The organism is Paenibacillus sp. FSL W7-1332, from assembly GCF_037969785.1.
Classification (GTDB): Bacteria; Bacillota; Bacilli; order Paenibacillales; family Paenibacillaceae; genus Paenibacillus_AQ.
The window spans coordinates 165001-1087746 of record NZ_CP150209.1; the positions used below are offsets into that span (position 1 = coordinate 165001).

Genomic DNA, 922746 nt, shown 5'->3' on the forward strand with positions numbered 1-922746 from the left:
GAGATCGCGGGTTCGAATCCCGTCAGTTCCGCCATTATTAATTTTAAGGAATAAAAATAGTCGGTTTTCCACAAATTAAAGTGGGATGCCGAACTTTATTTTTATGTCATGTATATAAGGCTCGGTAGCTCAGTCGGTAGAGCAGAGGACTGAAAATCCTCGTGTCGGCGGTTCGATTCCGTCCCGAGCCACCTTTATATCCTGGAGGATTAGCGAAGTGGCCAAACGCAGCAGACTGTAAATCTGTTCTCGTCCGAGTTCGGTGGTTCGAATCCATCATCCTCCACCAGTAATAAGAGCCATTAGCTCAGTTGGTAGAGCACCTGACTTTTAATCAGGGTGTCGAAGGTTCGAGTCCTTCATGGCTCATCCGAAGAGTCGTCAACGTTGTTGACGGCTCTTTTTGTATTGTTTTAGGCTGTTTTTGTCCAATGTAAATGGGCTTAGAGAGAAGGCATTGTCGCTTGTACTGGGTCTTATGCTAAAATAAGAAAAAACGATAAAGTGGTGGAGTCATCAATGGTGGAGATGGAGCACATCGTTCAGAAACTAGAGCAGACCTTGGGTACCTCACTCGGTTTAAAAACATTGAATGATCAGGAAGCGGCATGGTTAACAAAATCAATGGCGACCTCACCGCCATTTGGTGATCGGATTGGTCAAGAGGTAGGAGTTCAGGGGTCCAATAACCGTGTAGAAAACGGAATCTCGCACAAATCCCGAAAGGTTAACGGCGCCTATGCTCGCAAGGACCTGGGTGAGATTTGGATTCCAGTGAATCCACAGGATCCTAGCCAGGTAATCGTAGCGGATCAGGGTGCTTTGACGGAGTCGGAGATTGGGCTTATAACTCTACTATTGTCGAGCCTGCAGGATACGATGCCAGGGGGAGTGCCCAAGAATACCGGTAAGGTTGAAGAAGAACGACGCGCCCAACAGTTGGGTGGCTGGTTAAAGGAACGCCTGCAAGCCGGTGAACTGCTTGCTGAATTACCAGATGAAATGTTGATTCGAACAAGTTTGACTGAGGACATGGTTCCCTTTCTTCTAATTCATGAAAGCGAGCATGCTCCCACTCCAAGCTATAAGGCGCTGCATCGGTTATTGCGCAGCTATTTTGGCGGGGACATCATTCTGGTGCCACTGCTTGATAAGGAATGGATTATCTTAGCGAACCAAGAATTGCTGGATGGTATAACGACCGATGATAAAGAGGATACTTCGTTGGACGGCGACCAGGATTTGCTCTCCTTATTCTGTATGGGGCTCTACGAGCTGATTTCAACGGAATGGGTGGGGGATTTCCATATCTCGGCGATACCGGCGGTTAATGCGCTGCATGCTCTGCCACAGACTGTTAGCATGTTAAGAGAGACCATGACCATCGGCCGTACATTCCAGGTCAAGGAACATATCCATCTATCGACTGGGCTTCATCTGGAGCGTCTGGTTTATAGCATTCCCGAGTACCAGCGCAATCAATTCCTGCGCGAGTACGCTGCCGGCCATACCGATTTGTTCGAGGATAGCGAGACATTGTCAACGCTCGAGTCTTTTTTCGAATTGGATTGTAACGTGAGTGAGACGGCCAAGCACCTGTATATTCACCGCAACACGCTGCTGTACCGGCTGGATAAGATTAAACAGGAGACGGGGTTAGATGTTCGGAGCTTCAGTGATGCGGTTTTAGTGAAAATAACGCTTCTATTGTATAAAGTGACGAAAAGGAAATAGGTTTTTTGTGCAGATTGTGTATAGCAAGTCAGGTGCCTATGGGGTAATATAAGATTATAAATTAATTGTATTCGATTTCATAACATTCATATGAGGGGGCAAATGCACATGGCTGGTGTACGCTTAGAGCATATTTACAAAAAGTATGCAGGTTCGGATAAAGCAACTGTAATTGACGTTAATTTGGATATTAAAGATAAAGAATTTTTGGTTTTGGTAGGTCCTTCCGGTTGCGGTAAGTCCACGACACTGCGTATGATCGCGGGTCTTGAGGAAATTTCTGAGGGTAAACTTTACATTGGCGACCGTGTTGTTAACGATGTAGCACCTAAAGATCGTGACATCGCGATGGTATTCCAATCCTACGCCTTGTATCCACATATGAACGTATATCAGAACATGGCATTCGGTTTGAAACTCCGTAAAGTGAAGAAAGACGAAATCGATAAGCGTGTACGTGAAGCAGCAAAAATCCTGGATATCGAGCATTTGCTTGAGCGTAAGCCAAAAGCTCTGTCCGGTGGTCAGCGTCAGCGTGTTGCCTTGGGTCGTGCGATTGTCCGTGATCCACAAGTCTTCTTGATGGATGAGCCGCTTTCCAACTTGGATGCGAAACTCCGCGGTCAGATGCGTGCCGAAATCACCAAGCTGGTTAAGCGTCTTGAAACCACTTGTATCTACGTAACGCATGACCAAACAGAAGCTATGACGATGGGTGATCGTATCGTTGTTATGCAAGACGGCATCATTCAACAAGCGGATTCACCAGAGCAACTGTACAACAATCCGAACAACCTGTTCGTTGCTGGTTTCATCGGTTCCCCAACCATGAACTTCATCAACGGTAAATTGTCCGAACAAAACGGTGGCGTATACTTCACTTCCCAGGGCTTGAACGTTCAAGTACCAGGTGGTAAAGCACAATTGCTCAAAAATAAATCCATGATTGGTAAAGAAGTGATCATGGGTGTTCGTCCGGAAGATATTCATGAAGAGCCAGTCTTCCTGGAAGCTTCCCCGAATACGATCTTCTCTGCAAAAGTCGATGTAACCGAGAACCTTGGTCACGAAATGCTCTTGTACCTGAGCGGCTTGGGTACCGATACGGTTATCGGCCGTGTAGACGGACGTTCGACTACTCGCGAAGGCGACAATGTGAAATTGGCACTCGACATGAACAAAGTTCATATCTTTGATAAAGAGTCTGAATTGAACGTATTGCTCGAAGACTAATCTTCAGCAATCGGGATCTCTTGAAAACCGCCCCCTCAAGGGGCGGTTTTTTTAGGAGAAAAAGACAATATCACGCTAGCATTCACGCCCTGGGAAAAGGTTTGGATATCCTTTGCCGATGCCAATTGAGGTATTCCATGGGCAGCAATCTATTTAAAGCACACCCCTATATAAGCCTAATGTCGCAATGGAGTAGTCGGTTAGAATTGCATTCATTGGCTTTTTTCGATAAGATAAGCACAAAGCAAGGCATACATACGTATTGAACATATGGGATGTTGAGCATATTTCATGGTAATTTCCAAGATCGCAGGTAAATGTACAGTAGTGTTCTTTAGGAATAGCTGAATGATGGAATATATCATCCAAGACGGGCCGTGCCATATGACGGTTTCGTTGTGATGTCAACATACAATGGAAGAAGAGGGGTAAGACCATGGCCAAGAAAGTGAAGGTATCCGAGCTGGTCCAGCAGTTTCAGCTGGAGGTCATCGCAGGTGAGGAAGGCTTGAAACGTCAGATTACAACGGACGATCTGAATCGCCCGGGATTGGAAATGGCCGGTTATTTTGAATACCATCCGCGGGAACGGGTTCAGCTTATGGGGCGCACCGAGTTGGCTTTCTTCGGAATGCTGAAGCCGGAAGAGCGTAAAGAGCGTATGCGCAGCCTGTGCACGGAAGAAACACCTTGCATCGTGGTAACACGTTCCTTGGAGGTGCCGGAAGAACTGGTGGAACTCGGGAATGAGAGAGGTTTGCCTGTACTGCGCAGCAGCATGGCAACAACTATTCTGACAAGCCGATTCACAAGCTTTCTGGAACGCAAACTTGCACCAACTACAACCATCCACGGGGTATTGTGCGATGTTTATGGCGTAGGGATGCTGATAACAGGCTCAAGCGGTATCGGGAAAAGTGAGACGGCACTGGAGCTCGTCAAACGCGGACACCGATTAATTGCGGACGATGCGGTGGAGATACGTCAGACATCGGATTTTCAGCTGCACGGTACGGCGCCGGAGCTCATTCGCCATCTTCTGGAGATTCGCGGAGTCGGTATTATTAATGTAATGACGTTATTCGGTGCAGGCGCCGTTCGAAACAATAAACGGATTACGCTTGTTGTGCGATTGGAAGCCTGGCAGCAGGATAAACAGTATGATCGACTGGGGTTAGACGAAGAAACAACACGAATTATTGAGACGGACATCCCTCTGGTCACCATTCCGGTTCGTCCAGGACGTAACCTTGCGGTTATTATTGAAGTGGCAGCTATGAACTACAGACTGAAACAAATGGGACTGAATGCTGCGCTGCAGTTTACGAACAAACTGACAGCTACGATCGCTGAAGATATGGACGATTTGGACTAGGACTAGGGAGGTTATAAGTGATGCAAACATTGCTCATCGATCCGGTGGTGTTCTCCATCGGATCGCTGCGTGTTCATTGGTATGGCTTGATTTTAGGGCTGGGTGCTTTGGTGGGGCTGTTGCTGGCCATTCGCGAGGGGAAGCGTTTTGGCATTCCGCAGGAGTTCTTTATGGATTTGGTATTGCTTGGCGTACCTTCGGCAATTATTGGTGCACGTATTTATTATGTAGCATTTAAATGGGAAGATTATAAGGACAACTTCCTGGACGTGTTCAAAACATGGAATGGCGGGATTGCGATATTTGGTGCTCTCATCGGGGCCATTATCTGCGCTTTGATCTTTGTACGTAGAAGAGGCTACTCATTCTGGCGGATTGCTGATATCTGTGCTCCGTCTCTGTTGGCCGGCCAAATCATTGGTCGCTGGGGGAATTTCGTTAACCAGGAGGCCTATGGCGGTCCTGTCAGCGAGTCCTTTTTACGCGGGCAGCTGCACCTGCCTGATTTCATCGTCAATCAAATGAATGTACAAGGCGTATTCCATCATCCTACCTTCCTATATGAATCCTTATGGAACTTGGTCGGTATTGTCATCCTGCTTATTCTTCGCAGACAGAAATTCCTGCGCGCAGGCGAGCTCTTCATCGGATATTTCATCTGGTATTCCATCGGCCGATTCTTCATTGAAGCGGTGCGCACGGACAGTTTGGCGTTCCAAGGCGCAGCCGGACTTGCCGACTTCATTAACAATACGTTATGGGCACCGATGACTTGGATGGGCTTTGAACTGGGCCATCTGGACCCGGCTTACGGCAATATTAGGATCTCCCAGCTGCTGTCCGTATTGATTGTCATTGGAGGCATCGTACTGATCATTGTGCGCCGTGTAACGGGTCGCGCCAATGTGCGTTATTTGGACCCCATCGTGTCAACGAAGACCGGAGCAGGTCCTACGCCTGAAGCGGACCTTCAGACCAATAAAGCCGCGAAGTCATCTGCGCAGGCACCTGTTAAGCAGGACAAACCGGCAGCAGAGCCAGCAGAGACGGCTGACAAAAGCCCTCTAACCCAAGTCCAGGAGACGGAAGTCAAACCGTCCCCAGTAGAAGATACTCCGGCAATAAAACCAGATACGGAGGACAAAAAGGAGTAGTTGCAGCATGATCGAAACCGTACTGTTTGATTTGGACGGAACCATTATTGATACGAATGAATTGATTATCTCGTCGTTTCTGCATGTCTTTGAGGCTCAGGCCCCAGGACCGCTAACCAGGGAGCAGATCATTCCACATATGGGAACCACGCTGGAGCAGCAGCTGCAGGCTTTCTCGGGGGGCGTTGATGACGTTAGTCCGCTTATCAAAGCATACCGCTCCTTCAACACGCTTCATCATGATGAGATGGTTAGACCATTCCCCCATGTAAATGAAGTCGTGGAGCGTCTTCATCGTCATGGGCTTTCACTGGGGATCGTAACCACGAAGATCCGCCCCTCCACGATGATGACTTTGGAGAAGTACGATCTGGAGCGCTTCATGTCGGCGATTGTGACAGTGAACGACGTCGAGCATCCGAAACCGCATCCTGAGCCCGTTCTGACGGCGATCGAGCGTCTCGGCGCCAATCCGGCTACGACGTTGATGATCGGGGACAGCCCGGTCGACATTCAATCTGCCAAGGCGGCGGGCGTGAAGGCCGCAGCTGTAGCTTGGTCCCTGAAGGGTGAGCAGAAGCTGATGGAGTATGGTCCGGATTATGTTTTAAAGGATATGAAAGACCTGTATGAGATCGTAGGACTTCAAGAGGAATAGGAGTTTTGGCAGCATGGCCAGAAAGATTACCCGTTATCCTGTAGAAGGGCCCAACGCGTTATGGCAAATCTACCGCACCGTGAGCCCGTTCAAGGGCGTCAAGAACTTCATCTTTATCCAGTTGGCCCGCTATTGTCCTATTCTGCCCTTGAAGAACTGGATATACCGCCATATGCTCGGGATGAAGGTGGGGAGGCATACCGCGTTTGGATTGATGGTCATGGTGGATGTGTTTTTTCCGGAGAAAATATCCATCGGCGAGAATTCGGTGATCGGCTACAATACAACGATTCTTGCCCATGAGTATTTAATAAAGGAATATCGTCTGGGTGAAGTGCGGATCGGGGAGAACGTACTCATCGGCGCGAACACCACGATTTTGCCTGGTGTAACGATCGGAGATGGAGCGGTTGTTGCTGCAGGGTCTGTCGTACATAAAGATGTGGCACCGGGTGTTTTTGTAGGCGGCAATCCATTGCAAGAGCTGAAGAGGACATCAACGGAAAGTGAGTCAATTTGAGGTAATGTGACAAGTTAGGTTCTCAAGCTACCTGAATTATTGTAGAATGAGTAGAGGATAACATGACACAAAGCGATTCAATAGTCCCCTGGGTATGATAGCCTTGAGGGACTTTTTTGCCCGCCTATCCTTATACAATGACTCTATGAAAAAACTTGAAAACAAGGAGGCGACGCCTGACATGAGTGCAACGCTGAACAAAAAGGAAAGGCTCCCGCAGCTCGATATTTATCGCGCGCTGGCCATCCTGGGCGTGCTTCACGTTCATGCGACTTCATTTGCAACGGTCGATGCGATTGATTCGCGATTCTATTATATTATTAATTTTTTGAATATTTTCTTTAAATACGGCACACCCTCGTTTATATTCCTAAGCAGCTTTGTGCTGTTCTATAACTATGCGGACCGGCCGCTGACTAAGGATCTGATCAAAAACTTCTACAAACGGCGGCTCTTGTACATTCTGCTGCCTTATGTGTTGTTCTCGATCATCTATTTCTTTGTGCGGATGTATCAGAACGGGTTGCTCAACAGCTCATTTGATCTATGGGCACAGATGCCGATATTCTTTGAACGCTTGATTCGGGGGCAGAACTATACGCACTTATACTTTGTGTTTATTAGCTTGCAGTTCTACATCCTGTTTCCGATCTTCCTCAAGCTGTTCAAATCGTCCCGGTTTCTCGTACGGTGGGCGGTTCCCATCGGGTTCCTGCTTCAATGGGGCTTTATCATATGGAATAAATACGAGCTGCACTACACGTTTAAAGGAAGCTTGGCGATCTCGTATTTAGCCTACTATATGCTGGGTGCTTATCTGGCGATGAATTACGACAAATTCAAGGGCTGGCTTACGTCATCTTGGAAAAAGCAGACGTCAGGTCAAAGAGCAGGTACAGTCGTGTTATGGGCGGGCTGGCTCGCGATGGCGCTGACGCACGTGCAGATTTGGTACAATCAGAGATTGCACGGTGCCAAATACGACTCCCTGTTGTACGAGCTGTTATGGAATCTGCACACGGTTTTCTCCGCCATTGTGCTGATGCAGCTGGCCAGCTGGCTGTATAACAGCGGTTGGAGACTCATCGTGAAGGTGCTGACGCGGATTGGCGAGTTGTCCTTCGCGATCTATCTGGTGCATCCTCTCTGGCTGTTCCTGTATCGGGAGTACGATCTCAAGCTGAATCCGGTAACCGATGATTATCTCATCTGGATTTATGGCGGCATGGTAACTGCGCTGATTGTTAGTGCGCTGGTCGTACAAACAGTGTTCCGATGGATTCCAGGCTCCTGGGTGCTGCTTGGCAGCGTTCCACGATCATTGAAGCCATCATCCAAAGCTCCAAAAGCGCCATCGCAGAGAAAAGACACCGTTGCAGGCGACAGCAAGAAATCAGTTGATCTATAATCATAACAGGCATATTCTTTATTCATACCAGACATTATGAAGCAAAGCCGTCCGGCAATCGGGCGGCTTTTTTGTATGATTAGCGATCTAGAGATTACGGGGTGGCCTAACCATACGATACCATCTAATGTATTTTTATTTATGCCGCTAAAGACATGAGAGATTCAATCCACAGACAAGCAAGCCACTCCAGCTTGTTCTTGTGTTACAATTATACCCAGAAGTTAAGCGAATTCTTTGGCGGCTAAGGTGAAGAACAACAGAGAACGATACACAGCAGGAAGCCTCCACGATGCATTGACGATCGGGCAGAGTTCATGGTAATATAGCCAATATCCTTTAATTTATTAGCAAGGTACCACTTTACCATATTAAAGACTTTTCTGAATTTGAGGTGGAGCGTCATGTCTAAACCGAAAGGCTTCGAGAAACCGGCAGGTGTTCGTGATTATCTCCCTCATGCGGTCACGAAGCTGCGCCGGATTGAACGTGAAGTGCTGGCATGTATGGACCGCTGGGGATACCGGCAGATTATGACACCAACGATGGAATATTACGATACGGTAGGCGTGGCAAGCTCTACGTCGGACCAAAAACTGTTTAAATTATTGAATAAGCGCGGAACGACCATGGTGCTGCGGTCCGATCTAACCGCCCCCATAGCAAGGGTCATGTCGTCGCTGCTGAAGGATGAGCCGTTACCGGTGCGCTTGTCCTATCATGCGAATGTATTTCGCGCAATCGAAGAGGAGGCGGGCCGGGAGGCTGAATTCTTCCAGACGGGAGTAGAGCTTGTAGGCGACGATACGCCGGAGGCCGATGCCGAAGTGATTGCACTGGCGATCGAATCCCTGAAGGCGGCAGGCGTGGAGAAATTCAAAATCGCGATGGGGCATATGGGTTACCTTAATGGCCTGCTCCAGGAAGTGCTGCCTGAGCGGACGGAGGATCAAGAGAGCCTGAAGCAGGACCTGCTGAACCGCGACTATGTCGGATACCGTAACACCATTGCCAGTCTGCTCCTTACGGAGACACAGCAGGACCAGCTGGAGGGAATCCTGAAGCTGCGCGGGGGCCGGGAGATTGCCGGGCAGGCACTTGAGATTAGCAGCAACGATCTCGCAAGAGCTTCTATTGAGCATCTGTGCAGAGTATGGGAGGTGCTGGAGGCATACGATGTCTCCAGGCATGTTCTGTTTGATCTGACGATGCTCGGAGACTTCTCCTATTACACCGGTATGACGTTTGAAGGCTATGCTGCTGAACTTGGTTCACCCGTAGCGAGCGGCGGTCGGTATGACAAGCTGCTGCAGCAGTTTGGCCGTGCGGTTCCGGCAACCGGCTTTGCGCTTAAGACCAATCGCATTCTGGATGGGGTTCAGGGGGGAGAGATTGCGGAAGAGCTGCCCATACTGATCCGTTACACGGCTTCCTATCGCAAAGAAGGTTTGGCAAAAGCGTCACAACTGCGGGCGCAGGGCCATACCGTCATCACCTCGATCATTCCGGATTCGGCAAATATTCGCGGTGAAGGCGTGCCCGTCGTATCCGGCAGTCTGCTTAACAGAGGCTACCAGGAGATCATTACCCTTCGATAGAACGTTGATATATCACCCTATTTTATATAGGTCAAGGTCAGGAGGATTTGAACGTGGCGGAAACGTTGAAAGTAGCGATGCCCAAAGGGCGTATATATAAAAAAGCATCCGCGCTGTTCCGTTCAGCCGGACTTCCGATTCCCCTCGATGTGGATGAGACGCGCAAGCTGGTCATTCCCTTGCCGGAGGCAGGAATGGAATTTATTCTGGCAAAGCCGGTGGATGTGCCGACTTATGTGGAATACGGTGTCGCGGATATTGGAATTGTTGGCAAGGATGTGCTGATGGAAGAGAACAAGGACGTTTATGAGCTGCTGGATCTCGGCATCGCAAGGTGCCGGATGTCGGTTATCGGCTTGCCGGACTGGAAGCCGGGCATTCGTCAGCGGGTTGCTACCAAATATCCGAATGTCGCTTCGCAGTATTTCCGTGAACAAGGCCAGCAGGTTGAGGTGGTTAAGCTGAACGGTTCGATTGAGCTTGCACCCCTTATCGGGTTGGCGGACCGGATCGTGGATATGGTGGAAACAGGCCAAACGCTCAAGGAGAACGGACTTATTGAAATGACCAGCATCTTTGAGATCACAAGTCGCCTGATTGCCAATCGCGTCAGCTATCGGATGAAGAATGATGAAATTCAGGCATTATGCGATCGCCTGCAAACGGTCATTATGTCTGAGGGAGCGAATAAACAGCGCTAAGAAACACAGGTACAAACAGGATGAGCATGGTGATCGGACAGATTGATAATCGATTGAGTTAGGAACGATATGCGTATATCGAAAACAGAATGTGATGCAAGCAGCGGGATTGGGGGAGATTAAGGTGAAGGTTGTATCAGCACGGGACTTTCAGCTGAAACGGGAAAATGATTACGGCACACCAGAGCAGAATGAAGTTGTGAAAGCGATTGTGCGGGATGTTCGATCCGAAGGAGATGCTGCTTTGCTGCGGCATACCGAGCAATTGGATCGTGTCCGTCTGACCGCAGATCAGCTTCGCGTAACGGATGAAGAACTCAAAGCAGCTTATGATCATGTGGAGCCTTCGTTTGTAAAGGCGATTCAGGCTGCCGCGGATAACATACGTGCTTTTCATGTGAAGCAGAAGCGGAATTCCTGGATGGATCTTCAAGCCGACGGCAGCATCTTGGGGCAGATCATTCGTCCGTTGAAACGCGTGGGTGTATATGTGCCCGGAGGAAAGGCAGCCTACCCTTCGTCCGTGCTGATGAACGTGATCCCGGCACAAGTGGCAGGCGTGCCTGAGATTGTCATGGTCACTCCCCCGGCAACCGGCGGGAAGGATGGGATTAATCCCTATATCCTGGTAGCCGCGGCCGAGGCCGGCGTTACGGAGATCTACCGCGTTGGAGGAGCTCAGGCGATTGCGGCGTTGGCCTACGGTACGGAGACCATTTCCCCTGTTGATAAAATTTGCGGTCCCGGCAATATTTACGTTGCGTTGGCTAAGCGAGAAGTATATGGTGCGGTCAATATTGACAGCCTGGCCGGTCCGAGCGAGATTGCGGTATTAGCCGACGACAGCGCGGATGCTTCGTATATTGCGGCGGATTTACTCTCCCAAGCAGAGCATGACGAGATGGCTTCGGCCATTCTCGTAACGCCTTCACGCAAGCTGGGTGAGGCCGTTGCCGCCGAAGTAGAGCGGCAGCTTGAGCTGCTGCCGCGGCGCGACATTGCCCGGGCCTCCGTGGACACTTATGGCGCGGTGATCATCGCGGAATCCCTTAACGAAGGGATAGAAGTTATTAACCGTTTGGCGCCGGAGCACCTGGAGATCGTGACGGCGGAGCCGATGGCCATCGTGGGCCAGATCGAGAACGCAGGCGCAATCTTCCTCGGGCCATATAGCTCGGAGCCGGTAGGTGATTATTTTGCAGGGCCGAATCATATCATCCCGACGAATGGGACGGCACGGTTTGCGTCGCCGGTGGATCTGGACGATTTCATTAAAAAATCGAGCTTGATCTACTATAGCAAAGAAGCGCTGCTGCGCGACGGCGAGCAGATTATGGAGCTGGCCCGGCGAGAAGGGCTTGAAGGCCATGCCCGGGCGATCGAGATTCGACTGGAGCAGGAGCGTTAATCAATAAAGAGGAGCATCAATGATTCGTTATATTAGATACGTATAGAGGAGGCAGTCAACGTGAGCAGTTTGGATGCAGCAGCAAGATCAGCCGGCGTGAGCCGCAAAACCAATGAAACCGATATTGCCTTGGATTTCAATGTCGATGGAACCGGGATCTCGGAATTGGAGACCGATGTGCCGTTTCTGAATCATATGCTTGATTTGTTTACGAAGCATGGCCAATTTGATCTTCGCGTGAAAGCGAAGGGAGATATTGAGATCGATGACCATCACACGGTGGAGGATATCGGGATTTGCCTGGGGCAGACGTTCCGCGAGGCGCTGGGCGATAAAAAGGGTATTAAGCGATATGCCAGCGTATTTGTACCGATGGATGAAGCGCTTGCTCAAGTCATTGTAGATATCAGCAATCGCCCGCATTTTGAGTACCGAGCGGAATATCCTTCGCAGCAAGTAGGCTCTTTTGATACCGAGCTTGTTCATGAATTTCTGTGGAAGTTGGCGCTGGAAGCCCGTATTACGCTGCATGTCATCGTTCATTACGGACACAATACCCACCATATGATTGAAGCGGTATTTAAGGCGCTCGGCCGTGCATTGGATGAGGCGACTACCGTGGATCCGCGGGTGACCGGCGTGCCCTCCACGAAGGGAGTGCTCTAATCGATGGCGATTGCAATCGTGGATTATGGCATGGGCAATCTGCATAGCGTGAGCAAAGCAGTGGAGCGGCTTGGGTATGAGCCGCTCGTCACGGGGAAGCGGGAGGAGATTCTGGCGGCGGATGGCGTCATTCTGCCGGGCGTCGGCGCGTTCGGCGATGCCATGGAGCAGCTGCGTGAAACCTCGCTGGACTCGGTCATGAAGGATGCTGCGGAATCAGGGAAGCCGCTGCTGGGAATTTGCCTCGGCATGCAGCTCCTGTTCAGCCGGAGCGAGGAGCATGGCCAGTTTGAAGGGCTGGATATTTTGCCCGGATCGGTTGTTCGGTTTACGGGTGGTGACTACAAGGTGCCGCATATGGGCTGGAATTCATTGCAGTTCGGGAAGCGGGAGCATCCGCTGTTTGCGGGACTTGAGGAAGGTCATGTGTATTTTGTCCATTCGTATCATGTTCTTCCTGAGGTTCAGGCTGATTTGCTGGCGGTTACTGATTACGGTCAGCCAGTGACGGCCATCGTGGGCCGCGGTTCGGTGTACGGCATGCAGTTCCATCCCGAGAAGAGCGGGGAGCTTGGGATGAGCCTGCTTCGTAATTTCTTGGCTTTAACGTAATGTAAGGCGATCAAATAGACCAGAAGGAAAGTGGGAATGGGGATGTCCTCTTTTATCATATATCCGGCAATCGATATTCGTGGCGGCAAATGCGTCAGACTCGTGCAAGGCGATTATAATCAAGAAACGGTATACAATGATAATCCGCTGGAGGTAGCCAAATCATGGGAAGAGCAGGGCGGCACCTTTATTCATCTCGTGGATTTGGACGGAGCCAAGGCAGGCCATCCGGTAAATGACGATATCATCGGGAAGATCGCAGCCAGCGTCCAAGTTCCGGTTCAGGTAGGCGGAGGCCTGCGCACGCTGGCGGATGTGGAGAGGCTGCTGTCGCTTGGCGTCAGCCGGGTGATCATCGGTACGGCGGCGATTGAAGACCGTGTCTTCACGGAAGAGGTGCTGGGCAAGTACGGGGATAAGGTGGCCATCGGGATCGATGCGCGCAACGGATACGTGGCAACCAGGGGCTGGCTGGAGACGTCCGAGGTTCAAGCCGAGGTGTTGGCTAAGGAGCTGGCAGCCAAAGGAGCGGAAACCTTCATCTTTACCGATATTTCCCGTGACGGGATGATGCAGGGGCCTAACGTGGAGGGGATTGTCTCGCTTGCCAAAGCCAGCGGCCGCTCGGTCATCGCTTCGGGCGGCGTGACGAAGCTGGACGATTTGCTGGCGCTCAGCGCGCACAGCGGTGACGGTGTAGGCGGAGCAATCGTAGGCAAGGCACTGTATACAGGCAATATTGATCTGAACGAGGCCATTACGCGAATCAAGTGAGGCCGGACCAAGGTTCCGTTCAAATAAGCGATTGATCGACAGAGTTCATAGGGGAAGAGGGGAAAGGCATGCTGGCAAAACGGATCATACCTTGCCTGGACGTGAAGGACGGCCGGGTGGTGAAGGGCGTAAATTTTGTGAATCTCCGCGATGCGGGCGATCCCGTGGAACTGGCGGCACTCTATGACCGGGAAGGCGCAGACGAGCTAGTCTTTCTGGATATTTCGGCATCGGTCGAAGGCCGGGCGACGATGGAGGAAGTCGTGCGGAGAACGGCAGGAGAAATTGCCATCCCTTTTACCGTGGGTGGAGGCATCTCGTCCGTCGAGGACATGAAGCGGATTCTGCGGGCGGGAGCGGATAAAATCGGGATCAATACGGCAGCGGTCAAGCAGCCGGAGCTCATCTCGGCCGGAGCACGAAAATTCGGCTCCCAATGCATCGTTGTGGCCATCGATGCCAAGTACAACGAAGCGTGGGGAGAATGGGAAGTGTACACGCACGGCGGACGTACGCCTTCCGGCATCAAAGCGCTGGATTGGGTAAAGCAGGCGGAAAGCCTGGGTGCGGGCGAGATTTTGTTGACCAGCATGGATGCGGACGGAACGAAGGATGGGTTCGATCTGTCGCTAACCTCTGCCGTATCTTCGACGGTGCAGATCCCGGTCATCGCATCCGGCGGCGCCGGCAAAGAGGATCACTTCTATGACGTGTTTACCAAAGGCAAGGCGGATGCGGGTCTTGCCGCAACGATTTTTCATTATAAAGAGATTTCGATTCCTCATCTGAAGTTGCAGCTTAGTCAAAAAGGAGTGGATATACGGTGAGCGAAGATATGTTGAAGGATTTATCCCTGGAGCAGGTCAGCGAGCATATCCGTTGGGATGCCTCGGGCTTGGTGCCGGCGATTGTACAGGATGCACAGAGCAAGCAGGTGCTGATGATGGCTTATATGAATCGGGAGTCTCTCCGCTTGACGCTGGAAAGCGGGGAAACTTGGTTCTGGAGCCGTTCGCGCGAGGAACTGTGGCATAAGGGGGCAACTTCCGGGAACGTTCAAACCGTGGTTTCCATGACGTACGACTGTGATGGAGACACCCTCTTGCTGCAGGTGAATCCGAAGGGACCGGCTTGTCATACCGGACAAACGACCTGCTTCTTCAATGAGATTACGGTTCAGGGGCAGAAGAGCGAGCCTGTGAACAACCATGCAGCTGCAGAGAGCGGGCGGTTTGCGGTGCTTGCCGAGCTGGAAGAGGTCATTGCCCAGCGTGAAGTGGAGCGGCCTGAAGGAGCCTATACGACTTACCTTTTTGATAAAGGGGTAGACAAAATCCTTAAGAAGGTGGGCGAAGAAGCTTCGGAAACAATCATCGCCGCCAAAAATAAAGACAACGCCGAGCTTAAGCTAGAAATCAGCGATCTGATCTACCATCTGCTGGTACTTCTCCAGGAGCGGAAGCTCCCGCTGGATGAGATCATGGATGAGCTAAGCCGCCGCCATGAACGGCCGCGCCGCGATTAGGAGGCTTACCGATGCATATTGATTACCATACCCACCATGCCCGGTGCGGACATGCCGAGGGGCAGCTGGAGGAGTATGTACGGCGCGCCATTGAACTCGGGATGGATCAATTGGGCTTGTCGGATCATATGCCTTTGATACACGTGGATCCGGAGGCGTACTATCCGGAGATGGCCATGCCGATGGACGAGCTGCCGCGTTATGTGGAAGAGTGCCTGCTGCTGAAGGAACGCTACCAAGGGCAGATTGACATTCGGATCGGACTCGAAGGCGATTATATCGAGGGTTATGAAGAACAGATTGAGCGGATTGTGAATGACTATCCATGGGATTATGTCATTGGCTCCGTTCATTTTCTTGGTGAATGGGATATTACGGATTACCGTCAGACCCAAGGCTGGGAGGGCAAGGATCCGCTTGAGGTTTATAGACGATATTATGATGCGGTGCAGAAAGCCGCCGCGACCGGCTTCTATGATATCATGGGTCATCTGGACGTGATCAAGCGTTTCGGTTATGGGCCGGGCCCCGAGCAGAAGCCGGAAGTGATCGCTTTGGAGCAAGGAGCGCTTGCGGCCGTGGCCCAAAGCGGAAAAGCCATGGAGCTGAACGCCTCCGGCTTATCGAAGGCCTGTGAGGAAATGTTTCCAAGCCGCCGCATGCTGGAAGAAGCGATGAAGCTTGGCATTCCGTTGACTTTAGGGTCGGATGCCCACCAGCCGATGAAGCTGGGCGAGCATCTGGATCAGGCCCGGGCACTGCTATCGGAGCTTGGCGTTCGGGAGGTTGCGACCTTCCGTAACCGGAAGCGGGAGATGGTGCTTTTGAATGTTGAGGGAAACCATGTATAATAAAGAAAAGCACTAATTGCAAACAGGTTTATTGCAGACGGCTGTTTTCTACTCCTAGAGACCCTTCTTCGAAGAGGTTGACGGAGGCGGGAACGGCCTGATTTGACGATAGCGCTTTCAACGAGATCGCTGCATCAGCCGACATTATCAACCACTCTCGTCAGGAGGTCCTCATGAATCGTTCATTACGATTGTTCGCCGGCACTTCAAATCCGACGCTTGCCGCAAATATCAGTCAGCAGTTGGGAGTTGAACCGGGAAAGATCAAGATTTCCCGCTTTCAGAGTGGCGAAGTTTATGTGCACTTTGAAGAGAGCATCCGCAATTGCGATGTTTTCCTGCTGCAGTCCTTTTCTCACCCTATCAATGAAATGTTCGTGGAGCTATTGGTTATGATTGATGCCGCGAAGCGCGCTTCCGCCAGAACGATCAATATCATTGTGCCTTATTACGGTTATGCCAGACAGGAACGAAAGTCAGCGCCACGTGAACCGATATCGGCTAAAATGGTAGCCGACGTGCTGACCACAGCCGGTGCCAACCGCGTGATAACCATCGATCTGCATGCGCCAGCCATTCAGGGCTTCTTCAATATACCGGTGGATCATCTGACTGCGCTGGATTTGATTACGGAGTATCTGAAGTCCAAGAACATCGAGAATCCGGTTATCGTTTCTCCCGATGCCGGTCGGGCGAAGACGGCCGAGAAGCTTTCGAGCCGCCTGGGGTCGCCGTTTGCCATGATGGTCAAGCAGCGTCCTGCCCATAACGAAGCGGTTATTACCCATGTTATAGGGGATGTGGCGGGTCGCACGCCGATTATTATCGAAGACTTGATTGATACGGGAACCACCATCGTGCAAGTGGTGGAAAGCTTAAAGGATCGGGGAGCCAATGATGCCATTGTGTGCGCGACCCATGGTCTTTTCTCCGGTGAAGCACTTGACCGTCTCGACCATGCACATATCGAGGAAATCGTGGTCACAGACTCCATTGTGCTCCCGGACCATCACTGCAAAATGCGGCTTAAGGTGCTGTCCGTAGCGCCCATGTTGGCCCAGGCAACCCATATTATTATCGAGGGCGGATCGATCGCCACTTTGTTCAAAGACGCCGGTGTGTAAACTGGTGTCTTTTTTCTGCAAATGACGTTGAAACTTGTGTTATACTGTTGTGGATAGAGGAGCAAGTTAAAGGAGGTGCCTTGCTTTTCGTGAATGGTCATCCATATGGGTCCAGTGACCCCCACAATGTTATATCTATCGAGATGAATGCCAATTTCTTCTTCGATCGCGCGGTTCGTTCGCTTGATCGTTTCCAATATGACAAGGCTCTGAAATATTTTCGCAAAGCTGTTGAATATGAACCGGATAATCCGGTGAATCATTGCAATATGGCGGGTATATTATCAGAGACGGGAGATTATAAAGCTTCCAACGATGTGCTGGCTCACATTCTGGAGCAGGTTGACCCGTTGATGACGGAGTGCTACTTCTATATGGCGAACAATTACGCCAATATGGAGCAATTCGAGAAAGCGGAAGAAGCGCTTGTTACCTATCTGGAGGAAGACCCGAGCGGTCAGTTTTTGGATGAGGCTGAGGAGATGATGGAGCTGCTTCATTACGAGCTGAATCGTCCAGCCAAGCTAAACCGGATCAAGAGTCGTGAAGGCGTGGTCGAGCATGAGCATGCGCGGGCACTGCTTGAGGAAGGGAAATTCGCACAAGCGGTCAAGCTGTTGGAGGAAATCGTCAAGGATAATCCGGATTTTCTGGCTGCGCGCAACAATCTGTCTCTAGCCTATTATTATATGGGACGCTTTGATACCGCGAAGCGCACCATTGGCGAGGTGTTGGATCAGGAGCCGGGCAATCTGCACGGTCTATGCAATCTGGCTATCTTCTTTCAGCATGAAGGAAATCAGGAGCAGCGTGACCGATTGATGGACATGCTAACGGTGACGGTTCCTTTCCATCAGGAGCATGTGTTTAAGCTGGCGACAACGATGGGAATACTGGGGCAGCACGAAATTGCCTACGGTCATTTTCGCCGGTTGTTGAAGGATGAGGAGTTTAGCGGAGATCCTAGCCTGTATCATTACACGGCCGTTGCGGCATGCAATAGCGGTTATTATGACAGGGCCGAGAAATATTGGCGGCAAGCATTGAAGCTGGATGGGGATTCGGTGATTCCGAATTTCTATCTGGCACAGCTGCAAAAGCGTAAAGAGACCGGTACGGAACAGATGAAGGTGAGTTATCACTATCATCTTCCGTTCGAAGAGCAGTTCAAACGCTGGGAGCATGACGGCGACAAATTGACGGAGGAAGCGAAGCAGAATCCGCTGATTCGTTCTTCGTTCTTCTGGGCGCTCCGACATGGCGATCCCCATACCAAGCTGCAGGTGATCCGGACGCTGGAATTGATTGCCGATGAAGAGGTGCAGCACGCGCTGCAATCGTTCCTGCAGGAACCGGGAGAGGATGCGGAGCTGAAGGATGCTGCCCGCCTGGTGCTTCAGCAGATGGAGGCCGCAAGCAATCGGCTGAAGGAACGCCGCGACGATCGCGATATATCCAGCAGCAAGACCCGCGAGGTGCTGCCGGATTGGCTGCCTTCCTGGAAGGCGGTGTTGGAGAGGGCAGAGCAGACTATGGACATGCGGGTAGATGCTTTTTGGAAAAAAGAGATGGAGAATCTCTGGTCCGAGTTCCTGAGCCGGCTGTACCCTGATATTCCGAACATTCGGAATGTGGAGGGCTGGGCAGCGGCATTGGAATATTTGACGGCCAAGAAGCGTGGAAGAACTCTGACCTATGAACAGGTAGCTGTCCGTTACGGCATTTCGCCATCAACGGTGAGCCGTTACGCACGTCAAATGGATAGCGTATGTGAAACGAAAGCACAGCCGGATGATAATTTCCGGCCATTTACGGAAAACATTTAAGTAAGAACCCATATTCGGATACTTAGGAGACCTTGGTACATGAAGATTCCATAAGTCCTGAATAGGATGTAGCACGTAAACGTAACAGAAATCGACACCTTAAAGGAGGCCGTATCTATGTACAAATCAATCGTAATCGGAACAGGACCTGCCGGATTGACGGCAGCCATCTACTTGGCACGCGCGAACTTGAAGCCGCTCGTTATCGAAGGAATGCAGCCGGGCGGTCAGCTTACGACAACGACCGAGGTTGAGAACTTCCCCGGATTTCCGCAAGGAATCATGGGCCCCGAGCTGATGGATAATATGCGTCAACAAGCGGAGCGCTTCGGTGCGGAGTTCAAGAGCGCCTGGGTCGAGTCCGTTGATTTCTCCGAGCGTCCGTTCAAGGTGAATGTTGAGGGCATGGGCGAGCTTCTGGCTGAGTCCGTGATTATCTCGACGGGAGCTTCCGCGAAGTATCTCGGAATTCCGGGAGAGCAGGAGAACGTTGGTCGCGGCGTAAGCACATGCGCCACTTGCGACGGGTTCTTCTTCCGCGGGAAAAAAATCATTGTCATCGGCGGCGGCGATTCCGCGATGGAGGAAGCCAGCTTCCTGACGCGTTTTGCTTCCAGCGTTACGGTAGTGAATCGCCGCACCGAGCTGCGTGCATCCAAGATCATGCAGGATCGCGCGCGCGAGAACGAGAAGATCCAGTGGGCTCTGGACCGTACGCCGGTTGAGGTGGTTACCAGCGAAACTGGTGTAAAAGGATTGAAGGTCCGCAACAATGAAACGGGAGAAGAAGAACTGATTGAAGCGGAAGGCGTATTCGTGGCGATCGGCCATACGCCGAATACGAGCTTCCTTGGCAATCAGATTACAACCGATCCGACAGGCTATATCCTGGTTAAACCGGGAACGACAGAGACGAACATCCCGGGCGTGTTCGCTTGCGGCGATGTCCAGGACACACGTTACCGCCAAGCGATTACGGCCGCAGGCACAGGCTGTATGGCCGCTATGGACTGCGAGAAATATCTCGAAGGCCATATGGTGCATGACTGGAGCGAAACGCTGAATAAATAATCCCTGACTTTTAGGGGATGATATGTGAAATAGAAAAAGCCTCTGAGCTATACAGCTGACGGTTTTGGCGAGACTAACATCTCGTACCTAACCTGTCTTGTGTAGCCCGGGGCTTTTTTTGCTGAGGTTACAGGCTTAATGCCTTGTTGGCATTCTTCACGTCATTCTCCAGCAGCTGCTTCAAATTGTAGGAAGGATACAGACCGCGAGCATACATGAAATAGAAGACCTTGCCGTGCAGTTCAATGGCTTTGTTCAATTGCTTCTGCAGGGTTTCTCTTACGCTTGGTGTTGCGGCTTCGGTAATCGCAATGGCGTAGCTGCGGACAGAGGTTTTGGCGAAGCCCAGCAGATGGCCTGCGTAATACGCCGTCAAATCGGCACCGGAAAGACTGCGGGTTCCTGTGGGCGCTTGTGAAAAATAAGGCAGGAGCTCCCTCAGGTTCTGTTCTACTCCATTTATCGCTTCAGTATACAGCCCATGGAGCTCCGGGTCCTTGATATCATGCAATGACATCTTGAACCCCATCAGGTTATTTGCCTGAAAGGCGGTTAATTCATGAATCTCCAACGTTTCATGCCAAGCGAGATGCCTCGGATTTTGACTCATGCTCAAGTAGATTCTCCTCCATAATCAATATGCGATAGCCTATTCATCGGATGGAGAAATGGTGCATCTGCCCAGACCTAAACCTTACAAATCTAGCGACAACCGCACCATATCGCGCAGCCGCATGCCATTCTCGTAGATTTCTTCATCATAATGACGGACAAAAAAGTCCCGGTCGATGCCTGTCATCCGAAATCCGCATTTCTGATACAGCGCCAGCTGCGCGACGCCCGTACTCCCTGTTCCGACTTCAATGGTTGCATATCCGAGCTCTCGGGCCTGCCCGATGGCATGATTCACAAGCTGTTTGCCATATCCCTGGCCGTGCAGATTCTCGCTTACGGCAACGTTAACGAGCTCGATCGTATCAGGCCTTGTAGGCAGCAGGACGTAGACCCCAATGGGATGCGTGTTCTCTTCAGCGACATAACAATGACCGCGCTTTACATAGTCCTCCACGAGCCTTACCGATGGATCTGCAAGCAGCAGCAGGTCCATTGGGGGTTTTTCATGAGTATTCAGCTTTCTAATGTTCACGAGTTTCTCCCTCATTATCATCTATAGTAATTATAAAAACAGGTTTATTGTAACATGCCGGGCCATCGAATTCCTGGATTTGGATGGTTTCTCAACTGACGGTTGAATTCTTCCGGTATTCAATAATCAGGTTATTGTATGCCTTACGCAGCGCCCCTACAATGTGGTTATATAGGAGCGTGATTCATATGAGAGACATGTTAGCCAAAAATATTCATCGATACCGCAAAGAACGGGGGCTCACCCAGGAGGGGTTGGCCCACAAGCTGGGCGTGACGTTCCAGGCGGTGTCCAAGTGGGAAACGGGACAGACCATGCCCGATATGGCGCTGCTTCCGGAGCTGTCACAGCTGCTTGATGTCAGCATCGATAAGTTGTTTGGTTATTCTGTGACGGGCAAGCCAATCAGCATATATGAAGAGGAGTACAAAACACCGGAGTACTATTGGGGCACGGAGCCGAATGCAGCCTGTTATCAGGTGCTAGAAATGATCCCTCCCACAAGAAGGGTGAAGCTGCTGGATATCGGTTGCGGGGAAGGGAAGGATGCCGTGTTTTTTGCGCGTAACGGCTATGATGTCACAGCATTCGACATTTCGGATGCGGGGATTGAGAAAACGAAGCGTTTGGCCGATCATATTGGGGTTCATGTGAACGTATTTAAGGCGGATATTTCGGATTACCGTTTGGATTCGGAGTTTGACGTGCTGTATTCCAGCGGCGTTCTGCATTATATCAGACCCGAGTACCGTGAAGAGATCTTTGCTAATTATAAAAAATTCACGTCGGCCGAGGGGCTTCATTGCCTTAATGTGTTCGTACAAAAGCCGTTCATTGCGCCTCCTCCCGAGGATGAGCCGTACGCTTACGACTGGAAATCCGGGGAGCTTATGATGCATTATCACGATTGGTTGATTCACAGCTGCCCGGAGGTGATTTTTGATTGTAACTCATCGGGTATTCCGCACCGGCATGCGATGAGTAAGTTGATTGCGCAGAAGGCGTAATGGAAGGGAGGTTGGGCGGTTTTCTTGCTTTTACGAATATAAATATGAGGATTGTTAACATAGCGGCCCCTCCCGGGACATACATAAGGGTGTAGGAATAATAAATATTGGCATGGGAGGTCTTTCATGAACAACCATAACCATTTTGGTTATCCAGCCCCGCCTGCGGGTTATGCACCGGGTTACTATGCCTATCCCCCGCCCCAACCTATACCGCCGAATTACGCGCCGCGTACCCCGGCAATTCCGCAGCCAGCCCACTACGCAGCGCTGGTTGAACCGGTATTTATTGAACATCTGCTTCGGCATAAAGGAGCCAAGGTAGTCATCATGACCACCGCGGGGAAAGTCGATGGGATCTTATCCGGCGTTGCGCTGGATCATCTTCAATTGACGGTCGGGGATCATAAAGCGCTGCACATTCGTCTGGCCGAGGTGGTGTACTTCGAGGGAGTTCCATTCTGATAACAGGGATCAAAAATAGTTTAAACGAAAAATTACCGGCTGGTAGGGAAGGATTAGGCCGGCAAAGCGCCAATTCATACAGTACAGATCCGAGGGCGTTCCGATGGGGACGTCTTTATTCTATTGAACTGAGGCCGACCGATTGGGGTCGGTGTGGAGGAACGATGAAAAAAGTACGGATTCCATTCGACATCAAGGCGCTGCCTGCCAGCTTGCAGCCATATATCCAGACCGCTGCCGTCTATGACAGCAGCTCATCGGAACAGGCCAAAACCCTGTACATCGAGGGAGCGAACCAACCGATGTTTTTGAAGATAACGAAACGCGGTGAACTTAAGAGAGAAGGGATGATGTCGGATTATCTGCACGGAAAAGGCCTGGCTCCCAAGGTGCTGGCTTATGAGCAGCATGGCGAGAACGATTACCTGCTGACCGTCGCTCTGCAGGGTGAAGATGGGGTGTCCGGGGGACACCTTGATGATCCGAAGAGGCTGGCTGCCGTGTTTGGGGAGAGTTTGCGTTATCTCCATTCTGTATCTGCTGCCGATTGTCCATTTCCGAATCGAACGGCTGAACTTCTCCAGGAATATCAGGAAAGTTTCATGAACAAAACGGAAGATATCGAAGGGTTTCCGGGTGGAAGAGAACAGGCTCTATTAAGCCTTGAGAAGCTGCAAGGAACGGCAGATCATGATGTGCTGCTCCACGGCGATTATTGTCTGCCGAATCTGATAATGAGGGATTTCCAGCTTGAAGGTTTTATCGATCTGGGTTATGGCGGGATCGGGGACCTTCACTACGACCTCTATTGGGGGATATGGACGCTGCGATATAACCTGGGGAACGATGACTACAAGGATATTTTTCTCGGCCATTACGGCCGGAACGATTACGATCCGGAGAGATTGGCGTTATGGACTGTACTGACGGATCGTATCTAGGAGGAAAGGGAGATGCACATGAGTTCATATCATATTCGAGTCGCTGGCCGGGAGGATGAATCCTTTCTACGTGAAATGCTGTATCAGTCCCTGTATGTGCCCGAGGGGGAGGAGCCTTTTAGCAGGGATATCCTCGAGGAACCGTTTATGAAAAAATATGTGGAGGACTGGGGGCGAGAGGGCGATTTAGGCTATATTGCCGTGAATGCCGCAGGGAAGCCGGCAGGCTCGATTACGATCCGTTATTTTGATGAAGGGAACAAAGGGTTCGGTTACGTGAGTGACGACATTCCGGAACTGGGCATGGCGCTGCTGCCGGAATCCCGCGGGCAAGGGCTCGGAACGGCCCTGATGAAGGAATTGTTCAGAGGAATGAAGGAGCAGGGAATTCAAAAGGTATCGTTAAGCGTCGCTCCGGAGAATACGGCCGCTATGAAATTATATGAGCGGTTCGGATTCCAGAAGGTGGGCATGAGCGGAACCTCTATCACGATGCTTGCGGATGTAATCTGAAGAATGAGAGTTGGGGATCTAATAAGGGAAGATGGGGGGATCGCGATGCTGGTGTACGAGGCTGGACCGATTACGGTTCGCGAGCTGGAGGAGCAGGATGAAATATCCTTAGCTTCATGGCTGTCCAATCCGGATGTGCTGCAGTATTATGAGGGACGGGACAATCCTCACGACGTGGAGCGGGTGCGGGAGCATTTTTACGTGGATGATGATGAGACTCGCTGCATCATTGAGCATGAGGGGAAACCGATCGGATATATTCAGTTTTATCTTCTGGATGAAGAGACGTTAGGCGAGTATGGATATAACGAGAGTGATGCAGACTGCAGAACCTTCGCCACGGATCAATTCATCGGGGAGCCGGATTATTGGAATCGAGGCATCGGTACGAAGCTCATGACTTCCATGGTGGAGTATCTCGTGTTTCAGAGGCAGGCTGATCGGATCGTAATGGACCCGCAGGCATGGAATGAACGGGCGATTGCTTGTTACGAGAAGTGCGGCTTCCGGAAGGTCCGACTGCTGGAGAAGCATGAACAGCATGAAGGTGAACTGCGGGACTGCTGGATTATGGAGTATCGGGCAGAGCGAAAGTAAAAAGATTGGGCATTAAAGGAATGGGCCGGTGCGGCTAAGATTACACGTGCTGAGTTTTCAGTTTAGGTAGGAAGCAAAAGAGTACGGTCCTAGAGGAAACCGTACTCTTTTGCATTTTCTTTAAATACTCATATCATTATGGTTTAAGATGGGTCGCTCTATAGATCTTAGGGATCCATCCTCTTTGAGCTGCAGCTGCAACTGGTGCTTGGCGAATACTTCCCGTTTCATGAATCGTAACCGTTAGCGGTATTCCCTTGGAATACGGCGCGCGACCCCGGTTCGGATGGCTGCCTGGATGACAAGGTCCCGGATGCCGCTGACGACTTGCTGGTTGAATACGCTCGGAATGATGTAATGCCGGCTCCGTTCCTTGTCCGTGACCGCCGATGCGATCGCTTCGGCCGCGGCGAGTTTCATCTCCTCGTTGATGGCGGAGGCTCGGCAGTCCAGGGCACCGCGAAAAATACCGGGAAAACATAACACGTTGTTAATCTGGTTCGGGTAATCCGAGCGGCCTGTTGCAATGACACCCGCGATATCCTCCGCCTCCTCCGGCAGAATCTCCGGGATCGGATTGGCCATTGCGAAGACGATCGGGCGCTCTGCCATCGTCTGAACATCCTTTCTCTTCAGGATTCCGCCAGCAGACAAGCCGATAAATACGTCGGCGCCCTGGATGACGTCTTGAAGTGAACCGGAACGCCGTTCGGGGTTGGTGTTGCTGGCGTACCATTGCCACATGGGATGGTCATACGTCTGATCGGCGGTCAGCGCGCCGAGGCGATCGACGCCGATGATGTTCTTCACGCCCGCCGACATAAGTATTTTGCTGCAGGCAACGCCGGCGGCGCCAATGCCGCAGACGACAACCTTCAGATTCTCTACGGATTTACCGACGACCTTCAGCGCATTGATTAAGGCTGCATACAGGACGACGGCGGTTCCATGCTGGTCGTCATGGAACACCGGGATGTCCAATTCCTCGCGCAGACGCTGCTCAATCTCAAAGCATCGCGGCGAGGAGATATCCTCCAGATTGATACCGCCAAACGCGGGAGCGATCGCTTTGATCGCCGTAATGATGCCTTCGGTATCCTGTGTATCCAGACAGATTGGGAAGGAGTCCACATCCGCTAGCTGCTTGAAGAGCATCGACTTACCCTCCATCACCGGCATGGCCGCATAGGGGCCAATATTGCCAAGTCCCAGGACGGCGCTGCCGTCGGAGATGACAGCTACGGTGTTACGCTTGACGGTGAGTGTAAAGGCTTTACGCGGTTCTTCGTGGATTGCCATGCATACGCGAGCAACATCCGGCGTATAGACGCGGGAGAGGTCGTCGCGGTTCTGGATCGGAGCTTTCAGCTTGGTTTCAATCTTTCCTCCAAGATGGAGCAGGAAGGTGCGGTCAGATAGATGCAGCAGCTGAACGCCGGACATGGTGCGAATGCGCTCGGCAATAATGTCGATGTCGATAGTGTCGATCACCGTGATGGTAACGTCGCGAATCGTGGTATGCTTGCTCGTCTGAATAACGTCAATGGCCACGATATCGCCTCCCGCCTCGAAGATGGCGGCCGTTACTTCGCCGAAGCTTGCTTCTTCCGTATGCATTTCGATTCTTGCGATGACACTTTTGCCGCCTAGTTTGCTGGTATTCATGACTGCCTCCTTGGCTTATCGATATACGTATGATGGGTTAGCCTTCTTCGTTCACGACAACTTCCTTGCCTCTTCGCTTGAGTAGAATCGGAACGATAATCCAGAGCAAGGCGATGATGAGGAATGCCAGCGACATCGGCTTCTGCAGGAAGATCATAAAGTCGCCGTTGGATGTGGTCAGCGCCCGGCGCATATTGTTCTCGATCATGGGACCCAGCACGAGCCCGAGCACCAGCGGCGCGAGCGGAAAGTCATTGCGGGCCAGCAGGAAGCCGGCAATGCCGCAGATGAGCAGTAGGACCAGGTCAAAGATCTGTGCTTGAACGGCGTAAACGCCAAAGATGGAGATGGCAATGATGATCGGTATGAGATATTTGGCCGGGGTCTGGATGACCTTGGCAAATACTTTAACCAGCGGCATGTTCAGTACAAGCAGAAGCAGGTTACCGATGAGCATGCTGGCGATCAGTCCCCATGCAACTTGAGGGTGCTCCTCGAACAGCAGCGGGCCTGGCTGGATGTTGTACATGATGAGCGCCCCCATCAGGATGGCAGTTGTTCCGGAACCCGGAATACCCAGTGTCAGCAGAGGGATCATAGCACCTCCGGATGCCGCATTGTTGGCTGACTCGGGTGCAGCAACGCCAGCGATGTTGCCTTTGCCGAAGGATTCGGGATGCTTGCTAACCTTTTTCTCGACGATATAACTGAAGAAGGAAGCAAGCGTTGCGCCGGCACCCGGCAGGATGCCGATAAAGAAGCCGAGGATCGAGCCGCGGGCAATCGGTCCCGCGCTATCCTTCAAGTCTTGGCGTGTCGGCAGGATGCGGCCGATCTTGGAAGTTGGACCCGCTGCGTAGTCCCTCTCCAGGATGGATTTAAACACTTCGCCAAGGGCAAACAAACCGACGGCAATCGTTAGAAATTCCAGTCCGGAATACAGGATGGGGATATCGAAGGTGAATCGGGCGACGCCGGATACGGTATCCATGCCGATGGTAGCGAGCAGCAGACCGAATACGGTCATGATGAGTGCCTTGGTGATCGATTTGCCTGCAAGCCCGCTTACTGCACAGAGTCCCAGCAGCATGAGCGAGAAATAATCAGCCGGGCCGAATTTAATCGCTACATTGGATAAAGGCTCCGCCAGTGCGATCAACGCCACAAGCGCGAAGAGCCCGGCTGCGAACGAGCCGATTGCAGCGATGGACAAGGCGGGGCCTGCCCTGCCTTGCTTCGCCATTTGGTAGCCGTCCAGCGTCGTAACGACAGAAGAGGACTCTCCGGGCGTGTTCAGCAGAATCGAAGTTGTAGATCCGCCATACATGGCTCCGTAATAAACGCCTGCCAGCAGAATGATTGAGCTGGTTGCTGCCGCTTCCGCCGGCAAGCCGCTAGTCAACGAGGCAGTGACGGGGATCAGAAGCGCGACGCCGCTCATCGGACCGATGCCGGGAAGCACCCCGACCGAAGTGCCGATCAGCACGCCTAAAAAGGCGAAGAGCAGGTTATGCCACTGCAAGGCGGTCATAAAGCCGTCCGCCAGATAATCCAGAACATTCATTGTAGATTCCTCCCATGCTCATGATAGCCAAGACGGGAAGCCCGGCATGGAGCCTTCCAGCAAGACGACAAAGATGACGTACACGCCGCCGGAGAACAGCGCGGAGATTAGAATGGATTTCAGCCACTTGCCTCGTTCCAGCGTCTGAAACGCAAACAGGAGGAACAGGAAGGTACCGATGATATATCCGATGAATTCCAGGAAATAGGCATAGAGAAAGGCTGCCGCAAAAATCATGAAGAACCGTTTGTAGTCCAGTTTCTCTGTACGATTCTCCGTCGGCTTGGCTTTCAGGGCTTCATAAAACAAACGAATGCTCAGCAGCACAAGCGCCAGCCCGAGGCCGAACGGGAATATGTTAGGGCCAACGGTGCTTCCGTACGCGGATGAGCTGATCTTGGCGCTCTGCCACATAAAGCCGATGCCAAGGAGCAGAAATACGATGCTGGCGTAGCGGTCAAACGTTCTGTTCAAGGTGGACACCTCCTCAAGGATGAAACGGGAGAGGGGAGCGCACCGCTCCCTCAACTCCAAGGCTTACTTCTGCATACCCAGCGCTGTGAGCAGCTCCTGCACGTCTCGCTCCTGTTCTTCAAGGAATGCCTTGAAGTCAGCAGCGTTTCGGTATTCGCTTGCCCAGTCGTTGGCAACCAGCTCTTTCTGCCATGCTTCGTTCTCGGAGAGGGCCTTCAGCGTTTTATCCCAGAAGGCCAGCTGTTCTTCCGTCAGTCCCTTCGGACCGAATACGCCGCGCCAGATCGTAAATTCGGCATCCAGACCGAGCTCCTTCAGGGTCGGTACATCTGCGAAGTCTCCGCCCAGGCGTTCAGTTGAAGTAACGGCCAGGATTTTGATCTTGCCGGCTTTCAAGTAACTGCCGAGCGAAGAGATGTCCGTGCCGATCGCGTCGGCATTGTTGCCGAGGAGGGCCGCGATGGCTTCGCCGCCGCCATCATAGGATAAGTACTTCACGGTTCTCGGATCCACGCCGGATTTGAATGCAGGCAGAACGCTGATCAAGTGGTCCATCGAGCCCGGAGCGGAGCCACCAGCTAGCGTGACTGAAGTGGGATCGGCTTTGATCGCGTCGATCAGCGATTGCAGGTCGGTGAATTTGGAGTTTGCCGGTACGGCAATCGCTCCATAGTCTTTGGTCATTTGGGCGAGCGGTGTCACGTCTTTGTAGCCAAACGGACTGTTCCCTTCCTTTTTCAGATTGTTAATGAGAATGGGCGGAGAGCTGACGAACAGCTTGTAGGGATCTTCGTTGTCTTTTGCTACGTATTCCGCGAGAAATACGGTCCCGCCGCCGCCGGGTTTATTCTCAACGGTCATGGTCTGTTCGATGAGCTTCGTCTCCGTTAATACTTTGGTGAGGGAACGGGCCGTTTTGTCCCACCCACCGCCGGCGCCTGAAGGCGCGGTCACGATAAATGGTTTTTTCGGATAATCGCCGGTGCTGCTTCCGGAAGTACTGCAGGCTGTCAGGCTCATCGCCAGGACAAGTGCAGAAGCTATGATTGTGAAGCCGGTTCGTTTCAGCATGAATAAGTTCCTCCTTTATGGATAACCAGTGCTCGTAATTACTGTAAGCGCTTACTTTATAGGGTTCCTCTATACTATCATCGAGAATCTGGCTTGAATAGAATTGCGACATAAGTTGAAAAAGCTTCATTTCGCTAATTTTGTTCATAAAATTCACGGCCGATTTTTTACAGAGACTATTGTTACAGGTGTGATCTAGAATACAATAGGGAAATCAGAGCAACGTTTATGGCGACAATCCTTATGGAGGAATATGAATGCGTTTACAGACTAGATTGATTCTGCTTATAGGCACCCTTTTGTTTTCTGTTATTGTCGCCTTGACCTTCAGTTTTGAGCGGCTGCTCGTCACAACGCTGGAGAAGAGCATTGGGGCTTCGGCATTAAAGCTGGCGAAGGCCGTGGCGGAGATGGACGTCATTCAGGACGCGTTCGAGGAAGAGAACCCGTCTGCCATCATTCAACCTGTGGTGGAGGAAATTCGGCTGGAGACAGACGCGGAATATATCGTCATCGGTAATCGAGAAGGGATCCGTTATGCGCATCCGCTCGCCGATCGGATCGGCAAAGAGATGGTCGGTGGCGACAATGGCCCGGTATTACAGGGCATGAGCATCACATCGAAGGCGATTGGCTCCATGGGACCCTCGCTTCGGGGGAAGACGCCGATCTACAATGATAAGAATGAAATCATCGGTATCGTATCGGTCGGCATTTTAATGAAGGATATCGAGATATCGGCACAATCGTATCGCAATCGTGTCCTGTTCTTTGCAGGAATTGCGTTAATCCTGGGATGTGGCGGCGCTATATGGATATCGTCCAGCGTCAAGCGATCCATTCACGGGCTGGAGCCCAAGGAAATCGGCTTGTTATATCAAGAGAAACGGGCGATTCTGGAAACGATTCATGAAGGCATTATCGCTGTCAATCGGGAGGGCATCGTAACCTTGGCCAACCATACAGCCATGATGCTGATTGATCCGGAGGAGCGCAGGGTGATCGCCGGACAGTATATTCACGACGTTATCCCGGGCACCAGGCTGCTGGAGGTGATGCAAACCGGGGTAGCAGAGAAAGATCAAGAGATGGTCATTAACGATCATGCGGTTGTGGTGAACCGGCTGCCTATCTATGATCATGAGCATCGGATTGTAGGGGCGGTCTCCAGCTTTCGAAACAAATCCGAGCTGCTGCACTTGACCGAAGAGCTCACGCAGGTGAAGAGATATACGGAAGCGCTGCGCGCGCAGACGCACGAATATTCCAATAAGCTGTATACGATATACGGCTTGATTCAGCTGGAATCGTACCAGGAGGCGATGGATCTGATTACGCATGAGACCGATGTGCACCAGAACCTGATTCAATTCCTGCTGCAGGAGATTCCCGATCCCATCATCGGCGGCATTCTTATTGGAAAGTTTAATCGCGGAAGCGAGTTGAAGGTGAAGGTTGAGATCGACCGGAGCAGTTCCTTTAAAGACATTCCCAGTCATATTAGCCGAAACCAGCTCGTTACTATTATCGGTAATTTGATCGACAACGCCATGGAGGCAGCAATGGGATCCAAATCGGAGAATAGATGGGTTAGGATAGAGTTACACGATCAGGCCAATGAATTAATGATCGAAGTATCCGACAGCGGGACCGGTATTGCCGAGGCTGGAACGGATCGACTGTTTGAGTTGGGTTACTCCACCAAGGGGGAACGCAATCGAGGTTTTGGCCTATCGATCGTCAACGGGACCATACAGCAGCTGCAGGGTACCATTGCATTCCGCAACCAACCTGAAGGCGGGGCCGTGTTCACGGTCAAGATACCAAAAACAAGGGGAGATGTTCATGATTCGGGTAGCAATCATTGAGGATGATGTGCGTATTGCCAGCATTAATCAACGGTTCGTTGAGAAGGTAGAGGGCTTCGAGGTCGTCGGCATTGCAACGGATCGGGCCCAGGCGCATGAGCAGCTGGATATTCTGGCACCTGATCTGGTGCTGCTGGATTTGTATTTCCCCGATATGTCGGGATTGGATCTGCTGCAGCATATTCAACGGGGATATCCGAATACCGATGTTATTATTATAACGGCAGCCAAGGAATTCGATACGGTGCGGGAGGCGATTCGCGGCGGAGTGTACGATTTTATGATCAAGCCGGTGGTCTTCGACCGTTTCCAGGAGAAGCTGAAAGCCTATCGGAAATATTACGAGCAGATGAAGCAGCTCGGCGGCGCGAACAAGCAGATCGATCAACAGGGCATTGACCAGCTGTTATGGCGTGCCGGTGAACGGATGGACAGGGAAGTATATTTTCCAAAAGGCATCGATAAACTGACGAGCGAGAAAATCCTATCCTACATCGAGGAGTCCGGGGACGTGTGGACCGCGGAGGAACTGGGCAAACGTGGAGGCTTCAGCCGAACGACGGCGAGAAGATATCTGGAGTACTTCGTGGAGAAGGGCGTCCTCGTGGCGGATATTTCCTATGGCACGGTAGGCAGGCCGGAACGGGTATACCGGAAAGCGGAGGATTAAATAACAGGATGATGGTGCGGCAACTCTCCTAAGCTTGCAGGGTTATCGTTTAAGCTATTACCTGTATTCTCAGAGAAAGGATGGACGCTATGATTACTACCGTTGTTTTTGATCTGGACGGGACCCTGCTTGACCGCGATATATCACTGGTTCGCTTCGTACAAGACCAATATGATCGTTTATTGCTCCATGATGCGTCAGTGGACAGAGAGGTGTATGTGAGACGGTTTGTTGAGCTGGATCGCAGGGGATATGTATGGAAGGATCAAGTATATCGTCAGCTAATCGAGGAGTTTGCTCTACCTCTGCCATGGGATACCCTCCTGGCCGATTACATATCCGAGTTCCATCATCATTGCGTCGGTTTCCCCAATCTGTATGCAGCGTTGGACAGCTTGAAAGGTAAGGGAATAAAACTCGGACTGATCTCCAATGGTTACGGCGAATTTCAATATAACAATATCAAGGGACTTGGCATCGAGCCTTATTTTGATCTTATCGCGATTTCGGAATGGGAGGGTTTACGCAAGCCCGATCCAAGGATTTTTGCCAATACATTAAGTCGTCTTAAATCAAAGGCCGAAGAATCCATCTATGTCGGCGACCATCCGGACAACGACGTAACCGCAAGCCGGCGTATCGGCATGAAGGGCATCTGGAAGCGAGATCCCTACTATGATCCGGACTTCGCCAAAGATGGGGAGATTACCGATTTGCTTGAGATTATCGATTATTTGCAAAATTGAAAAACCATTCCCTGTGCATCCTCGTTATTATGATATGAGCCTAATCGGGATAACCGGTTGTGCTGGGTGAGGAGGGGTGTCCACGTGAATCGAAATAAAACCATGACCTTAACAGGCAAGGGTGAGAAGTGGAAAGCAACTTATGCCATTACCCATCAGGATAAGATCAATGCGAAGTTTACCGTGCTTCAGGATTCGCTTGGCGGAAAGCTGAAGCTGCAGTACTTAGGAAAGGAACCTCTCGACCATGGCAAAGTAGACTATCGGCTGGAGGATATGGCGGGCCACTTTATGGAGGGCGGAATCGTCGTGGGGATCGACTATGCTGCCGTGAAGGAAACCAAAGGGAAGCTTGATTTGGAGCATCTGCTTGATATGATGAACCCTAACAAGGATCTAACCCTAAAGATAGAGTGGAACGGGCATCGTGAGCAGTTCACGCTGGGACTTCCCAGGAAGATCAGCTTTGGAAAAGATGCGCGTAAGCAGAAGAAATAACGGGACTTCATGGAAGCTGTACTGGGGCTGGCTCCCGTCAACCAATGCGTGAAGGTAGGAACAATGACCATGCTTTTCCGATGACATTCACACAAATGCTTCTTGCATACGGTGATCCTGCCCACACTGCTGGTGTGGGTTATTCGGTTTTGGGGTATAACCGGAAACCCCCGGGTTAACAGCAGGGCCGATTATGACGCGGGTGTGCGTTTTTTTAAACGCATTTTAAACATAGGAATCCCCGTCATTTAAACTTGATCCTGTAACTTATAAGTAGAACATCACAGAGGGAGTGAACGAAGAGCATGCTGGAAGCCTATCTGTTTCCTATATCTTATGCATTTTTAACCTTTCCCATAGCGGCTTTGCTGTGCGCAGTTCCCTTTCTGATTGTGCAGTATCGCAAATATGGTTATTTTAATAAATTCCGGGGATTTCTGCTGTATCTATTTCTTCTCTACATGATGAACGCGGTGTATCTGGTGCTCCTTCCTTTGCCTGCCTCGCGGCATAATGCCCCGATGAATGTGGCCTCGGTCATGCAGTGGATTCCGCTGAATTTTATACAGGATATATTGAAGGAGACCAAGGTGGTATGGGGCGTACCCTCGACTTACCTGCATTTGTTGAAGGAAAGAGCCTTCTTGCAGGTCGTGTTTAACGTATTTCTCGTGGTTCCGTTCGGTATGTTCCTGCGTTATTACGCTCGGGCATCCTGGGTTACGTGCCTGGTGGCCTCATTCGGACTCTCGCTGTTCTTCGAGGTGACCCAGGTGACCGGCATTTACGGCATCTATGATCACCCTTACCGGTTGTTTGATGTGGACGATCTGCTGTTGAATACCATGGGTGGGATGATGGGATTCTTGCTCGCGGATTGGATGAAAAATCACCTGCCACGCCTTGATCGACTGGACGAGACGGTGGATCTGTCGCAGAAACGGGTCAGTTATACGCGCCGGGCGATCGCTTTTGGCATTGATGCAGGGGTCGTGCTGCCGATCATCGGCGTGTTGACCGTACTGAACGTGAGGGGTGCGTATTTTATTGTCGTCATTTTATATCATATCGTGCTGCCTTATATGATGCAGGGACAGACGCTGGGGAAATGGGTCGTCCGGGTTCAGATCCGCGGAGCGGGCGAACATCTGAAGCTGAAGGAAGTGATTGTTCGCAACGGCCTGCTGTATGTGGTATGGGGCGGGTTCCATGCCCTGTTCATTACGGTTAATGTCACCGGCTCTCATGTCCTGCTTGCGATGTACGCGCTGGGGATATTGCTGCTGGACGGCGTTGTGTTCCTTCACATGCTGTTATGTCTCATCCATCGTGACCGGAAGCTGCTGCATGAAGCCAAGAGCGGAACGAGGCTGGGTATTGTAGAGAATAAACCATTAACCAAGACGGATTAATTAAGGTTACCACAGGGTCTCTTATTTGTTATAATGTGGAAAACGGGTTCGCCAAGGGGGAGATATAACTGAAAGGTAAAATCCTCTCCATTTCCGCAATCATCATGGGGTTGCTGTTTATTTCCAATCAGCATCTGGGCTATTCGTTCGGGGATGATCTGTTTCGCTGGGCAGGGATCTCGCCATGGACTAAGCAAGGCAACTTAGGTCTTCATCTGCCCGTTATTGCAGGTCTTATCTTATTGACGATCGGCGTTCTGTGGGTAACGAGCATTTATCGCCCGCATTATCCGAAGATCATGAGCCGGGTGATGATTGGCTGTGTTGCATGGATCGTTATTTTCCCATTCATATCAGAGTTTGTGATGTATGTTGTGAATTATAATTCGAGCGGAATATCCAGCGTCGCCTATACCAAAAAAGACAGCAAATGCGATTATCGTACAGAGAACGAGGCTATTCTGGCACGCTGCCAGATTCAAATTTACAGTTATGGTACCGAGCAGCAGGTTACGGTACGCCCGCTAAGCCTTGATATTGGAGGGAAGATGGTTGATTTCGAGCCTAAGGTGGTTACGGTTCGGCCACGAGGGGTGGTGCAGGTCGAAGAAACCTTTGAGGGTTCGACAGAGCAAATCGATGCTTCATACGGTGTTTCAGGCGGAATAAACGAGCCAGGCATCGAGTTGATCGTCGATGGCAGGAGCAAGCAGGTGAAGTAGCCTCCCGTTACGTATGAAGGTACATGACTCTGAAATCCGAGGTGGACCATGGCAAACTTCCATCGCATGGAGTGCTATATGAAAATAACGCTGATCACGCTGTTCCGTGGGAGAATATTAAGGATTGGATTGCGGCGGGGTTCATCCTGCTGATCATTGTGTGCGTGGCGGCCGTTGTTCGCAAGAAGCGGGCGAGTGGCTCATATAGGCGCTAGATGGCTTCGGGAGTTGGGCACTTATTCACGATGTGTTTATAACAGAGCCGGTATTCTTTGAGCATGCTCATAGGACACCGGCTTATTACATTCATGTATTTGTACGAATTACAGGCTGACTCATGGAGGATTTATATTTGCTACAATAGAATACAGAACTAGAAACCGATACGATAAGGAGACAGCTCATGAAACCGATACGAAACTCGGCCAAGGCCGTCATTATGCGGAATCATCAAATTCTTCTAACGAAAAACGTAGATCATTTGGGGGATTTCTATCTGTTCCCTGGCGGCGGACAAGAGAAAGGGGAAACCTTGGTACAGGCGGTGATCAGAGAGTGCCAGGAGGAAATCGGGCGTAAGGTGGAAGTTCGCGATCTGCTGCACGTCCGTGAATACATAGGGTCCAACCACGAGTTTGCGGAATGGGATTCCGATGTGCACCAAGTGGAGTTTTATTTTGAGTGCAACTTGGCGGATGCAGGGGATACCTTTCTTGGCCATAACCCGGATGAATACCAGGTGGGTGTGGAATGGATCGATCTGCCCGCATTGGATGACATTAGAGTATACCCTCGCTCCTTGGTTAAGCCGCTTCAGGATAAGGCTGCGCGCCCCGTGGTTTGCTATGTTGGCGATACGAACTGATTTTATCTATAGAAAGTGTTCAAGTTTGTGATCCAAATTCAAATGAGAGGATGGAGGATGCCGCGTATGGATCAATGGGAATACAAAACGCTGAAATACAAAACCGGAGGATTTCTCGGAGGCAAGGTGAACGAGGAGGAATTCGAGGATTTATTGAACAGCTACGGAATTGACGGCTGGGAATTGATCTCGTGCTTTGATACGAGCGTGCATCAAGGCCAGTCCAGAGACATCATTGCCGTGATGAAGCGAAGGGCATATCTGGGGTAGAGAATGAATAGAGGGGAGACGATCTGATGATCATTCGCGAGACAGAGGATGCTTTTGTGATGACTACCCAGGACGACCATGGCCGATTCTCGGGCGATGTTGCCCGGGGCTTCCGGCGAGAGCTGTTTATGGATGAGTCTGTATTGGAAGAAGTACTGCTGGCTATTACCGAGCATGACCGTGCTTGGCTTCGGATGGATGACACGCCGATTTGGAATGACGAGAGCCGGACTCCGTATACTTTTATCGATTATCCGGTCCAGCCGAAAATGCTAATGTATACCAAGGGTGTTGATGAGATCGAAGCGATGAGTCCTTATGCAGGGTATCTCTGCAGCCTTCATTTTGCGTCGTTTATGAAAAATGCGGCGGAAGCCCCGCTGGTAGAATTCTACCGTTCGGAGACGGAACGGCAAAAAAGACTGCGTGAACAGTTTTCATTCCCCGATGAAGATGTGGTTAACAGGCAGTTTGGCCTGCTGCAGCTGTGCGATGATATCTCGCTCTATGTAAACATGAATGCACCCGGTGTTCCCAAGGATCAGGAGCATCCTTGGTTCAAAGAGGGCTTCGATATGTCAATCGATGGGGAAAAGGTCATGGCGTCCTGGGCAAGCGAGCATGAGATTCGATTGCGTCCATTTCTGTTCGAACAGGCATGGTCGGCTTCAGTGAAGTGGAAATATGTGCTGAAGGCGAAGATTGATCAGCAGGGAGTGGCCAAGGCATTTGATGGAGCAGCGTGGACGGAGCAGACGGTTACTTTTGTACCTTAAGTTTATATAAACGGTCATCCTTCATCGGCAAAAATATGATATGATCACCACAGTGGGTTATAGACTGGACGATTTGATTCTGTAGGAATGTAGAGGATGAATAATGAAGAAAAAGGAATTTTTGATCGTTGCGCTGCTTAATTTTTTGGCTGCGATAGCGTTCTTGGTGGTTGTTTTCATTACGGATCGAAGCTCTTGGCAGTGGGGATTTGGAGTCGTTTCACTGTTGTTTGCGATTGGTGGAGTAGGAAACTTGGTTTTGCATGCCAAGAACAAGTAAAATCTCCTTCGCAGGGCTATCACGATAAGATTCACTTTGTAAGGCAGGAGGATTATGATTTTGATAGAATGGAAGAACCTTTATCGGGGTGTGCTGATGGGAGTCAGTGACCTGATACCAGGTATAAGCGGCGGCACCATTGCTGTCGTGCTCGGTATCTATGATCGTTTGTTGGCGGCTATCAGCGGATTTTTCAGCAGGGAATGGAAGAAGCAGCTGGGCTTTTTGATTCCGCTTGGCGTTGGAATTGGAGCAGCTCTATTGCTGCTGAGTCGCTTGATTGAATACCTGCTGGCAAGCTATTATGAGCCCACCCAGTTTTTCTTTACCGGATTGATTTTAGGGGTGTTGCCTCTTATTCTACGTAAAGCGGAGGTAAGAACCAAATTCAAAGCCGTGCATGTGGTCGTGTTGATTGTAGCAGCCGGTTTATTGGCTTCGACAGCCTTTCTCAGAACGGATGCCACATCCGATCCGATAACGGTCCTGACCTGGTCCAACGGGATCGGACTGTTCTTATCCGGCTGGTTAGCCAGCATGGCGATGCTGCTGCCTGGTATTAGCGGGTCATTTGTACTTCTCCTTCTAGGCGTATATTCTACTGCTATTTCAGCGCTTTCCTCATTAAATATAGGAATTATAGCTGTCATTGGTGCGGGAGTGGTGGTTGGCTTTGTAGTTAGCAGCCGGTTGATTCGGTACTTGCTTGACCGTTTCCCATATATGACGTATGCCGTGATTATTGGATTGATATTAGGATCTATTGTTATCGTGTTTCCGGGTATTCCATCCGGAACGGGGATGATGGCTACCAGTGTAGGAACCTTGCTGCTGGGGCTTATCGTAGCGGTATTCATGGGCAGAAAAGAATAAGCTTGAAAATGTAAAACAGGGAGCCGCGTGCTTCCTGTTTTTAGGTTGACACGGAGCAACTTTACTATGGCGGAGCGAAGGGTTGAGGTGGAATATGAATCATTTATGCCTTTACTTGTCATCACATTTATGTGATAATATTCACAAATGGTAGCGATGTTTAGATGTCGATGTTGTCTTTCCAAGTAAAGGAGCGTTATTCATGAGGAATAATGGGAATTGTGTCAGCTGCGGCGGCGAGGTATACCCTGCCTCTAACAGATGCGCTCAATGCGGAATGCTGCAGACGCCCGGTCCAACCAAGCACAGATTCATGCTGCAGGTCGCTTCGATGATTGGTGCCGGGTTGCTTATTTTTGCAGTCCCGGTGATCCTGCTCATGATGTGGAGATATTAGAATCGAAGCGAATCAACATTGGTATAAATCCCCCACTGGAAGACTGATTGAAGCGTTCATCAAGTGATGAGGGGGATTATTTCATTATATTGATCTTGTACCGAGACTCTCATTCAGGATGCATGGTAAAATACCCCTAACTAGAAAAGGATGGGGTTCGCTATGATACATATAATAGAAGAATTTGCTGCCAGCATTCGTTTTTCGGGTGCTGTGCTCGTAACCGACGAAAATGACAACATCGTATGGAACGGTGCCTTCGGTTATTCAAACCGGGCCGATCAGATCCCGAATCAAGCAGACACCCGGTTTGGCATTGCCTCAGGCTGTAAGCTGTTCACCGCGATTGCGGTTTGTCAGCTTATCGAACAGGGCAAGCTGTCGCTGGACAGCAAGCTAAGCGATTGTCTGGATATTCCGCTGCCTAATTTTAGCCCGGAGATTACCGTTTCTCATTTGTTGAGTCACAGCTCGGGTATCCCGGATTACTTTGATGAAGAGGTTATGGACGACTTCGAGGATCTGTGGAAGACAATTCCCATGTATACACTCCGTAACGGAAGGGATTTCCTTTCTCTGTTCCAGGATGAGCGTATGAAATTTCAGCCCGGTGAAAGATTCCATTACAACAACGCAGGATTTGTGGTGCTTGGCCTGATCGTTGAACAGCAGACTGGAATGCCGTTTCGCGACTATGTCCAGCAGTTTGTATTGGAGCCGTGCGGCATGCAGCATTCGGGATATTTTCCGCTGGATCGTCTGCCCGCGAATACGGCTTACGGGTATATTGATGAGGAAGACGGCACGTGGAGAACGAACCAGTATGCCATTCCGATTCAAGGTTATGCCGATGGCGGGGCCTATGTGACGGCACCGGATATGATCAAGTTATGGAGATCGCTGATGAACAACACGATGCTCACCGCATCCATGACCGAGAAGCTGCTGGCTTCACATATACAAGTCCCGGGCAGTGATCTGCATTATGGGCTTGGCGTGTGGATTACCAAGAAAAATGAGAATGTGTTTAAATACCACGTCATGGGCTATGATCCGGGGGTGAATTTTCGGTCTGCTTATTATCCGGCCACCGGTCATACCCTTGTAGTGGCTTCCAATGCCGCTGATGGTGCTTTTGAAATGATGCAGTTCATCGAAGAAGAATGGTTGAAGTGATCTGATCAATATGAAACAGCCCCGGGCCTTGAATAGGTCAGGGGCTGTTGCTTTGTTGATTCCAAGATCAAGCGGGTGCTGAGACTTACGATTCAGCTTTGAAGTACCGATTCGCCGCGGGTCGGAACATAAACATCAAGGCTGCAACAACGGCGATTATATGAAGGATACGGCTGGAGGCAAACAGGATGGAAATATTGTCTGCATTAGCAAATGCGTCCCAAAGGGAACCGCCATTTATGAGCCATTTGATGGGGTCAATGATAAGAGAGAGAATGCCAAACCCGCCTAAAAACAAAGCGAGTGTGATACGCGCCCAATTCTTACCACGAAGCATTCTGACCATGATGTAGACAAGGACTGCAAACATCATGGTTCGTGCTGCGACTTGAGTGAGAATACCGACAATTCCAGCACCCGTTTGGCTGGATATCGAATCGATGACAGCCAGAGTCATCTCGAATACTCCTGCACCGATGGCAATGATCCATAACAGAAAGGACTGGAACACCTCAGAGGGGATAGCATCCTTTTTCAAGATTCATCATTCCTTTCGTGCTAGAGTGATACAATAACACGTTGTTAGGAGAAACAAGTTTAAACGATGGTGCGTCTGGCCGTGAACCACCAGCCTCCTGCAAGCAGAACGAGGGAGATAATCAGCGTGAGCCCAAGCCCTTGTAGCAGCGAATCGTTGAAGAGAAGGGCCAGCAAGCCGTCAGCCAGCGTATGCCGGAGTGAAGGAATGGAGGTAAAGATCGGGATTGCCGCAATAAATACCACCCAGATCACCCAGCCCATGATGTGACGCAGACCGGAAAACAACAGATTCAGTAGTGAAATAAGAAGCAGGTACGCGCCGAATTGATAGAAGAACATGCCAACGATTCCAAATTGAGTCCACCCAAAGATTTCAAGGATGTTGAAGGTATTCTCGTATTGTCGTATAAAGCTGATCTCCACCTGTAACCAGATGATATTGAGGACAGCAAAAATGGCGGACCATATGGAGTAAACCAGAAGCATGCCAACATAATATTCTTTTCGTGTAGCTCCTAAATTCATTACCCGCCGGAACAAGCCTGCCGGGAGCACGCTGCCTACAAATATAAGGAACACGATGAGGAGATTGGCCGCAGACACCTGCGTATTCTCCGTACTGTCTCCAAGAGACAGGCTTACGATTACATTTGTAATCATACTTATCGCTACAGTGCCCAGCATCACCAGGAGATAAGGTCGAAGCTGAAGAAATGAAGCCCTCATGAGCGCAGTGGTTTTATTCAATGGATTGGCCTCCTTCGATCAAATAGGAGAAAAACTTTTGCAGCGGTAAACCGTCAATAACGATACCAAGCTTGTTGGCTTGTGCACGGTCTGCCTCATGGATAGCTCCATATATCGCGGTTAAGGAACCTTTACCATAAGATTCTTTATAGATCACGTGGCGATCCTTCGTAAACAGTTCGACTTGCTCCTGGTTCCCGGTCAACAGATGAGAATTGGCACGGATATGGTCAACATCGTCATGCAATAACATAGCGCCGGAATCCATGATGTAAACTTTCTCAACAACGGTTGCGATCTCATCAATCAGATGGGTCGAGAGCAGGATGGTCCGGGGATGATTGGCATAATCCTCAACCAGAACGCGATAAAATCTCTCTCGCATGAGCACATCCAATCCCAGCACCGGTTCATCAAATACGGTAATCGGGGCCCGGCTGGCCAGACCGATAATGTTTCCGACCAAAGACTCCATTCCCCGTGACAGCTGGCGGATTTTTTTGTCCGGGTTCAGCTTGAATGTCTTCAGCAGGCTCTGGGCATAATCCCAGTCCCAGTTCTCGTGAAAGACCGATGCTAAGCGCAGCACTTCAATCACCTTGGCACCGCCGAAGAACAAATTCTTCTCTCTTACGTAACAGATCCCTTTCGGAGTTTCCCCATGCTTAAGCTTGACACCCGAGATCTGGATGCTGCCATAGTCGGGAAAAGATCCCCCGGTCATCATATTAAGCAGCGTGGTCTTTCCGGCGCCATTGCGGCCCAACAGGCCATAGATCGTATTCTCTTCAAGCTGGAGCTCCAGATTTCGGACCGCTTCCGTACGCCCGTAACTCTTGCTCAGGTTGGAACAGGTAAGTATTACGTTCATCGTGCTCATCTCCTATCTCTCTGTTTGATCATTTCTATAACGTCGTCGGTGGTCAATTCAAGCTTTTCCGCTTCATCAAGCAGCTTCAATACGAGTTCGTTGTAAAACCGGTCCTGCCGCTTGGTCAATATGATCTGTTTGGCATCTGCTGCAACAAACATGCCGAGCCCCCTTTTCTTGTACAAGATCCTTTCATTGACAAGCAGGGCAATGCCTTTTACAGCTGTAGCGGGATTGACCTGAAAAGTACTCGCGAACTGCGACATCGAGATAATCTGATCATCCGCTTGGTATGTCCCGTTCAATATGTCATCCTCAATCATATCTGCGATTTGCTGAAAAATCGGCTGTCCTTCGTCAAACCTGGAATTCATGATATCACCCTGTCGGTATGTTAGTCTTGTAACATACTATAATGCCAAGTGGAAAGATGTGTCAACCAAAAAAATAAAAAACAGGCCAACGTAGGCCTGTTTTCGATGTGAAGTACAAAAAGCCCCCGTCTTAAAGAGACGGGGGGAGGTGTGTGAGCAAGCCGTGAGGGGCCTATATCCAGCCCTTCTCCTCTGCCATTGAGATGGCCTCGATCCGGTTCTTGGCACTCAGTTTGCTTAAGATCTCGGACATATAGTTGCGGACAGTCCCGTAGGATAAGTGGAGCTTCGACGCAATTTCATTAGAACTGTTACCGTCGGCAGCCAATCGCAGCACTTCCCGTTCGCGTTCGGTCAGCGGATTGGCACCCGCACCTGACAGCGTACCGAATACGAGCTCAGGGGAGACCTCCCGCCGTCCATCCATGACTCGGCGGATGGCTTCTGCCAGCCGTTCACTGGGCTCATCCTTAAGCAGGTATCCCTGAACGCCCGCCTGCACGGCCCGTTCGAAATAACCAGGCCTAGCGAAAGTGGTCAGGATGATGACCCGGCTGGGATAACCGCGCAGCTTTACTTCCTCCGCCACTTCGAGACCGCTGCGCGCAGGCATTTCGATATCGAGCAGGCATACATCAGGTTGATGCAAGGCAATCAGGGACAGCGCTTCATCCCCGTCGCCGGCTTGACCAATCACATCAATATCGTCTTCAAAATCAAGCAAGGAAGCCAGAGCGCCGCGCAGCATTCTCTGGTCCTCGGCGATCAGCACTTTGATGCTCATGGGAAGTGTCCTCCTTCCGGTTCTTGATGATGATCGGAACACGAATTACTAATATCGTGCCTTGTTGCTCGGAGCTGGCCTCAACGGTGCCCCCGATGAGGGACAGCCGCTCAGCCATACCTTTCAGGCCATTACTGTTGGATGAAGCTGATGGATCTTCTTCCTTGCGATGAAGACCAACGCCATCATCGGCCACCTCAAGCCGCCACTCATTGCCCAGCGACTCGATGGCAATCCGGCACTGGCTCGCCTGACTGTGCTTCACCACATTGGTTACGGCTTCCCGCAAGCAGAGGCTCAGAATATTGTGGGCCAGGTCGGAAATTCCCTCCAGCTTCGGATTGCCGGCACAGCTAAACTGGATATCGGCGCTCTCCAGAATGATCTGGGCCTCGACCAGTTCCTCGGCCAAGGTGGCGGTCCGCATGTCGGATACCAGCTCACGCACTTGGCGGAGCGCGGCCCGCGAGGTGTTCTGAATCTCCCGGGCCTCCATTTGGGCTTTCTCGGGATCCTTTACCGCCAGCTTCTCCACAAGCTGGCTCTTCAATGTGATGAGAGACAGGGTATGACCCAAGGTGTCGTGAAGATCTCTGGCGATACGCATCCGCTCTTCGCCTTTAATCAGATTGCGGATCTGCTCGTTAGCCTGCGCGAGCTCCTTCTCCAGCTGCTGCCGCCGGTTTAGAGAGCGGATGCCGAAGGGTGAGAACAGCATGATGAGAAAGAAAGGAATCATAAAGACCAGATCCTTCCATCCCAGCATGCTTGCGTTTTTGATTAAGGGAACAACCTCTATGATGGCAAACATCAAAAGGGATATCGTGAATTTGCGCCGGTCGGTATACCAGCCGATGAAATTGGCAGTGAAGAACCCCATATACATATAGGTTGGGTGGTACCACATGCAGAGAATGAAAATGATGGACATCTGAATGCCGAGCCACCAGAAAAAACGAGGCGTGCCAGCAGCGAAGTAAAGCTGGCGGTACGTGAGGAGAAACAAGGCAATCAGCGTATATCCAATCCCCATTTTCCAGCCATCTTCGCTCATCATGTTAATTACGGGCAGAGATATATAAATGAGCCACAGATAGGGGAAAAACCCCAATTGCGTTGGAAAAACCTCAAACCCTGCGGATTTCGCGTCTTTCAATTTTTTCATGAAGCCATCATCCTATCCCCTTAATCGGCTTGTTGTTTTTTCCGAATATAGGTGGATAGTAACATAGATACTGCCAAATATCCTGCTAAAACCATGAAATTATCCAATCCCGGCGCTTCTCCGCGAACGATTGACCAGGCACCTCCGCCAAAATGATAGGAGGGCATCCACTTGCCGATGGCTTGCATGATGGAAGGCATCGATTCGATCGGGAACCACATCCCGCCCGTAACGGCCAGCCCTAAGTAGATGCCGTTGCTGACGCCGCTTGCCGTGTCGACCCGTTTCATGGATCCAATCAGGGTACCGATGGCAAGAAACGGGACGGATGCGATCAGAATCCACAGTCCGCTGAGCAGCCATTGTCCGTAGGTGAGGGAGACTCCGTTAATCAGGTAGCCGGCTACAAAAATGACGAGGATGCAGAGCAGATGCATAACCGTCTGCACAAACATTTTGCCAAAGAAATACACGCTGCCGGGAAGCGGCGTTACCCGCATATATACAGCCCAGCCCTGGACTCTCTCTTGCACGAGGCGAATGCCGAGCGACATGATGGCGGTGCCCATGACACTGAAGGACGCCATCGACATGAGATAGTGGGCCTGCCATTGTCCGGTATCATCGGCCCCCGTATTCACGACCCGCGTAAAGATGAAATAGAACAGAATTGGCATGGCCAAAGACCAGAAAATATAATACGGATTGCGTACCATCCGGAGTAATTCCATTTTGCACTGCAAGGTTATCAGTTTCCAAGTTGTCATCGTTATACAGCCTCCCCTTGATCCATCGTTAATTGGTCGAATGCTTCGTCCAGGCTTCCCTGATCAATGCGAATGTCGCGTACAGCCAGCCCGGCCCCGAACAAAGCCGCCAGGGCCGTGTCCGTATCATCGGTTACGGCGTTCAGCCGGCCGTTGTGTTCATACACATCGGTTACGCCGGGTACTTCCTGAAGCAGCTCCTTGACCTGCTGGTGGTCCGCATCCACGATAAAGGAAACCGACCTTCGTGTCAGCTTGGCTTTGATCGCTTCCGGCGTGCCATCGGCGGCAACCTGGCCTTGATGGAATAGCAAGATGCGGTCGGCCATATCGTCCGCCTCTTGCAGATAATGCGTGGTGAACAGAATCGTTTTGCCCTGATCGGCAAGCTTGCGTACCGTCTGCCAAAATAACCGGCGGGCCGACGTATCCAGGCCGACCGTTGGTTCATCGAAGAACAGCAGCTCGGGGTTGCCCGCAATCGCCAGCGCAAAGCTGAGCTTGCGTTTCTGGCCGCCGGACATTTTGACAGCCCATTTATTCAGTTCTTCAGCGGTAAGTCCGCTCAAGCTCGCGATTTCATCCAGTGTTAGCGGGTTCGGATAATAGCCTCGGATGAGATTGATAATTTCGCGCGTCCGCAATCCGTCCATAACACTGACCTCTTGAAGCATGGCGCCGATCTTCTCACGTACCTTCAAGTCCTTCGGACTGCGTCCGAACAGAAGAACTTCACCCTGGCTCGCGTCTTTAAGGCCGAGCATCATGGAGATGGCGGTTGATTTCCCTGCTCCATTAGGTCCGAGAATGGCTGTGATTGACCCTTTCTCTATCGTAAACGACACTTGGTTGACGGCTTTTTTGCTTCCGAACATCTTGGTTACCTGCCGCAGCTCTGCAATAGGTTCTTGAATTGGGTTTGTCATGGAATCGCTCCTCCGTAATCGAAATGATCTGAATTCATCATACGAAAGCGAAGGAATGCCTGTTAGTAAAGGATGTCACCACTTCGGAGTGACAATTGTCATGTCGGATCTGCCATAGGGAGAGGGGAGTTAGATGATGAACAAACAAGAGAGGTTTCGCGGATGTTTGGATACGCTTACATAATCGAAATTAAAGGACTGCTTACCGTTTTCCGTCACGTGGTGTTCTCTTGACCGCAGAAGTGCCTTCAATTATAGTGGGTACAGTAGGAGCAATCTATAATATAGAAGGAAAAAGGTGGCTTGAAACATGTCTGAGAACATCTACGTCGGTGTCGATCTGGGCGGAACAGCAATTAAAGTTGGAATTTGCAATGAAGAGGGGCATCTTCTGCATAAGTATGAGGGGCCGACGGAAACAGCCAAAGGCGTTGACACGGTTATTGACAACATTGAGAAATATGTGCGTCACATTGTGGAAGAATCGCCATTCAGCTGGGATCAACTTGCTGGTGTGGGAGCTGGATTCGCCGGCTTTACGAATATTCGTGAAGGCATCATTATTCTGGCACCGAATGTAGGATTTAAAGATGTACCGATTCGCGCACTGCTTGAAGAGCGTCTCGGCAAGCCCGTCAAAATAGACAACGACGCCAATGTGGCTGCATTGGGTGAAGCCTGGAGCGGATCAGGCCGCGGCGTCGAGAACTGCGTATGCTACACGCTGGGTACCGGTGTTGGCGGAGGCATTATTATTAACGGCAAGATTTATCAAGGCTTCGGCGGCATGGCTGGCGAGCTTGGACATATCTCGGTTGTGCCGGACTTGGAAGCGATTCAATGCGGATGCGGTGAAATGGGCTGTCTGGAGACGGTTTCGTCCGCAACCGGCATTATCCGTATGGCGAAGGATGCCGTAGAGCGTGGGGACCGTACTTCCCTTGCCCATGTAGAGACCATTGCGGCGAAGGAAGTGTTTGATGCTGCAAAGGCCGGCGATGAAGTTGCCGTTCGGATCGTGAATCGCGCAGCTTATTACCTGGGCAAATCTATGGCTGCCGTTGCGGCCGTGCTGAATCCGGAAGCTTTTATTATCGGCGGCGGCGTATCCAAAGCCGGCGACATTCTGTTTGATGAAGTCCGCGCTGTATTTGCGAAGCTGACACCAGAGCCGCTTCAGCGAGGTGTGCGCATCGTTCCGGCTGAGCTCGGCAATGATGCCGGCGTTGTAGGCGCCGCCGGACTGCATTTGCGTTCGTAGATTATTCACCATACATCGTCTGATCTAAACTTATAAGGGAGGGAAAGCTGATGCTGGAAGCAGCCAACCGAGGCAGCAACACATCATCCATGGCCACCCTGATCATCATCACCGGGATGTCGGGAGCAGGTAAGACCTTGGCCGTACAAAGTCTGGAGGATCTTGGATTCTTTTGCGTCGATAACCTGCCTCCGGTGCTCATTCCCAAATTCGCGGAGCTGATCGATCAATCCAAGGGTAAGATCGGCAAGGTTGCATTGGTCATCGACCTGCGTGGCCGCGAATTTTTTACGGCTCTATCAGAGTCTCTGAGTTACATCAAGGACCACTTTACCATCCACTGCGAGATTCTATTTCTGGATGCAACGGATTCCGTGCTTGTACAACGTTATAAGGAAAGCCGCCGTCGCCATCCGCTCGCTCCGGAAGGCATGCCGCTTGACGGAATAAGGTTGGAGCGCAAAATGTTGGATGAGCTGAAGAATTCGGCTACCCAGGTGATCGATACCAGCAATATGAAGCCTGTGCGATTGAAGGAGAAGATTATCTCACGTTTCACACATCTGGAGAGCAGCACGTTATCGGTAAATATCACATCCTTTGGGTTTAAATACGGGATTCCGATTGACGCTGATCTGGTGTTTGATGTGCGCTTTCTGCCCAACCCTCACTATGTGGAGCAGCTGCGCCCAAATACCGGCCAGAACAGTGATGTGTATGAATACGTGATGAAATGGCCGGAGACGCAGGCCTTTCTAACCAAACTGCTCGATATGCTGCATTTCTTGATCCCGCAATACCGGAAGGAAGGCAAAAGCCAGGTTATTATCGGCATTGGCTGTACCGGCGGGAAGCATCGCTCCGTTGCGATAGCCGAATACCTTGGCAAAATGCTGGGCGTTAGCGAAACGGAGACGGTATCGGTGAGTCACCGTGATTCCGATCGGGATCGGCATTAATTAAGGGAAGTGATAAATGTGGCTGTGCAAGCTAGAAAGCGTCCCCGCATCGTCGTGATGGGTGGAGGAACCGGGCTGTCCGTTATGCTCCGGGGACTCAAGGAGAAGCCGCTTGATATTACGGCTATCGTTACCGTCGCTGATGATGGGGGAAGCTCCGGCATACTGCGTAGCGAATTGCAGATGCCGCCCCCGGGAGATATTCGAAATGTACTTACAGCGCTCGCCGATGTGGAGCCGCTGTTATCCGATATATTGAAATACCGTTTTAAGAATGGCTCGGGACTGGCCGGGCACAGCCTCGGCAATTTAATCTTGGCTGCCATGACGGATTTGCACGGTGATTTTGTCACGGCAGTCAAGGAGATGAGCCGGGTTTTTGTTGTTCGTGGACAGGTGCTGCCCGCAGCGGGTGAAGCCGTTATTTTGCATGCAGAGATGGAAGACGGTTCCATCGTGACCGGTGAATCCAAAATCCCGGAGGCTGGGCGCCGCATTAAGCGGATCTTTCTGGAGCCGGAGCATGTTGAGCCGCTGCCGGAAGCGCTGGAGGCGATTCAGCAGGCCGATGCAATTCTGATCGGTCCGGGAAGCCTATACACCAGTATTTTGCCCAATTTGCTTGTTCCCAAGCTTGCTGAAGCCATCGTATCCTCTGAGGCGATCAAAATGTTCGTGTGCAATGTGATGACGCAGCCTGGAGAAACTGATAATTATACGGTAAGCGATCATTTGCAAGCCGTTTATGATCATATTGGTCTTCATCTGTTCGATTATGTTATTGTAAATGATGGCGAAATCCCGCCGCAGGTTCAGGATAAGTATGCTCAGAAGGGTGCAAAGCCCGTGTTCCTGGATCGCGATGAGGTGACCAGCAGAGGGTACAAACTCATTGCAGATAAGCTTGTGCTATTTAGAACATACTTAAGACATGACGCTGACAAGCTGAGCAATCATATTTTTCAGCTGGTACAGGATTGGATTACACGAAAGGGGTGAGTACCTTGTCCTTTGCGGCACAGACGAAGAAAGAACTGACAATGATCGAAAGCCAGAACTGCTGTGAAAAAGCCGAGCTGTCCGCGCTCATTCGGATGAACGGTTCTGTTCAGCTTTCGAACAAAAAGGTAATCCTGGATATTTCAACGGAAAATGCCGCGATTGCAAGACGTATTTATTCCTTAATTAAGAGGCATTTCCAGGCACATACCGAACTTTTGGTGCGTAAAAAAATGCGTTTGAAGAAGAATAACGTATATATCGTACGTATTCCCGCCCAGGTTCAGGAGATACTTAAAGAACTGCGCATCGTTTCCGAGGGCTTTCTGTTTCAATCGCGGATTGATGAACAAATCGTTCGCAAAAATTGCTGTAAACGCGCCTATTTGCGCGGTGCCTTTATGGCTGGCGGATCCGTGAACAATCCGGAGGGGTCTTCATACCATCTGGAAATTGCCTCAATGTATGAAGAGCACTGCCAGTCCCTGGTGGATCTGGCGAATGAGTTTCATCTGAACGCACGCTGCATCGAGCGGAAGAAAGGTTTTATCTTCTACATTAAGGAAGGCGAGAAAATCATCGAGTTCCTTAATCTGATCGGTGCCCACCAGGCATTATTCAAGTTCGAGGATGTCCGGATTATGCGGGATATGCGGAATTCGGTGAACCGGATCGTGAACTGCGAGACCGCCAACCTAAACAAAACGATCGGCGCTGCCGTCCGTCAGATTGAGAACATTAAGCTGCTCCAAAAGGAAATGGGTCTTGAGAATTTGCCCGATAAACTGCGGGAAGTGGCGGAAATTCGGCTGGCTCATCCGGATATGAATCTGAAGGAAGTCGGCGAGCTGCTTAAAGGAACCGTCAGCAAATCCGGCGTTAATCACCGCTTGCGCAAAATCGACGAATTGGCCGAAAAGATTCGGAATGGGTAAGAATTTTTTCTTCTAGTGTCCTGTATGGTAAAATGGTATAATATTATAAAATGTCAATCGCGCTTTCAATGCAGCAGATTTATTAGATAGGGGGTAATTTTCATGACAAAGCACCCGGTAGTCGTTCGGTTAAAGACGGGTCTTCACGCCAGACCGGCCGCGCTGTTCGTTCAGGAAGCGAATAAATACTCATCTGAAATCTTCGTTGAAAAAGATGATAAAAAAGTTAATGCCAAAAGTATCATGGGAATTATGAGCCTTGCGATCAGCTCTGGTACGGAAGTTTACATTAGTGCTGAGGGAGCCGACGCGGAGCAAGCGGTTACTTCACTCGTGAACTTGGTGAGCAAAGAGGAACTCGAGAACCAATAAGGATCACCGTGATTGAAGTTTAAGAAAAGTCTTGTTACTGCAAGGCTTTTTTTGCTATCAAGGTCTTCTGTTGCTGGATTCTCGCTTGGTTTTCGTGCGTACATATGAATAGATTTCGAGAAGGGGCGGAGAAATCCGCTCTTTTTCAACATATTGGATGTATAAGTTTCAATGGGGTCCCCGCAAAGTATTTGGAATAAGCATGTAGCTTAGGTTCCACTTGGTGGGGTTATTTTCGGTTGTTTCCCTAGAAGTAAGCCTTCGTTTAACTTCAGTTTAACTTGTTGATATATTCTTTCCTTACAGACAATAAACAGGGATGGAAGGGAAGAGAAAACGATGAGAGAAACGGATCATACTTCGATACAGGAAATTGCTCAGGAAAGGCCGGCCGGCAGCGGCAAAGCAGGTTCGCAGGCCTTCTTCCGGCTGTTAAAAGAAACGAAACCGCCGATGCTGCTGCTGATTGGAGCCATCTTGCTGAATGTGGTATCAACCCTGGTCGGACTAGTTATTCCGATGTTTACAAAGAGCCTGGTGGATGGCTTCTCCTTAACGGATATGAACCGCTCCCATATCATCGGACTTGGGATCGCATTTGTGGTGCAGACGATAGCCGCAGGGGTTTCGATCTTCTTGCTGAGTTATACGGGACAGAAGATGGTGGCCGCCCTTAGGGAACGGCTGTGGAAGAAGCTGCTGGTGCTGCCGATCCGCTACTTCGATCATAATCGTTCAGGGGAATCGGTCAGCCGGATGACGAATGATACAGGAGTGATCAAAAGTCTCATATCGGACCATGTGGCCGGATTTTTTAGCGGGATTATTTCTATTGTCGGTTCCATTGGGGTACTCCTCTATCTAAACTGGAAGATGACACTGACGATGTTTATCGTCATTCCGATTGCAGCGCTGATTCTTGTGCCGCTTGGCAAGAAAATGTATAAAATCTCGCTTGGCATGCAGGATGAGACGGCTACGTTTACGGCGAATATCAGTCAGGTGCTGTCGGAGATTCGTTTGGTGAAAGCATCAAACGCTGAGGACAGAGAGTATGAGAATGGGCATAAAGGGATCACCAATCTGCTGAATTTCGGGATCAAGGAAGGCGTAGTATCCGCCTGGATCGCACCGCTGATGTCTTTCGTGCTGATGATGCTGCTGGTGGTGGTCATCGGGTATGGCGGACTTCAGGTATCCACAGGGGCATTGACCGCCGGCGAGCTGGTTGCGTTTATCCTGTATCTGATTCAGATCGTGATGCCGATGACGCAGTTAACGACGTTTTTTACCCAATTTCAGAAGGCCAAAGGAGCAACCGAGCGAATATTGGAAACACTGGATGCAGAGGAAGAGTCCATTTCGGAAGGTAGCGATGTGGTGAACGCGAATCAGCGGGTGTCCATCGAGAATCTGTCGTTTGGTTACAAACCGGATGAGCTGGTACTGCATGATATCAGCTTTCAGATGGAGCCGGGCACGGTCACGGCAGTGGTTGGACCGAGTGGCGGAGGCAAAACGACGCTGTTCTCCATGCTGGAGCGCTTCTATCTGCCACAGAAGGGACAGATCCGCTTGGGCAAGACGCCCATAGATACCTTCTCCTTACGCTCCTGGCGCGGATTGATCGGCTATGTATCGCAGGAAAGCCCGATGATTGCCGGAACCATACGCGACAACTTATGTTACGGAATGAACCGGGAAGTAAGTGACGCTGAGCTTCGAAGAGCGGCAGAAATGGCGTATGCCGATGGATTTATTGATGAGCTGCCAAGCGGCTTTGATACGGATGTGGGCGAACGGGGCGTGAAGCTTTCGGGCGGACAGCGGCAGCGGATTGCCATCGCCAGGGCTCTGCTGCGGGATCCCAAGATCCTGATGCTGGATGAAGCCACCTCCAGTCTGGACAGCCGTTCCGAGATCGAGGTGCAGAAGGCGCTCAAGAACCTCATGGCTGGGCGGACGACGATTATTATCGCGCACCGGTTATCCACGGTGGTGGGGGCCGATCAGATCATATTTATAGAAAAAGGAACGGTGACCGGCCGGGGAACGCATGATGAATTGATCGGGCAGCATGATATGTACAGGGAGTTTGCCGTTCAGCAGCTGCAGATGAATGAGGCAATCGAGGCCTAAAGGCAGCTTGTAGAGCCATAGAAGGAAGGGGGGCCATCATGGCAAAAATATTGGTTGTGGACGACGATCCGAACATCCGTGAACTCATCAAGGTGTTTCTGGAGGAGGCGGGGATGGAAGAGGTGCTGGAGGCCTCGGATGGCGTCGAGGCCCTGTCCGTGATGGAGCAAGTTTCGGTCGATCTGGTCGTGATGGATATCATGATGCCGAATATGGACGGATGGGAGCTCTGCCGGGAGATTCGGAGGATTACCGGCATTCCGGTGCTGATGCTGACGGCAAAAGGGGAGACGAGGCAGATCGTGAAGGGTTTTGAGCTGGGCACGGACGATTATCTCGTGAAGCCTTTTGAGCCCGCGGAGCTTGTCGTACGCGTCAAAGCGCTGCTGAAGCGATATCAGGTAGCCGCATCGCAGACGGTCACGATCGGCAGCCTGCAGATGAACCGCAAGACCTATGAGGCCAAAGCCGGCGATGAGGTTTTTACCTTGCCGTTAAAGGAGTTTGAGCTGCTCTTCAAGCTGGCCAGTTATCCGGGGAGCACGCTGCCGCGCGATCGGCTGATCGAGGATATATGGGGGTATGACTTTGAAGGGAACGAACGCACGCTGGACGTTCACGTGAATCGCCTGCGGGAACGGTTCCCGGAGGAGAAGTACCGGTTCAGGATTCGAACGGTGCGCGGCCTGGGGTATCGCCTGGAGGCAGGTGAGGGCTGATGAGGAAACCGCTCAAAATCTTGTGGAAAATCGTTCGGGAAACGCTCCAGACCCTCTTGGTCTTCGCGGTCTTGGGAGCGTCATGGACGGCGGCGACCTATGTGACGCGGTTTGTTTACACCTGGACGGGAACGCCGCCATGGGATTATGTCGTCCAGCTGATCGACTTGTTTGTTGGCGTCATGATCTTCTTCCTGTGCATGCTGGTCGTGGGCATGTTCTTTAAGCACCGGCAGATGGCCATGCTGAATTCCATTACGGATGCCATGCGCCGGATCTCCCAGGGGGATTTCAGTGTGAAGATGGATGAACACCAATGGCGCGGGGAGTTCAAGATGATTGCCTCCGGCATTAACGATATGGCCGGCGAGCTGGGGCGCATGGAGACGATGCGGCAGGATTTCATCTCGAACGTTTCCCATGAAATCCAATCCCCGCTCACTTCGATTCGGGGGTTTGCAAGGGCGCTCCGAAATCCCCGCCTCACGGAGGAGAAGAGAGCCCGTTACCTGGAGATCATCGAAGGAGAGAGCCGCCGCTTGTCGCAGCTGAGTGACAATCTGTTAAAGCTGTCATCCCTGGAAGGAGAGCAGCCGGCATTCGAAAGGGCTCGTTACCGGCTCGACGGGCAGCTGCGTGCGGTCGTCTTGGCGCATGAGCCGCAGTGGCTGGCGAAACGGATTCAGGTGGATCTGGATCTCGCTAAGGTAGAGATTGAGGCCACAGAGGATCTGCTGAGTCAAGTGTGGACCAACTTGCTGCACAACAGCATCAAATTCACGCCGGAAGGCGGTATGATCACCATCGTGCTGAAGGCAGGGGAAGACGGAGCCGAGGTTACGATGACGGATACGGGGGTTGGGATGTCGGAGTCGGACCAGCTGCATATATTCGAACGCTTCTACAAAGCGGACAAATCGCGTAATCGCGCTGCGGGTGGCAGCGGGCTAGGATTATCGATCGTGAAGCGGATCGTCGATATTCATCAAGGGAAGATTACGGTCCAATCCGAGCTCGGAAAGGGCTCTGTTTTTACGGTGATGGTGCCTTATAAGCGACCACTGGATACGAAGTAGTGAATTGTGCAGTGAGGGTTGGACATAAAGCATTTCCTCGGTAATCTTGCGTATGTAACGGACACCAAGGCCCTTATTTTGCCGAATGAAGCACCATAAACTAAAATAACGGACACCAGATCCGTTATTTTAGGATTTGTATAGGTAAATGCGGTCTTTTGGAAGGATTAACGGATCCTTAGTCCGATAGTCTTCGGAAAAGCCCCATTTTCCATCAAATAAGGTACTCTCGGTCCGTTAGCTCCACTAAAGCAGGGTGCAATGCAGTCATAGCAACGACCATTGCAGTCGGCTCTAAATAATATATTGCAGATGCCTATAGCCGTAAGAAAAAACATGCAGACACCAATATCTAGCCGGCGAAACGCTGCACGATAAAATGCAGATGCTAATACTTAGCTGTTCGATGGCATGTACATGCCATTGTTAGCCGTACGATAACCGGTTAGTTTCACCCTAACGGTGCTAGTCGGATAATAGGGTCACTGGTTACTGCATGAATATGGTCGACAGCCAAGCACATTCCGAGGCCATGCGCCGTGTTTGCCGCGTGCCTCTCCCGCGCAGTGTAATAATGGCTGCTGCAAGATGATCAGCCTCGAAGCACCTCAGCCACGCACCGTGCGCATAGGAAGCAGTGCGCACAGGGAGCAACGGCAAGGTAAGTGCAGCTATACGGTACGGTTTGCTACAGGTAGGTTAGCTGCACTATTACAGCACCTTCTCCAAAAAGCTGATGGTACGCTCATGCTTCGGTCTGCCGAACACTTCCTCCGGCGGGCCTTCCTCTACGATATACCCGCCATCCATGAAAATCACCCGGTCCGCAACCTCGCGGGCAAAGCCCATCTCATGCGTGACGATCATCATCGTCATGCCTTCGCGCGCCAGATCCTTCATGACGCCGAGCACTTCGCCGACCATCTCCGGGTCCAGCGCCGATGTCGGCTCGTCAAACAGCATGATGTCCGGATTCATCGCCAAGGCCCGGGCGATCGCGACACGCTGTTTCTGACCGCCCGACAGCTGGCTGGGGAAGGCCTCCGCCTTATCCGAGAGGCCTACTTGCTCCAGCAGCTTCAGCCCTGTGGCACGCGCCTCGGACGCGCTCTGCTTGCCCAGCTCGACCGGGGCAAATGTGATGTTCTTCAGCACATTGAAGTGGGGGAACAGATTAAAGTGCTGGAACACCATGCCGATGTTTTCACGTGCCTTGTTGATGTCCGTTTTAGGGTCATTGATATCCTTGTCATGCACGAACACCCTGCCTGCCGTAATGTCCTCCAGTCGGTTGATGCAGCGCAGGAAGGTGCTTTTGCCGGAACCCGAGGGTCCGATGACACAGACAACCTCGCCTTCCTGAACCTGCATGTCAATGCCCTTCAGCACCTCGTTCGTGCCAAAATTCTTCTTCAGTCCTTCTACGCGGATTTTATCCATGACGCACCTTCCCTTCCAGACGGCCCGAAATTTTAGTCAGAATAGTAATCACGACCAGATACATGATGGCGACCACGAGCCAGATATCAAACGATGCGAATGTTCTTGCGATGATGATTTTCCCGGATTGGGTCAGCTCGACCAGGCCGATTACCGACAGGATCGACGTATCCTTGAGCGTAATCACCAGCTGGTTAATAAAGGTCGGAATCATGACTTTGATTGCCTGGGGAATGATGATTTTCATCATGGCTTTACGGTATGGCAGACCGAGCGAGCGGGCAGCCTCCAGCTGTCCCGGGTCAATGGATTGGATACCGCCCCGGATAATTTCCGTGACATAGGCACCGGCATTCAGGCTAAGTGTCAGGACAGCTGCCACGATCGGCGACATCGTGAACCCGAGCGCTTGCGGAATACCGAAATAGATGAAGAAGGCAAGAACCAGCAGCGGTATGCCGCGGAAAATATCCACGAATACAGTTGCGATGCCTCGGAGCCATTTATTGCGTCCGACCTTCATGAAACCGAATATCAACCCTAGGAAAAAAGCGAAGAACAGCGATACGATGGTCAACAGCAGCGTATTGCCAAGGCCCTTCAGCAGCGAAGGCAGCGACTCCACGATCAGCTCCCAGCGGCTTAGATTCGCTGCGCCCACGGCATTTTCGCCAATGTATTTTGCCTTAATGCGATTGTACTCTCCGCTGGCCTTCAGGTTGATCAAGCCGGCATTGAATTTTTCCAAAAGCTCTTGGTTCTTCCCCTTGGCAACAGCAAATCCGTAGGAGGCGCCAGGCACCATATCTGTAACGATCTTTAGCCCATTGTTCTGCTCAACTCCGTATGCCAGCACGGGGAAGTCGTCAAAACAGGCAACGGAATTACCGGTCCTGACATCGTCATACATCTGGGCGGAATCGTCAAAAGGAACGATGGTGAAGCCGTACTTGGACGAAATGGATTCAGCAAAGCTGTAGCCCTCCGTACCGGTTTTGACAGCGACTTTTTTTCCTTTTAAATCCTCGTACCCTTTAATAGACTCCTGATCCTGGCGGATGGCCATGACCACACCAGAGTCAAAATAAGGGTCGGAGAAGTCGAATTTCTGCTTCCGCTCTTCCGTGATGCTCATGCCGGCAATGACGCCGTCCACCTGATTGGCTTCCAGCGCCTGAACCGCCGCATTGAAGCCGAGCGGCTTGATCTCATATTTGAAATTTTGATCTTTTGCGATCGCATCCAGCAGATCCATGTCGATACCGACAAATTTGCCGCTTGCATCCTGGAATTCAAACGGGGCAAACGTAATGTCCGTTCCGATCTGATAGGTTTTACCGGAGGCTGGCTCTGCCGCGGCGCTTGCCGCCCCGTATGGCATGCCCGCTGCCATGAGTATCAGCAGTGACATGAACGCGTATAACATCCGGAATGATTTCATAGTGACCTCCTCTTTTTAAACACCGATGTAAGTTAGTTACCCATTAAGGCTTCCTTATTAAACAGTTTCCGTCTTCTTCATTGGGTATCTTATTTTGCTAATCAACCAATCATGCCTAGATATACCAATTAAATGGGGCGTATCAACATAAGTTGAAGAAAAATTCAAAACCCTTCAATCCGGATGCAACATTTACCAATGCCCTCACGTTAGAAGGGTAAGGCAAGCATGGTAGCGATGCCAATATAAAGGAGGCTGACAATAATGAAAAGATGGGTTAAACAAGTAGGTTCCATCATGATTGCAGGTGCACTGTTGACTGGAAGTACGGCTGTAGTAGGATTGAGCGGGGCAACCGAGGTGCATGCGGCGGAGGCAGCACAGCAAAACCTTCTGACCGTACTCGGTAAAGGCGAGATCTCGGTGAAGCCAGATATCGTATATCTTTCCATCGGGGCTGAATCATATGCGGAAACCGCAAAATCCGCACAGAAGAGCAACGCACAGAAAATGGATAAGATTACGAAGCTGTTGAAAGAAACCTGGAAGATCGATGACAAGGATATCAAAACCGAGCAGTTCTATGTACAGCCTAACTATACGTACTCTGATGATAATGGACGTAAAGTGAAAAACTATTCGGCGTATCATTCCCTGGAAGTCACGCTTCGCGACTTGAGCAAAGTCGGTGATGTGCTTGATGCAGCGTCCGATGCCGGCGCCAATTCCATTGGAAACGCACGTTTCTCGGTTGAGAACCGCGATGCGTTCGAGGCCCAAGTGATTGATAAGGCGATGGCGAATGCAGACCTGAAAGCTCAGGCGATGGCAAAAGCCTCCAAGCGCCAGTTGGGGATCGTGCTGAACATTGTGGAAGGTTCCGTTGGTGTAGATACCATCTTTGGTCTCGAAAAAATGGCGATGGAAGCACAATCCACGGCAGCGGACGCGGGCGCAAACACATCCGTGAAGCCGGGCGAAATCAAGATCTCGACGCAGCTGTATGTGCAATATGAGCTGAAGTAGTTGTTGTTTTCGACTCAGCATGCAGAAAACCGTTCATCCGGATCTTACCGGGTGGACGGTTTTTTGTGTATCCTTATTCGAAAAATGAAATACCATAATCAGGGACCACATCCGTCCCTTCCCCTGTCGAAATACACAGAAAAGTGTTGTGTATAGGGGGAAAACGAGGTATAGTGAATATGCGAAAAACTGAACTTTGATCTGAACGTTACAGCCATACCCATGGATATGGCTTTTTTTTCTTAGTCGAGACTTCTAGCATCCTCCACCTTTAAGAAACGGATTCTGCCAACCTGAGCACAACAGGCAGTAGGACCGTTTCTTCTTAGTGGGGAACGTTTTTGTGCATACTGGTTAGCAGAAATGTACACATGGAATAGGTCACATTTTGAAGAAGGGGTTGATGCATGTGATTGAACTTGTCCAGATCGAGAAGCATTTTCAGGGACAAGCGGTCGTGCATCCGCTGTCGCTCTCCATTAAAGAAGGGGAATTCCTGACTTTGCTGGGCCCCAGCGGCTGCGGCAAAACGACGATTCTCCGAATGATAGCAGGATTCGAACAGCCGACCAAAGGACAGGTCTGGCTGGCGGGTCAGAATGTGACGGAAATGCCTGCGAACAAGCGGGATTTGAATCTGGTATTCCAACACTATGCTCTGTTTCCGCATATGACCGTAGAAGATAATATCGCTTTTGGGCTGAAAATGAAAAAAATGCCCCGTCAACTCATCAAGGAGCGGGTGGACGAGGCCGTTGCCATGACGCAGCTGACCGCCCTGCGGGAACGCTTCCCGCACCAACTGTCCGGCGGACAGCAGCAGCGCGTGGCCATCGCCCGCGCTATTGCTAACAAACCGAAGGTGCTGCTGCTGGATGAACCGCTTGGCGCACTGGATCTGCAGCTGCGGAAGAATCTGCAGTCCGAGCTCAAGCATTTGCAGCGGACGCTCGGGATAACGTTTGTATATGTAACGCACGACCAAGAGGAAGCCATGATGCTCTCCGACCGGATCGTCATCATGAACCATGGACGGGTAGAGCAAATCGGTACGCCGCGTGAGATCTATGCAAGGCCGCAAACGCTGTTTGCCGCTACGTTTGTAGGGGAGAATAACGTTTTTTCTTCGCCAGAGGGTCTCTTTGCCGTACGGCCGGAGAAACTCATTCCCCAGCGGGAATCGGGTGCCAAGAAGAACGGCGTGATTGAGGATGTGCAGTACCTCGGCAGTGTTCATAAACTGCTGGTCCAATTGGATGATGAACCGATGAAGGTCATGATTGCCCTCGATATCTCGGATGATCAGCCATGGGAGGTTGGCGAACGGGTAGGGGTGAACTGGAACGCCAAGGATGAGGTGATCATCGGATCATGAGGAAATCAAGGTTCCTGTTGACTCCGGTCCTGCTGTGGTTATCCCTGTTCCTGATCGTTCCGATGCTAATCGTGGTCGGCATCTCCTTTCTCTCGCGGGATTCGCTGGGGAATATCGTGTTTTCCTTCAGTTTGGAAGGATACAGGACCTTCTTTGATCCATTATATTTAGGGATCTACTGGGATACCTTGGTACTGTCGCTGCTGACTACGGTGATCTGCTTGTTAGTCAGCTATCCTTTGGCCTATTATATAGCCAACGCTTCCCCGCGTATCCAAACCTGGGGATTAATTCTGATCACAGTCCCGTTCTGGATCAACTTTTTGATCCGCACCTATGCCTGGGTCCTGCTGCTTCGGACCCAAGGCGTGGTGAACAGCCTGCTGCTGTGGATGGGATGGATCGACGAGCCGATTCAGATGCTGTATACGTACGGCGCCGTACTGCTCGGAATGGTGTATAACTTCATTCCGTTCATGGTGCTGCCGATTTACGTGGCTCTGGAGCAGATGGATAAGCGTCTGCTGGATGCGGCCAGCGATCTGGGCGCTTCCAGGTGGAAAGCATTCCGGCACATTACCTTGCCGCAGAGCAAATCCGGCATCATGACGGGGGCGGTTCTGGTCTATGTCTCGACTTCCGGGATGTTTGTAGTTACGGATATTTTGGGAGGCGCGAAGTCCTCCATGATCAGTAATATCATTCAGCAGCAGTTCCTGGGTGCGCGCAACTGGCCCTTTGGAGCGGCGTTGTCGGTGATCTTTGTGATTACGTCCCTGGTGCTGATCCTGCTCTTTAACCGGGCGATGCAAGCCCGCCATCAACGCGTAGGGGAGGGGAGATAGGTGAAGAAGAAGAATCACCCGCTGCTTGGGATTCACTCTTTCCTTATGATGGCTTTCATCTATGTACCGATCATCATGATCATTATCTATTCCTTTAACAACACGCGGCTCAGCGGCAATTGGGAAGGATTTACATTCGATTGGTATGTGTCTCTATTCGAGAACCGGCATGTGATGGAAGCGCTGATGAACAGTTTAACGGTGGCGGTCATATCGACGATCATTTCTACCCTGCTCGGAACTGCGGCGGCGCTCTCGCTTCGGACTCTGGGACGCCGAGGTCGCAGCGGCATGAACGGGCTGCTGTATCTGCCGGTCATTATCCCGGATATTATTATGGGGCTGTCGCTGCTGGTATTGTTTAGTCAACTGAATATGCCGCTTGGCAAGACGACGGTGATCATCGCCCATATTACGTTCAGCCTGTCGTATGTGTATGTCGTAGTGACCGCCAGACTGTCGGGCATGGGCAAACAGCTGGATGAGGCGGCCCAGGATTTGGGCGCTACGCCTTGGCAGACGTTCCGGCATGTTACATTGCCGCAGATTGCTCCGGGCATTATCTCCGGCGCCTTGATTGCTTTTACGCTGTCATTGGATGACTTTATGGTTAGCTTTTTTGTCGCTGGCCCCAGCTCAACGACGCTGCCGATCTATATTTACGCTCAAGTGAAGCGCGGCATCTCGCCAGAGATTAACGCGCTGTGTACGCTGCTCATTCTGGTCAGCATCACGCTGATTCTGTTAGCGCAATATATTCTTAACCGCGGCAACGGGGAAAAGAAACATAAAACATTACCGATCTAAATAGGTACTGCTTTTTTCGAAATAAAACATGGAAGTGGAAAGAGAGGAGATATTGAATTGAAAAAATCAAGATGGACCCGCCTGCTGACGGCAGGCATGGTTGCGGTATTGTCTGTAGGACTCTTGGCCGGTTGCGGATCGGATAAGGAGACGCTTCACATTTACAGCTGGGCGGATAACTTTGATCCCGAGGTGCTGAAGGACTTCGAAGAGAAGTTCGACGTAAAGGTAACCTACGACAATTACGCAAACAATGAAGACCTGCTGGCTAAAATCAAGGCTGGCGGCAGTGGGTATGACCTCATTCAGCCGTCCGATTATATGGTCAAAACGATGATTGAATCGGAGCTGCTTGAGCCGCTTGACATGAATAATATCCCGAACTTCGTCAGTCTTACGGATACTTTCAAAGATCCTTCTTATGACCCGGGCAATAAATATTCAATTGTCTACACGTCCGGTGTAACGGGAATTGCATATAACAAGAAGTATGTGAAGGATGAGATCAACAGCTGGGAAGATCTCTGGAACCCGGAATACAAGGGTAAAGTCCTGCTTCTGGACGACAACCGTGAAATGATCGGCATGGCGCTGAAGAAGCAAGGAAAGTCCAACAGCAGCACAGATGAAGCGGAAATCACCGCAGCTGCGGATGAGCTGAAGACCCTGCTCCCGAATGTGCTAGCGTTTGATACGGATAACATCAAGCAGAAGATGATCCAAGAAGAAGGCTGGATTGCTACGGTATGGTCCGGAGATGCCGCCTTTATTGCTGCGGAGAATCCGGATGTGGCGTATGTCGTGCCAGAAGAAGGGGCTACCATCTTCTCTGATAACTACGCGATTCCTAAGGGTGCCAAGAATAAAGAGCTGGCCGAGAAATTCATCAATTTCATGATGGAGCCTGAGGTCAGCGCCAAAAACTATGAATTTATCGGATACAGCAATCCGAACACCAAAGCGATGGAATTCCATAGCGAGGAATACCGCGCCAATACGATGATCAACCTGACAGATGAAGAGCTGGGCCGTACCGAATGGCTGGATAATGTCGGTGACTCGCTCTCGATCTATGATCGTTTATGGACCGAACTGAAGAGCGGTCGTTAATTATAGGGCTTGCATTTTCATATTTTTGTAATAAAAAGAGTCTGTCCCATTGGGGGCAGGCTCTTTTTTGTTTGTAAATAATAGTCCCTTAGTCCCGGGATAGGAGGAAATAGCCGATTTATACGAATCAAACCACAACTTCGGGGCCCGTTTCGTTGTTATATATAAAGGAGGACGCAAATAACTTAAACCAGGTTTCTATACGTTTAATCAGGAAAAGGAGAAAGCGGCTTGAGCGATGTGATGGGTATGTTTTTGATTGCATTGGTAGTTGCCGGGGTTGCAGCCGTTTTATTTCTGAACATCTTCAGGAAAAGCGCGCTGCATCTGCTGTTATTGAGTGTTCACAGTGCGCTTGTGGGAATCGGACTACTTCTATTAAGTTATGCAGCCCAGGGAAGGAAGTCTTGCTGTTTATGGGTACATGCGCTCTCTTGTTCGGTGTATTTCTAAGCGTAAAAGCATTCACTCAGAAAGACTTGGCGAACGTATAGGTCCTATGGCCTGGAATCAAAATTGTCATTGACTTTGTTACCAATACATTGAAAGCTTTCCTTATAATGATTAAGGGTAATAGATTAACAACTAACGGAAACTTAATTTAACAAAGGTGGAATTCTGATATGAATCCTAAATTACGTGTATGTGCATCATTAATTGCAACTAGCGTCCTGCTTGGCGGTCTGGGTTTGAGCGGACAGGTCATCGATGCAAGTGCCGCTAAGGCACCCGTTTCCGCCAGCCAAAAATCGTCAAAAAATGAAGTCGTACTGAAATGGAATGGCAAGACCCTGTCACAGAAAGGTCTCGTGCTGCACGGGGTAACTTATGTGCCGGCAACCGCTTTGCGGGACGGCCTGGGAATGCCTCTTAAATATGATGCAAAAAAACGTACGTATACACTGGGTAACGGTTATAACAAACTGAGTGCCATCGTATATGATTCAACTGAAATCGGTATTCTGGTGAACGGTTCGTATGCCGGCGAACCTGGGGGACAGATCATCAATGGTCGTCTGTATATGCCATTCAAAACGATCAGCGAATACATGGGTGTTCAGGGACAATGGAACCCTTCCTTGAAAACACTCAGCATGACGCAGAAGAAACAGAACGACATTACGATCAAATCGGCTGCGCTGAAGAAAAAGATTCAGGGCGTGGATGCCGTTGTGAACTATCCTGTAATCAGCGGACTCGCCAATGAGGAGGCGCAAGCCGAGATCAATCAAGTGCTGAAAGAAAATGCGTCCGGCGTAATCACCCGTGCCGAAGGGAATGCTGAGGAATTCCCGCCGTCGGAATCCAGTTTCCCTTATGAATTTAGCGGTGACTTCGTGGTCCATTATAACCAGAACGATATCCTGAGCATTACGGCATACGATTATTCCTACACGGGTGGCGCTCATGGCATGACCTTCCGTAAAAGCTTCACGTTCTCCTTGAAGGATGGCAAGAAAATGCAGCTGGGCGATTTCATCAACCTGCAGGGCAAGAACAAACAGAAGCTGAACAACCTTGTGCTGAACAAGCTGAAGAAAGAGGGGGGCTACCTCAGCGGATTTGAAGGCGTGCCTGCCGATGCGGACTTCTACGTGAAAGATAACGCTGCGGTGCTGTACTTCCAACTTTATGAGTACACCGCATATGCTTATGGATTTCCGGAGTTTGAGCTGAAGCTGAAAGAGTGGAAGTAAGAGTATACGGTAGCGGTTTGTGTAAACTGCAATCATTTATTTTCATACTATAGCTTGCTTAGAAACATGATGTTGTCCTGATGTAACACTGTGCTGGAACGAGTTACGAAAATCCCTTGATCATGGAACGTGGAGAGTGTATTCTCCTTTCCTGCGATCAAGGGGTTTTTCGTTTATCTAGTGGCTCGCCTCCGTGCATTATTAGGCCTTACGCAATCCGGTTGCCCGCCCAAAGGAAGCTTGCACGGGCCTTCCTCTATTCCCCTCCCCACAAGTTAAGGCAGGTCTTTTAGGAGGGGAGAGCCCTTACCGTTTTAAGTTTTTTGAAAAAATCGTACCAAAGTGAGAGTATCCTTGGAGGAGCAACGCGTTCGCCTTTGAACTCGGGAAACCTCAGTTAACCATATTCATTCCAGTTTCCCGAGTTCAACAGCGACCGGAGGGGATACTCTCACTACCCTAAATCAAAGTTTTCTAAGAATTCCCCTTCGGAGGATAAGAAAGGGCAGGCACCGGATAACGGCGCCTGCCCTTTACTTCATTTCTTTTATAAGCCTTGCGGTGGTGTATTCTCTAATACTTGATCAATCAGACCGTATTCTTTGGCTTCGTCAGCCGTCATGAAGTAGTCACGATCGGTATCCTTCTCAATGCGCTCCAGCGGTTGGCCCGTGCGATCGGACAGGATGCGGTTCAGCTTGTCGCGCATTTTGAGGATGCGGCGAGCACGGATCTCAATATCCGTGGCTTGACCTTGTGCGCCGCCGAGCGGCTGGTGAATCATAATCTCGCTGTTAGGCAGACCGTAGCGTTTGCCTTTAGCGCCTGCGTTGAGCAGGAATGCGCCCATGGAAGCAGCCATGCCGACACAGATCGTCGAAACGTCCGGCTTAATGAACTGCATCGTATCGAATATCGCCATACCTGCGGTAATGGAACCGCCAGGACTGTTGATGTAAAGATGAATATCCTTCTCAGGATCCTCAGCCGACAAGAACAGCATTTGGGCAATGATGGAATTGGCGACCACGTCATTTACGTCGGAGCCGAGGAAGATAATGCGGTCTTTCAGCAATCTGGAATAGATGTCGTACGCCCGCTCACCGCGGTTGCTTTGTTCAACGACCATAGGTATAAAACTCACGTGGAAAACCTCCTCTTAAGTACCTCATATAAATACTGTTACCGTATTACCCACATGATAAACAATTTAAATCAAAAAGTCAAAGATAGTCAAACTATTGGGTAAAAAAAAGAGCCGTCATGGGCGCTTTAGGGTAATCAGTATAGAGAATAAAAGTTATAATGGCGCGCCCGCGAGGAATCGAACCTCGATCTCAGGCTCCGGAGGCCTACGTCATATCCATTGGACCACGGGCGCAAAAAAAATTAGCAACGAAGTTGATTATACCGCATCTATTTAAAAAATACAATAGCAGACAAAACTTTGTTCCTATTATATAGACGAGCCAGTACTTGGCCATAATGTATAAGAATGCCCGGGGCAGAGAAATATACTTTCGGACACTTGCAACCGGCATAATTATTGGTTAGAATAAAGGTGGGACTTAAAAAGTTCAACTGGGACATTTTACGACCAGCTAGAGGAGAGCCGAGACGAAGTTTGCAGGAGTGGAATGCATGCGTAACCTATTAGAAATACAAGAGCAGCTTCTGCCGGATCTGATGGACACTCTTAAACGAAGGTATACCATCCTTCATCAGATCAAGTTGTCCGGAATTGTTGGCCGAAGAACATTGGCTTCATCACTCTCGATGACCGAGCGTGTTCTCAGAGCAGAGACTGATCTTCTGAAAGCGCAGGGGCTGATCGAGATTGAAACGCTTGGCATGCGCATCAGCAGCTCAGGGATATGCTTGCTGGAGGAGCTGGAGCCGGTCATGAATGAGTTATTCGGACTGGTTGAACTGGAAGAGAAGATTCGTCAGGCTTACGGGCTTCGTAAAGTGGTCATTATTCCCGGTGACAGCGAGTCATCTCCGGAAGTCAAACGTGAGCTTGGCCGGGCCGGAGCAAGAACGTTGCTAAGCTTTGTCCAAGATGGAGATACGATTGCCGTAACCGGCGGCTCCACGCTCGCCGAAGTGGCCGAGCAGATGTCCTCTTTGCCAGGCGGCGAACCGCTGACAAGCACTTGGTTTGTGCCAGCGCGGGGCGGTCTTGGGGAGAGCGTGGAGATTCAAGCGAACACCATTGCTTCCAAGATGGCAAAGCGCGTTGGAGCTGAGTACCGATTGCTTCACGTACCGGATCTGCTAAGCGAGGATGCCTATCAGTCTCTGGTGCAGGATCAGCATATCCAGGAGATCGTGGATGTGATCAGGCGCTGCCGTGTCATTATTCACGGCATCGGAGATGCCATGGAGATGGCAAGAAGGCGCAAGCTGGATGAAAACTCTATTCAGAACTTGCAGGCAGATGGCGCGATTGCGGAATCCTTCGGCTACTACTTCAGTGAAGATGGTGAAGTTGTCCACAAAATGCTTACTCTCGGGCTGCGGCTTGAGGATATTATGCGGACAGAGACGATCATCGGCATTGCTGGGGGTCAAGGCAAGGGCAAGGCGATTCATGCGGTGCTGAAATTCGGACATGAGGATATTCTCGTTACCGATGAAGCCGCGGCACTGGAAGTCGAGAAGGAGATTGACGCCGGGATTTGAACCCACGGGCGTGCACGCTGATTTTTCCTTATTGTTGTCTTGATTGGCTTAACGGCCAATCTTGAATATATAAATTTTACAAATATGGAGGGAACTACTCATGGTTAAAGTAGGTATTAACGGTTTTGGACGTATTGGACGTAACGTGTTCCGCGCTGCGCTGAACAACAGCGAAGTTGAAATCGTGGCAATCAACGATTTGACGGACGTAAGCACGCTGGCACACCTTTTGAAATATGACACAACTCACGGAAGACTTAATGCAACGGTTGAAGCTAAAGAAGGCGCACTCGTTGTAAACGGCCGTGAAGTGAAAGTATTTGCTGAGCGTAACCCTGAAGCATTGCCTTGGGCTGAGCACGGCGTTGAAATCGTTGTAGAATCCACTGGTATTTTCACAGCGAAAGACAAAGCTTCCGCTCACTTGAAAGGCGGCGCTAAGAAAGTTATCATCTCCGCTCCAGCAACTGACGAAGATATTACGATCGTTATGGGCGTTAACGAAGACAAATACGATGCAGCTAACCATACTGTAATCTCCAATGCTTCTTGTACAACAAACTGCTTGGCTCCTTTTGCTAAAGTTCTTGACGAGAAATTCGGTATCGTTAAGGGTATGATGACTACGGTTCACTCCTACACGAATGACCAGCAAGTGCTTGATCTTCCGCACAAAGATCTGCGTCGTGCTCGTGCAGCTGCTGAAAACATCATTCCATCCACAACTGGTGCTGCTAAAGCGGTTAGCCTCGTTCTGCCACAATTGAAAGGCAAATTGAACGGTATGGCAATGCGTGTACCTACGAAGAACGTTTCTGTAACGGATCTCGTAGTTGAGCTGTCCCAAAATGTAACCCTTGAAGATGTAAACGGAGCTCTGAAAGCAGCTGCTGAAGGCCCGCTGAAAGGCATCTTGAACTACTCCGAAGAGCCGCTTGTATCCAGCGACTACAATGGCGACCCAGCTTCTTCCACTATCGATTCGCTCTCCACTATGGTAGTTGGCGACAACATGGTGAAAGTAGTTTCTTGGTATGACAACGAGTGGGGCTACTCCAACCGTGTCGTTGACCTCGCTGCTTACATCGCAAGCAAAGGTCTGTAATTGATCTAGCCATACAATCGAAGAGGAGTTCCGTTTCACGGGTCTCCTCTTTGGTTCATGGTTTTTCCTTGTTTTCATGCCAGAGCACTGGGAAGAATAGACAAGATCCGGGCGCTGGTTAGCGATAGAGAGAGAAACGAGAGCAACTGCATGCTGTCGGTGAGGAGAATAGTTTTCTTAGGAGGAACGTGGAGATGAACAAGAAAAGTGTACGTGATGTAGAAGTAAGCGGCAAACGGGTGTTTGTCCGCGTCGATTTCAATGTACCGCTCGAAGATGGTAAAATTACAGACGACACTCGTATTCGCGAGACTTTGCCGACCATTAAGTATCTGGTAGAGCAAGGAGCGAAAGTCATCCTGGCCAGTCACATGGGTCGTCCAAAAGGAGAGGTCGTTGAATCTTTGCGCCTGACTCCGGCAAGTCAGCGTCTGTCCGAGCTGCTCGGCAAACCGGTAGCCAAAGCGGATGAAGCGGTAGGAGAAGCTGTTAAAGCTCAAGTCGAGAAGCTGCAAAACGGCGATGTGCTCGTGCTTGAAAATGTTCGTTTTTACGCTGGTGAAGAGAAGAATGATCCGGAACTTGCGAAGCAATTCGCCGAACTGGCCGATCTGTTCGTGAATGACGCGTTTGGTGCTGCTCACCGTGCGCACGCTTCGACAGAAGGTATCGCTCATCATCTTCCGGCTGTATCGGGATTGTTGATGGAGAAAGAGCTGTCCGTTCTCGGCAAAGCCCTTTCGAATCCGGACCGTCCTTTTACCGCCATCATCGGTGGATCGAAGGTTAAGGACAAAATCGACGTGATCGACAACTTGCTTACGCTTGCTGATAATGTCATCATCGGCGGTGGACTTGCTTACACGTTCTTCAAAGCTCAAGGCCATGAAATCGGCCAATCTCTGCTTGATAAAGAGAAGCTTGATGTTGCACTCGGTTTCATCGAGAAAGCTAAAGAGCTGGGCAAAAACTTCTACCTGCCGGAAGATATCGTCGTTACGGACGAGTTCAGCGCAGACGCGAATACCAAGGTCGTTGATATCGACGGCATTCCTGCCGATTGGGAAGGCGTTGACATCGGACCTAAGACTCGCGCCAAGTATGCAGAAGTGATCAAGAACTCCAAGCTTGTCGTGTGGAACGGTCCTATGGGCGTATTCGAAATCGCTCCGTTCAGCAACGGTACTCGTGAAGTGGCACAAGCTTGTGCGGATACGGAAGCTTACACGATTATCGGCGGCGGCGACTCGGCTGCAGCTGCAGAGAAATTCGGTCTTGCCGACAAGATGAACCACATCTCGACAGGCGGCGGTGCATCTCTTGAGTTCATGGAAGGCAAAGCACTTCCTGGTGTTGTGGCACTGAACGACAAATAGAAATAGGCACTATATTGGATAGCAAGTGGATGAAGTTTGGACCCCGATTCTTCGGGGGAATAAAGGAGTGAATCGTGTGAGAACACCTATCATAGCTGGTAACTGGAAAATGTTCAAAACCGTTCCGGAAGCAACTTCATTTATTGAAGATGTGAAAGGCAAAGCGGAAGTAGAAGGCGTTGAAAGCGTGATTTGCGCGCCATTTACCAATCTTCCTGCATTGGTTGAAGCGGTCAAGGGCACGAACATTAAAATCGGTGCACAAAATCTTCATTTTGAAGACAATGGCGCCTTTACGGGTGAAATCAGCGGTTTGATGCTGAAGGATCTGGGCGTGGACTATGTCATTATTGGACACTCCGAGCGCCGTCAGTATTTTGCTGAAACCGATGAGATCGTGAACAAGAAGGTACATGCGGCATTCCGCCATGGTCTTCTTCCGATCGTATGCGTCGGCGAGAAGCTGGAAGAACGCGAAGCCGGCCAAACCAAAGACGTGTGCAAAGTACAAACGGAAGCAGCGTTCGCAGGTGTTCCCGCTGATCAAGCGGTTCATGTCGTTATTGCTTATGAGCCAATCTGGGCGATCGGAACGGGCAAATCCTCTACGGCAGAGGATGCGAACGAAGTCATCGCTTATATTCGTGAACTCGTTCAAGGTCTGTACGGCGAAACCGTTGCAGAGCAAGTTCGTATTCAATACGGCGGCAGCGTGAAGCCTGAAAATGTAGCGGAGTATATGGGACAAAGTGACATCGACGGCGCGCTCGTTGGTGGTGCAAGTCTACAACCGGCTTCCTACATCGCACTCGTTGAGGGGGCGAAGTAAATGTCTGCTCCAAGACCTGTAGCTCTGATCATCATGGACGGTTTCGGGCTTCGCAACACCGAAGTGGGCAATGCGGTCGCTCAAGCGAACAAGCCTAACTACGACCGGTATTTGAAGCAATACCCGAACACCACGTTGACCGCTTGCGGTGAAGCCGTAGGCTTGCCGGAAGGTCAAATGGGGAACTCTGAAGTGGGTCACTTGAACATCGGCGCAGGCCGGATCGTGTATCAGGACTTGACCCGCATCACGAAGTCGATTCGTGAAGGAGAATTCTTCGAGAACGAAACGCTGGTGGAAGCCGTTCGCGCTGCTAAGAACAACAACAAGAAGCTGCATCTGTACGGGCTGGTATCCGACGGCGGCGTTCACAGTCATATTGAGCATATGTTTGCCATGCTGGATCTTTGCAAGAAGGAAGATTTCCATGACGTATACATCCATGGCTTCATGGATGGACGCGACGTGGCACCGGACAGCGGCAAGCAGTTCGTTAAAGATCTGATTGCGAAGATTGAAGAAGTGGGCGTTGGCCAAATCGCTACGCTTTCCGGTCGTTATTATGCGATGGACCGCGACAAGCGTTGGGATCGTGTCGAGAAGGCTTACCGTGCCATGGTGTATGGCGAAGGACCGAAATATACGGATCCGCTGAAAGCCATCATCGAATCTTACGAGAAATCGGTTTACGATGAATTCGTAGAACCGACCGTGATTGTGAATGGTGAAGGCGAGCCGGTTAGTCTGGTGGAGAGCGGAGATTCCGTTATCTTCCTGAACTACCGCCCTGACCGTGCGATTCAGCTGTCCCAGGTGTTTACGAATAATGACTTCCGTGGCTTTGAACGTGGACCGAAGTTCCCGCAAAACCTGCATTTTGTCTGCTTGACGCTGTTCAGCGAGACGGTGGAAGGCTTCGTTGCCTACAAACCGAAGAATCTCGATAACACGCTCGGCGAAGTGCTGGTTCAGCACAACAAGAAGCAGCTTCGAATTGCGGAAACCGAAAAGTACCCGCACGTGACATTCTTTTTCAGCGGTGGACGCGATGTTGAGCTTCCTGGTGAAACGCGCGTACTGATCAACTCGCCTAAAGTGGCGACCTACGATCTGAAACCGGAGATGAGCGCTTATGAAGTGGCGGATGCTTGCGTGAGAGAAATCGAAGCGGATAAGCATGACGCGATCATTTTGAACTTCGCCAACCCGGACATGGTAGGTCATTCCGGTATGCTGGAGCCGACAATTAAAGCCGTTGAGACTACGGATGAGTGTGTCGGCAAGGTCGTTGAGGCTGTTTTGGCAAAAGGCGGGGTAGTTCTGATTACCGCTGACCACGGGAACGCGGACATGGTATTTGACGAGAGTGGACGTCCGTTCACCGCACATACTACGAACCCGGTTCCGTTCATCGTAACGGATGAGAATGTAACACTGCGTGAAGGCGGTATTCTTGCCGACATTGCGCCAACCATTCTCGACCTGATGGATCTGCCGAAGCCGGATGAGATGACTGGAACTTCCATGATTGCAGCACGTAAATAAGTGGTTCATAATGGAACATAAACATAACATTAAAAGGAGACTATACACATGACTATTATTTCTGATGTATATGCACGCGAAGTCCTTGACTCCCGTGGCAATCCAACCGTAGAGGTTGAAGTATACCTGGAATCCGGTGCAATCGGTCGCGCGATCGTTCCATCCGGTGCTTCCACTGGCGTTCACGAAGCCGTTGAGCTTCGCGACGACGACAAATCCCGTTACCTGGGCAAAGGCGTTCTGAAAGCTGTTGAGAACGTGAACGAAATCATCGCGCCTGAAGTGATTGGCATGGACGCTCTGGACCAGCTTGGCATCGATAAACTGATGATCGCTTTGGACGGTACGCCGAACAAAGGCAAATTGGGTGCGAACGCAATTCTGGCCGTATCCATGGCTGTAGCTCGCGCTGCTGCTGATGCATTGGATCTTCCGCTGTATGTTTACCTTGGCGGATTCAACGCAAAACAACTTCCAGTACCTATGATGAACATCGTTAACGGTGGCGCTCACGCGGACAACAACGTTGACGTTCAAGAGTTCATGGTATTGCCTGTTGGTGCACCTAGCTTCAAAGAAGCCCTTCGCATGGGCGCTGAAATCTTCCACAACCTGAAATCCGTTCTGAAGGGCAAAGGCCTGAACACAGCGGTTGGCGACGAAGGCGGCTTCGCTCCTAACTTCACGTCTAACGAAGATGCACTGTCTTCCATCATCGAAGCGATCGAAAAAGCCGGCTACAAGCCAGGTGAAGATGTATTGCTGGGTATGGACGTTGCTTCCACCGAGTTCTTCAAAGATGGCAAGTATGTTCTGGAAGGCGAAGGCAAATCCTTCACGCCGGCAGAATTCGTGGACTTGCTCGCTTCTTGGGTAGACAAATACCCAATCGTAACCATCGAAGACGGATGCTCCGAGGACGATTGGGAAGGTTGGAAATTGCTCACCGAGAAATTGGGTAACAAAATTCAACTCGTGGGTGACGACCTGTTCGTTACCAACACCGAGCGTCTGGAAAAAGGTATCAACGAAGGCATCGGTAACTCCATCCTGATCAAAGTAAACCAAATCGGTACATTGACTGAAACGTTCGATGCGATCGAAATGGCAAAACGCGCAGGATACACGGCTGTCATCTCCCACCGTTCCGGTGAGTCCGAGGACAGCACGATCGCTGATATCGCGGTGGCTACTAATGCTGGTCAGATCAAAACGGGTGCTCCTTCCCGTACGGACCGTGTGGCGAAATACAACCAATTGCTTCGTATCGAAGATCAATTGGGCGAGCTCGCTCAATACAACGGCTTGAAGTCGTTCTACAACTTGAAGCGCAAATAATTGAAATAAGAGAAAGCCCGGCTCCTGCTTTTGTGGGAGCTGGGCTTTTTTGCATTTATTTGAGAGAGCGAAGGGCTGCACACTTTGTTATCGTGCCGAGGGGCGGTGCGTATATCGTCTCCGGTCGCTGTTAAAATCGGGAAGCTGGAATGGAATAAGCTGAGGAAGCTTCCCAATTTTAAAGGCGAACGCGCTGCTCCTCCACCGATATACACACCTGAGCAGGGGAGGAGACGTGCAGCCATTTGTGAGTATCTCATAGGAGTGAAAAGAAGAAAGCCCAGCTCTGTGATGTCACATGAGCCGGGCTTTTGGGTGTATGGGAGGCGGGTCCATTAGCATTTCGGTCTCGTCTTGAAATAACCGCTTAGTAAGAGGTCATCGAAAAGGATCATAAAGGTGGATTGCTGTAGACAAGATCATGTATTCATAAGGTTGATGATGCTAATTTTCTTTCGACGGGAAGATCATCAATTCTGCTGCAGCATCTCCAAAAATGCCCCTGCCGCCAGCGAGGGCGACTGCTGCTTCCGAACGGCGACGCCAATATATCGATCCGGTAACGGAGTGTCTGTTCGAAGCTCCAGCAAGGAACCGTCCGAGATCTGAGACGAGACAAAGGCCCGTGGCAAGAAGGCTGTTCCATAACCGCGCTCGGCAAATTCTGCTAACATGTCCAGGCTGTTCAACTCGAAGTCGGCTGCCACTTCCACCCCTTGCGATCGGAACCACCCTTCGATGAAGGACCGCGTCGAGCTGCCGGGGGACAGCATCAAGAGGGGGAGCTCCGTCAATTCTTCCGTCCGTAGAGGCCTGCGCGCCCAATCTGCGAAGGCCGTTCCGACCACGGCGCAATAAGGCGAGGTACGGGAGTCGATGATATGGATTTCCTCGTCCGATACGGGAAGGTGAACAAAGCCGAGATCCAACGATCCTTTCTTTAAGCGCTCCACGATGCTGCTTGTTCGCTCCTGTGACAGCTGAATGCGGATGTCGGGATAGCGGGCATGGAATCGGTCGAGCAAGGAGAGGAGAAAGTCCTTAACGATAGCCCCGTTCGCGCCAATCCTCAGCCTGCCTTCGCTAAACTGCTTTAGCTTCTTCAATCGCCGCTCGGCTGAATCGAGTTCGTCGAATGCTTGCCTTACATGCTGATACAAGGCCTCTCCTTCTGTTGTTAAGCGGACGCCCTTGGATAACCGGTCGAACAGCCCCACGCCGAGGGCTTCTTCCAACTGCTTGATGGCATAACTCACAGAGGGCTGTGTCATATGGAGGTTATGCGCAGCTTTCGTGAGATTGGAAGTCTCTGCAGCATGCAGGAACACTCGATACCATTCCGTGTTGGCGATCATTTGTTATCAATCCTCTCTATGGCAACTGTTGATTATTGTGATTTCATTTATTTCAAATATACCTCTAAACTGAAGGATAAGGAATCGAAATGTTTACGGGAGGTATGAACATGGCAGGAAGTACGTTTGGAGAGCGGTTAAAAATGACTACGTTCGGGGAATCACACGGAGAAGCGGTGGGCGTCATTTTAGAAGGTGTCACACCGGGCGTTGAGCTGGACGAGGCTTACATTCAGATTCAGATGGATCGCAGAAGGCCGGGGCAATCCTCTGTTACGACTCCCCGCAAGGAATACGATAAGATCCGCATTTTATCTGGACTTTTCGAGGGGAGAACGACGGGGACGCCACTGTGCATCATGCTTAACAACACCGACATGCGCCCGTCGGCTTACGATACAATCAAATCGACCTACCGGCCCGGGCATGCGGATTTCACATATGAAAAAAAATACAAGATTCGCGACTATCGAGGAAGCGGAAGAGCTTCGGGAAGGGAGACGGCTGCGCGAGTGGCTGCTGGAGCCGTGGCGCGGAAGCTTCTGGAACGTCGGGGTGTCTCCATCCTGGCGTATACGACCGAGATCGGAGGTATCCGATGCGAGCAATTTGACGCCGATGCTATCGAACGGAATGCGGTTCGTGCGTGTGATCCGGAAGCAGCCGTTCGCATGATTGAGAGGATAGAACGACTGGCCGAAGAGGGGGACAGCTGCGGGGGGATTGTCGAATGCCGAATTAGCGGCATTGCCGCGGGACTGGGGGAACCCGTATTCGACAAGCTTGACGCTGAGTTAGCGAAGGCTATGTTGTCCGTCGGCGCGATTAAGGGCATTGAATTCGGGGCAGGCTTTCAAGCGGCCACTATGCGGGGAAGCGAGCACAACGATCAGATGGACGCGGGAGGGTTCCGGACGAACCATGCCGGCGGAATCATCGGTGGTATCAGCACCGGGGCGGATATCGTGTTCCGAGTCGTCGTAAAGCCGACTTCATCCATTTCAACCCCTCAACAGACTGTCGATGTAGACGGCAATGAACGGGAAATTGCGACGATCGGCAGGCACGATCCATGCATCTGTCCCCGCGTCGTACCGGTGATCGAAGCGATGGCTTGCATGGTAATCGAGGATCATTACAAGCGCCAAGCCGCTTTGCTGGACGAATAGCAGGGAACAACATACGGCAAAAAAAACCGGAAGCGATCTGCTTCCGGTTTTGTATTTAAAGATCTAATGCGGCTCTCAGGTCCCAAGGGAGCTGGGGAGCTGAAATCGCATTAAACCAGAGTTTGCAAGGAATCCGGCTTGAATGGTGCCAGCTCGTCGAAACGTCCGTCTCGAACCTTAGCGGCCCATTGCGGATCAGCCAACAGGGCACGGCCGACGGCAACCAGGTCAAATTCATTTTCCTCAAGACGATTCAGGAGCTCTTCGAGGTCTCTTTGGCCGGCACCCTTACCTTGGGTGAAGAGGCTGGTGAATACTTCATCGAGACCGACGGAACCGACGGTGATGACTGTTTTTCCTGTCAGTTTCTTGGCCCATCCAGCAAAGTTCAGGTCAGAACCTTCGAATTCAGGCTCCCAGAAGCGACGGGTCGAGCAGTGGAATATATCGACCCCGGCGTCAGACAGCGCGGTTAACAACTGACCCAGCTTTTCAGGCGTATCCGCCAGCTTGGCCTCATATTGGGTTGTCTTCCATTGGGATAGGCGGATGGCAACTGGGAAGTCTGGACCCACCGCCTCACGTACGGCTTTGATCACTTCGACCGCAAAGCGGGCACGCTTCAGCATGTCACCTCCGTATTCATCGGTACGCTGGTTCGTTCTCTCCCAGAGGAATTGGTCGATCAGGTATCCGTGGGCACCATGGATTTCTACGCCGTCAAAGCCAAGGCGTTTGGCATTCGCGGCTGCATCGGCATAAGCTTGAATAACCTGCTCGATTTCATCCTTGGTCATGGGTTTCGTGACGACGTTGCCGTCCAGGTCAAGTCCGGATGGTCCGATCGGAAGTGCTTCCGGGTTAGGCTCGGCACCTATTGGTCTAGTCATGCCGATGTGCCAAATTTGCGGCATGATCTTACCGCCGGCTTCGTGGACCTGACGGACCACCTCGGCCCAGCCGTTCAATGCGGCTTCACCATGGAAGTTAGGTATATTGGGGTTATCGGTTGCAGCTGGGTGATTTATCAGTGTTCCCTCGGTAATGATCAGTCCGACGCCATTCTCCGCACGCCGACGGTAGTAAGCGGCCACATCCGGGCCTGGAACGCCGTTCGGAGAGAACCCGCGCGTCATAGGGGCCATCACCACGCGGGATGGAAGAGTAAGGTTACCGATGGTATATGGCTCGAATAGGGATGCTGTAGATCGGACACTTTGATTTTGATTGCTCATGTATGGAATCCTCCAATATATTTAATATACTTTTCTGCATTTTCATAAAAATAGATATATATGATAAAAAGAAAGAGCTCTTAAGCTTAATCTTCAATCTGAATTTGCTTTTTAAGCCTAAAGCTCTTCCTTGAGTTGTTCGATAAAACGCTTAATGCCCTCCTCATTGCGTCTGTAATATGTCCACTGGCCCGCTCGATGGGATTCCAGTAAACCGGCCTTTTGCAATTTTACCAGGTAGCCAGAAACGACCGACTGAGCGAGTCCTGTTTTTTCTGAAATGGAGCCCACGCAGATACCGCCATGAAAATCACATTTGGAAGGCATGTGATCCTGCGGATCAAAATGTTCCTCCGGATGCTTCAGCCACTCCAGGATTTTAAACCGGGACTCGTTTGATAGTGCTTTGATGGTTTGTAAGGTATCCATGTGTTTCATTATATCTATTTTTATAGAAATGTAAATATGATTTTTAAAAATGATCGCTATCGGAGGATTAGGACAACCAAGCGTGCGTTGTTTTGCCGTATAAAGGGATGTAGACTGCTTACTGCGCTCCTACAAATTCAGCCGATTTAATGCCGGCTTGGCGGCCGAAAATAATGATCTCGGCAACGGAGTTGCCGCCGATCCGGTTTTGACCGTGCAAACCGCCGGTTAGTTCGCCGGCTGCGAACAGTCCTGGAATAGGCTTGCCGTCTTTATCCAAAACTTCCGTGTTCGTGTTGATTTTTACGCCGCCCATGGTGTAGTGAATACCGGGGGCAATTTGGATGGCATGGTATGGAGCCCCAGATAATTCGTTATCCATGCCTGTCGTTCTGTTGAACTCGGTATCTTTATTGTTCTTCACCGCGCTGTTCCATGTATCCAGTGTGGCTTGAAGCTGATCAGCTGGAACGCCCATTTCATTGGCCAAAGCCTCGATCGAATCGCCCTGAATGACAAAGCCCATTTTTTCATATTGCTGAATCGCTTTAACCCGGGATTTTACCCCGGAATCGAACACAAGATAAGCCGATTTTTCAGGAAGCTTATTGATGGCGGCGGTGACGTTATCCCGAGTATCCAGCTCGTTTGTGAAACGTTTGCCTTGGCTGGAAACGAGGATGGCCCCTTCTCCCCGAACGGCTTCCCCGATAAGATAAGATTTCTCCTGCTGAACCGTAGGGTGAACCTGGATTTGATCCATATCGACCGTAGTGCCGCCGAGTTTTTCAATCATGGTAATGCCGTCACCGGTGCTGCCTTCTTGATTGGTGGTCACGTAACCTTTCAGATCGGACCGAACTTCGGAGATCATGTCCATGTTGGCTCCGAAACCGCCGGTTGTCACAACGACGGCATCCGCTGCAATAGATTTCTCGTCTTTCCCGTTGAAGATGACTTTGACGCCGTTTGCTTTGCCCTCTTTTTCCGTAATATCCGTTACCTTGGCGTTGACGAATAGCGGAATTTCTTGTTCTTGTACATTTTTCACCAGACCGTTGACAAGGTATTGTCCTACCGCCGAGCCGTCCTCAGGACGGTGCGTGCGCTTCTCGTTCATGCCGCCCGTAATGGTGATATTGTTCAACCGAATCCCGATGGAATCCAGCCAATCGATCGCGCTTGCCGAATGGTCAACGAAGAAACGAAGCATGTCTTTGTCGTTGGTTTCATGACCGCCCTTTAAAGTCTCTTCATAAAATAAATCGTTGCTGTCCTTAATGCCCTGTTCTTGTTGGAACTTGGTTTCGGAAGCATTCATGCCCGAGGATGATTTTATGGTATTCCCGCCGGCAATCGGCATTTTTTCAAAAATGACCGGAGTCATGCCTTTTTCTTTTGCCTCAAGGGCAGCAGACATACCGGCTCCGCCTGCACCGACGATGATGATATCATACTTTTCTTTGAGCTGATCGATCGGCGTATACCCGGTTTGGGACGCACCCGAAACGGCCGTATCTGGGGCTTCTTCTTTTTTTGCGTTGTCTTGACTCTGATCATGGGTCCCGCCGCCGCATCCCGCGATGGCGAGCATGAAAGAGAGAATGAGTATAAGCGTTGCTGCAACCTTCTTTTTCACTGTGTAACCCTCCACTTTCTCTACATCTATTTAGTTGACCATAAAGAGCCAAACGAAAAAGGAGGTTTACCGTAGAAAAACGAGAAACAATAGGGTGTGCGAGTGTGGCCTTTATTCTTCGAATCTCAGATCTTCCCCGGTTGCCTCCCTCCGTCAGCCTCGTTAGGTCCACTTCATTTTAATATAGGGCTGTTAATTAAGTGGTGAATTATTTCACAATATAAACTTAATTTTTATTTACAACGATGCCATCGGGTTGCGATTTTCTCGACTTCTGCGCATTTCCAATCTATTTGCCTTCATAGGGTCACCGCTTTTTCGCGTTGAGTTCCTTTATAATGAAGGTGTATCGTCTGACTAATGGCCTTTGTGAATGATTACGCTCTGGATTGGAGGAGTTTTATGGCACAAACAACAAAAAAAGCGCTTGCCCTATCGCTAAAAAAAATGCTTGAGAAAAAAACGCTTGATAAGATTACCGTCATTGATGTTGTCGAGGACTGTGAAGTGAATCGGCAGACGTTTTATTATCATTTCAGGGATATTTATGATCTTGTGGAGTGGATTTGCACAAGCGAGGCTACCATAGCGCTGGATGGCAAGAAAACGTATGACACGTGGCAGCAGGGCCTATTGCAAATATTTGAGTATGTGCTAAAAAACAAGGCGTTTGTGACGAGCGTCTATCATTCTATTAAACGAGAGCAGCTGGAAAGGTACCTATTTAACGTAACGTATCATCTTTTGATAGGGGTTATTGAGGAAAAGGCCGTTACGATGTCGATCAGGGATGAGGATAAGTCGTTTATCGCTGACTTTTATAAATATGCGTTTGTAGGGCTGATGCTGGATTGGATTGCGAAAGGGATGAAAGAAGAGCCCTCTGCGATTGTGGACCGGCTGAGCATTTTGATTCAAGGCGATATCTTTTTCGCGCTGGAAAAGTTTAAATTGCACCACTCTCATTAGACAATATTAGCCTTGTGTCGAAAGTTTCGACATTAGGCGGACATTGTCTATGGGAGACCTCCGAATATATTTTTATGATGTAGTTGCTAGAATCAATTCGGAGGTGACTGGAATGTATTATAGCAATGGAAATTATGAAGCGTTTGCTCGCCCGGAAAAACCGGTCGATGTCGACAAAAAGTCTGCATATCTGGTTGGAGCCGGTTTAGGCTCTCTGGCAGCTGCGTGCTTCCTCGTGCGCGACGGCCAAATGAAGGGAGAGCGGGTCCACATTCTGGAGGAGCTTAGTCTTCCCGGAGGTGCCTGCGACGGAATTCATGACAGCGATAAAGGTTTTATTATTCGCGGTGGGCGAGAAATGGAAGATCATTTTGAATGCTTATGGGATTTGTTCCGTTCCATTCCGTCTCTTGAAATTGAAGGCGTATCGGTTTTGGATGAGTTTTACTGGCTGAACAAGAAAGATCCGAACTTCTCTCTAATGAGAGCCACGGTTAACCGGGGCGAGGATGCGCATACTGATGGGAAATTTGCTCTGAGCGAAAAAGCTTCGCTGGAAATCGTGAAGTTGTTCTTTACTCGAAACGAAGATTTGTATGATAAGAAAATTACCGATGTATTCACGGAGGATTTCTTTGCCTCAAATTTCTGGCTTTACTGGAGAACGATGTTTGCCTTTGAAGATTGGCATAGCGCCTTGGAGATGAAGCTTTACATCCAAAGATTCATTCACCATATTGGCGGACTGCCTGATTTTTCGGCGTTAAAATTCACGAAGTATAATCAGTATGAATCATTGATCCTGCCGATGATGAAATATTTGCAGTCGCATGGCGTTCATTTCCAATATGATATGACAGTTACGAATGTAGTATTTGATATCCAGGGCAATAAGAAGGTTGCCAAGCAAATGGTATGTCGCCGTGCCGGCAAAGAGGAATATATCGACTTGACGGAAGATGATTTGGTGTTTGTGACAAATGGCAGCTGCACGGAAAATTCTGCTTCGGGCGACCATCATCGCGCGGCTGAATTTAATCGTTCCTCAGGCGGCTGCTGGGAGCTCTGGAGAAATATTGCTAAGCAGGATCCATCCTTTGGACGCCCCGATAAATTCTGCACGAATACGGAAGCGACGAACTGGGAATCGGCAACCGTTACGACACTTGATGACAGAATCCCGCCATATATCGAAAAAATCTGTAAACGCGACCCGTTCAGCGGAAAGGTCGTTACCGGCGGCATCGTGTCCGTAAAGGATTCCAAGTGGCTCATGAGTTATACTCTGAATCGGCAACCGCATTTCAAAGAGCAGCCGAAGGATCAGCTTGTCGTTTGGGTGTACGGATTATTCACCGATGTTCCGGGCGATTACGTCAAAAAGCCGATGAGAGAATGTACAGGCGAGGAAATTACGATGGAGTGGCTGTACCATCTTGGTGTGCCGGAGCATGAAATTGCGGACATGGCTGCCAACTCTGCCCGCTGCATCCCGACTATGATGCCTTACATTACGTCATTTTTCATGCCGAGGACAGCAGGAGACCGGCCTAAAGTAGTTCCGGATGGTTGCGTTAACTTCGCTTTTATCGGACAGTTTGCCGACACGGTTCGCGACACCGTATTCACAACCGAATATTCGGTTAGAACGGCAATGGAAGCTGTGTACACCTTATTAAACGTAGACCGCGGCGTACCTGAAGTGTTCGGCTCTTGCTATGATGTCCGCGTACTGCTGGACTCCACTTCCAAAATGATGGACGGCAAAAAATTAACCGATCTGAAGCTTCCGTTGATCATGAACTTAATAGAAAAGCAGGCTTTGAAAAAAGTTTCCGGAACCGTCATCGAAGATTTACTGAAACGCTATAACATCATATAGTCGAAGTCCCATTATCAAAAGATGATATGGAACATCAACGAGCGCACCAATCCAAGATTGGTGCGCTGTATGGGGAAAAATAAACACGATAGATCCCTGGTCCTTATGGCTTCAGGAGACCTATCGTGTTTATTTATTCTTTGAAGGCTAGGCCCTTCTCGGCGAGAGCTTCGCGTAGTATTCTGACCGCTTTGGGTCCTACCCCGTGAATCGCCAGCAGTTCTTTCTCGGATGCCTGGGTGAGGTCGGCAAGCTGATGATAGCCTGCAACGATAAGGGCTTGGCATGCAGGTTTGCCGGCCTTAACGGGAAAGTCGCTTTCTGCAGCCGGAGTGGGGGTTTTGTCACGCATGGAGATCCCTCTCTTTTCGAATGTTTTGTTTAATGGATACAAGGCACAAGAATAGTGGTAGAGGTTAAGTTGGTAGGAATAACCAGTAAGATTATGTTATACATCTAACGTTCTGTAAAGAATGAATCCTATAATCGAAGAAGGACAGATTCATGGATCGTTTAGACAATCTTCATAAATTCTATTGACAATCTTAATGAGAATAATTATCATTGTGCTGAGTGTTGATAATGATAATTGTTCTCAATAATTATTATTAATAAACAATATCTACAATACATAGAGGGTATGAGGGGGAGAAATTCGATGCGCAGTATGAAGGGTGTCGTGTTTATCGTATTGATATTTGCTTTGGCTTTAGCCGGTTGCGGCGGGGGTGCGGCATCCAATGAAGGAGGCAGCTCCACGGCAGCGAAGAATTCGGATCAAGGGGCTGCACAGGGCGGGGATAATACTGAAAGCACACCGGAGACCCGAATCATCAAGCACGCTCTGGGCGAGACGAAAATTACGGGCGTTCCGAAGCGTATTGTCGCGCTGGAATGGCTTTACGCGGAGGATGTCCTGGCACTTGGTGTTCAGCCTGTGGGCATTGCAGATATTGAAGGGATGAACCAATGGGTGAACATCCCGGTTGAGATCGGGGCGGACGTTACCGATGTCGGCACCCGTCAAGAGCCGAATCTGGAGCTGATCGCTTCCTTGAAGCCGGACCTGATCATCGGTTTGAAATCGAATCTTGAAGCCGGCTATGATACGTACAACAGCATCGCGCCTACCTTGGTGTTTGATCCTTATCCGACTGAGGGACAAGGGGATCAATATGAAGAGATGGTTAATACCTTCAATACGATTGCTGACGTGCTTGGCAAGAAAGGCGAAGCCGCAAAAGTGCTTAGCGATCTGGATCAAACTTATGCCGATGCCAAGTCCAAGCTTGAAGCAGCCGGCATGACGGAAAAACCGTTTGCCCTCGCGATGGGATACAGTAATCAAAATGCGGTGACGTTCCGGATTTCGACGGATAATTCCTTGGCCGTCAAAATTCTGGAGCACATCGGGCTGACCAACGCCCACAAACCTGATCAATTTGAGGTTTATGGCTTTACCACCACAGACGTAGAGGCATTGCCTGCCCTTCAGGATGCGAATTTCCTGCATATTATCCAGGAGAGCGATAACATCATCGAGAACCAATTGAAGGACAATCCGGTGTGGAAAGGTCTGAACTTTGTTAAAGAAGACCGCGTGTACGCACTTGGCGGTGACATGTGGCCATACGGCGGCCCATTGTCTGCCCAAACCATGGCCCAGAAGACAGCTGATCTGCTCACAAAATGAGTCTCGGCAACAACCTGGCACAAGGCTCCGCGCCGGTGAGCATTCATCCAGCCCCACCCGTTTCCTCAGGTAGGGGCTGGAAGCCGTTATGGATGCTGGTTGGAGGCCTGGTGGCTCTGTTATTCCTCACGTTTATCAGCTTGACGCAAGGGCTGGCCGATATATCCGTCAATACGGTCGTGCAGGCCCTGGTGTCTCCGCAGGATATCGCGGATCACCATCTCATCCGCAGCGTGCGCCTTCCGCGTACGGTCATGGGCCTGTTGGCTGGCGCCGCCTTGGCGGTGTCGGGCGTGCTTATGCAGACCGTCACGCGCAACCCGCTGGCCTCGGAGACGACGCTTGGCGTAAATGCCGGCGCTTATTTGGCCGTCGTGGCGGGGATGATCTTCTGGCCGGGACTGCTGCATCAGTATGCCCTTCCACTGGCAGTGGCAGGGGGGACGCTGGCGGCCGTCGCCGTCTATGCGCTGGCGGGAAAAACGCAGGGCTCTCCTCTGCGGATTGCATTATCCGGGATGATTGTTACCCTGGTTTTATCCTCCGTTACGAGTGCGCTGGTGCTGCTGAACCAGCAAACGACGCAGGGGATTTTTCTGTGGGGCTCCGGCTCGCTTATTCAGAATGACTGGGATGGCGTAGCTTTTTCATGGCCGTGGATCATTGGCGGGCTGATCGTGCTGTGTTTGGCGGTACGTCAGTGGGACATTCTGACCCTCAATGAGGAGTCGGCACGTTCCCTTGGCCAAAAAGTCGGCACCACCCGTTTGCTTGCGATGGGGGCAGCGATTGTGCTGGCCTGCGTGACCGTGAGCGTGGTCGGTCCGATCGGCTTTATCGGGCTGGTCGCTCCCCATCTGGTCCGCCTGTCCGGCGTGGTCCGGCATGCGGGGTTAATTCCGCTGGCTGCCTTATGGGGCTCGGCTCTGCTTGTCGGGGCCGACACGGTGGCCAGGATGTTCATAAACGCCTACGGGGAGCTTCCGGTCGGAGCCATTACGGCCATGATCGGAGCCCCGTGCCTCATCTGGCTTGCAATGCGGGTATCCCGTTCGTTGATCGGAGGGCGCGGGTCTTCCGGCGGATCGATCATGGCGGGCACGAGCCTGCGCCGGATACCTTATCCGGCCTTGGTAACACTGTTTAGCGTGCTGCTGGTGCTGGTATGGGTATTCAGCCTGATGAGCGGCAGTCTGCGCATTCCCTTCACGGAAGTGCTGGCCGTGCTTACGGGAGGCGGCGAGTCGATGTATCGCCAGATTCTGCTGGAGTTCCGCCTGCCCAGGCTGTTAACTGCCGGGTTGTCCGGCATGGCGCTGGCCGTCAGCGGCAGTCTTCTGCAGAATGCGGTCCGCAATCCGCTGGGGGATCCCCAGGTGATCGGAGTGACCAGCGGAGCCGGTGCTGGCGCACTGCTCCTGATGATCGGTTTTCCGCAATTGTCGGCAGGCTGGGTCCCGGTCGGCGCGGTTCTTGGGGGGATGGCTGCAGCTGCTTTGGTATATGCGGTGTCCTGGAAAAGAGGACTTCATCCGACGATTCTTACGCTGGTCGGCATTGCCGTTGCCGCGCTTGGTTCCGCCATCATCAATCTGATGATCATTCATGCCAAGGTGGACGTAGCCCCCGCATTATCCTGGATGGCGGGCAGCACATATAACCGGGGCTGGACGGAGGTGCAGCGGATTGTTCCCGCTATTCTGATCCTGCTTCCTCTGGCTGCGTGGCTCGGGCGGAAGGTGGATCTGCTGACGTTCAGCGAAGAAAGCTCAACCGGCCTCGGTCTCCATGTGCGGAATACCCGGGTGTATGTCGCCATCATTGCGGTGCTGTTGGCTTCGATCGCCGCAGCCAATGTCGGCTCGGTCGGCTTTATCGGACTGCTTGCGCCGCATGCCGCCAGAATGCTGGTTGGGGCTCGCCATCGGCAATCGATGGTCATCGCGGCGCTGCTCGGCGGAATTTTGCTGGCTGGGGCGGACTGGATCGGGAGGGTGGTCATGATTCCGAAGGAGTTGCCTTCGGGTATCGTTACCGCGCTTCTGGGTGCGCCGTATCTGTTATATCTGATGGGAAAAACCAATAAGCTGAAGAAGAAATAACCGTGATATATTCAAAAAGGCTATTCCATAGTCGCCAAGAGAGGCGACATGGGATAGCCTTTTTTGTCTTCATTCGGTTGATTATTAGATTTGCCGTGTTGTGCTTCTTGTGGCTGCGGTCGGCTGTTAGGCTTCCGTGTACCGTACAAAAGACAGGATGATATCCTGCGGATGATCTCCGAAACCCGAACCATATAGATTCAGGCCGTTCGGGTGCTCGGCGTCTTTCTTCACTTCGAAGCGGACGCGGATGGGCCGGTTAAAGGCAAGCTCCAGCGAATCGATGGTCGTGGCGCTGGACTCGTGGCCATTGACCTGGCTGCCTTGTTTGGTTACGCGCCATTCCGTCAGCAAACCGTACTCACTGCCGCTTCTCCATTTATCCGGGGTGAGTTTCCCCTTGCGATCACCAAAATCACCGGGACTCCTCCAAGTGCCTACAGGTTGGTCGTTGATGCTAACCGTGATGTCGGATGGCCAATCCTGCTGGAAGGAAGGCGCTTCGGAGCTAAGCTCCGCGCGGATGCGCAGCTCATCAAGGGCCGCTCCGGGCGGCATAGGGTTCGCAAAATAATATTCGATATATCCTGATCCCGAGAACCAGAGCAGCGCAGCCTCCGTTCGTTCCGGCATGTAAAAGGCGCGCGGATCGTCAGGCGATCCGATCAGAGATCCGTCCCGAGCTGCTATCCCGCAGGTTGGCTCGATATAGCAGTGGGAGAACATGCCGATGGGCATGTGGATTTCTTCCGTGCGCTGCAGCCCCTCGCCCGGCTTCGATGGCAGCTCGAGAAAAATGGAACGGCAGGTGACGGCGCAGATTTTTTCCCGGTTCGCTCCTTGCGAAGAGACGATCAGATCCGCTTGCTCCAGCATCTGGACATTAATGGACACCGTAGGCTGCGCAATCCCTAGCGCCTCTGCTAACTGACCGACACTCATCGGTTTATCGCCAAGCGCTTCAAGGATGCGGACACGGACGTCACTGGATAGGGCCTTGGCCACTTCCACGATCCGGGATGCCGGATAACGGTTGGTTTCCAGCTTCGATTCGTTCATAATCCCCTTCCTTTACTGAAGAGTTGTAGTAGCTCCAAGTGTACAATACATTTGTTATATTGTAAAAGTATAATGTACATTGAATTTATTATATACAGGTGCTAGAATAGGGGCAAATTCAAAAAAAGGAAAGGTTGTGTACCTTCATGAAGACTCCTGTAGCACCCTCCATTCACACGGAAATTCCGCGCGCGGAGTACCCCAGACCGGATTTTGAGCGAAAAGACTGGTTGAATTTGAACGGCCAGTGGTCGTTCCGGCTCGACACGCAAGGATCAGATGATGTACAACAACAAGCAGGTACGGGCGCCGATGGAGACGCTGCTGCCCTGGAGGGTGGAGACGCCAGCCTTTTTACTTCAGAGATTACGGTGCCCTTCTCTTGGGTTAGTCCCCTGTCCGGCATTGAGCGTAACGAGAAGGGGGTAGGCTGGTATCGTCGATCCGTGAAGTGGGAGCCAACCGGGAGCCAGTCCCGGATCTTCCTGCGGTTTGGTGCCGTCGATTATCTGTGTGATGTATGGGTCAACGGCAAGCATGTCGGCTCGCATCAAGGCGGCTACGGAACCTTCGAGTTTGACGTGACAGCGGTGTGGGATTTGGTAAAAGACAATACGATCGTTGTGCGTGCAGAGGACTTCGACCACAATTATCAGGCCCGAGGGAAGCAGGGGTACGGCGAGATCCGGGGCATTTGGCAGCCGGTTTGGCTGGAGGCCCGGCCGCAAACCTACTTGGAGCAAGCCATCTTTACGACCTCCATTGACGGTCGGATCGAATTGAAATCCAAGATCCAGGCTCAAGAAGCAGGGACAGTGAAACTCCAACTCTCTTTTGCGGAGGGCTCGGTTACGCATCAGGTGGAGTGGGAACTGCAAGAAGGCGCGAATGAACGGACAACGGTGTTCCAAGTCCACGACCCGCGGTTGTGGAGTCCTGAAACCCCTCATTTATACGAAGGGGAGCTGCGACTGGCCGGTTCATCCGGCGAAGATGTCGTCCATACTTATTTTGGCATACGGGAGATCGGAACGGCGAAGTTTGACGGACGGGATTACCGCTGGATCACGTTGAACGGGAAGCCGGTTTATTTAAACGGGACGCTGGACCAATCCTACCATCAGACGGGATTCTTTACTTATCCGACGGATACGGAGATGCGGGACGAGATCTATCTGATGAAACGGCTGGGACTGAACTTCGTGCGGATTCATATCAAGCCGGAGGAGCCCCGCAAGCTGTATTGGGCGGATAAACTCGGAATTCTGGTGACGGAGGATATGCCGTGCTTCTGGGGCAATCCGGATGAAGCGGCGCGTTCCGCCTATGAGCGCGAGGCGCTGGAAGTGATTGAGCGGGACCGGAATCATCCGTCAATCTTTTCATGGGTCATGTTTAACGAGACTTGGGGGCTTCGCACGGATAGCGAGTCTGCCGGCCTGACGGGCGGCGAAGGACAGCATCGGTATTATCTTCCGGAGACCCAGGAGTGGGTAAGGGAGAAATACAGATGGGCCAAGGAGCTGGACCCGACTCGGATTGTGGAAGACAATTCTCCATGCGCCTACGATCATGTGGAGACGGATATCAATACTTGGCATTTTTACATCAACGGTTATGAACCGCTGCGGAATCATATCGAGGAGATTGTCCAGAAGACCTATCCAGGGTCCGAACATAACTATATCGGCGGCAATCAGCAAGGCGACGCTCCGCTCATGAACAGTGAATGCGGAAACGTGTGGGGAATTGACGGAGGAGCCGGGGACAGCGATCTCGCGTGGCATTACCGTTACATGCTGAACGAGTTCCGGCGCCATGATAAGCTGTGCGGCTTCGTATTTACGGAGTTCCGTGACGTGACAAACGAATTTAACGGCTATTACCGCCTGGATGGGACGGACAAAAAATTCGGGTACGAGGATTTTGTGCCGGGCATGACGATCGCCGATCTGCACACGCCGGATTTCATCGTTATTGACGCACCGCCTTGCCAGACGCTGGACCAAGGGGCTGAGGCTGTCATACCGCTGCTGCGCTCCAGTTATTCGGATCAATACCATGGACAGAAGCTTACCCTTGCCTGGGAATTATCCTATGATCAGCTCGGAACGAAGGTTGTCGCTGATCAAGGCACCCTGGATGTGGTCTGGGGCGGCTACGGTGTTGCGCCACTAACGGAACTCAAGCTTCGCATGCCGAAGACCGATGCGGTTGCGATCCTTGGAGTTCGTCTCTTAAATGAAGGAAGAGGTGTGGTAACGCGCAACTTTACGACGTTTGATGTTCATGGCGGAAAAGGTCAGGGGAACGATGGAGCGGAAGGGAGCACCGTAAGCATCCCGGTTAACACATTCCGTGAGCAAAGCTTCGCCTACATGTGGGAGGCGCTTCAAGGCTCCAAAGTGAATGGCGGCGGAGAAGGCCGATTCGTCTATGAGGTGCAGCTGCCGGATCACGACGAACAGCCGCTGATCCGCGATATCGAGATATTCTTCGAGGCTGGAGCGAAACGCTTATTGGCCAGAAATATCGAGGGGGCGCGGCATCGCACGCATGGCATCGACTTTATGCACGGGGCTTCGGCGGATGTGGAGTATAACCCGAGCACTTACTATATGACGGATGAAGAGCTGCATGAATCCCGTATTTCCGTATGGGTGGACGATGTCCAAATCGGCGAGGCCGTGCTCGCGGATGACCCTGCCGATAGTCGAGGCGTTCTGTCGTGGCACTATCAGCCGGTCCATAACCTTCTGGAAGAGGCCGGTTCGTACGGATACCTGTGCCAGGCGCAGGTACCGGGCAGACTCGCGGCTGAGCTTGACCGCAAGCGCAGCTTCCGACTGGAGCTGCGGGCCGAGAAGGGCGGCATCAGTCTGTATGGTCGGAATGCAGGGCGTTATCCGATCGATTTGCTGGTGCGGTGCCGATAATAGGGCGAATACGGGCTTCTTCCATGCTTTAATTCATCTTTTCTAATATGATAGTATATATTTAATAAAGACCAAGTGCGCTAACACTTGGTCAGTACAATTGGCTTGGATGGTTATCCCTTCTAGGTCATATAAGGAGTAAAACCCACCTTCGGTTTCCAATCTTAGGGTGGGTTTTACTTTTTCTTGTTGTTATTATTGATGTAGGTTAAAAGAGCAAGAATGAACGTTCCAAAAAGGAACATGATCGTTTATGCATCTTTCACTTCCATGGCGGTTTATAGATTTGATTCTGCATCCCTTTCATATAACGGTTTAAATCTAAGTTAGGTTCTTTTGCTGCTTGATGTAGCATTCCCGCCGATGGCTTCCAACAATGACAACCTTCTCCATGTTCATGCAGGCCGAAGTATACTTCATTAAACCCAAAAAGTGATAACTCATTCAGGAAGTCTTCTCTTTGTGCATCTTCACGAGAAATTCCTGGCTGACGATTTCATTGCCTTCAGTCATCAACTGTCAAATAATCTTGTATATCGGTTTTCTAATTCATTATTAAATAATTCTATAGGTCTAAGATATTCTCGTTGATTATTTAGATCTATCGATTTGTAAAGTCTATCGTTATTCCATCTATTTAAATCATAATAATTATCAAATTCCGTACCTACATCCTGCATGATTAGAACAATATCATTCAGTGTTCCGAGAATACTTCTATTGTTAGTTGTTGTATAAACGGCTTCATTACACTCGTTTAGGTATTCATGAATGGTTGACTTGTTAATGCGCTCAGATATTAAATAATTCTCTAATTGTTCCTTAAATATATTCTTCAGGTTTTTATATTGGGTACTTCTAATTCCTGCTATAGTCAAACTCAACCTCGACAGATCATTTATTAAAACTATATGCTTCCGTTTATTCACAAAAACGAGATTAGCATGCCAACTAAAGAACGGATCAGCAATGTCAATTTTGGTTATGGATTTATCGATTTTCATATCCTTTAATAAATTCTTTGTTGAGCGGATAATAAGCAAAATATCGCCTCTTTTTTGGTTTAGTCTATTTATAGCAATGGTTTCGACTAACGTCTTTGCCACGATTTCACCCATTCCTACACAGGATCCAATGGACGAATTCGTCTAATATACACATACAGTATGCCTCAGATCGATTCTAATCTCCAGCAAATGTGTGGCAAAAGAACGCAAAAGCAAGGAATCTTGTATAAGAATCGAGTCCTTATAAAAAAGCCAGCGTCATTCCAAAGATTGGATAACGCTGGCTTCTTTTTCCTGTCTTGCAATTAACCTGTTTCACCGCTTCTTCCAGAACAGCTGGAGCGCCATCCTCGCGCACCATAGGGAGAACAGCAGGAACAGCAGCGCCCAGACGAAGGCCGGGAGCACGGTCATGTTGGCCAGGTTGGAGGCGTCGCCTGCTTGTTTGGGCTGGGTCAGCGCCATGGTCAGGAGGGTTAGCGGACCGACCACGGACTCTTCCAGCACGAGAAAGGCAAGCAGCAGGTAGTAGAAATTACGTATTTTTTCGCCGAGGAAATAGAAGATCAAATTCACGATCATAAAAATAATGAGCCACCATAATCCATAGCCGGCGCGAACGAAGAAAATGATCATAATGAGAGCAAGCACGGTAATGGTGATCAGGCCGGTGGCCTGCTTTTTCTTGGCATAGCCGTAGAACATCAGAATGGCGAACAGGGACGCCGACATATAACCTGCTAGCGAGACCACAATCGGACTCCAGCCGCCGGAAGCCAGCATGGAATAGGTCACGCCGCTGTGATCGGGATTCAGCTCGATGCTGAGCACCCGCCCCGACATGAGTAGGGTCATGACGGCATGCCCCAGCTCATGGATCATCGTATCCAGGATACGGAACCAGGAAGAGAAGGGGATCAGCCTTGTCAGAATAGCCGCGCCCACTAGAAATAACAATGCTTTCAGCCATTTATTCATTCGAAGGTCCTTTCAGCATAAAGTCATTCGCTAGACTGTCATTCCGTCCATTATAATACAGATGAGAAACATGTGAAAACCGGGTAGTCCCTATTGGTTAAATGGTATAATTGAAGTTGTGACGGAGGTTCATGTTCGATGACAAACGATAAGCCTAACAACGACAATCACATAAAAGATATAAGACAAACTACGCATGTGAGTGACCAAGGGATTCGTTTTGCCGAATTCGAGCTGGCGGGTGATGAGCAGGACGTTTCGCTGCCAGACAAGCAGTCAGTTATGCTGAATCAGGAGCAGGAACCCATGAATCCTGTGGCACCAACGAAGAAATCCTTGATTGTGAAACCGCAGCAGCCGCTGGATATGAATTGGGATGAGGACTTCCGCTACGTGACCAAGGAACAGCAATTCGTGCAGAAAGCAAGGGAGCTCGCATGGCATGTAGAGGGGGCGACCCCTTTTGTAGCCTTCAAAAGCTATTGGCCAACCTACGACCAGATGGCCAGCGACCAGTTCAAATGGTATTTTTACTGGCGGGAGGAAGTCAGGTCCGGGCGGTACCCGGATACGGACTTATCCTATTTGTTTGTCTATTTTTACGAGCTGATCCATGGCGTGGGTTGGAGCGATCCCCTGCAGGGCTATGAATTGATGGAGCAGGCGTGGCATGCCTACCGTAAGCGTTATACCAAGCTGGATACGTACTTGCGGGAGTGGTTATACGATTTTATGATCGTGCATGGCCTGGATATGCCGATCCGCGAAACGTACCAGCGCTTTCCGCGCGTTCTATCCAGTGAGCTGAAGGAGAAGGAATGGAAGCGTCGGTTCTCCCTCCAGCCCGTGGAGCTGACGTGGGAGCTGCTGCTCGATTTACTGGATTATGACGTGGAGAAGAGCCGTTTTTATCAGGAGAGTGGCCGCAAGGACTTGGAACAGTATGCCCCCAAAGTCATTGCGCTCGTGGACAGCTATTGGGCCAAAATAAGGGGGCACCGATTCATCGACCACTTTCAGCCCCGGCCCCGGCAGGTGAAACGGCATTTATTCCGCAGTGCGGTGTACGATCATGGGTTATACGGGCGAAACGTCGTGCTGACGGTGGTGTCCTTAAGCGAGTACGCTCCTCTGCGCTCTTATATAACGGCACTGGTACGCTTGACCGAGAATAAGCTGCGGGACCTGAGAGGTTTCAAGGGACGGCTGCGCGGCCCGGATGTAGTGGATCCTGAAATAGTAGAGATTATTACCCGTTATTTGAAAAAAGAGATTCAGGAGCAGCTCGAGGCGCAGCGCAGACAGGCGATACCTGAGGTTCAGATCGATACCGGGAAGCTGCGCCGATTACAGCAGGAGTCGGACCAGGTCCGCGACATGCTGCTTACGGAGGAAGCCGGGCAGCAGGCTGAAGTGATCTACAGCCAGCTGGCACCGGAGTCGGCTCCTTCCGTTGGTGCTTCTTCAGGCCACTCCGAAGATGTGGGAACAAGCACTAATCTGGCTGTACCTTCCAAGGGTCGATCCTCCCGAAAATCGGTGGCGAAGAAACCGGACGTGTTCCAGGCGGTGATGGATTTTGATGCGGATCCTTATGAGCTCGACTCCTTAGAGGTGCGTGATCAGCTTGATAAAGCAAATGTCATCGCTCGTTCCGTGAACACGGAGGAATCGGAATCAGAAGCAGCAAACGGAAGGTCTATGGAGCCGTCAGGGAGTGCTGGTGATCGCTCGATGCAATCCACAGGCTCTCTGGGGCTCAAGCCGCTGCCTTCATCAGAGCATTCATCTGAAGCTGGGGGCATCCACGTTATAGACCCGCACGTCGTAGATGTAGAGGCCCTTATAGGGATGCCTACAGTAGGAGAGCAGTCGTGGCAATGGGAGGTAGAGGATGAGGAATGGCAGGAGCTTGCAGAGCGTCTCAATCCCACCCACCTGGAAGTTCTCCACGCCCTCAAGGCGGGACCGAACCGCTCGGAGCTGCAGCAAATTGCGGAGAGGGCCGGTTCCATGCCGGCGTTATTGCTTGATGAGATCAATGAGGCCGCGATGGATACCATCGGTGATCTTCTAATTGATGGGGAGACCATTGCGGATGATTATATAGATATGCTGGAGACATTAAAGTCCGTGTAACCGGACGGATTGAGATCGGTTTGACTCGTTATGCTTGAGAGATGCTTGAGAGATGCTTGAGAGATGTTTGTAAGATGCTTGAAAGAGGTGGAACTATGACGGAACTAAAAATACCGAAACGGCTCACAACGGCCCTCGTAAACTCTTTAACGGCAGGGGTCGTGCCGCGGGTGGGGCTTGAGTTCATCGCCGTCGGCCGGAAGCCGGAGGTGGAGTCCATCCTGCGCGATATGGATAATATCGCCGAGGGCGGCGCCGCCTTCCGCCTGATTACGGGCCGCTACGGAAGCGGCAAAAGCTTCCTGCTGCAGATCATCCGCAACTACGCGATGGACCGCGATTTCGTGGTGGCGGATGCGGATCTGTCGCCGGAGCGGCGGCTGGTGGGCACGAAAGGGCAAGGTCTTGCCACATACCGTGAGCTGATGACCCATTTGTCTACGCGAACGCGTCCGGATGGGGGTGCACTGGAGGCCATTTTGCAAAAATGGATCGCCGCGATCCAGCAGGACATCATGCAGGAGACGGGCATGCGGCCGGATGATCCTGCTCTGAACGATCGGGTGGAGCTGCAGATCTATGCGGTGACAAACGGCATGCAGAATCTGGTGCACGGGTTTGATTTTGCGAAGGTGTTGGCTGCGTACTGGAACGGCTATAAGCTTGGCGACGATGACCGCAAGGGAGCGGCGCTGCGCTGGCTCCGCGGGGAAGTGCCGACGAAGACGGAGGCGCGTAAGGACCTTGGCGTCGGGGTCATTGTCGATGACGACAATTGGTACGATTATATGAAGCTGTGGTCCGAATTTACGGCGGCCATCGGGTATAAAGGATTGCTGTTGTTCATTGACGAAGGGGTGAACCTCTACAAAATCACCAACAGCGTATCCCGCCAGAGCAACTACGAGAAGCTGCTGACCATGTTCAACGACACGATGCAGGGCAAAGCGGAGCATCTGGGCATCTACATGGGCGGAACACCGCAGTTTGTCGAGGATGAGCGCCGGGGGCTCTTCAGTTATGACGCGCTGCGTTCCCGCCTGATCGACGGACGCTACGGCAGCAGCTCGCTGAGAACGTACACTTCGCCCATCCTGAAGCTGGACATGCTGTCGTATGAGGAGATTCTTATCCTCCTGCAAAAGCTGCGGGATATCCACGCCCTGCACTTCAAATATGAAGCGCAGTTAACGGATGATCAGCTCATCGCATTCATGCAGACGGCCGTGAATAGGTTGGGAGCAGAGGAGCTGCTCACCACCCGCGAGGTGGTGCGGGATTTCATGGATCTGCTGCATACGCTGCATCAGCATCCCGATGCCACGTTTGAAGAGCTGCTAGGCGAGCGTGCCGCAGCGCAGCCGCAGGGCAAAGGGCCGAATGATGCCGATTCGGACGATCTGGACGATCTCCTCGCGGAGTTTGAATTATGAGTGCGAACCCTTTTTCCAGACTGGCCCCGTTCATTCAGGAATTCATCTATAAAAAAAGATGGGATACACTCCGTGAGGCGCAGGTGGAAGCCTGCCGGGTGCTGTTCGACACGTCCCATCATCTGCTGATCGCTTCCGGTACGGCATCGGGCAAGACCGAAGCCGCGTTCTTCCCGGCGCTGACGGAGCTGTACAACGTGCCTTCCAGCTCAGTAGGGATCCTGTATATCGGCCCGCTTAAGGCGCTGATCAACGATCAGTTTGAGCGCATCTCCGATCTGTTGAAGGAGGGCCAGGTGCCGGTATGGCATTGGCATGGCGATGTGTCCCAAGCCGAGAAAACGAAGCTGATGCAGAAGCCGTCGGGCGTGCTGCAGATTACGCCGGAATCGCTTGAGGGGCTGCTCATGAACCGGCCGAACGCCATCCCGGCGCTGTTCCAGGATTTGCGGTATGTCATCATTGACGAGGTGCATGCCTTTATGGGAGCGGATCGGGGCATTCAGGTGCTGAGCCAGCTGACCCGGATCGAGCGGATGGCTTCCTGTTCCCCTCGCCGTATCGGGCTGTCGGCTACGCTTAGCGATTACGAGACCGCAGCCGGCTGGCTGGGCGCAGGCACGAAGAACGCGGTCGAAGTTGTCTCGCCGCAAGGGGGGCGGAAGCTGCGGCTGTCGGTCGAGCATTTCTCCTTCCCCGATGCGCGGGATGAGAAGCAGGCGGAGCAGCTGGAGCTTGCCCGTAAAGCCTATTACGATTTCGTATACGACAACACGCATCTGAAAAAAGCGCTGGTCTTCACCAACAGCCGCTCGGATGCCGAGCTGACCACGCTCGAGCTGCGCAGGATTGCGGCCAAGCGCGAGCAGCGGGACGTCTTCCATGTGCACCATGGAAGCATCTCCGCGATGCTGCGCGAGGAAGCCGAGGCCGCGCTCCGTGAAGGTCCGGGGCCGGCGGTTGCGGCGGCCACCCTGACGCTGGAGCTCGGCATCGATCTCGGTGAGCTGGAGCGGGTGATTCAGCTGGGCGCCCCGTACAGCTGCTCCAGCTTCGTTCAGCGGCTCGGCCGCTCCGGCCGGCGCGGGGATCAGGCCTCCGAGATGATGTTCCTCTGTCCGGAGGACGAGGATGAGGAGGCCATGCTGCCTGCGCGCATGCCATGGATGCTGCTGCGGGCCATTGCAGTCATCGAGCTGTATATTCGCGAGAAGTGGGTCGAACCGCTGGCCCTGCGGAAGAAGCCGGTGGGCGTGCTCTATCATCAGACGATGAGCACGCTCAAGAGCATGGGCGAGGCTGAGCCGCCGGATCTGGCAAGAGCGGTGCTGACATTGCCGGCTTTCCGCGGCATCGAGCCGGAGGAATACAAGGAGTTCTTGCAGTATTTGCTGCAGACGGACCATATCCAGCGTACGGAGGAAGGAAGCTTGATCATCGGCCTTGGCGGGGAGAAAATCGTGAACAACTACCGCTTCTACGCGGTGTTTAAGGACGATGAAGAGCATGTCGTATATAACGGGTCCGAAGAAATCGGATCGATTACGACCGTGCCGCCGCCGGGCTACTGCTTCTCGCTCGCGGGCAAGCTGTGGAAGGTGGAGGAAGTCGATACGAAGCATAAGGCCCTGTATGTAAAGTCGGCCAAAGGCAAGGTCGATACCTTATGGCTTGGCGCAGGCGGCGATGTGCATACTCGCGTGGTGCAGAAGATGCGGGAGGTGCTGGCGGACAGCGCCATTTATCCGTATCTGGCGCCGGGCGCGGTGAATCGTCTGGAACGGGCCCGTCGTCTCGCCCGGGAAAGCGGACTGCTGAAGCAGGTGGTCCTACCGGCGGGCGGCGACTCCCTGTTCATCCTGCCTTGGGCGGGCAGCAAGCAGTTCCGCACGCTGGAACGACTGCTGAAGCATAATCTGTCGGAACGGCTGGCGCTTCGCTCTATCGTGCCGATGGAGCCATATTATATGGTGGTCGCGGGTAAGGTCGATAATAAGACGCTGATGGAGGAAATCAAGCAGGAACTGATGGATTGCGAGGACGCAAGCGCACTCCTGGATCCGGACGAAGCGCCGTATCTCGGCAAATATGACGAGTTCGTCCCGCCGAAGCTCGTTCGCACCGCTTTTGCCGCCGACGGACTGGATCTGGAGGGATTGGCTGATGTGCTGGGGATGGCACATGGAGCAGCGGGAAGGGGAGCTATGGATGTGTGACAAGGAAGAAATACTTCCTTATGGCAATGTGAACGAAGTCGTACGTATCGGTAATACCGTTCATCGTACGACTGAATGGAGTTCTTTCGTGCATGACTTGCTTCGACACTTGGATAAGCAGGGGTTTGAAGGCGCCCCCAAGTTCATAGGCATTGATCACAGCGGTCGTGAGATCTTGTCCTACATTCCTGGCGAAGTGCCGGGAAACCAATATCCTGATTTTAAACCCTATATATGGTCGGATCATGCTCTTATCCAGAGTGCAGCGTTGTTACGGCGTTATCATGACGCCGTACAGGACTTTGCCGCAGCTTCAATCCAACCGAAAGTTGCACATACCCCTCAGGTTTCGGGGGAATGGGACGAAGAAGTGGTCTGTCACAATGATGCCGCGCCATACAATATCGTTTTTCAAGACGAAGTGCCGGTTGCACTGATTGATTTTGATCTGGCTGCGCCAGGTCCAAGAATCTGGGACGTCGTTTATATGCTGTACACCTCAGTCCCGCTGGCAAGCTTTGCAATAGATTACACTACGGGGACATCGATACCTTATCAATCGGAATTACATGCTGCGGATCGCACGCACAGAGTATCGCTGTTCTTTAAGTCCTATGGCATATCACCGCCTCCCAACTTGAAAGAATGGACTATAAGACGCATCAAGGCATTATGCGATACACTCACAACCGGTGCGGCACAAGGCAACAAGGCTTATCAGAACATGATCGATGACGGGCATGTGGCCCATTACGAACGAGAGATTCAATTTCTGCAGGCACACTTTGAAGAGTGGTACCGATGAAGGGTACCGATTTGAAGAGTGTCTGCTTTTTTTCATATCTATCCCCCCAGGGGTCGCTGAGCATAATCGAAAAAAATATTTGTAACCCCTTCCAAAAAAACATTGTGTTCACCTCGCGTATGTGGTAACTTATGTACATAAAAACGTTTTTATCGCAAAGGAAGAATGGAATGGTTATATGGGTAAAGTAACAATCAAGGATGTGGCAAGAGAAGCCGGCGTCTCCATTTCTACGGTTTCGAATGCATTGAACGATGTAGATGTATTGAACCCGGAGACCAAATCCCATGTGCTGAAGGTGGCGGAGCGACTCAATTATGTGCCTAACCTGAACGGGAAGCTGTTGAAGTCGGGGAAGACCAAGATGCTGGGCTTCTTTACGACAAGCGTGTCAGGGCCTTACTTCTATACACTGGTGGAGTCGATGTCACGTGAATGTGACCGTCTGGGTTATGGATTGAACGTGTTTGTGACAAAGGATAAACAGGTAATCATGAGCAATATTATGGGAGGCCGGGTAGATGGCGTCATTATCTTTGAAGAGCTGAAGATCGACGATAGAGACATTGCCGCTATGGAGAAGGACAAGATTAAGGCCGTTTTTCTGGATCGCGAGGTTCAGAGTGAGACGATGGGCAGCATCATATTCGACTCTTACGTAGCCGGTTATGAAGCAACCAAGTACCTGATCAGCCTGGGGCATAAGAAGATTGCCTACATTTCCGGCGTGGATACGATGTTTGACAGCGTGCAGCGGAAGGAAGGATATCTGGCTGCGCTTCGGGAGTGCCAGTTCCCGATCGACGGAGACTACATACTGCAAGGCTATTTTGAGGAAGAAGGTTCCTATAACGCCGTCAAATCGTTTCTTCATCTACACCCTGGCAAAGTGCCGGATGCTTTTCTTGCCGGTAATGACGTGAGTGCCATCGGCTGTATTCGGGCGTTGAAGTCCCATGGATACGAGGTTCCGCAGGACGTCAGCGTCGTAGGCTTCGACGATATTGATATCGCGCAGTATTTTACGCCGCCTTTATCGACCGTACGCAATCAGATTGCCAGACAGGGGATTCTGGTCGTGGACCATCTGGTGCGCATGATTCAGAAGAAAGAGAAGGGCAAGATTCAGAAGCTTCCGGGAGAGCTGGTCGTTCGCGGCTCCAGTCATGTGAAGATGAATCGGAATGAATCGGGTTAAGCGAAGAGACGAGACTTACCAAGTCGCTTTTTTTAAAATGATTCAATAAAATCAGGGCGTTTTTTCGCCGAAAATAAAAACGTTTTTATGGCGGTTCGAATCAAAGGAGGCTAAGCAGGTGAGCAAAACAACTGCAGTTCAGTCAACCGGCACGGGAGCGGTTCGACCCACCGGGAAAAAGCCGATGGGGCAGAGGATCAAGGAATTCTTTATGGATTACAAGCGGCAATGGGAGCTTCAATCGATGATCATTCCCGGCGTCATCTTCATGTTCATCTTCTGCTACATACCGATTTACGGTTTGACGATTGCGTTTAAAAATTACACCGTTATCGATACGTTGGATTCCGCGCCGTGGGTGGGCTTGGATAACTTCAAAATTATTTTGTCGGACAAGTATTTTTGGGATTCCGTCGTCAACACGCTGGGCATCAGCTTCTTGAAATTGGCGATCGGCTTTGTCATTCCGATCATTCTGGCCATCATGATTTACGAGGTGGGCATGGGGCGCTTCAAAAAAATCGTCCAAACCGTCTCCTACCTGCCCCACTTCTTGTCCTGGATCGTATTGGGTGGCATGCTCATTACTTGGTTCTCGACATCCGGCCTGTTCAACGAGATATTGCTTGCTTTGGGGCTGATCTCGCAGCCGCAAAACATTTTGCTTGATCCAAGCAAGTATTGGTGGATCGCAACGCTGTCGGATATTTGGAAAGAGGCCGGCTGGGGAACGATTCTGTATCTGGCGATCATGGCCAAGATCGATCCTACCTACTACGAGGCTGCAAGAATCGACGGGGCCAGCCGACTAAGACAGATCTGGAACATTACCTTACCGAACATGAAGATGATTATCAGCTTGAATCTGATCCTGACTGTAAGCGGTTTATTGGGATCGAATCTGGATCAAACTTTGGTGCTCATGAATTCGCAGAACCGGGAAAAGGCTGAAGTCATTAACTCGTACGTGTACCGGATGGGTATGACGCAGGGAGATTTCTCCTATGCCACAGCCGTTGGTTTGGGTGTATCCATCATCTCCGTCATTCTGCTCGTTACGGCAAATAAGGTGACCAGTAAATTAAACGATAATCAATCCGTTCTATAGGTCATGCAGAAGGGGGTATAACGGTGAATTTCAAAGCAGCAAAAGGGGATCTCGACAGCCGGATCTTTGATACGATCAACATCATTTTACTGGTTACGTTTACGATCATCATTGTCGTTCCGTTATGGAACGTCGTCGTCTCATCCTTCAGCTCGGGCAGGTCCCTTGCCGAGGGTGGGTTCATCTTCTGGCCTACCGAATTCTCGCTTGAGAATTATCAGGCTGTGTTCCGGGATGCGAATATATGGAACGCCTTCTTTATCTCGGTAGCCAAAACCGTGATCGGGGTCATCACGCACGTGTTCTTCTGTGCCATGGTGGGTTACGGCTTGAGCAAAAAATACGTACGCGGCCGCAAGTTCTACGTGGCGATGGGCGTCGTCACCATGTTTTTCTCGGGCGGCATGATTCCGACGTACTTGTTGATCAAAGACTTGGGGCTGTTAAACAGCTTCTGGGTTTATATTATCCCAGCCCTGTTAAGCTTTTACGACGTCATCATTCTGATGAATTTCTTCCGCAACGTGCCGGATTCGCTGGAAGAGTCGGCGAAGATCGACGGCGGGGGAGACTGGAGGATTTTCCTGAGCATCTTCATTCCGCTTTCGATGCCGGCTATGGCGACGATAGCCCTGTTTAACGGGGTGGGGCAGTGGAATGATTTTATGACCACCAAATTGTATGTCACCGATCAGTCGCTGTATCCGTTACAGATGATGCTGTATGAGATTATTGTGCAGTCCCAGACCCAATCGATGCAAAATATCGGTTCGGTAGCGATTCAGACAACGACCAAAGGGGTCCAACTAGCAACAATTGTCGTGACGACGCTGCCGATTGTTGTGATGTATCCAATATTACAGAAATATTTTATCTCCGGCATGATGCTCGGAGCTGTTAAAGAGTAGAGAAACTGCTCTTTAAAGGGGTGGAACAGAAGCAAGTCAGGGTCTGGTAAGTAAGTGCTTTTATTAAAAGGGAGGGTTACAGGATGTTGATGAACAAAGCATTTGGCAAGAAAGGACTTACGCTGATTACGGCATTGATGGCGGTTGTGCTGGTTGTGAGCGGCTGCGGCGGGTCTGGCGGGAATTCCGGCTCCAAGAAGGAAAATTGGGTTTCGATCGAGGATCGTTATACACCGAATGCCGAGACGCCGGCTTGGCAGCTGGATAAAAAAGAAGAGACAACGGAGCTTACGTGGTACGTGAATGCGGATTGGTGGAATACGGATTTTGGCAAGGACGTTGTAACTAAAAAGATTAAGGAAGACCTGAACATCAACATCAAATTTATCACGGGTGACGACACCAAGCTGAATACGTTTTTTGCCGGCGGGGACATGCCGGATCTGATTACAACGTTTGACTCCAATTCTCCGGTTGTGCAGAAGGCGGCGACATGGGCGCTGCCGCTGAACGATCTGGCCGAGAAATACGACCCTTACTTCAATAAAGTAGCGGCGCAGGATACCCTCAACTGGTTCCAATTGAAGGATGGCAAGACGTACGGATATCCGAACTACTCCAATACCCAGGAGGATTATGACAGCGGTAACATTCCGGCCAAAACGGCATTTATCATCCGCAAGGATGTTTACGAAGCGTTAGGTAAGCCTGCTATGGGAACGCCGGAAGAATTCCGGACCGTTCTTGCTGATATCAAGAAGCAATTCCCTGCTCTGATTCCACTTGGATTCAACTCCATCGGCGAAGGAACGGGCTCGCTTGGCGACGTGCTGCAGGATTTCATTGGCGTACCGCTGGAGGAGAATGGCGTTTTCTATAACCGTAATCTGGATGAAGATTATCTGACTTGGGTGAAGGCGTTCAATACCGTATATCGGGACGGCGCGATCAGCGATGACAGCTTTGCCGATGACGGAACGGCTTTTGAAGAGAAGGTAAAGGCGGGCAAATACGCAACGATCATGCTGGACGGCACGCCGCAGCAGGGCGGAAACCTGCAGAGCTTCTACAGCAACAACAAAGGCAAAGAATACATCGCAATTGACGGACCGCAAAGCACGGCAGGACGCCAGCCGACGTTGAATCAATCCGGTATCACCGGCTGGATGATCAGCTTCATTACGAAAAATAATGCAGATCCTGCCAAGTCGATTCAGCTCTTCACCTACCTGTTAAGCGAAGAAGGACAAATGCTGATGAATTACGGCATCGAAGGCGAGACCTACCAGGTGAATGCAGATGGAACGGTGGAGTTCATCCCTGCCGTAAAGGATCTTCAGATGAACAATCCGGATACCTTCAAAAAGGATTACCGCATGGGCGAATTTATGTTCTTCGGGCATGACCGCCATAAAGCGCTGAGCGGGGATGCGTTCCCGGATGCGATCAAGCAAATGCAGGAATGGGGCAAAGGCAAGCTGACGCCGCACTTTATTTTGGAGAACATCAACCCGGATCAGGGAACACCGGAAGCACGCTCCCTGACGGCCATCAATACGAAATGGAACTCCACGCTCGTCAGCATGATTCGTTCCAAGGACGACGCAGCCTTCGATAGTCTCTTGAACGAATATAAAAAGTTCCTGGACGATAACAACTGGGATAAAATCGTCGAAGTCCGCAACGAAAAGATGAAGGCGAACAAAGAGAAGCTGGGGCTGAAATAACTCTAGGGTAATGGTAGGGAGGGTCCCCTTCTTGACAGGAGAGGGGCTCTTCCAAAGTTATCTTCAGTAGGCCATGGATAGGAAGACACAAGAAAGCTGGAGGGAAACAACATGCTGAACATCACCATCTACCAGTCAAACGGGGAAGAAGAATTATTCGTGAAGAAAGACAAGGCACAGCTGACACCCGTAACTACGGGTGCACAGCAGCATACGGTTGTCATCGATGAGGAGCAGACGTTTCAGGAGATGGACGGCTTCGGCGCGTCCTTCACGGACTCCGCTGCTTATCTGATCCATCAGGTGCTGGATGCGACGCAGCGTTCAGAGCTCATGAAGCAGCTCTTTGATCCCAGCGAAGGGATCGGATTATCTGTACTCCGCCAGCCGATGGGGGCATCCGATTACGCGCGTGACTTCTACAGCTATAATGATATGCCCGAGGGTCAGACGGATGTAGAGCTGGAGCATTTCTCCATTGCGCATGACGAGGAAGACGTTATTCCTCTCCTGCAGGAAGCGCTCCGCTTGAATCCGGACGTCAAGCTGATGGGTTCTCCATGGAGCCCGCCCGGCTGGATGAAGACGAGCGGGTCGATGATCGGCGGAGAGCTGAAACCCGAATACTATTCGGTGTACGCTAATTATTTTGTGCGTTACATTCAGGGGTATGAAGCCAACGGGCTGCCAATCTATGCAATCACGCCGCAAAATGAGGCATTGTACTCGCCTGGTCATTATCCCGGCATGCTCATGCTGCCCGAGGCGCAAAGCGATTTCATCAAGAATCATCTGAAGCCGCAATTCGTGAAGAACGCTATCGATACGAAAATCCTTTGTTATGACCATAACTGGGACAAGCCGGACTACCCGTTGACCGTTTTTGAGCAAGCGGGAGACGCTGTGGATGGCGTCGCTTGGCACTGGTACGGCGGCAAGCCGTCGGCCCAATCCGAAGTGTTCGATGCATTCCCGGGGAAAGAGGTTCATTTCACGGAAGGATCGGGCGGGGAGTGGATCCCGCCGTTTGAACAGGCCTTCTCCAATGTAATGCGAAACGGAATCGAGATACTCCGCAATCACAGTAAATCCTACGTGCTGTGGAATATGGCGCTGGATGAGAAGAACGGCCCTACCGTTCCGGGCTTTGGAAAAAGCACCTGCCGCGGCATAGTCACGGTAAATCAGCAGACGAAAGAGCTTACCTATACGCTGGACTACTATGCGCTGGCGCATTTTAGTAAGGTGATCCGTCCGAAAGCGGTTCGCATTGCTTCTACCAGCGCTGATTCCATCCGTTCGGTAGCATTCAAGAACACGGATGGATCGATTGCCGTTGTGTTGTTTAACGACAGCGAGCAAGAGGAGAGTACTTCACTGCGCTTGCGAGGAATGGAACACCTTAACCTCAGCCTTGCGCCGAAAAGCGCTGTGTCCGTTTTAATAGAGGCGTAAGGTTGAGATAAATAGTTCACAGGTTAGATATTAGATAAGATAAAGGCACCCTAGTCGGCGCCGTCGGCCTTTTTGGTTGATGGTTGCCTTGGCAGGGGTGTCTTTTCATATATAGAGTTGGTTATTTCATATAGAAACGGTAGAATAATAACAAGAATAAGGTTGACCAAAGAAAATACAGGTGACAATCATGACCATTAAAACGTTATTTATTGCTCCGTATCCCGCAATGAGCCATTTAATAGAAGAATGCCGGAAGGAAGAGCCGGAGCTGGAAGTGCGAGTCGAGGTCGGCAATTTGTTAGAAGCGGTTCCTCTGGCAAAGGAAGGCGAACGCCTGGGATATGACGTGATCATTAGCCGGGGCGGTACGGCTAAGCTGATCGAACCCGAGGTGCGCATTCCCGTTATCGATGTCCATGTTTCAGGTTATGACATGCTGCGCGTGCTTACCTTAGCCAATCATTTTCCGGGCAAAAAAGCCATTGTGGGCTTCTCTAATATTACGCTTGGAGCCAAAGCCATTACCGATGTGCTGGATATCGAGGTTGACGTGTTCACGGTAGAGAAGGCGGAAGAGGTGGACCGGCTGCTGGAGGATCTGAAAGCGAAGGGCTTCGAATTAATCATGGGCGATGTGGTAACGATAGAGGCAGCGGCCAAGCACCATTTGGAAGGGATTCTGATCCAATCCGGGCGCGAGGCCATCTTCGATGCGTTTCAAAAGGCCAAATCCGCGTTTCGGTTGCATGAACGGACGCAGTGGGAAATTTCCTTTCTGCAAGCGTTGCTGGAGGAAACGGCTGCGAACCTTGCCGTATTGGACGCAGAGGGACAGGTTGTATATGAACAATGGCCGGATTATGGTTCCTGTCCGCTCCCGGTGGAAGCCTTGCAAGCCGATCTGCGGCTAAACCGGGAGGCGGAAGCCTCAGTCCTTATTCAGGATGACGGAACCCGGAAGCTTAAACAGAGAAGGACGCTGAAAGTAATACAGGGACAGCGGTACTACCTGTACACTTTTTCCGAGATGCAGCAAAATGGGGGGGCTGCAGGCTATCATGTCGAGGCCGTGACCCAATTGCCGATGTTGATATCGCAAAGCGAGGCGATGCGCGGCTGCCTGCAGCGGATCGAGGACCATCTGGACAGCCGTGCCTTGATACTCATCGGCGAAGCCGGTACAGGCAAGCAGCTGCTCTCCCGGTATATTCATTACCGAAAGAACGAAGGTCGGGGCTTGTATGTCCGGCTTACCGGAAAGCAGGCTGTGGCTTTGTCGGAAAACCACGAAAAGGAAGCATGGGACAGCGATATCCGCACGCTATATATCCATGGATTGGATTCGATCGATCCGCAAGAAATGGCGGATTTGAAGCAGTGGATGAACGAGATGAAAAACAGGGCGTGCACGATGATCCTCTCGCTGGAAAAGGACGATTCGAATTATCATCCCCTCCTGCTGGATGAGGAGGCGGCAAGGATTGCCGTGCCGTCTCTGCGCGAGCGTAAGGACGACATCAAACCATTGGTGACTTATTATATTGCCTCCTACCATGGCACGCTTGGGACTTCACCGATCAAGATTAAGGATGAAGCGATTCAGCTGCTGACCCAGTACGATTGGCCGGGCAACGTGTCGGAGCTGAAAATCCTGCTCCAGGACGCAGTGACGGAGGAGAAGGGTTACGTGATCGGCAAGCCGCTCATTTCCCGGCTTCTTGCCAAGAAGGAAGGTCATCCGTCAGCTGCGATGAGCCCCGAGTTTCTTCATGGTACTTTGGATGAGATCGAGAAGAGGATCATCGACGCGATTATGGAGGAAGAACAATTTAATCAGACGAAGGTTGCGGAGCGGCTGGGTATCAACCGTTCGACCCTGTGGAGAAAGCTGAAACAATAGTTTCAGCTTTTTTTGTTTTGCGATCAATAGATCCCTCCGTTTCGGCAGATATTAGGATAAAGAGGAATTTATTTCAATAAACTAGCGGCAACACAACAATTGATTGTTTAAATTTGCAACAATTAATCTTTAATATGTTGCAAATTTAATTGTATGCACTTACAATAAACCCTGCAAGCGATTTCAACATGAGATCAATGTTTAATATTGAAACAATTATTAAAGGGGTGTTACAATAATGAAGATTAAAGCGACGTTGGATCGGATTCCTGGAGGTATGATGGTGGTACCGTTGCTTATTGCAGCAGTCATCAATACCTTTGCACCGGATCTACTCCGGATCGGGAATTTCACGGAGTCTTTATTTGTAAACGGTTCAAGTACATTGATCGCGTTGTTCCTGCTCTGTACGGGGGCACAGATTAACGTCAAGTCCTTTGGCGTATCCGTCGGAAAAGGGGCCACGCTGCTTGTCACGAAGTGGGTGGTCGGCGCAGCGTTCGGACTGATCGCTTACCTGTTTGCCGGAGAGAATGGATTGTGGCTGGGTCTGGCGCCAATTGCCGTCATTGCGGCAATGACCAACAGTAATGGGGGATTGTTCGTAGCTTTGGTAGGCCAATACGGCAGTAAGGAAGACCGAGCTGCGTATTCGCTGCTTGCCCTGAATGACGGACCCTTCCTCACCATGGTTGCGTTATCAATCTTCGGTGCCATGGGATTCGTGGACGGCATGTTCTCCTTTGTATCCTTCATCTCGGTTCTTCTTCCGATTATTGTAGGGATGGTGCTGGGTAATTTGGATGAGGAGATGCGCAAGTTTTTGGACAAAGGCAGCTCCATGCTGATCCCGTTCTTTGCATTTGCGCTCGGAATGGGCATTGATTTCGGAGCGATCGTGGATGGCGGCTTGTCAGGTATCATTCTTGGACTGCTGACGGTCTTCGTTACAGGTACCGCAGGATACTTTGTGTTTAAAGCGTTGAAATGGAATCCGATCGTGGGGGCAGCGGAAGGCTCCACAGCCGGTAATGCCGTGGCTACGCCTGCTGCAATCGGGGCGGCGAATGCATCCTTTGCGGCATTTACCGATATCGCGACGGTGCAGGTCGCAGCGTCCGTGGTAACGACCGCCATCCTGCTTCCTTTATATGTCGGGTTTTTAGTGAAGCGTCTAGAGAAGAAAGGGCACTCATTTGATACAAATACAGCAGATGCCGAATCATAGAAGGTGTGATGAAATGTGATAAAACAAATTGGAATCATCGCGGACGATCTGACCGGTGCGAATGACTCGGGTGTACAATTGGCGAAGAAAGGGCTGGTTTCCACCGTCGTCTTCGATCATCGCCATTACCGTCAGGACACCCGTGCCGAAGTGTTGATCGTGGATACGGATAGCAGGGCGAAACGCAGCGTGGACGCCTATGAGGCGGCGTATGAAGCCGCTCAATTCCTTGAAGAACAGGGCTGCCGCCACATCTACAAGAAGCTGGATTCGACCTTGCGCGGGAATGTTGCAGAGGAACTGCGGGCGGTGCAGAAGGTATTCCAGCCGGACTTGGTGCTGATCGCCCCGGCTTTTCCCAAAATGAACCGTACGACGGTACAGGGACATCACTATGTTCAAGGTGTACTGATCACGGAGACGGAGTTTGCCAAGGATCCCAAAACGCCCGTCATGGAAAGCTATATCCCGAAGCTGCTGCAGAGGGAAGGAGAGCCTGAGGCGGTGCTGGTTTCATCAAGTCAAGTGCGGCAGCCCGCCGCGCAATTTCTGCCATGGGTCCAATCCAAGCTGGCTGAAGGTCGAACCTGGTTTGTATGCGATAGTGAGACGGAAGCGGATTTACAGGCGATAGCGGGGTTATTTTCACAGCTTGATAGGAAGATTGTGTGGGCCGGTTCCGCCGGATTAATCGAGTACTTGCCGGAAGCGTTGTCCCTGACCTCCTTGGAGGAGGGGAGCCAAGACTGGGCCCAGGCGGATAAAGCGCTGATTGTATCAGGTAGCTTGTCCCAAACGACCCGGCGGCAGCTTCGTGCCGTCAAGGGCATGCCCGGCTCGTTGATGCTGGAGATCGATCCGGCCGCGCTGATTCGTGAAACTTACGACACAGTAGATATCTTGCAGCAAATCGCTCAGGATATGGACAAGCGGTATTTGGTCCTGTACGTCGACGCTTCGGAAGATAACCGCAGGCTGGCAAAAGAAGCAGGGGATGAGCGGGGATTATCTCCAACCGAGGTAAGCGAAGCGATCTCGCTGGGACTCGGAAGAATGACAAAGGCCATTTTACAGGCATACGCTGAGATCCAAGGGTTGGTATTAACCGGCGGTGATACGGCTAAGGCTATCTGTATGGAACTTGGCATGGGAGAAATGCAGCTGTATTCGGAAATAGAACCCGGCCTGCCGTTCGGAAGGCTTCAGGGCGTGGGAAAAGGCTACTGGACCGTCACCAAAGCCGGGGGCTTCGGAAATGATGAATCCCTTGTAGATTCCTTGCACTATATAACAAATAAGAAAAAGGTGAGAACATGAGCCAGCATAAACCGGTTATCGGGATTACCATGGGAGACGCCGCAGGCGTAGGTCCTGAAATTATACTCAAAAGCCTCATGAATGAGGAGATGTATCATATCAGTCACCCGGTTGTGATCGGGGACGTGAAGATATTGGAGCGGGCAAAGACCTTCGTGGGCAGTGACTTGACTATCGAAGCGATTACTGCCGATGAGCTCGAGCAGGTTGACTACCGTTTTGGCACGGTTCATGTGCTTGATCTGGATCTGCTGCCGGCGGACTTGCCGATTGGACGAGTTGCCCCGGAAGCCGGACACGCCGCGTTCAAATTTTTGGAGACGGCCATCGAATTGGCGAAGGACCATAAAATCCAGGCCATATGCACCGCTCCGCTGAATAAGGAAGCCCTGCATAAAGGGGGTCACAAATATCCGGGCCATACGGAAATTCTGGCGGATTTGACAGGAACCACGGACTACTCCATGATGCTGTCCGCGCCGAATCTGAAGGTTATTCACGTGACGACCCATGTCGGCATCCTCGATGCCGTCCGGTCGATTAATCCTGAGCGGGTATACCATGTCATCAAGCTTGCTCATGAGACGCTGCAGAAGTCCGGCATCGCCGCTCCGCGGATTGCCGTTTGCGGAATTAATCCTCATGCGGGCGAGAACGGACTGTTCGGATATGGCGAAGAGGAAGAGAAAGTCATACCGGGGGTTGAAAAGGCGCAGGCGGAAGGAATCGAGGTCGTAGGCCCGCTGCCGGCCGATACGCTGTTCTTCCGGACGGTTCGCGGTGACTTTGACATTGTAGTGGCCATGTATCACGACCAGGGACATGGTCCCGTCAAAGTGCTCGGTTTGGACGCAGGCGTCAACATTACCGTTGGTCTTCCGATTATCCGCACCAGTGTCGATCACGGTACGGCGTTCGACATTGCCGGCCAAGGCATCGCCGATGAGAAAAGCTTGATGGAAGCCATTCGTCAGGCGGCGGAGCTGGCGCCTAAAGCGTAATGATGTTGCTGCTGGGCGGGGGTATAGCGGCACGTGTGCCTTTTTAATCAGAAGTGACTGCAGAAGTTTCGGCAGGAATCAGCTGTCCATGGCAAAAAGATGACTCCACCTGCGGGGTCATCTTTTTTATTGTTTCTTCATCCGAGATGTTTCAGTATGATTTCTCGCTAACATGAAAAACTCGATCAACGGCATGAAGGGAAAGGCCGTTTTGGTGATGTTTGGTAATAGAATAGCCGGCTGCTGCGAAAAAATCGCGGCTTTTTTGTACAACAAAACAAGCATCGTGCCTAAGACTCATTGAGCGAAGCATGGTCCTTTAGTCCGTTTAGCTCAACATGTATCTTTAGTAATGCTTTTCATAAATAGAAGATTAGAGGACTAGTAGTATCGAAATCAAATGATAGGTCCCACGTAGGGGAAGATTGGTATAATATGGCTGTTTTTTTCGCATGGGAAGGACATATGTAGAAGGATGTCGTATTCCCACACCATATATCTTTCTTAGTCGGTTACCGCGGGCAAGTCTTTTTTTGGAATAGCGTTTCAACAGAATGGCTTACCTTTCATGGTAACTCGCAAGCTTAACTGTCAGAGGGAGAGGGGTGATCATCCTTGTACAACTAACGGCTTGAAACGAATCGAGGACATCGGCTGATGTTTTGGTTCATGGCAATTAACGCGTTACATAATGATGCTAAAGGAGACCTCGTTACATACACAAGCGAAGTGATTCTTAAAGAGATCATGCAGGATTATTGAAAAAGGTTAGGTGTGTAGGGAATGGGGTGGAAACGTCGAATGTGCGCGATTTTCGGTAAAAACATGAAGGCGGGAAGCTAGTTGCCTTTCTCTTAACTTGCAACCAGCACCACTATGCCTTTTACCGCGCACCCGCCATAATGCAGCAGCTTTCACGGTTCGTGAAATGAAAGTGTATGCATGGTTTAATCGACGGATGAATTCATTTGACAGCATCGGAATGGCTCAAAAGCCTTCCCATTGAAGATAGGGAGGAAACAATGAAAAGAAAACCGATAATCAATCGGCGTTTTAAGTATTTGATGGCGGTTTTCATCATTTTGTTCGGTCAGCTTCTACCTCTGTACCCTAAACAGGCTGAGGCAGCTGCGGATAACTGGCTGAATTTTAAATATGATGGATTCTCCCAAGATACGGTCAATCAATTTACCTTGAATGGTAATGCCACGATTCCTCAAGGGCAAAATTTTATACGATTGACACAACCGACTACGTTACAGAGTGGCGCCGCATTTAACAATACTGCGCTGTGTCCTAGAGACAATTATTCATTCAGCACGGCCTTTTCTTTTAAAATGAGTAACCCGAGCGCTCAAGGCGCAAGCGATGGATTGACTTTTACGCTCCAGACTGGCACAACCAGTCAGAATATGAACGGTGGCGGCTTGGGATATTACGGCATTAGTCCGAGTTTTGCCGTTAAATATGACACGTTTAAAAACGATGTTTATAAGGATCCTTCTTCAAACTACGTTGGACTTGCGGTAAATGGAGACGTAGTGAATCAAGCAGGCTGGTATACCGATTTAGACAGCACCAGCTTCAAATTGTCTAACGGAACCCAGTACTATACGTGGATCGATTACAATAGTTCAACTCAGAAGGTTGAGGTATATCTGGGCACTTCGCCGGATCGGGCAAATGCCAGCAAGGTTTTAGACGTCAATGGCATCGATCTTAGTTCGATATTTGGCGGCCAATCGATTCATGCCGGTTTTACGGGATCAACAGGGTTGCCGAATTACGAGACGCATGATATCCATAGCTGGTATTTTGTGAATGCATACGCACCGATTGATACTCTCAATCCGAACAATACTTACAAAGTGAACGAGGCACCCGTTGTGCCGGATGATTCAAAAGTCGCCGCGGTAAATATGCCGGTCTCGGGACAAGTAATCGGCACCGACCCGGATGGAGATCCATTGACGTACGCCAAAGGCGCGACGGATCCTCAGAACGGAACTGTGACGGTTAATGCGGACGGAACTTGGTCGTATACGCCAGCACAAGACTTTATCGGTACTGATAGCTTCACCGTCATCGCCAATGACGGCAAATGCGCCACAGCCGAAGCTACGATTAACGTTGAAGTATCGGATTCGGTTCCTCCAACGACTCCGCAACCGCCTAATGCGTGTGGAGACCCAGTGGCCTTGATTAACGGCAGTTTTGAAGAAGGACCTGAACGAGGATCCTTTGATCCAGTCAACAGTCCTTTTATGTTCTATCAGGATGAAGTGCCAGGATGGATGACAACGGATACAGGTAATGGAGCCAATGTTCACTTAATTGAAATTTGGGATTACGCTCAGGGTTATCCTGATCCTGAAGTTAAGCAGCAACCGGCCCCTGTTGACGGTAATCGATATGCGGAGTTAAATGCCGTTGAGAACGGTATGTTATACCAAGACGTACCGACCACACCTGGACAGACAATCTATTGGAGACTCTCCCATAAGGGTCGGTATGGAGTGGATACGATGCAGGTTCGCATTGGTCCGGCAACAGACAATCCCTATGATACGGTTCAACAAAGACAAATGTCGTCAGGGAACACGGCGTGGGAAACCTATACAGGAACATATACCGTTCCAGCTGGACAAACGATCACTAGGTTTGGGTTTGAAGCCGTTTCGACATCCAGTGGATCAATCGGTTACGGCAACCACCTGGACAACATCTTCCTGGGAACCGAACCATGTGTTATCGCAGACAAATCCGTTTCTCCTGCTGGAGACGTTTTTGAAGGCGATGAACTCACCTACGAAGTCACAGTTAAAAATGAAGGTGGAGACGTTGCCGCCAATACGATCTTCGAGGATGTAATTCCAGAGGGCACAGAATATGTTCCAGGCTCCATGAAAATGGTGAGCGGGACTAATGCTAGTGATCTAACCGATGCAGATGATACAGATGCAGGGCACTTTGACGGCAGCAAGGTGATCATTAGGCTCGGGGATTTGCAGAATACCAAAGACTTGCCTGACGGCATCACGGTTCAATTCAAGGTGAAAGCATTATTCAGCCATGTCGGCCAGACAGTCACCAATAAAGCGGCTGTTGATTACAAGAACTTACTCATAGACAAGGATGAAACGACCGAGTCGAATGAGACGACGAGTCAAATTATCGAAAGAGAAGTTGTCAATGCCTGCACAAGACCCGTTGCATTAATTAACGGCAGTTTCGAGGAACCTGCTTATACGCCTGGTGATCCGAAAACCCCTACAGGTCCAGGGTATACATTCCCACAGGATGAGAACGTGCCGGGATGGCATACAACCGACTCAACAGGACGATATGACATTTTTGTTAAGAGCTTGATGGAGGCACCTGGGACTCCTGCTGGAAACAAACATGAGGTAATCCATGGTGAGCAGTTTGCAGAAATTAATAGCTTTGAGAATGCGACGTTATATCAGGATGTCGAGACTACTCCTGGACAAACCATTTATTGGCGCCTAGCTCATAAAGGTAGATTCGGCGTTGACACCATGGCTGTAAATATTGGTTCAGGCAATACGGCTCCGGGAGATCTTCCGACTGTTCGTACAATGTCAACCGATAAAGACGCATGGAAATATTATTCTGGAACTTACACCGTTCCGGCTGGCCAGACGGTAACACGATTTGGATTCGAAGCCATATCCTCTGCTGGCGGAAATATCACCGGTGGAAACTTCATTGATGATGTTTTCCTTGGAACCGAGCCGTGCGTCATAGCCGAAAAGTTCGTTTCCCCTGTAGGACAAGCCCTTGTCGGGGATGAGATTACTTACGAAGTCAACATCAAAAACGCAGGTGGAGACGTTGCCGCCAATACGGTATTTGAGGATGCAATTCCTGCGGGCACGGAATACGTTCCGGGTTCGTTGAAAATCGTAAACGGACCAAATGCTGGCGATCTAACCGATGCAGACGATCAAGATGCTGGACACTTTGACGGGCAAAAGGTAACCATCGAGCTAGGCGATTTGCCGAATACGACCAATTTGCCTGATGGTATTACCGTTCAATTCAAAGTCAAAGCATTATCCGACCGTGCGGGAGACTCCGTCTCCAATAAAGCGAATGTGGGGTATAAAAACCTACTCACTAATGAAGACGAAACAACCCCGTCCAATGAAGTAACAACATCTGTAGAGTACAGAGAACCAAAATTAGAAGCTAATAAAACAGCTGAACTGTTTGAAAAAGCTACCGGGAACACCGACGCAACGCATCCGGAAGTCGGGGACACGCTGCTCTACACGATTCAAACACGCAACACCGTTACAGGCAGCCTAGTGACCAACCTGACGATCTCGGACGTGATTCCAGCGGGTCTGGAATACGTACCGGGTACGTTGAAAGTCGACGATGTGCAAGTCACCGATGACCAAGATGGCGATAAGGGCCATTTCGTTAACGGTAAAATCTTCGGTCAGTTCGGAGATGTGACCGGTACCGGGTGGCACAAGGTGACGTTCCAGGTCAAAGTGCAGTCGGGGCAGGCCGGCAATGACATCCGCAACGTGGCTGAGGTAGATGGCGACAATGTCACCACACCGAGCACGCCGGAGCAAATGGTTGAGGTTTATCCGCGTGAAACTTCGCTGGAGTCCACGAAAACAGCGGAGCTGTTTGAAAAAGGTACCGGCAATACCGACGCCGCACATCCGGAAGTCGGAGACACGCTGCAGTATACGATTCAAACGCGCAACAACATCACAGATAGTCTAGTGAGAAACCTGACGATCTCGGACGAGATTCCAGCGGGTCTGGAATACGTAGCGGGTACACTGAAGGTCGACGACGTACAAGTTACCGATGATCAAGATGGCGACAAGGGCCATTTCGCAGACGGTAAAATCTTTGCCCAGTTCGGAGATGTTACCGACACCGAATGGTACAAGGTAACGTTCCAAGTCAAAATATTGCCAGGACAAGCCGGCAAAGTGATCCGCAATGTGGCTGTCGTGGACGGCGACAATGTCAATACGCCGAAAACACCTAGGGAAGAGGTGGAGATTTATCCTCACGCACCTTCTCTGGAATCCACGAAAACCGCGGAAATGCTTGAAAAAGCAGCCGGAAACACCGACGCCGCGAATCCGGAAGTCGGAGATACCCTGCTTTACACGATTCAAACGCACAACACGATCGAAGATAGTCTGGTAACCAACCTGACGATCTCGGACGAAATACCAGCTGGTCTGGAATACGTAGCGGGTACCCTGAAGGTCGACGACCTGCAAGTCACCGATGCTCAAGGGGACGACGCGGGCCATTTCGCTAACGGAAAAGTCTTCGCTCAGTTTGGGGATGTGACCGATACCGAGTGGCACAAGGTGACATTCCAAGTGAAGGTGCTGCCGGGTCAAGCCGGTAAAGACATCCGGAATGTAGCTGCCGTGGATGGCGATAATATCACCACGCCAAGCACGCCGGAGGAAGTCGTCGAGGTTTATCCGCGTGAAACCGCGCTGGAGTCCACGAAGACTGCGGAGCTGTTTGAAAAGGCAACCGGGAATACCGATGCCGCGCATCCGGAAGTCGGGGACACCTTGCTTTACACGATTCAAACGCACAACAAGAACGAAGATAGTCTGGTAACCAACTTGACGATCTCAGACGTGATTCCAGCGGGTCTGGAATACGTAGCGGATACGCTGAAGGTCAACGACGTACAAGTTACCGATGACCAAGATGGCGACAACGGCCATTTCGCTAACGGTAAAGTCTTCGCTCAGTTTGGAGATGTTACCGATACCGCATGGCACAAGGTGACGTTCCAGGTTAAAGTGCTACCGGGACAAGCCGGTAAAGACATCCGGAACGTAGCTGTGGTGGATGGCGATAATATCACTACGCCAAGCACGCCGGAGGAAGTCGTTGAGGTTTATCCACGCGAAACCGCGCTGGAGTCTACGAAAGCCTCTGAGCTGCTTGAAAAAGCGGCCGGGAACACCGACGCTGCACATGCTGAAGTCGGGGATACGCTGGAATACACGATTCAAACCCGCAACACCGTCTCTGATAGTCTGGTGACCAACCTGACGATCTCGGACGAGATTCCAGCGGGTCTGGAATACGTAGCGGGTACACTGAAGGTCGACGACGCAGCCGTCACCGATGATCAAGATAGCGATGCTGGTCATTTCGCGAACGGCAAAGTCTTTGCCAAGTTCGGAGACGTGACCGATACCAAGCCGCGTAAAGTGACGTTCCAGGTGAAAGTATTACCGGGTCAAGCCGGTAAGGACATCCGGAACGTGGCTGTGGTCGATGGTGACAACGTCACCACACCTAGCACGCCGGAGGAAGTCGTCGAGGTTTATCCACGTGAAACCGCGCTGGAGTCCACGAAGACAGCTGAGCTGCTTGAGAAAGCGGCCGGGAACACCGACGCTGCACATGCTGAAGTCGGGGACACCTTGTCTTACACAATTCAGACCCGCAACACCGCCTCCGACAGTCTGGTGACCAACCTGACGATCTCGGACGTGATTCCAGCAGGTCTGGAATACGTAGCGGGTACGCTGAAGGTCAACGACGTACAAGTCACCGATGATCAGGATGGCGACAAAGGCCATTTCGCAAACGGAAAAATTTTCGCCGGTTTCGGGGATGTTACCGACACTGAGTTGCGTAAAGTGACGTTCCAGGTGAAAGTATTACCGGGTCAAGCCGGCAAGAATATTATCAATATTGCGGCCATAGAGGGCGACAATGTTGGTACACCGGACAGACCAAGAAATGAAGTCGAAGTTTATCCGCGGAATCCGCAGATTGAAACAGATAAGTCTGTAACGAATACGAATGTAACCAAGGCCACGTATGAGGTCGGGGACACCATCACGTATACGATTCGTGTGAGAGGTGTTGTCAACGATACGTATCTGGAGAATCTGACGATTACCGATACGCTGCCAGCTGGGCTGGAGTACGTTCCAGGCAGCTTGAAAGTGAATGGTGTCACGGTCACGGATCCGAAAGACGATGACGCTGGTCATTCGGTTACCGGAGACGTATATGGCTCATTTGGCAATGTAAAGGATACCGACTGGCATACGCTGGAGTTCCAGGCCATCATTCTGCCGGGACAAGGCGGGCTGACAATCGAGAACACGGCACGGGTAACCGGCGATAATATCGATCAGCCAGGTGAACCGACGGAAAAAATGGTCGTTGAACCGGAACCGCCAGTAGAACCGCCAATCGATCCGCCAACCGATCCACCAGTCAACCCACCGGTAGATCCGGATCCACCGGTTACACCGCCTGTAACGCCGCCTGCTCCAGTGATGGAGTCACGGAAGACGTCGCGGGATCTCAATGGCGGCACTATCGCGGTCGGCGATACGCTGGAGTATACGATCTCTGCCCGCAATACCGTTGCCGGCAGCTATGTATCGAACCTGATGATTGCCGACATCCTGCCGGAAGGGCTGGTATATGTAGCAGGCAGTCTGAAGGTGGACGGCGTTTCCGTCACTGATCTCGCCGATGGGGACAAAGGCCAATACGTGAACGGCAAAGTGAGCGGTAACTTTGGACGGATTACGGATACCGAATGGCATACGATTACGTTCCAGGCAACCGTCAAGGCGGGACAAGCCGGTCATACGATCGAGAACATCGGTGAAGTTACAGGTGATAATGTGACTAGTCCGGAGAAGCCATCCAATGTCATCGAAGTAACGGACAACGAGAACAACAATGACAACAATACGAACCCGGGTGGAACGGGAGATTCCGACAGCGATTCAAATGAGGACCCGAACGGAAACTCGAACGAAGACACGGACGGAGATTCCAACGGGAACCCGGATGAAGACTCGAATGGAGACACCGACGGGGATTCGAATACCGGGGTACAAACACCGGACGATCATGACGATTCAACCTTAGGCGTATCGGATTCGACTCCACGAGATCCGGATCAATCCGGAGATCAGGGAACGAACGAGCCTAACAGAAATAAATTGCCGAATACAGCTACGAATATGTACAGTTTTATGTTAGCCGGGGCGATTATGCTTTTTGCAGGTTTGCTTCTGCTCAGAAGAAAAAAAGTATAGGCTAAAAAAGCCGCCCCCCAAGTGAATTGAACTTGAGGGGTGGTTTTTTTAATGTATAAGTAACCTTTTAGAGGAATAAGGTCTTGTAGGTATAAGGTGGTTTAGTCTCTCAGAGAGGGACACACTTCTTCGACTATCGAGACTTTCTGGACTGCCATATTATGTCCAGTTCTTGCTCTTACTCAGCGCATCCTTACTAAAAGAGTCCAAGTATATGTGTGCTTTGCACAGAGTAGTAAAAACGACATGACTCAAAGGAAGATAATACTGCAAAATCATGATCTCCGACACCTCAGCGCAGAGTCGAAGGAAGGGGTTTAAAACTCAGGCGGGCTTTTACTGTACCCACTTGACTTCAGAGCAGCGTTCGGGTATGATTTCCAGTAACTTGAATAACGTTAGACAAAAGCAATGAAGAGAAAGAGTACCTTGGCGACGTCTTTGAACAGAGAGCCCCGGCTGGTGAAAAGGGGTAAGGAAAGAACCTAGGGAATATGGTCTCTGAGCTGTGCACCGAAACCCTGTAGGGTAGTAGGCTGTGCCGGATCCCGCACCCGTTAACGTGCTAGGGTATACACGCGATACATGGCGTCGTACCCGAAGAGGTGAATGCCGCAAGGCATGAATGAAATTGGGTGGTACCACGTGAGCGGCAAGCTCTCGTCCCTTTTGGGATGAGGGCTTTTTTTGTTGTCTAAATAAAGGAGGAAGATTGACATGGCGAACATTTTTATCGGCGGTGCCTGGCCTTACGCTAACGGGTCCTTACATTTGGGGAGACTTGCAAGCCTCTTGCCCGGCGACGTGTTGGCACGTTATTTCCGCGCGAAAGGTGATCAAGTCCTGTACGTATCCGGTAGTGATTGTCATGGAACGCCTGTGGCGGTTCAAGCCATTCAGGAGGGCGTGGCTCCCGGGGATATTGCGGATCGGTACCATAGGGAGTTTGTGGATTGCTTCGAACGGCTGGGTTTCTCCTACGATTTGTACACGCGAACCGATCAGGCGTTTCATCACGCGGTAGTGCAGGAGTTGTTTCTGAAGCTGCTGGACAACGGACATCTGTACCGTAAAATCGTGCTGCAAACGTATTGCGAAACCGATCGACGGTTTCTGCCGGACCGCTATGTGGAAGGAGACTGCCCTGTATGCGGCAGCAGGGCCCGTGGCGATCAGTGCGACGCCTGCTCCACGATACTTGATCCGTCCGACCTGACGAACAGGACCTGCAAAATTTGCGGAAACCCTCCGGTGGAGCGTCCTACTGAGCATTTTTACGTATCGCTGTCGCATTTTCAGGGGGAGCTGACCAATGACCTGAATAACGCACAAGGCTGGCGGGACAATGCGGTGCAACTGACCCGCAGATATCTGGAGGAAGGCCTTCAGGATCGGGCGGCTACAAGGGATCTGACGTGGGGCGTAGATGTGCCTATTCCGGGATTTGAGGATAAGAAAATCTATGTCTGGATCGAAGCGGTAAGCGGCTATTTATCCGCCAGCAAACAGTGGGCCGCAGAGACGGGCGGTGATTGGGAATCCTTTTGGCTCAAGGGGAGGGATGGGATTACGGCTTACTATGTTCATGGGAAGGATAATATCCCGTTTCATACGCTGATCTGGCCAGCGCTGCTGAAGGGGACCGGTGACCTGCATTTACCGGACCGAATCATATCTTGCGAGTACATGACGCTGGAAGGGAAGAAGTTCTCGACCAGTCGGAATTGGGCGATATGGGTGCCGGATGTGTTAAGCCGTTATCAGCCGGACTCCATTCGTTACTTCCTCATTGCGAACGGACCCGAGAAGCGGGATACCGATTTCTCTTGGAGGGAGTTCATTCACAGTCACAATGGCGAACTGCTTGGCGCATTTGGGAATTTCGTCAACCGTACTTTGGTGTTTGTGAACAAATCGTTTGAGGGGAAAGTGCCCGAGGGCTGCATATCCGAAGAGTGGCAGAGCAGAGTTGAGGCATTGTATCGCGAGGCTGGGGCGCTTATTGAGGGTGGGCGACTGAAGGAAGCGTTGGAACGGATTTTTAGCACAGTGCGCCTGGCGAACAAATATTTTGATGAACGGAAGCCGTGGATTCAGGTCAAGGAGGATCATGAAGCGTGCCGGACAACGCTGTTTATTTGTGTTCAGATCATAGCCAATTTGGCGAATCTGCTGCAGCCGTTCATTCCATTTTCTTGCAATAGGATACGGGACTTTCTCTCGCTGGAGCAAGCGGCGTGGGAGTGGAGCCATGTTCCGGCTGGCAGGCCGATTCATGACGTAGAGCTATTATTCGAGCGGATCGATCCAAGCCGGATTGAGGAGGAGACGCGCAGGCTGGGGGAGCTGTCCCTCTAATGATAGGACTCTACGTTTCTCAAACTCCCAAAAGGCGAGTCGATGGAGTTGGGAGGCGCGAGGAGCTATTGTCGTTATGATGCAAATCGTACGATACCCTGGAGGTAAAATAGGAGCTGCATCAAGGATCTAGGGATCTGGAGACAAGGGATCTGGGTATCAAGGTATGGAGAGTTAAGGATAGGATCGAGGAAAGGAATCAAGATACCGGGAGTGAGGATTAAGTAATTAAGGTATGGAGAATCGAGAGTTGAGGATTGAGGAATTAAGTAATTAAGGTATCGAGCGCAGAGGATTGAGGAATCAAAGTATCAAGGCACCGAGAACGAGAATCGAGGAATCAAAGTATCAAGGCAACGAGAGCGAGAATCGAGGAATCAAAGTATCAAGGCAACGAGAGCGAGAATCGAGAATTAGGGAATTAAGGTATCAAGGTAACGAGAGTCGAAGTAAGGCATCGAGGGGCGACGGCTCAAGGACTCAATGCATCTAGGGTTTTTGATGGTCTGGTTTGTGTTTTAAAGGACAGTCGTTCCGCTATTTCTGTGTTTTTGGCCATTTCGTAGTGGTTTGAGGACATGAGATCCGCTATTCGCAAAATATTCCGGGATTTTTCCGTGAATGTGTTACATTAACGGATCCAGTGTCCGCAAGGTATCAAAAAACGATCGAATATCAGCAAATAGCGGATCCTGTGTCCGGATGATCTCAAAAACGGCTCAATATCCGCCAATAGCGGATTTTGTGCCCGCATGAACACAAAAACAGCCCAAGATATCAGCCAATAGCCTTCCATGTCCGTCTGGACTCAAAAAGGCGCAGTTCTCAGCGAAAAGAGCACCCATCCGCACACTGCAGTCGAAGCTGTATGAAGCGAGAGTTTCAAAAGATTACCGACTGAAACGCGCAAATAGATGGTGAGGAGCCCCCAGCAAGACGCAAGAGGAGCCCCCAGTGCTGAGGGCTCCTCTTCATTACAGTAACGCAAACGTTATATCTTCACGGGTTAGTTGTCCGTTTCATCAATCCAATCGGTCAATATGGCGTTAAACAGATCGGGCTCTTCAAACATCGGATTATGGCCGCTTTTTTCAAAAATGGCCTTCTTCACGTTGGCTTGCGAGCCGTTTATCGCATTCCAAAGCGATACGGGACTAACCAAGTAGTCGTACCGTCCAAGCCCAATAAGGACGGGCTTGGCAACCTCTTTCAGCGAATCGATCAGATTGAGCCGCGCGAAGGCTTCTCCCCATAAATGATCGATGACGGGCATGTTGGTGAAGACGCCTTCCCACATCCAGGCCGCATCATAGGCATAGTCATAGAAGCTGTGCGCTCCCATTCGGATGCACATATGAGCAAACCGCCGTTCAGGCTCCCTCTGGATATCACCCTCCAGCAGGGCGATATCCGCTTCAAACTGCCGTTTCCGCTCAGGACACGCCGTCTCATTGAAAAAAGCAAAGCTCTGCTGCTGCCGCTCCGGGCTGTTGGTCGGGGCGGTGTTCAGCAGGACTACCTTCCGGACGTGTTCCGGGTATTTTTTGGCATACTCCAGCGCCATGAAGGCGTGCCCCGAATGCCCCAATATAATAAAATCCTCCAGTTCCAGCGTTTGTCTTGCCGCTTCGATATCATCCAGAACCTTATCCAGTGTGTATTCTTCCGGCTCCAGTGTCCGAGGGGGCTTAACAAAGCCTCGATGGTCCAGGAAAATCAGTTGAAATGAAGTGTAGAGTTGTTCCGAAAACAAGCGGGGGTAGTAAATACTGCTTCCCACCACCAAAATGGGCCTGCCATTTCCACGAATGGAAACATTCAATGCAAATCCTTCGCTCATTACCGTACTCTGTATGTTCATGTTTATCGTCCTCGTTTCATTTTTTAAATTAAACGCACCATCCCCTTTCCTGTTCAGATTCCATTACATTCTCCATTGAACGGTTCCAACATTCTATCTCACCTCGATTAGCGTTCGTTCAAGCTCAGTATAGCACCAGACATGCGCTCGGTCGACAGCCATTCAAGCATGCCCCGGACCACACATAGCGTCTCTACATCCGGACCGGTATTCGTTCCAGGACCGTTGGTTCAGCCACGGTTTGCATATGCGGCATCTGCGCGTATCGCTGCTGTAAAAAACGCTGCTGTAAAAAGCATGGTGCAAAGGCTTCGAACTACCTATTCTCCAGCTCCCCTTATTCAGCCGTATTGCGGATCGTCAGGGTGATTCCAGGATAATCCGCGGCAATTGCGCTCTTACGCTCGATGATGCGGTTAATATCAAAGGCAGAGCTGAATAATTCGGGCTCAGGCTTGAATGTCACGCTGGTGCCCGTCTCTTGAGTCATGCCGACAATCAGAAGCCCGGTCTGCGGAATGCCGTGCCTGTACTCCTGCCGGTATATGCTACCGTCACGGCGAATTTCCACGGTCAGATGCTTGGAGAGAGCATTGACTACTGCGATGCTGATGCCCTTCTCCGCGCCGGGGGCCAGAAAGTGTGCGCTGGTGTTCAATCGGTGGACATCGGTTAGTACCGATTGTACGACTGGGATGTTGGAATTCGGAAGGGCCTGCACGGGAATGCCTCTCCCGTTATCGGTAACCGTCACGCTGCCATCCTCATGCAGGTAAATGCCAATCTGATCGCCATACCCACTCGTGTGCTCCAATATGGAATTTTCCACGACGGCCCAGAGCAGCTGATGAATATCGAAGCCGTGCGAAGTCCCAAAATACATCCCTGCATTGTTGCGGGTTTCGGTCATCTCCAGGTAATCGCTTGTATCGAGCAGATCGCCAGCAGCAGAGAGCAGCAGTAGGAACGGCAGGCTCCGATGCTTAGGAAGAGCGTACTTTCCGCCTTGCTCCTGTACAAGGAGATCCGCGCCGAGCAGCGCCTTGAGATGGTGATACAGCTGACCCGTCGTTCCCATATTCAAACGTTCTACCAGCTCGGTGCCGGATAGGGGCTCTGCCATGACGGCCTTTAAAATATCCAGGCGCTGCTTGTTGCCCAGTGCTGCGAGGATTTTGGCGGCCTTCTCGGTGTTCATGTCCAGCAATTGATCCATTCGCCGTTCCTGCGGCTCCCAGCGGATGTTTTGTCCATTCAGGTGCACTTGTCCGGAGTAGAAGACGGAGCCGTCCTCGGAGGCTGCTTTATATATCGTAGGTGTTGGCGAGATTTCTTGGCGGTGTTGGTTTGATGCGGAACCAGGTTTGCGTTCCATAAGGGCTTGATAGACAAGCTGCTGCAGTTCCGTCATTTGATTCTTTAAGACATCCATCTCATAAACCAGATCACGTGTCATGGGGAATCATCAACCTCGTTTTATCATCATTATGTTATTACGTAATTATTATATTACGTAATAACAACGCTGTAAACCCATAATAAGGAAAATAGTGCATGGTTAAGCGATTTGTTCGTCTATAGTTGTTTTTTATCTATTTTTATCATTCAGGGTCGTCTTACAATGAACGCAAAGGCTGGTGACATTCAATTGGGTGAAAGAATCATTCGGAATTTTAGGCAGGGCGATATGCCTCTGCTGGGGGAGCTGTATCAGGCGGTATCCGCAGCGAATGCGCTGTTTTGGTGGGTAGGTGACCAGGAGAATTGGGGTAATGTGTTCTGTGCTATTGAAGACGGGAAGATGGTGGCCAAGGGACAGGTGGGCATTATTAACGTGATCCCGCCGGGATGTGCGCCTAACTGCAAGCATCACATTTATGTGAATCTCAAGGCTGTACCTCAGCGGGAGCGGGATTATGATCTTCTAGGTGAAATGTATAAGATGCTCTATGAACATGCCCTTGTGTTAAAGAGGACGCTGCCGAAGATGTACGGGACGTATTTGTGCGTGGGCAATTATGTTCATGAGATCGCCAATAATGCTTTTTTTACTGAGGAAATCGGATTTCAGCCGCTGGAGAAGCTGTATACCATGAAGCGGTCACTTGAGGAGCCTTTACAAGCCTTGCCGTTAGATGATCGCTATCGCTATCGATTATGGAGGATGGAGTCTGCGGAAGAGGAAGAGATGTATCTAAAGCTCGAGGCCGAGGTTTGGCCGGAAGCGCCGCTGGGGCTTGAACGCTTACGGGAATATAAAGAGCATCCCGGCTGGACTGCGATGAATGTCCTGGAAGGGGACATGATTATAGGCAGTACCATGGCATGGCTGGAAGAGGGGAACGTCGGCGTGATTGAAGATGTGTTTGTGAGAGAGCCGTGGAGACAACGGGGAATCGCCAAACATCTGCTCTACCGTGCCATGTCCTATCTTCAGGCTCAAGGATCCACCTCGGTAAAACTTGAAGTGAAGGCAGCCAATGAAACGGCGTTGTCACTCTATCAGTCGGTTGGCTTTGTCAAAGACCAAGAGGAGCACCGATTTTATCTGCCTCTGCAGGAGGAAGGCCGCTAATAAGTGTTCGACGGCCATGCGTGCGTCAAGCATGTAGGACGGTCATCCAAGCATGTTGGTTGACAGCCATCGAAGCATCCCCCCGTGCACTTATCGTACGCACAGGATATCATACGCACGATGGGATAAAACAAAAACCACGCACGGATCAATCCTGGCGTGGTTTTTTGTATATGAAATTTAGGAAAGTTATGAGGTCGATTCCCGCCCGCCTGTCACATTCGGATTGGCATCCAATATGCTTTCCGTGACGCTCCACAGTTTCGGCAGGAAATGGAGAACCTCGTCTGCCCGCTGCAGCAGGTCATCGGTGGAAGTTATGCCGAGATCCGCAAGGATCGCATCAAAAGGAGGGGTATACTGCTCCTGAAACTCAGGAGTCCCGTCGACCTCCAATATGTTGTGGCAGCGAGCGAAGGTAGCCACCATCCAGAAGACGGCTTCCCTATGGCTTCCGTTTAGGATCAGCTCGCGGCTGCCGTCAATGGCAATTGCTCTTGCATCCGGCGTAATGTCACTGCTGAAGAAGAAGGGGGTCTTCGCAATCGCAGACGCGGCATCGAAGGTTCGGGCCAATCCATTGAGATGAATCATGGCTTGTTCGGCACTCATGTCTTTACAGCCCAAAAGTCGTAACAGCTCCTCATATACCTCCTCTTGGTTATACTCCTTGAGGACATCGCGAACCGCTGCATAGCGGAGCCTGACCGTGGGGTTTCGAAGAGCGGCGACCAGGAGCATATGGGTAGTTACGCCGGTAGGGAACAGCCAAGAGGTAACCTGGCGATGCCAAGGGCCAGTAGGATCTATGGATCGGAGTCCGGTTATGATTCGTTCGCGCACGTTCTCACAGCGGCGGGTAACCCATATCCGGTCGGCAAAATGACGTGAAACCTCCGTCTGCAGCTTGCGCAGCTGCCCAGTCGGATCGGACATCAGGGTGTCTACACGGAAGCTGCCGGCAAGATGATAGGACGTTAATACCTGCTCGGGCGAGGCGAGATCCCGCCAGGACAGATAGGTGGCTTCGATCAAGGCGTCCTGGTAGATAAACTTTCCCAGCTTAAGAGGGGGCTCCGCATCCTGGGTAACGATAACGATGTCAATATCCGAGGACGGGTCCATCTCCGCCTCATCCGGCTTTCCGACTGTGGAGCCGCTAAAATAGGCACCCATGTATCCAGGCTCCCTGCTGGCATGCTGCAAGACCCAGTCCGTTGCCGCAGCGCGTGCTGATCCAACGTTCATTATCAGTTTCCTCCTCTACCTGCATGGTGTCGCAGAAAATAACAAAAATATCCTGTTTTCCATTCATTAATCATTATATGGACTTCCCTTCCAATGTACAACCGCTTACAAAAAAGGGGGGGCGTCATGCACATAATAAAGAGATGGAGATGCATGGGGGAAAGAAGATAACCCGGATGGATGCAGGATACTTGAAAAGGCTCGATACATATAAGCTGGCACCAGTCTTCGCCAGTGTGAAATAAAAAAACGGACATTCCAATACTCGCTGACGTTCGGCGATCGGTAATGTCCGTTTTTTGGCGTGCTCTATACTATTCATCCGCAATGACTAGCGTTGTATTGGTTTTTTTGAATTTTGGGATGAAGCTTGCATGGACGTTCGCATCGGTCACGATCGTATCAATCTTGTCGAGCGATGCGATGGAAATGGTGACGTCTTTGCCGAATTTGGTGCTGTCCGCCATGACAACCACCTCTTTGGACAGCTCGATCATTTTTTTACGCGTAATGGCTTCTTCCAGATTGTAGTCGGAAATGCCTTTTTCGATGGTGATGCCGCTGCAGCAGATGAAGGCTTTCAACACATTCAGCTCATGAAAGTTGAAGATGTATTCATACGCGACGACGGATTGTTCCTCCCGCCGGATTTTGCCGCCGATCATAATCAGTTCTACATCGCTGTCCATAAGCTCAATCGCAACCGGTAGCGAATTCGTAACCACCGTCAGCTTCTTCTTATGCTTCACGTATTTGGCCATCTGATACGTAGTCGAGCCGCTGTCGATATAGATGCAATCGCCGTCATGGACGAATTCGCCGCATTTGCGGGCAATCCGGTCCTTCTCTTCCAACTGGCTGACCATGCGCTCGTCCATGGACGATTCGCCGAACCGGGACTCCACGAGCTTAACCCCGCCATATATTTTCTCGATCCGCCCCTGCTTGGTCAAGGTGTTCAAATCCCGGCGCAGCGTATCCACCGAGACGTTCAGCTCTTCCGTTAGCTCCGTGATCTTCAGCACTTTTCGAATCGTAAGCAGCTCAAGTATTTTCTTTTGCCTCTCCAGTGGAAACATTCGCTCACCCATTCAATCCGCATTAGTAGTTGGTGCCTGCATTCATGTCTAGTTTACCGATTCGCTCGGCCATGTTCAATAGAAATACCTATATTATTCGTAAGTTAGGCAACTAATGTGGATGAATATGGTCAATAGTTGGTCTTAATTTATGAATGATATATGCATAATTTACTTACATTTAACAGTTCTCATGATTCTTGTTTACATATGGTTTCTATACTGAGGATGTGTTTAAGGGAGGTGAGCCGTTTGCTGAAGCTAGAGCATATTAGCAAACAATTCGACGATAAAGTGGTTTTGGATGACATCAACGTAGAAATCGGTTCGGGCGAGATCGTGTCACTGCTCGGTCCGAGCGGCAGCGGAAAGACCACATTACTGAATATTATTTTGGGACTCACCCGGATGGATCAGGGAAAAATCGTGTTCCAAGATCAAGATCTGAGCAACGTGCCGATGAGAAAGCGGGGGTTTAATATCGTTTTTCAGGACTATGCCTTATTCCCTAATCTGAATGCCTACGACAATATCGTATACGGCCTGCGCAACAAGAAGGGGAGCGTGAGTCAGCAGGAGGTACAGGAATATATCGAGTTTCTGGAGCTTCAGCCCCACTTGAACAAGCGGATCGGCGAACTGTCAGGAGGGCAGAAGCAGAGAGTGGCCCTGGCCAGAACGCTGGTCACGAAACCGAAGATCCTGCTGCTCGATGAGCCGCTCAGTGCGCTGGACGGCGTGATCAAGGAGTCGATCAAACAGCGGATTCAATCCATAGCTAGAGAATTCAAACTGACCACGATCATTGTAACGCATGACCCGGAGGAGGCGCTGACGCTCTCGGACAAAATCCTGATTATCCATCAGGGACAGATTGCCCAATTCGGCACACCCCAGGAGATTGTCCATCATCCGAACAATGACTTTGTGAAGCAGTTTATTATCAAGCAGCTGCACATCAAAAGGCAGAACATCTACAACCTGTTCGGTGAGCAGTATGCATAACGTGAAACCGGAAATGCGGATTATCTTTACCGTCATCCTGTTATTGTTCGCCGTGTTTCTGTTCTTGCCGCTGCTCATCCTGCTCATCCGTTCCTTCGAATCCGATCAGGGGTTTACCCTCGGGCATTATGTATCCATAGGGTCGAGCAGGGAATTCATCACAGCGATTGGCAACAGTGTGAAGATATCGGGCATCACGGCGGTGATCACAACCGTCCTGGGGTTTATACTCGCGTATTCCATTCATTGCACCAAAATATACCGGCCTGTTAAAGGCCTGCTGAAAACGGTCATCATCATCCCCATGCTGCTCCCGACCATTACATATGGGTTCGCCATTATGTATTCGTTCGGTAATCAGGGATTGATCACCCGGCTTGCCGGGCGCAATTTGTTTGAAATCTACGGATGGAACGGACTGCTCATAGGCTACATCATTTACACGCTGCCACCAGTATTCCTGTTGATCCATAACGCGTTTAAGTACATTGATAAAAAGTTCATCATCGTCTCCAAGTTAATGGGTGACGGTACGATGAGAAGTTTCCTGAATACGATTTTGCGCCCCCTCGCCGGAGCGCTTGGCGGAGCCTTTGTGCTTTCTTTTATCCTAAGCTTTACGGATTTTGGCATTCCGGCTTCGGTTGGCGGTACCTATCCGGTCGTGGCAACGCAGCTGTATCAGGTGATGCTGGGCTCCATTCCGGACTTCAACCAAGGCGCTGTCATTGCGGTGATGATGCTGATCCCCGCCGTGTTCGGCATCTGGCTGCTGAACTACCTGGAAAAATGGAATTTCCACTATGACAAGCTGTCGGACATCGAGCTGCCGCGGCAGCGCATTCGGGATATCGCCTTCGGCATAATGTCATCGGTCATCGTGCTTAGCATGCTATCGGTTTTTGCCGTGATGTTCATTGCGCCATGGCTGAGCAGCTACCCCTATGACCTGACGTTTACGCTTAAGCATGTACGGGACGTCTTACAATCGGGTGATTTGACGGGGGTATACCGCAATTCGCTCTGGGTCGCCTTGCTGACAGCGCTGTTTGGCACCTTGATGGCATACGGATCAGCGCTGCTGAATGTGCGTACGCCGTTAAAAGCCCGATCCACGGTGGATATGGTATCGATGATCACGAATACGGTGCCCGGCATGGTGCTGGGGATATCCTACCTGCTCTTCTTTAATGGAAGCAGCCTGAAGGGAACCTTCATCATTATCGTTCTGTGCAATATCATTCATTTCTTTACAACACCGTATCTGATGGCTAAGAACTCCCTGTCCAAGATGAATCCCTCATGGGAAACCACGGGAGAACTGCTGGGGGACAGCTGGTTCAAGACCGTTTATCGGGTGATCCTGCCAAACTCGGCTTCAACCGTCATTGAGATGTTCAGCTACTATTCCATCAACGCTATGGTGACGATCAGCGGCATTATCTTTCTTGTATCTGCCCAGACGTCGCTTGTAGCCAGCAAGATCAAAGAGCTGCAGCATTTCGCCAAGTTTAATGAGATTTTCGTGCTATCGATGCTGATCTTCTTCACGAATCTGATCATCAAGCTGGTGTGCGACGCATTGCAGAGGAGAACGGCGCAGCGCTAAAAGCTGCTATTGCGTTCATGTCCGCTGCGATGCCGGATATGCGGCTGGCAAAAAACATACTCAAACACCGAGCGAAAGAGGACGAATCGTATTGGAGAAGCGTATGCGTTCGCCTTTGTCTGCGGGTTTCTACAGTGGATTCATTCCAATCAGAGAAATCTGAAGACAACAGCGATATGAGGTACGATACGGTATCGCAGCGGACATCAAGCACTGAACCTATTACTTAATACCATTACAAATTCAAGGAGTGGAGTTAATCATGATGAAGACGCTTAAGGGAATGCTGCTGTCATTGATCGCAATCAGTATGGTGTTTGCTCTGGCTGCCTGCGGAAGCGGAAGCGCAGGGGAAGCGAAGAAGGTGGTCATCTACACCAACGGGGATGAAGAGGCCGTCGCCGCTATGGAAACATCGTTGAAGAATGCCGGTTACGAAGGGCAGTATCTCATGCAATCCATGGGTACATCCGAACTTGGCGGGAAACTGATGGCTGAGGGGAACAAAATCGAGGCGGATCTCGTCACGATGAGCTCGTACTTTATCGAAAGCTCACAGACCAAGCATTCTATGTTTAAGGATTTGGCTTTTGACGCAGGCGCTGTCGGAACTTATCCGAAATACTACACCCCGATTCTGGCGAATACCGGCGCCATCTTCGTGAATACGCAGGTGCTGAAAGACAAAGGTTTGCCGATGCCAACCTCCATCACGGATCTGACCAAACCGGAATTTAGCGGACTCGTATCGATTCCGAACATTATGGATTCCTCCACCGGTTGGCTGCTGGTTCAGGCGATTATTAACCAATACGGCGAAAATGCGGGACGCCAAGTGCTCCATGATCTGATTGCCAATGTGGGACCGCATTTGGAGAGCTCGGGCTCGGGTCCGATCAAAAAAGTACAGGCTGGAGAAGTGGCTGCGGGCTTCGGACTCCGCCATCAGGCGGTAGCGGCCAAAGCTGACGGTGCACCGATTGATTACGTGGATCCGGTCGAAGGAAACTTCTCGCTCACCGAGTCGGTTGCGGTGGTGGACAAGAAGAATGCCACGACGGATTTAGCGATGAAAATGGCAGAGACCATCGTGAAGGATGCCAGAAAAGACCTGATCGTGAACTATCCGGTGGCCCTGTACGAAGGGGAGACCGTGGATGAAGTCAACAAACCTGCATACTCGATGACCTTTGAGAAGCCGCTGACCGTAGAGCTGCTGGAAGAGCATCAGCAATTCTTCAACGGATCCAAAGAATAAGCCAGCATAGGAGCGATGTGAATGAATACCTACAAGCTTTTGACCCCGGGACCTTTGACGACAACCAAGACGGTGAAAGAGCAGATGCTCTTTGACCGCTGTACATGGGATGATGAATATAAATCGATTACGCAAAAAATCAGATCGCGGCTCCTGGCACTCGCCGGGGCGGATCAAGAGCGGTACACCGCCGTGCTGATGCAGGGAAGCGGCACCTTTGCTGTCGAAGCCGTCATGACGTCAACCATCTCTAAAGATGATAAAGTTCTGATCGTAACAAACGGCGCATATGGTGAGCGGATCGTGAAAATGGCGGAGTATATCGGACTGAATTATGTGGAGTACAGAGTGAATTACGACGAACATCCAAGCGAGGATGAACTGCGAGCCATACTGCACAAGGATGTGAGTATTACGCATATCGCGATGGTCCATTGCGAGACGACAACCGGGATTTTGAATCCGTTGGAGATGGTTTCGTTGTTGTCCAGAGAATACGGAAAAACCCTCATCATCGATGCGATGAGCAGCTTTGGCGGAATGGAAATCGCTGTTCAGGGACTTGGCGTCGACTACCTGATCAGCAGTGCGAATAAATGCATCCAGGGCGTTCCGGGGTTTGGCTTCGTGATTGCCAAGCTGGAGAAGCTTGCAGCCTGCGAAGGGATTGCGCGCAGCCTGTCGCTCGACCTGTATGACCAATGGAAGGGCATGGACAAGGACGGCAAATGGCGTTATACTTCGCCGACCCATGTTGTGGCCGCCTTCTCCAAAGCGTTGGATGAGCTGAACGAAGAAGGCGGTGTATCGGCGAGATTCAGCCGTTACCGGAATAACAATCGCCTGCTGCGGGAGAGATTGGCGCAAATCGGTATCCAGGCTTACATTACCGATGACAAGCAATCCCCGATCATCACCACGTTCTTATTCCCGAGTGAAGGGTTTAGCTTCGAGCACTTTTACGCTTACATTAAAGAAAGAGGCTATGTGATATATCCCGGCAAGCTGACCGACGTGGATACCTTCCGCATTGGGAATATCGGAGAAATTTATGAGCGCGATATCGAACAGTTATGTCATATTATTGAAGAATATATGGGGGTGACAGCACAATGAGCCGAATCGAAGGCGTTATATTGGACTGGGCCGGAACGGCTGTGGATTTTGGATGCTTTGCACCGGTGAACGTGTTCGTCGATATTTTTAAGAATGCGGGCATTGAAGTGACGATGGATGAGGCGAGAGCGCCGATGGGGATGCTGAAGATCGATCATATTCGTGCCATGCTGTCCATGCCGAGAGTGTCGGCGTTGTGGGAAGCGAAGTACGGAAGAGCTTTCGATGAGCAGGACGTAGAGCGGTTGTATGCGGAATTCGAGCCGGCCTTGATGGCATCCTTATCCGAGTACACCGACCCGATCCCGGGTGTCATTGAGACGGTTGAAGTTTTGAAGAGCCAAGGCTTGAAGATCGGTTCTACGACAGGATATACAAGCAGTATGATGGAGGTTGTGGCCGCCAATGCCCGGCAAAAGGGCTACAGCCCGGATGTCTATTTCACGCCGGATGATACGGATTCCCAAGGAAGGCCTTATCCTTACATGATTTATCGGAATATGGAGTCTCTCCGTTTATCGGCATCCTGGAAAGTCGTTAAGGTAGGGGATACCGTCTCGGATATAAAAGAAGGCGTGAACGCAGGCGTATGGTCGGTTGGCGTTATCATCGGCAGCTCGGAAATGGGCTTGAGTGCAGAAGAGTTCCATGCCCTGTCAGAATCGGACCGGGAAGCCGCGATTTTGAAAACCGAACAGACGTTTATCCGTAGCGGTGCCGATTTTACGCTTCGGACGATGAACGAGCTGCCGGAATTAATCGAGAGAATTAACGGTATGCTGGCTGAGGGGAAAAGACCGGGGCTTCAGCGCTAGGAAGCCATTGAGGCCTATCGATATGCCGGTAAAGTATTGCGGGAACATATAACCCGAGAGCTGAAGGAAAGGGAACGGTGCTATAGGTTACCCCTCACCTCGCTAAAAAAGAGCAGTCCACATGGACTGCTTTCGCCCCAGTAATGATAGAAGAACCAAGTATACGATCCCATACTTGGTTCTTTGTGATATCAACGTATACCCACCTCGTAATTCACTTTATTATTTCGACTGCAAAAACTCCAGCACAGTACTCAGGAACTCGGATTGATATTCCACATTCGTTAAGTGTACGGATGGGAACAAGACGAACGTGGAATTCGGCACCGTTTTAGCGATCAATTCACCGTGGCTCGGAAGCGTCACGGTATCATACTGCCCGCTAATGACGAGTGTTGGGCTGCTGATCAGGGAAGCCGTCCGGCGCATATCCATATCACGGATAGCAGCCCAGCTTCCTGCGATTCCATGTGGGCGAGTCGTCAGCACCATCTCCCGAAAAGAAGCAACGATCGCGTTTTCTGACTCCACCATATGTGAGGGAAACCAGTTCTTAATGAATGTATCGGCGAACTCGGGAAGGTTCTCAGGTTGCAGCACAGATGTGATTAAACCTTGCCATTGCTCAGCCGGTCCCAGATAGGAGGACGTATTGCTTAGGACGAGCCGGTCGATCCGCTCCGGAGCGTGGATCGCAAGCCATTGTGCGACCGCACCGCCTAACGATAACCCAAGGAAATGCACGCGCTCAATGTGAAGCGAGTCAAGCAGCTCGATGACATCCCGTACCAGTCGGTCGAACGAATAGGGAACCTCAGGAGTATCCGATTCGCCATGTCCCCGATAGTCGTAGCGAAGCACGCGGAAATGCTCCGAAAGATCAGCTATTTGGCCGTCCCACATGTGCATTGTGGTTGCAATAGAGTTCGCCAGCATCAGTACCGGTTTACCGGCTGGACCATCCATTCGATAAGCAATTCTAACTCCATCAATGGTCGTGAAAAAGTTTAATCCATTTATCATTGTGCTCTCATGTAATTTCGTAGTCATATTCTCCATCTCCCTTGTCGGTTCATAATGAAATTATATTTGAATTATTTTACAATCGAAATGGAGTTATAAAGGAGTTTGGGGTCAAAAAACTTAATAATTACGTTGCTTACGCCATTAACTTTAAAAAATGAGGTGCATGGATTATGGATCACATAGACAATAAAATCTTATCGATCCTTCACGAAAATGCTCGAATTACGATCTCCGAGATGAGCCGATTAATCGTGATGTCCCAGCCAGCCGTGACAGAACGGCTTCGGAAGCTGGAGGAGCAGGGAGTTATAACGGGGTATCGTGCAGTGCTTGCCCCATCGAAACTCGGCAAGTATACCACAGCGTTCGTACTGTTTAAATCGAATAACTGCAGGGAGTTCGAGGCATACGCAGAGTCGGCTCCGGAGATCGTCGATTTCTACAGGACGAGTGGGGAGTACAATTATTTATTGAAGGTTGTCACCGCAACGAGTGAAAGCTTGGAAACCTTCCTTGAAACGTGCAACACGTTTGGCCATTCATCGACGCTTGTCGTTCTGTCCACACGATTCGAGGATAAAAGTCTGGTCTCAAGCCAGGATGCATCGAACACCATTCCACGCATTAATCCGCCGGGTATTTGAGCTGCATCGTTGGAGCAGCAAGATCTCTAGAAATAGAGCAAGAATTACCAAGTAAATGATATTTCCGGCACTGCTTGTACACTATCACCTAACACAATTCCGCTAAAAAAGAGCAATCCACATGGACTGCTCTTTTTTCCTCTTATTGCACATACGCACCAATAAACTCCGTTACTTCGCGGTCATACCCCTCGGGATCGAACTGGCGCGCCATGCCGTGACCTGCTTCGGGGACGATGAACAGCTTCTTTTGCTCCGGACCATTCTCGTACAGCTCATACACCATCTCGGTAGGTACGAACAAATCGCCGCCGCCGTGAATGAACAGCGTCGGTGTTTTGGATTTCTTCACCTGCTCGAGTGCGGATGCTTCGCCGAAGGAGTATCCGGCGCGGATCTTGGTCAACAGGCTCGTGGATTGAACCAGCGGGAAGGACGGCAGCTTATACATGCGCTTCAGCTGATATTTCAGCTCATCTGTGACCGAGGTATATCCGCAGTCCTCGACAATGGCTTTTACCTGGGGAGGAAGCTCTTCGCCACTGGTCATCATGACCGTTGCACCGCCCATGGATACTCCATGAAGGACAACTTGCGAGCTTTCACCCGTATGCTCGATGACTTGATCGATCCATTTCAGATAATCCTTGCGCTCCGGCCAGCCGAAGCCGATGTAATCGCCTTCGCTTCGTCCATGACCTCGCGCATCGGGCAGAAGCACGTTGTAACCCAGGTCCTTATGGTACATTTGGGCGAATCCGCTCATCTGCTCCGAATGCCCGGAGTAGCCATGAGCAATGATGACGGTTTTATCCGTCGATACCTCGGCAGGTAAATAGTAAGCATGCAGCTTCAGACCGTCGTCTGAAGTAAGGTTCCATTCCTCGAAGCTCTGCTGGGCCCACCAATCCTTGCTGTCCGCAAAGGGATTGTCGATATTCGAATTGGCTTCCAGGTCCGGGTTGCCGTTCAGAAAGCCCTTGTCGGCGCGGGCAATAGCGACGTTATAGAAGTAGAAGCTTGCTCCGACAATAATGAGAACTAGAAATGAGATGATTGCTGCTGACATGATCATAATCCTTTTTTTCATGTTGATGGTTATCCTCCCCGTATCCATGGGACAAGCACGATGAATGTGATAAGGAAGGCATAGTCGATACGATATCATTCCTTCCACCTATCATATCGCACGTCCCCTGATTAATCTATATCGCGGATCACGTTCGTTTCATGGGTGTTACATCAATTCTATCGGTTGGGGTAGCCTAAAGATAAAGAGCTAGAGCAGGAGGCGAGGGAGAATATGAACAAACGCTTCATCAGCCTAATTCTTGCCGTCGTTATGGTTATGGGTTTAACGCTGCCGTCCTATGCCGAGGAGACCTATTCTTCACCGAAGAAGGATAGTGCGCAGCTGCAATATCAGGATATGCTGATGCTATTTCTGCTTCCTCATATCGATGAGGCGGTTCGCGGGCATTATATCCACACGTTGAAGGAGCAGCCGCTGGTTTATCCATACTTTGTGGATGTGACCGAAGTGAAGAGGGTGAATGGATTCCGCGGTTTTCATTTCATCATTACGCTTGAGGCCAATCCAACGGTTGGTCCCCATATTTCGGTTGGAAAGGATCGGCTTGTGTTTGAAGTGGCTCCGACGATTCCCGGCGGTATGGTCAAGCTGGTGGAATACAAACATTTGAAGACATATGAACTACCTCCGCATTGGCAAAATATCGTGAAGTAACGGCGGCGAAATCGATCCAATGTCAAAAAACAAGCAAACGCGGTTCGCGCGTTTGCTTGTTTGGCATGGAGATCATGGTGCGTTTATCGGGTCTCACACCCTCAAGCATTGAAGCAGCAGGTAGGGTACCTGGCGAGGTAATGCTTACCAGCTCTCATAAACCGGTCGATCCGGTCCCGGTTCGGCCTGGATCCAGCCGATGGCGAGCAGAACGATGATGGCGATGAAGGCAGCCGGCAGTACCCATTTCCAGGCAGATGCGAGCATTCGCACAGCAGGGGACATTAGGGCAAGAATCAGCCCGATCAGCACCACGCTGAATAGGTGAATCCCTGGCGGCAGCATAAGGAACACAATATGAAAGACCGAAGTGAACATCAGGACAGGGATCAGGGACGTTCCCAGTACGACCGCCGGATGGTTTAAGGATTCGATCGGGTCCCGGGTAAATGCCGCCCATGTCAGTGCCGCGTAATGGACCAGCAGCGGAATCGCAAATAAATAGCTTGCGCCCGGCAGGAACCCGGTTGAGCCGACAAGCAGCAGCAGGAACAGGAATGAGCCTCCCAGCAGCATCTCCATTTCATTCACTTTACGCACGATCCAGCGGGTGAGCGCAACATGAACGATGAAGGTTACCAGGATGAAGCTGACACTGTACAGAAGCGAATCATAGGTTGCCCCTGTGGGCTGCGTCATTTTGCCGGCCCACAACGTATCAACCAGCGACCACAGGCCAAAGCTTAGCGCTGCCGAGAGCACGATGGCCGCAATCGGGGTTAGCAGGCCGAGCAAACTTCCCTTGAGGGAGAGTCTGGAGATACGGGCAAACAGTACTGCGAAAGCCATCCATACCGCCGCGAATACCACGGTGATTGGGATCGTCCATTTTGCAGGGTAATGAACCAGCAGGCCAAATAGATTGAAATAAATACGGTTGTCTGTTGAAGTCAGGTCAGTCAAATCAAGATTGCCAAAATGCTTTGCCACGGCCAGCGCATTCTCGCCTTGATGCTGCATGGTTTCAAGGGAGACGTTCTCCGTGTTGTCCATCGGGGTATGATAAGCGACCCACCCATCGCCATAGGCAAAGTTTAGTCCCGGGAGACCATGCTCAAGCGCCACCGTCAAATCGGTGTCGTTCGGCAGTTGTTTGTAGAGGTCCACCAAGAGCGAGTTGCTGACAGGATTCGATACGGCTTGTGCATATTCTTCAATGATCCGACTATTGCTGTCGCTGGTCTGGAACATGAAGGAGGAACCCTTCGATCCCCGGGCTTCAAAATTCGCAATCATGCCAACCTCAAGGTGCTGCGGGTCACGGAAGAACACTTCCGCCCCCAGCAGGCCCTTCTCTTCCCCGTCTGTCAGCAGAATCCATATGTCATTCTGCGGCGGAGGTCCGGCTTGGATCGCTCTTGCCGTCTCCAGCAACGAAGCTACGCTTACCGAAGCATCATTGGCTCCGGGTCCGGTAGAGACCGAGTCATAATGGGACATAAGCAGGAGCGGCTTGCCCGATCCGGTGCCCTTAATGACACCCAGAATGTTCGTAAGCTGAATGTCGGCGTCGATGTACTTGGTTGTCAGTCGGCCATTAAATTCTTGAACGTCCGGGTTCAAGCCGAGCTGCTTCATCTGTTCCACCAAGTAAGCTCTGACTTCCGCATTGGCAGGCGAACCCATCGGATGGGGTTCTTGTGCGATGCGCTCGACATGCGCCATCGCGCGTTCGGCAGAGAACTCGGTTGCGGGCGCATCGATATTTCTGGCTTCCGGCGGCTTCTCGAACCACAGCATGAGGGAGATAACGAGTATGACGGTGAGGATGGTTGTAAGCGGCAGCCAATAAGGAGGTCTGTAATCCGGCGGTCTACTCAATTGAATTTGCATGATAAGTACTCACTTCCTTTTTATGATCATTCAAGCGTTTCGTAAAGCGATCTTTCATCGTATGTAAGAAATCGGCTCTTACACAGCGTAATTCCAGAATATGACATGTGTCAATATAAGATTGAGAATGATCAGCATTCCATGCATAACACAAAGCAAGAGCCTCCATCAGAATGGAAGCTCTTTTGATTTATATTCAATGTTCATTTTTTCATACCATGCGTTCAGACCGGTCCAGAGCTGTTCGCAAAGCTCATACACATGATCGATCTGGAGAAGCTGACCCCGCATCACCAATTGTGCCAGCTCATCGTATCCCGAAGGCCTGGATTTCAGGGATAGTGATTCCTCCAATGTTTTGGCTCTTGTATTGTAAAACGTTCGGTTGGCAAGTCCAATCAGCTTGGCCGTCTGCCAGGTCAGGTCCTTGGCTCCAAGCGGGAGGTAGCCTAAGTTACCGGATTGGACGTTGTTTCGTATTTTGCCCATCGTTTCGTAGGGTTCCCAGATCATGAATTCCCGCATCGTTTCTTTGATGGCTTCGTCTGAAACCTGGAGGGGCAGCTTCCGAATTTCAGCAAGCAGGTTCGCCGGATCGTAGATTTCCTGTAGATGGACATAAGCGCCCGCTGTAATCGCCCATGAGTCGTCCACCGACGCTGCATCCTTGAATATGTCCTGCTTTTGTTCCATTCCGATTTCGATTTTGAAAGGGGGGTATATGAATTCATATCCGGGCAGGGAGACTCCGTCCTGTGTAACAACTTGAAGTTCAATGTCCGAGTAAGGACCATCAATCCCTTGTGCAATCGAACCGTACAAGCCAATGGCCAAAATGTTATCGCCGTGCAACTGAAGCAGTCGGTCTTTGATTTGATGAATGATGTTCATTTTCTCTTCTCTAGTCGTAGCAGCAGGATAAGGCAGCATAAGGAAATCCCCTCCGAAGAAAGTTAGTTATCTATATTATAGTATAAATAGAACGGTTGTATTAGGGGGGTGACGGGTTTATGAAGTTTAGGAGAGTTCTAGCCTGGTTCGTCTTGGTGATAGTGATTGGTTGTTCTGGTTTGAGCAAGATAGCTGTGCCTGAGGACCTGCTCGCGGAGGGGGAAGATGAATTACGAATTCATTATTTCTATGAAGATGCCCATGCCGCGAATGAGCTGGATGAGCAAGCCCGGATCGTATGGTGGAGTGAAGAGGTTGACGATATGTCCGATACCGATACAGAGGTTTTACAGGCAACCATGTTACATAACGTAAGGGAGGAGAACGCCAAGCAAAAGGCCGAAACTTTAGGACTTAGAAGATTTCCGTTTTTTGTAGTGGTGAACCATAAAGAAATTGCCTTGAAAACAGCTGACTTGAATGAAGTTGTAGACTTTCTAAAGAAGAACAGGTAGAGATCGTAAAATCCTTATCCCCTCATTCCACCTTATGGTAATATATCCTTGCGGAGGTGGGGAAGTAGCCATCGTACCCGTTCCCGTAATAAATAGCTGAGGTGAGTAGAGATGAGTAGAGATGAGCAGAGTCAAGGCAAGACCAAGCAGGAACTGGACCGGGTTGTATTCATTGGCCGCACGTTTGAAGAATACACGCATATGTTTGATTTGGAAATGTCGAACCTAGCCGGCAAAAGCGTATTGGATTGCCCTTCCGGTGCGTGTTCGTTCACCGCTCACGGTGCGAAGCGTGGTCTCGATATAACGGCCAGTGATATTGCCTATGACCACAAGCCGGATGACCTGGAGGCCAAGGGGCTGCAGGATATCGGGCATGCGATGGAAACGATGGAGCAGGCGAAGAGAAATTATGTCTGGGACTATTATGGAGATGTGGTGGGGCTTCGTCATCATCGCCAGCAAGCGCTCCTTGATTGCGTTCAGGATATGAGGGAGTTTCCGGATCGCTACGTCGCTGCGGTACTGCCGGAGCTGCCTTTTGATAACAATCAGTTTCATCTGGTGCTGTCCGCCCATTTTCTGTTTATGTACAGTGACCGATTGGATTATGACTTTCATGTCCAGACGATTCGGGAGCTGCTGCGCGTTGCCTCGGAAGAGGTGCGCATCTTTCCGTTAACCGATTTGTCGGGGGGGCGCTACGCTCATTTGGAGCGCCTGATTCATGAGCTAGAGGTAGACGGTTTTCGGGTGGCGGAAGTTAAAGTGCCTTATGAGTTTATGAAGAACGGCAATTCGCTGCTAAGCATTCGTAAGTTCTAGAAGAATGAAGGTAAGATGTGGGGAGCCGGCAATGTGCCGGCTCCTTTATTTTTAGCTGGGTATGGTGTTTGTCGTCAGGGAACAGGGTCCGCCGTATTTACTGATCCAATGAATGCGCCTGTCTTACAGGAGCGCGGAGAATGGTTTTCATGGAGGAGGAGGCGGCTTTTCGTGGATCGGACAAATAAACCTCATGATGATGCCCGTCCTGTACGTAATGATGCTGTTTCATGTAAGCATACATTTTCGCCAGCGTATCAGGCTCTGTGCTGTAGGGGCCGATATGCATGATTTGGACGCATAGTCCCTCATGGATCGTTTCCAATACCACTTGCTGAATGGGCTCCAGATGATTTTTCTTGGAGAAGGCTTTGTCCCGTGCGGAATCGACGATCTCCGGGGTGACAAACGCCGGCATCCGAATGAGCAGCTTCCAATGCCATTCCTCTTTTGGAACCTCCAAACCATACCGATCCGAGTTAACCCACCATTGCCCTTCAAGTTTAGGAACGGTGAAATCCTGAATCTCCGCCTTGCAATATCCCTTAACGCCATAGGCAACGGTATACAGCGCCTCGGTTGCATTCTCGAAAAGGGAGCTTTCGGGCGCGCCTTGGCCTTCGAACGACAGATAGGGCAAGGGATCAAACTGCACGAGCTCGGGGGTGTTCCCGGCTGTATAATAGGTTTTATCGCTTTTGGCCAGATCGAGTTTAGGAAGCGGCATACATGAATCTCTCCTTTTTGGACATGATTTACGCCTATCATAAACCAGCTTCACTGACAGCATAGGAGTCAGTGAAGTTGTTGAAGGATCAGTCCTCGTAATATGCGGCCAGGTCTCGGGCCGTCTCGGAGAGAACAGTTCGCAGCTGCTGCGGCTCAAGTACTTTGACTCCTTTGCCAAAAGAAAGCAGAAGATAAGGCATGTATTGCAGCATCCAATCCGGATGCATACGGAATTCGGCCTCATCGTCATTGCTTCTTGCGACAAGATAAGGCTGTAGGAACCACTGGTTGCATAACGTGTCCAGAACCTCGGAGCGACCTTGAAGGCGAACGGTTACCAACGTCGGTTCCTTCGCCTTCGACTTCGTATTGTGATCCTGATACTCATGAATATGGCTCATATAATCATGTACCGAGAAATGTTCCGGCATTTCAAATGTACGGCCTGTTACCGACAGGCTGTTCATCCGGTCTACCCGGAATACGCGGAGGGCCTCCCGTTGATGGCAATAGGCAATCAAATACCATTTGCCGAGCCGGTAGATCAGCCCATAGGGATCAATATGGCGCTCCTCCACGGAGCCGCTGAAGGACTTCGCATATTGAAGGACCAGGGTTTCGCGTCTGGCAATGGCTTGCTCTAACTCTCGCAATCTGGGGTGAAGCAAGGCACTCTGTGATGGCAGTGGGATGTGAATGCTGCCAACATGACGCCTCAAGTCTTCCAATTGAGATTCCTGAAGCCGGTGCTCAATCTTGGTTAGTGCCTTTTCAAGAGCATCCGTAAACGGATAGTCCGCTTGCCGGGCAAGTAGCGCACTGTGTTCCATGGCTTTAAGCTCGGTTAGTTCGAAGAACAGCGGCACGCTTAAAAAAGAATCGGGCAGCCTGAATCCCCCGCCATGTCCGGATTCGGATATGATAGGGACCCCGCTCATATCCAGCGTGTCGATGTATCGGTAGACCGTTCGGACACTTAGCTCAAGCCTCTCCGCCAATTGCTCGGCCGTCATTTTTTTATGGGATCGAAGCAGCCATAGTATGGATAACAGATAGTCCAGCTTAGCCATGGACAGCACTCGCTTTCTTCATGTTATTTCGGTTATATCCGGCTTAATGAAGCTATTATAACAATCCATGAGGGGGTATGATCAAGCGAATAAAACGGGGACTCCTGGTATAACAAATAACAAAACTTCAATATTGATATTGAATGATGGTTTGTTATAATGTGTTCAACAGAGAGGGGGCGTGAAGATGGGCAGTCGGGCGGACAATGTAAGTCCCGTTTCGGTGCTCATTGAACCTATGTCACATGACCAACCACTAACGAAAGAAGCCATATTGGACGCGGCCGAGCAGACGCTTCGGCGCTATGGTCCTGACAAAACCTCGGTTGTCGATGTTGCCAAGGCGCTTCAAGTCAGCCATGGATCCCTGTATCGGCATTTTCCCAGCAAGGCCGCTCTGAGAGAAGCCGTAACGGAACGGTGGCTGCAGCGGATTGCGGATCCGTTACAGAAGATTGCAGACGGAACGGAGGGCAGCGCCACCGATCGCTTGCGGTTATGGACGGATACCCTCATCCGGGCCAAACGGGCTTATGTCCTCGAGGATCCCGAGATGTTTGCCATGTATACGACCGTGACGCTGGAAGCCGTCAAGGTAATTGATACGCATGTAAAGCTGTTAATCGGACAGGTTGCCCAGATCATCGATCGAGGGATGCTTACTGGTGAATTTAAGCCGGGCCAGTCGGAGTCGGTGGCAAAAGCCTTTTTCATGGCAACGTCCCTGTTTCATCATCCGGTGCATGCTTCTCAGTGGACCTCGCAGGAGATTGAAGCCGATTTTGACTCGGTGTGGGCCATATTGTTATCCGGAATCGCGAAACAGTAAACGGGCGAGAATCATAGTTAGAGGGAACTAAGCAGGGGTAGAGGCGGCCGTTATGCATTTCCGAACAGCACTTCGGGAGCTGGTGCAGCGAGATCACCCATTACGTTAAAAAGATGCTATTCTTGGCGATTTGCATGAGATAGCGTCTTTTTTGTATATATATCATTACAAATGACAAAAATATAAAACTGTCACTTGTAATTTGTAATGTGCAGACATATAATCAAATTACAAAAAATGACGTACAGATCAGAGGATCCATCTGATGAGATATTCGTGCACCTAATTCATATGCGGGAGGTTGTATCATGACAAAGAGTTTATCGGGCAAGGTAGCTATCGTAACGGGAGCATCAAGAGGCATCGGGCGTGAAATTGCGGAGAGACTTGCGGAGAACGGGGCTAAAGTGGTTGTAAACTATGCAAGCAGCCCGGCTAAAGCCGAGGAAGTGGTGAGCGCCATTAAGCAAAGCGGCGGCGAAGCCCGGGCCATTCAAGCTGATATTCGTCAGGTAGCAGCGATTGAACGACTGTTTGGTAAAACGATCGAGGTTTATGGCGGCATCGATATTCTCGTGAACAATGCCGGCATCATGACAACCAAGCCGGTTGCTGCCATGACGGAGGAAGATTTCGATCAGCAGTTTGCGATTAATGTGAAGGGGACTTATTTCGCGATCCAGCAGGCTTTTCACCATATGAATTCGGGCGGCCGCATCATCAATTTCTCGACGTCGGTGGTTGGGCAGATGTTCCCGGCGTACAGCGTATATGCAGGCACGAAGGGCGCTGTAGAGCAGTTTACGCGTCAGTTGGCCAAAGAATTCGGACCGAAAGGAATTACAATTAACGCAGTGGCGCCCGGACCGATTAATACGGAGCTGTTTACGATTGGCAAGTCGGAGGAGCAGATCGCGGGTATCGCAAACATGAATGCTTTCGGACGTCTGGGAGAACCGGATGATGTTGCAGGGGCCGTCCTCTTTCTGGCCGGCGAAGAATCGAAATGGATCACAGGCCAAACGATCCGCGTGAACGGCGGTTTTGTGTAATACTCACACCATCAAAATAACGCAAGAACAAAAAGGCACCGGGAGTCCGGTGCCTTTCGTTACGGATACGGTCGATCTGTTGTAGAGAATCCTAAATACGTATCAACCAACATGGAGTACAAGACTTCCCTGAATGCGTGGGAAAGATCGCTGTTCTCCGCAAACGCTCCTTAATCCAATTCCTTCCACTTTAAGTCCAGCGTCGGAGGGGTGTAGCTATCCATGAGCTCGAGCAGCTTGAGCGGGTCATCGGAGAGGTTGATCAGGTTTAGGTGGGAGGCATTGGAGAAACCTTCCGTGATACTGTACTGAATCAGCTTCATGAACGGTTCATAATACTCCCGGACATTCAGCAGCCCGATCGGTTTCTGATGAATTCCGATTTGCGACCAGCACAATACCTCGAACAATTCCTCAAAGGTTCCAAAACCGCCCGGCATGGCGATAAACCCGTCGGACAGCTTCGCCATCGTCGCTTTGCGCTCATGCATATCCGCTACTTCAATGAGCTGGGTCAGCTCGGTATGTACAATCTCGCCTTTAAACAGTCCTCTCGGCATCACACCGATAACTTCACCGCCATGCTGCAAAACGGCGTTAGCCACTTCACCCATCAATCCGATTTTGGAGCCGCCGTATACGAGCTTGTATTGGTTGTGGGCAATGTGTCTGCCGAGCTCGGCAGCTTTCGCTTTATAATCTGGATGTTCCCCCATGTTCGATCCCGCAAATACACATATGGATTTCAATTCGCACACTCCTTGACAAGATGTTGATATTTGATTCGTGTAATTATACTATATATAGTGATTTGTGTCATGGCGTCGATGAACGATATTGTTAATGATCATCAGATGGCACCTCTTATCTTATGGCATACATGTTAGCATTATCATGAGTTTGTTCTTGAATTGTGTAAAAAGTAAAGGTTAAAGTCATCCCAGGGAATCGCGGAGGTAGCACAAGTATGGATATGAATGAAGCGCAGCAATGGATTAAACAATTTTATGGAGAGCGAGGCTGGACCGAGTACGGCCCCTTTATTCGCGTTGGGTTTTTGATGGAGGAGACAGGGGAAACAGCGCGTGCCGTTCGCGCTTATGAGATCGGCAGGGATCGCCCCGACGAGGAGGTTCAATCCAGGGAACGGCTCAAGCAGGATTTGGTGGAGGAGATCGGCGACGTGCTCGGCAACATTTCACTGTTGGCGGATCTTTATGGGATTTCGCTGGAAGAGGCGTTTACGGCCCATCAGCAGAAGCTGCTGAAGCGGTTTGGTTCTTAAATGAACGAAAGTCGGGTCCTTCCTATCATCAGATGATGACGTGGTGGAGTCATTGAATGGCTGAATGGCAGCATACATAACCGGCTTGATAGCGCATCGCAGGAATTATGGCAGTAGCCAGAAAGCCGAAAGGATACGTCCGGGTTTAGAACTGTAAAAAGGCTGCAACCCAGGGTCCAATGGACGTTGGGGTGCAGCCTTATCATATTATATCATCTAATGAGCTTGAATTATGCTAGGATACCAGGACTTTGCGGAATTCCTGCGTCAGCAGCGGAACGATGTCGAACAGATCGCCGACGATGCCGTAATCGGCTACCTTGAAGATCGGTGCCTCAGGGTCTTTGTTGATGGCGATAATGACCCGTGATTGGCTCATGCCGGCCAGATGCTGGATGGCGCCGCTAATGCCGCAGGCAATATAGATCTCGGGCGTAACGACTTTGCCGGTCTGCCCGATCTGGAGCGCGTAATCGCAGTAGCCGGCATCACAGGCGCCGCGCGATGCTCCGACGGCACCGCCGAGCAGGTCCGCGAGCTCCTCCAGCGGCTGGAAGCCTTCCGCGCTCTTCACGCCGCGCCCGCCGGAGATGACGATTTTGGCTTCCGAGAGGTCGATTTTTCCCGTGGTTTTGCGGACAACGTCCTTTACCACGGAGCGGAGGGAAGGGGCAGGGTAAGCGATGTCCTCAATGCTGGCGCTCGCGCCTTCGATGGCTTCCGCAGCAGGAATATTGTTCGGACGCACCGTGACCACCCACGGTCCGTTCTGGAAGACGCGCTTCTCAAAGGCTTTACCCGCATAGAGCGGACGAGTGAACACCGCTTCTCCACCTTCCGTCTCGATCGCGGTTACGTCGGAAATTTGCCCGGCATTCAGGGAAGCGGCGACGAGCGGTGCTAAATCGCGGCCGATAGCTGTATGTCCGAAGAGTACGGCATCCGGCTTGGCCTGACCGATAACCGCTTCAATGGCGGCCATATAAGCTTCAGGATTATAATTTTCCAGATCATCATGCTCAACCGTATAGATCGTATCGGCACCATAGGCGTTCAGGGCCGATACAGCCTCCGTAATGTTGGAGCCCGCAACCAGAATGCGGATGCTGTCACCGTCACCTGCAATCAAGCGAGCCGCGCCAAGCGTTTCGAGAGCAACCTGACGCAGCTTCCCATCCCGGTTCTCGGCATACACTAATATCGTTTTGCTCATATCATAACCTCCTAGGATCCATTTGGGATTGAAGAGAAGAGATTTGACGATTTAACCAACCTGAGCAACTTAAGCGAATTCAGGGGATTTCCTCAGAAGCGCTGCTGCTCGGATTTCGCGGAACGTATCAAGCGAAAAGCGTGCATGACGGACATCCCGTAAACCATACAATCAGAATACATAGGGAATGATGGCGCGGCTCTCCGTCGGGTCCGTGTAACCGCATTCAATAGTACGAGTCAAAGGGGTATATTCGTACATTCGAATACCCGTTCATCAGATCACTTTCGACTGGGTGCGGAGCAAGGATACCAGCTCATGCGCCACTTCGGCGGGCTCGCCCTTCAGAATGCGTCCTGCACTTCGCTCCGGCGGCAGGGACAGCTCGCTTTGCTTCGTTGCCGGCTGGATATCGGCTTCCGATAATCCGAGATCATCCAGGGTCAACGTCTGAAATGGCTTTTTCTTAGCCTTCATGATGCCAGGCAGCGATGGATAGCGTGGTTCGTTCAAACCTTGCTGTGCCGTGAAAATCGCCGGGAGCTGAACCTCCAGCACTTCAAGATCGCCTTCGGCATCCCGGTGCACTTCAGCCGTGGTACCGTTCAGCGTAAGCTTGGTAATGGAGCCGGCATGTGAAATACCGAGAAGGCTTGCCAGGCGAATGGCCACCTGACCCGAACCGCGGTCAACGGAGAAGTTGCCGCCGAGGATCAGATCCGGGCTTTCCTTGGACAAATACGCGTGCAGCACTTTGGATACCGCATATTCATCGTCCGGAATCCGCTCGTCGGAGATCAGCACGGCATCATCTGCACCCATCGCGAGGGCAGTGCGTAGGGTCTCTGCCGTACGATCCGGCCCGACGGACAAGAGTGTCACGCTGCCGCCGTGGTCATCCCGAAGCTTCACGGCTTCTTCCACCGCATATTCGTCATACGGATTGATGACAAATTTCACCCCATCCTCGGCAATCGATCCGTTCTCAATCGTAATTTTTTCCTCCGTGTCAAAGGTCTGTTTAAGCAATACCACAATCTTCATCGGTTAAACGCTCCCTTCAATATGAATATCAGCGGGACTTATTGTCCGCCGGAAACACCGTTCAGGAAAAAGCTAAGCGTCTCATCCGCCTGATCGGACAGAGAATACTTGCGGCCGGAGATCAGCCAAGAGGTCACCGCTTCGTCCATCGCGCCAAAAATCAGGTTGCGCACCAGCTTGACGTTCAGATCGGAACGGAATTTCTGTTCTTTGATGCCCTGTTCCAGAATATTCTCGATCAGCACAATATATGGCTTCAAAGCGCTGCCGATTTCCTTGCGCAGCTCCAGATCGCTCTGCCGCAGCTCAATCTGAGTGACATAAGCAAGCTCAGGATTGCTCTCCAGCTCCGAAAAATGGATGCTGCACACCGTCCGCAGCGCTTCCACGGCATCCGTGGTTCCTTCCACGCTTTCGTGGAATTTGCCGACCAGCTCGCCAAGCTTCTCCTGGAACAGGCGGATCAGGATATCCTCCTTCCTCTTAAAGTACAAATAGATGGTGCCGTCAGCCACGCCGGCAGCTTTGGCGATCTTGGAAACCTGGGACCGGTGGTAGCCGTTCTCGGCGAATACTTTCAGGGCGCCCTGGAGAATAAGGTGGTATTTTTCATTTTTTTTACTTGTCATATGCTCACCCCGGTGTTAGAATACAGTTAAAATTATGAATGAATACTCATTCATTTCTTGTATCCATCATAAAATACGTTCATGTCGTTGTCAACGATGGGTTACGAAGAAGCGCGAAATGGATGAAGCAGTTGGATCAGAGCAGCAGAATAAGGCGTTCATATCAGAGCAATAGACGGCAGTTCAACCGGAAGAAACAAGTCACTGGGTATCCGCAGGCAAGTACAGATGAGAGCGATGTACGGATGAAGAGATGCAGCCAGAAACGATGAAGTTCGGTTTAGAGTGGTCGGCACGGCACGATGTGGAGGTCTATTTTTGTTCCTCTAATGAAAGCGCTTCATATATGTCCCGACATGAACACATGACAAGAGGTTTCGGAAGGAGTGACAGGAGCTTCGCAAAATGGGACGCTGCACAAGACTATGAGAAGAAAGAAGGATTTTTAACGCAAGGGGCTGAGAGAGATGATTCTGACATTAATCAACGCGCTGCTCTTTGTCTTGATCACCGGTTGGGCGGTGTATATGTTCGCCACCGTGGTGTATCGCCGGTACCTGTATATCCGTTTGGGCAAGCCAGCGAATCTGAGGAAGGATCTGAAGGAACGCCTGAGCCAATTCGCCATCCAGGTATTCGGACAGAGCAAGCTGTTTAAGGATCGCAAGAGCGGCATCATGCATTTTATCGTGTTTTACGGATTTATCATTTTGCAGTTCGGTGCGCTCGACATCATCTGGAAGGGATTGTCCGGCCACAGCCTGCCGATTCCGGGGCACGCCGGCTTTATTCTCATGCAGGAGATTACGGTTGCGCTGATCCTGCTCGCTATCGGTTATGCGGCCTATCGCCGCTATGGCGAGAAGCTGAAACGGCTCAAGCGGGGCTGGAAGCCAAGCATTGTCGTGTTTTTCATCACCACGCTGATGGCTTCGGTGCTGCTGACGATGGCTTTTGAACGGCTTATGGAAGGACTGGCGTGGTCGGCCATGGCACCGATCTCCTCCAGCATTGCGGCCGTGTTTGCCTGGATGCCGCCGGTGGCGGTTACGGTTTGCTATTACGCGTTCTGGTGGCTGCATCTGTTGATTCTGCTATCGTTCCTTATCTATGTGCCGCAATCGAAGCATTTTCACCTCATTACGGCGCCGATCAACATTCTGGTTCGTCGCACCGATCCCCCGAGCAAGCTCAGCAAGCTGGACCTGGAGGATGAAGAGGCCGAGGCATTCGGGGTAGGCAAGATTGAGGATTTTACGCAGAAGCAGATGCTCGATTTCTATGCCTGCGTCGAATGTGGAAGATGCACCAACGTATGCCCGGCCTCGAATACAGGCAAGCTGCTGTCGCCGATGCACATGATTGTGAAGCTAAGGGATCATCTCACGGAAAAAGGGGCTGCGCTCACCTCCAAATCGGCATGGATGCCAGCCTCTGTGTTTGGATCACCCGGCGTTCACTCCATGGGCGCAACGGATCTGGCCCTTGTCGGCTGGAAGGGCGAGGGCATTACCGATATCGGCCCGACGATGGAGGTGCAGAAGCGCTCCTGGCATCAGGTTGAGGGCGTTGACCCGAAGGACATTCAATTGATCGGCGGCGTCATGACGGAAGAAGAGATTTGGGCGTGCACGACCTGCCGCAACTGCGAGGATCAGTGCCCGGTCGCGAATGAGCACGTCGACAAAATCGTGGACCTTCGGCGTCATCTCGTTCTGATGGAGGGCAGCGTGCCGCAAGAAGGCCAGCGGGCGATGCAAAACATCGAGCGACAAGGGAACCCTTGGGGAATCAGCCGCGCGGACCGGAGCAAGTGGGTGAAGGAGGTCGATCCGGAAGGGACTTTGGATCTGAAAATTCCGACCGTGAAGGAAAATCCGGATTTCGACGTGCTGTTCTTTGTCGGCTCCATGGGCTCTTACGACAATCGCAGCCGCAAGATCACCAAGGCCTTTGTCCGGCTTATGAATGAAGCGGGCGTCAACTTCGCCATTCTCGGCAACGAGGAGAAGAATTCGGGCGATACGCCGCGCCGGATGGGCAATGAATTTCTGTTCCAGCAGCTGTGCATGGAGAACATCGAGACATTCCAGAAGTACGATGTGAAACGAATCGTGACGGCTTGTCCGCATACCTTCAATATTTTGAAGAATGAGTATCCGGAATTTGGGCTTGAAGCCGAGGTGATTCATCATACGGAGCTGCTGGACCAGCTGGTGAAGGAAGGGCGTCTTAAGCCCAAATACCGGGTTCAGGAGAAAATCACCTATCATGACTCCTGCTACCTGGGACGGTATAACGACGTGTATGATCAGCCGCGCAGCGTGCTTCGCGCCATTCCTGGCGTCGAGCTCCTGGAGATGGAGCGAAATCGCGAGAACGGGATGTGCTGCGGCGCCGGCGGCGGGCAGATGTGGATGGAGGAGGATGCGGGCAAGCGCGTGAATCTGGCGCGTACCGAGCAGGCGCTGGCTGTATCTCCGACGATGATCAGTTCAGCCTGTCCGTTCTGCCTGACGATGCTGGAGGACGGCACGAAGCTGAAGGAAGTGGAAGAAAGCGTAAAAACGCGAGATATCGCGGAAATCCTGGAGTTATCCGTATTCGGTCTATCCGAAATCCATGAACAGGAGGTCGTTGTGCAATGAGCAATACCATTACCAAGGAATCCGTCAGCGGTTCCGGTGTCGCAAGTCGAAACATAACCAAAGCCGCCGTGATCGGCTCTGGCGTCATGGGGTCGGGGATCGCCGCCCATCTCGCCAATGCCGGCATTCCCTGCCTGCTGCTCGACATCGTTCCGAAATCCTTAACCGCCGAAGAGGAGAAAGCCGGATTGTCGCTGGATCATCCGAAGGTACGAAACCGGCTAGCGGCCAAAGCCATTGCCGCTCTGCCCAAATCAAGCACTGCTCCGCTGTATAGCGCCGATTTTGTGGGCCGGATCACCCCAGGCAATACCGAGGATCATCTGAGCCAGCTGAAGGACGTGGATTGGATCATTGAGGTGGTCACGGAGCGCCTGGAAATCAAGAAAAGCATCTTCAAGCAGATTGAGGGCGTGCGCAAGGAAGGATCAATCGTCAGCACGAATACCTCTGGCATTTCCGTTAATGCGATGGTCGAGGACTGCAGCGAGGAATTCCGCAGCCACTTCCTGGGAACCCATTTCTTCAATCCGCCGCGTCATATGAAGCTGCTGGAGATTATCCCGGGCTTTGATACGGATCCGGACATTACAAAGTTTATGGTTGATTTCTGCACGAAGCGCCTTGGTAAAGGGGTTGTGCTTGCGAAGGATACGCCGAATTTCATCTCGAACCGGATCGGCACCTACGGTCTTCTGGTCACATTGCAGGAGATGGTGAAAAACAGCTATACCTTGGAGGAAGTGGATGCCGCCACGGGACCCGTTCTGGGGCGTCCGAAGAGCGCCACCTTCCGTACCCTGGATTTGGTCGGCATCGATACCTTTGTCCATGTGGCCAGAAACGTGTACGACTCCGTGCCGGACGGGAACGAGAAGGACGTGTTCACGGTTCCCGATGTCATGAATGAGCTTGTCACCCGCGGCTGGATCGGTGAGAAGGGCGGCCAGGGATTCTATAAAAAAGTAAAGAGCGAGCAAGGCAGCAAAATTTTATCGCTCAACCTGTCCACGATGGAGTACAATCCGAGCGCCAAAGTGAGCTCCGCTTCCATCGAAGCCGCCAAAGCGGTGAAGGGAGCCAAGCGGAAGATCAAGGCATTCCTCGGTACGCAGGACCGTTACTCTGAACTGGCTTGGAATGTATTGAAGCAAGTGCTTGTCTATGCGGCCGACAAGCTGGGAGAGATCGCCGATTCCATTCAGGACATCGACAACGCGATGAAATGGGGCTTCAACTGGGAGCTCGGTCCATTCGAGACCTGGGATCTGATCGGACTGCCGGAATCCGTGCAGCGCATGGAAACGGAGGGCATGATCGTCCCGGCTTGGGTGAAGGATTGGATTGCCGCCGGGAACAAGTCCTTCTATCAGCAGAAGGACGGCGAGGTGTTCCACTATTTCAAAGGCGAGTATAAGGGCGTAGAGGTTCAGCCTGAGCTGATCTCGCTGCAAGCGCTCAAATCGCAAAACCGGATCATCCGCTCGAATACGGGGGCGAATCTGATCGATATTGGGGATGGCGTGGCATGTCTTGAATTCACGTCCCCGAACAATGCGATCGGCGCCGATATTCTGGTCATGATTCAGCAGAGCGTGGAAGAGGTCAGGGCCAATTACCGCGGGCTGGTGCTGGCGAACGAAGGCCGCAACTTCTGCGTCGGCGCCAACCTGATGCTCATGCTGATGGAAGCGCAGAGCGGCGATTGGGATGAGGTGGATGACATCATCCGTCTGTTCCAGGGCAGCATGATGAAGCTGAAGGGGTTGGAGAAGCCGGTTGTGGCTGCGCCTCACCGGATGACGCTGGGCGGCGGCGTGGAAGCGTGCCTGCCGGCTGACCGGATCATTTTCTCGGCGGAGACCTATTTCGGTCTCGTAGAAACGGGGGTCGGCCTCATTCCGGCAGGCGGCGGCTGCAAGGAGCTGGCGCTCATGACCAGCAACCGTCATCCCGACAAGGAGAGCGATCTCCAGCCGGAGATTAACAAAATCTTCGAGATGGTGGCGATGGCGAAGGCATCGACCAGCGGACATGAAGCAATCCGCATGGGTTATGGGCGCAGCGGGGATACGGTGGTCATGAATCAGGATTACCGGATCTATGAAGCGAAGCAGGCGGTACTTGCGATGGACCGGGCAGGCTATGTTCCGCCGCAGCCGGGCAAAGCCCGCGTGGTCGGCCGCGACGGCCGGGCCGTGCTCCAGATGGGCGCCATCGACATGAAGCGCAGCGGTTATATCAGCGATCACGATCTGTTGATCGCGAAGAAGCTGGCGCACATCCTGACGGGCGGCGATGTTCCCGCGGGAACGGTGGTGAGCGAGCAGCATCTGCTCGACCTGGAGCGGGAAGCGTTCCTCAGCCTGCTCGGCGAGGTCAAGACCCAGCAGCGCATGCAGCATATGCTGGCGAAAGGCAAGCCGCTGCGGAATTAGGGCGATTCAGCTTGGACGGTACTTCCTTGGCAATTTTGAGCGTCTCGACTTCCGGTCTCTCCTTGCCTTCGGTATCTTGAAAGCAATCAGGACATGACGAAAACTAAATGTTGGTATAGTCCTTAAAGCTTCACAGCTAAAAGATTAGCTATCATCCGCAACGTGCGATTCACCAAATCAAACGTGGATACGGTACATGTGGCAGATTGTCCGTGCTGTTGAAGTTTGGGTGATGGCAGCTCTTTAATCAGTTCCACCTGTTACGAATTCATTTCACGGCCGATTAGCGGCCCGCGCAATTATAAACGGTATTGGATCCAACCATTTCAAGTTGATGAGGTGAATGGCATGAGAGAAGCAGTCATAGTATCCCTTGCCCGTACTCCGGTGGGGAAGGCGAAGAAGGGCAGTTTTGCCCAGACGCGCGTGGAGGATCTCGGCAAAGCCGTACTGGAAGCCGTCATTGAGCGTGCACCGGGCCTGAAAAAAGAGGACGTCGAGGATATCATCCTCGGCTGCGCGATGCCGGAAGGCGAGCAAGGCCTGAATGTCGCGCGGATTATCTCGCTATATGCGGGATATCCCGTGACGGTACCCGCGCTGACCGTCAATCGTTTCTGTTCCTCGGGGCTTCAGGCAATCGCTTTTGCGGCAGAACGCATCATGCTTGGTCATGCCGAGGTCATCGTCGCCGGCGGTGTCGAGAGCATGAGCCATGTGCCGATGACCGGCTTCAAGCCGGCGCCGCATCCGACGATCGTGGAAGAGATGTCGGAGGTGTACATTGGCATGGGCCATACCGCGGAAGAGGTGGCCCGTCGCTTCGGCATTACCCGCGAGGCGCAGGATGCCTTCGCGGCTAGCAGTCACCGCAAGGCCGCGGCGGCCATCGCGGAAGGGAAGTTCCGGGACGAGATCGTACCGGTGAACGTAACGCTGGCTGCGGCCGATGAGCAGGGCAAGGTGCGCAGCAAAACCTTTGCCTTCGATACGGATGAAGGGGTCCGGCCAGACACGACCCCGGATGTGCTGGCTAAACTGAAGCCAGCCTTTGCCCTTGGCGGCTCGGTGACCGCGGGCAATGCGTCGCAGACGAGTGACGGCGCGGCGGCGGTAGCCGTCATGAGCCGCGAGAAAGCGGAGCAGCTGGGCCTTACCCCGCTGGCTACCTTCAAATCGTTTGCCCTGGCAGGCGTAGAGCCGGAGATTATGGGCGTCGGCCCCGTTGAAGCGATCCCGAAGGCGCTGCGCATGGCGGGCATTGAGCTGGATCAGGTGGATGTGTTCGAGATTAACGAGGCGTTCGCTTCGCAATGCCTCCACATCATCCGCGCGCTGGGTATCGACGAGAGTAAAGTCAACGTCAATGGCGGCGCTATTGCGCTCGGCCATCCGCTCGGCTGCACCGGCGCAAAACTGACCGTCAGCCTCGTCTCCGAGCTGGCCCGCCGCGGCGGCGGCTACGGCGTCGTGAGCATGTGTATCGGCGGCGGCATGGGAGCCGCGGGGGTGTTCGAGGTGCACGCAGCCGGGGCGTAAGGAGTAGGTGGTGCAGAATTACGCTACCTTCCAAGCGCCTAGAGGATATGGGGCGGGATTCTCGCATTAGTCTCTGCAGGTGCTCATTGTGGTTCGATTCGCGTTTGTCCTCAAGAGGACCTGCAGCTCCCAACAAGGTGTTAGGAAAAGTTAGTTCAATAACGTTTCTGATAATAATCGGTCAACCCAATCTAGATTCTTTAGTATCAAGTCTACTGGTCCTCTACTGATGCATGACCAGCCTATTCACTCTGAAATGTAGTCTTAGTGCCGTGTCCGCTCCGAACACGGACCGGACACGGCACCACCCACTCCAACCACAGGGGAGTGCAATGATAGCCAAAGGCAGGTGTTGAACTTAGGAGATTCACTAGTGTGCGCCAGCCCAGCGGAGAGAGCGGAATTGTACTGGAGAAGCGGCAGCGGTCGCCTTTGAGTTTGGATTTCTACTATGGATAGATTCATTCCTGGAAATCCAAACTCAACAGCGATCGGAAGTACAATCCGCACGCGGAGCGGACATTTGTGCACCTCCCTTAAGCATTACTGCATCTAGGGGTCAATCCAACAGATACCAACATAACACCAGGGCAGTCCTTGCACTCCAATATTCCACATTCCGAAAGGGGAAACCAATCATGAGCGATAACCAAACCAAAGAACCGAAAATCAAAGGTGGCAGCTTTGTCATCGATAATCCCGATAAACAGCGCATCCTGACACCGGAGGATTTCACGGAAGAGCACCGCATGATCGGCGAGACGGTGCGTGATTTTATCGACGGGGAAGTCGTGCCGCATGATGAAGAGCTGGAGAAGCTGAATTACGAGATGACCGTAGATCTGCTTCGCAAGGCAGGCGAGCTGGGCCTGCTCGGGGCCGATGTGCCGGAGCCGTTCGGCGGGATCGGGCTGGATAAGGTCAGTTCTACAATAATTAATGAAGCGTTGGCGAAGGGATCGTCCTTCGCGCTTTCCTTCGGGGCTCATGTGGGGATCGGTACGCTGCCGATCGTGTTCTTCGGCACGACCGAGCAGAAGCAGAAGTACCTGCCGGATCTCTCGACCGGCGCTAAAATCGCGGCTTATTGCTTGACGGAGCCGACCTCCGGCTCGGATGCGCTGGGTGCCAAAACGACGGCACGCTTGTCGGACGACGGAGAGTATTATATTTTGAACGGATCGAAGCTATATATAACTAACGCCGGATTTGCGGATATCTTTATCGTCTACGCCAAGATTGACGGGGAGCACTTCACCGCGTTCATCGTCGAGAAGGAGATGGAGGGCTTCACGCTCGGTCCGGAGGAGAAGAAGATGGGCATCAAGGGCTCGTCGACGCGTCCGCTCTTTTTCGAAGACGTCAAGGTGCCGAAGGAGAACCTGCTCGGCGAGATCGGCAAAGGCCACCGGATTGCCTTTAACATCCTGAACATCGGCAGGTATAAATTGGCAGCCGGTACGGTCGGTGCGGCGAAGGAATCGATCGAGCTGAGCGCGAAATATGCTAACACCCGTAAACAGTTTGATACGCCTATCTCGCAGTTCCCGCTCATGCGCAAGAAGCTGGCCGAGATGAACATCACCACCTTCGTGATGGAGAGTATGGTTTACCGGACGGCAGGATTGCTGGACGAAGCGATGCAGGACATCGATTACAACAGCGAGGATGCCGGAATCCACTCGGCTGCGGCGATCTCTGACTATGCCATCGAATGCTCGATCAACAAGGTGTTCTGTTCGGAAGGACTCGATAACGTGGCAGACGAGGCGGTACAGATTCACGGGGGCTATGGATATATCCAAGAGTACAAAGTGGAACGCATCTATCGGGACTCCCGCATCAACCGTATCTTTGAAGGCACGAACGAGATCAACCGGCTCCTGATTCCGGGCACGCTCGTGAAGAAGGCCATGAAGGGTGAGATCGCGCTCCTGCAAAAAGCACAAGGTCTCCAAGGAGAGCTGCTGCAGCTGGTACCTGGTCAAACCTTCGAGGGCACACTAGAGCAGGAAGCGCACTTCCTGGAGATGAGCAAGAAGATTTTCCTCCTTGCAGGCGGTATGGCGGTACAGAAGTTCGGAACGAAGCTGGAGAAAGAGCAGGAGGCCTTGTCCAATCTGGCGGATATGATGATTGATATTTATGCTCTCGAGAGTGCGCTGCTGCGTACCCGCAAGCAAATCGAACGCACCTCCGAGGAAAAAGCAGCCGGCATGATCGAGATGACGCAGGTGTTTGCATACGAGGCGTTCCAGCGCATTGAAGCACTTGCAAAAGAAACGCTGGCCTCAGTGGAAACCGGGGATATGCTGCGGATGCAGCTGTCGGTGCTCAAGAAACTGACGCGTTGCACGCCGGTCGATACGGTGGCCCTCAAGCGCAGCATCGCAGCCCGCGTGGTCAAGAACGAGCGGTACACGGTGTAACACGCGTCAACGCCAATACGATGCGTAAGTAACCGCAAAAGAGAGAGATTTTTCTTGGAGTAGGAAAGAAGGAGCATTCCTTAGGAAAGGGTTGGTTTTGTATGGATACAAAGCCTTGGCTGCCGTTTTATCCGCCCGAAGTAGCCCCCGCTTTTGATTATCCGAAACAGAATTTGGCATCATTTCTCGTGACGTCGGCACAGAAGTTTCCGAATCGGCCGGCCATGTATTTCATGGGCAAGACGATCAACTATAGAAGTCTGCTGGAGTCGTCCTATCGTATGGCGAACGCGCTCCGCAGCAAAGGAATTAAGAAGGGCGACCGGGTAGCGATCATGCTGCCCAACTGCCCGCAGGTGGTGATCTCGTATTATGGCGTGCTGCTGGCCGGAGCCGTTGCCGTCATGACCAACCCGCTCTATATGGAGCGGGAAATTGCGCATCAGATGAAGGATTCCGGTGCCAAGATCATCATTACCATGGATATGTTTGTGTCCCGCGTTGAAAAAGTCATCGAGGAGACGGAACTGGAGCATATGATCGTCACGTCCGTGGCGGATTACCTGCCATTCCCCAAAGATCTTCTCTACCCGATCAAAGCCAAGAAGGAGGGCCCTCTTCCGGTCGTCAATTATGGGAGCCGCGTCCATGCCTTCAAGAAGCTGCTCGCCAGCGCGCCGAATGACCCGATCTGCGAACCCGTGAAGGCGGAGAAGGACTTGGCACTGCTCCAGTATACGGGTGGTACGACGGGTGTTCCTAAAGGCGTCATGCTGACGCATATGAATCTGATCGCCAACACCTTGCAGTCCGCGAACTGGTGCTTTCAGGTGGAGGATGGGAAGGAGCGCTATTTAGCGGTTTTGCCCTGTTTTCACGTGTTCGGACTGACCGTGCTGCTGAACCAGGCCATCTACCGTGCCGGCATGCTGATATTGGTACCGAAATTCGAAGTGACGATGATTCTGAACCTGATCAAAAAAATGAAGCCGACGCTTTTCCCGGGCGCGCCGACCATGTATATCGCACTGATTAATCATCCCAAGATCAGGGAATATGACCTCTCTTCGATTAATGCTTGCGTCAGCGGCTCTGCCGGGCTTCCGGTTGAGGTGCAGGATAAGTTCGAGGAGCTGACCAAAGGACGGCTGATCGAAGGCTATGGCCTGACTGAAGCTTCCCCGGTTACTCATGTGAATCCGATCTGGGGAAGGCGCAAAATCGGCACCATCGGCGTACCTGTTCCGGATACGGATGCTAAGGTGGTCGATCCCGATACGGGCGAAGAAATGCCCATCGGGGAGCCTGGTGAGCTAATAGTAAAAGGACCGCAGGTGATGATGGGGTACTGGAACCGGCCGGAGGAGACGTTCGACACGCTGCGAAACGGCTGGTTGTTCACAGGGGATATGGCAACGATGGACGAAGAGGGGTATTTTACGATCATCGACCGCAAGAAGGACATGATCATTGCAAGCGGTTTCAATATTTACCCTCGGGAGATCGAGGAAGTACTGTATGAGCATCCTTCCGTCAAGGAAGCCGTCGTTGTCGGAACGAAGGACGATTATCGCGGCGAAACCGTGAGGGCTTATATCGTGCTGAAGGATGGCGCGTCTCCGGACCCTTCGGGCCTTGAGAAGTTTTGCCGCAGTCAGCTGGCAGCCTATAAGGTGCCGCGCGAGTACGTGTTCCGCGATTCGCTGCCGAAGACGATGGTAGGCAAGGTGCTGCGCCGCAAACTGCTGGAGGAGGAAGAGGAAGGTAGAACGGGCTGAAGCGCAGAATAGCGGAGCAGGCACGTTAAGTGATTCATGTTATCCCGCTGGAATGGATACAGTACTAACGACGTCATAACAAAAAAAGGAGGCGGCCTGATGAATCATACCAATGCCAATCCGGATACGAAGGCCGGGCAGCCGGAATTCGACCGGGAGGCGTACATTGAGGCCATGACTCGAGCGGCGGAGCCCACCTTCTGGGGATATCTCGGCTGCAAGCTTGCGTCTGCCAGTCCGGAGGCGGTTGTCGTCACGCTGGATGCCCAGCCACATCATATGAATATGATGGGCATCGTGCATGGCGGCGTACTCTCCTCATTGATGGATAACGCCATGGGCATTGCCGTCATGCTGGAGCGCCCCGGCGAATCCACGGTGACGAGCAATCTGAACGTGCATTTTGTCATGCCGGCCAGAGCGGGTCTCCTTACCGTAACGGCAAGCATCGTGCATCAGACGCACCGTTCGGTCACAACAGAATGCAGAATTGCGAACGAGAAGGGCGATCTTGTAGCGATCAGCACAGGATCCTTCCGAGTGAAATAAAGCAGCCTTGGCTGCTATGAAACAGGTGGTCTGCCAGCGCTGGAGGGGCAGGCCATTTGTTTTTTGGCGAGCGAATCATGGTGTGGCCGGATATGGAGTGTCAGTCCATACCGCCAATCGACGATGTTAGGCGACTTCCAACCGGCTGGCCGAGCAGATTTTTTGTTGGGATTGTTCCCCGCACTTCTTGTCAGGCCATTAAAGCTGTGGTACAATAAAAATGCTGTTTTTCATGTAGAATCTAGAATGTCTCTTCAGATCATAAATTTAGATGTTTACATACGTAGGAGGTGGAAGTCATGGTTGTATTTTTTGAAGTGTTGCTTGTTATTTTCTCCATCGGGTTGATTACTGTCGTTCTTCTCCAAAAAGGGAAAAGCGCAGGTCTTGCCGGTGCCATCTCCGGCGGTGCGGAACATCTTTTTGGTAAAACAAAGGCTCGCGGTATGGATCTCGTACTGCAGCGTACAACGGTAGGTCTTGCAACAGGATTTATGATTTTGGCCATCGTTGTTGCTATGTTGAAATAACAATTAACGTTACCCTCGCTTTTTCACTCTTGGAAGAGCGGGGGTTTTTTATTGCCTGAATTTCGGAATACATAGGTTAAGACGGTGTTCGGAAGGATACCGAGGATTAAATTCGTGTATACTAGGGTATGAGTATATGAAGGTAAAGAATGGATAGCGGAACGATGAAATTGCAGGTTCCCCGAGGTGATAATGATGATAACTGAAGAAATATTACTGAATTTTATGCGGGAAACTGCATACAAGCCGATGACGTACCAGGAATTGGAGCAGCATTTTGCCATTAAGGATGCCCATGAATTCAGGGAATTCTTGAAGCTGCTGAATGAGCTTGAGCAATCCGGAAAAATCATTCTGACCAGCACCCAGCGATATGGCGTGCCGGAACGGATGAATTTGCTGCGCGGACGACTGCAGGCTCATGCGAAGGGTTTTGCCTTTCTGATTCCTGATGATCGCGAGCACCCGGATGTGTACATTCATGCTAATGACTTGAAGAGTGCGATGAATGGAGATATCGTGCTTATCCGGATCAGTTCCCAAAGCAGCGACGGCGGCAAAATGGAAGGCGAAGTGGTCCGTATCGTGACGCGCGCCGTCACCCAAGTCGTGGGTGTATTCCAGAACCATGAAGCCTATGGCTTTGTGCTGCCGGATGACAAGCGGATCAACCGGGATATTTTTATTCCGAAGCATGCGATTAACGGAGCCGTTGATGGCGTGAAGGTCGTGGTGAAGCTGGTCAGCTATCCGGAAGGAAGAGCGGCGGCAGAGGGCGAAGTGGTGGAGATTCTGGGTCACAAGGACGATCCGGGCGTCGATATCCTGTCCATTATCCGCAAGCATCAGCTGCCAGAAGGCTTTCCGGAGGAAGTTCTGGCCGAGGCAGATGCAGCGCCGGATGCCATTTCGGAAGAAGAGATTGTACAGCAGGGACGCCGGGATCTGCGCGGCTTGAACATTGTGACGATTGACGGCGAAGATGCCAAGGATCTTGATGATGCGGTGAATGTGGAACGTCTGCCGAACGGGAATTACCGTTTGGGCGTTCATATTGCCGATGTCAGTTATTATGTCCGTGACCGCTCCGAGCTGGATAAGGAAGCTTACAATCGCGGCTGCAGTGTGTATTTGGTGGATCGGGTTATTCCGATGCTGCCGCACCGTCTGTCCAACGGCATATGCAGTTTGAATCCGCAGGTGGATCGTCTGACGATGTCCTGTGAGATGGAATTCAACGAGCAGATGAAAGTTGTGAAGCACGATATTTTCACGAGTGTTATTCGTACAAAAGAACGGATGACGTATAACAATGTACGTAAAATCCTGGTGGATGAGGATCCGGAGCTGATCGAGCGTTACAGTGACCTCGTGGAGGATTTCCGCTTGATGCGCGAGCTGGCGCTGAAGCTGCGGAATCGCCGGATGCGCCGGGGCGCGGTGGATTTTGATTTTGTGGAATCCAAAGTCATCGTGGATGAGAACGGCAAACCCGTGGATATCGTTAAAAGAGAGCGTTCCATCGCGGAGCAGATCATTGAGGAATTCATGCTGGCGGCCAACGAAACCGTGGCTGAGCATTTCCACTGGCTGAAAGTACCGTTCATCTACCGGATCCATGAGGACCCAGATCAGGAGAAGCTGCAGAACTTTATGGCATTCGCGGCCAATTTCGGGCATCAGGTGAAGGGACGGGGCAACTCGATCCATCCGCGTGCGCTGCAAAACCTGCTGGAAGCCATTCAAGGCACGAAGGAGCAAACGGTGCTCAGCACCATGATGCTCCGTTCGATGAAGCAGGCGAAATATGACGCGGAGAGCACGGGTCACTTCGGCCTTGCTGCGGAATATTATTCTCACTTTACGTCTCCGATTCGGCGTTACCCCGATCTGGTTATTCACCGGGTCATCCGGGAAGTGCTGGAGAACGGCGGCGCGCTCGATGAGAAGCGTCATGAGGTGCTGGCGGGCCGGATGGCTGACATCGCTCAGCAATCTTCGGAGCGCGAGCGTGTGGCCGTGGATGCGGAGCGCGATACGGAAGCGCTCAAGAAAGCCGAGTTCATGCTGGATAAAGTCGGCGAAGAGTTCGAAGGCATTATCAGCAGCGTGACCAGCTTCGGTATGTTCATCGAGCTGGAGAACACGGTCGAAGGCTTGATTCGCCTCAGCGCGATGACCGACGATTATTATCATTTCGATGAGGGCCATATGGCGCTCATCGGGGAGCGGACCTCGAAGGTATACCGCATCGGTGATGATGTGAAGGTTCGCGTGGCGAAGGTGAACATGGACGATCACACCATCGATTTTGAGATGGTGGATATGAAGCCGCGCCGCCAAGGGCGCGGCGAAGGCGACCGCGGCGGCAATGGCGGCCGCGGATTTGGTGCCCGCGACGGCGCAGCCCGCGGGGGTAAGGGCCGCGGCGGTAAGCGCGGCGCGGCTGAAGGCGGCGCGCCAGGCGGACGCCGCAAGGACAGCGCCGGCGGCCAGGGTGGCCGCGGCGATGCCCCGCCGAGCGGGCGTGGTGCGCGCGGTGGCGGTGAAGCAGCTGCTGGAGCTGGCGAGCAGCAGGCGTCGAACTTCGCCTTTGGCTCCGGCAAAGGCGGCTACAGCTCCGCCAGCGGCGGCGCCCTGGGATTTGACCGCAACGCGCGCTCCGGTGGCGCCGGCGGCAAGGGTCGACGCAAGAAGACGGCGGGCAGCGGCATTTTCATCGGCGAAGGTCCAACACCAGGCGGCAATACTGGTGGCAACTCCGGTGGCGGCGGTGGCCGCAAACGGAAGAGCAAGGGTGGAAACGGCACGGCCGCTTTTGTCCGCAAGAAGAAAAAGTAACATTCTCCTCCTGATCTGTCACTGGAGGCGCTTGCCCCACCTTGCTTTTGGAGGCTGACGTTTGATACAATGGACTTCTGGTGAGATTGCATTGGCGGTCTGCCGGAAGTCCTTTTTCCATTATCATTGTTGATGACAAGGGGTGAGACCATGGGTAAGAAAAGTGACGGGAAGGTTCTGGCCCAGAACAAAAAAGCTTCCCATGATTACTTCATCGAGGATACGTATGAAGCCGGGATGGTGCTGACCGGAACGGAGATCAAATCCATACGGAACGGCCGCGTCAATATCGGAGATGCATTCGCAACCATTCGGAATGGCGAGATCCATATCCATAACATGCATATCAGCCCGTTCGAGCAAGGGAACCGCAACAACCCAACGGATCCTACGCGGACACGGAAGCTGCTGCTGCACAAGGAGCAGATCCGCAAGCTGCTGGGCCTGTCCAAGCAGGACGGTTACGCGATCGTACCGCTGAAGATCTACGTTCGTAACGGCTATGCCAAGTTATTGCTGGGCCTCGGTAAAGGTAAGCGTCAGTACGACAAGCGTGCCGATGCCGCTAAGAAGGATGCACAACGCGATATCCAGCGTGCGCTGCGCGAGAAGCAGAAGATTGCAAGGTAATGGAGCAACTTGCCCGATGGCAGCTTTTAGCTGTGTTACCTGCAATGTATATATCATTTTGATGTAAAATGTGATATACTAAGTGATGTAAGAGAGATCAACAAGATCTTTGACAATCAGCATACAGCCTGCGTATTCCTTTCTTGGAGGGAAAGAATGCGCAATAGATGGACTGCTATGACTGAATACATTCTTTGATTTAATCCGATAGCCCTTTTTGGCAGGAACGCCAAGGTGCGAAGCACCGGCATTTCTCCAACTTAAGGGGGCGTTTTTGGATTCGACGGGGATAGTTCGGGCATGAGTAGCGGGTAGTGGGGACGCGTCCACTTCATCAACGCTAAAGCCAATTAAACGGCAAACAACAAAACAACTACGCTTTCGCAGCTTAATAACCTGTGAGCGTGCTCTCGCTCTGTATCGCCCATGTACCGGGATGAGGGCTCAACTTTAGTGGGATACGCTGTCTAGTCTCCGCCTGGGGCTAGCTGAAGAAGACAATCAGGCTGACCTGAAGGGAATCCGGTGACAGGGAGTTCCTAGGGTGACATCAAATCTGTCACTACACCCGTAGAAGCTTGTGTTGTCGTTATCTTCGGACAGGGGTTCGACTCCCCTCGCCTCCATACATAGAACCCGCTCGATGAGCGGGTTTTTTTATTGTTTATTTATAAAATGTAGTCAATAAGTAGACCTCTCATTCATTTCAGTTATTTTTCAATAATTATAGTTGTATATTGACACTTGCTTCACATGCTTGCTTTAGTATCTTATAATGAAGTACAAGGTTTTTTAAGAATGTTGGGTTATTAGTAAAGAAAAATATTTAGTATCCTACTATATAAATGAGGGTTAAAATTATGGCAATGGAAAAATTAACATTAGTATGTCCTATACGAGGTGTTTTAAAAGCGACAAAAAGAAGCAAGGACGGTCTAAGTCCAAGTGAAGAGTACGCACGTGTCGAGGCTATCAAATATCTAATAAAGCAAGGTTATCCGAAGGAGAATTTTAAAATAGAGGCTGTGATTAAAAAGTTTGGGAATAGTGGAAGGAATAGTTTCAGAGCGGATTTCATTGTCCTAGATAAACCTATTTCTTCGATTAGTAATGATATAGATGAATTACTGAAACATGCCTTATTATTATGTGAAGTAAAGAAAAATAATAATAATTTTGATTATGTTAAAAACACTCAAGTTAAACCTATGTTAGATTTTGCATTACAACAGAAAGTAATTGGATTATATTGGGATAACATAGAACAAAGGATTTTCTGGCAAGAATGGATTGATGGGAAAAAGGAGTTTAGAGAAGGTGCTTTAGCCCTCCTGCCTAAGTTTGGAATGCATGTCAATGTCAAACCTATAACAATTGAGGATACAAAACCAAGTGATTCCTTGTTAGACGTATTCGGACGGATTGAGGATATTTTGCATCAAGCATCTATAGATCCTGAACAGAGATATGAAGTTATACTCCAACTTATACTTGCAAAGTTATTTGATGAGCATGGACACTATGGAAGTGTTAATCCACTAGAGATTCAAGACTACAAACTTCTTGGGTATAAGGATGATACTGCGTTAGAGAAATTTAATGCTATTTTGGGGCGAGCCATTACTTACTATGAGAAGCATCTACCCAAAAGAATTAGTCCGCAAATAAATGTTAAACCAGCAGTGCTCACGGATATATTGAAAATATTGGCGCCTATAAAGTTAACAGCGTCCAAAAGGAATGTGGTTCAAACTTTCTACATGAAATTTGCTAAAGACTTATACAGATGGGATTTAGCACAATTCTTTACACCAACTACTGTTACAGACTTTATTATAGATGTATTAAATCCTCAGTTTGGTGAACATATTAAAGATCCTGCATGCGGTAGTGCTGACTTCTTAACTGCGGCTTTCCATAAAGGGAGGGTATTTGATCCAAATTATGCTGATTGTATATGGGGAGCAGACAATTCACTAAATGCGGTTCAAGTCTCGGTACTAAATATGCTCTTAAATGGCGATGGTAAAACTCATATAAGTCATGAGGACTCATTAGAGAATGTAAATAAATATAAAGATAAATTTGATATTCTAGTTTGTAACCCACCATTCGGAACAAGAATTATAGAAAAGCGTAAAGAAATATTAAATTTATTTGATTTGGGACATAATTGGGTACTAGATTCAAAAAATAAAAAGCTACAGAAAACGATTGAAACATTGAAAAGTCAAGAAGCAGGGATTTTGTTCATAGAGGTATGCATAAAACAAACTAAACCAGGAGGAAGAATTGCAATAATTTTGCCTAATGGATATCTAGGTAATCGCTCAATGAAGTACCAAATTATTCGTGAGTATATGTTAAGGTTTTGCAAAATTGTATCTATATGTTCTTTTCCGAGATTTACATTTAAAACTAGTGGTGCTGATGTAAGTGCGAGTGTAGTTTTCTTAGAAAAGCGCGAAACCCCTTTAACTAATAGCTCAGATGATGCTGACTATGACTTTAATGTCGAGATGATTCAAAATGTCGGTTGGGATGTTGGGAACAAAAGGGCAGAGCCAGTATATAGAAGAAATGAGGAAGATGGTAGTTTTATTATAAATAATAATGGAGAACGGATAATAGATGCTGATTTTGATCTTGCTCTAGAAGATTTAAGAAATAGTGATGTTGCAATACAATCACCTTGGCTTTTAGCAAATGATAGTCACACAGGAGAAGGGTGGTCCGTAAGCATAGGAGATGTTCTGAAAGATGAAACCTTGACTTTGGATCCCAAACGTTACTGTTCGAAATATTATAATTTACGAGAGGAAATTAAGAGTCAAAAGCATGTTAGATTAGGTGATATTGTTGAAGTTATTCCTCAGTTGAAAAAAGCAGATGGAAAGTCTGTTGCTGTTGATTCAAGGAAAAAATATAAATATATTGAAATTCAAGATATAGGATATGGCGAGTATAGAAGTGTTGAGTATAGAGGGTGGGAGTTACCCGATAGAGCAAAACATTTTGCAGAGCCAGGAGATTTGTATATAGGATCTATTTGGGGGAGTGTTCAAAAATGGTGCCTTATAGGGCCTGAAGCGGATAATTATGTAGTTACTAATGGTTGCTATAGACTCAGGGTTATTCCTGGAAAAGAAAACTATCTACTTGATTTAATTGTTACCTTATCTACAGAGCTGTATGCAACTCAGATGAGGGCATTAGCTAGAGGTTCAGATGGATTAGCTGAGGTTGCTGAGGTGGATCTCATAAATGTATTAATTCCAGTTATTGAAGATAAGGAGAGACGGGAACTGATACAACCTTTTGTTGATAATCTACTGAGCGGTAAGCAAAGCTTGAAGAATTTAATTGAAACAATGGTTGAAAATAAGGATATAGAAGTACCTAGTCCTCCAAAACGTCCTAACCACACAGTGCTAGTTTAATTTCGTAGGTAATTTATATTTGACCGAATGCAAGGAAATCCTTGCATTCTTTTTTTATATTAGCTTAATTATGAAAGCAAATATAAATGGAAAAATTATTAACAGTCTGTGGATAACTATGTTGATAACTAGTTGATAACCACTAGAAAGTGTTGATAATTTTTATTATTTTCTGAAGGAGGAATAGTCTACTTTGCATACTTGATTTTAATATTTTCAGGTTTGATCTCACATTGTTTATTGATAAGGAAATGACATTACAAGTATTTCCTTTGCATGGTAGAATATTATAAAAAGAGGTTTAAACATACCATTATGAATGGGGGGCTATTAATTAGTTTAAAGGATGTAGAAAACTATAATGCAATTAATCTAGGTAATTGAAAATATAAAAAATTATACTTCATTTAACTGAAGATATCATTGATTATAAACAATATGTCGATTGTCGATACCAGGGGCATTAGAATACAAATAAGGATGGTTTGTCATGATGATAGGACAGGAACGGTTAACGATCCATCTCAAAGGAATTAAAACTTGTATAGGGGAGGCGCCCGAGTATGAGCAGCAGGATTCAACTGAAAACGATTAATGAGCTTCGTAAAGCTACTTCATTTTTTATTCCCTCTTATCAGAGGGGCTATCGTTGGGATGAACAGCAGGTGTTGAATTTGCTTGATGATATTTATGATTTCATGCAATCTGGCTCGTCTGAATTCTATTGCTTACAGCCGATAGTAGTGCGGGAGTGTGACGGTCAGGCTGACTCTGGGCACAGAGAATATGAAGTTATCGATGGGCAGCAGCGATTAACTACAATAAAAATCATCTTGTCTTATCTAAGAAGAGCGAATTACTCAATCACTTATGAAACACGCACGGATAGTGAAGATATTCTGGATCGTCTAGATAATGCGGAAGATCATAAAAATATCGATTACTATTTCTTCAAGAAAGCGTATGATACTGTGAAAGAATGGTTCAATCGGCCACGTGAGAATAAAGAAACCTTGGAAGATGAATTTCATATCGCTCTAGGTAAAAGCGTAAAAGTTATTTGGTACGAGGTTGATGCTACAATCGAGGTTCGGGAAGTTTTCAGTCGTCTGAATATAGGTAAAATTCCACTTACGAATGCTGAGCTTATTAAGGCGCTCATCTTAACATCAGACGAAAAACGTAAGCTGGAGCGAGCGAATGAATGGGATTCGATTGAGCGCAAGCTTAGAAATGATCAATTATGGTACTTCGTTAATCCGAGGAAAGATTACTCCAGTCGGATTGAGTTGTTGTTTGACCTGTATACGAAGAATACGAAGACTATCAGCTCAGACAAGTTTTTCACGTTTTATGAAATTCAAAAGCAACCGATTTTGGGCGATGTGTGGCAGGAAGTTAAGAGGTACCTCGCGTTACTTGAGGAATGGTTTGAGGATCGAGAATTATATCACTATATTGGCTACCTCACGCAGCGAAGACATATTGGAGAAATCATCGATCTCTATGATAAACCTGAAACCAACGACAAACACGCCTTCCGGACATCCTTGAAACAACAACTGTACGAACAAATTGAAGGAATCGACATTAGCCAGTTGCAGTATGGAGCGGATAATGATCGAATTAAGAATGTTTTACTCTTGTTTAATATTGCAACGACACTGACGCAAAAAAACCATGAGGCACGATTCCCTTTTGATGCGTATTCTAAGGGCAGATGGAGCATTGAACATATTCACGCTCAAAATACAGAAGGGCTACGAACGAAAGAGCAATGGCAGGCTTGGATTCGTGATTCAATTGGGCTCTTTGAGCAGTTGAACGAGCCCTCTGACGAAGCAATTTTAACAAAGCTTAAAGCTCGCCTAAACGATCCCAATCTGTCTCAGAATGAGTTTGACGATCTTTTTGTAGAGATTTTAAATGAAACCGAGGAACGGTTTGGAATAGATCTAAATACGATTGATAACTTGGCATTACTTGACCAAGGGACAAATAGTGCCTTGGGCAATCACTTCTATCCTGTAAAATATAAAAAGCTGCTTGAGTACGACAAGAAGGGACATTTTATTCCTATCTGCACTCGGAACGCATTTATGAAGTATTACAGTGAAAAGGTTGACCATTTCCAGTTATGGAGTGAGTCTGATCGTAGCGGATACCTGCTGGCAATAGAACAGTCATTTGAAATCTTCAAAGAAAAGGGGATTGGATGAGATGAATCCACCGGACACATTCTGGCAGCTCTTAAATCAGTATAAAATTCGCATTCCAATGATTCAGCGTGATTACGCGCAGGGTCGCAGCGATGAGAAGACGAGAGAAATTCGTGAGCTGTTATTAGAAAATATAAAGGAAGCACTTCTTGAAAAGAAAAGGTTGGATTTTGATTTCGTGTACGGGTCGGTTCGTGGAGATGAGCTTTTCCCGCTAGACGGCCAGCAGCGATTGACAACGCTTTTCCTTCTCCACTGGTATTTTGCGGTCAAGGAGAACACAAACGTGTCGGGTATCATGGTGAATTTCTCATATGAGACTAGGATCAGTGCGCGTGACTTCTGCGAACAACTTGCGAAGCAGAAAATTTCTTTTGACGATTTTTCTTTTAATACTCCATCATCTGTGATCCGCAACAAGAAATGGTTTCAGCACCATTGGCAAGTGGACCCCACGGTCGAGGCAATGCTTATTATGTTAGACGCTATACACGAGTCTTTTTGTGAAGTGGATCAACCTGTTATGGAAAGCCTCACCAGTAGCGAGTCTCCTATCACGTTCAGTTTTCTGGAATTGGAACACTTTGGATTAAGTGATGAGTTATATATCAAGATGAATTCTAGAGGCAAGCCACTCTCCACCTTCGAAAATTTCAAGGCACTATTCGAGCAGGTGCTTGAGAAAAACGGCTTTGTTGAAGAGAGTAAGCAATTTTCTTTCCAGATCGAGCAGGAGTGGACAGACTTACTTTGGGACTATCGTGACGAGGATAATACGATTGATCGAGCTTTCATGCGGTTATTTACTTTTATCAGTAGTGCCCTATATCTCAAATCTAATCCGTTTGTAAGAAACTCGAACATTATTTCTCAGGATTTTAGCAGATTTCATGATTTGGCATCTGTTTATAATAAGAAAGAGAATGTCTCTTTTTTGTTTGAAGTTCTATCTCTATGGAAGAACCGAGACGATATTCATCAGCAGTTTGATGAGATCTTCAAGGAGCTTCCTTTATTTAGTAGCGATATTCAATTAATGGACAAGTGTTTAAACAACTCATTGCAATTAGACGAACGAGTGCTCTTATATACCATCATAGTCAAGAAGATCGCTAAGCAGGAAGCGGATCTGACCGACACAATACTCATTATTCGAAATTTACTTATTCGTGTTCGGCAAGGCAACAGTGGTGTATATAACAGTAACCTACGTGTAGAAAATCTCGGATCAATTCTGTGCGGGATTGACCAGATGGTGAACTCTAACAAATCCGTTTATGAGATGTTGCTGGAGGTATCAACCTTGTCTGGTTTCGCAAGCTCAAGTTTGGAGCAGGAAAAGGAAAAGGCTAAGATCATTTGTAAATATCCTGAGTGGAAGCAGGCACTTCACGCACTGGAGGATATGCCTAGACTAAAAGGAGCGGTTCATCAATGGCTTGATGCCTTTTCTGCATATCCATACAAGTTGACCGAAATACTCGTGGAGCTCGATAAGTTAAGTGCTTCGCTTGTTTCCCGTGCTATGTTATCAATAGGTTCGTATCACGTACAAATTGGATGGAGCAATTTGGGGCCTAGGTATCTTCTTGGTGGAAAACGAGCAAACCGCGAATATTTGTGGACACTTTCCGACAACTCTCTTAAGCCGCTGTTCACGAGCTTTATCGTAGCTTTGATGAATGCAAGCGGTCAGTCCTTGAAGGAAAAAGTCGAGTCTCTTATTAATCCTTCCGGTAAATGGACGCCCGAGGATTGGCAATACTATTTCATTAAGTATGATATGATGTTAAAGGACAGTCATCAGGTTTATACAAACAGTGGCCCTAATCGCACCTTCGATATTGAGCGGCTAACTGGAATTAATCTTCAAGCGGAGCATATCAATCCTTTTTATGAAGCCGTTATCGAGCTAATCGGTGATAGTTCAATTTGTAGAATGGATGACTGTATCAAGAGGTTATCTGAACGAAGCGAGATTCGAACAACAAATAATGCAGTTTTCAGAGTTGACGGCTCTAGCTGGACTTATCAGGTTGCTCCCGGTATTAAAGCTGAGCTTGACCGGTACGCTGAGTCCTTAAAGGGATATGACATAGTAGAGACAGGTTATGCCCTCGTAATGAAGGCGCATGAATTATCCACTCAATCGTACCTAATTAAGAATTAATTCACTGAAGTGGTAACAAGATTGGTGGTAAAAAATGTGTAAAGACCGTTTCCGCATAAGATAATAGATCTAAAAGCTACTCATGAATATAAATGCTTCTATTTTAAGTTTCAATGCAGTTCGTAGTAAGGTCAATGAATATAAGTATATATTATAGATAAGAGTAAAGAGCCGACTTTAAAGTTCGGCTCTTTACTCTTATTTATATTAAAGGAGATATAGATATATATGAATACGGATATTAAAAAATTGATTAGCGAGACACTAAGAGAAAAACAGGATAGTTATCTTATTCAGGAACTGTTTAAACGATTTCCCACGAAAAGTCAACTTGTAAATGTTTCGGAGCAACAGTTACTCAATATAAAAGGGATTCATATTGATAAAGCACGTCAGATTCTTGCGTTATTAAAGCTCTCGAAAGTAATGTATACACAAGATAATCAGCAGGAATTAATTCAAAAACCGAAAGATGTATATGATTATTTACAATCTGAGCTTAGATATCATACTAAGGAACATTTCGTTAGTCTTTTCTTAAACACCAAAAACCGCCTCATCTTTAAAGAGACGATCTCTATTGGCTCACTAAATGCTGCCGTAGTGCATCCCAGAGAAGTGTTCAAAGAAGCTATCAAGCATTGTAGTGCGTCTATAATTTGCTCTCATAATCATCCGAGTGGCGATGCAACACCATCGAGTGAGGACATAAATATTACTAAACGGCTAGTTGCTGCTGGGGAGATTATAGGAATTGAGGTTCTAGATCACGTTATTATCGGTGATAACCAGTTTTACAGTTTAAAAGAACATGGATATATCTAAAGTTCCTGAAACATGAGAAAGGAGGTGATACAGAATGACCCAAGAGAGCAATAAAGTTACTAATGCAGCTATTACTGCATGCGGAATGCTCGGAGGAGGTGGGCTAGGTGCAGGATTAGGAAGTTTGATATTTCCTGGGCCGGGTACTGCAATTGGATACTTAATGGGAGTTGGAATTGGGGTAATTGCTAGCCAAAAATTTAATGATAGGCAGGGGTGATCATGAATCATAATAAAACTGACATTGCGAAAGAAGCGGCGAAAGATGCAATAATTATAACAATTGAAAACAAATTTGATATTTTGAAGACAGCAGTTGAACTATCTAAGAAGTATGGTAATTCTAAGGAAAAGTGAACAATGAAATTTATATTGTAGAGAAGTGCGGATGGTTCACAAGATCCTCACTTCTCTTTTTTATCTTTAAACACTAAAAGCTGAATGATGATCTTATAAATGTCCTCCTGTTCTTCATTAGTTCGGTGACTTAACTCAAAAATAATTTTTTCTAAGTAAGTTGTGTTAGTTTTTTGTAATTCATCTGGATTCGATTGAAATAACTCTTCTACTTTCACTTCTAGAGCACTAGCTACTTTTTCAAGACTGCTAATAGTAGGACTTTTCTCAGCGCGCTCTATTTGCCCTAAAAAAGAGGGATTAATACCAGCTCGAAGGGCAAGCCTCTCCTGACTTAACCCTTTGCTTTGTCTTATTTCACGGATGTTTTCTCCAACTATAGTTGAAATGCGACTCATAACCTCACCCTATTTTCTTCTGTGACTGTAAGAAAAACATATTCGGTTATGTAGACTTACTCAACGCACTATAGACATTAAAATAAATAACTCCTATAGACATTGATAATTCACTACTTATTACCTATAATTGGATTGGTATATAGGTTATGCTACCTATATGTTTGATGATAATAATAGAAGAGGTGTATTTATGAGAAGAATCAAAAAGTCTTTAGTGGCAATACTTCTAAGCGCTAATTTGTTTGCTTTGACTGGAGGAACCGTTTTAGCGGATGATGAACTGTATACGCCTAGTGGTAAACAAATAATTTTACAGGTAGGGAATCAATACATGCTTGTAAACGGTGAGCGTATAAAGGTTGACATTGAAACGAATACCGCACCTGTTAGCAAGAATGGAATCACTTACTTACCCCTGAAATCTCTGATAAAAGAGTTAGGTGGTACAATCGCGTATGATCCCAAGACGAAGAAAACAATTATTAAACTGGATAATGAAATAATTGTGCTCACTGTTGGAAGTAGAAATGCCATCATTAATGGGGTGTCAAAAAAAATTAATGCGGCACCAATAAATGAAAAAGGAAGAACGTTGATCCCACTACGTGTTGTCTCCGATAATTTGAAACTAAGACTAAATTGGGATCAAGTTAATAAAAGAATTAATTTGTATCATGGTGGTGAGGAAAGATGGTATGAAGGAAACCATGTTGAAAAAATATCGTCAAAATACGGTATGTATACAGATCAAACCATTGGTTATACATTAAATTACTTATTAGAGTGGGGTAGTCCCCTCGTTATTCAAAAGAAGGACACTCTAGAAACTGTATTTTATGAATCAAAAAATGCCAAAATATCATATTTTTTTAATTTTATGAAATCCATACATGATGATGAGTATGGGATGATACTAGATGAGAGTTATGAAGGATTTATGGAAAGAAAGGATATCATTTATAGCGATTCCATTATAGATGAACTTTTAATACCGTCTGCTGACCGAGCATATCTTGTAACAAATGTAAGTGATGTTAAGGGCACAGTTTTTATAGTGATTTTCAAGGAAGATCAAGTGGGGATTTTTGAAATTGCGATTGATCCGCAAATCACTCTCAAAGAGACCCAGGATATTGATGCATTCATAGAGCTACTTTTATCTACATTCAATCTTGATTCTGCGGTAGGTTAGATGGAGGAAACGAGGTATGATAGATGGTTAGAAAGAATCTATTCTTATTGGTGCTTGTCTTATTACTAAGTGCATGTAGCAATGAATCTGAGCGAGCAGCGAAAGATATAACGACCAGTGTGCAAGACCAATTAAATAACAAAAGAGACCAAGATAATAAAAATGTGCTGGCTGTTAAGGGAGGGGAACTGCAAGATTACCCTGATTCTACTATTGGGGATGCTTTCACAGAATTTTTTAGAGATCCTACATGGAAGAATTTCAAGGCTGCTACAGGAGAGAATGTGGTGGAATTTACAGGGTATATGATATATGAAAATACAACAGTTAAAGCCAGGTTACAGTTCCTTTTAAGCGACGAAGATTTTTTTGAAGTTGGTGCACTCTCTTTTAATGATGTTCCTCAGAATACTTTGATGACGAATTCATTGCTAGCCAAGATATTTGAGAATTACGAATCATCGGAGTAAGACACGGAAATCATAATCAGAATTGAAGGAGTTATTGAAAAAAGCGTAATAGGCCAATAGGTCTGTTACGTTTTTTTACCAGTAATAAGAAATTCTAAAAGGATTACGTTCATGTTTATTAATACTCGAAGACCTTCCGATATACCCTTTAAAGAGTAATGAAACTTAGCCGTTAGGTAAACCCATTATCCGACTATACAATAATAATAGAAGTAGGTAATCAGATGCACTTATCTCAACAACTTAAATCCAAGTTAATTGATGTATTGGGCTTTGAACTAAACTGGAATACAAAAAATAGCCCTGATTATGGATCTTTAATGAACACTATTAATATTGATGAGGCGGTACAACAGGAATTCGAAACTATACCGATAGACGATAAAAAAGTTAGCCAGACACTAAAAAAACAAGCGCTTCACCAATGGAGACAAGAAATAATTAATGAAATTTTACAGTCAGACTATATTGATATTTTGCAAGAGTATCAGGATGAAAACATAGATGCAGATGATGAACTTACTTTTGGAGATCTCCTTGACGATTTATTCATAACAAATGCAGAAGACTTTAGTCAGTTATATGGCGATAGAATTACTGATAGTTTCAAAAGAGATGTAAGCATACATAAGGATATTGTTCGACTATTTAATAAAGAATCAAAATCAGGGTATTTGAAAAAGGAAGGATCTATCTCACTATTATTTTTTATCATTACTCAAAGATACAAGATTCCAACCACTAAGATCTCATCAAGAAGGAATAATTCTGATTACTTCCCTCTATTAAATACCGCAGAGATTTTTTTTGATATATTAGGAAAAGTAAAAGATGAGATGAACATCGTACAAGACAGTATTCAATTTGAGAAAAAGACGAACTTGATTTACACCTTTCAGGCAGCGTCTTTTCTTGATAAAGGAAATCGTAAAAATGAAAGGAATATTAAAGCAATCTCTACATTTTCGTTACTAGACGATTTGGGACTAAAATTTTATCTTATCGAGAATTTTGATTGGTGCTTAGATCATTCATTGTCTTCAACCAGTACTCTCTTTAAGTGGAAATACATTATCGTACCTTGTTTAGTTGAGTTTCTTAAAATAAATTTTGAACTCGATAACAAAAGATACTCTACTGAAGGCGAACTAGCTGCGGACAGTACTGAGAATAAAATAGAAAGAATAAAGAAAATTGGGAGATTATACTTTGTGCTGGAGGATCGATCCAGAAATGAGGAGATTTTATCGATAGCAGACAAAGTATTTTTAGAAGGAAGAAAGATGAAGAATAGTGATAATTTCCTAAAGGTGACACGTAGTTTAGAGAAGATGAAGAAATCGGTAAAAGCTTTAGAAGCAGACTTTAAGTCTCCTTTTGAAAAGGTCGCTTATGATGGTAAAGATATCGTTCAACTACTAGTATTTGAGAGAGCAAGAAAATACTTGTCTTCGATCAATCTAGACTAAATAAAAAAAATTATTCAAGGGACGCTTTACTTTAACTAAGCAGTTAAGTAAAGCGTCCCTTTATTTATAAGGCCTCTACTGTATTATCTGTCGGTTTTTTAAATCATACACTTTAAAAGCATATATTACACTCATTTTGTGAGCAGATAATATCAAAAGGAGTGTTTGAAATTGTTTAACAACATTAAGAAAAAGGAAATTGAGCTACTGGACAAAACAATTGATCTTAACGATCTGCAGATTCATAACTTAGATGATAGTAATTCAACTGTCCTTATTAACAAGAAGGTATTTAAGGAAGAGAACCTCTTTATTGGGATCTCTAATGAGGATGTACATGAGCTTAAAGTTCATCACTTGAATCAGAATCTTTCATTTGGAAATGAGGGGCTTTTGCGAGTTATCTGTGATATCAGAAAAAAGGATGATATCAAGTTACTTGTCACTGTAGGTGAGAGGGAATGTCTGGAGCTTTCTAATAGTAGCGATGATGAGAGTCTCTTAATAATATTATTAGAGACAAAAGATTTCCTTCAATTCTTACTTTATGATGGTAAGTTAGACCAGAAGGTATGTCGTACACTCGTCATTGATGAGAAGAGCAAAGATTCACTGAGATGCATCGCATTCAGCATTATAGAAAGAAATTTCAAGGGTTTCTATAAGAAGATTAGTGAGCCCTGCAAAACGGAGGTCTTCAAATGATTGAGAGCGGAAATAATCCTCCATTAGACGATGACGATTTTATTGTAGTTTTTAATGAAATTCATGGCTCTTCACATAAACCGTCGTTGGCTGAATTTGAATTCAAAGGTGAATCTAACGAAGTCGAGGCATATCTAACTAAAGGTATTATTGAACTTGATCGGATTTCTAGCTTTGAGGAGCAAGAGTTCGCAAATGAACTTGATCAAAGTTATTTTGAGGAAAATTGTATTGGACTCGATCAGTCATACCAATTTGCCTCAAATCAAGCTGATAACACTTATCTTACTGAAAACAGCGTAGTACTCGATCAGACCGAATTTATTGAGAATGAGCAATTATCAGATCATGTAGGTACTACAGCCAATGTTTGTAGAAGCTTAAATGATTTTACGGACTCAAATCAAGTTTCAGCGCAAGAAAGAGAATCAAGAAAAATGAATATTGAGTACGACATTTCAAAATACATCTCAAATAGATACATCATCAGATGCACTAACAAAAGGGTGTTTCTCTATGATCATCAATATGGGACATACAATGAATTGTCGGAATCAGATATGAGCGTTTTTATCCGCAGCAATGTTTCAGATTCTATGGATAGGAAATTAAATAAAAGTAAGATGCTTGAAATAGCGTACAGAATTGAAAGTGATCCTCAGTTACAGATTAATTTCGAAGATTTCAACAGACACAATAGTCTCATTAATTTTAGAAACTGTGTGTATGACACTGATTCTAGAGAAACGTTGGAGCATAAAGCAGAGTATTTATTTACTCACTATGTCGATGCTGACTACAATCCAAATCATCAAGGACTAATGGTCATCCCCCCTAATGGGGGAGTGGGTCGAGCAAGAGGAGTATTTAATCAATTTCTTCAAGACTCTACCCAAGGGGATTTGCAGAAAATAAAGTCTCTTCAAGAGCTAACAGGGTATATTATCAGCAATTATTGCAATGCAAAAAAATTCTTCATCCTCATTGGTCAAGCTCACACAGGCAAATCCTTGTGGTTGGGTCTTTGGAGAGAATTAGTAGGGGCTAAACACACTACCGCTATAACGCTGAAACAATTAGGGACCAACAGATTTATGACCGCTGAACTATCAAATTCCAGACTGAATATTTCTCCTGAAATGAATGAGGAGGGCAGTTTAAAAGGGATCGATGTTATTAAAGCATTAACCGGCGGTGATTTGATATCAGCTGAAAAAAAGGGGAAAGACCCGTTCTTTTTCTACGGGAAAACTAAATTAGTTTCTGCAGGTAATCACATGCCGGAACTGGATAAGCCTGATTCAATGTCTGCCTTAACAGATAGAATGATGTTCTTGCTGTTTAATCAGTCGATTCCAGAAGAAAAAAGAGATAAGGATCTTATGAATAAGCTGCTATTAGAAACTGAATCAATAGTTACCTGGGCAATAGAAGGTCTTCATAGGCTAAAGGAGCAGAACTTTGTTTTTACAGAGAGTGATGATGCTTTAAGGTTTAAGGCACAATATATTTCTGACATGAGCATAACTGACTTTATTAACGATGAGTGTCTACTTAATCTGAACAATCCAGAATACAAGGTTCATAGAAAAGATATTTATTCAGCTTACTTAAGACATGCCAGGGATAATCAGAGTAGTATTTTAAAAAACAAAGACTTTTTTGCTGAACTCACAAAGCTTGGTGTGGAATCAACTAAGTTAAGAATTAATGGTTCGACTCCTCTCCAAGGATTTAGAGGCATTAAACTCAAATGAATAAGCTTTATACTATGGCTACGTTGGCTACGTTCGCTGAACGTGCCGTTATTAAGGCGATCTGAGTAGTGAGAACGTAGATTATTAAATTCTACATGTAACTACTTCCATCTACGTCAACCGACAATTTATAAATATATATTATCTAAATAATGGGGGAAAAGATATGGGTGCAACATATGAGGGAAAGTCATTTTATACGGTATCTGATTTATGTGATATCTTACCTATCGGCAGGAACGGGGTATACAAACTAGTCAATAAAAACGACTTTCCGAAAATTGTTGTTGGTAGACGTATTATTGTTCCCGCTGCAAAGTTTTGGTCATTTATAGAAGAGAATTTAGAAAGCCCTATTATTCTCGAATAAATTTAGTAAACAAGAAGGGCGGGTTCCAGTTCTCTGTTTTTCTTGTTAAAGGAGTTGGTATATCATTGGCTGGGAGCTTTCAGAAGATTGGAAAAAAGTATAGAGTGACACTTGAGCTTGGATTTGATGCCACAGGGAAAAGAATGAGAAAATATCAAACAGTAACCACAGAGAAGGAAGCAAAAACAATACTCAACGAATTTAATTACAAAAAGCAACGTAACCTGTTAGTTCATACTCCAAAGATGTCTATGGAGCAATTCCTTGAGAATTGGATGGATAACTATGTGAAATACAATTGTGAAGCTACTACCGAGTACGGATATCGTAATATTATAAAGCATATAGTTCACTATATGGGGACGGTGGAATTAGAAAAGCTTCGTCCAGATCACATTCAGAAATATTATAAACATCTTATGGATGACAAAAAACTTTCCCCTAACACTGTACATAAACATCACGCAATTATACGAAAAGCACTTGATTATGGCGTGAAACAGCAGTATGTGTATGGGAATATAGCTGATCAAGTGAGTTTGCCTAAGAAATTAAAATTTGAAGGTCAGTCATACACTAAGGAACAGTTGAAAGTACTTCTAGCGGCAGCTAAGAGCACTAAGTTGGAAGTCCCCATTTATTTGGCTGGATTGCTAGGGTTAAGAAGAGAAGAGATCGTTGGCTTGAAGTGGAAATACGTCGATTTAGAAAACAGATGCCTTCATATCCATGAAGTTAGAACTAGTGCAGGGAAAGAAACAATAGTGAAAGCCCCTAAGACGGAAAAAAGTAGAAGAACACTATATATCGACGATGATCTATACGAGATACTGATTGCTCATCAATCTGTACAATCTGAATGGAGACAGAGATTGGGGAATGCCTATATTGATACCGATTATGTATATACCAAAGAAGATGGTAGACCTTATCGTGTGAATTCTGTGACAGAACAATTTAGCGCATTCTTAGCAAAGAATAAACTGCCAAAAATCAGATTGCACGACCTACGTCATACATGGTGTAGTATACTGTATAATGAGGGAGTCTCATTGAAATCAATTTCCGAGGCAATGGGTCATTCCGAGATAGGGACAACAAGTAAGATATATGCACATTCATTTGATAAAATCCATAAAAACGCAGTAAGTGTCATTTCAAAAGTTATCAAAGAATGAAAATGAGTATTTGTCTACAAATAGACATTGTGTAGACAAACCAGCTAATACACCGTAACACGTAGAGGTAATTAACTGCGCCATAGTAAGCTAATTCCTTGGTTTTATAACGATTAAAAGACTGTTTAAAATCATATAAAACGGATTAAAAGATGGAGGACAGGGGTTCGACTCCCCTCGGTTCCATCATAATGAACACCATCCGCATGAGGATGGTGTTTTTGTTTTATATTAATACTATAGGGTAGAACATGTCGTACAGATGGAGTGAAATCGATGAATCATAGTCATGATGGAGAGGAACCATTGATAACGGTACTCAATATGGATGGTCAACAACTAACACCATGTTTACCCCATCGGGCTTGGCGGGAAGTTGAGCGATCGCGAGCTGTCTGGATTGATGAGCAGACGATCCAATTGCTTTATAATCCATTCTTATTTCGGGACTATCGAAAAGCTGCACTGAAACGAGATCATCACACTTGTTTGTGGTGCGGACGACACGCTACGACAGTGGACCATATGATCCCCTCAAGCAAAGGCGGCTCGGATCTTCCGCTAAACCTGATCGCTTCATGCAGCGAATGCAATACGAAACGAGGAAACCGTTCTGCATTGTCCTATCTCAAAGAAAACGCACACTCTGTTCCAAATCTTATGAAGCTTTGCTGGCGTATCTTTCTAGCTAAATACAGACATCGACAAATGAAAAAAGGGCCACTTGAGTAAAGGCTTAGATTTATGATTTGGGAATCGTGATGCAGTGAGCTTCAATGATCGCAGCCGATTGTTGACGATCGAATTGATGGTTAACCATATCCAATGTAAAATTTTCGGCTTTCTTGCATCCATCTTGTAGTGCAGGCCATAAAAGCGTGATCGTCATCGTCAAAGTATCCATGAAGTCCGCACGTATTCCTTTAGGTAAGGAGACCTTTGTTAACTTCTTAATAATGATTTCTCTTGTGGCTGGACTAACCTCAATACTGACAGTGTTGCCTTGATCCAGTCCAATTTGCTTCAAAACATCAGTCATGGTTATACCGAGGCTGTTGCCGAATTTGGTCACTTTCCGTTCCATCTGAATCATCCTGTTCATTACATGCTCAAACATCGAGAAAACGTCAGAAATAGAAGCGATTAAATAATGAGGGCTTCAGAGTCTTCGTAAATAAATTTATATTCACAGAGGGAAAGATAATATAAGTTTGCAAAGCAAGACACCTCACTCAAAGAGTGTCAAATGCACGTTATCCTGAAGAAGGACCTACAGGTCCTTCTTTTTTTGCTTTCTTTTTTTCTGACATTTGTCATAACCGGCTTGTGACAACCCACACTAATTGGTTCTCGCGCTTTTTCAATATAATGAGGACATCAAGTAACGAAAGAAGAAATTAGCGGAGGTTAGTACAAAATGACAAAGGCGATTGAATGTATCAATCTAGTGAAGAAATTCGGCGACTACTGTGCCGTTGATCATATGAATCTATCATTTGAGAAAGGTCAAATATCAGCATTGCTCGGACCGAATGGGGCAGGCAAGACAACAACCATTTCCATGATCCTCGGAATGATCAAGCCAACCTCAGGAGAAGTCAGGGTCTTGGGGGTCCCGTCTGGCACAAAAGAATTACGGCAACGCGTCGGGGCGCTTTTGCAGGATGTAAAAGCAGCAGATGGACTTACGGTCAAAGAAGTGCTTCAATTGTTCCGCAGTTACTATCGTAATCCGATGTCGCTGGAGCGATTGTTAGACATTTCGGGTCTCCATGCGGATCAGAAACGACGCGCCTCCTCCCTGTCTGGAGGACAACGCCGTAGATTAGCCTTCGCTCAGAGTTTGGCGGGAAATCCAGAGCTTCTCCTGCTGGATGAACCAACCGTCGGAATGGATATCGAGGCTCGTGGCCGCTTTTGGGACACCATCCAAGCACTGGCAAGTGACGGACGTACGGTGCTCTTAACTACACATCATTTAGATGAAGCTGATGCTGTCGCAGATCACATCGCAGTCATCGCTGGTGGACAGGTTGTTGCGGAAGGGACTCCGGAATGTTTAAAGGCTCAAACCGCGCTTAGAACCGTTTCATTTCGAGCGGCGAACGCGCCAGCCCAGCAGGAATGGCTCACATTACCTGGCGTTGAAAAGGCAGAATGCAACGGTGAGCGAATTCGTCTGTATGCCCAAGAGACCGATGTATTGTTATTTACACTGATGCAGTCTGAATGGGGAATATCGGATATTGATATACAATCCGCCAGCTTAGAAGATACATTCCGAAGTCTTACAGGCTCAAATAAACAAACAATTATACGATAATAAACATTTTTAGGAGGAAAATAGCCATGTTCCATATGTTTGTTGCCCAGACCAAAGCAGAAAGTATACGAATTATCCGCAGTCCATTCTTCTTACTCTTCTCCATTGCGATGCCGCTTGCTTTCTACTTTTTATTTGCAAGTATGAATGGGGTAGGTCAATCGATCCAATCGACAACTTGGGGTGTCTTTTCCTTGATGTCGATGACTGCATTCAGTTTGATTGGTACAGCCGTATCTCAATTCGGTATCCGTTTATCGTTCGAGCATCAAGACGGGTGGGTACGCTTATTGAAGCTAACTCCACTATCTCCTGCAGTCTGGATTGGCAGCAAAATCGTATCGCAAATGGCTGTTCACTTGATCGTCATTGTTGTTATCTTTTTATCTGCTGGCCTTGTTCATGATATACAATTGACAGCCGGGCAATGGATTTTATGCGGATTATGGTTATGGATCGGGAGCATATCTTTTCTGGCGCTTGGTGCATTGCTAGGAACGCTTAAAAATGCAAATACCTCCGTTGCCATCGGAAATGTATTACAGATGGGACTCGCAATTGTAGGGGGGCTTTGGATGCCGCTTAGTACTTTGCCAATTTGGATGGGCTCGGTCGGGGAATGGCTTCCATCTCACCGTTACGCCAATGGGGCATGGAATATGATCGCTGGAAAAAATCCAGCAAGTATCGATTTCATAATTTTGACAGGATGCGGTCTCCTCTTTATGCTACTATCAATCTATATATATAATCGACGGGATGCGGTCTAATTGAATAGAGAAAAGTGGCGTCTCTTTCCAAAATCGGAAGGAGCCGCTCCTTATATTTTGTTAACCAATTTAATGATACCCTTGTACTTTTTACTCTATGAGCCATCAAGTATACAGTGGCTTGGCTTTGTTCTGTTAGGCCTATTCGTTCTATTGTTTCGACAATCCTACTTTTATGTAAAGTGGGCCACGCCAATATTGATGGTTCAGTTGGGTATACTTTTAATTTTAGCAGCTGTATTTCACCCTATGTATACGTTTATGGGTTTTATGATCGCTGCTCCGCTGAGCAAACAAAAGCTGCCGATATTACTCTCTATAACGATCGTTTTTACGGTAGCTATGGGATTTATCGCCGTTCCTTACTTGGACCGGATGGGCAGCCTAGTATGGATAGGGCTGGTGCCTATGTTTGGCATCTGTATTCTGCCGTATATTATTCGAACTTCGACCCGATTTCAACAGAAGGCAGCGCGGCTGCGGGCAGAAACTGCTGAACGAATGGCACAGCAGGAGGAGCGCCAGCGGATCGCACGTGAATTACATGATACATTGGGACATACGCTGTCATTAATCGCACTAAAAGGCGAGGTCGTTGAGAAATTGGTCAATCGTTCTCCCGAGAGAGCGATAGCAGAGGCTCGTGAAATACGGGAAACGGCACGCGCAGCCTTGAAACAAATGAGAGAATTGGTTACGGAGATGAAAGTTACATATCTCGCTGACGAATATAAGCATGCTGTATCGTTATGTTCAGCTGCGGGTATACCGCTTATTTTTCAATATCAATCGATTTCCGATCCCAGACCTTCTAATGTTGGGACGGAAGACGCTTTAGCGAACAATTCGCTTCCGTTAACACCCTTACAGGAGACGATTTTGGCGATGTGTTTTCGCGAGACGATTACAAATGTGGTTCGACATAGCCGGGCAACAAAGTGCAAAGTTCATCTAGACATTCAGGAAGGGGAAGTTCGTGTATCTGTACGTGATGACGGTATTGGGGCAGATCCGGAGCAACTTTATACTAGCAGTAATGGCCTCGCCGGATTGCGGCATCGGTTGGTTATGATCGACGGACGTATGTCGCTGTCTTCGTCCCCAGGCAAGGGGACGGAAGTCACCTTACATATACCTAGGGTAATACGAAATGAAAAGGTAGGTAGCGCTTAGATGATTCGTATTGTTTTGGCAGAAGATCAAAAGTTATTAAGGGGAGCACTGGCAACGTTACTCTCGTTAGAAGATGATATTGAAGTCGTCGGTCAAGCTGAAAATGGGGAAGAAGTGATGTCCATGATTCAGGAGTATGAACCGGATGTAGCTGTTCTGGATATTGAGATGCCACTGAAAACGGGGTTAGATATTGCGGAATTGATTCAAAAGAATAAGTCAGCTTGTCGTGTCATCATCTTGACGACATTCGCGCGTCCTGGATATTTCCAGCGGGCTATGCAGGCAGGAGTTTATGGATATCTTCTTAAAGATACGGGCAGCGAGGAACTGGCTGATGCGATTCGTCGGGTCTATGATGGGAAGCGTGTCATCAATTCAGAATTGTCGCTCGCGGTATGGGATGATCCATGTCCATTATCACCCAGGGAGCGTGAAGTCATGAAGTTGGCTGCCCAAGGCTTAGTTCTTCAAGATATTGGAGCACAGCTGTTTCTATCCTATGGAACGGTACGGAACTACATGTCAGAAGCGATCGGGAAGCTCGGGGCGAATACACGGATCGAGGCGATCGATATCGCACGCAGCAAGGGATGGTTGGATTAGGGAGAGTTCCGAGGTATATGGAGGTAAGCGGATCACCCCACTCAAGGGATGATGCAGCCAGCCAAAGAAGAGATTTTCAAGAAATTTGGGATGAAATTAGAAAGGTTCCGTACCAACGAGAGCGGGGAAGGACAGAGGATTAGGGAGCTGTTAAGCTCTATGTTGTATAAGATGGAATGATTTAAATAGAGCTAATCATCACCGATTTTATTTTATTAGTTACAGGTTTACCTTTTAATGTTCGACCCCCTCGCCTCCATACATACAATTATAAAATCCACAACCGACTAAGGCTGTGGATTTTTGCTTTTGTGACACTTGCAGCTTTACAATAAGCACGCCTTAAAGCTATATCCTTTTATACAGAGATAATAGTTCTATCTTATTGTATGGATAGTGACCCATAAAGCCTTTCAATATAATGAGGACAACAAGTAACGAAGAAGAAATTAGCGGAGGTTAGTACAAAATGACAAAGGCCATTGAATGTATAAATCTAGTGGAGAAATTTGGCGATTACTGCGCCGTTGATCATATGAATCTATCATTTGAGAAAGGTCAAATAACAGTATTGGCAAGACAACAACCATTGTTTCCAGTTTTCTGAAGGCTAAAGGCGTTGGATTTAGTCAACGCCCTTGGAAATTGAAAAATTTAAAGTTATTGTTGATATCATCTTTCAATGGAATATAATAGAATTATAGATGATTATGTTGTATTTTGATATTAAAGGTGATTTGAATAATTAATTTGATTTGTTGTCATAAACAGGAAGATAATATGTCATAAATTGTATATTAAACTGATATATATGGTGTTGTTGCAGAAGGAGAAATCATTGATTTTTATAAGATGGTTGTATGATGTGAGCTAAGAGAGTGAGAGTGTATAAGAGGCATGAAAGGGGGGAATTGTCCAAACTATGAACCGTATATACCCACGGATTTAAAGGATTTCGTAAGAAATCAGGTAAGTAATAATCCAAGTGTGGCATTTGATTTTTTCAGAAAAAAGAATATGGAACAAAGACCTATCAAGAGTTTCAAGATGACATTATTAATTGAGGCTCTTTTTTTTATACCAATGTTTTGAAAAATAGCAAGATTTCCGTCATTGGCGAAAATAGTTATGAATGGATTGAGGCAAGATCAAAACGTTGCATCAATTGTAATAAAGATAATGTCGTAGCATAAAAACATAATTTCTTGGGAGGTAAAACATGAAATCTTTTACAAAATTAGTATTAGAGGATGGAGTTAATATAACACTCGACCAATTACTTGGAAATTATGCTAATGAGAAATCAAGGGGAGTTTACTTTACTCAATCCGATGGCTCTGATTTGTTTGAGTCTTATGAAAGTCTTTATTTTAATGCCAAATGCATCTTAGGGGCACTACAAAAGCAGGGATTTCAGAAGGGCTCTTATATTATCTTTCAGACAAACAATAATCTATTCTTTATAAGGTTGTTTTGGGGTTGTATTTTAGGAGGCATGATACCCGTCCCTCTGTCTATACCGCTAATTGCATCACCTGACACTGAAGCCTTCAAAAAGTTAGTGAAAGTAAGCGAGCAGTTGTCGAATGCGTGGATAATTACTGATGAAAGAAATTTAAATACGTTTAGAGAAAGTTATGAAGCCATTAATTTGAAATATTTAGAGTATGAAACCTTAGCAAGTAATATGGAAGAGGGGCAATGCGTTGCAGTAGATTGTCAGGACTTAGCGTATATACAATATTCGTCTGGCAGCACAGGTAACCCTAAAGGAGTAAAATTAACACATGAAAATCTAGCTTATAATTTGGCACAGATAGTAGATCGTATGAAATTAGACAAAAATGATGTCATGGCTAGTTGGTTACCATTGACACATGATATGGGCTTGATCGGTTATCATTTAACTCCGATATTTGCGGGTATATCTCATTCCCTTCTAAATTCCGGTACATTTTTAAAGAAATCTTGGCTATATCTTCAAAAATGTGCGCAATTAAAAGCAACGGTGCTTGTAAGTCCAAATTTTGGATTAGACTGGATGATGAAGACTGTAAAGGATTCACATTTAGAACATATTGATTTATCTAGTGTGCGAAACATAATGTGTGGTGCAGAACCAATATCAATGGATACCATTAGACGATTTTATGAAAAATTTTCGTCTTCTGGCTTGCGTGAAAAAACGATCCATCAAGTCTATGGTATGGCAGAAGCTAGTTTGGCTGTTACTATTCCTGAAGAAGGACATAATCGAAGTGTATGTATTAACCGTCATAAAGCTCGTATTGGACAAGAAGTGGAAGATTTAGAAACGAAGGAGCCAAATGCAGCAGAGTTTGCCATAGTAGGAGAACCATTACATGAATTAGAAATATTGATTGTAGATGATGAAGATCACATCTTAAAGGAAAATTACATAGGCAATATCGTGATCAAAGGGAAAAATGTATTTGAGGGATATATGAATCATGATAGTTCCCCTTTTAGTGAGCAGGGCTTCTTCCATACAGGAGATTTAGGGTTTTTACGCAATGGAGAACTAATTGTAATGGGTAGAAAGAAGGATATTCTGTTTGTAAATGGTCAGAATTATTATGCTAGTGATATAGAAAATATGTTAACATTGGCGATCCCACAATTGTCTCAAGTCGTTGTGTGTGGTGTACGCAATCCGTCATCTATCAGGGATGAAATTATAGTATTTGTACATAATCGACAAGATGCTAAGGTATTTTTGCCGCTTGCCCATCAAGTGCAGAATATGGTATTAGAACGGATTGGAATAGCTGCAGATTATGTAATTCCAATAAAAACGATACCGAAAACAACAAGTGGAAAGGTCCAACGATATCTTTTAATAGAGCGATTTGAGAATCATGAGTTTGATGATGTTATCGCAATAGCTCCATATTCTTATCAGAGTATCAAGGAATCCGCAAAGAAGCCAGCATGGAACAAAGCGGAGATTGAAAATCAAATCGTTGAAATTGCAAAAGAAGTATTCTCTATCCCTACTTTGAAAGTAGACGATACTATTTCTCGGATGGGAGTTAGTTCGTTAACTTTGATTCGTTTCCAGGATGAAATAAATCAACGATTTCAAGTTGAAATCCCTATCGTAAGCCTTTTCAAAATGTCTACCCTGGAACAAATAATTACGATTGTTGAGGAACAACTACAGGTAGAGGATGTCCAAACTTTTGAATTAACAGGGAATAAAGACATGTGGTATGAGCCGTTTCCGGTAACAGAAATACAAGGAGCCTATTTAGTTGGAAGACAAAATATTATGGAAATGGGCAATATCTCCACACATGCCTATTATGAGTTTGAAACAGAATTAGATATTAAACGCTTAAACGATGCATTGAATCATGTTTTAGAGCGTCAGCTTATGCTACGTACTATTTTTGATGATACAGGAATGCAAAAAGTTCGACGTTCTGCTTCTTCTTATGAGATTTGTATTGAAGATTTACAAGACCTGTCTTTAGAGGATCAACAAAAACGAATATTGGAAAAAAGAAATCGCAGGTCACATTTTGTTTTTCAACAAGATCATTGGCCATTATTTGAGTTGTCTGCATTTATTCTTGGTGAGAAGAAAAATTACCTCTTCCTGGATATTGACTTATTAATTGCTGATGGCGGCAGTTTATTAATTTTAATACAAGAGATCATGGATTATTATGAGAAACCGAATATGGAGATTGAACCTTTAACATTTCAATTTTCAGATTATGTAAGGGCATTGGAGAGCTTTCGTGAATCTTCCGCCTATCAAAGAGCTCAAGATTATTGGCAAGCCAAAATAGAGGATTTTCCATATGCCCCTCAGCTACCATTCGTTTGTGAGCCAGAATCCATAGAGAGACCAACATTTCAGCGAATGGAGAAGAGTCTGACAACTGATAAATGGAATATTGTGAAAGGCTTAGCAACTCAGTATGGTGTAACACCATCTGTATTCTTATGTACAATTTATGCGGAAGTTTTGGGCAAATGGAGCAATCAATCCAGAATGGCACTTAATTTAACATTATTTAATCGACAGTCCTTTCATCCAGACGTAATGAAGTTGATTGGAGATTTCACGTCAGTTTTACTGTTAGATATTGATTTGTCTGTTCATAGTGCTTTTTGGGAGAGAGCATCTATGGTTCAAGATATAATATTTGAAGCCGTAGATCATCGTTTTTATAGTGGTGTTGATGTTATACGAAATATTGCAAGTAAGAGAGAAATGACTAGTAAAGCGATTATGCCAATTGTATTCACTAGTATGTTATTCGATAAATCGGAATTTACAGATATTTTGCCGAAATTAGGAGAAATAAAATACGGAATAAGCCAGACCCCTCAAGTATTCTTAGATTTCCAAGTCACGGAAAGAGACGGACAATTAATTATGACTTGGGATTATGCGAAAGATTTGTTTGATGAAGATATGATCAGTGCTATGTTTGAAACGTATCAACTTCGATTGCAGCAAGTTATAGACCATAATCTTTCATCTATCCCGCTGCCTGTAACACAGTATCAACTACTGCTTGATTACAATCGTACACAAGGAGATTATGAAGGAGATTTACTGCAAAGATTAATAGACCTGCAATGCCAGAAGACGCCAGATGCGATTGCAGTCAAAGTAGGACAGGATACATTAACCTATGGCGAGTTGGCGAGAAAATCCAATCAGGTCGCTCGCTATTTAGCAGAACAAAACTATGCGCACAATTCTTATATTGGCGTTTGGGCAGAGAGACGAATCGAGACCATTGTAAATACGGTGGCTATTTTAAAAGCCGGCCATGCTTATATTCCTGTGAATCCGGAACATCCTGAGGAAAGAATAGAATATATCGTCGAACATAGTGATATCAAGCTCATGATTCATCCGGATTTATATGAAAAAGAGAACCTTTCCACCTACAACGATGGAGCCTTAGATCTGTTAGAAGGCTGTGAGCAGGATAAAGCCTATGCTATCTATACTTCAGGAAGTACGGGACAGCCTAAGGGTGTTGTGATCACCCATGAAGCAGTCGTGAATACATTATTAGATATTAATGAGAAATTCAAAGTAGGCAGCGAAGATAAAATCATTGCCCTATCATCGATGAGCTTTGATTTATCTGTCTATGATATTTTTGGAGCACTCATTAGTGGAGCCCAGTTAGTATTAATTCCGGATCTTTTAGATATGAGTAGCATTCATCAGATCATGATCGAAGAAGAAATCACGATATGGAATTCGGTTCCGGCAATTATGGATATGTATCTGGAAAGCACAAAACAAGATACGGTGCATAGCACTTCATCAGAGCGCTTACGTATGGTGATGCTAAGTGGAGACTGGATTTCTCTTGGTTTGCCGGAGAAAATCAAAACAAGAATGCCAAAAGCACAAGTCATCGGGTTAGGTGGAGCAACGGAAGGCTCTATATGGTCCATATATTTCCCAATCACAGAAGTGAAGCCAGAGTGGAAAAGTATCCCTTATGGATATCCGTTGAAAAATCAACAAATTTACGTACTGGATGAATGTGGAGAAGAATGTCCAGTAGGCGTTCCAGGAGAACTGCATATTGGTGGAAAAGGAGTCGCCGCAGGTTATCTCAATGAAGAAGAGAAAACGAAGGCCGCCTTTATCAACCATAGATTAGGGTATCTGTACAAAACAGGTGATTATGGTGTCATGCGTGCGGAAGGATATGTAGACTTCCTTGGAAGAAAAGATAGTCAGGTAAAGATACGTGGACATCGTGTCGAACTAGGAGAAATAGAACACCGTATCCATCATTTGCCCAAAGTTCGCCAGTCCGTAGTCGCTGATTATAGTGATTCCCATGGAGAGAAGCAGCTGTGTGGGTACATTGTTGCCGATGAGACAATTGAATCGACAGAAATAAAAAGAGAGTTAGCGAAATATCTACCTGATTATATGGTCCCGGCACAATTCATACAGGTAGATGAGATTCCACTATCTGCAAATGGTAAAGTGGATCGTAAATTATTGCCGAATCCAGAAAAGTGTATTGAAGAAAGTAAGATGATAAGGGATTATGAGGCACCAAAGACCCAGACGGAGAAATTGGTAGTCGAGGCGTTTGAATATGTACTTGGTATGGAAAGAGTAAGCGTAAACGACAATTTCTTTGATTTGGGTGGGGACTCCATCAAGGCTATCCATATTCTAAACAAGATAAGAGAAGCTGGATACGATATCTCCATGCGAAATCTTTTGATGGAGAGAACACCAAAGCTAATAGCCATGAATTTATCCACAAAAAAAGAAATTATACCTGCGGAGCAAGGAGAAATAAGTGGTGAAATTTCACTGACACCAATTCAAAACTACTTCTTCGCACAAAATATGATGGATCCTGAACATTTTAATGTATGCCAAGTGTTTAAGGTTCGTGAAAAGCTAAATGCCCTGGCACTACAAAAAGCTCTATCTGCGTTAGTGCAGCATCATGATATGTTGAGAGCTACGTACAAAGATAAGAAACAGGTTATAGGGAAAGTAGAAGATAAGAAATGGTACGGTTTTACAACAATAGCATGTGAATCTGAAGAGATTCAGGAAAAAATTAAGTCAACGAAAGTAAAGATGGATTTGGCGGAAGGACCATTATTGCAGGCTGTTGTATTTAGTACGCCGGAGCAAGATTATATGATGTTGCTAGCTCATCATATGATAATGGATGTGATTTCCTGGCGAATTTTAAGTGAGGATTTGGAGAAGGGCTACTCTCAAGCTTTGAATCAGAAAGAGATAACATTACCAGCTAAAACCGTTTCCTTTAAAGTATGGAGCGAAGGATTAGCTCATTACAGCCAGAGTGAAAAGTTAAAGAGAAGGGTAGCTTACTGGTCAGAAATAGAAAATAAATTGGTTGATGGTAAGTTAAAAGAAGATAGCACTGATGATGAATTCGAACCAAAGACAGCCGTGGCATGTCTTAATGCCACGATCACAGAAAAGTTATTAAAAGAAAGTGCACATGCTTATAATACAGAGATTAATGACTTGCTTGTAGCAGCACTAGGACGTGCGGTAAACAAAGTAACAGGTCAGAGAACGCTTGCTATACAGATGGAAGGACATGGTCGTGAAGAAACAGTAGGGTCTTTTGATTTAGGTAGGACAATAGGATGGTTCACTAGTATATATCCCGTAGTTTTAGAAGAGTTAGGCACTAATATTGCTCAGGATATTCGAAATACGAAAGAGAACCTACGACGTGTGCCAGCACATGGAATTGATTATGGCCTCATAAAGTATGCAGACATGGTTAATTCAGAAGGAATGGATGTGGAAGTGGCACCAGATATATCATTTAACTATCTTGGAGAACTAGAAACAAAGAAAGGATCTGGCGATCCAAATTTTGAGTTTTCACAACTGGGTTATGGACAGGATACGGATCCTCGCAATCAATTTGGACCATCCATTAACGTCATAGGTCATGTGCAAAATGGTAGTTTATCTATGACAGTAACCTGCAACAGCAGTCGTTATTTAGCTGAGAGAATTGAGCAAATAGGAAAAGCATATGAAGAAGAACTGATAGCGGTCGCAGAACATTGCTCCCATGCACAGAAGAGTGAGTCAACGGCAAGTGATTTTGGTGAGAGGGTATGGAAAGATAGCGAATTTTGTTATGTACAGGAAGCTGCCAAAAACCGCGGCGAAGAAATTCAACGTATCTATCCATTGGCTCCTGTGCAAGAGGGAATGCTCTATGAGAAGCTTTTGGATGAATCCTCTACGAAGTATGTTGTTCAGCAGACGTTGCGATTGACGGAAGTAGATGTAGAGAAGATGCACAAGGCTTTTGAATATCTAGCAACACAGCATGATATTTTACGTACAAAGATCTGTTATCGGGGAGTAAGTGTACCAAGACAAGTTGTATTGAAAGAAAGAATGCCGGAATTTAATTATATGGAAGTAGATAATGAATCTGATTATCTTGATTTAAAAGAACAAGATGTAAAACGTGGATTTGATTTGGAAGAAGATACACTACTTCGTATGAATTTGATAAAAATAAAGAACAGTGGTTATCGGTTGATCATGACGAACCATCATATTATTTTAGATGGTTGGTGTTTGCCAATTTTGCGTAAAGAATTATTTAGTGCGTATATGGCAACAGATGAAGAACAATTAAAAATACTTAATCAGGCTGCTTCTAATAAAATTGGGAGCTATGAAAAATTTGTAGATTATATCAATGAAAAAGATAAAGAGCCGAGCCTTAAATATTGGGAAGACCTTCTTCAAGGATATGAGACAAGGGCTGAAATTTTACCTATGGGTCGTCCAGAAGAAACACAAGAAGAGAGTCAGAGTCAAGAGTTTAAGTTAAGCTTGGAGGTAACCGAACAAGCAGAAGCGATATGTGCCAAGTATGATGTAACATTGAACACGCTAGTAGAAGCTTGTTGGGGCGTTTTATTGGAAAGATACAACTCAACAAATGATGTCGTTTTTGGAAAAGTTGTATCTGGTAGAAATGCAGAGATTGAAGGTATTGAAGAAATCGTTGGTTTATTTATCAATACCATACCCGTACGTATATCGACAACAAACGAAGACACATTTGCCGATTTGTTGAAATCATTACAGAGCCAGGCAATTGCTGCAAATGAACACGATTTTCTTCCTTTAGCAGAAATACAGAATCATACTTTATTAGGAAGGAATCTAATTGGAACACTATTCTTCTTTGAAGGCTATCAAGGAACAAGTATAAATATTGATGGCAAATTAAATGTGGAGTCTGAATATTACCGCGAACAAATCGGGTATGACTTGGGAATGACAGCATTTAAGAGTGATGAAAATCGTATTCATTTTAGAATTCTGTTCAGTACAAAGCTATATAACAAGGAAGAAATAAATATTATTGGTTCCCATTTGCAAAGACTTATGGAACAAGCCATTGCAGCACCACAGACGAAATTAAATGAATTGGGCATGACAAATGAAGCAGAAGAAAAGATTCAATTAGTACAGTTTAACGCAACGGACATCGACTATCCAAGAGACAAGACAATTGTACAGCTATTTGAAGAACAAGTAGCAAGAACACCCCATCATACAGCTGTTGTATTCGGGAATGAGAAATTGACATACGCTGAACTAAATGCTCGTGCCAATCAGCTTGCATTAAAGTTACGACGGGAATACCATGTCCGGCCTGATGATTTTGTTGCGATTATAGCAGAAAGAAGCTTAGAGCTGGTGGTCGGATTGTATGGCATCCTAAAGTCGGGTGCAGCATATGTACCAATTGACCCGTTTTATCCAGAAGAACGCATTGCGTATATCTTGGAGGATAGCCAGCCGAAAGCGGTTTTAATTGGTCAAGGAAAGTATAATATTTCTCCTGAAAAGGTTGTTGACTTGTATAGTGCAAGCCATGATGAGGAAGGTACAGAGAATCCAGAACATGTAAATACCCCTCATGATCTTATTTATCTGGTTTATACATCGGGTACAACAGGAAAACCAAAAGGGGTTATGGTAGAGCACCAGAATATTGTCAATCAGCAGCTGTGGACGCAAAGAGAATATCCATTGCACGAGGGAGAATCCCTTTTAATGAAGACCACTTGTGCATTTGATGTTTTTGCCTGGGAAGTATTTTGGTGGATGTTAGCAGGTGGTAAACTTGTTATTTTGCAACAAGGAGAAGAAAGTCAAAGTGATAAGATCATCAAGGTAATTCAGGATTATCAAGTAAATGCAATCCAGTTCGTTCCTTCAATGTTCAATATGTTTTTAGAAGAATTAGATATGAGCAAAGAGGAAATCAATACTCTACGTTATATCATTAATATTGGCGAGAAACTGAATGCAGAAAGTGTGAGACATTATAATCAATTAAGGGAAAAAGGACAAGTAAGAGCAGAACTACTGAATCTCTATGGTCCAGCAGAAACTACAGTTAATTCCAGTGGATATCATTGTCCAGCAGGCTTAGATGTAGACAAAGTATTAATTGGTAAGCCTATTAGTAATACACAAATTTATATATTATCAAATGAAAAAATAGCTGGAATAGGTGTACCAGGGGAATTATGTATTGCAGGAGAAAGTGTGTCGCGTGGCTACTTAAATCGTGAAGAATTGACAGCACAGAAATTTATTAAAAATCCTTTTGGTTCAGGAATGATGTATAAAACAGGTGATCTGGCACGGTGGATGCCGGATGGAAATATTGAGTACCTTGGCCGTATTGATGATCAGGTTAAGATAAGAGGTTTCAGAATCGAACCAGGAGAAATTGAAAGTGCTTTGATGGAACTCGAAGGAGTTAGTGGAGCAGCCGTTGCACTACGCCAAGACAAGCAAGGAGAAAAATATCTGTGTGCTTATGTAGTCGTTCAGACAGAAGTGGAAAAATTAGACGAAGATACAATCAAGAGTGAATTACGCAAGAAGTTACCAGACTATATGGTTCCTTTATATATGATTCGAATTGATCAAATTCCATTAAGTCATAATGGAAAGCTGGACAAAGCCGCACTACCAGAACCAGAATACAAGTCTAAGGAATATGCAGCACCAACAAATAGAGAAGAGAAGTTAGTAGTTGAAGCATTTGAGAAAATCCTTGGAATAACAGAAATTAGTGTCCATGATAGCTTTTTTGACTTAGGTGGTCATTCACTCAAAGCTACATTATTGTGTAACGAACTAGAAAAGACAATCGGCATAAAACCGCGGCTAAGTGAAATATTTGCTTTAGCTACACCAAGACGCATTGGAGAAAGTATTAAAAGTTTACGATATGATAGTTTTTCGGAAATACCGAAAATAGCTAAAGCAGAGTTCTATCCTATGAGTTCTGTTCAAAAGCGACTGTATCTTCTCAATGAGATAGTAGGTCCTAGTATTTCCTATAACATTTCGAATGTCATAAAATATGAAAACACTCTGGATAAAGAGCAGCTACAGAGAGCATTAGATAAACTCCTAGAGAGAGAAGAAGTATTGAGAACCAGCTTCCATCTTATTAATGGGGAGCCAGTTCAAGTGATTCAACCAGATGCGAGAGTAGTATTAGAATACAAAGAAGCAGATACACTAGATATTCAAGATGAATATGATCGTTTTGTTCGCCCATTTGATTTATCCAAAGCACCTTTGATGCGGGTTAAGTTACTACAGGCGCCACAAGCTTCATACTTGATGCTGGATATTCATCATATTGTTTCTGATGGAGAAAGTCTGCCTATTATGATGAACTGGATAAGCGAGTTATATGAAGGAAATACTTTACCAATGCCAAGGGTTCATTATAAAGATTTCTCTGCTTGGCAAATGACTCAGGATATTACGAAGCAGGCGGCATATTGGAAGAACGAGTTCTCAGGCGAAATTCCAATACTCAATTTGAATACAGATTTCCAACGTCCTAAGAAAAAGAGCTTCAATGGTGCCGACGTAAAAACTAAGATTGAAGAACCAGTTTTTATGGAAATAAAAGAATTAGCGAAGAAGCATGGTGCTACGGAATTCATGATTATGTTATCAACCTTTATGCTTCTATTGAGCAAGTACAGTCAACAGGAAGAAATAGTAGTCGGAACTCCTGTATCAGGTAGAACCCACGTTGATACACAAGACATGCTGGGGATGTTTGTAAACTCCTTGGCGATCAAAGGAAAAGTGAAACAAGAGGAGAGTTTTGAACAAGTATTGCTAGGAGTAAAAGAAAAATGTCTTCATGCGTACGATAATCAGGACTATCAATATGAAGACTTGGTTGAGGCAGTAGATGTAAAGAGAGATTTATCAAGAAATCCATTATTTGATGTAATGTTTATGATGCCAGAGAGTGATATTATGTCTGGTTCAAAGAGCATTATGAGTGGAACATGGGTACCAATGGAAGGAAAAGTAGCTAAGTTTGATCTGAATTTAATGGTAATACACACATCAGAGGGTTATGTGGTCAATTTAGAGTATTCTACAGATTTATTTAAACAGGAAACGATAAAGCAAATGTTGGATGATTATGTTTCATTACTTTCGGAAGTTATAAAGCATCCAGAAGATCGTTTGCAAAAGCTACTTAAGAAAGAGGACGTTAAGAAAGAGGAAAAAGATTCGACCCAAGCAGAGCTTGATAATCATGCCAATCTTTTGGCACGGCAAGTTTCAGATTTGATGCAAGCATTGCATCAAAGAGATCAAGCTTATTGGAAGAGCAAAGTAGAGAATTTCCCACATGCGCCACAGTTACCGCTTCTTTTTAACGGGAATGCTGTAAACAACGCGACAGTGAAACGTTTAGAAACGAAAATTTCTGCGAAAGACTGGGCGATTGTAAGAAACAAAGCTTTGGATAACAGAATTGCACCATCTGCGTTATTGTGCACAATATATGCGGAAGTTCTATTTAAATGGAGCAATCAATCCAATATGGCTCTTAGCTTAAATCTGTTTAGTAATCAGCCTTTTCACCAAGATGGAATGTCTCTGATGAGGGATTTTGTATCAAAATTGTTATTAGATATCGATTTATCATCTCACAGACCATTTTGGGAAAGAACTACTGAGATACAGAAGCGGTTATTTGAAGCGTTAGACCACAGATTTTACAGTGGGGTTGATTTCCTGCGTGATCTGGCTGAAAACCGCGGTCAAGCAGATCAAGCTATAATGCCAATTATATTTACGAGTATGCTTCGTGACGAAGCGGATTCTTTCAATGCCAATATAGGCAGTAGGGGAGAATTGAAATACGGAATAAGCCAGACCCCTGAAGTATTTTTGGACTTCCAAGTTGCGGAAAGCGACGGACAATTAATGATGACTTGGGATTATGTGAAAGATTTGTTTGACGAAGATATGATCAGTGCCATGTTTGAAACGTATCAACTTCGCTTACAGCAAGTCATAGACCATAATCTTTCATCTATGCCGTTGCCTGTAACACAGTCTGAACTACTGCTTGATTACAATCGTACACAAGGAGACTATGAAGGGGATTTACTGCAAAGATTAATAGACCGGCAATGCCAGAAGACGCCAGATGCGATTGCAGTCAAATTAGGACAGGATACATTAACCTATGGCGAGTTGGCGAGAAAATCCAATCAGGTCGCTCGCTATTTAGCAGAACAAAACTATGCGCACAATTCTTATATTGGCGTTTGGGCAGAGAGACGAATCGAGACCATTGTAAATACGGTGGCTATTTTAAAAGCCGGCCATGCTTATATTCCTGTGAATCCGGAACACCCTGAGGAAAGAATAGAATATATCGTCGAACATAGTGATATCAAGCTCATGATTCATCCGGATTTATATGAAAAAGAGAACCTTTCCACCTACAACGATGGAGCCTTAGATCTGTTAGAAGGCTGTGAGCAGGATAAAGCCTATGCTATCTATACTTCAGGAAGTACGGGACAGCCTAAGGGTGTTGTGATCACCCATGAAGCAGTCGTGAATACATTATTAGATATTAATGAGAAATTCAAAGTAGGCAGCGAGGATAAAATCATTGCCCTATCATCGATGAGCTTTGATTTATCTGTCTATGATATTTTTGGAGCACTCATTAGTGGAGCCCAGTTAGTATTAATTCCGGATCTTTTAGATATGAGTAGCATTCATCAGATCATGATCGAAGAAGAAATCACGATATGGAATTCGGTTCCGGCCATTATGGATATGTATTTGGAGAATACAAAACAAGATACATTGCAGAGATCTACAGCAGAACGATTACGTATTGTGATGCTAAGTGGAGACTGGATTTCTCTTGGTTTGCCGGAGAAAATCAAAACAAGAATGCCAAAAGCACAAGTCATCGGGTTAGGTGGAGCAACGGAAGGCTCTATATGGTCCATCTATTTCCCAATCACAGAAGTGAAGCCAGAGTGGAAAAGTATCCCTTATGGATATCCGTTGAAAAATCAACAAATTTACGTACTGGATGAATGTGGAGAAGAATGTCCAGTAGGCGTTCCAGGAGAACTGCATATTGGTGGAAAAGGAGTCGCCGTAGGCTATCTCAATGAAGAAGAGAAGACGAAGGCTGCCTTTATCAACCATAGATTAGGGTATCTGTACAAAACAGGTGATTATGGTGTCATGCGTGCGGAAGGATATGTAGACTTCCTTGGAAGAAAAGATAGTCAGGTAAAGATACGTGGACATCGTGTCGAGCTAGGAGAAATAGAACACTGTATCAATCATTTGCCAAATATTCACCAGTCCGTAGTCGCTGATTATAGTGATTCCCATGGAGAGAAGCAGCTGTGCGGGTATATTGTTGCCGATGAGACAGTAGAATTGGCAGAAATAAAAAGCGAGTTAACCAAATATCTACCTGATTATATGGTCCCAGCACAATTCATACAGGTAGATGAGATTCCACTATCTGCAAATGGTAAAGTAGATCGTAAATTATTGCCGGATCCAGAAAAGCATATGGAAAAAAGTAAGATGATAAGGGGTTATGAGGCACCAGAGACCCAGACGGAGAAATTGGTAGTCGAGGCATTTGAATATGTGCTTGGTATGGAAAGAGTAAGCGTAAATGACAATTTCTTTGATTTGGGTGGATACTCGCTTAATGTAATCCGGCTGTGTAATGAATTAGAGAAGAGTACAGGGGTAAGGCTGCAACTTAGAGAAATTTTTGAGTTAGTTACACCGAAGAATATTGCAGAAACAATTAAAAACTCAAAGGTAAATACGTATGAAGAAATACCAGAAATAGCAGAAGCAGAAAGCTATTCTATAAGTTCAGCTCAAAAGAGACTTTATCTTCTAGACCAACTAACAGGTCCTGGTACAACTTATAATATTCCTTTAGTCATCAAGCTTAAAGTTAAACCAGACAATGAGCGACTTCAGAGAGCATTGGATCAATTAGTAGAGCAAGAGGAAATTTTGAGGACAAGTTTCCATATAGTGAATGGTGAGCCAATTCAAAAAATTTCTTCAGATGAAAGAATTGTGCTGGAGCACAGTGAAGTAAATACAGCAGATTCACAATATATCCAAGCTGAATATAATACTTTCGTCCAACCATTTGACCTGTCAAAATCACCACTGATGCGAGCAAAAATACTGGATACTCCAAATGATTCATACTTATTTTTGGATATTCACCATATTTTATGTGATGCAGAAAGCATGCCGATTATGCTCTACAAAATACAAGAGTTATATGAAGGAAGAGAACTGTTAACACCACGAGTACAGTATAAAGACTTTTGCGTTTGGCAAAATGCTAGAGATATAACAGAACAGGCAGCGTACTGGAAGAAAGAATTTTCTGGTGATATACCAGTCCTGGATTTAATCATGGATTATCCACGCCCTCATAAACAAAGCTTTAGAGGTGCTAATTTCCGAACACAGGTAGAAGAAAACACGAGTATTCAAGTAAAAGAGTTAGCGAAGAAGTATGGTGCAACTGAGTTTATGGTTTTGTTATCCATCTTTTTCTCCATGTTAGGAAAATACAGTCGACAGGAAGAAATTATAGTAGGAACTCCAATATCGGGACGAAGCCATACGGATACCCAAAATATGTTGGGCATGTTTGTAAACACTCTGGCAATCAAAGGGAATGTCTCCTCCGATGATTCATTTGGGGATGTATTATTAGGTATAAAAGAGAAATGTTTACAGGCATACGATAACAAGGATTATCAGTTCGAAGATTTGGTTGAAGCCGTGGGAGTAAAGAGAGATTACTCAAGAAACCCAGTATTCGATGTGATGTTTGTATTGCAGGACGATGAGAAAGAGAATTATTCGGATCGAATTCAATTTGGAACGAGGGAATCCGTTGAAGGGAGTATTTCTAAATTTGATCTTACCTTAACCATGATAAGTGATTCAGAAGGCTATAAGATTGATTTTGAATATTCTACGGACTTATTCAAACCAGAAACGATCGAGTACATGGCAAAACACTTCTTAACACTAATTGAACGAGTTTTAATGTCTCCGGAAAAGAAGCTGCAGGATATTGCCATGGTCGATATGAACGAAGAAGCAAAAATATTGGATGAGTTCAATATGACGGATGCAGAATACCCTCATAATAAGACGATTGTGCAGTTACTTGAAGAGCAGGCTGCCAGAATACCTAATAGTACAGCAATTACATTTAATGGACAACAGCTGACCTATGCACAATTAAATGAACGGGCGAATGCTCTGGCAAGAAAACTTCGAAAGGACTATAACATTCAACCAAACGATTTTGTGGTTATCTCAACAGAAAAAAGTTTGGAGATGGTGGTGGGCATATACGCTATTTTAAAGGCTGGAGCAGCTTATGTACCCGTTGATCCATCTTATCCAGAGGAAAGAATTAATTATATCATTAATGACTGTAAGCCAAGGGTAGTATTATGCGGCACAAAAGAACCTGAAGCTGACATTCCTATCATGAATCTTCATGATGAGGCAAATTATAAAATGGAATGCAGTAACCTTGTCCATGTAAATCAATCAAGTGATTTGATGTATGTTATTTATACCTCTGGTACGACTGGCAGGCCAAAGGGTGTTATGGTTCAGCATGTAAATGTAGTGCGATTACTTAAGAATGACAAGTTTAAGCTTGATTTATATGAAAATGATATTTGGGTTCAATTCCATTCTTATTGTTTTGATGTTTCGGTTTGGGAAATATTCGGAAGCCTATTGAATGGAGCAAAGCTTGTAATTCCTTCTGAAGATACGGTAAAAGATGGATATGCATTTGGAGAGCTGTTGCAAAAAGAAGCGGTAACAATCTTATGCCAGGTACCTTCGCCATTTTATGCGTTGATCGATGCAACGACAGGACAAACAATAAATAGTTTACGATATGTTATTTTTGCAGGAGAGGCACTTTATCCAACGCATTTGAAGAAATGGCATGAGAACAATAGGCATTGTCGTCTGGTTAATATGTACGGGCCTACAGAAACCACGGTATACGCTACTTATCGCGATATTGATGCTGAAGCCATTGAGAGAGGAATTAGCGACATAGGAAAGCCACTTCCAACATTAAAGATTTATATCTTAAATGGAAATGAGCTTTGTGGAATTGGAGTTCCAGGTGAGTTATGTATAACGGGTGAGGGTGTATCTCAAGGATATTTAAATCGACAAGACCTGACAGACGAGAAGTTTGTACACAACCCATTTGGAGCCGGGAAGATGTATCGGACAGGTGATTTGGCACGTTGGTTACCTAACGGAAACATTGAGTATATTGGACGTATGGATGACCAAGCAAAAATTAGAGGATATCGTATTGAACCAAGAGAAGTAGAAAGCCGTTTATTGGAGCTTGAAGGGATAAGTGAAGCTGTAGTAGTAGTGCGAGAAGACAAAAAGAAAGAGAAATTTTTGTGTGCCTATATAATAGCTGAGACAGAAATAGAAGAAAGGAATGTAAAGATTAAGTTAAATAAAGTATTGCCAGATTACATGGTGCCTGCACATATTATTTCAATTGATGCGATTCCACTGACAAGTAATGGGAAACTTGACAAAGCCTCATTACCACAGCCGCAGTATAAGTCAAAGGAATATATTGCACCACGAAATGAATATGAAACGCTGATCGTACAGGCATTTGAGCACATCCTGGATATTGAAAAAATCAGTGTAACTGATAATTTCTTTGATCTAGGGGGATCGTCACTGAAAGCAGTGCTCTTGTGTAATGAATTGGAGAAAGCTATAGGAGTAAGACTGTCAATTAGAGATATTTTTACTTTTGGTACGCCTGAGCAGATAGCGGAAAATATGGGGTCGATAGAGAACGAGATGTTTGTGGCAATAGAACAAGCTTCAGCAGCTGAATACTACCCTACAAGTTCAGCTCAGAAACGACTCTATCTTCTGGACGAGATGACCGGACCTAACATTAACTACAACGTATCGGATGTCTATGCCTACGAAGAACCGCTGGATAAAGAAAGATTACAGAAAGCTTTGGATAAGCTGTTACAGCAAGAAGAGATACTGCGAACTAGTTTCCATGTTGTGGACGGTGAACCCATTCAAACGATTTCTCCAGACGCAAGGGTTTTATTAGACTACAGCGAAGTGGACGCAATAGATGTACAAACAGAATACGATAAATTTATACAACCATTTAATTTATCCGAAGCACCGTTGATGCGTGTGAAATTAATGAAGACAACAACGGCTTCCTACCTATTTGTTGATATTCATCACATTATATGTGATGGAGAAAGCCTGCCGGTTATACTGCATCAGGTGAACGAATTTTATGAAAATGATGAAACTGATCATGAATAAGAGGAGAACTTATGAATAAAAATTCTAACCGAATCCAGTATAAAGATTTCAGCGTATGGCAGAATTTTTATGATATCTCAAAACAGGAAGAATATTGGAGGAGGGAATTCGCTGGTGAAATTGCCAGGGTGGATTTGAAGACGGATTTCCTCCGTCCTCAAATCCAGTCTTTCAGGGGAGCCAATGTTGTAGCAAAGGTAAAAGAGCCATTAAGCTCAGGGGTTAAAAATTTAGCCCTAAAGTATGGTGCTACTGAATTTATGGTTACCCTATCTGTGTTCATTTTATTATTGAGCAAATATAGTCGCCAAAAAGATATTATTGTAGGAACAACCGTATCAGGCCGAGTTCATGCAGATACTAAAGGTATGCTGGGGATGTTTGTCAATACTCTGGTAATAAAGGGAGAAGTTTGTCCTGATGATACTTTTGAGCATTTGATTTTAGCTGTGAGGGAGAAGTGTCTGCAAGCATATGATAACCAAGAATACCAATTCGAAGATTTAGTTGAAGCCGTAGAGAAGAAAAGAGATCTCTCAAGAAATCCGATATTTGATTTTATGTTCGGATTAAAAGAAAAGAAAAAACCGACAGAAATGCAAGGCTTATTGGGCGGGAAAAGTGCATTTATTAAAAGAAATGTTTCAAAGTTTGACTTATCCGTTCTGGTTGAATGTGTGTCAGAAGGGTATGAAATTGATTTTGAGTATTGCATAGATTTATTCAAACAAGAAACGATTGAATATATGGCAAGGCATTATGTAACGCTGCTTGAGGAAGCAGTAACACATCCAGAAAAAAAGCTTAAAGATTTGCATATGCTTGATATCAGGGAACAAGAAAAGATATTGGTTGATTTCAATGCAACGAATGTAGAATACGCTCGAGAACAAACAGTTGTCAGCTTATTTGAGAATCAGGTAGAGAAAACAGCAGAACATATTGCACTTAAATTTGATGATAAACAGATGACATATGCCGAGCTGAATGAGAGAGCAAATCAGTTGGCGCGTACTCTTCGGGATTTAGGAGTGGTTCCAAACGATTTGGTGGCTCTAGTTACAGAGCGTAGCATGGAAATGATTGTAGGAATATTAGCAATCATCAAGGCAGGGGGAGCTTATGTACCCATCAATCCGGAATATCCAGATCATAGAATTCGCTATATGCTGGAGGACAGTAGTCCAAAGATTGTATTGACGTATAAGAATAAGTTGCCAGGGAAGGTAGAGATTCCGGTATTGGATTTAGAAGATGAGAATCATTATGCTAATGAAACGGACAATCTTCTGCATGTTAACAGAGCTAATGATTTAGTGTATTGTATCTACACTTCGGGTACAACTGGAAACCCTAAGGGAGTTTTAATTGAACATCGAAATGTGGTCAATATGTGGGTCACCTATAAGGAAACATTTGCACTGAACGACAAGGATACGGTGCTGCAATTTGCAAATGTATCTTTTGACCAAGCGGTTGGTGATATCTTCCCTGCACTTTGCAATGGTGCGGCATTATGTATTGTACCAAAAAATTTAACCTATGATATGGAGCAACTACAAAAATATATAGATCGAAATAATGTAACAACAGCATCATTGACACCTAAGGTAATAGAAGGGTTGTGTGTTGAAGCATTACCGACACTTCGTTTGCTGGAGTCAGGTGGAGAGGCAGGTCGTCTAGAGACTTTAAAAGAATGGGCGAAAAAAGTAGAAGTGCTAAACACATATGGTCCTACGGAATCTACTGTAAATGCAACTAGTTTTAGAGTGAACACAGACTCTACTTCCATTACCATTGGACGTCCGATTGCAAATACAAAGGTATATCTTCTAAATGAAATGGAGCTATGCGGTATTGGAATACCTGGCGAGTTGTGTATTGCAGGAGATGGTGTAGCAAGAGGTTATTTGAATCAGCCAGAATTGACTGATAAGAAGTTTATTGAAAATCCCTTCGGTGAGGGAAAACTGTACCGTACAGGAGATTTAGCACGTTGGCAGCCAGATGGAAATATAGAGTATTTAGGTCGTATAGATGAACAAGTGAAAGTCCGTGGTTACAGGATAGAGTTAGGGGAAATTGAAAGTGTATTAAGAAAACAGAGTAACATCACTGATGCTGTCGTTGTTGTAAAAGAAGTTGGAAACGATGAAATTCTCTGTGCATATCTCATTGCAGAGAAGGGTCAAGAATTAATTATACCCGAAATTAAGGAAGCGATAAGAGAAGAAGTAACGGAGTATATGATTCCTGCCTTTATGATACAGATCGATGAATTTCCACTAACCATAAATGGAAAGCTGGATAAAACTAGATTGCCAGAGCCAGATATGTTAGAAAGCTTGAAATACGTACCACCAAGTAATAAGACGGAGCAAGCAATCGTAGATGTATTTGAGGAAATTCTAGGAGTATCTCCAGTCGGAATAGAGGACAGTTTCTTTGAATTGGGTGGACATTCGTTAAAAGCAACGACAGCAATTAATGTAATAGAGAAGAAAACAGGGATTCGTTTGCCAGTCAAAGAGATATTTAGTTCACCAACTCCTGCCATGTTGGCGAAAAAGATTGAGGCCGCGGGAGAAGGCGAATATAGTCCAATACCACAAGCAGAACAGAGAGAAGTTTATCCAGCATCCTCTACACAGAAACGATTGTTTATTCTGGATCAGATGGAAGGCAGTAGTACAGCATATAACATGGCGTCAGCGCTAAAAGTAACAGGTAACCTCGATTTGGAAAAAATACAACAAGCCATAGATCGCCTGATCGAGCGTCATGAGTCGCTGCGAACAAGTTTTGTCATGACAGAAGGAGAAACCTTTCAAGTCATTGCGGACGAGGTATTCTACCAAGTGGAATATGAAGAGACCGACAGCTACAGCGAAGCAGATATGGAGCAATTTGTACGCCCGTTTGACATCGGAAAAGCACCACTTATGCGTTTTAAAGTAGTCAAAGAAAGAAATCGGAACAAATATATTTTACTATTTGATATGCACCATATTATTTCCGATCATCAGACGCTAAATCTATTAATCGAAGATTTCTCACGATTGTATAACGGTGAAGAATTAGAACCACTTGAAATCCAATACAAAGATTATAGTGAATGGATGCTTGGCAGAAACCTGGAGAGTCAGAGGGACTATTGGAAAGAAGTATTTAAAGAAGAGGCACCGGTTCTGGATTTGGTGACGGACTATCCACGTCCAAAAATCCAAAGTTACAAAGGAGCCCAAGTGTCGGTTCAGCTTAGTAAAGAACAAAAAGTTGGCATTCAAAATATAAATAAACAACATGGAACGACAGATTACATGACCTTGCTGGCTGTATTTATGATAGAACTGCATAAATACAGCAGGCAACAAGATATCGTGGTAGGAACCCCCATCTCCGGCAGGGTGCATCCGGATACCGAGACGATCGCAGGCATGTTTGTCAATACGCTAGCCATGAGAGGATATCCAAGGGATGAGAAAACGTTCTTGGAATTTTTAAGCGAGATCAAAGAGCTGGCATTGAATGCGTATGAGAATCAAGAATACCCATTTGAAGAATTGGTAGAGGAAGTAGAAGTACGCCGTGATCTGTCACGCAATCCGCTGTTTGACGTGATGTTTACCATGCAGAATGACGAAGACATCCATCTTGCGATGGGCGAAGCCCAAGTCGACATGTTGGGCATTCCTTTCATTGATGCCAAATTCGATTTGGATTTACAAGCGACAGCGTATGAAGACGGGTACGCTTTAGATCTGGTCTATTGCAGTGATTTATTTACCCAGACTTCAGCACAGGTCATGCTGGAACATTTTAAGGTATTGCTGGATAGGGTGATTGCTAACCCTGAAATGAAATTGTCTGAACTAAACATGGTCAGTGAGGTAGAACAACACAGAATAATAACGGTTTTCAATGATACCCATACAGAGTATGCACAGCATCATACGGTAGTAGAGCGATTCGAGAAACATGCGGAACAGACACCTGAGAAGACGGTAATCGAATACGAAACGGGAGTACTTCGTTATGGAGAAGTCAACCGAAAGGCCAATGCATTGGCATGGGAACTGATTTCGTTAGGTGTTCAGCCCAATGATCGAGTGGCCATCATGGCTTCCCTGGAAGCAGAAACGATGATTGGGATTTTAGGCGTGCTAAAGAGTGGAGCCGCCTATGTCCCGATTGATCCAGCGACTCCGAAGGAACGAATCGAGCATATTCTGAACGATGCAGCACCCAAAGTCATCTTAACAAGAGAGAAGGAGCTGGAAACGGAAATCCCATGTATCTCTATGAATCTGGAGGACCTGGGCGAGAAGGCGGAAAACCCAGCGTGTGCCGTTGAACAAGACGACATCGCCTATGTGATTTACACATCAGGAACGACAGGAAAGCCCAAAGGCGTGGCGGTTACACGAGGTAACTTGGATCATTACTTGTCGTATGCAGATCAAGAGTACCAGAAAGAAGCTTGTACGACGGTATTAATGACAAGCTTAAGTTTCGACCTCTCCGTAACTTCCTTGTATTTACCGCTGATTAGTGGTGGATGTCTTCTATTAAAGGGAGGGGACACGGAGGAAAGGTTACGTGCAGCATTCAAAGATGACAGGGTAACCTTCCTTAAGCTTACTCCTTCTCATTTAAAGATGCTGGAAACTTATGCGGACGGCGTAGATGTACCGAATTTAGAAACGCTGATTGTCGGTGGAGAAGAGTTCACCACAGATACGGCGTGGAAAACGCAGAAGCTGTTAGGAGACAGCGTCAAGATTCATAACGAATATGGCCCTACAGAGACTACCGTAGGATGCTGTGACTATATCTATTCCAGCGAAAAAGATAAGGGTTTAAGTGTAGGAATCGGGCGTCCCATTGCCAATATGCAGCTCTATATACTGAATGAGATGGAGTTATGTGGTATAGGCATTCCTGGTGAGCTATGCATCGCGGGAGACGGGGTTGCTAAAGGCTATTTAAACCAGCCTGAATTAACAGCGCAGAAGTTTATCGACAATCCCTATGGAGAAGGGAAGTTATACCGCTCTGGAGATTTGGCGAGATGGCTGCCTAACGGGGAGATCGAATACCTGGGAAGAATAGATGAACAGGTTAAAATCCGAGGATATCGGATCGAGTTGTCCGAAATCGAGAGCGTTCTAAGGAATCAGCCGGGTATATTGGATGTAACCGTTGTAGCATTGGAAGTAGGCGGTGACAAGCATATATGTGCATATCTGATCCCGACCAATCAAGAGCAGAAACTGGATATGTCTGAAATTAAAAATGATTTGAGAGAAAAACTACCCGAGTATATGTTGCCTAGCTTTATGATGCAGATCGATGCATTGCCACTAACTCCAAATGGGAAGCTGGATGCAAAGGCCCTGCCAGAACCCCATGCATTAGAGGGACAGGAATATGTGCCACCAAGAACTAAAACAGAGAAGGTCATTACGGACGTATTTGAAGAAATCTTAGGCATATCTCCAATTGGAATAGAAGACAGTTTCTTTGAACTGGGTGGACATTCGTTAAAAGCGACGACAGCAATTAATGCCATAGAGAAAAAGACAGGAGTTCGTTTGCCTGTGAAAGAGCTATTTGGTTCACCAACTCCTGCCGTCTTGGCGAAAAAGATAGAGGCCGCGGGAGAAGGTGCATATAGTCCAATACCCAAAGCAGAAAAGAGAGAAGTTTATCCAGCATCCTCTACACAGAAACGATTGTTTATTCTGGATCAGATGGAAGGCAGTAGTACAGCATATAACATGGCGTCAGCGCTAAAAGTAACAGGTAACCTCGATTTGGAAAAAATACAACAAGCCATAGATCGCCTGATCGAGCGTCATGAGTCGCTGCGAACAAGTTTTGTCATGACAGAAGGAGAGACATTTCAAGTCATTGCGGACGAGGTATTCTACCAAGTGGAATATGAAGAGACCGACAGCTACAGCGAAGCAGATATGGAGCAATTTGTACGCCCGTTTGACATCGGAAGAGCCCCACTTATGCGTTTTAAAGTAGTCAAAGAAAGAAATCGGAACAAATATATTCTTCTATTTGATATGCACCATATTATTTCTGATCATCAGACGTTAAATCTATTAATCGAAGATTTCTCACGATTGTATAACGGTGAAGAGTTAGAACCACTTGAAATCCAATACAAAGATTATAGTGAATGGATGCGTGGTAGAAACCTGGAGAGTCAGCGAGACTATTGGAAAGAAGTATTTAAAGAAGAGGCACCGGTTCTGGATTTGGTGACGGACTATCCACGTCCAAAAATCCAAAGTTACAAAGGAGCACAAGTGTCGGTTCAGCTTAGTAAAGAACAAAAGGTTGGCATTCAAAATATAAATAAACAACATGGAACGACAGATTACATGACCTTGCTGGCTGTATTTATGATAGAACTGCATAAATACAGCAGGCAACAAGATATCGTGGTAGGAACACCCATCTCAGGCAGGGTGCATCAGGATACTGAGACGATCGCAGGCATGTTTGTAAATACGCTAGCCATGAGAGGATATCCAAGGGATGAGAAAACGTTCTTGGAATTTTTAAGCGAGATCAAAGAGCTGGCATTGAATGCGTATGAGAATCAAGAATACCCATTTGAAGAATTGGTAGAGGAAGTAGAAGTACGCCGTGATCTGTCACGCAATCCGCTGTTTGACGTGATGTTTACCATGCAAAATGACGAGGAAATCCATCTTGCGATGGGCGAAGCCCAAGTCGACATGTTGGGCATTCCTTTCATTGATGCCAAATTCGATTTGGATTTACAAGCGACAGCGTATGAAGACGGGTACGCTTTAGATCTGGTCTATTGCAGTGATTTATTTACCCAGACTTCAGCACAGGTCATGCTGGAACATTTTAAGGTATTGCTGGATAGGGTGATTGCTAACCCTGAAATGAAATTGTCTGAACTAAACATGGTCAGTGAGGTAGAACAACACAGAATACTAACGGTTTTCAATGATACCCATACAGAGTATGCACAGCATCATACGGCAGTGGAACGATTCGAGAAACATGCGGAACAAACACCTGAGAAGACGGTAATTGAATACGAAACGGGAGTACTTCGTTATGGAGAAGTCAACCGCAAGGCCAATGCATTGGCATGGGAACTGATTTCGTTAGGTGTTCAGCCCAATGATCGAGTGGCCATCATGACTACCCTGGAAGCGGAAACGATCATTGGCATTTTGGGCGTGCTAAAGAGTGGAGCCGCCTATGTCCCGATTGATCCAGCAACTCCGAAGGAACGAATCGAGCATATTCTGAACGATGCAGCACCCAAGGTCATCTTAACAAGAGAGAAGAAGCTGGAAACGGAAGTCCCATTCATCTCTATGAATCTTGATGATCTGGGCGAGAAGGAGACAAATCCAGCGTGTGCTGTTGAAAAGGGCGACATCGCCTATGTGATTTACACATCAGGAACGACAGGGAAGCCCAAAGGCGTGGCGGTGACACGAGGCAATTTGGATCATTACTTGTCGTATGCAGATCAAGAGTACCAGAAGGGAGCTTGTACGACGGTATTAATGACAAGCTTAAGTTTCGACCTCTCCGTAACGTCCTTGTTCTTACCGCTGATTAGTGGTGGATCTCTTCTATTAAAGGGAGGAGACGCGGAGGAAAGGCTGCGTGCAGCATTCAAAGATGACAGGGTAACCTTCCTTAAACTTACCCCTTCCCATTTAAAAATGCTGGAAACCTATGCAGACGGCGTAGATGTACCGAATTTAGAAGCGCTGATTGTCGGTGGAGAAGAGTTCACCACAGATACGGCGTGGAAAACGCAGAAGCTGTTAGGAGACAGCGTCAAGATTCATAACGAATATGGCCCTACAGAGACTACCGTAGGATGCTGTGACTATATCTATTCCAGCGAAAAAGATAAGGGTTTAAGTGTAGGAATCGGGCGTCCCATTGCCAATATGCAGCTCTATATACTGAATGAGATGGAGTTATGTGGTATAGGCATTCCTGGTGAGCTATGCATCGCAGGAGACGGAGTAGCCAAAGGATATTTAAATCAGCCTGAATTAACAGCGAAGAAGTTTATCGATAATCCCTATGGAGAAGGGAAGTTATACCGCTCTGGAGATTTGGCGAGATGGCTGCCTAACGGGGAGATCGAATACCTGGGAAGAATAGATGAACAGGTTAAAATCCGAGGATATCGGATCGAGTTGTCCGAAATCGAGAGCGTTCTAAGGAATCAGCCGGGTATATTGGATGTAACCGTTGTTGCATTGGAAGTGGGCGGTGACAAGTATATATGTGCATATCTGATCCCGACAAATCAAGAGCAGAAACTGGATATGCCTGAAATTAAAAATGATTTGAGAGACAAACTGCCCGAGTATATGTTACCTGGCTTTATGATGCAGATCGATGCATTGCCACTGACTCCAAATGGGAAGCTGGATACAAAGGCACTGCCAGAACCCCATGCATTAGCGGGACAGGAATATATGCCACCAAGAACTAAAACAGAGAAGGTCATTACGGACGTATTTGAAGAAATCTTAGGCATATCTCCAGTCGGAATAGAAGACAGTTTCTTTGAACTTGGTGGAGATTCTATTAAAGCGATTAAGGCAGTTTCGAAGTTGCGGGAAAAAGGTTATAAGCTATCTTTCGCAGCATTAATGTATCAGCAGACACCAAGAAAGATTGGGGAAAATATTCAAAAGGGAGAAGTAAGTCAAGTATACGAACAGGGAGAAATCAATGGGGAAAGTTCTCTAACTCCTATACAACTAGAATTTTTCAATAAGCGTCACATCGTACCCAATCATTTTAATCAGGCCTTAATGTTAAGAAGTGATAAGCCGTTTGACATACCTAGTTTAAAGACAGCAATTACTGAAATCATTAAACATCATGACGCCTTAAGAAATGTATATAACGAACAACGTCAAATCACGCTGTCTACAGAGGAAAGCAAGCTATATGATTGGTATGAAAAAGATTATACAAAAGTGCAAGATCCATCGAAAGAGATAGAGTATGCCAGCGATCAATTACAGGCAAGCATAGACCTAGCCAAAGGACCCTTGGTAAAAATAGGACTGTTCCATTCAGGCAGTGGAGATCATTTACTAATTTGTGTACATCATCTGGTCATAGACGGTGTATCATGGAGAATTCTGCTGGAGGATTTATTTAGTGGATATCGACAAATCCAAGAGACAGGTAAAATCAAGCTGCCAATGAAAACGGCTTCGTACAAGGAATGGGCGAATGCTTTAACACAATATGCTAAGAGTGAAGTGCTTTCAAATGAAATAGCATACTGGAGAAATATATCAGAAAAATCAAATAGTACGGAGACATTCAAGAGTACACAAACAGCAAGTGGTCAATATAAAAATAAAGTAGTGAAAGTGGACTCTGAAACGACGAAAAAGTTGTTACTTGAAGCTGGAAAGACATATAAAACCGAAATAAACGACTTGTTACTGGCATCGCTGACCATTGCGGTCAAAGAATGGAGAAACTCTAAGTACCTAACCATAGAAATGGAGGGTCACGGTAGAGAGACAATAGATAGAGAGATCGCCATTGATCGTACAGTTGGTTGGTTTACAAGTGTATATCCTATTATTTTGGAGACAAAAGATACTGTTGAAGAAAGCATTTTGGAGACAAAACAAACATTGAGACAGGTCCCTAATCATGGAATTGGATATGGAGTTTTGAGATATCTTGGTGAGTATAGTGGACTTGAGATGAGCGCAGCCATAACATTCAATTATCTTGGAGAATTGGATAATGAGATAGACAGAATTGAAGGCATATCCATGTCGGAAATGCCATTAGGAAGAAGTATGTCAGAAAAAAATTCATCAGGAATGGGATTGTCTCTAAACGGGGCTGTTTTAAATGGGCAACTTGAATTTGACATCATATATGATACTGGATTGTATTCCGATGAAGATGCTCAAACATTGGTGTTGGCATATGAAAGAGCAATTAAGGATGTTGTCGAAACGTGTTTAACCAGAAAAGGAACAGTAAAAATGCCATTAGACGTAACATTTATCGGTGATAACCGTGATGGCGATCTAAAGTGCATGATACAAAAACAGTTGAATGATTATGGAGATAACTATATTAAAACACGTCCTACTTTAGAATGTCCTGTATTGACAGGACATGAAGACTTCTTGCGACCAGATACAGAAATTATTACTGACATCATAAGAATAGGAGGAACGGCAGAGAATGCTTCTTTGTCAGTCAGAGAAATCATTTCCAGGCATGGAGCATTAAGAACAAAATTAAACCAAAAAATGACCTATTTAGAAGAATACGATTATTCAGATGAATGGGAAATTCCAGTAGTGAAAGGAACCTTAGCATTATCTGCAGAACAATTTAAGCAAATTGTGAATGAAATGAATTTTCTAACTGACGATAAGCTCTTATCTAGATTTTTAATCGTAGAAATTGATGCAGATCATTGCTTAGTACTTAGTGCAATTCATCATTTAATATGGGATGGAGTCTCACAAGATTTGTTTAAGGTTATGCTTCATGAAACTTTGAACAACAGACGTAACACTCCCTATAACTATTCTTTCATAGAATATTGCAAAATGATCAAAAAGAAAGTTGATGAACTGGAAATTTCTGATAATCAAGAGTCTAACATGGCGGAGTATATTGAAGCTGCTAAAAAATCGGCTAACTTAGTCTCGCGACGAGACACGAAGAGATCTACAGAAATTCATGTGAAACTAAATGAGTTACAATATCAGAAATTTAGTGAACAACCCATTAATACAGCAGCAGAATTTATATCAAGGCTTATGTATAGTGACTTATCTGAAGAATTAAATAACATACCTGTTTCTGTTTTGACACATAACAGAGATGAATTCAATAAGGGAATGTTGGGGCTGACTTTAAATTTAGATTATTCAATTTATGATAGGAAAAGTAAAATGCAAGAACAGCTTTTATCAGCATCAGAAAAATCCAGTATTAATCAATCCGCCATTACAGAAAAGTTGTTTCTTATCGCACAAAAGTACGGTTTTAATGAAATGTCCAATCGCATTCCAATCCTTAATTATCAGGGAGTCCTTGATAAGTTTGCAAGTAGAGATGACATATCATTAGAGAAAATGTTTTTACAAACACAGATTATAGAGTCTGAAGATTTTGGAGTGAGCATGCACTTCTACATTCAAAATAGTACTCTAATTGCTCGCATTACAGGCATTACAATTGAAGAAGAGCTCCTTAATGATGTCATGAACCATATTTAATGTTGTATCTTACCCATAAACCACCTGCTATGCAGGTGGAGGGGGCATAAAAGGCCATATGATGCTGGGTCATGTGCATATGCTCGTGGCGGTTCCACTCAAAATATCTGAAAAATGCACATGATCTAGCAATAAACAATTGAAGTATAAATTAGACATGCTCTAAATGAAATTAGAAACAAGAAGAGGGCTTATAGTATGAATGAAAAAATTTCAAAAAGCATATACAAAAAGAATATAGGCTTATTTATTTTGTCCTGCTTACTTGGTATCGTGACATCTATTCTGTTTATTGCATTGGCGTTTATACTACAAAAGTTTATTGATTATTCGATTAACAAAGATATTGACAATATCGTTAAGTTAACTACTATTTCCGTTATTTTATTGCCTTTAGGTGCAGTGGGAATGTATGTGGGGTATGCTGTTAAAAATTTATATACAAAAAAGGCAACGTTAAACCTGAAAAATACCCTGGTTGAAAACATTTTGCGGTTAGATATGAGAAGCTTCAACAAGGAGAGTAATGGAACTTACATATCACGATTGTCAAATGATATAACTATTATTCAAAACGATTATATAAAAGGGACCGTGGAAATATTTGTTCAGCTTGCTATGCTTGTAGGCGGAGTGCTTGCGATGTTTATCATTAATTCATTCCTTGCATTGAGTATATTACTCACTTGCATCATTCCACTCGCCGTTTCGAGTATATTTAATAATCGTATGCAAAAAGCACAAGGCGAAGTGGCTGAGCAAAATAAAAGTTATGTATCTTTCATTAAAGATATATTGTCTGGAAATCAGGTTGTTAAGAGTTTTAACATCGAAAAAGAGATTTTTGAAAGGGCAAAGGCAAAAGCGAACAAGCAGGAAAAAGTAAAAATGGTATACGAAAATCTGCTGTCACTCATTATGTCACTTACTGATATTTCAACATTTCTTGTTGCTGTAGTCATATTTATTGTGGGAACTCAGCAGCTCATGAAAGGACAAATTACAGTAGGGGAGATTATGGCTTTTATTCAATTGCTAAATTGCGTAACAGTTCCCATTAATCGACTCATAACCGGTTTTACCAAAAGGCAGGCTAGTCGGGTTTTATTAATGAATTTCAATAAAATAGGAGAGGCAAAAACGGAACAAACTCAAAGAGTTGATATTCCTAAATTCAGGAATAAAATTTCTTTAAATGGGCTTTCGTTAAGCGTAGATGGGAAAACAATTTTAGATGATATTAATTTTGAATTTGAACATGGAAAGTCTTATGCAATTGTAGGAACAAGCGGGAGTGGAAAGACAACCTTATTAAAGATGCTGACTGGGTTTTATGATGGGTATGAAGGAAGTATCAGGTACGACGGGGTTGAACTTGAGAAAATAAGTGATCAGTCCATTTTCCAAAATGTTAGTTTTATTCATCAGGACTGTTTTATCTTTGATGAGACGATTGAACAAAATATTAAATTGTTTCGTGAATGTGACACAGATGAGTTTGAGCAAGTCATAAAGAGGAGTATGCTACAGAAATTGATTAATGACAGAGGCGGCTTTGATGTCTTATGTGGAGAAAATGGAATCCATTTTTCAGGTGGGGAAAAACAGAGAATTTCTGTAGCAAGAGCACTCCTTAGAAAATCACCTATATTACTTATGGACGAGGCGACTTCAGCGTTGGACAATCAAACAGCTAGTGACCTGGAGTGTATGTTAAGTGAAATGCAGGGCATTACGAGAATTTCCATTACACATAGGCTGGATGAATCCATTCTTAGTGGATATGATGAAATTGTTTTATTGAATAATGGAAAAATTGAAGAACACGGGACATATCATGAATTAATGGAAACCAAACAAAGATTTTATGCATTGAGTATGTTGAGTAGACATAATAATGATCTTTTAATAGAGAAAGGTATAACTAGTCTTGTATTTTAAACTCAATGTATGTATGAAATAAGTTTTTGGACTGTTTTATGCTTGTATAAGATGAAAGGGGTGTCGTACGGATGGAGCAAATCGCAGTTGTCGGGTGTGGCGGAATGATCGGTGAAGTCATCTGTAAGAACTTATGTAAAGACTTTATAGTTAAGGGCGGACAGCGGCGTGAACCTACAGCATTATTGAACCTGAATAATTTTAACTATCACTTTTTGGATATTTTTGACTGGGAGAACTTGATTGCATTCTGTGCTGATTGTACCGTTGTCATTAATTGTGCAGGGCCTGAATTTGTAATTAAAGATAGAGTTGCTCAGGCAGCTATGAAAGTAGGAGCAAAATATGTTGATGCTTCCAATGCTTTATTATTGAGTCAGGAGCAAGAGCTAGAGCTCAAAGCTAACGGTGTAAATTACATAGGAGCTGGTTTTTGTCCTGGAATTACAGGTTTGCTATTAAAACGAGTGATAAATCATTTACTAGACGAAACTAAGCATGTGAATTGTTATATTGGTGGTGCGGAACATTATACGAAAACTTCTATCTCAGATATATTAATGAGTGGGCATAGTGTAATTGGAAAAACAGACTCTTATTGGAGTGATCATCGTGTTAAAACGGAAAATATAAATATGATGCAGAAAGAATTTGTACCTGAAGTGGATGTGCCTGTCTATAAGAAACCGTATTTAAGTCAAGAGATCATTGATATTCTAGAAGTTAGTTCGGTACAAGAACTCCACTGGTACAATATAGCAGCAAATGATTATATTTTTCGTTTGGCAATGCAATTTTATCAAATGCAACTTGAGTCTTCGGTTGAAGAAGCCATGAAAAAACTAGACATTAGTTTGGAGGAGCAACCTAAAGAGGAATGGATAGCTTTAGTCATTGATGCTACAGGAGAGAAAAATGGAAAGAATGTTAGGTGCAGATTGAATTTACAAATGGAAACGAGTTCAGAGTTAACGGGTACAGTGGCTGCTGAAATCGCCCGACATGCTATTTCAAGTAATAGACCTAATGGTACCTATTGGGCTTATGAAGTACTCCCTATAGATTTTATGAATCAATATGTTTTTTCTAATAAACATGATTTTTATGAGGAAAAGTATATTGAAATAAAGAAATAATATTACGATGTTACATTGCGTACATCCTATATTTATTGGATAGGAGGAGTACATTATAAAAAGGCTTTTACTTAAGAGATTGCCGTGGATCTCACTTGGAGTTATAGCTTATATACTGACAAAATACGCGCAGAACCATCAGGATTGGGCGGAAAAATATAGTAAGTCTGTCTATCCGTTATTGTCAAAAACAGTAGGATTTGTACCTTCTTGGGTCAAATTTTCTGTTAGTGAATGGCTCGTAGTGTTGGTTGTGTTACTTTTTCTATTTTATATCGTTTATTATGTGCGCAAGGTTATCATGAGTAAAGGTGTACGTAAGATGGTAGTTTATCGTGGTACTCTAGGAATCGTTACGATCTGTAGCGTAATATATTTTTGTTATACTATTTTGGGTGGAATAAACTATCACAGATATTCTTTTTTGTCTCATACCGAATATAAAGAGGAGAACTACAGCAAAGAGGAACTGGTCAAATTGACTAAGTCGCTTGCCGTTGAAATGGAATTGGCAAGGGAAAAGTTAGCGGATACTGATCTTTTGGCTCATGTACCAGAGGTTTTTGATTATTATGCACAACACGCAGTGTTCTCGATGCAAATGTTATCAAAGAAATATCCTATTTTGGAGCATTCATATTCAACACCAAAACCAGTGGCGATGTCAAAACTAATGTCGCATGCAGGGATACATGGTATTTTTGTCCCTTTTACTTATGAATCCAATATCAATGTTAATGTGCCAGTTTTCTTGGTGCCTGCTACTATGGCGCATGAATTGGCACATCAGAGTGGTTTCATGCATGAGGATGAGGCAAATTTTATAGCTTATCTGGCATGTAAGCAGCAGGATGATTCAATGATACTATACAGTGGTTTATTTCTAGCATTTGATTATTCTATATCTGAGCTAAAAAAGGTTGATCCAGATAAGGCGTCTGATATAATGTCCAGTCTGTCCAAGGCGGTGCAGCATGATATAGAACAAAATGAGCAGTACCGGGATAAGTATGAGGGTGTTATTTCAAGTATTTCAAGAAATGTAAATGACGTATATCTGAAGGCGAATAATCAGACAGACGGTTTGAATAGCTATAGTGGTATGGTAAATTTGTTGCTGGCAGAGCAGCGAGGGATAGAGAAGTATAATTAAATAAAGTATAGATACTATTAGGAGTGAGTGAAATAAACAAAATAAAAGTATTTCCCATTCCATATGCTGGAGCATCGGTAAATGTATATTATGAATGGAAAAAACTACTGCCGGATAGATATGAATTGTTTATGAGTGAATTGGCTGGGAGAGGAACTCGATTCAGAGAGTCTTGCTACCAGTCTGTTGGTGAAGCAAGTGAAGATATCGCCAAAAGAATCATTGAACAATTAGAATATGACGATGAATATGTTATATTTGGACACAGTATGGGAGCCTTATTGACTTATGAGATATATTATAAACTTAAGCAAATGGGAGCTAAGGAACCAAGGCATCTGTTTTTTTCTGGGCGAAATGCTCCACATATTTTTGAAGAGAGAGAAGACATTGAAAATATGACGAATGAAACTTTCTTGCAAAAGGTAGAACAATATGGGGGCATACCAGAGGAGTTTTATACCCAAGAGATTATGGATATGTTTCTTCCGATTTTGCGAGCAGATTTTATAATTTTGGACAATTATAAGTTTCAGCCCAAAGCAGAAAAAATAAGTTGTGGAATAAGCGTTTTTTATGCGGATAATGATTTTTCGACTCATATCAAAGAAATTCATAAATGGAGCGAAGTTGTTGAAGGGAATGTGAAATTTCATGAATTTAAAGGAGAACACTTTTTTTTGAATCGGTATCCTAATGATATTGTAAATACTATTGTTAAAGATACAGAGACTCAAAATATTTATTGTAATAATGAGCGCAAAGTTTACTGATATTGTACTTGAAACCCAAAAAAGAGGGGGTTCTCCAGGCGATCCACCTGGATCGCCTGGAAAAACGGGGGTAATCTCCTCCTTAAATTCTATTTTTTGAATGAACTCAAATGCGATAAACCCTGTGCCTTTGAAAAAGTACAGGGTTTATCGACAATCTGAAGCGACCAATATGGTCGCTTTTTGCTTATTACAGCGGTAAAAAGTGTGTGTGTTTTACTTATTCGTTATTAAGCCGTCGAGGAGAATTTTCGAATGGTAACCATTTCATATATAATTGAACTGTCTAAGTTGAACTGAAGTCATGTTATGCCGTCAACAGCGGTCGGAAGTCACGTCTTTCGTATTGTGACTCTCCAGGCACATCCGTGAATCTTTAGGTAACTAAATATAATTAAATGAGGGAAGCGAATGAATTTTTTGCGGGAGTTTTTTTCTAACAATGTAGTAAGAAGGATTCTGTTCCTCTTACTTGTTATTTTATTGCTGTACAGCTTAAGAGGTATGCTCAATCTGCTGTTATTGCTGTTTCTTGTTACCTTCGTCATGGGACGCCTAGAGCACTTTATTACGAAGAAAATATCGAAGCTGTTTCCTATATCGCCTATTGTCGTGAATACGATATTGTATGCGGTTTTAATATTTGGGCTTGTATACGGAATTGTCAATTATGTTCCGAAGCTCATTAGTCAAATTTCCGATTTATATTTTTCCATTATCAGATTCGTGAATACACCTCAGTCGGATGAAATCGCTGAGCTTGTCTCCTCCGCGCTCGGTAAGCTGGAATTAGAGCAATACGGAAGCCAGGCATTAAATTATATTCTGAAGATAGGCAAATGGGCCGAGGTTATCATTTTTGTTATTGTATTGAGTTACTTCTACTTAATCCAGAAGAAAACAGTCAATGACTTTACAGATAAGTTGAGCAAAAGCAAGATAAGCTGGGCTTACAATGAGTTTAAATATTTTGGCCAAAAATTCACCTCTTCCTTCGGTAAAGTGATCGAGGTTCAACTGATGATTGCCTTAGTCAATACGATTTTAACGACTATCGGGTTGTGGATTATGGGCTACCCTTACTTGTTCGCTCTAACGATTATGGTATTTTTACTAAGCCTTGTGCCGGTTGTCGGTGTTGTGATTTCCTTCATTCCGATCAGTATTATCGGTTACCAGATTGGCGGTATCTCAACTGTCATTTGGGCGATTGTCATGATTTTACTTATCCATGCAGTAGAGACATACTTCTTAAATCCGAAGCTGTATGCTCACAAAACGAAGCTGCCGATGTTCTACACCTTTATTGTTCTTATTTTCTCTCAGCACTTCATGGGGATTTGGGGGCTTATTATCGGGATTCCGATCTTTATGTTCCTGCTCGATATTTTGGAAGTCGATCAAAGCAACGCGTTATCCTAAATATTTGAGTAGACAATTGTAGCCATCAGCCCTAAAAAGAAATAAGAAAAGTTAAACTTAAATGGATAAGTAAGACCTTATGGCTTCGATGTTACATTCATAACACATGATAAAAAGATGGGGGCAATAATCCGCTTCCTCTCTTTGAGATTTCAATTATACGTATAAGCGTACCATGTGTTGTTTTTTGTACGCTAACTGTATATTTTAGTCCTAAACACAATGAGGAGAGGATCGACAAGTCCAAGGGCTGGAAATGGCGGCTTCTCTTACTGAAGGTTTCATACAGCTCCCCATAAGATATCTTTACTCTAAATTCCCTCCACACTTCAGGTGGCAGATTGGCAAAAAACTTTCGCAAGAATGTTTTAAGATCGTCTGGTCTGGGGTTTTCCCCGTGCCTGGAGGGCCTTTGATAATACTGATGGTGCTTTTTAAAGCCTGCTCAGGCGCGTTCTTTGACTCAAGTTGTACCGAAACAAAGTATTGTGTATTAGATCTCCGAATTTGATTGGTGCATCAGCTCTTTGATTTCAAGAAACTGTGAATTCGTTATTTGTTGGGATTGATGAAGGGCGTTCAGCTTATCTTCTATTTTTTCCATTCGAAGTTGTGTTTCTTTTTGGAGTTTCTCGGTCTCCTTTTGTGTTTTAGAGTTATCCATGACGACTAAGATGGTCAGACCTGCACTAAAGATCGTTAACCCTCTAGCGATTTGATTTAAATCGATTGAATTCATGGCAATCAGGCAATCGGCAAATCCTGCTCCTATAAGTAGGCCGCCGATCGTGACAATCCCAGTTCTTTTCCATTGGTCTGGGATGATACTTAATGGCTGTTTCATGTAGAGATCTCCTTCAGTTAGGTAGTAAACGTGAATAGGATAGCTTCATTCTATATTTAATAAAACACAGATTATGGAATAATAAAAGGAAATACATGGAGGCTCATTGCGTTGACTTTACTTCAATAAGTTCATCAGAGCCAGGTCAGTCCCTAGTCTAAAGTCTAGGTTCAGATACCCCCTAAGACGGTTATGTCAGCCAAATAAGGCGGATATAATGGACTTATAACTCGGAGCGTGACTTATGAAGCTATAAGGGGTGTTTGAATATGAAGGCAACAGAAGCGACTGGAATGGCGCGGGCAGGCAAGGTGAATTGGGTGCTTTTTAATCCAAAAACCTATGCAACGATCCTCTATTTCTTGCTATCTCTCCCGTTAGGGATTATTTATTTTACAGTAGCGATAACGGGACTAACACTATCCATCGGTTTGACTCCAATATTTATCGGAATACCGCTGTTTTTTGGAGTAGCCAAGCTGTTGAATGGGATTGTCAATTTTGAACAAAGCATGATTAGACAAATTTTAGGTTTACCTGCTCCTTCTGCTTCGTATACCTACAATCAACAGTCTGAATCTGGGCAGAACTGGTTGAAACGAATGGTGAGAGGTTTTGACGGAGGGTTATTTATTCGAAATCTGCTCCTCGTATTACTAAGATTTGTTACTGGCATCGTATTCTTTGTTATTATGGTGACGGCGATTTCACTGGGACTCGGATTAATTGCTCTTCCCGTCGTCCATATCATTTTGATGAATGAACTGCAGCTTGATATTTTAGAGAATAGTTTGTTCAGTTATTTTCATATCGATTGGACTTATAATCAGCAATACCTGCTGTACGTAGGCGTTGGCCTTATCCTGTTCTGGGTCGCGCTGCGTATCGTGAATGGGCTCATGCAAATTCAGCGTAAGATCATGTATGTGGATGAACCCTATCAGCAGCCGTCAGTGCCGCCAATGGAAGCACCAATACATGCGTCTGTTCAGTCGCAATATTACGACTACCCAGAGGATCACCCCACTCAAGGGATGATGCAGCCAGCCCATAGAGAGCTTTAGAAGCTATCTATTTTTGAAAATCTACTATTTGGTCCGTATCGTCTACATTGCTTCAACAATCGAATTGGATAGACAAGTATGAAAGGTAACGAATGGAATACTCGGCGGTGTATTGTGGTTTTACACAGCCGTGGTTCGCCTCCATACACAGAACCCGCTCACTACAGCGGGTTTTCTTCATTTTTGAAAAGGAAAATGAATTCCGTCGGTTGAAGGTTCGTTTGCCTATTTATGTTGAATGGAATAAATGTTTCTTTACCCATCGTTTGTGCTCAGGTGATCACGGTGTTCGGTTTAAGCAAAAAGGGGTGCTCTTTAGGTCCATAGATCGGAGTGACACCTTTCTATATTTCGGACTCGACGCTTTGGCTTGGCGGCCTTCCCGTAATTTTCTTGAATACCTTGGAAAAATATTTGCTGTCCGAGAAGCCCAGTTGATAGGACAAATCCGCCAGCTTCACATCGGGATTGCGGCGGAGCATCTCTTCGGCCCGCTCGACGCGCAGCTTGTTCACCAGTTGATTAAGAAGGTCGTGAGGACATAGGATCCGTTATTTACAGGAAACGGCCCTTTCCCGTGCTTATGTGGGCAGCAGAGGCCCTGCTATATGCTAAAATTCGCCCATTAAGAAGATCATGAGGACAGAGGATCCGTTAATTTACGGGAATCGGCCCATTATGGAGTTCACGCGGACATAGGATCCGCTATTGTACCATAAACACGGATTAATCCGCGATAAATCCCGCAATAGCGGATCTCTTGTCCGCTTATTGCTGCGAAATCGGTGAAAATAAGGAAATAGCGGAACCAGTGTCCTCAAATAACGAAAATCGATGGACTTTAACAATGCTGGATGGCGGTATCATAATGAGAGAATCTGTACGCTATTAATCGCTGCCGAACTGAATAACAGAGTAATACAAAAAGCTTACGCCGTTACATAACGGGTAAGCTTTAATGCGGTATGCCGTACATCCTGCCAAGCTACACGGTTCGCCTCCATAAAATCTATGCGATGCAGCCAGCCCATAGAGAGCTTTTAGAAGCTCTCTCCAAAGCGACCTTAACCGGGCGCTTTTTCCGTTTGCGTCCGGAGAAGGCTGAAATATAGCCCAATCTGCGCATTGTATCTGCAGATTTCAGCCGTTCGCGACGATGCCAACAAGGATGTTGTCCAAGAGTAGGTGTCATTTCCCTGACGAATAATCATTAACTCAGATTATCGTGAAATGCACCGGGTGTGAGAAAATGATTGTTTCGGAACTTCTTTAGCAGCTGATAAGCTGTGGGTGGAATTTCAAAATTTATTGATTTTAAACAAAGACATTGTTTTGACAGACATGGTCCATAAGCGAGGGGGATGATAAGAAAGTTCCAATTTATTGAAAACGATTACAAAAGTGCAAGTGAACAAAAAAAGGAGGAGATGAAATGAAGAACAGCGTTGCAAAGGTGACCGGCATGGTGTTGTTGTTTTCTCTGGCGCTATCTCTCATAGCGGGAGGATGGGTGAATAAGAGTACGGTCCATGCTGCCGGTCTTTCGATCATCGGTGGTGGGGGTTGGAATGAAACGGCGTATATAGAATGGTCACCCCTAAGTAATGCGGAGGGATACAATGTATATGTTAAACAAGCAGGCGCCTCGGATTCCAGCTATCAACAAATTGATAATGAGCTGATTCGACAATACCCTTCCTATTGGAGAGCGGACGCCGTAGGCTTAGCTGCAGGAAATTATGTAATGAGGGTTGAAGCCAGGCTGAGTGACGGTTCGACGGTAAATGCCGTTTCGAATAACCTGTCCGTAGCGCCGCATGATCGATCGGGGTTTGCTTTTTCCTCAGACTCGCCATACCAGACAGGCTCGGGTGCCTACAATGATGACGGAACACTTAAGGATGGTGCACAAGTTATTTATGTGACCTCCGAAACGGCACGAACCGTCACCCTTGATGTGAAAATCAATAGCTCAGGCGGAATTCAAACTGGCGTGGGGATCGGCGAGATTTTGACGCTAAGACAAAAAGGATATGATACAACCCCTCTTGCCATTCGATTTATTGGAAAAGTTACAGATGACGACATGATCGGACAACTGAATAGCAGCGGCTACCTTCAAGTAAAAGGCAATAACGAATATTCGGAAATGATTATGACGATCGAAGGGATCGGAGACGACGCTTATGCTTATGGATGGGGATTGCTCCTTAGATATGTCGGGAATGTGGAAGTAAGAAACCTGGGACTCATGTTGTTCCCTGACGACGGGATTTCCATGGATACAGGAAACGTCAACGTGTGGGTGCATAATAACGATCTTTTTTATGGAACCGCAGGAGGAGATGCCGACCAGGCCAAGGGTGATGGTTCAACGGATCTGAAAAAAGGATCGACCTATATTACCATCTCCTACAATCACTACTGGGATTCGGGAAAAGCGGCTTTGGTCGGTTTGAGTGAATCGGAGGAATTCTTTGTCACCTTCCACCATAACTGGTTTGATCACTCGGACTCGCGGCATCCACGCATCCGATTGGCATCGGTTCACATCTATAATAACTTCTATGACGGAGTCTCAAAATATGGGGTCGGTGTGACAACGGGAGCTTCGGCCTTTGTGGAATCCAATTACTTTAGACATGCCAAATACCCGATGTTGAGCTCCTTGCAAGGTACGGATGCTCTAGGGGCAGGGACATTTTCGGGCGAAGACGGAGGCGTGATTAAGGCCTATAACAATAGGATCGTAGATGCGGACAGTCTAATTTATGCGAATTCCGATACCGGAACAGCTCCGGCAAATGCAACCTCATTCGATGCATTCTTGGCTTCGTCAAGAAGTGAAACCGTACCAAGCTCATACAAAGCATTCGTGGGAGGAACGGCTTATAATAACTTCGATACAACCGTCGATACGGGAGTAAACCGCGTCGACATTGATAACGTGAGCGATGTGGAACAGATCGTTACCGCACAAGCCGGACGCCTGAATAACGGGGACTTCACCTGGGAATTCAATGATGCCGTTGACGACACATCCTATGCCCTCAATACAGCTCTTATGGCTAAAATAAGCAGCTACACCAGCGGGCTTGTATCCGTAGGCGGGAATTCAACCGGGGCGGAGCCGGAACCAGAACCAGAACCAGAGCCGTCCACCGGAGAACAAGTTCACAACTTCACAACGTCCGGAGCGGAAAACGATTTCTTTAATATTGTAGGGAATCTCTCCACAACCAAGGGAACAGTGGTGTATAACGGCTTAACGCTAACCCAATGTTTGAAAATCGAGAGTTCAACCCGTATTACCTTTACCTCTACGGAAACCGCTACATTAACATTAGTGTTTAATTCGGCAGACGGAACCAAGATCAAGATTGATGGAACGAGTTATCCAATGACGAATGGTATTGTTAGTGTGTCACTTGCTCCAGGGGCGCATACGATTACAAAAGATAATACGACGAATCTCTTTTATATGGAGTTGGAGTAGAACAGTCTTCGGTTAAAAAGTGGAGCGACCGTGATTCGGTCGCTTTTATTTTTCCTTTTTAAGACTTCTTAATTATAATTTTCTCAGTGTCCGGTCTAATTTCCATGCTGACTGTATTCGTATCCCGTAGTCATCCCCACCATGTTCCTGTACAATGAAGTGAAAATAAACGGGACGGGCGGAAGGGGGTGGCCAGCGTGTCTTTCAGGTTCAAACCGCTTAAGTCCTGGAGTCTTCGTGCTAAAATTTTGCTGATCTTCCTGCTGCTCATTTCGATTCCGCTCAGTCTGCAGGGCGTGGCTACTTACGTGGATTTTTCCAACTCCGTTGAACGAAGAACCTCCAATTATACTGCTCAATTGGTGGACCAGATCAACCGGAATTTGGACAGGACCCTGATGGAGATGCAGAGATTGAGCTTGATGCCTTTATATGATTCGGGGGTATTGTCCATCTTGCGCAAGTACAGGGAGGAGGATAGTCTGCATCAGCAGCCTACGGTGGAAGAACGCTCCAAAATGCAGCTTTATATCGCCAGCATGACCTTCGACAGGCCAGAGATTGACAGTATCCAGATTTTTGCCGGAAGCGGTTACACCTTCTCGAGCCTGGCTCCTAGTGCGATCGCTGCCTATACGGACGTGGAGCGACAGCCCTGGTACCCTGGCGTGGTGGAAGCGAGAGGGGCCTGGGTGCTGCTTCCGCCGCATCGGCCTTCTTACTATCTGGACGGCAATCAAAGCTATTTTTCCGTAGCCAGGCTGATCCGTGAGCCCAATACCAACCGGACGCTCGGATTAGTCAAAATCGATTTGAAGCAGACCTTGTTCAAACAGCTTGTCGAAAATGTCAGGCTGGAAGAGAACGGCGGCATCGTCGTGCAAAATAGCCGGGAAGAGCTTTTCTACACGGCGACCGCAGATGGGGATACGGAGGAGGCGTCCAAGCTGCTTTCGGACCGGATCCTCGAGCTTTCAGGGCATTCGGAGACGGCCAGCCAGATTCTGCATATGGAGGGCAGCAAGTATTTGGTAGTCTCCAACTATTCCCGATATTCCGATATCCATATCGTCAGCTATATTCCGGTGGCTACCCTGCTTGTGGAGACCAAGGAACTTCGCAACTTTACCCTCCTAGCCGGCCTGGTATGTCTCGTTATGGCCGGGGCCTTAGCCATCTTCTTCTCTTATCGGCTGACCAAGCCTCTCGGGACGCTGGTACGAAAAATGCGACTTGTGGAGCTCGGCGATTTCAAACAGAGCGTGCCGGTAACTGAGGATGAAATCGGTCGGCTCGGTTCCGGCTTCAACCGGATGGTAGAGGAAATCGACCGCCTCGTCCATGAAGTGTACGTGCTCGGCATGAGGGAAAGAGAGGCGGAGCTAGCCGCACTGCAAAGCCAGATCCAACCCCATTTTATATATAATACATTGGAGTCGATCAGCATGCTTGCCCGGCAGCGCAATAATGAGGACGTCTCAGAAATGGCCACGGCTTTGGGACGACTGATCCGCAGCGCAGTGGAGCAGGACCGAAGCCTCATCCGGCTTGGCGAGGAGCTTGAGACGGCGGAGTCCTATATTCGCATCCAAAAAATGCGCCATGGTTCCAGGCTGCAGGCTATGTTCGATATCGAAGAAGGGTTGGAAGATTGTTTGGTCCCGAAGCTGCTGCTCCAGCCGCTCATTGAGAATGCGATTATGCACGGGATTGGAGACCGCGAGCAAGGGGGAACGGTATACGTTACGGTGGCGCGTTTTGAGGATGAGGTGCTGTTGACCATTCGGGATGACGGGCGGGGCTTGTCGGAGGATGAATTGGCGGCTTTGCAAGCTTCATTGGAAGAGGCCGGGGATGATGTGGCAGCAAATACGCCGGCGATGCCATTACGCGGTCATGGAGTGGCGCTGAAAAATATTAAACAGCGTTTGCGGTTGATTTACGGCGGGGACTGTGACTTCGAAATCGATGGAAGCTTGGGACAAGGTGCGGCCTTTACCGTGACGCTGCCGTTCGCGAAACAAGAAAAGTAGGAGGTCATCAATGATCAAACTCATGTTGGTGGAGGATGAGGACATTATCCGTAAAGGCATCCGCGATCTGATCGGCCGTGTGGCTCCTGATTTTGAGGTCGTATACGAAGCCGCTCACGGCAAGGAAGCGCTGACTTATCTGGAACGCAATGTGGTGGATGTGCTCATTACGGATATTCGTATGCGGGAGATGGACGGACTTCAGATGGTCGAAAAGCTGCGGACCGCGGGCCATGGGATGCCGATTGTCATTATCAGCGGCTATGGAGATTTTGTATATGCTAAAAAAGCGCTGCAGTTCGGGATCGCCGATTACCTGCTGAAGCCCATAGACCGTAAGGATTTTACGGTTGCTTTGGACAAGATTCGGCTAACCTTGAATTCGTCAAATCGATATGCGGATGGGGCTGAGTCGCATAGCGAGGCGGACGGGGGGCCGCCATCCAGCGAGGGGCGCAGGATGATCCGGAAGCTGAAGGCGTATATCGCTGAAAACCCCGACGGTGATTTGCGTCTGCAGACGTTAGCGGAAATGGTGCATTTAAATCCCTCCTATCTAAGCCAGCTCTTTAAGCAGGAAGGGGGAGGCAATTTGTCCGATTATATCGCCGAAACGCGCATCCGGCGAGCCTGCAAGCTGCTTGAGACGACGAACCTGAAGGTTTACGACATCGCCCGTTTATCAGGATATCAAAGTCCTAAGCATTTTATGCTGGTATTTAAACAGCATATCGGAATAACGCCGGGAACCTACCGGGAGCAATACGGTGTGTAACACTACATAACAAATTATGTTATGTAGTTCTTTTTTTGTGGACAAGAACAGAAAAAAACTAAAAAAATCGTACCTTTTCTGAACGTTTAGTGATTTTTTATATGACCATATGTAAATATAATTAACCTCATCACAACCTTAACTTGAACAATACAGAGGGGGAAGCGGTATATGAAAAAATGGTTGACCGGTTTGTTGGCATTAACACTTGGTGTGGGGCTCATTGGCTGCGCCGGAAAAGAACAGCCGAATAATACGCCAGGTGAAGCCAGTGGCGAGAAGGTGCTGCTCAAATTTGCGACCTGGGGAAACCCGGCGCAGCTTGAGCTGTACAAAGGGCTGACCGACGCTTTCACGCAGGAGCATCCGAATATTGAGGTGCAAATTGACACGATCCCGTTTGCGGACTATCAGCAAAAAATGTCTGTGCTGGCGGCAGGCCAGGAGCTGCCCGACATTGCCTGGGTATCAGAGCGGATGGTACCGCAATTTATGGCCAACGACATTCTGGCCGATGTCACGGATATTGTTCAGGATGAAGCTTTTGACATCGATGACATTATACCTTCGACGCTTGAACTGTTTCGCCAGGACGACAAGCTATACGGACTGCCGTTTTCCACTCCGCCCAGCGTGGTGTTCTACAACGAAGATTTGTTCAAGCAAGCGGGCTTAAGTACGCCAAATGAGCTTGCGGAAAAAGGAGAATGGACGTGGGAAAAGTTCGAAGAAGCCGCAAAAACGATCAAGACGAGCGCTTCTTCACCGAACGTTTACGGAGCCAACTTTTTCCGTGACTGGAAGACTTGGATTATTCTTGCTTCGTATTCTTGGTCAAACGGGAGCGGACCATTTAATCCAGAGATGACGGAATACACTTGGAATGATCAATACGGGGTTGAAACTTTGGACATGCTGAAGCGCATGATGTTTACAGAAGGCTCGCACCCGAAGGCGGGAGAGCAGGTTAATTTTGAATCCGGGCAAATCGGCATGATTTTCGACAACTATAGCTTTGTATCCAAAGCCAGGGAAATCCAAAATTTCAAATGGAGCATTGCGCCAATGCCATCGGGCTCGAAAGGCAGCGTTCCAATGATGGGTCAGGCGGGTTACGTGCTATTTAAAGAGGGAAAACATCCGGAGGAAGCCAAGGAACTGTTGAAATTCCTTGCCGGCAAAGAGGGTGTCCAAAAAACGTCGGCCTTCTTCGTGCCGCCGCGCCAATCGGTGTTGAACTCGGATGAGTTCCTGAGCGTGGAGGGCAATCCGGATGCCGGGCACATCAAGCAGGCGGTCATCGATGAAATGCCTAAAGCAGTTGTGCAGCCGGGACATATCCGCTGGCAAAACATTGACACGGAGATTTTGACAGGCTTTGACGAGTTATTTGCCGGGCGGGGTGAACCGCAGCAAATTCAGGACGAGGTAAAAAGCAAGGTGGATGCTCTGCTGAGCAAATAGTGGAAGCTACATTAGGAGGAACGGGCATGAATCGTTTGGATAAAGCATTAAACGAAGCGCCGGGGCTGCAGCTGTTCGTCAGCCTCCCGGCCAATGACATCAAGCTTGCAGAGGCAGCCTTGGCTTCGGGCGCCGACGGTTTGAAAGTTCATATCAACGTAGGGCACCGGGCCAGCGGCAATCGCTTCGGCACGCTGGGCAGCTATGCCGACATTTTCAAGGACATTCGCTCCCGCTTTAGCGGCCCCCTTGGAATTGTGCCCGGAGGCTCGGTGGAAGAGGTAAACGCGGAGGAAATTATCCGGCTCCCTGAACTTGGCGTCGATTTCTACTCGATTTATGCCTTTCATCATCCTGCTTTTCTGCTGCAGGCCCCGGGATTGGCAAGAACGTTTGCGATCGATAGCGAGTTCGACCGGGACATCGTGCAAGGAGGCCGGACCTTCGGCATCAGCGCGCTTGAGGCTTCCATCGTTCCCGGCCATGAATATGGTACCAGGCTTACCCTTGCCGATCTGCTTCATTACCGCTGGCTTGCGGCACACGGCGGTTTGCCGGTCATTGTGCCAACACAGCGTAAAATCGGGCCGGAGGATATCCCGGCCTTGGCCGACAGCGGCGTTAAGGTGCTGTTGGTCGGAGCGGTGGTCACGGGCAATGAAGCGGAAGGCATCCGCAAGGAGGTTGCCGCTTTACGGAATGCCATCGATCGTCTGTAGAGGTGCCCCACAAGGAGGAAAGCGACATGACCACACTTGAAACGATAAAATCTGAAGGGCCCGGCCGTTCATTTCGAAGGAAGGCAAGGAAGACCAGGCCTTTAAACCGCGGAGACCATTTGGCGGGCTGGCTGTTTGTGCTGCCGATGGTGCTGGGGTTCATTCTGCTGCTGCTTGTCCCGCTCATTATGGCGCTTTATATGAGTTTTACTGATTGGCCGCTGCTGGGTGAGGCCAAGCTCATCGGATTTGAGAATTACCGAACGATTGCGGGGGACGCGGAATTTTGGCGCGTGCTGGGCAATACGCTTTATTTTGCCGTCGGACTTGTTCCGCTGAACATTACTTTGGCATTGCTGCTTGCAATCCCGTTATCAAAAAATATCCGCGGAGCCGGCTTTTTCCGGACATTGATCTTTATTCCGGTCATGACCTCGCTGGTGGTCTGGTCGATTGTCTGGAAGTATATGTTTGCCACGGACTCCGGGTTCATTAACCAGCTGCTGCGCATGATCGGCATTACCGGACCGGCCTGGCTGTACGATACCCGGCTTGCCATGCCCGTTGTTATCGTGACCAGTCTTCTGAAAAATGTCGGTTTGAATATGGTTTTGTTCATTGCGGCGCTGCAGCAGGTTCCGGCGCAGCTCTACGAGGCGGCCAGAATCGATGGCGCGGGGAGAATGCGGATTTTTTTCCGAATTACCGTACCCATGATCACGCCGACGATTTTTTTAACCCTGATGATGACCATTATCGGTTCGTTGAAGGTGTTCGGACAAATTTACGTGATGACACAAGGGGGGCCTTCTGGAAGCACGAAGGTGCTCGTCTACAACATTTGGGAACGAGCCTTTAAGCTGTTCGAGTTCGGATATGCTTCTGCGCTGGCTTATGTGCTGTTTGTCATCACCCTGCTGCTTACGCTGGCACAATGGCAGATGAGAAAAAGGTGGGTTCTGAATGAAAGCTAGTCTATTTGCTAAAAGGGGTAACCCGGCAGGCGGGAACCTGTTCCATTATCTGCTGCTGCTTGCCGTTTCGGTGGTCATGATGACCCCGTTCGTGTGGATGGTCTCGACTTCGCTCAAACAGCCGGCTGATGTGTTTGTTTTTCCGCCGCAGCTGATTCCGTCGCCGATACGATGGGCGAATTATGCGGAAGTGCTGGAGACGATCCCGTTCCATCTATTTTATGGCAACAGCGTCTATATCGCCCTTCTGGTTACCGTGGGCACTGTGCTATTCTCTTCCATGGCGGGGTATTCCTTCGCACGAATTCCTTTTTGGGGGAGAAGCCTGGTGTTTCTGCTGCTGCTGAGCACGATGATGATTCCGAATGAGGTCATTGCCATTCCGATGTTTCTGTTTATGCGTGAGCTGGGTTGGATCAATACGCATTTACCGCTGATTATTTTGCCTATATTCGGCGCAGGCGGTGTGTTCGGGGTGTTTGTGATGCGGCAATTTTTTCTGGGGATTCCGAAGGAGCTGGAGGAGGCGGCGATGATTGACGGCTGCTCGAGGCTGCGGATTTATTCCACAATCATGATGCCGTTAGCAAAACCTGCAATTGCCACGCTGATCATTTTCACGTTTTTGACGAGCTGGAACGATTTTTTTGATCCGCTGATCTTTATTAATGACCGTAAGCTGATGACTTTGCCGCTGGGATTATCGCTGTTTACCGACGAGTCGGGGACATCGTGGCATCTGCTGATGAGCGCTTCGGTTATGGCGACATTACCACTGCTCATTGTGTTTTTCTTTGCGCAGAAGCAGTTTGTCGAAGGGGTATCCATGACGGGTCTCAAGGAATAGCGTAAATAACGCTTAAAAGGAGGAGTAAAAAGAGATGGACAGCAGGACACGGATCATGGAGGCGGACGTGGTAGTTATAGGTGCGGGGCCGGCGGGCATTGCCGCCGCCATTGCCGCCGGCAGGCAGGGGGCAAGCGTCATCTTGATTGAACGGTACGGGTTTGTCGGCGGGATGTCTACGGCTGCCGGAGTTTATCCTTGGATGACGTTTCATACACAGCAAGGGGAACGGGTCATCGGCGGTATTGCACAGGAAATTGTGGAGCGCCTGATGGAGCGAGGGGGCTCGCCCGGCCATCTTCGCGATACCGTCGGTTTCGTGAATACGCTGACGCCGTACCATCCAGAGATATATAAGGTGCTTGCCGTCGATATGCTGCGCGAAGCGGGGGTGAAGCTCGTCTCGCACAGCTTCGTTGACGAAGTCGGACGTGAAGGCGAATACATCCAGTCCGTGACCCTTACTGGAAAATCGGGGCGAATCAAGGTTGACGGGAAGATGTTCGTCGATGCGTCCGGGGATGCGGACGTCGCTTATCTGGCGGGAGCACCGACGCTTCAGGGGCGCGAAAGCGACGGGCTGTCGCAGCCGATGACGATGAAATTCCGGATGCGGGGTGTTGACGTGGAGGCGATTCGGAAGGCGATGCTTGCTGATCCCGACAATTTTTATCACAAGACGCCGTTTGCCGAACTAGAGAATGAGCGTATTCCGCTCACGGGGGTTTCCGGCTTTTATAAGGAGTGGAAGGCTGCCGAGGTCCCGATCAACCGCGATCAGGTTCTGCTGTTTATCGGGCCGGAGAAGGATGAGGTGCTGATTAACTGTACGCGGGTACAAGGCTTAAGCGCGACCGACGTCGAGGAACTGACTTTGGCGGAGGAGGAAGGGCGCAAACAGGTGCTGATGATGGCGGAATTTTTGAAATCGCGGGTGCCTGGATTTGCCGAGGCCTCCATTTCCTCGGTTGCCCCCCAGATCGGAATTAGGGAGTCGCGCCGAATCGACGGTCTGTATCGGTTAACGATGGAGGACGTGGTGACGGGACGACATTTTGAAGACGGCATTGCGAGGAGCGGTTATCCGGTTGACTTGCATGATCCGTCAGGCAAAGGGATCATGGAGGCTACCATCGAGAATGACGGTTCCTACAGTATTCCATACCGCTGCCTGGTGGCCCGAGGACCAGTAAATCTGCTCGCGGCAGGGCGCTGCATTTCCACCACGCATGAAGCACTGGCGACCACGCGCTTGACGCCAAGCTGCATGGCTACGGGAGAAGCGGCGGGCACGGCGGCGGCCCTGGCCTGCAAGATGGGAATCACCGCGGTGGAAGTCGATGCATCGCAGCTCAGGGAGATGCTGTACGCCCAAGGGGCGATTGTGTGAAGAGACGCGGGCTAGCCGCTCCGGTATAACTTGGGGCGGCTCCGTATTTTTGTAGTGTGTTTGAGGCGGACTGCTTTTTTGCATCTCCTTAAAGCTCGTTTGTAGGTTTCCTTGTTGATTCAGACGAAGAAATTCAAAAGTGTATTGCTGATTCAGAAGTACGAATAGCCTGTGTTCGGGTTGGTGGAGCCTTGGTAAAAGAGTGTTACGGATTTTTTACTATAGGGGTTCGACCCCCTTCTATACATACAATAATGAAGCGACCGTAACCGGTCGCTTTTTGTTTACGGTCCCCGTAGCAATTCGGAAACAAGGGTTGTTACGTATATATGGCTGAGCGGGCTTCGTTCAGTCGTGCGGCCATTCCGTCAAGCGGATAAAGATTTTTCGAAGATGACGTATCACCTTTTCTATGTTCAATGAATCTTCATTCCCTATGTGCTTTTAATCACAAGTCACGGTGCATGAGAATGCTAGTTTAGAGAAGTAAACAGAATAGAACTTTATCTTTATATAATGAATCAAAACAGAGGTGATGAACATGAGTGAATTAATTAATAACCGTGAGGAAGGAATTTCTGCTCATCGAACTGCCCGGCTACATTTGCTCAAGGAAATCATTAAAGAGCTTCACCATGGAAAAAGCGTGGAGGAAGTAAAGTCAAAATTCAACCAAGCTGTAGGCGAAATATCGGTTGATGAAATATCGGAGCTGGAGCAAGTGCTGATGGAGGAGGAAGGAATCCCCGTAACCGAAGTACAGCGACTGTGCAGTGTGCATGCTGCGGTATTTAAAGGTTCCATCCAAGACATTCACAGAGCCCATAAGCCTGAAGAGCAGCCTGGACATCCTGTGTTTACCTTTAAGATGGAGAACCAAGAAATCGATCGACTGGCAAACTTCAAAATCGCACTGCATCTGGATCAGTTTCTTAAGGATCAAGGAGAGGCAAATCGCCTCAAATTGCTGGAGGATTTCAGTCTTCTCTATGATGTAGACAAACACTACAGCCGCAAAGAAAATTTGCTGTTTCCTTTTCTTGAGAAATACGGAATTTATGGACCGACCAAGGTGATGTGGGCAGTAGATGACGGTATCCGAATGGGCATAAAAGAAGTGAAATCCAAACTTACTCATTTTGATGGGCATGCCGAGATCGTAGTGGATCTGGCCAGACGCGTCTTAAACGAAGTTACAGAAATGATCTATAAAGAGGAACATATCTTATTACCTATGGCTCTGGAAAAGTTGACGGAGGATGAATGGCTTCAAATTGCTGCCCAAAGCGAAGAGGTCGGTTATTGCTTAATTGCGCCTGATCAACAATGGAATCCTGAAAGAGCAGCTGAGCCTGGCGCAGATCAGGGATTGGCGTCTTCTCCGCTGCAAGAGGGATATATCCGAATGAGTACAGGCATTTTATCGGTCAAACAGATGGAATCCATTTTAAATCATTTACCGGTCGACCTAACCTTTATCGATGAACATGATATCGTTCGATATTTTTCCCAGGGCAAAGAACGAATCTTCGTTCGAACTAAAGCGGTGATCGGCCGAAGTGTTCAGAACTGCCATCCTCCGCAAAGCGTTCACGTCGTCAATCAGCTCCTAGCTGATTTCAAAGCAGGTGTCAAAGATGCAGAAGATTTCTGGATCCCGGTTAAAGATAAGTTTGTCTACATTCGCTATTTTGCCGTAAGGGATGAAGAAGGGAACTATTTAGGCACGCTGGAATTTACTCAAAACATTAAGCCGATTCAGGAGCTCACCGGTCAAAAACGGATACTCTCTCCGTAAGTTTATAGAGGACATCCTGACTAACGCGATCCGGCGAATTGTGGTTTCGAGCAGCCACGATTCGCCATCATACATACTAAAGGGGCTGTCCCAAATGTCATTGTAAATGACGGAGACACAGCCCCTTTTTTCATTTAGTCAAACATAAAGAAACTGCTCTTTGATAAAATGGAGGTACCATCCAACCATAAACCAAAACGAGACGGTTTCTTGGTACATTCATCGCGCCGTTGTACGATTGGAGCCTTTATCGGTGATGGCGCAGCTAAAGTGGTCAAAAATAGAGTTCGCTGGATTCGCGGACTATTCAAATAATTTCAGAAAGGCGTTAATTCATGAACGCGATATCTTATCGGAAATCCGTGGCATGGGGCAAAGCACTTGGCAGTTTACTGTTTGTGCTGGCCTGCCTGTTTCTGCTGTACGCGGCTTTTTTTATGGATACTTCCTTTATTCGTAAGTTCTTTTGTATCACATCAGCCATAATAGGGATTCCGTTTTTTGGAGGATATTTGGTTGTCAGCTTGCCAAAGGCACTGAAATCAGACACGCAGCTCCTCACTTACGATCAAAATTCCATTTCAGATGGTACGCGGACCGTAGCCTGGGCGGAGATTACAAGCATCAGCTACAGCGGCCCTTCTATTCGGGAGTGGCTGCTTCCGAAATTTCCTGTGCTGATTTTTCATTTGAAAAACAGAGAGACCTGGACAGTGAACACGTATTATTTGTTAACCGATACTGAAATTCAGTCTGTCATGAAGCTCCTGCGGGGGCTGATCAGCCGTAACGGAAAGGAAACGAAATAGATCGGATCGAATCAGACAAAAAGAGCACCGAATCGGTGTTCTTTTTCGTTTTCCTTACAGACTTACCAAGCATCTTCCAAATCAACCCAGCGATGTCTTATCTTGAACTTTGCGTAGTACTAGAATCTCCTCTATAATAATAGGCTAATCTTAAACTTGTCAGGAGGAAACAATGGACTTTATCAAAAATCAACTAGACGGATATGGCATGAGCGAACAAACCATTGGATATCTCTCGAATATGATCATGGTTGTATTTATCGCGGTGATCTCCGTGCTGGCTAATTTCATAGCCAAAAAAATCGTGCTGAAGACGATTATTCATATCGTCAACAACAATCGGTATACGTGGGACAATATCATCGTAGAGAAAAAAGTGTTCCACAAGCTGTCGCATCTCGTGCCGGCAATCATTATTTATTTTTCGGCGTCCATCTTTCCGGCTTATCAAGTTTTGATTGAAAAAGCTGCAGCAACGTACATGATTATCGTAACGATCACGGTGTTGAATGCGCTGCTTAATGCGTTTGATGACATTTATCGTTCGTTTGAGGTTTCCAAGATCAGACCGATTAAGGGATACATTCAGGTGATAAAAATCGTTCTCTTCATCATCGGCGGCATCGTGGTCATATCCAACCTCATCGGGCAGAATCCTTTGATCATTCTCAGTGGGCTTGGTGCTTTATCGGCTGTTCTGATGTTGGTTTTCAAGGACTCCATATTGGGCCTGGTGGCAGGCGTTCAATTATCATCGAATGATATGGTGCGCGTTGGCGACTGGATTGAAATGCCGAAATATCATGCGGACGGTGACGTCATCGATATTACATTGAATACGGTAAAAGTAATGAATTTTGATAAAACGATTACCATGATTCCAAGCTACGCCCTCATCTCGGACTCGTTCAAGAATTGGAGAGGCATGCAAGTATCCGGCGGCAGAAGAATTAAGCGAAGCTTCTATGTCGATACGAGCAGCATCTGCTTTTGCACCAGGGAAATGATTGAGGAATTTCAGAAGATTCACTACCTTACCGATTACGTCACGACGAGAGTAAATGAAATTAACGCCTACAACATCGAACACGAGATTAATACGGAAAGCAAAGTGAACGGCAGACAGCTTACGAATGTGGGTGTATTCAGGGAATACATCCATCAATATCTGCGGAACCATCCGAAAATCCATAAGGATATGACGCTGATTGTCAGACAATTAGCGCCGGGAGATAACGGACTTCCATTGGAAATCTACGCTTTCAGCAATGACACCAACTGGGGAGTGTATGAATCGATTCAAGCGGATATCTTTGATCATATCTTTGCGGTTGCGCCAACCTTCGGGCTTCGTGCCTTCCAGAATCCAACCGGTCATGATATCGTCCATCTTAAAGAAAGCCCGGAGTATTCGCGAGGGTATTAGATCAGCTTTAAGGAATGTATATTACAAAAAGGTACCCATAGCCCGCACCTTTTAAAGTGTTCGGACCATGGGTACTTTTTTAATATGAGGCAGGCCCTTAAGCGTCTGTTGTTTTAGTTTATGTAATGAAAGTCAGATCAAGTCGTAAAGTCTGCTCGTGTCGACTACTTGAGCAAAGGTATCTTGTAGCGATGCCATAAATGTATCATGGACGGTTTTTGCAGGAATTACCGTATCATTCCATACTAAATCTCGGGTGGTGCACGCATCACTGAGCAATAGGACTTCATAGCCCAGGCGACTTGCCGTTCTCACGGTCGAATCGATACAGATGTGGCTCATCATGCCGCCAATGACCAAGCGCGTGACTTTAATGGATTCGAGATATTCTTGCAGTTCCGTTTGAAAAAAGCTGTCTGGCGTGTGCTTAACGATGACTTGTTCGTCGGATTGGGGTTTTATGCCTTCATGAATGTTGATCCCTTCGGTTTCGGGGAGGAAAAATGTAGCGTTATCCTCCAGAAGAATACACTGAACGTGGACAATAGGCAAATTCTTCTCCCGGAATAGCGACAATGCTTCTTGAGCATGGGTTAACGCTTGATCGGGATGGAATAATTCATTTCTACCTCCTGGAAAATAATCATTCTGAATGTCTACTAATAGTAACGCTGTATTCATGGTTCATGGCTCCTTTACTCGTAGTAAAATCAATTTCTACAAGTATTATAATTTCGGACCCGTGAACGGTGAATTACCCACTTTTTTGTGGGTATGGTGATCATGATTTCATAACTTATAACTGATGCCTTTGCGGTCGAGAAGCTCGGTTTGACCCCGTTCCACCATATATTCAATGCCGATCTCTTGCATAATCAGTACCGCCTCTAACAGCTTCCTCCCGCGTTCCGTAAGATAGTATTCTACGTGTAACGGATACCCTTCCGTTTTGATTTTATCAACGATCCCGCAGGATATAAGTTCTCTTAAATGCTGTAGCAACATCTTTTGGGTGATCTGATCAATATCTCGCTCCAGTTGGGCTAAGGACGTGTTCCCATTTTTCAATTGATATATGATCATGGTTTTCCATTTGCCTTTTATAATGTCATGAGCAATCTCTAATGGACAGGTACATTTCTCTCGAATTATCATCGAACTCACCTCTATGCCATCATAACAAATGTAATAAAATCGTGACACTTGAACAATAAAAAGGTAGCATGTATACCATAAGAAAAGCGACCGCTACGGGTCGCTTTTTTACGTTTTCTCATTGGGAAGGAATGAGGCTAGTCACTGACGCTCCTAATGATAGTTCTTGGATTCATTTTCTTTGTATTTGTCATCGCTGTTATGCAGCGCTTGTTTCCGGCGATCGTTCCGGGCTTGTTGCTGTTGCTGGGCCTCTTGGCTGTTTACAGGTGTTTCTGCCAGTTGTTCCACCGTGTTGATCAGGTTCTTGTCCGGTTGGTTCGTGCTCAATGGAAAGCACCTCCTTGTTTACTTTTTTTCGGTTATGAAGTTTATTATGTGCTGGCTTAGGATGGGCTATTCGTAGGTCGTCTTAACAAGCAAAATCTCCAGAAGACTTTTTTTATATACTCCTATACAGAATTTGTTACTATGATAGTAGAAGATGCCTTACACCTAATATTGGAATCAGCTGGGCATTTACATACCTTTCTTCATATTGATTGGATCTATGGAGAAAATAAACAGGAGGGAATATATTGAGTACACAGAGACTGGGAGTTCCTTTGGAAGGATTTGCGGAGTTCAGCCGAAAGGTCGCCGCCGAAGGTGCCGTACTGTTAAAGAATGAAGGACAAGTTCTTCCCCTTCAACCACACGAAACCGTTTCCGTTTTTGGCAGAACGCAGATTAATTATTACCGCAGCGGTACGGGGTCAGGCGGGAGCGTTCATGTATCCCATACAACAAATCTGCTCGGCGGTCTTCGGGATAAGAAGAACATCACTGTTAATGAAGATTTGGCAGCTGTTTATGAACAGTGGATTGAACAGAACCCTTTCGATAATGGCGGAGGCGGCTGGGCGGCCGAGCCGTGGCATCAGAAGGAAATGCCTTTGACCGATGAGCTGGTATCCGCAGCAAGACAGGCATCCGACAAGGCGATTGTTGTCATCGGACGAACAGCCGGTGAAGACCAGGACAATGCCAATGAGCCGGGCAGTTACCAGTTAACGTCCGAAGAAATAGCCATGCTGCAGCAGGTGACAACACACTTTGAGCAAACGATTGTGGTGCTGAATGTGTCCAACATTATCGATATGAGCTGGATGCGTGATGATAGTTATGCACACCCGATTTCCGCTGTGATCTATGCTTGGCACGGTGGCATGGAAGGCGGCAACGCCATTGCGGACGTATTGGTTGGCGAGGTGACGCCAAGCGGCAAATTAACCGACACGATTGCTTACTCGATCGAGGATTATCCATCGACTCGTAATTATGGAAATGAACTAAAGAATGTTTATCAAGAAGACATTTATGTGGGTTACCGTTTTTTCGAAACGTTTCGAACCGCTGCTGTCCAGTATGAATTCGGTTTCGGGTTGTCGTATACGCAGTTCGAAATCGAGCCGCAAGAAGCCAAGTTAACGGTCAAAGAGGGAACACAATATATTGAGATCGGTGTGAACGTAAAAAATATCGGGGCCACCTATACAGGCAAAGAGGTTGTTCAAGTTTATTACGAAGCGCCGCAAGGCGTGCTGGGTCAGCCTGCCAAGGTGTTGGCGGCATTCGGGAAGACGCAGGAGCTTGGACCGGGCGATTCGCAGCAGTTTACAATCAGCTTCCCGGTTCATACCATGGCTTCCTATGATGATGCAGGTGTGACGGGGGTGCCTTCCGCTTATGTATTAGAGGCTGGAACATACCGTTTGTATGTGGGAACCAGCGTGAGAAATGTGGAGCCCATCGGTTTGGATGGCCAAGATGGTTACGTTGTACAAGCGCTGCAAGTCGTGGAGCAGCTGCAAGAAGCCATGGCGCCAACGGAGAACTTCACACGTATGAAGCCGGGCGCTCGAAAGGAAGACGGCTCCTATGAACTCACTTTTGAAGAGGTGCCGCAGCGGAAGGTTTCCATGGAGGAACGCATTCATCAAAACCTGCCGCTTACCTTGGAGCAAACAGGTAATCGAGGTTATACCTTAAGGGATGTGTATGAGGGAAAGGTCAGCATGGAAGCTTTTATTGCTCAATTAAGCGATCAAGATCTGGCGGTGATCGTCAGAGGAGAAGGCATGAGCAGTCCGCTGGTAACAGCAGGAACGGCCTCAGCTTTTGGCGGCGTGAGCGACAGCTTGCTCGACTACGGAATTCCGGTGGCTTGTACGGCGGATGGACCGTCCGGGATTCGGATGGATAGCGGGCAGCAAGCAACGCAGGTGGCTATTGGTACCTTGCTTGCGGCTACATGGAACACCGAGCTTGTCGAAGAGCTCTATGTGATGGAAGGCCAGGAATTGCTCAGTTACAACATCGATACTTTACTTGGACCGGGTCTGAACATTCGGCGCAGCCCACTGAACGGGCGCAATTTTGAATATTTCTCGGAAGATCCGCTGATCTCAGGCGCGTTTGCTGCGGCATGCACGCGCGGGATTATGAAGGGCGGCTCCAATGCCACCCTGAAGCATTTTGCCTGCAACAACCAAGAGAAGCATCGCAGTAAAGTCGACGCTGTTGTGTCTGAACGCGCCCTTCGGGAGATTTACCTGAAAGGTTTTGAAATCGCGGTGAAGCAGGGCGGAGCGAACTCGATCATGACCTCATATAATCCGATCAATGGACACTGGGCGGCTTCCAATTATGATTTGAATACCACGATTCTGCGTGGAGAGTGGGGATTCCATGGCATCGTGATGACCGACTGGTGGGCCATTATGAACGATGTGGTGAACGGAGGCCCTGCCGATCGCAAAAACACGAACTGGATGGTCCGCGCCCAAAATGATCTGTACATGGTGGTTATGAACTACGGTGCGGAAATCAATGCATGGGAAGACAATACCTTGGCATCTTTGGAAAATGGTACGCTGACCCGTGGAGAGCTGCAGCGCAGCGCTATGAACATTTGCCGATTCCTGATGCATGCACCGGTATTTTCAAGAAAACAGGTGATCGAGGAAGCCGTCGGTGCTTTTAAAGCGGCTCCTTCTCTCGCATCGGAACATGCCCAAACCTTATCGGAGAGCACACAAGTAAAGCCGGCTGCAGCGGAGCCGACTTATGTGAAGGTGGAAGATTCCGGCGAGTACCGAATTATTGTGCGCATTATGTCTCCGGAAACCGAACTAGCCCAAAGCGCGTGCAACGTCACGTTGAACGGTCAACCGGTGACCACGATTCAAACGAATGGTACCGACGGCAGATGGATCAAACAGAAGCTGGTTAAAGTGGAACTCGAAGCAGGTTATTATGAGATGAAGCTGGATTTCGTCAAGCCCGGCATGCAGATCGACTGGATTAAATTTAAGCGGGTGTAAATCCAGAAACACAGGGGGTATCCGATGGATCTAAGATCTTTCGGACGCCCCTTTTTCCTCCTTAACAATATGAATACACCAATTGCACGTTGCTGATATCCAATATAATGTGACGAATGTCATCGAAAGAATATTTAAAATTCGAATAATAAGGATGATGCAAGAACTTAAAAACAAGAGAGGGTGTGAAGCGTTTGGCAGCAACGATCCGTGAATGTGTGGAACAAGACTATGTTATTGAGCATGTGAAGCAGCGATTTCATTGCATGGTGTTATGGTGTGAAGGGCGTGCATGCCTGGAATATAACGGCGAGGAAGAGCTAGCGCGAATATCGGAATACGTAAAACAAACGTTTGACAAAGAGCTGCTGGACGTATTCTTCACAGCTGTTGAGAGCATGCCGCTGGACGACTAAATCGTGTCGATGCCATGCCATACCTTGGCAGTCTTCGGATTGGGGAGCGACTCCTCCTGGTTTGCATATTTATCTTAACCTGCTCCAAGAGTGTTTGTATTTATAATAACCTCTGGATATATGGATGTAATGCTAGCTCGTACTTCAGAACTTAAAGAATACACTGGCCTGGGGTCAGTGTCTTTTACTGTATGGGAAACTCAAACAAATTACCCGTTCGGGATGTGTTGGGTGTATGGTAGGCGTCTTTGTCAAATGCTAGAAATCCAATTTATTTAATGAATATGATAATAAAGCGGTACCAACTATGTCCTCACCACATATATAAATGTAAGCACTCAAAAATGGTGACGCAGAACAAGGCTGTCAGATTATGATAATGATGTTCTAATCAAGGTAGTATTTGTTGTAACCAAGAATTAATTACAAATGGGAAAAACCCACTTCTTTAATGGAGATAGTGAACATAGATCTGCCAAATGGTGTTCATAGTTTAGTCTTTTTCAACAAACATGGGGGCGTATAATTATGAATAAGCAGAACTCAAGCGAAGACAAGACTCTATCAGTCAACGTAAAAGATTTTGGAGCGATGGGTGACGGAAAGTCAGATGATTCAAAAGCAATACAGTCTGCCATTAATCATGCTCATAGTAACGGTTATGATGTTTTTATACCAAAAACTCAAAACTCATATAATCTACACAATATACTGTTACTAAAGGAAGGAGTAAATCTTTATAGTAACGGAGCCCAAATAAGCAGGAAATTTTCCAGAGAAGTAAGCGGATGGGCAATTTTTTTAGAAGGTGATAACGAAATAAATGGAATTAATTATGATGGTGGAAATAAGCAAATCCCGCTTAATCAATCTTCAAATGAATTTATATATTATGCCGACTTTATAACAGATCGTAGTGCAAAACGCCCCACCAGATTTTTGAACAATGTATTTGATCATTCATGTGGTACTTTTATTTTAGGTAACTCAGAAAACGTTCTTATTAAGAATAATATATTTAAGGATTACTTGGACCATGCGGTATACTTTGGTGGGCGTAATTATGAAGGGAAAATTTCAGGCAATATAATTGTAGATGGTAATACCTTCACGACATCGGATTTGTCCACGCGTGAAGCGGTTAAAGTTAGGAACGGTATGAATGTATTTTTATTAATAAATAATATTATAGATCTCCCTAAAGCGGCTTTTTCAACCTTCGATGTAGGAGATTCAGTAGTCTCCCCTCAGTCCAATAGCAATATAACGCTTTCTGGAAACATAGGTTACTGTTCAAGATTCACTTTATTTAATGGAGGAGTTAATAACACCTTTACAAATAACAACATAAATATTTTTGGTAATAATGTTACTTGTAATGATTATGTAATAAGCTTGGGTGGATTACCAACAACCCCCACCAACCAGCGTTCTACAGTGTTGAAAAATGCAAACATAAGCCAGAATGTGTTTAAAACAAGTTACAGATTTTCAATATTAAACGGAGATTTGAGTGGGTCTATTGATAATCTCAATATTATAAACAATATTATTGAGATCGGAAATCAAAGTGTCTTATTTTTTCTGTTAGGAAATATAAAATTCCTGAATTTCTCTGGAAATACGGTATTATCTAATAAATTAAGCTTTTCTCAGAAAGGGTATTTTGATTTTTCTAAAAACTATGATTACAAATCAGCGTTTTCTCCAACTGAAACGGGGACAATTATAATACACAATAATTCTTTTAGTGGAAAAATTCAAAGTATAATTTATGATGATTCAAGTGCGAGTAGCAACTCTCTTTCGGCTATAAAGTGGAACTTTGACTTATTGGGAAATACAATGATTAGTGATACCAATAAGATACCTGTAAACATCGTGGGTACTTTTGCACATACTATTAAGACATCCTGCCGCATTCAAGAAACACGTCTAATAGGAGGTACTCAAGGAGTTAATAAATATAATAATTTTGTTGACGATCGAAGTTTTTAAAGAACGATCATCGACATAGTCTAGGAGATCAGGGTACCTTTGACGTCTCTGAGTTTAAGAATAATAACATTTTGAAGAATAATCAAAAAAACGACCAACTGGAGGTCGTCTTTTTTTATTCGATAATAGTATCTAATACTAAGGTAGTTAACTGGTGCACAGTATGCTCGTGTAATGGACGCTGAAGCTGGTGAACCGGAGTACTGCTGGAGATACGGGCCGTTATATCAAAATGCCATTTGCTTAACCCACTCTCAAGCAGAATGGATTTACGATAGGTATGGCGGTATAGGAGTGGCAATCGTTCTAACTTCTCAACTGCCCGAATGCTGACTTGCCCGCAGTCGGCCTTGATGAGCTCGAAGATCCCGGCGAGCGGAAGGGTGTCGGTGGAAAAGTGGGATTCTACAGGAACGGCGAATTTAGTTTCACGGTCGAATAGGGGACGGAACTGATTCGAATTCATGCCGAAGACATCCAAACTCTCCTGCCAAAGTTTCTGTTGCGGGTAAGCTGGTGTTATATAAGGAATATGACGATGATCCAGAGTGATCGCAATAACATCATCTGTCAATAGCTGATACCCTTGCTGTAGAAAAGCCGAAGCGAGCGTGGATTTCCCATGACCGGAATGACCCACAAATGCGTAAGCTTTGTCGTTGATAACTATGGCACTTCCGTGTAATGGGAGGATTTTTCGTTGCATCAAAATAGCACCCATGCATGTACCGAGTACATATAAACGAACTTTATCTTCATCTACACCCTCGTCAGGGCAAATCGAGATAGTGGTTCCGTTTTCCACGGCGAAGATAGCCAGGTCAGGGACTCTGAACATGAATTGGTTCTGTGTACATATATAGGATCTTGAGGGATCAGCGCATTTTTGCCACTTTTTCGATAAGTTGGCATAGCGAATGACTATATCGGCTGAATGGTCAGATGCCTCAATGTGCTGTACCTCAGGCAAAGGAATCTCACTATGTATGGAATGCCCAAAGGCTGTATACAGATTTCTCTTAAGGGTTTGAGTCATTGCCCTCACTCCAATGTTTTGATATTGCGGATTAAAAGAGAAAGCCCATATACCCAATAAGGCATATACGGGCTACGGTACTTAGAAGATGAATCCATGAAGATTAGCTGTAGTTAACGATTTCATCCGGATCCGGCTGAACTCCATCCGGAATTGCACTTCCTGGACCTGCCATGGTCATATTCATATCGAGTACTTCCAATGCAGGTTCGCTCCATTCCTTTTTCATGTGGATTCACCTCCTTTCAAAAGTTTTTTTCGAGAAATCGGTATAAAATGATGCTGCGCATTAGCAGTTTGATAGATGGACCGTAAGCTTGATTCGGATCCAACCCCTCTCGGGCCTCCGTGAGGGCTTCTTGGAGAACAGGCATGTTGATGAACTGCTGCATTCTAGAATCGCGGCACAATTGCTCCAACTCATCGATGAATACAGGCCAATCGCTCTGCATTCGATGGATGGAATCGGCAGCTTGGATGCCCCTCGTTCGCTGATTGAGTCGGATGGAGTCTGGGAGCCAGCCTTTGGTAGACCGCCTGATCAATGCGCGATCCATGCCGTTATGAACGAACTGCTCCATGGGCGTTGATAGACAGAAACGAATGACCCGCAGATCGTTGGTCGGATCATGGCTCCAAACGGAATAACGAAGTGACAGCTTGCATCCGCTTGTTCCGGTAGCGCTCCATATGTTGACACGGTTAAAATGCTGAATTCTGGCTTCCAATGGATCTGCCGGGAGGTCTGCGGTTGACCCGATTCCGGTAAAGGTGCGGTCCTGCAATTTGTCATAAACGCCTGTTCGTTCAGCGAAATCGGAATGAATGAGTTGCGGAAACTCAGGTGATGATCTTGAAGTTATTATTTTGGAAAGTGGAGAAACTGCTTTACGGCATAGGATGGAGTATAGCTGTTTACGTCCAACTCCAGTATTCCTGCTATATTGATTGATCTCGCGAGTGAGATGCAACCAATTGAATTTCTTCATGAGCATTGTGTAATATTCGAGCGCAGGTCCCCAAGAAATGCTGTAATTTCCCCTTGCACCATTCAACAGAATACCGATTCCACACTGCTGTGCTTGAGCGTAGATTCCTCTTAGCCAAAACGAGTTGTCAAAAAATTTATAAGGGGATTCCATGATGTCAAGCCAATCGTCGATTTCCGTAAAGGGACTATTTCCTTTGAAATCCAAGTAGTGATCCTTGATATTTCCTACAAATTGTACAGTCTGACGAATGAGCGGCCTCTCGTCCGCAAATCTGTGCTTGGGCGTCCAATCTTCGAATCCATTCTCGGGCACATAACTGAAGGTATGGAGTAAGCGGTTCTCCTGCTGAAGAGCTCTGGCAGCGAAGCTTGCAACAGAACCCGAATCCAATCCTCCGCTAAGATGAGCCCCGATATGTAAGCTTGATCGACGAAGTCTTGAAGTTACGGCTTTTTGGAATACATCCCTGAAGGCCTCCTCATACTCCTCTGATGATCGGAGCTGTAAAGGGTGTACATTCGCAAGACTGTCATATCGGCTGATCTGCAACCAGCTATGTTGAATGATAAAGCTATGTGATGGTGGTATTTGATAAATATGGCGGTACACGGTAGTTGAGGTATCTGGCGGTTCGAATACACCGTGAATGGCTAGAAACTCAGCTAACCACTGTTCGTTAAGCTCTTTATGTATGTATGGTAAAGCGAATAAAGGAGTCATCATCGTACAGAATGAGAACTGCTGCTCATCGTGATGATAATACAAAGTGCGGGTGCCTGAGAAATCCCTTGCTCCGAACAGCAACTGTTTGCGTTCATCCCATATAGCAAAGGCAAAATCTCCGACTAAATACTCCGGCATGTATTTCGACCATTTTTCATAAGCCAGTAACAGAATTTCGCTATCAGTCATGAGCGATCTTTGGCCATATGGTACATCGAGTTGGTACATAAGCTCATCCCGATTGTCTAAGATGGCATCAGCGGTAATTGCAAGTCCGCGCTGTGGGTCGTAAAAAGGCAGTACTTGTGAGGCTTGCTCCGTAATCCATTGGGCATGGCAACCCAGCATGATATGGTCTTGTTGCCAAACGGCACTTTGATCTGCGGGATATTTGCTTAATGCCGACATCATGCGTTCGCTACTCTCCCCTTGAATCGGCTCTCCACCTACACGATAAATACCGACAATTGCACCCATTGGATTTTCCTTTCTTACAGCCTATCCGGCAATTTTAAGACATTAGATACAATATGTATCGTAGTCATTATATATCATGTATACAAAATGTATCAATACATTTTTTTGTTTGTTTATGTTGTGGGGAACCTTAACGAGTATTGTTTTTGAAACGTTGTGTGATTCTGGCACTTTTCCGGAGCTGAATTGTGCACAAGAAATAAGCAAGTAGAATGCCGAGCGCATCATTAATCACGTCATAAATCCGTCCTCCTCTAAAGAAGAACAGCTGGAGGATTTCGGTGAATGCAGCATAAAAAACGCACCAATAAAATGCTGATTTGATTTTGCCGAAATTGGAAGCCAGTAGTGCAAGCGTGAAAAAACCAAAGAAGTGGCCTATTTTGCGTGAAATCCAATCTCTGCTGTACCACTGAAAATCCAGATTAAGGAGCTCAGACCAATCCGGAGATGAATTAAATCGGAAATTTAAAATCTGATGTTGGATTAGAAGATGGAAATTTAGAGAGCATGTGAATACGAACAAGGCCAAGGCCCATAATGCAGTAATTATGATGCGCATAACATAACTCCTTTTCTTGAAAAGCCTTTTATCACGGAATCCATGGCTGGAAGTAGATGTGGAATTGATAAGCAATTTAGATACAATTTGTATCCGCAGGTTATTATCATAAAGCAGGATTTACATGTATTCAAGTAGGAGAAGGCTTATCACGGATGTACTTGGGCCTTAAATATTGCTGCGGTAAATAATTTCTTATTGATAAGTAAGCGTTAACACATGTTCTATATCAATCAATGCGGGTATGTGGCGTGTCGCTATTGTAGAAAAGACAAGAAAGTTCTCCTTGACATGATACAAACTGTATCGTAAATTATGGAATATAAATTATACAAATTGTATCGAAGAGCTCCGAATCATGAGTGATGTATTAATAGCCATTATCAATAAAAACGGATTTACGTGTTTTAGGTATTTTGAATCAAACGGAGGGATTGGAAGCAGATGGAACTAAAACAGTATTTCGGTATTGTACTAAAAAAGTGGTGGTTAATTGTAATTATTGTCATCGTTGCTATGGCTGCAACCGGGGTAAAGAGCTATCTTTTTACAACTCCAATCTATGCAGCGAATGCTAAGCTCATCGTGAACCAGTCATCTGGTGAAGGAGCAGGGACACTTAATGCGAGCACAATCCAAACCAGTATATTTCTTATTAATTCTTACAAAGAGATCATCAAATCTTCGGCCATTATGAATAAAGTTGTCGAGAAATATCCTGATCTGGGTGAGAACGCTGGACCACTGGCTGCCAGAATATCCGTTACTTCAGCAAATAATTCGCAAGTCATGAATCTGGTTTATCAGGATACTTCCTATGGTAAGGCAGCCACAATAGTAAATGCTGTATCTGAGGTGTTTAAGGAACAAATCCCTCATATTATGAATGTTGATAATATTACGATTCTAAGTGAAGCAGATATTTCGGCATCGCCTGCTCCCATTAATATTAATCCGATTATGAATATATTAATTAGTTTTGTGGTTTCTCTTATGCTGGCAATCGGTCTTGTATTTCTCTTAGACTATCTTGACGATACGTTAAAGACAGAGAGAGAGATTGCAGAGATTTTAGATGTCCCGGTTCTGGCGGTTGTAGGGAAGTACGCAAAAGGAGAGATGAAAAAGTCTTGGAGAATGAAATCAGCACAAAAATCAAAAGTAGGTGAGAGTCAATATGCGACGATTAATCAATGACGGCAGTCTGATTGTATCCTTAAATCCGAATTCCCCCAGAACGGAAACTTATCGTCTCCTTCGAACAAGGATTCAGTTTTCATCCAAAGATCACGAATTACATACTCTAATGGTTACTTCTTCGCAAGCCGGGGAGGGTAAGACAACAACCATTAGCAACTTGGCGGTAATTTATGCACAAGAAGGTAAAAAGGTACTTCTAATCGATGCTAATATGCGAAAACCCTCTCTGCATCGCATATTTTCCCAGTTGAATAACCAAGGCTTAAGCACGTTGTTAACAAGGCAAATAAGTAATGAAGATGCCATTCAAGAAACATCTATCAGCCACCTACATCTTCTTCCTTCAGGACCGGTACCTTCAAATCCCTCAGAGCTTATAGATTCTAAAACCATGTGGGAACTATTGGAGACATTAGAGAAGCAATACGATGTAATTCTCATAGATACACCTGCAATTCTGGATGTTTCGGATAGTGTTATTCTCAGTGCGATGTGCGATGGCGTAATTATGGTGGCTGCTGCTGGAAAAGCCAAGAAAGATCATTTGCGAAAGGCCAAGGAGCAGTTGAGTCATGTCAATGCCCGAATCTTGGGTGTCGTTTTGAACCAGGTTGGGTAATAAAACCGATTAATTTTATGTGTTTAATGTAGTTATAAAGCATGGTAAGGAAACCAGGTAATGTCTACTGCACCTATATCACTGTAGATACTCGGTTACGCTGTGGGTCTAAATGACCTTAGACATGATTGTCGAGGGTGTAATGTGAGGATGGGTTGAATGCCCTGTTATAGAAAGTTTAGTTATGTCCTTTTCCGATGGAAGTGTACATAGCTAAGCGATTCTACTACTACAAAGATTATGCGTTGGTTATTTGTATAAAAATATAAATGGAGATAGGTGTGTGTGTGATGAAGAAAGTGAAAAAAGCGATAATACCTGCTGCCGGTCTGGGTACGCGTTTCTTACCTGCAACGAAAGCGATGCCGAAAGAGATGCTCCCTATCGTCGATAAACCTACCATTCAGTACATTGTAGAAGAAGCGGTTGCATCTGGGATCGAGGACATTATTATTGTCACTGGTAAAGGTAAACGCTCGATTGAGGATCACTTTGACCACGCATTTGAGCTGGAACATAATTTGTTCAGTAAAGGCAAATTTGAATTGCTTGACGAAGTGCGTCGTTCCTCTAATGTAGATATCCATTATATACGTCAGAAGGAGGCTCGCGGACTAGGCCATGCTGTATGGTGTGCGCGCAATTTCATCGGAAACGAACCGTTCGCCGTATTACTTGGAGATGACATCGTAAAATCGGATACACCATGTATCCAGCAATTGGCGATACAGTTTGAGGATTTGCAAAAATCAGTGATAGGTGTTCAAACGGTTTCCTTCGATCAGACATCTCGTTACGGTATAGTAGCGCCAATCGAGAGAATGGACCGATTATATAAAGTGGATTATTTTGTTGAGAAACCCCCTGCTGGTCAAGCGCCGTCCAGATTAGCCATCATGGGCAGGTATATATTAACTCCGGAAATATTTGATTTCCTGGAACATCAAGAAGAAGGCGCAGGTGGCGAAATTCAATTGACAGATGCAATCCAAAAGCTAAACGAGACTCAAGGAGTATATGCCTATGATTTCGAAGGGACCCGTCATGATGTAGGGGAGAAACTTGGATTTATAATGACAACTCTAGACTTTGCACTTCAGAATTTGGAATTACGCAAACCTTTGTTGCGAGGAATAGAGGAGATTCTGGAACGAGAGTATTCTAGCAAAATAAACCGCTAATGAGGTGAATCGTTGATGTACCCCAATGCGCAACGGGATGAAGCAGAGGTGGCTTTTGAAGGAACTTCGAAATACACCAATCATACTATGGAAGATACAAGACCAAAAACTCTTTATCTCATGATCAAACGAACGATGGATTTTATTTTTGCATTCTTGGGACTTATTTTGCTCTCTCCGCTCTTCCTTATCGTAGCTATATTAATCAAGCTGGAGGATCCGAAGGGATCCATTTTTTTTTATCAAACACGTATTGGGAAGGATGAAGAGCCGTTCCGAATGTATAAGTTTCGCTCGATGGTTTCAAATGCGGAGGACCTTCTGGGAAACCTGCTGGATCAGAATGAGATCAGTGGGGCTATGTTTAAAATACGACATGATCCCCGCATTACCAAAATTGGGAGGTTTATACGCAAAACAAGTATCGATGAGTTACCGCAATTGTGGAATGTTATTCTAGGAGACATGTCACTTGTAGGTCCAAGACCAGCATTGCCAAGAGAGGTTGAGCAATACAGCAGCTACGACAAGCTCAGATTAAAGGTTATCCCTGGGTGTACGGGATTATGGCAGATTAGCGGAAGAAACGGACTGAGTTTCAGTGAAATGGTTGAGCTAGATTTACATTATATCAGGCAAAGAGGCATTATATTGGACTTGAAAATCATAATACATACCGTACGAGTGATGTTTGGATCAAAAAATGCTTTTTAGTATGTGATAGGGGCGGATAGATATGGAGTTAAATTCGAAAATTTATATTGCCGGACATAAGGGATTGGTTGGATCCGCAATATTAAGGGCATTGGAAAGTAAGGGGTACCGTAATTTGGTGCTGCGATCGAGTACTGAACTGGATTTGAGGAACCGGGAAGAAGTACTTCATCTGTTCGAGCAGGAGAAGATTGACTATGTATTCTTGGCTGCCGCAAAGGTAGGTGGGATCGTCGCAAATAATGACTATCCTGCCGATTTTATCAGAGATAATCTATTCATCCAAAGCAATGTCATTGATTCCGCATACCAGTTTAATGTTAAGAAATTATTGTTTCTGGGCTCCACATGTATATATCCAAAGTTCGCACCCCAACCGCTAAAAGAGGACTATTTACTTACAGGTGAGTTGGAGCCAACGAATGAGCCTTATGCGATTGCTAAGATCGCCGGAATTAAGATGTGTCAATCTTATAATCGCCAGTACGGATCAAAGTTTATCTCCGTTATGCCAACCAATATGTACGGTCCTCATGATAATTTCGACTTGAAAACTTCCCATGTGTTGCCGGCCTTGATCCGGAAATTCCATGAAGCCAAAGAGAACAACGCCGCATCGGTAGAAATATGGGGAAGCGGGACGCCAAGACGTGAATTTCTGCATTCCGACGATTTGGCGGAGGCTTGTTTGTTCCTGATGAAACATTATGACGACAGTGAGATTATTAATGTAGGTGTCGGCCATGATATTTCCATTAAAGAGCTGGCAGAGCTTATTCAATCGGTTGTAGGTTATACGGGGGAGATCGTATTTAATCACTCTATTCCTGACGGGACTCCGAGAAAGCTAGTGGATGTGACGAAGATTCATAATCTTGGCTGGAAGGCACAAATCTCTTTGGAGGAAGGGCTGCGTTCGGTGTATGAGGCCTTCCAGAAGGAATATTTGATAAACCAATAAATCGGAGAACGTGGAGGAAATTAATATGAAGAGAGCTTTAATTACAGGAGTTACAGGGCAAGATGGTTCTTATCTGGCAGAATTCTTGCTGGAAAAAGGCTACGAAGTTTACGGATTGCGAAGACGCACAAGCACCCCGAATTTTGAGAATGTGGAATCTATCAAGGATAGAATCAAATGGATCTCCGGAGATCTGACAGATCTAGCTTCTTTGATCGAAGCAGTTAGAATTTCAAACCCGGACGAAGTATATAACCTGGCTGCACAATCGTTTGTGGCCGCTTCTTGGCCTCAACCTCTGGCTACCGGTCAAATTACAGCGATCGCGGTAACCAACATGCTCGAGGCGGTTCGTTTAGTTAAGCCGGATGCAAAGTTTTACCAAGCCTCCAGCTCTGAAATGTTTGGAAAGGTAGTTGAAACCCCTCAAAAAGAAACCACCCCGTTTTATCCACGGAGTCCTTATGGGGTAGCCAAAGTGTATGGTCATTGGATTACAGTGAATTACCGCGAAAGTTTTAATATGTTTGCATGCTCCGGTATATTGTTTAACCATGAATCTCCGAGACGCGGACTGGAGTTTGTAACCAGAAAGGTTACCGATGGTGTTGCAAGGATCAAATTAGGGCTTCAGAAAGAACTTCGTATGGGCAACCTTGACTCCCTTCGGGATTGGGGGTTTGCCGGAGACTATGTTAAAGCCATGTGGCTCATGCTACAGCAGGAAGAGCCCGATGATTTTGTCATCGCAACGGGAGAGATGCACTCTGTCAAAGAGCTCCTTGAGGTTGCTTTCTCTTATGTAGGATTAGATTATAAAGACTATGTGATTATTGATCCTGAATTTGTACGCCCAGCTGAAGTGGATCTTTTGCTGGGGGATAGCTCTAAAGCGAAAGAAAAACTGGGCTGGGAGCTTGAAATTGGGTTTAAGGATCTGATTCATATGATGGTGGATACAGATCTTTTGAGATTACAGCAAAGTCATAATAAAGTAGTAACGGTATAAAAATAATTAGAAAAAGGTTATCTCTCAATGAGATAACCTTTTTAATTTAAACAATTGGAGCAAGATCTTATGTCACAGGCAGCTATTCAATTTAACGTGAAAAGAACTCTTTTGGCAAATGCAACCTGGCTATTTGGCGATAAAATTATACGAATGATATTAGGTTTAAGCGTTAGCGTCATAATGGCGCGTATTTTAGGGCCGGAAGAGTTAGGGAAATGGAATTATGCGGAATCTTTTTTTGGCATGTTCCTAGTATTGACTACTTTAGGTTTTGACGCGATTGTAGTACGCGAATTAGTGAAAGACAATTCTAAGTCTGGTGAACTTTTAGGTACGGCTATTGGATTGAAATTTGTTGGGACATTACTTGCAATTACAGCATCTTATATCGGTATTTCTGTGCTGAGACCAGATGATTCAACTATAAGAATTATTAATTTAATCCTTGCGACAGCATCCATATTTCAACTGTTTGATGTCATTGACTATTGGTTTAGATCGCAAATGCAATCCAAATATACTGTAATAGCTAAAAACATTGCATTTATAATTAGCTGCCTTATCAAAATAATATTATTACTTAATAATGTTTCGATAGTATTTGTTGCCATCTGTGCTCATATTGAATTTATTGTGGGAAGTTTACTTTTGTTGTATTTCTATAAAAGGAATAAGCAAAATCCATTCGGTTGGAGAGTAAATATCCGCAAAGCTAAATTTCTCTTGGCTAATAGTTGGCCATTAGTATTATCTTCATCAGCGATATTTGTTCAGGCTAGAATTGATCAAATTATGATTGGTGAGATGTTAGGTGATGCGGCTGTAGGGCAGTATTCAGTAGCTTTGCGACTCATCGAGGTTTTAGGGTTTATTCCAGTTGTTATTTCTACAGCCTGTGCTCCAATAGTAACGAAGTCTAAACTGGCTAATGAAGCTGAATATAAACGGACGCTATCTAGCGTCTATAGAATAATGTTCATTTTATTTTTAGTAACAGCATTACCCATATATTTCCTGTCAAATCACATCGTTATTTTACTGTACGGTAATGACTACTCACAAGCCGGTGCGCTCCTATCATTATTTGCAATTCGATTGTTTTTTACCAATTTTGGTGTGGCAAAAAGTCTGTTTATTACGAATGAAAGCTTATTTAAATACACTTTAATAACTTCATTGGTAGGGGCGGGTTCAAATATTATTTTGAATTATTTATTAATACCGATAATGGGGGTTACAGGTTCGCTTGTTGCGACAATCCTTTCATTTTCAATTTCTGTTTTTATCATTGATCTGTTTTTTAAGCACAGAATTAGAAACAATTTATTATTAATGCTAAGTTCAATAATTACATTTTGGAAATTCAAAATTGATGAAATGAAGGTTGGAGATTAAAGTGATTCAAATTAAGCCGGTGATAGATCATCATTCAACATGTAATTATTGTACTCACCCAGTCTATAACAGCAAAATAATATGGCAAGGAATTCATGTGTGTGTTCATACCATCTGTGAACAATGTAATAAAGAATATATTGAAGATCTGGGTGTCGGTCACGCAACATACTTGCCATATAAAGTTGAGTTGTCTGGTTATGTTTTGACAGGCGATGAAAAGGCGAAAAAATGGTTGGGAGAGCCATTCAGAAAATCATTACAAAACCCAATTTTAGATAGTGAAATAACGTTCAAGATTAAGAAAAAAAATGAAAGTAAAAAGGTTATCATTTTAAATTGTATTGATTATCTGTATGGTCATTCATTATTAAAGCTGCTCAACGCTCAGAGAGAACACGAGGATAATCATGATTTAGCTCTTATTGTTGTAGTCCAGAAGGCATTAGAATGGATGGTTCCTGAGTTTGTCGCTGAGGTTTGGACGGTTAATATTCCTTTTAAACATGCAAGAAACTATTATCCATCTCTGAATGAGGCTATAACCAATGAGCTTGAACGTTTTGATCAAGTTTATGTCAGTCATGCCTATTCCCACCCAAGCAAATTTAACATTGAGAACTTTACTGGTATTTCATGTTATCGACATGAAGCCACTGCACAACCGAGAATATCATTTATTTGGAGAGAAGATCGTTTTTGGATCAATAATTACTATATTTCTAAAGCCGTTCAGAAGTATCCGAATTTAGGGAATTTCACAAAACCTATACTATATTATCAAAACTGGAAAGTCATTAGACTGTTTAAGATATTGAGAAAATCATTTCCTGACCATGTATTCACAGTGGTTGGTTTAGGGGATACAGGTAAATTCCCGGGATGGATTGATGATTGCAGGGTTAGAAATTTTAATAAAGATACTGAAAGTCTTACATGTCAAATATACAGTCAAAGCCAAATTGTAATTGGTATTCATGGTTCAAATATGCTTATACCCTCAGCTCATGCAGGCATGACTTTAGATTTAATGCCGATGGATCGGTGGGGGAATTACGCTCAAGACATATTGTTCCAAGAATTTAATAATCGAATGGCATCATATAAGTATAGATTTGTTCCTATAGGGATAAAAATCAAGGCAGTTGCGGACATTACAAAATTTCAGATGAGAGGTTACAATCATTTTTCAATACAAATGAATGAAGATGCCATAAAAACTAAAACAATGGAGTTTTTGTAATCTTGTAATCTGTACTCTGGTGTACCAAATACTCATCAGTTCAATTTGTTATATGCCATAGTGCTCTGTCTTATATAAGCTTATAGTTTTTATTATTTATAGGAGTGAATACCATAATGTCAGAGGTCAAGGTCATTACAAATTTCTGTCCACATTACAGGGTGAAATTATTTGAGGAACTTCATAATTCAATAAACGTTGAATTTTTATTTTTTTCTGAGGGGAACGAATCGTTTTGGAATAAGCGAATTCCAATCGAAAAGGGGAAATTTAATAGTAAGAATATTAAAGGGATAAATATTAGAGGATTTAGAATTGCTATTGGATTAATTCCTAAGCTATTTGATAGGGAGTCTAAAGTGATTGTTAAGTGTATTGGAGGGAAATTTGAACTGCCAATAACTTTCCTGATTTCAAAGTTGATAAGGAAAAAGTTTATTCTATGGACAGGAATGTGGAGTCACCCCAATACTTTTATCCATAGATGTACATTTCCTTTTACTAGATATATTTATAATAAAGCCGATGCTATTGTGGTTTATGGAACACATGTTAAGGATTATTTGTGTAGTTTGGGGGTTGACCACAATAAAATATTTATTGCGTGGCAAACCGTCGACAACACTAAATTTAATCAAGTAATTGCTACCGATATCATTCATCGTAAAAGAAAAACGCTGGAAGTCAATGATAATGAAAAAATGATATTGTGTATTTCGAGGCTTGTTGAAGAAAAAGGGCTGAAATACCTTATAGAAGCTATCTCTAGGGCAACAATAAGAAGTGGAATTAGGCTGGTTATCATTGGTGATGGAGAGTTAGAGAAAGAATTAATGGACTTAGCAGATGAATTAGGTGTCAATATAAAAATATTAAGATATATCCCTAATGATGAAATAAATGAGGTTATCGCAAGTTGTGATCTATTTGTATTACCTTCTATAACAACCAGCACTTTCAAAGAACCTTGGGGACTTGTTATTAATGAAGTAATGAATCAAGGGAGGCCGATCGTAGTATCGGATGCAGTTGGCGCAGGGGTTGGTGGGTTAATAAGAGATGGAGAAAATGGCGTTGTATTCGAAGAAAAAGATACCGAAGGACTTGCCCGTTTAATAGATAAAATACTCAGTCAAAAAGATTATGCTGATTATTTGGGGATTAATGCAAAAGATACAATTAAAGATTGGACCTATGATCGGATGGCCGCTGGATTTAAAGATGCGATTAAATTTGTGTTAAATAAATGAGGTGATCAATATATCAGTAAAAGAATTAATATCTTTGATAAAGTCCGATTTTATTAAATACGATAATAAAATGAGGTTATCAAGATTTATAATATTTTTCTTTCTGGGAATTGGTCCATTTCAAGCAGTAGCCTTGTATAGGTTATCGAGATTTTTTAAGGTGAACAATATTCCCTTTATTCATTCGTTATTAACAAGAATAAACATAATACTTAATGGAACGGAAATATCTGCAGATTGCAGGATTGGTCCTGGCTTTTTCCTTGCTCATACTACGGGAGTAGTAATTGGGCGTAATGCAGAAATAGGGAATAATCTGCTTTTGTTTCATAATACTACTATCGGAGCAAAAACTCCGTTTGATGGATTAGAGGAAATGCCGGTCATAGGTGATAATGTTAAGATATACGCCGGAGTGAAAGTGTTGGGAAATATACGGATACACAACAATTGTATATTAGGGGCTAATACAGTAATTACTTTTGATTTAGAAGAGGGATCGACTATTGTAGAAAACAGAGAAATGTATAAAATCATTAAAAAGCATGTAAAAAAACGGATAGTTAATTGATGTGAGGCGATCAAATTGAAAAGGGTTTTGCTTGTCCATAATTATTATCAGCAAGGCGGAGGGGAAGACAAGGTAGTTGCCCAGGAAGTAGCATTGTTGAAGTCAAGGGGTATAGAAGTTGAATTATACTCAGTACATAATGATATGATTAACAATCAAGGGTTAGTGAAAAAAGCAAAAATAGCATTGGAAGCAACCTGGTCCTTTTCTGAATATAAACGAATTAAAAAAAAAATTATGGGCATGAATCCTGATGTGGTTCATGTCCATAATTTTTTTCCACTCATTTCGCCTTCAATTTATTATGCCTGTAATCATTTGAATATCCCTGTAGTTCAAACCTTGCATAATTACAGATTAATGTGTCCAGCAGCAACCTTCTTGAGAGAAAATAAAGTATGTGAGAAATGTGTGACTGGATCATTAGCCAATTCAGTTATAAATGGTTGTTATAGAGGCTCGAGAATGCAGACAGTGCCTATTGTTTCAATGATTTCTTTAAACAGAATGTTGGATACATGGGGTAAGAAGGTAGATCGATATATAGCTCTAACGGAATTTTCAAAGATGAAATTTGTAGAGGGCGGTTTACCTGAAAATAAGATCGTTGTAAAGCCGAATTTTATTTCAAATAAACCGAAGTTAGAATCCATAGATACTACAACTGAAAATTATATTTTATACGTTGGAAGAATATCGGCCGAGAAGGGCGTTCAAAATTTATTGGAAGCATGGCAACGTATTAATGATAAAAAAGATATGAAACTTATTATTGTGGGGGATGGCCAAGAGAAAGAGCATTTATTTAAGCTGTACGCTGATAAAACTGTGCAGTTCGTAGGTAATCAACCAACCCAAAAGGTATTGGATTATATGGAGCATGCCAAATACTTGATAGTCCCTTCAATTTGGTATGAAGGCTTTCCCATGACCATAGTGGAAGCTTATTCAGTTGGAACACCGGTTATTTGCAGTGAAATAGGTTCTTTACAAGAAGTTGTACAGCATGAAGTGACAGGCTTTCATTTCCAACACGATAACATCCGAGATATACAACGGGTTATAAGTGAAGCACTTAATTATAAAAATTACTCTAGTATGAGAAAAAAAGTTATCGATGTATTTCATCATAATTATACAGAAGAAATAAATTATAAACTGCTTACAGATGTATATAAAAGTGTAATTAAGGAGAAAAATGATGAATGTTTCGCAGAGGTCAAAATATAATGTCGGAAAAATTATTAATTCTAATATTTCTACATTAAGCTTTAAAGAAACGGTCTCGGCGATAGAAGCTTGGATCAGTAAAAAACAAAAAAAATATGTTTGTATATGCAATACACATTCGCTTGTAACTGCGAGTGATGACATCATTTTTGAAGAAGTGTTGAATAGAGCTGGATTATGCACCCCGGATGGAATGCCTTTGGTGTGGGCATTAAAATCGTACGGGTATACAGAACAGGAACGGGTTGATGGTCCAAATTTAATGTTGAAATTGTGTGAGCTGTCTACGGTGAAGAAATATAAAATCTTTCTTTATGGTGGAACTAAAGAGACCCTAGATGAGTTAACCCAAACGCTACTTAAGCAATATGATGGTATCGAAATTGTAGGAATCCATTCTCCACCCTTCAGACAGCTTACAGAAGAAGAAGATACTGCGGTTGTGAATATGATTAATTCAACTGAAGCTGATATCGTATTTGTAAGCCTTGGATGTCCGAAACAAGAATATTGGATGTATCATCATAGGGATCGAATTAATGGAATAATGATAGGGGTCGGTGCAGCATTCGATTTTATTACAGGAAGGATTAAGAGGCCGCCGATAATATTCCAAAAGTTAGGTTTAGAGTGGTTGTTTCGTCTATTAAAAGAGCCTAAAAGATTATGGAAACGTTATGCGTACAATAATCCAGTTTATGTATATCGATTTATGAAGACCTATAGAAAAAATAAAAACATGGCAATGACAAAGTCTCTATAACGGGACTTTTTTTAATTTCAAGGAGGGATAGTGGAATGAAACTGGTACTGTTGTCCGGGGGATCTGGCAAAAGATTATGGCCATTGTCAAATGATGCGAGATCCAAGCAATTCCTTAAGGTTCTAGAGAACGATGAGCATGAACTAGTTTCCATGGTGCAGCGTGTTTGGGGACAGATTGTAGCAAACGGGCTGGCAGAATCCAGTTTTATTGCAACCAGTAAATCTCAAATTGAGATTATGCAAAGCCAAATTGGAATGGAAATCCCTCTTATTATTGAACCTGAACGGCGTGATACATTTGCAGCAATCGCTCTGGCGACAACATACCTCTACTCCCATGTTGGAGTCGGATTAGATGAGGTCGTTTGTGTATTGCCGGTAGACCCTTTTGTAGAGAACCATTTCTTTAACGTCGTAAAGCGACTGGAAGATGTGCTAGACCATTCGAATGCTGAACTTGCGCTTATAGGTGTTAAGCCAACTTACCCGTCTTCTAAATACGGTTATATTATTCCGTTAGAGTCCCAACATAACATCGGAGATTTAGAACGGACCGATTATCTTGAGGTGAGTCATTTCCTGGAGAAGCCAACAGAGGAGACGGCGAAACGGTTAATAACTCAGAATGCATTTTGGAATTGCGGTGTGTTTGCTTATAAATTGAGCTATATTATCGATCTTCTTGAAAGCAGGGGACTGCCTATTCAGTATGAAGGAATGATCCAGAAATACCAGACATTACCGAAAATTAGCTTTGATTACGAAGTAGTAGAAAAAGCCACAAGAATTGCAGTCGTTCCTTACGACGGGTATTGGAAGGATCTAGGCACATGGAATACATTAACAGAGGAAATGCAGCATCGGCAAATTGGAAGAGGCATTATTAGCGATGATTGCGAGAACACGCATCTGATCAATGAAATCGACATTCCTGTCTCGGTTGTTGGATTGTCCAACATTGTAGTCGCGGCAAGTCCTGACGGAATTCTAGTTACAGATAAAAGCGCAAGCCCGCGTATTAAGGATTTTATCAATTTCAATCAAGGCCCAATGTACGAGGAGAGGCAGTGGGGATGGATTCGTATACTTGATGACCAAACGTATGACGACGGTCGTTGCGTAATAACTAAACGAATAGGTATTGGAGAAGGTAAGAATATAAGCTATCGTATGCATTCTAACCGTGAAGAAGTATGGACCATTGTAAAAGGGGAAGGGGAGTTTATCCAAAATGGTAATTTTATGAGGGTGAAGGCGGGCAATGTTCTTCATCTGCCAATGAAGACGCTGCATAGTATTCGGGCTTTATCCGATTTGGAGATTATTGTAGTCCAGAGTGGTGTAGAGCATGAGAGAAACCAATTGATCGAGTTGTATCAGACATGGGGTGAAATGGCTGAACACTGCATAAAAATGTGATGTGCTAATTTTATTATGAAAACGATCTGCTATTATATCTCAGATTACGGCTATGGTCATGCAACCCGAAGTATTGCCTTAATACGTTCTTTGCTTCAGTATGCACCGAACCAGTATCGAATTATTGTCTGTTCGAAAAACGCACTTCCATTTATTCGTAAATCATTGAAAGGTGTGCCTTCAGATAACATCCTTTACCATGAGTGCACCTCTGATCTCGGTTATGTATTAAAAGAGGGTTCTGTCGACACGGACCCCATTTTATTTAAATCGAAATACTTTGAGTATGTTGAAACACTCCCTTTTGAATTTCAAAGAGAGGCTGATTTCATTGCTAGTGAACACGCGAGTTTAGTCATATCCGACATCTCACCAATTCCTATTGCCGCAGCAAGGATAGCGAAGGTCAAGAGTTTAGGTATTTCCAATTTCACATGGTATACCGCGTATAAAAATATGCTTAGCCATAAAGATCTCCAACCTTTATTTCATGCATACTCCATGATGGACAGTTTCATTAGCCTTGCAGGGTCTAATGAACCACAGTGGTGTAAGGGAGTTAGGTCAATGAAAGCGGACTTTTTCTGTCGGGACACTGACGAGAATGAAGTTCGACGTCTAATCAATAAGATAAATCCGAAGCGGAATAAATGCGTCATCTATTTTGCCCTTGGCATGAGCATTCAGGCTAGTGGTCTTGATTCACTGAAGATATGGCAGGATGATTCATGTGTATTTGTGGTATCCAGCAATATCGACATTGTTCGTGAGAGTATACATTCGATACCACCTTTTTATACGGAGTCTCAAAATTATGTCGCTGCCGCAGATGTCATAATTACAAAGCCTGGTTGGGGTACTGTAGGAGAGGCGGTGTCACTCTTTAAACCTTTATTACTATTGGATAGGGATTTAATGAGTGAAGATCAAAACACGATTCATTCACTTACCGGTAGACATCCGTATCAACTGAAATCATGGGAGCGTTTAAAACTCATGAATGCCAAGGATATAATCGCAAGGCTTCTTTCAAGTCCGAGAATGAAGCAGTATGGAGATAGCGAGTGGCATAAAAGGAACATTGTGAAGTTTGTTGGCCAATTCATACAGTAACATTGACAACAAGGTACTGTAGAGAGGGGATAAGAAAGTGAAAATCTGTGTAATAGGAACCGGATATGTAGGCTTGGTTTCAGGGGTGTGTTTCTCTGAGCTGGGTAATGAGGTTGTATGTGTAGATAAAATAGCTTCGAAGGTCCAATTGCTTAACAAAGGGGAAATACCCATCTATGAGCCTGGGTTAAAGCATCTTTTAGCCAAAAATAAAGAAAAGGGCTATCTTAGATTCACTACAGATCTGCCTGAAGCTGTACGGAGTTCTGACATAATTATCATTGCTGTTGGCACGCCATCTCTGCCTAACGGCCAGGCCGATTTGAGTTATATTGAGCAGGCGGCAAAGGAGATTGGGCAATCATTAAACGGTTTCAAAATTATAGTAACGAAAAGTACCGTGCCGGTCGGGACTAATGAGAAGATTCAGGCAATTATTGAGGCTAACTCGAGGTATGCTTTTGAAGTAGCCTCCGTTCCGGAGTTTTTACGTGAAGGGACCGCGGTACAGGATACTCTTCAGCCTGATCGTATTATAATCGGGACAACTGCTGAAAAGGCGAAGAAGATGTTGATAGAGCTGCATAGCCCATTAACAGATAAAATAATGGTTACAGACATTCGTAGTGCTGAGATGATTAAGTATGCTTCCAATGCTTTTCTTGCCACAAAAATATCGTTCATCAACGAAATAGCCAATATATGTGAAAAAGTAGGAGCCGATGTAACGCAAGTAGCCTCAGGAATGGGTTACGACAAGCGTATCGGCTCTTCTTTTTTAAAGGCAGGGATTGGTTACGGAGGATCATGTTTTCCAAAAGACACACAAGCATTGATCCAAATAGCAGGGCAAATGGACTATAATTTTAAACTGTTAAAGTCTGTAGTTGAAGTGAATCGTGATCAAAGGTTTAACATCATTCATAAACTTGAAGCAGTAATGAATTTATCCGGTAAAACCATCGCTGTTTGGGGACTTGCATTTAAGCCGGAAACTGATGATATTAGAGAGTCGCCGGCCATTGAAATTATTCAGGATTTATTGAATAAGAATGCAAGAGTGAAAGTCTATGATCCGATCGCTGCTGAAAACTTCAAACAGACTTTTTCACTAGATGTCGAATACTCTAATAGTGCAATTGAATGCGCTAAGGATGCAGATGCATTATGCATCTTAACCGAATGGAAGGAGTTTCAAGATATATCTCCAAAGACCATTCACTCCTGTCTAAGATATCCTGTTCTTATCGATGGACGAAATCTTTATAGTGAAGTGGAAATTTCGGAAACGGAGTTGATTTATTATTCCGTTGGCCGGCCGAATATGAACAAAGGACAAAGAGAACAGAAACCGCTCTTGTCATTTTAATGGTTGGAGGCATAAGAATGAACACAAAAGATCACTCTAATGAGTTTAAATTTATGTTGTTATGTCTTCGAGATGATATCGAAGTGGATGAAGATACAATATCCCAATCAGGAGTAAATTGGGGTGTTTTTCTTGATATGGTGATACACCATAGAGTTTATTCTATCGTGTTCTTGAAATTAAAGAACATATGTTCAATCTCGGCCATAATCCCTCAAGAAGTAATTAATAAACTTCAACAGCTTTTCACAAAAAATGCATATAAGATGCTTCAGTTAACAAGAGAAATGGGAGTTATATGTAAAAGGTTTGAAGAGAATGATGTACCGCTTATTGTATTAAAAGGTCCAGTTTTAGCCGTAACTCTCTATGGAGATATATCCAGAAGAACTTCAAAGGATTTGGATCTATTTGTTGATGTAGAGGATATAAATAAATCAATGGATATTTTGCTAGAAACTGGATACAAAATGAAAGATGAGAAATTATTAAATAATTGGTTGATTAGGACACATCATCTATCGTTCGTTCATCCCGTGCATCATGTTCAAATTGAATTACACTGGCGGTTGAACCCGAATCTGAGAGCAGCGCCTACCTTTATGGATTTTTGGAATCGTAGAAATGAAATTTCAGTATCAAATCAGACTTATTATTATTTAGGAAATGAAGATTTATTGTTATATCTTTCAGAGCATGGATCACGGCATGGTTGGTCACGACTTCGCTGGCTAATGGACATCGATAGACTATTGAGGAATAATTCCATAAATTTTGAAAGACTACAACGATCTTTAAAGCAGTATAAAGTAACACACTATGTAAAGCAGGCAATCCTTTTATCGCATTACTTATTGTCATCTGAACCTTCAACTGAGATTAGCAAAATTATTCCCTTGAAGAAATCTAATAAACATCTTGAGAGAGTTATTGAAAGGATAGAAAAGAATTATTATTCAACTGGAAATATGAATATACAACATGATTGGTATTTCTTCTTGCTTATGTCATTCAGCCAAAAGCTACACTATGTTCGTATGTTATTTACACCCAGCTCAAAAGATGCAAGTATGCTCCCGCTATCTAAGCGTTATCATTTCATTTACTTTTTATTAAGGCCATTTTTTTTAATATTAAGGTTGTTGAAACGAGGATCTGCCTAAATAAGAATGTATCGAGTGTAGGAGTTTGTGTTGTTATCGTGGAGAAGAAACAAAATTTTTTATTTTACTTTGTGTTTATAATATTGTGAAAAGGACTGGGGAACTACATGAGGGACAGCTCTATCGCTTTAAATCCAACCACCTCAGGTATAAAATCATCGTCATTTCTTGATAATGTATTCATTATTTTCTCATTATTCTTTTTCGCTCTGCCACAAACGACGATGGGGGCATCAATTAACCAAATTGTTGTTAATTGTGCTATGTTGAGTATTACATTACTATTTACATTCCCTATAATCAGTACAATGGTCAGAGTTATCTTTACTGACAAAATACTGTTGGTATTTATATGTTACTGTTTTATGTCTTTATTGTGGTCAGCTGTACCCATTATCACACTTATATTTCTGCTGAAGATAATTACCGCTACATTATTTGCGTATTATATTGTATTAAAATACAATGCCGAGGTATTTTTTAAATACATTATTATATTTTTAATGATCTCAGCAGTATTAAGTTTTGTTTTGGGAATTTTATTTCCGCAGTATTTCATCCATCAGGGTATTAATCATACTGGTGAATGGAAGGGGATTTTTGGACATAAGAATGCTTTGGGGACGATTTGTGCAATAGGTATTTTCACAACGGAAATATGGTTTCTGACTAAGAAAACTAATAAAGTAATAGCTGGTTTGTATTTTGGGTTATTTTCTGTATTGCTGTTTTTATCCTCATCAAGGACCGCTATTGTTGTTTCATTAATATGCCTTGTAATACCGATTATTTATAGAGTTTATAAAAACCTCTATAACATCCATCGGTCTCTTTTTGTTTCTTTTATTTTTTTCGGAACTATTGGAACAGCTGGTACTATTTATATAGTAACATCAAACCTGGATTTCTTATTTAGTTTATTAGATCGTACACCCACGTTGACGGGTAGAACAGAAATTTGGGCAGTGGTAAGAGAATTTATTTATGAGAGAATGTGGTTTGGCTATGGTGGAGGCGGTTTTTGGTACAGTAGCTATGCTCTTGATGTTTGGAATATCCTAAATTATCCGGGTTTATCGAGTAGCCACAGTGGTATACTTGATTTCTTGCTTGATTTTGGTGTAATTGGACTTGTAATAATATCTGTACATTATTTTTTTGTGCTGATAAGGGCTGTTAAGCTGTCGTTCCTTAAGGGGGGCATCACAATTTGGTTCCTAGTGTTTGTATTATTTATACTTATCAACAATTATTCGGATAGCAGATTTCTAAACACTACGAGTATTTTCTGGGTACTATACGTATGTTCATCTGTTTTCACTAAAAAACAATTGGGTACATCCCCACAACATAATTTCACACCCTTATAACTTTTGATTCCATTGCAAAATAAATTACTCGTTTATTCCATGTAACATGCATTATTTATACTTGAACATATAGAGTGGCTGGATATCTTCAGCAACGAAATAAAGATGAAGTATCCTCTTTTATTTAATTTAATTACGCTAACTTTCCTCACTTAATCCCCCTTACGAACTCTTCCCCTAAATCTAATAACTTCGTATAACTATGTATACAAAAGGGAGCTTTTCTTGCTATAATTGATACGAATTGTATCGAGTTAAAGGGGTCCAATCCATGAATACCGAACTCATCACAATCGATGATCTTATCGTACAGTCCGGAGGTTTCCTGATTAGTGATAGGGATGGAGAAAACGGAGGGGATTTAATGTCCATAAGAAACCTGTTATCGGATCATCCAACGATATTAATTACAGGCGGAGCCGGATTTGTCGGAAGTAACTTTTTGCGTCTTATGCTTCCCAAGTATCCTTCGTATCGTTTTATCAATATGGATAAACTGACGTACTCGGGTAATGTAAATAATATTTCGGATTTCCTTGAGTATCCTAACTACACCTTCATTCATGGGGATATTTGCGATAGAGCCCGAACGGATTCTATTGTCCAGTACCACGGTATTGATATTATCATCAATTTTGCTGCAGAGTCGCATGTTGATCGAAGCATTAAGGATCCCTTGGTCTTTGTTACGACGAATATCAATGGCACTCAATCTCTTCTGGATGCTGCAATTAAGCATTGCGTTAAGTTGTTCTTGCAAATATCCACGGATGAGGTATACGGCTCGTTGGATGATACCGGGTTCTTTACAGAGGCTTCTCCAATTGCTCCCAACAATCCCTATTCTGCCAGCAAGGCGAGTGCGGATATGTTGATTTCATCTTACAGCAATACCTACGGCCTGCCATTTAATATTGTACGGTTCGGGAATACCTATGGTCCCGCCCAATATCCCGAAAAACTCATCCCAATGGTGATATTGAATGCGCTTCAGAACCAACGCATCCCGATACATGGCGAAGGTCAAAGCATCCGTGATTGGGTATTTGTTAAGGATAATAACACGGCAATCGACAGGGTCTTGCATTATGGTCGACGTGGTGAGGTTTATAATATTGGTTCTAATCAAGAAAAAAGAACCATTGAAGTCGTTCATTTAATATTGGAGATGTTAGATAAACCAAACCATCTGATTGAATTTGTGGAGGACCGCCCCGGGCAGGATTATCGATATGCAAATCGTCCGGATAAAATCGTAAATGAACTCGGTTGGAAGCCTCAATATGATTTTTTAGAGGGACTGAAGCACACTGTTCAATGGTATACCGAGCATATGGGATGGTGGGAATCTCATGCCGGATACGATATGTATCAATAAAAGGAGGATTAGGCTCATGAGTACGGAATTAATCACGACAGACGCGCTTGTTGTGCAATCCGAAGGTTTCCTCGTCAGTGATATGGATGGCGAGAAGGTGATGCTGAGCATCGAAAACGGCAAGTATTATAATCTGGGACGGATTGGCGGGCGGATATGGGAACTTATTTCGTCTCCCGTTACGATCTCCAATATGGTGGATCAATTGGTGATGGAGTATGAAATCGAGCCGGAGCTCTGCGAGCAGCAGGTCCGATTGTTTCTCAAGCAGTTAGCCACGGAAGGCCTTGTTCAGGTGGATAAATAGCAATGAGCCTTTACCGGAAAGCACGCCGATTCATGTCTTATCCTGTCAGCATGAAGCTGATGTTGGCAGAAGCTTATGTTTATCTGGCCTGGGGAAGGGTATTCAAGCTATTTCCTTTTCAAAAGGTATCTTCGTCTCTGGGAGAACATATGAAGGAGACGCCGTATGTGGGCTATACGGAGCAGGAGCTTTCGCTTGTCCGCCAAATCTCAAGAGCCGTACATACCATGAGCCGTGTCACATGGTGGGAAAGCCAGTGCCTGGTTAAAGCCGTTGCGGCGATGAAGATGCTGGAGCGAAGAGGGATTCCGAGTACGCTTTATTTGGGGAGCGGTCGGGACGATAAAGGAATGATGGTGGCCCATGCCTGGCTCCGCTGCGGCTCTTATATTGTAACGGGGAGAGAAGGGCACGAACGATATGCCGTCGTCGGGATATTCGGTAAGGATATGGGGGCCGGAGATTTGAACTTGAAGCGGTCATCCGATAAGGAGTTTTTACATTGAAGGATCTCTTATATTTTATCCGTAAAATGCATGGGATGGCCGGGTTTAAGCTTTACCTCAATATGAGTATGATTCTGGTCATCAGTGTTCTGGACGGCATCGGCATCTATTTGATCGTCCCGCTTCTCGGGGTCATTGGCGTATTCGAGACCGATTTGAGCGGGGTGCCGCTCGTCTCAACCTTGATGGACCTTGCGGGTTCATGGTCATTGCAGCTCAATCTGCCGATGGTGCTGGCCCTCTATGTTGTGATTGTGGGCGGGCAGGCCTTGCTGCAGCGAAGCCAGAACCTGTTAAATGCAAAAATCCTGCAGCGATTCATTCGCAAACTGCGTATGGAAACGTATCAAGGGCTGCTGCATGCCAAATGGGAGTTTTTCCTGCGGCACCGCAGGTCGGATTTCAACCATGTCATGACCAATGAGCTCGGGCGCGTGAATCAGGGAACGTTTCTGTTCCTGCAGATGGTCTCGTCTTTCTTGTTCACGGTTATTCAGATCGGCCTTGCCCTTTGGCTGGCTCCGCTGCTGACTCTCATCGTCCTGTTGAGCGGCGGGCTCCTTGCCCTGTTCGGACGCAGATTCATCCGGCGATCGAAGCGGATCGGCGAGGAGACGACAGAGTTATCAAAATATTATTTTGCGGGCATCAGCGAACATTTCAACGGCATCAAGGATATCAAGAGCAACCGGTTGGAGCCGTTTCATATGAACTGGTTTGACAGGCTGTCGCGAAAGATGGAGCATAACTTCATCCAATTTGGCAAAATCAATTCTTTGTCCCAGCTGATTTATCGGCTCTCGTCCGTCTTGCTGGTTGCCGGATTTGTGTATTTGGCGCTGGAAGTGCTGCGTACGCCTGCCGAGCAGCTGCTGATGATCGTTCTTATCTTTTCGCGCTTATGGCCTAGATTTATCAGCATTCAATCGAGCACCGAGCAGCTCGTGTCGAATTTCCCGGCCTTCCGGGCGATTCGCGAGCTGCAAGCGGAATACGAGGAAGACAGGGAAATCGCCGGATCGGTTCCGATGGCAGGTGGCGAGCGACTACAGCTGCAGCATGGAATTGATTGTCGTCATGTGGACTATCGGTACGATGCCTCTAGCCCCGTCTATGCTTTACGAGATATCAACTTACATATTCCGGCCAATCGCATGACGGCTATCGTCGGCAAATCTGGCGCGGGCAAGAGCACGCTTATTGATCTTCTAATGGGACTGATCCAACCGGAGAGCGGGCAAGTTCTTGTGGACGGCGTGTCCATGGAGGACGAACGTCAGCTGATGTCACTCCGAGGGGGGATCGGATATGTGGCGCAGGATCCTTTTCTGTTCAATGAGAGCATACGGGATAACCTGAAGCTGGTGGCTCCCGATGCCTCGGATAACGAGCTGTGGGAAGCGCTGAGGTTTTCAGCCTCCGACGAATTCGTGCACGGGCTTCCGCTAGGCCTCGATACCGTCATCGGTGACCGGGGTATCCGCCTGTCCGGGGGAGAACGTCAGCGGATTGTGCTGGCCAGAGCTATCTTGAAAAAGCCTCCGATTCTGGTATTGGACGAAGCGACAAGCGCGCTCGACAGTGAGAATGAGCAGCGGATTCAGGAAGCGTTGGAACAGCTGAAAGGGAGCATGACGATTATCGTGATTGCTCACCGGCTGTCCACCATTCGCCATGCGGACCAGGTCATCGTGATGGAGCAGGGGCGGGTTATCCAGCAGGGAGGTTATCAGCAGCTGTCCCAAGATCACAAAGGCACTTTCCGGCAGCTGCTCAGTTATCAGACAGGTGCTCAGATGTAACCCCTGATGGGAGCACATAACACGGCTGTATTCGCGAGACATTTTAAAGCTGTAGCCTTGGGCCATTCCCCGGTATTCTGCCGGGGAATGGTCTTTTTTTTGCGTAAACATGTCTCTAGCTAGCAGATTAAACTGACTACTTGCCTTCTCATCAATCTCCCCATTAGCTTGGTATCGTTTAAGTTTATTTTATCCATGTCTTTTTTTGGATTGCGCCCATAGAAATAAGACGTTTGCTATTTTAGATCGGTTGGGGTATAATAAGTTTATTGGGATTTTGACCTGAGATTCACATATTGCAGAGGGTTATTATTTTGATTAGGAACCTTGTGCAATATGTGAATTTTTTGTTTTTTAACCAAAAATGAGAAAATCATATAAATTTAGGAGGTGTTTCTATGCAAACAGGAACAGTAAAATGGTTTAACGCAGAAAAAGGCTTTGGTTTCATCGAGGTTGAAGGTGGCGAAGACGTATTCGTACACTTTAGTGCAATCACTGGTGACGGCTTCAAGTCGCTTGATGAAGGACAACGTGTTGAATTTAACGTAGTTCAAGGCAACCGCGGACAGCAAGCCGAGAACGTTGTAAAACTGTAGATTCGTGAAAAGATCCCCAAACGTACCGTTTGGGGTTTTTTTTATAATAGAGCTCAAGCAGCATGAAGGCGTTAAAAATGTAGCTAAAGGGGGAAGTTCATTGTCTTATTCTTGGAATAAACCACTGGAAAATCTGCCGGAAGAGATGACCGCGATCTGGTCTTGTACGAAGGAAGGGTGTAACGGTTGGATTCGAGATAGCTTCTCGTTCAAGGAAGTTCCCATTTGTTCACAGTGCGCGTCGTCCATGGTTAGCAGCAATAAAATTCTACCGATCCTTGTTTCGTCGGATCAGCAGATCAAGCTTTACCGTAAGAATCAGCGCAAGGATACCAAATCGTAGGGAGAAGCCTTTTCGGCTCCTTAACCATTTTGTTTCATTCGTTGCGTTAAAGAAAGGTTGAGATCTCATGCAGGTGTTCGAAGATTGGAATTTAAAGGTGAAAAAAACGTTTAATGCAACCAGTAATGAAGAAGTATTAACCGTTTCTGAGGCAGGTCAATTGTTAGGTTTGTCCAAAGATCAAATGAAAAGCTATGTCGATCAGAATAAGCTGACCAAAGTTCCGATCATGAGAAGCGTGCATCGATACCTTTTGTTGAAAAGTGAAATCGATCGTATTGTGAATAAACGATAACCTCAGCTGTTTGCTGCTCTCGCAAAAGATGGTGTCGAGGCAATCTTTCATGATGTATCGACTATCCTCAGGCTCCCATATTTAATGTGAAAGGCACCCTTAGGGTGCCTTTTTTATGTCCCAAGATTCGTCACGAGCCGGGCTGCTTGATGACGGTAGATACAATATAGTCTAAAGGTCAAAAAAGGTCAAATCGAAAGATCGATACCCCTTCATTCAAAAAATCGGCTGAAAATACGCTATTTTAGCTCTGATTTCTTCATCATCGGTTTTGGCATTAATGCGTGCAAGGCATATAATAAAGGCGTAAGGTCAAACAAGGTCAAATAAGAAAGGGGAAATCTATGATGTTTGATTTGATGCCATTTGGAAAGCGCAGAGAGGATGCCTTCGGACAGTTGGTGAAGTCATTTCACGATGTCTTTAACGATGCGTTTCAAGATGAGGCGTTTGCACCGTTCAAAGGTTCGATGATGTCTTTCAAAACAGACGTTAAAGAGACGGAGCGCGCTTATCTGGTTGAGGCGGAACTTCCAGGCTTTCAAAAGGACGACATCGAAATCAGCTACGCTGACCCTTACTTAACGATCAAAGCCATTCGCAAGGAGGATCACAGCGTAGAGGATACGAAGCAGCAGATCGTCCGGAAGGAACGCCGTTATGGCGAGTATGTGCGCAGATTTTACGTGCAGAACATAGCCGAGGACCAAATTGCCGCTTTCCTGAAGGATGGAGTCCTTAAGCTTGAAATACCGAAGCAGCCGAATCCCGGTAAGAAGCGTATCCAGATTCGGGATGATATCTAATATATACACCCTCCGATCATTGGGTCGGAGGGTATTTTTTTGTTTTTCCATAGCAATAAATTTACATATATTCCATCGAATTTCGGCAATTGAAACCTTTTGTCGGTATATAGGGTATTATAGTTTAAATGTAAACTTTTCGAGGGGGACACTCATGGTGGGAATCTTATCGAGGTTTAAGGATGTTATGAAGGTGAATGTGAACGCGCTGTTGGATAGGACGGAAGATCCGGAGAAAACAGTTGATACTTATATGCGCAGCTTGAATACGGACTTGGGTAAGGTGAAAGCGGAGACGGCTTCCGTGCTCTCGGATGAGCGAAGAGCGAAGCGGGCGCTTGATGAGTGCAGTAGCGAGATCAAGAAGCTGCAGCGATATGCGGAGAAGGCTATGGAAGCGGGAAATGAAGGCGATGCCCTGAGGTTCCTGGAGCGAAAAACGGCTCAGGCCGAGAAGCTTAGCGAACTGCAGGCAGCCTACGAATCGGCTTCCGCAAACGCCGTCAGGATGAAACAAATGCAGGATAAACTGGTGTCGGACATGAGTCAGCTGGAAGCTCGTTATGCGGAGTTGAAAGGGAAGATGGCGGCTGCCAAAGTCCAGCAGAATATAAACGCCGGCCATGCATCCTCGGGCGGTGCGAATGCGGCATTCAACACGATGGAAGAGAAGGCAAACCGTGCCTTGGATGAAGCGCTGGCCCTGGCCGAGCTTCGCGCCGGAGCGAAGGAAGACGATCTGGACGATCTGATCGCTGAATTGGAGAAGAATATGAAGAAGGACGGAGCTGCTCCAATGGAGACTCCCTCTGCCCAGGATGAACTGGAAGCAATCAAAGATAAGCTGAAAAAGAAGGAATAATCATTTCATTGTTATCGAGGTGAAGAAATGCCGGTTATCGAATACAAATGCCCGAACTGCGGCAGCAGCATGGTTTTTGACGGCGATACAGGAATGTTGTCTTGCTCGAGCTGCGGAAGAAAAGATAATATCGAGGAAATTCCCGACCCGCTGAAAAAGCAGGTTTTCGTCGAGAACGAAGTGAAGGAGTATCACTGCAACAGCTGCGGGGCCGTCATCGTGACAGAGCCCGAAACCAGCGCTACGACTTGCAGCTTCTGTGGATCCGCCGTTGTACTCAGCGACCGGCTGAGCGGTGAGTTGGCTCCGGTCATGGTCATCCCGTTCTCGATTACCAAGGAAGAAGCGATGAAGGCTTTCAAGAAATGGTGCAGGAACGGTCTTCTGACGCCAAGCGGATTTATGACAGCGAATCGGATCAAGGAAATTACCGGGATCTATGTGCCCTTTTGGCTATATGAGTTACATAATCGGGTTGAAGTTCATGGCCACGGCACCAAGGTGAGAACCTACACACAAGGAGATTACCAGTACACGGAGACCCAGCATTTCGATATCTACCGGAAGATTCGCTTGAACTATGTGAAGGTGCCGATCGATGCTTCGGAGAAAATGAATGATGAACTGATGGATAAGCTGGAGCCTTTCCCCTATCAGCAGCTGAAGGAATTCAAGACGCCTTATCTCGCCGGGTATATTGCCGAAAAATACAGCCATGATGAAGAGCAGCTTCTTCCGCGTGCCAAGGATAAGATCAGCTCCTACATTGATTCGTATATTTCGTCCGCGGTGTCAGGATATACAACCGTGAATTATACCAACAAGCGAATCGATACCACCTTGAAACAGGCCGATTATGTCCTCCTTCCGGTATGGATGGTGCACTATGATTACAATAAATCGGAGCATACCTTTGCGATGAATGGCCAGACGGGAAAAGTGGTCGGCAAACCGCCGATTAGCAAAGCAAAAGTGGCTGCGTGGTTTGCAGGCATTTCGGGAGTTTCGTTACTGTCATTGAAGCTGATCTCCTGGGCGATGGGAGGAGGTTTCCTGTGAGAAGACGATATGTGGTAGGGGCTGTTCTGTTCTTCCTGATTGCCTACCTGATGGTTCCGGCCTTGATGGTCAACGCTGCGGATGATAAGCCATTAATCTTTGATGAAGCCAATCTGCTCAGCCCGGAAGAACGGAATGAGCTGAATGCGATGGCGAATGAGTACGGTGCCGAACGCGAAACGGACTTTATGATCCTTACGGTTGACCGTGTCGAGAATGACGATTATGAGACATGGACGGAAAATTTTTACGATGCGTACGCACCCGGGTATGACAGGCGGCACGGCAATACCGTCATTTTGACCATAGTAATGAGTGCGCGTGACGGTTCTCGTAACGTGCATTTGGAAGGTTATTATAAGGCTGAGAAGTATCTGGACGCTGGGAGACTGACCAAAATACGCAGCAAGATCACACCAGATTTGTCGAGCGGCAATTATAAGCAGGCTTTTGAAAAATACATCAAAACCGCTCATCGGTACATGGGCTTTGAGCCGGACGTGAACCCGGATAATATTATATTTAATCTCTGGTTTCAGCTGGGAGCTGCCGCTGCCATCGGCGCGATCGCCGTGGGGGTCATGGCTTACCGTTCCGGCGGACGGGTGACGGTCAACAGCCGAACCTATGAGGATGCCAGCACATCGGGGATCTTGAACCAAGAGGACCGTTATATTAGAACAACGGTAACGAAGCAGAAGATCGAGCGCAACACGAGCAGCGGCTCGGGCGGCGGAGGCGGAGGCGGCGTCAGCAGCGGCGGCCATTCGCATAGCAGCAGCAGCGGGAAATTTTAAGGGAAGGGATGGATAACATCGATGGGATTTTTCAAGAACCAATTTTCTAACGTCGTGGAATGGGAAGAGTTTAGGGACGATATGATTTTCTGGAAATGGAGCAACCGGGAGATTAAAAAAGGGAGTAAGCTGGTCATCCGCTCCGGTCAGGACGCGATTTTTGTCAATAACGGCAAGATCGAGGGAATTTTTGAGGATGAAGGCGTATATAACATCGACTCGGATATCATTCCGTTCCTTTCTACTTTAAAGGGGTTTAAATTCGGATTTAACAGCGGGATGCGCGTGGAAGTCCTGTTCGTTAACACGAAGGAATTCACCGTCAGATGGGGGACGCAGAATCCGATCCTCATTCCGACGCCTCAGCTTCCGGGCGGAATGCCGATTCGTGCCAACGGCACGTTCAATTTTAAAGTGAATGATTATGTGACGCTCATCGACAAAATAGCCGGGATGAAAGAAAGCTACTTAGTTGAAGACGTTAAGATCCGGATCACCTCGGTGCTCGATCAATTGTTGATGAAATGGATCAGCCGCGAAGGCAAGGACATGTTCAATCTGCAGGCGAACGCCTCCGATATCGCGAGAGGGATTCAAGAAGACCTTGACATGGAAGTGATGGACAACGGGATCACGATCACCGGCTTCCAGGTGATGAGCTTCAATTATCCGAAGGAAATTCAGGATATGATCACCAAGACGGCTTCCCATGAAATGATCGGCAATCTGCAAAAATACCAGCAGGTGAGCATGACGGATGGAATCGCATCCGGTAAGGTGCAAGGCGGCGGTGCGGCTTCGGATATGGCCGGCATGATGATGGGGATGAACATGGCTAATGAAATGATGAAAAACATGAATCAGAATAATTCAAACCAGAACAATCAGAACCGGAACAATCCGAATCAAAGCCAACAGCCTCCGGCCGAGAAGGAGCCAGCCGTTCCAGCGACCGCATCCCCTTCTGAAGGAAACAAAAAGCCCAACTTCTGCCCGAACTGCGGCGCAAAGAATGAGGGGGCGAACTTCTGTCCGAATTGTGGGCAGAAGCTGAGTTGAATCCAGCAGCATGAATAGATAGATGCGCAACTTTGGGATTTGACATCAAATTGATGTCACGGTCACGGTTAAAATGATGCAAATGGTCGGTTTCTTCTATTGAATGTGAATGACCATCAAGACAGCACCCCTCGCTCATAAAGCGGAGGGTGCTGTTCTGCTATGTGTGCATATGAGTGGACCACAATTCAAAGCCCAGTTCGTGAGTGCCGTTATGCGGGTTGGCGGACATCAGATCACTTATTCCTTGGGCAGGAACGTAGGTGCTGCAGCGCGAATCCGGAGAAATAGAACTTGACGGACAAATGAGAACTAGGCAAACGGAAAAGGGGTGCATTATGATAGGACATATTGGTCGTAAGAGAACTCCTAAAGACGAAGGGGGACAGGGGGACATTATGTTCAGATCGACATCCTGGCGCATATTTGTGATAAGCGGCATCTTTTTTGCAATGACCATCATACCGTTCTCGTTGTTTCTGGCCAACCGGTTTTCTCATTTCGCATACTCGCAGATGGGGACGTTTAATCAGGACCGCATCGACGAAATGGCGGAGCGGGTCGAGTACATCCTGGCTAAGTTAAAATGGTACAGCCTGACCATGTACGAAGATCGAACCGTGCAGAATTGGATGTATGCTTCCGCCGACAATCTGCTGCAAAATGCCAGCACAATGAGGGTGTTGACGAAATATCTATCTAATGAACCTTATATTGAAACCGCTTACTTATTTAGCTTCCGTAAACATGAGGTGATCGACTCCAAAGTCGGATTGCTTTCGTTCGAGGAATTTGCCGATCAGCCGATGCTGAAGCGGATTGAGCGTACGCCAGGGACCTTCCTTCGTTATTTTGATCATCAGATAGGAAACGACACGTATTTGGCGCTTCAGCTTCCTTCGGCTCCTGTGCAGAAAAACCGAGACGGGTATCTTGTCGTCCTGTTTGACAAGAAAGAGCTGCAGAAGCATTTGATTTCAGGCGACGGAAGGGCGGATACACTGCTTTCCATTGTGGATGATCGAGGAAGGTTGATTCTGGGGGAACGGGATGAGCATCTCAAGGAGACCGTGGATAGCATCCAGCCGGGACGGAAGGGGGGTTCATTTGAGCTGAGCCGTACGGGAGGGAAAGCATTCGTCAATTATGCGCGGATGGAATCGCCGGAGTGGACCATTATATCTGTCACTGAAATGAAGCAATTCCGCAAAAAGGCCGGGGCGTTCAAAACAGTCATCATCGCTTGCTCGCTCCTGCTGCTCGCGGCGCTGCTTCTGGCCGCCTATTGGAATTCGCGTCGTTTCGTCGGGCCATTTCGCCGGCTGGCGGATCAACTGCAGCGGAAGCTGGGCGTGAAGGGGGAGCACGATTACGGTGTCATTGAGCAGGGCGTCATTATGCTTCGCGATCATTATCCGCTGATCAAGACCGAATATTTGCGGCAATGGCTGCTGCAGGGCAGGCTGAGCGACGGCGCCAGAGCGGCGGTTGCGCGCGAATCATGCCTGCTTGACTATGAGTGGCTTCGGTTGGCTGTGATCAAGATTGATTCCTATTACGAAATATCCGAGCAGTACGATTTTGTCTCTCGCAAGCTGCTCAAGTATGCAATCGGTAATATCGCAGAGGAGCTGCTCGGCACAGCTGAACGGCCGATCGAGGTGGTCGATTTCGGGACCGACCATCTGGTCGTTCTGGTTGGCACGGCCAGTTCCCTCCCTGATCCCGAGTTGACCCAAGAGCTCAAGGAGCTCAGCCGTCAAGTCAGCCGTTACGTCAAGCTGGACGTGACGATCGCCGAAAGCGAAGCGCGGCGCGTACATGACGATTTACGCAAAGTATACGACGATATGAACGAACTGACATTATTCAAGTTTGTCAGCGGTGATGACAAAATCTACGTCGAACAAGACTTTGAACGGTATGCCGATTTACAGTCGCCGATCGACTCCGCCGTGCATGAAAGGTTGATCCAGACGATTCGAAGCGGCAAAGAGGAGAAGGTGCTGGCCATGCTGGACGAGGTGTTCACGCGCCTTAAGACGATGAAATATACCGAGTGTCAATTCCAACTGAAGCTGCTTCTGTTTGCGATCGTCAAGTCGTTCAGCAAAGTGATGTCTATCCAGAGTGTTGAAGGGATTGAGCGCCACTTGAGGCAGTTCGCCACGCTTACTGATGTTCATGGATGGTTGAAGGAAGAAATCGAGCGGATGATCCGGCAGCTTAGCGATCAAAAGGGATTCAATCGCAAGGAAAAGCTGGTGAGGGAAATCATCGAGTACGTCCGCTACCATACCCATGACCCGATGCTGTCGGTAGACGATATCGCTGACCATATCGCTTTGTCGGCCAAATACGTCCGGCAGCTGTTTCACGAACATCATGGCATGCCTCTATCGAATTTCATCTTGAACGAGCGGCTCGGGAAGGTTAAGGAGCTGTTGGAGCAGACCAGCATGCAGGTCACCGAAATTGCAGAGCAGTCCGGTTTTCAGACGAAAAGCCACTTTTTCACTGCATTTAAAAAAGCGACCGGTATGACGCCAAGCCAATACCGCGATAGCAAGGCGAGCGAGCGGATGGAGCGGACGCGGCAGATAGCAGGGAACTCTGCGAATTAGAAAGGTCAACGGGCGATTGAGAACCGGCCAGACCAATAACAACCGGTCGAACGCTTGCGAATCTGCCGCGTGAGAACCAGATCCGGCCAATGAGAACTAGGCAAGCAGCAGCCGTGAATGCTACGATGGCTCCGTTCGAATCCTGCAAGCCGCACAAGAAAGGAGGGACGCTCTTTGGAGCGACGTAGAAGGTTCGGCGGGTCGTTTGTGCGCGAGCTGTCGCGGAACCGGTATTTGTACTTGCTGGCGCTGCCCGGCATTGCGTTTCTGGTCGTATTTGCGTATATGCCCATGGCCGGGCATTTGCTCGCCTTCCAGGATTACCGGCTATCCGATGGAATATGGGGGAGCGAATGGGTCGGATTTAAAAACTTCGAGTTTTTCTTCAATGGGAAAGACTGGCTGCGGGTGACGCTGAATACCGTTTTCCTGAATGCACTGTTTCTCGTAACCGGTCTCGGCAGCGCGGTCGTGCTGGCTATCTTTCTGAACGAAATCCGCAACAGGCTGTTCAAGCGAATCACGCAATCGTTCATTTTTTTACCGTATTTCATTTCTTGGCTTGTTGTCAGCATGATGACGTTGACGCTATTCAGTACATCCGAGGGGCTCATTAACCGCGCGCTTGCCGCCCTTGGCTACGAAGGAGTGGACTGGTATTTGACGCCTGGCGTATGGCCGTATATCTTAACCGTCATTAGCGCCTGGAAGATTGCCGGCTATAATTCCATTATTTTTTTGGCCGTCATTACGGGCATCTCCTCGGAATATTACGAGAGCGCCCGTATAGAAGGCGCGAGCCGGATGCAGCAGATGCTCTACATAACGCTGCCGTTGATGCGGCCGACCGTGATGATATTGGCGCTGCTTGGCATTGGCCGTATTTTCTACGGCGATTTCGGCATGATTTACGCGATCATCGGAGATAACGGCATACTCTTTCCAACGACAGATGTCATCGATACGTATGCGTTTCGTGCGCTGAGGCAGCTGGGGAATTTCAGCATGTCCGCTGCCGTTGTCGTGTACCAGTCCTGCATGGGGCTTGTCACGATTCTGATCTTCAATGCGATCGCGCGCAAGGTGGACGCGGATTCAAGACTATTCTAAAAGGAAGGTTGGGCGAGTTGGCATGAGGCCGGATTCGGGCTTTTCGATCGCTGTTGTTCCCGAATCGTTATGATCGTATAAGCTCGTTAAGCGGATACGATTAGGGAACAAAGGCGACCACTTGCGTTTCTCCAGCTCCGAACCGGCCCTTTGCTTCAGTCCCAGCCAGTTAAGGTGTGATCGAAGTGAGAGAACGGTTGTTTCTTGTTTTGATGTACGCGGTGCTGGGCGCTTTTGCGCTGTTTTGCTTCATTCCGTTCTGGATTGTGTTCATCAACTCGTTCGCCGATGAATCGCTTCTGCAGACGGCGGGGTACCAGTTGCTGCCGAGCAAATTCAGCCTCCATGCGTACAAATTTTTGCTTTCCGGCAAGCAGGTGTTTCTAAGCTACGGCATTACGATTATCGTGACGATCGCCGGCACGGCCCTGGGCGTACTCTTGACAGCTGCCTATGCGTACACGCTAAGCCACCGGAAAGTGAAGTACCGCCATATTTTATCGTTTTTAACCTTTCTGACGATGTTGTTCGGCGCAGGACTTGTCGGCTTTTACATGCTGATCGCCAACTGGCTGCATCTGAAAGACTCGGTTTGGGCGCTCATTTTGCCCTATCTGCTTAATCCGTTCTATGCCTTCATTCTTGTCTCTTACTACCGGACGCTGCCGTATGAATTGAATGAAGCTGCGACTGTGGACGGCGCCAATGATCTCTATATTTTCTTTCGCATCATCTGGCCGATTTCGCTGCCTGTTATTGCCACGGTGAGCCTGTTTTACGCGCTGCAATATTGGAACGACTGGTACTTGTCATTGCTGTTTATCGACAATCACAAAATGCTGCCGCTGCAGATGATGATCCGCCAGCTTATGTCCAATTTGAATGTTATGGCTTATGTGAGCGGGAGCCAGACGCAGTACAACGTCGTCGTGCCGACCTATGGCATGCAGCTGGCGATCGTCTGCGTTACCATCGGCCCGATCGTGTTCGTCTATCCCTTCATCCAGCGCTTCTTTATTAAAGGTTTGACGCTTGGTTCGGTAAAAGGGTAGAGCGGCAAACGTGAAGGCGTTTGGCCGGTTCGAGCTTTCAATCGCTGCAGTTTATGAACCGGCTCATCTGCCTATTTTCTCTATTATTGATTCAGGGGGAATGACTATGAAAAAGCTATTGCCCATCGTGCTCGTGTTGTTGATCGCGCTCATCGCGATTGCAGGTTGTTCGGGCAAGAACGAAGGGGAAGGGAAGACGCCCGGACCGTCGGGTCAAACCGGAGACAGCGCCGGCGGTGACGCCAAACTTGAAGAGGTGACCCTGAAAATCATGATTCCCGGCGATCGACCGCCGGATATGGATCTGGTCATCGCCGAAGCAGAGAAGCGAATGAAGGATACGATCAACGTCAAACTCGACGTCGTCTTCGTACCCTGGTCCGATCTGGCGCAAAAGACACAGGTGACGCTTGCTTCCGGCGAAAACATCGATCTCATCTTCGATGCGCCATGGCTGCATATCAACCAAATGATCGCTAACGGATTCTATGAGCCACTGGACGACCTGTTGGCCCAGTACGGCCAAACGGTGCTCGAGAAACGGCCGAAGCAAATGTGGGATTACAACAAGTACGGCGGCAAAATTATGGCCGTTCCGCTCGGCGTCAGCTACATGTCCGGCAATTCCTACATGGTGCGCAAAGATATTCGCGAGAAGCTCGGCGTACCGCCGATTAAAACCTATGAAGATTTGATCGCTTTCGCCTACAAGGTGAAAGAGCAGGAGAAAGGCATCATCCCGATGACCGCAGGCTCCGGCACTTATACATTTGTCGCTCACCATGCGCTGAACGATTACGAAACCCATGTCAGACCGACCCACGCCCTGGGCAACAGCCTGATGCTCTATTACAAGAACAATGACGGCAAAGTTTACAATCTGCTGGAGGATCGGGAGCCGATCGGAACATGGCTGGCGAACACGCGCAAATGGTTTACTGACGGTCTGATTTTCAAGGACATTTTGACGACAAAAGATTTTCACCAGCCGATCTCGGCAGGCAAAGTGGCGATCGTTACGAACGGCGCATTCGGTATCGGCGATTCCCTCAAGAACACGTTAAAGAACAATGTGCCGGACAGCGAGCTGGAGACGGTCACCTTCTTTAATCCGGAGAAGGGCGCGAACATCACCGACTTCAAACAGTGGAACTTTCTGGCCGTTCCGAAGGTGAGCAAGAACAAGGAACGGGCGATTATGTTCCTGAACTGGGCGAATGAGAAGGAAAACTATGATCTGCTTTCTTACGGAATTGAAGGAAAGCACTGGGAAGCGGTAGGCGACGACAAAATGAAAACCCTGGATACATCCGGCTACTCTGCATTCGGCTATGTTTGGCTGTGGAATCCCGTCGATGAGCGGAGTGATGTGAAGGGCGAGAATGAGGAATTGAACGCTGTGCTTAAGGATGCCGACATGTTTACGACCGATATTTTGGCCGGCTTCGAATTTGACAGTACCCCGGTGCAAAACGAGGTCAGCCAGTACAATACAGTTGATGGGCAATACTACACGGCGCTGTTCAACGGGGTTATCGATCCGGACGAGACATTGAAGAAATTTGAAGCGGAAGCCGGCCCTGCCCTCAAAAAAATTCAGCAGGAACTGCAAAAGCAGATTGATGAGTTCCTGGCGGCAAAGGCGAAGTAGACCAGAATCACCTGAACACGGATAAACCGAAGTTTGCTAATCCATGCCTAAGAATCGCCCGAAGTGCGGAGTGTTTGGCTGCGCTGTACTCCTGCTGTTGCCCACTGGAAACTTCGTGCCGCTGGCGGCACTGGATGCGGCGGTGACGGCTTCCTCTTCTGGAGGAAGCCGATCTTATACGCTTTGCTGCTTGCTTATGGCGGAATTCGCGAAAGGGGGGATTAAAATCTAGCGTTCACCCGGAACAGAAATAAGGGTTTAAAGTTTTGATATTTCTGTACTCGAGAATAAAGAAAAGGAGTTGGCCTTGATGAATTTGAATAAAAAATGGGTATCCGGATTATTAGCAGCCGTATTGCTAATGGCTCCAGTCTCTGCGGTGCAGGCGAAATCGCCTGTTCCGGATGTGACTGTCCTGCAGGCGGCAGGTGCAGACCAGATGGAAGCAGGAAAGGATACAGGTCATCCACAGGTCGAACTAGATCAACTGACGGATGCTGGCGAACCGGCAGCGGAACAGGCACCACAAGCAAAAGACGAAAACCAAGCGGCAGTATCTTCGGCTGTGCAAGAGACGCAATTCCGCAATCTCGCGGCAAACCTTCCGTATGAATGGTCTGAAGCTCCGGAAGCTTCGCATCCCGATGACGGATACAAGCTTACGGACGGAAAATACGGCGCATTGGATATGAACGACCCGGCATGGGTAGGACATCTGCGCGGAAAGGCTCGCGAAGTTGTGTTCGATCTCGGTGAGGAAAAGTCAATTGGAAAGATCACGGCTAATTTCTTTCAAGATTTTCCTACGAATTCGATTCTCGTGCCGCTGTCGGTATCGATGTATGTCTCCGACGATAAGGAAAATTGGGGGCTGCTTTCCCATTACGCTACGCAGCTTCTGTGGGGAGAAGGACCGCCCAGACAGGAGACCTTTGAATGGGATGGCAGCCGGGATGGAATCAAAAGCGGGAATACGGAAGGCAAGCTGGCTTATGCCCGTTATGTGAAGGTGACCTTTTATATGCATCCTACACAGTGGGAATATATTGACGAAATCGAAATTATGGGTATGGACGGCAAGATTGAAGGGGCGGTAAAGGTTCCTGCCGAGCAGCCTCGTTTTTTGGGGCCGGGGGAAGCTACGGCCGGGATCCGGAATCTGAATCTGCTGTATAACGGACAATATGCGAATGGTTTGGGCGATTGGAAGAAGGAACGGATTATCCCTAATATCAGTTATGTAAATAAAGACGGCGAGCCGGTCGATTGGCTTTATGACGGCGTTCTATATCTCGGGATTGCTTCGCCTGCCGGTCGCGATTTCGGTCAGGGACAAACGAACCTGGACGATTGGAAATGGTATTTGGATAAAACATTTGCAGCCACGGGCGATATGCAGCAGTTGAATGAGGCTGCCAAGGAAGTTGGAGCCAAGCTGAAACAGCCCGATCATCAAGTCAAGGTTGTGTTAATGATTCCGAATCCAGGGGAATCCTTAACCGATTTTGGCGACATTGACGGTAGCGGTTCCTTAAATTTCAACGACGCCGTCGTAGGCAAAGAAAAAGCGTCTGAAAACAGAGGAAAAGCGGTGCAGTGGTGGCTGGACCAGACCCGGCAAAGATGGCAGGCTGCCAACTACTCGAATCTTGAGCTTGTCGGCATGTACTGGATGCCGGAACAAATCGATATATCCGAATCGGGACCGGACATCGCTCGCATGGTGTCGGATAAAGTGCACGCCATGAACATGAAGGTTTTCTGGATTCCACACTCCTATGCTTACAAAATGTTTATGTGGAAAGACGTAGGGTTCGATGCCGCGGCGCTTCAGCCTAACTATTTCTTTGGCGGAATGGATTCCGACCGTCTGGACGATGCTACGGATACTGCAAAGCGATACGGAATGGGGAACGAAGTTGAATTTGATGACGGAATGCTGACAGATCCCGTACTTCGTCAGCGTTTTGTCGAATACTTGGACAGCGGCGTCAGATCCGGTCTGATGCAAAATGGCTTCAGAGCTCACTATCAAGGCAATAATGCAGTCTACAACTTAGGGGTAAGCAAGGATCCAAGTTTGCGTTTAATGTATGACTGGCTGTACCAGTATTTGAACGGAACGTACGCCATCGATAGCAGCCCGGCGCCGGAGACGATGGCGGAGGTTGTACAGCGTTATGTCGCATCGAACGATATCAAGCCGGCTTTTGGTAATGATTTGACGTATCGATTGCAGACCATCAAACTTCTTCTGGACGATAACAAGCCGAAGGAAGCCGTGACGTATATGCAGGATTTTCTCGCGCACATTCACGACCCGGCCGTCCAAGCGCAAGGGTTGATTTCGGTCCCGGCCGCAACGGTGCTTGATTCCTACGCCCAAGTTCTCATTCAAACCTGGTCTGACGGAGGGGGACTCAGCAATCTGGTTCTTGGCCAAAGCTATACAATTTCACAGCAGCCTAACAGCAACTATCCCGATTCCGGGAACGAACTTACGGACGGCCGATTCGGCGGGACGGATTACCGCACCGAGCAGTGGCAGGCCCATGCGGGAAGCGATTACCCTGACGAACGAAGCCGCACCATCACATTTGATTTGGGCAGCAACAAATCGATCGGGGCAATTAGAGCCCATTTTCTTCAGGATCAAGGACCTGGCATCTATTTTCCTCAGAACGTCGCTTTTTCCGTTTCATCTGACGGCGAATCCTGGAGCACGCTGGCAACCGTTTCTCCGCCACCGGCACAGGATGCTGCCTCGGCCGAGTTCGTGGGTTGGAGCGGAATAACAGATGGTGTGCCGGGGAAAGCGGGATCCGATAAAGTATACGCCCGCTATGTCAAAGTCGAATTCCCGGTCAACGTCTGGGTCTTCCTGGATGAAATCGAAGTTCTCGGCGTTGACGGCCATGCCGGGGGTGGCACTACAATTGACGGCGCAAGAGCCGTGGTGGATGCCGCTGCGAAGAAATTGACGATTGACGGTCTGGTCGTGAACGGCAGCCAGTCCCAAGTGAATTTGAAAATACTCGATTCGAAAGGGAAGGTTCGCTACGAAGGCCAGACGACCAGTACAGAAACGGGAAGTTTCGAATTCATGATTAAGCTTACCGGCAATTTGAAGGGAACTTGCGACGCCTATCTGTCTATGGATGGAATGTCGGATCCCGTTAAAATTTCATTCGAATACAACAAGAAGGACTGATAAGTTATTCCAGCACGAGCTCAGATTTCGATGGCATCTGGCCTGATTTCCTAGAAGTAGACTTAGGGTGAGGGCATTCCATGACCAAATTCTACCGTGCCACACATTTTGCATAATAACTAATGCTTCAATAAAAAATGCCATGGTCGCAGCGCGAGATTTCCACGTTGTGATCGTGGCTTTTACTTTGAATCGGTATTTCTGAGCGCATGAGGAATATGAGACGCATCTCGATGTTAATGAACACATCTAATATAATGAAGGAGATTAATGTAAACGCATACTTATTCATGGTATAATGCATCTAATAGATTAGGCGATCTTAGTGATTTGGGGTTCTTATAATGCTGTAAATCTGGCTTGGGGGTGTTGCGAAGATGAGAAGGTATAACGTGTGGCGTCCAATTATGCTAATTGCAGTGGCGCTGCTTACGAACAGTTTGGTTACGAATTTGGCGGGTGTATTTGGCATGACGCCGGAGTCGGCAAGCAGTTTGGGTGTAGTCGCCATGATTATTGCCGGCCTAATTACGTATAATCGCATGATGAAGTCCCGTCGTAAATGAATAATCATTCATAGCATTCATCGGAATAATCAGCATGTTTGTAAGCACCTTGCCGAGGTGCTTTCTTTGCATAAAGCGCAGTTATTTTTTTCCTTATGGAAGGGTCTGATCACTTGCACGATTGACTTATCACACCCGCTGTAACTCCCATGTTATCTATAAAAACCGTGATATCAATAGCGTGTTAACTGGGGGTTCCTATATCTACTAGAATTGGAATAAAACATGTCTTAAACGTTTCACCGCGGCACAGATGCAGTTTGACAGATTCACCCAAATTTATGTTGAAAAGGGTCTGTTTTATTAATATATTGTAAATAGCGCGAATCTAGTATTCGGGCATATATACCTAGGAGGGTTATCCTTAATGAAAAAAGGGGTCATATCTTTAATCAGTTTGGCGTTATCTGTCACAATGCTGGCAGGTTGCGGCGACAAACCGGCGTCAGAACCAAGCGGCGGCGCAGGCGGCGACGCACCTAAGGCAAACTTCAAGGTAGGGATGGTTACGGACGCAGGAACCATTGATGACAAGTCGTTTAACCAAGGAACATATGAAGGTATCGTGAAGGCCAACGAGGACTTCAAAATGGAGTATAAATACCTGAAGCCGGCCGGAACTACGGAAGCCGACTATTCAAAAGAGATCGGAAACCTGTATGATGCCGGATTTAAGTTCATTGTAACCCCAGGCTTCAAATTTGAAACAGCCGTGTTTAAAGCACAAGACAAGTATAAAGATGCTAAATTCGTTATTATTGATGGAACGCCTCATTCCGGGGAAGAGGGCGCAACACCGGTAGTTAAGGAAAATACCGTATCCATCTTCTTCGCTGAGCAAGAGTCCGGATTCCTGGCTGGCGTAGCGACTGCGCTTCATGTGAAGGATGGACAAGCTGGGTTTATCGGCGGCATGGAAATCCCTCCTGTACAGAAGTTCAACTGGGGCTTCCAGCAGGGTGTAGCTTATGCCAACGAGAATCTCGGAACGAAACTGGTAATTAACAAAGAGAACGTTGTCTACCAAGGATCTTTTGACGATGTTGCAGCAGGCAGCCAATTGGCGGCTCAAATGTATGACCGCGGCGTAAACGTGATCTTCGCAGCAGCAGGCGGCGTGGGCGTTGGTGCGATTAACGAAGCGAAGACCCGCGTACAGAACGGATCTGAAGTATGGATCGTTGGCGTAGACGTTGACCAGTATCAAGATGGCGTTTATGAAGGCGACAAATCCGTTGTCCTGACTTCGGCCGTGAAGAAAATCGACCATGCGGCTTACGATATGATCAAAGCTGAAATGGAAGGTAAATTCCCAGGCGGACAGACACTTACGCTGGATGCAACTAATGACGGCGTCGGTCTTCCTGAGAAGAACCCGAACCTGAGCGATGACGTTCTTAAGCAAGTGGACGAAGTGTTTGGCAAAATCAAAGCCGGCGAAATTAAAGTAGCCGCTGAGCAAGGCGATTTGATTAAGTAATCCAAGATACCAAGGTCATCTACGACGTGGATAGACTTACTTGAAAAGCTGCGATACCGCATGAAAAAAAGACGGATTCCCTCCGTCTTTTTTTAAGGTATTTCAGTGAAGCGTAAGCAATTCTGTAATCGCATGTATATGTTTTGGGGCCCCCGCAAAGGATTTGGAACAAGCATCGAAGCATAGGCTCCACTTTGTGGAGCTATTTTAGGTATCAGACCGTATCATCGGCGCAAGCGATTGCATTCTGATATTGAATGTGGAATTCGATCTATGTAACTGCGTTCTGGCTGTTTGGAAGTGAGTCGATCCGCGTTTTTTTAAAACAATTTATGCATAGGAAGATATTCAACACAAAAGAAGGAGAGGACCCAAAACCATGGACTATGTTGTCGAGATGGTGGGCATCCGCAAGGAATTTCCCGGGATCGTAGCCAATGACGATATTACGATTCGGCTGAAGAAGGGCGAGATTCATGCGCTGCTCGGTGAGAACGGGGCGGGCAAGTCCACCCTGATGAGTATCCTGTTTGGTATGTATCAGCCTGACCGTGGCGTAATCAAAGTCAACGGCAAGGACGTGCGGATCTCGAATCCGAATGTCGCGAACAAACTCGGAATCGGGATGGTGCATCAGCATTTTAAATTGGTCGAGCCGTTTACCGTGACCGAGAATATTATTCTGGGCAGCGAGACGCGCAAGTACTTCTTCGGCTTGGATGTGAGATCGGCTGCCAAACGGGTTGAGGAACTGTCCAAGCGATACGGCCTCAATGTAGACCCTTATGCCAAAATCGAGGATATCTCGGTCGGGATGCAGCAGAGAGTGGAAATTCTCAAAATGCTGTACCGCGACGCGGAAGTGCTCATATTCGACGAGCCGACCGCAGTGTTGACCCCTCAGGAGATCGAAGATTTGCAGGGCATTATGAAAAACCTGGTCAATGAAGGCAAATCGATCATTCTGATCACCCATAAATTGAAAGAAATTAAAGCGGTTGCTGACCGCTGCACCGTCATCCGCCGAGGCAAGACAATCGGCACCGTTGAAGTGGCAGACACGAGCCGCGAGGCAATGGCCGAAATGATGGTGGGCCGCAGCGTCTCCTTTAAGGTGGACAAGCAGGAGAGTAGCCCGGGCAAGACCGTTCTCGAGATTAAATCGCTTACGGTAAAGAACAGCAAGAAAGTCGATGCGCTCAAAGGCTTTAGTCTGGACCTGCATGCCGGGGAGATTGTGGGTATTGCAGGCGTGGATGGTAACGGTCAATCGGAACTGATCGAAGCCATTACCGGACTTCGCGAGGCCGAGAGCGGAACGGTGAGCTTGAATGGTAAAACGCTCAACGGTCTTTCTGTCCGTCAACGGAATGAAAGCGGAATCGGCCACATTCCGGAGGACCGTCAAAAGAGGGGACTCGTGCTGGACTATACCATTGAAGAGAATTTGATCCTCGAGGTGTACAACCGCCCACCGTATTCCAAGAACGGGCTGCTGCAGCCAGCAGCGATCCGCAAGCATGCGGAGCATATCATTCAGAGCTTTGATGTGCGTTCCGGAACGGGCGGCCGGTCGATCGTGCGTTCGATGTCCGGAGGTAACCAGCAAAAAGCGATCATCGGCCGTGAGGTAGAGCGCGATCCGGATCTGCTTATTGCCGTTCAGCCGACCCGGGGCCTTGACGTAGGCTCGATTGAATATATTCACCGTCGTCTGATCGAACAGCGGGACAAGGGAAAAGCCGTTCTACTGGTTTCCCTGGAGCTTGATGAAGTGCTGAATTTGTCGGACCGCATTGCCGTTATTAATAACGGTGAACTGGTAGGTATCGTTAAAACCTCCGAAACGAACGAAAGAGAGCTCGGACTAATGATGGCCGGGTATCAAAAAGAGGAGGCACCACATGAATAACAGCGTAAAATCGTTGCTTGCCGTCCTGTTCGGACTCATTGCGGGGGCACTGCTTATGGCGCTGACCGGACATAATCCGGTAGAAGGGTATAAGTATCTCATCCAGGGTGGACTCAAGAACCCGGAGCGGATCGGAAATACGCTGGCGACGGCGACTCCGCTTATTTTGACTGGTTTGTCTGTGGCCTTTGCCTTCCGTACCGGACTGTTTAATATCGGTGCTGCAGGCCAGATGCTGTTCGGTGGCTTTTGTGCGACGGCTGTCGGCCTTTCGCTGGACCTGCCGCGGGCTCTGCTCCTGTTGGTTATGGTACTGGTCGGGTTTATCGGCGGTGCGCTATGGGCGGTTGTCCCAGGGTTCCTGAAGGCTAAATATAACGTACATGAGGTCGTATCCACGATCATGATGAACTGGACCGCCTACTGGACCGTTTATTATGTCATTCCGGGTTACTTCAAAGGGGCGAGTCTGGAGACGGAATCGCGTCAGCTTCCGCCTGAAGCCATGCTGCATCAGCAGTGGCTCAGCGATATGTTCCAAGGCTCCTATGTCAATCTGGGCTTTTTTATCGCGGTCATTGCTGTTCTGGTCGTCGCTTTCCTTATTAACAAAACAACGCTTGGATACGAATTGAAGGCGGTCGGATTCAACCGTCACGCTTCCGAATATGCGGGTATCGCTGTCAAACGCAGCATCGTGCTGTCCATGTTTATCTCCGGCGGTCTCGCGGGCCTCGCGGGAGTTGCACAGTATGCGGGAAATGCCTCCAGCATGCAGATCGGCATTCTGCCGAGCCAGGGATTTGACGGGATTGCCGTAGCTCTGCTCGGAATCAACGCACCTATCGGTGTTTTCGTGTCGGCCTTGTTCTTCGGGATTCTTTACTCGGGCAGAGGGTTTATGAATGCCATGACGGAGATTCCGCCGGAAATCGCCGATTCGATTATCGCCATCATTATTTATTTTGCGGCAACCAGCATCTTGATCGAACGACTATACCGTAAATTGAAGCTGCGTCGCGCGGCTAATAAAAAGCAGGGGGAGTAAGGACATATGTGGACAACGATTGAACAGATTTTTCCGTATGCCATCGCTTACACGATCCCGCTTTTGATTACCGCCCTGGGCGCGTTGTTCAGTGAACGAAGCGGGGTCGTCAATATCGGCCTTGACGGCTTGATGATTGTCGGTTCTTTCATCGGAGCCTTTGTCATATTCAAAATGCAGGCCCAATGGCCCGGCCAATCGTGGGTATTATGGGTAGGACTATTAGCAGCAGCGGCAGCGAGTGCGCTATTCTCGCTATTGCATGCTTTTGCCAGCATTAACCTCAGTGCCAACCAGATTATAAGCGGTACGGCGATCAATATGATCGCGGGTGCCCTGACGATATTCCTTGCCCGTAACATTACAGGTAGCGGCAAGATCAGCATCACGAATGGTTTTGCACCGTTTGATTTTCCGGGTCTGTCCAAGATTCCGATCATCGGGGATTTATTCTTCACCAAAACCTATGCCACGACATGGCTTGTCCTGATTTTGCTATTGGTAAGTGCATTTGTGCTGTACAGAACACCGTTCGGTCTACGACTCCGGTCCTGCGGCGAGCATCCGCACGCGGCTGAAGCAGCAGGTATTAAGGTACAGTCCATGCGGTATGTCGGCGTCATGATCTCGGGTGCTTTTTCCGGACTCGGGGGAGCTGTCATTTTGTTGACGTATTCCGGCGAATTTACGGGGAACGTGGCAGGACTCGGGTTCCTGGCTCTGGCATCCTTGATCTTCGGACAATGGAAGCCGCTCGGCATCCTGCTGGCCACCTTGTTCTTCGGATTTGCCACGACGGTAGCCAACGTATCACAGGTCATTCCGTCTTTGGCGGTAATCCCGCCGGTCATTCTCAAGATTTTCCCTTATGTTGTCACACTGATCGCACTCGTGATTTTCTCCAAATCCTCGAATGCGCCGAAAGCCGTAGGGGAGCCGTTCGATTCAGGTAAACGGTAACGTATTGCGCAAGTCGATGTAAGCCAAATAGAACCTCTGATATGCCTATCCAGCTTTGGGTTTAGGTCTATCGGAGGTTTTTTTACATCCAGCATACTTTAGGTTAGAACTCCCAAAACATATCTGGTATATATAGTAAATAAGGTGAGAAAATTTAATAGAATAGAGGAGTGAAAACCTGAATGCGCATTCGATTACATCGGTGCCAAAGGCCGTTAAGCATGCTTCTGGCAATCGTGATGCTTCTGAGTATCATCGTTCCTTTCAACCCTGTGAAGGTGGCGGAGGCTTCCCCCCGGCATGACCAGGTTGTGATCAGCCAGGTGTACGGTGGAGGCGGGAATAGCGGGGCCACGTATACGCATGATTTTATCGAATTGTTCAATCCGACCGGCAGTCCGATCGACTTGACAGGCTGGAAGGTACGTTATGCAAGCGCAACAGGCACTTTTAACGGCACGACCTCTTTAACTGGTATTATAGAGCCTTATGCATATTATTTAATCCAACAACAGAGTAGTGGCTCGGTAGGTGGTTCTTTGCCGACAGCTGATGCTGCAGGATCATTGAACCTTAGCGGCTCTAACGGCAAGGTGGATCTGGTAAACGCCGCAGGCGATCGTATTGACCTCGTTGGCTATGGATCGGCCTCAGAATCTGAGACGAGCCCGACAGCAGCTTTATCCAACAGCACGGCTGCGATCCGCAAGGAATTGACCGTTGGTCAGAATGATCGCGGCCTCGACACGGATAACAATGTCGCTGATTTTACCGTTACCAAGCCGGAGCCCCGGAACAGCTCGAGCCCGAAGACACCGGTCACTCCTAGTACGGGTTTAGGGCCAGTAACCGCCAATCCGGAGCCTAATGCCTGGCCAGCAGGAACGGAGATCATGTTGAAACCGCCTACGGTGGGCGCTTCCGTTTATGCGGATGTGTATCTGTCCAGTGGAAATTCGGGATATCAGCTCGTGAATGGCCCGATCGAGATTAACGAGCCTACGCGGGTGGATGCCTATGCAGTCCAGGATGGTTTACCGGATGGACCGGTCTCCTCGTTCCAATATGATATTTTAACGCAAACGTCCGTCGCTGAAGCCCGCAGCAAGGCAAAAGGCGAGCATGTGTGGACGGAAGGCATTATTACCCATATCGAAGGCAGAGAAACCTACATTCAAGATGATTCGGCCGGTATCGTACTCTATGACTACCCTCTTAACGCCAGTGTTGGCGACCGGGTGAGTGTGGCCGGCGTGATGGAGATTTACAACAATCTTCAGGAGATCAAACCGCATGCCTTGCTGCCGCATGATGTAACGGGCGCAAATGCAGGAGTGCCGCAGGCTCTTCAAATCACCGGAGCTGATCTATCTGCAGCTTCGGGAGAGACTTATGAAGCGCGACTTGTCTACCTGGACGATGTCACCATCAAGTCCGAAAACAGATCTGGGGAATATACGGCCGAGCAAGGCGGTCATGAATTCATCATCTATTCCGGATTGTCCAAGCTGAAGACGGTGAAGACCTTCAGCCGCGTCACGGGTGTGGTGAAGCAGTTCGGCAACATCTATGAGCTGATTCCTTTAGGCGAGAATGCCTTAATCGAGGACATGTTCTCCGTGATCGCAAGTCCGGGTGCCGGACCAATTATTACCGGTGGAACGGTAACGCTGTCCAGCCCTACACAAGGGGCGAGTATTTATTATACACTCGACGGTTCGGTTCCAACGCAATCAAGCACATTGTATAGCTCGCCGATTCAGATTGACCAAGATACGACCATTAAGGCGATCGTCGTCTCGGGTAAAGAAGTAAGCAAGGTATACGAATTTGCTTACAAGGCGACACAGCAGCCGCGTATCGCGGATATCCAAGGCGAGGACCATACTTCGCCGTATACCGGACAGACGGTAACCGATATTGAAGGCGTTGTAACCCAATACGGTTACACGTTCTCTAACGGCAATATCAAGGGATTCTATATCCAGGATCCGAAGCCGGATTCCAACCCAGATACCTCGGATGCGATTTTTGTGTATTCCACGGATCCAAACCGGCCTCAAATCGGAGATCTGGTGAGTGTAACCGGAAAAGTGGCCGAGTTTAATGAGGGAAGCTCCAGTAACCTGACCTCCACTCAAATCGAGCTGCAATCCATCAAGAATCTGGGTCAGGGTCAACAACTGCCGGACCCTGTTACCTTAGGTAAAGGCGGACGACCGATTCCGGCTGCCATTATCGATAACGACGGCATGACCACGTTCGATCCGGACGAAGATGCCATCGACTTCTATGAGTCCCTGGAGGGCATGCTGGTCAGACTTCCGCAGCCAACGATCATTAGTCCGTATTGGACAAGCGGTGGTACCTACAACATTGCGACTCGTGTCGAGAACGATATCGCGGATGTCATTACGCCAGCCGGCGGGCTGGTTCTGAAAGAGAACGGCAATTTCAATCCGCAGCGTCTCCTGATTGCTTACAGCAATCCGGGACAAGAAGTGGGCACCGGCGATACATTTGCCGATGATGTGATCGGCGTAATCGGTTATAACAGTGGCAATTTCAAGGTGATTCCGGCTAAAGGCGAATTGCCTGCAATCCACAGCAGCTCTTTTAAACAAGAGGTATCCACGATCGACGTGAAAGACGAACAGCTCAGAGTAGCGACGTATAATATCGAAAATTTCAATCCGGGCGTAAGTTCCGCCAAAATCAACAAGCTGGCGGAGTCAATCGTAAACAACATCAAGTCTCCGGATATTATTGGTCTTGTCGAAGTACAGGATAACAACGGGGAGCAGAACAACGGAACTACCGCGGCAGATCAAAGCTACCAGACCTTGATTAACGCCATCAAGGCAGCCGGCGGACCAACCTACAGCTTTACCGATATCGATCCGGTGAATAATAATGACGGGGGAGCGCCGGGAGCGAACATTCGGGTCGGATTCCTCTATAACACCGATCGTGTCCAGTTATCGGACAGTGTAAACGGCAAGAAGGGATCACCGATTGAATCGGTGGCGTATGACGCGGCAAAGAATCAGCTGACTATGAATCCGGGCCGAATCGAACCGCTGAACCCTGCATTCAACGCATCGCGTAAACCTCTGGCCGCGCAGTTCGAATTCCAAGGGGAAAAAGTGATTGTCATTGCGAATCATTTTAACTCGAAATCCGGAGACCAAGGACCTTTCGGCAATACCCAGCCGCCGGTTCTCTCCAGCGAAACGCAGCGCCATCAGATTGCAGCGGTTGTGAACAGATTCGTGAAAAGCGTTGTGTCTGCTAACCCTGACGCTAACGTCGTTGTTCTGGGAGATTTGAATGATTTCCAATTTACCGAGACGGCGAACATTTTGAAAGGCAACGAATTGGACAATCTGATCGATACGCTTCCGCTCAAGGAGCAGTACACATACACGTATGACGGAAACTCGCAGGTGCTGGACCATATTCTCGTCAGCAAGAACCTGACCCGTTCTACGCAAGTCGACATCGTGCATCTGAACGCCGATTTCCCGGCCTCCAAGGGCCGCGTATCGGATCATGATCCGATCGTCGCGCAGATCGATCTGAAGGAAGAAGCCGTGGACGGCTTCCCGCTGACCATTTTGCATACCAATGACACGCATGCCAATCTGGATACCGTAAGCTCGCCGGATAACATTGCACGACGGGTTACGGCAATCAAGGAAGCCAAAGCGAATGCGGTCAACCCTCTGCTCGTGGATGCAGGGGACGTATTCTCCGGCACGCTGTATTTTAATCAATATTTGGGACTCGCCGATCTGGAGTTCATGAATTTGGTTCAATATGATGCCATGACCTTCGGTAACCATGAGTTCGATAAAGGATCCGAGGTGCTGAACGATTTCATCGAGCATGCGGAATTCCCGTTTGTTTCCTCGAACGTGAATTTTTCGGCCGATGCTTTATTGACTCAGAAATTCAAGAATGAAGTGACCCGGGATGCCAAGGATGCAACCATCTACCCGGCCATCATCATGGAGGTAGACGGGGAGCAGGTTGGCCTCATTGGACTTACAACCGAAGACACGGCCAACATCGCTTCGCCTGGTGACGTAATTTTTGAGAATGCGGTGCAAAAGGCAAAAGACACCGTAGCGATGCTGCAGCAGGAAGGCATCAACAAAATCGTTGTACTGTCGCATCTTGGTTATGACGTGGATGTCAACCTTGCGAAGGAAGTCGAGGGCATCGACATCATCGTGGGCGGTCACAGTCATACCAAGCTGGATGAGGCGGTTGTGGACCACTCGGACAGCGAACCGAAGCTGATCGTGCAGACGGGTGAAAAAGGTCAATTCTTAGGTCAGCTTGAGGTCGTATTTGACGACGAGGGTGTCCTGCAGGAGTGGAACAGTAACCTCATTTCGGTTGACGAGAAAGATAGCGCTGGTCAATACGTGGTAAAGCCGGATCAAGAGGCGCTGCAAATTCTGAATACCAAATATAAGCCGGGTGTGGAGCAGTTAAAACAAACGGAGGTTGGTACGACGGAAGTGAAGCTGAACGGCGTTCGCGCCGATGTCCGCACGAAGGAAACGAATCTCGGCAATCTGATTGCCGATGGCATGCTGGATGCGGCGCAAGCCGCCGGAACGAACGCGGTCATCGCCCTGCAGAACGGCGGAGGCATTCGCGAATCTATTGAAGCAGGTAAAATCACGATGGGTGACGTCATGACGGTGCTTCCGTTTAACAATGATCTCGTTACGATCACGCTGACGGGCGCCGAGATTAAAGAAGCCATGGAGAACGGGGTTTCCAAGATGCCTGCTGCGGATGGCCGCTTCCCGCATATCGCGGGTATGAAGTTCTATTATGATTCGACCAAACCGGTTGGATCACGTGTCCTTCGCATCGAGGTGAAAGGCAAGAACGGATATGAGCCGATCGACATGAATAAATCGTATGAGGTGGCGACAAACGCATTTACCGCTAAGGGCGGCGACTTTTATGCATCGCTCGAGAAGGCTTATCTGGAAGGTCGCGTGAATCTGCTTTACAAGCCTGATTATGAAGTATTCTCGAATTACGTGAAAAAAGTAGGTACCATCACGGCCAAGACCTCCGCCGTCGAAGGACGGATTACGGACTTGAAGGGAGCGCCGCTTCCGGGAGGACCTAATCCAGGAGGGCCGGGAGAGCCTGGACCGGGGAACCCTGGGAACCCGGGCACGCCTGGGACTCCAGGGCCGACGACGCCACCCGTGAATCCTTCCAACCCTGGCACGACGCCACCGGCGGAACCAGGCAAGATCAAGGTTCCGGTTAAAGTGGAGAACGGCGCGGCTGCAGGCAGCGTGACTGGAGCGGTTATGAAGGAAGCCTTGAAACAGTCTTCGGGCGGAAAAGTCACCGCAGAGGTAACAAGCACACAGCCAATCGTGTCTGCTTCCGTTACCATCGAGAATGAAGCGCTCCGGGCATGGCTTGATCAAACAAACGCACAAGTACTGGTTGTAGTGACTCCTTACGGAAGCTATGAGCTTCCGAAAACGGAGATCAATCTCAAAGCTCTAGCTGCACAAACTGGCTCGGACATTAGCGGACTTCAATTGGTCATTCAACTTGCTGTAGATGCGGATGCCCTTAAATCAGCGGCGTCCAAAGGATATAATGCAATACAAGCTGTGAGCTATACCGTGACGGTGAAGTCCGGTAATGGCAAGACTGCCACGTTGGAAGCATTCCAATCGTATGTAAAGCGGTCTCTGAATGTCGACAAGTCGCATGCGTTGACTGATATCGCGGTCGTTCGGGTGGACGGAAACGGGATATACACGCCGATTCCATTTAAGGTGAATGGTCAACGAATCGATATCTACAGCCGCACGAACAGCACATACCTGGTGTTGCAGAACCCGGTAACGTTCCAGGACATCGCGTCGCATTGGTCGAAGGACAGCGTTGAATCGCTTGCGGCCAAAATGATCGTGACCGGGCGCACGGAGCAGACCTTTGTTCCGAACGCTTCGGTCACCCGGGCCGAGTTCGCAGCGCTTGTCGTCCGGGCACTGGGACTTTCACTTTCTGCAGACGCTGCGTCAGGCAGCTTCCAGGATGTGGCTTCATCCGACTGGTACGCCGGAGCAATCCAGGCAGCCGTCAATGCCGATATCATTAACGGCTACACGGACGGCACCTTTAAGCCGAACCGGACGATCACGCGCGAAGAGATGGCCGTGATGGCCTACAACGCGCTGGCGTATGCCGGATACAACCCAGTCGACGCGGCAAAAGCCCATTTTGCCGATGCGTCCTCGATCGGCGCTTGGTCTCAGGCAGCGGTATATGAATTGACGGGTCTTGATATTCTGAACGGAGATCCGAAGCAGCGCTTCAATCCTAAATCGAATGCCACCCGAGGCGAAAGCGCCGCAGTGCTCCATCGTTTGATGCAGGATTTGACGTATGTAAAATAAACATGTTGTACAGCGGCTGGAAGGGTTAATGGATTTGCATTTTGTGATATACGATGGGGGCCAACAGCAAATCTGCTGAAGAACACTCCAATCGATCAAAAAGCTGAAAATATAGAAATGGCGGTGCTAAGGATGCGATCCTTGCACCGCTTCTTTCGTAAATGGGTCGCACATCCATTTTGTGAAAATGTGGTTCTCCTTTGCTTAATTCATTCCAAGAAATTTGGAGACAACAGCGATGGGAGGAACGATTCGTACACGGAGCGTCTCCTAACAGAAAAAGGAGATAGCCCTATCTAAAATGTACCCCGTAGAGTAGACACCTAAAAAAGGTCTGCTCTACGGGGTACATTTTAATCTATTGGGACACCTTCTTTTTTAATCCGAAAAACTTAAAAACAAAATGTGACCGATCTACGTCCATAACTGTGTTAATGGTAAAAGGAGGTCTAGGCGATGCAGATCGATTCGCTCCGGCCGGGCGGAGATATTACGGAAACCTATGAATTATATGGCGATATGCTTTTTAAAATAGCGATGGTGTACCTTGGGAACAAACAGGATGTCGAAGAAGCCATTCAGGAGACGTTCATTAAACTGATATATAAAGCGCCTGACTTCAGGGACCAGGAGCATAAGAAAGCCTGGCTCATTCGGGTGATTACGAACCATTGCAAGAACATGCAAGGGAGTCTGTGGCGCAAGCGGGTAACCAAAATGGAGCATATGAACGATTATTTTGTCGAACCGTCGGAACGGACATTGATGGATAACGTCATGAGTTTGCCGTTCAAGTATAAGTCGGTCATCCATCTGTTTTATTACGAGGATTATTCCGTTAAGGAAATCGCCGGGATTTTGCAGATTAACGAGTCTGCGGTCAAGATGCGTCTTCAGCGCGGCAGGAAGCTGCTGCGCATGGACTTGGAAGGAGAGGACGATTGATGAATCGGAATGACTACAAATCATTGATAGATCGAATGGAACCTGACAAAGGACTGGAGGAGCGGATTATGAAAGGAATGAAACAAAATCAGCGTCAAACGACCAGAATGAGCCGAATGGGGGTCGCCGGCGTCACCGCGGCCGTTATGTTGGGGCTGGTGGTAGTAGCTTCGCTGGTATTGAATCTTGAGAACGAGCCAGCGAACAGCGATATCCCGGTCGTTCAACAGGGGACGGGGGAGAATACCCCGCCGACCGCGAAGGTTGGTCACGATCCGGTAACCATTCCGAAAATCGAGCTTCCGAAGGACAGCAACATCAAAGCCGACATGATCGGTTTGGTTGTATACCAGGGCAATATCTACACCCAAACCGGTACGCAAATCACGCCGGACATCGCCAAGCAGCTGCGTGGGGATAAGCTTGGACGGTCGAAATCGGGAATTACGGAATGGAGCTCCGCCGACGATTACACGGAGCTTGCTTCGACGATCGGCGAAATGGATATTTTCACGGTGAAGGGATATGATGCCGATTTTAGAATCATGTCCTACATGGAGCATGACGGGGAAGTCTACGCCGAATTGTATGAGCACCTCAACGGGATTACGGTGGCCAAGGGCGAGGATATCATCGGCAAGCTGAATCTGGTGGGGAACATGACTTCGGTTCAATGGCAGGATTTCGACAGCTGGAACATGGGCGAGAATAAGCTGCGCGAGCTTGCCGACGATACGGCGGTGCAAGCCTTCGTTGAAGCTTTATATGAAGCGAAGCCGATAGCGGCAGAGCCTCTGTTTGAGCAAGGGATCTACGAGACCGGGCCTAGCGAGCAGAAATTTCTGTATATTGAGCTGCAGGACGGGACGGAAGTCCAGTTAAGGCTGTTTAAAGGCGGCCAATATGTGCGATATGCCAATGCGCCTGTGTTCTTTCAATTGGAAGGCGAGGCATATACCACGCTGTGGGGGCTGATGGAGGAATAGGTTGTCCTGCCGTTTGTAGCAGCGTAAAAAAGATAATGTAAAAAGCTAGAGGCTATCCCTAATCGGATGGCCTCTTTTCGTTGCTGTAGGATCGATAAGGGCGATTCCTTTATTGTTTATCGTATTGGCGGATCCGAGTTATTCGCTTGTTCTCGATGATGGGCGGTTCGCTTTCACGAATGTGCTCGGCGTCATTCCGTAATACCGGGTAAAGGCGCGGGAGAAGGTGAACAAATCCGAATACCCCAGGGATAAAGCGGTCTGCGTGATGCTGGTTCCCTCGGCGGTTAACAGGCGGGTCGCTTTCTCCATGATCAACTGCTGCATGTAGCGGGACGGAGAGATGCCGTATCGGCGGGTAAAAGCGCGGGTGAAGTGACTGCGATGCACGCCGGCCCAGGCGGCAAGGTCCTCCACGGACAGGTTCTCCGTGCAATGAAGCCCCATATAACCGGGGGCGGATTCGAGCCAGTCGGAAGCAGCCGGGAGGTGCTGGTCCCGGTTGGGATCGATGCTGTGGATCAACTGGAATCCCAGCGACATCAGCTGAAGGCTATGGTCCTGCTGGGGCTGCCGGAGCAAACGCTGGATGTCCTTGATGACAGCCAAGGCATCGTCCCTGAAGGCATTTCGTCGATAGGGCCGCTCCGGACCTAAATCGACATGCCTCAATATGGACGGCATCAACTCGCCCATAAAGGCCGTCCAGGTGATCATGGTAGACGGCTCGTCGCAGTCCTTGAAATATGTATAGACCGAGCCGGGGAAGAGGCAGAAGAGGTCGCCTTCCGAGAGGGAGACACTGCTGCCGTCCCAGCCGAACCGCACTTTGCCGCTGGCAACGAAATGTATACTATAAAACTCGACGGACCGGGGACCGACTTTATCGGTGAAAAAGGGGTGGGATCCGGATTTGAATATCCATAATCCCAGTTGTGTCTCAAAGTGAGCCGGGTTATTAAAGTATTCTTCCCGGGATGGCTGCTGATTTACTGTTAAACTCATGTGTCCTCCTTCCACCTATACCGATCATTTCTTTTGTTACTGCTATAATGCAACATATTGTATAACGATTGCAAGGCTGGAACATTCCGTATTCGTCCGCCAAAAGGTACGATGATGAGGAACAAGTTGAGCATAGTAGAGGTGAATGGAGATATGAAACAACCGAATTTTATCGTGATTTATTGCGATGACTTAGGGTATGGAGATCTTGGATGTTACGGTTCGGACACGGTGAGAACCCCACATCTGGACGGGTTGGCTGATGAAGGCATTCGTTTTACGAATTGGTATTCGAATTCTCCGGTCTGCTCTCCGTCACGAGCCTCTTTATTGACGGGCAAGTACCCGGCCCGAGCGGGAGTCGGCGAGATTCTGGGGGCGAAGCGGGGCTCGCATGGACTGCCTGCCGACGAGGTGACGTTGGCCAAGGCGCTCAAGCCTGCCGGGTACAGGACGGGGCTGTTTGGAAAATGGCATCTGGGCTTGTCCGAGGAAACCAGCCCGAATGCGCATGGATTTGATGAGTTTTTCGGATTCAAGGCAGGCTGCATCGATTTTTACTCGCACATTTTTTATTGGGGCCAAGCCCATGGCGTCAACCCCCTGCATGATCTGTGGGAGAACGAAACGGAGGTTTGGGCGAACGGCCGGTACATGACCGAGCTGATCACGGAACGATCGGTTGATTTCATTCAGCGGTCGCGGGAGCAGGAAGCTCCGTTCTTCTTGTTTGCGTCGTACAATGCGCCGCACTACCCGATGCATGCGCCGCAGGAATATATGGACCGGTTTGCGCATTTGCCTTGGGATCGGCAGGTCATGGCCGCCATGATTGCCGCGGTGGACGACGGCGTCGGGGAGATCGTGAAGGCCTTGAAGGAAGCCGGCTGTTACGAGGATACGGTCATTTTTTTCTCCAGCGATAACGGACCGTCCTCCGAGAGCCGGAACTGGCTGGACGGAACGGAAGACGTGTATTACGGGGGAAGCGCGGGGATCTTCCGGGGGCATAAAGCAAGCCTGTTCGAAGGCGGCATCCGCGAACCTGCCATATTGAGCTGGCCGAACGGTTGGAAAGGAGGACAAGTGCGCGATGAGGTGGCGGCTATGATGGACATCGCACCGACCTTTTTGGATCTGGCCGGCGTCGATCCGGCGGCAGGACCGCTTCAAGGCGTTGCGCTGGACGGAAGCAGCCTGAAGGAGATGCTGCAAATGCACGAGCCGTCGCCGCATAAGCAATTGTTCTGGGAGTATCAAGGCCAACTGGCTGTTCGGGAAGGGGATTGGAAGCTGGTGCTGAACGGGAAGCTCGATTTCGACCGCGTGGTTCCCGATCAGGTTCACCTGTCCGATCTGTCCAGGGATCCCGGGGAGCGAACCAACCTGGCGGACCGTTACCCCGAGATCGTGGAACGGCTTAGCCGGGATGTGCGAGACTGGTATGAGGAAGTGCAGCGTCACGAATCCTGAGCGTGAATAGAGCATATCATCTATGCCTCAGCGATAAATGTAAAAAGAGTCCCGGCAACCGAGGCTCTTTTTGTTTGGGATGAATGGTATGAGCTGAAAAGCAGCTTTGATCCTTAAAAAGGATTCAGCACATGGTAGAACACGTTTGGCGAAGCCATGCGGTAATAATGGCTGCACCAGCCGACTCCCTTGTGATTGTCGCGGTTGGTCGTGCTGAACACCAGCCGTTCCTGCTCAAGCTCCTCGATCCGTGCCGTCCGTCCTTCCACGTATTCCAGAATGCGGAACGATGCTGTGTCCAGGCGGGTGATGACGCCGCCATAACGGATGTCGATGACCTCCCAGCCAAAGGGCTTGAACATCCGGTGCCACTGCGTGCGGTGGGCAATGCGCAGCTCTTGAACGGCTTTGGAGATGGCAGGGAGCACGTTCTTGGCCATATGCCTTAAGGTATCGGCGTCCTTGGCATCATAGGCTTGCTTCAGCAGGATGCCGATTTCGCTCTTGCGTTTGAGGACGGCGCTCAGCTTCTCCGGCATCTCGAACAGATAGTCCAGCTCGGCCGTGCTATCGCGCTTCGCGCGCAGGTTTTGCTCCAGCTCGGCATAGTGGTTCGATAGGTCCAGGCCTTCGATCTGTTTGTCGAACATTCCGAGGAGCACGTCCTGATACAGTAAAAATTTTGAAGGGTTGCTCTGCTTGGCGTTGTTCGGCTCCTGGCCCGGAATCTCGTCCAGATCCTTCAGCAGGAGGAACGCCTCCATATCGATGCCCGTACAGAATTTCACCCGTTCCGCCAACTGAGCCGGGGAAGGCTCCTGTTCCAAGTAGGCATGCTCGGCATAAAGCTGCAGACCGAGCAGCGCCGCGAACGGATTTCCTTCGTTGCCGTCGTCGCCCCACATCGTGGCGTATACCTCGCGGATTCCTTCCCGCTTGCACACTTGAAGCGCAACATTCGAAGCGTTCAGGGACAACCCGTAGTTGACGCCGAATGTGTTAAAGATCCAGACGGCTCCGGCAAACACGAGGTTGCAGCCCAGCGGGCGGTGATTGGCGATCAGCTTCTCATAGTCCTCCGGCTCCATGTGGGTGTAATCCCAGTACACCATGTCCACATCCTTCGGGATGCGGCGGGCCATATCCTCCGGAATCGAGGTGTCCTTGTCGTAATACGCCGCATCGCCGCCTCCGCCGGCAGCGAGCTTCAGGAACATGTCGCTCCACATCATCGGCTTCAGGCCGCGCTTGCGGACGGCAGCCAGGACTTTGTCCAGATGGGCGATCATAATGTCGAAACGGCTCACATAACCGTTGTGATCCAAATATTTACCACGTCCGAGCTCCTCCGCTTCGTCCATCCCGATATGAATCTTGTTGCTGCGGAACGGAGCGCTGGCAGCCTCGATCATCCGTTCAATCAGGGAATCGGTCTGCTCGCTGCCGACGAGCAGGGCACCTTTCGTATCGCGGTAATGCTTGATGGGCTCCCACTTCAGAAACTCCTCCAGGTGCGCCAAGGTTTGGATGCTTGGAAAAGCCTCAATGCCGAATTGATCGGCATAATCGTCTATCTCTTTCAGCTCCGCCTGCGTGTAGCGACCGCGCATATAACCGAAATACGGTTCGCCTTCGATCTGGTAGGTGTCCTCCATGTATAACATCACGCTGTTCATCCCCATCAGGGCCATCTTGTTCAGCATGAGCTTGAAGCTGTCCACGGTCAGCACGGCGTTGCGGGACAAGTCGAACATCGGGCCGATCTGGTCAAATTGCTGGCGTTCGTGAAAGTGGAACGTATCGTTTTGGCGGCTATGTTGAACCAGCAAGCCGAGTCCCCTGAAAAATTGATGTTTTCGTCCGTAACGAATATAGGCGTGGTCTCGGTCCTTGCCGACCTCCAGATCGCCATCGGACAAGGCTACCTCAACGGGGATGCCGTTATCCCCAAGTTCGACGCCAAGCTCATCCAGCAGCAGCTCAATGCCTGGCATGACATCCGTAACAGCGCCCTCGAAACGAAATTCCATATGAAATCCCCCTGCATTCATGATTTTACGAACATTAAACATTATATCATTATAATGTTTAATGTTATGGGAATCCTCGCGGGAAATCAATCCTAAGTTTGCGAAAAGTATCCTTCCAATCCATCTTACTATCGCTTAAGTGAGAACATTGGATAACAAAGCGAGATGAAATAACTTATATTTTCGTAACCATTGTTCGTTCTAAGTTTTTATGTATATGAAAGGGAAATAGGCATATTCAAGTATTCTAAATCAAGCTGATCTTTAATAATGAATATTATTTCCTAATATTACCCAATAAACACTAACCCAACTATTCAATAATTTCCGTATGCATGCTAACAAAGATAATTATAAATATGGGGGATATGTATGAAAAAGATATCATCTTGGTTCAAAACAAAATAGTAATAATATTGATGATATGTGATATGAACCTATATTAGAGCTAAACCTATTTTGTTTTAGTCCGATCCAGTCTGGATTAATTTATTCTGGAGAAGGTGAGGTTACAACGAAACATTTACTGGACGATTCACGTCTAAATAGGAAAGTATTGTAAATCAAAAAATGATAAGGTGGGAATTTGATGAAGACACAAAGAAAAGTAATTATTTCCTTAATCGCATGTCTCTTATTAATTCCTTCAGTAGCCTCAGCTAAAGAAACAGAATTGAAGTCACCTGCTGTCAAAACAGTGAAGGCTCAAAAAATCTGTCCTTCAGCCAAGGGCGAAAGAGAGAAACAAAAAGTGGAGGGAGACCGAACCGTGAAAGATGCAGTAATCCTTGAACCGCTGCAAACGCTTATGGACGACTACAAACTGAATAAAACAGAAGAACTGATCGAAGTAAGTATTATGCTTAGATATGATCTGAACATATCCAAACAAAACTTTTTAAAAACGAAGTTCTCTGCGTTTAAGGAGGCTGTAACTGACAAGGATGGTTTCGGAGGATACAGTTTTTTTGCCAAGTTGAAAATCAAAGAAATTGAGGAAGTGAGTACATGGAGTGAAGTATCCACCATTTCACTTCCATCGGATACGGTGTCCATCTATTAATTATGTTGAGAAGCCCGTACTACGCTGATTCATTTGGCGAAGTATTGAGGCTTTTTTTTATGATTTTCGGAAATATAGGAGCGCAGCATGTATCCGGTTCCTCTGACAGAGATAATAAATCGGGGCGTTCTTGGATGGTCCTCAATTTTTTTGCGAACACGGTTTATGTATACATAGAGCAGATGAAGATCTATATTTTCCTCTGAGAGCCACATGAACTTATAAATTGTAAGCAAAGGAACTGTTTCATCAAGGTTATAAGCAAGACGTTGGAGAAGACGGAGTTCTAATCTGGAAAGGGACAAAGGAAGACCGTTTTTCATGAAAATAGATTGATCGATATCAATGTAACAGTGGTTATCAAGGATTATGGGCCTTGTCGATAAAATATCCATTGGTCACCTCGCTCGTTATATTGGTCATACATTATTTTCCATAAGTGTATTATAGATAATAGTTTTTGGATTTGAAAGACCTTATTTGACGTATTTCAGGAATAGTTTAGAGAATTATTGATAACCTAAATAAGTTGTTAGATAGAAAACAAAAATACTAATGTATACTTATTTTGTAAAAATATTCATATATTTGTAAACTCAATAAGAAAATATCATTATCGAACTCAGATACAAAAGGAGGGGAATCTTGGTATTCTAGCTTTTTATTTCGATGTGCACATGATATTAAGAAGGTCAATAAGGAGGTACAGTCCATGAATTCAAAGAAATTCGTCAAGTGTCTTAGTCTTTGTATCCTATCCTGTCTTCTTGTTTTGCCTACAACGGTTAGTGCTGATGGAGTTCAAATTGCGCCAGAGCATCTGCCCCTCACGAAATCTCTGGCTACCCTTGATGTACAAGTCAACCTGTTGGATTCTGAACCCGATTTTACGGAGAGTAGTCTGTCCCTGAACCTCAATAGGACCCAATATAACACCTTGACAGCCCCTTCGAAAATGTTGGACAAATTGAAAGAAAGACTTCAGGTTATGACATTACATGCTCAAGGGAAAATAGACGTAAGTATCATGCTGAATTACGATGCAGGGATGACGAAGGAAGAATTCATAGAAAGGGAATCGGAAATATTCAATGGTAATATCACAGATTTGAATGGTTTTGGTGGTTACAGTTTTTTTGCCACTTTAACAACCGATCAAATTGAACAATTACTGCAATTGGATGAAATAGCCTCCCTTTCAACCCCGGACGATGTAGTGTCTGTATATGGTGAGCCAGACGAACAGCAATCAGAAATCTATTTGAACGGTGCTACCGATATGACTGGAATTAAAAAGGGAAGAAGTGACTACGGAGTAACAGGTAATCGTGATGGAAAGGCATCGTATTCCAAAAACGACTCAGTGATCGCAGTAATTGATACGGGTATAGATAGTGGACATGTTGATTTGAGTGGAGGCAAAATTATAGGCTGGAAGGACTTTGTGAATACATCCTCAACTACAGCGTATGATGATTTGGGTCATGGAACGCATGTTGCCAGTATTGCAACTGGAACGGGAGCGGGAGATCCCGGAATAGAAACTGGGGTGGCTCCTGGTGCAGCCCTCGTGGGGATCAAGGTATGCTCAAGCAATACAAGTTGTTCTACCCAGAATATACTGAGTGCGATGGATTGGATTGTTGCCAACAAGGACACATATGGAATTGATATCATTAATATAAGTCTCGGCAGTTCAGGATCGGCCAACACAAGCTTTTGCAACAGGGTGTCTACTGCGGCGAATAATGGAATACTTACTGTGGTGGCTGCAGGGAATACACCAACAGGATCGGACTATGGCTCGCTTAATCATATGGCCAAATGTTCGGACGTGTTGTCCGTTGCGAATGTGGCGGACCCTTACGAAGGAGGATGGTATCTAAATGCTTCGTCCAACCGGGGAACCGGATCGGAAGGTCCTACATTGGCAGCACCTGGGACTTCTATTCGCGCTGCTAAGGCAAACTCTACTAGCGAATATATTACATACACCGGAACTTCAATGGCCACTCCCATGATTACCGGATTAGCAGCTTTAATGCTTCAAGCTAGTAATGGGAGCCTTAATTATGATTTTAAAATAGAAGATTATGGGATGTCGGGATATGATAAAGTTTATGGTAACGGGCTCATCCTAGGCCATCAAACGATTAAAGCTGCCTCAGGGTCTTCTACCGGTTCTTTCGATAACTATCGTAATCATATTCGAGCACAAACAAATATAGCAGCGAACAACATTAATTTATACAATATTAAGGTTAATAGCACAGATGCTCATTTCGCCAACACACTGATCATCAATGATGAAAATGGTGCAGACTTGGATTTGTATATATGGAAACCGGGGGTTGAGCCTATTCAGAATGGACAACTGAGACTAGATTTGGCGATCCAGAGTAGTACAGGAGTTCTTCCTCAGGAAACGATTAGTTTTAAGCCAACAGCAACGGGCAACTACACCATAGGGGTCCTAGCCTATAATTCAGCTACTTATGCCTTGGATTGGGCAGGGCAAATATCGGTTCCATGACAGATGTTTAGGATGAGAAATCTAAAACAACAGAACAAAAGCCGGTCCACTCTTATGGGGGCCGGCTTTTGTTCTGTTTGGTGCGCTCGACAAGGGCGATAACTTGGAGATGTTAGTCCGCTACAGGCTTGGCGTAGGACTGCTAGCTAAAGGCAAGGGGTCCGCCGCGAGGCGGAATCTGAAGGAAACCGACGGCAAACCCTCGGTCTGACGGACAGAAATCACATACAATGCAGGATGGGACTGGCGAGCTTGCCTAACAAAGCAAAGTCCAATACTGCTCGAATCCCATCCTGTAAATTGTGGCAGGTGGATGAGGGGAAGGTTATCGCTCTTACCTGGGGAGATCTCACAGAAGAAAAAATCCGAACGGCGGAGTGAAGCTTGCTGTGAGAAGCTAGCAGAAGCCATACTACAGAGAAGCTTTTTTTGGAAAGGGCCGAACAATCGTAAGTCTCGAGTATATACCGAACGGTACGTAGGGTGGTGTGGAAAGTCGGCTACTCAACTAATGGGTAGCCTCCTATCCGATTGTTATAGCTAGATGCTGCTGGAGAAAACTCGCTTGAGCCACAAAATTCATTGTGAAAACAGGTCAAAATGTGGTTGACGAGAAGGAGACTCGATACTACAATAAATGATGCAAACGTTTCCATTGCAATCGCTTTCATCTATTTTTGTTTCATTCTATATTTCGAACATATTCTCTAACTCTTGTCAGTAATTGTCGTACTTTACTTGATGGAAGCTCAAACCTGTTTATGCAAGCGTTTGCGCAATGATTGGCATCAACATCGTATCAGCTGTACCTAATCCAAGAACAGAAGGAGGCTATTTGTTTCATGAGAATGACGGTTTCAAGCAAACGAACGTGGTCCATCTTCATGATTGTTTCGCTGATTTTCTCCATGCTCGGCATTCCGCCATCAACGGCCAATGCCAATAGCGCGCCAAGCCAGGTTACGCTGGTGGGGACTCTGCAATCCGAATTAGGCCATAGCGGGGATTGGGATCCGGCTGCTGCCGCGACAACCATGCACGATATGGGGAACGGAGAATACAGGTTCACCGGCAGCTTGCCCGCGGGATCGTACGAATACAAGATCGCGATCGACGGAAAGTGGGACGAGAATTACGGCTCCGCCCATTATTCCAATCCCAGCGGAGCAAACAAGGATGGCAACATCCTCATAACGCTCGCTCAAGATTCCCAGGTTACCTTTTATTACAATCATGGGACGCACCGGATCGCGGATTCTACATACTATGCTCCGATCGAGGCGGGTAAGCTACCCCGAGTGATTGGCAGCTTCCAATCGGGCATCGGCGAAGCGGCTAACTGGTCGCCTGCGGATGCGAGATTAATCATGCAGGATTCCGATTATGACCATGTATACACGGTGACGGCCGACGTCTACGAAGGGGATCATGAGTACCAAATCGTTTTGGGCAGCGACGCGGCAAGTCCGGTTCACCCCGCTAATCGGGAAAAGCTTCAGCTGCCACAGGACGTTAAGGTTACGTTCAGCTACGATGCGGCCAATCACGGCGTTGCCGCTCATTTCACGGTACCCGCTGATCCGGAAACGCCGGTGCCGGCTAACCATCTGCGCGTCCATTACAACCGGGCTGACGCGAATTATGGCAGCATCGGACTGTGGATATTCGATGACGTCGCATCCCCGTCCGCCAACTGGCCGATTGGCGCAACGCCATTCCCTGGCGGGCAGCAGGACGGCTATGGGGCCTTCGTCGACATTCCGCTCAAGGACGGCGCCCAAAAAGTCGGCATCGTCGTTGTCGATCGTTTCAACGGCAATAAAGACGGCGGCGACAAGAAATTCACCCTAGCCTCGCCGGACATGAACGAAGTATGGCTCAAGGAAGGCTCCGATACGGTATACAGCTTTGAGCCTGTTGACCTGCCGGCGGATACCGTGCGCATTCATTATCAACGGCAGGATCAGAACTACGATCCGTACGGTTTGTGGATATGGGGCGACGATGTCGCTGCGCCTTCGAAGGATTGGCCGACGGGGGCTACCATGTTCCCATCAGGCCAAACCGACCGATATGGCGCATACGTGGACGTTCCGATGAAGCCGGGGGCCCAGAAGATTAACTTTCTCGTGCTGGATCCGGCCAAAGGAGACGCCGGCAAAGACGGAGGCGACAAAGGCTTCACCCTGGTAGACCGATACCAGCATCTGTTCATTCAAGAAGGCGACAACACCGTCTACACATCTCCGTATGGGGAAGTGCCTACCGGGTTGGTCTCTGCCGAGGTATTGGCTCCCGGAAAGCTCCAGCTCGGATTTACCATGACCGATGGTTTGGAAGCGGATACGCTGAAGAATGAGCTGCAGATTAAGGATAAGGACGGCCATACGGTTGCCATTCAAAACGTGAAGGTTACCGGAAACACGACCATCGAAGTGTCGGCATCATTTCAGCTGGATCAGATACCGCTAAGCGTAACTTACGCCGGAAAAACCGTATCCGCCTCCACCGGCTGGAGAATGCTGGATGAGATGTACGCTTACGACGGCGATGACCTCGGGGCGACTTATCAGGCTGGAGGAGCCGAGCTTAAGCTGTGGGCACCGACGGCGACCGACGTCACCGCAAATGTGTACGGCAAGGATGATGCCACGCAGTTTATCGGCAACGTCGCCCTCCAAAAGGGAGACAAAGGGGTATGGTCGGTTCAGTTGAATCCAGGAGACCTCGGTATCCAAGATTTTAGAGGATATTTTTATCAATACGAAGTGACTAACAACGGCGTGACGAAAACCGTGCTGGATCCATATGCCAAATCCATGGCGCAATTCAGAGTGAACACCAAGGGCGAAGTTGGACCGGACGGCGATGCCGTCGGCAAAGCCGCGATTGTCGATTTGAGTCAAACGGATCCCGTCGGATATGATTTTGCGGACATTCCGGACTACGAGCAGCGGGAAGACGCCATCATCTGGGAGATTCACGTCCGGGATTTCACGTCCGATCCGACGATTGAGAACGACCTGCATAACGCGACTTGGGGATCCTACGATGCATTCAAAGAGAAGCTCGAATACATCAAGTCCCTGGGCGTCACCCATGTTCAGCTGCTGCCCGTGATGGCTTGGTATTACGGTGACGAAGCGGCCATGAAGAACAGGGAGCTGGATTATTCGGCCAAAGACAATGAGTACAACTGGGGGTATGACCCGCACAGCTATTTCTCCCCTGACGGTGCTTACTCCGAAGATCCAACGGATCCCGAGCTTCGCATCAAAGAACTGAAGGCGATGATTAACGCCATTCACGAGGCGGACATGGGCGTCGTATTGGACGTGGTCTACACCCATATGGCCAAGGCCGATTTCTTGAATGATATCGTGCCGAACTATTATGCGTTCCAGGACGCCAACGGCAATTTCATCGGCGGCTTCGGCAACAATCTGGCGACCAACCACAAGATGGCCGAGAAGCTGATGGTGGACTCCGTGAAATACTGGTTCGACGAATACAAAATCGACGGCATGCGCTGGGACATGATGGGCGACGCCACCTATGAAGCCGTGCAGAACGCTTATGATGCGGCTGCCGCCATCAACCCGAACGCCTTGTTTATCGGCGAGGGCTGGGTCACGTTCGGCGGTCATCTGTCGGATCCTTCCTTGGCAGGCAAGGGCGCAGACCAGAATTGGATGGATAAAACGGATAACGTCGGCGTTTTCTCCGATGAGTTCCGAAACGAGCTGAAATCCGGCTTCGGCAATGAAGGCGAGCCACGATTCATTACGGGCGGCGCGCGCGACATCCAAACCATTTTCAACAATATCAAGGCGCAGCCGAGCAACACGAAGGAAGACGATCCGGGTGACATCGTTCAATACATTGAAGCCCATGATAATCTGCCGCTGTACGACATCATTGCGCAGTCCATCAAAAAGGATCCGTCGATTGCAGCGAATGACCTCGAGATCCATAAGCGCATTCGCCTGGGCAACCTGCTCACCTTGACCTCGCAAGGAACGGCGTTCCTCCATGCAGGACAGGAGTACGGGCGGACCAAGCAATGGCTGGGCTCGGGGGTACCCGAGCAGAAATACCACGAATTAGAGGATGAGGCAGGAAACCGTTTCGGTTATTTCATCCATGACTCCTACGACTCCTCCGATGCCATCAACATGTTCGATTGGGAGAAGGCGACGGATGAAGCCAAATATCCGGAGAACAACAAAACGCGGGAATATACGACCGGACTGATACAGTTGAGAAAGTCGTCCGATGCATTCCGCCTTGGCGATCAGTCGATGGTGAATTCGAACGTGACGCTGCTGCAGATTCCCGAAGTAAAAGCGCAGGATCTGGTCATCGCCTATAAGAATAAAGCGACGGACGGAACCGGCGATTATTATGTGTTCGTTAATGCCGACAACCAGTCGAGAACGTTGACACTTAATGAAGATCTGACTTCCGGCACGGTGGTGGTCGATAACGATGAAGCAGGCACGACCGGCGTCAAAGCGAAGTCCGGCTTCACGTTAACCTCCGGCTCGATGACGCTTGAGCCTCTGACGGCCATTGTGATTAAAATGAATGCGAAGATCGATGACGGCGGCAGCGGCAGCAACCCCGGCAGTGGAAACGGAGGCGGGGGAGCAGGCGGCAATCCGCCAATCGATCCGGGAACGAAGCCAAATCAGGGTCAGCGGATCGTTAACGAAGAGTCGCTGCGTGGCGGGCAAGAGAAGGTGACAATTCAGCTCGGTGCCGAGGATATCGAAGTTCTCCTGCCGCTGACGGCAGGGGACATCCTGGGGACGAAGCCGCTGGAACTGAAGCAGGACGGCGTGATGGTACAGCTTCCGTCCGCTCTGCTCAAAGCGCTGCGCCAGCTCGTACCGGCCGAGCAGGCTAAGGATGCAGTCATTTCGTTTAAGCTCGAGGAGGTTGGATCGCAGACAGCTGCTTCTCTCGTAGCCAAAGCAGCTGCTGTCGAGAAGGCTAAACTGAAGCAGGGCAGCAAGATGTACGCATTAGATCTTAACGTCCGCACAAAAGACGGCAAGGCATATAAGCTGGAGCATTTCATAGCACCTGTAACGATTGCTTTTCCTGTCGACAGCGTCATTCACGGCAAGCTGGCCGGCATCTACCACATCTCGGATCAGGGGCAATTGAAATATGCTGGCGGCAAGCTGGTAAACGGGTTATTAACGGCTGAAGTCAGTCAATTGAGCTACTATGCCGTGTTGGAATATGACAAATCGTTTGCCGACCTTGTTGGCCATTGGGCGGAGCAAGCGATAAATGAGCTGGCAGCCAAGCATATTGTGAATGGCACCAGCGATACAATATTCAGTCCGAGTCAGCAGCTGACTCGTGCACAATTTGCCGCAATGCTCGTTCGTGCCCTGGGCCTTGAAAGCACGCAAGACACGGCCTTCACGGATGTGGACGGCGATGCATGGTATGCTTCGGCGGTTGCGGCGGCTTACCAGCACGGGCTGGTGAACGGCAGAGGCAAGGGCACGTTCGCACCGAACGAGGCGATCACCCGCGAGGAGCTGGCTGTCATGCTCTACCGTGCATATGGAACCAAGGGGAACGCCTCTCCTTCACCGGAAGCACCGGATCTGAAGGATAGGAAGCAAATTTCTTCATGGGCACTTCAAGAGGTGAATGAAGCTTTGGCCCTTGGCTTAATGAAGGGGCATGCCAATGGCACGTTTACGCCTCAAGCCAAGACCACCCGTGCGGAAAGCGCGCAAGCATTGCTGAATCTGTTGGACCGGCTGCAGTAATTCCGCCCATCCCGCCGATTCGCGCAACGCTGGAATGGGGTTAGAGGGCCGGTTCGGGCGGGAATGACATGGGATCGAGTCGCAATATAGCAATCTCTCGGAAACGCAAGGAGCCTGGACATGGATACATGACCAGGCTCCTTTTTCGTCGATATGGTCGGATTTCCTACCCTAACTTTGGAGCAGTTTCATACTTTACCTAGATGACGGCAGAGGGGGATTGGAGGCGGATGATCTCCTTCATGAGCTTTTTCAGCATGACGGAGGCTTTGACCTTAATGGGCAGGCTGTCCGAGACATGAAGCTGGTAAGCGCCTTGCATAATGGCACTTTTAAGCTCGTCGGCGGACTCGCAAGGCATATGCAGCTCGTTATAGACGCTTCCGAATTGGAGGCATTGATGCGTATCGCTTCCCGCCGTAACAGGTTTTCCGAGGTCGGCAGCGAACCGTTGAACCTGATCTTGATTGGCTTCGCTGCCGTATTGGTACATATCCTTGGCATTGAGATCAAAGGCGTCCAGGCGGCTCAACTGGCTGCGGGTGAGATGGTGGAGCGGTGTGCTCTCCCGGAACGGATGGGCACCGATCTTGAGCAGCGGGAAGGCTTCGGCTAAGTCCATCAGGTCATCAAAGGGAATGAAGGAGCCCTTCTCTGTGTATCCATCCAGCTGGCGGCGGGTCTCCAGAACATACTCCTTCCGGCCAATCAGCAGAATGTGGCCGGTTTCCCGGACATCCACTTCCATGCCCGGAAAGATTTTCAATCCGCCTGCATCATAGTATTCGCCATTGTAGGGAAACATCCGGTCAAGCTGCTGGTACACTTCTTCAAAATGGCGCGTATTGAAATGCTCGGTCAGAGCGAGCGCATCAAGGCCGTTGTCCAGCGCCTCCCGAATCATCTCTTCATAATAAACTTTTGAGAAATCGGACGCTTTGGACAATTTGGCATGGGTATGAAGATCAACTTTCATATTCGAACACTCCTTGTATAAGTCAGTGGTAAGGTCAGCCGATCCAGAACAATAATGCGGTATATGCTGCCGTCCCGAACAGGAACAGCACATCCCTCGCGGACAGGGTCAGGTGGGACAGCTTCAGCTTCTTGGCGGCCGGATTCTTCATGCCGTAGGAGAACCCGCGGGTCTCCAGCGCTTCTACCGTCGTGCGGGAACGTTTAGCAGTTGCCAGCATCAAGGGGAAGAAGGATAGCACCAGCAGCTTTATATAATAGGCTGCGAGCCGCCAGTAGAGAAAACCCGGGCGTTCCGGCGCTTTTCCCCGCAATCGGTAAGAGAGCATTACATTGCGGAATTCTTCGAATAATACGGGGAGTATCCGATAACCGTATGACAAGCTGAACGAGAAGGCGGCAGGCATGCCGAGCGCAAGCAGGCCGTCGCTGATTTTCTCGGGATCCATGCCGGAGAAGACCGTAATGCTCGCAAGCGATACAACCGACAGCTTTAAGGTCAGCTTCAGCAGTGGCAGCGCGGAACTGATGTCCCCACCGAAAAAGAGGGACACAATAAACAGCCAGCCGACCTGGCCGATCAAGCCCAGGCATAGCACAACAATAATAAACGGCGTTACCCGCGACAGAACGGTGGTAACCACCATCATCAGAAACAATCCAGCCAGCACGTTGATGCTGGAGATGAACCAGGGTGCGATAGCGAAGAACAGGTACCAGATCAGCATGCATCGAGGGTCCAACCGGGAAAGGGAGGCATGGCCGCTTCCGTAGGCGGTATTCATCAACTCGAGTTGAATCCGTTCAATCGTAATCTTGTTAAACCAGTTGCGGACTAACTGCATGGTGGTGAAGCTCCTTTCCACTCAGAATGCGGTACATATACTGCGCAAACTCGGCCGGCGAGCTGGTTGGGGGCATGACGCCCAGCCTTGTCGATAAATCCATCATTTGGGTCGGTGCAAGCCCGGCCCGGGAAATAAGCTCCGAATCGGCGAAGATCTCGGAGACGGTGCCGTCGCCGGCCACGACGCCTTGATTTAACACGATGACTCTTGTCGCCCATTCGTGAACCAGCTGCATATCATGGGTAGCGATGATAACGGTGCGGACATGGCCCTCCAGCTCTTGCAGCGTATTCAGCAGCTCCTCGCGAGTGGACATGTCCAGATTGGCCGTTGGCTCATCGAGCAGAATCAGCCGGGGCATCATGGCGGCTCCTATGGCTAGGGATACGCGGCGCTGCTGGCCTCCGCTGAGGAGACGGGCGTCCCGTTCCTTGAGAGGCTCAAGCCGGAAATGGGTCAGCATGCGATGAACCCTGTCCTCAGCCTCCGGGTGGCGGCGGCTCTTTAAGCCATAGGCCACTTCTTTATATACATTATCTTCAATGAACATATCCTCGGGATTCTGGAAGACGTAAGCCACGTTAGCGGATATTTGTTCCATCGATAAATCCTTGGTATTCCTACCCATAATCGAGACGGAGCCGCCGGAAGGCTTGGCGATGCCGGCAATCAGCTTCAGAAGAGATGATTTGCCCGCGCCGTTGTTGCCTACAAGCGCGATGCGCTCCCCTTCATACAGGCGAAGATCAATGCCCCGGAGCACTTCTTGCTCTGCTTTATGAATCGTTCGGTAGCGCAGTACGGATCGGTTAAAATGTACGAGCGTGCTATGCTCCATTTGCCGTTCTGTTTCATGCTCCTGTCGAGGACTGTGCTGGTCGGAATCCGGGTTCTTCACGGTTGTATCAGCCGGTGAAGCATCGTCAGCTCTCGCGCCGGTTGGTGTATGATCAAGCAGCAACGGGGTATCCGTGTGCCTGTGCAGAAGCTCTCCAAAATAGACTTCTGCTTCCTCAGCCGTAATAGGGTAAGGCTGCTTCAGCCGATATCCGGACAATCCCATAGAATGAGAGCCGGAGCCGACCGTTATCGAGTGTCCATCCTGCGGACTGTCGGGGGCCATGCCTCCATTCAGCAGAATCGCAGACAACTGTACCGCTGCTTTGGTCACCTGGGGAGGCTGGATGCCCAGCCGCTCCAGATCTTGAAGGCTGTTCAGCGCTTCGATGACCGGGCGCTGCCACAGTACTTTCCCCTGCTCCATCAGGCACACTTCCTCGCAGTAGTCGGCAATAAACTCCGTATGATGCTCAATCACGATAATGGTTTTTCCATGAACCTGATTCAATTGGCGCAGCACATCATACACCTGCCTGGCGTGCTGGGGATCGAGCTGGGATACCGGCTCATCCACCACGAGAATATCCGGTTCCAGCGAGAGGGCTCCCGCCAAGGCGAGCAGATGCTTCTGCCCGCCGCTCAGCTCCCAGATATAGCGTTCCTTCAGATGGGTTAATCCGCACATATCGAGTGCCCTCGCGCCCAGGGCCCGGTAGTCCGGGAGTCCGTAATTGAGCGGAGCGAAGTTGGCTTCATCCATGACCGTCGGACGGACAAGCTGGTTATCAAAATCCTGATAGACATACCCCACCATCCGCGACAGCTCGGAGACTGTCCGGTTCTCGGCGGAAACCCCGCAGATTTCAACGGTTCCTGTGAAGTCGCCTGAATAATAGTGGGGAATCAATCCGTTGAACAGCTTGCAGAGCGTGGATTTGCCGCAGCCGTTTCCTCCGATGATCGCCGTAAAGCTGCCGCGGCGAATATGCAGGGACGCCTCATTTAGCACGGGCTGCTCCGAACCGGGATAGACGAAGGTGACGCCTGCGATTCGGATTGCCGGCTTGTCATGAACGAACGGTTTAGACATAAGGCGGGTTCTCCGACATTTTCTCTTCTTGAAGTCCGCGGTTTCTTCTGGCCCGCATGAACGTCAGAACCGCAATGGCAACGATGGCGGCTGCACCGATGCTAATCCAGATTGCGCCGATGCCGAACCGGTCTGCAAATCCGCTGTCCCACTCGCCGAAGTTCCAGTCCGTTTCCGAAAGGGATTCCGCTCCGAAGGCAACCAGCGCCAAAGCGATTCCAGCCAGGATCAGCTTGGGCGAGATGATGCCGGCGGCTTCGTATTTCGTAAGCTTCTGGCGGGGTTTAATGCCGAGCAGTGGCTCGATTTTTCCATACAACCTTGGAACCAGATATAATGTAGGCAGAAGAGCGAAGAGAATGCCGGAGAACAGCACATCGTTCAGGAAACCGATGCCTTCGACAAGCACCACGCTTTGTGCAAGCCCGGGCACGGCTTCGAATTCCTCGACGCCGATCCAGACCTTGCCGATGTCTACCAGAGAGCTGCACAGCTGATGGATGATGACGCCCGACATGGCGGCGATGCCTACCTGAGCGCGATTGAGGGGGTTTTTGACCATACGGCCGGCGACGTACATGGCGAAGGAGAAGGTAAGGAACTTCTCCAGCTCACCGAGACCGCCGAATTGTCCGAGCATGAGTTCGCCGAAGATGACCTCGCCGAGCGCAGCCCCCACAGCCGCGTAAAAAGGATGGAACAGCATGCAGAGCGTCAAGGGGATGAACGCGAAGTATTCGACGGAAAGCTCGATCGGACCCAGGCGGAACGCGGGGATGAGCTCAGTGAACATGTTGGATAGGCCGTACAGCGACATGGACAACACAAAAATCATCATTTTCTGCGAAGACGTTAGGGTATAGACCCGTGAATTGCTTGCCATTAAAAAGAAGCCTCCTTGGAAATGGATTTGTTATCAGTATAGGAGGCGATTATTAAAATGAACGGAGTACTATGTCAACGCATTGTAATATTTTTTACATAGATGTTACCATGAAATAAAATTTACATAACAATCACGGCGTATGATGTACTCATACCGAACGAAGAAGACTGATCGTAGAAGGAGTGCAGCAGCATTGAAAAATTGGTTTCCCGATAAATCCGGATTTTCGCCGAGTCAGCTCAAAATTGCCGATTTTATCGAACGTTATCCCGAGGAGATGCTGTTCATGACCGAGCAGGAAATCGCCGATCGGCTTGGCACCAGCATCGCGACCGTATCCCGGTTTTGGCGTGCCGTCGGTTACGACAATGCCAAGGCGTTTAAGCTCAAGCTGCGGGAGTCCTCGGATTCGACGCCTGCGGTGAAACTGGAAAAGACGATATCCCGGCTGGACGCGTCCAGCTTGCCGGTGAAAATGCTGGAGCAGGCGAAGCATCATCTGCAAGATACGATAGAGAGGATCCATCCCGATGAGCTGGAGGAAGCAGCCGGGCTGATGGCTTCGGCAAGACGCGTCTATATCTATGCACCAGGTCCATCCCTGTCGCTGGGCGAGCTGTTATCGTACCGCTTATCCCGGTTCGGCATGTCGGTGCGGATCATGGCCGGGAGCGGCCATGAACTGCTGGAATCGCTGGCACACCTGGAAAGCGAGGATGTCGTGCTGATCTTCAGCTTCACCCGGATGCTCCCGGAAACGGAGGTCATTCTGGACTGCGTAAGCCGCGTGCAGAATGCGGCGATCATGATCACTGACCGGGAGGACTTTCGTTATGGAACACCGGCGCGAATCTCGTTTTATGTCAGTCGGGGGGATATGGGCGAGTTTCATTCCATGGTGACGCCGCTATTGCTGATCGAGCAGCTCATTCTGAGCATCGGCATGCTGAATAAGGAGAAGGTGCTGCGCAAGCTGGATTATTTAGGTGAACTGCGGACTCGGTATGCGGATAAGCTGCCGCGAGGCAAAGCTTAAAGCCTGCTCGATAGTTGCCCATCTATTAATAGCAGAAGTCTTTCAGGCAATCCCTGAAGGACTTTTTTTGCGTCTTTTGTAGCAGAACCATTGGATTATTTATGTGATTTTGTTATAGTTACCCTGATCTAGCTTGCCTCAGCTCGGCCTCCTGTTCTTCCAGCAACTCTCTGCGTCTGCACCTGGCGTTCAAGGCACACGACGAAAGTGTGAACGTCATCTTGACCAGGTGAGGTTCTGGATACAAAAGTTGGAGTGGATTGTAAAATCGGCAGGCCTATCGCGCGAGGAAAATGCATCTAACTTCGATTTGAGACGTAGTATGTGTTATATCCTTATGTATCTATGTTTTACGGATGTTTCAAAAGGCGGTTATAGGTCGAATCAGTCATCGCTCTATAGGAGTAGGGGAGGTGTTAATTCTTGAATGGCTCGAAATCCGTGAAGCTGCTCCTGCTTATGGCGGTTATCGCGATCGTGAATATTGTCCTGGTCTCGCCCGGGCTGCTTGGATTCCAAATCGGCGGCGACAGCGCCTTCCAGTCGGCATTGGTCATCACCGTATGGGTTGTCAGTGTTCTTGCACTCTTTTATGGCAGTTATGTCTTGTTATTCAAGCCTCCGGCTGCGAAGGCGATCCAAACGATTCAGACCCGTGAGGATTACATAGACGCGCTTCACCATTATCGTAACGTGAAAGTGCTGAAGAATGATATCGCTCTTGCCCTGGACCAATTGGAACGAATCGAGAAAAAGAGAAATGCGCTGCTGAATGTCCTGGGTCAGCGTTTTGAACAAACGGAGCTCAGTTACAAGAAATTCATGGCGGTCATCGATGAGGTGGAGAAGCTATTCTATCTCAATATCCGGGGGATTCTGAACAAGCTGGGCGTCTTCGCCGCATCTGATTTCACCCGCATGGCCGATCAGCCCAAAGCCTCCCAGCTATCCGGCAAGGTGGCGCAGAAAAAAACAGCTCTGTACCAAGAGTATCTGGCTTACGTAACCGGTTATTTGGAGGCGAATGAGGAGATCATGCTCAAGCTCGATAAACTGCTGCTGGAGATTTCCTTGCTTGGCAGCACCGATTACCGGGATGTGGAGGAGATGCCCTGCATGAAGGAAATCGATATGTTAATCAAACAAACCAAACTATATAAGCAATAAGAGAGGGAGATGATTATGCGAAGCAAGGGTAGTGCCTTTGTTGTATTAGTGGCCATTGCAGTGGTCGTGTTTGTTCTGGTGTACGCGGGGATCGCGTTAACCTCGAACCTGGGCAAGAGCGAAGCCGAGGTCGATTCGGAAGGCGCGGCTAAGAAAATCAACAAAATCTACAAGGACATTATGGTTACGACGGCGGACCCGATAAAAGGTCAAGTCGATCTGGACCCGGTGGCCGTAGCAGACTCCCTGCCCGATATATCCAAATTCCCGATCTCGGTTGAGAATACAACGGACTTATACGTCGAAATATTTTCTTCTCCCGAGAAAGCAGGGCCGGGCATTGACGGATGGCTGAATGAAGTGGCAACGGAGTTCAACAACTCCAAGCCGGTGGTGAACGGACAGCCGGTATCCGTGAAGATCCGCAATATTGCTTCGGGAACCGCAACCGATTACATAACATCCGGGAAGTACGTGCCGGACGCTTTTACCCCTTCCAATGAGCTGTGGGGGGAGATGGTTAAGGAATATGGCGTCAAAGCCGAGCTAGTATCCAAGCGTCTCACGGGGAACGTGACCGGCGTTGTCACCCGAAAGGCCAAATACGACGAGCTGGTGGAGAAGTACGGCTCCTTGAACGTCAAGACGCTGACGGATGCGATATCGAATAATGAGTTGGCGATGGGGTATACGGATCCTTTTGCCAGCTCGACGGGTCTTAACTTTCTGATCACGGCCCTTGAAACGTTTGACAGCTCGGATCTGCTTAGTGAAAAAGCGGTACAGGGTTTCGAAAAATTCCAGGCGAACGTCCCTTTCACGGCTTCGACCACGATCCAGATGCGCGATGCGGCGAAGTCCGGTATGCTGGATGCCTTTGTTCTGGAGTATCAGACCTATGTCAACGCGGCGGATATGAAGAGCGGTTATGTCTTTACCCCGTTTGGCGTAAGGCATGACAGTCCTTTGTATGCGCTCGGGAAATTGCCGCAGGAGAAGCTGGAGATCATTAAGAAATTCGCGGCGTTTGTCGAGCAGGACAAATACCAGAAGATGGCCGACAAAAAAGGGTTCAATGGTCTGAATGATTACCAATCCGAGCTTGAAGTTGTTGACAGCAGCCTGCTGCCGTCCGCCCAGAAGCTGTGGAAGGAGAAGAAGGACGGCAACAAGCCGGTTGCGGCCGTGTTTGTGGCGGATGTGTCGGGGAGCATGGACGGTGAGCCGTTAAACCGCCTCAAGGAATCGCTGTTGACGGGACAGAAATATTTGGGCCGGGACAACAGCATCGGCTTTGTATCGTACTCCACGGATGTCACGATTAATCTGCCGATCGGCAAATATGACTTGAATCAGCAATCGATGTTTGTCGGGGCGATCAACAGTCTTGAAGCCAGCGGGAATACCGCCACCTTTGACGGCATTGCGGTGGCGATGAAGATGCTTCAGGACGAGATGGCGGCGAATCCGGACGTGAAACCTCTGATTTTTGTGCTGAGTGACGGAGAGACGAACGTTGGCCACTCCCTTGACGATATTCGGGAACTGATCCAAGCCTACAAAATCCCGGTGTACACGATTGGCTATAATGCGAACATCCAGGCGCTTCAAAGTATCTCCAGCATCAATGAAGCCGCCAGCATCAACGCCGATACCGATGATGTCGTATACAAAATCAGCCAGCTGCTGAATGTGCAGATGTAGCATCAATACAAGCGATATAAGAGTTAACAAGAAACTTGGAGGAGGGGTTATATTGTCATTTACGATGGAAGTCATAAGTCCCGAGGAGATCAAGACGGCGATTGAGGAGCAGGTGAAGCCTGAGCCGGAAGAAGTCACGCAGCTGAAGGAGCTGGCGGCTAACAATGTGCAGGCCATCATGGAGCTGGATATTGAATCGCTCGAGAAGCGAAGACAGGTGCTGCAATCCATTGAAAGCTTTGGCATCAGCACGATGAGATCCTCCTCGGAGAAGAATGCGCTCCTGCAGGTTCAGGTGGGGAGATTATCGAAAACCGGGGATGAAGGCGGTCAAGTGGCTAAAGGGTTAACGGAGCTGCAGCTGCAGCTGAAGGATCTGGATCCGAGCGTTGTGGATTTTGCGAAAAGCGGGCTCCTGGGCATGGTATTTAACCCGCTGCGCCGATATTTTGCCAAGTTTCAAAAGGCGGATGCCGTCATTTCGGACATCATCATTTCTCTTGATAAAGGAAAAACCGTATTAAAGAATGACAACACCACGCTGGAGATTGAACAGCAAACCCTCCGCGAGCTCACCAAAAAGCTGCAAAAGGAAATTCAGCTGGGCATGCTCATGGACGCAGAGATCGAATCCCAGGTCGAGGCGGCTAAAATACGGCAGGAGTCGGAGGATAAAATCCGGTTTATTACTGAAGAGGTGCTGTTTCCGCTGCGCCAGCGCGTGATGGACCTGCAGCAGATGCTGGTCGTGAACCAGCAGGGGATCATGGCTATTGAAGTGGTCATCCGGAACAACAAAGAATTAATTCGCGGCGTGGATCGGGCGAGAAACGTAACGGTAACGGCGCTGAAAATCTCGGTCACGGTGGCTAGTGCCCTGTACAACCAGAAGATTGTCCTGAAGAAAATCGAGCTGCTGAACGAAACCACGAACAACCTGATCAGCGCCACTTCCAAAATGCTGAAGGATCAGGGCGCGGCGATTCACAAGCAATCGCTGGAAACGAGCATTTCCGTCGATACCTTGAAGCAAGCGTTCACGGATGTGCTGTCAGCGCTTGATTCCATCAGCACATATAAGCAGGAGGCTCTCCCGCGGATGCGTGAGACGATCCACCAGTTCAGTGAGCTGGCGGTAACGGGCGAGCAGCAGATCCAGCGCTTGGAGCGGGGGCAGAAGCTGGGACTGTAGCGTAGGCGGGGACATCATCAAATAAAGAGTGTGCGGTTACGAGACTGCACACTCTTTTTATATGGACAAAGCCTTAGGCTCGCAAATAATTAAGCAGGATCCGCTTGAGAATCGCCAGGGGTCGCTTTTTATTACGTTATTTCAATGGAATATTCTTTAATAAGGGACGTAAGTTCTTGAAAGGTGAATTTGTGATTAACCATATCGACCGTGAAGTTCTCTGCTTGTTTTTGATCCATGATAAATCGATATCCGTTATAGCGTAAAAACAGGAGAAGAGCCGTGAAGGCGGTTCTTTTATTGGCGTTTTGAAATGGGTGATTTTGTCCCAGTGATTCAAATAATGCAGCTGACTTTTCCCAGATAGATAAATAGGCGTCCTCTCCAAAAGCTGACGATTTAGGCCGATGGAGAGCCGACTCAAGCAAATGCGGGCTCTTTACACCGATATGCTCGCCGACACTATATTTCTGTATCATAGCGACGTTAATGGCGATAACCTCTTGGGAGGTTAGATAACGTATAGGGTTCATCGATCTTTTAACCCTTTTAGGGTCTGGTCGTATTCGCTCATGATCTCAGACAAAGTATCTAAGAAATCAGGGCTGATGCCGTCAGGTAGGGAGACTTTGTTAGCTTTTTTAATGATGATCTCACCATCGGTTTGATTAACATCTATTTGTACTGTATCGCCTAGTTCTAAACCAATCTGTTTGAGGGCATCCGTCATTGTAATTCCCAGGCTGTTGCCAAACTTAGTGACTTTCCGTTCCATTTCGTTCACCCTGCTCATATAAAGTTTTCCTCCTTAATTATATTATTCAACTGTTATAACAATTATACATCGCCTGAGAAATAAGATAAATATTCTTGTAGTAGCAGTTAAATGCAGGAGCCGGCTATCCATATGCAGAAATCAATGGTCATTGAATGCTTGATCAACCGGATGGTGAAGGGAGGCGATGCAAATGGAACGAAGAAGGGAACTTATGGCCGCCGCTGTAAGCAGGTTCGGACTCTTGGAGCGGGATCGACTTCAGACGCATTTTTCCGAACACAGCCTTGTCTGTTCTTATCGAAGGGGGGCGGAGACCGTGTATGTACGCTTGACCGACGAGTCCCATAAACCGTATGCAAAGATTGCAGGCGAGGTGCAGTGGGTGGAGTTTCTCGGGAGTAACGGCGTTTGCGTTGCGAGGCCGCACTACTCGGCGGCAGGAAATCTTGCGGAGCGGATTCGGATGGAGGATCATGACTATACGGCGGTCTGTTATGAGGAAGCCAAGGGGCGTCCGGTCGGGGAGAACGATGCCGATGAGAGCTTACACAGGCGAATGGGCCAATTCATGGGGCGCATGCACGGCATCACCAAGGGTTACATCCATCTGGATCCCGTCACAAAACGTCCTGATTGGTCGGAAGAGGCGGGAAAAGTTCGGCGTATTGCTTTACCGCCATCCGAGAAGGAGATCACCCTTGGTTATCAGGCATTGCTCCATTATATATCAGAGCTTCCGATTGCTAAGAACGCTTATGGACTGATCCATGCGGATTTCCATTACGGCAATTTTTTCGTGCATGAGGATTCATTGTGTCTGATTGATTTTGATGCGAGCCGATATTCATGGTTCGTGGATGACATTGCGGTAGCCGCGTTTTTCTCAGGTTTAACCGAAGGAGCCGATTCGGACCTGGACAGGTTTCTGATCCCGTTCCTGGAAGGATACCGTCTGGAGCATCATCTGGAGGAGAAATGGCTTCGAGAAATCCCGTATTTCATGAAGCTGAGAGAAATGGGTCGGTATATCAAGCTGTTCCATGCCTGCGGCGGAGTATTCGACAAACTCCATCCGTGGGGGCAGTGGTATATGAAAGGGCGTAGGGAAAAGATTCTGCAAGGCGATCTGCCACTTTAATAAACGCAGCCTTGGTTCGAAAGACGGAACCAGGGCTTTTTTATATTTAGCGGGAGGGCTGGCTGCGAAGGTTGATGCCATGGAGAGGAACGAAATCCTTGCATGTTGAATCTATTAATTTTCGTGAACAGGAAATTAATTCTAGCACGATCAATTATTGCATTGACAGCAAATTCCGAATCCATTAGTATGTGCATAACTTATTAAACCTACCAGATAACTTAGAATTTAGGGGTGCGTTCGTTTCACGAGTTTTGACAGAGCATGATGCATACATTTCATATGCAAATGTCTACTACATGGGGGGATTACAATGAAAGCCAGAAAGTTAGGTTTACTCTTATCGTCGATCGTGCTGATGCTGTTGATCGCGGCATGCGGCAGCGGTTCCGATCAGGCTGCAGAGGGAGCAACTGAAGACAATGGAAGTGAAAAGCAAACCGAGCAGAAAGAGTACAAAGACGAGCTGAACATCGCGCTTACGGCTCAGCCGCCCACGTTGGATACGGCCTTGACGGTATCGGCGGTTGCGCTGGATACGGCAGGCAACATCTTCGAGCAGTTGTACACACTGAACGCAAACTATGAGCCTGTACCTGCTCTGGCAGAGTCCGTCGAACGAAGCGAGGATGGATTAACGTATACGTTCGCCCTTCGCCAAGGCGTGAAGTTCCACAACGGGAAAGAGATGACGTCCGAGGATGTTGTAGCATCGATGAACCGCTGGCTGGTGACTTCGTCCCGTGCGAAGGTGCTGCTGACGAATGCTAAATTCGAAGCCGTCGATACGTATACCGTGAAGCTGACCGTAGAGGCGCCTACGTCGGACGTGTTGATTCTTATTGCATCGCAAGCGCAGTTCCCTTCCATCATGCCGAAAGAGATTGTAGAATCAGCGCCGGCTGACGGGATCAAGGAGTACATCGGTACGGGTCCTTATAAATTCCAGGAATGGAAGCAGGATCAGTACATACATTTGGTGCGAAACGACGATTATTATCAGGTGGCGGATACGGAGCCGAGCGGATTTGACGGGCGAAAAGAAGCTCCTACCCAGAATCTGTACTTCCATTTCGTCACGGACCACTCCACGCGGATTGCAGGCGTGAAGACCGGACAGTACGATGTGGCGGATAGCATTCCGATCGAAAGCTATGATGAGCTTGCTGCCGACAACAATATCAATTTGCTTTCGTTCCCTGGTGGTGCACTGACGGCATTTTTCAATACCAGCGAGGGATTGTTACAGGACGTGAAGATTCGCCAGGCCATTCTCGCCGCGTTTAATAATGAGGAGATCATGTTGGCGAGCTTTGCCAAGCCGGATTTATACTCCTTGGCACCGGGTTACCTGAATACGAACCAAGTCCAATGGTCGACCGAAGCCGGAGCGGAGTATTACAACCAGTCGAACCCGGAGAAGGCCAAGCAGCTGCTGCAAGAGGCCGGTTATAACGGCGAAGAAATCACGCTGCTGACGACCAAAGACTATAACGAGATGTACACGGCCACATTGGTCATTCAGGAGCAGCTTCGTCAGATCGGCATGAACGTAAAAGTGGAGAACTTCGATTTCCCGACGTTCCTGGAAACGAAGAACGACCGCTCCAAGTGGGACATTTTCGTTGCGAGCACGGGCTATCAGATTACGCCGCCGCAGCTGTTGGCCGTCAATCCGGATTGGGCCGGACTCGACAATGAAACGGTCAAGCAGGCACTGATCGATATTCGCGGGGCAGCCACGCCGGAAGCCGCCAAGCAGGAATGGGAGAAACTGCAGGGCTTCCTGTACGAATTTGCCTCCTCCACCGTGATCGGACATTATAATGGCGTCGTCGCCACAACGAAGAAGCTTGAAGGCTTCGAGCTGTTTGAAGCGCCGGTGGTCTGGAATGCCAAAGTAGCGAAGTAAGCATATATGGAGGGTGTTACAAGTTACCGAAGTAACTTCGATAACACCTTCCTTTTTTGAAATTGGATTCATAGACCATGTACAAATGAGGGATTTGTAGTGCTGGCTTATATTACGAAAAGACTTTTGTCGCTGATTCCCGTGCTGGCCGTTGTCACCATCGCTATTTTTCTGATCATCCACATTACGCCAGGAGATCCGGCGGCGGCGATATTGGGCATGGAGGCGTCGCAGGAGGAAATACAGAAGCTGAATCAAGATCTGGGCTTAGATCGCCCGATACTCGAACAGTATACAAGCTGGGTAGCCAACGTATTTAAGGGAGATCTGGGGGATTCGATCTTCATGAATCAGCCGGTTAGCGAAGCCATCGCGGAGCATATCACCCCAACGCTATCGTTAGCCATTCTGGCGCAGGTTATCGCAATTATACTGGCGATTCCCTTCGGGATTATCGCTGCTTACAAGCGAGGGTCCATCGCAGATTATACGCTGATGGGGATGTCCTTGCTGGGCATGGCCTTACCCAGTTTTTTGCTGGGATTGTTCCTCATGCTGTTTGTTGGCGTCAAGCTGCAGTGGCTGCCGGTCGCTGGATATGAACCGCTGAGCAGCGGGCTCTGGGAACATATAAAGTATCTGATTCTTCCCGGTATTTCGCTTGGGACCATACAGGCGGCCCTGATCACGCGAATGACCCGTTCGTCCATGCTGGAAGTGCTGAATTTGAATTTCATCAAGACAGCCAGATCCAAAGGCCTGCATGAAATGAAGGTGCTGTTCAAACATGCGTTTCGGAGCGCGTTTCTGCCCATTCTGACCGTTATTGGACAAACATTCGGCACTTTGGTGACAGGGGCCGTGGTTGTGGAGGCGATATTCAATATTCCCGGATTGGGTCAATTGATCTTAAATTCCATTGCCAGAAGAGATTTTGCAGTGATCCAAGGCGTGGTGCTTGTCGTCACACTCATGTACGTCACCATCAACTTGATTATCGACTTGCTGTATGGCGCGGTTGATCCGCGTGTTCGTTTGGAACGCAAATAAAAGAGGTGTGATTGGATGGCAACTGTTCAGGAAAAAGAATACGTCGCTCAAGTCAGTAAAAAGCTGAAAAAAGAGCAGCGTGCACTAGGATATCGCCGATTGAGGTCGAACTACGGGCTGTTGATCGGAGCGACCATCTTTGTTTTATTGGTAATTCTGGCGCTGATCGGACCGCTCTTCACAACCTACGGCCCGTACGACATGAAAGTTGTAGACCGTTTAACGCCGCCAGGGGCCGAGCATTGGCTGGGTACCGACGAATTTGGCCGGGATTTGTTAACCAGGCTTCTCTACGGTGCCAGGGTATCGATCAGCGTAGGACTGGCGGTTGCGCTGCTGTCCTCGGCATTGGGGCTCGTGATCGGCGTCTATGCGACGTATTATAAAACGCTGGATCATATTCTTATGCGCATCTGTGACGGGTTGATCGCGATTCCGGGAATCCTGCTCGCCATTGCCTTAATGGCAGCACTCGGCGCATCCGCCATCAATGTCATCACGGCGCTAACCATCGTGTTCACGCCGAATATTGCCCGGGTCGTTCGCTCGGCCGCGCTGGTGGTACGCGAGCAAACCTACATCGAGGCGATGCATGTCCAGGGAGCAAGCGCAACGCGCATCATATGGCAGCACATCGTGCCGAATGTAATGTCGCCTCTATTGGTACAGGCGACATTCGTATTTGCTGAAGCCATTATATCCGAGGCCGCGCTAAGCTTTCTCGGAGCGGGCATTCCTGCCCCTGAAGCCAGCTGGGGGAACATTCTGCAAGCAAGCAAACTAGTTATTTATAAGGCATGGTGGATGGTCGTATTCCCCGGGGCCACGCTCGTTTTGTCTGTACTCAGTCTGAATTTGCTGGGCGACGGGCTGCGCGACTTGCTGGATCCCCGCGTGAAGCAAAAGTTGAGAAAGTCATGAATATAAAGCTGGAGGTATTTTCATGAATAACGAGCCTCTATTGGAAGTGAGAAATCTAAAAACGCATTTTCATACCGAGCGGGGGAAAGTGACGGCCGTGAACGGAGTCAGTTTTTCCATGAATAAAGGCGATATCATCGGCATTGTCGGAGAATCCGGCAGCGGAAAGAGCGTCATGTCCCAATCGATCATGAGGCTGCTGGACCATACGGATGCGATCGAGTACGAGGGGGAGATCCTGTTTGAGAAGCAGGACCTGCTGTCTCTTTCGCCTTCTAAATTACGGGCGGTCCGCGGCGACAAAATCTCCATGGTTTTTCAGGACCCGCTTACGTCCCTAAGTCCCGTGTATACGATAGGTAATCAAATCGGGGAAGCCATTCGTCTCCATCAGAGGAAGTCCAAGAAGGAAGCTCGTCAACAAGCCATTGAGATTCTGCGGATGACGGGTATTCCATCTCCGGAGGTGAGGGTGGATGAATATCCCCATCAGCTGTCGGGAGGAATGCAGCAGCGGGCGATGATTGCCATGGCACTCTCCTGTGAGCCGAACCTGTTGATTGCGGATGAACCGACAACCGCGCTCGACGTAACGATTCAGGCGCAGATTCTGGAGCTGATCGCCGATTTGAACCGCAAAATGGGCATGGGCGTGCTGTTTATCACGCATGATCTGGGTGTCGTATCGGAAATTTGTACGGGCGTGAAAGTGATGTACTTGGGGCAAATCGTGGAAGAAGCCCCCACGGAACAGCTGTTTCGTAAACCGCTCCATCCTTATACGCAGGGACTGATCCAATCGATCCCCAAGCTGGAAGGGGACAGAAACGATGAGCTTCATGTCATTGAGGGAACGGTGCCCTCTCTGACGGATATTCCGCAGGGCTGCGGCTTCTCTACGCGATGCCCTTATGCCGATGAATTATGCCGTACCTCGGAGCCGCCGATGCAAACGGCACATATGGACCATCGAGTGAAGTGCTGGCATTACGAGGCCATAAACGAGTCGAAAGGGAGGGAGACAACCGTTGGAACAAACAGCTGATCATTCGATTTTAAAGGTAAGCTCCCTTCACAAGCAGTTCCCGGTATACGGATCCTTCGGTAAGTTATGGGGCGCCAAGGGATATGTAAAAGCCGTAACGGATGTTTCTTTTCAATTAAGAGAGGGAGAGACGTACGGACTTGTCGGAGAATCCGGTTCCGGTAAAACTACCACGGGGCGTACGATCCTAGGATTAACCCCGGCAAGCCAAGGTCAGGTTCTATACCGGGACCGGGATTTGGCTGCGATGTCGAGGAAGGAAATCCGGAAATTCCGCAAGGACGTACAGCTTGTTTTTCAAGATCCGTTCTCTTCGCTTAACCCGAGGAAAAGAATCGGCCGAATTCTGGAGGAGCCCCTGATTATTCATAAAATGGGAGACAAGGCAGAGCGTCGGGAAAAAGTATTTCACATCCTGAAAACCGTGGGCCTGCAGCCGGAGCATTATTTCCGTTTTCCTCATGAATTCTCGGGCGGTCAGCGCCAGCGTTTGGGCTTGGCGCGCGCGCTTATCATGAATCCGAAGATCATCGTATGCGACGAGCCGGTCTCGGCACTGGACGTCTCCATTCAGTCGCAAATTTTGAATATGCTCAAGCGCCTGCAGCGGGAATTGAAATTAACGCTATTATTTATTACGCATGATATCAGCGTGGTTCGGTATATTTCCGATCGGATCGGCATTATGTATCTCGGGAAAATCGTGGAAGAAGCTTTAACGGATGATCTATTCCATGAGCCGTTGCATCCCTATACGAAGGCACTGTTCTCAGCGGTACCCGACTTTACCCGCAGCCGATTACAGGATCGGGTGATCTTGCGGGGGGAAATCCCGTCCCCTTTATCTCCGCCAAGCGGCTGTGTTTTTCATACGCGCTGTCCTTTTGCAACGGATGTCTGCAAGGCAGAAGTTCCGGCTTTAAGGGAAGTTCGGCCCAACCAGAAGGTAGCTTGCCATCTTGTTGATGAGAGCCGTTCATCCTGAACGAAGACAAAAAGAAAAGAGGCTAAGAACATGACAACGTTAAAAATCGTAGAGGGTCAGGATCGGATATTCAATGAAGCGGGGGTTCAGCTTGTCGGAAACCACGGCCCGAATCTGGAGGGCGGCTTATCTCCGAGAGAGCTGCTGGAAGCGTCCTTGGCGCTATGCGTGTCCATATCACTCCAAAAAATAATGGCTTACGACGGCGTGGATTATGATAAATCCTCCATTCATATCGAAGTGTCGTCGGTAAAGGCAGAAGATAAAAGCAATAAGTTCTCGCATTTTAACGTCCATGTCACGCTGCCGCAAACGCTGGATCCCGCCTACAAGGAGAAGCTGAAATCTGTTGTAGAACGAGCCTGCACGATCGGCAATACGCTGAAGAGCGAGGCCGTTGTTGAACTGATCGAGGTGAATGAATCCATCGAAACGAGCAGCAATGCGTAACTCGTAAGCTTCTGTGTTCATCTTTTATGCTAATCCGACAACAGCCTTTGTCCAGGATTCATCGTGGACTAAGGCTGTTGTGTTCTTAGGAACCGTGCAATGCACTATTTTGAATCGGCATAATGCAATCCCAGCTGATAAGCTCGTTCGAGCAAACTCTCCATATGCTCCGGTCTGGCCTCTAGCGTATCATAGAAGAATTCCACACGGGAATTCTTGATTCCGGAGTAGTCGGCCATTCCAACATTGAGGGAAAGGGATAACATCTGATCATAGCCCCGCTTGGCGAAATGATCCTCCGAAGCCCCTGCTAACGCAAGCCATAACACCTGTTGGTGATGAAGCTTTGAGCCGCCGCCGTAAGCGAAGCCATGATTCCAGACACGATCGATATACCCTTTCAGCATGGCAGGTACTCCGTACCACCATACCGGGAAGATATAGGCCAGCGCGTCGTGCTCCTTCATCCGTGCGATTTCAGCCTCAACCTCAGGAGAATAGATCTTGGAAGGGTCAGACCAATCGGGTTCGTCTGCCTCCCACAGGACCGGATCGAAACCGATGCGGTGGAGGTCCAGAATTTCCGCTTCATGCCCGGCGTCCCTAAGCCCTTGTACAAACTTCTCGGTTACTGCAAATGTAAAGGAATTTTCACGTGGATGTGTAACAACTGTTAATACCTTCATGAGGGTTCACCTACTCTTTCTTCTCTTCGAATTTGAATGCCAAATTGTTCAATACGTGCCATTGCGGTTTCAAGAGGAACCAGCGTTTCCGGTAGATAGAAGCCTCCGGGAGCAGGAGATGAGCCGTCCCAGCCCAGAATGCGCTCAATGGACAGGAGAATACCGAGGGCCGTAAAATGCGCCTGTCCCTTCGGATCGGTCAACGTGACTCTCCGTTTCGCGTAACGGCCGTCAAGAAGTACGCCTTCAAGGTCAATGTAGAGGTCTTGGGAGGCTCTGCCTCCAGCCCGTGTTCCTATGGAGTCATGGATGGCGAAGTCGAATCGAATATTAGGCGCTCCCGTAACAGCCGCGAGGCTTGGAACATCCAATAAACTCATGGGATGGCCTTCTACCCGGAGACCATTAGAAAGACTTATGCTCCTCGGATACTTCGCAGCCTCAACCCATTTCCATCTCCCGTTTTCCCGGATAAGGGCACGGTTGATAAACCCTTCGGTATCTTCCAGCGTCATAGGGCCCATCGGATCGCGTTCATCGTAGTGACCCGCCAAGTCGATCGATTGGACGCTTTGGAAAGACTTCGCCTCCTGATATACGACCAAGGTCAGAATCCCTGCCTGCGAATGTCCCAGAGGGACAATGGGTGCTTGAGGGGGATGACTTTGCATGGCGAATAGCATAGGTGTCAGCTCGTCGGCAAGCTTCGTGATTCCGATATGTGCAATTCCTTTTGCAAGGGCTTCTTGAATGAGGAAGAATGTAAATACGCTGCATGTTATTTCACCCCCATGTTTTTATGATGCAGTACTGGTATAAGGGGATTATGTAACATATAATGACGGAAAGGAAGTACGCACTTAATTGTTCTATAAGCACCTAAAAGTATCATTAGTACCCCAAAGTGCCTGTTGTTAGAGATATGCCACTTACGTTCAAAAAGGAGAGAAGTTCTTATGAATGGGGAGCGACAATACAATATTCCGTCTGAGGCGACCATGGACGTCATCGGCGGCAAGTGGAAGGTCATTGTGCTGTGTCACTTAAGTTATGGCCCCAAGCGAACGAGTGAAATTAAGAAGCAGATGCCGGATATTACGCAGAAAATGTTAACCCAGACGCTGCGGGAGCTGGAGGAGGACGGGATTATCACGCGAACGGTCTTTAATCAAGTGCCGCCTAAGGTCGTGTACGAGCTGAGTGAAATGGGCGTTTCGCTGCAACCGATCCTTGATCAAATCTGTGAATGGGGCGAGATGTACTTGAATGGGAAAGCGAAGGTAGTCACACCTTGAGGACAGACAAAATATAAGCTGCTGACCTAATAAAGGACCCGCAGCTTTTTTTATTTTCCAAATAGAGTGTTGTCGCTCATCATTTCTCATAGGGCAGAGGATAAGTCGAGATACCCGCAGAATAATTTAGTTCTTTAGACTCATCTCGATTCGGGAGCGTTCGAACATTTCTCTGTTTGTCGAGAAATTGAATAGTTACTAAAGATATAATATGGATATGGTGCAGGGCTGGGAAGCCGCGGAAATAAACATTGCTTTTTTCTGATATGCACCGGGGCGAGTCACCGTGAATTAATAGAAACGTTATCCGCTAGGAAACGTATGATCTTCATAGGGCTTAAGAATTACTCACAAAAGGGGTGTGTGCAGCTCAGATGGACGGCAATTATAACTATTATATTGTTGGGCTCTCAATTGCGATTGCTATACTTGCTTCATACTCGGCTTTAAATATTACGTCGAAAATTTCAGATGCGAACGGTAAATCCAAGTTTTTTTGGCTTTTCGGCGGGGCCATGGTCATGGGAAGCGGCATTTGGTCCATGCATTTTGTCGGCATGCTGGCGATGCACATGAATATGAATGTGAGATACGATGTCTTTCTGACCATCATGTCGATGCTCGTCAGCGTGGTTTCCTCCTTCATCGCGTTTTATATTACAATGCCCAGAAATATTAACTGGTTCAAAATCGCCATTGGCGGCTTCATTCTGGGAAGCGGCATCGTTGCCATGCATTACATGGGAATGGAGGCCATGGTCATACATGCCGAAATTAGTTATGATCCCGGCATTTGGGTACTGTCCGCCATCATTGCATTGGTAGCCTCCTATGCGGCTTTATTATTGTTTCTCCGTTTTCGGAATCATCCCAAATCCAGCTTTCTCAAGTGGGGTTCGGCGGTTGTCATGGGCTTCGCCGTATGCGGAATGCATTATACAGGAATGAAAGCTGCACGGTTTGAGGCTCATGCCGGTATGCTTACGCAGCAGCCGCAGTCTGTCGATTTTCTGCTTCTGTATGGTGTAACGGTCGCGATTTTTGCCATCCTGCTGATCTCCTGGGGGGCGATGTTCTTTGATCGGCATGTGCTGGAAAAGCTGGCCTATCAGGATACGATCACGGGATTGCCTAATCGCAATGAAATGAACCGATTCTTCGAGACGAATTCCGAGACAGAGCAGATTACGATCCTGTTTCTGGATTTGGACCAATTTAAGGCGATCAACGATACGCTGGGTCACAATGTTGGGGATTTGCTGGTCCAGGAAGTAGGTAAGCGACTGCGTCAATTCATTGGAAACGGCCAGCAGGTATTCCGGATCGGCGGGGACGAATTTCTGATTATTCTGAAGCAAAGCGACCCGGTATACGCCCAGCATTTAGCTGATGATATACTCCAACGAATAAAAAACGTGTACTATATCGACGGTAACGAGTTGTATGTGACGGCAAGTATCGGAATCAGCATCGGCTCCGTCCATAGCTCTGACCGTACGACGCTGCTCAAGAATGCGGATACCGCCATGTATAAAGCGAAGGGACTCGGCAAGAATCAGCAGTGCCTCTATGACGAGGAGATGGGTCTTCAAGAGGTTCGCAAAATGGAATTGGAGAAGGACCTGCAACGAGCGCTTGAACTGAAGGAGTTCTTCATTGTGTATCAGCCCAAATGGAATGTGCAAAGTGATCGCTTGGTCGGATTCGAAGCGCTGCTCCGCTGGAAACACCCCCGCTTGGGCGTGATATCCCCGCTTGAATTCATTCCGATTGCCGAAGAGACGGGGCTCATTATACCGATGACCCGATGGACGCTTGAGGAAGCGTGCAAACAGTGCAGAATTTGGCAGGAGAGAGGGATTGTCCAGCCGGTCTCGGTGAATTTATCGGTTCGTTTATTCCATGGCGACAATCTGCTGGAGCTTATTCAAAACGTGCTGGATAAGGCGAATCTGGAACCTCGCTTATTAGAGCTTGAGATAGCGGAGTCCATGGTGCTGCACGATGTCAATGATATTATCCGCCAGCTTGGGAATATCAGGTCCTTGGGGGTTAAGGTCTCCATGGATGATTTCGGAACCGGCTATTCCTCGATTGGGCTCCTGGACCGGATTCCAATTGATGCTTTAAAGCTGGACAGACAGTTTACCAATGATTTGGACACGCCCAGCAAGCGTGCCATCGTTAACGCCATCGTTCTTATGGCGGAGAATTTGAATCTGGATGTCATTGCGGAAGGTGTAGAGAACAAGGAGCATATCGACTTTTTGACCGGACTTGGCTGCCATGTCATGCAAGGTTATTATTACGGAAAGCCGATGGATATCAATGAGATTAAGGTTTGGATGTACGAGCAAGATCACAAGAACGAAGAGATTGTGACCCTGCGATGAAAAATAGATACAGATCATACGAATAACGGGCACCGTGAGGTGTCCGTTATGTTGTTGAAGGAACATTATAAACCCTGCTTCGGGTCCCTCAAGTTTCTGCCATTAAACAAAATAGGCAATTTTCGCAAAAGGAAAATATTCCCTGATCCCCTTCTCGAACAACTGCTGAAACTCCTCGACGGTTTCGGCCTTATAGACATATTTGAACTTCCCGTAGCTCCCCCATTTTAACTGCCGATCTTCCTCGTCCATATTCAGTTTGGTTTTGGAGTAACGTTTTAAAATCATGTTTTTGGCCGTTTTGGTAAAGCGGTGCTGAATGAGCTCGAACGTCAGATCCTTGACCTCCACATGGCTCAATCGCGCATGAAGCTTCTCTAATCGGCAATCATGCATTGTCGAAGTAAGCAAAAGGCTTGACGGCTGCGCAGTCTTACACATGAATTTGAAAGCCCTTTCTTAAAACTGTGATATACTACGACAAAACAGGTATACCATTATAACAACCTATATTTCCCTATATCAGCCCCATACTTTCACAAGCAAAGGAGATTGTCTGATGTTTAATGTTCTTATTGTTGACGATGAGTCCATTCAAAGAGAAGGCATTAAGGATTTGATCTTTCAGTACCGCTTCCCCTTTCAGGTATTGGAAGCCGAGAACGGAATGAGTGCGAAGCGAATTCTGCTGCAAAACGCGATTGACATCCTGATCACCGACGTCAGAATGCCACTTATGGACGGACTGGAACTGAGCAAGCAAGCCCGAAAGACCCAGCAGGATTTAAAAATTGTCATCTGCAGCGGGTATGACGAATTTGAGTATGCCCGCAGCGCTATCCGATTGGGCGTGGTAAATTACTTGCTCAAACCGCTTGTCAGGGAAGAGTTTCTGCAGGTGATGGAGGATATTACACAGATCAGTCCTTATGGCGGGGAGCTTGAACAGGTTACGATCGAATCGAAGGTCATCCGTCAGGTTAAAGACTATGTGAAGGATCATCACCAGCGGGATATTTCGTTGTCGGATGCCGCCGAGGATGTGTACCTGTCTCCGGGGTATTTGAGCATTTTATTTAAAAAAGAAACCGGGGAGAACTTCTCGAAGTATTTGACCGACTACCGCCTGCGGAGGGCAAGCTATCTACTGAAACACTCAAATATGAAAGTCAATGATATTGCAGGAGCGGTGGGTATCGACAACCACTCTTATTTTGCCAAGCTGTTCAAGAGCAAGTTCGGCGTAAGTCCCTTACAATACAGAGAGTGCGGGGTGCTCCATGATCGGATGGATAAAGAGCAAGTTCAATGATATCCGGTTCCGCAACAAGCTGCTGTTGTCCCATCTCATCATTGCACTCATTCCGATTCTATTGCTTGGACTGCTCTCCTTTATCCAGTCCTATCGCATTCAGATGAAGGAATTACGGAGCGAAGCGGAAGCCAGCCTGGAACAGGTGGCCAACATAATGGATTATAAGATCAACCGGTACAATACGCTGAGCGAGTTCATGGTACTGAACCGGGAGTTATCGCAAATTTTCATTAAGGACTATGAAGAGAACTATTTTAACATGTACCTGGATTTCCGGGACATTCTGGAGCCGTTGATCTCGAACATTCGGCTAATGGATGATGATATTGAAGCCATTACCTTTTATACATCCGGAGAACTGCTCGGGATTCGCGATAATATTTTGCCCATCGGGGAACTCAAGAGCAAGTCTTGGTACGATGGATTTCGCGGAAGGCGCTGGATTGTGGACGGGGAGAAGCTGTATCTCGTCCAAGAATTGATCAGCAATCCCAAGGACAGCAATTTCATGGTGATTTCCATTCAGCATGACAGCATCTTTGCTGATATGGACAAACTGTCGGAGCATGTAGCGGTTCATATCGAGGATGCTGAGCAGCGTGTGATTTTCAAGGAAAGGAAGGAGTCCGATGCTTCAGCCGATTTGGAGAGTGGGGAGACGGGCGGTCTGAACCTAAGCCGGTCGCTCGCCAATAATGGATGGACGATTCACTATAATCTGCTGAATACGAATGCATATGCAAATGCGCTGGGTATTTTTCAAATTACGTTGTTTGTCATGATCCTCAGCTTGATCATTACATTTCTGCTCATTTATGTGATCTCCAACAACTTTACGCGTCGAATTATCCATATCAAGAACAAGGTAGACAAGGTGGAGCAGAATAACCTCGAGGTGATTATCCAGAGCTCATCTCGGGACGAGTTCGGCGAGTTGACCAATGGCATCGGCAAAATGCTGAAACGGATTAACAGTCTAATCTCCCAGGTGTATCAAGCGGAAATCGCCAAGAGGGAAAGCGAATATAACAAGCTGATTAATCAGATTAATCCGCACTTCCTATACAACACCCTCTCCTTTATCCGATGGAGGGCCGAGAAGAAAGCGGATATCGAAACGAGTTATATGGTATCGGCATTGGCCCGGTTCTATAGAACGACGCTGAATCAGGGGAGGCATATGGCTACGATCAAGGATGAGGTGCAGCACATCAAGGCTTATCTGGATTTGCAGCTTATCATGAACGATGGCCGATTTGACGTGGATTACCAGATCGATGAGGAAGTATTAGATACCGAGATCATTCATTTTATTCTGCAGCCGATCGTGGAGAATGCCATCAAGCACGGTTTTGTGGAGGCTGGAGGGGCAGATTACCACATTCATATTGGGGTTAGCCGGGTCGAAGGGGGCATGAAACTTATCGTCAGCGATAACGGGGTGGGCATGACTCCCGCGCAGGCGGCGAGGCTGCTGGCCGGAGAGAGCGGCGGCTGCGGCGTTCGGAACGTGAACGACCGGATCAAGCTGTATTACGGACTGGATTACGGACTCGATATTCATAGCGAACCAGGCAGCGGAACGGAAGTATCCATGGTTATTCCGGCCTCCTGAACAGCGAGCGTTATTCCCATCCATTATCCATCGTGTTGTTAATGAAAGCGGTGTGCTGAAGCAGCCGCTTTTTCTGGGTTTGAAGTTGAGAACAAGGAAGGTCATGAAAAAAGTGATACATATCCAAAAAATGTTGCATATACGCCAATTATGAAACCGCATACAATTTGGTTATCAACCAAAACGAGAAAAAGGGGATGACAGGATGAACAAGCGTAAAAAGATGGCTTCGCTGCTGCTCGGGTGCATGATGCTGACTGTATTCAGCGGCTGCGGCGGGAGCGCGGGGGACAGCGCACAGCCGCAAATTTCAGAACAGGACTATGAGCCTTACGGGAAATACGAAACGCCGGTGGAATTTACGATCGGCCGGAATACCAATCATGTGAACAACCTGCCTCCCGGCGATACGATAGAGGACAATTTGGCTACCCGCTATGTGGAAGACCGGGTGAACGTAAAAGCTAAGGTGGCTTGGGAGACGGACGATATGGATCAGAAGCTGTCGCTGTCGATGACAACGGGCGATCTGCCGGATGTTATGCTGGTCAGCCGCGATATCTTCAACCAGCTGGTGGATAACGACCTGATTGCCGATATGACGGAGGTGTACGAGAAGACCGCATCCGACGGCGTCAAGAATATCTACGCTTCTTATGGCGACTTGCTGCTGGACCAAGTCAAGGTGGACGGTAAGATCATGGGCCTTCCGATGACGAATATCGGAAACCAGCACCAGCTGCTGTGGGTACGGAAGGACTGGGTGGATAAAGTCGGCGCACAGATGCCGGAATCTGTTGAGGATGTATGGAATCTCGCCAGAACGTTCGTAGAGAAGGACGCCTCGGGAACAGGCAAAACGGTTGGGATGGTGATGGATTCCAATGCCATGAACTTTACACCCGTTTTTGCTGCACGCGGTGCTTTTCCAATGAACTGGATCGAGAAGGATGGCCAGGTTGTGTATGGATCGGTTCAGCCTGAGATGAAGCAAGCGTTGGCGGAGCTGAGCGCCATGTACAAAGAAGGTCTGATTGATAAACAGTTCGCCGTCCGAACGAATGAAGAGAAGGAAGCGCTTGTGATCAACGGGCAGGTAGGGATACTGTTTAACCCATGGTGGATCGGCTACACCAACTACAAGGATTCCATCAAGCAGGATCCCGATGCTGTCTGGGTTGCTGTATCGGCACCCGTGGATGAGAACGGCAAGTTCAAGACCATCCGTCAGGATCCTGTGGGCGGCGGTATCGTCGTAGTCAAGAAGGATTTCGCCCATCCCGAAGCGATCATGAAATCGGTCAATTTAACTACGGATTTCCTGTACTCCTTAACCGATGATGCGGTCAATTATAAGAAAGAGCACCCCGATGAGATGCTGACAGACGCAAGCCGCTGGAATAATGATCCGACACAAATTCCGATGCAAGTGGATTATGACGATGTGTTGAAACGTTATTACGAGGATCTTATGAAGGCGGATGAATCCGGTGATGCTTCCTCCGTGCAGGAAGATCGGGTGGTGTCCTTCAAGGCGTATCAGGAATTCAAGGAAAAAGGAAATGCCATTGACGTGAACACATACGGCGAATACCTCTCCCGCATTGAAGGCCAGCGCGAAGCGAACAATCCGAATCTGGAAGTGATTCCTGCCGGCTTCTATGGAACCACCGAGACGATGAAGCTGAAGTGGGCCAACCTCCAAAAGCTCGAAGAGGAGACCATATTGAAAATTATTATGGGACAAGCTCCCGTCGATGAATTCGATAAGTTCGTGGACACATGGAAGCGTACCGGAGGCGATGAGATTACGGAAGAGGTCAACGAGATGAGCAGCAGATAAAGATAGCATGGGCCTTGGCGCGGAGGGCTATGGTGGTCAGCCGCGCGGGCTTTTTTATTCGATAAGGCTTGTCCTGACAGGGACATGATGGAGGTGAAGCGGACGATGGCGCAAGTGAAAACAACCGTCAATCAAGAGCCGGAAGTACGATACCGGAGGAAAAAGAAACGTAAAACCTTTGACGAAATGACCTATCATGCGATGCTGCTGCCTGGCATGGCCATGCTGTTCATTTTCTCGATTGTGCCGATGTTCGGGGTGGTCATGGCTTTTCAGAAGTTCATCCCCGCGAAAGGAATACTCGGTTCCGCATGGGCAGGTCTCGACAATTTCACGTATATGTTTCAATTGCCGGATGCCAAGCAGATCTTCGTCAATACGCTGGTCATCGCGGTCGGGAAAATTGTTCTCGGATTGATTGTGCCGATCGTATTCGCCCTGCTGCTGAATGAGGTGCGTCTGAAGCTCTTCAAAAGCACGATTCAAACCATTGTGTATTTGCCGCATTTTATGTCATGGGTGGTCCTGGGCACGATGCTGACCATGATCTTTTCCTTTGACGGCATGATTAACAATTTCCTTGAGTTTCTGGGGCTGGAGCGGATCATGTTTCTGGCAAGCAACGACTGGTTCAGGCCGCTGCTCATCGTGACGGATACCTGGAAGGAATTCGGTTACGGGACGATTGTGTACTTGGCTGCATTGACGGCGATTAATCCGGCTTTGTATGAATCCGCCGCAATGGACGGCGCAAGCCGCTGGAAGCAGACCCTGAATATCACGCTGCCGGGCATGTTTCCGACGATCATCCTGCTAGGCACGCTGAGTCTCGGCAATGTGCTCAATGCGGGATTTGACCAGGTGTTCAACCTGTATAATCCGCTGGTCTACGAGACGGGCGATATTATCGATACGTTTGTGTACCGCATGGGTCTGATCAATATGCAGTATTCGTTCGCAACGGCAATTGGACTGATGAAGTCGGTCATCAGCTTTGTTCTGATCGTTATATCCTACAGGCTGGCCTCAAGGTATGCGGGGTACAAGATTTTCTAGGAGGGTTAGCATGATTCAATCCAAAACGCTGGGCTCAAGGCTGTCCCGCCTTATGATTATGCTCGCGCTCGTTCTAATTACATTTGTGTCGCTGGCTCCCATCGTCAATACGATTATGGTGTCCGTCAGCAGCAGCACGGCTGTGAATGCCGGCCGGGTCTACTTTTTTCCGGTGGAGCTGAACTTCTCATCCTACGGACAGATACTGAATGACACGAAGTTTTGGAAGGCGTTCCTCATATCCGTGGAACGGGTGCTGCTTGGGGGAGCGATCAACATGATCTTAACCATCCTTATGGCTTACCCATTGTCACGGAGCGTCACGCAGTTCCGATCGAGAAACACATACATGTGGATTATCGTGTTTACGATGCTCTTCAGTGGAGGGATCGTCCCCTGGTATATGGTGATCAGCAAGCTGGGGTTGATCAACAGCATCTGGGCGTTGGTTCTTCCAGGTGCGGTTCCAGTCTTCAACGTGATTCTCCTGATGAACTTCTTCAAGGGAATTCCGAAGGAGCTGGAGGAGGCCGCATTCATTGACGGTGCCGGTCCGCTGAAAATCCTGCTCAAAATCTTCATCCCGATCTCCATGCCCAGTCTGGCGACCATTACGCTATTTGTCATCGTCGGTCACTGGAACAATTTCTTTGACGGGATCATCCTGATCAATGACAGCGAGAAAATACCGCTTCAGACCTATCTGCAGCAGCTCAGCCTGACGCGCGACCAGATGCAAAATCTCTCGGTCGAACAGCTTCAGCAGTTCAATAAAATCTCCAACACGACCCTAAATTCCGCCAAAATTCTGGTCTCCATGATTCCAATTCTGCTCATCTATCCATTTTTGCAGCGTTATTTAATCCACGGAATCGTCCTGGGGGCCGTGAAGGAATAGTTCAATACACGGAGTAGGTAGTCGACAGGGAACAGCGCTATTGCATGAATCTTTCGGAGCGTAAGATCATGCGGCGCTGTTTTGTCATGAATGGGACTGTTTAGGGAAGGATGATATTTTTCTAAACCGGTTATCCGCGCAACATGGACAAATTAAATATATCATGTTATATTGTTATATGAATTAGCATGTTTTGGAGTACCGTTGGAGGGATATCAATTTGAAAGACGCAGCTTCCGCAAAGCCGATGTATGAACAGATTTTTAACGAGATGAAGCGAAAGATCTCCACACATATTTTCCGCATTGGCGATAAAGTCCCTTCGGAGAAGGAACTCGCGGACGAATACGGAGTTAGTCGAATTACGAGCAAGAAGGCATTAGATATGCTGGCGGCTGAAGGCGTGATTGTGCGTAAACCGGGCAAGGGATCCTTCGTAGCTGACCCGGATGAGCCCGTGGCACAGAAGGAAACATTTTCCTCGGAGGGCGGAGTTGTCAGAGCAGCTAGCCAAGAGAAGATGATCGGTCTTGTCATTACAGACTTTTCGTCAAGCTACGGAACACGCCTTGTTTACAGCATGGAGCAGTATTCGAGAGAGAATGACTGTTTTCTGGTACTGCGCAGAACGTTTGGAGACCAGGATAACGAGGAATTATCCATTCAGAAGCTGCGCAATCTCGGCGTGAACGGTCTCATCGTTTTTCCCGCTCAGGGGGAATATTTCAATGCCGAAATATTGAAGCTGGTCATTGCCCGTTTTCCGCTTGTCCTGATTGATCGCAAGCTGAAGGGAGTCGCAGCCGCTTCCATCAGTACAGATAATCTGGGAGCAGCCGTTCAGGTAGTGGAGCATTTATTTGATTTGGGACATCGTTATATATCCCTGCTGTCTCCTCCACCTAGGGACACGACAGCGGTGGAAGAGCGGATTGAAGGGTTCGTGCAGGCTCATGCCGCTCGGGGCATCGCGTTTGATAAGGAGATCTGGATTAGTGACGTGACGGCTACTTTGCCTAATGCCTTCTACGAGAGCAATATTGAACGGGAAATCCAGCGGATCGTTCAGCACTTGCAGGATCACCCGGCAATTACTGCCTTTTTTGCGATCGAATATAACATTGCTTTGCTGGCCAAGGTCGCGGCAGAGCGCCTCGGTTTGCGGGTGCCGGAGGATTTATCCATCGTATGCTTTGACAGTCCGCAGCTGAATATCGGTGAGGGCTATTTGTTTACCCATATGCGGCAGAACGAGGAAGAAATGGGGAGGCTGGCGATTGAGACGGTACTCGGCATCATGAATCACGATGATGTAGCAGTTGAGAAGCGATTGCCTGCGGAATTGGTGGTTGGAGCATCTACCGGTCCTGTAAAGAGTCGGTGAAGGCGATATATTTGTATTATTGTCCGCTATAGATGTACAAGAACAAACCATGCGCTCGCGTAAATGTGAGCGCATGGTTTGTTGTTTTTCTTCTGAGTGGATAACTGCTTCGATATTCAAGTAGAGATCGCAGTTAATATGATATAACATTTCGTTGTTTTATATATTTACTCAAAGTGGTGTTTCTTTGCCATTCGCTTCACATTTATTTTTCTACTTCAATATCGCTCAAATGAATAGCTCTTGTATGCTTTGTAGGATTCCAATTCACGTTCTTCATCGTAATGAGTGACCAAAGGAACAGCGGGACGTAAGTTAGATTGAAGAAGTACAGGTATGCATAGCTCCGAAAGAGGCTTACTTTATTTTTCGAGTCAAGAAACTGTGCGTATCCTACGTAAATGAATTGGAATAACAAGCACATCACCCAAACTTGCCAAGGAATCAAATGATGAGCATCTAATAAGTCGGTAGCCATAGACATGAGAACAAGGAGACCAGTGGTTGCACTCAAAACAATTTTGCCAGGATTAATAAGGTACATAAAACCATCAAAAGCTTTGAAGTCCAGCTTGCTAATGAATCTCCAAATTAATTTGTGAGCGTATTTGAAGCAGACATCCCAATGCCCTCTTGCCCATCGGAGACGTTGAATGCAGGAAGATTTGAAGCTTTCCGGCTTTTCATCATACACGCGCGCAAAGTGACACCATTTAGCTGGTACCCCTTCAAGCAAACACTGCATAGTAAACTCAAGGTCTTCCGTTAAGGATCGAGCGGTCCAACCGATCGTTTTGAATAGAGTCGTGTCTACGCAGAACCCGGTTCCACCGATCGCGTTTCCTAAACCCAATCTGGACTTGGCAAGCTGCCAAGAGCGGTTCATGAAAATGTAGCTTACGGAGTAACCTATGGTCACCCAGTTGTCATCTGGATTCTTGGAATCCAGGTAACATTGTATTAATTGATCCCCGTTCAACAAGTGGTTATTCATTTCCCTTAAATAGTTCAACGAGACGAGGTTGTCGGCATCGAAGAAGGCGATACCGTCAAAATCATCGATTAACCTGTCGCCATACTGCTCAATTGCGTATTTGATTCCATATGGTTTCCCCTTTTGCTCTCCTGGCAGGTATGTATGTTCAATAACGGTAGCACCAAGTTTTCCAGCGATCTTACTTGTTTTATCCTTACATCCATCAGCAATAACGCACACTTCATAGAGCTCTTTCGGGTAGTCCATGTTATGAAGATTCTCTACAAGGTGTCCGATAACCGCTTCTTCGTTGTGTGCAGGAATCATCAGAAGAAATCTTTTCAAAGGCTTATGTTCTTTCAGTTTCTTGGGTTTTCCAAAGCCAAAGAGACTGATCAGCATCCAATATGCCCAGAAGAACAGTAGGAGGTATTGAATAAAGGTTAATCCAACACCAAATGCATACTCAAAATTCATTACTAGCCCCACCCTTTTTACAATTTCCTTGCTGGATTGATATCGATAGAATAATCGATTGTAGTACAGAAGATGAATATGAATGGGCAAGGATATAGAAAAAGGCAACCCCATTCGCCCCCATGTGGCGATGAGATTGCCTTGGCTGCCAATTAATCGAACTTGATCAAGCCCGTGGTATGGAGCAGTACCAGTAATACGAGTACCGGCGCGATATAACGGAGCATGAACAGCCATACCCGGAACCAGCCGGCTTTAAGGCCGGCGGCATCTGCCGCTCTCTTCCAGAAGTACCCTGCAAAGATAGTGGTGATTAGCCCCCCGAGCGGAAGCAGAATGTTCGATGTGACGAAATCCAGCCAGTCAAAGAAGTTTTTGCCGCCGATATCGGTAAGCCCGGGTACGATGCCGAATGACAACGCGGAGGGTAGACCGACCAGCATAACCAGCGCGCAGATGACCAATACGGCTTTGGTACGTCCCCAATTCCAGCGGTCCATGACATAAGAGGTTGGGACCTCCATCAATGAGACGGAAGAGGTTAAGGCGGCGATGGCTAGAAGTATGAAGAACAATCCCCCGAAAAAAGAACCCAGCGGCATGGCCGAGAAGGCAGCCGGCAAGGCAATGAAGACAAGAGAAGGGCCGGCATTGGGCTCGATCCCGAAGGAAGCAGTTGTCGGGAATATAATAAGCCCGGCAATAAACGCATAAATCAGGTCGCCCGCGCCGATGGCGAGGGTTGCCGGACCTAGCGATTGCCGCTTATCCACATAAGCGCCGTAGGTCAACAGAATCCCCATCCCCAGCGAGAGGGAGAAGAAGGCGTGTCCCAACGCGACCAGCGCCGCTTCCGGGCTCAGCTTCGAGAAATCAGGATTTAAGAAGAAGGATACGCCTTCGCCGGCTCCAGGCAAGGTTACCGCGCGGATCATTAATACGATCAACAGAATGATCAGGCCCGGGATCAGAACCTTGTTGAATTTTTCGATTCCTCCGGAGATGCCTTTAGCTACCACCCATCCTGAGATCGCAATAGCGACGATTTGCCATATAATCGGCATGTAACCTTCCGTAAACGCAGTAAATTGGCCACCGAAATCGGTGTTGTTGTACAGATTGCCGCTAAATGACATGACCGCATAATGAAGCGTCCAGCCTGCTACAATGACATAGAAGGTCAGAATGAGAAATGGTGCAATAACCTGGAGCAATCCCAGGTGCCCGAAGGCTTTCGGTCCGCCCGCTTTGACAAAGGAAGTTGCGGCACTCCCGCGGCCAGCTCGTCCAATGGCGAGTTCTGCCAGCAGGACAGGCAAACCGATCACGATGAGGCAGACGATAAAGAGCAGGAAGAATGCTGCACCGCCATGTTCTCCCGTAATGTAAGGGAACTTCCACATGTTTCCGAGGCCGACAGAGCTCCCGATCGCGGCCAGAATAAATCCAGCAGAGGAAAACCGATCATTTTTTCCTGTTGAAGCTGGGTTGTTGAGCTGAGATTTCATAGATGTTCCCCCAGTTGATTAAAGTTAAGTTCCTCTATTATATTTCATGTTCTGTCAGAAAGGGATAAGTAATTTTTCCTAAGGAATCAGAACCCGTATTTTTATTATGCTGCGAACGCAAAGTTTTCAATACTAACATTAACCACGATTTGTAAATAAATAAACCTTAAACACCAAGTTTAAGGAAGTGAAGAGACTTTGGGTAGGGAAAAAATCACAAATGCGCCTGTTGATCATGAAAGCTGGCAGGGGTTGACAAATATCTTTGTTTATTATATCTTTATATTAAGATAATTGATAAATCAAAATCATATGGAAAAGAGGGATATCATGATTCAAAGCTTAACCCGGATTAATGAATTGGCTAAAAAACAGCGGGAGGGCACACTCACTGCTGCGGAAAAAGCCGAACAGCAAGTTTTGCGCACGGACTATCTGCGTGAAATTCGCGGACAGGTGCTAAGCACCTTCTCGGGATTAAGCATCGTGGATCCCGCCGGAAATGACGTGACACCTGAGAAACTTCGTAATGAGCAGAAGAAGCTGAGAGAAAACTAAGTAAGACATCGAAGTTTTGAAGAATGTAGACACAGAGATTGATTTTAGGATTAACTATGGGGTGCGCACTCCAGCATGCCACGAGAATTTCACGTATCAAACATAACTAACCAATTGTCTCCCGTGAGTTCACTGAACTTGCGGGAGTTTTTTATTACTTCGTTATAATACATACATCATTTGTAACCTTTTGGAAGTCCTGACTATCTAATTATTGAATCCAACAATCATAAAATGCGTTAAGATGAAGCCTTGAAGGGAGGTAGGTTATTCCTTGGAAGTGCAGCATGAGCAAGAATTAGAGGTCAAACTCGCCAAGAAGGGAAACCATGAAGCGTTTATCAAGCTTATAAAGCCATTAGAACTGCAAATGTACAACATAGCGAAAGCCATACTCCGACACGACGAGGATTGTGCAGATGCCATGCAGGAAGCCATATTAAAAGCATACAAGTCACTCCCGAGTCTAAGACAAGCGCCCCTATTTAAAACTTGGTTGCTTCGCATCCTGATCAATGAATGCAACATGATCCTGCGTAAAAAAAGCCATGTGATCCCTTTGCTCAACCTGGATCAAGCCGAACATATTACACCAAGCCTTGATGTCAATATCGATTTGCGAGAGGCGGTTTACCGGTTGGAGGAAGTATCCCGTACCATCATTATCCTGCACTATTTTCGTGACCTGCCTTTACGGCAGATTGCGGAAATGCTTGATTTGAACGAAGGCGCCGTTAAGACGCGTCTCCACAGGGCAAGAATCACGCTATCGGAATGGCTGGCTAATCACAGGGAAAGGGAGGTTAACGTATGAAATATGACCTTAATCATGAGCTTGAACAGGCTAAGGATGAAATAGAGGAGGCTCAGGAGTTGCCGGAGGCAATCCGCATGCGTCTTAATAATACCTATCAAATTTTAGAAAATAATCCTCCCATTCAGAAGAAGCGGCGTTTGAAGGGTTTATTGATAGGTGGTGTAGCGTCGGTACTTTTGATTATCGGATCGGGCTTTATCTCCCCGGTAATGGCCGAGGCATTGAGAAATATACCGATTATAGGAAGCATTTTCATAAATGGTGGGGACGAGGGGTTAAAAACAGCTAGCCGGCAGGGAATGACGAGTGATATTGATCAGAGCATCACCCATGATGGGATTACGATGAGCATATCGGAAATCATGTATGACGGAAGTCGAATTTCAATGGTACTAACCCGGACGACAAGGGATGGCAAGAATGAATCTTTTGGTCAATTGGGGAGTAAAGCTAGTCAGCAAGGGGAAGTGAACGGGATTCAATTTTATGCGGATGGAGAGGAACTGGGTGATTTCGGTTACAGCATTTCTAGAGTAGGGGATGGTGCTCCGAATTCGGACATCGTGACCTTGTCGCCGGAGGGATTGCCTGACGAATTTACATTGGAGGTCGTTATTCGAGACATAAGCGTCTCGGAGCCATTTACATTCAAAATTCCCGTCAAAAACAGTTCGGCAGATAGCGTGGTTCTTAAGTCAGAAGAACTTAAAGTGCATGACAATATTCATATGGGCATCAGCAGTTTGAAACTCACCCCAGCTACAATGCAAATGATAGTAAGCATCACTGGAAAACCGGGTCAGGATCTTAAGGAGTTCATTAAGTCCGTTCCCAGCCAATATAAAGTGGATGAATTTATAAATATTGATTACGAGGTGATAAATGAGAAGGGGGAAATAGCCAAATCCCTTGGTGGGAGGGGCAGCGGCTCCGGCAGCACTCTTAAATACACGTACATGTATGAGCCGTTCCCAACTAAACCGAAATCCATCACGATTAGACCCTTTGTGTATAGTGCAGAGCATAAAATATATATACCGGAACTTGAATTCCATTTGCCTGTAGAAGAATAAGCATGCCACATTGGTAAGCTTGCATGAAAAAAAGAGCGAGTTGAGGACGTTGGCAGCATGGCCATCCAGTCCTATCTCGCTCTTTTTCATTAACATAATTAAATGTACAACTCTCCTATCCAAACCGCTCCGTCTTGTACCACTTGGACTCCCTGCCCGTGATCTTATCAACAATCATGGAGTAGAAGGCTTTGACAGATATGACGAGGAACAGCTGGGCGTAGGTGAAGTACGACACGCAGGATAGAATGAAGTTGCGTGTGTTGCTCTGGCCGATGTCCGTTGCGAGCGCCAGGTTAATCTGCAGGACGTAGATGTAATACATTAGGGCCCAGGCAATAATGAGATACATATAGACATCGCCCTCGAACCTGAAGGGAGAGACGACGGCCGGATTAAACAGCGCGATGATCTGATACACAATATTGGTCACAAATATAATATCCGAGATGATGATGGCAATCATAAACCAGAAGTAACTTGCCGCGTAATACAGCACATGCAGCTTAATCCGCCAGCTTGTCCGATCGAACAGATGATGAATGTTATCCGTGACGACGCTGTAGTTGCCTTTGGCCCAGCGTTCGCGCTGCTTCATGTACACCTTCAGGTCCTCGGGCTCTTGCTGATAAGCTTCGGCTTGGGGTGCCAGCGCAATCAGCTGCCCTCTTGTCAGAATCTCGAACGAAATCGCGGTATCTTCCGTGATTGCATGCTCATCCCATCCGCCGATGTCCTGAATGAGCGCGGTTTTCACGATAAAGTTCGTCCCGGGAATGGTACCCAGCTTAAACAGCTGCCATAACCCGGTATGATGCACGCGCTGAATGGTCACCAGCTCCAGATTGATACAGCGGGACAGAAAATTCTGTCCGCGGTTCCGGGCCTTGTTGCGGCCGAAGACGGCCCCATAGCGTTCGGGCTGCTCCATCGCTTTCTGCGTCAGGAATAGCAGCGCATTTTTCTCGGGTGCGGCATCCGCGTCGTAGACACAGATCCATTCGCCTGTTGCCTGTTTGAGCGCATCATTCAGGGCGCCCGATTTGCCGCCGGTTCCGGTTCTCTCCAGAATAAGAAAGTCGCGGTCCCGGTAGCGTTCATTGGCTTTCAGCGCTCTTAAGCGCTCGGCCGTATGATCCTTGCAATTGTCGGCGATGACAATCACCTGCATTTTGTGATGCGGGTAATTCATCTGCAGAATGTGCTCTACCGTTGCCTGGATGACCAATTCCTCGTTATGCGCGGGCACCATGACCGTCACGGTGGGGAAATCCTCCAGATTGCCCGGATTCACCAGCTTCTGCCGGTTTTGTTTGTGAATGAACACGATGGCCCCGGCCATAATAATGATCGATTCCAGCACGGCAATCCATATACTGATAATGGAGACGATCAGGAAAAAGTCAGTCACTGAACTTCCCCCGATCGTATTTTCGTTTGACTTTTGAACGGAAGCTTAAGGTGGCTATCGTCAGAATAACGATGGCTATGGAGAACATAATGCTGACCCCGATGCACAGAGGGATAAACCAGGTGGTATACGACATCGGCTGCAAGCCTCCTTTTGATTGATGGTGGCAACTTAACTTGATTAAATGTATTCCCCGATGAGATCGGTTTCGGTATTCCGTTCTAATGCAGAGATGACGTCATCGATATTTTCGTATCGGCTGAATTGCTCCTTCTGGAACACAAGGCCGCCGGCACGGACCACAAGCTTGAGGGACATGCCTTTCTTGTCACGGAAGGGGACGTTCATCATGGCGACTTTGATGCGGTCCATGAGGCTTTTGAGGTACTCCGGCTTGGTGAGCGGGCACAGAATGATAAAGCGTCCTTCGCCAATAGAGAATTTATAGTCCTCGTAACGAATCTGCTTCTGAATTGTGCTCGACAGTTCCATAATCAGCTTGGCAAAACGGTGGGATCCGACAGACTCCCTGGTCAGGGGGAGAAAATCGAGCTTAAACATCATGATGCAGAAGCTGTACTGATCCGAATACCGATTGGCCAGATTGGCCTGTTTCACCAGCGTGCTTTCAAAAGCATCCTTGCTGCCAAGCGAGGTGTCGATGTCGATATCCGGGTTGGTTTTCCTCAATTGCTCGAGACGCCGGATGAACCTCCGGCTTCTCACCAGAGCCAGCTTGATGAAGATGGCAATGGCGGTATTGGCGGGCAGCAGCAGAATCCAGGCCAGCGTGAGTGCATTGACCGGGGCCAGCGTGGACAACCATACGAAATAAGTGACCAGATACACAAAAACCGCCACCGTCGACACGCCTACCGGAAGAAAGAAACCGATCAATAAGGCGGCTAGTGTGCCAACGCTGAACAGGAATTCCGTGAAAGTAAAACTTTGGTTTACATAGATGTTCCAAAATATGAACAACTGCTGGACGATGGCGAGGGCAATCAGCAGAAAATAACCGAATTCGACGCGACGTAAAGGGGTGGATTTTTTCATGTTTTACCTACTTTCTAAACTCTTCAACCTTTTATCGCTGTAGTTAAGCCATTCCATATGTTATTTAAAAATTACCCAAATGTCGATAGATTTATCGAATGTTGTCATAATCTGCATGTTGGATGACGAACGCTGTGTTGGTTGACCTTCAAACTCTCTGATAAACTGACCCTTCCGGGAATCCGGGGATATGGGGTAGAGTAGAGAATAACATCTTCAGATGTCACAGGCGGTATGGCTCATTTGTCTTATAAGTGGTGTAGCTTTCATGCCGAAAATATACAGAGTAAGAAGGTGTGTCTGATGTTATTGGATCAAATCTATACCGAATACAAGCCGATGATGTTCGGCCTGGCTTACCGGATGCTGGGGAGTGCAGCGGATGCGGAGGACATCGTACAGGATGTTTTTTCCCAATTCGTGCAGATGGATCGGGGAGAAGTGCTGAACGAGAAAGCGTATTTGGCCAAAATGACAACGAACCGCTGCATCAACCTGTTGAAATCGTCCAGACGCCAGCGCGAAACGTATACCGGTCCCTGGCTCCCGGAGCCGATGCCGGATTATGACATGCTGACGCGGTCCGATCCTGCGGAACGCCGCGAAACGATTGGTTATGCCTACCTGGTGCTGCTTCAGCGGTTAACGCCGCTGGAGCGTGCCATTTATATCGCCAAGGATACGCTGGGTCTTGAATACCCGATCATAGCGGAGATGCTTGGAAAGACGGAGATCAGCTGCCGCAAAACCTTCAGTCGTGCCAAGCAGAAAATGGGCCAGGCCACGGAAAGGGCTAATGGAGAAACCGCCCGGACGGAAACGCAGGAACGCTTCGTTGAAGCATTCCTGCGGGCGTCCGATATGGGCAATTTTAAGCCGCTGCTGTCTTTTCTGAAGGAAGAGGTTACGCTGCTATCGGATGGCGGTGGCAAAGCGAAGGCTGCCATTAATCCGATACTGGGCGTGGAACGGGTACGTGCGTTTTTCGAGGGGTTGTCTGCCAAAGGCTCGTTCCGAGAAGGCTTTGAGCCTGTTTCCGTAAACGGAGAACCCGGCTTATTGCTGAAGCGGGACGGCAGGGTCTCCATGGTGCTAACGGTAGAGTGGGAACCCGACTTATCCCGCATCAGCCAGATTTTCCTTGTGGTGAATCCGGATAAATTGCAGCTATTTAATCAAAACAGCCCGGGAACAGCCCTGTATCGACACCGATCCGGTTCCAGGCATTGATCGTTGTGATCGCCATGACCAAATCGACGAATTGTTTCTCGTCAAAATGCTTGCGGACGCGTTCGTATACCTCTACAGGAACGCCGGCCTCGGACAGCTTGGTCACGCACTCCGTCAGTTCGATGACAGCCCGTTCCTCGTCTGAATATATCGGGACTTCGCGCCACATGGGCAGAAGGAGGAGGCGGTCCACGCTTTCGCCCATGGAGAGCAGATCCTTGGAATGCATATCCACGCAGAAGGAGCAGCCGTTGATCTGGGATGCCCTGAGCTTAATGATCTCGTACAGCTTGTGATCGAGTCCGCTTTTTTGGGCCGCTTGCTCCAGGGCAAGCAGGGTTTTGAAGGCTTCGGGATTGGCTGATCGGTAATTCATTCGCAGTTCCATGTTCAGTTCCCCTTTACGTATGATTTTGGATGTTCACCCATATGACAGTTAGCCGTGCAGAATTGTGACATGTTCAAACGGAAAAAAGAAAGAAACCCTCAAAGGTGGAGAACGGAAGACAGAAAAAGGAATGGCGCTTCTTGGCAGAAGCGCCGTTCCGGGTACTGTTTATGTCCATCCAGAGGGTTTCTTTATCGTTTATTCCGTATATGTTATTTTCCGGCCTTAAGCGGAACGCGCAGGACATCGTCCCGTTTATGGGTGGTATAGTTCCAAGCGTAAATGTTGAGCTCGGTCTTGTCGAAATTCTCATACACGTCCATATGTTTATTGTTGTCATCGCCGAGCAGGCCGATCATGGCCGGCATGCCATAATTTCGGTCTTCGCCGTCAAGATAATAGGTTTGGTTGACGCCGCCGAACGTCGGGTCGGAGCTGAAGGATTCCACATAGAGATTATTGTCCTTCATGTAATAGGTCCATGTGATCGGATAACCTGCAATGTTGGACGTTAAGCTTTGATGCTCAGCTGAGATGCCGGTCAAGCGGATTGGATTCTTGTCTCCGGCATGTTCATCAACGCGGTGCTTGGCGATCAGGGACACCGGCTGGTTCGCCAGGGAGGCCGCATTCAGTCCGGCCATTTCAAAGCGCAGCTCCGTTGTTCTGGGTTGCCCCTGAACATACCACATACCTCCGTCCAACAGCGTCCCGCCTACATCCAGTTGATAATTCATGTAAGGAACACGGGTATACTTTTCTTCATGGGTCAGGATCAGCCTTACTTGGGTCGGCGTAACAATCATTTCATGGACTTTTGTTCCTCCAGGAACTTGATCAACAGGGATATTCAGCGCTTCTTTAAATGTGCCGTTGTCCATTTGCTTCTTGGACAAGGCCATATTTAAGCTCCAAGTACCCTCTGCGGTTTCAAGCGTGCGATCGTAAGCAAGCTGGAAAGCAGTTCCTTCTGCAAGCAAATGGTCGGACTTGAATATTTGCTGATTTACAAATTCTCCAGCTGTACCCGGGGTTCCATTAATGGAAGGCTTGGATTCCCTGATAGACTCTTTCTTGTCATTGACGGCCTCTACCCGCACCCAGCTTCTGTTCCTCATCTCGGGATCCGTATACGTAATGGCCGATCGGAGCAGGACATTTCCTTCGGCTTGTTCGAAAGATTGCAGGGTCACGCTGTCGATGCCATCCTTCTGAATAGGGAATACCTGTGTATTTTGATCGTTAGGGTCGTAGTTGATGGACTGTATTCCATCTCCGGTAAAGCGGATATTCTCCATGGCAAACTCAATATCCGCCGTTTGGCCGTCAGCCACCCAATCGGTCTCAAAATACCCCTGGAATACGCCTGCATCCGCGTTCCACTGATGGGAATAATGGCCCTCGATAGAGTTCCCTTCCTTATCTTTAAGTCCAATATGATCAAAGGCTACTTGCTCGCCAGCTCGTGATGAACCTGGATCCAGACTGTAGAGCAGGAACGTTCGGTTCTCATCGATAAACGCCGTGTGCACTGTTAAGGTTATGCCATCCTTTGTAACGGATTGCTCAATCGTCTGGCCAAGCCCCTGCTCCAATGCAGTCTGGATACCGGCCCTGTAAGACAGGAGATTGGACCAATCATAGTTCAGGGCTGCATAGACCGGCGTTGCCATCAAGGCGACGGATATCCCGGTAATGATTGCAATCCGCTTTCGTTTTCGCGGACGAAGCGGAATCGATTCACCTCCGGCCACCTTCAGTTCATTCTGCTGGATACTGCTCCACATCCGGTCAAAATCAGGATAAGACACGTTATTCGCCGTTTTCATCTGGTTTTTCAAATTGCCCTCAAAACGTTCCAAATTGGTTCTCTCCCTTCAGCCAGAAGCCGTTATGGTGTTCAAGTTTTTTGCGCATGATTTTCAATGCTTTGTGAAGCCTTGATTTAACCGTCCCGACGGGAATCTTCAGCGTTTCGGCGATTTCCGCCAACGACAGTTCACCGATATAGCGGAGCGTGACAACCGCCATCAGCTTGTCCGGAAGCTGCCGCAGCAGTTTCTCCCATTCCGCCGCTGCTGCCTTTTCCAATACGATGGTATCTACGGATTTAACCGATGCCGTGGTCTGCTCGTGGAGCCACTCGACCTGGCTTTGCTTGTCTCGCTGGGTCTGATTCCTTCTAAGCAGGTTCAAGCAATGATTCATCGCGATGCGCATGATCCAGGCGCGCGTATGTTCAACGTTTCTCCAATCTTGGCGAAATACAGTGACGAATACATCGTGGCAGAGGTCTTCCGCATCTTGGGCGTTCCGCAGCATATAGTAGCAGGTGCGGTACACATCCTTGTTATAAGAATCGAATAACTCGCGTTCCGTCAATCCGAGGCACTCCTTTCTTCGCGTTATGTCTAATAAACAAATGACTCTAGGAAAGGGTTCATCTTTTTTTGCTCTCTTAAGCAACGAAGGCCTGAGTCCTTCTCTGTAACGGTTCATGATTTAATTGATTTCATTCTAACAAAAAAAGAACATCTGCCCTCAGTATAAAAAGAAGGGCAGATGTTCTATGGAACATCGGTAAGTTTAGAAGACGCTGACAGAAAGGCGCAATGGAATCTGGCGACTAAGCAAACTTATATATGAGTCATCGCTAAGATATGAGTTATCGCTAAGCTATGCGGAACCAGCTGATTTGCACTTCGCCTTGCATGATGAGGAAGACGTCAGACCGTCCTGTTAATCCCGTCAATTCGGACTGGACTGTCGTCCAGGCTTGGCGACCCCCAGTCGGCAGAACCTTGCAGCTTCCAGCTGCAGGACCATCCGGGCTGCCGGTCGTAATGACGATTTCGCCGCCCTTGATATGTCCGCTCACCCTAGCTTGGAACGTTACCGAAGCGTCGCCGAGATCCACGTCATGGAAAGCGATCCAGCCCGTTTCACCGGTTAAACGGATGCTTTCGCCGCCTTCACGGCATTCATCCAGGAAGACACCCTGGTAGTCGTCATAAATCACCGCTCGAGCAGGCTCGCGCAGCGTGCGTGGTGGGATCGTCTCCCCTTCGACTTGAAGGGCTGCGGTGACCGGCAATTGGCTGGAGGACGGTCCAGCCATGAGCGTATAGGTTCCCTTTTCAACGCAATAGCGATCCCGGGTGACATCCCAGAAGGCCAGATCCTCCGCTTTGAGCTCAAAGCTTACCGTTTCCGAAGCGCCCGGGGCCAGATGGATGCGACGGAAGCCTTTCAACGATTTGAGAGGACGGATGACGCGGGAGGAACCAGCCTTCACATACAGCTGAACCACCTCATCCCCAGCCAACTGGCCCTCATTCTTGACGGCAACGGTGACGGTTACGCTGCCTTCAGCCGTGATTTTCGGCTGGCTTAGCGACAGACCGCTGTAATGGAAGCGGGAATAGCTGAGACCATGACCGAACGGGTACAGCACATCCCCGTCGAAATATTGATAGGTCCGCTTCCCTTTGATGATGTCGTAATCCATCAGATCCGGAAGCTGTTCGGTCGACTTGTACCACGTCATGTTTAAGCGGCCGCCCGGATTGTAATCTCCGTACAGAACGTCGGCAACTGCATGGCCCAGCTCCTGCCCGGCGTGAGATGTGAAGAGGATGGATGGCACATGCTCCTGTTCCCAGTTCACGGAGAACGGATACCCGCCTACGATGACAACCACCGTATTGGGATTAGCTTCGTACACCGCCTGAATTAAGGCTTGCTGGGCGGGCGGGAGCGTAATGTCGGGACGGTCGATCGTTTCCTTGCCGTTAATGAACGGACTGTTCCCCACGAATACCAGGGCGGTTTCAGCCGATGCTGCCGCTGCGACGGCTTCAGCGATGCCGTCCTGAACCGTCTCGATGACAAATGGCGTTCCCGTATCCTCGGTACCGCCAACGACAAGCCGTCCATGCTCATCCAGCAGGATCGGTTTGCCTTCCCAATTCTTCATCATAAAGCTTCCATCCAGTAACGCCTCAAAGCTGAAAGCCTCTTTTACGAACCAGCCACGAGCTTCGTCGGCCGTTGCGTGCAGTCCCGTTTCGGTTTCGGTTACGAATTTGCCGCTGCTGGCGAGCCGGAGCGTGACGGAACCCCAGCCCCAGTCGTTCCGCTCGAACACCGCTGCATTGGTAGATTCAGCCGTGTTTGCAAGCAGCCGGCCATTCTCTTCCGAAGATAGGGCTACATATTGGCCGCTAACAGCAGAACGAAGACGTACCTGATCTAATCCCGTATGAAAATGGACGCTGCGGTCCTGCATTTTCTCCTGCACGCCCTGAAGCGGCGTAATCCGGTATGGAGGCGTGCCGCTGTACCAATCCGTAAATGCTTCGTTAGCCAGGGGCCCGATGACAGCAGCGGATTTCAACTGATCGCGCTGAAGGGGCAGCAATCCGTCGTTTTTCAGCAGCACGATCGATTCCCGGGCGGCCCGCAGAGATAGTTCGGCATGCTCGGACGCGCAGAGCTTTGACTCCGGAACATGGCTGTAAGGATTCCGTTCTTCCGGATCGAACTCGCCGAGGCGGAACCGGACACGGAAGGAATTGCGGATGGCATGATCGAGATCCTGCTCTTCCAATAACCCTTGCTCCAATGCGTCACGGAGCGCGCGGAAGGAGATGTCCTGGTCGTCGGTGATGCTGTCGATTCCGGCTTTAACGGAGCCGGCAACGGCCTCTGCATAGGAAGAGACATAATGATGGTCCATAACGGTGCCCAGAACGTCACCCGCGTCTCCAACCACGAATCCGTCCATGCCCCATTCCTGTTTGACGATGTCGTTTACTTCATGGTTCAGGTTGCACGGCGTGCCGTTGATGCCGTTATACGCGGTCATCATGGAACCGGCTTTCCCTTCCCGGAACGGTGCCTCGAAAGCCTTCAGATAATACTCGCGCTTGTTTCTCGGATCGATGCTTACCGAGGCGCTGCCGCGGTCAACTTCGTTGTTATTGCCATAGAAGTGTTTCAGCGTAGCTACGGTTTTATAGTAGAAGGGATGGTCTCCCTGCATGCCCTTCACAAGCTCGGTGGCGAGTTTCCCGGTCAGATGCGGGTCTTCCCCGTAGGCTTCTTCCGTGCGTCCCCAGCGAGGGTCGCGTTCCAGATCTACCGTGGGCGCCCAGATGGTCAATCCGTTGATGGCCCGGTCGCGCTGGTAATAGACGCGGGCTTCCTCCGCGATGACGGATCCGATCTCCCGCATTAGCTCGGGATTCCAGGTGCACGCAAGCCCGGTATTTTGCGGGAACACGGTTGCTTCGCCAAGCCATGCCACGCCGTGAGCGCCTTCGGTGCCATGTTTATATTTTTGCACGCCGAGACGGGGGATTTCCGCCTGGTATTGGCACATTAATTCGATTTTCTCGTCCAAGGTAAATCGGGATACAAGATCGTTAACCCGTTCTTCCAGCGGAAGATCCGGATTCTGGAATGGATATTTCATGGAGCAAAACCTCATTTCTATGCATAGTTGGAATGGAAACGCTCTCAGTTATACATGCGATAAATTCTTGCTTCTCTTATTTCGGTTAGTCCAATATCATCATAGCGCGCACAGCGGAGTTGTAATACACCGAGAATTAGCGCAGTTTTCATGTGGAAATTTCGAATTCGAAGACAAAAATGAAGAGCTCGACCAATTAATGAGCATTTTCGATTCCGTTTCGTATACGAGATCGCCGAGATCGTTTTTCAGCAGAAACATAAGAAATGACGGAGGTCCTACGTTTGCATTCATTATTTTTTACCGTGATCGTGACGGAGAAATGAGTGATTATTTTTTGGATATGAATCAAGGGGGCTATGTTTTAAGGGGAGGAAAGAAAATGTATAAGATGGTCGATAGGGAAAAGGAGGTTTTTGATCAGCTATCTACATGGCTTTTTGAAAAAGCTGTTAGAATGCTTGTAACCTAGAAGCTGAAAAAAATTGAACCGCGAAATGAACGCATGAAATATGAAACCTCTCCGATGAAAAGGGATGCTTATGCGCCTTTCGTTTCTTCGTGAGAGGTTTCTTCTCATTTGTCCGTTACATTCGGCAAATCTCTCGGGGACAGTCCTCACAGTGGCAAATATTCCTTAAATAGTCGGGATCATTGAGAACGATGCGTCCCCGTTCGGTAGAAATGACGCCAAGATCCTTAAGCTCGTTCAATATCCGGTTAACGCTTTCACGGGTAGAACCAATCATCTCCGCCATTTCCAGATTCGTAATCCGCTTGCCGATGATGGCTCGTGTTTCCTTGTTTGTCCCGCTCGTCCCGTACATATTGTACAGCCGCAGGAGCAGAGAGCACAGGGCGCCGGATTTACCATGCAGCAGCAGATCGCGTAATTTGCTTTGCGCGGTGCGCTGCATGAGTGCCATCCAGCCCATATACTCCACGGCAAAGTCACCGTTGGTTCGGATGACTTTATCCAGTTCGGCCTGCGGCACAATTCCGACTTCACTATCCTCCAAGGCTTTGGATTCGAATTGATGAACGGCTCGTCCGAACGGATCGGGTTCACCGAACAGATCGCCGGGAATGTGAAGCGATAAGGTGGCCGACGATCCGTCTTCCAGCAGCTTGGATACCTTCAGGCTTCCACGATTTACAAAGTACAGCCGGTCTGCAGGATCATTCTCCTGGTATAGATAATCACCTGCAAACAAACGGACAGGCTCGGCCAATTCCCGGATCAGAGCGAGATGCGGTTGTGAATAGACGGAGGAAGTGCCTGCTGGAAACAGCCCTCCATCCCATGCATCGGATCTTATAGCACGATTCTGTTTCATACAATCTTCTCCTTCCATAAGTTTATTCGGCAAGCTGGTAATCGCCATTGGTCAGTTTAAATGTTTGGGTCAGACCTGAGGTGAGATAGATTTGATGATCGGTGGTGACGAAAATAGCCTCGGCATCGCCGCGGCTCTCTACCAGTTTCCGCCCTTCCGTTAGTCCAAGCGAGAAGACGGAGGTCGACATGGCGTCAGCGTCCATGGATGTGTCGGTCACAATGGTAACGCTGAGCAGGTCATTATCGACCGGATAACCGGTGAAAGGGCTCAGGATATGATGATACACTTTTCCCTCTGCTTCAAAGAAACGCTCGTACACGCCGGAGGTCACGATGGTCTTATTGATGACTTCAAGCGTACCCAGGGATTGCCCGCGATCTTTACCAGGATCCTGGATGCCGATATTCCACGGCGAACCGTTCGGTTTCGATCCCATGGCAAGGATGTTACCCCCAAGGTCGATGATGGCTGAATGGAAATCCTGCTGCTGCAAATAATCTGCGGTGACGTCCGCCGCATACCCTTTGGCGATGGCCCCCAGATCCAGCGACATTCCTCCTTTCTTCAGCAGGATGGCATGGGATGCCGGATTTAAAATGACATCCTTATAGTTCATTCGCTTCATGGCAGCATCCAGTTCATCCTCTTCCGGCACAATGGGGTGTTCACCGCCAATGCCCCAGAGGTCTACAAGCGGACCTATGGTCGGTTCGAAATGTCCACCTGAAGCCGCTGCGTAATCGATGGCGGTTTGGACAACCTTGAAGGTTTCCTCGGATACGCTCACTTCGGATTGGCCCGCCGCTTGATTGACCCGATCGATCTCGCTGCCCGCCAGCTTCCGGTTCATGCGTTGGTCGATACGCTCCAGCAGTGCGCCTACCTCATCGAAATGCTGGGACGTCATCCGTTCATCGTAAACGCGGAGACTTACAATGGTATCGAATATAAAGTAACGTTCGGTTGCCGGCTCGTTACTGGCGGCTACCTTCTGATCTGCTGTAGTTGTGCAGCCAATCGATCCCGTCATCAACAGGGTGAGCATGATCAACAGGCTGCTGTAGGAAAGAAGCTTCCTATACATGACAGTGCCTCCTCTTTTCAGTTCTGGTGCTGTTCTAAATCAACTTCCGATGATCCCAGCGTATCAGACCCGTACCTTGCTGAATGTGAGAAAAATCATTTCTGGCACTTGGTGCAGCCCTGATAATGAAGATAAGCAAAGCGAAGTGGAGAGATGCTGATGAAACGCGGAGATATTGGAATAGCGCTCGTGCTGATTGCGGTTGTCGCCTGGTTTGGAATATCCAAGTTTATGGGAGAAGACGGAGCGGCGGAGGGAACCTATGCCATGATCGAGGTGAATGGAAAGCATTATGATACGGTGGCGCTTACGGAAGAGCCAAGAGATATCGAAATCCGGACAGAGCGGGGATATAACCTCTTGCGGGTCTCCCGCGAGGGTATCGAGATGGTGGAGACGGATTGTCCGGATCAGCTCTGCGTGGGGTTCGGTCACGTTCACGACATTCATGACACCATCGTATGTTTGCCTAATCGCGTGTTCGTCGAAGTGACCGGAGATCAAGTTGAAGGAAGTGAGCCGGATGCCGTTGTCTCCTGATCCCTATGCTCTCCGCAAGCTGGTGGTGATTGCCATCTGCGCCTCCTTATCGGTGGTGCTTGGCATTGTGGAAGCCCTGATTCCATTCGCGGTCGCGATACCCGGTGCCAAGCTGGGACTTGGCAATATTTTGGTGCTGACCTGTTTAGTTTGCCTGGGGGGCAGGGATGCCCTGTGGCTTATTGTTTTAAAGACACTGCTGACAGCCTTTATACTCGGAAGCTTCTCGACCTTCCTGTTCAGTATGTTCGGGGCGCTGGCAAGTTATCTGGTGATGTATGTCATGCTTAGGCTCGGGGGCCATAATTTCAGCTTAACGGGCGTGAGTATCGCAGGCGGCATCGCTCATAATGTTGGGCAATTAACGGCAGCCTCACTGGTATTGGGAACAACCAAAATTTATTATTACCTGCCCTTTCTGCTAGGGGCGGGGGTCGTGACAGGGATCTTTGTGGGATGGGCTGCAAAACATCTGATCGAATCCCTGCGACGTATCGATCCGTTTGGCATGTTTCATACGGAAACCTAAGGAGGAGGCGTTAGGCATGGGCACAATGGATAAGTCGGAGCATGCAGTAAAGCTCAAGCATGTATATTACGGCCAGGGCTGCACGAACGTGCTCAAGGACGTCTCGCTGACGATTCCCCATGGGCAGTGGGTATGCATCGCCGGAAAGAACGGGGCAGGCAAGTCTACGCTGATTCGGCTGTTAAACGGTTTGCTCCTCATGAGCCGGGGGCGCATCCTTATCGATGGCATAGAGCAGAACGGCTGTACGCTGGGTGAGATTCGCCGGCATATAGGCATGGTGTTTGCCAATCCCGATGATCAGTTTGTCGGCCTGACCGTAGAGGATGACATTGCGTTCGGTTTGGAGAATCTGTGCTTGAGCCGGGAAGAGATGCTGCGGCGGATTCGGATGTACGCGGAGCGGCTGGACATTGTCCATCTGTTAGACCGGCATCCGGCAACCCTGTCCGGCGGACAGAAGCAGCGCGCTGCTATTGCTGCCGTGCTGGCCATGGAGCCTTCTATCATTGTCTTGGACGAGGCAGCTTCCATGCTGGATGAGAAGGCTAAGCATGAGCTGCTGGATTTCATGCGAACCATGCATGCCGAAGGCCGATACACCATCATCTCCATCACCCATGACGTAGAGGAGATGGCCGAAGCAGACCGAATGATCGTGCTGGATGGCGGAATGGTGGCGGCGGACGGAAGCCCAAGGGAGCTGCTGCTGCAGGAAGAGCTGCTCCAGCGTTGCAGGCTAAAGGTGCCTTTTGCCCTCCAGCTGTGCAGGGAGCTCAAAGCGCGGGGGATCGATATCGGCGAGCTGGTTGGGGAGAAGGAGGTGCTGGAGGCGTTATGGTCATATCATTCGAAGAGGTTTCTTACCGCTACCGGGACCGGGGGATGAGCCCGATTCTTGGACTCGACGGCCTTCATCTGGAGCTGGAGGAAGGCAGAATGATTGCCGTTCTCGGTGCGCCGGGTTCGGGAAAATCAACGCTACTCCAGCATATGAACGGATTGATACGGGCTGATGAGGGCTTGATTCGCATATTGGACTTCCGTCTTGAACCGGGTGACGGCAAGAAAGTCCCTGCCGGTCTGCGGCAGCGCGTCGGCCTTGTTTTTCAATACCCGGAACAGCAGCTGTTTGAAGAAACGGTGGAGAAGGATTTGCTGTTCGGGCCGCTTAATTTCGGGAGAAGCCCAGCCGAAGCCGCCGAGGCGGTCCGCAGAGCGGCATCCTTCGTCGGATTGGACGAGGAGCTGCTGACACAGAGTCCCTTCAAGTTAAGCTCGGGTCAGATGCGAAAAGCGGCCGTGGCCGCCGTACTGGCGGCTGACCCCGACATTTTGGCTTTGGATGAGCCTACCGCCTCCCTTGATCCTGCCAGCCGCGAGGATTTGCTGGAACGGCTGCATGGATTAACGAGGACCCAGGGCAAGACGGTTCTCCTCGTCTCCCACCGGTTAGAGGAAGTCGCGGCCTATGCGGACGAATTCGTTGTCATTAAAGATGGCCGAGTCGTATTTCAAGGAACGGCCAAGGAACTGGTACACCGGCAGGAGGTGCTGGAGCAGGCAGGATTGATGGCTCCGTCGTCTGTGCGGATGGCGGGCAAGCTGGCATCGCAGCTTGGAGTACAGCCTCCGGAGATGCCACCGGATGCGGCTGCGCTGGCGGACTGGTACGCAGGGCAGCTTGAAATGTAGGGCAGAGCGAAGCAGAGGCGAAAGGAGGAAGCATGGATGAAACGAAAAATCATCCTGGGCCGGTATATGGAAGGCGATTCATGGGTTCACCGCCTGGATCCGCGTGCCAAAACGGCTGCCATGCCGCTCTTTATGGTGTCTGTGTTCCTGGTAGACGGATATATGGGGGTGCTCGCGCTGCTGCTGTTCACTGCGGCGGTGATCCGGGCTACGGGTATCCCGTACCGCTATTTCATCAGAGCCATGAAGCCGCTGATGTTCCTGCTATTGTTTATCCTGGTATTTCACATTGTATATGATGCGGGAGGCGGGAAACTTCTGGATATGGGCGCGTTCAAGGTGTATGCAGGCGGATTGGAAAAAGGTATCGTGTCCGCCTCCCGGATGGCGCTCTTCATCATGTTGGCGGCGGTGCTGACCTTCACGACCCAGCCGGAGCAGTTGGCCCAGGGTCTTGGCAGCCTCCTGCGGCCTCTGACCTATATCGGCGTGCCGACCGATCGGCTGGTGCTGATGCTCGGCATTGCCCTCCGGTTCATTCCGACCATCTTCGAGGAAGCGGAGCGGCTGTGGAAGGCACAGCAGTCCAGGGGACTTGACTTGTCATCGCGGCCGCTGAAGGAGAAGGCACGGCTGATCATTGCCCTGCTGGTGCCAGTAACCACAGGCGCGTTCCGGCGCGCCATCGGGCTTGCCGATTCCATGGAAGCCAGAGGCTACCGGCTGGGTGCTCGGCGAAGCAGGTTCAGGGCCTTTGTATGGAAGCGGGCGGACACGCTGTTTGTTGCTTTGTTCCTGCTGCCCGTGGCCGCGGCCGCGCTGCTGTAGTTTGTGGCTTGAAGGAAATGAAAACCGCAGTCCTTCAGGACTGCGGTTTGTGGTTTATTGCTACTCGAATTTGATAGGAAAGGTCACGCAAACGCTGGTGGACGAGTTACTGCAGCCTTGCTGCGCTGTTTCGTTTTCAAAGTCTTTTAATAGCTTTGAGAATTCACCTAGATAAGGCTGAAGGACATGCTTCTTGTTATTGATTTTCCCTTGAACGATCCCGGCAAACCGTCCGTTCTCCGGTACTTCTTTTGCAGAAACGAGTCTCCCGTTCTTGTAATTCTCTACTCTATAGGATTCTTCATCCTCGAAACGTTGGTTCACCCCGGTATAGAGCTCCATCACCCCATAGTCACCTGTTCGATATACGCCTTCGCTGATAGAACTCCCGAAATCCTCCATCTCGCTTGCATATTCGAACCCTTTGTAGTCAGGCGTGGACTTATCCCGTTTGTAATAATTCAGCAGTTGAATATGACCGCGAGCCAATTTGGATTGCATCAGTTCATTTGCCTGCTCCCGATCCGATACAGAAAACTCCAAGAGAGTATTCCCATTCCGATATTCAAACCAAAGGGAGTCTATGGATTGCATCACGGTATAACCTGACAGCAAGTCATGATCCTTGAAAATGCCCTTCGAGATTACATAAAATTCAAAATCAGGGTTGCTTTCGCTCCGAATTCCCGTTCCGTTAGGACGATCGTTTCGCCATTCACCCTCATACACGATTTTCATATCCTCTGGAAGCCTGTCCGATATGTATCTGCCTGTGCCGGATCTTTGTCCATTGTGCCAATCGCCGCTGTATACTTTGGAAGGTCCCCAATTCATGGTGCCTTTTCCGTGGGGTTTATTGCCCTTCACTTCTCCGTAGTAGGTGGCCCCGTTAGGGAGGGTCAAGCTGACTTTCTGGTTCGAAGCTTCCGTCTCCTTATGGGTGAACATAAGAAACAACAATGCTAGTGTAAGAAAGCTTAGGTATTTTCTGATCACGTTGTAATACGTCTCCTCTAATCTGCCGATTTTTAATTTCTCATGTATACCATCGATGGATGATATACCAGTCAAATCATAGATTACGCTCATACACGCCGTAAAGTTATAATATGGGAAATACATCAGTGAACTGGGTAATCGCCCCTTCTTTTTTGTGATTTTTTAAAACACAGCTTGTAGAGAACGAATATAAAAAACACCGATCCTTAACGGAACGGTGTTTTGTCATACCTATTCATTCATTGGCATCGGCGTATCCGTCGGCTCGATCCCCTCGTAGGCCCGGTCCACGGACTGCCGGATTTCCTTCAGGCTCAGCCCCTGCTGCCTGCCGTCCAGGTACATGTTCGTGACGTCCAGGCAGGTTTGGCAGAATTTCGCGTGCGTGGTTGGCGTGAGTCTGCCGTCTTCCTCTTGAGCATAGTAGCAATTGAGGTTGCTGCTGTGGCCAGCATCGCCGCATCCGCAGAAGCAGGGCATGTAGGCCAAGTGGCTGGCATGGAGGATGGCTGCATTGTATTCCTTCACGCTGGAGATATGCGGAAGAGGCGTATCGGGATGCAGCAGGTAGTCGGTTTTTCCGTCGGAACGGCCAGCAAGAGCTTCCGCATAGAGGATGTCGCTGCGATACGCGCCGCTTACTACTTGAACGCCGCTCACGCCTTCAAAGGTTTGCAGCGTAAGCGCGATGGCTTCTTCCGCCCGTTCTCCCTGCTTAGAGCCGGTAAAGGCACGAAACGATGGGGAGAGCTCTACCACGGTCACCCCGTGCTCAATTCGGATTTCCACGAAGGTTACGCCATCAGGGATGGCGCTTTCAAGTTCAGGTGGCAACAGATCTCCCCACTGGGTCAGCATCGTCATGGCACTGACCTTGGGATAGCGGACGGAGGTATCTGTCTGCACGTACTGGGATACGGGCGTGAATAAACCGGAAAACGGGTCATAGGCATGGAGGGTTACGCTGGGCATCGTGCTGGGGATGGCGGAAAGAATCGTCCCCTTGGGCGGACGTGCACCGTTCGCAGCGATATCTTCCAGTTCGCGCAGGATCCTGTCCCTTGATATGTCCTCGGTCAGTCTCCCGAGTTCTTCATCCTGAGCGTTCAGGAACAGGATGGTCGGGTGCTCCGTAATGCCGTACCGGTTAACGGCTTCCGTATCCTCCGAAATGCTGAAATACTGGTAACGGTAGGCTGGCGAGGTTGCTTCCATCTGTTCCATGACACCCAGCGCTTTGGAGCAGCCGCCGCAGCCCTTGAGCGCAAAGATGGCGATGGAGCTCACTTGCGTGTCACCAGTCCTCTGTTCTTCGACTGGAGATGTCTTGAACAGCATGAAGCCCCCCGCACCAAGCAGGATCAGGAAGGCCGCCAGCGCAATTCGCCACCGCCAGATTCGTGTGCGATTCATGTCTATAAAACATCCTTTCATATCGAACAGGGATGCATCCATGATGGACGTATCCCTGTTCGTTTGGAGTATATGGCTTCATGTCTGTCCTTAGGGCAGGAAATAATGGAGCAATGCCTGCAAATCACGCTGAGCGGGGTGATCCGCGAAGTCGCCGATCATCCGCTGGGCCTGTTCCGCATACGATCGAGCAAGCTCCTCGGTTTGCTTAATGGCGCCGCTTGCGGCGATACGCTGGATGACCTCGTCCATGTCAGCCTCCGCAGAGTGGGGGCCAAGCTGCCTGATTCCAGGTGCAAGGGCTGGATCGTTGAGGGCGTATAGCACCGGCAGCGTAATGTTGCCGTTTCGCAGGTCTGCGCCAGCCGGCTTGCCGATGGCCTCCTTGGGCTTCGTGAAATCGAGCAGGTCATCCCGGATTTGAAAAGCCATGCCGAGCGACTCCCCGAATTGAAAGAGCCGCTCAGCGGTTCCGGCATCCGCATGGGCTGCTTCCGCGCCCGCTTTCAGGCAGTGAGCCATCAGCAGGGCGGTTTTGCAGCGTGTTTTCTCTAAATACTGCTCCATCGTCAGTCCGAAGTCGAAGCGGTGATGCAGCTGATCGTATTCTCCCATGCAGAGCTCGGTCACCAACGCCGCAAGCTCGGCTAATCGGTAGGCCTCGTCTTCGGAGATGTCTTCACTGCTCTTGTCGGACTCGTCATTCGGATGACCCGCGGCCCATTCGATGGCGCGGGCAATCATGTAGTTGCCGATGTGCACGGCCGTCTGGACATCCGTCGTTTCATGCAGGGTCGGCATGCCGCGCCGCATATCGGATTGATCGATAATGTCATCGTGCACCAGCGAGGCCATGTGTAAGTATTCAAGCAGTACGGCGGTTTTCATGACGGCCCGCTCATGACCGCTTTTTCCGAAACGGCTGCCGAGCACGACCATAAGCGGGCGCAGCCGCTTGCCGCCGGCGTTAATGAGATCCATGACGCTGCTCAGAACAACGGAGGGGGGAGTGAGGTCACGGTCTGAGGTGACTACCTCCCGGAGCAGGCGGTCGAAGGAAGCGAGATCGACTCCAATCTGGTTATGAATGTTCATCTGTATCAGCGCTCCTTTCCCTAGATAGCTCCTTACGCACTCCGCTGCTCCAGATAGCTGCGGATTTCACGCTTCAGCTCTTTAAGCAGGAGTTCGGGTGTGACGTTCTTCATTAGTTTCAGCTGCATGCGCTTATGGAGGGGGAGAAGCCGGGACAGCAGCTTCCATTCCTTCCGTTTGACGGCAATCCGGTACATGAGTCCAGTCAAATAATCGCCGTCCAGCAGCATACGCGTCAGTCTCTCGTTATCCTTCGCTTGCAGCTTGCCATGCTTGTTTAGCGCAGTATGAATCAGGATGCAGCAAGCCAGCACCGTCATTTTGCGTGAATAGGCAAGCTCATAAGCGTTGAGCATATCGGCAATGTCCCTCACCGGTCTGTTATCCATCTCCATCCAATCGATATCCGTTCCGGAATCGATATGCGACCGAAGCAGGTCGATCGTATCCTGTAATAGCTTCATATCCATCGTTATTGACTCCTTCCGGAAGGCTCGTGTTGATTAAGAGTGTGAATGCCAGTAGAACGGTTAGGGCTTGAGCTTGATACGGCAATGCGCGATACGATCAGCCCGTTCTATTGAGTAGAGAAGAATTAGTCCGTATACACGTACCAGCGCCTTACGATCGGTATTCGTTTCCATACCTTTTTCAGCCAAGGATATACATAGTAGTCCAGTCCGAACGCGCTGCCTGATCCGCCGATTAAGGCGATCCCGGCTGCCAGATACCACAGCATTTCGTTAGGTGCCATCCCCGATACCCATACCATCGCGCCCATGGCGACGCTGGCTACGGCTGCAGGTGCCGTGAACAATCCGACGATCAGCAGGATGCCGACGATCAGCTCAGCCAATACCATCGAGGTCTGAAATACATAGGCAAGCGAAGTATAGCCGCCGTCGCCGGTATAGAACATCAGGTCCATCGACCAATCGACAATGGATTTCATAAAATCCGGAACCGGGAGGGCGGATACCGCTTCGGCAGTATAAGCAGAGGCGGCAGACACTGCGTCTGCGGCTCCAGCCCCGGCAGCATCGGCACCTGCAGCGGATGCTGCGCTTACGCCGTCGGCTGCTTTGGCAGGAATGAGGAACACTTTATCCGGATCATCGATAATCTTGTGGATTTTATCCCATCCCTGTGAGAGCCACATCCATCCGGCAAAAATCCGCAGCGGAACGAGCCAGAAATTCGGCGAGCGCTTGGCAAAATGCCCGCCCACGAAGCTGCGGTTGTTCCGGACATGGAAGAATTCATGCAGTAGGTAGTGATACACCTTGTTGAAGCCGCAAACCTGGAACAGATAGAGCATGTTGATCAGATGTTTGACCAGCATGGCCGGGAAGCCGCTGAGCCTGAACATATGGCCCGGAACCCCCACGTTAGCTACTCCGTAGCGGCTGCCGATACAGACCATCGTGCCGTGGAACGTCGGTTTGTAGGATTTCATCGGTTTGTTTAATAATTCAGCCACGATGTTATGCGCAATGACCGGGGCTGCTAGTTCCGCATTTTCTACCATTTGAGGCACGGGTGCAGCCGCGCCCTCAGGAATGTAGAAAATATTGTCCCCGACGACATAAACGTTCGGATGGGCAGGAACTTGAAGTTTGTCGTTGGTCAAAATACGCTTGCGGCCTTTTTGCTCGACATCCATATTGCCGACCACATCGGAGCCTTCCACCCCTGCGGTCCAGATCACGGTACGGGATTTGATGTCGCTGCCGCCGACGGTAACACCGTCCGGTTTCACTTCCGTAATCTTGGAGCCTGTGATGATGTTGACGTTCATTTTGCGCAGCCGTTTCTCGGCTTTGCGGATCAATGGCTCGGGCAGGATCGGCAGGATCTTGTCGACCATGTCGGCAACGTGCAGCGTAACCTCGCTTGGATCCACGTAGAATTCCTTACATAATTGTTGCGTGAACTCGGCCAACTCGCCGATCATTTCAACCCCGGTGAATCCGCCGCCGACCACGACGAAGGTCAGCATTTCTTTGCGGACTTGCGGGTCGCGCTCCAGCACGGCTTTTCGGAACATATTCAGGGTGTGTTCTTTCAAACGGACCGCATCGTCATACGACCATAAGGTAAAGGCGTGTTGATCTGCGCCCGGTATGCCGAAGAAGGTTGGCTTGCTGCCTGTTCCGATGACCAGATAATCGTAGGAATAGGTTTGTTTCTCTCCACGGAGTGTTTGGCCGTCAAAGTCGATGCCGCCGATTTCATCCAGCACTACGTCTACATTGCGAAACCCGGAGAACACTTTCTTTAGGTCGATTTTGATGGAATCCTCCTCGACCCGGTTCGCGGCTACTTCATGCAGCTCGGTCAGCAGTGTATGATACGGCTTGCGGTCGATGAGTGTTATCCGCAAATCCTTCTGTTTGCGCAGTCGTTTAGCCAGCTTCTTGGCGGTAAGTATACCGCCATATCCGCCGCCCAGCACGATAATCTGTTTCATGCGAATCTCCCCTCAAGGAATAGTTGTCTTCTATCTATCGCTCTTGTGCTTATTTGGCGCCTTCGAGTGCTTTTGTTGCCAGCTCTACAAATCCGTTGACGTGGATCGACACACCGGAGATGGCATCGGTTTTACCGTCTTCCGCCGTTACGATGGCTTGCGGATCTTGTTTTTCAATCAAATACTGCTCGGCTTGATAAGCCTGTTCATGCCATTCGGATTGAGCTCCGCCGTTCTTCATGCCGTACTCACCGGATTTGGAACGGGTAACTTTATCGGTACCGCCGTCTTTATGAATGCCGTTCCAGCTGACAGCGGCGATCTTGCCGTTAATAACGGTAACGTCGACGGTTTCCTTCCAGCCGGACTTAGCGTCAAAATCAGCCCCTTCTGCGTGATAGCTGCCGTCTTTGTACGGTCCTGCTTCAACAGGTCCCGCCGCCAGCGCTTTTGCTGCCAGTTCGGTAAATCCGTTGACATGGATCGATACCCCGGATACGGCATCCGTGCGGCCTTCGTCGTTTAAGGTCAAGCCTTCAACCGACTGCTGAGCCACCAGGTATTCCTCCATTTTGGCTGCCTGTTCATGCCATTCCGCTTGAGCGCCGCCTTTTTCCTTCATGCCGTAGAAGCCTTTTTCGGAAAATGTCTTTTTGTCCAAGCCGCCGTCCTTATGAAGTCCGTTCCAGTTGGCGCTGACGATCTTGCCGCCTTCGACCTTAACGGCAACAAGTTCCTTCCAGCCGGAGTCTTCGGCAAACTCGCCTTCAGCGTAATATAAGCCGTCCTGCAGGGTTCCATCTTGTGCAGGCTGTTCCGCATTAGTTGTGGTATCCGTGTTTTGGCTTTCCGCCGGTTTGTCCGTAGTGACAGGCTCTTTGTCTCCGTTGCCTCCGCAGCCTACGAGCAGCGCAAACATCAACATGACAGAGAGGGATAGAGAGAGTGTCCTTTTCATTCTGGTTTCCTCCTATAATTTTGTGAATTACTTCACAAATATTGTTCTTGAGTTCATTTTATTCTTAAAAGGAATAGTTATCGGTGAAAAAAATCACAAACAGTGTCGGTGCTTCATGTTCGAGTTGAAACCCGTCGATTGCTCATGAAGCACCATGGGTCAGATAATGCCTCGAATGTCATCCAGCGATTGGATGCCTTCGCTTTCCATCAATTCCATCAATTCTTCGGCCAGGGTATCGCCTGCGCGCAGGTTGATGAAGTTGTAGGTTCCGATCTGTACGGCTGCCGCACCTGCCATGATGAATTCGAGGATGTCCTCGGCGCTGCTGATTCCGCCGATTCCAACAACCGGGATGGATACTGACCGTGCTACCTGATGGACCATGCGGAGCGCTATCGGCTTAATTGCCGGTCCCGACAATCCGGCGTAGGCTCTGTCAAAAACGCTTCGCCGTTCCCTAATATCAATCGCCATCGCTTGGATCGTATTGATGAGCGAGAGACCATCAGCGCCTTCGGCTTCACACATGCGTGCCATTTCCTTCAAATCCCTCGCACCGGGAGAGAGTTTGACGAGCAGCGGCAGCGTGGTCGCTTTCCGGACTGCGCGAACCACCTCTTGAGCCTGCTCATTCTCAACGCCGAAGGCCAGCCCGCCTTCCTTGATGTTGGGGCAGGAGATGTTGAGCTCAATCATGTCGACGGCTCGTTTGCCGGATGACCGTAACTTGAGGCTGGCTTCGGTAAGCAGCTCGGCGCCCTCCGTGTATTCCCGTATGGTGCCGCCGCCAAGATTGACGATGACTGCCGTCCCGTGCGAGGTCATCTCGGATAATTCATGCTCCAGAAAAGCATGGATGCCCGGATTCTCAAGGCCAATGCTGTTCATGATGCCGGATGGCGTTTCATAAAGCCGTGTTCCTGAATTGCCGAATCGTGGCGTCAGGGTCAATCCCTTGGAGATTATACCTCCAAGCTTGCGAAGCGGATACAGATCCGCATACGGTTTGCCGAATCCAAACGTGCCCGATGCCGCCAAAATCGGGTTCACCAGTGGTACGCCCGCCAGTTCACAATCGATGGAGATCATTCCAGTTCACCTCCTTCGCCGGAAATACGGGGCCATCGGTGCATACCTTGCGGCTTGAGCCAGCGGAGGTTAACGTGCAGCTGTTGCATGCCCCGATGCCGCAGCCCATTCGCTTCTCGATGGAGACGTGGAGCTTGGCATTGGTACCTTCCGCTTTTTGGGCCAGACTGCGCATCATGGCAACCGGTCCGCATGCGAATATCGTGTCATAGCGGCTCGGGTCCACGGCATCTACAATGGTGCCGCCGGATTTGACGGTGACATTGCGGCTGATTTCGTGAAATCCGTTGACCGCGAAGGGCACCCCGGTATATCCCAGATAGACGCTGGATTCAGGAATTTCCTTCGCAGCCAGCAGCAGCGGGGCTGCTCCAATGCCGCCTCCTACCAGTGCCGTCCGGCCTTGCGGCCTAGGGAATCCTTGCCCGAAGGGCCCCTCCAGCTGAATCTTGTCACCCGCTTGAAGCGCTGACAGCAGCCATGTGCCAGTTCCGTGCACGCGATATAAGAAGGAAACGGAGTCCTCCGTCAGATTATGGATGCTGATCGGTCGTGATAGCACGGGATAGGCATCCCAGCAGCGAAGCATGAAGAACTGTCCCATTCGTGCCGAATAGCTGCCTTGAACGGTAAGTCGATAGATGCGATGGGCCAGTCTGACATTTTGAATAACAAGGGCCACGTCCTCATTCTCCTCCCTTGGCGTACTTTTTCCGCCCGCTATGTTCCTTGCTACAGTATCACAGACCAAATAACGCTACCTGTGACTTTTCTCATATTCGGGTGTTATCCGGGCTTGATACCTTTTGTATACATATACGAGACAAAAAAAGGTGGGACCATACATGAGAACACTGGTAATCGTTGCACATCCGGGTCTGCATGAGGGATCAAGGATCAATCGCGAACTAATCGAAACGGTTATACATCATCATGAGGTGACGGTGCATGACCTCTATCAGCGGTATCCGGATGGACACATCGATATCGAGGCCGAACATCAATTGCTGCTCCAGCATGACCGCCTCGTGTTTCAATTCCCTTTTTGGTGGTACAGTTCTCCGCCCCTTCTGAAGCATTGGTTCGACGAGGTGCTGACCTTTGGATGGGCGTATGGTCCCGGCGGGGGCAAGCTCCATGGAAAAGAGTGGGGCCTAGCTGTTACGACCGGCGGAGCCGCGGAAGCCTATGGCAGCGAAGGATACAACCGCTACACGGTGGAAGAGCTAACCCGGCCCTATGAAGTGACGGCGAGCCTGGTGGGCGCGTTGTACTTGCCGGTATTTACCGTTCATAATGCCATGCAGCTGACGGATGAAGAGCTGCGGCGTTATGCGGAGGATTTTGCGTTGCATGTTACAGGCACGGCGAGATCCAGGTAAAGGGCTGCTAATGAAAAGCGTGCAGCTCCTGCAGTGATGGTTCGATTTATGGTTGAGGGTGGACAAAACGACAGAATGTAAGCTCCAAACTCCAAAATGGTGAATGTGGAGGCGGTAGCCCGTTGAAAGTGAATAACTGAATTGCTGATAAATTAGCCTGGCGGCGGAAGCTGCCGGGCTTTTCGGTGTTACTGGCAAATTTCTGTACATTCTGGCATATCCCGAGCGATCAGGGGAGGCTGTCACTTTTGGTTGCAATAAAAGTCTTCTGGAGCTGCGCGATTCTGTTTATAGGCTCGGCTGCTGTTCTCGTAGGAGATCATCCTTCGATTTCCGTTAGCAGGCTAAACTTTTGCAAAAGAAAAAGCGAGACCTTGGGCTCTCGCTTTTTTCTCTTTTATAGAGAGGTGCCGTTATCCGTTCGGCGTATAAGCTACACCTTCTCCAGCGCACCGGCTGCGATCTCTTGGATATAGTGGCAGGCCGCCTGATGGCCTCCGCGCTCATCGACTTCTCGAAGCAACGGAGCTTCGGATCGGCAGCGATCCGTGGCATACATGCAGCGGGTATGAAACCGGCAGCCGGAAGGCGGGTTGATCGGGGACGGAACATCCCCCTTGAGAATGATGCGTTCCTTCTTGCGCTCGGGATCCAGTGTCGGGATGGCTGACAGCAGGGCGCGGGTGTAAGGATGCTGCGGGCGCCGGAAGAGGGAGTGCTTATCCGCGATTTCCACGATTTTCCCCAGATACATCACAATAATCCGGTCCGAAATATGCCGGACAACCCCGAGATCATGAGAGATAAACAGATAGGTCAGCTTGAATTCGGTTTGCAGCGACTTCATCAGATTGAGTACCTGTGCCTGGATGGACACGTCAAGCGCAGAGACCGCTTCATCGCTGATGATCAGCTTGGGATTCACGGATAAGGCGCGGGCGATCCCAATTCGCTGCCGTTGTCCGCCGCTGAATTCATGCGGGTACCGATTGGCTTGATAGGCGGCCAGGCCGACCGTTTCGAGAAGCTCGATGGCCCGTCCCCGCCGGTCCTTCTTTGGAACAACATTCTGAATGTCCATCGCTTCTTCCAGCACTTGCAGCGCTGTTTTCCTGGGATTCAGCGAAGCATAGGGGTCCTGAAAAATCATTTGCAAGTCTTTACGCCTTCGATTCATCTGGGCTTTGTTCAGGGAGAGCAGATCGCTTCCTTCGAACATCACCTCGCCGGAGGTCGGTTCGTCCAGCCTCAGGATAGCCCGGCCCGTGGTTGATTTGCCGCAGCCGGATTCGCCCACGATACTGACAGTTTCCCCCTCACGTACGAAGAACGAAATATCATCCACGGCTTTTACGACGTTGACGGTACGGCCCAGGACGCCGCCCTTGATCGGAAAATACTGCTTGAGATTTTTTACCGTTAACAGCTCTTTGCTCATGGCAGAACGTTCACCTCGCTTTCCGGCTCCCATTGATCGGTATATTTCCAACACCTGACTTGCTGGTTATCCTCCAGCGCCTGAAGCTCCGGCAGTTTGTCATAGCACAGTTTGATTGCATGGGGACAGCGGGGGGCGAAGCGGCAGCCTTCCTGTGGGTCATAGGGACTTGGAACCGAGCCTTTAATCGGCTCCAGCGTTTCCTTATCGATATCATGCCGTGGCAGTGAGTTCATCAGGCCAATGGTGTAGGGGTGCTTCGGATGTTTGAATAGGGTCCGTACATCGGTATATTCCACGACTTTTCCGCAGTACATGACGGCTACTTCATCGCAGGTTTCCGCGACGATGCCCAGATCATGCGTGATAAAAATAATCGACATCTGCAGCTTCCGCTGCAGTTCTTTCATCAGCTCCAGAATTTGAGCCTGAATGGTCACGTCCAGCGCCGTGGTCGGCTCGTCTGCAATAAGCAGATCTGGATTGCATGCCAGCGCCATGGCAATCATGACACGTTGGCGCATACCGCCGGATAACTGGAAGGGGTATTGCCGGACTCTTTTTTCCGGAGAGGGAATGCCGACCAGTTTCAACATCTCAACGGCTTTGTCCATCGCTTGTTTTTTGCTCAGATTCTCATGGATTTGGTAGGCCTCCGCGATCTGATCGCCGACGGTGAAGACCGGGTTGAGCGATGTCATCGGCTCCTGGAAGATCATCGAGATCTGATTGCCCCTTATTTTGCGCATCTGCCGGTCCGATTGTTCGAGCAGATTCACACCGTTATATAGAATTTGGCCTCCTACGATTCGTCCCGGATGAAAGATTAGCCGCAGGATGGACAGGGACAATATGCTTTTGCCTGAACCGGATTCGCCCACGATCCCGAGCGTCCTCCCCTTGCGTACGGTTAGGCTGATATCATCCACAGCTTTTACTTCGCCCAGTTCGGTGAAAAAAGAGGTTCGCAGGTTCTTGATCGTAAGCAAGCTTGATGCGTGCTGTTCCATCTTGTCTAAGCTCCCTTCGCTTTCAATTGGCTTTGGAAATCGTGTGTCCGGATGGTCTCCCAAATGGATCGGTTTTCGGAAAATAGCGGATCGTGTGTCCGGATGGACTCGCATATGGATCGGTTTTCGGTAAATAGCCGATCGTGTGTCCGTATGATACTCACCAACAGCTCGATTGGTCTGGATTAGCGATATTTGATGCTATTAGAGGACTGTAGTTCCGCTATTCCTTTGTTTTCTGCCTTTTAGTGGAGGTATGAGGACATGAGATCCGCTATTGCAAGATATTACAGGCTAAATTTGTGATTTTGGGTGCATTAACGGATCCTCTGTCCGGATGGTCTCCCAAATGGATCGGTTTTCGGTAAATAGCGGATTGTGTGTCCGAAAGGCCCCCTAAACAGCTCGATTACAGTAATTAGTGGGTTAAATGTCCGCATAGCCTCGAAAATAGGTCGGTTATCAGCAAATAGCAGATCATGTGTCCGAAAAGGCTCCCCCAACGGCTCGATTTCAGGTAACTAGTGGATTAAAGATCCGCAATGGCCCATAACTTCCATATATCGAAGGTGTGTATGGACTTAAAACGGTTCAGTATGGCTGCATTAGCGTAGTTGAGGACCGTGGTTCCGTTATTTCTTAATTCTTCGCCTTTTAGTAGCAGGTTGAGGACACCAGATCCGTTATTGCGAGAAATTCCAGGAGTAATCCGTGATTTTGGATGCATTAACGAATCGTGTGTCCGCGTGGATTCGAAAATGGCCCAATTATGGGCAAATAGCGGATCGTGTGTCCGAATGGGCTCCCAGGTCGTGTGTCCTGATAGGCCCCAAATGTTCGATTAGCGGATCGTGTGTCCGAATGGGCTCCCAGGTCGTGTGTCCCGATAGGCCCCAAATGTTCGATTAGCGGATCGTGTGTCCGAATGGACTCCCAGGTCGTGTGTCCCGATAGGCCCGAAATGTTCGATTAGCGGATCGTGTGTCCGAGTGGCTCCCAAACGGCTTGACTACAGTAATCAGTGGGTTATAAGTCCGCAAAATAGCTCGGTTTTCGCCAGATAGTGAATCCTGCCGTGTCCGTCTACACTCAAACCGCGATAGACGGAAAATCGCCAATCAATCGAAATCTATGCGTTTGTTGAAGTAGCGGTAGGAGATGTCCACGAGCAGGTTTACGAGCACGAACATGATCGAGAGCACCAGCACGGTTGCCTGTACGACCGGAAAATCCCTTGCCCGGATCGAGTCGATGACGTAGCGCCCCATGCCGTTCACGGCGAATACGGACTCGGTCAGCACCGCCCCGCCCAGCAGGCCGCCAAATTCCAGGCCGATGACGGTAATGACGGGAATCATGGCGTTTTTCAAGGCATGCCGGTAGATGATGACGCGCTCCCGAACGCCCTTGGCTTGGGCGGTTCGGATATAATCCTGGCCGATGACCTCCAGCATGCTGGACCGGGTCATTCGGGCAATAATGGCGGCGCCGCCGGTCCCGAGCGTGATCACGGGAAGGACGGTTTGCGACCATGTGCCCCAGCCGGAGGGACGGAACCAGCCCAAATCGACGGCAAAATATTGGATCAACATCAGCCCCAGCCAGAAATTTGGCATCGACAGTCCGAAGAGGGCGATGAACATGACGCCAATATCGGCAGGCGAGCTTTTTTTGACGGCGGAGATGATGCCGGCCAGAATGCCGAGGAATACGGCCAGGATCGTAGAGTACACGGCAAGCTCGACGGTGATCCAGAACCGGCTTTTGAATATTTCATCGGCGATGGGGCGGCTGCTGCGGATCGAATCTCCCAAATCCCCCTGCAGCAAGCCGCTGACATAGTTCCAATACTGAAGCGGCAGCGGATCGTTCAATCCCAGGTTCTCGCGGATCTTCTCGACCTGCTCCTTGGGTGCCCCTTCCCCGATAATGACCTGCGCCGCGTCTCCCGGAATGAGATGCATCAGCAGGAAGACAACGATGGTTACGCCAATGACAACGGGTATCGTCTGAATCAGCCTTCGAATGGAATAGATGAGCATGGCCCGGCAGCTCCTTTCATTATTTTTTCATTTTCGGGTCAAGAACATCTCGCAAGCCGTCGCCCAGCAGATTAAACGCGATGACAACGAACACGATCGATAAACCGGGGAACAGGGCAACATGGGGGTGATCCATAATATAGTTGCGCCCATCATTCAGCATCGCTCCCCACTCCGGCGTCGGCGGCTGTGCGCCAAGACCGAGGAAGGACAGGCCGCTGGCGGTCAGGATAGCGACGGCAATCCGCAGCGTAGCCTGCACGATGATAGGGGATGTGATATTCGGCAATATATGCCCGAAGATGATTCGTCCATCGCTTGCGCCCAGCGAACGCATGGCATCAATATATTCGAGCTTGCGGACGGCCAGCGTCGAGCCGCGCACGACTCTGGCAAAGGTGGGGATCGAGAAGATGCTGACGGCGATGATCACGTTAAACAGATTTTTTCCAAGGACGCTGACAACCGCCAAAGCCAGCAGAATGCCGGGGAACGCCAGCATAACATCGGTAATTCTCATAATGAGTGCATCCCATTTACCTCCGTAATAGCCGGAGATGATTCCGAGCACGACACCAAAGGCTGCTCCGATGATGACCGAGATAAAACCGACCGAGAGCGTGAGACGCATGCCATGGATAATCCTTGTAAAAATATCTCTTCCGTTGTGGTCCGTACCAAACCAGTGGGCAGAGGACGGCTTTAGCAGTTTCGTAGAATAATCCACTTTGGTCGGATCATACTGGGTGAGCAGGGGGCCGAAAATCGCGATAAGAATCATCAGCAGGAGAAAATAGCCCCCGAATAAGGCTGCTTTGTTCTTCTTCAGACGGTGGTAGAAAGATTTCCATTGTGCAAGGCGGGTTCCACTAGGGAGCGATTCTTGTGCTCTGGCATCAGCGGTCATGTTAGGCACGTGAAATCATCCTTTCTCCAAGTATGGATGTCAGAATTGGTGTCGTAGAAACGTGAGGTAAATCTGGCTTCTACTGGTATAAATATCAAATAGTAAAATATATGTTAACTGTGTATAAAATATTTTCCTATTTTGATTGAGAAGGGGGAGTTTGTTTCACATGACAGGTAATAGAAGATTCAAATGGCTTGTCTGCATCCTGTTCATACTTACCGTAATGATGTCGGCGTGCGGCAGTCCAAGCAAGAGCAGTAACCCCGAAACGCCGCCAAGCGGCACCAATACGCCAGCTCCTGAGCCGGGGGCCAAAGATCCTCCCGAAGGAACGGCCAATACCGGTGCGAATGAGCTTGTGATTGCCTGGCTTTCTGATCCGCCATCCATGGACCCTCATATGTCGACGGACCAGCAAACGAGCGTAATGACAACGCATATCTATAACACGCTGGTGATTCATGATAAGGATCTGAATATTCAACCGGGGCTTGCCGAGAGCTGGAAAGCAATCGATGAATTGACCTGGGAGTTCAAGCTGAGAGAAGGCGTGAAGTTTACCGACGGCTCTCCATTCAATGCAGAGGTAGTCAAAGCCAACATTGATCGTATGCAGGATCCGGAGGTTGCTTCTCCCCGCGCATCGCTTGTCGGCATGATTAAAGAGGTTAAAGTTGTTGACGAATACACGGTGCAGCTCGTGACCGAGTATGCCTTCTCGCCGCTGCTTGCCCATCTGGCCCATTCTGCGGTGAGCATGATTAGTGCGGAAGCCATCAAGCTGGATTACGAGAAGCTGAAGGCAGGAGAGAAAGCAGGCGCGTATCTGGCACAGAACCCTGTAGGCACGGGCGTATTCAAATTAGAGAGCTGGAACCCGGGACAGGAAGTGAAGCTGGTTGCGAATGCCGATTATTGGGGAGATAAAGCGAAGGTTGAACGGGTCACGTTCAAGGTCGTAAGCGAAGAGGGAACGCGGATCGCGGAGCTGGAAACCGGCTATGCGCATATTATCGATCCGGTGTCGCCGAGCAGCATCAGCCGCATTGAGAGCACGGACGGCATGTCCCTGAACCGTCAGGCATCGCTGAGTCTGTCTTATATCGGGTTTAACAATAACAAAGAGCCGTTCAACGATGTGCGGGTGCGGCAAGCCCTATCGATGGCCATCAATAAGGATGAGATCATCTCGGGCATCTACGAAGGCACGGGCATCCCTGCCGTCGGTCCGCTGGCACCGGACGTGAACGGGTATGATGCTACCGTCAAGCCGATTGAACATAACATCGACAAAGCGAAAGAGCTAATGAAAGAGGCCGGCTACGAGGGTGGCTTCTCGACGACCATCTGGACCAATGACAATCCGGAACGGATTAAGATCGCCGAGTACGTACAATCCAAGCTGAAGGAATTGAACGTCGAAGTCAAAATCGAAGTGGTGGAGTGGGGAGCATATCTGGCCCAAACCGCGGAAGGCAAGCATGATATGTTTGTACTCGGATGGTCCACGGTAACGGCTGATGCCGACTATGGCATGTATGAATTGTTCCATTCCAAAAATGTAGGGGAGCCGGGCAACCGTACCTTTACGAAGGATCCGGAACTGGATAAACTGCTGGATGACGGGCGCAAAGAGAATGATCCGGAGAAGCGCAAGCTCATCTATAAACAGGCGCAGGAGAAGCTGGTTGAGTTAGCGCCGATGCTGTATATCCATCATCAGGAGTATTTAAACGGAGTCAGCAGCAAGGTGGAGGGCTTCTGGCGGCATCCGAACGGCATCATGCAGCTGCATCAGGTGTCCATTCAGCCATAAGGATGTCTGAAAGCTTTATAGCTTTGAATGATCGTAATTTATAGAGTAGTTTATAGCAAAGAGGCCGCTATACTGGGCCTCTTTTTTAATGTTTTTAGAGCCCCTGGACAGGTGAGCAGGGCCTAGCCACTGGATCATTAGCGTGCTCATCTGGGTATCTGGATAGACCCTGCAGCATGCAGAGTGAACGGTTGCCATGTTTTTTGATGTCAAAAATTGATGTGAAAAAATTCTATACATTCATTGACATGTATATACGCTTAAGTGTATATTCAAATCATGAATACATCAGCTATGCAATTAACCCTGTTTACGATCTCAGAGCCGAACCGCTTCAACATCGTTGAGCTCTTAAAGCAAGGCTCGAGATCGGTCAGCGACATCGTAGAGATTCTGGGCATCGGCCAGCCCCAAGTATCCCGCCATCTGCGGATACTGAGCGAGGCCGGGCTGGTAAAAGTCCGTAAGAAGGCACAGCAGCGCATCTATAGTCTTGAAGCCCAGCCGTTTCAGGAGCTGGACGTCTGGTTCGATTCGTTCAGTCGACTATGGGAAGAAAGACTCGACAAGTTCGAGGACTATATGAGCGACTTCAACGGAAAGGAGAGTTAATCAATTTTTTAGTAGATCCACAGGAAATTACGGCTCTGCGCGCAGAGCCGATTTCACAGAGAGGAGGAATTCATATGGGTAGAAAGACCATTGTCACGAAAGACCGGGAGCAGCGGAAGCTGATCGTGGAGCGTGTCGTATCGATACCGCTGAAGATGTCCTGGCTGGGATGGACTAAGCCGGAACACATCGAACGCTGGTGGGGGCCAAAGAATTGGAGTGCCACGGTATACGAGATGGATGTCAGACCGGGCGGCGTATGGCGCTACAAACTGGCTCCCGATGCGGTGGGAGAAGGGGAAGAAGCCTTTTGCAAGGCGACCTACTCCGAAGTGGTGGAGTTATCGAGGCTCGTATTTACAGACACATTCACGGATCAGAACTGGAATTCCGTAGCAGGCAGCGATATGTTGACCTCGGTTGCGTTTGAAGAGGACGGAGACGGAACGAGGCTAAGCATCATAACCCATTTTGCAAGTGCGAAGGAACTGGAAGCTGCGGAAGTCATGGGAATGGTGGAAGGATACACGGATACGCTGGAACGGTTTGAGGACGAAATAAGTTTGTACATAAAAGGACAGTAAAAGGGGAGATGATCATGAACTACGTGATGTCGAATGACGGTACCCGAATTTTTTATGAAAAGAAAGGGGCTGGTCCGGCTGTTATCCTTGTAGCTGCTGCAGCTTCGGATCACAACGATACAAAGCGCCTTGGTGAGCTTCTATCTGAACATTTTACCGTCTACAATTATGATCGACGGGGACGAGGCAGCAGTACGGATACGGCTCCGTATGCCGTTGAACGTGAGATCGAAGATATCGATTCCCTTATTCGGGAGGCGGGCGGCAGCGCGTATGTATTCGGAAGTTCTTCGGGCGCTGTTCTGGCGCTGGATGCGGCGAGCAGACTCGGAAGCAGTAAAGTTAGAAAACTGTTTTTATATGAGCCGCCGTTTATCATTGACGATAGCCGCGAACCTGTACCGGCGGAATACGTGCAGCATTTGAATGCGCTGATGGCCGAACATCGACGCAGCGATGCCGTAGAATATTTCATGACGGCAGCGCTGGGAATCCCCGCGGAATATATAGAATTCATGAAGGCAGATCCTTCTTGGCAGGTCATGGAGGGCATGGCGCATACATTGGCCTATGACGGCATGATCATGGGGAGCACGCAATCCGGTCAACCGCTGCCAACGGCTCGCTGGGATGTCGACGTCCCGGTCATGGTGATGACGGGCGAGAACAGCGGACCTATGTTCCATGGGGCCGCGAGCGCATTGGTTGACTTGCTCCCTCAGTGCGAGCATCGGATGCTGTCTGGTCAGGACCATTCTGCCGTCGTGATGGCGCCGGAAGTGCTGGCTCCCGAGGTGTCGGGTTTTCTGCAGCCTTCGGCAGATCAAATACCGAGATAAGTGTGATTGGCTCGTCAAGAAACCGTGACCCTTAGGGTCACGGTTTTTCCCGTTCCGGTCGAAGTATTTATTCGGTCTTCTCAAATTGCTCAATAAAATGATTAAAGGCGCTGGTGCGAAACAGGCTGCGCCGGAATACAAAATGGACCTTGGAGCTGCGGTACCGCTTGGGATTTGGAAGGCCTGCAATTTCCCGGCATCGACCCAGTCCTTAACGGAAGAACGCGTTAGCAGCGAGATACCCAGCCCGGCGGCAACACCGCCCATGATGGTGATTAGTGGCATCTACCTGATTTAGCAGGTCACGGCGATGGATTCCCGTGGCCTGCTTTTTGCTGTGACGAACAAAGGGCTTCTGGCCTGAGCAGCGTATCATGAAAAACAATGATAAGGATGATAATGCAAGGAAAATCTCATCCAAGCAAAATAAGTAAATTTTATTAAAAATAAATCCATGTTATATTAAATTTACTAACGCCTTTGGAGAGGGGATAGGATTCATGAGTGGTTTGAAGGAAATTGCAAAGCTCGCGGATGTCTCGGTGTCTACAGTGTCCAACGTGCTGAACGGGCGCAAGAACGTGGGGCGGGAGACGAGGGAGCGAGTGCTGAGATTATGCTCGGAGCACGGCTATTTTCCGCATAAGTCAACCAAATCCGATAAAAGCAACACGATTATATTCGTCTTCAGCGACTTTGATCGCGATTATTATTTAAAGATCATTAAGGGGATCAGCCATTGCCTGACGGAGAATGGATACGACCTTATCATCTGTACGAATAAATCCAGCACCAATTTTATGCGCAGCAAATTTGCAAGCGGTACCATAAGTTTGGATCGGAATATGACGGACGAATATTTAGTCTCGGTAGCCACGCCGCAATTCCCTGTCGTTCTCATGGATCGGATTATTGATAATGAGTACGCCAACACCAAAAGCGTGATCGTGGACAATTACCCCGTCATGTGTGAAATGGTCCAGGCCTTGGTGGATAAACAGTTTACGAATTTCGGATACATCGGCGGTTTGGAGTTTACCCTGGATCACAAGGAGCGGTTCGCCGGATTTATGGATACGCTTGCGAAGAATGGCATCGTGTTTGACCGCCGCAATTACTTCCATGGCGATTACAGCGAGGAAAGCGGATATCAGGCCGCCAAAATTCTGATCCTGAGCAATGCCTTGCCTGAAGTGCTGGTCTGTGCGAATGACAATATGGCTCTCGGCGCGATTAAAGCTTTGGAGGAGAACGGAATACGGGTCCCGGAGGATATCTCAATCACCGGATTCGATAACTCGGATGCGGCGGCGATGGCCGGTTTGACCACGATTGCGATCCCGCGTTATGAAAGCGGTTATTTGGCGGCGAAGGAGCTGCTCGAGATGATCAAGGGCACAACGGGCAGGGAGCCCTTTAAGCTGAATGCCACCATCCAGTGGAGAAAAACGGTGAGATAAACTTTATGATTGTAACTAGTAAAATATCAATAATTTTACTAGTTTTTTTACTTAGTATTTTTATGAAAACGCGTACAATTTTTATTGACAATCTAGGTAAAACGCCCTATGATGGGTTTGTAAACGTTTTACTTTATAGAGTCCTTAAGGGGGAGGCGTGTCACTTGAAAAAAGTAAAAAAGGTATTTAGCATACTTACAGCAACGGCTTTGGTTGCAACACTTGCAGCCTGCGGTGGTACATCTGACAAAGATTCTGGAGCAGCATCCGGTGGTGATGGGGGAGATAAGCTGAAGAAAATTACGCTCTTCCAATCGAAAGTTGAAATTACAGAACCTCTTGAAGCTTTGGTTAAAACCTATAAAGAAGAAACCGGCAATGAGGTTGAAGTATGGGGTGCCGCAGGAGACGCTTATTCGCAGCAGCTGGTAGCGAAGCTCAGCAGCAACCAGGGACCGACGATATTCAGCGTGGCTCCAGGGCCCGAGTCCGAGAAGCTGAAATCCTATTTCTCCGATTTGAGCGGCGAAGAGTATGTGAAGAACATCGCGCCTGACATGGAATTGAAGGTCGATGATAAAACGGTCGGCGTTCCATACGGCGTAGAAGGTTTCGGTCTCGTGTATAACAAGGATCTGGTGGATCCGGCTAACATGAAGGACCTGGATTCCTTCACCAAGACGCTGGAGCAGCTGAAGGCTGACGGGAAGAACGGTTTGAGCCTGTCCCAAGAGGCATACTTCCTGATCGGACATATCATCAACACGCCGTTTGCGCTTCAATCCGATCCGCTGGCCTTTATCGACCAGCTGAACAAAGGCGAAGTGAAGATGGCCGATACGAAGGAGTTCCAAGAGTGGGCGAAATTCATGGACGTGATCAAGGCCAACACCAAGAATCCGCTGGAAGTGAAATACGATAGCCAAATGGGCGACTTCGCTACGGAAAAAACGGCTATGGTGCACCAAGGCAACTGGAGTTATTCCATGCTTGCGGACTTCGGCGATTTCGGCTCCAAGGTGGGCATGATGCCGTTCCCGCTTGCCGGCAACGATAAAATCGCCGTCGGCGTGGCCAGCTACTGGGTCGTGAACAATCAGGCGGACGCTGAGGAAGTTAAAGCCGCGAACGCATTCCTGAACTGGCTCTTTACTAGCGACAGCGGCAAGAAAGCCATCGTGGACGAATTCAAATTCATCCCGGCTCTAACGAATATTGAAGCAGGCGATCTGGATCCATTGTCTCAAGCGGTGCACGAAGCAACCACGAAGGGTGAGACGATCACTTGGGCGTTGAACTACTTCCCATCGGGAATCATCACCAATGACCTGGCTCCAGCTACGCAGGAGTACTTCATGAATCCGGGCATGACAGGAGAGCAGTTCCTGCAGAAGCTGGATGAAGTGTGGGCGAAAGCATCAAAATAATCGAGGAAAAACGATAACCACCTGAAATAACAATTCCATGAAAATGAAAGCCTAGCCTCAGACGTTCCGATGATGAGCGTTAGGCTTTTGTTTTTTCTATCACGAATTCAAGGTTTGATGCCGCCTTGCGGGAATCATCCGGAACGGAAAGAAGGTATGGATTATGAGCAAAAGAAAGGATAAAGCCTGGTTTGCCCTATTTACGGTGCCGCTTCTGTTTATTTTCACGACCGTGGTTCTCATCCCGTTTATTATCGGGATTGTGTACTCTTTCGTAAATTGGGATGGCATTCCGGCAAATCCCAAAGTATTCGTAGGATTTGATAATTACGTTCAGCTGTTCCAGGACGAACGATTCCTGTCATCGGCTTGGCATACGGTTCAATTCACGCTGCTCGCGCTGGTATGCGTCAACATTCTGGGTCTGGCCTTTGCCCTGCTGGTAACGACGAAGCTCCGCTCGAGAAATGCGGCGCGAACGATGTTCTTTATGCCGAACCTCATCGGCGGCCTGATTTTGGGATACATCTGGCAGTTTATTTTTACGGATGCCTTCAGCTTTCTGGGCGAGAAGACCGGATTTGACAGCGTGTTCTTTAACTGGCTGCTGCATCCGCAGTTTGCGCTGTACGCCATCGTCGCCGTATTCACCTGGCAGCTGGCGGGTTATACGATGATCATCTACATCGCGGGCATCCAGGGGATTCCGGATGAATTGATGGAGGCAGCGAAGGTCGACGGCGCCAACCTGTGGCAGCGACTCAAGAGCATTGTGTTCCCGCTGTTAATGCCTTCATTCACGATCTGTCTGTTCCTGACGCTGTCCGGGGCGTTCAAAATCTATGACGTGAACCTGTCGTTGACCAAGGGCGGACCGAGCAATGCGACGGAGATGTTTGCGATGAATATTTTCAACGAGATTTTTGCTTACGGTAATTATGGTTTAGGTCAGGCAAAAGCGATCATCTTCTTCTTGATTGTGGCCGGACTTACGCTGACGCAAGTTATCATCACGAAGAGAAGAGAGGTGCAGATGTAATGAAGAAATCAGGGAAATGGCTGCTCGACATCCTGCTGTTCCTCGCCTCGCTGGTCTTCTTGTCTCCGGTCTTCATCATGCTGATTAACTCTTTTAAGGATCGTGCGGAGCTGTATGAGAATGCGCTCGCGCTGCCTTCCTCCTTCAGCTTTGAGTACTATAAATCCGCGATGGAGAAGATGAATTTCTTCACCGCTCTGGGCAACTCGCTGTATGTCACCGTCATCTCGGTGATTATCGTCATCGTGCTTGCCTCCATGACGGCATGGATGCTGGTGCGGACGGATAATAAGCTGAGCAAAATTATTTTCTTCACCTTCGTGGCGACCATGCTGATTCCCTTCCAGACGCTGATGATGCCGCTGATGCAGGTGATGGACTGGATTCGCACCAATCTGCACATTCCGATGCTCAACACTCATGAGGGCTTGATCTATATGAACGTCGGCTTTACGTCCAGTATGGCGGTCTTCCTGTACCACGGGTTCATCAAATCGGTACCGATTGCGCTGGAGGAGGCAGCTACGCTGGACGGCTGCTCCAAGCTGGGCGTGTTCTGGCGAATCGTGTTCCCGCTGCTGAAGAACATCAGCGTGACCATCGCGATCCTGAACGTCATTGCGCTGTGGAACGACTACCTGCTTCCATCGCTGACGCTGTCGGATAAAGGGCTGCGCACAATCCCGCTGTCGACCTTCTATTTCTTCGGGGAGTTCACGATTGTGTGGAACCAGGCGATGGCCGGTTTGACGCTGACGATCATCCCGGTTGTCATTTTCTATATTTTCGCCCAGAAATACATCATCAAAGGGATTGCGGCAGGTGCGGTAAAATGAGGCGGATCATTACGAGGGCCGACGATTATGCTTCCAGCCGTTCCGCCAATGCTGCGATTGCCAAGGCCGTTGAGGCCGGATTCATTAAAAACGTGTCCATCATGGCGCCCGGTCCTTATCTTGGTGAGGCCGCGCAGCTGTTGGCGCATCGCAAGGACATCTGCTTCGGTTTCCATATGACGCTGAACGCGGAGTGGGATAACGTACGCTGGAGACCTGTTGCCGCGAAGGAACAGGTTCCTTCGCTTGTCGATGAGTCCGGTTATTTCTATCAGGATCCGTTCCTGTTTCAGGATCATCCGCCTTTGCTGCAGGAGATCCTCCTGGAATGCGAAGCCCAGCTTGATAAACTGACCGCAGCAGGCTTCAGCATTTCTTATGCCGATTCTCATATGCTGCCGGAGCGCTTCATACCCGGGCTGCAGGAAGAGCTGGACCGCTGGATTGAAGCGAAGGGGCTAATCAACCATCGCCATTACTACAATTTTTTCCCGGGCGGCGTGCCGGACGGGGTTGAGTCGTTTGAAAGGGTGCTTGGCAGCTTAACGGATGACCAGTATTTCTTCCTGTCCCATCCGGCATTGTATTCGGAGGAAATGGTGCAGTGCGGCAATGCTCGAGTGGATGGGGAGGAGCTGGCGCGCGGACGCGATCAGGAGGCTTCTTTTCTTGCACGGGAGGACTTGAATGAGATTAGTGAGCGGCTTGGTTTTCGTGCCATACGTTATGATGAAGCGGTGCCATTACCTGGTGTATAATGGAAGGGTCATAATGAAATTATTTTATTGATACAGGGAGAGGCGAAAGGAAGATGAACATGAAAACGGTTCAATTATTGCCAAGAAGCACCCCCGAAAATCAAGGAATCCCATCTCAGTCAATCGAACGCTTTATCCGATCGATTCAGGAAAAGGAGCTTGAACTCCACAGCTTCATGCTGGTACGGCATGGACATGTCGTGGCGGAAGGCTGGTGGAAGCCGTATCAGGCGGACAAACCGCATATGCTGTTCTCGTTAAGCAAGAGCTTTACTTCTACGGCGATCGGACTGCTCGCCCAAGAGGGACAGATTGCGCTGGAGGACCGGGTGATCGGCTTCTTTCCGGAATACGCTCCTGAAGATCCCTCCCCGAATCTGTCCGCGATGACGATACGCGACTTGCTTATCATGGGGACCGGACATGCGCAGGAGCCTGCCATGCCGTCCGATATTTGGGCGGCCGACTTTCTTAAACAAGCGGTAGAGCATGAGCCCGGTACCCACTTTGTATATAACAGCGCAGCGACGTACATGCTTTCGGCCATTCTGCAGAAGGTTACCGGCATCACGCTGCTGGATTATTTGCAGCCTCGCCTGTTCGACCCGCTTGGCATTCATGGAGCCACATGGGAAAGCTGTCCGCAGGGAATCAACACCGGCGGATGGGGACTTAAGCTGAAGACCGAGGACATTGCCAAGTTCGGCCAGCTTTATCTTCAGAAGGGCGTATGGGAAGGCCAGCGGCTGATCCCGGAGGCGTGGATCGAGGAGGCGACCTCCAAACAGATATCCAACGGACCTGCGGATTCCTCTTCGGATTGGACCGAAGGGTACGGCTATCAATTCTGGATGTGCCGACACGGGGCTTACCGCGGCGACGGCGCATTCGGACAATTCTGCGTCGTGCTGCCGGAGCAGGATGCGGTCATAGCGATTACCTCCGGCCTTGGGGACATGCAGGCCGTGCTAGATGAAGCATGGGAGCATCTGCAACCTTCGATGAGGCCTGATGCGCTGCCGACCGACACCGGAGCGGAGGCTTCTCTTACTGGAATGCTGCAAGCGCTGAAGCTGGATCCGCCAAGCGAAGAGGCGGCATCCCCGGTCGAGAAGGACGTCACCGGGATCGTCTATGATCTCGAAGAGAATGAGGCGAAGCTGCGTTCGTTCTCCGTCCGGTTTGAAGAAGACGGCGCGGTAATGGAGCTTGAGGGGGAACACGGCGTCAATTCGGTTGTCTGTGGTCGCAACGCGTGGAAGACGGGAACCACGAAGCTGATGATGATGGGGGATAATGAATATGCTGCCTCCATGACCTGGAAGGATGAGCGGACGTTGAAGCTGACCATCCGACTGACAGAGACGCCATTCTACTTAACCACGGAATGCACCTTTGGTGAGGAAGGCATTCATCTTGCGTACTGGATGAATCAATCGTTCGAGGGCAAGGTGGTCCGGGAGATTAAGGGCAAGGTTAAGGCGTAAAGCCGGTAAAAGAATCGCTGTACATAAAGAAACCTCTCCATTGTCATGGAGAGGTTTCTTTACATGTCGTAATCAGAATCGCTCCGACACCGCCTTCGCCTGTGTAAACAGGAGCAGGTAGTCACGCCCGCCGGCTTTGGAGTCGGTCCCGGACATATTGAAGCCGCCGAACGGGTGGATGCCCACCAAGGCGCCGGTGCATTTCCGGTTCAAATACAGGTTGCCGACATGGAAGTCGCGCCGGGCTTGCTCCAGGTGCGCGCGGTTGTTCGAGATCACCGCGCCGGTCAGCCCATAATCGGTATTGTTGGCGAATCGGATCGCTTCGTCGAAGGAGGCTGCCTTCGTGAAGGCCACGACCGGACCAAAGATTTCCTCCTGGGAAATACGGGCGGTGCTGGCAACGTCCGCGAAGATCGTCGGCTGTATGAAATACCCCTCCGGATCGCCGGGAAAACCGCCAAGCACCAGCCTACCTTCGCTTTTCCCGATTTCGATATAGTCGAGAATTTTACGGTACGCCTTATCGTCGATGACGGGTCCTACCTGAGCCTCGGCATTGGAGGGGCTTCCGATCACCAGCTTCTTGGAGCGGTCGATCACCTTCTGCAGCACGATATCATAGACGTCCTCGTGCACGATGGCTCTGGAGCAGGCAGAGCATTTCTGACCGGAGAAGCCGAATGCGGAAGCGGCAATCGCGTCCGCCGCGAGCTCCAAATCGGCTTCGTTGTCCACGATGATTGCGTCTTTCCCGCCCATTTCGGCGATGACGCGCTTAATCCATCGTTGCCCCGGCTGCGTCTTGGCCGCGCGTTCCTGAATCCGCAGTCCGACCTCGCGTGACCCCGTAAAGCTGATAAATCTGGTCAATGGGTGATCCACCAAATAGTCGCCCACTTCCTGACCCGGGCCAGGCAGGAAATTAACGACGCCCGGAGGCAGGCTGACCTCTTCCAGTAGCTCTACGAATTTAGCGGCTATGACCGGGGTGGTGCTGGCTGGCTTCAGCACAACGGTGTTGCCGGAGACGATGGCAGCCGTTGTCATGCCGGCCATAATCGCGAGCGGGAAGTTCCACGGCGGAATGACGATGCCGACGCCAAGCGGGATGTAATAGAGATGATTCTCTTCCTCCTCGTGGACCGTCAGCGGCTGGGGCGCGCTCAGGCGCTGCATTTCGCGTGCATAGAATTCCATGAAATCGATCGCCTCGGCCGTATCGGCGTCGGCTTCGGCACGCGTCTTGCCGGCTTCGAGAGTCATGAGCGCGGAGAACTCGAGCTTGCGCCGCCGCATGATCGCCGCGGCTTTGAACAGATAGCGTGCCCGTTCGCTCGGCTCGGTGTGCTTCCACGTCTCAAAGGTACGCGCTGCCGTCTGAATGGCTTGTTCGGCAAGCTCGGTATCCGCCTGGGACACGACGCCGATGACTTGGCGTTTGCGCGCCGGATTGACCGAATTTGCGGTGCGCTCCGTATGGATTTTGGCACCGCCGATGACCAGCGGGTACGATTGGCCAAGCTCGGCTTCGACCCCGGATAACGCCGCGTCGTATAACTTGTTGTTCCATTCGTTGTTGAAGTCCATAAATGGTTCGTTCCGAAAAGATGCTCGCATGGGGAGGCCCCTCCTTAACATGATATGAATCGAAGCTTCTGGCCAATGGTCCAGCTGCGAATGCGTCATGGTGGCATGGTTAGGAACTCCTGGTGAAAACCTCTATGTAAGATATGTATGTCTTCCTGCATGCCGTCATGATTTTTGCATATGAGTTAGATAGAGTGCATTTTTGGTTTACCTTGCAGAGGGGGCGCGCGCATGGACGGAACCGAGCTTTACCGCAAAGTGATCCTGACGGTGTCCAGCAATAAACTCGTGAAATGGTTGTCGATCAAGTACGGCCGGAAATTGGCGGGCCGATTCATTGCCGGCGATACCTTGGATGAGGCGCTGGATGAAATCGAGAGGCTGAACGCGAAGGGCATTCTTGTCACGCTGGACCATCTGGGGGAGGGCATCCGGACGCTGGACGAAGCAGCCGGGTATCGGGAGGAATATTTGAAGCTGGTGGAAGGGATCGCGAGGCGTGGAGTGCAGTCGAACGTATCGCTGAAACCGACGCAGATGGGCATGGCGCTGGATCTGGAGAAGGCGTACGAGAACATCAAAATGGTGGTGAAAAAGGCGAAAGAGCACCGCAATTTCGTTCGTCTGGATATGGAGGATTCGCCGTACACCCAGGCGACGATTGATATGACGCTGCGGCTCCATAAGGAGGGGCTGACCAACGTGGGGACCGTAATGCAAGCCTACTTGTTCCGTACGGAGGAGGACGTCAAGAATTTGATGCATGCCGGCGTAAATCTGCGGTTGGTCAAGGGGGCGTACAAAGAGCCGGGAACCATCGCCTTTCAGCAGAAGCGGGAGGTCATTGACAACTATAAGAAGTTGATCAAAATGCATTTTGATCAGGGAGCCTACGTCGCGATTGCTTCGCACGACGACAACATCATCGACTGGGTGAAGGTGTTTGCCGAGCAGAGCCGCATAGACAAACAGGACTATGAATTTCAGATGCTGTACGGACTGAGGATGAACGATCAGGCTGCCCTGGCACAGGACGGCTACCGTATCCGGTGTTATATGCCCTACGGAACGATGTGGTACCCGTATTTCACCCGGCGGCTGGCAGAGAAGCCGGCCAACCTGATGATGGTGCTCAAGAATATGTTCAAGTGAGCGGGGGGAAAACAACCAATTGCAATGGAGAGAGAACGGTAGCTCTTTCTAGCAGCTGTCCTAGAAGGAATAATATGCCTCCGAGCAGTCCATCAGGAAGGAACGCTCCAGCGGCAGGCTGCCTAACCGCATACGGGTGATGTGCTGTTGCAGATTGGCCTCCAGATCGGCGAGGGCCGATACGGCGAGCTGCATTCGTGCGGATCCCCACTGCTGCTGCTTCTGGGCATAGCGAATGGCCTCGGTCACGGGCATACCTCTCAGCCTCGTAAAGACGGATGCCCAGCGGATCAGATCCGCGAATTCTCTTGTGCTTGGCAGGGCATATTCGGCATACCCGGCCGCGTCTTTGCAGCTGATTTTGAACAACCCGCAGTTCCAATCTCGGTCGCTCCAGGGGATAAAGCGTTCAGCCGAGCCCCGGTCGAAACGAAATATCTCCATGCAGCGGATGAGCTCTGCATTTAATGCAGGCGATGCGGTTTCGATGACGGGAGCCAGTGCGGCCTCGATGAGTTTCGTCATGATCTGCGCTCCTTTATAGGAATGTTATATGCACGGCAAAAAGGCCTGATGAGCAGAGTAACCCCGCTCTCCAGGCCTATTTATCGTTAGTGGCCCTGCTACAGTGGCCGCTTCGCTTAAGGCTCGGGAGCTCAGCGTAAACGAGTGTTTCGAATGATGGATGAATCATACGCCGGAGGAATCTAAAAGTAAATGGCCATATTGGACGGATACATTCCGAAAATCGATGAAAACCGTAAAAGAAAACGCGTACATTCGGTTGTGTCATCTATTATCATGGCAAAATCTCGGTATCTCGATAGATTGCGATAAATACAAGAAAACAAGAGAAATACATAGTATAGAGCAGGATTCAAGAGATAATGGAGCGAAACCGGACAGATCCTGTTCGACATAACGCCCCACGTGTTTCTGCTCACATTTACTTCCTGTAAGGCCGGACGTATGATACGAACTATGAATTGACGGACATCGGCAGCAGGCATACGGGCAGCCGTTCCATGAAGACCTAAAGGCTGTGTGGGAGCTGCCGGGTTCTTTATGGATCGAATCTCGGGCGAGGGCACCATGGGCCTTCGCTGGAAATGCAGGATGATGCGACTCTCACCGCTCGAACCTGATGCTGTGCTGTTTTGCCGGGCCTGAATGTTAGTCAATCGCTAATAGAATAACATGCTACTCGTTTTTAATTTTCGCTGAGTCCTTGAATGGAAAAGGAACGGGGGAACCAGTCGGGAGATAAACTTGATCTCTCAGGGGTGAATCCCATGGACAAGATAACGGTCTATGGGTAGGGCGACTCTCACGCCCGAATCCGTCAGCTAACCTCGTAAGCGTATCGAGAGAGGCAACGATTGTCGTGGACTTGGGCCACGGTGTATTTCACCGTGTTCTGATGAAGAAGCCTGCGGGAAGAGTTCTTCTCTTTCCCCAGGCTTCTTTGTTGTTGTCTTCTCTTTCTGAACTTTTTAGGAGGAGAAATAAAGATGGAGAAACCGCAGGAGTTTATCCTGGTATCCGCGCCTAACAAGGCCGGGGAAGAATTTATCCGCCAGTTGATCTATATGGACATTTCGTTTGCGGCCATAGCCAACAACCGGGTTGAGCAGGAGAGGCTGCGGGAACTAGGCTGCACCAACATGATTGTTATCGATACAAGGGATGAACAAACCTGGATCATTCCCGAGTTTCCCGTCAGCAAGGTGTATTTGTTCGAGAGCAGCTTGAACCTGTGCTGCCGCTATTTACGGATCTGCCGGACATGGACGACGGAGTCGATTTATGTGATTACCCATTCCAGCAATCCACGATTGATATACAAGGGACTGGGTGCCGATGTGGTGCTTCATACGAACCATCATCAGGTATCCTTCCTGATTTCATCCATTGTCAGCTAAGCGTCTTGGCTGATGTGACCATGAGGTTTTAGGAGGTTGTATTCATGCAGGATTTATATATGGTGCTTATCTTGGGAGGAACCTACGGACTGCTCATGCTGTTTATGTTCTGGTGCGGACGCGTGGTTTCGGAACCGGAGGTGGATTAGTTGTGATGATCATTTTAATATGCACGCTCTTTATTTTTCTATATTTGATTTACGCGCTGATTCATCCTGAAAAATTCTAGGGAAACAGCTGAAGGAGGAAGGCATTCGTCATGGGCATTTTACAAATTGCCATCGTTATACTCGTTCTGGTGCTGCTGGTAAAGCCGCTCGGAACTTATCTATATCAGGTGTTTCGCAATGAGGGGAATGGAACGGATAAATGGTTCTCCTGGTTGGAGAAACCGATCTTCGCACTGATTGGGTTCAAAGAACGCAAGGGAATGACATGGAAAGGGTATGCCGTCAGCTTTGTGATAACGAATATCGTGCTCGTCGCGGCGGGGTATTTGATTCTGCGGATACAGAGAGTATTGCCCTTCAACCCGAACGGTATCGACAATATGGAATCGACCTTGTCGTTCAATACGATCATCAGCTTTATGACGAATACGAATCTCCAGCATTACAGCGGGGAGTCGGGATTATCCTATATGGCCCAGATGGCCGTCATTACGATGATGATGTTCGCGTCCGCGGCGACCGGGCTATGCGTGGCGATTGCGTTTATCCGGGCGGTGACCAGCAAGGGTACAACCGTCGGCAACTTTTTTGAAGATTTCGTCAAAGCCCACACCCGGGTGTTTATCCCGGCCGCATTTATCATTGCGATGGTACTGGTTGCGCTGCAGGTGCCGCAGACTTTGCAGCCTACGCTCAGCGTCACGACGCTTCAAGGAAGCGAGCAGCAAATAGCGGTGGGACCGGTGGCTGCGCTGGAATCGATCAAGCATCTGGGCACCAATGGGGGCGGGTTTATGGGGGCCAACTCGGCGCATCCGTTCGAGAACCCGTCCCCGCTGACCAATGTGATCGAGATCCTGTGCATGTGGAGCCTCGGGGCGGCGCTTCCTTACACATTTGGTTTGTTCGCGAAGAGCCGTAAGCAGGGCTGGATTATTTTCTCGGTAATGATGACCTTGTTTATCGGATTCCTGTCCTTGAACTATGCGGCTGAAACGAACGGCAATCCGGCGCTGAACCGGCTGGGCATGGATACCTCCCAAGGCAGCATGGAGGGCAAGGAGGTCCGGTTCGGGATCGCCCAGTCCTCCCTGTTCACCACGGTGACGACTGCGGCCACGACCGGGTCGGTCAACAACATGCATGATACGCTCACGCCGCTTGGCGGGATTACGCCGCTATCCCTGATGATGCTGAACTCCGTTTTTGGCGGAAAAGGCGTCGGGCTGATGAACATGCTCATGTATGCGATATTGGCAGTATTCCTGGCTGGTCTTATGGTTGGCCGAACACCCGAATTTCTAGGGAGAAAAATAGAGGCGCGGGAGATGAAGCTAATTGCGGTTGTTATCCTGGTGCATCCATTGATCATTCTGGCTCCGACCGCACTTGCGCTGATGACGGATGCGGGGCAGGCGGGCATTGCCCATGCGGGCTTTCATGGCATCTCGCAGGTATTGTACGAATACACGTCTTCCGCAGCCAATAACGGTTCCGGATTTGAGGGACTGTCGGATAACACGCCGTTCTGGAACGTGACAACCGGACTGGTCATGCTATTCGGACGTTACATTTCGATGATCGCCTTGCTGGCAGTGGGCGGCTCGTTGATGCGGAAGCAATGGGTTCCCGAGACGCTCGGAACGTTCCGGACAGATAATAAGCTGTTTGCCGGCATTCTGATCGCGACGGTTCTGATTATCGGTGCATTGACCTTCTTGCCAGTACTTGTGCTCGGTCCGATTGCTGAGCATCTGACGATCCGTTAATAGAAAAGGTGGCCTATTTCCATGAATAATACGAGAAAAAAAGCGATGTCCCAAGAGATGGTCCGTCAGGCGCTGAAGGACAGCCTCACGAAGCTGAATCCCGTCCTGATGATGAGAAATCCGGTCATGTTTGTTGTGGAGGCCGGGACGCTGGTTGTTCTGTTGATGACGTTATTTCCATCCTATTTCGGAACAGAGGGCAGTATCGGATTTAATGTGGCGGTATTTGTCATTCTGCTGTTGACGCTGCTGTTTGCAAACTTCGCAGAGGCGCTTGCCGAAGGACGGGGAAAGGCGCAGGCCGATTCCCTTAAGCAGTCGAAGCAGGAAATGACGGCACGTAAAGTGATGGAGAACGGAGGGGTACAATCCGTGCCGTCCACGGATCTTCGCAAAGGAGATATCGTGATCGTCACGCAGGGCGAGATGATTCCCGGGGACGGGGAAGTCATTGCGGGCCTTGCGTCCGTTGACGAATCGGCGATTACCGGCGAGTCCGCCCCCGTCATTAAAGAAGCCGGCGGCGATTTCAGCTCGGTCACCGGGGGGACGCGGGTTGTCAGCGATACGATCCGCGTCCGGATTACGAGCGATCCCGGGGAATCGTTTATCGACCGGATGATCTCGCTTGTTGAAGGAGCCTCTCGCCAGAAGACGCCGAATGAAATTGCGCTGAATACGCTGTTGATCGTCTTAACGCTGATATTCCTGATCGTTGTCGTTACGCTCGCTCCGATTGCGAAGTATCTTGGCATCGAACTGTCCGTTCCGGTGCTGATCTCGCTGCTGGTATGTCTCATCCCGACCACGATCGGGGGATTGCTGTCGGCAATCGGGATTGCCGGCATGGACCGGGTGACGCAGTTCAATGTGCTGGCGATGTCGGGCAAGGCGGTGGAGGCTGCCGGCGACATCAATACGATGATTCTGGATAAGACGGGTACCATTACGTTCGGGAACCGGATGGCCAGCCGGTTAATTCCCGTCGGCGGCGAATCGCATGCATCGCTTTCGCAATGGGCGGGCGTGAGCTCGCTGCTGGATGAAACGCCGGAAGGACGTTCCGTGCTGGAGCTGCTGAAGCAGGAAGGTCTCGAAGCAGATGCAAGCATGACGGCCGAGGCGGATTTCATCGAATTTAAGGCAGAGACCCGGATGAGTGGGATGGACCTTAAGGATGGGCGAAAAGTCCGCAAGGGTGCGGTAGATGCCGTCAAAGCTTGGGTGCTGTCGCAAGGAGGCTCCATCCCTTCGGATTTGACGCCAAACGCTGATGCCATCGCGACAGAGGGCGGAACCCCGCTCGCTGTTGCCGTGGATAACCGCATCTATGGTCTAATCTACTTGAAGGATACCGTGAAGCCGGGCATGAAGGAAAGGTTTGATCAGCTGCGCCGGATGGGCATCAAGACGATTATGTGCACGGGCGACAATCCGCTTACCGCAGCGACGATTGCCAAAGAAGCAGGTGTCGATGATTATATCGCCGAGAGCAAGCCCGAGGATAAGATTGCCGTCATCCGCCGAGAACAAGCCGAAGGCAAGCTGGTTGCGATGACTGGTGACGGTACGAACGACGCCCCGGCGCTGGCCCAGGCCGATGTGGGGCTGGCGATGAACAGCGGTACCACCGCAGCCAAGGAAGCGGCCAATATGGTGGATCTGGATTCGGATCCCTCGAAGATTATCGAGGTGGTTGCCATCGGCAAGCAGCTGCTAATGACGCGTGGCGCGCTGACCACGTTCAGCGTCGCGAACGATGTCGCCAAATATTTTGCCATCATTCCCGCGATGTTTGCAGCTGCCATACCGAGCATGAATGTTCTGAACGTCATGGGATTGGGTTCTCCCATGTCGGCGATTCTGTCGGCGCTGATCTTTAATGCGATCATTATTCCGCTGCTCATTCCGCTTGCGATGAAGGGCGTAGCCTACAAACCGATGAGCTCGTCGAAGCTGCTCCAGCGCAATGTGCTGGTCTATGGCTTAGGCGGCGTGCTCGTACCGTTCCTCGGGATTAAGCTGATCGACATGATTGTCCATCTATGGATCTAGATATGATAATCGTGCCGGGGAATAGAGATAACTCGAAAATGGTTTATATGGAAGATATGAAGGAAGGGATCGAGGAACCATGAATAATTCGTTGCAAAAATCATCCGCTGCGCCTCGCGCCGGGGCGGGGGCAGTCCGCGTCTCTCTGGGCATGGCCCTAAGAACGAGCCTTGTATTTATCGTGTTATGCGGTTTTCTCTATCCGCTGATTACGACGGGAGCCGCGCAGTTGCTCATGCCGAAGCAAGCCGGCGGCAGCTTGGTCACGGATTCCGGCGGAAAGGTGGTCGGATCGGAATTGATCGGCCAGAACTTTACGGAGCCTCAGTATTTTCACGGCAGGGTGTCCAGCATTGAATATAACGGAGCCGGCTCAGGCAGCAATAACTATGCACCTTCCAACCCGGACCTGATCGATCGGACGAAGGCCTCGATTGAAGCGTGGAAGGAGAACAACCCGGACGTTCCGGTGAGCAAGGTTCCGATGGATCTGGTTACGAATTCTGCCTCCGGATTGGATCCACACATATCGCCGCAGGCCGCGAATATTCAGATTCCACGGATCAGCAAGCTGACTGGAATTACCGAGACAGAGCTTAATCAGTTGGTAGAGGAGCACACAGAAGGACGGGACTTGGGCGTGTTCGGTGAACCGCGCGTCAATGTGTTGAAGCTGAACCTGGCGCTGGCCGAGCTTCTTGATTGATCATGGACCCATTTCGGAGAAAATCACCGGAGGAAATCTTAAGGTCGATTGCGAAGCTCCACCATGGAAGGCTTAAGGTATATATCGGGGCCGTAAGCGGTTCGGGGAAAACTTATCATATGCTTCGCGAAGGACATACCTTGAAACTGCAAGGCATCGATGTTGTTATATGCGCGGTATCCACGATGCAGCGTCCGGAAACGGTCGAGCAGGTCCGGAATCTGGAGCGGGTGCCCAGCATCCATTGGGTGGAGGACGGCGTAGAGAAGAAGGATCTTGATCTGGAACTGCTGGTGCAGCGCAACCCGGAGGTGGTGCTTGTCGATGGGCTTGCCCACCGAAATCGGAAGGGGGCGAAGCATGCCACGCGGCTGGATGACATCCGATTTCTGTTAAGACGGGGGATTAGCGTCATCACGACGGTCAATGTGTATGAGCTGGAGGACGTCCAAGATATTGCAGTCAAGCTGACAGGCATTAAGGCTAGTTATACGGTTCCTGCCGATACGCTAGAAAACGCAGACGAGGTGGTGCTCATTGATGTAACGCCTGAAACGATGCTGGAGCGGGCACAAGGCGGCTTGCTCGGGGGTGGCAGCGTATGGAAGGAGGGTAATCTGGCCGTGCTTCGGGAGCTGACGCTTCGCCTCGTAGCCGAAGGGGTAAACCACTCGCTGGAGCGGCACCGCAAGGAACGGGGATTGGTCGGCCCATCGGGAGCCCATGAGCGAATATTGGTATCCACCCAGTATCATTGGAACGGATCCATTTATATGCGGCGCGGACAGCAGATCGCGAAGAGATTGAACGGTGAGCTTATGGCCGTTACGTTTGTGAATCCGAGGTTAGAGCTCACGAAAGAGCAGGCGGCCTTCAAGCGATCTTTGCTGAAACTGTCGGAGCGTATCGGCGTCAAGCTTGAAGAGCTGCCTCTCCATTCGCGTAGGAAGCTGGCTGACGTGCTTGTTCAATATGCGTTGGAGCACCATGTGACCCGCATTGTGCTGGGTCATTCGAAGCAGACCCGTCCGCAAGAGATGCGGCAGGGCTCGCTCCTTCAGGATCTGCTGAAGAAAACGCGCGGGATCGATATTTTTATTGTGGCGGATCGGGCGGCGCATGACGGAGAACGGATCATCCCGGCCCAGATCCATCCGCGGCGAGTTTCCTCCGATTCGTTTCACCGATTGAATGAGCAAGAGCTGGACCGGAAGATGGAGCAGGTCAAGCGCGGGCGGTTTAAAGTCTATATCGGGGCTGCCCCGGGCGTGGGCAAGACGTATGCGATGCTGCGCGAAGGCAATGATCTGCTAAAGAAGGAATTGACGGTTCTTACCGGACTGTTGGAGACGCACGGCCGGATGGATACGCGATCACAGATCGGTGATCTTGAGGTTCTTCCGCGCAAAGAGATGGACTACCAGGGATCACGCCTTGAGGAGATGGATACCGATGAGATCATTCGTCGCAGGCCTGACGTGGTTCTTGTGGATGAGCTGGCGCATACGAATGTTCCCGGAAGCAAGCACAAGAAACGGTTTGAAGACGTGCTGGATATTCTGTCGGCCGGCATCTCCGTCATTACGACCATGAACGTGCAGCATTTGGAGAGCTTGAATGATGCCGTCAAGCAAATGACCGGCGTTCGTGTTCGCGAGACGGTGCCGGATCATATTCTGCAATTGGCCGATGAGGTTCAGCTCATCGACGTTACGCCGGAGTCGCTGCGGCAGCGGATGAAGGAGGGGAAAATTTATGCGCCGGAGAAAATCCCGCAAGCCCTTGGTCATTTTTTTAAGACGGGAAACCTTATTGCCTTAAGAGAGCTTGCCTTAAGAGAAATTGCGGATGATGTAGACGAGAGACTGGAGTCATGGCAGCGCAGCAGCTCGCTGCGGGGGCCTTGGCGTCGCGAGGAGGTTATCTATGTCATGCTTGGTGAAGGTCCCCAGGGAGAACGACTCATTCGCCGAGGCTTCCGGATCGCCCATCGGCTGAAAGCGGCCTGGTATGTGGCATTCCCTCTGGAGCGGCATCACAGTCTGTCTCTTGACGACGAACAGCGCCTGACGGCGCTTCAGACGTTAACGGAACGTCTCGGAGGAACGTTCACCGTGCTGCCGGTAAACAAGGTGCCAACCCGCGCCGTTTCTTCCCAATTGGTCGCAGCAGCAGATGCGGTCAAGGCCACCCAGTTGATTATCGGACAGCCGCAGATGGCTGGATGGAAGCTGTACGCCCAGCGGAGAATGATCCGGGGCCTGCTAAGAAGCGCAAGGCATATGGATGTGCTGGTGGTTGCGGATTACGATCCGCACGTTTGACGGCTTCAGCGCAGGGAGCTGAACGTTTTTGAGAGGACCGGGGACACAAGAGGCGTCGGAAATGCTGAAAGTGCAGGAAATACAGGAAATGCAGGAAATGCAGGAAATGCAGGAAATGCAGTAAACCGCAGTAGATGCGGAGACGCAACAATTCGGAAAGCAAGAACACCGAGAACGAACATGGAACGAACATTCCGGAAAGCAAGAACACAGAAACCCAACAAACGTGGAAACGGAAGAACGCAAACATGACGAGCGGGTTATGCAATCCTAACGCAATTGACACGGATAACACCAAAAAGCCCACAGACCTTTAACTTAAATGGTCCTGTGGGCTTTTCCATGCTGCCAAACTGCTGATACGCAGGCTTGTCCTATGATTCACCCGACAATGTGCGGTCGCCGGTCAAATATTTCTCGGTCAAGATGGAGAGCAGGCGAATGCCGACTTCATTCTCTCCGCCTTCGGGAATGATCAGGTCGGCGTACTTCTTGGAGGGTTCGATGAACGCCTCATGCATCGGCTTGACGGTTGTCAGATACTGATTATGGATCGACTGGATGGTCCGGCCGCGGTCCTCGATATCGCGCACGACCCGGCGAAGCAGGCGTACATCGGGATCGGTATCCACAAACACTTTAATGTGAAGCAGCTTGCGCAGATTCTCATCGGACAGTACGTGCAGGCCTTCAATGATGACGATGTTGTTCGGCTTCAGTTCAATGGTCTGATCCGTGAAACGGGCATGGGCGGTAAAATCATACACCGGTGCAAATGCAGGTTGTCCGGTTTTCAAAATGCCGAGATGTTCGACGAGCAGCTCGTTGTCAAAGGCGAACGGATGATCATAGTTAATCGCTTCGCGTTCCTCGAAACTGAGCTCCTTATGATCCTTGTAATAGTTATCCTGCGAAATAAAAGTGACTTTATCTGAACCAAGACGGTCAATGACAGAGCGGGCAACCGTCGTTTTGCCCGACCCGGTGCCGCCGGCGATACCAATTATGAGCATGGCGAATCCATAACCCTCCCTAGAGTTTGCAATTTTATTATTGTAGCACAGCATGCGCTTATTTTCACTATGGGGACATAGAGCAAAAGATGGGATTTCCCATATGTTCTTTATTCTTACCATGGAATAGCTAACCGAATCTGTATGTCTTATCATAGAGGATAGACTAACCATTGAATTTTTTTCGGAGGGATGATCATGCATTATACGGCAATTTACTCATGCAAGCCCGCCCTATACATCCAGCAGGGAGAGCTTCGTGAGAACATCGATTGGGACCGGTATGAAGCGGTGGCCCTGAGCGATACCGTGACCGGGCTTGCTGCGAAGGAAGCGACCGAGGTTCGCGCCTGCTGGAACTCCGAATACTTTTATGTACGGTTTGTTTGCCAGGATTCTCATATCGTATCGGAGTACCAGCATCGGGATGATCCGCTGTATGAACAGGATGTCGTGGAATTGTTTATAGACGAAGCAGGAACGGGAATGGAATATATCGAGCTTGAGGTGAGTCCGAACAATATTATATTTGACGCCCTGATCCAAAGCGATGGACAAAAGTCGATCACAAGCAGCGATGTGAAGTGGAATCTTGCCGGCCTACAGACCTCGGTAGAGCATGACGATAAGGGGAATATAATGTATGAAATTCGCATTCCGGCTGCGAACTTCAAGAATCCCCTGCAAGCGGGACGAAGCTGGAAGGTGAATTTTTACCGCATTGATGAGGACACCCAAGGAAACCGGGAGTATCAGGCATGGAGCCCAACCGGTGAGGTAAATTACCATATTCCTTCACGTTTTGGAAAGCTGGAGTTCGTCGATATGATTTAGCATATCCATATAAACCAGAAGGCCGCATCGGTGGATGTTCATATCTGCTGTGCGGCATTCTTGTGTTTGCGGAGAGAATCGTGTTGCAAAAGAGTTCATCCTGTATTATTATTCACTTACCGACCGGTAAGTAGAATTATGAGGGGTTGTTAAATCAGGATGAGTAATCCATCAACGTATGAGGTTATTTTAGATACAAGCTATCGCTTGTTTGCGGAACAAGGCTTTGAGAAAACGAGCATGGCGATGATCGCCAAGGAATTGGATGTATCCAAACCTGCGCTTTATTATCATTTTTCCTCGAAGGAAGCTCTTATTGACAAGCTTTTTGAAGAGATTTGCCGCAGCATCGGTTTTCATGTTTATTTTCAACTGGAGAAATATACGGCGGAGAATTTCAGCGCGAGGCTTACCTCTGACGGGTTGAACATGGTTCATACGCAACAGGAGGATGAACACTATACTCGAATTATGAATCAGTATCAGGCCTTGGGTTACCGCAATCCTAAATATGCACGGCAACTAATCGGTATTCTGGAAGGGTTCACTTCAGGCTTTACGGAGCTGCTGGAGCATGGAGTTTCCATTGGGGCTCTGCCGGAGGGCAATATGGGAGTTCAGGCACAGATGCTGACGATGATCATTGACAGCATGGATAACTTCATGAGTTACGGTCTGGAATACGACTATGAGGTGATCTGGACGCAAGCAGTCAACCAGGTGATGACAGGAGCTGAGGGGAATGAGCTCTAACACAACGCGTTTAACCGCACTCGATTATGCTCGTGCCTGGGCCATCTTCGGCATGATTATTGTCAATTATAAACTTGCCATGGAGGTGGGGGATCATGGAGCCAATTGGCTGCAAACCATCGCCGGTCTGTTTGAAGGAAGAGCTTCTGCATTGTTCGTGGTACTTGCTGGCGTCGGTGTGTCCTTAATGACTGCGAAGGCTAGTATTTCCCGAAACCAACACATGATTCGAGAGAATCGAAAGACATTGGTGAGGAGAGCCGTATTCTTGTTCATCGCCGGTACACTTCTGCTGCTGACCGGATGGAGCGCCGATATATTGCACTATTATGCGGTATTTCTACTTCTGGCCTCGGTACTCATAACGGTATCGGACAAAACGCTCCTGATCCTGGCCGGACTCGTTCTGATCGTATCGTCATCCATGCTGATCCTGCTGGACTACAGCAAGGGCTGGGATCCCGGTTTTCATCGATATGCCGACTTTTGGACGGTGGAAGGATTCATCCGCAATTTGATGTTCAACGGATATCATCCTCTTTTTCCATGGAGCAGCTTTTTCCTCATCGGCATGTGGCTTGGAAGAAAGGGCTGGTGGGGCGGCAAACACAGGCGGAAGCTCATGATGTATTCATTGCTCGGGGCGGTAATATTCGAGCTGTTTTCCCGCTTCCTCATTCGCGGGACGTCCCCGTGGCTTGATGCCGACTCGGCTAGTTATCTGTTTACAACCAAGCCGATGCCGCCGACGCTGCTCTATGTATGTTCTGCCGCTTGTCTGGCTGTTGCCATGATTACGATCTGTTTTTATATCGTTGAGCGTTTTGAGGATAACCGCCTGACAGGGTGGCTTATATGGACCGGGCAGCTCTCACTCTCCCATTATCTCGGCCATATCTTCATTGGATTGGGGCTGCTGGAAGCGATCGGGTATTTGAACCATGGCAATCTGGGCTTTGCGGTTGCTTACGGCTGCGGTTACTTTGTGATGGCTGTCATCTTCTCTTGGGTATGGAGAAAACGAGTGAGGCGAGGTCCCATGGAGCTGCTTATGCGAAAATGGTGTTAACTCTCCGGCAGGAGAATGGGCTATCTCTGTCCCGTAATGCCTATCCCTGGTATCCAATTAGCCGATTCCCCCATGAAATCGCTGCGCTTCAGCCATAAATACCCCGGGGTGTTTTCATAAAAGAACCAAAACCAACATCTCAAGAGGGATTTTGTCCTTTTTTTTTGGCATGCCGCAGGACATGTTGTTTTCATTGCAGCGTTCTATATACTTTGTAGGAAAGGGTAGCAATCCGCTTGGGGTGAGTGGACATGCAATATACGGAGGTTATTTTATGAATGCTGTTATGGATGGACTGATGCTCGAGCTGGAGCAGCAGTTGGAGGAGAAGGTCGCCGAAGATCTTCGGGATTTGCTGGATGAATATAAACAATTGAAGGGGGCGGCTCCTGATCAATTTCAGCTTTTTGAAGCGGAGTTCGGGATCGAGCTGCCACAGGACTTTCGTTCGTTTTACAGTAAGAAGAACGGCAGCGGATATGGGTTTCACGTACTCTACCCCGGTAATGAAGGGGATGGGGAATACACGCCGTTTTATCTGATGAGCCTGGATGAGATGAGGGAGGTCAAAGCTTATTTCTGCGAACGGGATGAACCGCTGGATGCGTATTACAGTTCGGAGGAAATACAGCAGCTGGATCCGGAGATTAAGCCTTACCTGTTTCACAAGGCGCGGTATCCGTTTGCCACGATGGCAGGCGGGTCGTTGTATCTAATGCTGGATTTCGATCCGGCTGAGCCGGGAACGTCCGGGCAGATCATCATGTACGTGCATGATCCTGATTTTGTGTATTATATCGCGCCTTCCTTCACGGAGCTGCTTCAGGCGTCAAACCGCAATCTGCGCACCGACATTGAAGAGGTGGACTACTGATGGAACGCCAGGAAGCGCTCTTGATGCTTGCAACAGCGTCGCTTGTGCGTGGTCATCTGAAGAGAAGAACTTGCGAGGGGAGGTGACAGCATGAAAGGCAGGCGGGTCCTCTGGGGAGTGATCATCCTGCAGCCACGTTATTGATACCTGGTTACTTTATTGGGCGCACGTATGGGCTTTTTCAGAATGAGGTGGTCCTGACCAAATACCAGCTGGCCGTTGATGTGGATGGTGAACAAGTAGATGCTTGGCCGCTGCTGGCCGGATTTGCCGCAACCGATAAACAAGGGGAGCTTCGTCCGTTGTACTACAGGCTGGAAGGGTCTGACCTCAACATGCTGTACCAATTGGCATATGGGCAGTTCGAAGTGGAGGCTTCGGAGGATAATCCTTTCTTGGCAGGGAGGGTTCAGTATGAGCATCTGGCGAACGATATTTAAACAGAATGCAGGTATCCCAAAAGCGAGGTGTTTTACATATGCAGCATACGAAAATGACTCAAGAGGTGGACCTCACCATTTCGCACCATCAGATCCAAGTCCGCTCACGGGACTTTGATGAGGATTTGTGCCAATGGGGAGAAACCAATATCAAGCAGGGCGTTGTCATTCATCCCGGTTATCTCACCTTTGATCCTATCCCTGATGATGCTTTCGGCGCCTGGGTAAAGCTGGCCTTGAAAGAGGCGTTCACCGAAGATCCGAACGCGCAGCGGCGGATGGTCGTGCCGTTTGATGTTCTGGATCCTGGGAAGCTGGAGCTGTTGTCCGTCATGTCGGACGCCGCTATTGAGCTTCCGCTGCAAGCAGGGCGATATGCACTGTATTTTGAGATTTGCGAGGATGAAGAAGTGTATTATCGCTTCACTTTTGTACATGAGGGAGAAAGGGTTCAAGCCCGGTATCTGATGGATGATGAATGGGGCGGCAAGGCTGGAGAAGCATTGTCGTTGGGGTATTGCTGACGGATTGCTGCACTATAACAGGGCGTTGAAGGCCTCGCTTGAGGTAAACGTTCTTAACTTAACATGAAAATATGAAGAGGCCGTCTCCGTGTTGGAGAGGGCTTCTCTTTTTACCGCAGACTATGCTGTCCCTGCTTAGGAAAGATCGTGTGCAGGAGGCGCAGACTTTGAATGGAGTAGTTTCTATGTTATTTTGCTGCGGTTACCGTAATCTGGCCATGCTTGCTTTGATCTGCATTCAGATTCAGAACGTCTGTCAGGAAAGCAAGCGGAACATAGACGTGGCCTTTTTTCATGACAGGAGCCGAGCCCAGCGAACGTGGGGCCATTTTGCCGAAAGTGTAAGCATCCTTGTTCAGCTTCACCGCGCTCCAGACGGCTCCCTTGGAGATTTCCGTGGTTTTGCTCTTGCCGTTCCACTTGACATTGAACTGCAGCTGGCGCAGCACGGATACCTGAACCATGAGTTTGCCGTTGTTATCTTTGTAATAAGCGCCTGATTTCAATACGGCTGCAGCAGGCTTTATGTCGGATCCTTTATCCGGCAGCTTTACGGCAAATTCCGGTGTACCTGTGGCTCCAGGGGCAATGCTGTATTTTTGGAATACGATATAGGCCTTTCCGTCCGCGACATAGAAGGATTGCTCCGCGTCTATGCCTTGAAACCCGTCTTCGTTCGAGAAATAATGGTCTTGATCCGCGGCAATCGCCGTTTTGACCGCTTGATCCACGATGGATTTGTAATCTTTGCCGAACAGGTCTTCAAGCGTCACGCGCTGTGCTTCGGCTTCGTTCGTGAAGTTGTACGTATCCACGCGGGGATCGCCATTGTTCATCCCGATGCCTTCGGTGATGACCTTAAGGGAGATCAAGCTGCCGTCTTTACCATCCGATGTGACCTCATAAGTGATGTTCAGCTGATAAGGGTGCATGGTATAGCCGTTCTTTTGCGCATTTGCAGCAGCTTCCGCCGCTTCTTTCTCCCATTTGACCATATCCTTGGAAGCATGGGATTCGATAATGTCGTTCAACTGGTCTTGATATTTGGTGTCAGTCAAACCTTGGAATACAGGGATCTTAATATTGGTTTCCAGCCATTTTTCCTTGGATTGCAGCGTTTTGGATGTTACCAGTTGCGGGGCAACGGTTGGAGCGGTCACCCGATTCGTGTTCGCTGCAGCTTTGGTTTCGGCATGGACATGAGCGGATGGCAGACCCGAAGCGGAGATCATCAGGATGCCCGCTAATCCGGCAGCCGCCAGGGTTTTGGTGATTGGGGTTGTGTGCTTCATTGTTTTTTTCATGTTATGTTACCTCCAGGTTAAGTTTTGATATTTATTATTTGTGATCTGCATTCGCCTTGATCTATCGGATGTATTCGCTGCTGACGAGCTGGTCTGCGATTACTTCCGTTGGGACCGTAAATTCCACGACGCCCATATAGCCGGGTGCAACTTCGTATTCATTGAAGCTGATGACCAGTTTGCCGTCTTGGTTGATATAGAAATTTTGGTCCTTGGCGATCGTTTGGAACAGATCCTCTGATGCATCGTTCTCCACGCCAGGCTGCTCCACCCAGTAGATGTTGTCCGGATTAGCCTGCATCTGGCGGCGCATCTGCTCCTTGATATTGTCGCTGATGACCTGGATATAACGATCATCCTTGAACAGACTTGGCAGCGTGATCACCATCTGGTTCTTCTTGTCGATCGTATCGTATTTTCTGGATTCGGCAGAGCCTCCAGCAGATTCGACAATATAACGTGAAAGCGTCAGCAGCTGTTCATTGTCGGTGATCACTTCATAACCGCTAGTAAGACTCAGATGCGCGCCGCCTTCTTTATTTAATAGGGCCACTTCGTCTTTGAAGTTTTCATACAGTTTCTTGTTTTCTTCCAGGTATTTGTTATTTAGGGTTTGCTCAAGCTCCGTATTTCCTAGGTTGGCAATGCCGGGTGTTTCGATATGCACTTCCGTGTTATCGTCTTGCTCGGCATATTCACGGATGGTGATCACCTTGATGATATGGCCCAGAACCGGCACATCGGACATGGCCTGGGCCAAGGCAGGGCTGGTATTCACTCCGGCGAACAGTAGGATGCATGCAGCTGCGCTACTAGCGAGCCAGGGCAGCGCTCTATTTTTTTTTCGTCTGGTTGCTATGGTCTTGTTGACAATCGAGCTTAGTTCGTCAGGAATAGGAGTGCTCTCGTACTGCTCTTTCATCCTATTCAGCTTGTCATGCATTATCGTTGCGCCTCCTCTTGATCTTCCTCGCTTAGATTCACCCGCAGTCTCTGTAGTCCTTGGTATAATCTCGTTTTCACCGTGCTGACGTTCTCGTGGAGCACTTCGGCAATTTCGTCAATCTTCATATCTTCAAAAAACCGGAGTATGATGACGACCCGATACTTGTCGGGTAATTCCTCCAAAGATTGGGCCAGATCCAGATTCGGATAGTGGTCATGGCTGCCGGGTAATATAACCTCCAGGTTCTCGTCGTCCATAACGCGGACTTTTTTCTGTTTTCTAATGAAATCCAGGGAGGTTGTTACAATAATTCGGAAAAACCAGCTTTTTAGTGAACCCGTCTGCTTCAGCTTTTCCATGGATATAAATGCTTTGTGGATCGCGTCCTGAACGATATCGAGGGCATCCTCTTTATTTCTAACGTAGCTGTATGCCAGCCGGTAGGCGCTGTCCTGATGTTCGGTTATGCATTGGATAAGAAGCTTCTCAAGCTTCCGGCCGCCTCTCATGTAAATATGACACTCCTTTGGGCCCGCGCGGGTAACCATCAATTGCAATTGACTTACGGAAGCAAGACGTGCGAGTCTTGCAAAAAGTTTGATTCTGCGAAAAAAATTAAAAAAGCCGTTGTTTCTGTTTCTGTCTCATTATTCAGCCCAGCCTTCCAGAATCGCAACAAGAAAAAGACCCCAGTTTTCACTGGGGTCCCAGGCTGTCGAGAAAGTCTCGACAGCTATTTTTTTGTGTATTTAGTTCAACACGACACCGCGTTAATATTATATAATATTAGTAAATAAACCGTTCGGAAGGGTGTTAAATATGTTGCGTTCTAACCGAGAAAAACAGCAGGCTTACGAGTTTGTTTCGATTGAAGAATTGGTTCCTCAAGATCATCTGCTCCGTAAAGTGGACAAGTATATCGATTTCTCTTTCATCGACGAAAAGGTCCGTCCGCTTTACTGTGCTGATAATGGGCGACCAGCCATCGATCCTGTCGTGTTATTTAAGATGATTTTCCTCGGTTATTTTTACGGCATTCGTTCAGAGCGTCAACTGGAACGCGAGATTCAGACGAATCTGGCATACCGTTGGTTTCTTGGTTTGGGATTGACAGACAAAGTTCCGGACCATACCACCATTAGCTGGAACCGACGGACTCGTTTCAAAGACACTAATATCTTTCAAGATATCTTCGATGAGATTGTGCTGCAGGCAATCGAGCATCGCATGGTCGGCGGACGAGTCCTGGTTTCGGATTCCACGCATGTGAAGGCCAATGCGAACAAACACCAGTACACCAAGCAGCAGGTTCTACAAAACACACGAGATTACATGGACGAACTCAATGGCGCAGTAGAAGCCGACCGGAAGGCGCATGGAAAAAAGCTTTAAAACCCAGAGAGGATGTGGTCGAGAAGAAAGAAATCAAGGTGAGCAAAACCGACCCGGATAGCGGTTATATGATTCGCGACGGGAAACCGGAAGGATTCTTTTATTTAGATCACCGGACCGTTGATTTGAAGTACAATCTGATTACCGATGTCCACGTCACGCCGGGAAACGTCCATGATTCTGTACCGTATTTGTCGCGTTTGGATCGCCAACGAGAGCGATTTGGTTTTGAAGTTGAAGCCGTTGCCCTGGATTCAGGCTATTTAACAACCCCCATCTGCAAAGGATTGCAGGAACGGGGGATCTTTGGAGTGATTGCTCACCGGAGATTTCATCCGACCCAAGGCTTATTTCCGAAGTGGAAGTTTACCTATGATGCCGAGCGTAACCGTTATATTTGTCCGCTCCAGCATGAATTGTTGTATCGCACCACGAATCGAGAAGGATACCGGCAATATGCCTCCGATCCGAAACACTGCAAGACTTGCCCGATGCTGGAGCAATGTACCCGTTCACGGAATCACCGCAAGGTCGTCACGCGCCATGTCTGGGAAGACAGCAAGGAATGGGTGCGAAACAACCGGCTCAGTCGATCCGGCAAGTATTTATACCGAAAACGAAAAGAAACGATTGAGCGAAGCTTCGCGGATGCCAAAGAGCTCCATGGGTTTCGCTATTGCCGGTTGCGCGGGTTGCAAAACGTCAGGGAACAAGCTCTGATGACAGCAACCGTGCAGAATATGAAGAAGATGGCGATCCACTTGGATCGCCTGGAAAACAGGGGGTAATCCCCCATTTCCCCTCTTGAATTGACCACTTAAAAAGGGAGAAACCCTGTACTTTGAAAAAAGTGCAGGGTTTCTCGACAATCTGAGACCCCAGTTTTCACTGGGGTCCGGGACGCATGGGTTATTCGTGCTCATATTTCTGGATAACAATCGCCGAATTATGTCCGCCGAAGCCGAAGGAATTCGACATGCCAATCCGAAGCTCGGCCTTTCTCGCCTGATTCGGTACGTAATCCAAATCGCATGCCGGATCGGCATGTTCCAGATTGATCGTCGGCGGTATGACGCCTTCCTGTAAGGATTTCACGAGTGCGATGGCCTCTACGCCGCCGGATGCGCCCAGCATATGTCCGGTCATCGACTTGTTCGCCGTTACCGGAATGCGATACGCCTCCTTGCCAAACACCTGCTTAATGGCCGCTGTCTCCGAACGGTCACCGATGACCGTGCTTGTGGCATGGGCGCTGATGACATCCACATCAGATGGGGCGAGATTCGCCTCGGTCAGGGCCAGCTTCATCGCCCGTGCCGCACCGTTGCCGTCTTCCGGCGTGGCGACCATATGATAGGCATCCGAGCTGGCACCGTAACCGATGACCTCGCCCAGAATGACGGCGCCTCTGCGTAAGGCATGGGAGAGCGATTCCAGGACGAGGATGCCGGCACCTTCTGCCATGACAAATCCGTCCCGGTCCGTATCAAACGGCCGGCTGGCCCGGCCCGGTTCATCGTTGCGGGATGAAAGGGCGGTTGCGTTCGCGAAGCTGGCCAGTGAAATATCGGTCAACGCCGCTTCGGAGCCTCCCGCGATGATGATGTCGGATCGGCCAGCCTGGATGTTAAAGAAAGCCTCGCCGATCGCCGTATTGCCGATCGAACATGCCGTAACCGGGGCCTGCGTGGAGCCCAGCGCCTTGTATTTAATGCTGATGAGCGCTGCCGCCATATTGGGAATCATCATGGGTACCAGGGTAGGACTGACCCGTTCGGGACCCCGCGATGACAGCGTGCCGCTCTGATTCATCAGGGTCTGGATGCCGCCGATGCCGGAGCCGACATATACCCCCATCCGCTCATGATCGATCTGATCAAGATCGAGTCCCGACTGGCTTATGGCTTGATCCGCCGCAGCCAGCGCAAACTGGCAGAAGCGGTCCATACGCCGGGCTTCCTTGGCGCCGAACAGCGCGTTTGCGTCGAATTCCTTTACGGCACCTGCTATTTGTACCTTCTGTCTTGATGTGTCCAAAGTTTCTATATGTGTAATACCGGACTCTCCTCGTACAAGCCGGGACCAGAACGTCTCAACATCATGGCCCAACGGCGATATGACGCCCATACCGGTGATAACGACTCTTTCCATGGTTCAACAGCCTCCTTTAAGACTTTATAACTTGTCAATCTTAAGGTTATAATGTCACGTGTAGTATCCTATTACAAGATACCGTTTATCCTAGTATAAATACTGCTATCCTTAGTTGGATGAAGGAGGCTTATAAGATGAATTCCCAGGTTAGACTCCAAGCTTTGTCGGCTTTCCTGAAAGGACAGCGTGCCAAAATCTCGCCCGAGTCCGTCGGATTGCCGCCCGGGTCACGAAGAAGGACACCGGGCTTGCGCAGAGAAGAGGTGGCCCAGCTGGCAGGTGTCAGCACCACTTGGTACACCTGGCTCGAGCAGGGACGCGACATCCAGGTGTCGTCGTCCGTGCTGGACTGCGTCGCCAATGCGCTACAGCTGAACGCGGATGAGCGAAGATATCTGTATTCGCTGGCGCTGGAGAGCGGGGCGGAGCCTTATACGGTCAAACAAGAAGCGGTGCAGATCAGCCCGTCTCTGCAAAAAATCATCACCGAGCTGAAATATTGCCCCGTCATGATATCGGATCGGATGTGCAACATCGTGGGATGGAACCGTGCGGCTGCGTATGTGTTCCTTGATTTTGACCGCATCCCGCCCGAGGAGCGGAATATGATCCGGCTGCTTTTCACCCGCAGGGAGTTTCAGCGGCTGGCGGTGAACTGGGAGCAGTTCGCCAGCGGCTTCCTGTCGATGTTCCGGTCCTATTACGGTCAATATGTCGAGGATGAGTGGTATGACCGTTTTCTGGAAGAGATGAAGCAGGGGCATCCGGAGTTCAATCGGATGTGGGAGCAGAGCCAGGTCAGCTATGCCCCGGAAGTACATCTGGAATTCCGGCATGCCAAGGCCGGAAAAATGGTATATGAGCTCACGTCGCTCAAAGTATACGGAAATGATGATCTGCGGTGCAGCATTTATACGCCAGCTCCGGATACGACCACGGAAGCAAAGCTGCGGCAGCTGATGGAGGAGAAGTGAGCGGAGGGGGGCTCGGTAGAAGGGATTTGCGGGGCCCCGGACGCTATCGAGGGGAGTGGCGGGGCTGGGTGATGCTATCGAGGGGAGTAGCAGCGCTGGCTGCTCCTGTTGCTCCTGGTGTAGGATTCGGTTGCTGCTTGCTGTTGGTGCGGCTGAGGTAAGGGACTCCAGTGGTGTGTGCACTTGCTGTACCAAGAGTAGGGATTCCGTTGCCGTTGCAGTAGCTGCGCCAAGAGTAGGGATTCCGTTGCTGTTTCACTAGCTGCGCCTGAAGTAGAAGACTCCGGTTCCGATTGCACTTGCTGCGCCAAGAGTAGGGATTCCGCGCCGCACTTACTGTTCTTGAAGTCATCTACTACTTGTTGCACCCGACTTATCGGACACCAGTTCCGCTATTTCATGAGATAACGCCATATTTTCAAACTTAGCGGACACTAGGTACGTTATTGGGCTCGTATTCGGCGTTTTATCGTTTTTTGGAGTAAATAACGGAACTAGGGTCCGTTCGAGTTCGAAAATGGTGGATTTTTCCCTAAATAACGTATCCTGTGTCCGTTTATGGATAGTATCGCCACCTAATACCCTGCTACCAGGCCCGACGTTCTGGTGCTGACTGTCTTGCGCAGGTGAGGCCGATTCCGTGGCAAACTTACTGTTCTTGAATCATCTACTACTTGTTGCTCCCGACTTATCGGACTCCAGTTCCGCTATTTTATGAGATAACGCCATATTTTCAAACTTAGCGGACACTAGGTACGTTATTGGGCTCATATTCGGCGTTTGCATCGTTTTTTGGAGTAAATAACGGAACTAGGGTCCGTTCGAGCTCAAAAATGGTGGATTTTTTCCTAAATAACGTATTCTGTGTCCGTTTATGTATAGTATCGCCACCTAATACCCTGCTACCTGGCCCAACGTTCTGGTACTGACTGTCTTGCGCAGGTGAGACGGATTCCGTGGCAAACTTACTGTTCTTGAAGTCATCTACTACTTGTTGCACCCGACTTATCGGACACCAGTTCCGCTATATTATGAGATAACGCCATATTTTCAAACTTAGCGGACACTAGGTACGTTATTGGGCTCGTATTCGGCGTTTTCATCGCTTTTTGGAGCAAATAACGGAACTAGGGTCCGTTCGATTTCAAAGATGGTGGATTTTTTCCTGAATAACGTATCCTGTGTCCGTTTATGTATAGTATCGACCTATTAACCTGCTACCAGGCCCGACGTTCTGGTGCTGACTATCTTGCACAGGTGAGGAGGATTTCGCGCTGGACTTACTGTTCTTGAATCATCTACTACTTGTTGCACCCGACTTATCGGACACCAGTTCCGCTATTTTATGAGATAACGCCATATTTTCAAACATAGCGGACACTAGGTACGTTATTGGGCTCGTTTCCGGCGTTTTCATCGTTTTTTGGAGCAAATAACGGAACCAGGGTCCGTTCGAGTTCGAAAATGGTGGATTTTTCCCTAAATAACGTATCCTGTGTCCGTTTATGGATAGTATCGCCACCTAATACCCTGCTACCAGGCCCGACGTTCTGGTACTGAATATCTTGAGCTGGTGAGGCGGATTACCTTCTAAGCAAGAGTACCTCAAGTTGAGCCGGATTACCTTCTAAGCAAGAGTACCTCAAGTTGAGCCGGATTACCCAAGACACAGGACTTCAACTGGTTCGAACCTTAGAATCCTTAGTCATACAAGCTTCATACGCGTAAACAAAACGAAATCCTGTTAAGCATTAAACTCCTCCAAATAACAAAAACCCCGCGTTGGCTCAGGGCCTCCGAAAAATGGCAAGTTTTCAGTGGCCGTGTCCTCACACGGGGCTTTCTTTTATTCAACGATATGGTTATAGAACGGCATCTGGTAACCGCCTAGAAATTCCATAGGTATTCCGCTGCGCTTAACCCCTTCGGGGCCGAGTATCCAAGATCGCCTATCCGTTTACTCCTTGATATGACGATTACGCCCAGTCGCGCCGCAGCGTGAAGAGATCCTTCAGCTCATCGGTGGACAGCTCGGTAATCCAGCCCTCGCTGCTTGCGATAACCTGATCGCTCAGCTGCTGCTTGCTCTCCAGCATCTCATCGATCCGCTCTTCGAGCGTCCCCATGGAGATGAACTTGTACACCTGGACATCCTTGGTCTGTCCCATCCGATAAGCGCGGTCGGTCGCCTGATTCTCGACTGCGGGGTTCCACCAGCGGTCGAAGTGGAACACGTGGTTCGCCGCGGTCAGATTCAGACCTACGCCGCCGGCCTTGATGGAGAGAATCATGACATTCGGCTGTTCTTCGGGCGGCAGGGTCTGGGATTGGAACTGCTCGATCATGCGGTCGCGCGTCCGCTTCGGTGTGCTGCCGTTCAAATACAGCACGGGTTCACCCAGCTCTTGATGCAGCACCTGCCGCATCATCTCGCCCATGCCGATATACTGGGTGAAGATCAGGCAGCGCTCGCCCTCGTCCCGCAGCTCCTTCACCATGGACAACAGCCGCTCCAGCTTCGCTGAACGGTTGACCACGGCCTCGGTATCAAGCAAGCCGCCGCCTCCCGGCAGTTCCGGGAGCGGCTCCTTCGTCAGCAGAGCCGGATGGTCGCAGAGCTGCTTGAACTGCGTCAGAGCTGCCAGAATGGCGCCTTTCCGCTCAATGCCCTCAAGCTTTTGCATGCGTTCCAGCAGGCTGTTCACGGTCTGATCGTAGAGTGCGCCTTGCTCGGCTGTGAGATGGATATAAGTCTTCATCTCATTTTTGTCCGGCAGGTCGAGCTGAATCGCAGGGTCCTTTTTCTTGCGCCGAAGCATGAAGGGCTTAATCAGCTTCTGCAGGTCGGCCGTGCGCTGCTCGTTTTTGTCTTTTTCGATGGCCTGGATGAACCGGAGATTGAACGCCCGCAGGCTTCCAAGATATCCGGGATTGATGAAGTCATAGATGGACCACAGTTCGGACAACCGGTTCTCAATCGGTGTGCCGGTCAGCGCGACGCGATGCCTTGCCGGGAAGCTTCGCACGGCAGCGGATTGTTTGGTGTCGGCATTCTTGATGTTCTGGGCCTCGTCGATGCCGATCGTTTCCCACTTCATGTCTCTTAACATTTCTTGATCAAGCGTCGCCGTAGCATAAGAGGTAAGGATAATATCGGCTTGGTAAGCCTCTTTATAGAAATCCTCGCTGCTGCTTCGTTTGCCGCCGTAATGAAGCATGACCCGGAGCGAGGGGGCAAACCGTTCAAGCTCTTTCTGCCAATTGCCCAGCACTGAGGTGGGACAGATCAGCAGGGAGGGGAGGCGTCTTTCTTCCCGCTCCATCGTCATCTTCACGTGCAGCAGGTAGGCGATAAACTGCACGGTTTTGCCAAGACCCATGTCATCGGCAAGGCATGCACCAAGCCCGTAACGCCGCAAAAAGGCAAGCCAGGCAAAGCCGTCATGCTGATAAGTCCGCAGCTCGGCCTTCAGCCCAGCCGGGACAGGGAGGCTCGGCCATTCGTTTTGGCGGCCGAGCTGGCCTATGAGCTTCACGAGGTGCTCGTTCAGCTCCACCTCAAGCTTGATCCGTTCCGGGTCCCTCGTTTCCTCCGCATCCTGCTGAGTATGCTCCGACTCATCGTTGTTTCCGAGCAGATGCAGGTGCAGAATATCTTGAAACGATAGACCTTCCTCACGGTCTACGCCCGCCATCATCTGGCGGATTTGGGCAACCAGGGCGGGATCCAGCGGAATCCACTGCCCCCGGAACCGTACCAGCCGTTCGTTCCGGGCAACAAGCTCGGCAAATTCAGCCTCGGAAAGGGTAGCTTCCCCGATGGCGATGCGCCAATCGAAATTGACCAGCGCGTCCAGACCGAACAGGGAACCGCCGCTGCTTCGCTCGGCGTTCTCGCCCTCGCCCGAGCGTACCTTCGCCCGCAGCTTGGGCTTCTTCTTACTGGCGGCTTCCCACCAAGCGGGCAATAGGACCAGCCAGCCTGACTGGAGCAGCCGCTGGCTGTCGTTGGTCAGGAACTGCCATGCCGCCTCGTCGGACAGCGGCCTACCGAGCACGTCTTCAGCCGGAGCATGAAGCACCCTTGCCGGCAGTGCTGCCTGCAATCCTTGGAGCCAGCCGGGGGATCGCTCCTTGATATGAGGTGTCCATGTCTCCGGCCATGATCCGTATGCCTGCCCGTCTTCAGCCAGACGAACGGCTGCAAGCGCCGCGGCGTCTTGCTTGTCTTGCAATACAAGACGAAGACGCCATTCGGCTTCGTCTTCGTCAGGCTCCAACAATTGCAGCAGCGGCCGGAATGGAGCGGTATCCGGTCGCCATCCGATGGCGATCAGCCATGACTTGTCGTCCATGCCCTCGGCTGCCGTGCGGTTCGGCGAGAAGAGAAGCGGGTATTCTCTGCGCAGGTCAGCCGCCGACTCTTCGCTACCGTAACACTGGTCTTGCACGGCGGCGGAGAACGCTGCCCGCAAGCCTTCATTCCATATCTCGTCTGCATTCAGCAGGGACAGACGGGACTGCTCTTCCGCTTTGAACGCCTCTGTATCCCAGATCCATTGCAGCTTGCCCAATCTGAAGGCGCTCAAGCTGGGCGCATATTGCTTATTCTGAATGCAAGCTGCCAGCGAAGGCGCAAGTTCAATGAAGGGAAGGCAATCCTCGTCCCATACCCATTCAATATGTTCCAGCAGCCGTCCATCCGCAAAGAACGGTATGACCTGCTCGGAAGGCAGGATGACCACTTCCATGTCCTGAACGGATTGAACGGTAAGCTCTGTTCCGTAGAAGGAAGCTTCGTGCCACGCGAATAAACGGTGCTTCAGGTATTGTCCGGACACATAACCCTGCATGACAGTAGAGCCGTATATGACGGCATCTCCGTATTCGCTTAGCGCCATGTGGACCGTGATGGTTTCTGTGTGTCTGCTCATGATATCAGCTTTCCTCTCCGCAGCTCTTCCTGGAATGCGCGAAGCCGGCTGTTTCGTACAGATAACGAGATAATGAACAGATCCCAGCGCTCCTGCTGCTTGAGCTTTTTGTATAGCTTGGCTAACCGTTTGAGCAGCTTGACGGCTGCTTTATATCCGGCTCGGTTCTTATGAAGGATGTACCGCTCAACGGCCTGATGGTAAAAAGGCAGCAGAAGCTCGGGTGCGTTCTTCTCGATCGGTGCCAGCTCGCTGACCCGGAGCTCCAGCGGCTCCCGGCCTGTGCTTAGTTGATAGTCGATCCATTCCCGCCATCTCCCGTGCGTGATCAAGGCATTCTGATAGATGTCCTTCGAATAAGGAAGCATGTCGGCAAGACTGCTCCACATCCGTTCAGCCTCCTCGGGCAAGTGCTCTATGACGGCATCCCAGTAGTATTGATAGCTGCTGAGATGCTCGTTGCGGTGACTGCCAAGCAGCGGGCCGATCTCCGGGAGCCAGCGGGCCAAGCGGTCCCATTGCTGCCCTGAATGCAGCATGTCGAAGAAGCCAAGGACGGAAGCGGGGGGCAGGCTGCTGACCTTGTCTGCTTCCCTGATCAGGTCCCAGGACGATTCATCTTCTCCGAGATAGAAGGCCATTAAGCCCTGCGCCATATACCATGAGGCGCGTGAAAGACTGCTGCCGAATTCGGCTTCGGCTGTCTGCAGCTGCTCTAACTCCGCCTGGATTAAGCTGCTGTCTTTTTTCGAAAACGGATAGATCCAGTACATCCAGAGCTGCATATAGATCTGGGCGTAAAATTTGCGGTTCCGCGGCTCGCTCAGCATGCTCCGCCGGGCATGCGAAATCGTCTCGGTCAATCGCCGCCTGAATGCCTCCCCATGTACGCTGACCTCCAGCCCTTCGTGGAAGATGCGCTCGATTCTGGCCAGGATATGATCCGCTGCCACCTGCGTATGATAGCCGATGTAGGAGCCGGAGGAATTCCAGGCACTGGCGGGCTGCTTGACGAGCTTCTCGAGAATGAAGAGATGCGCATGGAGCTCGTATAACGGATCCAGATCCGGCGGAAGCGGGGGTTTAATGTGATGGAGGGAAGCCAGCGCATTTTTGGCGTAAAACGAATTCTGCGTATTCGTTCCCAGCGAAGCCGTGCAAACTTCGAACAGCTCATGCCATGCGGAGATTGGCAGGTCGGGCAAATGATCCGCTTTGACTCTCCATTTTGATGCTCCGGCAGACGGTCGGTCCTGCGCTGGGCTGAAGCCGGACTCGCTTCGGTCATACGAAGAGGTGGAAGCATATGTGGTGGAATGCGCATTAACCAGGGCGTGAATGGAACGACCCTGAAGTTGAGCATAGTCAAGCAGAACAGCCACCATATGCTTGCAGCCATCCTTAACGGGACAGCTGCATTCGCTGTCGCTCAAGGAGCGAAGGTGAAGCTTGGTACGGTAGGTTTCCGTTCCATCCACGGAAGCCTCGACCACACCGGTCTCATCTGCCGGCTCGCTGGCGTGGACACGACCTTGCTTGTAATACTGAAATCCCCGTTTAATGGTCAAATCGCTGAAAAATCCGGCGGTTTGTTGAATCAGCGTCTGCCATTGTATATCATCTAACGTTTCGTTTGAGTTCATCATCGGACGGTCTCCTAAGAGAAATAATTCTAAGTATCCATTTAATCTATCACATTCCCATAGATGAAGAAACAAGCCAGGGCAGCTTCTCGCTGGAAAAGCCCGGCAACAGGCTGCACGGGCTTTTTTTTATGGGCGGAGCAATATGTTTTCGCCCTAAACCTAATACTGAATCGTAAACCGGCCGATCTGATCGCATTCCTCGGCGAACCAGACCTCGCCGCCGGAATCCACGGTTATGCCATGAGGTTCTGCGGAGGGGGTAGGGATTGGATACTCGGTAATGTCCCCGGTACAGGTAATTCGTCCGATTTGATTGGCTCCCCATTCGGTAAACCATAGATCCTCGGAAACACCCGCCGTGATGGCATGGGGTCTGGCATTCCCGGACGGGAGCTTGAATTCCGTAATTTCCCCGGCCGTTGTAATCCGACCGATTTGATTGCCGTTGATTTGAACAAACCATAGAGCGCCATCGGCACCTGTCGTGATGCCGACCGGTCCGGATTGCTCTGTTGGAATCCGGTACTCGGTAATCTTCCCGTCCACCGTAATTCGGCCGATGCAGTTGTTCTGGTTTTCCGTAAACCACAACGCGCCGTCCGGACCGGCTGTAATATAGGAAGGGTACGATCCTTCGCATGGTAAGTCATATTCCGTGATAATGCCTGCCGGCGTTATACTTCCGATTCGGTTGCCGATAAGCTCGGTGAACCATATGGCTCCATCCGGGCCCTCAGCCAAGCCGTAAGGAGACGAATTGGCTTCAGGCAGTTCGAATTCCGCAAATGTTCCTTCCATTGTCATCCTTCCGATTTTATTCGCTTTGTACTCCGTAAACCAGAGGTCACCGGTATGGGCAGAGAGGATGGACATGACCCCGGCATCTGGAGTCGGCACTTCGAACGTGCGTATATCCCCATCTTTGGTGAGCCGTCCGATCCGGTTTCCTTTTTGTTCCGTGAACCATATGGTCCCATCTTGTCTTGCCGTAATACCATAAGGTCCCGATTCCCGATTCGCTGTCTTGTATTCCTGTGCGGCGATCTGCATGCAAACATGCCTCCTGTTTAGAAAGTAGTTGTTAGGAATGCTTTATAAGACGGATTCTTCATTTGTCTGAGCGTAAACATGTCTCTCGCTCCGGTTGCCCGTAATCGGGGAGGTTCAGTCTTGGATGTTTGGATGAGTGCCTGTCATGGATAATCTCCATTCTCTCAATTGGTGTTTTTGAAATAGAAAAAGCCTCCCACTCCGAGATTTCGGAATAGGAGGCTAATATGAACAAGGAAGATGCGGACTTTCATGTAGAAGTCTCAAACATCCACCTGTCACATATAAAAAAAGCCGCACGAATCCTATCCCGAAAACCTCGTATCGAAATTGAAGTGTTTTCCAAATGCTTGGGACAGGATTAGTAGATCATTGGCTTTTGGTTCACCCTTTCATTTCTGGTTGCCTAGACTTTACCACAGGAGATTCAGTGGTTTCAACCCTGAATTAACTGAAGTTTACCTTCACAACCGCCGGTTTCTTTTCTCATCGATGTAGAGTTCGAGCGCGGTTATGGCCCGGATCATCAATTTAATGAGGAGATACAAAGCATATAAACCAAGCAGCATAAAAAGTCCGTTTATGATTAAGATCAACATGGGCCATAAATTAAACATGGAACTGGAACTACCTATACTCATATGGCTCGCCTCCCTTCAATATTTTCCTTGCAGGGTTCTCCCGGAACCGGAATGATAACTTCGAACTCTTTATTCCATAATATAACAATCATATCTGATTCTAACATAACAGAAGGAGCGTGGTCATGATTTTTGCCATTGAATGGGGTGAATGATTGGATGCCCGGCAGAAAGGGGACGACAGAGGAAGTATTTACATCATTTATGGATATGAACGAACCAATCCCGGTCACGATGCGTTTTAGTTATATAAACCTTATATTACAACCCAAGGAGATTTAGAGAACATGATCACCCGGAAATGGACAAGAATAGCAGTAAGCGGCGCTATAGCGGCCACCATGCTGATGAGTACCTTCGTACAGGCTCAGGCTGAAGCTGCACCCAAGAAGGAAATGGAATTAAACATCAATCATTGGATTGTTACGACGGATGTTAATCCCGTCATTGTGAATCAGACCACGCTGGTTCCCTTGCGCGTTATGAAGGACTACTTGAAACCCATGGAGCTTCACTGGAACAACAAAAACAAGACGGTAACTGTCAACACAGGTGCCGATCAAGTCACATTAGAGATGGGAAGCATGAAGGCGAAGGGAAAAGGGAACGCATATTCACTATCCGTTCCCGCAGCGTTAAAGGATGGCCACGTTATGGTTCCGATCCGATTTATAGCGGAGCTGTACGATGCAGAAGTAGGCTGGGATACGAAGGAGAGAATGATTTACATCTATACTCCGGATGTCGACGTGTCAACGGCGGAGGAGAACGGGGATGTAAAGCTGTATCCGATAAGCGTTACGAAATACGGCAGATATGAAGGCATGGTGGTCGAGGTTGAGGGAAGGAAGCGGGTCTTTGAAGACTGGAATGGTGGAGACGGTACGCGTAAACCCGTCATTCAATATCAGGATGTGACAGGCGATGGCAAGCCTGATGTTGTGGTGTTCTACGTGGACGGGACCGGCACGGGTCTTTACATGGGGGAGATGCATGTTGTCGACGCCGAGACTCTGAAGGAAATCCCTATCGAATCATTGGAACAGGCGGTATTGAGCCATGTGCAATCCAACATCGAGAAGTATGCGGATCACTTTGTTATCAAGCTTTTGATCGACGGGAAGGAGTATGTCCAAAGGGTCGAGGATGATTCCAAGGATAAAAGCTACTTATATGATAAGGTTGGCTTCGGGGCCGTCGTCAGGCACAAACTAGCGGAAGGCCAGCTTGTTACGGAAGCGGCAGGGAGCATAAGTCCGGCCGGTTTTGACGGGAATCTGCAAATAACGTATCGATTTCAAGAAGAGTCGAACCGGTTTGTGGTGGATAGCATCGAATACAGTCTGGAAGAGTAGGAGAAGTAATCGTTTATTGCACACGGAACTTTAGAACTACATATAAACGCATATCCAATAAGAGGGTATAAACTTGAACGAGAAGTCATTAATTTTGATAGAATGATAGGTCTTGCTAGTAAAAAGGGCGCTGTGGCGCCCTTTTTTACGTTTTTTAATCCGCTCCAACCTGATTTATGCCCTCCCCGTTCTCCAAAAAGGAACGAATGGAAGTGGCACATATGGAACATATGCAAGAAGATTTCATCCCCTTTCATAGGCCTTTATTACCATTTACTTGAGTCTAAAGATTCCTCTAAGATAGTTAATAAACCTGACACATTTTTGCTAGGAAAAGAGAGTGATTTCGAAGTAAACGCATTCAATGTCAAGTAATATAACAAGCCCATACCATAGGGACTATGAACGAGGTGTTTTTATGCAGCAATGGCTTGGGAAATCGCTAAAGCATAAATTGTCGTTACTTATAATTGTCGCTACGCTGGTGCCGCTGCTGTTTCTTGGTATTTTCTCTTTTAACATAGCCAAGAGCCTGACGGAGGAGAAGGCCAAGATTACAGGAATGAATACGCTTCGGCAGCTGGAAGCTTACCTGGATACAATGGTCAAAGACGTGGAGAACATCTCGTTGTTTCTCATCGGGCATACCGGAGTTCAGGCCTATCTGAAGACCGAGCAGAGCAACTATGTCCAGCAGACGACGGTTATCAATTTTTTGACGAACCTGGCCTTTTCCAAAGATTATATCGCCAACATCATTGTCGAACCGCTCGGCAGCAAAGATGCAATCTCGCATAAATCCTTGGTACGGTCCGAGTTCCGGGATATTACCGAAATGGTTCCCGACTATTACGAGCAGCATCCCAAATGGTGGTCCTTTGTTCATCGCCAGTGGACCTTCGAAGGCGTTAGGAAAGTCATTACGTTGGCCAGACCGATTCGGAGCACGGATAAATATAAGCCGATCGGGAACCTGCAGATCAACCTGGACCAGGGCGTCATTGCCAATCAATTCCGGCAGGCCGTTCTAGAGAAGACCGGGTTTGTCCTTCTTCTTGACGAGAATAATCGGATTATCGCCGGTCCGCCGGATATGGAGACCAATCTTACGCTTGCAGATTATTATCCTGCGATTGGAGAGTTTGAGGGGCTCAGCGGAAATATAGACTATGGCGAGGGGAGCAACAAGAAGACCATTCTCTATAAGAAAATGTCCAGCGTGAACTGGAAACTGGTCGGCATCATTCCTTCACAGGAATACCGTTCCCAGAACCAGTACTTTATCAAATTGACGGCGGTAGCGGTCACGGTGGCCATCCTGCTCGCCATTATACTGGTACTTTTCCTGATCCAGAAAATTACGAATCCGCTGTCCGTGCTAACGAAGTTTCTCAAGAACTCAAGCCCGGAGGAGCCGCTGCCTGCGCTCCCGGTTAAGACGGTCGATGAGGTCGGACAGCTCATTATCAGTTATAACCGGCTCAGTTCGCGAATTGTGAAGCTTACCGATGAAGTGAAGCTGAACGAGTCGCTGAAGAAGGAGGCGGATATGCATGCGCTGCAAGTGCAGATCAATCCGCATTTCCTCTACAATACGCTGTCATCCATCCATTGGCTGGCGCTGATGAACCAGGATGTGAAAATTGCCGAGATGGTGGGATCGCTCAGTGATTTCCTGAGGTTCAGCCTCAATAACGGGCAGGAATATTGCACGATTCAGCAGGAAATTATGCATGTCCGTCATTACGTGAATATCCAAACCATCCGCTATCCGGAAAAATTCAAGTTTGAGGTTCATGTGGAGGAAGAGCTGTATCAGCACACTATGTTAAAGCTGCTGCTGCAGCCGTTGGTTGAAAACTCCATGCTGCATGGTATTTTGAGCCGTGACGGGATGGGGACGATTACGATTCGCGGGCATCGCGAGCCTGAAGGGATCCACTTCGTGGTGGAGGATGACGGCATCGGAATGACGACGGATCGCCTGAAATGGCTTCAGGATCAGCTGGTTGAGAATCCGCTGCAGTACGAGAAGGGGCAGACCCCGCGCGGAAGCTACGGGCTGCGAAATGTCCATAAACGGCTGCTCCTTCATTACGGCAAGGATGCGGGCTTGCGTGTGGAGAGTACGGAAGGAGCCGGAACGCGTGTGATGTTTACGATACCTGATTTACCTGAAATTCAACAATCTGAATTATCCAGCAAAGGGGATGGTGACAATGAAGGTACTGATCGTTGATGATGAAGTGATCATTCGAAATGGTCTGAGTACAGTGATCAATTGGGCCGATAACGGCTTTACGGTGCTGACGCCCGCGGCTTCAGCGGAGGAAGCCCTTCAGCGTATTCCCGTTGAAATGCCCGAAATTATTTTTACCGATATTCGCATGACAGGCTTAAGCGGACTGGATATGGCACATGAAGTCAAGCAGCAGTATCCCGAGATCGAAATCATTGTTATATCGGGATATGATGAATTCTCATATGCGCAGCAGGCCATGCGGGAAGGCGTAAGTGACTATTTGCTGAAGACGAGCAGGCCCGGGGAAATTATCGAGGCTGCTGTCCAAGCAAGAGAGCGTTTGTTACAGCGCAGGCTTACACAAGCGAAGGGAAGGGCGCAGGAGTTGGTAGTCAGCCGGGGTTTCCTGAGAAGGCTGCTTGCTTCCGGCACTCCGCTGGACGAGCATGCCGAGGCCGAATTGTGTGAGCGATACCCGGAGCTGCGTTTGGAATCGAACGGCTCGGTGCTGCAGATCTGGATGCTGTCGATATATCCGCTGCATCCAGAAGAAGAGGAACAATCGAACGTTAGCGAGCTGCATCGATTAATCGGCACGGAGTTGGCCGAAGAGCTGCAATGCGCGTGGCTGGAGTGGAACGGCTCCCTGCTTCTGTTGGTGCGGGCAGAGCCGAATAATGGCTGGGGGCGGGTAGATTCCGCTCTGCGGAAGATGGAATCCACGCACGCCTGCCGCATCACGGCTGCCAGCGGCCGACGGGTCGCAAACGCCAGGGAGCTGCACATTGCGCTGGCTACCGCGGTAGAGGCCAGCTCCTACGAGTGGCTGCTGCAATCGGAACGGCATATCCGTTATGAAGATATCGAAGGACGAACAGGCATCCGCACGGTCTGTTCGATGGAGGAAGAAACCAAACTGTCATCCCTGCTGCGTTCGGGAGAATCCGCCGACTTGCAGGCATGGGTGACGGATTTGCTGCGGCGCATCCAAAGTCAGGGCCAGGCAACGCCCGGCTCGGTTCAGGCTTACCTGCATTCCCTGATCGTCTCGGCACAACGATGGCTTATACGGGCTGCGACGTCTATCGGCTATACCAGTCCGGTGAAAGTGGAAGAGACGTACGATATCCGCGAGTTGACCAAGAATCCGGAGAAGGTACTGATCGATTCGCTCGGACTCATCATGAAGGAGTACCGTGATATGGTGTCGACGACAAGTCCCGTCCAGCGAGCGATCTCCTTCATTCATGAGCATCTGGGCCAGAGCTTGTCTCTCCAACAAGTGGCGAAGCATGTTCATATGAACCCTAACTATTTCAGCGAGATGTTCAAGAAGGAAACCGGACAGAATTATATCGAATTCGTGACCCAGGCGAAACTGCGAAAAGCGATGCACCTGCTAAGGGAAACGCCAGCCAAAATCAGTGAAATCGCGAATGAAATCGGCTATGAGGATATTAAGTATTTTAACCGCCTGTTCAAGAAATGGACGGGACAAACCCCGTCGGAGTATCGGGCAAATCCTGAATTTTGTCCCTCTATGGACTGAATTATATCCCCTATGTAAGCGTTATATCCTTTTATATACTTGGACTAATCATCTAAGACGTTTCATCATTTTCGTATATTAAAAAGGGGGATTGACCATGAGACCAAAACGTAAAATAGGTCTTGTACTGCTGATGATGTCACTGGTCCTTGCAGCTTGCGGAGGCGGGCAGAGCAAAGAGCAGGCGGGAGGAAATGAAGGCAATCAAGAGAAGGTCAAGCTGACCATCTGGCATAACTTTGCCGGTGATGATCTGCGTGCAAAATCAGTCCGAAGTTTTATCGATCAGTTTGCTCAGGACCATCCTGAAGTGACGCTCGATGCACAAGCGATTCCGCCGGACGGCTACCGTCAACGTCTGAGTACGGTTGCGGCTGCGAATGAAATGCCGGATGTATTCTTCGTATATGCAGGAAGTCAGTCAGCCGAGCTTCATCAGGCGAAGCTGCTTCAGCCGATTACAGAGGTGCTCGATGCGCATTCGGATTGGAAGGATAAATTCCTGCCGGGAGCGTTTGATCCGTACGAGTTCGAGGACGGCCAGATCTACTCCGCTCCACTAGGCATGTCGGCAACTTCGATTCTCTATTACAACAAAGCATTGTTTGACAAACATAACGTAAAAGTTCCAACGACTTGGGAAGAAATGATGGCAGCGGTTAAAACGTTCAACGATAACGGCATTACGCCGATCGCGCTCGGAAACAAAGCGCCATGGGTTGCGCAATCCACCATTATCGGATCGATTGCCGACCGTGTGACAGGCACCGAATGGTTTAAGAAAGCGGCAGCACAAGATGGCGCGAAATTTACCGATCCTGAGTTTATCGAAGCGCTTGGATATTTCAAAGAGCTCGTCGACAACAAAGCATTCCAAGAAGGTGCCAACAGCATCGACAACACGCAAGCCGAGCAGTATTTCATCCAAGGCAATGCAGCGATGATGATCAGCGGCGCGTGGACGCTCACCAACTTGGCGGCTTCTTCCTCGGAAGAGCAGATGAAGGATATTGAAGTGACGACTCTGCCTGCAATCCCTGGAGGCAAAGGCGAAGCTAACACCATCTCCGGCGGAGCTGGCGGCGGTCTGGCTCTTAGCAGCAGAACGGAAGGGAAAGCGAAAGAATTGGCGCTGGAGCTGATTTATGCGGTCAGCGGACCGGAAGCGCAAAAAGCGATTGCCGAGAGCAACTCCATGGTCATGTACGATACCGAAATCGATGAGTCGAAAGTTACTTCCTTGTACTACAAAGCCTTTAACCTGGTGAAATCCACAGGCATTACGCCGGTATACGATGCTTATCTGTCTGCAGAGGCGGCTGAAGTCATCAACAACGGTCTGCAGGAAATTATGATGGGCGGTCCCGTCGAAGGTGTGGCCCAGAAGCTGCAGGACGCGCAAGCCAGATCCGCTACTCCATAAGAAACCATTCACCACTGCATAAGGATTAGGAGGGAGGAGGCTGCCATGCCTACAGCGATGAGAAGCAAAGGATTTATAGCCATAGCTCTTCTTCCTGCGCTTCTGTTGTTTCTGATATTTGTCATTATTCCGGTCTTCTGGTCAGCTTACTACGGATTTTTCAGTTGGAAAGGGTTCGGAGACGCCACATTTATCGGCCTTGATAATTATATAGAGATGTTCAAGGATCCGATCTTCTGGCGGGCGCTTCGAAACAACCTGATTCTGGTCGTATCATCCATTATTGGTCAGGTTCCAATCGCGTTGATTCTGGCCATTGTATTGTTCAAGAATTCGTTCTTCTCCAGGTTCATCCGGTCTGCCGTATTCATGCCGATGGTTCTCTCCACGGTTGTTGTCGGTCTCATCTGGGGTTACATTTACCATCCTCAGTTCGGAATCGCTAACTATGTGCTGGAGATGCTCGGTCTGGAGTCATGGACCCGTGCCTGGCTGTCCGATCCAAAAGTCAATATGCTGGCGATATCGCTCCCGATTAACTGGGCGAACATCGGCCCTTATCTGGTCATCTTTATCGCAGCACTGCAAAATATTTCACCGGAGATCCATGATGCGGCCAAAATTGATGGGTCCACCGGCTGGAACAAGCTGATGCAAATCACGCTCCCGATGATCTGGAGCACGGTTGTCGTAACCATTGTGCTCTGTATCTCGGGAAGCCTGAAGGCTTTTGATCATGTTATCGTCATGACGGGCGGCGGACCGGCGCAATCGACCGAGCTGCTTGCCACCTACATGTACAACAGCACGTTCAGCGTGTATCGCTACGGTTACGGCTCCGCCGTTTCCACGATGATTATGATCGTCAGCGCCATTCTTATCGCGCTTAACTATTTCGCAACGCGCAGAAAGCCAAGTTAACATGAAGGAGGGAGCGATGTGAATTTACAGACGACCGGGACCGGAAGTGCCTCAGGGAAACGCGTCATCACGAAGGGGTTAACCGGGTTCGTAAAATTGCTGCTGATTGTGTATGCGATTCTTACGCTCTATCCCTTGTACTGGCTTTTTACGAGCGCGTTTAAATCGAATCAGGATTTCTTCACCAACCCTTACGGCTTGCCGAAGGAGTGGATGACCGAGAATTTATTCCGGGCATGGGAGCTTGGAAATATGGGCAGAGCGATGCTGAATTCAACGGTTGTGACGATTACAGCCGTCGTTCTGACCATCCTGCTCAGTGTACTTGCGGCGTATGTACTGTCCAGATTCGAGTTTCGGTTCAAAAAGCTGGTGGTCGTGTTGTTTACGACCGGGCTGCTGATTCCGATTCACAGTACGCTGGTGCCCTTGTTTATTATGATGAAAAATATCGGCTTACTCGACACGTACGGTGCGCTCATTCTGCCGTATACGGCATTTGAGCTGCCGATCGCAATCTTCTTGGCGATGGCCTACATGTCATCCATTCCTAGAGAGATTGAAGAAGCGGCCATGATTGATGGCAGCGGCTGGTGGGGAATCTTCGGCAGAATGATTCTTCCGCTCTGTACGCCCATCGTGGCAACGATATCGATTCTGGCATTCCTCCGATTCTGGAATGACTTCTCCTTCGCACTCGTATTTATTAATACGCAAGCGCTAAAGACGCTTCCGCTCAGTCTGTCCCTGTTCTCGGACGGCTTCGGTACGGATTATAGCTTGACGATGGGAGCGATGGCGATCGCAGTCATTCCAACAATTGTGGCTTACCTGATCTTGCAGGAGCAGATTATGAAGGGTATGGTGGCAGGATCCATCAAAGGTTGAATCTTTAGTCTTAAGGGATCTCAATATTCTTAAAAGAAAGGCCTCTTCCGGTCCGCGGAAGGGGTTTTTCGTAGTATTAGGTCAACCAAGATTATCAGGTTGGTCTAATTCCCGTATTGCGGGTTGTTTAAGCACCGAAGTTGGCAAAGTTTTCGTTTCTCCCTCGAAAATATTCATGCACGATTTTCGGCTACGCGATGCCGGCATATCCAATATAATAGGAACACCAGGACAATGAGAGCATGATAGGATAGCTTGCAAACGTTAGCCAAGTAAGTACATGAGATCGAGGAGGAACCCCAAGTGATATCGGCTGCGAATCGACAGGAGTATTACCAGGCATTGCTGGAAAAGAAATCGGAGTACGAGGGTGTTTTTTATGTTGGCGTGAAAACAACGGGGGTATTCTGCCGCCCGACATGCCCAGCCCGGAAACCGAAGATGGAAAATTGCGAATTTTACGAGACGGCTCAAGAAGCGCTGCTTGCTTCCTTCAGACCCTGTAAACGATGCCGTCCGCTATCACATCCCAATCAGGTGTCCGACCTGGTCCGGCTGCTCGTTGAGGCGGTGGAAGAAAACCCGGAAAAAAGATGGACCAACCAGGACTTTCAGAAGCTGTCCGTGGATGCTTCGACCGCAAGGCGCCAATTCAAAAAGCGGTTCGGAATGACCTTCGTTGAATATGCACGGGCCCGGCGGATGGGACTTGCCCTGAAGCAGATAAGGGAGGGGCACGCCGTCATCGATGCGCAGCTGTCGACCGGCTACGAGTCCAGCAGCGGATTCAGGGATGCCTTTTCCCGCATCATGGGCGCGGCGCCTAGCCGATCGGGGCACCATAACATCTTAAAAGCTTCATGGATCGATACGCGTCTCGGACCGATGATGGCCATCGCGGATGAGGAGGCGTTGTATCTGCTCGAATTTGTAGACCGCCGGGGCTTGGAGCGTGAGGTTGAGCGTCTTCGGCAGAGAACCAAGTCAGCAATCGTTCCGGGTTACACAGCTCCGATTCGTTCGATCGAGCTTGAGCTCGGCGCGTATTTTGACGGGAAATTAACGGAATTCAAGACGCCCTTGTTCCTGTTAGGATCGCCATTTCAAAAAGAGGTATGGGACCAGTTACTGCAGATTCCACCCGGACAAACGACTTCGTATGGCGAGATCGCAGCAACCATGGGAAGGCCCACCGCTTATCGTGCCGTTGCCCAAGCGAATGGCGCCAACCAGCTCGCGATTGTCATTCCATGCCACCGCGTGATCAATACGAGCGGCGAATTGGGCGGATACGGCGGAGGATTGTCTCGCAAGCAGTGGCTGCTGCATCATGAGAAATCGATGAGCAATGCAACCATACACGAATAGTAGACTTTGGTCGTAGAAAAGGTCTTACCTATAGGTAAGACCTTCAGATTGTCGAGAAACCCTGCACTTTTTTCAAAGTACAGGGTTTCTCCCTTTTTAAGTGGTCAATTCAAGAGGGGAAATGGGGGATTACCCCCTGTTTTCCAGGCGATCCAAGTGGATCGCCATCTTCTTCATATTCTGCACGGTTGCTGTCATCAGAGCTTGTTCCCTGACGTTTTGCAACCCGCGCAACCGGCAATAGCGAAACCCATGGAGCTCTTTGGCATCCGCGAAGCTTCGCTCAATCGTTTCTTTTCGTTTTCGGTATAAATACTTGCCGGATCGACTGAGCCGGTTGTTTCGCACCCATTCCTTGCTGTCTTCCCAGACATGGCGCGTGACGACCTTGCGGTGATTCCGTGAACGGGTACATTGCTCCAGCATCGGGCAAGTCTTGCAGTGTTTCGGATCGGAGGCATATTGCCGGTATCCTTCTCGATTCGTGGTGCGATACAACAATTCATGCTGGAGCGGACAAATATAACGGTTACGCTCGGCATCATAGGTAAACTTCCACTTCGGAAATAAGCCTTGGGTCGGATGAAATCTCCGGTGAGCAATCACTCCAAAGATCCCCCGTTCCTGCAATCCTTTGCAGATGGGGGTTGTTAAATAGCCTGAATCCAGGGCAACGGCTTCAACTTCAAAACCAAATCGCTCTCGTTGGCGATCCAAACGCGACAAATACGGTACAGAATCATGGACGTTTCCCGGCGTGACGTGGACATCGGTAATCAGATTGTACTTCAAATCAACGGTCCGGTGATCTAAATAAAAGAATCCTTCCGGTTTCCCGTCGCGAATCATATAACCGCTATCCGGGTCGGTTTTGCTCACCTTGATTTCTTTCTTCTCGACCACATCCTCTCTGGGTTTTAAAGCTTTTTTCCATGCGCCTTCCGGTCGGCTTCTACTGCGCCATTGAGTTCGTCCATGTAATCTCGTGTGTTTTGTAGAACCTGCTGCTTGGTGTACTGGTGTTTGTTCGCATTGGCCTTCACATGCGTGGAATCCGAAACCAGGACTCGTCCGCCGACCATGCGATGCTCGATTGCCTGCAGCACAATCTCATCGAAGATATCTTGAAAGATATTAGTGTCTTTGAAACGAGTCCGTCGGTTCCAGCTAATGGTGGTATGGTCCGGAACTTTGTCTGTCAATCCCAAACCAAGAAACCAACGGTATGCCAGATTCGTCTGAATCTCGCGTTCCAGTTGACGCTCTGAACGAATGCCGTAAAAATAACCGAGGAAAATCATCTTAAATAACACGACAGGATCGATGGCTGGTCGCCCATTATCAGCACAGTAAAGCGGACGGACCTTTTCGTCGATGAAAGAGAAATCGATATACTTGTCCACTTTACGGAGCAGATGATCTTGAGGAACCAATTCTTCAATCGAAACAAACTCGTAAGCCTGCTGTTTTTCTCGGTTAGAACGCAACATATTTAACACCCTTCCGAACGGTTTATTTACTAATATTATATAATATTAACGCGGTGTCGTGTTGAACTAAATACACAAAAAATAGCTGTCGAGACTTTCTCGACAGCCTGAAGGTCTTACCTATAGGTAAGACCTTTTTTGTATAGATCGTGCAGTCATTGGTATGACGTAATGATATGTAGAATGTTTAAAATAAAGAGCATACCTTACATTCAGAGGAAAAGGGGGCGTGAACATTGTGCAGAATCAAGGACAACTGCCTCAGTGGGCAAACAACTATTTGCAATATATTCAAGTCCCGATAAGGGAGGCTTCATTGGAATATTTAACCGAAATTTGCACCGCACATCATCAGCGTGTACCGTTCGAGAACATTACCACGTTGCTGCAGTATCGGGAATATCATCAAAAAGGAAGATTGGAGCAGGATGAGAAGAGATTCGTAGATCAGCTGTGGCAGCTGAATGCGGGAGGCACTTGTTATATGATTAACAGCAGTCTTCATCAGCTCTTGAACCAGCTTGGTTTCGAAACCCGGTATGCGCTGCTGGGCGGGGGACATGTTGGGTTACTGGTGCGGATCCCGGGTGAGCAAGAAGAAGTGTACGTGGATTGCGGAAACTCCGCCCCTTTTTTCGAACCCGTACGGTTGGAGAGCGATCCCGAGCAAGTTTCCCAATATGCCGGGATTGAAGTCAGATTGCGCCCAGGGGATGAACCGGGAACATATACGTATTATCGGTATGTGGATGGTCGGCTGATTACAGAATTGGTTTGGTCATTCGACACACGGGTAACGTATCAATTCGATGATTTCCAGCCGGCCATTGCAATCTATTTTCAACCGAATGATCTCTTTACCTCTTCATTACGCTGTCAGCTGTGGCAACTGGACCAGCAGCGCTCGCTGTCTCTGGTCGACAATGTACTGAGTATCCGGTATGCAAACGGGAAGGTAGAAAAGCGCATCTTATCCGATCTCAGCGAGCTGCGAGAGGTCATCGATCATGAGTTTCATCTCCCTAAATTGCCTGTTGAAGATGCCGTGAAGATTCTTCAGGAACTCGGATTTGATATTTTTAAAGGCAGCGCCATGACGAATTCCCTTGAGTAGAACGTTAAGAAACATACACACTCATTCTATCGATAAGTCGACGGATGGTTTGATCTTGGAATGAATTGGAATGAGCACGACTCTATCTGATGCGGATATGCTACAATTTAACTAGTTATAGCGCTCGTGACTTCATTCAGCAGTGACTCCAATATACAATTAATCCGAAAAATACGGCGCTCAGTTGGAGGTTAGAGATGAATCTTTCCAAGAATAAGAGTTACGTATTTTTCTGGTTAGCTTCCACCATTTCATATTTTGGCACGTATATTACCACACTCGCTCTCCAAGTACTGGTGGTGGTTGATCTGGAAGGCAGCACCGTTGATGTGGGCTGGATCAATTCCTCGAGGTGGCTGCCCTATGTGCTGCTGGGATTGGTGGCGGGAGTGATTATTGATCGCGTCAGTCGTCGGAACATCCTGGTACTGACCGATCTGGGGCGGGGGATCTTGCTCGTAGCGATATGCCTACTGGCATTGTTCGATGGAATCAATGTGGGCATTCTGATGATCATCATGATACTCTTCGGGGCGATGTCGTTATTCAATGATGCTGCATCTCAATCTATTGTGCCCCAACTCGTGTCGAGAAGGTTGTTATTGTCCGCTTATGCGCGGTTGGAGCAAAGCGCAGCCGTTGCGGAAACCAGCGGCCCCGCAGCTGCCGGTTTATTAGTCTCTATCGTTACGGCTCCGTTTGCAATCTTGGTTAACGCAGCTTCGTATCTGTTTTCAGGGCTGGTTATGGCTTTTATTAAACATCAGCCCATACCGGAAAAGGCCTCGAATGAACGCATACTTGAATTGATAAAGGAAGGATTGCGCTGGGTCTACCGGCATCCGTTTCTCAGCACGCTGGCACTCAATACCCATGCGTGGTTTCTATTTAACAGTATGCTGGGGACGGTGCTGGTAACGTACGCTCTCACCGAATTAGGGTTTCATGCGTCAACCCTGGGACTTGTCATGACATCAGCAGGGATTGGCGCTGTTATAGGCACGACGTTATCAACCCGGGTCAGCAAGCGATTTGGAATTGGACGCAGCATCACGTTTGCTAGACTTTTGTATGCACCTGCGGTCCTGTTCATGGTTCTGGCACCACCCACTGACAACGGTGATCTGTTGATTCAGACCTTCCTCTTGATCGGATTTGGGCAACTGTTTTATGGTTTAGCATTAGGTATTGAGGGTCCGATTGAGATGGGTTACCGGCAGACGATCACACCTGCACACTTGCATGGGCGTATGAATGCCACCATGAGGTCTATCAACCGCAGTATGATCGTTATTGGAGCGCCTCTGGGTGGCTTCATCGCTGATGTATTTGGATTTCGCACAGCATTAGGCGTTGTTATCACCGGACTGGCTGTAGTCGGAATTTGGTTCGTGTTCTCACCGATGCGGGCTGCCCGGATGGATGATACGACGGATGTGAGTAATTAGATCGATACGTTCTGCACGGTCATAGTGCCGTTACCTATGGAATCTTAGCTCCCCGCACGATTTCAATTTCAACCACACAGTACGGTTCCGCAGGTACGAAAGAGAGGGAAAGACCAGATGATGGTTTCGATTCTAGCTATGGCGGCAGCCGTTTCGGGCGGCATTGTCGCCTCCGGGGCGGGAGTGGAATCGCAATCATATGATAGGGGTCTGCGTTTATTTCATGCTGGTCTTTGCTGCCGCCGGGGCCGCGATGCGATGAATGTGGCTGGAAAAAGCAGTCTAGAACATATCGAGTTACTAATGTGAAAGCAGCCTAGCTCCTGCCTTAAAGGATGAGCCTGGGCTGCTTTTTATTACCCCATTATATAGAAGGAAAAAATTCAGCGTGGGCTTTTCTCCTGCCCCGGCCTTGCCGGCACCGTTGCGGTCTCCCGGAATTTGACCGGGGATACGCCATAGTTGGCCCGAAATACCCGGTGAAAGTAGGAGTAGCTGGCGAAGCCGCAGGTTTCCGCGATTTCCTCCAGTGTCATCGTGCTGTATTTGATGCGCTCGACGGCTGCGTTCAGCCTGATCTCGAGGGCGTACTGGATCATGGTTTTTCCGTAATACTCCTTAAACAGCTTAACCGCCCGGGATAAGCTTAGCCCGACATGGGAAGCGGCCTCCTCCAGCTTGAAGGTAAGGGTGGCATGCTCCTCCACGAATCGCTTCAGCCGCAGGGCAGTGAAGGCAAGGCGATCGGTCGGCTTGATCTCGGTAATGGCGCGGTCCAGGCAGAGGCAGAGACTGCGCAGCAGGTAGTCGGTCAGTTCCCCGATTTCCCCTTCAAGGCCGCGCCGCTTCTCCAGCAGCATTTGTCTCCACAGACCCAGTAAATAATCGTCGAGCCCGACATGACTGACGACAGGGCGGGGGATGCGGTTCCACCAATTATCAATCCAGGAGCCATCGCAGAATATAAAATAATCCCCGCTGGACACGCGGCCATCCTCGCCGTCTTCCTTTACCCGCAGCTCGTATTCATCTCCGGGCTTCAGCAGCAGCAGGTCGCCTGCCTGCACGTGGTGCTCGATGCCGTTGCAGTAGATTTCGCAGGAGCCTTCGGTTTGGAGTCGGAACAGATAGGTTGTTAAGCCGCCCCGATGGCTGTTGCTGAATTGCTGAAAGTGATAGGAATAGTCGCAGATGAGCAGCCTTGCTTCCATAATGGTAACAACCCCCAGTAAAAATATAAGCAGATAGTTCATGTTGCAGCAATATTGTTTATGTTCATTTTAGCCTATTTGCATGTATGATAGTAGCAGATAGAGCAGTAACTCATTTTTGGAATCGAGGTGCGCTATAATGAGAAGAATGAACATTGGTTTGCAAATGTATACGCTGCGCGATGAAACGGCACAGGATTTCCGCGGTACGCTCCGCAAAGTCGCTGAATTGGGTTATGAAGGCGTGGAATTCGCAGGTTATGGAGACATTCCGGCCGAGGAAATGAAAACGCTTCTTCAAGAGCTTGGCCTGAAAGCAATCGGCAGTCACGTGGGCCTGCATCTGCTTCGCGCAGATCTGCAGAAGGAAATTGATTACCTGAAAACCATTGGCGCTAAATATATGATGTGTCCATATGTGGCCGAAGAAGATCGTAAAGATGCCGAGGATTGGAAGAACCTCTTCTCCTTCCTTGAGGAAGTAGGGGCTGAAGCCCGCAAGCAGGGACTGATCTTTGGATACCATAACCATGCATTCGAGTTCGAAGCCGAGGTTGATGGCCAGTTCGTCTTTGATGCAATGTATTCCGCAACGACGCCGGAAGCCGTGCAAGTGGAGATGGACGTATGCTGGGTACAATTCGCCGGACAAGATCCGCTTGCCTATATTCCGAAATACGCAGGACGTCTTCCGCTGCTTCACCTGAAAGATTTCAGCAAGGATGCGGAAGGCAACATGAAAACGCTGGAACTGAGCCAAGGCTCGGTTAACCTGCCGGGCGTCATTCAGGCTGCATCCGATGCAGGTACGGAATGGCTGATCGTCGAGCAGGACGTATGTCAGAATCCGCCGCTGCAAAGCGTGGAGAACAGCATGAACTGGCTGAAGCAGAACTACCTGAACCAATTTTAATTTATGAGCACAAAGGAGACTTTCAATGAGCAAAATTAAAGTGGCAGTGTTTGGCTGCGGCGCGATCGCCCAGCGCAGACATATTCCTGAATACGCGAACAATGCTAACGTGGAGCTGGTTGCTTTTGCCGATCCGGTAAAAGAACGCGCCGAAGAGATGGCAGCTCAGTATGGCGGTAAAGCCTATACAGACTACCAAGAACTGTTGAAGAACGAGAAGCTGGACGCCGTTAGCGTATGTACGCCGAACTATCTGCATGCTCCGATGAGCATCGCGGCTGCGAATGCCGGCCTTCATGTGCTGGTGGAAAAGCCGATGGCTACAACGGCTGAAGAAGGAGAGCAAATGATCGAGGCCGCCCGCAAGAACGGGGTGTACCTGATGGTAGGCCACAATCAGCGCCTCATGCCTCCGCACGTAAAAGCGAAGGAAATTCTGGATTCCGGCAAGCTCGGCAAAGTGCTTACCTTCCGTACTTCCTTTGGCCACGGCGGTCCGGAAAGCTGGAGTCTGGATGGACGCGACAGCTGGTTCTTCCGTAAAGAAGAAGCGATTATGGGCGCCATGGGCGATCTCGGCGTGCACAAATCCGACTTTATCCGTTACCTGCTGAACGATGAAATCGTGGAGGTGGCAGGTTTCATCGGTACGGTCCATAAAGAAGGAACCGATGTGGACGACAACGCGACTTGCATCGTTCGCATGAAGAGCGGGGCCGTGGGCACGCTGATGGCAAGCTGGACGCATTACAGATCCGGCGATAACGGAACAGTGTTGTGGTGCGAGAAGGGTGCCATGAAGATCGGTACCGTTAACGGCGACGAGGTGGTTGTGGAGCTGACCGACGGTACGGTGGAGACCTACAAGGTTGGCGCCATGGCAACCAATGAGAAGCAGGTTCCGAGCGGCGTCATCGACGCGTTCGTCGAATCCATTCTCACGAACACGCCGCCTAGCATTTCCGGTGAGGAAGGACTGCGTTCCTTGAACGTGATCCTGGGTGCATTCGAATCCCAAGAGACGGGTAAAATCGTGAAGCTGTAATAAATGAGTGTAGAAGGAGGCCGTACGCGTACGGCCTCCTTTTGTTTCTACGGGACAGTAACGCATAGCTTTGGGAAGTTAATCCTATAAAAAGAGCCGCTCTGCCATGTTCATGGAGAGCGACCTATTCGCGTATAGAGATTTTACTTGGGCATACGTGTTGTCCGATACATCCCATCCATCTTGATGCTGTCTGCATCCTCTGTGACGGGGATGAAGATCGGCCGTTCATCCGGCGTGCGGTTCGGGGTATGCACGGTCAGCATCAGCTGACCGTTCCAGGTACGGAAGACCATGCCGTGCCCGCCGTCGCTGGCATATAAGGGTTCTGGCTCTTGGAGCCAGGGCCCCGTCAGCTTGCCGGTTGTCGACTTGGCAACGCCGAGCGCGTATCGGCCGTCCACAAAGCTGGCCCATAACATGAGCAGACTCCCTGACGTTGTCCGAAACAGAAACGGTCCGTCCGTCACGTAGTTGCCCGATCCGGGAAAGCGGGGCGAGTGGAACGGCGTGGCCCAAGCGGCTTCGGAGGCACGGAACAGGGTCACGGGCTCCGAGGCTGCTTCCGTGAGATCGGGACTCAGGCGCATGGCGCAGATCTCGCCGTCCCCGACCTGCTGCCATTCATGGCAGAACACCATCCACGGCTGATCCGTTTCGTCGATATAGAGCGTGCCGTCCAGGGAACTCCAGTCGGCTGGGGTTACGGGCCCTTCGCTATGGAGGGAGAAGGGCCCCATCGGCTCCTCTGCAGACAGCACTGCAGTGCCCAGCCGATCGTTATCTTTTCGGCGGAAGGTGGCAAACATGATGTAATGCCCATGGTAATAGTAGACTTCGGGTGCCCAGAAGTTCACGTCCGCAAAGAAACCGTCCGGTTTGCGAAAGACCGTGTAAGGGCCTTCCCAATCGTCGAGATCACGGCTGATATAGACATCGAAGCCGGTCCCTTCCTTCCAAATATTTTTGTCGGTGCTGCCGTACATGTAGTATATTCGCTGTGCCGGGTCAGGCAGTACGTAGGGGTCCCGAAGCTGAATGTCTTGAGTTTTCACGCTTAAGCCGTTTACCTCCTTCAATTAACGATAGGCAGGATAGATGATGCCGATATCCCTCTCCGTCTTTAAATCTCCGTCTGAATACAACTGCATCTCATTGCCTTTGATCCGGATCGGAATGGATGTGCCTTGATAGCGGAGCTCGCCTTCAATGGTACGCACGCTCATGCCGATCACGCCCTCCAATTGTCCGCTGCGGTCCGTGACCAGCCGAATCCCGGCGGGGCCTTGAATATGAACGCGGCCTTCCCGGTATACGGTGACGTTGTCCGGGGTATTCACCAATTCGTAGTGCAGCCCGTTCACGGTTCGGCTATAGGCCGTGTTGCCGGCAACTTCTTCGCCATGATCCATGTCGACGGGAAGCAGTCCCGTAAACCACAGCCGATCCGATCCGATCGGCATGATGCCGCAGAGCCGTTCCACGTAATCCAGCAGGCACAGAATGGAAGGGGAATACGCCTCGGTAAAGCCCTCTTCACCAGTCCAAGGGCTCAAGGTTTGCGGGAAGCGCTTCGCCTTGGACAAGGCGGACAGAATGGGCTGCAGCACCCAGGTCAGCTCGACATAGCGGTGGTGATGTTCAAAGGCATGCGGCGCCCGGATCAAGCTCAGGAAATTGGACGGCCCGCCCCAGCTGTTGTAAGAGGAGGACGGATCGAACCGCGGATCGTCCATCGCCATGGACGTAAACGGATATTTGGCGAAGAATTTGCGGGTATTCAACAAATAGCGACGCAGCATGTCGTCAAACAGCTCGCGGTCGCCCACCTCGCAGGCCATCACGCGCAGCAGCACGTCGGATTGGACCCGGACCAGCTCGTCGTTCCGATCTCGGTCGTAGAAGAATTGATCCTCCTCGTCATAACAATAACGGAAGAGGCTGTTCAGGCTGGCTTCGGCTTTGGCCCTCCAATCGGCTCCGGATTCGCCGAGCTCTTCGGCCATGCGGGCCAAATACATGCGCTGGCAGTAGATGTTGGCCGTCAAATCCGGTGCCAGGAAGGGCAGTACCGGGGAGTCCGGGTGGAAGGCGGCGGCATCGTTCCTATAGGGCGTGTCCGGAACATGCCAGAACCTGGGCGATAGATCATGCCCGGTATCAAAGGTGCTGAAAGCCTCCACGCAGCCGGTCCCCCGGGTGCTGCGGTAACGCGCAATCCAATCGTCGTAACGCGACATGGCTTGGTACATGGTCTTCAGGAAGGTGAGGTCCCTTCCATGAAGCTCATAGTGGTTCCAGACGCAGCGCGCCAGCGGCGTGACGAGCTGGATCTGGCGGAACGAAGGGCCGTTCTCCGTCAGTTTATAAGGGAGCAGCCCATCCTCCCTTTGCTGATCCGCAAAAGCGAGGTAGGTGGTTTCCGAGACCGAAGGAATCAGTCGCGATAGCAGTTCGGCATTGATGGTGCCGGTGCTCTCTAGCCAGCAGCCGAGATAGATACCGCCCTCCTGCAGAATCGGATCGCTGCCGTTCATCGGCACGATGCAGGCCAGCAGCTTCTCCAGCGCGGTATAATAAGCCGCTTCGAGCCGTCCGCCCGATGCCGCGAATCGGACGCCAGTCGTCTGCCACTCCTGCAGCAGTTTCCGATCTTCCCGTTTACCTGGCTGCACCCGGTCCGGTATCGAAATCCGGTGCAGCCGGTCCAGCATAACTTCTGTCATGTCCGCCTCCTTGAAAACTTGTTATTGATTCGATTCAAATATGCGCACGGTGCCGTTATAGAAGTCCGCAACGGCCTGCTCGACGTTTTTCCGGCCGAAACCGATCTCCTGGGTCGTCGTCTGGGCCAGCTTGGAGAACTCGGCGAACCCCGGCGGATTATAACTTACGTCAAAAGGCTCGGTTTTCGTGGCTTCTGATACGAGACTCGTGTAATTGTACACAATCTCTTCCACGGGGCCTGCTTCCTCCTGGAGAAGGTTGCGGTTGGCTTCCGTTACCGGCACGCCGCGGTCGTTACCGAGGATTTTGGCCGCTTCGGGATCATTGATCCAGAAGTCCATGAGCGTGGCGACCTCCTTCGGATGCTTGGTGTTGGCATATCCGGATAGTCCTTGGCTGGACTCGAATACTACGCCCGTTCCCTTCGGACCTCTAGGTACCGGGTGGAGGATGAGCGGATCTTCCGTCAGGCTCTGGAATGCGGCCAGTTGATTGGAAGGGAGAAGGCTCATGGCCGCTTTGCCCGTAATTAACAAGGATTTGCTGGTATCATCGTGCGGATTGGACACCTGAAGTTCAGGCGTAACGACACCGCCGGCTTTCGATGCCTGCTCCCAATACTCGAACCATTCCTGAATGTCTTCCTTCGCGAAGCCGAGCTTTCCATTCTCCATATCATACAGCTGTTTTCCGCGCTGCTTCAGGAAGATATCCATTCCGTCGACGGTGAAATTATAAGTACCGTATACGCCGTCGCCAAGCTTGTCGGACAATTCTTTGCTGATGGCGGCATATTCCTCCCAATCCCAATCCTGCTCCGGCAGAGGAATGCCTGCCTTTTCGAATAGTGCCTTGTTGATGACGATTCCCCGGGCGTTTGCGCCTGCAGAAATATGCTGCAGCTTCCCATCCAGACGGCCGTATTCCACCATGGTGGCATCCATGCCGTCCAGCTTCAGTTCGCTGCCGACATACGGATCCAGGTTTAGCAGCACATCTTTTTTGGCATAGTCCACCACGTTTCCGCCCAGGAAGAAGATATCCGGCGCGGTGCCGGAAGCGAGCTGGGTGTTCAGCTTATCGAAATATCCGGAGGAAGGCGAGAATTCGCCGACGATTTTGATGTTCGGATGTTTGCTCTGGAACACCTTCAGGGCTTCGTTCGTAATATCGGCCCGTTTCTGGTCGCCCCACCACATCATGCGCAGCTCGACCTGGCCGCTCGGCTCGGCCCCTGCGCCCGTACTCCCGCCTTCTCCAGTGTGATCCGTTCCGGAACAAGCGGTGACGAATAACAGGAGCGAAGCCAATATTCCAACGAAACATTTCTTCAACATGGATAATCCCCCAGTCTAATCATAATTGGTTCATTTGCAGCACGCCTTCGCAACACGTCAGGCAGCTTTCGAGACTACTTCAGGCCGGTCGTGGCAATGCCTTCGAGAAAATACCGTTGAAACACCAGAAAGATGATTGTCACAGGCAGCAGCGACAGCGTGGACATGGCGAGCAGCGCCCCCCAATCCGATTGCCCCGAAGGATCGAACAGGGATCGGATCCCCAGCTGTACAGTGAACAAATCGATCTTGCTTAAATAAATCATCTGGCTGAAGAAGTCGTCCCAGCTCCAGATGAAGGTGAAGATGGCCGTCGTAATCAGCGCAGGGACGAGAAGCGGCACCACGATGCGGAAGAAGATCTGCGATTGTCCGCAGCCGTCGATGGTCGCGCTCTCGTCAAGCTCCCGCGGAATGCCGCGGATGAACTGAACCATCAACAGGATGAAGAAGGAGTCGTGCGCCAGCCATTTGGGCAGGATGAGCGGGAAATACGTATTGATCCAATGCAGCTCGTTATACAGAATGTATTGAGGCACGAGCGTTACGTGGTAAGGCAGCATAATCGTTACCAGCATGATGCTGAACCACAGGCCTTTGAATTTGAATTTCAATCGCGAGAAGGCATAGGCTGCAAGGGAGCAGGAGACGATGTTCCCGATGACGCTCATGACCGAGATCAGCACGGAGTTGCCGAAGAATCGGCCGAAGGAAATGCCCTGAAGCCCGCTCCAGCCGTTCACGTAATGATCCAGCGTGAAGGCAGTCGGAATGAGGCTGCTGTTGGTAAAGATGAGATGATTCGGTTTAAACGAGCTGAAGACGAGCCACAGCACCGGATACAGCATGAGCAGGCCGAGGAGGATAATGGCGGCATGCCTCCCGGCTTGGACGAGTTGTCGCTTAAGCGGCATATCCATTACCTCCCTTCCTGGTTATCCCCGTAGAAGACCCAGAACTTTGATGTGAGAAAAACGATTCCGGTGAACACGCCGATGATGATCAGCATGATCCATGCCAGAGCCGAGGCATAACCCATATCGAAGAACGAGAAGCCTTTCAGATACAGGTACAAGGTGTAGAACATCGTGGCGTCGAGCGGCCCTCCCCGCCCGTCTCCGATGACATAGGCCGGCGTGAAGGCTTGGAACGAATTGATCATGCTCATGATCAGATTGAAAAAGATAACGGGTGACAGCATCGGCAGCGTAATGCCGAAGAACTGACGGATCTTTCCGGCACCGTCTACGCCGGATGCTTCATATAAATCAGTCGGAATCTGTTTCAGACCGGCAAGGAAGATGACCATGGCCGATCCGAACTGCCAGACGGACAGCGTGATAATCGTATACACCACATAGTCGGGGTGGGCGATCCACGAGGGGCCCGAGATGCCGAACCAGCCGAGGAACTGGTTGACCAGACCGCTGCCGTCAAAGATTTGGCGCCAGACGATGGCAATGGCAACGCTGCCTCCCAACAAGGAAGGGATATAATACACAGTCCGGTAAATGCCGAGTCCGCGGATGCCCTTGTTCAAGGCCATGGCGACCAGCAGCGCGAACGCAAGTCTCAGCGGCACGGATAAGAACACATAGTAGAACGTTAGCCACAAGGATCTTTGAAACGTATCGTCCTCGGTAAAAATCTGGACATAGTTGCTGAGTCCTGTCCAAGTCGGCGATGAGAGCAGGTTGAATTTGGTCATGGATAAGTACAGCGATGCAATCATCGGCCCCAGCGTCAGACAGAAGAAGCCGATGAGCCAAGGCAGAAGAAACAAGTAGGCTGTCTTATTCTGCTGGCCGTATAAGGGCCTGGACAGCTTTCTCATAATGTACCTCCCTTCAGGATGGATGAGCATGGGCGGTTACCTGACGGCTTGAATTCGCTTACAATCGGGATGTCGGTTCGCCCGGTAAACACATCATACCGGGGGAGGCGAGAGGACGGAATCTCATTTCTTCGGATCATCGTGTTCGATTTTTTCGGATTGCGACAGTCGGAACTCGGAAGGGCTTTGATTGAACATTTTTTTGAATTTGGAGCTGAAATAGCCGGGTGAAGAGAAGCCCGTCAGCTCGGCTATGTCCCATACCGTCAATCGGGTCTCCTGCAGCAGGCGTACGGCGTGTTTCATCCGAACTCCCGTAACGTACTGGATGAACGAGGCCCCAGCCCCTTCCTTGAACATCTCTGAGAAGTAGGTAGGGTGGTAGTTATACTGCTCGGCCAGCGAGGTCAGCGATAATTCCTGCATGTAATTTTCCTCGATATACCGCTTGGCGGATTCAATCAGGGTAGCGTCTTTGTCTCCGGATTCCAGGTGGTGGTCCACAAAATCCTGTGCCCACTGCATCAGCAGGCGTTCCGCCTGCTCCGGGGTCTCGAGCCATAAAACCCATTCGGGTGAAATCCATAGAGGCCCCCCTCCCTGTGAATGCCGTATGTTGTCGACGGCGGCCGATTCCATAATCAGCGTAATTTGAAAAAGGCTCCGTACCAAGCGGGAAGGCGATAGCCGGAATGCCTCGCCCAGCTCCCTCCGGATGATGCTGCGGAAGGATTCCAATTCGCCCCGGATCAGGCAGCGATGAAGCGCGCGGCTTGTTTCCTCCGGCAGCAGCGGACTTTGGTCGGTTACGGGTGCCTGATCCGGTCCGTTCTGGCGTCCTGCCAGATTCCAGGCCAGGAGGGAGTGGATATACCCCTCTTTCCATCGCTCAAGTCCCGACACGGGCAGCCCGAGTCCCACCTGCACCTCCACGGTTAAATATGATGATGCCTGCGCGGCGAGTTTATCCGCGAATTCATGCTGAATGCCGTCAAGCGCAATGAAATGCATGATGCCGGGATGAGCTGTATCATGAAACACTTGAACGCCGCCCGGATAAGACTCGGCGATTTCATGGCAGACCATTTGAAACGGAAGGCGGAGATGTTCGGGCGCGCGGCCTTCGGGTGCTTTCTGCATGCCGCATTCCCTCATGCCCGCGGTGATGAAGCAAACGCACCCGTCCTGCCAGTCCTCCAGGTGGAACAGTCGAATCCGTTCCGGCAGGGAGGCGGGGGGGAGACGATTGCCGCGAACGAGATCCAGCAGGAAGCGCTCCTTCATTTCTTTGTAATACTGGGATAGCCGCCACTGCATCATTTCCGAATCGTCCCGTACCTTGCGGTTCTTATCCAATTCCTGTTTGATTTTGCTTAAGGCGGATTTCAGGTCGTCCCGGGCTACGGGCTTCAGCAAGTAGTCCATGGCCTGGCTGCGGACGCCCGCTCTGGCGTATTGAAAATCCTCGTATCCCGTAATGATGATGATCTGGATGGTCGGATTGTGGCTCCGGCAAACGTCGAGCAGCTGGACGCCGTCCATGACGGGCATGTTCATGTCGGTAATGAGCAGGTCATACGAATGGGATCTCAAGAGCTCTTCAGCTTCCAAGCCGTTCCCGGCCTCCCCCGAAATGGCAAAGCCCATGCTCTCCCAGTCGACTTTCAGCTTTAGCCCTTCACGAACCTCGATCTCGTCATCTGCGATCAATACGTTGTACATGATATTCCTCCTGTACCGGTAGAATCAGTTCGATGCAAGTGCCGGCTTCGCTTCCGTTCCGAATATGAACGGCAAATAAGTCGCCGTAATGCAAGCGGCAGCGTGCAATCACGTTGCCGAGTCCAATGTGCCAGCTCTCGCTTCGGAGGATCGGCTCTAATTGAGAGGCCGCCGCGGGATCCTGGAGTTTGCGGATGATCTCGGAGGGCATGCCTGGACCGTTATCCGCGACGTGGAGGTGCAGGCGATTGCCCTGCCTGCTGATCCGGATGTCCACCTGTGCCGTGGTTTGATGCTGAAAGCTGTACTTGACCGCATTCTCGATCAGCGGCTGCAGAATGAACTTGATCATCACCAGTGAATCCAGCCGGCCTTCCTCGTGGATGGAGATGTCGAGTTTATGCCCGAAGCGGGTTTGCAGAATGGAGATATAGTGGCGGACATAAGCCAGCTCTTCGGCTAAGAGGACCCGGTCGTCACTGGTATTCATGGAGAAGCGCATCATTTTGCCCAGGTCCTCGATCACCTGCACGGTATCGTCCGTCCGGCGCTGCATGGCAAGACTGCTCACCAGCTCCAGGGTGTTAAACATGAAGTGGGGATTGATCTGCATGAGCAGCGCTTTATATTCGGCTTGCTGGCGGAGCAGCTTCAGCTCGAATTCGTTCTGGATATGCTGCCGCAAGCGGCTGATCATATAGCGGAAGGTGGAGATGACGTAACTGACCTCGCTCTTTACGTTTTTGTCGGGAGGCAGTACGGACTCGGCCTGGTCGAATGCTCCGCGCTGCACCTGCCTCATCGCCAGGACCAGACGCGTTAAAGGCTTGGTGACGCCATAGGAGAGCCATGCGGCGGCAAACAGGGAGACCAGGATCAGAACGACCGTAACCACCAGGATGGTGCTCTGAAGCTTGTGAAGAGAGGAGTACAGCTCCTTTTCCGGCGCTAGTCCAGCCAGCATCCAGCCGGTGCGCCCCAGCTTCTTGTAAACCAGAATGTTCCGCTGTCCTTCATCGTTGGTCAGATAGACAACGCCCGATTTCAGCGGGCCGTTTCGAATGCGATCGATCTCCGATAGGGCTTCGGTGCCAAGTTCATGCGCCTGCTGGGATAGAATCGGGCTTCCTTGCTCGTTCAACAGAAAAATCGTGCTGTTCTTGGCCAGATGGATCCGGGTGAGCGGTTCCAGAAAATAAGACTCGCTGACGTTAACCTTCATCACGTTCTGCGCCGTGGCATGATGGAAGGTCCCGATGGGCATCAGCAGGCTGACGACGGGATTGCCGTGATCCCGGACACGTTCATGCTGGTCCGTATGCGCTGGCAGCCAGCGGTCTCCGGACGCGAAGAAGTTCGTGTACCACGATTCCCGCAAAAAGGCCGGGTCGCTTTCGACTTGGTTCTCGCCGCCGATCCGAAGTCCGCTGCGCCGGTAGATGGACACATCGGAGATACTGGTGTAGCTGTTGGTCGCCTGGGTCAGAAATCGGCTCATGGCAAGATTGGCCAGCATTTTCTCCCCTTCGGGCAGCAGCGGGTCACTGATGGCGTTATCCCAGTTCTTGGCCGTGTCGCTGTTGAACACGAGGGAAGCGACATCATAAATCTGCATCTGGACCATATCGACGTAGGAGCCGTATTCCTCCATCTTCTCAAGGGCAGAGGATTCGATGTAGGAGCGGATCACGGTGCGCGATTCCGTAAACAGCAGGAAGGAGAGCGTGCCGAAAGAGAGGACGAAGAGTGCGACGATAAAGGCGATCAAACGGCTTTTTAATGAGAAGAACATCCATTTCCTCCTTTACGAAAAGCGGATTTCTAGGCGGTCTGCGACATGTGAAAAAAGGCTGCGTAAATACGCAGCCTTTGAAGGGAAAATTGCTTGAAGCAGCCGTGTACGGCTTAGAAACGAACCAGATTGTCGATTCGTACAGGCATGCCGGTGGCGATGGCGCGGTTGGCTGCAATTCCTGTCAGTATGGATCTCGCCCCATCGATATGGTTGGCCGCACGGGCATATGGATCTTCCACCGGTTCCCCGAACAGATCATTCAGCAGCACAGGGTCGCCTCCGCCATGTCCGCCTTTTTTCTCCTCGACGTGAACCTCGTACGGGGCATCGAACATCGGAAGCACCCGCAGCGTTTTCCCGATTAACGCGCCTTCTTGGCTTTTGTCGCCCAGTGAATTGACGTAGGATTGTTCAACGATGTTCATCTCGATCCGGCCTTTGGTGCCGTTGATGGCGATGCGATAGCCTTCCCACGGCTGATAGGCGACCAGCGAATACGTTAAAATGGCCTTGTTCTGATACCGCACGAGGACGCCCATTGTATCCTCAATGTTGATGCCGTCCCCGAATACGCTTTGATCCCGCTGGTAGCCATCCTCCGGCTCGGCATCCAGGTACATGGCTTTGAGATGCGCATCCGAATCCAGATGGAGCGCGAACGGGTCCTCTTTGGCAATGGGGTTTCCGGTTGCGCGATTGTAGAATTGCGTAACGCCCCGCGCTTCGGCATTCTCTCTACCATAATACATGAGATCTCCAAATGCGAAAACGGTTTCAGGATGGGAACCGATCCAGAAGTTGACCAGGTCGAAGTGATGGGTGGATTTATGGACGAGCAATCCGCCGCTGTTCCGCTTGTCCCGGTGCCAGCGCCGGAAGTAGTCTGCGCCGTGGCGGGTATTCAGCAGCCATTCGAAGTGAACCGAGGTCACCTGGCCGATGGTGTCATTCATGATCAATTCCCGTACCTTGGTATGATGGGGGGCGTAACGGTAGTTAAAGGTGACCCTGATATTTTGTCCGGTCCGCTTGGCGGCATCCAGAATGGCCTGGCATTTTTCTTCGTCGATCGTCATCGGCTTCTCGGTCACGACGTCGCACCCAAGCTCCATTGCGCGAATGATGTACTTGTGATGCGTCCGGTCGATGCTGGTCACGATGACGAAGTCAGGCTTCTCGTTCTCGATCATCCGGTCAAATTGGTCTGCGGGGTAGGTAGGCACCTCGGTGTAATTATATTTTTCCCGCAGCAGCTGATTCGCGTAATTCATGCGAGTTTGGTTGATATCGCAAAAGGCAGCAAGCTCGGATTTGTCGCGGAAATTCTGGGCCAGTGCGCCATAAAAAAATTCGGCGCGGCCGCCGGTACCGACCAATACATAACGTTTCTTGTCACTCATCTCTATCGCCTCCTTGAATATAGCTCTAGCCTATAACAAGGGAGCACTGCTTTCGCCGCATTTCATGCGTAATCGCTTTCAAATGCCGCATATTTTGCTATAATTCAAGGAAAGGGGGCAGCCGCATGACCAAGCCGTTTCGAGCAGATTACCACGATCCCACCGGATATTTGAATATGGAGTATGACCGCCGCATTGGCTATTTCTCAATGACGGTCGACCATCTCCACGATCATTATGAGCTGTACTACCTGTTATCGGGCGAGCGGATCTACTTCATCAAAGATCGCTCTTACAGAGTTCGGGCCGGTGATCTTGTCTTCGTGGACCGGAATGCCGTTCATAAGACGCTGGACAGCGGCCGGCCCGACCATGATCGCCTTGTCCTCTATATAAGCCCGGAATTGTTCGCGGATCTGGCCGTACCGCCTGAGCTGGCCGAAGGGCTGAAGGAGCCGTTCGGCTGGGATGTTCCGATTCTAAGGCTTCCTTCGCCAGCGAGTGAAGCGGTGGAGCAAATGGTCGGCGAAATGGTGAATGAGATGATCCATCCTCAAGCGGGAAGCAGTTGGCTGCTGCGGCACCGAACGGTCGAATTGCTGCTCTTCGCCTACCGCAGCCGGCATTTGGGTACGGTTCGTTCAGCCGATACGGAGCCGGTTCTTCATCCGAAGACCCAGGCGGTGGTCCGGTATCTTAACGATAATTATCAGAAGGCTTTAACGCTGCCCGAGGTAGCGGAGGCGTTCCGAATCAGCCCGCACTATCTCAGCCGACTGTTCAAGCAGACAACGGGGTTTACCTTTAGCGATTATTTGAACCTGCTTCGGGTTAAGGAAGCGCAGCGCCTCCTGCGAGAGAGCGATGATTCCATCACGGATATCGCCTGGCGATCAGGCTTCAGCAACTTCTCCCATTTCGGGAAGATGTTTAAGCGGACGGTTCAGCTGTCGCCGAGGGCATACAGGAAGCAGTATCGAATGCGAAGCTAAAGGAATAGACTATGTCTTCTTTCTGGTGTACTAGAAAACGTTATATTAAGATAATAGATAGTCTCTATTTTATTGCAGCGAGGAGCTAGCCCAGCCTTTGTGTATGGCTCTGATTTCTGCGCATAGAGGCTGTAGCCCTAGTCCCTAATAGAGGCACCGCGTTCATCGAGTTGGATTAGCTCGTGGCTGTGGTGTTTTTTGGTGTGCATATGGTATCTTGGAAGTGAACGAAAACGCCATATTTGATAGATTCGTTGAGAGGATCGACAGTCAATATGAAAACAAAAATACAAGAGTTGCCGCTGTCGCCGGGCGTATATCTCATGAGAGATTCGCGGGGAACGGTCATTTACGTTGGCAAATCCAAAAGTCTCAAGAAGAGAGTACAATCGTATTTTTACAACAATAAATCGCACTCCCCAAAAGTGAAGAGGCTGGTTCAGCATGTCAAAGACCTGGAGCATATCGTCACCGACACGGAGTTTGAGGCGTTCATGCTGGAATGCAGGCTCATTCAGGACATAAAGCCGATGTATAACCGAAAAATGAAAAATCCGCTAGGTTATAGTTATATCGTATTGCGGCAAAAGCGAGATTGGCGATGGCTGGAATTTACGGATACACTGGATGAAGGCGGCCCTGACCGATCTCGTTTTTTCGGCCCCTATACAGCTAGCAGACATAGTCTTGAACATGCAGTGCAAAAGGTTAAAGAATGCTGTAAAATCGCCTGCAATCATACACCTGCCGCTTCTTCGGCAAATGCTCCCTGCTTGAATTATTCGATTGGCCTCTGTCTTGGCAAGTGTCTTGGCGGCGAAAGCGCGCGGCAATTTGATGACATCATGGATCGATTCATTGCTCTGCTTCAAGGGGACGACCGACGTTTATATGATGAGATGGAGCGAAACATGCTGGGCGCCGCAGCGCGTTTCGATTTTGAGCAGGCTGCAAAATACAGGGACGGCATGGAGGCGGTGAACCTGCTTTTAAGTAAACGGGATGTGATCGAGTTCGCCGAAGAGAATCACAGCATCGTTGTTTACGAATATTTAAACGAAGATACGATTAAGTTATTCCTGATTAAGGGGAACGTTGTGCTGCACAGCGAGCGATGCTCTGTGGCTGCAACAGTGGATATTGAATCGTTGAGGCGGAGGGTCAAAGCCTTGATTCTCAGCTATTTCACGAAGGATACGGGATGCGATGCTGCCGAGGTTACCCGGGAAGATATCGATGCTGCACAAATCATCTACAGCTATTTGCAGAGCAGCGCCTGCCGTTATCTTGTTCTTCAGGATTCATGGCTCGAAGACGATGGGGAGTCTGATATGGAAGCTGCACTGCGGGATTTTGTGAATCATTATGTTGTGTCATCTTAATTTGAGGAGTCGTTATCCCGCTGGGCCGAGATTGTATCGGAGGAAAGCTATCAGCGGAAATAGGTCTTTATCATATTAGCCTCTATCCGACACGGATAGAGGCTTTGGTTTACTTATTTACTTCCAACAGCAAACATATCTTTGAGTATTATGGCTTATTGAAAAATCGCCCCATCGGCATCTCTCTCGTAAAAGTGATCCCCCCATACCTATATTTCACTTCAATTTGGGTGATGGGCTCATCGTTATAAAGACGGACTCCGTAATTAAGCGGAATGCGCGAACCTTGATTGAGCGCGGCTCTCTTCTCGTCCGGCGAGAGCTCAGGCTTTAACGGCACCTCCCGAATATCCACGAATTCGATATCGGGATCTTCATCAAGGCCTCCGCCGCCGACCAGATGAAGAGAATAACTGACGCCTAGCTCGGCCTTGGCAGGCTTCATGCCAGTATTCACCCGCACGTCCAGCAGCTCCACATCGACGAATCCTTCATTGATAACCTCGAAGATGATGGTGTTTTCATCCGTATAGGATGTAAATCCACCCACCTTGATGGGCGTGGGGCGAAGGAACAGCAGGTATAGAAGAATGGATGAAAGGAGCAGCCCCAGGCCCATATATAAGAGCCTGCGGTGAGGTTTGGATCTTGGTTTCATGGCAGAGCAATCTTCCTTCTCTTATTATATAGACAGCTTTACAACGGATTTGCCTTCCTCAATATCCGCTTTCATCGCTAACAGATATTTCCGGGTGCGTTCATCCATCTCATTCCAATTTACGAATTTGGAGAAATAGACAAAGGAGTAGATATTGCGGAAGTCGATGAAATATGGAATTCGCTCGATCCAATCCTCACTCAGCGTATTCTCTTGAAGGTAGCCGGATAAAAACGAGTCGAAGAATCGGGCCACAAACTCGGCTTTCCGGTTTTCCGGAACCGTCTGGACTGCATGATAGATGGCGATGGCGATATCGTAGGCGAACCAATGGTACGAGACATCCCCAAAGTCGAAAAAGATAATCTCCCCGTTATGTACGTGAAAGTTGTGATGGTGGAGGTCATTGTGGACGATGCCGTAGCCTTCCTGATCCTGCGGAAGCGACTCCAATTCCTTAAGATACTGTTTCCACTGCGTATGGACTCTTTCACCTGCAGCCTCCGGGAACGCATCGGTAAAAATCACATGCTCATTCCAATGTGGAAACGCCATTCGGTGCACGAGTGAGGAAGCGGTGGCGTCCTTTTTGCCGAGCTTATGCATACGGCCCATCCCGCGTCCCCACTGCTTGATTATCGCAAAATCCGATGTTACATCCGTTAACGGGCTGCCGGGAGCCTTCGTAAAGGCAATGACATGGTAACGCTTGGAATCGTGGGTTACCTCTTCAATAAGAAGGTCCTGGGCAGATCGAATGGACTCGGCCATGTTCAGACCCTGCTCGGCGAGATAGGCCATCCACGTAAGCTTGCGAATGATCGAGGCTTTGCGGTATTTGGATGCGTTCAAAAATTTAATAATGAAGCGGCGTCCGTCTTCGCCGTTGTATTCAAATACATTCTGATCGAATCCCCCAAGTAACTTCAGCGAATAAGAACCTTGGCCGAATCGTTCGGCCCCTTGATCCAAGACAGCCTGTTCCATGGAAAGTCCCCTTTATCGTATTCTCGATATGATGCTTATGCTTACATACCGGAAGATTACTGTACTCACTACCAACTACAGTCTAACGAAGATCGCGGGTGGTTGCAAAAAATGGGAGGACATACGAAAAAGGCGCTCCTAAGGGAGCACCCTTACAATTTCTTTATCAACCTTCGAATTTCTGAGCTAGCTCACTGAAACTCAGCTCCGCCGTGCTGGACAGCACGACATCTGCATGCGGGAAATGCGCGGCGTTGCCGATCGCGACGGCGAACATGCCAGCGCCCTTGATGGCGTCAACACCGGATGCGGCATCCTCCACGCCGATGCAGTAGGCAGGCTCTACGCCAAGCTCTGCAGCAGCGGTGAGGAAGATCTCCGGGTCCGGCTTGTTGTTCTTCAGCTTGGTTACGTCGACAATCACGTCGAATTGATCCATGACGCCAAGCCGGGTCAAAACGGCAATGGCGTTCTTGCTGGCGGACGCGATGCCGGTCTTCAGGCCGGCCGACCGGATGTCCCCCACAAACTCCGTAATGCCGGGCAGCAGGTCGGCTGGCGTGATCGTCTCGATCAGCTCGACGTACAGCTTGTTTTTGCGGTCGGCCAGCTGTACCAGCTCTTCATCGGAATAGCTTACAGGCGTCTCCGCCTGACTTAACAGGAGCTTCAGGGAATCCATGCGGGATACGCCTTTGAGATTCTCGTTGAACTCTCTCGTGAAGGGAATGCCCAGCTCGGTTGCCGTGGCTTTCCATGCCTGATAATGGTACTCCGCGGTATCGGTAATGACGCCGTCCAAGTCAAAGATGACAGCCTTCAGCTTTCGTGTTTCGTTCATTATCTTATAACTCCTTTTTGAGATATCGAAGAGTACAAACCCGAAACAGGGACATTCTGGGTATCGCAAGAAAAATGACGGTTAGTCGCAGTCTGTTTTCATAGGAAATTTTGTCGGGAATTTTGTCGATCGATCGTCTTCCTCGTAAGCCGGGATTGATGCCCTGCGCATGGGGAGGGCAATCGCCTCATGGCCTATTGTTATATGCTCTGCAATGAATGTTTCACAGGTTTCCCGGCTTCAAGCATAACGGCCTCGTCGTACAGCTTGATCTCGATGGATTCGCCTTCGACGATCTCCAAGGTGACGCCTTCCTTCTCGATGGATACGCCGATGAGGCGGTCGCGGAAGTTCAGGCGGAACGCATACTTCTCCCAGTCCTTCGGAATGGCCGGGGAGAGGGATAGTCCGCTTTCCTTCAGGCGCATGCCGGCAAAGCCGTAGACGATGGACATCCAAGTGCCGCCCATGTTGGCCATGTGCAGGCCGTCCTTCGTGTTGCCGTGCGTATTGTCCAGGTCCAGGCGAGCCGTCTCGATGAAATACTCATACGCTTTGTCCATATTCCCGATCTTTGAGGCCATGATGCTGAAGATGCAGGAAGACAGCGACGAATCATGCGTCGTGATGCCTTCATAGTAGTCGTACGAGCGCTGGATCGTTTCCAAGCTTTGCTCGTCTTCCAGCAGGAAGTGGGCGAGCACCGTATCCGCTTGTTTGCACACCTGATAACGGTAAATGGTGAGCGGGTGATAGTTGAGCAGCAGCGGATATTTGTCCTCCGGCGTGTTATCGAAATCCCATACCGCTTTGCGGAGGAACGTATCGTCCTGCGGGTTAATGCCGAGTGCTTCATCATATGGGAGGAGCATGGCATCCGCCGCTTTCGCCCAAGCCGAAATTTCATCCGCGGTTACGCCGAGCCGCTCACACAGGGCTTTGAAGCCTTGGGCATCATAGGAATCCAGAATGGCGCAGCTCTTGGCGGCCCATTTCAGGTTATGCTTTGCCATGACGTTCGTGTAATAGTTGTTATTCACGCAGCATGTATATTCATCCGGCCCAGTCACCTCATCGATATGGAAAGCGCCGTTATAATAGTGACCAATGTCGGCCCAGAGGCGGGCGGTTTCGATCAGCACCTCGGCCCCGTAGGACAAGAGAAAATCCCGGTCCTGTTCGGCGAGGTAATATTGAATATAGCTGTATGCGATGTCTGCGCTGATATGGTATTGCGCCGTTCCCGATGGGAAGAAGGAGGAGCATTCCGTTCCCGAGATCGTGCGCCACGGGAACAGCGCGCCTTGCCGGTGTCCCATTTCCCGCGCTCTGCCTCTCGCCTGCTCCAGCGTGGAATAGCGATACAGCAGCAGCTGGCGCGCAATGTCCGGCTGCGTCATCAGGAATACCGGGAACATGTAAATCTCCGTGTCCCAGAAATAGTGGCCTTCATACCCTTCACCGCTCAGTCCTTTGGCGGAAATGTTGCTGTGCTTGTCCCGACCGGCGGATTGCAGCAGCTGGAATAGATTGAAACGGATGCCTTCCTGGAGCTGGTCATCATTCTGAATCACGACGTCGGCTGATTTCCAGTAGTCGTTCAGATACTCGGCCTGTTCGGCAAGCAAGTCCTCGAAAGAAAGATCCTTCAACTCCTCCTGCAGCTGGATTCCACGTTCGATCATTTCCTGCCCGTGGCGAAGACTGTCGGTATACAGATTGTATTTCGTCAACTGGATCGGTCCGGTCAATGGAAGGACAGCCGTGAAGGTAACTTCTCCTGTTCCGGATTCGAGCCGAATGTCCGCATCGGCATCCAAGTGGTGACGGGTCACGCAAGCTGCACGCAGTTTGGACGCCATCGTCTCGTCAACGACATAGGCATCGCTGCCTTTGACGCCTGTATCGATGACGGTCATCCGTTCCGCATGCCCTGCGCCTACCCGGGGATCGTTGGCATTGGTATAGTTCTTCACTTTGCCGTTGACGGTGGAAACGATGCGAACCTGGCCGTTGAAATTAATCGGTTCGATCCGTACGTCGATGGCGAACAGCTCCCGGTGCGCGAAGGACACCAGACGTCGGAAGGTCAGCTTGATCTCTTTGCCTTCGGGCGATATCCACTGCACGATGCGTTCGGAATACCCCTTGTCCATATGCAAGCGGCGTTCATGGGCAGTGATCGTTCCATGATCGAGGCAAAAAGGCTCTTTTTCGTCGCCTAGATAGATCAGGACCGTCTGGGCATCAATATTGTTAACGAGTTTTTGCTGTGTATCAGGAAAGGCGAAGAGCTTCTCGCCGTAAGGAATTTCAATCACGTCGTGGAAAGCGTTCAGGTAGGTACCGCGGATGGTGGACATGCTCTCTCCGTAGCCTTCTTCGAAATTGCCGCGTACACCCAAGTAACCGTTTCCAAGTGCAAAAATACTTTCCATATTCAGCAGGGCTTGCTGCGACAAATCAGGATTTGATATATTCCAGGTCATGTTCTACACTTCCTTCCTAGCATGGTTTATGCTTGAATTTTAGAGCCAATCGGGGTTATGTTATACTAAAATATCAAGGTTTTTATCAATATTTTTAGGTGGTGTAGAAATAATGAAAGGGCCTTCACGCTCGGGAAACCGTCCGTTTTATCTGTCCTCCCGTATGCATTATTTGCGCGAGAATTTTATCCATCCCCCGTTTGATTATGAGCACGAACTGCTGGAAGCGATCCGCTTCGGCGATGAGAATAGAGCCATGGATATGCTTCGTAAGATTAACGAGCTGGAAGCGGCTGTGCTTGCGACGTATCCGCTTCGGTCGAAGAAGAATGCCCTGATTGCGTCCTGTACCTTATTTACCCGGGCGATCATCAAAGGCGGCGTAGATCCTGAGATTGCCTTTCATTTAAGTGATACGATGATCCTTGAGATTGAGAAAATGACCGATGTGGAGCGGCTGGTTCATTTTGAATATGAGATGCTGGTGCAGTTTGTGTCGATGATTCGCTCCGAGAAGGAAGACGTGTCGTTCTCTCACATTGTGAATCTGGCGATCTATTACATCAGGGAGCATATTTTCGAGGAGTTGTCCCTGCAGAGGGTTGCGGAGTATTTGAAAGTCCATCCGAGTTATCTGTCCGATCGCTTTAAGCGGGAGACGGGCGAACCCTTGACAACCTTTATTAATCGGCGGAAGATCGAGGAATCCAAGCATTTGCTGGCCAATACGAATCAGTCGATATCGGAAATTGCGTTTACGTTCAAGTTTTGCAGCCAGAGTTATTATACGCAATTATTCAAGAATTTTACGGGGATGACGCCGAGACAATTCCGGATCAGCGGTACGGCGCGATAAAGGACGATCATAATGAACAACGAGAAGAGAGAGACACCCTCATGAAGAAACTAATGCAGAAAATGCTTCACTTAAGTCTGGAGAAAAAGCTGATTGCGGCGTTAGTTCTTGAGAATGCAACCGGATTTCAACTCGTTGGCCGATCGGTCATGCGATGTATGGAGGAGCAACCTGTCTCTTAGCTTTTAAGATCAGGTTGTTTTTTGTTGAAATATCAGGAACGTATGTTCTATAATGATGAAGCGAGTTTGAACCTATAAGTGTTTTATACATACCAGATTGGAGAGAACCTATGAATTCCTATTGTACATATGCATTGCATCAAATCGAGGTGGCTGTCATCTCTGTTGTTGCGATTATCGACAGGCTGGATGAATCGGATTTGCTCGTTCAACCGACAGAAGACAAGCATTCCGTTGGAGAGCTGCTCAAGCATATTGCAGTGATCTGCCGGGCTGATTTTTACATATCGGGCGGGGCCACGCAAGAGGAGATGGATGCTTATTATGAGGGCGTGTCGTTAAATAACCTGAAGGATATACAGGCCGAATTGTTAAGCAGCTATTCACATTTGGAGCAGGCATTCAGAGACATGACGGAAGAAGAGCTCCATCAAGAGAAGACTTCCTACTGGGGCGTCACCTATTCAAGGTATGAATGGCTGCTTGAAATCGTCGCCCATCTGTATCACCATCGAGGACAACTGCATGCGATGCTGGTTCACTGTAACGGGAAGGATCCGAAGGTTCCGTTATTCGAATAGTTTTCGCCAGGAAGAGGAGATCAAGGCAGGGCCGCGTAACGATCGGGACGTAAAGCCGCTCAACATACAGCGGTTGTTGCCGGTTCGGAAACCCTTCGAAGCGAATTGTGCAGATATTAACCATAGATTTAAGTTTACATGGACTCGAATTTCCCTTCCGGATTCGGTCCTTTATATCTTGCAGCATCATAAATTCGTCGTTCGCGCCATAATATTTGTTACATTGAATTGATATTCTTTTAAATTCGACAAAATAATACAAATTTCGCTATAGACTACGGCTAAATCATTCCTCTATGATAGATATTAAATAGCTTGGCAAGCTATTCTGAAAGCGCTATCCTGATCTTCGCTGAACCGAATGATCCTAAGTCTAGGGGGAATCCACCAAACCAGGGGACATAGCAGAATCCGTTAATTGAATGGTAAGCGCATACATGATGTGTCGAAGCCTTGATGAGTGCCGTTAACACAGATTTTACATATCGTTAATACTCTCATGATCCTAACGCCTTACCATAAGAGTGTTCGGTAAAAGGGGGACACGCACTTATGGCAGAACAAAGGACACGGCGTCTTCCCGTAATCGCTTCGATTACCAAGCTGGAACAGATCGATGCGGCTGTGAACAGCACGGTGGAACGGGTGAACCTGATGACAGGCGATATTTTGAAACTCAGTGATATCGTGAATCGACTTCACTCCTCAGGCAAAAAAGTGTTTGTTCATCTGGAGATGGTAAGCGGCATTGGCCGGGATAATTCGGCGGTGCAGTATTTGGCCGATTCGTACAAGATCGACGGGATCATTACGACGAAGACGAATACGGTATTGGCTTCGCGCCAAGCGGGCATTAGCTCAATACAGCGAGTGTTTGCCATTGATACGACAGCTTTAAGAACCGCAGTGAAAATGATCGGACAAGCCCGTCCGGATGAGGTGGAACTAATGCCGGGACTCATGCCCCGCGTAATCCGCGACCTGAAGAAGGAAATTCACTGTCCGCTTATTGTGGGAGGTTTTTTACGAAGCGAGGAAGAAATCGATGAGGCGCTGGCAAACGGTGCAGACCTCGTATCTACAGGAGATACGCGTTTTTGGACGTAAGGTTCCCTGTACGGTGATGGATTAACTATAATTACATATTTGCTAGGGGTGGAGACGATGAGATAACCCGAGTAGCAGCTACTTTAGCTTTTATAGGAGGTGGTGGCTCTTAGGTTGCGCTCTTTTTGACGTCTCTATTTTTGTGCGCTTTTTAAGGGGTAGACGGGTTGAGTGGATGGGAGATTTCCCTCATTCCTTTAGGATCCGCGTGCCGTTGAACCGGCCATTTTGTTGAAGTGGATGGACAGCAGTGATGAAGATGAATGATGAGTAGATTCGAAAGGGGACAATTGATCATCTATGAAAAAGAAATCATGGTTGTTAATGTTACTGACCATATTTATGGTTATTACCACAGCTTGCGGAGGCGGCGGTGGAAGTGAAAGCGCCGGAGGAGAGGTTTCGCTCGACGATGTGGAAGCCGCTTCGATGGATATGAAGAATGATACAACACCTGTCAAAATCCAGTACTGGCATGCCCACGCGGATGCTCAACTGGAAGGCTTGAACTACATGATCGCAGAATTCCAGAAGAAGTACCCGCATATTACGGTAGAGCCGGTGTTCCAGGGCGGCTATCCTGATCTTCACAAAAAATTATCGGCTGCAGTGGCTGCGAATGACGTGCCGGCTGTAACGAATGTTGAAGTTGCGTCCCTGCCTAACTTTGCGGACAGCGGTGTGTTCTCTGATTTGGGCCCATGGATTAAGCGCGATGAAGTGAAGATGGACGATTTCGCCAAAGGAATGCTGAATGCATATGCATTCAACGGCAAGCAATATGGGTTCCCTCTGATCGTTAGTACCAGTGTGTTTGTATACAACAAAACGATGCTGGACGAGCTGGGTGTAGAGCCGCCGCAAAAGTGGGATGAGATCGATGACTTTAATGCGAAGGTAACGAAAAAAGAAGGCGACAAAACGACGCGTTATGCCTTCTCCGTTCCTGGCTGGGATACGTGGTATTACGATCCGTGGAACATTAACGGCGGCGGACAAATCCTGACCGAGGACCTGAGTGCATCGGCCGTTGAGAATGAAGAGTCGCTTCGTTATCTTCAGAATTTCTACAAATGGCAAAATGAAGGCCACATGCATATGGGCTTCGGGAAGGGTGCTTCCGATAATATGCGCCAAATGTTCCTGGGCGGCGAGATCGCCATGGTTCAGCATTCATCGGCTTTGCTCAAGATGTACCGCGAGAATGCGGACTTTGAGGTTGGCGTATCCTTTATCCCTGGCGATAAAGTTCGGACCTCCAACATTGGCGGCGCGGGGATCGTCATGATGGACGGTGCCGAGGATCTGGAGAAAGAAGCGGCTTGGAAATTTATCGAGTTCATGACTTCGGCGGAGCAAAACATTAAGTGGGCTGAATCCGTTGGATACCTGCCGACAAGAAAATCCGCAATCGAGTCTGAGGAAGGCAATCAATATTTCGAAAGATGGCCGCAATACAGAGCGGTATACGAGCATTTTGATGAAGTAACGCCGCGTCTGCAGCACCCGGCTTACCCTGAATTCAGCGAAGTTTATAAGGAAGTCGTAGGGGAAATGGTGCTGAACAAAAAAGATCCGACACCACTTATGCAGGATGCAGCCAAAAAGATCAACGATATTCTGGCTGACTATGAGTGATGCCTATGGAGACCAATAAACAAGTGACAAAGGCGGCGTCCAATCGGGCGACCGCTTCGGTCTCTAAACGGATGTCTCATACGTTGATCGAGAAGTGGAAGGACTTTTCGTTCGCGGTTCCGGCGTTGTTATTCATGGGCGTGTTTTTGTATTATCCCCTGGGCTATTCCGTGTACATTAGTTTTACGAACTGGAACATGACCCGTCCCGTGAAGAAATTCGTGGGCGTCGATAACTATACGCGCTTGCTGTCGAACTCGGATTTCTATCACTCCTTGAAGGTCACGTTCTTGTATACCGTGATGGACGTTGTATTTACGCTTGTCATCGGACTGCTGCTGGCGTTGCTGCTCAACGTGTCGTCGTCACGGTTGTTCGGATTCATGCGCGGCGTCATTTTTATGCCCTATTACATCTCGATGGTTGTCGCGGCCATGGTATTTACATGGATTTACAATGGACAATACGGGCTATTGAATTCCATTGTTTCCTGGTTCGGCATGGAGCCGGTCGAATGGCTGACCAACCCTTCGACGGCACTGCCGGCGCTGGTTGCCGTTTCCGTATGGAAGGGCGTCGGCTTTGCGATGATCCTCTTTATTGCAGGTATGCGCGGGATTCCGGCCGAGTATTATGAGGCAGCTTCGATTGATGGAGCCAGCAAGTTCCGGCAGTTCCGCAACATTACGCTGCCGCTCTTGTCGCCTATGACCCTGTTTTTGGTCATCACCAGCTTTATCTCCTCCATGCAGGTGTTCCAGTCGATCGACGTCATGACGGGCGGCGGTCCGCTCAAGGCAACGAATGCGATTGTGTACTGGATCTATACGATGGCCTTTGATGAATTCAAAACAGGAAGAGCCTCGGCGCTTGTCATGATTCTGTTTGTAATCATATTGCTGTTAACATTGGTACAATGGGTGGTCAGCAGGAAGAAGGTGCACTATGAAGGATAATTATATGGCTGGATCCGCCAAGAACCGGAAGGCCATGATGACGCTCCGTGTGATCGGAGCCGTGATCGTGACCCTCGTCATGTTCTTTCCGGTGTACTGGCTGCTGATCAGCGCGCTCAAGACGCAGTCCGAGATGCGAATGGCCGTTCCTACATTCTGGCCGGAAACCTTTGCCTGGCAGAACTTTGCCGAAGCCTTCCGGGTTATTCCTTACGCCCGGTTCTTCGGCAATACCTTGCTCATGGCGGTCGGCACCATTATTCTGCAGCTGAACGTGGCGCTCATGGCCGCTTATGCATTCGCGAAGGGGAAGTTCTGGGGACGGGACGCGCTGTTTCTGTTGGTGCTTGCCGCGTTGATCGTTCCGGAGCAGGTGATTTTCGTTCCCGTGTACGTCATGATGTCCAAACTCGATTGGCTGAACACCTTCTGGGCGCTTATCGTACCTCACGGGGCGTCCGCCTATGCGATATTCCTGCTCAGGCAGGCGTTCAAATCGATTAACAACGACGTGCTGGAAGCGGCACGCGTGGATGGAGCCGGTCGGTTCTCCATTCTATACAGGCTGTTGTTCCCGATGGCGATGCCGACGATCGTCACCATGGGCGTGCTGATCTTCATTTCGTCCTGGAATTCATATTTCTGGCCGCTGATCATGACCAACAATAACGACATGCGTGTGCTTACGGTAGGTATTGCGATGCTGCGGGATTCCATTGCCGGAAATGAAGCGATGTTCTTCAATGTCATTATGGCGTCCAGCGTCATGGCGATTATCCCGATCGTACTGGTCTTTACGGTCATGCAGAAGCATATTGTGGCCGCGATGGCGAATTCAACGTTTAAATAACCACATAACCGAATGAAGCGGTATTCCAGACGGCATGGAAACGGTGGGCAAGGATACACCGCTATGCCGTCTGTCTGTATTCTCCCGAAGGTTATGATCTGCTGCAGACAGCAGGGATCGGAAAGTTCATGGCGAACAGTCCTATAGAGCTTTAAATACCACCCCGATTACGTAAGTCAGTCCGTTACCGTAAGATACTGGCGTGATCGAGGCCATCAATCGACTAGATATGGAGGAATTGCACATGGAAGTACGTGGATTGGCTCATAGAGGGTATCCGCTGAAATACCCGGAGAACACGATGCTGGGCTTTCAGAAAGCATTGGAGCTTGGCTTCTCGCACTTGGAGCTGGATGTCCAGCTGACGAAGGACGGCGTGCCCGTTGTGATTCATGATGCGACGGTAAACCGGACGACCAACGGAACAGGGGCAATCAATGCCTTCACGCTGGAGGAAATACGCAAGCTGGATGCAGGTTCAGGAGAAGTGATTCCCACGCTGGAGGAAGCACTGCGTTTTGCCAAGGATCGGATGATCGTTGACATTGAGCTGAAGCAGATGGGGGATACCTACCCCGGCCTGGAACAGAAGGTCATTGACGTAATTAAGGATACGGGCATGGAGAAGCAGGTGTTTCTCACCTCCTTCGATCATTATTCCATTGAACGGGCACGCTCCCTGGATCCTGACATTGAGCTGGGCCTTGTGATTTATGGAGCTACGCCATCGGTGTTCCCTTATCTGGAGAAGATCGGGGCTCGTTATGTGTCCGTCAAATATGTGTACGTGACTCCTTCCTTTATGGAGGAGGCGCGCAAGCGGGGCATCCAGCTCATTGTCTGGACGCCGGACGATGAGGCTGTACTGGCATCTCTTGCCCAATACCCTGAGCTCTTGATCGTTACGAACAATCTGGAGGGCTGGGCCAGAGTATACAAGGAGAAGATTGCGCTGAACGCCTAACGGCTCCAGAAAAACTGATGCGCAAGCTGGGTGATATGTACAAGGCGCCGCTTGCATTTATAAGGTTAGGGGAAACGCCCGTTGACGGTCCCTGGAGTCGGCAGGTGTATGTATCAAAGGATCTGTCCTGGTCTTGGAGCGGGGGCAGGTCCTGTGTTAATTAATGGGTTTAAATATCTGATATCCTGCGTGTTCTGCTGCTTATACTAGCGGATAATGCGGCGGGCTTTATTCGGATTGCCGAATTTGAAAATTTAATGAAAATTTTCAGTTGACCTGCGGACAATTGTCCGTTAGAATAAAAAACGCGTTACCGGACAATTGTCCGTATACAGAGATAAGGGAGGATAAGGTCTTGGATATGGGAGTGGGGCCAAGTTCGGCCAAGATTGATTTAAGTAAAATAAAGAGAGGGCCGATTGTTGCCGCACTGATTATCGGCGCGTTCGTTTCCATCTTGAATGAGACACTGCTGAACATCGCTTTCCCAAGCTTGATGGAGCAGTTTGGTATTGGAGAGTCGACGGTTCAGTGGCTTTCAACATCCTATATGCTGGTTGTCGGTATTCTGGTGCCGGTCACGGCGCTGCTGCAGCTGTGGTTCACGACAAGACAGATGTTTATAGGCGCCATGACGCTATTTCTTATAGGTACGATTATCTGCGGCTTCTCACCGGTATTCGGGGTGCTGCTGGTAGGGCGTATCCTGCAAGCGGTCGGAACGGGGCTCATGCTGCCTGTTCTGATGAACACCATACTTAGTATTTATCCGCCTCAGAATCGCGGAGCTGCTATGGGCATGATCGGTCTTGTCATCATGACGGCCCCGGCGATCGGACCGACGCTTTCGGGCTTGATCGTGGACGCGCTGAACTGGCGCTGGTTGTTCTATCTGGTCATTCCATTGGCTGCGTTCTCCATCATATTTGCTGCGGTTTTCCTGAAGAACGTATCCGTACTGACCAAGCCGAAGGTCGATTATATTTCGATTATTCTGTCTACCATCGGTTTCGGGGGTATCGTATATGGATTCAGCAGCGCCGGAGAAGGCACCTGGTCTGATCCGAAGGTGATTTGGTGCATTGCGGCAGGGGCCATCAGCTTGCTGTTCTTTGTATGGCGCCAACTGAAGATGAAGGAACCGATGCTGGATCTGCGTACCTTCAAATTCCCGATGTTCTCACTCGTGACCGTTCTGATGCTGGTGCTAATGATGAGCATGTTCTCCACCATGATCATGCTGCCATTGTTCCTGCAGAACGCACTGGGCTTAACTGCGCTTGCGGCAGGCCTGGTTATGATGCCTGGTGGTATCATCAACGGATTGATGGCTCCGATTACAGGGAAGCTGTTCGATAAGTTCGGACCGAGGGTTCTGATTATCCCAGGTCTTGCTCTCTTGAGTATCGCTATTTTCCTGTTCTCGCGCATCGACGCTTCATGGACCGGTGGTTATGTTATCTTCCTTCATGTTATGATGATGATAGGGATTTCGATGGTTATGATGCCGGCCCAGACTACAGCTTTGAATCAGCTGCCGCGCTTGCTGTATCCGCATGGAACAGCCATCATGAATACACTGCAGCAGGTAGCAGGAGCCGTAGGTATGGCGCTCTTTATCAGCATCATGACAGCAGGTGCTAAAAATTACGTTGAAACAACCGGGGATCTCAATCCGGTAGAGAGCATGGTTGCCGGTCTTCATAATGCTTTCGTAATCGGACTTGTTCTTGCAATCATCGCTTTAGTACTGGGATTATTTGTTAAACGCACAACTTCACCCGTTGAAGAAGAACAGTCTGCTGCATAAGGTTCCCGTGTGTTCAAATTAGAAAGGGATGCGTGCATTGCCGAAAGAGAATGACGAGTTGGGTCAAAAGATTTTGGATACGGCTCAGGCTTTATTTAATAAATACGGAGTCGAGGACGTCTCCATGCATCAAGTGGCGAAAACGGCCGGGATCGGGCAAGGCACCTTGTACCGCCGTTACCCCAGCAAGAGCAAGATTTGCTTTACGCTGATGGAAGCCAAGATCGATCGGTTTATGGAGGGGCTGGAGGTTTACCTTCAGAGCAGCGAAGGTGAACCGGTGGCTCATCGGCTGCGGACGGTGATGACGAAGGTCATTCTCCATTTCAATGAAGATTTGGAGTGGCTACGGGTAATGCTGACCTCTGACCGGCTGGAGGACACCAAGAACATTATGTGTGAGAACCCGCCCTTCACGTTTTTGCGGTTTCAGATCAAGCGCCTGCTGGAGCGTGCGGCGGAGCAGGGAGTACTGATGCCGCTAGACCCTCAGTTTACCTCTGTGATGCTCGCATCTCTGCCGCGCGCGGATATCATTCTATACATGCGTGATGTGGGATACAGCGCGGAGCAGATAGCGGAGGAATACTGCAGAAGCTTTGTTGACCCGCTGTTTATTCATCGCTAAGTCAGATAATAGAGGCCGTTTCGGAAGACTTGATAAGTCTAACCCGGAACGGCCTTTTTGCGTGCTATCTTCCACATTCACTTATCATTTCATTGCAACATTTGGCAAATACGCCCGTCAGTATAGTAGTACATGATAAGTTAAGGCACCTAGAAAGGATGATGAGCATGAACAAACAATGGAAGAAGCAAGCAGCGACACTGATGGTTGCGGCCATCGCTGTCTCCGGTGGAGCAGCGGCTTATGCGGCACCCCAAACTGGAGGCAGCCAGGAACAGAAACCGGTCGTAATTTCGGCTGTAATGGATTATGGCGTTCTGGTTAACGGTAAGGAAGTGGCGGGCACCGGTTATATGAACGCCGATGCGAAGCAGGTCATGATTCCGCTGCGGAGTGTATCCGAGGCGCTCGGACTTGAACTGAGCTGGAATCAACAGGACCGCTCTGCGGAGCTGACTAAACCGGGATCCCCGATCTGGACTCTCGTGCAAACGGGCAAAGACCAGTATGCGGTTAACAAAATGTATAAGTCCCTCGGCGCTGCGCCGGTGAATGTGAAGGGTACGCTTTATGTTCCGGCTAACTTCTTCAGCGAAGTGCTCCATGTTAACGTCTCGGCCGATGGCACGAAAGTGAGCATCTCGTCCGAGGAAGAAGTGAAGAAGGAAACCGTCACTGGCAAAATCACCGAAATTATCAATAACGAAGATCGCCAAGCCGTTCACATAAACGGAACGGGAACGGAAGGAATCCTTCTGAACGTGGATGAGAACACCGTTATCCGCGGTGAAGAAGGCAAGGACATCGAGTTTAAGGATCTTGCGAAGGGGATGGAGATTGAAGCCGTTCACAGCCTGGCGATGACTATGAGCCTGCCTCCGCAGACCTATGCTTATGAAATCAGCGTGAAGTCGGACAAGGAAGAGACGGAGCAGCTCGCTACAGCCGGTGCCATCGCAGACATCAATGCGGATGGCGGCAGCCTGCGCGTAACGATTAAGGGTAAGGGATTAACGGAACAATCGCCGAATGAAGTCGTCCTGAATTTGACGCCTGAGACGGTTGTCGTGAATAAAGACGGAAAAACATTGAAAGCAAGCGATTTGGCTGATAATGCAGAGATTATCGGTTATTACAGCCCGGTGCTCACCAAGAGCCTGCCGCCGATCGGCAATGCGATCAAAATCGTTCTTCAATAAGGAATGAAAACAAGGAGCCTGGCGGATACGCCAGGCTTCTTAGTCGTTAATGTAAAGCGGGGGAATGGGGATTTGAGGGATTCCATGGCACAGACCCTTTCGGAAGATCATCTAAACTTATGGTTGCAAAATGGCCTTGCATGAACTTTATAGTGAGACCTCTTTCCCTCCCTCCAGCAAGAGCAGGTATATTCGTGCCATGCGCAGAATACTGTACAACAAAATCGTCCATGACGGATGGAGGGAAACGGATGAAGCGCAGTTGGGTGAATTCGCCGTATTCATATTCGCTTGGCATGTTTGCCATGATGGTTCCGAGCCAGGCGTTCAGCTCCTTTTACATCTTTTTCTACGTGGATACATTGGGTCTTGGCATAGGGCTGGCATCCCTGGCACGAACCGTATTCCTGATCTGGGATGCGGTTAATAACCCGCTGATGGGGTATTGGTCCGACCGTACGAAGACCCGGCTGGGGCGGCGCAGGCCGTGGGTATTCGGCGCCATTCCGCTGTTTATGCTGACCTTCGTGCTGGTGTTCTCGCCGCCGGAAGGATTGTCTGAGAACGGACTGTTCATGTGGTTCTTAGTTGCCCTTATCCTGTATGAAGCGGTAGCGACCGTATTATGGGTCAATTATGGAGCGCTGTTTCCTGAGCTGTTCCGCGGAGACCGCATCCGGGCGAAAGCTTCGGCCATTCAGCAGGGCTACCAGGTTGTGGCGTTATTGATCGGTACCGCGCTGACCCCGATTATATATGACGCCATGGGATTTTCGAGTATGGCGATTCTGTACGCGCTGCTGTTCGGCGTGTTCATGTTCCTCTGCATGATGAGCGTCCGGGAGCAGGAGACGTACAGCGCCAGCGAGCCGCTGAAGCTTATCCAAGCATTCCGCGAAACCTTGCGCAACAAGAAGTTCTGGGTGTTTAACATCTCCAATTCATTCGCCCAGACAGTAAATGGCCTAATAAGCTCGACGATTCCTTTTTACGCAAAATATGTGCTCAACATCCCGGATAATCAAGTATCTATTCTGCTGGCAGCTGTGTTTGTATCGGTCATTCCGCTGGTATTCGTCTGGTACTGGATGATCCGCCGGATGGACGGCGTGAAGGCATGGCGTTTGTCGCTAGGAGTATATGGGTTATCCGTCATCCCTCTGTGGTTTGGCTATGATCTGATCAGCGGGATTCTGGCAGGCATCGGCGTGGGATTCGGTCTTGCGGGATTTCTGGTAACGCCGGCCATGGTGAGCGGCAACATCATCGACGAAGATGCGGAGCGGACGGGGCTGCGCAGAGAGGGGATCTATACGGCTGTCAGCGGATTTATTACGCGTTCCAGCGGATTGATCTCTGCCCTGGCATTTTTTGTGGTAGGCATGATATTCGGGTATGAAAGCGGTGACAACCCGGGGAGCGATCCGGAATCGACCTTCAGGTATTTGATTAGTGTCGTTCCATTGTGCTTGCTGGCGATTTCCTTCCTGTTATCGTTTGCAACCAAAATCGAATTCTCAAAAACCATAGGAGGCGGGCACGACCATGGAGCGAAGACTGATCATCAACTGTGACGATTTCGGGCAGAGCAAGGCCATGAATGAGGCGATCCGGCATCTGCTGGAGGAGAATAAAGTCTCTTCGGCAACCATTATGACCGTGGCTCCCGGCTTTGAAGAGGCGGCCTCCTGGGCGGCACGCCGACGCCAACCGAATGTGGGGCTGCACCTCACCATGACGAGCGAATTTGAGGCTCTGCGATGGAGCAGCTTAACAGGGCATTCCTCCCTTCATGATGCCAGCGGCCATCAATACCGGACCGTTCAGGAGTTTGAACGCGGGGCAGAGACGGGTGCCGTGTTAAAAGAGCTGGAGGCGCAGTATAGGTTGGCGAGCCAGGCCGGGATCCGCATCAGCCATGTGGATAATCACATGGGCAGCCTGTACGGGATGGAAACGGGGCGAAGCCTCATTCCGCAGATGCTGTGGAAGACTTCGCGTTGGCGCCTCCCCGCGCGACTATTCCGCTATATCTACCCGGAGGATCCACTGCTCAGCTCGCTGCCGAATATCGAGCGTCCGGTCGCGCTCGCTTCAGGCCTTGCTGACACGTTTGGCGTGCCGATCCCGGATTATCTGCTCTCTCATCCGTTTCCTGTTGTTGAGGGAGAGACTTACGAGAGCTTCAAGCAATCGCTGATTGATAAGCTGTACAGACTCCCTGAAGGGGTCAGTGAAACCTACGTCCATCCCGGAGCGGAAGATGAATGGATGCTGGCGAATATCCCGCATTGGGAGAAGCGGGTATGGGAGTACCGGCTGCTGTTCGATGACGATTTTGCTTACGGACTGCGGGATGCCAAGGTGATTCTGACGGATTACCGTTATGTAGAGGAGCATTTAAAGAAGCCCCGCGTGCGCTCGGCCATGAAGCTGATGAAGGCAATGGCCAAAAAAACGTAAGTCTGTGCCAAAACAAGCCATGCCGCGGCACCGGCAGGGCTTGTTTGTCTGTTAAGTACGGTTGGCTTTCGCCGACCGATGCTAGATGCTGCTGACGTATAAGTTTACTTCGCTTTAGCTTCCAGCATAGCGATCTGTTCCTTGTATTGGTCCAGCAGCTTCGCCAATGCCTCTTTAATGGCATCCGAGTCCTTGGAACCTACGGCTTTGAAGAGGTCGATTCTGGCATGGATGAAAGCCAGATCTTCATCGCTGATTTTCACTGCCTCCAAACCAGTTGCCTCGCTATGGATCACGTCGTGTTTCACTATGCCGGCATCGGTTTTAACAGCTTCGGCTACTTCTATTGCCGTACCTTCTAGTGGAGTAAACTCCTTGATCTGGATCGCTTTGAATTCCTTGATATCCCCGCTGCCCGAGGACCCGTTGATATCTACAGCCGGAGTAGCCTTCACGGCAATTGCAATTCCGAATTCGCCATCTCCCGTAACCGGCTGTGCATCACCGTTGTCTGCGTCGACAGCTGCAGCCTCCGAGAAGAAGAAGGTTCCCTCGGCTCCGGCAAGCTTGCCGTACTTCTCAAGCGTTTCTTTCCAATCCTGTACCGTTTCCGGTGCATATTTCTCTGCCAATTCCAGCGGGTTCGGCAGAATGGAGATGGTAGTGGCGGCTTGTATAGGTGCGCTTTTGCCTGGTTGTTTTGGTACATCACTTGTGTCAGCTCCTGATGCATGTACGGGGACGGCTGCCGTTCCAAGCAGGGCGGCGGACAGGGCGAGCTTGCCAAACAGTTTGTGTTTCATCGTTTAACACTCCTTGTGGGGTTGGTTTGTCTTACAGTACCCAGTGTACGAGTCAGCATTGGCAGAACATTGGTGTATTTGTGGAAAAATAATGGCAATCCCCTTCATCTTCCTACAGCTTGGTATACTGAGAGGAGATGAAGCCCGGAGGTCTATATATATGAACCAAAATTATCTCATCGCCGTGGTTGACGATGATCAGCATATACGTAATTTGGTGGAAGCTTATTTGCGCAAGGAGGGCTACAAGACGGTTGGCCTTGGCACGGCAGAGGAGGGCTGGGAGATGTGGAGAACGAATCCGCCGGATATGTGGGTGCTGGATATTATGCTGCCCGGCATGGACGGCTTCGAATTGTGCCGACGGATCCGTGCAGAGGCCGAGGTCCCGATCATCATGATCTCTGCCAAGGATAGCGAAGTGGATAAAATACTGGGGCTTGAGCTGGGAAGCGATGACTACATGGTCAAGCCGTTCAGCCCGCGCGAGTTGGTTGCCCGAATCAAACGACAGCTGAACCGATGGTACAAATTCCATCATGAGGAGCGTGTTCCGCGGCTTGCGCCGGCTTCTCCGGAGCTTAGCAACGGACGCCTTCAGTTAATGCTGGAGGAGCGGCGCGTGTTCTGGGATGGGGAAGAAGTGGATATGACCAACAAAGAATTCGAGATGCTGAAAGTGTTTGCCGAGCATCCGAACCGTGCGTTTACAAGGGATGAGCTGCTAACCTCCGTATGGGGCGACGACTATTTTGGAAGCGACCGTGCGGTCGATCATCTCATTAAACGGCTTCGCAAGAAGGTGGAGCAGCTGCCGATCGAGGCTATCTGGGGGCATGGATACCGAATGAGAGTGGATGGGGAGGAATCATCGATATGAAGCTGGTGCATCAGATCAATCTTGCGTTTGCCTTGTCGCTAATACTCGTGCTCTCCGTGACGGCGGTTGTGATTCATTATGTGCTGATGGACCATTTTATCGGGACGCAGAGAAAGGACATGCAGACCATAGGGGCTGAGCTGACGGCAAAACTCGAAACTGCCGCTGCCAAGAGCATTCCTATTGAGAGTGCGCCTTTGGCGGTTAGCGGCTTGACCTCGGCACAGGTAGCGGAAGTAGGCGTAATCATCCAGGATAACGAAGGGAATGTGGTCAGCTCGATTCCGGTAACTCCCTCCGCTCAATTCATGGTAAGTCAGGCGATTCGTCCGGACTATGTGGCTTCGTACTCATCCGCAGCGGGGAGCGGTAAATTCCTCACCGAGGTGACGGCGGTTCCTCAAGGGACGCTGACACTGATCACTCCGATCAGCAAGATTAAGGCCATTGAGCAGGCGCTGATGGGGCGTTTGATGCTCGTATTTGCTGTGGGAGGCGTAATCATGGTTATCTTAAGCTTGTTCATCACCAAGAGATTGATTAAGCCGCTCATGCTGCTGCGGGAGGAATTGAAGAAGGTGAAAGAGCGCCAGTTCTCCGAAGTTCAGCGGGTATCGGCAAGCGGAGAGATCGGCGTAGTTGCAGAGTCCGTGTACGAAATGGCGGGTGAGCTGGAGCGGTACAATCATGTGCAGAAGCAATTCTTCCAGAACGCATCCCACGAGCTGAAGTCGCCGCTCATGTCCATCTCCGGGTATGCGGAGGGAATTCGGGACGGGGTATTCGAAGGGGAGGAGATCCGCAAAGGGCTGGATATCATTATGAGTGAGAGCAGCCGCATGACCAATATCGTGACCGAGATGACGCTGCTCGCGAAGCTGGACAGCGAGGACGACATCTTTAAGGCAACGGCGGTCAATTTGAAGGAGCTCGTGGAGGAAACGATCGAAAGAGTCAATCCAGTCTTGGTGAAAAAGGGACTGTTCGTGCATCCTTCCTATGGCGATAACGAATCGTTAATGGTGTATGCTGACCGGGATAAGCTGCTGCAAGCGCTGCTGAATATCGTTTCGAATGGAGCAAGGCACGCGAGCAAGCATATATACATTCAAGCCGGTATCCAAAATAGCCGGGTATTCCTCACCGTTTCCGATGATGGCGAGGGCATATCCGAGGAACTGCTTCCGTATTTGTTCCACCGGTTTGTGAAGGGCAAGAATGGGGAGTCCGGTCTGGGTCTGGCCATTGCTCGCGCCATCGTGGAGCGCTGCGGAGGTCTGATCACGGCAGGGAATCGAACGGAGGGAGGGGCCGTCATCTCGGTTGGTTTCCCTCCGCATAGAAAGACCACCGTCTTTTAGTTCAGGTGTGTCCCCATCTAGGTCTACAGACAGAATCATAAAGATAGGGTAAGAGGGGTCTTTTCTGGGTAATTATACTTAGATAAGGCCTCTTTTTTTGCGCGTTCGCACATATCATTCAATATTCTCTAACAAAACGCGTAAGCTATAGAGGATTTCAAGTGGGAAGGCAGAATTCTGTATATATCCGGGCAAGCTGGATGATAACAGGTGACAAGCATGATACAAAATAATCAAAAGGCGATGGTGATGTTGTCCATGGATATGCAGTATCGAATTGAAAAAGATTTTCTGGGGGAAAAACAGCTTCCTGTGGAAGCCTATTACGGAATTAATACGGTTAGGGCGGTAGAGAATTTTCCGATCAGCGGGGTACCCATCCATGCAGAATTGATATCTGCACTGGGCGAAGTTAAGAAAGCCGCTGCCCTGGCGAACATGGAGCTTGGCCTGCTGCCGAAAAAGATAGGCAGTGCCATTATAGAGGCGGCAGACGAGATCATCGCGGGTAATCTCCGTTCCGAATTTATTGTCGATTCCATCCAGGGCGGAGCAGGTACTTCGATCAATATGAATATGAATGAGGTATTGGCGAACCGGGCGCTGGAGATTTTGGGGAAACAGAAGGCCGAGTATTTCTACTGCAATCCTAATAATCATGTTAATATGTCGCAGTCCACGAACGATGCCATCCCGACGGCGATCCGCATCGCGTCTTACCGTCTGACGCAGGATCTGCTTGAGGTGTTCCGGACCTTGGTTGCCGGCATTCAGGAGAAGGCCAAGGAATTTGATGATGTCATCAAGATGGGGCGCACGCATCTGCAGGATGCGGTACCGATTCGACTCGGACAAGAGTTCGGGGCTTATGCCAATGTTCTGACACGTGACATCAACCGGATCGAGCGGGCCGCGCAAGGCTTGCTAGTCGTTAATATGGGGGCGACCGCGGTAGGTACGGGGCTTAATGCAACACCGGACTATATGCACAGTGTCGTCCAGCATTTAATTGAGCAGACAGGCTTCTCCTTGAAGCAAGCCGAAGATTTGGTCGATGCCACCCAGAATACCGATGCGTATATGGAATTGTCGGCTGCGCTCAAAGTGTGTGCCGTGAATTTCTCGAAAATGTGCAACGATATCCGCTTGATGGCTTCCGGTCCGAGAGCGGGCTTGAACGAATTGAACGTACCGGCAAGACAACCGGGTTCGTCGATTATGCCGGGCAAGGTCAATCCGGTGATGGCTGAGGTCATGAACCAGGTGTCGTTCCAGGTTATCGGCAATGACCATACGATCAGTTTGGCATGCGAAGCCGGGCAATTCGAACTTAACGTCATGGTTCCTGTCGCAGCGAACAACTTAATGCATTCCCTCAAAATCCTGAAGAACGGCATGGATGTGTTCTACAAGAATCTGATGGTCGATCTTACGGCGAATAAGGAACGCTGCAAGTACTTCGTGGATAACAGCTACGGCATTATTACGGCATTGAACCCGCATCTGGGTTATGACGTAGCCTCCAGACTCGTGAAGGAAGCGCAGAAGACAGGTCAAAGCATCAGGGAGATTATTCTGGAGCAGGGTCTTTTGACAGAGGAACAGATCCAGGTCATTCTGGACCCTTATCATATGACATCTCCAGGTATTGCCGGAGAAGAGTTCCTGCTGAACCAATAAGGTGTACCCTTGTTTTATCGATACGAAGAGCCGACCAAGATGTCATCTTGGTCGGCTCTTTTTTGGTGCTGTCGATTATCTCTGACGGATGTCGTAGATTTATGGATTGTTGAGTGCAGCTATAAGAGAGGCAATGACGTTCTTCTCGGGATCATCCAGCTCCTTGTTCGTTTGCCATTGCTCGAGCTCTTCTTCCACCTGTGTAACATTCTGATAACCAAGATGGTAAGCAATATTGGAAATGACGCTTTGCCTCATATCGTTGTCACTCAAATCAGCGAGTGCTCGAACCACGCCCTTCGTGTCTCTGGCAAACAATTCTCCTGCAGTGGCGGCGTATTGCTCGGCAGAGGCACCGTCGAGATTGGTGGTTGCCATGAACAGGCTCCTGTAATGTTCGGGTTTGATAAGGGACCGGTGGGTATACAGCAGCTCAAGAGTCTCCAATGTTTTGCCACTGCTCAGGCGGTTGTATTCTGTCCAGTCCATGCCTTCCAATTGAGCAAGCATGTTCGTGACTTTATCCTCGGTATTCATGTCTTCTCCTTCATATAATGAAAATACGTTTTCCGCCGTACTGTTGTAGTCCGCCACTGCAGTTGTCGGAGGTTCGGATGATGGAGCCGGCGCTTCAACTGGATTGCTCGAACAGGCTGTTACAAGAAATAGGACAGCCATGAGGAACAAGTAAGCCATATTGGGTTTGAACATGGATTCTCATCTCCTTTACATCCTAAACGGATATTTGCTGTAAATAGTTACATAAACAGGAGGAGAACATAAGAATATGTTTCCAAATATCTGCTTATCCCGTATGCCTTGATAAATGTTAAGATGAAAGCTGCCATGTTCACATTCGATTAAGTTTTACTGGCAGGCTCCATTTGCCGATAAAAGTGATAGAATAAACGTTAGGTTAGATTAAAGTGGCAGTATGATAAAAAGGGGTATGTGGTTTTGGATAATCGATGTGGTGAAATAACCGATCAGGAGATCATTCGGCAAACGAAGCAGCAGTGTATAGACAAGGGGATGAACCCGGAGCTGATTCCAACACATACGAATCGATTGAATGACGAAGTATTGGCCGCAAGACGTGCAAAATATAAAGAATACATCGAAGTGATACAGGTTTTCGTGAATAAGTTTCTTTCTTCAGGATCAGGAAACCCTGTCGTGATTACGATTACGGATAACGAGGGATTCATTCTTGATATGGAAGGGGACCCGACCATCATAGAAACAGCCCGGTATTTGGGTATCACCGAGGGCAACGGCTATTCCCAAGAAGATGGTCCAAGCTCTATTGATCTGTGTCTCCGGTACGAACGGCCGTTTACGTTGATAGGAGAGGATCATTTTCATCACATTCTGCACCGTATGGCATGTTATTCGGCTCCCTTTCACAGCGTGGATGGGAAGGAAATCCTAGGAACCATTTCTCTAATGACGAACAGGGAGTTTGTTCACCCACATTTGCATGCTTTGCTGTGTACGATGGCCGATTCCCTGGAACGGGAGATGGTTACCCGCAAACAGAACACGCAGCTGCAAACCTTGAATCAGGTGCTTCTCGGAACGAATCATTATGGCGTGATCATTACCGATGCAAAGGGTCAGATTCTGGAGATGAACGAAACCAGCTTAAGCCTGCTGTACAAAGGCGGCAGTGATCGGAGACGAACCCAATATGTGGGTCGCTCGGTGTTTGGTATTAAGCCGATTGGCGAGTATTATGAGCAGGTGATACACCGGCAGCAAATCTGCATCGGAGAAGAGCTTTCGCTTGAGATATCCGGAAACATGAATCATTATATACTGGATGTTCAGCCTGCTTACGACCGTGGGGGACAGCTCATGCGGGTGGTAGGTTTTCTTCGTGATATTACGGAGTTGAAGCGTACGGAGGAAGTACTGCGGAATACGGAAAAGCTGGTGTTTGCCGGTCAGGTTGCCGTAAGCATCGCCCATGAAGTGCGTAACCCGCTCACCACGGTGAAGGGAATGCTCCAGTTGGCGAATAAGGAGGCCTGTCTTCGGCACTATGATCTGATCATGTCCGAGCTGGAACGGGCCAATCTGATGGTAGGGGAATTTATGATTTTGGGCAAGCCCCAGGCTGCGGTCTTTAAGCTTGAGGACTGCGGTCAAATTCTGGATGAGGTGCTCCACTTGTTTGCGATCCAGGCGGAGCTTAGCGGGATTGAAATGACCCGAAACATCGGGCAGAATGCTACGATTCTATGCGACCGGAACCAGATTAAGCAAGTTTTTCTTAATATTCTGAAAAATGCGATGGAAGCCTTGCCGCATGGCGGGAATATTCACATTCATCTGGATGTGCAGGAAGGATATCAACGCGTGATCTTTACGGATAACGGCTCCGGCATGACGGACGATGTGCTCCAGCGGATTGGGGAGCCATTTCATACGACCAAGCCGGACGGCAATGGCCTTGGCATTATGATCGTCCATCGGATCATGGAGAGCCATAATGGCCGGATTGTCATCCGGAGCGAGGAAGAGCGAGGGACATCGGTCGAAATAAGTCTGCCGATCTCGTAATATGTCGATACTTAGATAGGTGTAACTTGTTGTGATATTATGCTAAATTATTAGAGGGTTTTTATATCCACACTACGAGGTTGACATCTAAAGGAGGATTTTTTTCTTGGATTGGCAGGATATCCTATTTAAGTTTGTAGGCGGCTTGGGCATTTTTCTGTTCGGCATCAAGTACATGTCGGACGGACTGCAGAAGTCAGCAGGAGACAAAATGCGCGGGTTGCTGGAGAAATACACGTCCAACCCGGTGCTGGGCGTGCTGGTCGGTGTCGGTGTCACGATTCTGATTCAATCCTCATCAGGAACGACCGTGATGGCGATCGGACTGGTCAATGCGGGACTGATGACACTTCGACAAGCCATAGGCGTTATTATGGGCGCCAACATTGGCACAACCATGACTGCATTTATCGTGGGGATCAAAATTGAAGAATATGCACTGCCCATTATTGCGGTAGGAGCGTTCTTTTTATTTTTCTTTAACAAGAAAAGATTTCAATATATTGGCCAAGTGATTTTTGGATTTGGTACCCTGTTCCTAGGGTTGTCGACTATGGGCAGTGGGGTGAAGCCGCTTAGTCAGCTTCCTGCCTTCACGGATTTTATGATCCAGCTAAAGGACCAACCGATCCTGGCTCTTATTGTTGGTACTTTGTTCACGGTGATTGTGCAAAGCTCGAGCGCGACCATCGGTATATTGCAGACGATTGCAGACGAAGGCATGATCAGCCTGCAAGGATCGCTACCGATCCTGTTTGGCGATAACATCGGGACCACTATTACGGCAGTGCTTGCTTCGATTGGCGCAACAGTCGCCGCAAAGCGAACAGCCTTGGTGCACGTCATCTTTAACGTCATCGGTGCCATTATCTTTATGATTCTGCTGATTCCCGTGCATTCTCTGGTGGCGTGGCTGGGTGAAGGCGTTAATATCCGTATGCAAATCGCATACGCTCACGGCATCTTCAATACGACCAATGCCCTGATCTTCCTGCCTCTAATTCCGACTCTGGCCTGGATCGTAACCAAGATCATTCCCGGCAAAATGCAGGAAATTGAATTTAAGGCGATTTATTTGGATGAACGTTTACTGGCCACTCCGGCTGTCGCTTTTGGACAAGCCCAGCATGAAATTCTGCGCATGGGGCAATATGCCCGAGAGACGCTCAATGATGCGTCTGCTTTCTTTTTCAGCAGGGAACCCCGGGTGGGGGAACTCGCCCTGCAGAAGGAAGAGCTTATCAACGAATTGAATCGGAAAATTACGGATTATATGGTGAAAATCCAGCAGCAGAACGGATTGCCGGAAGGGGAGTCCGAAAAAGCCTCCGGTTGGTTCCAACTGGTGAACGATATTGAGCGGATCGGCGATCATGCGGAAAATATCGTGGAGCTCTCCGAATTCAGCATTAATAAAAAGGTTGAGTTCTCAGAGGAAGCCGGGCGCGAGCTGAAGGAAATGCTGTCCTTAGCCGACAAGGCGGTGGAACGGGCGCTGACTGCGTTAGAGCATAATGACGTGGCCGCGGCTCAAGAGGTGCTGGACTATGAGCGGCAATTAGACGAGATGGAAGTTAGGTTCCGCAAGAGTCATATCCAGCGGTTGAACCAGAATCTGTGCACAGGGAACTCTGGAGCGGTCTATCTGGATATTCTGAGCAACTTGGAACGTGTCGGAGACCACAGTAAGAACATCGCTCAATTCGTCATGCACGAGGAGTAGGCTTAATCGATATGGATTCCATAGAAACAGCGCTGGCCAAGCCAGTCCTTAGAACTCAAGGACAGGGCATGCCAGCGCTGTTTGTTATAGGATAAAGTACTTCATCCTTATTCCCAGTAACGGGACATAATGTCCGTAGCCCATTCGGGCTGCTTGGTCTGCGTCTTCGGCAAAAACTCCTCCATGACAGGTTTGATATCAACGACGGGAGTCCCGTCTATGGCATCCAGCCCTTTTACGAAAACGGACCTGCCCTCTCTGCTTACCAACTCCACCATGGTGGCTCCTAGTCTGTTGGGTCGGTTCTTGCCCCGCTGGGCGAAGATACCGACCTTGGGAAAGCTCGGATTATTTCGCGGATGTCTCGCCGCGTACTGGATGCTGTCGTCCTGGACGAGATGGAATACATAGATGATTTCGAGGTGGCTGAACGTTTCAATCCCATCCAGGGAGCTTTCATCCCACGCTTCGCCCAGCTTGATCTCCGAGATGACATCCCCCCAGTAATCATCCTGAATCGCCTTTCTTTCGTTATGGACCATTCCGATTGCCTGTATCGTATACATGCGTTAACCTCCTTTTAGGTTATCGTTCCTTCATATAAACTTCCGGCGTTTTACCGATCACCGCTTTAAAATCCCGGATAAAATGCGACTGGTCGTAATAGCCCATGTCCATGGCCAATTGCAGTGCATCCTGTTGATCAAGGCCTTCAAGCATCTCGGCGGCATTTTGCAGCCGGTACAGGCGGATCACCCATTTAGGGCTTACCCCGACGTACTGCTTGAACAGGCGCTGAAGTGATCTCGGGCTCATCTGGAACCATTCGCTAACCTGCTCGACTCGGATGATGTCCCGGTTGTGATGAATGTGATCGATGATGGCATGAATCCGTTCGATCTGTTCGTCTTCTTCGGGGAGAACACGGCGGATAAGCTCCTCCATGTACCTGACTTTTTGCTCCGGTTCTTCTGCGGTCAATAGCTGCTGTTCCAGCGTATGGGAGTCGACTCGGAGAATCTCCATGGTCCCTATGGAGGAATCCGTCAGACGGTCCATGGACGTGTTCACGAACGGATAGAATCCGCCGGGTCTGAACTTGATTCCGAATACTTGGCCCCTCCCCTCCAGATGGTGGGAATGCCTGGTGCTGGATACGCCGTAAAAAGCGGTTCGATGAAGCTGGACGACCAAGTTTGCGCAAGGATTAGGAACAACATCCTGCAGATGAGGCTCCTGACCGGTTAAATCCCAATGAATGATCCAGTAATGCTTGATGAAATAGGAAAGGTCGCTGGATGGGGGAATTCGCAGGAGCTGGAACTTCTCTCCGGCTCTTTTCATGTTCAAAATGCCAAGGCTGGACTGATGAGGATGCTGAATCATGGACATAAACACCTCCAATTAATCCGTAGCAGGCCTGGATCGATAGACCATAGATCACTGGCCCCATACGGGACTTGTGCTTGTGATTTGAAGTGATTCCATAGGTTGCAGCCTGTCGCATTTTTACAATACTTGGATCGCAGCTGCTTGATAACATCATCATATCACAGGAGGACAAGTCGGTCTTCCTGCGCATTTTATAGAGGGTAGGAGGAAGCTGCATGGAGCCGTTGCAATATGAGTTTTATATCGGTGCTTCGCCGGAGAAGGTATGGGATGTCTTAATTTCGCCGGAGGGTACGCGGGCCACCTTTTTCGGGAGCGAACTGAGATCTTCATTTGAAGTCGGGGAGCCTTATGCTTATGTGGGTCCGGGGAATGACGGGGAGGAGACGGTTCATGTCTATGGGAAGGTTCTGGCTTATGAGCCGCAGAAGACACTGAGTCTGTCCGAGCATCCGGGGCCGTCGTATTATGCCAATCATGAGGAGCTGGAGTCTCGGATTACATTCACTCTCGAGCTGGTAGGGAATTGTACCAAGCTGACGCTCGTCAATGATCAATATACGCCAAATCACCCGTCCCGTGCCAAGGCAGCGGAAGGCTGGTGGATGACCATGAGCATTCTGAAGACCTATGCGGAGACGGGGAAGACGCTGGAATTAGGCTGGTAGCCACAGGGTGAATAATCGGCATATGGCCGACAGCATCCAAGCATCCGGCTGGACTGTACCGTTACGCATGATGCATGGAATCGTTATATGCCCAGGAAAGAAAGTCGATTAAAGAGCCGTAATGGCTCTTTTTTTGCGGGGGTTTATAGAGGCAGGCAGCAGGCGTATAAGCCGTTTAATTTCTTCACCGTGTGTATTTTATAGGAGGTTTGGAGTCTGATCAGTCAGAAGCCTATTTACGGTGTGTAGCAGATGGATAGATTGTACCAATAAGGGAAACTCTATACCTAAAAAGGAAGGGAGGTCCAAGGGTGAGCTGGATCATGATTTTGAAGGCGGTGGGAATTATTGTTGCCGGAACCATCCTATTTCGGATCGGCGGCAGGAAATCCATCTCACAGATGACCATTACGCAGGTTGTCATTATGATCGGGATTGGTTCATTGCTCGTACAGCCTCTAAGCGGTCAGGGCTATTGGGTTACGATCGGGGTTGCTACCGTCCTCATTCTCTCTATGGTTATTATGGAGTACATCGAGTATAAGGCTGACGGGCTGGAGACGTTAATCTCCGGCAAATCGGTGGTGGTCATTGAACACGGCAAACTTCATGAGGCCAGTCTCGACAAGCTGAGACTCACGGTGGATAAGCTGGAGATGAGGCTAAGACAGGCGGGAATCGCCAATATATCGGACGTGGAGTGGGCTACGCTGGAGGTCAGCGGAAATCTGGGATACACCTTGAAGAGCCATAAGCAACCGGCTACAAAAGAGGATATTAACCAGCTTATGGCGCTCATTAGCCAGATTGTCCCTGTCCCTGCCACACCTCAATCGGAGACCAGCTCCGCTGCTAGCCTCTTCTCTGAAATCAAGAACGGCCATCAGTCGAAAGTGCCGGAGAAATGGCAGTAATTAGAACTGGAGTGGAATGACGAATTGGTTGAGAACCAAAAGTGGGAGTTGCTTCGCTTTTGGTTCTTTCACTTGCCAAATTTCTGATAGCGGGTATGATTTAGGTATCCATCCCGGCTTGCCGATAAGCGGCTTCCGGCAATGGGAAAGATGGGAGTGAATGAAACATGACGGAGCGGAGGCAACTCCCTGTCCAGCAAATTCGTATCGGTATTATCGGAAGCCAGACGATCGTTGATAAAATTATGAAGGTCATTGAAACCTTTCCTTCCTTTGACCCCGTACCGCTTGTTTTTCAGGATGATGACGAAGCGCCGGCCCTGGCTGAGCGGATCGGAGGCGAGGTTGAGGTGTTGTTCCTCTCGGATCCGCTGACCCAGCGCAAGGTGAAGGAGCTCGGACAGGTCTCGATCCCTGTGCATTATGTCCCCGTCACGGACGCGGGTTTATATAAAGCGTTGTTCCATGCCGGGGAGCGGGGAAGACTGGCTGGCGGCATATCGGTGGATACTTTAACCGAGACGATGGTGGTCCGGACGATAAGGGATCTGGGTATCCCGGCCGTACAGGCCGCCATTTACGATGGACCGGCTTATGCCCCGAAGGAGAACCTGGTTGCTTTTCACCGTCTACAATATGAATCCGGCGCGTGCTCCGTTGCGTTCACGGGCGTGGAAGCGGTGGCCCATGAGCTGACGAGGCTCGGGGTCCCTAATGAGTGGCTGCTGCCTTCCGATCAGGATATCGTGGTATCGCTGGAGCGGGCTTTGCTGTCTACGGCATCCCGCCGCAGCAGGGAAGGCCAGATCGTGGTGGGGATGATTAATATAGATGATTTTGGAACCCAGGCGTTAAGACGGAATAATGAGCATGAGGTGCAGAAGCTGAAGCTGGACATTCACCGGATGGTGCTCGATTATGTGGAATCGCTTGACGGATATCTGACCCATCTGGGCGGGGACGAGTATTTGTTCTTCACGACACGCGGTATCTTTGAACGGGAAACCGGCGGCTATAAAACGATCCCCTTGGCTAAAGACGTGAACAAAACCTATGGCATTTCGCTCAGCATCGGCATGGGTTTTGGCCAGTCGGCCAGCATGGCGGGAACCAATGCGCGAATCGCGATGCGGAAATCCAAGGAGGTGGGCGGCAACGCCTGCTTTATCGTGCGTGAGGACGGCACGCTGATCGGACCGCTGGAGATGTCCGACCCTGTGCAGGAGGTGCTGTCCTTTACGGATGCAGGGCTGATCAAGCGGGCAGAGGACGCAGGGATGACGAGCGCCTACTTGAGCAAGCTGCTGAACCAGCGTGCCCGTTCGGGTAAATATGAATACAAGGTCCATGAGCTCGCTCACCTGCTGGACATTACCGTCCGCAGTGCACATCGGCTGCTCCAACTGTGGACCGACAACGACTTGGTTGAGATAGCCGGAATCGAGAAGGTGCCGAGGGGAAGGCCAAGGCAGATATTCAGATTCACGTTTTTGGAGTAGCGTTGTGAAATAACTTTGGGAACACTGGCGCCTCTTCCGTTATGCGACGGAGGAGGCGCTTTTCCGGTATGGTCCCGCTAGAAGAGTTTTTTTAGCGCGCCTGCAACCTTCCAGATGATGGAACCGTTAGTAGATAAAATGGGAAATATTTATCTACAGGGGGCTGAAGTATGGGAAAGCGGGGTTCATGGATTGCTGCTTTGATGCTTATCGTATTGCTGGTCAGCGGCTGCTCTTCGGGTACTCAAGACAAAAGCACCGGAGGTGCCGCGCCCGTCGAAAAGAAAGTAACATCGACGGATCATGCCTCAAACAAATCAGACGGAGGTGCGGCGGAAGCCGAAAGCGCAACGGCGGATAAGAGCAAGAACAGCGCCGAGGAGCCGGCATCGGCGGATGCTGAGCTTCCGAATATGCCATCGCCTGCCCAGACTTCCGGCGCAGGGTTTAACTCGCAGGATTTGTCAAGCGGCCTCAACCAAAAGCTGATGTACAAAGCGAATATCGTGATGGAGATTCAGGACTATGGAAAAGCGCAGTCGGAAGTCCGGAACACAGTGACGCTTTCCGGCGGTTATATTGTTAATTTCAGCGAAACCCAGTCCAGCAGCGAAAAAGGCGGCACGTTTATTGTGAAAGTTCCTGCGAACGGTTTCTCCTCCTTTATAGACCGTTTGGAGAACATTGCGCATGAAAGCCTGCAGCGAAGCATCGAAGGGCAGGACGTGACCGAGGAATACATCGATTTGGAATCCAGGCTTAAGGCCAAGCAAATCATGGAGGAGCAGTACGTCGCCTTCATGAAAAAAGCAACAAAAACGACCGACCTTGTCGCTTTTGCCAACGAGCTGGAGCGCATTCAATCCGAAATCGAGCAGATGAAAGGCCGGATGCGTTACATTGACCAAAACGTGTCTTACTCCACGGTAGAAATCAGGCTTTACGAGTCGCCCGAAAAAAAGGATGATCCCAAAACGTCCGCCATTCAAGCGCCGCTCGGACAGCGGGTTTCCCAAGCTTTTCAGGGCAGCATCGATGTGATCACCATCATCATCCAATGGATTATCGTCATCCTTTCCGGTTCACTTCCCTTATTGGTCATCGCGGCCTTCGTTCTGCTCATCCTATGGCTGGCACGAAGATCGGGGCAGCGGAAACGGGAAGAGGCAGCCCGAATACGAAAGCTGCTCAATAACGGCGTGACATCGGAGCAAGGGCATCCGGAAGGACACAAGGACGAGGATAAACGATTGAAAGACGAATAACGGCAGGAGCAGACCAAATACATCAAAAAACAATCATAAAATCCAGAGGAAGGCAAAGGCAAATCTTCAGATTCACCATTCTGGAATAGAATATCAGATATGTATTATAATGGAGGACGAGGTGATCGTGATGAATAAAACGAAGGTCAAATTTACTCGCGTTGAGAAAATCGTCATCTTCACGATGCTGGGGCTGGCAGCCTCCTTTATCATTGCCTTCCTCGTGCTTCGACACATCGTGCTGAACGTTTCGTTTGCTCCCTGAAACCAGGGAGCTTTTTTTAGGAGATGAGAAAATATAAACATCCGAGGCTTAGCATCTTTATTTCGCAGGTAAAACTTCCTCTAAACACGATCTATCTACCTATTTAAAGACGATTTAAAGATTTGTCTTTATATCAATTGGGGCCGTATGATGAAGAAGAATCATCAATCGGAGGAGGAGATTGTTCATGTTAACCGTTGCGGAATTAGAAGCGAAGCTGGCGGAGCCTTCAGCACAGCTTGTTGCCGATCTGGCATCTTTGGAGGGGGATATTCTTGTGTTGGGCGTCGGCGGGAAAATGGGTCCCAGCCTTGCAAGGCTGGCGGCCAACGCCGTTCGGGAAGGCGGTGGAGGCAAACGGATCATCGGCGTATCGCGGTTCTCGAACCAGGAGGCTAGACGTGAGCTGGAGGAGGCGGGCGTTCAGACGATGTCGTGCGACCTGCTGAACGATGGGGAACTGCAGCAGCTGCCCGAGGCTCCGAACGTGATCTACATGGCGGGCAATAAATTCGGCACGACCGGGCGTGAATATTTTACTTGGGCGATGAACTCGTACTTGCCGGGCCGGGTGGCCGAGAAATTCAAGCAATCCAGAATGGTCGTATTTTCATCAGGAAATGTGTACCCGTTCTCACCGGTGGGCAGTGGCGGAGTCAACGAATCGGTAGCGCCGGAGCCGGTTGGAGAGTATGCGCAGTCTTGTCTCGGCAGAGAGCGCGTCTTTGAATATTTTTCCCACCAGAATGGTACGCCGATGGCGATTTACCGCCTGAATTATGCCATCGACATGCGGTACGGCGTTCTGCATGAGCTGGCCAGATCGATTCACGAGGACCGGCCGATTCACCTGGCGATGGGGCATGCGAATATCATATGGCAAGGAGATGCCAATGAGATGGCGCTCCGTTCGCTCCTGCACTGCAGCTCTCCTCCGGAGATCATCAACATTACCGGACCGGAGACGATGTCGATCCGCTGGGCGGCACAGGAATTGGCGGCACGGATGGGCAAGAAAGTGACCTTTACGGGTACGGAATCCGAGACCGCACTCCTGAACAATGCTGCGAAATCCCACCAGCTGTTCGGTTATCCGAAGGTGTCTCTGCTGCAGATGCTGGACTGGACCGCAGCATGGGTACAAACGGGCGGCGAGAGCTGGAATAAGCCGACTCACTTCCAAGAGAGAAAGGGGAAATTTTAATGAGCGGACAGGTTCCTGCAACTCAACGTTTAGCCCCCGAGAAGCTTAAAGCTCTGCATGAAGGGCTTGTCATACCGGCTCACCCGCTTGCTTTGGATGAGAACCGAAAGCTGGACGAACGACGCCAGCGGGCATTAACGCGCTATTATGCGGCATCCGGTGCGGGCGGTGTTGCCGTCGGCGTTCATTCGACACAATTCGAGATCCGTGACAAGGGCATCGACTTGTATGAACCCGTGCTGCGACTTGCGGCAGAAGAGGTTCGCAAGGCGAAGCTGGATCGCCCGTTCATTATGGTGGCCGGTGTCTGCGGCCCCACGGAGCAGGCTGTAGTGGAAACGGAGATCGCCCGCAAGCTCGGCTATGACGCCGTCCTCCTCAGCATGGGCGGTTTAAGCGGCTGGAGTGAAGAAGACATTCTAAGGCGCACGGAGAAGATTGCGCAGAGGATGCCGGTGATCGGGTTCTACCTTCAGCCGTCGGTTGGGGGCAACATTTTCTCCTTCGACTTTTGGCGCGCCTTCGCCGAAATTCCGAATATCGTGGCAATCAAGATGGCTCCCTTCAACCGCTATCAGACGATTGACGTCGTCCGTGCCGTCTGTTATTCGAGCCGCAGAGATGACATTGCGCTCTATACGGGGAATGATGATAACATCGTCAACGATTTGCTGACGACGTATCAATTCCAAGTGGACGGGACGCTGGTCACCAAGCCTATCGTCGGCGGTCTGCTCGGTCATTGGGCGGTCTGGACCAAGAAAGCGGTAGAGCTGCTGGAAGAAATCAAGGAGGCACGCACAGAGAAGCAATTCGCGAAGGAGTGGCTCACACGCAATGTGGAGATTACCGACTCCAATGCAGCCTTTTTTGATCCCGCACATCAGTTTGCAGGCTGTATTCCGGGCATCCATGAGGTGCTCCGCAGGCAGGGGCTGCTGCAAGGCACATGGTGCCTGAATCCGCATGAAACGCTGTCTCCCGGACAATCCGAAGAGATTGACAGAGTCTACCGGGATTATCCGCATTTGAACGATGACGATTTTATACAAGAGCACTTGGAAAGTTGGCTGGCGGACTGATACAATGAGGGCAGAATAGTTGAAAGTGGGGAATCGCGCATGCGGTTTAAAGATGTGTTTTCTATTATTGGGCCCAGTATGGTGGGGCCGTCGAGCTCTCATACCGCTGGGGCCGTGCGGATCGGAAGGGCTGCGCGGCGCATATTTGGAGCATTCCCCGATCAAGCGGAAATTGTGTTCTACGGTTCTTTTGCCGAAACCTACCGCGGCCACGGCACCGATCTGGCTGTCGTGGGCGGATTGCTCGATTTTGCCACGGATGATATGCGTATCCGGAATTCGATCGAGCTTGCGGAGGCGGCAGGCATTGAACTTAATTTCAAAACGGCACAGAATGTGGCCTTTCATCCGAACACCGTGGAGCTGAGGCTGACGGACGGCGATCATACCGACGTCATTGCAGGCGCTTCCATTGGCGGAGGCAGTGTGGAAATGCTGCGCGTGAACGGTTTCGACGTTAAGTTTACGATGAATTATCCGGTGCTGCTGGTCTTTCATGATGATACGCCGGGCATGGTCGCGCATATCACCCGGCTCCTGGAGGCAGGCGGCGTCAACATTGCCTATATGGACGTGGACCGCAAGGGAAGAGGCGGCGATGCCATGACGGTGGTGGAGTCGGATGAAGCGGTCCCGGCTGAGTTGATGAAGCATATCGAAGGGCTGCCGAGCGTGCACCGCGTCGTCGTTGCGGATTTGACAGTAGAGGAGGCGCAGTCATGAAGTTTTCTACGCTGGAGCAAATCATTGCGTGCTGCCGGGAGGACCAGGTTACAATCGGCCAGCTGATGCTGAATGAGCAGATCAAGGAAACCGGCAAGAGCAAGGAAGAGACGTTTAAACAAATGGCCGATTATTACGGCATTATGAAGGAAGCGGTGCACCGGGGGATCCATGAACCTGTTCCTTCCAAAAGCGGACTGACCGGCGGGGATGCCGTGCGCGTCCATCAATATATGAGCAGCGGGGTGCCTGCGCTCGGTACCGACGCTTGCACGGCACTGGCCTACGCGCTGTCCGTGTCCGAAGTGAATGCCTCCATGGGGCGCATCGTGGCCACGCCGACAGCAGGCTCCTGCGGCATTATCCCCGGCGTATTCGTCAGCACGCAGGAGCGCTTCGGCTGGGAAGACGAGCGTCTGGTGATGGGGCTGTTTAGCGCAGGCGCGATCGGCTACGTGATCGCCAATAATTCGTTTATTTCCGGTGCGGAGGGCGGCTGTCAAGCCGAAGTGGGCTCAGCCATCGGCATGGCGGCAGGCGCTCTGACAGAGCTGAGGGGCGGCACGCCGGAGCAAGCGGTTCATGCCGTTGGACTTGCACTGAAAAATTCCTTAGGGCTCATCTGCGACCCGGTTGGCGGACTGGTCGAGATTCCTTGTATCGTGCGCAACGGCTTCGGCGCCGTGACCGCGCTGGCGGCATCGGATATGGCGCTGGCCGGCGTTCGAAGCGTCATCCCGTCGGATGAAGTGATTGACGTGATGCTGGAAGTCGGCACGGCTATGCCGGCCAAGCACCGGGAAACGGCGAAGGGCGGACTTGCGCAGACGCCGACCGGTAAGAAAATCTTGAAGGATTTGTACGGCAAGGAAGGCAAGAAGCTGCGCGAAAAGGGCACAAAAGGGGGGGAGTAACCGGGTGTGACGCTGTTGAATATCGGTATTATCGGACTGGACGCGTCCCACATGGTCGTTTTTCCCCGGAGGATCGCCGGACTTTCCGCTTAGCACCGGCCGGGTGGATGCCTTCATGAAGGAGATCAAGGAGCAATTCGGCGTTGCGCTTCTGAATACTGGAAGAGCTGGTTGTCGCTTGTGCTGCCGTCCTTCTGCTGTCGGCAGATGGGCGGGTGCACCTGCGGCAGTTCCGCTCGATCGCGCTTCCTATGGCAAGCGGGTGTTCCTCGACAAGCTGTTGGCGCTGCGTACGCATGAGGCGAAGGAGATCCTCACTTGGTATCGGCTGTTGAAAAAGTTCGAAGTACTCTCTGGATAAGGATGAACAATAAACATGCTATATAAGAGATTGTCCCAAAAGTCATCATGGATGACTTTTGGGACAATCTCTTACCATCTATAGATTCCAAATCCGATACAAAATGACTGGCTGCCTCCGTATGTAAGAGAAGATCTTGTGGCTCAACTCCTTGACTCATCAAGGCCGCGATGCTCTGTTCAGCATATCCCAAAATCTTGTCGACATCCGAAAATGCAGTAAGATCCCCGCCGTCTGCCAGCGGCTAGCCGGCTGTCTTCAGCGCACGGACGGTCATCACCATCATGTTCTGGCGGTGAGCGACTGATATCCTCTAAAGGTCTGGTGAGTAAAGGCGCTTACAATCCCCATTCCACTGCAACGGCGATATCATCGGCGATATCCTCGTTAGTATGCACATCGCTGAACAAGAACTCCGATTTGGCGGTACCCTCTAATTCATGAGCTTTAATTAGAAGCGAGACGGAATCTTGATCGAAGCGGCAGGAGTAAAGCTGCCTTCTGCCGCTTCCTGGATGATTCCTCCTGTTACCTTGAGCACGCCAACACCGACATCAGGCCCAACTCTGGCACCAACGCCAGCTCCAGCACCGGTACCAACGCCGGCTCCAACTGAGGCCGGATAGAGCAATTACCCGTGCCGAGTTTGTATTTGTATTGTCCAGTCTCCTCGATGTGAATGGCACGAAGCTTGCAGATTTCAAGGATATCCACAAGCATTGGGCACAGGATGCTCTTGCTGATTTCGCTGCAGCCGAACTATTCAAGGTTACAAGGATGGCAGCTTTAAGCCTAATAAATCGATTACTCGTGAGGAATGGTGGTCAGCTTATCCCGTATTTTGGATCTGGAAAACCTGCGGAAGGAATCATAAGGCGTGGACTTCTTGGACCTGCAGGGATCATGGGCATCAGATATCATTAGACGGACTGCGCATGCAGGAATCAGCTCCGGTAAACAAGCACTGTTGGAGCATCTAAAGTAAAACCATGCTACTATAGCGCCCCTGATAGGGAAGGACCTGTGATTCTTCAGGCCATTCATATCAGAGGCGCTTTTCATATTTATAGTAGATTACAGGATTTACGCTGACAGCAACAATTTGTTATCGATGCTTTTAAATTATCGTATATCTGAATTCATGGGGACGGTAAGATAAATCTATAAGAAAGGTCAACCATGTTGGTACAGAAGGGAAGCATGCGAATGAAACAAACGGAATCATCCAATAAGCAAAGCGAAAGCGGCAAGAGTATAACGCAGGCTGCTTCAAACCGAAAGGGTGCGAAGTGGAAAAAGACGATTGTACTCGATATGATGCTGGCACCGGCGCTTATTCTGACGTTTATTTTTTCTTACATTCCAATGGCAGGTCTAGTCATGGCGTTTCAAAATTACAGGCCGGCGTTAGGGATGACGGGATCAGAGTGGATCGGATTTGATCACTTTAAATTTTTGTTCAGCATTGATGAGAACGTTCAAGTCATCTGGAATACGGTCATTATCGCAGGGCTGAAGATGGTTGCGAATCTGATCGTTCCTTTCATTTTTGCTCTTCTTTTAAATGAGATCCGAAAGATGCTCTTTAAAAGAGTAGTCCAAACGATTGTTTATATGCCTCATTTTCTGTCTTGGGTACTTGTGGGGGGGATCTTGATTGATCTGCTGGCACAGGATGGGGGCCTTGTGAACCAGACTCTAACCGGCGTTTTTGGCATAAAACCGATATTCTTTTTGGGAGACGGGGACTGGTTCCGCTTTGTCGTGGTAGTGAGTGATGTGTGGAAAGAGTTCGGTTTCAACACCATTGTTTTTCTGGCAGCGCTGTCAGGCATCAATCCCTCGCTGTACGAGGCGGCAGAAGTGGACGGAGCGGGAAGATGGCAGCAAACCTGGTCGATTACCATCCCTTCCATGCTTCCGATTACGATCGTGGTCGGCACACTTGCGCTCGGCAATATATTGAACGGGGGCTTTGATCAAATTTTCAATCTGTATAATGCTCTCGTCTATGATAAAGGCGATATTATCGATACCTTTGTTTATCGCTACGGAATTATCGGCGGTAAATTCAGCTTCTCCACGGCTGTGGGTCTGTTTAAGTCGGTTGTCAGCTTTGTCCTGATCGTTATCGCTTACCGGATGGCCTATAAACTGGCGAATTACCGAATCTTCTAGAAGAAAGGAGGCCTCAGGGCGCTTGTATCATAAATCGACTTCTTACAAAGCTTTTACAGTGTTTAACTACGTGTTCATGATTGCGGTTTCGCTGGCTTGCATTATTCCCTTGGTTCATATTCTGGCTGTTTCATTCAGCGGCAAGGCGGCAGCGAGCGCGAATCTGGTCAAGCTGTGGCCGGTGGACTTCACTTGGGATGCTTATGTAAAAACAATAGCGAATGAAAATTTTATAAGATCCATTTGGGTTACACTCCAGCGTACGGTCCTGGGCACCGTGTTCGGTATGCTCATTGTGATCTTTGCGGCTTACCCGCTGTCCAAGGAGACCCGCAGCTTTAAACGAAGAAATATCTACATATGGTATTTTGTGTTTACCATGCTCTTTAGCGGCGGTTTAGTCCCCTTCTATATCTTGATTCGAAATCTGGAGATGCTGAATACGCTGTGGGTTCTGATTTTGCCTGGTGCGGTTTCGGTATGGAATATGATCCTGCTCCTTAATTTCTTTCGGGGGATTCCAAAGGAGATGGAAGAAGCATCGTTGATTGACGGGGCGGGACATTTAAGGACCCTTCTAAGTGTGTATCTACCGATTTCAACACCCGCCTTGGCTACGCTTTCCCTGTTTACCTTAGTCGGCCACTGGAACTCATGGTTTGACGGCCTGCTGTTCATGACAGATCACAAAAATTATCCCCTAGCTTCTTACTTGCAGACAGTTATTGTTCAGCAAGATTTCAGTAAGGTATCTGTCAGGCCGGAGGATCTCGAAAACATCTCTCAGAGAACGGTTAAAGCGGCTCAGATTTTCATCGGAATGGCCCCGATTCTGCTTGTCTATCCGTTTCTGCAGCGGTTTTTCGTAAAAGGCATTGTACTAGGGGCTGTTAAAGAATAGAGCCATTGTCTCCATAGCATTTCGATGGGAGGTGAGGGAAGGCTGGCCGTAAGAGAACAGGTTCGCATTTGATAATAAACATCTTGCACATATCACTTTTAAAGATTAATAGGGGGTTGAAAAAATGGCAATAACGATGAAAAAAACCGTGATGGCCTTATTAAGTACCGTCATGTTATCCGGCGTATTAGCAGGCTGCTCCGGTACCAGCAAAAAAACAACAGAAGAAGCGGGTACGGGGGAGGAGAGCTTTTACTCGGCTCCTTTTGAAAACGGCAAATATACAGAACCGGTAAGCTTGACCACCGTATTTCCGATTTCCAGCAACCTGAAGTTCAAAAACGGAGAAAACATCGAAGACAACGTCCATACCCGGTGGGCAAAGGAGGCCCTTGGTATTGATATAAAATACTTATGGACAGTCAGCGAACAAAACAATGCCTATGAAACCAAGCTGCGTCTCATGCTGACGGCCGGCGAAGAAATGCCTGACATTGTGGCATTCCGGGGAAGTCCTGCCCTGATTGCCGATCTGATTGACAGCGGGCAATTTGCGGATGCAGGTGAGTTGTTTGATAAATACGCTTCTGATATTTACAAAAAGGCGATGGCAGAGGATCCGAATGTCTGGAATCCTTTGATGAGAGATGGAAAAAGAATGGGTATTCCGATTTTGGAAAATGCCTACAATAATGATCCTGTGATGTATATCAGAGAAGACTGGCTTAAAAAGCTGGACCTGAAGGCACCGACAAACATAACTGAGCTCGAGACCGTCATGGATGCTTTCACAAATCAAGATCCGGACGGAAACGGCAAGAACGATACGACAGGTCTTTCCGTGGGGTTTAAAAACAACCTGAACACCTGGATGTCGGATTCCGGATGGATATTCGGAATGTTTGGGGCCATGCCGAACCAGTGGAACAAAACAGAAGATAACCGGCTTGTTTACGGTTCTGTCCAGCCTGAAATGAAACCTGCTCTACTCAAAATGAAGGAGTGGATGGATAAGGGATACATCTCTGCCGAGTCCGGGTTGTATGATGAAAATAAGGCGACGGAAGCATTCACGGCAGGGAAGTCCGGCATTATCGTAGGTCCGTACTGGATGACAGGGTGGCCGCTTCCAGACTTGAAGGTAAACGTTCCGGATGCAGAGTACAAGCCATACCCTCTGCCAGCAGGGCCGGATGGCAAAATTGGACGTCACGGTACTGCGATCAGCAGCGGCGCGGTATTGATTAACAAGGATATGAAACATAAAGACGCTTTCTTCGTGTATCAGAATTACCTGTTTGATCACTGGGCTAATCCGGAGAGCACGGTCTTTACTGATGGATTTGCCAAAGGTTATGATTACGATATTGGTCCGAACGGAGAAGTGTATAGAGAGCAGCAGAGCGATAAAATACCTGGCGGATGGGTGGATGCCATTCGGTATACGCTGACCTTTGACGGTGCGATCATTCCAAATCTGATGATGAACTCCCTGGCCAAGCTTGCAGACGGAGCCGAGCCGGCTAACCAGTATGAGAAAATCCTATCGGAACGTATTGCTGAGCAGATTCAAGCAGCCAAAATTGTAATCGATCAGAAAGATGCTGTTATGCCGGAAATGTTCACAGGTGCGCCAACTCCTACACAATTGTCCCGCGGGGATATGTTGAGCAAATTGGAGAAAGAAGTCCTGAACAAAATTATTTACGATAAAGCTTCCATTGACGAGTTTGATGCCTTTGTGGAAAAATGGAAATCTACCGGCGGGGATCAAATAACGGAAGAAGTTAACGCCTGGTATCAATCTGTCCAGAAATAAATAGGACACAGGTTGGACAAGGGCAGCCTTAAAGGCTGCCCTTTATTTGCAATATTCTTATTGGCTAGAACACCAATCCAGTCATAATAAATGTAAGTTTACTGCCAAGATTGATACAGATCATGCTCCAGGAGGAACTGCTAATGATAACGCGACTGTCCATTTTTCAGAAACTTCTATTATTTCTTCTGCTCATGGTGGCGGTTATTGTTATCGCTTTCTGGTACATTTATAACTTGAATATCAAAGCTATACAGTCCGAAGTCAATAAGAACAAGATGAATGATATCCGTTTTATCACCTCCCAGCTTTCAAGCCAGTTTGAACAGGTGCTCATGAACACGATGACGCTTTCTCAAGACTCCACGGTCCGCGGCTTTCCTTATGCTATAAAATCCGGCGATAAATATTCGCGGTATGAGACGAAGCTTGCCATTATGGATAAGCTGGCGTTGAACTCGGCCTCCACATCCTGGAACAATACCGTGATTCTCTACTATCTTAATGAAAGAGAAATGGTCTCATCCGCGAATTCCTTTTCGTTTACCACATTCAAGCTTCCGGATGCAAAATACAACGAATGGACGATTCATATGGAGGATGACGAAACAGGCTATTACTCCTATATCATGCGGAGTCATCTCAGCGCGCTGTTGATCGAGGTTAGAATTTCTTTGGAAAATATAAAAAAGATGATGCAGCAGTACAATTCTGGAATTCCTTTGCTTTACGATGCCGGAAAAAATACGTTCATTCGCAGGGAGTTTGATCTCCACGAGGATTCATATCGGACGATAGCAGAAGAAATCACTGGCGAAAGCGGTTCTTTTGTATTAAAGGATCAGGGAACAGAGTATCTGGTTAACTACATGAAATCCGATATGCTCGATCTTTATTTTCTCGACTATCACCCTAAGAGCCAGTATACCAAACAAATCTTTCGCAATAACCAGTATTTTGTTTATGCGGTTCTAATCGTACTCATAGGGGCTCTCGGTTATACCCTGCTGTTGCAAAAACAAGTTCAAAAGCCTATTCATGTGCTTCGGAGAGCGATAAACCGCTTTGACCGGGGAGATTTGTCCAGCAGGGTCGCCACTCTGAATTCCAACGAGTTCTGGATGCTTGGCAATTCGTTCAACCGCATGGCCGAGAATACCCAAAGACTGATCGAGCAGGTGCTGTTAATTGAAATTGAAGTGAAGGAAGCCAAGCTTAAACAGTATCAAGCCCAGATTAATCCCCATTTTCTGTTTAATTGCTTGAATTACATTCAAAGCAAGGCAAGTGTCAAAGATTACGAATCCGTAACGGCAATGACACTTCACCTGGGATCTTACTGCCGGTATATTCATAAAATTGAGCTGGTTGATTCTACCTTGCTGGAGGAGTACACATTTGTAGAGCATTTTCTTTCCATCGTCCAGCTCCGTAAACGAGAGATTGCCTTTGACATACACATTCCGGAAAGCCTCTATGATGAACGGGTGCCAAGGATGATTCTTCAGCCTTTGGTCGAGAATTGCGTGAAGCATGGAATTGAGCCGGGAATACGGCCAGGGATTGTCTCTATAACCGCTGTGCTTATCAAGGATGGGTTCCAAATAGTCATTTCGGATAACGGGGTAGGGATGACGGAAGAGAGAAGGCAGGCTATTCAACGACACATGGATGACGTGGTACCACAGAATGGAGCTCTTGGAGCCGGCATCCGGAATGTGCACCAGCGGCTTCGTTTGTATTACGGAAAAAACTCCGGCATTATTATTGAATCAGCGCTTTCTAAGGGAACCTGTTACCGGATTCACATCCAGAAGGGAGACGTTGAACATGCTGCAGATCTTGCTGGTTGACGATGAACAATATGTGGTGGACGATCTGAAAGTCGCCTTCCCATGGACGGAGTTCGGAATCGGCCAAGTCCATAAGGCCTATTCCGGGCTTCAAGCCAAGCAGCTCCTGCAGGAATATCCAATTGATATCCTCATTACGGACATCGCCATGCCAGGCATGAGCGGACTGGAGCTGGTTGGCTACACGAGAGAAAGCCATCCCCAAACCAAATGTATTCTGCTTACGGGATTTTCTGATTTTGAATACGCGGTAGAAGCGCTTAAACATGGAGTGCTTGAATATCTGGTCAAACCGCTTGATCAAAACAAGCTGCGTTCTGCACTCGAGTCAACTATACAGAAGATTCAGGAGGACCTGCGTATATCAGCCTCTTTAGATAACGCCAAGCTTGCCTTCTATGAGCATTTGCCCATGCTGAAAGACAAGCTGCTGTGTGAGCTGATTCAGGGGAAAAAATTTAAAGCGGGCGAGCTGGCGGAGAAAATGGAAGTCTATCAGATCTCCATTCACGAGCAGGATCGGATATATTTGGTTTTGATACGTTTGGAAGAGCGTTTCACCAATTATGGACCAGACAGCCAGATGCTGTTCGAATATGCCGTTATTAATATTGCGGAAGAGATATTTGGGGACAGCTTTGAAGTTTGGCATTGCCGGGACCCATATGAATATCTCGTGCTTATTCTTAAACACAAGGAAGACGAAGAGGTACCGGATCAAGAGAACGTGATGAAGCAGCTTAATTATAAGGCAGATCAACTTCACTACAATGTGAATGAATATTTGAAGGGGGGCATCTCGGTCGTAGTATCCTATTCCGGCTTGTTCGCTCAAGATGTGCGGACAATGTACGAAGATGCCGTATATGCGCTGAGACAGCAGGTGGGTAACTGCCAAGGATATTTATTGTCGGTGGCAGGAAAACCTAAAGAAACCTCTGTACAGCCTTTAACCATTCTCTACGAGCCGCCATCACTTATTCATTTGCTGGAGACCGGGCAATGGACAGGTTATAAGGAACGGCTGAACCGAATCAAACAGGAGTGCGGGAGCCTGTCCGGTTATAATGAGGAATATTTTGAAGAAATCCGCAGCTTGTTGCTGGCCTCATTTCATTATATAGCTCATAAAAATCAAAAACTTTTATCTGATTTAGTGGGATATGAACGAATGCAAAGATCCTCCTTTCGCTCACTGGAGCAACTGATTCGATGGGGAGAAGAGCTGGCGGACCTTTTAAAGGACAAGCTGGAGACGGATACACGTTCAACCCAGCAGAAAGTGGTTCATGAGATCCGTCACTATGTAGACCACAGTTATGCGAATGCCAGCCTTCAAGCAGCAGCCGACCATGTCTCGCTGCACCCGTCTTATGTGTCAAGGCTGTTCAAACAAGTGACAGGGAGCAGCATTAGTGAATATATTCATAAAGTAAAGATGGAACGGGCTTTAGTTCAATTAAAAGATTCGGAGGCCAAGGTTTACGAAATATCCGAACAGCTTGGATATTCGAATTCCCAATATTTCATTAAGGTATTTAAAGATCAATTCGGGATGACACCGCAGGAATATCGTGAAAAAGCAGCAATCAGATAACTTCTCACCTTATCCGTGATAAAGAGGTGGCGAATTGCCATATATAGCGGGTGATGTGCAGATGAAGCTTCTGATCCAAAGCGAAGAAAGACGAAACGGGTGAATGAATTCACTCCCATTTTCTTATAACGCCTAAGGCATCAGCTCTCTAATATACGATGACGAAGAGAAGAAATTTAACATACTCCGTGAGGGATTTCGTTATGAAATTCCTCGCTTTTTTTATCTATTTCTACCGCTTTAGCATTTTCCATCTCCCTGAAAAGCCTGATATTAAGCGGGTTTTCGGCTTTTTATCCGCCTGATCGAGAAAAAACACCATCTCGCAGAAATACGCTTCTTTACGAATCGTGGAAGCGTTTTTATGATGTGGATGGGTAGAAAAATCCGTGCCGGGGATCGGCATCGGCTGCCCGAATGATTTTAGAATATTCCCTGCGCTCAGCTGGGGATCTTCGCCAACAAGGAGGAATGGTAGAAAGCGACTTGCATCAGCAGCGCAGACCGGATAAGTAAGCAAACATACACAGATGAGTGGAAATGACGGGGGTAGAGTAGCGATCGCACAGATTCAGACAGCCTGATTTAAATGATGAATTATGAGGAGGAACGAACATGACAAAAAAGTGGTTTCGCATGGCACTCGTATTTACATTAATCATTTCGATCCTGGCCGCATGCAGCGGAGGAGATAAAGAGGCAGCTCCCGAAACGGACGGAGACACAGCACCTCCAACGGCACCGGCAGATCCCGATCAATATGGAGATACAGGAGGCCTCGCGCTTCCATTGGTCGATAAACCGACAACGATCAATTGGATGGTCGTCAGCGAGAAAACCAATCTGAACGATTCCTTGCTTGCCAAGGAAATCGAGAAGCGAACCGGAATCAAAGTGAATTTCCAGGCTTATTCCTCAGCTACGTTTCAAGACAAACTGAAAGTAACCGTTGCATCCGGCAAGCTTCCGGACATTATCCATGGGCTGACGCCTCCGGAGCTGAAGAAGATCGGCAAACAGAAAGCGGTTGTTGCCATTAACGAATATCTCGACATGCTCCCGAACTTCAAAAAAATGTATGTGGACGAGAACCCGTGGGTCATTCCGTCCTTCGGAGACGAATCCGGCAACATCTATACCTGGCCGGTTGCGAACATTAACCGTGACGTCAACCACGGCTTCCTGTACCGCAAAGATATTTTCGATGAGCTGGGCATCAAGGAATGGACGAATACCGACGAGTTTTACCAGGCTCTGAAGAAGTTGAAGGAAGCCTATCCGGACTCCTATCCTTACGCCTCCAAGACGAAAGAGCACATTTTCCGCGACTGGGCCTTCGGCTGGGGAATCGGCGGAGCCAACTATCCGACGTATTACGACGAGACGGCGAAGGTGTGGAAATACGCTACGATACAGCCAGAGCACAAAGAAATGCTCGATTTTATGAAGAAGCTGTATAACGAGGGACTCCTGGATCCGGAATTCATGACGGACACCGACGATTCCTGGACGGCGAAAATGACGTCAGGCAATAAATCCTTTGTGACCTATGACTGGATCGGACGTTTGGACCTGTTCTACAACCAGGTGAAGGATCAAAACCCGAATTATGACCTGAGATACGGAAATCCGGTTGGACCGACCGGCAACGGCAAAACGATCGAGAGCATCACGAACGGCTTCAGCATCGCGGTAGCAAACAACGACAACAAGGAAGCTGCCCTGAAGCTGCTCGACTACCTGACGAGCCCGTCCGGCGCAACGCTGGTAACGATGGGCGTGGAAGGCGAGACGTTCAAGATGGAAGGCGATAAAGCCGTCTATCCGGAGCTGACCGACGTGCCGTTGGTGGATATCAGCGTGCTGGAGGACCGTTATGGTCTGTGGCTGCAAGGTCTGTATGTCAATTCCGATAAGCGCAGCGTGTACTTCAACTACACGGAGAAGGAGCAGGAAGCTCAGGATAAGCTGCTGAACGGAAATAAATTCGAGCCGCTGGATCCGGTTGTGAACTTTACGGATGACGAAACCGCAACGATTGCGGAAATCCAAACCTCGCTGAAGAAATTGGCGGATGAATTTAACGCAAAATACATTCTGAACAAAAACTACGGCGATGCCGAGTGGCAGCAATGGCAGGTTCAGGCTGAGAAGCAGGGAGCTAAACAGCTCGTCGATATTTTCAACGCAGCCCAGAAGAGATTGGATGAAGCCACGAATTAATCTGCAGAAGAAATAGGAGTGATGGCGGCATCCGGGTACCACGCTCGGGTGCTGCTCATCATCTTAAGGAGGGGACACCATGTCAAGTGCAGGGACAGAGACGAATCTCGCCAATCCCCGCGGCGGGCTTGGAAGAAGAATGGTTTCGGCCTTTCAGCATATGAAGCGGGACAGACAGCTGTTGATTTTGTTTATCCCGTGCCTGTTGTTTTATATTATTTTCCGATACGGGCCCCTGTACGGCTTAATCATTGCCTTCAAGGACTACAGCGTATTCACCGGCATCCTGGAGAGCGACTGGGTGGGGCTCAAGCATTTCGAGAAATTTTTTAACAGTCCAGATTTCTGGCTGTTGTTCAAGAATACGCTGCTTCTCGGCGTGTATAATCTCATTTTTGGTTTTCCTTTTCCCATCATTCTGGCGATTCTCTTGAACGAGGTCAGAGTGAAATGGTTCAAAAAGTCGGTTCAAACACTCAGCTATCTGCCTTCGTTCCTGTCGGTCGTCATTATCAGCAGCATGATCATCGACTTCCTGTCGCCCAATCAGGGGATCATTAACCAGCTTATCGCCGCGCTAGGCTTTGAGAAGACATACTTTCTCATAGAACCGAGCTGGTTTAGAACCATCTATGTTTCCTCGGATATATGGGCAACCGTCGGTTATGAGGCCATTATCTATATGGCTGCTATCGCAGGGATCAGCCCGTCGCTCTACGAAGCGGCCAAGGTGGATGGTGCCAAAAGACGCCACATGATCTTCAGAATTACGATTCCCGCCATTCTTCCAACGATTATTATCATGTTTGTCTTGAAGACGGGATCGATGCTCCGGATCGGATACGAGAAGGTACTGCTGCTTTATAATCCGATGACCTACGAGGTAGCGGACGTATTCTCGACTTATGTCTACCGGAAAGGCCTTCTGGAGAGCAACTATAGCTATGGCGCGGCCGTGGGCTTGTTCGAAGCCGTTGTCGCCATGATATTGCTGCTGTCCTCCAACTACTTCAGCAAGCGACTGGGAGGTAGCGGACTATGGTAAACAACAAACGATTCAGCCTTCGAAACATCTCGTTATTCGGCATTATCAACACGCTGATTCTGACATGCCTTGCCATTATTACCGTGTACCCCGTCGTCTATATCACCGCCGTTTCCCTCAGTGCGACCTCTGAAGTGGTGCAAGGAAATATCACCTTGTTTCCCAAGGGTTTTAATCTCGACGCCTATTCCCAGGTGCTGAACGACGACCGGGTGCCGCGCGCCTATCTGAACACGATTTTTTATACCGCGCTCGGTACGGCCATTAACCTGCTGCTTACGGCGGTAGCGGCTTATCCGCTCGCTCGCAAAAATTTCTTCGGGCGCAAGTTTTTCCTGCTGGCGATCATCATGACCATGTTCCTGAATCCGGGGATCATTCCGAACTACCTGATCGTATCCGAGCTTGGCCTGCTGGACAGCGTATGGGCACTCGTGCTTCCGAATGCGATCTGGACCTTTGAGCTGTTAATCCTCAAAAGCTTCTACGAGAACATGTCGGAATCCCTGCGCGAGGCAGCCGTCGTCGACGGCGCTTCCGAGTACCGCATCCTGTTCCAGATTGTGCTTCCGCTGTCCAAACCGGCGCTGGCCTCGATCGGATTGTTTTATTTCATGGGCCATTGGAACAGCTTCTTTATCCCGCTGATTTATCTGAATGACGCGAATATGTATCCGCTCCAGGTCGTGCTTAGGGATATGCTGATTTTCAGCGAGAACGGCAGCAACCCGAGTCTGGTGGATGCGTCGGCGCTTGCTCCGCAAGCCATGAAGAATGCAACCATCGTGCTGTCGATGATTCCGGTGCTGCTGATCTATCCGTTTGCCCAGAAGTATTTTGCCAAAGGGGTCATGCTAGGTTCCGAGAAGGGATAACGGGGAGGTGACGAGGGCTTTCATGTTGAATATGAAGGGATGACATCCAAGAGAGGTGAATCCGTATGAATCGATTGATCGCCAACAGAGGTTTGCTCCAGATTTTCTTCGCTCTGCAACTGGTCGTCGGCATCATGTTCATATTCAATTACATTGTGTACAAGAATTCCATTACCGGAATTTACGACAAGGTGAGCGAGAACAACCGGATGGTGATCAGAAATATCATTCAGTCGTTTGATACCAGTTTCTCCTCCGTAAACAACCTGATTTTTAATATCCATGCGCTTCCTTCAGATCGGATGCTGATGGAGAACGGCATGCTGGACATGGAGAAAGTCATCTCCTTGCAGGACAGCGTCTCCAGCATTGTGTCCAACGTGGACATCGTGGAGGATGTGGTCATCTCGTTCGACAATCATGATTTGGCCATTACGACGCGCGGAACCAGCAACCTCGACGCCTTGTTTGACAGGCGGTACAAGTCCCAGAAGTTCAACTCGATGTTCTGGAAGACGTTTACCCGATCGGAGCACGAGCTTACCATCTTTCCGGCAGAGGTTTATGCGGATCAGAGCAGCGGATATGGCCGTAATTTGATGATAGCCGTGGACGGCAACAAGGTCAGGATGTCGAACAAAAACCTCATGGTCCTGATCAACGTGAACCGGCTGCTGAAAGGGATCGATTTGAACTCGATGATTCCCGGCGCCTCGCTCATCGTGCTGGATGCGAACCGGAATGTCATCTTGAGCACCGAGAAGGATCTGGATTTGGTAGGCATTCTGAACGACGTATACTTTAACCCGTCGCAGGAAGCCTCCCTCACGCACGACGATTTTGAGTACAATTTCTACAAATCGGACTATAACGGTTTTATATATATCAATAAATTGCCGTATAAGTTTCAAAATATCGATTCCGTCACGAATGCCAATACCTGGATTATGTACGGCGCGATTGCGTTAAACGTCATCTTGTCGGTGCTGCTCAGCATCTATCTGTACCGGCCGGTGAAGAACATTGTGCAGCTGCTCGGAGGCAGTTCTCTGAAAGGGAATGATTTTGTAAAAATCCAGAGCGGCATCATCAAGGTCCAGCGGGAGAATGAATCCCTGAAGAAGCAGATGGACCTGGTGGATGAGGATATTCGCCGCGGCGTGTTTCTGCAAACGCTGGATGGCCATCACCATTCGCGCGAGCAGGAAATGCAGATGCAGAAGCATTACACGCATTTTTTCCAGTGCCGGCATTTCATGATGGCGGCCGTGTATTTGCAGCCTGCCGGCAAGGGAGCGGCCCAGACGGACTTTGTCCTGGAGGAGTTGACGGCCCAGATTCGAAGCAGCCTGCAGGAACGCTATGAACATGTGGTGGTTTATCATGTGGAAGAACTGAGATTCCTTGCGCTTATCGGTTTGGATCAGCCGTCGGACCGCAAGCAACTGGTACGGAAATTCGAAGACTATATCCGTCTGTGCAACCAGGAGTATACGGATATGTTCAGGGTATGGGGCTGCGTTAGCCGGACATATGAGTCCAAGATCAGCAACTGCTGCGAGGCATACCGGAATATTAAGGATGGCCGGTTATACCGGAATGTGAAGGCAGACACGGATATGGTCGACACGGAGCAAATCCGCTACGTCCCGGATATTTATTATCCGCTTCAGCAGATTGAGAAGCTGAGCAACTGCATGCTGAGCGGCAAGGTGGACGAAGGACTCCAGATCGTGAGTGACATTGTTCAGCAGAATGCCGATCTTCACATCCATCATCATCAGCTGGTGCACATTGCGAAGAGTATGTTCTTTCTCGTCATGAAGCAGGCGGACTCGCCGTCCGTTGATCGCAATGAGCTGTTTCGGCTGGAGAGTGATTTCATCCGCAAGGTCGATCAAGCCTACACCTATGAAGAGATTCAGAAGGCGCTGATGGAAGTGATGCGCGTGGTGGCCAATACGCGGAACCATGATCCGCGGAGCAAGCTGAATCCCGCCTTCATCTCCCAATATATCGAACTTCATTATATGGAGAATCTGTATTTGGACCATATGGCTGAAGTGCTGGATACCAGCTCGAAATATTTCTCGAATTATTTCAAGAAGACATTCGGCGTCAATTATGTGGAGTATTTGAACAAGGTCCGACTATCGCACGCACGTGAATATCTCCGGAACACGGATCTCAGCATTGCCGAAATCGGAGAGAAGACGGGGTATTCGAACTCTTCCACATTTACGACGACGTTTAAGAAGTATAGCGGCGTATCGCCCAGCGAATATCGGAAAGCATCAGGAAAATAAGAGGTGGAGCAGGAGGGTTCATATTGAAGGCAGTTGCCACGATTCATGGAAAAGTGATCGTTGATCAAATCGAGAAGCCGGCTGAATTGCCGGCAGGCCATGTGCGGATTCGTACCGAATACTCGGCGGTCAGCCCGGGCACGGAGATGATTTTTATACGAAGAGCATCGGATCAGAAGGTCATTATGGGTTACAGCGCTGTTGGAATTGTCGAAGACATGGGGGAAGGCGTGCAGGGGCTAACCGTTGGTCAACGGGTGGCCTGTTATGGGGCTCCTTACGTACGCCATGCCCAGTGGCTTACAGTGCCTTCCAACCTAACAGCGATGGTTCCGGATGGCGTAGATCCGCAGGAAGCGGCTTTTGCGGGACTGGGAGCGATTGCGATCCATGCCCTGCGGGTGGCGGATCTGCGCTTTGGCGAATCGGTCGTGGTGGTCGGACTTGGCATCCTGGGGCAGATCATTGCCCAGGTCGCGCACGCGGCGGCTTGCCCGGTTGCAGGATTTGACCTGAACCCGGAGCGGGTGCAGGGGATGAAGCGGCATATTCCTTATGCCTATGATAATCGGGAGCAGCTTGAGGAGCAGATTCAGGTTATGACGGGCGGATATGGAGCCGACAGCATTATTCTGTGCGCAAGCGGTCCTGGGGAGGAACTCATCAACTCTTCGATGTCATGGATTCGGGATAAGGGAAAAATCGTCATTGTCGGCGATTTGTCCATGACTTACGCCCGGGACCGGATGTTTGGCAAGGAGGCGCAGGTGCTCATATCTCGAGCAGGCGGTCCGGGCCGTTACGACGCAAGCTATGAACTCAACAATACGGATTACCCGATCGGCTTTGTGCGCTGGACGGAAGGCCGCAACATCGCCGAGTATATTCGTCTGTTGGCGGAAGGGAGAATATCGGTTAAACCGCTGATCTCGCATGTGGTCCCCGTGGATGAAGCGGACAAGGCTTATGAGCGGTATGGCCCTGGATCAACGACGCTGGGGACGATATTTAACTACGCGGACAACGCTTGAGTTCCGGGAATGGGATTCCGGCACAGGAATGGAAGAGGAAACATGATAGCTGTCTTTCCGAGCAGTGATGGCGCTGCAGAAAGGCGGCTTTTTGCTTGCGTCGGAATCAATTCCGTCAAACTATTAATTTACAATAATATACAATTCTATTATACTAGTAGTAGATATGAATAATATCTTTTGTTATATGGAGGCAGTTACATATCTAATTTTCTTGGTATTAATACATATAAGCAGCGTTCCTCGTTTCCATCGATTATTGGAAGGGTGGTGGTTGATTCGAAACTGGTTTACCAGGCTGTAGTGGTAATGGCTTTCCAATTCGAAAAACTAAAGGAGCGAAGCGTGATGAAAGTATTCCGAAATTCGATCATCCGTAAGTCTGCTGTGTTGTTCTGCGCTGTTCTACTGATCTTGCCAGCCGGATTGTCTCTGGCGGCCAACAAGCCGTTTCCCCAGCATACGTCGTATACGAGCGGTTCGATTAAACCGAACAATGTGACGCAGTCAGCGATGGACAATGCGGTCAAGAGCAAATGGAACAGCTGGAAAGGGTCTTTCCTGAAGCCTGCAGCGACAGGGCAATATTACGTAAAATACAATTCGGCGGGCGAGACGGTGTCCGAGGCTCATGGCTACGGGATGCTCTTCACCGTTCTGATGGCGGGATACGATAGTAATGCCCAGTCGTATTTCGACGGACTTTATCGCTATTATAAAGCGCATCCGAGTAATAACAATCCGTATCTGATGGCTTGGAAGCAGAACAGCAGCTTTCAGAATATAGGGGGAGCCAATTCGGCAACGGACGGCGATATGGACATTGCCTACGCACTCCTGCTTGCGGACAAGCAGTGGGGAAGCAGCGGGGCGATCAATTACCTGCAGGCAGCAAAGGATATGATCAATGCCATCATGAGCAATGACGTTAATCAGTCGCAGTGGACGCTGCGCTTAGGCGATTGGGCAACAAGCGGCATCTTCGACACCGCTACGCGGCCATCGGATTTCATGCTGAACCATATGAAGGCATTCCGTGCGGCTACCGGCGATGCCCGCTGGGATAACGTCATTAATAAAACCTATACCATCATCAACTCCATCTATAACGGCTACAGCTCCAATACCGGCTTGCTTCCGGATTTCGTAGTCATGTCGGGCAGCAATTATCAGCCTGCAGAAGCGGGATTCCTGGAGGGGGCAAATGACGGGAAGTATTATTATAATTCGTCCCGGACCCCTTGGCGGATTACGACCGACTATCTGATGACCGGCGATACGCGCGCGCTGAATCAATTGAACAAGATGAACACGTTCATTAAATCAGCCACAAGCAGCAGTCCTGCCAACATCAAGGCAGGGTATAACCTGAACGGCAGTGCACTGGTGACTTATAATAGTGGGGCGTTCTATGCTCCTTTTGGCGTAAGTGCGATGACTTCGTCCAGCCACCAGAGCTGGCTGAATTCGGTATGGAGTTACACGGCGAATGCATCCGCCGAGGGATATTATGAGGAAAGCATCAAGCTGTTCTCGATGATCGTCATGTCGGGTAACTGGTGGACATATTAACGCATAACGCCCTTTAATTTTATATAAACATAAAACAAAACCCTGATCCGCATTGGATCAGGGTTTTGTTAGGTCTTTCCTACCAATAATTGATTTGTAGCCATAAATAATAAGAATTTGCATTGATATTTCATGCCGAGCAGTGTTAATATCTTATCAAATATAAAACATTTTATATTAATCTAAATTAAACAGCGACGAATTTACGAAACTAAACATCTTGGTTTTTCATTTATGTAAGGGTTTACAAAAAACGGGGACGAAGGGAGAATCATATGCACAAGAGCATGCTGAGTAAGACGGCTGCGGCAGGGATAGCCGCAGTTTTAATGGTGGGAGGTTTAGGCGCTTCAGGCCAAGGACCTGCAGTGAGCGGTCCTGAGGTATACGCGCAGGAGGCGCAGGAGACGCAGGTGAAGAAGGGAGAGAAAGCGCCTATATTCCGAGAGGCATCCGTCCATGATCCGTCCGTCATCAAGACAGGGGATATATACTATGTGTTCGGTTCTCATCTGGCCGCCGCCAAATCGAAGGATTTGATGAGCTGGAACATGGTGGCGTCGGGTGTCTCGAATGGCAACCCGCTGATTCCGAACGTGACGGAGGAATTGAAAGAAACGCTGGAATGGGCACAGAGCGATACCTTGTGGGCAGCGGATGTGATTCAGCTTGCCGACGGCAAATTCTATATGTACTACAATGCTTGCAAAGGGGATTCCCCCCGCTCGGCTATGGGCATCGCTGTAGCCGATCAGATCGAAGGCCCGTATAAGGACACCGGCATTATTCTGAAATCCGGCATGTGGGACGAGATCAGTGAGGATGGAACCGTCTATGATGCAACGAAGCACCCGAATGTGGTGGATCCGGATGTGTTCTTTGATAAGAACGGCAAGCTGTGGATGGTATACGGCTCCTATTCCGGCGGGATTTTTATAATGGAGCTGGATCCTAAGACCGGAAAACCGCTGCCTGGACAGGGATACGGCAAGAAGCTGCTCGGCGGCAACCACAGCCGGATTGAAGGGCCGTACATGCTCTACAACCCGACCACGGACTATTACTACCTGTATTTGTCCTACGGGGGATTGGATGCGGTTGGCGGCTACAATATGCGGGTCGTCCGCTCCAAAAATCCGGATGGTCCTTTTTACGATGCGGAGGGCAACGATATGAGAGAGGTGAAGGCCGATCCTTCCCTTCCGATTTTTGATGACCGATCGATTGAGCCGTATGGCGTGAAACTGATGGGCAACTACTTGTTCAAGCGCTTGATCGGCGATCCGGGAACGGGGATCGGCACCGGGGCTGTATCGCCGGGCCATAACTCCGTCTATTATGATGAACAGAGCGGAAGAACATTCCTAATCTTTCACAGCCGCTTTCCGCAGCGGGGAGAAGAGCATGAAATCCGGGTGCATGAATTGTATATGAACCAGGACGGCTGGCCGGTAGCGGCTCCATACCGCTATGCGGGTGAGGAAGCCAAAGAAGCCAAGAAAATTACGCCGAATGATGCAGCCGGAGACTACAAGCTGATTCAACATGGGAAAGATATTTCGTCCGTTATTAAAGAATCGATGCCGATTGAGCTTCATAAGAACGGTGAAGTGACGGGCGGAGCATCCGGGACATGGAAGATCAGCGGCAAGCGGGATGTGCTGCTTACTCTGGATGGAAAGAGTTATAAAGGCGTACTGACTCTGCAGTGGGACCCGGAAGGGAAGCGGCAGGCGATGACCTTTACGGCTCTCTCGGCCGATGGCACAGCTGTGTGGGGCGCACGTCAGCTTGATCGAAGCGACAAGGAACTCGTGGATGCCGTGCAGAAGGACCTGTCTCTCGGGGATGTGAGCGGGGTTTTCTACGATCTTGATCTGCCGTCAGAGGGTTCCGGCGGTGCGGTTATTCGCTGGAGTTCCTCTCATTCCCAGGTCGTATCAGCGGAAGGGAAGGTCCATCGTCCTGCTGCCGGGGCCGGGGACGCGAAGGTTACGCTGACCGCTCAGATTACGAAAGGCAAAGCGAAGACTTCCAAGACCTTTGACGTGACCGTGTTGCAGCAGTCAGCAGGGCCGCTGCTGCTGAATTATCCATTCAGTGAGAATGAGGGCGGCTCGGTATTAGACAACTCGGATAATGGATTTCATGGCAAGGTCCTTGGAGGAGTCCAGTGGAATGAGAAGAGCCGGCAGGGAGGCGGAATGGACTTTGGCGGCTCGGACGGCTATATTGAACTGCCGAATCGGGTTGCGGATACAGAGGACTTTACCTTTGCTGCTTGGGTGTATTGGAAGGGTGGAGCACCGTGGCAGAGAGTGTTGGACGTAGGGAACGGACTTGCCAGGCATATGTTTCTGACACCATCCCAGCATTCGGGCGTTCTTCAATTCACGCTTCATGGCAGCATGGGAGATCAGAGCCTCCTGTCAAAGGCACCACTGCCGAGCAATGAATGGACGCACGTTGCGGTCACGCTGCAAGGGGATGCCGGTAAGCTGTACGTGAACGGTCAAGCCGTAGCATCCGGTGATCATATGAAGCTGAATCCGAATGAACTGCTGGCATCGGAAGCTTATTTAGGTAAAAGCCGTTTTGCGGCCGACCCTTATTTTAACGGGAGCTTGGATGAGGTGCGGATTTACAACGTGGCGCTAACCGACAGCGAAATCAAGAAGCTGGCGGAATGACTTTACACGATGAATCATGAGTTATGCGTGCAGACTACCGTCTGCACGCTTTTTGTATTGGCGTTTAAATAAACGGTTGACAGGAGGATGTATTTCATATATCTTAATATTAAGTTAAGTGACTATATAAAAGTTAGTTGATTGAAAGGGGTAAGTTTAAAGTGTTTAAACGTTAGCGAAGATGAAGCTGGTTAATCATTCTATATGTATATATCTTTAAATCAAGATATCGGTGAACGGTGTCGATGGATTTCTATAAATTATGAAAATGAAAAATAAAATGGAGGCGATTAAAATGGCTATAGATATTGGATTGTTGTTACTTCGTTTGGTGGTTGGTTTGTCGTTCATGGCGCACGGCGCGCAGAAGCTGTTTGGATGGTTTGGCGGTTACGGCCCCAAAGGGACCGGCGGCTGGATGGAATCGGTTGGCATTAAGCCTGGTGTCACAATTGCGGTGTTGTCAGGACTGATGGAGCTGGTTGGCGGGCTGTTGTTCGCGGCTGGATTTCTCACGGTGCTCGGTGCAGCGCTCATCACGCTGACGATGCTGGGCGCAATCGTGAAGGTGCATGGCCGAAACGGGTATTGGTCTACAGCGAATGGGTACGAGTATAATCTGCTGTTGATCGCAGTCGCAGTTGCACTGGTATTCACGGGTGCGGGTGCATATTCACTGGATGCGGTAATCTTTAACTAATCGATGATGGAGGCGTGCGGATATGAGTGATCTGACAACATTAATTAAGAGCCGGAGATCGGCCAATCGGTTTATGGAAGGGATCGAAATTCCGGATCAGGATTTGAATGATATATTTAATGAAGTTAAATATGCGCCTTCGGCTTTTAATTTGCAGCATACACACTATGTTGTAGTTAAGGATCCCGATGTCAAGCACAAGGTTTACGAAGCCGCCCACAAGCAGCATAAGATACTCACCGCGTCGGCCGTCATCGTTGTGCTGGGGAACCGGCAGGCCTACCGGGAAATCGGGAGAATGAATGAGGGTTTCCTGAATTTGGGCGTGATCGACAAGCTCGAATATGACATGACGGTTGAATCCGTCACGAACTTTTATGAAGCGGGCGGAGAATCCTTCATGAGGGATGAAGCCATCCGCAATGCCAGCCTATCCGCGATGTTAATGATGATGGTGGCTAAAGACAAGGGGTGGGATACCTGCCCGATGATCGGTTTTGATCCCGAGATTCTGCAGAAGGAACTGAACATTCCGGATTCTTATGTGCCTGCCATGCTGATCGCGATTGGCAAGGAGGATGCAAGAAAGCCACGTCCCCGGGGCTATCGCAAGCCTGTATTGGAATTTGTAAGCTATAATCAATTTTAAATGATGCATAATATGAGAAGGAGCTCCCACTGCAGGTCTTTAGATCTGGCGGGAGCTTTTTTTCATCTACAATGATAAACATTCCCCTCTGTTATGACGATGATGATTATAAAGAGATCGGTGCAGCGCCAATCCTAAATACGATTGTATTCGTTATATATGGAGGTGAATGAAGTGAAGACGAGGAAGAGGCCGTATCTGCGATCCGGACAGATCCTAATTATGGCTGTCATGACGATGATGTTAATGGTGGCATGCACGAAGGAGGTACCGGAATCCGTATCCGTACAGCAAACCGCCGCCAAGCTGAGCGCAGGAGAAGCCGGGAATGCATCGGAAATGCAGCCGCCAACTAGGGAGAGTTTGCGTACGGCATTCCATTCGGAAGAGCAAAGCCATCACCAGGTTAAGCAAGAAGTAGAGCCGCCAGCGGGGGAGTCCAACCATGATCCGATTCAAGCGGTTCTCAACATGTATGAGGCGCTTCAGGCTAACGATTCTGCATCGTATTTCCGTCATGCTGACATTGCGAGCGTCCGTATGTCCCCCGCCATGCTGAAGGTGCTGTTCGAAGAGGCCGGCAAACGTGAGGTGAGACCGGAACGATTCAAGCTTTTTGATAAGGAGGGGCTGGATGGGGAAAGTCGCCAGCTGCTATCACTTACGTACGGCAGCCAGGCCGAGGTTGTGCTGGAGGAGCTAAGTCAGGGCGATCATAACTTGTGGTTTGTGACGGCGTTCCCGGATGGGCTTAAAGTGGTGGAGCAATCCACGATCTACCCCGGAGCCTATGAGCTTGGAAGAGAGGCGACAATGGAAGAGCTTATCGCTATAGAGATCCAGCATACGGCGGAAGACAGGACATTTCTGGCAGCAAAAGCGAAGCAGCCTGTATGGAGTCCGGTACAGACCGTTTCCTTGCTGTATCAGGCAGCACAGGCGGAGGATGCGGAAACCTTTTATGCGATATCGGGTGGAGACGAGGGATACTTTTCGGGTCAGTACGTCCGGGACATGGTGGAATTTACGGAATGGATGAGAGCTTTTGAAAGCGTGCAGCATATTTCAATCGAATCGGTTCCGCAGGAGAATTTGGCTGGGAGTTATAGAGAAGAATATAATAAAAGCTTTGGCGACGCATGGCGATTCATTGTGGCTTGGGACCCGAAGGATGAAGCAGGATACCAAGGGACATACTGGATTATGGCGCCTGGCGAAGACGGAATTCGATATGTGGTAAAGCAGACGCTTACTGCCAATCTGGAATCATTTTTTAGATGAGGAATAAATACATACATAAACCTTAGTAAACATAGAAGCCCCGCTCATCAGAGCAGGGTTTCTATGTTATCGTCATGACCTTGGCAAATTACGGCTGAAGATTTTGGAGCATATCCATCGTTTCGTTAATTTTAGTGATGGTTTGAACGATGTTGGAATTCTGGAAGTCGGTCACTCCGTTCTGGATTTGATCCATGTAGCCGTTGATGTCGGTCAGCAGCGTGTCGTTTAAACCGACCAGCTGTTCATGGATGGACTGCGCAAAGGCAGGGGCATCAATGCCATTAAACTCCGAAATCCGGGTTTTCATCGCCTCGAGCTCTTGGGTCAGCGTTTCCTTGGCATCTGTATTCGTGGCGGCCTGCTGGGCAAGCTCCGGAATGGACTCGGCAAATTGGGTTGTTTCATTTATAAAAGTGGTGGCTTCCTTCGTATAATCCAAGGAATTGTTCACGCTGTCCACCAAGGAACAGCCGGAGAGAACTCCCAGAACAAGTGAAATCAACATTAATCTTTTGATCATTTCTCATCCTCCTGTCGTCTAAACGCAGTTCTTATACGTTGTATACGTATGGCAAGGAGAATGGTTGTATTTTTTTCGTAGTCTCCTTTTTGGATGATTATGTATTAGACGAGGAGGATTTCGCCATTGTTGCAGCGTTACTTGGAAAAAATTCTATGCTAGATGGCTCCGAGGAGAATTAAGTATCAAATTCTTAGTTTCTGCCGGAAGCGCAAATACCCCGCAAGCCAAAATGGCTGCGGAGCAGGGTTGAACCTGGGCGCGCGTATCGCGGGTCGATGCATTTTTCACGATGATGGTCAGTAGTCCGGGATAGAAGCAGGAACATCAGACCAGATTAGATCTGTCTTGCTTCCAGTCGTTTGGCGATGACGGACAGAAGATAATTCAGCGTGAAGTACAGCAAGGACGCAAAAACAAGGGCGGGTATAACATAGTCATAGCTGGAACCACTAAGAATCTGCACATTGCGCATCAGCTCAGGCAGTGAAATGATCACGGCGAGCGATGTGTCTTTAATGAGCGAGATGAACTGGCTCACCATGGGCGGGGACATTCGGCGCAGCGCCAGCGGGAGAATCACGTGCCGCAGTGTCTGCATATAAGAGAGACCTGATGCCCGGGCCGCTTCAATCTGGCCTTTATCCACCGATACGAGGCCGCTGCGGACAATTTCGGCGATCATGGCTCCTTCAAAGATGCTCAAGCCGACGACGGCCGCCCAGAAGGTAGGGATTCGAATCCCGGTCTGCGGCAGAACCATGCCGATGAAGAAAATGATCAGCAAGAGCGGCAGATTGCGGATTATATCCACGAATATGGCCGTTGTCCTCGACAGGAAGGGTGTTTTCGTATATCTCACGGTCCCGAGCACGGTTCCAATGATGAAGCTGAATACAATGGATAAGCCGGCAACCTGCACCGTGATCCAAAAGCCTTGAAGGAGATATCGCAGATTCGGCCAGGAGTACGCACCGATAAAATCCATCTCATGCCACCTCCTGTTTATTAGGCAAACTTGCGTTTAACGTCAATTGCTTCTCGCAAAGCGGCGCTCCATGTAATGGACGGCCAGGCTGAGCGGTATGGTCAGGAGCAGGTAGAACAGGGCCACAAACGTATAGACGGGAATGCCTTTAAAGGTGCTCAGGTTAATCAGATCGGCATAATACATCAGGTCCAGTCCGGCGATAACGCCGAGGACCGAGGAGTTTTTGACCAGATTGATCAATTGGTTGCCGATCGCCGGCAGTACGATTTTGATCGCCTGCGGAAGAATGATGTAGCGCATATTCTGGATATAACTCAGCCCGGAGGAGCGAGCCGCCTCCGACTGTCCGGAGGGTACCGCCTGGATCCCCGCCCGAATGGCTTCGGCAATGAAGGCGGCCGTATACACCATCAGCCCAAGCGTACCCGAAGTAAACGGGTCAACCGGTATGCCGAGAGAGGGCAGGCCCAGGAAAAAGAAAAAGACAACCACCAATAGCGGAATGTTGCGGATAAACTCAACATAGGTGGCGCCGATGGCTTTCAATATGCGGAATGGGGCAATCCGCAGGATGGCGATCAAGGTGCCCAGCACCAGGCTGCCGATCAGCCCAAGCAGGCTGGCGAGAATGGTCTGGCCCAGGCCAGCCATGAATTGATCCCAATGCTGAACCAGAATGTTAAAATCCCACAAGGTCAAAATGCCTCACCTCCAATGGGGGATGATGGTCGTTAAGCCGGTCAAAAGTAGCCAGGCTGTTCCGCCCGATAATAGGGGGGAACCTGATTGGAGCCATGACACCTTAAGCCCGGCCGACCATTATATGCTTGCGGTTATTCCGGTTTTACGCCCATCCATTGCTCATACAGTTTGTCGTATTCGCCGCTATCCTTCAGCTCCTTCAACAGCTCGTTGACGGTTTTCACGAACTCCGGATTCCCTTTTTTGATGGCCATGCCGTAGGGTTCATCCGTAAAGTTGCCGCCGACCAGCTCAAAGCTCGGGTCCTGCTGCTGCATGCCGAGGAGGATGGAATTGTCGGTGGTCAGGGCATCGCCCTGTCCCGCTTTGAGGGCGGTGAAGGCGTCCTGATAGTTCTCGAATTCGAGAATGACCGCGTCGGGCGCTTTCTCGCGGATATTTTGCGCAGAGGTAGAGCCCTTTACGGTAAGCACCTTCGTATCCTTGTTCAGGCTTTCCAGACCCGTGATCGGGCTTCCCTTCTTCACGAGCAGCGATTGGCCGGCTTCAAAATACACATCGCTGAAGTCCACCTGCTCCTTGCGCTCCTCCGTTATAGTCATCGTGGCGATAATGATGTCAATGTCCCCGTTCTTCAGCATGTCGATCCGGGTTTTGGAGGTAACCTCCTTCAGCTCGACTTTGGTCTCGTCACCGAGAATTTTTTTGGCCAGCGCTTTGGCGATGTCGATATCAAAGCCCTCCACATTGCCGGAGGCAGGGTCCTGCAGCCCAAACAGCTTCGTATCATATTTCACCCCGGCTACAAGCTTGCCCCGTTTCTTGATCGCCTCGAGGGTGTCCGTATTCCCGGAACCTCCGCATCCGGATGCGACCAGCATGATGACTAAAGCTAGCAGGGCCGCGCTCCACTTGAAGGTCCTCGTCAATCTTTTCTTCATACACCAGATCCCCCTTAAAGATATGATTTCTCTTACTAAGCAAGCTCCTAAAGAGCCAAGCGGCAATTTCTTTCCGCCCCTACGCACCAAGTCCGGGTTAGTGATGCAGCAGGCGGCTCAGGAACGCCCGTGCTCTTTCTTCCCGCGGCTGATTGAAAAAATCGGAGGCGGGCGCATCCTCGATAATCCGGCCTTCGTCCATAAAGACGATTCGATCCGCGGCTTCGCGGGCGAAGCCCATCTCATGGGTAACCACGGCCATGGTCATGCCTTGGTGGGCGAGTGAACGCATGACATCCAGCACTTCGCCGATCATCTCCGGGTCGAGTGCGGACGTCGGTTCATCAAACAGCATAATCTTCGGGTTCATGGTCAATCCGCGGGCAATCGCAACCCGCTGCTGCTGGCCGCCTGAGAGCTGAGAGGGATAGCTGTCCGCTTTGTCCGCAATTCCGACTCGCTGCAGATACGTCATTGCTTTTTCCGTTGCCTCCGCTTTGGACATCCCCAGCACCTTCATGGGCGCGAGAATGATATTGTCGATCACCTTTTTGTGCGGGTACAGGTTGAAATGCTGGAAGACCATCCCGATATTTCGCCTGAACGTATTAATGTCGATCTTCTTGTCATGCAGCTTGACGCCATTCACGACAAGCTCGCCATCCGTAATGCTTTCGAGCCGATTGATGCACCGCAGCAGCGTGCTTTTACCTGAGCCGGAAGGTCCAACGATGACAACGACTTCCCCCTGGGAAATGGTCAGGTCGATTTCTTTCAGAACATGGAAGGTTCCGAAAAATTTGTTGACGCGGCTAAATTCAATCAGTAGAGATCCCCTCCTATTCACTTCGAATTGGACGCTTGCATCATGTAAGCTTGTGTCCTGTCTTGGTGCCAGGCCCTTTTTACACTGGTATGGCAAAGGGAGCTTGTTCCATGCCACTTTTAGGAAAATTTAGTATCCAAGCGGTGGGGAGTGAGATATAATAGGGGGCGTATTCATATGAAGGAGGCAACATGGATAAACGTGCAAAAATAACCGAAATCGACCTGGTTCGGGGCTTTGCGATGATGGGCGTGCTGATGGTGCATGCGACGTCGTTCGCCACAGTTCAGATGCGCGGGGACGATTTTTTTGGCTTGTATAACTTCTTGAACATATTCTCGAAGGTTGGAACGACGACCTTCATATTTCTGAGCAGCTTCGTGCTGTTTTATAACTACTATCACCGTCCGTTCAGAGGCCGTGACCTGGCGCGGTTCTTCAAAAACCGGCTGATGTATATACTAGTGCCGTACCTGCTGTTCTCGGTGATATTTTTTACGGTGGCCTGGTATCATCGCGGAGGCGAGCCGAATCTGGCGGCAATGCTGGAGAGTTTCTGGCCCAAGCTGGCAACGGGGAAATCTTACACGCACTTATATTTCATCTTCATTAACATCCAGTTCTATCTGCTGTTCCCGCTCGTGCTGATGCTGCTGAAGCGATTCCGCGGCTTCGCGGCGGTCTGCGTGCTGGTCGGCATTGTACTGCAGTGGTTGTTCTATATCGGCAATGATGCCTGGTGGGACGTAACGAACCGGAACAGCTGGTCGCTGTCGTTTCTGTCGTATTATTTTCTCGGGGCATGGATCGGTATTTATTATGACCGGGTCAAGGATTGGCTAACTTCAACGAAGTTTGCCGCAAGACCGGCGCTGCGCAAGCTGGGCTGGATCGTGCTCTGGGCAGTATGGCTGGGCGCCGAGCTGGTGCATATCGGCCTTCGATACAATCAGCGGCTGCTGGGGACGGAGTATCATCCACTGCTCTACGATGCCTTCTGGAATGTGCATACGTTGACCACCGCACTGGTCATGCTTCAGGTTGCTCTCCATTTCGGAAATAAGAGGGCATGGTGGTTGAACGGGTTCAGGCGGCTCGGCGTGTATTCCTTCGGTGTGTATCTGGTGCATCCGCTGATTCTGCTCCTCTACCGGGACTTTCCTCCGCAGACGGAGAACTCCTGGCTGCTTCTGGCGTGGTATGCTGGCGGACTTATCAGTGCACTTGTGGTCTCGTATATGGTGGTGTACAGCATGAGTCGTCTCGGGAGCTGGACCTGGATCTTCTTTGGTAAACTGCCGGGCGGCTTGCGGAAGGGAAGATCACCAAGTCACCCTGTTCCGGCCAAGCCGGTTACGGAGGTTTCTTCGTAAGTTTGATAAGTGGAAAGGTGCAATCCTCGAACAGAGGAGAGCGCCTTTTTCTTTTGCCCGGGTGGCGATATTTCAGAATGATACCCTGATTTTCGGCAATGAGGCTCATCACTAGGGACGTCATGTTATATTTTGTTTGATGTTCGGTCTGTTGGCGGAAGGAAGTCGTTGCTAAGCACAGGTCAATTACATTCGTTACAGACATGATAACCGGAGGGGTGCCAATATGAAGGATACCAGAGATTCTTTAGTAAACGGTTTCGTTAAGGCGGACGGCCAACGTTTAGTCAATGGGGAGGGTCAGGAAATTCTGCTGCAGGGAGTCGGACTTGGAAGCTGGCTGCTGCCGGAAGGATACATGTGGAAAATGCCGGAGCAGGGAGACCGTCCGCGGCGCATCGAAGGCATGGTCAGGGAGCTGATCGGTGAGGAGAAGGCGGCTGCGTTCTGGGAGACCTATTACGAGCGTTATATCACGGAAGCCGATATCCGGCAGATGGCTTCAGAAGGCTTCAATTCCATTCGAGTACCGATCAATGCGAGGTTCATTATGGAGGAAGGGCAGCACCCGCCTTTTGTATATCATGAAGGTCATCTGAGGCTTATTGATCAGGTGATCGATTGGTGCAGGACGTATTCGCTGTATGTTATTCTGGATTTGCATGGCGCGCCAGGCGGACAGACCGGCGCCAATATCGACGATTCCGAGCGGGATTTGCCGGAGCTGTTCACGGACCGATGGAACGCGGAGCGGACGGTGGCGCTATGGCGCTTGCTGGCGGAACGCTATAAAGACGAGTGGATCGTGGCCGGTTACGACCTGCTTAACGAACCGCTGCCGGACTGGTTCAGCGAGTACAATGACCGGGTGATGCCGCTGTATAAGGAAATCACCGCGGCTATACGCGAAGTGGACAAGCGCCATATGATCATTTTGGAAGGCGTCCACTGGTCTACGGATTGGAGTATTTTTGACGACAAGTTTGACGATAATTTGATGCTTCAGTTCCATAAATACTGGAATAATCCCGACACGGAGAGCATTCAGAAGTATCTGGATTTGCGCGAAGAATGGAATGTGCCGATCTTCATGGGTGAAGGCGGCGAGAATAACCCGCAGTGGTATACGGGCGCATTCCGAATGTTTGAGGACCATAACATATCCTGGAACTTCTGGACCTGGAAGAAGATGAACACTCAAAACTCACCCTTCTCGATTCGCATGCCGAAAGGCTGGGAGAAGCTGACGGGTTACCTGGAAGGCGGAGAGAGGCCCTCTTCAGCTGAAGCTGAAGCGATTCTGGGCGAATACCTGGATCATCTTCCGCTGGCAGCTTGCGATGCTTACCCGAACATATCACGGTCGTTGCTTCGCCGGCTGCCCATTCAGATTCCGGCGGAGTTTTACGGATATCGGGGCGAGGGTGTTTCGTATCATGTTGAGACAAAGGCCAACCAGGATATCGGTTTCCGGATTTCTGACGGCGTTCCGATGCGAATGATGACGGGCAAGGCAGAGAAACCAAGCTACGCTCCGGAAGGCGGCAAGCCGTGGATAGAGGATAATCTGGTATGCGTGCAGCTCCGGGAGGGAGATTGGCTCGCTTATGCTGCGAATTGCGCTTCCGCAGACATCTTTCATCTGGATATTCGGGGACGGATTTCCGAGGGTATGGTGGATATCATGCTTCAGATCGGGGATCGGGAGCCTGAGCTTATCGCCTTGTCTGATTCTGGCGAAGGACAATGGCAAATCCATAGAGTGGTTGAGGTTATGCCGATTGAGGAAGGTCCTGTGGATCTGGTGTTCATGGTGAATAAGGGCCGAATCGAGCTGGATTGGCTGGAATTTACCGAAGCGCGTTAAAATTATAAGTTGAAGGGGCGATGGCGCTGTGACGGAACAGGCCGCAATATCGGAAGGGCTGCACCAATGGCTGGATGGAAGTAATCTGGAATCGAAACAGCACGAAGCGATGATGCTATTGAGCGTAACGGAAGAGGGATGGCCGCATACGGCCATGCTCAGCGTAGGGGAGGTCTTGGCCTTGGACCGGAGCCGACTCCGGATTGCATTATGGCAGGGAACGGCTACGACAGGCAATCTCCTTCGGTCAGGACAGGCAACCTTGGTGGCGATTCATGATGGAGCGGCCCATTATGTTCGGCTGCGTCTTCAAGCGCTTCCCGATCTGCCGGATGCCCGGCATCCGCTGCAGCGTTTTGAAGCCACGGTCGTGGCTGTTCGGGAGGATATCGCGAAGTATGCGGATATCACATCGGCCGTGAAGTTTCAGCTGCACGACCCCGGTGAAGTCCTGCAGCGCTGGAAGGAAACGCTGGAGGAATTGCGGAAGTAAACGTTTACGCGCAAAAACCTGCTTAAGATCTAGGCTCCCGGCATATGCCGGGAGTTGTATATGCCTGCCATGCCTTATCGGAATGATGCCGAAGAAAATAACTTTAATTTTTCCGCAGAATCTTTTGCTTTGGTATTTGCTATCGGCAGTCAAATGTGTTAAGATATGAATATCGAAATCGACCTGAATTCACATATTGTAGAGGGTTGTCATTTCTGGTAACCTTGTGCAATATGTGAATTTTTTTATTCCGTCTGCGAAGAAAAAAGGTCATGTAAATATATATCAAGGAGGATTCCCCCATGCAAACAGGAACTGTTAAATGGTTTAATGCTGAAAAGGGCTTTGGTTTCATCGAAGTTGAAGGCGGTAACGATGTATTCGTTCACTTCAGCGCGATCCAAGGCGACGGCTTCAAAACGCTTGACGAAGGCCAACGCGTTGAATTCAACATTGTTGAAGGAAACCGTGGACCACAAGCTGAGAACGTTGTTAAATTGTAATTACAATTGAAGACTGCCCTTAATGTGTGACATTAAGGGCAGTTTTCTTTTATACGGCGTTTCTATTTTCTAAGACGAGAATAAGGAGGAGCGTTCATGTATTCGCGTAAAAACTCGATGGAGAGTATTCCTGAAGAAATAACGGAAGTTTGGGCATGCACTAAGGAAGACTGCAAAGGGTGGATGCGGGACGATTTTGCGTTCGACACGGAACCGGTATGCCATTTGTGTCAATCCCCTATGGTCAAGGAAACGAGAAGCCTGCCGCAGCTAGTTAATACCAACAAACAACAGAAATCTCTGGCTAAGGGGATTCAGATCGAGCGCAAATAGCAGCTAATACCTAGAGAAAGCGCTGGGCAAACACAAATTCTTCTTGAAGCTACCTTCGGATTTTATGGTAAATCCGTCTATTTCTGTTTCATTGGAAGGAGAATGGTTAGTAATACGTGTACCCTTTCATTCTGATTCAGAATGATTTTACGGATAAGGGACGCAAAATTCAAAGGAGTGAAATGTATTGAACACGCAAACCGAGGTACTGAAGAGGAACATTGACAACATGATCATCCAGGATAACCAAGGCGGCTTGAACGATCAGGAGAAATTCATCATGCAGAAGCTGATGCGTGAGAAATACCAACAGGAACACGAAAGCAAACAGGAACAACGTGAGGAAGACAAAGGGGAATAACTGGGAAACCGTTTGATATACGTGACGAAAAACGATAACGCCGCCGTAACGATCCGATGGATCGCTTGTGGCGAAAGATCGTTAGAGCAAGAGGAAAGGCATGAATGGCAGCTGTGGAGGCTGCTGTCCATGTCTTTTTTTGTGTCTGGAATGAGTAGAGGGTACAATATTTCGTTTTTGAGTTGCTTTATTTCGTAAATGGCGAAGTGTACCCGAAAAATGAGCCCCTTGAAACGAAATCTGAAACCTTTCGTGCAGAGAAAGGACGATCTACAATATAAACATAGAGAATGTAAAGGTTTTCAAAATGTTAGGATCAACCTGGAGGTCATAACCATGCAAAATCAACTTCATGCCGACGTTTCCGAAACCGGTGTCGGTCCCTCGATGGAGCCTTCTGTACAGAAGAAGCTTGACAGGAAAAGATGGCTCAGAAAGCTCTACGGCCAACGACATCTCCAAATTATGGCGCTGCTCGGCGTTGCGTGGATGATCATCTTTAACTACATTCCGATGTACGGTGTCATCATTGCATTTAAGGAATTCAATATCGTGAAGTCCATCGGCGAAGCTCCATGGGTAGGGTTGGCGCACTTTAAGGAGTTTTTCTCAGACGAGGATTTTAGGAACGTTATGCGGAACACGCTCGGGATCAGCTTGCTGAAGCTGTTTATCGGATTTCCGCTTCCGATCATATTTGCACTCTTTCTGAACGAAATCCGGTCTGTTCGATACAAGAGGACTATTCAGACGATCTCTTATCTGCCTCACTTCTTGTCATGGGTCATTCTGGGCGGGATTCTGATGACCTGGCTGGCGGATATCGGGATTATCAACAATATTTTGATGGCTCTGCATATGATCGATGAGCCGATCACGTATCTGGCTGAACCGAAATATTTCTGGGGAATCATTATCACCTCGGATATATGGAAGGAGCTTGGATGGTCCGCGATTATCTATCTGGCGGCCATTGCCAGCATTTCGCCTGAAATGTACGAGGCGTCGACGATAGATGGCGCAGGTCGGTTTCAGAAGATGTGGTACATCACCCTTCCCAGTATCAAATCGACCATATCCATCCTCTTTATTCTTGCGGTTGGTGGTGTGCTGAACTCCAACTTCGATCAGATTTTGGTGCTCCGAAACACGCTGAACGAAAGCGCGAGCAACGTCATCGATATTTTCGTGTACCACACCGGGATGCAGAACGGACGATACTCCTACGCGCAAGCCGTTGCATTGTTCAAGTCCGTCATTGCGATTATCCTGCTGTTGATCGCGAACAAGGTGACCAAAAAACTGAACGACACATCACTATTCTAGCGAGACCAGCAAGAAGGGAGACGAATAATCCATGTTTAAACGCAGAACCAAAGGCGAAGCCTTCTTCGATATATTCAACAATTTCGGCATGCTGATCGTATGCTTTCTGACGATCTACCCGATCTGGTACGTGCTGGTGAATGCCTTCAATGACGGGCAGGACGCCATGCGCGGAGGAATCTACTGGTGGCCGCGGATGTTCAGCCTCGAGAATTTCAGCGCGGTGTTCCAGAGCTCCGGCATCATGACGGCGATGGGCATCACCGTAGCCAAAACCGTGATCGGCGTGTTCATCCACGTCCTCTTCACCGCGATGGTCGCCTATGCATTCTCGCGGAAGGGACTGATCGGCGGCAAATTCTATATTTTGCTCGGAACGGTGACGATGTTTTTCGGCGGCGGACTGATTCCGACCTATCTGTTGATCAAGGATTTGAATATGCTCGACAGCTTCCTGGTGTACATTATTCCGTTTATGTTCAGTTTCTTTGATCTTATCATCTTCATGACCTTCTTCCGGGAAATTCCCGACGGTCTGGAGGAGGCGGCAAAAATTGACGGGGCTAATGACTGGTCCATCTTCCTCCGGGTTGTGCTGCCTGTATCCATGCCGGTCATCGCAACAATCGCATTGTTTCACGGGGTATTCCAGTGGAACGATTATTTCACTGGTGTCATCTACATCAACAACACGGACCTCCAGCCGATCCAGACGTATCTGTATAAAGTCGTCGCTCAATCCAGCTCGAATCAGATGATGGCTCAGGTGCCGGGCGGGGTTGCCAAGACGGTCACCTCCCAATCGATCAAAATGGCGACCATGGTCGTAACGACGGCGCCGATCGTATTCGTCTATCCGTTCCTGCAGCGATACTTCGTCAAAGGGATGATGATCGGCTCCATTAAAGGTTGAATCACAAAATGTTCGTTGATGTTTCCTTCCCATCTCCCGGAGAGACCCGGGGAGGGGAAATCTTACCGGTAGCTTCTCTTGCCTAATCCGGCGGGAGTTCTATATGATCATATTTTTAAATAAGAAAAGGGGTAAACACATGAGCAAGATGCTTAAGCCAAAGAGCCTTCTGTTGTTGATGTTCGCACTGGTCATGGCCTTTACAACAGCATGCTCGTCCGGCGGTGATAATAGCGGCGCGTCGGAAAAAGAAAAAGAGGAAGACAAACCGGCAGAAGAAGTGAAATTGACTCAGGATCAGCCGGGATGGGCAGTCGATACCTCCCCGATTACGTTTGATTGGTACATCAACTTCGCCTGGTTCCCGAACAAATGGGGCGAGGATATTACGTCGCAATACGTAACGAAGAAGACGGGGGTTAACGTCAACTTCATCGTACCGGCAGGGAACGAAGTCGAGAAGATGAATACGATGATTGCTTCCGGCACACTGCCTGATTTTATTACGCTGGGATGGTATGAAGACGCTGTCAAAAAAATGATTGAAGGCGACCTCGTTCTGCCGCTGAACGAATTGGCAGACCAATACGATCCGTATTTCTATAAAGTAACCGACCCTGCGAAGGTGTCGTGGTACACCAAGGATGACGGCAATATTTACGGTTATCCGAATGCCTCCTCTTCACCGAAGGACTATGAGAAGTTTGGCGATAACATTACCTCCAACCAAACGTTCTTGGTCCGCAAAGACATGTATGAGGCGCTCGGAAGCCCGGATATGCGCACACCGGAAGGTTTCCTGAAAGCGCTTGAGGATGCCAAGAAAATGTTCCCGGACGTGAACGGACAGCCGCTCATTCCGTTCGGATTGCATGATTTCCATGAAAAAGGAAACAGCTCCCTCGAGGGCTACCTGCAGAACTTCCTTGCCATTCCGCAGGATAAAGACGGAAAGCTGTACGACCGCAGCACCGATCCGGAATATGTAAGATGGTTGAAGACGTTCCGTATGGCGAATGAAAAAGGTTTGATGTCCAAGGATATTTTCGTGGATAAACGTCCGCAGATGGAAGAAAAAATCGCACAGGGCCGCTATTTCGCGATGCTGTACCAACGCAGCGATATGGCGAACCAGCAGAACGCATTGTATGCAAACGATCCGAACTCGGTCTACATTGCAGTGGACGGACCGGCTAACTCCAACCTGGATCAGCCGACCTTGTCGGGTCCTTCGATCTCCGGCTGGACGGTAACCCTCATCTCCAAAAACGTAAAAGACAAAGCGCGCGCCATTCGCTTCCTGGATTACCTGATCTCCGAAGAAGGCCAGCGTGATACTTACTTGGGCGAAAAAGGCGTGACATGGGATACGATTGACGGCAAAGACCAATTCCTGCCTGAGGTAGCGGAGCTGCTGAACAGCGACCGCGGCGCATTCGACAAAAAGTATGGAGCATCCCACACCTTCTGGATGATGATGGATAATAACGTTACGCAACCTTGGATGCCCGCTGCCGTCGAGCCGTTTAAGCAAATGGAAGACTGGACCCGCGGCAAGACCCAGAGCTTCTCGCAATTCGATCAGTTGGATCCGGATGCCAGCTCCGAGGAAGGCATCATTAACGACAAGGTAATGAACGAGTGGGGTAAAATCCTGCCGAAGCTGATCTTTGCCAAAACGGATGCCGAGTTCGATCAAATTTGGAACGATTACCAAGCGAAGCGTGAATCCCTCGGTTTCGCGAAAGTTCAGGAATTCAGACAGAAAGAATACGAAGAGAACGTCAAGAAGCTTGAGGAATTCCTGAAGTAAGGATGATCCGCTCAGGCGGATGAACAGAATAAGGACTTAAGGTACCCTATTATCGATATTGTCGAAATAGGGTGCCTTTTGTCGCATCACGAGCTAATATAGGAGGGTATCCGATCGGCTGATGGCGCCTTTTCATACTGGGCTCGGCTGCGGTCATTCATAGAAAACGGGATGTGACAGTCATGATGACACGAATCAGATCGCTTATTCAATCGTTTGCTTATTGGTTTGGCCGCAGGTCGATGCAGAGTCGTTTGGTTGCTGCCTATATCTTGATTTTGCTGGTTCCGAGCATTATCGTGTCGAATTATTTTTTCAAGCAGATTCGGGATACCTACATCAGCGATGCGCTCAACCAGAACTCGTTCCTGCTGGAAATTGAGAAGATGAACATGCTGAACCAGATTGAAGCGATTGAAATGGCCGCACAGCTGGCGATTTCGGATGACGGCATCAAGGATTATCTTCGGATCAATGAAGAACCCGAGGTGGCGTGGCTGATCGATTTGGCTCGGGGGCCCTTCAGGGACATCCAGCGGATCCAAACCAACAATCCGAATATTACCCACCTTCGGTTATACACAAACAACGCAAACGTGACGGAAATGTGGCCAATTATTTTTCAGGAGAAACGGATCGCAAGCGAGCCGTGGTTCCCCAAAGTCAAGGAGTTGGACGGCGGGGAGATGTGGATATTCAACCACCGCGATCCCGATATTCTGCAGCGCTACGCTGCCGACGTGTCCGAGGAGCTGCCGAAGGTGTCCTTGATTCGCCAAGTCCATAGCGGGGATTACAGCAGCGTGATCCAGGTGGATATGCTGCTCAAGTACTTTGCTCCGAAGACCTTTGCCGGTATCGTGGATAACAGCTCGCAGATGGTCATCGTCGATCAGGAAGGGCAGCTATTCATGGACCGAAGCCAATCGTTCATGAACAGTCACGAGGGACTTCGAGGCGAGGTGGAGCTTCAGTTCGCTAAGCTGAAGCAGGAGGCGGGCGACTCCGAGAAGACCATACATGCCAGGTTTAGCCTGGACGGATCCTCGTTCTTGCTGATCGCGACGCCGATGGAGCGGCTTCATGCCCATGTGCTGAATGTCGTTTCCCTGGAAGGGGCGCTGAATAACGTATCCAAGGCCCAGGGGCAGATTATAGCGGCGAACATTGTATTGATTTTTCTGCTGTCGATCATTACGTATTACCTAAATTCCATTATTCTGAAGAGCCTGCGCCGTTTAACGGAGACGATGAAGAGAGTCCGCAAGGGAGAAGTTACTGCAGCCATTACGATTCAGGGGGGCGGCGAGGTTGGTGAACTGGCGCATCATTTTAACAAATTGATCCGCACCATCAATGAACTGATTGCCCAGGGCGTACGCAAGCAAGCGGTGACCAAGGAGGCGGAGCTGCGAACGCTGCACAGCCAGATTGACTCTCATTTCCTATACAATACGCTTGAAAATATTAAGATGCTGGCCGAAATCGAGGGGCAGCGGACGATTTCGGATGCGTTGACCTCACTTGGCGGGATGATGCGCTACAACTTCAAGTGGTCGGGGGAGTACGTTAAATTGAAGGATGAAATTCGCCATATCCGCAATTACATTGATGTCATGAATATCCGGTTTGACGAGCCGATCCGGCTTGAACTCAATATCCCGTCCGAATTCATGGAGCTCGAGGTATTAAAAATGTCGCTGCAGCCCATCGTGGAAAACGCCGTTAAGCATGCCTGGCCCGAGTTCCCGGATCAGGAAAAGCGAATCAAGATCGATGCCATTGCATGGGAAGAGGATCGGATCACGATTAACGTTACGGATAATGGCATCGGGATGGAGCCTTATCGACTGGGCAGGCTGGGCGAGATTCTTCGAACGGCGGACAATGAGGAACTCCCTTCCATAGATTACGGGCACGGTGGAGTGCAGGCTGGAGGAATCGGACTTCGGAATGTGCACCAGCGAATCCGGTTGTTCTACGGGAATGAATATGGAATCGAAGTGAAGAGCGAAGAGGGGGAGTTCACGCAGGTGACCATGACATTCCCTAAGGTTCTGTTAACAGGAGGAGGCAGTGGACATGAGAAGTCTGATGATCGTGGATGATGAGAAGAATATCCGGTATGGACTGAAAACGATGATTGAACGGGAGTTCCCGGATCAGTACGAGATCCGCCTGGCTGCCCAAGGGCAGGAAGCGCTGGACTCTTTTCGCGAAGAGCCGGCCGATATCGTCATTACAGACATCCGGATGCCGGTCATGGACGGGATACGCCTGATTGAGGCCCTTGCTGAACTGGAAGGAACATTGGGGGTTAAACCCGTCGTTCTGATCCTGAGCGGATATGACGATTTTGAATATGCCAAGGCGGCGATCCGCTATCAGGTAAAGGAGTATCTGCTTAAGCCGATTCGACGGGATGAACTGTTCGCCGCCCTTCGAAAGACAGAAGAAGTTTTGATCCGGCAAGCGGAAGTGCACAACCGGGTGGCCGCCAGCGAGGTATATCTTCAGCAGCTGCAGACCCATCGGCTGAAGGAGCTGCTGGAGCTGCCGCAAGGACTAGGGATGGATATGGAAGCTGCCGCGAACGAAATCGGATTTGATTCGTTTGTGAAGCCATTCCGGGTAGCGGTGATGAAATACAAATACGAAGACGGCAATGCCATGAACAAGGATGAGCTGAAGCAATTGATTGATAACATGAGGGCTTCAGTGGAAGGGCGGATCAACGCTTGCTTTCTGGACAGCAAGGGGAGAGTCGTGCTCATTGGCAGTCCGGACGGACAATTCGAAGAGCTGGCACGGCAGTTTGCCGAGCGGGAGATGGACGGGCTCTTCGTGGGCATCAGCCGGGAAGGCATCCGGATCGAAGACATCCGGATGGGTTATATTCAGGCGCTGACCGCCCTGAGTTATACGTTCATCCATCCCAACGTCAAGCTGATGAGCCATGATGATATTCAGGGGGAGCTGCGCACGTATCCGGTGCCGGAAGAGAGCATCCGGAAGCTGGGCAACATGCTCGGCACGGAGCGGGAGCGGGAGATCAAGGCGCTGCTGCTGGATATTTTTCATATCGAGGATATGCCGCATGTGGCCATCGATTATTTGGAACATGTCAGCAAGCGGATCAATGAGCAGGTGCTGGATGAGGTGTTCCGCGTGTACGGGGAATCCATGGTGGAAGTGTTGAAGCTATACCGAAAGGTGGGGACAATGGACAATTACCGTCATTTTCACACCTATTTCAGAAATTTGGAGCATCTGCTGCTGCACGTGAATGAATATGTTAAAGGGATTCGTTCCGCCCACAGCGAGCATTCCGAGATCAAGGCAGCGGTAAGTTACATGGAGGAGAATTACCACAGGCCGCTGAACATGGCGATGGTCAGCAATTATGTGTCTTTGAATTATTCTTATTTCAGTGAAGCGTTTAAGGCCCATACGGGGGAGAACTTTGTGGTATATCTTAAGAAGCTGCGGATTACGAAGGCCAAAGACCTGCTTCAAGACGGCACCATGAAGCTTGCGGACATTGGTAAAGCGGTCGGCTTTGAGAACACCAAGCAATTCTCTCGTGTCTTTAAGGAGCTGGAAGGGATCTCGCCGCATGAATACCGGATCAAGGTACAAACAGGTCCGGGACTGCAGCAGGAGTAGGTAATGCAAACGCGGTGAGGAGGAGACAACTGAATCCTATTGTCATATAAGAGGGGAGAACCTTGGCCGTCAAGCAGCAGGGTACTCCCCTCTTATATAAACGGGGGATTTTATATCCGATCCCGTTTTACCGGTTTACGCTATTATTAACTAGTAAGCGTTGAACCCGTTTCTAGTAAGGTTTTCAATCCCGATAGTACGATCGGCAAGCCTAACTTGAGCGTGTTCGCCGTATGTTCGGCCTGATCAAACTCATCATGGATAACCGTTACAAGGGTTACACCGCTAAGCTCCGCATGGGGATCAATTTCCCACGTAATACGTGAGAGACTCTCGCCGGCCGTATCTTCGTTTATTAACATCCTCCAACTCAGAACCAGCTTATGCGGAGGGTTTATGCTTAGAATGGTTCCTTCTGCTTGAACCTTGCCTTGGGGGTTCTTAAGTTCGAAAGGAGAGCCAATTTCCCAGTTGGATTGGATAGAGCAGTTGTACCAGAACTTTGATGTCTTGGCCGGATCGGTAATGGCGCGCCATACTTGCTCGGGTGCTGCTTTAATGGCAATTTGGTTTACATGTCGAGGTTTTTGTTCCATATTCGGTTCACGCTCCAATTCATTTTTAAGGGATGACAATTCCATGGCCCAGGGCTCAGCGTATTTGCTGACCCACCGGTCGTATATTTGACGGATCGGCACGGAGTTCAGATAATGCAGCTTCTCCCTGCCAACCTTTCTCGTTGTGATAAGGCCGGCTTCCTCCAGTATATGAAGATGTTTCATGACACCGAATCGGGTCATCTCCAGGGGAACACAAAGTTCGCTTAAACTTTGCCCATCTGTTTTATACAGCAGATCCAAGAGTGTGCGTCGGCTGGGATCCGCCAGTGCTTTAAAAATTTCATTTTCCAATCGTGACATCTCCTTCTTAACAACATGCTAAGAAAATCCAAATGGCTATTTACATGTGACTAAATGGTAATGTGTTATAAACGTGACAGTATAGTCACATATTATCATACAACGAATCGTTTGTCAGCTTATGGCATTTGAATGGACGAATGGGGAGGTATATCGAGAATTTCTGGAAACGGAGTGATATGGATAGCACCGATATGTGGCGCCAAATTCGAGGCAGCTAAAGATTCGGCACGATCCAGTCCTATTGACTGGGTCGTTTATTTTGCTCACCGAAAAAAAGACACCGGGTCGGCTTTCCAGGGACATGCCTGGAATTCGCGATCGGGTGTCTTCTTATATGCAGGATTATGTAATCCCTATAATATTATTTATTGAGCTGCGGTCTCTAATGTGGACAGCGTCATTTCCATTTTGCGGGTGATTTCTTTCTGCCATTTCACGTCTCCAAGTTGGATCGCGAGGTTCAACAGGTCCAGATAATCATCCATTTGCAGAGAACAGCGGCGGGAAGTCGTTTTCATAAGTCAATCGGCTCTCCTTTATATATAAATTCTTCAAGCGAAAAGCGTGTAAACCTGAGTATAAATACATTCTCAACACATTCTCACTTGTCCGGTAATGATAATCATTATCATGTGGTTAATTCTCATTATAAAGGCTTCCCGCCCAGGTTGCAAGCGACTTTCTTGGATTTTGCGTAAAAAAGAATTAATTCATGAAGAATCGCTGCCTATATTTACGCGGCGAGATCCCTTCCTGCTTCGTGAAGCAGGAGGTGAAGTAGGCTGCATGATTGAAACCGACTTCCTCCGCGACCCGGCTGATGCTGAAGTCTGTCTGCATGAGCAGCATCTTGGCCTGCTCGATCCGATAGCGCTGCAAATATTCAACCGGCGAGCAGCCGAATTCCTTCTGCATGCAGCGTGCAATATAGACAGGGTGGAAGTTGATGCGGTCGCCCAGCTCCTGCACCTTGAACTCTTCCCGATAATGCTTCCGCAGATAGGCCGCGGCCCGCTCGGCGCAAGCGGAGGAAGGAGAGGACACCGGTGTATCCAGTGCGGCGGCCAACTGCTCGATGAGCTCTTGGAACACTACCTGCTGCCGCCACAGAAATTTAGCCTGGTGACCGTACTGAACCAGCGAAGACATGGTAGCCAGAAGCTCCAAGGCCTTTTCCGGTTGAGGCAGGGTGCCGAATTGGGGGATGTTGACGGAAAAATAGTTCGGCGTCATCGCCTTTAACTCCGGAGCCTCTTCTCGTCTAGGCGCTTGGCAGGCCTCATCCGCATGCCAATTCCCGGAGGTTTGGAAATGAAGCCAGTAATAATCGGTCTCCTCCGTGCATCCCTTCGTGCCGAAATGATGCGTATCGGGACGCAGGATGAGGAACATGCCGGGTTTGATTTCATAAGGAATGCCATTCTCCGTGACATGGAGCTGCCCCTTCATGACCACGAGCAGATCAAAGATGCCAATGTTTTTGCGGTTGGGATGTCCGCTGTGAACAGGAGCGCGGGTAAGCCCGCTATTGATGTATTCCGGCAGCGGCGGAACGGTAAAATTCAGGATCGTCATAAGAAAGCCCTTTCGTGATTCGCGAGGTTTGAATTTTGATAGTTTTCGTTCGGAAAATGATATTATAACTCCAGTATACCATCTATAATTTGAGAAGGTTAAAGACCGTTTCATCATGAATTGTGTTTAACCCTTACATCATGGGTGGAGGTTGGAATGTTGGATAAAAACACAAGCAAATTTACATTATGGGTTCTCGCTTGGCCCATATTTATCGAGCTGTTCCTGCAGTTTTTGCTGGGAGCGGTGGATACATTGATGGTCAGTCGGATTTCCGACGATGCGGTGGCTGTGGTTGGCTTCTCCAATCAGCTGTTTCAGGCGATGACGACCCTGTTCATGACGGTTGCCAGCGGTGCCGGCATTCTCATTGCCCAGAAGATCGGTTCGCATCGAACGGGAGACGCTCGAACGATCGGCATCATGGCGGTGAGTGCCACGACAATCATCGGATTGGTGTGCAGCGTGATATTGTTTGCGATGCCGGAGGCTATCGCTTCGATCCTCCAGCTGCCGGAGCATCTGCTTCCGCTAGCCGGAACGTATATCTCCATTGTCGGCGGCGGGATGGTGCTGATTGCCATGATGGCTACGATGAGCACCGTCATCCGGAATACCGGTAACACGCGTGCGCCGATGTATGTAGCGATCGGAATGAATATCATTCACGTTATTATGAACTATGGGTTTATTTTCGGCGCTTTCGGGTTCCCGCAGTGGGGGCTTACCGGCGTCGCGATCTCGACGGTGGTAAGCCGGCTGCTCGCTGTGCTCTTACTGCTGTATATATTCCTTCGTTCATTTGAATACCGGATCAAGTGGAAGGAATTCCGCGTGTTCAACCGTCCGCTGTTCGGTGAAATTCTGAAGATCGGATGGCCGCTCGGCATCAATATGTCCTGCTGGGTGTTCACGCAGCTGATCATCTATTCCTTCATTGCAACGCTGGGCGCTGCCGAGCTGGCTGCGCGTACGTATATGAATACACTGGAATCCTTCTGCTTCCTGCTGGGCTCATCAATCGCGATGGCTGCTCAGATTCAGATCGCGCATCTGTTCGGCGCGGGCCGGATCAAGGAGGCTTATCGGAGCGCGTACCGCGCGCTGGGCATCGGGGCTGTTTACGTTGTCGTCAATGCCTTCCTACTGTATGTGTTTGGGAAGCAGCTGCTGGGGCTGTTTACGGACGATAAGACAATCATTGCGATCGGGGCCTCGCTCCTGGGCATGAACCTGATTCTCCAGCCTGGCAAAATGCTCAACATGGCGCTCGGCAACTCGCTTAATGCCGTCGGAGACACGAGGTTTACGATGTACATTTCCCTAGGTTCGATGTGGCTGGTCGCCACCGTGCTCTCTTATGTACTCGGCATTCACATGGGGTGGGGGCTTATCGGCATATACTCCTGCATGATTGCCGACGAGTATTTGCGGGGGGTGCTGTCCTTCTTCCGCTGGCGCGGGCAAAAACACCTGCGGAAGGCAGAGCGAGTCGAGCCGGTGAATCATCAGGGGACGTCAATGGAGCCGATGCCAGCGCAAGCATAATGCTGGGTTTTGATATGAAAAAGGATACTTCGGCCGTGCGGCATCGGGGTATCCTTTTTTTGCCATACTAAAAAATAATGCATTCGAAAACTTTTTAACCGCATGACGGGGTATTGTAAGTGATTGGCCAAGTGAAAGGAGGAAAGCGCGGTTTGGTACACGACCTTATACAACGACTAAAGACGGAATACAGTGACGAATTGTTTGAAGAACTTTACCGGTTATACGCGGATCGGGCGATTCGAACGGCTACCGCAGTAACCGGAAGTCCGGCAAGCGCTGCCGACGTGGTCCAGGAAACGTTCATCAGGGTATACCGTAACCTCGGTGCCTATGATGGAAGCAAACCCTTTGACCCGTGGTTCAACCGGATTCTCTATAACGAATGCAATCGGTATTTGAAGAAACATGCGAGAGTGGTGCCTTCCGAGATATCGGAGGAGAGGGATCTTCCCTCGGAAACCGACACCTACGATTTTGACCGGCATGGCGAGGTATATGAGATGGTGCAGCGGCTGGATGACCAGCACCGGATTCCCGTTATCTTGAAATATTTGAACGATTTTGCCGAGAAGGATATCGCGGACATGATGGAGCTGAACGTCAATACGGTGAAGTCCAGATTGTTCAAAGCGCGAAAGAAGTTGAAGGAATGGATGCTGCAGAATAGGGGAGGGGATCAGCATGGGACGTGATCCATTGGATCAAGAGATAACGGACGGTCTGAAAAAGGGTACGGATGACGCGATGCGACATAAAGACGAGATTTGGATGGCGATTAAGGAGCGGATTCATAGCGAGCAAGTCCGGCGGCCTGCGGAATCGGAGACTTCCTTCGCGCCGCGGGAATCGAAAGGGCGCCGCCGTTCGGGACGAAGAACTGCCGGATGGATTGCGGCAACCGCCGCTGCGGCAGCCATCGTGCTGACCGTCAGCTTTCAGACGGCGCCGGTTCAGGCGTTCCTTGATCAGGTGAAGGAATGGTTTGCTCCCCAGAAAACGGTCGAGCAGGAGCTTGAAGGAACGCCGGAAACCAGCGTGGATCAGCTGCATGAGGGTGCCGATTACGTGATTTATATTGATGAGAGCCGGTTTAAAATGATTCATGAATCGGGCGTGGACCGCATTGAATTGAAGGAGAAGCCGACGGATGACCGCTATCCGGAAGTGTTCATGGAAATTTCGCAGGAGGGCATCGATGCCAAGACGGCAGCGGAGCGGATCCAGACGGAGCTGCAAGAATATCCGAAGGTTGAATCGAATCCCGTGGATGAACCGATTCAAGGCTGGGAAGTGCGTGCCATTGGTGGAACCGGCGGTAAAGAGTGGGATGACCCGGTGATACGATATTATGTGTTCGATAACGGGCAGGGCGGCAGCTTTGTTGTGAAGCAGCAGTATTTCCTGGAGGCCTCCGAGGGCTTCGGCGCACGCTTCCATAACATGATGAAGGAATTCCACATTACGACGAATACCCATGCTGAGTCTGACATCGAATAGGATTTTCAGTTTATTGATTGCTTTTAACGTGAACGCTCGGTAGAGGTCACAACTCGAACGATTAATGTGGTGGTAATCACTATGGCAAATCCCGCATGATGATACCGTCATGAGCTTATATCGATAAATAACAGCCATATACAGGGATAGCCCAATCGCATGATGGGGGCTATCCCTTTTTTTATGTTCAAAGATTTAAAGATTGGGTTAGAAACGCTAAGTATAATAGTATCATGTAATGTTATATAACATATTTGAAGTCTATTATATATAATAACACTTCCCTATTACTGGATTATATTATTTTCAATTCACTAAAATAAGCTGATAATACAGTTATATTTCTGTATTTCTTCAATTGTAAACGCTTTTCCTATAATATATCCGATTTGTTATATTAAATAACATTAAATAGAATAAATCTAACAAATACATATTTATATGTTATTTTATATAACATAAAGGGAGAGTGCCATGATGAAACCAAAGTCAAAACGTCCTTTAGCGGTCTGGAGTACCGCTGCATTCACCGCTTTTGTTATTTCTGTATCACCTGTTGGAACCTATGCGGCACATGCTGCAACGGTGACGGAAGTGAAAGGAACGGTTATTACGGCTACGCCTGTACAGACCCCTGCAACGCCGGGAAGGAATACGACGGTACCTCCGCTATCGGAAGCTTCCAAACAATCGACGAGGCCGAACGTGTTGGTCATTGCTACCGGCGGCACTTTGGCAGGGCAATCGACGGATGCCACCAGCTTTCAATCCTACCGGGCGGGTACGTTGAAGATTGAGGACATGGTCGGTGAGCTTCCCAATACGGACAAGATTGCGGATATCAGCACGCTCCAGTTCGGCAATTCGGGATCAAGCGCGTATACCATGGCGGATCTGTATGATTTGTCCCGGACGGTGGACCATGCGCTTAAGGTCTATGACAGTGTCGTTGTAACGACGGGGACGGATACGATGGAAGAGATTGCGTACTTCCTTGATCTGACGGTACAAAGCGACAAGCCTGTAGTCATTACCGGCTCCATGCGGCCTTGGACGGTGATCGGTTCCGATGCGCAGGCGAATCTGTACAATGCCATCAAACTGGCTGGAAGCGGCCGCACGGAATCCTTCGGCACGGTGCTAATGCTGAATGATACGATTCATCTGGCGCGCGGCGTAACCAAGACGAATGACTACCGTACCGACACGTTTGAGACGCCTATGCTGGGAGCGGTCGGATATATCGATGATGAGAATATTCGGATATACCGTGCCCCCCTCCGTGCGATGAAGGCGGAAGGTGAAGGCAAACCGGTATTTGATCTGAGCAGAATCGCAAAAGAGGACCTGGCGAAGGTTGAAATTGCAATCTCTTATCAGGAAGCCGGCGGTGGTGCCATTAAAGGCTTTGTGGCAGACGGAGCTAAAGGCATCGTCACTTCCGGCACCGGCGCAGGCGGCATCTCGAGAGAGATGAGCGCGGCCCGCAAGGAAGCCATCGAGAAGGGGGTGGTTTTCGTAACAACGACCCGTACAGGCTCCGGTAGCGTATACGGCGGAGGTGAAGGCATCATTTCAGGCGACAATCTGAGTCCTCAACAAGCCCGCGTACTGCTGCTGCTCTCCCTGTCCTTTACGGATGATTTCAATACCATTAAGGGTTGGTTCGCAACCTACGGAACACCTGAAGTGTAATCTCAGACTCAGTCATTTTTTTAGCTGCTCATTATTCCTACTGAACCATGTAATTCCTTCCACCAATTATATTGCCGCCAGGGTTGCCTGGCGGTCTTTTTTTGACGGTGTATATTTCGTCTAATCAAAGAACCATCCCCATATAAGCTGCTCATAGAGCAAGTTCACACGGGGATGGTTTTTTAATTTCGTTTATTTTTCGATATGCTCCACAAACCAGCGGATAATATGACTTAAGCGTTTCACCCGCAGATGCGGGTGGCCGCTTCGGGACAAGTTGTGATCGGCACCAGGGAAACGGATGAACTGAGCTTCCCGGCCAAGTCGCTTCAAGGCAATAAACAGCTGTTCTCCCTGTTCGATCGGGCAGCGGAGATCCTGTTCTCCGTGAAGGATGAGTAGCGGCGTATGGATGTCCTTCACGTAAGCGAGCGGGGAATGCTTCCACAGCTTCTCCAGATCGTCCCATGGATTGCCCCAGATCTGATCCTGCGTAAAGGTGTAGCCGATATCGCTGACGCCGTAGAAGGAGATCCAGTTCGATATCGAGCGCTGGGTTACCGCTGCCTGGAACCGGTCGGTATGACCGACGATCCAGTTGGTCATGAAGCCGCCGTAGCTGCCGCCGGTTACGCCAAGACGGGAGGCATCGATATAGGTGTAGGTATCCAGAACATAATCGACAGCTTCCATCAGATCCTGGTAATCCCGTCCGCCGTAATCTCCCCTAACGGTATTAACGTGTACTTGACCGTATCCGTGGCCACCCCGAGGGTTGGTGTAGAATACCGCATAACCGGCTGCAGCCAGCAGCTGGAACTCATGCATGAACGTATGCCCGTACATGGCTTGCGGACCGCCGTGAATTTCAAGCACGGCCGGAACTTTGGCGCCTTCCGTGAAGCCGGCAGGCTTCATGATCCACCCTTGAATCGGCCAGCCGTCCGACGTCCGGAACGTAAAGGACTCCGGCGTGCTTAACGTAAGCTCGCTCCACAGCTCCTCGTTGCAGTTCGTCAGACGTTTCTCCTCGTTCTTAGCGATAGAGAAGCTGAACAGATCACCGGGCTGCAGCGGGTCAGCCGCAGCAAACACTACGTTCTCCTCCGGTGTCAGAGCGAATTGGTACACTTCGCGTTCACCCGATACCACCAGCTCATAGGATGAACCGTCCAGGGCAAATCGTCCAATATGGACGCCGCCATCCTGGCTGAGCTGGATGTACACGGATTGGCCGTCCCTACTGAACAGCGGAGGCGTTCCGGCTCCGGCTCTCATGTCGCTGACCGCGGCGTGCCCCAGCTGAATATCCATGTCCGTGAAGAGCACGCGGGATTCTCCGCCGGAGAGCGGGATCAAGTGGATTTTGGTCAGCGTGGCAAAACCGCAGCTAAGATCGCTGGCAAGCACGAGCATATACTGCCCGTCCGGGGTGAACGCAATGGAGCCGATCGAGAGAGTTCCATCCGTCAATTCGGTTACGGATCCGCTGGCGAGGTCCATGACAAACACATCGTCCGTCAAACGAAGATCCGGATCCGGGAATTGCTCCGTGGCAAGGCTGCTGCTGTATGCGATGCGGGTGCCGTCCGGTGACCAGGCGAAGGCTTGTATATCAAAATCTCCTTCTGTAATTTGTGTGCATTCTTCCGTTGCCGGATTCACGAGGTATAGATGATGTCGACGTTCATTCCACAATCCGGGCCCATCGGCTTTATATTTAATGCGATTAATGATTTTTTCCTCGGGCAGCTTGTTTTTACCGTCTTTGTCTAGCTCCTCGCCTTCAGTAGTCTTCCCCGCGTCTGCCTCGCCTTTAACAAGCAGGCGTGTGCAGTCCGGTGACCATTTAAAGGCGCTGACTCCGTGCTTCAAGTCGGTAACCGGTCTTGCTTCCCCTCCGTTGGCAGGCATGATCCATATCTGTGGTTTATCGCCCTTTTTGCGCAAGAAAGCAAGCTCCGACCCGTCCGGTGACCAAGCGGGTGCGGCATCCGCTTCGCCCGACGTGAAGGGAACGTCCTGGTTTCCTTCTGCAGGAAGCAATCGGATATGGGAACGGTAACCGTCGAACTTTTCGCTGACGGATTTATGTACATAAGCTATGGCTCCGCTAGCTGGAGATACGACAGGGTCATTCACCCAGTGCATCCGGTACAAATCCTCTGGCGTTATGAGTCGCTTATCAGTCATGAATCGTCCTCCTAATCTTCTTGTATGAGTTAAACAACATTATCCCAGATAATGGCATAGAAATCTAGAAGAAAAATGAGAGGGGAGATGCGGACGTTTCGTACCCAATGCTAGTAAAATAGAGGGGGAATTACAATAATTATAGGGTGTAATACGGAGGTTGTTGAACTGAAAACAGTGAATTAATTTTCAACTGGTCAATTTAGGAGCGATACGGTGCGCTTTTTGTTATAATTGAGATAGACTCTCAATTAGGAGTATGTAAAATAAAACCAACTATATATAGCTCAGGAGGAAATCAGATATGAACGTAAGTGAAGCGATCCGAACGCGCCGCAGCCTTGGCAAGGTCAAGCCTGATGCCGTACCGCAGGAATGGATTGAACAAATCGTAGAAGCAGGTACCTGGGCGCCGAATCACAAGCTCACGGAGCCGTGGAAATTTTTTGTTATGCAAGGTGAGGGCCGTGATGTGCTCGGCAACGCGCTTGGTGACATTCAGGCGGCAGGCGGCGATGATATGAGTGAAGAGGCTGTAAATGCAGCACGCGAGTCGGGACGTACGAAGGCATACCGGGCTCCGGTTGTTATCGGTGTGGCGGTCGAACCGTCCACGGACCCCAAGGTGATTGAACTTGAAGAGTACGGAGCGGTATTTGCCGCCATTCAAAATATGCTTCTGCAAATTCATGAGCTTGGTCTGGGTGCCGTGTGGAGAACAGGCGAGCCGTGTTTCCATACGCTGATGAATCAAGCGTTCGGATTGAAGCCTGAAGATAAAATGCTGGGTTTCCTGTACATCGGATATCCGGATATGGAACCTAAGCAGGGGAAACGTCAACCGGCAGCGAACAAAACGGTATGGCTCAATAGTGCCGCAGACCTGTAGTTGATCTACCCTACGCCGCAAAAATCCGGTATAATGAACCCTAAGTTTGCCTAAAGGGTGTTACGGCATCCGGGCGATTGACACTAGGGGAGTGTACGTGGATGAAATTTCGGTTCAAGCAGTGGGATCTGGGGAGCAAGTTGATTTTTATAGCCACCTGTTTAGCGATAGCTTCTTTCTTTTTTAAATGGCTGGATATCGGCGTGGCTGCAGAGAATGGTTTCTTGCAGGGCGGCGTGTTTTTCATCGTATGTTTCATCTATCCATTTTTGAAAGTGGTTCGCGAGAAGAAGATGAACAAGATCATAGCATACGCCTTTGCGCTGGTCGCTATTTTTTTGACAATGATGTACGTGTCATCCAAGACCGTAGATTTTTTTGGAGAGACGATAAGAGGGGCAGCGGCGGGGCCGTATCTGTTCTTGGCGTCATGCGGACTGCTGAGCTTCGGTATTTTTAGCCGCAAGTTCTAGTCTCGCTGCGCAGTCTTTTGCATAAGAGTGATAGGAATGAAGGGCTGAACCCGGAGGTGACATACCTCCGAGAGGGACGGCCCTTTTTCTATATGAGACGGATCACCTCTGGGTGAGCAGGACAAAGCCGCTGATGGACACCGCGTAAATGATTAACAGCACCACAGCGTACTTTTTGGCACGGATGTTCAAGTTGAAGGCGGCGGTGAGTCCGTTATTGATTAAATTACCGATGTATAGAATGAGTATGAGCGCGAGTGCGGTGATCGCAACGATGAGCGTAACGGTTTCCATAGGTTTGTGAATCCTCCTGTTTAAGCTGCTAATGTTGTATCAGATATAACCATTGTAACGGACGAAGTTTAAACCCCGGTTAAATGTAGTTAAAAAAATGAAGGCAGCCCTGGCAAGTGGTGTAACGTTGAGTGGGATACTGGGGTTTTGATATACTGGAGAAAGCGGCTTTACAACCGCTGCATTACATAATAGGAGGGATTTCAGAATGGCCAATCAAACTTTTACCGATGGACCTACTTTGAATGATGGCGTAAAAATGCCGTGGCTGGGTCTTGGCGTATGGAAGACCAAAGAAGGCGAAGAGGTTATTCAGTCCGTAAAATCAGCAATCGCTGCAGGGTACCGCAGCATTGATACTGCTGCCATCTACGGCAATGAAGAGGGCGTAGGGCAAGCCATTCGCGAATCCGGAGTTTCGCGGGACGAGCTGTTCATCACCACCAAAGTGTGGAACGATGACCAGGGGTATGAGAAGACGCTGCAAGCTTTTGAGACGAGCCGCAAGAAGCTCGGGCTGGATATCGTTGATTTGTATCTCGTGCACTGGCCGGGAAAAGATAAATACCTCGACACGTGGAAAGCATTGATTCACTTGCAAAAAGAAGGACTTGTTCGTTCCATCGGCGTCAGCAACTTCCAGATCCGCCACCTGCAGCATATCATCGAGGACACAGGTGTTGTACCGGTTGTGAACCAAGTCGAATTGCATCCGCTGCTCTCCCAGAAGGAGCTGCTGGGATTTGCACGCGAGAACCAGATCGTCCTGGAGGCGTGGAGTCCGTTGATGCAGGGCAATCTGGATCAACCGGTCCTCGCGCAGATTGCGGAGAAATACGGAAAAACCACGGCGCAAGTCATTCTGCGCTGGGATATTCAGAACGGCGTCATCGTCATTCCGAAATCGGTGAAGGAGCATCGCATCCGCGAAAATGCCGGCATCTTCGATTTCGAGCTTTCGGCGGAAGATATGGCAGCCATTGACGGCTTGAACCAAAACAAACGTTTTGGCTCCAATCCGGATGAATTCCTGTTCTAAATTTTGCATTTATATAAAAAGAGCGAGCCCAACCCGGAATGAGGGAAGTGCTCGCTCTTTTTTGCGTCAATTATCAGGATGGAGAGGCCTCTTACAGTTACTGTTCTTTGGGTCCAACCTCCGGAAACAACGGTTCGCCGATCGTGCCGAGTTTTCCCTGCACTAGGTCTTCGTTCAATCTTTTTAACCAGTTCAGGTCGGTCTTGGCATGTTCGTACATCCCGATCATCAGGTGCTGGGTGCTGCGGGGTACGATATGCTGGTGTTCCACGTATAATTGATATGCCTGGTTCACCCGATGCTCTGCCTCCCGGATACGGGACTGCAAGATCGGGGCCAGAACGGCCGGATCCGCGTGTCGCGAGAAAGGCAGGGCAATATAGAGCGGGTGGTGTACGGGCTCGATGTCCCTGAATTTCTTGAGCAGCAGCTGCTCAAAAAGCTTGCGTCCGGCATCCGTGATCCGATAGATGGTTTTGTCCGGGCGGCTATCGCTCTGTATGGTTTCCACTGCCTCGATATATCCGTCCTCGGCAAGCCGGTCTACCGCGTAATAAAGAGAGCCCATCTGGAGCTTCGTATACTGATCCATGCCGCGATCCTTCATTTTGATCCGGATCTCGTACGGATGATGGTCTCCTTCCAGCAGCAAGCCCAGGATGGCCAGCTTCATCGACATGCCATTAGGCTCCCTTGGCCTTGGCAGATACGGTCACTCGTTCGTTGCCCATCATCAGCACGAACACGAGAGCCAGCACCGCAGGCACAAGCGCCCACAAGAACGTATTCGAAATGGAATCCGCCAAGGAGGTCGTGATCTGTTCACGTACGTTCGGCGGGAGCTGGCCCATCACTTCAGGTGAAAGCACAGCATCTGCATTTAACTCGGCACCGGCGGGCGCGTTTCCTCCGGCTTCCGCGAGTCGGCTGTTGAGGCCGTTGCGCTGGATAATTCCGAAGATCGTAATCCCCACCGTCATGCCGAAGGAGCGAAGGAAGGAGTTCGTTGATGTGGCTGCGCCGCGCTGTCTGGCATCAAAGTTATGGATGGAGGCCATGCTGAGCGTGGAGAACGAGAATCCGACGCCAAAGCCGGTCAGGATCATGAAGACCGTCAACAGGTAGCGCGGCGTATCCGGGCTTATCGTGCTCAGGCAGAAAATGCCTGCAATAAAGCACAAGACGGACAGAATCATGATGTTTCTAAACGAAGTCCGGGTCGTCAGCATACCGCCGCCCTGGCTGCCGACTACACTGCCGAGCATCATCGGCATTAGAATGAGGCCCGAATTGGTTGCTGATCCACCGTACACTCCGCTAACAAAGATCGGGATGTAGATCGTTGCCACGATGAAGGTTGCTCCATAGAACAAGGCAACGATATTGCTGGAGGCAAACAGCCGTTTACGAAACATTTGAAACGAAATAATGGGTTCGGCTGCCCGGGTCTCTGCCAATAGAAACACAATAAACAGAGCAATGAATCCCCCGAACAAGCCCAGAATTTGCGGTGAATCCCATGCATAGGTTTGCCCGCCCAGTTCCAGACCGAACATCAGGCAGATGATCGCGCCTACAAGCGTTGCAGCCCCCGTCCAGTCAATCTTTTGTTTGGCATGGGAACGGGACTCCTTGTAGGAAGTCATGATGAAGATAAAGGATACGATACCGATCGGCACGTTGACATAGAATATCCATTCCCAGCCGATGCTGTCGGTAATAAAAGCGCCCAGCAGCGGTCCCATAATGCTGGAGGTGCCGAATACGGCACCGAGCAAACCCGTCATTTTTCCGCGCTTCTCCGGCGGGAACAGGTCGAACACGATGGTAAACGCAATCGGCATAAGAGCACCGCCGCCGATTCCTTGAATCGCCCGGTAAATAATAAGCTCTGTCATGTTGTTCGCCATCCCGCAAAGAGCGGAACCGATCAGAAAGACAACCAAACCGAATATAAAGAACCGCTTCCGTCCATACATATCGGATAACTTACCGAAGATCGGTGTACCGGCCATAACGGCAACCATGTAGATCGAGGTTACCCAGACGACTTGGTCGAAGCCCTGAAGATCGCGGATAATCGTCGATAAGGCAGTGGCTACAATCGTGTTATCGATGGCGGCCATGAAGATGCCGAGCAGCAGACCGGCCACGACCAATTTGATGTTGCTTTGTTGTGCATTCATGTTAAGGATACTCCTTTTCCATATTCAACTATGTACATATTATTCAAATTTGAATAATTCGGTGGTTATATTGTAGCCGGATTAACAGATGTTGGCAAGATGTTTAATGGCACGGCCTTTCTCTACATTCTGCACAAGAAAAAACAAGGTCAACCCTGATTTACGGGATGACCTTGCGATAATAAGGAGTCAGCTGCCGGAATCCCTTCGCGTTAAGACGCGCTGCCAGCTGTGCCAGTTAGGACCTAGCAGTTCATCTGCGGCGATTTGGGATCCAGCTGCATGAATTCGATCCGGTTGCCGTCCGGGTCCCTGGCCCAGCACTGCCAGTTGAAGTCTTTTCCTTGAACCGGCTCGACGTCCAGCTTCACGCCCTGATTGCGGAGATGCTCCGCGATGTGCTCGATGTCTTCCACCTCAAGGCAGAGATGGGAGAATCCGACGGGCCGATTTACATGCTCCGGTTTATTTTGCCCACCGTAAAACAACTCGATAAATTGTCCCTCGCATACCTTAATGTACTCGATCCACGGTTCACCCTGGTCGTTAGGGATATCAAAAGCACGGGTGAAACCAAGCACATCGCAGTAAAAATGCAGGGACTTCTCCATATCGGCTACGTCAAACGCCAGATGGGCAATTCCTTTAATCATGACGGCATTCCTCCTCGGTATGTATCAAAGCATGAGATAAGATGATTTCTTAAGTCCATTGTAACGCATTCTGTATACGCTTCCATATTTATATGTAAAATCGGGAAATTAAAACAATGGAGAGAAAAGGACCGACCTGATATGTTCGCTGAAGAACGATAGGGGTCAGTCCTTTTTGTATATTGGATAACGTCTTACAAGCATATGGATGAATGATGGCAGCAAAATGAACGATGTCATTGTTTGCGGTATTTCCAGTAACTAGCTCCTTAACGCCTAATGTGCACCGGAACCTCTTTGCGCCCCTGCTTCATGGGCGACTGGCATAAAGGACAGGCCTTGCTCTCCCGATTCCGTGTGCCTGCAGGGATTCTTGCGTTGACCCGCTGCCAGCCTTTGCAATTGGCGCTGGTGCATAACCACACGTCGACGATCTCTGTCCCGGCGGATGCAGCCTGATGCTGTGGGCTCGGAGCGGATCCCGAATCTGAACCGATTCGTTGGCTCCTCTGACTGGTTGTGCTCACTGTTGTCCGCCCAGCAGAAGAGGGCAGGGAAGAGCGCTTGGTTGAGGTTGAGGTTGAGGTCTCTATGCGGATCGTGCGTTTAGCCGTATAGGATGTACGGGGCGTTGACCCGCCGACCTTGTTTGGTATACGGTTGCCTTGTTTGCTCTGCTCGTCCGTGACGAACACATCGCGGAAGAAGCGGGAAACCTCCGCTTTACGTCCCCGGTAAAAGCCAGGCGAACTGACAATCAATTCATCCCGTGCCCTGGTGATAGCGACATAAGCTAATCTGCGCTCCTCTTCCAGTGCATCCAGCGCCTTATCCTCCTTGTCCGACAGCGGACGCTGATCGTCCCTGCGCTCGGCGTCTAAAGCGGACGTATGCGGGAGAATGCCCTCGCTCGCCCCGATCAGGCATACCGAGGGAAACTCCAGCCCTTTGGATTTATGGATCGTCATTAAGCGGACGGCATCGGCCTGCTCGTCCCGTTTCATGGCCGCCATTTCCTTATGAATGACGATCAGCCGATCGACAAATTCAACGAACTCAGCGATATCGCCAAAACGCTTCGCCGAGGCCTCCAATTCATCCAGGCCTTCCTGTATGAATTCCTTATGGAGGGTGATCTCCTGACGTTCGTCTGCCTCCAGAAACTTGTCGTAGAATTGCCGCCTCATTTCCTGTACGGCTTGAAGGGGCTCCATCGCCTTTAATCCCTTTATGAGCTTAGTGCGATCTCTAATATTCTCGATCTGGAAGTCCTTCAGGCCGGGAAAGGATAGAAGATGCGATAGAGGCCCCTTCTTGGGACGCGGAGCATCCTGCTGCCGGATGAACGCCATCCCTTTGTCCCGGTTCATGTACAGCGTATGAAGCATGCCCTCCATCGCCGTGAAATTGCGCCGGTCCAGCGACAGCCGCAGATGGTCCATGAGCGGTTTGACAATCCACTGCTCATAGAACAGATCCCCGTTCTCGTAATGAATGAACGGAATTTGCCGCATCACGAGCTGTTCGAAAATCGCCCGGCTGTTGTTTGCGGTTCGGTATAGAATCGCATGATCGCGGTACTGTTTTCCGTGCTCCCGGACCTGTTCGGTAATATGGGTCAGCAGCAGCTCCGCTTCTTGGTCGGGATCACCTGGACGAAGATACAGCGGTACGCTGCTGCTCTTGCGGGTAGAGCGCAGCTGCTTGGGACGGCGGCGTTCATTGACACGGATAATTTCATTTCCCAGCCCGACGATCGACGAGAGGGATCGATAGTTGATATCCAGCGTCACCACCTTGGCCCCGGGAAACGTCTGGTCGAATTCCAGAATGAATTCGTTACGCGCGCCATTGAAGCCGTAGATGGTCTGGTCATCGTCACCGACAACCATCAGGTTGCGATGCGGGGCGACCATCTTCTTCAGCAGCTCATAGGGCAGCAGCCCGGTATCTTGAAACTCGTCGACCATCACATAACGGTACCGCCTTTGAAGGGAAGCCAGCAATCCGGGATCCTGCGACAGCAGACGGTAGGACAAAACCAGAATATCATCGAAATCCATCTGGCCGTGTTCTTCTTTCCACGCCTCATAACGGGCGAAAATTTGCCTTTGCTCGACTTCCGCAGGTGTTTTGACAGGCAGCTCGTCAAGACCGGTCATACTCATTCGATGGGCAGACCAGAGCGATAGCAGTGTCTCGGCTTCGTAGCTGTCCTGCAAGCCCATTTCTCGCAGGATGCGCTTCATAATAAATTGCTGATGCCTGGAGTTGCTCAGGATTTCCTGCCTGTAGCCGCGGGTTCGCAGCAAGTATAGGAAGAAGGAATGGAAGGTTCTTGCCGTTACTTTGGCGGTTTCGCTAGCCCGTAACCCGGGAAGCGCCATGATGCGTTCCTTCATCTCGGCTGCCGCTTTGGATGAGAAGGTGACAAGCAGGATGGAAGACGGATCGATCTTCTTGGCCGCAATGAGGTAGCCTGTCCGGCTGACCAGCACGGAGGTCTTCCCGGAGCCGGCGCCTGCAAGCGTAAGCAGCGGTCCTTGCGTATGTCGTACAGCTTGGATTTGGGCGCGGTTCAGCAGCAGCCCTTGTGATTCCAAGCCGCGAAAAAAAGCCGCATCCGGGGCGTCATCGCGGATCAGGTCCTGGCTGTTCTCGAAGGAAGCCAGCTTGGCAAACGGAATATCCTGACGCTCACCGCCGTACGGGCGTTTATAGAAGGGTATGGATGTCATGAATTTCACCAATCATTTCGTATTTCGATTATCGTCCTACCAGTTTACCGGATTCTCGGAAGTCTGGCAAAGCGCAGGATATGGATGAGAGACGTGAGGCGGGTGCTTGATAGACTGATCACGTTACCCCATTTCATTTAATAGTATAGTTTTGGATTGACCATATAACAGTTACACTAAGTTGCTTGCTGAATGTAGTAGCCTATACTCTATTCCATCGATTTCATAAGTTAGTTCCGGAAGAAACTCCTTGGTAATTATATTTAACGTGTTTTGGTCTATCTCGTTGTATCTAATCTCTGGAATAAAAATGATAAGCGCAAGAATAGAATCCAATAAATCTAAAATAGGTTGCATATACTTCTCTCCATTGCTTGATGTTCTAACCTTATCCAAAATCAAATAAAAGGATTCGCTCGCTAAAGAAATCGGTGGGGCATCCTCGTTTCTTTTAAAATCTCTGAAATGTAGCAATAGTTCATCATTTGTATGCGATTTTATAGTTATATATAAAACCTTGCTGTTCAAATTAAAGCTGGCTTCGGCACCAGCATCTATAACTTTGAATTTTCGAATAAGGCTTTCTCTTGATTGATAGATACGATTTATGAACATAGCATTCTCCCTTTCAATTCTAAATCCTTATTAATCTTGAGATCCTTTATTCGTATAGAGACCGTCTCACTAAATATATCTGGAAAGCATCTGGCAGCACAATCGCTGATCATTCATGACCTAAATCATTTATATGAATAACAAAATCCCGGACTCGAATGTAGGAAGTCCGGGAGATTTGTTACCCCTATGTGATATTGTACATCGTGCGTAATGCTCCATGTGGCACGGTGTGTAATCCGGGGCAGGCTTGGCTGGCTGGGCACCCTTATTCAATGTCAGCACGCATTTAGAAGCAAACGGAATTCGCTAAAAGATCGTCACTCGGTCCAGTTCCACAACCGCACTTCCCCGACCCGCAGGTCATGCACCCAGGATACCTCGCGCAGGGTCAGCAGTTCCTTGACGGGCCCGGTTACGACAGCTCCATACAGGCGAACGCCGTTTTGTTCGATATAAGCTAAGGAAGCGTCCACGTCTACGAACGGAGCCACCCGATTCGCAATGAGCTCGTACTCCTGCAGAAGCCGCAGCGACTTGATGAAGTGTTCATTCCGCAGTTCCCCATCCCCGTAGGTGTCTATAGAAGGGTAATGTCCGCCGCTGGACACGATTTTGCCGAACCAGCCGCGTTTTTCTTCCTGATAAGAGGTTACCGTCAAATCGTCATGATGCCAGACGGGATAAGATGGGAAGCCGACAGGATCGGTGATGACTCCATCATGATCGCCGAATCGGTCATTCGGCCCGGTATCCACGGCAAACCAGACAGGCTCCATGTTCCGGTTCTCGAACTGCTTCAGCAGCTCGTCGGTCGAGAAGAAGCGGTTAAACGATACATAAGCCTCGGCCACGGTACCCTCGGGGAGCTTTGAAAGCCTGGACCAGTCACCGCTCTTGGTGGAGGAGGGTCTGGTGTTCTGTTCTTTTGACTGTTCCTGGGGAGCTCCGTCTTGGTCGACTGAAGACGCCTTCGCTGGGCCGTCCGGTCGGTAGAAAACCCGTGATGGACTACTGCGTTCGTTCCAATCCATGTTGACGGACGGCAGCCCGAACAGGAAGTTCACGGTATATTCGCCGACGGTCACGCGTTCTTTCCCCACTTTCTTGTCTATATCCCCATACACTTCCTGCATGAAGAAGACTTTGCCCTGACTGTTGAGTCGAACGTCGATGTTAGGCTGGGATATCGAGATAGCGGAAGCGATGGCATCCCGGTATTTATCGTTTCGGCTCGGGTCGCCGACACCGTAGAATAACGCTGTACCAATTGAGCTAAGTATGGATACAACTAGAAACACAGAAATAACCATCAGCGCATTCGAGATTCGGGCTTTCCATTTGCCCCTGCGAACGATTCGCTTTTCTTTCTTGGGCGAGAGGCCGGTCTGATCGTCAGCTCGCATATGCATAGCGCTATTAGAATTAGAGCTTGTGTTATCCATCATCTCGTTCAAGTAAGTCTGGTATTCCTCCAGCTTCTCCATTTCCCGCTCAATTTCGATTTTTTCCTCGTCAGTCAGCTTGCCATCTGCATAATCCTTCAGCCGCTGTTTGAATTCTTCGCTCATAACATCCCGTCCTTTCGTTTCATTTCCCGCAGCCGCTGCCTGGCCCGAAATAACGTAATTTTGATATGGGATAAGGTGATGCCCATAATATCCGCCGCCTCCTGGTATGTGAATTGATGAAAGTCCACCAGAAGCACCGCTTGCCGCTGCTTTTCCGGAATATCGGTTAACATTTGCCCAATTTCTCTTTGGGCTTCTTGCTGGAGCAGGATGTCCTCCGGGGTATGGCGGTCGATCAGCTGATCGAAAAAAACAGAGTCCCTCACGATGCTGCGGCTGGCCTTCCGCTGATAATCCACATAAGCGTTATGGGCGACTCGAAATAACCATGGCTTGATTCGTTCTTCCTTCCAATCCTCAAGGAACAGGTAAGCGCGATAGAAGGTTTCCTGTACCAGGTCTTCCGCCGTATGGTGATCATAAGAGAGGGAGTACAAGTAACGATAAACGTCCTTTACGTAATATTGATAAACCGATTCAAGACTGTTCAGTTTCATGTCCTCCCCTCTAAGTAAACACACGTTTAACCAGGGCAAAAAGTTACACTTTCGGCAATAAAGTAATGAAGCTGCGATGTAACCCCTTAGTCGCAAAAAGCAAAAGCCCGCCAGATGAGCGGGCTTCAAACGTATATAAGGTGATGTAGGAACTGTAAGAGAGTTGTATTGCTGGCTGTCGCACCTCTTTATATACCATGCAGCGTTACCTCAATTGAATGTCCGGATCCAACACGATAATTCGCTGTTCATCCAATGCGGTGTTTAGCAGTTTATCCTTCAGCTGCTGCGTGCTGGTTATGACGTCAGGCTGGGTAGACTTGATATCCGTCGTCAGTTTATTCACTAATCGCTCGATCGATAGCATATCCCGATATTCCGGCGAGGAGTAGTCTTCCCAGTATTGATCTTCGCTGATGCCCATCGTATCCAGTATGCGCAAGTGCTGTTCTTGCACCTGCCGCGGCTGGGTTTCGAGCGTCTTCCGAAGCTCCTTGGCCCTTTGAATACCATCCTCCAGACTCGCCGCAACGCCTTGTTCGTTGGCCAATTGAAGCATCAATTCCTTCGTTGCCATTTCTTTAAGGAGCGTAGCGTCATCAGGGAGGGGCGCGGTGCTATGCGCGAGGTTGTTCTTATAGGCAGTTAGATGGGTATGCGTGATGTAGGTGGAGCCGACTTGAACCAGCGCCTGTCCGTTCATGTTGTCGTTCATGCGATGATGCTGGCCCGAGCGATTCGAAGCATCCGTGAAGAAGAGTATGATGCTTACCGTCAGAACGCTGGCCACAGCGATACTGAGAATGGCGATAAATTTACGGTTTATTTTCATACCTGACACCTCTCTTGACAGGGATATATGAAAACGAAGATATAATATAGACGTTTCATCAGCCTGAAAGGTTCTATAACAACGTGAAAAAAACGCCTGAAGGCACAAGATAAAGTGCTTTCAGGCGCAAAAGTTACATGATGATGGAATGACAGGCTTCGCGTTGAAACTTACTTACGAAGCAGGCGGGTCTTATGGGCATAGATAATCGCTTTGTCCGCGAGAAATGCCGCGTAGAGCAGCAGGAAGACCGCATAGGGAAATCCGGTGCCGTCCAGGCTCGGAACCAACCATTCGGCGGCAATAAAATACAGCAGCGTCAGAAGCACCGGGAGCTGCCGTTTCAGATGGTATTTCCAAACCGACCAGATGACGCCGGCAGTCCCGGCAAACAGCATGAGGAGACGGACGGCGTCCAATGCGGATTGCACAACCTTTCTGGCCTCCTCGTTTCCGATCGCTGCCGCATATTTGGAGGTGCGGCCGGCATATATGCTCCGGAAGAGATGAACCAAAGGGTTGCCTTCGATGTATCTCGATTCCAGCCACAGCGAGGCAAGGTTCCACGGACCGGACATATACATCAAACGATTGAAAAGCGGGATGTTCAGCCACCATGGAGATAAGATGAGCAAATAACCTGCGCTAATAAGAAGGAGCCCGCCGGTTACGATTTTGATCGGACTGCGGTACTTGATCCAAAAGGCAATGAACAATACCGGATACAGCAGCGCTTGAAGGTTGTAACAAGCCATAAGCGCTGTAAGCGCGCCGGCAGCTGCGTACCAGCCAGCCTGCTTCAATTCAAGCGCTCCGATGACGGCGCAGACCAGAAGAAGCATTAAGGTTTGCATGGTCGTATCCGGCAGGATTAGCCGGACTGCACCGTAGGCCGGCCAGAACAGAGCGTAGATCATGCATGACAGAAAAGCGATTCGCGTATTAAACATGTAGCGGGACAGTACGAAAACCAAGTATACGGAAAATGCATGGAAGACGCATTGAAGGAGCTGGTAGGCAATCAGGGCGGCATCCATGCTTCCGAATAAGGCGGTAAGTCCGGCAATCATAAGCGGCACACCGGGCATGACGCTGGAAGCATGGTCTTCCAGGTCTCCACCGGGGTGGCTGATCATGGCCGCACTTTGGATATATCGTTCTTCGATCACGCTGCTTATGCTCGGGGAACGTTCATGAAGACCGGTAAGAACCAGCAGACATGACATAACCAGAACCGCTGCAATCAGTATCAGCAGCATCCTTCGCTGCACACGGTTTAACGTCCATATGGAAAACAAAGGGTCCACTCCACTCTTTATATAATCTCTAGGTTTAAATCCGCATTCATCCTCTTCTATATTAAAGAAAAAACGGTGAAATAAAAAGGCTCCGCCAAAACGGAGCCCATAAGTGCAAGTTACGCTGCAGTGACAAGGTCAGTCCCTCTTTTAAAAGCCGCTGTGATACTTATCATTACTGGATGAACGCTTCTTTGACGTCCCGTCCCGCTGCTTCTCTTCCTGGCGCTCCAGTCTGGCGTCTTCCATCGGAATCGGGTCCACATGCTGTTCGCTCTCATGTTGATCGAACAGGCTTTCTTGTTCCGTCGGGTATTGTTCAGGGTGATCCATGTTGCCGGGACCGTTGTGAAGCGGGAGATCCTTTTTCTTGTCAGTCACCGTTTCTCACCTCATTTATCGTTGTGATACTACCTTTATACCTTATTTGGGGAAGTATCAAACATGTAGAGGTAATAATAGGAGGGGCATCGGTCTCTTTAAGACGTCTCCGAACCGGCTGCAGGCTGCTGCTGCGCTTCTGCTTTGAGTCTTAAATAACGAATAAACAGCTCAACAAGCTCCGGATCGAATTGCGTGCCTGAGCAGCGGAGCAATTCCTCAATTCCCTCCTCGAAGGTTTTCGTTTTTTGGTAAGGTCGTTCCGTTGTCATCGCGTCAAAGGAATCGATAATGGTCAGCATCCGGCACAGTTTGGGGATTTGGCTGCCCTTGAAGCCGTGCGGATATCCCCCGCCATCGTATCTTTCATGGTGTAATTCAATATAAGGAACCAGTTCCTTGAACTTCTCGTTCGTTTCCGCGATGCGTTTACCCCAGCTGACATGCCGTTTGACGGTTTCCCATTCACCGGCCGTGAGCTTGTCCCGTTTGTTCAAGATCCCCCAAGGAATCTCAAGCTTGCCGATATCGTGAATGAGTGCACCGAGTACGAAATTGCGTCGTTCCACACTATCAAGCCCGAGCACTTCGCTGATGTCCATGGCATAGCGGAATACCCGTTTGGAGTGTTTGAACGTATCCACATCTTTATACAAGAACAGCTTCAGCTGCTGCTCAATATCGCGGACGTCCTCCGCGAAGTCGATCTCGGATTCTTTTTCGGCGCCGCTCCCGTATACGTGCACATTATTCTTGCCCTGCTTCTTGGCATAGTACAGCGCCTGATCGGCAAGCTCGACGAGCTGTGACTTGTCATGGATGTCAATCCGATAGGACGCAACGCCGGCAGAGAAGGAGAGGCACCCGGATGGGAATATCTCAACGCCGTCAAAATAGGTATCGTTCAATTTTTTGCGGAGCCTGTTAATGAAGGAACGTGCTTTGTTGTCATCGTAACCCGGCATTAGAATCGTGAATTCCTCACCGCCGAAACGAGAGGCCACCACTTCAGCCGTTTCGGATTCCACCTTGAGGTAATTGCCGAGAAATCCGAGCAGCATGTCCCCTTTCAGGTGACCGAATTGATCGTTGTATTTCTTGAAATCATCGATATCGATCATGGCCAGCGACAATGGCGTCTCATTGGCCTTGGCTTTCTTGATCTCGTCCTCCAGTAAACTTTCGAAATAACTGTGATTATACAGGCTCGTCCGTTGATCCTTGATTGCTTTTTCCTGTACCTGTTTATACATTGTGAAGAGCTGTTTGAAAGAATAGGACAGCATCACGCTGAGTCCTATAAACAAGGTTAGTCCGAACACGCCGTTATGTACGATGAGTATGGAGAGAACCAGCGAAAGAATGAGCGTACTAAGGTATACAAGCAGTGTATCTTTTATGAAGGTTTTCAAAATATCATATAACGATCCTTTGTATAGAAGGTAATAGTAGAAACCGACAAGGAATACGTTGATAACAAAATAAACAACCAACGCTGCAAGATACGCACCAAATTGATCATTGTGAATAGGGCCAGCTTGTCCGCCTGCCATTTTGAAAATGAAGGAGGACCCGACGATCATCACGGTATACACAGAGAAATTAACAAAATGCTTCCAGAAGGGGATTTTTCTGTCGTACAGCGCCATGGTAAGGGAGACAAACAGGATGACAGACAGCGCAAACGGTGCTCCATATATAAAGATACACGCCAGGTAAACAGAGGAATCCATAGACTGTAAATTACCCTCTGGCGGCAGCTGGAAGGTGAAGTAATTTAAGATGAGGGCGGCGCCTAACATCGCATAGACCCATACCCACTGTGAAGGAGTATAATGGAAAATCTCCCCTTGTTGCACCAACAGGAAGGTTGAACAGCCCAGAAGAGAAAGAAAAACAAAATACAGCTGTCCCGCTAAGTCTCGAGAGAATCTAGGACGCTTTAATATGGACATAAATGATTTCTCCTCAATAAAATCAATGGTGTATTCTCCACATTTTAAGGTATATTGCGATGCAAAACAACGAAAAAGATATAAAAAAACAGGCTGAATTTTCCAGCCTGTTTTTATGGAAGTCTATTATCCGAATCTGTAACCGGAAGTCAGAGCGACAACAACAGAAGCAACGATGATCGCATTCAATACGATGCGGGAATACTTGATTTTATCAGTTTTCTTCACAGTTCTCCCTCCTTTCCAGGTGGCATGATGTATGATTAATTTTGCGGTTCCACACGTTCATTGGTATCGGATTTGGTTCCTAATGTTTGCACGTTGGCGGTATTCTTCCCCACGGTCATGAGATTTAGAATGTAGAGAAATATGCCGAAGTTCATGATAATATCTCCGATACTGATAACCTGTGTTCTTGGGTACGGCGGGGATAATGGTATAATGTCTCCCAGGAACGGCAGGCGGGTAGAGGCGTCCATCAGATAGTGCTTGGTAGTAGCTGTGGCATCCACTAGCATGTCCATATAAACAGGATCCAGCACGGAAGCTGCACCCATGGAAACGGGCATTCTGCCACCGTTCACTGCCATGACAAGGAAATTCAGAAAGACACCTGCCAAGATGCTGCCAAAACCTTTCTGATCCCGGTTCATCCAGAGAAAGATCATGCCGGCAACGTAGATGAACATAAAGACGTAGCCGCTTGCGGCTGCCAACCAATCAGAGTTCACTTGAAAGCGGAATATGAGCAGCTGCACAATCAGGAGTATGGGGAAGATTAAGCCGCCCTTCAGACGAATCTTACTGAATTGCTGCAGTCCATGACGGAGTCCGCCACGTATCAGCCCGACAATTAACCCGAGTATAATGCCGTCAAATACCATGATAGAATTCCTACTTTCATAGTTCATTATCTCTGTTATTAAGATAGTTCGACAGCAAATTGGTAATTCCTTCAACAAAAATCAAATTTTATAAAAAAACTTAGGAAGTATGATAAAAAGCTTGTCCCTTCCTGTATGAATCTAATGAATTATGTACATTATAACAGATTAAAAGGATAAATCTTCCTACTTTTTTCGTGTTTCTGTTGCAGAAAGAAGCAAATTCTTGAGCTTTACATACTTATGGGGGGTATAGTAAGGTTGAATGGTACAACATTATTATGATAGGAGGACGACAGCATGAAACAAGTGACATTGACAGTGGAAGGCATGTCCTGCAACCATTGCGTGAACTCGGTGGAAGGCGCACTGAAGAATGCGGGAGCTTCCGGTAAAGTCGATCTTGCATCCAATACAGTGGCTATCGAATACGACGAAAACAAGGTCAGCCTTGAAGCATTAAAAGAAGCGATTGAAGAGCAAGGCTACGATATCGTGTCCTAACGAACATTCCCTGGAATAATCCAAGGCCATGAGCTTTGGCTAAAATAGGAGCCGGCTGCTGAAGGCGATCGACAGCAAGCCGGCTTTTTTGCGCGGTGTCACCTATCGCGTGAACTTGCACTGCCCAAGCCGAAGTTTCATAATAGATGGAACAATGCTTTCAGCCTAAGGAGTGGATACCCCGATGAATGATACCATATCGCTTCTGATGAACCATCGATCGATTCGTAAATATTCGGATCGACCCGTGTCAGAGGAGCAGCTTAGGACCGTTGTGGCAGCAGGTCAGATGGCATCAACCTCAAGCAACGTCCAGGCATACAGCGTAATTGCCGTTACCTCTCAAGAGAAGAAGCAGCGGTTGGCCGCTTTAGCGGGAAATCAGTCGTATATTGTGGAATGCCCGGTATTTCTGGTGTGGTGCGCGGATCTGTATCGTTTGAAAAAAAGCGCAGAGGCGCACGTGGTTGATCAAGAGACGTATGAAGATTCGACCGAGAATTTCATCGTGGCGACGGTGGATGCCGCTTTGGCTGCGCAAAATGCCGCGATAGCCGCGGAATCGCTTGGTCTTGGCATCGTGTATATAGGTGGGGTCCGCAACTCCATTGCTGAGTTCTCCGAGGCTTTGGAGCTCCCGGATTTGGTCTATCCGGTATTTGGCATGTGCCTGGGTTACCCGGATCAGGAGCCGGGGCTTCGTCCTCGGCTTCCGGTGGAGGCTGTTCTGCACCGCGACAGCTACAATCGTGCGGCTGTAGAAGAAGTGAAGAACTACGATCGAACCTCTTCCGAATACTTGTCCCTGCGTACCCATGGCAAAAACAACACACCGTGGTCGGCGCTTATGGCTAAACGCCTGGCAGAGCCGGTAAGGCTGCACATGAAGGACTTCCTGAAGGGGAAGGGGTTCATGGGGCGTTAGACATGAATAGAGAAAGCGGGTACAGCGCTCTCGAGATACGTGCTGCGAACCTGCAGACCCCGATCATCATGCTGATACGGCTGCTCTCGTGGGGAATACTACGGGGCGCGGCTCTAGGAACTAAACTCGGCCTCGAAACTAGGCCGGCCCCGAAACTAGGCCTTGCATGAACCCAAGCCTAGTTCGGAACCAAGCCCGACCTCGGACCCCATCCCACGCCAGCCGGCGTCGGAACCAAGCCCCGCCTCGGATCCCATCCCCCGCCAGCCGGCGTCGGAACCAAGCCCCGCCTCGGACCCCATCCCACATCAGCCAGCCACGAACCCAAGCCTGGCTGATGTGGGATTGGTGGCGTAGGAGGCGAGCAGTGCACCGCAAGTTTAACCGTAGCTTCCAAGCCGCAAGCCGGAATGAGTCACGGCCCGGGATTAGCAGTATCGGACCCCATCCCACGCCAGCCGGCCTCGAACCCAAACCTGACTGATGTGGGATTGGTGGCGTAGGAGGCGAGCAGTGCACCGCAAGTTTAACCGTAGCTTCCAAGCCGCAAGCCGGAACGAGTTGCAGTACGGCGATAGCAGTATCGGACCTCAGATCCGTTATTTGCGCTATGGGCTCGTTTTTGCAGGATCTATCGGACACACGTTCCGTTAAGTAGCATATAATCCGAAACATGAGAGCCTTATTCGGGGAATAACGGACCTCTTGTCCGCCACCATTCGAGAAATGGTGCTTTTGGCCAAAATAAGGTCCGCTGAGTCCGCAAAAATGTGCAACTATTTTATACATCGTGCGCACTGCTCCCTGTGCGCACGATGCGTGGTTCGGAGCATGCTTGGATGACTCGTCGGCGCTAATCGTGCCGCCATGTACGACGCTTGAACGTAAGTCATAGCTCATAAAAAAGGGGCTGTCCCAAAAGGTCGTGAAATACGGACCTGGGGACAGCCCTTTTTTCAGCGGTCTTCTTTTATATGGAGATTACTGATCAGGATGACATGCCGATTTATTTGCCAATGCCCTGCTGACGGTATTGTCCGGGCGTAATCCCTTCAAGCTTCTTGAACATACGATTGAAGTAGGGAGGCTGATATCCGGCGGCCTCCGCAATCTCGTGAATGCGAAGATCGGTGGTCAGCAGCAATTCTTTGCAGCGGTTCATGCGCACGGTTGTCAGATAGTCTATATAATTCGTGCCCGTCATCTGCTTGAACGCTTTGCTCAGCTGGGATACACTGACGCCGGCTTCCATGGCCATGGCATCCAGGGACAAATCCTGCATCCCGTTTTGCTCGATTTGCTCCAGCACGTTTTCGACCAGCGATTTCATGGAGCTGTTGAAGTTCTTTGTTAACTGATCGAGGTAGGGTTCGATAATTTCTTTCTGAAACCAGGTCACGCAGGCCTTCGGATCCCGAAGCAGGGACAGCTCTTCCTGCAGATTAGAGAAATTGTACACCTGATATGGATTTAAGCCAGCCTGCAGCATAGACCGGTGAACGCTTGTGATTAACCGCATGAGGCCATGGTGGACATGCCACTCCGAGCCTCCCCCGGCCTGAAGCGCCGTTACGAAGCGGCTTAGGGAACGCAGCGCATCCCCCTGAAGACCAAGATTCAAGGTATGAATGAAATCCTGCTCCAATTCCAGCGGAAAATCGATCCAGTCGTTTTTCTGGGAAAGCACGGTTTCCGCTTCCAGCAGCTGACTGCCTGCGTCGAAGGACCGGTAATGCAGCGCCCGCTTGGCCTGTTCGAGAATATGGGGAACATCGGTCCAGCTTGAGCTTGGTCCGCCCAATACGATGGTTGCCGACATGCGGAGCGTATCGCGCAACGCCCGCATGATCTGATCGCACAGCTCCTTCATCAAACGCGATTGTTCATCGGCTTGATGGGAAGCCGGAACGATCAAGATGACGCCGAAGGAGCCGTCGAAGAAGTTAATGGGATGTATATATGCGCTTATGTCCTCTGCCAGCTCCTGGATCACGTTCAGCGCGGCATACGTGAGAAGATGCTGATCGTTTTCCGTCAGAGGTGTCCGATCCTCCCCGTGGGTATGCTGCTGAAGCACGATGGCCGAGAACTGTTTATGGGTAATGTCAAGATCCATCTCCTGCAGCTTGAGCACATATTCGGACTCCGTCAGGTGGGCGGCTTGTCCGCTCAAGAATTGATTGATATAAGCCTCTCTGATCGCGGGCAGGGACCGCTGCCATTGGCTCTGAAGCGTATCGTGCGAGAACCGGTACTGCTTCCACTCGTGTTCGATATAATCAAGCTCATTGTATCTCGAGCTCGGTTTGGCCTGATCGCCGCCAATCATATTTAGCATCTTGCTTATAGGACGATACATGCTCTTAGAGGCAAACCAGCTTACAGCCAGTGATGCCGCAAGCGCAAAAGCAAAGCAAATCAGGATGATATGAGTATACGGCTTCGTTGGAGCAATGATTTTCGATTGCGGCGTGCCGGAAACATAGGTCCAACTTTGCTGCATTTTTTCGAATTGAACGGTATTCACCAGCAATACATCCTGGTCGACCGGAACCTTCAATCGCAGATGATTCGCACTCCGGGCATTCTCCGGTAGCTTCAGCTGTTCCTGAATCGCGCTCATCGCCTTCGGCATGCTGCGGCTCATCCCCGACTCTCCGATGACGTGACCATGGTCGTCCAGCAGGAACGAGAGATTCTCGCTATTGCGAATGACGTGCAGCTTCGACGGATCAATATAGATGACGATCGCGCCGTAGGGCGTATGACCGTTGAAGGGAAGTCGCATGACAAGCGCGTGAGAGGATTTATCCTTGTTAAAAGGCCGCTCCAGGTCGTGGACCCAGAACATATCCGTATCTCCTTCCATGAGCCTGTTGAAGTTTAACGCATCCAGTTCCTGATCCAGCGTCCGCAGGCCGAGATCAGGCTCCATGATTTTATTTTGCTTTTTGATATAGAGATAGACCTGATCCACAAGGGGATCGGCATTCTCCACCAGGTTCAGAGTATTGAACAGCTCGTTTGTCTCCTCGATATTCGATACAAAGTCCATATCAGACAACGAAGGCTTGAAATGGGGCTTCACCACCATATTGAGGGCGTAGTGGACCAATTGGGTGAATTGCTCGTCTACTTGTCGCGCAGCGTCAACCAAGGCTTCTTCGTTCCGCTGCTGATATTGGTTAATCATATGCTGGTTGCCCACATAAAGGTAAACGGCCGTTATGGCCGAGATGGGGAGGCATGTTAACAAAACGGCAAGCGCGATGCTTCTCCAATACATAATACCTTTGAAAACGGATTCAGGATTCTGTTGCCTCATTACTTTAACCCCCTGTTGGCATAGACAAATCAAACTTGATCGAAGCGAGCCGGTAAAATGATTACATACTATCATAGCGAATGAGTGGATGAGTTGAAAAGATCATATCTTCCTAATCGAGTTCGAGTCAACGCTACCGATTAACCGAATCGGACGTTCATTTGCCGTGGAAAAAAAGTGCAATACAAGGAAACGAAAGGTTCCACAATGCCGTAGAGACCGAGCTTTCCCTGTGCCGTGCATCGAATGGGAGGGGGGTTGGAGCCGACGGAAAAAAAGTGGAATTGCAGGGAATTCTGCAACCGTTTACATTAGGACTACATTCCGTGAACGGTATGTTGAACGAGATGACAAGGCTGAAAGTGAGGGAGTATAGATGAAAGCACAAGAAACCGTTCAGTCGGCAAAAGGAAGCGGGGGCCCCCCCATTCCCGTGAAATCCAAAACGAAGTGGGGGAGGATATGGTCGGATGTTGTGCGCGACAAGTATTTGTACGTGCTGGCCTTGCCGGGTCTGATCTTTTTTATCATTTTCAAATATATTCCGATTACGAATCTCGTGATTGCCTTCCAGGAGTATTCACCATACTTTGGAGTGCTCGGAAGCCCTTGGGTAGGATTCGAGCATTTCACCCGGTTCTTCTCCAACGATGATTTCTGGATGCTGCTGCGCAATACGCTGGCGATCAGCTTTCTGAGCTTGATTTTCTTTTTCCCGGCACCGATCATTTTAGCTTTGATGCTGAATGAAGTGCGAAATTCCTTCTATAAGAGGACCATTCAGTCTCTGGTGTATATCCCCCATTTTTTATCCTGGGTATTGATCTATGGCCTTACGTACCTTATGTTCTCGCAATCGGAGGGCTTGTTTAATAAGTGGCTCATCTCGATGGATTGGGAGACGATCGATATTCTCTCCAACCCCAACTACTTCTGGGGGATGCTGACGGGACAATCCATCTGGAAGGAAGTCGGGTGGGGAACCATCATCTTTCTCGCGGCCATCGCCGGTGTGGACCCGCAGTTATATGAAGCAGCCGTCATGGACGGCGCGGGCCGTATGAGACGGATGTGGCATATTACCCTGCCCGCGATGCGCAACGTGATCTTGATTCTGTTGATCCTCCGTCTGGGAACGATTCTGGATACGGGATTCGAACAGATATATCTGATGATGAATGCACCTGTTACCAATGTAGCTGAAGTGTTCGATACCTATGTATACCGGGTGGGGATTCGGCAGGGAGAGTTCAGTTACAGTACGGCTATCGGATTGTTCAAATCGATTGTCGGCGTCATTCTGGTGGTTACGGCCAACCGGCTGGCGAGGCGTTACGGTCAAGAAAGCTTGTACTAAAGGATGGGTGAAGACAAGGAGGAGTAAAGCATGCATGAGAAAGGATGGAAAACCAGGCTGTTCGGTCTTGTGAATAACGGACTGCTGCTGATCATCGGTTTGGCAACGATATTTCCGATTTATTATACCGTTATTTTGTCGTTTACCGATCCGGTGGAGTATTATCAACGAAGCCTGATATTATGGCCGCGGGTTTGGACGCTGGATGCTTATAAGCATTTACTCTCCAACGGACTGTTTGTCACCTCGATTTCCGTGAGTGTGTTCCTGGCTACGGTCGGCACGCTGCTCAGTCTGCTCGTTACCGGGGGCTTGGCTTATGCGGTGTCCCGCAAACGTCTGCGGTTTCGCAAGGCAATCATGATTATGATCCTAATCACCTTTCTCTTCACACCGGGATTGGTGCCGCTGTATTTGGTGGTTCGTAATGTGGGACTCATTGACAGCATCTGGTCGCTTATCCTGCCGAGCTTGACCAGCGCATGGTATGTGCTGCTCATGAAGGGATTTTTCGACAGCATTCCGGAAAGTCTGGAGGAAGCCGCGATGATTGACGGTTCGAATGATATCGGCGTATTCTGGAGAATTATTTTGCCTCTGTCGCTGCCGGCGCTGGTCGCTTTCGGATTGTTCTTTGCGGTTGGTTATTGGAATACGTATTTCAACGCACTGATGTTTATTAACGACCAGAAGATGTGGCCGCTGCAAGTATTGCTGCAAAATATGCTTGTGGATCCAACGACGATGGGATCCGGAAGCGGCGGCGGATTCGCCTTCCAAGTGAATCGTCCCGTTCCAACGGAAACGTTGAAGATGGCGGCGGTCGTTATTGCAACCGTGCCGATCATGTTAGTGTATCCATTCCTGCAGAAGCACTTCGCCAAAGGAGCGATGGTAGGCTCTGTCAAGGAATGAATCGATATACGGTTTATCTGACATCATGATCAGTCAGGAGAGAGGTATCATTATAAGGGAGGTCTAATGATGAAAAGAATGGAAACCAAGCCGGGCAAGTCATTTTTAAAAATGTCGGGGGTGCTGCTCTTGGCAAGCTCGCTCTTGCTTAGCGCATGCGGCAGCCGTAACGGAAGTGCACCGAGCGACAACGGAGGCGGAACAGACAGCAGTGAACCTACAAGTATTACGATACAGACCCTGAATTATGCCACCGAATTCATAGACAACACCAATGCACTATGGAAAGAGCTTGAGAAACGCACCAATACCAAGCTGAATATTACGTGGCTGTCGCCGTCCACGGCCGAAGAGAAGATCAATGTCATGCTTGCATCCGGCGATCTTCCAGAGGTTACTTTCGTGGAGACGTTGCAGAACCCGCAGCTGCAGAAAATGCTGAAGCAGGGGGTTTTCTGGGATCTGACACCGTTTCTTAAAGACTATCCGAATTTGAACCGCGAAGAATTGAAGGAAATGTGGGAAATCACCAAGGTGGATGGCAAGAACATCGTCATTCCTCGTTATTATCCTAGCTATGGCGGCGGAGTGTTCCCGATGATCCGCAAGGACTGGCTGGATGCCCTTCAGCTGGAAACGCCCAAAACGCTGGATGAGTTCCATAACGTGTTAAAGGCTTTTAAGGAACAGGATCCGAATGGTAATGGACAGGCGGATGAGATCCCGTATGCCGCTAATCCGAGCGCACTCGCCTATATTTATAATATATTTAATGAAACGCAAGGGTCCTGGAAGCTTCAACCCGATAATACCCTGACTCCGATTATGACGTCGGACGAGTCTAGGGAGGCCATGCTGTGGATCAAAAAAGCATATGATGAGGGCTTGTTCCCCAAAGCCTTCGCTATCATGAAGTTCTCGCAGGTAATGGATACGATGCGAAGCGCCAAGGCAGGGGTAGGGGGCATGTCCATGAACCATGCCTGGGTGACCGGCGAAGCCGTGAAGGGCGTTGATCCCAAGGCGGATCTGATGCCGCTTGCTTATTTGGAGAATGCAAACGGGGTGAAGTATACGCCTTCAGGATCGCCGTATTATGGAGTATACCTGATTCCGAAGAAAGTGCCGGAGGCGAAAGTGAAGAAAATCCTCGAGTTTTTCGACTATGGTTATAGTCAAGAAGGCAATGAAATGTTGACCTACGGAATTGAAGGGGTCCATTACAATGTGGAGAACGGGAAGAAGGTTGCAACGCCGCAGGCCGCCGTGGATAAGACGGGTGACGGCAACTTGAACAATATGATTCACCTCGTCAGCGACGATATGGCTATCAGTGCGGTAGGGATGCCGGATGAAGTATATGAGCGGAACGTAGAGATCGTCACAGAGCGCAAGACGGTCAAGGTTCCGAATCCTTCGGGAGAGCTGTATTCGGAAGCCTACAACAAATACTATCCCGAGCTTTCCAAGAAAGTGGAGGATATGCGGGTCATGGTCATCACGGGCAAAGAACCGGTTGAATCGTACGATAAACTGATCGAAACAATCAAGAGTGACCCGAAGATGAAGGAAATTACAGACGAGATGTCAAAGGCATATCAGGAGAAGTATGTTAAATAAGTACGTTAAATAATGGAACCAAAAAACCACAATGCTGCGGTTGGCATTGTGGTTTTTTGGCGTGAATAACAGAAAGAAGCCCCTCCATGTCATATTTCTGATGTCTAATATTAAACATCCTATAATTTTACATTAAAGCATAAAATATTACATGAGGGGAGGATATAAAGTCATGGAAACGAAGGAAGGCATAAAGTTTAATATCGAGCAAGAACGGCATAAACTTCATAAGATGAAGCAGCGGTATCGTGATTTTAATCATCCTAAAGTCCTCAGACAATCGATTGTGCTTGATGAGTTGATTAATCAATATAACCGATTTCTTCTTAAAGAGAACAAGCCGATTGCCTAAGCAACCGACTTGAACTGCATGAAGATTCTTTTTATAGACCGTAAAGTCTCGCGGCATTCTCATATAAAATCCTGCGGGCCTCAAGTATGGACAGCCCCTTAAGCTCAGCCCATGCCGAAGCCACAGAAGCCGTCATCCGAGGATGGGTCATCTGTCCGGTGAACGGACCTTCGAACGGCCAAGGTCCATCGGTTTCGGTCATGACGAGGTGATCCGGATACCTACATGCCATAGCACGAATTTCTTCCTCATAGAGGATGTCGGGCGTAAAGGAAATATAGTATCCGTTGCCCGCCATTCGCTGCAAGGTGTCACGGGAGCCCTTAAACCAATGAAAATGGGCACGAGTGACGCCGTATTTTTCGAGCAGATCACATGCGATATCCGCATCTTCATATACAGCGTGCAGAATGACCGGTTTATGATGCTTCTTAGCAAAAGCTATAAATTGCTCCAACAGATAGGCGTAAGGGCGGTTATCCCAGGGACGGCCTTCCGATTCAGCCTCCAGCCTGGCGTAATAGGGGAGACCCACCTCTCCTACGGCAACCATCTCATCGGCATGCTCTGCCATCCAATCCAGCAGCCCTTCGGTTTCGTCAGAGGAAGGGAGGGGCTGCTCCGGATGATAACCGAAAGCCGGCCGCACCATCAGTCCGTACTGCCTGGCCAGCTCCAGGTTTCGCTTGCAGGAAGTCAGATGCATGGAGACAGAGATGACGGATTGAACCTCATGATGGCGGATGTCCGCGAGAATTGCTTGTTGATCGGATAACGAATAACTGTCCAGATGAATATGAGTGTCGATCAGGGGGGAATTCGCTTCATTCTGCATGAATGATTTCATGGTTACATCTCCTCGCTTGCAAGCTTCCACGAAGCGCTTTGCCCATCATGGATGTATGTATTACGCTGGCCTTCATCGGTCAGCGCTTGTGCTGTTCTTCCCGCATGATGGCGGAAATTTCGGTTTTTAATGCGATGAAGGACGGATCCATCAGGATGTTTTCCCGGCGCGGGCGGGAGAAAGGGACTTCTACCCGTTTCAAGATGGTTCCGGGCCGTGCTGATAGGATATAGATACTGTCCGAGAGGAGCAGCGCCTCCTCGATATGATGGGTAATCATCAGCACCGAACGGCGCGTATCCTCCCAGATATCGAGCAGCCAGCGCTGCATATCGCTGCGCGTTAACGCATCCAATGCACTGAACGGTTCGTCCAGGCACATAACTTCCTGCGGACTCATCAGTGCGCGAAGAAAAGCCGCCCGCTGCTGCATTCCGCCAGAGAGGGTGTGCGGATAGGCCTTTTCGAAGCCGCTGAGTCCGGCGCGTTCCATCCAGCTGCGGGCATGTTCCCTGGCAGCGGCTTTCGAGGTGCCTCTCAGCTCCTCGGGAAGGAGCACATTGTCCTCCACCGTACGCCAAGGGAATAGGGCCGGCTGTTGAGGCATATAGGCGATGCGGCCTTTTTCCCCGGTCACGTCCTGACCGTCCATGAGGACAGAGCCTGCATCCGGAGCTGTTAACCCCCCAATGATATGGAAGAGGGTGCTCTTTCCGCTGCCTGAGGGACCGATTAAGGAGACGAATTCCCCGGGTTGTACTTGAAGCGAAAGGCCATCCAGCACATGCACTTCGCTGCGCCGGTCGCGGAAGGTTTTTCGAAGGGTGCGAACCTCGAGGGCAGGTGCGGTTGAGACCGACGCAGCCGACGGGTCAGCCCCGTCCTGGACCGTCAGGGGTACTTGATGTGTCATATCGACAAATGGCCTCCTATCATATAAGATTCGTTACGTCTATTCACGGAGACTCAACCTTTTCGATTCCAGCGGATGAGCCGCTTCTCCAGCAGAGTGATCAGCAGCACCATCAGCAGGCTGAGCAGGACGATGAACAGGATGGCAACAAACACCCGATCCGTGCGGTAGCCGGATTTTTGCAGCATCATGTAGTAACCGATTCCCCGGTCCGAGCCGATCCATTCCCCGATAACCGCACCCATGACCGAATAGGTGGCCGCAATTCGAATCCCGGAGAAGATGGAGGGAAGGGCATGCGGCAGCTCCAGCTTGCTGAAAATTTGCCAAGAGGTAGCCCCCGCCATCTGCATGTAGTTCATCATGGTTCGGTCAGTACGGGCCAGTCCGTCCAGTGCCGCAACAGCGACGGGGAAGAAGCAGACCAGCGTAATCACGATAACCTTGGGCAGCATGCCGAAGCCGAACCAAATCATGAGAAGCGGGGCTAGGGCGATTGTCGGCACATTCTGGCTAAGAATAAGAAGTGGATAAAGAGCGGTTTTGAGAAAAGGAACCATGTGCAGTGCCAGCGAGATGACTAGGCCGATCGCCGTACCGATCATAAATCCGACCAAGGTTAATTGCAGGGTGGCCGCTGTATGCTGGAAGAGACCGGAAGCTCCGGTAACGGCCTCATGCCCGATGGCCGTCGGCGCAGGCAGAATAAAAGGTTCAATGTCGAATATAGATACTGCGGCCTGCCATACCACCAAAAAGAAGAGGACCGCCACAACGGGCGGCCAAACCGAACTCCACCAGCTTCTCATGGACGGTATTTCTCAGTCAGCTTATCCATGCTGATGCCGCTGGGATGATGAGCGATTTTAACTTGGGATATGATGCTGGGACTTCCCGCATTCACCAGCGCTTCATGCATGCGCTCCACGATCTTGAGCAGCTCGGCGAGCTCACCTTCCATGGTCGTTTCGAGTGCATGAACCTCGTATTTCACGCCTGATTCCTGAATGACCTTAATCGCTTCATCTACATAAGGGATGCTGTCGGCCCCGTTTGGCGTTCTCGGTATCACTTGAATGCTCAAAAGTGTATTCGCCATGTAAACTCATCCTTTCGTGCAAGCTATAATGTATTGGAAGAAAGGCAGCCTTTTGCAAAGGCCGACTTTCTTCTTTTTAAATAAAAATAGCCTTATGGCTGCTCCGGTAAAAAATCATTGGTGAATGCGCGGTCCGCGTCAAGTTCCTTCTCCAGCAGCTTACGCTCAAACATCCAGTCTGCATATCCCGACCATACTTCGGCTTTCTGTTCGCCCCAGCGGGATGCATCATCCTGATAACGGGGGCTCAACCATTTCTGGCTGGCGAGAACCAGTTCGGCATCCAGGTCAGGAACCGCCTTCGTAAGCAGAGCTGCGGCATCTTCAGGATGTTGAATCGCATAGTCGTATCCTTTTGAAGTCGCCCGCATGAACGCTTTGATAAGCTCGGGGTCCTCCTGGATCAGCTTCTCGTTCGTCACGATCACTGGTGTGTAATAATCAAGCTGCTCGGAGTAGTCCTTCACATAAATCATGTCAAGCGGTTCATTGCGAAGCTCGGCTTCAATCCCCGTCCAAGCATAGAAGATCCAGGCAAAATCAATGTCGCGTTTGACGGCCGTAAAATAATCGGCATCGCCCATATTGACCATATTCACCTTGCTGACATCGGCGCCATCGATCTCCATGATGGATTTCATGACGGCCTCCTCCACAGGCGAGCCCCAGCCGCCATAGGATTTTCCTTCAAAATCGCCTGCCTTCACGATGCCTTTGTCCTTGGGGGCGGCAAAGCCGGACGTATTATGCTGAATGATCGCTGCAATGGAAACGAGCGGCAAGCCTTGGGTTCTGGCCAGCGTTACGCCTTCCTGATAACTGATGCCAAACGGCACGTTTCCGGATGCGACCAGCGTATCCGTTCCGCCTGCTCCCGGCTGGACGATCTGGACATTAAGCCCTTCTTCCTCATAATACCCAAGCTCCTTCGCTGCATACAGGCCGGTGTGATTCGTATTGGCGGACCAATCGAGCATCAGCTGCACGTCACGGAGTTTCCCGGAAGTCTGACTGCCTTCACCTTCGGCACCTGTCTTTTTGTTCTGTCCGTTTGTACCGCATCCGGATGCGACCATCAGCAGGACGCAAGCGAGAAGCAGCGGAATCCATCTTCCCTTCTTCATCGTTTCTTCTCTCCTTTAAGTTCTCTTTCTATTACCTCGCAACTCCACAAAAAAAACGCCCTGATGATATCAGGACGCATGACGGCGTAAGTGTATACCACGGCAAATAAATAGCTGCCGCAAACATGGGCTTCCTACGCTGGCATTACCCAGATCAGGTGTAAGGGTCAGTATCATATCGGATACACTCTCAGCCGGCTATATCCCAGCTCCCCCGGTATTTATGAAGTTTTGATCATTACATCCGCTATTATAGTCCTAACACACCAGACCTGTCTAGTTCGAAGGAGCGCGAACGAGGCAGGTCTTTGCTCAGAACACTTGCCATGGGAAGGATTAATTAATCCTATGAACCTTTCACGGAATAAAGGATTTGAATAAGGCTTCTATATTGAGGTTAGCGCTGGAAGAACTCAATCCATTCCCCTTCGGGACCATGCACGAAGAAATAACGGAAACCATTCGGGAGCGTCACGATCTCCTCGTCCAAGTGAGGAACGTCAAGTCCTTGAACCCGGGCATATTCCTCTTCAATGTTATCCGTGCTGACTGCAAAATGATGAACGGTGCCCTCCGCTGGCAGCGTGTCGCTGTATCCCTGAATAAGCTCGACTTCCGTCTCGTTGCTGCCGTTAAATCCGAGGAACGCCAGCTGGATGACGCCATTCGTATGGGTCAGGCGATCCTTTAGTTCTAGTCCGACTACGGATGTATAGAAGGCGATTGTAGCTTCTAGGTCCCGGACAACAATACCAACATGATCTAATCGTTTCTGTGACATGGTTCAACACCCTTTCCGATCCATATGAGATATGACTGAAATATTATCACATAATCCCTATACGTCAAGTGGGAGTTGTGTTCATGCAGGGCTGATACAGATGATTTTTCTTTCATTTCCTCATCTTTACTTTTGGGTGGGTAAAAAGTATCATGAGAAATAGAAAGATTAATTCAAAAGACCTAACATATGAAAGTGATCCAGCTTACCCTTTGGCCGAGGAGGAATGCTTATGAGTCCAACTCCAGCAGATCATCTGTGGATTCGACTCGCCATGATATATGCATTCATTCAGATCATGATTGCTCTGTGGATGCCTGAGGCTTTATCGCTTCAGCGTGTTCTAGTCATTATTCCTCCTGCAGCCGCCTCCGTTTATTTAATGCGGATTAGTCGGCGTTATGAGGTTCATCTTCGCAGGTTTTGGCTTATTGTGAGTCTCGGATTAATGGGGGATGCAGCGGCACGAATCATTCACGCTTGTTATGTTTGGTTTGAAAAAGAGAGCGCTTTCTCGCCGATCCTAACCCACTTATTCTGGGGACTTGAACTCATTCTGTTCGCAAGTTCTCTCATTTATTTATTCCGGCATGTTCAAGGTTCGTTTCGGGGGCTCCGGTTTATGCTGGATATCGTGATTGTTGGCATAGCCGTCATGACAGTAGGGTGGGAATATTTCATCAAGCCTGAGCTTCAGGGTCTGGCCCATGAGGCAGTATGGGGAAACCTTTGGGTGGACATGCTGTATCCCCTGTGCGCAATGGTACTTATTTTTTTTACGCTGGTGTTGTATTTTAATACCGGACTGTTAGGGAAAAGGGCGGCCATTCTGTTATGTCTAGGCGGAAGCGCATATATTGCCGGAGATGTCCTGTACATCTATCTCGTTGATCTGATGGGTATCGAGGTTCGTTCCTATCTGTATCCACTCTATACGATATCGGTATTATTCATTAGTTTCGCAGGTGGGCAGTCCGCTCCTAATTCCCGTAAACCATCCGTTGGCGAGCGGGAGCCGCGTTCAGTCGGAAACCTGATCGTAAGGTACCTGCTTCCCTACAGCGTGCTTGGCGGGATGTTTGCCCTTATGGCGCAGCGGTTTGGAGGGTGGACTGGACTGTTTACCGGCCTATCCCTGTGCGTGATCCTGATTCTGTTCAGGCAGATTTTAATCCAGTTCGAGAACGATCGCTTGTTTGACCGACTGCATGAGAGTCTGATGCAGAGTGAAGCCCTGGCACATCGTGATGATCTTACGGGGCTGTATAATCGCCGTTATTTTAATGCAAGGCTGGCGAGTTCGCTGAAGGAGGCGGACCTCGCAGCTTCCCGTGTAGGCTTGCTGTATATGGATATGAACCGTTTCAAACGAGTCAATGACCGATACGGCCACCGTGCCGGCGATTTGTTGATACGAAAGGTTGCAGACCGGCTTCAATCTCTTGAATCCAAGGGAGTTTTGGTTTCCCGTTTAGGAGGAGACGAATTCACCGTTATGATCCATCCGGCTGGTGAGGATCAGGAGCTGATCTGGATGGCGGAGGAGATTTGGACGATGCTTAGCGAGCCGTACGAATTGGAAGGGCATGAAGTTCGAACCACGCCGAGTATCGGCATTGCGGTTTATCCGGATCATGCCAGAAATGACCAGGAGCTGATTGGTCGCGCCGATGCCGCGATGTATGCGGCCAAGGAACGGAACGCCCCTTGGCATTTTGATGTGGAGCGGACGATGCTGCTGCAGCTTTTGGATCAAAAGGTTGAGTAGATCAAGCATGACCATAATATTGACAATACGTTGTTAAAAGCAATATAAGTCGATTTTTGTAGAATTTGGCGTAATCATTGCACGAATCTTGCGCATTTCTCTTAAAATAGGTCATAAATTCGATATAAAATCCATAAAATGCAAAGAAATCATATTCAAAATGCCGATAAGAAGCATAGTGAGAGCTAGCTTGCCAAGGAGGACGAACATGATTTGCGACAATTGCAGCACCTTTGAACCGATTGAGGATCAGGGGACCATTCATATGAAGCCTGCAAGTGGAGAGCTTATTCAGTTGCTGGCAGTGAACGGCTACGCGGTACAAGAGAACAATGAGGGTTGTGCTGTAAACTACAAGGTACGCGCGGACCTGATCTCCATGATGAAGTGTCTGCAGCCCCTTCCGCTGAAGATTCGTCAAGAGCTGTCCTTCTGTGTTACCGACGGAGAAGCTCCGCAAATCCGGCATTCGTGGACCCCTATGCAGAAGTTCGAACTGCAGATGGAGCATTACGATATGGTAAGTATCATTTTACATAAGCAGTTTACGAGCTATATGCAGCCCATCGTGGATTCATCCGAGCAGATCGTTGCCTACGAATTTCTCCTTCGTCCGGTAGATGGGGGAGCCAGGTTCCAGCCGTATGAGCTGTTTGAGACAGCCCGTAAAACCGGATTGCATGCATTCCTGGACCGGGCGGCACGAACCAGTGCCATTGAGACCAGTGCCGAGTGGCTTCCCATCGGCGTGAAGCGATTCGTGAACTTCCTGCCATCCTCCATATATGATGCGCAGATGTGTCTAAGCCACACCTTCCATACCATAGACAGGCTCCATCTGGATCCGAGGGACTTCGTATTTGAGGTTGTGGAAACCGAGAAGATTGATGATGTTGAGCATTTGCAATCGATTTTCGAGGTGTATCGCAGTCATGGAATCTCGGTAGCCATGGATGACGTTGGTGCAGGTTATTCCACATTGGAGCAGATGATTAAGCTTAAGCCGGATTATGTAAAGATCGACCGAAGTCTGATCGACCATTGCGATCGTAATCCCGGGCAGCAGGAGCAACTCAAAATGATCACGAACAAGGCTCATGATTTTGGGGCCATGGTGCTGGCTGAAGGCATTGAGAGACGGGAGGAGTTTCATTTTTGCCGAGATATCGGGATCGAGCTCTCGCAGGGGTATTTGTTTGGGAAGCCATCTGAACGGCCTCCGCGTGATCCCCATTCTCAACTCATTTATTCATAGCATACATAATCGGTATTTCTCCCGCCATCGGGATGCGAAGCTTTGCATCTGATTGTCACAACCTTTGGCTGAGTTCAGACGATATAGATGCTTGGCGTGGATGAAAACGAGCCCTTTAAGAAGGAGCAATGATGCCTGAAGGAGCCCGTTTTCTGTAAAAACAAGAGCCCTGGAATGTTCTCCAGGGCTCTTGTTTTTATATAACTCGGTAGTTTTTATTAGACGTATGCCTGTTATCTTGCGGCTTGGACCTCTCCAAATCCGCCGATGCTATACTCCTTGCCATTCACGTTCAGGACAGCCGGCGTATCCGTTTCGTTGACGATGATGGTTTCCTTGCCTTTGACGTTGACCTTCAGGCGGGAACCGCGGAACATCACCTTGAAGGAGAAGGAAGACCAGTGACCTGGAATGAATGGATTCAAATGCAATACGCCGTCCTTCACGCGCAAGCCGCCGAAGCCATGCACAACGGACATCCAGGTTCCCGCCATACTGGTTGTATGACAGCCGTCCTCGGTATCGTTGTTGTAGTTGTCCAGATCCAGGCGAGCTGTACGGAGGTACATCTCGTACGCCTTCTCCTGGTACCCAAGCTCGCACGCGAGAATGGAGTGTACGCAAGGCGAGAGGGAGGACTCATGCACCGTGAACGGTTCATAGAAGTCGAAGTTGCGTTTTTTCGTAGCCAAGTCGTACTGGTCGCCAAGGAAGAACAAGCCTTGCAGCACGTCAGCCTGCTTAATGTACACCGAGCGCAGAATGCGGTCCCAGGACCAGTTCTGATTGAGTGGCAGGTGGGCTGGATCCAATTCCTTCACAGGGACAAGCTCCTTGTTGAGGAATCCGTCCTGCTGCAGGAATACGCCGAGCTCCTCATCGACCGGGTAGTACATTTTGCTGATGATATCCTGCCATTTGGCCGTTTCGACATCCTGCAGCCCCAGCTTCGCCGCAAGCTCGGCATAGCGGGAATTCTCGTTCTCTTTCAAATATTCGAGCACGTCAAGCGTGTATTCCATCGTCCAGCTGGCAATGCGGTTAGTATACCAGTTGTTGTTGACGTTGTTCTCGTACTCGTTCGGACCGGTGACCCCGAGCATCATATACTGATCCTTCGCCGGCACGTAATTCACGCGCTCTTCCCAGAAGCGGGAAATTTCGACGAGCACTTCCAGACCGTATTGGCCGAGGTAAGAGAAGTCGCCGGTATAGTTTACATAGTTATAGATGGCATAGGCAATCGCGCCGTTACGGTGGATTTCTTCAAACGTAATTTCCCACTCGTTATGGCATTCCTCGCCGTTCATCGTCACCATAGGATAGAGGGCGCCTTTGGTAAAGCCGAGCTTCTTGGCGTTTTCCTTCGCTTTTTCCAGGTGTTTATAACGATAGATCAGCAGGTTGCGCGAAATGCTGGCGTCCGCGGTGCTCAGGTAGAACGGCAGGCAATAAGCCTCGGTATCCCAGTAGGTGCTGCCGCCGTATTTTTCACCGGTGAAGCCCTTCGGCCCGATGTTCAGACGGTCGTCTTCGCCGCTGTAGGTTTGGTTCAACTGGAAGATGTTGAAGCGGATCGCTTGCTGGGCCGCCACATCGCCTTCAATGACGATATCGCTTTCCTTCCATTTGTCGCCCCACGCATCCGCCTGCTCCTTCAGCAGCATCTCAAATCCGGTTTCGACCGCCGGCTCCAGCACAGCACGTGCAGCATCCACCAATTCGCCGAATCCATGATTGCGGGATGTGACGTTGGCTACATATTTATAGATGGTGATGGCTTCGCCTTCAGATACGGGTACGTTTACGCGGTTCGCCGCATACTTCTCTTTTTCCACCAGTTCGGCCTGAAGATCCAGCTTCGCGCCGTTCTTAAGGATGCTATATGACATGACGGAGGTCACATGGAAATCGAGTTTCTTGGTCTTTACGGTCAATGCGGCCGAGCCTTGCGCCGCTTCTTTGAATACCTCCAGCCAGAACTTCTCGTCATAGTTGGAGTCTTTGTTCTTCACATCGCCATCGAGATAAGGCGTAACCGTAAGCTCTCCAGCAAAATTGAGCGGAGTTACGGCATATCGAATGGCGCCGATCTCGTGGCGAACAATGCTGACAAAACGGACAGCTTCAACTTTGAGCTCCTTGCCGTTTTCCATGACAGCGGTAAAGCTGCGGGAGAGGAAGCCTTCTTTCATATTCAGCTCGCGCACAAAATCCTTCACCGTGCATTTGGCCAGATCAAGCGGCGTGCCGTCGATTTCAATGCCGATGCCAATCCAGTTGGTGCTGTTCAGCACTTTGGCAAAATATTCGGGATAACCGTTCTTCCACCAGCCTACACGGGTTTTATCCGGATAATACACGCCGGCCATATAACTGCCTTGCAGGGAGGAACCGCTGTAGGATTCCTCGAAGTTGGCGCGCTGGCCCATAAATCCGTTACCGATACTGAAGATACTCTCCGAGATCTCATGCGTGTGAGGATCAAAGCCCTCCTCAATAATTGACCATTCATCAAGCTTTAAATATTGTTTCACAATCATCGGCTCCTTTGTTTTTAGGAAAAATGGTTGCAGTTCTATATGGGATGAAACTACCGGATGCCGTAAGCGTGTCGCATTCGCTTACAACTCCAGCAGACGATCCACCGTGAAACCTTCCAGGGAGGGAAGAACGATGTTGGCGCGCCCCAAGGTTTCAGGCGACCCGATACCGACGCTCCGCATTCCTGCGCGGATGGCGGCTTCGATGCCGGCCTCGGCATCCTCGAATACGACGCAGGCGTCAGGCCGGGCGCCAAGCTCGCGGGCTCCCATCGTAAATACCTCGGGATCCGGCTTCGCTTGGGCAGTCTTCGTTCCATCGATGATAGCGTCGAAATAAGGAGTCAGGCCGGTATTGTTCAGGATCAGCATCGCGTTCTTGCTGGCGGAGCCCAGCGCAACCTTGATGCCGCGGTCCTTCAGCGCTTGGATAAATTCGCGAGCTCCAGGCAAAATCTCGGATTCGTCCATGTTGGAAATATACTCGACATACCAAGCATTCTTCTTCTCGGCTAGCGCCAGCTTCGCGTCTTCATCGAGCGTAATTCCGCCAACCTCAAGCAGAATATCGAGGGAAGCCATGCGGCTTACACCCTTCAGGCGTTCATTGTCCTGCTCCGTAAATTCAAAGCCCAGCTCTCCGGCAAGACGCTTCCAGGCAATGTAGTGATACTTGGCGGTATCCACCAGCACGCCGTCAAGATCAAATAAACAAGCGGTTAGGTTTGACATGATCATCCTCCTTAATGAATTAGTGCAAACGTTTGAACCAAGCTGCAAAAATAAAGGAAGCACCACGATGCTTCTTTATTTTGATAATACTTCGTGTATTCCGCCATGTTTATCCAAACCTTATGATTTCGGCAGCGAAAACATCGAGGATTCGCGGATCATCAACCGGTGCGGAATGATATAGCGGTGCGGCAGTATCGTGTTGTCATCGTTACGAATGGTCTGGATCAGCGCTTGCGAAGCGGTATAACCCAGGTTGTAAATACCGATGTCCACACTGCTCAGCGGCGGGGTCGATAGTTCGGTCAATGAGATGTTATTGAAACTGATAATGGACACATCTTCGGGAACCTTATACCCCAGCTCGTGCAGTCCTCTCAGCACGCCGAAGGATACAATATCGTCAACAATAACAAGTGCCGTCGGACGTTCAGGCAGGTTCATGAAAAAGGACATGGCGCGATAGCCGCTCTCCTGAAGGAACTCGCCTTCGACAATCCATTCTTTTCTCATCTCCAGATTGGCATCGGCAAGCGCTTTGCCATAGCCTTTCATTCGGTCCTGAGAGACGATCAGGTTAGGCGGGCCGCTGACAAAGCCGATCCGTTGATGTCCAAGGGAGATCAGATGCTTGGTTGCATCATAGGCAGCCTGCACATTATCGGTATCGACGGATAACAGATCCGGGTATTTCTCGCTCCGGCCGACAAGCACGAACGGGTAGTTGTTGGACTTGAGAAAATCGACCACCTGATCGTCCTGCCTGGAGTACAGCAAAATGGCGCCGTCGACGCGGCGACCGTTAAGCAGCCGGGATACGGCTTCGACTTCTTCCTTCTCGTTGCCGCCCGAACTGAGAACGACGTCGTATCCGGAGCGGTTCGCTTGGGTGACGATCCCGCGGATCAGTTCCATGAAGAATAAGTTGAGGAACAATTCTTCCGCAGGTTTCGGCAGAATCACGCATATGCTTTCCGTCGTTTTGGAAACCAGGCTCTTGGCCATAATATTGGGATGGTAGCCCATTTCCTCCATGATCTCTTTTACCTTCCGCGAGGTTTCGCGGCTGATCCTAGGATGATTGGAAAGGACCCTTGAGACGGTGGAGGGGGATACGCCCGCTCGTTTTGCGACATCTTTAATCGTTACAGACATAATAGGACCTCCAGTGGAACCGTTTGCGTTTTTTTGAAAATAAGAAAGCGACTACTGGAGTTCTCTCTAATTTCAGAAGAGTAACTTCCGCTAATCGCGGACCGTTCTTCTTTATTTAATTGTGGGTCTGTCAGGCCCTGAGTATACATGATACCTATTGATTTAAAGCCATATTGATCCGGTTTGTTAAACGGTTTCACACTGCTATATTAACGTTAATCGATAGGCTTGTAAATACGTATCCAAGTCAGTCCAGCGCAAATATTTCACAAATACATCAAAAAAGAAGCAAGGGTTAGAAAACGGGAGAAAGTGCGGTATTATAGTCAGAAAAGCCCGGAAAACAACTTAAAACGGCATTGTGCAAACGATTTAACAAAACAAAGAAGTAAGTTATGATATGGATGGATAAAAACGAGCCGTCATCTACGGAAGAAGATGAATGTTAAGTTGAACCACGAAATGTAACCGTTTTACTGGGAAACAATGATGAAATCGAATACAAACGTTTGCGCTATTCTAAGATAGCTGTAGAGATCCATTTGAATAGATAAGTGCAGCAACTGGATGAATTTCAGCTGCTGCAACGAACAGGAGGTAAACAACGTGATGCGTTCTACATGGGGAAAACGCAGGGCTCTGCCTATATGGCTCGCTGTCTTTGCGCTTACGGGAAGTCTGCTGGCAGGCTGCAGCGGCACAGCGGCTCCGTCGCAAGAGGAGGCTAAGCCGCCGGCAGCCCCGGAAACAAAACAGCCGGATCCGAAAGCGCCCGAAGCAATGGAGACAGCGGAGGTGGATGAGCAGCCCTCCGACGTCTATTATGAGATCTTTGTACGCTCATTCTATGATTCCGATGGGGATGGGATCGGTGACTTACAAGGCGTCATTGAGAAGCTGGATTATCTGAATGACGGAAATCCGGAAACTTCAGAGGATCTTGGCGTGACGGGGATATGGCTGATGCCGATTAATCCTTCGCCGAGCTATCACGGCTATGATGTGACCGACTATCGTTCCATCCACCCGGACTACGGAACCCTTGATGACTTTAAGAAGCTGCTTGCCGAAGCGGATAAGCGCGGAATCAAGATTATTATGGATTTGGTAGTCAATCACACAAGCACGGAGCATGCCTGGTTCCAGCAGGCTGCGAAAGACAAGGCTTCGGCAACCCGCGATTGGTACATATGGGCCGAGGATCAAGGGAGGACTCCTTCAGGAGCCAGCGCGGCAGGCAGCGACTCGCCATGGCATGAGATCAACGGGGCCCATTACATGGGCACGTTCTGGGGCGGGATGCCGGACCTGAACTTTGATCATCCCAAGGTCCGCGAAGAGATGAAGGATATCGGGAAGTTCTGGCTGGAGCTCGGTGTCGACGGATTCCGGATCGATGCAGCCAAACATATTTATGAGGATCTGATGTCCGATAAAGGCGAAGCGACAACGGCTAAGAATACAGCATGGTGGCAGGAATTCCGCGCCAGCATGAATGAGATGAATCCGGACGCTTATATTGTTGGGGAGATTTGGGATAATTCCGCTGCGGTCATTGCGCCGTATCTGGATAACGCGTTTGATTCCGGGTTCAACTTTAGCCTGGGCGAGAGCATCATCGGTGCCGCGATGAATGAAAAGGATAACAATCTGGCCTTCACCCTGGAGCGGATGTATGGTTTGTTCAGCCAAGTATCGGGCGGCAAGTTTACGGATGCCGCATTCTTGACGAATCATGACATGAACCGTGTCATGTCCCAGCTGAAGGACGATGAGAACCACGCCAAGATGGCCGCCGGCATTCTGCTGACCATGCCGGGCAATCCGTTTATTTATTACGGAGAAGAGATCGGGATGAAGGGAGCGAAACCGGACGAACAAATCCGTGAGCCGATGATCTGGTCCAATACGGGCAGCGATAAGGGGCAGACGACCTGGGAGCCGCTTAAGCATAATCGCGGCGATCAGGTGCAGGGCGTGGAACAGCAGATAGAAGACCCGGATTCTCTGCTGTCCCGTTACCGCACGCTGATCCGCTGGCGGAATGATATGCCTGCGCTGAACAGCGGAACGATTGAATCCTTTGCTTCCGGCAATGGGCAGGTGATGGCTTATATCCGCCGTTCCCAAGACAACAAAGCCCTTGTTGTCCATAACCTGTCAAGCGAAGAGCAGACGGTTGATTTGGCAGCAAAGAGCGGGGAATCGCCGTTCCAATCCTTGTCGAAAACAACGGATGATAGAGCGGCATTAGACGGCAAAGGTTTAACACTGCCGCCTTATACAACCGTCATATTGGAGTAAGTCGGTCTCAGCTAGTCTACTACAGTGGAACACAAAAAGACCGCGTACCCCCTTGGAAGGAGGGGGACTCGCGGTCTTTTTGCCGTTAGGATGCCTTCGTATGAGCCAAAAAAGGCCTAGATGTCTAGCCTTGAAACTGCCGTAAATATCTGGCTGTTAGGGAATGCGGGTTCTTCAGCAGATCGGCCGGTTTGCCGGAGAACAGGACATTCCCGCCGTCATGTCCCGCGCCGGGCCCCATGTCAATGATCCAATCCGCTTGGCTGATGATATCCAGGTTATGCTCAATCACAATGACCGTGCTGTTCTGAGCGACAAGTCGGTTGATGATGGACATAAGCCGCTCACAGTCGGACAGATGAAGGCCAGTTGAAGGTTCATCGAGCACATAAATTTCACCTTGCTTATCGAGCTCTGCCGCCAGCTTCACCCGCTGCCGTTCCCCTCCCGACAGCGTGCTTAAGGGCTGGCCGAGCGTTAAGTAACCCAGTCCTACATGCTCAATGCGCTGAAGCGCGGCCACGATACCCTGTTCCGTGAAATAATCCAGCGCTTCGTCGGTGGTCATGGCGAGCACGTCACTGATGTTTCTACCGCGAAGTTGATAGCCCAGAACGTCATCATGAAAGCGGCGGCCCTGGCAGGCTTCGCAAACCGTAACCAGGCTGTCCATAAAAGCCAGATCCATCGTAATCGTGCCGGAGCCGTTACATACCGGACAAGCCCCCTTTGCGTTAAAGCTGAACAGGGAAGGACTTACCCGATTCTCGTTGGCGAACAGCTTGCGGATAGCATCAAAAATGCCGGTAAACGTCGCGATATTGGAGCGGTTGGATGCCTGGATCATGTCCTGATTGATAATGACGGCCTCCGGATAAACGTTCGGCAGCACCTGGTTAATGAGTGTGCTTTTGCCTGACCCGGCAACGCCTGTTACCACGGTCAGCACCCCGGCGGGAATGCTCACGGATACCTGCTTCAGATTGTGAAGTGAGGCGTCTTTGATGCGCAGCCATCCAGCCGGCTCCCGGACCGCGGACTTTAAGCGGGTGCGTTGACTGAGATATTTACCTGTCAGGGTGTTGGCGTGCCGTAACCCTTCCGGGTCCCCCTCGTAGACGATCGTACCGCCATCGGTGCCTGCTCGCGGCCCCATATCTACAATATGATCCGCAATCCGGATGACGTCCGGATCATGCTCCACGATGATGACCGTGTTCCCCTTATCCCGAAGCTGTTGCAGCAGGCGGTTCATGTTATGCACATCGTGCGGATGTAGGCCAATGCTGGGCTCGTCAAAAATATACGTTAAATCCGTCAAGCTGCTCCCCAGCTGGCGCACCATTTTGATGCGCTGGGACTCGCCTCCGGACAGTGTTGCGGTTTCCCGGTCCATCGTCAGGTAACCGATCCCGACCAGAAGCAGCTGCTCCAGCCGAGTGATGCAGGTATCCACGACAGTTGCTGCCGCCGGATCCTCGATCGTCTGCAAAAAAGCGATCAGCTCATTGACCTGCATCCTTGCACAGTCGGCGATGGATGTGCCGTTGATTTTGCAGGAGAGCACCTCCTGATTCAGTCTCCCGCCATGGCATAACGGGCAGGCGGTCTCAGCCACCACTTGATCAATAGCTTCCCTGTACGTCCTCGCATCCCGTGAATCCTTGCTCAGGAACGTCCGCTCCAACCGGGGTATAATGCCTTCATAATACGAGGTGGGCGGCCATTCCTCCGTTGGGCTCGGCGGTTTAAAACCGGTTTTGTACAGCAGCGTGTCCCATTCTTCCTCGGTGTAATCCTTCAATTTCTTATCATTATCAAACAGGCCTGTAGCGACATAACGCTTCCAGCGGAACTCCCCCGGGCGGAATGTCGGGAACCGGATGGGGCCTTCGTTCAGCGATTTCTCCTTGTCGATCAAGTTCTCGATCCGAAAGCTGTTCACTTTGCCGAGTCCCTCGCAATGGGGGCACATGCCTTGAGGGTTGTTAAAGGAAAAGACGTCCGAATATCCGACAAAGGGCCGGCCTATTCGTGAGAATAACAAGCGCAGCAAGGAATGGATATCGGTAATGGTTCCCACGGTTGAACGGGCATTGCCGCCGATTCTTTTCTGATTGACGACGATGGCCACCGACAGGTTTTCAACCGAATCCACCTCCGGCTGTCCGTAATGGGGGAGGCGATGGCGAATAAAGCTGGAATACGTCTCATTTAGCTGACGCTGGGATTCCGCGGCAATCGTATCGAAGACCATGGCGGATTTGCCGGAACCGGACACACCGGTGAACACCGTGATTTGTTTTTTGGGGATCGAGAGGCTCACGTTACGCAGGTTTTTGTTGCGGGCACCATTAACCTTGATGGCCTGTTCCATAGGGTTGCACATCATGAGGGCTCCTTTCTTGTATCGTTTTGACCTTGACACAGCAATAGCATATCTTATAAACATGACAATTATTGTCTAGTTATAACGTGTGAGGTGGGTATTATGTCAAAAGCGAAACAGCTTATGGATGTCATCATGTATGTCAATGCCAAAAGGAGCTTTACCGCTCAGGAAGTGGCCGCTGAATTCGGCGTTTCCGTTCGCACGGCGCACCGGTATCTAACCGAGATCAGCGACATGGGCGTTCCCTTATATACGGAGCAAGGGCGGCACGGGGGATACCGTACTTTGAAGAGCCGCGTTCTTCCTCCGATCCTGTTCGATGAAGATGAAGTGTTTGCTATATTTTTTGCTTTTCAAGCCTTGAAGCGTTATACCTCGTTGCCGTTTGAGCTGAATATCGGCTCTGCCTCCCGCAAGCTGCTGGCCGGATTTCCGGAGGATACCAAAATGATGATCAGCCGCCTGGAATCGGTGCTGACGTTCTGGAGTCCAAACAGAACCGCAGGGTCCCCTTATCTAAAAGACGTCATTGAAGCCGCTCTTCATCAGCGGGCTATACGGATCAGCTATCGTTCCAAATCGGGCACGAGCGACCGGGAAGTGCTGCCGATCGGCGTTTATGCCCAGGATGGTTTATGGTATATGCCCGCGGTGGAGCATGGGAAGGAAGGGGTGCGCCTGTTCCGCATGGACCGAATGGAATCCTTAGCCCTGACCGATAACACCTATGAGGCGGACATTAGCATGCAAGAATGGCTCGAGGATTACCCCATTCGGGAGCCGGTTCGATTGTATGCAGAGCTGACTAGGGAAGGGGCGAGACAGTGCGAGAGCATTCCGTGGCTGGAGAACGAGGTAGCCATGCAAGACGAGCACCGGGGCATTGTGGATACAACCATTGATGGCAATGATCTTGAATATGTCGCTCAAATCTTCCTGCGTCTGGGTACGGAAGCGAAAGTCATTGAACCTCCGGAGATCGTTGATATGCTCAGGGAGAAGGCAAGGCAGCTGAGCCTGCACTACGGATTGCCGGGTTAGCGAATCATATGCCTGCACGCCGGGTCTCCCATGATACAATGACAAATGATGGATCAATGAATACCTACATAGATACGGGAGTCTTTTTTGTTTTGAAGGACCTAAGGAGCTCCTTCTAAGGGGATATGATTATTTGCACGAGAAAGGAAGATGGTTCATGAGCGCATGCATTCTATATATCGAGGATGACCGGGAGATCGGCGGGTGGGTCAGTGAGTTTCTTAAGGACAAAGGGTATGAGGTGCGATGGCTGCTCAGCGGAGAGAAGGCCGTAGGGGAAGCAGCTTCGTGTGCGGTCGTTGTTCTGGATGTTATGCTTCCGGGACTTGACGGCTTTACAGTCGGGCAGCGTCTCAAAAAGGCTTATCCCGGATTGCCCATCCTGATGCTGTCGGCTCGAACCTCCATTGACGATAAGCTGCAGGGGCTTGAGTTCGCCGATGATTACTTGACGAAGCCCTTCCACCCGGACGAGCTGGCTGCCCGTCTCGAGGTGCTTCTGCGTCGATCCGTCGTCAAATCCGCGGAGCCCATGAGAGTGAAGCACTTATCGGTATACGAAGCCGAGAATCGGATCGTGAACGAGGATACCGGCGAGGAGACGCTGCTGACTGGGAAACAGCATCAAATTTTTATGTACCTGCTCCAGCACCAGGGGCGTGTCATGACCAAAGAGCAAATATATGAGTCGGTCTGGGGAGAGTCATATATCGAAGGGGACAAGACGCTGATGGTCCACATCCGGTATCTGCGCGAGAAGCTGGAGCGGGATCCCGCCAACCCGGAGATTATTGAGACGGTTCGCGGGCTTGGTTATCGGGTGAGAGCATGAGATGGAGAAAGAAGCAGGGAAGGTTCCGCAATTCGCTGACCAACCGGTATTTGCTGTTGATTTTGATGGCCATGATCTTCATGCCGATCATGTTTCCGTTAGCGTCGATTTTTTACTGGTTCGTGAACGATACCTTCTCGAACCGTCCGCCGACCCCTGCAGGGAAATATACCAGCGGTGCCGCGTTAGAGAGAATGTGGCACGAGGAAGCAGCCGGATTAAGCGGAGCTTCGCCGGAGGCCATTGAGCAGAAGCTGAATTCGATACGGCAGGAGTATCCGGAGATCTCCATGTTCTGGGTGGATGGCGGCAATGAGACCAGGCTGCAGCTGCCGGTGCAGCCTAACCTGCCCGAGGTATGGAGCGCGCTCGATACCGTGCAATTTATGAAAAACTCTAGGGATAGCGATCCGTTCACTTCCGTGGCTTTTATCGGGGGAGAGGGATCGGGAGAAGGATTCATGGTCATGCAGCTGCCGAGAAAATACCTGAATGTCCAGCAGCCCATTGCGAGCGAAACAGCGCTGTACGGGGTGTTCACAGCTTCGATGTCCGGGCTATTCATTCTGATCTCCTGGCTGTTCTTCGTGCGTATTCGCAAGCGGCTGCTGCGGCTTCGTACGGCTATGAAGTCTTCCCATACGGTAACGGGCATACCTCAGCCGGTTACGTTAACCAAGTATGACGAGATTGGGCAGCTGGAAGAGGGCTATAACGATATGGTCATCCAGTTGGAAGAGGGGCAGCGCCGCCAGCGCGAGGAAGAAGAGCTGCGCAAATCCCTGATCGCCAATCTGTCTCATGATCTGAGAACCCCTCTGACGGTGATTCGAAGCCATATTTTCTCCATGGAACGGGAGCCGCTGAGCCCGAAGGGGAAAGAATCGCTGTCACTCATTGAATCGAAAATCGCGGATTTAGGCGGTCTGATCGACAACCTGTTGTCCTACAACCTGCTCACCAGCGGCAGAGTGCAGCTGAGCATGGGGCCAACCGACGTTCTGCGAATCGTCAAGGAAAGCGCAGCGGCCTGGTATCCCGTGTGGGAGAAGGAGGGAATCGAACCCGATATCCAGGTGCGCGACGAGCCGCTCAGTTGGAACGTGGACGTGCTGTGGTTCCGACGACTTCTTGATAATCTGTTTCAAAATGTCGTCCGCCACGCCAAATCCGGGCAGTACATCGGAATACATACCGAGGAGAGAGAAGGGCTTGAGGGCGTGCTTGTCATTTCGGATCACGGACCTGGAATCGAAAGCGACTCCGGCAACAAGGGCACAGGCATCGGCCTGGCCATCGTGGATCACCTGACAAGGGAAATGGGGCTTGGATGCCATGTGGTAAGCTCGGATGAGGGAACGAGGATCAGCATCTGGAAGCGGTGAGGAATCAGGGAGTGCATGCTGGCGAAGAGCGAGATCGTTTCTAGCGGGAGTTATATGCAATTCAAGTAACCTACCTCAGTTACGAGCAGTAAGGCTAGTATGTGAAGGATTTAAACCACCAAGTAGTTTTTAGAAAGTTATTTCGAACCGTCGGATACGAGAAGGAACCGGAAATTGCCGGTTCCTTTTTTGGTTGCGGAATATACATAAGCGTGCGTGTTTCGGGGTGTTCTTGGAATGGCAGTCAACCTATGTGATTTAAAAGTTTGGTTACGGTGCGTCTGGTTTTTACTATGAACTTTCCACGTGTACACCAGCGGAGGAGACGGAATCGTTGCTGGAGAAGCGAAGCGGTCGCCTTTAAATCCGGGAAACCACCCTTGGGCAAATTCCATTTTCCTGGATTTAACAGCGATCGGAAGAACGATCCGGCACTGGAGCGGCCTTAGCTGCGCGAAGCTGCTCTAGCTCTTTTCACGAAGTCATTCCTATCTGCACAGAAGCTCCAGCGACAGAGATCCACGAAAATTCCCACGATGGTGGCATACACTCCGAAACCGTTCGGATAGCCTGCCAGCTTTTTTAAAGTAAATTTAAACTTGAGGCCGACCGGCATTTAACCTTGGACAGGTAGGATATTACCTGAGGTGATGAACGTGACGGAACTCGTCATTCAAACGAAAGGCTTATATAAAATATACAAAAAGCGCGCAGCAGTCGTAGATTTGAACCTGGAGATCGCACGCGGCGACATTTATGGCTTCCTTGGACCGAACGGCGCCGGGAAAACAACGACCATCCGCATGCTGCTCGGACTCATTCAACCGACGCGCGGCGCGATTCATTTGTTCGGCAAGGATTTGAAAAGTGAAAAAATGGACATTTTGCGCCGGACCGGATCACTCGTGGAGTATCCTTCGTATTACGGCCATTTGACGGCCGTTGAGAATCTGGAAGCGATTCGCCGGATCACCGGCGGGCCGAAGTCCCGCATCGCGGAAGTGCTGGAGATTGTCTCCTTGACGAAGGAGGCCAAGCGCCCGGTCAAGGGATACTCGCTTGGGATGAAGCAGCGTCTTGGCATCGCAGCTGCCCTGCTGAACAATCCGGAGCTGCTCATTCTGGATGAGCCGACCAACGGCCTGGATCCGTCCGGCATACATGAAATCCGGGAGCTGATCAAGAATATGCCGCGCCAATACGGCATTACCGTGCTGGTATCCAGTCACCTGCTGGGCGAGGTCGAGCAGATGGCGGACAAAGTCGGCATTATCCGTGAAGGAAGGATGGTGTTCCAGGATACGATCGACAATCTGGTATCCACGGCTTCCAGCGGTTTCCGTCTGTCGGTGTCCGAGCCGGAGTTAGCACTCGGCTTGGCGCTGGACCTGGGCTGCGAAGGAGTCCTGCGTAATCAGATGCTGGAGCTGGAAAGCATGCAGGACGCGAAGATTGCGCTGCTCGTGAAGCGGCTCGTGGAGAATCAGCACGCGGTGTACCGGGTGGAAGAGCAGCGGAGGTCGCTCGAGGATATTTTCATGCAGATCGTAGGGGAGGGAAGCCGGGTATGATGTTCCGTGCGCTTTCCGCCGATTGGCTGAAGATCCGGGGCAAGGGCATTTGGTTTCTCGCCGCGCTCGGTCCCATCGGGCTGGCAGCGATGCAAGGGCTGAACTTCGGACTTCGCTATGATTACCTGATGAAATCCTACGCGGCAGATCCTTGGGGCGGGCTGCTCGAGAACGTGCTGTTTTTTGTACCGATTGCCCTCTTTCTTGGGATCACGCTGGTCTGCTCGCTGATGGCCAACGTGGAGCATCAGCTGAGCTCGTGGAAACAGCTGCTGGCATTGCCTATTTCCAGAACAGCGGTATTCAGCGCCAAGTTCGTACAGGCCTTCCTCATTCTCTGCGTATCCTGTCTCCTTCTGTCGATCAGTACCGCCGTGCTCGGCATCATACTGGGGATGGGGGCGGAGCAAATGCCTTATATGGATCTGCTGCGCATTGGCTTTGTACAGCTATTTGCGGCGCTTCCCATGCTGGCTTTTCAGCTGTGGATGTCTTTGACGCTTAAGAACCAGGGGATTGCGGTCGGGATCGGGATTACCGCCTCTGTGGTGTCGATGTTTGCCCTGCAATTCCCCGATTGGATGCCGCTAAAGTGGCCGCTGCTGGCTTTTATGGGGCCGGGCGAAGTCAAGGTCATCGGAGCGGGTTTGCTGCTGGGCGCGGTCATAACGTGCGTTGGCCTGATTCATTTTAACCGAAAGGATGTGGACTAAGATGACATCCTATAGAAGAGCGGTGTCCGCAGAGTGGCTAAAACTGTCGAAATCGAAGCTATGGCCGCAAATCTTCTTGTGTGCGATCCTGGTCATGCTGCTGGGCATATTAAATGGAAAGCCTGAGGAGCTTGCGCCATGGGAGTACTTGATCAGCATTATGATCATTCTGCATGCGATGCTGCTGCTCCCGATTCTGACGGGGATTTTTAGTGCCATGGTGTGTCGGTATGAGCATTCGGGCGGGGGATGGAAGCAGCTGCTTGTCCTGCCGGTTTCACGTGGCACCGTCTATTTTGCGAAGTTTTCGGTGGTAGCCATGCTGCTGGCCGTCGTCCAGTTACTGTTCACGGGAGCCGTGCTGGGAGCCGGTTTGATCCACAAGGTGGATGCCCCGATACCGTGGGAAATGCTGCTGCGCAGCCTGCTTGGCGGTTGGGTTGCTTGCTTGCCGCTGGCCGCGCTGCAGCTTGGAGTCTCCACGGCCTGGAGCAGCTTTGCCGCTCCGCTGGCATTGAACGTCGTTTTTACCATACCGAACATGCTGGTGGCCAACTCGCAGACGTATGCCCCTTACTATCCTTGGACGCAGCCGTTTCTGGCGATGATGCCGGCGGGTCAAGCCGATTTCGGCGCATTCAACCTGCCGTTCGAAAGCCTCATGACCGTCGTGGTTGGCGGGTTTCTACTGTTCTTTCTTGCAGGCTTTATCTATTTTCAGCGGAAAGAAGTGTAAGCATTCAGAACCGGAAAAAATCGGTTGAATCATGACAAAGAGCTGCCCCGGGCCTTTTTGGCCTGTTGGAGCAGCTCTTTTTTATTTTGCTAATGTGTAACGAACCCTTGGTTTCGCTATTGAGGCAAATCCAACCACACATAAGGGGTGTCAGCGGCCTTCAATCCATACTCGATAATCGTGATGACGGCGACCGTTTCTGCCGGGTTGACGGCAGGCTTGCCCGTTTTGAAGAAATTCACCAGATTCTCGATGAACAAGTTGAAAAAATTCGAATGGGGGGTGACCTGCTTGAAGCCCCCGTCGCCATTCTTAAGGCCTAAGGTAAATGGACAATTATCGCCAAGATGATTTACGGTGGCCTGCCGTCCGTTCCCGAAATCGATCAGCAGGGCAGGGGAGTCAGGCGTGCCGATATACATCACCCGCTTCGGGCTGGCCCCCATCAGGCTGACGATCGGCTCGATTTGATGGATCGAATAATTGGCGAAGGCACCCGGCCCCCAGCTGCTGATCGTTTGGATATCGCTTCGGTCCAGCTCACGGTATTCGCTGGCAAAACGCAGGGCGGACGTCGAATACATCGGCGTTCCATGCTTTGCCGCCAGGTCGAACAGGCGGATAGCCGTTTCGCGGTCAGGCGCGAACGTTTTATCGATATAGGTCGGCTTACCGGATTGCAGCGGCAGCTGGGACAGCTCCTCATGGAATTCCGGGTTATCCGGGGACAGCACGATCAGGTAATCACTGCGCTCCACCACCTCTTCGATTGTGGGCAGCAGCTCAATGCCAAACTCCTGGCTCCAGGCAGCGTTCGTGAGCCCGTTCTCTTTGTCTCTCTTGCCGTAGGCGTATACGACCTTCATGGCATGTTCCGATGCCTGTTCAATCCAACCGGGATATTTATTCGCGTGGAATTGGTCCAGATGCAGGTCGATGAATCCGATTTTTTTCATGATAAAAGGGCCTCCCTGGCGTTCGAACTATAGGTTATAGGCTGTTCTGGGCAACGGGCTGCAGCGAAACCTCCGCGCCTTGGTCGGACGAGTCGTAAATCGCCTGGATGATCTGGGAGGAGAGGATGACCGTATCGATATGCGAAGGCTGCTTCTCCCCGGTTTGAATGCAGCGGATGAACCCGTCGATCTCATTTTGGAACATGCTGCCGAGATTGAATTTCGGCGTGGTTTCAATCAATGCGCCGTCCTCCGTTGTGTAGAAGGTGAAGTCCGCGCCGTATTTCAGCCGGATGCCGCCTTTGTCGCCGAGGAAGTCGATGAACATTTCTTCGGCGCCGATATTTTGCGCCCATGCGCCGTTCAAGGAAATGGTCGGGCCTTCGGTGCGGACGAGAGCCGTGACAAAATCGTCGACGTCATACGTGCCGTCATATTTCGGCGGACCTGCCCACATTTTGAGGAAGGTGTAATTCTCCATGTCCTTGCCCAGCTTGCAGTAAGCCTGGCCGGAGACGGTCTTCGGCTTCGGATCGCCCGTACAGTACATCACGACATCGAGGAAGTGAACGCCCCAATCGATCAGCGCGCCGCCGCCGGCAATGGCTTTGGTCGTGAAGGCGCCGCCGAGTCCCGGGATCGAGCGGTGGGAACGGAAGCTGGCATATACGTGATACAGCTCGCCGAGATCGCCGTTTTGGATCATTTTTCTGATTCTGTTTACGCTTTCATTGTAACGGTTGACCACCCCGATATTGAGCGTTTTGCCCGTTTCGTGCTGAACCTTCTGCATTTCCAGCGCTTCCGCGTAGGTGCGGGCTGCCGGTTTTTCGCATAATACATGCTTACCTGCCCGCAAGCAATCGATGGCGATGGAAGCATGAACGTCATTTGGCGTACAGATCGATACCGCGTCGACCTCAGGGTCGTTCAGGATCTGGTTGTAATCTTCGATGGCTTGGCCGCATTCGTATTTGGCGACGGCGGCATCGGCCCGATCCTTCACGATATCGCAGAAATATTTGATCTCGGCATCTTCGTTGGCCATGTAGGCGGGAATATGGGCGCTGTTTGCAATCGTGCCGCAGCCAATCACGGCAATTGTAATTTTGTTCATCGGTTCTCCTCCAAAATCGTGGATTGATGATGCTGTGAAAACATAAGCCTGTCGCTTGATTCTTCGTTATTGCTTGCCACGAGTATAGCATGTGAACGAACCGATCGATTTCACTATCGTGTTTATTTATTGGATTATCGTACCGGGGGTGTTAGTCCACGGTTTTAAAAGCGTTCTTTTTGTAGTAGGCAGGAGTCGTTCCCGTATATTTCTTGAAAGTGCGGCAGAAGTAGGGAAGCTCGTTAAACCCGACCTTGAAGCATACATCGGTTACCGTGAGCTCGGGCTCCGTCAGCAGCCGCATGGCCATCCGTATCCGATAGTTGGCCAAGTACTGGCTGAAGGTCCAGCCGGTCACTTCCTTGAACCGTCGGCAAAAGTTCGTCCGAGACATCATCGTCCGCGCACAGAGATCCTCCAGCCATAGAGGCTGGTCGTAATGGTCGTGAATATATTGTACGGATTCCAAAATGGGCTCACGGTACGGGGCGCTGCCGGCGGTTACCGCTGTATGCTTGCCTTGCTCGGCATGCTCGCGGTTCACGATGGCCAGCAGCTTCAGCAGATTGGCCTTCAGCAGAATATCGAAGAATGGGCCGCGGCCTCCGAACTCGTTCAGCATTTCGGTCAGGAGCTCCTTTACGGCGAGGTCGCTGCCGCCGGTTAAGGTGATTTTGAGCGGGACACGGTCTTCGGTCGTGACAAAAGGCTTGATAAAGGAAAGGTCGAACAGCTGCGGCTCAGCCGGCATTCCCTCCAATCGTTCGTTAATGAAGGCCGGCATGAATTCGCACCCGAGCACCTCCAGTTCTTTCCCCGGGACCATCTCCACGCGATGGACGCTGTAAGGAGGGAGCACGAATATATTGCCCTGGACCATCCGGTATTTTTGCCCATAGAGCGTATGGATGAATTCGCCTTTGCTGACATACCAGATTTGCAGATAGTCATGCATATGATCGGATAAGCTCCCGAACTTTTCGGTAATGCGGTACATTTTGCAGGGCAGGCCATTCGCCATCTCCAGCTCCGACGTAAAGTAGGCGATTCCTCTTCGGGTGCATTCGGCGATATCCGGTTCCAGCCAGTGAATAGCCATCGTTTTTTTCCTCCTCACGTACGTTTCGATCCTGTTATTCATAGCATAACTGATTAAGGACATGAAGGAAGAGAAAAAGTTGAAAAAGTTAGCTGTTCATGCGCATTATGTCCAATGATCAATGTGATGAGGATGCCCTTTATGAAGAGGTAAACAAGTGTATTTTTTTGGCTCGGCGAGGGTCATGATCTAGAAAGTGGGACCTTCCATGTGCTGGTTCCCGTTGAAGGCGTAATTCAAAATAACTAAAGATCAAATCCCCTTTAAGCGTGCGAAGATCAATTTTCGTACAGCAAAGAGCCGAGGAAACCTGAAACACAGGTAAACCTCGGCTCTTTTTTCGTTACGGGCAAAACTCCTTCAGCATCTGCTCCTTCACTTCTTCAATGGGGAAGTGCTGGGGATAGGTGGATATCATCAGCATGATGCCCTGCAGGGTAGAAGAAAAGTACAAGGAGCGCTTGCGCGGCTCGGGAACCCCGAGGCTTTCGAATATGCGGCACTGAATCTCAAATTGCCGTGCAGCCTCTTCCACAAGACGCTTGCTGTAGGGAAACAGCTCTTGATCCGCTTCGGGCTGGGTTTGAAGATGCAAGTAAAAACGGAATACTTCCGGCTGCCGATCGACGTTGTCGATGGCTTGCTCCAAAATATATTTCAGCTGATCTGCGGGTGCTTGGAGCGAAGCGGCATTCTCTATGACTTCGGCAACGCCTGCGATTCGCTCCTCGACCATAGCGGCAAGCAGTCCTTCCTTGCCTGGAAAATAGTTATAGAGCAGCCCTTTGGAAATGCCGGCTTGCTTGGCTACATCACTAATGGAAGTGGCATGGTAGCCCTGATGGATAAACAAATCCATGGCGGCTTCTAAAATTTTCTCTTTCGCCATCTGGCGTATGCGTTCGTTCTCGCTGGGCGAGCGTGGCATAAAATCTTCATTCCTTCACGAAAGAATACCTAATCAATCTTCAATCATTTGCAGAACTTGATGAGATTTATTTTAGTATTGAATGAATGATGGGTCAATATTAAAACAGAAGCGGATCTTAAGTTGCTTCTCGGAGAATGAAGAGCATTGTGTTTTTTTCTGTGAATTAATTCACTAATAATGATTGTGAATTATGTTACAATCGAAAAAAACAACTTTGCGGATGAGGAGGAACGGACGATGGCTCGTTATTTTAACGGTAAAGAAGTGGAACTGTTAGCTCCTGCCGGAACATTCGAGATATTCAAAACCGTCATTGACGCAAACTGCGATGCCGTATATTTCGGGGGACCATCCTTGAACATGCGCATGATGCGCAAGGGCTATAACTTAAGTTATGAGGAAGTCAAAGAAGCCGTCCATTTGGCCCATGAGTGCGGTAAACGTGCTTACATTACAGTGAACAATCTGATGGATGAGGAGGATCTGGAGGAAGCGAAGCGTTATTTCGCCTTTTTGAACGAGATTGGCCCGGATGCCATTATCGCGCAGGATCTGGCCGTATTTCCCCTGATTCAGGAGATGAACTATACCAATATTCCGGTTCACTCCTCGGTCATGATGAATGTGCACAATCTGGAGATGATTGAAGCCGTCAAAGCATTGGGCGTTTCCCGCATCGTGGCTTCCCGGGAGATGGACCTGAAGACGGCGGAGGTGCTGCACACTAGGAGCGGAATGGAGTTCGAGTATTTTGTACACGGCGATATGTGCACCGTTCACGGCGCTAACTGCCTGTACAGCTCCATGCTGTTCGGCAACAGCTCCAACCGGGGACGATGCATGAAGCCCTGCCGCTGGGATTATCGGGTGAAAAAAGACGGCTACCTCTATCCTACCGAGTACCCGCTTGCGGCGAAAGATATGTATATGTACGAGCATATTCCGGAGCTGATCAAGTCTGGGATTACCAGCTTTAAAATAGAAGGACGCATGAGAGACATCGAATTTCTGCTGATGGTCGTTAATTCTTACGGAGATGCCATAGATCGTTACATTGCGGATCCGCTGGGCTTTAACCGCGAAGACGGGGCGGATACGCTGCATAAAAACCGGAAGCGCGATTTCACGACCGCTTATGCCTTTGGCAAGCCGGGACTAGCGTTCATCAATCGCCGTTATGAAGGAACAGGCAAGTTTTACAGTTCGGGGAAGGTGTTCAGCACGCCTACCGCGGAACGCGAGATGAAGGAGGAGCGGGTGCTTCAGGTGAAGGAGTCGCTTCGTCATGCGAAGCGGGAGCAGCCTTGCACGTCGATTCCGCAAATTACGGTGCATGTCAACTCGGTGGAGCAGGCCCGAGCGGCAATAGAAGAAGGCGCGGACGTCATCTATCTGACAGGCGACGTGTTCCAGCCGGATCGTCCTTTCGGTCGTGAGGATATCGAAGCTTTGACGACGGATAAAGGGAATGCCGAAATGATTCTTGGCATGCCGCGCATGATGAATGAGCTGCATATGGAGCAGTACCATCATTTCCTCGCCGAGGGGAAACAGCATAAGTTTTATGGCCTGGATGGCCTGCTTGCCTCCAACATCGGTGCCATGCACAAGTTTCAATCTCTAGGGCTGCCGATGATTGCCGATTTCAGCCTGAATATATACAACCATATGGCGGCTTCGTTTTATCAGAAGCATTTTGGCATATCCAGAGTCATTCCGTCCCTTGAGCTTCAGCTCCATGATTTGACGAAATTGCTGCGTCATCCGGAGATTCCCCTCGAGGTCATCGTCCACGGATCGCCCATCGTCATGTATCTGGAGCATGACCTGTACGCCAATGCGGCAGAGTTTGAGCCCATAGCTGAAGAGGATAACCGGTTCGTGGATAACCGACATCTCGTACTGCTTACGGATAAAGGGGAGAACCCTGTATACCGGGATGCCGCAGGGCGTAACCACTTGGCACTGGCAAAAGAGCTTTGCTTCATGCCGTTCTTGAAGGAGCTGCACGAAGCGGGCGTGAATCACTTCCGCATTGAAGGGAAGACGTATACGACGGAGCAGCTTCGCGGCCTGGTGCGGATATATCGTCAAGCTGCCCTGAACCTGGACTCCTGCGGCAGGCTGTATCAAGACATGACACCGATCTATGCCGGTTATACACTGGGTTCGCTCCAATTCGGCCATGCCATGCAGCTTGAGCTGACGGAAGTATGAGTTGAGCTTCGAGACGGAGTATGAGGATTAACCCGACATAAGTCATTCGTTTGACGTATTTTCCCGGAACATGGGGAACAAGAGAACAATTCAAAGAGGTGAATATCCATGACGCATGCAGATCAGACGTATATGGGTCCGGAAGCTATCGTGACAAAGCGTCGGGAATACGGCTACCCTTGCACGGCCAATTTCTATAAAGAGCCGCCCCAGATCATCAGCGGCAAGATGCATAAACTTTACGGGCATGATGGCAAAGCGTATGTCGACTTCTTTACGGGAGTGTCGGTTGTCGCCTGCGGCCACTGCAATGAAGCCATTACGGCAAGAACGATCGAACAGCTGCAGACGCTGCAGCATACGTCAACCATTTACCTTACCCAGCCGATGGCAGATCTGGCGGAGCGGTTGGCAAACGGCGTTTTGCCTGGCAACTTAAAGCGAACGTTCTTCGTAAACAGCGGCTCCGAAGCGAATGAAGGCGCGCTGCTTGTCGCACGTCTGCACACGAAACGCCGCCATTTTCTGGCGCTGGATTACGGCCTTCATGGCCGCACCTTCCTGACCATGAATGTGACCGGCATCCCGATGTGGCGTGCCGATGATTTCCTGGACCAGGGGGTGGCTACGTTTATTCCTCGTCCCTATGATCCTGCCATGGATCAGGATGCTGCCGCTCGCCGTTCCCTGGATGCGTTGGCGAGTGTGCTCGCTGCGAAGGGAGACACCTTCGCCGCCATGATCGTGGAGCCGATCCAAGGCAACGGGGGAATGATCGTGCCGCCGGATTGGTATTTCCGTGAGCTGAAGACGATGCTGGAGGAGCATGGCATTCTCCTGATTGCCGACGAAGTTCAGACGGGCTGCGGCCGCACGGGACGCATGTTCGCGATCGAGCATTACGGCATCGTGCCTGATATTCTTACCATGGCCAAGGCACTAGGCAATGGCGTGCCGATCGGCGCCTTTTCCACGACGGACGAGATTGCCGCCAGTCTGGATCGGCCTTCCGCCTCGACCTTTGGCGGCAACCCGGTATCATCCGTCACGGCGCTTGCCGTCTTGGATTACATCGAACAGCAGGGCCTGGTTGAGCGTTCCCGGCGCGTTGGCGGGCGGCTCATCGAAGGTTTGGGGGAGCTGCAAGGCCGATATAGGATAATCGCCGATGTCCGAGGCAAGGGCTTTATGGCGGGGGCCGAAATCCGTGGAGCGACCGAAGAGGAAAGCGCAGCATGGACGGATATCATTCTGGAGCGCATGAAGGAAGAAGGATTTATTATCGGCAAAAATGGGGTGGGCCGAAACGTGCTGGCTTTCCAGCCGGCCATGATGATTCCGGAGGAAGATATCGAGGCCATGCTCAGTGCGCTGGACAAGGTGCTGGCTGGGTTATCCCAATTCGTAAACGAATGAGGTTGGATTCGGATGCAGATGATGTATAAAGTCGTTCATAAGACCAAAATGTTCGGAGAACTGGTGATGTTCTCCCACACGCTGTTCTCGCTGCCCTTCGCCATCATTTCCATGATCTGGGCCGCGGACGGCGTACCGTCATGGCATGTCATGCTGTGGTCGTTGATTGCGCTGGTAGCCGCACGCAATGGAGCCAATGCCTTCAACCGCATCGCCGATTTGAAGTTTGATGCCGCTAACCCGCGGACGGCGACTCGCCATATGCCAAGAAAACTCCTGCTGCCTCGCGAGGTGTACGTATTTGTGGCCGTTAACTTCGCCATCTTTATTCTCGCGGCGGGGATGCTGAACCCGCTCTGCCTGGGACTCTCTCCGGCAGCGATCGTGCTGATTTGCACGTACTCGTACACGAAGCGCTTCACCTGGCTGTGCCATCTGTATCTGGGCTTTACGATCGCTTCGGCTCCGATCGGGGCATGGTTTGCCGTAACGGGGCAATTCGCATTCATTCCGTTTATCATCGGTACCGTCGTCATGCTGTGGATTGCAGGCTTTGATATCATCTATGCCACGCAGGATATCGAATTCGACCGGAGCACCGGCTTGTGGAGCATTCCCCGCGCGTTTGGGTTAGAGGGCGGACTGCTCATTTCCAGAATGCTGCACGGGATTATGATCATCCTGCTGGTTTCCCTTTACTTTATCCAAGGCTTAGGCTGGCTCTACTTGGCGGGAATTGCCGTTTCGGTGATACTGCTTGCCGTGGAGCATCGCATCATCAAGCCTTCCAGCCGCAGGCGGATGCACCTTGCCTCCTACAACCTGAATCAGGTCATTAGCTTGACGATTCTGCTCTTTACCTTGGCCGACCAATTTGTGCTCGGATAAAAAAACTCCCTTCGACTGCCGGCCCGCTACTCGGGCCATATGGCATTCAAAGGGAGTTTGATTTTATTGCCCGGCTTTCAAGATCGCAAAGCCGTAAGCAGGCAGCTTCACAGTCAGCTGGCCTTGCTTCGCGCTGAGGCCTTCGCCGTTCCACAGGTTCGTCCATTGCTGGTCCTGCACAGGGACGGTTATCGTGTTGCCCGCCTTGTCGTTGTTGACGGCAATGAGGATCGTTTCGTTGTCGTCCTCGCGCAGGTAAGCGATTTTGCCGCCGTTCTTCTCGGCCTTCAAAAATTTGAAGGTTCCCGTGCGGAGAGCGGAATGCTCTTTGCGGAGCTTAATGAGCGTTTGGTAGAAATGGAACAGGTCCTTGTCATGCTTGGACTCGTCCCATTCCATGCATTTGCGGCAGCCCGGATCGTGTCCGCCGTCCATGCCGATTTCGTCGCCGTAATAGATGCAAGGCGTGCCGAAGTACGTGAACTGGAACATCGCGGCCAGTTTCATCAGGCGTTTGTCGCCGTTCGCCTGCGTTAACAGTCTTGCGGTGTCATGGCTGTCCAGCAGATTGAACATCACTTCGCTGGCTTGTCTCGGATAGCCGGCAAGCTGCTTGCCGAGCATGAACGAGAACTTCTCGGCATCGGCGGTACGGTTGATGAAGAAATCCAGTACGGCATTCGTGAACGGGTAGTTCATGACGGCGTCAAACTGGTCGCCTTCCAGCCAGATGGAGGATTCATGCCATACTTCGCCAAGGATGTAAGCATCCGGGTTGGCTTTTTTCACGACTTGACGGAATTCGCGCCAGAAGCTGTGTCCCACCTCGTTGGCTACATCCAAGCGCCAGCCGTCGATGCCCGTTTCCTTGATCCAGTACTCGGCAGCCTTGAGCAGGTAAGCCCGGACTTCCGGATTCTCCGTGTTCAGCTTTGGCATCAGCGGCTCGAAAGCAAAGGTATCGTAAGTCGGAATGCCATCCACCACTTCCAGCGGCAGGGAGCGAACGTAGAACCAATCCTTATATTTGGAGTTCAAACCGTTCTTCTGCACGTCAACGAATGGGGCAAACGTTCTGCCGGAATGATTGAAGACCGCATCCAGCAAGACGCGGATTCCGCGCGCGTGGCATAGATCGACCAGTTTCTTCAGCGTGTCCTTGTCGCCGAACTGCGGATCGATTTCCATATAGTCTTCAGTATCGTATTTATGGTTTGTTGTTGCCGTAAACAGCGGCGTAAAGTAAATCGCGTTGACGCCGAGCTCGCTTAAATGGTCAAGATGGTCGATAACCCCCTGAAGGTCACCGCCGAAGAAGTTCTTCGGCGTCGGTTCGGCACTGCCCCAAGGCAAAGTGCCATCCGGGTCATTGCTTGTATCCCCATTCGCGAAGCGTTCCGGGAAGATTTGATAGAAGATCGCGTCCTTGACCCATGCAGGCGGGTGGAAAACGTCATCCCGATTGATGAACGGGTACTCGAACAGGCGGTCCGGATTGGCCGGCGGCTCTGTCAGGAAATCATATTCGGTCATCCAGCGCTTCTCGTCGCCCTGCTGGAGCAGGAAGCCGTATTTCAAACGGCGGTACGGAGGAGTTGCCTCGCACTCCCAATAATCGAACATTTCATCCGAGGACAGCTTGGTCATCGGAATATATTCCATCGTTTGATCCCACAGGTACTTGTCGCCTGCGAGGGCGTACACTTCGGTAAGGTCGTCTTTTTTGGTGCGGATTCTGAGATGGATGGTCGTGCCGTTATAAGCGTAGGACCAGTTTTTGCGCGGACGGTGATAGATGGCTTCCAAGAACATCGATAATTCCTCCTTAAATAGGTAAATTAAAAAAAGGCACAGCCAGGACTATGAATAGCCGAGGTTGTACCTTTGTAAGATAACATTGCCTTTAAATTATGAGGTTTGGATCTGGTTGCTTATGAATTCATTAGCTGATTAAAAATATACCACGCGCTCTGAGCGTATTCAAGCCCCAAGTCGAAGTCGCTGATCCTGGCCTGCAACGAGGGAGACAGGGTGCGGATTTTCGTGCGGATACCGCCGGGCGGTGCAGGTCGCAAGGAAAGAGCGGGCATTTGTTGTATAATATAGGGATAAGGACAAGCCTGACAGTGACAGATACGTATTATAGGAGGACGGTCATATGCAATACGACGATCAGATGAAAAACCGGATCAAGCGGATTGAAGGACAGCTTCGCGGCATCTTGAAGATGATGGAGGAGAACAAGGACTGCAGGGAGGTCATCACCCAACTATCCGCTTCGCGTACGGCGATCGACCGAACCATTGGCGTTGTCGTCAGCTCCAACCTGGTGGATTGTGTACGGAAGGCCGAAGAGAATGGTGAGGATACGGAGAAGCTTGTGCAGGATGCCGTTAATTTGCTCGTTAAGAGCAGATAAAGGATTAGGCACCGAACGCGAGAGCGCCGCTTGTTAAGGGGCTAGCCTTAGGGCTAGGAAATTTGTAAACGGACAAAATGGGTAAAGATAGGATGACGGTTTTTTTAAAGGAGGGTACTCAGATGTCTGTAAACGAACAAATTATACTAGCCAAAAGGCCGCAAGGCATGCCGGAGGAGTCGGATTTTATATTGGAGGAGCAGCCTTTGCCCGTTCCGCAAGCCGGAGAAGTCCTGGTACGGACCGTATACTTGTCGGTGGATCCGTATATGCGAGGCAGAATGAGCGATGCCAAGAGTTATGCGAAACCCTACGAAGTAGGACAGGTTATCGCTGGAGGCGCAGTAGGGCAGGTCATGGAATCGACGGATCCGACCTATCGGGCAGGCGATTATGTTGCAGGAACATGGGGCTGGCAGCGCTTTGCCGCCGTGCGGACAGGAACGCTGCGTAAGGTCAACCCGGATCTGGCGCCTGTATCGACCGCCTTGGGCGTGCTGGGGATGACCGGTTTGACGGCCTATTTCGGACTGCTGGATATCGGTCAGCCGAAGGAAGGCGAGACGGTAGTGATATCGGGTGCCGCAGGCGCCGTTGGCATGATTGTCGGGCAGATTGCCAAGATCAAAGGGACCCGGGTGATCGGTATTGCCGGTTCTGACGAGAAAACCAAGTACCTGACCGAGAAGCTGGGGTTTGATGCAGCGATCAATTACCAGACCGAAGATCTGGCATCGTCTTTAGCGGAAGCTTGCCCGAATGGGGTGGACGTTTATTTTGACAATGTCGGCGGTGAGGTTTCGGATGCGGTGCTGCGTCTGATCAACAAAAATGCACGGATCCCGATTTGCGGCCAAATCGCACTCTATAACCTGGAAAAACCCGATACGGGCCCGAGAATTCAGAGCCTGCTGTTGACCAATACGGCACTGATGAAGGGCTTCCTGGTCGGCGACTATGCCAGTCGGTACAATGAGGCATTGCATGAGCTGGCCGAATGGCTGAGGGATGGTAACATTCAGTACGCCGAACATATCGTCGATGGTTTCGAGAAGACCATTGAGGCGTTTCTGGGGCTCTTCTCCGGGCAGAATCTGGGGAAACAGCTGGTGAAGGTAAGCGAGGAGCAGAGTTAGTCTTTTGATATAGATAACAAAAGAGTGTCGGATTCACGACTTCGTGAAACTCCTCAACACGGGAGCTTCACGGCCGAACGGGTACAATCCGTCCGGTTTGCGTGAATATCGGCACTCTTTTTTGCGTTTATTAAGTTTAATGACTATATAGATTGAACTAAAGAAAAGAAGAACTTCAACGGAGAAGGAGGAATTATTGTGTAGAAACGAAGTGGTCGCCGTTGCCCCCGGATTTTAACCATGATATGAATGTATCGAAGAAATCTGGGGGCCACAGCGATCGGAAGAATAATCCGCATTCGTAGTGATGCTTAGGCTAAGAGTGTTTAGTTCAACTTATATAGTTAACGATGGAACACGTCCGCTATATAGCCGCTCCTGGTGTCGTAAATTGCTGATACTGGCGATACATCGAGATGCGCCAGTGGACAATCATGCCGTAAGCCAGCATGAAGAACAGCGCCGCGGTCTGCGGGATGGAAATATGCTGCTCAATGTATCCGTGGAGCAGGAGCCGGACAGCCAGCAGGCCGAGCAGAATGTAAACAAAGCTTTTCGATTTCTGCATGAAGATCTGGCCATCGACCTTTTCGAATTTGGTGCTTCGAATCAGTGGATAGGAGAAGATGAACCAGCCTACCAGAAAGGCAATTCCCGCCCACCATATAGGGATGCGTACCTGCGGCTCAACGAACATCAGAAACCCTGTGCTCATCGCGACGGGAGGGATGATGATCTTCTTGACGGTGACGGGGCGGTTGCTCGCTTTCATCCGAATGAAAATAACGGTCAGTGCCATAACCAGCATCGCAATCGTAGAGCCTATCTGAAGAATTGGGGAATCGAAATTAACCACAATTCAGAACCTCTTTCCATAAATAAAATGACATGAAATGTGCTGCCTTTTGATTATAGCACATTCTGATGCCAGGCAAAATCAGGCAGGAGCGGGAGGATCAGCGCGGTTTGGCGGCGGTCGTCTTTAAGGTTGGAGTCCATCGATGAAAATCCGGATCATGAAATCCAGGCTTTCATCTACATTCAGATCCATAGCGAATTGACCCCCGCGTTCCAGAGATGAGAAGCCATGGCACAGGCTGCGAAGTGTCCGCACGGCATGCAGCGCCTCCTGCTCACTGAGCTGGTATGGAGCCAAAATTTGGAGCAGAAGCTCGACAATCTGATTGCCTACCTGCTGCGCCTCCTGTTGTTCCGGATGGAGAGGCTGCAATGCGGCTTCGTATAATCCGGGGTGAGATCTGGCAAAGTCGACATAGGTAAGGCATACATAACGCAGCGCGTCTTCACCAGACCGGCCGGCGACAGCCTTCAGCAGCCGATCATGCAATGTCTGGAGGCCATACAGCATCAGGGCGGCATGCAGACCCGGCAGTCCGTCTACGTGGTTATACAGGGAAGGCGACCGAACGCCCAGCTTGCCTGCAAGCGCGGCCAAGGTCACGGCATGAAGTCCATCCTGATCCGCCAGATCGGCAGCGGTTTGAAGCAGTTGAAGCCGGTCGATTCCGGGTCTTGGACTCATTTTGCATTCCTCCTAATTGTAGATTCCGCATGCGTAACGGCCTTCTGCATGGCAGCGACAGGATTCTTTAGCATCCGTCCGTGGCCGACGGCCAGAACGGCGGGCTTTCGTGCGGTTAGCACTTTGGCGCTTTCCAAGGCAAGCTCCTTGCTCCAGGTCGCCATGGCAGGGAAGGGAAACCAGGGTTTGAGCACACCGGATACGGCTAATCCGCCCCGTGTCTGCCAAGCATCGCCGGCAATCAATATACCGCTGCGCTCATCGAGAAATGCCATATGCCCCGGCGTGTGTCCGGGAGTGGCGATCGCCTTGAGCGAACCAACGGAATCCCCGTCAGCCAGAAGCACGTCCGGAACGGTGGTTATGTTCTTGGGGATATCTCCGCGAATCGGAGCTTGCAACTCCCCAGGCTGGACCTCCGCGTTTCCTTTCAACAGCAGCGCATCACGCCGCGAGATGTAGACCGACGCATTCGGAAGCTCTTTCTTTAACCCGTCGAGCGCCCCGACATGGTCGCCGTGGGCATGGGTCAGCACGATCCGGGTGATGGGCTTACCTATAGCGGCTGCCGCTTGCAGGATTCCCTTTTGGGAAAATGACATACCAGCATCAATCAGCGTAATGCCGTCGCTCTCTTCTACAAGATAGACATTTATCGGGAATAGGCGAGGAAGAAATGAAATTTGAGTCACGTGCTCAATCGTTGTTTGTAACATAATAGGATTCCCCTTTCACTCAAAACTAATTATGTTAGTATAATAACTAATATCATTAGTTTTATCAAGCCTAAATTTTAACATTTTCATGAATAGGCTCATTTCACCCCTAAAATTTTTATATATTTACCAAATTTTGAGTGCAATTTTCATTGTTTTGCGTTACCATAAAGATAGATATACGGAAAAAAATGTAGATTATTGAGATGAAGGGTGAGGGGCGGACGACATGGATATTTTCAAACGCATCGTACTTCTGATGGTGATGTATGCCTTCTCCGCGGTACTTCTGTATGTAGCCAGTCAGCACACGCCATATCTGCTTCCTGTCATCTGGATTTCTGCGCTTATGCTGCTGTTATGCGGCATCGGCTATCTTGGATACCATTATTTCTTTAAAGGACGCAGAAAACGAAGTTAATCGAAGATACGTACAAGTCTGCCCAACCGGGCGGGCTTTTTTTGTGCGAAAAATAAAAAAACCGTTTGAATCACTTTGCAGTCTTATATACAGTGATGTAAACAAGCGAGGCAGGTCGGACAAGGGGAAGGGTAATCGGATGATAGATCATAATGAGCTTGCGGCTGCTGCATGCAGAGGAGACGAGGAAGCGTTCTATGCACTCGTGACGGAGCACCGAAGGCGCCTATATGGAATTGCGTACAGTTATTTGCATAACGAGAGTGACGCACTGGAGGTATTGCAGGAGACGGTGTGCAGGGCCTGGGTGAAGTGCCGGAAGCTGAAGCATCCGGAGGCATTTGTCCCTTGGCTCATTCGGATCCTGATTAACTGCTGCATGGATGAGCAGAAACGAAAAAAACGCATGGTTCCGGTTGAAGAAGTGCGCAGCCAGGAGACGGCTGCCGAGATGGTCAGTGACAGCAAGCTGGATCTGGAGCGTGCGCTCAGCCGGATGAAGCCCAAATACCGCCATGTGCTGATTTTGAAATACTATCAGGACATGACGATCAGCGATATCGCCAATATTCTCGATGTTCCGGAGGGTACGGTCAAAACCCGGCTGCATCAAGGATTAAAGCTGCTGCGGCAAAAAATCGAGCCAGGAGGTGCCATATTCCATGTTTGAGAAGGAAGAGCGAATGCTCAAGGAGATGAACAGGGACGCGGAGATCAGCGAAGCGGTTGTATCCGATGAAGCATTGGACGCGGCGGTGCGAAGCGGGATGCGAAGAGGACGGCGCACGCACCGGAGCCGGGCCCGAATGGCTACCGTCTCTGCCGTGGCTGTAACCGTTGCGGCTGCGCTGCTGTTCGTCGTCTGGAGCGGGAACGAAGGGCTGGTAAATCCCAAGGAGCAAATGGCGGCTCAGGGGCCGTATCCGCCATTGACCGGGTTTGATTTCGGAGAAGATATTACGCTGAATTCAGCCAACAAACACGGCATAATTCAGCTGGTGGATCAATCGGCGACCAAGGGGGATTATACGGTAACGGTCAACGGGATACTTGTAGGCTCCCAGCAGATGGAGGTGTTCTATACGATCCAAAACCGTGCGGAGAATCCCGCAGATTTAAAGGGTGTGGAGATGAAGCGCCGGGGATCCAGCGAACCGCTGCCTTATAGTATTGGGTCGTCGGGTGGAAACGAGATTAAGCCCGGCGCCGACAAGCTGTTCCATTCCCGATCGTACATTCATATGGCTGAGAATCACGCTATACCTGAGGAATTGACGTTATCTTTTAAGATTGCCCCCTATTCGACAAATACGGCTTATGAATCCTCGGCAGAAAACCAGCAGGTGCTCGATATTAACGTATCCGTTGATATGGAGACAGTCCGGAAGTATATTAGCACGATTCCGCTCAACAAAATGCTGCAGATTGAGAGTCAGCGGTTCTATTTGAAAGAAGCCGTGTTGTCTCCTGCCGGTATCGTCGTGAAAGCAAACATCCCATCCAGCAATACGATGAAGGTATCCGGTTTATGGGATGTGTATTTGGAAGCCGTGGTTAACGGCGAGAAGATCAGATTGAACAGCGATTCCGCCTTTTTGCCCGGTGCAGGCGGCGGAGACATGACTTACTTCTTCGACAGCAATATATTGGAGAAGCCGGAATCGATCACGCTGAAAGCGAGCGGATTCCAGGCGGTGGACCCCTCGAAGATGAAACTCGTGGTGGATACGGATAAGAAGGAGGTCATTCGTTCACCGGACGGCGACCTTCGATTCGGAGAGTACACGGGGCATACGCTGACAGTTGAATACGAAGAACAGGCTGACCGGCATATGGGCAGCGTGTCGATTGAACCGGAGTTTGTGGATGGAGAAGGGAAAAAGCATAGGATCAACGAGGATGCAGGGGGGCTCAGTGCCTCGTCCCAATCCTCATCGGATTCTGAGGTAAGCCTCATTACGCAGTATATTCACCTTAAGCCCGGGGTTTACCCTCAGCCGCTGACATTTACGTTAAGCAGTTATCCTGGTGTCATGGAGCAGGCATTCGAGGTGCCGATTCAATAAACTTAAAGATGCTGAAAGCTCATCAGGATAACCACAACGCCGAATGCGATGGCCACTTTGCCGGCGAATTTTAGATACCATATTCTCAAATCGCTGAGTTCAATATCATCCCTGGTTCTTCTAAACCACCATGAATGCGGATTTCGGATGGCGTATAGCCCAATCGCGATGAATGCGATGCCCATTAACACTGTTAATATAAAGTTGATGAACAGAGGTCAATCAGCTCCTTTCTTTAACGATAATACGCAAGGTTAAATAATGAAGTTCCAACATGTGTAAATAGGAGAGCATCTCCATGTAAAGTGATGCGCCAGAAATGAGGATTAGAAAAAGGAACCGCCCCCGACCATAAAGGCCGGAGAACGGTTCCTTTCTCATGTATTTATATCTTGAAACAAGGGCTTGATGACGCTATTCCTTGTGCGTGGTAGGGGAGCTGCCTTCGTGTCCCTTGGCATCCAGGAGTTCAATTAGAGCTTTGGGCACTCCGTTGAGCAGCAGCCACTCACGAAGTGTTTCGATGGCCCGGATATGGCCATTCCCCTCATCCCGCCAGGTCAGCAGCTCGACGACCTTGATGACGAGGAGCATGAGCTCCATTTTGTCATGCTCGGTTTGGTCTGCGCGGATTTTTTGGAATACGGCTTCTTTCTCCCAATCCAGCAGGATCTCTTCACCAATGGTTGGTCTCATGAGTGAATAGCTGTAATCGCACTGCGGGCAGAGTACCGTGGTGAACTGTTCTGATTTGAACGTAACCCGGATATCCGCTTGACACTGACGGCAGTGAAATTGGACTTCAATTGCTGAGTTCGTTTCCATATCGATGATGCCTCCTTCGAAGAGAAAGGTATCTACTTATACCCAATAGTCGGTAACTATGACCCATCGTCTTGGTAAAACCTTTGCCGATAAAGTCTATCGTGACGCTGGTGGGAAGGAAGAATATCATCGTATGGCTTTACACGGTGGGTACAAAAAGAAAACCGTGAGCTCCCCTCGCCGGGGAATTCACGGTTAAATCGAACAAGTTCATTATGCCAATGACCTATTCCAGCTCCAGTACATCATAGATCAGCCATTTGCCTTCGGTTTTCTTGAGCCAGTAAAGGGAGGTCGAATGGATGATTTCACCGTCGGCATCATCGGTTTCTTCAGCGTAGACGACGGCGTCTTCCCCTTGGAAGAAGACCGTTCGGAGCTCAACTGATTTAAGGTTGAAATTCACCTCATCGAAGATGCCTTCCGCAATGCTGGTTCGGAACATCTCGTGGAAGGCCGATTCCGGATGAATAACCGACATGAGCAGCGGACCATTCTCATCATTGAAGCCCTTGGACTGGGTGTCAATGGTCGCCACTATGGCTTTTTGTTCCGCTTCCGGCACTTCCGGATGAGCTTCCAGCAGTTCATCTCCGACTAGATATTCCGTCTCGTAATGGCTCAGATCATAGATTTTCCATGCTCCCGACGCGTCCTTCTTCAAGAGATTCTCGTAATGGAGCGTAGCATCCCAAGCAAAAGGCCCGCTGGTGCGGTCGAGGGTCACACTGGTGTAGGCATGGATCGATGTTCCGGCTACCGTTACTTCCCATACGTCAGCGGATACATGCAGATCGTTCTTGAATTGGTTCTGATAATTTTCTTGGATTTCTGCAAAAACAGGAGATTTTGGATGGAAGGCGCTCATGACAGCATCCAGTTTCTTGGCATTACCAGCTTCTTCAATTGTATGATAAAGCTTCTTCACCTCGTCGGTGGCGTTGTCGATTGCACCCTCCCGGTCGATCTTGATGGTACGTGACTTGGAGTCCCACTTCACGGGCAGTCCGGTGGCTTCCGCTACGAAACGAAGGGGAACCAGCGTGTTGCCGCCTTGCGTGAATGGGGCGATCTGAAGCGTGGTTTTTGCGCCATTGACATAAGCGGTCTTCTGCCCGATGGTCATCTGCAGCTTCTGATCGAGGTATGTACCCGTTACCTGTTTATTTCCGCTGTTCCAATTGACTTTATAATCCAGGGCCTGAAACAGAGGGCGGAATTGCACGAAGGTAACTCCATTTTTCATAATAGGGGCTGCCTGAAATTTGATTTCCTGGTTATCGAGGTAGACTCGGATATTCCCTTGAATCTTTGCCGGAGCGGCTTGCGTCGCGCTGGCGAACAGGAACAGAAGAGCGAATGCCAGTAGGCTTATTTTTTTCTTCAATTGGCTGTCATCTCCTTCAACGAATGATAGAATAGAGGGGTAATTGTGGTAATCGTACATGATAAAACCAATGCTAGCAATAGATTTCTTCGTGAGTAATAAGGGGTAGAGCAACGTGGCGGGGGCTTGCCGGTTCGAATTGAAAAAAGGCGGTAAGCACGAAGCCCTTATGGGTAATACATAATAAGGATCAGACCGGGTCACCGGAACATTCATTAGACAAAGGAGTGGATCACATGACAGCAGGACAGGAACTGATATTTTACATAGGAACCTACGGTTCGGATGAAGAGAATCGCATTCATTGGGGGGCGATGGATCGGGGTACAGGAGAGCTCCGTCTCTTAGGCGGTACGGCGGGTATTGAAAACCCTACCTATCTGGATTTCGATGATTCCATCTCCGTACTGTATGCAGCCAGTGAGAAGGGCGAAAGCGATGTGTCGGCTTATTCGGCCAATCTGGTAACCGGTGAATTAACGCTGCTGAATGTTCAGTCTACCGGCTCATCCGGTGCGTGTCATGTATCCCGGACATCGGACGGGAACTACCTGCTTACGACAGGGTACAGCGATGGACATATATCGGTGCTGGCATTAGAAGAAGACGGTCAGATCGGAGAGCTGGTCTCCAAGATCAAGCACAGCGGACGCGGTCTTCGCGATGACCGTCAATCGGAAGCGCATCCGCATTCGATATTTGAAGACCCCGTCAACAAGTATATCGTGGTCAGTGACCTGGGCATGGATGATGTGAACCTGTATCGGCTGGAGGAAGGCAAGCTGGTCACCCACCGCGAGATCAGTCTTCCGCCAGGCTCGGGCCCAAGGCATGTGTCCTTTCATCCATCAGGCAAGTGGGTGTATGGCGCGAACGAACTGAACAGCACGGTAACGGCATACGCAAACGACGGGACATTTGGGGATTTGAAAATATTACAGCATATATCGACGCTGCCAGAGGATGTAGTGTTGGATAACAACACATCGGCCCACCTGCTGGTATCTCCTTGCGGCCGTTATCTGTACGCCTCCAACCGGGGCCATGACAGCATCGTTCAATATGTGATCGACCAGGAGACCGGTACGCTCCGCGCAGTCAACTGGGTGTCTTCCGGCGGTAAAACGCCGCGCCACTTCAATATACTGCCAGAGGGCTTTCTGCTGACGGCGAATCAGGACAATGGTTTGATCGCAAGTTATCGGATCGATCCGGACACGGGTAACCTGGTCTCTACGGGTTATACACTAGAAGTTACGCGCCCGGTATGTATCTGTCCTGTAGAGAAGGCAAAGGCGAATAAACGTTAACTTATATAAAGAAGAAGCAGCCCGAAGACCCGGAAATGGGACTTGAGCTGCTTCTTTTTTTGGTGTTCTTCGCCCGTAGCAATGAACAAGGAACACGGTGTTCAACCTCCGCAAAGAGAGGAAACAGGCTAAGCAAGGTCATAGGAACTCATAGGAATTCATGGGTTTAAAGATTCATTCGATGAATAATTAATGCGCAAAGATATGATTGCCGATCTGCAGCACTTGCGGTCTGGACCAGATCCATTTGCTGGTCGCTGTTTTGGGATTAAAATAGTAAAGGGATTCAAAAGTCGGATCCCAGCCGCGAACGGCATCCAATGCGGCCAAATAGGCGGTCCGGTTCGGGGGGAGCCAGTATTGTCCATCGTCTACGGCTGTAAAGGCCCCTTTTTGAAAGACAACGCCCCGAATATCATTCGGAAATTCGCTGGATTGAATGCGGTTCATGACAACGGCCCCGACGGCAACTTGTCCTTTGTAAGGCTCACCGCGGGCTTCACTGTAAATGACTCTGGCCATGACATCCATTTCGGATTGATTTAACGTATATTTTTTCAGCTGTCTCCAGGTTTGTGCGCCGGTAACTCCATCGGCTGGCACACCGTATTCTTTTTGGAAACGGGTAACAGCTGTTTTCGTGTTTGCGCCATATTTGCCATCCAACGGCTGCGTGTAGAAGTCCAGCGTTTTCAGGCGATATTGAAGTTCCCAGACATCCCCGTTTTCACTGCCCGGCTTTAACAGCGGAGCTGCCTCCGTCGTTTGGGCGAATGCAGGCATGAACAGAAGAATACTTAGGAAAAGAGCAGAAATTATTTTCCTAGTTGGCTTTCTTATGGTGATCATCTCCTTTGGGGTTGAATTATAAGGATGGAAGCGAGTTCATACAACCCTCAGTAAATGGAAAACCACGCTGTGACTGCGTTCGCGGGCCAAAAATGGTTCTATGGACCGGGGGGTCCCAAACTTGTAATTATTTGAAAAAAAGGTTTGACAGCAGAGGATGGACTTATTACAATAGCTTCATAACATACTAAACAGGTAGGAATTATAATATTTTGTTCTCACCGTATCGACGGAGGAACGCTCAAGGATCAAGAGCAGGCACGGTAGCAAACCGGCTTGACTCTGTTCTGATGAGCCTTCCTCCGTCTTTTTTTGCCATACGGCCTGTTTAGTAGAGAATACCAGGGGGAGTGATCCATATGAAAAAGGTGTTGAAGCAAGGGGTTCTCATCGGATTGACCATGATGTTGACGGCGGCGCTTACGGCTTGCGGTGCAGAGAAAACAGAGACAGTCGCAACCGCCAATGGAGAAGCGCCTGCTTCGGGTTCAAGCAAGCCGAGCGTGGAACTTCTCAATGTTTCTTACGATCCGACCCGCGAGTTATATGACCAGTACAATAAAGCATTCGCGGCGCATTGGGAGAAAGAACAAGGCCAGAAGGTAACATTTAAGCAATCGCACGGGGGTTCAGGCAAGCAAAGCCGTTCGGTAATCGACGGTTTGGAGGCGGACGTGGTGACACTGGCCCTCGGATACGATATCGATGCAATCCGTCAGGCCGGATTGATCAATGAGGGCTGGGAGAGCAAGTTCGAGCATAACAGTGCGCCTTACACCTCGACGATCGTTTTTCTCGTCCGCAAAGGCAACCCGAAAGGCATTAAGGATTGGCCGGATCTGATCAAGGAGGGGGTAGAGGTTATCACACCGAACCCGCAGACCTCCGGCGGCGCACGGTGGAACTACCTGGCGGCATGGGGCTATGCACTCAAGGTTAACCATAACGATGAAGCGAAGGCACAGGAATTCGTGAAAGAGCTGTTCACCCACGTGCCGGTGCTGGACAGCGGCGCACGTGGTGCAACAACCACTTTTGTAGAACGTGGGATCGGGGATGTGCTGCTGGCTTGGGAGAATGAAGCGTATCTCTCGATTAACGAACTGGGACCGGACAAATTCGAAATCGTGAACCCGTCGGTCAGCATTTTGGCGGAACCGCCGGTTGCCGTCGTGGATAAGAACGTCGACAAGCGAGGGACCCGCGAGGTAGCGGAAGCGTACCTGCAATATCTATACAGTGAAGAGGGACAGACGATTGCGGCGGAGAATTACTACCGTCCGACGCTTGCCAGCGTGGCTGACAAGTACAAGGAGAAATTCCCGGCCATCGAATTGTTTACGCTCAAGGATGTGTTTGGAACATGGGAAGAGACGCAAACGAAGCATTTCAATGACGGCGGCATCTTTAATCAGATTTACGTGCCAGGAAGCTGATCGGCATAACCGCCGAAGGCAGGAAAGGATGAGTGGACATGGCTGTACTCCGCGTACAGAAGCAAGGCAGAAATCATCGCAGGGTGCTCCCTGGTTTTGGAATCGGCATGGGACTGACCGTTCTTTATATGAGTTTGGTTGTGCTCGTCCCGCTGTCCGCGCTGCTGCTCAATCAAACCGGACTAACCTGGGAGAAGTTTTGGTCGGTTGCAACCGATCCGAGGGTGCTGGCCTCCTACCGGGTTAGTCTGACGACAGCGGCGCTGGCCGCATTCGCGGATACGATATTGGGGTTGCTGCTGGCTTGGGTGCTGGTGCGGTATGATTTCCCCGGTAAAAAATTGTGGGATGCGCTGATCGATTTGCCATTCGCCCTGCCAACGGCCGTGGCGGGGGTGGCTCTAACCGCGATCTATTCCGCTAATGGCTGGATCGGATCGCTGCTGGAGCCGCTAGGGATCAAGGCGGCATTCTCTCCTTTGGGCATTACGCTGGCTCTTATGTTCATCGGCATACCGTTTGTTGTGCGGACGGTCCAGCCGGTGCTGGAGGATGCGGAGCGGGATACGGAAGAGGCGGCTGCTACGCTGGGGGCAGGCCGATGGCGAACGTTTAGCACCATCATTCTGCCAACCCTGATTCCGCCGCTGTTGACCGGATTTGCGCTTGCTTTTGCCCGGGGGATCGGAGAATACGGCTCCGTGGTTTTCATATCGGGGAATATGCCGATGAAGACGGAGATTGCGCCGCTGCTGATCATGACAAAGCTGGAGCAATTTGATTATGCCGGCGCGACGGCGGTTGCCTTGATCTTGCTGCTCATCTCTTTTGCGCTGCTGCTCGGCATCAATATTTTACAACATTGGACGCGGAAAACCGCGCGTTAAGGAGGGGATACCATGGCTGGAACTGTACCCGCTGCCGTTCCCGCAGCGAAACGAAATTCGCCGTCCTCTCCGGCTGCAGCGGAGAAGCCGTGGGTGAAATGGACATTCATAAGTTTGGCTGGGCTTGTGCTGTTGTGGCTTATTGTGCTGCCTCTCATTACGGTGATGTCCGAAGCGCTTAAGAAGGGATGGGACGTCTATATAGCAGCCTTATCCGATCCAGATGCCCTATCCGCGCTTCAGCTGACTTTACTGGTAGCGGCCATTGCGGTACCGCTGAATTCGATGTTCGGTGTCATCGCGGCATGGACCATAACGAAGTTCCGTTTTAAAGGGAAAAATCTGTTGATTACGCTGCTGGATCTGCCGTTTGCGGTATCGCCGGTGATCGGCGGGTTAATCTTCGTGCTGATCTTCGGTCGGCAGGGCTGGTTCGGCCCTTGGCTTGAAAGTCAGGATATCAAGATTATTTTTGCCGTGCCCGGCATTGTCCTGGCTACATTGTTTGTCACGTTTCCCTTTGTGGCAAAGGAACTGATCCCGCTGATGGAAGACCAAGGGACGAAAGAAGAGGAAGCGGCAGTAACGCTGGGCGCCAAGGGCTGGCAAATATTCTGGAGGGTTACCCTGCCCAATATCAAGTGGGGGCTATTGTACGGCATCATTCTGTGCAACGCCAGAGCCATGGGCGAGTTTGGGGCCGTGTCCGTTGTATCCGGTCATATCCGCGGTGAGACGAATACGCTGCCCCTTCACGTGGAAATTTTGTACAATGAGTATCAGTTTTCGGCATCGTTTGCGGTGGCCTCATTATTGCTGTTATTAGCCGTCGTAACCCTGCTGCTGAAAAATTGGTTTACGCGAAAAAATGACCATTGACAGCCGTTTCCAACCCATGCTAATGTTAATTCATACTATGTGGGTTGGAAAAGAATGAATAATAAACGCGTGCAGGTAGATGGCCACTTCGACTTGTGGGGATGAGTAAATAGATTGGGGCTTTGCCCGGTGAGGAGGCGTATCCATGGCTAAACCTTTAAAAGTGGATGAAATGTGGCTCGAACGCATAGCAAGCCTGCTGAACGACATGGAATTCGGTTCGCTGCAAATTGTAGTGCATGAGGGTCAGATCGTTCAGATGGAACGAACGGAGCGCAAGCGTTTCGAGAATACGGCCTCCGGAGCGGTCAAGACGTCCCGGGCATCCGGCCAACAACGAAGAACGAGCGCAAGATGACCCCGCAAGGTTGTCGAGTATCGAGATAAGAACTTCCATCGATGCCATGAAGTGCACCTTATCCAATAGACTTTGGAAAAACACCCTGGAGTGTCAGCCGATGTAGTCTAAGGGAGTGCGCTTCAGCATTTATGCGGGAGTTCTTTTCTTTTTTGTAGGAACATAGGAATGCGGTATGGAAGAGGGTGATATCCGATAATATCTGCCTGCCCCAAAGGATTGTGAAAATAAAAAAACAGCCCGGCCGATGAATTTCGGTGCGGGTTGTTTTTCGTAATACTCATGTCGCTGTTGCCTTATCTGGACCGCAGAGGACTGCTGCTAATCTCCGGTTCACTGGAATGTGCCGTCTCACTAAGAGGGTCGTGATCTCCCGCAGGATGAAGAAATTGTTCCATTAGCTCCGGGTGCCCGGCATAGGGCCGCTCACGCCGCTGGCGAGTGGCCGTAACCCGGAAACCCGCCAGATACAGCAAGCATTGGGTAGCCAAAACGTAAGGTGAGGCCTCGTTCCAGATCAGATTAAACAGGGCTGAAGCTACAATCAGCAGATGCAGCACGGTATAGATAACGCCATGCGTTCTTCTTCTGGAGTCCATCAACAGCCGATAGAAAGAGATCGTGGCAATCATGTTGGAGAGCCATAGACACCATACCTCGGGGTTTGTCCAGACAGAGGGTTGCCTTAGTTCTTGAACGAGAATCGTCGTCCATAGGATTGCAGCACCTAGTGAAAGGGCAGGTATTGCAGGTTTCAAGAGCAGCCATAAACCCATACCCCAACCTGGTTTCTCGAGCCGTCCAACCAGCTCGTCACGCTCCTTCATAAGCCTGTTGATCTCGCGGTCCAGCAGCTTGTGAAGAGTTGTCAATCTGGATTCATCACGATCGCTTAGAAAAGTATCAATCTGTTCGTGGAGCTCCCGAGTCAACAGGTCAGCGGATTTGCATTCCTGCAGAAGCCGGATAAGCAGATCCTCGGGGACAGCCGTTCGGGTCGGTCGATTGATAAGGGTTCCCAGAGGCCCGGCCAGTCTGGTGTAGATCGTCAAGGACTGACGAATGCGGGCGAGTGAATCCTTGCGTGCACCCAATAGCCGGGATGCACTGTATATGTACAGGCCCGTAAATACCGCAGTGGCAAGAAGCACAGCCACAAGCGTGTCGAGTGAGCCAAAGATATCATTCATCCATTCCGTAAGGGACAAGCGGATCCCTCCTTCAATATTCTACCTTTCACTATTGCACAACAAGGGAGGGATTTCAAGCTGATTCGGTAACAGGCAGCTATGGAGAGCATAGGGGGTTGCGTATAACGTTACGTCATATCCTATAGTCACCTTAGGAGGGGATTGAAGTGAAACGAAAAAAAAGATGGGTACTCTTGGGTAGTATTCTCATTGCGATACTAGCTATACTGACGGTAATAGGCTTCCTATTTAGAGATGACGGGTCGTTAAGCGGTTTTGTTACAGAGGATGGGCAGAAGGAATATGCGGCAGCTTATGGTGAGGCGATGAGTCACTTACCAGAACCGGTTGAATCGATTAAGGTTCATACCGATTTTGGCGTGGTACAGCTCTACAAGTTCCAGGGGAGCGATACACCGCATAAAACACCCCTGCTGCTGCTTCCCGGTAAGGGATCTGCTACACCCATGTGGGAGGCCAATCTAAGCGGCTTTCTAGAACACAGGCCTGTATACACACTTGATTTGATAGGAGAGCCGGGTTTAAGCACAGAAACCAGACGGATTGAAACCGCAGCGGACCAAGCAGCATGGTTAGGGCAAGTGCTGGATCAGCTGCCGGAATCAGAGATCCACCTATTAGGGCTATCGTTCGGCGGGTGGAGTGCGGCGAATGTGGCGCTCAAGCATCCTGAGAAGATTCACTCGCTCATATTGCTGGACCCTGTCTATGTGTTTGGCCCCATTCCACTGAAAATGATACTGGTATCCATTCCGGCGTCTGTGCCCATGGTGCCCAAACCGATTCGGGAGAAAATGCTCAGCTATATATCCGGCGGGGCTGAAGTTGATGACAGCGACCCGACCGCCAAATTAATCGAAACCGGTATGCGGACATTCAAGAGCAAGTTGCCTATGCCGGAAGCCATCAAGCCGGAACGATTAGCTGAGCTGACGATGCCGGTGCTCGGTATTTTAGCTGGACAATCGACGATGCACCATGCTGAAAAGTCGTATCAAACGGGGAAGGAGTCTCTGAAAGACCCTAATAGCGAGATGGTCGTATTTGAAGATGCTTCGCACGCAATTAACGGGGAATACCCTGAAGAGTTACTGGAAACAATAGAAGCTTTTTTAGCGAAAATCGAGTAAGGGACAAAGAAGGGATGGGTTCATGGAAAAAAAATATTCCGTAAAAGAACTCAGTCAATTGTCGGGAATAACTCCGCGAACCATTCAGTATTACGATAATGAAGGGATTCTTAAGGCGGAGCGGGATGAGCTGGGGCATAGAGTATATTATGATAAACAGCTGTATGTACTTGAACAGATTATGTTCTATAGAGCCATTGGTTTCTCTTTAAAAAAGATCAAAGAACAATTGATCGTGGGCACCGAGGAGCAGGATATCGAGAACATTCTAGATTACCAGGCATCGGTCCTCTATTCACAGAAAGAGAGTATCCAAGCCAAGCTTGACGGATTGCATGTCGCAAAGGAAATGATGAAAGAAGGTTACACCGTACCCTGGGAGCTGTTAGCCCATCTCATGCGTTCATTGAATGAGGTTGATATGTCGGCTTGGAAAGAATACGAATTTTCGGAGGAAGACTCGCGACTATTTCGAACAGTATTTAACTCTGAGCAGGCGGCATTGGATTTTTACAATACGTTCAGAAAAATATCGCTGCAAGCTGCAGCTTATAAGGCCTCAAACGTTCCCATCGAGTCCCGTTTAGCCAGAACCTTAGCCGAAGAATGGCAACGGATGGTTCAACGTGTGACACATGGCGACGAACGGATTCATGCTGCCTTCTTAGCAGTCGATAGAAATCGGGATCAATGGAACACGGGAGAGCGTCAGCTTGTAATGGAAGCAGAACAATATTTGCAGGATGTCTTGAAGCGCTATCCTGATCGTGAATGAGCTGCATTGCAGCCCAGGTTCTGCTTCCTATGCAGGAAACTTAAATCGTACTCTACTGTTTACATGGCTAATATTTTTTTGTTGGCAAACAATTTTTCCCCAAGGCAACATAAGGGACCGAGCCGCATATAGTATATGAATAAGACGGTAGCATCGTAAGAGAGGGAGGGACCGGGGGATGGAAGTGCATGTAAAAAAAGGGCCGCTACAACGCGCGAAATTGACGGTCGGTTATGTACTGCTTCTCATGTTGACGGTTTAAGAGCGAGCAGGCCTTTTACCGATGGAAGAGGATGAGTTCCTTCATCTAAAATATAAAGATGGCGCCAGAGGAAAACACCCTCTTGAAACGCCATCTTTTTTATTCCCATTATGAAATAATCGCGATGTTATCGATCGGAGTCATGCAATGCTTTCCAGTATCTATAGTCATGAATGGCGAACCCGGAGAACGAAGGATGCTTCTCCGCTTTGATACATACCTTGGATAGCTGTTCCTCCATATAGGACGTGCCTTCCTCAAAAAAGGTAATGTAAGCTCCCTCATTGCTCGATTTGGTCTCTACGGCAATTAAGGCTTCCTTGCCAAGTTCATCGGCTTCCTTAAGCTCGGCAGCAGCGACTTTATAAATGGTATCTGCCTGATCACGATAGGCCATAATGACGACCTGGTCGAACTGCTGGATCATCCACCGACTGATCGACATCGACTGGTCCGGCAACTGGTAGCCGTGCAGCCAGAATGTCATGTCGGAACCGATGGGCAGATTCAGTGTGTGCGCTTCCTGGACCAGATAGCGGACGCTCGCTTGCCATTGCTTTACCACGGAGGCTTGATTTGTTTTCCACTCAGTCAGCACATGCGGCTCGATATCGACATGAATGCCGGTGAAGCGCTCATTCGGAGCAGCCGAAGCCTGATATTCAGCAGTCCATTGAATGAAGGTCTCCAATCGGTGACGTTCCGATTCCAGCGCCCAGTTAGGCGCGCCGCCGAGGACATGAACCTCGACCCCCTGATCGCCTGCTTGGCGAATAAAGCTGCGGTAATACTCGGGCCGAACATCGCGGTTCATCTGCAGATAGAGCACATTGACCCCTTGACTGGAGGCAAAACTCAGAATGTCGTCAGCTGAATCTTGAATCTGCGGGGTGTCCCAGAACCAGGTCGCCTTTTGGCGGGGTTCGGCCGTAGCCGTATCGGGGTGAAGAGACAAACTGCTTAGCAGCAGCAGACTGCCAGCGAGACAGAGGGCCAGCAAGCGAACGTATTTTTTTTTCATTATATGGATAATCTCCTTTACATACGATTAGCTCATAGGAAAACGACAAATTCCAACAAGCACACAACATTAGTATGGCGATGTAAGTCATTATTCGAGTTATATTTGTTCGTAAATATGCACTTGTGTATTCTATCGGCGAAAATAATATGGTGTTACATAGGTCTAAAGATCTATTGTTTTGAGAAAAAATGAACGAGTGGAGTTTGAAGAGGTCTTCATGGGGATAAGTAAATAGAAGGTGTGACAGCCCGAAACGGCTATAGACGGCACCAGGTGTTTATAATACTACTTAAGATTCAAGAAGAGCCATTCATCACCAGGGGTGATGTAGTATAATTTCTAAGCGAAGGAGCGATGAACATGAAGGTAGCATTAATTGGAGCAAGCGGAACGATCGGGAGACGAATTACGGAGGAAGCGCTGCGACGGGGGCACGAAGTTACTGCGATTTTGCGTAATCCGGATCGATTGGATGCAGAGCATGAGCAATTAAAGAAAGTTAAAGCGGATGTAATGGATCCTTCATCATTAGAAGAGGCGATTCAAGGGCATGATGCTGTTATTAGCGCTTTCGGTCCGAAGTTCGGCCGGGAAGAGGAACTCGTTGCAGCCGCACGCACGATTGTGGAGGGGACGAGACGTGGCGGCGTAACCCGACTGTTGATCGTTGGCGGCGCTGGCAGCTTGATCGCCGACAGCGGCGTACCGCTTATGGATACCCCGGAATTTCCGGAGGAGATCAGGCCGCTTGCCCGTGCGCATGCGGATGCCTACGATCTGTATAAGGAAAGCGATCTGGAATGGACGTATGTCAGTCCGGCAGCGATTATTGAGCCGGGGAAACGTACCGGACAGTTCCGGATCGGCATGGACCGCCTGGTGACTGACGAGAGCGGAAGCAGCCGAATCTCGGTTGAAGATTTCGCGGTAGCGGTGATCGATGAGCTGGATGATCCGCAGTTTATTCAGTCCCGTTTTACCGTTGCTTATTAATAGACAGGCATCCTGAGTCGCCAACGCGTGTGTGTAGGATATATCGAAGCAAAGGGGAGAGCTTGGATGTATGTTGTGACGTCTGAACAGATGAGGTCACTCGACAACCATACGATTCATCAAATCGGCATTCCGGCCATAGCCCTGATGGAAAATGCAGGTAAGGCGATTGCCGAGGAAGTCCTGAAGCTGTGCCTGGAGCGTGATAGAGTGAGCCGTTCTGATTACGGAGGCACTGGGACAGCAGGAAAGGCTCGGTCCTTCATGTCCGAGGACGGGCGGGGTGAACAGCGGCTATTCTTACCGGAGCATTCGGCTGCGGCGGAGGCTCTTACCGCCGGGGATGACCTGGCTCTGGAGATGAGCCGTCCGTCGCCTGTCATCGACGGAGACGCTCGATTGCCCACCGCGCTTGCAGCGCAGGAGCACTGGCTCATTCTGGTGGGCAAGGGCAATAACGGCGGCGACGGGGCGGTCGCCGCCCGGCATTTGCGTGACGCCGGTATACGCGTCACGCTGCTCTATGCCGCCGAGCCGTCCGCGTTAGCCGGCGAGGCGGCGGTGCAGCGGGATACCGCGGCAGCGCTTGGCATCCCGGCTCTGGTCCACGGCCATGATGCCGTGGACTACGGCGCGTACACCGGCATCGTGGACGCGCTGCTCGGCACGGGCGCGGCGGGCGCGCCCCGCGGCACTTACGCCGCGCTGATCCAGGCCGCCAATGACAGCGGCCTGCCGATTGTGTCCGCGGATATTCCGAGCGGACTGGACGCCGATACCGGCGCGCGGCACGAGCCGTGCATCTCGGCCGCGGTGACGGTATGCCTCGCATTCCTGAAGCGAGGCTTGGTGCAGTACCCCGGCGCCGAGGCGGCCGGCCGGGTGGTGGTCCGCGCCATCGGCATCCCGGCATCGCTGTGCCGGGAGCAGGGCGTCAGCACGCATCTGCTCACCCCGCATGTCCTTCGGACCGAGCTGAGTGTGGACGTGGCCTGCTACCGCTCGCCGGATGGACATAAGGGCACCTACGGTCACGTGTTGACCGTAGGGGGCAGCCGCACGATGAGCGGCGCAGGCCTGCTCGCTTCCCGGGCAGCACTTCGTGCGGGCTGCGGCCTGGTGACCTGGGCGCTCCCTGCAAGCCTGGTGCTGCCGCTGAGCGGAGCCGCGCCCGAGGTGATGCTTGCCCCCGCCACAGGCGAGGAGAGCGGCGGCTACTGGGATGAGGCCTCCGCTGAGCAGGTGCTGGAGCTCGCCAAAACCCGCGATGTGCTGGCCGTAGGTCCGGGACTTGGCCGTTTTGAAGGAGATGCCAGATGGCTCCGCCGTTTGTGGGAAGAATGGGAAGGACCGCTGGTGGTGGATGCCGATGCGCTGAATATGCTGTCCGCGGCCGGTGATTTCGGCACTTGGGAGCCGCGCGGTGCGGCTACCGTGCTGACCCCGCATCCGGGGGAGATGTCCCGGCTGCTGGGCATCCCGACCGCCGAGCTGCAGCGGGACCGGATCGGTGTTGCCGCATCGTTCGCGACCGGGCACGGGGTTACCCTCGTGCTCAAGGGGGCACATACCGTCGTGGCTTCGCCGGACGGACAAGCCTACATCAACACAACCGGCACCTCCGGCATGGCGACCGGAGGCACCGGGGACGTGCTGACCGGCATCATTGCCAGCCTGCTGGCGCAAGGATATGCCGGTCCGTCTGCAGCCGCGCTTGGCGTGTGGCTGCACGGCCGTGCCGGCGAGCGGGCCGCGCGGCACCGGGGACATCCCGCCTCGGTCATCGCCGGGGATGTCATCGAAGCACTTTGACGCGAAGAGAAAGGCCCTCATTGCGAGAGCACTGCAAAACGAAAACAGTTATTGTAAAACACAATCCAGTGCCGCGAAGGGTGCTGGGTTTGTTTATATTGGAGAAAAAGTGAGATGAGTCGTGTTGCTTCAGCAAGCCAGACAATTTACCACATTGTTCCATCGGGGCAAAATAGCAAGGTCTATTCTGTTTCATAGGTATCATTGTTCTCTCGAATCACTTCCATAAACTCCAAGACAATCGTTGACATGGCATCCTCTTGGGGCATGTAGATATATTGACTGATTCTCATGATATCGTCTTTGTATAAATCAATGAGCTGCAGGATGGCTTGAACATCGTTCCGCTTTGCAGCTTGCAGCAAGGTTATGAATTCGCGATCTGAGATAACTTTTGAATCATTTTTCTTTTCCATCGGTTCACCGCCTGTTGAGAGATATGGAGCTGCTTGGCGACTTCCACTTCCGTGAGGTCTTCGATGAAGAGTTTATATATAATGGTTCTCCCTTGCGGGGGCAATGAATCCAATAATTGACCAATCCAAATACGATCATCGGATCTAGCATGAAATGAGCCTGTCTGCACGATGCTAAAATCAGGGTAGGGGAGCGGGGGGAATGTTCTTTATAAGGACAGCAGAAAAAGGACAGCTCCTATAAAAACCGAGCTGTCCTCTTCTATCTCATGCTATTGGAGTGTAACCTCAGGATTGAGTGTGATCTCAAAGGCGCGCCACCAGATGAAATCAGGATTGTCATAAGCGAGCGAAGCAGTAAACCTATACTTTTTTCAAACCCGTCCTCCAAATCAACAAAAAAGGAGATCAAAGAAGTTCGAAGAATCATTATAAGTAGGGGAGAGAGCTTGAGTAGTGAATGAGGAGACCACAGGAAAGGTTCCCAGCGTTCACGGCTAAGTCTGTATCGATTCCAACAACAGCTACGAGGTGAATAAAGAATGGATAAACAAGCAGCGGATATTGCTGCCAATGAAATGCCTGAAGGAACCCAGATTATCTATGGCGAATTTGCTGAACGGGGGGGCTATTATTCCTGTTCGTATCGTCCTGATGTAGTTTATGCGAAATACGGTGATGCAGAGAGAAGGCTCCAGATCATTGTTCCGCATCGGGCTGGGAGTCAATTTCCCTTAGTGATTTTCGTTCAAGGCTCGGCTTGGAGAAAACAAGACACCTATGCGATGATTCCAAATCTCTGTCAAATCGCAGCAAAGGGATATGTGGTCGCAAGTGTGGAGATCAGGGAATCCGACATCACACCGTTCCCGGCAGCGCTTGAAGATGTGAAGTGTGCAATTCGGTTTATGCGCAAGAATGCTGCAGAATATGGTGTTGATCCGAACCTTGTCGCGGTATGGGGGGATTCATCGGGCGGGCATCTGGCCTTAATGACAGGACTTACCATAGGCGAATATAATAACGGCCTTTATAGCGAACAGTCGGATGAGGTCAGCGCAGTCATCGATTATTATGGGGTATCCGACCTGCTTACGTTAGGCAAATATAATGATATTCTTGACCATGATGCAGCCGATTCTCCGGAAGGTTTGTTCATTGGAGGAAGGATACCGGATCATGTGGAGCAGGCGAAGAAGGCTAGCCCTCTCCATCAGGATTTGGATAAGAAGCTTCCGCCGTTCCTCATCATCCATGGTGACAGCGATAACGTGGTCCATGTGAACCAGAGCATAGAGATGTATAAGGCGCTTAAGGAACACGGACAGAAGGTGTTGTTCTACAAGGTTGTAGGCGGGGACCATGGGGGAGGTGTATGGAGTCCGCAGGTGCTTGATATAACGGAGAGGTTTTTGTCTGCCCACTCATATCGACCAAATCATCGATAATCCGCAATAGTTTACCCGCCAATCGGCTTATAACGAACCACCTAGTAAAGGACCTCGAATCCCACGATTGGGGGATAGAGGTCCTTTAATGATCAGCCCAAATTCAACTCCTGGTGGGGGAATTACTGATTTCTTCTTTTCTCTAAATTCTGCATGAAGGCTTCTTCATTCTCAAACAATCCGACGCCCATAAGATAGGAGATCATACGCGGTAAGTCCGTGTTATCGATCAGGCCAACGAATTCGTTGGCACCTTTGCCGTAAGCGTATAACGGCAGTTCTTCCCCGGTATGGTTCCGGGAGCCCCAACTGATCAATGCGTGTCCGGATATCACCGTACCGATTTCGTTGATGAGCGTGGTATCGTTATTCCAGTTGACGTTCGCCAAGTCAGCAGCATCTTCTTCAGTCAGCTTGATGCCGGCAATCGGCTCGGCAACTTTTTTCACATCGACCCAATACGCGGTTGTAACCTTGGAATCTTCACCACTTCCATAGGCTACCTGCATCCCAATCAGCTCAGCCATGGATTTCAGATTGAAATACGCCGTGCCGTTCTCCACAAAGAAGTCGGCGTTTTGTTTCTGGGAGGAGGCTGTTACGATCCTCTGAGGCAAGTGTACCTTGAATGTCGAACCTGCAACATCAACATCAACCGTGAGATCGTCGGCATGGTACTCAAGGGTTCCGTCCAGTTGGGCTGCGATTTCCCTGAGCGGCAGGTAGACGTTGTTGTTGACTGAGCGAGCGGAACTTCCAACATCTGTAGTGATTGCTCGGGATTTCAGTTCGGCGCCGATGGTGTTCGAGCTGCCGGTGGCATTTTTCAAGACGGCGATGTTCTCCTTATAGCCGCCGGGTGTATTGCCGATGTTCATACCGCCTGTTTCGTGGTCTCCAACGATAACAACCAGCGTGTCCGAGTTGTTTCTGGCATATTCAAGCGCGACGTCCACCGCTTCTTCAAACGCCAGCATATCCGAAATCATGGCGATAGGGTCGTGGGCATGGCCGGCCCAATCAATCTGGCTGCCCTCTACCATAAGGAAGAATCCCTTGTCGTTCTTGCTAAGTGTATCCACTGCCAGCTTGGTCATTTCAGCCAAGCTTGGGACATTTTGTTTGTCGCGATCGATTTCATACTTCAGATCGCTCAAGGCAAACAGGCCAAGAATTTGATCCCCGTCTACTTGTCCAATTTCGCTGCGATTCGTAATGTACTCATAACCCGCAGATTTTGCTTCCTCTACCAGATTGCGTTCCGGCTGTTTGCCTCCTTCCGACTCAGGCAAGAACATATCACGGCCACCGCCGAGAATGACATCGACATTATTGATATATTCAGTAGCCAGTGCTACTTCATTGCCGCGACTTGGGTCGTGAGCAGTGAAAACCGCCGGAGTTGCATGCGTAATCCGAGATGTAGCGACCAATCCAGTAGACTTGCCGCTCTCTCGAGCTGCGTCGAGAATCGAATCCGGTTTCACACCGTCCGGCGTAACCGAAATAACACCATTATCGGTTTTGTATCCGGTTGCCATCGCTGTACCTGCGGCGGCGGAATCCGTAACATTGGTATCAGCAGAGGCGGTCTTCATTAATCCTTTCACATAGCGTTCAAAGGACAGTTCTTCGCCCTTGTAAATCCGTGTTGCCGTCAAATAGCTAATACCCATGCCGTCGGGAATCAGCAAAATGACGTTTTTGGCGCTGCCCTTCTCCTCCGCACTGACAACGCTTACTAAACTGCTCCAAATGAGCATAAATGCGATAATCGCTTTTGCCGTCCTGCTGTAGAATTTTGAAGACATAATCTAACCTCCTACAATTGGGATAGTTTTACTATAGTATGATTCTATTAACAGGTTGTTTGAGGAAAGTTAAGGCAATGTTAATTAGTTGTTTTAGAGGTATGCAAGCGGATGCGGGAAGGGGATTATTCAAGCAGGAGAGTGGAAAACTGCAGTTCTGATGGATGCATACCTATACTTTTTTCGCACTCGCATAGTCATTAAAGGTATAATTTCATTCTTTACAAACTGACGGTGGTCAGATAGTATGTTTCCATACTATAATTTTGGAGGTTCATATGGAAACGAAAGTGATAGAAGTCAGAAGGGCTGCTTTATGGGGGAGATCCTTTATTTTTATTATGGCTGCCAATGCCCTTCTGTTTATGGTGTTTGAAATGATGCTTCCGACATTACCACTGTTTGTCTCGCATCTTGGCGGAGGGGCTTCGGAAATAGGGATGGTAACGGGGGTGTTCATGTTCTCGGCGATCTTAATTCGTCCATTTACTGCGAAACTGGCAGCGCGTATGGATAAAAAGTATCTGCTGTTGATCGGCATCGCAATATGTGCGGCAATGACAGGTCTATACTACCTTGCGTCAGGTACAGCGATGATTTTGGTCCTCCGGGTTATCCATGGGTTTGGGTTTGGAATAGCGACCACGTACTTCGCTACCTTAGCGACAGAGAACATTCCAGTGGAACGCCGCGGGGAAGGAATGGGCTATTTTGGGGTAGGGGAGACCGTGGCGGTCTCGGTCGGACCTTTAATCGGGATGAGTGTGTTGACTCAATATGATTTTCACGGCCTCTTTTTCGGAGGTATGTTTATTTTGCTCCTGGCACTGCTGATGGCTGTGTTCGTCTCCCGGAAGCCACATACTGGCACTGTGGAAGACCATCCGGAAGTTCCTTTTAAGCTGATTGAAAAAAGAGTACTCTTTCCTTCACTGCTCATCATGCTGATAGGGGTTGCGGCAGGCTCAATCATGTCGTTCATCGCGCTATACGCTGCCGAAAAAGGATTTGATAAGATAGCCTGGTTCTTCTTTATCGTTGCTTTGGCCAGCTTCGCGGTTCGTCTTGTATCCGGAAAAATGTTCGACCGTCTCGGCCCAGGCTCCGTGCTTGTGCCCTCAGCTGTATTTATGGGTGTAGGCATCTGGTTGCTTACACAATCCGGAAGCGAAGCGTGGTTTCTCGTGTCGGCGGCCGTCTACGGACTAGGCTTCGGTGCTGTTTTCCCAGCGATTCAGACCTGGTGCATCAATCTGGTGGATGAACATGAGCATGAGAATGCGATGGCTTCCTTCTTCAACTTTTTTGACCTTGGCATAGGTGGAGGAGCGATGATTCTGGGTTTGGTTGCTTCAGCATTCTCCTATGAAGTAGTGTATGATATAGCTATAGTCATCATGGTCTTATACTTGCTGCTGTATATTGGTTATGCGAGGAAGAAGAGAAACTGATAAGTGAATGCATCGTGTCGGAGGTAAAAGCAGTTGAGTAAAGACAAAATTAAGGAAATTGCGATTCAACACTTTAATCGTTATGGGTACGAGGGGACCCGGATGGCAAAAATCGCCGAAGAGGCAGGGATCCGCAAGCAGTCGCTTTCTTATCATTATTCGAGCAAGAAGGAGCTGCTGCTGGAACTGTATGAGGAAGCGGTGCAAAGTGAAATCGAATTTGTACGCCATTATTTTCACCGTGTCGGTGAATCGCCCTGGGAAGACAGATTGTATAACTTCCTGGTTGAGCATAAGAACCGCTTCTTGATGCATCCTAACGTAAACTTAATGTTTGTGTTTTCATTTATCCCGCCGCTTGAAGTGAATGACTATGTCTTATCTCAATACAGACATTATCTTGCCGTGCTAAAAGGGGAGCTGACCGCTTTATTTGAGGAGGCTGGACACACATCACCGGAGGAATGTTCGGTAGCCTATGTTACCCTATTGGACGGACTTGATGTGCAGCTGGTCTATGAGACACATCAATCTTACGAGCGCACGATGACGATTGCCTGGAGAGTATTTCTTGCCGGAATCCGGCATGCTTAAGCTAGATTTGGGCGGAAACAATGTTCTCCACTTCGAACGCCAACGAGAATATCTCAAATTTCTCTCCATCCCATTGCTCTCATTTTAGAGATCCGAGGACGGGCACTTACGTGCCTTTTTTTTTTTGTGTTCACCGATCTGTACAAGAGGTTAAGATTTCTAAAATTGCGCTGGGACGGAACCGTCTGCGGCAGGCGAGGGCGTCGGCGGTGATAGCGGAGGGGTCACTCTGGAATTTCTGTATTGGGGAGATGATGCCCAAAAGCAACTGGTAGAAGCTGCGATAGCCCAATATACAGCAGATACGGGCGTCAAAGTCAATGCCCAGGTGCTGCCAGCGGACGGATCGCTGGATACCTTTATCCAGACACGTCTGGCATCCGGGGAGCTGCCTGACATCAGCTACATGGGCGAAGGAGACATTCAGAAATATTACGAAATGGGCATTTTGGCCGAGATCGGGGATCTGCTCGACAGCGGAGCCATCCCGCAGAAGCTTGATGCCATTACGATCCATTCTCCAGATCAAAAGGTGATCGGCGTTGGGCTGTCCAACCAGATGGAGCTGCTCTTCTACAGCAAGTCCAAATTCGATGCCGCCGGCATTCCTTATCCTCCAACCAAGGTGGAAGATGCCTGGGACTGGGATACCTTCGTGAACTATGCCAAGGCATTGACTACCGATACGAGTGGCAAAACGGCGGCAGATCCCGGCTTTGAAGCTGCCAAAACGCAAGATTACGGGCTTGGCTTTACCGCAGGCCGCGAATTCCATCATTTCTGGGCGGCGAACGCAGCCGGCAGCGGCGTTGTCTCTGCGGACGGCCAGCAGTTCTTATGGGATTCCCCGGAATCGATTGAGGGCATTCAGAAGCTAGCGGATCTGGTCAATAAAGACAAGGTGACCTCCAGCTTCTCCTATACGTGGAACTCGGGTATCGGTTCGGCGGTAGATGCGCTCAGCGGCGGTTATGCCATGGTGATCAGCGGTTCTTGGGACCTCGCCAATATCAAGGGGAACGAAGATATCGGCGTTGGAGTGCTGCCGAAAATAAAGCAGGCCGTGACGATGAATTGCGGAGCACCGCTCGTTGTGCACAACACATCCGAGCATATTGAAGAAGCCAAGAAATTCTATGCCTATATGGTCAACCCGGAGAACAGCTTGAGCCTGCTGAAGTCCGGCGCCTGGCTGCCCAATCAGGCGGATTGGTACACCGATCCCGAGCTGATCGACAAGTGGACGGCGGATCTGCCTGTCAGCGCCAAAGAAACGATATTGAGCTACTCCACGACCAAGGATGCCATCGTACAATGGCCGGCCTATTATGTTCCCGCTTATCTCCGAATGAACACGGAATACGAGAAGAACATCGATCAGGCCCTATTCGGTGAGAAATCGGTCCAGGAAGTGTACGATTCCGTCATGCCGACCATCAAAACCATGTGGAGAGCGGAAAAGTGTCTGAATAGCCGACAAAATGACGATTACAGGAAAGGGCTATGAACATGGAGATCGAACGCAAAACTTCGGCCCCGCCAGCTTCCATAAATTCCTTCACAAATCGACGAACTGCTCTAACGGTCGATCACCGGTAATAAAAGGGATGTAAGCATGAATTTCGAAAGCGCATAAGATCAATGCAAGATGCTAAAGCAGTGGCGACTTAAGATGTAAAAATGTAGGAGTTTCCCATGCCCGGTAGAGACGGAAGCTTACAGCGGATGGGCGCAGCTGTTCGTTACGATCAAGATGCTCAATTGAAAATGGTAAAGGACTCATTCTAAAACAGCTGGCGGTGCCATCTAGCTGGACCCTGCCAAGACCTCGCCTTACGAGTTCTAACAGTTCTGGCTGAATACCGGTGATCGTGACGTTATCAAATACCTGAAATATTTCACCTTCTTGTCCAAGGAAGAGATTGAAGAGCTGGCAGTTAAGGTAGAGACAGATTCAGGCAAGCGCGAAGCGCAAAAGATACTGGCTGAAGAAATGACCAAGTACGTCCATGAGGAAGAAGCGCTGGCACAAGCGCTTAAAATCTCTCAAGCCTTGTTCAGCGGAGATATTAAATCTCTAACAGCGGATGAAATCGAGCAGGGCTTCAAAGAAATGCCTACATTCGAATCAACGAAGGAAGCTAAAAATATCGTGGATTGGCTGATAGATCTGGGTATCGAGCCAACCAAGGGCCAGGCAAGAGAAGACATCAACAATGGTGCGATCTCCATGAATGGTTAAAAGGTCACCGATCTAAATACAGAAGTGAGTGCAGATACCTCCTTCGACGGCCGCTTCGCCATCATCCGTAAAGGGAAGAAGAAATACAGCCTTGTAAGATTGGTGGACTAGGTTCATTTCATTTTGATGAATATGCACCCCTTAGGAAGACAGGAGAATCTACAGTCTACCTAGGGGGTGTTTTATCCTTCTGCTGGTATCAGTAACAATCAGTGGAAAAAATCAGGTACTGCATTCGTCTGTGGATTGGTAGAAGAGGGGGGGCCAAGTAGGAAGAGCAGCCCTGTTTCTCGTAAAAGGGGATATGATCATCATAGGGCTGTCCTAACTAGTCAAGAGAATGGCTAATTGGAACAGCCTTTTTTGTTGAGAGCTGAGTATCAAATAGATTATTAGTTTAGCTGTAAAGCGTATTCACTGCATTTATAGAGAAAAAATAAATATAACACCAAAAATTGTAAATGTAAATGATAGATTACACATAAAATAGAATTATTATGTATTATTATGTATTTAAAGGTTGAATATGGTTAACGGAGCTGATGGCTATGAAAGTACATATTTTTGTTACAAATGATTGTAATTTGAGCTGCGATTACTGTTATGTATCTGGACTAAGAGAGAAACTGTATTTCGGTTCAGAGCTTGTTAATTCGTTGATCACTTTCATTAATAACGTGTTAGAACTTAATAAATCTGAGAGTGTAACCCTGAATTTTTTTGGGGGAGAACCTTTACTTAATAAGCGTGTGATAGAAGACATTATTAAAGCATCAAACAAAATAAAAGTAAAAACATATTTTATGATGACAACAAACGGAACATTATTGACGAAAAGTAACATAGATTTTCTTGTAAAACATAATTTTATTTTATCAGTCAGCATTGATGGTACACCAGAGGTTCACAATCGATACAGAACTTATTCTAATGGAGAACCTTCTTGGGAGAAAATAGCACCTAATTTAGAGTATTTATTAGAGAAGCTCCCTCATGTGACTGCGCGAATAACTTATAATACTGAAAGTGTCTCTAAGCTTTATCCCAGTGTTGTATTTGTATCTGAACTAGGTTTTCAAGAAATTAAACCCATACCTGATTTTTTTGATGAAAAATGGGATGAGGAGCATTTTTTAATACTTAGAGAACAATTTAAGTATCTTGAAAGCTTCTCACAGAATAATAAAAATATCCATCTTTCCGTTTTGGATAGAACTTTAAAAATACAAGGAGATTGTAGTGGAGGAGTCAGTAGTTTCGCAGTTAATGCCAATGGAGATATATATCCTTGTAACTATGTTGTAGGTGAAGAAGAGTTTTGCATAGGAAATATTAAAGATAGTGAAAAGTATGAATTGCATACCTTTCCTACTGATCATTCAGAACGATTTGAGTGTGAAGGTTGTTCTTATTTTAAATCATGTACAAGCTCTAGATGCATATTTGTGAATTATAAAATGACTGGCGAAATGTGCAAACCGAGTGGATTCTTTTGCGCTTATGAGCGTTTGGAATGCTCTTATGCTAAGACAAAATAGTTATCTTATAGCTTGATAATTTTGAAAAGCTATATGATATAGAGCCTGATTTGAAAGGAGGTGAGAAGATGAAAATTAATCCTGAGAAAAAGGAAGATTTGAAGTTAGATGTTAAAGGTTTTGGTTGTTGGAATGATTGTAATGTTTATTACGCTAATGATACAAGTACTTATGGATGTGGGTGGAAACCAACTCCTCATAATAGTTGGTTTTCATAGTAAGTTTGTAAAAAGGTGCGTTGTGACTGCAACGCACCTTTTTACTTAATGTACTGTAGATCTAATGAGCAGCCCATTCCTGATAATTTTTCAACCTGTCAGTCAGTGAAGTATGAGTGAGAAACAATGATCTGTTAATTTATAATGGGGTGAAAATTAATGATGCCAAGTCCTAGAGTTAGATTTAATAAAAACTATAGAAAATTAATAAAGAACGAATACATGATTTTAGGAAACATTTTTAATGGTCTTTGGATAAAATGTCCAACATATGTATATGAGTTTCTAAATAATTGGATTGAAAAAGAATATACTGTTAGCAATATGCTTGATGAATGTATGGATGTAGATACAAAGGAATATCTAAGTAATATGATCAAAACATTGGTTGGTATTGAAATCATTGATTATTATGACAAACATACACCAGATAATAAAGCAATAAAACATGTAACATTTGAGTTAACTACTGGTTGTAATTTAAGATGTAGCCATTGTTGTGTAAGTTGTGGGGAAATTGCCCGAGAGGATATGAGTTTTGAACTGTTAAAACAATTAATTAAATGGTGTGAGAAAAATGAAATTCGGAGTATTGCGTTGACTGGTGGAGAAATATTCATTCGGCATGACATTTGGGATATTTTAAACTATGTAAGAGCAAATTTCACTGGTTCAATTGAAATTATGACTAATGGAACTTTATTAAGGGAAAAGATGATTCCTGATCTTAAAGCCCTGGTTGATTACATTTCGATCAGTCTTGACGGTTATGATGAAGAAAGTGTATTGAAGATTCGTGGTCCAAAGGTTTTCAACAAAGTTAAGAGCACCATAAAAAGTTTGCAACAATCGGGACTTGAAAATATTAGTCTTTCTATGGTTTTGACCAAGGACATGATAACACACCAAAACAAGTTCCGAGAATTATGTTTATCTCTAGGTGTTACCCCCATTATGAGAGTTTTTACTCCTGAAGGTAGGGCAGATAGTAATTACGAGACCCTGAGTCCCCCATTCAAAATAAAGAACAAGAATGAACTTACAGAAGTAGAGCTAACTAGTCTTCAGAATGCTATAAATTTTAAATGTAGCTGTAATCTTAGCTCTAAAATATTCGTATGTTGTGATGGGTCCATATATCCCTGCTTTTTGACTAAAAATGAGAAGAATAGATTAGGGAGTACCAATGATTTGTTAGACGGTAAGTTAAAAGAAGCTGAGATAGTTCCGATTGTAGATACAATAGACGAATGCCGAGATTGTGATGTGAGGTATTTCTGCGCTACAGCATGTCCGGGACATGATAGAAATATTTTTATGAATGAGAAATATAGAAGTGAGATGTGTGATCAAATGAAGCCTTATTACAATATGATTGTATGGAAATGAATAGCACTACTCCAATTCTATATGAAAAGAAAATTACGGTAGCAGTTATTGATAGTGGACTCAGTAGTTTGCAGGTCAATACTAAAATCAAATTTTCATGCAGCTTGTTAGGGGACGATAGTATTGAAGATGGACATGGACATGGTACTGGTTTGGTAGGTATGTTAAGTGAATTTTGTGGCAACAGGATAGAATTCATAATTATTAAAGTTTTAGACGATAACTGCAGAGGTTCATCAAAAACACTCTTAAAAGCAATGGATATTGCCATTGACTTGCAACCGGATATTATAAATCTTAGTTTGGGCACTGAAGACATGTCTTTGAGAAGCGAATTTGTAACAAAATGCAAACTAGCTATCACTAAAGATATTCTTCTAATAACGACAACGAATGAGAATGAAAGAAGTCTACCTTTTATATTAGATGAAACTATAAGAATAAAATCGAGTAAACAAATCGTTGATACTGAACAATTATATATAGATCAATATTCTACATTTTATACTTTAGGCATCCCGCACATCGTTCCTTGGAAAAATGGCAAGTACGTTTTTATTAATCGAAATAGTTTCGCTCCCCCTTATTTCATTCGTAAGTTTTTGGATTATAAATTGAGAAATTCCTTGAATAACTATAGCACTGTGACTGAAATTAAGAAAAATTGTTCCAATATTGCTGAACTTAAAACTAAGGAATTAAAATTTGAGATCCCATCTGATTTTGATTTTTACAGAAGTCTACTTGAAATCACACAAAGGTATATTCCTCAGTTTGAAGAACAAAAAATAACATTTGCTCAAGGTTTAAAAATGAATGACTGTATAGACATATTAGTAGATACAGAAAAAAAATTTGGGATAAAGATACCTTTTACCTATTTCAACATTAATGACTTTACTTATATCTCAAATTTATCTAACAAAATTAATAAAGTGCTCTATTTTCATCTTTCTTAGGAGGAACTATGAGCAAACATAAGCGAATGATCATCGATCAAATAAAAAAACTGAAGATGCAGATTATAGGGATTATTTTCTTAACGATAATTGCCGCAATAATCGAGCTATCTATTCCATACCTTACTCAGAAGATTATCGATTTAGGAATATTGCATAAGGATTTTCAATTTGTAGTTCTATTAACATGTCTAATAATTGTGCTTTATATTATGTTATCCGTAATGAATTCTTGCATTAATCTAATGTTTGCAAAGGCAAGTGTAGAAGTTATTACTAATCTAAAAAAGGACATAATTACTAGGTTGCTCAGGTTTCCGGTTTCGTTTTTTGATAAGAATAAAACAGGATATGTCATTTCCAGAGTAGAAGAAATTGATACACTTAATGCATTGTTTTCTCCCGTTTTGATGGTTTTTTTAAAAAGTGTTATTTCATTTATCGGAGCATTTTTTGTAATTCTGGCTATACGTTGGGAGTTGCTCCTGTTTGCACTAGTTTGTTTACCTGTTCTCTTTTTTATCACTAGATATACTTCCAAACAAGTATTAAACACATCAAAGGAATTAAATGAATCAGCTGCAGAAGTTCAAGGTGAAATTCATGAAGATATTGCAGGTTTATCTGAAATGAAAAATTTCAATCTTGAAGAACATAAAGAATCTGAAATTAAGAAGTATTTTAGTGTGATTGCGAAAAAGTTAATGAGAAGGAATGTTTTTACAGTTGTTGGCAATGAGGCGAATTCCTTATTTGCCCTTATATCAAGGTCGATGTTTATCATTTTAATAAGCTATTACATTATTAATGGGGAGCTGACGGTTGGATCATACTTTTCATTGTTATCGTATATATCCAATTTGTTTACTCCTGTACAGATGTTCTCATCCATTAGTCTCTCCATTCAACCTGCCATTGCAGTCTTATCCAGAATGAGCTTTTTTATGGACAACGAAATTGAAGAAGGAAGCAAAGGGACAGTATTAATTAACAATATTAATACTATTCAGTTCAAAAAGGTTTACTTCTCCTACCCTGACAACGAGCGAGAAGTCTTACGTGATATAAATATAGAACTAAGTGAAGGAAAAAATTTGTTTGTGTATGGGCCTAATGGAAGCGGGAAGTCAACAATTGTAAAATTATTACTGGGGTTTTATACTAATTATGGCGGAGAAATTTTAGTGAATGGATACAATCTCAAGGACATAAATATTAATGATTTGAGAAGAAAAATAGGAATTGTTTCTCAGAAAATATACTTATTTTCTGGTAGTATCATGGATAATATTAAACAATGGGATGGGGGAATCACAGACGAGGAAGTTTATCGTGTTTTGGAGGAGTATGGATTATCAAGTGTTTTGAAAGATGAAAGTTATCATCATATTGGTGAGTCAGGAAAGAACTTATCAGGTGGTCAAATGCAAGAGATTGCACTCTCAAGAGCAGTTTTGAGACGACCGAGTTTATTTATTTTTGATGAGCCGACTTCGAACTTAGATATACAAAAAAAAGAAAAATTTGTACAGCTCTTGAATAAGCTAAAAAACAACTTATGTATAATTATAACACACGACGATTACTTGATGTCAAAAATGGATCGTGAGCAAGATATACTTTTAGATATATCCGATCCTGAGCTGTTGCGAAAGAGGAATGAGGTATGTCAAATCTAATCTTGATTGCTGATGATGAAATAGATATCGTGAATCTACTCCAAAATTATTTCGAAATCAATGGTTATCGGGTTATCACAGCAAGGAGTGGGACCGAAGTATTGCAGCAAGTTGAGTTTGATCCAGATCTTATTTTACTGGATATTCATATGCCAGATCTGGATGGCATTGAGGTTTGTACACGGATACGCAATTTTGTGTCCTGTCCTATTCTGTTTTTAACGGCAAAGGTAGAAGAGGCCGATAAGCTCAATGGATTCCGTGTCGGTGGGGACGACTATATTGTCAAGCCATTCAGCATTGAGGAGGTAGGGGCTAGAGTATCTGCACACTTGCGTCGCGAGCAGAGGCAGCGTTATAAGACCCAATCGAAATTCATTGATGATTTAGTCGTTGATTATTCTGCACGTGCTGTTTATTATCAAAACCGACCAATTTCATTTGCCAAAAAAGAATTTGATATTATTGAATTGCTATCCATGAACAAGGGTCAGATTTTTGATAAAGAGCGGATTTATGAACGAGTATGGGGGTATGACAGCGAGGGAGACAGCGCCGTTGTCGTTGAGCATATTCGAAGAATTCGAGCCAAATTAGCTTCGGTGAACAGTCATACGTATATTGCAACCATATGGGGTGTGGGATACAGATGGGTAGGATAATAGCAGGAATCCGCAACCTTTCGATTAGAAAGAGCTTTATGCTATATATGTTCATATTTCTAATGATGGCGGCTCTGCTTAGCTCTGTTGCAATTGGAGCTTCAAATGGAGTTAGAAACGATCTCTATCATAAATATAACGCTCCGAACAAGAATAGTTCTGAGCCTATAAATAATCATTATACGCCGAATGATGAAATTATTCTTCAAATTTGCGATATTGTTGAAGCATGGTCTATTCCGATATTTCTTGGACTGTGCAGCATGTTGTCCTCGTTTGTATTTTATCGCCATAAACTGAAAAAACCTATTGCACTATTAGGCATGGCTTCTGAAAAAATAGCGAATCATGACTTGAATTTTCATATCCATTATGAGAGCAAGGACGAGATGGGGAAGCTCTGCGATTCCTTCGAGAAAATGCGAGCTGCATTGGATGACAACACTCGGCAAATGTGGCGTTCTATGGAGGAGCGCAAACAATTGAATGCTGTTTTTTCCCATGACCTGCGCACACCGCTCACGGTACTTAGGGGATCTACGGATTTCTTGGTGAACTATCTGCCCCAAGGTAAGATCAGTGCAGACAAAGTGATGTCTACCGTATCTGCAATGTCCGCACATATTTTACGGCTGGAGAACTATGTTCAATTGATGAGCGAGATTCAAAGATTGGAAGACAGCAGCATTTACACAACAAACGTAAATATAGATCATTTTATCAAACAGCTTAACAGTATTGCCGAGGTGTTAGTAGAGGGACGTCATCTTAAAATGACATTTGAAAACCATATTGCCCAAACAGAACTGCACTTTGATGCTGACACGGTTATACGGATATTCGAAAATATGCTTAGCAATGCAATTCGTTATGCTGACAAGACAATATCCATAGGTTTGGAATCCATGAATGGCATGCTGTGCATTACAGTTAGTGATGATGGCGAAGGTTTCTCGGAGGAGGATCTCGAACAAGCGACTAAACCGTTCTACAAACGTAAAGCAATAAACGGGAGTGGCGGTTTTGGTTTGGGACTACATATATGCAAGATTTTATCTGAAAAGCATGGTGGAGGACTTAGAATAGCTAACAATGAGACATGCGGAGCGAGAGTAACTGTCATGTTCCAATGTAAAAGTACCAATACACCTAACATCGATATTCGTTGATAAAAAATAGATAATTATTAGATATCCTTTTCTCAGCAGACAGCTAAGGGAAGGATGTTTTTTTGCTTTAAGTGGAGCATTCCTGAAATGGATTCTTTGAGTTTACCCGAAGGGGGGCGTTGGATTTGATTCTGGAAGGAAAGAAATTGTGCAAGTATTATGGCACAGGAGAAAGCCAAGTAAAGGCCATACATGAAATTGATTTCACTGTGGAGAAAGGAGAGTTTATCTCCATTGTCGGGCAGTCAGGTGCGGGTAAAAGTACTTTAATGCACATCATTGGTGGTTTGGATGCACCGACAAGCGGCGAAGTCATCATGAATGGAACTTCTATTTATACACTACCGGCAAATCAACTAGCCGTGTTCCGCCGTCGTGAAATCGGTTTTGTCTTCCAATCATTTAATCTCGTGCCATCACTTAACGTATGGGAAAATATCATATTACCCATTGGACTTGACGGAAAAAAGGCTGACGTTGAATACATCAAAGATATTTTAAACACGCTGGATATTTATGAGAAACGAACTAGTCTACCAACGGCGTTGTCAGGGGGACAGCAGCAGCGCGTTGCCATCGCCCGTGCGATTGCTGCTAAACCGTCGATCATCCTTGCCGATGAACCTACTGGGAATCTGGACAGTCGTTCCAGTAGAGACGTCCTGAATCTCCTGAGATTGTCGATACAGAGGTATAACCAGACATTAATTATCGTTACGCATAATGAGGATATCGCATCATTGTCCGACCGAACGGTTCGGGTAGTTGATGGTTCGATCGTTGTGGAGGCATCGCAATGAAAGATACTGTATCCGTACGAGACATAGCATGGAAAAATTTAAGCCACTACAAAGGCAGAACCCTGTTAACTATATTTACAACAGCCCTATCCGTTGCCTTAGTATTTGTCGTGTTCACGTACTTTCACTCTGAAGATAACCGCAATAAGAGGGCAGCTATGAATGAAATTGGTGCCTTTCATGTGCAATATGAGGAATTGTCATTGAAGCAACAACAGCAGATCGTGAGTAACCCTAAGATCAAGGAGTATTATCTTTCGTATAACAGCAGAAATATTAGCTCCACTACATTTGAGAAACTGAATATCCATATGGCTATTGGTTACATGGAGGGAATAAATAACGGACTGATTGAACTGAGGCGAGGCCGTGCGCCAGAGGCTGATCATGAAATTGTATTGGATGAATGGCTCCTTCATGTATTAGGTTATTCTTCTGAGTTAGGACAAAGAATCGCGTTAGATTTGCAGGTTATAAGTGATGATCAGACTAAAGAAATAACGAAAACCTTTGAACTGGTAGGTATTACTGAAGACATTGCTATTCGAAAGGCTGCAAGAGCCGGATTGATGTTTGTATCAAAAAGCTTCTCGGAGCAGTATAGTCCGGATCCGGAAGTAACGGTTTTTGCACTACTGAAATCCAACTTAAACGCTGCCTCGGTCGCGGAGGATATAGGTAAACAAGCAGGCTTGTCAGATAAGCAAATTAAAATAAATGAACGCTATACAGGCGCTTATGAACAGAATCCGACAACTATTCTGCAGTCTGCATTAGCTGTGTTGGTTATCGTTTTAAGCTCTGGAATGGTTATTTATAATATTTTCAACATTTACATTTCACAACAAATACGTTTGTTTGGCATGATGAAAGCGATTGGCATGACTCCAAGACAATTACGACGCATGATTCTAATAGAGGGACTGATTATTTCTTTCATCGGCAGTATTGTTGGAATTCTACTGGGAATAGGTTGCAGCTTGGCATTCATTCCGTTTCTCGGAAATGCGGGCTCTACCGATCTTTCTCTGTATGTAGAGATATCTCCATTTCATGTTGGCGTAGCATTCTTATCAGGTCTGCTTTTCGTCATTCTTTCAATCCAATTTCCAGCCAGAAGAGTAGGGAGAATCTCGGAGATTGCAGCGACCCGCTATAATCCGGTTGCTGACGCATGGAGGAAGAGAAAAACAACCAGAAATCAATTGAACAATTCCCTTAGCAGCTTCACCTTGGTATCTGCGCAAGTTATACGTCATCGCAAACGTACTTGGATTACTGTCACTTCAATCACTTTGACAGGGCTGATCTTTATCGTTACAAGCAGTATCCTGAACAGTATGAATATGGGCAATGTAGCCGCGAGTATGGTGCCAGGCGATTACAAGCTGAGTGTTAACTCTTACCGAGGAGTGGATGAGCATCTCGATTTGTTGAACGAAGGAATCGTGAAGCAGATACATGATATGAATGGGATTCAGTCTTTGTATACGGAAATGTATGATGAGTTCCTCTATAACAAGCAGGATGCGGCAGTTCATCTTAAAAACATAGAGGATATCCGAAATCCTGCGATTACTTCAGAAATCTATGGCTATGACGATGCTCTAATGCAAAAGACACTACATGCACTAGGGAATAACAGACACGCATTAGAGGAGATGAAGAATGGGAACGTGCTTATTGCCATCGCCGAGGATGGGACCTATAAGGTCGGTGATAAGATCAGAATGACCCCGCTTGGAGAACAGCGGGCAGAGCTTGAATTCACAATCGTCGGCGTTCTTCCTAGTTATATTACTTATAAAGGAGACTCTGCTTATGGAGGGACTTTCATTGTCCATCAGGATATGTTTAAGCGCCTAGGGCTGGATCAGCGTGTCAAGCAAGTCAGTGTGACCGTGCCTAAAAAGGAATTCGAGCATGTAGAACAACGCTTAAAAGAAATTGCTGCGGCCGATCATAGAATTGGGTTTACTTCATTCCAAGAGATTTATCAGGAATTTCATGAGGCGAAACGGTTGATCGAGTTATCCGCCTATGGTTTTATTGCAACGCTGCTCGTCATTAGCATATGTAATCTGGTCAATTCAAATCTGACAAGCATGATAGCTAGAAAAAGGGAGATCAGCGTGATTGAGGCAATTGGGTTGTCACAAAACCAATTAGCAATACAACTTGGTAGCGAAGGATTAGTAGTTATATTGGTTAGTCTGTTGTTGACTTTTATTGTGGGCATACCCACAGGATATATTATCGTTGATATTTTTAAGCGCGAAGCCACCTATGCCCAATATCAATTTCCGATTGGTGCTATGTTGATAATAATAGGTGCCTACATTGCGGTTCAGTTGTTTACGACCTACTATATGCATCGACGCTTTAGAAAGGAAAGCCTGATCGAACGAATTCGGTTTAGTATATGAACAAACGAGGAAATCGACTTACTTCATGAAGGAGGTGTCTTAATATGCATGGGTATAGAGGAGTGTTCAGGAACCATTGTTGGCGTAGTTTTACTGTATTGTTCTTCATTGTACTGTTTTTAACAGCATGCAGTAAAAACAGCGAGGAGGGTTTTTATCCAGAATATAACGGAGTAAAGTACACAGGTGAAGGGACGCTCGAAACAAAAGTTGATGTAGCAATCTTCAATGAAGATGAGGCTTTGTTTGTGCAGACAGTTAAGATTATGGATGACCATCCTACCGTGGGGAAGGTCATGCAAGCCATTTCAGACGACGATGAACAGGGGGTGCTGATAGAAAAAGACCAGGAAGGGCAAATATTAAGCGTTGATGGTATCGTGAATGACGAAAACAAACATTGGGTGCTTTCTATTAACAACGTAATTGACGAAGGGAACACGGAAGAGATTGAAATTGGCGAGGACCAGTCATTGACGCTAATTTACACTGCCGATCCTTAAAGAAATCTAGCAGCTCAGTTAGGTACCAGCTTCCATAAATTCCTTCACAAATCGACGAACTGCTCTAACGGTCGATCACCGGTAATAAAAGGGATGTAAGCTTTGTTTCTTAGCTCGAGAAGCGCCGGTCCATTCTGGACCAGGGAGAGCGTCGCCACTTCCAAGGCATTATAGATCCTGTCCTGATCCGGATTTAAGGCCCATTGCTCTCTTCTTTCAGTTGGCAGAGAGGGAACCATCATGCCAATATTGGCGCCGATGACATTCTGATATAAAGAAATGACGGTACAGGGCTGACCTCCCTGGCACCGCCAATTCTTTATTTTTTGCTGTCTTTTTTATCAATTGAACCGTCTCATTAAGTAAGCAGACTTACTTTGGGGACAGCCCTGTTATATGCATGAAACCTTTATTGGAGTATGGACGAAATGGTGAAACAAATTCATAATGGAACTATATGTTGAAACCGAAGGCACGGCACGTGCGTATTTTTTTGTGAAGTATAGTCATGCAAAGAGAAGTGGGGTACAGTCATGAGAGAATCGTTCAAGCGATTGGTGGAGCACCGTTATTTTCAACCTATTATTATTGGAATCATCTTTTTGAACGGCGTGATCATTGTCGCCGAAACGTACAGCACGAGTCAGTTTCTGGCCTACCTTGACAAAATTATCCTCGGGATTTTTGTATTGGAGATTCTTTTGAAGATTACCGGTCTCGGATTTAAGCGATATTTCTCGAGCGGGTGGAACTGGTTTGATTTCTTGATCGTTGCCTGCAGCCTGATCTTCCTGACCACACCGTTCGTAAGCTCGCTGCGTCTGGTCCGGGTTCTGCGCCTATTCCGAATGATCCCTGCGATTCCGGCACTGCGTAAAATTATCGACTCGTTAATCCGGTCGATGCCGGCTTTAACCGGGGTGCTCGGATTGACGCTGCTTATTTTTACGATTTATGCGATTATTGGCACTACATTTTTTAAGGATGTGCTTCCGTACGAATTTTTTGGCAGCTTCCATAATTCTCTATTCACATTGATGCAGGTGGTCACCTTTGAGTCGTGGGCGAGCCAAGTGGCCAGGCCGGTCATCGCGGAAATGCCATGGGCTTGGATTTATTTTATAACGTTTATTATTGTTGGGGCGCTTGTCATCTTAAACCTCGTAGTTGCTGTTATTCTAAGTTACTTGGGACAGGAAGAGGAAGAGAGTCGGGACGAGCGACTGGATCAGCTGTTGAAAGAAAATATGGAGCTGAAGAAAGACGTACAGGAAATCAAGCAGCTGCTGCTTGAGCAATACAGGTCGAATCGTTAGTCCCGTCCGTGTGTCAAAAGCAAGATTTTTGCAGGGCCCTCATTAAAGGGCCTTTTTTTCATGGAAGAAAGCTATAGTCGCTTGCATCAGATCACCCAGCACAACAGGGGAACGATCAAGGCAAAGAACGGGGTGGCCAGAGAATTGCTGGAAAACGTATGCTTCCCCCACAAGAAGATGAGCAGGGTTAAGGCTCCCGCTGCTGCGCGCAGCCAGAGCTGCTCCGGATTTCCGCCTGTGAATAAGGCGAAGAACAGAAATCCGACCGCTCCGTAAACGGCGGCTTGTTTAGCCTTATGCAGGGAAGGCAAGAACGAGAGTATGGCATCTGCCGCAAGGGATGCAGTAAGCGCGTAACCGTATACCCAGTGCTCTTGCGGCAGATAGAGGCCTAACCATTCCGAAGCTCGATCAGCGCCGGGAGACCACACCCAATCGAGCAGGCTCAGCAGCAGCACAACGATGCCGGCGCTGGCCAGCTTGTTTAATGCATAAAATCCCATGTCCATCCGGCCGGACCGTTTAGGAATTCCCGTGTTCATGGTACACATCCTCTGCTTGTTATTCATAGCTTCTCGAACGCTTAAGGCACCGCTGTTAACTGGTCACCATCTGTCCCCCGTTGACGTGAATAGCCTGACCCGTGACAAAAGAGGAACAGATGGACGACGCCAAGTAAACATAGGCAGGCGCCAGCTCATAGGGTTGTGCCGCCCGCTTCATCGGTGAATCCGTTCCGAACACGGCGACCTCTTCGGCTGGGAAGCTGGATGGGATGAGCGGCGTCCAGACCGAGCCGGGAGCGACGGAATTGACGCGGATGCCTTGATCGACGAGCGAAAGGGCAAGGGATCGGGTAAGGGAAACGATGGCGCCTTTAGTGGAAGAATAGTCGATGAGCTCCTTAAATCCCTGATAGGCGGTAATGGAGGCCGTGTTGATGATCGACGCTCCGGATTTCATGTGGGGCAGCGCAGCTTGGATCATGAAGAAAAAGGGAAAGATATTCGTTTGATAGGTATGATGCAGCTGTTCCTCCGTGATGTCCAAGATGCTGCGCTGAACATACTGGACGGCATGGTTGTTTACAAGCACATCCAGCTTGCCGAAGTGGGCTATCGTCTCGTTTACTACGGCTTCGCAGTTCTTTTTATACCGCAGGTCGATCTTCATTAAGAGGCAGCGTCTGCCGAGCGACTCAATCCGCTGCTTCGTTACTTCCGCATCCGAAGTTTCATATAAGTATGGGATGACCAGATCGGCACCTTCCTTGGCAAAAGCAATGGCCGCCGCTTTGCCGATGCCGCTGTCCCCTCCGGTTACAATGGCGATTTTGCCATCCAGTTTACCGCTGCCCCGGTAGGCGGGATCCTCGCTGATCGGACGCGGTGACATGAGGCTTTCAAGACCGGGCTGGCAGTTTTGATGCTGGGGAGGGAACGCGATGGGCTGTTCCTTGCATTTGGTTTTGGAGCCTACGTATGGAATGGGCTGCTGGGGATTCATTTCCTTCCTCCTTTGATATACAGAGTGTTTTCGTTGAACGCCGATGCTTTATCTCTATGCATCCGCCCAGTCGGGGGTGCCGTTTATGAACAGAATAGGAGAAAGGTCGTGCGCAAACGCGCGGGTTACAGATTTTTACGCTGTCTTTCGGGCTATTGGAGCGAAGTGTAATGGTTGGCGAATTGCCAAGGTTCAATTGCCGGAGCTGCTGCATTGACAAAAGCGCAGACACATTGATACGATGATACTAATTCTGACAAGTTTGCTCTGATTTATATGGGTTGACGTTCGAGAGGACCTTACATAGCGATCTTATAAATGGATGGCGACACTATAACATAAGCCGAGGTGAATGATTATGGCGAAAGCTGTTATTATTAACGGAAGTCCTACAGCCGGATCCCGCTTGAATGCGGTTATGGAATATGCGGAGCAGGCATTGACTGCTGCGAATTTCGAGGTTAGCCGGATCGACGTGGCCGCCCTGCCGCCTGAGGATTTGATTCATACCAAGTTTGAGAGTGAGCATATTGTCAAAGCGAACGGGCTTGTGGCCGAGGCCGATGCCGTGATTGTGGCAAGTCCGGTTTATAAAGCTTCGTTTACCGGTGTTCTGAAGACCTTTTTAGACCTGATTCCGCAAAAAGGCTTGGCCGGCAAAATCGTGCTTCCGATGTTTATCGGCGGCAGTCTCGCACATCTGCTGGCAATTGATTATTCGCTCAAGCCCGTGCTTTCTTCGATCGGGGCCCGTCATATCCTTGGCGGCGTGTACGCGGTGGATGCCCAGGTGGCACGTACCGAGGATGGCGGATTTGATGTAGCGGACGTGCTTCAGGAACGCTTGACCTCCGCGATGGAGGAATTAATTGAAGAAACCCGTTACCGGACAGAACGCGCATAAGGATAGCATGAGTGGACGGCAGGGATGAAAGCGATAGAGATCAATAGAGATCATATGGAGGGATATCATTTGCAAAAGCTAGTGTTTTTTGTCGGCGTGGCCGGTACAGGCAAGACAACCGTAGCCAAGAAGCTTGCAGTCCGTATACCGGCTGCATTTCTCGACCGTGATACGGTGGGGGGACGCTTTGTTGAGAAGTTCCTGGAAAGTAACGGACTGGATCCGAATGACCGCGACTCTTCCTTTTATAAAAAGAACCTGCGCGATCTGGAATATGATACGACCAAGGATATTTGCATCGAGAACCTGGGTGCCGGACAAAATGTTTTTATGATTTCTCCGTTTACCGCCGAGCTTAAGAACCGCGAATGGATTGAAGAAGTCATTGCATCGGCAGGGTTAACGAAAAGCGACGTTGACGTGAAGGTCATCGTGGTTGCGCTCAAAGACATGGATTTGCAGAAGGAGCGCATCATTGACAGACAGACCGAGCGGGATCAGTGGAAGCTGGATCATTGGGACGACTTCAAGAAGCGCGTCGATTTCGTGCCGGAAGTGAACTGGGACATTCCGCAGACGTCCATTAAGGTATTCGATAACAGCGGCGATTTGACGGAAGAGAAGGTTGAGGAGCTCTATCAGTTTATCATATGCGAGTAGCATATCAGAATAACACCATTCGATATCGTATAAAAAAGTGCGTCATACCAGGTGCCGTCGAGCCCTGTGATGGCGCATTTTTATTGAGTATCGACGAGGCATCAACATCTCGAGGCAATACCCCCTATTATGGCGTGAAAAAGGATGTTCGTATTCACCCTTCAGGGAAACGCCCCATGCTTATGCTCGGAAATATCGAGCGATGGTCCTGAATTGGAACCATTGCTGGAATGATATATAGTAGAGTAGTAATTATAGGTTTCACAATCGAGGAGGGAAAGCGCTTGGATAACGCTGCTATGCTTGCCTATCTACGAAGCGTTGTGTTAATGAGGGATCGCATCCCTTCATTTCATGAATATCCTTTTAATTTGCCGGCCGTTGCGGCTTTGGACGGTCTTCATTTTCATCCGAAGGTTACTTATATCGTAGGCGAGAATGGCATGGGCAAATCCACGCTGCTGGAGGCGATTGCTGTAGCATTGGGTTTCAATCCGGAGGGGGGCACCATCAATTTCTCTTTTTCCACGGCGGAGACGCATTCTGTGCTGTATCAATATATCCGTACGGTTCGAGGAGTCCGGAAGCCGCGGGACGGTTTCTTTTTCAGGGCGGAAAGCTATTATAATGTGGCCTCCGAGGTTGATTCACTGGCGCTTTGGCATTCCTATGGCGGAAAGTCGCTGCATCATCAATCCCATGGTGAGTCCTTCTTTGCGACGTTTCTGCACCGCTTCGACGGCAACGGACTGTACATCATGGACGAGCCGGAAGCGGCCTTGTCGCCATTTCGCCAAATGGCGCTGCTCAGACGCATCCATGACCTGGTCCAGGAAGACTCGCAGTTTATTATTTCCACCCATTCGCCAATTGTTATGGCTTATCCCGATTCCATCATCTACAAGCTGACTTCCGAAGGGGTGGAAGAGTCGAGCTTGGAGGAAACGGATCATTATATGATTACGAAGGAATTCGTAAATCGCCGGGAAGCGATGCTGCACGAATTGTTTGCAGACGATGAGGAATAAACGGGAAAGATAAGGACTTGTAAGATCGCATAGATCTTGCGAGTCCTTTTTATGTAGGAGCCTTTATCGTACCGAGCGTTTCGAGTCAGGGGAATGATTAGGAGTTTTCCATCCGTAGATATTTCTGATGTTAAGAATCATGGATATTCGAAATCCTGAAATAAACTTAGAACAATTTAAGTAATTAGTCAGTTATACCTCGATAAATGGGATAAAATAGAATTATAATCATGAAAATGGTGTTTACAAGTTAGAATCATTGAACTAAAATAAGAAGCGAGGTGAAAAACTCTGGAGAACGGAAGAGAAGCAAGCGTCGAGAGACTCATGGAGATGTATCGTGAGTTATCGGATAAAATGACGAGCCATCGGGTCGTATCTTTTTTGAGTCACTTGAGAAAGAACGATTTAACGATGAATCAGTATAAGATCTTAAGTTTGATCGAGCAGCAGGGTCCACTGCTTCCCAACCGGTTGGCTGAGCATATGGAGCTTAAGGCTGCAACGATCACGTATTTGGTGGACGCTCTGGGACAGCGGGGGCTGGTGGTTCGAACGCCAAATCCCAGTGATGGACGCAGCCACTATGTCAATCTTACGGCAGAAGGCCGGCAGCTTGTGCTCGATGCCCGCAGTGAAGGAGATTATGCCGTCATGGAATCCTTCAAGCAGCTGGATGAGGACGAGGCGGATAACCTGTATATTTTACTGCGATTGCTTGGCAGGAAATTATTTCCATAACACCAAAGACCAAACTCTTTGAATCCCGCCTCCAGCTCTGTTAACCAGATCCGGGCGGGGTTACTTTGTTTAGGAGGCTTCATGTGAATACACAAGATAAATCTTCATTTTGGCTTATAATGAGCGCTATCTTTTTCGGTAATTTTCTGGCTGTGCTCAGCATTACGACCATCAACGTGGCTTTTCCCGTTGTCATGGAGCAGTTCGATGCCACGCTGAGCACAACTCAATGGCTGATGGCCGGTTATTTGCTGGCAACGGGCATTGTGGCTCCCATCGTAGGTTACATGGGGGACCAGCTCAGTTATAAGAGGCTGTTTGTCCTGGCCTTGTTGGGCTTTACGCTTTCGTCGCTATTATGCGTTGTAGCCTGGAACATCGAGACTTTGATTGCTTTCCGGATTACGCAAGGCGTGTTCGGCGGGATGATTATCCCGATTACGATGACCATCATCTACCAGGTATTCCCCCGGGAGCGGCAAGCCTACGCCATGGGACTATGGAGCCTGGCCTCTATGCTGGCACCGGTGATCGGGCCGACACTTGGCGGATGGCTGGTGCAATATTTTGGATGGAAATCCATTTTCATTCTAAATATTCCGATCGGTCTGATCTCGATGGTCATCGTAAGCAAATTCATTCCTTTTTATCGACTGACCGGGAAGAAGAGGTTCGATTTCCTCGGATTCTTGACGGTGGTGGCGGGCAGTTCTCTTTTGCTGCTCTCCTTCAGCCACGGCAACGACTGGGGCTGGGGATCCTGGAAGACCCTGTCCCTGCTCATCTCCGGAATTTTACTGCTGCTGTTCTTCATTAAGTGGGAGCTGCGGATTTCATCCCCGTTATTGCAGCTTAAAGTATTCAAATTCCCCCGATTTCGGTACAGCTTGATCCTGAACTGCATCGTGACGATATCGCTGTATACGGGAACCTTGCTGGTGCCGCTCTATTTACAGACCGTGCTGAAGCTGTCTCCGATGGATACCGGACTTATCATGCTGCCGGGCGCGGTTGTCATGGCCGCTGCGTCGCCGATTATCGGCAAATTTTACGATCGGATCGGTCCATTCCGGCTGGTGATCACGGGAGTTCTCATCATTGTGGCCGCCACGCTCGCTTTCAGCGGAATCGGCATCCATACCTCGGTTCTGTACATTTCCTTGCTGCAGCTGGTTCGCTGCCTCGGCATTGCTTTATGCAATATGCCGTTAACGAACGCAGCGATGAGCGCGGTGTCCAGCGAATATTCAGGCCACGCATCGTCCATCACGAACTGGGCGCGCCAAGGGCTCGCTTCGTTATCGATCGGCATATTCAGCGCACTGGTGGTATCCAGAACGTCCTACTACATGGGTGCGGGGGCTTCGACCCAGCGTGCGGCGACAACGATGGGCATTGATGACGTGTTTATGATCGGAACGATGGTGGCTGTTATTGCCATACCTCTTACATTTTTGTTACGGGTCAAAAAGAAAAAAACGGCTCACCCTGTTGCGCTCTGACCGGGCGTTCATCGGCCAAGTGGAGAAGATAATCCTGCGGGCCGTTGAAGCCTGGCGTAAGATAGGGAAACTCGAAAGGTATCAAGCGATTGAATGGGGTATGTTGAGCTGCATCGTTGGCGTCAAGGATAACCTCAAGCATGGGCAAATAGGACGTTAACTGGTAAGAGGGCAGCTGAAGGGCTGCTCTCTTTTTTTGCATTACACCCGTCAATGGATTGCACGAATTATGACAACGCTGTTCTTTTATTGAAATCGCGGTCTGTGGTAGGGTGAAGTATACGAATTACGAATGTGCAGGTGGTAGGAGGAGCTTATGGAATTTATACGGAGGCTGTGGATTTTCGGTTATCAGCAGGCGTTGTCCTGCATATTTCCGGTTATGATCTTCGGTGCGCTGGGACTGACCAAGGTGGTTGAGATTCCCGGCTTGGCGCGGTATGATCTCATCCTTCTCATATGTGTGCTGGCGCAAATCGGGATGCTGGTGAGCAAACTGGAGACATGGGATGAGCTGAAGGTCATCTGCGTCTTTCACGTCATCGGTTTGATGCTGGAGCTGTATAAAGTGCACATGGGCTCGTGGTCTTACCCGGAGGAAGGCTGGAGCAAAATCGGCGGCGTCCCGCTGTACAGCGGCTTTATGTACGCCAGTGTGGCCAGTTATATATGCCAGGCATGGCGCCGAATGCATTTGCGTATAACGGGCTGGCCGCTGCCCGTGCTGACCGTGCTGATCAGCGCAGCGATCTATGCCAACTTCTTTACCCATCACTATGTGTGGGATGCACGCTGGCTTCTCACGGCATTGTTATTCGTGGTGTTCGGCAGAACCATGGTGTATTTTGACGTGGACGGAAAAACGCTGCGGATGCCGCTGGTGCTGTCGTTTCTGCTGATTGGCTTTTTTATCTGGATCGCTGAGAACATTTCTACGTTTCTTGGGGCCTGGACTTATCCGGGTCAGGAGCGCACATGGAGCCTTGTGCATATCGGCAAAATCAGCTCGTGGTTTCTGCTGGTCGTGATCAGTGTCATCATTGTAGCTCAGCTGAAGCATCTGAAGCAGGGCAGAGGACCGTCCCAAGGCAATCCGAAGGGAACGGTTATGTGAGCCCAGTTTAGCGGATTTGACCATTTATGCCTAATCATATATCCTATGGTTAATTAGATGATGGAAAGCTAACGTTGCGACTCGAGCTTAAGGCAAGAGACTTTGTATGAACATAGATGTTTGGCATAGATGAACCGCGCGAAGCAGAAGGGAGGAGGATCCACATGAAAAAAAGATCATTGGCGTCTTTGGCAAAAGGCATGGGATACTCCACCGCTGTTTTCTTTGATCCGTCCGATGATGGGAGAAGTGTGTCCAAAATCGGATATTCGGGCGATCAAGGATCCTTCCATTCGATGACCGAATGAGGATGCAGTGGAATTAAACACCACAGGTCGCTTGCTTGTGGTTGCATAGATCGGCATGTACACCACAGGTGCGCTGTGGTGTTTTTTTGTGCTTCTAATGATTCAAACAGAGGAGAGGGATACGTATGTTCATGCAAGGGAAACAGATTTATGTGAAGTCGGTAGAGGAATTGGATGTGGACGCACTTCTGAAGCTCGAGAAGGATAACCGGGATTTTTTCCAGCGGTTCACGGGCTTAAGGGAAGAGAGCTTCTACACCCATCAGGGACAGCTTGAGCGGATCCGAAAGGCCATGGAAGCCAGCAAGGCAGATCAAGGGTATGTCTATGTGATTGGGCTGCGGGACACCGGAGTGATCATCGGGGAGATTATGCTTACCGAAGTGGTGCGGGGGGATCTGCAGAGCTGCTGGATCGGTTATTTTTTGGACCAAGACCATAACGGAAAGGGGTATATGACCGAAGCGGTTCAATTGGTCGTGAGGTTTGCCTTTCAGGAATTGAAGTTTCACCGGATTGAGGCGGGCGTGATGCCGCACAACCTGGCCTCGATCCAAGTGCTTTTGAAAGCCGGATTCCATAAAGAAGGAATTGCCCGAAAAAACGTGAAAATCAACGGAACGTGGGAGGACCATCAGACGCTGGCTATTTTGAATGAAGCCGATGAGCAGCAGCCGTCTTCAATTCAGCGGTACAATCCACCTGTCATTGCCCCGCCGATCGGGCCTTATACCCATATAACCAAGGTTCCGAGAGGGAGCGAGCTGCTGGTCTTCTCCGGTCAGGTGGGAACCGACAGCGAGGGGAACCTGCCGGACGATATGAAGCAGCAGGTGGAGAACACCCTGGCGAACATTGAGAGGTTATTGGCTGCGGAAGCGATGTCGGTGGATCATATCGTCAAAATCAACATTTGGGCGGCTCAGGAGGTCGACTGGGATCACTTCCATCAGGTATGGGAGAAATTCCACGGGGGGAAGGCCCCGGCCATGACGATGGCCTACGTGCCGGCATTGGCGATGCCGTCCATTCTGGTGGAGATCGAGGTATGGGCAGCAAAGGGATAGCATTGATGAACCGTAAGTAAGAGCTGTAGACTTGGACTGCGGCCGATCATATGCAGTTACAAAAAAACCTCCGTGGATTCCTGTTAAGGGATCACGGAGGTTTGTTATATGGAGAGGAGCTTATAGATCGTCAAACCCGTTGTCGTCGCCAACTTTGCCGTAGTTACGGGATTTGGCTTCGAAGAAGTCGGTCTTCGTTGCGTTGAGGGCTTCATCCGAGAAAGGCTTGATCCATGGCATGCAGTTAACGTCCACGCCTTCATAAGCTTTTTCCAGACCCATCATGGTGATACGACGGTTCGCGATGTACTTGATGTAATCGCCCAATTCGTTCAGATCGATGCCGCGCACATTGCTGAGTGTGTAGTGAGCCCAGTTGGTCTCAAGCTCAACCGCACGGTCAATGGTGCGGTACAGGTAGTCGATGTTCTCTTTCGTGTTCAGCTCAGGGAAGTCCTTGAGCAACTGCTTGAACACTTCGGCGAAGAAGTAGCAGTGCTGGTTCTCGTCACGCTGAATATAGGAAATCATCTGGCTGGTTGCCATCATCTTCTGGTCACGGGCCAAGTTGTAGAAGAAGGCAAACGTGCTGTAGAAGAAGATGCCTTCCAGGATCAGGTCAGCCACCATCGCTTCGAAGAAGGACTGCGGCGACGGATTGTCACGGAAGTTTTGATAGATGTCCGAAATGAACTGATTGCGCTCTAGCAGAACCGGATCATGCTTCCAGTACTCGAAGATTTCCTTCTGTTCCTGATCCGAAACGATGGAAGAGAGCACATAGGAATAGGATTGGTTGTGAACCACCTCTTGCTGACCGATGATGGCCGAGATGGCTTCGAGCGACGAATCCGTGAAGTAACGCTTCACGTCGCTTACAAACATCGTCTGCATGGAATCCAGAACAGCCAGCAGGGAGATGTTGATCTTGAAGGTGCGCTGCTCTTCAGGGTCCAGGCGCGGGAACTGCTGCGCATCCTTGGACATTGGAATCTCGTCCGCGATCCAGTGGTTCAGCAGCAGGACCTTGTACAGCTTGTACATATGAGGCATCCGAATGTCGTTCCAGTTCAGAATCCCGGAGCATTCACCTTCAATAACACGCGTGGAGCGGTTGGGTGCTTCGGTGTTAAATATCTTTTGCATTTGCATGCCGATTTTCTCTCCTTGTATATCATAGTAGGGCGGCGCATAGGTGAAGCTGAGGGATATTGGTCCAGCATATTCACGGGACGGGTATCCATCTCCAGCCGCTTGTTGTCCGCCCTTTGCCTGAATGTATTGTAAAGGTTGCAAAGGGCTCCCAAAGGCGGACGTAAACTCTTCCGATTGGATACCCTTACCCTTGTAGTTCTACTATTTAGAAAGCTTATCCACTCCTGCTGTGCGGGAACACCCGCATACAGCCGTTCGATGCTTGTTGGCACCACATGAAAAGCGATTCCCAAAGGGAGAGCAATCCACGCAGGCAGTAACTCAACAAAACGCACGAAGTAACTCATTAGCTTCGCACCACATGAGAAGCGATTCCCAAAGGGAGAGCAATCCACGCAGGCAGTAACTCAAGAAATCGCACGAAGTAACTCATTAGCTTCGCACCATATTCAAGCGTTCCCGAAGGGAGAAAGCGCTCCTGGCCACTAAAGTAACTATAGAAGCGCATCATTCTCGCCATGCACACCTTGCGGGTGTCCAGAGGGCAGCGCCCTTGGGGCCCTCCCTTGGAAGGGAGGGTTTGGGTGGGTTCGAAAAAGGTTAGACTAAACTCTTAGCTTGCGCACGACTCACACTCTTCAATCGTCAGCGCACGGCTGCGTACATAGTACGTGGACTTGATACCGGCTTTCCAAGCATGCAGGTGCAGCTCCAGGAATTCCGAAGCACGGATATCAGGGCGGACATACAGGTTAAAGCTTTGTGCCTGGTCAACGTGACGCTGACGGGCGGCAGCCATTTTGATGGACCAATGCTGGTCGATCAAGAAAGCCGTTTTATAGTACCAGATCGTTTTTTCGGATAGATCCGGAGCCGGGTTAGCCACTTTATAGGTGGTTTTTTCTTCATAAGAAAGAAGTTCGTACAATGGATCGATGCTTGCCGTGGAACCCGCGATGATCGAGGTGGAGCCGTTCGGTGCGATGGCAAACAGCCATGCGTTACGGACACCGTTCGCTTGTACTTCTTGCTGCAATTCGCGCCATTGTTCGGTGGTTACGAACTTGCCTTCATGCTCGCCGTCGGTGTAACCGCGGAACGTAAAGTACTCGCCGCTCTCCCAGTCGGAGCCTTTGAATTTCGGATAATGGCCTTTTTCCTTGGCCAGCTCCATGCTGGATTTAACGAGCAGGTAGTTGATGTGCTCATACAGGTTGTCATTATAGGCAACGGCTTCGTCGGATTCCCAGCGAATGCCTTCCAGCGCCAGCAAGTGGTGCAGACCGAAGGTGCCGAGACCGACCGCACGATATTGACTGTTGGTATATTGAGCTTGCAGAACTTCAATATTGTTAATGTCGATGACGTTATCCAGCATGCGAACCTGAATTGGAACGAGACGCTCCAATACACCGGCAGGTACAGCACGAGCCAAGTGGATAGAGTTCAGGTTGCAGACAACGAAATCGCCAGGGATTTTGGAAATGACGATTCGAGTTTGGCCGTCTTTCGTAACCAGCTCTTCTTGCTCAACGACTGTCGGAGATTGGTTCTGCATGATCTCCGTGCACAAGTTGGAAGAGTAGATCATGCCATGCGCAGAGTTCGGGTTCGCACGGTTGACCGTGTCGCGGTAGAACATGTACGGTGTACCCGTTTCAAGCTGGGATTTCATGATGCGCTTCATAATGTCGATGGCTTGTACCGTAATGCGGGGCAGCAGCGGGTTCGCCACGGCTTCAGCATACTTTTGACGGAATTCGCCTTCGCCTTGTCCTTGATCATAGAAGTCTTCAAGGCCCAGCGGACGGCCATTCTCGTCTTTCCAGCCCATGATTTTCTTCACTTCATGCGGACAGAACAGGCTCCACTCTTCACGTGCTTCTACAGCCTCCATGAACAAGTCAGGCAGACATACGCCATGGAACACGTCATGTGCTCTCATACGCTCGTCACCGTTGTTCAGCTTCAGATCCAGGAAGGATAGAATGTCTTTGTGGAACACATCCAGATAAACCGCGATGGCACCTTTACGAGTTCCCAATTGGTCAACGCTAACAGCGGTGTTGTTCAACTGGCGAATCCAAGGGATAACGCCGGAGCTGGTATTCTTGTGACCGCGGATGTCAGAGCCGCGTGCACGGACTTTACCGAGGTATACCCCGATGCCGCCGCCCATTTTGCTGAGACGGGCGATATCCGTATTGGAATCGAAGATCCCTTCCAGGGAGTCGTCTACGGTATCGATGAAGCAGCTGGAAAGCTGGCCGGCTACCTTTTTGCCTGCATTGGACATTGTCGGCGTAGCCGCCGTCATGTACAGGTTACTCATGGCCCAGTAGGCTTCTTTGACAAGGTCAAGACGCTTGTCGGCAGGCTCGTTATGCATGAGGAACATTGCGATGACCATGTAGCGTTCTTGCGGAAGTTCCATAACGCGACCGTCAAAATCGTTTGCCAGGTAACGCTCAGCCAGCGTCAACAGACCGATGTAATCAAACAGCAGATCGCGGCTTGGATCGATGCACTCGCCGAGCTCTTCGATTTGTTCTTTGGTATAGCTGGTCAGAAGATCCTCGCGATAGATGCCTTTCTGTACAAGCTCCGTAATGAGCGGATAGAAGGCACCGTATGGCTCTTCCGGGTAGGCTTTGTATCGGCGGTTGGTGGCCGCTTTTTTATATAAAGAGGTCAGAAACGAACGCGCAGCTGCAAACTTCCAATTCGGCTCCTCTTTGGTGACAAGCTCAAGGGCGGACATCGTGAAGGCGTTGCTGATTTCTTCGCCGGTAACTTGCTCGCCGCGCAATTTGGCATTGACGCCGCGAAGCAGGCGCTCTTTATCGAGCATGTCCAATCCTTTCAGAGTCCGATCGGCATAGACGGAGAGGCGAATTTCATCAAAGGCGAGCTGACGGTTGTTCGGTTTAACTACGAGCTGGGGCATGAATAAATTCCTCGCTTTCTTCGGGGGAAATATGAAAAAGGACATCAAAAAAACATTTTCTAAAACCCGCGGGCAGGCTTGAAAATGTCCGTGCGCTGTGATTCGAAAATGACGTTTGCCATAAGCCCATGAACGGGCATGATGTTATGTACAGACGCAAGTTTAACGAACACTTACCTAAAACCCCGTAGGTTGGTGTCTACTGCATATAGGCAGGTCTCCTGACTTGAGCTTCTTCCCTCGGCGTTGCCTTTCCCGAGACCTTGCTCCGGTTCCTCGGTGGCATATGTCGGATGTGAATGGCTGATATATCATAAACAGCCTTAGAGCCCTTACAGTGGCGGGACCGTGATGGATTTACACCATGCTTCCCTATTAAGCCGGACTGCCTTATAGGTTGATCCGGCACCTATACACACTATATTTGGTTGTTGTTAATCTAATTTAACCCAATATATTGTGTTTGTAAACCATATTCTTAAAATTGAACGCAAAATGAATTATAGCAAACGAGCGGTCATTGTGCCAGTTAAGAAACTGCCAAAAGGCCATAACATTTCCTGAATTGTGACCAAATGCGACCTTTTCTGCGCAGATACCACGTATATTATCGTTTTGACAAAATAGGATATATTCGTATGGACGAAACGAGGAAGGTACACCATATCTTGTGTGAAGCTACAGGCAGACGGACTTTGATATGGAGGGCCAGAATTGTTATGATAACAGTATTCGGAAATTTAGAGCATTCCATATAAATGGGATGGGAACAAGGGAGGTTTTTAAGATGGCAATAGCGGAGGTAACGGTGATTCCAATCGGAACCGCAACAACGAGTTTGAGCTCTTATGTTGCTGAGATGCAGCGTGTATTGAAACAACAGGATGGAATATCCTATGAGCTGACTTCAATGAGCACCATCATCGAGGGGGAGCTTAACATGATCTGGCGGGCGATTGAGGCTTTGCATGAAGCGCCTTTTCTGTCCGGTGCGCAGCGCGTATCGACTTCCGTGAAGATCGACGACCGCAGGGATCAAGTTTCCTCAAGCAAACAGAAGATCCAGTCCGTGCAGGAGAAATTAGGCGGTTAATGCCGCCAGTTTCAGGGGGATATTTCCGTAAGAATTGGGCTTGCATTTTGCTGCTGAAGTATTATAATAATTTTTGTTGTTTCGTGAGGAATAGCAACGAACCACATGTGCTGGTGTAGCTCAGGGGTAGAGCAACGCACTCGTAATGCGTAGGTCGGGGGTTCAATTCCCTTCACCAGCATCTTCATAAAAGTCAACAACGGCGCGGCTTTCCGAGTTTTCGGAATCGCGCCATTTTCATTATATAACCTACACTTCTAACATTCTTCTAACCTTTAGTCTAGTAAAGTGGGTTTTTCGTCCTCGATTTGCTTCCCTAAGATTGAGTCACCAATTGTATTTAGAACAGCTTCTTGCAAGTTGGGCAGCACGTGGGAATAGGTATCTAATGTAATACTTGCTCCCTTTTTTGGCGATATGTCCTCTCATCAAAGATCCTCCTTAAGAATCTTCTCCATAAAACTGCAGCAATTGCTCGATATCTTTCCTTTGCACGAAGGCAGAATTATAGTACCTACTGGCAGGATGACTGAGCTTCAAGCGGGTCCGTCCGTCCATCGTGTAGTCCAAATCATTAAAACTTTACAGGTTTACTGTCTATGAAATTCATAAGCTGGCCATCCTCAACTAACTCAAATGGACCATCCATGGAGAAGATAAGTTCCTCTCGAGTATGTAAAGTTTCATAGTCTACATGAATGATAAATTGTGAGGGGCGATCAAATCATCATGAGCGGAGGAGTTCAGGAAGGTTCCGAACTCCCGGAATGGATGCAAGACCAGCAGCATGAGGAAAAATCGGATGGGCAGGAAATGACCTTCGAGGAAGCTGATCAAAAGCCTGCAGCGAACGGCACCTTCTGATTCTGAGGGCCAGTTATCCAGCGATGAAGAGATTAGCAAGGAGGAGCTGGAACGGTTCTTCCTGAAAGAACGCCCTTCTTTTGAAGATCTTCCATTGGATTTCCCGTTGTTCTTGGAAAAAAGTCTGAGTGAGGGTAAGACATGGGTTGAGATTTCAAAAAATTGCTGGCATTCCTTCCAGCCAAATTCAGCCGAAGCGGAAGAAGTATAAGGAAAAGGTCACAAAAATGATAAAGGCGGCGGAGCCGCTTAATAGAGACCAGGGTCACATTCCCGGTCGATTCAGGCCGGGGTACCTAAATACACGGTTAATGTTAAAAGAACCAATCAAGTTTAATCCCGGTAGCTAAAAATTAATATAATCCAACCCCAGAGAATCAATAAACGGAAGGGGCGGCGATGGCGTGGGGACAAGGAGAATTCTTTCCAAAAGCAAAACGAAGCGGAGATCCAGCGTACAAAATTCCTGCTCGTAAAATATAAAGAGATGGCAATGCTCATGCAGGATTTTGAAAAATTCGAAGACGATTTAAAACAGCGGTCGTTGATGGCAAAGTTGCTCGCCGCATCGATCAGGAGGATCTTCATGCTGATAAGACTGCCAACACTACGATTCTGATAGAAAAGCTGCGTTGGGTGTATCAACGGTATCGGTTCTATACGCAGCAGCTTGAAAGAGCTTTTGGTTTGATACTTCAGGGAACCTAGAGTATGGCCAATACGTTGAAACTAATGGGGTTCTTTGAACAGGATCATGAGGAGTTTTAAGAATAGGAAAGTATAAAAAGCTGTCCTCATCGGACAGCTTTTTGGTTCTATATTTAAAATAAATGTTTTCTAAAAAATATGACCAATGTCCTATTATCATCATACTTTTCCTAAAAACGACAAATAGAAAGAAATAACTACGAAAAATGAGTCTCGAGATCCTAACTTATGATTCTTTTATAATATAATTTAAATCTAATGGTTAATTTTCTCAGAAAAACACATGCTCGTACGATAAAGGCAAACCCATTGAAAAATGGGGACGCAAAGCTAGAGGGGCTAACGGATTTACTGAAATCCTATGTCAGCCAGCTATCGAATACGACGGAAACCTCCGTCTGCTTTAGGACGGAGGTTTTCTTTTTGAGATATTTAAAATTTGAATTAGTGATAGTCGGGGCTTTTAGCTTTGTCTATAGATAATGATGATAAACGAGGGGGGGAAAAAGTAAAGCAGTTGAGGCGAATGAAAAATACATATGAATGCCTCCCCATTTGAATTGAGAACTGATAGAGTCACATCATGAAAAATCTCGAATGTCTGCTATTATCAGCTAACTTTAATGCTTTAGGCTCTAGAAAAAAGACTTCGTGATTGAACTTAAATAGGAGGTTGAAAAATGAACCTGCGGTTAATGAAACGGGCTGCTATCACAGCGGCGACAGCTTTAATAGTCAGCAACTGGCTGCCATTTGCGCCGCTTGGGATTCAAACAACATTTGCAGATCCAACTCAGAATTCATGCGGGAATAGGGTTGCTTTAGTTAACGGTAGTTTTGAAGAGCCAGCAAATAATAGACCTTTCCCTGATCCTACTGCCCCTTCTGGTGTATATTCGTTAATTCATGAGGATGAAGTCCCCGGGTGGGAAACAACAGCGTCTGATCATTTACTGCAGATAGAGAGGTATGAAAATGGTTATGTAAATATCTCTCGTGCGCATGGAAATCAATTTGCAGAATTGAATGCAATGGAAGCATCCACCTTATATCAAGATGTGAAAACGACACCGGGACAAACGATTTATTGGCGGTTAGCCCACAGGGGAGATCAAGGTATAGACACGATGCAAGTTAAAATCGGTCCATCCACTGTATCAATCGGAGATTTAAATACCGTGAGAGAAATAAGCTCCGGGAATAAAGAATGGACGTATTATTCCGGTACGTATACCGTTCCAGTTGGGCAGGAGGTAACACGCTTCGCGTTTGAATCGGTTAGTAGTGCCGATGGAAGACAAGATGCAGGGAACTTCTTAGACGACATCTTCCTTGGTACAGAACCATGTGGTGTTGTAACAAAGTCCGTAGACCCCGTTGACAATGTACAAGAAGGGGATGTCTTAACTTACACCGTTAACTTTAAAAATGACGGTGGAGACGATTCGGGCAACACAGTATTTACGGATAACATTCCTGAGGGAACCGAATACGTCCCTGGATCTTTAGAGATTGTATCGGGCCCGAATGCCGGTCAGTTGACCGATGCAAGCGGCGATGACCAAGGGGAATTTATTGCAAACGAAAATCGGGTTATCGTTCGGTTAGGGAACGGAGCGGACGGAAGCCAGGCAGGCAGAATTCCGAACGTCGACGTCTTACCTGACGGGACAACGGTCCAATTTAAAGTTAAAATCCTCTCGATATACAAAACGACAGGCGTCTCCAACCAAGCGACTGTGGAATACGACAATTTGTTGTCAGGGGATCATGAAACCCGGACATCCAACGGTGTTACGGTCGATGTGAATCGTCCGCCGATCGTCCCGGATTTCGAAGAAACGACATGGAAAGACACAACCGTAACAGGAAGCGTGTATGGCGTGGACGCAAACGGTGATCCGCTGACATTCACCAAAGGAACAGACCCGCAAAATGGTTCGGTGACCGTCAATCCGGACGGGACGTGGGAGTACGTGCCGGATCCTGATTTTACCGGAACCGATAGCTTTGAGGTTACGGTAAGCGACGGCAAAGGTGGGACCTCCACCTCGACGGTGACGATTCACGTAGAGGACCCGCCAAACCAAGCGCCTGAGACTAAAAATTACGATGTAACGACGGAGAAGGATACATCGGTAACTGGCAGTGTTTATGGAACCGACCCGGATGGGGATACGCTTACGTTTGTCATCGAAAGTAATCCGAAGCACGGTACGGTGATCGTCAATACCGACGGAACGTGGGAGTACGTGCCGCATCCCGGATATGTTGGTCCGGATATCTTTACAGTCACAGTGAGCGACGGTAAGGGCGGTGTTACGACATCGACGGTGAGGGTGGACGTAACGGACAAGCCGAATAACCCTCCAGTATCTTCTGGTAAAGAAGTAACAACGGAAAAAGGTACTTCCGTGACAGGCGATGTTTATGGTACGGATCCGGATGGAGATCCATTAACGTATACCCCTGGCAAGCAACCGGGGAACGGAACCGTCATTGTGAATCCGGACGGGAGCTGGAAGTATACCCCAGATCCCGACTTTGTCGGCGAGGATAGCTTCACGGTTATCGTGGACGACGGCAGGGGCGGCAAAACTGAGGTTGAGATTATCGTTGATGTGACGGAAGCAACGACTCCACCACCAACAAATCAACCTCCAGTATCTCCGGATAAAGAAGTAACGACGGACAAAGGTACATCCGTAACGGGCGATGTATATGGTACGGATCCGGATGGAGATCCATTGACGTATACCCCAGGCAAGCAACCGGGGAACGGAACCGTCATTGTGAATCCGGACGGAAGCTGGAAGTATACCCCAGATCCTAACTTTGTCGGTGAGGATAGCTTTACCGTTATCGTGGATGACGGCAAGGGCAACAAAACCGAGGTTACAGTTAGCGTTCGAGTAACAGAACCGAATACGCCGCCAACAAATCCAGGGAACGGCACGAACCCGACAGATCCGGGCAACGGCACGAATCCAACAGATCCAGGGAACGGCACGAACCCAACAGATCCGGGCAACGGCACGAATCCAACAGATCCAGGGAACGGTACGAACCCAACGGATCCAGGGGACGGTACCAATCCGACAGATCCAGGTAATGGAACGAACCCTACTGATCCGGGGAGCGGAACGAACCCGACAAATCCAGGGAACGGCACGAACCCAACGGATCCAGGTAACGGTACAGCTCCTGAGGATTCTGGAGATGGGGCTGGCCAGTCAGACTCTGCACAAGATAACAATGAAATGACCGCAGGAGAATCTGGTAGAGTTCCTTCATCTGCAGACCAATCTGGTACACCTCAAGGCAACAAGTTGCCGAATACATCAACAAACCTCTTCAACTTGGGACTCGCAGGGCTCATCGCCTTGAGCGCTGGCTTGGTTCTCATGTTCAGAAAAAGAAAAGCTTAATTGAAGAAAGAAAGCAAACACAATTTCCTTTGGGAAGGTGTTTGCTTTTCTTTTTTAATTGAGAATTAAGTAGAGCGCTGAATATTTAGAGAATAAAGACAAGCATGAACTAATCCGCCCCGCTCATTTGCAGATCAGTCAATATCAATGCGTATGGGTAAAGAACGCAGCTTCATTCGGTTGGTCGTAGTACCGCTGGCAGCATGAACCGGGGTATTTTACGCTCATTTAAAAGGGAAGGCTCCGGCTTGGTATAGCGACCGCCGACAGACCTCGGTATGGCGCGCGCTGGCCTCCCTTTGGAGGAACCTGAACCATCCACGGTCTGGGAAGTGTCCCGTGGTGACGTCGGCAAGTACGTTCATCCGACACAAAAGCCGCTGGAGTTGCTGGCCATACCGATCAAGAACAGTAGTCGTCCAGGCAACACAGTGGCAGATTTCTTCGGCTGAAGCGGGTCTACTTTGATGACTTGTGACCAACTGGACCGGCCCTGCCGTACCATGGAGATTGATCCGAAGTTCTGCGACGTCATTAAAAAACGGTACAAGGAAGCTACCGGCATAGAGCCAGTCCTCATTTCTCGTATCAATTCTTAGTATAGAAAGAGGATATAGTTCGTATTTATTGAATGGATATATATGGGTTGAAGAACGCTTTAAGGAGGCTAGAATGGATCCAGAGAAAGAAATACAAGAACTTAAAGATCGACTTGATTCAGTGGAGAGGAAAGTTGGGAAGAGACCACATGGTGGTTCGAAGGGGTTGAACTTAGGTTTTTTAATTATAATTATTGTTTATCTATTGTTAGTTCTTATTGGGATAATCCAATTTGTGAACGCAGGATAAAGACCGCCAAGGGGCGGTCTTTTCTTTGTCCATAATAAAGAAGGACGCTGACACGTCCTCCTATTCGACTATCCCCCGGCTGAGATAGCGGCCCGCCACGCGTGGCATTTTGCAGACATCCGCATCTCGCATTCCATCATAACGGAAAGCCGAGGGAACGACAATGGGAACACCTGAGAATAAAGATTTGCTTCTGCAGCATGAGCTCGCAGTCATGGAAGGTATCCTCGAGAGCAAGGAACAATACCGAAAAATAGTCAAAGTTGGCATAGCCAAGTGGGTTAAGGACCTTCAAGATGGCCGGATCGAGATCAAGACGGTGGATGACCTGAAAAAGTTGATAGAAATTGATATCGAACTGCAGAAGGATAATTTTTAAAGGAGCTCTTTCTCGATTTCATTAATTATTGTGAGGTGACGCGTATTTTAACAGAATATGATTTGTAGTTACTGAACAAAGAACTATCCCGATAAATATTATAGTAAGATAAGCATTCGAACAAAATGACACGAAAAAAGGAACCTCTGGCTATGCCAGCAGGTTCCTTTTTTCGTCTAGTCGTATTAATCGACTCACATGCTTTATTTCCTCTAATGGAACCCAGACTGGCCCATAAGCACTCCGCATCTCTAAGCGATCTGTACAAGTATCTGGTATGCCTTGTAATACTTCGCCATTGATGAGGTATATCGTCACGATGTGCTTCTTCTGAATGGCTATTTTTAGTTCTTTATCCCACATTTGATTGATCACGCACCCATGACTAAAGTAATGATGTCAGTATATCAAATTCAGGTAAAATTCACTATGGTTTCATTTGAACACGAGTAGATCTTATCTGAAAAGGAACGAGACTCGCGAAAGGGAACCTCGCTGCTGCAAAGTGTGTTGACTCAAAAGGGCCGATCTTGACCAGGGTGGACTCTGCGATTGGTGAAAGAAATAATAAAATCCCGCTCGAATGAGCAGGATTTTATTATATTACTTCAACAGGTCTTTAATGACGTTCAGGATTGCGACGTCTCAGACCTACGAGGCCGGCAAGACCGAGCAAACCGAGCCAGCCCCAGTCTGTATCGTTGTCATTGCCTACAGCATTCGTGTTATAGCCGTTTGTGTTCACGTTATTGGTTCTCATATCGTTTGAATTCATGTTGTTGTTGTTTTCTGCAAAAGCAGGAACCGCAAGAATCAAAGCAATACTAATACCGGCTAAAAATGTGGCGAGGATTTTCTTCACGATTTGAACTCCTTTCCGTAATAATGTTGATTATTTAGCGGGACAGGTACCAGAATTATGATGCCCTTTACGGATATTATTATTCGTTACTGAACAACGAAGGACATCCTCATCGTTATAGCGGAAATACGGATATGAACAGGGCTAAACAGTAATCGCATCTTCGATAGTTCTTGTTTTTACAAAATATGTCCTTGACTATTACCTCTTGCCTTTGCGCTATCAGACACCTTTACATACTATGTATTATTCCAATTAGGAAGGGGTAGGGAAAAATGAGTGGATACGAAGGTTCTGGGTATGGAAGTAGTATTGGTGTTATTCTCGTTCTCTTTATTCTACTTGTAATTATACTGCGTACTTGGGGATTTTAAGTAAATACCTTGTATAAGGACCCACTTGCGTGAATGGAATGTTCCAGAATTATATTTGAAGGCATCCAGACAAATCTGGGTGCCTTTTCCATAACACAGCGCAATAAGGAAGAGGGTTCTTTTGTCGATCGTTTCATGATTTCATTTCATAGATTAGTAGTCCAATCATTCTCGGAGACGCTGCATATAATGCAATATCTTCTGTGAAGGGAGGATTTCTTATGAAAAAACATCATCATAAGGTTAAAGTTATCGTCCTCAAACCTGGGCAAAAAATCATCGTAAAGTGTAAAAAGCATAAGAAGAATCACGCATAAAAAGTCTGTAATGCAGTGGTGAACCTTAACAAAGGTTCACCACTATCCATAGAGCTACAACTTGAGAATGAAATGGAATTGACTATCTGCCGCTTTTCCGTTGATAGGATGTAATAACCGTTGATAAAGGCGAGAAGGTGTGTGGGGGCTCGCTATTATGCTTGGAGAGAGGGATCATAGCAGAACAATCAGAATTCCAGCCACGAATAAAATGGATCCGAGGACCAGCAGAAGAAGCCCACTCGATTTAATATATTGAATGTAGTCCGAACTTGGCTCAGACTCATACTTTACTTTCCAGATTCTATATAAGGAACCCCAAGTGGGTTTGCGTATTCTCAATACACCACGTACCAAAAAAACGACAGCAAACAAGATAAGCACAAATCCAGATATATTAACCAGCTCCTCACCAAAAGCTCAATGAAAATAGTTAATCCGAGTAATACATATTACAAGCTAAATAGGTGGATAATTCCACCAGATCTACAGTCATCCGGATTGCTATTTCGTCGGATTTCCGAATATGAATAGACCAAGCCAGATATGAATGGCATCGACGAACATAGAGACTGTATCTAGGCCATTCAATATAGGCTTAAGCAAACACCGAATGTACCAGATTGGAGTATCTTATATATTATACTCGTCCTTGCAGTAGGACTTACAGTTGCTTGCCTAATATAAGCGTGCCCAAGCATTGGTGGAAGGAATTGCTGCAGTTGCCTTCGCTGTAATGGAACACCGGGCTATTCAACAACCTACAAAGGCGGTGAATGATCGTGAAAAAGGTTTGGATTGACGCAGGGCATGGCGGGAAGGATTCCGGAGCAACCGGAAATGGCCTGCAGGAGAAAGACGTCGTGTTAGCGGTGTCTCTTGCTGTGAAGAAACGATTGGAAGCTGATTATGGCGATGTCCAAGTACTACTCACCCGGTCTTCAGATGTGTTCCTTGAATTGGCTGAACGGACTCATAAGGCAAACGCTGCTGGCGCAGATATCCTAGTTAGCATCCATTGTAACGCGGGTGGAGGTGCAGGGGGCTTTGAGTCATATCGATATACCTCGGCAAGCTCCGGTTCGGTAAAATTGCAGAACGTTATGCATACGGAGGTCATGAATGCCATTAAAACCTTCGGAGTCATCGATCGGGGGCAGAAGGCCGCTAACTTGCATATGGTCCGTGAATCTAAAATGCCTGCCGTCTTAACCGAAAACTTGTTTATCGATGTCGCGGCAGATGCAGCTAAGCTTAAACGGCAGGATGTAATAGATTCTATTGCGATCGGGCATGTGAATGGCATTGCTAAATATTTGGGGCTTCAGAAGAAAGAGGGGGCTGGTACAGTGGAGGATAAGGTACATGTCGTCGTCAACGGAAAGCAGATCGCGGATGGCAAGCTTGAGAATGGCGTGACCTATGTGCCGCTTCGGGCCATCGGTGAAGCATTAGGCGCCAGAGTGAGCTGGGATAATAAGACCAAGACGGCTACAGTTACGACCGAATAAACACCTGATTATTTGGAGATAGGAAGTATGGTTCTCCTCCATGGATATGCAAACCTCCACTTGTTGGGGGTGTGCAAAAGAGCAGTGCTATTTGTGCCCCATCGAACAATTTATGTCCCTTTAATCCTAATTTAAGCTTCCATTAATATTCGGAGCTTATGATATAAGCACCCCTTAAAAAATATATCAGAAGCCCCTCTAACATCGGTTAGAGGGGCTTCTTTGGTTGTCTTCCCTCATCTGAGGCAAAGCCCAGGCCTTTGGATGAGCTATTTACAATCCCAGCCATTTCGTGATATAAGCCGATACGGCTAATTCCTGGAAATCCTGCCAGCTGCGAAATGGGGTATGTTCAACGATAAACGGGTTAATCGTATGTCCTTGTATGTATTCGTCAAACTCTTCATCTGTGCTTCCCTCATAACCTGCGGCTTTCAGCAAGTGACCGATTGAAGAAAACTTGGTATGTCTTTGAATAAATGATTCCGAGAACAATTCTTCCACGGGCACTTCTTGTTTCATGTCCGAGAGCCTTGCGGCATTTTCGCGAATTTCTGATAGCTTCTCTTCATCCAGTCCGTCTAATCCACTGATCCCAGTATTCATTATGCCCACCTCCAAAAAGTTGCACGTCACTCTATTATACATATACGAGTATGCTGAATTATCGGATTCGCTTTTTTTTGAAGCAGGTATTGACTTGCTATTTTTATATAAAGGTAGAAGGTTTAGTACATATTTATAATTATTCTTTACCTAGGAATGACGGTCGATATCATGTAGACTGGTAATGATTTACTGCCGCCACACCTTGCTTTATGGGGGATGGAGGTCCGTACATACTTGCTTGCATATGGGGGTGGGCACTGTGCCCAAACAAGAAAAGGTTTCAATGTCATGGCTGCTGCGGTATTTGAAACCGGTAAAAGGACGGTTAATACTGCTGCTCGTGTTGCTGTTGACGTCGACGGGCTTGCAGCTTTTGAATCCGCAAATTGTCAAACGATTTATTGACACGGCAGCCGAAGGCGGGGTTATAGCCGCGCTGATTCAACTGGCGGGATTGTTTCTGGTCGTGGCTGTTTTTAACCAGCTGATAACCGTGGCTGTCAGCTATATGGGGAACGATATTTCATGGCGAGCGACAAACCGGCTTCGCGGCGATCTCTTGAAGCATTGCTTGCGGCTGGATATGCGATTTCATAATGTCAAAACGCCCGGCGAGATGATCGAGCGGGTGGACGGTGACGTGACGAATATTTCGAACTTCTTCGCGATGTTCATCGTGCAGGTTATCGGAAGTTTTGTGCTGCTCGCCGGCATACTAGGATTTATGTTTACGGTCAATCTGCCGATCGCGATCGTCATGACGGTGTTTACGCTGCTGTCCATTTTGTTCATGGTGTTCATCCGGAATATGGGCGTCAATTCTTCGAAGAATGAACGCGAAGCCAGCGCTTCGCTGTTCGGGTTAATTGAGGAACGCATCGCCGGCATTGAGGATGTACAGGCGAACGGCAATGTGCCGTATGTGATGAATCGGTTTCACCGGATGATGCGCACCGTGTTTCTGAAAGGGAGAAAAGCCTGGATGCTCCGCGTTGTCCCTTGGAATACCACGGTGATTCTGTTTGCCCTTGCGGTTACCGCTGTCCTGTTACTAGGGGTTCGCTATTATCTGATCGGTGAAATTACGCTGGGGACCCTGTTCTTAATCTACCAGTATACGCAGATGCTGAATGATCCGATCGAGATGTTGGGTGACCAAGTGCAGGAGTTCCAAAAAGCAAAATCCGGCATGCTGCGCTCCAGAGAGTTGTTGTCCAACAAGAGCGAGATTGTGGACGGAGAGCAAGAGGAGCTTCCGGAAGGGGCGCTCGGTTTGGAATTTGAAGGCGTCAGCTTCAGTTATAACGAAGATAAACCGGTGTTAAAAGACATCAACTTTGAAGTCAAACCAGGCGAACGCCTGGGCATTATCGGTCGTACCGGCAGCGGAAAGTCGAGTCTCAGCCGTATTCTGCTTCGACTGTATAACATCGACAGCGGCGTGATCCGCGTTGGGGGGACCGATATCACGAAGCTGAAGCTGCCTGCGCTTTACCGCCGGGTGGGGATGGTCACACAGGATGTGCAGCTGTTCGATGGCTCGCTACGTGACAACCTGACGTTGTTTGATCACGGCGTGTCGGATGCATTCATTCTGGAAACGACGGAGCGTTTGGGGCTTCGGCAATGGATCGATGCACAGCCGGAAGGCCTGGATACGCATCTGACAGCAGGCGGAGCTTCGCTGTCCGCGGGAGAAGCTCAGCTATTCGCTTTAACCCGGGTATTTTTGACGCAACCAAGCTTGGTGATTCTGGATGAACCGTCTTCACGCCTGGATGCCGCAACGGAAACGATGCTGCAGGTAGCCGTGGATCAGCTGATGAGCAGCTGTACGGGCATCATCATCGCGCACCGGCTGGCTACGCTGGAGCAGGTGGATAAAATTATGGTGCTGGGTGACGGGCGAATTATGGAATTCGGCGCACGGGAAGCTCTTGCGTTAGATCCGGGATCACATTATGCCAGACTGCTGAGCACAGGCAGAGAGGAGGAACTGGCATGACCATCACGGGTTTTATAGGGCGCCTCTTTCGATTCAGGCCTTCATTATTTTTAATCAACGGTCTGCTGTGGTGCATATTTCATTCTTTGCCGATATTGATCGGACTGGGGATGCAGTGGTTTTTTGACCGGGCGACGGCCAATTCCACGGATTATGTATGGCTGGCGGTACCCTTGATCTTTATTGCCGTTGTAAGGGTTGCGCGGGTAGGGACGTTCTTTGCGGCCTTCTATCAATGGGTAACGTATATTTACCACATTCAGGCCATTCTGCGCACGAACATGCTGGCCGGCATTATGCGCTGGCCCGGGCGTAATTTGCCAGCTTCTCCAGGGGAGGCGATGAGCCGCTTCCGCGATGACGTGGATGAAGTTGTGGAATACGTGGAATCCTGGGTGGATTTCTGGGGACGTCTCGTTTTTGCCCTCGTATCCGTTGTCATTATGGCGAGCATTAACTGGAAGATCATGCTGGTGGCCGTGCTGCCGCTCGTGGTGGTCACGCTCCTGAACAATCTGTCCGGCAACCGCGCGCGTCGTTACGGCCTAAAGAACCGGGAAGCTACAGGGCGCATAACCAGCTTTATCGCGGAAACCTTCGGTGCGGTTCAAGCCTTGAAGCTTGGGCAGGCCGAGGATCATGTACATGAGCGCTTCATGAAGCTGAACGAAGACCGCCGGCAGGCAGCGCTGAAGGATAATCTGTTCAAACAATGGATGCGATCCTTGAATCAGCATGTGCTTAGCATCTGTACGGGACTGATTCTGCTGATGTGCGCAGCTGAAATGCAGGCCGGGCATTTTACCGTCGGGGACTTTGCTTTGTTCACGTCTTACCTGGCCAATATCGGCTTCAGCATTTCCTTATTCGGTTATATGGTATTTCAGCACAAGCGGCTGAAGGTTTCCTTTGACCGGATGCGCTCGCTGTTTCGCCCTGGTGAGGAAGACCGGATCATTGAGGCACGGGAAACGTATCTGAACGAAGAGCCGCCGGAACTGCCCGTCATTCACAGAGAACCAGGAGAGAAGCTGAAGGAGCTGGAAGTCAAGAATTTATCGTACCATTATTCGAATTCGGAGAATGGCATAACGGATATTAATTTCCGCCTGGAGCGCGGCAAGTTTCTGGTGGTGACCGGACGAATCGGGGCGGGGAAATCGACGCTTGTCCGGACATTGCTGGGACTGCTGCCGAAACAGGAAGGAACGATCCGCTGGAACGGGGAAGAGGTGGATCCGGCAACCTTCCTTATGCCTCCTCGGGCGGCCTATACTCCGCAGGTTCCAAGGCTGTTTAGCGATCCCTTGAGAGAGAACATCGTGCAAGGGAAGAAAGAGCGGACCGAGGAAGCTCTGGAACGGGCTGTTCGGCTGGCGGTCATGGAGAAGGATATCGAGAATCTGGATCAGGGACTGGAGACGTTTGTCGGTCCGAGAGGCGTTATGCTGTCGGGGGGACAAATCCAGCGGGCGGCTACGGCACGCATGCTGATCACGGGCGCGGATTTATTCATTTTTGATGATCTGTCCAGCGCGTTGGACGTGGAGACGGAGCAGCAGGTATGGGATGGGTTGTTCAAGGAGCAGGGCGTCACTTGCATCGCGGTATCGCATCGGAGGGCAGCTCTTTCGAAAGCCGATCATATCATCGTCATGAAGGATGGGCGGATCGAAGCGGAGGGCAGCTTGACGGAGCTGCTCGCCACGAGCGAAGAGATGCAGCTGTTATGGCAGGGCGAGCAGTCCGCTGTCGAGGCTCAGGCCCCCGCAGAGGATGAAGCTGAAGTTAGTAAGGTATAACATCAAGTTTGGTTTGGAATTGGGGATGTAAGAACAGGTTTCGACAGGTTTAGATAGGTTTAGAGCAGGGCAGCTTCCGTTGGTGTGGAGGCTGCCTTTTTTTGTATAATATTTATGGGAAATAATGGGTCGGCATTCAGATGTATAAGGGAGAGAGATCTATATGAAGAATCGCAAATTCTTGGTAACGTTCGGTTATAACCTGGACCATAGCAATATCGATTACCTTGTGTCCGATCGCCTGTCCCGCCATAAGGGCTGGATTCAGAAGGATTACTTTGATCCGGTGCTGCACACAGGGGCTGCGTTTATTCTAAACTACCAGATCATCGACACGAATGCTGCCAGAGTCTCGCAGCGCTATTACTTGGATGATTACCACGTCACGGAAGCCAAGCTGCAAGGCTTTCTTTACTCGCTAAACAAGCTGAAGGGTACGCATGTGTTGTGCAATCCCAGGGTACAAGGACATCACTGGACCGTTATTGATGGGCACGAGTACAGCTGTTATGCCTATCAGACACTGGATGGAAGGGATCTGCGCTTCTTGCAGTACGAAGAGGATTCAGAAGAAGCTTCTCTTAAGAAGGGGGGGCCCCGGATTCCTACCTAGCCTTTCCCTCTGATTGCAGTCAAGAAGAGAAGGATCGGCGGCTGACCGACTGGATCATCGGAATTACTGAAGCGGGTAGGCAGCAGCCTTAAGTGTCACCGCCATTCATGATGGATACTCACTGCGTATTTCCACCACCGGGAGCAACGTAATTCGTTGCTGCGTCTGCATATCGTCAAACCTATCGTAAATTCCGTTTCGCTTATTCTATTATTTTACTTGCGAGAATAAGGATATAAATACAAGCCGATCGATAGGCTCGGGGAATAGGATGTAGAAGATGAATGGAAAGGGTGGGTTTACCATGGAATGGAGCGTCATTTTTCAATTGATCGACCCGCGGCTCTTCATGGTCGTTGCTGCCTGTTGGGTAATCGGATATGTGCTGAAGCAAACGCCGAAGGTTCCGAATTGGAGCATTGTATATTTGGTTATGGTCGTATCGATTCTGTTCACAACCGGCTTGATCGGCTGGAGCGTGGAAAATATCATTCAAGGCATACTTGCAGGGGCGTTTGCGGTATTCGGCCATCAGGCCGTTAAACAAACGGCAGAGGCGATTGCGACTAGAAAGAAGTAAGAACGGCTGAACGGCCCGGGATGATTTTTGCCTAAACCGAACTTTACCTGGCAGTCTGCCGCTTGAACCTGTTACTCTTAAGTCCATAAGATGATTTAAGGGAGCGTGAAGATTTGCAGAGAAAAACGTTGACGGTTGAGGCCCTGCCTGGATTTGAGCCGGAGATCGGCCGCTGGATATGGGGACTTGAGGATGTACGGCGAACGATATTGAAACGGCTGGAAGGGATTCGGTATGAGCAGTTGAACCATAGGGCGGACGGTCGGCAGTCGATCGGTTCGTTGTTGTACCATATTGCTTATATTGAAGCGGACTGGCTATACGCTGAGGTGCTTGAATCCGATTGGGATCCGAAAATAAAGGTCAGCTTTCCGTGGGACCACCGTACCGAAGATAACCGTCTTTCTGAAGTCCCGGATCAGTCACTGGATGAACACCTTCACCGTATGCAGAAGGTACGTCATGAACTGCTTACCCACTTCAAAAGCATGGACCTCTCGGACTGGAGGAAGGTCAGACAACTGGAACCTTACGATGTAACACCGGAATGGGTCATCTATCATCTGATTGAGCATGAGTCCCACCATCGGGGACAGATATTTCAGCTGTTAAGAGAATTAGAGCAATCTTAAAGAATCGAAAGTCCACTCCGATGAGAGTTTTGGCCTTCGCGGCTAAAGAAAGAGCTTTTTGAGGCTGCTGCTATTCACGTTCATATTCCCCGGGCAGGGAGCTTTCCTTGCTCTTTTTTTGTATACCCTGCAACGATCCAGATGTCAAAACGTAATAAGCATATAAAGAGCACGGTATCGGAGGAGATATGATGAATAATGAATTTTACGTCGGGTGGGGAACGCTGGCATTAATCAATGCGGGTTTGGCTCAAGGGAAAAATAGAACGGGATTAAACTGGTTTCTGCTATCCTTATTGCTAGGCCCGCTGGCAACCCTGATTCTTGTCCTGTCAGCTAAAAGGTAATCTGAATAATTAAAGAGCCGCCTCCCGGCATGGGAAGCGGCCTTTATCGGTTTACATCCGTTGAAACATAGCGGTGTCACGGCTGTAGTGCGTCAGATAACCTGTCTCTTCGTTGCGGATGCGGACGACATCCGGTGTGTAGCATTCAATGTAACCCCGCTCGATCTCCACGTATACGCTTGCGGGATCCTCTTCCCATACGGAAACCACCGTTTCCGATAAGGCGGCCGCGAAAAAATGGATGTCTTGCGATAGGTACCGGCTATTGCGGTCTGTATTCATTTATTTCATATCCCCTTGATGGTTAGAATCAGATAAAATGCGGTCTACTAGCTCGTTCATTCCCTTCCAGGAATCCTTCAGAATAAATTCATGCTGAATATGCGCGTTCCACGGACGCGGAATCAGAATGGTTTGTTTTCCGGCTTTTCTGGCGGCAATCGCATTATGGGGACCATCGTCAATCAGAAGATCAAATTCCACTAAATCCTTGCGTTTGGCCACGAAAAAATTCTCGAACGGAATAAAAGGCATATGCCGCTGCAGCCATCTCCATTTCTCGGGCACCGAGGAGGGGCGGGCTGCGGTAACAACAATGACGTCATAATCATGCGTCATTCTGTGGACTTCGTCAATCGTATATTCATCAAATAGTTCAAGTTCTTCATATAAACCCGGCTTTCCGAAGAAAAACTCCTCCGAGCATTCAGGATGCCAGATTTGGTGCAGGTTATAATCGGTAATCTGATCCAGCGTCAGCTGAGGATCCTTGTACTGCAGATTGTGATAATGAATGGCCTTGGGTATGAGATGGCAGATGGTATCATCCATATCGATGGCGACTATTTTTTTGCTCATATCGTCATTACTCTCCTGTTAATCATGAATTCTAAGAAACGATGATGTTCCGTAAATTGTAAGGGACAGGATGCTTGTTGGCAAACCGGAATCAAAAATGGGAGGGAGTAACATTTTCTTTCTCCTGACTCATTATAAACTAAGTATAGCATTAATGCGGCAACAACCTTCCTGATATTTCGCGGTTACGGGAATAACTTAATAAAGCCTTCATCCATTATGACAGTACATGTCATGATTGCCCTTTTATAATAAGAACACTACAGGGTACAAGGGAGGAACGGCCATGGAGCAAGAATATATCAACATTCGTGGAGCCAGAGAGAATAACCTGAAGAATGTGACGCTGCAAATTCCTAAACGAAAAATCACGGTCTTTACCGGCGTATCCGGGTCGGGCAAATCGTCCATCGTGTTCGATACCATCAGCTCGGAAGCTCAGCGGTTGCTGAATGAGACGTTTACCGCTTTTGTCCGCAACCGACTTCCACGGCACAGTCAGCCGGACGTCGATTCGATCGAGAACTTGTCGACGGCCATCGTCATCGACCAGAAGCGTCTGGGGGGCAATTCGCGATCCACGCTAGGGACGATTACGGATCTGTACGCCATACTCCGTCTGTTGTTTTCCAGGGTGGGACAGCCGTTTGTGGGATATTCCAACGTCTTTTCTTTCAATGATCCCCAAGGCATGTGTCCGGAATGTCAGGGAATCGGCAGGAAGGTCGAGCTCGATCTAAATAAACTGCTGGATACAAGCAAGTCTTTGAATGAGGGAGCGGTCCGATTCCCTATTTTCTCCGTAGATAGCTGGTATATGAAGAATTACACCATGTCCGGTTTCTTTGATAACGACAAGAAGCTGGCCGACTATTCCGAAGCGGAATGGGATCTCTTCCTGTACGGCAAGGAGGGGAAGGTAACGTTCCCGTCCAAGGGAGGACCGGTACAGTCCGACTTCGAAGGTCTCGTGTTGAAGTTTAACCGGCTTTATATTCAGAGAGACAGCAGTGAATTGTCGGAACGCACCTTGAATCACGTCAAAAATTTTATTACGCATGGCACATGCCCTTTATGCAAGGGGACGCGGCTTAGTCAAGCAGCATTAAGCTGCAGGATCAACGGCTATAATATCGCCGATTGTGCGGCTATGGAGATCGGGGAGTTAAGAGAGGTCATCCTGAATATCAAAGAGCCCATGGCTGCGAGTATGGTGGCCAGCTTGGCCGAGCGGCTGCAGCACTTGATGGATATGGGGCTGGATTACTTGACGCTGAATCGGGAGACGACCACGCTCTCCGGGGGCGAGTCGCAGCGGGTGAAGATGGTTAGGCATTTGGGCAGCAGCCTGACGGATATGATGTATGTTTTTGATGAGCCCAGCGTGGGTTTACATCCAAGGGATGTTCACCGGCTGAACGACATGCTCAGGAAGCTTCGCGACAAGGGCAACACGGTGCTGGTCGTGGAGCATGACCGTGACGTGATTGAAATTGCCGACCATGTGGTGGACGTGGGGCCGAATGCCGGTACCCGGGGTGGGGAAATCGTCTTCGAGGGCACGGTTGAGCAGCTGTGCAGCCAAGATTCTACGTTAACCGGGCAGTATATGAAACGTTTCATGCCGATGAAAGAACAGTTCCGGGTACCGACAGGACAGATGCGGATTGCCAATGCCAATCATCATAATCTGAACAATGTAACGGTGGATATCCCGGAAGGCGTGTTGACCGTGATCACCGGCGTAGCGGGGTCAGGCAAGAGCTCGCTGATTCATCACGCCTTCCTGTCCCTGCATCCCGAGGCTGTCGTCATCGACCAGTCTGCCGTCAGCACCTCGATCCGTTCCAATCCTGCTACCTATACGGGCATCATGGATGACATCCGGAGTTTGTTCGCCAAAGCTAACGATCAGAGTCCATCCCTATTCAGCTTCAATTCCAAAGGGGCCTGCCCCGACTGCCACGGGCTTGGTTTCATCTATACGGACCTGGCGTTCATGGAAGGCATCAAGTCTCCGTGCGACACCTGTGACGGCAGGCGCTTTAAGGATGATGTACTGCAGTATAAGCTCCATGGAAAAATGATTACCGATGTGCTGGATATGACCGTGCTGCAGGCGCTCGATTTTTTCGAGAAAAAAGAAATCAGGCGGCGGCTGGAGGCTTTGCACGATGTGGGCCTGCACTATCTGATCCTCGGACAGCCGCTAAGCACTCTGTCCGGGGGCGAAAGCCAGCGCATCAAGCTGGCCAGCGAGCTGCATAAGCAGGGAAAGATCTACGTGATGGACGAGCCGACGACCGGACTGCATATGTCGGATGTCGGGCATTTGCTGGACATGATGAATCGGCTCGTTGATAATGGCAGCTCGGTGATCGTGATCGAGCACAATCTGGATGTGATCCGTCAGGCGGACTGGATCATTGATCTCGGACCCGAGGGCGGCAGCAGGGGAGGCAGGGTCATGTTCGAAGGAACGCCTGCTGAACTGATCACGGCGGAACAATCGCTGACTGCGAAGTATGTACGGGGTTAGCGGGAATCCAAGGGGGCGAAGGCCGGTTCTTACCGGAGTCTGACCGAACCCATGCAGTATGTAACATGGGAGCAGGGAGGATTCGCTTTTCGTAGTTTTATAATGGACTTGCCAAAGGCCATGCCGCATACCCCCGCGGCATGGCTATTCTATGGTTGTTAGGCTTATAAGATCGCTTAAACGGCAATACTGTATGCTGCGACAGACCAAGTTGGTTAATGATGCGTGTAACGACTCGGTCTGCATTTCTAAATAAGCAGCATCTTTATTGTAAACGGGGGATACGACAATGCAGAAAGTATGGTGGAAAGAAGCCGTTGCTTACGAAATCTATCCGCGCAGCTTTATGGATTCGAATGAAGACGGCATCGGGGATCTGCAAGGGGTTATATCCCGCCTGGATTATTTGAAGGATCTCGGGATTGATGTTATATGGGTATGCCCCATCTATCGTTCGTCCAATAACGACAACGGTTACGATATCAGCGATTATCAGGATATTATGACGGAGTTCGGGTCCATGGCCGACTTCGATCAGCTGCTGGCCGAAATCCATAACCGCGGCATGCGGCTTATTATGGATCTGGTGCTCAATCATACCTCGGATGAACATCCGTGGTTTATTGAATCCCGTTCCTCAAGGACCAATTCGAAGCGGGATTACTATATCTGGCGGAATGCGAGGGATGGAGCGGAGCCGAACAATTGGGAATCCGTATTCACCGGCTCCGCTTGGGAATATGACGAGTTAACGGATCAATATTATCTCCATCTCTATTCCAAGAAGCAGCCTGATTTAAACATGGAGAATCCGGCGGTCAGGGATGATCTGGTCAAGATGATCCGTTGGTGGCTGGATAAAGGGATTGACGGTTTCCGCGTGGATGCGATTACCCATATTAAGAAGCTTCCGGGTTTGCCGGATATGCCGAATCCGAATCACCTTCGTTATGTCGACTCGAATCCCGGACATCGGAATATCGCGGGCATCCATGAATTTCTTCAGCAATTCAAACGCGAGGCGTTCGCTCATTATGACATTATGACGGTTGGCGAAGCGAGCGGCATTCCGATAGCGGAAGCAGACCGCTGGATCGGGGAAGAGAACGGGTCGCTGAACATGATTTTTCAATTTGAGCATGTCAATCTTGATTTCGGACTGGAAGGACGCTGGGATTATGCGGTCTGGGACTTGGCCGAATTGAAGCAGATCATGCATAAATGGCAGACGGGCCTTGAAGGCGTGGGCTGGAATGCCCTCTATATGGAGAATCACGATCAGCCGCGGTCCGTATCCCGTTTTGGCGATCCGGTCCATTATCATAAGGAATCGTCTAAGATGCTGGCTACTTTTTTTATGCTGATGCAGGGGACGCCGTTTATTTATCAGGGACAGGAAATCGGAATGACGAATGTCGAGTTTGCAGAGCTGAGTGATTATCGGGACGTGGAGATCTACAATTATTATCGCGAGCGGCTTCTGGACGGGAAAGACGTGTCCGAGACGATGCGTAGAATCGCGTACCGGGCTAGGGACAATGCAAGAACGCCGATGCAGTGGGATGACACGCTCTATGGCGGCTTCTCAACGGTTGTGCCGTGGATCCGCTGCAATCCGAATTATCATGAAATCAACGTAGAGCAGCAGCTAACCGATCCCGACTCCATTCTGAATTACTATAAAGCCTTGATCCGACTGCGCAAATCCAGTGAGGCGCTGATCTACGGAAAATATGAAGCCGTGCTTAAAGAGCATTCAGAAATTTTCGCCTATTCCAGATCGCTTGGGAACGAGACGTACTTGATTGTTCTCAACTTTTATAGCGGAACACCGGATTTTCAGTTCCCGGCGGAATGGAGTGAGCATCAACCGGAAGTTGTACTCTCGAATTACGAGCGCTCGGACCGAAGCTTCGACGAATTCGCGCTACACCCTTATGAAGCAATAGTTTATCGTGTAAACTAAGTGGGTAAGCGATTTCTTGAGATGAGAGGTGAAAGCAGCTTGTCACAATTCAATATGATGTCTGCCGCCGTTCTTGATCGCCCGTTATCCATCGGGGTGAAGCAGGTTCCCATTCCCGAGCCGAAGCCGGATGAAGCCTTGATTCAGGTGTACTGCATCGGCATATGCGGCTCGGACGTGCATTACTATGAGCATGGACGGATTGGCAGGTATGAGGTGAAGGAACCGCTGATTCTGGGGCATGAGCTTGCCGGCGTTGTGGTAAGGACGGGGGAGAAGGTAAGAAATGTCTCCGTTGGTGACCGCGTGGCCGTGGAACCGGGCGTAACGTGCGGGCGCTGCTCTTATTGTAAAAGCGGACGTTACAACCTGTGTCCGGATGTTGTATTTATGGCAACCCCGCCGGTTGACGGGGCTTGGGCCGAATACGTTGCGGTGCGAAGCGACTTCCTGTTCCGGCTGCCGGATGAAATGTCCTTTGAGGAAGGCGCTTTGCTTGAACCGCTGTCCGTAGGACTCCATGCCGTACGACGGGGGCGTATCCGGCCAGAGGACCGGGTGCTCGTGCTCGGACTGGGGCCGATTGGCTTGCTTGCCATGGAGGCGGCCAAAATGTCCGGAGCCTCTCAGGTATATGGCAGCGACGTCGTGGAATACCGGCGTGATCTGGCCCTGCAGATGGGAGCCTCCGGCGTGATCAATCCGATGGGCGAATCCGTTTCGCAGCGATTGAACGAACTGACGGACGGCAATGGCATTGATCTTATTATTGAAACGTCGGGCAACGCCGGGGCCATCGCGGATTCGATCGGATATGTGAACCGGGGAGGCCGGATCGTGTTTGTAGGTCTGCCCACAAAGGATGCGATCCCGGTGGATATTGGCGCTTTGGTTGACGCCGAGCTGGATGTATATGGCGTGTTCCGCTACGCAAACACGTACCCGGCGGCTATTCAGATGCTGCAAAACAAGGCCAGCCGCATACGCGACATCATCACCCACCAATTTTCCTTGGATCAGATCGAGGAAGCCGTAGAGCTTGCTCGCACGCACAAGGACACCAGCGTAAAGGTCATGATCTATCCTCATCCAAACGCTTAAGGTTGTTCGCGGCCTGGAGAGTCGCTTCCGGAGCTGTCGTGTAAAAAACGCGCCAATGCAGCGTAATGGACCATCATCAAAAAGCACCGCTCCAACACTTGTCGGAGCGGTGCTTTTTTTCGCGTTACCGGTTAGTTCGGGCGTTCATTACTCATCCAGCTGTCGATGCGCAGATCATCGCCGTAGCTGGCGCGGGCCGAAATTTCGCCGAGCTTCTGCTCGGCTTCCTCGCGGGTATCGAACCCGCCGATGACCGCGATGAAGTCGTTGCTGGCCGTCTTAATGAAGGTCACGTCGTCTTCCATATAAATCTCTTCAAGGATGGCGAGGGATTCCCCTTGCGGCATGGCTTCACTGCGGATATAGAAGACCTCGCGCGGGGTGACCGGCTCTCCGGTCGAAGTGAGCTTCAGCTCAATATAGCCGGGGTCTTTATATTCGGATACGGTATGTTTCACGCCATCCTTCAGTTCAACAACAAAACGCATGGCCGAGTCGTCCAGAATCACATTCTCATAGACATCCTTCACCAGCGGCAGAGCCAGCATGTCTTTCTTGAGGGTTTCATAATCAAATTTTCGTACTCCGTTAAACGTGAAGATCAGACGGTTTGGCGCATCCCGATGATCCACTGTGTAGGCCGGGACACTGGAAACGGACTTGCCTTCCTGGTTAAATTGAATTTTTAATACGTCTTCGGAAGCTTCCGTGCCCACGGTAACACCGTCGGTCCGCTCGCCTCCGCCCCCGAACTGCAGAACCTGAACGATGCTGCCCACCACAGGGACTTTGGATAAGGCGTTGGCCACCGTCGGGATGTTGACCACGAATAGCAGGGCAACGGCAGCTGCAACAACGGAAGAGTATCTCGTCAAGCGCATGGAGCGTTTGCGGGCAGCCGCCTTTTTCTGTGCAGCATCGATAACGCCGGTTAGCTGGGCGGGGATTTCAATGTGTTCGTAGCGTTCTTTTCCTGTCATAGGCTATCGACCTCTCCCTCGATTAGATATGATTTTAATTTTCCGATAATACGATAAAACCTGGTCTTGACGGTACTTTCGGACACGGATAACACATCCGCCATTTCTCGAAAACGCAGGTCTTCAAAAAACTTCAAAATGATGTAGGTTTTCTCCTCCGGCAGCAGTCTGTCCAGCGCATCGTACAGATCCATCTTCTCTTCCAGCGGTACGGCATGCTCTTCGGCTGCATAGTCCTGCGTCTGGTCTTCCATATAAGTAACCCGCTTCTTGCGACCGAGATGGTCGATGGCAGCGTTAATGACGATCCGGGTCATCCAGGAATCAAAATACTGCGGCGTGTTCATCCGATCGTAAGCGAGATATCCCTTATAGGTTGCCTCGGAGACGATATCCAGCGCCTCCTGTTCATTTTTGACATAGCAATAGGCTACCCGGTACAACTTGTTTTTGCATTTCTCCATATTTTCGCTGAACTGTTGCTGCTTCGACTCTTTCGCTCTCAGTTCACTCACCCCTAACTACTAGCACTAGTATTCATGTCATGGCACGAATTCGTGTCATCTATTCATTCATTGGCCGGATTGGATCATGCTCAAGTACTTGAGTGCGCTTGACTGATCATTAGACCGTGGAGGGGGCCAAATAGTTTTAACCGGGGATAAAAAAATCCATGAACTTAACAGAAGTCCTTAACGGTGTTACTATATTAACCATATAAAATGTACGGAGGCCAGAACATGTAGGTTTTTCTACCCTAACCCATACAACTAAATACAGAATTGGGGTAGAAAGATGAAGAGGAAATCTTTTCGATATCTCTGGATCGGTCAGGCGCTCGCCAATAGCGGCGATTTATTTTACATTGTCGGTCTGATGGCTATGATCCATGAGATTACAGGATCTGCCATGCTGATGGCTATGGTACCCTTTCTCACGACGATGGCACGGTTTATAAGCGGGAGCTTTGCACCCGTATTGATGGATAAATACAGCCTCAAGTCACTGCTTGCTTCGTCTCAGATCGGAAAAACGGCCATGCTGTTTCTGTTGTTGGTAACCTGCTATGTGCTGGGAGAGCAGGAGGTGACGGTGTATGCAATCCTCGGATTCGTATTCCTCATCTCTCTGCTCGATGGCTGGGCTGCACCTGCAAGTCATGCCATGCTGCCGCGTCTGGTGGATGCCGCTGAGCTGACGAAAGCGAACAGCTTTGTTGCCATCGTGGATCAGTTGATCCAACTGGGAGGCTGGGCCGTTGGGGGACTGCTGGTCGCAGCCTTGGGCGGAAGCAACGTGATATGGTTGACCTTTGCTCTGGCCCTGGCAGCCGCTGTCTGCATGAAGATGATCGAGGATCGGCATGAATCCACTCCGGAACAGAAAGAGAAGGCGCGCGTTTCGAATTGGCGTTCCATTCAGGAAGGCTGGACACTCATTTGGAAACAGCCTTCTATTCGGGCGATTCACGTGATTTATGTATTGGAGACGATGGCGGGCGTGATTTGGATCGCGGCGACCATCTACGTGTATGTAGCCGATGTGCTGCACAGGGAAGAGGCATGGTGGGGATATATCAACGCAAGCTTTTTCCTGGGACTTATGCTGGGCGGACTGTTTGGCATGAGAGGCGCAGGGCTGATCGACCGCAACATCCGCAAGTTCGTTATCTGCTCTTCCTTCGGCATCAGTATCATGACGTTTGGTTTTGGGTTGGCCTCGGTGCCTTGGCTGGCCCTGGTGTTCTCGGCAGGCTACAGCTTAAGGCAGTCTCGCTTCAGACTACACTGCAGCGGGGCGTATCTGTCCATGTATTGCCGAAAGTGTACGCTGCCCAAAGCGCGCTAGTTTCGCTGGTATTCGGCTTATCCACCCTGTTATTTGGTTTCATAACCGATGAATTCGGCGTTCGGGCTACGTATATCATCGCTGCCACGGTGCTGTTCATCTCGGGATGCTACGCATTACGGATACGAACGAGATTGCCGGAGTCAGGGGAGGGGCTTGAACAAGGACGGATCGGCATCGAATAATCATTAAACAAAAGGCGAGCTTAAGGCTCGTCTTTTTTGCATGCATAAATGGATCCGGACACGAGCTACAGCAAGCATCATCAATACGGTTTACTGAACGTGAAACCTTAATAATCGCGGGGCAATACTGGTTTTGAAAATCTTTCGAGAATCCGGTTGACAATCCATCTACTACGTATTACGATATACCTGTAGTAGGTCACACTGAATACCGACAACACTGAGCAATGAGGTTGCAAAAATATTTTAAAGAAATTGTTGACATCCCTTACTACTTAGTATTACAATGTACATGTAATGAGTAATACTTAATAGCGTGTTTTTCCAAATGCTATTAAGTAAAAAATTCCCTTAGTACTATGTTATACTGAATATAGGTAATACTGAATAGGGGAGGGACGAAATAAAGGAGGCTTTCCAATATGGAAAATTTAACTGAAATGCTGAAGGGTTCGCTGGAAGGCTGCGTGCTGGAAATCATCAGCCGCCGTGAAACCTATGGCTATGAGATTACCCGCCGTCTGAACGAGCTTGGCTTTACCGAAGTCGTGGAAGGGACGGTCTACACCATACTCGTGCGGTTAGAAAAGAAAAAGCTGGTGAACATTGAAAAGAAACCGTCAGATATGGGGCCGCCGCGCAAGTTTTACTCACTTAATGAGGCGGGCCGTCAGGAGCTTGAATTGTTTTGGGAAAAATGGGATTTCTTATCCTCCAAAATCAACGTCTTGAAGTCAAATTAGCTTCATAAGATATTCCGTCCGATATTTGTGTGGTGCCTTGTTCAGCTTTATATAAAAGGAGGGAAAATAATATGTTGGAAATGTTCAAAAAAATGATTGGTGATAAAAAAGAGTACAAAATGATGATGGCACGGGTTGAAGCCCTTCCAGAGGATTACCAGTTTGTGTTTAAGAAAATTCAAAACTACATGTGGAACTTCTCAACGGGCAACGGGATGGATATGCTGCACATGCAGTATGAATTAATCGAGTTGTTCGAAGCCGGTGCGGCCGATGGCAGACAAGTGCTGGAGATCACTGGTGACGACGTGGCGTCCTTTGCCGATGAACTAGTGGCAAACGCTAAAACCTATGTAGCCAAGTATCGGGAAGATTTGAATCAGGATATCTTGAACCGATTGGGAAAAAAATAACTCCAATAGATAATACGACTGATTAGCTGGTTATCAAATGTGACTTACCGCCTTCGCTATTCAGTTAATTTTTGACCCAGTAGTAAGTTATACAGATTATCAGTCATACTAAATAGATGGGTGAAGGCAATCCAGCTCCGCAAGGCGCTTATTATAAGGAGGATAAAATATGAGAAATGCAGCGATTTCTGTAAAAGGGTTAAAAAAACCTTTAAAGACAAAGAAGTCTTAAAGGGGGTGGATTTTGAGGTGCAGCGCGGCGAAATTTTCGCACTGCTGGGTTCCAATGGAGCGGGCAAGACGACGACAGTCAATATCCTCTCGACGCTGATGAAGCCCGATGGCGGGGAAGTAGGTATTTGCGGCTTTGACGTCCAGCGTCAACCGGATCATGTTCGCCAGAGCATTAGTCTGACAGGGCAGTTTGCAGCTTTGGACGGCATGCTCACCGGGCGGGAAAACCTGATGATGATCGCCAAGTTGCGGGGAGTTTCCAATCCTGCTCAAGTTGCCGACAATTTGCTTGCAAGATTCAGCCTGACCGATGCGGCTAATCGCCGGGCAGACCAGTATTCCGGCGGGATGAAGCGCCGGATTGACATCGCCATGAGCCTGATCGGGACGCCAGCCGTCATTTTTCTCGACGAACCGACGACAGGGCTTGATCCCGAAGCGCGAATTGAAGTCTGGGATACCGTCAAGGAGCTTGCCGGCGGCGGCACGACCATCTTGCTGACGACCCAGTATCTGGAGGAAGCCGAACAGTTGGCGGACCGTATCGCCATCTTGCATAGCGGAAAAATCATCACGACCGGTACGCTTGCCGAACTCAAGGCGATGTTCCCGCCAGCGAAAGTGGAATACATTGAGAAGCAGCCGACGTTGGAGGAAATTTTCCTCGCGATCATCGGCAACAAGGAGGCGATGTAAATGAAAAACAAAACAGGGACATTACTAGGACGTTTAATGCGCAACATCTTGCGCAGCCCGGATACGATTATCACGGTGGCGATTACGCCGATTATGATGATGCTGCTGTTTGTCTACGTATTTGGCGGTGCCATAGAGACAGGTACGAACAACTACGTCAATTATTTATTGCCGGGAATCCTGTTGATGGCTGTCGCATCCGGCGTCGCTTACACTTCACTGCGGCTGTTTACGGATATAAAAAGCGGGTTGATGGCGCGTTTCGTCACTATGCCCATCAAGCGCTCTTCGATATTGTGGGCTCACGTGTTGACCTCGCTAGTTTCTAATGCACTTACTGTTGTTGTGGTTTTCCTTGTCGCGCTGCTGATGGGCTTCCGTTCAAGCGCGAGTATCCTGGATTGGCTTGCGGTAGCGGGGATACTAGGGTTGTTTACGCTGGCGCTGACATGGCTGGCGGTCATCCCTGGATTGACAGCGAAGTCTATGGAAGGGGCGACAGCCTACTCGTATCCGCTGATTTTCCTGCCGTTTATCAGTTCGGCCTTTGTCCCCACCGAAACCATGCCTAAAATGGTTCGGGCGTTTGCAGAGAACCAACCCGTGACATCTATCGTGAATACGATTCGTTCCCTCTTGTATGAAGGGTCTGTTGGGAACGGGATCTGGGTTGCGCTTGGCTGGTGCGTCGGCATCATGGTCATCGCTTACTTCTTCGCCAGTAAACAATTTAAACGCCAGTTAGGGTAAGTACACCATGATGAAATAGCCATATCAATAGTCAGCCGCTAGTGAAAGAGGCCCTCCCTTGTTATGCAGGGGAGAGCCTTTTTTTTGGATTGCTATGTTGTTATCGTGAAGGGCCGATGGCTATCCAGGACATGAAACCATAGGCGAGATTGCAGTTAGGCTGGCGGCTTACTTCTAGGACGGCGGCATCCTCACGCTGGGATTTCAAGGAGATCTGGAAGCCAGGATTATTGCTCATTCCCACAATGATATAGTTGATCCCAGCAAAAGCCTCCTCGAATTGGACGGTCACCTCGGTCAAGGCTTCAGCTCCAAATACAAAAGGCGTCATGCCGAATTGCTGCAGCTTCGGCTGGCCGGCTGCGCTGCGTATTGGCGCAAAGCTTAAATGTTCTGCCGTTACGGCACCTTTAGTCAATTGTTGTCCGGTAACGGCTCCGTCGGCCAGATGGGCGCTTGTGACGGCGCCGTTTGCAAGTTTATCGCTATCAATGGAGCCTTCGGCTAACGTAAAGTTATTGAAGGCATCCGGTCCAAGATGCTTGCTGCCGATGGTTCCGTCGGCAATTTGCGCTCCGGTAAGTGAGCCGTCAGCAATGTGCGTGCTCGTGATGGAAGCCTCGGCAATCTTGCTGCCGTCAACCGATCCTTCGGCCAACGTGAAGTTATTGAAGGCATCCGGTCCGAGATGCTTGCTGCCGATGGCCCCGTCGGCAATTTGCGCTCCAGTGACGGAGCCGTCAGCAATGTGCGCGCTCGTAATGGAAGCCTCGGCAATCTTGCTGCCGTCAACAGATCCTTCGGCCAACGCGAAGTTATTGAAGGCATCCGGTCCGAGATGCTTGCTGCCGATGGCCCCGTCGGCAATCTGGGTACCAGTAAGCGAACCTTCAGCTACATGCAATCCAGTGATGGAAGCCTCAGCAATCTTGCTGCCAGTAACCGATCCTTCGGCCAACGCGAAGTTATTGAAGGCATCCGGTCCGAGATGCTTGCTGCCGATGGCCCCGTCGGCAATCTGGATACCAGTAAGCGAACCTTCAGCTACATGCAATCCAGTGATGGAAGCCTCAGCAATTTTGCTGCCAGTAACCGATCCTTCGGCCAACGTGAAGTTATTGAAGGCATCCGGTCCGAGATGCTTGCTGCCGATGGCCCCGTCGGCAATCTGCACGCCAGTCAGAGAGCCGTCAGCAATGTGCGTGCTCGTGATGGAAGCCTCTGCAATCTTGCTGCCGTCAACCGATCCTTCGGCCAACGTGAAGTTATTGAAGGCATCCGGTCCAAGATGCTTGCTGCCGATGGCTCCGTCGGCAATCTGCGCTCCAGTGAGGGAGCCGTCAGCAATGTGAGCGCCTGTAATGGAAGCCTCAGCAATCTTGCTGCCAGTAACCGATCCTTCGGCCAACGCGAAGTTATTGAAGGCATCCGGTCCGAGATGCTTGCTGCCGATGGCCCCGTCGGCAATCTGCGTACCAGTAAGCGAACCTTCAGCTACATGCAATCCGGTGATGGAAGCCTCAGCAATCTTGCTGCCAGTAACCGATCCTTCGGCCAACGTGAAGTTATTGAAGGCATCTGGTCCAAGATGCTTGCAGCCGATGGCTCCGTCAGCAATCTGTGCGCCCGTCAGCGATCCTTCAGCAACGTGCTTGCCGGTGATGGAATCGTCAGCAATCTTGCTGCTTGTAATTCCACCGTCCTGCACAAGTTCCGTTGTGATTGCGCCGGCTTCGATATGCTGCGAACCGATGCTGGAAATTTGCAGGTGATGGGGAAGAACGGCACCCTCCGCCAGCTGCCTCGATTTTACGGCCCCCGGCTGCAATTGATCGACGCCAACGCTGTCCGGCTGCAGGTGGACATGACCGACAGACTGATTTCCAAGATGCGCTGCGTTGATCGAGTACGGCGCCAGGTGATGGCTTTGAATCGAGAATAATTCAATATGCTTGGAGCTCACAGCGCCTTCGGCAAGATGTCCGCTCTGGATCGACTCTCCGGCGATATGCTCAGGAAGGACAGCGTCGTTCGTGATATGTGCGGACTCTATGCTTTCGGCTTGAATGTGCCGGGCATTGACAGAGCCGGAAGCAAGATGGCGTCCAGTCACCGATCCTTCATCCATATGCTGTGACTTCACAATATCCACGCCCAGATGGTCAGACTGGACGCTCGCTTCTTGCAGATGCACTGCTGAAATGGAAAGAGGCTTGATCTTGTCACCACTCACGGCGTTCGCCTGCAGCGCGGATCCCGAGACCGACGAAGGCGAGAGATGGGCTTCCGTAATCGATTGCGACCCGATTTTTACGCCCGGTATGCTGCCGTCGGCAAACAACGCTTCCGCCGAGCGGCTTTCATCGGCCAAATGGCTTAACATGATGGATTTTTTCTTCAAGTGATAACCATGAATGGCTTCCTGCACGATATGTTTGCCCAGGATGGATTCCAGTCCCAGATGTGCGCCCTCTACAGCTTGCGGAGCGATTTTTTCCGAAGTAACGGCCTTGTTCTGAATTGCTTCGGAAGTCACCGCACTCGGCGAGAGATGAGTGGATTGAACGGCCTTTGGAGCTATTTTGCCAGCAGAGACACTGCTCTCAGCCAGTTTATTAGAAGTTACGGAAAGGTCTGTCAGTTTATCGGTGGTCACGCTTTCCGGAGACAGCTTCGGTGAGGTTACGGCGTGGTCCCCCAGATGTCGAGGCGCAATAACCCCATCGCCGATCGAGGACTCCACGATGCTGCCTGCGGCAATTTTATCTGTCGTTACCGCACCCTGGGCGAGCGCTTGAGTCCGTACGCTTCCCTTCTGCAGATGACGGCTGGCAATAGAGCCATCGGCCAGATGCTGCTCGCGAACCGCACCGTTTTGCAGAGCTTCGGCGCCTACACTGCCCCCTGACAGATGCTGCTGCTGAATGGCCTCACTGGCAATATTGCCGGAGGTCACGCCATGCTTAGCAATAATGGCTCCGCCAACCGATCCAAGCGCAAGCTTTTGGCTCGTCACGCTCTCAGGGGCCAGCGTCTCTTCTCCGACGGATGCGGGTTGAAGATGCTGTTTTCCGATCGCTCCGTCAGCCAGATGCTGCTCCGCTATCGTTTTGGGATGAATGGCGCGCCCTATGACGCTTTGAGGCGCGAGATGCTTAGGTAAGATGCTGCCCTCGGCAATGTGCTCGGCGTTTACTGCATCCGCAGCGAGATGCCGGGTTTGAATGGCATTCGATGCAATTTGGTCCGATTCCACCGTGCCCTTAGCCAGATGGCGCGTTTGGACGGCTTCATTGGCAATTTTGTTAGGAAGTATGCTCTGATCCGCGATTTTCGAAGCCGTCACCGCCTGTTCCACCAGCTTCACCGTATGGACGGATTGATCGGCAAGCTTGGAGCTTGTGACACTGGAATCAGCCAGATGGCGGGCGGATACTGCATTGATGCTGATCTGATCGGAACCGATAGAGCCAGGCCGGATTTGCTCTGATCCTATGGCGCCGTCCGCTAAATGGCGGGCGCTGAGCGAGCCTTCTTCAATATGTCCGGCATTGATGGCACCATCTGCAATTAGGCCTGACCCGATGCTGCCGGCAGCAATATGCTCTGCAGTTACAGCTTCGCTTGCCAAATGCTTACTTTCGATGCTTTGCGGTTTTATGTGGGACGCTGAGATGGCGTCATCGGCGATTTTTTTTCCTGTTACGGCACCTTCACGGATTTTGGTCGAAGTGACTGCATCTTCTGCAAGCTTGGAGCTATGGACGCTCTCATTAGCGAGATGTCGGGTTTCTACGGCGCTGGATGCGATTTTGTCTCCTTGAACCGCTTGGTCTTCGAGCAGGTCGGTTGTCACGAGAAGCTGTTGAAGATGACGTGCAGTAATAGCCCCATCCGCGATTTTATCGCTAACTACGGCGTGGTCTGCCAGCTTCTGCGAGGTTATACTGCCATCCTTGATCTTGCTGGCATTCACGGAACCGTCTCGAAACTTGCGCGTAGATAAGATGCCATCCATTAGATGTTCACCCGTGACCGATAATGGCGCAATTTTTCCTGAAGTCACGGCTTCGTCGGCAAGGTGCAGACTGGTGATGCTGTAGTCTTGTATGGCTTCAGGCCCAACCGCACCACGCGACAGCTTGGATGCTGTGACCGCTCTCGAAGCGATCCGACTTTCGGTTACCGCATATTCCCCTATATCCTCTGTATATATGAATGCGCCCTTAATTTCAGGCATTTCCTTCTCCATAATCAGCTGCACATGCTCGATCTCCATCTCGGGAAGGGAGGGGGGATCGGTAGGTACGGTCAGGGTGTCAGCGGCTACAGCATCTTCTGTAGGCAAGCTGGAATCTTCGTCAGATATCGATAATGGGGTGTTTTCTTTGTTTTCTTTTTCTTCTTGTTTTAATTCCATGATGCCGATAAGATCCTCATCCAGATCCATAATGGTTGCTGCTGAAAGAATGTGGGCATCTTTATCTTTTTTTGGGCTGCGTCCTTTATTTCGCTCGAGCAGATCGAGTTCCCTCGTAGTGGGATCTACCCTGTAGGGCTGGGAAGAGGAAGATGATGGGCTTTTCTTCTTTTTCTTCAAAACAACACGCTCCTTCCGAATACTCATCGTCTCCGGTATCATATGCAGCCGTTTAGGCGGCTGTCACTGGTCTTTTGGGATTCGACAAACGAAAGGGCAGCGTAACATGGAAAAGGACCCGGCCAAAGGCCGAGTCCTTGATTGAGCGCTAGAAAGCACATATAAAATTTAACCCCTGACGGCCAGTAACGGCTGTACAGTCGGTTCCGTATTTGAAGTTTCTTCAAGAATCTTTGCTTCTAAAACGACAAAAGCCCTGCCTCTCTTTCGTCCTTGCGGCTCCGATGACCGCGCCAGTGTGAATCAGAAATCCGTTCCATAAAACTCTTACTCTTAGGGTCATAAAATAGGAATTTGCACTTCAACAGAGATGTAAATAACCATGTTTCGAGGAACTAACGGGGTTAAACTTCATATAACAATTACTTATTATAGCACAGGTACTCGTAATAAGCAAAGATATTCAAATGTATATTAGAATGTTATGCAAAAACGCTTGATTTTTTCTGGAAATCCAACGATATTCATATTAACAGTTTTTTCTTGCAAATTCTGCTGTTGGGATCTTGTGTTGTAGCATCATGTCGAATACGTTCGGATTCACACCTGCCTTGCCGATGTTTATTATCTGTTAATGAAAGTAGGCGAACGATGCAACTGTATAAGTCTTTTCTTAAACAGCTAATCCGGAACTATATGATCGGGTCCATTGCAGCTGTGCTTGTTGTGGGTGGCGTATTAATGGTAACGACTCTGGAAATTCCTATTGAGGAAGGCGCGCGCCTTGTGGTCATACTGACCATTTCATTCATGGTGATGATTGCGTCCGAGCTGACCGTCTTTCTTCGGCATTTACGACCGATTCACGCGGGGTTTCATGAAGGACATACGGATTTGGAAACGTTGGAAAAAGCATATTTGAGCATACACCGTATGCCGCGTTTGGCGGTATACCGTATATTCGGACCTCATCTGCTCGGCTTGTCGCTTCCGGCCATTCTGCTGACGGTTTGGATGATGGAGCAGGGCAAACTGAATTTTCCGCCGTTCTATATATGGCTGGCTTGCCTGGGGGCGGTCCTGCTAGCCAGCTGTCATGCCATGATCGAATTTTTCCTGACGATAGCCGCCATTCGCCCTTTGATCAAGGAGATTCGGCGGCAGGCGTTATCTCGTTATGGCGTGGACTTCTCCCTTGAGGGCCATGTATTCATGGCGATTCGGACAAAATTTTTGCTCAGCACGATGTTAATCGGCACTTTTCCGCTGTTTTTGTTTAGTCTGGCGGTCCAGATTCGTCTGGAGGGGCTCAGCCAGATCGTAGCTCAGCAGTACTGGGGCTGGGCGGGATTTATATTGCTGCTTGGCGTCGGTTTTGCTTATATCGGCGCCTGGCTCTTGACCCAGGATTTACAGCGGCCGATCCGGCAGCTGTACCGGGCGATGAATGAGATTAAGGAGGGGCGTCTGATTCAGACCTCCAATCTCTATTCTGATGAATTTTCCAATCTGATCGCGGGTTTCAATATGATGGTTCGCGGGCTGCAGGTGCGCGAGGAGCGAAACCGCAAGCTGCTGGACAGTTATTTTGCCGCCCTGGCAGCGGCGCTGGATGCCAGAGATCCTTACACGGCCGGCCATTCGCTTCGGGTAGCGGAGTATTCGGTGTTAATCGGCCGTCTGGCGGGACTCAGCGAAGAGCAGGTTGATCTGCTGCACAAGACGGCATTGCTGCATGATATCGGCAAGATCGGAGTTCGGGACAATATTTTGCTGAAGGAAGGGAAACTGACGGCAGAGGAGTTCGATCAGGTAAAGGCCCACCCGGCTCAAGGAGAGAACATTCTGCTGCAGATCGAGCCTGCCGATGCCATGGCTCCTTATCTGGAAGGGGTACGGTCCCATCATGAGCGCTATGATGGAGGCGGGTATCCTGACGGGTTGAAGGGGAAGGAGATTCCGTTGTTTGGACGGATTATTGCCGTGGCCGATGCCTATGATGCCATGACGTCGGACAGGCCGTACCGCAGCGGCATGAAATCGGCGGATGCCTTGAACATACTGGAAGCCGGCAGGGGAACCCAGTGGGACCCCGATTATGCGGGCATATTCGTTAAATATATGAAAGCGGAGAAGAAGGTCATTACGATCCGCTAGTAGGTGGATAAGCAGGGAATCGCAGCTGATTCTATGGATAGGAATGAGAAGAGACCGTACCTGTGCAGGTAAACGGCCTCTTTTTTGTGCGCCTGTCGTTAAAATATCACTGCCCCTTAGAGCAGCCAATAAATGGGTACTCGGCTGCTTCGAGAGTCGGCGAGGAGTGAATACGGAAATTAGATCATTTGGTGAGCCGTATCGATTTCCGTGCTTTCTTCATGTTTCACATGCTTCTGTTTGCGATGCATCCAGCTTGCCAGCCATGTGCTGATCTCATACAGACCGATGAGCGGGATGGCAACCATCAGGTGAGATACGAGATCAGGCGGCGAGATCAGCGCCGCAATGATCACCAGAACGACGTAGGCATACCGCCTCATCGTATGCAGGATAGCCGGACTTAATATGCCTATTCGCGTCAGAAACAGGACGACAACGGGCAGCTCGAAGGCAAGGGAGAGCGGGATAATGATATTGAACATGAATCCGAAGTACTGGGCAACGCCGTACGTTTCGACAAGGTCCATCTGACCGTTGATTCCTGTCGTAAAAGCAAGACTCATCGGAAAAACGACAAAGTATGCAAAGGCAACCCCTATAAGAAAACATAACGCGGAGAAAGGGATAAACCGAAGGGCCGCTCTCTGCTCGCGGTTGTTCAGTCCCTGATTGACGAACAGCCATATTTGATAAAGGGCAAAGGGCAGGGTAGGAAGCAGCGATAATACGATGCTTATGCTCATATAGATGCGCAGTCCATCCCAAGGCGAGAACACGTTCCAGGTTACCTGAAAGGCCGGTGAGTGATGCTTTAACATGGATAACACATGAGGGGCAGCAATGAGGCCTGCCGCCATGCTCAGAATGAAGACGGCAGCTATCAGTAGGATCCGTTTTCTAAGTTCGGCGATGTGCTCAAGCAGCGTCATGGTACTCTTGAACTCCATAGGCTTCGTCACTCCTTCGGTCATCATCGGAAGATGGGCGTGCAGCGCTGTTTTTTCGTTTTGTTCAATTCCTTCAGTTCAAATGTATTAAATCCCTCCTGCATTTTTTGATGGATTTCCTGGATGCTTTTCACATCCTCAAAAGAATATCGACGATTTCCTCCCTTCGTACGCTTCGGAAATATAAGCTTTCGTTCCTCGTAATACCGAATTTGCCGTTCCGTCAAGCCGGTCAGTTCGCAAACAACCCCAATACTCATCACCTTACTCTCCATAATCTTTACCTCCTATGTAAGTATTGTTAACCCTGAGCTATTGTTCCTGGCTTGGGATTAAAAACGAAGAAGATAAAACGGCAATAATTTTGGCGATTTCATTTTTATTGGAAGGATTTATGACATGATTTTATGAGAAAGAAGGTGAAAAAGCAATCATTTTTCAAAAATAAAAAAACTATGTAAGAAAACCTAACAAAATTTAAGCCAAACCTTGTTTTCTCTGCTAAGATCGGCTCATGAATCCAATCACAAACTAGCGAAGGAGTGAACGAGGGTGGCTACAAAAGAACAACCAAAAGAGATGACCCGGAGGCAATTTCTGACGACTGTTGGCAAGGTGGGTGGATCTGTCGCCGTCTTCAGCTTGATGGGTACGATGGGGCTCCTTACGCCAGAAACGTTGAAAGCAGCGGAATATACGCCTCCCGGAAAAAATGACCTGAATCTAAGCGGCCGCGGTGGCAAGAAGATTGTTATTCTCGGCGCAGGAATCGCGGGTTTGACGGCAGCGTATGAGCTCGGTCTGGCAGGTTACGACTGCACGATATTGGAAGCAAAAAGCTTTGCCGGCGGGCGCAACTGGACGATCCGCAAAGGAACCTCCATTGCGGAGATCGGATTCGGCCGTCAGACTTCCCGTTTTGATAACGGGCTGTACTTCAATGCAGGTCCGATGCGGATTCCGCAGTTTCACGTCACGCTGGATTATTGCAAGAAGTTTGGCGTAGCCATCGAGCCATTCAACAATGTGAATGAGAGCGGCTACTACTATAACGAGAACGTGGGGGCTTTATCCGGGCAGCGCGTCCCCAAACGTGCAGCCAAAGCTGACGTGCGCGGTTACGTGGCCGAGATGTTGGCCAAAGCCGTGAATCAAAATGCGCTGGATCTGCCGCTGACAGCGGAAGAGAAGCTGAAGCTGGTGGATTATCTGAAGGCCGAAGGAGATCTGAATCCGGATCTGTTCTACAAGGGATCCGAGCGCGGCGGGTATAAGGAGGAGCCGGGAAGCCGCCTGGATGCCGGTGTGCTCCGGGATCCATTCGATTTGAAGGCGATCATCAATTCCGGCTTCGGCAAATATTTCAGCAACGAGTACGGTTACGATCAGCAGATGATGATGTTTCATCCCGTTGGCGGCATGGACGCCATCATCAAGGCATTTGAGAAAAGAATCGGCAACCGGATCAAGTACCGGGCAGAGGTGAAGGAAATTCGCCAGTCCTCTTCCGGTGTGCGGATCGTGTACACGGACGGCAATTCCGCCAGAGAGCAAGAAATCCGCGGCGATTATTGCATCTGCACCATACCGTTGACGGTATTGAAAAAGATCCCGGCCGATTTCTCGCCGGAGATGTCCAAAGCGATCAGCAGCGTCGGTTACGCTTCCGCAGGTAAAATCGGCCTGCAGTTCAAACGGCGCTTTTGGGAAGAAGACGAATATTTATATGGCGGCAGCAGCTTGACGAATATGGACATTACGCAAATCTACTATCCGCCGACAGACTATTTTGGAAAGAAGGGGATTCTGCTTGGTTATTATGCATACGGGGGCACTGCCGATAAAATCGGGGCCATGTCGTATGCCGAACGCGAGCGACTTGCACTAACGCAAGGCGCTAAGATTCATCCACAGTATCCGAAGGAGTTCGAGGCATCCTTCTCCATCGACTGGAAAAAGACTAAATACCAGGAAGGCGGCTGGGTATCCTATTCCGCCAACGACAGGAAAACCTACTACCCTACCCTCTGCAAGCCGGATAACCGTATTTACTTGGCAGGGGAGCACATCAGCTACATCACGGCTTGGCAAGCAGGGGCCATTGAGTCCGCCCGGGAGGTCGTAACCGACATCCATCAACGCGTAATGAAAGCGTAAATCGAAAGGAGACGATTCCATGAAAAATCAACTGAAGACGATCCTGGCGCTGGCCATGCTGATCAGTGCGGTGAGTGTAACCGCCGCGTATGCCGACAGCTCTTCCGCCTATAAGAAGCCGACCAAAGCTTCGCCCGCCCCGAAATTTTACGGCAGTCCCACATCCTCTATTTCCAGCGGGGTTATCATACCCGAAGGGGCTTCCTATCTTTATACAAGCGGGACGGTTCCGCCCTTGCTGAACAAGGATGGCAAGACGGTTTATGAGCGCTATGGCGATACCAAAACCCAAGGGATCGGCATCCTGAAGGAGATCGAGAAACAACTGAAGGAGCAGGGGCTGACGATGAAGGATGTCGTCTATTTGAGAGTGTACTTAACCCCGGATGCAGCCAAGAACGGAGCTTTTGATTATACCGGCTGGTTTGACGCATACGCCCAGTTCTTCAATACAAAGGAGAATCCCGTGAAGCCTGCGCGTTCTACCGTGGGAGTAGCGAGCCTCGTGAATGCCGATTGGTTAATTGAGATTGAAGCCGTAGCCGTATACCCTGGCAAGGATAAGAAAAAGTAAGTTGTTCTTGTTACACGTAGTCGGCTGATCGAATAGCCGCCGGCTTTCACAAAAGAACGGTCACCATCACATATTAAAGGAGTTGGGTTCCATGTTTCAAAATGTCGGCTTTGTCGGATTGATGATGATCCTGATTGTCGTGCTCATTCTGTTCGGTCCTTCCAAGCTGCCGGAGCTTGGCCGGGCGGTGGGCCGCACGTTGTCTGAATTCAAAGCTTCCGCCAGAGACTTGGTTGGGGAAGATAAAGAAGAGGAAAAGGGCAAGGAGAGGGAAAGGGAGGGAGCGGTCATCAAACTGAAAGGGTGATCAGGCCGTTTCATCCAGCCCTCAGCACTATGAGATTGGATATGTATGTACCAATGAAGCTGTCCCGTGGAGCTGCTGTAGCCCATGGAGACAGCTTTTTTGAATGCTTGGACTTTGAGATCAATGCGAGGACTGAAACTTCGCGATGACATCCTTTGCCAGGATTCAGAGAAACTTCTGAGGGGTATACACAAGTACAGGCAATTCTACATTTCATTATTCATTACTCTATGAGGAGCTGATATTATGGATAGCAACGTATTTAAAGGGAAATGGAAACAGATGAAGGGTGAAGCGAAGAAGCAATGGGGCAAATTGACGGATGACGATCTCGATGTGATCGACGGCCAGAAGGATAAATTGGTTGGCAAGCTGCAGGAACGTTACGGACATACGAAGGATGCGGCTGAGCGTGAATATACCGATTGGAGTGCAAGATACCGCGACTAGTCTAAAGGACGATAAGGGAGGCAGAACGAATCATGTTGGAATCCCGGGTTGTGACCGGCAAGGTGATCGATATTCGTGACGGCAAGGTGTTTACCTTACACGGAGACATGGTCAGCACCTATCATTTGGGATACTATGAGATGATGAATGAGGAAGTTCTCCCTGTCAGAGACAGTCAGCAGGCGGCATCTTCCACCGCGGGGCTACTGGCGGAGGAAACTGCCGAATCCTCCGGCTGGCTCCACAGGGAGTGGAAACCGCTGACCAGCTTCATAACCGCTTGGAGAAAGAGTGCAAATCGAGCCTGATTTGCGCTCTTTTTTTGTCTTTTTAAGCTTGGATGTCCAGGCCCTGAGCCATGGGAAATTCATGTGAGTTTTATATTTGAAAAGTCATATTGACTTGGATCCGATGCGGTGTAGAATGAGGTCAAAAGGAAGTTTGATCAGCCCATTTAGGGCGGAGAATGCTTCGTGCTGCATAGAAGAGCGGGGGCTGCAGAGGCCTTTCATGTCATTCATATTTTATATCATGAACGGAGGGAGGGGGCGAGGTGGGAATGGTTGCACTCGTAGTCGGGGCCACAGGGCTTGTGGGGCGTATGGTAACCGAAGAACTGCTGGGGCGCGAGGAGCTTGAAGAGGTTCGCGTGCTGGTACGAAGTCTTCCTGATATAACGCATCCCCAGTTGAAGCCCATCTTGGTGGAATGGGATCAACTGGATCGATACAGCGATGATTTTTCTGGCGTCCACAGCGTGTATTGCTGCCTGGGAACCACGATCAGGAAAGCGGGGTCCCAGCAGCAATTCCGTAAAGTGGATGTGGATTATGTCATCAAGACAGCGGAGTTGGCTAAGCGGCACGGGGTGAGACAATTTATGGCGGTCAGCTCCGCAGGCGCTAATCCGAAGGTTCGTAATTTCTATCTTCGCACCAAGGGTGAGGTTGAAGAAAAGCTGGCCGGGATTGGCTTTCGGGGGCTGCATCTGTTCAGACCGTCATTATTGCTGGGCGAGCGGCCCGAGCGGCGGTTTGGAGAGCGGGTGGCATCGGTTCTCATGACTTCCCTCGACTTTGCATTCAAAGGTCCGAAGCTGGCCCCATACCGGGCCATACCAGCGCGGAAAGTAGCCAGATCGATGGTGAATATCGGCTTAACGGATATGAAAGGCCACCATGTATACACCAATGAAGTCATTCATGTTCTCGGCGAGGCCGCTGAATAAATTTGCCAGAGCACCCTTGGCAGATTACAATGTACACAGATAGGAATACATAGAAAGGGTGACAGACCATGAGTAAACATATCATATCGACCAACAAAGCACCGGGAGCTATCGGGCCTTACAGCCAAGCTGTAGAAATCAACGGATTCGTCTATACCTCAGGCCAGCTCGGCCTGAATCCGGAAACGGGTGAATTCGGCGAGGGAGTTCAGGAGCAGGCGAAGCTGTCTCTTAGCAACGTGAAGGCGATCCTTGAAGCGGCCGGGACAAGCCTCGACCATGTGGTGAAAACCACCGTATTCTTGAAGGATATGAATGATTTTGCAGCGGTTAACGAAGTGTACGGCAGCTTCTTCTCCGAGCCCTACCCTGCTCGCAGCGCCGTTGAGGTTGCTCGTTTGCCGAAGGACGGACTGGTTGAGATTGAAGTCATCGCCGTTAAGCCATAAGCGATATGATCCCATGTGAAAGGGAGCTTTGCCAATGTAGGCAAAGCTCCCTTTTTTATGCTCTATTGAATTTTAACGATATTGAAAAGGGTGCGAACTAATCTCATAGACGAGCAAGGGAAGCTTTTCGTTAAGGCTCGGTTTAATATCGCGATCTTCTCCGATTGCGGGTAAAGAAGAGCCATATGGCATATACAAACAGGACGATAGAGAGTACAAAGGCGGTCATTAAAATGCTGTCGGTCTCCCGATGCTCGGCCGCGATGGCGATGTAAGCCCAGGTGAAGACCAGCGGCACGATGCTGTCCCGGTAACGCTGGCCGATCCATATGGCGAGTAATGCACCGATGCAGAGCAGCACAATCCCCAAAGTGGTTTCGCGCAGGCCGAAAAGGCTCCAGTCATTCTTCTGAAACACGATTCCGACGTTGACGATAAAGGCAGGGCATACCCAGCCGATATATAGGCTGAACGGCAATTTCAGACAAAACTTTTCCCCTGACGTCGGATAGTCGATCGTATGCGTGCGGGCATATAGAACCCATAAGGTTAACAGCAGCAGGAACATCACCACGACAGACCATTCAATATACAAATAGTGCCACAAAATAAGCCATGCCATATTGAATACACAGCTGAGGATAAACCATGGACCGATGGATTTTACCGAATCGCGGTTTCCGGTGTCGCGACGCAGCTGATAGATGACAAAAAAGAACAGCAGCACATAGATGACGGACCATATGGAAAAGGCATATCCTGCGGGGGTGATCGCTGTATAATACATATCTGATATCTCCCCGGTTGTTCTGCCGCCAAGCGGCAGCATGCCTGATAACACATTCACGGCAATTACACCGGCGAAAAACAGCAGATTCCACCAGCGGTACGGGTTGTTGCGGTACAATAAAATCTCCTCCTGATATCAGTCTGGAATATATAGAATATACCCAAAAGAATGAATATCGAGCCAGCAGCCAAGAAAGGGGCACCGCCCCTTCACTTAACTCATAGGTTTCTTCCGGTATTCGTTGGGCGTGAAACCCTCCATCTTTTTGAACACTTTGCTGAAATACTTCTCATCCTGGTAACCAACCATCTCCGCGATTTGGGCGATCCGGATCTGGGGATTGAGCAGCAGCGTTTTGGCTTTGTCGATACGAATCCGCCCGAGAAAATCCGATAACGTTACGCCGAATTCCTGCTTGAATTTTCGCGAAATGTACTCCCTGCTAAGAAAGAATTTCCCCGCAATTTGCTGAAGGGAAATCTCCTCATGATAGTGCTGCTCCAAATAGTGGGCAATATCATGAATGATGTGACTGTCCTTGGAATGAATCTGGGTAAGAACCCGGGATGCTGCATACAGCCTTCCGCTGATCTGCTCGCGCCAGCGATCCCAGCAGATCATTCCCTCCTCGCTGTAAGGAAGCGGGGAAGGGAGGTCCTGCGAGATTTCAGCGTCTTCGATGGGCTCCTGCGTGCTTTTCACTTCATTTTCCGTCCAATGATACTGGATCCAGTCCCACTCCGAATTCCATCTCGCCAGATGCTCCGGCGATACGAGATCCCTCTCTCTCACATCGTGCAGCCATTCTTCCGTGGCTGCCTCAATGCGCTCCTTGCTCCCGCTAAGTGCAGCCAGTTTGAATTTCTCCTCGTAGGAGGAGAGCCGAAGGGTGCGCGAGCCTTCGCTTTCAACGGCGCGTTCGCGATGGATACGGGATTTGCCGGTTAATAGATTGCGGCTGCACAAAGCTTGGACGGCATTTAGATAAGCCTTCGGCAGATCATCGGGAAAGGCGCCTGCTCTGGCGGCACCGAAATGGCTCCGCCTGCGAAGGGTGGAGAAGAACCCGTCATTGATTCGATCGAGTACGTCGTTAAAGGGAAGCCGCGGATTCCAACAGAGGATCATGATTTCCCCGGGCTTGTCGATATGTCGAAAGGCAACCCCCTGATCCATCAACAGCTCATTGCAAATATTGATGAGCGTGAAGGATAGCAGATGGCGCCTGTTGCGGAATTTGGACAGCAAAGCTTCGTCAAATTGATCATCGCGTAGGACGGCAACGTTATAGATCATGCCGGTTGCCGGCAGCGTCATCCGGTTCCGTAATTGAGAAACCACGCTGTCCCTGTTGCCGTAGCCGTTCACCAGATCCGAGAGCAGGCGGTCCATATAGAAAGGGGCCATCTGATTCATTTCAATATTCTGGTTAGTAATCTGCTGCCGCTTCTCTTCCTCGAGCTGCCAGGTTTGAACCGCTTTGGCCAGCGCTTCGTTCAAGCTGTCCGGTTCAACGGGCTTGAGAATATAGTCAATGCCTCCCGAACGGATCGTATGACGCACATATTCAAAATCATCATATCCGCTAATGACGAGCACTTTAATATCCGGTTTCGTAGTATGGAGCCAGGTAAGCAGCTCCAGTCCGTTTTTGCGGGGCATTCGCATGTCAGTCATGACAATTTGCGGTTTGTTCTCCTCGATTAAGCGGACCGCTTCCTCCCCGTCAGCGGCCTGATCAATTTCCGTGATGCCATGCCGCTTCCAGTCTGCCAGAAGCCCTATAGCCTCCCGCACATGCTGTTCGTCATCTACGATCAATACTCTCATTCTACTGTTCACTCTCCCATGCGTTGATATCGAGCGTGACCTTGACGCCGTGTGGTATTACATTCTCTATCGTTAATCCGGCCTTGTTGTCGGAGTATAAGTTCAATCGCATCAAAACATTTAAGAGCCCAATCGATTCATTGCCGGCATCGTTCCGGTCAGGGTGGCCGTAAGCGGTCGCAAGCTTGCTGCGAATCAAAGCGAGCTCGGCTTCTTCGATGGAGGACCCGTTATTTTCAACGATGACGATCAAGCGGCGATCTTCCGCGATGCGGGAAGATATGGATATATGGCCGACGCCGGCGTGCGTATTCATGCCATGCTTAAAATAATTCTCAACAATCGGCTGCAGGATCATCTTCGGAACCGGAGTCGTAAGGCTTTCGGGATCCAAATCCCATGTGATGTCCAGCTGGTCACGGAACCGCTGCTTCTGCAGCTCAAGGTACAGCCGCACATGGTTGATCTCATCCTGCAGGGTCACTTTGCCCTCGCTGTTGCGCATATTGTAGCGCATCATATTCGCCAGCGATGAGAGCAGGGAATAGATTCGCGGCACATTATGCTGCAGGGCCAGGGTACCGATCGACTGGAGCGAATTGTACAGGAAATGCGGATCAATCTGCGCCTGAAGTGCCTTCAGCTGGTTGGTCTTATTGGCGATTTCCAGCCGGTACTCACGCAGGATCAGGTTGTTGATGGTGTCCATCATCGTTCGGAAGCGGCGGGAGAGAATCCCGATCTCGTCCGGGCTTGTTACGTCAATATCCACGTCAAGCCGACCGGTTTTCACCTGATTCATATAGCTTGTGAGTTGTTTAATGGGTCTTGTAATCCGAATGGATATCCATAGCGTGCCGAATATGACAATGAACAGTGCTAAAATCGCAATAATCGCATTAATGCTCGTTAGTTCTGTCGAATGCTTGTACAGCGTTTGATGCGGAATTTGTTTGACAAGCGTCCAGGGCGCATAAGGCAAATCGAGTTTCTCATATACGATCATCGCGTCTCTGCCATCGTAGTAACCATTTTCCGCTTGAGCGATTTCGCCCATGAGCACAGGGTCGTCCAGACGTTGCCCCCGCTGCTGCGGATCCGGACTGTAGATGACGCTTCCCTTGTCATCAATCAAGTATAGCTGTTCTTCCCCTTTGGCATACAGTTGATCGCAAATGGCCAAAATACTGTCAAGTTTCACATCGATCGCCATAAGGGCATATTGGTCGGGTGACGGTACGTTGGTGATGGAGCGATAGAAGGTGAAAACTTCAAAATTCAGAATGTCCGCAGGCCGCGGAGGGAACCCGTAACTGTGCACCTGATGGACGGGCTCGATGGCCGTATTGCCCGGGCCGAATTCTTCTATTTTACGGTAAGGGGCCTGCCGGAATTCCCTGCGAGGCAAATTGCTGGATATCTGGGTGGACTGTCCCGTCAAATGATTGTGCAGATAAATTTGATGCACGTCCTGCGTGCCCGTTTGAATGGCCTGCAGGGTCGTATACAGCTCGGCCACCACCCGGTGATTATCGGGATCCAGGGCAAGATTGCGCAAAAAATGGGGATCGGAATATACGGACAGGGAGGCGCGGTCGATGACGCGCAAATAGTTCATCAGATTGGTGGCTCCTTGGTAAATCAGCCGTATATTTTCATCCACCGTCTGCTCCTTCACGGACTCGCGGGTATGCGTAAACGTAATGTAAAGCGACAGCAGAAGCGGAATGGTTGTGACGGCGAGCATGAATGTGATCAGCCGGGTCTGGATGCTGCGGTATTTCATATAGGATCACCCCCTGAGTTATGGAATGGGCATCGCGTATGGTCAATATTTTACACCTAACGGTTCATGATTCTCCGTGTTTATTGTTTACAGGTTACCGCATAATGGCTGTACATCATACAACAACTTAAACGAAAAGGGGAGATCAAGGGATGAATCGAAAAAAATCTTCGGCGCTGCTGCAGCAGTTTCTTTTCGTGGGACCTTCCACTATTTTTTTCATCCTGATCATGATCATTCCGTTCCTTCTGGGTCTTTATTATTCCTTCACGAACTGGAATGGCGTGTCAAGCAAAATCGACTTTGTCGGCTTTGATAATTTTGTTACCATTTTTACCAATGATGATAAATTCCGTGATGCCTTCTGGTTCACAACCCGGTTTACGGTGCTTGGCGTCATCCTTACGAATCTGCTCGGATTTTTACTGGCGTACTTCCTGACCAAGCCGCTTAAAACACGGAACGTGCTCCGGACGATTTTCTTCATGCCTAACGTCATCGGCGGCCTGCTGCTCGGTTTTATCTGGCAGTTTATTTTTGTCAAAGGGTTTGCGGCGATCGGTAATGCCACCAACCTCGGATTCTTCAATCTGCCGTGGCTCGGTACGAAGGGAACTGCCTTTTGGGCAATTGTAATCGTTTTCGTATGGCAGACGGCCGGTTACCTGATGGTCATCTACATTTCCTCGCTCAACAACGTGCCGAAGGATATTCTGGAGGCAGCCGAAATCGACGGCGCGAGCAGAGGGCAGGTACTGCGGTCCATCATTATTCCGCTCGTTATGCCAGCGGTTACGGTATGTTTGTTCCTGGCGATTTCCTGGTCCTTCAAAATGTTCGACTTGAACCTGTCCTTAACTAAAGGCGGACCGTTCGGCTCCACGGAGTCGGTGGCCATGAATATTTACAACGAGGCGTATACGAATAACCGTCTCGGGCTCGGAACGGCGAAGGCGGTCATCTTCTTCATCGTGGTTGCCATCATAACAAGTCTGCAAGTTCGATTCACGAAGAGCAAGGAGGTTGAAGCGTAATGGAGACCACGAGAAAATACCGGCTGAACACCATGGCCACGGAGATCATCATGATTATCGTAGCCTTGCTCTTCCTGGTCCCGTTCTACTTCCTGTTCGTGAACTCCGTCAAAACCTTCGGTGATCTGTTGACGGACTCGGCAGGACTCCCGACCACTCTTGAATGGAGCAACTATTCACGGGCGTGGGATATCACCAATTTCCCGCAGGCGTTCTGGAACTCGCTGGTCGTTACGGTAGCCAGCAATCTGCTGCTGGCGATGTTAAGTGCGATGACCGCGTATCAGATGGTTCGCCGGAACACGCGCTTTAACCGGATCATGTTTGCACTGTTTGTGGCGGCGATGGTCATTCCGTTTCAATCGATCATGATTCCGCTCGTGAAAGTGACGGCAACGCTGGGCATTAACAACAGCTTGTACGGGCTCATTATCTGTTACCTGGGCTTCGGAGTTCCGCTAAGCGTATTTCTGTTCCATGGCTTCGTGAAATCGATCCCGATGGAGATCGAAGAAGCCGCAACCGTGGATGGATCCAGCGGATACGGCGTATTCTTCCGGGTGGTATTCCCGCTGATGAAGCCGATGTTCGTTACGGTTATCATCCTGAACACCCTATGGATATGGAATGACTACCTGCTGCCATCCTTGATCCTGCAGTCCGCAGATCTTCGGACCATTCCGATTGCTACCTTCGCCTTTTTTGGGCAATATACCAAGCAGTGGGATTTGGCTCTGCCGGCGCTGGTGCTGGGGATCATGCCGGTCATTATTTTCTTCCTGGCCATGCAGAAATACATCATTGAGGGCATTACGCAAGGAGCGGTGAAGGGATAGCTGTCAATCGGTCAATTCCTTCCCCCTCACAGATCAATATAATCCCTGATTTAACGAAAAAAGGTTGATTATACTGGAAAAGTAAACGCTATCAACAAATGCAGTACACGATCCTTATAGAAGAAAAAAAGGGAGGATTCACAATGAAGAAATACGGTAAGCTGCTCCTGGTCATGGTTCTGGCTTTCTCTACGCTGCTTGCAGCCTGCGGCGGCAAGAATGAGGACAATCAAGGCGCTGATGGTGGTGCCGAGGGTGGAACGAAAACGATTAAGATTTTTCAATTTAAAGTCGAAATCGCCGAGGCTCTGAATAAACTGAAAGCCGAATACGAAAAAGAGCATCCCGGCATTAAGCTGGACATTCAAACGGTTGGCGGCGGTTCGGATTATGGCGCGGCGCTGAAAGCGAAGTTCGCTTCCGGCGACGAGCCGGACATTTTCAACGTTGGCGGATACCGCGATCTTGAAACGTGGTTCGAGAATGTTGAGGATCTCTCAGACCAGCCATGGGTGAAGGATGTTGTTGACGTTGCCAAAGAGCCTATGACCAAAGACGGTAAACTGTACGGACAACCGATGACGATCGAGGGTTATGGATTTATTTACAATAAAGATTTGTTTGAAAAAGCGGGAATCACCGAGCTTCCTAAGACGCTCACAGAGCTTGAGGAAGCAGCCAAAAAACTGCAAGCAGCCGGTATTACGCCATTCGTGAACGGTTACCAAGAGACCTGGATTTTGGCCAACCATTTGCTGAACATTCCGTTCGCCCATCAGGAAGATCCGAATGCATTCGTTAAAGGAATGAATGAAGGCACGGAGAAGCTGGTTGGCAACGCGAAATTCGACGAATGGATGAGACTGTTCGACCTCACCGTCCAATACGGCCAGAAGAACCCGCTGACGACGGATTACAACACGGAAATCACGACCTTTGCCAGCGGTGAAGCGGCCATGACCCAGAACGGGAACTGGACGCAAGTACAGATCGACGGCATCAATCCGGATCTGAACATCGGCCTTCTGCCGATGCCGATCAATGACAATGCCGAAGAGAATGACAAACTTCCGATCGGCGTGCCAAACAACTGGGTCGTGAACAACAAATCGCAGGTGAAGGATGAAGCGAAGGAATTCCTGAACTGGCTCGTCACTTCGGAGACCGGTAAACGTTACATTACGGAAGAGTTCAAGTTCATCCCTGCACTGACCAGCATCGAAGCAAACAGCGAGACGCTTGGCGATCTGGGGAACGATGTCATGAAATACAGCAAAGAGAACAAAGCGCTCAGCTGGGAGTTCAACAAATTCCCTGACGGCGGCATGAATGAATTCGGCAGCCAGATGCAAGGATATGTGGCAGGCAATGTGGACAAGAACCAATTGTTCGAAGGCATTCAGAAATCATGGGAAAGCTTGAAAGCGAAGTAACCACGAGGGTGGCGCTTATAGCGCTATGCCATCGAAATGATCCATTGACGTAATTGGGGCTGTCCCTAAGGGAATATCGAGTCATCAAAACAGTTTATGCATTATAAAAGGTCGAAGACAGACTCATTTCGAGCGCTGTGCTTCGACCTTTTTATTTATTGGTAATAGCTTTGTGGCACCGTCTTTATCGTTGATAAGCATGCCCTGTGGCTAAGGGGAAGAAGCAGCGGAGCATGTTTATGACTAATAATGATTTCGGATCAGCAAATAAATAATGAGACCAACAACAGGGAAGAACAACAAGCCGAGCACAACCAGAATCGCAAATTCAGGGCTGCGGCCTTTTCGCCGGGCGTCATTATAACCCCATACGCAGACGGCAATGTGAAGAAGGAAGAAGAATAATCCCAGTAATAATGTCAAAATCCCGATAATACCAACGCCAACAAAACTCATAATGAAATAGCCTCCCGAACTCTAATTGTATGATCTACATACGGTCGATCGGCATTAGGGTCGCATAAAAACGAAAAAATTTGGGGTTTTCCTGCTGGCGGTAACCGGAGATTGCATAAGATTACGGATATTTTATTAACCTATATAGGAGAAATCTGCAATACATAGATCACTACGAAATAGTAAATACATGGTATGATAAAGGTTGACGTTATTTTGGCGTGAGAACGATTTCGCATCGTTTTGAAATGTTGAAGCTATCGTATAAGATAGTAATAATATCTATAAAGCAGGAAAAGACGGGAGACAACGATGAATCAACCGCTCTATGGCGTATGGTTAGGTGATGTATTCTTTTGTTTTTCCGGTGAGGTTTCGGAACCGAGAGTGGATGCTTGGAGCCGCGTGGTCCGTACCTTTAGCAGACCGGATGGAATCCGTCCCTTCGCTAACGCTTCCCTCCGGCTTGCCGAGCTCCGATATCCGGCCAAAGTTCTCGGATCGAAAAGCGCACGGCGTCCGGAACGGAAGACACTTGGCGGACGGACGATGGAAGGGCTTGCTCTGACACCGGGAGACGCATTTCAATTGCTGATCTCGCTGGATCCTGAGTATTACCAGACTCAGGGACTAAGCGTTGGTGAAGAAATGGAATATTGGGTACAAGCGAGCAGATTCGCATTGGAGCTGCTCCTGCAAGGGAAGTTTGCACCAGGGACGGCCGAGGTGCCTTCCGTAGGCAGGCGTCGGACAACGATGCAAAATATAAAGGCGGTATGGAAGCCGCAGCTGTCTGCCGAGGATGGCGCGCGCTTTCTGCAGCTGGCAGCGAATATCCCGCCCATTGCGATTGGGACGCCGGCAGCTCTTGCCGGATCCGATCCTTCTACTCGTGAGGAAGCAGGGGCTATTGTGCTGTATTCTTTTCTGTGCGGCGTGATCGACAGCCAAGTCCGGGCGGCTGTCCGCGAATCGGAGGATAAGCTGCGGACCTATCTGGCGAACTACCGGCGGGGACAATCTCCGCTGGCCGAGCTGTGGTGGAACAGCCTGTTGACCGTCAGTCGGGACATTCCCATTCAAGGGACGGCGGAGGAAGTGAGCGAGCTGGAGGAAGCCGTTGAACGTGTTGGAGGGACGGCGTTTCCTTATGACAGCGGGGAGGATCAGCCTCCCGAGAACGGGACCATTGGACTTGGGCTGCGGCTTGAGCCGCCCCTGGATGAGAGCCGGAAGGACTGGAAGGTGTCCTTCTGGGCACGCAGTCAGGAGGATGAAGGCTTATCGATGCCCGTCCGCAGCATCTGGGGAAATCCGGAATCCGATCAGCTGATCCGCGGACGGATGTATTGTAGGGTTCAGCTGCAGCTGTTGATGAAGCTGGGAGAAGCGGCAGAGCTGGCACCGGAGCTGGCCGCTGGCTTGTACGGACGTGCTCCCGAGAGCGTGTCCCTGTCGCTTGACCGCTTGTCCACATTTATGAAGGAATCGGTTCCGAAATTAACGGCAAGCGGAGTCACGGTTCAAATGCCTTCACGATGGAGCAGGGAAGGGCGCCGCCGCGTCGGCTTATCCCTCAAAATGATGCCGGATGCAAGACCATCCGGCGAAGCGCATCCTCTGCCGGTGCTCGGCATGGAGCATCTGGTCAGCTTTCAAATCTCCGCAGCGATGGGAGGCCAATCCCTGACGCGCGAAGAATTGAAGTTTCTGGCCGAACAGAATCTGCCCTATGTCCAGTTCCGCGGGGAATGGGTTGAGGTCGATCTGAAGGAGATCAACCAAGTGCTGCGGTTCATGAAGCGCCATGAGAAGGGCGAGATGGAGCTTGCGGAATGGATGCATCTTAGCGCGGATATGGATGGAGAGCGCATGTGGAAAGGTCTCTTTATCGAGGAAGTGGAGACAACCGGTCTGCTGTCCTCCTTACTGGATGGCGAAACGGCCCGCAAGCTGCCGTCTCGCCCGATTCCTTCCTCGCTTCACGGCGAACTGAGGCCGTATCAGGAACGGGGATACCAGTGGCTTAGCGTAATGCGCGATTTGGGATTTGGTGTTTGCCTTGCCGACGATATGGGACTTGGAAAAACGGTACAGGTTATAACCTGTCTATTAGAGCGTCTCAATACGGAATCGGCTGGCGGTCCGGTGCTGATTATTTGCCCGACTTCGCTTCTGGGTAACTGGCAGCGGGAAATCCAGCGATTTGCACCGGATCTGACCTTGCATGTGCACCATGGCGTTCGACGTCTGCGTGGAGAATACTTCCTGCAGGAAGCAGCCAATCATGATATCGTGCTGACCACGTATCATTTGGCGGGAAGAGACGGCGGTGATTTATCCGCTATCCAGTGGTCGAGTGTGGTGCTTGACGAAGCACAATATATTAAGAATTACCGGACGAAGCAGGCGCAGAGCGTCATGAAATTATCCGCGCCTCACCGCATTGCCATGACCGGAACACCGGTGGAGAACCGTTTGGCGGAGCTTTGGTCGATCTTTCATTTTCTTAATCCGGGATATCTCGGCTCCTTTAACGCCTTCCGTCAGCGATATGCGCCGGGAGAGGGACAGCAGGAGAGATTCCGTGAGCTTCATAAGCTCGTATCTCCATTCATGCTGCGCAGACTCAAGAGCGATCCGGATATCCGCAAGGATCTGCCGGAGAAACTGGAATTGAAATCGTATTGCCCGCTGACCGAGGTTCAAGGTGCGATGTACCAAGCGGTTGTCGATGAGATGATGGGACAGATCGAAAGCCGGACGGGCATGGCGCGCAAGGGACTTGTGCTTTCATCCCTCACCAAGCTGAAGCAGATATGCGATCATCCGCAGCTGCTTCGACGCGACGAAGGACGTGCGGTGCGTGCGGAGTCCTCGGGCAAAATGGAGCGCATGCTTGAAATTCTCGACAGCATCGCGGATGTTGGAGAATCCGCGCTGATTTTTACCCAGTATGTAGGCATGGGTGAATTGCTGGTAAGCATGCTTGGGCGTAAATACGGGAAGGAGCCGTATTTCCTTCATGGCGGGGTGCCCAAACGGGAGCGGGATGAGATGGTACGGGCGTTCCAGGCAGGCGAGGGGACCGAGTTTTTTGTGCTGTCGTTAAAAGCCGGGGGCGTAGGTCTGAATTTGACCCGTGCGAATCATGTGCTCCACTATGATCGTTGGTGGAACCCGGCGGTTGAGAATCAGGCGACGGACCGTGTGTTCCGGATCGGCCAGCATCGCAACGTTCAGGTGCACAAGCTGATTTCTCAGGGAACGCTGGAGGAACGGATTGACGAGCTGATTGAACAGAAGAAGGCGTTGTCCGAGCAGGTGGTCGGGTCGGGCGAAACATGGCTGACGGAAATGTCGGACGGTGAGCTGCGCCAGTTGATCGAGCTGCAAGAGCAGGATTGGATGTAACCGGATTGCATACGGCGTGTGAAGCAGCGTAAAAAGGCATACAAAAATGGACGCCAAGGAGGTGTGGGTTATGGAATCTGCGGAATCGGCCGAACGGACCGGGCTGGTGATCGAACCCGGATGGTTAAAAGGGAAAGTGGATGGAGCGCCCGAATCATCGGGGAGCTATGAGGTCAGCGTTCAGGTAAAGACGCTGAGCCCTGCTGCCCGCGAGGCCGTGCTGGCTTATCTGGAGGAAGACCCGCAGGCGCTGTATCGCCTGCTTGCAGGGCAGGACGCCCCTTGGCTGGCCGAGCTGGCGCCGTCCCCCTTGCAGGGCGAAGAGCCGGCCGCCTCTGCCCGCTGCACCTGCGGCCAAGCGGCCTGCGGACACGCCGCAGCCGTGCTGGCTGCCGCAGCCCTGCGGCTTGCGGCTGAGCCGCTCCAGCAGCTGACGCTGCTGGGGCTGCCGCGGGAAGCGCTGCTGGCCGGCGTCTTTGGCGCCTGGGCCAAAGCAGCTCCGCCGCAGGCAGGCGGCTCTGCCGCAGAGCAGGCCGCCCGCGCGAAGGAGAAGGGGCCGTCCGGCCCTTCTCCGGGCGAATGGGTGGCCGAAGCGGCGGCCGAGGGCCGATTGCACAGGCCCGGCCCGCAGCTTAGCGAGCTGGCGGTGCAGCTGTCACCGCCGCCTCCGGCAGATCAGCTGGGCCCAGTCGGCGACTGGACAAGCTTACTGCCAGGCGTTCGCGGCGCGTCCAAAGCGCTCAGCGTGATTGCCCGCGGCGCGGCCAAGCAAGCCGAGCAGAAGCGCCGCAGCTTAAAGTCGCCGTAAGGGTTACCAATCCATCACAGCATTGTAATGAATTTGATAGATACGGCGCCATAAATCGGGGCAATTTGCCGGATATTTGACGTAAACGGAGATTATCCGGGATGTTTCGACAGCCGCTCGTTTGTTCTGCTCATTCTGATTAATGTACAATGGATGCAGGACAAACCGTGGGAAAGGAAGAAGCCATAGATGAATGCATTTTCGGGAAAACGAACACGATTTACAAGCGCAATGCTGTCATCCTTGCTGTTAGCAGGAGCCATTCTGGCAGGCTGTCAATCGGATGATGCCGGTTCCGGCAAGGAACAGGGTCAGGAATTGCAGTCGCCGGCTGAGGGCCAGGAAGGAAACACACTTCCTGAGGGCGGCGCGGGCAATGAAGAGACAGGGGCTGAGAATCAGCCGGCGGATCCGGTCATGGCGAAGCGGAGCGAGAATGCGCTTCAGGCCACGATCCAGGAAAGCGGCGGCAAGCAGGTTGTAACCAACGCAGAGGCGATGACGGTGGTTGTGAATAAGCAGCGCAGCTTGCCGGATGGTTATGAACCAAGTGACCTCGTGGAGCCGGATGTTCCATTTTCTTTTGATGAGCCGCACGAAAAACGGCATCTGAGAAAAGAAGCGGCGGATGCGCTCGAGGAATTGTTCGCTGCGGCCCAAGCAGACGGCATCGAGCTCCGGGCCGTATCGGGATACCGTTCTTATGCCCGTCAAAAAACGATATACGAGAACAATGTTCGTACCAAAGGGGAAGCCGAGGCTAATCGTGTAAGCGCGGTGCCGGGTACGAGCGAGCATCAGACAGGCCTTACAATAGACGTGTCCAGCCCTAGCGCAGGCAATGCGCTGGAGGAAGCGTTCGGGCATACGGAGGAAGGGCAGTGGCTGGCGCAACGCGCGCCGGAATTCGGCTTTATCATTCGTTATCCGGAAGGGGCCGAGGATATTACCGGCTATGTATACGAGCCGTGGCATATCCGTTATGTAGGCAAGGATCTGGCGCCGGATATTGCCGACAGCGGCTTGACGCTGGAGGAATACTTCGATGAGGCAAACATTAAACTGTAAGCTGTGCTAATAGTCGTAGGATAAACGGGACTTTTTATCCTTGTACCCCGGCTTGCGAATCTATAAAGTAGAACAGGACCTGCGCAAGACCGGGCGATGTTCTTGTTATACGAATGAATCCCGGGGCGGCTTGGCTCCGGGATTCATTCGTATTTTAAGAGATAAGAAAGCATACACTTCAGAGGCTTACCATTCTGATAGTCTTTACTTATTTAATGGCGAGTCCTCATAACCGGGATCATCGTAGCCGGTGTCGGTCAGCTTGCCCATGATGTTCATGTCCTCAATGGTTTTGCGGGTGCGTTCATCCCCATGTTCATGGAGAAAGTGGTAGAGGTTGATCGTTCGTTCATCGTATTGCTCGGCAGCATCGTCATGATCTGCCGACTTGTAAGGGACGAATGTGCGTTTAAACGCATACCGATCGCTGCTGCTGACTTCATAGAGCAGCCCCCTCAGCTTTGAGACCTCTTCATCATCCATATATACGACATATTCGTTCGAATCGTTCGGCACATCCTGGATCAGGTTGTGATTGACTGAAACATAATACGTCTTTTTATCGTTTGTCATATTAAATCCCTCCAGTCTTCGGCAGCTAGGGGCTGCACGGAATAGGATGCGGCTGCGGCCGACAGTATCCGGCATTGTACTGTCCAGTTTTCTAATCATATACACGTTCGGGGCCGGGATGAATCAGCCGTGAAGTTGGAAGGGGCTTCCTTTTTCACATGGGGCAAGGAATTTGGTATGATAGAATCACCATGGCGGCAGTATACTGGACGATGAGGAGCATGGATCATCACATCGAGTAGTATGCGAACGGTAAAAATATGGGATGGCCGGTTTATGGCTAGTTAAAAATCGTTAATAACCTTAATGAAGTGATATGACAATGTGCCGGCGGACTGCCGGTCAATCGGGATATGAGAAAGAGGAGGATTCATAAATGAATATTTTACAAAAGCTTAAGGATGGAGCAAACCGCGCAACGGAAAAGGCGCAGCACGTGGTGGAAGTGAATAAACTCAACAGCCAAATTTCCGAAATCGAACAGCAGAAGAACTCATATTACTTACAGATGGGTAAAGTGTTCTATGAGGGCTACCGTCTGCAGGACATGACGATGGCAGAAAAAGAAATGGTTGAGCTTGCGCAAACCTGCGATGGATTGCAGGAGCAAATCGAAGCGATTCGGAACCGCATTGCGGTCCTCAAGAATGAGCGGGTCTGTGAATGCGGACGGGTGGTCGCGCTGGATGCGAATTTCTGCCCGTACTGCGGAAACAAGCTTGCTAATTTGATTCACCCTGAGAAGTCAGCATCGGACGAACCAAGGGAGCCTGAACGTAAGATCGTGTTTGATAAACATGAATTTGCAGCGGCTGAAGAACAACAGGAACAGGATGAATTGTCTACCTACGACTACCGTTCGAATCCGGATTCATACGAGCCGGACATGTACGAGCCGGAGCCGGAACGGCAGCACGAGGAAATGGATCTCTCCGAACCTGAGGTTGATCCGGAACAGCTGCGTATCGAGCAGGAAGAGCAGGAGAAGGAGCGCCGTCACTGGGAAGAACTTGAGCGGGAGCGGGAGCGGCAGCTGGAACTGGACCGCCGCATTCGTTTCTGGCAGGAGAATAACCAAAGTCAGGACTATGTTGGTGATGATGAGGCGACGCGCGATATGGTGAAGTGCCAGATTTGCAGTGTCGACCTGCCAAAAGGCTCGAAATGGTGTCCGCGATGTGGAGCTGAACAGATTTAAGATATAGGGATTCGGACGATCATGCCCTTGCGCGAGGTTAATAAGACAGTGTGAATGATAGAGCAAGCGTTCGAGCATCTTGGGAGGACTAATATTATGGAACAATTGCTGCATCATTTGCGGAATTTGGGATTTACGGAGATTGAATCGAAAATTATGGTAGACCTTGCCGAGTATGGGCCGGCAGGTGGTTATGAAGTGGCAAAACGACTTGGAGCTTCGCGTTCTAATGTCTATGCAGCCATGCAGCGTTTGGAGCGGCAAGGGGCACTTGAGCGAATGGACGGGGAACCCGTCCGTTACCGTTCGCTGAAACCGGAGGAATTGACGCGGATGATATCCGGCCGTGTGGAGGCATCACTCGCTTTTGTTGAGAAGAGCTTGCCGCGAGGAAGCGGCACGGCCGCTCCCTTCCTCAGTATGGAGGGAGATCAGGCGGTGCTTGATGTGCTCGTCCGGGAATTGAAGCGAGCGAAACAGGAGATCGTGGTTGACGTCTGGCGTGAAGAAGCTTCGCTTCTGCGTGAACCGCTGGCTGAGGCGGAGGCTAGGGGTGTTAAGGTGCTGTGGGCTTGTGACGGCCCGGACCAAGGTCTCTCAAGAACGCTGGCATGGTCTGGGTGGAACGGACTTGCGGAGCGCCGGGGAGGCGGCCGGAAATTCTCCTTTGTTGTGGATCGGCAGTGGTGCATACTAGGGATGCGCGGCGGGGAATATGATACAGGGGCGGTTATCACGGAGCATCCGGTAATGGCGGAGCTGCTGCTGCACCATTTTACTCAAGAGATGGTATTGTTCCAGCTTGAACAGGATATGGGTGAGCAGTTGGAAGCCCGTTATGGAGAGCACTTTGGTCTGATTCAGAGCCAGTATCTTAATGCGGAAGCCGACGCTGAAGCACAGGATGACCAGACTGCGGAATCGAAATCGGGCGCGGAGTATGAAGCTGATTCTGACCCAATGGACGGGGATAGCAATCGTAATACGGCCTAGGGTTCCGACTGGCACATGAAGAGGCCCTTCCAGAAGTGACTTTTATCACAGTTAGGCATCATGGTTCATCGTACAATGTAATAAACATAAAGATAAGGAACGCCGGGATTTATCTTGGCGTTTATTTGCTTAAGATCCGCAGGCAGGCGGGAATGAAAGTTGCAGCTGGCAAGAGGATAAATGCGGTGGTCTTTAATCGCAATCATGACAACCAAGAGAAGGGGGATGAATGAGCATGGAATGCATCGTTCATTTTACAGTGGGACATAAGGAAGGACCCAAGAAGCTCCGAGGATTGATTTTTGTTGATAAAGGAGAGAATCCTACAGGTCAGCAGCTGCTCGATATGTTTCATGAAATGGAGTATAAGGTGGTCCCTGACCCGCAGGATGAACTTCTATTTAAACCGGAAAATCCCGCGGAAAGTTATACTTATATACGTGTGAACGAACTCGATATGGGTCAGGAAAAATATACGGAAGACCGCAATCTGAAATCGCTGCTGAATGAGCTGCTGCCTAAACAGCGCACGGGCTTGTAACGAATAAACCCATCTGCCTTCCGCTGACATCCGCTGGGATTTGCAAAACCCGCTTGTTATAATGGATGTACGGAAGGGGATGGAGATGTTTATTTTTGCAGGAATCGCAGCATTATTGATTTACGGCTTGCTGGTTTATTATATTGGCCGAAGCGTATGGAGCTGGATGAAGCCAGGTCCGTCCATTGTGCTCAAATGGATATACATAATGGTGCTGACCGTTGTTTCGACATCGTTTATTTCAGGACGGTTCTTCGGCAACCTCACGGTGCTGAGCGTGATAGGATCGTATTGGATGGCTATTTTCTATGTCCTGATCATCCTGCTCCCGTTGATGCACATCATGCTGTGGCTGCTAAGATTGACGGCATTGCGAAGAGAGGGCCTGAAGAAGGCGGCGGGATTTATCGTGTTGGTGCTATTGGTCGTTGTGATCGGCTTCGGTTCTTTTAATGCCTATAGTCCAACGGTTCGCGCATATGATATTCACGTGGACAAGGACGCCGGCACAATTGAGGAGCTGAATATTGTCATGGCGTCCGATATGCACTTCGGCGTCCTGTCAGGTAAAGCCCACGCTGCGCGTATGGTGAAGGAGATTAATGACTTAAAGCCGGATCTGGTATTGTTCCCTGGCGATATCATCGATGACGATCTGGATGCCTATTTAAGCCAGGGGATCGATCAGATCCTGACCGGTATCCAGGCAACGTATGGCGTGTATGCCTCGCTTGGCAATCATGACCGGTTCGAAGGCGAAATGCCGGAACTGATCGCGGCTCTTGAGCATAGCGGCATGACCGTGCTGTATGATGAGAAATTGACGGTCGAGGGTCTGACGCTGGTTGGCAGACGGGATAAACAGGATCAGGAGCGGGCCGCGTTGTCCATGATCATGGATGGGTCCGATCTATCCAAGCCGATCTTTGTGCTCGATCATCAGCCGAATGCGCTGGAGGAAGCACAGCAGCAGGGCGTAGACCTTATCGTTTCCGGGCACACGCACCGCGGGCAGGTATTCCCGGCGCATCTGATTACGCAGGCCATGTTCGAGAATGATTGGGGATATCTGCAAAAAGGCCGGATGCATTCCATCGTGTCCTCGGGTTACGGTTTCTGGGGACCTCCGATTCGTCTGGGTTCCCGCTCCGAAATTGTACAGATCCATGTTACATTTCAATAGATGATATTGAGGGATGAAGCCACCTGTGAGGTGGCTTTTTTTCATGTCAGATATTTTGGGAAAATATTGTATCCAGAAAGGACCGGATTATTGTATGATCTTTGCTAGATATACACATTGAGTGTAGGGAGGTAAATGGGTTGCGATCGATTCCGTGCAGGAAGCTTGGAATATTGGCAATAGCCGCTGCCCTAGTTGGAAGCGGATTAGCGGGAACCGGGGCAATTGAGACGGTATCCGCGGCACCCATCGCGGTTAAGGAGGGGCTTAAGAACAGCAACGGGATGCCTTTAGGTCAATCGGTTACGGTTGCAGGAGGGCCCGATCATGTCGCTGGCCTATCTTCGTCACTGGCTGCAGAAGGACTGCGGCAACCAGGGAGCGTAGCTTGGCTGCCGGATGGCTCCGTTGTTGTATCCGATACGGAGAATCATGTCATTCGCAGGATAAAGGACGGGCAGAGCACCATTCTTGCAGGGGCATCCTTATCCTACAAGCGGGACGGCGGAGGACTCCCGATCGGCGGTCTGCTGGACGGACAGGGAGAGCGTGCTTTTTTTAACCGGCCGTCCGGGATTGCGGTGGATGGAAACGGACAATTGTACATAGCCGATTCAGGCAACCATGCGATTCGTAAAATCGACCAAAATGGCGAAGTAACTACCATAGCGGGCAGCGGACTTATGGGTCTTAAAGACGGCAAGTCTAAAGATGCCCTGTTCCATGAGCCGCAGGATATCGCCGTTACCAAGGACGGCATTCTGTATGTGGCGGATACCTTAAACCATGTCATCCGGCGGATTTCGCCAGACGGGGAAGTGACGACGATTGGGGCCCCGTCCACGCGTGCTGTGCAGATCCGGGCTGGTGTCGTCGCGTTGGCGGGAGACTATAAGAACGGTTCTCTTACGGAAGCTCGATTTAATGAGCCGGCAGGGCTAGCGCTTGATGGTAAAGACAATTTGTATGTCAGCGACTCGGGCAATCACGTGATTCGCTACATCGATTTTGGGAAGGGGACCGTATCAACGGCTGCAGGCAGCGGGCCATCATCCGGATACTACGATAAGGACGCTTTATACGGCAATCCGGGTTATCAGGATGGAGACTCGAATGGAGCACGCTTCAACTCGCCCCGGGGATTGACATGGAGTGCGGACGATGGGCTTCTCATTGCAGATTCCCGTAATCATGCGGTCCGTCAATTGAAAGGGGAGCAAGTAACCACCCTGACAGGCGGGATCGGAGGCTACGTGGATGGAATTGAAAGTGAAACCCGGTTCCATTCACCAGCCGATATTTCGGTGGCTGCGGGCGACGGGGCACTATTTATTGCGGATCAACGCAACGGGGCTGTCCGGGTATGGTCCGGATACAAAGCTCCCGAAGCATGGCAAGCAGGAAAAGGGATCACGGCTGCTTACGGAGATCAGGTAACCGAACTGGGTGACTTGTCTGTTATACAACAGGGGCAGATGATGGTGCCCGTCAAAACGATAGGCAAGCTTCTCGGGTATCGTATGAGCTATCATGCCAAGAATAAGGAATTAACATTGGCTCGAGGCGAAGATGTGATCACGCTGCAAGCCGGAGGTCAATATATGACCCGGAAACAGGCAGGAGAAGAGGTTACCAGGGCAGAGGCTGGAATTAAGCCGTATATTGCGAATGACCAGATGATGGCTCCGCTTCGAACGGTGGCAGAACTGCTGGGGAAAGATGTGCAGTGGAACGCCGGTGACAAGCTGGTTATCATCCGGGATTTGGCTGAACGAGAAATAAAGCAGGGGGACGTTAGCTTCAGCACTTCGAACGTTACGCCCCGACGCATGCAGATCGTGGAAATCACCGGTTCGGCCAAGATCCGTTACGGCGGGTATGCGCAGGTAGATGCCTACAAGGGAATGATCCTGGGTGAAGGCGATGAAATTGTTACCGGCTCTGGCATAGGAGGCGCGAGGCTGCGGCTTTTGGATACCGACGATGTCATCACATTAGGCAATAACACGAGATTGGCTGCCGAGCAGCTTCGCAAGGTTGGCATCTCCAACGTGACTCGACTGAATTTAGAGGCCGGGCAAGCTTATTATGATGTCACCGACTTGACCCGGTCGACGGATCGTTTCGAAGTACGGTCCGGTTATATGACGAATAGCGTGCGAGGCACGCACTTTATAATAACCGTCAACCCCTTAACCGGAGTGACAACCGTAGCAACGGCTAGCGGGAAAGTCACGAGTACAGTGACGCCGACAGGCAAAGACGGTTCCATGCAGCCATCAGGCCCAATAACCATTAGTCCAACGCAGCAAATTTCGATAGGCGGTTCGCAAGAGGGACGGTCCCCTGTACAATTTATCGATATTGAGGATTTGATAGGGAATGCCTCGCCGGAAGTCATTGCGCAGCTAATTAAGAATAAGAACGACATCGACCGGGAGAACGAGGAGCTCCTCAAGAAGATGCGGCAAGAGTTACAGTCAGGACAAAGCGGAAACGTCGCCCAGGACTTGAGTGTTAAATCTCCGGATGATTTGTCAAAAGTCGCAGATAATTTGGATAACCTCATCGGAAACATCGTGAAAGAAACTCTGGACAAGAAAAAAGTAAGCAAAGAGGAACTGGATAAACGGATTAAAGAAGCAAACACGGATTCGGGCAAGAAACTTGATCTTGGCCAAGTGAAAGAATTGGATAAAACAGCTGGACTCGACCCTGCACTGGAGCAGGTGCGCTTGGAAGCACTGAAGCGCCAACAGGACGAGGAAAGAAAGAAGCTCGAGCAGCAGCAGGATCGGATGGAGCAGTTGCAGCAGCATCTCGGCGATATGCTGGCTAAGCTCGAGCAGCAGAAGAAACAGCAGGATGAAGCTAACAGGAAAGCACAGGAAGAAATGAAAAAGAAGGCCGAAGAGCAGCTTCTTCAATCCTTAAGCGCAGAGGAGAAGGAACGGTTTCTCCAGGGCAAGAAAGAGGCAGAGCAGGAGAAAGGCGCTCGGCAGCCGACGCCGGTTAGTCCGGGCGGCGGCACGGGATCAGGAGGCAGCATATCGCCGCCTGTAGCCAGTCCGCCTGTGACTGGGCCCCCAGTGACTGAGCCTCCGGTGACTGAGCCTCCGGTGACGGAACCTCCCAAGCCGGAGCCGCCGTTACCTGATCGATCTGTAAAGGTCATATATAGCGATGATATGAGCGGTGAACTATCGGCACGTCCAGACAATTATTTTGGATCCATTCATTTTGAAACGAAAGGCTTTGCCGATGACCTGGAAGTTCAAGTCAGGGTGACGCTGACAAGGGATGGAAGTCCGGTTGTTGGACTCCCTGTCCGTCATGGCGAGCAGACGGTGGAATCCAATGCAGAGGGAAGCTTTATGCTGCAGTCAGTTGAAGGTACCGGCTTTAAGTTAAGCGAGGTCGCTTCACCGGATACTCCGCTGGAGTTCTATGCCGAACTGCTGGATTCCGGAAGTTATACGGAGAAGATCGAACTGCTTGAGGTCAAAGAAGGCCAATTGACGGTGCTTGGAGAAAGCGTCCGTTCCATCCAGGTCAGCCCTTTCTCGCAATTCGAATTCATTGGCGAAGGCCCGTTTCCGGCAGCCATTGATATGTATTGGGGCTTTTATTCCAAAGCGTACGGACTGAGCGAGGACACCAAGATTGGTTATGAATTGACGATACTCGATGACAATGGTCAGCCGGTAAATCTGGGCGTACTCGGATTCCGGATGAAGCCGCATGAATCCGTAACCACCTTGACGGAGCCCGGGTATGAGATCGTCGCTCCCGATAGTGAAGGGGTATACCGGGTGAATGCAGGTTTAACGGCCGGGGATATGGATTTGGAAGGGAATGGGAGTGATATCCTGTTCCGCTGGCAGCAAGCTCATGTTGGAACATATACGCTTCGAATCCAGCTCGTTGATGTAAGCGGCGATGTACCCCAGTCCATTGGTGATCCTCTGGAATGGATAATTGAAGTTATACCTACAAGTTAATGCTCTAGGAAGGCTGTCCCATGAAACTTATGGGGCGGCTTTTTTTCGTTTAATTGACCGGTAGTTTATTATTTCCGTAAATTTTCACTTTATTTTTTCATAGGGAATGCGTTATACTTCATTCATTCGGAAATATTACATTTACACGTAAGCATTCTATGGTACACGAATCATACATTTTCTCGTATAGGTGCAGGAATTGGCCTGCATGTCTCTACCCGATCACCGGAAATGATTGGACTACGGGTTATAGCAGCAGCGGACAAGCCAGGTCAATTCCATTTGACTTCTATGGCTCAAGGTGCGTTTTTGCTGTTTATGCCCATTTGTTTCTTTCCCGGCGATTCGGTGAGAGGAGGAAGTGGGCTTTTTTGCATGGAATGTAAACAAATTTAAGGGGGAGCATCATGCAATTACTGCAGAACAAGGTGAAAGAGGAAGGCATTGTATTAAGCGGACAGGTACTGAAGGTGGATTCGTTCCTGAACCACCAGATGGATCCGGTATTGATGAAAGAGGTAGGTAAGGAATTTACACGATTGTTTAAGGAAGCGAACGTGACTCGTGTATTGACCATTGAATCCTCCGGCATCGCGCCCGGCATTATGACCGCCCTTGAGATGGAAGTGCCTCTCATCTTTGCACGGAAGCAGAAGTCGCTGACCCTCCGTGAGGATATATTTGTGGAGAAGGTGTACTCCTTCACCAAGCAGGAGACGAACGAAATTACGGTCGCGAAGAAATTCATCAAGCCCGGCGATAAAGTGCTGATCGTGGATGACTTCCTTGCCAACGGCGAGGCGGCATTCGGGCTTGCCCGAATCGTAGAGCAGGCGGGTGCAGAGGTGGTAGGCATCGGGATCGTTATTGAAAAGGCGTTTCAACCAGGAGGACGTTTGCTGGCCGAAGCGGGTTATCGGGTAGAATCGCTCGTACGGATTGCATCACTTGAAGATGGCGTAGTGACATTCGCATAGAACGAAAGCTAACAATTTATTGGGGGGAATCAAGAAGCCATGGAACAACAGAAACAAGCGGTGCAAGAACCGATTTTCGATAAAAATCGGAGTCCGGGCAAAACCTTTTCGCTGGGTTTGCAGCATGTATTGGCAATGTACGCAGGGGCAATCATCGTACCGCTTATCGTTGGCGGGCAGCTCGGCTTAACGACGGAGCAGCTGACGTATCTCATCGCCATCGACCTGCTGGCGTGCGGGGTCGCTACTTTGCTGCAGGTATTCGGCAACAAATACTTCGGCATCGGTCTTCCGGTCATGCTTGGCTGCGCGTTCCAGGCCGTAGGTCCGATGATCATTATCGGACAGCAGCACGGGATGTCGGCAATTTATGGAGCGATTATCGCTTCCGGTTTATTTGTCATTCTATTCTCCGGTTTATTCGGTAAGCTGATTAAGGTATTCCCGCCTGTCGTTACAGGCTCTGTTGTTACGATTATCGGTTTGACGCTGATTCCCGTAGCTTTGAATGACCTTGGTGGCGGTCAGGGCAGTGAGGATTTCGGCAGCGCGCTTAACATTTCCCTTGGCTTCGGCGTTCTAGCCTTCATTATTATCATGAATCGTTTTGCCAAAGGCTTTTTGCGTTCGATTTCCGTTCTTTTGGGTCTCATTCTCGGCACCGTGGTAGCTGCATTCTACGGTGGAGTGGATTTAACCCCGCTGCGCGAAGCCGGCTGGTTCCGTGCTCCGCAGCCATTCTATTTTGGCACGCCGGAGTTTAAGATCGTTCCGATCATGACGATGATTCTGGTGGCGATTGTCAGCGTTGCCGAATCGACGGGCGTGTTTATGGCGCTTGGCAAAATCGTGGATCGCGATATTACCTCCAAGGATCTGTCCCGTGGTTATCGTGCGGAGGGTCTTGCGATTGTGGTAGGCGGTATTTTCAATTCGTTCCCTTATACCACATACTCTCAAAACGTGGGCCTGATTCAGATGAGCCGTGTGAAGACACGCGATGTGATTGTGGTGGCTGGCGGCTTGCTAGTCTTGATCGGATTCGTTCCGAAGATTGCCGCCATGACGCAGCTTGTACCGACTTCGGTTCTCGGTGGGGCCATGGTAGCTTTGTTCGGCATGGTTGTATCTTCCGGTATTCGGATGTTAGGAGATCAAGTAGACCTTAACCGTCACGAGAACCTGTTCATTATTGCGTGTTCTGTCGGCATGGGCCTTGGTGTAACAACCGTGCCGGGTCTGTTCGCAAGTCTGCCTGACAACCTGCGCATTCTTGCCGATAACGGCATCGTGGCCGGCAGCTTGACCGCGATTGTGCTGAACCTGATCTTTAACGGCTTGAAGTATACGAAGCCCACTCATACAGAGAAAGGTGATACCGCAGAAGGGCATGCTGCATAACCAATGCCCACTGTAAGCAGCCGGACCTCCGGCTGTTTTTTAGTTAAAGTAACAATCTCAGAGGCTAACCTCCTTAGATCGTAAGAAAAACTTCCTTAACTAGCGGTTTGGTTTCTGCAGACAGGACGTCGATAGACGGTTTTCCTTTGATACTGGTCCCGTTCGTTCCAACCAAAAACGGCTGCCTCCATAGAATGGAGGCAGCCGTTTTACATGATGTATAAGCGTTAGACGCGCTGCATTTGTTTCTCTGCAATATTGCCGATCCAGGGCAGCTTGAACCATTTTCCCTGAATGGCGTTTGCCATAAGCACCAGCCACATCAAGACGCCGACCAGCGCCAGAAGGGCGGAGGCCAGAAGGCCGATGATGGGCACCGCGCTCGACAGCAGGTGAGCGACGGCGAGGATGCCGAAGGCCAGCAAGGACTGCAGCGCGTGGAATATGACGTAGCGGCTTCTCTTTTCTAATGAAAGAAACAGAATTCCTCCGACCATGGGAAAAAAATAGCACAGCGTAGCGGCCAGATTCTCGGGAAGTCCTGTGGACGATTTGAAAGGGGACATCTCATCAACTCCTTGTCTTAGACCGGTTCTGGGGTAGGGCAAGCTTTATTTATACCTTACCTTATGAGCCGATGGGACAAAGTATGATGGTTAAATCCCTAACTTATTTCATTTTCAATTGCAGCAGATATTTCACGAGAGCATCCTGCTGCTCCTGCGTGAACCCGCTGCTTTCGTCCACCCAAAATTCATGTCCCTGACCGGTGACATGGGTGTCTCTCAGTCTTGAATCCTTGCGGTTCGCCTCGACGACCTGCAGTCTCAACTTACGGTCTATCAGGGCTTTCAGGCTGTTGTAAGGGTCAGGGTGAATCCCTTTCATCAGGGTCTGCGATACGCCGGTTTGCGTCAGCTTTGGCCCGACTGCTACGCCGCCGTCGTGCAAATACGGTGCAGACCAGCGAAGACCGATCAACCCTTTGACCTTATAACCGCCGCCCGATGTATGGCCGAAGCCCAACTTGATCTGCTCCGGGTCGATATTATCCAGCGGGATTTTGGTTATTTTGGCATCCGGAGGGATTGGGACAGGCGTGTCGGGCGGGTAGAACTCCGAATCGCCAAAAGCATTCCGCGTTCGCTGGAAAGCCTTTGCCCTCGCAGGCTCGGTACCGATTTCAGCCGCGCGCATAACGTGGTTATTCGTGTAGAAGTCACCAGCGTGGCAAGTGATGCATTGCGATTTTTTGAATACTTCCGCTCCGAGGTTGATCGTCTTGGCATCGGAGATATCCGTGGCATCCGTTTCCGGCGGACGGATCGTATTCTGATAGGCGGACATGGCGTTCACCTGCTCCCCGGCTTTGAAGCCCGGCGAGCTGATGTACAGCCCGTTCGGTGCGATGGCTGAAACCTTCGGGAAATTCGGAATCTTAACAACCTCATTCACGCCGGGGGTGCCGGGATTGGGATCCAGCCGGTTAAAGAATTCGGTGGGCTTCAGCCCGCTGCCCGGATCATAGCGAAACTTGCGATAGGCTGCATTTTGCAGAATGGTGCCCACATAAATCTCTTTGTCGATTCCCCACATCGGTTCGCTAACCTCGGTTTGACTCAAGGTATCCGTGTTCTGGGCATGAACATTGTTGCTGAAGGTGCTTAGCCCCTTGAAGGGGCCCGCGGCAGCGAAGCCGCTCCAGCTGTATGGATGATCGCCCTTCGTAAACATATCGGGAATTTGGGTCACGTCACTGACCAGATCCGCGGTTGTATCGAACGTGCCGGGCATCCATTTGATGAGATTTTCGTCAACGGCTTTTTCCAGCAGGGCGGGATCCGGCAGCGCTTCGGTTTTTCCTTTGGAGTTTACAATCGTACGCTGCTCGTTCTTTACATAATCCACAAGGCTGGTAATGTCCGTATGGGTAAAATAAGCCGCGCTATTCGGGGCCAGTGCCAGCATGAAACCGAGGTTCAGATCGGAGTTGGGCGCGCCCTCGACGATCATTCCCGTTTCACGGTTGACGGTTGCATGGCAGGCCATGCAGCTAACGCCGATGCGAGCCGTGCCTTCGGCATATTTAAATGTGACGCCAACGGGGGCATAGGCGCCTTTGGCTACGTCAAAGCCGGTATCAATCTTATCCCCCTTGCGGTAGGTCTTGCCGCCGATCGTTACATCCTGATCGAGTGCAACGCGCAAATTGGTTGTTCCCCGTCCTTTTAACTCGGCGAGGGCTTTTGCAATATTATTCAGCTTCATCGGACCGCCGATGATCCCCACAATATCAGTTAAAAACACCTCATTGCCAAAAGATTCCTCATACAATGTACGACGCCCTAGGGCAAGCAGTTCTTTTGTCACCTCAACGGCGCCATGGGCGGCTGTTAAGCGGGGGTCCTGATCCTTCAGGGCGGTACCGGGAACCGTAAGCGTCTTGCCCCAGATATCATACTGGCGAATGAAGCCCGTTTGCTGGGCTTGGATTTGCGTAGTATTCTCCAATTTATGTGCAGGCGGTATATAGGCGTATTCCGGCTCCACGATATTAGCAGCAAGCCATAAGGCCCCTACGACGGTGATCGGGATCAGCCATAGCAGAAGCCGCTTCGATTTTCGCATGTCTTATCACCCTTTTTTATGAGCAGATCTGATGAATCATCTCTTCACTGCCGATATACAAGGGCTTTAGTCTACATGCACATCATGGCGCAGCGGCGATTCGGCATTAACCTGCTTATCAGGGCCTTTCTCTTTCGGAACCAGACGCTCGTCTGTCCTGCCTTGATGGTGGTTTTCAAAATCATACTCCGCCAGCCGCCACTCCGTGGAGCCCTTCTGGGGATCGAACGGGAATTCTTCGCCGCGTTTTAAATATTCCTCCCGTCCCCATTCATTTGTGTATGTCCCGTCTACTTCAACCTCTTCTCGCGAAATAGGGTGGAGATCCTTGTCTTTTCCGGACATGTCGCATGCTCCTCTCAGGCTTGATTTTAGAAATGATTCATATCGCATAAAGTAACCAGAAAGAGGAGGTACTATCCGCTGAAATTTGCAAGTAAGTCAGATTACGGTTTTGGGAAAGAACCGGATGCTCTAAGTGTAGGGATGGCCACAGGACGATCTGTCAGCTGCCTGACGGTGATGCAGCAGGTTTTGACTTTAAGTCATCAAGAATATAGCGCTCCAGCAGAGAGCGTGGGTTCTTCCAGCGGCTGACCTTGCTGTCGGCAGTAAATACGACGACCGTATCCAATTGGGGAAAAAGGTAGATTTGCTGCCCTCCATGGCCGTGTGCAAGCGCGAAGGGAGTCCCGTTCTGAATGCCGGTCCACCACTGAAATCCGTAATCCCCAAAGGCGGGATAGCCCTTGACCTGCGGAGCGAGGGCTTGCTTAAGCCATGATTCCGGGATGAGCGTGGTGCCTTGCCATCGTCCCCCATTCAGGCAGCAAAGACCGAACTTGGCCATGTCGCGGGAGGTGAGATAGAGGCCGACGTGACCCATGCTGTGGCCCTCGGGGCTTGGGGACCAGGCGGAATGGCGAATGCCGAGCGGCTCGAATAAATATTGTCTGGCATAGGCGTAAGCATCCATTCCCGTAGTCTCGCTAATGGCAACGGAGAGTAGGTGGGAATCCGTGCTCCGGTATTGAAAGAGGCCCATTTCCTGTTCCATGACAGGGAGGGATAGCGCGAAGCTCGTCCATTTCCGGTTGCGGTGGAATCGGTGAATGAGCGGTTCCCCCAGCTTTTTACCGGTTTGCCACGCAAAGCCCGAGGTCATCGTCAGCAGATGATGAAGGGATACCTTGTGTAAGAGCGGATGGGCTCGTTCGGGAATATATCGATGCAAAATATCCATGACAGAGGAATTCAGATCAGGTAATTCGCCGCGTGAGTGGGCGATGCCGCATAACGCTGACGTAAAGCTCTTGGTGGCGGACCTGAGATCGTTCAGCGAGGTAACGCCATGACCGTTGTAATAGCGTTCGTAGATAAGTTTGCCGGAATGCAGCAGGAGAAAGCTGCGCATTTTCGGATATTGTTTCTGAATGATCAGGTCGACCTGATCAAGCGAATTGAGGTGCAGCCCTGCCTCATGAGGCTCAGCGGCAGGAATAGGGGATCCTAAATCGACAGGGGAATGCAGGATAGACTGTGAGTTCGGCATGAACTGTAGACCTCCTTGAGTCTAGAATATGTTATGCGTATCTATTTGTGATATTCGCTGATTTCGAGATCGCGGGAGCTTCGTTTGAATGTATCTTAACCAATTATGGGGATAAAGGATGACCTGATGAAAAACATAGCGCTAAAAACATTTTTTGGGAAAGATGAAACAAACAGAAGAATATGATATAATATATTAATGATTCAGTTGCATGCTGTTAGGGTATGTATAGTGTCAGGTGCATTGGTAAGTTGCTGAATATCAACCTAATGGTCACCGTAAGAACTGCAATATGGCTTCAACTTAATGAGGTAGATCTTTTCGGCATTCTCTTTAAACGGAGTAATTTTATTCCACACGTTTTGGGAGGGATCCATCATGGCAACGAAAGGTCACAATGAGGTTAAGGAAAGTCTGCGGGAAATGACACGAATTTTCCGGCCTAAAGATCCGAAAAAATTTGTAAAGGAGTATGTCCGGAAGTACCATATTATGGGGGGCTATGAAGAAGAGCTTACACTTGTTGTTGAGCATGAACTTGGCAAGCTGAATTCCTCCGTTTCGTAACCTGTAATAGCACCTGGTCTATAGAAATAACCAACACGCATCGCATCTTCACCTTGTTAATGACTAATGATATGAACCAATTTAGAGTTTATGGTTAAACCGTTTTTGGGGCGAATGTCCCGAAAGCGGTTTTTTTGCGTTTGCCAGTCCCCGTTATGTGAACAGACTCATCTCCTCGGAAAGTCTATTTCCTGGGGGAATTTTGCATCTGTCCCTACATATATTGTTAGCAATCGATCCGATAAGGATATAAGGGAGTGGACAGATGTGAGGACACAGCTCAGACGGAAGGAAGAAATCGGATATATCCGCGAGGCGGGACGTATATTGGCTGCGTGTCACCGTGAAATAGCGAAAGTCATCAAACCGGGAATCACAACGAGCGAGATCGATGCCAGGGTCGAGAGATTTTTGGAGAAGAATGGGGCTTTGCCCGAGCAAAAAGGATATAAAGGATTTCCATACGCCACTTGTGCATCGGTCAATGATGTGGTGTGTCATGGATTCCCCGATCAGCGGCCGCTGCAATCCGGGGATGTTGTGACCATTGATATGGTGGTGAATAAGAACGGGTGGCTGGCGGATTCCGGCTGGACCTATGCGGTAGATCGGGTTTCAAGGGAAGTAAACCAGCTGGTGCAGCACACCCATGAAGCGCTGTTTAAAGGGATTGAGGCCGCTCGGCACGGCGCAACCTTGGGCGACGTAGGTTATGCCATTGAGCAGGTTGCCGAAAGGGAAGGCTACGGGATCGTCAAATCGCTTGTCGGTCATGGCATCGGCCGCGCGATCCACGAGCCGCCCGATGTCCCGAACTATGGCATTCCAGGAAGGGGACTTAAACTCAAAGAAGGAATGGTCATTACCATCGAACCCGTTTTCACCCTGGGCCCCTCGGGTGCCGTGTTCTGGGGGGATGACGGCTGGACCATTTCCAGTGCGGACGGATCGGTGGGCGTCCAGTATGAGCATACGATTGCTATTACTCGTGGAGAAGCTGTTATCCTGACGGATTAAGATGCCGAAAAATATACCATAATAATAGGAGGCTTTCTTCGTGAGGCATCAGGGCTTTTCGAAGGAGACCTCCTTATATCATGGGTGCCAGATAAATGGGGGACGGCTGCATATAGATTCAAAAAGGCGGAAATGACTGTATATATAGCTATGAAGGCTGTCGCTGACAGGGTGTGAAGAATGTCGAATGATGGGTCGCGGGACGGTGGATACGCTTTGAAAGCGATTGCAAAATCAGTAATGGCGCGACTTTGACGACTTTTCGAACAATTTGTGAACTCCCTGTGAATGATTGACAAAAGCAACCCATGAACTTATATTTAATAAGTGATTGCTTTAATTGACAGGATTACTTCATCCGTGATTGTGCAGGTAGATTACCGCTGTTTGCGCCGGATGGTAGTCTACGAAAATCGGAAAAGTGGGGTAGATCAATGATGAAACGGTGGCAGGCTGTAAAGCGTCTTCTTCCTTTGATGGCCATGTTTGCTTTGGTGTTATCCGGCTGCGGCCGAGAGGATTTGTCGGTCTTAAGACCACAAGGTCCGGTAGCACAAGGTCAACTGGATTTAATTAAGCTCTCCATTTCGATTATGATCGTCGTAATGGTTGTGGTATTTGGAATCGCCGCATACGTGCTTGTTAAATTCCGTCGAAAGAAGGGACAAGATGAAATTCCTGAGCAAGTAGAAGGTAACCATAAGTTGGAGATTATTTGGACGGCGATTCCGCTGCTCTTGGTACTCGTGCTTGCAGTTCCTACTATTCAAAAGGTATTTGCTTACGGAGAGAACGACTGGAACAATCCAGATGCAGTTAAGGTGGAAGTTACTTCTCATCAGTTCTGGTGGGAGTTTAATTATCCAGACTACGGCGTAAGAACCGCTCAAGAGCTGGTTATTCCTGTAGGCAAGAAAATTGCTTTCCAATTAAAAACGAATGATGTGCTTCACTCCTTCTGGGTACCATCGCTCGGCGGCAAGATGGATACAAACACAGAAGGCAGCGTTAACTACATGACTCTGGTTGCTGACAAAGCAGATACATACATTGGTAAATGCGCAGAGTTGTGCGGTCCTTCTCACGGCTTCATGGAATTCCGGGTGAAAGCGGTTGACGATGCGGCATTTGACAAATGGGTAGCGGCATTTAAAGAACCTGCTGTGCTTCCTGCGGATGCGGCACTCGCCGAGAAATTCAAGACCAACTGCCTTTCTTGCCACGCTGTAGGCGACCAAGGCGGAGCGATGGGTCCTAACCTGACCGGCATTGGATCACGTGAGACGATTGCGAGTATCTTGCTGAACGACATAAGCGGCAAACCAGGCACGAAGCCTACGAAAGACAACCTGGTGGAATGGCTGATGGAGCCTCAGGCTGTAAAACCTGGCAACACGATGCCTAATCCGAAGGATCTCGGCTTCAGTGACGAAGAAATCGAGCAGATTGCCGATTACTTGGCCAATTATAAGTTGGATTATTAATACAGCAGCAAGAACTTTAAAAGGGGGTACAAACCTTGGCTCACGCTCATGCTCAAAGCCATAGCGTCAAGCGCTACACGGGGTTAATGGATTGGCTTACAACCGTTGACCACAAGAAAATCGGGATATTATACCTGATAGCGGGCGGCTTCTTCTTCGGGATTGGCGGTATTGAAGCGATTCTGATTCGCTTGCAGCTGATCAAGCCGATGAACGATCTGGTATCGGCTCAAGTATTTAACGAATTGATTACAATGCACGGAACGACGATGATTTTCCTTGGTGTTATGCCAGTTATCTTCGCCTTGATGAACGCGGTTATTCCGCTTCAGATCGGTGCACGTGACGTCGCATTTCCATTTTTGAACTCGCTTGGATTTTGGACGTTTTTGTTCGGTGGACTTTTGCTCAATCTTAGCTGGATTATGGGCGGCGCGCCTGATGCGGGCTGGACATCCTATACACCGCTTTCCACAAATGACTACTCGTCCACGCACGGTGTAGACTTTTATACCATAGGTCTTCAGATTGCGGGTCTGGGTACGTTGATCGGTGGTATCAACTTCCTGGCTACCATCATAACGATGCGTGCACCTGGAATGTCCTTCATGAGAATGCCAATGTTTACATGGACGGCTTTCATCACATCGGCCATGATCCTGTTCGCATTCCCTGCCATTACGGTAGGTCTCGTATTGCTTAGCTTTGACCGTTTGCTCGGTGCCAATTTCTTTGATGTTGCGGCTGGCGGTAGCTCCGTATTGTGGCAGCATATTTTCTGGATCTTTGGTCACCCTGAAGTCTACATTCTGATTTTGCCGGCATTCGGTATTATTTCAGAAGTTATTCCGACATTCTCTCGTAAACGTTTGTTCGGATACAGCTCCATGGTATTTGCAACCATCCTGATCGCCTTCTTGGGCTTCATGGTTTGGGCTCACCATATGTTTACGACAGGTCTTGGTCCTGTAGCGAATGCGCTCTTCTCCATCGCAACGATGCTGATCGCCGTTCCTACCGGTATCAAAATCTTTAACTGGCTCTTTACGATGTGGGGCGGTCAAATCCGCTTTACCAGTGCAAACCTGTTCGCGATCGGTTTCGTACCGACGTTCGTTATGGGTGGAGTTACCGGCGTCATGCTGGCATCTGCTCCGGCAGACTTTCAGTTCCATGATACGTATTTCGTTGTAGCTCACTTCCACTACGTTATCGTTGGTGGTCTGGTATTCGGTTTGTTTGCCGGACTCCACTACTGGTGGCCAAAAATGTTCGGCCGGGTATTGAACGAAACGCTTGGCAAATGGACGTTCTGGTTGTTCGCAATCGGCTTCCATTTGACATTCTTCGTACAGCATTTCCTTGGATTGCTGGGTATGCAGCGGCGGATTGTCTCTTATCTGCCGAATCAGAATTTTGACGAGCTTAACTTTATCAGTACCATCGGCGCAATCTTGATGGGGATCGGCGTCCTGGCCTTCTTGGCAAACGTTGTGATCACTTCGAGAAAACCGGTTGGTGCTCCGGCCGATCCATGGGAAGATGGCCGTACGCTCGAGTGGAGTATTCCTTCTCCACCTCCAGAGTACAACTTTAAGCAAATTCCGCTTGTTCGCGGCATTGACGCTTATTGGAAAGAGAAGATGGCAGGCAATAAAGAGATGACACCATCCGAACCGGTTGGTCCAATCCACATGCCTTCGCCAAGCATCCTTCCGTTTGTGATGTCACTGGGTCTGTTTATCGCGGGTCTTGGTTTCATGTTTAGCACGGAGGACTTCTCCAATTCGTTCATGAGCTTAATCTTCAATAAATATATCGTTCTGATTGTTGGTCTTCTGATTACGTTCGCGGCAATGATCGCTCGTTCCCTGTACGATGATCATGGATATCACATCGAAGTTGAAGAACTGGAAGGGGAGGGTAAAGCATGAGTCACGCTGAACATGTAAACGGCGAACTTCCTCACGAGCCGGAGAAGGCAACACTCGAAGGCCGTAATAAGGTTCTTGGTTTCTGGCTCTTCCTCGGTGGAGAGGCCGTGCTCTTCGGTACGTTGTTTGCAACGTTCCTGGCGCTTCGCGGACAGAACAACGAAGGCCCAACCGCAGCTGAGCTGTTCTCTCTGCCGATTACGGCAGCGGCAACGTTGATATTGCTTGTCAGTTCCTTGACCAGTGTGTTCGCTATTCAGGCGCTCCACCGTCACAATATCGAGAAGCTGAAGTTGTGGCTGATCGTAACCGTTGTTCTGGGTCTTGGGTTCCTTGGCCTTGAAATTTATGAGTTCTATGAATATGTTGTGCATGAATCGTTTAACATGAAGACGAGTGCATTCTCGTCTGCATTCTATACGCTGGTTGGCTTCCACGGTGCCCACGTTGCGTTTGGGGTTGTGTGGATCAGCCTGTTGATCGCTCAGCTGTACAGAAAAGGGTTAACCGTAGTTACAGCACCTAAGGTATATGTTTCTGCCATGTACTGGCACTTTATCGACGTTGTATGGGTGTTCATCTTCTCGGTCGTATACCTTCTTGGAAAGGTGGGCTAAGGAATGACTGCGAATCAACAATCTAATGAGGGGCCTACAGTAAAACACCGCCATCGTGTGGAAGGCCCTGAGAAACACATTGTTGTCTTTATTTTCTCGATCGTCCTGACTGCGATTGCTTTTGCGGCTGTCGCAGCCGGTGGCATCAACACAGCATTTACGATCATCATTTTGCTGGTTATGGCTGTGTTGCAGGTGTTCGTGCAAATGGGTTACTGGATGCACTTGAAGGACAAAGGGCATCTAATGCCAATCCTGTTTATGATTGGCGGCTTCTTCGTAGCTAGTACCTGTATTGTCATGGCACTGTTCTGGGTTTGGTGGTAAAATGAAAAAGAGGTGGGCTCTTCAGCCCCCTCTTTTTTTAAATCGTAGGAAGGTGTCACAATTTCGACAGAATTTAACCCGTTTAGGGGAGGTTTTTGCATGCTGGGCTTAGAATATTTTAGTTTTGCAGATAAATGGAGTCCCTTGTTCCTGGCATTTATGCTGCTCGTGACAGCAGGCTACTTCCTGTTGACCGGACCGCTGAGCAGTAGATTCGAAGGGAGCGCTCCGGTTTCCGCAGGAAGGAAAGCGCTGTTTGTAGGCGGTATGCTTACGTTCTATCTTGCGCAGGGTGGACCTATTGAACTGCTGGGACATATGATGTTCTCGTTTCATATGGTCAGTATGGCCATGTCCTATTTAATGGCGATGCCGCTCTTGATTCTGGGTATTCCTGTCTGGATGTGGCGTGCCTTCGATAAGGTCAACCCGTTTAAGAAGCTCGGTTTTCTTGCGCGTCCGATCGTTGCCGCGGTTCTGTTTAACGGTTTGTTTTCTTTTTATCACGTCCCGGTTATCCATGACTTTGTCATGTTGAACTTCTGGGTGCACCGCTTGTACTATTTGATTCTGTTCATCGCCTCACTGTTGATGTGGTGGGCTATCATTAACCCGATTCCGGAGAAGGACAAGTCCTCAGGTCTTTTGAAAATGGGATACATTTTTCTCAACATGGTATTGTTAACTCCGGCGTGTGCGCTCATTATATTCTCGAGCGAGCCCATGTACGCAACGTACAGCGATCCGGTGGTATGGGCAAAGGCGATGGGATACTGCGTAGCTGGCGATACCTCGGCATTGCTTAGCCAATTTGGCGGACCTGAGTTCTTCGGTTATCTGGAGCCTGCGATTGACCAGCGAGTAGGCGGGATCATCATGAAGTTTTTCCAAGAGATTATTTTTGCCTCGATGCTAGCCTATGTGTTCTTTCATTGGTACAAACGAGAAAATCAGGAAGACGATCCTTTGCCTAGCGAGATTCCTCCCGGCAAGCTCAATCAGGCGTAAGGGGATTATTGAAGGGGGATCCATATGGATTGGTTTTTTATATTTCCCACGGTCAGTACAACGTTTATTGTCATCAGCGCCGTGTTGGTAGCGATTGGCTGGGGTCTTATCATTAAGGGGAAGCGCGAAGCCCACAAAAAGGTAATGATCTGGGCGGCCGTCGCAGCCGTCATCTTCTTTATCATCTATTCCTCGCGCACCGTATTCATCGGGAACACGTCATGGGGTGGACCTGATGATCTGCAACCGTATTATCAGGTATTCCTGGTCTTCCACATTGTCCTGGCTACCGTCGCAGCGGTATTCGGGATCACGACATTGACCCTCGGCTTCAAGGAGAAGTATTCCAAGCACCGCAAATGGGGCAGAGTCACGTCGATCATCTGGTTCTTTACCGCCATTACCGGCGTAGCCGTGTATACCTTGCTGTACCTGTTATATCCGGGCGGGCATACCCAGCCTGTATGGAAAGTGATATTTGGAATGTAAACGTGGGAGAACACCCGTCAGAGGAATCTGGCGGGTGTTTTTTGTTTGCGCGGGGAGGCTCATTCAAGAGAATTGTGGGTATGGTGAGGGGGAGTGTATCCGCTCCGGTCGCTGTTGAAACCAGGAAACTGGGATTAGACGAGATGGATGTTTCCCGGTTTCAAAGGCGAACGCCAGGTCTCCTCCGCGGCTACACTCCCCTTGTGCAGGAAGCTCTTGAATGAGCCGCCATGGGGTAGTGACACCCGTCAGGAAGCCTCGGACAGGTGTTTAGAGAGTGTGAGGGCAGGGGAGTGTATCCGCTCCGGTCGCTGTTGAAACCAGGAAACTGGGATTAGATGAGATGGACGTTTCCCGGTTTCAAAGGCGAACGCCAGGTCTCCTCCGCGGCTACACTCCCCTTGTGCAGGAAGCTCTTGAATGAGCCGCCATGGGGTAGTGACACCCGTCAGGAAGCCTCGGACAGGTGTTTAGAGAGTGAGAGGGCAGGGAGGGGGAGTGTATCCGCTCCGGTCGCTGTTGAAACCAGGAAACTGGGATTAGACGAGATTGATGTTTCCCGGTTTCAAAGGCGAACGCCAGGTCTCCTCCGCGGCTACACTCCCCTTGTGCAGGGAAGCTCTTGAATGAGCCGCCATGGGGTAGTGACACCCGTCAGGAAGCCTCGGACAGGTGTTTAGAGAGTGAGAGGGCAGGGAGGGGGAGTGTATCCGCTCCGGTCGCTGTTGAAACCAGGAAACTGGGATTAGACGAGATGGATGTTTCCCGGTTTCAAAGGCGAACGCCAGGTCTCCTCCACGGCTACACTCCCCTGGTACAGGGAAGCTCTTGAATGAGCCGCCATGGGGAAGTGATACCCGTCAGGAAGCCTCGGACAGGTGTTTAGAGAGTGTGAGGGAAGGGGAGTGTATCCGCTCCGGTCGCTGTTGAAACCAGGAAACTGGGATTAGCCGAGGTGGATGTTTCCCGGTTTCAAAGGCGAACGCCAGGTCTCCTCCGCGGCTACACTCCCCTGGTACAGGGAAGCTCTTGAATGAGCCGCCATGGGGGAGTGACATCCGTCAGGAAGCCTCGGACAGGTGTTTAGAGAGTGTGAGGGCAGGGTGGGGGAGTGTATCCGCTCCGGTCGCTGTTGAAACCAGGAAACTGGGATTAGATGAGATGGACGTTTCCCGGTTTCAAAGGCGAACGCCAGGTCTCCTCCACGGCTACACTCCCCTGGTACAGGGAAGCTCTTGAATGAGCCGCCATGGGAAGTGGACACCCGACAGGCATCTCTGCCGGTTTTTTTTACAACTTCTATTGACACTGTTTATATACACACTATATACTGTGTATAAAGATATACACAGTGAGCACAGTAATCACACTAAGCACAGTGAAACTTAACTGCGATGATAACGAAATGAATATATGAAGACATGAAAGGGTGAGCTGCATTGCAACAAGTTCTCCATAATGCGATGAAGATCGTTAAGAAAGACTTCGCTAGCGACAAGCTGCAAATTGTATGGAACATAATGTTTATGGTGTATATGGGGTTTGCCACCAGCGTTATCATTGACAACCAGTTTGAACATTTGGATGAGTACATCAATCCACTGATTGACTTTCTATTGGTATTCTACGCTCCGTTGCTGGGATTCCTTTTTAGCAGGAGGTCCTTCCGGTATCTGAACGAGGATTCATACACCCGGATGCTGTATTTTTACCGGAGTCTACCGGTACCTGCCTCGGCCATCTTCGTAAGCCGGATCATAAACTCGCTGATCGCTTTCATCATAAACGGCATCGTATTATTTGGAGTCATTTATGCGATAGGCAATCATATTAGAACCGCGATGGATATCCCTAGTTATATTGCATTTATACTGACCTGGATGGGCATCGGATTTTTAATAACAGGACCCTATATTTACTGGGAGAATATGTGCAGCGGTAAGAAGTACTTCGGGATTACCCTTCTGGTGATGGTGATCACCTCCGGAACGGCCGTTATGCTTAGCTTGCTGGGTTACAGCGTTTTCGAGTTCGTTGTGAGAGCCTCCATCAAATGGGGCCTGCTATCTCCGGTCATGTGGGGATCGCTGATGGTTGGACTGGCATCTATGCTCCTTATAAGCAAAATAACCTACATTCGGCAGCAGACCAGGGACTTATCATGAAGGATATGAAGATGAATCCGTATGGAATCGCAATAGCACGGGTTTATGCACAGGAGAAAAGCGAGGTGATAAAAGGTGCGAATTCCGATTCAGATCAATGAAAATAGCGCAGAGCCTTTATATCACCAGATTGAAACACAGCTGCGCTCACTCATTATTAGCGGTCAGATTGAGGAGGGAACGTTATTGCCGTCCATTAGGGAATTTGCCGGGAATCTGAACTGTAGTGTCATTACGGTACGCAGGGTGTATCAGGATCTTGAGAATGAAGGGCTGCTGCGAACGAGACAAGGTACGGGAACCTTTGTGGCCGGCGTCGGGGATCAGGCCCGTGAACAGTATAAACGCGATGCGGTTATTGAGGCGTTAAGAATAGCAGTCGAAAAAGGGCTTGCCGTTCAGTTTAACGAGGATGAATTGAAGGAACTGTTCATGGAAGTGATTCGGGAAGTACTCGATGCAAAAGGAGGTCGTTAACACGTCATGGAACCACATATCATTGAATTTCGTAATGTCATTAAACGACGGAGAACGAAAACCATCGGCCCGATCGAATTGTCGATTCCTCAAGGATATATTGTTGCCCTGGTGGGGCCTAACGGCTCGGGAAAAAGCACGCTGCTGAACATGATGATGCAGACCGTGTTTCCGGACGAAGGGGAGATCACCTGGTTCGGCGAGTCTTACCGGGGAGAGCTTCCGGTCTCGATCCGTAAACAAATGGGATTCGTTCCTGAACAGTTGAGTGTAGAGGAGCAGCATTTGACGGTAGATGAAGCGGCCAGCTTTCGCGCATCCTGGTATGACACTTGGGACGGTTATTTTTTCGATGAGCTGCTATCCCGGTTTGATGTCCCGCGAGGCGTAAAACTGCGCAAGATGTCCAAAGGGGAACGACGCAAGTTCGAGATCGCCGCTGCACTTGCACCAAGGCCCAAGTTCTTGCTGCTGGATGAACCTTCTTCCGGTCTCGATCCTTTCGCTTGGAAGCTGATGATCGACCAGCTGCACAAAGTAATGAAGTCCATGGATACAACGATCGTGCTCTCAACCCATGTTGTGGATGAAATCCGGCGGCTGGCGGATTACGTCATTCTCATTCATCATGGGAAGCTGCTGGGCATGGTGGAGAAGGACTCGCTGCTGGATAACTGGAAGGAGTGCTGGATACAAGGGGATGCCTCCATTGTGGAGGAGCTGCCGGGTATTCTGAGTTACAAACAAGAGACAGCAACAACGATTTCTTTTATAACCACGGAATGCTTGGAAGTGGAGAAGATCCTGCAGTCTGCAGGCATACCGTTTATTCAGACCCGTTCCCTGGAGCTGGATGAAGTGCTTCGATTATGGATTGACGGAAACATTCCTGCCAACGTGCAGAACTAGGATAGAGAGGGGTTTTACGATATGCAACGCTTGCAATTAGACAATGTAGTTAAGATTTATGCGGATAAAACGGCAGTAAACCGGATTTCGCTTCAGGTTGAGGAAGGTGAAATCTACGGACTGCTTGGCGCGAACGGCGCCGGCAAAACAACCACCATGCGGATGGTGCTTGGGTTGATCTACCCGGATGACGGAACGATTCTATATAACGGAAAGCCGTATAACAAAGAACTGCGTCACATTATGGGTTACTTGCCGGAAGAGCGCGGGTTATACCCGAAAGTGAAAGTCAGCGAGCAGATTTCCTACTTGGCACAGCTGCGGGGCATGTCCGCGAAAGACGCGGATAAGAGTCTGAAATATTGGCTGGAACGGTTTGAAGTACCTGACTATTATGATAAGAAGATTGAAGAACTGTCTAAGGGTAATCAGCAAAAAATGGGCTTTATTGCAGCGGTTGTTCATGACCCGCAAATTCTGATTTTGGACGAAGCCTTCAGCGGTCTGGATCCGGTGAACGTCGAACTTCTGAAATCAACGGTAAAAGAACTACGCGACAAAGGCACGAGCATTCTGTTCTCCACCCACAGGATGGAACATGTCGAGGAGTTGTGTAAGAACATTACCATTCTGCATCGCTCCAATACGGTAGTGAAGGGGAACCTGAAGGATATCAAATCCAAGTATCCTCGAGAAGAGGTGGTGCTCGGTACGTCCGGTGAAGTCCGTGGTCTTGAAGCCCTGCCAGGCGTAACGGCTGTGGAGCGGACAGAGGACGGCTACTCCATCCGGATCAGCCAGGTTGATGCAGCGCAAGAGATTTTGAATACAGCCATGTCGCAAAGCACGATCCATCGGTTTGAAGTGAAGGAGCCGACACTCAATCAAATCTTCATAAAGGCGGTAGGTGAATCCAATGAATAATATGTGGACTGTTATCCGATTTACGTTCATGAATAAAGTAAGAACGAAGTCCTTTCTTGTTTCGACCTTGATATTTGCACTCATTATTACCATCGGGATCAATCTTCCTTTTCTGATTCAAATGTTTACCGGAGATAAGGCGGGCTCCGAAGAAACCACCCGCATCGGACTGGTTTACGGACAGGAGCAAATGCTTGCCGAACAACTGGAAACCACTTGGAGTAATCTGCCGTCAACTTCCTATGAATTTGTAAAATATGAAACGGCTGATGAAGCCGCTCTGAATAAAGACATTAAAGATGGCGTTATCGAAGGTTATCTGAAATTTGAAGCAAAAGAAGGCAATGCGTTCCCGACGGTGGTCTACAGCTCTGAAGACGAGGCCATGAGTCCGGAACTGCAATCCAACCTGCAAGCAGCTCTGCAAGTGGCGAAGACGCGCAGCATTGTAGACGGACTTAATTTGTCCGATGCGCAGATCAATGAGCTGAATACGCCTGTTCAGATTGATGCTCGGGGTATCAATCCTACAGAAACGGGTAACGCGGGCGGAGCTTCCGGAGAGAAGGAAGGGGCTTCCGAGGTTATTAACTACATTGTCGTGTATGCACTGATTATTCTCTTCTTCTTCACTTTGATGGGAACAGGTAACATGATCGCATCTGAAGTAACGACAGAGAAGAGCTCCCGCATCATGGAGATTTTGATTACAAGCGTATCTCCGCTGAGCCAAATGTTTGGTAAGGTTATTGGCATGTTCCTGCTGGGACTGTCGCAGATCGCGGCATTCGGTGTTGTAACCGCCGTGAACCTGATGCTGCCGCACAATATGGATACATTGAAGGATATGAATCTCGACCTGACGGCGATCGACCCGATGCTTCTGGTGTTCGGTTTAATCTTCTACATCCTTGGTTATTTCTTGTACGCGATGCTCTATGCGGCCATTGGTTCGATCGTCAGCCGTACCGAGGATTTGGGGCAGGCGGTTATGCCGATCACGATGCTGTCGCTGGTGGCATTCTATATCGCGATCTTTAGCTTAAGCGCTCCGAACTCGATGCTGATGAAGGTATCCAGCTATATTCCGTTTATCTCGCCGACCACGATTCTAGTTCGCATCGGACTTGGAGATATCCCATTGTGGGAGATCCTGCTCTCACTGGCGATCCTGATCGTATCCATCCTCGTCTTTGGCTGGTTGGCAGCGAAAATCTATCGTACCGGTGTCTTGATGTACGGCAAACGCCCTACGTTCAAGGAGCTTAGAAAAGCGATGAAAGCTTATAAGATGTAAGCACGAACTGTACAAGTGATTTTCAATTTTAATGGATGTCTTTAAATCTGATACTGATCCTTAATAGCGAGGTTGTTAAAATGACCAAAAGTACTAGCTCGAAATTATTAATGTTTTTAAGCGCTGCTGCAGTCGTAATTTTGTTCGGCTTCATGTTCAACACGGAAGGTTCTGCGCTAAAGGATGCCATGCAAGAAGGATTAATGGGAGCAGTTGCCGTGATCGCTGTAGCAGGCTTATGGGCTGCTGGAGCAAAGAAATAGAAGATATGGGGGGCGCCATACCGACAGCGGTATGGCGAACATAACCCCATAAATAAATAGTTTGATGCACGGCTATTCTTAATCGCACCCGATTACACCAACTTAAAGGAGATTACATAAATGAAAAATTGGAAAAAAATGATATTGTCACTCACGATTTCGGTAGGTTTGCTTGCTTCGGCAGTGCCTGCCATGGCTGCTCCACAGCAGCCAGCAGTAAAAGTGGATAACGAAGTAGTTAAATACTCGCTTGGCACACCGGTTATAGATAAGGGCACAACGCTCGTTCCGCTCAGAACAACGCTCCAGGCGATGGATGTGAAACTGACGGATGCTGCAGATGACACGATCCATGTGGTTGTGGACGGCAAAACCATTACGCTGAAAAGCAAACTGAAACAAATCAATGGCGTAACGTATGCGCCAATTCGGGTTGTTGGGGACGCTGCGGGTTATAAGGTTAGCTGGGATGCGAAAACTCGCACCGTTGTGCTGGTTTCCAAAGAAACGGAGGTCGCTCAAACAGGTGGCCGCGGCTTCATGTGGGAAGTGGAGAGCAACGGGAATACCGTTTATCTGGTAGGCTCCATGCACATCGCGGATGACAGCTTCTACCCGCTGCGTCCGGAGTTTGAGGAAGCCTTTGCCGAAGCGGACCATCTCGGTGTCGAGGTTGATGTCAGCAAAGCAGCTGACGAAGCTCAGCAGCAGCTGATCATGGATATGGGGATGTATAAAGATGGAACAACACTCAAGGATCATGTGACCAGCGAGACGTACGCCAAACTCGGCAAAATCCTGACGGAGAGCGGCATGCAGCCGAATGCCTTAGATGCATTCAAGCCTTGGGTAGCGGAATCCACGATCAGCAGCTTGAAAGCAGTGAAGGCTGGATACGAAGCGGCTGCAGGAATCGATCTGTATTTCGTCCAGAAAGCGATCGAGCGCAAAATTCCGGTGATCGAGCTGGAATCCTACGAATTGCAGCTGGGCATGTTCAATGGCTTCTCTAAAGAGTTGCAGGAGAAGAATCTCAACATCGTCTTGGACAATTTCGATGTACTGGATGGCAGTGTCGAGCAATTAGGTGAAATGTGGAAGACGGGCAATGATGAGGAACTGCTGGAGTTCACCAACAGCATGGCCGTTGACGAGGAATACAATAAAGCGATGCTGATTGACCGAAACATCGGCATGGCCGAGAAAATCGACGGATACCTGAAAAACGGCAAAAATGAAGAGTACTTCATCGTGGTTGGCGCAGCCCACTATCTGGGTGAGCATGGCATCGTGAAGCTGCTGCAGGATAAAGGCTATACTGTCGTTCGCAAATAGATAGCCGCAGGGTTGTAGTCTTCGGGGAAATGAAAACCTTCCAATGATCGTTATTCGATCATTGGAAGGTTTTTTAATTGTGAAACAGGAAGCATGCCGAATCTGTATCTATGCCCATCGTAGAGGGCGTGGGCCAGTGTTCAAAGGAATAAAGTATAAGAAGGAGGTGTGAGTAATGGTTATAAAGGAGACAGAATAAAGACTAGTCTAAAAAAGGAAGATAATAATCTTAGGTAGAATTAATCAGTGATACATATTACTTTAAAAAGGACAGATAAATAAATATGAAATCTATTCGAACGGGGAATTATGAGTTGCCTCAAACAATGGTTATGTTGCGTGAACTGGAAGAAGAAATTGAAGCAGAGACAGGAAAAGTATTTGCTGACTTAGTTGGATTAAGTTTTTCCTATTTTCCGGAAGAAAATAATTATTTTTCTTATGCTAGCGCACCTATTGATATGGTGTTAATGACGTTCACCAGTGTTGATAGCTACTGTGGATTCATTACGGAGTTTAGCACGATTGATGATCTTGAAAATGCACCCATTGTACTTTTTGAACCACTGCGTATTGGTGATACAGAATATAGCGCTAAAATAATCGCTAATAACATAAGGGATTTTCTAAGATTGCTTATCACGGTTAAAAACATTTTCAGCCTCGACCAGGAAGATGATGAGAAGCATGAAGAGCAAACCGCGGAGGAAGAATTTTTTTATAAAAGGATTGAAGAAAGATTCGATCTTAAACCATTCGAAAGCGTTCAACAGTATAAACAAAAACTTATGCAGATTCGTTCACGAAAGGTTGCAATCATAACTAAAAATGGAATCGGTGTTAAGGGAATTAGCAATGAAAATTCTCATGGAGCTTTTGAACTTAATGACAAATCGGATAACATATTAATTGAGGTTAAACGTTTCTTTGAAAGTGCATCCTTAGAGAGTAAACTTGCCTGTATTCGTGATCTTCAGGAACAAGTATCGCTTGAGCATGGGCTTGATTTACTAAACTTTCTAATTGATGAAATGACCAAACTGGGTTTCATGAATGAGGTCAAAAAATTGAGTACATTTACTGTTTAAATTACTAATAGCAGCTTCCATCAAACGTTAATGCAATCTATCGTACCGTCCCGAAAGGGGCGGTGCTTTTGTTAAATTAGCTTCGCGGCCAGGCCTCGTACATGTATACTAGTGTTAAGTTTTGTAAACGTACGGAAAATATGCCGCAAGGAGTATAAACAATGAAGGTTAGTATATTTGACGTAGCAAAAAAATCAGGACTGTCCGTCGTGACCGTTTCACGTGTCTTAAATGGTGCTGAATCCGTTCGAGAGAAGAACAGACTAAAGGTTCTGGAAGCCATCAAGGAGCTTGATTACCGTCCCAATGCCGCTGCCCGGAGTTTAGCACGGGGTAAGACAGGAATCGTTGGGTTGATCGTAACTACCCTTCAGGACTCTTTCTTCGACGCTGTGGTCAAGGAGCTGAATGAGGTGCTGGCACTGCACGGTTATTTCCTGGCCATTTCGGTCTCTGCGGGTATAGGCTCCGACGAGGCCCATTATCTGATTCAGGAAGACCGCGTGGACGGACTGATTCTGCTCTCGCCGCTAGAAGAAGACAACTATATCGTGGAAATGAAACGCCGAAATATCCCTTATGTCCTGATAGACAACCAGAAGCCGGATAATGACGCTAATTCCGTCACCATAGACAACTACAAAGGGGGCTATACCGCAACGAAGCACCTGCTCGATCACGGCCATACCTCCATTGCGCATATCAGCGGGCAGGATATGTTCCGCAGCACGAGGGAACGTCGCAGCGGCTTTCTGCAGGCGCTTGAGGAAAAGCGCCTGGCGCCGTTCGAAATGATTACGGGCGATTTCGAAATCGACTTTGGCTATGATGTCTGCCGCAAATGGCTGCGGGAAGGACGACTTCCTACCGCCGTATTCGCAGGCGATGACAATATCGCGCTCGGGGTCCTGAACGCTCTTTTGGAAGAAGGCATCCGGGTTCCGGAACAGGTAGCCATTGTCGGCTATGACGATCAGTATATCTCATCCAAGCTGCGCCCCCATTTGACAACGGTCCGGCAGCCTGCTGACCGGATTGGGCTTGCCGCAGCGGATATGCTGCTGAAGCGCATGGATGGAACGATGGAATGCGGGGGCAATGTTCGAATTGACCCTGAGCTCATCGTGAGAGACTCTACGGTTAGACCTGTGCAAGACACCCTGAATAAACAGTAATACATCCTTATATAGGAATAACGAAGAGTGCCTGGTCCCCGAATTAACGGGGACTTTTCTTTTTTATCGACTGTATAAATAGATGAGCATGAATGGTTGACGACAAACCATAATGCATTCGTAAGCCGTCGGCCCGCTTACGCCCAGCAGCTTCAAATACCATACATCGGTTAATAGAACAATGACTCGATAGAGTGATTTTCTTGTTTTTCACCGAGTTGTCGGAAAGATTCGATTGTTTATTGAACGAGAGGCTTTCGTGATTCATTTGTGATATTCCTTCGTTATAATAACGTTTAAATATCGGGTATGTACTTATTAGGGTTAATCCCGACAAACGAATGAACAGGGTTTGAAAGGAGGCAGGATCTCGTGGTTATAGATACGGTGCTGTGGAGCAAATGGCTGACGGGGTTAACCTTGGCGTTTCATGTCATTTTTGCCACGGTTGGCGTCGGTGTTCCGTTAATGATTGCCATTGCGGAGTTCGTTGGAATACGTAAGAAGGATCCTCATTACATGCTCATGGCCAAAAGGTGGACACGAGGATTCGTTATTTCGGTGGCGGTTGGTGTAGTGACTGGAACAGCGATTTCCCTGCTGCTTGCGCTTGTATGGCCGAACTTTATGCAAGTGGCGGGGAATGTCATCGCGCTTCCGTTATTTATGGAGGTTTTTGCATTCTTTTTTGAAGCCATATTTCTGGGGATTTATATGTACACCTGGGATCGGTTCCGCAATCCGTATACGCATTGGCTGCTGACGATTCCGATTGTTGCCGGGGCAGGCATGTCCGCAATTTTTATTACGACGGTGAACGGATTCATGAATCAGCCTGGAGGCTTTGTCATGGAGGCAGGCCACTTTACGGCGGTTAACCCGCTGCAAGCGATGATGAATACGGCGACGCCTTCAAAAGTATTCCATGTACTAACCTCGGCCTATTTAACGGGCGCTGCCCTGCTGGCGGGTATCGCAGCCTACGTTATTCTGAGAAAAGGGGCCTCGGCATATTACACAAAAGCATTGAAACTTATGATGGGGGTTGTTCTGGTGTTCAGCGTGCTGACAACCTTAGCCGGGGATATGTCGGCCAAGTTTCTGGCAGAGCATCAACCGGAGAAGCTGGCCGCCGCAGAATGGCATTTTGAAACGGAAAGCGGTGCAGATCTGATATTATTGGGCTGGCTTAATGCGGAGCAGAAGGTCATGGGAGCCATTCATATTCCGAAAGCGCTCAGCTTCCTGGCCTTTGGAGACTTTGATGCCGAGGTAAAAGGGCTGGAGGAGTTTCCGCTGGATGAAAGACCGCCGCTGCTTGTCCACTATTTGTTTGATTTCATGGCCGGGATCGGTTTTGTTCTGTTGGCCGTTGCGTTCCTGTATTTCCTGTTTTTGTTCTGGAAGAGACGCAATGAGCTCAACAAGTGGCTGCTTCGGGTCATTGTTTTTAGTGCACCTCTTGCATTTTTGGGCGTTGAAATGGGCTGGTTCTATGCGGAGCTCGGGCGGCAGCCGTGGATAATCCGCGGATATATGCGCGTAGAGGAGGCAGCTACGACTTCACCGAATGTGAGAATTCTCTTTTTCCTCTTCCTGCTGCTGTATATTGTGCTGGGGACCATGTGTGTCTTTGTACTGAGACGGTTGTTCCGTAATAAACCGGCGGAAGCCGAGCTGGACGAGATTGTGAAAGAGAAACACTCCACGGGAAAGGGTGAGCCGGTATGATCGATTACGAGTTGATAGGCATCTCCGTCCTTTGGCTGTTTTTATACGGCTATTTAATTATAGCCTCCATTGATTTCGGCGCTGGTTTTTTTGCCTTCTATGCCCGTTTGACGAAGCAGGACCACCTGATCAATCGATTGATATCCCGTTATTTATCGCCGGTCTGGGAAATTACCAATGTGTTTTTTGTCTTTTTCTTTATCGGCATCGTCGGGTTTTTCCCGGACACGGCCTATTATTATGGCTCTGCGCTGCTTATACCGGGAAGCATCGCCATTATTCTGCTGGCAATCCGCGGCTCCTTTTATGCGTTTGAAAATTACGGCTCCAAAGAAAACATCGTGTATCTGTTTTTATACGGGGCCACAGGTTTGCTGATTCCGGCTTCCTTGTCGGTCGCATTAACGCTATCCGAAGGCGGTTTTATTGTGGATAGAGGCGGGGCTGTTTCTTTGGAATATTGGACGCTCATAACCAGTCCGTTGTCGTGGAGCATCGTTGCATTGGCCATCGTATCGGTGCTGTTCATAAGCGGATCGTTCCTGGCCTTTTACGCCTCACGGGCGGACGATCAGCCAGCGCTAAAGCTGGTGCGCACATATGCCCTGTTTTGGAGTACGCCAACCATTATTGCCGCGCTCACGGCATTTATTTTCCTCAGTCAGCATAATGAGCGGCATTTTCAAAACATGATGGATTTATGGTGGCTGCTGGCGCTTTCCGTCGGTTTTTTCATGGCAGCCATATGGCTGCTGTACAAAGGACGCCGCTACGGACTGGCTTTTATTTGTGTCATGCTGCAATTCTTCTGTGCATTTTTTGCATACGGCATCGGGCAGTATCCTTATATTCTGGATCCGTACATTACCATTCAGAGCGGGGCCACGCATGAGTCGATGGGCGCTGCGCTTGTGGCAGCCTTTATCGGCGGCCTATGCCTGCTGATTCCGTCCCTTATACTAGTCTTCAAGCTCTTTCTGTTTGATGCGGATTATGTAAAAGGCAAAAAATAATCGGGGCTTGGGTATCTTTATGTAAGGGTACTTGCATCGGTTTAGTATAAAGGAGGGGAGTTTATTTGAAGGGGAAAACCAGTCTGCTGTCCCAGCAAATGTCTGCACAAAGGAAACGGTTGATACTCTTGGGGTTCATGTCGCTTGCGCTCGGTGCTGCCATGACAGGCCAGGCCGCACTGCTCGCCGAAGCGGTTCAGCGGATTTTTGTGCAGCGGGCTTCCTTTTCGTCGGTAGCTGCCATACTTGGCGCATTGCTGGCCGTGATGGCTGCGCGGACGCTGCTGTCTTATGGAAACGGGATCATCGGCTTGCACATGGCTGCCAGCGCCAAGACGGAGATGCGAGCAGCGGTGCTGCAAAAGCTGACTAACGCTTCCGTAGCTTCAACGCTTCATGGACAAACGGGCGGAAAAGTCAGTGTAGCACTGGATGCCGTGGACGAGGCGGACAGTTATTTCAGCCAATATATGCCGCGTATGATAGAAGCCGCCATCATTCCTGTCCTGATTCTGGTGGTTGTTTTTACGGAGCATATGAACTCCGGCTTGATTATGCTGGTTACCGCTCCCTTTATCCCGATATTTATGGTGCTTGTGGGTCTGAAAACGAAGAACAAATCAGAGGAGAAATTCGCACAGCTGGCCGAGTTTTCCGGTACGTTTCTCGACTCTCTTCAAGGGCTGGTTTCGCTCAAGCTGTTTGGACGGACGAATCATCAGCAGCAGGAAATTGAACGCAGCAGCCTTGGCTACCGGGATGCAACGATGGGCATTTTACGGATTGCGTTTACCAACACCTTCATGCTGGAATCCATCGTCATGCTTAGCATTGGCGTTGTCGCGCTTGAGCTGGCGCTGCAGCTGCTGGTTTTCAAGTCGCTTTCCTTCCACACCGCCTTTTTGATTCTGCTGCTGGTGCCCGAGTTTTACAGCCTGTTAAAAAACACCGGAACTGCCTTTCACAGCGGTCGTACCAGCATGGGGGCTGTCCGAAAAGTAGAGGAGATGCTTACGGAAACAAGGGAAGCAGGAGCAGTGACAGATCGGAAAGAGGAGGCCGGGAAAAAGGACAAAACACACCAGGTCGATCCGATGGATATGACGGATAAGTCTGGGACAGCCGATTTAGGTTTGATTCGGATGCCGCCGACCATCGAACTGAGGGATGTCCGGTTTCGGTATGGGACGGATTCGTTCGAGCTTGCTGCCGGCTCCATGTCGTTTGGGCCAGGGGAGCAAATCGCCATCGTCGGTAAAAGCGGATCCGGCAAAACCACTTTGCTGCATCTCATTGCAGGGCTGCTTGCGCCAACGTCGGGAGAAGTGCTGGTGAACGGACGTCCGCTTGCGCATTACGATGAGGCTTCATGGTTTGAACATGTCAGCTACATTACCCAGCATCCGTATATTTTTGCCGGCACGTTTGCTGACAATATTGCGATTGGCGCGGGCAGGGACGTCACCAGGGAAGAAGTCGTGCAGGCGGCGGAGGCCGCCGGACTTGCTGCGGTTGCAGCCGCGTTGGAGCAGGGCTACGACACCTTTGTCGGCGAAGGAGGCCGGGGATTGTCAGGCGGAGAGAAGCAAAGGCTGGCGCTGGCCCGTGCTTTTTTGAAGCGGCCTTCTGTTATATTGTTTGATGAGCCCACCGTCGGATTGGACCTGCACACCGAACGTGTTCTGCAGCGGTCCATTGCCGAGCTTGCAAGCAAGGCGACCATGATTACTGTGGCGCACCGCTTGTACACGATACGGCATGCCGACCGGATATTGTTTATGGACAACGGAGCGCTGCTGGACAGCGGGCGCCACGATGAGCTGCTAGCGCGTCTGCCCCAATATGCTGACATGGTGGATGCGCAGCGGAAAGGGGGACTCGCATGAATGAGCTGGCTATTTTAACCAAGGCGATGATTCAGGAACGGAAGGATATTGCCATCGCCATCCTCGGAGGATTCGTTGCCGGCATTGCAGGTGTATGCCTTTTTGCCGCAAGCGGGTATGTGATCTCCCAGACTGTATTTGCTCCGCCGCTTTATACCTTGATTGTGCTGACGTCCCTGGTAAAAATACTGGGTCTGCTGCGGGCGGCAAGCCGCTACGCGGAACGCTTGTATTCCCATCGGGCGACATTCTCTCTGCTCAGCCGTTTGCGGACATCCTTTTTTGCCAAGCTGGTTCCTTTGACGCCAGGGATATTGGGTAAAAAGCGGAGCGGAGAGCTGCTCGCACGGATCGTTGGGGATGTGGAGAGTTTACAGCATTACTTTTTGCGCGTCGCCTATCCGCCTGTCATTGTTGTTATGGTGTTTCTGGCTACGGTTTTGTTTACTTCCGCCTTTTCATTCTGGATTGCCTGTTTGTTTGTGCTGGGGATGCTGGCAACGGCTTTTGTGGTTCCCGGACTTGTTCTCCTTGGACAGAGAAGGATACATGGCCGCGTACGCCAAGAACGAGCGGCGCTTTCCACAGAAGTGACCGAGCTGCTATACGGATTCCGCGATTTGAAAGTATACGGGCAATTGAATAAGCGGGAGCGGCAGCTGCAGCGTACCTCCGCCGCATTGGCAGCGGAACAGCAAGCGGCAGCCCGGCATTTGCTGCGCGGGCAATCGCTGCATGTTTTTGTAACGTATCTGATTTCATGGGGCGTGCTGATTCTTGGCGCCTACTTAATTATGGATGGCTCGCTTGCCGGCGTATTTCTAGCCATGCTGGTCATGGCTTCGCTTACGGTGTTTGAAGAAGCTGCGCCAATGGCCACACTGCCTGCTTATAAGCTGGATAGCGAACATGCGGCAGCTCGGCTTGCGGAAACGGTTCACGCCCTAGATAAGCAGCCGCCGCAGCCAAGCGGTGTCCTGCCTATCGAGAAAGCCGTTTCCATTGAGCTGAGCGGTGTTTCCTTTCAATATGAAGATGAATGGCGCCCAGCGCTGAAAGACATATCCCTCTACTTACCACCGGGATCTAAAACGGCCATTGTCGGTCCGAGCGGATCAGGGAAAACCACCCTCATCGAATTGCTGCTCAAGCTGCGCACGCCGACTGACGGCCAGATTCGTTTAAATGATACTTCGGTTATGGAACTGGATGAAGCGAGCATTTGGCAAGCCTCAAAGGTTGTGCTGCAGCACAGTCATTTCTTTCGGGGCACCATTCGGGACAACCTGCTGCTGAACGAGGAACATCATTCCGATCAAGCGTTGTCGGATATACTGGATAAAGTGCAGCTGCCGAATAAGTCCCTGGACGATAGGGTGTATGAAAAGGGGGAGAACTTATCGGAGGGAGAGAAGCAGCGCTTAGCCTTGGCCCGGGCGATGCTCCGAGAAGGACGGTTATGGCTGCTGGACGAACCGACGTCTTCACTGGATTACGTTACGGAGCAGCGTGTTTTTCGGCAGCTGCTGGCGCAAGCGGCTAATGATACGCTTGTTCTGATTTGCCATCGGCTGACCGGCTTGGAAGAGATGGACCGGATTTTGGTCATGGACCAAGGCAGGGTTATTGAAGCGGGCACGTATTCAGAGCTGATGGAGCAGCAGGGATATTTTTATGAAATGAAACAAATTGAGCTGCAAATGATCGGCGAAGACGGATAAAACGAATGTGTTCGCTGGAAACGCTCGTCAGGTCATGACTGGGAGATTGCGCAGCAATTCACTTAGAGATCATGTTTGCTCATTCAACTCCCTGACGAGTTGGGCAAACTCTACAGCAATAGAATGGCGGCACCGATCATGGGGGTGAGGACCATGCAGGTTTTCAGCCAGACAACGGGTACCCGCTTCGTAAACTTTGCCCCCACATACGAGCCGGACATCGTACCGATCACAACAGCGGCGAGCAGTTGAACATCCAGGTACCCGATCGAGAAGTACCCGGCTCCTCCTGCCAGTGCGATTGGCATAATGACCAGCATGGTCGTGCCGGCGGCAACACGCATCGACATGCCGAGAATCAGCATAAGCCCTAACTGGATGAACGGGGTGGAGCCGATTCCGAACAGCCCCGATAAGGCGCCGGTTATGAGTCCGATTAGCAGTGCCTGCAGCCAGTATCGGAAGTCATGGATGCCGGGTGTCACAGAGTCCCCGGAAGTCTTCGATCGACGTGAAACGTACAGCATCCTGAACCATAAGGCTAGTCCAGAGGCGAACAGCATACCGGATGTCATGAAGCCCAGCTTATCCTCGGGAATAAGCGAGGACCAGCCCGAGCTGACCCATGCCCCTGCCGCACCGGCCAAGCCGACGACGCCCCCTGTCTTCAGTGCCATGTTCCCTTCCCGGTAATGGCTGACAGAACCGGAAAGCGACGAGAAGAACATCGCCGCCAGTGCGGTACCCAGCGCGGTATGAATGGGATAACCGAATACGACGGTTAGGATGGATATAATGAAACCTGAGCCGCCTGCACCCACAAAACCGAGAAGGAGTCCGAGCAGCACCATAACGAGGGCGATATCGACCAACTGCATCAGACCATCCTCCAAACCTGATGAGGAACGCCGATCCCGGCCGGAACCGGCAGGTCATCGCGAACGCAGCTAATCTTGTCCAGAACCATGGTGGCGTGTCCGCTTCCATAGACGGGCCAAGCCGGCAGCGCATGGATATTCGGATCTCCGCTTTGTATAAATGCAACCCATGCTTCCCGCATGGCGGTTGCCAGTGCATAACTCTCAGCTGCTACAGCATATGGATCCTCATTGCTGGACATTTCGGACATGGGATTGCGGATTAACTGAGCATGGATGAGACTGCCTTCATAACCGTGTATCGCGCCGAGCGTGCCGCCGCATTGAAGCCGATACATCCATACCGATGTTCCGGACGATGTCACGGCTTCTGCAAACTGCATCGCTCCGATCGTATATAGATGCTCGGTTAACGTTTTGTTCCAGGCATCACTCGATGACATCGATTGGTTATAGCGACCATAAGCATCCCACACGACAGGGGCATTCGCTCCGAAGAATCGTTCAAGCGTCTCGAAGGCCGGTGATTGAAGCACGGGATCATCCTGAATGAAGATGGCTGCTTCATCCTCATTCGTGCCGATCAGCAGCGGCGGCAGACCGATGCTGCCGGTTAGGCTCCCCAGGGGATCAACGGGGATAACATGGCCATCGGATACCGGGCCGAACATATGCAGGCTGCGCGAGGTATTGGAGCCGATCGTTGACTGCGCTTCGATGATTCTCTCCGCAGGAAGTTCAAGCAGCTGATGCGCCTGCGCTTGCGATAACCCCAGCTCTTCTAGCAGCCGGAGAGTCGTGACATTGGCGGTTTGGCAATCCCGTATCGACTGCGTTGCGCCGCTTTGGGCTATAGCCCGTTGAAATAAGCCCTGTGCCGCTTCCATCACGTAAAGTGCGGTCGTGCATTTGGCCCCGGCAGAATTGCCGATGACGGTTACGCGCGACGGGTCGCCGCCGAAAGCGGTAATATTCAACTGAACCCATTGGAGGGCGGCCGCAATATCCAGCATGCCATTGTTACCGGAGGTTGCATATTCTTTGCCCAGCAGGTCTCCCAAATACAAGAAACCTAATGCGCCGAGCCGATAATTGATCGATACGTAGACGATTCCATCCTCGGCTGCATAGCGAAATCCGTCGCACTCCGCTCCATTGCCCGATATGAATCCCCCGCCATGGATATAGACCATGACAGGCTTTAACTTATCGCCTGCGCCTGGTGTCCACACATTCAAGTTTAGGCAATCTTCGGACTGTACAAGCTTCGGCATGCCGCTTTGCGGATTATGCTTCTGCGGTGCGATAGGTCCGAATGGCTTGCACGGCCTCACGCCCGGCCAGGGTTGCGGAGGGACCGGAGGCTTGAATCTGCGCTTGCCGACTGGCGGGGCCGCATAGGGGATGCCCCGGAATACATACGCACCGTTTAAATTTTCGCCTTCAACTGTTCCTGATAATGTCTGTACGATCAATTCGATCGTCTCCTATCCTTACAAGATGAGATTATTATATCTTGTTTGTTTAATGAGCCCTAATATATATTAGATTATATTAATTATAACTTGGGAGTTATGTATTGTAGAAAGTGGGGATCAGTATGGAACTGTTGCAATTAAAATATTTTCAGACTGCCGCCCGAATGCAGCATATGACAAAGGCAGCCCATAGCCTGCATATATCGCAGCCGGCATTAAGCAAAATGATCGCGTCGCTTGAAGCCGAGCTGGGAACCAAGCTGTTCGAACGGGAGCATAAAACGATACGGCTGAACGAGCACGGCAAGCTGTTTCTTCGCCAAGTGGATATCGCGCTGCAAGCACTGGAAGACGGAAAGCTGCAGCTGCAGGATGCTAATGGCTGCGTCTCCGCCGTTATCACGCTTGATGTTCGCGTCTCCTCACATTTACTGCCGGATCTACTGGCCGATTTTCGCAAAGAATGGCCGCATGCAGAGTTTCAATTGCAGCAGCATGTTTCGTCATTCGAAGATATGCCGAGCTTCGATCTGTGCCTATCCGATGGCGCAACACCACCAAAGGGAACAGCGTCGGTCTGCTTGCTCGAAGAGGAGATCGTGGTTGCCGTTCCCGCCGAGCACCCACTCGCGGATCGAGACCGTGTAAGCTTGGAGGAGCTCAAGGATGAGAGCTTCATTACCCTGCCTCCGGGTAAATCGCTGCGGGAAACAACCGATGCGTTCTGCCGTCTTGCCGGGTTTACTCCCCGCATCCGATTCGAGAGCGATGATCCCGCCACCGTCCGCGGTCTCATTCGAGCCGGTCAGGGCGTCGCCTTCCTGCCGGTGGTGACATGGGGCGGGTCAACCGGACCTGATGTCGTCCAGCTCCGGCTCGAAGAAAGCTGGTGCAAACGCTCCATCTCCTTGTCTTGGCCCAAGGACCGATACCTCATGCATACGGCGGTGCTGTTTCGGGATTTTGCCATTCGGTACTTTGCTCGGCTGGCCGAATCGCACCGGCAGGACATCGCTCGGAGCGGATTCTAGCTTGTTCGGCTTATCAATGAGGAAGTTAATGTGATTTCGAAAGCGAAAAGGAGCGTCTCAAGTGGAAACCAAGCAGCCTCCCAGGCTAACCAATGAAGAGTACCGATTACAGCCCCACGCGCCTGTTCAAGTATTTCACGGCGTTCATCCGGGGAGAATCCAGCTGCACTGGCATGAATTTTACGAGCTGAGTTATGTGGTTTCCGGAAAAGGCGAGCACAGGCTCAACGGTTCCTCGTATCCGCTCTCTTCGGGGACCATCTTCTTGCTGACGCCTGCCGATTTTCATGAGCTGGTTTCCTTGGAAGAGGAACCACTTGAAATATATAATCTCATTTTCACCGAAGCTATGATGGATGATAACGTCTACCATTGGTTATTCGGCGGGAAACTTCTGCTGCAAGCACAGCTTGAGGAGAAGCGGCTCCCGGTGGTGTTCGCCGACTATGAACGGATGAAGGAGGAGAACGGAGTCTGGCGGGAAGGCAGCGAGATCGCGATCCGGGCTACGCTTCAGCGGCTGTTGGTGGATCTGTATCGTGGCAGCGCCGCAAATCGGCTCCTGCCCGCGAACGGGACGAGAGATCGGCAGCTCAACTTAAACCTGCAAAGGGCCCTAATCTATATTCATCATCATTTCCGTGAGGATTTGAGATTGGAAGATGCAGCTAGCCAGGCCCAATACTCTGCTACTTATTTCAGCGAGTGCTTCTCCAAATCCGTGGGGCAGTCTTTTCAACGTTATCTGCAAAACGTCAGAATGCAATTCGCCGAATCGCTGCTTCAGGCATCCTCGCTGCCCGTTACCGAGATTTGTTACGCTTCCGGCTTTAATACATTGGGGCATTTTGAAAGGGTGTTTCGTCAGCGAAAGGGAATGTCCCCCCGCCAGTACCGCAACAAGGCAGAGAAAGCCGAAGATATGCAGCATTTATCCTAACGAATGCGCAGTATGGCCCTGACCCTCCGGGATATAATGACCACAGTTAACGAAATCCTTACTTGACTGGAGGTTATGATGATGACAACGCAAGCTCTTTCGAAGCAGGAGGTTGAGTTTTATAAGGAACATGGGTACTACCTGTACAAGAAGCCGCTCTTTAGTACCGAAAAAATGCAGGTTCTGACATCCATCTTTGAAGAGCAACTGGAGGAGAAGGGCAGCAAATTATCTGACGAGCTGGATACGCCGCATTTCCGTGACGAAAGGCTGCTCGACTTTCTGTTATCCGATGAGGTACTGGATCTGGTGGAACCCATCATCGGCCCGAATATCGGGTTGTGGTCCAGCCACTTTATCTGTAAAGATCCGCATGTGGGACGTGCAACGCCATGGCATGAAGATTCGGCCTACTGGAACGGCAGATTAAGCAGCTTCGACAAGATTATCACCGTATGGCTGGCGATTGACCGTAGCTGGAAGGAAAACGGATGCATGCGTGTCATTCCGGGTACGCACGATAGTGGTTTCTCGGATTATGAGGAAGTGGACCGGGCGAGCAATTTGTTTGACACCCAAATCAAGAGCGGTTCCATCGATGAGTCTCAAGCGGTTTACTTTGAGTTGGAAGCGGGAGAGTGCTCGCTTCACGATTCGCGGATCATTCATGGCGCGGAGCCGAATACAAGCCCGTACCGTCGCTGCGGGTACACCATGCGGTATTTCTCGACGGAAGCGCTGGTCTATCCGGATAAGAATCCTGGCTTTAAGGTGTGGCTGGCCCGCGGTAATAACATAGCCGGAACGAAATTCGTCAACGAATAACCTGGATGGGGATACCCCGGGCTGCCGATTTTGATTCGAAACTGAATGTGTCCTTAGTGCCCAGGTTAACCGAGTGGATGGCCAGGCGGATTTCGGAACGGAAGACACATAGAAAAAGAAACGATAACAAGCCGGACCATGAAGGTTCCGGCTTGTTATTCGTGCTTTGGAAAGCCAATCTTGTCCAATCCATCACACACGGCCGACAGCCATCCAACTTATTAGAATAAAACAATACCTGCAGCACCGGCCATGAGGAGAATCAACAGGGGGTGGAGTTTGTATTTCAGCAAGAGAAATAAACAGGCTCCGCAAATTAGCAGCGTAGGAATCAGGCCCTGTAGGAGCCCTTCCCCCTCATCGGGATACCCAAAGTGAATAGCTGCATATACAATGAGTCCTGTCGTTACGGGACGCAGACCGTATAGAGAAGATTGGACCCATGGATTGCTCCGCATGCGGTAGAAGAGGGCGGAGAGCAGCACGATGACGACCAGCGACGGCAGGATGATGCCCGCGGTGGAGACGGCGGCTCCGATATAGCCGGCGGACTGATAGCCAATCAGCGTAGCGGCATTGGTGGCGATCGAACCGGGCGCCATGCCGGCCAGCGCCACGGTTTGCTGGAATTCCGCAGCAGTCAGCAGCCCTTTTTCCGTTACCTCCTTCTGAATGACCGGGATTACCGCATAACCGCCGCCAAAGGACACAAGGCCTACACTTATGAACATTATGAACAAGTCCCAATACATTTCCTATCGCCCCGATTCGTCTCTCTCAAATGTAATATTCCAATTCCGGGCGGCTGTTGGGCGCAGCCTTCTTCTCCGTATTCGCTTGAAAGCCCAGCCGTTTTTTGATCGGAATGACGGCCATTCCGCATAGTAAGCTTAGAGCAATGAGATAGAGAGGGTGCACGCCTGTAAACAGCATCACCGATACGGTGGCAAGCGCGGTTATCGTTGTTGTCGCATCGAAGACGGCATGTTTGGCTATCCGGTAAGCAGCGACGGCGATTAACGCAATAACGGCGCCATGCATCCCCTTTAAAGCGGCTTCAACCTTGGGTTGATCCCGAAAAAAAACGGCGCCTACGCTGATCAGAATCACGATCAAAAACGTGGGGCATGTCACGCCAAGCACAGCCGAAACAGCCCCGGCAATACCGGCTTGCCGGTGGCCGATCATCGCGGCCGCATTCACGCCGACGCCGCCGGGAGCGGAACCGGCAAGCGAGATAAGCTCACCGATTTCCTCCTCGTTTACCCACTTTTTCTTGCTCACCACTTCGCGCTCAATAATAGGCAGCATTGCATACCCGCCTCCGAAGGTGGAGGGGCCGATGCAGCAGAAGGTCCAAAATAGCCGGGCCAGCAGCGTCAATTTTTTTTTCAGACTGCTAAAATATGCGTTTGTTCTTTTCATCAGGCGTGATGAATTCTCGGCATCGGCATCGGCTCCTTGCCAAGCTCGGCCCAGATGTATTTGAGCAGAAGCTCCGCCTTTAGCTGCTCGTACCCCGGTTCATCCCATAAATTGCGCAGCTCGCCGGGATCCGCTTCTAGGTCAAAGAGCTCGCCGTAGGTTTGATTGTAATAAACGGTGATCTTATAGCGCTGCTCGATGTACGTTTTTTGATGAATCGTCGAAGGCTCGTGCCGGAATTCGCAGAGAGCATGCTGCCGCGCTGTGTCCGCGTTACCGAGCCACACATCCTTTTGGTCGATGCCCGTCATCGCTGGCGGTATCGGTATATTGCAGAAGGATAAGAAGGTAGGGGCCAGGTCGACCAGGGACTGCATCGCATCTGTCCTTTTTCCGGCAGGCACCCGTCCTGGATATCGTGCAATGAATGGAAGCTTGATTAAATCCTCGTAATGGAACCCGCCCTTGGCTTGAAGGCCGTGCTGGCCGAAGAAATGTCCGTGATCGGTGGTGAAAACAACGATCGTATCCTCAGATAACCCCAGTTCATCCAGTTTATCGAGAATGCTGCCGATATATTTATCCATCATGCTGATCATGCCATAATACACGGCGACCAGCTTCTTCTTGTCATACTCCGTTAATCTGGATTTCGAGCCGTATTCGTAATAATGATGGGAGCGGTAGCCGTGAATGCCGAACCCGGTTTCAGCGAGATGCGAAAAATCCGGATTTTCTTCCTGCGTCAAGCGGAAATGCGGCGGATTGCGGTCATGCTCACCAGGCGTTAAGGATGGGATCGTGAGTTTTTCCGGATCATACATCGAATCCCATGGTTCCGGCACCAGGTATTCCGGGTGCGGGTCGAAGAAGCTCGCCCACATAAAGAAGGGGTCATCCGCCTTTTTATATTGCTCCAACAGAGAGGTGGTTCGCTCGGCGATCCAGGTATTGTAGTGGTATTGTTCCGGTATGGGCCATGTGTACGTTTGGGTAGGGTCCATAGTTCCCGTAGGGGGCAGGAAGTACTCCCGCCAATTGGCACATCCTTGCTCCTCCAGCCATAGGGCATAATGTTGTCCGACATGGGCCTCATTCGTATGGTTTCGGGCCAGCTCGACGTGATCGAATCCATAAAAAGGTCCGTTAAAATTCCGCCAATACTCCAAATCCTGAAGAATCGGGTAGGCCTCTACGGATGGGTAATCTTCCGTGGATTTTAACGGCTGGAAGTGCGCTTTTCCCACCAGTGCGGTTCGATAGCCTGCGTCTTGGAAGCTCTCTCCCACGGTATGGCGGTCTTCCAGCAGCTTTGTCCCCAGGGTCCATGCTCCATGCTGACTCGGGTACTGCCCTGTAATGATGGATGCCCGGCTCGGCGTGCAGGTGGGATTGGGGCAATACGCCCGATCGAACGTCGTTCCTTGACGCGCAAGGCGGTCCAGATTGGGCGTAGAGATTTCAGGCTGAAATGCTCCGATTGTATTCCAATGCTGCTGATCGCTTGTGATTAGCAAAATGTTAGGTCTTCTCGACAAGTGTAATCGCCTCCTAGTATGATGATATTGAAAATATCAGGTTATAAAAATAGCGGGGTGTTATATTTTTGTTGTCATTTTGTTATTCTTGATGGAAAAAATGAAGAAAAGAGGAGGAAGCCTTTTATGCAGGAATACGAATATGAGTATGCGGAGTTCATCTATTACACGCCTGGATATCTGGATAAAGAGGAACAGATCTGGCCTGTTCGGGCGGGACGAAGCATAGCCAAGCCCAATTACAGGGTCGGACCGAAACGAATCGAGTGTTACAGCCTGCATTTTGTACATGAAGGCATGGTACGGCTGGAGTTCGATGACAAACGAGTGGATCTGCAGAAGAATGATCTGTTCTGCCTGTTTCCGGGCCGGACCTATTATTATCACATGCTGCCTGCGGATACCTCGCTTCAGATGAGCTGGTTGGCAGTGGACGGGAACAGGGTCAAGCCATTGCTGGAGCTGGCTGGCTTATGTCCGGACAACCCGTTCGGCAAACAAATGATATCCACTAAGGTCAAGGAATCCTCCGAACGCGTGATTGATGTCCTGGCCGGAGTCGAACGCTGGAAACCGGCGGTATCGCTGGAGCTGCACGGCTTGATTTATGGACTGCTCGCCGGCATGGTCCCGGATATGGCCTCCGCGCAGCCGACGGAACTTGCGGGATGGATTCACGAGTGTTTGGATTATATGGAGCTGCATGCCACCGAGGGGATATCCGTACAGCAGGTTGCCGAATTCGCGGGGGTGCATCGGTCATACTTCTCCAACATGTTCACCCATCAGGTAGGAATGCCGCCGTTAAAATACCTTCAGCGTATTCGAATGGAAAAGGCAAAACGGTTGTTACAAGAAACGGACGCAACAATTACCGAGATTGCCTTGTCTCTCGGCTATCCGAATTTATATTCGTTCACCAGGGCTTTCAAGATCTATTATAAGGTGCCTCCCATAACCATGCGCGGAGCTCGATGTTGACCGTACGGACGGTATTTGCGTTTTTGTAAACGTTTACGATCTGGTTCTTCTGATCTGGAAAAAGGAGACACGCGTCATGAAATTCTCTACGATTCAAAGGTGGATATCACCGAGGCGAAGTATTCAGGGGAAAATCTTTATTGCGTTCAGTGCGGTAACGCTTGTGTCCATCGTCTCCATTACGGTCATCGTGTATATGAGCATGCGCGAGACGATCATGCAAAATGCGATCACCTCGGTTTCGGACAGCATCAGGCAGGCGGATGAATCGCTGAATATGATGCTGGAAGAGATCGACAGGCTGAACACCGTCGTGGTGACCAACAAAAACACGGTGATCGACACCCTGCTGAGCCCTCATGAAGAAATTAGTTATGAATGGTTTCAAGAGCAGAAACGGATCGATGAGTTTCTATCCGTTCTGATCGATTATAAGCCTTACATTTCTCGGATTGCCGTAGTCGGTTTAAACGGCAAGGTGTTTTTCTCAGGCGGTCCGTGGCTGGATAAGACGGTCTTGGGGACCGGAATGATGGATTATATGCTCCAGAATGGATCGCGTCACGCGTACTTCAAGCAGACCGGGGTGTCCGATGCCATCACGGTCGGGCGGGAGATTCGATATAACCGTGAACCGATCGGGGTTGTCATGGTGGATTTGAATTATGATTTCATCCAAAAAACATACGGCGTGAAGCCGACCACCGATAGCATGATCTACGTGCTGGACAAGCAGGGCGGGTTTGTCTATGAGGCTGAATCGGCACCGTCCTTTGCTCCTTCGTTCGAGAAGATCCTCAACATTCATGGGGAACTCGCAGGGGATGGGGACGCCATCAAGCAAGCCATTGACGGCAGGGACTATATCGTAGTCAGCCGCCAATCCGGTTATACGGGCTGGACCACCCTGGCTTTGATACCGATGGATTCGCTGCTTAGCGAATCAACAAAGCTCCGTAAACTGTTGGCGGAGGTATCGGTTATCGTCTTCATTGTAGTCCTGATCGGTTCGCTGCAGGTATCATCCCGAATTACCCTCAACATTCGGAGGTTGAAATCCTTAATGATGTTCGTGAAGGAAGGGAATCTGACGTTTCCGAGAAAGGAGATAACCAGCGAGGACGAGACCGGGCAGCTATACCGCGTCTTTGTCAGCATGGTGGAGGAATTGAAGCGACTGCTCGAAGGGATTCGGGTCAGCGAGAAGGAGAAGCGGGAGGCCGAATTGACGGCGCTACAGGCGCAAATTCATCCGCATTTTTTATACAACTCGCTTAACACCATCAAGTATTTGGCCAAGATGAACGGCGTGCCGAATATCGAAGAGGTGTCCGGATCGCTGATTGAGCTCATGCGCGGCGTTCTGGGCAATTCGAGCGAATATCTGACGGTGAGGGAGGAACTGGATTATGTTGAACGCTATATCTCGATCGTGAAGTACAGGTATATGGAGCCGATCCGGATGGTCACCCAGGTTGAGGACGATGCTTTGCTGGAATGCCGGGTGCTGAAGCTGATGCTGCAGCCCCTTGTGGAGAATGCCGTCATTCATGGTATCGGCGCGATGGAGCAGGAAGGACTCGTGCTGATACGGGTATGCGATGAGGGCAGCGACCTGAAGATTGAAGTGATCGACAATGGCAAGGGCATAACGGAAGGGCAAAGGGCGCGCCTGCTGAGCGAGACGGGCAAGAAGGGGGAAACCTCCCGTTTTAGCAGTATGGGCGTGCGGAGTGTGCATGAGCGGATCGTTCATATGTACGGCGATTCGTACGGCGTCAAGCTGTACAGTGAGCCGGGGCTATATACGAAGGCTGAGGTCCGGCTGCCGAAAAAAATGGAGAGTGCGGACAAATCCAGTGCGGATAAATCCCGACAAGAGGTGATATAAAGCCATGTTTCAAGTGCTGCTCGTTGATGATGAGCCATTGGTACGGCATGATCTGCGCACGTTATTGGACTGGAATGAGCATGGATTCGAGTTATGCGGCCAAGCGCATAATGGATTGATGGCCTTGGCCATGATTGAGCAGTCTCCTCCGCATATTGCAATTATTGACGTAAATATGCCCGAAATGAACGGCGTAGAGCTCAATCGGGCGATCCAGGAACGGTTTCCGTTCATTCAGACGATTATGCTCAGCAGCTATGATGATTATGATTACGTCAGGGAGTGCCTGAAGAACGGCTCCATCGATTATCTGTTGAAGCATCGGCTGGACGGTGCAGCGCTGGTTGCCTTGTTAAACAAAGCAGTCCTGGAAATACGGCAGGAAGATCGGCTGGAAGAACGCATAACTCATGAGGCCGTGGCCGAAAGGCTGAATCCCGCGCTGATCCGCGATTATATCGTGTACCTGGTTAGCGGACGGAAGGATGCAACCACGGAGATTAAGGCTTTCTCACAAAAAAACAGCCTGTACACCCACGCGTTAAGCTATGCGGCAGCGGCCGTGCAGATTGTTCCGTTCCTGCTGCTGACGGAGTCATACAGCGACGTGCAAACGAACCGCCTGGTTCAGCAGGCGGTCGATATGATGCAGCAGAGCTTGGGGGATATTCAGGAGCGGACGGCGGCTTACGTGGAGGATGGGCGGTTTGTTGTCGTGTTCGCGTTCAAGGAGCGGAGCGAACATGCCATAAAGAACGAGATCGCCGGACGGATGAGGAAGCTTCAACATGCGCTCGAGCTGTTCCTTAATTTAAAATGCATGGTCTCCGTCGGACATGTATGCACCAGCTTGTCACAACTCGGCTCAAGTTATAGCTCCGCTGAGCGGGTACTCGACGCTTCCACCATGGAGCCGTCCGGAAGCAATGCGGTTTCAAGGATGCCGGGGCGGGCCGGGGGACTTGCCGGCGGAAACGATCAGCGAGTATCTTTGACGATCGAGGAACACAAGCAGCTTCTGCTTTCAATTGAAAGGCTGGACATCGATGACGTGCACGGGTTAATCTCCTCCATCTTTGCTTCGATTCGCCATCTGCCGGTCCATTCGCATACAATCCAGATGATCGTCAGCGAGCTCATGTTAACCGGGGATAAGGCGTGGAAGACATGGATGCCATCTGCAGACGCCGTGAAGGAGAAGCTTCCTTCAAGAAGCGAGCTCGGAAGAATCGGCAGTGTCGGTGAACTGGTGCAATGGCTGCAATCCTACTATGCGGGTTTGCTCGGCCTGCTGAAGCAGCACCGTGCGGCGGGACCGTATTCACGACATGTCACACAGGCCGTTCATTTTATTCTGGAGAGGTATCCGGGTTATGTCACGCTGGAGCTGGCCGCGGGTGCCATCGGCCTGAACTCTTCTTATTTAAGCAGGATTTTCAAGGAAGAGACGCAGCGGACGTTCTCGGAGTATTTGAATCAGGTTCGAATCGACGCAGGGCGGAAGCTGCTGGAAAGCGGCAAATACTCGATCAAGGAAATCAGCAATCAAGTGGGTTTCACGACCCATAACTATTTTTTTAAAGTGTTCAAGGAAATAACGGGGGTAACCCCGCAGGAGTATTTGAACCGTTTGGGAAGAGGCTAGGCAAAAACCCTAGTATTCGGATCGGCAGGTGAAGCTTGCAGCGAAGCTGCCGTTCACAGATCGTAAAATATGTGGAGTAAATGGTCATATTTTTGTAATGGGCCGTCTTAAAGGGTGAATTATAATAATCACACACCAGGCAGTAAACGCTTACAAATGGCGCCTGGTGAATGAAGGGATATGGGGGTCGCTTATTTATGCGTAAACGCTGGGGAAGAAACGCGGTCATCACGATGATCGCTTCCAGCTTGATGCTGGCCGGATGCAGTTCCGATGGAGGTTCGAAGAAAGAAGCTGCACCCGAAGGTACAGAGAATGTCGTTCATACTACAGGGTTTCCCATCGTAGATCAGACCGTAGATCTCAAGATGTTCACCCGGATTGCGCCCGTGAACGGTCCGTTCAAGGAGATGCCGGTGTTCCAGGATTACGAGAAACTGAGCAATGTGAAGGTCGAGTTCATCGAAGCGCCGACGGACGGCTTCCAGGAGAAGAAAAACCTGTTGTTCGCCTCCAATGAGCTGCCTGATGCCTTGTTCCGCTCCGGTCTGTCGCCGCTTGAGGCCGTTCGTTACGGATCGGCAGGACAGCTGATCCCGCTGGAAGGCCTTATCGATGAATATGCGCCAAATTTGAAAAAATTGATGGAGGAATATCCGGAAATTCGCGCGGGCATCACAACGCCGGAGGGGCATATCTATGCAATTCCGGGCATTGTAACGCTGGGCGCGGCGCGGACGGATAAGAAATGGATCAACCAGATGTGGCTGGAGAAGCTGAATCTGGAGGTGCCGCAGACGACGGACGAACTGTATGATGTTCTGCTTGCCTTCCGCGATGGTGACCCGAACGGTAACGGGAAGCAGGATGAAATTCCGATGACGGCCCGTGTCGGATTGGCGATCGTGGCTGCGATGAGCGGTTCATTCGGACTGGATACGCAGCTCGGATATAACATCAACATCGAGAATGACAAAGTCAGCATCTGGATGGGCAGCGACAAGAACAAAGAGATGCTCATGTACTTAAACAAGCTTTACAAGGAGAAGCTTCTGGATCCCGAGATTTTCTCCCACACCGAAGCGCAATATTTGGCCAAGCAGGGCTCGGGAAATACGGGATTCTTCTTTGACCAGACCAACAATAACTTCTTGTCGATTCAGGACCAGTACACCGGAATAGCACCTCCGGCTGGCCCGGGCGGAGATCGGATGCAAAGCCAGGCCTTGCCGATTGCACGGGATTTTGGAGCTTTTGCGATCACGTCCATTAATAAATACCCGGAAGTCACGATGCGCTGGATCGATTATTTCTATAGTGACGAAGGTTCGACGCTTCTGAGGTTCGGCAGGGAAGGGGAGCACTACGAGCTCAAGGACGGAATTCCGTACTACACGGAGGATTTCCTGAAGGATATTACCAATCAGGCCAAAATCACGCCTTATGCGGGAGGAGGGGCACCTCATCTCATCAGCGAACAGGTTGCCTCGTTCATCAATCCGCCGCAGGTACAGGAGGCGCAGCAGCAGCTGGATCCGTTCATGCCGAAGGTTCGTTATGCGGCTCCGATGTTTGACGAGCAAACCGCGCAGCAGGTCAACATTCTTCGCAACGATATCGACAAATACTACGAAGAGCAAAGCACGAAGTTCATTGTTGGCGCGCTTAGCTTCGACAAGTGGGGAGAATTCCAATCCACGCTCCAGAAGATGAAAATCGGCGAGCTGGAGAAATTGTATCAGGATGCCTATGACAAAATGCAGAAATAATGCTGCTACATCATGGATAAGGAGTGGATGCCCATGAAGCGTGTCAAAGCCGATTCATCGATGGCTCTGCCTCGAAGCGATTCGAGGCGGGGTTCCCGCCTATTAAGGCAAATGGCCAAGCGATATGACCTGTATCTCATGCTGCTTCTGCCGGTCGTCTGGTATCTGGTCTTTCACTATGGTCCGCTATACGGGCTGCAAATCGCGTTTAAAAATTTCAATCCGGCAAAAGGTATCCTCGGCAGCAGTTGGGAGGGCTTCGGGCATTTCGAACGCTTCTTTGATTCGTATTATTTCTGGCGGCTGCTGTGGAATACGCTGTCCATCAATTTGTTTTCCTTGTTGATTGCCTTCCCGATTCCGATCCTACTGGCGTTGATCATCAATGAAATACGCAGCAAGACCTTCAGCAAATGGCTGCAGAACATTACGTACATACCGCATTTTATTTCGGTGGTCGTGATCGTTGGCATTCTAAACGTGTTCCTCTCGCCCAATAGCGGTCCGATCAATCTGTTAATCGAGGCCGTCGGCGGTACGCCGATCCGTTTTCTTGAGGAAGCCGGCTGGTTCAAGACCATCTTTATCGGCTCTAACATCTGGCAGAACATGGGGTGGCAATCCATTATCTATATTGCGGCGCTGAGCGGGGTGAACCCGCAGCTCTACGAGGCGGCCAAGATGGACGGAGCATCGAGGCTGCGGCGCATCTGGCACATCTCTTTGCCAGGAATCGCGCCTGTCGTTATCATTTTGCTCATTTTGGATATCGGTCATTTCATGAACATTGGCTTTGAAAAAATACTGTTGATGCAGAACAACCTGAATCTGGAATCAAGCGACGTCATCTCCACGTTTGTCTACACGACAGGCATTTTAAAGGGAGAATACAGTTACACGGCTGCGATCGGACTGTTTAATTCGGTCATCAATCTGTTCCTGCTGCTGTTCGTAAACCGGATTGCGCGCAAGACGTCAGAGACAAGCTTATGGTAAAGGGGGGACGCGCCATGTCCAAGCCGTCGACAGTAAAAGAGGCCGCGAATGAACGGGTATTCGATGTCATCATATACGTGATCGCCGCGATCATTATCGTCATTGTGCTGTACCCGTTGATCTTTATTGTCAGCGCTTCGTTCAGTGATCCGACCAGGGTATTGAACGGCGAAGTCTGGCTGCTGCCGAAAGGCGTAACGCTGGATGCCTACACCAATATTTTGCAAAACGAAAAGATTTGGACGGGATATCGCAACACGATTATCTATACGGTCGTCGGCACAGTGATCAATATCATCATGACGATTTTGGCGGCCTACCCGCTATCAAGGCCTGACCTTCCGGGGCGAAATGCGATCATGGTGTTTATCACGCTGACGATGTTCTTCAGTGGAGGGTTGATTCCAACATATCTGCTGGTCAAGGATTTGGGAATGGTCGATTCGATGTGGGCGCTGATTGTTCCCGGCGCGATTGCCACTTACAATCTGATCGTGATGAGGACCTATTTCCAATCGAGCATTCCCTGGGAGCTGCAGGAGGCCGCCCATATCGACGGCTGTTCCAACTGGAGGCTGCTTTTCAGTATCATTCTCCCTCTATCCAAGCCGATCCTGGCGGTGATGGTGTTGTTTTATGCAGTCGGCCACTGGAATTCATTCTTTAATGCGCTCATCTATATTCGTAACGAGAATTTGCATCCGCTTCAGCTGGTGCTGCGCGAAATTTTGCTGATCAGCCAATCGGATGCCGTGGACGGCAGCGTGGGACTGGAAGAAAGCATCCTGCTTGCCGAAAGCATCAAATACGCGGTCATTATCGTCTCCAGTTTACCTGTACTGCTGATGTATCCGTTCGTGCAGCGGCATTTCGTTAAAGGCGTCATGATTGGCTCGATTAAAGGTTAATTTCCGATACCGATCGCACGGGCCAGCCTAAAATTGCTTGGGGAGGTTATATGTTGAATAAGAACGCAGCGATTACCATTGATTGCAGCCGCAAGAGCGAGCACACAATCAATCCTTACCTGTTCGGTCATTTTGTGGAGGATATTCGGGATCATATGGAGGCGATGCTTGCGTTTCCACTGAGGGACATGGATTTTGAAAGCGAGGCGGAGACCAAGACGCCGGTGTCGGGAAGCTGGCGCGCCTATACCAACGGGCGCAACACCGGGTACGCCATGGAAGCCCCGGCGCCCCGGCATTCGGGACGCGCCCAGCGCATCCGGATCCTGAGCGATGACGAAGCCTATGCCGGCATTGCGCAGAAAGCGGCATTAAAGGGTCCGATGAAGTATACGGTCCGGCTTGTTGCCCGCGCTTCCATCGAGCTTCAATACGCGATGGTCGAAGCCGTGGACCGGCGTACGGAAGAAACGCTTGGACAGCTTCGCGTGGAGCTCGGCAGCCACAACTGGCATGAATACGTGGGTGAGCTGTCGATCACACGCGCTTGCAGTGATGCCGAGATCCGGGTGTATGTTCCGGCCGAGCATCCAAGGTGGATCGATCACGTCTCCACCGGCATGCTCTGGATTGATCACGCGTCCCTGCTGCCGATCGATAGCATCGCGATGGTGAAGCGTGAAGTGATCGAGATGACGAGAGGGCTGAATGCGGGCATGATGAGGCTCGCGGGCAATTACATCAGCGCTTACCACTGGGAGCATGGCATCGGTCCGGTTCTGGAGAGACCGGTCATGTACAACGAAGCCTGGGGAGGATGGACCAGCAAATATTTCGGCACGGACGAATTCATCCGCTTTTGCCGCGAGCTGCAGGTGGAGCCCCTGATTTGCGTGAACGATGGATCGGGTACCCCTGAAGAAGCTGCGCAGTGGATCGAATACTGCAATGGGAGCGTGGATACACCCATGGGCGCTTTACGTGCCCGAAACGGTTTCCCTGAGCCATACAACGTCAAGTATTGGGAGATCGGCAATGAGGTATGGGGCCAATGGCAGGTCGGCACTTGTACGGCAGAACAGTTTGCGAAGCGGACCATATCGTTTGCCAAGGCCATGAAGGAGGCGGACGCTTCTATCGTGCTGCTGGCCTGCGGGCATTACGAGCAGGAATGGAACAAGGCCGTGCTGGATCTGGCCGGCGAGTATATGGACTACTTGACGCTGCATTTATATCACGGCTATGGCCCCTTCGGCATGAACCGGGATACGCCGGCAGAGGAACGCTATAAAGCGATCGCCTCTTATCCCGAGTGGACCCGGCACCATATCCGGAAGACAACGGAGTTGATCCGATCCCAGTCGAAGCATAGTCACGTGAAGCTGGCGATCACCGAATACAACACGATGTACTATCCAAATACGGTGCGAAAAGGGCTGCCGAACGAGCATACATTAGGTGCCGCGGTGGCCAATGCCGCCAACCTGAACGAAATGATTCGCTGCAGCGACATGGTGCATATCGGCAGCTTCTCCGATCTTGTGAATGGCTGGCTCGGAGGATGCATACGGGTCGGGGACTACTACGCGGATCAGTATTGCGGCAAGGAGCCCGGATGGAGCGGGCTTCCGCTCACGATTTACGGGACGCCGACCTATGAAGTGTTAAAGCTTTACGCGAATCGCGACGTCCGTCGTCTTCTCCCCGTCCAAGCGGAATGCGGCACTTTCTCCGTGGCCTCAAACAAGGAGACGCCTATGGAGCTTGATGCGCTTCCGGTACTGGACATTGTGGCCGGGACGAATGACGACGGCAGCCAAGTCACCGTATTTATCGTTAACCGCAGCCTGGAGGAGGTAACGGCCGTACTGGATCTGCAGGCCTTCGAAGCTTCCGGGGAATCGATCCTTTATGAAATCACCGGCAATTCTTACGATGATATAAACTCAGTGTTCCAGCCGGATCACATCGTGTGCCAGGAAAGTAAAGTGCCGGCAGAGGCATGGCAGCGGGGGCACCTGTTACGGCCTTCATCCATTTACGCACTTGAATTCAAAGCACGCTCATAGTGTGGCGCAAGGTACAAAGGAATGAAGTAAGCTTCTAAATGAATCGACCGCAAAAAAGTCGGAATGCGCTGGCAGCTTCCGGCTTTTTTTGGTGCAGGCGACGGTTAAAGCTTTGTCTTATCATAATGGATGACTCAGCAAAGGGAAACGGAGTTATAAAGGATTCATCGTTTAACTTATTTATGGGAAGTGTAATTAGAGACTAAATACAAGGATGGGGTGATTGAGATGTCAAACGGAACCGTAGTGAACCGGGAAGCGGTCGAGACCGTGAAGGATATTATCAAGGATATTGAAACGGCGATGTTCTCCACGATATCGGAGGGCGGGATCAACTCCAGACCGATGCAAACGCAGGATATCGAATTCGACGGCGATTTGTGGTTTTTGACGAAAAGGGACACCAGCAAATATCAAGAAATTATGGCTAATCCCAACGTCAATATCGCTTATGTCGGCAAATCCTATGTATCGATTCGGGGAACGGCCCAAGCCGTGGACGACCTAGAACGGAAAAAGGCGCTCTGGAACGCGGCATATGAGAAGTTTCTGCAGACGTCCTACGACGATCCTAACATTATTCTGATCAAGGTGGATACGGACACCGCAGAGTATTGGGAAACCGGAAACAAAACCAAAACGGTAAAAGCCTTCTTCAAGAAAATGGTGGGCCAAGAGCCGGAGGGCGACTCGGATATTAACAAAACCGTTGATCTCCATTGATTACGAGGTACGATAATTAGCAGAGGGAAAACCGCAGGATCCAGCCATGATCCTGCGGTTTTTTAATAGTATGTTAAATCCGCATGCGCATATCCTTCAAGACGGCGACCTTTTGATTTGTTTGGATAAGCACCGAGATTGTGAGCATTTTAATACATAACAGGACAGATTTAACATATATAAGAATATACCTCATCAAACAAGTGAGAATTATGTGAATTCGTATTGAAATCCGCTCCCAAACCATAACGTGCAACTGGATGGTTTGGCATCCGTTATGATATACTTTTTTCATAAATATGAAAAATAGATTCCAGGAGAGGAGGGAGTTCATTGGGAAGGCGTTATTGCAAATGGATCCGAATGCGGAATTAGGCTGTAATACTCTCATCTGCGAACTACCTCTTTTTTATGGAAATATCGTATATCGACATGACCTGTTCTGATGCCCAAACATAGGGCATTTAATTCAATCTGGAGGTGAATCCCTCTGAAGAGGGAAATTATTGGACATAATTACCATCACTAATTTAATCATTCTTGCCATACTGATTGCGTTGACAGCTTTTTTCGTGGCGTCCGAGTTCGCCGTTGTTAAAATCCGCATGTCGCGGATCGATCAATTGATTGTGGAAGGAAACAAGAAGGCGGTTGTTGCCAAAAAGGTAGCCGGCGATCTCGATTACTATCTCTCGGCCTGCCAGCTCGGCATTACGGTGACGGCGCTGGGGCTTGGGGCCATCGGCAAGCCGGCTGTTGAACGTTTCATGTACCCCGTATTCGATTGGTTTGACGTATCGGCTTCAACGGCCTCGATTGCCTCTTACGCCATTGCGTTCATTCTCGTTACATTTTTGCATGTCGTGGTGGGGGAGATGGCGCCCAAGACCTTGGCTATTCAATTCTCGGAAAAGACGACGCTGCTCCTTGCAGCCCCGCTGTATTGGTTCGGAAAGTTGATGTATCCGTTCATTTGGGCGTTGAATGGGGCCTCGCGCGTGCTGCTTCGTTCGTTCGGCGTGAAACCTGCTCCGCATGAGCAGGCTTATTCGGAAGAGGAACTGCGCATCGTCATGGCGCAGAGCTTTCAGGGCGGCGAGATCAATGGGACCAAGCTGGCTTACATGGAAAACGTGTTTTCGTTTGATGAGCGGGTGGCCAAAGACATTATGGTACCGAGAACGGATCTGATCACCCTGGATAAAGGAATGAAATACCCGGACATCGTCCGTATCCTGGATGAGCACAACTATACGAGGTACCCTGTCATCGAGGATGGGAGCAAGGACCGGGTGGTTGGCGTCGTCAACGTGAAAAAGATGCTGCCCCACATCGTGGCCGGACGAGAACGCAAGCTGGAGGAATTCGTTCGGGACCTCCCGGTCGTGCTTGAAAATACACCGATCCAGGATGCCATGTTGAAAATGCAGCAGGAGCGGATGCATATGGCTCTGGTGATTGATGAATACGGCGGTACGGCCGGGATTCTGACCCTTGAGGATGTGCTGGAAGAGATCGTAGGGGAAATTCGCGACGAATTCGACGAAGATGAAGTAGCGGATATCCGGAAGATTGGGGAACGCGAATACCTGATTAGCGGACGGGTTCTCTTGGAGGAGCTTGAGAAGCGCTTCGGCTTGGTATTCGAGGATAACGAGGAGATGGATACGATCGGCGGCTGGATACAGTACAAGAAAGGCACAACAGCTCAAGACGGCGATGAGATTCAGCATGGCGAGCATATATGGGCCGTAGCGGAAACGGATAATTTTCAGATCAAACACGTCATTCTCAGACACGGATGATCCAGGAAGGGCATGATCTCCTGTACATTCAGACCATAACTTTTTTGGAGGTGAATCCCTCGCAAGAGGGAAATTATTGGACGGAATAATCGCATTAAACTTATTTTTGGTTGCCGTGTTCATAGGACTGACTGCATTTTTCGTTGGCGCCGAATTCGCCATCTTGAAGGTGCGGCTGTCCCGGATCGATCAATTGATCGCAGAAGGGAATAAACGGGCGGTTACGGCCAGAAAGGTAGCCCATGAGCTGGATTACTACTTGTCCGCCTGCCAGCTTGGAATTACGATTACGGCCCTCGTGCTGGGCGCGCTGGGCGAGCCGACCGTCGAAAGGATGCTCCATCCGCTGTTTGAACGATTCGACGTGCCGGCGGCCGCTGCAACGGTACTTTCTTATGCCATTGCTCTTGGGATCATTACATTCCTGCACGTCGTCATCGGGGAACTGGCACCAAAGACATTGGCGATCCAATTTGCCGAGAAAATGACGCTGCTGCTGGCATCTCCCCTGTATTGGTTTGGGAAGATCATGTATCCGTTCATCTATGCACTGAATGGAGCTTCGCGTCATCTGCTTCGACTATTCGGTGTAAAGCCGGCAGGGCATGAAACGGTCCATTCCGAAGAGGAATTGAAGTGGATTGTGGATCAGAGCTACGAGAGCGGCGAAATTAACCAGACCGAGATGGGGTATTTGACCAATATATTTGCTTTTGAAGAGCGCACTTTGCGGGAAATCATGGTCCCGAAAGATCGCATCGTCACGGTAGAACGAGGGTGGCCCCTTGCCAATATCCTGGAAGTTCTCGGCGATTACGACTATACCCGTTATCCGGTGACGGAAGCGGGACGTGCGGAGGATTTCATCGGGTTTATCCATACGAAAGAGATGCTGACGGGCATAGCGGCCGGGAGAAACTGCAGCGTGAATGACTTTATTCATGACATGCCGCGTTTTCCGGAGTCTTCTTCGATTAAGGACGTCCTGATCAAGATGCAGCAAATCCGCGTTCATATGGCCGTCGTCACGAACGAATCCGACGAGGTGATCGGTCTGGTGACGATGGAGGATATTCTGGAGGAAATCGTGGGTGACATCCGGGACGAATCGGATCGCCGCGAGCTGCAGGGTGCACAGGTCTAAGCGATGGCGAAATAGCATCGGGGACGTTCTAAGAGATAATGCCTTTTGCTACCCGCTCGGTAGTGAGAGGGCATGCTCTTGCGGGATCATGAGAAGAGCAGCTTCAATACGAAGCTGCTCTTTTTTGTATTTTTTCCTATTGATTAGGTTCAGCGTGCTACCCCCATCGTAAAGCCGAAGCTGTACGTACGGTTCGCTGGCAGCGTGAATTCTTCATGGATTGGCGCTCCCCAGCTGTCGTCGCCGCCTACGCCCATTTGTTTGTAGTTTATGCGCAGGACGGTTTTATCGCTTGGCGGGAGCTTGTACGCATGGTCGCTGCCCTCGAGTTCCTCCGGCGTCCACGGCAGGGCGCACAACTCCATGAGGGAGGAGCTTTCGAACCGCAGACCTTCCCCGCTGCTTCCTTCGGTAAGGCTCGCGAAGCGGACATCCGTTTTGTTTCCGCATTCTTGAGGTCTCAAATAAGGAACGAACTGATCGGCGACTCTTCCCGTGTATCGACCGATTTTGGCTCCCGTCTTTCGGTCCCAATAATTATCATGAGGCCCCCGGCCGTACCAGCTGAGTTTATCGAGGCCTTCATCCAGCAAGAACAGCATGCCGATTTCCGGGATGTCAGGCAGACCGCTGCCCGGGACAAAGGTTTCTTGCACGCGGATGGTTCCATCCGGAAAGATTCGATACTCCAAGGTCAGTCCGGATATAGGAGTCGTCTCGATCTGGTAGTGACTGGAGACCACGACGGCAGGACCTTCCGTATGCCAGCGCAGGGACAGCAGTTTCCGCCGGTCGTGGGCCGTTCTCCACACGCCGCAGCGTTCAGGGAGCCGGTTGCCCAGATCGTTATCAGTCACGGCTCGCCAGAAATTCGGTCTGGCCGGCGCCAGCAGGTACTCCTTGCCGGATCGCGCGTAAGATGTCAGATCGCCGGTGCCCAGGTGGAAGCGTAACGAAACGGCTGAACCCGCGATGAGAAGCTCTTCCTCCGATTCGGTAACTTCCAGAGTCTTCGCGTTTGAAAGAGCGTCCGTTTCCGATCTATTCGCTATATAGGGCGTTAGCTCAAACTGCTCCCAAGCCTCTTCATGTCCTGCGGCTGCCCACTTGGCGCTCTCCCTACGAACCAGGGAGACGGTGAGCACCGCTTCCTTTCCACCGTCCTCTATAGGGGAATACGGAATCTCGATTTCGGTATGGTCACCGGGCTGGAGCGAGAGCTGGAGCGTGCCGGATTGGCTTTCTTCTCCGTTCAGCTGAATGTTCCATCTCACAAGATACTGATCGAGATTGGTGAACAAGAAACGGTTGCTGACCCGAATCCGACCAACAGCAATGTCCAAACATTCGAACTTGACGTTCTGGTAGCATTTTTTCACTTCGTCCAGCTTGGGGGTTTTGCTGCGGTCCGCGAAGATCAGCCCGTTTCCGCTGAAATTGCCGTCATGCGGCTTTTCGTTGAAATCCCCGCCATACGCTAAATATTCGATACCGTCGGCCGTTTGGGTACGGATCGCTTGATCAATCCAGTCCCATATAAAGGCTCCCTGTAAAATGTCATACTTCTCAAACAGCTCCCAATACAGGTGAAGACCGCCGCAGGAATTGCCCATCGCGTGACTGTATTCGCAAATGATGTAAGGCTTGCTCGGGTTGCTGGTTGCATACTTCTCCACTTCCTGAGGTTTTGCATACATGGTGGATTCCATATCGCTAGCCGCCTCGGACGCCCTGTAATGAAAGATCCCTTCATAGTGAACGAGCCGCGATGGATCGGCCTCCTTCAGGAAATCGTGCATCGCAATGAAGTTGTCGCCTCCGAAGGATTCATTGCCAAGCGACCAGATGATGACGGAGGGGTGGTTCTTGTCTCGTTGAAACATCGATTGGCAGCGATCCAAAACATTGTCGCGCCACTCGAGCTTGCTGCCGGGGACCGTTTCTTTCAGTTCCTGCTGCCCATACTCCCATGTTCCGTGCGTCTCCAGATTCGTCTCATCGATCACGTATAAGCCATATTCATCGCAGAGATCATACCATGCGGATTGATTCGGGTAATGGGAGGTCCGTACCGCATTAATGTTATGCGTCTTCATCAGCTCAATATCGGTGATCATGTCTTCGCGGCTAAGCGCCCGTCCGGTATCCGGGGAGAATTCATGCCGGTTCACGCCTTTGAACAGAATGCGCTGACCATTAATGCGCATCAATCCGTCCTTCAGCTCGAAGCGGCGGAAGCCGGTGCGGCAGCTTACGGCTCCAAGGCATGCTCCGTCCGTATCCTTTAATGCAAGAACGACGGTATACAGATAAGGCGATTCCGCGCTCCATTTTCTTGGTTCGGGGACGTTCATGCTCAGGGTGAAGGTACTCTCCTCCAGAATGTAATCCGCTATGGCGAGCGTTTGTTTCCGAACCAGCTGACGGTCCTGGTCGTATAGCAGCGCCTCAAGCTGAAGCTTGTCCTTATCGATGGTTTCATTAAAGTAATTCGTAACGGTTGCATCAATCTCGAGCTCGGCATCCCGGTATTCGTCATCAAGAACCGGCCGCACGAAGAAATCGGAGATATGGATGGCCGGGGCGGAATAGAGGTAGACCTCGCGGAAAATCCCGCTAAGCCTCCAGAAATCCTGATCCTCCAGCCAGCTCGCGTCACACCAGCGATACACTTCTACAGCCAATTTATTCTCGCCATCGATTAGATAGGGCGTAATATCGAACTCGGCCGGCGTAAACGTATCTTCGCTGTATCCGACCATCTCGCCGTTCACCCATACATAGAAAGCGGATTCAACACCTTGGAAGCTAATATACACGGGCTGCTCCTTCCAAGTGTCCGGCACCGTAAATTCACGGATGTAGGAGCCTACGGGATTGTATCGCGTTGGCGCGAAGGGGGCTTTCAATTCCGGCTCCGATTCGGACCAGGGGTATCTAACATTTGTATATTGAGGATAGTCATAGCCTTGAAGCTGCCAATGGGAAGGGACGGGCATATCGGCCCAGCTGCCGGAATCATAATCGACCTCATAGAAATTCTGGATGCGCTTGTCAGGGGTTTCGGCAAACGCAAACTTCCACATCCCGTTCAATGACTGATACCAGGGGGACATGGAGTGGGCACGGTCCAGCGCCTCAGACTCCGATGGGAACGTCATCATGTAAGCATGGGCTTTGTGACGGTTCAGCTGAAAAATATTCGGATTATTATTCCATTCGGGATAACCGTTTGCAGGTGCCTGGTAAATGAATTTGGTACGCAATGTGCTCAGCTCCTCCTAGATTATGGTTTCCTTCTACTGTCAGTATAGAGGTTAATTCGCTCCAAGAGTATAAAGAAGTTGCGTTTTTCTATTAAAAAAGACAGCTTGATTTACTCACCAGAGTGTTCAGCGGAGGGGGACCGAGCCTTTTTTGGCTGCAGGCCGTATGTTGATGTGCGAGTTCATCTCCAGGCATTTCACGGTTTACACTCGAGAAAGTTTATGAAACAATAGTTAGTAAATGATCATTCACTAACTATGGGGAGGAGATTACGCATGGTAAGACCTCGCGAATTTCAAGATGAGGCTATCTTCTACGGTGTCTACCGGGCACTGTCCAAAAAAGGATACGGACAAGCAGCATTAACCGACATCACACATGAAGTGAATATTTCACCGGCAGCCTTAATGAAGCGATTCGGTTCGAAGAAGAATTTGTTTCTGGCCTATAGCGATTATGTTATTGAACTAACCAGATATGCCTTCCAGGAGGCTAGCCTATCCGATCAATCGAGACTTGATGCACTAAAGGCCGTATTTATGCATGCGGTTTCCCATATGAAAGATCCTGTTGAATTGGCGAACCATACTTCCTTCTATTTAGAAGGGACGAATGACCCCGATTTGATGGAGAAAACCCGGTACCGACTGCAGCTGATCGATGCGTTTACCCGACAGTTGCTGAGCCAGGCGATTACGAACAAAGAAATCGCAGAATGCGACGTGGCTATGGTTAGCCGGGTACTGCAAGCCGCTATCAGCGGGGCTATGATGATCTGGATTAAAGAGTCAAACCGAACGTTGGAGGAACTGTTTGATGAGTGCTTTCAGGTGATATTTGCTCCGTTACGGAATGTCGGTACGCAATCTTTTCAAATATAGCAAGGAGGATGGTTATATGCCGATTTTCAAAGGAAGGGAAGTCGATCTGTACTATGAAGTAAAGGGAGAAGGAAAGCCGCTTGTTTTTACGCATGGTGCCTCATGGAATCATGAACAATGGCGGCCGCAAGTCGATTATTTCTCACGTCAGTATCAGACCTTGGTATGGGATATCCGGGGGCATGGTTCCTCTTCCTTGCCGGACGGAAAGGTGGATTCGGAGGATTTCAGCAGGGATTTGGCGGATCTGCTAAGCGGACTGGGCATTGAAAAAGCGATTCTTTGCGGGCTGTCCCTGGGCGGGCATATTTCGCTGCAGACGGCCGTTCGCTATCCTGAGAAGGTTGCAGCCCTGGTACTGATCGGCACGCCGTTCACGAATGCGTTCAATTGGTATGAGCGAATGTTCGTGCCGCTGAATCGCTGGTCAAGTTACTTGATGCCGATGTCCTTATCGGGAAAATGGCAAGCGAAAATGCTGTCCAAGTACAACAAGAGTAACCAAGCTTATATAGAGAAAGCCTTTTGCTCCATCCCGCATTCCAACTGGGTTCGGATATGGGATGCAGTGACCCGAATGGACAGCACGCAGGATCTGCATAAGATCCATTGTCCGACCTTGCTTCTTCAAGGAGAGAGCGACACGATGATCCGAAGGCAGCAGGCGTACATGCAGGAGAGAATGGCGAATTCGCGATTAAGAATCATCCGGAACGCTCACCATGCAACGAATATGGATAATCCGGATGAAGTGAATGAATCCATCACTTCATTTCTGAAGGAGAACGCGATGTAGTCTTATGACCAGAAGGGGGCTTTACAGCTTGACGCGCTCATCTGGTAATAGGTACAATATGTAAAACCTACTTTAAGGAGAGATTTATTGTTCTTAACTTTGTTTGAACCTATAGGTTCTGAGGAACGCCTGACATAGCCGCCATTGGCTAGGTTTAGTTCAAGGTGCATTCTTCAGCCGGATATGGAGGAGTTAAGAACTGCGGAGATCAAGGAAGCCTTGGGTAGGCTATCCTATTTGCGTCTTGAATCCGCGTTGCTTCTGCAGCGCGGATTTTTTATTAGATTATTGAATTTGTAAGTTTTCAGCTAAGCTGAACCATTCGATAATCGCAAGAAAACTTCATCTAAACGCGGTCTGTCATCTATGAAGTGCGTTGATTGATGTTTTTCTTATGGATGCAATTAGCATATAGACTTCATATAAAGGCGGAGAATGACTCAAGTTCATTTTCCGCCTGTTTATGTTTTCTAATAAAAATAAATGTTAAGAAGGACAGGTGAACACATCATGGAACTGGAAACAAAACGTTTGCTGCTTAAAACATTGGATTTGGATTTGATTGACGCGGCATCGCGCCGGGATCCGAAGGCATTCGAGGATTTAGGATACCACAGTAACGGCGAATGGCCGGGCACCGACTTTTATGAGGCATTGCCTTTTTTCCGGGAGTTGTTGGTCAAGAATAAGGGTACGCGGGGGTTTGATTCATGGATTATGGTAGACAAGGCCACGCGCGATATTGTCGGCGGCATCGGATTCTTGGGAGATCCTGATCCGGAGGGCAGAATCGAAATCGGCTTTGCGACCAATCCAAGCCATCAGCGACAAGGTTACTGTCATGAAGCGGCGCAGAAACTATTGGATTGGGCTTCGGGGCAGCGGGACGTCAAATCCATCATCGCTAGATGCGAACCCGGAAATGCGGCTTCTCAGCATGTTTTGCTTAAACTGGGATTCCAGAAGAGTCACGAGGATTCGGAAATCATACACTGGATATATCCGAACTAAAGGGGGGGAGCGGCGATCGGCGCCCTCCTTCATTGACACCCCCAAATAGGGTTGCTACAATTTTAAGTATATATCCATCGGAATACAAGGGTTAGCAAGGAGGGGACGAACTTGAATCGATCCGGTTCCACAGATCCATTCATACGTAATGAACGCGAAGCCATGATCGCAGCTCGGTCCGATAAGCTTGGGGCGAAATTCGCGGAAAGAGCTCCACGGCACGATTTGGAGGGTTCGTTTCCGTTCGAAAATTTTGATGATCTGAAGGAGTCGGGTTATCTGAAGCTGACCGTCCCGGCATCCTATGGAGGAGACGAAGCCTCCGTATACGAAATGGTGCTTGCCCAGGAACGACTCGCCAGAGGCGACGGCTCTACGGCGCTGGCGGTTGGTTGGCATATCGGGCAAATACTCCAGCTGCGCCTATCCGAGGCTTGGCCGGAACCTTTATTTGAGAGGCTGTGCAAGGACGTTGTAGCTGAAGGCGTGCTCATTAATGAACTGGCAAGCGAACCTGCGACAGGAAGTCCCAGCCGGGGTGGGAGGCCGGAGACCACGGCACGGCGAGTGTCGGGCGGCTGGCGCATTACCGGACGCAAAACCTTCAGCACATTAAGCCCGATCTTGAAGCAGTTTGTGGTTACGGCCGGTATCGAGCATAGCGAGAAGGTTGGTGCATTCCTCGTTCGAAGTGGACCCGGGGTCAAGGTCGAGGAAACCTGGAATACGATGGGCATGCGCGCTACGGGAAGCCATGACATGATTTTGGAGGACGTCTTCGTGCCGGAGGCGGAAGTGATTCGGGGACTCGATTATGAGAAGCCTGAATTTCCCGTGCCGACGGAAGGCATTCTGCTTCACATACCGGCATGTTATATGGGGATTGCTTATGCCGCGCGCAATTTTGCCATCGATTTTGCCCGTCATCATAAACCGAACTCCTTGACGGTCCCTATTGCCGAATTGCCGAATATCCAAAGACATATCGCCGAAATCGAAGTGGACCTGCTTACGGCCCGCAGTTATTTATATCAAACCGCCGACCGCTGGGACAAGGAAGTGAAGAACCGCCCTGCGCTTAAGCCTGAGCTGGGTCTTGCCAAATATGTTGTGACCAATGCAGCGCTCCGGATTGTCGATCATGCGATGCGGATCGTTGGAGGATTGAGTCTCTCCCGGCAGCTTCCGTTGGAACGAATGTACAGGGATGTCCGGGCGGGTCTTCATAATCCGCCCATGGACGATGTCGTGCTGACGAATCTGGCCAACCGGGCTATTTCGGAAGTTGAGGAGAAGGGGAAGTAAGACGCTTGATCCGATTGAATGGGAAGCATGGATTGCATATGAATTCGTGAAGGATCTATGGATAGAAACCGCTGGAGAGGGATGTCTCCGGCGGTTTTTTGCGCTGGATAGAGGATCTTCTTCGTGACTCCATTAAAAATCTCCACATCGTTAGTCTCCCCTGCTTCATATACATACACTTGGGTTAGGATGGCGGGCTAACGGGTATAAAACCTATCAGTACGTGCTGCAACAGGGTCAATCAAGATCCGATCGTCAGGCGTTAAGATGAAAGGAGATATGGACCATGGATTCTGTACTGTATTTGGGCTTGGCCGTTGTATATGCTGCGCTGCTTCTGTATGGGTGCGTGGTGTTGAAGCGTGATTCTTCGCCGGGTCTTCGGTATTTGCTGCTGATCGTGACGGCCGGACTGGTCTGGGATAATTGCGTGATCGGCATCGGGAAATACATCGGGGAGGGGGATCTGCTGGAGGGGCTGAACTTTACGCGTTTCTGGGTGCATGCGTTGGCAACGCCGCTGCTTGTGCTCGTGTCGTTCGATCTGATCCGCAAGGCAGGAAGCCCTTGGGCCAACAAGCGGGCTGCCGCTTGGGGAGCCTGGATATTGACCGCAGCGCTTATTGTGCTGGAGGTGTTGACGGAGACGCTGCCGCTTAAGCTCCAGCCTTCCATGGAATACGGAGCGCTTCGTTATGTTCCGACCGAATCCGGGGGGCCGCCGCTCATGGTCATCCTGATCCTGATCCCTCTGCTGATGGCAGGCGTTATCGTATGGCGGAGGAGAAAGACGCCGCTGTTGTTTATCGGTACGGTGCTGATGGCTGCCGGGAGCGCCATTTCGATTCCGATCGAAAGTTCGGCTGCCACGAACGTATTTGAGCTGCTTCTCCTCTTATCCTTGTGGCTGACGGTTCGCAAGCTGGCCTCCTACCGTACGTTGTCTTTTCGGTAGTTGCTTTTTATGATGTGCTGAGGCCCGTTGGCATACCGTCACATTCAGCAAACCTTCAGCTGAGCCTAAGCCTGGCATAACGTTGCCCTAAGTTTACTTTCAGATTCCCTCTCTATACTTCAAATTGTAAGACAAACCATGAACCTAAGGAGAGATGACGATGAATCCGATTAGTAAAAAAGTATTAGTAAGCAGTATGGCAGCAGCGATTGTGCTAGGGGGAGCCGGGTATCTTCAGAGCAAGGCTTTTGCCGCGACGAGCACAGACGCTTCCACCTCGGTATCCGAGGATGGACAGACGGGGACAGGCTCATCAGCTGCCGATGCAGGCAAGAACCGAGATGGAAAGTGGATGGAACGTAAGGGTGGCGGTCCTCGCGGCGCAAACATCGTCAAAGAGACGGCCGAAGTTCTTGGGCTCACGGAGGCAGAGATTCGCACAGCGCTTGAAGCAGGCAGCACATTTGTTGAAATTGCCGAAGGCAAAGGAATAACCCAATCCGTGTTTGTGCAGAAGTTGACCGTTCTGGAAACCGCCAAGATTGATGAACGCCTGAGTGAAGGCAGCATTACGGAAACCGAAGCAGCCGAGTGGAAAGAGGGGCTGAGCGACCGTCTTACTCAAATCGTGGAGAGCAGCGAAGCCGGTTTTGGAAAAGGCCATGGCAAAGGCAGCCGAGGCTTCGGCACATTCGGTAAACCGGAGGAACTTGCAGCTCTGCTTGGATTATCTGAGGACGAATTGAAGGCAGAAATGAAGGAAGGGCAGTCGCTAGCCGAGATCGCGGCCGCGAAGGGGATTACGGAGGATCAATTGATTCAGAAGCTGAAGGATCAAATGACCGAGCCGTTGAAGCAGTGGGTGAACGAGAAGTATACGAACGCTCATGAGGCAGCAGATCCTGCGGCAGACACGGAAGCGGACGCGGAGTAACATACTGAAGTGGATCGTAGGGGAGACTGGATGATATTCTGTTGAGAATACATTCAGTTTCTTTTTTATTTAAGAAATTTAAAATTTTTTTGCACAGCGTGTTGACCTTAACGTTACGTAAAGGTGTACATTGATGTTGTCAGGAGGTGAGAAACCATGGAATACACGGTGCAGAAGCTTGGAAGGTTGGCAGGAATAAGTACCCGGACGCTCCGTTATTACGATGAGATCGGTATTCTGAAGCCGGCCAGAATCAACTCGTCGGGATATCGGATTTATGGGCAGGAGGAGGTCAATCAATTGCAGCAGATCTTGTTTTACCGGGAGCTCGGGCTTCAATTGGACGATATCAAAGAGATTATGACTTCACCATCCTTCAACCGAATCAAGGCGCTCCAAGAACACCATGCGCAGCTCCTAGACAAAAGAAGGCAATTGGATTTGCTGATTACCAATGTGGAGAACACGATCGCCTCCGCCGAAGGGAGAATAACCATGAGTGACCAAGAGAAATTTGAAGGATTCAAGCAGAAGCTGATTGATGATAATGAGAAGAAATACGGTAAGGAGATTCGCGAGAAGTATGGCGATGAGATTGTAAATAAATCCAATGCCCAGCTGAAGAATATGACGCAAGAACAGCATGAGGAAATAACGCGCCTGGCTGATGAGCTGTACGAGACGCTGGCCGAAGCGTTTAAGCAAGGCGATCCTGCCAGTGAGCTGGCCCAAAAGGCGGCCGATCTTCACAAGCGCTGGCTCACTTATTATTGGAACGATTACAGCAAAGAGGCCCACGCAGGTCTCGCCCAGATGTATGTTGACGATGAGCGCTTTACCGCTCATTACGATGAGAAGCAGCCTGGAACGGCGGTATTCCTCCGCGATGCGATTCTGGTCTATACGGGCATGAACTCTTCATCATAGTTAGGCAGCCTGACATGATGACAGGACCCTTTCCCTGCGCTTTAACACGCAGAGGAGAGGGTCTTTTTTAATATGAATGTCCGAAAATCCCCGCCTTGAGATCAACAAAGAATCGCCGCGAATAAGAAATGACGTAACCGCCCAGGTTAGGTGCAGCATTTTCCACAATTAACCTCTTGTATTGGATGGGGAAGTAATGGTTAGATGAAACGTGGACTATTTTACACAAAACCTACACCATGGGTGATGACTTCTATAGCGAGGGTAGAATATGGATCAAATTGTACAGAATGTAGTCAATATCTTTAATGATTTTTTATGGTCTAAGCTGCTCATCGTATTGCTGATTGCCGTTGGCCTGTATTTCACGGTGGGGACCAAGTTTCTGCAATTTCGCCTGATCGGCGAGATGTTCCGGGTCATCCGCGAACCCAAGAGCAAAGCGAAGGGAAGCATTTCGCCCTTTCAGGCATTTGCCATCAGTATGGCAGCCCGTGTCGGGACAGGGAATATAACCGGGGTGGCTCTGGCCATCTCGCTTGGAGGACCCGGGGCCGTATTCTGGATGTGGATTATTGCGCTTATCGGTTCGGCATCCAGTTTTATCGAGAGTACGCTGGCCCAGATCTATAAAGTAAAAGATGGGGCGGGTGGTTATCGCGGCGGTCCCGCTTATTACATGCAGCAAGGATTAAAGAAACGGTGGATGGGCGTGTTGTTTGCGATCCTGATCACCTTGTCCTTCGGTCTTGTCTTTAATGCGGTCCAATCCAATACGATTACGATTGCCTTCGAGAATTCATTCGGAACTGACCGATTAACCATCGGCATTATTATGGCGGTTATCTTCGCGGTTATTATCTTTGGCGGCGTGAAGCGGATTGCCAAAATGTCGGAGCTGATCGTTGTGGTATTGGCTGTCCTGTATGTCGGTGCCGCGCTGTTTATCGTATTGGCGAACATCACCAAGCTGCCGGAAGTTTTAACTCTTATCGTCAAAAGCGCGTTCGGCTATGAGCAGGTTGTTGGCGGGTCGATCGGTGCCGCTCTCATGAACGGGATCAAAAGAGGGCTGTTCTCCAACGAAGCCGGCATGGGGAGCGCGCCTAACGCAGCGGCTACCGCAACGACAAGCCATCCAGCCAAGCAAGGGCTGGTGCAGGCGCTGGGCGTATTGATCGATACGCTGGTCATATGTACAAGCACCGCCTTCATCATTCTGTTTACCGGTGCCTATCAGCAGACCGGACTTGATGGAATCGCCCTGACGCAGGCCGCGCTGGGCATGGAGATGGGGGCATGGGCGTCCGACTTCCTGGCCGTTATGGTCTTCCTGTTTGCGTTCAGCACGCTGATCGGCAATTATTATTACGGGGAAACCAATATCGAGTTTTTGAAGTCGAATCGGGCATGGATATGGGTTTATCGAGCTTCTGTGCTGGCCATGGTTATCTTCGGTTCCGTTACCAGCGTGAAGCTGGTGTGGGATTTGGCTGACCTGTTCATGGGATTGATGGTGATTGTGAATCTTGTGGCTATTACGCTGCTATCCCGAACGGCCTTTGCCGCGCTTCAAGATTACATGAAGCAGAAACGGGCAGGCCTGAATCCTGTCTTCACCAAGGATAGCATCAAAGGGCTTGATGATGTGGAGTGCTGGGACGGACAGAACGCCCCATTCACTGAAGTGAAATAATATAGAATATTCGTCATATAGAATCGTTACGGTAGCTGCGTGTCTTCAGCTGCTGTAGCGATTTTTCTTATTTTACCGTAACATTAGCGCGATTAAACCGTTGTCTACATGAGAAGGTAGAGAGGAGATGGATACGGAAGTGATGAATCGGATAACCTGGCAGATAAGGGTGAAGCAGCTTATAAATGCTTTGTTAGCTGCGTTTCTTATTTATGGCGTGTATTATGCAATCGTCTACATCTACCATGAAGAATCCGGCCTGAACGATAAATTCTTAAGGTCTGTCATGACAACGGTTGAATTGCATGAGAGTGGACTTGTGGTAGATAAGCGCGGCTTGTCTTCGGTAGAAGTGACGCCCTTCCTCACCCAGAAGAAAACGCTGAAAGTGTACAGGGATGTGGGGGAATGGCAGGTAATCGTTGGAGAGCTTCACGCGAAGAAGAGGTTATGGGGAGAATTGACCTATTCCATTGAAGAACGGGGGCATTATCTGAACGGGGATGAAAGAAATCCCTTTTACCTGCACTCTGCCCTGCTGGAGGGTGGGAAGATTACAGACTCCCTTCATCAGAATGGTGCAATGAATCAGTTAGAAAAGCTTGAGGACGGCAACGTGGCGGAAATATTCTTCTCGCTTCGAACGTTGAAGTCGCCGGAGCAGGTCTTAAAGCTCTTGTCGGACTACGATGTTAGAGTAGCTAATATGGCTGTATATGCAGGTGAACTCAAGGCATTTAAGCCTGGTAATTACAGCTCTAGCAGTGCTGGTCACAGAATCCCCCATTTTACATTGAGGCCCAAGGTTCAGTTTAGCGATAACCATTTTCTTTCTGCCTGGCATACTTACTTCTCAATGGATGCCGGGATCACGGATCATGTGCAGCAACTGATCGCCGACGTTGAATGGATGACGGACAACATCAAATATAACGGTGTGGATGAAGACAAACTGCGGCTGGCTTACTTAAAGAAAAATGGGGTTCAAGTTTACGGAGCGACCGTTACGGGACCTGTGCGTGAGCTGGAGAAGCTGAAGGAGGAGTCGGAATTCTGGGGATTCCGTTTGGGCCGCATCGAGGTATGGAATTGGAGTTAAGACAGCCAGGCTGTGCTAAACCATTACATAATATGGATGGAAAAAAGGCCTCAGCTTGAGGCCTTTTTAAATTTAAGGAAGTGAAGGCAGACGATGTGGATCGGCAGCATGCCAAGGGGCATCCCTTCAGGCCAAATGCCGTGTAAGGATGCCCCTTATAAACTACGTTAAATATTTATCCCGTAGAATATTCAGGTGATGAAGCTCATGACCGGCAACGACATAGGCGGCTGCCCGGGCGGAGAGCGGGTAATTGTTGAACGTGCCCTGGCGAAGCAGCGCTTCCTCCGTCAAACTTCCAACCAGCGTAATGGTAGACTGCCGGACGGCAGCATAATCCTTGAGGGCTTCCCGTAACGGAAGATGGCTGAAGGGAGAATTTTGGACAAAAATCTCCCGGTCGTACCCCGAGAATTCACGGGCATCTCCACGCGCGATGTAGAGAATGCGGTAGTTCCATAAGCGCTCTACATCGGCGATATGTCCGACCACCTGTTTTAGACTCCATTTCCCTGCCGCATAGCGAACATTCGCTTGTTCTTCCGTCAGATCGCTAAGCGATCGTAACGTTTCATCATGCTGCCGCTGCAAAACTTCAGCAATATGGCCTTCGGGGACAAGAGAGACGTATTTTTCGGCGAGGGGCAAATATTCATTAGAATCAGGCCTTGTGTTCATAACAAGTTCCTCCAGATTAATTAATAAGAGCTTCGTTAAAATTTATGCCGACAGGTCAAAATGAATGAATGGATCAGGTTGCTTGCGCCCAGATCAGATGAACGATGCCGTTCCAATAGCGTTCTGTCTTCAGGATGTTCAGTTCCGAGGCATTCGCAATCTGGATCATGTCCCTGTTATAATGACAGCCGGATATCCGCCGTGCTGCCGGGTTGATCAGATGCTGAATAGCGCCTAGGAACCGGTTCGTGCTCATGCCATGCTCCAGTAAATAAACGCGGCCGCCGGGTTTGGCCCAGCGATTGATTTTATTCAGAGCTTTGACCGGATCCTCGTAGCCGCATAGCGACAGGGTGGATACAACACAATCATAGGAACGTTCCGGCAGCTCCAGCGTCTCGATATCCCGCTCTAGGAAATGGGCCCGGATACCCATCTCGGAGGCCATCCGCCGTGCACGGCTTAACATCTCGGGACTGAAATCGACAGCCGTTACGTTCACCTTGTCACGAGGATAGAAGGGGAAGTTCGCGCCGGCGCCGACAGCTACTTCAAGCACGCTACCCTCTACATCGTGAAGCAGCCGCTGTCTCCATTCACCGAGCCTGCGCTGTCTGGTGTTCCTTTCATATATCGCTGCCTGCTTATTGAACTTCCGAATGAGGGATTGCTTATTCACGCGGGATTCTCCGGGCGACGCCGGTTTTGATCGCCGCTTTCACGACAAGCTCGCGAATGGCTTTCACGACGTTCTGGTTAAATACGCTTGGAATAATATACGACGGGTTGCGTTCCTCATCCGATACGGCGGACGCGATGGCTTCGGCTGCAGCCAGTTTCATCTCCTCATTGATCGTGGTTGCTCTGCAATCCAGGGCTGCACGGAAAATACCCGGGAAGCAGAGGACGTTGTTAATTTGGTTCGGATAATCCGAACGTCCGGTTGCAATGACGCCTACAATATCCTCGACTTCTTCCGGTTTAATCTCCGGCGTAGGGTTTGCCATTGCGAACACGATCGGATCCTTAGCCATGGCTTGTACGTCTTCGCGGCGAAGCAGGCCGCCGGCGGATAGGCCGATAAACACGTCGGCACCTTGGATCACTTCGCGCAGGGAACCTTCAACTTTATTCGGATTCGTATGCTCTGCGTACCATTGCCACATACTATTACTGTACTCTTTTCCAGCAACCAGCGCACCCTCGCGGTCTACGCCAATGATGTCCTTGACACCGGCCGACAGGAGGATTTTGCTGCATGCCACGCCCGCAGCGCCGATTCCGCACACAACGATCCTGACTTTATCGATTGTTTTTCCGACAATTTTCAGGGCATTGATCAGTGCCGCATACAGAACGACCGCTGTGCCGTGCTGGTCATCGTGGAACACGGGAATATCCAGCTCATCCCGCAGTCGTTGTTCGATCTCGAAGCAGCGCGGGGAGGAGATATCCTCCAGGTTAATGCCGCCAAAAGCCGGTGCCATGGCTTTGATGCAAGAAATGATCTCTTCCGTATCCTGGGTATCCAGGCAGATCGGGAAGGAGTCTACACCTGCAAATTGTTTGAAGAGCATCGATTTTCCTTCCATCACCGGCATGGCCGCATAAGGGCCGATATTGCCCAAACCGAGCACGGCGCTTCCATCCGAGATGACGGCCACCGTATTTCTTTTAATCGTGAGCGTAAAGGCTTTTTTCGGGTCTTCCTGAATGGCTGCGCACACCCGGGCAACATCTGGCGTATAGACGCGCGACAGATCATCGCGGTTTTGGATCGGAATTTTAGGCTGGGTTTCGATCTTGCCGCCGAGATGCAGCAGGAAGGTACGATCCGAAACGTTGACGAGCCGGACGCCTTTCAGATTTTTCACGGCATCTGTAATTTTTCCGATATCGACGCTGTCCGTGACCGTAATGGTAATATCGCGTACGGTAATGTGGCCGCTCGCCTGAATGACGTCGATAGCGACCATGTCTCCCCCGGCTTCAAATATGGCGGATGCTACCTGACCGAATTTGATTTCTTGTGTATTCATTTCTAGTCTGAGGATAATGCTCTTTCCTCCGAGTCCGTTGTTTTCCATGGTTACCTCCAAATGTTTGATCGATTTCGACATTCTCAGTGTATGTAACTATGCAAAATGTTAACGTTATCATAGTTCGCTGAGCAGTGGTCAATTTCCTGTTTCAGTATAAAGAAACCGTGATATATATAAGAAGGATTTTTTGGAAATGCAAAATGTCAGGGAAATATAATCAAAAGCAGCTTATTGTGAAGGAGGGAGCGCCATGAATGCCAGAATCGAGGAACTTGAAAAACGTTTGACGACCCAGCATCATAGGGATCTGTTCCTTCAGATGAAGCATACGTTGAAAGCCGTTGACGATTTGGCCGAACAGCACCGGATCTACCAGGCCGTTCAGGCACTCAGCGGCACACGCATTGTAGGATCGGAGGAGAACGTGTATTTTGACACGTTGAATCAGGTCAAGGAGCAGATCATTCATACCCTGGAGCTTACGATCGAGGACTTGGAGCATAAAGGGGATAAGCATTATCAGAAGCACTTTAAGGACGGCGTGGAATAGGAGTTGTTGCGCGGTCAAAACGGAAAGAACAGCATGGAACGAAAGCATGGTTCCCCCAGGGGAGGCATGCTTTTTTTGTGATTTTTTTCTGCAATTTCCGTGTGTTTTCATAACATTTCAGGTTACATATTTATCCAATTTCATTGAAATGTGTAACAAATCGTTGATTAGTGTTATGGGATAGGGCTTCCATATGCTTTAAAATAATTATAGTACTGGTAAAGCTTGGACGATGGTTGTGGAAGATTTCCAAGTTTAATCAAGTTATCAGTCAAATTAAGAGGGTGACTACTGGATCAAAGAAAGGGAGGTGGGCCGAGCAGCCGGAGGTTGTGTAAACGCTTTATTTATTATCTTTTATATTAAAGGAGGATTAATTGTATGACTTTAAGTTTGCCGAACAAAACTTGGCTCAAGAATCTGATCATTGCCGGTTCCACGATGTTGTTGATGACCTTGTTCATGGTATTATTTGCTGATAAAGCTTCTGCCCACGGATATGTCGATTCCCCAGGCAGCCGCGCCATTCTGTGTAAGCAGGGGCAAAATACCGATTGCGGCGCAGTCGTGTATGAGCCTCAAAGCTTGGAAGCTCCTAAAGGCTGGCCGAACGCAGGCCCTGCCGATGGCAAAATCGCCAGTGCAGGCGGCGTGTTCCCTAAACTTGACGAGCAATCCGCAACTCGCTGGAGCAAAGTAAGCATTTCCCCGGGAACCACAACGTTCCAATGGCATTTGACAGCCAACCATGCGACGGCAAGCTGGAAATACTACATTACAAAAGACGGCTGGAATCAAAATGCTCCTTTGAGCAGAGCTTCGTTTGATCTGACGCCTTTCTGCTCCATTAACTACGGCGGTGTAAAACCTCCGACAAACTATGCATCCACTTGTAACGTTCCTGCAAAGTCCGGTTACCATGTCATTCTGGCGGTATGGGAAGTAGCTGACACAGCTAACGCTTTCTATAACGTTATCGATGTGGACTTTGGCGGTGGTGGAACGCCGAACCCAGGCGTACCGGCACCGACAGGACTTACTTCCCCAGCCCAAACCAACAACAGTGTTTCCTTGGCATGGGCAGCTTCCACAGGTGCTTCCAGTTACGAAATCTACCGTGACGGATCCCTTGTAGGTACTTCCACTACAACCTCCTATACCAATACGGGGTTAGCCGAAGGAACGTCCTATACGTATACTGTGGTCGCCGTCAGCAGTACGGGCAGCAAATCATCCGCATCCGCTCCGCTTACCGTATCAACATCCGGAAGCGCAGCGACCTATCCGGCATGGAGCGCAACAGCCGTTTATTTAGGTGGCAGCAAAGTCAGCCACAACGGCGTGAACTATGAAGCAAGATGGTGGACTCAAGGCGAAACTCCTGGATCTGCCGAAGTTTGGAAGGTCATTCCTTAATCGATAGGGTGAGAGATCCGGCGTCTTATGACTGCCGGGTCTTTTTTTTAGCAGCCGGGCAGGGAATGAGAGAGTGGGGGGAGATTTCCTTTTGTTACTTCCATTAATAAGCGTAGAGGAAATAGCTTCCGTCGACTACGCATTGTCCCTGGTGGCTCTTGAAATTACCGATCGAAATGTTGTGGGTTCACTGACTGTCGATGTTCTTCATTCGATGATTTCATGGCTTTCGTCAACTTTAACGGACCCTAGTTCCGTTATTTAAGATCATAACCCGATTTTTCACAATGTACCGGACTCCAGATCCGCTATTATGAGAAATACGGGAGCAAATACCAACTAAAACCGCAAATAAGGTCCGCTGGGTCCGCTAAAGTTACTAAAAGAGCTGTTTTCTATGAAATAAGGTATTCTGAGTCCGTTAGGAATTTCTTATAACAAAGAACAAGTACATCGTGCGCACTGCTCCCTGAGCGCACGGTGCGTGGCCCGGGGCATGCTTGGATCGACTGTCGACCGTTGAGTTTTGGACATATTGAATGATATGGCGATCGTATTTTTGGACATATTGAACGAAATAGCGATCGTAATTTTTGGACGTTCAGTGAATTATCTGCTTATTGCTTTTGGTCTAAGCGGGGGGATGGCGAAAAAAGAGCGGGCATGGATGGGAAACATAGCAGTGGAATATAAATAAACAAGCTGCCAGCAAGCAGCAGCTTGATAAGGCACCCCTAGGGGTGCCTTATGTGTTATCTGAAAGAAGTTCAGGAATGCCGAGGTACGCAAAGGTACGCAAAGGAATGCCTAGGTGTGCGAAGGAATGCTGAGGTACACAAAGGTATGCAAATTATGAAAGTATGCAAGGTACGCAAAGTATGCAAAGTATGAAAGTATGCAAGGTATGCGATATGCAATGTATGCAAAGTATGAAGGTATGCAAAGTGTGAAAGCCTCAAACTCTGTACACGGTAATGCCCCGTTCCTGGAACGGCTTGATATCCGAGTCGGAAGCCTCAGTGCCGGTGACAAGAGTATGTATCGCGCTGTTGGGGGCGACCGTGTGCAGAGACAGCTTGCCGATCTTGCTGTGGTCGGTGACAACGACAATTTCACCTGCGGCCTGAATCATGTTCTGCTTGGCCGGGACGAGCAGCGCTTCCGGGTGCATGAGGCCATGCTGAGGATGCAGGGCAGGGGTACCGATAAATGCTTTCTCGACATGCAGGGATTTCAGCACATGGTCGGTAAACATGCCGTTTAGCATGTAACTCGAGGGGTACAGCTCCCCGCCGGTCAGGATGACTTTGATGCCCGGAGCATCGCGAAGTTCGACGGCCACGTTCATATCGTTCGTAATGACCGTAATGTCCGATCGGTGCACAAGATGCGTTGCAATATGAAGGGTGGTTGTTCCCGAATCAATGATGATATTCTCCCCGTCTTCCACGAGAGAAGCCGCGAGCTGACCGATGCGTATTTTCTCATCCCGATGAAAGTTGGTTCGCTCATTAAAGGACGGCTCGTTATGCGTCCATTGCTCCATGATGACCCCGCCATGCGTGCGTTTCAAAGCGCCCTCCTGTTCTATCTCCGCCAGATCGCGGCGGATGGTTGCCGTGTGAACACCGAATTCAGATGCCAGCGCAGCAACCGTTGCTGTTCGGTATTGCCTTACATAATCAATAATCCTTTTCTTTCGTTCATGTGCTAGCAATCGATAATTTCTCCCTTCCTAAATAGACAATGAGCTGTGCAGGTACGTTTGTACATACAATGCGCACTTTTGCTCTTTTATGCTTAAGGATTCCATGTCTATCTAGTGTACTCCCAGTATGTTAATGCCATGTTAAATCCCTTGATGCGAAGCGAATTTACAAAATCCGTACGAAGGTCTAACACTCTCCTAATATTGCACATCTACAATCGAATTAAATAAAAATGAACAAAAGTGATCATTACATGTGCATTTGGTGCGTACTTATTATCAGATGCATGTAAGGGATTTCATTTTTATGGATTCATTTATTATTCGCTTGTCATGACAGCATCATTACACTTTCGTGAGGGGGATCGCTCTTGGCATCCATTGAATTTGTGAAAGTAAGCAAGTCGTTTGATCGTCAAACCGTCATACAGGACCTGGACCTTACCATCGAGGACGGAAAATTCACCGTGCTGGTCGGTCCGTCAGGCTGCGGGAAAACAACGCTCCTAAGGATGATCGCGGGCATTGACCCTCAAACCTCCGGTTCCGTTCTTATCGATGGCAAGGATGTTACGCGCATTGCGCCGGGTAAACGCGGCGTGGCCATGGTATTCCAGAATTACGCGATCTACCCGACCATGTCGGTCCGCGAGAATATCGAGTTTGGTCTCGTGAACAACAAGGTTCCCAAAGCCGAGCGTACACGTCTGGTGGAGACTATAGGGGCAACCGTTGGACTGAACGATTACTTGGATCGCAAGCCATCCACCTTGTCCGGCGGACAACGGCAGCGGGTGGCTTTGGCCCGGGCGATGGTTAAGAATCCGTCCGTTTTCCTGATGGATGAGCCGTTGTCCAATCTGGATGCCAAGCTCAGGGTTCAGATGCGGATCGAGCTGATTGAGCTGCATAAGAAGCTGGGAACGACCTTTGTCTATGTGACCCATGACCAAATCGAGGCCATGTCGATGGCAGACACCATCGTGCTTATGAACAAAGGCGTCATTCAGCAGGAAGCGCCGCCAGAAGTGGTGTACCGGGAGCCCAGCAATCTGTTTGCGGCCCAGTTTATCGGGGTTCCCCCCATGAACATTGCGCCGCTTGGCGACGATCGCGCGACATTCGGATTCCGTCCGGAGAGCGTCGTGATCGGCACAGAACCGGAGTCGTTTCATTATACGACCAAGGGGGAGGTCATCACGCGCGAAATGCTGGGATCCGAGACGATTTATCAGGTGAGGACAACGGAGGGCCAGGCATTCATGGTGAAGTGTCAGGATGACCAGTTCCATGTCGATCAGGAGGTACATCTCGGCGTACCGGCGGATAAATTGTTTTTCTTCGGAGCGGATGAGAACCGGATCGAAGCGCAGGACGTCCGCTATAGGGAGTTCATGGAGCGGCTGAGAGGGCTGGCTCATGGATAAGAAGCGGATCTGGGAAGGGATCAGGCCCTATGTGCTGATCGCGCCGGCCATGGCTGGTATCATACTGTTTGTGATGTATCCGGTAGGTTATCTGATTTACTTAAGCCTGTTCAAATACAACCTGATGAACAAGGATAAGAGCAAATTCGTCGGACTGGACAATTTCACCCAGATTCTGGGCCGCGGGGATTTCTACAAAGCGCTCTGGAACACGTCCATCTACACAGTCGGCGTCGTTATTCTAACCATGCTGCTATCCTTGCTGATTGCGGTATGGCTTAACAAGAAGGGGCGTTTCAATTCGGTCGTTCAGGCCGGGATTTTTACGCCGCACGTCGTTTCGATTGTGTCGATCTCATTGGTCTGGCTGTGGTTGATGGAGCCGAATCAAGGACTTCTCAACTATATCTTCAAGCTGGTGGGACTCCCGCCGTCCGCATGGCTGCAAAGCTCCAAGACCGCATTGATTTCCGTCATTATCGTATCGGTCTGGCAGGCTATCGGCTATTACACCTTGATTATCGTGGCAGCCCTGCAGAGCATATCGCCAAGCATTTATGAAGCGGCGGCGCTGGATAATGCCAGCAGGTTCAAGGTGTTTTATAAAATCACATTGCCGATGATTTCGCCGCAGCTGTTTTTTATCCTGATCATCATGACGATCGGTTCCTTCAAAGTCTTCGATACCGTTCAGGTGATGACAGGCGGAGGACCGAATAATGCAACGACTACGCTTGTGTATTACATATACGGCTTCCGGACGACCAATATTGGTTATTCTGCCGCGACAGGCGTTGTGCTTATGGCCATTATCGGTTTGCTCACGTTCATTTATTTCCGGCTGCTGTCCAAAAAGGTCCATTATCAATAAGGCTTTGGCCATGCAGAAAGGAGGCACAGTTTGAAGACCTTTGACTTAAAAATCGTATGGACAATGCTAGGTTATTTGCTGAAAGCCGCGGTGCTCATGATATTTATCTTCCCGTTTCTGTGGATGATCTCCACCTCGCTCCAGACATTCCGGGAAACGATGACGTTTCCGCCAACGTGGATTCCAGCCTCGCCGCAGTGGGGCAACTTCGCGGAGGCGATGCAGGCAGGTCCTTTTCTGACCTATTTCAGGAACTCGGTTGTTGTCACGGGATCCATCATCGTTCTGCAGTTCCTGATCATGATCCCGGCCGCGTATGCATTTGCCAAGTATAAGTTTCCGGGAAAAACGCTGCTGTTCGGCATGATCCTGCTGGCCTTCATGATCCCGGGCCAGGTGACGTTCATTCCGGTCTATCTGATGATGGCCGATTGGGGATTGGTCAAAACCCTGCTGCCGCAGATTATCCCGTTCATCTCGAATGCCTTCGGCATCTTCCTGCTGCGGCAATATTTCATGCAGATTCCGGAGGAAATCATTGAAGCGGCCCGCCTTGATAATGCGAGTGAATTCAAAATCATTCGAAAAATCATGATTCCCATGTCGAAGCCGGCACTGGCTACCATTGCGCTGTTCAGCTTTGTCAGCCACTGGAATGACTATTTTTGGCCGCTCGTCATGACCGATTCTGCTGCTGTCCGGCCGCTGACCCTGGGGATCGCCATGCTAAGGGAGACTGAGGGCATCAGCAACTGGCATATCATTATGGCCGGGAATGTGATTCTGGTGGTGCCGATCCTGCTTGTGTATGTATTCTGCTCGAAACACATCGTGAAGGCTTTTGTTTATTCAGGCATTAAATAATTACAGGAAATGACAGGGTTCAGCAATTCATAATCGAATAATTAATGGAGGAATGAGTCATATGAAATCCAAATGGTATACACTGCTATCCGTCATCATGCTGTTCAGTTTGCTTGCCGCATGCGGTGGCGGGGGAACTTCCAGTGATCCAGGCGAAGCCCCGGGTAGCGGGGGAACCGAAGCCCCGTCCGGAGACAAAGGGAAAACCACGGTTCAGTTCTGGCACTCGCTGGGCGGCAAGAACGGGGAATACATGGACGCGCTCATCCAGCGTTTTAATGCATCCCATGAGGATATCGAGGTGATAGGCACCTTCCAGGGAAGTTATGACGAGACGGTAACCAAGCTGCAGCAAGCGATAGCATCCGATACCGGTCCGGATGTCAGTATGCTGGAGCGAGCCTACGTTCAGATGTTCGCCGATTCGGAAGTGCTTGAAGATCTGACGCCTTATCTAGAAGGCTCTGGCATCAGCGTCGAAGATTTTACGCCGGGACTGATGGGACACTCCACCTTCAATGATCAATTAGTATCGCTGCCGCTGAACCGTTCCACCCCGATTCTGCATGTGAACAAAACATTGCTGGATGAGCAGGGTCTTCAAATTCCGACCACATGGGAGGAGCTGAAGGAGGTCGCCAATGCGCTGGTGGTTAAGGAAGGCAGCGAGTATAAGCGCTACGGCGTTACGATGCCTTATGACACTTGGTATCCGATTGCCATGATCTCGCAGGCTGGCGGCACTTTTTTCAACGATGATAATACGTCGATCGGCTTCGGGGATAACGGCGCAGGCGCCAAGATGTTCACTTACCTTAAAGACCTGCAAAGCACAGGCGCCTTGTATTATCCGCCGGCTCAGGATTCCGGCAACATTGTGAACAGCATGTTTGTGGAAGGCAAGGTCGGAATGATGTATCAATCGACGGGATCGATTGGCGGGCTGTCCAGCGCGGTGGATTTCGATTACGTGACGGCATTCCTGCCTAAGGACGAAGTATATGCGAATCCGACCGGAGGCGCGAATGTGACGATGCTGTCTTCTTCCAAGAACAAGGAAGCGGCATGGGAGTTCATCCGGTGGATGGAGATGGAAGAGGAAGGCGGTCTTGAATTTATTTTGCAATCCGGTTATCTGCCTTTCACGAAGAAGATGGTAGAGTCGGAGAAGATCCAAGAGCTGTGGGCCAAGGAACCGAACCGCAAAGTCGCCTATGAACAGCTGGAATTTGCGACCGATACCAATAAGGACGTAGCATGGCCGGAGATTATGCATGAGTTCTTTTCGGCCATGGAAGCGATCATGTACGACAGCAAGGATATTCCGGCTACGCTGGATACCTTCAAGAAAGAGACGGAACGGATTTTGGCCCAATAACAACTGGTAAAGGAGTGGCAGGACATATGATCGAACGACTACGGGAACCATCCTGTACGATGGTGGCTGCACATCGCGGGTATAAATCAGCTTATCCGGAAAATACGCTGCTGGCCTTTCGCAAGGCGCTGGAGTTAGGGGTAGATATGCTGGAGTTTGATCTTCGGCTGACGCGGGATAAGGAAGTGGTGGTTATCCATGATGCAACGGTTCAGCGCACGACGAGCGGCGCCGGCGAGGTGAGGGATTATACGCTTGCAGAGCTGAAATCCCTCGATGCGGGTGGCTGGTTCGCTCGGGAGTTTGAGGGATTGAAGATCCCGACGCTTGCGGAGCTATGCGAACTGCTCCGGGAATATCCCGAAGTTCTGTGCAACGTGGAGATTAAGCCAAGCCCTGATGCTATAGAGGCAGCAGACCTGGCGATTGATGTGCTGAACCGATACGGGTACCTGCCGCGCTGTGTATTCACCTGCTTCGATGCAGAAGTTCTGACCCATATTCATGATACGCATGGACTGAAGACCCAGGGTTTTCCTGGCGAGAAAATGTCCCGATTTGTCCTCGGCGAGGATGGAACCTACTCCAAGATGTGGGCAATCGGCGTGGAGATGTCGCTGCTTACGCCGGAGCTCGTTGCCCGGTTTCAGGAGCAGGGACTGCTGGTCTGGAGCTATTGTCCGGACGATGAGGAGGGTGTCCGCTATTCGCTGGAATGCGGGGTTACCGGCATGACCTGCAATGACCCGCTGCCGGCGATGGCTGTGATCGGAAAGAAGGGCACGCCGATATGACCTCCATTTTATCGAATGTCCGAAGTTTGGCGGCGGACTTACCTGCTAGGCAGCTTTCGAATCTGGATGAAGTGGAGCTGGTTCAGATCCAGTCCGGAGCTCTGCGCGAGGTCGCGGGTTACCTTGAGACGAAACGCTGGACCTCGGTGGTGATGGTCGTCGACGGCAATACCTATGACGTAGCGGGCCAGCCGCTTGCGAGCCTGCTCACGAAATCCTCGATTCAGGTCCAAGTCACCAGGCTTCATCCGGACCGGAAGGGAGATGTTATCGCGGATGAGGTTTCCCTGATTCAGGTCATACTGGATATCCAGCAAAGCGGGGCGAAGGCGGTGCTGGCGGTAGGCGGGGGAACGATTCATGATATTAGCCGGTATGCTGCCTATACCGCGGGTATTCCGTTCATCTCTATACCCACGGCCGCTTCGGTGGATGGATTTAATTCCAAGGGAGCACCCATCATTATACGAGGGGAGAAAAAAACGATTCCGGCCATTGGACCGAGCGCGATTTTTGCAGACGTCGATATTCTCATGTCGGCTCCCCCACAGCTTACCGCAGCCGGGTTCGGTGATATGCTGGGCAAGTATACATCCCTGTTCGACTGGAAATTCGGAAGCCTGGTGGCCGATGAACCCTATTTGCAAATCTCGGCGGATATTACGCGATCTGCGCTTAACCAGTGCGTGAAAGGGATGAAACAGATTGCGGAGCGAACCGAGGAGGGGGTGCGCCTCTTAATGGGTGCGCTCGTCGAATCCGGCTTAGCCATGCTGCTGTTCGGTCAATCCCATCCGGCTTCAGGCTCGGAGCATCATCTGTCCCACTATTGGGAGATGGAGTTTATCCGGCTGGGGGAGAAGCAGCTGCTGCACGGTGCCAAGGTAGGTGCCGCTTGCGTGGAAATCTCGAAGCTGTATCACCGTCTCGGGGAACAGGGGCTTGAGTTGAACAAAGGCGCCCCCCAGGGTGCGGATGACGCTGCACTTCGGATCACGCAGCACTGGAATGAAATCCGGTTGCATATAACGCAAATCCCGGAGCCGGCAGAGCTGGCTGATATGATGCGAACGGTCGGCGGACCGGCTGGGGTGTCGGAGCTTCCGATCAAGAGCGAATTGTTGAAGCGGAGCCTGGGTGAGGCTCACAAGGTTCGAAACAGCCGGTACACGCTGCTCCATGCTTACAATGAACAAGGATATCTGTTCGTAAATTAAGAATCCTCATGCAATGAAATAAGGCTGTTCCCTAAAAGCGGATTATTCTGCTTGGTAGGGGACAGCCTTCTTTGCTCTTATCTTAGCCGTGCTCCTATTCCTCCGTTCCATATAAACTCAGGAAAATCCCGCTATATATTGGCAGGGACTAAAGATGTATGAAAATATTTATATATATTTAAATCTTTTGAACTAGATGGACTCATGGATTTTCGCTTTCTCGCGTTGATGTCGAATTGTGTAAAATGTCTCATTAACCTCTCAAAAAACGAACATACCCTACCGATAACTAATAAAGTGGAGTCTTATTTCACCATTTTATACCATGATTTTTCGATGTGATTTGTTCATTTTTTGTTTGTAGAGAGAAAGTCCTTACAGAAAAAAGAGCACTTGCAAAAATTTTGGACGAATGATCGGATAGGACCCAGGCACTATTTTTGGGGAGGGTTTACAGCATGCTAAAGAGTCTCAAGCAAAAAATGATTACAATGATTTGTTTGCTCTTGCTCGTCAGTCTTGGATCCGTCTTTGCCGTAACTTACAACCGGTCCTCCGTATTGCTTCAGGAGAGCCTGGACAAAGAAGCGCAGCTTAGCGCGGAGAAGCTTGCGCTTCAGATCGACCAATTTCTTGACGTGGAAATTGCAAAGGTTGAAAGCGTGGGGAAATTCGTCACGGGGAATAAAGCGCAAGACATGCAATTGATACAAGCGGCGCAGGAAGTGAACCCGGAATTCGAAACCTTTTTCTTCTCGTACGATTTGACCGGGAAGAATGTCATTAACTTTCTGGGTGAAGTGACCGATGTATCCGATCGCGTTCATTATCAGGAGGCCGGGAAGGGCGAAGGCAAGCTGGTTGTATCGGAGCCGGTGCTTTCCAAGCGTACGGGCAACAACATCGTAACGATGATCATTCCGTTAATGAAGGATGGAAAACAGTACGGTTATATGGGTTCTACGCTTCCGATCAACGAGGTGCAGAAAAAAGTATCCTCCCAAACCTTCGGAGATACCGGATACGCATTTCTTCTAAGCAAAGCGGGAACGTTCATGTGGCATCCATCAGAGGATTTCGTCCTTCAAAAGAAGGTCGAAGACGTGGAGAGCACGGAATTATCGCAAGCTTTTGACAAGGTGCGTCAAGGAGAGATGGGAGAATTCGAATATGTTCTGGATAACGTCGAATACACGGCTGCTTTCGCTCCATCCAATTTGAATTGGGGCATATTCGTAACGGCACCGACCAAGGAGCTGAATGCTCCGATCACGGAGATGTCGGTTACGTTAGTCATTATTTCCGTTGCCGCGCTGGTCGTTTCCGCCGGTGCAGCGGTTTGGTTCACGGCACAGATCGTCCGGCCGATCCGCAGGCTCAACACGGCAGTTAAGGAAGTTGCGGCAGGAGATTTGACCAAGACCATTCAGGTTAGCGGCAAGGATGAAGTTGCCGTCCTTTCCGGCGATTTTAACCAGACAGTATCGCATCTGAAGCATCTGGTCCTCGGTGTGAATGATTCCTCCCGACAAGTTATGTCGGTAACGGAGACCGTTTCGAGCGGGGTGGAGACGGCTATGAACAGCGTGGATCGTATCGGCGCCTCCATTCGTCAAATTGCCAGCGGCGCGAATGCTCACGCCTCAAGCTCCAACGAAATCGCCGTATCGATGAGTGACATGGCTAGCGGGATCGTCAAAATAGCCGAAACGTCCTCCATGGTATCTGAAGCTGCACAGGAGGCGGCAAGTCAAGCGGAGACCGGATCGGTTGTCGTTGAACAAGCGGTGAAGCAGATCGGCAACATCGGCGCGGGCACGACCAAGGTCGGCACGGCAATTGAGCGCTTGAATGAGCGTTCTTCCGAAATCGAGCAGATTCTGAGCTTCATCACGGAAGTGACCTCCCGGATTCGCTTGCTATCCTTGAATGCTTCGATTGAAGCAGCCAGAGCAGGCGAGCATGGACGCGGCTTTGCAGTCGTGGCTGAAGAAGTCAAGAAACTGGCTGGACAATCCGAGGTATCGACCGATCAGATCGCGAAGCTGATAACGGAAATCCGCGAGGACACAATTAACGCCGTACAGGTGATGGACGTAAGCCGGAAGGATGTACAGGATGGAATTGCGCTGATTGAAGAGGTGCGCGAGAAATTCGATAACATTTTGAGTGCGACACGCAACGTGGCTGACCATATTCTGGAGGTATCGGCAGCTTCCGAGGAAATGTCGGCGGGATCCGAACAGGTCAGCGCTTCGGTGGAAGAGCTGAAATCCATCGCAGATCTGACTTCCAGCGACGCCCAAAATGTGTCTGCCGCTGTGGAAGATCAAATCTCAACCATCAAGGAAATTTCGAACTCCGTTAAACATCTGGAGACGGTCGCTCAGGAGCTTAGCAAAGAGCTTGCCAAATTCAGGCTTTAACATTCCGTTCTTATGGACCGTACGTATGGGTACTTGAGAGGGGGGATGCCTGGAAGAAAAGAGGCTCAAATCGTAACGTGGAAGGCAGTAAGTCACGGAAAGTACCAGCAAGACGATGATCAGAGTGTTTCAGGCAGATCGATGCCGCTGCCAACCAAGGGGCATCACGATGTACAACTAGATGAAAACTGGAGGAAATGAAGACATGGCTAAGAATTGGAAAAAGGTATTACTAGCAGGGGTAGTCAGCTTATCATTGGTGGCAACGGGTTTTGCTGCAAACGAAGTGCTCACATCACCGGAGGTATCCGCTAAATCAGCTTCGACCAATGCACCCGGACAACTTAAGAAACAATCGGCTTCCCAGCTCGACGAAATTATCGAAAGAGGCTATATCCGGGTTGGTATGACAGGGGATTACAAACCGTTTACATATTTAAATCCTGCTACAAAAGAGTATGAAGGTTATGACGTTGACGCTATGGAAGAGCTCGGTAAAGATCTAGGCGTGGAAGTTCGTTACGTCAACACCACATGGTCCAACATGATGAAAGACCTGCAGGCTGATAAATTCGATATCGCAGTGGGCGGCGTTACCCGCAACACGGCAAGACAAAAAACGGCGTATGTATCCCAAGGGTACATTTCCTTCGGTAAAGCCCCATTGATTCGTGCTGAAGACAAGGACAAATACCTGACGATTGAAGACATTAACAAACCTTCGGTTCGCATTGGCGTGAATCCGGGCGGAACGAACGAGGTGTTCGTACGCGAGCATCTGACGAAAGCTAATGTGACTGTCGTTCCAAATAATCTGGATATCCCGCATTTGGTGGCGGACGGTACGTATGATGTGATGATTACCGATACGATCGAAGCGATTACGTATGCAAAAGCAGATTCCAGACTGTATGCTGCATTGACGGATAAGCCGTTCACGAACAGTGAAAAAGGCTACATGATTCCTCGCGGCGACTTTGAATATGCAAGCTATCTGGAAATGTGGATTGACGAAATGAAGCTGCAAGGCAAGTTTGCGGACATTCATAAAAAATGGTTGGAGTAGGTTAATCAGGCTATGAGCAGATAGCCAATCCCTGCCAGCAGACCAGGCTGAAGAGCCTGGTCTGCTGGCTTTTTTGTTTTGTCCAATAAAGTGAAGAGGGCGTCCCCTCGGCGTCCGGGAGGTTTACCAACCAAGCAAAAAGGGTAGTAAATAGACATGGACTTTGACCAAAACTACATCAGGATATGAAATGGGGGGCAGACCATGAAGCTTGGTACAAGGATCGCGGCGTGTTTGGTGATGGTATTGATGCTGGCCGCGTGCGGTGCAAAAGAGGAATCGGGACGCGTGCAGATTGAATTTTTTCAGAATAAGCCTGAGGCTAAGGGCTCCTTTGACGCACTAATTGAGAAATTTAATCAATCCCAGTCCGAGATCAAGGTTGTTCAGGTGAATCCGCCGGATGCGGAGACCGTACTCAAGACAAGAGTTGTCAAGAATGATATTCCTGACATTATCGGCATGGGTGCAACCGATACGTATTCATTGCTTGCGCAAAGCGGCATATTTATGGATTTGACGAATAATCCGCTGCTGAGTCAGGTGGATGAGACCTATGTTCAGATGCTGAAAGACGTAGCGGGGATGGACGAGGTTACAGGCATTCCTTATTCAACGAACGCTAACGGCGTCATGTACAATCCGGAAATTTTCAAGGAATTGGGGCTCAGCGTTCCCAAGACCTGGGACGAGCTGTTAGCTACGGCGCAGAAGGCCAAGGATGCGGGGATAATCCCGTTTTATTTCACTTATAAAGACGATTGGCAGACGGTGCTGCCGTTTAACGCATTGGCATCCAATCTGGAAGGCATAGAGTTTTACATGGATCGCCGGGGAGGCACGGTAACGTTTGCCGAGAAGTATCGAGAGATTGCGGAGAAGCAGCTCGCGTTGATGGACTATGGCCATGGGGATAACTTCGGCAAGAACTACGCGGACGGCAACCGGGGGTTTGCGAGGGGTGAATCGGCCATGTATATCCAGGGAACCTGGGCAATTCCGGAAATCCGGAAGGCCAATCCGGATGCGCCGATCGGCTTCTTTCCTTTGCCAACCGGCGATCATCCGGAGGAGAATAAACTGATTTCGGGCGTTGATACTCTACTGGCTATTTCCGAGGATTCGAAGCATAAAGAGGAGGCTCAGCGTTTCATTCAGTTTCTGCTGGAGCCTGAGAATAGCAAGCAATATATTACGGAGCAAACGCTGTTCTCGACCGTTGAGGGCGTAACGCAGGATGATCCTGCCGTTGCAGAGCTGCTGCCTTATCTGGAGCGGGGCCAAGTTATCGACTTTGCCGATCACTATATTCCTGCCGCTGTGCAGCTGAACTCGGTGATCCAATCCTTCCTCCAGAACAGGGACATTGACGGGTATCTACAGAAGCTGGACACCGAATGGGACAAGGTAGCGGACAGACGCTAACGGAGCGATCAACGCTGTGACACGATATCCATGAGCATTGAGGAGGACCCAACATGAACAAGCGTCTTATGCCTTATTATTTGATGACCGTGCCAGCGGTCGTGCTGTTCTTCGTATTTCTGACACTGCCGGCCTTGCAGGGGGTGTATTACTCCTTCACGAACTGGAATGGATTCGGCGATAACTTCGATTTCATCGGATTCAAGAACTACATCAATCTGTTCAAGGACGGCAACGTGGGCAATGCGTATTGGTTCACATTCAAATTCGCGGTCGTGGTAACCATCCTGATCAACATCTTCAGTCTGCTGATTGCCATGGGGCTAAATGCCAGAATCAAAGCGAGGAATTTCCTCAGAGGCATCTACTTTCTTCCGAATATTCTGAGTGTGCTGATCGTTGGTTACATCTTCAACTATCTGTTCTCGAATGTGTTTACCATCTGGGGCCAAAATCTGGGGATCGAATGGCTGTCCACCAATATTCTGGGCAGTGAACAGCATGCCTGGATCGGTATCGTGGTGGTAGCGGTATGGCAGGGCATAGCATATAACACGATCCTGTATCTCGCGGGGCTCCAGACTATCCCTCAAACACTGTACGAGGCGTCCAACCTCGATGGGGCGAACCGCTGGCAGGAATTTTGGAAAATAACGTTTCCGCTGATCGCGCCATTCTTTACGATCAACATGGTGCTTGCGATGAAGAATTCCCTGATGGTCTTTGACCAGATCGTCGCCCTTACCAACGGCGGTCCAGGCCGGGCCACGCAGTCCATCTCCCATCTGATCTACACCGGCGGCTTCGAGGGAGGGGAGTTTGCCTATCAATCCGCGAACTCCGTGATCTACTTCATCCTGATTGCCACGATATCGATTGTGCAGATTCGGTTCCTGCAGAGAAGAGAGGGGGACATGTAATGCGGACGAAAACCAACTGGACGGTGATGATTCTCATCACATTGGGGACGATACTGATCCTGTTCCCGCTGTATATGACAATCACGATTGCGCTCAAAACGCCGGAGGACATGCTGGCTTCCGTGTTCGGCCTGCCGAAGGAGCTTCATTTTGAGAATTTTACGAATGCCATTCGAATGACCAATTTCTTCAACGCGCTGGGCAATAGTGCGATGGTAACAACGGCAACGGTGGTACTGACCCTGCTAACCAATTCGCTTGTCGCTTATGCCATTGCCCGCAATATGAACCGAAAGTTCTTCAAGGGTTTATACTTCTATTTCATCAGCGCTATGTTCATTCCGTTCCCGATTATTATGCTGCCGCTGGTCAAGCTGACAGCCGGTTTCAATATGACGAACCTGGTCGGGTTGACCATCCTGCATACGGTGTATGCATTGGCATTTAACGTATTTGTGTATGTAGGTTATATTAAATCCATTCCGGTAGCGCTGGAGGAAGCGGCTCGGGTGGACGGTACGTCGACTTGGGGAACCTTTTGGAGAATCATATTCCCGATTATGGCACCGATCAATGCGACGGTAGGCATTCTGATCTGCCTCTCGACTTACAATGACTTCCTGCTGCCGCTCATCATTATCAGCGATACGGATTCCTACACGCTGCCGCTTGTGCAGTATATTTTCCAGGGGCAGTTCAATACAGATTTCAATCTGGCCTTTGCTTCATATCTGATGGCGATGCTGCCGATGATCATCATTTATCTGTTCGCGCAGAAGTGGATCATCAATGGCATTACGCAGGGAGCTGTGAAATAAGGAGCGGCTCGGTCATATCCAAGTGTCTTTCGATCAACGGAGCCTGAACCGGATGCTGTAGGATAGAGGGTGCCAGAGGTTAGTCGTGTATGAATATGTGCGGCCTGCTAAAATTAACAAAAAGCTGTACTCCGGCATGATGTCCATGATGTCATGCCAGGAGTACAGCTTTTTTGCTGTTATAAGGAGCCCCTCCCGCGAAAGGGCCCTTGCTTATGGCTTATCCATTTTATAATTGCAGCATGTTCCGTTTCTCCGCATCCGGGTCCTCGATGATCCTGCTGTCGTTGTTGAATATCATCGTTGAGCGCGATGCCGGATCATAAGCTGGCCACGGCAGCGCCTCCGTATCCGGCGAACCATGGCGCGCAAATGATATCCAAGCATCCTGCATCCGGTTGGACAGGGCTTGCGTGGCGGCATCGACTTGAACACCGATGTTCTGAAACAGCGCCAGGGTGTTAAATACAAACGGTATTTCCAGGGCATGCATCGCTTTGCCGAGAACCGGATGATTTGGCAGCGTCCAATCGAATCGGTACATCCATATCGGCGCGTGTTTGCTCTGAGCGGAAGCGAATTGCAGGGCCGAACGCCAGAAATACAGGTCAGTCATAATCTGGGCATGTCCGTCGATGCTGTACGGGTATTCCTTGGTGATAGGCGCGGCATCCTGGATACCGGTCATCATTTCAACGGTGCGTACAAGATCGTCTTCCTTCACAAGCGGCATGTCCGGCCGGAAGAACAAGGCGCCTTCATCGAGATTTGTGCCGATCAGGATCGGCACGTCCTTGGCCCAGCCCGATTGAACAGCCTGCAGCGGGTCATGAGGCAAAGTGCCCGGTTCCAGCACCGGCTGGAAGATCATGCTGACGCCGGAGCCAAAACGTTTCTTCAATCGTTCTCCGGCTTCGAATATTAACTCACCTGTGAGCGATTCAAGCTCATGGACCTTATCAGGCGTTATGTCCAGCTCCTTAAGCAAACCTGCCGTTACCATCTTTGCCTGTTCCGGAGCCATGACTTGGGCAGCGCCGCTTTGCATGATAGCCCGGTGAAACAACCCTTTGGCTGCCGGCATTGCAAGTAAGGCTGCGATGCTCATGCTGCCGGCCGACTCTCCGAATACGGTAACCCGCTCCGGATCGCCGCCGAAGCCCGCAATATTGTCCCGCACCCATTCCAGGGCAGCGATCTGGTCCAATAAACCGGTATTGGAGGAGTAGGCTTCGCCGTATGGGGAGAGATGGAGAAAGCCGAGCGGACCCAGCCGGTAATTGATTGTTACCACAATCACGTCGCCCCGGAGTACGAAAGGCGTGCCGTTATAGCTTGGCAAGCTGCCTGAGCCTGTGACGAAAGTGCCCCCGTGAATCCATACCATGACCGGCAGCGGCTCCGCTGGCGTGTTCAGGGGTGCCCACACATTGAGATAGAGGCAATCCTCGGACACGGTTTTGGTAACGCCTCCGCCTAGCATGCTTGAAGTGGATTCAAGCGGTTGAAGGCACATGGGGCTGAAGGCAGTGGTATCCTTTATCCCGTCCCATGGATCGGGGGGCACAGGAGCACGGAATCGAAGCGGGCCAACCGGGGGCTTCGCATAAGGAATTCCCTTCCATACGCGTACTCCGTTTTCCGAACTGCCTTGAATACGCCCGGCTTTCGTTTGAACGACAAGTTCTGACATGTTCACTCTACACCCTTTCTCTCTGTGGATCTTTCCTGTCGACCCTATTCGAATGTTATTCATAAATGGCTGAAGCGTCATATAGAATATTTTTACTAATCTCTATAATACACTTTATCAAGTTAGCGGCATAAGTTCAAAAAAGCACGAATCATGCGAAATTGAGGCAGGAATGTCATGTCACATGAAGAATGTAACAGGGTGAGTCGTATTCGTGGACAACGAATACGGTATCACTTTCTGGTCCAAGTCATTATAGGTATACTGGAGGGATAAGCATGAACATAGCGATTTTGGGCTGCGGAACGATGGGGACAGCCTATGCGCACAATTTGGCGAAAATGCCGGGAGTAACGGTGACAGGCGTGGTTGATATTAACGCCGGGCGGGCTGAGCGGGCAGCAGCTTTGACTGGGGCGAAGGCATACACGGATGTAGAGTCGCTGTTTGAACAAAAAGATTTGGAAACGGTTGCGGTGTGTCTGCCCACCTATCTCCATAAACCGTTTGTGCTGATGTTAGCTGAAAGAGGGCTGCACGTCATCTGCGAAAAACCGGCTGCATTGACCCTGGAGGACGCACTGGAAATGAAGGCAGCCTGCGAAAAGCATGGAGTCCGCTTGTTTATCGGACATGTCGTTCGATTCTTCCCGAACTATCATGATGCCTATCGGCAGGCCAACTCCGGGAGCATCGGAACACCAAAGATGGCTCACTTTAAGCGGTACGGTTCGTATCCGCAGGGCATGGATGGATGGTATAACGATCCGGGCAAGAGCGGCGGTGTTATCATGGACCTCTTGATTCACGATATCGATTTTGCCTGCTGGCTGTTCGGGGAAGTGGAGTCGGTATATGCTTCCACTGTTAAGCGGGATGAGCCTGAGATGGAGTATGCTCAGCTTACGCTTCATTTTAAAAATAAAGCAATCGCGAGTCTAACCGGCTATTGGGGATATCCCGGACCGTTTACGACGCAGTTCGAAATTTCGGGAAACCAAGGAATCATAAGATTTGATAGCAATCAGGTGCAGTCTCTGGATATTAAATTGGTGAATGCGGAGGCAGGAGAGGGAGCAGCCGTACAGGTTCCTTCAAGCCCAAGCTTGTATGACCCATATTATTACGAGGTGCAGCATTTTATCGATTGCATCCGGAACGGCAGCGAGCCGCTCGTCAGTATCAAGGATGCTTGTTATGCCGTTGAAATCGCTCAGGCAGCGGAGCAATCGGCTCAGACTGGACAGCCCGTGATGATCGGAGGGACAGTTTCATGAAAAAAGTTAAAGTAGGCTTTATTAGCTTTGCCCATATGCATGCAGCGAGTTATCTCTTAGGCATGTTGAAGCGGGATGATGTCGAGGTGGTCGGAGTCGCGGATGAGAACGCGGAGCGCGTGCGTCCTTACTCTGTGGACCGGGGAATCCCGTATTATGCAGACTATAATGAATTGCTGGCACAGGAGCTGGATGCGGTTGTCATCTGTTCGGAAAATGCACGACATGCAGAATTTACCAAGCTTGCCGCTGCGGCGGGTAAGCATGTGCTGTGCGAGAAGCCATTAGGTTTGTCCGAGTCCGAGATGCTGGAGATGATTCAAGTGTGCAAGGATCATGGCGTTCAGCTTATGACGGCTTTTCCTTGCCGTTATATTACCTCCGTTCGTCAGGCGAAGGAAGCGATTGACGCGGGACAAATCGGTGAGATTTTGGCCATGAAGGGAACCAACCGGGGAAGCATGCCTGGCGGCTGGTTTATCGAACGGGAGAAATCGGGCGGCGGAGCCGTATTGGACCATACCGTCCATGTGATGGACCTGATGCACTGGTTTACCGGCAGCAAGGCAGAGGAAGTGTACGCCCATGCGGAAACACTCTTCAATGACACGGAGATTGACGATGCCGGCATGGTCCACGTCAAATTCGCGAATGGCGTTGTTGCTGTACTGGACCCAAGCTGGTCCCGTAATCGTACCTTCCCGACCTGGGGAGACGTAACGCTTGAGATCATCGGCACCAAGGGTGTGCTGAACATTGATTCTTTTGCCCAGAAGAACGATGTCTACAGCGATGTAACTGGTAAAGCTGCGTGGAGCTTCTGGGGCGATGATATGGATGCAGGTCTTGTCAACAGCTTTATCGACAGCATTCGCGACGGCAAGCCGGTCGAAATAACAGGGGAAGACGGGTACTATTCTGCCCGTGTAGCCATTGCAGCGTATGAATCCGCAAGCACCAAGCGTACCGTTCAGCTGAAACCGCTGGGGTAAATGCGATTTTTCCGGCTATAGCCGTACAGCAGGATGCACGCTCGGTTAGGTGTCGCCGTCGACGACACGCAGGAAGCCTTTCCCGGGATCCATAATGAGAATCATATCATGGCAAGAGCCTCTTTCGATCTTTGTAATCGAAGGGGGCTTTTTGATGTTGGCAAAAAAGATCAAAAACGTCCTTCTTCCATTTGGTATTCTTAATAACAAAGGAGGGCCTGACCTTGAGTACCCAGCGTATCATCCAAAAAAGCATAGCGTACATGGAGCAGCATCTGGAGGAGCAGCTGACCCTCGCGGATATTGCATCCCATGCCGGTTTTTCGCCATATCACTTCCACCGCTTGTTTCGGAAGGAGGTCGGTATGAACATCGCGGATTACCTTAGAAAACGAAGACTCTGTTATGCAGCACAGCTTCTGCTGCACTCCGAGGCTGCGATTATCGACATCTCCCTGCACTGCCACTTCGAGAGTCAGGAGTCGTTTACGAGAGCATTCAAAAAATTATACGGCATGCCGCCGAGGCGTTACCGGAAAATCTTTGCGGTTCACGCTCATCACTCAAGCCACTATAAAGGAGAGGATCACATGCAGCAACCATCTCAACCTGAATTAAAAGGCTGGTTTCTGAGCGGAAGCCACCCGCATGATTATGAAATCGGCGTCGACCGTTCTATCGTCCACCAAGGTAGCACTTCCGGTTACCTAAAAGCCCTTACCCCCATGGAGGCTGGCGCTTTTGCGACCATGATGCAGCAATTCAAAGCCGATAAGTATGCGGGCAAGCGGATGCGGTTCTCCGGATTTGTCAAAACCGAGAACGTCAAAGAATACTGCGGACTGTGGATGCGAGTCGATAACCGTGCGGAGGACGTGCTTCAGTTCGATAATATGAACGATCGGCGCATTGTGGGCAGTACGCACTGGAATCACTACGCCATCGTGCTCGACGTACCCGAGGAGAGCGCCACGATCTCGATCGGTGTTCTGCTGATGGGGGCAGGCAAGGTGTGGCTGGACAGCCTCCGTTTTGAAGAGGTGGAACTTAGCGTACCGACGACGAACCTCGATCTTCACTATGAGCTGCTGGAGGAGCCTACCAATTTATCGTTTGAAGAGTGAGGTGGAGGGGGTTCACGCTGCTATGGAAATGAATGAATCCTGGATCGTCGATGGATAGGGGATTCCCCGTACAACCATTAGGCAGAAGTCCTTCCTTATCGGAGGGCTTCTTCTTTTTTTCTCCATGGATGAATGGTTGCGTTGCATCATATTTACTCCTATGATGGTCTTGAGCAATTATCCCTATCATTATGATAATCATAGATAGCTTCAGCGCATTAGAAACAACTCTTATTATCCGCATCTTTTCTTGTCCACGATATTTCTGAAGAAAACGAGCATCTATTTGCCAAAAGGAAGGTGTACCATGCACGTAATAACGCTATGCGGATCGACCAAGTTTAAAGCACAGTTTCGGGAAGTCGAAGCTGCGCTTACGTTAAGCGGACATATCGTTCTTAGTGTCGGCTTTTTTGAGCAGAGCGACGGGATGGCGATCACGGGGGAGCAGGAGCGCCAGCTTAAAGAGCTGCACTTCCGCAAAATCGATAGGTCGGACGAAATCTTTGTAATCGATGTGAATGGCTATATTGGAGACAGCACTCGGGCCGAGATTGAATACGCCAGCAGTCATGGTAAGAAGGTACGGTATTATTCAAAGGAGCAACTGTAGTAGTCTGCTCCTCGAAGCCCCCGCATTTATGATATTCGTTGACGGACAGATCGGACGTTTGTTTACTAAAAAACGGTCTTCCGAACGAGCTCGATATCTTTCTCTGTATACCCGTTTTTACGAACTAGGATTCAGGATGGGCACTGGCATTCACGCCCATGGCAATGATATTGAATCCATATGCTTTTTTTGTTATAATTCCCAAATGGCGGTGGTGGATTCAATGGATATTTATATGGTTATTCAGCAGTTATATCCGACTTTCTCGAAGAAAGAACAGTTGGTAGCGAATTATATTCTTCAAGAAGGTCAATCAATTAATAACATGAATATATCTGTGCTGGCGAACCATGTCGGTGTCTCGAATGGGACAATCACGCATTTTTGCAAGAAGATTGGTTGCAATAATTTTGCCGAATTGAAGGTTCAGTTGGGCAGGCTTCGTACTGCGACGGCTCCTTCGGCGGAGGACAATATTCTCATTCAAGTATCAAAATTCTATCAGACGGTCATTGAGCGTTCGAATCAATTACTGGACATTACATATTTGCATCGACTTGCTGAAGCGATTAAGAGCGCAGCGCGAATTTACATATACGGAATCGGGAGCTCGGGACTTTCAGCGAAGGAAATGATGCTTCGCTTGCTGCGTATGGGCTTCAATGTGCAGAGTATTACGGATTCTCATTTAATGCTGATCAATAGTTCGATATTGAATGAGAATGATTTCGTTATTGCGATTTCCAGTTCAGGGGAAACGTCTGTTATTGTCGACGCAACTAGAATTGCAAAGAATAATGGGTGCAAAGTCATCTGTCTGACCAGCTTCTCCGAAAGTACGCTGGCGCAACAAGTGGACTCTTTTATTTTGGTCTCCAATACATTGTTTGTTGATAAAGAAAGGTTTGTAAACAGTCAATTTTCCGTCATGTATGCGATAGATATTTTATGCATGATCTTACTTGCGGATCAGGATTTAAATAGTCGGATGCAAATTACAGTTAATACGATTCTTGAACATAATCGAATGGATTAAAAATAAAGCTTTCATCGTACCTGTGAACCTCAGAAGTTGACGTATTTTGCGTCTACTGGAGGGACACAGGTTTTTTTATTGCCATTGTTCATACTAAGTGTCATAGAGTAATTACCAATTAATAAAATTATTTTAGTGAAATTATATTTACTAAAATAATTTCATGATGTAGAATTGACATATCGCGATGGAATACAATGATTGATCCATTAGGAGGAAAATCCATGTTTAAACAGTTGCAAAAGCTTGGTAAGTCATTTATGTTACCGATTGCAATCCTACCTGCTGCGGGTTTGCTGCTTGGGATTGGGGGAGCCTTATCGAATGCGAATACGATTGCTGCATATCCGATTCTGAATACGCGGTTTTTACAAGCTGTTTTTCAAATTATGTCTGCAGCCGGCAATGTTGTGTTTGCCAACTTAGCGCTAATCATGTGTATTGGTCTTGCCGTAGGGTTAGCGAAAAAAGATAAAGGTACTGCTGCGCTGGCGGCGGCCGTCTCGTTCCTGGTTATGAATGCATCGATTGGTGCAATGATCACGGTATTTAATCCAAGCGTTGAATCCATTGACACCGGAGTTGTAGGGGCTATTGTCATTGGTATCCTGGTTACTTATTTGAACAATCGATACCGGGGGATTCAATTACCTTCCTTTCTAGGATTTTTTGGAGGCTCGAGGTTTATTCCGATCGTCTCATCGTTTAGTGCTATTTTCGTAGGCGGGATCTTCTTCTTAATCTGGCCTACATTTCAAGGCTGGCTGGTAGCGGCAGGGACTGCTATAGCCGGAATGGGATATTTCGGTACCTATTTATACGGATTCCTGCTTCGTCTTACAGGTGCTGTCGGTCTACACCATATGATTTATCCGATGTTCTGGTTCACAGAGCTGGGCGGTGTCGCCACGGTTGCAGGTCAGCAAGTGGTGGGTGCGCAGAAAATCTTTTTTGCCGAACTGGCTGATCCGAATCATGCTGGAATGTTCTCCGAAGGAACCCGTTTTTTTGCAGGACGTTTTGCTACGATGATGTTTGGTCTTCCTGCGGCCTGTCTTGCGATGTATCATTGCGTTCCGAAGCACCGTCGCAAGCTTGTGTTTGGTTTGTTCTTTAGTGCAGCGCTGACATCGTTCCTGACAGGGATTACGGAGCCGATTGAGTTTATGTTCATATTCGTCGCTCCTTGGTTATACGTGATTCATGCGGCTCTGGATGGTCTATCCTTTATGATCGCGGATATGTTATCCGTTCGTATCGGAAATACCTTCTCTGGCGGGGCCATCGACTTCATGCTCTTTGGGGTTCTGCAGGGGAATGCCAAAACGAATTGGATCTATGTCATTATTGTGGGGCTCTTCTGGGCTATCATCTATTACCTTGTGTTCCGCTTCTTAATTGCGAAATTCAATGTGGCGACACCTGGACGTGAAAGTGATGGGGAGAGCGTATCGGTCGAAACCAAGGACAGCATTGGAGAGACCGCGATGAAAGTGCTGAATGCGCTTGGTGGCAAGGAGAACCTGGAAGATGTCGATGCATGTATTACAAGACTTCGCGTTGCAGTCAAAGATGTATCGAAAGTAGATAAGGATACAATTAAAGAACTGGGCGCTACTGCAGTATTGGAAGTAAAAGGCGGGATTCAGGCTGTATTTGGCGCAAAAGCCGACTTAATTAAACAAAAGATAAATGAGGCTATTGGAGAAGAATAAAAGAGGATATGGCATGGAGGGAACATATTGTGAAACGAGGATTAATTGTATCATGTCAGGCTTTGCCAGGCGAACCGTTGCATAGTTCATTTATTATGGGACGTATGGCCATTGCGGCAGCCGAATCCGGTGCGGTGGGGATCCGTGCGAATAGCGTTGAAGACATCGAGGAAATAAAGAAGCAAGTTGAGCTGCCCATTATTGGCATTATCAAAAAAGACTATCCGGGCATGCAATCGTTCATTACAGCGACCATGACCGAAGTGGATGCGCTTGTTGGTACGGGGGTTGAGATTATTGCTGTGCAAGCAACGATGGATCAGGATGAGGCATTCCTGCAATCGATCTTTACAAAATATCCTTCGCAGAAGTTCATGGCGGATATCTCCACAACGGAAGAAGGGTTGCGAGCAGAGCGATTGGGGTTCCACTACATTGGAACGACCCTTATTGGTTATACACCGCAGTCCCAGCATGTGGAGAAGTTCACTGTGCTGGAAGAACTGATTAAGCAGTGTAAGAAGCCAGTCATTGCAGAAGGCAACTTCAACACACCGGAGCAGGCGGCAAAAGCGATCGAAATGGGAGCTTATTGTGTGGTTGTAGGCAGTGCCATAACAAGGCCGCAAATCATCACGAAATGGTTCTCGAATGCGGTAAACGAAATTCTATAACAAAAGAGGCATACAGTTGTACGATAGCTATCCGCGCACCCTTAATAAAAGGCGGGGCTGTCCCCAAAGTCATTGAAGATGACTTAGGGACAGCCCCGCCTTTTTTCAATCTTGTGCATTCAATATACATGAACGAACGGTTTTACAGATAAAGCACCAACGCAATAATAGCAGCGAGCACGATCCGATAGATCGCAAACGGCACCAGCTTGATCCGGTTAATCAGCTTCAGGAAGAAGCGGATGGAGATCAAGGCGAAGACGAAGGCTGCCACGAAACCGGCGATGAAGAACGGAAGAGCCTCCAGCGTGAAGTATTCCCAGTTCTTCAGCAGCGACAGTAAGCTGGCTCCGAACATGATCGGCACAGCCATAATGAAGGTGAAGTCAGCCGCTGCGCGGTGACTCATTCCGAGCATGACGCCTCCGGAGATGGTGGAGCCGGAGCGGGAGAAGCCCGGCCAGAGCGACAGACACTGAATCAGACCGACGCTGAATGCCTGTCTGTACGTAATTTGGTCGACAGTGACCACGTTCGGTTCTTTTTTCGAGCTGACTTTATCGGCAACGATCATGAAGATGGCTCCGATCACAAGTCCGATAAGCACCGTTTCGGTGGAAAATAAATGCTCGTCAATCAGGTCTTCGAACAAGACGCCCAGAACACCGGCCGGAATCAAACCGACGATAACCTGGCTGAGCTTCAATCTGCCTGTACCCGCCGGTACGCCGGCTTCAGGCTTTTTGCGTTTGAGTCCCAAGAGATCCAGGAAGCGGTCCTTAAACACAACGAGGACGGCGAGAATGGAGCCAAGCTGAATGACAACCTTGAAGGTGTTGGCTACGTATTTCGTCAGAAACTCCTCGGATTTCAGCCACATATCATCAACGATGATCATATGTCCGGTTGAGGATACAGGAGCGAACTCGGTCAGTCCCTCGACGATTCCCAGAATAATTGCTTTGAGGATGGTTAAAAAATCCATGACCTATAGTCTCTCCCTTACAAAAAATATTAAATGTAATGATATGAATGATGAATGGCATGAAGTGCGGATTCAATCTTCAACTTTTCGCGGGCACCCGATTTTAAGCTGACTTTCTCCGCTTGCGGAAGAAAAGGAACAGAAACGCAATCCCGGCCACAGCTATTACAGCATAAGCGATATTGGAATAGACGTCCATGAAAGCCACGATTTTTTCCCATGAACCGCCGACGGCGGCTCCCACGCATACCAGAATAACGTTCCAGATCAGTGTACCGATCGTCGTGAAGAGGAGGAACATGCCGAACTTCATGTTGGACATCCCCGCCGGGATGGAGATCAGGCTTCGGATCAGTGGAATCATGCGGCAGAACAGGACGGTCCAGTAGCCGTATTTATCAAACCATGCATCCGCCTTGCGGATGTCTTCTTTTTTGACGCGGAGGATATGTCCCCAACGATCCACGATTTTTTCAAGCCGCTCGACATCGAGCAGGCGACCAATCCCGTACAGAATAACAGCACCGGCTATAGATCCGATCGTAGCGGCAATGATAACGCCTGGCACCGTCAATTTTGTGTAGGTGGTCATGAATCCGCCGAAGGTAAGAATGACCTCGGAGGGGATTGGAGGAAACACGTTTTCCAGGGCAATCATCAGCAGGATGCCGATATAGCCGAACTGCTCCATAATATCCGTAATCCAGTTTTCCAAAAGTTACACCTCTTTCCAAGTAAGAATGCTGCTCGCATCCTTTATATAAGGGTCTGCTTCAGCTTGCGCAGATATTGACTGCGGATGAAGAAGAAATACAGGACCTGCATCATCAGGAAGCTGATCAGCACGATGCCCATTTCTGCCGCAATGGATAAATAGAAGTAGCTCTGCAGCGCGACAAAGGCAAAGATGCTGTGCACAATCGCAAGGCCGATCGGTACAAAAAACAGCAGCGCCAGCTGTCCGGTGACGATCCGCCGGAACTCCTTATCGGTCATTCCAAGCCGGGATATCGTGGCATAATGCCTGCGGTCATAATCCAGATCGGCATAGAGGCGGAAGTACAGGAAGCTCCCCGCCGCGATAAAAAACACCGTACCCACAAGCAGTGCCGCGAAGAGCAGCATATTGTACAGGCTGTCCCGGAGGGCAAACAGCGTGCCGCTGACCGCCAGCGCATAAGGCTGGCCCATCTCATAACGCACCGCCCCGCGTGGGGCCAGATGAGGGACGATGCCCTCAGTCTTCGTGAAATCATCCACATAGAAGCCGGTGTACCGCTCTAGCCGGACCGGATTCGTGATGGCGGCGAAAGCTTTGTCACTGACCACAAGCCCGCCGAAGCGGGAATCGTTGTCCATTTCCGGCAGCAAATATTCCGGTACGCCGACATGATCGGAATAACCGGTTTCATGCAGGAGGATTTCGGAATCATGGATCCGGTATGAAGCTTGCTCCCGATCACGGATATAAGCTCTGTCATTTTGCGAGGCAATGAGGACAAGAGCATCCTCACCGCTCAGCGGCTGTTCTTCAAATGGCAGCCCCGCCATCAGCACCGCCGCCTTATAGTCGGAGAAGGAGATCAGTGCCAACGGGTTTTCTAACTGCCCGACCTGCGCGGAAGCCGGCTGGACTTCCGTATATTTCACGCGAAACGATAGCGTTTCGAACGGTATTTTTTTCGATTCAAGCTCCTGTCGGATTTCATGTAAATGCTGCTTCTCGGAGGTGTCTCCCGTTTTGGCAAGATAGCCGATGGCGGCAGGGAAATCCTCATTGAATTGCTTCGTGAGCACCGGGATGGAGGCAAATACGCCTACCGAGCAAAAGGAAACAGCCAGCACGATGGTTACCATCGAGAACATTTGTGCATGATCCCTAAGCCGGTAATGCAGGCTGGATAGCGAGATCAGCCTGGTCCGTCTCCAGGCTAACCGGCGGCTCTGTTTCAGCCTTCGCACAAGAGCAACGCCTAGCTGCGTATACAACAGATAGGTGCCGATCATCGTCATGAAGGTAACCGGAAACATGCGCAGCGCGAGGGTCGACGCGCTTGTCGTGGCCGCCAAGCTGTAGCTGACCACCAGCAGCACGGCTGCCAATATGGATAACCAGGGCGATGTCCTGGGCGCGGTTTTCGGCCGCTGTCCGGACTGAAACAGATCGATCAACGCTTTAGGACGCAGCAGCCAGGATGTGCACAGCGAGATGATGACAAACAGCAGCACGTAACTTGCGACCGTCAGTCCAAGCGCACGTAGGGGCAGTCGAAACGGCAGGGGCGGGATTCCAAGAAAGGCCGAACCAGCCATCAGAAACAGCTTGCCTGTAATGACGCCGAATAGGATGCCCGTTGCAATGGCGCTAACGCCGATGATCATATTTTCGAGAAATACCATCTTGTTAAACTGGCGATCCGTCATGCCATGCATGAACAGAATGCCGAACTCGCGCTTGCGCGTCTTTAGAAAGGCCCCGACGGAATACAGCACGAAGAAAAACGAGAATACATACATGATCAGCTCGGCGCCGAGCATCGCTTGGATAACAACCGGATAGAACATCTCGTCGGCTATCGAAGGATGGAACAGGAACAGGGCGCACACAAAGAATATCATGACGGAGAATGCGCTGCTTAAGAAATAGGCCGCATAGGTCCGCTTATTCCTCAGGACATTCCTAAAAGCGAATTGTCGAAAGGTCATGACTGCCTCCTCCCAGTAAAGCCAGCATGTCGATGATTTTCTGGAAAAAGGCTTGGCGGTTGTCACCGCAATACATTTCATTATATAGTTGTCCGTCCTTGATGAACAAGACGCGGTCACAGTAGCTGGCTGCCACCGGATCATGAGTGACCATGAGAATCGTTGCGGAAGCCTCTTTACTCGATGCGGAAAGTGTCTGCATCACCTCTTTGGAGGCTTTGGAGTCCAGGTTGCCGGTGGGCTCGTCAGCGAGAATCAGGGAGGGCTCCTGAATGAGCGCCCTGGCAATGGCAGTACGCTGCATCTGTCCGCCGGAAATCTCATAGGTATGCTTATGCAGAATGGACCCGATGCCGAGTCGATCCGCGATCCGGCTCAGCCGGCTGCCCATTTCGTCCAGCGGCACGCCTTCCAGCGTTAACGGGAGAACGATATTTTCCTCAACGGTGAGCGTATCCAGCAGGTTGAAGTGCTGGAAGACGAAGCCCAGCTCCCGGCGCCGAAAGAGAGCGGTGTCGCTTCTGCTGAGCAGATGAGGATTGCGCCCATTGATGATCACTTCCCCGGCCGTGGGCTGATCAATAGTTGCAATCAGATTGAGGAGCGTGGTTTTTCCGCTGCCGGATGGACCCATAATGCCGACGAACTCTCCTTTGGCGACGTTGAAGTGAATATTGTTCAGCGCTTGGAACGCCACTTTGCCCTCGTAGATTTTGGATAGATGCTTGACGCTCAGGATGGGCATATCTTCACTCCTCTATAACGATGATCTCATTGTAAAAGATTCGGTCGCCTCCATGCCATATTCGTAACTTACAGTTACCTTACAACCTTGTAAGGTTTCTTGAACGGCCGTAAGTTAGATCAGGGGCTGCCGCTGCCATAGTATCCGAATGGGCACTTTAGCAGCTGCCCTGCTCGTCATTAAGCTATTGTGCAATGTGGCCTGAAGAATCCGTAAAAATGATACGGACCGTCGTTCCTTCATCCACTTTGGATTCGATCTCGAAGGCATGTCCAAGCTTATCGCATATTTGTTTGACAAGAAACAGCCCCATGCCTGTCGATTCTTGGAACCTGCGACCGTTCTCTCCGGTGAAATAGGGGTCGAACACCCGCGGGAGATCGCTTTGGGGAATGCCGATCCCTTCGTCCCGGATCTCAAGCACAACTTGATTCTCCCGGGTGTAGCCGTTAAAAAAGAGGGTGCCTTGTTCCTTCAGCGTATACCGAACCGCATTGGTCAGCAGCTGCGTCAGCACAAAAGAGAGCCATTTCTCGTCGGTGGCCACCGTTAGTCCGGAATCGATCCGGATGGACGGGTAAATTCTCCGCCGGATAAACAAACGCTTTTGCTCGGAAGTGACATGACGGACGATTCGTTGAAGCGGCAGGTTCTCCACGTGAAAATCATGCTCGAACGTATCAAGCCTTGCGGTATACAGCACCAGATCAAGCCCTTTTTTGAGTCGGTCCAGCTCGTCGCCGATCGCGGCGAAACGGGGATCATCGTCATCCTGAAGAATCAGGTGAATGACCGAAATCGGCGTTTTCATCTGGTGGGCCCATTGGTTGATGAACTGAAGATGTCCTTCAATTTTATGTTTATAGTTATGCAGATCCGTGGTGTAATGCCGGAACTGGGTTTTTAGCAGCTGATGAAGCGCTTCAGCGAGCGGAGTGTGAGAGGATTCTGCCGAGGATTCGCCGGTGAGGGATTCTCCCGGGAGTGGCTGCTCTAATCGTTTATAGAACGAACGGTTGGCAATAAACCGAAAGGCCAGATAGCCGAGAAGCAGCAGCAAGCTGATGATGCCCGCGTACAGACTGACCGTCAAATTGCGATAACCATCCAGCCTGTAAATGAGCGTTATCACCAAAAGCTGGGCAATGTAAACCATTATTAAGGGACGCTGTTCTTGCAAGAATAGCTTCATGCTTCGTCCCTCCAGTTCGATACCAGTCGATAGCCGCGACCGCGCACGGTTTGAAGGCCATCCTCGATCCCGAGGGCAGCGAGTTTCTTGCGGACGCGGGTGATGTATACGTTCAGCGTATTATCGTCCACAAAGGCCTGATCATCCCATATTTTCTCGAGAAGCCGGTCTCTGCTGATGATCTGCTCGGGCTTCTTCATTAACTCGTCCAATATTTTGGCTTCGGTATGGCTGATTTCCGTCTGGGTCTGCTCAAGCGACAGGGAGAGACGCTCAACGTCGAGCGTGAGTCCGGCGACGCTTAGAACCCGCTCATTCTGAGCGACAGCATAGGAGCCGTAGGCACGCCGGAGCTGACTCTTGATTTTGGCCATGGCAATCTCGTAGTCAAAAGGTTTGGTTATATAATCGTCAGCGCCGTTTTCCAGGGCCATCACCTGATCCATTTTCCCGTCACGGGCGGAGATGAAAATAATCGGGCAGGTGGAGAGGCTGCGGAACTGGCGGCACCAGTAATAGCCGTCGTATTTTGGCAGATTGATATCCAGAAGCACAAGGTGGGGGTCATACGATTCAAATTGATCGCGTACCGTCTCGAAGTCATGAACGGACTGCGTCATGTAACCGAATTTATGAAGATACTCTTTCAGCAGGTTAACCAGTCCGGTATCGTCTTCGACAATAAATATTTTGAACATATCGATCATAGTCCCTTCATTCGACATTCTAGTACCGACTGTATTGTACCAAATTGTAAAGATTTAAGGAAAAAATATGTTAGCAAAGACAGCGGAAACCACTGCTGAAACGAAAGGTATCTACAGACAGCCGCTCCGTGAACGAACGGTGCATGAAGGGGATTACAGGCTAAGGAATGATGCCCGGCCACTCGGCACGAAAAACCGTTCCTTGGTTGACCGTGCTGTCTACGCTCATCTGCCCACCATGCGCGGAAATGATGGATTGGGTAATGGATAATCCAAGACCCGCACCTCCATACTGTCTGGTCCGGGATTCGTCGATACGGTAGAAGCGCTCGAACAGATGGGGGAGATGCTCCTTCGGAATCCCGGCTCCGTTATCGGCAACCCGCAATACGACCTGGTCCTTGGTTTTATTAACCGATACGGTAATCTGCCCTGTGGTAGAGTCAGTATGCTGTACCGCATTATGAAAGAGGTTGTAGATGACCTGTTTGATCTTATCGGGGTCACACCGGCACAGCACCGGTATCGTTTGAATCGCTACACTCCTGCCTTGGGCAAGCATCTGTAGATGAGGCTCCATTTCAAGCAGCAGCTGATCCAGGCGGGTCTCCTGCAGATGGAGCTCCGGCTTGCGATCAAGCTTGGCTAACAGAAGTAAATCCTCAACCAATTTCTTCATGCGCTTGGATTCCCCGTGCATGCTGGATAGTGCAGCATGTAGCTGCTCCGGGTTGTCTGCGGCGCCGCGGCCCAGCACCTCCAGAAAGCCGTGAATCGAAGTAAGCGGCGTTCGCAGCTCATGGGAAGCATCGGCAATAAACCTCCGCATCTGCTCTTTGGCTTCGCGTTCGGCTTCAAACGCATCCTCGAGCCGTTCCAGCATGCCGTTAAACGATTCGGCCAAGCGGTCAATCTCCCGTTGACCCTGCACGGCAGGAAATCGCTCCGCCAAATTTCCGGCATCCGTGCGTTCTACGGTTTCGACCATTCGGTTCAGCGGGTGGAGCGTCCGGCGCAGCAATGGCAGGTACAATGCAATCCCCGCAGCCATAGCAAGTAAAGCCAGTACGGCAAAAATCAGCAGCTGCCGCAACAGAACGGCATGCAGCGGCTGCGTATCCAATCCAAGCTGCAGCACACCTGAGGGGCTGTTTGGGTTGCCGTAAGGACGAAAGACCATGATCTGCTCGATGCCTTCGGCATTGTCGATCACTTCATACGAAATAGGCTGATGTCCCTGGAATTTCTCCAGAATCGCTGAATAAGCCTCTGCTGTCAGCTGTGGCGCGGACAGACCATTGCCAGCGGCGAGGTCGGTGTAGCCTCCATCAGCTTCTATCTTGGCAAGCGACATATTCGGTAGAAAAAACATAGGTCTGTCTCCCTGACGCGGATTTTCCGGAAGGGCTTCGTTATTTCGCCCTGCAGACCGGTTACGCGGCTCCCGATCAGGCTCCCACACCTCCACGGGGATAGAGCGGGCCTGAAGGAAAAGCGCCTCGGCTTGATTGCGGAACAGGGCATTTTTCATTAACACATATTGCAATGCGCCGATCAGCACGAGCAGAAGCGCCAAGACGATGAGGGATCGTGACAAGAGCTGCGTACGTAGAGACGTAGGTCCGGATGAACCTGTCCGATTTCGTAAACTCATGGCAAATCAACCCGGTAGCCGGCTCCGCGAAGCGTGCGAATGACCCGGTGTTCCTTATCGCTGAGCTTCTCGCGCAGGGATCGGATATAAACCTCCACGATGTTGTCCTCTCCGCCAAAGTCATAATCCCACACAATATTCAAAATGTTGGGTTTACTCAAAACACTGCCGTGTTTGGTCACAAGCAGTTTAAGCAGCTTATACTCCGTGGGTGACAGCTCAAGAGCCTCCCCATGGTATGCAATTTCTTTCTTGCGGTCGTCGATGGTGAATGGGCCAAGCTGGAGTTCACCCAGCAGGCTCGGGAACTGATTGCGCAGCCTTGCTTGAATTCGGGCAAGCAGCTCTTCGAAACTGAAGGGCTTGGCCATGTAATCATCCGCGCCAATCATGAGGCCCTTCACACGGTCATCAATCTCGTCCTTTGCGGTAAGCATGATGATCGCGACATCCCGGCTCTCCTCCTTCAACCGTCTGCATACCGCAAGTCCGTCCATTCCCGGCATCATCACATCGAGAACGATGATATGCGGCTCGAATCGGCTTGCTTCCATTATTGCACGTTCCCCATCGGGGGCCGTTCGCACCTCAAACCCTTCATTATGGAGACCAAGCTCCAGAAACTGCAGGATATGCGGCTCGTCATCCACGAGCAAAATGCGAATACGATGCATTGATTCCATAGCACAAAACTCCCCTTATCTCATTCCTTCAACTTTATCATACGTGCTCATCCTGAATGAAGACTGAACGTAAACTGAAAATAAACTGAAAAGTGATTCGCAAATATGCATCCTCAATAAGGGAATTTAAGGATGTTGATATATATTCTGTTATCGTGGATACTATCTTAAAGCCGAGACAATCAATGCAGCACCTGTTCAAGGTCATCATGGATGGGTGAAAGGAGGAGACTGGACATGATAGGAAATGTATATCCACCTGAGGATCAGAGCAAGGGCGTTCTCGATGGAGGAAGGATAACGGAGCAGAAGCCGATCGGTTTCTCCGGAGAAGGGTCTGCCGTGACCCGGGTGGGACCGCTTTTCTATTGGTCCTGGTTCCGTTCGCCCGTCGAAGGTTATATCGCGCCTCATCCCCATCAGGGTTTTGAAATCGTAACTTATATGATTCAGGGGAAGGGCGTTCATAAGGATTCGCATGGTACGCACAATGAGTTGGGGCCTGGAGGCCTGCAATTGATGAGGGCGGGTTCCGGACTAACGCACGAGGAACGTCTCACTGGGCCGGATGCAGAAGGATTTCAGATTTGGTTCGAGCCGTATCTTCGCGATTCATTGAAACAGAATCCTGCCTGTCGTCAGTATCGACCGGATTCCTTTCCGGTAACCCGCATACAGGGAGGGCTGGTTAAAACGATGATTGGCGGTTCTGCACCAACTGATTTATCCGTTGATGTGAGGATGCTGGATATTCAGATTCTGGCCGGGAACGAAGCTCAGTATGAATTGAAGTCCGGCAGGAGAGCGGCTGTGCTTGCCGTGAGGGGAGCGGGCAGCTTTTGTGCCGAAGAGGAGAGCCTCCAATTTCGTCAGCGGGACTTTATGGTAATGGATACGAAGCATGGCGAGACGCTAAGCCTTGAGGCGCAAGAGAATGTCAGGGTCATCCTGATTGACGTACCGGAAAACACTGGGTATCCGCTCTATTCCAAGAGGCCATAAGGTTAAATGTTTACAAAATTGTAGTGGAATGAAATTTAGGATGTACGATAAACTAAAGTCTGTCAGATGGGGGATACACCCGTTTGGACAGGCTTTTTTAGCTGTCGGAAGGATTCAAAGATATTCTCTCATGCAACAATAACAAGAAAAGATACGTATATATGGTAAGTAGAAAGACCCAACAGAGAATTCCGGCGTTCGTTATACCGGAATGGTTGGGTTATTTTGGCATGTATTTTTTCTAAAATAATCTATTTATACTAAATTCAAGTATAAAAAGAGACTAAAGTCCCCCTCTTTACCAATAGTTGGCATGCGTTTTTGTGAGGATGGTAGCATGCGTCCCGAGACATAGCCTGTCTATAATGATTGCGGGATCACGAAAAATGACAATTTCGTCATTCCACAATCTAACGAGATGGGGGAGATCATTATTTTCTCGAAAAAAAGCTTTAAACAATTGATGGCCGGAGCGCTGTTATCAGCAGCGGTTCTTGGTTCTTACGGATATGGGTCTGTGAATGAAGTGTCTGCTGCAAGCGTGCAGTCTGTAACCAAAGGTGTAGCAAGCTCGAATGTGTACATGCGCAATCAGCCTTCGACTTCGGGTAAAGTCTTGGACCGTGTGTATAAAGGTGACAGCGTTCAAATTCTGGGCAGCAGCTCAGGGTGGTATAAGATTAAAACTTCGGAGGGTAAGCAAGGCTATGCTTCCTCTAAATATATTAACCAAAGCAGCGGCTCTTCTAACAATTCCGGCAATTCGGGAAGCACTGCGCCTTCTGCGAGCGCAAGCGTTGAAAAAGTAATCAGTGCAGGCATGAAGTATCTGGGCACGCCATATGAATTCGGTTCTAACCGCAATTCAACGAGAACCTTTGACTGCTCGGCCTTTGTCCGCCGCGCATTTATGGACGGCGCTAACATTACGCTGCCAAGCGATTCCCGCAAGCAAGGGCAGTACATCAAGGACAAAGGAACTGCTGTATATAACGTTAATCAATTAAAACGCGGGGATCTGGTATTCTTTATGAGTTACAGAGGTTCATCGGCATCCGCCTATGCCGGATTGGACAAGTCCAAACAGCGGATCACGCATGTAGCTATTTATCTGGGAGACAATAAGCTGCTGCATACGTATTCGAAACAATCCGGTGGTGTCCTGGTAGGTACCTTCGGTGATTCCTGGAAAAATCGCTTCGTGCATGGCGGAAGCGTCCTATAACGCATCAGTGTCATTTTTTCATGAAGTATATATTCATACTTAGCATGAGATAGAAGGACTGTCCGAACCGATCTGAATGATCTGTAACGGGCAGTCCTTTGTTATTTGGGATTTGCTTTTCACCATTGATTTCAGTAAGGTTGACAATAGAGAACGGACAGCATCAAGAAATGGACAGGAGGGACGACGATGAATGGTGGGCAGCGTTCCAATATCAAACCGGGACTTGAGGTTGATATCGTATTGAAGCAGGATCAGCGAACGGGCAAATTAACCCGTGGCGTGGTCAAGGATATTCTGACCAATTCCCCGAACCATCCACATGGCATTAAAGTACGCCTTCAAGATGGCCAGGTGGGACGGGTAAAGAACATTTACGAGTCATGAAAATTCAATGTATCCTGCGGCCATCATAACTCAGGCTGCCATTATATAGAACAGTTTGATTATAAGCCGATCCAAAACTTCGCAAATTTGAGGGGTTTTGGATCGGTTTTTTTGCATTTCTATGCAACATTGCCTTCAGTTCATCCGTCTGGAGGTTGAGGTGAAAGTAAAGATGAAAAGATACCTTTATATGGGGTTTATCTTGATGCTTATTATGCTAACAGGTTGTGTGAAGCAGGAGACACAGGGGGCGGCTCCGTCTGATCCTACATTGAATAATGCTGCCAGGGGTAGTCAGGCGGAAATGACCGACGGCGACTTCGTGTATCGAATCGTTAGCGAGAAAGAGAAGTATGAACAGGGAGATCAAGTTCAAGTATACGGGGAGCTGGAGTATATCGGCGAAAAGGATGAGATTACGATCGGTCATGCGGCCTCCGCCTTTTATTTCCCGATGAAAGAGCTCACAAGGGACTACAACATCAGTTACGCTATGAATGAGCCCTATATTACCACCAAGCTGAAGAAGGGCGAGCCACTGCGCGAATATTACAAAATCGGCGGCGGTTACGACAGCAGAGACGACAAAAGGTACAAGGATTTCATCCATTCGCTGAAGGATGGTTTTCCGGGCGGGCGCTACGTCGTCTACGGATCTGCGGATTTCGTGATTGATTTACAGTCGCACGGCGCGAACCAGGGCGGTTCGAGCGGGGAAGAGCCGAAGAGGTATAAGATACAAGCCGAGATCGAATTCAGCGTAAGTGAAGAGAAGAAGTAAATAATGATGGAAGGGGTATCTCGCAGGTCTTATCGACCTAGGAGATACCCCTTTTAACATTCTTATGCTTATTGGAAGCCTTGGCCCTGATGTGTATTAGGAAAACCCTGTTGGCCAAACGAAGGCTGAATGTGCTGTGTTTGGTTGTGAGCTTGCACGGAATTCTCGACTTGCCTAACGATTTGGGAGATTTGCTGATACTGCTGCATCGCTTGTTGATGGCCTTGAAGGGCAGATTGGATCATCTGTGCCGCTTGGCGTTCACGCTGAGCGAGCTCCTCCAGACGGGCTGTATTTTGCTGCTCCTGCTGCATCAGCTGCTGGTACATAGCCGAAGCCTGCTGCGTTTGTTGGGTCAGCTGCTGAAGAATTTGCTCGCACTGACGAATTTGCTGCGAAATTTGCGAGTTATTGTTATTCATTTGATACATAGCGTGTATTCCTCCTAAGAAATGTGGTTTCAAATCCTTGGTTAGTGTACGGAAGAATACGTGAAAACATCCTGATTATAAAGTGAGTTGGCCCTCCAATATATGGACAAACTCCTCCAGAAAAGCCTGGTCCTCCTGGTCGAAACGGTTCTTTAGCGGACTATCGATATCGAGAACGCCATACAATGCTCCATCCACCATTATCGGAACGACAATCTCGCTGTTCGAAGCTGCATCACAGGCAATGTGCCCGGGGAATTCATGTACATCGGGAACAAGCAGTGTCGTCTGTTCAGCCGCAGCCGTGCCGCAAACGCCACGATTCACCGGAATCCGAATGCAAGCGGGCAGTCCTTGGAATGGCCCGAGCACCAGTTCTTTGCCATCATAGAGATAGAAGCCGACCCAGTTCGTATCCGATAAAAACTGCTTGAGGAGCGCAGAGGCATTGGACAAATTGGCAATGGCATTGGGCTCATCGTGTATAAGTGCTTTTAACTGGTTCAGGACCTGGGTGTATTGCTCGCTCCGGGTGCCTTCATAGGGTGTGTTTTGAAACATGTGGATTTCCGTCCTTCCTTTATTCGCTTGGTTTTATGACCTTAGTATAAGTATATGATATTCGTCAAGGGACAAGCCACGGAGAAGAGAAGCATCAAAAGGATCCGGCTGATTCCTCTTCCAGGCGCAAGGGTAATGTATGACATGACCAGGTATTAATTTTAATCAGATGGAGGGAGAGACCTTAATGCGGGCAGACGTACAGAATTTGTTTATCGGTATTCACATGCTCTATCACGCCCATGAGCGGGACCTAACGATCAGCGAGATGCAGCCCGAGCTGGAGCGCCATGGATATAAGGTTGGCGACCGGGAGGTTAAGCATGAGCTCGAACGCTTGACCGAGGAGAACTTTCTGACGGCTCACGGGGAAGGATACAGTCTCACTGGAGCCGGGATCGAGGAATTCAAGGAAATCCAGAGCAGGCTTAAGGAGCTTTGTGATGAAGTGCTTAAACCGGTAAATCCGAAGAAGGCAGACTCCATGGCGTAGGCAGATAACAGCATAACATTAGAAGAAGCCCCCGACTCACGCTGGTTCTTACGCGTGCAGGCGGGGGCTTTTTTGAAGGGATATGAAGTATCAGCTCCGGTCTATATCGTTTCAAGTGAGCCGTCCATCCAACTCCAGCTGGAAAGGCGCAGCTTCCGTATCCGGCTGTGATGCTCGTTCAGCGTCCACCTGCGGTGCTCTTACGGGTTGATCTATATGTTCACGAAGGAAAGAGTGCACGCTTTCCCGATATTGCTTGGGATCAACGTGATAAGCGTTTGCATGGATAGCGCCTTCGATAAGAAGAAGTTTTTTTGGTTCCGGTTTGGCCTCAAACATCTCGATACTCATTCGGGTAGGCACGTAATTATCCTTGGTTCCATGGATAAACATAACCGGGAGCGTACTGTTCCGAACAGCACGGATCGGACTGACTTGATCGAGGCTGAACCCGGCTTTGCGCCGTATTCTGGCATTGACCCAAGACAGGAACGGCACCGAAGGGATTTTGTTAATGCGTGTAAGCTGATGCCGCATTAAATCGGTCAAATCGGAATACGGACAATCGGCGATGACAAGCTTGACCTGCGGCTCGGCAATGGACAAATATTCAAGCACGGTCCCGCCTCCCAGCGATTGACCATGAAGCCCGATGGCCACATCCTGGCCATACTGCCGAGTAAGCCAGCGTACCCACGCTTGCACATCGTGTTTCTCATAATAGCCGTATGTGGTATAACGTCCTTCGCTTCGCCCATGGCGGCGTTGGTCGATGAGAAGGACATTGTAGCCCTCTTCTGTGAACAAATCGATGAATTGGGTGGATACCGCTCGGGATCCGGTATAGCCGTGTGCGAGAAGCATCCAATGCTTGGAGCCGGGATTGTTCTCAATGGCTGCGCCGCACAGCTTTAAACCGTCAAAACTTGTGATGACGACTTCGTTCTTCTGAAGGGACTCATATTGCTCTCTGCTGTACAGTCCGGCTTTTTCCAGAACGGTGAACAGCCTAAGATCGTTCTTTACTCTCATCCTTGTAATCTGCAGATATCCGATTTGTGTAATGGCAGCGGGAATGATAACGACGGTGAACAGCAAGATAATCGCGATATTCATACTCAGATGACTTTCCTCCTTCTTCGGTACTGTTCAACGGGGCTGTAACATGCATATTGACGGAAGCCTCCCGAATCCATCAATATAGATACATCCAGCTTCTAAAGATACTGAAGGATGACCAGGACGCGGGTTAAATATTCGCTATACTCTTTTATACACGACATAGTATCACCGGAAACAGCCGATACAAGTCGGATTTTTTGCAAGGAGGTGCAAAAACCATGTATGTCTGCAAGGGAATCATTCCGGAAATGAATGGCCGGCGAATACGGCTGCGCAGGTTGGAGACGGATGATGCGGAAGCGATGTTCCGCTGCTGGTCCGATCCGAATACGACCGCTTTTCTGGATTTGCCCGCCATGCATTCGGCTGAGGACGCAAAGGCTTTGATTCATTGGCTGCATCTGCTTGCCGAGCAGGACGAGGCCATCCGCTGGGGCATCGAAGCCATCGACACAGGCCAATTGATCGGCAGCTGCGGGTTCAATATTTGGCAGCTGGATGGCGCGTTCAAAGGCGAGTTCGGCTGTGAGCTCACAAGCGCTTTTTGGGGGCAGGGCTTTATGTCGGAGGCGGCCGAAATGGCTGCGGCATTTGGGTATACGTCCATGGGACTAAACCGGATTGAAGCTTTTGTTGATTCGAGAAATGAACGGGCATGCCGTTGGTTTACGAGGATCGGCTATACGCGCGAAGGCGTCTTAAGAGATTATCGCCATACGCCAAGCGGTTATGTGGATGCCGTCGTTTTTTCACGGTTAAGAAAAGATTGGGCAAGGTCGATAGAAAGGCAGGAGTTGTAATTTGCTGATTCAATATGAGAAGGGTAACACGCTTCTTCATCGATATGATCCATTAAGCAAGCTGGTGATATTATTTTGCACCGCTGTGATAGCCATGCTGCTTGATCAAGCCTGGCAGCAGGCGTTATTCTTTCTGTTATGCATTGGACAAGCCCGATTTGCAGGCCAGGTGTCAGGCAAGCGGCTGCTTGGAGGGATCCGGCTGATTGCGATTGTTGCAGTACCCTATTTCATTCTGACCAGCCTGACGGTCAAAGGAGAGACCGTATGGCTGCAGTGGGGACCCATCTCCTTGACAGTGGAGGCGCTAAACGCTGCGGGTGCCATGACGCTCCGGATGTTTACCTTGTTTCTAACCTCGATGGCTTATATTTTGACGACAGATCCGAGAGAACTGGTAGCCGAATTGACCAGACGTCTTCGAATCCCTTACCGGTTTGCGTTTGGCATATCCGCTGCGCTAACCTTTATCCCGCTGTTGGAGGAAGAGGGAACCCATATTTTGGCTGCCCAGCAGGTACGGGGCCATCGACCACCAAGGGGCCTCGGTAACCGCATCAGCTATGGCTTGAAGTTTGTCTCGGCTGTTCTGCTCAATGCGCTGCGGCGCGTGCAGCAAACGGCGGGTGCCATGGAGTCCAAAGGCTTTGGCGCGTATCCGGAACGAACGTACCGTATGGAGGTTAACATTCCTTTATGGGCGGTCATATCGGCTGTCATGTATGTGTTAGCAACGGTTTTTGTGTGGTGGATTGTTTAAATTGTTAACCTTTTATATTAAAAATAAGGTTGACGATTGGGGCGGAAGCATGCAAAATATGAAATGAAGCATCCGAAAGTGCTAGTACAGCCAATCATGGCTGGAATTAAGGAGGACTACATTTGAATACATCATCATCTCCAAAAAAATGGTTTGCTTTTACGACCCAGGAAATTATCCTGATGGCGATGCTCGCTGCCGTCAATGCCGTTCTAACGGTGTACATAGGGCCGGTTAACAAACTGCTGAGCAGTCTTGGCGGGCCCATCGCAACTTCGACGACAACAGGCATCTACATGGTATATGGGCTCTTGGCCTATTACATCATTCGTAAACCGGGAACGGCGGTTGTCACGTTTGCGATTGGCGGCACGATTCAGGCTCTGACGGGGACGGTATACGGCATCGCTTCGTGTTTTGTGGCAGCAGGCTGTTATATGATCGTAGCCGAGACGATTTTTGCCATCTACCGCCACAAAAAGTGGAGTGCCGGCGTGCTCATGCTGGTTGGCGGCGCGATGGTACCGCTGTGGTTTCTGTTCGCGGCCAACATGTTCGGATATACGTCTTGGCCGCTTGAAGTGCTTGGTATTGCGCTGGTCGTGCGCATTCTGAGCGGCGTGCTCCTCTGCGGTCTGTTAACCAAAGTGTTAGGAGAGGCGTTAGTGAAGACAGGCCTGCTTCGCCGGTTTGCCGTCGCCGTAAAGGGATAGTTCCATGTCGGGATCAACGGTAACATGCCGGGACCTCGGATTTCTTTACGATGGAGAAGAGCGCCCGGTTATACAGGATCTCCATCTGGAGATCGAGCAGAACGGGTGGGTCGCGATCCTCGGGGCAAGCGGCAGCGGGAAGTCAACGCTGTGCCAACTGCTGTGCGGTCTTCTTCCGCGGAGCGGCGGAGGTACAAGAACTGGGGAAGTGCTGCTTAATGGTTTCGATCCCGCCACGGCGCCGATTGCCGAGGTGGCCGAGGCGATAGGGGTATTGTTTCAGGATCCGGATGCACAGCTCGTTCAGGGCATCGTAGAGGACGAGGCGGCCTTCGGTCCTGAAAATATGCGGGTTTCACCCGCTGAGATTGAGGAGCGGGTGGTGCAGTCCCTTACGGCGGTCGAGCTGCTGGAGCGCCGGATGGATCCGGTGCGCAGCCTGTCCGGCGGACAGCGGCAGCGGACGGCCATTGCCGCGGTGCTGGCGCTGCGCCCGCGGCTCTTCGTCTTCGACGACGCCTGCGCCAGCCTGGATGCCGCGGCGCAGGCGAACTTCCTGCAGCTGTGCCGCAAGCTGCAGGCGGAGGGCCGGACGCTGATCACCGCTTCCGGCCGCTTTGACGATGTCGCGCGCGCCGCAGGGCGCGTCATCGTCCTGGACGGCGGCACCGTCGTGCTCGACGGGCCGCCGGAGGAGCTGCTGCACCGCTGCGGGGAGCAGCTGGTGCAGCTGGGCTTGCTGCCTCGGCCTGCAGGCGAGGCAGCGGGTGCCGCCGCCGGGGACAAGCCTGTCCCGGCGGCAACTCCTCCGCAGTCGGCTGAACCCCGTGCGGAAGTGCCGATCCCCACAGGTTCCCTGCCTGCATCGGTATCCCGTGCGGAAGTACCGATCCCCGCAGGTGACGTGCCTGCGGCGGTACCCCATGCGGAAGGCGCGAGGCTGTCTGCCGTCTCCCCGCTGCTCCAGATCGATTCGCTGACGTTTGCCTATCCCGGCGGCCGGGAGGCGCTGCGCGATATCGATGCGAAGATTGATCCCGGCGACTGGGTGCTGCTGACCGGGGAGAACGGGTCCGGCAAAACGACCCTCAGCCGACTGATCATGGGACTGCTGCAGGCCCCGGCAGGCAGCATACGCTGGCAAGGGGAAGATACGAAGGGAATGGCCGTCTACCGCAGAGCCGAGATGATCGGCTATGTGTTCCAGCAGCCGGAATATATGTTTACCGCCCCGAATGTGTGGGAGGAACTGATTTACAGTCTTCATGGAGGGGTGTCCGTGAAGAAGCGTCCGGAGCTGTCTGCTGGCCAGCAGCAGCGCGCTAGGTTTCTTTTGGAGAAAGCGGGACTTACGGATCGGCTTCAAATGTCTCCCTACCTGCTCAGTCAGGGGGAGAAGCGCCTTCTGAGCATCATCAGCCAATTGATGCTGCAAAGAGCGCTGTACATCCTGGACGAACCGACGTCGGGGATGGACTATGCCGCCATCGATAAGGTGATCGAGCTGTGCCGTTTTGTCATTGGGGAAGGTTCGGCCATATTGATGATTACGCACGATCCCGAGCTCATGAAGAGACATGCCACTTCCTTTATTCATCTGCGAAGCGGGAAAATGACTGTGCAACCTTCGTTGTAACCCTTATAATAGAAATGTTACATGATGTGAAAGCGCTCCTGGTATCGGGAGGCGCTTTTATGCTGTTGGCCCCGGTTTTTATCCTTATCAGAAGGACACATATCGGAAACCTGATACAGCAGGGACTGGAATTATGCCGGGGCTGTCTAGAGTAAAGGGGACGAAGGAACGTGGGTGTATTAAAACAAGACAAACGCAGTTATGTCCTGGTCGGTATTTTGTTATCCACCTTCATGGCTGCGATCGAAGGAACGGTAGTCGGCCCGGCGGGACCGGCCATTATCAGCAGCTTCGGCAGCGTAAGCCTCATGAGCTGGATTTTTACGGCCTACCTGCTGACGATGGCGGTAACAACGCCGATCTTCGGTAAAATAAGCGATTTATATGGACGCAAGCCCGTATTTTTATACGGCTCGCTGATCTTTCTCGTAGGCTCATTGCTGTGCGGCCTGTCGCAGAACATGACGCAGCTGATCATATTCAGGGCAATCCAAGGAATTGGGGCCGGTGCGGTTATTCCGGTGACCTTTACGATTGTCGGAGACATTTACAATCTGGAGGAACGAGGGAAGATTCAGGGGATGATCAGCTCCGTATGGGGTATCTCTTCTCTGATCGGACCGCTGCTTGGCGGGTATTTCGTGGATTACCTGTCCTGGCACTGGATCTTTGTTTTTAATGTACCGTTTGCGCTGTTATCGATATGGCTGATTTTCCGTTATTTCAAAGAGGAGCGCACCACCCGCGAAGTATCGATCGATTACGGGGGAGCGGCCCTGTTTACCGTGGGAATGACGGCGCTGTTGTTTGCGCTCGCGGTAGGCGGCGGAGAGAGCTATTCCTGGACTTCTCCGTTCATGCTCGGTTTGATGATCGGTTCCGTGGTGCTGCTCGCTGCGTTTCTGGTGGTGGAGAGCCGGGTGAAGGAGCCGATGCTGCCGCTCCATCTGTTCAAGATCCGGGATATTACGGTATCGACGGTAGCCAATATTCTGGTAAGCGCGCTTATTATCGGGCTGACCACGTATTTGCCGCTGTGGATTCAAGGGGTTCGGGGCGGCAACGCGACCTTGTCGGGCCTGACATTAGCCCCGATGTCGATCGGATGGCTGATCGGTTCGATTATCAGCGGGCGCTTGATCATTAAATCCGGTTCCCGGAAAACGGCGATTATCGGCGTCGTATTTCTAATCATCGGAGCGGTGGGATTGGCGTTCATGCATAAGGATACGGCGCTGGGCGTGCTGCTGGTCTTTACGTTCATTTATGGGGTCGGCTTCGGATATATCTCCACCTTGTTTCAGATCATCGCGCAATCTTCGGTGGGTTATGAGGTCCGGGGAGCTTCCACGGCGCTGAACTCCTTCATCCGCACGTTCGGTCAGACCGTGGGCGTAGCGGTGTTCGGATTATGGGTCAATGCGGGAATTGCGGGCAGACTTGCGGCGGAGCCGGATGCCGCAGGCATTACCAGCGACGATATTAATAAGCTGCTCTCTCCGCATGGCATGGCTGAACTGCCCGAAGGTTCAGGCAGCCTGCTGAGCGGAATACTGGAGGGCAGCCTGAATTCCCTGTTTGTGGTGATGGCGGTGATGGCGGTGATCTGTATGCTGATCGTGGCCGCCTTCCGCAATGCGCCTCCTGAACCCGAGACGGGAACGGAAGAGACACAGCCGTCAGGCCATTGATGGATGGACTCATGTAAGGCATATATTTTTTCATAGCATATTTAACAGGATCCCGGTCTCTCAGGCCGGGATCCTGTTTTCTTGTTTAGTGCAACTCTTTGCGGACGCTAACGCATTTCGCAACAATCCCTTCGAAAGTGTCTGAAATCTTGCTAATATGCCCTACACGGTGCAGGGTGAACTCCGATATAATAAACATATTTCGCTCTATAAATGAATTTCTCATACTACATAAACCCAAGGGGCTGCCGATGTATGTCCAAATTTAATCTGTTCCGAAAAATCATGCTGTTTATTTTCCTGATGTTGATTCCGATTGTCGGCCTCTATTTCTATTCGAACCAAACCACGACAAACGTGCTCAGCAAGGAGCTCAGCCAATCGAATACGAACCAGCTCGTCTTCTTTCAGAATCAGGTGAACACCAATATCGATATATTGGCATCGTGGCCGAATTTGCTGCTGCATGACCCGGATATTTCAAGCTTTCGGGATATTTATTTGCAGGATAAATATCTGAACCTGGACGCGATTAACCTCGTGAAGCAGATCCAGACGAAGCTGAGCATACAGGAGAGCTCTTCGAACTGGCGCAGCCATCTGGCCATTTATTCCCCGTCCCTTGGGCGGGTGGTCACCGAAAGCGATGCCGGCTTTTACTCGCCAGAAGAGCTTGCGGAGGACGTGAAGCCGGGCTGGCAGGTTACTTCTTATGATGAGGGGAGCGATCGGCGGTTCCTGTTTGTCTGGTATTCGGTGGCACCGTATTCCACCCAGCATCATACAGGCAAGGCGAATACCGTGATCAAGGTTGAATTCGACAGCACCAACATTCAGGATATGCTGGACCGCTTTAAAAGCGACGGAAGGAGCGATCCGTTCTACTATAAACCGGATACCGGCGTTATTTACAACCGTACCGCGGACCAGGAACTGATTAACCATATGATTGCGGAGCTGGGTCGGGAGCCGCTTCAAGACGTGGAGAACCGCGTGAAGGAAGTGGGCGGCAAAACCTATTCGGTCAGCATCGTATTATCGGAAACGACCGGATGGTATTTGATAGACTATATTCCGCTATCGGACATTATGAAGCCGATCCATACGTCCAACAGGCTCTTTTATATATCGATCGCCGCATTGCTCTTGATGAGCTGCCTCGCCGCATACCTGCTGTACTCCCAGGTCCAGGTTCCGATCAAGCAGCTGGTTTATGTGTTCCGCAGGCTGCAGGCCGGGGATTACGCGGTGAGGATGAAGGTATCGGGCCGAAACGAGTTCAGTTTTCTGGCTACGAGATTCAACTCAATGGTGGAGCAGATCCAGGAGCTGTTCGAGCATGTATACATGGAGAAGATCCACGTCAGGGAAGCGAAGCTGAAGCAGCTGCAGTCCCAGATCAATCCCCATTTCTTCTATAATTGTTTCTCGTTTATCACCAGTATGGCGAAGCTTCGGAAATACGAAGCCGTCGTGGCGATGTCGCACAACTTGTCCCGGTATTTCCGGTATACCACGCGTCAGGAAAGGGAACTGGTTCCCTTGCCCGATGAGATGGAGTTCGTTACGCATTATTTGGAAATACAGCAGATGCGAATGAGGCGTCTGAAATATCATCTCGATTTGACGGAAGAAGCTGAAGGCATGGAGATCCCGCCGCTGGTCATTCAGCCTTTGGTAGAGAATGCCGTACTGCATGGCATTGAACCTCATTCGGGTGATGGCGAGATCAGGGTAACCTTCCGAATTCTGGACGGCATGGCCTGCATCCAAGTGGACGATAACGGAATAGGCATGAACGGGCAGAAGCTGGCCGAGCTGGAGGCTCGGTTGAACAAGCCGATGGATCAGGAGATGGGATGCGGCGTCTGGAATGTTCACCAGCGCATGCGGCTGCGTTATGGCGAAGAAGCGGGCCTGCGGTTTGCGGAATCTCCGCAGGGCGGCGTACGGGCTGTGCTCTATTGGCCGCTGCCGGATCGCTCGGAAGGAATCAATCAAAGTCAGGGCAGGGGGCAGGGAATGAATGAATATCTTATTGGTTGATGACGAGAGTTATGTCACGGAAAGTTTATATCAGACGATACCATGGCGTGAGCTGGATATTGAAGAAGTGTATCAGGCTTCTTCCGCCTTGGAGGCGATCGACCTGCTGGAGGAGGAGGACATCGATGTGGTGGTCACGGATGTTCGGATGCCGGTCATGACCGGCCTGGAGCTGATGGAGACCATAACCGAGCGGTGGACGCATATCCGCTGCATTTTGCTTACGGGTTATTCGGATTTTGAATATGCCAAGCAGGCGATTCGGCTGCAGGCATCCGATTACATTTTGAAGCCGGTGGACGATGATGAATTCATACGCAGCGTGAGCTCCGCCTTGGCGTCAATCAAGGAGGAGCGGAAGGAGCTTGGGCAGTACCATCAGTTGATGTACAGCCGCAAATCGGATCTCGGCATTCTGCGAAACAGCCTCATGCATGATCTCTTGCTTGGACGCGAGATCCCGCGCCCTTCACTCGAACACAAGCTGCATGAATACGAGATCCCGCTCCGAACAGACCGGCGGACGGTCATGCTGCTGATCCAGCTCGGGCAGAAATTTACAAGGATGGACGAACATTCGGTCAGCCTGATGGAATATGCCATCGGTAATATTGCGGAGGAGGTATTTGCCGAGCTGCTCCATGTATGGTCCAGCAAAACGCCGCATAACGGCTTGATTCTGTTAGCTCAGTCCAAGGTTGAAGAAATGAATCCATTCGCGGATTCCCGCGCATTGAAACAGTATGTAATCCAGTTTCAACAGGATGTGGACAGCTATCTGAAGGGAAGCATTTCAGTTCTCGTGTCGGCCTCCTTTGATTTTCCGAAGGAATTGGCATCCGTTTACCGGTCGGGATTAAGCTCGCTTTACCTCTGGCGAAACGGAGATCATGAAGCCATCCGGTTTGCTGAAGACCATGATGGCCGGCTGCGTGAGCCTGTATGGGACGTGACCCAGGCTTTTGCCAAACCGCCCAGTCTGCTGCATCTGCTGGAGACAAGGCAGTGGGATGCCGCCCGGGACAAAATAGAACAAGTCTTTGCAGAGCTTGAAACCGCATTCATTGGGCAGACGGCGTTGTATGAAATGTTTTTATCGGTTGCGAATGCCTTTATGTACCTGGCTCATAAGCAGGGCCATTACGGTCATCAGCTCGATCAGGCCGGCTGGGATCCCCTGTATATTCAGCAGGTGGTTCAGTCGGCTGCGAAGCTGCGTTCCTGGTCGCTTGATATGCTGAACAAACTTCATGATATCTCCTCCGAGCAGGAGACAACGAGCAAAAGCCATATCATCAAACAGGTTCAGGAGATGGTGACTGCCGATTCGGGTCATGACCTGTCCGTCAAGACGATTGCGGACCGGGTATTTCTGCATCCGGTGTATTTATCCAAGATTTATAAGAGTGAAACCGGAGAGGGACTTGGCGATTATATTATCCGCAAGCGAATGGAGCGGGCGTTATACCTGCTGAAGCATACAAACAAAAAGATTTATGAAATTACCGCTGAGCTTGGCTACCAGAACCCGCAGTATTTTAGCAAGATGTTCCGGAAGCACTACGGGATGACGCCGAACGAATACAGAGACCAAGGATGTTGCTAAAGGTGCAGAAATCTTCGATTCGTGACATAGGATGCGACTGCCGGCCCCTCTATAATTAAACATGTAATCCATAAGGTGGTAGAAGGGGGATTTAGATATGAACGCTAGAAGAAAGAAATGGTTCCCGATCCTGGCCGCGTCCTTGTTGCTGGCCGGATCCTTGGCCGGATGCTCCGGGAGCGAGCCGAAGCCGGAATCGGCACAGCAGCCAGCCGAATCCAAAACTGAAAACGTCTACAAAGACAAATACGATCCGGAAGTTACGATTACGACGGTGTGGGGCGTCGATCCAACGCTGCAATTCAAGAATGGGGAAACGATCGAGAACAACGTGGCTACGAAGTGGGCCAAGGAGAAGTTCGGCATCAACATCAAATCGCTGTGGTCCATTACGGATACCAACGGCGCTTTTGCAACCAAGCTGCGTCTGGCTATGTCCTCCGGACAGGAGATGCCGGATATCGTCACGCTCGGCACCGAAAATCAGCAGCTGGCCCAGGATTTAATCGATTCCGGCATGTTTGCCGAGGTAGGCACGCTGTTTGACCAGTATGCATCGGAAACGTGGAAGAACGCGATGAATCTGGATTCCAATGTGTGGAATCAGTACAGCCGGGACGGTAAGCGAATGGGGCTTCCGGTACTGGATTTTGCCTATAATCACGACTATGTATTATGGATCCGGCAGGATTGGCTGGACAAGCTGGGGATGAGCGCACCGAAGTCGATGGATGAGCTTGAGCAGGTGATGGAGGCCTTCAAGAACCAGAACCCTTCCGGTCTAGCCCCGGACAAAGTCACCCCGCTCAGCATTGGCTTCAAAACGTCCATGAGCACCTGGATGGGCGATCCGTCCTGGATATTCGGCGCTTACGGAACGCTGCCGCAGCAGTGGAACGTGGCTGAGGACGGAAGCCTGGAATATGGCTCGGTCCATCCAGGCATGAAGGAAGGCTTGGCGAAGCTGAACGAGTGGATGAATAAAGGGTATACTCCGAAGGAAGCCGCACTGTGGGATGAGAATAAGACTGCCGAGCCGGCTGTAGCCGGAACGGCCGGGATCATTCCGGGGCCCTATTGGATGAGCGGCTGGCCGCTGATCGATACCGTGAAGAATGCGCCGGAAGCCGTCTGGAAGCCTGTGCAAATTCCGGCTGGTCCTGATGGCACTGCGATGCGGCATGGAACGCAGTATACAAATGGCGTTACCCTGATCCATAAAGACATGGAGCATCCTGAAGCTTTCTTCACGTATCAGAACTACCTGTTTGATAACTTTGCCGTGTCCAAGGAAGGCGGCGAATTTGCCAATGGACTGTTCGAAGGCTATGACTTCGAGCTCGATGCCAATGGCGAAATGGTTCCGAACGATCAAATCGAAGGCGGTTATGTCAATGTCGTCCGTTATTTGCTGGTCCGCGACGGTGCCCGGATTCCGGACGAGCAGATGAAGGCGCTGCTGAAGCTGGCAAAAGGGGAGAAGCCGGAGAGCCGTCTCGAAAAAGATGTCGCGGTCAACTATGGCAAGGATACGCCGGCCGCTGCCGAGGTGCTCCTCTCCCAAGAGGAGATCTCCAAGAAGAACATGTTTACGGGACCGGTTACCGCCACCATGAAATCGAAGTGGGATTATCTCCTGAAGATCGAGAATCAAACCCTGAACGAGATCATTTACGGCAAGCAGCCGGTTGAATCGTTTGATAAATTTGTAGAGACGGGGAAAGCGGGAGGCGGTGAACAGATCACCAAAGAGGTTAACGAATGGTATCAAAGCGTGAAGTAGTTTTAGTTACCGATTTATGAAGGGCGGCCTGCCAAAGGCCGTCCTTTTTGTGCCATTGGAGCCGCCGCAAATTGATTGCTATCGTGCCATGAATATTGGTTTTGTGGGCTACTGCGTCCCGTGGGACGGGTCCTATAATCAAGAGGTAGATTGATTTAACGGGAGGATCTTGGATGAAGAGGATGAAAAAAACATGGCCTTTCCACGTCATGCTGCTGCCGGCCCTTATCTGTCTGTTCTTATTCAGTTATTTGCCGATGGGCGGCATCATTATGGCTTTTCAGGACTATAAGCCGTGGGAGGGCGTTGGCGGCTCCGCATGGGTGGGCTTGGACAATTTCCGTTATTTGTTTGAAAGGCAGGACAGCATGCAGGTCATATGGAACACCTTGGTCATCGCGGTGATGAAAATCGTGTTCAATCTGCTGATTCCGTTCGTGTTTGCCATCCTGCTGAATGAAATTCGAAAAACGGCGCTTCAGCGGAGCATCCAGACGATGGTGTATTTGCCCCACTTTTTGTCCTGGGTCATCCTGGGCGGAATTTTGATCGAAATGCTCGCCGTGGACGGCTTTGCCAATCGGATTCTGGCGGCCGTCGGCATCGATCCGATCTTTTTTCTCGGAGACAATAACTGGTTCCGGTTCACGGTGATCGTGTCTGACGTATGGAAGGAGTTTGGCTACAATACGATTGTATTCCTGGCTGCGCTGGCCGGTGTTAGCCCGACCTTGTACGAAGCTGCGGAGATGGATGGAGCGGGACGCCTGAAGCAAACGCTTCATATCACGATCCCTGCCATGATTCCCATCACGATCGTTGTCGGAACATTGGCGCTGGGCAACATCCTGAATGCCGGGTTTGACCAAATCTTCAACCTGTACAATCCGCTGGTATACGAGAAAGGCGATATTATCGATACCTTTGTATACCGTACAGCAATCCTGAATGGCGAGATGGGGTTTGGAACGGCCATCGGCTTGTTTAAATCGGTGATCAGCATGGCCCTTATTCTCGTATCCTATCGGCTGGCCTACAAGTGGGCGGGCTACCGTATATTCTAGCAGAGCGAAAGAGGGAGAGCCATGTACCATAAAACGATGGAATACCGCATATTTAACGTGTTTAATACCTGCTTGCTTGTCGCGCTGGCCATTCTCTGCATCATTCCGCTGCTTCATGTGCTGGCGATTTCGTTCAGCTCCAAAGCCGCTGCCGACGCCAGTCTGGTGGGATTATGGCCGGTCGATTTTTCGCTGGAGGCTTACAAGAAAACGATCAATAATCCGGCGTTTTTGCACTCGATCTGGATCTCCATTGCGCGTACCGTATTAGGAACGGCTCTAACGCTTGCCGTAACGTTCCTGGCCGCATACCCGCTGTCCAAGGAGAACCGCGTCTTCCGCAGCCGCAGTATTTATTCCTGGCTGTTTGTGTTCAGCATGGTGTTTAATGGCGGCCTGGTGCCATTCTATATCGTGATTCAGAAGCTGGGCTTGATCAACTCCTTCTGGGTACTGGTCATTCCCGGCACCGTGAATACCTTTCTGGTGATCCTGATGCTGAACTTCTTCAGGGGGATTCCGAAAGAACTGGAGGAAGCAGCTTTCATTGATGGAGCCGGCCATTTTAAAACGCTGTTTAAAATTTATTTGCCGATCTCGCTGCCCTCGATTGCCACGATTGCGCTGTTCAGCATGGTGTTCCATTGGAACTCATGGTTTGACGGGCTGCTATACCTGAACAATGCCAAGGACTTCCCGCTGGCGACCTTCCTGCAGACGGTTATTATCCAGCGAGACATGAGCTCGATGAGCATGAGCCCGAAAGAGATGGAGCTGTTGTCCCAGACGACGGTGAATGCCGCACAGATCTTTATCGGCGCGGCGCCCATCCTGCTGGTCTATCCTTTTTTGCAGCGTTTTTTCGTTAAAGGGATGACGCTGGGCTCTGTCAAAGAATAAGAGATGCAAACATAACAGGAAACAGGAGGTTTAACTTACTATGAAACGAACGTTTAATCCGATTAGCTCGCGCGTTCCGCACATGCTGCATGGAGCCGATTATAATCCGGAGCAATGGCTTCGTTATCCCGAAGTCCTCGAAGAGGATATCCGGCTGATGAAGCTGGCGAATTGCAATGTGATGTCCGTTGGCATATTTTCATGGGTTTCCTTGGAGCCCGAGGAAGGAGTGTTCACGTTTGATTGGCTTGACGCCGTATTGGACCGCTTTGCCGCCAATGGAATTTATGCTTTTCTGGCAACGCCAAGCGGCGCAAGACCGGCCTGGATGTCGGAGAAGTATCCTGAGGTGCTGCGCGTAAGCGAGAGACGGGTCCGTAACCTGCACGGTTTCCGGCATAATCATTGTTATACTTCGCCGGTCTATCGGGAGAAGGTCCATACGATCAACAGGAAGCTTGCGGAGCGGTACGGCAATCATCCAGCTGTAATCGGCTGGCATATCTCGAATGAGTTTGGCGGCGATTGCCATTGCGACTATTGTCAGGACGCATTCCGGTCCTGGCTGCAGACAAAGTATAGAACGCTGGATGAGCTGAACCATGCCTGGTGGACTGCGTTCTGGAGTCACACGATTACGAAATGGAGCCAGATCGAATCCCCAGCACCGCACGGTGAGACGCAGGTCCATGGAATGAACCTGGATTGGAGACGGTTTGTAACCGATCAGACGGCGGATTTCATCCGGTATGAAATTGAACCCCTCCGGAGGGTCAATCCATCCCTTCCGGTTACGACCAATCTGATGGAATATTTTGAAGGTCTGAATTACTGGAAGTTCGCTGATCTGCTGGACGTTGTATCTTGGGACAGCTATCCGACCTGGCATGATCAGGGCGGGGATGAGGCCGTGCAGGCAGCCCGCGTTGCCATGATGCATGATATTATCCGCTCGATCAAAGGCGGACAGCCTTGGATGCTGATGGAGAGCACGCCAAGTCTGACCAACTGGCAGCCGGTGAGCAAGCTGAAGCGTCCGGGTATACATTTACTGTCTTCCATGCAAGCCGTTGCCCATGGTTCGGATACGGTGCAATATTTTCAATGGCGCAAGAGCAGGGGATCGAGCGAGAAGCTGCACGGCGCCGTCGTCGATCATGTCGGTCATGAACACACCCGGGTGTTCAGCGATGTGGCCGAGGTCGGGGACTATCTCAAGAAGATGGATGCCGTTGTAGGAACGGGCATTCCGGCGGAAGCGGCGGTCATTTTTGACTGGGAGAACCGCTGGGCCATCAACGATGCGCAGGGTCCGCGGAACAAGGGAGTCAAGTATGAAGAGACCGTGCAAGAGCATTACCGGGCTTTATGGAAGTTGGGAGTCCCGATCGACGTCATCGATATGGAGCAGGACTTCTCCGGATATAAACTTTTGGTAGCGCCCATGCTGTATATGGTGCGCCCAGGCGTGGGCGAGCGGATTCAACAATTTGTGGAAGCGGGCGGCACGTTTGTTGCAACGTATTGGTCGGGAATCGTCGACGAGTTTGACCTTTGCTTCCTTGGCGGATTTCCGGGCCCCCTCCGTAAGACGCTCGGCGTATGGTCGGAAGAAATCGATGCTCTGCATGATCACGATGTCAATGGGATCGTAACGAATGACGGAGGGGGGCTTGGCTTGGCCAAAGCTTATGAAGCCATTGAGCTCTGCGACCTCATTCATCTGGAGACGGCGGAGGCGCTGGCCGTTTACTCTTCCGATTTCTATGCGGGACGGCCTGCCTTGACGGTCAATCAGCTGGGGAAGGGCCGGGCCTATTATATTGCCTCCCGGAACAAGGAGCCGTTTCATTCCGATTTTTACAGGAAACTCGTTGAACAGACTGGCGTCCTTCGGGCGCTTCCAGTGGAGCTGCCTTCGGGCGTAAGCTCCTCCATTCGTACGGATGGAGAGTCGGACTACATTTTCGTGATGAACTTCTCTGGCGAAGCGAAGCGGGTCACGCTGGACGGAACCCGGTACAGCGATTTTATTTCAGGCGAAGCCATAGGGGCTGAACTTGTGTTGGCTCCTTATGGAGTGAAGGTGATCATAAAAGGCGGGATTTCGTAAGCCGTCTTAGCATTCGATGCTCCGATTCGTTTACAAAACATGCCTCTTCCAGGGACAGGTGCCTTCGTAAGGTGCCTGTCCTTGCTTCATATACAGCGTAGCTCTTTTGTCTATACCATAGGATCGTCTTATCCGCACCGGATCTGACATATCGCCCTCTTGCGCACGGGGTTCATTTTGCTTGGAAAAGGACCGGAAATGTTGGCATTATGCCCTGTGGCTTCATTTGGAGAGCGCTTACAATAGGGGAGTCACTTGCGCAGTGAACGAAAACCAAGGAGGTATCATGATGACTGAAGTTGCGAAAGGAGTTTGGTTCAGGATGTTTCTATGCGTATCGATGCTTGCGTTATCGTTTGACTTTTCGGGTAACGGCTCCGCCGAGGCGGCGCCTGCTTTTGCAAAAGGAGCGGACATCAGCTGGGTTTCCGGTATGGAAGCTCAAGGATATAAGTGGAAGGACAAGGCAGGGGTTCAGCGCGATATTCTGGACATTCTGAAGAACGATTACCAGATCAATTCCGCCCGGATTCGAGTCTGGGTCAATCCCAATATGAATGATAACATGAACGGCTATCTGAATGCGGAAAAAGCCGCCGAGCTGGCCCAGCGTGCCAAGAATAAAGGCATGAGCATTATGCTTACGCTGCATTACAGCGATTCCTGGGCGGACCCGGGACAGCAGAACAAGCCGTATGCCTGGCGTAATTTTACCTTTCAGCAGCTGATGGATGCGGTCTATTCCCATACCGTCTATGTGATGAACACCATGAAGAATAAGGGCGTGACGCCGGATTGGGTACAGGTCGGCAACGAAACCAACAACGGGATGCTGTGGGAGGATGGCAAAGCTTCGGCGAACATGAAGAATTACGCCTGGCTCGTCAATACGGGGCATAATGCAGTGAAGTCCGTCAGCAGCCAGACCAAGACGATCGTTCATTTATCGAATGGCTACGACAATGAATTGTTCAAGTGGAACATTGGCGGCTTGATCAGCAACGGCGCGAACTTTGATATTATCGGCATGTCGCTGTACCCGGAAGCAGGCGATTGGTCATCGAAGGTCGATCAAACGATTGCCAATGCCAAAGACATGACCGCCAGATATGGGAAAAGCATCATGATCAGCGAAATCGGCATGGATTACAATCAGCCCGCGGCAGCCAAGAGCTTTATCCAGAGCATTAAGACCAAGGTAAGAGGCTTAGCGGGAGGTACGGGGCTGGGCGTGTTCTACTGGGAGCCTGAAGCAGCGCCGGGATACAATGCGGGATACAACAAGGGAGCCTGGCAGGCGGACGGGAAGCCGACTATTGCCTTGGAAGGCTTTAAAGACTGAGTGTATTTAACAAGAAGAACCCTGATTCCAAGAAGGAGAAAGGGTTCTTCTCTTTGTTTGTCAGCTCTACTGGCGCACGATTTGTACCTGTTCCGCATGTTTCCCCATTTTACTCAGAAGCCCAATGAGTTGATGTTTCTCTTCCTCATCCAATCCACCCAGGGCATGCTCGATGTGTCGTTCATGCAGGGGGTATAGCTTCTGCATTAATTGCTCTCCGGGCGGAGTCAGCTCGGCGTAAATGACTCTTCTGTCCTCGGGACAGGGTTTGCGGCGCACATAACCTTTTTCAACGAGCTTATCAACTACATAGGTTACGTTTCCGCTCTGCAGGAGCAGCTGTGCCCCGATCTGCTGGATGGGCTGGCGGCCTTTATAGAACAGTACTTCCATTACGGCAAATGAAGTTGGATTAAAGCCTTCGATTTTACTGTTATTCACGACATGTTCGTTGACGCTCTTGAATGACTTGGCAAACACCCGATACAGGTGCATAGCAAGCTGTGTATCGCGTTCATGTGACACCTTCATACATTCTCCCGCCTTTGATATGGACTCATGTCCTGAATTACTTCAAATCTAAGATTACGCTGAAATGAGTAAATTCAACATGTGATTTGTCACAATCCGGCCGAAACATTTTCATTCTCCGCTCGTATCAACTACACCTCCAGCTCGATAAGCCGGAATCAGAGGGATTTAAATGAATGTTTTGCTAAATGCAACGAATCTTTGTCCATCTGCGTAATACTGAGATAAGGATTAACGGATGGGGTGTTAGGATGCATAAGATTCAAGAGAATGAATGGGGTACCGAACCGGTACTGAAGGTGGATATTCAGCAGGCGGGTTACGAACCAGGCCGCCCGCGCATACGGGATATATCGTTTCAAGTGGCACCCGGCGAACTGCTGGGGTTGATCGGTCCGAATGGAGCCGGAAAGAGCACAACCATTAAGACGGTGCTGGGGCTGCTTAAAGATAGTAAAGCCGACGTCTTTATTGCAGGTCAGCCTCCCCGATATGCTTACGTTCCCGAGCAGCCGGTGTTTTATGAGGATTTGACGCTGTGGGAGCATTTGGATTTGGCGGCGGCTGCATTTGGAATGGATGATGAACATTTCGAGAGACAGGCCGATCAGCTTCTCCGTCAGTTTGGAATGGAGCCGGTGCGCAATGAACTGCCGGGAGGCTTCTCCAAAGGAATGAAGCAGAAGATGATGCTGATGATCGGATTTCTCTCCAAGCCGGACGTCTATATTGTAGATGAACCGTTTATTGGATTGGATCCCCGAGCCACCCGAGATTTCTTGAATCTGCTGCTTGAGGAGAGAAGTCGTGGAGCCGGCGTATTGATGTCCACCCATGTGCTGGATACTGCAGAGAAAATTTGCGATCGCTTTGTGCTCATATCCGCAGGCCGGATTGCCTCGGAGGGCACGTTGGATCAAATCCGCCAGGCCGCTGATCTTCCCGGCGCATCGTTGTTTGATTGTTTCGATGCGCTGACATGAGGGAGGGAATGGACATGGATCGATCCTATCATTTTAGCCATCCGGGCTCCCTCTTTTGGCGAAGGGTGACCGCTCATTGGAAGAATCAACGCGACAATCTGGCAACCGTGGTCGACTGGATCGTAATGCTGTATATCATTGTTCCGGGTCTGCTGCTGGGAGGTGGGCTCTACCGCGAGTTATGGACGAGCCCGCTTCCCGGATGGGCCCAGTTCTTTCCGCTGCAGGCGGTGGTAGGTCTTCTGCTCTTTATGTTCTCAGGCAGAGTGCTGCTGTTCCTGGAAGAGGCTGACGTATTGTTTCTTCGCCAGCAGCGAGGCTGGATGAAGGGGTTAATGATCAGGGGCATGGCATACAGTCATACGGTCTCAGCGATCAAGGGATTGGTCGTTACAGTGCTTGCGCTGCCAATTCTGGTCAGGGAACATGAGATAACCGGCATTGCCCTGGTGACCTTGCTGATGATGACGGCTCTATGCGCCTGGTGCGCGAATTTATTAACCGCTATGATTCGCTCTAGCTATAAAGGCTGGCGGAAACATGGAATGACTTATCTCGTACGCTGGCTCTCATTCGGACTGTTAGCGCTGCTTGTTACATTTTGGCTTGAGTCCTATGCTGTATTGTGGGCAGCTGCCTTGATTCTGCTTATGGTGCTGTTTCTTCTTAGCCGCAAGCGGCTTGCCATGCAAGGAACCTTCATCGCAGATGCGCGTGAGGATGCGAAGACAAGGGTCCAGTTGACGGAGAAGCTGCTCGTTCAAGCCGTCGGCAAACCACCAAGTGTACGAAGCAAGACCTGGTTTATGCGCAAGTCCGGCCGATTGTTCAAAGGTACAGTGGAGAAGAGGTTGGCCGATGCGGGGTTAAAGGCGATTTTGCGCCACCCTGAGAGCTTGTTATTGTACATTCAGATTACGCTGGTCGGCATTCCGGCTGTCTGGCTGCCACCGCCGATCATCAAAATCATCGTATACCTTGCTCTGGTATTGATGATGTCGTATTGGCTGAATACAAGATGGGCGGTGTTCGCCAAAGCCGAGTTTATGCAGGTGCTCCCGTTTACGAATCAGCAGCATCGTACGGCTGGCGTCCTCGCGGTCCGAACCTTGCTCGCTCTTCCCGCATTTCTTTATTCGCTCGTGGCTGGGCTAACGCTTTTGCAAGGGGGAATGGGATGGCTCGCCGTGCTTGCACTGACTGTGCTGGCAGTCATGGTTGCGCCATCGCTTATGTCTTGGCCGGTCTACAAAGAGGAGAGACACCCGCAAGAATAATAAAAAGCGCGCTGGAATGCTCCAAGGGATGGGGCATACAGCGCGCTTTTATTCAAGATATCAGAAAGTATAAACTTCGAAGCTAGTGACTTCCTGATATCGCAAGAAAAACCTCATCTAACCGCGGTCTGTCATCTGTGAAAGTACGTCGATATACGTTTTTCTTATAGATATCAGAAAGTATAAACTTCGAAGCTAGTGACTTCCTGATATCGCAAGAAAAACTTCATCTAACTGCGGTCTGTCATCTGTGAAAGTACGTCGATATACGTTTTTCTTATAGATATCAGAAAGTATAAACTTCGAAGCTAGTGACTTCCTGATATCGCAAGAAAAACTTCATCTAACTGCGGTCTGTCATCTGTGAAAGTACGTCGATCGACGTTTTTCTTATAGATATCAGAAAGTATAAACTTCGAAGCTAGTGACTTCCTGATATCGCAAGAAAAACTTCATCTAACTGCGGTCTGTCATCTGTGAAAGTACGTCGATCGACGTTTTTCTTATGATTTACTTACCGCTGCTGCTTCGGCAGCATGCTTGCCTGCCGTATAACCGGTTGCAAAGGCGGCCGTAATATTGTAACCGCCGGTGTATCCGTGAATATCCAGAATTTCACCGCAGAAGAAGAGGCCGGGCATCAGCTTGGATTCCATGCTTTTGGGCTGGATTTCCTTGAGGCTGACGCCGCCGCCTGTCACGAAGGCTTCCTTCAGCGAACGGGTGCCCGACGCGCGGAACGTGAACTTTTTTAGAATCGAGATAAAGGTTGTCAGCGCCGTTTTGGAGATACCGCTGCAGATCATGTCGCTGTCGATGGAGGACTTGGATAGCAGCAGGGGGATCATTCGTTCCGGCAGCATGCCCTTGAGCACGTTTTTGATGCTTTTTCTCGGCTCATCCTCCAGCCGTCCTTTGAGATCGGCCTCAAGCTCAGCTTGAGAGCGATCGGGGAACATATCGATGGCCATGTCCACATTTACGATATCAAACTTCCGCTGCACCTGGCGGATGAACTGACTGCAGCGCAGCGCGATCGGACCGGACACCCCGAAATGGGTGAACAGCATATCTCCCCGGTGGGCAATCACTTTTTTTCCTTTCGGATTCCAGACGGAGAGCTCCACATCCCGCAGTGACAAACCTTGCAGCTCTTTAGAGGCAATAAAAGGCTCGGTGGAGACGATAGGCACTTCGGTTGGATACAGCTCCGTGATCGTATGTCCTGCCGCCTCAGCCCAAGGATACCCGTCCCCCGTCGAACCGGTTTGCGGTACAGACTGTCCGCCGGTTGCAATGATCACGCAGGAAGACTTGATCACTTCCCCGGATTTCAGTTCGATCCCGGCCGTTCGGCCGTTCTCATAGAGAACTTTTTTCACCGGACTGTTTGTCCGGATGTCGGTACCGAGCTCCTTCACTTTGCCAATCAAGGCATTCACGACACTGGAGGCTTTATCCGTCACAGGAAACATGCGCCCATTGTCTTCTTCTTTGAGGCGAATGCCAAGGCCCTCGAAAAAAGACATGATATCCTTATTGTTCCAATGCTGAAAAGCACTATATAGAAAACGGCCGTTTCCCGGGATGTTGGCAATCAATTCATCCTGTTCTTTGGCATTCGTCACATTGCATCTTCCGCCGCCCGATATGCCAAGTTTACGGCCTAGTTTATCTCCTTTGTCAATCAGCAGAACGGAAGCTCCTCTTTCCCCTGCCGCAACACAGGACATCAATCCGGAAGGTCCGCCGCCGACGACAATAATATCATATTCAAGCATGTTTGCTCATAGCTCCTTTGGGGGTATATCAATTAATAGATGAATCTTATTATATAGGATTTTTGCGAATTATCCCAAACCTCATGAATAGGACATAGGATGTAGTTTACCCGGGCTTCGAAAGAGAAATTACAAGATATTGTAATATGATGTCGCCTATGCTTTAATCAGAAATATTAGATGCGTCGTCCAATTGAGGTGATCGATCACTGTGCTGAGCCTATGGAAAGATATTTTGCTGCAAGTTTTGCTGTCTGGTACACTCATCTTTCATCTGCCGCTTCTCCTCGACAGACATCTAAAGTGCCTGAACAAGAAGAATCCGGATGATCTGCTTCGATTTCGCAAACATATTGTCATTGCATGCGGAATCAGCACTGTATTATGTGTCTTGATCTCGGCCATGAACGATTATTACGTACCGATCAACCTTGGGGTAATTCCGTTATTTTTAGGCATATTATATGGAGGTCGTCGTTCAGGGCTATTTCTTGCAGCTGTGTATATCACAAGCCAAGGGCTGATTAATGGTTGGTCCACGATCGGCCTCATCCTGAATATGCTGGTTCTGGGATATTCGCTATTACCTTGGATCACCTCTAATTTCAGGAAAGGCTCCATGACCGAGAAGATTTGTTGGCTGTGGAGCGCGCTTATTCCGGCCATGCTGATTATTGTAGCCTCCCACGCGATTGAAGGAAAGGTTAAGAATGATGCTCTGAATCCGGATACGATATTGGTGACCATTTTGTATATGCTGATCGGCATTTTTTATTCTGGAATGATTGTGTATTGGATCGAATTAACCAATGAGCGTCTGGGCGCGGGCCAATATGATGTGAAGAACAGAGAGTGGTCATCGTTAACCAAAATGATGGAGATGATTCCTTTAGGGATGGTCGCGGTAGATCGAAGCGGCAATATCATCGCCTTTAATCAACCGCTTATCCGCAGCTTTCGAAACGTGTTTCCTAATCTGTCGACCAAGGATGTGATCGGCAGACCGTTGTTTGACTTATTAGATGGCATGATTCAAAAAGAACATCTGCGCAGTCGGTTTCATAGAGCGATAGATGGAATCGAAAGCACCGGTGAGATTATGCGAAGCGCTACCAGGGTGTATTCCACGGGCATTTATCCGCTTATACATAACGAGAACGGCGACATCTTGGGTGCGGTAGGTATTATGGAAGATATTACGGAGCTGGAGCGGCTTCGGACGGAATTTATTAATGTAGAGCGTTTAAGTTTGGTTGGCCAAATGGCGGCAAGCATTACCCATGAAATTCGCAATCCGATGGCTGTCGTGCGTGGATTCTTGCAGCTGATGCAGGAGAAGAGTCCGGATACGCTGGACCATTATTACCGGATTGTCATGGAGGAGCTCGATCGGGCTAACGGTATCATCAGCGATTTTTTATCCCTCGCCCAAAACCGGGTTGCAGAAAAAGAAGAGTGTCACCTGCATGACATTATACATGAGCTCAGTCCCCTCTTGTGGGCTGACGCGAATTTGCGCGGCCAGAGCATTGAGCTGAAACTCGGAACCGAAATTCCCCATCTGCATCTGAATGCCAAGGAGATGAAACAGCTGATTCTGAACCTGTGCCGAAACGGGATGGAGGCTATGGACGACAAGGGGACGTTGACGATCGAAACCCGGGTCGATGGGGATCAGGTCCTGCTTTATGTTGCGGATACAGGAATCGGCATCTCCGAGAATGAGCTGGAGCGTTTGTTTGAGCCTTTCTTTACGACGAAGAGCAAGGGAACGGGGCTGGGACTTGCCCTGTGCATGAGCATTGTACAGCGTCATCACGGGACCATTGATGTGAAGTCGAGGCTAGGGGAAGGAACGGTTTTCATTATTTCCTTTCCCGTCCACTCTTACCTGCAAAGCTTACCGGAAACCGAGAGCGCTGCCGCTTCCGAATAAACGGATTGGTAATTAGGCATTCTAAGGTAGAGCTTAGGGTAAAGGAGGGATTCGGATGAGTAAAAATGATTCCAAACAACAGGAGCAGCAGGAGCGTGAAAACAAAGAGCGCCGTGGCGAGCCCATCGTTGACAAGAAAAAAGATGGGGTAAACTATCCTGCTACCTAGTTCAAAGAATGAAACAATGAAAGACGGGCGGTATCCTATTTTGTGATGCTGCTCGTTTTGTATTTTCTTGCTTTCACTCTTTAGGATTGTATAATATAGATATCGATGAGCTGTTATAATTCGAACAATCTTGTTTATATAAGGAGTGAAGCAGTTATGGGTATGTCTTTTGACCGATATATGCGCGATATGGTTCAACCGATGCGGGATGAGCTGACTAGCTTGGGAATCAAGGAGCTGACAACGCCTGAAGAGGTGGAGGAAGTGCTTCCGGCAGCGAAAGGTACAACGCTGGTCGTTGTAAACTCCGTATGCGGATGCGCAGCTGGGCAAGCACGTCCTGGTGTAGCTATAGCGCTTGAGAATCAGGTGAAGCCGGATCATTTGTATACCGTGTTCGCCGGACAGGATAAGGAAGCAACGGCGAAAGCCCGCGAGTATTTTGCTCCGTATCCTCCATCCTCCCCATCGATTGCGCTGTTGAAGGACGGAGAATTGGTGCATTTTATTGAGCGTCATCAAGTGGAGAATCGTTCTGCAGAAGAAATCGCGGCGGATTTGACCGACGCATTCAATCGCTACTGCCAATAATCCGGCAGTTACATAGGCCCCGAAGCATTCGGCATATTCCGAAGCCGCGGGGCTTTTGTTATAGGAGCACAGCACTTCATAAAAGAGAGAACATACTGAAAGGAGTCATCTATCATGAGCCTACAAGAACAAATTATCGCCGAACTGGGTGTCAAACCTACCATTAATGTGGAGGAAGAGGTACGCAAGCGCGTTAATTTTCTGAAAACCTATGTGAAGAACTCGGGTACTTCCGGATTGCTGATCGCCATTAGCGGCGGGATTGATTCGGCGGTGGCTGCCGGTCTGTGCAAACGGGCTACTGACGAGCTTACGGAGGAGACCGGTAAGGAATACAAGACACTAGGGGTGTTCCAGCCATACGGCGAGCAGGCTGATATTTCCGACAGCTACGCCACGGCGAAGGCCTTCGATTTGAAATATACCGTCGAGACCAATATCGAGGAAGCCGTGAACGAGGTTGCACTGGAGGTAGAGCATGGCCTGAAGAATATCGGCGTCCATAAGCATATGAGCATTCCCGGCAAAGGCAATGTGAAAGCAAGGGTGCGTATGGTGGTACAATATGCGCTGGCATTCGAACAGAATTTGATCGTGGTCGGCACGGATCATGCTTCCGAGGCGATTACCGGCTTCTATACCAAGTGGGGCGATGGAGCAGTGGACATTACGCCGCTGAGTTCCCTGAACAAGCGTCAGGTTCGGATGCTCGCATCCTATTTGGGGGTTCCGCAATCGATTCTGGACAAAGCGCCTTCTGCCGGCCTTTGGGAAGGTCAGACAGACGAGAAAGAGCTCGGAATCAGCTACGAGGATAACAGCGATTATCTGGAAGGCAAGACGATCAATCCTGATGTTCAGCAGAAGCTCGAGAGCTATTACAATAAAACCGCGCACAAGCGCAATACGATTCCAGGCATCTAACATACGAATACCCAGCAAATAGCCTTCCGGAGAAATACCCTCCGGAAGGCTATTTATTTAGCGAGGCACCAGGTTAGGTATACATGATGTTGTAGGTCGGTTTGAGAACGCCGTTGGCATATTGCTTCATATCGACCAGTTCGAGTCTTAGCCGGGGTTTGACACTGCCGAACAACGGAACGCCGTCACCAACTATTACCGGGTTGACCTTTAAGACAAGCTGATCGATCAGTTGATGCTGAAGCAGGCTTCCTGCCAATTCCCCGCCGCCGCACAGCCAGAGCTTACCGTCTGTCCGTTGTTTGAGATTATGGATGTACGGGATGGCGTCCTCCTTGACTAACTCAACTTCATCATTGGATACGAATTCTAATGACCGTGAGAATATATAATGTTTGAGTCCTTTGTAACCAGGTTCACCCGGCTTAGCCCCCATCTTAAATCCAAACTCATAGGTTTTACCGCCCATCAGCACAGCCTCAAACTCCTGAATCTCTGCCAAGAAGTCCGGAACATGCTCCCCATCGAATAAAAAGAGAGTGCGGTCGATCCTCCCATCCATCATGGCTTGATCTGCGATAAAATAGTCAAGCGAAACGGCAACGTGATAAATCAATGAGCCCATAATATGCTTCCCCCTCAATCATGCTATTTTGTACAGTCTATATGGATAAAATTTGAAACACAACAATTTTATTTAATTCATGTTGTTGTAACACTGTTGGTCTCGCGTTGAGGTACATCGACTGATACAATAAGTAGGAGTATATTTTTTTGGACAGGAAGACTGGATCCATGAAGGAGAGCGGACGATTGTGATCTACGGAATCGGACATGACGTGCTGGACATGAAGCGAATGGAGATGTTAATGACAGGCCCGCATGGAGAGAGGTTCATGCAGCGCGTGCTTACGCAGGGCGAGCAGGTCATTGCCGCCGGCAAGGGGGCGAAACGCACGGAGTTTGTTGCCGGGCGCTTTGCTGCCAAAGAGGCGATATCCAAAGCCTTTGGCTCCGGAATCGGGGGTGTAATCGGGTTTCGTGACATCGAAGTGCTGCCGGGTGCTCTTGGCAGGCCTGAGGCACGTTTATCCCAGGAAGCCTGGGACCGCCTTGGAATGGAGGAGTCCGCCCATTATGCGATTCATTTGACGATTTCGCATCAGGCCACGCTGGCTTCCGCTTTTGCCGTGGTTGAGAAGATTTAAGTAAGGATAACGAAGGAGATTACTTATAGATGTATAACAAGGAACACAAACAATACTTCAGCCACGAGCTGCTGGATTGGTATGAGATCAACAAAAGGGATTTGCCATGGCGCAGGCACCGCGATCCCTACTATATATGGGTATCTGAAATTATGCTGCAGCAGACCCGGGTGGACACGGTAATTCCTTACTTCCACCGGTTTATCGAACGGTTTCCAACGATTCAGTCGCTTGCGGATGCGCCGGAGGACGATGTATTGAAATGCTGGGAGGGCCTCGGCTATTATTCCCGGGCACGCAACCTTCAGGCTGCCGCCAGGCAGGTGACAGAGCAGTATGGTGGCGTTATGCCGAGCGGCAAAGAAGAAGTGTCGGGACTTAAAGGCATTGGTCCATATACCTCGGGTGCCATTCGCAGCATCGCATTTAACATTCCTGCCGCAGCAGTGGACGGTAACGTCATGCGTGTGCTGTCCCGCTATTTTTTGATTGAAGAAGATATTATGAAGGTGAAAACCCGGACCAAGATGGAGGATCTGGTGCTGACGCTGGTTCCGAACGGGCGAGCATCGGATTTCACTCAGGCGCTGATGGAACTGGGGGCGTTGATCTGTACGCCGAAGTCTCCTAAATGTCTGGTATGTCCGGTGATGGAGCATTGTACAGCGCGGTTTGAGGGCAAAGAGGAGTCCCTTCCTATTAAGACGAAGGCCAAGCCGCCGCGTCCTGAATACCGCCTTACGGCGATTGTAGAGGGCACCGGCGTGCACGAAGGGAAGATTCTGATCCGTAAGCGTCCATCCACCGGTTTATTGGCAGGGATGTGGGAGCTGCCGCATGTAATTGTATCGACCGAAGGGAGCGGCGTACCGGCCGCGATGTCGGAGGAGACAACGATGAACCGATTGAGGGATGCCCTACTGGAAGAAGGGGTTCCGGTTCTGCCGATCGGCCATGTGATGGACGCTGAGCATACCTTTAGCCATATTCAATGGAATATGGGCGTGTACCGCTGTAAGTGGCACGAGGTTCCGCCGGCAGCCCTGCAAGCAGCAGAGAGTGCAGCGGCTTATGAGACAGGGGAGGAGAACTTTCGCTGGATTCACGTTCATGACATGGAACGTTACGCATTTCCGAATGTGTTCATTCGGATTCTGAACTCGTATTTCTCATCTTGAAGCCGAAAATCCCTTTGGAATGTAACAGCATGATATTGAAATAAAAAGGCTGCTTTCGCGGTAGACAGGGTCTACAGCGGAAAGCAGCCTTTTTGGTATGATATCGGTTTTTAGTTAAGCGATATTATTTCGCGTTATCGTAACGTTTGCCGACTTCTTCCCAGTTTACTACATTCCAGAATGCGGAAATGTAATCAGGGCGTTTGTTTTGATACTTCAGGTAGTAAGCATGCTCCCAAACGTCCAGGCCGAGGAGAGGAGTTTGACCTTCCATGATCGGGCTGTCTTGGTTTGGTGTGCTGGTTACTGCCAGTTTGCCGTCTTTAACAACGAGCCAAGCCCAGCCGCTGCCAAAACGAGTTGTAGCCGCTTTTGCGAAATCTTCTTTGAATTTATCGAAGCCGCCGAGCTCGCTGTTGATGGCATCAGCCAATGCGCCAGTCGGTTGTCCGCCGCCGTTTGGTCCGATAACTTCCCAGAACAGGGAGTGGTTAGCATGGCCGCCGCCGTTGTTGCGAACCGCTGTGCGGATGCTTTCCGGTACAGCGTCAAGGTTAGCGATCAGATCCTCAAGGGATTTGCCTTGAAGCTCAGGAGCGTTCTCAAGAGCAGCGTTCAAGTTGGTTACGTAGGTATTATGGTGGCGATCATGGTGGATCTCCATCGTCTGTGCGTCGATATGAGGCTCGAGCGCGTCGTTTGCGTAAGGAAGTGCTGGTAATTGAAATGCCATAGTAAAAACCTCCTGTAAATTTAGTTTTTGGTTATGATGAAAGGGCCTTCCTTCATCAGGAAGTCTTTATCATCCCGGAACAACGTAATATGTAATCCGGCTACACTACATATATTAAACCGTTTTGGGTGATTAAATCAACTTTTATGTTTGAAAAGTCGACAGAGGGCTAATTTCTTGCACGATGGAACGTTGTTTCAGCGCAATGAATATTAATGGAAAACTTTTCTTTGAAATTTGTCGTTATATATATAGTCTTGAACAAATCTATGATTAAACGTCGATATACAAGGGATATGTCGAGGTAGAAAGGGGTCGGTACATAACATGAATAGTACAAAGCTCAGAGTGGCTGCCATTCTGATGGCTGCCATTCTGGCTGCGGCACCGCAAGTGGAAGCTGCAGCATCTAAGACGCAGCCATCGCAAATCACGAAGTCGACTGCGCAGAAGGGTGCAGCGCTCGCCTGGAGCGTGAAACTTGGCAACAACGTCACGGCAAAGCTTGACCATGCCGACATATGGCAGCAAACCGGCACGAATGTGGCGGTATTTACACTGACTTATAAAAACGGAGGGAAAAGCGCAGCGCGCCTGGTATCTTATTTTCCCAAGGTGGTGCTTCCCGGCGGTTCCGTGACGGCAGCCAATCCCATTTCCAAGGATCTTACCAAGAAGAAGGTAGAACCCGGTCAAAGCCTGAGTGTAACCTACTATGCGAAGACCGATAGCAGCTCCTTGTCCGGCATGAAGCTGGTGATGGACGTATGGAATCCGCAGGTCAAAGGCTACCTGCAGCGTGTCGGAACGTACAGGATGCCGGCCAACTATTCAGCAGCCGTACCATCCGGTTCGAGCTCCAAGCTGCAACTTGGCGGCAGTCCGGTTACCGTACAGGCTGAATCACTGGAGATCATCAAGTACGACGGGAAGGTCATCGCCAAAGTCGGGATGTATATGACGAACCATGGCGGAAAGGTATGGAATGACCGCGGGTTCGAACCGTATTTGGTGACGGGAAGTGGCAGTTCATTCCTTCTGCGTCATGAGGCAGGAGCCGAGGGTGTGCCTGTTCAGCCGAAAGAAAAGAAACTGGTTTATTACATAACAGAAGTTCCCTCCTATCTTAAAACGACCGGTTTGCGTTTCTTGTGGACCGAAAACGATGAAACGCTGAAGCTGTCGTTGCCGGTCGCATCCTTCAAGCTGCCTGCGGCAACAGCACCAAAGTGGGATGTCGCGGCTGGCGCGGCCAAGAAGTTGACCATCAAGGGCATTCCGGTCGATGCCAGAATCCGCCAGGCTTCGCTGCGCGCCGCCGGGGGACAGGGCATATGGAATATCGAGATGGCCTTCAAGAACAAAGGGAAAAAATCGGTGGAAATTCCGGCCTACGAGTATGCGATTAAAGCATCCGAAGGCTCCTTCCATCCTTACACTCCGGATAACAAGGCGGGTTTGACACTCCGTCCCGGGGAAGAGAAAACGATGGTGATGGAAATAACACTTCCGCTTGATCTCAAGCAGGACCGGTTGAAGCTGCAAATGATCGGGGCACCTGGCCCTGTCAGCTCATCCAATCCGCCGGCGAGCTCGGGTGAACCGGGCAGTGAGACGACCACCGAGGTCCAGGAGTCATTGACCCTGCCGATTGCATATTTTGCCATCCCTTACCAAACGGAACGCAAATCATCGATCGGCGTGGAGTACGACGCGCAGACGGCCAAAGGATTTGCGTACACGCTGGAATCCATGCAGCGTCTGCCATGGCAGGATCAGGATCTGATCGTTGCGAAGCTGCGTCTGCGGAATACCCAGGAATCCAAATCGCTGCCGCTGCCTGAGCTTAAAGTAAACGTCACAGCGGACGAAAAAACGACGCTGGCCGGTTCGGAGGTTATTGCGGAGGAGCAGGGTTCCCTGATTCCCCCGGGGTCATCAACCGAGGTATATGTCATGGCGCGAATCCCTTATACCAAGGATATCCGTTCGCTCCGCTTTGAGCTGTTTACGCAGCAGGATACAGCCAAAACGTCGTTCCTTACCATGACCACGTCCGGCATGACGCAGTCGATCAGCACCTTGGAGAAAGGGAAGCCGTATACGGTTACCGCGATTGGTAAGCGCGCAGAGGCGCAGGAACGGCGGACGGTCATCTATGAAGGCGTGGACTCCGATATTGTCTATTCCGAGTTCTTGCTGACCAGCAATGAACAGCGCCGCGTTCAAGCAGCAGTGCTGAAGGGGTATTTCCAAAGCACGGATGGCAAGATCTACGAAGCAGAAACCATTCAGCCGGAAGCCTCGCTTCAGCCGGGATCCAAGCAGTCGATCGTCTTTTGGGCCAGAGTGCCGAAGGGGGCTGCAAGCGAACTGGGGCTTGCTCTGGGTACGGCAATGACCGGAAGCAAGCTTGCGGAGACGGGTAAAGACGCTACCGGTGTCATGGGCGTGAAAAAATTGATGCTGAATCCGATCAGACCAGCCGTAAGCTCCGGACTGACGAACCTCGATTGGTATCCTTACCACGTTTCGGTTACGAAAGCGGTAGGACATCTGCAGGAGGGCAGTTCTTCCATTCCGCTGAATATCACGTTTGATGTAAAACGCAGCGAGAGCATCGTTGCGGCGGACTCCGGCCACAAGTTGATTTTAATCATCAAAGACAGCCTCGGACAGACACAAGAGCGTACGCTCACGCCAGGTACCGATATCCAGGTACCGGGCACCCGGTCGGTGTCGATGGAGCTGTCGGATGAGCAATACAAAAAACTTCGCGGCGGTTGGTTTAACTTAACCCTGGTGGACGAATTCCAGAATGAGCGGATCACGCTCGGCAGCCAAAGCTACAATCTGATATTCACGCCTACTGCAGTTCCTGACGAGGAGAGTTAAATTAAGAACCGGAAAGGAATAGCGAACATGTTGCGTTTGGAAAATGTATCGCACAGCTTTAAGAACGGTAACGAAGTGTTAAAGGTGCTCCATAATATCCAGTTCGAAGTCCAGAAGGGAGAGATGATTGCCCTGCTGGGCAGTTCCGGGTCGGGCAAGTCCACGCTGCTCAACTTAATGGCAGGACTGATGAAGCCGACGGAAGGCCATATTTATATTGCCGATCAGGATATTGTCCAATACGGGGAAAACAAGCTTGCTGTCTTCCGGCGCAAGCATATCGGATTTATTTTTCAGGCCTATGAGCTGATCCCGACGCTCACGGTTCGGGAGAACGTGGAGCTTCCCCTGGTCTTTCAATCCGTTTCTCCGTCCAAGCGCCGCAAGAAAGCGATGGAGCTGCTGGAGATGACGGGGATCGGCGATAAGGCTTCACTGTACCCGTCCCAGTTGTCAGGCGGACAGCAGCAGCGCGTCAGTATTGCGCGCTCGTTGATTACCGAGCCTTCCGTAATTTTTGCGGACGAGCCGACGGGCAACCTGGACACCAAGACGGAAGAAGAAATTATCCGAATTATGATGGCGCTGAATGAGTCCATGAAAACGACGTTTGTCATCGTTACCCATGAGATGGAAGTCGCTGCTCAAATGAAAAAAACGATTATGCTCCGTGACGGTTATTTGGTTCAGCCGGAGGACTATACAACGCCAGCAGCAGGACAACGGGGGCCAAACGCCCCTTCGTCCCTGTCTGGGGTCCCGGTTCATGCGGAGGAGGCAGGTGAGGTCAGCTGATAATTTTAGACAGCATACGGCTGGCATGGGGACAGATCAAACGCCGTAAAGTGGTGACAGCCCTGTGCATGACCGGTATTTCGATTGGATGCGCGGCTATTATCGTAGCGATCAGCATTGGCAACGGCGCCCAAAATTATTTGGAGACGGAAATTATAGGCGGCATGAAGCTTGACGAAATTACGGTGACTCCGCAGGGCTCAAGCGGGCAAGGGGAAGGCGGCGGCCCCGCGGTCGGAGCAGACCGTGGATTGCTGACAGATGATAAGGTTCAGGTGATTCAGGGCTTTGATCATGTCAAATCCGTTATAGCCACTAAGCAGCTCGGGTATTTTAGAGCCATTTCGTCCGACAACCTGATCAACGACGGCTTCAACGTGGTGGCCGTGGACCTGTCAAAGCTCAAAGAGCAGGGTAACAGGTTCAAGGAAGGCGGCCCGCTTGATCAGATCGGTGCTATGGTGCTCAATTACGGGGCAACAACCGGATGGAAGGATGCAGAGACGAGCGAAAGATTGATGAATATGATCAATACCGATCCCAACAATCCGAAGATATGGGAAGAATATCAGATGTATGAGAGCACCGTATCGGAAATGAACGGTAAAAATATTCAGCTGGAGCAGATGGACGGTGACAAGAAACAGCTTAGCCCGCAGCTTTATGTTGGAGGCGTGCTGGACGTGCCTACAGGGAGAGATGCCCAGTTTGCGATCTACGATCGTCAGGCCTATATTTCCTTTGATACGGCGGAATGGCTAACAAATAGTTTGAAACTGCAAAATGGGACAGCTTCGAAACAGCGGGTATACGATAGCCTAACCGTCAAAGTGGATGATCTGCAGCATATTAAACCGCTCGAGGAATTGATCTCAAAGCTTGCGCTTAATGCTAGCGACAATCTGGCTATGCGTGATCAGGTCACTTCCCAATTGGATACATTCAAAGCGATCGCTCTCGGCATCGGCGTATTTATCCTGTTATTGGCCTCGATATCGATCATCGTAGCGATGACGATGTCTACGCATCAGCGCCGCAGACAAATCGGCATCATGAAGGTTCTGGGGGCGAATATGCCGCAAATCCGCAACATGTTCATCGTAGAAGCCAGCCTGCTCGGTTTGCTTGGCGGATTGCTTGGCATCGTATTCGCATTTTTGATCATCAAGGGACTAAATTCATTCATTATGGCTTCGGCGGGCATGTCTGGGCTGCAAATTGCGGTTACGCTGGAGACGCTGCCGATCGGCATTGCATTCGCCGTGATGACCGGAATCTTCTCGGGGATCTATCCGGCGATCAGTGCAGCAAGAACGAACGCACTTCTGGCCATCAAGCGGGATTAGGATAATGAGTTTCGGAAAGGAAGCTAAATCGGTATGATAAAAAAAATCATAAAATGGACGGTTATCGTTGCCGTGCTGGGCTTGGTGGGATATTGGGGATATGGACAGGTGAAACCGAAAGAACCCGAGATTCCCATGATGGAAGAGCCGCAGGTCATCTCATTTCCCGTAACCGAGGAAAGCATCGTCTCGACCGTGCAGGTCAAGGGAACGTCCGAATACGGGCGGGAGACCAATGTGTACGCACCTTTTGAAGCGAAAGTGGAGTCTTGGAACGTAGAGAACGGCCAGCAGATCAAGAAAGGCGATGCGCTTTTTAAATTGGAGCAAACGGCCATTCGCCAGCAGCTTCAGCAGAAGGAAGCCGAGCTGCAGAAGCGGAAGCTGGAGCAGGAGCTGAAGGAGTTCACGTTAAATCAGGACCTCGATAACGCCCCGGCGTTAGGAACGGAGGCCGAGCGCCTTAAAATGCTGGCAGACCAGGAAAATGCTCGGCTGAGCAGTCAGCTGGACGAGGTTACCAACGATATTGAACGCCAGACGCTGGCCGACTTGAATGACAGGCTGAAGAAAGCTACATACCTATCACCTGCAACAGGCCTGTTTCTGTTCGATCCGACGCAGCAGCGGCCGCAATCGGTGACGGCGAACCAGTATATCGGCAAAATCGTCGACCTGGATTCTCTTCGATTAGTGGCATATGTCGGGGAAAACGATATATTCAGCATTAAGCAGGACATGGCGGTTGAAGTAAAGCTGCCGTCCATCAAGGATCTAAAGCTGAAGGGAAAGGTGCTGGAAGTGGCCAAATTTGCCGAGACGACGGCTCAGGAGAAGCAAACCTCCCAGACGCCACAGTTTAAGGTGATCATCTCGCTGCCGAAGGAAGATCGTTTGATCGGCGGGCTGACGCTGAACGGAGATATTGTAACCAAACGAAAAGATAAGGCGGTTGTGGTTCCAAAACTTGCCGTTATGACGGACGGAGGCACCTCCTATGTCATGGTGGACAAGGGAGGCGGTCAGATTGAACGGCAGGATATCGAGACCGGCTTGCAGACGCTGGATAAAGTCGAGGTTGTGTCAGGGCTGAAAGTGGGCGACACCGTCGTTCTCCAGTAAATATCATGAACGAAAACACAGCGTTGCTCAAAGGCATATAGCCTAGAGAACGCTGTTGTTTTTTTACTTGCCTATATCAACGATAGGACTGGGAAAGTCCGGTTATTTTATTAAACTATAGATCTCAATCAGAAAGAAAAGGCTTGGAAATTCATGGGTGTGATTTTAACAGTGAGCTAATGGTTTAACAGCAGGAAACAAACCTGCTATTCAACAAAAATATGGAATATTATCCAGCTAAAAAGATGAAAACGCTTCATATAAAGCGCTTTCAGAAGAAAACTCGTGAATTTACGAGAAAGATGTGGTTTAATGGACAAGGAAAGAGGATTTTCGGGTTTTTTGTAGTAACATAAATGTCAGGTTTGCGTTAACGGAATACTAGATTTTTGTAAACCGGGTAAACCGCATCATGCTAACGAAAAGGGAGATTTTGAAATGCATGTTCGTTCCTTTCAGTTGAGTGACTGTAACCCCGTAACCGAGCTTCTGCAGATTGCTTTATCGGAAGAATGCTACGAAAACACGATGGAGCCCTTCTCCAGACAGCTTGCTTGGGACTCCGATCTGATTATGGTGGCTGAAGAAAACGGTGAAATCGTTGGTGCCTTAATCGGTACGATCGAACGCAATCATGGTTGTTATTACCGCATTGCCATTCATCCCGACTACCGCAGAAAAGGGATTGGCAAAGCATTGATTTCGGCAATGGAACAGCGTTTTCAATCACGGAAAGTCAGTCGGATCATGGTAGCCGGAGACGAGCACAACGCCGCAGCCATGCCATTTTATGAAGCTATGGGATACGGTGCCAGCCAAATCCTGCGGTCGTTCCAGAAGCTCAGTATCCTTGGTCAATAGTAGTCATGACGAGAGCGGTACATACGAGCGGGCGCAAACGGCGGCCTTAAGCTTCGACAGAGATAAGAAACGACATTTTTTCGATATGAAGCATATCTTTCAGCCGTTGCAAATGGGTGGGAGATATGCTTTTCTATTAATGTACCTTTTTTGAAGGTGCCGCCTTTGATACCCGAAGGCGAAATCGAAGTAAAGTAGGTGTAGCATGGGACAAGTGATTTCTCCGGATTCAACTGAGCAGGGCGAGAACAACGGACCTCAGAATCAACCTGACAAGAAGAACAGCTGGGCTGCCGAGCTTTGGGATTGGGTAAAGACGATTGCGATTGCATTTGTTATTATGGTGCTTCTAAATATGTTTGTGTTCAACCTTTCTATGGTTAAAGGTGAATCTATGCAGCCGACACTGGTAGCATCGGAGCGGCTGTTTATTAATAAAGTGGTATATCGCTTTGCCGAACCGAGCCATGGCGATGTCATTGTGCTTAAGGACCCGAGCGATGGCCCGGATAAGAAGGAGTTTCTTGTAAAGCGTGTCGTTGGCGTACCTGGGGACACCATTGAGGTAAAGGACCAGAAGCTGTACGTAAACGGAGTTGCACAGCAGGAAGGATATACCGATGTCCCGATCGAGGACCCGGGCTTTGAGCCCATAACCCTGGAAGAGGGCCGCTACTTCGTTATGGGAGATAACCGCCATCTTGGAAAGAGCAAGGACAGCCGCATGTTCGGCAGCGTGAAGGAAAGCGACATCGTGGGCAGGGCTGAATTTATTTTCTGGCCGTTGTCCGAGATCAAAAAGCTGTAGCTGAAAAGACAGAACATCATCCCAGGAAAGGAGGCGCTGGAGAATGACCTACACACTCGGCTCGTATGCTCCTCCGCCTTCGGTATGGGAGGAGCTTAAGCAGGAGCTTAAGACCGTTGCACCGGAGCTTGGCATTGATGATATCGGCTTTGCTTCGGCGGAGCCGTTCGAATCCTTGAAGGGAATATTGCAAAACCATCGGGATAAAGGGTATGAGTCGGGCTTTGAGGAGTCCGATCTGGATAAGCGGGTTACTCCGGCCCTTCCCGGTACGAAGCCGAAGTCCCTGATCGCCATTGCAATAACGTACCACTCCAAGATGGAGAACCCGCCTAAATCAGAGCCTGGCAAGTACAGGGGGATTATGGCGCGGTCTGCATGGGGAAGGGATTATCATCAGGTTCTCCGCGAGGCCATGAGCCGCCTGGAGGAATACATTAAAGAACGCGTGCCGGATGCGAAGCTTGAAAGTATGGTGGACACGGGCGCGCTTGTTGACCGGGCGGTTTCGCAGCGAGCGGGGATTGGTTTTAGCGCTAAGAACTGCGCCATCATCTCTCCGAAGTTCGGTTCCTGGATATTCCTCGGCGAAATGGTAACCAATATTCCGTTTCCGCCGGATACGCCGGTAACCGAGGACTGCGGGGAGTGCACCAAGTGCATTGACGCTTGCCCAACCGGCGCGCTTGTCGGTCCCGGGCAGCTGAATGCCCAGCGCTGCGTTTCTTTTCTAACCCAGACCAAAGGGTTTCTGGACGAAGAAGCCATGCGCAAGATCGGTAACCGGCTGTACGGCTGTGATACCTGTCAAATTGTTTGTCCGAAGAACCGGGGCAAGAATTGGACTCATCAAGAGGACTTTAAGCCCGATCCTGAAAAAGCTAAGCCGCTGCTCCTGCCCATCCTGGATATGACCAACCGGGAATTCAAGGAGGCATTTGGAGATACTTCGGCCGCTTGGCGCGGCCGAAAGCCGATTCAGCGCAATGCTGTCATCGCGCTTGGCAACTTTAAAGATATTTCAGCCGTACCGAAGCTGAGCGAGGTACTGCTGAAAGACCCGCGTCCGGAGCTGCGGGGAACCGCTGCATGGGCTCTGGGCCGTATTGGAGGCGAAGAAGCGTTGAACAACTTAGAGAAAAGCATGAAATCAGAAGGGGATTCCCAAGTACGAGATATGCTGCAGCAAGCCTTGAATAAACTGAATACACCGAGTGAGAAAGAAGCGCCTGCCGGAGCTGCGGCTGATGCTTCTTCCGCTGGCACTCCTGCTGCGGGTTCCTCTAATGGGGACAAACCAGAACAGGAGAGTCCTGTTATTCAGGGAGTTGAGCCGATGGCCATCCCTGAAGGAGGACCGGAAATGCTGTATTACGATGAACTTCAATCTCCGATTGGACCGCTGACGGTCTGCGCAACGGAGAAGGGATTATGTCTTATTGAATTTGGCAGCTTCTATGTGAAGGAAGCGGTCATCCAGCAGTGGTCACGGACCTGGGCCGGTAACGGCGGCTACCAGCGTGACGAGGCAAGGTTAGCTCCTGCGATCACGCAGTTGAAGCAGTATTTTGCAGGGGAGCTAAAGGCGTTCGACGTACAGCTGGACATGCGCGGAACCTCATTCCAATTGCAGGTGTGGGAAGCGCTGAAGTCCATTCCTTATGGAACGGTGTGTTCCTATAAGGATGTAGCCGAATCCATCGGGCGTCCTAAAGCGGTTCGTGCCGTAGGCGGAGCGAACAACAAGAACCCGGTCCCGATCATCGTGCCATGTCATCGTGTGGTAGGTGCTGACGGAGCTCTCATCGGATATGCCGGCGGGCCGGAGATCAAACGCACTCTGTTAACAATTGAAGGAGCTATGCCAGGCCGAAAAGGGTCGTAAAGGATACAATATCCATGACTAGGGCCGCTCGCTGCCAAGTATCCGTTATTTTCATTTGCTGTGGCGAAAAGGACATGCTATGATAGGTTCGTATATGCGCCATTAAATGGTAAATATTAGTATAGTAGAAGGTGGTCAAGTGATGGATATAGTCATTCCGATTATTACATTGATCGTGGGTCTGGTTGGCGGATTTTTTATCGGCGTATTCTATCTCCGCAAGCAATTGGAGAAGATGCAGAACGATCCGCAAATGCTGCAGAAGATGGCAAAACAAATGGGCTATAACATGAACAGCAAGCAAATGCAGCGCGCACAGCAAATGATGAAAAATCAGCCTATGCCGGGTAAAGGGCAAGGCCGTAAACGCAAATCATAATGAAAAAAAGCCCGCTCCCGTCTAAATGAAATGACGGAGGGGCATTTCTATTTAAAAAGGCCGCTAACAGCGGCTATAAGTTAACCGTTTGCTTTTTCTATGGAACGAAAAAGGGGGATGTACCGTGGCGGGTGTAAAGGATTATGTGAACAATAAAGTAGGCGATAACCGGGAGCAGATCGAGTATCATGTAGAGCAAATATTGAAACTGATCGGTGAAGATCCCCAGCGTGAGGGACTCCTTGAGACACCGGCCCGTGTAACGCGGATGTATGAGGAGATCTTTGCGGGATACGAAGTGGATCCCAAGGATGTCCTCGGGGTTACCTTTGACGAGAATCATGAGGAATTGGTTATCGTGAAGGATATCGTATATTACAGCCAGTGCGAGCATCATATGGCGCCGTTCTTTGGCAAAGTCCATATCGGTTATGTCCCTAGCGGCAAAATCGCCGGTTTGAGCAAGCTGGCGCGTCTGGTAGAGGCGGTTACCCGCCGTCTTCAGGTGCAGGAGCGCATCACCTCGCAGATCGCTGACATTATGGTGGAGGCGCTGCAGCCAAACGGCGTGATGGTCGTTGTGGAAGGCGAGCATCTGTGCATGTGCGCGCGCGGTGTGAAGAAGCCGGGCAGCAAAACGGTCACGTCAGCTGTACGCGGTACCTTCCAGAGTGATTCTGCACAGCGTTCAGAATTTCTGTCTTTGATTAAAGACTAAGCAGGAACCAGACAATTGCAAAAGGCTTCGCCCACGGAGGCGAAGCCTTTTTTTGTGCTCAGCAACGAATGTGAACTCATATGTTAATCGATGCAAGGCAAGGGCTTCTTAAGAGGCCCCATCCACTTGTTTCATATACTGCACATATTGGATGAGTGCTTGTTTTTGCTCCTCGATATCCCGGATGCGGCGGGACATCTCCATGAAGAAGGTTTCAATCTGATCGCGCAGCACATTGGCGGATTGTCCCTTCCAATCCTGCAGACGGGCGTACATGACCCGTGCCTCCTGTTCGTCGGCCCGAATGGCTGCCAGCAGTCCTGATAGCTCGCGTTCGGCCTGAAGCAAATCATCCAGCTCCAGCAGAATCTCTCGACTCATCTCCATCCCTCCCGGTAGTTTTCGTATTGATGTTTACCCGCTGTTGTCTGTCCGTTCAAATAAATCCGCTTTGAATTTAATATACTGAACGATGTCGGTGGTATGCTGCAGATGCCATTGACTCATCGACATGATAGATGTATCCAGCTGCTGGACAATCGGCTGCAGACGTCTGCTGTGGCTGGAGAACATGTATTTGGAGAGACGCTGCCGGATTCCTTGGATTTCGGCATCACTTTGATGGGCGTGTGCTCTCCATTTCTCGGCTACGCTTCGCAGCTCGGCAGGGGTTACCTGGATGGTACCGGAGGAGCCTCCTGCGGAGCCGCCCAGGGCTCCCAGCGAGCCGCCCAAACCTAAGCCCAAATGGCTCAGCGGTCCGCCAAGACCAAACAAGAGATTGCCGTGAGCAGGGATTCTGGGCGAATCGACGGCTTTATCGGTAGAGCCGTCATAAAGACGGTTCGAAATGTAGCCATCCTCGAATCGATAGCGGTCAAGCTGATGATAATTGGGGCCGCCCAGTGTATTATCAATTTTTTCTTTTATACTGAGACCGTCATTGGCGTCTTTATAACTGGAGTCTATGTAATAGGTAGAACCGACATGGCCATCGAAGCCGCCGAGCGCGCCGCTGGCAATAATGTCGCCTGGATGGGCGAAATTAATGATTTGGGAATCGAATTCCCCGTTCTCTGCCTTTCTTCTGGCTTCAGGGGAGAGGCTACCGATGACCGACGGAGCACTGAAGGTGACAGCCGACATGCCCGTATAGGCGGCAGCATATTGCGCGTTGGCTCCCCCTAGGGAGTGACCCGTGAGGGTGAAATCAACACCCTTGTATTTCTCCTTCATTTCCAGCGCATAATCCTCGGCTTGATACAACTGGTTGGTTCCCAATATATCCGTTTTTTTATCGATCTGCCGCGATTGTTCACCGAACCAATCCGTGACATCGTTAATCCCCGTGGCTTCTTTGACTTTGTCTACATGGTCCGCCCAAGGTGGCCGAAATTCCGGGATTTTTCTTTTGATCTCTTCAATACCAATGTCCGCATCGGCCAAATAATCGGGGAGAGCATGGGATAAGTCTTTCCCTGCCTCGGTGCCCCGGTAAGCGATAACGGCCTGATTCGTTTCCTTGTTGTAAAAAGTTACCGCATCAAAGCCTGATATGCTGTTGCTCTTATAGTCCTCAAGGACTTCCCACCCAGGCAAGTCCTCAACGGTATCTTCTTTTTTCAGATCGAGATAAGCCGCTTCTGACATCAATCGGTACGTCTCGTCATCCACTTGCGGTGAACTCAAATATACTCCCTCCTTAACATGACTCAGCAGGATCAGAACCTTTAGTTACAGCCAAAAGGCAGCACAACCCATCACTCGCCCTTAATCGCTTTTCTGAGCTCCGGGTTCATTACGAAATTAGATGTCTCGCCTGTGTTGAAATCAACGGATATTTTAAAGGTTTGTTCCGGATGATCTACTACAAACCCTTCAAGGTTGACCTTGTCCGCTACAATAGAAGGCATCATCTCTTCTTTGGTAATCTCGACATCCAAGTTGTATTTCTCTTTAAAATGCTCAACGGCTGTGGTCTTAGCCTTCGTTATGACTTCGTCCGAGCTGTCGTCTGTATTGGCTTGGTTATTGTTCACTGGCTGGCATCCTCCAACAATTAAAATGATAAGCACAAAAGCAAAAATGAAAACACGTGATTTGAACCTACTGTTCACACTGACCCATCCCTTCAGTGGTGATGTTCTGCTCTTACAGGCATGCTGAATCTTGCAGTTCTAGTTTGGAACGCAGCGTTTCTCTTCGTTTCGCCTTAGGCAATGTAGAAGTGGCGCACCAAGCTTACTGTCATATCATAATCCAGCATATGGTAGCGTTCAACCGAATAAATAACCAGATATGTAGTAAAAAAGACCTAACAATAGGCTCGGGTTATTCCTTAGTTTTAATAATCTTGTCCAATTCTGGACTCATGACCAAGTGCCCGGTTTCAAGCGTTACCCCTTTGAATAAGGATAAAACCCTCCTTAAGCTCCATAATGAAGTAAGGAGGGCTATAGACATCATACCCAATATTAACCAATGTGAAGCAACCCAGCAAGGCTTTGAATTAAAAAGGCTTCCATTTCAGCTCACTGGCATGCTTGAAACGCTCCGCAACCGCTGGCCAGTAGACCACGTTCCACCAATCCTTGATGTAATCCTTGCGTTTACTTTGATGTTTGAGGTAGTAGGCGTGCTCCCATACATCCAGTGCCAGAAGAGGTACGACGTCCCACTGGGAGAGGTTCTGATGCTTCTCGGCCTGCAGAATTTCCAGTCGATGGCTGCGCGGACTCCAGACGAGGATCGCCCAGCCGCCGCCTTCCACTTTGTCCGCCGCTTCGGAGAAGTGCTTTTTGAAGCGATCGAAGCTTCCGAAATCCTTCTTGATCTGCTGGGCAAGCTCCCCGCCCGGTTCCCCACCGCCCTGCGGGTTCATAATGTCCCAGAAGATCGTGTGCAAATAGTGGCCGGCACCGTGAAAAGCCAGCTCGCGTTCCCAATGCTTCACCAGCTCGAAATCGCCGCTTTTTCTTGCCGCCTCCAGTTTTTTCTCCGCTTTGTTTAAACCGTCGACGTAGCTTTGGTGATGGATATCGTGATGAATCCGCATGGTTTTCTCGTCGATATGAGGCTCCAGCGCATTATATGCGTAAGGCAGCGGAGGAAGGCGATGTCCGCCAATCGGTACGGCCTTGCCGCTGTCTCCCATGCCTTGAATGGACAGATCAGCCTCAGAGCGAGATGGCGGTGGGAAGGAGGCCTCGTGAAGCGTCATGGATTGCACCGGCATCTCCACATCCATAAATCTCTCCAGCGCTCCAGCGGAGTTGAGCGTCTCCAGCGCGTTCAGGAAGTATTCGGACTCCCGAATCACATGGTGCAGCACCGTGCTGGCGAGCGGCACTTTCCGAACAGCCTCACTATGCTCCTTCAAGCCATGCAGTTGGCGGATGAACTCTCTGGATTGCTCGCAGGAAGCGCGCAGCAGCTGTTCGACCTGGGCCAGCACCTGCGGAGTAGGAGGCCCGTCATAACGGAGAATGTGGCGCAGAAGTTCGTCTGCTGCCTTTTCCGTGTCGGAGAACACCACGGCCCATTGATCCAGCATTTTGACATAGTCCGGCTCCAGCTCCGGCACAACGGCTTTGATGAGTCCGGTATGCTTCCTTTCCTGATGCTTCCAATAGCGGATCTCTTCGAGTAATCGTACCGGGAGCCTCGCTCCGTAAATAAATAACATGTCCGTTCCCTCCAGTATCAGGTTCACTAAACACACTATATTCACGTGACGGCCTGTATTATGAGGGGGAAATAAAAATACCCCCGCCGCATCAAAGCAGCAGGGGGAAGTGGATCGTATGATCAATAAAGCATCAGGATTCATCCGGTGTTTCGAGTTTTCCTAGAAAGGTGGATACTCTGCGCAGATATTCTTTAGGGTGCTCACGGAAGATAAGCTCATGATGCGCATCCTCTACAATCCAGGAATCCGAATCCGTATGGGTTTGGTTGGAAGCAATCTTCTCGGCGATCGGGTAAGGTGCCTTGTCGTCTTTCGTTCCGTGGATGAACAAGGTCGGGAACGGATAATCGTGCTTCTTCACCTCATTGTACGGGATCTGATCCAGGCTGGTGCCATTGAGCACCGGGAAGAGCAGCTCCAGAATCTCCAGGGACGGATGACGAGGAAGATTGATCTGGTTGTGAATGTTGTGGTAAAGCGTGTCCGGCTCCAATAAAAAGGCGCTGTCCAGAATCATGGCATCTACATCCTTGGTCTCAAGCCCTGCCTGCAGCGCCGTACCGGCACCCATGGAGAAGCCCCAGACGACAATTTGCTTCGCGCCGCGCTGCTTCACATGTTCAATGGCCCCGAGAAGCTGGCGTTTCTCTTCCTTGCCCCCGGTTGCCACTTCCTTGCTGGTCTGTGAGGCAAAACCGTAATCAAACATCAGCACATTAAAATTCATGTTGTGCGCGTAATGGGCGATATCGTACATCGGTACCCAGGTTTCCTCCCGGTTAGCGCCGTATCCGTGGCTGAGCACGATGGTTTTGGAGGAGTTCTCGGCCGGGATATACCATCCATTTATATTTCGTTTGCCGTCAATGGAGTGGAACGTGATATTCTCGTAATTCATATCTTTAGCAAGCTTGGGATTGGAGTAGAGCGGAGCAACCGTCGGATTCGACAAAACCCATGCAATATAGGCATGAAGCGCAATAAAACAGAAAACAAGGAAAAAAACGACAGATAATAACAACGCTAATATAATATGCTTTAAACGAACCAAGCCTGTCGACAGCTCGGCTGGCGTGTCATTTAATTGGGAGAGTGGGGCATTACTACCAGTCGTTGTGCTCATAAGTGGCCCCTCCTTACCATATAGTCTGGATTTGTTTCGTTAACATGAAAGAGTTGGAATTATAATAATCGTATGCCCGGATGCCTATAAAGTCAATGCAAATCCATAGATTGTAAGACAACTGTAAAGTCCCTGTCTCAATGGTTTACTTTTGAGAAGAATTCTCATATAATTCTTGTAACCAGGTTTCATAGAATGAAACAGGAGAGGAGCTGGTCGGGATGGAAGACCGTAAATTGACGGTGCGTGCTGTAGAGCGGGCGCTTGATATATTGATGTGTTTTACGAAAGACAGTGAACTTGCCCTCACAGAGATTTCTACCCTTATCGGATTACATAAAAGTACCGTTCATCGGCTGCTAACAACGCTGGAAGACAAAGGATTCGTTGTGCGTAACAAAGAGACGGAGAAATATCGGCTCGGCTTGAAGATATGGGAGCTGTCCATGCATCTGTCTCAAAGCGACGACCCGGCGATTCGCCTTCTGCCCGCGATGGAGGCCTTACGGGATCAGCTTGGGGAAACGGTGAGCTTGTATTTAAGAGACGGTTCGGATCGTCTTCGGATTCAAGCGGTTCAGAGCAACCAGGGCATTCGGCGTGTCGCCCAGGTCGGAGTGCGACTTCCGTTGTCGGTTGGCGCTTCCAGCAAGGTACTGGTGGCCTTTGCGCCACCGGCCGATCAGGAGGAGCTGCTGAATGCGCCGGATTGGCCGGAATCTGTCGACCGGATCGTTTACCGGCAGCAGCTGGCCGAAATACTGGAGAAGGGATACGCGATCAGCATCGAAGAGCGCGAGCCTGGAGCCGCTGCGGTATCGGTACCCATCTTTGACCGGAATGGTCAAGTGGCGGCAGCACTGTCGATGTCAGGGCCAGTCACCCGCCTGTCAGCGGAAACGCTTCGCGAACATGCGCCAATCCTGATGGAGGCGGCACGGGAAATGGGAATGATGATTTAATTCATTCTATTGCGAGAGTGCGGACAGCATCACTATAAGTTATTGAATGACCGGGCGGCCCCATGTGATACAGCTGCCCGGTCATTTTTTATGCGGGGAACGAGCGTTCGATAACGAGCAAAAAGACCTTACCCATGATCTTGGTGATCGTAGGAACGGTCCTTTTTGCCGTGACGGCATCGCTATGTAACAGGCAAGGCCCAGCTTAAGTCAGCTTCGTGTTCTTTTCCTTCATTTTCTGATTAAGGATCTCTTGAAAGGTGAGGGCTTTATCCGTCGTTTCGTCCTTCTTAGGCGCTGCCACCGGCTGCGGCCGTTGGTATTGATATTGGAACGAAGCTAACGTATGTATTTTGATCATAGGTACTTTCCTCCTGGATATGGATTTTCCGGAAATGCTTTTTTACCAATTAACCTTATTGGCGTCATCCGAAACGGAAAATCCAATATTCAGGAAAAAAGTACCGAAAAATAACAAAATCCCCATCATCCATAAGCGGATGATGGGGATTTGTTCCTAAGGCTAAAGCGCCTGTAGGGTGTGTCTTATTGGTTCGATGCGATCATTTGACGCAGTACCGTTTGGAGGATACCTCCATTGTGGTAGTAGTCCACGTCCACCATGCTGTCGAGGCGGGCGATAGCTTGGAACTCGAATTGGGTTCCGTCTTCACGCGTAACGACAACGGTCAATTCCTGACCAGGCTTCACATCGTTGCTGAGGCCCAGGATATCGAATGTCTCGCGGCCGTTCAGACCAAGGCTCTTCCAGCCGTGACCTTCCTGGAACTGGAGCGGAAGAACACCCATGCCCACAAGGTTGGAGCGGTGAATACGCTCGAAGCTTTCAGCCAGCACGGCTTTGACGCCGAGGAGATACGTACCTTTTGCCGCCCAGTCACGGGAGCTTCCGGTACCGTATTCTTTACCGGCGATAACGACGAGGTTCTGTCCGCCTGCTTGATAATTCATCGAAGCATCATAGATGGACATCACTTCTTCCGTTGGCAGGTAAGTCGTAACGCCGCCTTCCGTCCCTGGAGCTACCTGGTTACGGATCCGGATGTTAGCGAAGGTACCGCGCATCATGACTTCGTGGTTACCACGGCGGGAGCCGTAGGAATTGAAGTCTTTGCGCTCCACGTTGCGGTCGCTCAGATATTTACCGGCCGGGCTGTTCACTGCAATGTTACCCGCTGGGGAGATATGGTCCGTTGTAACGGAATCGCCCAAGAGAGCCAGCACGCGCGCTTCCTTGATGTCCTGGATGTCGTTCAGGCCGTTGCCCAGGCCTTCAAAGAATGGCGGGTTCTGGATGTAAGTGGATTGATCGTCCCACTCGTACAGTTCGCCTTCAGGAACAGGAATCTTGTTCCAACGCTCATTGGCGGTAAACACATTCTCGTATTTCTCACGGAAAGCGTCAGGGCTAACGGCTTGACCGATCGCTTCGCGGATTTCCGCACTCGTTGGCCAGATGTCTTTCAGATAGACAGGCTCATTGTTCGGATCGTAGCCGATCGGTTCGTTCTGCAGGTCGATGTTCACTGTGCCTGCCAGAGCGTAAGCAACAACCAATGGCGGCGAAGCCAAGTAGTTGGCTTTGACTTGAGCATGCACGCGGCCTTCAAAGTTACGGTTACCCGACAATACGGCGGCTACCGTCATGTCGTTGTCGGCAATCGCTTCGCTCACTTCATCCGGCAATGGACCGGAGTTACCGATACAAGTTGCGCAGCCATAGCCTGCAACATAGAAGCCGAGAGCTTCAAGGTAGTGCAAGAGACCGGACTTCTCGAGGTAGTCGGTTACGACAAGGGAACCTGGGGTCAAGCTGCTCTTCACATAGCCAGGCTTCGTCAGGCCGCGTTCAACGGCTTTCTTCGCCAGGAGACCTGCGCCGAGCATAACGCTTGGGTTGGACGTGTTCGTACAGCTGGTGATGGCTGCGATAACAACGGCACCCGTTCCCATTTCACTGGTAGAGCCGTCTTTATGATTGACTTTAACGGTTTCCGCAATTTTCTCATCGCTGAGGCCGTATCCGCCTTTGTCGATTGGCGTACGGATGATATCGTTAAAGTTTTGTTTCATGTTGGTAAGCTCGATACGGTCTTGCGGACGCTTCGGTCCAGCCAAGCTCGGTACAACCGAAGCGAGATCCAATTCGATCACATCGGAGAACTCAGGGTCCGGCGTATCTGCCGTACGGAACATGTTTTGCGCTTTATAGTAGCTCTCCACGAGCTCAACCTGCTCATCGGTACGGCCCGTATTCCGGAGATAAGCCAAGGTTTCGCTATCAACCGGGAAGAAGCCGATGGTAGCGCCGTATTCCGGAGCCATGTTGGCAACCGTTGCGCGGTCAGCCAGGCTGATATTAGCAAGACCAGGACCGTAGAATTCTACGAATTTGCCTACAACGCCTTTCTTGCGGAGAAGCTCGGTTACTGTGAGGGCAAGGTCGGTCGCTGTTGCGCCTTCCGCCAGGCTGCCCGTCAGCTTGAAGCCGATAACTTCAGGCGTTACAAAATACAGCGGTTGGCCGAGCATGCCGGCTTCCGCCTCGATACCGCCTACACCCCAGCCCACAACGCCAAGACCGTTGATCATGGTTGTATGGGAGTCCGTACCTACGAGGGAATCAGGGAAGACCAGCGTTTCGCCGTCAACCGTCTTCGTAGCCGCTACGGAAGCAAGGTATTCCAGGTTAACCTGGTGAACGATCCCCGTTCCCGGAGGAACTGCGCGGAAGTTGTTGAATGCCGTTTGAGCCCAGCGGAGGAAGCGGTAACGCTCTTCGTTACGCTCAAATTCAAGCTTCATATTCGTTTCCAGAGCTTGATCGGTACCAAAAGCGTCAACCATGACGGAGTGGTCGATAACGAGGTCGACCGGAACGAGAGGGTTGATCTGTTTAGGGTCGCCGCCGGATTTTTTAACGGTGTCACGCATAGCTGCAAGGTCTACGACAACCGGAACACCGGTGAAGTCCTGCAATACGATACGGGCAGGAATGAACGGAATTTCCTTGTTGTTGTCGCGTCCTTCATTCCACTTGGACAAGAGTTTTACGTGATCTTCGGTAATTGCACGTCCGTCGAACTGACGCACGGCTGCTTCCAGCAGCACCCGAATGGAGAAAGGAAGCTTGGATACGCTGCCGTATCCTTGCTCTTCGAGAGCCTGCAGGCTGAAATAACGGTAACTTTTACCGCCCACCTCCAGGTTGCGGGAGATGGAGAATTGATCCTTTGCTGGCATTGATGAACCTCCTTAAGTCATTTCATAAATCGAATAAAGACAGTTTGAGATAAATCCTCTTTCGTTTCACTAGGTGAAACCTAATTTCATAAATTAACTACTTTAAGTATACCGTTTTCAACTCGCTGCGTAAAGCATTTTTTATAGAAGAAACGTATTTCAAAAAGGTGAAAACAAGCCTGTTTTTTACCCGAATACAGTCGCTGTGATCCCGGTGTTTCTGTATTCTCTTGACCGAAGTACATAGCCCGAACATTTTCTTCATATAGTTGTGATAGGGAACAGCGTGAAAGGCAAGGTTAGAGGAGGAGAGTAGATGAACAGTCTGAAGCAAGCAGAGAAGCCTTGGAAGCAAGCTCTATATATTTACGTCAATCAATATAACCAAAATCGCGTGGACTATTCTTCAGGCCTGAAAGAGCAGATTGTAGCGGATCTGAATTTCCTGGTAGAGAGAGGAGAAAGGCAGTTTCGGCTGCAGTCGTGGTATGCGCAGCGGGAGGCAATGCCGCTTAAGAGCGAGACTCGTGCCCGCCTCCTGCGCATTCTGAGGGAGACGGAGGATGATGTGGTCGCGGACGTGCGGCTTCACAGCGTATTTTATTATGAAAAAAGAGGGATGACGCACCGGGAGGATACGGTTTTTAAAGAGCGGCTGACGCTGATCCGGGACGGGGATGCCTGGTTGATCGTAGGCATCGAACGTCTGCAGGATGAACGCCATCCCCTGCAAAGAGCCGATGTTCCGGCAGCAGGCGCGGATGTGGCTGGTAGAGAGCCGTCGACTCCCTTTATGAACGGACGCGTATACGCCGCCGGCAGCAGCCCGCGGTCCGGCCGTTACGAGCGTGAAGCCGCAGCTGCATATGCCGACCGTTGGTGGGATTCCGGGAATCCGGAGTTTGAGGAATTTGACGTGGATTGCACGAATTATATCTCCCAGTGCCTCTTTGCAGGCAAAGCCCCAATCCACTATACTGGTAAAAGAGAAACGGGATGGTGGTACAAGGGGTACGTAAACCAACGGGAATGGTGGAGCTACAGCTGGGCGGTATCGAACAGCTTTGCGCATTATTTGAACGCCAGTGCCTCGGGGCTGCGGGCCGAGCGGGTGGAGCGTCCCGAGCAGCTGATGCTGGGGGATGTCATCGTATACGACTGGGATGGTGACGGCGCGTTTCAGCACAGCACCATCGTGACGGCGTTTGACGCGGGCGGTATGCCGCTCGTTAATGCACATACGGTGTCCAGCCGTCATCGCTATTGGGACTACCGGGATTCCTACGCTTGGAATGATAACACCGAATACCGGTTTTACCATATCCCCGATTATTTTTAAGATGACAGCATGTCGTGCTGCAATACGGACAAGAGAGAGGTTAACATGGGACAGGATAAATTGACGGTAGGTTTAGTATACGGGGGTAAATCCGGCGAGCATGAGGTGTCGCTATCCACGGCATTCGCGGTCATGAACGCTTTTGATTTTGATAAATATGAGATTGTTCCGTTTTATATTTCCAAGCAGGGCAGCTGGAGAATCGGCAGCAAGCTGTCGGCTCCTTTTGCCCAGCTGGAGGAATTGAAGCTGGCTGAAGGGGAAGGCACGCAAACCGCGCTGAACGCCGTGTTCAGCAGATTGTATGGCCAAGAGAGTCAGGCGGTGGATATTATGTTCCCGCTGCTTCACGGGACGTTCGGTGAGGACGGAACGATTCAGGGACTGTTCGAAATGGCGGACATTCCTTATGTGGGAACCGGTGTGCTTGCGTCGGCAGCGGGGATGGACAAAGTCGTGATGAAGAAGCTCTTCGCACAAGCAGGGCTGCCGCAATGTGAGTACTGTTATTTCAATCGTACCCAGTGGGAGCGGAGCCAGCATGAAGTGCTGAAGGATATCGAGGATAAACTCGGTTACCCGAGCTTCGTCAAGCCGGCCAACCTGGGTTCAAGCGTCGGGATATCCAAGGCTAAGAACCGGGAGCAGCTTAAGGCGGCGATTGAATCCGCGCTCCGGTTCGATGACAAGATCATCGTAGAAGAGTTCGTGGATGCGCGCGAAGTGGAGGTCAGCGTGCTCGGCAATGATGAGCCGATGGCATCCGTTCCGGGTGAAATTGTCTCTTCCAGTGAATACTACGACTATGCGGCCAAATATACGGATGGACAATCACAGATGCAAATTCCGGCCGAAATCGAGCCGGATACGGCTGATCGTCTGCGCGACCTCGCCATTACCGCGTTCAAAGCGATTGAAGGCGGCGGCATTACTCGGGCCGACTTCTTTGTCCGCCGTTCGGACGGCGCGATTCTGATCAATGAAGTGAACACGATGCCTGGCTTTACGCCGTTCAGCATGTACCCGCTCTTGTGGCGGGAAACGGGCGTGTCCTACCGCGAGCTGCTTGACCGGATGATCGAGCTGGGTCTTGAGCGGTACAACCGCAAGCAATCCCTGATTTATGAGAACCAGGCGTAAGCCGTCACAATAGGATATGAAACACCAGGGGGAGTCCGCGCTATTTAATACGGCTCCCCTTGAGTCTAATATTATGGGATGAAAGGAAGATACGTATTATGGGATTTCAAACCGAATTCAATTCCGTTTGTAAGTTTAAGAGTGAGCAGGAGCTCTATGAGCTGCTGGAATACGGCCGCGGTAAAATGCTGAAGGACGGGCTCCGGGTATTTCCGACAGGACAGAAGGTTATTGCTTATACGCCGGATAATCAGGCGGTGGCCATCGTCCTGATCACTGCATGCGTATCGGAGATTAACTTCCAGGGCCGCGAGGTCACTTCGGTCGAACTGCAGCTGATCCGCAAATTGACGGATGAGGAAGCACGCGTACAAACAGCGCTGGCTCACGAAATGTTCTTTGGAGATCATGCATGATTGTCCGTTTCGGTTATGTAGCCATGTCCACGGTCGTGCAGAATGCTTCTCCTTCCAAGACGATGACCATGAAGAGTTTTATGAAGCTGAATGACCGTGAGGCCGGCTTACACAAACTGGAGCGGATCGCGAATGAGAATCTACATAATACCCTTCGGCTTCTAAAGCATAATGCGGCTCACGATATCAAGGTGTACCGCTTCTCGTCCAAACTGATTCCGCTGGCCACGCATCATGATATGCAGGATTGGAATCCGTTCCCGGCTTTGCGGGAAGGCTTTCAGGCCATTGGGGAATTCGTGAAAAAGCACGGAATGCGGGTCTCCTTTCATCCGGATCATTTCACGGTGCTGAGCACGCCGCGTCCCGAAGTGCTGGCCAATTCGATCCGTGATCTGGAGTCGCACGTCCATATGCTGCGGGCGATGGAGCTGCCTGCTTCGATGAAGAACAACATCCACATCGGGGGAGCTTATGGGGACAAGCCCTCGGCAGCGGCGCGATTCGTTGAACATTTTCATGAGCTTGCGCCGCACATCAAGGAACGATTGACCCTTGAAAATGACGATAAAACCTTTACCGCCCAGGAAACGTTGGCCGTATGCAAGCAGACCGGGCTGCCGATGGTACTGGACATTCATCACCAGTGGGTCAATAACGATGGCGAGGCACCCTGGGAGCTGTGGCCGGATATCCTTCGCACCTGGGAGACGCCGCTTGCGCAGGCCGATTCGGACCGGGCGCAGCCGCTCCCGCCCAAGATTCACGTATCCAGTCCCAAGAGCCCTACCGATATCCGCAGCCATGCGGATGGGGTGGATGTCGTGCCATTGCTGGCGTTTTTACGGAATATTGCGGGGGCTACGTCGAAGGTAGACGTCATGATTGAAGCGAAGATGAAGGACGGCGCCTTGTTTGATCTGATGAAGGATTTGGGAGATTATACGGAAGAGGGCGTAACCATTCTCGACGGTGCTTCCATCGAAGTAAACCCATAACCGGGTAAGATGAGATTGTTAACACTTGCAAGTTGATGGATTTTGGGTTACGTTGGAAGTATCCAAACAGAGATTCCCCTTAACACATGACATCGGATAAAAAAGTTCGTTCTCGCCAAGCATTCAGGTGCACAGCATAGGACGGACTTTTATTGAAATAGGCGGAATTTTCGCATGGTTGCCCTTTCGATTACCGCCATGACTGAATAGGATGTAGGGATTGTCAAAAATCACTAGATTTATATAGAAAGTAGAGTGAATGCTTTGAACGAGAATGAAAAGATTCCTTATGTTGTCAGCAGTAAGAGCTACACCGCCGTTGCGATTAATTGCGCCGCCAAAGCGGGAGAGTGGATTAAGAGCAAACTCGGTACCGTCAAGCAGTTGAGCACCAAGTCTTCGGCACAGGATATCGTAACCGAGGTGGACAAAGGCGCGGAGCAGATGATCCGCAAGCTGATTTTGACGCACTTTCCGGATCATGCGATCCTCGGAGAAGAAGGGGTTGCCCCGGGTAGCGATGCCTACAATAAGGCACTCGAGGACGCCAAGGACGAAGAGTATCTCTGGATTATTGACCCTGTGGACGGAACGACGAACTATGTTCATGGATTTCCGTTTTACTCCGTGTCGATTGCACTGGCTCATCATGGAGAAGTCATTGTCGGCGTTATTTACGACCCTTCCCGGGACGAGTTGTTTGTTGCGGAAAAAGGAAAAGGAGCCTACGTTCACGGCAACCCTACCTATGTTTCCAAGGAAGATCAATTGTCGGACAGCTTGCTGGCCACGGGCTTCCCGCTGGACAGCACGGTCAACCTGCCGCTGAATATGGCGGAGCTGCAGGCGCTGCTGCCGATGGTCCGCAATGTAAGAGCAGGCGGCTCCGCTGCGCTTCATCTTGCTTATGTGGCTGCCGGCCGCCTCAGCGGATACTGGGAGCACGGCTTGAGCGCTTGGGATGTTGCTGCAGGCGCACTATTGGTTCAGGAATCCGGCGGTAAAGTAACCGATACGGAAGGAAAGCCATATGATCTGTCGGTGCGTCATTTGGCGGCAACCAACGGGCTGATTCATCAGCGTTTTCTGGATACACTAAAAGACGCCGGCGAAGCTTTGGTTCGCTAAACGGCCAGGGACGACAGAGAAATGCAGGTCACTTACAACCGCTTGATAAAGGAGTGTGCTTACGATGAATGAGAAGTCGGATCAGGATTTGGAGCGCCAGCTCAGCGAGATGTTGACGGACGGTGAAATGCAGAAGGAGGATCGGGAGAAGGAGGAGCGCAGGCTTCTCTCTCCGAAATACGAGATCCGGATTCAGACGCAGCTTGATCCTATTGTGGAAGAGACGCAGAAGTACCGCAGCATGGCGAAGGAAGTGGATGATCGCTATGACAAGTATATGGATAAGGCAGTTAAGAAGGATAAGCCTGAGGATTCAGGTGAAGAAGCTTGATAGCGCTTTAAGGGATGGGTTGTTTACGAAGCGGGACATCTCCATTTGTTAAAGACCCGAACCAGGAATGGACAGCATAGAGCGTGCTGTCCATTTTTTTATGATGGCTGGCCAAGATCACACTGTTCTAGGCTGGCTCAAGTTGGTGTGACTATGGTTGACCTTGACCACATAGGGGGGAGATCATGCGAGTTCGGATTCAAATATGTCATGTTCTGGGAGGCGCATCCGAGGCAGCCTCCATGCTGCTATGGTGCATCCTTATCTTTTTCAACCCTTATTCCGATGAGACCAGCTGGAAACCAGCCTTAACTACGTTCGTTATGCTGTTTTTTCCAGCCAGCTTGGCGATGCTCGGGGTGCTTTATTCCTACCGGTTGCTGCTGCTGGTTGCTTTTGGATGGTCGATATTGCCAAGCCTGTATCTGGCAGCCACGCCTGGGATATTTGCTTGGTTTGGAGCTACATCTCTTGGCTATTTATTCGCTTATCTTCTCAGGAAACCTTATCGTCCTGGTTGAGTTCAGTACCATTCATAGGTTGCTGGTGGTAAAATAAGGCTGTACTAAGATATTGACGTTGAGGGAGTGAAGGCATGTTCAAACAATGGAAGAAGGGGCTGGCGGCAGTAACCGGCACCTTGACGCTCGCGGTGGCACTGGTTGGACCGAGCGTTGCGCCGGCTTATGCCGATGAGGTTACAGCCAAGGATACATATCATATTGTAGCGCTGGGGGACTCGTTGACTGTCGGGTATGAGCCGGGAATGGATCTGAACAGCAAGCCTTACGGTTTTGTTGACCGGCTGTATGAGCAAGGTTTGTTCCACGGCCGGACCGAGGTAACGAATCTGGGGATCGGCGGATTGAAAACCGATGGGCTGAACCATTACGTCAAGGCCGTCTTGGATGAACGCGCAATTACGGCGGAAGAGCTGCAGCCTGGGCTAAGCGGCATCGATCCACGCACGAAGCAGATTGGCGCTGACGCAGCGAAAGCCAAGCCGATTATCGCGGGTGCGGATCTGATAACCATTACGATCGGCGGCAATGACATGATGAGTCTGGTCAGTACCGTGGAAACATTAAGCGATGAACAGTTGAAAACAAAGATGCAGGAACTGTTCAAGATCTATACCGATAATGTCTCATCCGTCATTACCAACTTGCGCGCCATCAATCCGGATGCCGCAATTGTGGTGGCGGACCAGTATAATCCAGTGCCCAAAGTCGCTGACGAGATCGCATATGCTAAACTGCTTGCAGCATCCGGAGAGTTTACGAAGCTGGTGGAAGGCGTAGCTGACAGTTTTGCCACTCAGGGCGTGAATATTAAGGTAGCCCATGTGGCGAAGAAGTTCGTGGGCTCCGAGCTGACGATGACCCATATCCTGAAAGACGATATTCATCCGAACCAATATGGATATGAGACGATGGCCGGTGTGTTCGCAGAGACGATCTGGGGCAGCTACAAGAATCCCGCTGTTCAAGAACAGGGGCAGCCGATGCGCATCATCGTGAAGGGGCAGGAGCTGAACACGCCGTATAAGCCGATTCTTCGCGATAATCTGAATTACGTAGCGATACAGGATATCGTAGATGCAGTGGGGGCGACGACCACATGGGAAAATAAAACGTCCAGTGCAACGATTACGTTTGGAGATCAGACGGTGGTAGTGAAGATCGGTGCCAAAACCGTTCAAGTTAACGGAACGGCTGTACCGATCGATACGCCGGCTTTCCTGCAAAAAGTAGGAAAAGAGGATAAAACCTACGTCCCGCTCGCGGTGATTGCATCCGGTCTTGGTTTTGACGTTCAATACAGCACCAAATTGCGTACCGCATTCATTAATTTGTAATCCCATAAGCAAGCTGCATCGGCTGGAAGGAGCCGATGCAGCTTTTTTTGTCATTAGCGTTTTTGTGATGTTTTTAACATAAGTAACTCCAGGCAGATGGTACAATACGACATCATTTCCTTTCATCGGTTTGATATCAGATCAGATTTTTAACCCATTTCAATGACATATGGAAAGTGGCAGATCCGTGAAATGGGCAGGGGAAGGCTTATGGAATGTCGAATCTTGGAAGAAACATAGATAGGGCATGATAGGGGGATCAAGGAATGAATGGACCGATGATCGTTACGTTGTCTGTTTTGGCCGTGGCATCCGCATTGTTCATGTCGGGAAAAGTGCGGTCGGATTTGGTCGCGATCGGCGTGTTGATGGTACTTATGCTAACGGACATTTTAAGTCCGGCTGAAGCCCTTTCGGGCTTTTCCAATTCGGTTGTCATCATGATGATCGGTTTGTTTGTTGTGGGCGGGGGGATTTTTCATACCGGATTAGCCAAGATGGCAAGCGGAAAGCTGCTGAAGCTTGGAGGGGGAAGCGAGACCCGGCTCTTAATTATGATCATGCTGGTAACGTCGCTCATTGGCGGATTCGTCAGCAATACCGGCACGGTAGCGGTCATGCTGCCCATTGTTGTCAGTCTGGCGTTCAGCGCCGAGATTAGTCCGGGGCGGCTGCTGATGCCCCTTGCTTTTGCCAGCAGCTTGGGGGGCATGCTCACGTTAATCGGCACACCGCCGAATCTCGTGATTCAGGAGACGCTGATCAACGCAGGATACGAACGGCTGTCGTTCTTTGCTTTTTTGCCGATCGGACTTGTCTGTTTGGCAACGGGGATCCTCGCGATATTGTTCCTTCGCCGTTTTCTTCCCAGCAATGAAGAAGGGGGTGCAGGTAAACAGGGCGGGCGCTCGCTTCGAGAGCTGGCCAAACAGTATCGGCTGACCCAGAACCTGTATCGGATTCAGGTTAGCGCCGATTCCTCCATTCGATCCAAAACATTGCGGGAGCTGGACATTCCGGCGAAGTTCGAAGTGAACGTCATTGAAATCCGCCGTAAAATGTCGGCCAAGAATCAATTCTTCAAAACGATCAACCAGGAAATCGCCGGTCCCGAGACCGTGATTGAGGAAGACGATATTCTGTATGTGAACGGCCCGTTCGAGAGGGCCTCGGAGTTTGCGGAGACGTATGGACTTGTCATGCTGGACCAGCGTGTACCCGAGCATCGAAAGCGTACGGAGGAGTCGCAGTACGCCACGAGTGACGTCGGCATTGCCGAGGTGATGCTGACTCCGTCCTCTCGCCTGATTGGCCGGCTCGTCAAGCACTCGGGTTTCCGCGAGAAATATCGGGTGAACATATTGGGGATTCAGCGAAAAGAACAGTATCTTCTGCATCATCTAAAGGAAGAGAAAATGCGCTTTGGCGACGCGCTGCTCGTTCAGGGAACATGGAAGGATATAGCCCTTCTGGCGGCCGAGCAAACGGATGTCGTGGTGGTGGGGCAGCCCGTGGAAGAGTCGCGCAAAGTGACGATGGACCACAAAGCGCCGATTGCGGCCGGGATTATGCTCTTGATGGTGATCCTGCTGGTGACCGAATGGATTCCGGCGGTGGCCTCCGTGATGATTGCCGCGGTGTTGATGGTGGTGTTCGGATGCGTGCGTAACATGGAGGAGGCCTACAAGACGGTCAACTGGGAGAGCATCGTACTCATTGGCGGCATGATTCCGATGTCCATTGCCATCGAGAAAACGGGAGCCGCCACGCTGATCTCGGATATGCTGGTCCATTCACTGGGAAGCTATGGTTCGCTTGCCCTGCTGGCAGGAGTGTACTTCACCACCTCGCTGTTAACGATGTTCATCAGCAATACGGCTTGCGCCGTATTATTCGCGCCGATTGCGTTATCGGCTGCGATCCAGATGGGAGCCAGTCCGTATCCGTTTCTGTTCGCCGTCTCCATTGGAGCGAGTATGTGCTTTGCCTCACCGTTCTCCACGCCGCCGAACGCGCTCGTTATGTCGGCTGGCCGTTATAAATTCAGCCATTATGTGAAGGTCGGATTGCCGCTTCAACTGGTGATCGGCCTGGTCATGATGGCGGTACTGCCGCTGTTCTTTCCGTTCTAAAGGAGAACCGGCACATAACACCCGCATGTTCCATCCGATGAGGATTGCGCATGCGGGTGTTATTCCATTTTGGGGGCAGCATGTCGTGAAGCCTTGTCCGATCAGTACCCCCTTACTCCTCGATCGATCGACTCCCGCCAGACACGCCCGCCGCTTTTGCAGGAAATCGCCTGTCGTAAGGCTAATACATCCACTTAGGACTTTCTGCCTGATCGTAAAAATACGCATCATTTCCGTAGAAATGACTACGCTGATGCCGCTGGATTGTTGCTATGCTTGAGAAAGCCGGAGGTGCAAGGGCCGATGAAGAACCGCTTGAAAAATCCACTGGGCCGAATGAATATCAAGCAGCAGATGATTCTGCTGTTCCTGGTGCTGGTCATTCCGTTGTTTGCGCTGAACGCCTACGGGAATTCCATGGCCGGTCAAATCCTGAAGCGCCATGTGACCAATGCTTATATCGAACTGAACAAGCAGAACTTTAAGCTGATTAACCGTGATATTGAAACCGTTAACAAAGTGACCTCCACGGTCATTCAAAATTCGCAGATCCAGCAGCTGGATCCCTTTGCCGAGGACACCGTTCTCGCGCGCGTCAAAAACTACGAGCGGCTGGAAAAGATGCTGCTGTCCTTCTCCCAAGAGACGGATGAACGCGAGCCGGTTTATTACTCGCTCTATGTGTATGACCCGAACAACAGCTATTTCTTTGCTCCCTATTACCCTGACCGCCGAAAAGCGGGGGTATATTTTTTCTCCGACGAGAAGGAGAAGCCGGCATGGTTCGATGAAGCCGTGGCGATGAAAGGGAACGGGTATCTCAAGCGCATAGCGAATCTGTCGCCGCCGGTACAAGGGCGCCAGGATCAAGAGACCTTAAGCTATGTAAGGGCCGTGAACAATATTTATAAGGGCGGAACCATCGGCGTTCTGGTGGTCACGAATTTAGACGCCCGGATCGGCGAGTCGTTATCGACGGTTTCGATTCCGGATGGGGAGCTGTATTTTACGGATGGGAACGACCATATCCTGACTTCGTCGGTACAAGGCATGGCAGGGAGGCTGGAATTGCCCCCTGAAGCGGATCCGGGTCAATCCACGATCGGCATCATGGACGTGATTACGTCGGATTTTATCTATGTTATTGACTATAACTACGTGCTCAATCAGAAGCTGGTCTACAAGGTGCCTGTCAAAACGCTGCTCGCCCAGCAAAGCGAGATGAAACGTGTTATCCAGGTCATCTCCATCGCTTACTTTGCCGTGGGTCTCATTATCGTTTTTTATTTCTGGCAGTCGCTGATGACGCCGCTCCAGAAGCTGGCGCATTTTGTGAGAAGGTATGAACCGGGGAACGTCGTGCCGGAAACCCCCTACAGGCGCAGAAAAGATGAAGTCAGTGTCCTCATCTCCACGATCTATGACATGGCCCGCCGATTGAATGATCTGATCCACTACAAATACCGTATGGATCTGAAGCAGAAGGAAGCGCAGCTGCAGCTGCTGTATCAGCAGATTAACCCCCATTTGCTGTATAACACCTTGGAAAGCATCTATTGGAAGAGCACGATGGAGGGCAATACCGAGTCCGCCGAGATGATCAAGGATTTGTCCAAATTGATGAAGATCAGTCTCAGCCGTGGGCGGGATCTCATCACGCTTGGGGAAGAGCTTGAGCATGCGGGGGCTTATATCAATCTGCAGCTGAACCGTTACGATTATCAGTTTACCGTCCACTGGGAAGTGCCCGAGTCCTTGCTGGTGAACCAAGTGCCGAAGATTACGCTGCAGCCGCTGCTGGAGAACGCGATCATTCATGGCATTAAAAATATGGGCGAGGACGGAATCATCCGGATTTCAGGCCATATAGAAGAGGGACAATGCCGGATCGTCATTGAAGATAACGGCTTCCGCCCCGTAAACTACGAGTCCATCCACAGGCTGCTCCATGATGAAGCGCCGGACCCTTCGCTGGGCTACGGCATCCGCAATATCCAGGAGCGGCTCCAGCTGCATTTTGGAAGCGGCTGCGGTCTGCAATATAAACCAAGAGAAGAAGGGGGAACCCGCGTGACGATCACGATTCCCCGAATAGATGAAACAACCATTATCGCAACCGGACAGGAGGTTTCCTGATGTATAACATTTTGGTGGTAGATGACGAGCCTTTGATCTGCAAGGGCTTGGCCGGGCTGTTAACGTCCTCGGGCCTGGCCATCGATGGGATTGCTACGGCCTACAGCGGGCAGGAAGCACTGGATTACATAAGGATGGGGGATATAGATCTGCTGGTCACCGATATCCAGATGGGCGAGATGAACGGCATCGAGCTGATGCAGCAGGCCAAGATCGTGAAGCCGTGGGTTCAGACGATCATTATTTCAGCCCATGAAACATTTCAATATGCGCAGCGGGCGCTCCAGCTCGGAGCCAAGGATTATTTGATCAAACCGCTGAACAGCGAGCAGTTTCTGGATTCGGTTCGCAGCGTTCTGCTCAAGATGGATCGACCGGCGCCTCAGATAGAGCCATTTCTCATGGCCGATAACGAGCATTTTCGGATGGAGGAGACTCCGTCCGAACGAATAGAGCGGCTGAATCAGCGGCTCTCCACGGAGCGGGATCAGCCGCAACTGGCCGGCCTAGACGAATCGGAGCTGGGCTTGATCGGTCCTTATTTTGCCGTTATCAAGATGAAGCTGGGCTTAAGGGAAGACAGCAGCGCTGCTTTTTCAAGGCAAGATATAAGCCTGATTCAATATGCCGCGCTGAATATCGCCAAGGAGCTGCTGGAGCAGGAGCCGCACGCCTTCGTATTCTATTCCCCGGAGCGGGACATCAACATCATCCTCCAATGGAGCGAGCAGGAGATGGAGGAGAATGCGGGCGGCAAGATCCAGCATCTGGAGATGATCGGCCGGAGTCTGCACCACCATGTGGAGCTGTACCTGAAACGAAGCTGTACCGTTGGGATCAGCCAAATATTGAGGGGGCCCGAATTTTTGAGTGTGCTCAGCCGTCAGGCGGACAAAGCGATGCTGTGGAGCGAGCAGCTGCAGGACTTCCACGTGTTTTATTACGGGGATTTCAATTGGCACAACTATGCCCAGGAGACGTCGTATGAGGTGCTCTCGAGCCAGGGCAATCGGATCGTGGAGAATACAAGGCAATATATCGAGGAGCATTACCGCCAGAAGGGATTGACGATTCACGAGATAGCCAAGAACAATCACGTGAGCCCGAACTATTTGAGTTATCTGTTCAAAAAATATACAGGCAGCAGCCTGTGGGAGTATGTCGTGAAGCTGCGGATGGAGGAGAGCAGGTCCCTGATCCTGAGCACGGATCTCCGCCGCTACGAAATCGCGGAGCGAGTCGGCTATGAATCTCCGGAGCATTTCAGCAAAATCTTCAAAAAATACTATGGCGTCAGCCCCAGCGAGCTAAAGAAGTAAGAACGGCTATACTTCACATAGTTTTAGACATGTTCGAAGACTCCCTGTCTTTTTAAAATTAAAGCTGGACATTTAATTAAGGAATGAGGGAGTCAGATGGAAGAAACGGTCATGCCGCAAGGCCAGGCTCGGATAGAGCCCGGTCATCGCACCCGACAGGAGCACAAGCGCAAGCCGCTGTGGAAGAAGTACATATGGGGGTATATGTTCCTCGTTCCAGCCATTGCGATCTTTATCGTCTTTTTGTGGGTGCCGATCTTGAAAGGGGTCTTTTACAGCTTTTTTCATATCGATTTCGTAAAAGGAAACACCTTCGTCGGGTTTGATAATTATGCCAAGGTTCTCAGCAATCCCGATCTGCTGGTTTCCGTTCGAAATACATTGTATTTCATGCTGTTAACGCTGGTCATCGGCTTCTGGGTGCCCATCGCGGCCTCTATCGCCATCTCGGAGCTGAAGCTGTTTCAGGGCTTCGCCCGGATTGCGGCGTATCTGCCGTTTGTCGTACCCGGCGTCGTGCTTTACGGCATGTGGAGGTGGATGTATGACCCGGTAGGTCCGATCAACGCCCTGTTCGGCTTCTTTGGGGCAGAACCGGTATCCTTTATTTCGGATAGCCGTTTCTCCATGGTGTCGCTGGTTGTGATGGAGACATGGCAGCAATTCGGCTCGGCGATGCTGATCTATCTGGCCGGCGTGCTCAGCATACCGAAGGATTGGTATGAAGCCGCCGAGATCGACGGTGCGGGCGTATGGGCCCGGATTAAATACATTACGCTCCCCTCGATGCGCAATTTGATTATGCTCATGCTGATCCTGCAGCTGATCGGCACTTCGCAGGCGTACCAGTCGCAGCTTGCGATGCTGGACGGCGGACCGAACAAGGCCACGCTCACCTACGCGCTTCTAACCGTAAAATACGCGTTCAACCAGCTGGATTACGGGGCAGGAACCGCGATGGGCATCTTGATGTTCCTGGTGCTGAGTTTGCTGGGCATCCTGCAATTCAAGATGAACAGGGAGGAGTACTAGGATGAAAGAGAGAGGCATACTGTCCGCTTCGGATCTGAGAAAACCGTGGAACAAGGCGATATACGGATTGATGGTGCTGTGCATTGCGGTGATGATCTTTACGATGCTGTATCCGATCGGCATGACGATGTTTAACGGGCTGAAGAGCAATCAGGAGATCAATACGTTTCCGCCGCGATTTTTCCCGTCGGAATGGCATTGGGATAACTTCCCGAAGGGGTGGGAATACATCGATCTGCCGATGTTTCTGAAGAATACGCTGCTTATTTTTGGCGGCAACCTGCTGGTAACGATTCTGGTACTAGGCTTGGCGGCATTCAGCATTTCCCGTATCCGGGTTCCCTATCACCGCGTCATCTATTTTTTCATTCTCATGACCTTGTTTATTCCGGCGTCGAGTTACATGATTCCGAACTTCGTCAATTTGAAGGAGCTGGGGCTGCTGAATTCCTATTGGGCCTTCTGGCTGCCGGCGGGAGCGAATGCGTATTTCTTCCTGCTGATCAAAAACTTCTTCGATGGCATTCATCCGGAGATCTTCGAGGCGGCACGCATCGATGGCGCTTCGGAGTTGAGCAGCTTCCTGCGAATTGCCGTACCGCTGTCTGTCCCGATTTTTGCAACGCTGGCGATTTTTATCTTCTCCACGGCATGGAATGACTGGTTCTGGCCGTCGTTGGTCATGCAGACGCAGGACAAGTACACGCTGGCCACGGCCATCTACAAGTATGTCATCAACGCAAGGAGCCTGGACAGTAGCATAAAATTCGCGATCCTGTTCATGGTTATGGTGCCGCCGATCTTCGTGTTTCTGGTGTTCCAGAAATTCATTATGCGCAGCGTCAGTCTCTCAGCTGTTAAAGGGTAGGGCAGCGTGTACACCATCGTAGCCCTGCACATGATCGTCATATGAATGCACATCGTCCTTTCCGAGTTTCAATTTTATGATGGAGATAAGAAAGAACATTATCAATTCAATCAGGAAAAGGGGAGTATCTATGCGCAAGTTCTCAGCATTACTGATCTGCCTTATGCTGTTCAGCTCCTTGCTCGCCGCTTGCGGCGGAGGCAAAGCAGCGCCGGAGGCCGGCAATAAAGACGGAGGGACTGCCAATTCGGGCGGAACGACTGCAACGCAGACGGATGAACCGAAACAGGATATCGCGGATCAAAAGATAACGATCAAGATCCACTATCCGCTGCCGGATGATACAACGCTGCGTCAGCAGGAGGATGATAAAATCGCCCGTTTCCAGGCGAAATATCCGAACGTGACCATCGTGAAGGACGACTGGCAGTACAGCGTCAACGAAATTGGGGTCAAGATGGCTTCGAACGAAGCGCCGACATTTTATAACACTTGGGCTACGGAAGCACAGCTGCTCGTAGAGCGGGGCTGGGTGGCCGACATCACGGAGTTCTGGAACGAGTGGGAATACAAGGACGACATGAATCCCGTGCTCCAGGATCAATTCATCGTGGACGGCAAGGTGTATGGCGTTACGCAGAACGGGTATATCACGTCAACGATCGTGAACAAGAAGCTGCTGGATGCGAAGGGCGTACCGGTTCCGCCGATGGATTGGACGTGGGACGACATGTACAACACGGCGAAAGGGGCCGCAGATCCGAAGGCCGGCATATCCGGCATCGCGCCGATGGGCAAAGGTAATGAAGCGGGCTGGAACTGGACCAACTTCCTGTTCGAAGCCGGCGGGGATATCGAAGTGAACGAGGGTGGCAAAGTGAAGGCCGTGTTTAACTCGGAAGCCGGCGTGAAGGCGCTGGATTTCTATAAAAAGCTGAGATGGGAAGCGAATGCCATTCCGCAGGACTGGGCTCTCGGTTGGGGCGATGCCGTCAGCTCGTTCCAGCAGGGACGTACGGCGATGGTCATTGCAGGCGCATTTGACGTGATCCAGCCGGCATTGAACGAGGGCGGCATGAAGCCTGAGGATGTGCTGGCATATCCGATGCCTGCCATGGAGAAAGGCGGAGCGCATCACGGCATTTTGGGCGGCAATTATCTGGTCATCAACCCGAATGCCACGAAGGAAGAGCAGGAAATGGCTTTCCGTTACATCACGTTTGATTATTTTACGGATGATGCGCTGAAATCGGTGGAAGATACGATTAATGCCCGCAAAGCCGAAGGCAAATACTTTGTACCGACGCCGCTGGAATATTTCAGCGATGATTCCGAGTATGCCGCGAAGGTAAAAGCCATCTACGATAAGTACGACAACGTCTACAAATATGATCCGCAGCTCTTCAGCCTGTTGGAAGGCAAACCGGAAGCGCAATTCGGCACGCAGGATTATTATGCGGCGATGTCCAACGTTGTACAGGAGTCGTTCTCGAAGGAAGGCACGGATTCCAAGAAACAGCTGGATGAAACAGCCAAGCTGGTTCAGGAGAACTTCTTCGATAAGATCGAACAGAAGTAAGGGAGCGGCTGCCCCGAATGGGATTGGGGAGAATTCTGCAGCACAGTAAAGAGAGACGCCGGGGCGGCGTCTCTCTTTGCTTTCTCATATCCTTGGAAATAGTTGCTCAAGCCGGGCGAAAGGTCAGCCCTTCTTAAACACGGTCGCCTGATTCGTGTCCGGATCCCGAAACTGCCACAGGCGACTTTTTTTATATTGGTATAATGATTGCTATTATGACAGCCCTAAGCCAAGTGACATCACGCTGCTTACTTGGAATCCGTCTTCGGAATGATTGTTTTGGCAATGCGGATCAGCTCTTCGGCAGCGATGTCACCCGTGGTAGAGTTGAGCGAAAGCATGTAGTGATGTCCGGTGGTTGGTTCTTCATAGACCCAGTCCAGCTGCGCCAGCTGCTCCGAGTTTCCGCCGCTCCACGTTTTTTGCAGCACGTCCTGCCCGTTGATCTCGATTTTCCGGCTGGTCATGCCCGTGCTCTCGTCCCAGTAGGAGGTCACGCTCCCGTGGTCCCCGTTATTCAGAATGGTAAGGGAGACTTTTTTATTGCCGCTGGCATAATATACCGTCGAAAGCCAGAATTGATCGGTGAACTTCACCGGCATCAGGGCGTAGTCCTTCCCGGAGGCTTTGGCTTTTTCAAGCAGCTTTTTGGCGATGTCGGCTTTTTCCTGCTCGGTCAGCGGGGTCACATCAGTCTCGCGTTCCATGTGCACGCTGGCGTTTTTGAACGTATATGTGCCCGAACCGGACAGTTCCTTGGCCAGCGGCAAACCGGGCACGTTCACCATGCTTTGCAGCTTGGCGAAATCCTTGACGGCATGCGGAGTGGATTTGATGTCGATGACATGCTTTGGATTATCCGGTACAACATAAATGATGGCGGCTTCGCCCGGCTTGATCTGTTCGTCCCAGATGGTGTTCATGAGATGTATGCGGTTCAGTTCCTTTTTTGAATAGTTTTTTGGTGAAGGCGCCTGATCGTCCGATTTCTCCTCATAGAGAACTTCCCCTTTGCTGTTGGTTAAGGAATGGTACTGTACGGCGGCAAATCCGGTCGATGCGGTAAGCAGCATGCCGGCCATTAAGAGAATGCTAACTTTGTATTTCACAAAAAATCGCTCCTTTTTAAGTTGTTTTTCCCGAATTTGGTTCATGACGTGTTCCTGGAGGGCCGTCCCCGGCGGTTCAACCCTTTGAAAGAGTGGTTTCAGGTCCTGATCGTTGTCCTTGCTCATTCGTTTCTTCCCCCTCTGCCATGGCGTAATGTTTGCGGAACTTGGCTGCGGCCCGCTCATATTTTTTCCTGAGATAGGTCGTGTTGTGTTTCAAAATCAGGCTGATCTCTTGATAGCTCTTGTCCTCGACACAGCGCAGGATGAGCAGGCTTCGTTCCTCGGCGGTCAGCCTGGCCAGCGCCCGGAGCACGGATGGATTGTAGTATTTGTGCTCGATGACCTGATCGACATGCCGGTTATCCTGATCCTTCTGATACAGAAAGGGGAGGAATCGGGATAGCTTTCGCTTGCGGAGGTAGTCGATGCACTGGTTGCAGGCGATGCTGTACAGCCAGGCTTCGAAGGGCTTGTCCGGTTCGAATTTAGATAGATTGCGGTAAGCTTTCAGAAAAGCTTCCTGGGTGCAATCTTCGGCTTCGGCATAGTCGCCAAGCATGTGATAGCAATAGTTGAAGATGGCTTTATTGCAACGGTTCATGATCAGCTCATATTTGTCGATCTCTCCCTTCAAAACATCAGCAACGATCTGATGGAATGCTGGTTCATCCAAGTGGTTTCACCCCTTTACAATTTGTATTACGTTTGGGCAAAGCACAAATGTGACAAATGGATTCAATAAATTTTGTTTGCAGGAGAGCGCAGTCGCCAAGATCGGGTTGAAGTAAAGGAGCGGCTGTCCCCGGATGGGATTTTGGAGAAGTCTGCAGCACAACAAAGAGAGACGCCGGAGCGGCATCTCTCTTTGTTGTTTCATATCCTTACGATCGGGAGTTGACTTGGACCAGTGGTCAGCCCTCCTCGAGCACGACTGCCTGATTCGATAATTTGAATCAAGGGTACCGCAACGTCCCGCATATCTTAATAGATCTCGCTCGCATCCGCCGGCAGCTGCCGGACATGCTGCAGGAAGCCCGTTACGCGCTGATCCTGCCCCATATCATATTCAAAGCCCAGCTGCTCAGCGACATCCAGCGCGGTTCTGCGGAACAGCGCTCCCATCGTAAACAACGCCTCCCACACTTCTTCGTAGGTTCCGCGAGGGTAGGTGGACATCAGCTCGTTCCAGCTGTCCGCAGACAGGTAGTTTTTCAAGTACTTGCCGTTCTTGCCCACGCTGAGCGAGAAATCGGACTGGGCGCCCACCTGCCACTCCAGCATTTTCATCAGCATCGGCCGCATGATGTTGTGGAAGTGGTCTTGGGCATACAGTATTTCTTTCCGCCACAAGCCCTTGGCTACATACGTGGATACCCACCAGAACTCATTGCAGCAATCCTCGAAAAAGGCTGCGGACGGACGCTTTACCCAAAAATCCTCGTCAGACGGAGCCGGAATCGCCGGGAACGCCTGATCTTTATCCATTAGGATTTGGATCAGTTTGTCCTCCTTGCAGTATTTTTCCTTCTCCTCGATGGGAATCAGGGTCATGTCAATCCGGTTGCCGTCGGTAAACAACATCAGGTACGAGAACCAGCCTCCAAGATCCGGAGGGAACAGGGCCATGTCTTCGGGCGTCTGCAGAATAATCCGTTCACCGAAGACGTCGATCCAATCCGGGTCCTGAATAAAGCTCTCCATGTCCGTAACATGAAAGCTGATATCGTAATCCTGAAATATATCCTTAGGCACGTTGGGATTCGTTCGGGAGCCTTCCAGGGTAACGGCCCGAACCCGTTCGTCGCGGGCTGCGTAGCCCAATACCAAATCCATCATTTCTTGCTCGCTTCTCATGTTATCCAGCCTCCGCATTCATATTTAGATTGCTCACGATTTGAATCGGGCAGGTCAGGAGGTCCACGAATTCGGACCGTGGAAGCACGGCAGGGACGTGGAGCATGTTATAACTTGTTCAGCCGCTTTTTCATGAGGAGATCTCCTTTCGCGGGTTATGCATTTATCTATATTAACTATCTATATTAATTCTTCATGGCCTTAAAAGATTCCTCCGCAGCCTCAAGCGTAGCCTCAATGTCGGCATCCGTATGGGCTGTGGTCATGAACCAGGCCTCGTACTTGGAAGGAGCCAGGTTCACGCCGCGGTCCAGCATATGGCGGAAGAAAGCGGCGAACGCTTCGCCGTCGGTGTCCTGCGCTTCGTCATAATTCGTGACCGGGTGATCGCAGAAGTGAGTGGAGAAGGAGCCCCGGATGCGGTTGATTGTGAGCGGAATGCCGTGGCGGTCGGCGGATGCCTGCAAGCCTTCCGTCAGCTTGATGGTCAAGCGCTCCATTTCTTCATATACGCCTTCACCCTGCAGAACCTCCAAGCAAGCGATTCCGGCGGCGATGGAGGCTGGATTACCCGCCATGGTTCCTGCCTGATAAGCAGGACCGAGCGGTGCGACCTGTTCCATCACGTGTTTACGGCCGCCATAGGCGCCGATAGGCAGACCGCCGCCGATGATTTTGCCAAGCGCCGTAAGATCCGGCTGAATCGCCTCGTGATTGTCCAAACCCGCATAAGTTTGGGTAGATCCGTAGTGGAAGCGGAAAGCGCTGATTACTTCGTCATAGATGACCAATGAGCCGTTATCGTGCGTCATCTGGCATAGGCCTTCGAGGAATCCCGGTTTCGGCATGACCATCCCGAAGTTGCCAACGATCGGCTCTACCATAACGGCGGCCACATCATCGCCCCATGCGTCGAGGGCGGCCCGCAAGCCATCCAGATCGTTGAACGGAACGGTAATGACTTCCGTCGCAATGCTGGCCGGGATCCCGGCGCTGTCCGGAATGCCGAGCGTGGAAGGACCGGAGCCTGCTGCCACGAGGACAAGATCGGAATGGCCATGGTAGCAGCCGGCGAACTTGATGATTTTGTTGCGCTTGGTGTAGGCGCGGGCCACCCGGATCGTGGTCATGACCGCCTCGGTGCCGGAATTGACGAAACGCACCTTGTCCATGGACGGGATGGCAGCCTTCAGCATTTTGGCCAAGGTGATCTCAAGCTCCGTAGGCGTCCCGTAGAGGGTGCCGTTGTGAGCAGCTGCCGTGATTGCGGCCGTAATATGCGGATGGGCATGTCCGGTTATGATCGGGCCATAGGCTGCCAAATAATCGATGTAGCGATTGCCGTCCTCGTCCCAGAAGTGAGCTCCATTCGCGCGTTTCATGAAAACGGGGGCACCGCCGCCTACGGCTTTGAACGAACGGGAGGGGCTGTTTACGCCGCCTACGATATGCTGCAGCGCTTCTTGATATAGAGTTTCTGAACGGTTTCTTGATGTTGTCATTATCATTAACTTCCTTTCTTCATGAAGCAGGACAGGCAGCTAAAATGACATAGCTCCTGTCCTGCTTGCTGTAAGTGTATTAGTTACGATCCGTTGTTGCAGATGGAACAGTAGAGCTATCCGAATGACCATTCTCAGAATCGTCATTCTCAGAACCAGTGGTTTCAGAATTGCTGTCCGTACCTTGGCTGCCTTCTGTCTCAGGATCAGGCGTAGGCGGATTTAAGATGTCCTGGATATACTGTTTCAGCGTATCCGAATTGCCGACCGTTAGAACGGCTGCCCCGCCGATATGTTCTTCCTTCAGGAGCTTCATCGGAGGCACCTGTTCGCTGCCGCTCATTTTACTCTTGTAGGCAACGTTCGCAAGCTTCCACATATCCTCAACATCGAGATTGGTATCGATATACGGGCTGACGGACTTCAGAATGTCCGGAAGCTTCATGATGGAAGTGGTGGTCTGCATTTTCTTGGCTACGGCTTTCAAGAGCTCGCGCTGACGCTCGGTGCGGGTAAAGTCGCCCATCGCATCATAGCGGAACCGGACATATTGCAGCGCCGCATTGCCATCCAGATGCTGCATGCCTTGCTTCAGTTCGATGTCGTATTCGTTTTTGTCTGCTTTACTGGAATAATTCATGTCCTTCTCAACATAGAAATCAACTCCGCCGACGGAATCAACCAGCTTCATGAAACCCTGGAAATCCGTATAGACGTAGTATTGAACCGGAATGCCCAGCAGATCGCCAACAGCCTTCATGGCCGTATTCGGGCCGTGTGTAATGGCCGTATTGATTCGGTTTCGGTCATATCCGGGTATTTCTACGTAAGTATCGCGCAAAATAGAGAATAAGTGCATTTTCTTCTTCACGGGATCAATCGAGGCAACAAGCATACTGTCGGATCGAGGAATTTCGCCTTCCTCAAAACCGCGCGCATCCACGCCCATCAGCAGAATGTTAACCGTCTCCGTTCCTTCCCACTCGGGTGGTGCCGGAACTTTGGCATCTACCTTTTCGATTTCACGAAAAGGGGAGGATTCACCTGATTTCTGAAGACTTTGCAAGCCGTCGTAGAACGATGCCGCATAATAAATGCCATAACCAATAATAGCGGCAAGGATGAGGCTGACACTCCATATAATCGTCTTCTTTGTTTTTTTGGTCATTGTGTTCTTCCTTTCGGATTACGCTGATGAATGAATTCGATAGAACATTTGAACATTCGACATTCATTCTATTATAATTTTTTTCGAAAAGACAATCAATTTTCGGGACTAAAGTCCGTATTTTAGGAGTTGAGACTTATCGCAGATCAAACGCAGTTGACAGTTGGAAGCCTGGTGCCGGATTTTTCACTTCCGGCTTCGAACGGGGAGAAGGTAGCTTTAAGCGATTTTCGTGGACGTAAAGTCGTGCTGTTCTTCTATCCGAAAAATATGACCCCAACCTGCACGGAAGAGGCTTGCAGCTTCCGGGACCATTATGGAAGCTTGGAGCAGGCAGGGGCAGTCGTGATCGGGATTAGCCCGGATCCTCTGAAATCCCATGCCAAATTCATCGATAAGCATAGCCTGCCCTACTTGCTCTTGTCTGATGAGGAGCATAAGGTAAGCGAAATGTTTGACGTGTGGCAGATGAAGAAGATGTTCGGCCGCGAGTATATGGGTATTGTACGCTCGACCTTCCTAATTGATGAGCAGGGAAAGCTGGCCGCCGAGTGGCGGAAAGTGAAAGTAAAAGGTCATGTCGAAGCGGTTCTCGCAGCCGTGCTGTCATAGCTATATGAAGAACGGTCCCTCAGCATGCCTGAACAGGCATGATAAGGGACCTTTTTTTAAAATAAATAAGACCAGAGGTATAGGTCGGCGAAGGGAGAGTAGGGGGCCACCGGCTCTCGCAGCGGCTCGCCCGCGTTTGGCTGTTTACCGAAAACGAGCTGTTTCGGGCCGGCAGACATAGGATCCGCTGTATGCTGTAAAAACGAGCTGTTTTTGAGCCCATTTGGACACTCGATCCGCTATTTACCGATAACCGATCCATTTGGTAGGCCATCCGGACAGAGGATCCGTTAATACACCCAAAATCACGAATTTAGCCCGCAATATCTTGCAATAGCGGATCTCATGTCCTCATACCTCCATTAAAGGGCAGAAAACAAAGGAATAGCGGAACCACAGTCCTCGAATATCATCAAATACCGCTAATCCAGGAGAATCAAGCTGTTTGGGAGTACCATGCCCTGTTGCCGTCATTCGCCTGTTGCCGTCATTCGCCTGGTCCCGTCGATTCCAGGGCCCAGTCACAAGGGCTTTTAGCGCGTTCACGGCATTGCCCCAAGAAGGTTCCGTTGCTCTCAAGGAGGGCGGATACGACATTGCCGGAAGAAACGGAGAAGACTCGCACGAACGTACCATTTTCTTGTTTGCCCGGATGTTCTATCATCCCTTCCGGTTGTAAAATATCAAATCCTAGTCTTTTTTTGAAACGCCCTCCATATAATCTATCAGGAAGCCGAACTCATAGAAACGATGGAGGTAGAGTTGATAATGAAAAATATGGTGCGGGTAACATCAATTGCGGTATTTTTCGGCGTGTTGGCATTGCTGATCATGATCGGTATGGGGCTTGAGGTCCAGCGGCCGATAGACATATATGTGGAACAGGCTCCTCTGGCATCGGCGCCAATGACAGTAACTCGGCAGGATGTACAGGTTAAGCCCGAAGAGGCCAGCCTGCCAATCGTCACGACTGCATTCAAGAATACACCGGCCGTGAACGCCGCACCTGTTCAATATAAGAAACAAAGTGACAAAACGGTATACCTGACATTTGACGACGGGCCATCGGATCTGACGCTGGATGTTCTGGATATTTTGAAGCGCGAAGGAATTAAAGGCACATTTTTTGTACTGGGCAAGGAGGCGGAGACCCGTCCCGAAATTATCAACCGCATCTATGAGGAAGGCCATGTGATCGGGAATCATACATATGATCATCGTTATGACGAGCTCTACGGGCATTTTCAGGATTTCTGGGGGCAGATTAAGAAAACGGAGGAAATCATTCGTTTAATTACGGGTGAACGGCCGCAGCTGGTCAGAGCTCCCGGGGGGACGGCCGGACATTTTGATGAAGCCTATTTTCAATACATGAAGCAGGGGGGATATCATGTATTCGATTGGAACGTCGACAGCGGCGATTCCAAGTATCGAGGCGTTCCGGTTAAAGACATCGTCAAAGGGGCAACCACGAAAGTGAATGGCAATGAGGCGATCGTGCTTCTTCATGACGGTAAAGGGCATGCTGAGAGCGTCAAGGCCCTGCCGGAGATTATTTCCTATTATAAAAAGCAAGGTTATGCCTTTGACGTATTGTCTACTGAAGTCCAGCCTGTTCAATTTCGTGCACAGCAGAGTGCACGTAAGGCTTCGCAGCCTTCAAAGCAGTGGATTCGCGAACATGTCACAGCCAATGCCGCGCTATTTGAGACCGGGAGAACGCTGGCTGTGGAATTTGGAGGAATGGAGACTGCATTCGCGGCAGGTGAATACAAAATGGTGGACGGCCGGTTGATGGTACCGCTGCGTTCCCTGGTGGAGCGGCTCGGCGGAAGCGTGACCTGGAAGTCTCACAACAAGACGGTGCAGGTGACACTTGCAGGGAATCGCTGGGAAGCGGATCCGGTGGGTGGGTTGCTATTCCCCATGCAAACAGGGGGCAAACCGGTGTCTTCGGATATTCATTTGATCGGCGGTACGGCTTGGATCCCGCTTCGGGAAGCACTTGACTTTTCCGGCCGCCCTGTTACAAGAGTTACATATGAAGAAAGCGAGTATCGCGTTCTAACTTTGTAGTCGAAAATTGCATTTTATGTTTGTAATTATGCTTCACAAGTTATAGACTAGTACTTAGAGATATTTATCACAATCCCTAAGATTGTTTCCGAATAAAGGAGGGGGAAGTTTCCCCCTGCTTTATTTTTGGCGATAGTGAGTCACCCATAAGTTCGCACTTTTGTAAGTGATGCATAATAGATACCGGTTATCCCAAAATTAAAGCTAGCCGGTTCGATCGTCGCCAAGTTCATCTTGGGAATTCATTTAAAGAAAAGGAGGCAATTCTTTATGACAGAAACATCTTCTCCACAGCCGTCCGAAACTCCGGAAAATGTTGTAGGAAACCAAGAAGCTGCGGCGTCCAGCCGTCCTGATGTGCTGCTCGAACAACTGCTCAAGCCAGAGGTTCAGGAATCCCTCACAACTCTCGTGGACAATCTTCCAAAACTTACGGAAATGCTGACCGTCATGACTAAAGCTTATGACTTCGGTAAATCCGTAGCTACGGATCCCGTGCTTGCGGAAGACACCATGGCTTCCCTTAGCGGATTCGCGAAGCCAATCACGACAGCAGCAAAAAGCGTTGCATCTGCAGCTATCGAAGCCGGAGACCGTGTACACGCTCAAGGCGACCAAGCTCAGATCGGCGTATTTGGTCTGATGAAAATGCTGAAAGATCCTCAGGTTCAAAAGGGTCTTCGCTATGCTCAGGCTTTTTTGGACGTTCTTAACGATCGCGACCAACAAAACAAGCGTTAATCCATAATCATACGAAGAACGGAGGATGGTCATGTCTAAACATATTTTAATTTTGGGCGGAGGCTATGGCGGCTTGCTTAGTGCGCTTTCTGCACGCGAGCATTTTGGTGCTGCTGCAAAAATCACGCTGATCAACCGTTTCCCAACCCATCAGATCATTACGGAATTGCACCGTCTGGCAGCAGGCAACATCGCAGAGAAAGCAGTAGCTTTGCCGCTCGACAAGCTTCTGCGCGGCGCGAACGTTGACCTGCGCATCGGCAACGTTAAGGAAATCAAGCCGGATGAGCGTTCGGTTTCCCTCGATGACGGCGGAAACTTCACCTATGATGCCCTGGTTATCGCACTGGGCAGCGAAACGGCATTCTTCGGCATTCCGGGACTGCAAGAGAACAGCTTCATTCTGAAGTCCGTGAACGATGCTAATCGTCTGCGTGCTCATGTGGAGTCCCGTATTGCGGAATACAGCAAAACGAAAAACAAAGCGGACGCTACCATCGTGGTTGGCGGCGGCGGCTTGACAGGCGTTGAGCTTGTTGGTGAATATGCTGATATGAGAAGCGAGCTGGCTCGCAAATACGGTATCGACCCACAAGAAATCACGCTTTATTGTGTTGAAGCAGCTCCTTCGATTCTGCCGGGATTCCCTGCTGAATTGGTTGACCGCGCGACAACAAGCCTGCAGAAACGCGGCGTGAACTTCCTGACCGGATTGCCGATTACCAAAATGGACGGTACAACCGTTGAACTGAAAGACGGCAGCACGATCGAAACCAGCACCTTGGTATGGACTGGCGGCGTACAGGGCAACTCCGTTGTGGCTAACTGCGGCATCGAAGTCAATCGCGGACGTGCGGTTGTTAACGAATTCCTGCAATCCGCATCTCACCCTGATGTATACGTTGCAGGCGACAGCGCGGTGGTTATGGGACCTGAAGGTCGTCCATACCCGCCAACGGCACAGCTTGCATGGCAAATGGGCGAACTGATCGGCTACAACATCTTCGCTCAATTGAACGGCGGCGCACCAGCTTCGTTCACACCGGTATTCTCCGGTACGCTCGGCAGCTTGGGACGTAAAGATGCCATCGGTACCATTGGCGCTAACAAGACCCAATTGAAAGGTCTGCCTGCAACCTTGATGAAAGAAGCAAGTAACATGCGTTACCTGTCTCACATCAACGGTTTGTTTACACTGGCTTACTAAGCCTAGAAGGCGACATTATACACATATAAAGAGATGGACCCGAGATTTTCGGGTCCATCTCTTTTTTTATTTGCGCAGCCCAAACATAAGCAGATGGACTTAGGGACATCGACATGAAAACATAATACGATGATTACACCCGGGAGCGAGGGATACAGCAGGACCTTCATGGTGCTCCGGAGCGGGATGTTAGAGAAGGAGGTAAGGGAAAGGCAGAAGGTGAAAAGGAAGAAGAAAGAAGGTCAAACAGTTATGTAAGCGCTATCGTAAAAGGTTCGCAGTTTTCATTTTATGAAACGGAGGGAGCTTGTATGCGGGGATATCATCGTCTTCATTCCATTGTCACTCAACTGTTTTTGTTTTTTTTCATCGGCACAACACTCCCGGTTCTTATTATGGGGTTCCTGTCGTATAACAAATCGGCCTCGATCGTGGAGGAACAGGTCAGTAAAGTGGCTTCCCTCACCATCACCCAAGTCAGTGACAAGCTGAACATGTTCTTCAAGAAGCTGGACGACTCCTCGATGATGGTGCTGAACAGCAAGGTGGTTCACGGCATACTAGAGGATCAGAATATCAGTAAGTATGACCTGACCTTGAAGGTGAAGGAGGGGAAGGACCTGCTGACCTCCATCATGATTAACTCGCCGGAGATATTGGACGTGTACGTGTTTGACGTGCAGCGGAACAATTCGGTCCTCAGTGCCGATTCCTTGATGTCCATCCCGGACCAGTGGGATTCTCCATGGTATCGATCGATTCTGGAGGCGAACGGACAGGCGGTATGGTTCGGCTTGTCGGATACCTCCTACCTGAAGCAAACGGGAATGGGATTTCCGGTCTTCGGACTAGGTCGGGCGATTCGGAGCTGGGATACAGGGGAGATTGTCGGAGTCATGTTTATCGAGATTATGGGGGATGTCCTGATCGATGAATTAAACCACGTCCAGTTCGGGGACACGGGGTATATGTACGTGGCCAATGACGAGAATCGTTATTTCTATCATCCGGATCCTTCGATGTACGGGAGGCAGTCCCGGATCAAGCTGCCCTCGGATATGACGGAATATAACTTGAACAACAACAAAACGCTGATGATCCCCTCGCGCCTGAACAACGGCTGGCATGTGGTAGGCATGGTGCCGCTGAAGGAACTAACGGCCGATTCCGCCAGCATCCGGAGTTTCACGGTCTGGATTGTATTCGGATCGATTCTGGCAGCGATCGGCATGGGTTATTTTATGACGCGGAGAATCGGCAACCCGCTCGTTCACCTGAGCCGTTTGATGCGCAGAAGCGAGGCAGGCGATTTATCGGTCCGCAGCAAGAATGTAGGACCCAGCGAGATCGGTCAGTTGGGCAGAAGCTTCAACAAAATGATAGAGCAGATCGACCTCCTAATCCGACGCATCGCCGCGGAGGAGTCCGAGAAGAAAAAAGCCGAAATCCGCGCGCTGCGGTATCAGATCAATCCCCATTTTCTCTACAATACGCTGAACTCGATCCGCTGGATGGCCAAGCTGAACCGGACGAATGACGTGGATCAATCGGTTACGGCCCTTGTTCATCTGCTGGAGGGGAGCCTGGAGCGCAATGGGGTGTTCATACGCCTTGGCGATGAACTGGAGCTGCTTCGCAAATATATGATCATCCAGAATTACCGCTATGACCACCAAATCGAGTTAAGGATCGATTGCCCCGAGGAGATGGAGGGCCTTTATGTTCCCCGGATGCTGCTGCAGCCGATCGTGGAGAATGCGATCTTTCACGGAATTGCCCCGCTTGATGAAAGGGGCGTCATTCAGATCAGGATAACATCGCAGCAGCAGGATGTCATGGTGCGGATCGAGGACAATGGAATCGGCATTAAGCCTGAACGAATAAAAGGACTGCTGTCCTATGAGCAGGATCACTCCAAGCATGGCATGACCCATATCGGCCTGCGTCATGTTCACCAAACGGTTCAGCTGTATTACGGCAGCAGATATGGGGTATGGGTGGAAAGCCCGGAAGACGGAGGAACGCGGGTCACAATCACGTTTGCGAGACAAAGGGGGGACGATTATGTACAGAGTGCTGCTCGTGGATGACGAAGCGATCGCGCGTACGGGACTGCGCTCGACCTTCGACTGGGAGAAATACGGTTACCGGCTTGTGGGCGAGGCCTCGAATGGACAGCGGGCCATGAAGTGGATCGTAAACGGGGATTTGGACATTCTGATCACGGATATCGCGATGCCGGTCATGGACGGGTTGGAACTGACCCGTCGGACAAGGGAGCTTTGTCCTTGGGTAAAGGTACTGCTGCTCAGCTGTCATAGCGATTTCGAATACGTGCGCGAAGGCATCAGGCTTGGCGCTTCCGATTACATTCTCAAGCCGACGCTCGATGCGGACTCTCTGGGTGCCGTGCTTGATCACATGCGTCTGAAGCTGGAAGAGGAGAAGCAGATGCAGCGGATTCTGACCGAGCATGAGCAGCAGCAGCGGCTGAATAAGAAGAAGGCCGCCGAGAAAATGCTCTTTCAGGCTCTTTCCGGAGAGCCGGGCGCAATCGCCAGCCTGGAAGCACGAAATGTTAACGGCGCTTATATGCTGGCCGTGCTCCAGCTTGATTCTGACCCAGGGGCTGGCACGGCAGGGGTGCAGCACAAGGATTGGCATGACGAGATCGAGCGATTAATGGAACAGCTGTATGACCAGGTGCCGGAGGCGCTGGCAGTTCGGCTGGAGACGGACCGGATCGCTGTATGCTTGCCGTTAGGGGACGAAGCAAATCGGCAGGTTTTAGAGCACGAAGCGGCTATCCATCTGCCGATCCGATGCACCATGGGGCTCAGCAGGAGATATAACGGCATGGATAAGCTGCAGGAAGCGTTTCGAGAAGCTAGCGAGAGCCTGGAGGGCCTCTTCTTCCATCGAGATCAACAGATTCTTCGGGCAGAGGAGCTCCCTCTTACCGATGCCGATTTGGCCCAGAAGACGTCTGCTTCCGAGATGCATGCCCTTAGAGCCGCCCTGTCGGTCGGAAACATGGTCAAAACCGAAGAGCGGCTGCAGTCGGTCATGCAGCGCTGGCAGCCCGGACGGATGAAGAAGCAGGAGGTTCTCCGGGAAGCAGAGGAACTTCTGAGCTTGCTCGCTATGTTTCATCTTCCCGGCGGCCCGCCGCTTCCGCAGATCGGGGAAGTGGGCAAGCTTCGTTCGGTGGAGGAAGTGAAAGAGCTGGTGCTCCAAGGCTTCCATGCCTTGCGTGAGGAGGCTATGCGGCACCCCTTACCGGAATCCACGCTGCATGAGCGGATCGTGCTGCAGGCCGTTCAATATATTAAGGCCCACTTTGCCGAGCCGATCTCCTTGCAGGAGGTGGCGGACGAAGTGGCTGTAAGCCGCAACTATTTTAGCGAAATGTTTAAGCGCGTCACCGGACATAACTTCATTGACTATGTGATTGATCTGCGGCTGAAACGGGCCAAGGAGCTGCTCTCCACCACATCGCTGCGCGTGTATGAGGTAGCGGATCGCTCCGGATTCAATGACGTGAAATACTTCAGCAAACTGTTCAAGAAGTTGGTAGGCATGACGCCCGCGGAATACCAGGGACAGCATCGAAAATAATGGGAATTTCATAGGATCGGAAAAGAATCCACTTTTTCGGAACAAAATCCGTTCAAAAGCTTTTTGTCAAAATTTTATAATTAAAGCGTTTACAAGAGCTTACCAGCGAGTCCAAATCTGGTTTGAATGGAGGAAATGAAATGACAAGGAAACAGGTGAGAGGGTCATTGCTTGCAATCATTCTTCTACTATCATCCATACTCCAAGCGTGTGGAGGCGGTGGAACATCAGAAGGTGGGGAGTCCGGAAGCGGTGAGAAGGTCAAGATCAAATGGGCGACCTGGGGAAATCCCGGCGAGCTTACCCGCTTTCAGGAGCTCACGAAGGACTTTAATAAGAAGCACTCGGACATTGAGGTCGAATTTATTCCGATTCCGGGCGAATATGATCAGAAAATATTAACCCAATTAACAGGAGGGACCGCCCCGGATATCTTCTATGCAGGGGACGCCCTGGTCGTGAAACTGATCGAGAATCAGAGCATTGAGAATTTGACGCCGTATATGGACGCACCGGAAAGCGTGATCAAGAAGGAGGATTATTTTGAAGGCTTGTGGGGCGCAGCCGTTCGGGACGGTCAGACCTTCGGGGTGCCGGTGGACTGTAATCCGATGGTGCTGTGGTACAACAAGAAGGTGCTGAAGGAAGCAGGGATCACCGAGATGCCGGCCGACCTTCAGGCGAACGGACAGTGGACCTGGGACAAATTCAAGGAAATGTCGGACAAGATCCGGGACAGCAAAAAGTACGGCTACGTGCTGGATAACTCCTGGAACAGCTATCACAGCTGGGTTACTTCCAACGGCGGCCGAGTATACGACGAAGAAGGGAACTTCGTAGCGGCTTCGGATCCGAAGGCGATGGAGGCGTTCCGCTTCCTGTACGACAACGTGAAATCCAAAAACATTACCTTCTCCGGCACGCTTCCCAAAGGGCAGGGCGGGGATGCCATGTTTATGTCCAACCAGGTCGGATTTGTAGCTGCAGGCCGCTGGTACTTGCCGCTGTTCAAGAAGAATCAAGGACTTGAATATGACGTGGTCACATGGCCAACCAATACCGGCAATAAAATCGAGCCGGCCGGTATCCCGACCGCATACATGGTGATGAACAAGGCATCGAAGAATAAGGAAGCGGCATACACCTTCTTCTCCGAGTACGTAAGCAAAGAGGGTCAACGTTTCCGCCTGCAGGGCGGCGGCAATGCGGTCCCGTCGGTACAGGGAACGGATGAAGTGGTGCTGGAAGGCAATCTGCCGGAGCATGCCCAGTTATTCCTGGACGCGCGTGAGATCGGGTATTCCCTGACTCCGTTCGAGGCCGGTATTCCCGGACTTAGCCAGGATATTACGTCCAAGTTCGAGGCGTTGTGGCTGAAAGATCAGGATCTGGAAAGCTCCTTGAAGGATATTCAGGATATGGCCAACAAGAAAATTCAGGATTACAAGAGCGGCAAGAATTGATCCAGCTCTGGGGAGGAACGGTGAGATGAAATGAACACGCAGCCTGCAGGAAGCTCCGGAGCCGCTCCTTCTCCGGAGCGGATTCCGGAGAGGAGAACGACCTTAAAGAGCAAGACGTCCGACGGTTTATGGGGCTACTTTTTTATCTTTCCCCAGATGATCGGCTTGATCGCTTTTTCATTGGTCCCTCTCATCTCGGCTTTTGTCATCAGCATGATGAACTGGGACGGCATGGGAGCCAAGAAGTTTATCGGTCTCCAAAATTTCGTGTCCCAGCTTCAGGATGAGGAGTTCCACATCGCACTGGTGAACACGGTGTATTACACGATTTTGTCGGTACCGACAGGCATCGTTCTCGCCATGCTGGTAGCGGTAGGCTTGAACCGGGTTCGAGGGAAGATTCTGTACCGGCTGATCTACTTCATGCCGAACATTACGATGTCCGTTGCCGTCGCCGTTGTGTTTATGTGGCTGTTCAACGCCGACTTCGGCCTTATTAACATGTACCTGCAGCAGTGGTTCGGGATAACGGGCCCCTCCTGGCTGACGGATTCCAGGTACGTGATGCCTTCGATTGCTCTGCTGAGCGTCTGGATGGGGCTGGGAGGCAACATGGTGCTGTTCCTTGCCGGGCTTCAGGGCATATCGAGAAGTTATTACGAGGCAGCCGAAATTGACGGCGCCGGCAAATGGCAGCAGCTGATCCATATTACGATACCGCTGCTGTCCCCGACGACCTTTTTCGTAACGATCATGTCCATTATCGGTTCCTTTCAGGTGTTCGACCAGTCGTTTGTCATGACCTCCGGCGGGCCGGCGAAGGCAAGTTATACGCTTGTCTATCACATCTACGAGACCGCCTTTGCGGACTTTACCTTTGGCAAGAGCACGGCATCGGCGGTCATCCTGTTCGTGATGATTCTGTCGCTTACCTTGTTCCAGATGAAAATGTCCAAGCGGTGGGTGCATTACGAAGACTGATGGTCGAACCTTTAGGAAGGAGGGAAAATGAATGATACATCGGGGATTGAGGATGTCCACCGTGGTGCTGCATATCGTGCTGGTCCTAGGCGCCTGCATGATGGCCCTGCCGTTTGTGTGGATGGTGCTGAGCTCGCTCAAGGATTTGTCGCAAGTATTCGTCGTGCCGCCCAAGTGGATTCCGGACCCGTTCATCTGGTCCAACTATAAGGATTCACTGACAGCGCTGCCGTTCGGTCGTGCGTATTTCAACAGCTTCTACATCAATATAATCGTCGTGGTTTCACAGCTGGTTACCTGCTCCATGGCGGCTTATGCTTTTGCCAAAATCACGTTCCCGTTCCGGGAGCCGCTGTTCATTCTGTTTCTGGCAACCATGATGGTGCCGGGACAAGTGACCATTATTCCGCTTTATCTGATCATGAAAAATATCGGATGGCTGGATACGCATCTGGCGATTATCGTCCCTTCTGCGCTGCTGAACGCCTTCGGGGTGTTTCTGCTCCGGCAATTCTTCAGGGGCATTCCGAAGGAAATGGAAGAGGCTGCCATCGTGGACGGTGCGAATCGCTGGACGATCTACGCCCGGATCATGCTTCCTCTAATCAAACCGGCTTTATCGGCACTCGGGATTTTTACCTTTCTAGGGATGTGGAACAACTTCTTTAACCCGCTGATATTTCTCAGCAGCACGGATAAGTTTACCGTGCCGATGATGCTGAATTTGTACCGGGGCATGTATTCAACGGATTGGACACTGATGATGGCGGGGGCCTCCATTGCGCTCGTCCCGGTTCTCATCGTGTATATCATCGGGCAGAAATATATTATTGAAGGCGTTACTTTATCCGGAATTAAGGGGTAGGCGAGCTTAAGCAGCCCGTAAGCGGAGTTCTTGTATAGGAACCCCGCTTACGGGCTATTTGTGTTCTGACCAGGATACCAATATAAAGCAGAGGAGCTGCAGTATATTCTCACAGATATACTAGTATGGTAGTATAAGGTAAAATGAGTGCGCTTACATCTAACATATCATGAAGGGGGACGAGGGTATTGTTCAATGTACTTCTGGTGGACGATGAACCGTGGGTTCTGGAAGGACTTCGAACCATGATCGATTGGAACCGGTTTGGATTTCAAATATGCGGAGAAGCTCTGAGCGCTCCGGAAGCGCTAAAGTTAATGGAACAGTTGAAGCCCGAGCTGGTGATGACGGATATCCACATGCCAGTCCTGAACGGCCTGGAATTGATTGAGCACAGCAAACGGATACTGCCCCTTCCTCCGAAATTCGTTATTTTGAGCGGATATGATGATTTTGGATACGCGCATCAAGCCATGCGCCAACGGGTCGCCGAGTATTTGCTGAAACCGATTGATGACGAGGAGATCGAGGCAGTGCTTGCCAAGCTCAGCCATGAGATCCAGGACGAACGAGACGCTGAACGCAGCTACCGGAAGAAAGCGGGCCTTGCCGTCCATTATTTGTTGAACCGGCTCATTCGGGAAGAGTTGAGCCCTGATTTGGCCGAGCAAGCCAGCAATGCGATGCAAATCCAGGGCGAGCCGCTGCTGCAGTGCCTATTGATTGAAACAGGGATTACTGAAACGGGAGTAGATTGGATCGAATGGATGACCGATTACGGGCCCCCGAGCTTACTGGGATGCTTCCAGGACAATAGCGGGAGCATCGGAGTGGTGCTGCATGTCGAGCATTCGACTCTGGATGAGGTCATGGAGATTGCGCTGCAGTTGCAGTCTGCTCTGGCCCGGGAGCTTGAAGGGCCGGTTATCGTGGCGTTAAGCGGCACAGGGGAGGGAATCCAGGCGATCGGAAAGCTTTACAGGCAAAGCGCGGAGGTGCGCGACGATAAGCGAAGCCAAGGCCGAAGCGGCGTGTTTTGTTGCCAAGAACCGAGAGGAGACGAGCGGCTCCGGGGACTTCCCTGCGGATGGATGGATGAATTGCTTTCCATGATTATGGCGGGGGAGCATGCGTCCATCGAGTCATGCTTGGCGCGGATTTTTGCGGCCATGCCCGATCATCTCCTCCACCTGAGGGCTTTTCAAGCCGATGTGGCCGATCTGGAATTGAAGCTGTGTCGAAGAATCGCGGAAATGAATGGAGATCCGGATCTATTCATGAACCGGCTGCAAAGGAAGCTTGGTCATCTGAGTGATGCTTGCCATAAAGTGCCGTTGAAGAATTATATGCGGTTGCTCGCGTTTGAGGCCGCTTCGCAGCTGGAAGAGTTAAGCAAGCTTAACGAGCACAACACCATTTTTCAAGTGATTCAGTATGTCGACCGGGAGTACCGGAGCAGGCTTCAGCTTCAGGATTTGGCACGACATTTCCATATGAACGCCACCTATTTGGGGCAGCTGTTCAAGAAGCATGCTGGCAAGCCGTTCAAGGAATACCTGAATGACAAGCGGATCGAGGAGGCCAAGCTGCTGCTGAAACGGAGCGGAATGAAGGTTTCCGAGATTGCGCTCCATGTCGGGTTCCCGAACGCGGACTATTTTATCCATAAGTTTAAGTTGACAACCGGGATTCTGCCCTCGAATTACAAGAATCATGTTGAAAGCAAGCAGCGCTAAACCGGGAGGGTGCCTTCATGAAGAGAATGTTCAGGCTGGGGAATTTCGTGAACGATATTCCGTTGAAAACTAAATTTTTTCTTATTTTTGTCATTGGTGTACTGCTGCCTATTCTGGTGGTCAACCTCATCTTTATGGATCGGATGTCGGAGCTGATCCGGGAGAGAGAGGAGCAGAACCTCGATATCTCGATGGAGCGGGCTAGGAAGGATATTCATAATTTCATCGACGGCGGGGTGGCTGTAAGTCATGCGCTGAGTACGGATAAGACCCTTTACGAAATGCTCGATCGCGAGTATGAGTCCCAGCTGGACTTCTACGAAACCTTTGATGAACAGCTCCGGAATCGGGTAACGAGCTACATACCGGTTAACAACCAGATTCAGCGGATTAGCATCTTCACCGAAAATTCCACCATTGTGTCCGGCGGCAATTATCATGTGATCAACGATAACGTGCTCGAGAGCGACTGGTATGCGTTGTGGAAGAGCTCGGCCCATCCGGTGCTGGTGGCGGCATACAGGGCTACGGAGGCAAGCAATTCGGCTTCGACGGTTCCGTATTTAAGCGTCATTGAGAAGATGGATTATTTTGATAGCTATTCCACTTATGAGAAGCTGCTTCGCATCGACATCGACCTGAGCAAGATCTATGACGTTATTGTACGGGAACGCGATTATCTGGATATGTATTTGGTGAACGAGAACAATGAGATTATTATGTCGGCCAGCAGCGGTTATGAAAGAGGGAAGTACAGCGCATATTCGAAGCTTGACCTGGAGCAATACGACGAAGAGGATCGGCATGTGTTCTCGATCGGAACGGCCAGGTACGTGAAGGGGTGGAAGCTGATCGGCATCAACCGGGGGAGCCGGATTACGAGCGCCATGCTGGATATGCAGCTGTTTACCGTTGTATTGGCAGCGGTTGTTACGCTGGTTGCGGCGGTCTTTATTACCGTTATGCTCCGGTCCTACAATTACCGGGTGAAGCGTTTGTCCCGTCATATGCAGAAGGTGAGCAACGAGAAATTCGACTTGATTGAACTGGACGAAGGCCGGGACGAAATCGGCGGACTCATCCGGAATTTCAATCAGATGACAGCGAAGATGAACTCCCTGATCAACAATGTGTACAAGCTGGAGATTCAGAAGAAAAGCCTGGAGATGGAGCGGGTTCGGGCTGAATTGAACTTTTTGCAGAGCCAGATGAATCCCCATTTCCTGTTCAATACCCTGAATGCGATATTGGTGGTCTGCACGAAGAATCGATACACGGATGTGACGGATATTATCAAAAGCTTGTCCAAGCTGCTTCGCAGACTCCTGAGCTGGAGAGAGGATTTGGTCTCCGTGGAGGAGGAAATCAGATTTATCGAAATGTATCTCAAAATCGAAAAATTTCGCTTTCGGGATAAATTCGAATATCAATTCAACATCGATATGGAAGCGCTTCATTATAAGATTCCGAAAATGAGCATTCAGCCGCTCGTTGAGAATGCATGCAAATATGGCCTTCAGGCGATGGATGGAGCGGGTCTGGTGACCATAAGCGCTTCGGTTGCCCGTGATTATCTTCGCATCGTCATTACGGATAGCGGTAAGGGCATTGAGCAAAGCAAGCTACGGGACATTATTCTCTCGGTTCGCAACGAGCAGTTCTCGGGCAACAGCTTCGGCATTCGAAACGTATATCGGCGGCTGGAGCTGTACTACGACGATCATGTCATTTTCAACATTGCCAGCACCCCGAATCAAGGGACAACCGTTTCATTCGAGATTCCGATCCGGCTGTTGGAGTCTCGGGAGCATGAAGGCGGAGAGGGGGAGAACCATGCCTTTCAAAGTGCTGTTGATCGATGACGAACCGGGTGCGCTGGAAGGGCTGGCGCTGTGGATCGATTGGGAACGCTTGGGGTTTAGCGTCTGCGGAACCGCGGGCAACGGAGTGGAAGGCTTGAAGATGATTCATGGGCTTGCGCCGGATTTGGTCATTACCGATGTAAACATGCCGCTAATGGACGGGCTTCATATGATTGAAACCTGGCAGCAGCATCACCGGGATAGCGGTGTGAAATTTGCCATCATGAGCGGCTACAGTGAATTTGAATATGCAAGGAAGGCATTGCGGCACGGCATCCATCACTACATGCTGAAGCCTATTATTGCAGAGGAAGCCGAGGAGGAGCTCGGCAAGATTCATGCTGAGCTGATGCAGGAGCATCGCAGATTAAGCCTGAGCGCGATTGCTAAGAGGGAAGAGGATGTTTCGCTGATCATGCAAACGCTCTTGGAGATGCCGCTTAGGGCTAGCGGCCTGTCGAGGCTTCAGGTTTTATCCTCCGCCCATCAAGAGTGGAACGTATGTCTGATCCAAGCGGAGTCTGCCTTGTTTCCTGACGTCAAGGAAACCGTCGCCCGCTTGTCAGCCCACGCGAATTCGGAGTATGTCATCGATCTGGAATCGAACCGGCTTTGTTTGGTGAACGGTTATTCCCCTGACAACGGGAGCGTACCCTCAGGCACGATCCGCGAGCTGGTCCGCCATTATGCAGGACAGCGGCTGTTTATGGCTGTAGGAGAAGGCCAGCAGTCTCTGGTGCATATCCGTCGCTGCTACGAAACCGCCAAGGAAGCCATCGAGCATCAATTTTACGTTCCGGCGTACGGCGGGATGATTTCATATGAAGAGGTACGGGATCGGCCGTTTCATTATCGTTACCCCACGAACCTGATGGATGATGTCATCAGGTCCGTGGAACTCCTCGACAAGAAGGGATACCGCGAGGCTGCCGGATTGGCTGCGTCCAGGTTTGCGGAGCAGCGAATCGCGCCGGGGATCGTGAAGAAAATGGTGATCCATGTTTTGTATAAAATCATGGATTTGGTGAGGGAGGCGGAAGGTGCGGAAGCTCGAATCCTGGCAGCCAAATCCAATGCAGCTGGATTAACGGACGGAACCTTCCATTTGAACGACTTGATGGGAGAGCTGCTGCGCTTCGGGGAAGAGTGCATCGAGCTTCTTCTCAAGGAGCAGGCCCGGCATTCGCAAGGCATAATCCAGGAGATTAACGATTATATTCGGCAGCACTACCGGGAGAATCTGACCATTAAGCGATTGGCGGAGCTTTTTTATCTGCATCCCGTCTATCTCGGCCAGCTGCTGATGCGTAAGAATGGGATTGGCTTCAACGAACTCATACATAATTTGCGGATTGAGGAAGCGGCCGCGCTGTTGAAGCAGAACAAGCTGAAGAACAGCGAAATCGCCGAAAGGGTCGGCTACACCCACTACAACCAATTCCTTAAGCATTTCGAAAAAAGATGGGGCATGGCACCGAATGAGTTCAAGAAGAGGATGTTCTAAAGTTTTTAAGGTTAATGCTTTAATTATAGTATAGTCCGCCTTTGAAAGCGCTTTTAAAATAAAGGAAGGTTACATGAAGAGGCGTATCGACCAACGATGTAACCACATTATGACGGAGGTGCTTTTATGGGGGGTAAGACAAAATCATGGCTTCGGCTCAGCACGGTGTTGCTGTTGTCGCTTTGCATCGTGCTTACGGGCTGCGGGGGCGGAAACGGGAATAGCGGGGCCCAGCCGGAAGCAAAGGACTCCGCAGAACAAACAACACCCGGGACGGACGGGGATAAGATCGAACCATTTGAGGTGAGTGTTTTTATCGGTCAGCCCGACCAGCAACCAACACCTGACAACAAGATTTATAAATTAATCAGGGAAAAGACAGGAGCATCCTTCAAATTCGAGTTCCTGGCAGGCGATATTGACCAGAAGCTCGGCGTTATGATTGCAGGCGGCGATTATCCGGACATGATGACAGCGAATCAAAAGCTGACAGCTGCCGGTGCCTTTATCCCGCTCGAGGATTTGATTGAAGAACATGCGCCAAACTTGAAGAAGCATTATGAGAAGTACTGGAACATGATGAAAGACCCGAATGACGGTCATATTTACAATCTTCCAAACTACGGTGTAACGAATGCTGATGTTACCTCGTCTTATTATTCGGGCCCAGCCTTCTGGATTCAGAAGGACGTATTGGCAGAGGCAGGATATCCAGAGGTTAAAACCTTGGATCAATATTTTGACATCATTAAACAATACAAGGAAAAGCATCCGACCATTGACGGTACCCCGACGATCGGCTTTGAAATTCTGAACTATGACTGGAAAAACTGGGGCCTGTTCAATGCTCCTCAGCATTTGATCGGTCATCCGAATGACGGCGGTGTAGTTGTTAAAGACGGCAAGGCGGAAATTTTTGCCGATAAGGACTATGCCAAACGTTATTATAAAAAACTGAACGAAATGAATGCCCTGGGTATCATCGATAAGGAAACGTTCACCCAGAACTTTGACCAGTATATGGCGAAAATCTCCAGCGGCGCAGTTCTTGGCATGTTTGACCAGCACTGGAACTTCCAAAGCGCAGAGGACGCGCTGATTACCCAGAAGAAAGATGAAAGAACGTATGTCGGTCTTCCGCTTGTATTTGATGAAAGTATCAAGGATCATTACAAAGATCGTCCGGCTCTGAACCTCAATAACGGTTTCGGGATCACGGTCAACGCATCCGAAGAGCAGGCGATCAGAATTATCAAATTGTTGGATACGCTGATTCAAGAAGATTGGCAAAAAATCTTGTCCTGGGGGATCGAGGGGGAAGATTACATTGTCAAGGACGGCCGCTTCATGAAAACGCAAGAGCAGCGCGATCTGTTTACCGATGCAACCTGGAAGCTCGCGAATAAAGCCGATTCTTTCCACGGTCAAGCACCAAAAATGGAAGGTTTATTCTCGGACGGCAACGCTACAGACGGCGCTGCACAGCCTGAAGAAATGGTAGCCGCTTTGAGAGAGTATGACAAGAACTTCCTTGCCCAATACGGTTTCAACAGCTATGTTGACTTCTTCAGTCCAGCTCCTGAGAACGAGATTGCTTACCCGGCATGGTCGGTCGACCTGGTAGACGGATCTGAAGCGAAAATCGTGAATACGAAGCAAAATGAGTTGTCCACGAAGTACTTACCAAAAGCCATTCTTGCTAAACCGGAAGAATTCGACAGCGTCTGGGATGAGTACGTCACTGATATCCGCAAGCTCAACATCAAGGCTTATGAAGATCGGATTAATGAAGTGCTGCAATGGAGAAGAGACACTTGGTCTGTTAAGTAAAGCAGCGGAAGGTACATGAATCGGAATGGGGAAGGCTCCTTGCCTTCCTTTTTACGAAATATAGGGTTTTGGGGAGAACAAACTTATGGAAGAGACCGTAGTCAAAGACTCTGCCGTCCGCAAGCCTAAGACAAACAAGAAAATCACCTGGGCCGTCCTCAAAGAACAGAGACAGTTGATCTATATGTCGGTGCCTCTGATGGCTTACATCATCTTGTTTGCCTACGTTCCTATTTGGGGATGGACCATGGCTTTCCAGAACTACAAGCCGGCTAGAGACTTTAGTGAACAGACGTGGGTAGGATTTAAACATTTTGAATTTCTTTTTAAGGATGAAAGTTTCCTGCAAGTGCTTCGCAATACGCTCGCAATGAGTGTTATCAATATGATTCTCGGCTTTACGACTGCAATTATCCTTGCATTGTTACTGAATGAAATCAAGAAAGTGGTTTGGAAAAGAACCGTACAGACGATCTCCTATCTTCCGCACTTTCTATCCTGGATCATCGTAACCGGGATTGTGGCGACGAGCTTGGCTTCGAACGGAATCATCAATGATATCCTTATGAAGCTGCATCTCATCAAGGAGCCGATCCAATGGCTCAGTGAAGGCAAATACTTCTGGGGAATCGTCGGGGCGTCGCATGTTTGGAAAGAAGTCGGCTGGAATACGATTATATATTTGGCTGCGATGGCATCCATCGACCCGGCGCTTTATGAGGCTGCCGATATGGACGGGGCAAGCCGCTATCGGAAAATGTTCCATGTCACTTTGCCGGGCATTAAGCCAACGATCATCATTCTGTTGATCATGCAGGTCGGTCACATTCTGGAAGCAGGCTTCGAGGTTCAATACTTGCTGGGCAACGGTCTTGTTGTCGACTGGTCGCAAACGATTGACATTTTCGTGCTGAAGTACGGGCTTGCCCAAGGCAATTACTCATTAGCAACGGCTGCCGGTATATTTAAAACGGTCGTTAGTGTGACGCTGTTATTGATTGCAAACGGAGTCGCGAAACGGCTAGGGGAAGAGAGGCTGCTATAATGGCAAATCAAACAATCAGCCCTGGGCCAGCAACTGCTGCCGCAGCGCCTAAATCCGTCAGAAAAAAAAGAGTAGAGCCGATCCTTTTTAATACATTCAATACCTTGTTTATGATTGGTCTTGTCGTTGTCACATTATATCCGTTTCTGAACACGATCGTCGTTTCCCTGAATGCGGGGAATGATACGATCCGGGGCGGAATCTATCTCTGGCCGAGGGAATTTACCTGGCAGAACTACAAGGCGGTATTCGCTTCGGGAACGATATATGACGCGTTCTGGATTTCCGTGGCAAGAACAGTGCTTTCAACGCTGCTGAATCTGGTCTTGACCACGATGCTGGCGTATACGCTGAGCCGTCGGGAATATGTATTCCGCAAGCCGATTACATTGATCTTTATTCTGACGATGTACTTTAACGCCGGCTTGATTCCTGGATATTTTCTGATGAAGGACTTGCACCTGCTGAATTCGTTCTGGGTATATGTGATCCCGTCGATGATCAGCGCATTTAATATGATCGTTATCCGGACGTATATCGGAACGATTCCGGAAAGCTTGGTCGAATCGGCAAGAATTGACGGAGCCGGAGATTTTAAAATCTTCATCCGGATCATCTTCCCGCTGTGTAAGCCGGTGTTGGCAACCATTGCGCTGTTCGTGGCCGTGGGGGCTTGGAACTCCTGGTTCGATGCATTCATCTATACCTCCTCCCGCCAAGAGCTGAGCACTTTGCAGTATGAGCTGATGAAGCTGCTGTCATCCAGTATGAACGCGAACAGCAACCCGGCAGTGGCTGCAGGAGCCGGGATGACGCAGGACGCTGCGGTGAACATGGTAACGCCGATTTCGATTCGCGCTGCCGTAACGGTCGTGGCATCGGTTCCGATTCTGCTGGTTTATCCGTTCATGCAGAAATATTTCGTAGTCGGATTGAACGTGGGCAGCGTCAAGGAATAATCCAGGTTTCGCTATATGACAGACCATAAATGCAACCAATGAGGAGGCAAGCATTTCGTGTCTAAGAGAACAATCATTAGGAGGATCAGCCTGATGCTGATCGCGTCCCTGCTGCTCATTCCGCCCAGCCGGAGTGCGGCGGCAGTTGAACCGGTCCAAACGTCCGCTGATCAGAATCTTGTGATTCATCATCATTTTGATGGAGGGACGGAAGGGTGGTTTAAGCGGGGGACGGAGACGGTGACCTCCGCTACCTATGCTTATGAAGGGACAGGGAGCTTGTTGACGGAGGGAAGGACGGCGAACTGGAACGGACCGGGATTTGATCTATCCGCCACGAACCGGCTGGACAAAGGAGCTACCTATGAAATTTCCGCATATGTCCATTTGAAGGAGGACACCCAAGGGACTCAGCAGCTTCAGCTTGCCATGCAGCAAACCGGAGCCGAGCCGGAATATGTGAACTTCAGCAGTCCGGTCGATGTAACTGCTGACGGGTGGGTAGAGGTGAAGGGCCATTATAAATACGATGCTAACGCTTCGGCCTTGCAGGTATATCTGCAGAGTCCAAGCAGTGCGGACGCCGCTTATTATATGGACGAATTCAAGGTCCGGTTGATTGAGCCGGCACCAGACCCGGGTATTGAGATACCGGGGGGAAAGAATACGGTCGTATGGGATTTTGAAGACGGAACGACGATGGATTGGGGACCACGCGATTCGGAGACCGTAGAAGCTGTCCCAGAAGCAGCCCATAGCGGCGGCTACGGCTTAAAGGTCCATGAGCGGGCGAACAGCTGGAACGGGCCCAGCCAAGACGTTAAAGACATCATGGTGAGCCAAAAAACGTATACGATCTCAGCCTATGCGAGGCTTGAGCAGGCACCTGCCGCTCCGGTCAAAATATCCCTTTCGATGGAGAACAAAGCAGCGGGCGCAGCAGAAACGTCCTATACAACCGTTGCCTCAGCCTCCGCGAGCGGCACGGAGTGGGTGGAGCTGAAAGGAACCTTTGGCTTCACTTCGGATATGGAAACATTGAAGCTGTATATGGAAACCTCGGATCTTTCCAATTTCTATATCGATGACATTAAGCTCGCACTGCCGGGCTCGATTCAGACGGATATTCCCGCGCTGAAGGATGTGTATGCGGATTATTTCGAGATCGGGGCAGCCGTGGAGCCCAAGCATCTGTCCGGCGTGCACAAGGAGCTTCTGGATTACCATTACAACTCGCTTGTTGCCGAGAACGTGATGAAGCCGGAATCTCTCAGTCCGAGAGAGGGAACCTATAACTTTACCAACGCGGATCTCATCAGGGATTATGCCAGGGATCATGGCATGAACCTCCGGTTCCATACGCTGCTGTGGCATCAGCAAGGCGCCGAATGGATGCTGAAGGATGATCAGGGCCAATATCTCGAAGCCACGCCGGAGAATAAAGCGCTCGTCCTTCAGAGACTGGAAGCTTATATCCATGAGGTGGTTGGCCGCTACAAGGGAGATGCCCGCGATTGGGACGTCGTGAATGAGGTCATTGACGAAGGGCGTCCGGACGGCATGCGGGACAGCCAGTGGTACCGGATAACGGGGCTCGACTATATCCGGACCGCCTTTCATGCGGCACGAGATGCAGCCGGACCCGAGGCCAAGCTCTACATCAACGATTACAGCACGCACAACCCGAAGAAACGCGATTATTTGCTGAATCTTGTAAAACAGCTGAAGGCAGAAGGCGTTCCAATCGATGGCGTGGGCCATCAAACGCACATCAATATCAGTGGGCCGTCCATCCAGCAAATCTCGGATTCCATCCGGATGTTTGGCGAGGCCGGCTTTGATAATCAGCTTACCGAGCTGGACGTTTCGGTGTACACGAACAATACCGACACCTACCAGACCGTTCCCCAGGAATTGCTCGACAAGCAAGGCTATCGGTACAAAGAGCTGTTTGAAGAATTGAAGCGGCTGGATCAAATGGGCGCCGATGCAGGCGTGGAAGGGGGCTGGATCAGCAATGTCACCCTTTGGGGGATCGCAGACGACCATACCTGGCTGCATGACCGTCCCGCGGGTACGGGACGACAGGATGCCCCGTTTCCTTTTGACAAGCAGTATCAGGCCAAGCCAGCCTATTGGGGGATGGTCGATCCTTCAAGGCTAACGATAGTGAGAAAGACCGGAACGGCCGTGGAGGGCAAGGCGGTTGTTGACGGACAACCGGATTTTGCCTGGAATCTGGTTCCGGCCTTTAAGACGGAGCAGCTTGGCTCGCTATCTGCCGAATTTAAGACGCTATGGGACAGGGACCATGTCTACGTCAAGGTTGACGTGTCGGACGGCTCGATATCTCCCGGAGATCAGGCCGAAATTTTCGCTGTAGTGAACGGTGCTGTGCAAAAAGCCGAGATTCAGCGTGGAGCCGCCAATACGGTCGAGACTGCTGCAGGTTACGCAGGGGAAGCCCTCCTCCAGTTAAACGGAGCAGGAGCGCTGGGCGGCGAGATTTATTTCGATGTCCGAGTAACGGATTCCGGTTCGGATGACGGCTCCGAGCATGGCAAGAACGGAGCGGTGGTGTCCTGGAGCGATCCAAGGCATGCCCAGGACAGCGATCAGGAGGGACTCGGCATTCTAACGCTCACTGCTGCGCCGAAATCGGCCCAGTCCGGCTATGGCACCCCAACGGTAGACGGCGAACTCGACGGCATCTGGAAGGATGCCGGGGAACTGGCAACCGACGTGTGGGTCGAGGGAAACAGCGGCGCGACCGCTACATTCCGGACGCTATGGGATGAGAATCACCTGTACGTTTATGCCATTATTAGCGACAGCTTGTTATCGGATGCGAGTCCCAACGTATGGGAGCAGGATTCGGTAGAGATTTTTGTGGATCAGAATAATGGAAAGACGGATGTTTACCAGGAAGATGATGGACAGTACCGGATGAACTTCAACAATGCGCGTTCCTTCGGCGGTCATGCGGGCGAGGATAATTTCGTTTCCGCTGCGAAGGTTACCGAGGGCGGATATGTCGTTGAAGCAGCGATCCGCCTGGATAAGATCAAACCTGAGAAAGGGACGGTGATCGGGTTCGATTTTCAGGTGAACAACGATGAAGAAGGCCAAGGTACAAGAGACAGTGTGGCCATATGGTCGGATCCGACCGGCCAATCCTATCAGAACACGACCCGATTCGGCGTGCTGGAATTTACGAAGAGCTCCGCTCCCGGCGGAGGAAATGGAGACGGCGGAGAACATAGTGGGGGCGGTAACGGCGGTAACGGTGGAAGCGGCGGAACTGCGGGCGGTGGCGGAAGCAGTCCGAGTCCAGCACCAAGTACGTCTTCACTCGAAATCCGGAACCATGACGGGCGGATTATAGTTGGAGTCTCGAGCCGAGTGCTTCAGCAGGCAATGGAAAAGGCAGTGGCTGGAACTACCGGAACGAAGCGGGTGCTTGTTAACGTTCCGGCGCAGAAAGGAGCCCAGTCCTTTGACATTTTGCTGCCGGGTAAGTGGCTGCTGGAGAATCCGCAGGCAGTTCTCCTAGTCCAAACGGAGTTCGGTACGCTGGAAATGCCAAGCGTGTTGATTCAGGGGACCGGTGTAACGGATACGGAAACCGTAACGCTGCGTCTGGAGAAATCGTCGGGCGGCAATCTGGATGCGGCCCTTCGCGAGAAGATCGGCGATCGTCCGGTGTTCCGGGCAGAGGTTCTTGCTGGCGAGCGGGCTTTGTCCTGGAAACAGGGTAAGCATCGTCTCATCTGGTCGGTGCCTTATTCCCCCACCGAGGAAGAGCTTGCACGACCGAATCATATCATGGTTTGGCATATCGACTCTAACGGGCGCGGGGTTCCGCTTTCCAGCAGCCGGTATAACTCCGCAGATGGGATCGTTCGTGCTGCGCTGCCGCATGGCGGCACGTTTGCAGTCGCCTCCGCATACAAGACGTTTCATGACCTGAAGCATGTGCCGTGGGCGATCGATGCAATCGAAACGATGGCATCTCGCGGGATCATTCAAGGTGAGACCGAAACA

770 protein-coding genes, 6 tRNA genes, 1 other RNA gene, 6 pseudogenes, 5 riboswitches and 1 other annotated feature (2 of these 789 cut by a window edge) are annotated in these 922746 nt (G+C 49.6%); of the genes and pseudogenes, 556 read left to right on the forward strand and 227 right to left on the reverse strand.

All coding sequences use genetic code 11. The features are described from left to right. The 23 genes from MKX98_RS00765 to trxB form a co-directional block, all read left to right on the forward strand. A tRNA-Asp gene (locus tag MKX98_RS00765) sits at nt 1-34 on the forward strand (it extends 43 nt beyond the left edge of the window). 84 nt (nt 35-118) lie between these two features. Further along, a tRNA-Phe gene (locus MKX98_RS00770) sits at nt 119-191 on the forward strand. Between the two features lie 12 nt (nt 192-203). Then, nucleotides 204-289, forward strand: a tRNA-Tyr gene (locus tag MKX98_RS00775). Between the two features lie 7 nt (nt 290-296). After that, nucleotides 297-369, forward strand: a tRNA-Lys gene (locus tag MKX98_RS00780). Between the two features lie 138 nt (nt 370-507). Then, on the forward strand, nt 508-1734 hold the full coding sequence (locus tag MKX98_RS00785) for a helix-turn-helix domain-containing protein (protein ID WP_339220881.1): 1227 nt from the start codon (nt 508-510) through the stop codon (nt 1732-1734). Between the two features lie 108 nt (nt 1735-1842). Beyond that, complete coding sequence (gene ugpC / locus MKX98_RS00790; RefSeq protein ID WP_071219439.1) at nt 1843-2967, forward strand: sn-glycerol-3-phosphate ABC transporter ATP-binding protein UgpC; 1125 nt, start codon at nt 1843-1845, stop codon at nt 2965-2967. Nucleotides 2968-3403: 436 nt separating this feature from the next. Continuing rightward, nucleotides 3404-4342: an HPr(Ser) kinase/phosphatase gene (hprK, locus tag MKX98_RS00795; RefSeq protein WP_071219440.1), complete on the forward strand. Its 939-nt coding sequence runs from the start codon at nt 3404-3406 to the stop codon at nt 4340-4342. Between the two features lie 20 nt (nt 4343-4362). Then, the gene (gene lgt, locus MKX98_RS00800; RefSeq protein ID WP_194540360.1) at nt 4363-5496 is read left to right on the forward strand and encodes a prolipoprotein diacylglyceryl transferase; all 1134 of its coding nucleotides are present in this window, start codon (nt 4363-4365) and stop codon (nt 5494-5496) included. Nucleotides 5497-5503: 7 nt separating this feature from the next. Beyond that, entirely contained in the window at nt 5504-6154 is a 651-nt protein-coding gene (gene ppaX, locus MKX98_RS00805) for a pyrophosphatase PpaX (RefSeq protein WP_194540361.1), read from the forward strand. Between the two features lie 13 nt (nt 6155-6167). Further along, entirely contained in the window at nt 6168-6674 is a 507-nt protein-coding gene (locus MKX98_RS00810) for an acyltransferase (protein ID WP_071219443.1), read from the forward strand. A gap of 181 nt (nt 6675-6855) precedes the next feature. After that, complete coding sequence (locus MKX98_RS00815; RefSeq protein WP_113060479.1) at nt 6856-8082, forward strand: acyltransferase; 1227 nt, start codon at nt 6856-6858, stop codon at nt 8080-8082. 404 nt (nt 8083-8486) lie between these two features. Next, nucleotides 8487-9680, forward strand: coding sequence for an ATP phosphoribosyltransferase regulatory subunit (locus MKX98_RS00820; RefSeq protein WP_194540362.1), 1194 nt, complete (start codon nt 8487-8489; stop codon nt 9678-9680). A gap of 53 nt (nt 9681-9733) precedes the next feature. Next, nucleotides 9734-10381, forward strand: a complete 648-nt coding sequence (gene hisG, locus MKX98_RS00825) for an ATP phosphoribosyltransferase (RefSeq protein ID WP_194540363.1) — start codon at nt 9734-9736, stop codon at nt 10379-10381. 124 nt (nt 10382-10505) lie between these two features. Further along, nucleotides 10506-11789, forward strand: a complete 1284-nt coding sequence (gene hisD, locus MKX98_RS00830; RefSeq protein ID WP_339224264.1) for a histidinol dehydrogenase — start codon at nt 10506-10508, stop codon at nt 11787-11789. A 60-nt stretch (nt 11790-11849) separates the two neighbouring features. Beyond that, on the forward strand, nt 11850-12455 hold the full coding sequence (hisB, locus tag MKX98_RS00835) for an imidazoleglycerol-phosphate dehydratase HisB (protein ID WP_194540365.1): 606 nt from the start codon (nt 11850-11852) through the stop codon (nt 12453-12455). A gap of 3 nt (nt 12456-12458) precedes the next feature. Next, nucleotides 12459-13067, forward strand: coding sequence for an imidazole glycerol phosphate synthase subunit HisH (gene hisH / locus MKX98_RS00840; protein ID WP_339220886.1), 609 nt, complete (start codon nt 12459-12461; stop codon nt 13065-13067). A gap of 42 nt (nt 13068-13109) precedes the next feature. Continuing rightward, entirely contained in the window at nt 13110-13841 is a 732-nt protein-coding gene (hisA, locus tag MKX98_RS00845) for a 1-(5-phosphoribosyl)-5-[(5-phosphoribosylamino)methylideneamino]imidazole-4-carboxamide isomerase (protein WP_194540367.1), read from the forward strand. 68 nt (nt 13842-13909) lie between these two features. Beyond that, nucleotides 13910-14668: an imidazole glycerol phosphate synthase subunit HisF gene (gene hisF / locus MKX98_RS00850; RefSeq protein WP_071219450.1), complete on the forward strand. Its 759-nt coding sequence runs from the start codon at nt 13910-13912 to the stop codon at nt 14666-14668. Further along, on the forward strand, nt 14665-15366 hold the full coding sequence (gene hisIE / locus MKX98_RS00855; RefSeq protein ID WP_194540368.1) for a bifunctional phosphoribosyl-AMP cyclohydrolase/phosphoribosyl-ATP diphosphatase HisIE: 702 nt from the start codon (nt 14665-14667) through the stop codon (nt 15364-15366). Before hisF ends, hisIE begins: the two co-directional genes overlap by 4 nt. An 11-nt stretch (nt 15367-15377) precedes the next feature. After that, the gene (hisJ, locus tag MKX98_RS00860) at nt 15378-16217 is read left to right on the forward strand and encodes a histidinol-phosphatase HisJ (protein WP_220686991.1); all 840 of its coding nucleotides are present in this window, start codon (nt 15378-15380) and stop codon (nt 16215-16217) included. 173 nt (nt 16218-16390) lie between these two features. Then, complete coding sequence (locus MKX98_RS00865) at nt 16391-17341, forward strand: ribose-phosphate pyrophosphokinase (protein ID WP_194540370.1); 951 nt, start codon at nt 16391-16393, stop codon at nt 17339-17341. A 143-nt stretch (nt 17342-17484) separates the two neighbouring features. Then, entirely contained in the window at nt 17485-19167 is a 1683-nt protein-coding gene (locus MKX98_RS00870; protein WP_220687549.1) for a tetratricopeptide repeat protein, read from the forward strand. A 117-nt stretch (nt 19168-19284) separates the two neighbouring features. After that, complete coding sequence (gene trxB, locus MKX98_RS00875) at nt 19285-20238, forward strand: thioredoxin-disulfide reductase (protein WP_220686990.1); 954 nt, start codon at nt 19285-19287, stop codon at nt 20236-20238. A gap of 127 nt (nt 20239-20365) precedes the next feature. Here trxB and MKX98_RS00880 read toward each other — a convergent pair whose 3' ends face one another. After that, on the reverse strand, nt 20366-20848 hold the full coding sequence (locus tag MKX98_RS00880; RefSeq protein ID WP_071219456.1) for a spore coat protein: 483 nt from the start codon (nt 20846-20848) through the stop codon (nt 20366-20368). Nucleotides 20849-20932: 84 nt separating this feature from the next. Then, on the reverse strand, nt 20933-21385 hold the full coding sequence (locus MKX98_RS00885; RefSeq protein WP_220686989.1) for a GNAT family N-acetyltransferase: 453 nt from the start codon (nt 21383-21385) through the stop codon (nt 20933-20935). A 188-nt stretch (nt 21386-21573) separates the two neighbouring features. On the opposite strand from MKX98_RS00885, the gene MKX98_RS00890 reads away from it, so the two are divergent. The 5 genes from MKX98_RS00890 to MKX98_RS00910 all read left to right on the forward strand — a co-directional run bounded on the left by MKX98_RS00890 (nt 21574) and on the right by MKX98_RS00910 (nt 24908). Beyond that, nucleotides 21574-22392, forward strand: coding sequence for a helix-turn-helix domain-containing protein (locus MKX98_RS00890; protein ID WP_339220893.1), 819 nt, complete (start codon nt 21574-21576; stop codon nt 22390-22392). A gap of 126 nt (nt 22393-22518) precedes the next feature. Further along, nucleotides 22519-22857 (forward strand): DUF2642 domain-containing protein, encoded by a 339-nt coding sequence (locus tag MKX98_RS00895; protein WP_220686987.1) that lies wholly within the window; start codon nt 22519-22521, stop codon nt 22855-22857. A 164-nt stretch (nt 22858-23021) separates the two neighbouring features. Beyond that, the gene (locus tag MKX98_RS00900) at nt 23022-23798 is read left to right on the forward strand and encodes an aminoglycoside 3'-phosphotransferase (RefSeq protein WP_339220895.1); all 777 of its coding nucleotides are present in this window, start codon (nt 23022-23024) and stop codon (nt 23796-23798) included. Between the two features lie 12 nt (nt 23799-23810). After that, a complete protein-coding gene (locus MKX98_RS00905) occupies nt 23811-24311 on the forward strand; it encodes a GNAT family N-acetyltransferase (protein WP_339220897.1) in 501 nt (166 codons plus the stop codon). A gap of 45 nt (nt 24312-24356) precedes the next feature. Further along, nucleotides 24357-24908, forward strand: a complete 552-nt coding sequence (locus MKX98_RS00910) for a GNAT family N-acetyltransferase (protein WP_194540375.1) — start codon at nt 24357-24359, stop codon at nt 24906-24908. A gap of 243 nt (nt 24909-25151) precedes the next feature. Here the strand turns inward: MKX98_RS00910 and MKX98_RS00915 are convergent, their stop codons facing one another. The 4 genes from MKX98_RS00915 to MKX98_RS00930 all read right to left on the reverse strand — a co-directional run bounded on the left by MKX98_RS00915 (nt 25152) and on the right by MKX98_RS00930 (nt 29631). Further along, nucleotides 25152-26573 (reverse strand): NAD-dependent malic enzyme, encoded by a 1422-nt coding sequence (locus MKX98_RS00915; RefSeq protein WP_194540376.1) that lies wholly within the window; start codon nt 26571-26573, stop codon nt 25152-25154. Between the two features lie 37 nt (nt 26574-26610). Beyond that, nucleotides 26611-28137 carry a tripartite tricarboxylate transporter permease gene (locus tag MKX98_RS00920; RefSeq protein ID WP_194540377.1) on the reverse strand — a complete coding sequence of 509 codons (1527 nt, stop codon included), beginning with the start codon at nt 28135-28137 and terminating at the stop codon, nt 26611-26613. 18 nt (nt 28138-28155) lie between these two features. Further along, nucleotides 28156-28611, reverse strand: coding sequence for a tripartite tricarboxylate transporter TctB family protein (locus MKX98_RS00925; protein WP_194540378.1), 456 nt, complete (start codon nt 28609-28611; stop codon nt 28156-28158). A 63-nt stretch (nt 28612-28674) separates the two neighbouring features. Beyond that, nucleotides 28675-29631 carry a tripartite tricarboxylate transporter substrate-binding protein gene (locus MKX98_RS00930; protein ID WP_339224267.1) on the reverse strand — a complete coding sequence of 319 codons (957 nt, stop codon included), beginning with the start codon at nt 29629-29631 and terminating at the stop codon, nt 28675-28677. Between the two features lie 308 nt (nt 29632-29939). Here MKX98_RS00930 and MKX98_RS00935 point away from each other — a divergent pair, with 308 nt between their 5' ends. The 14 genes from MKX98_RS00935 (at nt 29940) to MKX98_RS01000 (ending at nt 40235) form a co-directional block, all read left to right on the forward strand. Continuing rightward, nucleotides 29940-31550: a sensor histidine kinase gene (locus MKX98_RS00935; protein WP_194540380.1), complete on the forward strand. Its 1611-nt coding sequence runs from the start codon at nt 29940-29942 to the stop codon at nt 31548-31550. Continuing rightward, complete coding sequence (locus MKX98_RS00940) at nt 31528-32220, forward strand: response regulator (protein ID WP_194540381.1); 693 nt, start codon at nt 31528-31530, stop codon at nt 32218-32220. The genes MKX98_RS00935 and MKX98_RS00940 overlap by 23 nt, the downstream gene beginning before the upstream one ends. An 89-nt stretch (nt 32221-32309) precedes the next feature. Next, nucleotides 32310-32966: an HAD family hydrolase gene (locus tag MKX98_RS00945; RefSeq protein WP_339220900.1), complete on the forward strand. Its 657-nt coding sequence runs from the start codon at nt 32310-32312 to the stop codon at nt 32964-32966. A gap of 84 nt (nt 32967-33050) precedes the next feature. Continuing rightward, nucleotides 33051-33464, forward strand: a complete 414-nt coding sequence (locus tag MKX98_RS00950) for a hypothetical protein (protein ID WP_194540383.1) — start codon at nt 33051-33053, stop codon at nt 33462-33464. Nucleotides 33465-33769: 305 nt separating this feature from the next. After that, nucleotides 33770-34876, forward strand: a complete 1107-nt coding sequence (locus MKX98_RS00955) for a VanZ family protein (RefSeq protein WP_194540384.1) — start codon at nt 33770-33772, stop codon at nt 34874-34876. Between the two features lie 104 nt (nt 34877-34980). After that, entirely contained in the window at nt 34981-35598 is a 618-nt protein-coding gene (locus MKX98_RS00960) for a hypothetical protein (RefSeq protein WP_259445537.1), read from the forward strand. 23 nt (nt 35599-35621) lie between these two features. Further along, entirely contained in the window at nt 35622-35813 is a 192-nt protein-coding gene (locus MKX98_RS00965; RefSeq protein ID WP_339220903.1) for a hypothetical protein, read from the forward strand. 188 nt (nt 35814-36001) lie between these two features. After that, on the forward strand, nt 36002-36463 hold the full coding sequence (locus MKX98_RS00970) for an NUDIX domain-containing protein (protein ID WP_194540385.1): 462 nt from the start codon (nt 36002-36004) through the stop codon (nt 36461-36463). Nucleotides 36464-36529: 66 nt separating this feature from the next. Next, entirely contained in the window at nt 36530-36733 is a 204-nt protein-coding gene (locus MKX98_RS00975; RefSeq protein ID WP_006207549.1) for a DUF4177 domain-containing protein, read from the forward strand. Between the two features lie 26 nt (nt 36734-36759). Then, nucleotides 36760-37509 (forward strand): DUF3891 family protein, encoded by a 750-nt coding sequence (locus MKX98_RS00980; protein ID WP_339220906.1) that lies wholly within the window; start codon nt 36760-36762, stop codon nt 37507-37509. Nucleotides 37510-37612: 103 nt separating this feature from the next. Continuing rightward, on the forward strand, nt 37613-37789 hold the full coding sequence (locus MKX98_RS00985) for a hypothetical protein (protein ID WP_164762893.1): 177 nt from the start codon (nt 37613-37615) through the stop codon (nt 37787-37789). A gap of 63 nt (nt 37790-37852) precedes the next feature. Beyond that, a complete protein-coding gene (locus MKX98_RS00990; RefSeq protein ID WP_339224269.1) occupies nt 37853-38662 on the forward strand; it encodes a DUF368 domain-containing protein in 810 nt (269 codons plus the stop codon). 202 nt (nt 38663-38864) lie between these two features. Next, entirely contained in the window at nt 38865-39059 is a 195-nt protein-coding gene (locus MKX98_RS00995; protein WP_194540387.1) for a hypothetical protein, read from the forward strand. A gap of 162 nt (nt 39060-39221) precedes the next feature. Continuing rightward, nucleotides 39222-40235: a serine hydrolase gene (locus MKX98_RS01000; RefSeq protein ID WP_339220909.1), complete on the forward strand. Its 1014-nt coding sequence runs from the start codon at nt 39222-39224 to the stop codon at nt 40233-40235. An 85-nt stretch (nt 40236-40320) separates the two neighbouring features. Here MKX98_RS01000 and MKX98_RS01005 read toward each other — a convergent pair whose 3' ends face one another. From MKX98_RS01005 to MKX98_RS01040, 8 genes are all read right to left on the reverse strand, one after another. Continuing rightward, complete coding sequence (locus MKX98_RS01005) at nt 40321-40773, reverse strand: hypothetical protein (protein WP_194540389.1); 453 nt, start codon at nt 40771-40773, stop codon at nt 40321-40323. Between the two features lie 59 nt (nt 40774-40832). Beyond that, on the reverse strand, nt 40833-41522 hold the full coding sequence (locus tag MKX98_RS01010) for a hypothetical protein (protein ID WP_260068513.1): 690 nt from the start codon (nt 41520-41522) through the stop codon (nt 40833-40835). Further along, a complete protein-coding gene (locus tag MKX98_RS01015; protein WP_339220912.1) occupies nt 41515-42393 on the reverse strand; it encodes an ABC transporter ATP-binding protein in 879 nt (292 codons plus the stop codon). Before MKX98_RS01015 ends, MKX98_RS01010 begins: the two co-directional genes overlap by 8 nt. A gap of 5 nt (nt 42394-42398) precedes the next feature. Next, the gene (locus tag MKX98_RS01020) at nt 42399-42767 is read right to left on the reverse strand and encodes a GntR family transcriptional regulator (RefSeq protein WP_339220914.1); all 369 of its coding nucleotides are present in this window, start codon (nt 42765-42767) and stop codon (nt 42399-42401) included. A 172-nt stretch (nt 42768-42939) separates the two neighbouring features. Continuing rightward, nucleotides 42940-43551: a response regulator transcription factor gene (locus MKX98_RS01025; RefSeq protein ID WP_071219477.1), complete on the reverse strand. Its 612-nt coding sequence runs from the start codon at nt 43549-43551 to the stop codon at nt 42940-42942. Continuing rightward, entirely contained in the window at nt 43484-44716 is a 1233-nt protein-coding gene (locus MKX98_RS01030; RefSeq protein WP_339220916.1) for a sensor histidine kinase, read from the reverse strand. Before MKX98_RS01030 ends, MKX98_RS01025 begins: the two co-directional genes overlap by 68 nt. A 20-nt stretch (nt 44717-44736) precedes the next feature. Next, nucleotides 44737-45483, reverse strand: a complete 747-nt coding sequence (locus MKX98_RS01035; protein WP_339220918.1) for an ABC transporter permease — start codon at nt 45481-45483, stop codon at nt 44737-44739. 2 nt (nt 45484-45485) lie between these two features. After that, the gene (locus MKX98_RS01040) at nt 45486-46409 is read right to left on the reverse strand and encodes an ABC transporter ATP-binding protein (RefSeq protein ID WP_339220919.1); all 924 of its coding nucleotides are present in this window, start codon (nt 46407-46409) and stop codon (nt 45486-45488) included. Nucleotides 46410-46719: 310 nt separating this feature from the next. On the opposite strand from MKX98_RS01040, the gene MKX98_RS01045 reads away from it, so the two are divergent. The 8 genes from MKX98_RS01045 (at nt 46720) to MKX98_RS01080 (ending at nt 54869) form a co-directional block, all read left to right on the forward strand. Then, the gene (locus MKX98_RS01045; protein WP_220686976.1) at nt 46720-47670 is read left to right on the forward strand and encodes an ROK family glucokinase; all 951 of its coding nucleotides are present in this window, start codon (nt 46720-46722) and stop codon (nt 47668-47670) included. A 50-nt stretch (nt 47671-47720) separates the two neighbouring features. Next, nucleotides 47721-48629, forward strand: coding sequence for an RNase adapter RapZ (rapZ, locus tag MKX98_RS01050; protein WP_071219481.1), 909 nt, complete (start codon nt 47721-47723; stop codon nt 48627-48629). A 57-nt stretch (nt 48630-48686) separates the two neighbouring features. Further along, nucleotides 48687-49628: a YvcK family protein gene (locus tag MKX98_RS01055; protein WP_181469905.1), complete on the forward strand. Its 942-nt coding sequence runs from the start codon at nt 48687-48689 to the stop codon at nt 49626-49628. A 5-nt stretch (nt 49629-49633) separates the two neighbouring features. Then, entirely contained in the window at nt 49634-50563 is a 930-nt protein-coding gene (whiA, locus tag MKX98_RS01060; RefSeq protein ID WP_071219483.1) for a DNA-binding protein WhiA, read from the forward strand. Nucleotides 50564-50665: 102 nt separating this feature from the next. Beyond that, a complete protein-coding gene (locus MKX98_RS01065; protein WP_006207570.1) occupies nt 50666-50935 on the forward strand; it encodes an HPr family phosphocarrier protein in 270 nt (89 codons plus the stop codon). Nucleotides 50936-51274: 339 nt separating this feature from the next. Further along, nucleotides 51275-53074 (forward strand): ABC transporter ATP-binding protein, encoded by a 1800-nt coding sequence (locus MKX98_RS01070; protein ID WP_339220921.1) that lies wholly within the window; start codon nt 51275-51277, stop codon nt 53072-53074. 38 nt (nt 53075-53112) lie between these two features. After that, entirely contained in the window at nt 53113-53793 is a 681-nt protein-coding gene (locus MKX98_RS01075) for a response regulator transcription factor (protein WP_339220923.1), read from the forward strand. After that, nucleotides 53793-54869: a HAMP domain-containing sensor histidine kinase gene (locus MKX98_RS01080; RefSeq protein ID WP_339220925.1), complete on the forward strand. Its 1077-nt coding sequence runs from the start codon at nt 53793-53795 to the stop codon at nt 54867-54869. The genes MKX98_RS01075 and MKX98_RS01080 overlap by 1 nt, the downstream gene beginning before the upstream one ends. 711 nt (nt 54870-55580) lie before the next feature. On the opposite strand, the gene MKX98_RS01085 is transcribed toward MKX98_RS01080, so the two are convergent. After that, nucleotides 55581-56309: an amino acid ABC transporter ATP-binding protein gene (locus MKX98_RS01085; RefSeq protein WP_071219487.1), complete on the reverse strand. Its 729-nt coding sequence runs from the start codon at nt 56307-56309 to the stop codon at nt 55581-55583. Then, nucleotides 56302-57690 (reverse strand): amino acid ABC transporter substrate-binding protein/permease, encoded by a 1389-nt coding sequence (locus tag MKX98_RS01090; RefSeq protein WP_339224272.1) that lies wholly within the window; start codon nt 57688-57690, stop codon nt 56302-56304. The genes MKX98_RS01085 and MKX98_RS01090 overlap by 8 nt, the downstream gene beginning before the upstream one ends. 324 nt (nt 57691-58014) lie before the next feature. Here MKX98_RS01090 and MKX98_RS01095 point away from each other — a divergent pair, with 324 nt between their 5' ends. The 7 genes from MKX98_RS01095 (at nt 58015) to MKX98_RS01125 (ending at nt 64610) form a co-directional block, all read left to right on the forward strand. Next, on the forward strand, nt 58015-58776 hold the full coding sequence (locus MKX98_RS01095) for an SIMPL domain-containing protein (protein ID WP_339220928.1): 762 nt from the start codon (nt 58015-58017) through the stop codon (nt 58774-58776). Nucleotides 58777-59179: 403 nt separating this feature from the next. Continuing rightward, entirely contained in the window at nt 59180-60151 is a 972-nt protein-coding gene (locus MKX98_RS01100; RefSeq protein ID WP_071219490.1) for an ABC transporter ATP-binding protein, read from the forward strand. Further along, the gene (locus MKX98_RS01105) at nt 60148-60996 is read left to right on the forward strand and encodes an ABC transporter permease (RefSeq protein WP_220686972.1); all 849 of its coding nucleotides are present in this window, start codon (nt 60148-60150) and stop codon (nt 60994-60996) included. The genes MKX98_RS01100 and MKX98_RS01105 overlap by 4 nt, the downstream gene beginning before the upstream one ends. Further along, nucleotides 60997-61803: an ABC transporter permease gene (locus MKX98_RS01110; protein WP_339220930.1), complete on the forward strand. Its 807-nt coding sequence runs from the start codon at nt 60997-60999 to the stop codon at nt 61801-61803. Nucleotides 61804-61860: 57 nt separating this feature from the next. Then, nucleotides 61861-62913, forward strand: coding sequence for a spermidine/putrescine ABC transporter substrate-binding protein (locus tag MKX98_RS01115; protein ID WP_269468905.1), 1053 nt, complete (start codon nt 61861-61863; stop codon nt 62911-62913). A gap of 231 nt (nt 62914-63144) precedes the next feature. Further along, nucleotides 63145-63366, forward strand: a complete 222-nt coding sequence (locus MKX98_RS01120; protein ID WP_233354706.1) for a hypothetical protein — start codon at nt 63145-63147, stop codon at nt 63364-63366. Nucleotides 63367-63536: 170 nt separating this feature from the next. Beyond that, nucleotides 63537-64610: a DUF4163 domain-containing protein gene (locus MKX98_RS01125; protein WP_339220933.1), complete on the forward strand. Its 1074-nt coding sequence runs from the start codon at nt 63537-63539 to the stop codon at nt 64608-64610. A 547-nt stretch (nt 64611-65157) separates the two neighbouring features. Here the strand turns inward: MKX98_RS01125 and clpP are convergent. Further along, the gene (clpP, locus tag MKX98_RS01130; protein WP_006207581.1) at nt 65158-65754 is read right to left on the reverse strand and encodes an ATP-dependent Clp endopeptidase proteolytic subunit ClpP; all 597 of its coding nucleotides are present in this window, start codon (nt 65752-65754) and stop codon (nt 65158-65160) included. Nucleotides 65755-65916: 162 nt separating this feature from the next. After that, a tRNA-Arg gene (locus MKX98_RS01135) sits at nt 65917-65991 on the reverse strand. A gap of 260 nt (nt 65992-66251) precedes the next feature. On the opposite strand from MKX98_RS01135, the gene MKX98_RS01140 reads away from it, so the two are divergent. The 6 genes from MKX98_RS01140 (at nt 66252) to eno (ending at nt 73488) form a co-directional block, all read left to right on the forward strand. Then, the gene (locus tag MKX98_RS01140; protein ID WP_071219496.1) at nt 66252-67295 is read left to right on the forward strand and encodes a sugar-binding domain-containing protein; all 1044 of its coding nucleotides are present in this window, start codon (nt 66252-66254) and stop codon (nt 67293-67295) included. A gap of 100 nt (nt 67296-67395) precedes the next feature. Further along, a complete protein-coding gene (gap, locus tag MKX98_RS01145) occupies nt 67396-68400 on the forward strand; it encodes a type I glyceraldehyde-3-phosphate dehydrogenase (RefSeq protein WP_071219497.1) in 1005 nt (334 codons plus the stop codon). A gap of 194 nt (nt 68401-68594) precedes the next feature. Then, nucleotides 68595-69776 carry a phosphoglycerate kinase gene (locus MKX98_RS01150; protein ID WP_194540401.1) on the forward strand — a complete coding sequence of 394 codons (1182 nt, stop codon included), beginning with the start codon at nt 68595-68597 and terminating at the stop codon, nt 69774-69776. A 76-nt stretch (nt 69777-69852) separates the two neighbouring features. Continuing rightward, nucleotides 69853-70605, forward strand: coding sequence for a triose-phosphate isomerase (tpiA, locus tag MKX98_RS01155; protein ID WP_194540402.1), 753 nt, complete (start codon nt 69853-69855; stop codon nt 70603-70605). Further along, nucleotides 70606-72150 (forward strand): 2,3-bisphosphoglycerate-independent phosphoglycerate mutase, encoded by a 1545-nt coding sequence (gene gpmI / locus MKX98_RS01160; RefSeq protein ID WP_194540403.1) that lies wholly within the window; start codon nt 70606-70608, stop codon nt 72148-72150. Nucleotides 72151-72198: 48 nt separating this feature from the next. After that, nucleotides 72199-73488, forward strand: a complete 1290-nt coding sequence (eno, locus tag MKX98_RS01165) for a phosphopyruvate hydratase (RefSeq protein WP_071219501.1) — start codon at nt 72199-72201, stop codon at nt 73486-73488. A gap of 470 nt (nt 73489-73958) precedes the next feature. On the opposite strand, the gene MKX98_RS01170 is transcribed toward eno, so the two are convergent. Beyond that, on the reverse strand, nt 73959-74843 hold the full coding sequence (locus MKX98_RS01170; protein ID WP_113060531.1) for a LysR family transcriptional regulator: 885 nt from the start codon (nt 74841-74843) through the stop codon (nt 73959-73961). A gap of 110 nt (nt 74844-74953) precedes the next feature. Between MKX98_RS01170 and aroC the strand changes: the two genes are divergently transcribed. After that, complete coding sequence (gene aroC / locus MKX98_RS01175; RefSeq protein WP_220686968.1) at nt 74954-76012, forward strand: chorismate synthase; 1059 nt, start codon at nt 74954-74956, stop codon at nt 76010-76012. 110 nt (nt 76013-76122) lie between these two features. Here aroC and MKX98_RS01180 read toward each other — a convergent pair whose 3' ends face one another. The 3 genes from MKX98_RS01180 to MKX98_RS01190 form a co-directional block, all read right to left on the reverse strand. Then, entirely contained in the window at nt 76123-77247 is a 1125-nt protein-coding gene (locus tag MKX98_RS01180; RefSeq protein WP_339220937.1) for an NADH:flavin oxidoreductase, read from the reverse strand. A 117-nt stretch (nt 77248-77364) separates the two neighbouring features. Then, the gene (locus MKX98_RS01185) at nt 77365-77676 is read right to left on the reverse strand and encodes a helix-turn-helix transcriptional regulator (RefSeq protein WP_009590170.1); all 312 of its coding nucleotides are present in this window, start codon (nt 77674-77676) and stop codon (nt 77365-77367) included. Between the two features lie 118 nt (nt 77677-77794). Then, the gene (locus MKX98_RS01190) at nt 77795-79315 is read right to left on the reverse strand and encodes a flavocytochrome c (RefSeq protein ID WP_339220940.1); all 1521 of its coding nucleotides are present in this window, start codon (nt 79313-79315) and stop codon (nt 77795-77797) included. Nucleotides 79316-79717: 402 nt separating this feature from the next. Between MKX98_RS01190 and MKX98_RS01195 the strand changes: the two genes are divergently transcribed. Both MKX98_RS01195 and MKX98_RS01200 read left to right on the forward strand, forming a co-directional pair. After that, on the forward strand, nt 79718-80284 hold the full coding sequence (locus MKX98_RS01195) for a TetR-like C-terminal domain-containing protein (RefSeq protein ID WP_100539618.1): 567 nt from the start codon (nt 79718-79720) through the stop codon (nt 80282-80284). Nucleotides 80285-80396: 112 nt separating this feature from the next. Continuing rightward, a complete protein-coding gene (locus tag MKX98_RS01200; RefSeq protein ID WP_339220943.1) occupies nt 80397-82166 on the forward strand; it encodes an oleate hydratase in 1770 nt (589 codons plus the stop codon). Between the two features lie 133 nt (nt 82167-82299). On the opposite strand, the gene MKX98_RS01205 is transcribed toward MKX98_RS01200, so the two are convergent. After that, nucleotides 82300-82518, reverse strand: coding sequence for a helix-hairpin-helix domain-containing protein (locus MKX98_RS01205; protein ID WP_220686965.1), 219 nt, complete (start codon nt 82516-82518; stop codon nt 82300-82302). Between the two features lie 306 nt (nt 82519-82824). Between MKX98_RS01205 and MKX98_RS01210 the strand changes: the two genes are divergently transcribed. Further along, nucleotides 82825-83859, forward strand: a complete 1035-nt coding sequence (locus MKX98_RS01210; protein ID WP_220686964.1) for an iron-siderophore ABC transporter substrate-binding protein — start codon at nt 82825-82827, stop codon at nt 83857-83859. Continuing rightward, nucleotides 83856-85961 carry a Fe(3+)-hydroxamate ABC transporter permease FhuB gene (gene fhuB / locus MKX98_RS01215; protein WP_220686963.1) on the forward strand — a complete coding sequence of 702 codons (2106 nt, stop codon included), beginning with the start codon at nt 83856-83858 and terminating at the stop codon, nt 85959-85961. The genes MKX98_RS01210 and fhuB overlap by 4 nt, the downstream gene beginning before the upstream one ends. 126 nt (nt 85962-86087) lie before the next feature. On the opposite strand, the gene MKX98_RS01220 is transcribed toward fhuB, so the two are convergent. Beyond that, nucleotides 86088-87020, reverse strand: coding sequence for a helix-turn-helix domain-containing protein (locus tag MKX98_RS01220; protein WP_194540410.1), 933 nt, complete (start codon nt 87018-87020; stop codon nt 86088-86090). 146 nt (nt 87021-87166) lie between these two features. Between MKX98_RS01220 and MKX98_RS01225 the strand changes: the two genes are divergently transcribed. Next, nucleotides 87167-89956: a sugar-binding domain-containing protein gene (locus tag MKX98_RS01225; protein WP_339220946.1), complete on the forward strand. Its 2790-nt coding sequence runs from the start codon at nt 87167-87169 to the stop codon at nt 89954-89956. A gap of 176 nt (nt 89957-90132) precedes the next feature. Here MKX98_RS01225 and MKX98_RS01230 read toward each other — a convergent pair whose 3' ends face one another. The 3 genes from MKX98_RS01230 to MKX98_RS01240 form a co-directional block, all read right to left on the reverse strand. Then, nucleotides 90133-90201: a putative holin-like toxin gene (locus MKX98_RS01230; RefSeq protein ID WP_339224275.1), complete on the reverse strand. Its 69-nt coding sequence runs from the start codon at nt 90199-90201 to the stop codon at nt 90133-90135. A 267-nt stretch (nt 90202-90468) separates the two neighbouring features. After that, the gene (locus MKX98_RS01235) at nt 90469-91062 is read right to left on the reverse strand and encodes a hypothetical protein (protein WP_339220948.1); all 594 of its coding nucleotides are present in this window, start codon (nt 91060-91062) and stop codon (nt 90469-90471) included. 216 nt (nt 91063-91278) lie between these two features. Beyond that, nucleotides 91279-91941 carry a M50 family metallopeptidase gene (locus tag MKX98_RS01240; protein ID WP_194540414.1) on the reverse strand — a complete coding sequence of 221 codons (663 nt, stop codon included), beginning with the start codon at nt 91939-91941 and terminating at the stop codon, nt 91279-91281. Nucleotides 91942-92079: 138 nt separating this feature from the next. On the opposite strand from MKX98_RS01240, the gene MKX98_RS01245 reads away from it, so the two are divergent. The 17 genes and pseudogenes from MKX98_RS01245 (at nt 92080) to metG (ending at nt 120845) form a co-directional block, all read left to right on the forward strand. Beyond that, a complete protein-coding gene (locus MKX98_RS01245) occupies nt 92080-94080 on the forward strand; it encodes a TerB N-terminal domain-containing protein (protein ID WP_220686959.1) in 2001 nt (666 codons plus the stop codon). Nucleotides 94081-94175: 95 nt separating this feature from the next. Continuing rightward, nucleotides 94176-95513: an ATP-binding protein gene (locus MKX98_RS01250; RefSeq protein WP_220686958.1), complete on the forward strand. Its 1338-nt coding sequence runs from the start codon at nt 94176-94178 to the stop codon at nt 95511-95513. Further along, nucleotides 95510-97729 (forward strand): DEAD/DEAH box helicase, encoded by a 2220-nt coding sequence (locus MKX98_RS01255; RefSeq protein WP_220686957.1) that lies wholly within the window; start codon nt 95510-95512, stop codon nt 97727-97729. The genes MKX98_RS01250 and MKX98_RS01255 overlap by 4 nt, the downstream gene beginning before the upstream one ends. Continuing rightward, complete coding sequence (locus MKX98_RS01260) at nt 97695-98534, forward strand: phosphotransferase (RefSeq protein ID WP_339220950.1); 840 nt, start codon at nt 97695-97697, stop codon at nt 98532-98534. Before MKX98_RS01255 ends, MKX98_RS01260 begins: the two co-directional genes overlap by 35 nt. A gap of 178 nt (nt 98535-98712) precedes the next feature. Next, entirely contained in the window at nt 98713-99732 is a 1020-nt protein-coding gene (locus MKX98_RS01265) for a LacI family DNA-binding transcriptional regulator (RefSeq protein WP_339220952.1), read from the forward strand. A gap of 118 nt (nt 99733-99850) precedes the next feature. Beyond that, the gene (locus MKX98_RS01270) at nt 99851-100840 is read left to right on the forward strand and encodes an ABC transporter permease subunit (RefSeq protein ID WP_194540419.1); all 990 of its coding nucleotides are present in this window, start codon (nt 99851-99853) and stop codon (nt 100838-100840) included. Between the two features lie 23 nt (nt 100841-100863). Beyond that, on the forward strand, nt 100864-101748 hold the full coding sequence (locus tag MKX98_RS01275) for a carbohydrate ABC transporter permease (RefSeq protein WP_220686956.1): 885 nt from the start codon (nt 100864-100866) through the stop codon (nt 101746-101748). A gap of 83 nt (nt 101749-101831) precedes the next feature. Next, nucleotides 101832-103475: a sugar ABC transporter substrate-binding protein gene (locus tag MKX98_RS01280; protein WP_220686955.1), complete on the forward strand. Its 1644-nt coding sequence runs from the start codon at nt 101832-101834 to the stop codon at nt 103473-103475. Between the two features lie 111 nt (nt 103476-103586). Further along, entirely contained in the window at nt 103587-104930 is a 1344-nt protein-coding gene (locus tag MKX98_RS01285; RefSeq protein WP_339220954.1) for a glycoside hydrolase family 30 beta sandwich domain-containing protein, read from the forward strand. Between the two features lie 190 nt (nt 104931-105120). Beyond that, nucleotides 105121-106833 carry a PrpR N-terminal domain-containing protein gene (locus MKX98_RS01290; protein ID WP_339220956.1) on the forward strand — a complete coding sequence of 571 codons (1713 nt, stop codon included), beginning with the start codon at nt 105121-105123 and terminating at the stop codon, nt 106831-106833. Between the two features lie 238 nt (nt 106834-107071). Then, nucleotides 107072-108061, forward strand: a complete 990-nt coding sequence (locus MKX98_RS01295) for a 2-keto-3-deoxygluconate permease (RefSeq protein ID WP_071219527.1) — start codon at nt 107072-107074, stop codon at nt 108059-108061. A 15-nt stretch (nt 108062-108076) separates the two neighbouring features. Then, a complete protein-coding gene (locus tag MKX98_RS01300; protein WP_339220958.1) occupies nt 108077-109378 on the forward strand; it encodes a four-carbon acid sugar kinase family protein in 1302 nt (433 codons plus the stop codon). Beyond that, complete coding sequence (gene pdxA / locus MKX98_RS01305; RefSeq protein WP_339220960.1) at nt 109375-110379, forward strand: 4-hydroxythreonine-4-phosphate dehydrogenase PdxA; 1005 nt, start codon at nt 109375-109377, stop codon at nt 110377-110379. Before MKX98_RS01300 ends, pdxA begins: the two co-directional genes overlap by 4 nt. A gap of 1064 nt (nt 110380-111443) precedes the next feature. Continuing rightward, a pseudogene (locus MKX98_RS01310) lies at nt 111444-112457 on the forward strand (Ig-like domain-containing protein); the annotation flags it as partial. Between the two features lie 582 nt (nt 112458-113039). Next, nucleotides 113040-113504: pseudogene (locus tag MKX98_RS01315) on the forward strand (DUF11 domain-containing protein); the annotation flags it as partial. A gap of 474 nt (nt 113505-113978) precedes the next feature. Continuing rightward, on the forward strand, nt 113979-118487 hold the full coding sequence (locus tag MKX98_RS01320) for an isopeptide-forming domain-containing fimbrial protein (protein ID WP_339224277.1): 4509 nt from the start codon (nt 113979-113981) through the stop codon (nt 118485-118487). 402 nt (nt 118488-118889) lie between these two features. Further along, nucleotides 118890-119158: a binding site (T-box leader), on the forward strand. Nucleotides 119159-119204: 46 nt separating this feature from the next. Next, a complete protein-coding gene (gene metG, locus MKX98_RS01325) occupies nt 119205-120845 on the forward strand; it encodes a methionine--tRNA ligase (protein WP_194540428.1) in 1641 nt (546 codons plus the stop codon). A 1006-nt stretch (nt 120846-121851) separates the two neighbouring features. On the opposite strand, the gene MKX98_RS01330 is transcribed toward metG, so the two are convergent. Further along, nucleotides 121852-122706, reverse strand: a complete 855-nt coding sequence (locus MKX98_RS01330) for an alpha/beta hydrolase (RefSeq protein ID WP_339220962.1) — start codon at nt 122704-122706, stop codon at nt 121852-121854. Nucleotides 122707-123043: 337 nt separating this feature from the next. After that, nucleotides 123044-124162, reverse strand: coding sequence for an ATP-binding protein (locus MKX98_RS01335; protein ID WP_194540430.1), 1119 nt, complete (start codon nt 124160-124162; stop codon nt 123044-123046). Between the two features lie 165 nt (nt 124163-124327). Between MKX98_RS01335 and MKX98_RS01340 the strand changes: the two genes are divergently transcribed. Next, nucleotides 124328-125281: a GNAT family N-acetyltransferase gene (locus MKX98_RS01340; protein ID WP_339220965.1), complete on the forward strand. Its 954-nt coding sequence runs from the start codon at nt 124328-124330 to the stop codon at nt 125279-125281. Nucleotides 125282-125470: 189 nt separating this feature from the next. Here the strand turns inward: MKX98_RS01340 and MKX98_RS01345 are convergent, their stop codons facing one another. Next, nucleotides 125471-126529, reverse strand: coding sequence for a hypothetical protein (locus tag MKX98_RS01345; RefSeq protein WP_339220967.1), 1059 nt, complete (start codon nt 126527-126529; stop codon nt 125471-125473). Nucleotides 126530-126843: 314 nt separating this feature from the next. Beyond that, complete coding sequence (locus MKX98_RS01350) at nt 126844-127620, reverse strand: DeoR/GlpR family DNA-binding transcription regulator (RefSeq protein ID WP_339220969.1); 777 nt, start codon at nt 127618-127620, stop codon at nt 126844-126846. Nucleotides 127621-127860: 240 nt separating this feature from the next. Here MKX98_RS01350 and MKX98_RS01355 point away from each other — a divergent pair, with 240 nt between their 5' ends. From MKX98_RS01355 to phnX, 5 genes are all read left to right on the forward strand, one after another. Next, complete coding sequence (locus tag MKX98_RS01355; protein ID WP_339220971.1) at nt 127861-128613, forward strand: ABC transporter ATP-binding protein; 753 nt, start codon at nt 127861-127863, stop codon at nt 128611-128613. Further along, entirely contained in the window at nt 128606-130222 is a 1617-nt protein-coding gene (locus MKX98_RS01360) for an ABC transporter permease subunit (RefSeq protein ID WP_339220972.1), read from the forward strand. The genes MKX98_RS01355 and MKX98_RS01360 overlap by 8 nt, the downstream gene beginning before the upstream one ends. A gap of 262 nt (nt 130223-130484) precedes the next feature. Beyond that, a complete protein-coding gene (locus MKX98_RS01365) occupies nt 130485-131480 on the forward strand; it encodes an extracellular solute-binding protein (RefSeq protein ID WP_339220974.1) in 996 nt (331 codons plus the stop codon). A gap of 21 nt (nt 131481-131501) precedes the next feature. Beyond that, nucleotides 131502-132596 (forward strand): 2-aminoethylphosphonate--pyruvate transaminase, encoded by a 1095-nt coding sequence (gene phnW, locus MKX98_RS01370; protein WP_339220976.1) that lies wholly within the window; start codon nt 131502-131504, stop codon nt 132594-132596. Further along, the gene (phnX, locus tag MKX98_RS01375; protein ID WP_339220978.1) at nt 132593-133411 is read left to right on the forward strand and encodes a phosphonoacetaldehyde hydrolase; all 819 of its coding nucleotides are present in this window, start codon (nt 132593-132595) and stop codon (nt 133409-133411) included. The genes phnW and phnX overlap by 4 nt, the downstream gene beginning before the upstream one ends. A 222-nt stretch (nt 133412-133633) precedes the next feature. Here phnX and MKX98_RS01380 read toward each other — a convergent pair whose 3' ends face one another. Next, the gene (locus MKX98_RS01380; protein ID WP_339220980.1) at nt 133634-134461 is read right to left on the reverse strand and encodes an alpha/beta fold hydrolase; all 828 of its coding nucleotides are present in this window, start codon (nt 134459-134461) and stop codon (nt 133634-133636) included. A gap of 146 nt (nt 134462-134607) precedes the next feature. Here MKX98_RS01380 and MKX98_RS01385 point away from each other — a divergent pair, with 146 nt between their 5' ends. After that, nucleotides 134608-135081 carry an Lrp/AsnC family transcriptional regulator gene (locus MKX98_RS01385; protein ID WP_194540437.1) on the forward strand — a complete coding sequence of 158 codons (474 nt, stop codon included), beginning with the start codon at nt 134608-134610 and terminating at the stop codon, nt 135079-135081. A gap of 142 nt (nt 135082-135223) precedes the next feature. On the opposite strand, the gene MKX98_RS01390 is transcribed toward MKX98_RS01385, so the two are convergent. Then, complete coding sequence (locus MKX98_RS01390; protein ID WP_339220983.1) at nt 135224-136171, reverse strand: alpha/beta hydrolase; 948 nt, start codon at nt 136169-136171, stop codon at nt 135224-135226. Nucleotides 136172-136384: 213 nt separating this feature from the next. Between MKX98_RS01390 and MKX98_RS01395 the strand changes: the two genes are divergently transcribed. Beyond that, nucleotides 136385-136828, forward strand: coding sequence for a DUF3888 domain-containing protein (locus MKX98_RS01395; protein ID WP_339220984.1), 444 nt, complete (start codon nt 136385-136387; stop codon nt 136826-136828). A 144-nt stretch (nt 136829-136972) separates the two neighbouring features. On the opposite strand, the gene MKX98_RS01400 is transcribed toward MKX98_RS01395, so the two are convergent. Continuing rightward, nucleotides 136973-138721 (reverse strand): M28 family peptidase, encoded by a 1749-nt coding sequence (locus tag MKX98_RS01400; protein ID WP_339220986.1) that lies wholly within the window; start codon nt 138719-138721, stop codon nt 136973-136975. Between the two features lie 168 nt (nt 138722-138889). Beyond that, entirely contained in the window at nt 138890-139651 is a 762-nt protein-coding gene (locus tag MKX98_RS01405) for a kanamycin nucleotidyltransferase C-terminal domain-containing protein (protein WP_339220987.1), read from the reverse strand. A gap of 140 nt (nt 139652-139791) precedes the next feature. Between MKX98_RS01405 and MKX98_RS01410 the strand changes: the two genes are divergently transcribed. Beyond that, complete coding sequence (locus tag MKX98_RS01410; RefSeq protein ID WP_259445532.1) at nt 139792-140127, forward strand: hypothetical protein; 336 nt, start codon at nt 139792-139794, stop codon at nt 140125-140127. Between the two features lie 111 nt (nt 140128-140238). Next, on the forward strand, nt 140239-140952 hold the full coding sequence (locus tag MKX98_RS01415; RefSeq protein WP_220686933.1) for an SAM-dependent methyltransferase: 714 nt from the start codon (nt 140239-140241) through the stop codon (nt 140950-140952). Between the two features lie 97 nt (nt 140953-141049). Here the strand turns inward: MKX98_RS01415 and MKX98_RS01420 are convergent, their stop codons facing one another. Both MKX98_RS01420 and MKX98_RS01425 read right to left on the reverse strand, forming a co-directional pair. Continuing rightward, complete coding sequence (locus MKX98_RS01420; RefSeq protein WP_339220990.1) at nt 141050-141679, reverse strand: GyrI-like domain-containing protein; 630 nt, start codon at nt 141677-141679, stop codon at nt 141050-141052. An 88-nt stretch (nt 141680-141767) separates the two neighbouring features. Beyond that, nucleotides 141768-142751: a YafY family protein gene (locus tag MKX98_RS01425; protein WP_220686931.1), complete on the reverse strand. Its 984-nt coding sequence runs from the start codon at nt 142749-142751 to the stop codon at nt 141768-141770. A 187-nt stretch (nt 142752-142938) separates the two neighbouring features. On the opposite strand from MKX98_RS01425, the gene MKX98_RS01430 reads away from it, so the two are divergent. Next, the gene (locus MKX98_RS01430) at nt 142939-143580 is read left to right on the forward strand and encodes a TetR family transcriptional regulator (RefSeq protein ID WP_233354710.1); all 642 of its coding nucleotides are present in this window, start codon (nt 142939-142941) and stop codon (nt 143578-143580) included. A gap of 308 nt (nt 143581-143888) precedes the next feature. Further along, nucleotides 143889-144632, forward strand: coding sequence for an SDR family oxidoreductase (locus MKX98_RS01435; protein ID WP_220686930.1), 744 nt, complete (start codon nt 143889-143891; stop codon nt 144630-144632). A gap of 170 nt (nt 144633-144802) precedes the next feature. Here MKX98_RS01435 and MKX98_RS01440 read toward each other — a convergent pair whose 3' ends face one another. Next, nucleotides 144803-145381, reverse strand: a complete 579-nt coding sequence (locus MKX98_RS01440) for a TIGR00730 family Rossman fold protein (protein WP_220686929.1) — start codon at nt 145379-145381, stop codon at nt 144803-144805. Nucleotides 145382-145599: 218 nt separating this feature from the next. On the opposite strand from MKX98_RS01440, the gene MKX98_RS01445 reads away from it, so the two are divergent. Beyond that, on the forward strand, nt 145600-145917 hold the full coding sequence (locus tag MKX98_RS01445; protein WP_220686928.1) for a MazG-like family protein: 318 nt from the start codon (nt 145600-145602) through the stop codon (nt 145915-145917). 235 nt (nt 145918-146152) lie between these two features. Here the strand turns inward: MKX98_RS01445 and MKX98_RS01450 are convergent, their stop codons facing one another. The 3 genes from MKX98_RS01450 to MKX98_RS01460 form a co-directional block, all read right to left on the reverse strand. Then, on the reverse strand, nt 146153-147130 hold the full coding sequence (locus MKX98_RS01450) for an electron transfer flavoprotein subunit alpha/FixB family protein (RefSeq protein WP_220686927.1): 978 nt from the start codon (nt 147128-147130) through the stop codon (nt 146153-146155). A 276-nt stretch (nt 147131-147406) separates the two neighbouring features. After that, the gene (locus tag MKX98_RS01455; RefSeq protein WP_194540448.1) at nt 147407-148174 is read right to left on the reverse strand and encodes an electron transfer flavoprotein subunit beta/FixA family protein; all 768 of its coding nucleotides are present in this window, start codon (nt 148172-148174) and stop codon (nt 147407-147409) included. 38 nt (nt 148175-148212) lie between these two features. Next, on the reverse strand, nt 148213-148803 hold the full coding sequence (locus tag MKX98_RS01460; RefSeq protein ID WP_100539665.1) for a TetR/AcrR family transcriptional regulator: 591 nt from the start codon (nt 148801-148803) through the stop codon (nt 148213-148215). Nucleotides 148804-149270: 467 nt separating this feature from the next. Here MKX98_RS01460 and MKX98_RS01465 point away from each other — a divergent pair, with 467 nt between their 5' ends. From MKX98_RS01465 to MKX98_RS01540, 16 genes are all read left to right on the forward strand, one after another. Next, nucleotides 149271-151451, forward strand: coding sequence for a heterodisulfide reductase-related iron-sulfur binding cluster (locus tag MKX98_RS01465; RefSeq protein WP_339220996.1), 2181 nt, complete (start codon nt 149271-149273; stop codon nt 151449-151451). Beyond that, a complete protein-coding gene (locus tag MKX98_RS01470; protein WP_339220998.1) occupies nt 151448-153889 on the forward strand; it encodes a 3-hydroxyacyl-CoA dehydrogenase NAD-binding domain-containing protein in 2442 nt (813 codons plus the stop codon). Before MKX98_RS01465 ends, MKX98_RS01470 begins: the two co-directional genes overlap by 4 nt. 348 nt (nt 153890-154237) lie before the next feature. Continuing rightward, nucleotides 154238-155428, forward strand: coding sequence for an acetyl-CoA C-acyltransferase (locus tag MKX98_RS01475; RefSeq protein ID WP_339221000.1), 1191 nt, complete (start codon nt 154238-154240; stop codon nt 155426-155428). Nucleotides 155429-156066: 638 nt separating this feature from the next. Further along, on the forward strand, nt 156067-157857 hold the full coding sequence (locus MKX98_RS01480) for an acyl-CoA dehydrogenase family protein (RefSeq protein WP_220686923.1): 1791 nt from the start codon (nt 156067-156069) through the stop codon (nt 157855-157857). 101 nt (nt 157858-157958) lie between these two features. Beyond that, on the forward strand, nt 157959-159635 hold the full coding sequence (locus MKX98_RS01485; protein WP_220686922.1) for a long-chain fatty acid--CoA ligase: 1677 nt from the start codon (nt 157959-157961) through the stop codon (nt 159633-159635). A gap of 99 nt (nt 159636-159734) precedes the next feature. After that, nucleotides 159735-160184, forward strand: coding sequence for a PaaI family thioesterase (locus MKX98_RS01490; protein WP_220686921.1), 450 nt, complete (start codon nt 159735-159737; stop codon nt 160182-160184). Between the two features lie 299 nt (nt 160185-160483). Next, the gene (gene secG, locus MKX98_RS01495; RefSeq protein ID WP_194540456.1) at nt 160484-160714 is read left to right on the forward strand and encodes a preprotein translocase subunit SecG; all 231 of its coding nucleotides are present in this window, start codon (nt 160484-160486) and stop codon (nt 160712-160714) included. Between the two features lie 195 nt (nt 160715-160909). Next, a complete protein-coding gene (gene rnr / locus MKX98_RS01500; RefSeq protein WP_220686920.1) occupies nt 160910-163555 on the forward strand; it encodes a ribonuclease R in 2646 nt (881 codons plus the stop codon). Between the two features lie 150 nt (nt 163556-163705). After that, entirely contained in the window at nt 163706-164185 is a 480-nt protein-coding gene (smpB, locus tag MKX98_RS01505; RefSeq protein WP_071219562.1) for an SsrA-binding protein SmpB, read from the forward strand. 264 nt (nt 164186-164449) lie between these two features. Further along, nucleotides 164450-164814: a transfer-messenger RNA gene (gene ssrA, locus MKX98_RS01510) on the forward strand. Nucleotides 164815-165045: 231 nt separating this feature from the next. Beyond that, entirely contained in the window at nt 165046-167625 is a 2580-nt protein-coding gene (locus MKX98_RS01515) for an N-6 DNA methylase (RefSeq protein WP_339221004.1), read from the forward strand. A gap of 563 nt (nt 167626-168188) precedes the next feature. Next, the gene (locus MKX98_RS01520) at nt 168189-169844 is read left to right on the forward strand and encodes a DUF262 domain-containing protein (RefSeq protein WP_339221006.1); all 1656 of its coding nucleotides are present in this window, start codon (nt 168189-168191) and stop codon (nt 169842-169844) included. A gap of 1 nt (nt 169845) precedes the next feature. After that, nucleotides 169846-172014: a DUF262 domain-containing protein gene (locus MKX98_RS01525; RefSeq protein ID WP_339221008.1), complete on the forward strand. Its 2169-nt coding sequence runs from the start codon at nt 169846-169848 to the stop codon at nt 172012-172014. Between the two features lie 228 nt (nt 172015-172242). Continuing rightward, nucleotides 172243-172839, forward strand: a complete 597-nt coding sequence (radC, locus tag MKX98_RS01530) for a DNA repair protein RadC (protein WP_339221010.1) — start codon at nt 172243-172245, stop codon at nt 172837-172839. A 34-nt stretch (nt 172840-172873) separates the two neighbouring features. Further along, nucleotides 172874-173059 (forward strand): hypothetical protein, encoded by a 186-nt coding sequence (locus tag MKX98_RS01535; RefSeq protein ID WP_339221012.1) that lies wholly within the window; start codon nt 172874-172876, stop codon nt 173057-173059. 2 nt (nt 173060-173061) lie between these two features. Then, nucleotides 173062-173196 carry a hypothetical protein gene (locus tag MKX98_RS01540; protein ID WP_339221014.1) on the forward strand — a complete coding sequence of 45 codons (135 nt, stop codon included), beginning with the start codon at nt 173062-173064 and terminating at the stop codon, nt 173194-173196. A 47-nt stretch (nt 173197-173243) separates the two neighbouring features. Here the strand turns inward: MKX98_RS01540 and MKX98_RS01545 are convergent, their stop codons facing one another. Beyond that, on the reverse strand, nt 173244-173594 hold the full coding sequence (locus MKX98_RS01545) for a helix-turn-helix transcriptional regulator (protein ID WP_339221016.1): 351 nt from the start codon (nt 173592-173594) through the stop codon (nt 173244-173246). Between the two features lie 193 nt (nt 173595-173787). On the opposite strand from MKX98_RS01545, the gene MKX98_RS01550 reads away from it, so the two are divergent. The 8 genes from MKX98_RS01550 to MKX98_RS01585 all read left to right on the forward strand — a co-directional run bounded on the left by MKX98_RS01550 (nt 173788) and on the right by MKX98_RS01585 (nt 181470). After that, a complete protein-coding gene (locus MKX98_RS01550; RefSeq protein WP_339221018.1) occupies nt 173788-174789 on the forward strand; it encodes a copper amine oxidase N-terminal domain-containing protein in 1002 nt (333 codons plus the stop codon). A 23-nt stretch (nt 174790-174812) separates the two neighbouring features. Then, on the forward strand, nt 174813-175259 hold the full coding sequence (locus MKX98_RS01555; protein ID WP_339221020.1) for a hypothetical protein: 447 nt from the start codon (nt 174813-174815) through the stop codon (nt 175257-175259). Nucleotides 175260-175483: 224 nt separating this feature from the next. Continuing rightward, a complete protein-coding gene (locus MKX98_RS01560) occupies nt 175484-176728 on the forward strand; it encodes a hypothetical protein (RefSeq protein ID WP_339221022.1) in 1245 nt (414 codons plus the stop codon). A 171-nt stretch (nt 176729-176899) separates the two neighbouring features. Beyond that, nucleotides 176900-177433: a hypothetical protein gene (locus MKX98_RS01565; protein ID WP_339221024.1), complete on the forward strand. Its 534-nt coding sequence runs from the start codon at nt 176900-176902 to the stop codon at nt 177431-177433. Beyond that, a complete protein-coding gene (locus tag MKX98_RS01570; protein WP_339221026.1) occupies nt 177430-179190 on the forward strand; it encodes a phage/plasmid primase, P4 family in 1761 nt (586 codons plus the stop codon). Before MKX98_RS01565 ends, MKX98_RS01570 begins: the two co-directional genes overlap by 4 nt. Nucleotides 179191-179356: 166 nt before the next feature. After that, entirely contained in the window at nt 179357-179560 is a 204-nt protein-coding gene (locus MKX98_RS01575) for a helix-turn-helix domain-containing protein (RefSeq protein ID WP_339221028.1), read from the forward strand. Between the two features lie 65 nt (nt 179561-179625). After that, a complete protein-coding gene (locus tag MKX98_RS01580; protein ID WP_339221030.1) occupies nt 179626-180738 on the forward strand; it encodes a tyrosine-type recombinase/integrase in 1113 nt (370 codons plus the stop codon). A 276-nt stretch (nt 180739-181014) separates the two neighbouring features. Continuing rightward, entirely contained in the window at nt 181015-181470 is a 456-nt protein-coding gene (locus MKX98_RS01585) for an HNH endonuclease (protein ID WP_339221032.1), read from the forward strand. Nucleotides 181471-181480: 10 nt separating this feature from the next. On the opposite strand, the gene MKX98_RS01590 is transcribed toward MKX98_RS01585, so the two are convergent. Next, entirely contained in the window at nt 181481-181822 is a 342-nt protein-coding gene (locus tag MKX98_RS01590) for a hypothetical protein (RefSeq protein WP_339221033.1), read from the reverse strand. A gap of 333 nt (nt 181823-182155) precedes the next feature. Here MKX98_RS01590 and MKX98_RS01595 point away from each other — a divergent pair, with 333 nt between their 5' ends. The 11 genes from MKX98_RS01595 (at nt 182156) to MKX98_RS01645 (ending at nt 221678) form a co-directional block, all read left to right on the forward strand. Then, nucleotides 182156-183061, forward strand: coding sequence for an ABC transporter ATP-binding protein (locus MKX98_RS01595; RefSeq protein WP_339221035.1), 906 nt, complete (start codon nt 182156-182158; stop codon nt 183059-183061). A 26-nt stretch (nt 183062-183087) separates the two neighbouring features. Next, nucleotides 183088-183831 (forward strand): ABC transporter permease, encoded by a 744-nt coding sequence (locus MKX98_RS01600; protein ID WP_339221037.1) that lies wholly within the window; start codon nt 183088-183090, stop codon nt 183829-183831. 249 nt (nt 183832-184080) lie between these two features. Continuing rightward, nucleotides 184081-185004, forward strand: coding sequence for a sensor histidine kinase (locus MKX98_RS01605; protein WP_339221039.1), 924 nt, complete (start codon nt 184081-184083; stop codon nt 185002-185004). Beyond that, a complete protein-coding gene (locus MKX98_RS01610; RefSeq protein WP_144872483.1) occupies nt 185005-185610 on the forward strand; it encodes a response regulator transcription factor in 606 nt (201 codons plus the stop codon). It begins immediately after the preceding gene. Between the two features lie 1219 nt (nt 185611-186829). Next, a complete protein-coding gene (locus MKX98_RS01615) occupies nt 186830-203935 on the forward strand; it encodes an amino acid adenylation domain-containing protein (RefSeq protein WP_339221043.1) in 17106 nt (5701 codons plus the stop codon). Nucleotides 203936-203946: 11 nt separating this feature from the next. Then, entirely contained in the window at nt 203947-215253 is an 11307-nt protein-coding gene (locus MKX98_RS01620; RefSeq protein ID WP_339221045.1) for an amino acid adenylation domain-containing protein, read from the forward strand. Between the two features lie 198 nt (nt 215254-215451). Next, nucleotides 215452-217194: an ABC transporter ATP-binding protein gene (locus MKX98_RS01625; RefSeq protein WP_194540472.1), complete on the forward strand. Its 1743-nt coding sequence runs from the start codon at nt 215452-215454 to the stop codon at nt 217192-217194. Between the two features lie 71 nt (nt 217195-217265). After that, nucleotides 217266-218330, forward strand: a complete 1065-nt coding sequence (locus MKX98_RS01630; RefSeq protein ID WP_194540473.1) for a saccharopine dehydrogenase NADP-binding domain-containing protein — start codon at nt 217266-217268, stop codon at nt 218328-218330. Nucleotides 218331-218418: 88 nt separating this feature from the next. Beyond that, entirely contained in the window at nt 218419-219483 is a 1065-nt protein-coding gene (locus MKX98_RS01635; protein WP_339224280.1) for a DUF3810 domain-containing protein, read from the forward strand. Nucleotides 219484-219506: 23 nt separating this feature from the next. Then, nucleotides 219507-220256 carry a thioesterase domain-containing protein gene (locus MKX98_RS01640; protein WP_339221048.1) on the forward strand — a complete coding sequence of 250 codons (750 nt, stop codon included), beginning with the start codon at nt 219507-219509 and terminating at the stop codon, nt 220254-220256. A 411-nt stretch (nt 220257-220667) separates the two neighbouring features. Beyond that, nucleotides 220668-221678 (forward strand): AI-2E family transporter, encoded by a 1011-nt coding sequence (locus MKX98_RS01645; protein ID WP_194540474.1) that lies wholly within the window; start codon nt 220668-220670, stop codon nt 221676-221678. A 493-nt stretch (nt 221679-222171) separates the two neighbouring features. On the opposite strand, the gene MKX98_RS01650 is transcribed toward MKX98_RS01645, so the two are convergent. Beyond that, nucleotides 222172-222522, reverse strand: coding sequence for a hypothetical protein (locus MKX98_RS01650; protein ID WP_339221050.1), 351 nt, complete (start codon nt 222520-222522; stop codon nt 222172-222174). A 269-nt stretch (nt 222523-222791) separates the two neighbouring features. On the opposite strand from MKX98_RS01650, the gene MKX98_RS01655 reads away from it, so the two are divergent. Continuing rightward, the gene (locus tag MKX98_RS01655) at nt 222792-223586 is read left to right on the forward strand and encodes a sensor domain-containing protein (protein ID WP_220686902.1); all 795 of its coding nucleotides are present in this window, start codon (nt 222792-222794) and stop codon (nt 223584-223586) included. A gap of 344 nt (nt 223587-223930) precedes the next feature. On the opposite strand, the gene MKX98_RS01660 is transcribed toward MKX98_RS01655, so the two are convergent. Beyond that, on the reverse strand, nt 223931-224101 hold the full coding sequence (locus MKX98_RS01660) for a helix-turn-helix domain-containing protein (protein WP_339221052.1): 171 nt from the start codon (nt 224099-224101) through the stop codon (nt 223931-223933). A gap of 917 nt (nt 224102-225018) precedes the next feature. Here MKX98_RS01660 and MKX98_RS01665 point away from each other — a divergent pair. From MKX98_RS01665 to MKX98_RS01715, 11 genes are all read left to right on the forward strand, one after another. Continuing rightward, complete coding sequence (locus tag MKX98_RS01665) at nt 225019-227082, forward strand: pectate lyase (RefSeq protein ID WP_339221054.1); 2064 nt, start codon at nt 225019-225021, stop codon at nt 227080-227082. 197 nt (nt 227083-227279) lie between these two features. Continuing rightward, nucleotides 227280-229115 carry a sensor histidine kinase gene (locus MKX98_RS01670; RefSeq protein ID WP_339221057.1) on the forward strand — a complete coding sequence of 612 codons (1836 nt, stop codon included), beginning with the start codon at nt 227280-227282 and terminating at the stop codon, nt 229113-229115. A 10-nt stretch (nt 229116-229125) separates the two neighbouring features. Then, complete coding sequence (locus MKX98_RS01675; protein ID WP_339221059.1) at nt 229126-229890, forward strand: response regulator; 765 nt, start codon at nt 229126-229128, stop codon at nt 229888-229890. 171 nt (nt 229891-230061) lie between these two features. After that, nucleotides 230062-231354: a sugar ABC transporter substrate-binding protein gene (locus MKX98_RS01680; protein WP_194540480.1), complete on the forward strand. Its 1293-nt coding sequence runs from the start codon at nt 230062-230064 to the stop codon at nt 231352-231354. A gap of 26 nt (nt 231355-231380) precedes the next feature. Continuing rightward, nucleotides 231381-232073, forward strand: coding sequence for a hypothetical protein (locus tag MKX98_RS01685; protein WP_194540481.1), 693 nt, complete (start codon nt 231381-231383; stop codon nt 232071-232073). A gap of 26 nt (nt 232074-232099) precedes the next feature. After that, nucleotides 232100-233047, forward strand: a complete 948-nt coding sequence (locus tag MKX98_RS01690; RefSeq protein WP_194540482.1) for a sugar ABC transporter permease — start codon at nt 232100-232102, stop codon at nt 233045-233047. Then, a complete protein-coding gene (locus MKX98_RS01695; RefSeq protein ID WP_071219263.1) occupies nt 233037-233894 on the forward strand; it encodes a carbohydrate ABC transporter permease in 858 nt (285 codons plus the stop codon). The genes MKX98_RS01690 and MKX98_RS01695 overlap by 11 nt, the downstream gene beginning before the upstream one ends. A gap of 34 nt (nt 233895-233928) precedes the next feature. Next, on the forward strand, nt 233929-235284 hold the full coding sequence (locus tag MKX98_RS01700; RefSeq protein ID WP_339221064.1) for an FAD-dependent oxidoreductase: 1356 nt from the start codon (nt 233929-233931) through the stop codon (nt 235282-235284). 541 nt (nt 235285-235825) lie between these two features. Beyond that, a complete protein-coding gene (locus MKX98_RS01705; RefSeq protein WP_220686901.1) occupies nt 235826-237082 on the forward strand; it encodes a DUF438 domain-containing protein in 1257 nt (418 codons plus the stop codon). A 335-nt stretch (nt 237083-237417) separates the two neighbouring features. Next, complete coding sequence (locus MKX98_RS01710; protein WP_220686900.1) at nt 237418-237891, forward strand: DUF5381 family protein; 474 nt, start codon at nt 237418-237420, stop codon at nt 237889-237891. Nucleotides 237892-238063: 172 nt separating this feature from the next. Further along, nucleotides 238064-239317 (forward strand): mechanosensitive ion channel domain-containing protein, encoded by a 1254-nt coding sequence (locus MKX98_RS01715; protein WP_220686899.1) that lies wholly within the window; start codon nt 238064-238066, stop codon nt 239315-239317. A 132-nt stretch (nt 239318-239449) separates the two neighbouring features. Here MKX98_RS01715 and MKX98_RS01720 read toward each other — a convergent pair whose 3' ends face one another. The 3 genes from MKX98_RS01720 to MKX98_RS01730 all read right to left on the reverse strand — a co-directional run bounded on the left by MKX98_RS01720 (nt 239450) and on the right by MKX98_RS01730 (nt 240802). Continuing rightward, the gene (locus MKX98_RS01720; RefSeq protein ID WP_220686898.1) at nt 239450-239998 is read right to left on the reverse strand and encodes a cysteine hydrolase family protein; all 549 of its coding nucleotides are present in this window, start codon (nt 239996-239998) and stop codon (nt 239450-239452) included. Between the two features lie 108 nt (nt 239999-240106). Continuing rightward, entirely contained in the window at nt 240107-240472 is a 366-nt protein-coding gene (locus MKX98_RS01725; RefSeq protein WP_113059065.1) for a helix-turn-helix domain-containing protein, read from the reverse strand. A 153-nt stretch (nt 240473-240625) separates the two neighbouring features. Beyond that, on the reverse strand, nt 240626-240802 hold the full coding sequence (locus MKX98_RS01730; protein ID WP_181469815.1) for a hypothetical protein: 177 nt from the start codon (nt 240800-240802) through the stop codon (nt 240626-240628). Between the two features lie 248 nt (nt 240803-241050). Between MKX98_RS01730 and MKX98_RS01735 the strand changes: the two genes are divergently transcribed. The 3 genes from MKX98_RS01735 to MKX98_RS01745 all read left to right on the forward strand — a co-directional run bounded on the left by MKX98_RS01735 (nt 241051) and on the right by MKX98_RS01745 (nt 246251). Further along, nucleotides 241051-243837 carry a glycoside hydrolase family 3 C-terminal domain-containing protein gene (locus tag MKX98_RS01735; RefSeq protein WP_339221069.1) on the forward strand — a complete coding sequence of 929 codons (2787 nt, stop codon included), beginning with the start codon at nt 241051-241053 and terminating at the stop codon, nt 243835-243837. 185 nt (nt 243838-244022) lie between these two features. Beyond that, nucleotides 244023-244253 carry a hypothetical protein gene (locus MKX98_RS01740; RefSeq protein WP_308116318.1) on the forward strand — a complete coding sequence of 77 codons (231 nt, stop codon included), beginning with the start codon at nt 244023-244025 and terminating at the stop codon, nt 244251-244253. A 528-nt stretch (nt 244254-244781) separates the two neighbouring features. Next, complete coding sequence (locus tag MKX98_RS01745; protein ID WP_339221071.1) at nt 244782-246251, forward strand: glycosyl hydrolase family 28-related protein; 1470 nt, start codon at nt 244782-244784, stop codon at nt 246249-246251. 115 nt (nt 246252-246366) lie between these two features. On the opposite strand, the gene MKX98_RS01750 is transcribed toward MKX98_RS01745, so the two are convergent. The 4 genes from MKX98_RS01750 to MKX98_RS01765 form a co-directional block, all read right to left on the reverse strand. Continuing rightward, nucleotides 246367-247287 carry an aldolase gene (locus MKX98_RS01750; RefSeq protein ID WP_220686894.1) on the reverse strand — a complete coding sequence of 307 codons (921 nt, stop codon included), beginning with the start codon at nt 247285-247287 and terminating at the stop codon, nt 246367-246369. A gap of 103 nt (nt 247288-247390) precedes the next feature. Then, nucleotides 247391-247516: a paeninodin family lasso peptide gene (locus tag MKX98_RS01755; protein ID WP_220686893.1), complete on the reverse strand. Its 126-nt coding sequence runs from the start codon at nt 247514-247516 to the stop codon at nt 247391-247393. Between the two features lie 16 nt (nt 247517-247532). Then, the gene (locus MKX98_RS01760; RefSeq protein ID WP_339221074.1) at nt 247533-249479 is read right to left on the reverse strand and encodes an asparagine synthase-related protein; all 1947 of its coding nucleotides are present in this window, start codon (nt 249477-249479) and stop codon (nt 247533-247535) included. A gap of 130 nt (nt 249480-249609) precedes the next feature. Continuing rightward, on the reverse strand, nt 249610-250041 hold the full coding sequence (locus MKX98_RS01765) for a VanZ family protein (RefSeq protein WP_220686891.1): 432 nt from the start codon (nt 250039-250041) through the stop codon (nt 249610-249612). Nucleotides 250042-250485: 444 nt separating this feature from the next. On the opposite strand from MKX98_RS01765, the gene MKX98_RS01770 reads away from it, so the two are divergent. The 44 genes from MKX98_RS01770 (at nt 250486) to MKX98_RS01985 (ending at nt 302429) form a co-directional block, all read left to right on the forward strand. Next, nucleotides 250486-251238: a Wzz/FepE/Etk N-terminal domain-containing protein gene (locus MKX98_RS01770; RefSeq protein WP_220686890.1), complete on the forward strand. Its 753-nt coding sequence runs from the start codon at nt 250486-250488 to the stop codon at nt 251236-251238. After that, nucleotides 251219-251860: a CpsD/CapB family tyrosine-protein kinase gene (locus MKX98_RS01775; protein ID WP_220686889.1), complete on the forward strand. Its 642-nt coding sequence runs from the start codon at nt 251219-251221 to the stop codon at nt 251858-251860. The genes MKX98_RS01770 and MKX98_RS01775 overlap by 20 nt, the downstream gene beginning before the upstream one ends. Nucleotides 251861-252150: 290 nt before the next feature. Next, nucleotides 252151-253041 carry a UTP--glucose-1-phosphate uridylyltransferase GalU gene (galU, locus tag MKX98_RS01780; protein WP_220686888.1) on the forward strand — a complete coding sequence of 297 codons (891 nt, stop codon included), beginning with the start codon at nt 252151-252153 and terminating at the stop codon, nt 253039-253041. A 15-nt stretch (nt 253042-253056) separates the two neighbouring features. Beyond that, complete coding sequence (locus MKX98_RS01785; protein WP_220686887.1) at nt 253057-253755, forward strand: sugar transferase; 699 nt, start codon at nt 253057-253059, stop codon at nt 253753-253755. Between the two features lie 22 nt (nt 253756-253777). Beyond that, nucleotides 253778-254716: a GDP-L-fucose synthase gene (locus tag MKX98_RS01790; protein WP_339221077.1), complete on the forward strand. Its 939-nt coding sequence runs from the start codon at nt 253778-253780 to the stop codon at nt 254714-254716. 25 nt (nt 254717-254741) lie between these two features. Then, a complete protein-coding gene (gmd, locus tag MKX98_RS01795) occupies nt 254742-255725 on the forward strand; it encodes a GDP-mannose 4,6-dehydratase (protein WP_220686885.1) in 984 nt (327 codons plus the stop codon). Between the two features lie 69 nt (nt 255726-255794). Next, nucleotides 255795-257123, forward strand: coding sequence for a flippase (locus MKX98_RS01800; RefSeq protein ID WP_339221079.1), 1329 nt, complete (start codon nt 255795-255797; stop codon nt 257121-257123). Between the two features lies 1 nt (nt 257124). Continuing rightward, on the forward strand, nt 257125-258366 hold the full coding sequence (locus MKX98_RS01805; protein ID WP_339221081.1) for a hypothetical protein: 1242 nt from the start codon (nt 257125-257127) through the stop codon (nt 258364-258366). 116 nt (nt 258367-258482) lie between these two features. Beyond that, nucleotides 258483-259616 carry a glycosyltransferase family 4 protein gene (locus MKX98_RS01810; protein WP_339221083.1) on the forward strand — a complete coding sequence of 378 codons (1134 nt, stop codon included), beginning with the start codon at nt 258483-258485 and terminating at the stop codon, nt 259614-259616. Between the two features lie 160 nt (nt 259617-259776). Continuing rightward, nucleotides 259777-260187 carry a serine acetyltransferase gene (locus MKX98_RS01815; RefSeq protein ID WP_339221085.1) on the forward strand — a complete coding sequence of 137 codons (411 nt, stop codon included), beginning with the start codon at nt 259777-259779 and terminating at the stop codon, nt 260185-260187. 15 nt (nt 260188-260202) lie between these two features. Continuing rightward, nucleotides 260203-261417 carry a glycosyltransferase gene (locus MKX98_RS01820; RefSeq protein WP_259445514.1) on the forward strand — a complete coding sequence of 405 codons (1215 nt, stop codon included), beginning with the start codon at nt 260203-260205 and terminating at the stop codon, nt 261415-261417. Further along, on the forward strand, nt 261386-262180 hold the full coding sequence (locus tag MKX98_RS01825; RefSeq protein ID WP_339221088.1) for a WecB/TagA/CpsF family glycosyltransferase: 795 nt from the start codon (nt 261386-261388) through the stop codon (nt 262178-262180). The genes MKX98_RS01820 and MKX98_RS01825 overlap by 32 nt, the downstream gene beginning before the upstream one ends. A 35-nt stretch (nt 262181-262215) precedes the next feature. Then, a complete protein-coding gene (locus MKX98_RS01830; protein WP_339221090.1) occupies nt 262216-263601 on the forward strand; it encodes a sugar phosphate nucleotidyltransferase in 1386 nt (461 codons plus the stop codon). A 15-nt stretch (nt 263602-263616) separates the two neighbouring features. Then, complete coding sequence (locus MKX98_RS01835; protein WP_220686878.1) at nt 263617-264714, forward strand: hypothetical protein; 1098 nt, start codon at nt 263617-263619, stop codon at nt 264712-264714. A gap of 37 nt (nt 264715-264751) precedes the next feature. After that, nucleotides 264752-266083, forward strand: a complete 1332-nt coding sequence (locus MKX98_RS01840; RefSeq protein WP_339221091.1) for a UDP-glucose/GDP-mannose dehydrogenase family protein — start codon at nt 264752-264754, stop codon at nt 266081-266083. Nucleotides 266084-266100: 17 nt separating this feature from the next. Beyond that, entirely contained in the window at nt 266101-267246 is a 1146-nt protein-coding gene (locus MKX98_RS01845; RefSeq protein WP_339221093.1) for a nucleotidyltransferase family protein, read from the forward strand. Nucleotides 267247-267353: 107 nt separating this feature from the next. Further along, nucleotides 267354-268616, forward strand: a complete 1263-nt coding sequence (locus MKX98_RS01850) for an O-antigen ligase family protein (RefSeq protein ID WP_339221095.1) — start codon at nt 267354-267356, stop codon at nt 268614-268616. A 271-nt stretch (nt 268617-268887) separates the two neighbouring features. Further along, nucleotides 268888-269994 carry a dTDP-glucose 4,6-dehydratase gene (rfbB, locus tag MKX98_RS01855; protein ID WP_259445512.1) on the forward strand — a complete coding sequence of 369 codons (1107 nt, stop codon included), beginning with the start codon at nt 268888-268890 and terminating at the stop codon, nt 269992-269994. 16 nt (nt 269995-270010) lie between these two features. After that, nucleotides 270011-270301 carry a lasso peptide biosynthesis PqqD family chaperone gene (locus MKX98_RS01860; RefSeq protein ID WP_071219237.1) on the forward strand — a complete coding sequence of 97 codons (291 nt, stop codon included), beginning with the start codon at nt 270011-270013 and terminating at the stop codon, nt 270299-270301. A gap of 2 nt (nt 270302-270303) precedes the next feature. Then, nucleotides 270304-270807, forward strand: coding sequence for a lasso peptide biosynthesis B2 protein (locus tag MKX98_RS01865; protein ID WP_339221098.1), 504 nt, complete (start codon nt 270304-270306; stop codon nt 270805-270807). Next, nucleotides 270804-272609: an ABC transporter ATP-binding protein gene (locus MKX98_RS01870; RefSeq protein ID WP_339221100.1), complete on the forward strand. Its 1806-nt coding sequence runs from the start codon at nt 270804-270806 to the stop codon at nt 272607-272609. The genes MKX98_RS01865 and MKX98_RS01870 overlap by 4 nt, the downstream gene beginning before the upstream one ends. Nucleotides 272610-273007: 398 nt before the next feature. Further along, a complete protein-coding gene (locus MKX98_RS01875) occupies nt 273008-273208 on the forward strand; it encodes a cold-shock protein (RefSeq protein ID WP_006207692.1) in 201 nt (66 codons plus the stop codon). Between the two features lie 100 nt (nt 273209-273308). After that, nucleotides 273309-273551 (forward strand): cold-shock protein, encoded by a 243-nt coding sequence (locus MKX98_RS01880; RefSeq protein WP_071219234.1) that lies wholly within the window; start codon nt 273309-273311, stop codon nt 273549-273551. A gap of 67 nt (nt 273552-273618) precedes the next feature. After that, nucleotides 273619-273846 (forward strand): helix-turn-helix domain-containing protein, encoded by a 228-nt coding sequence (locus MKX98_RS01885; protein WP_113059088.1) that lies wholly within the window; start codon nt 273619-273621, stop codon nt 273844-273846. A 347-nt stretch (nt 273847-274193) separates the two neighbouring features. Then, nucleotides 274194-274652 carry an Hsp20/alpha crystallin family protein gene (locus MKX98_RS01890; protein ID WP_339224282.1) on the forward strand — a complete coding sequence of 153 codons (459 nt, stop codon included), beginning with the start codon at nt 274194-274196 and terminating at the stop codon, nt 274650-274652. Between the two features lie 157 nt (nt 274653-274809). Further along, the gene (locus MKX98_RS01895) at nt 274810-275514 is read left to right on the forward strand and encodes a PspA/IM30 family protein (protein ID WP_339224284.1); all 705 of its coding nucleotides are present in this window, start codon (nt 274810-274812) and stop codon (nt 275512-275514) included. Nucleotides 275515-275541: 27 nt separating this feature from the next. Further along, the gene (locus MKX98_RS01900; protein ID WP_113059091.1) at nt 275542-276573 is read left to right on the forward strand and encodes a TFIIB-type zinc ribbon-containing protein; all 1032 of its coding nucleotides are present in this window, start codon (nt 275542-275544) and stop codon (nt 276571-276573) included. Further along, nucleotides 276570-277370 (forward strand): TPM domain-containing protein, encoded by an 801-nt coding sequence (locus MKX98_RS01905; RefSeq protein WP_339221107.1) that lies wholly within the window; start codon nt 276570-276572, stop codon nt 277368-277370. Before MKX98_RS01900 ends, MKX98_RS01905 begins: the two co-directional genes overlap by 4 nt. Before the next feature lie 21 nt (nt 277371-277391). Continuing rightward, on the forward strand, nt 277392-278429 hold the full coding sequence (locus MKX98_RS01910) for an SPFH domain-containing protein (RefSeq protein ID WP_220686869.1): 1038 nt from the start codon (nt 277392-277394) through the stop codon (nt 278427-278429). A 172-nt stretch (nt 278430-278601) separates the two neighbouring features. Further along, nucleotides 278602-278727 carry a hypothetical protein gene (locus MKX98_RS01915; RefSeq protein WP_339221109.1) on the forward strand — a complete coding sequence of 42 codons (126 nt, stop codon included), beginning with the start codon at nt 278602-278604 and terminating at the stop codon, nt 278725-278727. 100 nt (nt 278728-278827) lie between these two features. Further along, nucleotides 278828-281053, forward strand: a complete 2226-nt coding sequence (locus MKX98_RS01920; protein ID WP_339221111.1) for an AraC family transcriptional regulator — start codon at nt 278828-278830, stop codon at nt 281051-281053. Between the two features lie 174 nt (nt 281054-281227). Continuing rightward, nucleotides 281228-282163 (forward strand): ABC transporter permease subunit, encoded by a 936-nt coding sequence (locus MKX98_RS01925; RefSeq protein ID WP_113059096.1) that lies wholly within the window; start codon nt 281228-281230, stop codon nt 282161-282163. Between the two features lie 185 nt (nt 282164-282348). Beyond that, the gene (locus tag MKX98_RS01930) at nt 282349-283215 is read left to right on the forward strand and encodes a carbohydrate ABC transporter permease (RefSeq protein WP_220687535.1); all 867 of its coding nucleotides are present in this window, start codon (nt 282349-282351) and stop codon (nt 283213-283215) included. 106 nt (nt 283216-283321) lie between these two features. Next, a complete protein-coding gene (locus tag MKX98_RS01935; protein WP_339221114.1) occupies nt 283322-284866 on the forward strand; it encodes an extracellular solute-binding protein in 1545 nt (514 codons plus the stop codon). Between the two features lie 43 nt (nt 284867-284909). Then, nucleotides 284910-285098 carry a hypothetical protein gene (locus MKX98_RS01940; protein ID WP_162487547.1) on the forward strand — a complete coding sequence of 63 codons (189 nt, stop codon included), beginning with the start codon at nt 284910-284912 and terminating at the stop codon, nt 285096-285098. A 78-nt stretch (nt 285099-285176) separates the two neighbouring features. Beyond that, nucleotides 285177-288077 (forward strand): DUF4855 domain-containing protein, encoded by a 2901-nt coding sequence (locus MKX98_RS01945; protein WP_339221117.1) that lies wholly within the window; start codon nt 285177-285179, stop codon nt 288075-288077. Nucleotides 288078-288454: 377 nt separating this feature from the next. Beyond that, on the forward strand, nt 288455-288643 hold the full coding sequence (locus MKX98_RS01950; RefSeq protein WP_220686864.1) for a hypothetical protein: 189 nt from the start codon (nt 288455-288457) through the stop codon (nt 288641-288643). A gap of 367 nt (nt 288644-289010) precedes the next feature. Continuing rightward, nucleotides 289011-290123: a BMP family ABC transporter substrate-binding protein gene (locus MKX98_RS01955; RefSeq protein ID WP_216534984.1), complete on the forward strand. Its 1113-nt coding sequence runs from the start codon at nt 289011-289013 to the stop codon at nt 290121-290123. 379 nt (nt 290124-290502) lie between these two features. Further along, entirely contained in the window at nt 290503-292035 is a 1533-nt protein-coding gene (locus tag MKX98_RS01960; RefSeq protein WP_216534983.1) for an ABC transporter ATP-binding protein, read from the forward strand. Next, on the forward strand, nt 292028-293083 hold the full coding sequence (locus MKX98_RS01965) for an ABC transporter permease (RefSeq protein WP_220686863.1): 1056 nt from the start codon (nt 292028-292030) through the stop codon (nt 293081-293083). Before MKX98_RS01960 ends, MKX98_RS01965 begins: the two co-directional genes overlap by 8 nt. A gap of 6 nt (nt 293084-293089) precedes the next feature. After that, entirely contained in the window at nt 293090-294043 is a 954-nt protein-coding gene (locus MKX98_RS01970; RefSeq protein ID WP_220686862.1) for an ABC transporter permease, read from the forward strand. A 182-nt stretch (nt 294044-294225) separates the two neighbouring features. Further along, nucleotides 294226-300498, forward strand: a complete 6273-nt coding sequence (locus MKX98_RS01975) for a 5'-nucleotidase C-terminal domain-containing protein (RefSeq protein ID WP_339221122.1) — start codon at nt 294226-294228, stop codon at nt 300496-300498. A gap of 456 nt (nt 300499-300954) precedes the next feature. Then, entirely contained in the window at nt 300955-301443 is a 489-nt protein-coding gene (locus tag MKX98_RS01980; protein ID WP_009593946.1) for a sigma-70 family RNA polymerase sigma factor, read from the forward strand. After that, a complete protein-coding gene (locus tag MKX98_RS01985) occupies nt 301443-302429 on the forward strand; it encodes a hypothetical protein (RefSeq protein ID WP_339224286.1) in 987 nt (328 codons plus the stop codon). The genes MKX98_RS01980 and MKX98_RS01985 overlap by 1 nt, the downstream gene beginning before the upstream one ends. 138 nt (nt 302430-302567) lie before the next feature. Here the strand turns inward: MKX98_RS01985 and MKX98_RS01990 are convergent, their stop codons facing one another. Then, nucleotides 302568-303434, reverse strand: a complete 867-nt coding sequence (locus MKX98_RS01990) for an AraC family transcriptional regulator (protein ID WP_339221123.1) — start codon at nt 303432-303434, stop codon at nt 302568-302570. A gap of 153 nt (nt 303435-303587) precedes the next feature. Here MKX98_RS01990 and MKX98_RS01995 point away from each other — a divergent pair, with 153 nt between their 5' ends. Continuing rightward, nucleotides 303588-304907 carry a sulfatase-like hydrolase/transferase gene (locus MKX98_RS01995; RefSeq protein WP_339221124.1) on the forward strand — a complete coding sequence of 440 codons (1320 nt, stop codon included), beginning with the start codon at nt 303588-303590 and terminating at the stop codon, nt 304905-304907. A 113-nt stretch (nt 304908-305020) separates the two neighbouring features. On the opposite strand, the gene MKX98_RS02000 is transcribed toward MKX98_RS01995, so the two are convergent. After that, the gene (locus MKX98_RS02000; RefSeq protein WP_339221126.1) at nt 305021-306937 is read right to left on the reverse strand and encodes a beta-N-acetylhexosaminidase; all 1917 of its coding nucleotides are present in this window, start codon (nt 306935-306937) and stop codon (nt 305021-305023) included. Between the two features lie 589 nt (nt 306938-307526). Here MKX98_RS02000 and MKX98_RS02005 point away from each other — a divergent pair. The 3 genes from MKX98_RS02005 (at nt 307527) to MKX98_RS02015 (ending at nt 316328) form a co-directional block, all read left to right on the forward strand. After that, complete coding sequence (locus MKX98_RS02005; RefSeq protein WP_220686856.1) at nt 307527-308000, forward strand: hypothetical protein; 474 nt, start codon at nt 307527-307529, stop codon at nt 307998-308000. 712 nt (nt 308001-308712) lie between these two features. Then, entirely contained in the window at nt 308713-310533 is a 1821-nt protein-coding gene (locus MKX98_RS02010) for a S8 family serine peptidase (RefSeq protein WP_339221129.1), read from the forward strand. Between the two features lie 842 nt (nt 310534-311375). After that, a complete protein-coding gene (locus tag MKX98_RS02015; RefSeq protein ID WP_339221131.1) occupies nt 311376-316328 on the forward strand; it encodes a pullulanase in 4953 nt (1650 codons plus the stop codon). A gap of 199 nt (nt 316329-316527) precedes the next feature. On the opposite strand, the gene MKX98_RS02020 is transcribed toward MKX98_RS02015, so the two are convergent. The 4 genes from MKX98_RS02020 to MKX98_RS02035 are packed head-to-tail and all read right to left on the reverse strand — an operon-like array spanning nt 316528 to nt 320964. Further along, on the reverse strand, nt 316528-317304 hold the full coding sequence (locus MKX98_RS02020; RefSeq protein WP_339221132.1) for a PHP domain-containing protein: 777 nt from the start codon (nt 317302-317304) through the stop codon (nt 316528-316530). Nucleotides 317305-317338: 34 nt separating this feature from the next. Next, nucleotides 317339-318148, reverse strand: a complete 810-nt coding sequence (locus MKX98_RS02025) for an energy-coupling factor transporter transmembrane component T (RefSeq protein WP_339221134.1) — start codon at nt 318146-318148, stop codon at nt 317339-317341. After that, nucleotides 318123-320081, reverse strand: a complete 1959-nt coding sequence (locus tag MKX98_RS02030) for an ABC transporter ATP-binding protein (RefSeq protein WP_339221136.1) — start codon at nt 320079-320081, stop codon at nt 318123-318125. Before MKX98_RS02030 ends, MKX98_RS02025 begins: the two co-directional genes overlap by 26 nt. Then, the gene (locus MKX98_RS02035; protein WP_220686849.1) at nt 320074-320964 is read right to left on the reverse strand and encodes a cell division protein FtsQ; all 891 of its coding nucleotides are present in this window, start codon (nt 320962-320964) and stop codon (nt 320074-320076) included. The genes MKX98_RS02030 and MKX98_RS02035 overlap by 8 nt, the downstream gene beginning before the upstream one ends. 196 nt (nt 320965-321160) lie before the next feature. Between MKX98_RS02035 and MKX98_RS02040 the strand changes: the two genes are divergently transcribed. The 4 genes from MKX98_RS02040 (at nt 321161) to MKX98_RS02055 (ending at nt 326066) form a co-directional block, all read left to right on the forward strand. After that, nucleotides 321161-322003 carry a MurR/RpiR family transcriptional regulator gene (locus MKX98_RS02040; RefSeq protein ID WP_220686848.1) on the forward strand — a complete coding sequence of 281 codons (843 nt, stop codon included), beginning with the start codon at nt 321161-321163 and terminating at the stop codon, nt 322001-322003. A 423-nt stretch (nt 322004-322426) separates the two neighbouring features. Further along, nucleotides 322427-323170, forward strand: coding sequence for a hypothetical protein (locus MKX98_RS02045; protein WP_194540534.1), 744 nt, complete (start codon nt 322427-322429; stop codon nt 323168-323170). 15 nt (nt 323171-323185) lie between these two features. Further along, nucleotides 323186-324874 (forward strand): VWA domain-containing protein, encoded by a 1689-nt coding sequence (locus MKX98_RS02050; RefSeq protein ID WP_339221141.1) that lies wholly within the window; start codon nt 323186-323188, stop codon nt 324872-324874. Nucleotides 324875-324926: 52 nt separating this feature from the next. After that, nucleotides 324927-326066: a toxic anion resistance protein gene (locus tag MKX98_RS02055; protein WP_194540536.1), complete on the forward strand. Its 1140-nt coding sequence runs from the start codon at nt 324927-324929 to the stop codon at nt 326064-326066. Nucleotides 326067-326197: 131 nt separating this feature from the next. Here the strand turns inward: MKX98_RS02055 and MKX98_RS02060 are convergent, their stop codons facing one another. Together MKX98_RS02060 and MKX98_RS02065 are read right to left on the reverse strand one after the other, a co-directional pair. Next, nucleotides 326198-326599, reverse strand: a complete 402-nt coding sequence (locus MKX98_RS02060) for a type II toxin-antitoxin system death-on-curing family toxin (RefSeq protein WP_339221143.1) — start codon at nt 326597-326599, stop codon at nt 326198-326200. Then, complete coding sequence (locus MKX98_RS02065) at nt 326596-326859, reverse strand: AbrB family transcriptional regulator (protein WP_098741518.1); 264 nt, start codon at nt 326857-326859, stop codon at nt 326596-326598. Before MKX98_RS02065 ends, MKX98_RS02060 begins: the two co-directional genes overlap by 4 nt. Before the next feature lie 175 nt (nt 326860-327034). Here MKX98_RS02065 and MKX98_RS02070 point away from each other — a divergent pair, with 175 nt between their 5' ends. From MKX98_RS02070 to MKX98_RS02100, 7 genes are all read left to right on the forward strand, one after another. Continuing rightward, a complete protein-coding gene (locus MKX98_RS02070) occupies nt 327035-327982 on the forward strand; it encodes a phosphotransferase (protein WP_339221146.1) in 948 nt (315 codons plus the stop codon). Between the two features lie 313 nt (nt 327983-328295). Beyond that, entirely contained in the window at nt 328296-329894 is a 1599-nt protein-coding gene (locus MKX98_RS02075) for an ABC transporter substrate-binding protein (protein ID WP_339221148.1), read from the forward strand. Between the two features lie 99 nt (nt 329895-329993). After that, on the forward strand, nt 329994-330944 hold the full coding sequence (locus MKX98_RS02080) for an ABC transporter permease (protein ID WP_220686841.1): 951 nt from the start codon (nt 329994-329996) through the stop codon (nt 330942-330944). Between the two features lie 15 nt (nt 330945-330959). Further along, entirely contained in the window at nt 330960-331865 is a 906-nt protein-coding gene (locus tag MKX98_RS02085) for an ABC transporter permease (RefSeq protein ID WP_339221150.1), read from the forward strand. Nucleotides 331866-331887: 22 nt separating this feature from the next. Continuing rightward, on the forward strand, nt 331888-332910 hold the full coding sequence (locus tag MKX98_RS02090; RefSeq protein ID WP_339221152.1) for an ABC transporter ATP-binding protein: 1023 nt from the start codon (nt 331888-331890) through the stop codon (nt 332908-332910). Then, nucleotides 332894-333895 carry an oligopeptide/dipeptide ABC transporter ATP-binding protein gene (locus MKX98_RS02095; RefSeq protein WP_339221154.1) on the forward strand — a complete coding sequence of 334 codons (1002 nt, stop codon included), beginning with the start codon at nt 332894-332896 and terminating at the stop codon, nt 333893-333895. Before MKX98_RS02090 ends, MKX98_RS02095 begins: the two co-directional genes overlap by 17 nt. 30 nt (nt 333896-333925) lie before the next feature. Next, nucleotides 333926-334345, forward strand: coding sequence for an OsmC family protein (locus tag MKX98_RS02100; RefSeq protein WP_156088564.1), 420 nt, complete (start codon nt 333926-333928; stop codon nt 334343-334345). A 104-nt stretch (nt 334346-334449) separates the two neighbouring features. On the opposite strand, the gene MKX98_RS02105 is transcribed toward MKX98_RS02100, so the two are convergent. Together MKX98_RS02105 and MKX98_RS02110 are read right to left on the reverse strand one after the other, a co-directional pair. Beyond that, a complete protein-coding gene (locus tag MKX98_RS02105; protein ID WP_194540545.1) occupies nt 334450-335031 on the reverse strand; it encodes an NAD(P)H oxidoreductase in 582 nt (193 codons plus the stop codon). Continuing rightward, complete coding sequence (locus tag MKX98_RS02110; protein ID WP_339221156.1) at nt 335028-335702, reverse strand: hypothetical protein; 675 nt, start codon at nt 335700-335702, stop codon at nt 335028-335030. Before MKX98_RS02110 ends, MKX98_RS02105 begins: the two co-directional genes overlap by 4 nt. Before the next feature lie 285 nt (nt 335703-335987). Here MKX98_RS02110 and MKX98_RS02115 point away from each other — a divergent pair, with 285 nt between their 5' ends. After that, the gene (locus MKX98_RS02115; protein WP_216532872.1) at nt 335988-336326 is read left to right on the forward strand and encodes a helix-turn-helix domain-containing protein; all 339 of its coding nucleotides are present in this window, start codon (nt 335988-335990) and stop codon (nt 336324-336326) included. A 374-nt stretch (nt 336327-336700) separates the two neighbouring features. Next, nucleotides 336701-338719, forward strand: coding sequence for an EAL domain-containing protein (locus MKX98_RS02120; RefSeq protein WP_339221159.1), 2019 nt, complete (start codon nt 336701-336703; stop codon nt 338717-338719). A 102-nt stretch (nt 338720-338821) separates the two neighbouring features. On the opposite strand, the pseudogene MKX98_RS02125 reads toward MKX98_RS02120, so the two are convergent. Then, nucleotides 338822-339100 (reverse strand): annotated as a pseudogene (locus tag MKX98_RS02125) (spore photoproduct lyase family protein); the annotation flags it as partial. Between the two features lie 178 nt (nt 339101-339278). Between MKX98_RS02125 and MKX98_RS02130 the strand changes: the two are divergent. The 6 genes from MKX98_RS02130 to MKX98_RS02155 all read left to right on the forward strand — a co-directional run bounded on the left by MKX98_RS02130 (nt 339279) and on the right by MKX98_RS02155 (nt 346830). Continuing rightward, complete coding sequence (locus tag MKX98_RS02130) at nt 339279-340031, forward strand: response regulator (RefSeq protein ID WP_194540549.1); 753 nt, start codon at nt 339279-339281, stop codon at nt 340029-340031. Further along, nucleotides 340000-341649, forward strand: coding sequence for a histidine kinase (locus tag MKX98_RS02135; protein ID WP_194540550.1), 1650 nt, complete (start codon nt 340000-340002; stop codon nt 341647-341649). The genes MKX98_RS02130 and MKX98_RS02135 overlap by 32 nt, the downstream gene beginning before the upstream one ends. Before the next feature lie 205 nt (nt 341650-341854). Beyond that, entirely contained in the window at nt 341855-343492 is a 1638-nt protein-coding gene (locus tag MKX98_RS02140) for an extracellular solute-binding protein (RefSeq protein WP_216532867.1), read from the forward strand. Nucleotides 343493-343678: 186 nt separating this feature from the next. Next, the gene (locus MKX98_RS02145; RefSeq protein ID WP_339224288.1) at nt 343679-344548 is read left to right on the forward strand and encodes an ABC transporter permease subunit; all 870 of its coding nucleotides are present in this window, start codon (nt 343679-343681) and stop codon (nt 344546-344548) included. Nucleotides 344549-344558: 10 nt separating this feature from the next. Beyond that, on the forward strand, nt 344559-345446 hold the full coding sequence (locus tag MKX98_RS02150) for a carbohydrate ABC transporter permease (RefSeq protein ID WP_339221163.1): 888 nt from the start codon (nt 344559-344561) through the stop codon (nt 345444-345446). A 220-nt stretch (nt 345447-345666) separates the two neighbouring features. Further along, nucleotides 345667-346830, forward strand: coding sequence for a GntR family transcriptional regulator (locus MKX98_RS02155; RefSeq protein ID WP_339221165.1), 1164 nt, complete (start codon nt 345667-345669; stop codon nt 346828-346830). 205 nt (nt 346831-347035) lie between these two features. Here MKX98_RS02155 and MKX98_RS02160 read toward each other — a convergent pair whose 3' ends face one another. Beyond that, nucleotides 347036-348520, reverse strand: a complete 1485-nt coding sequence (locus MKX98_RS02160; RefSeq protein ID WP_339221167.1) for a glycosyltransferase family 2 protein — start codon at nt 348518-348520, stop codon at nt 347036-347038. Continuing rightward, nucleotides 348436-349791 carry a sodium-dependent transporter gene (locus tag MKX98_RS02165; protein ID WP_339221169.1) on the reverse strand — a complete coding sequence of 452 codons (1356 nt, stop codon included), beginning with the start codon at nt 349789-349791 and terminating at the stop codon, nt 348436-348438. The genes MKX98_RS02160 and MKX98_RS02165 overlap by 85 nt, the downstream gene beginning before the upstream one ends. Nucleotides 349792-350121: 330 nt before the next feature. Between MKX98_RS02165 and MKX98_RS02170 the strand changes: the two genes are divergently transcribed. The 3 genes from MKX98_RS02170 to MKX98_RS02180 all read left to right on the forward strand — a co-directional run bounded on the left by MKX98_RS02170 (nt 350122) and on the right by MKX98_RS02180 (nt 352239). Next, complete coding sequence (locus tag MKX98_RS02170) at nt 350122-350349, forward strand: DUF896 domain-containing protein (protein WP_220686829.1); 228 nt, start codon at nt 350122-350124, stop codon at nt 350347-350349. A 280-nt stretch (nt 350350-350629) separates the two neighbouring features. Beyond that, entirely contained in the window at nt 350630-351163 is a 534-nt protein-coding gene (locus tag MKX98_RS02175; protein WP_220687533.1) for a sigma-70 family RNA polymerase sigma factor, read from the forward strand. Next, nucleotides 351160-352239 carry a DUF4179 domain-containing protein gene (locus tag MKX98_RS02180; RefSeq protein WP_339221172.1) on the forward strand — a complete coding sequence of 360 codons (1080 nt, stop codon included), beginning with the start codon at nt 351160-351162 and terminating at the stop codon, nt 352237-352239. Before MKX98_RS02175 ends, MKX98_RS02180 begins: the two co-directional genes overlap by 4 nt. Nucleotides 352240-352354: 115 nt before the next feature. Here the strand turns inward: MKX98_RS02180 and MKX98_RS02185 are convergent, their stop codons facing one another. From MKX98_RS02185 to MKX98_RS02195, 3 genes are read right to left on the reverse strand one after another with little or no spacing between them, the layout of a single operon-like run. Further along, a complete protein-coding gene (locus tag MKX98_RS02185; protein ID WP_339221174.1) occupies nt 352355-353650 on the reverse strand; it encodes a glycosyltransferase in 1296 nt (431 codons plus the stop codon). Then, nucleotides 353643-353786 carry a hypothetical protein gene (locus MKX98_RS02190; RefSeq protein ID WP_339221176.1) on the reverse strand — a complete coding sequence of 48 codons (144 nt, stop codon included), beginning with the start codon at nt 353784-353786 and terminating at the stop codon, nt 353643-353645. The genes MKX98_RS02185 and MKX98_RS02190 overlap by 8 nt, the downstream gene beginning before the upstream one ends. A 44-nt stretch (nt 353787-353830) precedes the next feature. Next, on the reverse strand, nt 353831-354706 hold the full coding sequence (locus tag MKX98_RS02195; protein ID WP_220686826.1) for a diguanylate cyclase: 876 nt from the start codon (nt 354704-354706) through the stop codon (nt 353831-353833). 303 nt (nt 354707-355009) lie between these two features. Here MKX98_RS02195 and MKX98_RS02200 point away from each other — a divergent pair, with 303 nt between their 5' ends. Further along, nucleotides 355010-355936, forward strand: coding sequence for a sigma-70 family RNA polymerase sigma factor (locus MKX98_RS02200; RefSeq protein WP_339221178.1), 927 nt, complete (start codon nt 355010-355012; stop codon nt 355934-355936). On the opposite strand, the gene MKX98_RS02205 is transcribed toward MKX98_RS02200, so the two are convergent. The 6 genes from MKX98_RS02205 to MKX98_RS02230 form a co-directional block, all read right to left on the reverse strand. After that, nucleotides 355878-356324, reverse strand: a complete 447-nt coding sequence (locus MKX98_RS02205; protein ID WP_339221180.1) for a carboxymuconolactone decarboxylase family protein — start codon at nt 356322-356324, stop codon at nt 355878-355880. The two genes, MKX98_RS02200 and MKX98_RS02205, sit on opposite strands and share 59 nt — an antisense overlap. A 212-nt stretch (nt 356325-356536) precedes the next feature. After that, nucleotides 356537-358186, reverse strand: coding sequence for a DUF4179 domain-containing protein (locus MKX98_RS02210; protein WP_339221181.1), 1650 nt, complete (start codon nt 358184-358186; stop codon nt 356537-356539). Further along, a complete protein-coding gene (locus MKX98_RS02215; RefSeq protein WP_194540562.1) occupies nt 358173-358706 on the reverse strand; it encodes an RNA polymerase sigma factor in 534 nt (177 codons plus the stop codon). The genes MKX98_RS02210 and MKX98_RS02215 overlap by 14 nt, the downstream gene beginning before the upstream one ends. A gap of 289 nt (nt 358707-358995) precedes the next feature. Further along, nucleotides 358996-361800, reverse strand: a complete 2805-nt coding sequence (locus tag MKX98_RS02220) for a glycoside hydrolase family 3 C-terminal domain-containing protein (protein WP_339221183.1) — start codon at nt 361798-361800, stop codon at nt 358996-358998. A 587-nt stretch (nt 361801-362387) separates the two neighbouring features. Then, nucleotides 362388-363137 carry a Crp/Fnr family transcriptional regulator gene (locus MKX98_RS02225; RefSeq protein WP_220686822.1) on the reverse strand — a complete coding sequence of 250 codons (750 nt, stop codon included), beginning with the start codon at nt 363135-363137 and terminating at the stop codon, nt 362388-362390. Nucleotides 363138-363159: 22 nt separating this feature from the next. After that, on the reverse strand, nt 363160-364224 hold the full coding sequence (locus tag MKX98_RS02230; protein WP_339221186.1) for an FAD:protein FMN transferase: 1065 nt from the start codon (nt 364222-364224) through the stop codon (nt 363160-363162). A 159-nt stretch (nt 364225-364383) separates the two neighbouring features. On the opposite strand from MKX98_RS02230, the gene MKX98_RS02235 reads away from it, so the two are divergent. The 5 genes from MKX98_RS02235 to MKX98_RS02255 are packed head-to-tail and all read left to right on the forward strand — an operon-like array spanning nt 364384 to nt 367816. Continuing rightward, on the forward strand, nt 364384-364764 hold the full coding sequence (locus MKX98_RS02235; RefSeq protein WP_339221188.1) for a NusG domain II-containing protein: 381 nt from the start codon (nt 364384-364386) through the stop codon (nt 364762-364764). Continuing rightward, on the forward strand, nt 364748-365293 hold the full coding sequence (locus tag MKX98_RS02240; RefSeq protein ID WP_339221190.1) for a Gx transporter family protein: 546 nt from the start codon (nt 364748-364750) through the stop codon (nt 365291-365293). The genes MKX98_RS02235 and MKX98_RS02240 overlap by 17 nt, the downstream gene beginning before the upstream one ends. Before the next feature lie 16 nt (nt 365294-365309). Next, nucleotides 365310-366182, forward strand: a complete 873-nt coding sequence (locus MKX98_RS02245; protein ID WP_339221192.1) for an energy-coupling factor transporter ATPase — start codon at nt 365310-365312, stop codon at nt 366180-366182. Next, nucleotides 366131-366988, forward strand: a complete 858-nt coding sequence (locus MKX98_RS02250) for an ATP-binding cassette domain-containing protein (RefSeq protein WP_339221194.1) — start codon at nt 366131-366133, stop codon at nt 366986-366988. The genes MKX98_RS02245 and MKX98_RS02250 overlap by 52 nt, the downstream gene beginning before the upstream one ends. Before the next feature lie 36 nt (nt 366989-367024). Then, nucleotides 367025-367816: an energy-coupling factor transporter transmembrane protein EcfT gene (locus tag MKX98_RS02255; RefSeq protein WP_194540570.1), complete on the forward strand. Its 792-nt coding sequence runs from the start codon at nt 367025-367027 to the stop codon at nt 367814-367816. Between the two features lie 60 nt (nt 367817-367876). On the opposite strand, the gene MKX98_RS02260 is transcribed toward MKX98_RS02255, so the two are convergent. The 8 genes from MKX98_RS02260 to MKX98_RS02295 form a co-directional block, all read right to left on the reverse strand. Further along, complete coding sequence (locus tag MKX98_RS02260) at nt 367877-368812, reverse strand: hypothetical protein (RefSeq protein WP_339221196.1); 936 nt, start codon at nt 368810-368812, stop codon at nt 367877-367879. 234 nt (nt 368813-369046) lie between these two features. After that, complete coding sequence (locus MKX98_RS02265; protein WP_339221198.1) at nt 369047-370228, reverse strand: PCYCGC motif-containing (lipo)protein; 1182 nt, start codon at nt 370226-370228, stop codon at nt 369047-369049. Between the two features lie 90 nt (nt 370229-370318). Then, nucleotides 370319-371323 carry a polyprenyl synthetase family protein gene (locus tag MKX98_RS02270; RefSeq protein WP_194540575.1) on the reverse strand — a complete coding sequence of 335 codons (1005 nt, stop codon included), beginning with the start codon at nt 371321-371323 and terminating at the stop codon, nt 370319-370321. Nucleotides 371324-371355: 32 nt separating this feature from the next. Beyond that, complete coding sequence (locus MKX98_RS02275) at nt 371356-371793, reverse strand: hypothetical protein (RefSeq protein ID WP_194540576.1); 438 nt, start codon at nt 371791-371793, stop codon at nt 371356-371358. Between the two features lie 125 nt (nt 371794-371918). Beyond that, the gene (locus MKX98_RS02280; protein WP_339221202.1) at nt 371919-373793 is read right to left on the reverse strand and encodes an FAD-dependent oxidoreductase; all 1875 of its coding nucleotides are present in this window, start codon (nt 373791-373793) and stop codon (nt 371919-371921) included. A gap of 49 nt (nt 373794-373842) precedes the next feature. Further along, nucleotides 373843-374751, reverse strand: a complete 909-nt coding sequence (locus tag MKX98_RS02285; RefSeq protein ID WP_339221204.1) for an FMN-binding protein — start codon at nt 374749-374751, stop codon at nt 373843-373845. Nucleotides 374752-374910: 159 nt separating this feature from the next. Further along, a complete protein-coding gene (locus MKX98_RS02290; protein WP_194540579.1) occupies nt 374911-375843 on the reverse strand; it encodes a dihydroorotate dehydrogenase in 933 nt (310 codons plus the stop codon). Next, a complete protein-coding gene (locus tag MKX98_RS02295) occupies nt 375824-376525 on the reverse strand; it encodes a dihydroorotate dehydrogenase electron transfer subunit (RefSeq protein WP_339221206.1) in 702 nt (233 codons plus the stop codon). Before MKX98_RS02295 ends, MKX98_RS02290 begins: the two co-directional genes overlap by 20 nt. Nucleotides 376526-376688: 163 nt before the next feature. Here MKX98_RS02295 and MKX98_RS02300 point away from each other — a divergent pair, with 163 nt between their 5' ends. Then, nucleotides 376689-377225: an NAD(P)H-dependent oxidoreductase gene (locus MKX98_RS02300; protein ID WP_339221208.1), complete on the forward strand. Its 537-nt coding sequence runs from the start codon at nt 376689-376691 to the stop codon at nt 377223-377225. A 433-nt stretch (nt 377226-377658) separates the two neighbouring features. Here the strand turns inward: MKX98_RS02300 and MKX98_RS02305 are convergent, their stop codons facing one another. The 4 genes from MKX98_RS02305 to nikC all read right to left on the reverse strand — a co-directional run bounded on the left by MKX98_RS02305 (nt 377659) and on the right by nikC (nt 382622). After that, complete coding sequence (locus tag MKX98_RS02305; protein WP_339221210.1) at nt 377659-378663, reverse strand: dipeptide ABC transporter ATP-binding protein; 1005 nt, start codon at nt 378661-378663, stop codon at nt 377659-377661. Next, entirely contained in the window at nt 378660-379673 is a 1014-nt protein-coding gene (locus MKX98_RS02310) for an ABC transporter ATP-binding protein (RefSeq protein WP_194540583.1), read from the reverse strand. Before MKX98_RS02310 ends, MKX98_RS02305 begins: the two co-directional genes overlap by 4 nt. 1118 nt (nt 379674-380791) lie before the next feature. Next, complete coding sequence (locus tag MKX98_RS02315; protein ID WP_012818632.1) at nt 380792-381715, reverse strand: ABC transporter permease; 924 nt, start codon at nt 381713-381715, stop codon at nt 380792-380794. Between the two features lie 19 nt (nt 381716-381734). Continuing rightward, a complete protein-coding gene (gene nikC, locus MKX98_RS02320; protein WP_260066891.1) occupies nt 381735-382622 on the reverse strand; it encodes a nickel transporter permease in 888 nt (295 codons plus the stop codon). Nucleotides 382623-382791: 169 nt separating this feature from the next. Between nikC and MKX98_RS02325 the strand changes: the two genes are divergently transcribed. The 11 genes from MKX98_RS02325 to MKX98_RS02375 all read left to right on the forward strand — a co-directional run bounded on the left by MKX98_RS02325 (nt 382792) and on the right by MKX98_RS02375 (nt 393483). Then, complete coding sequence (locus MKX98_RS02325) at nt 382792-384441, forward strand: glutathione ABC transporter substrate-binding protein (RefSeq protein ID WP_194540586.1); 1650 nt, start codon at nt 382792-382794, stop codon at nt 384439-384441. Between the two features lie 279 nt (nt 384442-384720). Then, nucleotides 384721-385053: a metalloregulator ArsR/SmtB family transcription factor gene (locus MKX98_RS02330; RefSeq protein WP_233354722.1), complete on the forward strand. Its 333-nt coding sequence runs from the start codon at nt 384721-384723 to the stop codon at nt 385051-385053. A 74-nt stretch (nt 385054-385127) separates the two neighbouring features. Next, on the forward strand, nt 385128-385637 hold the full coding sequence (locus MKX98_RS02335; protein ID WP_194540587.1) for an SRPBCC domain-containing protein: 510 nt from the start codon (nt 385128-385130) through the stop codon (nt 385635-385637). 14 nt (nt 385638-385651) lie between these two features. Then, entirely contained in the window at nt 385652-386476 is an 825-nt protein-coding gene (locus tag MKX98_RS02340) for an alpha/beta hydrolase (protein ID WP_220686803.1), read from the forward strand. A 97-nt stretch (nt 386477-386573) separates the two neighbouring features. Further along, nucleotides 386574-386774, forward strand: a complete 201-nt coding sequence (locus tag MKX98_RS02345) for a hypothetical protein (RefSeq protein ID WP_339221215.1) — start codon at nt 386574-386576, stop codon at nt 386772-386774. A 202-nt stretch (nt 386775-386976) separates the two neighbouring features. After that, nucleotides 386977-387936 (forward strand): LacI family DNA-binding transcriptional regulator, encoded by a 960-nt coding sequence (locus MKX98_RS02350; protein ID WP_071219137.1) that lies wholly within the window; start codon nt 386977-386979, stop codon nt 387934-387936. A 164-nt stretch (nt 387937-388100) separates the two neighbouring features. Continuing rightward, a complete protein-coding gene (locus MKX98_RS02355) occupies nt 388101-389363 on the forward strand; it encodes an ABC transporter substrate-binding protein (RefSeq protein WP_339221217.1) in 1263 nt (420 codons plus the stop codon). Between the two features lie 163 nt (nt 389364-389526). Further along, a complete protein-coding gene (locus tag MKX98_RS02360; protein ID WP_071219135.1) occupies nt 389527-390402 on the forward strand; it encodes a sugar ABC transporter permease in 876 nt (291 codons plus the stop codon). After that, complete coding sequence (locus MKX98_RS02365; protein ID WP_194540592.1) at nt 390402-391238, forward strand: carbohydrate ABC transporter permease; 837 nt, start codon at nt 390402-390404, stop codon at nt 391236-391238. Before MKX98_RS02360 ends, MKX98_RS02365 begins: the two co-directional genes overlap by 1 nt. After that, a complete protein-coding gene (locus MKX98_RS02370; RefSeq protein WP_339221219.1) occupies nt 391235-391996 on the forward strand; it encodes a polysaccharide deacetylase family protein in 762 nt (253 codons plus the stop codon). The genes MKX98_RS02365 and MKX98_RS02370 overlap by 4 nt, the downstream gene beginning before the upstream one ends. Before the next feature lie 59 nt (nt 391997-392055). After that, nucleotides 392056-393483, forward strand: a complete 1428-nt coding sequence (locus MKX98_RS02375) for a serine hydrolase (RefSeq protein WP_259445500.1) — start codon at nt 392056-392058, stop codon at nt 393481-393483. 72 nt (nt 393484-393555) lie between these two features. Here MKX98_RS02375 and pruA read toward each other — a convergent pair whose 3' ends face one another. Continuing rightward, nucleotides 393556-395103, reverse strand: a complete 1548-nt coding sequence (pruA, locus tag MKX98_RS02380) for an L-glutamate gamma-semialdehyde dehydrogenase (protein ID WP_220686800.1) — start codon at nt 395101-395103, stop codon at nt 393556-393558. Nucleotides 395104-395304: 201 nt separating this feature from the next. Here pruA and MKX98_RS02385 point away from each other — a divergent pair, with 201 nt between their 5' ends. Next, nucleotides 395305-396225 carry a proline dehydrogenase family protein gene (locus MKX98_RS02385; RefSeq protein ID WP_194540596.1) on the forward strand — a complete coding sequence of 307 codons (921 nt, stop codon included), beginning with the start codon at nt 395305-395307 and terminating at the stop codon, nt 396223-396225. Nucleotides 396226-396285: 60 nt separating this feature from the next. Here the strand turns inward: MKX98_RS02385 and MKX98_RS02390 are convergent, their stop codons facing one another. Continuing rightward, on the reverse strand, nt 396286-396750 hold the full coding sequence (locus MKX98_RS02390; RefSeq protein WP_339221222.1) for a hypothetical protein: 465 nt from the start codon (nt 396748-396750) through the stop codon (nt 396286-396288). A gap of 683 nt (nt 396751-397433) precedes the next feature. Beyond that, nucleotides 397434-397602, forward strand: a riboswitch (cyclic di-AMP (ydaO/yuaA leader). Between the two features lie 134 nt (nt 397603-397736). Here MKX98_RS02390 and MKX98_RS02395 point away from each other — a divergent pair. The 5 genes from MKX98_RS02395 (at nt 397737) to MKX98_RS02415 (ending at nt 405171) form a co-directional block, all read left to right on the forward strand. Further along, the gene (locus tag MKX98_RS02395; protein WP_194540597.1) at nt 397737-398147 is read left to right on the forward strand and encodes a hypothetical protein; all 411 of its coding nucleotides are present in this window, start codon (nt 397737-397739) and stop codon (nt 398145-398147) included. A gap of 259 nt (nt 398148-398406) precedes the next feature. Beyond that, the gene (gene kdpA / locus MKX98_RS02400) at nt 398407-400086 is read left to right on the forward strand and encodes a potassium-transporting ATPase subunit KdpA (RefSeq protein WP_339221225.1); all 1680 of its coding nucleotides are present in this window, start codon (nt 398407-398409) and stop codon (nt 400084-400086) included. Nucleotides 400087-400107: 21 nt separating this feature from the next. After that, nucleotides 400108-402141, forward strand: coding sequence for a potassium-transporting ATPase subunit KdpB (gene kdpB, locus MKX98_RS02405; protein ID WP_339221227.1), 2034 nt, complete (start codon nt 400108-400110; stop codon nt 402139-402141). A gap of 79 nt (nt 402142-402220) precedes the next feature. Further along, the gene (kdpC, locus tag MKX98_RS02410) at nt 402221-402847 is read left to right on the forward strand and encodes a potassium-transporting ATPase subunit KdpC (RefSeq protein ID WP_339221229.1); all 627 of its coding nucleotides are present in this window, start codon (nt 402221-402223) and stop codon (nt 402845-402847) included. Between the two features lie 2 nt (nt 402848-402849). Continuing rightward, entirely contained in the window at nt 402850-405171 is a 2322-nt protein-coding gene (locus MKX98_RS02415; protein ID WP_339221231.1) for a histidine kinase, read from the forward strand. A gap of 374 nt (nt 405172-405545) precedes the next feature. On the opposite strand, the gene udk is transcribed toward MKX98_RS02415, so the two are convergent. Further along, complete coding sequence (gene udk, locus MKX98_RS02420; protein WP_071219124.1) at nt 405546-406184, reverse strand: uridine kinase; 639 nt, start codon at nt 406182-406184, stop codon at nt 405546-405548. A 198-nt stretch (nt 406185-406382) separates the two neighbouring features. Between udk and MKX98_RS02425 the strand changes: the two genes are divergently transcribed. The 6 genes from MKX98_RS02425 (at nt 406383) to comJ (ending at nt 410678) form a co-directional block, all read left to right on the forward strand. Then, nucleotides 406383-407018, forward strand: coding sequence for a carbohydrate-binding family 9-like protein (locus MKX98_RS02425; RefSeq protein WP_339221233.1), 636 nt, complete (start codon nt 406383-406385; stop codon nt 407016-407018). A gap of 159 nt (nt 407019-407177) precedes the next feature. Then, on the forward strand, nt 407178-407771 hold the full coding sequence (locus MKX98_RS02430) for a TetR/AcrR family transcriptional regulator (protein ID WP_339221235.1): 594 nt from the start codon (nt 407178-407180) through the stop codon (nt 407769-407771). After that, the gene (locus MKX98_RS02435; protein WP_339221237.1) at nt 407761-408840 is read left to right on the forward strand and encodes a heparan-alpha-glucosaminide N-acetyltransferase domain-containing protein; all 1080 of its coding nucleotides are present in this window, start codon (nt 407761-407763) and stop codon (nt 408838-408840) included. The genes MKX98_RS02430 and MKX98_RS02435 overlap by 11 nt, the downstream gene beginning before the upstream one ends. 274 nt (nt 408841-409114) lie before the next feature. Next, nucleotides 409115-409714 carry an SMI1/KNR4 family protein gene (locus MKX98_RS02440; protein WP_339221239.1) on the forward strand — a complete coding sequence of 200 codons (600 nt, stop codon included), beginning with the start codon at nt 409115-409117 and terminating at the stop codon, nt 409712-409714. 140 nt (nt 409715-409854) lie between these two features. Then, nucleotides 409855-410154 (forward strand): hypothetical protein, encoded by a 300-nt coding sequence (locus MKX98_RS02445; RefSeq protein WP_339221241.1) that lies wholly within the window; start codon nt 409855-409857, stop codon nt 410152-410154. Nucleotides 410155-410192: 38 nt separating this feature from the next. Next, complete coding sequence (gene comJ, locus MKX98_RS02450) at nt 410193-410678, forward strand: competence protein ComJ (protein ID WP_339221243.1); 486 nt, start codon at nt 410193-410195, stop codon at nt 410676-410678. A 188-nt stretch (nt 410679-410866) separates the two neighbouring features. Here comJ and MKX98_RS02455 read toward each other — a convergent pair whose 3' ends face one another. The 3 genes from MKX98_RS02455 to MKX98_RS02465 all read right to left on the reverse strand — a co-directional run bounded on the left by MKX98_RS02455 (nt 410867) and on the right by MKX98_RS02465 (nt 413437). After that, nucleotides 410867-411982, reverse strand: a complete 1116-nt coding sequence (locus MKX98_RS02455; protein WP_339221246.1) for a DUF3298 domain-containing protein — start codon at nt 411980-411982, stop codon at nt 410867-410869. Between the two features lie 61 nt (nt 411983-412043). Continuing rightward, nucleotides 412044-412925 (reverse strand): DUF3298 domain-containing protein, encoded by an 882-nt coding sequence (locus MKX98_RS02460; RefSeq protein WP_339221248.1) that lies wholly within the window; start codon nt 412923-412925, stop codon nt 412044-412046. Further along, on the reverse strand, nt 412925-413437 hold the full coding sequence (locus MKX98_RS02465) for an RNA polymerase sigma factor (protein ID WP_339221250.1): 513 nt from the start codon (nt 413435-413437) through the stop codon (nt 412925-412927). Before MKX98_RS02465 ends, MKX98_RS02460 begins: the two co-directional genes overlap by 1 nt. 310 nt (nt 413438-413747) lie before the next feature. Here MKX98_RS02465 and MKX98_RS02470 point away from each other — a divergent pair. Continuing rightward, a protein-coding gene (locus tag MKX98_RS02470; RefSeq protein ID WP_339219424.1) for an IS1182 family transposase occupies nt 413748-415108 on the forward strand; the annotation gives its coding sequence in 2 pieces (ribosomal slippage) (nt 413748-414315 and nt 414315-415108; 1362 coding nt in all). 121 nt (nt 415109-415229) lie between these two features. Here the strand turns inward: MKX98_RS02470 and fabF are convergent. Beyond that, nucleotides 415230-416471, reverse strand: coding sequence for a beta-ketoacyl-ACP synthase II (fabF, locus tag MKX98_RS02475; RefSeq protein ID WP_194540610.1), 1242 nt, complete (start codon nt 416469-416471; stop codon nt 415230-415232). A 137-nt stretch (nt 416472-416608) separates the two neighbouring features. Between fabF and MKX98_RS02480 the strand changes: the two genes are divergently transcribed. Next, on the forward strand, nt 416609-417448 hold the full coding sequence (locus tag MKX98_RS02480) for a helix-turn-helix transcriptional regulator (RefSeq protein ID WP_194540611.1): 840 nt from the start codon (nt 416609-416611) through the stop codon (nt 417446-417448). A gap of 1976 nt (nt 417449-419424) precedes the next feature. Here the strand turns inward: MKX98_RS02480 and MKX98_RS02485 are convergent. The 4 genes from MKX98_RS02485 to MKX98_RS02500 form a co-directional block, all read right to left on the reverse strand. Beyond that, nucleotides 419425-422382, reverse strand: a complete 2958-nt coding sequence (locus MKX98_RS02485; protein WP_339221252.1) for a DEAD/DEAH box helicase — start codon at nt 422380-422382, stop codon at nt 419425-419427. After that, entirely contained in the window at nt 422379-424028 is a 1650-nt protein-coding gene (locus tag MKX98_RS02490; protein WP_339221254.1) for an SWIM zinc finger family protein, read from the reverse strand. The genes MKX98_RS02485 and MKX98_RS02490 overlap by 4 nt, the downstream gene beginning before the upstream one ends. Nucleotides 424029-424187: 159 nt before the next feature. Beyond that, nucleotides 424188-425078 (reverse strand): streptogramin B lyase Vgb(C), encoded by an 891-nt coding sequence (gene vgb(C) / locus MKX98_RS02495; protein ID WP_339221256.1) that lies wholly within the window; start codon nt 425076-425078, stop codon nt 424188-424190. A 464-nt stretch (nt 425079-425542) separates the two neighbouring features. Further along, on the reverse strand, nt 425543-425719 hold the full coding sequence (locus MKX98_RS02500) for a hypothetical protein (RefSeq protein WP_339221258.1): 177 nt from the start codon (nt 425717-425719) through the stop codon (nt 425543-425545). A 287-nt stretch (nt 425720-426006) separates the two neighbouring features. Here MKX98_RS02500 and MKX98_RS02505 point away from each other — a divergent pair, with 287 nt between their 5' ends. From MKX98_RS02505 to MKX98_RS02535, 7 genes are all read left to right on the forward strand, one after another. Further along, a complete protein-coding gene (locus tag MKX98_RS02505; protein WP_339221260.1) occupies nt 426007-427074 on the forward strand; it encodes a copper amine oxidase N-terminal domain-containing protein in 1068 nt (355 codons plus the stop codon). A gap of 418 nt (nt 427075-427492) precedes the next feature. After that, complete coding sequence (locus MKX98_RS02510) at nt 427493-429313, forward strand: sensor histidine kinase (RefSeq protein WP_220686779.1); 1821 nt, start codon at nt 427493-427495, stop codon at nt 429311-429313. Next, on the forward strand, nt 429294-430865 hold the full coding sequence (locus MKX98_RS02515; RefSeq protein WP_220686778.1) for a helix-turn-helix domain-containing protein: 1572 nt from the start codon (nt 429294-429296) through the stop codon (nt 430863-430865). The genes MKX98_RS02510 and MKX98_RS02515 overlap by 20 nt, the downstream gene beginning before the upstream one ends. A gap of 97 nt (nt 430866-430962) precedes the next feature. Then, complete coding sequence (locus MKX98_RS02520) at nt 430963-432288, forward strand: extracellular solute-binding protein (RefSeq protein ID WP_194540617.1); 1326 nt, start codon at nt 430963-430965, stop codon at nt 432286-432288. Nucleotides 432289-432333: 45 nt separating this feature from the next. After that, nucleotides 432334-433209, forward strand: a complete 876-nt coding sequence (locus MKX98_RS02525) for a sugar ABC transporter permease (RefSeq protein WP_339221264.1) — start codon at nt 432334-432336, stop codon at nt 433207-433209. Between the two features lie 18 nt (nt 433210-433227). Continuing rightward, entirely contained in the window at nt 433228-434097 is an 870-nt protein-coding gene (locus MKX98_RS02530) for a carbohydrate ABC transporter permease (RefSeq protein ID WP_071219105.1), read from the forward strand. Between the two features lie 303 nt (nt 434098-434400). Further along, nucleotides 434401-435465 (forward strand): trifunctional transcriptional activator/DNA repair protein Ada/methylated-DNA--[protein]-cysteine S-methyltransferase, encoded by a 1065-nt coding sequence (locus MKX98_RS02535; RefSeq protein ID WP_339221268.1) that lies wholly within the window; start codon nt 434401-434403, stop codon nt 435463-435465. Nucleotides 435466-435594: 129 nt separating this feature from the next. Here MKX98_RS02535 and MKX98_RS02540 read toward each other — a convergent pair. After that, a protein-coding gene (locus tag MKX98_RS02540) for an IS1182 family transposase (protein WP_339219424.1) occupies nt 435595-436955 on the reverse strand; the annotation gives its coding sequence in 2 pieces (ribosomal slippage) (nt 435595-436388 and nt 436388-436955; 1362 coding nt in all). A gap of 238 nt (nt 436956-437193) precedes the next feature. Between MKX98_RS02540 and MKX98_RS02545 the strand changes: the two genes are divergently transcribed. Together MKX98_RS02545 and MKX98_RS02550 are read left to right on the forward strand one after the other, a co-directional pair. Beyond that, on the forward strand, nt 437194-438069 hold the full coding sequence (locus MKX98_RS02545; RefSeq protein ID WP_339221270.1) for an arylamine N-acetyltransferase: 876 nt from the start codon (nt 437194-437196) through the stop codon (nt 438067-438069). Between the two features lie 197 nt (nt 438070-438266). Next, the gene (locus tag MKX98_RS02550; RefSeq protein ID WP_194540620.1) at nt 438267-439517 is read left to right on the forward strand and encodes an MFS transporter; all 1251 of its coding nucleotides are present in this window, start codon (nt 438267-438269) and stop codon (nt 439515-439517) included. A 383-nt stretch (nt 439518-439900) separates the two neighbouring features. Here MKX98_RS02550 and MKX98_RS02555 read toward each other — a convergent pair whose 3' ends face one another. Beyond that, entirely contained in the window at nt 439901-440728 is an 828-nt protein-coding gene (locus MKX98_RS02555; RefSeq protein ID WP_194545032.1) for an AraC family transcriptional regulator, read from the reverse strand. A 139-nt stretch (nt 440729-440867) separates the two neighbouring features. On the opposite strand from MKX98_RS02555, the gene MKX98_RS02560 reads away from it, so the two are divergent. Both MKX98_RS02560 and MKX98_RS02565 read left to right on the forward strand, forming a co-directional pair. Then, nucleotides 440868-441641, forward strand: coding sequence for a sugar phosphate isomerase/epimerase (locus MKX98_RS02560; protein ID WP_216532801.1), 774 nt, complete (start codon nt 440868-440870; stop codon nt 441639-441641). Between the two features lie 25 nt (nt 441642-441666). Beyond that, on the forward strand, nt 441667-442686 hold the full coding sequence (locus MKX98_RS02565) for a Gfo/Idh/MocA family oxidoreductase (protein WP_071222294.1): 1020 nt from the start codon (nt 441667-441669) through the stop codon (nt 442684-442686). A 143-nt stretch (nt 442687-442829) separates the two neighbouring features. Here the strand turns inward: MKX98_RS02565 and MKX98_RS02570 are convergent, their stop codons facing one another. The 8 genes from MKX98_RS02570 to MKX98_RS02605 all read right to left on the reverse strand — a co-directional run bounded on the left by MKX98_RS02570 (nt 442830) and on the right by MKX98_RS02605 (nt 453501). Continuing rightward, on the reverse strand, nt 442830-443741 hold the full coding sequence (locus MKX98_RS02570) for a glycoside hydrolase family 43 protein (protein ID WP_194540622.1): 912 nt from the start codon (nt 443739-443741) through the stop codon (nt 442830-442832). 24 nt (nt 443742-443765) lie between these two features. Continuing rightward, a complete protein-coding gene (locus MKX98_RS02575) occupies nt 443766-445412 on the reverse strand; it encodes a hypothetical protein (protein ID WP_339221274.1) in 1647 nt (548 codons plus the stop codon). A gap of 21 nt (nt 445413-445433) precedes the next feature. Further along, nucleotides 445434-446750 (reverse strand): extracellular solute-binding protein, encoded by a 1317-nt coding sequence (locus tag MKX98_RS02580; protein ID WP_194540624.1) that lies wholly within the window; start codon nt 446748-446750, stop codon nt 445434-445436. Nucleotides 446751-446824: 74 nt separating this feature from the next. After that, the gene (locus MKX98_RS02585) at nt 446825-447664 is read right to left on the reverse strand and encodes a carbohydrate ABC transporter permease (RefSeq protein ID WP_012818681.1); all 840 of its coding nucleotides are present in this window, start codon (nt 447662-447664) and stop codon (nt 446825-446827) included. A 5-nt stretch (nt 447665-447669) separates the two neighbouring features. Further along, nucleotides 447670-448584, reverse strand: coding sequence for a sugar ABC transporter permease (locus MKX98_RS02590; protein WP_194540626.1), 915 nt, complete (start codon nt 448582-448584; stop codon nt 447670-447672). Between the two features lie 123 nt (nt 448585-448707). Beyond that, complete coding sequence (locus tag MKX98_RS02595) at nt 448708-450306, reverse strand: response regulator (RefSeq protein ID WP_339221277.1); 1599 nt, start codon at nt 450304-450306, stop codon at nt 448708-448710. Next, nucleotides 450281-452098: a histidine kinase gene (locus MKX98_RS02600; protein WP_339221278.1), complete on the reverse strand. Its 1818-nt coding sequence runs from the start codon at nt 452096-452098 to the stop codon at nt 450281-450283. The genes MKX98_RS02595 and MKX98_RS02600 overlap by 26 nt, the downstream gene beginning before the upstream one ends. Before the next feature lie 113 nt (nt 452099-452211). Further along, nucleotides 452212-453501 carry a Gfo/Idh/MocA family oxidoreductase gene (locus tag MKX98_RS02605; protein ID WP_339221279.1) on the reverse strand — a complete coding sequence of 430 codons (1290 nt, stop codon included), beginning with the start codon at nt 453499-453501 and terminating at the stop codon, nt 452212-452214. 125 nt (nt 453502-453626) lie between these two features. Between MKX98_RS02605 and MKX98_RS02610 the strand changes: the two genes are divergently transcribed. Beyond that, a complete protein-coding gene (locus tag MKX98_RS02610) occupies nt 453627-454493 on the forward strand; it encodes an AraC family transcriptional regulator (protein ID WP_194540630.1) in 867 nt (288 codons plus the stop codon). A 275-nt stretch (nt 454494-454768) separates the two neighbouring features. After that, nucleotides 454769-455875, forward strand: a complete 1107-nt coding sequence (locus MKX98_RS02615) for a GIY-YIG nuclease family protein (protein ID WP_220686766.1) — start codon at nt 454769-454771, stop codon at nt 455873-455875. 148 nt (nt 455876-456023) lie between these two features. Here the strand turns inward: MKX98_RS02615 and MKX98_RS02620 are convergent, their stop codons facing one another. The 4 genes from MKX98_RS02620 to MKX98_RS02635 all read right to left on the reverse strand — a co-directional run bounded on the left by MKX98_RS02620 (nt 456024) and on the right by MKX98_RS02635 (nt 460850). Further along, nucleotides 456024-456533, reverse strand: coding sequence for a hypothetical protein (locus MKX98_RS02620; RefSeq protein ID WP_339221283.1), 510 nt, complete (start codon nt 456531-456533; stop codon nt 456024-456026). A 24-nt stretch (nt 456534-456557) separates the two neighbouring features. Beyond that, nucleotides 456558-457520 carry a phosphotransferase gene (locus tag MKX98_RS02625; protein WP_339221285.1) on the reverse strand — a complete coding sequence of 321 codons (963 nt, stop codon included), beginning with the start codon at nt 457518-457520 and terminating at the stop codon, nt 456558-456560. A gap of 166 nt (nt 457521-457686) precedes the next feature. After that, nucleotides 457687-458361, reverse strand: a complete 675-nt coding sequence (gene pgmB / locus MKX98_RS02630; RefSeq protein ID WP_339221287.1) for a beta-phosphoglucomutase — start codon at nt 458359-458361, stop codon at nt 457687-457689. A 200-nt stretch (nt 458362-458561) separates the two neighbouring features. Then, a complete protein-coding gene (locus MKX98_RS02635; protein ID WP_339221289.1) occupies nt 458562-460850 on the reverse strand; it encodes a glycosyl hydrolase family 65 protein in 2289 nt (762 codons plus the stop codon). A gap of 112 nt (nt 460851-460962) precedes the next feature. On the opposite strand from MKX98_RS02635, the gene MKX98_RS02640 reads away from it, so the two are divergent. The 13 genes from MKX98_RS02640 (at nt 460963) to MKX98_RS02700 (ending at nt 474084) form a co-directional block, all read left to right on the forward strand. Continuing rightward, nucleotides 460963-461706 carry an AraC family transcriptional regulator gene (locus MKX98_RS02640; RefSeq protein WP_194540636.1) on the forward strand — a complete coding sequence of 248 codons (744 nt, stop codon included), beginning with the start codon at nt 460963-460965 and terminating at the stop codon, nt 461704-461706. A gap of 41 nt (nt 461707-461747) precedes the next feature. Then, nucleotides 461748-461888 (forward strand): hypothetical protein, encoded by a 141-nt coding sequence (locus tag MKX98_RS02645; protein WP_339221291.1) that lies wholly within the window; start codon nt 461748-461750, stop codon nt 461886-461888. Nucleotides 461889-461998: 110 nt separating this feature from the next. After that, the gene (locus tag MKX98_RS02650) at nt 461999-462469 is read left to right on the forward strand and encodes a DinB family protein (protein WP_194540638.1); all 471 of its coding nucleotides are present in this window, start codon (nt 461999-462001) and stop codon (nt 462467-462469) included. 552 nt (nt 462470-463021) lie between these two features. After that, the gene (locus tag MKX98_RS02655) at nt 463022-463576 is read left to right on the forward strand and encodes a glycerol-3-phosphate responsive antiterminator (RefSeq protein ID WP_339221294.1); all 555 of its coding nucleotides are present in this window, start codon (nt 463022-463024) and stop codon (nt 463574-463576) included. Nucleotides 463577-463876: 300 nt separating this feature from the next. Next, the gene (locus tag MKX98_RS02660) at nt 463877-465214 is read left to right on the forward strand and encodes an ABC transporter substrate-binding protein (protein WP_194540640.1); all 1338 of its coding nucleotides are present in this window, start codon (nt 463877-463879) and stop codon (nt 465212-465214) included. A gap of 5 nt (nt 465215-465219) precedes the next feature. Continuing rightward, nucleotides 465220-466170, forward strand: a complete 951-nt coding sequence (locus MKX98_RS02665; protein ID WP_194540641.1) for a sugar ABC transporter permease — start codon at nt 465220-465222, stop codon at nt 466168-466170. Further along, complete coding sequence (locus tag MKX98_RS02670) at nt 466160-467020, forward strand: carbohydrate ABC transporter permease (RefSeq protein ID WP_220686762.1); 861 nt, start codon at nt 466160-466162, stop codon at nt 467018-467020. The genes MKX98_RS02665 and MKX98_RS02670 overlap by 11 nt, the downstream gene beginning before the upstream one ends. Before the next feature lie 244 nt (nt 467021-467264). Beyond that, nucleotides 467265-467984 carry a glycerophosphodiester phosphodiesterase family protein gene (locus MKX98_RS02675; RefSeq protein ID WP_194540643.1) on the forward strand — a complete coding sequence of 240 codons (720 nt, stop codon included), beginning with the start codon at nt 467265-467267 and terminating at the stop codon, nt 467982-467984. A 355-nt stretch (nt 467985-468339) separates the two neighbouring features. Then, the gene (locus MKX98_RS02680) at nt 468340-469794 is read left to right on the forward strand and encodes an MDR family MFS transporter (protein WP_220686761.1); all 1455 of its coding nucleotides are present in this window, start codon (nt 468340-468342) and stop codon (nt 469792-469794) included. 28 nt (nt 469795-469822) lie between these two features. Next, the gene (locus MKX98_RS02685) at nt 469823-470422 is read left to right on the forward strand and encodes a TetR/AcrR family transcriptional regulator (protein ID WP_233354729.1); all 600 of its coding nucleotides are present in this window, start codon (nt 469823-469825) and stop codon (nt 470420-470422) included. Nucleotides 470423-470589: 167 nt separating this feature from the next. After that, the gene (locus MKX98_RS02690; RefSeq protein WP_194540645.1) at nt 470590-471621 is read left to right on the forward strand and encodes a copper amine oxidase N-terminal domain-containing protein; all 1032 of its coding nucleotides are present in this window, start codon (nt 470590-470592) and stop codon (nt 471619-471621) included. A gap of 251 nt (nt 471622-471872) precedes the next feature. Then, nucleotides 471873-473195: an MFS transporter gene (locus MKX98_RS02695; protein WP_339221300.1), complete on the forward strand. Its 1323-nt coding sequence runs from the start codon at nt 471873-471875 to the stop codon at nt 473193-473195. Further along, the gene (locus MKX98_RS02700) at nt 473167-474084 is read left to right on the forward strand and encodes a polysaccharide deacetylase family protein (protein ID WP_194540647.1); all 918 of its coding nucleotides are present in this window, start codon (nt 473167-473169) and stop codon (nt 474082-474084) included. Before MKX98_RS02695 ends, MKX98_RS02700 begins: the two co-directional genes overlap by 29 nt. A gap of 104 nt (nt 474085-474188) precedes the next feature. Here MKX98_RS02700 and MKX98_RS02705 read toward each other — a convergent pair whose 3' ends face one another. Further along, on the reverse strand, nt 474189-474887 hold the full coding sequence (locus MKX98_RS02705) for a hypothetical protein (protein ID WP_339221302.1): 699 nt from the start codon (nt 474885-474887) through the stop codon (nt 474189-474191). Nucleotides 474888-475047: 160 nt separating this feature from the next. Here MKX98_RS02705 and MKX98_RS02710 point away from each other — a divergent pair, with 160 nt between their 5' ends. From MKX98_RS02710 to aspA, 3 genes are all read left to right on the forward strand, one after another. Further along, nucleotides 475048-475767, forward strand: coding sequence for a response regulator transcription factor (locus tag MKX98_RS02710; protein WP_194540648.1), 720 nt, complete (start codon nt 475048-475050; stop codon nt 475765-475767). Beyond that, nucleotides 475764-477128, forward strand: a complete 1365-nt coding sequence (locus tag MKX98_RS02715; protein ID WP_339221304.1) for a HAMP domain-containing sensor histidine kinase — start codon at nt 475764-475766, stop codon at nt 477126-477128. The genes MKX98_RS02710 and MKX98_RS02715 overlap by 4 nt, the downstream gene beginning before the upstream one ends. Nucleotides 477129-477347: 219 nt before the next feature. Further along, nucleotides 477348-478808, forward strand: coding sequence for an aspartate ammonia-lyase (gene aspA, locus MKX98_RS02720; protein WP_235613212.1), 1461 nt, complete (start codon nt 477348-477350; stop codon nt 478806-478808). A 99-nt stretch (nt 478809-478907) separates the two neighbouring features. On the opposite strand, the gene MKX98_RS02725 is transcribed toward aspA, so the two are convergent. Continuing rightward, complete coding sequence (locus MKX98_RS02725) at nt 478908-479519, reverse strand: hypothetical protein (RefSeq protein ID WP_339221307.1); 612 nt, start codon at nt 479517-479519, stop codon at nt 478908-478910. Nucleotides 479520-479759: 240 nt separating this feature from the next. Between MKX98_RS02725 and MKX98_RS02730 the strand changes: the two genes are divergently transcribed. Both MKX98_RS02730 and MKX98_RS02735 read left to right on the forward strand, forming a co-directional pair. Further along, nucleotides 479760-481373, forward strand: a complete 1614-nt coding sequence (locus MKX98_RS02730; protein ID WP_194540651.1) for an ATP-binding protein — start codon at nt 479760-479762, stop codon at nt 481371-481373. 106 nt (nt 481374-481479) lie between these two features. After that, nucleotides 481480-483096 carry a Na/Pi cotransporter family protein gene (locus MKX98_RS02735; protein WP_220686757.1) on the forward strand — a complete coding sequence of 539 codons (1617 nt, stop codon included), beginning with the start codon at nt 481480-481482 and terminating at the stop codon, nt 483094-483096. Nucleotides 483097-483203: 107 nt separating this feature from the next. On the opposite strand, the gene MKX98_RS02740 is transcribed toward MKX98_RS02735, so the two are convergent. Both MKX98_RS02740 and MKX98_RS02745 read right to left on the reverse strand, forming a co-directional pair. Continuing rightward, nucleotides 483204-483662 carry an SAM-dependent methyltransferase gene (locus MKX98_RS02740; RefSeq protein ID WP_194540653.1) on the reverse strand — a complete coding sequence of 153 codons (459 nt, stop codon included), beginning with the start codon at nt 483660-483662 and terminating at the stop codon, nt 483204-483206. A 19-nt stretch (nt 483663-483681) separates the two neighbouring features. Next, nucleotides 483682-484488, reverse strand: coding sequence for a helix-turn-helix domain-containing protein (locus MKX98_RS02745; RefSeq protein ID WP_339221311.1), 807 nt, complete (start codon nt 484486-484488; stop codon nt 483682-483684). A 215-nt stretch (nt 484489-484703) separates the two neighbouring features. On the opposite strand from MKX98_RS02745, the gene MKX98_RS02750 reads away from it, so the two are divergent. The 10 genes from MKX98_RS02750 to MKX98_RS02795 all read left to right on the forward strand — a co-directional run bounded on the left by MKX98_RS02750 (nt 484704) and on the right by MKX98_RS02795 (nt 493383). Beyond that, complete coding sequence (locus tag MKX98_RS02750) at nt 484704-485156, forward strand: SRPBCC family protein (RefSeq protein WP_339221313.1); 453 nt, start codon at nt 484704-484706, stop codon at nt 485154-485156. 311 nt (nt 485157-485467) lie between these two features. After that, nucleotides 485468-486070, forward strand: coding sequence for a DUF421 domain-containing protein (locus tag MKX98_RS02755; RefSeq protein WP_220686755.1), 603 nt, complete (start codon nt 485468-485470; stop codon nt 486068-486070). 167 nt (nt 486071-486237) lie between these two features. Next, complete coding sequence (locus MKX98_RS02760) at nt 486238-487569, forward strand: hypothetical protein (protein ID WP_339221316.1); 1332 nt, start codon at nt 486238-486240, stop codon at nt 487567-487569. Nucleotides 487570-487739: 170 nt separating this feature from the next. Next, entirely contained in the window at nt 487740-488834 is a 1095-nt protein-coding gene (locus MKX98_RS02765) for a DUF4349 domain-containing protein (protein WP_339221318.1), read from the forward strand. Nucleotides 488835-488964: 130 nt separating this feature from the next. Then, complete coding sequence (locus MKX98_RS02770; protein ID WP_256720511.1) at nt 488965-489099, forward strand: hypothetical protein; 135 nt, start codon at nt 488965-488967, stop codon at nt 489097-489099. Between the two features lie 187 nt (nt 489100-489286). Beyond that, nucleotides 489287-490303, forward strand: coding sequence for an NAD(P)-dependent oxidoreductase (locus tag MKX98_RS02775; protein WP_339221321.1), 1017 nt, complete (start codon nt 489287-489289; stop codon nt 490301-490303). Continuing rightward, on the forward strand, nt 490303-491385 hold the full coding sequence (locus tag MKX98_RS02780) for a dihydrodipicolinate synthase family protein (protein ID WP_339221323.1): 1083 nt from the start codon (nt 490303-490305) through the stop codon (nt 491383-491385). Before MKX98_RS02775 ends, MKX98_RS02780 begins: the two co-directional genes overlap by 1 nt. 39 nt (nt 491386-491424) lie before the next feature. Then, nucleotides 491425-492108: an L-serine ammonia-lyase, iron-sulfur-dependent subunit beta gene (sdaAB, locus tag MKX98_RS02785; RefSeq protein ID WP_071222255.1), complete on the forward strand. Its 684-nt coding sequence runs from the start codon at nt 491425-491427 to the stop codon at nt 492106-492108. After that, a complete protein-coding gene (gene sdaAA / locus MKX98_RS02790) occupies nt 492105-493022 on the forward strand; it encodes an L-serine ammonia-lyase, iron-sulfur-dependent, subunit alpha (protein WP_339221325.1) in 918 nt (305 codons plus the stop codon). Before sdaAB ends, sdaAA begins: the two co-directional genes overlap by 4 nt. Nucleotides 493023-493125: 103 nt before the next feature. Continuing rightward, nucleotides 493126-493383, forward strand: coding sequence for a hypothetical protein (locus MKX98_RS02795; RefSeq protein ID WP_220686749.1), 258 nt, complete (start codon nt 493126-493128; stop codon nt 493381-493383). 451 nt (nt 493384-493834) lie between these two features. Here the strand turns inward: MKX98_RS02795 and MKX98_RS02800 are convergent, their stop codons facing one another. Then, nucleotides 493835-494014, reverse strand: a complete 180-nt coding sequence (locus MKX98_RS02800; RefSeq protein WP_339221327.1) for a hypothetical protein — start codon at nt 494012-494014, stop codon at nt 493835-493837. 683 nt (nt 494015-494697) lie between these two features. Between MKX98_RS02800 and MKX98_RS02805 the strand changes: the two genes are divergently transcribed. The 15 genes from MKX98_RS02805 to MKX98_RS02875 all read left to right on the forward strand — a co-directional run bounded on the left by MKX98_RS02805 (nt 494698) and on the right by MKX98_RS02875 (nt 516103). Next, complete coding sequence (locus tag MKX98_RS02805; RefSeq protein ID WP_220687530.1) at nt 494698-495561, forward strand: ABC transporter permease subunit; 864 nt, start codon at nt 494698-494700, stop codon at nt 495559-495561. 22 nt (nt 495562-495583) lie between these two features. After that, nucleotides 495584-496462 (forward strand): carbohydrate ABC transporter permease, encoded by an 879-nt coding sequence (locus MKX98_RS02810; protein ID WP_028406193.1) that lies wholly within the window; start codon nt 495584-495586, stop codon nt 496460-496462. Nucleotides 496463-496586: 124 nt separating this feature from the next. Continuing rightward, the gene (locus tag MKX98_RS02815; RefSeq protein ID WP_339221331.1) at nt 496587-498281 is read left to right on the forward strand and encodes an extracellular solute-binding protein; all 1695 of its coding nucleotides are present in this window, start codon (nt 496587-496589) and stop codon (nt 498279-498281) included. 143 nt (nt 498282-498424) lie between these two features. After that, entirely contained in the window at nt 498425-500134 is a 1710-nt protein-coding gene (locus MKX98_RS02820; RefSeq protein ID WP_339221333.1) for a histidine kinase, read from the forward strand. Then, entirely contained in the window at nt 500112-501731 is a 1620-nt protein-coding gene (locus MKX98_RS02825; RefSeq protein ID WP_339221335.1) for a response regulator, read from the forward strand. Before MKX98_RS02820 ends, MKX98_RS02825 begins: the two co-directional genes overlap by 23 nt. Nucleotides 501732-502346: 615 nt before the next feature. Then, nucleotides 502347-503954 (forward strand): extracellular solute-binding protein, encoded by a 1608-nt coding sequence (locus tag MKX98_RS02830; RefSeq protein ID WP_194540661.1) that lies wholly within the window; start codon nt 502347-502349, stop codon nt 503952-503954. Nucleotides 503955-504033: 79 nt separating this feature from the next. Then, nucleotides 504034-504999: an ABC transporter permease subunit gene (locus MKX98_RS02835; RefSeq protein ID WP_083397714.1), complete on the forward strand. Its 966-nt coding sequence runs from the start codon at nt 504034-504036 to the stop codon at nt 504997-504999. Further along, nucleotides 504993-505874, forward strand: coding sequence for a carbohydrate ABC transporter permease (locus MKX98_RS02840; RefSeq protein WP_304140721.1), 882 nt, complete (start codon nt 504993-504995; stop codon nt 505872-505874). The genes MKX98_RS02835 and MKX98_RS02840 overlap by 7 nt, the downstream gene beginning before the upstream one ends. A gap of 65 nt (nt 505875-505939) precedes the next feature. Then, on the forward strand, nt 505940-508180 hold the full coding sequence (locus MKX98_RS02845; RefSeq protein ID WP_339221342.1) for an AraC family transcriptional regulator: 2241 nt from the start codon (nt 505940-505942) through the stop codon (nt 508178-508180). 23 nt (nt 508181-508203) lie between these two features. After that, entirely contained in the window at nt 508204-509211 is a 1008-nt protein-coding gene (locus MKX98_RS02850; RefSeq protein WP_339221344.1) for a zinc-binding alcohol dehydrogenase, read from the forward strand. 348 nt (nt 509212-509559) lie between these two features. Further along, entirely contained in the window at nt 509560-510783 is a 1224-nt protein-coding gene (locus MKX98_RS02855; RefSeq protein WP_339221346.1) for a glycosyl hydrolase family 8, read from the forward strand. Between the two features lie 275 nt (nt 510784-511058). Then, a complete protein-coding gene (locus MKX98_RS02860) occupies nt 511059-513473 on the forward strand; it encodes a LamG-like jellyroll fold domain-containing protein (RefSeq protein WP_339221348.1) in 2415 nt (804 codons plus the stop codon). A gap of 295 nt (nt 513474-513768) precedes the next feature. After that, the gene (locus tag MKX98_RS02865; protein ID WP_113059259.1) at nt 513769-514173 is read left to right on the forward strand and encodes a DoxX family protein; all 405 of its coding nucleotides are present in this window, start codon (nt 513769-513771) and stop codon (nt 514171-514173) included. Between the two features lie 22 nt (nt 514174-514195). Continuing rightward, nucleotides 514196-514822 (forward strand): nitroreductase family protein, encoded by a 627-nt coding sequence (locus tag MKX98_RS02870; RefSeq protein WP_339221350.1) that lies wholly within the window; start codon nt 514196-514198, stop codon nt 514820-514822. 174 nt (nt 514823-514996) lie between these two features. Beyond that, nucleotides 514997-516103: a hypothetical protein gene (locus MKX98_RS02875; protein WP_339221352.1), complete on the forward strand. Its 1107-nt coding sequence runs from the start codon at nt 514997-514999 to the stop codon at nt 516101-516103. 88 nt (nt 516104-516191) lie between these two features. On the opposite strand, the gene MKX98_RS02880 is transcribed toward MKX98_RS02875, so the two are convergent. The 5 genes from MKX98_RS02880 to MKX98_RS02900 form a co-directional block, all read right to left on the reverse strand. Next, nucleotides 516192-516626 carry a DUF6376 family protein gene (locus MKX98_RS02880; protein WP_194540667.1) on the reverse strand — a complete coding sequence of 145 codons (435 nt, stop codon included), beginning with the start codon at nt 516624-516626 and terminating at the stop codon, nt 516192-516194. A 337-nt stretch (nt 516627-516963) separates the two neighbouring features. Continuing rightward, nucleotides 516964-517614, reverse strand: a complete 651-nt coding sequence (locus MKX98_RS02885) for an amino acid ABC transporter permease (RefSeq protein WP_071222236.1) — start codon at nt 517612-517614, stop codon at nt 516964-516966. A gap of 42 nt (nt 517615-517656) precedes the next feature. Next, nucleotides 517657-518310: an amino acid ABC transporter permease gene (locus tag MKX98_RS02890; RefSeq protein WP_339224298.1), complete on the reverse strand. Its 654-nt coding sequence runs from the start codon at nt 518308-518310 to the stop codon at nt 517657-517659. 140 nt (nt 518311-518450) lie between these two features. Beyond that, nucleotides 518451-519260: a transporter substrate-binding domain-containing protein gene (locus tag MKX98_RS02895; RefSeq protein WP_194540669.1), complete on the reverse strand. Its 810-nt coding sequence runs from the start codon at nt 519258-519260 to the stop codon at nt 518451-518453. Nucleotides 519261-519357: 97 nt separating this feature from the next. Next, nucleotides 519358-520107, reverse strand: a complete 750-nt coding sequence (locus tag MKX98_RS02900; protein ID WP_308116317.1) for an amino acid ABC transporter ATP-binding protein — start codon at nt 520105-520107, stop codon at nt 519358-519360. Between the two features lie 170 nt (nt 520108-520277). On the opposite strand from MKX98_RS02900, the gene MKX98_RS02905 reads away from it, so the two are divergent. The 11 genes from MKX98_RS02905 to MKX98_RS02955 all read left to right on the forward strand — a co-directional run bounded on the left by MKX98_RS02905 (nt 520278) and on the right by MKX98_RS02955 (nt 532734). Continuing rightward, the gene (locus MKX98_RS02905; protein ID WP_339221357.1) at nt 520278-521459 is read left to right on the forward strand and encodes an acyltransferase; all 1182 of its coding nucleotides are present in this window, start codon (nt 520278-520280) and stop codon (nt 521457-521459) included. 226 nt (nt 521460-521685) lie between these two features. Next, entirely contained in the window at nt 521686-523326 is a 1641-nt protein-coding gene (locus tag MKX98_RS02910) for a cellulase family glycosylhydrolase (protein ID WP_339221359.1), read from the forward strand. Nucleotides 523327-523354: 28 nt separating this feature from the next. After that, a complete protein-coding gene (locus MKX98_RS02915; RefSeq protein ID WP_339221361.1) occupies nt 523355-523819 on the forward strand; it encodes a pyridoxamine 5'-phosphate oxidase family protein in 465 nt (154 codons plus the stop codon). 302 nt (nt 523820-524121) lie between these two features. Continuing rightward, nucleotides 524122-524322 carry a cold-shock protein CspD gene (gene cspD, locus MKX98_RS02920; RefSeq protein WP_006207896.1) on the forward strand — a complete coding sequence of 67 codons (201 nt, stop codon included), beginning with the start codon at nt 524122-524124 and terminating at the stop codon, nt 524320-524322. Between the two features lie 96 nt (nt 524323-524418). Then, nucleotides 524419-524655 (forward strand): cold-shock protein, encoded by a 237-nt coding sequence (locus MKX98_RS02925; protein ID WP_071222231.1) that lies wholly within the window; start codon nt 524419-524421, stop codon nt 524653-524655. A gap of 187 nt (nt 524656-524842) precedes the next feature. Next, nucleotides 524843-525016, forward strand: coding sequence for a hypothetical protein (locus MKX98_RS02930; RefSeq protein ID WP_181469830.1), 174 nt, complete (start codon nt 524843-524845; stop codon nt 525014-525016). A 336-nt stretch (nt 525017-525352) separates the two neighbouring features. Continuing rightward, the gene (locus tag MKX98_RS02935) at nt 525353-526342 is read left to right on the forward strand and encodes an ABC transporter permease subunit (RefSeq protein WP_194540674.1); all 990 of its coding nucleotides are present in this window, start codon (nt 525353-525355) and stop codon (nt 526340-526342) included. 31 nt (nt 526343-526373) lie between these two features. Next, nucleotides 526374-527255, forward strand: coding sequence for a carbohydrate ABC transporter permease (locus MKX98_RS02940; protein ID WP_194540675.1), 882 nt, complete (start codon nt 526374-526376; stop codon nt 527253-527255). 139 nt (nt 527256-527394) lie between these two features. After that, nucleotides 527395-529068: an extracellular solute-binding protein gene (locus MKX98_RS02945; RefSeq protein WP_194540676.1), complete on the forward strand. Its 1674-nt coding sequence runs from the start codon at nt 527395-527397 to the stop codon at nt 529066-529068. A gap of 182 nt (nt 529069-529250) precedes the next feature. After that, complete coding sequence (locus tag MKX98_RS02950; RefSeq protein WP_339221365.1) at nt 529251-531176, forward strand: sensor histidine kinase; 1926 nt, start codon at nt 529251-529253, stop codon at nt 531174-531176. Next, nucleotides 531151-532734, forward strand: a complete 1584-nt coding sequence (locus MKX98_RS02955) for a response regulator (protein WP_339221368.1) — start codon at nt 531151-531153, stop codon at nt 532732-532734. The genes MKX98_RS02950 and MKX98_RS02955 overlap by 26 nt, the downstream gene beginning before the upstream one ends. A 146-nt stretch (nt 532735-532880) precedes the next feature. Here the strand turns inward: MKX98_RS02955 and MKX98_RS02960 are convergent, their stop codons facing one another. From MKX98_RS02960 to MKX98_RS02970, 3 genes are all read right to left on the reverse strand, one after another. Further along, entirely contained in the window at nt 532881-533645 is a 765-nt protein-coding gene (locus tag MKX98_RS02960; RefSeq protein ID WP_339221370.1) for a metalloregulator ArsR/SmtB family transcription factor, read from the reverse strand. Between the two features lie 377 nt (nt 533646-534022). Then, nucleotides 534023-534175 (reverse strand): hypothetical protein, encoded by a 153-nt coding sequence (locus tag MKX98_RS02965; RefSeq protein WP_009591875.1) that lies wholly within the window; start codon nt 534173-534175, stop codon nt 534023-534025. Between the two features lie 187 nt (nt 534176-534362). Continuing rightward, entirely contained in the window at nt 534363-535232 is an 870-nt protein-coding gene (locus MKX98_RS02970) for an AraC family transcriptional regulator (protein ID WP_194540680.1), read from the reverse strand. A gap of 156 nt (nt 535233-535388) precedes the next feature. Here MKX98_RS02970 and MKX98_RS02975 point away from each other — a divergent pair, with 156 nt between their 5' ends. The 4 genes from MKX98_RS02975 (at nt 535389) to MKX98_RS02990 (ending at nt 539975) form a co-directional block, all read left to right on the forward strand. Then, complete coding sequence (locus MKX98_RS02975) at nt 535389-536780, forward strand: MATE family efflux transporter (RefSeq protein WP_194540681.1); 1392 nt, start codon at nt 535389-535391, stop codon at nt 536778-536780. A 152-nt stretch (nt 536781-536932) separates the two neighbouring features. After that, nucleotides 536933-537475, forward strand: a complete 543-nt coding sequence (locus MKX98_RS02980) for a sigma-70 family RNA polymerase sigma factor (RefSeq protein ID WP_339221372.1) — start codon at nt 536933-536935, stop codon at nt 537473-537475. Beyond that, entirely contained in the window at nt 537465-538280 is an 816-nt protein-coding gene (locus tag MKX98_RS02985; protein ID WP_339221373.1) for a hypothetical protein, read from the forward strand. The genes MKX98_RS02980 and MKX98_RS02985 overlap by 11 nt, the downstream gene beginning before the upstream one ends. A 474-nt stretch (nt 538281-538754) precedes the next feature. Beyond that, nucleotides 538755-539975, forward strand: coding sequence for an asparaginase (locus MKX98_RS02990; protein ID WP_339221375.1), 1221 nt, complete (start codon nt 538755-538757; stop codon nt 539973-539975). A 192-nt stretch (nt 539976-540167) separates the two neighbouring features. Here the strand turns inward: MKX98_RS02990 and MKX98_RS02995 are convergent, their stop codons facing one another. Continuing rightward, nucleotides 540168-542168: a S9 family peptidase gene (locus tag MKX98_RS02995; protein ID WP_339221377.1), complete on the reverse strand. Its 2001-nt coding sequence runs from the start codon at nt 542166-542168 to the stop codon at nt 540168-540170. A 304-nt stretch (nt 542169-542472) separates the two neighbouring features. Between MKX98_RS02995 and MKX98_RS03000 the strand changes: the two genes are divergently transcribed. Together MKX98_RS03000 and MKX98_RS03005 are read left to right on the forward strand one after the other, a co-directional pair. Next, complete coding sequence (locus MKX98_RS03000; RefSeq protein WP_339221378.1) at nt 542473-543057, forward strand: nitroreductase; 585 nt, start codon at nt 542473-542475, stop codon at nt 543055-543057. Between the two features lie 101 nt (nt 543058-543158). Further along, nucleotides 543159-543530 carry a hypothetical protein gene (locus MKX98_RS03005; RefSeq protein WP_339221380.1) on the forward strand — a complete coding sequence of 124 codons (372 nt, stop codon included), beginning with the start codon at nt 543159-543161 and terminating at the stop codon, nt 543528-543530. A gap of 102 nt (nt 543531-543632) precedes the next feature. On the opposite strand, the gene MKX98_RS03010 is transcribed toward MKX98_RS03005, so the two are convergent. Beyond that, on the reverse strand, nt 543633-543824 hold the full coding sequence (locus MKX98_RS03010; RefSeq protein ID WP_220686727.1) for a hypothetical protein: 192 nt from the start codon (nt 543822-543824) through the stop codon (nt 543633-543635). A gap of 208 nt (nt 543825-544032) precedes the next feature. On the opposite strand from MKX98_RS03010, the gene MKX98_RS03015 reads away from it, so the two are divergent. Further along, nucleotides 544033-544863: an aldo/keto reductase gene (locus MKX98_RS03015; RefSeq protein WP_071222216.1), complete on the forward strand. Its 831-nt coding sequence runs from the start codon at nt 544033-544035 to the stop codon at nt 544861-544863. 97 nt (nt 544864-544960) lie between these two features. Here MKX98_RS03015 and MKX98_RS03020 read toward each other — a convergent pair whose 3' ends face one another. The 12 genes from MKX98_RS03020 to MKX98_RS03075 form a co-directional block, all read right to left on the reverse strand. Further along, entirely contained in the window at nt 544961-545542 is a 582-nt protein-coding gene (locus tag MKX98_RS03020; RefSeq protein ID WP_339221384.1) for a PadR family transcriptional regulator, read from the reverse strand. A 4-nt stretch (nt 545543-545546) separates the two neighbouring features. Beyond that, nucleotides 545547-547049 (reverse strand): MDR family MFS transporter, encoded by a 1503-nt coding sequence (locus tag MKX98_RS03025; RefSeq protein ID WP_339221386.1) that lies wholly within the window; start codon nt 547047-547049, stop codon nt 545547-545549. Nucleotides 547050-547294: 245 nt separating this feature from the next. Beyond that, complete coding sequence (locus tag MKX98_RS03030; RefSeq protein WP_339221388.1) at nt 547295-547702, reverse strand: VOC family protein; 408 nt, start codon at nt 547700-547702, stop codon at nt 547295-547297. A gap of 269 nt (nt 547703-547971) precedes the next feature. Further along, nucleotides 547972-550440, reverse strand: coding sequence for a UvrD-helicase domain-containing protein (locus MKX98_RS03035; protein WP_339221389.1), 2469 nt, complete (start codon nt 550438-550440; stop codon nt 547972-547974). A gap of 171 nt (nt 550441-550611) precedes the next feature. Beyond that, a complete protein-coding gene (locus MKX98_RS03040) occupies nt 550612-551055 on the reverse strand; it encodes a hypothetical protein (RefSeq protein ID WP_339221391.1) in 444 nt (147 codons plus the stop codon). Nucleotides 551056-551375: 320 nt separating this feature from the next. Continuing rightward, on the reverse strand, nt 551376-552626 hold the full coding sequence (locus MKX98_RS03045; protein ID WP_339221392.1) for an anti-sigma factor: 1251 nt from the start codon (nt 552624-552626) through the stop codon (nt 551376-551378). Then, nucleotides 552623-553123: a sigma-70 family RNA polymerase sigma factor gene (locus MKX98_RS03050; RefSeq protein ID WP_220686721.1), complete on the reverse strand. Its 501-nt coding sequence runs from the start codon at nt 553121-553123 to the stop codon at nt 552623-552625. The genes MKX98_RS03045 and MKX98_RS03050 overlap by 4 nt, the downstream gene beginning before the upstream one ends. A gap of 205 nt (nt 553124-553328) precedes the next feature. Continuing rightward, complete coding sequence (locus tag MKX98_RS03055) at nt 553329-553955, reverse strand: hypothetical protein (protein WP_339221395.1); 627 nt, start codon at nt 553953-553955, stop codon at nt 553329-553331. A 170-nt stretch (nt 553956-554125) separates the two neighbouring features. After that, nucleotides 554126-555253: a glycosyltransferase family 39 protein gene (locus MKX98_RS03060; protein ID WP_194540694.1), complete on the reverse strand. Its 1128-nt coding sequence runs from the start codon at nt 555251-555253 to the stop codon at nt 554126-554128. A gap of 150 nt (nt 555254-555403) precedes the next feature. Then, entirely contained in the window at nt 555404-555634 is a 231-nt protein-coding gene (locus tag MKX98_RS03065; protein WP_194540695.1) for a hypothetical protein, read from the reverse strand. A 98-nt stretch (nt 555635-555732) separates the two neighbouring features. Further along, nucleotides 555733-557589 carry a diguanylate cyclase gene (locus MKX98_RS03070; RefSeq protein WP_194540696.1) on the reverse strand — a complete coding sequence of 619 codons (1857 nt, stop codon included), beginning with the start codon at nt 557587-557589 and terminating at the stop codon, nt 555733-555735. Between the two features lie 263 nt (nt 557590-557852). Further along, on the reverse strand, nt 557853-558473 hold the full coding sequence (locus tag MKX98_RS03075; protein WP_194540697.1) for a DUF5317 domain-containing protein: 621 nt from the start codon (nt 558471-558473) through the stop codon (nt 557853-557855). Nucleotides 558474-558773: 300 nt separating this feature from the next. Between MKX98_RS03075 and MKX98_RS03080 the strand changes: the two genes are divergently transcribed. Together MKX98_RS03080 and nfsA are read left to right on the forward strand one after the other, a co-directional pair. Further along, nucleotides 558774-558977: a cation transporter gene (locus MKX98_RS03080; protein ID WP_071222204.1), complete on the forward strand. Its 204-nt coding sequence runs from the start codon at nt 558774-558776 to the stop codon at nt 558975-558977. Nucleotides 558978-559161: 184 nt separating this feature from the next. Further along, nucleotides 559162-559902 (forward strand): oxygen-insensitive NADPH nitroreductase, encoded by a 741-nt coding sequence (gene nfsA, locus MKX98_RS03085; RefSeq protein WP_339221400.1) that lies wholly within the window; start codon nt 559162-559164, stop codon nt 559900-559902. 1006 nt (nt 559903-560908) lie between these two features. Here the strand turns inward: nfsA and MKX98_RS03090 are convergent. Continuing rightward, a complete protein-coding gene (locus MKX98_RS03090) occupies nt 560909-563227 on the reverse strand; it encodes a helix-turn-helix domain-containing protein (protein ID WP_339221402.1) in 2319 nt (772 codons plus the stop codon). A 376-nt stretch (nt 563228-563603) separates the two neighbouring features. Here MKX98_RS03090 and MKX98_RS03095 point away from each other — a divergent pair, with 376 nt between their 5' ends. From MKX98_RS03095 to MKX98_RS03110, 4 genes are all read left to right on the forward strand, one after another. Beyond that, entirely contained in the window at nt 563604-564584 is a 981-nt protein-coding gene (locus MKX98_RS03095) for an ABC transporter permease subunit (RefSeq protein WP_194540701.1), read from the forward strand. A gap of 30 nt (nt 564585-564614) precedes the next feature. Then, nucleotides 564615-565499 (forward strand): carbohydrate ABC transporter permease, encoded by an 885-nt coding sequence (locus MKX98_RS03100; protein ID WP_071222199.1) that lies wholly within the window; start codon nt 564615-564617, stop codon nt 565497-565499. A 66-nt stretch (nt 565500-565565) separates the two neighbouring features. After that, nucleotides 565566-567119 (forward strand): extracellular solute-binding protein, encoded by a 1554-nt coding sequence (locus MKX98_RS03105; protein WP_339221404.1) that lies wholly within the window; start codon nt 565566-565568, stop codon nt 567117-567119. Nucleotides 567120-567291: 172 nt separating this feature from the next. Further along, complete coding sequence (locus MKX98_RS03110; RefSeq protein WP_113059296.1) at nt 567292-567471, forward strand: aspartyl-phosphate phosphatase Spo0E family protein; 180 nt, start codon at nt 567292-567294, stop codon at nt 567469-567471. 31 nt (nt 567472-567502) lie between these two features. Here the strand turns inward: MKX98_RS03110 and MKX98_RS03115 are convergent, their stop codons facing one another. The 6 genes from MKX98_RS03115 to MKX98_RS03140 all read right to left on the reverse strand — a co-directional run bounded on the left by MKX98_RS03115 (nt 567503) and on the right by MKX98_RS03140 (nt 572235). After that, entirely contained in the window at nt 567503-568318 is an 816-nt protein-coding gene (locus MKX98_RS03115) for a TatD family hydrolase (RefSeq protein WP_194540703.1), read from the reverse strand. Nucleotides 568319-568397: 79 nt separating this feature from the next. After that, complete coding sequence (locus tag MKX98_RS03120; RefSeq protein ID WP_339221408.1) at nt 568398-569231, reverse strand: ABC transporter ATP-binding protein; 834 nt, start codon at nt 569229-569231, stop codon at nt 568398-568400. A gap of 53 nt (nt 569232-569284) precedes the next feature. Continuing rightward, complete coding sequence (locus MKX98_RS03125; protein ID WP_339221410.1) at nt 569285-570040, reverse strand: ABC transporter permease; 756 nt, start codon at nt 570038-570040, stop codon at nt 569285-569287. After that, nucleotides 570037-570330 (reverse strand): MTH1187 family thiamine-binding protein, encoded by a 294-nt coding sequence (locus tag MKX98_RS03130; protein ID WP_071222195.1) that lies wholly within the window; start codon nt 570328-570330, stop codon nt 570037-570039. The genes MKX98_RS03125 and MKX98_RS03130 overlap by 4 nt, the downstream gene beginning before the upstream one ends. Before the next feature lie 92 nt (nt 570331-570422). After that, complete coding sequence (locus tag MKX98_RS03135; RefSeq protein WP_220686710.1) at nt 570423-571454, reverse strand: ABC transporter substrate-binding protein; 1032 nt, start codon at nt 571452-571454, stop codon at nt 570423-570425. Nucleotides 571455-571568: 114 nt separating this feature from the next. Continuing rightward, nucleotides 571569-571680: riboswitch (TPP riboswitch) on the reverse strand. Nucleotides 571681-571851: 171 nt separating this feature from the next. After that, nucleotides 571852-572235, reverse strand: coding sequence for a VOC family protein (locus MKX98_RS03140; RefSeq protein ID WP_194540707.1), 384 nt, complete (start codon nt 572233-572235; stop codon nt 571852-571854). A 232-nt stretch (nt 572236-572467) separates the two neighbouring features. Here MKX98_RS03140 and MKX98_RS03145 point away from each other — a divergent pair, with 232 nt between their 5' ends. Both MKX98_RS03145 and MKX98_RS03150 read left to right on the forward strand, forming a co-directional pair. Continuing rightward, nucleotides 572468-574003, forward strand: coding sequence for a GGDEF domain-containing protein (locus MKX98_RS03145; protein ID WP_220686709.1), 1536 nt, complete (start codon nt 572468-572470; stop codon nt 574001-574003). Between the two features lie 208 nt (nt 574004-574211). Further along, nucleotides 574212-575258 (forward strand): EAL domain-containing protein, encoded by a 1047-nt coding sequence (locus MKX98_RS03150; RefSeq protein WP_194540709.1) that lies wholly within the window; start codon nt 574212-574214, stop codon nt 575256-575258. A gap of 233 nt (nt 575259-575491) precedes the next feature. Here MKX98_RS03150 and MKX98_RS03155 read toward each other — a convergent pair whose 3' ends face one another. The 3 genes from MKX98_RS03155 to MKX98_RS03165 all read right to left on the reverse strand — a co-directional run bounded on the left by MKX98_RS03155 (nt 575492) and on the right by MKX98_RS03165 (nt 579688). Next, nucleotides 575492-577795, reverse strand: a complete 2304-nt coding sequence (locus MKX98_RS03155) for a glycoside hydrolase family 65 protein (RefSeq protein WP_339221412.1) — start codon at nt 577793-577795, stop codon at nt 575492-575494. 87 nt (nt 577796-577882) lie between these two features. Next, nucleotides 577883-578533: a beta-phosphoglucomutase gene (pgmB, locus tag MKX98_RS03160; RefSeq protein ID WP_194540711.1), complete on the reverse strand. Its 651-nt coding sequence runs from the start codon at nt 578531-578533 to the stop codon at nt 577883-577885. Nucleotides 578534-578653: 120 nt separating this feature from the next. Next, entirely contained in the window at nt 578654-579688 is a 1035-nt protein-coding gene (locus tag MKX98_RS03165; protein ID WP_194540712.1) for a LacI family DNA-binding transcriptional regulator, read from the reverse strand. A gap of 609 nt (nt 579689-580297) precedes the next feature. Between MKX98_RS03165 and MKX98_RS03170 the strand changes: the two genes are divergently transcribed. Further along, nucleotides 580298-581992 (forward strand): alpha-amylase family glycosyl hydrolase, encoded by a 1695-nt coding sequence (locus tag MKX98_RS03170; RefSeq protein ID WP_339224300.1) that lies wholly within the window; start codon nt 580298-580300, stop codon nt 581990-581992. A gap of 124 nt (nt 581993-582116) precedes the next feature. Here MKX98_RS03170 and MKX98_RS03175 read toward each other — a convergent pair whose 3' ends face one another. Further along, complete coding sequence (locus MKX98_RS03175; protein WP_339221413.1) at nt 582117-584369, reverse strand: excinuclease ABC subunit UvrA; 2253 nt, start codon at nt 584367-584369, stop codon at nt 582117-582119. Nucleotides 584370-584483: 114 nt separating this feature from the next. Between MKX98_RS03175 and MKX98_RS03180 the strand changes: the two genes are divergently transcribed. The 7 genes from MKX98_RS03180 (at nt 584484) to MKX98_RS03210 (ending at nt 590662) form a co-directional block, all read left to right on the forward strand. Next, nucleotides 584484-585425, forward strand: a complete 942-nt coding sequence (locus MKX98_RS03180; protein ID WP_339221414.1) for a YafY family protein — start codon at nt 584484-584486, stop codon at nt 585423-585425. Nucleotides 585426-585582: 157 nt separating this feature from the next. After that, nucleotides 585583-586257, forward strand: a complete 675-nt coding sequence (locus tag MKX98_RS03185) for a response regulator transcription factor (protein WP_071222186.1) — start codon at nt 585583-585585, stop codon at nt 586255-586257. Next, nucleotides 586254-587642, forward strand: coding sequence for a HAMP domain-containing sensor histidine kinase (locus tag MKX98_RS03190; protein WP_339221417.1), 1389 nt, complete (start codon nt 586254-586256; stop codon nt 587640-587642). The genes MKX98_RS03185 and MKX98_RS03190 overlap by 4 nt, the downstream gene beginning before the upstream one ends. 306 nt (nt 587643-587948) lie before the next feature. After that, entirely contained in the window at nt 587949-588110 is a 162-nt protein-coding gene (locus MKX98_RS03195; protein WP_339221418.1) for a hypothetical protein, read from the forward strand. Nucleotides 588111-588298: 188 nt separating this feature from the next. Further along, nucleotides 588299-589213 (forward strand): ABC transporter ATP-binding protein, encoded by a 915-nt coding sequence (locus tag MKX98_RS03200; RefSeq protein WP_194545036.1) that lies wholly within the window; start codon nt 588299-588301, stop codon nt 589211-589213. Further along, nucleotides 589210-589926: an ABC transporter permease gene (locus MKX98_RS03205; protein ID WP_339221419.1), complete on the forward strand. Its 717-nt coding sequence runs from the start codon at nt 589210-589212 to the stop codon at nt 589924-589926. Before MKX98_RS03200 ends, MKX98_RS03205 begins: the two co-directional genes overlap by 4 nt. Before the next feature lies 1 nt (nt 589927). Continuing rightward, the gene (locus tag MKX98_RS03210) at nt 589928-590662 is read left to right on the forward strand and encodes an ABC transporter permease (RefSeq protein ID WP_339221420.1); all 735 of its coding nucleotides are present in this window, start codon (nt 589928-589930) and stop codon (nt 590660-590662) included. Nucleotides 590663-590778: 116 nt separating this feature from the next. On the opposite strand, the gene MKX98_RS03215 is transcribed toward MKX98_RS03210, so the two are convergent. From MKX98_RS03215 to MKX98_RS03230, 4 genes are all read right to left on the reverse strand, one after another. Further along, nucleotides 590779-591618 carry a hypothetical protein gene (locus tag MKX98_RS03215; protein ID WP_339221421.1) on the reverse strand — a complete coding sequence of 280 codons (840 nt, stop codon included), beginning with the start codon at nt 591616-591618 and terminating at the stop codon, nt 590779-590781. Between the two features lie 34 nt (nt 591619-591652). After that, nucleotides 591653-592735, reverse strand: a complete 1083-nt coding sequence (locus tag MKX98_RS03220) for a Gfo/Idh/MocA family oxidoreductase (protein WP_071222181.1) — start codon at nt 592733-592735, stop codon at nt 591653-591655. Nucleotides 592736-592886: 151 nt separating this feature from the next. Further along, a complete protein-coding gene (locus tag MKX98_RS03225) occupies nt 592887-593834 on the reverse strand; it encodes an AraC family transcriptional regulator (protein WP_220686701.1) in 948 nt (315 codons plus the stop codon). 343 nt (nt 593835-594177) lie between these two features. After that, nucleotides 594178-594762, reverse strand: coding sequence for a TetR/AcrR family transcriptional regulator (locus MKX98_RS03230; RefSeq protein ID WP_194540722.1), 585 nt, complete (start codon nt 594760-594762; stop codon nt 594178-594180). 240 nt (nt 594763-595002) lie between these two features. Between MKX98_RS03230 and MKX98_RS03235 the strand changes: the two genes are divergently transcribed. The 3 genes from MKX98_RS03235 to MKX98_RS03245 all read left to right on the forward strand — a co-directional run bounded on the left by MKX98_RS03235 (nt 595003) and on the right by MKX98_RS03245 (nt 599286). Then, the gene (locus MKX98_RS03235; RefSeq protein WP_339221425.1) at nt 595003-596982 is read left to right on the forward strand and encodes a U32 family peptidase; all 1980 of its coding nucleotides are present in this window, start codon (nt 595003-595005) and stop codon (nt 596980-596982) included. A gap of 108 nt (nt 596983-597090) precedes the next feature. Continuing rightward, the gene (locus tag MKX98_RS03240; protein WP_339221427.1) at nt 597091-598398 is read left to right on the forward strand and encodes an aspartate aminotransferase family protein; all 1308 of its coding nucleotides are present in this window, start codon (nt 597091-597093) and stop codon (nt 598396-598398) included. Between the two features lie 12 nt (nt 598399-598410). Then, nucleotides 598411-599286 (forward strand): UbiA-like polyprenyltransferase, encoded by an 876-nt coding sequence (locus MKX98_RS03245; RefSeq protein ID WP_194540725.1) that lies wholly within the window; start codon nt 598411-598413, stop codon nt 599284-599286. A 63-nt stretch (nt 599287-599349) separates the two neighbouring features. On the opposite strand, the gene MKX98_RS03250 is transcribed toward MKX98_RS03245, so the two are convergent. After that, complete coding sequence (locus MKX98_RS03250; protein ID WP_339221429.1) at nt 599350-601098, reverse strand: alpha-glycosidase; 1749 nt, start codon at nt 601096-601098, stop codon at nt 599350-599352. A gap of 346 nt (nt 601099-601444) precedes the next feature. On the opposite strand from MKX98_RS03250, the gene MKX98_RS03255 reads away from it, so the two are divergent. Further along, nucleotides 601445-601705 (forward strand): metal-sensitive transcriptional regulator, encoded by a 261-nt coding sequence (locus MKX98_RS03255; protein ID WP_071222173.1) that lies wholly within the window; start codon nt 601445-601447, stop codon nt 601703-601705. Nucleotides 601706-601827: 122 nt separating this feature from the next. Continuing rightward, nucleotides 601828-602841: an NADP-dependent oxidoreductase gene (locus tag MKX98_RS03260; protein WP_194540727.1), complete on the forward strand. Its 1014-nt coding sequence runs from the start codon at nt 601828-601830 to the stop codon at nt 602839-602841. Nucleotides 602842-603205: 364 nt separating this feature from the next. Here MKX98_RS03260 and MKX98_RS03265 read toward each other — a convergent pair whose 3' ends face one another. From MKX98_RS03265 to MKX98_RS03275, 3 genes are all read right to left on the reverse strand, one after another. Beyond that, the gene (locus tag MKX98_RS03265; RefSeq protein ID WP_071222169.1) at nt 603206-603697 is read right to left on the reverse strand and encodes a cytochrome c biogenesis protein CcdC; all 492 of its coding nucleotides are present in this window, start codon (nt 603695-603697) and stop codon (nt 603206-603208) included. A 126-nt stretch (nt 603698-603823) separates the two neighbouring features. Further along, nucleotides 603824-604384: a TetR/AcrR family transcriptional regulator gene (locus MKX98_RS03270; RefSeq protein WP_194540728.1), complete on the reverse strand. Its 561-nt coding sequence runs from the start codon at nt 604382-604384 to the stop codon at nt 603824-603826. Further along, the gene (locus MKX98_RS03275; RefSeq protein WP_220686694.1) at nt 604381-605100 is read right to left on the reverse strand and encodes an MBL fold metallo-hydrolase; all 720 of its coding nucleotides are present in this window, start codon (nt 605098-605100) and stop codon (nt 604381-604383) included. Before MKX98_RS03275 ends, MKX98_RS03270 begins: the two co-directional genes overlap by 4 nt. 229 nt (nt 605101-605329) lie before the next feature. On the opposite strand from MKX98_RS03275, the gene MKX98_RS03280 reads away from it, so the two are divergent. From MKX98_RS03280 to MKX98_RS03290, 3 genes are all read left to right on the forward strand, one after another. Further along, on the forward strand, nt 605330-605521 hold the full coding sequence (locus tag MKX98_RS03280; protein ID WP_071222164.1) for a hypothetical protein: 192 nt from the start codon (nt 605330-605332) through the stop codon (nt 605519-605521). Between the two features lie 139 nt (nt 605522-605660). Further along, nucleotides 605661-606191, forward strand: coding sequence for a sigma-70 family RNA polymerase sigma factor (locus MKX98_RS03285; protein ID WP_216532684.1), 531 nt, complete (start codon nt 605661-605663; stop codon nt 606189-606191). Beyond that, nucleotides 606184-607587, forward strand: coding sequence for a DUF4179 domain-containing protein (locus tag MKX98_RS03290; RefSeq protein WP_339221430.1), 1404 nt, complete (start codon nt 606184-606186; stop codon nt 607585-607587). The genes MKX98_RS03285 and MKX98_RS03290 overlap by 8 nt, the downstream gene beginning before the upstream one ends. Nucleotides 607588-607589: 2 nt before the next feature. Here MKX98_RS03290 and MKX98_RS03295 read toward each other — a convergent pair whose 3' ends face one another. The 3 genes from MKX98_RS03295 to MKX98_RS03305 all read right to left on the reverse strand — a co-directional run bounded on the left by MKX98_RS03295 (nt 607590) and on the right by MKX98_RS03305 (nt 609799). Further along, a complete protein-coding gene (locus MKX98_RS03295) occupies nt 607590-607772 on the reverse strand; it encodes a hypothetical protein (protein WP_113060880.1) in 183 nt (60 codons plus the stop codon). A 229-nt stretch (nt 607773-608001) separates the two neighbouring features. Beyond that, nucleotides 608002-608412, reverse strand: coding sequence for a hypothetical protein (locus MKX98_RS03300; RefSeq protein WP_194540732.1), 411 nt, complete (start codon nt 608410-608412; stop codon nt 608002-608004). A gap of 226 nt (nt 608413-608638) precedes the next feature. Next, complete coding sequence (locus MKX98_RS03305) at nt 608639-609799, reverse strand: copper amine oxidase N-terminal domain-containing protein (RefSeq protein ID WP_339221432.1); 1161 nt, start codon at nt 609797-609799, stop codon at nt 608639-608641. 236 nt (nt 609800-610035) lie between these two features. Between MKX98_RS03305 and MKX98_RS03310 the strand changes: the two genes are divergently transcribed. Next, nucleotides 610036-611109, forward strand: coding sequence for a lactonase family protein (locus MKX98_RS03310; protein ID WP_220686689.1), 1074 nt, complete (start codon nt 610036-610038; stop codon nt 611107-611109). Between the two features lie 189 nt (nt 611110-611298). On the opposite strand, the gene sleB is transcribed toward MKX98_RS03310, so the two are convergent. After that, complete coding sequence (gene sleB / locus MKX98_RS03315) at nt 611299-611958, reverse strand: spore cortex-lytic enzyme (RefSeq protein WP_220686688.1); 660 nt, start codon at nt 611956-611958, stop codon at nt 611299-611301. Between the two features lie 359 nt (nt 611959-612317). On the opposite strand from sleB, the gene MKX98_RS03320 reads away from it, so the two are divergent. From MKX98_RS03320 to MKX98_RS03335, 4 genes are all read left to right on the forward strand, one after another. Continuing rightward, the gene (locus MKX98_RS03320; RefSeq protein ID WP_071222147.1) at nt 612318-613394 is read left to right on the forward strand and encodes a sulfate ABC transporter substrate-binding protein; all 1077 of its coding nucleotides are present in this window, start codon (nt 612318-612320) and stop codon (nt 613392-613394) included. A gap of 38 nt (nt 613395-613432) precedes the next feature. Then, nucleotides 613433-614281, forward strand: a complete 849-nt coding sequence (gene cysT / locus MKX98_RS03325; RefSeq protein WP_113060891.1) for a sulfate ABC transporter permease subunit CysT — start codon at nt 613433-613435, stop codon at nt 614279-614281. A gap of 12 nt (nt 614282-614293) precedes the next feature. After that, nucleotides 614294-615160 (forward strand): sulfate ABC transporter permease subunit CysW, encoded by an 867-nt coding sequence (gene cysW, locus MKX98_RS03330; protein WP_194540738.1) that lies wholly within the window; start codon nt 614294-614296, stop codon nt 615158-615160. Between the two features lie 145 nt (nt 615161-615305). Next, on the forward strand, nt 615306-615518 hold the full coding sequence (locus MKX98_RS03335) for a YezD family protein (protein WP_071222142.1): 213 nt from the start codon (nt 615306-615308) through the stop codon (nt 615516-615518). Nucleotides 615519-615814: 296 nt separating this feature from the next. On the opposite strand, the gene MKX98_RS03340 is transcribed toward MKX98_RS03335, so the two are convergent. Continuing rightward, a complete protein-coding gene (locus MKX98_RS03340) occupies nt 615815-616708 on the reverse strand; it encodes a hypothetical protein (protein WP_339221435.1) in 894 nt (297 codons plus the stop codon). A 167-nt stretch (nt 616709-616875) separates the two neighbouring features. Between MKX98_RS03340 and MKX98_RS03345 the strand changes: the two genes are divergently transcribed. Together MKX98_RS03345 and MKX98_RS03350 are read left to right on the forward strand one after the other, a co-directional pair. After that, a complete protein-coding gene (locus MKX98_RS03345; RefSeq protein WP_339221436.1) occupies nt 616876-617859 on the forward strand; it encodes an alpha/beta hydrolase in 984 nt (327 codons plus the stop codon). A gap of 22 nt (nt 617860-617881) precedes the next feature. Next, on the forward strand, nt 617882-618634 hold the full coding sequence (locus MKX98_RS03350) for a MerR family transcriptional regulator (RefSeq protein ID WP_339221437.1): 753 nt from the start codon (nt 617882-617884) through the stop codon (nt 618632-618634). Nucleotides 618635-619023: 389 nt separating this feature from the next. Here MKX98_RS03350 and MKX98_RS03355 read toward each other — a convergent pair whose 3' ends face one another. Then, entirely contained in the window at nt 619024-619917 is an 894-nt protein-coding gene (locus tag MKX98_RS03355; RefSeq protein ID WP_339221438.1) for a hypothetical protein, read from the reverse strand. A 363-nt stretch (nt 619918-620280) separates the two neighbouring features. On the opposite strand from MKX98_RS03355, the gene MKX98_RS03360 reads away from it, so the two are divergent. Together MKX98_RS03360 and MKX98_RS03365 are read left to right on the forward strand one after the other, a co-directional pair. Then, nucleotides 620281-620913, forward strand: coding sequence for an NAD(P)-dependent oxidoreductase (locus MKX98_RS03360; RefSeq protein ID WP_194540744.1), 633 nt, complete (start codon nt 620281-620283; stop codon nt 620911-620913). A gap of 66 nt (nt 620914-620979) precedes the next feature. Beyond that, a complete protein-coding gene (locus MKX98_RS03365; RefSeq protein ID WP_339221439.1) occupies nt 620980-622725 on the forward strand; it encodes an NAD(P)H-hydrate dehydratase in 1746 nt (581 codons plus the stop codon). Between the two features lie 182 nt (nt 622726-622907). Here the strand turns inward: MKX98_RS03365 and MKX98_RS03370 are convergent, their stop codons facing one another. Next, complete coding sequence (locus tag MKX98_RS03370) at nt 622908-623141, reverse strand: hypothetical protein (RefSeq protein WP_339221441.1); 234 nt, start codon at nt 623139-623141, stop codon at nt 622908-622910. Continuing rightward, complete coding sequence (locus MKX98_RS03375; protein WP_233354736.1) at nt 623093-623311, reverse strand: sigma-70 family RNA polymerase sigma factor; 219 nt, start codon at nt 623309-623311, stop codon at nt 623093-623095. Before MKX98_RS03375 ends, MKX98_RS03370 begins: the two co-directional genes overlap by 49 nt. 372 nt (nt 623312-623683) lie before the next feature. Between MKX98_RS03375 and MKX98_RS03380 the strand changes: the two genes are divergently transcribed. After that, entirely contained in the window at nt 623684-624589 is a 906-nt protein-coding gene (locus tag MKX98_RS03380) for an alpha/beta hydrolase (protein ID WP_339221443.1), read from the forward strand. A 122-nt stretch (nt 624590-624711) separates the two neighbouring features. Here the strand turns inward: MKX98_RS03380 and MKX98_RS03385 are convergent, their stop codons facing one another. Beyond that, the gene (locus MKX98_RS03385; RefSeq protein WP_339221444.1) at nt 624712-626400 is read right to left on the reverse strand and encodes an alkaline phosphatase; all 1689 of its coding nucleotides are present in this window, start codon (nt 626398-626400) and stop codon (nt 624712-624714) included. A gap of 278 nt (nt 626401-626678) precedes the next feature. Here MKX98_RS03385 and MKX98_RS03390 point away from each other — a divergent pair, with 278 nt between their 5' ends. The 14 genes and pseudogenes from MKX98_RS03390 to MKX98_RS03455 all read left to right on the forward strand — a co-directional run bounded on the left by MKX98_RS03390 (nt 626679) and on the right by MKX98_RS03455 (nt 642030). Further along, on the forward strand, nt 626679-627851 hold the full coding sequence (locus tag MKX98_RS03390; protein ID WP_220686678.1) for an MFS transporter: 1173 nt from the start codon (nt 626679-626681) through the stop codon (nt 627849-627851). Nucleotides 627852-627884: 33 nt separating this feature from the next. Then, nucleotides 627885-628445, forward strand: coding sequence for a TetR/AcrR family transcriptional regulator (locus MKX98_RS03395; RefSeq protein ID WP_194540749.1), 561 nt, complete (start codon nt 627885-627887; stop codon nt 628443-628445). A gap of 283 nt (nt 628446-628728) precedes the next feature. After that, nucleotides 628729-629952, forward strand: a complete 1224-nt coding sequence (locus MKX98_RS03400; RefSeq protein ID WP_339224302.1) for an extracellular solute-binding protein — start codon at nt 628729-628731, stop codon at nt 629950-629952. 279 nt (nt 629953-630231) lie between these two features. Then, nucleotides 630232-630798, forward strand: a pseudogene (gene tyrS, locus MKX98_RS03405) (tyrosine--tRNA ligase); the annotation flags it as partial. Nucleotides 630799-631229: 431 nt separating this feature from the next. Further along, nucleotides 631230-632225 carry a radical SAM protein gene (locus MKX98_RS03410; protein ID WP_339221445.1) on the forward strand — a complete coding sequence of 332 codons (996 nt, stop codon included), beginning with the start codon at nt 631230-631232 and terminating at the stop codon, nt 632223-632225. A gap of 68 nt (nt 632226-632293) precedes the next feature. Beyond that, nucleotides 632294-632443 (forward strand): hypothetical protein, encoded by a 150-nt coding sequence (locus tag MKX98_RS03415; protein WP_194540751.1) that lies wholly within the window; start codon nt 632294-632296, stop codon nt 632441-632443. A 159-nt stretch (nt 632444-632602) separates the two neighbouring features. Next, nucleotides 632603-633832, forward strand: coding sequence for a radical SAM protein (locus MKX98_RS03420; protein WP_194540752.1), 1230 nt, complete (start codon nt 632603-632605; stop codon nt 633830-633832). Further along, entirely contained in the window at nt 633823-634791 is a 969-nt protein-coding gene (locus tag MKX98_RS03425; RefSeq protein ID WP_339221446.1) for a S8 family serine peptidase, read from the forward strand. The genes MKX98_RS03420 and MKX98_RS03425 overlap by 10 nt, the downstream gene beginning before the upstream one ends. 8 nt (nt 634792-634799) lie before the next feature. After that, nucleotides 634800-636470: an ABC transporter ATP-binding protein gene (locus MKX98_RS03430; RefSeq protein ID WP_339221448.1), complete on the forward strand. Its 1671-nt coding sequence runs from the start codon at nt 634800-634802 to the stop codon at nt 636468-636470. Continuing rightward, a complete protein-coding gene (locus MKX98_RS03435) occupies nt 636458-637132 on the forward strand; it encodes a response regulator transcription factor (RefSeq protein WP_220686672.1) in 675 nt (224 codons plus the stop codon). The genes MKX98_RS03430 and MKX98_RS03435 overlap by 13 nt, the downstream gene beginning before the upstream one ends. Before the next feature lie 62 nt (nt 637133-637194). After that, a complete protein-coding gene (locus tag MKX98_RS03440) occupies nt 637195-638301 on the forward strand; it encodes a HAMP domain-containing sensor histidine kinase (protein ID WP_194540756.1) in 1107 nt (368 codons plus the stop codon). 119 nt (nt 638302-638420) lie between these two features. Next, on the forward strand, nt 638421-639101 hold the full coding sequence (locus MKX98_RS03445; protein ID WP_194540757.1) for an ABC transporter ATP-binding protein: 681 nt from the start codon (nt 638421-638423) through the stop codon (nt 639099-639101). Further along, entirely contained in the window at nt 639098-641527 is a 2430-nt protein-coding gene (locus MKX98_RS03450; protein WP_339221450.1) for an FtsX-like permease family protein, read from the forward strand. Before MKX98_RS03445 ends, MKX98_RS03450 begins: the two co-directional genes overlap by 4 nt. Before the next feature lie 44 nt (nt 641528-641571). Further along, a complete protein-coding gene (locus tag MKX98_RS03455; protein ID WP_339221451.1) occupies nt 641572-642030 on the forward strand; it encodes a hypothetical protein in 459 nt (152 codons plus the stop codon). A gap of 44 nt (nt 642031-642074) precedes the next feature. Here the strand turns inward: MKX98_RS03455 and MKX98_RS03460 are convergent, their stop codons facing one another. Then, complete coding sequence (locus MKX98_RS03460) at nt 642075-642272, reverse strand: hypothetical protein (protein WP_220686668.1); 198 nt, start codon at nt 642270-642272, stop codon at nt 642075-642077. 291 nt (nt 642273-642563) lie between these two features. Between MKX98_RS03460 and MKX98_RS03465 the strand changes: the two genes are divergently transcribed. Beyond that, nucleotides 642564-643346, forward strand: coding sequence for an ion transporter (locus tag MKX98_RS03465; protein ID WP_339221454.1), 783 nt, complete (start codon nt 642564-642566; stop codon nt 643344-643346). An 86-nt stretch (nt 643347-643432) separates the two neighbouring features. On the opposite strand, the gene MKX98_RS03470 is transcribed toward MKX98_RS03465, so the two are convergent. Together MKX98_RS03470 and MKX98_RS03475 are read right to left on the reverse strand one after the other, a co-directional pair. After that, nucleotides 643433-643888 (reverse strand): hypothetical protein, encoded by a 456-nt coding sequence (locus tag MKX98_RS03470; protein WP_220686666.1) that lies wholly within the window; start codon nt 643886-643888, stop codon nt 643433-643435. Nucleotides 643889-643943: 55 nt separating this feature from the next. Then, nucleotides 643944-644852 (reverse strand): SDR family oxidoreductase, encoded by a 909-nt coding sequence (locus MKX98_RS03475; RefSeq protein WP_220686665.1) that lies wholly within the window; start codon nt 644850-644852, stop codon nt 643944-643946. Between the two features lie 358 nt (nt 644853-645210). Between MKX98_RS03475 and ssuE the strand changes: the two genes are divergently transcribed. From ssuE to MKX98_RS03515, 8 genes are all read left to right on the forward strand, one after another. Then, on the forward strand, nt 645211-645756 hold the full coding sequence (gene ssuE, locus MKX98_RS03480) for an NADPH-dependent FMN reductase (RefSeq protein ID WP_194540764.1): 546 nt from the start codon (nt 645211-645213) through the stop codon (nt 645754-645756). Nucleotides 645757-645825: 69 nt separating this feature from the next. Beyond that, on the forward strand, nt 645826-646416 hold the full coding sequence (locus tag MKX98_RS03485; RefSeq protein WP_339221455.1) for an AAA family ATPase: 591 nt from the start codon (nt 645826-645828) through the stop codon (nt 646414-646416). A gap of 284 nt (nt 646417-646700) precedes the next feature. Then, nucleotides 646701-647444: an AAA family ATPase gene (locus tag MKX98_RS03490; RefSeq protein WP_194540765.1), complete on the forward strand. Its 744-nt coding sequence runs from the start codon at nt 646701-646703 to the stop codon at nt 647442-647444. A 327-nt stretch (nt 647445-647771) separates the two neighbouring features. Next, a complete protein-coding gene (locus MKX98_RS03495; protein ID WP_339221456.1) occupies nt 647772-648185 on the forward strand; it encodes a MarR family transcriptional regulator in 414 nt (137 codons plus the stop codon). Nucleotides 648186-648268: 83 nt separating this feature from the next. Continuing rightward, nucleotides 648269-649687: an MDR family MFS transporter gene (locus MKX98_RS03500; RefSeq protein ID WP_071222127.1), complete on the forward strand. Its 1419-nt coding sequence runs from the start codon at nt 648269-648271 to the stop codon at nt 649685-649687. A gap of 316 nt (nt 649688-650003) precedes the next feature. After that, on the forward strand, nt 650004-650801 hold the full coding sequence (locus MKX98_RS03505) for a DUF817 domain-containing protein (protein WP_339221458.1): 798 nt from the start codon (nt 650004-650006) through the stop codon (nt 650799-650801). A 164-nt stretch (nt 650802-650965) separates the two neighbouring features. Beyond that, nucleotides 650966-651109 (forward strand): hypothetical protein, encoded by a 144-nt coding sequence (locus MKX98_RS03510; RefSeq protein WP_194540768.1) that lies wholly within the window; start codon nt 650966-650968, stop codon nt 651107-651109. 125 nt (nt 651110-651234) lie between these two features. Next, nucleotides 651235-652176: a GNAT family N-acetyltransferase gene (locus MKX98_RS03515; RefSeq protein WP_339221461.1), complete on the forward strand. Its 942-nt coding sequence runs from the start codon at nt 651235-651237 to the stop codon at nt 652174-652176. 120 nt (nt 652177-652296) lie between these two features. Here MKX98_RS03515 and MKX98_RS03520 read toward each other — a convergent pair whose 3' ends face one another. Both MKX98_RS03520 and MKX98_RS03525 read right to left on the reverse strand, forming a co-directional pair. Then, nucleotides 652297-653328, reverse strand: a complete 1032-nt coding sequence (locus tag MKX98_RS03520; protein ID WP_071222122.1) for a ribonucleotide-diphosphate reductase subunit beta — start codon at nt 653326-653328, stop codon at nt 652297-652299. 616 nt (nt 653329-653944) lie between these two features. Then, the gene (locus MKX98_RS03525; protein WP_071222121.1) at nt 653945-656278 is read right to left on the reverse strand and encodes a ribonucleoside-diphosphate reductase subunit alpha; all 2334 of its coding nucleotides are present in this window, start codon (nt 656276-656278) and stop codon (nt 653945-653947) included. A 193-nt stretch (nt 656279-656471) separates the two neighbouring features. Then, nucleotides 656472-656706: riboswitch (cobalamin riboswitch) on the reverse strand. A 359-nt stretch (nt 656707-657065) separates the two neighbouring features. Between MKX98_RS03525 and MKX98_RS03530 the strand changes: the two genes are divergently transcribed. The 7 genes and pseudogenes from MKX98_RS03530 to MKX98_RS03560 all read left to right on the forward strand — a co-directional run bounded on the left by MKX98_RS03530 (nt 657066) and on the right by MKX98_RS03560 (nt 663599). Further along, nucleotides 657066-657371 (forward strand): MTH1187 family thiamine-binding protein, encoded by a 306-nt coding sequence (locus MKX98_RS03530; RefSeq protein ID WP_071222119.1) that lies wholly within the window; start codon nt 657066-657068, stop codon nt 657369-657371. Nucleotides 657372-657480: 109 nt separating this feature from the next. Next, nucleotides 657481-657552, forward strand: a tRNA-Thr gene (locus tag MKX98_RS03535). 548 nt (nt 657553-658100) lie between these two features. Beyond that, nucleotides 658101-658235: a hypothetical protein gene (locus tag MKX98_RS03540; RefSeq protein WP_339221462.1), complete on the forward strand. Its 135-nt coding sequence runs from the start codon at nt 658101-658103 to the stop codon at nt 658233-658235. A gap of 997 nt (nt 658236-659232) precedes the next feature. Continuing rightward, nucleotides 659233-659323: riboswitch (cyclic di-GMP riboswitch) on the forward strand. 678 nt (nt 659324-660001) lie between these two features. Beyond that, nucleotides 660002-662371: an Ig-like domain-containing protein gene (locus tag MKX98_RS03545; RefSeq protein ID WP_339221464.1), complete on the forward strand. Its 2370-nt coding sequence runs from the start codon at nt 660002-660004 to the stop codon at nt 662369-662371. Between the two features lie 133 nt (nt 662372-662504). Further along, nucleotides 662505-662970: pseudogene (locus tag MKX98_RS03550) on the forward strand (DNA methyltransferase); the annotation flags it as partial. A gap of 73 nt (nt 662971-663043) precedes the next feature. Further along, nucleotides 663044-663220 (forward strand): hypothetical protein, encoded by a 177-nt coding sequence (locus MKX98_RS03555; RefSeq protein ID WP_220686656.1) that lies wholly within the window; start codon nt 663044-663046, stop codon nt 663218-663220. Between the two features lie 163 nt (nt 663221-663383). Next, complete coding sequence (locus MKX98_RS03560) at nt 663384-663599, forward strand: hypothetical protein (RefSeq protein WP_220686655.1); 216 nt, start codon at nt 663384-663386, stop codon at nt 663597-663599. 619 nt (nt 663600-664218) lie between these two features. On the opposite strand, the gene MKX98_RS03565 is transcribed toward MKX98_RS03560, so the two are convergent. Next, the gene (locus MKX98_RS03565; RefSeq protein WP_194540773.1) at nt 664219-664461 is read right to left on the reverse strand and encodes a WGxxGxxG family protein; all 243 of its coding nucleotides are present in this window, start codon (nt 664459-664461) and stop codon (nt 664219-664221) included. 275 nt (nt 664462-664736) lie between these two features. On the opposite strand from MKX98_RS03565, the gene MKX98_RS03570 reads away from it, so the two are divergent. Continuing rightward, nucleotides 664737-664835, forward strand: a complete 99-nt coding sequence (locus tag MKX98_RS03570; protein WP_074961926.1) for a YjcZ family sporulation protein — start codon at nt 664737-664739, stop codon at nt 664833-664835. Between the two features lie 1099 nt (nt 664836-665934). Continuing rightward, complete coding sequence (locus tag MKX98_RS03575) at nt 665935-666663, forward strand: N-acetylmuramoyl-L-alanine amidase (protein WP_339221466.1); 729 nt, start codon at nt 665935-665937, stop codon at nt 666661-666663. A gap of 273 nt (nt 666664-666936) precedes the next feature. On the opposite strand, the gene MKX98_RS03580 is transcribed toward MKX98_RS03575, so the two are convergent. Beyond that, nucleotides 666937-667269, reverse strand: a complete 333-nt coding sequence (locus MKX98_RS03580; protein ID WP_339221467.1) for a hypothetical protein — start codon at nt 667267-667269, stop codon at nt 666937-666939. A gap of 262 nt (nt 667270-667531) precedes the next feature. Here MKX98_RS03580 and MKX98_RS03585 point away from each other — a divergent pair, with 262 nt between their 5' ends. From MKX98_RS03585 to MKX98_RS03610, 6 genes are all read left to right on the forward strand, one after another. Then, the gene (locus MKX98_RS03585; RefSeq protein WP_339221469.1) at nt 667532-669277 is read left to right on the forward strand and encodes an ABC transporter ATP-binding protein; all 1746 of its coding nucleotides are present in this window, start codon (nt 667532-667534) and stop codon (nt 669275-669277) included. Next, nucleotides 669274-671079 (forward strand): ABC transporter ATP-binding protein, encoded by a 1806-nt coding sequence (locus tag MKX98_RS03590; RefSeq protein WP_339221471.1) that lies wholly within the window; start codon nt 669274-669276, stop codon nt 671077-671079. The genes MKX98_RS03585 and MKX98_RS03590 overlap by 4 nt, the downstream gene beginning before the upstream one ends. A gap of 163 nt (nt 671080-671242) precedes the next feature. Beyond that, on the forward strand, nt 671243-671692 hold the full coding sequence (locus MKX98_RS03595; protein ID WP_233354737.1) for a hypothetical protein: 450 nt from the start codon (nt 671243-671245) through the stop codon (nt 671690-671692). A gap of 280 nt (nt 671693-671972) precedes the next feature. Beyond that, entirely contained in the window at nt 671973-672272 is a 300-nt protein-coding gene (locus MKX98_RS03600; RefSeq protein ID WP_071222109.1) for a phage holin family protein, read from the forward strand. Between the two features lie 113 nt (nt 672273-672385). Further along, nucleotides 672386-672904, forward strand: a complete 519-nt coding sequence (locus tag MKX98_RS03605) for a DinB family protein (RefSeq protein WP_194540776.1) — start codon at nt 672386-672388, stop codon at nt 672902-672904. 188 nt (nt 672905-673092) lie between these two features. Then, nucleotides 673093-673251, forward strand: a complete 159-nt coding sequence (locus tag MKX98_RS03610; protein ID WP_155087117.1) for a hypothetical protein — start codon at nt 673093-673095, stop codon at nt 673249-673251. Nucleotides 673252-673302: 51 nt separating this feature from the next. On the opposite strand, the gene MKX98_RS03615 is transcribed toward MKX98_RS03610, so the two are convergent. Together MKX98_RS03615 and MKX98_RS03620 are read right to left on the reverse strand one after the other, a co-directional pair. Continuing rightward, a complete protein-coding gene (locus tag MKX98_RS03615; protein ID WP_071222107.1) occupies nt 673303-673533 on the reverse strand; it encodes a hypothetical protein in 231 nt (76 codons plus the stop codon). Continuing rightward, on the reverse strand, nt 673534-674109 hold the full coding sequence (locus MKX98_RS03620) for a hypothetical protein (RefSeq protein ID WP_071222106.1): 576 nt from the start codon (nt 674107-674109) through the stop codon (nt 673534-673536). A 286-nt stretch (nt 674110-674395) separates the two neighbouring features. On the opposite strand from MKX98_RS03620, the gene MKX98_RS03625 reads away from it, so the two are divergent. From MKX98_RS03625 to MKX98_RS03635, 3 genes are all read left to right on the forward strand, one after another. Further along, the gene (locus MKX98_RS03625; RefSeq protein WP_339221473.1) at nt 674396-676648 is read left to right on the forward strand and encodes an excinuclease ABC subunit UvrA; all 2253 of its coding nucleotides are present in this window, start codon (nt 674396-674398) and stop codon (nt 676646-676648) included. 289 nt (nt 676649-676937) lie between these two features. Then, complete coding sequence (locus MKX98_RS03630; protein WP_194540778.1) at nt 676938-678614, forward strand: alpha-glucosidase; 1677 nt, start codon at nt 676938-676940, stop codon at nt 678612-678614. Nucleotides 678615-678653: 39 nt separating this feature from the next. Further along, nucleotides 678654-679715, forward strand: a complete 1062-nt coding sequence (locus MKX98_RS03635) for an NAD(P)-dependent alcohol dehydrogenase (RefSeq protein WP_194540779.1) — start codon at nt 678654-678656, stop codon at nt 679713-679715. Nucleotides 679716-679846: 131 nt separating this feature from the next. Here the strand turns inward: MKX98_RS03635 and MKX98_RS03640 are convergent, their stop codons facing one another. Next, nucleotides 679847-680695 (reverse strand): hypothetical protein, encoded by an 849-nt coding sequence (locus tag MKX98_RS03640; protein WP_339221476.1) that lies wholly within the window; start codon nt 680693-680695, stop codon nt 679847-679849. Beyond that, nucleotides 680692-681210, reverse strand: coding sequence for a sigma-70 family RNA polymerase sigma factor (locus tag MKX98_RS03645; RefSeq protein WP_194540781.1), 519 nt, complete (start codon nt 681208-681210; stop codon nt 680692-680694). Before MKX98_RS03645 ends, MKX98_RS03640 begins: the two co-directional genes overlap by 4 nt. A gap of 280 nt (nt 681211-681490) precedes the next feature. Between MKX98_RS03645 and MKX98_RS03650 the strand changes: the two genes are divergently transcribed. The 6 genes and pseudogenes from MKX98_RS03650 to MKX98_RS03675 all read left to right on the forward strand — a co-directional run bounded on the left by MKX98_RS03650 (nt 681491) and on the right by MKX98_RS03675 (nt 685564). After that, a complete protein-coding gene (locus MKX98_RS03650) occupies nt 681491-682543 on the forward strand; it encodes an MFS transporter (protein WP_339221478.1) in 1053 nt (350 codons plus the stop codon). Then, on the forward strand, nt 682519-682728 hold the full coding sequence (locus MKX98_RS03655) for a hypothetical protein (RefSeq protein ID WP_339221479.1): 210 nt from the start codon (nt 682519-682521) through the stop codon (nt 682726-682728). Before MKX98_RS03650 ends, MKX98_RS03655 begins: the two co-directional genes overlap by 25 nt. Before the next feature lie 422 nt (nt 682729-683150). Beyond that, nucleotides 683151-683471: a PadR family transcriptional regulator gene (locus MKX98_RS03660; protein WP_071222099.1), complete on the forward strand. Its 321-nt coding sequence runs from the start codon at nt 683151-683153 to the stop codon at nt 683469-683471. 71 nt (nt 683472-683542) lie between these two features. Further along, nucleotides 683543-683884: a DUF1048 domain-containing protein gene (locus tag MKX98_RS03665; protein ID WP_194540783.1), complete on the forward strand. Its 342-nt coding sequence runs from the start codon at nt 683543-683545 to the stop codon at nt 683882-683884. A 169-nt stretch (nt 683885-684053) separates the two neighbouring features. Further along, nucleotides 684054-684814, forward strand: a pseudogene (locus MKX98_RS03670) (ATP-binding cassette domain-containing protein). Further along, nucleotides 684815-685564, forward strand: coding sequence for an ABC transporter permease (locus tag MKX98_RS03675; protein WP_194540785.1), 750 nt, complete (start codon nt 684815-684817; stop codon nt 685562-685564). Nucleotides 685565-685664: 100 nt separating this feature from the next. On the opposite strand, the gene MKX98_RS03680 is transcribed toward MKX98_RS03675, so the two are convergent. After that, nucleotides 685665-690164 (reverse strand): WIAG-tail domain, encoded by a 4500-nt coding sequence (locus tag MKX98_RS03680; protein WP_339221481.1) that lies wholly within the window; start codon nt 690162-690164, stop codon nt 685665-685667. A 651-nt stretch (nt 690165-690815) separates the two neighbouring features. Between MKX98_RS03680 and MKX98_RS03685 the strand changes: the two genes are divergently transcribed. After that, the gene (locus MKX98_RS03685; protein ID WP_071222095.1) at nt 690816-692321 is read left to right on the forward strand and encodes an HD domain-containing phosphohydrolase; all 1506 of its coding nucleotides are present in this window, start codon (nt 690816-690818) and stop codon (nt 692319-692321) included. A gap of 179 nt (nt 692322-692500) precedes the next feature. Here MKX98_RS03685 and tatC read toward each other — a convergent pair whose 3' ends face one another. Together tatC and MKX98_RS03695 are read right to left on the reverse strand one after the other, a co-directional pair. Then, a complete protein-coding gene (gene tatC / locus MKX98_RS03690; RefSeq protein WP_339221484.1) occupies nt 692501-693271 on the reverse strand; it encodes a twin-arginine translocase subunit TatC in 771 nt (256 codons plus the stop codon). Between the two features lie 23 nt (nt 693272-693294). Continuing rightward, entirely contained in the window at nt 693295-693546 is a 252-nt protein-coding gene (locus MKX98_RS03695) for a MerR family transcriptional regulator (protein ID WP_220686642.1), read from the reverse strand. 277 nt (nt 693547-693823) lie between these two features. Here MKX98_RS03695 and MKX98_RS03700 point away from each other — a divergent pair, with 277 nt between their 5' ends. The 7 genes from MKX98_RS03700 (at nt 693824) to MKX98_RS03730 (ending at nt 698436) form a co-directional block, all read left to right on the forward strand. Further along, a complete protein-coding gene (locus tag MKX98_RS03700; RefSeq protein ID WP_220686641.1) occupies nt 693824-695428 on the forward strand; it encodes a flavin monoamine oxidase family protein in 1605 nt (534 codons plus the stop codon). A gap of 19 nt (nt 695429-695447) precedes the next feature. Beyond that, nucleotides 695448-696002 carry a RidA family protein gene (locus tag MKX98_RS03705; RefSeq protein WP_071222092.1) on the forward strand — a complete coding sequence of 185 codons (555 nt, stop codon included), beginning with the start codon at nt 695448-695450 and terminating at the stop codon, nt 696000-696002. 91 nt (nt 696003-696093) lie between these two features. Beyond that, nucleotides 696094-696309 (forward strand): twin-arginine translocase TatA/TatE family subunit, encoded by a 216-nt coding sequence (locus MKX98_RS03710; RefSeq protein WP_071222091.1) that lies wholly within the window; start codon nt 696094-696096, stop codon nt 696307-696309. Between the two features lie 246 nt (nt 696310-696555). Continuing rightward, complete coding sequence (locus MKX98_RS03715) at nt 696556-696759, forward strand: CsbD family protein (protein ID WP_071222090.1); 204 nt, start codon at nt 696556-696558, stop codon at nt 696757-696759. A gap of 32 nt (nt 696760-696791) precedes the next feature. Then, nucleotides 696792-697067: a hypothetical protein gene (locus MKX98_RS03720; protein ID WP_194540791.1), complete on the forward strand. Its 276-nt coding sequence runs from the start codon at nt 696792-696794 to the stop codon at nt 697065-697067. A 245-nt stretch (nt 697068-697312) separates the two neighbouring features. Further along, complete coding sequence (locus MKX98_RS03725; protein ID WP_339221487.1) at nt 697313-697987, forward strand: NAD(P)H-binding protein; 675 nt, start codon at nt 697313-697315, stop codon at nt 697985-697987. Nucleotides 697988-698055: 68 nt separating this feature from the next. Next, entirely contained in the window at nt 698056-698436 is a 381-nt protein-coding gene (locus tag MKX98_RS03730) for a RidA family protein (protein WP_071222088.1), read from the forward strand. A gap of 142 nt (nt 698437-698578) precedes the next feature. On the opposite strand, the gene MKX98_RS03735 is transcribed toward MKX98_RS03730, so the two are convergent. The 3 genes from MKX98_RS03735 to MKX98_RS03745 form a co-directional block, all read right to left on the reverse strand. Then, a complete protein-coding gene (locus MKX98_RS03735) occupies nt 698579-699343 on the reverse strand; it encodes a tryptophan-rich sensory protein (RefSeq protein WP_220686638.1) in 765 nt (254 codons plus the stop codon). Between the two features lie 96 nt (nt 699344-699439). Further along, nucleotides 699440-701056 (reverse strand): response regulator, encoded by a 1617-nt coding sequence (locus MKX98_RS03740; RefSeq protein WP_220686637.1) that lies wholly within the window; start codon nt 701054-701056, stop codon nt 699440-699442. A gap of 1 nt (nt 701057) precedes the next feature. Continuing rightward, nucleotides 701058-702842, reverse strand: a complete 1785-nt coding sequence (locus tag MKX98_RS03745; protein ID WP_220686636.1) for a histidine kinase — start codon at nt 702840-702842, stop codon at nt 701058-701060. 152 nt (nt 702843-702994) lie between these two features. Between MKX98_RS03745 and MKX98_RS03750 the strand changes: the two genes are divergently transcribed. The 3 genes from MKX98_RS03750 (at nt 702995) to MKX98_RS03760 (ending at nt 706145) form a co-directional block, all read left to right on the forward strand. After that, on the forward strand, nt 702995-703876 hold the full coding sequence (locus MKX98_RS03750; RefSeq protein WP_071222084.1) for a sugar ABC transporter permease: 882 nt from the start codon (nt 702995-702997) through the stop codon (nt 703874-703876). Further along, a complete protein-coding gene (locus tag MKX98_RS03755) occupies nt 703876-704712 on the forward strand; it encodes a carbohydrate ABC transporter permease (protein ID WP_194540796.1) in 837 nt (278 codons plus the stop codon). The genes MKX98_RS03750 and MKX98_RS03755 overlap by 1 nt, the downstream gene beginning before the upstream one ends. Before the next feature lie 143 nt (nt 704713-704855). After that, nucleotides 704856-706145 (forward strand): ABC transporter substrate-binding protein, encoded by a 1290-nt coding sequence (locus tag MKX98_RS03760; RefSeq protein ID WP_071222082.1) that lies wholly within the window; start codon nt 704856-704858, stop codon nt 706143-706145. A 243-nt stretch (nt 706146-706388) separates the two neighbouring features. On the opposite strand, the gene MKX98_RS03765 is transcribed toward MKX98_RS03760, so the two are convergent. Continuing rightward, nucleotides 706389-706601 (reverse strand): PLDc N-terminal domain-containing protein, encoded by a 213-nt coding sequence (locus MKX98_RS03765; RefSeq protein ID WP_194540797.1) that lies wholly within the window; start codon nt 706599-706601, stop codon nt 706389-706391. 312 nt (nt 706602-706913) lie between these two features. Here MKX98_RS03765 and MKX98_RS03770 point away from each other — a divergent pair, with 312 nt between their 5' ends. From MKX98_RS03770 to MKX98_RS03780, 3 genes are all read left to right on the forward strand, one after another. Then, complete coding sequence (locus MKX98_RS03770; protein WP_220686635.1) at nt 706914-710015, forward strand: DEAD/DEAH box helicase; 3102 nt, start codon at nt 706914-706916, stop codon at nt 710013-710015. A 70-nt stretch (nt 710016-710085) separates the two neighbouring features. Next, nucleotides 710086-710823: a hypothetical protein gene (locus tag MKX98_RS03775; RefSeq protein WP_194540799.1), complete on the forward strand. Its 738-nt coding sequence runs from the start codon at nt 710086-710088 to the stop codon at nt 710821-710823. A gap of 189 nt (nt 710824-711012) precedes the next feature. Continuing rightward, nucleotides 711013-711891, forward strand: a complete 879-nt coding sequence (locus tag MKX98_RS03780; RefSeq protein ID WP_194540800.1) for a M15 family metallopeptidase — start codon at nt 711013-711015, stop codon at nt 711889-711891. Between the two features lie 204 nt (nt 711892-712095). On the opposite strand, the gene MKX98_RS03785 is transcribed toward MKX98_RS03780, so the two are convergent. Beyond that, nucleotides 712096-712464, reverse strand: coding sequence for a hypothetical protein (locus tag MKX98_RS03785; RefSeq protein ID WP_194540801.1), 369 nt, complete (start codon nt 712462-712464; stop codon nt 712096-712098). A 376-nt stretch (nt 712465-712840) separates the two neighbouring features. Here MKX98_RS03785 and MKX98_RS03790 point away from each other — a divergent pair, with 376 nt between their 5' ends. From MKX98_RS03790 to MKX98_RS03820, 7 genes are all read left to right on the forward strand, one after another. Next, nucleotides 712841-713662: a zinc ribbon domain-containing protein gene (locus MKX98_RS03790; protein WP_220686634.1), complete on the forward strand. Its 822-nt coding sequence runs from the start codon at nt 712841-712843 to the stop codon at nt 713660-713662. Between the two features lie 96 nt (nt 713663-713758). Then, nucleotides 713759-714655 (forward strand): TrmB family transcriptional regulator, encoded by an 897-nt coding sequence (locus tag MKX98_RS03795; protein ID WP_194540803.1) that lies wholly within the window; start codon nt 713759-713761, stop codon nt 714653-714655. Nucleotides 714656-714890: 235 nt separating this feature from the next. Continuing rightward, complete coding sequence (locus MKX98_RS03800; RefSeq protein ID WP_194540804.1) at nt 714891-715196, forward strand: hypothetical protein; 306 nt, start codon at nt 714891-714893, stop codon at nt 715194-715196. Nucleotides 715197-715281: 85 nt separating this feature from the next. Then, nucleotides 715282-716379 carry a metallophosphoesterase gene (locus tag MKX98_RS03805; protein WP_220687527.1) on the forward strand — a complete coding sequence of 366 codons (1098 nt, stop codon included), beginning with the start codon at nt 715282-715284 and terminating at the stop codon, nt 716377-716379. Between the two features lie 140 nt (nt 716380-716519). Then, on the forward strand, nt 716520-720380 hold the full coding sequence (locus MKX98_RS03810; protein WP_339221493.1) for a stalk domain-containing protein: 3861 nt from the start codon (nt 716520-716522) through the stop codon (nt 720378-720380). 162 nt (nt 720381-720542) lie between these two features. After that, nucleotides 720543-720643: riboswitch (purine riboswitch) on the forward strand. Between the two features lie 144 nt (nt 720644-720787). Next, nucleotides 720788-721357, forward strand: coding sequence for a xanthine phosphoribosyltransferase (locus tag MKX98_RS03815; RefSeq protein ID WP_009593434.1), 570 nt, complete (start codon nt 720788-720790; stop codon nt 721355-721357). A gap of 39 nt (nt 721358-721396) precedes the next feature. Beyond that, nucleotides 721397-722758 (forward strand): nucleobase:cation symporter-2 family protein, encoded by a 1362-nt coding sequence (locus MKX98_RS03820; RefSeq protein WP_339221496.1) that lies wholly within the window; start codon nt 721397-721399, stop codon nt 722756-722758. A gap of 227 nt (nt 722759-722985) precedes the next feature. Here the strand turns inward: MKX98_RS03820 and MKX98_RS03825 are convergent, their stop codons facing one another. The 4 genes from MKX98_RS03825 to MKX98_RS03840 all read right to left on the reverse strand — a co-directional run bounded on the left by MKX98_RS03825 (nt 722986) and on the right by MKX98_RS03840 (nt 726938). Continuing rightward, on the reverse strand, nt 722986-723324 hold the full coding sequence (locus MKX98_RS03825) for a hypothetical protein (protein ID WP_071222068.1): 339 nt from the start codon (nt 723322-723324) through the stop codon (nt 722986-722988). 103 nt (nt 723325-723427) lie between these two features. Further along, nucleotides 723428-725386 carry an electron transport protein gene (locus MKX98_RS03830; RefSeq protein WP_339221497.1) on the reverse strand — a complete coding sequence of 653 codons (1959 nt, stop codon included), beginning with the start codon at nt 725384-725386 and terminating at the stop codon, nt 723428-723430. A gap of 66 nt (nt 725387-725452) precedes the next feature. After that, a complete protein-coding gene (locus MKX98_RS03835; RefSeq protein WP_194540809.1) occupies nt 725453-725731 on the reverse strand; it encodes a transposase in 279 nt (92 codons plus the stop codon). A 160-nt stretch (nt 725732-725891) separates the two neighbouring features. Beyond that, entirely contained in the window at nt 725892-726938 is a 1047-nt protein-coding gene (locus MKX98_RS03840; protein WP_339221498.1) for a serine hydrolase, read from the reverse strand. Nucleotides 726939-727316: 378 nt separating this feature from the next. Between MKX98_RS03840 and MKX98_RS03845 the strand changes: the two genes are divergently transcribed. The 21 genes from MKX98_RS03845 to cydC all read left to right on the forward strand — a co-directional run bounded on the left by MKX98_RS03845 (nt 727317) and on the right by cydC (nt 750365). Then, a complete protein-coding gene (locus MKX98_RS03845; RefSeq protein ID WP_006208082.1) occupies nt 727317-727505 on the forward strand; it encodes a hypothetical protein in 189 nt (62 codons plus the stop codon). A gap of 267 nt (nt 727506-727772) precedes the next feature. Next, nucleotides 727773-728522 carry a type I methionyl aminopeptidase gene (gene map / locus MKX98_RS03850; RefSeq protein ID WP_339221499.1) on the forward strand — a complete coding sequence of 250 codons (750 nt, stop codon included), beginning with the start codon at nt 727773-727775 and terminating at the stop codon, nt 728520-728522. A 434-nt stretch (nt 728523-728956) separates the two neighbouring features. Then, entirely contained in the window at nt 728957-730006 is a 1050-nt protein-coding gene (coxB, locus tag MKX98_RS03855) for a cytochrome c oxidase subunit II (protein WP_100540082.1), read from the forward strand. Nucleotides 730007-730041: 35 nt separating this feature from the next. Then, nucleotides 730042-731940, forward strand: coding sequence for a cytochrome c oxidase subunit I (gene ctaD, locus MKX98_RS03860; protein WP_194540812.1), 1899 nt, complete (start codon nt 730042-730044; stop codon nt 731938-731940). After that, entirely contained in the window at nt 731937-732557 is a 621-nt protein-coding gene (locus MKX98_RS03865; RefSeq protein WP_009590523.1) for a cytochrome (ubi)quinol oxidase subunit III, read from the forward strand. The genes ctaD and MKX98_RS03865 overlap by 4 nt, the downstream gene beginning before the upstream one ends. 3 nt (nt 732558-732560) lie before the next feature. Then, the gene (locus MKX98_RS03870; protein WP_071222061.1) at nt 732561-732884 is read left to right on the forward strand and encodes a cytochrome C oxidase subunit IV family protein; all 324 of its coding nucleotides are present in this window, start codon (nt 732561-732563) and stop codon (nt 732882-732884) included. Between the two features lie 99 nt (nt 732885-732983). After that, complete coding sequence (gene ctaG, locus MKX98_RS03875; protein ID WP_339221501.1) at nt 732984-733892, forward strand: cytochrome c oxidase assembly factor CtaG; 909 nt, start codon at nt 732984-732986, stop codon at nt 733890-733892. Nucleotides 733893-733916: 24 nt separating this feature from the next. Further along, nucleotides 733917-734381 carry a DUF420 domain-containing protein gene (locus MKX98_RS03880; RefSeq protein WP_098741840.1) on the forward strand — a complete coding sequence of 155 codons (465 nt, stop codon included), beginning with the start codon at nt 733917-733919 and terminating at the stop codon, nt 734379-734381. A 1463-nt stretch (nt 734382-735844) separates the two neighbouring features. Further along, nucleotides 735845-736546 (forward strand): hypothetical protein, encoded by a 702-nt coding sequence (locus MKX98_RS03885; RefSeq protein ID WP_233354739.1) that lies wholly within the window; start codon nt 735845-735847, stop codon nt 736544-736546. 75 nt (nt 736547-736621) lie between these two features. Then, a complete protein-coding gene (locus tag MKX98_RS03890) occupies nt 736622-737023 on the forward strand; it encodes a GntR family transcriptional regulator (protein ID WP_194540815.1) in 402 nt (133 codons plus the stop codon). Nucleotides 737024-737029: 6 nt separating this feature from the next. Next, nucleotides 737030-737932 (forward strand): ABC transporter ATP-binding protein, encoded by a 903-nt coding sequence (locus MKX98_RS03895; protein WP_194540816.1) that lies wholly within the window; start codon nt 737030-737032, stop codon nt 737930-737932. A gap of 21 nt (nt 737933-737953) precedes the next feature. Further along, nucleotides 737954-738856 (forward strand): ABC transporter ATP-binding protein, encoded by a 903-nt coding sequence (locus MKX98_RS03900; protein ID WP_216532620.1) that lies wholly within the window; start codon nt 737954-737956, stop codon nt 738854-738856. Then, nucleotides 738849-740153, forward strand: coding sequence for an ABC transporter permease (locus tag MKX98_RS03905; RefSeq protein WP_194540818.1), 1305 nt, complete (start codon nt 738849-738851; stop codon nt 740151-740153). Before MKX98_RS03900 ends, MKX98_RS03905 begins: the two co-directional genes overlap by 8 nt. A gap of 80 nt (nt 740154-740233) precedes the next feature. After that, nucleotides 740234-740416, forward strand: a complete 183-nt coding sequence (locus MKX98_RS03910; protein ID WP_071221967.1) for a hypothetical protein — start codon at nt 740234-740236, stop codon at nt 740414-740416. Nucleotides 740417-740536: 120 nt separating this feature from the next. After that, nucleotides 740537-741751: a TraB/GumN family protein gene (locus MKX98_RS03915; RefSeq protein WP_339221509.1), complete on the forward strand. Its 1215-nt coding sequence runs from the start codon at nt 740537-740539 to the stop codon at nt 741749-741751. Between the two features lie 284 nt (nt 741752-742035). After that, complete coding sequence (locus MKX98_RS03920; RefSeq protein WP_339221510.1) at nt 742036-742839, forward strand: hypothetical protein; 804 nt, start codon at nt 742036-742038, stop codon at nt 742837-742839. Nucleotides 742840-743000: 161 nt separating this feature from the next. Next, nucleotides 743001-744014, forward strand: a complete 1014-nt coding sequence (locus MKX98_RS03925; protein ID WP_339221511.1) for a LacI family DNA-binding transcriptional regulator — start codon at nt 743001-743003, stop codon at nt 744012-744014. Nucleotides 744015-744386: 372 nt separating this feature from the next. Next, nucleotides 744387-745745 carry a cytochrome ubiquinol oxidase subunit I gene (locus MKX98_RS03930; protein ID WP_339221512.1) on the forward strand — a complete coding sequence of 453 codons (1359 nt, stop codon included), beginning with the start codon at nt 744387-744389 and terminating at the stop codon, nt 745743-745745. Continuing rightward, nucleotides 745742-746758: a cytochrome d ubiquinol oxidase subunit II gene (locus MKX98_RS03935; RefSeq protein WP_194540823.1), complete on the forward strand. Its 1017-nt coding sequence runs from the start codon at nt 745742-745744 to the stop codon at nt 746756-746758. Before MKX98_RS03930 ends, MKX98_RS03935 begins: the two co-directional genes overlap by 4 nt. 65 nt (nt 746759-746823) lie before the next feature. Next, nucleotides 746824-748644, forward strand: a complete 1821-nt coding sequence (gene cydD / locus MKX98_RS03940; protein ID WP_339221514.1) for a thiol reductant ABC exporter subunit CydD — start codon at nt 746824-746826, stop codon at nt 748642-748644. Continuing rightward, nucleotides 748641-750365: a thiol reductant ABC exporter subunit CydC gene (gene cydC, locus MKX98_RS03945; RefSeq protein ID WP_220686621.1), complete on the forward strand. Its 1725-nt coding sequence runs from the start codon at nt 748641-748643 to the stop codon at nt 750363-750365. The genes cydD and cydC overlap by 4 nt, the downstream gene beginning before the upstream one ends. 110 nt (nt 750366-750475) lie before the next feature. On the opposite strand, the gene MKX98_RS03950 is transcribed toward cydC, so the two are convergent. Beyond that, entirely contained in the window at nt 750476-751243 is a 768-nt protein-coding gene (locus MKX98_RS03950) for a sulfite exporter TauE/SafE family protein (protein WP_194540826.1), read from the reverse strand. After that, a complete protein-coding gene (locus tag MKX98_RS03955) occupies nt 751243-752718 on the reverse strand; it encodes a carboxylesterase family protein (RefSeq protein WP_220686620.1) in 1476 nt (491 codons plus the stop codon). The genes MKX98_RS03950 and MKX98_RS03955 overlap by 1 nt, the downstream gene beginning before the upstream one ends. Before the next feature lie 125 nt (nt 752719-752843). Between MKX98_RS03955 and MKX98_RS03960 the strand changes: the two genes are divergently transcribed. The 3 genes from MKX98_RS03960 (at nt 752844) to MKX98_RS03970 (ending at nt 755517) form a co-directional block, all read left to right on the forward strand. Then, a complete protein-coding gene (locus tag MKX98_RS03960) occupies nt 752844-753752 on the forward strand; it encodes a LysR family transcriptional regulator (protein ID WP_220686619.1) in 909 nt (302 codons plus the stop codon). A 61-nt stretch (nt 753753-753813) separates the two neighbouring features. Then, the gene (locus MKX98_RS03965; protein WP_220686618.1) at nt 753814-754692 is read left to right on the forward strand and encodes an AraC family transcriptional regulator; all 879 of its coding nucleotides are present in this window, start codon (nt 753814-753816) and stop codon (nt 754690-754692) included. A gap of 78 nt (nt 754693-754770) precedes the next feature. Next, the gene (locus tag MKX98_RS03970; protein WP_220686617.1) at nt 754771-755517 is read left to right on the forward strand and encodes a phytanoyl-CoA dioxygenase family protein; all 747 of its coding nucleotides are present in this window, start codon (nt 754771-754773) and stop codon (nt 755515-755517) included. Between the two features lie 221 nt (nt 755518-755738). On the opposite strand, the gene MKX98_RS03975 is transcribed toward MKX98_RS03970, so the two are convergent. The 3 genes from MKX98_RS03975 to MKX98_RS03985 are packed head-to-tail and all read right to left on the reverse strand — an operon-like array spanning nt 755739 to nt 758480. Further along, the gene (locus tag MKX98_RS03975; protein WP_194540830.1) at nt 755739-756269 is read right to left on the reverse strand and encodes a chromate transporter; all 531 of its coding nucleotides are present in this window, start codon (nt 756267-756269) and stop codon (nt 755739-755741) included. A gap of 25 nt (nt 756270-756294) precedes the next feature. Further along, the gene (locus MKX98_RS03980; RefSeq protein ID WP_220686615.1) at nt 756295-756942 is read right to left on the reverse strand and encodes a chromate transporter; all 648 of its coding nucleotides are present in this window, start codon (nt 756940-756942) and stop codon (nt 756295-756297) included. Beyond that, the gene (locus MKX98_RS03985; protein ID WP_339221516.1) at nt 756942-758480 is read right to left on the reverse strand and encodes a sulfatase-like hydrolase/transferase; all 1539 of its coding nucleotides are present in this window, start codon (nt 758478-758480) and stop codon (nt 756942-756944) included. The genes MKX98_RS03980 and MKX98_RS03985 overlap by 1 nt, the downstream gene beginning before the upstream one ends. Before the next feature lie 126 nt (nt 758481-758606). Here MKX98_RS03985 and MKX98_RS03990 point away from each other — a divergent pair, with 126 nt between their 5' ends. The 10 genes from MKX98_RS03990 (at nt 758607) to MKX98_RS04035 (ending at nt 772411) form a co-directional block, all read left to right on the forward strand. Next, on the forward strand, nt 758607-759461 hold the full coding sequence (locus MKX98_RS03990) for an AraC family transcriptional regulator (protein WP_339221517.1): 855 nt from the start codon (nt 758607-758609) through the stop codon (nt 759459-759461). A 76-nt stretch (nt 759462-759537) separates the two neighbouring features. Next, nucleotides 759538-761352 carry a sensor histidine kinase gene (locus MKX98_RS03995; RefSeq protein ID WP_339221519.1) on the forward strand — a complete coding sequence of 605 codons (1815 nt, stop codon included), beginning with the start codon at nt 759538-759540 and terminating at the stop codon, nt 761350-761352. Between the two features lie 4 nt (nt 761353-761356). Next, nucleotides 761357-762997, forward strand: coding sequence for a response regulator (locus MKX98_RS04000; protein WP_339221521.1), 1641 nt, complete (start codon nt 761357-761359; stop codon nt 762995-762997). Between the two features lie 197 nt (nt 762998-763194). Beyond that, the gene (locus tag MKX98_RS04005; RefSeq protein ID WP_194540836.1) at nt 763195-764766 is read left to right on the forward strand and encodes an extracellular solute-binding protein; all 1572 of its coding nucleotides are present in this window, start codon (nt 763195-763197) and stop codon (nt 764764-764766) included. Nucleotides 764767-764799: 33 nt separating this feature from the next. Beyond that, entirely contained in the window at nt 764800-765762 is a 963-nt protein-coding gene (locus MKX98_RS04010; protein WP_194540837.1) for an ABC transporter permease subunit, read from the forward strand. 14 nt (nt 765763-765776) lie between these two features. Further along, entirely contained in the window at nt 765777-766670 is an 894-nt protein-coding gene (locus tag MKX98_RS04015; protein WP_071221947.1) for a carbohydrate ABC transporter permease, read from the forward strand. A gap of 53 nt (nt 766671-766723) precedes the next feature. Further along, complete coding sequence (locus MKX98_RS04020; protein WP_339224306.1) at nt 766724-768739, forward strand: alpha-L-arabinofuranosidase C-terminal domain-containing protein; 2016 nt, start codon at nt 766724-766726, stop codon at nt 768737-768739. Nucleotides 768740-768967: 228 nt separating this feature from the next. Beyond that, nucleotides 768968-769462: a pyridoxamine 5'-phosphate oxidase family protein gene (locus MKX98_RS04025; RefSeq protein WP_339224308.1), complete on the forward strand. Its 495-nt coding sequence runs from the start codon at nt 768968-768970 to the stop codon at nt 769460-769462. Between the two features lie 506 nt (nt 769463-769968). Continuing rightward, a complete protein-coding gene (locus MKX98_RS04030; protein WP_194540839.1) occupies nt 769969-771267 on the forward strand; it encodes a hemolysin family protein in 1299 nt (432 codons plus the stop codon). Nucleotides 771268-771343: 76 nt separating this feature from the next. Continuing rightward, nucleotides 771344-772411, forward strand: a complete 1068-nt coding sequence (locus MKX98_RS04035; RefSeq protein ID WP_194540840.1) for a hemolysin family protein — start codon at nt 771344-771346, stop codon at nt 772409-772411. 149 nt (nt 772412-772560) lie between these two features. Here the strand turns inward: MKX98_RS04035 and MKX98_RS04040 are convergent, their stop codons facing one another. Then, nucleotides 772561-775677 (reverse strand): glycoside hydrolase family 2 TIM barrel-domain containing protein, encoded by a 3117-nt coding sequence (locus tag MKX98_RS04040; RefSeq protein WP_220686608.1) that lies wholly within the window; start codon nt 775675-775677, stop codon nt 772561-772563. A 276-nt stretch (nt 775678-775953) separates the two neighbouring features. Between MKX98_RS04040 and MKX98_RS04045 the strand changes: the two genes are divergently transcribed. The 9 genes from MKX98_RS04045 to MKX98_RS04085 all read left to right on the forward strand — a co-directional run bounded on the left by MKX98_RS04045 (nt 775954) and on the right by MKX98_RS04085 (nt 785282). After that, on the forward strand, nt 775954-776559 hold the full coding sequence (locus MKX98_RS04045) for a TetR/AcrR family transcriptional regulator (protein WP_339221524.1): 606 nt from the start codon (nt 775954-775956) through the stop codon (nt 776557-776559). A gap of 16 nt (nt 776560-776575) precedes the next feature. Continuing rightward, nucleotides 776576-777355: an alpha/beta hydrolase gene (locus MKX98_RS04050; RefSeq protein WP_220686606.1), complete on the forward strand. Its 780-nt coding sequence runs from the start codon at nt 776576-776578 to the stop codon at nt 777353-777355. Nucleotides 777356-777862: 507 nt separating this feature from the next. Then, nucleotides 777863-778366, forward strand: a complete 504-nt coding sequence (locus MKX98_RS04055) for a GNAT family N-acetyltransferase (protein WP_194545043.1) — start codon at nt 777863-777865, stop codon at nt 778364-778366. 111 nt (nt 778367-778477) lie between these two features. Next, complete coding sequence (locus tag MKX98_RS04060) at nt 778478-779671, forward strand: acyl-CoA dehydrogenase family protein (protein WP_339221525.1); 1194 nt, start codon at nt 778478-778480, stop codon at nt 779669-779671. Between the two features lie 286 nt (nt 779672-779957). Then, the gene (locus tag MKX98_RS04065) at nt 779958-780626 is read left to right on the forward strand and encodes a hypothetical protein (protein ID WP_339221527.1); all 669 of its coding nucleotides are present in this window, start codon (nt 779958-779960) and stop codon (nt 780624-780626) included. A 160-nt stretch (nt 780627-780786) separates the two neighbouring features. Next, nucleotides 780787-781560, forward strand: coding sequence for a hypothetical protein (locus MKX98_RS04070; RefSeq protein WP_339221529.1), 774 nt, complete (start codon nt 780787-780789; stop codon nt 781558-781560). 156 nt (nt 781561-781716) lie between these two features. Then, complete coding sequence (locus tag MKX98_RS04075; RefSeq protein ID WP_194540847.1) at nt 781717-782487, forward strand: MerR family transcriptional regulator; 771 nt, start codon at nt 781717-781719, stop codon at nt 782485-782487. A 271-nt stretch (nt 782488-782758) separates the two neighbouring features. Next, nucleotides 782759-784183, forward strand: a complete 1425-nt coding sequence (locus tag MKX98_RS04080) for an alanine/glycine:cation symporter family protein (protein ID WP_339221531.1) — start codon at nt 782759-782761, stop codon at nt 784181-784183. 169 nt (nt 784184-784352) lie between these two features. Next, the gene (locus MKX98_RS04085; RefSeq protein WP_339221533.1) at nt 784353-785282 is read left to right on the forward strand and encodes an anti sigma factor C-terminal domain-containing protein; all 930 of its coding nucleotides are present in this window, start codon (nt 784353-784355) and stop codon (nt 785280-785282) included. A 162-nt stretch (nt 785283-785444) separates the two neighbouring features. Here the strand turns inward: MKX98_RS04085 and MKX98_RS04090 are convergent, their stop codons facing one another. The 3 genes from MKX98_RS04090 to MKX98_RS04100 all read right to left on the reverse strand — a co-directional run bounded on the left by MKX98_RS04090 (nt 785445) and on the right by MKX98_RS04100 (nt 788047). Beyond that, on the reverse strand, nt 785445-785960 hold the full coding sequence (locus MKX98_RS04090) for a DinB family protein (protein ID WP_339221535.1): 516 nt from the start codon (nt 785958-785960) through the stop codon (nt 785445-785447). A gap of 73 nt (nt 785961-786033) precedes the next feature. Then, complete coding sequence (locus MKX98_RS04095) at nt 786034-786639, reverse strand: class I SAM-dependent methyltransferase (RefSeq protein ID WP_339221537.1); 606 nt, start codon at nt 786637-786639, stop codon at nt 786034-786036. After that, nucleotides 786632-788047 carry an NAD-dependent malic enzyme gene (locus MKX98_RS04100; protein WP_194540851.1) on the reverse strand — a complete coding sequence of 472 codons (1416 nt, stop codon included), beginning with the start codon at nt 788045-788047 and terminating at the stop codon, nt 786632-786634. Before MKX98_RS04100 ends, MKX98_RS04095 begins: the two co-directional genes overlap by 8 nt. A 205-nt stretch (nt 788048-788252) precedes the next feature. Between MKX98_RS04100 and MKX98_RS04105 the strand changes: the two genes are divergently transcribed. The 3 genes from MKX98_RS04105 (at nt 788253) to MKX98_RS04115 (ending at nt 790665) form a co-directional block, all read left to right on the forward strand. Continuing rightward, nucleotides 788253-788552, forward strand: a complete 300-nt coding sequence (locus MKX98_RS04105; RefSeq protein WP_071221933.1) for a hypothetical protein — start codon at nt 788253-788255, stop codon at nt 788550-788552. 381 nt (nt 788553-788933) lie between these two features. Beyond that, nucleotides 788934-789968 (forward strand): lytic polysaccharide monooxygenase, encoded by a 1035-nt coding sequence (locus MKX98_RS04110; protein ID WP_071221932.1) that lies wholly within the window; start codon nt 788934-788936, stop codon nt 789966-789968. A gap of 526 nt (nt 789969-790494) precedes the next feature. After that, nucleotides 790495-790665 (forward strand): hypothetical protein, encoded by a 171-nt coding sequence (locus tag MKX98_RS04115; RefSeq protein WP_339221540.1) that lies wholly within the window; start codon nt 790495-790497, stop codon nt 790663-790665. A gap of 258 nt (nt 790666-790923) precedes the next feature. Here MKX98_RS04115 and MKX98_RS04120 read toward each other — a convergent pair whose 3' ends face one another. Next, nucleotides 790924-791685, reverse strand: a complete 762-nt coding sequence (locus MKX98_RS04120; RefSeq protein WP_071221931.1) for a DeoR/GlpR family DNA-binding transcription regulator — start codon at nt 791683-791685, stop codon at nt 790924-790926. Between the two features lie 362 nt (nt 791686-792047). Between MKX98_RS04120 and MKX98_RS04125 the strand changes: the two genes are divergently transcribed. The 11 genes from MKX98_RS04125 to MKX98_RS04175 all read left to right on the forward strand — a co-directional run bounded on the left by MKX98_RS04125 (nt 792048) and on the right by MKX98_RS04175 (nt 804882). After that, nucleotides 792048-793103 carry an ABC transporter ATP-binding protein gene (locus tag MKX98_RS04125; RefSeq protein ID WP_339221543.1) on the forward strand — a complete coding sequence of 352 codons (1056 nt, stop codon included), beginning with the start codon at nt 792048-792050 and terminating at the stop codon, nt 793101-793103. Further along, nucleotides 793096-793974, forward strand: a complete 879-nt coding sequence (locus MKX98_RS04130) for a sugar ABC transporter permease (RefSeq protein ID WP_194540853.1) — start codon at nt 793096-793098, stop codon at nt 793972-793974. The genes MKX98_RS04125 and MKX98_RS04130 overlap by 8 nt, the downstream gene beginning before the upstream one ends. 30 nt (nt 793975-794004) lie before the next feature. Continuing rightward, entirely contained in the window at nt 794005-794838 is an 834-nt protein-coding gene (locus MKX98_RS04135; protein WP_194540854.1) for a carbohydrate ABC transporter permease, read from the forward strand. Nucleotides 794839-794899: 61 nt separating this feature from the next. Next, on the forward strand, nt 794900-796216 hold the full coding sequence (locus MKX98_RS04140; RefSeq protein ID WP_339221546.1) for an ABC transporter substrate-binding protein: 1317 nt from the start codon (nt 794900-794902) through the stop codon (nt 796214-796216). 26 nt (nt 796217-796242) lie between these two features. After that, nucleotides 796243-797010 (forward strand): glycerophosphodiester phosphodiesterase family protein, encoded by a 768-nt coding sequence (locus MKX98_RS04145; protein WP_339221548.1) that lies wholly within the window; start codon nt 796243-796245, stop codon nt 797008-797010. Then, the gene (locus MKX98_RS04150; RefSeq protein WP_339221550.1) at nt 797007-798227 is read left to right on the forward strand and encodes a sn-glycerol-1-phosphate dehydrogenase; all 1221 of its coding nucleotides are present in this window, start codon (nt 797007-797009) and stop codon (nt 798225-798227) included. Before MKX98_RS04145 ends, MKX98_RS04150 begins: the two co-directional genes overlap by 4 nt. A gap of 458 nt (nt 798228-798685) precedes the next feature. After that, the gene (locus tag MKX98_RS04155; RefSeq protein WP_339221552.1) at nt 798686-800653 is read left to right on the forward strand and encodes a methyl-accepting chemotaxis protein; all 1968 of its coding nucleotides are present in this window, start codon (nt 798686-798688) and stop codon (nt 800651-800653) included. Between the two features lie 205 nt (nt 800654-800858). Beyond that, on the forward strand, nt 800859-801719 hold the full coding sequence (locus MKX98_RS04160; protein ID WP_071221923.1) for a transporter substrate-binding domain-containing protein: 861 nt from the start codon (nt 800859-800861) through the stop codon (nt 801717-801719). Between the two features lie 204 nt (nt 801720-801923). Continuing rightward, nucleotides 801924-803144 carry an extracellular solute-binding protein gene (locus MKX98_RS04165; RefSeq protein ID WP_194540860.1) on the forward strand — a complete coding sequence of 407 codons (1221 nt, stop codon included), beginning with the start codon at nt 801924-801926 and terminating at the stop codon, nt 803142-803144. 53 nt (nt 803145-803197) lie between these two features. After that, complete coding sequence (locus MKX98_RS04170; protein ID WP_220686593.1) at nt 803198-804064, forward strand: sugar ABC transporter permease; 867 nt, start codon at nt 803198-803200, stop codon at nt 804062-804064. After that, the gene (locus MKX98_RS04175; protein WP_194540862.1) at nt 804064-804882 is read left to right on the forward strand and encodes a carbohydrate ABC transporter permease; all 819 of its coding nucleotides are present in this window, start codon (nt 804064-804066) and stop codon (nt 804880-804882) included. Before MKX98_RS04170 ends, MKX98_RS04175 begins: the two co-directional genes overlap by 1 nt. A 229-nt stretch (nt 804883-805111) precedes the next feature. On the opposite strand, the gene MKX98_RS04180 is transcribed toward MKX98_RS04175, so the two are convergent. Further along, nucleotides 805112-806575 carry a carboxylesterase/lipase family protein gene (locus MKX98_RS04180; RefSeq protein WP_339221556.1) on the reverse strand — a complete coding sequence of 488 codons (1464 nt, stop codon included), beginning with the start codon at nt 806573-806575 and terminating at the stop codon, nt 805112-805114. A gap of 278 nt (nt 806576-806853) precedes the next feature. On the opposite strand from MKX98_RS04180, the gene MKX98_RS04185 reads away from it, so the two are divergent. The 7 genes from MKX98_RS04185 to MKX98_RS04215 all read left to right on the forward strand — a co-directional run bounded on the left by MKX98_RS04185 (nt 806854) and on the right by MKX98_RS04215 (nt 814006). Then, entirely contained in the window at nt 806854-807852 is a 999-nt protein-coding gene (locus tag MKX98_RS04185) for a Gfo/Idh/MocA family oxidoreductase (RefSeq protein ID WP_339221558.1), read from the forward strand. Continuing rightward, on the forward strand, nt 807849-808844 hold the full coding sequence (locus MKX98_RS04190) for a Gfo/Idh/MocA family oxidoreductase (protein ID WP_194540865.1): 996 nt from the start codon (nt 807849-807851) through the stop codon (nt 808842-808844). Before MKX98_RS04185 ends, MKX98_RS04190 begins: the two co-directional genes overlap by 4 nt. Before the next feature lie 224 nt (nt 808845-809068). Then, nucleotides 809069-809968, forward strand: a complete 900-nt coding sequence (locus MKX98_RS04195) for an AraC family transcriptional regulator (RefSeq protein ID WP_339221562.1) — start codon at nt 809069-809071, stop codon at nt 809966-809968. Between the two features lie 307 nt (nt 809969-810275). Further along, nucleotides 810276-810581: a DUF4406 domain-containing protein gene (locus tag MKX98_RS04200; RefSeq protein WP_220686588.1), complete on the forward strand. Its 306-nt coding sequence runs from the start codon at nt 810276-810278 to the stop codon at nt 810579-810581. Nucleotides 810582-810786: 205 nt separating this feature from the next. After that, complete coding sequence (locus MKX98_RS04205; protein WP_339221564.1) at nt 810787-811617, forward strand: MurR/RpiR family transcriptional regulator; 831 nt, start codon at nt 810787-810789, stop codon at nt 811615-811617. Between the two features lie 224 nt (nt 811618-811841). Further along, nucleotides 811842-813332, forward strand: a complete 1491-nt coding sequence (locus tag MKX98_RS04210) for a PTS transporter subunit EIIC (RefSeq protein WP_339221566.1) — start codon at nt 811842-811844, stop codon at nt 813330-813332. Nucleotides 813333-813361: 29 nt separating this feature from the next. Further along, the gene (locus MKX98_RS04215; RefSeq protein WP_258394472.1) at nt 813362-814006 is read left to right on the forward strand and encodes an N-acetylmannosamine-6-phosphate 2-epimerase; all 645 of its coding nucleotides are present in this window, start codon (nt 813362-813364) and stop codon (nt 814004-814006) included. Nucleotides 814007-814148: 142 nt separating this feature from the next. Here the strand turns inward: MKX98_RS04215 and MKX98_RS04220 are convergent, their stop codons facing one another. From MKX98_RS04220 to MKX98_RS04255, 8 genes are all read right to left on the reverse strand, one after another. Beyond that, nucleotides 814149-814991 (reverse strand): undecaprenyl-diphosphate phosphatase, encoded by an 843-nt coding sequence (locus MKX98_RS04220; protein WP_220686587.1) that lies wholly within the window; start codon nt 814989-814991, stop codon nt 814149-814151. Between the two features lie 103 nt (nt 814992-815094). Continuing rightward, a complete protein-coding gene (locus MKX98_RS04225; protein WP_113058241.1) occupies nt 815095-815706 on the reverse strand; it encodes a DedA family protein in 612 nt (203 codons plus the stop codon). 41 nt (nt 815707-815747) lie between these two features. Next, entirely contained in the window at nt 815748-817697 is a 1950-nt protein-coding gene (locus tag MKX98_RS04230) for an ABC transporter permease (RefSeq protein ID WP_339221575.1), read from the reverse strand. Continuing rightward, nucleotides 817672-818442 carry an ABC transporter ATP-binding protein gene (locus MKX98_RS04235; protein WP_194540873.1) on the reverse strand — a complete coding sequence of 257 codons (771 nt, stop codon included), beginning with the start codon at nt 818440-818442 and terminating at the stop codon, nt 817672-817674. Before MKX98_RS04235 ends, MKX98_RS04230 begins: the two co-directional genes overlap by 26 nt. A 184-nt stretch (nt 818443-818626) precedes the next feature. Continuing rightward, nucleotides 818627-819634 carry a HAMP domain-containing histidine kinase gene (locus MKX98_RS04240; RefSeq protein ID WP_339221578.1) on the reverse strand — a complete coding sequence of 336 codons (1008 nt, stop codon included), beginning with the start codon at nt 819632-819634 and terminating at the stop codon, nt 818627-818629. Then, nucleotides 819631-820332 carry a response regulator transcription factor gene (locus tag MKX98_RS04245; protein ID WP_339221580.1) on the reverse strand — a complete coding sequence of 234 codons (702 nt, stop codon included), beginning with the start codon at nt 820330-820332 and terminating at the stop codon, nt 819631-819633. Before MKX98_RS04245 ends, MKX98_RS04240 begins: the two co-directional genes overlap by 4 nt. Before the next feature lie 169 nt (nt 820333-820501). Next, the gene (locus MKX98_RS04250) at nt 820502-821995 is read right to left on the reverse strand and encodes an ATP-binding protein (RefSeq protein WP_339221582.1); all 1494 of its coding nucleotides are present in this window, start codon (nt 821993-821995) and stop codon (nt 820502-820504) included. Next, nucleotides 821992-822678: a response regulator transcription factor gene (locus tag MKX98_RS04255; protein WP_194540877.1), complete on the reverse strand. Its 687-nt coding sequence runs from the start codon at nt 822676-822678 to the stop codon at nt 821992-821994. The genes MKX98_RS04250 and MKX98_RS04255 overlap by 4 nt, the downstream gene beginning before the upstream one ends. A gap of 237 nt (nt 822679-822915) precedes the next feature. Between MKX98_RS04255 and MKX98_RS04260 the strand changes: the two genes are divergently transcribed. From MKX98_RS04260 to MKX98_RS04275, 4 genes are all read left to right on the forward strand, one after another. Then, on the forward strand, nt 822916-823680 hold the full coding sequence (locus tag MKX98_RS04260; protein WP_339221585.1) for a pirin family protein: 765 nt from the start codon (nt 822916-822918) through the stop codon (nt 823678-823680). Nucleotides 823681-824098: 418 nt separating this feature from the next. Next, nucleotides 824099-824905: an SH3 domain-containing C40 family peptidase gene (locus MKX98_RS04265; protein ID WP_194540879.1), complete on the forward strand. Its 807-nt coding sequence runs from the start codon at nt 824099-824101 to the stop codon at nt 824903-824905. Between the two features lie 189 nt (nt 824906-825094). Further along, nucleotides 825095-825292 carry a YwbE family protein gene (locus MKX98_RS04270; protein ID WP_053490029.1) on the forward strand — a complete coding sequence of 66 codons (198 nt, stop codon included), beginning with the start codon at nt 825095-825097 and terminating at the stop codon, nt 825290-825292. 214 nt (nt 825293-825506) lie between these two features. Beyond that, nucleotides 825507-826073: a hypothetical protein gene (locus tag MKX98_RS04275; RefSeq protein WP_339221589.1), complete on the forward strand. Its 567-nt coding sequence runs from the start codon at nt 825507-825509 to the stop codon at nt 826071-826073. Between the two features lie 68 nt (nt 826074-826141). On the opposite strand, the gene MKX98_RS04280 is transcribed toward MKX98_RS04275, so the two are convergent. Together MKX98_RS04280 and MKX98_RS04285 are read right to left on the reverse strand one after the other, a co-directional pair. Continuing rightward, nucleotides 826142-826504, reverse strand: a complete 363-nt coding sequence (locus MKX98_RS04280; RefSeq protein WP_071221902.1) for an AMP-dependent synthetase and ligase — start codon at nt 826502-826504, stop codon at nt 826142-826144. 75 nt (nt 826505-826579) lie between these two features. Beyond that, nucleotides 826580-827065 (reverse strand): GAF domain-containing protein, encoded by a 486-nt coding sequence (locus MKX98_RS04285; RefSeq protein ID WP_339221591.1) that lies wholly within the window; start codon nt 827063-827065, stop codon nt 826580-826582. A gap of 187 nt (nt 827066-827252) precedes the next feature. On the opposite strand from MKX98_RS04285, the gene MKX98_RS04290 reads away from it, so the two are divergent. After that, entirely contained in the window at nt 827253-827558 is a 306-nt protein-coding gene (locus MKX98_RS04290) for a hypothetical protein (RefSeq protein ID WP_071221900.1), read from the forward strand. Between the two features lie 111 nt (nt 827559-827669). On the opposite strand, the gene MKX98_RS04295 is transcribed toward MKX98_RS04290, so the two are convergent. Beyond that, a complete protein-coding gene (locus tag MKX98_RS04295) occupies nt 827670-828674 on the reverse strand; it encodes an alpha/beta hydrolase (RefSeq protein WP_339221594.1) in 1005 nt (334 codons plus the stop codon). A 224-nt stretch (nt 828675-828898) separates the two neighbouring features. Here MKX98_RS04295 and MKX98_RS04300 point away from each other — a divergent pair, with 224 nt between their 5' ends. The 12 genes from MKX98_RS04300 to MKX98_RS04355 all read left to right on the forward strand — a co-directional run bounded on the left by MKX98_RS04300 (nt 828899) and on the right by MKX98_RS04355 (nt 845134). Continuing rightward, complete coding sequence (locus MKX98_RS04300) at nt 828899-829480, forward strand: GNAT family protein (protein ID WP_339221596.1); 582 nt, start codon at nt 828899-828901, stop codon at nt 829478-829480. 1 nt (nt 829481) lies between these two features. After that, nucleotides 829482-830240 carry an energy-coupling factor transporter transmembrane component T gene (locus MKX98_RS04305; protein ID WP_339221598.1) on the forward strand — a complete coding sequence of 253 codons (759 nt, stop codon included), beginning with the start codon at nt 829482-829484 and terminating at the stop codon, nt 830238-830240. A gap of 182 nt (nt 830241-830422) precedes the next feature. Then, complete coding sequence (locus tag MKX98_RS04310) at nt 830423-830953, forward strand: ECF transporter S component (RefSeq protein ID WP_071222298.1); 531 nt, start codon at nt 830423-830425, stop codon at nt 830951-830953. A gap of 4 nt (nt 830954-830957) precedes the next feature. Next, a complete protein-coding gene (locus MKX98_RS04315; protein ID WP_339221600.1) occupies nt 830958-832589 on the forward strand; it encodes an ABC transporter ATP-binding protein in 1632 nt (543 codons plus the stop codon). A 170-nt stretch (nt 832590-832759) separates the two neighbouring features. Then, nucleotides 832760-834280 (forward strand): MDR family MFS transporter, encoded by a 1521-nt coding sequence (locus MKX98_RS04320; protein ID WP_194540886.1) that lies wholly within the window; start codon nt 832760-832762, stop codon nt 834278-834280. Nucleotides 834281-834535: 255 nt separating this feature from the next. Then, nucleotides 834536-836326: a sensor histidine kinase gene (locus MKX98_RS04325; protein WP_194540887.1), complete on the forward strand. Its 1791-nt coding sequence runs from the start codon at nt 834536-834538 to the stop codon at nt 836324-836326. After that, the gene (locus tag MKX98_RS04330; protein WP_339221603.1) at nt 836307-837932 is read left to right on the forward strand and encodes a response regulator; all 1626 of its coding nucleotides are present in this window, start codon (nt 836307-836309) and stop codon (nt 837930-837932) included. Before MKX98_RS04325 ends, MKX98_RS04330 begins: the two co-directional genes overlap by 20 nt. Nucleotides 837933-838029: 97 nt before the next feature. Then, nucleotides 838030-839715, forward strand: coding sequence for a sugar ABC transporter (locus tag MKX98_RS04335; protein ID WP_339221605.1), 1686 nt, complete (start codon nt 838030-838032; stop codon nt 839713-839715). Nucleotides 839716-839888: 173 nt separating this feature from the next. After that, nucleotides 839889-840779, forward strand: coding sequence for an ABC transporter permease subunit (locus tag MKX98_RS04340; RefSeq protein WP_113058258.1), 891 nt, complete (start codon nt 839889-839891; stop codon nt 840777-840779). Nucleotides 840780-840800: 21 nt separating this feature from the next. Further along, complete coding sequence (locus MKX98_RS04345; RefSeq protein ID WP_113058259.1) at nt 840801-841679, forward strand: carbohydrate ABC transporter permease; 879 nt, start codon at nt 840801-840803, stop codon at nt 841677-841679. A 40-nt stretch (nt 841680-841719) separates the two neighbouring features. Beyond that, complete coding sequence (locus tag MKX98_RS04350) at nt 841720-843792, forward strand: beta-galactosidase (RefSeq protein WP_339221606.1); 2073 nt, start codon at nt 841720-841722, stop codon at nt 843790-843792. A 322-nt stretch (nt 843793-844114) separates the two neighbouring features. Then, entirely contained in the window at nt 844115-845134 is a 1020-nt protein-coding gene (locus MKX98_RS04355; protein ID WP_339224311.1) for a glycosyl hydrolase 53 family protein, read from the forward strand. Nucleotides 845135-845200: 66 nt separating this feature from the next. Here MKX98_RS04355 and MKX98_RS04360 read toward each other — a convergent pair whose 3' ends face one another. Further along, a complete protein-coding gene (locus tag MKX98_RS04360; protein WP_194540890.1) occupies nt 845201-845665 on the reverse strand; it encodes a MarR family transcriptional regulator in 465 nt (154 codons plus the stop codon). A 251-nt stretch (nt 845666-845916) separates the two neighbouring features. On the opposite strand from MKX98_RS04360, the gene MKX98_RS04365 reads away from it, so the two are divergent. Further along, complete coding sequence (locus tag MKX98_RS04365) at nt 845917-846648, forward strand: ABC transporter ATP-binding protein (protein ID WP_194540891.1); 732 nt, start codon at nt 845917-845919, stop codon at nt 846646-846648. 14 nt (nt 846649-846662) lie between these two features. Further along, entirely contained in the window at nt 846663-847925 is a 1263-nt protein-coding gene (locus MKX98_RS04370; protein ID WP_339221607.1) for an ABC transporter permease, read from the forward strand. A gap of 503 nt (nt 847926-848428) precedes the next feature. Here the strand turns inward: MKX98_RS04370 and MKX98_RS04375 are convergent. Continuing rightward, nucleotides 848429-849706 carry an NAD(P)/FAD-dependent oxidoreductase gene (locus MKX98_RS04375; protein WP_339221608.1) on the reverse strand — a complete coding sequence of 426 codons (1278 nt, stop codon included), beginning with the start codon at nt 849704-849706 and terminating at the stop codon, nt 848429-848431. 211 nt (nt 849707-849917) lie between these two features. Here MKX98_RS04375 and MKX98_RS04380 point away from each other — a divergent pair, with 211 nt between their 5' ends. From MKX98_RS04380 to nadE, 3 genes are all read left to right on the forward strand, one after another. Then, the gene (locus tag MKX98_RS04380) at nt 849918-851642 is read left to right on the forward strand and encodes an ATP-binding protein (protein WP_194540894.1); all 1725 of its coding nucleotides are present in this window, start codon (nt 849918-849920) and stop codon (nt 851640-851642) included. A 325-nt stretch (nt 851643-851967) separates the two neighbouring features. After that, entirely contained in the window at nt 851968-852402 is a 435-nt protein-coding gene (locus MKX98_RS04385) for a BrxA/BrxB family bacilliredoxin (RefSeq protein WP_071220893.1), read from the forward strand. Nucleotides 852403-852516: 114 nt separating this feature from the next. Beyond that, the gene (gene nadE / locus MKX98_RS04390) at nt 852517-853326 is read left to right on the forward strand and encodes an ammonia-dependent NAD(+) synthetase (protein WP_339221611.1); all 810 of its coding nucleotides are present in this window, start codon (nt 852517-852519) and stop codon (nt 853324-853326) included. Between the two features lie 73 nt (nt 853327-853399). Here the strand turns inward: nadE and MKX98_RS04395 are convergent, their stop codons facing one another. Then, the gene (locus tag MKX98_RS04395) at nt 853400-853951 is read right to left on the reverse strand and encodes a dihydrofolate reductase family protein (protein ID WP_339221613.1); all 552 of its coding nucleotides are present in this window, start codon (nt 853949-853951) and stop codon (nt 853400-853402) included. Between the two features lie 190 nt (nt 853952-854141). On the opposite strand from MKX98_RS04395, the gene acpS reads away from it, so the two are divergent. Both acpS and mutY read left to right on the forward strand, forming a co-directional pair. Then, nucleotides 854142-854534 carry a holo-ACP synthase gene (acpS, locus tag MKX98_RS04400; protein WP_220686571.1) on the forward strand — a complete coding sequence of 131 codons (393 nt, stop codon included), beginning with the start codon at nt 854142-854144 and terminating at the stop codon, nt 854532-854534. 29 nt (nt 854535-854563) lie between these two features. Next, a complete protein-coding gene (mutY, locus tag MKX98_RS04405; protein ID WP_339221616.1) occupies nt 854564-855712 on the forward strand; it encodes an A/G-specific adenine glycosylase in 1149 nt (382 codons plus the stop codon). 124 nt (nt 855713-855836) lie between these two features. On the opposite strand, the gene MKX98_RS04410 is transcribed toward mutY, so the two are convergent. Beyond that, nucleotides 855837-856445, reverse strand: coding sequence for a superoxide dismutase (locus MKX98_RS04410; RefSeq protein ID WP_100540176.1), 609 nt, complete (start codon nt 856443-856445; stop codon nt 855837-855839). Nucleotides 856446-856772: 327 nt separating this feature from the next. Here MKX98_RS04410 and MKX98_RS04415 point away from each other — a divergent pair, with 327 nt between their 5' ends. The 9 genes from MKX98_RS04415 to folE all read left to right on the forward strand — a co-directional run bounded on the left by MKX98_RS04415 (nt 856773) and on the right by folE (nt 867254). Continuing rightward, nucleotides 856773-859340, forward strand: a complete 2568-nt coding sequence (locus MKX98_RS04415) for a hypothetical protein (protein ID WP_194540899.1) — start codon at nt 856773-856775, stop codon at nt 859338-859340. A gap of 27 nt (nt 859341-859367) precedes the next feature. Further along, nucleotides 859368-860135, forward strand: coding sequence for an ABC transporter ATP-binding protein (locus MKX98_RS04420; RefSeq protein ID WP_339221623.1), 768 nt, complete (start codon nt 859368-859370; stop codon nt 860133-860135). A gap of 53 nt (nt 860136-860188) precedes the next feature. Continuing rightward, entirely contained in the window at nt 860189-861481 is a 1293-nt protein-coding gene (locus MKX98_RS04425) for an ABC transporter permease (RefSeq protein ID WP_339221625.1), read from the forward strand. A 33-nt stretch (nt 861482-861514) separates the two neighbouring features. Further along, the gene (locus MKX98_RS04430) at nt 861515-862603 is read left to right on the forward strand and encodes an efflux RND transporter periplasmic adaptor subunit (RefSeq protein WP_194540902.1); all 1089 of its coding nucleotides are present in this window, start codon (nt 861515-861517) and stop codon (nt 862601-862603) included. 438 nt (nt 862604-863041) lie between these two features. Then, the gene (locus MKX98_RS04435) at nt 863042-863464 is read left to right on the forward strand and encodes a GNAT family N-acetyltransferase (RefSeq protein ID WP_012819018.1); all 423 of its coding nucleotides are present in this window, start codon (nt 863042-863044) and stop codon (nt 863462-863464) included. A 205-nt stretch (nt 863465-863669) separates the two neighbouring features. Beyond that, complete coding sequence (gene lepB / locus MKX98_RS04440; protein ID WP_339221630.1) at nt 863670-864272, forward strand: signal peptidase I; 603 nt, start codon at nt 863670-863672, stop codon at nt 864270-864272. A gap of 43 nt (nt 864273-864315) precedes the next feature. Next, complete coding sequence (gene queG / locus MKX98_RS04445; protein ID WP_260069321.1) at nt 864316-866157, forward strand: tRNA epoxyqueuosine(34) reductase QueG; 1842 nt, start codon at nt 864316-864318, stop codon at nt 866155-866157. 142 nt (nt 866158-866299) lie between these two features. Further along, complete coding sequence (locus tag MKX98_RS04450; protein ID WP_009594912.1) at nt 866300-866536, forward strand: YneF family protein; 237 nt, start codon at nt 866300-866302, stop codon at nt 866534-866536. Between the two features lie 124 nt (nt 866537-866660). Continuing rightward, a complete protein-coding gene (folE, locus tag MKX98_RS04455; protein ID WP_071220880.1) occupies nt 866661-867254 on the forward strand; it encodes a GTP cyclohydrolase I FolE in 594 nt (197 codons plus the stop codon). 108 nt (nt 867255-867362) lie between these two features. Here the strand turns inward: folE and MKX98_RS04460 are convergent, their stop codons facing one another. The 5 genes from MKX98_RS04460 to MKX98_RS04480 form a co-directional block, all read right to left on the reverse strand. Next, complete coding sequence (locus MKX98_RS04460; protein ID WP_194540905.1) at nt 867363-867635, reverse strand: hypothetical protein; 273 nt, start codon at nt 867633-867635, stop codon at nt 867363-867365. Between the two features lie 33 nt (nt 867636-867668). Then, on the reverse strand, nt 867669-868943 hold the full coding sequence (locus MKX98_RS04465; RefSeq protein ID WP_339221636.1) for a hypothetical protein: 1275 nt from the start codon (nt 868941-868943) through the stop codon (nt 867669-867671). Between the two features lie 71 nt (nt 868944-869014). Continuing rightward, nucleotides 869015-869293 carry a hypothetical protein gene (locus MKX98_RS04470; protein ID WP_071220877.1) on the reverse strand — a complete coding sequence of 93 codons (279 nt, stop codon included), beginning with the start codon at nt 869291-869293 and terminating at the stop codon, nt 869015-869017. 470 nt (nt 869294-869763) lie between these two features. Beyond that, the gene (locus MKX98_RS04475) at nt 869764-870939 is read right to left on the reverse strand and encodes a Fe-Mn family superoxide dismutase (RefSeq protein ID WP_339221639.1); all 1176 of its coding nucleotides are present in this window, start codon (nt 870937-870939) and stop codon (nt 869764-869766) included. 133 nt (nt 870940-871072) lie between these two features. After that, complete coding sequence (locus MKX98_RS04480) at nt 871073-872065, reverse strand: alpha/beta fold hydrolase (RefSeq protein WP_194540909.1); 993 nt, start codon at nt 872063-872065, stop codon at nt 871073-871075. A gap of 221 nt (nt 872066-872286) precedes the next feature. On the opposite strand from MKX98_RS04480, the gene MKX98_RS04485 reads away from it, so the two are divergent. After that, on the forward strand, nt 872287-873027 hold the full coding sequence (locus tag MKX98_RS04485) for an IclR family transcriptional regulator (RefSeq protein ID WP_339221641.1): 741 nt from the start codon (nt 872287-872289) through the stop codon (nt 873025-873027). Between the two features lie 205 nt (nt 873028-873232). On the opposite strand, the gene MKX98_RS04490 is transcribed toward MKX98_RS04485, so the two are convergent. Next, on the reverse strand, nt 873233-873388 hold the full coding sequence (locus MKX98_RS04490; protein ID WP_194540911.1) for a hypothetical protein: 156 nt from the start codon (nt 873386-873388) through the stop codon (nt 873233-873235). A gap of 185 nt (nt 873389-873573) precedes the next feature. After that, nucleotides 873574-876291, reverse strand: a complete 2718-nt coding sequence (gene acnA / locus MKX98_RS04495; RefSeq protein WP_071220873.1) for an aconitate hydratase AcnA — start codon at nt 876289-876291, stop codon at nt 873574-873576. Nucleotides 876292-876607: 316 nt separating this feature from the next. On the opposite strand from acnA, the gene MKX98_RS04500 reads away from it, so the two are divergent. The 14 genes from MKX98_RS04500 (at nt 876608) to MKX98_RS04565 (ending at nt 892567) form a co-directional block, all read left to right on the forward strand. Beyond that, the gene (locus tag MKX98_RS04500) at nt 876608-877630 is read left to right on the forward strand and encodes an amidase domain-containing protein (RefSeq protein ID WP_194540912.1); all 1023 of its coding nucleotides are present in this window, start codon (nt 876608-876610) and stop codon (nt 877628-877630) included. A gap of 45 nt (nt 877631-877675) precedes the next feature. Continuing rightward, the gene (locus MKX98_RS04505) at nt 877676-878770 is read left to right on the forward strand and encodes a D-alanine--D-alanine ligase (protein WP_071220871.1); all 1095 of its coding nucleotides are present in this window, start codon (nt 877676-877678) and stop codon (nt 878768-878770) included. Between the two features lie 98 nt (nt 878771-878868). Further along, entirely contained in the window at nt 878869-879186 is a 318-nt protein-coding gene (locus MKX98_RS04510) for a hypothetical protein (protein ID WP_006208215.1), read from the forward strand. After that, the gene (uvsE, locus tag MKX98_RS04515; RefSeq protein ID WP_339221645.1) at nt 879183-880184 is read left to right on the forward strand and encodes a UV DNA damage repair endonuclease UvsE; all 1002 of its coding nucleotides are present in this window, start codon (nt 879183-879185) and stop codon (nt 880182-880184) included. Before MKX98_RS04510 ends, uvsE begins: the two co-directional genes overlap by 4 nt. A gap of 255 nt (nt 880185-880439) precedes the next feature. Next, on the forward strand, nt 880440-881312 hold the full coding sequence (locus tag MKX98_RS04520) for an inositol monophosphatase family protein (RefSeq protein ID WP_194540915.1): 873 nt from the start codon (nt 880440-880442) through the stop codon (nt 881310-881312). A 64-nt stretch (nt 881313-881376) separates the two neighbouring features. After that, nucleotides 881377-881643 (forward strand): hypothetical protein, encoded by a 267-nt coding sequence (locus MKX98_RS04525; protein ID WP_220686560.1) that lies wholly within the window; start codon nt 881377-881379, stop codon nt 881641-881643. Nucleotides 881644-881828: 185 nt separating this feature from the next. Beyond that, complete coding sequence (locus tag MKX98_RS04530) at nt 881829-882164, forward strand: hypothetical protein (RefSeq protein ID WP_339221648.1); 336 nt, start codon at nt 881829-881831, stop codon at nt 882162-882164. Between the two features lie 74 nt (nt 882165-882238). Next, nucleotides 882239-883501: a GDSL-type esterase/lipase family protein gene (locus MKX98_RS04535; protein WP_194540917.1), complete on the forward strand. Its 1263-nt coding sequence runs from the start codon at nt 882239-882241 to the stop codon at nt 883499-883501. 266 nt (nt 883502-883767) lie between these two features. Further along, on the forward strand, nt 883768-885633 hold the full coding sequence (locus MKX98_RS04540; protein ID WP_339221651.1) for an SLC13 family permease: 1866 nt from the start codon (nt 883768-883770) through the stop codon (nt 885631-885633). A gap of 303 nt (nt 885634-885936) precedes the next feature. Continuing rightward, nucleotides 885937-887769 (forward strand): sensor histidine kinase, encoded by a 1833-nt coding sequence (locus tag MKX98_RS04545; protein ID WP_194545048.1) that lies wholly within the window; start codon nt 885937-885939, stop codon nt 887767-887769. Further along, a complete protein-coding gene (locus tag MKX98_RS04550) occupies nt 887769-889088 on the forward strand; it encodes a response regulator (protein WP_339221653.1) in 1320 nt (439 codons plus the stop codon). Before MKX98_RS04545 ends, MKX98_RS04550 begins: the two co-directional genes overlap by 1 nt. A gap of 96 nt (nt 889089-889184) precedes the next feature. Further along, nucleotides 889185-890120 (forward strand): sugar ABC transporter permease, encoded by a 936-nt coding sequence (locus MKX98_RS04555; protein ID WP_339221655.1) that lies wholly within the window; start codon nt 889185-889187, stop codon nt 890118-890120. A 1-nt stretch (nt 890121) separates the two neighbouring features. Further along, the gene (locus tag MKX98_RS04560) at nt 890122-890988 is read left to right on the forward strand and encodes a carbohydrate ABC transporter permease (protein WP_194540921.1); all 867 of its coding nucleotides are present in this window, start codon (nt 890122-890124) and stop codon (nt 890986-890988) included. 130 nt (nt 890989-891118) lie between these two features. After that, nucleotides 891119-892567 (forward strand): extracellular solute-binding protein, encoded by a 1449-nt coding sequence (locus MKX98_RS04565; protein WP_071220861.1) that lies wholly within the window; start codon nt 891119-891121, stop codon nt 892565-892567. 248 nt (nt 892568-892815) lie between these two features. Here MKX98_RS04565 and MKX98_RS04570 read toward each other — a convergent pair whose 3' ends face one another. The 5 genes from MKX98_RS04570 to MKX98_RS04590 all read right to left on the reverse strand — a co-directional run bounded on the left by MKX98_RS04570 (nt 892816) and on the right by MKX98_RS04590 (nt 898203). Then, a complete protein-coding gene (locus tag MKX98_RS04570; RefSeq protein ID WP_339221658.1) occupies nt 892816-893802 on the reverse strand; it encodes a DUF4367 domain-containing protein in 987 nt (328 codons plus the stop codon). After that, nucleotides 893753-894352, reverse strand: coding sequence for a sigma-70 family RNA polymerase sigma factor (locus MKX98_RS04575; RefSeq protein ID WP_194540924.1), 600 nt, complete (start codon nt 894350-894352; stop codon nt 893753-893755). The genes MKX98_RS04570 and MKX98_RS04575 overlap by 50 nt, the downstream gene beginning before the upstream one ends. Nucleotides 894353-894660: 308 nt before the next feature. Further along, a complete protein-coding gene (locus MKX98_RS04580) occupies nt 894661-895533 on the reverse strand; it encodes an aminoglycoside 6-adenylyltransferase (RefSeq protein ID WP_339221662.1) in 873 nt (290 codons plus the stop codon). Nucleotides 895534-895718: 185 nt separating this feature from the next. Continuing rightward, nucleotides 895719-897035, reverse strand: coding sequence for a glutamate-1-semialdehyde 2,1-aminomutase (locus MKX98_RS04585; protein ID WP_339221664.1), 1317 nt, complete (start codon nt 897033-897035; stop codon nt 895719-895721). 79 nt (nt 897036-897114) lie between these two features. Continuing rightward, a complete protein-coding gene (locus MKX98_RS04590) occupies nt 897115-898203 on the reverse strand; it encodes an LCP family protein (protein ID WP_194540927.1) in 1089 nt (362 codons plus the stop codon). Nucleotides 898204-898332: 129 nt separating this feature from the next. Between MKX98_RS04590 and bcp the strand changes: the two genes are divergently transcribed. From bcp to MKX98_RS04675, 17 genes are all read left to right on the forward strand, one after another. After that, nucleotides 898333-898815 (forward strand): thioredoxin-dependent thiol peroxidase, encoded by a 483-nt coding sequence (gene bcp, locus MKX98_RS04595; RefSeq protein WP_194540928.1) that lies wholly within the window; start codon nt 898333-898335, stop codon nt 898813-898815. A 445-nt stretch (nt 898816-899260) separates the two neighbouring features. Continuing rightward, nucleotides 899261-899494, forward strand: coding sequence for a hypothetical protein (locus MKX98_RS04600; RefSeq protein ID WP_339221668.1), 234 nt, complete (start codon nt 899261-899263; stop codon nt 899492-899494). A gap of 89 nt (nt 899495-899583) precedes the next feature. After that, entirely contained in the window at nt 899584-900891 is a 1308-nt protein-coding gene (locus MKX98_RS04605) for a polysaccharide deacetylase family protein (protein ID WP_339221670.1), read from the forward strand. A 270-nt stretch (nt 900892-901161) separates the two neighbouring features. Next, nucleotides 901162-901632, forward strand: a complete 471-nt coding sequence (locus tag MKX98_RS04610) for a DUF1641 domain-containing protein (protein ID WP_071220854.1) — start codon at nt 901162-901164, stop codon at nt 901630-901632. Nucleotides 901633-901663: 31 nt separating this feature from the next. Continuing rightward, nucleotides 901664-902839, forward strand: a complete 1176-nt coding sequence (locus MKX98_RS04615) for an NAD(P)/FAD-dependent oxidoreductase (protein ID WP_071220853.1) — start codon at nt 901664-901666, stop codon at nt 902837-902839. Nucleotides 902840-903150: 311 nt separating this feature from the next. After that, the gene (locus MKX98_RS04620) at nt 903151-904929 is read left to right on the forward strand and encodes a sensor histidine kinase (RefSeq protein WP_339221672.1); all 1779 of its coding nucleotides are present in this window, start codon (nt 903151-903153) and stop codon (nt 904927-904929) included. Further along, nucleotides 904904-906457, forward strand: coding sequence for a response regulator (locus MKX98_RS04625; RefSeq protein ID WP_339221674.1), 1554 nt, complete (start codon nt 904904-904906; stop codon nt 906455-906457). Before MKX98_RS04620 ends, MKX98_RS04625 begins: the two co-directional genes overlap by 26 nt. A 140-nt stretch (nt 906458-906597) precedes the next feature. Further along, nucleotides 906598-907920, forward strand: a complete 1323-nt coding sequence (locus MKX98_RS04630; protein ID WP_113059340.1) for a sugar ABC transporter substrate-binding protein — start codon at nt 906598-906600, stop codon at nt 907918-907920. A gap of 30 nt (nt 907921-907950) precedes the next feature. After that, a complete protein-coding gene (locus MKX98_RS04635; protein ID WP_113059341.1) occupies nt 907951-908901 on the forward strand; it encodes a sugar ABC transporter permease in 951 nt (316 codons plus the stop codon). 31 nt (nt 908902-908932) lie between these two features. Beyond that, on the forward strand, nt 908933-909766 hold the full coding sequence (locus MKX98_RS04640; protein WP_113059342.1) for a carbohydrate ABC transporter permease: 834 nt from the start codon (nt 908933-908935) through the stop codon (nt 909764-909766). Between the two features lie 188 nt (nt 909767-909954). Beyond that, the gene (locus tag MKX98_RS04645) at nt 909955-911502 is read left to right on the forward strand and encodes a helix-turn-helix domain-containing protein (protein WP_220686549.1); all 1548 of its coding nucleotides are present in this window, start codon (nt 909955-909957) and stop codon (nt 911500-911502) included. Between the two features lie 17 nt (nt 911503-911519). Beyond that, the gene (locus MKX98_RS04650; RefSeq protein WP_220686548.1) at nt 911520-913364 is read left to right on the forward strand and encodes a sensor histidine kinase; all 1845 of its coding nucleotides are present in this window, start codon (nt 911520-911522) and stop codon (nt 913362-913364) included. Then, nucleotides 913336-914868 carry a response regulator gene (locus tag MKX98_RS04655; RefSeq protein ID WP_339221681.1) on the forward strand — a complete coding sequence of 511 codons (1533 nt, stop codon included), beginning with the start codon at nt 913336-913338 and terminating at the stop codon, nt 914866-914868. Before MKX98_RS04650 ends, MKX98_RS04655 begins: the two co-directional genes overlap by 29 nt. A 126-nt stretch (nt 914869-914994) precedes the next feature. Continuing rightward, nucleotides 914995-916698: an extracellular solute-binding protein gene (locus MKX98_RS04660; RefSeq protein ID WP_145040907.1), complete on the forward strand. Its 1704-nt coding sequence runs from the start codon at nt 914995-914997 to the stop codon at nt 916696-916698. 85 nt (nt 916699-916783) lie between these two features. Continuing rightward, the gene (locus MKX98_RS04665) at nt 916784-917743 is read left to right on the forward strand and encodes an ABC transporter permease subunit (RefSeq protein WP_194540938.1); all 960 of its coding nucleotides are present in this window, start codon (nt 916784-916786) and stop codon (nt 917741-917743) included. Next, nucleotides 917743-918702 carry a carbohydrate ABC transporter permease gene (locus MKX98_RS04670; RefSeq protein ID WP_007127858.1) on the forward strand — a complete coding sequence of 320 codons (960 nt, stop codon included), beginning with the start codon at nt 917743-917745 and terminating at the stop codon, nt 918700-918702. The genes MKX98_RS04665 and MKX98_RS04670 overlap by 1 nt, the downstream gene beginning before the upstream one ends. A 57-nt stretch (nt 918703-918759) precedes the next feature. Further along, a protein-coding gene (locus tag MKX98_RS04675) for an endo-1,4-beta-xylanase (protein WP_339221689.1) crosses the window boundary here: on the forward strand, nt 918760-922746 show its 5' portion. Its footprint extends 456 nt past the window's final position; only the first 3987 of its 4443 coding nucleotides appear in the window; the start codon lies at nt 918760-918762; its stop codon lies beyond the right edge, outside the window.

What these genes read in the sequence shown, in the direction of transcription:
- ugpC (WP_071219439.1), top strand. Translation starts at nt 1,843, where the DNA reads ATGGCTGGTGTACGCTTAGAGCATATTTACAAAAAGTATGCAGGTTCG.
- hprK (WP_071219440.1), top strand. Translation starts at nt 3,404, where the DNA reads ATGGCCAAGAAAGTGAAGGTATCCGAGCTGGTCCAGCAGTTTCAGCTG.
- lgt (WP_194540360.1), top strand. Translation starts at nt 4,363, where the DNA reads ATGCAAACATTGCTCATCGATCCGGTGGTGTTCTCCATCGGATCGCTG.
- ppaX (WP_194540361.1), top strand. Translation starts at nt 5,504, where the DNA reads ATGATCGAAACCGTACTGTTTGATTTGGACGGAACCATTATTGATACG.
- MKX98_RS00810 (WP_071219443.1), top strand. Translation starts at nt 6,168, where the DNA reads ATGGCCAGAAAGATTACCCGTTATCCTGTAGAAGGGCCCAACGCGTTA.
- MKX98_RS00815 (WP_113060479.1), top strand. Translation starts at nt 6,856, where the DNA reads ATGAGTGCAACGCTGAACAAAAAGGAAAGGCTCCCGCAGCTCGATATT.
- MKX98_RS00820 (WP_194540362.1), top strand. Translation starts at nt 8,487, where the DNA reads ATGTCTAAACCGAAAGGCTTCGAGAAACCGGCAGGTGTTCGTGATTAT.
- hisH (WP_339220886.1), top strand. Translation starts at nt 12,459, where the DNA reads ATGGCGATTGCAATCGTGGATTATGGCATGGGCAATCTGCATAGCGTG.
- hisA (WP_194540367.1), top strand. Translation starts at nt 13,110, where the DNA reads ATGTCCTCTTTTATCATATATCCGGCAATCGATATTCGTGGCGGCAAA.
- hisF (WP_071219450.1), top strand. Translation starts at nt 13,910, where the DNA reads ATGCTGGCAAAACGGATCATACCTTGCCTGGACGTGAAGGACGGCCGG.
- hisJ (WP_220686991.1), top strand. Translation starts at nt 15,378, where the DNA reads ATGCATATTGATTACCATACCCACCATGCCCGGTGCGGACATGCCGAG.
- MKX98_RS00865 (WP_194540370.1), top strand. Translation starts at nt 16,391, where the DNA reads ATGAATCGTTCATTACGATTGTTCGCCGGCACTTCAAATCCGACGCTT.
- MKX98_RS00870 (WP_220687549.1), top strand. Translation starts at nt 17,485, where the DNA reads ATGAATGCCAATTTCTTCTTCGATCGCGCGGTTCGTTCGCTTGATCGT.
- trxB (WP_220686990.1), top strand. Translation starts at nt 19,285, where the DNA reads ATGTACAAATCAATCGTAATCGGAACAGGACCTGCCGGATTGACGGCA.
- MKX98_RS00880 (WP_071219456.1), bottom strand. Translation starts at nt 20,848, where the DNA reads ATGAGTCAAAATCCGAGGCATCTCGCTTGGCATGAAACGTTGGAGATT.
- MKX98_RS00890 (WP_339220893.1), top strand. Translation starts at nt 21,574, where the DNA reads ATGAGAGACATGTTAGCCAAAAATATTCATCGATACCGCAAAGAACGG.
- MKX98_RS00895 (WP_220686987.1), top strand. Translation starts at nt 22,519, where the DNA reads ATGAACAACCATAACCATTTTGGTTATCCAGCCCCGCCTGCGGGTTAT.
- MKX98_RS00900 (WP_339220895.1), top strand. Translation starts at nt 23,022, where the DNA reads ATGAAAAAAGTACGGATTCCATTCGACATCAAGGCGCTGCCTGCCAGC.
- MKX98_RS00905 (WP_339220897.1), top strand. Translation starts at nt 23,811, where the DNA reads ATGCACATGAGTTCATATCATATTCGAGTCGCTGGCCGGGAGGATGAA.
- MKX98_RS00910 (WP_194540375.1), top strand. Translation starts at nt 24,357, where the DNA reads ATGCTGGTGTACGAGGCTGGACCGATTACGGTTCGCGAGCTGGAGGAG.
- MKX98_RS00915 (WP_194540376.1), bottom strand. Translation starts at nt 26,573, where the DNA reads ATGAATACCAGCAAACTAGGCGGCAAAAGTGTCATCGCAAGAATCGAA.
- MKX98_RS00920 (WP_194540377.1), bottom strand. Translation starts at nt 28,137, where the DNA reads ATGAATGTTCTGGATTATCTGGCGGACGGCTTTATGACCGCCTTGCAG.
- MKX98_RS00930 (WP_339224267.1), bottom strand. Translation starts at nt 29,631, where the DNA reads ATGAGCCTGACAGCCTGCAGTACTTCCGGAAGCAGCACCGGCGATTAT.
- MKX98_RS00935 (WP_194540380.1), top strand. Translation starts at nt 29,940, where the DNA reads ATGCGTTTACAGACTAGATTGATTCTGCTTATAGGCACCCTTTTGTTT.
- MKX98_RS00940 (WP_194540381.1), top strand. Translation starts at nt 31,528, where the DNA reads ATGATTCGGGTAGCAATCATTGAGGATGATGTGCGTATTGCCAGCATT.
- MKX98_RS00945 (WP_339220900.1), top strand. Translation starts at nt 32,310, where the DNA reads ATGATTACTACCGTTGTTTTTGATCTGGACGGGACCCTGCTTGACCGC.
- MKX98_RS00955 (WP_194540384.1), top strand. Translation starts at nt 33,770, where the DNA reads ATGCTGGAAGCCTATCTGTTTCCTATATCTTATGCATTTTTAACCTTT.
- MKX98_RS00960 (WP_259445537.1), top strand. Translation starts at nt 34,981, where the DNA reads ATGGGGTTGCTGTTTATTTCCAATCAGCATCTGGGCTATTCGTTCGGG.
- MKX98_RS00965 (WP_339220903.1), top strand. Translation starts at nt 35,622, where the DNA reads ATGACTCTGAAATCCGAGGTGGACCATGGCAAACTTCCATCGCATGGA.
- MKX98_RS00970 (WP_194540385.1), top strand. Translation starts at nt 36,002, where the DNA reads ATGAAACCGATACGAAACTCGGCCAAGGCCGTCATTATGCGGAATCAT.
- MKX98_RS00975 (WP_006207549.1), top strand. Translation starts at nt 36,530, where the DNA reads ATGGATCAATGGGAATACAAAACGCTGAAATACAAAACCGGAGGATTT.
- MKX98_RS00980 (WP_339220906.1), top strand. Translation starts at nt 36,760, where the DNA reads ATGATCATTCGCGAGACAGAGGATGCTTTTGTGATGACTACCCAGGAC.
- MKX98_RS00985 (WP_164762893.1), top strand. Translation starts at nt 37,613, where the DNA reads ATGAAGAAAAAGGAATTTTTGATCGTTGCGCTGCTTAATTTTTTGGCT.
- MKX98_RS00995 (WP_194540387.1), top strand. Translation starts at nt 38,865, where the DNA reads ATGAGGAATAATGGGAATTGTGTCAGCTGCGGCGGCGAGGTATACCCT.
- MKX98_RS01000 (WP_339220909.1), top strand. Translation starts at nt 39,222, where the DNA reads ATGATACATATAATAGAAGAATTTGCTGCCAGCATTCGTTTTTCGGGT.
- MKX98_RS01015 (WP_339220912.1), bottom strand. Translation starts at nt 42,393, where the DNA reads ATGAACGTAATACTTACCTGTTCCAACCTGAGCAAGAGTTACGGGCGT.
- MKX98_RS01020 (WP_339220914.1), bottom strand. Translation starts at nt 42,767, where the DNA reads ATGAATTCCAGGTTTGACGAAGGACAGCCGATTTTTCAGCAAATCGCA.
- MKX98_RS01025 (WP_071219477.1), bottom strand. Translation starts at nt 43,551, where the DNA reads ATGAGCATCAAAGTGCTGATCGCCGAGGACCAGAGAATGCTGCGCGGC.
- MKX98_RS01030 (WP_339220916.1), bottom strand. Translation starts at nt 44,716, where the DNA reads ATGAAAAAATTGAAAGACGCGAAATCCGCAGGGTTTGAGGTTTTTCCA.
- MKX98_RS01035 (WP_339220918.1), bottom strand. Translation starts at nt 45,483, where the DNA reads ATGACAACTTGGAAACTGATAACCTTGCAGTGCAAAATGGAATTACTC.
- MKX98_RS01040 (WP_339220919.1), bottom strand. Translation starts at nt 46,409, where the DNA reads ATGACAAACCCAATTCAAGAACCTATTGCAGAGCTGCGGCAGGTAACC.
- MKX98_RS01045 (WP_220686976.1), top strand. Translation starts at nt 46,720, where the DNA reads ATGTCTGAGAACATCTACGTCGGTGTCGATCTGGGCGGAACAGCAATT.
- rapZ (WP_071219481.1), top strand. Translation starts at nt 47,721, where the DNA reads ATGCTGGAAGCAGCCAACCGAGGCAGCAACACATCATCCATGGCCACC.
- MKX98_RS01055 (WP_181469905.1), top strand. Translation starts at nt 48,687, where the DNA reads ATGGGTGGAGGAACCGGGCTGTCCGTTATGCTCCGGGGACTCAAGGAG.
- MKX98_RS01065 (WP_006207570.1), top strand. Translation starts at nt 50,666, where the DNA reads ATGACAAAGCACCCGGTAGTCGTTCGGTTAAAGACGGGTCTTCACGCC.
- MKX98_RS01070 (WP_339220921.1), top strand. Translation starts at nt 51,275, where the DNA reads ATGAGAGAAACGGATCATACTTCGATACAGGAAATTGCTCAGGAAAGG.
- MKX98_RS01075 (WP_339220923.1), top strand. Translation starts at nt 53,113, where the DNA reads ATGGCAAAAATATTGGTTGTGGACGACGATCCGAACATCCGTGAACTC.
- MKX98_RS01080 (WP_339220925.1), top strand. Translation starts at nt 53,793, where the DNA reads ATGAGGAAACCGCTCAAAATCTTGTGGAAAATCGTTCGGGAAACGCTC.
- MKX98_RS01085 (WP_071219487.1), bottom strand. Translation starts at nt 56,309, where the DNA reads ATGGATAAAATCCGCGTAGAAGGACTGAAGAAGAATTTTGGCACGAAC.
- MKX98_RS01090 (WP_339224272.1), bottom strand. Translation starts at nt 57,690, where the DNA reads ATGCCATACGGGGCGGCAAGCGCCGCGGCAGAGCCAGCCTCCGGTAAA.
- MKX98_RS01095 (WP_339220928.1), top strand. Translation starts at nt 58,015, where the DNA reads ATGAAAAGATGGGTTAAACAAGTAGGTTCCATCATGATTGCAGGTGCA.
- MKX98_RS01100 (WP_071219490.1), top strand. Translation starts at nt 59,180, where the DNA reads ATGCATGTGATTGAACTTGTCCAGATCGAGAAGCATTTTCAGGGACAA.
- MKX98_RS01105 (WP_220686972.1), top strand. Translation starts at nt 60,148, where the DNA reads ATGAGGAAATCAAGGTTCCTGTTGACTCCGGTCCTGCTGTGGTTATCC.
- MKX98_RS01125 (WP_339220933.1), top strand. Translation starts at nt 63,537, where the DNA reads ATGAATCCTAAATTACGTGTATGTGCATCATTAATTGCAACTAGCGTC.
- MKX98_RS01140 (WP_071219496.1), top strand. Translation starts at nt 66,252, where the DNA reads ATGCGTAACCTATTAGAAATACAAGAGCAGCTTCTGCCGGATCTGATG.
- gap (WP_071219497.1), top strand. Translation starts at nt 67,396, where the DNA reads ATGGTTAAAGTAGGTATTAACGGTTTTGGACGTATTGGACGTAACGTG.
- MKX98_RS01150 (WP_194540401.1), top strand. Translation starts at nt 68,595, where the DNA reads ATGAACAAGAAAAGTGTACGTGATGTAGAAGTAAGCGGCAAACGGGTG.
- gpmI (WP_194540403.1), top strand. Translation starts at nt 70,606, where the DNA reads ATGTCTGCTCCAAGACCTGTAGCTCTGATCATCATGGACGGTTTCGGG.
- eno (WP_071219501.1), top strand. Translation starts at nt 72,199, where the DNA reads ATGACTATTATTTCTGATGTATATGCACGCGAAGTCCTTGACTCCCGT.
- MKX98_RS01170 (WP_113060531.1), bottom strand. Translation starts at nt 74,843, where the DNA reads ATGATCGCCAACACGGAATGGTATCGAGTGTTCCTGCATGCTGCAGAG.
- aroC (WP_220686968.1), top strand. Translation starts at nt 74,954, where the DNA reads ATGGCAGGAAGTACGTTTGGAGAGCGGTTAAAAATGACTACGTTCGGG.
- MKX98_RS01180 (WP_339220937.1), bottom strand. Translation starts at nt 77,247, where the DNA reads ATGAGCAATCAAAATCAAAGTGTCCGATCTACAGCATCCCTATTCGAG.
- MKX98_RS01185 (WP_009590170.1), bottom strand. Translation starts at nt 77,676, where the DNA reads ATGGATACCTTACAAACCATCAAAGCACTATCAAACGAGTCCCGGTTT.
- MKX98_RS01195 (WP_100539618.1), top strand. Translation starts at nt 79,718, where the DNA reads ATGGCACAAACAACAAAAAAAGCGCTTGCCCTATCGCTAAAAAAAATG.
- MKX98_RS01200 (WP_339220943.1), top strand. Translation starts at nt 80,397, where the DNA reads ATGTATTATAGCAATGGAAATTATGAAGCGTTTGCTCGCCCGGAAAAA.
- MKX98_RS01205 (WP_220686965.1), bottom strand. Translation starts at nt 82,518, where the DNA reads ATGCGTGACAAAACCCCCACTCCGGCTGCAGAAAGCGACTTTCCCGTT.
- MKX98_RS01210 (WP_220686964.1), top strand. Translation starts at nt 82,825, where the DNA reads ATGCGCAGTATGAAGGGTGTCGTGTTTATCGTATTGATATTTGCTTTG.
- fhuB (WP_220686963.1), top strand. Translation starts at nt 83,856, where the DNA reads ATGAGTCTCGGCAACAACCTGGCACAAGGCTCCGCGCCGGTGAGCATT.
- MKX98_RS01220 (WP_194540410.1), bottom strand. Translation starts at nt 87,020, where the DNA reads ATGAACGAATCGAAGCTGGAAACCAACCGTTATCCGGCATCCCGGATC.
- MKX98_RS01225 (WP_339220946.1), top strand. Translation starts at nt 87,167, where the DNA reads ATGAAGACTCCTGTAGCACCCTCCATTCACACGGAAATTCCGCGCGCG.
- MKX98_RS01240 (WP_194540414.1), bottom strand. Translation starts at nt 91,941, where the DNA reads ATGAATAAATGGCTGAAAGCATTGTTATTTCTAGTGGGCGCGGCTATT.
- MKX98_RS01245 (WP_220686959.1), top strand. Translation starts at nt 92,080, where the DNA reads ATGACAAACGATAAGCCTAACAACGACAATCACATAAAAGATATAAGA.
- MKX98_RS01250 (WP_220686958.1), top strand. Translation starts at nt 94,176, where the DNA reads ATGACGGAACTAAAAATACCGAAACGGCTCACAACGGCCCTCGTAAAC.
- MKX98_RS01255 (WP_220686957.1), top strand. Translation starts at nt 95,510, where the DNA reads ATGAGTGCGAACCCTTTTTCCAGACTGGCCCCGTTCATTCAGGAATTC.
- MKX98_RS01260 (WP_339220950.1), top strand. Translation starts at nt 97,695, where the DNA reads ATGGAGCAGCGGGAAGGGGAGCTATGGATGTGTGACAAGGAAGAAATA.
- MKX98_RS01265 (WP_339220952.1), top strand. Translation starts at nt 98,713, where the DNA reads ATGGGTAAAGTAACAATCAAGGATGTGGCAAGAGAAGCCGGCGTCTCC.
- MKX98_RS01280 (WP_220686955.1), top strand. Translation starts at nt 101,832, where the DNA reads ATGTTGATGAACAAAGCATTTGGCAAGAAAGGACTTACGCTGATTACG.
- MKX98_RS01285 (WP_339220954.1), top strand. Translation starts at nt 103,587, where the DNA reads ATGCTGAACATCACCATCTACCAGTCAAACGGGGAAGAAGAATTATTC.
- MKX98_RS01290 (WP_339220956.1), top strand. Translation starts at nt 105,121, where the DNA reads ATGACCATTAAAACGTTATTTATTGCTCCGTATCCCGCAATGAGCCAT.
- MKX98_RS01295 (WP_071219527.1), top strand. Translation starts at nt 107,072, where the DNA reads ATGAAGATTAAAGCGACGTTGGATCGGATTCCTGGAGGTATGATGGTG.
- pdxA (WP_339220960.1), top strand. Translation starts at nt 109,375, where the DNA reads ATGAGCCAGCATAAACCGGTTATCGGGATTACCATGGGAGACGCCGCA.
- MKX98_RS01320 (WP_339224277.1), top strand. Translation starts at nt 113,979, where the DNA reads ATGTCAACCGATAAAGACGCATGGAAATATTATTCTGGAACTTACACC.
- metG (WP_194540428.1), top strand. Translation starts at nt 119,205, where the DNA reads ATGGCGAACATTTTTATCGGCGGTGCCTGGCCTTACGCTAACGGGTCC.
- MKX98_RS01330 (WP_339220962.1), bottom strand. Translation starts at nt 122,706, where the DNA reads ATGAACATACAGAGTACGGTAATGAGCGAAGGATTTGCATTGAATGTT.
- MKX98_RS01335 (WP_194540430.1), bottom strand. Translation starts at nt 124,162, where the DNA reads ATGACACGTGATCTGGTTTATGAGATGGATGTCTTAAAGAATCAAATG.
- MKX98_RS01340 (WP_339220965.1), top strand. Translation starts at nt 124,328, where the DNA reads ATGAACGCAAAGGCTGGTGACATTCAATTGGGTGAAAGAATCATTCGG.
- MKX98_RS01345 (WP_339220967.1), bottom strand. Translation starts at nt 126,529, where the DNA reads ATGAACGTTGGATCAGCACGCGCTGCGGCAACGGACTGGGTCTTGCAG.
- MKX98_RS01350 (WP_339220969.1), bottom strand. Translation starts at nt 127,620, where the DNA reads ATGGGTGAGCGAATGTTTCCACTGGAGAGGCAAAAGAAAATACTTGAG.
- MKX98_RS01360 (WP_339220972.1), top strand. Translation starts at nt 128,606, where the DNA reads ATGCATAACGTGAAACCGGAAATGCGGATTATCTTTACCGTCATCCTG.
- MKX98_RS01365 (WP_339220974.1), top strand. Translation starts at nt 130,485, where the DNA reads ATGATGAAGACGCTTAAGGGAATGCTGCTGTCATTGATCGCAATCAGT.
- phnW (WP_339220976.1), top strand. Translation starts at nt 131,502, where the DNA reads ATGAATACCTACAAGCTTTTGACCCCGGGACCTTTGACGACAACCAAG.
- phnX (WP_339220978.1), top strand. Translation starts at nt 132,593, where the DNA reads ATGAGCCGAATCGAAGGCGTTATATTGGACTGGGCCGGAACGGCTGTG.
- MKX98_RS01380 (WP_339220980.1), bottom strand. Translation starts at nt 134,461, where the DNA reads ATGACTACGAAATTACATGAGAGCACAATGATAAATGGATTAAACTTT.
- MKX98_RS01385 (WP_194540437.1), top strand. Translation starts at nt 134,608, where the DNA reads ATGGATCACATAGACAATAAAATCTTATCGATCCTTCACGAAAATGCT.
- MKX98_RS01390 (WP_339220983.1), bottom strand. Translation starts at nt 136,171, where the DNA reads ATGAAAAAAAGGATTATGATCATGTCAGCAGCAATCATCTCATTTCTA.
- MKX98_RS01395 (WP_339220984.1), top strand. Translation starts at nt 136,385, where the DNA reads ATGAACAAACGCTTCATCAGCCTAATTCTTGCCGTCGTTATGGTTATG.
- MKX98_RS01400 (WP_339220986.1), bottom strand. Translation starts at nt 138,721, where the DNA reads ATGCAAATTCAATTGAGTAGACCGCCGGATTACAGACCTCCTTATTGG.
- MKX98_RS01405 (WP_339220987.1), bottom strand. Translation starts at nt 139,651, where the DNA reads ATGCTGCCTTATCCTGCTGCTACGACTAGAGAAGAGAAAATGAACATC.
- MKX98_RS01415 (WP_220686933.1), top strand. Translation starts at nt 140,239, where the DNA reads ATGAGTAGAGATGAGCAGAGTCAAGGCAAGACCAAGCAGGAACTGGAC.
- MKX98_RS01420 (WP_339220990.1), bottom strand. Translation starts at nt 141,679, where the DNA reads ATGCCGCTTCCTAAACTCGATCTGGCCAAAAGCGATAAAACCTATTAT.
- MKX98_RS01425 (WP_220686931.1), bottom strand. Translation starts at nt 142,751, where the DNA reads ATGGCTAAGCTGGACTATCTGTTATCCATACTATGGCTGCTTCGATCC.
- MKX98_RS01430 (WP_233354710.1), top strand. Translation starts at nt 142,939, where the DNA reads ATGGGCAGTCGGGCGGACAATGTAAGTCCCGTTTCGGTGCTCATTGAA.
- MKX98_RS01435 (WP_220686930.1), top strand. Translation starts at nt 143,889, where the DNA reads ATGACAAAGAGTTTATCGGGCAAGGTAGCTATCGTAACGGGAGCATCA.
- MKX98_RS01445 (WP_220686928.1), top strand. Translation starts at nt 145,600, where the DNA reads ATGGATATGAATGAAGCGCAGCAATGGATTAAACAATTTTATGGAGAG.
- MKX98_RS01450 (WP_220686927.1), bottom strand. Translation starts at nt 147,130, where the DNA reads ATGAGCAAAACGATATTAGTGTATGCCGAGAACCGGGATGGGAAGCTG.
- MKX98_RS01455 (WP_194540448.1), bottom strand. Translation starts at nt 148,174, where the DNA reads ATGAAGATTGTGGTATTGCTTAAACAGACCTTTGACACGGAGGAAAAA.
- MKX98_RS01460 (WP_100539665.1), bottom strand. Translation starts at nt 148,803, where the DNA reads ATGACAAGTAAAAAAAATGAAAAATACCACCTTATTCTCCAGGGCGCC.
- MKX98_RS01465 (WP_339220996.1), top strand. Translation starts at nt 149,271, where the DNA reads ATGATTCTGACATTAATCAACGCGCTGCTCTTTGTCTTGATCACCGGT.
- MKX98_RS01470 (WP_339220998.1), top strand. Translation starts at nt 151,448, where the DNA reads ATGAGCAATACCATTACCAAGGAATCCGTCAGCGGTTCCGGTGTCGCA.
- MKX98_RS01475 (WP_339221000.1), top strand. Translation starts at nt 154,238, where the DNA reads ATGAGAGAAGCAGTCATAGTATCCCTTGCCCGTACTCCGGTGGGGAAG.
- MKX98_RS01480 (WP_220686923.1), top strand. Translation starts at nt 156,067, where the DNA reads ATGAGCGATAACCAAACCAAAGAACCGAAAATCAAAGGTGGCAGCTTT.
- MKX98_RS01485 (WP_220686922.1), top strand. Translation starts at nt 157,959, where the DNA reads ATGGATACAAAGCCTTGGCTGCCGTTTTATCCGCCCGAAGTAGCCCCC.
- MKX98_RS01490 (WP_220686921.1), top strand. Translation starts at nt 159,735, where the DNA reads ATGAATCATACCAATGCCAATCCGGATACGAAGGCCGGGCAGCCGGAA.
- secG (WP_194540456.1), top strand. Translation starts at nt 160,484, where the DNA reads ATGGTTGTATTTTTTGAAGTGTTGCTTGTTATTTTCTCCATCGGGTTG.
- rnr (WP_220686920.1), top strand. Translation starts at nt 160,910, where the DNA reads ATGATAACTGAAGAAATATTACTGAATTTTATGCGGGAAACTGCATAC.
- smpB (WP_071219562.1), top strand. Translation starts at nt 163,706, where the DNA reads ATGGGTAAGAAAAGTGACGGGAAGGTTCTGGCCCAGAACAAAAAAGCT.
- MKX98_RS01515 (WP_339221004.1), top strand. Translation starts at nt 165,046, where the DNA reads ATGGCAATGGAAAAATTAACATTAGTATGTCCTATACGAGGTGTTTTA.
- MKX98_RS01520 (WP_339221006.1), top strand. Translation starts at nt 168,189, where the DNA reads ATGAGCAGCAGGATTCAACTGAAAACGATTAATGAGCTTCGTAAAGCT.
- MKX98_RS01525 (WP_339221008.1), top strand. Translation starts at nt 169,846, where the DNA reads ATGAATCCACCGGACACATTCTGGCAGCTCTTAAATCAGTATAAAATT.
- radC (WP_339221010.1), top strand. Translation starts at nt 172,243, where the DNA reads ATGAATACGGATATTAAAAAATTGATTAGCGAGACACTAAGAGAAAAA.
- MKX98_RS01535 (WP_339221012.1), top strand. Translation starts at nt 172,874, where the DNA reads ATGACCCAAGAGAGCAATAAAGTTACTAATGCAGCTATTACTGCATGC.
- MKX98_RS01540 (WP_339221014.1), top strand. Translation starts at nt 173,062, where the DNA reads ATGAATCATAATAAAACTGACATTGCGAAAGAAGCGGCGAAAGATGCA.
- MKX98_RS01545 (WP_339221016.1), bottom strand. Translation starts at nt 173,594, where the DNA reads ATGAGTCGCATTTCAACTATAGTTGGAGAAAACATCCGTGAAATAAGA.
- MKX98_RS01550 (WP_339221018.1), top strand. Translation starts at nt 173,788, where the DNA reads ATGAGAAGAATCAAAAAGTCTTTAGTGGCAATACTTCTAAGCGCTAAT.
- MKX98_RS01555 (WP_339221020.1), top strand. Translation starts at nt 174,813, where the DNA reads ATGGTTAGAAAGAATCTATTCTTATTGGTGCTTGTCTTATTACTAAGT.
- MKX98_RS01560 (WP_339221022.1), top strand. Translation starts at nt 175,484, where the DNA reads ATGCACTTATCTCAACAACTTAAATCCAAGTTAATTGATGTATTGGGC.
- MKX98_RS01570 (WP_339221026.1), top strand. Translation starts at nt 177,430, where the DNA reads ATGATTGAGAGCGGAAATAATCCTCCATTAGACGATGACGATTTTATT.
- MKX98_RS01575 (WP_339221028.1), top strand. Translation starts at nt 179,357, where the DNA reads ATGGGTGCAACATATGAGGGAAAGTCATTTTATACGGTATCTGATTTA.
- MKX98_RS01585 (WP_339221032.1), top strand. Translation starts at nt 181,015, where the DNA reads ATGAATCATAGTCATGATGGAGAGGAACCATTGATAACGGTACTCAAT.
- MKX98_RS01590 (WP_339221033.1), bottom strand. Translation starts at nt 181,822, where the DNA reads ATGGAACGGAAAGTGACCAAATTCGGCAACAGCCTCGGTATAACCATG.
- MKX98_RS01595 (WP_339221035.1), top strand. Translation starts at nt 182,156, where the DNA reads ATGACAAAGGCGATTGAATGTATCAATCTAGTGAAGAAATTCGGCGAC.
- MKX98_RS01600 (WP_339221037.1), top strand. Translation starts at nt 183,088, where the DNA reads ATGTTCCATATGTTTGTTGCCCAGACCAAAGCAGAAAGTATACGAATT.
- MKX98_RS01605 (WP_339221039.1), top strand. Translation starts at nt 184,081, where the DNA reads ATGTATACGTTTATGGGTTTTATGATCGCTGCTCCGCTGAGCAAACAA.
- MKX98_RS01610 (WP_144872483.1), top strand. Translation starts at nt 185,005, where the DNA reads ATGATTCGTATTGTTTTGGCAGAAGATCAAAAGTTATTAAGGGGAGCA.
- MKX98_RS01615 (WP_339221043.1), top strand. Translation starts at nt 186,830, where the DNA reads ATGAAATCTTTTACAAAATTAGTATTAGAGGATGGAGTTAATATAACA.
- MKX98_RS01620 (WP_339221045.1), top strand. Translation starts at nt 203,947, where the DNA reads ATGAATAAAAATTCTAACCGAATCCAGTATAAAGATTTCAGCGTATGG.
- MKX98_RS01625 (WP_194540472.1), top strand. Translation starts at nt 215,452, where the DNA reads ATGAATGAAAAAATTTCAAAAAGCATATACAAAAAGAATATAGGCTTA.
- MKX98_RS01630 (WP_194540473.1), top strand. Translation starts at nt 217,266, where the DNA reads ATGGAGCAAATCGCAGTTGTCGGGTGTGGCGGAATGATCGGTGAAGTC.
- MKX98_RS01645 (WP_194540474.1), top strand. Translation starts at nt 220,668, where the DNA reads ATGAATTTTTTGCGGGAGTTTTTTTCTAACAATGTAGTAAGAAGGATT.
- MKX98_RS01650 (WP_339221050.1), bottom strand. Translation starts at nt 222,522, where the DNA reads ATGAAACAGCCATTAAGTATCATCCCAGACCAATGGAAAAGAACTGGG.
- MKX98_RS01655 (WP_220686902.1), top strand. Translation starts at nt 222,792, where the DNA reads ATGAAGGCAACAGAAGCGACTGGAATGGCGCGGGCAGGCAAGGTGAAT.
- MKX98_RS01665 (WP_339221054.1), top strand. Translation starts at nt 225,019, where the DNA reads ATGAAGAACAGCGTTGCAAAGGTGACCGGCATGGTGTTGTTGTTTTCT.
- MKX98_RS01675 (WP_339221059.1), top strand. Translation starts at nt 229,126, where the DNA reads ATGATCAAACTCATGTTGGTGGAGGATGAGGACATTATCCGTAAAGGC.
- MKX98_RS01680 (WP_194540480.1), top strand. Translation starts at nt 230,062, where the DNA reads ATGAAAAAATGGTTGACCGGTTTGTTGGCATTAACACTTGGTGTGGGG.
- MKX98_RS01685 (WP_194540481.1), top strand. Translation starts at nt 231,381, where the DNA reads ATGAATCGTTTGGATAAAGCATTAAACGAAGCGCCGGGGCTGCAGCTG.
- MKX98_RS01690 (WP_194540482.1), top strand. Translation starts at nt 232,100, where the DNA reads ATGACCACACTTGAAACGATAAAATCTGAAGGGCCCGGCCGTTCATTT.
- MKX98_RS01695 (WP_071219263.1), top strand. Translation starts at nt 233,037, where the DNA reads ATGAAAGCTAGTCTATTTGCTAAAAGGGGTAACCCGGCAGGCGGGAAC.
- MKX98_RS01700 (WP_339221064.1), top strand. Translation starts at nt 233,929, where the DNA reads ATGGACAGCAGGACACGGATCATGGAGGCGGACGTGGTAGTTATAGGT.
- MKX98_RS01705 (WP_220686901.1), top strand. Translation starts at nt 235,826, where the DNA reads ATGAGTGAATTAATTAATAACCGTGAGGAAGGAATTTCTGCTCATCGA.
- MKX98_RS01710 (WP_220686900.1), top strand. Translation starts at nt 237,418, where the DNA reads ATGAACGCGATATCTTATCGGAAATCCGTGGCATGGGGCAAAGCACTT.
- MKX98_RS01715 (WP_220686899.1), top strand. Translation starts at nt 238,064, where the DNA reads ATGGACTTTATCAAAAATCAACTAGACGGATATGGCATGAGCGAACAA.
- MKX98_RS01720 (WP_220686898.1), bottom strand. Translation starts at nt 239,998, where the DNA reads ATGAATACAGCGTTACTATTAGTAGACATTCAGAATGATTATTTTCCA.
- MKX98_RS01725 (WP_113059065.1), bottom strand. Translation starts at nt 240,472, where the DNA reads ATGATAATTCGAGAGAAATGTACCTGTCCATTAGAGATTGCTCATGAC.
- MKX98_RS01745 (WP_339221071.1), top strand. Translation starts at nt 244,782, where the DNA reads ATGAATAAGCAGAACTCAAGCGAAGACAAGACTCTATCAGTCAACGTA.
- MKX98_RS01750 (WP_220686894.1), bottom strand. Translation starts at nt 247,287, where the DNA reads ATGACTCAAACCCTTAAGAGAAATCTGTATACAGCCTTTGGGCATTCC.
- MKX98_RS01755 (WP_220686893.1), bottom strand. Translation starts at nt 247,516, where the DNA reads ATGAAAAAGGAATGGAGCGAACCTGCATTGGAAGTACTCGATATGAAT.
- MKX98_RS01760 (WP_339221074.1), bottom strand. Translation starts at nt 249,479, where the DNA reads ATGGGTGCAATTGTCGGTATTTATCGTGTAGGTGGAGAGCCGATTCAA.
- MKX98_RS01765 (WP_220686891.1), bottom strand. Translation starts at nt 250,041, where the DNA reads ATGCGCATCATAATTACTGCATTATGGGCCTTGGCCTTGTTCGTATTC.
- MKX98_RS01770 (WP_220686890.1), top strand. Translation starts at nt 250,486, where the DNA reads ATGGAACTAAAACAGTATTTCGGTATTGTACTAAAAAAGTGGTGGTTA.
- MKX98_RS01775 (WP_220686889.1), top strand. Translation starts at nt 251,219, where the DNA reads ATGCGACGATTAATCAATGACGGCAGTCTGATTGTATCCTTAAATCCG.
- galU (WP_220686888.1), top strand. Translation starts at nt 252,151, where the DNA reads ATGAAGAAAGTGAAAAAAGCGATAATACCTGCTGCCGGTCTGGGTACG.
- MKX98_RS01785 (WP_220686887.1), top strand. Translation starts at nt 253,057, where the DNA reads ATGTACCCCAATGCGCAACGGGATGAAGCAGAGGTGGCTTTTGAAGGA.
- MKX98_RS01790 (WP_339221077.1), top strand. Translation starts at nt 253,778, where the DNA reads ATGGAGTTAAATTCGAAAATTTATATTGCCGGACATAAGGGATTGGTT.
- gmd (WP_220686885.1), top strand. Translation starts at nt 254,742, where the DNA reads ATGAAGAGAGCTTTAATTACAGGAGTTACAGGGCAAGATGGTTCTTAT.
- MKX98_RS01800 (WP_339221079.1), top strand. Translation starts at nt 255,795, where the DNA reads ATGTCACAGGCAGCTATTCAATTTAACGTGAAAAGAACTCTTTTGGCA.
- MKX98_RS01810 (WP_339221083.1), top strand. Translation starts at nt 258,483, where the DNA reads ATGTCAGAGGTCAAGGTCATTACAAATTTCTGTCCACATTACAGGGTG.
- MKX98_RS01825 (WP_339221088.1), top strand. Translation starts at nt 261,386, where the DNA reads ATGATGAATGTTTCGCAGAGGTCAAAATATAATGTCGGAAAAATTATT.
- MKX98_RS01830 (WP_339221090.1), top strand. Translation starts at nt 262,216, where the DNA reads ATGAAACTGGTACTGTTGTCCGGGGGATCTGGCAAAAGATTATGGCCA.
- MKX98_RS01835 (WP_220686878.1), top strand. Translation starts at nt 263,617, where the DNA reads ATGAAAACGATCTGCTATTATATCTCAGATTACGGCTATGGTCATGCA.
- MKX98_RS01845 (WP_339221093.1), top strand. Translation starts at nt 266,101, where the DNA reads ATGAACACAAAAGATCACTCTAATGAGTTTAAATTTATGTTGTTATGT.
- MKX98_RS01850 (WP_339221095.1), top strand. Translation starts at nt 267,354, where the DNA reads ATGAGGGACAGCTCTATCGCTTTAAATCCAACCACCTCAGGTATAAAA.
- rfbB (WP_259445512.1), top strand. Translation starts at nt 268,888, where the DNA reads ATGAATACCGAACTCATCACAATCGATGATCTTATCGTACAGTCCGGA.
- MKX98_RS01860 (WP_071219237.1), top strand. Translation starts at nt 270,011, where the DNA reads ATGAGTACGGAATTAATCACGACAGACGCGCTTGTTGTGCAATCCGAA.
- MKX98_RS01865 (WP_339221098.1), top strand. Translation starts at nt 270,304, where the DNA reads ATGAGCCTTTACCGGAAAGCACGCCGATTCATGTCTTATCCTGTCAGC.
- MKX98_RS01875 (WP_006207692.1), top strand. Translation starts at nt 273,008, where the DNA reads ATGCAAACAGGAACAGTAAAATGGTTTAACGCAGAAAAAGGCTTTGGT.
- MKX98_RS01885 (WP_113059088.1), top strand. Translation starts at nt 273,619, where the DNA reads ATGCAGGTGTTCGAAGATTGGAATTTAAAGGTGAAAAAAACGTTTAAT.
- MKX98_RS01890 (WP_339224282.1), top strand. Translation starts at nt 274,194, where the DNA reads ATGTTTGATTTGATGCCATTTGGAAAGCGCAGAGAGGATGCCTTCGGA.
- MKX98_RS01900 (WP_113059091.1), top strand. Translation starts at nt 275,542, where the DNA reads ATGCCGGTTATCGAATACAAATGCCCGAACTGCGGCAGCAGCATGGTT.
- MKX98_RS01910 (WP_220686869.1), top strand. Translation starts at nt 277,392, where the DNA reads ATGGGATTTTTCAAGAACCAATTTTCTAACGTCGTGGAATGGGAAGAG.
- MKX98_RS01915 (WP_339221109.1), top strand. Translation starts at nt 278,602, where the DNA reads ATGAGTGGACCACAATTCAAAGCCCAGTTCGTGAGTGCCGTTATGCGG.
- MKX98_RS01920 (WP_339221111.1), top strand. Translation starts at nt 278,828, where the DNA reads ATGTTCAGATCGACATCCTGGCGCATATTTGTGATAAGCGGCATCTTT.
- MKX98_RS01935 (WP_339221114.1), top strand. Translation starts at nt 283,322, where the DNA reads ATGAAAAAGCTATTGCCCATCGTGCTCGTGTTGTTGATCGCGCTCATC.
- MKX98_RS01940 (WP_162487547.1), top strand. Translation starts at nt 284,910, where the DNA reads ATGCCTAAGAATCGCCCGAAGTGCGGAGTGTTTGGCTGCGCTGTACTC.
- MKX98_RS01945 (WP_339221117.1), top strand. Translation starts at nt 285,177, where the DNA reads ATGAATTTGAATAAAAAATGGGTATCCGGATTATTAGCAGCCGTATTG.
- MKX98_RS01950 (WP_220686864.1), top strand. Translation starts at nt 288,455, where the DNA reads ATGAGAAGGTATAACGTGTGGCGTCCAATTATGCTAATTGCAGTGGCG.
- MKX98_RS01955 (WP_216534984.1), top strand. Translation starts at nt 289,011, where the DNA reads ATGAAAAAAGGGGTCATATCTTTAATCAGTTTGGCGTTATCTGTCACA.
- MKX98_RS01960 (WP_216534983.1), top strand. Translation starts at nt 290,503, where the DNA reads ATGGACTATGTTGTCGAGATGGTGGGCATCCGCAAGGAATTTCCCGGG.
- MKX98_RS01965 (WP_220686863.1), top strand. Translation starts at nt 292,028, where the DNA reads ATGAATAACAGCGTAAAATCGTTGCTTGCCGTCCTGTTCGGACTCATT.
- MKX98_RS01970 (WP_220686862.1), top strand. Translation starts at nt 293,090, where the DNA reads ATGTGGACAACGATTGAACAGATTTTTCCGTATGCCATCGCTTACACG.
- MKX98_RS01975 (WP_339221122.1), top strand. Translation starts at nt 294,226, where the DNA reads ATGCGCATTCGATTACATCGGTGCCAAAGGCCGTTAAGCATGCTTCTG.
- MKX98_RS01980 (WP_009593946.1), top strand. Translation starts at nt 300,955, where the DNA reads ATGCAGATCGATTCGCTCCGGCCGGGCGGAGATATTACGGAAACCTAT.
- MKX98_RS01985 (WP_339224286.1), top strand. Translation starts at nt 301,443, where the DNA reads ATGAATCGGAATGACTACAAATCATTGATAGATCGAATGGAACCTGAC.
- MKX98_RS01990 (WP_339221123.1), bottom strand. Translation starts at nt 303,434, where the DNA reads ATGAGTTTAACAGTAAATCAGCAGCCATCCCGGGAAGAATACTTTAAT.
- MKX98_RS01995 (WP_339221124.1), top strand. Translation starts at nt 303,588, where the DNA reads ATGAAACAACCGAATTTTATCGTGATTTATTGCGATGACTTAGGGTAT.
- MKX98_RS02000 (WP_339221126.1), bottom strand. Translation starts at nt 306,937, where the DNA reads ATGGAATTTCGTTTCGAGGGCGCTGTTACGGATGTCATGCCAGGCATT.
- MKX98_RS02005 (WP_220686856.1), top strand. Translation starts at nt 307,527, where the DNA reads ATGAAGACACAAAGAAAAGTAATTATTTCCTTAATCGCATGTCTCTTA.
- MKX98_RS02010 (WP_339221129.1), top strand. Translation starts at nt 308,713, where the DNA reads ATGAATTCAAAGAAATTCGTCAAGTGTCTTAGTCTTTGTATCCTATCC.
- MKX98_RS02015 (WP_339221131.1), top strand. Translation starts at nt 311,376, where the DNA reads ATGAGAATGACGGTTTCAAGCAAACGAACGTGGTCCATCTTCATGATT.
- MKX98_RS02020 (WP_339221132.1), bottom strand. Translation starts at nt 317,304, where the DNA reads ATGAAAGTTGATCTTCATACCCATGCCAAATTGTCCAAAGCGTCCGAT.
- MKX98_RS02025 (WP_339221134.1), bottom strand. Translation starts at nt 318,148, where the DNA reads ATGCAGTTAGTCCGCAACTGGTTTAACAAGATTACGATTGAACGGATT.
- MKX98_RS02030 (WP_339221136.1), bottom strand. Translation starts at nt 320,081, where the DNA reads ATGTCTAAACCGTTCGTTCATGACAAGCCGGCAATCCGAATCGCAGGC.
- MKX98_RS02035 (WP_220686849.1), bottom strand. Translation starts at nt 320,964, where the DNA reads ATGGCAAGCAATTCACGGGTCTATACCCTAACGTCTTCGCAGAAAATG.
- MKX98_RS02050 (WP_339221141.1), top strand. Translation starts at nt 323,186, where the DNA reads ATGCGAAGCAAGGGTAGTGCCTTTGTTGTATTAGTGGCCATTGCAGTG.
- MKX98_RS02060 (WP_339221143.1), bottom strand. Translation starts at nt 326,599, where the DNA reads ATGAACCCTATACGTTATCTAACCTCCCAAGAGGTTATCGCCATTAAC.
- MKX98_RS02065 (WP_098741518.1), bottom strand. Translation starts at nt 326,859, where the DNA reads ATGAGCAGGGTGAACGAAATGGAACGGAAAGTCACTAAGTTTGGCAAC.
- MKX98_RS02070 (WP_339221146.1), top strand. Translation starts at nt 327,035, where the DNA reads ATGGAACGAAGAAGGGAACTTATGGCCGCCGCTGTAAGCAGGTTCGGA.
- MKX98_RS02075 (WP_339221148.1), top strand. Translation starts at nt 328,296, where the DNA reads ATGAAAGCCAGAAAGTTAGGTTTACTCTTATCGTCGATCGTGCTGATG.
- MKX98_RS02085 (WP_339221150.1), top strand. Translation starts at nt 330,960, where the DNA reads ATGGCAACTGTTCAGGAAAAAGAATACGTCGCTCAAGTCAGTAAAAAG.
- MKX98_RS02090 (WP_339221152.1), top strand. Translation starts at nt 331,888, where the DNA reads ATGAATAACGAGCCTCTATTGGAAGTGAGAAATCTAAAAACGCATTTT.
- MKX98_RS02100 (WP_156088564.1), top strand. Translation starts at nt 333,926, where the DNA reads ATGACAACGTTAAAAATCGTAGAGGGTCAGGATCGGATATTCAATGAA.
- MKX98_RS02105 (WP_194540545.1), bottom strand. Translation starts at nt 335,031, where the DNA reads ATGAAGGTATTAACAGTTGTTACACATCCACGTGAAAATTCCTTTACA.
- MKX98_RS02110 (WP_339221156.1), bottom strand. Translation starts at nt 335,702, where the DNA reads ATGCAAAGTCATCCCCCTCAAGCACCCATTGTCCCTCTGGGACATTCG.
- MKX98_RS02115 (WP_216532872.1), top strand. Translation starts at nt 335,988, where the DNA reads ATGAATGGGGAGCGACAATACAATATTCCGTCTGAGGCGACCATGGAC.
- MKX98_RS02120 (WP_339221159.1), top strand. Translation starts at nt 336,701, where the DNA reads ATGGACGGCAATTATAACTATTATATTGTTGGGCTCTCAATTGCGATT.
- MKX98_RS02130 (WP_194540549.1), top strand. Translation starts at nt 339,279, where the DNA reads ATGTTTAATGTTCTTATTGTTGACGATGAGTCCATTCAAAGAGAAGGC.
- MKX98_RS02135 (WP_194540550.1), top strand. Translation starts at nt 340,000, where the DNA reads ATGATCGGATGGATAAAGAGCAAGTTCAATGATATCCGGTTCCGCAAC.
- MKX98_RS02140 (WP_216532867.1), top strand. Translation starts at nt 341,855, where the DNA reads ATGAACAAGCGTAAAAAGATGGCTTCGCTGCTGCTCGGGTGCATGATG.
- MKX98_RS02145 (WP_339224288.1), top strand. Translation starts at nt 343,679, where the DNA reads ATGACCTATCATGCGATGCTGCTGCCTGGCATGGCCATGCTGTTCATT.
- MKX98_RS02150 (WP_339221163.1), top strand. Translation starts at nt 344,559, where the DNA reads ATGATTCAATCCAAAACGCTGGGCTCAAGGCTGTCCCGCCTTATGATT.
- MKX98_RS02160 (WP_339221167.1), bottom strand. Translation starts at nt 348,520, where the DNA reads ATGGCTGTTCATGCTCCGTTATATCGCGCCGGTACTCGTATTACTGGT.
- MKX98_RS02165 (WP_339221169.1), bottom strand. Translation starts at nt 349,791, where the DNA reads ATGAAATCTCAGCTCAACAACCCAGCTTCAACAGGAAAAAATGATCGG.
- MKX98_RS02170 (WP_220686829.1), top strand. Translation starts at nt 350,122, where the DNA reads ATGATTCAAAGCTTAACCCGGATTAATGAATTGGCTAAAAAACAGCGG.
- MKX98_RS02180 (WP_339221172.1), top strand. Translation starts at nt 351,160, where the DNA reads ATGAAATATGACCTTAATCATGAGCTTGAACAGGCTAAGGATGAAATA.
- MKX98_RS02190 (WP_339221176.1), bottom strand. Translation starts at nt 353,786, where the DNA reads ATGTCGTATACCACCTGGTTTATCCCTCTGTGCATCGGGGTCAGCATT.
- MKX98_RS02195 (WP_220686826.1), bottom strand. Translation starts at nt 354,706, where the DNA reads ATGAAAAAATCCACCCCTTTACGTCGCGTCGAATTCGGTTATTTTCTG.
- MKX98_RS02200 (WP_339221178.1), top strand. Translation starts at nt 355,010, where the DNA reads ATGTTATTGGATCAAATCTATACCGAATACAAGCCGATGATGTTCGGC.
- MKX98_RS02205 (WP_339221180.1), bottom strand. Translation starts at nt 356,324, where the DNA reads ATGGAACTGCGAATGAATTACCGATCAGCCAATCCCGAAGCCTTCAAA.
- MKX98_RS02220 (WP_339221183.1), bottom strand. Translation starts at nt 361,800, where the DNA reads ATGAAATATCCATTCCAGAATCCGGATCTTCCGCTGGAAGAACGGGTT.
- MKX98_RS02225 (WP_220686822.1), bottom strand. Translation starts at nt 363,137, where the DNA reads ATGAAACAGAATCGTGCTATAAGATCCGATGCATGGGATGGAGGGCTG.
- MKX98_RS02230 (WP_339221186.1), bottom strand. Translation starts at nt 364,224, where the DNA reads ATGTATAGGAAGCTTCTTTCCTACAGCAGCCTGTTGATCATGCTCACC.
- MKX98_RS02235 (WP_339221188.1), top strand. Translation starts at nt 364,384, where the DNA reads ATGAAACGCGGAGATATTGGAATAGCGCTCGTGCTGATTGCGGTTGTC.
- MKX98_RS02240 (WP_339221190.1), top strand. Translation starts at nt 364,748, where the DNA reads ATGCCGTTGTCTCCTGATCCCTATGCTCTCCGCAAGCTGGTGGTGATT.
- MKX98_RS02245 (WP_339221192.1), top strand. Translation starts at nt 365,310, where the DNA reads ATGGGCACAATGGATAAGTCGGAGCATGCAGTAAAGCTCAAGCATGTA.
- MKX98_RS02250 (WP_339221194.1), top strand. Translation starts at nt 366,131, where the DNA reads ATGGTCATATCATTCGAAGAGGTTTCTTACCGCTACCGGGACCGGGGG.
- MKX98_RS02255 (WP_194540570.1), top strand. Translation starts at nt 367,025, where the DNA reads ATGAAACGAAAAATCATCCTGGGCCGGTATATGGAAGGCGATTCATGG.
- MKX98_RS02265 (WP_339221198.1), bottom strand. Translation starts at nt 370,228, where the DNA reads ATGAATCGCACACGAATCTGGCGGTGGCGAATTGCGCTGGCGGCCTTC.
- MKX98_RS02270 (WP_194540575.1), bottom strand. Translation starts at nt 371,323, where the DNA reads ATGAACATTCATAACCAGATTGGAGTCGATCTCGCTTCCTTCGACCGC.
- MKX98_RS02275 (WP_194540576.1), bottom strand. Translation starts at nt 371,793, where the DNA reads ATGGATATGAAGCTATTACAGGATACGATCGACCTGCTTCGGTCGCAT.
- MKX98_RS02280 (WP_339221202.1), bottom strand. Translation starts at nt 373,793, where the DNA reads ATGAAACAGATTATCGTGCTGGGCGGCGGATATGGCGGTATACTTACC.
- MKX98_RS02285 (WP_339221204.1), bottom strand. Translation starts at nt 374,751, where the DNA reads ATGAAAAGGACACTCTCTCTATCCCTCTCTGTCATGTTGATGTTTGCG.
- MKX98_RS02290 (WP_194540579.1), bottom strand. Translation starts at nt 375,843, where the DNA reads ATGATCTCCATCGATTGTGAACTGGCGGGCGTACCACTGGTGAACCCG.
- MKX98_RS02300 (WP_339221208.1), top strand. Translation starts at nt 376,689, where the DNA reads ATGAGAACACTGGTAATCGTTGCACATCCGGGTCTGCATGAGGGATCA.
- MKX98_RS02305 (WP_339221210.1), bottom strand. Translation starts at nt 378,663, where the DNA reads ATGAGCAAAGAGCTGTTAACGGTAAAAAATCTCAAGCAGTATTTTCCG.
- MKX98_RS02310 (WP_194540583.1), bottom strand. Translation starts at nt 379,673, where the DNA reads ATGGAACAGCACGCATCAAGCTTGCTTACGATCAAGAACCTGCGAACC.
- MKX98_RS02315 (WP_012818632.1), bottom strand. Translation starts at nt 381,715, where the DNA reads ATGCTCATCTATTCCATTCGAAGGCTGATTCAGACGATACCCGTTGTC.
- nikC (WP_260066891.1), bottom strand. Translation starts at nt 382,622, where the DNA reads ATGACCGCTGATGCCAGAGCACAAGAATCGCTCCCTAGTGGAACCCGC.
- MKX98_RS02325 (WP_194540586.1), top strand. Translation starts at nt 382,792, where the DNA reads ATGACAGGTAATAGAAGATTCAAATGGCTTGTCTGCATCCTGTTCATA.
- MKX98_RS02330 (WP_233354722.1), top strand. Translation starts at nt 384,721, where the DNA reads ATGAATACATCAGCTATGCAATTAACCCTGTTTACGATCTCAGAGCCG.
- MKX98_RS02335 (WP_194540587.1), top strand. Translation starts at nt 385,128, where the DNA reads ATGGGTAGAAAGACCATTGTCACGAAAGACCGGGAGCAGCGGAAGCTG.
- MKX98_RS02340 (WP_220686803.1), top strand. Translation starts at nt 385,652, where the DNA reads ATGAACTACGTGATGTCGAATGACGGTACCCGAATTTTTTATGAAAAG.
- MKX98_RS02345 (WP_339221215.1), top strand. Translation starts at nt 386,574, where the DNA reads ATGATTAAAGGCGCTGGTGCGAAACAGGCTGCGCCGGAATACAAAATG.
- MKX98_RS02350 (WP_071219137.1), top strand. Translation starts at nt 386,977, where the DNA reads ATGAGTGGTTTGAAGGAAATTGCAAAGCTCGCGGATGTCTCGGTGTCT.
- MKX98_RS02360 (WP_071219135.1), top strand. Translation starts at nt 389,527, where the DNA reads ATGAGCAAAAGAAAGGATAAAGCCTGGTTTGCCCTATTTACGGTGCCG.
- MKX98_RS02365 (WP_194540592.1), top strand. Translation starts at nt 390,402, where the DNA reads ATGAAGAAATCAGGGAAATGGCTGCTCGACATCCTGCTGTTCCTCGCC.
- MKX98_RS02370 (WP_339221219.1), top strand. Translation starts at nt 391,235, where the DNA reads ATGAGGCGGATCATTACGAGGGCCGACGATTATGCTTCCAGCCGTTCC.
- MKX98_RS02375 (WP_259445500.1), top strand. Translation starts at nt 392,056, where the DNA reads ATGAAAACGGTTCAATTATTGCCAAGAAGCACCCCCGAAAATCAAGGA.
- pruA (WP_220686800.1), bottom strand. Translation starts at nt 395,103, where the DNA reads ATGCGAGCATCTTTTCGGAACGAACCATTTATGGACTTCAACAACGAA.
- MKX98_RS02385 (WP_194540596.1), top strand. Translation starts at nt 395,305, where the DNA reads ATGGACGGAACCGAGCTTTACCGCAAAGTGATCCTGACGGTGTCCAGC.
- MKX98_RS02390 (WP_339221222.1), bottom strand. Translation starts at nt 396,750, where the DNA reads ATGACGAAACTCATCGAGGCCGCACTGGCTCCCGTCATCGAAACCGCA.
- MKX98_RS02395 (WP_194540597.1), top strand. Translation starts at nt 397,737, where the DNA reads ATGGAGAAACCGCAGGAGTTTATCCTGGTATCCGCGCCTAACAAGGCC.
- kdpA (WP_339221225.1), top strand. Translation starts at nt 398,407, where the DNA reads ATGGGCATTTTACAAATTGCCATCGTTATACTCGTTCTGGTGCTGCTG.
- kdpB (WP_339221227.1), top strand. Translation starts at nt 400,108, where the DNA reads ATGAATAATACGAGAAAAAAAGCGATGTCCCAAGAGATGGTCCGTCAG.
- kdpC (WP_339221229.1), top strand. Translation starts at nt 402,221, where the DNA reads ATGAATAATTCGTTGCAAAAATCATCCGCTGCGCCTCGCGCCGGGGCG.
- MKX98_RS02415 (WP_339221231.1), top strand. Translation starts at nt 402,850, where the DNA reads ATGGACCCATTTCGGAGAAAATCACCGGAGGAAATCTTAAGGTCGATT.
- udk (WP_071219124.1), bottom strand. Translation starts at nt 406,184, where the DNA reads ATGCTCATAATTGGTATCGCCGGCGGCACCGGGTCGGGCAAAACGACG.
- MKX98_RS02425 (WP_339221233.1), top strand. Translation starts at nt 406,383, where the DNA reads ATGCATTATACGGCAATTTACTCATGCAAGCCCGCCCTATACATCCAG.
- MKX98_RS02430 (WP_339221235.1), top strand. Translation starts at nt 407,178, where the DNA reads ATGAGTAATCCATCAACGTATGAGGTTATTTTAGATACAAGCTATCGC.
- MKX98_RS02435 (WP_339221237.1), top strand. Translation starts at nt 407,761, where the DNA reads ATGAGCTCTAACACAACGCGTTTAACCGCACTCGATTATGCTCGTGCC.
- MKX98_RS02440 (WP_339221239.1), top strand. Translation starts at nt 409,115, where the DNA reads ATGAATGCTGTTATGGATGGACTGATGCTCGAGCTGGAGCAGCAGTTG.
- comJ (WP_339221243.1), top strand. Translation starts at nt 410,193, where the DNA reads ATGCAGCATACGAAAATGACTCAAGAGGTGGACCTCACCATTTCGCAC.
- MKX98_RS02455 (WP_339221246.1), bottom strand. Translation starts at nt 411,982, where the DNA reads ATGAAAAAAACAATGAAGCACACAACCCCAATCACCAAAACCCTGGCG.
- MKX98_RS02460 (WP_339221248.1), bottom strand. Translation starts at nt 412,925, where the DNA reads ATGCATGACAAGCTGAATAGGATGAAAGAGCAGTACGAGAGCACTCCT.
- MKX98_RS02465 (WP_339221250.1), bottom strand. Translation starts at nt 413,437, where the DNA reads ATGAGAGGCGGCCGGAAGCTTGAGAAGCTTCTTATCCAATGCATAACC.
- fabF (WP_194540610.1), bottom strand. Translation starts at nt 416,471, where the DNA reads ATGGAAAGAGTCGTTATCACCGGTATGGGCGTCATATCGCCGTTGGGC.
- MKX98_RS02480 (WP_194540611.1), top strand. Translation starts at nt 416,609, where the DNA reads ATGAATTCCCAGGTTAGACTCCAAGCTTTGTCGGCTTTCCTGAAAGGA.
- MKX98_RS02485 (WP_339221252.1), bottom strand. Translation starts at nt 422,382, where the DNA reads ATGAGCAGACACACAGAAACCATCACGGTCCACATGGCGCTAAGCGAA.
- MKX98_RS02490 (WP_339221254.1), bottom strand. Translation starts at nt 424,028, where the DNA reads ATGATGAACTCAAACGAAACGTTAGATGATATACAATGGCAGACGCTG.
- MKX98_RS02500 (WP_339221258.1), bottom strand. Translation starts at nt 425,719, where the DNA reads ATGAGTATAGGTAGTTCCAGTTCCATGTTTAATTTATGGCCCATGTTG.
- MKX98_RS02505 (WP_339221260.1), top strand. Translation starts at nt 426,007, where the DNA reads ATGATCACCCGGAAATGGACAAGAATAGCAGTAAGCGGCGCTATAGCG.
- MKX98_RS02510 (WP_220686779.1), top strand. Translation starts at nt 427,493, where the DNA reads ATGCAGCAATGGCTTGGGAAATCGCTAAAGCATAAATTGTCGTTACTT.
- MKX98_RS02515 (WP_220686778.1), top strand. Translation starts at nt 429,294, where the DNA reads ATGAAGGTACTGATCGTTGATGATGAAGTGATCATTCGAAATGGTCTG.
- MKX98_RS02520 (WP_194540617.1), top strand. Translation starts at nt 430,963, where the DNA reads ATGAGACCAAAACGTAAAATAGGTCTTGTACTGCTGATGATGTCACTG.
- MKX98_RS02525 (WP_339221264.1), top strand. Translation starts at nt 432,334, where the DNA reads ATGCCTACAGCGATGAGAAGCAAAGGATTTATAGCCATAGCTCTTCTT.
- MKX98_RS02550 (WP_194540620.1), top strand. Translation starts at nt 438,267, where the DNA reads ATGAATCTTTCCAAGAATAAGAGTTACGTATTTTTCTGGTTAGCTTCC.
- MKX98_RS02555 (WP_194545032.1), bottom strand. Translation starts at nt 440,728, where the DNA reads ATGGAAGCAAGGCTGCTCATCTGCGACTATTCCTATCACTTTCAGCAA.
- MKX98_RS02560 (WP_216532801.1), top strand. Translation starts at nt 440,868, where the DNA reads ATGAGAAGAATGAACATTGGTTTGCAAATGTATACGCTGCGCGATGAA.
- MKX98_RS02565 (WP_071222294.1), top strand. Translation starts at nt 441,667, where the DNA reads ATGAGCAAAATTAAAGTGGCAGTGTTTGGCTGCGGCGCGATCGCCCAG.
- MKX98_RS02575 (WP_339221274.1), bottom strand. Translation starts at nt 445,412, where the DNA reads ATGACAGAAGTTATGCTGGACCGGCTGCACCGGATTTCGATACCGGAC.
- MKX98_RS02580 (WP_194540624.1), bottom strand. Translation starts at nt 446,750, where the DNA reads ATGTTGAAGAAATGTTTCGTTGGAATATTGGCTTCGCTCCTGTTATTC.
- MKX98_RS02585 (WP_012818681.1), bottom strand. Translation starts at nt 447,664, where the DNA reads ATGCCGCTTAAGCGACAACTCGTCCAAGCCGGGAGGCATGCCGCCATT.
- MKX98_RS02590 (WP_194540626.1), bottom strand. Translation starts at nt 448,584, where the DNA reads ATGAGAAAGCTGTCCAGGCCCTTATACGGCCAGCAGAATAAGACAGCC.
- MKX98_RS02595 (WP_339221277.1), bottom strand. Translation starts at nt 450,306, where the DNA reads ATGTACAACGTATTGATCGCAGATGACGAGATCGAGGTTCGTGAAGGG.
- MKX98_RS02600 (WP_339221278.1), bottom strand. Translation starts at nt 452,098, where the DNA reads ATGTTCTTCTCATTAAAAAGCCGTTTGATCGCCTTTATCGTCGCACTC.
- MKX98_RS02605 (WP_339221279.1), bottom strand. Translation starts at nt 453,501, where the DNA reads ATGAGTGACAAGAAACGTTATGTATTGGTCGGTACCGGCGGCCGCGCC.
- MKX98_RS02610 (WP_194540630.1), top strand. Translation starts at nt 453,627, where the DNA reads ATGACCAAGCCGTTTCGAGCAGATTACCACGATCCCACCGGATATTTG.
- MKX98_RS02615 (WP_220686766.1), top strand. Translation starts at nt 454,769, where the DNA reads ATGAAAACAAAAATACAAGAGTTGCCGCTGTCGCCGGGCGTATATCTC.
- MKX98_RS02620 (WP_339221283.1), bottom strand. Translation starts at nt 456,533, where the DNA reads ATGAAACCAAGATCCAAACCTCACCGCAGGCTCTTATATATGGGCCTG.
- MKX98_RS02625 (WP_339221285.1), bottom strand. Translation starts at nt 457,520, where the DNA reads ATGGAACAGGCTGTCTTGGATCAAGGGGCCGAACGATTCGGCCAAGGT.
- pgmB (WP_339221287.1), bottom strand. Translation starts at nt 458,361, where the DNA reads ATGAACGAAACACGAAAGCTGAAGGCTGTCATCTTTGACTTGGACGGC.
- MKX98_RS02635 (WP_339221289.1), bottom strand. Translation starts at nt 460,850, where the DNA reads ATGACCTGGAATATATCAAATCCTGATTTGTCGCAGCAAGCCCTGCTG.
- MKX98_RS02640 (WP_194540636.1), top strand. Translation starts at nt 460,963, where the DNA reads ATGAAAGGGCCTTCACGCTCGGGAAACCGTCCGTTTTATCTGTCCTCC.
- MKX98_RS02645 (WP_339221291.1), top strand. Translation starts at nt 461,748, where the DNA reads ATGAAGAAACTAATGCAGAAAATGCTTCACTTAAGTCTGGAGAAAAAG.
- MKX98_RS02650 (WP_194540638.1), top strand. Translation starts at nt 461,999, where the DNA reads ATGAATTCCTATTGTACATATGCATTGCATCAAATCGAGGTGGCTGTC.
- MKX98_RS02655 (WP_339221294.1), top strand. Translation starts at nt 463,022, where the DNA reads ATGGCAGAACAAAGGACACGGCGTCTTCCCGTAATCGCTTCGATTACC.
- MKX98_RS02660 (WP_194540640.1), top strand. Translation starts at nt 463,877, where the DNA reads ATGAAAAAGAAATCATGGTTGTTAATGTTACTGACCATATTTATGGTT.
- MKX98_RS02665 (WP_194540641.1), top strand. Translation starts at nt 465,220, where the DNA reads ATGGAGACCAATAAACAAGTGACAAAGGCGGCGTCCAATCGGGCGACC.
- MKX98_RS02670 (WP_220686762.1), top strand. Translation starts at nt 466,160, where the DNA reads ATGAAGGATAATTATATGGCTGGATCCGCCAAGAACCGGAAGGCCATG.
- MKX98_RS02675 (WP_194540643.1), top strand. Translation starts at nt 467,265, where the DNA reads ATGGAAGTACGTGGATTGGCTCATAGAGGGTATCCGCTGAAATACCCG.
- MKX98_RS02685 (WP_233354729.1), top strand. Translation starts at nt 469,823, where the DNA reads ATGCGTGCATTGCCGAAAGAGAATGACGAGTTGGGTCAAAAGATTTTG.
- MKX98_RS02690 (WP_194540645.1), top strand. Translation starts at nt 470,590, where the DNA reads ATGAACAAACAATGGAAGAAGCAAGCAGCGACACTGATGGTTGCGGCC.
- MKX98_RS02695 (WP_339221300.1), top strand. Translation starts at nt 471,873, where the DNA reads ATGAAGCGCAGTTGGGTGAATTCGCCGTATTCATATTCGCTTGGCATG.
- MKX98_RS02700 (WP_194540647.1), top strand. Translation starts at nt 473,167, where the DNA reads ATGGAGCGAAGACTGATCATCAACTGTGACGATTTCGGGCAGAGCAAG.
- MKX98_RS02705 (WP_339221302.1), bottom strand. Translation starts at nt 474,887, where the DNA reads ATGAAACACAAACTGTTTGGCAAGCTCGCCCTGTCCGCCGCCCTGCTT.
- MKX98_RS02710 (WP_194540648.1), top strand. Translation starts at nt 475,048, where the DNA reads ATGAACCAAAATTATCTCATCGCCGTGGTTGACGATGATCAGCATATA.
- MKX98_RS02715 (WP_339221304.1), top strand. Translation starts at nt 475,764, where the DNA reads ATGAAGCTGGTGCATCAGATCAATCTTGCGTTTGCCTTGTCGCTAATA.
- aspA (WP_235613212.1), top strand. Translation starts at nt 477,348, where the DNA reads ATGATACAAAATAATCAAAAGGCGATGGTGATGTTGTCCATGGATATG.
- MKX98_RS02725 (WP_339221307.1), bottom strand. Translation starts at nt 479,519, where the DNA reads ATGTTCAAACCCAATATGGCTTACTTGTTCCTCATGGCTGTCCTATTT.
- MKX98_RS02740 (WP_194540653.1), bottom strand. Translation starts at nt 483,662, where the DNA reads ATGTATACGATACAGGCAATCGGAATGGTCCATAACGAAAGAAAGGCG.
- MKX98_RS02745 (WP_339221311.1), bottom strand. Translation starts at nt 484,488, where the DNA reads ATGTCCATGATTCAGCATCCTCATCAGTCCAGCCTTGGCATTTTGAAC.
- MKX98_RS02750 (WP_339221313.1), top strand. Translation starts at nt 484,704, where the DNA reads ATGGAGCCGTTGCAATATGAGTTTTATATCGGTGCTTCGCCGGAGAAG.
- MKX98_RS02760 (WP_339221316.1), top strand. Translation starts at nt 486,238, where the DNA reads ATGACGGAGCGGAGGCAACTCCCTGTCCAGCAAATTCGTATCGGTATT.
- MKX98_RS02765 (WP_339221318.1), top strand. Translation starts at nt 487,740, where the DNA reads ATGGGAAAGCGGGGTTCATGGATTGCTGCTTTGATGCTTATCGTATTG.
- MKX98_RS02770 (WP_256720511.1), top strand. Translation starts at nt 488,965, where the DNA reads ATGAATAAAACGAAGGTCAAATTTACTCGCGTTGAGAAAATCGTCATC.
- MKX98_RS02775 (WP_339221321.1), top strand. Translation starts at nt 489,287, where the DNA reads ATGTTAACCGTTGCGGAATTAGAAGCGAAGCTGGCGGAGCCTTCAGCA.
- MKX98_RS02780 (WP_339221323.1), top strand. Translation starts at nt 490,303, where the DNA reads ATGAGCGGACAGGTTCCTGCAACTCAACGTTTAGCCCCCGAGAAGCTT.
- sdaAB (WP_071222255.1), top strand. Translation starts at nt 491,425, where the DNA reads ATGCGGTTTAAAGATGTGTTTTCTATTATTGGGCCCAGTATGGTGGGG.
- sdaAA (WP_339221325.1), top strand. Translation starts at nt 492,105, where the DNA reads ATGAAGTTTTCTACGCTGGAGCAAATCATTGCGTGCTGCCGGGAGGAC.
- MKX98_RS02805 (WP_220687530.1), top strand. Translation starts at nt 494,698, where the DNA reads ATGATGCTGGCACCGGCGCTTATTCTGACGTTTATTTTTTCTTACATT.
- MKX98_RS02815 (WP_339221331.1), top strand. Translation starts at nt 496,587, where the DNA reads ATGGCAATAACGATGAAAAAAACCGTGATGGCCTTATTAAGTACCGTC.
- MKX98_RS02820 (WP_339221333.1), top strand. Translation starts at nt 498,425, where the DNA reads ATGATAACGCGACTGTCCATTTTTCAGAAACTTCTATTATTTCTTCTG.
- MKX98_RS02825 (WP_339221335.1), top strand. Translation starts at nt 500,112, where the DNA reads ATGCTGCAGATCTTGCTGGTTGACGATGAACAATATGTGGTGGACGAT.
- MKX98_RS02830 (WP_194540661.1), top strand. Translation starts at nt 502,347, where the DNA reads ATGACAAAAAAGTGGTTTCGCATGGCACTCGTATTTACATTAATCATT.
- MKX98_RS02835 (WP_083397714.1), top strand. Translation starts at nt 504,034, where the DNA reads ATGTCAAGTGCAGGGACAGAGACGAATCTCGCCAATCCCCGCGGCGGG.
- MKX98_RS02840 (WP_304140721.1), top strand. Translation starts at nt 504,993, where the DNA reads ATGGTAAACAACAAACGATTCAGCCTTCGAAACATCTCGTTATTCGGC.
- MKX98_RS02845 (WP_339221342.1), top strand. Translation starts at nt 505,940, where the DNA reads ATGAATCGATTGATCGCCAACAGAGGTTTGCTCCAGATTTTCTTCGCT.
- MKX98_RS02855 (WP_339221346.1), top strand. Translation starts at nt 509,560, where the DNA reads ATGAAAGTATTCCGAAATTCGATCATCCGTAAGTCTGCTGTGTTGTTC.
- MKX98_RS02860 (WP_339221348.1), top strand. Translation starts at nt 511,059, where the DNA reads ATGCACAAGAGCATGCTGAGTAAGACGGCTGCGGCAGGGATAGCCGCA.
- MKX98_RS02865 (WP_113059259.1), top strand. Translation starts at nt 513,769, where the DNA reads ATGGCTATAGATATTGGATTGTTGTTACTTCGTTTGGTGGTTGGTTTG.
- MKX98_RS02870 (WP_339221350.1), top strand. Translation starts at nt 514,196, where the DNA reads ATGAGTGATCTGACAACATTAATTAAGAGCCGGAGATCGGCCAATCGG.
- MKX98_RS02880 (WP_194540667.1), bottom strand. Translation starts at nt 516,626, where the DNA reads ATGATCAAAAGATTAATGTTGATTTCACTTGTTCTGGGAGTTCTCTCC.
- MKX98_RS02885 (WP_071222236.1), bottom strand. Translation starts at nt 517,614, where the DNA reads ATGGATTTTATCGGTGCGTACTCCTGGCCGAATCTGCGATATCTCCTT.
- MKX98_RS02895 (WP_194540669.1), bottom strand. Translation starts at nt 519,260, where the DNA reads ATGAAGAAAAGATTGACGAGGACCTTCAAGTGGAGCGCGGCCCTGCTA.
- MKX98_RS02905 (WP_339221357.1), top strand. Translation starts at nt 520,278, where the DNA reads ATGGATAAACGTGCAAAAATAACCGAAATCGACCTGGTTCGGGGCTTT.
- MKX98_RS02910 (WP_339221359.1), top strand. Translation starts at nt 521,686, where the DNA reads ATGAAGGATACCAGAGATTCTTTAGTAAACGGTTTCGTTAAGGCGGAC.
- cspD (WP_006207896.1), top strand. Translation starts at nt 524,122, where the DNA reads ATGCAAACAGGAACTGTTAAATGGTTTAATGCTGAAAAGGGCTTTGGT.
- MKX98_RS02925 (WP_071222231.1), top strand. Translation starts at nt 524,419, where the DNA reads ATGTATTCGCGTAAAAACTCGATGGAGAGTATTCCTGAAGAAATAACG.
- MKX98_RS02935 (WP_194540674.1), top strand. Translation starts at nt 525,353, where the DNA reads ATGCAAAATCAACTTCATGCCGACGTTTCCGAAACCGGTGTCGGTCCC.
- MKX98_RS02940 (WP_194540675.1), top strand. Translation starts at nt 526,374, where the DNA reads ATGTTTAAACGCAGAACCAAAGGCGAAGCCTTCTTCGATATATTCAAC.
- MKX98_RS02945 (WP_194540676.1), top strand. Translation starts at nt 527,395, where the DNA reads ATGAGCAAGATGCTTAAGCCAAAGAGCCTTCTGTTGTTGATGTTCGCA.
- MKX98_RS02950 (WP_339221365.1), top strand. Translation starts at nt 529,251, where the DNA reads ATGATGACACGAATCAGATCGCTTATTCAATCGTTTGCTTATTGGTTT.
- MKX98_RS02955 (WP_339221368.1), top strand. Translation starts at nt 531,151, where the DNA reads ATGAGAAGTCTGATGATCGTGGATGATGAGAAGAATATCCGGTATGGA.
- MKX98_RS02965 (WP_009591875.1), bottom strand. Translation starts at nt 534,175, where the DNA reads ATGAAAACGACTTCCCGCCGCTGTTCTCTGCAAATGGATGATTATCTG.
- MKX98_RS02970 (WP_194540680.1), bottom strand. Translation starts at nt 535,232, where the DNA reads ATGACGATCCTGAATTTTACCGTTCCGCCGCTGCCGGAATACATCAAT.
- MKX98_RS02975 (WP_194540681.1), top strand. Translation starts at nt 535,389, where the DNA reads ATGTTGGATAAAAACACAAGCAAATTTACATTATGGGTTCTCGCTTGG.
- MKX98_RS02985 (WP_339221373.1), top strand. Translation starts at nt 537,465, where the DNA reads ATGGGACGTGATCCATTGGATCAAGAGATAACGGACGGTCTGAAAAAG.
- MKX98_RS02990 (WP_339221375.1), top strand. Translation starts at nt 538,755, where the DNA reads ATGATGAAACCAAAGTCAAAACGTCCTTTAGCGGTCTGGAGTACCGCT.
- MKX98_RS02995 (WP_339221377.1), bottom strand. Translation starts at nt 542,168, where the DNA reads ATGACTGATAAGCGACTCATAACGCCAGAGGATTTGTACCGGATGCAC.
- MKX98_RS03000 (WP_339221378.1), top strand. Translation starts at nt 542,473, where the DNA reads ATGAACGTAAGTGAAGCGATCCGAACGCGCCGCAGCCTTGGCAAGGTC.
- MKX98_RS03005 (WP_339221380.1), top strand. Translation starts at nt 543,159, where the DNA reads ATGAAATTTCGGTTCAAGCAGTGGGATCTGGGGAGCAAGTTGATTTTT.
- MKX98_RS03010 (WP_220686727.1), bottom strand. Translation starts at nt 543,824, where the DNA reads ATGGAAACCGTTACGCTCATCGTTGCGATCACCGCACTCGCGCTCATA.
- MKX98_RS03015 (WP_071222216.1), top strand. Translation starts at nt 544,033, where the DNA reads ATGGCCAATCAAACTTTTACCGATGGACCTACTTTGAATGATGGCGTA.
- MKX98_RS03020 (WP_339221384.1), bottom strand. Translation starts at nt 545,542, where the DNA reads ATGTCGATGAAGCTGGCCATCCTGGGCTTGCTGCTGGAAGGAGACCAT.
- MKX98_RS03025 (WP_339221386.1), bottom strand. Translation starts at nt 547,049, where the DNA reads ATGAATGCACAACAAAGCAACATCAAATTGGTCGTGGCCGGTCTGCTG.
- MKX98_RS03030 (WP_339221388.1), bottom strand. Translation starts at nt 547,702, where the DNA reads ATGATTAAAGGAATTGCCCATCTGGCGTTTGACGTAGCCGATATGGAG.
- MKX98_RS03035 (WP_339221389.1), bottom strand. Translation starts at nt 550,440, where the DNA reads ATGACATCCATACCCTTCTATAAACGCCCGTACGGCGGTGAGCGTCAG.
- MKX98_RS03040 (WP_339221391.1), bottom strand. Translation starts at nt 551,055, where the DNA reads ATGTTCATAAATCGTATCTATCAATCAAGAGAAAGCCTTATTCGAAAA.
- MKX98_RS03045 (WP_339221392.1), bottom strand. Translation starts at nt 552,626, where the DNA reads ATGAGCGAAGAATTCAAACAGCGGCTGAAGGATTATGCAGATGGCAAG.
- MKX98_RS03050 (WP_220686721.1), bottom strand. Translation starts at nt 553,123, where the DNA reads ATGAAACTGAACAGTCTTGAATCGGTTTATCAATATTACGTAAAGGAC.
- MKX98_RS03055 (WP_339221395.1), bottom strand. Translation starts at nt 553,955, where the DNA reads ATGAAAATAAACCGTAAATTTATCGCCATTCTCAGTATCGCTGTGGCC.
- MKX98_RS03070 (WP_194540696.1), bottom strand. Translation starts at nt 557,589, where the DNA reads ATGTCCATATTAAAGCGTCCTAGATTCTCTCGAGACTTAGCGGGACAG.
- MKX98_RS03075 (WP_194540697.1), bottom strand. Translation starts at nt 558,473, where the DNA reads ATGGTATTTGACGGCATTATACTCGGGTTAATTGTCGGGCTGATACGT.
- MKX98_RS03080 (WP_071222204.1), top strand. Translation starts at nt 558,774, where the DNA reads ATGAAACAAGTGACATTGACAGTGGAAGGCATGTCCTGCAACCATTGC.
- nfsA (WP_339221400.1), top strand. Translation starts at nt 559,162, where the DNA reads ATGAATGATACCATATCGCTTCTGATGAACCATCGATCGATTCGTAAA.
- MKX98_RS03090 (WP_339221402.1), bottom strand. Translation starts at nt 563,227, where the DNA reads ATGAGGCAACAGAATCCTGAATCCGTTTTCAAAGGTATTATGTATTGG.
- MKX98_RS03095 (WP_194540701.1), top strand. Translation starts at nt 563,604, where the DNA reads ATGAAAGCACAAGAAACCGTTCAGTCGGCAAAAGGAAGCGGGGGCCCC.
- MKX98_RS03100 (WP_071222199.1), top strand. Translation starts at nt 564,615, where the DNA reads ATGCATGAGAAAGGATGGAAAACCAGGCTGTTCGGTCTTGTGAATAAC.
- MKX98_RS03105 (WP_339221404.1), top strand. Translation starts at nt 565,566, where the DNA reads ATGATGAAAAGAATGGAAACCAAGCCGGGCAAGTCATTTTTAAAAATG.
- MKX98_RS03110 (WP_113059296.1), top strand. Translation starts at nt 567,292, where the DNA reads ATGGAAACGAAGGAAGGCATAAAGTTTAATATCGAGCAAGAACGGCAT.
- MKX98_RS03115 (WP_194540703.1), bottom strand. Translation starts at nt 568,318, where the DNA reads ATGAAATCATTCATGCAGAATGAAGCGAATTCCCCCCTGATCGACACT.
- MKX98_RS03120 (WP_339221408.1), bottom strand. Translation starts at nt 569,231, where the DNA reads ATGACACATCAAGTACCCCTGACGGTCCAGGACGGGGCTGACCCGTCG.
- MKX98_RS03125 (WP_339221410.1), bottom strand. Translation starts at nt 570,040, where the DNA reads ATGAGAAGCTGGTGGAGTTCGGTTTGGCCGCCCGTTGTGGCGGTCCTC.
- MKX98_RS03130 (WP_071222195.1), bottom strand. Translation starts at nt 570,330, where the DNA reads ATGGCGAATACACTTTTGAGCATTCAAGTGATACCGAGAACGCCAAAC.
- MKX98_RS03135 (WP_220686710.1), bottom strand. Translation starts at nt 571,454, where the DNA reads ATGAAGAAGGGAAGATGGATTCCGCTGCTTCTCGCTTGCGTCCTGCTG.
- MKX98_RS03140 (WP_194540707.1), bottom strand. Translation starts at nt 572,235, where the DNA reads ATGTCACAGAAACGATTAGATCATGTTGGTATTGTTGTCCGGGACCTA.
- MKX98_RS03145 (WP_220686709.1), top strand. Translation starts at nt 572,468, where the DNA reads ATGAGTCCAACTCCAGCAGATCATCTGTGGATTCGACTCGCCATGATA.
- MKX98_RS03150 (WP_194540709.1), top strand. Translation starts at nt 574,212, where the DNA reads ATGATTTGCGACAATTGCAGCACCTTTGAACCGATTGAGGATCAGGGG.
- pgmB (WP_194540711.1), bottom strand. Translation starts at nt 578,533, where the DNA reads ATGTCAAACCTAACCGCTTGTTTATTTGATCTTGACGGCGTGCTGGTG.
- MKX98_RS03165 (WP_194540712.1), bottom strand. Translation starts at nt 579,688, where the DNA reads ATGTCTGTAACGATTAAAGATGTCGCAAAACGAGCGGGCGTATCCCCC.
- MKX98_RS03170 (WP_339224300.1), top strand. Translation starts at nt 580,298, where the DNA reads ATGCGTTCTACATGGGGAAAACGCAGGGCTCTGCCTATATGGCTCGCT.
- MKX98_RS03175 (WP_339221413.1), bottom strand. Translation starts at nt 584,369, where the DNA reads ATGGAACAGGCCATCAAGGTTAATGGTGCCCGCAACAAAAACCTGCGT.
- MKX98_RS03180 (WP_339221414.1), top strand. Translation starts at nt 584,484, where the DNA reads ATGTCAAAAGCGAAACAGCTTATGGATGTCATCATGTATGTCAATGCC.
- MKX98_RS03185 (WP_071222186.1), top strand. Translation starts at nt 585,583, where the DNA reads ATGAGCGCATGCATTCTATATATCGAGGATGACCGGGAGATCGGCGGG.
- MKX98_RS03190 (WP_339221417.1), top strand. Translation starts at nt 586,254, where the DNA reads ATGAGATGGAGAAAGAAGCAGGGAAGGTTCCGCAATTCGCTGACCAAC.
- MKX98_RS03205 (WP_339221419.1), top strand. Translation starts at nt 589,210, where the DNA reads ATGATGTTCCGTGCGCTTTCCGCCGATTGGCTGAAGATCCGGGGCAAG.
- MKX98_RS03210 (WP_339221420.1), top strand. Translation starts at nt 589,928, where the DNA reads ATGACATCCTATAGAAGAGCGGTGTCCGCAGAGTGGCTAAAACTGTCG.
- MKX98_RS03215 (WP_339221421.1), bottom strand. Translation starts at nt 591,618, where the DNA reads ATGAAAAAAATCGGATTCATCGACCTGCATCTGGACCAATTCCACGCG.
- MKX98_RS03220 (WP_071222181.1), bottom strand. Translation starts at nt 592,735, where the DNA reads ATGAACAAAATTACAATTGCCGTGATTGGCTGCGGCACGATTGCAAAC.
- MKX98_RS03225 (WP_220686701.1), bottom strand. Translation starts at nt 593,834, where the DNA reads ATGGCTATTCACTGGCTGGAACCGGATATCGCCGAATGCACCCGAAGA.
- MKX98_RS03230 (WP_194540722.1), bottom strand. Translation starts at nt 594,762, where the DNA reads ATGCCACGCTCGCCCAGCGAGAACGAACGCATACGCCAGATGGCGAAA.
- MKX98_RS03235 (WP_339221425.1), top strand. Translation starts at nt 595,003, where the DNA reads ATGGCTCGTTATTTTAACGGTAAAGAAGTGGAACTGTTAGCTCCTGCC.
- MKX98_RS03240 (WP_339221427.1), top strand. Translation starts at nt 597,091, where the DNA reads ATGACGCATGCAGATCAGACGTATATGGGTCCGGAAGCTATCGTGACA.
- MKX98_RS03245 (WP_194540725.1), top strand. Translation starts at nt 598,411, where the DNA reads ATGCAGATGATGTATAAAGTCGTTCATAAGACCAAAATGTTCGGAGAA.
- MKX98_RS03250 (WP_339221429.1), bottom strand. Translation starts at nt 601,098, where the DNA reads ATGTTCTTGGAAGCCATCTATCACCGTCCGCGCAAAAACTGGTCCTAC.
- MKX98_RS03255 (WP_071222173.1), top strand. Translation starts at nt 601,445, where the DNA reads ATGCAATACGACGATCAGATGAAAAACCGGATCAAGCGGATTGAAGGA.
- MKX98_RS03260 (WP_194540727.1), top strand. Translation starts at nt 601,828, where the DNA reads ATGTCTGTAAACGAACAAATTATACTAGCCAAAAGGCCGCAAGGCATG.
- MKX98_RS03270 (WP_194540728.1), bottom strand. Translation starts at nt 604,384, where the DNA reads ATGAGTCCAAGACCCGGAATCGACCGGCTTCAACTGCTTCAAACCGCT.
- MKX98_RS03275 (WP_220686694.1), bottom strand. Translation starts at nt 605,100, where the DNA reads ATGTTACAAACAACGATTGAGCACGTGACTCAAATTTCATTTCTTCCT.
- MKX98_RS03280 (WP_071222164.1), top strand. Translation starts at nt 605,330, where the DNA reads ATGGATATTTTCAAACGCATCGTACTTCTGATGGTGATGTATGCCTTC.
- MKX98_RS03285 (WP_216532684.1), top strand. Translation starts at nt 605,661, where the DNA reads ATGATAGATCATAATGAGCTTGCGGCTGCTGCATGCAGAGGAGACGAG.
- MKX98_RS03290 (WP_339221430.1), top strand. Translation starts at nt 606,184, where the DNA reads ATGTTTGAGAAGGAAGAGCGAATGCTCAAGGAGATGAACAGGGACGCG.
- MKX98_RS03295 (WP_113060880.1), bottom strand. Translation starts at nt 607,772, where the DNA reads ATGGGCATCGCATTCATCGCGATTGGGCTATACGCCATCCGAAATCCG.
- MKX98_RS03300 (WP_194540732.1), bottom strand. Translation starts at nt 608,412, where the DNA reads ATGGAAACGAACTCAGCAATTGAAGTCCAATTTCACTGCCGTCAGTGT.
- MKX98_RS03310 (WP_220686689.1), top strand. Translation starts at nt 610,036, where the DNA reads ATGACAGCAGGACAGGAACTGATATTTTACATAGGAACCTACGGTTCG.
- sleB (WP_220686688.1), bottom strand. Translation starts at nt 611,958, where the DNA reads ATGATCACCATAAGAAAGCCAACTAGGAAAATAATTTCTGCTCTTTTC.
- MKX98_RS03320 (WP_071222147.1), top strand. Translation starts at nt 612,318, where the DNA reads ATGAAAAAGGTGTTGAAGCAAGGGGTTCTCATCGGATTGACCATGATG.
- cysT (WP_113060891.1), top strand. Translation starts at nt 613,433, where the DNA reads ATGGCTGTACTCCGCGTACAGAAGCAAGGCAGAAATCATCGCAGGGTG.
- cysW (WP_194540738.1), top strand. Translation starts at nt 614,294, where the DNA reads ATGGCTGGAACTGTACCCGCTGCCGTTCCCGCAGCGAAACGAAATTCG.
- MKX98_RS03335 (WP_071222142.1), top strand. Translation starts at nt 615,306, where the DNA reads ATGGCTAAACCTTTAAAAGTGGATGAAATGTGGCTCGAACGCATAGCA.
- MKX98_RS03340 (WP_339221435.1), bottom strand. Translation starts at nt 616,708, where the DNA reads ATGAATGATATCTTTGGCTCACTCGACACGCTTGTGGCTGTGCTTCTT.
- MKX98_RS03350 (WP_339221437.1), top strand. Translation starts at nt 617,882, where the DNA reads ATGGAAAAAAAATATTCCGTAAAAGAACTCAGTCAATTGTCGGGAATA.
- MKX98_RS03355 (WP_339221438.1), bottom strand. Translation starts at nt 619,917, where the DNA reads ATGAAAAAAAAATACGTTCGCTTGCTGGCCCTCTGTCTCGCTGGCAGT.
- MKX98_RS03360 (WP_194540744.1), top strand. Translation starts at nt 620,281, where the DNA reads ATGAAGGTAGCATTAATTGGAGCAAGCGGAACGATCGGGAGACGAATT.
- MKX98_RS03365 (WP_339221439.1), top strand. Translation starts at nt 620,980, where the DNA reads ATGTATGTTGTGACGTCTGAACAGATGAGGTCACTCGACAACCATACG.
- MKX98_RS03370 (WP_339221441.1), bottom strand. Translation starts at nt 623,141, where the DNA reads ATGGAAAAGAAAAATGATTCAAAAGTTATCTCAGATCGCGAATTCATA.
- MKX98_RS03380 (WP_339221443.1), top strand. Translation starts at nt 623,684, where the DNA reads ATGGATAAACAAGCAGCGGATATTGCTGCCAATGAAATGCCTGAAGGA.
- MKX98_RS03385 (WP_339221444.1), bottom strand. Translation starts at nt 626,400, where the DNA reads ATGTCTTCAAAATTCTACAGCAGGACGGCAAAAGCGATTATCGCATTT.
- MKX98_RS03390 (WP_220686678.1), top strand. Translation starts at nt 626,679, where the DNA reads ATGGAAACGAAAGTGATAGAAGTCAGAAGGGCTGCTTTATGGGGGAGA.
- MKX98_RS03410 (WP_339221445.1), top strand. Translation starts at nt 631,230, where the DNA reads ATGGCTATGAAAGTACATATTTTTGTTACAAATGATTGTAATTTGAGC.
- MKX98_RS03415 (WP_194540751.1), top strand. Translation starts at nt 632,294, where the DNA reads ATGAAAATTAATCCTGAGAAAAAGGAAGATTTGAAGTTAGATGTTAAA.
- MKX98_RS03420 (WP_194540752.1), top strand. Translation starts at nt 632,603, where the DNA reads ATGATGCCAAGTCCTAGAGTTAGATTTAATAAAAACTATAGAAAATTA.
- MKX98_RS03425 (WP_339221446.1), top strand. Translation starts at nt 633,823, where the DNA reads ATGGAAATGAATAGCACTACTCCAATTCTATATGAAAAGAAAATTACG.
- MKX98_RS03430 (WP_339221448.1), top strand. Translation starts at nt 634,800, where the DNA reads ATGAGCAAACATAAGCGAATGATCATCGATCAAATAAAAAAACTGAAG.
- MKX98_RS03435 (WP_220686672.1), top strand. Translation starts at nt 636,458, where the DNA reads ATGTCAAATCTAATCTTGATTGCTGATGATGAAATAGATATCGTGAAT.
- MKX98_RS03440 (WP_194540756.1), top strand. Translation starts at nt 637,195, where the DNA reads ATGATGGCGGCTCTGCTTAGCTCTGTTGCAATTGGAGCTTCAAATGGA.
- MKX98_RS03450 (WP_339221450.1), top strand. Translation starts at nt 639,098, where the DNA reads ATGAAAGATACTGTATCCGTACGAGACATAGCATGGAAAAATTTAAGC.
- MKX98_RS03455 (WP_339221451.1), top strand. Translation starts at nt 641,572, where the DNA reads ATGCATGGGTATAGAGGAGTGTTCAGGAACCATTGTTGGCGTAGTTTT.
- MKX98_RS03460 (WP_220686668.1), bottom strand. Translation starts at nt 642,272, where the DNA reads ATGATGGTTCCCTCTCTGCCAACTGAAAGAAGAGAGCAATGGGCCTTA.
- MKX98_RS03465 (WP_339221454.1), top strand. Translation starts at nt 642,564, where the DNA reads ATGAGAGAATCGTTCAAGCGATTGGTGGAGCACCGTTATTTTCAACCT.
- MKX98_RS03470 (WP_220686666.1), bottom strand. Translation starts at nt 643,888, where the DNA reads ATGAACACGGGAATTCCTAAACGGTCCGGCCGGATGGACATGGGATTT.
- MKX98_RS03475 (WP_220686665.1), bottom strand. Translation starts at nt 644,852, where the DNA reads ATGAATCCCCAGCAGCCCATTCCATACGTAGGCTCCAAAACCAAATGC.
- ssuE (WP_194540764.1), top strand. Translation starts at nt 645,211, where the DNA reads ATGGCGAAAGCTGTTATTATTAACGGAAGTCCTACAGCCGGATCCCGC.
- MKX98_RS03495 (WP_339221456.1), top strand. Translation starts at nt 647,772, where the DNA reads ATGGAGATGTATCGTGAGTTATCGGATAAAATGACGAGCCATCGGGTC.
- MKX98_RS03505 (WP_339221458.1), top strand. Translation starts at nt 650,004, where the DNA reads ATGGAATTTATACGGAGGCTGTGGATTTTCGGTTATCAGCAGGCGTTG.
- MKX98_RS03510 (WP_194540768.1), top strand. Translation starts at nt 650,966, where the DNA reads ATGAAAAAAAGATCATTGGCGTCTTTGGCAAAAGGCATGGGATACTCC.
- MKX98_RS03515 (WP_339221461.1), top strand. Translation starts at nt 651,235, where the DNA reads ATGTTCATGCAAGGGAAACAGATTTATGTGAAGTCGGTAGAGGAATTG.
- MKX98_RS03520 (WP_071222122.1), bottom strand. Translation starts at nt 653,328, where the DNA reads ATGCAAATGCAAAAGATATTTAACACCGAAGCACCCAACCGCTCCACG.
- MKX98_RS03525 (WP_071222121.1), bottom strand. Translation starts at nt 656,278, where the DNA reads ATGCCCCAGCTCGTAGTTAAACCGAACAACCGTCAGCTCGCCTTTGAT.
- MKX98_RS03530 (WP_071222119.1), top strand. Translation starts at nt 657,066, where the DNA reads ATGGCAATAGCGGAGGTAACGGTGATTCCAATCGGAACCGCAACAACG.
- MKX98_RS03540 (WP_339221462.1), top strand. Translation starts at nt 658,101, where the DNA reads ATGAGCGGAGGAGTTCAGGAAGGTTCCGAACTCCCGGAATGGATGCAA.
- MKX98_RS03555 (WP_220686656.1), top strand. Translation starts at nt 663,044, where the DNA reads ATGGATCCAGAGAAAGAAATACAAGAACTTAAAGATCGACTTGATTCA.
- MKX98_RS03560 (WP_220686655.1), top strand. Translation starts at nt 663,384, where the DNA reads ATGGGAACACCTGAGAATAAAGATTTGCTTCTGCAGCATGAGCTCGCA.
- MKX98_RS03570 (WP_074961926.1), top strand. Translation starts at nt 664,737, where the DNA reads ATGAGTGGATACGAAGGTTCTGGGTATGGAAGTAGTATTGGTGTTATT.
- MKX98_RS03580 (WP_339221467.1), bottom strand. Translation starts at nt 667,269, where the DNA reads ATGAATACTGGGATCAGTGGATTAGACGGACTGGATGAAGAGAAGCTA.
- MKX98_RS03590 (WP_339221471.1), top strand. Translation starts at nt 669,274, where the DNA reads ATGACCATCACGGGTTTTATAGGGCGCCTCTTTCGATTCAGGCCTTCA.
- MKX98_RS03595 (WP_233354737.1), top strand. Translation starts at nt 671,243, where the DNA reads ATGAAGAATCGCAAATTCTTGGTAACGTTCGGTTATAACCTGGACCAT.
- MKX98_RS03600 (WP_071222109.1), top strand. Translation starts at nt 671,973, where the DNA reads ATGAATGGAAAGGGTGGGTTTACCATGGAATGGAGCGTCATTTTTCAA.
- MKX98_RS03610 (WP_155087117.1), top strand. Translation starts at nt 673,093, where the DNA reads ATGATGAATAATGAATTTTACGTCGGGTGGGGAACGCTGGCATTAATC.
- MKX98_RS03615 (WP_071222107.1), bottom strand. Translation starts at nt 673,533, where the DNA reads ATGAATACAGACCGCAATAGCCGGTACCTATCGCAAGACATCCATTTT.
- MKX98_RS03620 (WP_071222106.1), bottom strand. Translation starts at nt 674,109, where the DNA reads ATGAGCAAAAAAATAGTCGCCATCGATATGGATGATACCATCTGCCAT.
- MKX98_RS03625 (WP_339221473.1), top strand. Translation starts at nt 674,396, where the DNA reads ATGGAGCAAGAATATATCAACATTCGTGGAGCCAGAGAGAATAACCTG.
- MKX98_RS03630 (WP_194540778.1), top strand. Translation starts at nt 676,938, where the DNA reads ATGCAGAAAGTATGGTGGAAAGAAGCCGTTGCTTACGAAATCTATCCG.
- MKX98_RS03640 (WP_339221476.1), bottom strand. Translation starts at nt 680,695, where the DNA reads ATGACAGGAAAAGAACGCTACGAACACATTGAAATCCCCGCCCAGCTA.
- MKX98_RS03650 (WP_339221478.1), top strand. Translation starts at nt 681,491, where the DNA reads ATGAAGAGGAAATCTTTTCGATATCTCTGGATCGGTCAGGCGCTCGCC.
- MKX98_RS03660 (WP_071222099.1), top strand. Translation starts at nt 683,151, where the DNA reads ATGGAAAATTTAACTGAAATGCTGAAGGGTTCGCTGGAAGGCTGCGTG.
- MKX98_RS03665 (WP_194540783.1), top strand. Translation starts at nt 683,543, where the DNA reads ATGTTGGAAATGTTCAAAAAAATGATTGGTGATAAAAAAGAGTACAAA.
- MKX98_RS03675 (WP_194540785.1), top strand. Translation starts at nt 684,815, where the DNA reads ATGAAAAACAAAACAGGGACATTACTAGGACGTTTAATGCGCAACATC.
- MKX98_RS03685 (WP_071222095.1), top strand. Translation starts at nt 690,816, where the DNA reads ATGCAACTGTATAAGTCTTTTCTTAAACAGCTAATCCGGAACTATATG.
- tatC (WP_339221484.1), bottom strand. Translation starts at nt 693,271, where the DNA reads ATGGAGTTCAAGAGTACCATGACGCTGCTTGAGCACATCGCCGAACTT.
- MKX98_RS03695 (WP_220686642.1), bottom strand. Translation starts at nt 693,546, where the DNA reads ATGGAGAGTAAGGTGATGAGTATTGGGGTTGTTTGCGAACTGACCGGC.
- MKX98_RS03705 (WP_071222092.1), top strand. Translation starts at nt 695,448, where the DNA reads ATGAAAAATCAACTGAAGACGATCCTGGCGCTGGCCATGCTGATCAGT.
- MKX98_RS03710 (WP_071222091.1), top strand. Translation starts at nt 696,094, where the DNA reads ATGTTTCAAAATGTCGGCTTTGTCGGATTGATGATGATCCTGATTGTC.
- MKX98_RS03715 (WP_071222090.1), top strand. Translation starts at nt 696,556, where the DNA reads ATGGATAGCAACGTATTTAAAGGGAAATGGAAACAGATGAAGGGTGAA.
- MKX98_RS03720 (WP_194540791.1), top strand. Translation starts at nt 696,792, where the DNA reads ATGTTGGAATCCCGGGTTGTGACCGGCAAGGTGATCGATATTCGTGAC.
- MKX98_RS03730 (WP_071222088.1), top strand. Translation starts at nt 698,056, where the DNA reads ATGAGTAAACATATCATATCGACCAACAAAGCACCGGGAGCTATCGGG.
- MKX98_RS03740 (WP_220686637.1), bottom strand. Translation starts at nt 701,056, where the DNA reads ATGAGAGTATTGATCGTAGATGACGAACAGCATGTGCGGGAGGCTATA.
- MKX98_RS03745 (WP_220686636.1), bottom strand. Translation starts at nt 702,842, where the DNA reads ATGAAATACCGCAGCATCCAGACCCGGCTGATCACATTCATGCTCGCC.
- MKX98_RS03750 (WP_071222084.1), top strand. Translation starts at nt 702,995, where the DNA reads ATGAATCGAAAAAAATCTTCGGCGCTGCTGCAGCAGTTTCTTTTCGTG.
- MKX98_RS03755 (WP_194540796.1), top strand. Translation starts at nt 703,876, where the DNA reads ATGGAGACCACGAGAAAATACCGGCTGAACACCATGGCCACGGAGATC.
- MKX98_RS03760 (WP_071222082.1), top strand. Translation starts at nt 704,856, where the DNA reads ATGAAGAAATACGGTAAGCTGCTCCTGGTCATGGTTCTGGCTTTCTCT.
- MKX98_RS03765 (WP_194540797.1), bottom strand. Translation starts at nt 706,601, where the DNA reads ATGAGTTTTGTTGGCGTTGGTATTATCGGGATTTTGACATTATTACTG.
- MKX98_RS03770 (WP_220686635.1), top strand. Translation starts at nt 706,914, where the DNA reads ATGAATCAACCGCTCTATGGCGTATGGTTAGGTGATGTATTCTTTTGT.
- MKX98_RS03775 (WP_194540799.1), top strand. Translation starts at nt 710,086, where the DNA reads ATGGAATCTGCGGAATCGGCCGAACGGACCGGGCTGGTGATCGAACCC.
- MKX98_RS03780 (WP_194540800.1), top strand. Translation starts at nt 711,013, where the DNA reads ATGAATGCATTTTCGGGAAAACGAACACGATTTACAAGCGCAATGCTG.
- MKX98_RS03785 (WP_194540801.1), bottom strand. Translation starts at nt 712,464, where the DNA reads ATGACAAACGATAAAAAGACGTATTATGTTTCAGTCAATCACAACCTG.
- MKX98_RS03790 (WP_220686634.1), top strand. Translation starts at nt 712,841, where the DNA reads ATGAATATTTTACAAAAGCTTAAGGATGGAGCAAACCGCGCAACGGAA.
- MKX98_RS03795 (WP_194540803.1), top strand. Translation starts at nt 713,759, where the DNA reads ATGGAACAATTGCTGCATCATTTGCGGAATTTGGGATTTACGGAGATT.
- MKX98_RS03800 (WP_194540804.1), top strand. Translation starts at nt 714,891, where the DNA reads ATGGAATGCATCGTTCATTTTACAGTGGGACATAAGGAAGGACCCAAG.
- MKX98_RS03805 (WP_220687527.1), top strand. Translation starts at nt 715,282, where the DNA reads ATGTTTATTTTTGCAGGAATCGCAGCATTATTGATTTACGGCTTGCTG.
- MKX98_RS03815 (WP_009593434.1), top strand. Translation starts at nt 720,788, where the DNA reads ATGCAATTACTGCAGAACAAGGTGAAAGAGGAAGGCATTGTATTAAGC.
- MKX98_RS03820 (WP_339221496.1), top strand. Translation starts at nt 721,397, where the DNA reads ATGGAACAACAGAAACAAGCGGTGCAAGAACCGATTTTCGATAAAAAT.
- MKX98_RS03825 (WP_071222068.1), bottom strand. Translation starts at nt 723,324, where the DNA reads ATGTCCCCTTTCAAATCGTCCACAGGACTTCCCGAGAATCTGGCCGCT.
- MKX98_RS03830 (WP_339221497.1), bottom strand. Translation starts at nt 725,386, where the DNA reads ATGCGAAAATCGAAGCGGCTTCTGCTATGGCTGATCCCGATCACCGTC.
- MKX98_RS03835 (WP_194540809.1), bottom strand. Translation starts at nt 725,731, where the DNA reads ATGTCCGGAAAAGACAAGGATCTCCACCCTATTTCGCGAGAAGAGGTT.
- MKX98_RS03840 (WP_339221498.1), bottom strand. Translation starts at nt 726,938, where the DNA reads ATGCCGAACTCACAGTCTATCCTGCATTCCCCTGTCGATTTAGGATCC.
- MKX98_RS03845 (WP_006208082.1), top strand. Translation starts at nt 727,317, where the DNA reads ATGGCAACGAAAGGTCACAATGAGGTTAAGGAAAGTCTGCGGGAAATG.
- coxB (WP_100540082.1), top strand. Translation starts at nt 728,957, where the DNA reads ATGATGAAACGGTGGCAGGCTGTAAAGCGTCTTCTTCCTTTGATGGCC.
- MKX98_RS03865 (WP_009590523.1), top strand. Translation starts at nt 731,937, where the DNA reads ATGAGTCACGCTGAACATGTAAACGGCGAACTTCCTCACGAGCCGGAG.
- MKX98_RS03870 (WP_071222061.1), top strand. Translation starts at nt 732,561, where the DNA reads ATGACTGCGAATCAACAATCTAATGAGGGGCCTACAGTAAAACACCGC.
- ctaG (WP_339221501.1), top strand. Translation starts at nt 732,984, where the DNA reads ATGCTGGGCTTAGAATATTTTAGTTTTGCAGATAAATGGAGTCCCTTG.
- MKX98_RS03880 (WP_098741840.1), top strand. Translation starts at nt 733,917, where the DNA reads ATGGATTGGTTTTTTATATTTCCCACGGTCAGTACAACGTTTATTGTC.
- MKX98_RS03885 (WP_233354739.1), top strand. Translation starts at nt 735,845, where the DNA reads ATGAAGATCGTTAAGAAAGACTTCGCTAGCGACAAGCTGCAAATTGTA.
- MKX98_RS03895 (WP_194540816.1), top strand. Translation starts at nt 737,030, where the DNA reads ATGGAACCACATATCATTGAATTTCGTAATGTCATTAAACGACGGAGA.
- MKX98_RS03900 (WP_216532620.1), top strand. Translation starts at nt 737,954, where the DNA reads ATGCAACGCTTGCAATTAGACAATGTAGTTAAGATTTATGCGGATAAA.
- MKX98_RS03905 (WP_194540818.1), top strand. Translation starts at nt 738,849, where the DNA reads ATGAATAATATGTGGACTGTTATCCGATTTACGTTCATGAATAAAGTA.
- MKX98_RS03910 (WP_071221967.1), top strand. Translation starts at nt 740,234, where the DNA reads ATGACCAAAAGTACTAGCTCGAAATTATTAATGTTTTTAAGCGCTGCT.
- MKX98_RS03915 (WP_339221509.1), top strand. Translation starts at nt 740,537, where the DNA reads ATGAAAAATTGGAAAAAAATGATATTGTCACTCACGATTTCGGTAGGT.
- MKX98_RS03920 (WP_339221510.1), top strand. Translation starts at nt 742,036, where the DNA reads ATGAAATCTATTCGAACGGGGAATTATGAGTTGCCTCAAACAATGGTT.
- MKX98_RS03925 (WP_339221511.1), top strand. Translation starts at nt 743,001, where the DNA reads ATGAAGGTTAGTATATTTGACGTAGCAAAAAAATCAGGACTGTCCGTC.
- MKX98_RS03935 (WP_194540823.1), top strand. Translation starts at nt 745,742, where the DNA reads ATGATCGATTACGAGTTGATAGGCATCTCCGTCCTTTGGCTGTTTTTA.
- cydC (WP_220686621.1), top strand. Translation starts at nt 748,641, where the DNA reads ATGAATGAGCTGGCTATTTTAACCAAGGCGATGATTCAGGAACGGAAG.
- MKX98_RS03950 (WP_194540826.1), bottom strand. Translation starts at nt 751,243, where the DNA reads ATGCAGTTGGTCGATATCGCCCTCGTTATGGTGCTGCTCGGACTCCTT.
- MKX98_RS03960 (WP_220686619.1), top strand. Translation starts at nt 752,844, where the DNA reads ATGGAACTGTTGCAATTAAAATATTTTCAGACTGCCGCCCGAATGCAG.
- MKX98_RS03970 (WP_220686617.1), top strand. Translation starts at nt 754,771, where the DNA reads ATGATGACAACGCAAGCTCTTTCGAAGCAGGAGGTTGAGTTTTATAAG.
- MKX98_RS03975 (WP_194540830.1), bottom strand. Translation starts at nt 756,269, where the DNA reads ATGTATTGGGACTTGTTCATAATGTTCATAAGTGTAGGCCTTGTGTCC.
- MKX98_RS03980 (WP_220686615.1), bottom strand. Translation starts at nt 756,942, where the DNA reads ATGAAAAGAACAAACGCATATTTTAGCAGTCTGAAAAAAAAATTGACG.
- MKX98_RS03990 (WP_339221517.1), top strand. Translation starts at nt 758,607, where the DNA reads ATGCAGGAATACGAATATGAGTATGCGGAGTTCATCTATTACACGCCT.
- MKX98_RS03995 (WP_339221519.1), top strand. Translation starts at nt 759,538, where the DNA reads ATGAAATTCTCTACGATTCAAAGGTGGATATCACCGAGGCGAAGTATT.
- MKX98_RS04000 (WP_339221521.1), top strand. Translation starts at nt 761,357, where the DNA reads ATGTTTCAAGTGCTGCTCGTTGATGATGAGCCATTGGTACGGCATGAT.
- MKX98_RS04005 (WP_194540836.1), top strand. Translation starts at nt 763,195, where the DNA reads ATGCGTAAACGCTGGGGAAGAAACGCGGTCATCACGATGATCGCTTCC.
- MKX98_RS04010 (WP_194540837.1), top strand. Translation starts at nt 764,800, where the DNA reads ATGAAGCGTGTCAAAGCCGATTCATCGATGGCTCTGCCTCGAAGCGAT.
- MKX98_RS04015 (WP_071221947.1), top strand. Translation starts at nt 765,777, where the DNA reads ATGTCCAAGCCGTCGACAGTAAAAGAGGCCGCGAATGAACGGGTATTC.
- MKX98_RS04025 (WP_339224308.1), top strand. Translation starts at nt 768,968, where the DNA reads ATGTCAAACGGAACCGTAGTGAACCGGGAAGCGGTCGAGACCGTGAAG.
- MKX98_RS04045 (WP_339221524.1), top strand. Translation starts at nt 775,954, where the DNA reads ATGGTAAGACCTCGCGAATTTCAAGATGAGGCTATCTTCTACGGTGTC.
- MKX98_RS04050 (WP_220686606.1), top strand. Translation starts at nt 776,576, where the DNA reads ATGCCGATTTTCAAAGGAAGGGAAGTCGATCTGTACTATGAAGTAAAG.
- MKX98_RS04065 (WP_339221527.1), top strand. Translation starts at nt 779,958, where the DNA reads ATGGATTCTGTACTGTATTTGGGCTTGGCCGTTGTATATGCTGCGCTG.
- MKX98_RS04070 (WP_339221529.1), top strand. Translation starts at nt 780,787, where the DNA reads ATGAATCCGATTAGTAAAAAAGTATTAGTAAGCAGTATGGCAGCAGCG.
- MKX98_RS04075 (WP_194540847.1), top strand. Translation starts at nt 781,717, where the DNA reads ATGGAATACACGGTGCAGAAGCTTGGAAGGTTGGCAGGAATAAGTACC.
- MKX98_RS04080 (WP_339221531.1), top strand. Translation starts at nt 782,759, where the DNA reads ATGGATCAAATTGTACAGAATGTAGTCAATATCTTTAATGATTTTTTA.
- MKX98_RS04090 (WP_339221535.1), bottom strand. Translation starts at nt 785,960, where the DNA reads ATGAACACAAGGCCTGATTCTAATGAATATTTGCCCCTCGCCGAAAAA.
- MKX98_RS04100 (WP_194540851.1), bottom strand. Translation starts at nt 788,047, where the DNA reads ATGGAAAACAACGGACTCGGAGGAAAGAGCATTATCCTCAGACTAGAA.
- MKX98_RS04105 (WP_071221933.1), top strand. Translation starts at nt 788,253, where the DNA reads ATGAATGCCAGAATCGAGGAACTTGAAAAACGTTTGACGACCCAGCAT.
- MKX98_RS04110 (WP_071221932.1), top strand. Translation starts at nt 788,934, where the DNA reads ATGACTTTAAGTTTGCCGAACAAAACTTGGCTCAAGAATCTGATCATT.
- MKX98_RS04130 (WP_194540853.1), top strand. Translation starts at nt 793,096, where the DNA reads ATGGATAAGAAGCGGATCTGGGAAGGGATCAGGCCCTATGTGCTGATC.
- MKX98_RS04140 (WP_339221546.1), top strand. Translation starts at nt 794,900, where the DNA reads ATGAAATCCAAATGGTATACACTGCTATCCGTCATCATGCTGTTCAGT.
- MKX98_RS04145 (WP_339221548.1), top strand. Translation starts at nt 796,243, where the DNA reads ATGATCGAACGACTACGGGAACCATCCTGTACGATGGTGGCTGCACAT.
- MKX98_RS04150 (WP_339221550.1), top strand. Translation starts at nt 797,007, where the DNA reads ATGACCTCCATTTTATCGAATGTCCGAAGTTTGGCGGCGGACTTACCT.
- MKX98_RS04155 (WP_339221552.1), top strand. Translation starts at nt 798,686, where the DNA reads ATGCTAAAGAGTCTCAAGCAAAAAATGATTACAATGATTTGTTTGCTC.
- MKX98_RS04160 (WP_071221923.1), top strand. Translation starts at nt 800,859, where the DNA reads ATGGCTAAGAATTGGAAAAAGGTATTACTAGCAGGGGTAGTCAGCTTA.
- MKX98_RS04165 (WP_194540860.1), top strand. Translation starts at nt 801,924, where the DNA reads ATGAAGCTTGGTACAAGGATCGCGGCGTGTTTGGTGATGGTATTGATG.
- MKX98_RS04170 (WP_220686593.1), top strand. Translation starts at nt 803,198, where the DNA reads ATGAACAAGCGTCTTATGCCTTATTATTTGATGACCGTGCCAGCGGTC.
- MKX98_RS04175 (WP_194540862.1), top strand. Translation starts at nt 804,064, where the DNA reads ATGCGGACGAAAACCAACTGGACGGTGATGATTCTCATCACATTGGGG.
- MKX98_RS04180 (WP_339221556.1), bottom strand. Translation starts at nt 806,575, where the DNA reads ATGTCAGAACTTGTCGTTCAAACGAAAGCCGGGCGTATTCAAGGCAGT.
- MKX98_RS04185 (WP_339221558.1), top strand. Translation starts at nt 806,854, where the DNA reads ATGAACATAGCGATTTTGGGCTGCGGAACGATGGGGACAGCCTATGCG.
- MKX98_RS04190 (WP_194540865.1), top strand. Translation starts at nt 807,849, where the DNA reads ATGAAAAAAGTTAAAGTAGGCTTTATTAGCTTTGCCCATATGCATGCA.
- MKX98_RS04200 (WP_220686588.1), top strand. Translation starts at nt 810,276, where the DNA reads ATGCACGTAATAACGCTATGCGGATCGACCAAGTTTAAAGCACAGTTT.
- MKX98_RS04205 (WP_339221564.1), top strand. Translation starts at nt 810,787, where the DNA reads ATGGCGGTGGTGGATTCAATGGATATTTATATGGTTATTCAGCAGTTA.
- MKX98_RS04210 (WP_339221566.1), top strand. Translation starts at nt 811,842, where the DNA reads ATGTTTAAACAGTTGCAAAAGCTTGGTAAGTCATTTATGTTACCGATT.
- MKX98_RS04220 (WP_220686587.1), bottom strand. Translation starts at nt 814,991, where the DNA reads ATGGATTTTTTAACCATCCTCAAAGCAATTATTCTGGGAATCGTCGAG.
- MKX98_RS04230 (WP_339221575.1), bottom strand. Translation starts at nt 817,697, where the DNA reads ATGACCTTTCGACAATTCGCTTTTAGGAATGTCCTGAGGAATAAGCGG.
- MKX98_RS04235 (WP_194540873.1), bottom strand. Translation starts at nt 818,442, where the DNA reads ATGCCCATCCTGAGCGTCAAGCATCTATCCAAAATCTACGAGGGCAAA.
- MKX98_RS04240 (WP_339221578.1), bottom strand. Translation starts at nt 819,634, where the DNA reads ATGAAGCTATTCTTGCAAGAACAGCGTCCCTTAATAATGGTTTACATT.
- MKX98_RS04245 (WP_339221580.1), bottom strand. Translation starts at nt 820,332, where the DNA reads ATGTTCAAAATATTTATTGTCGAAGACGATACCGGACTGGTTAACCTG.
- MKX98_RS04250 (WP_339221582.1), bottom strand. Translation starts at nt 821,995, where the DNA reads ATGAGTTTACGAAATCGGACAGGTTCATCCGGACCTACGTCTCTACGT.
- MKX98_RS04255 (WP_194540877.1), bottom strand. Translation starts at nt 822,678, where the DNA reads ATGGAATCAATGCATCGTATTCGCATTTTGCTCGTGGATGACGAGCCG.
- MKX98_RS04260 (WP_339221585.1), top strand. Translation starts at nt 822,916, where the DNA reads ATGATAGGAAATGTATATCCACCTGAGGATCAGAGCAAGGGCGTTCTC.
- MKX98_RS04265 (WP_194540879.1), top strand. Translation starts at nt 824,099, where the DNA reads ATGGGGGAGATCATTATTTTCTCGAAAAAAAGCTTTAAACAATTGATG.
- MKX98_RS04270 (WP_053490029.1), top strand. Translation starts at nt 825,095, where the DNA reads ATGAATGGTGGGCAGCGTTCCAATATCAAACCGGGACTTGAGGTTGAT.
- MKX98_RS04275 (WP_339221589.1), top strand. Translation starts at nt 825,507, where the DNA reads ATGCTAACAGGTTGTGTGAAGCAGGAGACACAGGGGGCGGCTCCGTCT.
- MKX98_RS04280 (WP_071221902.1), bottom strand. Translation starts at nt 826,504, where the DNA reads ATGTATCAAATGAATAACAATAACTCGCAAATTTCGCAGCAAATTCGT.
- MKX98_RS04285 (WP_339221591.1), bottom strand. Translation starts at nt 827,065, where the DNA reads ATGTTTCAAAACACACCCTATGAAGGCACCCGGAGCGAGCAATACACC.
- MKX98_RS04290 (WP_071221900.1), top strand. Translation starts at nt 827,253, where the DNA reads ATGCGGGCAGACGTACAGAATTTGTTTATCGGTATTCACATGCTCTAT.
- MKX98_RS04295 (WP_339221594.1), bottom strand. Translation starts at nt 828,674, where the DNA reads ATGAATATCGCGATTATCTTGCTGTTCACCGTCGTTATCATTCCCGCT.
- MKX98_RS04300 (WP_339221596.1), top strand. Translation starts at nt 828,899, where the DNA reads ATGTATGTCTGCAAGGGAATCATTCCGGAAATGAATGGCCGGCGAATA.
- MKX98_RS04310 (WP_071222298.1), top strand. Translation starts at nt 830,423, where the DNA reads ATGGCGATGCTCGCTGCCGTCAATGCCGTTCTAACGGTGTACATAGGG.
- MKX98_RS04315 (WP_339221600.1), top strand. Translation starts at nt 830,958, where the DNA reads ATGTCGGGATCAACGGTAACATGCCGGGACCTCGGATTTCTTTACGAT.
- MKX98_RS04325 (WP_194540887.1), top strand. Translation starts at nt 834,536, where the DNA reads ATGTCCAAATTTAATCTGTTCCGAAAAATCATGCTGTTTATTTTCCTG.
- MKX98_RS04330 (WP_339221603.1), top strand. Translation starts at nt 836,307, where the DNA reads ATGAATATCTTATTGGTTGATGACGAGAGTTATGTCACGGAAAGTTTA.
- MKX98_RS04335 (WP_339221605.1), top strand. Translation starts at nt 838,030, where the DNA reads ATGAACGCTAGAAGAAAGAAATGGTTCCCGATCCTGGCCGCGTCCTTG.
- MKX98_RS04340 (WP_113058258.1), top strand. Translation starts at nt 839,889, where the DNA reads ATGAAGAGGATGAAAAAAACATGGCCTTTCCACGTCATGCTGCTGCCG.
- MKX98_RS04345 (WP_113058259.1), top strand. Translation starts at nt 840,801, where the DNA reads ATGTACCATAAAACGATGGAATACCGCATATTTAACGTGTTTAATACC.
- MKX98_RS04350 (WP_339221606.1), top strand. Translation starts at nt 841,720, where the DNA reads ATGAAACGAACGTTTAATCCGATTAGCTCGCGCGTTCCGCACATGCTG.
- MKX98_RS04355 (WP_339224311.1), top strand. Translation starts at nt 844,115, where the DNA reads ATGTTTCTATGCGTATCGATGCTTGCGTTATCGTTTGACTTTTCGGGT.
- MKX98_RS04360 (WP_194540890.1), bottom strand. Translation starts at nt 845,665, where the DNA reads ATGAAGGTGTCACATGAACGCGATACACAGCTTGCTATGCACCTGTAT.
- MKX98_RS04365 (WP_194540891.1), top strand. Translation starts at nt 845,917, where the DNA reads ATGCATAAGATTCAAGAGAATGAATGGGGTACCGAACCGGTACTGAAG.
- MKX98_RS04370 (WP_339221607.1), top strand. Translation starts at nt 846,663, where the DNA reads ATGGATCGATCCTATCATTTTAGCCATCCGGGCTCCCTCTTTTGGCGA.
- MKX98_RS04375 (WP_339221608.1), bottom strand. Translation starts at nt 849,706, where the DNA reads ATGCTTGAATATGATATTATTGTCGTCGGCGGCGGACCTTCCGGATTG.
- MKX98_RS04385 (WP_071220893.1), top strand. Translation starts at nt 851,968, where the DNA reads ATGGGTATGTCTTTTGACCGATATATGCGCGATATGGTTCAACCGATG.
- nadE (WP_339221611.1), top strand. Translation starts at nt 852,517, where the DNA reads ATGAGCCTACAAGAACAAATTATCGCCGAACTGGGTGTCAAACCTACC.
- MKX98_RS04395 (WP_339221613.1), bottom strand. Translation starts at nt 853,951, where the DNA reads ATGGGCTCATTGATTTATCACGTTGCCGTTTCGCTTGACTATTTTATC.
- mutY (WP_339221616.1), top strand. Translation starts at nt 854,564, where the DNA reads ATGTATAACAAGGAACACAAACAATACTTCAGCCACGAGCTGCTGGAT.
- MKX98_RS04410 (WP_100540176.1), bottom strand. Translation starts at nt 856,445, where the DNA reads ATGGCATTTCAATTACCAGCACTTCCTTACGCAAACGACGCGCTCGAG.
- MKX98_RS04415 (WP_194540899.1), top strand. Translation starts at nt 856,773, where the DNA reads ATGAATAGTACAAAGCTCAGAGTGGCTGCCATTCTGATGGCTGCCATT.
- MKX98_RS04420 (WP_339221623.1), top strand. Translation starts at nt 859,368, where the DNA reads ATGTTGCGTTTGGAAAATGTATCGCACAGCTTTAAGAACGGTAACGAA.
- MKX98_RS04430 (WP_194540902.1), top strand. Translation starts at nt 861,515, where the DNA reads ATGATAAAAAAAATCATAAAATGGACGGTTATCGTTGCCGTGCTGGGC.
- MKX98_RS04435 (WP_012819018.1), top strand. Translation starts at nt 863,042, where the DNA reads ATGCATGTTCGTTCCTTTCAGTTGAGTGACTGTAACCCCGTAACCGAG.
- lepB (WP_339221630.1), top strand. Translation starts at nt 863,670, where the DNA reads ATGGGACAAGTGATTTCTCCGGATTCAACTGAGCAGGGCGAGAACAAC.
- queG (WP_260069321.1), top strand. Translation starts at nt 864,316, where the DNA reads ATGACCTACACACTCGGCTCGTATGCTCCTCCGCCTTCGGTATGGGAG.
- MKX98_RS04450 (WP_009594912.1), top strand. Translation starts at nt 866,300, where the DNA reads ATGGATATAGTCATTCCGATTATTACATTGATCGTGGGTCTGGTTGGC.
- MKX98_RS04460 (WP_194540905.1), bottom strand. Translation starts at nt 867,635, where the DNA reads ATGAGTCGAGAGATTCTGCTGGAGCTGGATGATTTGCTTCAGGCCGAA.
- MKX98_RS04475 (WP_339221639.1), bottom strand. Translation starts at nt 870,939, where the DNA reads ATGTTATTTATTTACGGAGCGAGGCTCCCGGTACGATTACTCGAAGAG.
- MKX98_RS04480 (WP_194540909.1), bottom strand. Translation starts at nt 872,065, where the DNA reads ATGAGCACAACGACTGGTAGTAATGCCCCACTCTCCCAATTAAATGAC.
- MKX98_RS04485 (WP_339221641.1), top strand. Translation starts at nt 872,287, where the DNA reads ATGGAAGACCGTAAATTGACGGTGCGTGCTGTAGAGCGGGCGCTTGAT.
- MKX98_RS04490 (WP_194540911.1), bottom strand. Translation starts at nt 873,388, where the DNA reads ATGATCAAAATACATACGTTAGCTTCGTTCCAATATCAATACCAACGG.
- acnA (WP_071220873.1), bottom strand. Translation starts at nt 876,291, where the DNA reads ATGCCAGCAAAGGATCAATTCTCCATCTCCCGCAACCTGGAGGTGGGC.
- MKX98_RS04500 (WP_194540912.1), top strand. Translation starts at nt 876,608, where the DNA reads ATGAACAGTCTGAAGCAAGCAGAGAAGCCTTGGAAGCAAGCTCTATAT.
- MKX98_RS04505 (WP_071220871.1), top strand. Translation starts at nt 877,676, where the DNA reads ATGGGACAGGATAAATTGACGGTAGGTTTAGTATACGGGGGTAAATCC.
- MKX98_RS04510 (WP_006208215.1), top strand. Translation starts at nt 878,869, where the DNA reads ATGGGATTTCAAACCGAATTCAATTCCGTTTGTAAGTTTAAGAGTGAG.
- uvsE (WP_339221645.1), top strand. Translation starts at nt 879,183, where the DNA reads ATGATTGTCCGTTTCGGTTATGTAGCCATGTCCACGGTCGTGCAGAAT.
- MKX98_RS04525 (WP_220686560.1), top strand. Translation starts at nt 881,377, where the DNA reads ATGAATGAGAAGTCGGATCAGGATTTGGAGCGCCAGCTCAGCGAGATG.
- MKX98_RS04530 (WP_339221648.1), top strand. Translation starts at nt 881,829, where the DNA reads ATGCGAGTTCGGATTCAAATATGTCATGTTCTGGGAGGCGCATCCGAG.
- MKX98_RS04535 (WP_194540917.1), top strand. Translation starts at nt 882,239, where the DNA reads ATGTTCAAACAATGGAAGAAGGGGCTGGCGGCAGTAACCGGCACCTTG.
- MKX98_RS04540 (WP_339221651.1), top strand. Translation starts at nt 883,768, where the DNA reads ATGAATGGACCGATGATCGTTACGTTGTCTGTTTTGGCCGTGGCATCC.
- MKX98_RS04545 (WP_194545048.1), top strand. Translation starts at nt 885,937, where the DNA reads ATGAAGAACCGCTTGAAAAATCCACTGGGCCGAATGAATATCAAGCAG.
- MKX98_RS04550 (WP_339221653.1), top strand. Translation starts at nt 887,769, where the DNA reads ATGTATAACATTTTGGTGGTAGATGACGAGCCTTTGATCTGCAAGGGC.
- MKX98_RS04555 (WP_339221655.1), top strand. Translation starts at nt 889,185, where the DNA reads ATGGAAGAAACGGTCATGCCGCAAGGCCAGGCTCGGATAGAGCCCGGT.
- MKX98_RS04560 (WP_194540921.1), top strand. Translation starts at nt 890,122, where the DNA reads ATGAAAGAGAGAGGCATACTGTCCGCTTCGGATCTGAGAAAACCGTGG.
- MKX98_RS04565 (WP_071220861.1), top strand. Translation starts at nt 891,119, where the DNA reads ATGCGCAAGTTCTCAGCATTACTGATCTGCCTTATGCTGTTCAGCTCC.
- MKX98_RS04570 (WP_339221658.1), bottom strand. Translation starts at nt 893,802, where the DNA reads ATGAGCAAGGACAACGATCAGGACCTGAAACCACTCTTTCAAAGGGTT.
- MKX98_RS04580 (WP_339221662.1), bottom strand. Translation starts at nt 895,533, where the DNA reads ATGAGAAGCGAGCAAGAAATGATGGATTTGGTATTGGGCTACGCAGCC.
- MKX98_RS04585 (WP_339221664.1), bottom strand. Translation starts at nt 897,035, where the DNA reads ATGACAACATCAAGAAACCGTTCAGAAACTCTATATCAAGAAGCGCTG.
- MKX98_RS04590 (WP_194540927.1), bottom strand. Translation starts at nt 898,203, where the DNA reads ATGACCAAAAAAACAAAGAAGACGATTATATGGAGTGTCAGCCTCATC.
- MKX98_RS04605 (WP_339221670.1), top strand. Translation starts at nt 899,584, where the DNA reads ATGAAAAATATGGTGCGGGTAACATCAATTGCGGTATTTTTCGGCGTG.
- MKX98_RS04610 (WP_071220854.1), top strand. Translation starts at nt 901,162, where the DNA reads ATGACAGAAACATCTTCTCCACAGCCGTCCGAAACTCCGGAAAATGTT.
- MKX98_RS04615 (WP_071220853.1), top strand. Translation starts at nt 901,664, where the DNA reads ATGTCTAAACATATTTTAATTTTGGGCGGAGGCTATGGCGGCTTGCTT.
- MKX98_RS04620 (WP_339221672.1), top strand. Translation starts at nt 903,151, where the DNA reads ATGCGGGGATATCATCGTCTTCATTCCATTGTCACTCAACTGTTTTTG.
- MKX98_RS04625 (WP_339221674.1), top strand. Translation starts at nt 904,904, where the DNA reads ATGTACAGAGTGCTGCTCGTGGATGACGAAGCGATCGCGCGTACGGGA.
- MKX98_RS04630 (WP_113059340.1), top strand. Translation starts at nt 906,598, where the DNA reads ATGACAAGGAAACAGGTGAGAGGGTCATTGCTTGCAATCATTCTTCTA.
- MKX98_RS04635 (WP_113059341.1), top strand. Translation starts at nt 907,951, where the DNA reads ATGAACACGCAGCCTGCAGGAAGCTCCGGAGCCGCTCCTTCTCCGGAG.
- MKX98_RS04640 (WP_113059342.1), top strand. Translation starts at nt 908,933, where the DNA reads ATGATACATCGGGGATTGAGGATGTCCACCGTGGTGCTGCATATCGTG.
- MKX98_RS04650 (WP_220686548.1), top strand. Translation starts at nt 911,520, where the DNA reads ATGAAGAGAATGTTCAGGCTGGGGAATTTCGTGAACGATATTCCGTTG.
- MKX98_RS04655 (WP_339221681.1), top strand. Translation starts at nt 913,336, where the DNA reads ATGCCTTTCAAAGTGCTGTTGATCGATGACGAACCGGGTGCGCTGGAA.
- MKX98_RS04660 (WP_145040907.1), top strand. Translation starts at nt 914,995, where the DNA reads ATGGGGGGTAAGACAAAATCATGGCTTCGGCTCAGCACGGTGTTGCTG.
- MKX98_RS04665 (WP_194540938.1), top strand. Translation starts at nt 916,784, where the DNA reads ATGGAAGAGACCGTAGTCAAAGACTCTGCCGTCCGCAAGCCTAAGACA.
- MKX98_RS04670 (WP_007127858.1), top strand. Translation starts at nt 917,743, where the DNA reads ATGGCAAATCAAACAATCAGCCCTGGGCCAGCAACTGCTGCCGCAGCG.